Annotated in this window: 704 protein-coding genes, 7 tRNA genes, 3 rRNA genes and 3 pseudogenes (2 of these 717 cut by a window edge); 364 read left to right on the plus strand and 353 right to left on the minus strand. The window is 38.2% G+C overall.

Annotated elements, in window-relative coordinates; genetic code table 11:
* The 4 genes from ACO052_RS16855 to ACO052_RS16870 all read left to right on the plus strand — a co-directional run.
* Positions 1–1,071, plus strand: the 3' portion of a protein-coding gene (locus ACO052_RS16855) for a DUF5686 and carboxypeptidase regulatory-like domain-containing protein (protein ID WP_422104963.1). It extends 1,392 nt beyond the left edge of the window; the window shows 1,071 of its 2,463 coding nt (coding positions 1,393–2,463); the start codon falls outside the window, past its left edge; the stop codon is at positions 1,069–1,071.
* A gap of 101 nt (positions 1,072–1,172) precedes the next feature.
* Positions 1,173–1,580 (plus strand): hypothetical protein, encoded by a 408-nt coding sequence (locus ACO052_RS16860; protein ID WP_422104964.1) that lies wholly within the window; start codon positions 1,173–1,175, stop codon positions 1,578–1,580.
* Between the two features lie 4 nt (positions 1,581–1,584).
* The gene (locus ACO052_RS16865; protein ID WP_422104965.1) at positions 1,585–2,118 is read left to right on the plus strand and encodes a hypothetical protein; all 534 of its coding nucleotides are present in this window, start codon (positions 1,585–1,587) and stop codon (positions 2,116–2,118) included.
* Positions 2,119–2,333: 215 nt separating this feature from the next.
* A complete protein-coding gene (locus ACO052_RS16870; RefSeq protein WP_422108077.1) occupies positions 2,334–4,172 on the plus strand; it encodes a Xaa-Pro dipeptidyl-peptidase in 1,839 nt (612 codons plus the stop codon).
* On the opposite strand, the gene ACO052_RS16875 is transcribed toward ACO052_RS16870, so the two are convergent.
* On the minus strand, positions 4,169–4,813 hold the full coding sequence (locus ACO052_RS16875; protein WP_422104966.1) for a protein-L-isoaspartate(D-aspartate) O-methyltransferase: 645 nt from the start codon (positions 4,811–4,813) through the stop codon (positions 4,169–4,171). The genes ACO052_RS16870 and ACO052_RS16875 overlap by 4 nt on opposite strands.
* Positions 4,814–4,956: 143 nt before the next feature.
* Between ACO052_RS16875 and ACO052_RS16880 the strand changes: the two genes are divergently transcribed.
* The 8 genes from ACO052_RS16880 (at position 4,957) to miaA (ending at position 12,745) form a co-directional block, all read left to right on the plus strand.
* Entirely contained in the window at positions 4,957–5,916 is a 960-nt protein-coding gene (locus ACO052_RS16880) for a Gfo/Idh/MocA family protein (protein ID WP_422104967.1), read from the plus strand.
* A gap of 92 nt (positions 5,917–6,008) precedes the next feature.
* The gene (locus ACO052_RS16885) at positions 6,009–6,896 is read left to right on the plus strand and encodes a 3-hydroxybutyryl-CoA dehydrogenase (RefSeq protein WP_422104968.1); all 888 of its coding nucleotides are present in this window, start codon (positions 6,009–6,011) and stop codon (positions 6,894–6,896) included.
* Between the two features lie 3 nt (positions 6,897–6,899).
* Positions 6,900–7,544 (plus strand): M23 family metallopeptidase, encoded by a 645-nt coding sequence (locus ACO052_RS16890; RefSeq protein WP_422104969.1) that lies wholly within the window; start codon positions 6,900–6,902, stop codon positions 7,542–7,544.
* Positions 7,545–8,783 (plus strand): DUF1015 domain-containing protein, encoded by a 1,239-nt coding sequence (locus ACO052_RS16895; protein ID WP_422104970.1) that lies wholly within the window; start codon positions 7,545–7,547, stop codon positions 8,781–8,783.
* An 84-nt stretch (positions 8,784–8,867) separates the two neighbouring features.
* Positions 8,868–9,536 (plus strand): YggS family pyridoxal phosphate-dependent enzyme, encoded by a 669-nt coding sequence (locus tag ACO052_RS16900; RefSeq protein ID WP_422104971.1) that lies wholly within the window; start codon positions 8,868–8,870, stop codon positions 9,534–9,536.
* 89 nt (positions 9,537–9,625) lie between these two features.
* Complete coding sequence (locus tag ACO052_RS16905; protein WP_422108078.1) at positions 9,626–10,993, plus strand: exonuclease domain-containing protein; 1,368 nt, start codon at positions 9,626–9,628, stop codon at positions 10,991–10,993.
* A gap of 23 nt (positions 10,994–11,016) precedes the next feature.
* Positions 11,017–11,850, plus strand: a complete 834-nt coding sequence (locus ACO052_RS16910) for an ion transporter (RefSeq protein ID WP_422104972.1) — start codon at positions 11,017–11,019, stop codon at positions 11,848–11,850.
* The gene (gene miaA, locus ACO052_RS16915; protein ID WP_422104973.1) at positions 11,843–12,745 is read left to right on the plus strand and encodes a tRNA (adenosine(37)-N6)-dimethylallyltransferase MiaA; all 903 of its coding nucleotides are present in this window, start codon (positions 11,843–11,845) and stop codon (positions 12,743–12,745) included. Before ACO052_RS16910 ends, miaA begins: the two co-directional genes overlap by 8 nt.
* A gap of 36 nt (positions 12,746–12,781) precedes the next feature.
* Here miaA and ACO052_RS16920 read toward each other — a convergent pair whose 3' ends face one another.
* From ACO052_RS16920 to ACO052_RS16960, 9 genes are all read right to left on the minus strand, one after another.
* Positions 12,782–13,492, minus strand: a complete 711-nt coding sequence (locus ACO052_RS16920; RefSeq protein WP_422104974.1) for a response regulator transcription factor — start codon at positions 13,490–13,492, stop codon at positions 12,782–12,784.
* A gap of 9 nt (positions 13,493–13,501) precedes the next feature.
* Positions 13,502–15,067, minus strand: a complete 1,566-nt coding sequence (locus tag ACO052_RS16925; RefSeq protein WP_422104975.1) for a sensor histidine kinase — start codon at positions 15,065–15,067, stop codon at positions 13,502–13,504.
* 67 nt (positions 15,068–15,134) lie between these two features.
* Entirely contained in the window at positions 15,135–15,728 is a 594-nt protein-coding gene (gene coaE, locus ACO052_RS16930; RefSeq protein ID WP_422104976.1) for a dephospho-CoA kinase, read from the minus strand.
* Position 15,729: 1 nt separating this feature from the next.
* Positions 15,730–16,686, minus strand: coding sequence for a hypothetical protein (locus ACO052_RS16935; RefSeq protein ID WP_422104977.1), 957 nt, complete (start codon positions 16,684–16,686; stop codon positions 15,730–15,732).
* Positions 16,687–16,692: 6 nt separating this feature from the next.
* Positions 16,693–17,694 (minus strand): glycosyltransferase, encoded by a 1,002-nt coding sequence (locus ACO052_RS16940; protein ID WP_422104978.1) that lies wholly within the window; start codon positions 17,692–17,694, stop codon positions 16,693–16,695.
* A 39-nt stretch (positions 17,695–17,733) separates the two neighbouring features.
* Positions 17,734–19,443: an FG-GAP-like repeat-containing protein gene (locus ACO052_RS16945; RefSeq protein ID WP_422104979.1), complete on the minus strand. Its 1,710-nt coding sequence runs from the start codon at positions 19,441–19,443 to the stop codon at positions 17,734–17,736.
* 90 nt (positions 19,444–19,533) lie between these two features.
* On the minus strand, positions 19,534–22,935 hold the full coding sequence (locus ACO052_RS16950) for a T9SS type A sorting domain-containing protein (RefSeq protein ID WP_422104980.1): 3,402 nt from the start codon (positions 22,933–22,935) through the stop codon (positions 19,534–19,536).
* Between the two features lie 246 nt (positions 22,936–23,181).
* Positions 23,182–25,884, minus strand: coding sequence for a choice-of-anchor J domain-containing protein (locus tag ACO052_RS16955; RefSeq protein WP_422104981.1), 2,703 nt, complete (start codon positions 25,882–25,884; stop codon positions 23,182–23,184).
* Positions 25,885–26,212: 328 nt separating this feature from the next.
* On the minus strand, positions 26,213–27,676 hold the full coding sequence (locus tag ACO052_RS16960; protein ID WP_422104982.1) for a T9SS type A sorting domain-containing protein: 1,464 nt from the start codon (positions 27,674–27,676) through the stop codon (positions 26,213–26,215).
* A 252-nt stretch (positions 27,677–27,928) separates the two neighbouring features.
* Between ACO052_RS16960 and ACO052_RS16965 the strand changes: the two genes are divergently transcribed.
* On the plus strand, positions 27,929–29,578 hold the full coding sequence (locus tag ACO052_RS16965) for an aryl-sulfate sulfotransferase (protein ID WP_422104983.1): 1,650 nt from the start codon (positions 27,929–27,931) through the stop codon (positions 29,576–29,578).
* Positions 29,579–29,647: 69 nt separating this feature from the next.
* On the opposite strand, the gene ACO052_RS16970 is transcribed toward ACO052_RS16965, so the two are convergent.
* From ACO052_RS16970 to ACO052_RS17020, 11 genes are all read right to left on the minus strand, one after another.
* Positions 29,648–33,670 carry an FG-GAP-like repeat-containing protein gene (locus ACO052_RS16970; RefSeq protein WP_422104984.1) on the minus strand — a complete coding sequence of 1,341 codons (4,023 nt, stop codon included), beginning with the start codon at positions 33,668–33,670 and terminating at the stop codon, positions 29,648–29,650.
* A 91-nt stretch (positions 33,671–33,761) separates the two neighbouring features.
* Entirely contained in the window at positions 33,762–35,489 is a 1,728-nt protein-coding gene (locus ACO052_RS16975) for an FG-GAP-like repeat-containing protein (protein ID WP_422104985.1), read from the minus strand.
* A 12-nt stretch (positions 35,490–35,501) separates the two neighbouring features.
* On the minus strand, positions 35,502–37,244 hold the full coding sequence (locus ACO052_RS16980; protein ID WP_422104986.1) for an FG-GAP-like repeat-containing protein: 1,743 nt from the start codon (positions 37,242–37,244) through the stop codon (positions 35,502–35,504).
* A gap of 129 nt (positions 37,245–37,373) precedes the next feature.
* Positions 37,374–38,189: an enoyl-ACP reductase FabI gene (locus ACO052_RS16985; protein ID WP_422104987.1), complete on the minus strand. Its 816-nt coding sequence runs from the start codon at positions 38,187–38,189 to the stop codon at positions 37,374–37,376.
* A 102-nt stretch (positions 38,190–38,291) separates the two neighbouring features.
* Positions 38,292–39,944 (minus strand): DNA repair protein RecN, encoded by a 1,653-nt coding sequence (gene recN, locus ACO052_RS16990; RefSeq protein WP_422104988.1) that lies wholly within the window; start codon positions 39,942–39,944, stop codon positions 38,292–38,294.
* A gap of 100 nt (positions 39,945–40,044) precedes the next feature.
* Positions 40,045–40,932: a DUF4835 family protein gene (locus ACO052_RS16995; RefSeq protein ID WP_422104989.1), complete on the minus strand. Its 888-nt coding sequence runs from the start codon at positions 40,930–40,932 to the stop codon at positions 40,045–40,047.
* Positions 40,925–42,136: a bifunctional phosphopantothenoylcysteine decarboxylase/phosphopantothenate--cysteine ligase CoaBC gene (gene coaBC / locus ACO052_RS17000; RefSeq protein ID WP_422104990.1), complete on the minus strand. Its 1,212-nt coding sequence runs from the start codon at positions 42,134–42,136 to the stop codon at positions 40,925–40,927. Before coaBC ends, ACO052_RS16995 begins: the two co-directional genes overlap by 8 nt.
* A gap of 109 nt (positions 42,137–42,245) precedes the next feature.
* Positions 42,246–42,572, minus strand: a complete 327-nt coding sequence (locus ACO052_RS17005) for a DNA-directed RNA polymerase subunit omega (RefSeq protein ID WP_422104991.1) — start codon at positions 42,570–42,572, stop codon at positions 42,246–42,248.
* Between the two features lie 11 nt (positions 42,573–42,583).
* Positions 42,584–43,384, minus strand: coding sequence for an outer membrane protein assembly factor BamD (locus tag ACO052_RS17010; RefSeq protein WP_422104992.1), 801 nt, complete (start codon positions 43,382–43,384; stop codon positions 42,584–42,586).
* Between the two features lie 108 nt (positions 43,385–43,492).
* The gene (gene dapA / locus ACO052_RS17015; protein ID WP_422104993.1) at positions 43,493–44,377 is read right to left on the minus strand and encodes a 4-hydroxy-tetrahydrodipicolinate synthase; all 885 of its coding nucleotides are present in this window, start codon (positions 44,375–44,377) and stop codon (positions 43,493–43,495) included.
* Positions 44,377–44,895 (minus strand): DUF6913 domain-containing protein, encoded by a 519-nt coding sequence (locus ACO052_RS17020; RefSeq protein ID WP_422104994.1) that lies wholly within the window; start codon positions 44,893–44,895, stop codon positions 44,377–44,379. Before ACO052_RS17020 ends, dapA begins: the two co-directional genes overlap by 1 nt.
* Positions 44,896–44,963: 68 nt before the next feature.
* Here ACO052_RS17020 and ACO052_RS17025 point away from each other — a divergent pair, with 68 nt between their 5' ends.
* From ACO052_RS17025 to ACO052_RS17035, 3 genes are read left to right on the plus strand one after another with little or no spacing between them, the layout of a single operon-like run.
* On the plus strand, positions 44,964–45,716 hold the full coding sequence (locus tag ACO052_RS17025) for a 5'-nucleotidase C-terminal domain-containing protein (protein ID WP_422104995.1): 753 nt from the start codon (positions 44,964–44,966) through the stop codon (positions 45,714–45,716).
* A gap of 2 nt (positions 45,717–45,718) precedes the next feature.
* Positions 45,719–46,630, plus strand: coding sequence for a bifunctional metallophosphatase/5'-nucleotidase (locus ACO052_RS17030; protein ID WP_422104996.1), 912 nt, complete (start codon positions 45,719–45,721; stop codon positions 46,628–46,630).
* A 58-nt stretch (positions 46,631–46,688) separates the two neighbouring features.
* Entirely contained in the window at positions 46,689–47,081 is a 393-nt protein-coding gene (locus ACO052_RS17035) for a DoxX family protein (RefSeq protein WP_422104997.1), read from the plus strand.
* Here ACO052_RS17035 and ACO052_RS17040 read toward each other — a convergent pair.
* The 5 genes from ACO052_RS17040 to ACO052_RS17060 form a co-directional block, all read right to left on the minus strand.
* On the minus strand, positions 47,070–47,807 hold the full coding sequence (locus ACO052_RS17040; protein ID WP_422104998.1) for a hypothetical protein: 738 nt from the start codon (positions 47,805–47,807) through the stop codon (positions 47,070–47,072). The two genes, ACO052_RS17035 and ACO052_RS17040, sit on opposite strands and share 12 nt — an antisense overlap.
* Positions 47,808–47,913: 106 nt before the next feature.
* Positions 47,914–49,908, minus strand: coding sequence for an NAD-dependent DNA ligase LigA (ligA, locus tag ACO052_RS17045; RefSeq protein ID WP_422104999.1), 1,995 nt, complete (start codon positions 49,906–49,908; stop codon positions 47,914–47,916).
* A 132-nt stretch (positions 49,909–50,040) separates the two neighbouring features.
* Positions 50,041–50,622 carry a TIGR00730 family Rossman fold protein gene (locus ACO052_RS17050; protein ID WP_422105000.1) on the minus strand — a complete coding sequence of 194 codons (582 nt, stop codon included), beginning with the start codon at positions 50,620–50,622 and terminating at the stop codon, positions 50,041–50,043.
* A gap of 2 nt (positions 50,623–50,624) precedes the next feature.
* Positions 50,625–51,518, minus strand: a complete 894-nt coding sequence (gene prmC, locus ACO052_RS17055; RefSeq protein WP_422105001.1) for a peptide chain release factor N(5)-glutamine methyltransferase — start codon at positions 51,516–51,518, stop codon at positions 50,625–50,627.
* Between the two features lie 2 nt (positions 51,519–51,520).
* Positions 51,521–52,012 (minus strand): GNAT family N-acetyltransferase, encoded by a 492-nt coding sequence (locus tag ACO052_RS17060; protein WP_422105002.1) that lies wholly within the window; start codon positions 52,010–52,012, stop codon positions 51,521–51,523.
* A 35-nt stretch (positions 52,013–52,047) separates the two neighbouring features.
* Here ACO052_RS17060 and ACO052_RS17065 point away from each other — a divergent pair, with 35 nt between their 5' ends.
* The 4 genes from ACO052_RS17065 to ACO052_RS17080 are packed head-to-tail and all read left to right on the plus strand — an operon-like array spanning position 52,048 to position 55,029.
* A complete protein-coding gene (locus tag ACO052_RS17065) occupies positions 52,048–52,533 on the plus strand; it encodes an LEA type 2 family protein (protein ID WP_422105003.1) in 486 nt (161 codons plus the stop codon).
* Positions 52,534–53,538, plus strand: a complete 1,005-nt coding sequence (ribD, locus tag ACO052_RS17070; RefSeq protein ID WP_422105004.1) for a bifunctional diaminohydroxyphosphoribosylaminopyrimidine deaminase/5-amino-6-(5-phosphoribosylamino)uracil reductase RibD — start codon at positions 52,534–52,536, stop codon at positions 53,536–53,538. It begins immediately after the preceding gene.
* Between the two features lie 31 nt (positions 53,539–53,569).
* Complete coding sequence (locus tag ACO052_RS17075; RefSeq protein WP_422105005.1) at positions 53,570–54,184, plus strand: HAD family hydrolase; 615 nt, start codon at positions 53,570–53,572, stop codon at positions 54,182–54,184.
* Complete coding sequence (locus tag ACO052_RS17080) at positions 54,181–55,029, plus strand: EamA family transporter (RefSeq protein ID WP_422105006.1); 849 nt, start codon at positions 54,181–54,183, stop codon at positions 55,027–55,029. Before ACO052_RS17075 ends, ACO052_RS17080 begins: the two co-directional genes overlap by 4 nt.
* A 75-nt stretch (positions 55,030–55,104) precedes the next feature.
* Here the strand turns inward: ACO052_RS17080 and ACO052_RS17085 are convergent, their stop codons facing one another.
* Entirely contained in the window at positions 55,105–56,697 is a 1,593-nt protein-coding gene (locus tag ACO052_RS17085) for an aryl-sulfate sulfotransferase (RefSeq protein ID WP_422105007.1), read from the minus strand.
* A gap of 54 nt (positions 56,698–56,751) precedes the next feature.
* On the opposite strand from ACO052_RS17085, the gene ACO052_RS17090 reads away from it, so the two are divergent.
* On the plus strand, positions 56,752–57,360 hold the full coding sequence (locus ACO052_RS17090; protein WP_422105008.1) for an IMPACT family protein: 609 nt from the start codon (positions 56,752–56,754) through the stop codon (positions 57,358–57,360).
* On the opposite strand, the gene ACO052_RS17095 is transcribed toward ACO052_RS17090, so the two are convergent.
* Positions 57,355–57,762, minus strand: coding sequence for an acyl-CoA thioesterase (locus ACO052_RS17095; protein ID WP_422105009.1), 408 nt, complete (start codon positions 57,760–57,762; stop codon positions 57,355–57,357). The two genes, ACO052_RS17090 and ACO052_RS17095, sit on opposite strands and share 6 nt — an antisense overlap.
* A gap of 197 nt (positions 57,763–57,959) precedes the next feature.
* Between ACO052_RS17095 and dnaA the strand changes: the two genes are divergently transcribed.
* The 4 genes from dnaA to ACO052_RS17115 all read left to right on the plus strand — a co-directional run bounded on the left by dnaA (position 57,960) and on the right by ACO052_RS17115 (position 62,053).
* Entirely contained in the window at positions 57,960–59,387 is a 1,428-nt protein-coding gene (dnaA, locus tag ACO052_RS17100; protein ID WP_422105010.1) for a chromosomal replication initiator protein DnaA, read from the plus strand.
* Positions 59,388–59,397: 10 nt separating this feature from the next.
* Positions 59,398–59,862, plus strand: a complete 465-nt coding sequence (locus ACO052_RS17105) for a low molecular weight protein-tyrosine-phosphatase (protein WP_422105011.1) — start codon at positions 59,398–59,400, stop codon at positions 59,860–59,862.
* 66 nt (positions 59,863–59,928) lie between these two features.
* Positions 59,929–61,335, plus strand: coding sequence for a PQQ-dependent sugar dehydrogenase (locus tag ACO052_RS17110; protein ID WP_422105012.1), 1,407 nt, complete (start codon positions 59,929–59,931; stop codon positions 61,333–61,335).
* A gap of 1 nt (position 61,336) precedes the next feature.
* Positions 61,337–62,053, plus strand: coding sequence for an SAM-dependent methyltransferase (locus ACO052_RS17115; protein ID WP_422105013.1), 717 nt, complete (start codon positions 61,337–61,339; stop codon positions 62,051–62,053).
* Here ACO052_RS17115 and ACO052_RS17120 read toward each other — a convergent pair.
* The 5 genes from ACO052_RS17120 to dapF form a co-directional block, all read right to left on the minus strand.
* Positions 62,050–62,706, minus strand: a complete 657-nt coding sequence (locus ACO052_RS17120; RefSeq protein ID WP_422105014.1) for a peptidoglycan-binding protein LysM — start codon at positions 62,704–62,706, stop codon at positions 62,050–62,052. The two genes, ACO052_RS17115 and ACO052_RS17120, sit on opposite strands and share 4 nt — an antisense overlap.
* 117 nt (positions 62,707–62,823) lie before the next feature.
* Positions 62,824–63,729: a DUF2279 domain-containing protein gene (locus ACO052_RS17125; protein WP_422105015.1), complete on the minus strand. Its 906-nt coding sequence runs from the start codon at positions 63,727–63,729 to the stop codon at positions 62,824–62,826.
* 3 nt (positions 63,730–63,732) lie between these two features.
* The gene (gene mltG / locus ACO052_RS17130; protein WP_422105016.1) at positions 63,733–64,776 is read right to left on the minus strand and encodes an endolytic transglycosylase MltG; all 1,044 of its coding nucleotides are present in this window, start codon (positions 64,774–64,776) and stop codon (positions 63,733–63,735) included.
* A 3-nt stretch (positions 64,777–64,779) separates the two neighbouring features.
* Positions 64,780–65,304, minus strand: coding sequence for a GNAT family N-acetyltransferase (locus ACO052_RS17135; RefSeq protein WP_422105017.1), 525 nt, complete (start codon positions 65,302–65,304; stop codon positions 64,780–64,782).
* Positions 65,298–66,077 (minus strand): diaminopimelate epimerase, encoded by a 780-nt coding sequence (gene dapF, locus ACO052_RS17140; protein ID WP_422105018.1) that lies wholly within the window; start codon positions 66,075–66,077, stop codon positions 65,298–65,300. The genes ACO052_RS17135 and dapF overlap by 7 nt, the downstream gene beginning before the upstream one ends.
* A 151-nt stretch (positions 66,078–66,228) precedes the next feature.
* On the opposite strand from dapF, the gene ACO052_RS17145 reads away from it, so the two are divergent.
* From ACO052_RS17145 to ACO052_RS17245, 21 genes are all read left to right on the plus strand, one after another.
* A complete protein-coding gene (locus ACO052_RS17145; protein ID WP_422105019.1) occupies positions 66,229–67,635 on the plus strand; it encodes a trypsin-like peptidase domain-containing protein in 1,407 nt (468 codons plus the stop codon).
* A gap of 174 nt (positions 67,636–67,809) precedes the next feature.
* Positions 67,810–68,037, plus strand: coding sequence for a hypothetical protein (locus tag ACO052_RS17150; RefSeq protein WP_422105020.1), 228 nt, complete (start codon positions 67,810–67,812; stop codon positions 68,035–68,037).
* Between the two features lie 186 nt (positions 68,038–68,223).
* Positions 68,224–69,672: a glyceraldehyde-3-phosphate dehydrogenase gene (locus ACO052_RS17155; RefSeq protein ID WP_422105021.1), complete on the plus strand. Its 1,449-nt coding sequence runs from the start codon at positions 68,224–68,226 to the stop codon at positions 69,670–69,672.
* Positions 69,673–69,857: 185 nt separating this feature from the next.
* Positions 69,858–70,481 carry a tRNA (guanine-N1)-methyltransferase gene (locus ACO052_RS17160; protein WP_422105022.1) on the plus strand — a complete coding sequence of 208 codons (624 nt, stop codon included), beginning with the start codon at positions 69,858–69,860 and terminating at the stop codon, positions 70,479–70,481.
* 41 nt (positions 70,482–70,522) lie between these two features.
* Positions 70,523–72,658, plus strand: coding sequence for an STT3 domain-containing protein (locus ACO052_RS17165; protein WP_422105023.1), 2,136 nt, complete (start codon positions 70,523–70,525; stop codon positions 72,656–72,658).
* 124 nt (positions 72,659–72,782) lie between these two features.
* Positions 72,783–73,724: a glycosyltransferase family 2 protein gene (locus tag ACO052_RS17170; protein ID WP_422105024.1), complete on the plus strand. Its 942-nt coding sequence runs from the start codon at positions 72,783–72,785 to the stop codon at positions 73,722–73,724.
* 285 nt (positions 73,725–74,009) lie between these two features.
* Positions 74,010–74,594 (plus strand): hypothetical protein, encoded by a 585-nt coding sequence (locus tag ACO052_RS17175; protein WP_422105025.1) that lies wholly within the window; start codon positions 74,010–74,012, stop codon positions 74,592–74,594.
* Positions 74,595–74,597: 3 nt separating this feature from the next.
* Positions 74,598–75,116 (plus strand): hypothetical protein, encoded by a 519-nt coding sequence (locus tag ACO052_RS17180; RefSeq protein WP_422105026.1) that lies wholly within the window; start codon positions 74,598–74,600, stop codon positions 75,114–75,116.
* A 237-nt stretch (positions 75,117–75,353) separates the two neighbouring features.
* Positions 75,354–78,608 carry a YCF48-related protein gene (locus tag ACO052_RS17185; protein ID WP_422105027.1) on the plus strand — a complete coding sequence of 1,085 codons (3,255 nt, stop codon included), beginning with the start codon at positions 75,354–75,356 and terminating at the stop codon, positions 78,606–78,608.
* A 10-nt stretch (positions 78,609–78,618) separates the two neighbouring features.
* On the plus strand, positions 78,619–79,137 hold the full coding sequence (locus ACO052_RS17190; protein ID WP_422105028.1) for a GNAT family N-acetyltransferase: 519 nt from the start codon (positions 78,619–78,621) through the stop codon (positions 79,135–79,137).
* A gap of 101 nt (positions 79,138–79,238) precedes the next feature.
* The gene (locus tag ACO052_RS17195) at positions 79,239–79,496 is read left to right on the plus strand and encodes a hypothetical protein (protein WP_422105029.1); all 258 of its coding nucleotides are present in this window, start codon (positions 79,239–79,241) and stop codon (positions 79,494–79,496) included.
* Positions 79,497–79,812: 316 nt separating this feature from the next.
* Positions 79,813–80,346 carry a hypothetical protein gene (locus ACO052_RS17200; protein ID WP_422105030.1) on the plus strand — a complete coding sequence of 178 codons (534 nt, stop codon included), beginning with the start codon at positions 79,813–79,815 and terminating at the stop codon, positions 80,344–80,346.
* A gap of 920 nt (positions 80,347–81,266) precedes the next feature.
* On the plus strand, positions 81,267–81,944 hold the full coding sequence (gene trmD / locus ACO052_RS17205) for a tRNA (guanosine(37)-N1)-methyltransferase TrmD (protein WP_422105031.1): 678 nt from the start codon (positions 81,267–81,269) through the stop codon (positions 81,942–81,944).
* A 10-nt stretch (positions 81,945–81,954) separates the two neighbouring features.
* Positions 81,955–82,290 carry a hypothetical protein gene (locus tag ACO052_RS17210; RefSeq protein ID WP_422105032.1) on the plus strand — a complete coding sequence of 112 codons (336 nt, stop codon included), beginning with the start codon at positions 81,955–81,957 and terminating at the stop codon, positions 82,288–82,290.
* 120 nt (positions 82,291–82,410) lie between these two features.
* A complete protein-coding gene (gene rplS, locus ACO052_RS17215; protein ID WP_299365865.1) occupies positions 82,411–82,761 on the plus strand; it encodes a 50S ribosomal protein L19 in 351 nt (116 codons plus the stop codon).
* Positions 82,762–83,777: 1,016 nt separating this feature from the next.
* The gene (locus ACO052_RS17220) at positions 83,778–84,350 is read left to right on the plus strand and encodes a pentapeptide repeat-containing protein (RefSeq protein ID WP_422105033.1); all 573 of its coding nucleotides are present in this window, start codon (positions 83,778–83,780) and stop codon (positions 84,348–84,350) included.
* Positions 84,351–84,500: 150 nt separating this feature from the next.
* Entirely contained in the window at positions 84,501–86,720 is a 2,220-nt protein-coding gene (locus tag ACO052_RS17225) for an NADP-dependent isocitrate dehydrogenase (protein ID WP_422105034.1), read from the plus strand.
* A 66-nt stretch (positions 86,721–86,786) separates the two neighbouring features.
* Positions 86,787–89,162 (plus strand): TonB-dependent receptor, encoded by a 2,376-nt coding sequence (locus ACO052_RS17230; RefSeq protein WP_422105035.1) that lies wholly within the window; start codon positions 86,787–86,789, stop codon positions 89,160–89,162.
* Positions 89,163–89,167: 5 nt separating this feature from the next.
* Positions 89,168–89,983 carry a DUF4249 domain-containing protein gene (locus tag ACO052_RS17235; protein WP_422105036.1) on the plus strand — a complete coding sequence of 272 codons (816 nt, stop codon included), beginning with the start codon at positions 89,168–89,170 and terminating at the stop codon, positions 89,981–89,983.
* Positions 89,984–90,044: 61 nt separating this feature from the next.
* The gene (murQ, locus tag ACO052_RS17240; protein WP_422105037.1) at positions 90,045–90,869 is read left to right on the plus strand and encodes an N-acetylmuramic acid 6-phosphate etherase; all 825 of its coding nucleotides are present in this window, start codon (positions 90,045–90,047) and stop codon (positions 90,867–90,869) included.
* Complete coding sequence (locus tag ACO052_RS17245; protein WP_422105038.1) at positions 90,844–91,080, plus strand: DUF6095 family protein; 237 nt, start codon at positions 90,844–90,846, stop codon at positions 91,078–91,080. The genes murQ and ACO052_RS17245 overlap by 26 nt, the downstream gene beginning before the upstream one ends.
* Positions 91,081–91,153: 73 nt before the next feature.
* Here ACO052_RS17245 and rrf read toward each other — a convergent pair.
* The 5 genes from rrf to ACO052_RS17270 all read right to left on the minus strand — a co-directional run bounded on the left by rrf (position 91,154) and on the right by ACO052_RS17270 (position 96,443).
* Positions 91,154–91,261 (minus strand): 5S ribosomal RNA (rrf, locus tag ACO052_RS17250).
* Positions 91,262–91,413: 152 nt separating this feature from the next.
* Positions 91,414–94,224: ribosomal RNA gene (locus ACO052_RS17255) — 23S ribosomal RNA — on the minus strand.
* 186 nt (positions 94,225–94,410) lie between these two features.
* Positions 94,411–94,484, minus strand: a tRNA-Ala gene (locus tag ACO052_RS17260).
* Positions 94,485–94,688: 204 nt separating this feature from the next.
* A tRNA-Ile gene (locus ACO052_RS17265) sits at positions 94,689–94,765 on the minus strand.
* A 154-nt stretch (positions 94,766–94,919) separates the two neighbouring features.
* Positions 94,920–96,443: ribosomal RNA gene (locus ACO052_RS17270) — 16S ribosomal RNA — on the minus strand.
* The 16S, 23S and 5S rRNA genes sit together here with 2 tRNA genes alongside, the layout of an rRNA operon.
* A gap of 491 nt (positions 96,444–96,934) precedes the next feature.
* On the opposite strand from ACO052_RS17270, the gene thrS reads away from it, so the two are divergent.
* From thrS to rplT, 4 genes are all read left to right on the plus strand, one after another.
* Complete coding sequence (thrS, locus tag ACO052_RS17275) at positions 96,935–98,875, plus strand: threonine--tRNA ligase (RefSeq protein WP_422105039.1); 1,941 nt, start codon at positions 96,935–96,937, stop codon at positions 98,873–98,875.
* 91 nt (positions 98,876–98,966) lie between these two features.
* Positions 98,967–99,461 carry a translation initiation factor IF-3 gene (gene infC, locus ACO052_RS17280; protein WP_422108079.1) on the plus strand — a complete coding sequence of 165 codons (495 nt, stop codon included), beginning with the start codon at positions 98,967–98,969 and terminating at the stop codon, positions 99,459–99,461.
* A gap of 69 nt (positions 99,462–99,530) precedes the next feature.
* The gene (gene rpmI / locus ACO052_RS17285; protein WP_053975390.1) at positions 99,531–99,728 is read left to right on the plus strand and encodes a 50S ribosomal protein L35; all 198 of its coding nucleotides are present in this window, start codon (positions 99,531–99,533) and stop codon (positions 99,726–99,728) included.
* Positions 99,729–99,833: 105 nt separating this feature from the next.
* The gene (rplT, locus tag ACO052_RS17290; protein WP_073081329.1) at positions 99,834–100,178 is read left to right on the plus strand and encodes a 50S ribosomal protein L20; all 345 of its coding nucleotides are present in this window, start codon (positions 99,834–99,836) and stop codon (positions 100,176–100,178) included.
* Positions 100,179–100,254: 76 nt separating this feature from the next.
* Here the strand turns inward: rplT and ACO052_RS17295 are convergent, their stop codons facing one another.
* The 13 genes from ACO052_RS17295 to tgt form a co-directional block, all read right to left on the minus strand.
* Entirely contained in the window at positions 100,255–100,677 is a 423-nt protein-coding gene (locus ACO052_RS17295; protein WP_422105040.1) for a secondary thiamine-phosphate synthase enzyme YjbQ, read from the minus strand.
* Between the two features lie 319 nt (positions 100,678–100,996).
* Positions 100,997–101,452 (minus strand): hypothetical protein, encoded by a 456-nt coding sequence (locus ACO052_RS17300; RefSeq protein WP_422105041.1) that lies wholly within the window; start codon positions 101,450–101,452, stop codon positions 100,997–100,999.
* Between the two features lie 62 nt (positions 101,453–101,514).
* Complete coding sequence (locus ACO052_RS17305; RefSeq protein WP_422105042.1) at positions 101,515–102,081, minus strand: Crp/Fnr family transcriptional regulator; 567 nt, start codon at positions 102,079–102,081, stop codon at positions 101,515–101,517.
* A gap of 27 nt (positions 102,082–102,108) precedes the next feature.
* The gene (locus ACO052_RS17310; RefSeq protein WP_422105043.1) at positions 102,109–103,182 is read right to left on the minus strand and encodes an adenylate/guanylate cyclase domain-containing protein; all 1,074 of its coding nucleotides are present in this window, start codon (positions 103,180–103,182) and stop codon (positions 102,109–102,111) included.
* Positions 103,183–103,193: 11 nt separating this feature from the next.
* Positions 103,194–104,378, minus strand: coding sequence for an asparagine synthetase B (locus tag ACO052_RS17315; protein WP_422108080.1), 1,185 nt, complete (start codon positions 104,376–104,378; stop codon positions 103,194–103,196).
* A 310-nt stretch (positions 104,379–104,688) separates the two neighbouring features.
* The gene (locus ACO052_RS17320; RefSeq protein ID WP_422105044.1) at positions 104,689–105,414 is read right to left on the minus strand and encodes a sulfotransferase family protein; all 726 of its coding nucleotides are present in this window, start codon (positions 105,412–105,414) and stop codon (positions 104,689–104,691) included.
* A complete protein-coding gene (locus ACO052_RS17325) occupies positions 105,407–106,324 on the minus strand; it encodes an aminotransferase class IV (protein WP_422105045.1) in 918 nt (305 codons plus the stop codon). The genes ACO052_RS17320 and ACO052_RS17325 overlap by 8 nt, the downstream gene beginning before the upstream one ends.
* Before the next feature lie 218 nt (positions 106,325–106,542).
* Positions 106,543–107,583: an AI-2E family transporter gene (locus ACO052_RS17330; RefSeq protein ID WP_422105046.1), complete on the minus strand. Its 1,041-nt coding sequence runs from the start codon at positions 107,581–107,583 to the stop codon at positions 106,543–106,545.
* A gap of 72 nt (positions 107,584–107,655) precedes the next feature.
* Positions 107,656–109,188, minus strand: coding sequence for a replicative DNA helicase (gene dnaB / locus ACO052_RS17335; protein ID WP_422105047.1), 1,533 nt, complete (start codon positions 109,186–109,188; stop codon positions 107,656–107,658).
* A gap of 168 nt (positions 109,189–109,356) precedes the next feature.
* Positions 109,357–110,310 carry an acetyl-CoA carboxylase carboxyltransferase subunit alpha gene (locus ACO052_RS17340; protein WP_422105048.1) on the minus strand — a complete coding sequence of 318 codons (954 nt, stop codon included), beginning with the start codon at positions 110,308–110,310 and terminating at the stop codon, positions 109,357–109,359.
* Positions 110,311–110,448: 138 nt separating this feature from the next.
* The gene (locus tag ACO052_RS17345) at positions 110,449–111,357 is read right to left on the minus strand and encodes a DMT family transporter (RefSeq protein WP_422105049.1); all 909 of its coding nucleotides are present in this window, start codon (positions 111,355–111,357) and stop codon (positions 110,449–110,451) included.
* On the minus strand, positions 111,344–112,420 hold the full coding sequence (locus tag ACO052_RS17350; protein WP_422105050.1) for an LptF/LptG family permease: 1,077 nt from the start codon (positions 112,418–112,420) through the stop codon (positions 111,344–111,346). The genes ACO052_RS17345 and ACO052_RS17350 overlap by 14 nt, the downstream gene beginning before the upstream one ends.
* 3 nt (positions 112,421–112,423) lie before the next feature.
* A complete protein-coding gene (gene tgt, locus ACO052_RS17355) occupies positions 112,424–113,554 on the minus strand; it encodes a tRNA guanosine(34) transglycosylase Tgt (RefSeq protein ID WP_422105051.1) in 1,131 nt (376 codons plus the stop codon).
* A gap of 165 nt (positions 113,555–113,719) precedes the next feature.
* Between tgt and ACO052_RS17360 the strand changes: the two genes are divergently transcribed.
* From ACO052_RS17360 to ACO052_RS17380, 5 genes are all read left to right on the plus strand, one after another.
* Positions 113,720–114,565, plus strand: a complete 846-nt coding sequence (locus ACO052_RS17360; RefSeq protein WP_422105052.1) for a transketolase — start codon at positions 113,720–113,722, stop codon at positions 114,563–114,565.
* A gap of 19 nt (positions 114,566–114,584) precedes the next feature.
* On the plus strand, positions 114,585–115,544 hold the full coding sequence (locus ACO052_RS17365; protein WP_422105053.1) for a transketolase family protein: 960 nt from the start codon (positions 114,585–114,587) through the stop codon (positions 115,542–115,544).
* A 22-nt stretch (positions 115,545–115,566) separates the two neighbouring features.
* Positions 115,567–116,205, plus strand: coding sequence for an outer membrane beta-barrel protein (locus ACO052_RS17370; protein WP_422105054.1), 639 nt, complete (start codon positions 115,567–115,569; stop codon positions 116,203–116,205).
* 181 nt (positions 116,206–116,386) lie between these two features.
* Positions 116,387–116,986 carry an outer membrane beta-barrel protein gene (locus tag ACO052_RS17375; protein WP_422105055.1) on the plus strand — a complete coding sequence of 200 codons (600 nt, stop codon included), beginning with the start codon at positions 116,387–116,389 and terminating at the stop codon, positions 116,984–116,986.
* A gap of 194 nt (positions 116,987–117,180) precedes the next feature.
* Positions 117,181–118,833 carry a thrombospondin type 3 repeat-containing protein gene (locus ACO052_RS17380; RefSeq protein ID WP_422105056.1) on the plus strand — a complete coding sequence of 551 codons (1,653 nt, stop codon included), beginning with the start codon at positions 117,181–117,183 and terminating at the stop codon, positions 118,831–118,833.
* Between the two features lie 209 nt (positions 118,834–119,042).
* On the opposite strand, the gene ACO052_RS17385 is transcribed toward ACO052_RS17380, so the two are convergent.
* Positions 119,043–120,092 carry a hypothetical protein gene (locus tag ACO052_RS17385; protein WP_422105057.1) on the minus strand — a complete coding sequence of 350 codons (1,050 nt, stop codon included), beginning with the start codon at positions 120,090–120,092 and terminating at the stop codon, positions 119,043–119,045.
* 135 nt (positions 120,093–120,227) lie between these two features.
* Here ACO052_RS17385 and ACO052_RS17390 point away from each other — a divergent pair, with 135 nt between their 5' ends.
* From ACO052_RS17390 to ACO052_RS17400, 3 genes are read left to right on the plus strand one after another with little or no spacing between them, the layout of a single operon-like run.
* Positions 120,228–120,596, plus strand: a complete 369-nt coding sequence (locus ACO052_RS17390) for an RNA-binding S4 domain-containing protein (protein ID WP_422105058.1) — start codon at positions 120,228–120,230, stop codon at positions 120,594–120,596.
* Positions 120,583–121,173, plus strand: a complete 591-nt coding sequence (locus ACO052_RS17395) for a methyltransferase domain-containing protein (protein WP_422105059.1) — start codon at positions 120,583–120,585, stop codon at positions 121,171–121,173. The genes ACO052_RS17390 and ACO052_RS17395 overlap by 14 nt, the downstream gene beginning before the upstream one ends.
* 32 nt (positions 121,174–121,205) lie before the next feature.
* On the plus strand, positions 121,206–121,709 hold the full coding sequence (locus ACO052_RS17400) for a phosphoribosyltransferase family protein (RefSeq protein ID WP_422105060.1): 504 nt from the start codon (positions 121,206–121,208) through the stop codon (positions 121,707–121,709).
* On the opposite strand, the gene ACO052_RS17405 is transcribed toward ACO052_RS17400, so the two are convergent.
* Positions 121,701–122,225 carry a shikimate kinase gene (locus ACO052_RS17405; protein WP_422105061.1) on the minus strand — a complete coding sequence of 175 codons (525 nt, stop codon included), beginning with the start codon at positions 122,223–122,225 and terminating at the stop codon, positions 121,701–121,703. The two genes, ACO052_RS17400 and ACO052_RS17405, sit on opposite strands and share 9 nt — an antisense overlap.
* 130 nt (positions 122,226–122,355) lie before the next feature.
* Between ACO052_RS17405 and ACO052_RS17410 the strand changes: the two genes are divergently transcribed.
* From ACO052_RS17410 to ACO052_RS17435, 6 genes are all read left to right on the plus strand, one after another.
* A tRNA-Lys gene (locus ACO052_RS17410) sits at positions 122,356–122,428 on the plus strand.
* A 390-nt stretch (positions 122,429–122,818) separates the two neighbouring features.
* Complete coding sequence (locus ACO052_RS17415) at positions 122,819–123,517, plus strand: hypothetical protein (RefSeq protein WP_422105062.1); 699 nt, start codon at positions 122,819–122,821, stop codon at positions 123,515–123,517.
* Positions 123,518–123,694: 177 nt separating this feature from the next.
* On the plus strand, positions 123,695–124,108 hold the full coding sequence (locus ACO052_RS17420; RefSeq protein WP_422105063.1) for a hypothetical protein: 414 nt from the start codon (positions 123,695–123,697) through the stop codon (positions 124,106–124,108).
* Between the two features lie 311 nt (positions 124,109–124,419).
* The gene (locus tag ACO052_RS17425) at positions 124,420–125,568 is read left to right on the plus strand and encodes a hypothetical protein (RefSeq protein WP_422105064.1); all 1,149 of its coding nucleotides are present in this window, start codon (positions 124,420–124,422) and stop codon (positions 125,566–125,568) included.
* Positions 125,569–125,763: 195 nt separating this feature from the next.
* Entirely contained in the window at positions 125,764–126,183 is a 420-nt protein-coding gene (locus ACO052_RS17430) for a hypothetical protein (RefSeq protein ID WP_422105065.1), read from the plus strand.
* A gap of 71 nt (positions 126,184–126,254) precedes the next feature.
* Positions 126,255–126,536 (plus strand): hypothetical protein, encoded by a 282-nt coding sequence (locus tag ACO052_RS17435; protein WP_422105066.1) that lies wholly within the window; start codon positions 126,255–126,257, stop codon positions 126,534–126,536.
* 1,393 nt (positions 126,537–127,929) lie between these two features.
* Here the strand turns inward: ACO052_RS17435 and ACO052_RS17440 are convergent.
* Positions 127,930–128,226: a hypothetical protein gene (locus tag ACO052_RS17440; protein ID WP_422105067.1), complete on the minus strand. Its 297-nt coding sequence runs from the start codon at positions 128,224–128,226 to the stop codon at positions 127,930–127,932.
* Positions 128,227–128,339: 113 nt separating this feature from the next.
* Here ACO052_RS17440 and ACO052_RS17445 point away from each other — a divergent pair, with 113 nt between their 5' ends.
* From ACO052_RS17445 to ACO052_RS17455, 3 genes are all read left to right on the plus strand, one after another.
* Positions 128,340–128,699: a hypothetical protein gene (locus tag ACO052_RS17445; RefSeq protein WP_422105068.1), complete on the plus strand. Its 360-nt coding sequence runs from the start codon at positions 128,340–128,342 to the stop codon at positions 128,697–128,699.
* 160 nt (positions 128,700–128,859) lie between these two features.
* Positions 128,860–129,843: a hypothetical protein gene (locus ACO052_RS17450; RefSeq protein ID WP_422105069.1), complete on the plus strand. Its 984-nt coding sequence runs from the start codon at positions 128,860–128,862 to the stop codon at positions 129,841–129,843.
* 201 nt (positions 129,844–130,044) lie between these two features.
* Positions 130,045–130,129, plus strand: a tRNA-Leu gene (locus tag ACO052_RS17455).
* Positions 130,130–130,415: 286 nt separating this feature from the next.
* Here ACO052_RS17455 and ACO052_RS17460 read toward each other — a convergent pair.
* Positions 130,416–131,645: a methyltransferase domain-containing protein gene (locus ACO052_RS17460; protein ID WP_422105070.1), complete on the minus strand. Its 1,230-nt coding sequence runs from the start codon at positions 131,643–131,645 to the stop codon at positions 130,416–130,418.
* Positions 131,646–131,663: 18 nt separating this feature from the next.
* Positions 131,664–132,869, minus strand: coding sequence for a hypothetical protein (locus tag ACO052_RS17465; RefSeq protein ID WP_422105071.1), 1,206 nt, complete (start codon positions 132,867–132,869; stop codon positions 131,664–131,666).
* Positions 132,870–133,179: 310 nt separating this feature from the next.
* Here ACO052_RS17465 and ACO052_RS17470 point away from each other — a divergent pair, with 310 nt between their 5' ends.
* From ACO052_RS17470 to ACO052_RS17490, 5 genes are all read left to right on the plus strand, one after another.
* Positions 133,180–133,761, plus strand: a complete 582-nt coding sequence (locus tag ACO052_RS17470) for a hypothetical protein (RefSeq protein ID WP_422105072.1) — start codon at positions 133,180–133,182, stop codon at positions 133,759–133,761.
* A 263-nt stretch (positions 133,762–134,024) separates the two neighbouring features.
* The gene (locus ACO052_RS17475) at positions 134,025–134,927 is read left to right on the plus strand and encodes a MerR family transcriptional regulator (RefSeq protein ID WP_422105073.1); all 903 of its coding nucleotides are present in this window, start codon (positions 134,025–134,027) and stop codon (positions 134,925–134,927) included.
* Positions 134,928–134,930: 3 nt separating this feature from the next.
* Positions 134,931–136,385 carry a phytoene desaturase family protein gene (locus tag ACO052_RS17480; protein ID WP_422105074.1) on the plus strand — a complete coding sequence of 485 codons (1,455 nt, stop codon included), beginning with the start codon at positions 134,931–134,933 and terminating at the stop codon, positions 136,383–136,385.
* Between the two features lie 32 nt (positions 136,386–136,417).
* Positions 136,418–137,257 (plus strand): phytoene/squalene synthase family protein, encoded by an 840-nt coding sequence (locus tag ACO052_RS17485; RefSeq protein WP_422105075.1) that lies wholly within the window; start codon positions 136,418–136,420, stop codon positions 137,255–137,257.
* Positions 137,258–137,274: 17 nt separating this feature from the next.
* Positions 137,275–137,721 (plus strand): beta-carotene hydroxylase, encoded by a 447-nt coding sequence (locus ACO052_RS17490; protein ID WP_422105076.1) that lies wholly within the window; start codon positions 137,275–137,277, stop codon positions 137,719–137,721.
* A gap of 1 nt (position 137,722) precedes the next feature.
* Here the strand turns inward: ACO052_RS17490 and ACO052_RS17495 are convergent, their stop codons facing one another.
* The 3 genes from ACO052_RS17495 to ACO052_RS17505 form a co-directional block, all read right to left on the minus strand.
* Positions 137,723–138,286, minus strand: coding sequence for a TlpA family protein disulfide reductase (locus ACO052_RS17495; RefSeq protein WP_422105077.1), 564 nt, complete (start codon positions 138,284–138,286; stop codon positions 137,723–137,725).
* 12 nt (positions 138,287–138,298) lie between these two features.
* A complete protein-coding gene (locus ACO052_RS17500) occupies positions 138,299–138,970 on the minus strand; it encodes a Crp/Fnr family transcriptional regulator (protein ID WP_422105078.1) in 672 nt (223 codons plus the stop codon).
* Positions 138,971–139,102: 132 nt separating this feature from the next.
* Entirely contained in the window at positions 139,103–141,370 is a 2,268-nt protein-coding gene (locus tag ACO052_RS17505) for an aconitate hydratase (RefSeq protein ID WP_422105079.1), read from the minus strand.
* 394 nt (positions 141,371–141,764) lie between these two features.
* Between ACO052_RS17505 and ACO052_RS17510 the strand changes: the two genes are divergently transcribed.
* On the plus strand, positions 141,765–144,077 hold the full coding sequence (locus ACO052_RS17510) for a S9 family peptidase (RefSeq protein WP_422105080.1): 2,313 nt from the start codon (positions 141,765–141,767) through the stop codon (positions 144,075–144,077).
* A gap of 76 nt (positions 144,078–144,153) precedes the next feature.
* Here the strand turns inward: ACO052_RS17510 and ACO052_RS17515 are convergent, their stop codons facing one another.
* Genes ACO052_RS17515 through ACO052_RS17535 form a run of 5 tightly spaced genes read right to left on the minus strand, consistent with a single transcriptional unit; the run spans position 144,154 to position 150,451 of the window.
* Positions 144,154–145,251 carry an acyltransferase family protein gene (locus tag ACO052_RS17515; protein WP_422105081.1) on the minus strand — a complete coding sequence of 366 codons (1,098 nt, stop codon included), beginning with the start codon at positions 145,249–145,251 and terminating at the stop codon, positions 144,154–144,156.
* Between the two features lie 30 nt (positions 145,252–145,281).
* On the minus strand, positions 145,282–146,235 hold the full coding sequence (locus ACO052_RS17520; RefSeq protein ID WP_422105082.1) for an AAA family ATPase: 954 nt from the start codon (positions 146,233–146,235) through the stop codon (positions 145,282–145,284).
* Positions 146,236–146,238: 3 nt separating this feature from the next.
* Complete coding sequence (locus tag ACO052_RS17525; RefSeq protein WP_422105083.1) at positions 146,239–147,654, minus strand: peptidylprolyl isomerase; 1,416 nt, start codon at positions 147,652–147,654, stop codon at positions 146,239–146,241.
* A complete protein-coding gene (locus tag ACO052_RS17530; protein WP_422105084.1) occupies positions 147,647–148,501 on the minus strand; it encodes a peptidyl-prolyl cis-trans isomerase in 855 nt (284 codons plus the stop codon). Before ACO052_RS17530 ends, ACO052_RS17525 begins: the two co-directional genes overlap by 8 nt.
* A gap of 3 nt (positions 148,502–148,504) precedes the next feature.
* Positions 148,505–150,451 carry a peptidylprolyl isomerase gene (locus tag ACO052_RS17535; protein ID WP_422105085.1) on the minus strand — a complete coding sequence of 649 codons (1,947 nt, stop codon included), beginning with the start codon at positions 150,449–150,451 and terminating at the stop codon, positions 148,505–148,507.
* A 232-nt stretch (positions 150,452–150,683) separates the two neighbouring features.
* Between ACO052_RS17535 and ACO052_RS17540 the strand changes: the two genes are divergently transcribed.
* Positions 150,684–151,139, plus strand: a complete 456-nt coding sequence (locus ACO052_RS17540) for an SRPBCC family protein (protein ID WP_422105086.1) — start codon at positions 150,684–150,686, stop codon at positions 151,137–151,139.
* Positions 151,132–151,371: a hypothetical protein gene (locus tag ACO052_RS17545; protein ID WP_422105087.1), complete on the plus strand. Its 240-nt coding sequence runs from the start codon at positions 151,132–151,134 to the stop codon at positions 151,369–151,371. Before ACO052_RS17540 ends, ACO052_RS17545 begins: the two co-directional genes overlap by 8 nt.
* Here ACO052_RS17545 and ACO052_RS17550 read toward each other — a convergent pair.
* The 5 genes from ACO052_RS17550 to ACO052_RS17570 all read right to left on the minus strand — a co-directional run bounded on the left by ACO052_RS17550 (position 151,368) and on the right by ACO052_RS17570 (position 156,710).
* Positions 151,368–152,507: a lycopene cyclase family protein gene (locus ACO052_RS17550; RefSeq protein ID WP_422105088.1), complete on the minus strand. Its 1,140-nt coding sequence runs from the start codon at positions 152,505–152,507 to the stop codon at positions 151,368–151,370. The genes ACO052_RS17545 and ACO052_RS17550 overlap by 4 nt on opposite strands.
* Positions 152,508–153,137, minus strand: a complete 630-nt coding sequence (locus ACO052_RS17555; protein ID WP_422105089.1) for a carotenoid biosynthesis protein — start codon at positions 153,135–153,137, stop codon at positions 152,508–152,510.
* 2 nt (positions 153,138–153,139) lie between these two features.
* Positions 153,140–154,615, minus strand: a complete 1,476-nt coding sequence (gene crtD, locus ACO052_RS17560; protein ID WP_422105090.1) for a 1-hydroxycarotenoid 3,4-desaturase CrtD — start codon at positions 154,613–154,615, stop codon at positions 153,140–153,142.
* 72 nt (positions 154,616–154,687) lie between these two features.
* Positions 154,688–155,401 (minus strand): tetratricopeptide repeat protein, encoded by a 714-nt coding sequence (locus ACO052_RS17565; RefSeq protein ID WP_422105091.1) that lies wholly within the window; start codon positions 155,399–155,401, stop codon positions 154,688–154,690.
* A 376-nt stretch (positions 155,402–155,777) separates the two neighbouring features.
* Entirely contained in the window at positions 155,778–156,710 is a 933-nt protein-coding gene (locus ACO052_RS17570; RefSeq protein WP_422105092.1) for a peptidylprolyl isomerase, read from the minus strand.
* A 479-nt stretch (positions 156,711–157,189) separates the two neighbouring features.
* Here ACO052_RS17570 and ACO052_RS17575 point away from each other — a divergent pair, with 479 nt between their 5' ends.
* The gene (locus tag ACO052_RS17575; protein WP_422105093.1) at positions 157,190–157,621 is read left to right on the plus strand and encodes a hypothetical protein; all 432 of its coding nucleotides are present in this window, start codon (positions 157,190–157,192) and stop codon (positions 157,619–157,621) included.
* Positions 157,622–157,713: 92 nt separating this feature from the next.
* Here ACO052_RS17575 and ACO052_RS17580 read toward each other — a convergent pair whose 3' ends face one another.
* From ACO052_RS17580 to recQ, 5 genes are all read right to left on the minus strand, one after another.
* On the minus strand, positions 157,714–158,475 hold the full coding sequence (locus ACO052_RS17580) for a DUF3667 domain-containing protein (RefSeq protein ID WP_422105094.1): 762 nt from the start codon (positions 158,473–158,475) through the stop codon (positions 157,714–157,716).
* Positions 158,476–158,624: 149 nt separating this feature from the next.
* Complete coding sequence (locus ACO052_RS17585; protein ID WP_422105095.1) at positions 158,625–159,530, minus strand: hypothetical protein; 906 nt, start codon at positions 159,528–159,530, stop codon at positions 158,625–158,627.
* A 125-nt stretch (positions 159,531–159,655) separates the two neighbouring features.
* Complete coding sequence (locus ACO052_RS17590; RefSeq protein ID WP_422105096.1) at positions 159,656–160,735, minus strand: hypothetical protein; 1,080 nt, start codon at positions 160,733–160,735, stop codon at positions 159,656–159,658.
* A gap of 148 nt (positions 160,736–160,883) precedes the next feature.
* Positions 160,884–162,077 carry an immunity 26/phosphotriesterase HocA family protein gene (locus ACO052_RS17595; protein WP_422105097.1) on the minus strand — a complete coding sequence of 398 codons (1,194 nt, stop codon included), beginning with the start codon at positions 162,075–162,077 and terminating at the stop codon, positions 160,884–160,886.
* Between the two features lie 108 nt (positions 162,078–162,185).
* Positions 162,186–164,387 (minus strand): DNA helicase RecQ, encoded by a 2,202-nt coding sequence (recQ, locus tag ACO052_RS17600; RefSeq protein ID WP_422105098.1) that lies wholly within the window; start codon positions 164,385–164,387, stop codon positions 162,186–162,188.
* 167 nt (positions 164,388–164,554) lie between these two features.
* Between recQ and ACO052_RS17605 the strand changes: the two genes are divergently transcribed.
* The 4 genes from ACO052_RS17605 to lptB all read left to right on the plus strand — a co-directional run bounded on the left by ACO052_RS17605 (position 164,555) and on the right by lptB (position 167,492).
* Positions 164,555–165,520 carry a KpsF/GutQ family sugar-phosphate isomerase gene (locus ACO052_RS17605; protein WP_422105099.1) on the plus strand — a complete coding sequence of 322 codons (966 nt, stop codon included), beginning with the start codon at positions 164,555–164,557 and terminating at the stop codon, positions 165,518–165,520.
* Positions 165,520–166,338 carry a twin-arginine translocase subunit TatC gene (tatC, locus tag ACO052_RS17610; protein ID WP_422105100.1) on the plus strand — a complete coding sequence of 273 codons (819 nt, stop codon included), beginning with the start codon at positions 165,520–165,522 and terminating at the stop codon, positions 166,336–166,338. Before ACO052_RS17605 ends, tatC begins: the two co-directional genes overlap by 1 nt.
* On the plus strand, positions 166,331–166,678 hold the full coding sequence (locus tag ACO052_RS17615) for a carboxymuconolactone decarboxylase family protein (RefSeq protein ID WP_422105101.1): 348 nt from the start codon (positions 166,331–166,333) through the stop codon (positions 166,676–166,678). The genes tatC and ACO052_RS17615 overlap by 8 nt, the downstream gene beginning before the upstream one ends.
* 73 nt (positions 166,679–166,751) lie before the next feature.
* The gene (gene lptB, locus ACO052_RS17620; protein ID WP_422105102.1) at positions 166,752–167,492 is read left to right on the plus strand and encodes an LPS export ABC transporter ATP-binding protein; all 741 of its coding nucleotides are present in this window, start codon (positions 166,752–166,754) and stop codon (positions 167,490–167,492) included.
* Between the two features lies 1 nt (position 167,493).
* Here the strand turns inward: lptB and ACO052_RS17625 are convergent, their stop codons facing one another.
* From ACO052_RS17625 to ACO052_RS17635, 3 genes are read right to left on the minus strand one after another with little or no spacing between them, the layout of a single operon-like run.
* Complete coding sequence (locus tag ACO052_RS17625; protein WP_422105103.1) at positions 167,494–167,796, minus strand: hypothetical protein; 303 nt, start codon at positions 167,794–167,796, stop codon at positions 167,494–167,496.
* Positions 167,793–168,605: a TerC family protein gene (locus tag ACO052_RS17630; protein WP_422105104.1), complete on the minus strand. Its 813-nt coding sequence runs from the start codon at positions 168,603–168,605 to the stop codon at positions 167,793–167,795. The genes ACO052_RS17625 and ACO052_RS17630 overlap by 4 nt, the downstream gene beginning before the upstream one ends.
* Positions 168,606–168,620: 15 nt before the next feature.
* Positions 168,621–169,388, minus strand: coding sequence for a CDP-alcohol phosphatidyltransferase family protein (locus ACO052_RS17635; protein ID WP_422108081.1), 768 nt, complete (start codon positions 169,386–169,388; stop codon positions 168,621–168,623).
* Between the two features lie 142 nt (positions 169,389–169,530).
* Here ACO052_RS17635 and ACO052_RS17640 point away from each other — a divergent pair, with 142 nt between their 5' ends.
* A complete protein-coding gene (locus ACO052_RS17640) occupies positions 169,531–170,601 on the plus strand; it encodes a PorV/PorQ family protein (protein WP_422105105.1) in 1,071 nt (356 codons plus the stop codon).
* 8 nt (positions 170,602–170,609) lie between these two features.
* Positions 170,610–171,773, plus strand: a complete 1,164-nt coding sequence (locus tag ACO052_RS17645) for a DUF4105 domain-containing protein (protein ID WP_422105106.1) — start codon at positions 170,610–170,612, stop codon at positions 171,771–171,773.
* Between the two features lie 8 nt (positions 171,774–171,781).
* Here ACO052_RS17645 and ACO052_RS17650 read toward each other — a convergent pair whose 3' ends face one another.
* The 32 genes from ACO052_RS17650 to ACO052_RS17805 all read right to left on the minus strand — a co-directional run bounded on the left by ACO052_RS17650 (position 171,782) and on the right by ACO052_RS17805 (position 206,608).
* A complete protein-coding gene (locus tag ACO052_RS17650; protein ID WP_422105107.1) occupies positions 171,782–173,176 on the minus strand; it encodes an exopolysaccharide biosynthesis polyprenyl glycosylphosphotransferase in 1,395 nt (464 codons plus the stop codon).
* Positions 173,177–173,234: 58 nt separating this feature from the next.
* The gene (locus ACO052_RS17655; RefSeq protein ID WP_422105108.1) at positions 173,235–174,242 is read right to left on the minus strand and encodes a glycosyltransferase family 4 protein; all 1,008 of its coding nucleotides are present in this window, start codon (positions 174,240–174,242) and stop codon (positions 173,235–173,237) included.
* Positions 174,202–175,590: an O-antigen ligase family protein gene (locus ACO052_RS17660; RefSeq protein ID WP_422105109.1), complete on the minus strand. Its 1,389-nt coding sequence runs from the start codon at positions 175,588–175,590 to the stop codon at positions 174,202–174,204. Before ACO052_RS17660 ends, ACO052_RS17655 begins: the two co-directional genes overlap by 41 nt.
* Positions 175,590–176,672 (minus strand): glycosyltransferase, encoded by a 1,083-nt coding sequence (locus ACO052_RS17665; protein ID WP_422105110.1) that lies wholly within the window; start codon positions 176,670–176,672, stop codon positions 175,590–175,592. The genes ACO052_RS17660 and ACO052_RS17665 overlap by 1 nt, the downstream gene beginning before the upstream one ends.
* 19 nt (positions 176,673–176,691) lie before the next feature.
* Positions 176,692–177,387 carry a TylF/MycF/NovP-related O-methyltransferase gene (locus tag ACO052_RS17670; protein WP_422105111.1) on the minus strand — a complete coding sequence of 232 codons (696 nt, stop codon included), beginning with the start codon at positions 177,385–177,387 and terminating at the stop codon, positions 176,692–176,694.
* Positions 177,388–177,396: 9 nt separating this feature from the next.
* Positions 177,397–177,876: a GNAT family N-acetyltransferase gene (locus ACO052_RS17675; RefSeq protein WP_422105112.1), complete on the minus strand. Its 480-nt coding sequence runs from the start codon at positions 177,874–177,876 to the stop codon at positions 177,397–177,399.
* Positions 177,869–178,948: a lipid II:glycine glycyltransferase FemX gene (locus ACO052_RS17680; protein WP_422105113.1), complete on the minus strand. Its 1,080-nt coding sequence runs from the start codon at positions 178,946–178,948 to the stop codon at positions 177,869–177,871. Before ACO052_RS17680 ends, ACO052_RS17675 begins: the two co-directional genes overlap by 8 nt.
* Complete coding sequence (locus ACO052_RS17685) at positions 178,948–179,913, minus strand: hypothetical protein (RefSeq protein WP_422105114.1); 966 nt, start codon at positions 179,911–179,913, stop codon at positions 178,948–178,950. Before ACO052_RS17685 ends, ACO052_RS17680 begins: the two co-directional genes overlap by 1 nt.
* Before the next feature lie 77 nt (positions 179,914–179,990).
* Positions 179,991–180,554, minus strand: coding sequence for a hypothetical protein (locus tag ACO052_RS17690; RefSeq protein ID WP_422105115.1), 564 nt, complete (start codon positions 180,552–180,554; stop codon positions 179,991–179,993).
* A 34-nt stretch (positions 180,555–180,588) separates the two neighbouring features.
* The gene (locus ACO052_RS17695) at positions 180,589–181,728 is read right to left on the minus strand and encodes a glycosyltransferase family 4 protein (RefSeq protein WP_422105116.1); all 1,140 of its coding nucleotides are present in this window, start codon (positions 181,726–181,728) and stop codon (positions 180,589–180,591) included.
* 5 nt (positions 181,729–181,733) lie between these two features.
* Entirely contained in the window at positions 181,734–182,882 is a 1,149-nt protein-coding gene (locus ACO052_RS17700; RefSeq protein WP_422105117.1) for a glycosyltransferase family 4 protein, read from the minus strand.
* Positions 182,882–184,273, minus strand: a complete 1,392-nt coding sequence (locus tag ACO052_RS17705; protein ID WP_422105118.1) for a UDP-glycosyltransferase — start codon at positions 184,271–184,273, stop codon at positions 182,882–182,884. The genes ACO052_RS17700 and ACO052_RS17705 overlap by 1 nt, the downstream gene beginning before the upstream one ends.
* Complete coding sequence (gene neuC, locus ACO052_RS17710) at positions 184,260–185,381, minus strand: UDP-N-acetylglucosamine 2-epimerase (RefSeq protein WP_422105119.1); 1,122 nt, start codon at positions 185,379–185,381, stop codon at positions 184,260–184,262. The genes ACO052_RS17705 and neuC overlap by 14 nt, the downstream gene beginning before the upstream one ends.
* Before the next feature lie 20 nt (positions 185,382–185,401).
* Positions 185,402–186,445 carry an N-acetylneuraminate synthase family protein gene (locus tag ACO052_RS17715; RefSeq protein ID WP_422105120.1) on the minus strand — a complete coding sequence of 348 codons (1,044 nt, stop codon included), beginning with the start codon at positions 186,443–186,445 and terminating at the stop codon, positions 185,402–185,404.
* Positions 186,446–186,448: 3 nt separating this feature from the next.
* Positions 186,449–187,252, minus strand: a complete 804-nt coding sequence (locus ACO052_RS17720; protein WP_422105121.1) for a sulfotransferase family protein — start codon at positions 187,250–187,252, stop codon at positions 186,449–186,451.
* Complete coding sequence (locus ACO052_RS17725; RefSeq protein ID WP_422105122.1) at positions 187,249–187,920, minus strand: cytidylyltransferase domain-containing protein; 672 nt, start codon at positions 187,918–187,920, stop codon at positions 187,249–187,251. The genes ACO052_RS17720 and ACO052_RS17725 overlap by 4 nt, the downstream gene beginning before the upstream one ends.
* Before the next feature lie 7 nt (positions 187,921–187,927).
* On the minus strand, positions 187,928–188,917 hold the full coding sequence (locus ACO052_RS17730) for a glycosyltransferase family A protein (protein ID WP_422105123.1): 990 nt from the start codon (positions 188,915–188,917) through the stop codon (positions 187,928–187,930).
* A gap of 3 nt (positions 188,918–188,920) precedes the next feature.
* Positions 188,921–190,096 carry a glycosyltransferase gene (locus ACO052_RS17735; protein ID WP_422105124.1) on the minus strand — a complete coding sequence of 392 codons (1,176 nt, stop codon included), beginning with the start codon at positions 190,094–190,096 and terminating at the stop codon, positions 188,921–188,923.
* A complete protein-coding gene (locus tag ACO052_RS17740) occupies positions 190,093–190,935 on the minus strand; it encodes a glycosyltransferase family 2 protein (RefSeq protein WP_422105125.1) in 843 nt (280 codons plus the stop codon). Before ACO052_RS17740 ends, ACO052_RS17735 begins: the two co-directional genes overlap by 4 nt.
* 7 nt (positions 190,936–190,942) lie before the next feature.
* On the minus strand, positions 190,943–191,854 hold the full coding sequence (locus ACO052_RS17745; RefSeq protein ID WP_422105126.1) for a class I SAM-dependent methyltransferase: 912 nt from the start codon (positions 191,852–191,854) through the stop codon (positions 190,943–190,945).
* Positions 191,854–193,122: a glycosyltransferase gene (locus ACO052_RS17750; protein WP_422105127.1), complete on the minus strand. Its 1,269-nt coding sequence runs from the start codon at positions 193,120–193,122 to the stop codon at positions 191,854–191,856. The genes ACO052_RS17745 and ACO052_RS17750 overlap by 1 nt, the downstream gene beginning before the upstream one ends.
* Positions 193,123–193,125: 3 nt before the next feature.
* On the minus strand, positions 193,126–194,091 hold the full coding sequence (locus tag ACO052_RS17755; RefSeq protein WP_422105128.1) for a methyltransferase domain-containing protein: 966 nt from the start codon (positions 194,089–194,091) through the stop codon (positions 193,126–193,128).
* A gap of 11 nt (positions 194,092–194,102) precedes the next feature.
* Positions 194,103–196,253, minus strand: a complete 2,151-nt coding sequence (locus ACO052_RS17760; RefSeq protein WP_422105129.1) for a polysaccharide pyruvyl transferase family protein — start codon at positions 196,251–196,253, stop codon at positions 194,103–194,105.
* 67 nt (positions 196,254–196,320) lie between these two features.
* The gene (locus ACO052_RS17765; RefSeq protein ID WP_422105130.1) at positions 196,321–197,106 is read right to left on the minus strand and encodes a hypothetical protein; all 786 of its coding nucleotides are present in this window, start codon (positions 197,104–197,106) and stop codon (positions 196,321–196,323) included.
* 75 nt (positions 197,107–197,181) lie between these two features.
* Positions 197,182–198,231, minus strand: a complete 1,050-nt coding sequence (locus ACO052_RS17770; protein WP_422105131.1) for a hypothetical protein — start codon at positions 198,229–198,231, stop codon at positions 197,182–197,184.
* Complete coding sequence (locus tag ACO052_RS17775; RefSeq protein WP_422105132.1) at positions 198,228–199,484, minus strand: polysaccharide ABC transporter ATP-binding protein; 1,257 nt, start codon at positions 199,482–199,484, stop codon at positions 198,228–198,230. Before ACO052_RS17775 ends, ACO052_RS17770 begins: the two co-directional genes overlap by 4 nt.
* 4 nt (positions 199,485–199,488) lie before the next feature.
* Positions 199,489–200,355 carry an ABC transporter permease gene (locus ACO052_RS17780; RefSeq protein ID WP_422105133.1) on the minus strand — a complete coding sequence of 289 codons (867 nt, stop codon included), beginning with the start codon at positions 200,353–200,355 and terminating at the stop codon, positions 199,489–199,491.
* 79 nt (positions 200,356–200,434) lie between these two features.
* Positions 200,435–201,412 (minus strand): SDR family oxidoreductase, encoded by a 978-nt coding sequence (locus ACO052_RS17785; RefSeq protein WP_422105134.1) that lies wholly within the window; start codon positions 201,410–201,412, stop codon positions 200,435–200,437.
* A 21-nt stretch (positions 201,413–201,433) separates the two neighbouring features.
* Positions 201,434–202,729, minus strand: a complete 1,296-nt coding sequence (locus ACO052_RS17790) for a nucleotide sugar dehydrogenase (protein ID WP_422105135.1) — start codon at positions 202,727–202,729, stop codon at positions 201,434–201,436.
* Complete coding sequence (locus ACO052_RS17795) at positions 202,726–203,316, minus strand: sugar transferase (protein ID WP_422105136.1); 591 nt, start codon at positions 203,314–203,316, stop codon at positions 202,726–202,728. The genes ACO052_RS17790 and ACO052_RS17795 overlap by 4 nt, the downstream gene beginning before the upstream one ends.
* A gap of 12 nt (positions 203,317–203,328) precedes the next feature.
* Positions 203,329–205,806 carry a polysaccharide biosynthesis tyrosine autokinase gene (locus ACO052_RS17800; protein WP_422105137.1) on the minus strand — a complete coding sequence of 826 codons (2,478 nt, stop codon included), beginning with the start codon at positions 205,804–205,806 and terminating at the stop codon, positions 203,329–203,331.
* A gap of 1 nt (position 205,807) precedes the next feature.
* Positions 205,808–206,608: a polysaccharide biosynthesis/export family protein gene (locus ACO052_RS17805; RefSeq protein ID WP_422105138.1), complete on the minus strand. Its 801-nt coding sequence runs from the start codon at positions 206,606–206,608 to the stop codon at positions 205,808–205,810.
* Between the two features lie 100 nt (positions 206,609–206,708).
* On the opposite strand from ACO052_RS17805, the gene ACO052_RS17810 reads away from it, so the two are divergent.
* The 3 genes from ACO052_RS17810 to ACO052_RS17820 all read left to right on the plus strand — a co-directional run bounded on the left by ACO052_RS17810 (position 206,709) and on the right by ACO052_RS17820 (position 210,147).
* Entirely contained in the window at positions 206,709–208,580 is a 1,872-nt protein-coding gene (locus ACO052_RS17810; RefSeq protein ID WP_422105139.1) for an ABC-F family ATP-binding cassette domain-containing protein, read from the plus strand.
* Positions 208,581–208,659: 79 nt separating this feature from the next.
* On the plus strand, positions 208,660–209,367 hold the full coding sequence (locus ACO052_RS17815; RefSeq protein WP_422105140.1) for an O-methyltransferase: 708 nt from the start codon (positions 208,660–208,662) through the stop codon (positions 209,365–209,367).
* Positions 209,368–209,457: 90 nt separating this feature from the next.
* The gene (locus tag ACO052_RS17820; RefSeq protein ID WP_422105141.1) at positions 209,458–210,147 is read left to right on the plus strand and encodes an ABC transporter ATP-binding protein; all 690 of its coding nucleotides are present in this window, start codon (positions 209,458–209,460) and stop codon (positions 210,145–210,147) included.
* A gap of 18 nt (positions 210,148–210,165) precedes the next feature.
* Here the strand turns inward: ACO052_RS17820 and ACO052_RS17825 are convergent, their stop codons facing one another.
* Entirely contained in the window at positions 210,166–210,501 is a 336-nt protein-coding gene (locus tag ACO052_RS17825; protein ID WP_422105142.1) for a tRNA-binding protein, read from the minus strand.
* Between the two features lie 31 nt (positions 210,502–210,532).
* On the opposite strand from ACO052_RS17825, the gene ACO052_RS17830 reads away from it, so the two are divergent.
* Positions 210,533–211,087 carry a thioredoxin family protein gene (locus tag ACO052_RS17830; RefSeq protein ID WP_422105143.1) on the plus strand — a complete coding sequence of 185 codons (555 nt, stop codon included), beginning with the start codon at positions 210,533–210,535 and terminating at the stop codon, positions 211,085–211,087.
* A complete protein-coding gene (locus tag ACO052_RS17835; RefSeq protein ID WP_422105144.1) occupies positions 211,084–211,608 on the plus strand; it encodes a GNAT family N-acetyltransferase in 525 nt (174 codons plus the stop codon). The genes ACO052_RS17830 and ACO052_RS17835 overlap by 4 nt, the downstream gene beginning before the upstream one ends.
* Positions 211,609–211,684: 76 nt before the next feature.
* On the opposite strand, the gene ACO052_RS17840 is transcribed toward ACO052_RS17835, so the two are convergent.
* Together ACO052_RS17840 and ACO052_RS17845 are read right to left on the minus strand one after the other, a co-directional pair.
* On the minus strand, positions 211,685–212,410 hold the full coding sequence (locus ACO052_RS17840; protein ID WP_422105145.1) for an energy transducer TonB: 726 nt from the start codon (positions 212,408–212,410) through the stop codon (positions 211,685–211,687).
* A 91-nt stretch (positions 212,411–212,501) separates the two neighbouring features.
* Positions 212,502–214,724 (minus strand): TonB-dependent receptor, encoded by a 2,223-nt coding sequence (locus ACO052_RS17845; RefSeq protein WP_422105146.1) that lies wholly within the window; start codon positions 214,722–214,724, stop codon positions 212,502–212,504.
* Between the two features lie 137 nt (positions 214,725–214,861).
* Between ACO052_RS17845 and ACO052_RS17850 the strand changes: the two genes are divergently transcribed.
* The gene (locus tag ACO052_RS17850; RefSeq protein ID WP_422105147.1) at positions 214,862–215,536 is read left to right on the plus strand and encodes a lysoplasmalogenase; all 675 of its coding nucleotides are present in this window, start codon (positions 214,862–214,864) and stop codon (positions 215,534–215,536) included.
* A gap of 3 nt (positions 215,537–215,539) precedes the next feature.
* Here the strand turns inward: ACO052_RS17850 and ACO052_RS17855 are convergent, their stop codons facing one another.
* Positions 215,540–216,811, minus strand: a complete 1,272-nt coding sequence (locus ACO052_RS17855) for an NAD(P)/FAD-dependent oxidoreductase (protein WP_422105148.1) — start codon at positions 216,809–216,811, stop codon at positions 215,540–215,542.
* A 125-nt stretch (positions 216,812–216,936) separates the two neighbouring features.
* Between ACO052_RS17855 and ACO052_RS17860 the strand changes: the two genes are divergently transcribed.
* Both ACO052_RS17860 and ACO052_RS17865 read left to right on the plus strand, forming a co-directional pair.
* Positions 216,937–217,431: an RNA polymerase sigma factor gene (locus ACO052_RS17860; RefSeq protein WP_422105149.1), complete on the plus strand. Its 495-nt coding sequence runs from the start codon at positions 216,937–216,939 to the stop codon at positions 217,429–217,431.
* Positions 217,432–217,435: 4 nt separating this feature from the next.
* Positions 217,436–218,068 (plus strand): hypothetical protein, encoded by a 633-nt coding sequence (locus ACO052_RS17865; protein WP_422105150.1) that lies wholly within the window; start codon positions 217,436–217,438, stop codon positions 218,066–218,068.
* Between the two features lie 187 nt (positions 218,069–218,255).
* Here ACO052_RS17865 and ACO052_RS17870 read toward each other — a convergent pair whose 3' ends face one another.
* Together ACO052_RS17870 and ACO052_RS17875 are read right to left on the minus strand one after the other, a co-directional pair.
* Entirely contained in the window at positions 218,256–219,056 is an 801-nt protein-coding gene (locus ACO052_RS17870; protein ID WP_422105151.1) for a lysophospholipid acyltransferase family protein, read from the minus strand.
* A gap of 48 nt (positions 219,057–219,104) precedes the next feature.
* Complete coding sequence (locus ACO052_RS17875) at positions 219,105–219,746, minus strand: NUDIX hydrolase (RefSeq protein ID WP_422105152.1); 642 nt, start codon at positions 219,744–219,746, stop codon at positions 219,105–219,107.
* 212 nt (positions 219,747–219,958) lie between these two features.
* Between ACO052_RS17875 and ACO052_RS17880 the strand changes: the two genes are divergently transcribed.
* The 3 genes from ACO052_RS17880 to ACO052_RS17890 all read left to right on the plus strand — a co-directional run bounded on the left by ACO052_RS17880 (position 219,959) and on the right by ACO052_RS17890 (position 222,755).
* Complete coding sequence (locus tag ACO052_RS17880; RefSeq protein ID WP_422105153.1) at positions 219,959–221,521, plus strand: hypothetical protein; 1,563 nt, start codon at positions 219,959–219,961, stop codon at positions 221,519–221,521.
* Positions 221,522–221,586: 65 nt separating this feature from the next.
* A complete protein-coding gene (locus tag ACO052_RS17885) occupies positions 221,587–222,294 on the plus strand; it encodes a peptidylprolyl isomerase (protein ID WP_422105154.1) in 708 nt (235 codons plus the stop codon).
* A gap of 44 nt (positions 222,295–222,338) precedes the next feature.
* On the plus strand, positions 222,339–222,755 hold the full coding sequence (locus ACO052_RS17890) for a hypothetical protein (RefSeq protein WP_422105155.1): 417 nt from the start codon (positions 222,339–222,341) through the stop codon (positions 222,753–222,755).
* A gap of 5 nt (positions 222,756–222,760) precedes the next feature.
* On the opposite strand, the gene ACO052_RS17895 is transcribed toward ACO052_RS17890, so the two are convergent.
* The gene (locus tag ACO052_RS17895) at positions 222,761–223,372 is read right to left on the minus strand and encodes a trimeric intracellular cation channel family protein (protein ID WP_422105156.1); all 612 of its coding nucleotides are present in this window, start codon (positions 223,370–223,372) and stop codon (positions 222,761–222,763) included.
* A gap of 573 nt (positions 223,373–223,945) precedes the next feature.
* Positions 223,946–224,671: an RDD family protein gene (locus tag ACO052_RS17900; protein WP_422105157.1), complete on the minus strand. Its 726-nt coding sequence runs from the start codon at positions 224,669–224,671 to the stop codon at positions 223,946–223,948.
* 34 nt (positions 224,672–224,705) lie between these two features.
* Here ACO052_RS17900 and ACO052_RS17905 point away from each other — a divergent pair, with 34 nt between their 5' ends.
* The 7 genes from ACO052_RS17905 to ACO052_RS17935 all read left to right on the plus strand — a co-directional run bounded on the left by ACO052_RS17905 (position 224,706) and on the right by ACO052_RS17935 (position 231,620).
* Positions 224,706–225,689, plus strand: coding sequence for a stage II sporulation protein M (locus ACO052_RS17905; RefSeq protein ID WP_422105158.1), 984 nt, complete (start codon positions 224,706–224,708; stop codon positions 225,687–225,689).
* Entirely contained in the window at positions 225,686–226,606 is a 921-nt protein-coding gene (locus tag ACO052_RS17910) for a hypothetical protein (protein ID WP_422105159.1), read from the plus strand. The genes ACO052_RS17905 and ACO052_RS17910 overlap by 4 nt, the downstream gene beginning before the upstream one ends.
* Complete coding sequence (locus ACO052_RS17915; protein WP_422105160.1) at positions 226,599–227,327, plus strand: DUF4129 domain-containing protein; 729 nt, start codon at positions 226,599–226,601, stop codon at positions 227,325–227,327. Before ACO052_RS17910 ends, ACO052_RS17915 begins: the two co-directional genes overlap by 8 nt.
* On the plus strand, positions 227,320–228,525 hold the full coding sequence (locus ACO052_RS17920; protein ID WP_422105161.1) for a DUF4350 domain-containing protein: 1,206 nt from the start codon (positions 227,320–227,322) through the stop codon (positions 228,523–228,525). The genes ACO052_RS17915 and ACO052_RS17920 overlap by 8 nt, the downstream gene beginning before the upstream one ends.
* Positions 228,525–229,586 carry an AAA family ATPase gene (locus ACO052_RS17925; RefSeq protein ID WP_422105162.1) on the plus strand — a complete coding sequence of 354 codons (1,062 nt, stop codon included), beginning with the start codon at positions 228,525–228,527 and terminating at the stop codon, positions 229,584–229,586. The genes ACO052_RS17920 and ACO052_RS17925 overlap by 1 nt, the downstream gene beginning before the upstream one ends.
* Positions 229,586–230,917, plus strand: a complete 1,332-nt coding sequence (locus ACO052_RS17930) for a DUF58 domain-containing protein (RefSeq protein ID WP_422105163.1) — start codon at positions 229,586–229,588, stop codon at positions 230,915–230,917. The genes ACO052_RS17925 and ACO052_RS17930 overlap by 1 nt, the downstream gene beginning before the upstream one ends.
* Before the next feature lie 286 nt (positions 230,918–231,203).
* Positions 231,204–231,620, plus strand: coding sequence for a DUF2141 domain-containing protein (locus ACO052_RS17935; protein WP_422105164.1), 417 nt, complete (start codon positions 231,204–231,206; stop codon positions 231,618–231,620).
* A gap of 70 nt (positions 231,621–231,690) precedes the next feature.
* Here ACO052_RS17935 and ACO052_RS17940 read toward each other — a convergent pair whose 3' ends face one another.
* From ACO052_RS17940 to ACO052_RS17950, 3 genes are read right to left on the minus strand one after another with little or no spacing between them, the layout of a single operon-like run.
* Positions 231,691–233,991, minus strand: a complete 2,301-nt coding sequence (locus tag ACO052_RS17940; RefSeq protein ID WP_422105165.1) for a FecR domain-containing protein — start codon at positions 233,989–233,991, stop codon at positions 231,691–231,693.
* Complete coding sequence (locus tag ACO052_RS17945) at positions 233,988–234,914, minus strand: FecR family protein (protein WP_422105166.1); 927 nt, start codon at positions 234,912–234,914, stop codon at positions 233,988–233,990. The genes ACO052_RS17940 and ACO052_RS17945 overlap by 4 nt, the downstream gene beginning before the upstream one ends.
* Positions 234,915–234,965: 51 nt before the next feature.
* The gene (locus ACO052_RS17950) at positions 234,966–235,478 is read right to left on the minus strand and encodes an RNA polymerase sigma factor (RefSeq protein ID WP_422105167.1); all 513 of its coding nucleotides are present in this window, start codon (positions 235,476–235,478) and stop codon (positions 234,966–234,968) included.
* Between the two features lie 140 nt (positions 235,479–235,618).
* On the opposite strand from ACO052_RS17950, the gene ACO052_RS17955 reads away from it, so the two are divergent.
* Positions 235,619–236,971: a hypothetical protein gene (locus tag ACO052_RS17955; RefSeq protein WP_422105168.1), complete on the plus strand. Its 1,353-nt coding sequence runs from the start codon at positions 235,619–235,621 to the stop codon at positions 236,969–236,971.
* A gap of 153 nt (positions 236,972–237,124) precedes the next feature.
* On the plus strand, positions 237,125–238,063 hold the full coding sequence (locus tag ACO052_RS17960) for a LysR substrate-binding domain-containing protein (RefSeq protein WP_422105169.1): 939 nt from the start codon (positions 237,125–237,127) through the stop codon (positions 238,061–238,063).
* Between the two features lie 50 nt (positions 238,064–238,113).
* On the opposite strand, the gene ACO052_RS17965 is transcribed toward ACO052_RS17960, so the two are convergent.
* From ACO052_RS17965 to ACO052_RS17985, 5 genes are all read right to left on the minus strand, one after another.
* The gene (locus tag ACO052_RS17965; protein WP_422105170.1) at positions 238,114–239,145 is read right to left on the minus strand and encodes a transporter; all 1,032 of its coding nucleotides are present in this window, start codon (positions 239,143–239,145) and stop codon (positions 238,114–238,116) included.
* Positions 239,146–239,267: 122 nt separating this feature from the next.
* Positions 239,268–239,609: a hypothetical protein gene (locus tag ACO052_RS17970; protein WP_422105171.1), complete on the minus strand. Its 342-nt coding sequence runs from the start codon at positions 239,607–239,609 to the stop codon at positions 239,268–239,270.
* Between the two features lie 107 nt (positions 239,610–239,716).
* Entirely contained in the window at positions 239,717–239,914 is a 198-nt protein-coding gene (locus ACO052_RS17975; protein WP_422105172.1) for a hypothetical protein, read from the minus strand.
* Positions 239,915–240,129: 215 nt separating this feature from the next.
* Positions 240,130–240,957, minus strand: coding sequence for a TIGR00266 family protein (locus ACO052_RS17980; RefSeq protein WP_422105173.1), 828 nt, complete (start codon positions 240,955–240,957; stop codon positions 240,130–240,132).
* A 145-nt stretch (positions 240,958–241,102) separates the two neighbouring features.
* Entirely contained in the window at positions 241,103–241,558 is a 456-nt protein-coding gene (locus ACO052_RS17985) for a DUF4442 domain-containing protein (RefSeq protein ID WP_422105174.1), read from the minus strand.
* Between the two features lie 146 nt (positions 241,559–241,704).
* Here ACO052_RS17985 and ACO052_RS17990 point away from each other — a divergent pair, with 146 nt between their 5' ends.
* The 7 genes from ACO052_RS17990 (at position 241,705) to ACO052_RS18020 (ending at position 247,988) form a co-directional block, all read left to right on the plus strand.
* Complete coding sequence (locus ACO052_RS17990; protein WP_422105175.1) at positions 241,705–242,151, plus strand: DUF4870 domain-containing protein; 447 nt, start codon at positions 241,705–241,707, stop codon at positions 242,149–242,151.
* 211 nt (positions 242,152–242,362) lie between these two features.
* On the plus strand, positions 242,363–242,704 hold the full coding sequence (locus tag ACO052_RS17995; protein ID WP_422105176.1) for a PadR family transcriptional regulator: 342 nt from the start codon (positions 242,363–242,365) through the stop codon (positions 242,702–242,704).
* Positions 242,701–244,476, plus strand: coding sequence for a PspC domain-containing protein (locus ACO052_RS18000; RefSeq protein ID WP_422105177.1), 1,776 nt, complete (start codon positions 242,701–242,703; stop codon positions 244,474–244,476). Before ACO052_RS17995 ends, ACO052_RS18000 begins: the two co-directional genes overlap by 4 nt.
* 85 nt (positions 244,477–244,561) lie before the next feature.
* Complete coding sequence (locus tag ACO052_RS18005; RefSeq protein ID WP_422105178.1) at positions 244,562–245,368, plus strand: hypothetical protein; 807 nt, start codon at positions 244,562–244,564, stop codon at positions 245,366–245,368.
* Between the two features lie 24 nt (positions 245,369–245,392).
* Entirely contained in the window at positions 245,393–246,115 is a 723-nt protein-coding gene (locus tag ACO052_RS18010) for a head GIN domain-containing protein (RefSeq protein ID WP_422105179.1), read from the plus strand.
* Positions 246,116–246,132: 17 nt separating this feature from the next.
* Positions 246,133–246,990: a hypothetical protein gene (locus tag ACO052_RS18015; RefSeq protein ID WP_422105180.1), complete on the plus strand. Its 858-nt coding sequence runs from the start codon at positions 246,133–246,135 to the stop codon at positions 246,988–246,990.
* Positions 246,991–247,157: 167 nt separating this feature from the next.
* Positions 247,158–247,988, plus strand: coding sequence for a GIN domain-containing protein (locus ACO052_RS18020; RefSeq protein ID WP_422105181.1), 831 nt, complete (start codon positions 247,158–247,160; stop codon positions 247,986–247,988).
* A gap of 75 nt (positions 247,989–248,063) precedes the next feature.
* Here the strand turns inward: ACO052_RS18020 and trxB are convergent, their stop codons facing one another.
* Positions 248,064–249,047: a thioredoxin-disulfide reductase gene (trxB, locus tag ACO052_RS18025; protein ID WP_422105182.1), complete on the minus strand. Its 984-nt coding sequence runs from the start codon at positions 249,045–249,047 to the stop codon at positions 248,064–248,066.
* A 161-nt stretch (positions 249,048–249,208) separates the two neighbouring features.
* On the opposite strand from trxB, the gene ACO052_RS18030 reads away from it, so the two are divergent.
* Complete coding sequence (locus ACO052_RS18030) at positions 249,209–249,688, plus strand: hypothetical protein (RefSeq protein ID WP_422105183.1); 480 nt, start codon at positions 249,209–249,211, stop codon at positions 249,686–249,688.
* Positions 249,689–249,692: 4 nt separating this feature from the next.
* Here ACO052_RS18030 and ACO052_RS18035 read toward each other — a convergent pair whose 3' ends face one another.
* The 8 genes from ACO052_RS18035 to ACO052_RS18070 all read right to left on the minus strand — a co-directional run bounded on the left by ACO052_RS18035 (position 249,693) and on the right by ACO052_RS18070 (position 261,263).
* Complete coding sequence (locus ACO052_RS18035) at positions 249,693–250,487, minus strand: glycosyltransferase family A protein (RefSeq protein ID WP_422105184.1); 795 nt, start codon at positions 250,485–250,487, stop codon at positions 249,693–249,695.
* 205 nt (positions 250,488–250,692) lie between these two features.
* Complete coding sequence (locus tag ACO052_RS18040) at positions 250,693–252,318, minus strand: sulfatase (RefSeq protein ID WP_422105185.1); 1,626 nt, start codon at positions 252,316–252,318, stop codon at positions 250,693–250,695.
* A gap of 19 nt (positions 252,319–252,337) precedes the next feature.
* Positions 252,338–254,542 carry a GH92 family glycosyl hydrolase gene (locus ACO052_RS18045; RefSeq protein ID WP_422105186.1) on the minus strand — a complete coding sequence of 735 codons (2,205 nt, stop codon included), beginning with the start codon at positions 254,540–254,542 and terminating at the stop codon, positions 252,338–252,340.
* Between the two features lies 1 nt (position 254,543).
* Positions 254,544–255,896 carry a sulfatase gene (locus ACO052_RS18050; RefSeq protein ID WP_422105187.1) on the minus strand — a complete coding sequence of 451 codons (1,353 nt, stop codon included), beginning with the start codon at positions 255,894–255,896 and terminating at the stop codon, positions 254,544–254,546.
* A 16-nt stretch (positions 255,897–255,912) separates the two neighbouring features.
* Positions 255,913–257,556 (minus strand): alpha-amylase family glycosyl hydrolase, encoded by a 1,644-nt coding sequence (locus tag ACO052_RS18055; RefSeq protein WP_422105188.1) that lies wholly within the window; start codon positions 257,554–257,556, stop codon positions 255,913–255,915.
* Positions 257,546–259,636, minus strand: a complete 2,091-nt coding sequence (locus tag ACO052_RS18060; RefSeq protein WP_422105189.1) for a beta-L-arabinofuranosidase domain-containing protein — start codon at positions 259,634–259,636, stop codon at positions 257,546–257,548. Before ACO052_RS18060 ends, ACO052_RS18055 begins: the two co-directional genes overlap by 11 nt.
* On the minus strand, positions 259,633–260,457 hold the full coding sequence (locus tag ACO052_RS18065; protein WP_422105190.1) for a sugar phosphate isomerase/epimerase family protein: 825 nt from the start codon (positions 260,455–260,457) through the stop codon (positions 259,633–259,635). The genes ACO052_RS18060 and ACO052_RS18065 overlap by 4 nt, the downstream gene beginning before the upstream one ends.
* Entirely contained in the window at positions 260,457–261,263 is an 807-nt protein-coding gene (locus tag ACO052_RS18070; protein ID WP_422105191.1) for a phytanoyl-CoA dioxygenase family protein, read from the minus strand. The genes ACO052_RS18065 and ACO052_RS18070 overlap by 1 nt, the downstream gene beginning before the upstream one ends.
* Before the next feature lie 133 nt (positions 261,264–261,396).
* On the opposite strand from ACO052_RS18070, the gene ACO052_RS18075 reads away from it, so the two are divergent.
* On the plus strand, positions 261,397–262,245 hold the full coding sequence (locus ACO052_RS18075) for an AraC family transcriptional regulator (RefSeq protein WP_422105192.1): 849 nt from the start codon (positions 261,397–261,399) through the stop codon (positions 262,243–262,245).
* Positions 262,246–262,262: 17 nt separating this feature from the next.
* Here ACO052_RS18075 and ACO052_RS18080 read toward each other — a convergent pair whose 3' ends face one another.
* From ACO052_RS18080 to ACO052_RS18100, 5 genes are all read right to left on the minus strand, one after another.
* A complete protein-coding gene (locus ACO052_RS18080) occupies positions 262,263–262,613 on the minus strand; it encodes a nuclear transport factor 2 family protein (protein WP_422105193.1) in 351 nt (116 codons plus the stop codon).
* A 4-nt stretch (positions 262,614–262,617) separates the two neighbouring features.
* A complete protein-coding gene (locus tag ACO052_RS18085) occupies positions 262,618–263,100 on the minus strand; it encodes a hypothetical protein (RefSeq protein ID WP_422105194.1) in 483 nt (160 codons plus the stop codon).
* A gap of 7 nt (positions 263,101–263,107) precedes the next feature.
* Positions 263,108–263,611, minus strand: a complete 504-nt coding sequence (locus ACO052_RS18090; protein ID WP_422105195.1) for a DUF4199 domain-containing protein — start codon at positions 263,609–263,611, stop codon at positions 263,108–263,110.
* Positions 263,612–263,736: 125 nt separating this feature from the next.
* Positions 263,737–264,150 carry a response regulator transcription factor gene (locus tag ACO052_RS18095; protein WP_422105196.1) on the minus strand — a complete coding sequence of 138 codons (414 nt, stop codon included), beginning with the start codon at positions 264,148–264,150 and terminating at the stop codon, positions 263,737–263,739.
* Between the two features lie 215 nt (positions 264,151–264,365).
* Positions 264,366–264,440, minus strand: a tRNA-Pro gene (locus ACO052_RS18100).
* 295 nt (positions 264,441–264,735) lie between these two features.
* Between ACO052_RS18100 and ACO052_RS18105 the strand changes: the two genes are divergently transcribed.
* The 15 genes from ACO052_RS18105 (at position 264,736) to ACO052_RS18175 (ending at position 283,920) form a co-directional block, all read left to right on the plus strand.
* A complete protein-coding gene (locus ACO052_RS18105; protein WP_422105197.1) occupies positions 264,736–265,836 on the plus strand; it encodes a PQQ-dependent sugar dehydrogenase in 1,101 nt (366 codons plus the stop codon).
* Positions 265,833–266,288 (plus strand): c-type cytochrome, encoded by a 456-nt coding sequence (locus tag ACO052_RS18110; protein ID WP_422105198.1) that lies wholly within the window; start codon positions 265,833–265,835, stop codon positions 266,286–266,288. The genes ACO052_RS18105 and ACO052_RS18110 overlap by 4 nt, the downstream gene beginning before the upstream one ends.
* 45 nt (positions 266,289–266,333) lie before the next feature.
* On the plus strand, positions 266,334–266,939 hold the full coding sequence (gene udk / locus ACO052_RS18115) for a uridine kinase (protein ID WP_422105199.1): 606 nt from the start codon (positions 266,334–266,336) through the stop codon (positions 266,937–266,939).
* Positions 266,940–266,962: 23 nt separating this feature from the next.
* Positions 266,963–267,265 carry an FtsB family cell division protein gene (locus tag ACO052_RS18120; protein WP_422105200.1) on the plus strand — a complete coding sequence of 101 codons (303 nt, stop codon included), beginning with the start codon at positions 266,963–266,965 and terminating at the stop codon, positions 267,263–267,265.
* The gene (locus ACO052_RS18125) at positions 267,258–268,646 is read left to right on the plus strand and encodes a methylmalonyl-CoA mutase subunit beta (protein WP_422105201.1); all 1,389 of its coding nucleotides are present in this window, start codon (positions 267,258–267,260) and stop codon (positions 268,644–268,646) included. The genes ACO052_RS18120 and ACO052_RS18125 overlap by 8 nt, the downstream gene beginning before the upstream one ends.
* Before the next feature lie 293 nt (positions 268,647–268,939).
* Entirely contained in the window at positions 268,940–271,129 is a 2,190-nt protein-coding gene (scpA, locus tag ACO052_RS18130; protein WP_422105202.1) for a methylmalonyl-CoA mutase, read from the plus strand.
* Between the two features lie 478 nt (positions 271,130–271,607).
* Positions 271,608–275,081, plus strand: a complete 3,474-nt coding sequence (locus tag ACO052_RS18135; protein ID WP_422105203.1) for a S8 family serine peptidase — start codon at positions 271,608–271,610, stop codon at positions 275,079–275,081.
* 245 nt (positions 275,082–275,326) lie between these two features.
* On the plus strand, positions 275,327–278,182 hold the full coding sequence (locus tag ACO052_RS18140) for a M16 family metallopeptidase (protein ID WP_422105204.1): 2,856 nt from the start codon (positions 275,327–275,329) through the stop codon (positions 278,180–278,182).
* A 143-nt stretch (positions 278,183–278,325) separates the two neighbouring features.
* On the plus strand, positions 278,326–279,093 hold the full coding sequence (locus tag ACO052_RS18145) for a ParA family protein (protein ID WP_422105205.1): 768 nt from the start codon (positions 278,326–278,328) through the stop codon (positions 279,091–279,093).
* Positions 279,093–279,995, plus strand: a complete 903-nt coding sequence (locus ACO052_RS18150) for a ParB/RepB/Spo0J family partition protein (protein WP_422105206.1) — start codon at positions 279,093–279,095, stop codon at positions 279,993–279,995. Before ACO052_RS18145 ends, ACO052_RS18150 begins: the two co-directional genes overlap by 1 nt.
* Complete coding sequence (locus tag ACO052_RS18155) at positions 279,985–280,590, plus strand: DUF5683 domain-containing protein (RefSeq protein WP_422105207.1); 606 nt, start codon at positions 279,985–279,987, stop codon at positions 280,588–280,590. The genes ACO052_RS18150 and ACO052_RS18155 overlap by 11 nt, the downstream gene beginning before the upstream one ends.
* A 2-nt stretch (positions 280,591–280,592) precedes the next feature.
* On the plus strand, positions 280,593–281,294 hold the full coding sequence (gene dapB / locus ACO052_RS18160) for a 4-hydroxy-tetrahydrodipicolinate reductase (protein ID WP_422105208.1): 702 nt from the start codon (positions 280,593–280,595) through the stop codon (positions 281,292–281,294).
* Positions 281,295–281,355: 61 nt separating this feature from the next.
* The gene (lepB, locus tag ACO052_RS18165; RefSeq protein ID WP_422105209.1) at positions 281,356–282,978 is read left to right on the plus strand and encodes a signal peptidase I; all 1,623 of its coding nucleotides are present in this window, start codon (positions 281,356–281,358) and stop codon (positions 282,976–282,978) included.
* A gap of 19 nt (positions 282,979–282,997) precedes the next feature.
* Positions 282,998–283,609 carry a WbqC family protein gene (locus tag ACO052_RS18170; RefSeq protein WP_422105210.1) on the plus strand — a complete coding sequence of 204 codons (612 nt, stop codon included), beginning with the start codon at positions 282,998–283,000 and terminating at the stop codon, positions 283,607–283,609.
* Positions 283,610–283,611: 2 nt separating this feature from the next.
* A complete protein-coding gene (locus tag ACO052_RS18175; protein ID WP_422105211.1) occupies positions 283,612–283,920 on the plus strand; it encodes a DUF6122 family protein in 309 nt (102 codons plus the stop codon).
* On the opposite strand, the gene ACO052_RS18180 is transcribed toward ACO052_RS18175, so the two are convergent.
* The 8 genes from ACO052_RS18180 to ACO052_RS18215 all read right to left on the minus strand — a co-directional run bounded on the left by ACO052_RS18180 (position 283,909) and on the right by ACO052_RS18215 (position 290,704).
* Positions 283,909–284,967, minus strand: a complete 1,059-nt coding sequence (locus ACO052_RS18180) for an endonuclease/exonuclease/phosphatase family protein (RefSeq protein ID WP_422105212.1) — start codon at positions 284,965–284,967, stop codon at positions 283,909–283,911. The two genes, ACO052_RS18175 and ACO052_RS18180, sit on opposite strands and share 12 nt — an antisense overlap.
* Positions 284,945–285,814 carry a rhomboid family intramembrane serine protease gene (locus tag ACO052_RS18185; RefSeq protein WP_422105213.1) on the minus strand — a complete coding sequence of 290 codons (870 nt, stop codon included), beginning with the start codon at positions 285,812–285,814 and terminating at the stop codon, positions 284,945–284,947. The genes ACO052_RS18180 and ACO052_RS18185 overlap by 23 nt, the downstream gene beginning before the upstream one ends.
* A gap of 2 nt (positions 285,815–285,816) precedes the next feature.
* Positions 285,817–286,635: a rhomboid family intramembrane serine protease gene (locus tag ACO052_RS18190; RefSeq protein WP_422105214.1), complete on the minus strand. Its 819-nt coding sequence runs from the start codon at positions 286,633–286,635 to the stop codon at positions 285,817–285,819.
* Between the two features lie 3 nt (positions 286,636–286,638).
* Positions 286,639–288,498: a DNA mismatch repair endonuclease MutL gene (gene mutL, locus ACO052_RS18195; RefSeq protein WP_422105215.1), complete on the minus strand. Its 1,860-nt coding sequence runs from the start codon at positions 288,496–288,498 to the stop codon at positions 286,639–286,641.
* A complete protein-coding gene (locus tag ACO052_RS18200; protein ID WP_422105216.1) occupies positions 288,498–288,803 on the minus strand; it encodes a hypothetical protein in 306 nt (101 codons plus the stop codon). The genes mutL and ACO052_RS18200 overlap by 1 nt, the downstream gene beginning before the upstream one ends.
* Positions 288,804–288,810: 7 nt before the next feature.
* On the minus strand, positions 288,811–289,026 hold the full coding sequence (locus ACO052_RS18205) for a hypothetical protein (protein ID WP_422105217.1): 216 nt from the start codon (positions 289,024–289,026) through the stop codon (positions 288,811–288,813).
* A gap of 404 nt (positions 289,027–289,430) precedes the next feature.
* Complete coding sequence (gene ribH / locus ACO052_RS18210; RefSeq protein WP_422105218.1) at positions 289,431–289,937, minus strand: 6,7-dimethyl-8-ribityllumazine synthase; 507 nt, start codon at positions 289,935–289,937, stop codon at positions 289,431–289,433.
* 2 nt (positions 289,938–289,939) lie between these two features.
* Positions 289,940–290,704, minus strand: a complete 765-nt coding sequence (locus ACO052_RS18215; RefSeq protein WP_422105219.1) for a tetratricopeptide repeat protein — start codon at positions 290,702–290,704, stop codon at positions 289,940–289,942.
* Positions 290,705–290,844: 140 nt separating this feature from the next.
* On the opposite strand from ACO052_RS18215, the gene recF reads away from it, so the two are divergent.
* From recF to ACO052_RS18300, 17 genes are all read left to right on the plus strand, one after another.
* Positions 290,845–291,924: a DNA replication/repair protein RecF gene (recF, locus tag ACO052_RS18220; RefSeq protein ID WP_422105220.1), complete on the plus strand. Its 1,080-nt coding sequence runs from the start codon at positions 290,845–290,847 to the stop codon at positions 291,922–291,924.
* Positions 291,921–292,409, plus strand: coding sequence for a lipocalin family protein (locus tag ACO052_RS18225; RefSeq protein ID WP_422105221.1), 489 nt, complete (start codon positions 291,921–291,923; stop codon positions 292,407–292,409). Before recF ends, ACO052_RS18225 begins: the two co-directional genes overlap by 4 nt.
* 407 nt (positions 292,410–292,816) lie before the next feature.
* A complete protein-coding gene (locus ACO052_RS18230) occupies positions 292,817–293,113 on the plus strand; it encodes a DUF721 domain-containing protein (RefSeq protein ID WP_422105222.1) in 297 nt (98 codons plus the stop codon).
* Between the two features lie 74 nt (positions 293,114–293,187).
* A complete protein-coding gene (locus ACO052_RS18235; RefSeq protein ID WP_422105223.1) occupies positions 293,188–293,715 on the plus strand; it encodes a CIA30 family protein in 528 nt (175 codons plus the stop codon).
* Positions 293,716–293,753: 38 nt separating this feature from the next.
* Positions 293,754–296,180, plus strand: a complete 2,427-nt coding sequence (locus tag ACO052_RS18240; protein ID WP_422105224.1) for a penicillin acylase family protein — start codon at positions 293,754–293,756, stop codon at positions 296,178–296,180.
* Positions 296,173–296,529 carry a hypothetical protein gene (locus tag ACO052_RS18245; protein ID WP_422105225.1) on the plus strand — a complete coding sequence of 119 codons (357 nt, stop codon included), beginning with the start codon at positions 296,173–296,175 and terminating at the stop codon, positions 296,527–296,529. The genes ACO052_RS18240 and ACO052_RS18245 overlap by 8 nt, the downstream gene beginning before the upstream one ends.
* Positions 296,530–296,714: 185 nt before the next feature.
* On the plus strand, positions 296,715–297,089 hold the full coding sequence (locus ACO052_RS18250; protein ID WP_422105226.1) for a Bor/Iss family lipoprotein: 375 nt from the start codon (positions 296,715–296,717) through the stop codon (positions 297,087–297,089).
* 12 nt (positions 297,090–297,101) lie between these two features.
* Entirely contained in the window at positions 297,102–298,688 is a 1,587-nt protein-coding gene (locus ACO052_RS18255) for an FAD-binding protein (protein ID WP_422105227.1), read from the plus strand.
* Between the two features lie 3 nt (positions 298,689–298,691).
* Positions 298,692–299,189 (plus strand): hypothetical protein, encoded by a 498-nt coding sequence (locus tag ACO052_RS18260; RefSeq protein WP_422105228.1) that lies wholly within the window; start codon positions 298,692–298,694, stop codon positions 299,187–299,189.
* A gap of 25 nt (positions 299,190–299,214) precedes the next feature.
* The gene (locus tag ACO052_RS18265; RefSeq protein WP_422105229.1) at positions 299,215–300,399 is read left to right on the plus strand and encodes a helix-turn-helix transcriptional regulator; all 1,185 of its coding nucleotides are present in this window, start codon (positions 299,215–299,217) and stop codon (positions 300,397–300,399) included.
* A 72-nt stretch (positions 300,400–300,471) separates the two neighbouring features.
* A complete protein-coding gene (locus ACO052_RS18270) occupies positions 300,472–301,035 on the plus strand; it encodes a hypothetical protein (protein ID WP_422105230.1) in 564 nt (187 codons plus the stop codon).
* The gene (locus tag ACO052_RS18275) at positions 301,035–302,222 is read left to right on the plus strand and encodes a serine hydrolase domain-containing protein (protein WP_422105231.1); all 1,188 of its coding nucleotides are present in this window, start codon (positions 301,035–301,037) and stop codon (positions 302,220–302,222) included. Before ACO052_RS18270 ends, ACO052_RS18275 begins: the two co-directional genes overlap by 1 nt.
* 32 nt (positions 302,223–302,254) lie before the next feature.
* On the plus strand, positions 302,255–302,896 hold the full coding sequence (locus ACO052_RS18280; protein WP_422105232.1) for a GIN domain-containing protein: 642 nt from the start codon (positions 302,255–302,257) through the stop codon (positions 302,894–302,896).
* Positions 302,897–303,087: 191 nt separating this feature from the next.
* Positions 303,088–303,843 (plus strand): SDR family NAD(P)-dependent oxidoreductase, encoded by a 756-nt coding sequence (locus ACO052_RS18285; protein WP_422105233.1) that lies wholly within the window; start codon positions 303,088–303,090, stop codon positions 303,841–303,843.
* Between the two features lie 396 nt (positions 303,844–304,239).
* Positions 304,240–305,154 (plus strand): helix-turn-helix domain-containing protein, encoded by a 915-nt coding sequence (locus tag ACO052_RS18290; protein ID WP_422105234.1) that lies wholly within the window; start codon positions 304,240–304,242, stop codon positions 305,152–305,154.
* A 44-nt stretch (positions 305,155–305,198) separates the two neighbouring features.
* Positions 305,199–306,377 (plus strand): LETM1-related biofilm-associated protein, encoded by a 1,179-nt coding sequence (locus ACO052_RS18295; protein WP_422105235.1) that lies wholly within the window; start codon positions 305,199–305,201, stop codon positions 306,375–306,377.
* A gap of 333 nt (positions 306,378–306,710) precedes the next feature.
* Complete coding sequence (locus ACO052_RS18300; protein WP_422105236.1) at positions 306,711–307,136, plus strand: J domain-containing protein; 426 nt, start codon at positions 306,711–306,713, stop codon at positions 307,134–307,136.
* A gap of 57 nt (positions 307,137–307,193) precedes the next feature.
* Here ACO052_RS18300 and ACO052_RS18305 read toward each other — a convergent pair whose 3' ends face one another.
* The 10 genes from ACO052_RS18305 to ACO052_RS18350 form a co-directional block, all read right to left on the minus strand.
* Positions 307,194–307,805 carry an SRPBCC family protein gene (locus ACO052_RS18305; RefSeq protein WP_422105237.1) on the minus strand — a complete coding sequence of 204 codons (612 nt, stop codon included), beginning with the start codon at positions 307,803–307,805 and terminating at the stop codon, positions 307,194–307,196.
* A gap of 63 nt (positions 307,806–307,868) precedes the next feature.
* Complete coding sequence (locus tag ACO052_RS18310) at positions 307,869–308,729, minus strand: helix-turn-helix domain-containing protein (protein WP_422105238.1); 861 nt, start codon at positions 308,727–308,729, stop codon at positions 307,869–307,871.
* Between the two features lie 53 nt (positions 308,730–308,782).
* Positions 308,783–309,205 carry an SRPBCC family protein gene (locus ACO052_RS18315; RefSeq protein ID WP_422105239.1) on the minus strand — a complete coding sequence of 141 codons (423 nt, stop codon included), beginning with the start codon at positions 309,203–309,205 and terminating at the stop codon, positions 308,783–308,785.
* Between the two features lie 112 nt (positions 309,206–309,317).
* On the minus strand, positions 309,318–310,073 hold the full coding sequence (locus ACO052_RS18320; protein ID WP_422105240.1) for a LytR/AlgR family response regulator transcription factor: 756 nt from the start codon (positions 310,071–310,073) through the stop codon (positions 309,318–309,320).
* Entirely contained in the window at positions 310,073–310,549 is a 477-nt protein-coding gene (locus ACO052_RS18325) for a DUF2306 domain-containing protein (RefSeq protein ID WP_422105241.1), read from the minus strand. The genes ACO052_RS18320 and ACO052_RS18325 overlap by 1 nt, the downstream gene beginning before the upstream one ends.
* On the minus strand, positions 310,546–310,884 hold the full coding sequence (locus ACO052_RS18330) for a 2TM domain-containing protein (protein WP_422105242.1): 339 nt from the start codon (positions 310,882–310,884) through the stop codon (positions 310,546–310,548). Before ACO052_RS18330 ends, ACO052_RS18325 begins: the two co-directional genes overlap by 4 nt.
* A 9-nt stretch (positions 310,885–310,893) precedes the next feature.
* Positions 310,894–311,208, minus strand: a complete 315-nt coding sequence (locus ACO052_RS18335) for a 2TM domain-containing protein (protein ID WP_422105243.1) — start codon at positions 311,206–311,208, stop codon at positions 310,894–310,896.
* A gap of 12 nt (positions 311,209–311,220) precedes the next feature.
* Entirely contained in the window at positions 311,221–312,576 is a 1,356-nt protein-coding gene (locus tag ACO052_RS18340; protein WP_422105244.1) for a histidine kinase, read from the minus strand.
* Positions 312,577–312,591: 15 nt separating this feature from the next.
* Entirely contained in the window at positions 312,592–313,215 is a 624-nt protein-coding gene (locus tag ACO052_RS18345) for a hypothetical protein (protein ID WP_422105245.1), read from the minus strand.
* Between the two features lie 11 nt (positions 313,216–313,226).
* Entirely contained in the window at positions 313,227–313,649 is a 423-nt protein-coding gene (locus ACO052_RS18350; protein ID WP_422105246.1) for a DUF2141 domain-containing protein, read from the minus strand.
* Between the two features lie 183 nt (positions 313,650–313,832).
* Between ACO052_RS18350 and ACO052_RS18355 the strand changes: the two genes are divergently transcribed.
* Together ACO052_RS18355 and ACO052_RS18360 are read left to right on the plus strand one after the other, a co-directional pair.
* Complete coding sequence (locus ACO052_RS18355) at positions 313,833–315,686, plus strand: serine hydrolase (RefSeq protein ID WP_422105247.1); 1,854 nt, start codon at positions 313,833–313,835, stop codon at positions 315,684–315,686.
* Positions 315,687–315,699: 13 nt separating this feature from the next.
* Complete coding sequence (locus ACO052_RS18360) at positions 315,700–316,272, plus strand: hypothetical protein (protein WP_422105248.1); 573 nt, start codon at positions 315,700–315,702, stop codon at positions 316,270–316,272.
* Positions 316,273–316,321: 49 nt separating this feature from the next.
* Here the strand turns inward: ACO052_RS18360 and ACO052_RS18365 are convergent, their stop codons facing one another.
* From ACO052_RS18365 to ACO052_RS18380, 4 genes are all read right to left on the minus strand, one after another.
* Positions 316,322–318,556, minus strand: a complete 2,235-nt coding sequence (locus ACO052_RS18365; RefSeq protein ID WP_422105249.1) for a TonB-dependent receptor — start codon at positions 318,554–318,556, stop codon at positions 316,322–316,324.
* A gap of 83 nt (positions 318,557–318,639) precedes the next feature.
* A complete protein-coding gene (locus ACO052_RS18370) occupies positions 318,640–319,029 on the minus strand; it encodes a hypothetical protein (RefSeq protein ID WP_422105250.1) in 390 nt (129 codons plus the stop codon).
* Between the two features lie 84 nt (positions 319,030–319,113).
* On the minus strand, positions 319,114–323,244 hold the full coding sequence (locus ACO052_RS18375) for an amino acid adenylation domain-containing protein (RefSeq protein ID WP_422105251.1): 4,131 nt from the start codon (positions 323,242–323,244) through the stop codon (positions 319,114–319,116).
* A 14-nt stretch (positions 323,245–323,258) separates the two neighbouring features.
* Complete coding sequence (locus tag ACO052_RS18380; protein WP_422105252.1) at positions 323,259–323,501, minus strand: phosphopantetheine-binding protein; 243 nt, start codon at positions 323,499–323,501, stop codon at positions 323,259–323,261.
* A 325-nt stretch (positions 323,502–323,826) separates the two neighbouring features.
* Here ACO052_RS18380 and ACO052_RS18385 point away from each other — a divergent pair, with 325 nt between their 5' ends.
* From ACO052_RS18385 to ACO052_RS18410, 6 genes are all read left to right on the plus strand, one after another.
* The gene (locus tag ACO052_RS18385; RefSeq protein WP_422105253.1) at positions 323,827–325,065 is read left to right on the plus strand and encodes a HupE/UreJ family protein; all 1,239 of its coding nucleotides are present in this window, start codon (positions 323,827–323,829) and stop codon (positions 325,063–325,065) included.
* 9 nt (positions 325,066–325,074) lie between these two features.
* Entirely contained in the window at positions 325,075–329,670 is a 4,596-nt protein-coding gene (locus tag ACO052_RS18390) for an amino acid adenylation domain-containing protein (RefSeq protein WP_422105254.1), read from the plus strand.
* A gap of 1 nt (position 329,671) precedes the next feature.
* The gene (locus ACO052_RS18395) at positions 329,672–331,009 is read left to right on the plus strand and encodes a nucleotide disphospho-sugar-binding domain-containing protein (RefSeq protein WP_422105255.1); all 1,338 of its coding nucleotides are present in this window, start codon (positions 329,672–329,674) and stop codon (positions 331,007–331,009) included.
* A gap of 39 nt (positions 331,010–331,048) precedes the next feature.
* Positions 331,049–333,427, plus strand: coding sequence for a condensation domain-containing protein (locus ACO052_RS18400; protein ID WP_422105256.1), 2,379 nt, complete (start codon positions 331,049–331,051; stop codon positions 333,425–333,427).
* 6 nt (positions 333,428–333,433) lie between these two features.
* The gene (locus tag ACO052_RS18405) at positions 333,434–334,171 is read left to right on the plus strand and encodes a 4'-phosphopantetheinyl transferase family protein (RefSeq protein WP_422105257.1); all 738 of its coding nucleotides are present in this window, start codon (positions 333,434–333,436) and stop codon (positions 334,169–334,171) included.
* 123 nt (positions 334,172–334,294) lie between these two features.
* The gene (locus ACO052_RS18410; RefSeq protein WP_422105258.1) at positions 334,295–335,404 is read left to right on the plus strand and encodes an alpha/beta hydrolase family protein; all 1,110 of its coding nucleotides are present in this window, start codon (positions 334,295–334,297) and stop codon (positions 335,402–335,404) included.
* Positions 335,405–335,461: 57 nt separating this feature from the next.
* Here ACO052_RS18410 and ACO052_RS18415 read toward each other — a convergent pair whose 3' ends face one another.
* The gene (locus tag ACO052_RS18415) at positions 335,462–335,881 is read right to left on the minus strand and encodes a nucleoside-diphosphate kinase (RefSeq protein ID WP_422105259.1); all 420 of its coding nucleotides are present in this window, start codon (positions 335,879–335,881) and stop codon (positions 335,462–335,464) included.
* Positions 335,882–336,648: 767 nt separating this feature from the next.
* Here ACO052_RS18415 and ACO052_RS18420 point away from each other — a divergent pair.
* From ACO052_RS18420 to ACO052_RS18430, 3 genes are read left to right on the plus strand one after another with little or no spacing between them, the layout of a single operon-like run.
* Positions 336,649–337,680: a DHH family phosphoesterase gene (locus tag ACO052_RS18420; RefSeq protein WP_422105260.1), complete on the plus strand. Its 1,032-nt coding sequence runs from the start codon at positions 336,649–336,651 to the stop codon at positions 337,678–337,680.
* A gap of 10 nt (positions 337,681–337,690) precedes the next feature.
* Complete coding sequence (gene gldI, locus ACO052_RS18425) at positions 337,691–338,224, plus strand: gliding motility-associated peptidyl-prolyl isomerase GldI (RefSeq protein WP_422105261.1); 534 nt, start codon at positions 337,691–337,693, stop codon at positions 338,222–338,224.
* Positions 338,217–339,428 carry a peptidylprolyl isomerase gene (locus ACO052_RS18430; RefSeq protein ID WP_422105262.1) on the plus strand — a complete coding sequence of 404 codons (1,212 nt, stop codon included), beginning with the start codon at positions 338,217–338,219 and terminating at the stop codon, positions 339,426–339,428. The genes gldI and ACO052_RS18430 overlap by 8 nt, the downstream gene beginning before the upstream one ends.
* 79 nt (positions 339,429–339,507) lie before the next feature.
* Here the strand turns inward: ACO052_RS18430 and ACO052_RS18435 are convergent, their stop codons facing one another.
* On the minus strand, positions 339,508–340,968 hold the full coding sequence (locus ACO052_RS18435; protein WP_422105263.1) for an aminoacyl-histidine dipeptidase: 1,461 nt from the start codon (positions 340,966–340,968) through the stop codon (positions 339,508–339,510).
* Between the two features lie 107 nt (positions 340,969–341,075).
* Between ACO052_RS18435 and ACO052_RS18440 the strand changes: the two genes are divergently transcribed.
* Positions 341,076–342,143: a DUF3810 domain-containing protein gene (locus ACO052_RS18440; protein WP_422105264.1), complete on the plus strand. Its 1,068-nt coding sequence runs from the start codon at positions 341,076–341,078 to the stop codon at positions 342,141–342,143.
* A gap of 164 nt (positions 342,144–342,307) precedes the next feature.
* Here the strand turns inward: ACO052_RS18440 and ACO052_RS18445 are convergent, their stop codons facing one another.
* The 3 genes from ACO052_RS18445 to ACO052_RS18455 form a co-directional block, all read right to left on the minus strand.
* Positions 342,308–343,096 (minus strand): hypothetical protein, encoded by a 789-nt coding sequence (locus ACO052_RS18445; protein ID WP_422105265.1) that lies wholly within the window; start codon positions 343,094–343,096, stop codon positions 342,308–342,310.
* A 104-nt stretch (positions 343,097–343,200) separates the two neighbouring features.
* Positions 343,201–345,975: a DUF7619 domain-containing protein gene (locus tag ACO052_RS18450; protein ID WP_422105266.1), complete on the minus strand. Its 2,775-nt coding sequence runs from the start codon at positions 345,973–345,975 to the stop codon at positions 343,201–343,203.
* Positions 345,976–346,105: 130 nt separating this feature from the next.
* Positions 346,106–347,854, minus strand: a complete 1,749-nt coding sequence (locus ACO052_RS18455; protein WP_422105267.1) for a T9SS type A sorting domain-containing protein — start codon at positions 347,852–347,854, stop codon at positions 346,106–346,108.
* Positions 347,855–348,062: 208 nt separating this feature from the next.
* Between ACO052_RS18455 and ACO052_RS18460 the strand changes: the two genes are divergently transcribed.
* The 6 genes from ACO052_RS18460 (at position 348,063) to ACO052_RS18485 (ending at position 355,321) form a co-directional block, all read left to right on the plus strand.
* Positions 348,063–348,863, plus strand: coding sequence for a TrmH family RNA methyltransferase (locus tag ACO052_RS18460; RefSeq protein ID WP_422105268.1), 801 nt, complete (start codon positions 348,063–348,065; stop codon positions 348,861–348,863).
* Between the two features lie 141 nt (positions 348,864–349,004).
* Entirely contained in the window at positions 349,005–350,237 is a 1,233-nt protein-coding gene (locus ACO052_RS18465) for a M48 family metallopeptidase (protein WP_422105269.1), read from the plus strand.
* Between the two features lie 40 nt (positions 350,238–350,277).
* Positions 350,278–350,877, plus strand: coding sequence for a HEAT repeat domain-containing protein (locus ACO052_RS18470; protein WP_422105270.1), 600 nt, complete (start codon positions 350,278–350,280; stop codon positions 350,875–350,877).
* Between the two features lie 101 nt (positions 350,878–350,978).
* On the plus strand, positions 350,979–353,186 hold the full coding sequence (locus ACO052_RS18475; protein ID WP_422108082.1) for a RelA/SpoT family protein: 2,208 nt from the start codon (positions 350,979–350,981) through the stop codon (positions 353,184–353,186).
* A 388-nt stretch (positions 353,187–353,574) separates the two neighbouring features.
* The gene (locus tag ACO052_RS18480) at positions 353,575–354,027 is read left to right on the plus strand and encodes a Fur family transcriptional regulator (RefSeq protein WP_422105271.1); all 453 of its coding nucleotides are present in this window, start codon (positions 353,575–353,577) and stop codon (positions 354,025–354,027) included.
* Positions 354,028–354,040: 13 nt separating this feature from the next.
* Positions 354,041–355,321, plus strand: a complete 1,281-nt coding sequence (locus ACO052_RS18485) for an adenylosuccinate synthase (protein ID WP_422105272.1) — start codon at positions 354,041–354,043, stop codon at positions 355,319–355,321.
* Between the two features lie 31 nt (positions 355,322–355,352).
* On the opposite strand, the gene ACO052_RS18490 is transcribed toward ACO052_RS18485, so the two are convergent.
* Entirely contained in the window at positions 355,353–355,808 is a 456-nt protein-coding gene (locus ACO052_RS18490; protein ID WP_422105273.1) for a helix-turn-helix domain-containing protein, read from the minus strand.
* Between the two features lie 91 nt (positions 355,809–355,899).
* On the opposite strand from ACO052_RS18490, the gene ACO052_RS18495 reads away from it, so the two are divergent.
* The 6 genes from ACO052_RS18495 to ACO052_RS18520 all read left to right on the plus strand — a co-directional run bounded on the left by ACO052_RS18495 (position 355,900) and on the right by ACO052_RS18520 (position 361,406).
* Positions 355,900–356,109 (plus strand): hypothetical protein, encoded by a 210-nt coding sequence (locus tag ACO052_RS18495; RefSeq protein WP_422105274.1) that lies wholly within the window; start codon positions 355,900–355,902, stop codon positions 356,107–356,109.
* A 2-nt stretch (positions 356,110–356,111) separates the two neighbouring features.
* Positions 356,112–356,930, plus strand: a complete 819-nt coding sequence (locus tag ACO052_RS18500; protein ID WP_422105275.1) for a helix-turn-helix domain-containing protein — start codon at positions 356,112–356,114, stop codon at positions 356,928–356,930.
* Positions 356,931–357,001: 71 nt separating this feature from the next.
* Positions 357,002–359,164 carry a hypothetical protein gene (locus ACO052_RS18505; protein ID WP_422105276.1) on the plus strand — a complete coding sequence of 721 codons (2,163 nt, stop codon included), beginning with the start codon at positions 357,002–357,004 and terminating at the stop codon, positions 359,162–359,164.
* Positions 359,165–359,178: 14 nt separating this feature from the next.
* The gene (locus tag ACO052_RS18510) at positions 359,179–359,955 is read left to right on the plus strand and encodes a PoNe immunity protein domain-containing protein (RefSeq protein ID WP_422105277.1); all 777 of its coding nucleotides are present in this window, start codon (positions 359,179–359,181) and stop codon (positions 359,953–359,955) included.
* Positions 359,952–360,839, plus strand: a complete 888-nt coding sequence (locus tag ACO052_RS18515) for an ExbD/TolR family protein (RefSeq protein ID WP_422105278.1) — start codon at positions 359,952–359,954, stop codon at positions 360,837–360,839. The genes ACO052_RS18510 and ACO052_RS18515 overlap by 4 nt, the downstream gene beginning before the upstream one ends.
* A gap of 57 nt (positions 360,840–360,896) precedes the next feature.
* Positions 360,897–361,406 carry a hypothetical protein gene (locus ACO052_RS18520; RefSeq protein ID WP_422105279.1) on the plus strand — a complete coding sequence of 170 codons (510 nt, stop codon included), beginning with the start codon at positions 360,897–360,899 and terminating at the stop codon, positions 361,404–361,406.
* A gap of 434 nt (positions 361,407–361,840) precedes the next feature.
* Here ACO052_RS18520 and ACO052_RS18525 read toward each other — a convergent pair whose 3' ends face one another.
* The 3 genes from ACO052_RS18525 to ACO052_RS18535 form a co-directional block, all read right to left on the minus strand.
* Entirely contained in the window at positions 361,841–362,089 is a 249-nt protein-coding gene (locus tag ACO052_RS18525) for a hypothetical protein (RefSeq protein WP_422105280.1), read from the minus strand.
* A 223-nt stretch (positions 362,090–362,312) separates the two neighbouring features.
* The gene (locus ACO052_RS18530; protein ID WP_422105281.1) at positions 362,313–362,957 is read right to left on the minus strand and encodes a class I SAM-dependent methyltransferase; all 645 of its coding nucleotides are present in this window, start codon (positions 362,955–362,957) and stop codon (positions 362,313–362,315) included.
* Positions 362,958–363,114: 157 nt separating this feature from the next.
* Positions 363,115–363,579: a hypothetical protein gene (locus tag ACO052_RS18535; protein ID WP_422105282.1), complete on the minus strand. Its 465-nt coding sequence runs from the start codon at positions 363,577–363,579 to the stop codon at positions 363,115–363,117.
* Between the two features lie 260 nt (positions 363,580–363,839).
* Here ACO052_RS18535 and ACO052_RS18540 point away from each other — a divergent pair, with 260 nt between their 5' ends.
* From ACO052_RS18540 to ACO052_RS18575, 8 genes are all read left to right on the plus strand, one after another.
* Positions 363,840–365,678 carry an OstA-like protein gene (locus ACO052_RS18540; RefSeq protein WP_422105283.1) on the plus strand — a complete coding sequence of 613 codons (1,839 nt, stop codon included), beginning with the start codon at positions 363,840–363,842 and terminating at the stop codon, positions 365,676–365,678.
* Positions 365,679–366,854: an aspartate aminotransferase family protein gene (locus tag ACO052_RS18545; RefSeq protein ID WP_422105284.1), complete on the plus strand. Its 1,176-nt coding sequence runs from the start codon at positions 365,679–365,681 to the stop codon at positions 366,852–366,854.
* 158 nt (positions 366,855–367,012) lie between these two features.
* Positions 367,013–368,419: a tetratricopeptide repeat protein gene (locus ACO052_RS18550; protein WP_422105285.1), complete on the plus strand. Its 1,407-nt coding sequence runs from the start codon at positions 367,013–367,015 to the stop codon at positions 368,417–368,419.
* Between the two features lie 75 nt (positions 368,420–368,494).
* Positions 368,495–369,463, plus strand: a complete 969-nt coding sequence (locus ACO052_RS18555; RefSeq protein WP_422105286.1) for a DUF368 domain-containing protein — start codon at positions 368,495–368,497, stop codon at positions 369,461–369,463.
* The gene (locus ACO052_RS18560) at positions 369,463–370,482 is read left to right on the plus strand and encodes a DUF368 domain-containing protein (RefSeq protein ID WP_422105287.1); all 1,020 of its coding nucleotides are present in this window, start codon (positions 369,463–369,465) and stop codon (positions 370,480–370,482) included. The genes ACO052_RS18555 and ACO052_RS18560 overlap by 1 nt, the downstream gene beginning before the upstream one ends.
* Positions 370,451–371,212 (plus strand): shikimate dehydrogenase family protein, encoded by a 762-nt coding sequence (locus ACO052_RS18565; protein ID WP_422105288.1) that lies wholly within the window; start codon positions 370,451–370,453, stop codon positions 371,210–371,212. Before ACO052_RS18560 ends, ACO052_RS18565 begins: the two co-directional genes overlap by 32 nt.
* 185 nt (positions 371,213–371,397) lie before the next feature.
* Entirely contained in the window at positions 371,398–373,614 is a 2,217-nt protein-coding gene (locus ACO052_RS18570) for a DUF349 domain-containing protein (RefSeq protein WP_422105289.1), read from the plus strand.
* A gap of 3 nt (positions 373,615–373,617) precedes the next feature.
* Positions 373,618–373,803: a hypothetical protein gene (locus ACO052_RS18575; protein ID WP_422105290.1), complete on the plus strand. Its 186-nt coding sequence runs from the start codon at positions 373,618–373,620 to the stop codon at positions 373,801–373,803.
* A gap of 406 nt (positions 373,804–374,209) precedes the next feature.
* On the opposite strand, the gene mazG is transcribed toward ACO052_RS18575, so the two are convergent.
* The 4 genes from mazG to ruvX form a co-directional block, all read right to left on the minus strand.
* Positions 374,210–374,983, minus strand: a complete 774-nt coding sequence (gene mazG, locus ACO052_RS18580; protein ID WP_422105291.1) for a nucleoside triphosphate pyrophosphohydrolase — start codon at positions 374,981–374,983, stop codon at positions 374,210–374,212.
* Position 374,984: 1 nt separating this feature from the next.
* On the minus strand, positions 374,985–375,425 hold the full coding sequence (locus ACO052_RS18585) for a DUF5606 domain-containing protein (RefSeq protein WP_422105292.1): 441 nt from the start codon (positions 375,423–375,425) through the stop codon (positions 374,985–374,987).
* Positions 375,426–375,491: 66 nt separating this feature from the next.
* A complete protein-coding gene (gene def / locus ACO052_RS18590; protein WP_422105293.1) occupies positions 375,492–376,082 on the minus strand; it encodes a peptide deformylase in 591 nt (196 codons plus the stop codon).
* Positions 376,083–376,222: 140 nt separating this feature from the next.
* Positions 376,223–376,639, minus strand: coding sequence for a Holliday junction resolvase RuvX (ruvX, locus tag ACO052_RS18595; protein WP_422105294.1), 417 nt, complete (start codon positions 376,637–376,639; stop codon positions 376,223–376,225).
* Between the two features lie 625 nt (positions 376,640–377,264).
* Between ruvX and ACO052_RS18600 the strand changes: the two genes are divergently transcribed.
* Entirely contained in the window at positions 377,265–378,080 is an 816-nt protein-coding gene (locus ACO052_RS18600; RefSeq protein WP_422105295.1) for a 2,3,4,5-tetrahydropyridine-2,6-dicarboxylate N-succinyltransferase, read from the plus strand.
* Positions 378,081–378,163: 83 nt separating this feature from the next.
* On the plus strand, positions 378,164–379,231 hold the full coding sequence (locus ACO052_RS18605; RefSeq protein WP_422105296.1) for a glycosyltransferase family 9 protein: 1,068 nt from the start codon (positions 378,164–378,166) through the stop codon (positions 379,229–379,231).
* On the opposite strand, the gene ACO052_RS18610 is transcribed toward ACO052_RS18605, so the two are convergent.
* Together ACO052_RS18610 and ACO052_RS18615 are read right to left on the minus strand one after the other, a co-directional pair.
* Entirely contained in the window at positions 379,228–380,049 is an 822-nt protein-coding gene (locus ACO052_RS18610; protein WP_422105297.1) for a glycosyltransferase family 2 protein, read from the minus strand. The genes ACO052_RS18605 and ACO052_RS18610 overlap by 4 nt on opposite strands.
* 3 nt (positions 380,050–380,052) lie before the next feature.
* Positions 380,053–380,874 carry a glycosyltransferase family 2 protein gene (locus ACO052_RS18615; RefSeq protein ID WP_422105298.1) on the minus strand — a complete coding sequence of 274 codons (822 nt, stop codon included), beginning with the start codon at positions 380,872–380,874 and terminating at the stop codon, positions 380,053–380,055.
* A 41-nt stretch (positions 380,875–380,915) separates the two neighbouring features.
* On the opposite strand from ACO052_RS18615, the gene ACO052_RS18620 reads away from it, so the two are divergent.
* Entirely contained in the window at positions 380,916–381,677 is a 762-nt protein-coding gene (locus tag ACO052_RS18620; protein ID WP_422105299.1) for a glycosyltransferase family 2 protein, read from the plus strand.
* Here ACO052_RS18620 and ACO052_RS18625 read toward each other — a convergent pair.
* Positions 381,674–382,447, minus strand: a complete 774-nt coding sequence (locus tag ACO052_RS18625; RefSeq protein WP_422105300.1) for a Kdo domain containing protein — start codon at positions 382,445–382,447, stop codon at positions 381,674–381,676. The two genes, ACO052_RS18620 and ACO052_RS18625, sit on opposite strands and share 4 nt — an antisense overlap.
* 227 nt (positions 382,448–382,674) lie before the next feature.
* On the opposite strand from ACO052_RS18625, the gene ACO052_RS18630 reads away from it, so the two are divergent.
* Positions 382,675–383,526 (plus strand): glycosyltransferase, encoded by an 852-nt coding sequence (locus tag ACO052_RS18630; protein WP_422105301.1) that lies wholly within the window; start codon positions 382,675–382,677, stop codon positions 383,524–383,526.
* A gap of 9 nt (positions 383,527–383,535) precedes the next feature.
* Here the strand turns inward: ACO052_RS18630 and ACO052_RS18635 are convergent, their stop codons facing one another.
* Both ACO052_RS18635 and ACO052_RS18640 read right to left on the minus strand, forming a co-directional pair.
* Entirely contained in the window at positions 383,536–384,648 is a 1,113-nt protein-coding gene (locus ACO052_RS18635) for a glycosyltransferase family 4 protein (protein ID WP_422105302.1), read from the minus strand.
* Between the two features lie 9 nt (positions 384,649–384,657).
* Positions 384,658–385,542: an ATP-grasp fold amidoligase family protein gene (locus tag ACO052_RS18640; RefSeq protein WP_422105303.1), complete on the minus strand. Its 885-nt coding sequence runs from the start codon at positions 385,540–385,542 to the stop codon at positions 384,658–384,660.
* Positions 385,543–385,658: 116 nt separating this feature from the next.
* Between ACO052_RS18640 and ACO052_RS18645 the strand changes: the two genes are divergently transcribed.
* The 5 genes from ACO052_RS18645 (at position 385,659) to ACO052_RS18665 (ending at position 389,916) form a co-directional block, all read left to right on the plus strand.
* Positions 385,659–387,077, plus strand: coding sequence for a CCA tRNA nucleotidyltransferase (locus ACO052_RS18645; protein ID WP_422105304.1), 1,419 nt, complete (start codon positions 385,659–385,661; stop codon positions 387,075–387,077).
* Positions 387,074–387,541, plus strand: coding sequence for a GNAT family N-acetyltransferase (locus ACO052_RS18650; protein ID WP_422105305.1), 468 nt, complete (start codon positions 387,074–387,076; stop codon positions 387,539–387,541). The genes ACO052_RS18645 and ACO052_RS18650 overlap by 4 nt, the downstream gene beginning before the upstream one ends.
* Positions 387,528–388,544 (plus strand): COX15/CtaA family protein, encoded by a 1,017-nt coding sequence (locus ACO052_RS18655; protein ID WP_422105306.1) that lies wholly within the window; start codon positions 387,528–387,530, stop codon positions 388,542–388,544. The genes ACO052_RS18650 and ACO052_RS18655 overlap by 14 nt, the downstream gene beginning before the upstream one ends.
* Positions 388,545–388,674: 130 nt before the next feature.
* Positions 388,675–389,187 carry an IS1096 element passenger TnpR family protein gene (locus ACO052_RS18660; protein ID WP_422105307.1) on the plus strand — a complete coding sequence of 171 codons (513 nt, stop codon included), beginning with the start codon at positions 388,675–388,677 and terminating at the stop codon, positions 389,185–389,187.
* Between the two features lie 3 nt (positions 389,188–389,190).
* On the plus strand, positions 389,191–389,916 hold the full coding sequence (locus tag ACO052_RS18665) for a DUF3667 domain-containing protein (protein ID WP_422105308.1): 726 nt from the start codon (positions 389,191–389,193) through the stop codon (positions 389,914–389,916).
* A 112-nt stretch (positions 389,917–390,028) separates the two neighbouring features.
* Here ACO052_RS18665 and ACO052_RS18670 read toward each other — a convergent pair whose 3' ends face one another.
* A complete protein-coding gene (locus tag ACO052_RS18670; RefSeq protein ID WP_422105309.1) occupies positions 390,029–391,084 on the minus strand; it encodes a hypothetical protein in 1,056 nt (351 codons plus the stop codon).
* Positions 391,085–391,208: 124 nt separating this feature from the next.
* On the opposite strand from ACO052_RS18670, the gene ACO052_RS18675 reads away from it, so the two are divergent.
* The 13 genes and pseudogenes from ACO052_RS18675 (at position 391,209) to ACO052_RS18735 (ending at position 424,858) form a co-directional block, all read left to right on the plus strand.
* Positions 391,209–392,108 carry an ABC transporter ATP-binding protein gene (locus ACO052_RS18675; protein WP_422105310.1) on the plus strand — a complete coding sequence of 300 codons (900 nt, stop codon included), beginning with the start codon at positions 391,209–391,211 and terminating at the stop codon, positions 392,106–392,108.
* A gap of 97 nt (positions 392,109–392,205) precedes the next feature.
* Positions 392,206–393,033: an ABC transporter permease gene (locus ACO052_RS18680; protein ID WP_422105311.1), complete on the plus strand. Its 828-nt coding sequence runs from the start codon at positions 392,206–392,208 to the stop codon at positions 393,031–393,033.
* A 106-nt stretch (positions 393,034–393,139) separates the two neighbouring features.
* Positions 393,140–396,544, plus strand: a complete 3,405-nt coding sequence (locus ACO052_RS18685) for a T9SS type B sorting domain-containing protein (protein ID WP_422105312.1) — start codon at positions 393,140–393,142, stop codon at positions 396,542–396,544.
* Complete coding sequence (locus ACO052_RS18690) at positions 396,541–399,003, plus strand: T9SS type B sorting domain-containing protein (RefSeq protein ID WP_422105313.1); 2,463 nt, start codon at positions 396,541–396,543, stop codon at positions 399,001–399,003. The genes ACO052_RS18685 and ACO052_RS18690 overlap by 4 nt, the downstream gene beginning before the upstream one ends.
* Before the next feature lie 39 nt (positions 399,004–399,042).
* A complete protein-coding gene (locus ACO052_RS18695) occupies positions 399,043–400,824 on the plus strand; it encodes a gliding motility-associated C-terminal domain-containing protein (protein WP_422105314.1) in 1,782 nt (593 codons plus the stop codon).
* Between the two features lie 415 nt (positions 400,825–401,239).
* Positions 401,240–401,965 (plus strand): annotated as a pseudogene (locus ACO052_RS18700) (choice-of-anchor L domain-containing protein); the annotation flags it as partial.
* A 3,855-nt stretch (positions 401,966–405,820) separates the two neighbouring features.
* A complete protein-coding gene (locus tag ACO052_RS18705; RefSeq protein ID WP_422108083.1) occupies positions 405,821–406,069 on the plus strand; it encodes a T9SS type B sorting domain-containing protein in 249 nt (82 codons plus the stop codon).
* Positions 406,070–406,175: 106 nt separating this feature from the next.
* The gene (locus ACO052_RS18710) at positions 406,176–411,044 is read left to right on the plus strand and encodes a choice-of-anchor L domain-containing protein (protein ID WP_422105315.1); all 4,869 of its coding nucleotides are present in this window, start codon (positions 406,176–406,178) and stop codon (positions 411,042–411,044) included.
* 190 nt (positions 411,045–411,234) lie between these two features.
* Positions 411,235–416,052 (plus strand): choice-of-anchor L domain-containing protein, encoded by a 4,818-nt coding sequence (locus ACO052_RS18715; RefSeq protein ID WP_422105316.1) that lies wholly within the window; start codon positions 411,235–411,237, stop codon positions 416,050–416,052.
* A gap of 113 nt (positions 416,053–416,165) precedes the next feature.
* Positions 416,166–421,040, plus strand: a complete 4,875-nt coding sequence (locus ACO052_RS18720; protein WP_422105317.1) for a choice-of-anchor L domain-containing protein — start codon at positions 416,166–416,168, stop codon at positions 421,038–421,040.
* A gap of 240 nt (positions 421,041–421,280) precedes the next feature.
* Positions 421,281–422,762 (plus strand): SUMF1/EgtB/PvdO family nonheme iron enzyme, encoded by a 1,482-nt coding sequence (locus tag ACO052_RS18725; RefSeq protein ID WP_422105318.1) that lies wholly within the window; start codon positions 421,281–421,283, stop codon positions 422,760–422,762.
* Between the two features lie 12 nt (positions 422,763–422,774).
* Entirely contained in the window at positions 422,775–424,061 is a 1,287-nt protein-coding gene (locus ACO052_RS18730; RefSeq protein ID WP_422105319.1) for a hypothetical protein, read from the plus strand.
* 11 nt (positions 424,062–424,072) lie between these two features.
* Positions 424,073–424,858, plus strand: a complete 786-nt coding sequence (locus ACO052_RS18735; RefSeq protein WP_422105320.1) for a hypothetical protein — start codon at positions 424,073–424,075, stop codon at positions 424,856–424,858.
* 16 nt (positions 424,859–424,874) lie between these two features.
* On the opposite strand, the gene ACO052_RS18740 is transcribed toward ACO052_RS18735, so the two are convergent.
* A complete protein-coding gene (locus ACO052_RS18740) occupies positions 424,875–425,627 on the minus strand; it encodes a LytR/AlgR family response regulator transcription factor (protein WP_422105321.1) in 753 nt (250 codons plus the stop codon).
* Positions 425,624–427,654 carry a sensor histidine kinase gene (locus tag ACO052_RS18745; protein ID WP_422105322.1) on the minus strand — a complete coding sequence of 677 codons (2,031 nt, stop codon included), beginning with the start codon at positions 427,652–427,654 and terminating at the stop codon, positions 425,624–425,626. The genes ACO052_RS18740 and ACO052_RS18745 overlap by 4 nt, the downstream gene beginning before the upstream one ends.
* A gap of 318 nt (positions 427,655–427,972) precedes the next feature.
* On the opposite strand from ACO052_RS18745, the gene ACO052_RS18750 reads away from it, so the two are divergent.
* The 12 genes from ACO052_RS18750 to ACO052_RS18805 all read left to right on the plus strand — a co-directional run bounded on the left by ACO052_RS18750 (position 427,973) and on the right by ACO052_RS18805 (position 449,745).
* Entirely contained in the window at positions 427,973–429,649 is a 1,677-nt protein-coding gene (locus ACO052_RS18750) for a tail fiber domain-containing protein (RefSeq protein ID WP_422105323.1), read from the plus strand.
* 70 nt (positions 429,650–429,719) lie between these two features.
* Positions 429,720–430,697, plus strand: a complete 978-nt coding sequence (locus tag ACO052_RS18755; RefSeq protein ID WP_422105324.1) for a hemagglutinin protein — start codon at positions 429,720–429,722, stop codon at positions 430,695–430,697.
* Between the two features lie 12 nt (positions 430,698–430,709).
* Positions 430,710–431,501 carry a T9SS type A sorting domain-containing protein gene (locus ACO052_RS18760; RefSeq protein ID WP_422105325.1) on the plus strand — a complete coding sequence of 264 codons (792 nt, stop codon included), beginning with the start codon at positions 430,710–430,712 and terminating at the stop codon, positions 431,499–431,501.
* A gap of 45 nt (positions 431,502–431,546) precedes the next feature.
* A complete protein-coding gene (locus ACO052_RS18765) occupies positions 431,547–435,422 on the plus strand; it encodes a hybrid sensor histidine kinase/response regulator transcription factor (RefSeq protein ID WP_422105326.1) in 3,876 nt (1,291 codons plus the stop codon).
* 115 nt (positions 435,423–435,537) lie between these two features.
* Positions 435,538–435,684, plus strand: a complete 147-nt coding sequence (locus tag ACO052_RS18770; RefSeq protein ID WP_422105327.1) for a hypothetical protein — start codon at positions 435,538–435,540, stop codon at positions 435,682–435,684.
* Positions 435,681–437,660 carry a tail fiber domain-containing protein gene (locus ACO052_RS18775; protein ID WP_422105328.1) on the plus strand — a complete coding sequence of 660 codons (1,980 nt, stop codon included), beginning with the start codon at positions 435,681–435,683 and terminating at the stop codon, positions 437,658–437,660. The genes ACO052_RS18770 and ACO052_RS18775 overlap by 4 nt, the downstream gene beginning before the upstream one ends.
* Positions 437,661–437,670: 10 nt before the next feature.
* Positions 437,671–438,126: a lipocalin family protein gene (locus ACO052_RS18780; RefSeq protein WP_422105329.1), complete on the plus strand. Its 456-nt coding sequence runs from the start codon at positions 437,671–437,673 to the stop codon at positions 438,124–438,126.
* Positions 438,127–438,131: 5 nt separating this feature from the next.
* The gene (locus ACO052_RS18785) at positions 438,132–439,574 is read left to right on the plus strand and encodes a hypothetical protein (RefSeq protein WP_422105330.1); all 1,443 of its coding nucleotides are present in this window, start codon (positions 438,132–438,134) and stop codon (positions 439,572–439,574) included.
* 187 nt (positions 439,575–439,761) lie between these two features.
* On the plus strand, positions 439,762–441,909 hold the full coding sequence (locus ACO052_RS18790; RefSeq protein WP_422105331.1) for a prolyl oligopeptidase family serine peptidase: 2,148 nt from the start codon (positions 439,762–439,764) through the stop codon (positions 441,907–441,909).
* 135 nt (positions 441,910–442,044) lie between these two features.
* On the plus strand, positions 442,045–444,051 hold the full coding sequence (uvrB, locus tag ACO052_RS18795; protein WP_422105332.1) for an excinuclease ABC subunit UvrB: 2,007 nt from the start codon (positions 442,045–442,047) through the stop codon (positions 444,049–444,051).
* Between the two features lie 98 nt (positions 444,052–444,149).
* Entirely contained in the window at positions 444,150–449,606 is a 5,457-nt protein-coding gene (locus ACO052_RS18800; protein WP_422105333.1) for an HYR domain-containing protein, read from the plus strand.
* Between the two features lie 37 nt (positions 449,607–449,643).
* The gene (locus ACO052_RS18805) at positions 449,644–449,745 is read left to right on the plus strand and encodes a UvrB/UvrC motif-containing protein (protein WP_422105334.1); all 102 of its coding nucleotides are present in this window, start codon (positions 449,644–449,646) and stop codon (positions 449,743–449,745) included.
* A 91-nt stretch (positions 449,746–449,836) separates the two neighbouring features.
* Here ACO052_RS18805 and ACO052_RS18810 read toward each other — a convergent pair whose 3' ends face one another.
* Positions 449,837–450,238: a TerB family tellurite resistance protein gene (locus tag ACO052_RS18810; RefSeq protein ID WP_422105335.1), complete on the minus strand. Its 402-nt coding sequence runs from the start codon at positions 450,236–450,238 to the stop codon at positions 449,837–449,839.
* Between the two features lie 142 nt (positions 450,239–450,380).
* On the opposite strand from ACO052_RS18810, the gene ACO052_RS18815 reads away from it, so the two are divergent.
* From ACO052_RS18815 to ACO052_RS18830, 4 genes are all read left to right on the plus strand, one after another.
* Entirely contained in the window at positions 450,381–451,184 is an 804-nt protein-coding gene (locus ACO052_RS18815) for an alpha/beta hydrolase (protein WP_422105336.1), read from the plus strand.
* 11 nt (positions 451,185–451,195) lie between these two features.
* Positions 451,196–451,432 (plus strand): DUF1456 family protein, encoded by a 237-nt coding sequence (locus ACO052_RS18820; RefSeq protein ID WP_422105337.1) that lies wholly within the window; start codon positions 451,196–451,198, stop codon positions 451,430–451,432.
* Positions 451,433–451,521: 89 nt separating this feature from the next.
* Positions 451,522–452,223 (plus strand): phosphoadenylyl-sulfate reductase, encoded by a 702-nt coding sequence (locus ACO052_RS18825; protein WP_422105338.1) that lies wholly within the window; start codon positions 451,522–451,524, stop codon positions 452,221–452,223.
* 188 nt (positions 452,224–452,411) lie between these two features.
* Positions 452,412–453,563, plus strand: a complete 1,152-nt coding sequence (locus ACO052_RS18830) for a TlpA family protein disulfide reductase (protein ID WP_422105339.1) — start codon at positions 452,412–452,414, stop codon at positions 453,561–453,563.
* A 75-nt stretch (positions 453,564–453,638) separates the two neighbouring features.
* Here ACO052_RS18830 and ACO052_RS18835 read toward each other — a convergent pair whose 3' ends face one another.
* The 3 genes from ACO052_RS18835 to ACO052_RS18845 all read right to left on the minus strand — a co-directional run bounded on the left by ACO052_RS18835 (position 453,639) and on the right by ACO052_RS18845 (position 456,096).
* On the minus strand, positions 453,639–453,980 hold the full coding sequence (locus tag ACO052_RS18835) for a hypothetical protein (RefSeq protein ID WP_422105340.1): 342 nt from the start codon (positions 453,978–453,980) through the stop codon (positions 453,639–453,641).
* A gap of 160 nt (positions 453,981–454,140) precedes the next feature.
* Positions 454,141–455,331 (minus strand): ADP-forming succinate--CoA ligase subunit beta, encoded by a 1,191-nt coding sequence (gene sucC, locus ACO052_RS18840; RefSeq protein ID WP_422105341.1) that lies wholly within the window; start codon positions 455,329–455,331, stop codon positions 454,141–454,143.
* Between the two features lie 102 nt (positions 455,332–455,433).
* Positions 455,434–456,096 carry a DUF7523 family protein gene (locus ACO052_RS18845; protein ID WP_422105342.1) on the minus strand — a complete coding sequence of 221 codons (663 nt, stop codon included), beginning with the start codon at positions 456,094–456,096 and terminating at the stop codon, positions 455,434–455,436.
* A gap of 105 nt (positions 456,097–456,201) precedes the next feature.
* On the opposite strand from ACO052_RS18845, the gene lysA reads away from it, so the two are divergent.
* The 5 genes from lysA (at position 456,202) to ACO052_RS18870 (ending at position 465,542) form a co-directional block, all read left to right on the plus strand.
* Positions 456,202–457,407, plus strand: a complete 1,206-nt coding sequence (gene lysA, locus ACO052_RS18850; RefSeq protein ID WP_422105343.1) for a diaminopimelate decarboxylase — start codon at positions 456,202–456,204, stop codon at positions 457,405–457,407.
* A gap of 72 nt (positions 457,408–457,479) precedes the next feature.
* Positions 457,480–458,667: a DUF1624 domain-containing protein gene (locus ACO052_RS18855; RefSeq protein WP_422105344.1), complete on the plus strand. Its 1,188-nt coding sequence runs from the start codon at positions 457,480–457,482 to the stop codon at positions 458,665–458,667.
* Positions 458,668–458,702: 35 nt separating this feature from the next.
* The gene (locus ACO052_RS18860) at positions 458,703–461,975 is read left to right on the plus strand and encodes a S41 family peptidase (RefSeq protein ID WP_422105345.1); all 3,273 of its coding nucleotides are present in this window, start codon (positions 458,703–458,705) and stop codon (positions 461,973–461,975) included.
* A gap of 20 nt (positions 461,976–461,995) precedes the next feature.
* Complete coding sequence (locus tag ACO052_RS18865; protein WP_422105346.1) at positions 461,996–464,698, plus strand: prolyl oligopeptidase family serine peptidase; 2,703 nt, start codon at positions 461,996–461,998, stop codon at positions 464,696–464,698.
* Positions 464,699–464,819: 121 nt separating this feature from the next.
* A complete protein-coding gene (locus ACO052_RS18870) occupies positions 464,820–465,542 on the plus strand; it encodes a DUF6090 family protein (protein ID WP_422105347.1) in 723 nt (240 codons plus the stop codon).
* Positions 465,543–465,576: 34 nt separating this feature from the next.
* Here the strand turns inward: ACO052_RS18870 and ACO052_RS18875 are convergent, their stop codons facing one another.
* Entirely contained in the window at positions 465,577–465,954 is a 378-nt protein-coding gene (locus tag ACO052_RS18875; protein ID WP_422105348.1) for a glyoxalase superfamily protein, read from the minus strand.
* A gap of 47 nt (positions 465,955–466,001) precedes the next feature.
* On the opposite strand from ACO052_RS18875, the gene ACO052_RS18880 reads away from it, so the two are divergent.
* Positions 466,002–466,820 carry a M23 family metallopeptidase gene (locus tag ACO052_RS18880; RefSeq protein WP_422105349.1) on the plus strand — a complete coding sequence of 273 codons (819 nt, stop codon included), beginning with the start codon at positions 466,002–466,004 and terminating at the stop codon, positions 466,818–466,820.
* Here ACO052_RS18880 and ACO052_RS18885 read toward each other — a convergent pair whose 3' ends face one another.
* The 3 genes from ACO052_RS18885 to ACO052_RS18895 are packed head-to-tail and all read right to left on the minus strand — an operon-like array spanning position 466,821 to position 469,688.
* Positions 466,821–467,384 (minus strand): hypothetical protein, encoded by a 564-nt coding sequence (locus tag ACO052_RS18885; protein ID WP_422105350.1) that lies wholly within the window; start codon positions 467,382–467,384, stop codon positions 466,821–466,823. It lies immediately after the preceding gene.
* An 11-nt stretch (positions 467,385–467,395) separates the two neighbouring features.
* Entirely contained in the window at positions 467,396–468,817 is a 1,422-nt protein-coding gene (locus ACO052_RS18890) for a M20/M25/M40 family metallo-hydrolase (protein WP_422105351.1), read from the minus strand.
* Positions 468,810–469,688 carry a PPK2 family polyphosphate kinase gene (locus tag ACO052_RS18895; RefSeq protein ID WP_422105352.1) on the minus strand — a complete coding sequence of 293 codons (879 nt, stop codon included), beginning with the start codon at positions 469,686–469,688 and terminating at the stop codon, positions 468,810–468,812. The genes ACO052_RS18890 and ACO052_RS18895 overlap by 8 nt, the downstream gene beginning before the upstream one ends.
* Before the next feature lie 72 nt (positions 469,689–469,760).
* Between ACO052_RS18895 and ACO052_RS18900 the strand changes: the two genes are divergently transcribed.
* Positions 469,761–470,969 carry a hypothetical protein gene (locus tag ACO052_RS18900; protein ID WP_422105353.1) on the plus strand — a complete coding sequence of 403 codons (1,209 nt, stop codon included), beginning with the start codon at positions 469,761–469,763 and terminating at the stop codon, positions 470,967–470,969.
* Here the strand turns inward: ACO052_RS18900 and ACO052_RS18905 are convergent, their stop codons facing one another.
* The 7 genes from ACO052_RS18905 to ACO052_RS18935 form a co-directional block, all read right to left on the minus strand.
* Positions 470,970–472,133 carry a sigma-54-dependent transcriptional regulator gene (locus tag ACO052_RS18905; RefSeq protein ID WP_422105354.1) on the minus strand — a complete coding sequence of 388 codons (1,164 nt, stop codon included), beginning with the start codon at positions 472,131–472,133 and terminating at the stop codon, positions 470,970–470,972.
* A 2-nt stretch (positions 472,134–472,135) separates the two neighbouring features.
* Positions 472,136–472,978 (minus strand): DUF6268 family outer membrane beta-barrel protein, encoded by an 843-nt coding sequence (locus tag ACO052_RS18910; RefSeq protein WP_422105355.1) that lies wholly within the window; start codon positions 472,976–472,978, stop codon positions 472,136–472,138.
* 50 nt (positions 472,979–473,028) lie between these two features.
* Positions 473,029–473,907: a mechanosensitive ion channel family protein gene (locus ACO052_RS18915; protein WP_422105356.1), complete on the minus strand. Its 879-nt coding sequence runs from the start codon at positions 473,905–473,907 to the stop codon at positions 473,029–473,031.
* Positions 473,908–473,910: 3 nt separating this feature from the next.
* Positions 473,911–475,224, minus strand: a complete 1,314-nt coding sequence (locus ACO052_RS18920) for an ABC transporter permease (protein WP_422105357.1) — start codon at positions 475,222–475,224, stop codon at positions 473,911–473,913.
* Positions 475,225–475,226: 2 nt separating this feature from the next.
* Positions 475,227–476,153: an ABC transporter ATP-binding protein gene (locus ACO052_RS18925; protein WP_422105358.1), complete on the minus strand. Its 927-nt coding sequence runs from the start codon at positions 476,151–476,153 to the stop codon at positions 475,227–475,229.
* Positions 476,154–476,673: 520 nt separating this feature from the next.
* Positions 476,674–477,786: a molecular chaperone DnaJ gene (gene dnaJ, locus ACO052_RS18930; RefSeq protein WP_422105359.1), complete on the minus strand. Its 1,113-nt coding sequence runs from the start codon at positions 477,784–477,786 to the stop codon at positions 476,674–476,676.
* Between the two features lie 164 nt (positions 477,787–477,950).
* On the minus strand, positions 477,951–478,487 hold the full coding sequence (locus ACO052_RS18935; RefSeq protein WP_422105360.1) for a nucleotide exchange factor GrpE: 537 nt from the start codon (positions 478,485–478,487) through the stop codon (positions 477,951–477,953).
* A 164-nt stretch (positions 478,488–478,651) separates the two neighbouring features.
* Here ACO052_RS18935 and ACO052_RS18940 point away from each other — a divergent pair, with 164 nt between their 5' ends.
* Positions 478,652–479,305: a YceI family protein gene (locus tag ACO052_RS18940; RefSeq protein WP_422105361.1), complete on the plus strand. Its 654-nt coding sequence runs from the start codon at positions 478,652–478,654 to the stop codon at positions 479,303–479,305.
* A gap of 340 nt (positions 479,306–479,645) precedes the next feature.
* Here ACO052_RS18940 and ACO052_RS18945 read toward each other — a convergent pair whose 3' ends face one another.
* Complete coding sequence (locus tag ACO052_RS18945) at positions 479,646–480,158, minus strand: fasciclin domain-containing protein (RefSeq protein WP_422105362.1); 513 nt, start codon at positions 480,156–480,158, stop codon at positions 479,646–479,648.
* Positions 480,159–480,286: 128 nt separating this feature from the next.
* Between ACO052_RS18945 and ACO052_RS18950 the strand changes: the two genes are divergently transcribed.
* Both ACO052_RS18950 and ACO052_RS18955 read left to right on the plus strand, forming a co-directional pair.
* Positions 480,287–480,841 (plus strand): RNA polymerase sigma factor, encoded by a 555-nt coding sequence (locus tag ACO052_RS18950; RefSeq protein WP_422105363.1) that lies wholly within the window; start codon positions 480,287–480,289, stop codon positions 480,839–480,841.
* Complete coding sequence (locus tag ACO052_RS18955) at positions 480,841–481,626, plus strand: anti-sigma factor (protein WP_422105364.1); 786 nt, start codon at positions 480,841–480,843, stop codon at positions 481,624–481,626. The genes ACO052_RS18950 and ACO052_RS18955 overlap by 1 nt, the downstream gene beginning before the upstream one ends.
* On the opposite strand, the gene ACO052_RS18960 is transcribed toward ACO052_RS18955, so the two are convergent.
* The 4 genes from ACO052_RS18960 to ACO052_RS18975 form a co-directional block, all read right to left on the minus strand.
* Positions 481,618–482,535: a TIGR01777 family oxidoreductase gene (locus ACO052_RS18960; RefSeq protein ID WP_422105365.1), complete on the minus strand. Its 918-nt coding sequence runs from the start codon at positions 482,533–482,535 to the stop codon at positions 481,618–481,620. The two genes, ACO052_RS18955 and ACO052_RS18960, sit on opposite strands and share 9 nt — an antisense overlap.
* 559 nt (positions 482,536–483,094) lie before the next feature.
* Positions 483,095–483,883 (minus strand): tRNA (5-methylaminomethyl-2-thiouridine)(34)-methyltransferase MnmD, encoded by a 789-nt coding sequence (mnmD, locus tag ACO052_RS18965; protein WP_422105366.1) that lies wholly within the window; start codon positions 483,881–483,883, stop codon positions 483,095–483,097.
* The gene (locus tag ACO052_RS18970) at positions 483,884–484,339 is read right to left on the minus strand and encodes a hypothetical protein (RefSeq protein WP_422105367.1); all 456 of its coding nucleotides are present in this window, start codon (positions 484,337–484,339) and stop codon (positions 483,884–483,886) included.
* Complete coding sequence (locus ACO052_RS18975) at positions 484,317–484,820, minus strand: DUF4920 domain-containing protein (RefSeq protein WP_422105368.1); 504 nt, start codon at positions 484,818–484,820, stop codon at positions 484,317–484,319. Before ACO052_RS18975 ends, ACO052_RS18970 begins: the two co-directional genes overlap by 23 nt.
* Before the next feature lie 120 nt (positions 484,821–484,940).
* On the opposite strand from ACO052_RS18975, the gene ACO052_RS18980 reads away from it, so the two are divergent.
* Positions 484,941–486,011 carry a branched-chain amino acid aminotransferase gene (locus ACO052_RS18980; RefSeq protein WP_422105369.1) on the plus strand — a complete coding sequence of 357 codons (1,071 nt, stop codon included), beginning with the start codon at positions 484,941–484,943 and terminating at the stop codon, positions 486,009–486,011.
* A 60-nt stretch (positions 486,012–486,071) separates the two neighbouring features.
* Here the strand turns inward: ACO052_RS18980 and ACO052_RS18985 are convergent, their stop codons facing one another.
* Positions 486,072–486,458, minus strand: coding sequence for a hypothetical protein (locus ACO052_RS18985; RefSeq protein ID WP_422105370.1), 387 nt, complete (start codon positions 486,456–486,458; stop codon positions 486,072–486,074).
* 53 nt (positions 486,459–486,511) lie between these two features.
* On the opposite strand from ACO052_RS18985, the gene ACO052_RS18990 reads away from it, so the two are divergent.
* The 9 genes from ACO052_RS18990 (at position 486,512) to crcB (ending at position 494,506) form a co-directional block, all read left to right on the plus strand.
* Positions 486,512–486,697, plus strand: coding sequence for a hypothetical protein (locus ACO052_RS18990; RefSeq protein ID WP_422105371.1), 186 nt, complete (start codon positions 486,512–486,514; stop codon positions 486,695–486,697).
* A gap of 217 nt (positions 486,698–486,914) precedes the next feature.
* A complete protein-coding gene (locus tag ACO052_RS18995; RefSeq protein ID WP_422105372.1) occupies positions 486,915–488,162 on the plus strand; it encodes a DUF5723 family protein in 1,248 nt (415 codons plus the stop codon).
* A 343-nt stretch (positions 488,163–488,505) separates the two neighbouring features.
* Entirely contained in the window at positions 488,506–488,787 is a 282-nt protein-coding gene (locus ACO052_RS19000; protein ID WP_422105373.1) for a hypothetical protein, read from the plus strand.
* Between the two features lie 2 nt (positions 488,788–488,789).
* Positions 488,790–490,010 carry a trypsin-like serine protease gene (locus ACO052_RS19005; protein ID WP_422105374.1) on the plus strand — a complete coding sequence of 407 codons (1,221 nt, stop codon included), beginning with the start codon at positions 488,790–488,792 and terminating at the stop codon, positions 490,008–490,010.
* Positions 490,011–490,012: 2 nt separating this feature from the next.
* The gene (locus ACO052_RS19010; protein WP_422105375.1) at positions 490,013–490,429 is read left to right on the plus strand and encodes a hypothetical protein; all 417 of its coding nucleotides are present in this window, start codon (positions 490,013–490,015) and stop codon (positions 490,427–490,429) included.
* Positions 490,430–490,432: 3 nt separating this feature from the next.
* Entirely contained in the window at positions 490,433–492,211 is a 1,779-nt protein-coding gene (locus ACO052_RS19015) for an ATP-binding protein (protein WP_422105376.1), read from the plus strand.
* A gap of 82 nt (positions 492,212–492,293) precedes the next feature.
* A complete protein-coding gene (locus tag ACO052_RS19020; RefSeq protein WP_422105377.1) occupies positions 492,294–492,914 on the plus strand; it encodes a response regulator in 621 nt (206 codons plus the stop codon).
* Positions 492,915–493,096: 182 nt separating this feature from the next.
* Entirely contained in the window at positions 493,097–494,110 is a 1,014-nt protein-coding gene (locus ACO052_RS19025; protein WP_422105378.1) for an SRPBCC family protein, read from the plus strand.
* Between the two features lie 27 nt (positions 494,111–494,137).
* Positions 494,138–494,506, plus strand: coding sequence for a fluoride efflux transporter CrcB (gene crcB, locus ACO052_RS19030; RefSeq protein ID WP_422105379.1), 369 nt, complete (start codon positions 494,138–494,140; stop codon positions 494,504–494,506).
* Here crcB and ACO052_RS19035 read toward each other — a convergent pair.
* Positions 494,503–495,105, minus strand: coding sequence for a DUF1684 domain-containing protein (locus tag ACO052_RS19035; protein WP_422105380.1), 603 nt, complete (start codon positions 495,103–495,105; stop codon positions 494,503–494,505). The two genes, crcB and ACO052_RS19035, sit on opposite strands and share 4 nt — an antisense overlap.
* A gap of 312 nt (positions 495,106–495,417) precedes the next feature.
* Here ACO052_RS19035 and ACO052_RS19040 point away from each other — a divergent pair, with 312 nt between their 5' ends.
* The 5 genes from ACO052_RS19040 to ACO052_RS19060 are packed head-to-tail and all read left to right on the plus strand — an operon-like array spanning position 495,418 to position 499,352.
* Positions 495,418–496,629, plus strand: a complete 1,212-nt coding sequence (locus ACO052_RS19040; protein WP_422105381.1) for an MDR family MFS transporter — start codon at positions 495,418–495,420, stop codon at positions 496,627–496,629.
* Between the two features lie 13 nt (positions 496,630–496,642).
* Positions 496,643–497,614 carry a YpdA family putative bacillithiol disulfide reductase gene (locus tag ACO052_RS19045; protein WP_422105382.1) on the plus strand — a complete coding sequence of 324 codons (972 nt, stop codon included), beginning with the start codon at positions 496,643–496,645 and terminating at the stop codon, positions 497,612–497,614.
* A gap of 13 nt (positions 497,615–497,627) precedes the next feature.
* Complete coding sequence (locus ACO052_RS19050; protein WP_422105383.1) at positions 497,628–498,011, plus strand: VOC family protein; 384 nt, start codon at positions 497,628–497,630, stop codon at positions 498,009–498,011.
* Positions 498,012–498,019: 8 nt separating this feature from the next.
* Positions 498,020–498,850 carry a DJ-1/PfpI family protein gene (locus ACO052_RS19055; RefSeq protein ID WP_422105384.1) on the plus strand — a complete coding sequence of 277 codons (831 nt, stop codon included), beginning with the start codon at positions 498,020–498,022 and terminating at the stop codon, positions 498,848–498,850.
* Positions 498,840–499,352, plus strand: a complete 513-nt coding sequence (locus tag ACO052_RS19060) for a hypothetical protein (RefSeq protein WP_422105385.1) — start codon at positions 498,840–498,842, stop codon at positions 499,350–499,352. The genes ACO052_RS19055 and ACO052_RS19060 overlap by 11 nt, the downstream gene beginning before the upstream one ends.
* 134 nt (positions 499,353–499,486) lie before the next feature.
* Here ACO052_RS19060 and ACO052_RS19065 read toward each other — a convergent pair whose 3' ends face one another.
* Both ACO052_RS19065 and ACO052_RS19070 read right to left on the minus strand, forming a co-directional pair.
* On the minus strand, positions 499,487–500,050 hold the full coding sequence (locus tag ACO052_RS19065; RefSeq protein ID WP_422105386.1) for a hypothetical protein: 564 nt from the start codon (positions 500,048–500,050) through the stop codon (positions 499,487–499,489).
* A 60-nt stretch (positions 500,051–500,110) separates the two neighbouring features.
* Positions 500,111–500,551, minus strand: coding sequence for an Lrp/AsnC family transcriptional regulator (locus ACO052_RS19070; RefSeq protein ID WP_422105387.1), 441 nt, complete (start codon positions 500,549–500,551; stop codon positions 500,111–500,113).
* 115 nt (positions 500,552–500,666) lie between these two features.
* Between ACO052_RS19070 and ACO052_RS19075 the strand changes: the two genes are divergently transcribed.
* Positions 500,667–501,062, plus strand: coding sequence for a hypothetical protein (locus ACO052_RS19075; RefSeq protein ID WP_422105388.1), 396 nt, complete (start codon positions 500,667–500,669; stop codon positions 501,060–501,062).
* 247 nt (positions 501,063–501,309) lie between these two features.
* Entirely contained in the window at positions 501,310–502,722 is a 1,413-nt protein-coding gene (locus tag ACO052_RS19080) for a sodium/proline symporter (protein WP_422105389.1), read from the plus strand.
* A 541-nt stretch (positions 502,723–503,263) separates the two neighbouring features.
* Here the strand turns inward: ACO052_RS19080 and ACO052_RS19085 are convergent.
* Entirely contained in the window at positions 503,264–506,698 is a 3,435-nt protein-coding gene (locus ACO052_RS19085) for a methylmalonyl-CoA mutase family protein (RefSeq protein WP_422105390.1), read from the minus strand.
* A gap of 146 nt (positions 506,699–506,844) precedes the next feature.
* Between ACO052_RS19085 and purU the strand changes: the two genes are divergently transcribed.
* The 3 genes from purU (at position 506,845) to ACO052_RS19100 (ending at position 508,863) form a co-directional block, all read left to right on the plus strand.
* Entirely contained in the window at positions 506,845–507,699 is an 855-nt protein-coding gene (gene purU, locus ACO052_RS19090; RefSeq protein ID WP_422105391.1) for a formyltetrahydrofolate deformylase, read from the plus strand.
* Positions 507,700–507,852: 153 nt separating this feature from the next.
* Entirely contained in the window at positions 507,853–508,557 is a 705-nt protein-coding gene (locus ACO052_RS19095; RefSeq protein WP_422105392.1) for a DUF4197 domain-containing protein, read from the plus strand.
* 105 nt (positions 508,558–508,662) lie between these two features.
* Entirely contained in the window at positions 508,663–508,863 is a 201-nt protein-coding gene (locus ACO052_RS19100) for a Lacal_2735 family protein (protein ID WP_422105393.1), read from the plus strand.
* Between the two features lie 240 nt (positions 508,864–509,103).
* Here the strand turns inward: ACO052_RS19100 and ACO052_RS19105 are convergent, their stop codons facing one another.
* The 7 genes from ACO052_RS19105 to ACO052_RS19135 form a co-directional block, all read right to left on the minus strand.
* The gene (locus tag ACO052_RS19105) at positions 509,104–509,889 is read right to left on the minus strand and encodes an ABC transporter substrate-binding protein (RefSeq protein ID WP_422105394.1); all 786 of its coding nucleotides are present in this window, start codon (positions 509,887–509,889) and stop codon (positions 509,104–509,106) included.
* Between the two features lie 5 nt (positions 509,890–509,894).
* Entirely contained in the window at positions 509,895–510,713 is an 819-nt protein-coding gene (pyrF, locus tag ACO052_RS19110; protein ID WP_422105395.1) for an orotidine-5'-phosphate decarboxylase, read from the minus strand.
* A 152-nt stretch (positions 510,714–510,865) separates the two neighbouring features.
* Positions 510,866–511,942 carry a peptide chain release factor 1 gene (gene prfA / locus ACO052_RS19115; RefSeq protein ID WP_422105396.1) on the minus strand — a complete coding sequence of 359 codons (1,077 nt, stop codon included), beginning with the start codon at positions 511,940–511,942 and terminating at the stop codon, positions 510,866–510,868.
* 402 nt (positions 511,943–512,344) lie between these two features.
* Entirely contained in the window at positions 512,345–513,523 is a 1,179-nt protein-coding gene (locus tag ACO052_RS19120; RefSeq protein ID WP_422105397.1) for an AIR synthase related protein, read from the minus strand.
* Positions 513,524–513,571: 48 nt separating this feature from the next.
* On the minus strand, positions 513,572–514,240 hold the full coding sequence (locus ACO052_RS19125) for an outer membrane protein (RefSeq protein WP_422105398.1): 669 nt from the start codon (positions 514,238–514,240) through the stop codon (positions 513,572–513,574).
* Positions 514,241–514,425: 185 nt separating this feature from the next.
* On the minus strand, positions 514,426–514,563 hold the full coding sequence (locus ACO052_RS19130; RefSeq protein ID WP_157957276.1) for a hypothetical protein: 138 nt from the start codon (positions 514,561–514,563) through the stop codon (positions 514,426–514,428).
* 235 nt (positions 514,564–514,798) lie between these two features.
* Entirely contained in the window at positions 514,799–516,985 is a 2,187-nt protein-coding gene (locus ACO052_RS19135) for a glutamine synthetase III (RefSeq protein ID WP_422105399.1), read from the minus strand.
* Between the two features lie 173 nt (positions 516,986–517,158).
* On the opposite strand from ACO052_RS19135, the gene ACO052_RS19140 reads away from it, so the two are divergent.
* Complete coding sequence (locus ACO052_RS19140) at positions 517,159–518,175, plus strand: glutamine synthetase beta-grasp domain-containing protein (RefSeq protein ID WP_422105400.1); 1,017 nt, start codon at positions 517,159–517,161, stop codon at positions 518,173–518,175.
* A gap of 53 nt (positions 518,176–518,228) precedes the next feature.
* On the opposite strand, the gene ACO052_RS19145 is transcribed toward ACO052_RS19140, so the two are convergent.
* Positions 518,229–519,179 carry a calcium/sodium antiporter gene (locus ACO052_RS19145; RefSeq protein WP_422105401.1) on the minus strand — a complete coding sequence of 317 codons (951 nt, stop codon included), beginning with the start codon at positions 519,177–519,179 and terminating at the stop codon, positions 518,229–518,231.
* Positions 519,180–519,342: 163 nt separating this feature from the next.
* Between ACO052_RS19145 and ACO052_RS19150 the strand changes: the two genes are divergently transcribed.
* Positions 519,343–519,702 (plus strand): BlaI/MecI/CopY family transcriptional regulator, encoded by a 360-nt coding sequence (locus ACO052_RS19150; protein ID WP_422105402.1) that lies wholly within the window; start codon positions 519,343–519,345, stop codon positions 519,700–519,702.
* Between the two features lie 2 nt (positions 519,703–519,704).
* Positions 519,705–521,714, plus strand: a complete 2,010-nt coding sequence (locus ACO052_RS19155) for a M56 family metallopeptidase (protein ID WP_422105403.1) — start codon at positions 519,705–519,707, stop codon at positions 521,712–521,714.
* 81 nt (positions 521,715–521,795) lie between these two features.
* Here the strand turns inward: ACO052_RS19155 and ACO052_RS19160 are convergent, their stop codons facing one another.
* On the minus strand, positions 521,796–523,751 hold the full coding sequence (locus tag ACO052_RS19160; RefSeq protein WP_422105404.1) for an endonuclease: 1,956 nt from the start codon (positions 523,749–523,751) through the stop codon (positions 521,796–521,798).
* 625 nt (positions 523,752–524,376) lie between these two features.
* Here ACO052_RS19160 and ACO052_RS19165 point away from each other — a divergent pair.
* The 4 genes from ACO052_RS19165 to ACO052_RS19180 all read left to right on the plus strand — a co-directional run bounded on the left by ACO052_RS19165 (position 524,377) and on the right by ACO052_RS19180 (position 530,441).
* Positions 524,377–524,529 (plus strand): SsrA-binding protein, encoded by a 153-nt coding sequence (locus ACO052_RS19165; RefSeq protein WP_422105405.1) that lies wholly within the window; start codon positions 524,377–524,379, stop codon positions 524,527–524,529.
* Positions 524,530–524,795: 266 nt separating this feature from the next.
* Entirely contained in the window at positions 524,796–526,127 is a 1,332-nt protein-coding gene (locus ACO052_RS19170) for a hypothetical protein (RefSeq protein ID WP_422105406.1), read from the plus strand.
* Between the two features lie 5 nt (positions 526,128–526,132).
* Positions 526,133–527,857, plus strand: coding sequence for an AAA family ATPase (locus ACO052_RS19175; protein WP_422105407.1), 1,725 nt, complete (start codon positions 526,133–526,135; stop codon positions 527,855–527,857).
* Positions 527,835–530,441, plus strand: a complete 2,607-nt coding sequence (locus tag ACO052_RS19180; protein ID WP_422105408.1) for a WD40 repeat domain-containing protein — start codon at positions 527,835–527,837, stop codon at positions 530,439–530,441. The genes ACO052_RS19175 and ACO052_RS19180 overlap by 23 nt, the downstream gene beginning before the upstream one ends.
* A 41-nt stretch (positions 530,442–530,482) precedes the next feature.
* Here ACO052_RS19180 and ACO052_RS19185 read toward each other — a convergent pair whose 3' ends face one another.
* Both ACO052_RS19185 and ACO052_RS19190 read right to left on the minus strand, forming a co-directional pair.
* Positions 530,483–530,905: an HNH endonuclease gene (locus ACO052_RS19185; protein WP_422105409.1), complete on the minus strand. Its 423-nt coding sequence runs from the start codon at positions 530,903–530,905 to the stop codon at positions 530,483–530,485.
* A 110-nt stretch (positions 530,906–531,015) separates the two neighbouring features.
* A complete protein-coding gene (locus tag ACO052_RS19190; protein ID WP_422105410.1) occupies positions 531,016–531,855 on the minus strand; it encodes a universal stress protein in 840 nt (279 codons plus the stop codon).
* 157 nt (positions 531,856–532,012) lie between these two features.
* On the opposite strand from ACO052_RS19190, the gene ACO052_RS19195 reads away from it, so the two are divergent.
* The 8 genes from ACO052_RS19195 (at position 532,013) to ACO052_RS19230 (ending at position 546,115) form a co-directional block, all read left to right on the plus strand.
* Positions 532,013–532,465 (plus strand): pyridoxamine 5'-phosphate oxidase family protein, encoded by a 453-nt coding sequence (locus ACO052_RS19195; protein WP_422105411.1) that lies wholly within the window; start codon positions 532,013–532,015, stop codon positions 532,463–532,465.
* 353 nt (positions 532,466–532,818) lie between these two features.
* On the plus strand, positions 532,819–533,349 hold the full coding sequence (locus tag ACO052_RS19200; RefSeq protein WP_422105412.1) for a hypothetical protein: 531 nt from the start codon (positions 532,819–532,821) through the stop codon (positions 533,347–533,349).
* Positions 533,313–534,158 carry a hypothetical protein gene (locus ACO052_RS19205; protein ID WP_422105413.1) on the plus strand — a complete coding sequence of 282 codons (846 nt, stop codon included), beginning with the start codon at positions 533,313–533,315 and terminating at the stop codon, positions 534,156–534,158. Before ACO052_RS19200 ends, ACO052_RS19205 begins: the two co-directional genes overlap by 37 nt.
* Before the next feature lie 278 nt (positions 534,159–534,436).
* Positions 534,437–536,845: a hypothetical protein gene (locus ACO052_RS19210; protein ID WP_422105414.1), complete on the plus strand. Its 2,409-nt coding sequence runs from the start codon at positions 534,437–534,439 to the stop codon at positions 536,843–536,845.
* Between the two features lie 13 nt (positions 536,846–536,858).
* Positions 536,859–538,937: a hypothetical protein gene (locus ACO052_RS19215; protein ID WP_422105415.1), complete on the plus strand. Its 2,079-nt coding sequence runs from the start codon at positions 536,859–536,861 to the stop codon at positions 538,935–538,937.
* Positions 538,930–544,359: a hypothetical protein gene (locus ACO052_RS19220; protein WP_422105416.1), complete on the plus strand. Its 5,430-nt coding sequence runs from the start codon at positions 538,930–538,932 to the stop codon at positions 544,357–544,359. The genes ACO052_RS19215 and ACO052_RS19220 overlap by 8 nt, the downstream gene beginning before the upstream one ends.
* Positions 544,356–544,910, plus strand: a complete 555-nt coding sequence (locus ACO052_RS19225) for a hypothetical protein (RefSeq protein ID WP_422105418.1) — start codon at positions 544,356–544,358, stop codon at positions 544,908–544,910. Before ACO052_RS19220 ends, ACO052_RS19225 begins: the two co-directional genes overlap by 4 nt.
* A gap of 14 nt (positions 544,911–544,924) precedes the next feature.
* A complete protein-coding gene (locus tag ACO052_RS19230) occupies positions 544,925–546,115 on the plus strand; it encodes a hypothetical protein (protein ID WP_422105420.1) in 1,191 nt (396 codons plus the stop codon).
* 318 nt (positions 546,116–546,433) lie between these two features.
* Here ACO052_RS19230 and ACO052_RS19235 read toward each other — a convergent pair whose 3' ends face one another.
* From ACO052_RS19235 to ACO052_RS19420, 38 genes are all read right to left on the minus strand, one after another.
* Positions 546,434–546,598 (minus strand): hypothetical protein, encoded by a 165-nt coding sequence (locus ACO052_RS19235; protein ID WP_422105421.1) that lies wholly within the window; start codon positions 546,596–546,598, stop codon positions 546,434–546,436.
* Between the two features lie 12 nt (positions 546,599–546,610).
* The gene (locus ACO052_RS19240; RefSeq protein ID WP_422105422.1) at positions 546,611–548,785 is read right to left on the minus strand and encodes a T9SS type A sorting domain-containing protein; all 2,175 of its coding nucleotides are present in this window, start codon (positions 548,783–548,785) and stop codon (positions 546,611–546,613) included.
* 710 nt (positions 548,786–549,495) lie between these two features.
* Complete coding sequence (locus ACO052_RS19245; protein WP_422105423.1) at positions 549,496–558,240, minus strand: BspA family leucine-rich repeat surface protein; 8,745 nt, start codon at positions 558,238–558,240, stop codon at positions 549,496–549,498.
* Between the two features lie 150 nt (positions 558,241–558,390).
* Positions 558,391–570,579, minus strand: a complete 12,189-nt coding sequence (locus ACO052_RS19250; RefSeq protein WP_422105424.1) for a BspA family leucine-rich repeat surface protein — start codon at positions 570,577–570,579, stop codon at positions 558,391–558,393.
* Between the two features lie 156 nt (positions 570,580–570,735).
* Positions 570,736–580,197 (minus strand): BspA family leucine-rich repeat surface protein, encoded by a 9,462-nt coding sequence (locus tag ACO052_RS19255; RefSeq protein WP_422105426.1) that lies wholly within the window; start codon positions 580,195–580,197, stop codon positions 570,736–570,738.
* Positions 580,198–580,564: 367 nt separating this feature from the next.
* Positions 580,565–588,127, minus strand: a complete 7,563-nt coding sequence (locus tag ACO052_RS19260) for a BspA family leucine-rich repeat surface protein (RefSeq protein WP_422105428.1) — start codon at positions 588,125–588,127, stop codon at positions 580,565–580,567.
* Between the two features lie 381 nt (positions 588,128–588,508).
* A complete protein-coding gene (locus ACO052_RS19265) occupies positions 588,509–593,143 on the minus strand; it encodes a T9SS type A sorting domain-containing protein (protein ID WP_422105429.1) in 4,635 nt (1,544 codons plus the stop codon).
* 405 nt (positions 593,144–593,548) lie between these two features.
* On the minus strand, positions 593,549–600,667 hold the full coding sequence (locus ACO052_RS19270) for a BspA family leucine-rich repeat surface protein (RefSeq protein ID WP_422105431.1): 7,119 nt from the start codon (positions 600,665–600,667) through the stop codon (positions 593,549–593,551).
* A gap of 569 nt (positions 600,668–601,236) precedes the next feature.
* Complete coding sequence (locus ACO052_RS19275) at positions 601,237–606,759, minus strand: BspA family leucine-rich repeat surface protein (RefSeq protein WP_422105432.1); 5,523 nt, start codon at positions 606,757–606,759, stop codon at positions 601,237–601,239.
* A 408-nt stretch (positions 606,760–607,167) separates the two neighbouring features.
* On the minus strand, positions 607,168–607,551 hold the full coding sequence (locus ACO052_RS19280; protein WP_422105433.1) for a hypothetical protein: 384 nt from the start codon (positions 607,549–607,551) through the stop codon (positions 607,168–607,170).
* 96 nt (positions 607,552–607,647) lie between these two features.
* Positions 607,648–608,295, minus strand: a complete 648-nt coding sequence (locus tag ACO052_RS19285; RefSeq protein WP_422105434.1) for a response regulator — start codon at positions 608,293–608,295, stop codon at positions 607,648–607,650.
* A 1-nt stretch (position 608,296) separates the two neighbouring features.
* Positions 608,297–610,285 (minus strand): tetratricopeptide repeat-containing sensor histidine kinase, encoded by a 1,989-nt coding sequence (locus ACO052_RS19290; RefSeq protein ID WP_422105435.1) that lies wholly within the window; start codon positions 610,283–610,285, stop codon positions 608,297–608,299.
* 5 nt (positions 610,286–610,290) lie between these two features.
* On the minus strand, positions 610,291–612,312 hold the full coding sequence (locus ACO052_RS19295; protein ID WP_422105436.1) for a tetratricopeptide repeat-containing sensor histidine kinase: 2,022 nt from the start codon (positions 612,310–612,312) through the stop codon (positions 610,291–610,293).
* 6 nt (positions 612,313–612,318) lie between these two features.
* Positions 612,319–614,343, minus strand: coding sequence for a tetratricopeptide repeat-containing sensor histidine kinase (locus ACO052_RS19300; protein ID WP_422105437.1), 2,025 nt, complete (start codon positions 614,341–614,343; stop codon positions 612,319–612,321).
* A 3-nt stretch (positions 614,344–614,346) separates the two neighbouring features.
* Positions 614,347–616,380: a tetratricopeptide repeat-containing sensor histidine kinase gene (locus ACO052_RS19305; protein ID WP_422105438.1), complete on the minus strand. Its 2,034-nt coding sequence runs from the start codon at positions 616,378–616,380 to the stop codon at positions 614,347–614,349.
* A gap of 386 nt (positions 616,381–616,766) precedes the next feature.
* Positions 616,767–616,919, minus strand: a complete 153-nt coding sequence (locus ACO052_RS19310; protein WP_422105439.1) for a hypothetical protein — start codon at positions 616,917–616,919, stop codon at positions 616,767–616,769.
* A 12-nt stretch (positions 616,920–616,931) separates the two neighbouring features.
* Complete coding sequence (locus ACO052_RS19315) at positions 616,932–619,103, minus strand: T9SS type A sorting domain-containing protein (protein ID WP_422105440.1); 2,172 nt, start codon at positions 619,101–619,103, stop codon at positions 616,932–616,934.
* Positions 619,104–619,127: 24 nt separating this feature from the next.
* Entirely contained in the window at positions 619,128–619,307 is a 180-nt protein-coding gene (locus ACO052_RS19320) for a hypothetical protein (protein ID WP_422105441.1), read from the minus strand.
* 241 nt (positions 619,308–619,548) lie between these two features.
* On the minus strand, positions 619,549–628,377 hold the full coding sequence (locus ACO052_RS19325; protein WP_422105442.1) for a BspA family leucine-rich repeat surface protein: 8,829 nt from the start codon (positions 628,375–628,377) through the stop codon (positions 619,549–619,551).
* 13 nt (positions 628,378–628,390) lie between these two features.
* Positions 628,391–628,711: a hypothetical protein gene (locus ACO052_RS19330; protein WP_422105443.1), complete on the minus strand. Its 321-nt coding sequence runs from the start codon at positions 628,709–628,711 to the stop codon at positions 628,391–628,393.
* 251 nt (positions 628,712–628,962) lie between these two features.
* Positions 628,963–632,589 (minus strand): BspA family leucine-rich repeat surface protein, encoded by a 3,627-nt coding sequence (locus tag ACO052_RS19335; RefSeq protein ID WP_422105444.1) that lies wholly within the window; start codon positions 632,587–632,589, stop codon positions 628,963–628,965.
* 461 nt (positions 632,590–633,050) lie between these two features.
* On the minus strand, positions 633,051–647,354 hold the full coding sequence (locus ACO052_RS19340) for a BspA family leucine-rich repeat surface protein (protein WP_422105445.1): 14,304 nt from the start codon (positions 647,352–647,354) through the stop codon (positions 633,051–633,053).
* Between the two features lie 713 nt (positions 647,355–648,067).
* Positions 648,068–653,329, minus strand: coding sequence for an HYR domain-containing protein (locus tag ACO052_RS19345; RefSeq protein ID WP_422105446.1), 5,262 nt, complete (start codon positions 653,327–653,329; stop codon positions 648,068–648,070).
* Positions 653,330–653,561: 232 nt separating this feature from the next.
* Positions 653,562–654,215: a response regulator gene (locus tag ACO052_RS19350; protein ID WP_422105447.1), complete on the minus strand. Its 654-nt coding sequence runs from the start codon at positions 654,213–654,215 to the stop codon at positions 653,562–653,564.
* A complete protein-coding gene (locus ACO052_RS19355) occupies positions 654,202–656,250 on the minus strand; it encodes a tetratricopeptide repeat-containing sensor histidine kinase (RefSeq protein ID WP_422105448.1) in 2,049 nt (682 codons plus the stop codon). Before ACO052_RS19355 ends, ACO052_RS19350 begins: the two co-directional genes overlap by 14 nt.
* Positions 656,251–656,387: 137 nt before the next feature.
* Positions 656,388–658,442, minus strand: coding sequence for a tetratricopeptide repeat-containing sensor histidine kinase (locus tag ACO052_RS19360; protein WP_422105449.1), 2,055 nt, complete (start codon positions 658,440–658,442; stop codon positions 656,388–656,390).
* Positions 658,443–658,580: 138 nt separating this feature from the next.
* Positions 658,581–660,593 (minus strand): ATP-binding protein, encoded by a 2,013-nt coding sequence (locus tag ACO052_RS19365; RefSeq protein WP_422105450.1) that lies wholly within the window; start codon positions 660,591–660,593, stop codon positions 658,581–658,583.
* Between the two features lie 822 nt (positions 660,594–661,415).
* Positions 661,416–661,565, minus strand: a complete 150-nt coding sequence (locus tag ACO052_RS19370) for a hypothetical protein (RefSeq protein WP_422105451.1) — start codon at positions 661,563–661,565, stop codon at positions 661,416–661,418.
* A 5-nt stretch (positions 661,566–661,570) separates the two neighbouring features.
* The gene (locus tag ACO052_RS19375; protein ID WP_422105452.1) at positions 661,571–663,748 is read right to left on the minus strand and encodes a T9SS type A sorting domain-containing protein; all 2,178 of its coding nucleotides are present in this window, start codon (positions 663,746–663,748) and stop codon (positions 661,571–661,573) included.
* Positions 663,749–663,770: 22 nt separating this feature from the next.
* The gene (locus tag ACO052_RS19380; RefSeq protein ID WP_422105453.1) at positions 663,771–673,598 is read right to left on the minus strand and encodes a BspA family leucine-rich repeat surface protein; all 9,828 of its coding nucleotides are present in this window, start codon (positions 673,596–673,598) and stop codon (positions 663,771–663,773) included.
* A 107-nt stretch (positions 673,599–673,705) separates the two neighbouring features.
* Positions 673,706–674,359 carry a response regulator gene (locus ACO052_RS19385; RefSeq protein WP_422105454.1) on the minus strand — a complete coding sequence of 218 codons (654 nt, stop codon included), beginning with the start codon at positions 674,357–674,359 and terminating at the stop codon, positions 673,706–673,708.
* Positions 674,349–676,157 (minus strand): ATP-binding protein, encoded by a 1,809-nt coding sequence (locus tag ACO052_RS19390; protein ID WP_422105455.1) that lies wholly within the window; start codon positions 676,155–676,157, stop codon positions 674,349–674,351. Before ACO052_RS19390 ends, ACO052_RS19385 begins: the two co-directional genes overlap by 11 nt.
* A 121-nt stretch (positions 676,158–676,278) precedes the next feature.
* Complete coding sequence (locus tag ACO052_RS19395; RefSeq protein WP_422105456.1) at positions 676,279–676,650, minus strand: hypothetical protein; 372 nt, start codon at positions 676,648–676,650, stop codon at positions 676,279–676,281.
* 465 nt (positions 676,651–677,115) lie between these two features.
* Entirely contained in the window at positions 677,116–677,814 is a 699-nt protein-coding gene (locus ACO052_RS19400) for a hypothetical protein (protein ID WP_422105457.1), read from the minus strand.
* A gap of 151 nt (positions 677,815–677,965) precedes the next feature.
* Entirely contained in the window at positions 677,966–679,066 is a 1,101-nt protein-coding gene (locus ACO052_RS19405) for a serine hydrolase domain-containing protein (protein WP_422105458.1), read from the minus strand.
* Between the two features lie 21 nt (positions 679,067–679,087).
* Complete coding sequence (locus ACO052_RS19410; RefSeq protein ID WP_422105459.1) at positions 679,088–680,344, minus strand: S41 family peptidase; 1,257 nt, start codon at positions 680,342–680,344, stop codon at positions 679,088–679,090.
* A 92-nt stretch (positions 680,345–680,436) separates the two neighbouring features.
* Positions 680,437–681,564 (minus strand): helix-turn-helix domain-containing protein, encoded by a 1,128-nt coding sequence (locus ACO052_RS19415; protein ID WP_422105460.1) that lies wholly within the window; start codon positions 681,562–681,564, stop codon positions 680,437–680,439.
* A gap of 192 nt (positions 681,565–681,756) precedes the next feature.
* Positions 681,757–681,882, minus strand: coding sequence for a hypothetical protein (locus ACO052_RS19420; RefSeq protein ID WP_422105461.1), 126 nt, complete (start codon positions 681,880–681,882; stop codon positions 681,757–681,759).
* 11 nt (positions 681,883–681,893) lie between these two features.
* Here ACO052_RS19420 and ACO052_RS19425 point away from each other — a divergent pair, with 11 nt between their 5' ends.
* From ACO052_RS19425 to ACO052_RS19440, 4 genes are all read left to right on the plus strand, one after another.
* Complete coding sequence (locus tag ACO052_RS19425; protein ID WP_422105462.1) at positions 681,894–682,979, plus strand: helix-turn-helix domain-containing protein; 1,086 nt, start codon at positions 681,894–681,896, stop codon at positions 682,977–682,979.
* Between the two features lie 81 nt (positions 682,980–683,060).
* The gene (locus tag ACO052_RS19430) at positions 683,061–685,394 is read left to right on the plus strand and encodes a TonB-dependent receptor domain-containing protein (protein WP_422105463.1); all 2,334 of its coding nucleotides are present in this window, start codon (positions 683,061–683,063) and stop codon (positions 685,392–685,394) included.
* Positions 685,395–685,660: 266 nt separating this feature from the next.
* Entirely contained in the window at positions 685,661–686,455 is a 795-nt protein-coding gene (locus ACO052_RS19435; RefSeq protein WP_422105464.1) for a helix-turn-helix domain-containing protein, read from the plus strand.
* Positions 686,456–686,525: 70 nt separating this feature from the next.
* Positions 686,526–688,163 (plus strand): hypothetical protein, encoded by a 1,638-nt coding sequence (locus tag ACO052_RS19440; RefSeq protein WP_422105465.1) that lies wholly within the window; start codon positions 686,526–686,528, stop codon positions 688,161–688,163.
* Between the two features lie 60 nt (positions 688,164–688,223).
* Here ACO052_RS19440 and ACO052_RS19445 read toward each other — a convergent pair whose 3' ends face one another.
* From ACO052_RS19445 to ACO052_RS19475, 7 genes are all read right to left on the minus strand, one after another.
* Positions 688,224–688,907 carry a type 1 glutamine amidotransferase domain-containing protein gene (locus ACO052_RS19445; RefSeq protein WP_422105466.1) on the minus strand — a complete coding sequence of 228 codons (684 nt, stop codon included), beginning with the start codon at positions 688,905–688,907 and terminating at the stop codon, positions 688,224–688,226.
* A gap of 102 nt (positions 688,908–689,009) precedes the next feature.
* The gene (locus tag ACO052_RS19450) at positions 689,010–689,423 is read right to left on the minus strand and encodes a nuclear transport factor 2 family protein (protein WP_422105467.1); all 414 of its coding nucleotides are present in this window, start codon (positions 689,421–689,423) and stop codon (positions 689,010–689,012) included.
* Positions 689,424–689,434: 11 nt separating this feature from the next.
* Positions 689,435–691,201, minus strand: a complete 1,767-nt coding sequence (locus tag ACO052_RS19455; RefSeq protein WP_422105468.1) for a S41 family peptidase — start codon at positions 691,199–691,201, stop codon at positions 689,435–689,437.
* Positions 691,202–691,297: 96 nt separating this feature from the next.
* Entirely contained in the window at positions 691,298–692,356 is a 1,059-nt protein-coding gene (locus tag ACO052_RS19460; RefSeq protein WP_422105469.1) for a helix-turn-helix domain-containing protein, read from the minus strand.
* Positions 692,357–692,434: 78 nt separating this feature from the next.
* Positions 692,435–693,337, minus strand: coding sequence for a DUF6624 domain-containing protein (locus ACO052_RS19465; protein ID WP_422105470.1), 903 nt, complete (start codon positions 693,335–693,337; stop codon positions 692,435–692,437).
* A gap of 135 nt (positions 693,338–693,472) precedes the next feature.
* On the minus strand, positions 693,473–694,141 hold the full coding sequence (locus ACO052_RS19470) for a response regulator transcription factor (protein ID WP_422105471.1): 669 nt from the start codon (positions 694,139–694,141) through the stop codon (positions 693,473–693,475).
* A complete protein-coding gene (locus ACO052_RS19475; protein ID WP_422105472.1) occupies positions 694,134–695,381 on the minus strand; it encodes a sensor histidine kinase in 1,248 nt (415 codons plus the stop codon). Before ACO052_RS19475 ends, ACO052_RS19470 begins: the two co-directional genes overlap by 8 nt.
* Positions 695,382–695,543: 162 nt before the next feature.
* Here ACO052_RS19475 and ACO052_RS19480 point away from each other — a divergent pair, with 162 nt between their 5' ends.
* The 4 genes from ACO052_RS19480 (at position 695,544) to ACO052_RS19495 (ending at position 699,858) form a co-directional block, all read left to right on the plus strand.
* On the plus strand, positions 695,544–696,524 hold the full coding sequence (locus ACO052_RS19480) for a hypothetical protein (RefSeq protein WP_422105473.1): 981 nt from the start codon (positions 695,544–695,546) through the stop codon (positions 696,522–696,524).
* Between the two features lie 22 nt (positions 696,525–696,546).
* Entirely contained in the window at positions 696,547–697,056 is a 510-nt protein-coding gene (locus ACO052_RS19485; RefSeq protein ID WP_422105474.1) for a hypothetical protein, read from the plus strand.
* Between the two features lie 169 nt (positions 697,057–697,225).
* Complete coding sequence (locus tag ACO052_RS19490; protein WP_422105475.1) at positions 697,226–698,683, plus strand: serine hydrolase; 1,458 nt, start codon at positions 697,226–697,228, stop codon at positions 698,681–698,683.
* A gap of 95 nt (positions 698,684–698,778) precedes the next feature.
* Positions 698,779–699,858: a DUF5700 domain-containing putative Zn-dependent protease gene (locus tag ACO052_RS19495; protein ID WP_422105476.1), complete on the plus strand. Its 1,080-nt coding sequence runs from the start codon at positions 698,779–698,781 to the stop codon at positions 699,856–699,858.
* 227 nt (positions 699,859–700,085) lie between these two features.
* On the opposite strand, the gene ACO052_RS19500 is transcribed toward ACO052_RS19495, so the two are convergent.
* The 27 genes from ACO052_RS19500 to ACO052_RS19630 form a co-directional block, all read right to left on the minus strand.
* Positions 700,086–701,336: a T9SS type A sorting domain-containing protein gene (locus tag ACO052_RS19500; RefSeq protein ID WP_422105477.1), complete on the minus strand. Its 1,251-nt coding sequence runs from the start codon at positions 701,334–701,336 to the stop codon at positions 700,086–700,088.
* A gap of 4 nt (positions 701,337–701,340) precedes the next feature.
* Positions 701,341–704,133: a tail fiber domain-containing protein gene (locus tag ACO052_RS19505; protein WP_422105478.1), complete on the minus strand. Its 2,793-nt coding sequence runs from the start codon at positions 704,131–704,133 to the stop codon at positions 701,341–701,343.
* A gap of 273 nt (positions 704,134–704,406) precedes the next feature.
* Positions 704,407–707,229, minus strand: coding sequence for a response regulator (locus tag ACO052_RS19510; protein ID WP_422105479.1), 2,823 nt, complete (start codon positions 707,227–707,229; stop codon positions 704,407–704,409).
* Positions 707,230–707,663: 434 nt separating this feature from the next.
* Positions 707,664–708,476 (minus strand): DMT family transporter, encoded by an 813-nt coding sequence (locus ACO052_RS19515; RefSeq protein WP_422105481.1) that lies wholly within the window; start codon positions 708,474–708,476, stop codon positions 707,664–707,666.
* 53 nt (positions 708,477–708,529) lie between these two features.
* Complete coding sequence (locus ACO052_RS19520; protein ID WP_422105482.1) at positions 708,530–709,054, minus strand: LacI family DNA-binding transcriptional regulator; 525 nt, start codon at positions 709,052–709,054, stop codon at positions 708,530–708,532.
* Positions 709,055–709,064: 10 nt separating this feature from the next.
* Positions 709,065–709,733, minus strand: coding sequence for a bifunctional 4-hydroxy-2-oxoglutarate aldolase/2-dehydro-3-deoxy-phosphogluconate aldolase (locus tag ACO052_RS19525; RefSeq protein ID WP_422105483.1), 669 nt, complete (start codon positions 709,731–709,733; stop codon positions 709,065–709,067).
* A gap of 4 nt (positions 709,734–709,737) precedes the next feature.
* Positions 709,738–710,784 carry a PfkB family carbohydrate kinase gene (locus ACO052_RS19530; protein ID WP_422105484.1) on the minus strand — a complete coding sequence of 349 codons (1,047 nt, stop codon included), beginning with the start codon at positions 710,782–710,784 and terminating at the stop codon, positions 709,738–709,740.
* Between the two features lie 51 nt (positions 710,785–710,835).
* Positions 710,836–711,588, minus strand: a complete 753-nt coding sequence (locus tag ACO052_RS19535) for an SDR family NAD(P)-dependent oxidoreductase (RefSeq protein WP_422105485.1) — start codon at positions 711,586–711,588, stop codon at positions 710,836–710,838.
* Between the two features lie 52 nt (positions 711,589–711,640).
* Positions 711,641–712,939 carry an MFS transporter gene (locus ACO052_RS19540; RefSeq protein WP_422105486.1) on the minus strand — a complete coding sequence of 433 codons (1,299 nt, stop codon included), beginning with the start codon at positions 712,937–712,939 and terminating at the stop codon, positions 711,641–711,643.
* Positions 712,940–712,963: 24 nt separating this feature from the next.
* Positions 712,964–713,665 (minus strand): FadR/GntR family transcriptional regulator, encoded by a 702-nt coding sequence (locus ACO052_RS19545; protein WP_422105487.1) that lies wholly within the window; start codon positions 713,663–713,665, stop codon positions 712,964–712,966.
* 175 nt (positions 713,666–713,840) lie between these two features.
* Positions 713,841–714,791, minus strand: a complete 951-nt coding sequence (locus ACO052_RS19550) for a polysaccharide lyase family 7 protein (RefSeq protein ID WP_422105488.1) — start codon at positions 714,789–714,791, stop codon at positions 713,841–713,843.
* Positions 714,792–714,801: 10 nt separating this feature from the next.
* Positions 714,802–716,331 (minus strand): PKD domain-containing protein, encoded by a 1,530-nt coding sequence (locus ACO052_RS19555; protein WP_422105489.1) that lies wholly within the window; start codon positions 716,329–716,331, stop codon positions 714,802–714,804.
* Positions 716,332–716,342: 11 nt separating this feature from the next.
* Positions 716,343–717,554, minus strand: coding sequence for a hypothetical protein (locus ACO052_RS19560; RefSeq protein WP_422105490.1), 1,212 nt, complete (start codon positions 717,552–717,554; stop codon positions 716,343–716,345).
* 13 nt (positions 717,555–717,567) lie between these two features.
* Positions 717,568–719,106: a RagB/SusD family nutrient uptake outer membrane protein gene (locus ACO052_RS19565; RefSeq protein WP_422105491.1), complete on the minus strand. Its 1,539-nt coding sequence runs from the start codon at positions 719,104–719,106 to the stop codon at positions 717,568–717,570.
* A gap of 57 nt (positions 719,107–719,163) precedes the next feature.
* The gene (locus tag ACO052_RS19570; RefSeq protein ID WP_422105492.1) at positions 719,164–722,379 is read right to left on the minus strand and encodes a SusC/RagA family TonB-linked outer membrane protein; all 3,216 of its coding nucleotides are present in this window, start codon (positions 722,377–722,379) and stop codon (positions 719,164–719,166) included.
* Between the two features lie 178 nt (positions 722,380–722,557).
* The gene (locus ACO052_RS19575; RefSeq protein ID WP_422105493.1) at positions 722,558–723,868 is read right to left on the minus strand and encodes a RagB/SusD family nutrient uptake outer membrane protein; all 1,311 of its coding nucleotides are present in this window, start codon (positions 723,866–723,868) and stop codon (positions 722,558–722,560) included.
* Between the two features lie 10 nt (positions 723,869–723,878).
* Positions 723,879–727,049 (minus strand): SusC/RagA family TonB-linked outer membrane protein, encoded by a 3,171-nt coding sequence (locus tag ACO052_RS19580; RefSeq protein WP_422105494.1) that lies wholly within the window; start codon positions 727,047–727,049, stop codon positions 723,879–723,881.
* A 251-nt stretch (positions 727,050–727,300) separates the two neighbouring features.
* The gene (locus ACO052_RS19585; RefSeq protein ID WP_422105495.1) at positions 727,301–727,675 is read right to left on the minus strand and encodes a cupin domain-containing protein; all 375 of its coding nucleotides are present in this window, start codon (positions 727,673–727,675) and stop codon (positions 727,301–727,303) included.
* A gap of 20 nt (positions 727,676–727,695) precedes the next feature.
* Positions 727,696–729,972 carry an alginate lyase family protein gene (locus tag ACO052_RS19590; RefSeq protein ID WP_422105496.1) on the minus strand — a complete coding sequence of 759 codons (2,277 nt, stop codon included), beginning with the start codon at positions 729,970–729,972 and terminating at the stop codon, positions 727,696–727,698.
* Between the two features lie 10 nt (positions 729,973–729,982).
* A complete protein-coding gene (locus ACO052_RS19595; RefSeq protein ID WP_422105497.1) occupies positions 729,983–732,550 on the minus strand; it encodes a chondroitinase-B domain-containing protein in 2,568 nt (855 codons plus the stop codon).
* A 214-nt stretch (positions 732,551–732,764) separates the two neighbouring features.
* Entirely contained in the window at positions 732,765–733,826 is a 1,062-nt protein-coding gene (locus tag ACO052_RS19600) for a T9SS type A sorting domain-containing protein (protein ID WP_422105498.1), read from the minus strand.
* 20 nt (positions 733,827–733,846) lie between these two features.
* Positions 733,847–734,890, minus strand: a complete 1,044-nt coding sequence (locus ACO052_RS19605; protein ID WP_422105499.1) for a polysaccharide lyase family 7 protein — start codon at positions 734,888–734,890, stop codon at positions 733,847–733,849.
* 60 nt (positions 734,891–734,950) lie between these two features.
* Entirely contained in the window at positions 734,951–735,952 is a 1,002-nt protein-coding gene (locus ACO052_RS19610) for a sugar kinase (protein ID WP_422105500.1), read from the minus strand.
* A 5-nt stretch (positions 735,953–735,957) separates the two neighbouring features.
* Positions 735,958–738,276, minus strand: coding sequence for a chondroitinase-B domain-containing protein (locus tag ACO052_RS19615; protein ID WP_422105501.1), 2,319 nt, complete (start codon positions 738,274–738,276; stop codon positions 735,958–735,960).
* A gap of 75 nt (positions 738,277–738,351) precedes the next feature.
* Positions 738,352–740,253, minus strand: coding sequence for a T9SS type A sorting domain-containing protein (locus ACO052_RS19620; RefSeq protein ID WP_422105502.1), 1,902 nt, complete (start codon positions 740,251–740,253; stop codon positions 738,352–738,354).
* Between the two features lie 24 nt (positions 740,254–740,277).
* Positions 740,278–741,207, minus strand: coding sequence for a polysaccharide lyase family 7 protein (locus ACO052_RS19625; protein WP_422105503.1), 930 nt, complete (start codon positions 741,205–741,207; stop codon positions 740,278–740,280).
* A gap of 288 nt (positions 741,208–741,495) precedes the next feature.
* On the minus strand, positions 741,496–742,629 hold the full coding sequence (locus ACO052_RS19630) for a helix-turn-helix domain-containing protein (RefSeq protein ID WP_422105504.1): 1,134 nt from the start codon (positions 742,627–742,629) through the stop codon (positions 741,496–741,498).
* A 222-nt stretch (positions 742,630–742,851) separates the two neighbouring features.
* Between ACO052_RS19630 and ACO052_RS19635 the strand changes: the two genes are divergently transcribed.
* Positions 742,852–744,492 (plus strand): serine hydrolase domain-containing protein, encoded by a 1,641-nt coding sequence (locus ACO052_RS19635; protein ID WP_422105505.1) that lies wholly within the window; start codon positions 742,852–742,854, stop codon positions 744,490–744,492.
* A 251-nt stretch (positions 744,493–744,743) separates the two neighbouring features.
* Complete coding sequence (locus tag ACO052_RS19640) at positions 744,744–745,772, plus strand: LacI family DNA-binding transcriptional regulator (RefSeq protein ID WP_422105506.1); 1,029 nt, start codon at positions 744,744–744,746, stop codon at positions 745,770–745,772.
* Here the strand turns inward: ACO052_RS19640 and ACO052_RS19645 are convergent.
* The 17 genes and pseudogenes from ACO052_RS19645 to ACO052_RS19725 form a co-directional block, all read right to left on the minus strand.
* Positions 745,753–746,760, minus strand: coding sequence for an aldose epimerase family protein (locus ACO052_RS19645; RefSeq protein ID WP_422105507.1), 1,008 nt, complete (start codon positions 746,758–746,760; stop codon positions 745,753–745,755). The genes ACO052_RS19640 and ACO052_RS19645 overlap by 20 nt on opposite strands.
* A gap of 81 nt (positions 746,761–746,841) precedes the next feature.
* Positions 746,842–748,419: a glycoside hydrolase family 43 protein gene (locus ACO052_RS19650; RefSeq protein WP_422105508.1), complete on the minus strand. Its 1,578-nt coding sequence runs from the start codon at positions 748,417–748,419 to the stop codon at positions 746,842–746,844.
* A 4-nt stretch (positions 748,420–748,423) separates the two neighbouring features.
* Complete coding sequence (locus ACO052_RS19655) at positions 748,424–749,965, minus strand: sugar porter family MFS transporter (protein ID WP_422105509.1); 1,542 nt, start codon at positions 749,963–749,965, stop codon at positions 748,424–748,426.
* Positions 749,966–749,974: 9 nt separating this feature from the next.
* Positions 749,975–750,952, minus strand: coding sequence for a Gfo/Idh/MocA family protein (locus ACO052_RS19660; RefSeq protein ID WP_422105510.1), 978 nt, complete (start codon positions 750,950–750,952; stop codon positions 749,975–749,977).
* Positions 750,953–750,957: 5 nt separating this feature from the next.
* Positions 750,958–752,289 (minus strand): glycoside hydrolase family 2 TIM barrel-domain containing protein, encoded by a 1,332-nt coding sequence (locus ACO052_RS19665; protein ID WP_422105511.1) that lies wholly within the window; start codon positions 752,287–752,289, stop codon positions 750,958–750,960.
* Entirely contained in the window at positions 752,286–752,990 is a 705-nt protein-coding gene (locus tag ACO052_RS19670) for a phytanoyl-CoA dioxygenase family protein (protein WP_422105512.1), read from the minus strand. Before ACO052_RS19670 ends, ACO052_RS19665 begins: the two co-directional genes overlap by 4 nt.
* Positions 752,991–753,001: 11 nt before the next feature.
* Positions 753,002–754,126 (minus strand): glycoside hydrolase family 26 protein, encoded by a 1,125-nt coding sequence (locus ACO052_RS19675; protein WP_422105513.1) that lies wholly within the window; start codon positions 754,124–754,126, stop codon positions 753,002–753,004.
* A 12-nt stretch (positions 754,127–754,138) separates the two neighbouring features.
* The gene (gene fsa, locus ACO052_RS19680; RefSeq protein WP_422105514.1) at positions 754,139–754,792 is read right to left on the minus strand and encodes a fructose-6-phosphate aldolase; all 654 of its coding nucleotides are present in this window, start codon (positions 754,790–754,792) and stop codon (positions 754,139–754,141) included.
* Positions 754,793–754,824: 32 nt separating this feature from the next.
* Positions 754,825–756,381 (minus strand): sodium:solute symporter, encoded by a 1,557-nt coding sequence (locus ACO052_RS19685; RefSeq protein WP_422108084.1) that lies wholly within the window; start codon positions 756,379–756,381, stop codon positions 754,825–754,827.
* A 68-nt stretch (positions 756,382–756,449) separates the two neighbouring features.
* Positions 756,450–757,775 carry a xylose isomerase gene (gene xylA, locus ACO052_RS19690; protein ID WP_422105515.1) on the minus strand — a complete coding sequence of 442 codons (1,326 nt, stop codon included), beginning with the start codon at positions 757,773–757,775 and terminating at the stop codon, positions 756,450–756,452.
* Positions 757,776–757,787: 12 nt separating this feature from the next.
* Positions 757,788–759,272, minus strand: coding sequence for a xylulokinase (locus ACO052_RS19695; protein WP_422105516.1), 1,485 nt, complete (start codon positions 759,270–759,272; stop codon positions 757,788–757,790).
* A gap of 106 nt (positions 759,273–759,378) precedes the next feature.
* On the minus strand, positions 759,379–760,413 hold the full coding sequence (locus ACO052_RS19700; RefSeq protein ID WP_422105517.1) for a glycoside hydrolase family 16 protein: 1,035 nt from the start codon (positions 760,411–760,413) through the stop codon (positions 759,379–759,381).
* 246 nt (positions 760,414–760,659) lie between these two features.
* Entirely contained in the window at positions 760,660–762,132 is a 1,473-nt protein-coding gene (locus ACO052_RS19705; protein ID WP_422105518.1) for a hypothetical protein, read from the minus strand.
* Between the two features lie 32 nt (positions 762,133–762,164).
* The gene (locus ACO052_RS19710; RefSeq protein ID WP_422105519.1) at positions 762,165–763,676 is read right to left on the minus strand and encodes a RagB/SusD family nutrient uptake outer membrane protein; all 1,512 of its coding nucleotides are present in this window, start codon (positions 763,674–763,676) and stop codon (positions 762,165–762,167) included.
* Positions 763,677–763,681: 5 nt separating this feature from the next.
* Positions 763,682–766,798, minus strand: coding sequence for a SusC/RagA family TonB-linked outer membrane protein (locus tag ACO052_RS19715; RefSeq protein WP_422105520.1), 3,117 nt, complete (start codon positions 766,796–766,798; stop codon positions 763,682–763,684).
* A gap of 565 nt (positions 766,799–767,363) precedes the next feature.
* Complete coding sequence (locus ACO052_RS19720) at positions 767,364–771,569, minus strand: BspA family leucine-rich repeat surface protein (protein ID WP_422108085.1); 4,206 nt, start codon at positions 771,567–771,569, stop codon at positions 767,364–767,366.
* A gap of 177 nt (positions 771,570–771,746) precedes the next feature.
* Positions 771,747–773,897: pseudogene (locus ACO052_RS19725) on the minus strand (BspA family leucine-rich repeat surface protein); the annotation flags it as partial.
* A 24-nt stretch (positions 773,898–773,921) separates the two neighbouring features.
* On the opposite strand from ACO052_RS19725, the gene ACO052_RS19730 reads away from it, so the two are divergent.
* On the plus strand, positions 773,922–774,263 hold the full coding sequence (locus tag ACO052_RS19730) for a hypothetical protein (protein ID WP_422108099.1): 342 nt from the start codon (positions 773,922–773,924) through the stop codon (positions 774,261–774,263).
* Between the two features lie 645 nt (positions 774,264–774,908).
* Here ACO052_RS19730 and ACO052_RS19735 read toward each other — a convergent pair.
* Positions 774,909–776,453 (minus strand): annotated as a pseudogene (locus tag ACO052_RS19735) (YncE family protein); the annotation flags it as partial.
* Positions 776,454–776,462: 9 nt separating this feature from the next.
* Between ACO052_RS19735 and ACO052_RS19740 the strand changes: the two are divergent.
* From ACO052_RS19740 to ACO052_RS19825, 18 genes are all read left to right on the plus strand, one after another.
* Positions 776,463–776,624 carry a hypothetical protein gene (locus tag ACO052_RS19740; RefSeq protein ID WP_422108100.1) on the plus strand — a complete coding sequence of 54 codons (162 nt, stop codon included), beginning with the start codon at positions 776,463–776,465 and terminating at the stop codon, positions 776,622–776,624.
* 1,952 nt (positions 776,625–778,576) lie between these two features.
* Positions 778,577–779,080, plus strand: coding sequence for a YybH family protein (locus ACO052_RS19745; protein WP_422105521.1), 504 nt, complete (start codon positions 778,577–778,579; stop codon positions 779,078–779,080).
* Between the two features lie 10 nt (positions 779,081–779,090).
* Positions 779,091–780,212, plus strand: a complete 1,122-nt coding sequence (locus ACO052_RS19750) for a sensor histidine kinase (protein WP_422105522.1) — start codon at positions 779,091–779,093, stop codon at positions 780,210–780,212.
* On the plus strand, positions 780,199–780,903 hold the full coding sequence (locus ACO052_RS19755) for a LytR/AlgR family response regulator transcription factor (RefSeq protein WP_422105523.1): 705 nt from the start codon (positions 780,199–780,201) through the stop codon (positions 780,901–780,903). Before ACO052_RS19750 ends, ACO052_RS19755 begins: the two co-directional genes overlap by 14 nt.
* 88 nt (positions 780,904–780,991) lie before the next feature.
* A complete protein-coding gene (locus ACO052_RS19760; protein ID WP_422105524.1) occupies positions 780,992–782,539 on the plus strand; it encodes a serine hydrolase domain-containing protein in 1,548 nt (515 codons plus the stop codon).
* A gap of 23 nt (positions 782,540–782,562) precedes the next feature.
* Positions 782,563–783,501 carry a WD40 repeat domain-containing protein gene (locus tag ACO052_RS19765; protein WP_422105525.1) on the plus strand — a complete coding sequence of 313 codons (939 nt, stop codon included), beginning with the start codon at positions 782,563–782,565 and terminating at the stop codon, positions 783,499–783,501.
* Positions 783,502–783,523: 22 nt separating this feature from the next.
* On the plus strand, positions 783,524–784,312 hold the full coding sequence (locus tag ACO052_RS19770) for a hypothetical protein (protein WP_422105526.1): 789 nt from the start codon (positions 783,524–783,526) through the stop codon (positions 784,310–784,312).
* Between the two features lie 155 nt (positions 784,313–784,467).
* Positions 784,468–784,983, plus strand: a complete 516-nt coding sequence (locus ACO052_RS19775; RefSeq protein ID WP_422105527.1) for a hypothetical protein — start codon at positions 784,468–784,470, stop codon at positions 784,981–784,983.
* A 24-nt stretch (positions 784,984–785,007) separates the two neighbouring features.
* Positions 785,008–785,889: a formylglycine-generating enzyme family protein gene (locus tag ACO052_RS19780; protein ID WP_422105528.1), complete on the plus strand. Its 882-nt coding sequence runs from the start codon at positions 785,008–785,010 to the stop codon at positions 785,887–785,889.
* Between the two features lie 23 nt (positions 785,890–785,912).
* A complete protein-coding gene (locus ACO052_RS19785; protein ID WP_422105529.1) occupies positions 785,913–786,437 on the plus strand; it encodes a hypothetical protein in 525 nt (174 codons plus the stop codon).
* 41 nt (positions 786,438–786,478) lie between these two features.
* Positions 786,479–787,585, plus strand: coding sequence for a T9SS type A sorting domain-containing protein (locus ACO052_RS19790; protein WP_422105530.1), 1,107 nt, complete (start codon positions 786,479–786,481; stop codon positions 787,583–787,585).
* Between the two features lie 77 nt (positions 787,586–787,662).
* Entirely contained in the window at positions 787,663–787,836 is a 174-nt protein-coding gene (locus ACO052_RS19795) for a hypothetical protein (RefSeq protein WP_422105532.1), read from the plus strand.
* 300 nt (positions 787,837–788,136) lie between these two features.
* Positions 788,137–788,313 (plus strand): hypothetical protein, encoded by a 177-nt coding sequence (locus ACO052_RS19800; RefSeq protein ID WP_422105534.1) that lies wholly within the window; start codon positions 788,137–788,139, stop codon positions 788,311–788,313.
* Between the two features lie 50 nt (positions 788,314–788,363).
* Complete coding sequence (locus ACO052_RS19805) at positions 788,364–788,483, plus strand: LuxR C-terminal-related transcriptional regulator (RefSeq protein ID WP_422105535.1); 120 nt, start codon at positions 788,364–788,366, stop codon at positions 788,481–788,483.
* Between the two features lie 185 nt (positions 788,484–788,668).
* Positions 788,669–797,158, plus strand: a complete 8,490-nt coding sequence (locus ACO052_RS19810) for a BspA family leucine-rich repeat surface protein (RefSeq protein ID WP_422105536.1) — start codon at positions 788,669–788,671, stop codon at positions 797,156–797,158.
* Between the two features lie 686 nt (positions 797,159–797,844).
* Complete coding sequence (locus tag ACO052_RS19815) at positions 797,845–797,994, plus strand: hypothetical protein (protein WP_422105537.1); 150 nt, start codon at positions 797,845–797,847, stop codon at positions 797,992–797,994.
* 34 nt (positions 797,995–798,028) lie between these two features.
* Entirely contained in the window at positions 798,029–798,469 is a 441-nt protein-coding gene (locus ACO052_RS19820; RefSeq protein ID WP_422105538.1) for a hypothetical protein, read from the plus strand.
* On the plus strand, positions 798,466–798,678 hold the full coding sequence (locus ACO052_RS19825; RefSeq protein WP_422105539.1) for a hypothetical protein: 213 nt from the start codon (positions 798,466–798,468) through the stop codon (positions 798,676–798,678). The genes ACO052_RS19820 and ACO052_RS19825 overlap by 4 nt, the downstream gene beginning before the upstream one ends.
* Here ACO052_RS19825 and ACO052_RS19830 read toward each other — a convergent pair.
* On the minus strand, positions 798,675–799,142 hold the full coding sequence (locus ACO052_RS19830) for a hypothetical protein (RefSeq protein ID WP_422105540.1): 468 nt from the start codon (positions 799,140–799,142) through the stop codon (positions 798,675–798,677). The genes ACO052_RS19825 and ACO052_RS19830 overlap by 4 nt on opposite strands.
* Before the next feature lie 170 nt (positions 799,143–799,312).
* Between ACO052_RS19830 and ACO052_RS19835 the strand changes: the two genes are divergently transcribed.
* From ACO052_RS19835 to ACO052_RS19900, 14 genes are all read left to right on the plus strand, one after another.
* A complete protein-coding gene (locus ACO052_RS19835) occupies positions 799,313–799,570 on the plus strand; it encodes a hypothetical protein (protein WP_422105541.1) in 258 nt (85 codons plus the stop codon).
* A gap of 204 nt (positions 799,571–799,774) precedes the next feature.
* Positions 799,775–800,383: a helix-turn-helix transcriptional regulator gene (locus ACO052_RS19840; RefSeq protein WP_422105542.1), complete on the plus strand. Its 609-nt coding sequence runs from the start codon at positions 799,775–799,777 to the stop codon at positions 800,381–800,383.
* A complete protein-coding gene (locus tag ACO052_RS19845; RefSeq protein WP_422105543.1) occupies positions 800,371–800,523 on the plus strand; it encodes a hypothetical protein in 153 nt (50 codons plus the stop codon). Before ACO052_RS19840 ends, ACO052_RS19845 begins: the two co-directional genes overlap by 13 nt.
* A 65-nt stretch (positions 800,524–800,588) precedes the next feature.
* Entirely contained in the window at positions 800,589–800,948 is a 360-nt protein-coding gene (locus ACO052_RS19850; RefSeq protein ID WP_422105544.1) for a hypothetical protein, read from the plus strand.
* A gap of 90 nt (positions 800,949–801,038) precedes the next feature.
* Positions 801,039–801,176: a hypothetical protein gene (locus tag ACO052_RS19855; protein WP_422105545.1), complete on the plus strand. Its 138-nt coding sequence runs from the start codon at positions 801,039–801,041 to the stop codon at positions 801,174–801,176.
* A 95-nt stretch (positions 801,177–801,271) separates the two neighbouring features.
* Complete coding sequence (locus ACO052_RS19860) at positions 801,272–801,793, plus strand: KilA-N domain-containing protein (RefSeq protein WP_422105546.1); 522 nt, start codon at positions 801,272–801,274, stop codon at positions 801,791–801,793.
* Positions 801,793–805,236 carry a DNA primase gene (gene dnaG, locus ACO052_RS19865; RefSeq protein WP_422105547.1) on the plus strand — a complete coding sequence of 1,148 codons (3,444 nt, stop codon included), beginning with the start codon at positions 801,793–801,795 and terminating at the stop codon, positions 805,234–805,236. Before ACO052_RS19860 ends, dnaG begins: the two co-directional genes overlap by 1 nt.
* A gap of 3 nt (positions 805,237–805,239) precedes the next feature.
* Positions 805,240–805,542, plus strand: a complete 303-nt coding sequence (locus ACO052_RS19870; RefSeq protein ID WP_422105549.1) for a hypothetical protein — start codon at positions 805,240–805,242, stop codon at positions 805,540–805,542.
* Positions 805,543–805,555: 13 nt separating this feature from the next.
* Positions 805,556–805,732, plus strand: a complete 177-nt coding sequence (locus ACO052_RS19875; protein ID WP_422105550.1) for a hypothetical protein — start codon at positions 805,556–805,558, stop codon at positions 805,730–805,732.
* 5 nt (positions 805,733–805,737) lie between these two features.
* Positions 805,738–805,899: a hypothetical protein gene (locus ACO052_RS19880; protein WP_422105551.1), complete on the plus strand. Its 162-nt coding sequence runs from the start codon at positions 805,738–805,740 to the stop codon at positions 805,897–805,899.
* 5 nt (positions 805,900–805,904) lie between these two features.
* Positions 805,905–806,294, plus strand: a complete 390-nt coding sequence (locus ACO052_RS19885) for a hypothetical protein (protein ID WP_422105552.1) — start codon at positions 805,905–805,907, stop codon at positions 806,292–806,294.
* 32 nt (positions 806,295–806,326) lie between these two features.
* Positions 806,327–806,473, plus strand: coding sequence for a hypothetical protein (locus ACO052_RS19890; RefSeq protein WP_422105553.1), 147 nt, complete (start codon positions 806,327–806,329; stop codon positions 806,471–806,473).
* Between the two features lie 125 nt (positions 806,474–806,598).
* Positions 806,599–807,393 carry a phosphoadenosine phosphosulfate reductase family protein gene (locus ACO052_RS19895; RefSeq protein WP_422105554.1) on the plus strand — a complete coding sequence of 265 codons (795 nt, stop codon included), beginning with the start codon at positions 806,599–806,601 and terminating at the stop codon, positions 807,391–807,393.
* A gap of 189 nt (positions 807,394–807,582) precedes the next feature.
* Positions 807,583–807,957, plus strand: a complete 375-nt coding sequence (locus ACO052_RS19900) for a hypothetical protein (protein ID WP_422105555.1) — start codon at positions 807,583–807,585, stop codon at positions 807,955–807,957.
* A gap of 950 nt (positions 807,958–808,907) precedes the next feature.
* Here the strand turns inward: ACO052_RS19900 and ACO052_RS19905 are convergent.
* Complete coding sequence (locus ACO052_RS19905) at positions 808,908–809,222, minus strand: hypothetical protein (protein WP_422105556.1); 315 nt, start codon at positions 809,220–809,222, stop codon at positions 808,908–808,910.
* 45 nt (positions 809,223–809,267) lie between these two features.
* Here ACO052_RS19905 and ACO052_RS19910 point away from each other — a divergent pair, with 45 nt between their 5' ends.
* Entirely contained in the window at positions 809,268–810,119 is an 852-nt protein-coding gene (locus tag ACO052_RS19910; RefSeq protein WP_422105557.1) for a DNA adenine methylase, read from the plus strand.
* A 6-nt stretch (positions 810,120–810,125) separates the two neighbouring features.
* Here ACO052_RS19910 and ACO052_RS19915 read toward each other — a convergent pair whose 3' ends face one another.
* Positions 810,126–810,323, minus strand: coding sequence for a hypothetical protein (locus ACO052_RS19915; RefSeq protein ID WP_422105558.1), 198 nt, complete (start codon positions 810,321–810,323; stop codon positions 810,126–810,128).
* Positions 810,324–810,423: 100 nt separating this feature from the next.
* Here ACO052_RS19915 and ACO052_RS19920 point away from each other — a divergent pair, with 100 nt between their 5' ends.
* The 33 genes from ACO052_RS19920 (at position 810,424) to ACO052_RS20080 (ending at position 842,213) form a co-directional block, all read left to right on the plus strand.
* Positions 810,424–810,657: a hypothetical protein gene (locus tag ACO052_RS19920; protein ID WP_422105559.1), complete on the plus strand. Its 234-nt coding sequence runs from the start codon at positions 810,424–810,426 to the stop codon at positions 810,655–810,657.
* A 486-nt stretch (positions 810,658–811,143) separates the two neighbouring features.
* Positions 811,144–811,599, plus strand: a complete 456-nt coding sequence (locus ACO052_RS19925) for a hypothetical protein (protein WP_422105560.1) — start codon at positions 811,144–811,146, stop codon at positions 811,597–811,599.
* Entirely contained in the window at positions 811,599–814,571 is a 2,973-nt protein-coding gene (locus tag ACO052_RS19930) for an SGNH/GDSL hydrolase family protein (protein ID WP_422105561.1), read from the plus strand. The genes ACO052_RS19925 and ACO052_RS19930 overlap by 1 nt, the downstream gene beginning before the upstream one ends.
* 18 nt (positions 814,572–814,589) lie before the next feature.
* Positions 814,590–815,975, plus strand: a complete 1,386-nt coding sequence (locus tag ACO052_RS19935) for a hypothetical protein (RefSeq protein WP_422105562.1) — start codon at positions 814,590–814,592, stop codon at positions 815,973–815,975.
* Positions 815,976–816,014: 39 nt separating this feature from the next.
* On the plus strand, positions 816,015–816,518 hold the full coding sequence (locus ACO052_RS19940; RefSeq protein ID WP_422105563.1) for a phage holin family protein: 504 nt from the start codon (positions 816,015–816,017) through the stop codon (positions 816,516–816,518).
* A gap of 2 nt (positions 816,519–816,520) precedes the next feature.
* A complete protein-coding gene (locus ACO052_RS19945) occupies positions 816,521–816,979 on the plus strand; it encodes a DUF5675 family protein (protein ID WP_422105565.1) in 459 nt (152 codons plus the stop codon).
* A gap of 2 nt (positions 816,980–816,981) precedes the next feature.
* A complete protein-coding gene (locus ACO052_RS19950; protein ID WP_422105566.1) occupies positions 816,982–817,503 on the plus strand; it encodes a hypothetical protein in 522 nt (173 codons plus the stop codon).
* Between the two features lie 52 nt (positions 817,504–817,555).
* A complete protein-coding gene (locus ACO052_RS19955) occupies positions 817,556–817,822 on the plus strand; it encodes a hypothetical protein (protein WP_422105567.1) in 267 nt (88 codons plus the stop codon).
* Positions 817,823–817,848: 26 nt separating this feature from the next.
* On the plus strand, positions 817,849–818,649 hold the full coding sequence (locus tag ACO052_RS19960) for an SOS response-associated peptidase (protein ID WP_422105568.1): 801 nt from the start codon (positions 817,849–817,851) through the stop codon (positions 818,647–818,649).
* Between the two features lie 61 nt (positions 818,650–818,710).
* Positions 818,711–819,244: a hypothetical protein gene (locus ACO052_RS19965; protein ID WP_422105569.1), complete on the plus strand. Its 534-nt coding sequence runs from the start codon at positions 818,711–818,713 to the stop codon at positions 819,242–819,244.
* Positions 819,245–819,437: 193 nt separating this feature from the next.
* On the plus strand, positions 819,438–820,313 hold the full coding sequence (locus ACO052_RS19970; RefSeq protein ID WP_422105570.1) for a S49 family peptidase: 876 nt from the start codon (positions 819,438–819,440) through the stop codon (positions 820,311–820,313).
* A 19-nt stretch (positions 820,314–820,332) separates the two neighbouring features.
* Positions 820,333–822,525: a hypothetical protein gene (locus ACO052_RS19975; RefSeq protein WP_422105571.1), complete on the plus strand. Its 2,193-nt coding sequence runs from the start codon at positions 820,333–820,335 to the stop codon at positions 822,523–822,525.
* 63 nt (positions 822,526–822,588) lie between these two features.
* The gene (locus tag ACO052_RS19980; protein WP_422105573.1) at positions 822,589–823,410 is read left to right on the plus strand and encodes a hypothetical protein; all 822 of its coding nucleotides are present in this window, start codon (positions 822,589–822,591) and stop codon (positions 823,408–823,410) included.
* Between the two features lie 131 nt (positions 823,411–823,541).
* Positions 823,542–824,771 (plus strand): SDH family Clp fold serine proteinase, encoded by a 1,230-nt coding sequence (locus ACO052_RS19985; RefSeq protein ID WP_422105574.1) that lies wholly within the window; start codon positions 823,542–823,544, stop codon positions 824,769–824,771.
* Between the two features lie 7 nt (positions 824,772–824,778).
* Positions 824,779–824,982, plus strand: a complete 204-nt coding sequence (locus tag ACO052_RS19990; protein ID WP_422105575.1) for a hypothetical protein — start codon at positions 824,779–824,781, stop codon at positions 824,980–824,982.
* A 142-nt stretch (positions 824,983–825,124) separates the two neighbouring features.
* On the plus strand, positions 825,125–825,685 hold the full coding sequence (locus ACO052_RS19995; RefSeq protein WP_422105576.1) for a hypothetical protein: 561 nt from the start codon (positions 825,125–825,127) through the stop codon (positions 825,683–825,685).
* Between the two features lie 225 nt (positions 825,686–825,910).
* Positions 825,911–826,180: a hypothetical protein gene (locus tag ACO052_RS20000; protein WP_422105577.1), complete on the plus strand. Its 270-nt coding sequence runs from the start codon at positions 825,911–825,913 to the stop codon at positions 826,178–826,180.
* 84 nt (positions 826,181–826,264) lie between these two features.
* Positions 826,265–827,011, plus strand: coding sequence for a hypothetical protein (locus ACO052_RS20005; protein WP_422105578.1), 747 nt, complete (start codon positions 826,265–826,267; stop codon positions 827,009–827,011).
* 56 nt (positions 827,012–827,067) lie between these two features.
* The gene (locus ACO052_RS20010) at positions 827,068–827,472 is read left to right on the plus strand and encodes a hypothetical protein (protein WP_422105579.1); all 405 of its coding nucleotides are present in this window, start codon (positions 827,068–827,070) and stop codon (positions 827,470–827,472) included.
* A 3-nt stretch (positions 827,473–827,475) separates the two neighbouring features.
* The gene (locus ACO052_RS20015; protein WP_422105580.1) at positions 827,476–827,754 is read left to right on the plus strand and encodes a hypothetical protein; all 279 of its coding nucleotides are present in this window, start codon (positions 827,476–827,478) and stop codon (positions 827,752–827,754) included.
* 4 nt (positions 827,755–827,758) lie between these two features.
* Positions 827,759–828,079 carry a hypothetical protein gene (locus ACO052_RS20020; RefSeq protein WP_422105581.1) on the plus strand — a complete coding sequence of 107 codons (321 nt, stop codon included), beginning with the start codon at positions 827,759–827,761 and terminating at the stop codon, positions 828,077–828,079.
* Between the two features lie 2 nt (positions 828,080–828,081).
* The gene (locus ACO052_RS20025) at positions 828,082–828,720 is read left to right on the plus strand and encodes a hypothetical protein (RefSeq protein WP_422105582.1); all 639 of its coding nucleotides are present in this window, start codon (positions 828,082–828,084) and stop codon (positions 828,718–828,720) included.
* Positions 828,692–830,422 (plus strand): hypothetical protein, encoded by a 1,731-nt coding sequence (locus tag ACO052_RS20030; protein ID WP_422105583.1) that lies wholly within the window; start codon positions 828,692–828,694, stop codon positions 830,420–830,422. The genes ACO052_RS20025 and ACO052_RS20030 overlap by 29 nt, the downstream gene beginning before the upstream one ends.
* A 236-nt stretch (positions 830,423–830,658) precedes the next feature.
* Positions 830,659–830,928: a hypothetical protein gene (locus tag ACO052_RS20035; protein ID WP_422105584.1), complete on the plus strand. Its 270-nt coding sequence runs from the start codon at positions 830,659–830,661 to the stop codon at positions 830,926–830,928.
* Positions 830,925–832,307: a hypothetical protein gene (locus ACO052_RS20040; protein WP_422105586.1), complete on the plus strand. Its 1,383-nt coding sequence runs from the start codon at positions 830,925–830,927 to the stop codon at positions 832,305–832,307. The genes ACO052_RS20035 and ACO052_RS20040 overlap by 4 nt, the downstream gene beginning before the upstream one ends.
* Positions 832,307–833,239, plus strand: a complete 933-nt coding sequence (locus ACO052_RS20045) for a DUF6712 family protein (protein WP_422105588.1) — start codon at positions 832,307–832,309, stop codon at positions 833,237–833,239. Before ACO052_RS20040 ends, ACO052_RS20045 begins: the two co-directional genes overlap by 1 nt.
* Complete coding sequence (locus tag ACO052_RS20050; RefSeq protein ID WP_422105589.1) at positions 833,239–833,571, plus strand: hypothetical protein; 333 nt, start codon at positions 833,239–833,241, stop codon at positions 833,569–833,571. Before ACO052_RS20045 ends, ACO052_RS20050 begins: the two co-directional genes overlap by 1 nt.
* Entirely contained in the window at positions 833,564–834,460 is an 897-nt protein-coding gene (locus ACO052_RS20055) for a hypothetical protein (RefSeq protein WP_422105590.1), read from the plus strand. The genes ACO052_RS20050 and ACO052_RS20055 overlap by 8 nt, the downstream gene beginning before the upstream one ends.
* Positions 834,447–834,905 (plus strand): hypothetical protein, encoded by a 459-nt coding sequence (locus ACO052_RS20060; RefSeq protein WP_422105591.1) that lies wholly within the window; start codon positions 834,447–834,449, stop codon positions 834,903–834,905. Before ACO052_RS20055 ends, ACO052_RS20060 begins: the two co-directional genes overlap by 14 nt.
* 63 nt (positions 834,906–834,968) lie before the next feature.
* Positions 834,969–835,346 carry a hypothetical protein gene (locus ACO052_RS20065; protein ID WP_422105592.1) on the plus strand — a complete coding sequence of 126 codons (378 nt, stop codon included), beginning with the start codon at positions 834,969–834,971 and terminating at the stop codon, positions 835,344–835,346.
* Positions 835,346–838,495 (plus strand): phage tail tape measure protein, encoded by a 3,150-nt coding sequence (locus tag ACO052_RS20070; protein WP_422105593.1) that lies wholly within the window; start codon positions 835,346–835,348, stop codon positions 838,493–838,495. Before ACO052_RS20065 ends, ACO052_RS20070 begins: the two co-directional genes overlap by 1 nt.
* Before the next feature lie 3 nt (positions 838,496–838,498).
* On the plus strand, positions 838,499–840,427 hold the full coding sequence (locus tag ACO052_RS20075) for a BACON domain-containing protein (RefSeq protein ID WP_422105594.1): 1,929 nt from the start codon (positions 838,499–838,501) through the stop codon (positions 840,425–840,427).
* A complete protein-coding gene (locus ACO052_RS20080) occupies positions 840,420–842,213 on the plus strand; it encodes a hypothetical protein (protein ID WP_422105595.1) in 1,794 nt (597 codons plus the stop codon). The genes ACO052_RS20075 and ACO052_RS20080 overlap by 8 nt, the downstream gene beginning before the upstream one ends.
* Here the strand turns inward: ACO052_RS20080 and ACO052_RS20085 are convergent, their stop codons facing one another.
* The 3 genes from ACO052_RS20085 to ACO052_RS20095 all read right to left on the minus strand — a co-directional run bounded on the left by ACO052_RS20085 (position 842,214) and on the right by ACO052_RS20095 (position 843,806).
* Positions 842,214–843,359: a tyrosine-type recombinase/integrase gene (locus ACO052_RS20085; protein WP_422105597.1), complete on the minus strand. Its 1,146-nt coding sequence runs from the start codon at positions 843,357–843,359 to the stop codon at positions 842,214–842,216. It lies immediately after the preceding gene.
* Between the two features lie 138 nt (positions 843,360–843,497).
* Positions 843,498–843,571, minus strand: a tRNA-Arg gene (locus ACO052_RS20090).
* A complete protein-coding gene (locus ACO052_RS20095) occupies positions 843,549–843,806 on the minus strand; it encodes a GIY-YIG nuclease family protein (protein WP_422105598.1) in 258 nt (85 codons plus the stop codon). Before ACO052_RS20095 ends, ACO052_RS20090 begins: the two co-directional genes overlap by 23 nt.
* 197 nt (positions 843,807–844,003) lie before the next feature.
* Here ACO052_RS20095 and ACO052_RS20100 point away from each other — a divergent pair, with 197 nt between their 5' ends.
* From ACO052_RS20100 to ACO052_RS20150, 11 genes are all read left to right on the plus strand, one after another.
* On the plus strand, positions 844,004–844,639 hold the full coding sequence (locus ACO052_RS20100; protein ID WP_422105599.1) for a Crp/Fnr family transcriptional regulator: 636 nt from the start codon (positions 844,004–844,006) through the stop codon (positions 844,637–844,639).
* 62 nt (positions 844,640–844,701) lie between these two features.
* The gene (locus tag ACO052_RS20105) at positions 844,702–845,259 is read left to right on the plus strand and encodes a YeeE/YedE family protein (protein ID WP_422105600.1); all 558 of its coding nucleotides are present in this window, start codon (positions 844,702–844,704) and stop codon (positions 845,257–845,259) included.
* Position 845,260: 1 nt separating this feature from the next.
* On the plus strand, positions 845,261–845,677 hold the full coding sequence (locus ACO052_RS20110) for a DUF6691 family protein (protein WP_422105601.1): 417 nt from the start codon (positions 845,261–845,263) through the stop codon (positions 845,675–845,677).
* A complete protein-coding gene (locus ACO052_RS20115; RefSeq protein ID WP_422105602.1) occupies positions 845,678–846,481 on the plus strand; it encodes a sulfite exporter TauE/SafE family protein in 804 nt (267 codons plus the stop codon).
* A 70-nt stretch (positions 846,482–846,551) separates the two neighbouring features.
* Positions 846,552–847,958, plus strand: coding sequence for an MBL fold metallo-hydrolase (locus ACO052_RS20120; protein WP_422105603.1), 1,407 nt, complete (start codon positions 846,552–846,554; stop codon positions 847,956–847,958).
* An 18-nt stretch (positions 847,959–847,976) separates the two neighbouring features.
* Positions 847,977–848,183 (plus strand): YgaP family membrane protein, encoded by a 207-nt coding sequence (locus ACO052_RS20125; RefSeq protein WP_422105604.1) that lies wholly within the window; start codon positions 847,977–847,979, stop codon positions 848,181–848,183.
* 3 nt (positions 848,184–848,186) lie between these two features.
* Positions 848,187–848,459 carry a heavy-metal-associated domain-containing protein gene (locus ACO052_RS20130; RefSeq protein ID WP_422105605.1) on the plus strand — a complete coding sequence of 91 codons (273 nt, stop codon included), beginning with the start codon at positions 848,187–848,189 and terminating at the stop codon, positions 848,457–848,459.
* A 116-nt stretch (positions 848,460–848,575) separates the two neighbouring features.
* Positions 848,576–849,172, plus strand: a complete 597-nt coding sequence (locus tag ACO052_RS20135; protein WP_422105606.1) for a TetR/AcrR family transcriptional regulator — start codon at positions 848,576–848,578, stop codon at positions 849,170–849,172.
* 148 nt (positions 849,173–849,320) lie between these two features.
* Positions 849,321–851,675 carry an efflux RND transporter permease subunit gene (locus ACO052_RS20140; protein WP_422105607.1) on the plus strand — a complete coding sequence of 785 codons (2,355 nt, stop codon included), beginning with the start codon at positions 849,321–849,323 and terminating at the stop codon, positions 851,673–851,675.
* Positions 851,676–851,679: 4 nt separating this feature from the next.
* The gene (locus ACO052_RS20145) at positions 851,680–852,477 is read left to right on the plus strand and encodes an outer membrane lipoprotein-sorting protein (RefSeq protein WP_422105608.1); all 798 of its coding nucleotides are present in this window, start codon (positions 851,680–851,682) and stop codon (positions 852,475–852,477) included.
* A 111-nt stretch (positions 852,478–852,588) separates the two neighbouring features.
* On the plus strand, positions 852,589–853,800 hold the full coding sequence (locus tag ACO052_RS20150; protein WP_422105609.1) for a hypothetical protein: 1,212 nt from the start codon (positions 852,589–852,591) through the stop codon (positions 853,798–853,800).
* Here the strand turns inward: ACO052_RS20150 and ACO052_RS20155 are convergent.
* The 14 genes from ACO052_RS20155 to ACO052_RS20220 all read right to left on the minus strand — a co-directional run bounded on the left by ACO052_RS20155 (position 853,797) and on the right by ACO052_RS20220 (position 868,728).
* The gene (locus tag ACO052_RS20155; protein WP_422105610.1) at positions 853,797–854,072 is read right to left on the minus strand and encodes an ATP-dependent Clp protease adaptor ClpS; all 276 of its coding nucleotides are present in this window, start codon (positions 854,070–854,072) and stop codon (positions 853,797–853,799) included. The genes ACO052_RS20150 and ACO052_RS20155 overlap by 4 nt on opposite strands.
* 171 nt (positions 854,073–854,243) lie before the next feature.
* On the minus strand, positions 854,244–855,278 hold the full coding sequence (locus ACO052_RS20160; protein WP_422105611.1) for a M57 family metalloprotease: 1,035 nt from the start codon (positions 855,276–855,278) through the stop codon (positions 854,244–854,246).
* Between the two features lie 251 nt (positions 855,279–855,529).
* Positions 855,530–856,366, minus strand: coding sequence for a 50S ribosomal protein L11 methyltransferase (prmA, locus tag ACO052_RS20165; protein WP_422105612.1), 837 nt, complete (start codon positions 856,364–856,366; stop codon positions 855,530–855,532).
* A 41-nt stretch (positions 856,367–856,407) separates the two neighbouring features.
* Positions 856,408–857,988 carry a T9SS type A sorting domain-containing protein gene (locus tag ACO052_RS20170; protein WP_422105613.1) on the minus strand — a complete coding sequence of 527 codons (1,581 nt, stop codon included), beginning with the start codon at positions 857,986–857,988 and terminating at the stop codon, positions 856,408–856,410.
* An 86-nt stretch (positions 857,989–858,074) separates the two neighbouring features.
* Complete coding sequence (locus tag ACO052_RS20175; RefSeq protein WP_422105615.1) at positions 858,075–859,190, minus strand: helix-turn-helix domain-containing protein; 1,116 nt, start codon at positions 859,188–859,190, stop codon at positions 858,075–858,077.
* A 34-nt stretch (positions 859,191–859,224) separates the two neighbouring features.
* Positions 859,225–859,860, minus strand: coding sequence for a response regulator (locus ACO052_RS20180; protein WP_422105616.1), 636 nt, complete (start codon positions 859,858–859,860; stop codon positions 859,225–859,227).
* Positions 859,857–861,791, minus strand: coding sequence for a tetratricopeptide repeat protein (locus ACO052_RS20185; RefSeq protein WP_422105617.1), 1,935 nt, complete (start codon positions 861,789–861,791; stop codon positions 859,857–859,859). Before ACO052_RS20185 ends, ACO052_RS20180 begins: the two co-directional genes overlap by 4 nt.
* A 66-nt stretch (positions 861,792–861,857) precedes the next feature.
* On the minus strand, positions 861,858–863,267 hold the full coding sequence (locus tag ACO052_RS20190; RefSeq protein WP_422105618.1) for a T9SS type A sorting domain-containing protein: 1,410 nt from the start codon (positions 863,265–863,267) through the stop codon (positions 861,858–861,860).
* A 10-nt stretch (positions 863,268–863,277) separates the two neighbouring features.
* Positions 863,278–864,396 carry a hypothetical protein gene (locus ACO052_RS20195; protein ID WP_422105619.1) on the minus strand — a complete coding sequence of 373 codons (1,119 nt, stop codon included), beginning with the start codon at positions 864,394–864,396 and terminating at the stop codon, positions 863,278–863,280.
* 162 nt (positions 864,397–864,558) lie between these two features.
* Entirely contained in the window at positions 864,559–865,308 is a 750-nt protein-coding gene (gene tpiA, locus ACO052_RS20200; RefSeq protein WP_422105620.1) for a triose-phosphate isomerase, read from the minus strand.
* An 84-nt stretch (positions 865,309–865,392) separates the two neighbouring features.
* Positions 865,393–866,469, minus strand: coding sequence for an ABC transporter permease (locus ACO052_RS20205; RefSeq protein WP_422105621.1), 1,077 nt, complete (start codon positions 866,467–866,469; stop codon positions 865,393–865,395).
* A gap of 83 nt (positions 866,470–866,552) precedes the next feature.
* Positions 866,553–866,924, minus strand: coding sequence for a four helix bundle protein (locus ACO052_RS20210; protein ID WP_422105622.1), 372 nt, complete (start codon positions 866,922–866,924; stop codon positions 866,553–866,555).
* Between the two features lie 80 nt (positions 866,925–867,004).
* Positions 867,005–868,099 carry a BT_3928 family protein gene (locus tag ACO052_RS20215; RefSeq protein ID WP_422105623.1) on the minus strand — a complete coding sequence of 365 codons (1,095 nt, stop codon included), beginning with the start codon at positions 868,097–868,099 and terminating at the stop codon, positions 867,005–867,007.
* An 89-nt stretch (positions 868,100–868,188) separates the two neighbouring features.
* On the minus strand, positions 868,189–868,728 hold the full coding sequence (locus ACO052_RS20220; RefSeq protein ID WP_422105624.1) for a DUF1599 domain-containing protein: 540 nt from the start codon (positions 868,726–868,728) through the stop codon (positions 868,189–868,191).
* Between the two features lie 155 nt (positions 868,729–868,883).
* On the opposite strand from ACO052_RS20220, the gene folP reads away from it, so the two are divergent.
* The 5 genes from folP (at position 868,884) to ACO052_RS20245 (ending at position 873,027) form a co-directional block, all read left to right on the plus strand.
* Positions 868,884–869,714 (plus strand): dihydropteroate synthase, encoded by an 831-nt coding sequence (gene folP, locus ACO052_RS20225; protein ID WP_422108086.1) that lies wholly within the window; start codon positions 868,884–868,886, stop codon positions 869,712–869,714.
* 136 nt (positions 869,715–869,850) lie between these two features.
* Entirely contained in the window at positions 869,851–870,606 is a 756-nt protein-coding gene (locus ACO052_RS20230) for a hypothetical protein (RefSeq protein WP_422105625.1), read from the plus strand.
* A 32-nt stretch (positions 870,607–870,638) separates the two neighbouring features.
* Positions 870,639–871,421 carry a diadenylate cyclase CdaA gene (gene cdaA, locus ACO052_RS20235; protein ID WP_422105626.1) on the plus strand — a complete coding sequence of 261 codons (783 nt, stop codon included), beginning with the start codon at positions 870,639–870,641 and terminating at the stop codon, positions 871,419–871,421.
* A gap of 1 nt (position 871,422) precedes the next feature.
* Positions 871,423–872,220, plus strand: a complete 798-nt coding sequence (locus ACO052_RS20240) for a DUF3667 domain-containing protein (protein WP_422105627.1) — start codon at positions 871,423–871,425, stop codon at positions 872,218–872,220.
* Positions 872,221–873,027, plus strand: a complete 807-nt coding sequence (locus ACO052_RS20245; RefSeq protein ID WP_422105628.1) for a DUF3667 domain-containing protein — start codon at positions 872,221–872,223, stop codon at positions 873,025–873,027.
* On the opposite strand, the gene ACO052_RS20250 is transcribed toward ACO052_RS20245, so the two are convergent.
* Together ACO052_RS20250 and truA are read right to left on the minus strand one after the other, a co-directional pair.
* Positions 873,028–874,803 (minus strand): ABC transporter ATP-binding protein, encoded by a 1,776-nt coding sequence (locus tag ACO052_RS20250; protein WP_422108087.1) that lies wholly within the window; start codon positions 874,801–874,803, stop codon positions 873,028–873,030.
* A gap of 55 nt (positions 874,804–874,858) precedes the next feature.
* A complete protein-coding gene (gene truA / locus ACO052_RS20255; protein WP_422105630.1) occupies positions 874,859–875,608 on the minus strand; it encodes a tRNA pseudouridine(38-40) synthase TruA in 750 nt (249 codons plus the stop codon).
* A 73-nt stretch (positions 875,609–875,681) separates the two neighbouring features.
* Here truA and ACO052_RS20260 point away from each other — a divergent pair, with 73 nt between their 5' ends.
* Positions 875,682–876,176 carry a metallophosphoesterase family protein gene (locus tag ACO052_RS20260; protein WP_422105631.1) on the plus strand — a complete coding sequence of 165 codons (495 nt, stop codon included), beginning with the start codon at positions 875,682–875,684 and terminating at the stop codon, positions 876,174–876,176.
* A 63-nt stretch (positions 876,177–876,239) separates the two neighbouring features.
* Here ACO052_RS20260 and ACO052_RS20265 read toward each other — a convergent pair whose 3' ends face one another.
* Complete coding sequence (locus ACO052_RS20265; RefSeq protein WP_422108088.1) at positions 876,240–876,650, minus strand: DUF4293 domain-containing protein; 411 nt, start codon at positions 876,648–876,650, stop codon at positions 876,240–876,242.
* A 215-nt stretch (positions 876,651–876,865) separates the two neighbouring features.
* Between ACO052_RS20265 and rho the strand changes: the two genes are divergently transcribed.
* Positions 876,866–878,515, plus strand: coding sequence for a transcription termination factor Rho (rho, locus tag ACO052_RS20270; protein WP_422105632.1), 1,650 nt, complete (start codon positions 876,866–876,868; stop codon positions 878,513–878,515).
* Positions 878,516–878,598: 83 nt separating this feature from the next.
* Here rho and ACO052_RS20275 read toward each other — a convergent pair whose 3' ends face one another.
* The 4 genes from ACO052_RS20275 to proS form a co-directional block, all read right to left on the minus strand.
* Positions 878,599–878,781, minus strand: a complete 183-nt coding sequence (locus ACO052_RS20275) for a hypothetical protein (protein ID WP_422105633.1) — start codon at positions 878,779–878,781, stop codon at positions 878,599–878,601.
* A gap of 211 nt (positions 878,782–878,992) precedes the next feature.
* Positions 878,993–879,244: a 30S ribosomal protein S20 gene (gene rpsT, locus ACO052_RS20280; RefSeq protein ID WP_422105634.1), complete on the minus strand. Its 252-nt coding sequence runs from the start codon at positions 879,242–879,244 to the stop codon at positions 878,993–878,995.
* 24 nt (positions 879,245–879,268) lie between these two features.
* Positions 879,269–879,340, minus strand: a tRNA-Glu gene (locus ACO052_RS20285).
* 109 nt (positions 879,341–879,449) lie between these two features.
* A complete protein-coding gene (proS, locus tag ACO052_RS20290) occupies positions 879,450–880,928 on the minus strand; it encodes a proline--tRNA ligase (protein WP_422105635.1) in 1,479 nt (492 codons plus the stop codon).
* A 100-nt stretch (positions 880,929–881,028) separates the two neighbouring features.
* Between proS and ACO052_RS20295 the strand changes: the two genes are divergently transcribed.
* Entirely contained in the window at positions 881,029–882,123 is a 1,095-nt protein-coding gene (locus ACO052_RS20295) for a hypothetical protein (protein ID WP_422105637.1), read from the plus strand.
* Positions 882,124–882,158: 35 nt separating this feature from the next.
* On the plus strand, positions 882,159–883,676 hold the full coding sequence (locus ACO052_RS20300; protein ID WP_422105638.1) for an OmpP1/FadL family transporter: 1,518 nt from the start codon (positions 882,159–882,161) through the stop codon (positions 883,674–883,676).
* A gap of 70 nt (positions 883,677–883,746) precedes the next feature.
* Here the strand turns inward: ACO052_RS20300 and ACO052_RS20305 are convergent, their stop codons facing one another.
* A complete protein-coding gene (locus ACO052_RS20305) occupies positions 883,747–890,769 on the minus strand; it encodes a T9SS type B sorting domain-containing protein (RefSeq protein WP_422105639.1) in 7,023 nt (2,340 codons plus the stop codon).
* Positions 890,770–890,778: 9 nt separating this feature from the next.
* Positions 890,779–891,240, minus strand: coding sequence for a hypothetical protein (locus ACO052_RS20310; RefSeq protein ID WP_422105640.1), 462 nt, complete (start codon positions 891,238–891,240; stop codon positions 890,779–890,781).
* Between the two features lie 204 nt (positions 891,241–891,444).
* Here ACO052_RS20310 and folE point away from each other — a divergent pair, with 204 nt between their 5' ends.
* The 6 genes from folE (at position 891,445) to ACO052_RS20340 (ending at position 895,870) form a co-directional block, all read left to right on the plus strand.
* Positions 891,445–892,122 carry a GTP cyclohydrolase I FolE gene (folE, locus tag ACO052_RS20315; protein WP_422105641.1) on the plus strand — a complete coding sequence of 226 codons (678 nt, stop codon included), beginning with the start codon at positions 891,445–891,447 and terminating at the stop codon, positions 892,120–892,122.
* Positions 892,123–892,180: 58 nt separating this feature from the next.
* Positions 892,181–893,662, plus strand: a complete 1,482-nt coding sequence (gene cysS, locus ACO052_RS20320) for a cysteine--tRNA ligase (RefSeq protein ID WP_422105642.1) — start codon at positions 892,181–892,183, stop codon at positions 893,660–893,662.
* Between the two features lie 2 nt (positions 893,663–893,664).
* Positions 893,665–893,901 carry a membrane protein insertion efficiency factor YidD gene (gene yidD, locus ACO052_RS20325; RefSeq protein WP_422105643.1) on the plus strand — a complete coding sequence of 79 codons (237 nt, stop codon included), beginning with the start codon at positions 893,665–893,667 and terminating at the stop codon, positions 893,899–893,901.
* Between the two features lie 208 nt (positions 893,902–894,109).
* Positions 894,110–894,940 carry a prolipoprotein diacylglyceryl transferase gene (gene lgt / locus ACO052_RS20330; RefSeq protein ID WP_422105644.1) on the plus strand — a complete coding sequence of 277 codons (831 nt, stop codon included), beginning with the start codon at positions 894,110–894,112 and terminating at the stop codon, positions 894,938–894,940.
* The gene (locus ACO052_RS20335; RefSeq protein ID WP_422105645.1) at positions 894,940–895,440 is read left to right on the plus strand and encodes a DUF192 domain-containing protein; all 501 of its coding nucleotides are present in this window, start codon (positions 894,940–894,942) and stop codon (positions 895,438–895,440) included. Before lgt ends, ACO052_RS20335 begins: the two co-directional genes overlap by 1 nt.
* 16 nt (positions 895,441–895,456) lie before the next feature.
* Complete coding sequence (locus ACO052_RS20340) at positions 895,457–895,870, plus strand: hypothetical protein (protein WP_422105646.1); 414 nt, start codon at positions 895,457–895,459, stop codon at positions 895,868–895,870.
* Positions 895,871–895,921: 51 nt separating this feature from the next.
* On the opposite strand, the gene secDF is transcribed toward ACO052_RS20340, so the two are convergent.
* The 15 genes from secDF to ACO052_RS20415 all read right to left on the minus strand — a co-directional run bounded on the left by secDF (position 895,922) and on the right by ACO052_RS20415 (position 916,642).
* Positions 895,922–898,969 carry a protein translocase subunit SecDF gene (gene secDF / locus ACO052_RS20345; protein WP_422105647.1) on the minus strand — a complete coding sequence of 1,016 codons (3,048 nt, stop codon included), beginning with the start codon at positions 898,967–898,969 and terminating at the stop codon, positions 895,922–895,924.
* A 146-nt stretch (positions 898,970–899,115) separates the two neighbouring features.
* Entirely contained in the window at positions 899,116–899,727 is a 612-nt protein-coding gene (locus ACO052_RS20350) for a hypothetical protein (RefSeq protein WP_422105648.1), read from the minus strand.
* Positions 899,728–899,762: 35 nt separating this feature from the next.
* Positions 899,763–900,671, minus strand: coding sequence for a SecDF P1 head subdomain-containing protein (locus ACO052_RS20355; RefSeq protein WP_422105649.1), 909 nt, complete (start codon positions 900,669–900,671; stop codon positions 899,763–899,765).
* 64 nt (positions 900,672–900,735) lie between these two features.
* Positions 900,736–901,395, minus strand: coding sequence for a hypothetical protein (locus tag ACO052_RS20360; RefSeq protein ID WP_422105650.1), 660 nt, complete (start codon positions 901,393–901,395; stop codon positions 900,736–900,738).
* 81 nt (positions 901,396–901,476) lie between these two features.
* Positions 901,477–902,403 carry a malate dehydrogenase gene (gene mdh, locus ACO052_RS20365; protein ID WP_422105651.1) on the minus strand — a complete coding sequence of 309 codons (927 nt, stop codon included), beginning with the start codon at positions 902,401–902,403 and terminating at the stop codon, positions 901,477–901,479.
* Between the two features lie 117 nt (positions 902,404–902,520).
* Positions 902,521–903,828, minus strand: coding sequence for a YCF48-related protein (locus ACO052_RS20370; protein WP_422105652.1), 1,308 nt, complete (start codon positions 903,826–903,828; stop codon positions 902,521–902,523).
* 60 nt (positions 903,829–903,888) lie between these two features.
* Entirely contained in the window at positions 903,889–904,698 is an 810-nt protein-coding gene (locus tag ACO052_RS20375) for an AraC family transcriptional regulator (RefSeq protein WP_422105653.1), read from the minus strand.
* A gap of 5 nt (positions 904,699–904,703) precedes the next feature.
* Positions 904,704–905,747 (minus strand): DUF6588 family protein, encoded by a 1,044-nt coding sequence (locus ACO052_RS20380; protein ID WP_422105654.1) that lies wholly within the window; start codon positions 905,745–905,747, stop codon positions 904,704–904,706.
* A 170-nt stretch (positions 905,748–905,917) separates the two neighbouring features.
* Entirely contained in the window at positions 905,918–907,855 is a 1,938-nt protein-coding gene (gyrB, locus tag ACO052_RS20385) for a DNA topoisomerase (ATP-hydrolyzing) subunit B (RefSeq protein WP_422105655.1), read from the minus strand.
* A 270-nt stretch (positions 907,856–908,125) separates the two neighbouring features.
* Positions 908,126–908,719, minus strand: a complete 594-nt coding sequence (locus ACO052_RS20390; RefSeq protein ID WP_422105656.1) for a DUF6090 family protein — start codon at positions 908,717–908,719, stop codon at positions 908,126–908,128.
* 380 nt (positions 908,720–909,099) lie between these two features.
* Positions 909,100–910,536: a lectin-like domain-containing protein gene (locus ACO052_RS20395; RefSeq protein ID WP_422105657.1), complete on the minus strand. Its 1,437-nt coding sequence runs from the start codon at positions 910,534–910,536 to the stop codon at positions 909,100–909,102.
* A 22-nt stretch (positions 910,537–910,558) separates the two neighbouring features.
* Complete coding sequence (locus ACO052_RS20400) at positions 910,559–911,467, minus strand: DUF4476 domain-containing protein (protein ID WP_422105658.1); 909 nt, start codon at positions 911,465–911,467, stop codon at positions 910,559–910,561.
* A gap of 27 nt (positions 911,468–911,494) precedes the next feature.
* Positions 911,495–913,090 (minus strand): leucine-rich repeat domain-containing protein, encoded by a 1,596-nt coding sequence (locus tag ACO052_RS20405; protein WP_422105659.1) that lies wholly within the window; start codon positions 913,088–913,090, stop codon positions 911,495–911,497.
* A 62-nt stretch (positions 913,091–913,152) separates the two neighbouring features.
* On the minus strand, positions 913,153–913,785 hold the full coding sequence (locus ACO052_RS20410; protein ID WP_422105660.1) for a response regulator: 633 nt from the start codon (positions 913,783–913,785) through the stop codon (positions 913,153–913,155).
* The gene (locus ACO052_RS20415; protein ID WP_422105661.1) at positions 913,778–916,642 is read right to left on the minus strand and encodes a two-component regulator propeller domain-containing protein; all 2,865 of its coding nucleotides are present in this window, start codon (positions 916,640–916,642) and stop codon (positions 913,778–913,780) included. Before ACO052_RS20415 ends, ACO052_RS20410 begins: the two co-directional genes overlap by 8 nt.
* A 268-nt stretch (positions 916,643–916,910) precedes the next feature.
* Here ACO052_RS20415 and ACO052_RS20420 point away from each other — a divergent pair, with 268 nt between their 5' ends.
* The 3 genes from ACO052_RS20420 to ACO052_RS20430 all read left to right on the plus strand — a co-directional run bounded on the left by ACO052_RS20420 (position 916,911) and on the right by ACO052_RS20430 (position 922,139).
* The gene (locus ACO052_RS20420) at positions 916,911–919,475 is read left to right on the plus strand and encodes a T9SS type A sorting domain-containing protein (protein WP_422105663.1); all 2,565 of its coding nucleotides are present in this window, start codon (positions 916,911–916,913) and stop codon (positions 919,473–919,475) included.
* 98 nt (positions 919,476–919,573) lie between these two features.
* Positions 919,574–921,514: a tetratricopeptide repeat protein gene (locus ACO052_RS20425; protein WP_422105664.1), complete on the plus strand. Its 1,941-nt coding sequence runs from the start codon at positions 919,574–919,576 to the stop codon at positions 921,512–921,514.
* Complete coding sequence (locus tag ACO052_RS20430; RefSeq protein ID WP_422105665.1) at positions 921,507–922,139, plus strand: response regulator; 633 nt, start codon at positions 921,507–921,509, stop codon at positions 922,137–922,139. Before ACO052_RS20425 ends, ACO052_RS20430 begins: the two co-directional genes overlap by 8 nt.
* Before the next feature lie 44 nt (positions 922,140–922,183).
* Here the strand turns inward: ACO052_RS20430 and ACO052_RS20435 are convergent, their stop codons facing one another.
* Positions 922,184–922,746: the 3' portion of a CPBP family intramembrane glutamic endopeptidase gene (locus ACO052_RS20435; RefSeq protein ID WP_422105666.1), read on the minus strand. 148 nt of this gene lie beyond the right edge of the window; 563 of the gene's 711 nt are visible here — the last part of the coding sequence; its start codon lies beyond the right edge, outside the window; it ends in the stop codon at positions 922,184–922,186.

Consider the following 922,746-nt stretch of genomic DNA (forward strand, 5'->3'; position numbering starts at 1 on the left):
TTCACGCAACGTTATGATGACTTTAGACGGTATTTCACAGCTAACGCTGGGCTACAATATGGCTTTTCGGACGAACGTTTACGCCTTACCGGTTCATTGACTTATAAGTTTAACAACACCAATAGACGTATTATCACCTTATCCGGTGGTGAGCAGGTGCAGCAATTCAATCCGGCGAATCCTATTACACCATTTGGTAATACCTTAGCCACCCTGTTTTTTGAGGAAAATTACATGAAGCTCTACCAGCGCCGCTTTATTCAGTTGAATTATTCTGAGGAATTGTTCAATGGGTTTCGGTTGTTTTCTAATATAGCTTATGAGAATAGAAGTCCACTCTTCAACACTACAAATCAAACATTTTACCCAAGAGCTGATCAAGACTATCTAACAAATAATCCTTTAGATCCCACAAGTACTGATGCGCCGTTCGATAATCACAATATTATAAAATTGAATGTTACGGGCCGTATTAATTTTGGGCAAAAATATTTGAGCTATCCCGACAGTAAATTCAATGTTACTACAGATAAATATCCAACTTTGGTCTTGAGTTACGAGAAAGGTTTTAATGCTTCAAATGAGGATTACAACTTTGATCAAATCAAAGCCAGGTTATATCAATCTTTTAATATTGCCGATAAAGGTCGCTTTAGCTATAACATGAGAACAGGAAAGTTCTTTAATGCCGATGACATTGCCTTTATGGATTTCCAACACTTTAATGGCAATCAGATTAATGTGAGCCGACGCGGCAATTACACGGATGTATTTAATAATCTGGGATATTACGATTTAAGTACCAACGACAGCTATTTCGAACTGCATGCCGAGCACGATTTTAATGGCTTTATTTTAGGGAAAGTCCCACTGTTGAACAAATTGAACTTCAATCTTATTGTAGGTGCTCACAACTTGGCCACACCAGATAATAAACCTTACCAAGAATTCACCATTGGGATTGATAATATCGGCTGGGGCAAATGGCGCTTCTTGCGATTTGATTATATACGCTCCTACCAAGGCGGCTATCAAGGGGATGCCATTGTGTTTGGCTTGAAATTCTTTTAACTTTATAGTACTGTCATTCCTGCGTCCGTGTTCGCTGTCCGCGTTTCGCCATAGCTTTAGCGTAGGCACAAAGCAGGAAACCACTTAGTAAATGAGACGTTGTGAAAAAATTTATTTTTCTATTTTTCCTTACTGTTTTATTGAGTTGTAAAAACTCAAATAACAATCTAGGCTATGAAAGTTTCATCTCTGAAGGAAAAGCAAAAAATGATGTACTTACATTTTGTTCAACCGTAGCCCAAGAAATAGAATATAATTACCGTATAGGGGTTTGGACTTTTAAAAGCTCACATGGATATAAAATCGCTCAAGGTGAGTATAATATTTCAGATGAAGTAGTTGAAGGTCATGATGGCTGTCCTTATAAATATCGAAAAAATTCAATTAATCTTGAAAATTGGAAATTTTGGAATGAAAAAGGAGAATTAATTGAGCCTAATCAAAAATTGATTAATTTAATCCAGCCTATTCAATTCAAAACTGATGACCCTTTTCAAAACAACTATTAGATCTATGAAGTCAAAACTAACCACACTTTTATTAGCGCTAACACTCAGTATTTCCGCCCAAGAAGACACCAAAGACTACTCCAAACAGGTGACAACTTTAGATAGCACTATTGAAACCTTATATACCGTTATCTCTGGTGATGCTGGCGTAGAACGCAATTGGGAATTATTTAGATATCTTTTCCATAAGGATGCCAAGTTGATTCCAAGTGGTAAAACCAAGGACGGTAAACACACCGCACGTTATATGACACCTGACGACTATATCAACAACTCAGGAAATTGGTTGTATAACAACGGTTTTCATGAAATTGAACTTCACCGAGAAGTACATAGTTTCGGAAATATTACACAAGTTTTTAGCACTTACGAATCTTATAAATCCTTACAAGACAAAAATGACAAGGAGCCCTTTATGCGTGGCATCAATAGCATTCAATTAATGAATGATGGGGAGCGTTGGTGGATCATCAATATCTTCTGGATGCAAGAATCTGAAGGCCATCCTATTCCAGAAGCGTATTTACCTAAAAATTAATCGGTTCTAAATATGTCACTTCGAGTGAAATTGCGACAGCAATTTTGTATCGAGAAGTATTTAGGAATCTAAACGAGTTCTCGATAAAATTTCGATCCCGATAGCTATCGGGACGAAATCACTCGAAGTGACATTTAGAATAGTATTATCTCAAACTTATCATAAAGAATTTGGAGACTAATCGATAGTCCTTATTTTTATAAAAAATAAATATGATGTCTATAACATTCAAATCTGAGGCTTTCTTAATTGCAGCTCTAGCTTTTACAATACTAAGCTGTGCCCAAAACACTTCCGAAAACGCAAAACCAATTTTTAATGACGGTGAAGCACAAATCGTTGATGCATTCAATAACCCCGATCAATGGCTGCGTCACGACCTTTGGGTAGAGACTTCATTTGATACTGATGGTGATGGAGACCTAGATAGAATGCATGTGTCTGTAACGCGTCCTAAACAAACCGAAACCGAAGGTTTACAACTTCCCGTAATCTATGTGACCAGTCCATACTTTGCTGGAGTTGCAGGTGATGTCCCAGGCATTATGTGGGACGTGAAACGCGAACTTGGTGGCAAATCAAAAGAACGTGTACACCCAGAAGTGAAACGCCGCGGACAACGCCCAATTATTTCAAACTCACATATTAGAAAATGGGTACCCAGAGGCTATATTGTCGTTCATTCGTCATCTCCAGGCACAGGTTTATCTGACGGAGCGCCAACAGTTGGAGGCCCTAATGAATCTTTAGCTCCAAAGGCTGTGATCGACTGGTTATGTGGACGTGCTAAAGGGTATACCGAACGCAATGGCAATGAAGAAGTAAAAGCTTATTGGTCGACCGGGAAAGTGGGTATGACTGGCACCTCATATAATGGCACTTTACCTCTAGCTGCAGCAACCACTGGAGTTGAAGGTTTAGAAGTCATTATTCCCATCGCCCCAAACACCTCATATTACCACTATTACCGCTCTAATGGTCTGGTCCGTTCACCAGGTGGGTACCTCGGGGAAGATATCGATGTGCTTTACGATTTTATTCATAGCGGTGATGAATCCAAACGCGCTCGGAATAATAAGGTTGTCCGAGATACAGAAATGATGGATGGTATGGACCGGCAAACAGGAGATTATAATACCTTTTGGGAAGGACGGGATTACCTTAACCAAATGGATAATATGAAAGCAGCATTGCTTATGGCACATGGTTTTAATGATTGGAACGTGATGCCAGAGCACAGTTATCGTATCTACAAGGCAGCGAAAGAAAAAGGCTTACCTCATCAAATTTATTACCATCAGAATGGCCATGGAGGCCCACCACCTATAGCTATGATGAATAAATGGTTTACCAAGTACCTTCACGGTATAGACAACGGTGTTGACAAAGAAAGAACTAAGGCTTATATCGTTAGGGAATATGACGATAGACAGCAACCCACAGCCTATCTCGATTATCCAAATCCTGGCGCTGAAGATGTCACTCTAAATTTAACGCCTGGTGGAATGACCATAGGTGGTTTAACCTTAGATTCAAGTATAGAAACAGGAGAAACCTTAATCGATGATGTTTCCTATTCCGGAAAGGATTTAGCAAAGGCCAAAACCTCTAAGCACCGTCTGCTTTATGCGACGCCCAAATTAAAAAGTGATCTTCATATTTCGGGAGTGCCTAAAATAAGTATTACCCTATCCTCTAACCGACCAGCAGCTAACTTATCGGTTTGGTTAGTCTCGTTGCCATGGAATGATGATGCCACTAAAATCACGGAGAATATTATAACACGTGGCTGGGCAGATCCTAAAAACCATAAATCTTTAACTGATGAAGAGGACTTGGTACCAGGCCGTTCTTACACCGTAAATTTTGAGTTACAGCCCGATGATCAAATTATTAAAGCAGGGCAACAAATTGGGCTCATGATTTTCTCTAGTGATCAGGAATTTACGATTCATCCAAAACCAGGTGCAGAATTAACCATTGAACTGGATAAAACAACTTTGACGCTCCCCGTTGTTGGTGGTGAAGAAGCTTACAGAAAGTTCGTGAATTAATTCTTATTCTCTAGAAGCGGTACAAATCTAAATTGACCAAATTCGTGTTTTTCGAATGCCTTGGGTCCTTTTCGAATGAAAAGAGTCATGGTTTGCACCTCTTCTCCGACTGGAATCACTAGTCGTCCGCCTACTTTGAGCTGACTCAATAATGGCTTTGGGACAAAAGGTGCACCGGCAGTGACGATAATACCATCAAAAGGAGCCTCTTCTGGCAGCCCTTTATAACCATCACCAAAAACCAATTTTTTGGCTCTATAGCCAATTTTTGGTAAGAACTTAGATGTTTTTTTAAACAGCTCTTGTTGCCGTTCTATACTGTATACTTTAGCACCCAATTCAATTAAAACAGCACATTGGTAACCACTTCCTGTACCAATTTCTAAAACTTTATCGCCAGATTTAACTTGTAGGAGTTCCGTTTGAAATGCTACCGTATAAGGCTGCGAAATGGTTTGGTCTGCGGCAATAGGAAATGCTTTATCTACATAAGCGTGATCAATAAAACCAGAATCCATGAAAAGATGCCTAGGCACTTTATTAATCGCTGTAAGTACAGCTTCATCCTTTATACCACCGTGTTTCCGGATAGAGTCAACCAATTGTTGACGCATTCCTTTATGCTTAAATGTATCTTTCAAATCTTAGTTTAGTTTCACACAAAATTAATTCAAAGTACAGCCAATTCCAATCCTAAAATCCAATTATTGAATTCGCAGTTTTTTGTATGTACTTTTTTAAATTTTTGACCTAAAACGCCTATTTTTGTTGAAAACTCAAAAACATGCTTAAAGCTGGTGTTCTCGGTGCTGGTCACCTAGGAAAAATTCATCTGAGATTGCTCAATCAATCTAATAAATATGAGCTTGTTGGCTTTTATGATGCAGACCCAGAAAATGCCCAACGTGTTGTAGACGAATTTGGGTACAATTACTTCAATTCAATAGATGACTTGATAGATGCTGTGGATGTTGTGGATATCGTCACTCCTACACTTTCGCATTACGATTGTGCGAAGAAAGCAATTAGCAAGGGAAAGCATATTTTTATTGAAAAGCCAATCACAAATACGGTTGAGGAAGCCGAAACCATCAGAACCTTAGTAGCGGAGCACGGGGTTAAAGGGCAAGTTGGTCATGTAGAACGTTTTAATCCTGCGTTTATAGCGGTAAACGATAAGATTGACAACCCAATGTTTATCGAAACACATCGCTTAGCAGAATTCAATCCGCGCGGTACGGATGTTCCTGTTGTTTTGGATTTGATGATTCATGACATCGATATTATTCTTAGCGTCGTTAAATCCCCTGTTAAACACATATCTGCCAGTGGCGTTTCTGTAGTAAGTGAAACACCAGATATTGCCAATGCGCGCATAGAGTTTAAAAATGGTTGTGTGGCCAATCTTACAGCTAGTCGCATCTCTCTGAAGAACATGCGCAAAACCCGTTTTTTCCAAAAAGATGCCTATATCTCCGTGGATTTCCTTGAGAAAAAATGTGAAGTCGTTAAGATGAAGGATGCACCTGAACAACCTGGTGATTTCGATATGATCTTACAAAATGCAGAAGGGGTTAAAAAACAGATCTATTTCGATAATCCGGAAATTAGTAGTAACAATGCGATTTTAGATGAATTGGAGACGTTTGCCGATGCCATCAATAACAATACAAAACCAATAGTGACCTTACACGATGGTACTGAAGCATTGCGTGTGGCCACCATGATTATTAATCAGTTTTAATTTATTACAAAAACTTGTCACTGAGGCTCTCGAAGTGACCATAGTATTAATACAACGTGACTTAGAGAGCCTCAGTCACCTAAATAATTCATATGAAAAACGTAGCCGTAATTGGAGCAGGAACCATGGGAAACGGAATTGCCCATACTTTTGCGCAATCTGGATTTAAAGTACAACTTATAGATATTAACGAAGCATCCCTTAAAAAAGGTGTGGACACCATTTCGAGAAATTTGGATCGTATGGTGGCCAAAGAAAAAATCACTGAAGCCGATAAACAGGAGACTTTAGGGAATATTACTCTATTTACAGATATCGCGGAAGGAGTCGAATATGCAGGTTTAGTTGTGGAAGCTGCAACAGAAAATGTAGATCTAAAGCTAAACATCTTTAAGCAACTGGATGAAGCTTGTGGAGAGGATACCATTCTAGCCACAAATACGTCGTCTATCTCCATTACTCAAATTGCTGCAGTTACCTCCAGACCAGATATGGTCATCGGCATGCACTTTATGAACCCCGTGCCTATCATGAAGTTGGTAGAGATCATTCGCGGTTATAACACTAGTGATGAAGTCACTAAAACCATTATGGAGTTATCCAAAACTCTGGGTAAAGTTCCAACCGAAGTTAATGACTATCCTGGCTTCGTAGCGAATCGAATTTTAATGCCCATGATTAACGAATCTATTGAAACGCTGTACAATGGTGTTGCTGGCGTCCAAGAAATTGACACCGTTATGAAATTAGGAATGGCGCATCCTATGGGACCTTTGCAACTGGCAGATTTTATAGGTTTGGATGTCTGTTTGTCCATATTACATGTTATGTACGACGGTTTTAAGAATCCAAAATATGCGCCTTGTCCGCTTTTGGTTAATATGGTAAGAGCTGGTAAATTAGGTGTAAAATCCGGTGAAGGTTTTTACGATTATTCTGAAAGTAGGAAAGCCGAAAAAGTTTCTGGCCAGTTTTCATAATGAATGAATAGGATTCTTAAATACCTAATATGTACAATAGTCATTTTCTCCTGCAACCAAAACAGAGAGCCAACTACAGACGGGTCTAATCCTAACGATGAGGGTTTAAATCTAGAATCCGAAGTAGAAATAAGCAACGACATTGATTATAAATCATTATTTCTAAATAATCCTCAATACATCGCAAAAGATTTTGATTTCCCTATTACAAAATCAAATATTATGGGTATGAGGAATTTCAACACACAGAAATTTGGTGCTAATAATAATCTTGCCGATAACTCGAACGCCGTTGGTGCAGAAAACATATATTTGGATAAACCTGTTTATGCCATAGGAAATGGTTACATAACTGAAGCAAAAGCGAATCTTAATAAATGGGGTAATGTTATAAGAATCGTTCATTTGTTGGATGGACATTTATATGAATCTTTATATGCACATTGCAACAAAATGCTGGTAAAACCCAATCAGTTTATAAAAAAAGGTGAACAGATTGGAACCATTATCACATGTAATAAATTATATCATACCCATTTACGCTTTGAAATCAGAGATTCATTAGGTATGGCTATTGGAGATGACTATTCGGCAGATCGAGCTGGATATCTGGATCCAAATAAATTTATCAAAACTAATAGAAATTAATTGGCAAAAATTATTCCTTTTAAAGCAGTAAAACCTACTAGGGCTATTGTTGGTTTAGTCGCTGCGCGTCCGTATCAAAGTTATACCATAGAAGAACGCGAATCGCGTATGGACTATAACCCTTACAGTTTTCTCCATATTGTAAATCCCGGTTATAAGTATTCACAAGAAGTTACTGGCAAAGAACGCTACAAACTGGTAAGAAATCGCTATCAGGAGTTCAAGGAAGATGGTATTTTTCTAACCGATCAAGAGCCCTCATTATATGTCTACAAAATAGTCAACAGGCATCGACAGGTTTTTAATGGCATTATTGCAGCTACCTGTGCCGAAGATTACGAAAAAGATATCATCAAAAAACACGAAGACACCATCTCCAAGCGTGAACAAACCTTTAAAAATTATCTTCAAACTGTCGGTTTTAATGCAGAACCCGTATTATTGACCTACCCAGATAACACAGTGATTTCAGATATTATTAAAGATACCCAAAAAGGTCATGCCGAGTTTGAGTTTACCATGACCTACAGGGACACACACTATCTGTGGAAAATTGATAATGAAGAGACCATTGCGATAATCCAGGAAGAATTTAAAAAAATGGAGACCATTTATATCGCAGATGGTCACCATAGATCAGCTTCTTCTTATCTCTTGTACAAGGATGAAAAGGAGAACAACCTTAACCATGATGGTTCGGAATCCTATAATTTTTTCATGTCTTACCTCATCCCGGAATCGGATTTGGTTATTCAAGAATTCAGCCGTTTGGTCAAAGATTTAAATGGGTTGACAAAAGAAGAATTTCTTATCGAGCTCGACACTCATTTTAGGATAGAAAATCGCGGTGCGGTTCCCTATCAGCCCTCCAAACCTCACCATTTTAGTATGTACTTAGACGGTGAGTTTTATTCGCTCTATCTAAGAAAAGCTAACTATACGTTCAATACAGCGCTCGATAAGTTAGATGCACAGCTACTTTACAAGACGATTTTAAAACCTGTATTGGGTATAGATGATTTACGAAACGATAATAGAATTGAGTACGTTCATGGCAGACATGAAATGATTACCATTAAAAGCAGTGTTGACAGTGGGGATTTTAAAGTAGGCTTTGGCATGTGTCCTGCAACAGTACAACAAATGAAGGAAATAGCGGATGAGGGTCTTAAAATGCCTCCAAAAAGCACCTACATATTACCCAAACTTAGAAGTGGAATTACAATTTATGAGTATTGACGCCTTATGTCATTCTAGACTGTCATAATTAGTACAATCTGTTGTTTCAGAATCTAAAATCCCATTAATAAGGAAAAGAGATAAATGAGCATAAAACAAAACCTTGAAAACATAAAATCAGCTATACCAGAGCATGTCACTTTAGTGGCTGTTTCAAAAACGAAACCCGTAAGTGACTTAATGGAAGCCTATAACGCTGGCCAACGAATTTTCGGAGAAAATAAAATCCAGGAGATGGTTGAAAAGCACGAACAAATGCCAAAGGATATTCAGTGGCATATGATTGGTCATGTACAGCGGAATAAAGTAAAATATATGGCTGAGTTTGTGAGTTTAATTCACGGCGTAGATAGCTTTAAGTTATTGAATGAAATTAATAAGCAAGCCATGAAATACGATAGAATCATAAATTGTTTGCTACAAATTAAAATCGCCAAAGAAGACAGTAAATTCGGTATGTCCCCAGAAGAGGCCTCTGCTTTACTCCTATCCGAAGAATTTTTAGAATTAAAAAACGTTACTATTATTGGATTAATGGGCATGGCAACATTTACTGATGATATAAAGCAAGTGGAGGAAGAATTTAAATTTTTAAAGACCACCTTTGATCATCTGAAAACGCTCCAATCTCCAAACTCCCAACTTCAAACCTTAAGTATGGGCATGAGTGGGGATTACCAATTAGCAATCGATTGTGGCAGTACTATGATACGTGTAGGAAGTAGTATCTTTGGTGCAAGGAATTATCAGTAAGCAGTAAGCAGTGAGCAGTGAGCAGTGAGCAGTGAGCAAATTATATTTTAACTTTTAACTTTTAACTTTTAACTTTTAACTTTTAACTAATTTACGCAATATTAGACATAGAAACTACGGGTGGTAAGTACAACGAAGAAGGAATCACCGAAATTGCAATTTACCGTTTTGATGGTCACAAGGTTACCGACCAATTCATTTCCTTAGTTAATCCCGAACGCGAGATTCAACCTTTTGTAGTTAATCTTACAGGGATAAATTCTAATATGCTAAGGAACGCTCCCAAATTCTACGAAGTGGCTAAGCGTATTGTTGAAATTACTGAAAATTGTATCCTAGTAGCACATAATGCAGAGTTCGACTATCGTATTTTAAAGACCGAGTTTAAGCGCTTGGGGTTTCCTTTTAAGCGCAAAACGCTTTGTACCGTAGAATTATCTCAACGACTTATCCCAGATATGGAATCTTACAGCTTGGGAAAATTAACACGTGCTCTCGGTATTCCGGTGAGTGATAGACACCGTGCTAATGGGGATGCTATGGCAACGGTAAAGCTTTTCAAAATGTTATTGAGTAAGGATACCGACAAAACCATTATAAAAGATGCTATAAAAATTGAAAAACAATCTAAGTTAGCACCCAACCTTAAAGACATTATTGAAGAATTGCCAAGTGATATTGGCGTCTATTATATTCATGATGCCAATGGCAATATCATCTACATCGGTAAAAGCAACAATATTAGAAAACGCATTACGCAGCACTTTACCAATAAAAACTCTAAATCAAAGAAGATTCAGGTACAGGTCGCTGCTGTTACATATGAAAAAACGGGTAGTGAACTTGTAGCTCTTCTAAAGGAGAGTGAGGAGATTAAAACGAATAAACCCATTTTAAACAGAGCCCTAAAACACAATCAATTTTCTCAAGGTCTATATAGCTTTATAGATGATAATGGCTACGTTAATCTTAGAATAAGTCAACTTAAAAAAGGAGTAAAGCCCATCACTACCTTTACTAATAGAAAAAGCGGTATTTCTTTTATGAATCGAATGGTGGAAACCTATGAGCTCTGTAACAAGCTTTGTGGTTTAGAAAAAACAGAAAGCAGCTGTTTTAACCATGGCATAGAAGACTGTTTTGGCGCTTGCATCAATAAAGAAGATCCCGAGACATACAATAAACGGGCACGAGTAGTTATTGAAAAAAATAGCTATGACAATAAAGATATGATTCTGATAGATAGAGGACGGGACATTGATGAAAAAAGTGTGATTCTTATTAAAGATGGTACGTTCAGAGGTATTGGTTTTTTTGATCTCAATTACCAGATAAACAATCAGGATATTTTGGAATCACTCATTACTCCAATGCAGAATAACAGAGATACCCAGCATATTATTCAAAGTTATATGCGAAAGAACAAACGTCTAAAAATTGTAGATTTAGGCAACTAACTTTTCTTTCGTACTTTTAAACTATGGAACCCAATACAAAACATACATGGCGATCTAAACTTCATGAAATTATTTATGAGGCCGATACGCCTTCGGGTAAATTTTTTGATGTCGTTCTACTAATTGCCATTCTCGCTAGTATCGTTTTAGTAATGATAGAAAGCGTTAAGAGCCTCGATGAACGATTCCATGATTTCTTAAATATCTCGGAATGGGTCATTACTATACTATTCTCTATGGAATACGTTGCAAGAATTGTTTCAGTAAAAAAGCCCCTAAAGTATGTAACTAGCTTCTATGGTATCATCGATTTATTATCCACCATACCAAAATACTTATCATTAATATTTGTTGGTACACACTCGCTTGTTGCATTGAGGGCATTGCGACTGCTCAGGGTTTTTAGGATCTTAAAATTAACACGTTATATAGGTGCATCCACTAATTTTATTAGGGCCTTAAAAACAAGTCGTGCCAAAATAGGTGTTTTCTTGTTATTTGTTGTTATTCTTTGCATTATATTGGGCACCGTGATGTATTTGGTAGAAAGTGAGGAAGGTAGCGGTTTTTCTAGCATCCCCAGAAGTGTCTATTGGGCCATCGTAACCTTGACGACGGTGGGTTATGGAGATATAGCTCCGGCAACACCGCTTGGCCAACTTATAGCATCTTTGATTATGATTATGGGTTACGCGATTATTGCTGTTCCTACCGGAATTGTATCATCAGAAATGACAAAATTCAGTAAACGCGACGTGCATACGAATACGCAATGCTGTTCTAACTGCCTAGCTGAAAATCATCGTGATGGAGCGGAATTTTGCTACAATTGTGGACACAAGTTGCATTATGACTAAAACACTGATATCTGTTGTTGGACCAACGGCCATTGGCAAAACTGCACTAAGTATAAAATTAGCCCAACATTTTAATACGGAAATTGTTTCTGCAGATTCTCGGCAGTTTTATAAAGAGATGTGTATCGGGACTGCTGTACCTTCATCGGAAGAATTAAAATCGGCCATTCACCACTTTATACAACACAAATCTGTTGAAGAGCATTATACCGTAGGAGATTTTGAACGCGATGCTATTAGTGTTATTCAAAATATACACAAACATAATTCCATAGCCCTAATGGTTGGAGGTTCCGGTCTATATGTCAAAGCCGTTACCAAGGGACTAGACGATTTTCCTGAAGTCGACAATACCATTAGAACCAATCTCAACGAAGCGCTTAACACACAGGGGCTCCAATCTTTGCAGAATAGACTAAAGACACTAGACCCCGTGGCTTATGATACCATTGCCATAGATAATCCCCAACGCGTTATTAGGGCCTTAGAGATCTGTTTAGGTACGAATACACCTTACTCTTCATTTCTAACAAATCCCGAGAAAGCGCGTCCTTTTAAAACCATCGCCATTGGATTAAATGCTGAACGCTCCATCATTTACGACAGAATTAATCAGCGTGTGGATATAATGGTTAAGGATGGGCTTGTTGAAGAGGCTAAACGTTTATTTCCCTATAGACAGTTAAATGCTTTAAATACTGTTGGTTATAAAGAGTTATTTCAATACTTTGAAGGGACCTATACCTTAGACTTTGCTATTTCAGAAATAAAGAAAAATACAAGACGCTTTGCCAAACGGCAATTGACTTGGTTTAGAAAAGACACAAGCATAGCTTGGTTTGATTATAAAACCGCCACCGACGAGATCATACGTTATATTGAAAATCTATTGTAAAAAAAATCCGGCTCGAGGCCGGATATATCGCTAGAATTAACTGTCTTTATTGATGACTAACCTAAAGCCTTCCCCATGAATATTCAATATTTCTACTTTTGGATCTGGTTTTAGGTACTTACGGAGCTTGGCAATATACACGTCCATACTTCTAGACGTAAAATAATTATCATCTCTCCATATCTTTGTTAATGCCAATTCTCTAGGCATCAAGTCATTTTCGTGCAATGCTAACAAACGTAACAATTCGTTTTCTTTTGGAGACAATTTAGTGGGTTCTCCTCCATCTAATTTTAAAAACCGAAGCTTAGAATTAAGATCGAAACGTCCAATCTTAAATTCAAACTGCTTGCTATCTGCCACAGAGTCCGTGGCCTTACGCTGCATAATAGCTTTTATTTTCATCAATAAAACCTCACTGTCAAAAGGCTTATTGAGATAATCATCGGCACCCACCTTATACCCTTTTAACACATCTTCTTTCATGGCCTTCGCCGTAAGAAATATGATTGGTACATCGGTATTCTTTTCACGAATCTCTTTGGCCAATGTAAAGCCATCTTTATAAGGCATCATGACGTCTAATATGCATAGATCGTAATCATCTTTTTTGAACTTTTCAAAACCTTCCATTCCATTTTTGGCATGGACAACGTCGTAATCGTTCATCATTAAATAATCTTTTAAAACAGTTCCAAAATTTGGATCGTCTTCTACCAAAAGAATTTTCTTGTTTTGTTCTTCCATAACTCGTTTTTATGATATTAATGGCAGCTTTATAATAAAAGTACTGCCTCTTCCCTTTTCACTTTCTACTGATACATGACCTTGATGATCATCTACTATGCGTTTCACATAAGCCAAACCTAGCCCATGTCCCTTTACATTATGTACATTGCCGGTGTGTTCTCTGTAAAACTTCTCGAACACACGCTTAGCGACTTGTTTGTTCATACCATTACCCTGATCAGCGATTTTCAAAATGATATTGTTACCAATATTTTCGGTATATACATCTATTTTAGGGGCATCATCTGAGTATTTAATGGCATTGTCCAATATATTAACGATTACATTTGTAAAATGTGTATCATTAGCTAAAACTGATGATTTAGCTGCATCAAAATGTGTATTGACATAACCATTTCGATCCTCTACAATGAGCTTTACATGGGTAACCGCATCAGCGATTAAGTCGTGTAACTTTAAACGTTCCTTACTTATATTGAGTTCGTTTTTCTCTAACTTAGATATTCGCAATACGTTTTCTACTTGTGCATGCATACGTTTATTCTCATCCTTAATCATGCCTAAATAGCGCTTTACTTTGTCCTGATCAGCTATAATCTTGGGGTTTTTTATGGCATCTAGTGCCAAGTTTATAGTTGCTATTGGAGTTTTAAACTCGTGTGTCATATTATTAATAAAGTCCGTCTTTATCTGTGATATTTGACGTTGCTTTATCAACTGATAAATAGCGCTTGAATACGCAACTATGATAACACCTGTAAATAATATGGACAAAAGGATCATCCATAGTATAGATGACAATAAAAACTTCTTTCTATGCGGAAAGTCTACCCAAAGCCTATAATTACTTTCACTATTGCTATCCAAAAAAATTGGTATTCCAAAATAGGCATTGCTTTTATTGAAATTTCTTGTCAGCACTTTCGTAGCCAAATCATCGTCATATATGGCAAACTCGAAATCGAGATCAATGCCTTCGCTTTTTAATTCCCTTCGTAGTAATGTTTCGACCTGCAAGGCCGTTACTCTTTTATAGATTGGAACTTCCCTTAACAAGGTTTTGAACGTATCTTCGTAAGCCTGCTTATCTATCTCAGGAAGATTCGAAAATTCAACTAAACTTTTGGTCGGTTTAATTCCTAATTCACCATCTAATGATCTGTTAAAACGTTCTGTGGAACGCTCACTTGTAAAATTACTAACATCAATACTGTCTGCATCAATTTCAAAGAACAAAGAAGGCACTTTAAAACGCTCTTCTAATATGGTGTTACGGTGTATAATGGTCTCATCAGTAACATCGTCGTCTCTAGCAATATAAAGCTGCCTAATGGCTGTAGAGTCGGGTTCCCTGTTATCAGCAATATAAGGCTGAATTAAACCATAAAACTTTCTAATCTCGTAGTCCTGTATGTCTCTAGACACAAAACTTAGAGCCCTAGTAACACTAAGGGTAAAATTCTTTTCCTCATTTTCTAAGCTATTGTTAATAAAAAATGATTGTACAAAGATGATTCCTATGAGCGATAAACTCATTAAAACCACTAATAAGATGAATAGTCTTTTACCCATCAGCCAAATTTAACATTTTAACATTTAGCACAAATTATGTTTAACCTTACATTAACAAACAGAATGGCTAAGGTTTTTTTATTTTTCTGAGAATGGCTGAGTGGATATCTTGTATTTGTTTTTTTGAAATATCTAAGTCATTGTTTTCTATAACAAAGTCCGACTTTTTAATCTTTTCTTTATCAGAAAGTTGGTTCTGCATAATGGCTTTAACTTTTTCGGCCGATACACCATCGCGTTTTATAACGCGCTCTATTCTCAAAGCCTCATCCGCAATAACGGTAATAATATAATGGTATTGATACTCAAGGTTGTTTTCAAAAATAATGGCAGCTTCTTTTATAACATAGGGAGCGTCCTGTTTTTTTAACCATCGTTTAAAATGCGAGGCGACTTTGGGATGTACAATGGCATTCATCTCAGATAGAAGGGTTTTATCGTTAAATATCTTAGAGGCCAAATATTCCCGATTTAATTGGCCATTAACATATGCCGATGGTCCAAAAAGCTGGATGAGTTTCCTTTTAATGACTTTTGATCGATTCATTAATGCTTTAGCCTCTGTATCAGCGATATAGACTGGAATGCCGAAAGACTCGAAACACTTAGCTACTGTGGTTTTACCACTACCTATTCCACCTGTAAGACCGACTACTATCATTTTATAGTTTTATAAAATCTATGCGCCTTTGTTTAATGGTGATGCGCTTAATAAAGTTAGGGCTTTTTGTGATTTTTGGCACGAAATACGTTTGGTCTCCCTCAATTTGGTTAAAATCACATTCTACCTTAAAATCACCAGCCGAAATTGAACCATAACTGTCCAAATCCACATAGTACAAAATCGTAACCGTCTTAGGAAAAAAATTAATAGTCACATCTTTTGGCGCCCCAGTTATAGTAACTGGTACTTCAATGGTACCTTCGGTAAAGCGCTTTACCTCTGCCTTTACGTTGACCGTCTCAGGAAATACGTCTACCCCTTTAATCTCATCCAATTCGATATCCTCATCGATCAAACTATTTACCTTACTTAGTTTTAATTCCTTCGTCGATACGGTGGCTACATTTTTGATTTTATCCTCTGGTCCAACTATTTTAACACTATCTATACTGAATCTAAAATCCCCAATGATATCAAATCCTGTCGCATATTGAATATTGGCATTCAGAATCACAGGAATATACTTCGAAGCTCTTTTTGAATAGGGTAATATTAGCGTATCAGGGGTCATGGACAGTAACGTATAGGACGATCCTAGTTGTTCTTGGATAAGAAATTTATGTTTCTGCACATCGAATATATAATGTGTGGGCTTGGTAATTATGTCAGTCTTTGAATCTAAAACTATGGTCTTATAATTATTAAAAACGTAGGGTACCAGAGCAAATCCCTTAGCCTCCACAAAAATGTCAATAACATTTGAAGAGTCTTGTTGAAGTATTACTTCTTCTTCAATATGTGCTAAATTCACCTTGAGCTTTATCAATTGTTTATAATCATTCGAAAGCTTAGAAATAATTAGAAATATAAAGGCAATAGCAATAAATAGGCTAAAACGCTTTACGTTTCGCTGCTTTAAGCTGTTAAATATGTTTGACGTGTTTTTAGAACTCATAGCTATCTAAAAAAACAATTTAGGAAACGCCTCCCTTGGTTTTTTCCTCAAAACCAAAAGATTAAACGTCGATTTAAGAAAACCATAGCCATAACCAAAAAACTGGATGATAACAGCTAAAACCGATTGCAAAGCGACCCCAATATTTTTAGTTGAAATTAGTGCCAAAGTAAATGCCAATACAAAATAAAAAAGATATAAATACAAAGGAAGTCTCATCCTAAAAATAAAAAGTACTAACGAAACACAAAAACCCAATAAGAACAGTGTCGGGAACCAATATACCAGGCTTTTGGAATTGGGGTGCCACTGATTAAGTATGGGTCTCACCAAACCAAATTTATGTACCTGTTTATAAAATTTAGACCACGATATACGACGCTTGTGGTATACATAAGCGCGCTCTATCAAAGTTGTTTTATATCCCAATTTATTTAAGCGTAAGGACAAATCTGGATCTTCGCCCGGGTGTATGCTTCCAAATCCACCTGAATCTCTAAACGCTTCCCTAGACAGGCCCATATTAAAGCTTCTAGGTTGAAATCCCTCTAAACGCTGCTTACCGCCTCTTATGCCACCAGTTGTAATAAAAGAGGTCATTGCAAAATTTATGGCTTTTTGAAGATTAGAAAATGAGTCATGCGCCGCATCAGGTCCGCCAAAACAATGGTAATAGCTTTTAGTTAAAAAAGCATTAACCTCCAATAGATAACTCGAAGGCAAAATGACGTCCGAGTCTAATATGATAAAATAATCGCCTTTTGCTTTCCGCATCCCAAAATTTCTAGAATCCCCTGGTCCAGAGTTTTCCTTAAAATAGTAGGCTATATTCAATTGACCTTTATACCTGTCCACAATATGTTTGCAATCCATATCAGAACCATCCTCTACAATCACTATTTCATGGTTGCAATCACCATCCAATTGGGCAAAACTATTCAGTAGTTCATCGATTTCTTCAGGTCGATTATAAACGGGAATGATAAAAGAAAATAGAATACCTTTCATAGGCATAAAGGTAATCAAAGCATACAACTTAGCTTAAGTTTAGTCCTTGATTATTTGAATAGATTCGCTCGATACGGGCGAAACGATCTGTGCCACATAAATACCTTTTGATACGCCTGATAAATCTACCTTGGTCTTAAGCGTATGTGGTGTATCATTATACACACGTTGTCCCAGTTGATTAATGACCTCTAATCGAAGAATAACCTCCGTCCCTTTAATGTTTAGCATATTCTTGGTAGGAATAGGATAAACCTTGAACACATTTTTTATAGGCTCATTTAGGGACAAGGTTGAGCCTTCAACAATATATAATTCTTCATTAGTGTTTATATCATAGATGATATCTTCTATGCCACTCAACCATTTGACCTTAACATAATCCACAAGCGCATGACTCCCAAGTCCAAAAATTTCTGTGGCAGAATTTTGTGAAAGGTAGCCTTCACCACACAATGTATAGCGATACTGCTTTTCTCCATTTACAGAAATCTCGATAAACGAGCCTATACCATTTTTATTACTTTGTGTCCCTTCCAGCTTAATTTTTAGCCAATTATTTGTTTGTGGAGTACTATTCTTCCAAAGAAAGATGTTGTCATGATTTATATTATTTACCACAATTTCAGGATAACCGTCGTTATCGGTATCCCCTATAGCGTTTGAATAACTTATAGCGAAGTCATCGGGAATAGCATCATTATTAAGGTTAAAAGTACCGTCATTATTATTCTCATAAAATGCAGATGATAAATAATCTGCGACAGAACCATTGTGATCGCCGCTCATATACAAATCCAAATCCCTATCATTATCCGCGTCTAGAAATACAGCACCCCAGCCCACACTATTAAAGGTCGTTTGGGTTTGCTGTGCCATATTGGTAAAGGTGCCATCTCCATTGTTCTTTAATAACGCATTACCTGGAATATCGTTTGTGATGTAAATATCTAACCAACCATCATAATTATAATCATCAATAGTCACGGACATAGCATCAATAGACACATTTGAGCCTGAGATTTCACCAACCTCAGTGAATGTGCCATCTCCATTATTCTTATATAACAAATTGGGGTTATAGGTCTTATCATTGGATACATAGATATCTTGAAAACCATCCTTATTGTAATCGAAAAAGGCCGAGCAAAATGATAAAAATCCTGTATTCAATAACCCGGCTTCTGTGTTGACCAAGGTAAAGGTATTATTGCCATTATTTTTGTATAAAATATTTGGCACATCAAAATCCCTGATGCTTAAAAACACATCCAAATAACCATCATTATTATAGTCGCCCCAGGATGCACCATAGGTATAGAAAACATCCGTAAGCATTCCACAGCTTTGGGTGATATCGTTCATGATCATATTACCCATATTTTCATACAATCGATTAGAACTACTATCACTCGTTACAAACAAATCATTATCACCATCATTGTCAATATCGACCCAATTGATTTGCTTGTTTTTCCAGTTATTCATAGGAATGTTCAATACTTGTTCTACAAAATTGCCGTTGATGTTTTTCAAAAATCTTATAGGGTCTCCATCCGCTGAAGCTATTGTAATATCATCCCAACCATCGTTATCGTAATCAAAAAAGCTAATTCCATTGCCTAAATAGGTATTACCACAAGCAATACTAATACCTAATTCTTGGGCACTATTGACAAAACTAATTTGGGACTCTGCCTTAAACCAAGCTACAAAAGCTAATATTAAAAGATAAACCCTTAAAACCATGCAAAATAGAATTTAGTCCTTTTTTATTAAGAAGTATTAATTAACAAAAAGCCGCTAAAAGCGGCTTTTTGTTAATTAATGATAAAAACGTTATTGCTTAATGACACGTACGGTTTGAGTCGTATTGGCAATAGTTACCTTTACAAAATACGCGCCCGTTTGTAAACCTGACATATCAATATTACTATCCACGCTGTTAGGAGTCGCTCTTAACACTTCTTGGCCTAACATATTATACATCGTAACAGTCTCAATAGTATTTTGAGCTTTTAAAGTCAATGTATTTTCTACAGGATTAGGATAGTAAGAAAACGCATTGCCCTCCACTTCAGGTACACTAAGCGGTAATGCAACAGTATACCCTCCAATCAATGTCGCCCCTGGAATATCATCCGTCGTATCCGCAGGGAAATAGATGGCGCCGCTGGTCGGTGCAGTGATAAATGCATTATACTCATCTGTAGTCAACGTCCATGTTCCTTGTCCAGAAAATGCTACTTGACCGACTGTAAAGTTTGATGTTGGATCGTTCGTATAGGTCCAAATATTCAGTCCTACATCTATACCTCCAGTACCTCCTCGAAAAAGATCTGGCGAACTATCTGAAGTTTCTGATGCAGAGGTCAGTGTTCCAGTAACAAGAGTTGGATCTATACTCTGAGTACCTGCGTTTACGAAAAAATCAGCAAGTAAACAGCCTGTGGTATCACTTCCACTATCTGTAGCTAATGATAATCCAGCTCCTGCTGTGATCGTAACCTCATTTGTTACCGTCAAATCTACGATTAACAATTCAGGAAGTGAGCTTATATCTAATACTGAAACCGATGCTCCAGTAACATCTAAAGCCGCACAAAGCATGTTATTAGTAACAAGGTCTAATACATCTGCACCTGTAGTGGTTCCAAAAACGATGACACTTAAATCCAAAAAGTTGGGATCTGTATTATCCGTGGTCTCAGCCACCAACGTATGAATGATATAATCATTCGCAACAGTGACATCAAAACTCGGTGTAGCACTTGCTGCTTCAATAACCAAACCTGGTGAGGTCAGTACATAGGTAACATCATAATTTGTTGGCACAACAATATCACCATTTGGTGTTGCACTAATTGTTGTTGTGCCATCTAGAAGAACTGCAGCTGCATCGGCAGTTAAGGTACCAGCATCTGCGATACATTCCGCTACTGTAATTGGTGCTCCAGTAACATCTAAAGCCGCACAAAGACTATTATTAGTTACAATATCCAAAACATCTGTCCCCGTAGTGGTTCCAAAAACGATGACACTTAAATCTAAATAGTTGGGATCTGTGTTATCTGTAGTCTCGGCCACTAAAGTATGAATGATGTAATCATTCGCAACGGTCACATCAAAACTAGGGGTAGCGCTTGCGGCCTCAATAACTAAACCTGGTGAGGTCAATACATAGGTAACATCAAAATCTGTTGGTACGACGCTATCACCATTTGGTGTTGCGCTAATCGTAGTTGTACCATCCAATTGAACTGGCGTTTCATCAGCAGTTAAAGTACCTGCATCTACGATACAGCCCACTGTAATTGGAGCGCCAGTAACATCTAAAGCCGCACAAAGCATATTATTGGCAACGATATCTAATACATCTGTACCTGTAGTGGTTCCAAAAACGATGACACTTAAATCCAAAAAGTTGGGATCTGTATTATCCGTGGTCTCGGCCACCAACGTATGAATGATATAATCATTCGCAACAGTAACATCAAAGCTTGGTGTAGCACTTGCTGCTTCAATAACCAAACCTGGTGACGTCAATACATAGGTAACGTCATAATCTGGTGGCACGACAATATCACCATTTGGTGTTGCACTGATCGTTGTTATACCATCTAATTGAACTGGTGTTGCATCAGCCGTCAACGTACCAGCTTCTGCAAAACATGATGGAGCCTCATTGAATATCACATTATCAACAGCCATATCACTTCTAAAATCAGGTCCTTTAGTCCCTCTAAATGTTACGGAGACTGTTTGTCCTGCATATGGCGATAAATCTACAAACTGTGTAATAAAGGGGTCTGATTCATCCGTTTGCTGCTCACCTGAAAGTGTAAATGCTGTGGTATCCATACCACCTGAACTTACAATGACTTCTAATGTCCCCATATCAGATCCGAACATATGATAATCAAAATATAAGCCTGGGGCTGTCAATGGTGTTAAGTCAACTAATGGAGAAGTAAGATCGATGGCATCCCCTTGAGAACCTGAGGTGGCTTCCGTAAATAAATAATTTCCATCACTGACACCAGATCCTGGGCCTGTGCCTGTAGAGGACGTATCTGTAGTTGCAGCAACTTCCCAAACATATCCTCCTATATTCGTCGCATTCCAACAATTTTCATTGCTAAGTCCTGCGGAGGACACTGTAAAGGCCTCAAAATCTTCAGTATATGGTGCTGAAATCGCAGTACATGGTGTGGTAAATGCAAAAGGTCCTACCCAATCAGAGACATCACCTCCACCACAATCTGCTTGTACATAATATTCATAGGCGTTATCAGCGGTTAGCCCCATTAAAGCTGTAGGATTGGAAACACCACTAAACGTTGGAGTCCCTGTCGCTGTGCCCATCGCTGTGATATCAACTAATTCAATATTCCATAAAGTTTCAGTACCTCCTGCTGTCCAACTTATATCTGCACTATCAGGAGCAATATTGGTAGCTGTTAATGCTGTTGGCACTGGACAGGTTGCCAAAGTAGTAAAAGCAAAAGGTCCCACCCAATCAGAAAAATCACCACTACAGTCAGCCCTAACATAATATTCATAATCATTGTTTGGTGTTAAACTCATAGCCGTGTAAGGGTTGGTAACTCCTGTTACAGTAGGTGTCCCCGTTGCGGTTCCTGCTGCAGTGATATCGACGATTTCTATGTCCCAAACTGTAGCCGCTCCATTTTCTGTCCATGACAAATCTGCCGAATCGGTCGTGATATTTGTTGCATCTTGAGAAGATGGGGCAGGACACGTTATTTGACTTACATCTAAAGTATACGATGTGGTTTGAGGTGAAGGCCATGTAGATATGACCAAATAATAAGTCGTTCCAGATACCAAATTAAGCGAAGGAAGTGATCTCGTTCCTGAGCCAGTTGCGGTGTGTCTCGCAACAATAGACGTAAAAGGACAACCTTCAAAAAGCCAAAAGCCTACCCAGGTACCTATTCCTGATAATTCAAAACTATATGTACCATCGGCACTGGGTGTAAATGCGTAAGTAACATCATCACCTGTTAAATAATTGGCATCTCCAGTACCATCGACATATTGCTCACCTCCAAGGGCAGGTCGATCTGTCGTACCATAATTATCACCGTAATTTGAGGTATCATCTGTAGTATTATAAGGAAGAGAATTAATAACAATTGGGTTATTACAATCTTCTCCTTGGGAAAACCCCACTACATAAATCAAAGAAAATAATAGAATAAACGTAATTTTTTTCATGTAAAGCTAAATTAAAGTTAGTATCCTCTTAAAGTATGCTAATTATTCATGAAATTAAGGTATCAATCCTGCTAATCGATTAAAAACACAAAAAAACGATTAAGCGATGTCCCTTTATAAGTAATTATAAGTTAAAACGTTCCAGCTGAAATTTAGCGATGAAGTCTTTCGTCTATTTTGTTCAATTGCATTTTAACATAAAAAAGCCGCTTAAAAGCGGCTTTTATTAGTTATCAATACAAACGGTTATTGTTTAATGACCCGGATTGTTTTTGTACTATTGGCAATAGTAACTTTTACAAAATACGTCCCTGTTTGTAAACCTGACATATCGATATGACTATCTACAGTATTAGGAATAGCTCTTAATACTTCTTGACCAAGCATATTATACATCGTTACATGCTCTATGGTATTCTGAGCGTTTAAGGTCAGCGTATTTTTTACCGGATTAGGATAATAGGTAAAAGCTGCAGGGTCTACTCCATCTATACCCAGTGTAGTAGATGCACTAATATTAAAACTAATAGGTCCTGCGTCATCACCACTAAAATCATAAAGTCTTAATATATAATTTGTATTAGCCGCTAATCCTGAAAACACGATTGTAGGAGCACTAACAAATTGCTGATTACAAGCTACCTCATTCAAATCTATACAATTATCGTATAAGACGGCAATGGTCGAAGAAAAACCAGAAGATGCAATATCTATTGTTAACTCATCTATATCGGCTGGTGTAGTGAAACTGTACCAAATATCATCAGTGACATAAAAGGCGTTACAGCTTGGGTCAGCAACACCTGAATCTCCGGCACCAACATTAGTTCCATTAACCGTTGGACCAGGTACATTTATACCTACGGTTACAACTTCGGCCGTACCACAATCTACATTGTCTGGTGGACATGCAGCTTGAGTTAAAGCCCCACTATTCTGAATACAATTGGAGTCATTATCATCTGTCACAGTGATAACGACATCGGTTGCATTCACATAGGGTCCAAAAGTGTAAGTGCCAGTTGCAGTAACAGCTTGCGTAGAGCTACCTTGATCATCACTTAAAGTAATATCTGTTGCAGAGCCCATATCTGTAATTTCAACCTCAATATTAAAACCACCACTAACAGCACAATCATTAACGACCGTATAATTAACTGTAGCGTCTGTACATGTATTTTCTGTAATATCTAAGGTATAAGAGGTACTCTGAGGAGAAGCCCAAGTAGAAATTACAAAATAATAAGTTTCTCCATTGACTACAGGCATGTCAAATTCTAAGTCCGCAGTTGAGCTTCCATTAAAGTCTCCTTCTACAGCACATTGGGTTCCAATATCTGCACAATTATCATATGCAAATACACCGGCGTAAGTACTACCAATAGACGTTAAACTAATATTAATAGATGTATCTGAAGTTGCTGTATAGGAATACACAACATCATTTCCGTTTAAATAATTGTTTGTTGTCCCACATCCAGTACCTGGGCCACCAGAATAAATGTCATTATAATTCGCTGTATCATCTGAATCATTATAAGGTAAGGCACCAGCAACTATAGGATTACTACAATCATCTCCAATTGGTGGTGTACCAACGCAAATATCGAATGTGGCTTGAGCTGATGAACTATCTGCCCAACCATAAACCCTGATCGTATATGTTGTCCCTATGTTAAGACCAGATAAGTCTAGGGTGTTAGGGTCACTGTCATCGACAAACACAAGACTGCCACAACCTCCTGTTAAATCATAAACACCCATACCCATGTCGGTAGCACTGCCAATTACTGCACTAACGTTTAAAAGGGACACCCGATGACTCGCATTTGTTGCTACAAAAGTAAACCATACGTCATTATTGGGAGTACCAGTGACATCATCAGTCTGAGCCGACGCAGTAGCAGAAACTGTTGTTCCTGCTGTCACTGTGGCACAAGCAAAATCCGAATTAACGGTAAGTGCAACAGCGTTGTCACATTCATCATTTCCAGGAGCAGGTGGCGCAGTCACCGTTAAAACACCAGAATCAAAACCGCCAACACCCCATTCTCCACCATTGGAACCATCGGGTAAAATACCTCCATAAGTAAATGGACCTCCATTAAGTCGCCATCTACTCGCATAATAATAAGTTCCTATAGGCACTTCGGCACCTAGGTCCAAAAAGTATTCATCATTATTCTGTGTAAAATCAAAACCTGGATTCGTGGATGCAGCTACCCATGTCCAATCGGAATCCGTATCAGGACTCGAATCTACGGTGCTATATCCAATCCAAGCTTCTATACCTGCAGCAGGCGTATCCGAGCCATCGGTAAGACCGGCCTCATAAGCTTGTGCAAAAACCAAGAACTCGTCACCGATTTCAATATTTCCTGTCGCAGGGAATTGAAGATTAAAAAAGTCTAGGGTATCCGTAGGAGCTGTATCATTAACAAAATTATCAGCATAAAGCTCAAATTCATTCAAACCTGTAGCTCTAATTGCAACATAAACGGTTTGCCCCACATAAGGCGTAAGGTCAAATGTTAATTGTGTCCATGTTGTTGGGGCCGTTGTTTCAGCCTGTAAAACCACAGTAAAATCTGCCGCAGTTGCCGTAGCTGTAGATAATCTTACATCATAAGACTCTAAAAACGTACCAGACCTAGACTGTACCCAGAATGAAATTCTGTCATTCACTCCGGCGGCAACTGTAATAGATGGTGTAACAAGATAATCGTCATGAGCCGTTGAACCATCAAAACTGATTCTAGCAACAGCACTTCCATCTTGAGCCCCTCCACTACCTGAAGGCGTATTATCCCAGACCCAAGTTTCTGAACTTGCTTCATCTAAAATAGTCCAAGTCGCCGGAATCTCGGTTTCAAAACTTTCAACAAATTGAGCACTTCCCTGCCAAATAAAACATAGAAGTACCATTACAAATAGGGTAATTTTTTTCATAAAACTTTTGGATTAATTAAAGTTAGTAACTCTTTAAAAATATGTTAATTATTTATGAAATTAGGGCATCAACCCTGCAAATCGATTAAGGACTTAAAAAGCCGATTAACGATTCCCAATATTAACAGTATATAAGCGAAGATATGCAGTTGTGAATCTAATAAATCGATAAAGAGCATAAGAAATCGATTAAATTTAAACCCTTAAAAGTATAAAGCCATACCCTACTTTCATTAACTAGACTTTGTAAAATTGTCCAAGGACCTCTGTGTTTTACCGCACAAAAAAAGCCACTTTTCAGTGGCTTTTTTTCTATTTATATAAAACATCATTGTTTAATGACTCGGATTGTTCTTGTACTATTAGCAATAGTAACTTTTACAAAATACGTTCCTGTTTGTAAACCTGATGTATCGATAATACTATCTACGGTGTTAGGAGTGGCTCTTAATACTTCTTGACCAAGCATATTATACATTGTTACATTATCAATGTCATTTTGAGCTTTTAAGGTCAGGGTATTTTCTACAGGATTGGGATAGTAAGTAAATGCAGCTGAATCTTCTATATCATCAACACCTAAAGTCGCACTGTAAGCTGATATTGAGAATGGTTCGATCTCATCGCCTAAGTATTCCCAAACTCTAATGTAAAGTGTTTCCCCGGGAGTTCTGCCCGCTAGACTAAGAATTGAAAAGTTACCTGTAGATGAACCATCGTCATCACATGCAACTGAAACCAGTGTACCACATGATCCTTCAAATACTTCAATTACAGAATCGAACGTGGTTGTGCTAGTGCCAGCATCTGGTCCTGTCTCAATCGTAATATCACCCCCTGCAGGCACAACTACAGAATACCACACTCCAGGTCCGTTAGATCCGCAATCGTTGGGCTCAGCGTCAGCCGTAGCGCCTACTACTGTTCCATCCACCGGATTATCCGAATAAATAGCGCCTGGGGTCAATGCAACCGCATCAGCGCAAGCATCATTTGATGGAGGGCAGTCATACTGTACCTCAGACAAATTAAAATCACAGGCCGCCACTGAGTGTTCAACTGAAAGTGTTACAGCCGTACCTGTTGGATATGGACCTGCTGTCACAGTACCAGCAGATAAAGCATAAGTATTTGTACCATCATTAAGTTGAGTACCATCATTCACTGCGCTAACCACTACATCGAGTGTAAATTGACTATTAACACAATCTTCTACTACTGTAACAGAATCTATTACCGCAGCAGTACATCCTAAATCTTGCTGTGCCACAAAATTATCTACATAAAAGTAATAGTCTCCAGCCACCCATGTATTCACGATTTGTAACTTGACATCAGAGCCATTTGGCAAGTCAGCTGCTAGCACCGTAGCCATCATAGTTGCGCAACTTGTAGAGACGACATGGTTTGAATCATCTATAGTCAATATGGTCGTCCAGTTCATACCGTCATCCGTAGAATACTGTAGTTCTGCTGAACCCCATCCAGCTGTGGTGGCAGTATCTGGTGGATCGAAACCTGCTGGATAATCCAATATGACATAATCAAAACTAATGTTTAAATCAGTCGCATTTGAAGCACCAGCATAATTCGCTGTGGTTAGATTTGCAGAAGTATTACTACTATACAAATTCACTCGCTCAGAAGCAACTGCGCATGCAGCTTCAGTTGTGTTGTTGTAATTACCTGTCCAATCAGTCGGAGTACCTGCATCAAAATTTTCATTAACATTCACTTGCCCGTATGTCATATATCCCATAAGGCAAAAGAGTAGTAGAGTAATTTTTTTCATAAAATGTTAGTTTGTAAAGTTAGTAAGTCTTAAAAATATGTTAATTATATAAAAAATAATTAGGTTATTATTGCTAATCGTTAAAAAGCAAAAAACAACGATAAAATAATTGCCAGTTATTAAAATTAAGCTTTAAGTTGGCCTCGCACTATCTTACAATAAAATTAAGCAACTCAATTTTTGATACTTAAATCATTTTATTTTTGTAGCGGGGTCTTTATTGCATCATAATTCATTTAAAATCAATAATAAATGTTACGACCTTTATTTATCCTATTGTTTTTAATATCGTTGAATAATTTAAAAGCACAAGCAACTTTTGGAACTCAACTCATTACAAACCAAGCTTTTGAAGGGTATACATTGTTTTCTGTGCACAAAAAAGCATATTTAATAGACAACTGCGGAAACGTAATAAATGAATGGGAGAGCAATTATTTACCGGGGAATTCGGTTTATTTACTACCAAATGGTAATATCTTAAGAGCTGGACGATTTGAAACTATCGATAGTCCGATTCAATTTGGAGGAAGAGGTGGAATAGTTGAAATGTTCAACTGGGAAGGTGATGTGATATGGTCATATACATATATCGGTGAGGAGTACAGACAACACCATGATGCATATCCCATGCCAAACGGAAACGTATTGATCTTGGCCGCGACTGTTATCACAAATAATGATGCCATAGAAGCTGGTAGAGACCCACTGAAATTAGGAGAGTCTACTTTATTTAATGAACAAATTATTGAAGTAGAACCCTTTGGTACCAACAGTGGCAATATCGTATGGGAATGGAATGTTATAGACCATGTCATTCAAGATTACGATGCATCAAAAAACAACTTCGGCGATATTTCTGATAATCCTGGGAAATTGGACATTAATTTCTTAAATGGTCTTGATAGCGGTAGCAACTGGCTACATATCAATTCCATTCAATATAACGAAGAAAGCGATCAGATTGTAATAAGCTCTAGGCGCATGTGTGAATTTTGGATTATTGATCATTCAACAACGACAGCTGAAGCAGCAAGTAGTAATGGTGGTAGCTATGGTATGGGCGGTGACTTTCTTTACAGATGGGGAAACCCAATGACCTATCGGCAAGGTAATATTGACGATAGAAAACTATTTGGTCAGCATTTTCCATATATTATTCCTTCTGGCTTACCAAATGAAAACAAAATTATTGTCTTTAATAATGGCATAGGCAGAACCCCATTATATTCACAAGTTGATATCCTTAAACCTTTAAGGACTGCTAATGGATCTTATGAATACACTCAAAATACAGCATATGGACCTACCGATACTTACTTTTCTTACCCAGAAACTGCACCAGTTGATGATTCTAGTTTTTTTTCAGGTGCTTTGAGTAGTGCTCAGCAACTGTCTAATGGAAACATTCTTATTTGTGAGGGGACTAAAGGTCGCTTCTTCGAAATCAATAGTACAAACGATATAGTTTGGGAATATAAAATCCCTGTAAGTCATACTACTGGATTACCTTTTCCTGATAATTCTGCCGAAACTGTCAGTAGCACTACCTTTCGAGCTTTAAAATACAGTATTGATTATGAAGCATTTCAAGGCAGAGATTTAACACCAAGTTCACCACTAGAGATAAATCCCGATATTGATTTTTGTGTCGAAGCGCTTAGCGCAAACGATTTTAACAATAGCACTGACATTAGTATCTACCCCAACCCGACAAGTCATACACTAAATATTGAATCTTTATTTGATATTGGAAAGGCAGAAATATACTCCCCTTCAGGAGCAAAAACCTTGGAAACAACTTCTAAGGCTATCAATTTAGAATTTCTAAATAATGGTATCTACTTTCTAAAACTTTATTTCGATGATAAAGTGATCATAAAAAAAATAATCAAGGTATAATTAAATGAAAGCATCCTTGAACATGGAAATTTGGCCTTCTAGGCAATAAACTTGGAAAGTGTGTTTGCTTTACTTATTAACCAAAATCATTTTAGACGTATCGTTGATTTTCAGCAAGTACAATCCCGATGGATTGTTCCCAAATTTTAACACCGTAGTAGAGTTTTGCCTGCTGTAGACTCTTTCCGCTAAGTCTATACGCCTGCCACTGATGTCAAATACCTCAATGGTTTCAGTGCCGTCAGTATTGCTTATAAAAATCTCTCTATCAGTCGTTGGATTAGGATAAATAGTTATAGGTCTTTCATAGTCCTCAACACTAAGGGTACCATTAAAATAGGGCACTGCAAAATCGAAAGTATCCTCTGCGACCACCTGCCCTATAAAGCGTCCGGGAATATCATCTGCAGGTGGATGGATACCGCCCCAGATCCTGCTCAGGCTCGTCTGGTCCGATGCATCCCTATAGGTGGCCCATTGCAGCACCACATCCACCGAAGGCCCTTCCTCGAATACCAAAAACTCGTTCGCCCTGGCCACGAATTCGCCCAATCCACCGGGGAAGAACTCGCTCCCCGTCATCATGGTCATCAGTTCCGCAGCGGCCCGCGAATAGGTCGAATGTCCCGAAACATACCCTGCAAACGGTGGGGTCACAAAAGTAGGTCTCTGGTAGGGATACCAATCCTCCGCCAAAATCCAGCCCACACCCGCCTGGTCCGTCTCCGTATCACCTATAAAATCATGGCCCCGCCATGTGTACAGCTTTATCTTTCCAACGTGCTGGTTGGCAAATCCCGCCAAGGGATCCCCCATTTCCACCACCTCGATATAACCGTCCATTAGGGGAATACCGCCTACATCGTAATTGCTTAAGCTGTTGTCCGTGCTCTGTCCGCGTTCGGCCATCGAACGTATCGCCGATATCGGCCTGATGTAATCGTACCAGCCCTTGACGCTCCATGCCGATATCGCCGCATCGTGCATACCCCCGCCAAGAACGAAGTAGGCCTTCACGTCCCATTCCAATGGATCCAGAATAGCGCCCTCCCCTGCAAAGCGCTTTTCGAACTGCGGATGGTCGTTGACATAGTTCAATATGGTAAACCAATGCCCCGGAGGGGTCTCGGAATCCGGACCGTCAGCCCAAAACTCGGCAAGTACCCGGGCATAGTCCCCTCTCGGTACCATATTGGTTTCATAGGGGTTGCCCGTCACGGGGTTGAGATCGTGCCCGTTGCTGTTTGCCCCGCCTTCAAAGAAATCGTAGAAACTGGGATAGTCCGCATAATCCGTCGGAAAGGTGCCTATATCCACATTGCCTATCGAATTCGGCGAGATGTCCCACATCACGCCATCGCCCTGGTCCAGATGCGATTGCCAGACCGAGACCATGGAAAAGCCCCATTTATAATAACCGCTGTCCGCATTATCCTCTGTCAGGCTTATGTACGGCGGATCCGAGGGATCGTGGAACACATGGTAGTCGTTGCCGTCCCGTTGATAGGTCACCTTATCCTCTTCCTTGAGGGCAAATCCATAAACATTGCCCCATTCCGGGCTTAAAAACGGCGGTACGTTGCCGTCTACCAGATTACCGCCCTGGTCTATGAAAGAGTCGAGCCCCAACGGTTGCCAACGGTTGGGATCGTCGATTGGAGGATTATCGTTGGCATCCAGGGCATAGGCCTGGTTCGCCGGCTCGTAATAGGCATTGTCATAGCCCGTCGCCTCCCTTGATCCGTCCTGTAGGCCATAATCTATAATGGTCTGGGCCACAAAGTTGCCAAAGGCCGCGGCATCCCCATCCGTGTACATCAACGATACGATGCCTGTATCATAGCCCAGCCGTTCCATCAACAGGTCGAAACGCCCCTGGGACTCGTCAACGCCCGGGGAGTTCTGAAAACGGTGCGACAACAGACGGTACATCGCATAGCTGATCGATTTGCTCAATGAGGTCTCCAGATCCTCGTTTGGGGTGAAATCCTCAAGTACGCCCGCAAAGCCGTTGACCGTATTGCCCATCAAATAGGGTACGGCAACAGTATCGTATACGGCCCAAACATCGTACATCGCCACACTGGTATGGAACAGGTTCCTCGCATGTACCGTAGGCCTGGCAAAATCGTTCCTGATCGCCTCCAAAAGGGCCTCGTTCCACAATCGCGCTATCGATATGTCCCCCGGCAGGTTATCGACGCCCAGGGTCACATCTATAGCAACCTCCTGGCTGGAACACTGGTCGTCCGATTCGACAATGGCTACGCGCCCGGACGCTTCCAGGTGCCAGCGTACCGTTATGGTATCGGTACCTCCGCCGTCCAAGATCTCGCCGCCCGATACCTGCCAATTGGCCGTGGAGCCCGGGGCTATGTTATAGCTATAGGTCTCCGTCCTTAAAAAAGAAGAATCCGTGTTCCCGATGATGCTCTGGGACGGCAGATAGGAACAGGAGCCATCGTCCAGGGTGGCATCGGGATCGTAATTGCACGACACGGGATCCGTACAACCGTAGACCTTCTGGCTGGGAAGGATATCCAAGACTTCCAGGCCGACGCCCTCGGTCAGCTTGATGGTGCTATTCGAAGCGATGGCGCTGTAGTTCTCCACCAGGCCAGAGGGCCATTTTACCTCGAGCGTCAATACCTCGGTGGCATCGTCCAGACCAAAGTGCAGTCCCTGTAGGCTCTGGCCCAAAAAGCCCACTCCCGAATGGTAGCGCTTTAAGGTACCGTTGGCGGTAGTGATGGTCAGGGTCGTCCCGATGGCGTCCCTGTTGGAAACCGTGCCCTCCAAATGAACCTTGAGCCAGTTCAGACTTGTCGTTGCATCATCAAAGTTTAAGAGCTTGTTCTCGTAAAAAAAGACAGAACGGTCGCTATTGGTCACCAATAGATCCATATCGCCGTCATTGTCATAATCGAAATCTAAGGCTTCTACACTTATACTTAACTCGTTTAAACCTAATTGTGAAGACTGATTAGAAAATGATGCGGAACCTTGCGATGCAAGGTTTTGATAATAAAAATTATTCTCAGGACCATTACCAGTATTCTCAGTCGCATAACCATTAACAACCACTAAATCTTCATCGCCATCAAGATCAAAGTCAGAGAATTTTGCGCCCCAAGCCCATAATGAATTACCCACACCGTTCTGATCAGCCAACTCTGAGAAAGTTCCATTTCCATTATTGTTTAGAAGAAAATTATCATTAATTGCCGTGACAAACATATCGAACTCACCATCTAAATTGTAATCGCCGATAGCTATAGCCATGTCATCCCCTGTTGTATTTACACCATAAGCAACAGCTTCATTAATAAAACTACTACCATTTTGATTCATAAATAATTCATTTGGATTATGTAAATCATTACTCACATATAAATCCATAAAACCATCTGAATTAAAATCGAACGGCAATCCTACAAAACTTGCAAAAATATGAACATTAGATATCCCAGTCGCCTCACTAACATTAGTGAAGGTTCCATCGCCATTATTAACATATAATAAATTGGATGCACATCTTCTCCAATCGGCAATAAAGAGATCCAAAAATCCATCGTTATTGTAATCGAACCAAGTTGCTCCTGTATTCCCGCAACCATTAGTGCCCGTTATTCCAGAAATTCCGGTTACATTGGCAAAGGTGCCATTACCGAGATTACGCCATAACTGCACTTCGTCTAAAAAGGTCATAAACAAGTCAGGAAAACCATCATTATTATAATCCCCCCAATAGGCCCCATATTTAAAACCTGCTAAGCCAACAAAATCTTCTGGATTATTACTCTCTGAAAATAAATCTGAAAAGCCTGCCATTTCGGTGACATCGGTAAAAGAGCCATCATTGTCGTTGCGAAACAATCGACTCAATGTCATTGGGTTATTCGTATTATCTTTTGCCTTGGCAACGACAAAAATATCTAAATCATTATCCCCATCATAATCTGCAACAGCCACGCCGTTATTATTTTCCAACACTCCTAAACCCGCAATATTTTCTATCCGTTCAAAAGTCTGACTACTTAGGTGATGGATAAATGCTGTTAATAAGATAATAGAAAAGTAATGCTTTGTCATTCTGCTAATTTAGATTCTAAATATAAGGGAATTTAAAAATATCGACTAAACAAAAAAACAACCGTTGAACGTTGGACATGCCCTTTCATCATCAATGTTTAACAACTCTAATGACCTTCTGACTATGCTCCAAAAACGATAACTTACAATAGTAAATCCCTGTCTGTAGCTGTTCAATGTTAATCCCAGTCTGATGATTTGAAACTCTGCCACGCATAATTTCTTTTCCAATACTATCAAATATGACATAGCCCTCCATAGGGCTAGAAGTGCGTATATGCAGCACGTCCCTTACAGGATTATCAAAATAAACATGGAGTCTTTGGTTATGGTCCGCAATAGACAAACTTGAACCCTCAACTACAGTCACTGTTTGATTTACAGGGACATGATACAGAATATCTTCGATACCGCTCAACCATTTAACTTTAACATAGTCAAGAACTGTATGCTGGCCCAAACCAAAAAACTCTGAAGCGCTATTCTGCCCCATGTAGCCTTCACCACATAAAGTATATCGATACTGTTTTTGCCCATCAACACTAATCTCTATCGTTGATCCGATACCTTGCCTATTACTAGTTGTGCCTTCCAATTTTATTTTTAGCCAATTATTTGAGGTAAGCGTAAGGTTCTTCCAGAGAAACAAATCACCATTGCCCGAATTACTTACTACGATTTCTGGATAGCCATCATTATCTATATCCCCTATAGCATTGGCATAACTTTCTAAATTGTCATTGCTAAAGCTGCCATTGCTCAGTAACGAAAATGTGCCATCCGATTGGTTGTCGTAAAACGCAGCGGATAGAATATATGGAAGCCCCCCATCTGAGGACCCACTTACATATAAATCTTGATCACCATCATTCTCGGCATCCAAAAACACGGCTCCCCAGCCTGTACTGTTAAAAATCGTTCCTGAGGTCAATGCTTCATCGGTAAATGTTCCATCGGTATTATTTCTGAATAACACATTTCCTTCTGGACCATTGGTAACGTAGATATCAAACCAACCATCATTGTTATAATCGCCAATAGTTGTACTCATGGCATCAATAGCTACATCCGTACCCGATGATTGTCCTACTTCAGTAAAAGTTCCATCGCCATTATTGTGATATAACAAGTTTCGAGTTTGTATTTTATCATTGGCGACATATATATCTTGCCAGCCATCGTTATTATAATCAAAAAAAGCAGCACAAAACGATAAATGGCTCCCCATTCCGATTCCCGCTGCTAGACTCACGTTAGTAAAAGTACCATCCCCATTATTCTTAAACAGATAATTGGGAATCTGAAAATTAACGTCTCTATTACTTATAAAAACATCTAAATACCCATCATTATTGTAATCTCCCCAAGATGAACCGTAGGTAAACAGATTAGGTAAGGGCAAACCTGCATCACTTGTAATATCCATTAATGAATTCCCATTATTTCGGTAAAGTCTATTACCATCCACATCGCTGGTGACATACAAATCAAAATCGCCATCATTGTCAAAATCCACCCAAACAGGTTGCTTTTGCTGAAATGTATTATTGGGATTCAAATTTGTTTCTAATATAAAAAAACCGTCTTGTGTGTTTTTGTAGATTCCCAAATTCTCAGACTCTTGTGTTGCAAGTGTTATGTCGTCCCAACCGTCATTATTATAATCAAAAAAGGAAACGCCACCACCGAGATCAATAATTCCGCAAGACGCACCCACCCCGCGCGCAGATGCTTGGTCTTGAAAATTTATCTGAGCATAATTCATTTCAAAGCTCAAAATAAATAGTATCAGCATTATGAGGAAAAAAGACCTTTTCATTAGTAGACTAATTTACTTTTTTATCAACTTAATCATTTCACCTGCGGCATTTTCAAAGTTTAGTTCACAATAGTAAATACCATATTGTAAACTACTGAGATCTAGACTAATTTCGTCTTGATTCGCCTTCCCTTCTAAAACCACTTTACCCAATCCATCAAAAACTGTATAGCTATCTATTACAATCGAGGATTTTATAACAGCTACATCGTTTATCGGATTAGTATAAAATAGATGAGGCGTTTTATCATACTCTTCGATGTTTAGTGTTGAGCCTTCAACTATATTTAGGATTTGATTAGCTGGCACATTTAAAAGTATATCTTCTATGCCACTTAACCATTTCACCTTAACGGAATCAATAATCGTATGATGGCCTAAGCCAAAAAATTCCTTAGATGAGTTTTGTGACAAATAACTTTCGCCATTCATAACATATCTATATTGCTTTTCTCCATTGGTGTCTATTTCGATCACGGAACCTACGCCATCTTTATTACTTGTAGTTCCTACTAAAGACACTGTTAAATAATTATTGGTGGTATTGGTTTTATTTTTCCATATACTAGGATTGGTTTCAAAGTTATTGATTACTGCAATATCGACTTTTCCATTATTTTCAATATCACCAATGGCGTTGCCATAACTTCTGTAATCGTTATTGACAAAACCCGCCTGTGTGTAATTGGTAAATGTACCTATACCCGAACTCTCGAAATAACCATAAGACGGAAATCCATCTGAAGATATATAGGAACAACTGACATATACATCTAAATCCCCATCGTTCTCTGCATCTAAAAAATTAGCTCCCCAACACCAACTGTTGAGTTCACAGCCACTTATCACCGCCACATTGGTAAAGGTTTCATCCCCATTATTTCTTAGCAGCACACTGCCATCTGTCGTAGTGGTCGCCATATTAAACGGAGTATTGGTAATATAAATATCGAAGAACCCGTCGGCATTGTAATCTTCGATTGTTACGGACATGGCATCTATGACAATATCTGCACCTGAAGATGTGCTTACATCCGAAAAAGTACCATCACCGTTGTTCTTGTATAAATAATTTGGAAATGTTTTATCATTAGACACAAATAAATCTTGCCAACCATCATTATTGAAATCAAAAAAGCCTGAACAATACGTCAATGCTGCACCTGAAACAACACCTGAAGTAAAGGTGATATCCGTAAAGGTACCATCACAGTTGTTCTTGAATAAATAATTGATGATTGGTGAATTTTCAGTCCGATTAGACATGTACAGTTCTAAACAACCGTCATTATCTATATCACCCCAAGACACACTGTGGGTTTCTAAGTTATCCGTAGGCAATCCTGCATCTACAGTAACATTGGTAAATACATCGTTTGCACCTCTTTGGTAGAGTCTACTGCCATTAGAGGTATCGCTCACAACAAAAAGATCTTTATCACCGTCATTGTCATAGTCTACCCAAGAGACACTTCTCACTTTGTAGTCTATGTCTTCTATTGAAAGGGCTTCTTGAACAAAAAAGCCACCATAATTCTTATAAAATCTTAGTGGAACCCCTGATCCGGAAGTCAGTGTAATATCATCCCAGCCATCATTATCAAAATCAGCAAAACTCAAACCATTCCCATCACCAATTGTACCTGTATGATCATTAAGTCCTAAGATCGAAGCATCATCTTCAAACAAAGTCTGACTTGATCCATTATAACAAACCAAAATACCTATAAGCATGAGTGCATAAAAACATTTCATAACACCATTCAATTTCTTTAGAGAACTTTCAACTTATTTTGGGGCTTGAGCCCTAAATATCGATATAATAAAAAAACATCGCAAAAAAAATTGCGATGTTCTCTGTTTTTAGCTTGGAAAAAAGTCGGTTTATGCGTTGTCAGTGAAAGTGTCCATAACGGCGTCACTCACTCCCATATTGCTAAAGCCTCCATCATTATATAAGTTTTGTAGTGTAACGCGTTTAGTTAAATCACTAAATAAACTGACCGTATAATTTGCGCAGTCTAAAGCCGTGGCATTACCCAACGGTGACATTTTTTCTGCATAGGCTATAAAACCATCAAAACCTTTTACGCCACTCCCGGCTGTAGTTGGTGTGGGTGATTGAGAAATTGTATTGACCCGTACTTTTTTGTCTCTACCAAAGAAATAGCCAAAGCTTCGTGCTATACTTTCTAAATAAGCTTTATTATCGGCCATGTCATTATAATCTGGGAAAACACGTTGTGCCGCCATGTAGGTCAATGCTACAATACTACCCCATTCATTCATGGCATCTGCTTTGTATAAGGTCTGCATCACTTTATGAAAAGACATTGCAGAAACATCCGTTCCTTTTTGGGTCCAATCGTATTTTTGATCGGTATAGTGTCTCCCTTTTCTTACATTAATAGACATCCCAATGGAGTGTAATACAAAATCTAATTTTCCGCCCAGTATTTCCATAGACTTTTCAACAAGGTTTTGCAAATCTTCTTCAGACGTTGCATCCGCTGGAATTATTTGAGAACCTGTTTTTTCAGCCAAGGCATTAATTTGTCCCATACGCATCGCAACCGGTGCATTAGTCAACACAAATTCTCCGCCTTCTTCATGTACACGTTCCGCAGTCTTCCATGCTATTGAGTTTTCATCTAATGCTCCAAATATGATTCCTTTTTTTCCTTTCAGTAAGTTATACATAGTCTGTTAGTTTAGTCTTTTTTTAATTAGTTTCTGTTGGTCAAATATAATATTAATTAAAACATCTTATCATAAGATTCATGCCGCCGCTGGAATGACATATTAATTCAATAATTGTTTGGCATGGGCCATAGCTGATTCTGTAATATCTACACCTCCTAACATTTGTGCTATCTCTACGATGCGTTCATCATCATCCAGACGCTTAAGCCGCGTGTGTGTCATTGCATTGGTATCGGTTTTAAACACCCTAAAATGTGAATCCCCTTTGGCCGCAATTTGAGGTAAATGTGTAATACTAAATACCTGCATTCTACGACTCATTTGCTTCATAATCGCTCCCATTTTGTTAGAAATTTCACCCGAAACTCCTGTATCTATTTCATCAAACATTATAGATGGTAACTGCATGTACTCTGATAAAATAGATTTTATGGTCAGCATAATCCGAGACAATTCTCCGCCTGAAGCGGTCTTCTTCAAGGCATTAAAACTAGACCCTTTATTCGCCATAAATAAAAACTGCAAGCGGTCTTTACCATTGTCACTAAAACTATCCAAAAGGTCAAGTTCAATTTTAAACTTCGCATTGGGCATTCCCAAATCTGAAAGCCTAGTTTCGAGTTTGCCTATTAGTAAAGGAATTATTGCATTTCGCTGCTCGCTAATCTTAAGAGCCATTTGGTTGAGCTCCTTATCGAGATTTGAAATCTCAGTTTCTTTCTCTGCAATACTATCATCCAAACTTTCTGTATTCGAAATCTTAGATTCTAGTTCCGCTTTTATTTTTATTAATTCTTCGATGTCGGTAACAGCATGTTTATGAAGTAGGTTGTTAACCGTTTGAAGTGTTGTGCCAATACGCTCTAACTCCTCTGGATCGGAAGACAATAAGGTTTCGAGCTTATCCAATTCTACGAGGATATCATCTAACTCAATACTAACACTCGACACTCTTTCCTCCAAGGATTCATACTCCTTTCCAAAACCAGAAATCCTATTGAGCTCCTGTTTTAGAAGATTTAATTGGTCAATAACACCTAGGTCTTCTCTATTTAGAATCGAATTTGAACTCCCCAATTTCTCCCCTATTATTTCAACATTATTAAGCTGGTCGTATTGTGATTCTAAATCTTCCATTTTAATAGATTCCAAATCAACTTCGCTCAATTCTTTGGTCAAAAATAAATTGTAATCGTACTCTTTTATCAAATCAGCTCTTGAAGCTTTGAGTGTTTCTAAAGTCTTCTGAAACGCTTTATAAGTTCTTAGCTTTTCTGAATACAGATCTAAGTCCTGGGCATTATCGGCTAAAGCATCAATAACCTTAAATTGATAGTCATCCTGAATTAACTGTTGCGTTTGATGCTGCGAATGTATGTCTATAAGATGCGTACTAAGTACCACCAAATTATCTAAGGTCGTCGGCGTATCATTAACGAATGCTCGAGATTTGCCCGAAGGTAAAATTTCTCGCCTAATTATAGTGTGAACATCATGATCTAAGTCTAATGACGAAAAAAGGGATTTTAAGTTGTAATTGGCAATATCAAAACCAGCCTCAACGATACACTTTTCGTCCTTATTTTTAACTTGGCTTAAATCGGCGCGTTTGCCCAATACCAATGATAAGCCACCCAAAAGAATAGATTTACCGGCCCCTGTTTCGCCTGTAATAATAGTCAATCCACTATTAAACAAGACGTTGAGTTCGTCTATAAGTGCATAGTTCTTTATGTAAAGTGACGTGAGCAAATAAAACGGAATTGTTTTTTACAAAAGTAAAGATTATGACATACTGAAACAAGTTCAGCACAGGCAAGTTGAGATTGAAAAAAATAAATAAAATAAACGTTTAAGGCCTAATATTTCTCCACTTTTGAGAGTGCATTGGAGCTATCTTATTGAGAATATCCACCGCTTGAGCCGTATTGACACTAGGCCCCCCAGAAAGAATATCCATTAATTCATCCGATTTGGCATCGAAAAAAACACGCAATAAAAAGGAATTGGGGCGCCTTCTATTAATCTTGTCTAATTCGGAAAGTTGTTCGATGATCTTGTTCTTTCCCTCTTTGGCACTTTCTGCCATAATATCTAAACCACCAATATGATAATTATACATGGTAGATCTAATCTCTTTAAACGTAGGCGATAATAAGTTATCAATTAAGGCAAAACGGGATTGTAAACCATCTTCCAACTTCCAACCTTGTCCATTGAGTTGTTGTGAATAATTAGCTATCGTTTGCGCTTGGGCAAAATATTCGTCACCTCCATTGAGTGCAAAAGAATCTGCATCCATACCCAATATCATGAAAATATGAAATGACAGCACAGACACCAAATTAGATTCAAATTGAAGTGGGTTAAATACCAAATTCTGAAATTCTAAATACTGAAAATTAAAGTCTTTGTCGTTATAGTTGTATACAGGAGAACTGTAGGACGAATTAAAAATCGGTCGAGAGGATGACACCTGTAAAGTCGCACTAAAACTATCATTTTCGTAGTTGGTTACATTGATGACCATACTACAATTAATGCGTTCTTCAGGGCTAAAGCTTTTTTCTGTCCATTGTGTATTATTAATGAACTCTGTCAACTGTTTTTCAAGTGTTCTGAAAACTACATTATTGTCATTACCTGTTAATTGTGCAATGACATTAACGGTACAGTTCAACTCTTGGGAAACTGCAAGTGTCGAGCAAAAAAGGGTACATAAAATGAATAGTTTACGCATGTAACTGTTTTAATATCTGCTGCATTAAATCTTCGGCGACTTCAGCTTTGGATTTAAGCGGATGTTCAATGATGTCGTTTGACGATGTTATAAATGTAACTTTATTTGTCGATACTCCAAAACCTGCTCCTTCATCTTGCAAAGAATTAAGAACAATCAAATCTAAGTTTTTAGATGTCAATTTTGCCTTAGCATGTTCTAATGCATTGTTAGTTTCGAGTGCAAAGCCCACTAAAAATTGATGCGCCTTAATTTCACCCAATGATTTTAGAATATCTTTTGTCTTTTCTAATTCAATACTAAACGTTGCATCGGTCTTTTTTATTTTTTGATCTGCTACTATTTTTGGTCTATAATCTGCTACCGCTGCAGAAAGAATAGCTATGTCCGAAGATTTGAAATGCCTGTGCACTTCATTATACATCGCTTCAGCGCTAACCACTGGTTTTACATCCACAGCAGCATGACTAATTTTTTGATGTGTTGGACCTGACACCAAAATGACTTCGGCACCAAGGTTTGCAGCAGCTTTTGCGATTTCAAAGCCCATCTTTCCACTCGAATGGTTGCCGATAAAACGTACAGGATCTATGGCTTCATAGGTAGGGCCAGCCGTAATTAAAACTTGTTTTCCTCTGAGTGGTAACTGATTTAGAATATCTTTCTCTATAAAATCAATGATAGCCTCGGGTTCTGCCATACGCCCCTCACCTATTAAACCACTCGCTAATTCCCCTGTTCCTGCGGGAATCATTTTGTTACCGTAAGTCCCTAACTTCTCAAAAGACGTCTTTGTGGATTGATGCTTGTACATATCCAAGTCCATAGCTGGAGCAAAATAAACGGGGCACTTCGCCGAAAGATACGTTGCCAACAAGATATTGTCGCATACACCATTAGCCATTTTTGCCATGGTATTGGCCGTTGCAGGCGCAATAACAAAATAATCGGCCCAAAGTCCTAAATCAACATGGTTATTCCACACCTGATTATCGTCATCATCATCAACAAAAGATGAATACACAGGATTTTTGGATAATGTAGACAGTGTAAGTGGTGTTATAAAATCCTTAGAAGCAGGCGTCATAACAACCTTAACGTTAGCGCCTGCTTTAATGAATAGTCTTACTAAACTAGCAGATTTATAAGCGGCAATACCAGCTGTAATGCCCAATAAGATGTTTTTGTCTTTTAAAACAGACATGAAGGTTTACTCGATAATCGAGATTTAAATAGTTCGAGGTTGACCCCGAAACTAAAAATTAATTCTTGTAAGCATCTCACGCACTAGAACACTAGTACAAGAGGGTCATTTACTCCTGAGTATTCTCAGTATTTCTATGATAAATTTTATCATCTAACCACTCTTTAACTGCTAGTGCATGTGGCTTTGGTAATTTTTCGTAAAACTTAGAGACCTCTATTTGTTCCTTGTTTTCGAAAATTTCCTCTAAACTATCATTATAAGTCGCAAATTCTTCCAATTTGTCAATCAACTCGCGTCTTATGTCCGTATTGATTTGTTCTGCACGCTTGGCGATAACAGAGATCGCTTCGTAAATATTATCAGTAGGCGCATCAACGTCATTTCTGTTGTAAGTTACAGTAGTAACAGGTGCATCTGTCTTTTTTAAATCCATTTTTATAATGATTAACTTTTTGTATTAAATATTCTTAATTCTTGGTCCAAGGCTTCTTTCATTACTGTGGCATTCGCCAAAAACTCTGAATTAGGATAGGCTTTCTGCAACGCGTTGTAATAACCTATAGCATCTTTAAGTCGCTTCTCTTTTAAGTTATCAATACTCAACATTGCTAAATTATAAGCGGCATCGAATCTGTAAAACATCGCTTCATTTCTCAATTTAGTTCCTGGAAAATCCAATAAAAAATTGTTAAACGATTTAATTGCAGCCTTATAATCTCTGATTAAGTCGTATTGTTTCGCGATTTCAAAAGCCTTTTTCTCTAACTTAAAATCCAATTCCTTTACTAAAGCGTTGGCTTCAGACAAATATTCTGAATTTGGGTAAGCATTGACAAACAACTGTAATTTTTCGATGGCTTCTACAGTTTCCTTTTGCTCTTTTGAATACACAGGAGAATTAAAGTAGTAACCCTTTGCTGATAAAAATGCTGCTTCTTCGGCTTTTTCACTTTTGGGATATACATCCGTAAACTTTTCAAAGTGATAACTTGCGATGTAATAATCTCCCATTTTATAAGAGCACATGGCATGCATGTAGGTCAATTTCTCAGCCTGAGGCTTCCCTCTGTATTTCGGAAGGATTTGGTTTAAAAGCCTGTGGGATTTGCTCCACTTTTCTGCTTCATATAATTCATTGGCCAAGCCAAACTTCTCAGCCACGTCTTCCGATTTCAAGGCCTTCTGAAAATCACTGCAGGAAACCAACAAAACAGTTAATAATACGATGTAAAGTCCTCGTTTCATAAATTTTAAACAGGCTGCAAAAGTACACATAATTAACGGATTATAAAAACAAAAATTATATGCTAAAATACACTTGGTCCGATAGCTTGGGTATAATTTAAATTAAGTTTAACTTTTACCCAAGTCACTTAGGGCCGCTTTGATGTCTTTTTTTAGTTGATCCGTAGCTTCTACCAATGGCAAACGCACATGAGATTCTGATATGTTTAATGCCGCCAAAACTGCCTTAATTCCAGCAGGATTATTCTCAGAAAAAATTAAACTTGTAATGGGCATTAACTTAAAATGAAGGTCGTAGGACGCTTTAGCATTACCTGCAATCCCCAAACGAATCATCTCCGAGAATTCCTTGGGCAATGCCTGACCAATTACAGAAATCACGCCCGATCCGCCGGCGAGAGCTACACCTAAAGCTAAATCATCATCCCCAGATAACACCAAGAAATCCTTAGGTTTGGTTCTCAATAATTCTAAATACTGATGCACATTGTTACCCGCTTCTTTTACGGCAATAATATTATCAAAATCATTAGCCAAGCGAATCGTGGTCTCTGGCTCCATATTTTTCGACGTTCTTCCAGGTACATTGTATAAAATTATTGGTAAGGGTGATACCTCAGCAATAGCCTTGAAATGTTGATAAAGCCCCTCTTGGGTAGGCTTACTATAATAAGGCGATACGGATAAAATAGCACTAATATCGGATAAGTCCGTGGTTTTTATTTCTTCAATTATTGTAGCTGTATTATTTCCACCAATACCTAAAACTAAAGGTAATCGCCCATTATTGACCTTGGATATAAATTCTATTAAGGCTTTCTTTTCTTCTGGTGTTACAGTAACACTTTCGCCTGTCGTACCACTTATGACTAAGTATTCGGTACCATTTTCTATGTTGTACTCTACCAATCGTTCTAGCGCATCAAAGTCGATACTTAGGTCTGATTTAAATGGTGTTATCAAAGCAACTCCTGTGCCTATAAATTCGGTCATTATAATTTATTTAAAATGGTTAAGTATTTTTTAAATTCCTCTTTAAATGTTTGTACATCCTTAGGTTTAAGATCTATAATTAAATCATACAAGCGTTCATCATTCCTGCTTAAACCTACTTTGAGATTGGCCTTCGATGCAGCCGTAATGATATTTAATTGTAGGTTATCATTCTTATAGTAGCTGATTAAAACATCATAAGCTTCATCGACGAAAGCTTGTAGGTCGTTATTATTTAGCTTTCCTTTCCATCCAAAATCTTTCGGACTAAAATAGGTTTCCCACTGACTAGCTTCAAACTTATCATCATTTGTATATACTACAATTTTGTGTTTGGGAGATACCAAGTTCAACTCCTTAAAATATTGTCTAAACATTTCGAAATCAACAAATTCATCAGCATTCAGCAAAACGGCAATAGTCCTTACCTTGCGGTTATTAACGGCAGCTTTTCGTGCTGACAACAATTTGTTGACATATTTTTGATTTGATTTTTCTTTAAATGCCTTTAAAATCATTTATATTTAGACTTTGTGCAAATTTAACAAAAGCCTAAACATTTTTAATCCCATTTGAAAGTTAAACAATGATTAGAAATTCTTTTTTAATTATTCTATTATTATCACTCATCCACGCTTGCAAGGAGCCTCAAAAAATTGAGGGTAGCCGAATAGAAATTGATGAGGATATTACTAGCAGTAAAACCGTTGAAGATTATATTAAACCCTATAGAGAACACCTTAACAAAAATCTAGATAGCGTTATTTCTTATGCGCCTGACACCTATTCTAAAACCGACGGGGAACTGAATACGGCCATTGGCAATCTCATGGCGGATGCTGTTTATAGCGAAAGTAACCCTATATTCAACAAACGCACTGGAAAAGATATAGACTTCGTTTTGTTAAATCATGGAGGTATTCGGGCCATCATATCCGAAGGCCTTATAAAATTAAGAACGGCTTACGAAGTAATGCCCTTTGAAAACGCAGTCGTTGTGGTAGCCCTCAAAGGAGAGCAAATCAATAAAATGGTTGAATACTTAGCCAGTGCCAAAAGAGCACATCCTATATCAAAACAATTTCAGATTGTTTTAGATGAGAATTTTGCTATTAAAAAAGCCTTGATTCATAACCAACCCATTTCAGAAAATAAAATCTATTATGTGGCTACGAACGACTACTTATACAATGGTGGCGATCGTATGTCATTTTTCCATCCTAACGATAGTTTATATGTATTGGATTATAAAATTAGAAATGTTCTTATTGACTATTTTAATAAAGTCGATACCATAAACCCGAAAATTGATAATCGCTTTATAAAACTCAGCAACTGACCATGAAACGACGACATTTTATACAACAGACTACGGCAGCCACCACAATGCTAGGTTTGGGCGGGCTATCTTTACAATCGTGTCACCCCAAGTCGAAGCATATCACCATTCTTCATACCAATGATGTACATAGTCATATAGATCCTTTCGGACCAGATGATAAAAGAAATGCCAACAAAGGCGGAGTGGCGAGACGTGCGACTATTGTAGAAGCCATTAGGAAAGAAAATCCTAATACCCTGCTCTTAGATGCTGGAGATATTTTTCAAGGCACGCCTTACTTTAATTATTATGGAGGTGAGCTAGAGTTTAAGCTCATGAGTATGCTCAAATACGATTTGGCCACGATAGGCAATCATGATTTCGACAACGGTATTGATGGGCTTTATGCACAACTGCCAAATGCAGAGTTTGAGTTTGTATCGGCAAACTATGATTTTTCGAATACCGTTATGGATACGCACATAAAACCTTATAAAGTTTTAGTGAGAGATGGTGTGCGAATTGGCATTTTTGGTTTAGGTGTTCAACTTGAAGGGCTTGTTGATAAAAAAATGTACAAAGAAACGGTCTACCATTATCCCATAGAAATTGCCCAAGACATGTCTCGTATTCTAAAAGATGACGAATCGTGCGATTTGGTGATTTGTTTATCTCATATTGGTTACGACTACAAGAACCATCCAAATCGTGTTAGTGATTTAAAGCTCGCCAAGGCTACGAAGGATATCGATTTGATTATTGGCGGACACACGCATACCTTCTTACCGAAACCCACTATAACCAAGAATAGTATGGGACAAAATGTGCTTGTCAATCAAGTAGGAGCCTACGGTTTGTACCTGGGTAGAATCGATTTTTATATCGAACCCGGAAAAGAACTAAAATCAGATAGCACAACAATAATTGTCTAGATTCTTGTAAGTTACTTAATTCTGAACGTCTAAGATTTCAACTAAACAACCATATATTATGAAATCTAAGACCGTTATTTTAATACTACGAATTATTGTTGCCGTAATCCTTATTCAAACACTGCGATTTAAGTTTACAGCGCATCCCGACAGTGTCTATATTTTTGAAACTGTAGGTTTGGAACCTGTTGGTAGAATTGGCATTGGTATACTAGAACTCATTGCAGGTGTATTACTTTTAATACCAAAAACAGTCTGGGCTGGTGCTACACTAACACTTGGTCTTATTGGAGGTGCCATTATGATGCACTTAACGCAATTGGGTATCGAGGTAAAGGGTGACGGCGGCGTTTTGTTCTACACGGCCATAGTCACTTTTGTACTAAGCGCCATAATTCTATATAACAATAGAAAAGCGGTTCCCTTTGTTGGTAAGCGCTTAAGCTTCTAGCTTTTCATCGATATCCACATAGTCTGGCTCTGGACCTGTATATTGTAGCTGCGACTGTAAATAGAAAAACAGAAAAGCAACGACCAAAAAGAAAGAATAAATAAACCCCAGGTTGTTATCCTTTAGGATATAGTAGTAGGCCAACTGAATAATCTCTGAAAACACAATACAAATAGAGCCTAAAAGGAATTGCATGGACTTATTATCGTTTCGATACATGTAATCTATCAGCGCTACCGATAATAGCGCCATGATTACCGCATTATATATAAATTCTAATGTATATTCATATATGGAAAGTGCACCTTTTGTGGTATCCGTCACTAAAACCACACAAAATACATCCAACAGAAAAAGAATGACTATGGGTATGGCAAGTTCTCTAAATACTTCTTTTAACTTGAGTGATACTGTGATTTTTGCAATTAGGAACACATAAGATATAATATACAGAATATTGGCTCCGTAATAATAATAATCCACTTGCCCCTTCTCTATTGTTGGTCCGTACCAAGCCGAATAGCTCAATAGATGCGCAATCGTAAACGTCACTAAAAACCAAAAGAATAATTTTGACTTTACGTTGGTCCATCTGCAGTACAGAATGGTCAATAATACAAGCATTAGCGCACTTACTGCTGCCCCCTCTAGCTCAAATCCTAGGCCTTGAAGTACTATAAAGACTCCTCCTAAAAGTAATAGCCCTACTTTTATGGTTCTATTCACTAACATTAATTAATCCCTTATTAATGAAGCGAATATAATAATATTTTACAATTAAACGATAAAAAATTGCATTTTATCGATTAAATACCCATTTTTTTGTAAGAATTTATTTCAATAGCTCTAAAAATGCTTCCTCAGTAAGTATTTGAATATTCAAATTTTCTGCCTTCGTACGTTTACTTGGCCCCATTTTATCACCTGCAACCAAATAACTGGTCTTAGAAGATATGGATGAAGACACCTTTCCGCCATTATCCTCAATGAGTTTTTTAAGTTCGTTACGAGAGAGTGACTCAAAAACTCCAGAAACAACTATGGAGAGTCCTTTTAACTTATCGGTCTGATTAGCCAATTTATCTGCAGAAATTTCAAGTTGTACCCCAAAAGATCGCAAGCGTTCTACAATATGTCTATTTTCTTCCGAAGAGAAAAATTCAACCACACTGTCTGCAATACGCTCTCCAATTTCATCTACAGTCACCAAATCCAGCGCTGAGGCAAACATTAAAGCATCAATAGATTTATAATGTCTGGCTAACTTTTTGGCAACGGTTTCACCTACATATCTTATCCCTAAGGCGAATAACACACGTTCAAAAGGAATTTGTTTGGAGGCCTCAATGCCATTAATGAGATTCTCAGCGCTTTTCTCTGCCATTCGTTCTAACGGAATGACCTGCTCAACCTTTAACTCATATAAATCGGAATAATTGGCAATCAGTCCTTCATTTACTAATAAGGCAACCGTTTCACCACCTAAGCCTTCAATATCCATGGCTTTTCTGGAAATGTAATGTTGAATACGCCCTATGACCTGTGGTGGACAACCGTTATAATTTGGACAATAATGCTTGGCTTCTCCCTCTGGGCGCACAAGTTCAGTACCGCATTCCGGACAATGTGTTATATACACCGTAGGTTTTGAATCGGAAGGTCGTTTGCTTAAATCTACACCAACAATCTTCGGGATAATTTCTCCACCTTTTTCTACAAAAACGGTATCTCCTTCCCTAATATCTAATTTTTCAATCTGATCCGCGTTATGAAGCGATGCGCGTTTCACGATAGTACCGGCCAATAGTACGGGTTCTAGATTCGCAACTGGTGTAATGGCTCCCGTGCGCCCTACCTGATAGGTGATTTGATTTAATCTGGTGGAAACTTGCTCTGCCTTAAACTTATAGGCCATAGCCCATCGTGGCGCCTTAGCCGTATAACCTAATTCCTCTTGTTGATACAAACTATTGACCTTAATGACTACGCCATCAATCTCGTAAGGTAAGTTGTGCCGATGTTTGTCCCAGTATGCTACATAATCTAATACCTCATCAATAGAACTGACTAATTTTGCCTCTTTTGGTACTTTAAAGCCCCATTCCCTAGCCTTCTGCAAACCCTCAAACTGTGTGGAGATATTCAGGTTATTTCCCTTAATACTATAAAGTAAACATTCCAAAGGCCGTTTTGCCACCTCTGCACTATCTTGTAGCTTTAAACTTCCCGAGGCCGTATTTCTAGGGTTTCTATAAGGTTCTTCGTCATTGGCAATGCGCTCTTCATTCATTTTTAAAAATCCCGCAATAGGCAAAATAATTTCCCCTCTAATATCAAAACGCTCTGGATAATCTCCTTTGAGCTGCAAGGGCACTGTATGGATGGTTTTTACATTGGTGGTTACCTCATCACCTTGTACACCATCTCCCCTAGTCACTGCTCTCAACAATCTTCCATTTTCATAAGTGAGATTCATGGAAGCCCCATCATATTTTAACTCACAAGTATATTGTACCTCGCCATCGACCAGTTTTTTGATTCTGGTCTCCCAATCCTGCAAATCTTCTTTAGAATAGGAATTATCCAACGAATACATTCTGAAATCATGAGTAACCGTATTAAAATTCTTTGTTATTGTGCCACCAACACGTTGCGTGGGTGAATTGGCATCAAAAAACTCAGGATGTGCGGCTTCTAAGGCCTGAAGTTCCTTCAACTTCATATCAAACTCATAGTCACTAATAGTCGGACTATCAAGGATATAATAATTGTAGTTGTGCTGACGTAATTCGTCTCTAAGGGATTGTATGTTTTGTTGTGTGTTCATTTTAACTGTCATTCCTGAAAAAGCAGGAGTCTATTTAATTAAAACTAAATGATATTCTTTTATGGATTCCTGCCTTCGAAGGAATGACATAACAGGGAATAATCTTAATTCGTAATTCATCAATCGTCAATCCTAAAGTCCTTCTTTATTCAACCATTTTGGTGTTGGCAATGGCACATAATTATTCATTTTATGGAGTAAACCACTAATCGTATCATCGATAACCACAGCATCCAAATTGTCCTGCTTTAAAAACCCACGTGCCACCATGGTTTTGCACTGGGCAATTAATGCGTCGTAATAGCCGTTAACATTCAAAATACCGATGGGTTTTGTATGTAGACCCAATTGTCCCCAGGTCGTAATTTCAAAAAACTCATCCATGGTACCGAATCCTCCAGGAATGATGATAAACCCATCACTCTTCTCATACATAATCACTTTACGATCATGCATGTTCTCGGTCACAAAAATTTCTGTGAGTTCATTATTAACAATTTCTTTCGTTCTCAGAAACTTTGGAATGACGCCAATGGTTTTCCCTTGATGATCTATAACACCTTGCGCTACCTTGCCCATAATACCAATCTTCGCTGCGCCATACACCAAAGCGATCTGTTCCTTGGCCAATGTAACACCCAAATCATAGGACTCCTTAACAATGTAAGGATCATTGCCACTACTACTGCCACAAAATACTGCTATGCTTTTCATATTTATCTCTTTATTCCTTTTAACATACGGTCATTACCATTAATATCCTGTCGCAATTCAATATTTTGAAAATTGGCATCTGTGAGTAATTGCCTCATATTTTCACCAAGATACTGGTTAATTTCAAAATACAAATGACCTTTTGGTTTCAAATTATTAACAGCAACATCTGTTATCGCTTTGTAAAATTGAAGGGGATTTTCATTATCTACAAATAGTGCTAAATCTGGTTCATTGTCCAATACATTTGGTTTCATTTCTGCTTTCTCCAAATGTCTTACATAAGGTGGATTGGAAACAATGATATCGAATTGAGATGCTGAAACAAGTTCAGCATGATAGGCTATGTTTAAAATATCCTCTTCCATGAATTTTACTTCAACATTGTTGAGTTCTGCATTTTGCTGAGCAACCTCGAGTGCCGCTTTTGAGACGTCTAAAGCATAAATTTTAGCGTTTGGCAGGTGTTTAGCCAAACTAATGGCTATGCAACCCGAACCGGTTCCTATGTCTAAAATTTTGAGCTTAGAACTTAGCTTTGAATCAGACTCTTGAAGAACCTCAGTGTTCAGAGAATTAATGATCCAATCCACCAACTCCTCGGTTTCTGGTCTCGGAATAAGTACATTGGGATTGACCTTAAATTTTAAGCCATAAAACTCCGTCTCCCCTAAACTATATTGTATGGGCTTTTGTTGCTTTAAATCCTCAAGGGTTTTAAAAAAAGTATCGATTTCAGACGCTGTGAATAACAATTCGGGCTCTAATGCCAATTGAAGTCTAGTAATGAAAAAATAATGTTCGGCAGTCAAAAAGAAAAATTGTTCTGCTTCGTCCTTACCATAAATAGCATCCAGTTCCTGATGGAAAATCGTCTTTAACTCGAGGGCCTTCAATATTACAAATCTTTAAGCATCCAAACGGAACAAGAATAATGGCCCGTATCTCCCATAGGTTCGTCAATAAACTCAAAACCTACTTTTTTATAAAGCTTTCTCGCGTCATCCATATAAGGCATCGTCTCCAAATAACACTGGTCAAAGCCCGCTTCTTTTGCAAATACCAAGCATTTTTGCATCATCTCACTGCCCAGACCCTTACCTCTCGCTTCTGGCATAAAATACATTTTTTGTAACTCGCATACATTCCCCTCATAATTGTCTAAAGGTGAAATTCCTGCACCACCAATAATACGGTCTCCTTTTGCTACCACAAAGTAAATTTTACGCACTTGGTCATAGGTTTCGGTCATACAATCCAAGGCTGCATCTTCGTAAGCCGTACCCACTTTGGGCACACCCATTTCAATCAACACACTTCTAATGGCCTTAGCAATTTTAGGATCGTCCTTTTGTTCTATTTCTCGAATAACAATAGTATCTTTACCCACAAAATTTAAGATTTTAACGCTGAATTTATTTCGGTATGAAGATAGCCATAATTATCTATGTTATGCTTAAAAGAACAGCACTCATTTTATTGTTTTTTTCACTAGTTTTCAACTGTACCGTTACCGAAGAACCCGAGTTTTTAGGTCTGGAAAATATAAAAGTTGAAGACTCCAATATTAAAAATATCACCCTTAGTGCAGATGCCTTATTTAGTAATCCTAATGATGTTGGCGGTACCCTTAAAACTGATAATTTAAAGGTTTATATTAATGATACAGAAGTCGCTACTTTTGTATCGGACCCCTTTAAAGTCCCTTCCAAGAAAAACTTTAAGATTCCTTTGACCGTGGCCATAGCGACCGACAGCATTATTGACAGAAAAAGTCTTGGTGGACTGTTAGGAAGTTTAATTTCACAACAATTAAAAGTCCATTACAAAGGTGAGATCAAGTATAAGGTCTTGGGTTACTCATCTGTTTATGAAGTGGATGAAACTCAGGATGTAAAAATTAAACTCTAGTTGCAAGTTCACGAATATTACATAAAGCGCTGTTTGCAGATAGGCAAAAATGGATTGGGTACAACACGACCAAATCCTATGGTTGGCTGTGTGATTGTGTGCAATAACAAAATCATCGGCGAAAGCTTTACTAGTCCTTATGGTTACAGTCATGCAGAGGTCAATGCCATCAATTCTGTAAAAGATAAGGCCTTACTCCGTAAAAGTACACTATATGTAACGCTAGAACCTTGTAGCCATTTTGGAAAAACACCACCTTGTAGCGATTTAATTATTAGACATAACATTCCAGAAGTTGTTATTGGTTGTATTGACGACAATCCGGAAGTGGCGGGTCGCGGTATTGCGAAATTAAAAGCTTCAGGTTGTCATGTAATTGTTGGAGTACTTGAAGAAGCATGCAAAGAACACCACAAACGTTTTTTCACTTTTCACAATAAAAAAAGGCCTTATATCATTTTAAAATGGGCAGAAACTACTGATGGTTTTATAGCACCAAAAACAAAAGACGAAAAGAAACCCGTATGGATCACTAATCAATATTCGAGACAATTGGTTCATAAATGGCGCGCCGAAGAACAGGCTATTTTAATTGGTACTCATACCGTAATGGAAGATAATCCAAGCTTGACCGTAAGGGATTGGAAGGGTCAAAATCCTATTCGAGTAGTCCTGGACAAAAGCTTTAAATTAAAAAATGATTTTAGCGTATTCGACAATCAATCTGAAACGATTAGAATTACAAATACTGAAATCGACTTTGAACAGCCCTTAGCTACTCAAGTATGCCGTATGTTGCATGACAAAAACATCAATTCCATTATTATTGAAGGTGGGGCCAAAACGCTTCAGACCTTTATAGATGAAAACCTTTGGGACGAAGCACGTGTTTTTATTGGGAAACCTCAATTTAAAGAAGGTGTTAAAGCACCTAAACTTAAAAGGCAATTGATTTCAGAGTCCAAGATTTTGGAGGATACGTTGAAAATTTACAGGAATAATTAATAAGATCCTGAAACAAGTTCAGGATGATGATATGATTAAAACATTAATATTCGATTTTGGTGATGTCTTTATCAATTTAGACAAGCAAGGTGCACTAGAAAACGCCCTTAAGCTTTTTGAGCTCTCAACCTTTGAAGACGACATGATTGCTATAAATATGCAATATGAAATGGGTAAAATTTCAATGCGTGAATTTATAGATTTCTACATATCAAAATTTCCAAATTTAAACACATCTCAAGTTGTTGACGCCTGGAATTTTATCCTAAGGGATTTTCCCGAATATCGTTTGGATTTTATCAAAGATTTATCTCAAAAAGGCAACTTTAAGCTTATGTTGCTTAGCAATACAAATGAAATGCATATCGATTGTATTAAAGCAACCGATATGGCTTTCTATAAAGCTTTCAAAGATTGTTTCGATAAATTCTATCTATCGCATGAAATCCATTTGAGAAAACCTAATAGTGATATTTTTGAATTCGTTCTACAAAGTAATGACTTAAACCCTAGCGAATGTCTATTTATTGACGATACCTTGGAGAATACCGAAACTGCTGAGTCCATGGGTATTCATGTTTGGAATATCGATGAAACCAAAGAAGATGTTGTCAACCTTTTCGAAATTAAAAAAGACCTCTTTTGATATTTTTAATCCTCAGCATATTTTCCTCTACAGCTATAATTGTACTCTTCAAACTATTCAACAAATACAATGTCAACACCTTACAAGCTATTGTCATCAATTATATGACTGCCAGTGCCTGCGGTGTACTCTTCCATAACTATGAGGTTAACAATTCTTCGATACTAGGTTCTACTTGGTTTTTTGTCGCTTTAGCTTTGGGGTTCTTGTTCATTGGTATTTTTAATGTTATGGCACTCACCGTCCAGAAAAATGGGTTATCTGTAGCTTCAGTGGTCAGTAAGATGAGTGTAATTATCCCCATTTTGTTTGGCATTATAGTGTATAATGAAAGTGTTGGTTTTCGAAAAATAGCTGGTATTCTTCTGGCCTTGATTGCCGTTTATCTAACTTCAGTAAAGCCAAAAAGCGACATTGTTCTTACGAGGTCTATTTATTTACCGATAACTCTGTTCTTAGGTGCTGGCATTATAGACACCAGCGTCAATCATTTTGCTCCCGATGGTAAAATGCCTTTGTTTTTAGCCATAATCTTTGCCAGTGCAGGTGCTATAGGTATTACCATCGTTGGTTATAAAATACTGAACAAAAAGGACAAGTTGAACAGAAAAAGCATCCCATTTGGCTTGGCTTTGGGTATCGTCAACTATGGCTCTATGTACTTTTTATTAAAAGCCTTGCGCGTTGATGGATTTGAAACCTCATCTGTATTCACCATTAATAATGTAGCTATTGTAGCAGTCTCTTGTTTGGTAGGACTTTTACTTTTTAAAGAGCTCATTTCTAAAAAGAATTGGGCGGGAATTCTATTGGCTCTAATTTCAATCATTTTGGTAACGCTATAAACAAATAAAAAAACCATCACTATGCAATAATGATGGCTATTTATTAATACCTATAAGTAGAACTAAATGTACCTCTTAATCTTTCAATACCTTTACGAATTCTGAGTTATTATCGATCGAAACCTCAACGATGTACATACCTTTAGCCAAGTTCTCTAAATTAATAAAGTCAGAGTCAGATTTGCTCAACACTTTTTTGCCGGTCATGCTATATACCTGAATACGGTCTATACGTCTTGCGAATTCAAAGTTTAGGATATCCCTTGTCGGATTTGGAAATACGCTGAGATCATTGAGTTCTGAATCATCAACGGATAATCTATTTACACAATCATCGGATATGGAGTTTTGATTCTCAATGATACCCGTATTGTTGAACGCTAATCCATTAAAACCAACATAGTTCGAAGGATAGCGATGTGCCCTAAAGGCTCCATTACCTTCAGGTTGTGAAAATTGATCGAAATCCAAATCATTGCCCACCGGTATTCTGTAAACCCATAGAATATTACCAGCCGGGTCAACTTCTGTGAGACGTCCTATATCGGATTCGTTGATAAGTGCATTTCCGTTAGATAAAATCTGTAGACCACTCTGCGCCGCGGCGTGCATCACTTCTCCCATAATGACGCCGTCCCAAGACCAAAAATAATCTTGAGGCAGAAATTTACCTGAATCCATGCTATATACCCCATTGGTATCGCTCTGATCTAAAATATGAATCGAAGAGGCGAAGAAATCATTGCCATAACCATCATTACTGAAAACGGACATCATGCCTTGAGTTGGACCCTCGGTAATCCATTTTATATCGTGTTGTCTTCCCAGCTTTCTATCTGCAGCAGTACCTTGATCATACACTTCTGGATTCCCCCATCGCCATAAAAAGTCGCCACCCTTACCGTAAGTGCCACCCGTATGAGATGCGGCTTCTACAGTTGTTGTACTGTGGTCTATAACAAACACCTCGCTAAGACTTCTTGAGGAAAATGCCAATTGATCTAAATCTTCATTGTAATCCAAGGCGTTCGCATGGATAAGATTAGAAGCATTGCCATTATCAAAATTCATGTCCAATAATTGTGGATTGTCAGCGACCACTCCAAAATTGGGCTTCGTGTTATCAAAATTCTGTACAAGATGATCAAACAACTTCCACTCCCAAACAATTTGGGCAGAATCGGTTCCAACCGGTTGAATTTCTAAAATGCGTTCTAAGACCAGTGTGTCTAGAATATAGGATGTATCCAAACCCTCTGCAAACATTTCCGTATTGGTATATATGTCTCTAACTAAAACCAAAAAATTACCATTCGGAAGTGGTTCAATATCATGGTGGATTTCAAAACCAAAGGTGTCTTGATAATTTATTCCCCAGAGAATATTGTTGTCCCAGTCCCTAATATCAGCATCAAAACGGCTACTTTGAAGTATATTGCCGTTCTCTAAAATGTAACTGGAGACGCTTTTCCTACCAGAAAAATCCCATTGTCTCATAACCTCGCCGCAATTATCAATTAAAAAAACCCGATCATCAGATCTTGGATTAAACAACGTATAGCCATCAGACTTAACGGCATTAGCATCATCGAGTATTAAACCTAAGGTCTCTTGCGAATGAGACAAATAAAATGTGGAAAGTAAAATTAAAACTATAATCTTCTTCATTGCTTCTTTTTAAATCAAAGATAAGTAATTTCGGGTAATTTTATAAACTCTTTTATGAGCACATTAGATACATATAAAACCATTACCAAGCAAGCGCAAGGAGCCATTTTTAAGGATAAGGGCAGTAAGTTCTACGGTTATGCCTTCCCAATACGTGATGAAGCACAGATCAAAATGCATGTAGAAAGCATAAAAAAAGAACATTATTCGGCACGACATTGGTGTTATGCCTTTCAAATTGGTACGGAGACCATCAGCTACAGGGTTAATGATGATGGAGAACCCAAGAATTCTGCAGGTATGCCCATATATGGACAAATTCAATCTTTCGGTCTTACTAATGTTTTAATTATCGTAGTACGTTATTATGGTGGTACTAAACTAGGTATGGGTGGCCTAATAAATGCCTACCGAACCGCTGCAAACCAAGTATTGACGACCGCAGATATTGTTGAACGAACAATTAATCAAAATTTTAGACTCTATTTTGAATATAAAAGCATGAGTAAAGTGATGCGATTATTAAAGGAACATCGAATTGATATCATCAATCAAACCTTAGAACATAATTGTATGTTGGAAATATCTGTCAGAAAAGGTAACAGTTCTAAAATTCTAGAACTTTTTAAAGATTGTTTTGGGGTGAAAATTGATGAATTATAACGAATAATTATGCAGTTTATCTAAAAGATATTTTGGACAGCGCGTAGGCCTATTGCGTTTCATATCGATAAACGCTAAAACTGTATTGCCAGTTGCTAATAATTGACCGGAATTGTTTCGCAACTCATAATCAAATTCTATTGAAGCCGTTGGCATTTTTTTCAACTTAGTTATCACTTTAAGCTCGTCATCATAACGCGCTGAATTTTTGTAATTTATAGACAACGAAATTACAGGAAGCATTATGCCTTCAGCTTCCATAGCCCTGTAGCTGAGACCAAACTCGCGTAACCACGCAGTTCTACCAACTTCAAAATAAACGGCATAATTAGCATGATACACAACGCCCATTTGGTCTGTCTCACCATAACGAACCCTTATTTTTGTCTCATTAAAATTCAACTTTATGCTTTTTTTTAACAAAAAATTTGTAATTTTCAAGGATTTTAAACATGGGGAAAATTTTCTAAAAATTCAATAGAATTTCATTTTTTTTTTAAGAATTTTGTTCACATATTTGTCATGTTCAAAACCACAAGAGAATCCTAATTCTCTTTTTTTTTGCTAATCTAACTAACAACGAAAATCTGACTTAACGAATGGAGATCACAGCGCAATCTGTATGGAATAATTGCCTCGAATTTATAAAGGATAATATACAACCTCAAGCCTATAAAACATGGTTTGAGCCCATACAAGCGGTTAAACTTTCTGGTAATGCGCTGAGTATCCAAGTACCGAGTAAATTTTTCTATGAGTGGTTAGAGGAACATTACGTAAAGATTTTAAAGGTGGCCCTAACAAAAGAATTGGGTGACGATGCCAAATTAGTTTACGTCATAAAGATGGAAAACACCTATGGCAACAAACAGCCTTTTACCGAAAAAATTCCAAGTGCTAACCGAACTCCTGTTAAATCTCAAGATGTAGATGTCCCTTTTAATAATAAGAGTCCAGAATTAAAGAATCCTTTTATCATTCCGGGCATTAGAAATGTAAAGATTGAGTCTCAGCTCAATCCTAGTTATACTTTCGAAAATTTCTTGGAAGGAGATTCTAACCGTCTAGCTAGAAATGCCGGTATCGCAGTTGCCAATAAACCTGGAGGTACCTCTTTTAATCCACTTTTAATTTTTGGCGGTGTCGGTTTAGGAAAAACACATTTGGCCCATGCTATTGGGGTTGATATTAAAGATAAGTATCCCGAAAAAACGGTGTTGTATATTTCTGCTGAGAAATTTACGCAACAGTATATAGATTCAGTAAAGAAGAATAACAGAAATGATTTTATTCATTTCTACCAAATTATTGATGTTTTAATCATTGATGATGTTCAGTTCTTGTCTGGCAAAACCGGAACACAAGATGTCTTCTTTCACATCTTTAACCACTTACACCAAAATGGCAAGCAAGTCGTCTTAACGAGTGATAAAGCTCCTGTCGATATGCAAGATATTGAGCAGCGCTTATTATCTAGATTTAAATGGGGACTTTCGGCCGAATTACAGACCCCGGATTTTGAAACTCGAGTGTCTATCCTAAAAAATAAGCTCTACAGAGATGGCGTTGAAATGCCCGAAGAGATTGTTGAGTATGTTGCCAAACATATCAAAACCAATGTGAGAGAGTTAGAAGGTGCCATTATATCACTCATCGCACAATCTTCATTCAACAAAAAGGAGATTACAATCAATTTGGCAAAAGACATTGTTGAGAAATTTGTAAAAAACACGAAGCGCGAAGTGTCTATAGATTATATACAGAAAGTGGTTTCTGATTATTTCCAAATGGATGTCAGCACTTTACAATCCAAGACCAGAAAACGCCATATCGTACAAGCACGTCAATTGGCCATGTTCTTCGCTAAAAAATACACAAAAGCCTCTCTGGCAAGCATTGGTTCTCAAATAGGTCAGCGCGATCATGCCACGGTTTTACATGCCTGTAAGACTGTAGATAATCTTTCTTCAACTGATAAACAATTTAGAAAGTACGTTGAAGATTTAGCCAAAAAACTATCGCTTTAAATCACTAATCATGACTCGTATTTTAATGGTGTGTCTTGGCAATATCTGTCGCTCACCACTAGCGCATGGTGTTTTAGAATCCAAACTCCCCAGCAGCAAGTTTTTTATTGACTCAGCTGGTACAGCAGCATATCATATTGGTAATCGACCAGACCGCCGTTCTATTGAAGTCGCCGGTTTACATGGCATTGATATCAGTACCCAAAGAGCCAGACAATTTAAAGTGTCCGATTTTGATACTTTTGATTACATCTATGCTATGGATGCTTCAAACTATACTAACATTATTAATTTAGCTAGAAATACTGACGACATAGGTAAGGTAAAATTGTTCCTAGAAGAACATCCAACCATTTCCAACAAAAATGTCCCCGATCCTTATTATGGGGATATGACAGACTTTGAGCATGTGTTTGATCTCGTTGAAGCCACATCAAATCGAATAGCGCAAAAGTTGCTAAGCACCCCACTGTAGCGCATTACTTACTACTTACTTGATTTTTTTGTAATTTAGTGACATAACTCCCATATTACCTATGCTATGAAAACTATAACTACACTTTTGTGCTGCTTGTGCATTACAGTATGTTTTTGCCAAGATTTAGAACTCGAATTATTCGTATCCGGTTTGAACCGTCCTGTCAATATAAAACATGCCGGGGATGATCGTTTATTTGTTGTGGAACAAAATGGTACCATTCGAATTGCTACATCTGCCGGAACTCTAGAACCTTTTCCTTTTTTGGATATCACTGGCCGCGTAGGCGATATTGGAGGTATAGGAGATGAACGCGGTCTATTAGGTTTGGCATTTCATCCTGATTATGCCACCAATGGTTATTTTTTTGTAAACTATATCAATAACTCGGGGGATACCGTGATTTCGAGATTCTCAAGAAACACCACCAACCCTTCGCTCGCAGATTCTACTTCCGAACTCATTATATTGACCTATGACCAACCATTTCCAAATCACAACGGTGGTGATTTGGCCTTTGGAGCCGATGGTTACTTATATATTTCCTCTGGTGATGGAGGCTCGGGTGGAGACCCTCAAGACAATGGTCAAGACCTAGAAAATCTCTTAGGTAAAATTCTTAGAATCGATGTCAATAATTCTTCGGTATCTGACCCTTATGATATACCAGCTGACAACCCCTTTGTTGGCAATGCCGCCGCAAATGACGAAATATGGGCTTATGGCTTGAGGAATCCTTGGAAGTTTTCGTTCGATAGACTTACCAATGACATTTGGATTGCTGATGTGGGACAAAATGAGTTTGAAGAAATTAATAGAGCCTCATCGACTGATGCTGGTTTAAACTATGGGTGGAGATGTTATGAAGCCAATAGTACGTTTAATACCTTAGATTGTCCTAACGCCAACACACTTACCTTTCCTGTAGCAGAATATAGCCATTTTAATGATGGCGATTTTAAGTGCTCTATTACTGGAGGCTACAGATATCGCGGTTCGACCTACCCCAATTTTGACGGCTTGTACTTTTTTGCGGATTATTGTAGTGAAGAAATCGGCTTTTTGAGGTTCGAAAGCGGCAATTGGAACATGACCTTAGAGGGTTTCTCTGGAGATTGGGTTGCTTTTGGCGAAGATATTAGTGGCGAACTTTTGGTGGCCAGTATTTCAGGAAGCATTTTTAGGTTAACTGATGCACTTTTAAGTGTGGATGAAAACGCGCTTAGCACGCTCACTATTTATCCAAATCCTGCTGAAGACATACTTCACGTCGATTTTTCAAATAACACTACCTCAATACCAATGGAGATGACCATCTACGATATTCAAGGAAAATCAATAAAATCCCTTTTGAAAACTAATGACGCTGTTCAGGATATCAATATTTCCGATTTAAAGTCTGGCTTCTATGTTTTAAAAATTACATCCGAAGATGGTCCGCAAATCAGCAAAAAGTTAGTCATCAATTAAAATGAATACCCAAAAAGGCGCATTGTATTTAATTCCCACAAGGCTAGGCGATAATCCGCCTCTTGAGGTATTACCTATATCTATAAAAAAGGTGATTGAAGATATCGACTACTACATTGTTGAAAATGAAAAAACAGCGCGGCGCTTTATAAAACGTGTATCGCCGAGTAAGTCCCAACCTTCATTGAAGCTGAGTGTCTTAAATAAGTACACCACGGAAGGCGAACGGAATACCTATTTAAACCCATGTCTTGAAGGTGAATCCATGGGCTTACTATCCGAAGCAGGGGCGCCAGCAATTGCCGATCCAGGATCCGACATTGTCAAATTGGCACATCAACTGAACATAAGAGTCATTCCGTTAGTTGGCCCGTCATCAATCATCCTAGGGCTCATGGCTTCAGGTATGAATGGTCAAAGCTTTAGCTTTAATGGCTACCTACCTATAGATAAGAATGAAAGAAAGGCCAAATTAAAGGCCTTAGAAAAGCTTTCGGCTGAGCATAATCAAGCCCAGATTTTTATTGAGACGCCCTACAGGAATATGAATATGCTAAATGACCTCGCGAAAGTGCTTCACCCACAGACTAGGGTCTGTGTCGCTTGTGATTTGACCTTACCTACGGAATTTATAAAAACAATGCCAGCTAGTGCTTGGAAAACCAATAAAGAGGACTTTCATAAAAGACCCGCCATCTTTATTATACAAAAAGATTAAAGTCTTGCTTTTGCTTTCTTATTGGGCGCTATAACGGAAGTATCGTAGCCTGAAAATCGCTTCATGTAGTATTTTACCGTTGTGCCATAAGCATCCGCAAAGTTATCACTACCATAGCTTCGCAAAAACTTCTTAACACTTCCAGGTCCGGCAAGGTGAGCCGCTGCCAATATACCCGATTCGGTAACCTTAACACCACCTATAAGCTTTCCATCAAAACGCTTAATATCCTTTCTCAAGACCCATTTGTTTCGAGATGCGTTAGCCATAAAGGCCTTTTCTTGTAGCTCTGGATTGTATAGAAACTGGTTCGGATTGTAAATACCCAATAATTTTAAGGTCTCGGAACCGAATTGGTACTTGCCTAAATACCCCAAGGTATTTACTGTAAAATAATCACCTCTAGACTCTTTAAAAGCTAGAGCTTCTTTAAAGCCCTCAAAAGATTTCCCTAAATGAGGTGTGAATATATTTGGCTTAATGTCCTGAGTATCTTCAGTCATAGCCAATTCTGCAGACATATTATAATCTAGGTCTAATCCTTCAGTAGAATATAAATCTGAATTTAAAGTGGAATCTGGATATAATGCCAAAGCAATTAACAAACAAATTGAAAATGGCAATAGAACATTCTTAACGCTATTTTTAATCATAACAGCCAATTTTTCACTCATGAAGCTTTCCCCAAAGACTTCATAAAAATTCGGCTGCAAATATACGAATTTTTTCTAAATTCTGAAAATCAATACGTTAAGCTTTGTTAAAAGTTATTAAAAGTAGATATAATGCAGCTTTGCGCGCCCTCGACTATTGAGCTCTATAGTTGGAAAAGGGATCTTAATGACGTTAAAAACGTCAAAAATCGTTTTTAAGACATGAGATTTCGTTTTAATTCGACTTAAATCGATATCTAAACTCAAGTAAAACTGTCGTGTTCTATTTTGGTCGGGAAAAAGTGGATCATTAGGGTCACCAGACAACATGCCATCAGCTCCGTATCCAAAAGCTAAGTTTAACCAATTCGGTATATCATCGGTCTTTAGAAAGGCATTGATATTTGCACTCAACCAATAGGTTTGGCCATTGTAATCTTTCAAGAATTCTTCGGCCAAACCACTGCCCAATTTATCGGGTCGTTGTTCGGCGAAACGCGTTCTATGAAATGAATACTTTAACAACACACGCTGTTCTCGCCATAATAATTCTTGGCCTACATACAATCCTGTTCCTAAAGCATTAGCCGCCATATCTGCCCAAGAAAAGCCCCATTCTTCCGAAAATCCATCCATAACTTCAACAGCCGTCAAAAAGCCCAAGCCCAATGTTGAACCATAGATTAATTGGTCCTTTCGACCCACACCAGCCCAGTTTAAGGTATTGGCCCCTAGCCTTCCCAACTGATAAGACGAAAATACATGACCGAGCTTATCCATCTGCAGCCATTCCTCGCTATCATCAATCGTCTTGAATTTAGAGCGTGGATAATCCGCATACCATAGCTGATCTAAGGCCAAAAGCGTCAAGGTTCCTAGCGACGCTTCCGTTATGACCACCGCATTTCTTCTGGGACGATTTAAGGAGTCACTTGGTTTTAAAAAGGAATTAATTTGAGACTGTGAAAAAAGAGAGGTAGAAACACAGAATACTACAATGCTATAGCCACAAATCCACCTCAAGGCTTACCTATTTATGCCTTGTGATGACAAATAGCGCTGATAGGCTCGAGCATTGACATTATGTTGCTGTAATGACTTGGCAAACTTATGATAGCCAGGTCGTTTAACATCGACTGCAAAATAATAATACCCGTGTTTTTCAGGATTTAAAACTGCATCAATCGCCGATAGATCTGGCATCGCAATTAGGCCTGGTGGTAATCCGGCATTTTTATAAGTATTATAAGGAGAATCTATCTCTTTATGTACATTTAGGACTCGCCTAATAACCGTATTTTTGTATTTCGGCAATTGGTAAGCTGCAAATTTAAGCGTCGGGTCGGCATCGAGCTTCATTCCTATTCGCAGTCGATTTAAATAGACCCCCGCTACCCTAGGTTGTTCTTCTTTTTGCTTAGATTCTTCATAAACGATAGAGGCCACGGTCATCACTTCATTGGGTGAAAGATTCAATGCCGTTGCTTTCGCCATACGGTCCTCGTTCCAAAACTTTTGGTAGGCTTTTAACATTTTATCCCTAAAGCCCTTAGCGGACGTATTCCAATAAAATTCGTAAGTATCTGGCAGATACATTCCTAATGCCGTGGCCTGATTGAATCCATTTTCGTTTAAAAAAGCGGTGTCGGTCATCGCAGCAATAAGTGATGTACTATCCGCTTCGATTTGTTTACTTATACGCCCTGCTAAATCTTCAAGATTATGCTGATTATTAAAGGCGATCTTAACCGGTAAATTTTGGCTTCTTATGGAATTAATGATCTCATTATTATTCATGCCTTTGGAAATGACAAAACGACCTGCCTTTATATTGGCGGTATATTTTTTTTGACTTGCCAAAGCATCGAATGTACCCATATCCTTCAGCAAGGGTTTGAGTTGCTCCCTTACATGGGTATAATTGGCATCTGTAGGAATGTAGATATAGGCCTTATCATTACTGAATGCTGTATTGGGCTGAAACATCGCTCCATAAATAAAATAAGCGATGACCCCAAAAATGATGAGTCCAATTATTGCTATAGCCCAAAGTATCTTTTTTATATACATATACTAATTATTAATATGCTGCAAAATATATTCATTTGAAAATGCTTCTCCATCAAAACTCCAATCTTTTTTTAAACCAATTATTTCAAAACCAAGGCCCTCAAACAATTTTAAACTGGCCTGGTTGTCTTCTGATATATTGGCATACACCTGATGCAAATGTAGGACGTTAAAACAATAATCGACCAAAAGTCCGAGCGCTTCCTTACCGTAACCTTGATGCCTATCTGCTGCTTCCTTAATTAAAATACCTATACCGGCGCGTCTGTTCTTGATATTAAAATCAAAAACGTCAATCAATCCAATTGTATTGTTATCGTGAGTACAAATTGCTAGACGCAATTGTTTGGCTTCATAAATATCCTGTTTTGCGTTTTCGAGATATTGTTTAATTAAAAACCTAGAATAAGGTGCTTGCGTATCGCTCAATTGCCAGAATGACATGTCATTCTCGACCTGATATACAAAATCCAAATCCTCAGGTTCCAAGGCCCTTAGGTATATATGTTCACCTTTAAGAGTCACCATTCCAATTCTCCTTTAAATACTTGTGCTGCTGGACCGATAAGCCATACATTGTTGTATCCAGCTTCGCTCTCCTCAAAAGTCACTTTTAAATCACCCCCAGGAGTCTTTAATTCTATAGCATTGGCTGCAGTTTTAGCACTTTTGTGCATGGCAATAGCTACGGCAGTAACCCCAGTTCCACAAGATAAGGTTTCATCTTCCACCCCACGCTCATAAGTCCTAACGGCAAATGCATTGTCGGTAAGCTGCTCAACAAAATTCACATTGCTACCGGCATCCCCATAAGGCGCCCCATATCTGATTTTAGAACCATTTGCTTTGACATTATACCCTTTAACGTCGGATACCATTTGTACATGATGCGGCGATCCCGTATCCAAAAAAAGATGTTGATCAAAAACGTTAACAGTATTGACATTTTGCATCTGTAAATGCACAATGTCACCATTAATTTTAGCGCGATGTAAACCATCTATGGCAGAAAATACGGTCTGGTCATCAATAATTCCAAGAGATTTTGCAAAGGCAGTTATACAGCGTCCACCGTTGCCGCACATACTGCTCTCATTACCATCGGCATTAAAATAAACCATTTTGAAATCTACATCTTTATCATTTTCCAAAAAAATAAATCCATCGGCTCCAATGCCAAAACGTCTGTCGCACAATTCAGCAATACGCTTGGTATCATTTTTGTTGATATTTAGTAAACGATTGTCAACAATAATAAAGTCGTTTCCGGTACCTTGATATTTATAAAATGTCATTGTCATAATTACAGGCAAATATAAGAATAATAGCCTGTAAAATGTGGTGTTAAAACGCAGTTAAAGTTGGCGTTAAATAGTCGTTAAAATAGAAAATGAAATTCAATAAATCTCTAAATTTAAACGTTAAACGATTGAACTTAAATCCTGAAAAATTATGAAGAAGATTTTAACTCTAGTATGTGTTTCAGCTTTAGGCGGTCTATTGGCCTTAGGCGGATATAAATTGTTCGTCGAAGAAGAACAACAAGAGCAATTGGCCGTAGAACAGGTTTCTGATTTACCGGTTTATGTACCAACGAACACCACTCCAAACACTACATCTTATGACCTTCCGAACTTTGTGGAAGCTGCAGAAAAATCAATTGACGCCGTCGTTCATGTTAAAAATACGGCAATTGTTACCGCACCAATGTCTATGCAAGATCTATTTTTTGGTCGCAGTTCGCAACGTGCTCAGGTCGGTACCGGTAGCGGGGTTATTATTTCACCGACAGGTTATATAGTGACCAATAACCACGTGATACAAAATGCTAACGAAATCAGCATTACACTGAACAATAACAAATCGTATATGGCTGAGCTTGTTGGCACCGATGAAGCCACGGATATTGCCTTAATTAAAATTGAAACGGACGAAGACCTACCGTTTTTAGCTTTTGGAGATTCGGACAACGCAAAAATTGGCGAATGGGTATTGGCTGTTGGTAATCCGTTTAATTTAAACTCTACGGTTACCGCAGGTATTATCAGTGCTAAATCTAGAGATCTGAGCGGTAGAAATACACAATCCTTTATTCAAACGGATGCGGCCGTAAATCCTGGAAATTCTGGTGGAGCTTTGGTGAATACCAATGGAGATTTAATCGGTATTAATACAGCAATCTCTTCCCGTGATGGGTCTTATATTGGTTACTCGTTTGCCGTGCCTAGTAACATTGCTCGTAAAATCGTCAATGACATTATGGAGTATGGCAATGTACAAAACGGTATTCTTGGTGTGGTAGGAGAATCGCTCAATAGCAATAGCGCAGAACGACTTGGCACAAACATTACCGAAGGTTTTCATGTCAGTGAAGTCACAGAGGACACGGGCGCAGAAAAGGCAGGTATTCAATCTGGAGATATCATTAAGAAGATAGATAATGTCGAAATCAACAAATTCTCAGACTTGTCTGGCTATCTGAAAACCAAAAGCCCAAAAGACGTCGTCAATGTCACTTTAATTAGAGATGGAAATCAAAAAGTGCTACCGGTGACCTTATTGAAGAATAGTATTGCAGAGATTCCGATTATTGGTCGAGTGAAAGATGCCACCAAAGACGAATTAAAGAGGTTTGGCGCTGAATACGGAGTAAAGATTTCTAAGTTTAACGATGACTATAAATCCGACTGGAATGAAAGTGGTATCGTGGAAGGCAATATCATAACACGCATCAATGGTAAAAAACTGTACTCGGCTGATGACGTTCAAACGGCAATAAAAACTAGAAGTTATAATGAACCTCTTCAAATAGAAGTGATAAATAATGATGGCGAAAAAGTGGTCTATAACTTTAGGTAAGGTCGATTAAAATCTTATAAAAATTGGATTGTTAATGTTATTTTAAATAAGATTAATAAAACTCAAATCTCGATTTTTCAAAGTAAAAAGAAAGTTCTTTTTAATCATAAAAAGTTTTTTACTATAAGAAAATTCTGTAATTTTAAATAACTAATTATTTAAATAAAATTAAGAATGAATTTAGAAAATCTTAAAAAATTTGAGCTTTCAAGAGAAGAATTAAAAAAAGTTAATGGCGGTGCTCGATACGTTTGTGCTGCTGGTCGTGATGGTCAATTAACCACGTTTGGTACTGATAGTGCTGACGTAGCAGAAGCTTGGATGAATATGCAGACGTCTTTCGGATGGGGAGATGTAAGTTGTTTCGATAATCAAGCTCTTCAAACCTACGAATTCATTTAACATAGTGAAAATTTATCAGCTTTAGATTATTACTGCGATACCATCAGTATTTGACGTCTAGAGATAAACTAAAAACCCTTCAAGGAGTTATTCTTTGAAGGGTTTTTATTTTCGACAAAATATGTTACGAAAACGTTTGAAATATGTATTTTTGCGCCGAAATTAAAAAACACTAAACCAAAACAAATGGGTTTTAACGACACTTACGAAAAAGAGTTAGCGTTTCAGGCCGATCGTCGCAGGGCAACGGTCGAATTTATTAAAACAGTGAGCGACCTTTGGTACGACAATTCCATTGAGCTCGTCCTGTTCAGAAATCAATTAATCGACAGAAAAGTGAGCGAAATTCTGAACTTGCACGAGTATGCAGGAGAGTTCGTTCAAAAACCAATTTCTATTTTTGATTCGGTCGAGATTGCTCAGGCCATCAAAAAACTAAACTTACCTCCTGCCAAATTGGATATTGGTAAGTTGACTTATGAGTATCACCTCGAGGATAAAAAGTACGACAATGCCATGGCCTTTGTCGCTGCGAAATTAAAAGAAGCCAAAACATCTAGAGATATCGAACCCAAAGATGTCATCCTCTATGGTTTTGGTAGAATCGGGCGTTTGGTGGCCCGTGAGTTAATGACGCGCACAGGTAAAGGGAATCAATTGCGATTACGGGCTATCGTAACACGTGGCGATATCAATGAAACCGTATTAGAAAAGCGTGCATCACTGCTTAGAAATGATTCAGTACACGGAGATTTTTCGGGTATGGTAAGTGTCGATGTAAAGAACAGCGCACTTATTATTAACGGGACTACCGTAAATATCATCTCCGCTAATGCCCCAGAGACTATCGATTATACAGCTTACGGTATTAACAATGCTTTGGTTATTGATAACACCGGTGCGTTTAGAGATGAAAAGGCACTAGGCAGACACTTAAAAGCTAAAGGCGTAGATAAAGTACTATTGACAGCACCTGGTAAAGGCATCCCAAATATTGTCCATGGTGTTAATCACTTAGAACACAATCCTGATAAGGTAAAGATTTTCTCTGCAGCATCCTGTACTACCAACGCCATTACCCCCGTATTAAAGGCGATTGAAGATTCTTTTGGTGTTAAATCCGGGCATTTAGAAACCATTCATGCCTATACCAATGACCAAAACTTGGTAGATAACTTCCATAAAAAATACAGACGTGGAAGAGCGGCTGGTTTAAATATGGTTATTACCGAAACGGGAGCTGGACAGGCAGTAAGCAAAGCCTTACCATCTTTAGATGGCAAATTAACCTCTAACGCCATTAGAGTTCCTGTACCAAATGGATCTTTAGCTATTTTAAATCTAGAATTAGATAAGAAAAGTTCTGTGGATAGCATCAATACGATTATGAAGAAATATGCGCTTGAAGGAGATTTAGTAGAACAGATTAAGTACGAAATGAGCGATGAATTGGTCTCTAGCGACATTGTCGGTAGCTCGGCCCCATCTATTTACGACAGTAAAGCGACTATTGTTAGAAAAGATGGTAAAAATGCGATTCTATACATCTGGTATGATAATGAGTACGGTTATAGCCACCAAGTTATTAGACTGGCAAAATATATATCTAAGGTAAGACGCTATGCTTATTACTAGACTATATTGAAGATCGAAAATAAAAATCTTGCCATGGGGCAAGATTTTTTTGATTTATGCGTTTCTGACATCTATATAACGACTTGTATCGTATATAACATGTCCATGATAATTAATTTATGAAATGCTCATAAAATCCTTATCTTGGCACCTAATTAATCTAATGCAACCAAAAATTCTTGAGGATGAAAACCTTAACCAAAATCGCTGTAATTCTTGCAGTTACGTTTAGCCTACACCCCATTAATGCCCAAACCAGCAACACGAATGACCAAGATCAATTATCATTAGACCGTGGCACTATAAATAGTCAGTTCGAGTACGTATTTAGAAAGTCCGGTAATTTTAAGGGTACCAATGGCCAGCCTTACGAAGCTGTAAAGCAGGTTTGGCTACTAAAGTTGAAATCTAATGTCTTGGATTCCCTTAAAACAACCTATGGCAACTTAGAAGCGTCTAGAAGTACGGTCGAGAATCAAGCTAAGGAAATTGAGGACTTAAAAGCAAAATTGACGAGTACACAGACGACTTTAGACCAAACCAATACTGAAAAGAACAATATGGCTTTGCTAGGGATGCAAACCAGCAAAACCAACTATAATGTGATTATGTGGGGTATCGTTGCTGCACTATTTGCACTGTTATTGTTCTTTATCTTTAAGTTTAAAAACAGTAATGCTTTAACAAGAGGAGCCAAACTAAAACTCGAAGAAGTCGAAACCGAGTTCGAAGAGCATAGACGCGTGGCTTTGGAGCGCGAGCAAAAAGTGAGACGTCAACTACAAGACGAGATTAATAAGAATAAATAACATTTAAGAATTTAGCCTCATGAGAAAACTAGTTTTTGATCATGTCAAAAAAAGATTCGAATGCCCTAACTAAAAAACCAACGATTAACATAGACAAGCGAATTAGACTGTGGGTTTCAAGTGTCATCCTACTTCTAATTGTTTTATTTGCCATTTATCTCAGATATGAGGATTTTTCCGTTTGGAAGGCGTATAAGTCCCAATTTCAATATCAGGATAAATACCAAATGTCGAATTTTGACAGCTATTATTATTTACAAATAGCTAGAGAATTACAGGAAGGCACTTATGACTCCTTGCAAGAATTACGAAGAGTGCCTAATGAGGTACATGCACCTTATATCCCACCTTTATTATCTGTTTTAGCAGCTTCTATAAGTGGCATTACAGGAATACAACTCGAGACCATAGCCATTTTTCTACCCGTATTTTTAGCATCTTTACTAGCCCCTTTGGTGTTTCTTTTATGTGTAAGACTTAATTTCAACAAAATAGCCTCACTATCCGCTGCTCTTTTTTCCATACTATCTATAACTTATATCGTTAGGACACGTATCGGCGTATTTGATACGGATTGCTTAAATGTAGTTTTTGTATTACTCAATACCTATTTGTTTTACCAATTTGGGGACATTAAATCGAAAAAACGCTATACCTATCTCGCTTTAGGTATTTTAAGTACCTTTCTATTCTACACATGGTGGAATACGGCTACCAGTGTTGTCATTATATCTGCTCTTGTCCCCTTTTCTGTGGCACTAATTTTCTCTTATGAGACCAAAAAACCTTATTTAAAATATCTCATTTTAGGCCTTGCCATATTGATAAGCGCATTTTTTATAAGTGACGAAATTATAGCGTTTGCCAATCTTGTTTTGGGCAAAACGGACACTGCTTTTCCCAATAATTTGGATATCGCAGAATTAGATAAAATTACTTTTGAAGACTTCATAAAAAAGACTGCGGGAAATGATCTTATTTTTTATGCAATGGTTATAGGGATAATACTCTTATGTTGGAAACTAAAACGAAAAGCTCTTTATTTTATAATTCCTATTGGATTGGCGCTATCCCCGTTTGTAGGAGGAAATCGGTTTATGATTTTTTCCGCACCAATTCTAGCGATTGGTATAGGCTACAGCATCCATTTATTGTTTCAATTTAAAACAAGAATAAAACCCCACATCGCTTTGGCAGTTACTGTAATTATTGCAATCATCGGAATTGCTTCAAACTATAAAACCATTACACATAATTATTTAAAACCTGCAGCCTATGAAAGCATAGCTCTATTAAATGCCATGGATCAACATATTCCCGAAGGTGCCAATGTATGGACGGATTGGGATTTAGGGTATCAGATACAATACTATTTAAAAAATGGTACTTATGCAGACGGTGATGTTAGTGATGGGGAACTGTTCTATTATGTAGCATATCCATTAGCCGCGGATAACCTTGCGGTATCTGCAAACTTTATGAGATTCTATAATAAACATGGTATAGAAGGTATGAATACACTCTATGGTGCTTTTTCTGGAGTAGTAAATACTTTTAATTTTTTAAACAATATCTTTTCATTATCACCGAAGCAAACTGAGCAGTTGTTTGTACGAGAACAAGATAATGGTAAGCTTCCAAAAGCCAATGGTCTAAATACTCCAAAGGAATGGGTATCATTTCTCTTCCCGAGAGAATCCGAAGATATTTATGTTTTTTTCTATTACAAAATGACCCAAACAGCTGTTTGGTTTAAACAAGGCCATTCAGACTTAAACACCAAGAAAACTGTTGGACTACCGCTATTCTTAACTTTTAATAATTTGCAAGAACGCGGCAATAAAATTGGCAATGGTCAAATCATTCTGGATAAAAAAACCGGTATTGCCAATTATGGAAAGCAAAAACGGTACTTTCAATCACTTTCAACCTTTAATGGTATCGACTCAGAAACTACTTTTTTTGAATCAGGTAATTCTAAAACTTCTGATAATCGTTTTGTTTTTCAATGGAATAAAAGTATTGGTTTTGGTGCTGCCATGTCCAAAGAAATGGCCAATACCACGCTTGTAAAACTATACTTGTTACAAGAGAAATCGCAATACTTCGAACCCGTAGATTTAAATACCCCTAACTATCAAATATGGAAGATTACAGGAAATGCATACTCGAACTAAATCTATGGAATTATGGCACTATCCGACTCATTCTTGTTATGGCTCGGGAGTTTTCTTGTTACTCTTAGCAAAACATTTAATTTTATTTCTATTCAAGTTCATCCAGCTAGAAAAATAAGTCTTTATGATATCCAATAAAAAGATCATCGTCGTTATACCCTGTTACAAAGTCTCTGAACAAATAACAGAGGTTCTAACTACTATTCCATCTTTTGTCGACACCATAATAGTGGTTGATGATGCCTGTCCAGAAAATTCAGGAGCTATCGCAAAAACGACACACTTAGAGCACCTTTTAGTAATTTCGCACAATAAAAACAAAGGAGTTGGTGGGGCGATGGTCACCGGTTTTAAAAAAGCTTTGGAACTAGACTGTGATATTGTGGTCAAAATTGATGGAGACGGGCAAATGAATCCAAATCATATAGCTCAACTTATTCAACTCATCATCGAAGGAAAAGCAGATTATACTAAAGGCAATAGATTTAATGACTTTAAGGCCTTAAGGCGTATGCCTAAAACGCGATTATTTGGCAATAGTGTACTGTCCTTTATGATTAAAGCGACATCTGGGTACTGGAATATTATGGACCCAACCAATGGATTTAATGCTATTACTACCGAAACCATAAAAAGTCTTAGACTCGATAAAATTTCTAAAGGGTTCTTTTATGAAACCGATATGCTTGTAAATTTAAATCTACTCGATAAGGTTGTAAAGGATATCCCAATTCCGGCAGTTTATGGTCATGAGAATAGTAACTTAAGCATTGGTAAAGTTCTCTTAACCTTTCCATTTAAAATGATACGACGATTTATGAAAAGGATTTTTTATAAATACTACATCTATAACTTTAATATGGCTTCTATCTATATACTCATCTCTATACCGCTTCTTATCTTTGGCTTTTCTATAGGCTTTTATAAGTGGCACATGGGCATCGTAGCGCAAACTCCAAATAATGCAGGAACCATAATGCTAGCAGCTTTACCAATTATTTTAGGGGTTCAATTTTTATTGCAAGCCATAAGTATAGACATTAATAGCGTACCGAAAAAAGATTAAGACTTAGGCATTCATGACCGTCAGGCTAAGCTGTCATGCTGAATGCCGCACATTCCAAGGTCTTTTACATCTGCCTGCTGGCTAAGCAAAGCGAACAGACATTCGAAGTACAGTCAAAATTGCCAAGGATGAATCTCAAATCAGCAGTAACTGCGGATTTTTAGTTTTTTTTATGGGTAATTAATACGGTAAGTTTACGTTTATAAGATTGGTAAATATTTGAAAAACAAAATCGTGAAATATGTTAAGTTGATTTTAGTTTTGTACTTTTTAAGCTCTTGTTCAATGAACAAATCGGTTATTGGTTTGTACGGTAAATGTGCAAACCAGTATTTGGCATGTACTCAAATTGAATTAAAATCGGACAACACATTCGAGTATTACATTTTTATGGATGTTGGTGGGGAAAATATAATAAAAGGAACTTGGAAAAAAACTCCGAATAACTCAATTATTCTGAATTCTTTTAATCAACCAGAAATTGCAAAAACAACTTATAGAGGAAAAATAAATCCAAAACTAAAAGGGAAGGTTAAGATTAGGATTTCGGATAAAAATGGAGAACTTGGATATTCTAATATTTTAATAAATGATGGAACACAGGGTGCAGCGGCCAATGAAAGTGGCATAGCAAAGTTTGATACAAGTGTATTGAATAATATAACTTATAACTTTTTAGGACAAGAGGAAACAATCAAAATTGAGAATCCAAATTACAATGAAATTGAAATTTTGATTAGGGATTTGGATATAAATGCCATTCCTGAATTTCTAACTGATTATAAAATCTGGGTAAAAGGAAAAAAACTAATCATGGATTCGGATGACGTTTTCAAAAAAACGAGTTTAAAAAACAAACAGTGGAATTAAAAAATGAACCAACATTATATATCCAGAATTAAGACCTATTATATGACACTGCCATTTTTTGTGTTATTTACTGCATTAAACTATGCCCAGCAAGACTTAGACTCACTTTGGACTGAGATTGCCTTTACCAAGCAATCGTCCTGTCTTTTGGGGGCGCAATACACTTTTGATCGCGAAGGTGAACGCTTTAAACAGACAGCTTTCAACAAGGAACCATGGCAGCTGCTCTCACAATACGACAAACAAAAAACAACAGTATTCTTATTAGGAAAGCTAGCAGATACCACCAAAACCAACATACATACCTGTCCATTTATGGGAGCTTCAAATGGAGAACTCGCTGTCTATGCCCTTCAGCAGATCCATAGGATCAATTGGTATGACTTTGATGAGTTTAGCGCCTATGCCAATCGTGATATAACCAGTGCCGCAGATAGCCATCAAGGTTGGTTACTAGCCATATTATCGGACGATTCGGAACGCAAAAAATTAGAAGCTTTATTCCGTAAACTCTTGGAGTAATTTTAAGTCCTAAAATAGGTTATTCTAAAGGTGAGACTGAGTTGTCATACCAAGCGCAACACTTTCAAAAGTCTCATACGACAGATACGAAGTCGAAGCCGTTAGCAAAATATCAGAAAATTCGTAATAATTGTGATTTTATTTATTGCTAATGGGTAATTAATGTGCTAAGTTTACATATACTTATGTTGGGCAATATCTAACACTGAACTAAAGAATAAATCTAAGAATTTGAAAATGAAAAAAATCCTACTTATTGTATTTTGTACAGTGTTGTGTATTGGTAAAATGCACTCTCAAACAAATTGGGAATTATTAAACCCAAAGCCAACAGCCAATACTGGAAAAGATGTTGAGTTTGTTACAGCTAATATCGGATATATAATAACTTCTAATGAACTATTAGAAACATTAGACGCTGGTAATAATTGGTTAAAAAAACAAAACATCTCTAGCGGAAATGATATGAGTTTCCTCAATACCATAGGTTATATTGTTGGTAATTCTGGATACGTATTAAAATCTGTTGATAATGGGGCATCATGGAATCAAGTTTCAACAGGTTTTAGTGGTTCTTTCAATACTGTGAATATTATTGATACTAACAATATCATACTATCAACTTCAAATAGTATCGTAAAAACTGATGATGGAGGAACTACATGGGAAAGTAGAAGTATTCCTAATTCGGCAGTAAATAAGACATTTTTTACCAATTCCCTTATTGGACATGCTGTTTGCAATAATGGAATCATACTAAAAACTATAGATGGAGGTGAAAATTGGTATACAACAAGAGACAATAGTAATATTACACCTTCAAATTATCTTACAGTTTATTTTGTTAATGACACTATTGGTTTTGCAACAAGAGAACATAATAATATGTATAAAACCACAGATGCTGGGGAAACTTGGGTGGAAATCTCAGGAACAGGTCAGGCTACTTTCGATTTTCATTTTTTAGATGTAAATAATGGTTTTGCGACAGGCGAATTTGGAGCAACCTATAAAACAACCGATGGCGGAAACACATGGAGTCAAATCTTTTTTCAAAATGGTTTTGTAGGAGGAACTTCTATGTACGGCATTTACTTTCAAGACAGTAATATAGGTTATGCTACTGGTGCTCGAGGTCGTATTGTTAAAACTACAAATGGCGGCAATACTTGGACACCTCATTCTATAACATATATTGATTTTAGACAAATACAATTTGTAGATGACAATATAGGTTATGCTCAGTCGAGAAGTAATTTTTATAAAACAACAGATGGCGGAGATTCATGGATTTTAGCGGGTTCTTTGAGTTTAGGAACTTCTGTTTCAAGCAGTGATTTTATTTTTATAAGTGAAAGTTTAGGGTATGCGACTACAGGAGGACCTTATGGAGGACACGTATTCAAAACTATAGATGGAGGAATAACATGGACAGCTTTGAATAATGGTAATGATATCATTGACGAAGGAATAACGTCTATTTTTTTTCTGGATGAGAACAATGGCTTTATGTCAGGTGGTTTTAACTGGAGAAAAGTTATGAAGACTACTGATGGTGGTGTTAACTGGACACAAGTTTCAAATGAAAGGTTTGGTCATATCCAGTTTATTAATGATTTAGTTGGTTATGGAAATACAATTGGATATGCAGATGGTAGAATGTATAAAACTACCGATGGAGGTAATACTTGGAATGTTAGTATTGAAGTAGATGAAGACATTAACACATTTCATTTTACTGATGAGAATAATGGTTACTTTGTTGGTGACCAAGGCTTAATGTATAAAACCAATGATGGAGGAAACAACTGGGAAGAATTAGAAATACCATATGAATGGTATACCCAAGTCCGTTTTTATTCAAAAAATGTTGGTTATATAGCTGATGAGGATGGCAGACTCCATAAAACGGAAAATGGAGGAATAAGCTGGAACTATCTAACACAACAGTTTTCAATCAATTCCATCGCGCTCATAAACAACAAAATATATACAGCAGGTACAAATGGAAAAATCTACAGAAGTGATGTGGAATATGAAACCATAGTCTTACATATTAATGATGCCCAAAACATATCTAATTCTAGCGCTAGCTTAACAGGTAATGTAACCTCAAATGGGGAATCTATTTCGGATATCCAATTTGAGTATAGTCTGGATTCTTCTTTTAGCAATATTATTTCAACAACACCAAACACAATCAATTCAGATGAATCTTTAAACTTTTCCGTGGATTTATCAAACCTAGAACCGAACACCACTTATTACTATAGATTATCTGGAACTCAGAATTCAAACACAAATTACAGTCAGATTTTGAGTTTTACAACACTTCCTGATTATGAAATAACAACAAATTGGGTGTTTAACTATTCAGCAACCACCGCACAAATATCAGGTCTTATAGTATCCAATGAACATGATATTACAAATGTAGAATTTGAGTATGGAACAAGTTCTGATGCCCTAGCTAATAGCATAATTGGCGCACCAATGATAGTTAATGGCAGTACTACTGAGAACATTACAGGAAGTTTAAATAATTTACAACCTGACACACAATATTTTTACAGAATTAAAGGAACACATCAAGGAGAAGACATTTATGGGGATATTCTGTCTTTTACTACATTTCCTGAATATAGCATAAATCTATACAGTCCAAATATTATTGGAACAGATGTTACACTATCAGCGTTTTTAACTTCTTACGATCAAAATATAACTGATATTGTGTTTGAATACGGGACTATTGATTATGAGAATACTATTTTAACCAACCCATCACAGGTCACCGCTAACAGTTCGTCATTTGTTAATGCTACCATAACCGGTTTAGACACAAGTTTAAATTACTATTATAGATTGAAAGCTAATCATGATGGAGGAACTATATACAGCGAAGAAGGTGTTTTTAATTTCTCAGGAGCTATCATCATGACCGGTGGAACCATAGAAGATACACAAACAAGTTCATTAGAATTAAGAGGTTTAATTAATAGTTATGGAGCTTTTTTAACAGATATTCATTTCGAATATGGGCTTACAGACAATTTTGGTTCATCAGTAGCAGGAATGCCTGATTATGCTTTTGGATATAATACTAATTTGATAATCGGTTTAATCAATGACCCATTACCAAATGAAACCTATCATTACAGATTAGTTGCTACTAATAATGGAAATATAATCTATTCTAATACTTATCAATTTACGACAGGTGCACTTAGCTTAACAGAATTTGATTTAGAAGACGGTATATCAGTATATCCAAATCCCACAACTGATTTTGTAAGTATTAAATCTAATATTCCTGAAAAAATTAAATTTATTGAACTTTATAATACTTTAGGTCAACGTGTATATCATGATGATGCTGATAATAAGACTGATATAAAAATTGATTTATCGAGTTTCAGAAAAGGTATATACTTTGTCAAAATTAGCTTGGAAAGTACCAAAGTAATATCATCGAAATTAATTTTGAAATAAATCTGGTGGAGTGGATAAACATGTTCCAACAATAAAGACCGACCGGCTTCTACTGCGTAAAATCACCGATTTAGATCTTGAAAACATATTCAACGGTCTTTCTAACCCCAATGTTATCAGACATTATGGCATTAGTTATGATAGTTTGGAAGCTACAAAAGAGCAAATGATTTGGTTTGCGGATATGAAACAGCTATGGTGGGCGATTTGCGCTCGTGATAATCAAACCTTTTACGGAGCGGGTGGACTAAATGACATTAATCCAGAAGAAAATAAGGCTGAAATTGGGCTTTGGTTACTTCCAGAATTTTGGGGAAAGGGCATTATGCAAGAGGCTTTACCATTAATCACTAATTACGGATTTAACCATCTTCAACTGCACCGAATAGAAGGCTTTGTAGACAGCGAAAATATCAATTGTAAAAAAGCCATGTCTAAACTCGATTTCAACTACGAAAAAACCATCAAGGATAGCGAAATAAAGGACGGAAAATCAATACATATTGATGTCTACGCTAAAACGATTTAAGTGAAAATGCGAGCTATCATTATTGATTACTAAAGGTGTTATACTTTTTTATTGTTAGTAGTTGATTGATGTGTTAAGTTTAGCTCCTGTATTTTTAGGGTATGATCGAATCGGATTATAAAGCAAAAATAAGAGGTGTAGTTTTTGGAAGCTTGTATCCAAATACAATTCATATTCATGTAGGATATGGAATAGGGATGATGGATGGAGGCGGATTACTAATGGTCAAAAGAGAAAAAGTACCTCCCGATTGTAGAATGCCCAACAGCTACGTATGGGTCTTATTAGGTAAAAATTACTACGCAGACGTTAAAATTGAAAAAATGACGGACTCTGAGATAGAAAAAAATAAGATATGAAATGATTACGCATTGGCAGATTAAGAAAGAGAACCAACAGCTATCAGGGTTGGCTACTTGGGATATTATCGGACAATTCAGAACGTGAAGAATTGAAAGCTTTATTCCGTAAACTATTGGAGTACTTTTAAGTCCTTAGAACATAACACATTCTAAACTGTCAGGCTGAGCACTTATCTAAGACACTTGTAAGGTATTTCTTTCTATCAACCAAATCAAATCCGTATTTATTGTGAATTTTTTTGTTGTTAATCGTTTATTAATATAGTAAGTTTACATAGACCAACATGATGAACTCTTAGTAAAATTCTTAAAAATGAAAGCAAAAATTACTTACAAAAATACAACAGTCTTAAAACATCTCTTATTGTTTTTTATTTCCATAGCGCTTTTATCTTGCGATTCGGATGATAGTTCTATTGATCCATCGCAGCTATTAAGTAATTTTCAAGAACCGAATCTGAATTTTAGAATTTCACCTGAAGAATTAAAAATGCAGGAAGGTGAGCCTGATCTAGATAATGGCTTTTTTTTCACCTATTTAAATCCACAAAATGCGGTTACGGAATACCGATATGTTATTCTAACTGATTTTTTAACTCAAGAACCTTTCTATGCACACGTCAATGTTGACATATATGCCAATCAACAGAATCTGGATTATATTGTAAATTGGTTAACAGATAAATATGGGACACCAGAATTTAGTCAGTTTGGAGATGGAAGCCAGGGCTACGAATGGTTTCTTAATACAGAAGCTGACGATGATTTGTTTAATATATCAATAGTCTATTCGGGCGATGGAATAGGGACAGAAGAGACTTTTCTGGTCGATTTTAGTCTGTTCTGAATGGCATACTTTTTACAGTATATCATAACATAATGACTAATGCATCAACAAAGCACTGACAAATTTGCCAAAGAGTGTCCTTGTTGATGGAACGGTAATCAAATATTATCCTACAACCGCACCATTACCAAAAAAACGTATTAAGTGCTTTTATTTCCTGATTTTATTTACAATTATTACTAACACTATTAACATTGAAAAGAAAGCTATCCATGTTAATTGAACGATAGAAAAATGCCCTGATAGCACCGGAAACATAAGACAAGCTAAACAGATTTCAACAGCCACAAACCAAAACTTAAAATTAAAAAACGATTTCAATCCTAGCTTAGAAAACAAGTAAAGCCAATACGTAAAACCGATCATCAAAACACCCACAAGGTTTAAGCTTATTATGAGACCCGTATTCATTAAAAAATGAGCTTTGGCCATTATAGACACTTTAGTAAAAGCAATTATGATACAGCCTAAATAAACAAATTTGACGAATTTAAAATCTTTAAAATCACTATAGGCGAAAAGATAAATCACGCCTAGCACCTTAATAATTGAGACCAAAAAATAGAAATTAAATTCTGGGAAAGCCCTGAACAATAAATTATTTAATAGGCCACTGACAAAAAAAAGACATGCAATAAAAAATAGATTAATAAATGCTCCTTTGGACATTTTCATAAGGTGAAAATAAAAAATCTCGCTAGAACATCGCCTAAAATTCATTACTACTGTATTTCTTAATTAATATGGCCTTGGTAATCTAAAAACTATGCTGCACAGCGATATTACGACTGCCGTACCAGAGCGTTTAAAGAAGGTTGATTTTATAAAAGATTATTTAATTCAAAAGTCAAGTAGCTAACAACTTGTATAACTCATTTCAGCCAAATTAACCCTACCTTTGTATTTCAATAAAATAGTGTATGCGCATCGATATCATTACCGTATTACCAGAATTATTAAAAAGTCCCTTTGAGGCCTCTATCCTTAAACGTGCCATAGAAGCTAATTTGGTAGAGGTGCATTTTCATAATCTTAGGGATTACACCACAGATAACTACAAATCCGTAGATGATTACCAATTTGGCGGCGGTGCCGGTATGGTCATGATGATAGAACCCATCGATAAATGTATTTCAGGTTTGCAGGCTGAGCGCCATTACGATGAGATTATTTATATGACACCAGATGGGGAGCGGCTTAACCAAAGTATTGCCAATCAAATCTCCTTAAAAGAAAACATTATTATTCTTTGCGGTCATTATAAAGGGGTGGATCAGCGTGTACGCGACACCTTTATTACCAAAGAAATCTCCATTGGCGATTATGTGCTCTCAGGTGGGGAACTGGGAGCAGCCGTATTATGTGATGCTGTGATTCGCCTAATCCCTGGTGTTCTAGGTAATGAGACCTCTGCCCTCACCGATTCCTTTCAAGATAATCTGTTGGCCCCTCCTATTTATACTAGACCAAGGGAGTATAAAGGCATGAAAGTACCCGAAGTCCTATTTAGTGGTAATTTTGGTGAAATTGAGAAATGGCGAGAAGAACAGGCCTACAAACGCACCCAAGAACGACGGCCAGATCTTTTAACTGACTAAAACATTGGATATGGATAATTTCGACGATTTAAGCATACACTTTGCTATTAATGGTGTTGTAATATTATTATTGCAGCTCGCCGTTATTGTTTCAAGCATTATTATAATTACAAAATACCGCAAATCTATTGGTGCAAAAATTATGGTCGTAGGTACTGTGTTTACACTAATAGCCATTGTAGCATTTCAAGTAATGCCATATGTAACAAGTTCTTTTGAAACGGATAACTATTTAAAAGTGCAAGTACTATTGTCTTACCTAAATACATTCTCATTCTTTGTGTTTACCATTGGTTTTGTAATTTTCGCTATTAATGACCTTAAAAAAGACGACAATAAAGATTAAAACTTTTCACTTTCTACTTTCTACTTTTAACTTTTTGACTATCTTTGCAGCCACTTTAGATTAACCTCTGGCGAGAATCGTGAATGTTGGTTTGGAGCAACCCTAATAAAAAAAGAAAACATGGATTCTTTAGTAAAATTTGTACAAGACGAATTTGTAACCAAAAAAGACTTACCAGAATTTAGTGCTGGTGATACCATCACCGTATATTACGAGATTAAAGAGGGTAATAAAACCCGTACTCAGTTCTTTAAAGGTGTGGTCTTACAGCGTAAAGGAAGTGGATCCTCAGAAACCTTTACCATACGTAAAATGTCTGGAACCATTGGTGTAGAGCGTATCTTCCCAGTGAACCTACCAGCCTTACAAAAAATTGAAGTAAATAAGCGTGGTAAAGTACGTAGAGCACGTATATTCTACTTTAGAGGTCTTACTGGTAAAAAAGCAAGAATCAAAGAAGTTAGACGATAAGCTAACTGACATACCTTTTAAAAAGCCCCTGAATTCAGGGGCTTTTTTAGTTATTAACCATTGTTAATAACTCTAGTTTATAAGTTGTGCATATCTAAATGCCTAAAAAATTTGGAAATTCGCAATGTAGACATATCTTAGCTAAACAATTAATAACAAACCTAGTTTGGTTTTGGAGTTTTCTTCAAATTTATGTTAAATTGTAAATAAAGTAACGTTCTTTATATAATGAGATTGTTTTTGAGGTGAACAAGCCGCTTGTGTAGGCAAGTGAGGTGTAGTGAACCATGAAGCTAGAGCTTTATAGCATGCTTGCAGGTTATAAAGTGACGGTGGAAAGCTTTGAAAAAGTAACGGAATCGAAAGTGAACGTGAAAAGGACGAGCAATGTTTTTGGACGTATGAGACACGAAAGTGAATGATAAAAAAGAAAATATCAAGAAAACACATCTTATGAAACGCAGTAGCAACAGGTCAATACATTTTGAAAGTTGCGAAACGTTTCACTGAAACAGAAACCCTTGAACTGAAAAGGATGATGGTGCAAACCATGCAGCTGAGTTAGTGAAAACTAAATAGGTCACGTTAGTACTGTTTCAAAAAGAAGCCATGTCAGCACAGTTTACTGTAGTGATATGGCTTTTTACATTTTACAAAACTCCTTTCAGCATTCCATAACATTTTAAATCCGGCCATCCTGAACTTGCTTAGGCGGAACTCTTGTCTGTTGCTTGCCTCCCAAAACGTATATTCTATTTAAATTGTCCCCTTGAGGATTATCGAAATTAAAGCCATAGCTTTAATTGAAGATACCGAGCGTAGCTCATTAGGGGTGTTACCGTGACAAGAAATAAATAATACCTACTGGTCAAAATTGCAACATGAGCAAAAAGACGATAAAACCAGTGCCATATGGGTCTTATCTAAATACTTAACTTGTTAAGAGTCCATATTAGTTTTTGGACTCTTATCAAATAACTAGTATAATTAAATTTTTGTCAGCTTATATTTGTAATATGAATCTTCCTCTCATAGACAGTCAGAATTTCAACCACCAAGACTATACCAAGAACCGCTTGCCTAAGGCAGAATATAGCTACTGTAGCTTTACCAACTGTAATTTTGAGCATTCTGATATTTCTAATACCATTTTTTTGGAATGCGAGTTCCACGACTGTAACTTTAGCAATGCCAACCTAAAGCATGTCACTTTTAATGATGTTATTTTTACAAGCTGTAAACTCGTCGGAGTCAACTTTAAAGATTGTAATGACTTTTTAATGGCCTTTAGTTTCAAGGATTGTAATCTGAGTTTAAGTAGTTTCTCAGAGATGACCATTAATAAAACCCTTTTTTCTTCCTGCAACATGCATCAGGTCGACTTTAGTTTTACGGAAGCAAAGTCTTGCCAATTCATAAAATGCGATTTAAAGAAGGCCCTATTCGATAATACCAATCTCGAACAGTCGGATTTGTCAACTGCGTTTAACTTCGATATCGATCCGTCATCAAACCATTTAAAGTCTGCATTGTTTTCAAAAGACAACCTTTTTGGGCTCTTAAGGACATTCAATATTAAGGTAAAGTAGAGATTATCAGTATCTCATATAATTATTATTAAATTCTCATTTTTTTAAGCAAGCTCTTATTAATCCTATACTGACAAAACACAAGTGTTTTTGTATATTTGCACAGCTTAAAATTAAGCCCAAGCACATTCACTTTATTTTTGACAACCTATGACAAAAACAGCAAAGATTGTTTATACAAAAACGGATGAAGCACCAGCTTTAGCCACACGTTCTTTTTTACCAATTGTTCAATCCTTTACAAAATCTTCTGGTATAACGCTAGAGGTCAAAGATATCTCGTTAGCCGCTAGAATTTTAGCCGTATTTCCTGATTATTTAACAGAAGAACAAAAAGTGGCGGATGCTTTGGCAGAACTGGGTGAATTAGCGAAACAACCTGAAGCCAATATTATAAAATTACCAAATATCAGCGCCTCAATTCCTCAACTTACTGATGCTATTGAAGAATTACAATCAAAAGGTTATAAACTCCCGGATTATCCAGAAGAACCGAGCACTAATGAAGAAAAGGAGATAAAAGCGCGCTATGATAAAATAAAGGGAAGTGCCGTCAATCCTGTATTAAGAGAAGGAAACTCGGATAGACGTGCGCCAAAAGCGGTTAAAAATTACGCCAAGAAAAACCCTCACAGTATGGGCGAGTGGACGTCAGATTCCAAAACTCATGTGGCCACTATGGCTCATGGAGACTTTGCACATAACGAAGTGTCTGTGACCATTCCAGCAGCAACTTCTGTAAAAATTGTTCACACCAATACCTATGGAAATGCGACGATTTTAAAAGATAATATCAGCGTATTAAAAGGTGAAATTATCGACACAACCTTCATGAGCAAAAGTGCATTATTAGGCTTTTTGGATAAAGAAATTAAGGACGCTAAAGCTCAAGATGTGTTAATGTCCTTACACATGAAAGCCACCATGATGAAGGTTTCCGATCCCATCATTTTTGGTCATGTGGTCAAAACCTACTTCAAATCTGTTTTTGAAAAACATGCTGAAGTACTCGAAGATATAGGTGTCGATGCCAATAATGGCTTTGGGAACTTATTGGAAAACCTAGAAGAATTAGATGCTGCCAAGCGCACTGAGATCGAAGCGGACATCAGCGCCGCCTTTGAACAAGGTCCAGATTTAGCGATGGTCAATTCCGATAAAGGTATTACCAATTTGCATGTGCCTAGCCACGTCATTATCGATGCCTCAATGCCAGCCATGATCCGTACCTCGGGTCAGATGTGGAATAAAAATGGTGAGCAACAAGATACCAAAGCTATCATTCCAGATAGTAGTTATGCTGGTGTTTATATTGCGACTATAGACTTTTGTAAAACACATGGAGCTTTCGATCCCACCACTATGGGAACGGTTCCTAATGTTGGTTTAATGGCCCAGAAAGCGGAAGAATATGGTTCTCATGACAAAACTTTTGAGATTGCATCGAATGGAAAAGTCGAAGTGATTAATGCCGAAGGGGATCTATTAACAAGCCATAATGTCGAAAAAGGTGATATCTGGAGAATGTGCCAGGTTAAAGATGCACCTATTCAAGATTGGATTAAATTAGCGGTAACAAGAGCAAGAGCGTCTCAAACACCTGCTGTATTTTGGTTGGATAAAAATAGAGCCCATGATGCCGAATTGATTAAAAAGGTTAATCACTATTTACCAAATCATGATACTTCAGGATTAGATATTAGAATCTTATCACCTATTGAAGCTACAAACTTTACTTTAGAACGCGTTAAAATAGGAAACGACACCATCTCCGTTACAGGTAATGTTCTCAGGGATTATCTTACGGATTTGTTCCCGATATTAGAATTGGGAACAAGTGCAAAAATGCTCTCTATCGTTCCACTGATGAATGGTGGTGGTTTGTTTGAAACTGGAGCTGGAGGTTCTGCACCAAAACATGTGCAGCAATTTGTGACCGAAAATCATTTGCGTTGGGATTCCCTAGGTGAGTTCTTGGCCTTGGCTGTATCTCTGGACCATTTTGGAGAAGTGAATAATAACACAAAAGCAAAAATCTTAGGTGAAGCTCTAGACGACGCCACCGAAAAGTTGCTAGAACACAAAAAAGGCCCTTCTAGAAAAGTCAATGAATTAGACAACAGAGGCAGTCATTTTTATCTAGCCTTGTATTGGGCAGAAGCTTTGGCAAATCAGACTAAGGATGACGCTTTGAAAGTAGAGTTCACTGAGGTTTACAAACAGCTTTCAACCCACAAGGCTACCATCGTAAAAGAGTTAATCGATTGCCAAGGTGAACCGGTCAGCATCGATGGCTATTATTTACCCAATGAGCGCTTAACTAACAATGCGATGCGGCCTAGTAAAACATTGAATTCAATAGTAAATTAAACTTAAGTTAAAAGAGCTTCATTCAAAATGAAGCTTTTTTATTTTTGTTTGACTTAAAAAATTGCAATGAACAAAAACCCCTGCTTTGTTTTTATCATCTCCTTATGGTTTTCTTTTAATAGCCTAGCCCAAGAAAAATTTACCTTAAGTGGCACCATTACAGATAACCAAAGTAACGAAACACTCATAGGTGTAAATATCATTATCCCAGAACTGCAGTCTGGTACCATGACTAATGAATATGGGTTTTACTCTATTACACTTCCTGAAGGTACTTATAACGTTCAAATTAGTTATTTAGGCTTTAAAACCATTTCCGAAACCATTGTTTTAAATGCCAACACGACCAAAAATTTTAAGTTAAGTGAAAGTGCTGAAAGCTTAGATGAAGTAGTGATAAAAGAAAACATTGAAAAACTCAATATAAGAAAACCTCAAATGAGTGTTAATGCACTTTCCATCCAAACCATTAAGAATATGCCTGTGGTCTTGGGAGAGGTAGACGTTATAAAATCCATTACATTGCTTCCTGGTGTAACTAATGCCGGTGAAGGTTCTTCAGGATTTAACGTTAGAGGTGGTGCCGCAGATCAAAACCTTATCCTATTAGATGAGGCCACAATTTTTAACTCCTCCCATTTATTTGGATTCTTTTCAGTTTTCAATCCAGATGCCATTAAGGATATTAAGTTATATAAAGGTGGCATACCCGCAAAGTATGGTGGTCGCGTGTCATCCGTATTGGACATTTACCAAAAAGAAGGAAACAGTAGTGAGTTCCATATGAATGGTGGTATAGGTCTAATTTCGAGTCGATTGTTAGCAGAAGGCCCTATAAAAAAAGATAAGGGTTCTTTTTTATTTGGCGGCCGAAGTAGTTATGCCCATTTATTCTTACCCTTGTTCGACATCGATAATGTGGCTTACTTCTATGATTTAAATACAAAGCTCAGCTATCGATTGAATGAACGAAATAGTATCTTTCTTTCGGGTTACTTCGGCAGGGATGTCTTTAACATTCAGGATAGTTTTGAAAATACTTATGGCAATACCGTCGTTAATTTTCGTTGGAACCACCTATTTTCGGATAAACTGTTTTCAAATTTATCATTGATTTATTCAGACTATTACTACGGTTTAGATCTCAATTTTGTCGGTTTTGAATGGGAGTCCTTTATAAGAAACTTTAATGTTAAATACGATCTCAAACATTATATCAGTAATAACTTTAAGCTAGAATATGGTTTAAATAGTATTTACTACAAATTTAATCCCGGTGAGATCAATCCAAATACTGAGGATTCTGGTATAAATCCTTTCAAATTAATCGATAAATATGCTTTTGAAAATGCCGTATATATTGATGCAGAGCACAAACTCAGTAATAAACTATCCGTGAGTTATGGTGCAAGATTCAGTACATTCCATCGATTAGGGCAAGACGAATTAAATACTTATGAAAATGACAATCCTGTCCTGTTTAACGAAGCTCTAGGCATTTACGAAAAAGCTGAACCAACAGGAACGGAAAACTTTAACAGAACTGATGTCATAGCATCTTTTGCCAATATAGAACCACGTTTAGCACTCGCCTATCAGCTTGACGATAACTCGTCCATAAAAGCGAGCTATAACCGAATGAGTCAGTACTTACATCTCTTATCGAACACGAGTTCGCCCACACCTTTGGATGTATGGACACCCAGTGGAAAATTTGTTGAGCCTCAGTTATTAGATCAGGTGGCACTTGGTTATTTTAGAACGTTTAAAGACAACTTGTTTTCATTAGAAGTAGAAACCTTTTATAAAACCATACAAAATCGCATCGACTATATTGATGGTGCAGATTTGATTGCCAATAATGCCATAGAACAGGTCATCTTAAATGGTGAAGCTAGAGCCTATGGTTTAGAGGTCTTATTGAGAAAAAATGAAGGCAGACTTCAAGGGTGGTTGGCCTATACCCTATCGCGGTCTGAGCAGCGTACCCCAGGGAGAACACCAATTGAAACAGGAATTAATAATGGGGAATGGTATAAAACACCCTTTGATAAAACCCATGATATTTCGTTGACTGCTAGTTACAACTTGAATAAAAAATGGTCGCTTAGCTCTAACTTTTTATTTCAAACGGGTCTACCGGCAACCTTTCCAAATGGACAATACGAATTTAATGGTATTGTAGTACCAAGCTATGAAGCTAGAAATTCAAGTAGATTACCAGCGTATCATCGTTTAGACTTATCCGTTAATTACAACCCAAAACCAGATAGTCAGAAACGATTCAAAGGCCAATGGGTTTTTGGGATATACAATGTTTATAATCGAAGAAATGCGGCCAATATTACATTTCGGGAAAACCGCATGTCGGGCACAAACGAAGCCGTGAGACTATCCATTTTTGGTATCGTTCCTTCGGTTTCCTATAATTTTAAATTTTAGAACTAATGAAAAAGTTATTTGTAATAGTATTGTTTCTTAGTTTTTTTACAAATTGTGAAGACGTTGTCGACGTCGATCTCAATACAGCAGAACCACGCTTAGTGATAGACGCCTCTATTAATTGGTTTAAAAATACAAGTGGGAATGAACAAAGTATCCGACTAAGTTTAACAGCACCTTTCTTTGATGAATCTGTTCCTCCCGCTAATGGAGCAACAGTTCAAATCACGGATTCTAACAATACTGTTTTTAATTTTGTCGAAGAAGGCCTTACTGGAATTTACAGAACCAATAACTTCGTACCCGTTATAGATGAAACTTACACCCTCACCATTCTTTATGAAGGTGAAACCTACACGGGTACAGAAATCCTAAAATCCGTTGTCCCTATAGATTTTGTCGAACAAGAAAACGAAGGTGGTTTTTCGGGAGAAGACATCGAATTAAAAGCCTTCTATACAGATCCTGCTAATATTGAAAATTATTATTTCTTTGAATTTATCAGCGATATTCCTGTAATACCAACACTTGAAGTTTATGAAGATAGATTCACAGATGGCAATCAAATTTTTGGTTTCTACACTGAAGAAGATTTAGAATCAGGTAATATTGTAACCATTAGAAATCATGGTATATCCGAGCGATTTTATGAGTTTATGTTTATTTTACTTCAGCAAGGAAGTGAGGAAGGTGGTGGACCTTTCGAAACGCAACCTGCAACAGTAAGAGGCAACTGCATCAATACGACCAATCCCGACAATTTCCCGTTTGGCTATTTTAGGCTCTCGGAAGTTGACGAACTTATTTATACAGTTCAATAGTATAAAGGAACTAAGGTCGATTTGCATTAAACTCCGTTAAATTATTTCTTAACTTTAAGCCATGAGTTTTACCAAGACAACGGAACAAGATTCTCATTATAACGACTTAGAAAAAATGTCGGTAAATGAGATTATTATCAGTATGAATGCTGAAGATAAAACCGTACCACTTGCTGTTGAAAAATCACTTCCACAAATAGAAATACTGATACAAAAAGTGGTTGAAAAACTCAAGAATGGTGGGCGGTTATTCTACATAGGAGCCGGTACAAGTGGTCGTTTAGGTATTTTGGATGCCTCAGAGTGCCCACCAACATTTGGTGTTTCGCACAATTTAGTCATAGGCTTAATTGCTGGTGGTGACACTGCTATAAGAAAAGCTGTAGAAAATGCAGAAGATTCTACGACTCAAGGCTGGAAGGATTTACAGGATTATGATATATCAGAAAAAGATATCGTCGTAGGTATTGCGGCCTCGGGGACCACACCATACGTTGTCAGTACTCTAAAAAAATGTAATGAAGAAGGTTTAATTACGGGATGTATCACTTGCAATAAGAATAGCCCTTTAAGCCTCACTGCACAATATCCGATCGAAGTTATCGTCGGTCCAGAATTTCTTACAGGCAGTTCTAGGATGAAAGCTGGAACAGCCCAAAAGCTGGTATTGAATATGATTACTACGGCCACTATGATTCAGTTGGGAAGAGTGAAGGACAATAAAATGGTAGACATGCAATTGAGTAATAATAAATTGGTAGACCGTGGCATAAAAATGATTATGAATGCCTTAAACGTTTCGGAAAAGGAAGCCTCCAAATTACTTGAGGAGCATCAGAGTGTAAGACAAAGTATAGCACATGGACGACAACAACAGAACCGATAAAAAGTTATTAGGAAAAGGACTAAAACGCATGGGTATTTGCTTGGTGCTTATGTTTGCGGGTCCGACTTTATTACATCTAGCTCTAAGTAATGACGACAAACCCTTATATATTCCGCTACTTGTACTAGCTATAATACTATGCATAGCGGCAATTGCCATGCTGTTTATTGGACTTAATACTATCGCAGATAGTATTTTTAAAAAGAAGTAATTTAAAACCTATCCTATCCATTCTAAGCTTATTGAAAACAAAAAACCCAGTTCAAATGAACTGGGTTTTTCAAAAAAGGCGGCGACCTACTCTTCCACAAGCGTAGTACCATCGGCGCAAACGGGCTTAACTTCTCTGTTCGGAATGGTAAGAGGTGAGCCCCGTCGCTATAACCACCTTAAGTTGTAAGTTATGAGTTATGGGTCATTGAGTTATGAGCTTTTTAAACTCTCAACTCCGAACTCCGAACTCCTAACTGTCACGCTACAGGCGTGACCAATATTGTTGACACATTGAAAAAATTACATGACCTATACCTTAAAAAGAGCGGCGTACAATAAGCCTATGGGCTATTAGTACTACTCGGCTATGACATTGCTGCCTTTACACCTGTAGCCTATCGACGTGGTCGTCTCCCACGGCCCTTTAAAGAAATCTCATCTTGTGGTGGGTTTCGCGCTTATATGCTTTCAGCGCTTATCCCTTCCGAACGTAGCTACCCTGCAATGCCCTTGGCAGAACAACAGGTACACCAGAGGTTCGTCCAACTCGGTCCTCTCGTACTAGAGTCAGATCCACTCAAATTTCTAACGCCCACAGTAGATAGAGACCGAACTGTCTCACGACGTTCTGAACCCAGCTCGCGTGCCACTTTAATGGGCGAACAGCCCAACCCTTGGGACCTTCTCCAGCCCCAGGATGTGACGAGCCGACATCGAGGTGCCAAACCCCCCCGTCGATGTGAGCTCTTGGGGGAGATCAGCCTGTTATCCCCGGAGTACCTTTTATCCTTTGAGCGATGGCCCTTCCATGCGGAACCACCGGATCACTATGCTCTACTTTCGTACCTGATCGACCTGTATGTCTCTCAGTCAAGCCCCCTTATGCCATTGCACTCTGCGCACGGTTACCAAGCGTGCTGAGGGAACCTTTAGAAGCCTCCGTTACTCTTTTGGAGGCGACCACCCCAGTCAAACTACCCACCAAGCACTGTCCTTCATCAGAAGTTAGACTCTAGATAAGCAAAGGGTGGTATTTCAACAATGACTCCTCGACGCCTGGCGACGCCGATTCATAGTCTCCCACCTATCCTACACATTACTTATCCAAAGCCAATACTAAGCTATAGTAAAGGTTCACGGGGTCTTTTCGTCCCACTGCGGGTAAACGGCATCTTCACCGTTACTACAATTTCACCGAGATCATGGCTGAGACAGTGTCCAGATCGTTACACCATTCGTGCAGGTCGGAACTTACCCGACAAGGAATTTCGCTACCTTAGGACCGTTATAGTTACGGCCGCCGTTTACTGGGGCTTCATTTCAGATCTTCGCCGAAGCTAAACCCTCCACTTAACCTTCCAGCACCGGGCAGGTGTCAGGCCCTATACGTCATCTTTCGATTTAGCAGAGCCCTGTGTTTTTGATAAACAGTCGCCTGGACCTCTTCACTGCGGCCACGCCGGAGCGTGGCGACGCTTCTCCCGAAGTTACGCGTCTATTTTGCCTAGTTCCTTAGCCATGAATCTCTCGAGCACCTTAGAATTCTCATCCCAACTACCTGTGTCGGTTTACGGTACGGGCTGCATCGCTCGCTTTTCTTGGAACCCCCTTCGCTGCATTATCACCTTGGCCGTAGCCTCGGTGTACTATCGCTTGCGCTTCAACGTACTATTCCGTCAGTACGCAGCAACCACGGGGATCCGTCACTTTCGTCGCGGGCAGGTACGGGAATATTAACCCGTTGTCCATCCACTACCCCTTTCGGGTTCGCGTTAGGTCCCGACTAACCCTCAGCTGATTAGCATAGCTGAGGAAACCTTAGTCTTTCGGTGTGCGGGTTTCTCGCCCGCATTATCGTTACTTATGCCTACATTTTCTTTTGTAGCTTCTCCAGCATGCCTCACGGCAAACCTTCGACGACACTACAATGCTCCCCTACCCAACTTGCGTTGCCATAGCTTCGGTAGTATGTTTATGCCCGATTATTATCCATGCCGAACCGCTCGACTAGTGAGCTGTTACGCACTCTTTAAATGAATGGCTGCTTCCAAGCCAACATCCTAGCTGTCTAAGCAGTTCAACCTCGTTTATTCAACTTAACATACATTTGGGGACCTTAGCTGATGGTCTGGGTTCTTTCCCTCTCGGACATGGACCTTAGCACCCATGCCCTCACTGCCGGAAATCATTTTATAGCATTCGGAGTTTGTCAGGAATTGGTAGGCGGTGAAGCCCCCGCATCCAATCAGTAGCTCTACCTCTATAAAACTAAACCGACGCTGCACCTAAATGCATTTCGGGGAGTACGAGCTATTTCCGAGTTTGATTGGCCTTTCACCCCTACCCACAGGTCATCCGAAGACTTTTCAACGTCAACCGGTTCGGGCCTCCACTGTGTGTTACCACAGCTTCACCCTGCCCATGGGTAGATCACACGGTTTCGCGTCTACCACTACTAACTATAGCGCCCTGTTCAGACTCGCTTTCGCTACGGCTCCGATCCTTAAAATCTTAACCTCGCTAGCAACGGTAACTCGTAGGCTCATTATGCAAAAGGCACGCCGTCACGGATAAATCCGCTCCGACCGCTTGTAAGCGTATGGTTTCAGGTTCTATTTCACTCCCTTATTCAGGGTTCTTTTCACCTTTCCCTCACGGTACTGGTACACTATCGGTCTCTCAGGAGTATTTAGCCTTATCGGATGGTCCCGACTGATTCACACAGGGTTACACGTGCCCCGCGCTACTCAGGATACTGCTATCTCGTCTTCGCTTGCGTATACTAGACTATCACTATCTACGGTCCGTCTTTCCAAACGGTTCTACTTCGCTCCGACTCGAACATCGCAGTCCTACAACCCCAACATTGCCGTAACAATATTGGTTTGGGCTGTTCCGCGTTCGCTCGCCACTACTGGCGGAATCACTTTTGTTTTCTTCTCCTCCGGGTACTTAGATGTTTCAGTTCCCCGGGTTCGCCTCCTATAAAGGATACTATGTCTTCAACATAGTGGGTTGCCCCATTCGGATATCCGCGGATCGATTCGTATGTGCCGATCCCCGCGGCTTTTCGCAGCTTATCACGTCCTTCTTCGCCTCTGAGAGCCTAGGCATTCCCCATACGCTCTTGTTTAGCTTATTGTACTTTTGTCTTTTTAATGAGTTATAATTGCTCGTTACAATTATTTTGTTCTATTAAATATTTCTATCTAATTATCATGTATCTTTTTTCAATATGTCAATGAACGTTTGTCCAGTTCGCAGTATCCAGTATTCAGTGTGCAGTTTGGACTGCCTACTGTAAACTGATGACTGTTTACTGGTCTTGTGGAGAATACCGGAGTCGAACCGGTGACCTCCTGCGTGCAAGGCAGGCGCTCTAGCCAGCTGAGCTAATTCCCCATTGTTTAGTCGGCAGCCCTCAGTATTCAGTAGTCAGCTACTGTGTACTGCCAACCGCGTACCGCAAACTGGTTGCCCAACTTCTAGAATTTCCTATTTTAATGAACTTATGCCCTTCTTCGCCAAGGCTTCGAAGGACGCCGTAGTCTCAGGCAGACTCCCTTCGACTGCGCTCAGGGTAAACTTCTCGTCTGTCTTTCGACCTGGTAGTCTCAGGCAGACTCGAACTGCCGACCTCTACATTATCAGTGTAGCGCTCTAACCAGCTGAGCTATGAGACTGTCTTTAGTCGTTAGCCGTTGGTAATCAGCAAGCGGTCAAACCCACTCTTTACCAATAACCATCAACTATATACTTAAATTTAAATCGACAGCAAGAGAACAGAACCACCTATTTCCTGTATTTGATAGCTTCCTATCCGTCGTCTTTCTCTAGAAAGGAGGTGTTCCAGCCGCACCTTCCGGTACGGCTACCTTGTTACGACTTAGCCCTAGTTACCGATTTTACCCTAGGCCGCTCCTCTCGGTGACGGACTTCAGGCACTCCCAGCTTCCATGGCTTGACGGGCGGTGTGTACAAGGCCCGGGAACGTATTCACCGGATCATGGCTGATATCCGATTACTAGCGATTCCAGCTTCACGGAGTCGAGTTGCAGACTCCGATCCGAACTGAGATATAGTTTGTAGATTCGCTCCTTCTCGCGAAGTGGCTGCTCATTGTCTATACCATTGTAGCACGTGTGTAGCCCAGGACGTAAGGGCCGTGATGATTTGACGTCATCCCCACCTTCCTCGCGGTTTGCACCGGCAGTCTTGCTAGAGTTCCCATCTTTACATGCTGGCAACTAACAACAGGGGTTGCGCTCGTTATAGGACTTAACCTGACACCTCACGGCACGAGCTGACGACAACCATGCAGCACCTTGCAAAGTGTCCGAAGAAAAATCTATCTCTAGACCTGTCACTCTGCATTTAAGCCCTGGTAAGGTTCCTCGCGTATCATCGAATTAAACCACATGCTCCACCGCTTGTGCGGGCCCCCGTCAATTCCTTTGAGTTTCATTCTTGCGAACGTACTCCCCAGGTGGGTCACTTATCACTTTCGCTTAGCCACTCAGACCGAGGTCCGAACAGCTAGTGACCATCGTTTACGGCGTGGACTACCGGGGTATCTAATCCCGTTCGCTCCCCACGCTTTCGTCCATCAGTGTCAATACGTTGTTAGTGATCTGCCTTCGCAATCGGTATTCTATGTAATATCTATGCATTTCACCGCTACACTACATATTCTAACCACTTCACAACGATTCAAGACCGACAGTATCAAAGGCAGTTCTACAGTTGAGCTGCAGGATTTCACCTCTGACTTACCGGTCCACCTACGGACCCTTTAAACCCAATGATTCCGGATAACGCTTGCATCCTCCGTATTACCGCGGCTGCTGGCACGGAGTTAGCCGATGCTTATTCTTACGGTACCGTCAGCCCCGCTCACGAGCGGGGGTTTCTTCCCGTACAAAAGCAGTTTACAACCCATAGGGCAGTCTTCCTGCACGCGGCATGGCTGGATCAGGCTTCCGCCCATTGTCCAATATTCCTCACTGCTGCCTCCCGTAGGAGTCTGGTCCGTGTCTCAGTACCAGTGTGGGGGATCCCCCTCTCAGGGCCCCTACCTATCGTCGCCTAGGTGTGCCGTTACCACACCTACTAGCTAATAGGACGCATACTCATCTCTTACCGATAAATCTTTAATATAAATGTCATGCAACAACTATATACCATGGGGTATTATTCTTCGTTTCCAAAGGCTATCCCCCTGTAAGAGGCAGATTGTATACGCGTTACGCACCCGTGCGCCACTCGTCATCTGGTTGCAAGCAACCAATGTTACCGTCCGACTTGCATGTGTTAGGCCTGCCGCTAGCGTTCATCCTGAGCCAGGATCAAACTCTTCATCGTTAAATTTTAGGTCTTTCGACCATCTCTTCAACAACCGATAGGAATTTAATTCAGTACTCCAAATGATCTATTCTCTTGTTTTTCGCCGACCGCTTCCGATCGGCTCTTACGCTGTCAATTCAATATGTTAATGAACTCTTTTTTTATCTCCAAAACAACCCTTCGGCGTTTTAGCGGGTGCAAATATAAAACCCTTTTTTATTCCTCACAACATCTTCGTAATTTTTTTTGAAAATATTTTCCAACCTCTAAATTACGCCTGTAAGAACTTCCCACTTGAACCGAAATACCAACTACGGTTTCATCCGATGCGGGGCGCAAATATATAACCCATTTTCTTCTTGGCAATGAAAAAAATGAAATTGTTTTCAACATATATTTATATCCCTAATTTACAATAATCTAGAATCATGAATTTTTATTCAAAACTTCACTTTGTCCTTTATATATATAGATATATCTTTGTGGCCTCAATTTTATAACTATATATAATGATTAATATAACTCTACCTGATGGTTCGGTTAGAGCTTTTGACAAAGCTATAACGCCTTATGAAGTGGCTGTAGATATTAGCGAAGGGTTCGCGCGTAATGTTATCTCGGCAAAGTTCAATGACACTGTTGTTGAAACCACCACTCCATTGACCACAGATGGTAGTCTTACATTATATACCTGGAGAGACGACGCAGGTAAAAAAGCATTTTGGCATTCTTCGGCCCATGTACTTGCCCAAGCTTTAGAAGAACTTTATCCAGGTGTTAAACTTTGGGTAGGGCCTGCTATTGAAAATGGTTTCTACTATGATGTGGATTTAGGCGATGATGTTATTTCCGAAAAAGACTTCAAGACGATTGAAAACAAAATGATGGAGATCGCACGTGGAAAGCACGATTTTAAAATGCGAGAGGTTTCCAAAGCAGAGGCACTATCTTATTATGACGGTAAAAATGAATATAAAGTTGATCTCATCGAAGGATTGGAAGATGGTGACATCACATTTTGTGATCATTCCTCATTCACTGACTTGTGTCGAGGAGGCCATATTCCAAATACAGGCATTATTAAAGCCGTAAAAGTTTTAAGTGTTGCTGGTGCTTATTATAAAGGTGATGAAAACGAAAAGCAATTAACAAGAGTTTACGGTATTTCATTTCCAAAACAAAAAGAACTTACGGAATATCTCCACTTATTGGAAGAAGCCAAAAAGCGTGATCATAGAAAATTGGGAAAAGAACTCCAGCTCTTTGCGTTTTCACAAACTGTTGGTCAGGGATTACCCTTATGGTTACCTAAAGGTGCTGAACTAAGGGAACGTTTAGAAAATTTCTTGAAAGCTGCACAGAAAAAGGCAGGCTATCAAATGGTCGTTACACCTCATATTGGTAATAAGGACTTGTATGTCACTTCAGGGCATTTTGCTAAATATGGTGAGGATAGTTTTCAACCCATTAACACCCCTGCTGAAGGTGAAGAGTTCTTATTAAAACCCATGAACTGCCCGCACCATTGCGAAATCTATAAAACGCGACCTTATTCTTATAAGGAATTACCAGTACGGTTTGCAGAATTTGGTACGGTATATCGTTATGAACAAAGTGGTGAGTTACACGGCTTAACCCGTGTGAGAGGTTTTACACAAGATGATGCCCATATTTTCTGTACTCCTGATCAATTGGATGCTGAATTTAAGGAAGTAATTGATTTGGTACTTTATGTATTTAGTTCTTTAGGTTTTGAAGATTTTAAAGCGCAGGTATCTTTAAGGGACCCTGATAATCCTGATAAATATATCGGAAGTAACGAAAATTGGGATAAGGCTGAACAAGCCATATTAAATGCAGCAAAGGATAAAGGATTAGACTATATTGTCGAAACAGGTGAAGCCGCCTTCTATGGTCCTAAATTGGATTTTATGGTAAAGGACGCTTTAGGACGTCAATGGCAACTTGGAACTATCCAAGTGGATTACAATCTTCCTGAACGATTTGACCTGACTTATAAGGGTAGTGATAATGAGCTACATAGACCGGTAATGATCCATAGAGCGCCTTTTGGAAGTATGGAGCGTTTTGTAGCTATTTTACTAGAACATACCGGAGGAAACTTCCCGATTTGGTTAATGCCAGAACAAGCTATTGTGTTGTCGGTGAGTGAGAAATACGAAAAATACGCGGAAAAAGTTTTAAATTTGCTAGAAAATAACGAAATTCGCGCCCTCGCTGACAATCGAAATGAAACCGTTGGTAAGAAAATTCGTGAAGCTGAAATACAGAAGTTTCCGTATATTATTATTGTCGGTGAGCAAGAAGAAAATGACAATACCATTTCTGTAAGACAACACGGTGGTGAAGATCTTGGCAGAATTAGTGTAGAAGCATTTTCGCAAATAATAAAAGAAAAAGTAAGTGAAAGCTTAAAAACTTTCAAGTAAATAACGTTTAATTAAAATTATATAAGCCATAGCAATACGTAGAAACAGAAGGAATTATAATAGACGTGAAGTCAAAGAGGACAAGCACCGTATAAATTCTAAAATTAGATCTGAAGAAGTCAGAGTCGTTGGAGACAATGTAGAAGTGGGAGTTTATCCCATTAAGAAAGCACTGGCCATGGCCGACGAGCAAGGTTTAGATTTAGTTGAAATTTCGCCTAACGCGAACCCTCCTGTTTGTAAGATTATGGATTATAAAAAGTTTCTTTACGAACAAAAGAAACGGGAGAAAGCTTTAAAATCTAAAGCCTCTAAGGTGGTTGTTAAAGAAATTCGTTTTGGTCCTCAAACCGACGATCACGATTACGAATTTAAAAAGAAGCACGCCATTAAGTTCTTAAAAGATGGAGCTAAGCTAAAGGCCTTTGTGTTTTTTAAAGGACGTTCGATCGTATTTAAGGAGCAAGGCCAAATCTTGTTATTGAGACTGGCCCAAGATCTGGAAGAGTACGGCAAAGTAGAACAAATGCCTAAGCTCGAAGGAAAGCGCATGATTATGTTCATGGCGCCTAAGAAGACTAAGTAAAAAGGACACACCTTCGCCAAAGGCTTCGGTGTATAAAATAAGCGAAACGTAAATTAAAACTAGGACAAAATGCCTAAAATGAAAACAAAATCGAGTGCTAAGAAACGTTTCAAACTAACTGGCACTGGTAAGATTAAAAGAAAGCACGCTTTCAAGAGTCATATTTTGACTAAGAAATCTAAAAAGCGTAAGCTTGCGTTGACTCATGATACTTTAGTACATAAGTCTGACGAGAATAATGTTAAAACCATGTTACGCTTAAAGTAATTAGGTTTTAACCGGTTAAATTAATTTATAAACCCTGGAGTTAGGCAAAAAAATTTAGCAAGTGTCTATTTATAGACCGCCTACTACAAAAAACAATTAAAAGAAATGCCAAGATCAGTAAATTCAGTTGCAAAAAGAGCTAGAAGAAAAAAAGTTCTTAAGCAAGCCAAAGGCTACTGGGGAAGACGTAAAAACGTTTGGACAGTAGCTAAAAACGCGGTTGACAAAGCGATGCAATATTCGTACAGAGATCGCAGAAACAAAAAGAGAACATTCCGTGCCTTATGGATTATGCGTATTAACGCCGGTGCCAGACAACACGGTATGAGCTATTCAAAATTTATGGGTAAATTAAAAGCTAATAATATTGAATTGAACCGTAAGGTTCTTGCCGATTTAGCGATGAATCACCCTGAAGCTTTTGAAGCTATAGTAAACAAAGTTAAATAAGGGCTTTTAGCCAAATTTATAACAACATTTCGCTTAACAAAAAATCCGATTCTAACGAGTCGGATTTTTTTATGCTCTAATTTCCAAAGACTGTAATAACTATGTGTCTCCCTGAAGCATTATTCCTGTGTTCGCAGAGATAAATACCCTGCCAAATTCCAAGATTCGGTTTCCCTTGCGTTATTGGAATCTGGACTGAAGCTCCCATTAAAGAGGCTTTTATGTGTGCAGGCATATCGTCCGAACCTTCAAATGTGTGCCTATAATACGGTTGATTCTCGGGCACCATCTTATTCATGTGGCTTTCAAAATCCTGTCTCACCGTTGGGTCTGCATTTTCATTGATGGTCAGACTTGCAGACGTATGCTTTATAAATACTTGTAATTGGCCAATAGCGATCTGATTGATTTCAGGAATGGCATTCAACACATCCCTTGTGATTAAATGAAATCCTCTAGTATAAGGTTTTAATCGTATTTCTTTTTGAAAAAATTGCATGCTGAATTTAATTTAATCTATTTGTTGTTCTTAAAACTTAATTATATGTCATCACATGACATAGATTTAACGTGAGTTCGATTTAAAAGTTTTATTTAAATCTTGATTATCAGTCAATTAATGCTTTATGTCAGGTTGAGCGCAGTCGAAACCTAACTGGAAACCAGATGTTAAAGACCTTTCGACTGCGCTCAAGGAGACAAGTTTTTATTTTATTAAAATAAAACAAGCCAATTTTGAATTCTTACTTCAAACTCACGTTAAATTTAATACATATTTAAAACTCATTTAAGTTTACAAACCCACATGTCAATATATTTCAATAAACTCGAATTGTACTGACATAAGTCCAAATGATAAAGAGTATTTGCAATGGAATTCTAAACCATAAGTAAGAAAGACCAGGCCCATCAAATGTTCCTTTCTGATAATTTATTGTATTTATAGACGCATAAATATTTATAGGAAGCACGAGTATGAGAAAAATTAGTATTGCCCAACCTGTTATTACTTGGAATTTTGGTACGAGTAAGGCCATAGCAAAAACGATTTCTAATAGTCCTGTTAGGTAAACAAGATTTTTCCTGAACGGAATAAATTCTGGCATCATAATAGCCATTCCATTGGTGTATACAAAATGCCCAATTGCCGTAAAGCATAGCATCATTGACAAGGCTATTCTTGCTGATAGCATAAAATCAAAGGCTTTTTTGAAAAAATATGTTACAAAAAGAGCGATTATAAAACTAGATATGAGTACAATAAGTGGTTTCATGTTGTTTTCCTATTTACGTTACAAAGAACCTAAATCCGTTTAGGAAAGACAATGAACCCAAGTTAAGTAATTCGCTTTCTTATTCGACTGAGTGCTTGTGGAGTGACGCCAATATAAGATGCTATATATTTTAACGGAATATGTTTTATCAATTTTGGTCTCTCCAAGAATAGATCTAAATAGCGCTCCTCTGCTGTTTTACTCAGTAAAGAAAGTTCTCTTTTAGCCTTTATGATATACATGCGTTCCGCCATTCTTCGACCTATTAAATTTCCTTTTTCTGTTTTTTGATAAACCTCTTGAAGGTCTTTGAAGGTTATTCTCCATAAAATGGCATCTGCCAATACTTGGGTCTGATACGCACACGGGCTTTGAGAGATGAATGAATCATACGCCGTAAAAAGGTCATTTTCAAATAAAAATCCGAAGGTTAAATCATAGTCTTCTCCATGAATATAAAATCTAACAACGCCTTTAGAAATAAAGGATAAATGGTTTTCTACCTGTCCTTGTTTCAATAGTATTGTATTCTTTTTGAAGCATACCTTTTGCAGTTTTGAAGAAAAAAAATCCCAATCAGATTGACTCATCGGATATACTTTGTCTAAAAACTTTCTGACTTCTTCCACTCTAAAGTGTTTTCAGTTTATTGTAAATCAGTTTGAAACTCCAAACACCTCTACGGACTTTTCTTTGCCTTTTAGCTTTAAGACCCCCATTGAATCTATAGTAAATTGCTCCTTAAACTTGATGTTTTTCAGTGTGGTTTCGGATACTAAAAGTGATGCATTATAGGTGTTACAAAGGCTCTGAATTCTTGAGGCTGTATTAATGACGTCTCCGTGGTAAGCAATTTCCTTTTTTAAGGTACCGACTTCTGCAATCATGAGCTTACCAAAATGGATACCTGCCTTAAAAATAGGTTCGAAACCAAAATTGGATGTATAGTAGTGATGGCGTTTTTTTAATTGTTCCGTGAATCCAAAAAACAGACGAATACAGTTGTTCTTTTTAAAGCCTTTGTTTGTGGCCCAAGTTACCACAGCTTCGTCACCCACATACTGGTATACCTCAGCATCATATCTGCTCAAAACTCTATTTAAATCCTTAAAGCAATCCTGAATGAACCTGCTGTATTTAATATGACCCAATTTTTCTGCTATTTTGGTAGAATCCTTCAAATCCAAAAACATCAATATCCGTTCTTCTTCTCTCGGTTTTCTATACTTTCCCAAGAGCGTATTTAAGAACATGCCTCTACCAAATTTGTCATTTGCAATTCTTATAAGAGAAAACACAATGGACGCCGTCACAAAATAAACTACCGTAGTCCAAAAAAATGCATTTGTATGCCACCAACCTCTCTCATTAGGTAGATCAATATCTATTTGTTCTTCAATTTTAAAAGATAGCAAACTCAACACCACAATTATCAGTATTAGATAAATTAGCGACTTTGAGACCAAGCCCACTCCAAGAATAAGCTTCTTACTTAAAAATTCATCAAACAAGAATTCGATAATCGCATAACACACGCCTAATAAGAGTCCGAGTATAATGCCATAATTATAAAATGATGTTATAGGTATGCCTAAATCTTCATCTGTATATATAGCTAATTCCTGTATTATGCCATTGTATCTAATGGCAAAGAATAACGCAAACGCTACAAGCCAATAGATCACCGAAGAAAAGAACAATTGAAGAAACGATCGTAGTCTACTACTCATCAATACCGTTTTTAAGTCTTCTGCTTCTTCTTTTTAGCAGCTGGGAATAAAACATTATTTAAGATTAAACGGTATCCTGGGGAGGTGGGATGCAGGTCTAATTCGGTTTTAGGGTCTCCTACCCTATGTGTGTAATCTTCAGGGTCATGACCGCCATAAAATGTAAAAAAACCCTTGCCTTTAATGCCATGAATATACTTGGCCTCACCATTAGTTCTATTTTCACCCATGACCAAAACATTAGATTTTATCTGAGCTCTTGTAAACGATGTGGTTTGGCCCATAAAACCTTTCACTAAAGATGTGTGGTTTTGGGTTAACATCGTTGGTATGGGATCCCACTTCGCCGAATATTCCATAAGTGAAAAATAATCCGTCTTAAAAGGGATCTGGCGTTTTTGTGTCATATCAATTGATGAGAACTCATAAACATTGGGACTTCTTTCCAAGGTATAATCCTTAAAAGCGAATGTTCTAGAATAATCAATCTTGTTTTGATAGCCTGGGTCACTACCATCACCATCAAACATAGGCTCGCATATATCGACACCTTCAGCCGATAAGGCAATATCAAAACTATCCGTCGCCGAGCACATGGCAAACATAAAGCCTCCACCTACGACATAATCCCTAATTTTTAGGGCAACATCCAACTTGGCATCAGACACCTTACTATAGCCCAACTTTTTCGCCAAGGCCTCGGCAGCCTTCTTTTCTTCTATATACCATGCGGCGGAACGGTAACTTCTATAAAATTTACCATACTGTCCGGTAAAATCTTCATGATGCAAATGCAACCAATCGTATAATAAGAGTTCATCTTTTAAAACTTCTTCGTCGTAAACCGTTTCATAAGGAATTTCGGCATAGGTCAACACCATAGTCACTGCATCGTCCCAAGGCTGTTTTCCATAAGGTGTATATACGGCTATCTTCGGTGCTTTTTCTAAAACCACAGCCTCCTGGTTAACGGCTGGGCTACTAATGTCTTCAAGAATTTGAGCTGCTTCAGCATCTGAAATGACTTCAAAGGAGACGCCTCGTATCTGGCATTCGCGCTGTATGATCTCTGCATCTGGCAATAAGAATGATCCACCTCTATAATTGAGCAGCCACTTCACCTTTAGCTCCCGCTCTAGCGTCCAATAGGTGACACCATAGGCTTTTAGATGGTTCTTTTGTGACTCCGCATCCATAGGAATGAGAATATAAGACGCATAAGCATTCGCGCTTAAGCAAATAGCAAATATGATAAGGGCAATTCTTTTCAACATCATGAATTTATACCAGCTTAACAACGAATTATTGCATTCAAACTTGTTCATTTTATGTTCTATTTTCTTGTTCATAGATTTCCGTAGCTAATGCTATGCAAATCAATCACAGCGTCATATAACGCAAAAGCAACTTCGTTTTCGGTACAAAAATTCATTATTAAACTGGTATTATAACGAAATATACTCAAAATTTAGTCTGCATAGACATAAATTATAATTCTTTTAAGAGCTATAGCGCATATTCGAGCAGCTTGTCGTAATGCGGCTGACAGGTTTTAAGAAGCTTATTAAGATGCTCCGGAAAAGGGGCTTCTTTTGGCTGATACTTTAAGAATCCACTGGATTTATGCACATTGGCATACCAATATTTAGCCCAAATACCGTCTTCCTCACGTTGTTGTGGCTCCCAGGACAACATGCCTTCATCAAAAGGTATGCTTGCAAAATCACACAATTTGATTAAGCGCTGCTTGGGATCCTCTAAAACCCGCTTAGCATCTAAAACAGTAAAGGGGATACTGTGTTTTTTAAAATAATCGATTAATTCAACATGAAGCGCATAGCCAACATCTTCTAGTGTCGGGTTTTGAATGACCTTATCGAAAGAAGGCAGCATATCTTCGGGATCTCTTGTTAGAATCACATTAATGGTGTCCTTCATAAAATCCCGATTTAAACCTAACAAGTGATGTGTCATATGCTTAAAAAATAGTACTGGTTTTTCACTATTGGAAAGCATCATATCCACTACGTTTTGACCATCATTCTCCATGGTCCTTAAAATATCTTGTGCGCCGGGATGATAGCTATGGGCTTGGGGATGATGTTTTAAATAAAAGGCGTATAAGGGTTCATCAAAGACTTTAGTGTCTTTACGTTGGGCAAAAGCATACATTAAAGCTGTAGAAATATTCCGTGGCCCAGACCACAAGCAAATGCGTTTTATGTTATCCATGATTTACTGATTCTAAAATTAATTCCTCATATAGTTGACTTAGCTTTTTGGTCATTGTACCAAATTCACCCTTACCTATAATTCGCCCATCTATTTTGGTGACTGGTGTTAGCCCACCAAATGTGCCGGTGACAAAGGCTTCATCAGCTCCATAAACATCAAATAGCGAAAAGTCTTTTTCTAAACAGACGATATCCTGAGCCTTGCAGACCTCAATAACTTTAGCTCTGGTAATACCATTCATACAATATTTACTCGTCGATGTCCATACCTCATTACCTTTCACAATAAAGAAGTTTGTGGCATTACAGGTGGCTACAAAACCATTGACATCCAACATTAGAGCTTCATCGGCTCCTGCTTCTATGGCTTGAATTAAGGCCTGTACCTCGTGCAGTTTACTATGACAATTGAGCCTTGGATCTAAATAGTCTGGCGATCCTCTTCGAATCGTACTGGTGAATAGTGTGATTCCTTTGTCCTTCGATGCTTCAGACGCGGTTTTGTATTCCGGAATGATGACCACATTAGGTCCAGAAATGGTCAATCTTGGATCTTGGGATGGCGTCTTTTTAATACCTCTTGTCACCATAATACGAACATGAACACCATCGTTCATTTGATTGGCCTTAAGGGTGTTCCAAACTTTGGCTGTTAATTCGTCTTTAGTAAAAGGCAAGTTCATACCTACCGTTTTAGCGGATTGCCATAAACGCTCGAGGTGGTCTTCTAAAAAGACTAAGACGCCATGATGTAGTCGCAAGGCTTCCCAAACACCGTCACCTACTAAATAACCGCTATCAAAAACCGATATTTTAGCTTCACTTCTGGGGAACAATTCATCATTAATTGCTATTAGAATATCATTATTTCTTGAATCCTCTACTGCATTATGCGTACCGTGAACCATACCAAAAATTTTAAGCAGAAAGATACATTAAATAATGTGAATAAAAGCTTGAAACCTGCTAATGAGATATCTCGTCGCTCTCCCAATCGCAATAGTATTCTGGACTATCGGAATTGGGAGAGCTCTGTCGATATAACAAAGCCTTACTTTTATTAGTATAACTAGGCTTCGTTTGAAGACATCTAAATCGAACTCAAGTCAATTAGAACGAAAGATTTTTAAAGCTTCTCAATTTGGGTTTCACTACCAGACAATAAGCTGGCAATAACCTTGGTACTGGGAAATTGTTCTAAAATTATTTTTATAAATACCGTAATGGGAATGGCCATGATAAGTCCTGGAATACCCCAGAGGAAGCCCCAAAACATGAGCATAACTAACACTGCAATGATGTTTATAGAGAAGGATTTACCCATAAATATAGGTTCTAAAATCGCGCCAAAAACCACTTGTACTAGTGTTATGGAAAGCATAAAGAATAAGAGTGTACTTGAAGGATCTAGCTCCACAAAGGCAAAAATGGACAGTAAGATGACCGATACAAAAGAGCCTACCATTTGCACAAAATTAATGGCGAAGGCGAATAAGCCCCAAAATATGGGGAAGCTCACATCAAAGAATACACACATTAAGCCTGTAAACAACCCTGTTAAAGCACTGACCAAAAACTTGACCTTAATGAACTTTATAAGGTCTTTTTCTATTTTCATAAATGCTTTTATGGACGTGTGTTTTTGCTTTAAAATGGTATTATTCAAAAGCTTGTGCACGTTGATGGATTCTGCCAACCACAACACCACAAAAAAGGCAGTCATTAAAAGCATGGTTATAAATTTACGTAGAAACCCTATAGTGGTGCCCAGATTCTCCTTTTCAAAAAACTGTGTGAGTAGATTTGTATCTTGCTCAATTTCAATACCAAAACTATCGGATAAATAAAGTTTTAGGTCCGTTAATTTAGATTCAGCCTTTGGAAGGAACTCTGACTTTGTAGCTAAAATTTCCTTACTGGATAACTGAATCAATTCTATCCCTAGTTTAAGACCGCCAGCGACGAGCAAAAGCACAATGATGATGCTAATATACTTGGGTACGTTTCTTCTCCCTAACCAACGCATTAACGGTAGAAATAATAGGGCGATAAACATCGAAAATATGAGTGGAATAAATATAAAAGATAGAATCTTAAGTATATAAAACACTATAGGAATAGCGATAATCAGCAACAAAATATTGGTCGTACGTCTTTGGTCTAACATGAGGCAACAATCTTTGCAATAGCGAACGGTAAAGATACGCCAAAAAAGAGGTCCAAAACCTATAAATTGCTGTTAAAAAGGAACCCCATCATCTTCTGGTGCACCAAAGGCATCAGATAGGTCTGGGAAACTATCGGGTTTAAAGGTGTCGTCATTCGCCGCCGCATTCATCTTGGAATGGAATTCACCAAAGGGCGTGTCGAAATCATCCAAATTATCGAACTTACCAAGGTGACCGATAAACTTCAGTCTAATGTTTTCCAATCCACCATTTCTGTGCTTAGCCACAATAAACTCAGCCTGACCTTCTGTGGGTGAACGCTCTTCATCGTCCCATTCATCAATCTTATAGTATTCTGGCCTGTAGATAAAGGATACAATATCCGCATCTTGTTCTATGGCACCAGACTCACGTAAATCGGATAATAAAGGACGTTTACTTCCTCCACGGGTTTCCACGGCACGCGACAACTGTGATAGTGCTATGACCGGGACATTGAGTTCTTTAGCCAAGGCTTTAAGGTTACGCGAAATCGTCGATATTTCTTGCTCCCTGTTGCCTCCTTTTTGACTACCGCCTGCGGTCATTAACTGCAAATAGTCAATCACTATAAGCCTAATACCGTACTGTGATGCCAAACGACGGGCTTTTGCTCTTAAATCGAAAATGGAGAGCGATGGTGTATCGTCGATAAACAAAGGCGCTTTTTCTAAGGTCTTTACTTTAACGTTGAGCTGCTCCCACTCGTGCTTCTCTAACTTCCCAGTTCTCAATTTTTCGGATGACAAACTGGTTTCACTAGAAATTAAACGGGTGATTAACTGCACGGAAGACATTTCCAATGAAAAGAAGGCCACGGGGATTTGACTATTCACCGCTATATTTCTAGCCATGGTTAGCGTTAATGCCGTTTTACCCATACCAGGACGTGCGGCTACAATAATCAAATCTGAGGGCTGCCAACCCGAAGTTAATTTATCGAGTTTATCAAACCCCGAAGGAATACCACTCAACCCTTCTTTGTTTGAAATCTCTTCGATCTTCTTTTTCGCTTGGATGACCAAACTCTGGGCCGTTTCGGTAGACTTCTTTACGTTGCCTTGTGTCACCTCATACAGCTTAGCTTCTGCATTATCTAAAAGATCGAAAACGTCCTTGGTTTCGTCATAAGCTTCTTCAATAATTTCGTTAGAAATCTTAATCAAACTACGTTGAATATATTTTTGAAGTATGATACGTGCATGAAACTCAATATGTGCAGAAGACGATACGCGTTGGGTCAAAGAAATGAGGTAAAAATCACCGCCGATGACATCGAGCTTTTCGTCTTTCTTTAATTGGCTAGAAACCGTTAATAAGTCTACGGGTTCGCTATTTTCAAATAATTTGAAAATAGCCTCAAAGATGTGTTTGTGCTTTTCTAAGTAAAAGGCATCGGGACTCAAAATATCAATGACCTCGTCTACACCCTTCTTATCGATCATCATGGCACCCAACACAACTTCCTCTAAATCAATGGCTTGTGGAGGGATTTTTCCTTTTTCTAAACTAATAAGTGTGCTTTTATCGACTTTATAGCCTTGTACTGGATTAGGTTGTTTCATAAGTCACAAAGGTAACTAAATACTATCGACGAACTGTAGCTTGGTCATTTTCAATCTCAACAGGTCGTTAACAATCTAACTGTTAATAACTTAAATATATTGTTAATAATCACAAAAAAAACCGAAGTCAAAACTTCAGTTTTTTAAGTTCGCTCATTTCTAGTGGATTTAGTCTTTATAGACACCCATATTATCGTATTTCTCCATACGCTGATTGACCAAATCTGTTGGTGATAAGTTTTTTAATTCTTCATAAGATTTTACGATAGCATCTCTTACGGCTAAAAATGTTTTTTCTCTATCGGTATGTGCTCCACCTAGTGGTTCTTTAACGATTTGGTCGACCAATTTCATGCGCTTCATGTCCTTGGCCGTTAATTTTAAAGCTTCTGCAGCTTGCTCCTTATATTCCCAGCTTCTCCATAATATCGAAGAACAGGATTCTGGTGAGATTACTGAATACCAGGTATTCTCCAACATCAATACCTTATCACCTACACCTATTCCCAAAGCTCCTCCTGACGCGCCTTCGCCAATAATGACTGTGATAATTGGCACTTTTAGACGTGTCATCTCTAAAATATTTCTAGCAATGGCTTCTCCTTGCCCTCGTTCTTCGGCCTCTAACCCTGGATAAGCCCCAGGAGTGTCGATTAAAGTTACTACCGGAATTCCGAATTTCTCAGCGGACTTCATTAATCGCAGTGCTTTACGATAACCTTCGGGATTAGACATTCCAAAATTACGGTACTGTCTGGTCTTGGTGTTATAGCCTTTCTGCTGACCGATGAACATATAGGTTTGGTCTCCTATTTTTCCCAATCCGCCAATCATGGCCTTATCGTCCTTCACATTTCTATCCCCGTGCAATTCTAAAAAAGAATCACCACAAAGGGCTTGGATATGATCTAAGGTATAAGGTCTATTAGGATGGCGCGATAACTGTACACGTTGCCAAGCTGTCAGATTTTTATAGATTTCCTTTTTTGTTTCGGCTAGTTTTTTTTCGATCTGCTTACAGGTTTCCGTAACATCCACATCGCTTTCTTCACCAATGATTTGGCACTTTTCAAGCTGTTCTTCCAGTTCTTTTATGGGTAATTCAAACTCTAAATATTCCATACAATTTGAAATCAATATTTTAGTTAGTTAAGTTTACAAAACTACGTATTCTTATTTACTTGTTATAAAAAAATAACTATAAAGTGGGTTCTCTTAGTCCTTATCGGGGCAATAGAACTTTGCGAAGTAACTATAAGCTTAGTTGGTAATACTCGGACTTTTGTGCTTTCGTCTTTTATTGTTTTTTAATAGGGCATCCATAACGACGGTTAATATGATCAAACCCGCTCCAATATAAAATTGTGACGACATTTTTTCTGATTCTGGAAAAATCATTAAGGCTAATATGATGCCATAAATCGGTTCTAAATTATAGCTAAGAATCACAGTAAACGGACTGATATATCGCATCACTTCTACCGCTCCTATAAATGCATAGGCCGTACATACAGACGCCAAAATAAATATGTAGACCCAATCCATTTTTGAAAGGGTAAAAAATTCGGCATTAAATTGAATCCCTGAAGCGTAAATAAACAGACTTAGAAATATGACACCACTGATAAACTCGTAAAACGAAATAACGGTAGCATTATAGCGTTCTATGAATTTACCATTAATAACGGCAAATAATGTTGAAAATAGGGCTGATAAAAGTCCCAAAATGATTCCGTTTAAATACTTAAGTTCACTACTGGTAATTAAAAAGACCCCTGCAATAACAATAAGACCAAATAAAATCTCATAGATTAAAATGCGCCGTTTAAAAAAAATGGGCTCTATAAACGAGGCAAAAAATGCGCCCGAAGAAAACATAGCCAAGGCTATGGAAACGTTCGATTGCTTAATGGATTCAAAAAAGGTGATCCAGTGCAAGGCGATAATCACACCAGCTATCGAAAATTGTAAAATGGCTTTCTTCGGGACTTTTATTTTAAGTCGCACTATTTTAATGTAAAAGAGCATAAGGACAGCTGCAATAGCCATACGGTACCATACAATTTCACTGGCACCAATGGTGATCTTTTTTCCTAAAATTGCTGTAAAGCCAGCAATAAAAACTAGAAAGTGTAAATGAAGATAATCCTTTAGTCTAGCGTTTGGCATTCTGCAGAAGGTATACTGCTAAAATACCAAATAATACATTAGGGAGCCATACGGCAACCTCAGGTGAGAAATTAGCTTGCCTTGCCATGACACCAAAGATCTTATCGAAAAAGACATAAATCATGGCAATGATAATCCCAAATGCCAGATTTACACCCATACCGCCTCTGCGTTTCACTGAGGACACCGCAACAGCGATAATGGTTAAAATATAGATAGATACTGGCAAGCTCCACTTTTTTAATTTAACTACCTCGTACATTCCAATATTTGAAGAACCCCTGCGCTTTTCTGATTCTATAAAATCGAGAAGTTCGCCATAGGATTTTGTTTCGGCCGCATATTCAACGGGTGATAAATCTTCAAGTTCAAAAGGAAAGTCCATCTGTTTTCTCCGCTCTGTCTCAACGGTTTCAACACCGTTTTCAAAAGTGCGTTTTACATAACCCGTCAATCTGTAACTGCTATCCGCTTCAATGAACCTGATATTACCCGCAAATATTTTATACTTTAATTCGTTGCCTTCAAAATGCTCATAAGTAAAGTTTCTACCGAATTTCTGAGTCGGAGAAAAACTACTGACATAGATGTAGTCATTATCATTTATTTGTCGATACACATCTATGGTCTTTTGAATTTTTTTATTCTTTTTAAGGTATGTAAACTTAAACTCATTGAACCCTTGGCTGGCAAGAGGCGCCAAGTACATTCCTAAAAACAAAGAGAATCCGGCAACAATAGTCGCACCTATGAGGTAAGGCCTTAAGAATCTTGAAAAGGATACGCCTGAACTTAAAAAAGCCACAATTTCTGTATTATTGGCCAATTTTGATGTAAACCAGATCACGGATAAGAATAAGAATAAAGCAAATAAAATGTTGGCAAAGTAAACCGTGAAGTTCAAATAATAAATAGCTGTCTCATTGAAAGGCGCTTTATTCTCTATGATGGCTCCTACTTTTTCTGCTAAATCTACCATGATGCCGATAGGGATAAATAGCAGTAACATCATTAAAAAAGTAAACAGATAACGTTTTAATATGTACCAGTCTAAAATCTTCATCTATTACAATCGATTATCCATTTGTTTTACCATTTTTTCTTTCCAAACCTTGAAATCCCCATTTATGATGCGTTGTCTTGCTTCGCGAACTAACCACAAATAAAACCCTAAATTATGGATGGTGGCTATTTGTTTGCCCAGTAACTCATTGACCGTAAATAAATGCTTCAAATAGGCTTTCGAATAATCCGTATCCACAAAGGTTATTCCCATCTCATCTATGGGCGAAAAATCATCGGCCCATTTTTTGTTTTTAATATTGATGGTGCCATGAGCTGTAAATAACATCCCATTTCTAGCATTACGTGTAGGCATCACACAGTCGAACATATCTACACCTAACGCAATATTCTCTAAGATATTGATTGGCGTACCAACTCCCATGAGGTAACGCGGCTTATCTTCGGGTAAAATGTCACATACAATATCCGTCATGGCGTACATTTCCTCAGCGGGTTCACCAACGGATAAACCACCAATGGCATTGCCTTGGGCGCCTACATTGGCAATATATTCTGCAGATTGCTGTCTTAAATCCTTATAGGTACTTCCTTGAACAATTGGAAAGAAGGTTTGCTCATAACCGTATTTGAAAGGTGTCTTTTGTAAATGCGTTAAACAACGTTCTAACCAACGATGCGTCATGTGCATGGATCGCTTGGCATAATTATAATCGCAAGGATAGGGTGTACATTCGTCAAAAGCCATTATGATATCTGCTCCGATGCTACGTTGCACTTCCATCACATTTTCTGGGGTAAACACATGATAGCTCCCATCGATATGCGATCTAAACTTTACCCCTTCCTCCTTAATCTTTCTATTGGCCGACAAAGAATACACCTGATAGCCGCCGGAATCGGTTAAAATATTGCGATCCCAATTCATAAACTTGTGTAATCCTCCCGCTTGTTCCAAAATTGGTATTTGCGGCCTTAAATATAAATGGTAGGTATTACCAAGAATGATGTCTGGATTAATGTCATTTTTTAACTCACGTTGGTGTACCCCTTTAACCGTTGCTACGGTTCCTACAGGCATAAAAATCGGAGTTTCGATAACTCCGTGATCCGTTGTAATAACTCCAGCTCTAGCTTTGGTTTCCTTATCTTTTGCTAAGCGTTTAAATTCCATAAAACGATGTCTGCTGGCAAATATAAATAACTCTTAAACATTCGTGTCTTAATTAAATTCAAAATTGTTAGCAAATCACAAAAATCGTTGATAAGTGCATAGTACACACTTTTGCAAGAGGCCTATAAAAGATTATTTTTGTGCATTAAATTTAAGCCATATTTTATGCCAAATATTCAACAATTAGAAGCTTTAACGACTCAGGTACGTAGAGACATTTTAAGAATGGTTCATAAGGTCAATTCTGGACATCCTGGTGGTTCGCTCGGCTGTGCAGAATTCTTCGTTTCATTATATAATGACATCATGGATACCAATGATGGTTTTGATATGGACGGTATAGGTGAAGACATTTTCTTCCTATCTAATGGTCATATTTCACCGGTCTACTATAGCGTTTTAGCGCGCTCAGGCTATTTTCCAATTGATGAACTCAATACATTTAGATTAATAGATTCGCGTTTGCAAGGTCATCCTACTACACACGAAGGTTTACCAGGTGTCCGTATAGCCTCTGGGTCTTTAGGACAAGGCATGTCGGTAGCAATCGGTGCCGCCCAAACCAAAACGTTGAATAAGGATAACCATTTGGTTTACAGTTTACACGGTGATGGCGAATTACAGGAAGGTCAAAATTGGGAGGCGATTATGTATGCTGCTGGAAATAAGATAGACAACCTCATCGCCACTGTGGATTTAAACGGTCAGCAAATTGACGGTTCTACCGATAGTGTATTACCTATGGGTAATTTAAAGGCTAAATTTGAAGCTTTTGGCTGGACCGTTGTTGAAATTGAAGAAGGCAATGACATTGCATCTGTTATTAAAGGTATGGGCGAAGCTAAAGCATTAACAGGCAAAGGTAAACCGGTTTGTGTTTTGCTAAAAACCGTGATGGGTCATGGCGTCGATTTTATGATGCATACCCATGCTTGGCATGGTAAAGCACCTAATGATGAGCAACTAGAAATTGGCTTGGCTCAAAACGCTGAAACTTTAGGAGACTACTAATCATCAACCAAAACACAACATGAAAACATATACGAATACAGGTAATAAAGATACACGCTCAGGTTTTGGAGCGGGCTTAACGGAACTTGGAAAAACTAACGAAAATGTCGTTGCACTCTGTGCAGATTTAACGGGTTCCTTAAAGATGGACGACTTTAAGGCCAACCATCCTGATCGCTTTTTTCAGGTGGGTATCGCCGAAGCCAATATGATTGGTATCGCTGCTGGGATGACGATTGGTGGCAAGATTCCTTTTACAGGGACCTTTGCTAATTTCTCAACGGGACGCGTGTACGATCAAATCCGTCAAAGTGTGGCCTATTCAGATAAAAACGTAAAAATTTGTGCTTCACATGCAGGTGTAACACTTGGCGAAGATGGGGCCACCCACCAGATTCTAGAGGATATTGGACTCATGAAGATGTTACCGGGAATGACGGTGATCAATACTTGTGATTTTAATCAAACCAAAGCGGCAACATTGGCTATTGCTGAGCACCATGGTCCTGTATATTTAAGGTTTGGACGTCCTAAAGTCCCTAATTTTACTCCTGAAGATCAAACCTTCGAGATCGGTAAAGCAGTTCACCTTCAGGAAGGACATGATGTCACCATCGTTGCGACAGGTCATTTGGTTTGGGAAGCTTTGGAAGCAGCTAAAGCCTTAAACGAAGACGGAATAAGTGCCGAAGTGATTAATATACATACTATAAAACCTCTGGATGATCAAGCCATTTTAGATTCTGTCTCTAAAACGGGCTGTATCGTCACAGCAGAAGAACATAACTTTTTAGGCGGTCTTGGTGAAAGCGTATCACGGGTTTTGGCCAAGCATCGACCAACACCTCAAGAGTTTGTGGCCACCAACGATACCTTTGGTGAATCAGGGACTCCTGCCCAGCTTATGAACAAATACGGTCTAAACAGCAATGCCATAGTAAAAGCAGCTCAAAAGGTTTTAAAAAGAAAAACGATATAATCCCATCTACTTAAATTTCAGCATGAACAAAACACTAAGTATGCTGCTCATTGCGGCTTCAACCCTATTTATCGGTGCACAGTCTGGTAGTGGTATCGGTATTAAAGGTGGTATTAATTTTGGAAGTACCGGTGACTTAACTAGTGACGTCTTCAATGGTTTTAACAATATCAGTATATCGCAGGGTACTAATTTAGAATTTGGATATCACATTGGGGTCTTTGGTAAGCTGAATTTTGGCGGTAAATTTTATGTACGACCTGAAGTGGTGTTTACAAAAAGACAAAATGAATATGACATCATAGGCGCTGATGAACAAGAGCAACTGAATATCTCAAGTCTTGATGTTCCCATATTGTTAGGGATTAAAGTGATAGGCCCGGTAAGTTTTTTTATTGGTCCCTCTTTTCATTACATTCTTGATAAAAGCATCGATAGTCCAGGGGACTTTAATATTCTGGATATTGAAAATGACCTTATGCTTGGCATCAACACCGGAATTGCTGTTAATATTCAGAAATTTGGAATAGATTTAAGATATGAACGAACTTTTGGCGAAAATTTAATGCGCTTTCAAAGCGATTTAAATCAATCATTTTTTGCCGCTATAGACACCAGAGCAGAACAAATTATTTTAAGTATTTCCTATAAACTTTTATAAACCAAACTATCAACTTCTCATCTAAGTTTTGATTGGGCAAATTTAAAATCAGAAGTTCTAGAACCTCTGAAAACGCCCAAAACATATAGACCTAAACCGTCTACAAAGCCAAATCTTAAAAGACTAAAATAGGTTTGGCAGCGTTTTTGATATTAGATATCTAATCTTAAAAACGAACATTATGAAAAATTTGAAAAAAGCAGCATTCCTCGCTGCAGCTTTTGCTTTAATTGGACTAACCGTAAATGCCCAAAAAGGAAGTGCCTTTGGTTTTAAAGGTGGATTAAACTACAGTGCCAACGGCGATTATTTTCAATCCATTGGTGATAATGCCCGAAATCCAGACCGGAATATTGGTTATCATATAGGGCTTTTCGGTAAAATCGGTGACCAATTATACTTTAGACCAGAATTAGTCTATACGGCTACTAAAAGTGATTACGACAATAATGATTTCAATGTTAAGAAAATCGATGCTCCGCTTTTAGTTGGTTTAAGGGTATTAGGTCCCATTAGTGTTTTTGGAGGGCCTTCATTGCAATATATCCTCGACACCGAATTCGATGGTATTGATATCGATAATGTCGAAGATGATTTCTCTGTCGGACTCAATTTTGGTATTGCGTTAAGCCTTAATAAGATTGGTATCGATCTGCGATACGAAAGAGGCTTTAGTAATAATGAAGCCACATTTATCAATAATAATTTTGGTGAAGGCGTTGCCAGTCGAATAGATACCCGACCTGATCAATTGATACTGAGTTTGTCTATTGCACTTTAGAAAAAAATCAATAATAAAAAAAAGCCGCTGTTAGCGGCTTTTTTTGTAAGAATAATTTTAAGTATAATAACAATTTTATAAAGCAAAACAACTATATATCACTGATAAACAATTATATATTTAACAATATTATATGATGCTTTTTGTAATCTAATTCTTATTATTGAATAATAAAAATCTTAAAATCTAATTCAATGAAAAAAACTACTTTATTATTCTTGACATTATTCTTATTTTTCGAATTATCATTTACACAATGTTATGATCCATTTGAAAATTGGAGTAATACTCATGTCGCTTCTGGTATTGATCTCACTGGGGAAGATGGGCATACTTATCCACAATTAGGCAATTCTACTTTTACATGTGATAAATTTGTAAGTATTAGATTTTGGTTTAAACTAAATCCAGACGAGAATCCTTTAACTGAATTTATTAATTGGCAAGATATTTCACATTTCGAAATTGATTTTGGTTTTTTTGACACCTTAACAGGAGATTATGTAGAACATATAATTCATGTTTCGAAATCAGAGTTGGAATATACCAATACTGCTCATTCTGGTGAGGCAATGTACTATTTTCGTAATTTTTCGAACCCATTTATTACAAGCCTAAGTCAAAATGGAATTATTACAACTTTAAGCGTTAAAATTAGAGCTGCATTAACAAGTTACGGTATAATCGGTCCAACTTCTAATAATGCCCTTGTGAATGAAGATAGCAGTACATGCGGTACTTTTCAATTTCAAATTTGCGAACTTGCTCAAGATAGTGATCAAGATGGAATAATTGATAATCTTGACAATTGTCCATCTGTACCAAATACTGACCAAAATGACAATGACAGTGATGGCATAGGAAATTCATGTGATAATTGTATCAACTCATCAAATCCAGATCAAATTGATTCAGATAATGATGGTCTCGGGAATGCATGTGATAATGATGATGACAATGATGGTGTTTTGGATAACAATGATAACTGTCATGTAGATGTAAATCCTAACCAAGAAGATTCCGATACTGACGGTGTTGGTGATATATGTGATAATTGTCCTCAAACCGCAAATCCGAACCAAGAAGATTCTGATGGTAATGGTATCGGAGATGCGTGCCAGATTGATCCAGATTTAACAGTAAGTACGAATGATGTTTTAATCCTGAGTGATTGTTTAGATTGTCCTTTTATATTATCGGATTTAGACATAGATGAGAAGTATAAAATAACTCCTAATAGTAGTCTGACTATACAAAGTGCTATCATACAGAATATGACCAGTGCGGGAGCCCCAGCTTCTAAAGTTAAATATGCCATTTCGCCCGATTTATCAAGTAACGAACCAAGTGATGATTTTGACCTTCCTTATGAAACGTCTATTCCATCTATCCTTGGAAATTCGAGTTATACATTTTCTGAAGTAATATCTGGGGCAGATTTCCCTGCATTGACTTTTGGTAATTACAAAATAATTGTAAAAATAGATGCCGATAATAATGTCGAAGAAGGAACTGGAGAGGATAATAATAAAATTGTGATTCCAATTAAATGGACAAATTCTGTAAGTGGCAGATTTTATTTGAATTTGGGCGCAAATACTTTAGAGTTCGAAACTGATGATTTTCAGCAATCGTTTAACGGTACTATCAATCTCAAAATATATAGCTTAAACGGTTTGATCGGCATTGACGGAAATCAATCAACTAATACATCCAATAATAATCAACCACTAATTAATCAACAAATATCAGAAAATCAGACTATCGATATTTCATATTTGGCGGCAGGTACATATGCCATCCACATCAATGACGTTTATCTACAAAAATTCAATAAGAAACGTTAGTTGAAAGATAAATTAATCAAGGATTCGCTATAGAAAGAGAATCCTTTTTTTGTTTAATAAAACTGCATTAATTAGAGGAAGGTGTAATCAAGAAAGCAGATACCCTACCTAATCAACTGATACTAAGTCTATCTATTGCACTCTAAAAAAATTAATAATAAAAAAGCCGCTGATAGCGGCTTTTTTATATATCATAGCTATAGTACATGCTAACCTTCGCTTTCTTCTTCATTATAATTTTCCGAAACCGACTCGTCCAAATAATCTAGAATACCATTATTGTTGGTATCATCGGCTCTTACCGTATTAATTGTGATAATACCATCGACTTCCGTCCGACTCACTTCATATTCATTAGCTCCTAAAACCGGTTCTTCGTCACCCATAGTTGTATCTACAATATAGGTCGTCGCGACTAGTTCATCTCTGGTATTCACCCCATCATTATCATCATCCGCATCGATAAAATTTGCAAGTTGATCTTCATCGCTATCGTCATCTTCGACTTCTAAATTATTGTCTATATCCTCTATATATGATGGAATACCATCGCCGTCATGGTCTTCTTGCTCAAAACGGAGTAGTTCAAATTTAAATACCAGATTATCATAAGAGGTCCCTGTATTCGTCCCGGAATAAAAGCCAAGTCCAGAGGGCAAAAACATCACCCCAAGGCCATAATTATTATAATTCACAAAACCATTATCAATGGAAAAATCCGTAGCCGTATTAAAGGTTGGAATGACCAATTGCCAACCTCTAATGGCACCAATAGTAGTAAAAATGTTGCCTTGCAAATTTAATATTCGAGAGGAAGCCAATGAATCAAATACATCCCCAGTCGTCACCGAAATACCTTCATACCTTACAGACACCTGGTCTGTAAATCGAGGAGCCTCTCCTCCACCCTGATTTAAATTTAACACATAATACTCGTATTCCACATCAAAAAACGTGGTCGTTCTTGGATCGCCGACAGCATCAAGTAGTAAAGTATGCCCAGCAGGTACATCCTCTCCTGCTTCCAATTCGGTAATGATAATATCAGAATATTCATGATTGGTACCGGTTTCAAAAAAGCTCGAGTTGTAATAATGTGTACTGAGGTAGTCTATAAGCGAATCGCTATCAGCTGCCTGCTGCTCTGTTCGATCTCTTTCTTGAACAACAATTGACGGTCCATCATCATCTCCACAGGAAATCAATGTGACTACGATTGTCAACGAAAAAAACGCTACTATGAAGGATTTTAGTTTCATATATTTTGGGTTTGATGCCTAGGATTCACCACAAATCCCAAACAAAGTTCATTATTGCTTAATTATAATGGCGCAAGATACATTAAATTAATATTTTTATACCATAAGGTTAACGTAGATTTTAGTTAAAACTATATGCGAATTGACAAATATCTTTGGTGTGTACGCTATTACAAAACCCGTAATATGGCCACACAAGCTTGTAAAAAAGGACAGATAAAACTTAATGATGCTGTTGCAAAGCCTTCGCGAGAGGTGTATCCGACGGACAAAATCGAAGTCAGAAAGAATCAAATTTCTTATCAACTCACCGTTAATGATCTACCACCCAATCGCGTTGGTGCCAAACTGGTGGATATTTACAGAACGGATACCACACCAAAATCGGCTTTTGAGGCGCAAGAACTCTTAAAATACAGTAAAGACTATTATAGAAAAAAGGGTACGGGGCGACCCACCAAAAAAGATCGACGCGATATTGACAGCTTTTATGAAGAAGAATAATTTAGATAGGGGTTACTGGGAAGAACGTTACCAATCCCATGCCATAGGTTGGAATATCGGCTACCCTTCTACCCCATTAAAAACCTATATCGATCAGCTCGACGACCCATCCATGGACATTCTCATTCCCGGTACGGGCAATAGTTATGAGGCCGAGTATCTATGGAATGCCGGTTTTAAAAATACGGTTGTACTTGATATTGCCCAGGAACCCTTGAAGCACTTCAAAAAGCGCGTACCTTCATTTCCAGATCAGCAATTGTTACATACTGATTTCTTTGAGCTCGAAGGGCAATTCGACCTTATATTAGAACAGACCTTCTTCTGCGCTTTAGACCCCGACTTACGGGAAAGGTATGCGCAACACACGGCGCGACTTTTGAAACCTCAGGGCAAATTGGTTGGCTTGTTTTTCGATTTTCCATTGACGGCAACAGGTCCTCCTTTTGGTGGTGATATCGACCACTACCGATCCCTTTTTAGTTCTTACTTTAAGATTAAGACTTTAGAACCCTGTATAAATTCCATAAAAGAACGACAAGGTAAGGAACTGTTTTTTATCTTTGAAAGCCTATAAGGCATTGTAAATTTTAATTCGGTACGTTAAGCATGGCACTCACTAAAAACACCATTTTAAGTCATAAGGAAATTGAGCATAAAATAAGACGCATCGCTTATCAGATTTATGAGAGCAATGTCAATGAAACCCATATCGTTATTGCTGGTATTGATGATAATGGTTATATCCTAGCCAAAAAAATCAAGCAGCAACTTGATAAAATATCGGATATTGAATCGATGCTGTGCCGTGTAAAGATCGATAAAACCGAACCTACAAAGCCTATTAGCACGTCCATTGATAAAGCTGACTACGCCAATAAGTCGATTGTATTGATCGATGATGTTTTAAATTCTGGTAGCACACTCATCTATGGGATTAAACACTTTTTGGATGTACCACTCAAACAATTTAAAACAGCGGTACTAGTGAACCGCAACCATAAAAAATATCCAGTTAAAGCGGATTTTAAAGGGATTTCCTTATCCACCTCTCTTTTTGAACACGTGCATGTGAATCTGTCGAAACAACCCTATGAAGCCTATTTAGATTAGGGCCATTAATAGCTCTTCTAAAATATCTTGTGGCATTTTATTATTATCCGTGTTGATGATATGCTGGGCTTGGTTGTAATAGGGACTGCGTTCAAACAAATGCTTGCCGATAAATTCCATAAGCTCATCTTCGGTCTGCAAATGACTGATTAAGGGTCTACTGTCGCGTTCTTTAAATAAACGTTCGGTTAAAAGCGGAATGGACAACTTTAGATAAAACGATGTAACGTCATCGTTATCTAATAGGAGCTTGAGATTATTACCGTAGCAAGGCGTACCTCCTCCTAGTGCTAAAACGATATCCTCATTAGAATCTAATACTTCTTTTAAATACTGTGTTTCCTTCTTTCTAAAGTAGATCTCTCCTTTGTTGTCGAATAGCTCCGGAATTGTGGCGTTTTCTTGTTCTGAAATATAGGCATCCAGGTCTAAGAATTTGTAATTCAACAGGCTAGCTAGGGCCTTCCCAAGGGTTGATTTACCGGATCCCATATATCCCATTAGAGCGACGATCATGAGCTTAGATTTTGGATTAAAAATGTGCGATTGTACGAAGCACAAAAAAACAAAAATTTAAGCAAAAAAAGTATTGTTTTATTAATTAAACATTTTATATTTGCACCCGCGTTTAAGCGCATCACCTAATGACCGGGTAGCTCAGTTGGTAGAGCATCTCCCTTTTAAGGAGAGGGTCCTGGGTTCGAGCCCCAGCCCGGTCACGTAGTGAGCAAACCCTGACGATACTGTCAGGGTTTTTTTATGCCATAAATCTGGGAGCATACAGTACTTAAATGATATTTTAAAAAGTTTTGAGCAATTTAAATCCTAAAAAACGCTGTTATTTTGTTTTCTGTTACTTTTTATATTTAACTAATTGATTATCATTTTTTTTTTAATTTAAAAAAACGTAATAAATAGCCATTTTAAGTTTGTTACCATTACCAATTTTTTTGTTACTTTTAGGTATTCCTACTAGATTTTACTCGTTTTTCTCCCTTGTTTTATGATTTAGTAATAAATCACAAATTTCACCTATATCAAATGGGATACTTTTATTCTTGTGATGGTATGATAAAATAATTAGTTAACAATCATAAACAAAAAAGATCATGGGTAATGAAGATACTAGGGTTGATAAAATGCTAAAGCGTCTAAAAAACAATAAGATCTTAGCATCTATAATCCTGTTTTCAGTAATAATTATAGCAATAGGCAGTTTAACTGACGCTACAGGAAAAATCGCAGACTTTTATAATCGATTGATTACTTCCGGAGAACCCAAATATCAAGAGCTAATTGACAATGTATCCCAATATGTTATAGAAGGCTCTTTACAAAGGGTTAATTTTACTGGCGATGTTATTATAACTCCTGTAGGATTATTTAGTGATCCAGGAAATCTTGCTGATGGATCCCCTACAGGATACACCTACCTTCTCTGTAGGATTACAAATAAGAGTAGCTCACCTGTAACAATTGGAGCAGTTTTAGATGAAAACGAAACATGGTATAGGTTAGATGACCCGAGCTTTGGCTACCGTCCTGTTGCTACTTCATTAGTACAGTTTCAAATGTGGTTTAGAGGCAACCCCATTAAAAGAAAGGAGTTGAACGATAATAGGAGTAGTTACCATGATTCATTTATACAATCTTCAACCATTGAACCTGGTCATACAAAATATGGTTTCATTAATAGTTTAGGAAGGGCTTGGCCAAAGGAAGTAACCTTTTCAATAGTCGATGTAACTGATTTTATTGTGGGTTCAGCAAGGATAAAAATTAACCTTAATGATTCCAAACAACCATAGTTTAACAAGACTTAAACTATTCAAGATCTGAATCATACATTAATAATCATATTTAACAATAGCTATAGGCAAGTAATTATACATATTAAAAGCAATTGGTAAATATACCCATCATTGGGTATTGAAACTGTAACTTGATTTTTGAATTTTTAACCTTCAATAAAAAATCAATTTATAATGAAAAATATTTTAATTCTAGTCTTGTCAATTCTTGTATTTAGTTGCAGTTCGTCAAAAACAAATAATAAAAACAAGTCAAATTATGAATACGAAGAATATAAAATAAATTCTGAAGACGAATTATCAGATGACTTTCAAATAATAAAAATAGATGATGACTTTTCAAATTATCTTGAAGAAATAGATGAATTCGAAGAAGCTCTTTCAAATAAATCTAGAAGGTACTATTACAAGAAAAACCGAAGAGTTTATAAAATATGTATTGATCAAGATGGCAAAGTACTCGTGACACCAAATGGACAAAGAATCACCTATGGTAAAGGTTACAAGGTGAAAGATATTAAATCAAGATATGGTTTGGGAAAATATTACGCTAGATCTTTATCCAAATCTAGTTGTAGATATTTTTAAAATTTGTCAATTATTATTCTTCTAGTTACTAAATAGAAAATCAAAAAATGAAAAAAGCCACCTATTGATCTGAGTGCCTTTTTTAAAGGAGCTATAAGAAATTGAAGTATTGTAATAATTGTGATTTTTTATTACTTTTAGGTAATCCTCCTAATTCTCAATCTTTTATTACCCTTTCTTAACAATGGAAAACAATCCTTGAATTTATACAATTCATAGATTCTAGTAATCGTATAATGTGGATATACGTAATACGTTTATTCAATTGTTGGTATTAATTTAAAACATCAATGACTTAAAACCTATTAATCATGAAAACCAGATTACAAAATCTTCTGATTCTATTTACACTAGCTTGTTTTATTTCAAGTTGTGACCGAAGTTATGTTGCACCTGAATCTAAAACTGAACCTTCTGAAGAAAATGAAATGTTTCTTAAAAAAGTTAATTTTCTGTTTACCCCTAATGAGAATAATAAGCCTATGGAGAACATCGAAAATTATGGGGCCAAGGTCAATGTATACAACGATATGTTGGTTTTATTTAATCCCGATAACTTGGAATGCGGATTAAGCGACAAGATTAAAAGGAGACTGAAAAAATCAAAAAGAGATGGAAAAAACAAAAAAGGATTTGTACCTGATATCGTAGTTAACAATACTAGTGAATTCAAGAATGCAATCAAACTAGATGATAGAGGAGCAAATGTACTTGCCCATTATTTCACCTATGAAATAGCTGAGAATAAAGAATCGAAACCAATAATTTCCAGTAACGCGCCTAGCCAAGTTAACTTTAATGCAATAGACCATATTGACAATCAATCTGAAGGGTATGAGAGTTTCTATTTTACTCTCGATTGTTCAGGCTTTTTCTCGGCTTCTGCTAAGGTTGCAGCAAAAGGCGGATTTTTGGGCATTGGTAATGGCTCTATTGCCGCTGAGGGCGAAAGCACAATTGAACAGAATAAATCGGTTGTAGTTATGCGTGTTTTAATGCATAGTCCTCTCTACGCAGCATATGTTGGAAGTTATGTCCACAATATAGATAATGCTCAAAGTGATGCACAGAAAAAGATAATTTTAAATAATAGGATTAAGACGTTGAATGCTATTTTATCAGCTGTACCAGAACACGATAGAATTGATGACAAAAAGGTTTATCTAAACACCAACTATGAAGCTATTTTTACTTCAAACAAAGGAAACTCTGGCTTTAATGGGGTTGGGCAGTTAAATAGTAATCTAGAAGTAAACATATCTGTAACTCAAAGCGGAGTTGGTGCTGAGGCCTCAAATTCAGTGAGTAGAAAAAGTGAATACACAAGTTATGATACGTACATCATAGAATCAAACAAAGATGCTATTCCTGAAACAATAACGTTCAAAAAAATAAACGATAAGATAGTGGTTTTAGAAGCTGCTCTAAATGATCTGAATACAACAGACAATGGTATTTAGAAAAACTCATACCAAGAAAACCCATAGTTTAAAAAAGATTGAAGTGTTAAACCAGTTATATTTTGTACCTTAAGAATCCCTTTGACTAATTAATACTTTGTTTGTATTTAATCCACAAAACTTAGTATTAGGAAATTATACAAAAAGATTTATGTTCTGATTCTATTGGTTATTATCATTTCCTGCAAAGATGATGTGAAGCAAGACACTGTGGTAAAAACGGCAGAAAGAACTCCAGCTTCACATGATTATAATTTTCAAAGTGTCTATATGGCGACTATGGCAAATGAATTAGATCTGGGGATGTCAGATAAAGAAATCGATAATATGATAACCTATTCGAAGGTATTAGATTCCTTGCAACATACAGCAAATTGGGGAATTCCAACTTCATCAGGGTATAAAATTCAACCCCATAGTGCCAATGACATTGCTATAACTTTAAATGCAATGGCTGGCATTGATGACTGTTGGACTAGTAGGCCTAAAAGCATAAAAGATTTAACAGATGGTGTATTGATCGATGCATACTCATTTGTAAGAGGTGATGAAAAAAAATTGGGTTTATTAGGTTTTTTTAATACAACTATAGAAAAAGGCAAAAAATCGTCGTAGTTGAGTTTTCTCAAGAAGGCTCGCAAGTTTGTAACGGAAAAATCAAAAAATATGGTGTTGGCGCTAGATTAATGATGAAAATAACTAAATCAGATAAAAAAGCGAAGCTGAATACTCCACAACAAATAACGGCAAGTGTTATTTTCGGTAGAGCCGAAGTTACATATAGTTTAAAAACATTTGGAATAGTTGGACCTGGCATTAGTAAATTGAGTAAAACAGGGGCATTAACAGAAGACACCTATCAAGCTTTTATTCAGGAAATATCTAATTTAATCGTTGAGATGTATAAGGAAAATAGCTCTTTTATTGTTACTCCTCAACCGCTGCCATTCAAAAATAATGGAGCATAATTGTAATCAAAAATAATGAAGAGATGGTACTTAGTCCTTTCCTTCTTTGATTGTAAAATTTTAATCAAGAATAGACAATATTCAAATTCCTGCAAAACCAACTTCCCCGAATAAGGAGAATACTTTAACTCACTCAACGGCACATAATTATTATACCGGTTCTTATGATTATAACCATAGTTATTCCTAAAGTCTTCACGATCTACCTCTACTTTTAAAATAATATCGCCATTAAATCCACCTTTGGTACCCCCACGCATTTTACAATCACTGGTGTGTTAGAAGATTTTGTCATTAAAGGCTTTACGGACATCCTGGTCAAAATTAGCCCTAGTGTTTAATTCCAAGACTTATTTCAGTCACGAATAGAATTATAAGGCTTGAACAAAACCTACCGTTTTTAGTTTGTTTATATTTGGTGTATGCTTAACGACTCCCACCACCACGAACATCCCAATCTCTATAGAACGATTGTTGTCTTTTTATTTTGTTTTATCGGGATGTCGGTTCGATTTATCGTCTTTGGTTTTATGTCACTGGTAAAAGGCGAAGCACCTAAATCCTGGATATCCTACTCAAAAGGATTCAAACAGATCTTATACAGTCTTATGTTGACCTTGGTCCTGTTTTTTACAACTGCCTTTTTACTGCTGTTTACACTTATAGAAAAATAGTTTTACTCCTGTTTTAGTTTCCTTAAATTGGTTCATCATGCTTTTGGAATATATTATTTTCTTCGGTTTAATTTTCGTAATTTTCTTTGCTCTTGCTTTGAGCAAGAAAAAATCTAATACTATTGATTTTGACGAGCCTACATTTTATGATGATGAGGATTTAGACGAATTATAGCTTATCGAGTTTGCAACGTTCTATACCCTTATGTTTCAATGCTCCACTTCTATAAGTGGGCTTTTTTTATCCTATTTCTAAAAGTTTATTCTACTGCGATTAACTTGTTATCAGTATTTTCTTAACATATGTTATTTTTTTTAAAGGTATTAGCGCTTAATTTTGTTAGTCTGCAAGTCAGATATTTAATTCTTACCCCAAAAAACACTTCCTTTGAGAAGTGTTTTTTTATAGTCTTATGTTATGTTTAGCTATTTTTGGTAGCTCTAATCGTCTATTATTTTCCCTATGAAATATGCCTTGTGCTATTATGCCTTGTATTGTTTTTTAACCTATTCACCAGACTAAAAAGTCAGAACGATTAATTAGATCTCAATCCTTGCACTAGAGTTTTATACTAACAATAGCACAATACCTATAACACCACTTAGGACAATAGCCGTTAAAAACCCCAATGCAAATCCGATTTTACGATTGGTCTTGGCGATATCATTGATGATAGAATCCATGCTCATGATTGCTATATAAAGCCCCATAGCAAAGGCTATTCGTCTTTTGCCGGTTGTTGTGGATCCTCTGAAGTCTTGGAATGCTTACGTCTTAAGGTTTCGAGCTTTCGTTTTTTGCTCATCTCCTCCTCGTAAAGCTCCATAATTATCAATTCTATGGCGAGATTGTCTTGGTAGCCTTGAAACACGTTATTAATGGTTTTGATATGGGCGACTGTGCCCCTGTTGGTGTAGATTTTGGCCGCTTTGAGTTTCTGCTGAACCTTCGTGGAGTACTGGAAATTATTGCCTAAATCGCGCTTAAACTTCTGCCTAAATTCTTTACTTATCATAGATAATATGTAGTTTTTAGGTAGGTTTTGTGTACCTTGCTATCGGCCTTACAAAGTTATTAAGATATTTTCTAATATCAAAAGTTTTTTAAGATTTTTTCTAATTATTTTTCATGAGCTCAGTTCAACGCATTAAACAATACCTCGATTTTAAAGGGATTACCGTACAACACTATGAGTCATCCGTGGGCTACTCTAATGGGGCCTTTGGTTCGCAACTCCGAAATAACGGTAAAATTGGTAGTGACAAATTAGAAAAAACCTTAAGTCTGTATACCGATCTTAGTGCCGAATGGGTGCTACTCGGTAAAGGAGAGATGCTAAATGATAAGGCTAAAGAACCCGATCCCGATTACCCAAAAACCAAAAGGCAAAAAGGAGAATCCATTAGTAACGCCAAGGCTATTGAACAAAAGTTAGATACCATCATTAAACAGAATGAGGAGATTCTTGGGAAGTTTAAGGACTCTTAAAACTTATTGAGAATAACTACTTTTAAAGTTGTTACCATTTTCATTTTTTTGTTACTTTTCAATAATCCTTTTAGAATTTTAATTTTTAATTCCCCAGTTTAGTAATATTAACCTTGAAATTGAAATTAACTTCATATTGTTTTAATAAAAAAGAAAATAAATGGATGCTCTTAATCCAGTAAAAGAACAAGTTGAAAGAATAAACACATTAAGGTCAAATTTGAATCTTAATTCTGTAATAACTCATATTGAAAGAGCAAATTTATTTTTTGAAAGAGGTAAGAAAGAATACGATGAACAGTATTTTACCGATGTAGTATATAGAACTAACCAAGCATTTGAAGGCTGTTCACGGCAAGGATATATGGTTCTCGCTGGCAAATCAGAAGAACAAGCACAAGACATTAAAGCCTATCAAATCGAAAGTTATTTTATTGAAAATAATATTCTAAGCGATAGGGTATTGCCACAATTCAAAAACTACAGAGACAATTGGCGAAACGAATCTGCTCATAATTTTAAACTATTCTTCAATGAAGAGGAAGCTTATTTTGCAATCCTGAACGTGCTCAGTTATGCCTATGTTTTATTTAATCAAATGATTACAAAACTGGGAGAAGAAATTGAAATTGAAAGATTAAGAAAAGAAGCAATAAAAATTAAGAAGATAAAGGGAATGATTAAAAAGAAGGGATTGTCGCTCAAAGAAAAGATAATTACTTTAATTGAGTATTTTGATAAAGAATATGAAATTAGTAAGTCCAAAATTGATGATAATACTGTTTTTTTTATCAAAGAGGCAGAAGTAATAGGAATGCTTATAGCTTATTTGTCCGAAATGACAAATAGTGAAATGACAATACAAGCTGAAAAAAGGTTAGAGAGCGGTTCTTCAAGAGGATTGATAGCCGATATTTGTATTGAATATAAAGGAGAAAAATTAATAGTTGAACTTAAAAGATTTGGAAGAAGAACGATTGATTCCTATACTGAACAAATTTCAATGTACCTTCAAGCTGCAAGTACAAATGAGGGAGTGGTCTATATTTATAACCCAACTAAAGTTCAGACAGAATTAAAAAGAAAAGATTTAAAAATTGAATCAAGAGGCGAGATATTATCAATTAGTTATTTAACAAGATAAAATACTGCAAGCAAAGATTACTAAAAGTAATTGCTTTATATCGTCTTATTCTGAAAATCCTGACGCTTTATTTTAACTTATGATATAATGCCATAATCGAGCTAACTCTTAATCTAAAAATCAATTGCCCATTATTTTTTACAACAATCTTATTCCCCTAAGAAAAATTATCAGTATGTTTGCATCCCATTAAACTTCACTGCGCACGTGGCGGAATTGGTAGACGCGCTGGCTTGAGGGGCCAGTGACCGTTTAGGTCGTGGAAGTTCGAATCTTCTCGTGCGCACTTAAAATATTACTAAATGCTGGTTGCTAAGCATTTATTAATTCTAACTTAACTCCGGTTTTTTACCCGCTATTTAACTTTTCCTATATCTAAACTTAGTCAAGATTATTTTTATATCAATCAGGTGAAATGTTCAAGTAAAAAAATGACAAACTTATTAGGAAAATAAAAATATATAGGCATGGCGAAATCACCATGACCATATCATACTAAGTCAGTAAAGCATAAAATTAATTGTAAGGTAAAATCATAAAGACAATATTAGTACAACGGAATTGTTTAACAGTTAGAAATTCCTATAAGCATTTTGAACAAAATCATTTAGTTCCAATTCATAAATGTAAAAGACTTCATCTTTGGTTTCAATTTTTTGAATTTCTTTTAGATATTTCCATGAAGAAATCTCTATTAAATCCACTAAAAAATCTTTGTACCCGCTATCTCCATAACAAAATATCAACTTTCCATGTGGTTTAATATGAAATTGAGAACCCAAAATTAAATTTTGTAATATTTCTTTGGATCCACAGAACGAATTCATATAACTTGATTTTTTGGTTTTATAAGTGTTTCTCAATGCAGAAAAAGGGAGATTTGCAATTATTAAGTCATACTGTTCATTTTTATCAATATTGGAGAATAAGTCCTTTTTATCACATAGAATAAAATCTGTATATTCAGAAACAGAATTTGTTCTAGCGTTATTTTTAGCAAGATTAATAGAAGTCGCCGTAATATCTGCACCAAAAACTTTACATTTTTTATAGTAAGCCAAATAAATTGGATAAAAACCTGTTCCAGTGCCTAAATCTAAAACTAAATCTGAGGTTTTTACCTGCTTTGCTACATATTCAATAAATGGTATTGAAACTTTTCCAAGTGTTGGAATAAATGAATCTTTATTTAATCCTAAAACAATATCTGAAACTTGACATTTACTTTTGTCATACTTTTCGTGTTTTACTATAATATCTGAAATTATTGATTCATTGGCATTCCATTTTTCTTGAAGCAAACCCAAGTAGTTGTGAATTTTGGACTTAAAGAAACTATTCTTTTCACTTTTAAATTTAATTATCCACTCTCCTCCATTTATTTGGCCTGACCTTCTTGGGCCCAACCATTTACCTGTAAATGTATTTGTTTCATAATCAAGATGAAATAAAGCAGATCCTTTATAAGCTGTTCTCTTTCTTGCTTTCCAACTTCCACTATATATAAATTTATTTGCAGTAAAAGGTATGGCTCTGAGGGTATAATCATGATTATCCTTATGGATATATATTGGTTTAGCTTTAAATCCCCTATATGTCTTCTTAAGAATTAATACTTCACAATTAACTAACTTATTTTGAGGGTCTATCCAATAAGCCTGGTAAATACCATCTTTAACATTTTTGGATCGCTTGTATAAATACCAATTGTTTATACCCTTTACAATCCAGTATATTATTGTAGGTACTCCAACTACGATTGAAGCTATCGAACCTATGCTATTAATATCAAAAAGATTCAATTCTAAGTTTGTCTCGTATTACTTTTCTCTCCAAAATTTTTCTTTGCCATAACCAAACTTAGAATTTTCTTTTTGGATATCAGGGAATTTTTCTAACCTTTTAGTGTCCATCAAAGTCTCATTAAAAGCATAATAAGCAGCTAACCCATCATTTGAGATACCTTTTAAATACATTTTAGCACTATCTAAAAACTCTGAAACCTTTGTTGATTGTAGCCCTAAAAAACCAAACAAAGCTGCCAAAGCTGGAACTGGTATTAAAGATAAGCCAAAAAAACTATATGCTAAGTAATTGGAATTACGCCTAATATCTCTGTGATTATTCAAGAGCTCTCTATTTATAGAAAGAAAATCATCAGTAACCTTTTTTTTGAGTTTTCCCTCAGATAAGTTAAAAGCAACTTCTTCCGAATATTTCATAAGTTCTTTTACCCTTAATCTATATTGTTTATAATTATGAAAGATGCTCTTATATACATTGTTGAACTTAATTTTTGAAAGATTAAATCTCATAAAGTCATATTCCGGTTCCAATGGTAAGTGTATAGATCCATTAATAAATTTACTGGGAATTTTATTTTTATATGTAAATGCAGTTCTTTCTGTAATTAATGGCGCGTCTAAATCAAGTTCGATATACTTTAAAAATGGTTCATATTCTTTTAAAGCTGTTAAAGGACATGAATTATATTCCTTATTCAAATGTTTTAAAGTAAGTACTTTTTTAATAATATTTCTTGTAGCATATTTAATAATTGCCTCCTTCAAATAAAATGCTTCGTTACCTTTTCTTTTTAGAATATCTAAGTCATCTTTCCACAATGGCATATTTTTCAAAATGTCAGCATGATAATCTTGATCTTCTGGAACTAAATCTAATTTCATATTATTAAACTCAATCCAATAATTGTATGCAAAAATCATATCATTAAGAAGTGATGGGTGTACTTCCTTTTTTTTGATAATTTTCGCAAGAATCAGGTCAGTTTCTTTGTCTATTTGGTTTTCATTTAATTTAAAATCCTTAATCTCAACTAAATTATTATCCAAAAGAACTTGGAGTCTATCCCATGTAACTTTATGATAGCCTGATCTATCCTTAGACTCTTCTTCTTTATGATATTGTTTTTTACTCATGTATATTTTCTCAGTGAAAACTGTAAACTCTGGTCGAAGAATCCACCACATGGAGTCATCAGGTGCGATAATTAAATTTGAACCCATAATCTTTTTATATAAATCTAACTATTTCATTTTAAATCAAATAATTAATGCTTAAATGATTAGAATTAATTAGAATATTTATAAATAAAGCAGCAATGATAATGACATATTAAAAACATGATAAAGAATGGCATTAAGTTTAAGACCTCTCGTGCGCACATCTTTGTAATTAGCTCATTATTCAGACAAGACCGCTTGCTTCTTTATTTTCTCGCGCGCACATTTTTATTCACAGATTACTTTTTACAATCTTTTGACATTTTTTTGACACCTTCTATGGCATAGCCTGATAATTTTATTAAAAAAACCTATGAAATATTTATTGTACATAATTTTTACATTTTATTTGTCTTCAGTATTTTGCCAAGATTCAATTGAGCTTTCTATTCTGTCCGCAGACGATAATTGGAGCAAAGAAATTATAACATTCCCTGTAGATTGGGCACCAAATTTAACACTTAAGGGCTTTGAAGAATTGCGTTTTTCACCATTTTGGTCAAATCCTAAAAGCACCCAATTTTGGTCTTTGGTTATGGCATGGAAAGTTAATGCTACAAGTACATTAACAATTGAAGCATTGGAAGATAACTTTGAGGCTTATTTCGATGGGCTCATGAAACCAAACCACTGGGCGACAACCTTTCCTCAGCCAACTGTGGTATTTCTACCAAATCCAGAAAAAGATTCAGCGAATGGCATCATAGGCAAAATGAGACTATTTGATGGTTTTCATACTGGTAAATCCATAACTCTGAATATTAAAGTAGAACAGTATTTCTGTGAAACTATCGATAAAGCAATTATCATATTCAGACTTTCTCCAAAAGATTTTGAACACTCTATTTGGAATGAATTAAATGCGATTATAAGAACCCCTAGGTCATGTGAGTAAAATATCACATTCTCAGAAAGATGAATATCCCAAGGATAGTATAGGTTAGGGCCATTATACCGAACTTAAATACTAGATTCAGAACTCTTAGTTTCTAATAGCAATTAGGCTAAGCTATAAAATCGAAAAACAGATAAGTATTCTAATAAGCAAAAATTAAGTCAACAAGCACTTATCAACAACCCCTTTTTCATTAAATTATGTTAATTGTGGGGATAATCTCGGTTAAAAGCTTATTTTTGTTTAAACATTTTTTGCAAAAAATGAACAATATTAAGAATCAGTTTAGTATTAAAGACCTGGAAAATCTTACCGGTATCAAAGCACATACCATAAGAATCTGGGAAAAACGCTATAATCTCCTACAACCCAAGCGTACCGATACCAACATCAGATATTACGATTTAGCGAGCTTTCAGAAACTATTGAATGTAAGCTACCTCAACAACAACGGCTATAAAATTTCCAAAATTGCCACCATAGAAGAACATAAAATTCCCTTATTGGTTCGGGAAATTGCTGCCGAGAGCAATATGGAAAGCCATGCCATCAATGCTTTTAAGCTGGCTATGCTCAATTTTGATCAAACCTTGTTCTATAATACCTATGAATCCTTGTTAAAAGAAAAAGCCTTTGACGAAATTTTCTACGATATTTTTATTCCGTTGTTAACGGAAATTGGCCTCTTATGGCAAACCGATACTATTACCCCAGCGCATGAGCATTTTTTAACCTCTTTGATTCGACAAAAAATCTTGATTAATATCGAAAAGGTACAGTCCAAGCAAACCAATACCTCTAAAAAGACCTTCGTGCTCTATCTGCCCGAAAATGAGATTCATGAATTGGGGCTGATGTTTATTAATCACGAGTTGGTCAGTAGAGGTTACCAATCCATCTTCTTAGGCTTTAGCGTACCCCTTGAAAGCTTGGCGGACTTAAAGGACTATTACGATGAAATTATCTACATCTCCTATTTTACGGTAAAACCTGAAAAAGGCGAGATTGACAAATACATGGAGAAGTTCAATACACTCTTGCTCAATAACACTAACACAAAACTTTGGATTTTAGGTCAAATGCTAAACGCCTTGGATTTGGACAACTTGCCAAAAGGCGTTTCAGCATTTAAGAGCATTCAAGCTTTAATCGATAACGTAGCATAAGCCATGTCTAAAACAATTGCCATCATAGGGTCAGGGTTTTCGTCGCTATCAGCGGCTTGCTATTTAGCAAAAGCTGGTCATAAGGTGGCTGTTTACGAAAAGAATGCGACCGTTGGTGGCAGAGCGCGACAGCTCGTTAAGGATGGCTTTACCTTCGATATTGGTCCAAGCTGGTACTGGATGCCCGATATTTTTGAAAAGTTTTTTAACGATTTTGGTAAAAGCACCAGCGACTACTACCAACTCGATAAGCTGAGTCCTGCCTATAAAATCTTCTTTTCTGATGAAGTGATTACCATAGGTGATCATATGGACCAAATCTGTGAAGAGTTTGAACGTATTGAAACCGGGAGTTCCAAACCACTTCGTAAGTTTATTGCACAGGCCCAAGAGCATTACGATATTGCCATTAACAAAGTGGTTTTGAAGCCGGGAATTTCACCCTTCGAGTTGGTCACCAAAGAGACCGTCACTCGAGTAGACCGCTTTTTTAAAACGATCAGCTCTGAAGTACGAAAGAATTTTAAGAATCCTAAGCTGATATCAACACTTGAGTTTCCTGTATTGTTTTTAGGGGCGAAGCCTAGTCAAACCCCTTCATTTTATAGCTTTATGAATTTTGCCGATTTTGGTTTAGGCACTTGGCACCCCAAAGGCGGTATGTACGAAATCATTAAGGCTATGAAACGATTGGCCGAGAGTTTGGGAGTAGATATCCACACCGACAGCAATGTTGAAAAGATCCTTGTTGACAACGGAAAAGCGGTTGGTCTAAGCGTTAATGGTCACCAAGTGACTTCAGATATTGTGCTAAGCGGAGCTGACTATCATCATTCGGAAACCTTATTAGATGAAAACTATCGACAATATTCAGAAGCCTACTGGGATAAGCGCACTTTTGCGCCCTCTTCCCTACTCTTTTATGTTGGGTTTGACAAAAAGCTGAAAGCGGTAGAACATCATAATCTATTCTTCGATACCAGCTTCGAAAATCATGCTGAAGAGATTTATGATGATCCCAAATGGCCGGAAAATCCATTATTTTATGTTAACTTTCCATCAGTAACGGATGAAAGTATGGCACCGGAAGGCTGCGAAACAGGGTTTTTCCTCATCCCTATCGCACCAGGATTAGAAGATACGCCTGAGCTCAGGCAGCAGTATTTCGATATTATTATCAACCGTTTTGAAAATATAACGCAACAAAACGTTCAGGACCATATCCTTTTTAAAGAATCCTTTTGTGTTAACGACTTTGTGAGCGAGTATAATTCCTATAAGGGCAATGCTTACGGCATGGCAAACACGTTAAAGCAAACGGCGTTTTTAAGGCCAAAACTCAAAAGTAAAAAAGTAAAGGGGCTTTACTTTACAGGACAACTAACAGTCCCTGGCCCTGGAGTGCCTCCATCGTTGATATCAGGAAAGCTTGTCGCCGATCTGATCCAAAAGAATTAAGTTAAATTGCTAGTAAAAGAATACCGATTATCATGAAATCTATTTTTGACAATGTCTCCAAAGAATGTAGCAAGCTTGTTACAAATGCCTACAGCACCTCATTTTCGATGGCGACCAAAATGCTATCTGAAAGTATCAGACAGGACATCTACAATATCTATGGTTTTGTGAGATTTGCCGATGAAATTGTCGATACCTTTCATGATTACGATAAAGAAAAACTCTTTAGGAATTTTGAAACGGAATTAGAAAATGCATTAAAGGACAAGATTAGCTTGAATCCTATTTTAAATTCATTTCAATACACCTATCACAAATATCAAATCGATAAGGATCTAGTCGATGCGTTTATGAATAGCATGCGCCTGGACCTATTTAAAAAAGACTATCTCACCGAAGAGGAATACAAAAATTACATCTATGGATCGGCGGATGTCGTTGGTTTGATGTGCTTAAAAGTGTTCGTCAAAGGTGATAATGAAAAATACGAGGATCTTAAGGACTCGGCCATGAGTTTGGGTTCGGCCTTTCAGAAAGTTAACTTCTTAAGGGATTTAAAAGCTGATTTTGAAGACTTAAGCAGAACCTATTTCCCAAATACCGATTTAAACCATTTAGACGAAGCCTCTAAGCAAGCCATTATCAAAGATATTGAGGCCGATTTTGCCAAAGGCTTAAAAGGGATCAAACGTTTACCACTCGAAGCGCGCTTTGGTGTATTTATGGCCTACCGTTATTACAACAAGCTACTACAAAAGCTCAAAGATACGCCTGCATTAGAAATTAAATCGGCCAGAATTAGAGTTCCTAATTACAAAAAGATTGAGTTACTCACCCGTAGTTATGTAAAATATCAATTAAATTTGTTGTAAACTATAAAACCATAGGCGTGCAAACTGTTTTTTGGATATTAATTTTCTTAGGCACCTTCTTTATCATGGAGTTCAATGCCTGGTTTACCCACAAATATATTATGCACGGATTCTTATGGAGTTTGCACAAGGATCACCACCATAAGGATCACGACAGCTGGTTTGAGCGTAATGATGCCTTTTTCATTTTCTACGCTGTGGTGAGCATGACCTGCTTTTACTTCTGGGGCGAGCAAAACATTTGGTATTGTTTGCCTATTGGGATTGGGATTATGGCTTATGGTGCAGCCTACTTTATTGTGCACGATATCTTTATTCACCAGCGCTTTAAATGGTTGCGAAATATCGACAACAAATATGCACGTGGTGTGAGACGCGCTCATAAAATCCACCACAAGCATTTAGGCAAAGACCATGGTGAAAACTTCGGAATGCTTATTGTGCCTTGGAAGTATTTCAAATAAGCTATTCAGAAAGCAATTGATCGAGTTGCCCTCTTACGGTCGCGCTGTTCCAGTCCAGAGCACCAGATTCATCGACGACAATTTCCCCTTTTTTATTGATAATGAATGTTCTCGGAATTGATCGCGATGTTAACTCTTCTGGCACCTTACTTAAGGGGTTAAATACTTCAAAAGTATAGCCTTCTTTTGTCTTGAAGTTTTCTACAGTCTTAAAATTATCATTGGTAACGAATAAGAATTCCACCCTGTCCTTATAATCATTGTATAAGGCCTGAAGGCTTGGCATCTCAGCAATACAAGGTGGACACCAGGTTGCCCAAAAATTCACAAATACGACCTTGCCTTTGGTCGCTTTAAAATCTAGCGAGGCCTTCATATCCGATTGTAGACGCCAATTGTCATAGGATACAAGTACCCTATCGTCTTCATCAATTACCGAAGATTGATTGATGTAGCTCAAGCCCTTGTGCAAGAGTATCTGTATGGGTTGTCTGGTTTGTGGTATAATGAGTAACGCAATTATGATCAAAAAAATGATATTGCGCTTGGTAAATTTAGCTTTCATTAAGGGTGTTTTTTAAGCCGAGGTATTGTAAATTCTGATCTGTCTACGATTAAAGTCGATGATCGCATCTTCCTTGAGTTCGTTCATCAGAATATTTAATGTTGGACGCGAAATTCCGATCAACGACGCAATATCTTTTTGGGTATAAGGATGGTTAATAATTTGGTCTCCGGTTTTGTCGCAGTTGTATCCATAATCCGAACAAAGTTCGTCCAAGAATTCAACCAATCTCGTTTTAGAGTCTTTAAACAACAACAACTGTAGGCGACGTTCCAGTTTTCTAAACTTGTAACCTATAAATTTATATATTCTAAAACTAAAGGTTTGGTTGTCTCGCATTAAATCATGCATAGTTTCGACACCAACGGGGCAAATAGACGTTTGGTTGTCTAAAGATTGTGCAAATTCTTCACGTATTCTTTCCCCTAATATGGCCTTCTCACCAAATAGTTCTCCTTTTGTTAAAATGGCTTTCACAACCTCATCGCCTTCTTCACTGTAATAGCCAATTTTTACTTTTCCTTTTTCTATCAAATATATTTTATTGGAAGAATCATTTTCAAAATAGATATAATCCTCTTTCCTGTAATGGTCAAAGGTATGCGCTTGCTTGTAGGCCTTAAACTTATGAGGGCAAAGTAGCTTAAACAGATTAACGTCCTCAAAAAACCAAAATGACTTCATGATACTTTTATAGAATGTTGATTGCGTATGTTTGAAGGGTCGTAGGGAGATTGTATACCTTACAAAAAAATCCAAAAAAAACTCTCAGCGGTACACTGAGAGTTTTCACAATGTGATTAAATGACAAGTATACTAGGCATTCTGCTTCTTTATTAAATTAAGGGCAGAGCCTTCCTTATACCATTCTATTTGCGAATCGTTATAGGTATGATTAACAGCAATAGTATCTTTAGAACCATCGGTATGAACCACCTCGATATGTAAGGGTTTTCCTGGTGCAAATTCATTTAAATCCAAGAAGTTAAAGGTATCATCTTCTTGTATAAGATCGTAATCCGCTTCGTTAGCGAAGGTAAGACCTAACATCCCTTGTTTTTTAAGGTTAGTCTCGTGAATACGTGCAAAGGATTTTACGATAACCGCTGCCACACCTAGATGTCTAGGTTGCATCGCCGCGTGCTCTCTTGAAGAGCCCTCGCCGTAGTTGTGATCACCAATAACGACTGACCAAATGCCATTTTTCTTATACTCGCGTTGCGTATCTGGTACACCACCATACTCTCCTGTTAATTGGTTCTTTACAAAATTGGTCTGCTTATTAAATGCATTAACAGCACCGATTAAGGTATTGTTAGCGATATTATCGAGATGCCCTCTAAAGCGCAACCAAGGTCCTGCCATAGAGATGTGATCCGTTGTACATTTACCATAAGCTTTTATTAACAGCTTGGCACCTGTAATGGTATCTCCTATAGGCTCAAAAGGCGTTAATAATTGTAAGCGCTCAGAATCGGGTTTTACCGTAACTTCCACACCACTACCATCGGCTACGGGTTCTAAATACCCATTTTCTTTAACATCAAAACCTTTTGGTGGTAACTCCCATCCTGTTGGTTCGTCTAGCATCACTTCTTCTCCATTTTCATTGATCAGTGTATCGGTCATTGGGTTAAAATCCAAGCGTCCCGCTATTGCAATGGCCGCAGTAATCTCAGGTGATGCTACAAAGGCATGGGTGTTAGGATTACCATCGGCACGCTTCGCAAAGTTTCTATTGAAGGAGTGCACAATACTATTCTTTGGCGCATTCTTAGGATCGCTATATCTCGCCCATTGTCCGATACACGGTCCACAGGCATTGGTAAATATGGTAGCGTCTAATTCTTCGAATACTTGCAAAATCCCATCGCGCTCTGCAGTGTAACGCACTTGCTCAGAGCCTGGATTAATACCAAACTCTGCTTTGGTTTTTAGACCTTTATCCAAAGCCTGTTGTGCTATGGATGATGCTCTGGATAAATCTTCATAAGACGAGTTGGTACAAGACCCTATAAGGCCCCATTCGACTTGCATTGGCCATTCGTTATCCTTTGCCTTTTCAGTCATTTCACGTCCTACCGTCGTTGATAAGTCAGGTGTAAAGGGTCCATTTAATAATGGGCCTAATTCTGAAAGATTGATGTCGATCACCTGATCGAAATATTGTTCCGGGTTGGCGTAAACCTCAGCATCTGCTGTAAGGTAGTCTTTAATCTTATTAGCTTCATCTGCAACATCGGCTCTGTCCGTAGCCCTTAAATAACGCTCCATGGAATCGTCATAGCCGAAGGTCGAGGTTGTCGCTCCGATTTCAGCCCCCATATTACAAATAGTACCTTTTCCTGTACAAGACATTGATAAGGCACCAGGACCAAAATACTCAACGATGGCTCCCGTTCCTCCTTTAACGGTCAGAATCTCAGCCACTTTGAGAATAACATCTTTAGGGGCCGTCCAACCAGAGAGTTTTCCTGTTAATCTAACGCCTATAAGCTTAGGGAATTTAAGCTCCCAAGCCATACCTGCCATCACGTCCACGGCATCGGCTCCACCTACTCCAATAGCTACCATTCCCAATCCACCGGCATTAACTGTATGCGAATCGGTACCTATCATCATACCGCCTGGAAAGGCATAATTTTCTAAAACCACTTGGTGAATAATACCAGCTCCTGGTTTCCAAAATCCAATACCATATTTATTCGACACTGATTCTAAAAAGTTGAAAACTTCACTACTTGTATCATTAGCGTGTTTTAAGTCGATCTCAGCTCCACTTTTCGCCTGAATTAAATGATCGCAATGTACTGTGGTCGGAACTGCAACTTTGGCTTTACCGGCCTGCATAAATTGCAATAATGCCATCTGTGCCGTCGCATCCTGGCAAGCTACTCTATCTGGCGCAAAATCCACGTAATCCTTTCCTCTAGTAAATGACTGCGTTGGTTTACCATCCCATAAATGCGCATATAATATTTTTTCCGAGAGTGTTAATGGTTTACCTACAATTTCTCTGGCCGCATCTACGCGTTCAGCGATGTTAGCATAAACCTTTTTAATCATATCAATGTCAAAAGCCATAAAGTATATTTAAAGGTTGATAATTATTATTTTTTAAGTCCCACAAAATTACAAATTCTTAAGGTTTTTTAAAAATATGTAACGAAACCGCAATTTCTTTACATTTAAATCATAATTATCAGTATTTTTTATATTTAATTTTAAAAATTAACAATAAAAATGCTTAAGTATCAATAATTTAACAATTTGCCTTATTTAGAATGAATATGTATTTCTATTCATTTTTTTTATATCTGTATTCACACCCGATATCTTTTTCAAAGACCAGGACTAATTTTAACGTTTTATTTGTAACAAAGGCTATCACTTTTTCTTCTAATGCCATATACATTGAACAATCAGTACTGAAATTAATTCAGTACAAAAAACGAACTTTCAATCTTAAATAATCAAAATGAAAACTACGATTTTAAAATTGAGCGGCACCTTTCTTTTATTTTTAGGTACCCTCATGCAAACCTATGCCCAAGACATAAAGGGAGCATGGGAAGGAAAACTATCTGTACAAGGTACGGAAGTCCCACTAATGTTTAACATAACGATGGAAGATGGTACTTACGCATCTACCATGGATAGCCCGTCGCAAGGTGCTACGGATATCCCTATGGATGTGACGACTTTTGAAGGCAACACCCTAACCATCAAATTTAACCAAGCTGGTATCAAATATGTGGGTACTTTGGCAGAAAACACCTTTACTGGAACCTTTTATCAAGGTGGAAATGAGCTACCATTAACGCTGAACAAAACCGTAAAAACCTTACCCGGTAATACGGCTTTGCCCACTTCTGACGAAGATTTGGAAAAACTATCGAACTGGAAGCCTATCAACAGTTATAAATATGCTGTTGAGGATTATTTTGCAAGACCTAAGGCGCGATCTTTTAATTTTTCACCTGACGGTAAATACCTATCCTACAGAGAAAAGGATGACAACAAAAAAAATCATGTCTATGTAAAAAATATCGAAACTGAAGAAGTAACGCGTGTTATTGAAGAAAAAGACGAACTCGTAAGAGGTTTTGGATGGGCCAATAATAATCGCTTAGTTTATATTATGGACAAAGGTGGTAATGAAGACTATCATTTATTTGCTGTAGACATTGACGGTAAAAACCAAAAAGAACTGACGCCTTTCGACGGTGTAAAAGTCAATATCTTAAACGGTCTTAAAGAGGATAAAGATCATATGATCATCTCTATGAATCAAAACAGTCCTCAAATATTCGAACCATACAAAATAAACATCGTCACTGGTGAGCTCGAGCAACTCTATAAAAATGATGATGCCGCGAACCCCATTGATGGTTACGAATTTGACAAAGATGGGAATCTACGTGGATTTGCAAGATTGCGTAATGGTGTAAATTTTGACATGTATTATACCTTTGATGGAGAGAATTTCGAAGTTATAAAGGAGTTAAACTGGAAAGATAGTTTTAGCATTTCATCCTTTAATTACGCTACGGAGTATCCTCATGACGCCTATGTGATATCCAACTTAAATAGCGACAAAACGCAAATCTATCTGTATGACATTAAGGAAGACAAAGTCATTGAAAAGTTATTTTCGAATGCCAATTACGACGTATCAGGCATGTCATTATCAAGAAACAGAGGCTATGAATTGGACTATTTTTCTTATGAAGGTGAAAAGGATATCATCGTTCCTGTAAGTGACTACTATAAAAGACTTCACGGTAAAATCATCACTAAATTTCCTGATTACAGCTACTCTATAGCGGATGTCACTGATGATGAAAGTAAATATCTCATCTTTTTACAAAGTGATAAGCTGTACGGTACCTATTATTCGTATGATGCAAAAAAAGATGAGTTTAAGTTACTCTATAATTTAATGCCTAATCTTGTTGAAGAGGACATGGCCGAGATGCGACCCATAACCTTTAAGAGTAGAGATGGAAAAACCATTCATGGTTATATCACTCTACCAAAAGCAGCTCTAGAAGGCAAAAAAGTTCCTGTGATTGTTAATCCTCACGGTGGACCACAAGGGATTAGAGATTCTTGGGGCTTTAATCCAGAAGCACAATTATTTGCAAGTCGAGGTTATGCAACTTTACAGGTTAACTTCAGAATTTCTGGCGGTTACGGGCGTGAATTTTTAGAGTCCGGATTTAAGCAAATCGGAAGAAAAGCCATGGACGATGTTGAAGATGGTTTACAATACGTCATCGATCAAGGTTGGGTCGATAAGGATAATGCGGCCATTTATGGTGGAAGTCATGGTGGTTATGCCGTACTGCGTGGCTTAACGAAGACTCCAGACTTATATGCCTGTGGTGTGGATTATGTTGGAGTCTCAAACATCTTCACATTTTACGATTCTTTCCCAGAATATTGGAAGCCTTATAAGGAGATTGTAGAAGAAATCTGGTACGACCCTGATGTACCTGAGGAAAAAGAAATTATGACAGAAGTATCTCCCGCATTTCATGTTGACAAAATTAAAAAGCCACTCTTTGTGGTGCAAGGTGCCAATGATCCTAGGGTAAACATTGACGAATCGGATCAGATTGTTGAGGCCCTGCGTGCTAAAGGTGTGGATGTCCCTTATATGGTAAAGTATGATGAAGGTCATGGATTTGGCAAGGAAGAAAACAGAATTGAGCTGTACAAAGCCATGATGGGCTTCTATGCCAAACATCTAAAACAAGATATGCCACAACCCGCGATTAAAAACTAAGGCAGTTTAGCATTTATCGCTAAAAAAAAGACCTTTTGAGAAATCTCAAAAGGTCTTTTATATTTAGAGACTCTTTTTAGATTTTTGGAAATTTACGTTCCCTATAGGCCATGAAGGGCCGTTCGATGAATCTATAAAGTAATTCCGATAAAACGACGGTACACAAAAGATATAAAAAGACAAGGCTAACCGAAGGTTCAAAATAGCGTTGAAGTGTTAAGAGTACAATTGAATAGTTCACTAAATAAATGGCATATGAGCGTTTACTAATGTAAATAACGCCATGAACCCATAGGTTTAAAGGTTTTAATGCTATGAACCATGAAAAAGTCAATGCAATACTACCACTTATTAAGGGTAAGTAAAATACCGTGTAAAAGAGTAAATTGTCCTGTGGTAAGATACTATAATAGACGATAAGGGCATGTAGCGCCATAAACAAAAGTAGTCCTAATACGAACAGTAGATTTCTATACTTCTTAAGCTTGTGATTTACCCTGTAAAGGTAGACAAGAATAAACCCATAGTAAATTGCATCTAACCTGTAGATAATAACTTTTCTAAAGCCAGCACTCCAATCCTTATAACTTTCTATCTCCATATAGACATAAAAGTGAATTTTGAAAAGAAATAAGATCAAAATAACCGCACTTGTGGCCCAAAAAAATAGTTTGGATTGCTGATGCTCATTTACCTTTCCCAGTAGCATATATATTATGGTCGGTAAAATAAGATAGGCATACTCCTCAATAGATAAGCTCCATGCTTCGGTAAAAAAGTCGGGATGGGGCGTAATTGCATTTTGAATAAATAGAAAATAGGTCCAATTTGTACCATTTAACATTCCATCTAAAACGAAAAGTAATGCAAAATTAACCAATAGAACTAGAACATAGTTTGGAAGCGTACGCAACCATCGACGTTTCCAAAAATGGAATATATCCTTTCTCCTCGTACGCCCTTTTTGAATGTATTTGAGAATAATACCACCAATAAGATAACCGCTTAGCACAAAAAATATATCGACACCAGTAGCGCCTAGTAATCTTATAGCATCAGTAACTTGCTGATTAAACTGCGGTAATAAATAGGTACAATGTGAAGCCACAACTAGAGTTATGGCTATTGCTCTAACAAAGTCTAAACCAAAATTTCTACTTGGTGTATGCCGCATCCTACAAATGTAATACTATGCTGCTGGATACTAGAATAAACTTTCAATTATGGCTTCGTCGGTAACTCCTTCAGCTTCTGCTTTGTAGTTTTTAATGATTCTGTGTCTCAATATGCCTGTAGCAATGGCCTGAATATCTTCAATATCTGGTGAAAACTTGCCTCTTGTGGCCGCATGGGTTTTTGCGGCGAGAATTAGATTCTGAGAGGCTCTTGGTCCTGCGCCCCAATCCACAAATTCCTTTACAATATCGGCTGCAGTATCGGCTTTTGGTCTTGTTTTAGCTACTAAAGCGACAGCGTATTCGACCACATTATCGGCAACGGGAATACGACGAATCACATTTTGAAACTCAATAATCTCTTCGGCCGTAAATAAGGCGTTAACTGATAATTGAACATCCGTTGTGGTCGCTTTTACCACCTCAACCTCCTCCTTAAAAGAAGGGTACTCCAATCTAATGGCGAACATAAATCGGTCTAATTGCGCTTCTGGCAAAGGATAGGTTCCTTCTTGTTCTATGGGGTTTTGCGTCGCTAATACAAAATAAGGTAAGCTCAATTTATATTGATGACCTGCCACAGTAACAGCGCGCTCTTGCATCGCTTCTAAAAGTGCCGCCTGTGTCTTTGGAGGTGTTCTGTTAATCTCGTCAGCGAGAATAATATTGGCAAATATCGGTCCCTTTATAAATTTAAAATGACGGTTCTCATCAAGGATTTCACTTCCAAGAATGTCACTCGGCATTAAATCTGGTGTAAACTGAATACGCTTAAAATCCAATCCCAATGCTTGGGCAATGGTATTCACCATAAGGGTTTTTGCCAAACCCGGAACTCCGATCAATAAGGAATGGCCGCCAGAGAAAATAGAAATTAAGATCTGGTCTACGACATCGTCTTGGCCTATTATAATTTTAGCAATTTCCTGCTTTAAAACTTTGTACTTTTCTACAAAGTTTTCAATTATGGTAACATCAGACATATGCTATTGTGTTTTTAACCAATTACTTTCATAGTCACAGTCTCTATATACACCATTAATCTTAATGTAAGTTTCTTCTATAACTTCTTTTTGCCACTTTTCTATCGCTCTTACTTGCTTGTCCTGTAGTGCTAATTCCTTTATTTTAAGGTAATCTCTCGCGAAGTCGGCCTCGTGATCATCAATTCTATCGGTAACCGTCATAATCTTAAACTTAATGTCATTAAGACGATCTTCATCCTGAATAACTTCACTAATTTTTCCCTCTTCTAAACCTTGGATCTGGGTATACATTTCCGTATCCATTTTGGTCAATTCGAAATTAAAATCCTGTGTCGTAGGGTTGGTAAGTTTTCCTCCTTCATATTTTGTTTCTTCTTCATCACTAAACTCAAGTGCGGCAGCTTCAAAGGACAACTTTCCACTAACGACCAACTCTCGCACCTTATCAATTTTATCTCTTGCCTCTTTAATGGCATCTGGTGTCACTTTTGGACGCAATAAAATGTGCCTCACCTCATACTCCTGACCTCTAATTTTTTCTAGAAATATAATGTGAAAACCGAAGTCTGTTTCGAAAGGATCGGAAATTTCACCTTCTTGTAGGTTAAAGGCAACGTCCCTAAACTCTTTCACCATTCGAGGTTGCTTTCTGTTCATGGTCGGCAATAAGCCCCCACTATTCTTAGAACCTGAATCTTCGGAATAGAATAGTGCTTTTGTTGTAAAACTAGCTCCGTTTTCCTCTATATCTTTTTTGAATCCATTGAGCTTATCTATAACGGCTTGCTTGGCATCGTCAGTAACCTCTGGAATAACAACAATTTGGGCCACTTTAAGCTCTGTACCAAAGGTTGGTCGTTCATCTTTAGGAATATCGTTAAAAAAGGTGCGCACCTCTTCTGGTGTAATCTCTACGCCATCAATAACTTTCTTTTGCATTTCTTGGGAGAGGTATCCACTTTTATTGATTTCATACATCTCATCTCTAAGCGCCTGTTCTGATTCTTTCTTATAGTACTTCACCAACCAATTCATATCTTGTTGCGCTTGAGCGAGAATACCTTGTATCTGTTGTTCTACCAAGGATTGTATATACAATTCGTTAACAATGACACTATCTTGTATGGCCTGATGTGCGTATAATTTATCCTCTAAAAGTTTCCCAAAAAGTTCGCAGCGTGTTACTCCCGACAAGTCAGCGCCCTGAGCTTCTAATTGTGAGATTTCACGATCTAAATCAGATTCTAAAACAATGTAATCCCCTACTACAGCAGCTACACCGTCGGCCTTAATACGTTTTTTGTTGACAACGCTATCTTTAGCCTTCTCCACCGTTGACACTTCGTCTGGAATAATCTCTTGAGCATTTGCTAAACTAACACTCAAAAGGCAACATAACCCTAATAGCTTAGTCATAAATCTGAAACGTGTTATTTTTAATAGCATCTTTTGAAATATCATTTTCGAGTTGTTTAATCAGCTCTAATTTTCGCTTATTAATGACAATTTTTTTTATGGATTGGTTAACGTACCCCAAAGGTGCATAATCATTTTGAAGACGTATGTCATTAACTTGCATCAAATATAGGTTTATTGAATCTTTGAGCTGTAAGAAATTAGATTTTTTTAACAGTTGGTCTTTACTTTCTTGGGTTACCACAGGCACTTTATCCACGACTTGATTAAACTTTACCCATAGCGAATCGTTTAAGGAATAGGATTTAAATTGCAATGAAATAGAGTCTAAATAACGCTTATCCTTAGCCTCAAAACGTCTGAATCGATGCGTAATGGTATCTAAATCAATGGGATTTAATGGTAAACTAATATATCTTAATTGTAATAGGTCGTCATTGAGTTTAAAAGACTCTTTATTGGCTTCATAAAATACCTTAGCTTCCTCCATATTTACGACTGTATCTATGTTTTTTTTTACCAGTGCCTCGAGATATGCTTTGGTATACAGATCGTTTTTGTATTGCTCTATAAGCTTTGAGAATTCTTCCTGTTTTTCTTCTGAGAGATTGAGAAGTGCCCCATCCATGAGCAACAATTGCCTTGCCCAGCGATTTATATAAGCATTAACCATAAGTAAGCTATCAGCTCTGCTCGTTCCTTCTGGCACTAAACCGGACACATCCTCTTTGTATAAATACGAATCCTTAACTCTCGCAATGGGTTCGCGATCATCTGCTTTTTTAAAGAAATCACAACTAACTATACAACAACAAAGTCCTATAAATAAGAACGTTTTTTTAAACAAAATCTATTGATTTTTAATTTTCGATTTTACAGCATTAAGGGCCTTTTCATTAACAACCACGTCAAAACGCTCATAGAGCTTTTTAATCCAGTTGGTTTCTATTTGCGTCTGATAATCATTAATCACATTGCCTTTAGCTTCTTCTAGGGTTTTATCCCCAGCAGGTAAAGTCTCTATGACGTTTATAACATGAAACGCATCGTTATGTCCATATATTTTGTCCATGCCTTTTTTGAAGCTTAAATCCTGTGGCAACTTACCGTCTTTCAAATCAAAGATGCCTTTTGTAAAAATGACGTTCTTTTCGGAATCCGTATTTAAAGCTGCTTCTATAGCGTCTTGAGATTTTCCTCTTTTCATCTGCTTTAGGACCTTCTCAGCAATCGCCTCTTCCGCCGAGGATGCCATTACAACATCTACACGATCACCCCACTGGTATTTTGATTTATTTTTCAAGTAATAAGCCTCCAGACCCGTGGTATCTTTAGACGCTTTATTCCAAACCTCTTTTTCCATTAAGTCGAATAATAACAAGCCATCTCTGTATTCTTTAAGGATATTGGCAAAATCTTCGTTTTCGAGTTCAAGGTTATCTTCGCGATACTTTAGAATGGATCGCTCGAAGAATTTTTCATATTCGCTTTCAACCACTTGAGAAAAAGGCATCTTTCTGTTCATATAAGTGCGCTGTGCCGATACTAAGTGGCGTCCAAATTCATTATAAGTAAATGGTTTGTCATTGATAGAGAACACTACTTTATCCTTGTCGAATTCTTCTGGCACCTTCCAGGTACGCTTAAAGAAATCATCATTCAAAATGGATTTAAAATAAGACTTTGATTCTGGGCCTTCAGAAACTTCATAGCGTTTTTTTAGTTCATTGACCATTGCAGTATTAATCAACTTAGATCTTGAATCCCTTTTTACTCTTGACTCCAAAGCTGATTTTTGCGCTTCGAATGTTTCAATTGGTTTTAAATCGATACGTTTTACAATATGCCAGCCATATTCTGTTTTAAAGGGCTGACTGATATCGCCATCTGCCGCTAGACCAAAAGCTTCGTCCTCGAACTTAATTGAACTCAATTGTCCGCTCTTAAAGGGTGATAATTTACCTCCGTTTCGGGCTGAACTTTTATCATCTGAAAATTGTTTTGCAAGCGATTCAAAACTCTCCCCTTGCTGTATTTTTTTATAAATATCGTTAATGCGCTCCTCTGGATTCAGCAATGAATCGCTTTGCTTTAACGCTACCATAATATGAGCAGCAGTAATGGTACCACGAGACGGACGTCTGTCAGTTATTTTGACCACATGATATCCAAATTGTGTTCTAAATGGCATGGATATTTCACCCTTGGGCGTATTATATGCCATAGTTTCAAAATCATAAACCATTTTAAAGGCTGAGAAATATCCTAAATCTTCCAAGAAAATCGTTTGACCGTTATGTACATCGGCCTTCACAACATCAAAGCCTTCTTTTAATGCGCGTTCCCTTAATTTCAAAACTTGATTATAAGCACTTAGGGTATCCTCTGAACTTTCTTCCAGTCGCACTAAGATGTGTGAGGCTCTAAGATCGATACCACTGCGCTCGTAAGCTTCTTTAACCAAAGCATCAGTTACCTTGTTTTCTGATAAATAATTATTGGTCAGCTGCTTTTTATATCTTAAAAATTCACGCTGATATTTGGTGTCCTCGTGTAACTTTAGACGCTTAGCTTCTTTAAGTTTTAATTGATATTCCGTAAAAAGCTTTAAATAGCCATCGATATCCTTTTGGCTTTCATCTTTAACTAAATCTAAATTTTTATTGTAAACCCTGAGGAATTCTGAAGTCATTACCGGGTCACCATCCACTGTTAATAGTACCTCATCCCCATCTTGAGAAAAAGAAAAATTTAGGGCGAATAAGGCTAAAAACAACCATTTAAATTTAAGTTCCATTTTCATAATACCGTCTTTGTTTAGTCATTGCCGTTGTAGGGCAATTAAATGAATTTCAAGATTCAGCAAAAATAACACAAATCACCTATTTTACAAGCCGAACGCCTATCATAATTTTATTTATAAACGAATAAAAATAATGTGCTTACGGCTTCTAAAATGGTAGAAACGTCGATAATTTAGAGTTAGTATTTATGCAATTGCTATATTTATTGATTATTGTTGTTTTCCTATGAAATACACCACTGAAATCATCATCAAAAAACCATTGAACGAGGTCATTAAAAAAATGGATTCTACCGAGAATATGAAGCACTGGCAAGAAGGTTTGGTCAGTACAGAACATATTTCTGGGGCACCCGGTAAGTTTGGAGCCAAGATGAAACTAAATTATGATTTTGGCAAACGAAAAATGGAGTTGATCGAGACCATTACCAAACAAAATTTCCCTGAAGAATTTCATGCCACCTACAATACGAAAGGCGTTAGAAATATTCAACAAAACTACTTCAAGGAAACACCAGAAGGCCATACCAAATGGGTTTGTAAAAACGAGTTTCAACCGACAACTTTTATGATGAACGCCATGCTGTTCTTAATGCCTCGTGCCTTTAAAAAACAGACAAAAAAATATATGACTAATTTTAAAAATTTTGTCGAAAACGGCACCTCTGTAGCTCATGCGTAAATTAAAACTCATATGGGACTTTAGAGGCCCTGTAAGCCAAAAAACGGCTGAGCATCATTTAATTCATTTAAAAGAATATACAACCATAAATGCTGTCAAAGCCATTACATCTGGAGTGGAGACCTTTAGCGAAATGCATAGTATTGCCTATTTGGTTGTTGAAGAATCTGAAATGAAACCCATTAGAGATGCGCTTAAACCTCACAGTGGACAAATTTATAATGAGGATTAAACGATACGCCTTAATAAGGATTGAATAAATCGTTTTGGTGGTACTGAAAAAATAATCTTTAAATCTTCTATTAGACTTGATTCTTCGTCTAAAAATTTGAATATGGTTTTCGTATTACCTTTTCTAAACATGGAAGCAAATAGATCGGCACCTTCGTCATTATGATTGGCAAGTACGTCTAAAAAAAGTAAATCATAATACCAAAATTTGGATACCTTGTTAAATTTAGACAGGTCCTTCTCGTCCTTTAAAAAAGATACCAGTTGCTTTGTTTTTTTGGTCGTATTCCTGAAGGTATACCCTGTACTGGCCTTGGTCCAACCCCCGGCAGTGCCTATATTCAAAATGTGTTTAGAATCTAATGCCGAAAACCGGAAGGATGTCATCGGAATGGACCCCATTTCCTTTTCAATGATGTCGTAATGTGTTATCCCCTGCTCTAATAGATATTGTTTTATGGCCTCTTCATAGTCCGATTGTTTGAGTAGATCTTTTGAAAAGAGCGTGTATTCAAAAAGGGCCGTCTTTTTATCTAAAGGTAAAACATACATAAAGCGTGTATTCCCTTTTTGTGGTACGGTAAAGTCCATAAAGGTGGCTGTAGAATCGTCAAACACCTCGGCATTGCTCTTTACAAACCAGCCTAAAAAATGTTGTTGTAGCACTGGGTATTTGTCTTGCTTGAGATACAAATCTGGTCGAGCTATGCTATTAAACAATTTTGAACAGGTATAGCGCTTATTTTGGGTGATGACTTCAACCATGTCGTTGGCTTCCGAAAATCTATCGACTGAGTCTTCTACAAAATTTATATTGGGCTTTTCCGCAATAGTTTTCCACAGCGTCTCATAGAAATTTTCGCTCCGTATCATTTTATAACGGTAAGGCAGAATCTCAATGTTTTCAGAAAATGTTTGGCTTCCAAAGAAAATTTTAGACCATGTTTTTGTCAGCATACCATCCCACTCCCCATATTCATTTTCCCAATAGCACCAAGTTCTGTCGTTACCCTTCTTTTTGGTCTGATCAATGATTAAAACAGACATATCATCAAAGAATGCATCATTCGCCATGCGATAAGCCAGCATTAAGCCTGATGCTCCTGCACCCAAGATGATATAATCGTAATCCGTCATTTAAAAGAATAAAAACACCGTAAAAAATACAACAATTGAAATGAATACATGTATGGAGATGGTCTTATTTGTTTTGATTTTAAAAGACTGATAACCCAAATGGGCCACGAATGCGGTTACGAGCCAACCCAAATAATTCTGTAATGGTACATCTCCATTTTCGAACTCCCAAAAATCAAAACGTGGTGCTGATACCTCCAAAATAAGATCTAAGCCAGTCATTAAGGCTGCACCAATAAGGGCAGACCAAAATAAATTTTTGGACACGAGTTTTGCAATATCAGCTGTAATCATAGTCAATAAGGCCCAATTGACGCAAATCATAAGTGGTACACCCGCAACTTTATAACCTAGGTTTTCGCCATAGACATAGCTTCCGAAAATAAGTCCATAATTAACACCCAAAGCCTCAGTTATAAATCCAAGAAAAAAAGGAATGGCCAAAGCATAAACCAACTTTATGTTTATGGTATCTACGTGCCATAAAACGAAGATAAAGCTCAGCAATAAGTTTAATGGGGTCAGCGATAAAAACCAATTTTGGTATTCGGATAGGACACCAAAAATTCCAGATATGGCAAACAACCATATCACAAAAATTGACACCCTCAATTTCAATGTTTTATTCATACTTAGTGTTGGTTAGCTATGAGTTCTGAAACAATTTTACCAGATAATAGACAAAGTGGGATACCGCCGCCGGGATGTACACTTCCTCCGCAGAAATACAAATTTTTAATTGAGTTTTTAAAATTGGGATGGCGCAAAAATGCCGCATACTTATTATTACTAGATGCACCATATAGAGCTCCTTGATAACTTTGGGTTCTCGACTCTATGGTCCTAGGGTCCAAGATAGCTTCATATTCAATTAAGGTATCCAAGTTGATGTCGAGCAACCTATTGAGTTTCTCTTTGATGTGTTGGCGCGACCTTTCAATGATGTCGTCCCAATCTTGCCCCGTATTACTAGGGACGTTTATCATCACAAACCAGTTCTCACAGCCTTGAGGCGCATCATTGGGCTCTTCTTTTGAGGTAATATTGACATATACCGTAGGATCGTTATAGACATCTTTTTTGTTGAATATATAATCAAACTCCGTTTTATAATCTTTTGAAAAGAAGATATTGTGCAAATCGAGCTGCGAAAATTGCTGCTTTACTCCCCAATAAAATATCAATGCCGAACTACTTCTGGGTTGCTTCAATACCTTTTCTGGTGCTTTATGATTTGGTAATAGTTTTCTATAGGTAGGCACAACATCAGCATTAGAAACAACAATATCTGCTTCAACAAAGACCCCATTAACTTTAATCCCTTGTACCTTATGAGCTTTGGTAATTATTTCTTCTACGTTTTGATTGAAGTGATATTCGACACCAATATCCTGAGATAGCCGAAACAAGCTTTGTGTAATAGCGTGCATGCCTCCATTGGGGAAATAGGTCCCGTAATACTGTTCTAAGTGTGGAATCATCGACATAATTCCGGGTGTTTGATAGGGTGAAGAACCATTGTAGGTTGCAAATCTATTATAAAACTGAACCAAGCGCTCATCCTTAAATACCGTTGTATTAAGATCGTCTAAAGTTGTACTAATATCCAGTGCATTAATATTAAAGATGGCCTTTAAGGTATCTTTGGAAAGGTATGTGGCCGTTTTATGCAAGGACTTTTCCAAAAATAAGGATGCTGTTAAATCATATTTTTTTTTGCTCTTATTAAGGTAATCTAGAAGCACCGGTTTTTCTACATCAAAGGTTTTGGAAGCTTGGTCAGCAAATTCGGTAATGTCTGCTAGAGCACTAAAGGTGGTGCCATCCTCATAGAAGTAGTTACAGACGACTTCCTTTTTTTTATAAGCGAAATATTCGGCGATAGGCTTGGATGCCACTCGGAATAAATCCTCAACAAATTGCGGCATTGTAAACAAGGAAGGGCCCATATCGAAACGATAGCCTTTCTCGGAAAAAGCGGTGAGTTTACCCCCGGGATATGTATTGACTTCAAATACCGAAATGCTATGACCTTGCGATCGCAGACGAATAGCAGTTGCAATACCAGCAATCCCGGCCCCTACTATGGCAATAGTTTTCTTTTTCATTGGCATAGCAAAGATACACTGAAAACCACCTTAAAGCGGTTGACATTAACATTTCATAAGGAAATATCCGCCTTAGTTACTGGCCTCGGAATATTTTGGTTGATAGAGGTCGAGATACTTTTGCGCCCCCTCATTTCCGGGATTCATTTTTAAGGCTATTTTATAATTCTGATAAGCCTCTAAACTATCACCATTTATAAGGTAGGCTTCTGCCAAACTATCGTAAACATTACTGCTATTAGGATGCAGTTTAGCATTCATGCTCAATACGCCAATGGCTTTATCATACTCTTTATTTCTCATATGACGGTAGCCTTGACTGTTAAAGCCCCATTCGTCAATATAGGAACTCGTTGAATCTTGTTTCTTTATTTCCAAATACCCTTTTAATGCAGCTTCATAATTGCCCTCACTTAAATGTCGACTTGGTGTTTTGTAGTCATCGGGGACTTTCTTATAATCATAGGTTATTTTCTCTTGATTATCTTCATCCACTACAGACAAATAGCGCTGCTGAGTTTTTGGATGTTGTACAAAACGGAACTTCTTATACATGTCTGGCACAAAAAATTCGTTGTCCCCTAAGGTCACAGGTTCCACTTTGCCGCCTTTCCAATTGAGGTAAAGTTTATCATTCTCATAATACACTAAGAGCAACTCATCTGGATTATAGAGATATTTTCCTGAGGTGTCTTTTTTAAAGGCTTCTGTATAGTCGACGGAATTACCGCAACTTATTAATAGGGTAAAAACAGTTAGGATTAGAATGGTTGGTTTTAATTTCATTTTTGATTGGCTTGTTATTATTTCTAGTTAAAGACTTACTGGATGTCAGTTCGAGTGATTTGCGATTTTAGAGCAAATCGTACCTGCCTGTTCGGCCCTGCCTACCGAAGTCTCGTACGGAGGACAGGCAGACAGGTCGAGAACTATTGTATCATAATACACTTCTCTATAGTTCTTCAGAGCACTTCGACAAGCTCAGTGTGACACTTATCGAAGTACATCTAGAAGTTCACACTTTGCCTATGCTAGGTGACCGAAGTCGGGATACTCGAAGTGACATTATAATTTGTAAAAGCATAATCTTACAAACAAAAAAGTCTCACTATTAAGTGAGACGATTCTTTTAAAAAAATGTTACTGAAATCTTTCTAAAGGCTTAATTAACACCCATCAGTTCAACATCAAAAACCAAAGTGGCATTTGGTGGAATAACACCTCCTGCACCAGCAGCGCCATAAGCCAAATCGCTTGGTATTACCAAACGCGCTTTATCTCCAACATTAAGTAAGCAAATGCCTTCATCCCAACCTGGGATCACCTGTCCGACGCCCACCTGAAAGTCTAATGGTGCGTTGCGCTTGTACGAGGAATCGAATACGGTACCGTCAGCTAATTGACCTTTATAATGTACGGACACCATATTGCCTTTCTCTGCTTTTTTACCATCGCCCTTTTGGATGACTTTATATCTCAACCCCGATGGTGTTTCATCAAATCCGGCCGCTAATTTATCGAGTTCGGCTCTCGCCGCTTCGCGTTCTGCAGCGATACGCTTCTCACGTGCTCCTTCAAAGGTTCTAAAGGCTTCAACAGCATTAAATCCTTTCGCAGATTCCCCTTCTCTAATGATTTCAATACTTTCAATTTTATCTCCTTGCGCCACAGCATCCACAACGTCCTGGCCTTCAACTACATTTCCAAAAACCGTATGCTTTCCGTCCAACCAAGGCGTCTCTACATGGGTGATAAAGAACTGGCTACCATTGGTTCCCGGACCAGCATTGGCCATGGATAATTTACCTGGAGCATCGTGTTTTAAATCTGGATGAATCTCATCATCGAACTTATAACCGGGATTACCGGTACCTGTACCCTGTGGACAACCACCTTGAATCATAAAATCTGGAATGACTCTGTGGAAGTTTAAACCATCGTAATAAGGTGTTCCTTGTGGTTTGGCGGAATTTTCCAAGTTACCTTCTGCCAAAGCCACAAAATTACCTACTGTCCCTGGAGTCTTTTCGAACTCCAAGTTGACTACTATTTCTCCTTTTGAAGTGTTGAATTTTGCGTATAAACCGTCTTGCATTGTGTTTTCTTTTATTTAAGGCTGCAAAGATACGAAGTAAAGTTAGAAGTTAGAAGTTAGAAGTTAGGAGTTAGGAGTTAGGAGTTAGGAGTTAGGAGTTAAAGTACTCAATAATAAAGTTAGGCATCATTGCGAGGTGTCACACTGAGCACTTCGACAAGCTCAGTGTGACACCTGTCGAAGTGACGATAAGGACGAAGCAATCTCTTAACTTTGGGATTTACGAGTTAAGAATAAACGATACAGTCCTTAACTATTTAGAAATAAAATTAAAATTATATGCATTACTGTCAGTTCGAGTGTCCCGACTGTGGTCGTTGAAGTAACTCGAAACGTAAACGTCGGGATGTATCGAGAACCAGAGTTTTATTCATCAAAAGTTCTCGATACAATTTTTCGTACCTCAAAATTACTCGAACTGACAAATTTTATCAAAATACACAACAGTTTTTTATGTAGCTTTGGCAAAATTTAAATCTATGGGTTTTTCATTTACCAAATTGTTTAACAAATCTGAGTCAGCATCTACCGATACAATTGAGGCCATTGTAGCTTCTGCACAGCACCAACCTTATGGCGTTTCAGAAAGCAATGTTTTGTTTTCTGGATTAAATGAATTGGGAGGTTACTTTTTCTTCCAAACGGTGATCGTTGGAAACCTCAACATTAAGTGCAAAAATGGGGCACAATTGACCTTCAAAGGCAAAGATTTTGAACTGGCTTTAGATGCGGATTCCCTCGAATTTGAATCGCATCATACCGAAGTAAAAGGGCGTTTTGTGACCAATATCGATTTCCAAATTGAAAAGGCAGATATTAAAACTTTAGAGAAAACCAAGCTCAATGAAATTGTATTAAAGGTGAAGAAGCAGGAGATTTTGTTTACTAAATATACTGCCACTAAAAAGTGAACTTGCCGTTGATCTAAGCATTTCTTCTTAAAAGCAGCTAACTGATCCCCAAAATAGCTTAAATCATATCGTGATTAGGGTTCAATGTAACACTAAATAAAAATCTTTACTATCAAAAATAAGAATCCTAGACCTATAGCAATCAAAAAGTATAAAAGCGCATAAACTAATACAAGACGAAGTGCGGTATATCGCTTCTTATCTGTATGATAAAATTGGAAAAATGTCCAAAATCGATAGCTGACAGATAAAATGAAGGCCAATAAAACTGTAAAATCATTTTGGTTGATTACATAATCCACTATGGTGAAGAGCACATAAAAAATGGTTTGAAGCCCCATTAGATAGGAGTTGATTACGATGTGCTCTAAATAATTCTGCCCCTTGCCCAAGAAAGCTATAAATGTTGCTATTGAAATTAAAGGCATTAGCAAAAGTGTTGTATAGGCAAAATTGTCAATTAACCATGTCGTTAACAATTCAAAAACCACAGTGTTCTGCGATGGATTGGTCGTACTTTCGATGCCTCTTCGAAACCCTACAATACCATCAGCCAAGAGTGTATTAGAACCTATAATTTTTGTTATGATGAAATAAAATGTCGCTAAGAGTAAAACAAAAGCGATAGGCTTAAAGTAATACTTCCTTTGTCCGCTTAAATAGGCTCTAATTGAATGTCCTGGTCTTGTCAACAAGCCTTTTATGGTAAAGAAAAAACCACGGTCGACCTGGAAAATACTTTCTGACAGTTCTACTATAAAGCTTTTTAGTGTTAGTCTATCAACGCTGGTGTTTTGTCCGCATGCGTTGCAAAATTTTCCTTCAAAGGTATGTCCACAATTTTTGCACTCCATAAATGATTTTTAAACACCATTTGTTTATTGATGTCTTAGTATAAGAGAGAATGATAATTAATTTTCTGCGAGGATTGAAAGATAGGAAATTGTAATGAATTTCGATTAAGTATTACAACCGTAGTGAAGTGCCTACAGTGTTAGGCGCATTATTTACTTAAATAATCAATTGGTTTTTCATTGATGCAAAAATTCACATAGTATTCATTAGGTCGTATTTCCTTATTTTCTTCAAAATTAATATAAGGTTTACTACATTTTGGACAACAGAAATTATTGTAATACTTAAAACTTCCATCTTTTGTTTCAGGCAATTGTTTTTCAACTTCAACTAATTTCGTTTCGTCAATTTCGGTTTGGTTTTGAAAAGGTAAATTATCAATATCTCCATAATTCAAGGTTAGCGTTTCCTTACTGTTACTTGAATAGAAATACTGGATTTCTGCAAATCCAGCATGATAGAATTGAACACTAAAACTTGAAGCACAGAAATCGCAAATGCATATTAATCGAATATTTCTAGATGAAATAAGTCCCGAATAATGGAGCCCTCTTTGAAACATTCCCTTCCCAATTAGCGATGTATTCATTTCTTCTTTATCGGACAAGAAAAAGGGTTGAAACCTAACCCCTTCTCCATTTTCATTGTAGCTTTCAGAATTATCAGAAATTATTCCATCAATTTGAACGGAAGAATTCCTATTAATTCTGACTGAGCTATGAAAGAATTGTCCGGTCAAATCGGGGTTTTCAATTTTTGTATCAATTATAAATTCTCTTATTAGATTCTCATCTTCATAGATTTCGATACTTGGCACGGGTTCGTGAAATTTAATAACAGGCTGAAGTTCAAAATCAATATTTCTCAGGTTTTGATTTTTGTTATTAATAAATATTTTGTTTTCGGAAACTCTAACTCTTTTATTCAACAGTTCGCTGTGAATTTCAGGGAATTCTTTTTTCATTTTTTGCTGAACAAAGTCGTCCATATGTTTTCTATTTTTTTTAGCTCTTTTTGCATCATTACTGATATCGATTATAGTTTTGATGATCATAACTAAAATTAATATTCCAACAATTGTATATACTATCGATTTGAAATTCATGATTATGTACAACAGTTAATGAAACTTAGCCAACCGGTAAGCGCTATAATTTGTTATACCGTACTTGTGGTTTTTCATTTTTCAATTTTATAAATAGTTACTGATTTATCATCAGATTTTACCAATCGATTTAAAGTAGGATCATATGCAGTTAAATTTAATTCCTTGTCATGAAACAAGATTTCACCCTCTAATGATATTATTGCTATGCCCTGTTTATCGGAGCTAAAGAAAATAACGTTTAATGCTTTACTGAAATAAATTCTAGAACTTACAACATCTAGCTCCTTAACCTGTACTTTCTTCTTTATCTCTGATATACCGTCCTTGATTTGGTAGAAATGTAGTTCTTGTGGAGAGTCTTTGGTAGTACTTTCATCATCTTTCTCTAGAGGGTTATAAGCTACTGCGACTGTTTTATCATCAATCCAACAAGCAGCTCTATTACTATGTTCCCAGTACCCAAGTGGAATGTCAGCAATTCTATTGTTTTCTATGAAATGCTTTACCTCATAAACCTTGTATGCATCATACGATCCCCAAGCCCATCCTGTACTTAGAAAATTCTCATTATTTGGAGACATTTCCAGTTTGCCAAAGAAATAGTCATAAGGTCTTGGCCACGGTAGTTTATTATCTTCCTTATGTTTTTTATAGAATTCAATATGTCTTTCTTCTGCATTTTCTTCTATTAATGACTTAGATGCAGTGAGTATTTGCCTCGAATCTAAGTTCATTATTTGAAGGTGGTTCCAAGCCTCGCTAAATATTAAATGAGGAATACCAATATCATTTTTAAATAATGCTATCGGGTAGCGAGAAATATCGGCGTGATAATCTTCTCTCCATAAGCGCAGCTTTTTGTACTTTTCCGGATAGTGAACAAACCCATGCTGTCTATAGTCATTGACAATTACCACAATTGCATCCAAAGTGTAAATGGTTGATTTTGCATTAATATCAAATCCCCCATCTTTATAACTGACACTACTTTTTACCGAAAATAGGCGTTTTGTATCTTGTCTATTAATATCATAGCGAATAACATCACCTGAGCTCAATAGCATTACCAATTCATTCAAACTAGACGCAGCCGAAGTAATTATTCTTTCTTTGGTATCTAATGTTATATTATGAGCTACTGTTATCTCCATTTTGACTAATTATTGCCAACAGGTTTGGCTTAGTTTCTTAAAATTACTAGTAACGCTTTTGTACATAGCTCGTTTCGAAAAATAGGCTATGATTTTTGGTTAAACTATTACAATCAAATCATTTGTAATGCGCTAAATATGCTATCTGTCAAAAGTTTTTCTTTAGGTTATCAAAGTATGACTCATTTGAATTAAGATTGAAGAATTCAAATATCTCATCTTTAGCGCTTTTATTTTTAGGGTTCCTTAGATCAGCTTCCCGATTATAAAATTCAGATTCCCAATAGGGTTGATTTGAATTAATACTAATGCAATCCTCCAATATTTTTTTATTGAAATTTAAGTTAAAACCTATTGATTCCATTCTGTAAGGATTAAATTTCAAAACTTTATCCCAATCGTGTTTTGAATCGGGATTCGGTATTTCTATATATTTATAGTACCTATTCCTTGTTGTCTCTCTGTAAATAAGTCCATATTGCAAGTATACCGTTTGAAAATTGTCTTCTGGAGTTATACTTCTGGCGTAAGAAATTGGAAAATCTAATTCCCAGCCTTCTAATTTTAGATTACCAATGACTTCGTAATCTCCATAAAACAGGGAATTATCCATAATATATTGAGCCGGGATTGACTTTAATTTTTTAAGTTTCTCTAAATCAGTATCTTTTTTTGGACTTATGAAATGGTAAATTTTAATCACTAATGGTTGAGTCATGAGATTCATGATTCCATAATTTCTATTTGCCTTAAATTCTGAATCCTTTCTCAAAGGTCTTAAGTCACAAATTAATCGTCCAAAGCCATAATTTCTTCTATCTACTTTGAAAATAAAAAAATCTCCCTCTTTCAGCTTTACTCTTTTTCTCTTTTTTAAAGAAAATTTTTCAATGGCTTTTAAATCATTAGGAGTAGAGCTCTGAATAAAATCAGTTAACCAGTTCTTTAAGTCCGAAATGCCTTTTACTTTGAGGTTCTCGAAATATGTGGAGTAAAAAGTATTTTGAGTGGTGTGATTTCCAATAGTAATTACGTTAACCCCAAAATTAAAATAAGTACCAATTGGCGTTTTTGATTCTAATGTTGCGGAAGTCAATTTCTTTGGTTTACCTCTTTGAGTTTTAGGAAGAATGAATTCTCGATTCTCAGTCTCTTCATTATATTGTATCTCAGAATATTTCGAATCAGTCGAAATTACTTGTTTTCGAATAGTATTATTTTCAAAGTATAAAACCGAACTTGGGCGATATGAATCTCCTTTCAGTACTACTTTTTCCCAATTTTTATCAACTAATTCTAAACCTAAATATTTTCGTTGCTCATTGTTTAATTCAAAAGTCATACGCTTTTTTGCATTTACAGTAGATCGCTATAGTACCGAATATTTTATCACGCGATCTAATTCTTCACGTAACATATCATTTTAATGGTTTTGGAAATTGGAATTATTCTAATTCGCCACCTCACTCATAAACTTAATACGGTATAAGCGGAGCTCTTCGTCCTCGTAGTCGCCATCAAACTCTTCAATGGCATCAGAGATTTTATCACTTTCAGACTCCATAAAGTAGTCGTGGATTTCTTCCTGTTGGTCTTCATCTAAAATTTCATCAATCCAATAGTTGATGTTGAGCTTGGTCCCTGAGTAAACAATGGATTCCATTTCTTTAATAAAGTCAGGCATCTCCATGCCTTTGGCTGAAGCAATGTCATCGAGCGGTAATTTTCTATCGACATTCTGAATAATATAGAGCTTTAACGCTGAATTGGATCCCGTAGATTTTACCACCAAGTCATCTGGTCTTACGATATCGTGCTCTTCGACATATTCGGCAATTAGTGCCACAAAGTCCTTACCGTATTTCTTGGCTTTGCTTTCACCTACGCCATGCACATTAGACAATTCGTTTAAACTTGTGGGATATTTTAAGGCCATATCCTCCAAAGAAGGGTCTTGGAAGATCACAAACGGCGGTACGCCTAAACGTTTGGCATTGCGCTTACGCAAATCCTTAAGCATAGTCATTAAACGCTCATCGGCTGCGCCACCTCCACCTTTAGCATTGGTGATGATACCATCATTGGATTCTTCATCATAAACATGGTCTTCGGCCATCATAAAAGACTGTGGCTTATTAATAAAGGCTTTACCAGCATCACTCAGTCTAAGAACACCATAGGTTTCAATATCCTTTTTTAAATACCCAGCAACAATCACTTGTCGAATTAAGGCCATCCAATGTCTAGCTTCCTTAGCTTTTCCGACCCCAAAGAAGGGTTGGGTATCCGTTTTATGTGATGATATAAGCGCATTAGATTTACCAACAATGACCTGTACTAAATCTTTGGACTTGTATTTTTCATTGGTGTTCTGAACGGTGTCCAATAGGATTTTAACATCGTCTTTGGCTTCGACTTGTTTTTTAGGATTGCGGACATTGTCGTCCATATCCCCTCCTTCACCAGTCTCATTATCGAATTCCTCACCAAAATAATGCAAGATGAATTTCCGTCGTGAAATGGAGGTCTCAGCAAAAGCCACAACCTCTTGTAATAAGGCATGACCTATTTCCTGCTCGGCGACAGGTTTACCAGACATAAACTTTTCTAATTTCTCAATGTCCTTATAAGCATAAAATGCCAAACAATGCCCTTCTCCTCCATCGCGTCCTGCTCTGCCCGTTTCTTGATAATAGCTCTCTATACTTTTTGGAATATCATGATGTATTACAAAACGCACATCGGGCTTGTCAATCCCCATTCCAAAGGCAATGGTAGCCACAACCACATCGGTATCTTCCATTAAGAACATATCTTGATGCTTCACCCGTGTTTTGGCATCCAAGCCTGCATGATAAGGCACAGCTTTAATACCGTTGACCTGAAGGACTTGCGCTAATTCTTCAACACGTTTTCGACTCAAGCAATACACAATACCAGATTTTCCTTCATTTTGCTTAACGAAACGGATAATATCGGCATCGACATTTTTGGTCTTTGGTCTTACTTCATAAAATAGGTTAGGTCTGTTGAATGAGGCTTTAAAAGTCACCGCATTGGTCATCCCCAAACTCTTTAGAATATCCTCTTGTACTTTTGGCGTCGCCGTTGCTGTAAGTCCAATGATTGGAATATCGTCTCCTATGCGTTTTATAATGTGTCGCAGATTTCTATATTCGGGTCTAAAATCATGGCCCCATTCACTGATACAGTGGGCTTCGTCTACAGCCATAAATGAAATCTTCACTGACCTTAAAAAATCTACATACTCTTCCTTGGTCAAGGACTCTGGTGCGACATAAAGCAATTTTGTAATACCGTTAATAATATCATCTTTTACGCGCTTCACCTCAGTCTTGTTCAACGATGAGTTGAGGACGTGAGCTATACCTTCGTGTTCTGATACCGCTCTTATGGCATCCACCTGATTTTTCATCAATGCGATAAGCGGAGACACCACAATAGCAGTCCCCTCTTTAATCAAAGCAGGTAATTGGTAACACAATGATTTACCGCCACCTGTAGGCATAATAACAAAGGTATTATTACCCTCAACAACATTTTGTATTACCTCTTCTTGTAGACCTTTGAATCCAGAAAAACCAAAGTATTTTTTTAGAGCGGAGTGTAAGTCAATTTCTGCAATACTCATTAATCCCTATTAGTATTTTATGTACATTTCTTAAGTCACCATTTGGTGGGTACAAATATTTATTCATTCGGTATTTCAGAATCTTCGAATGAAAAAATTCATGTACTTTTGCATAACCTTAAAGATAATAATTTCTTTAAATAAAAAAACACTCTAAAAAATTAGTTTTGAACACAGTGTCTTCCATTCTAAGCATTGCCAAAAGTACCATAGAATTAGAGAGCAAAGCCATCGCCAACTTATCGGAATTACTCACAGATGACTTTGCCAATGCCGTCGAATTAATCCTTAATTCCAAAGGCCGAGTTATCATCACAGGTATCGGTAAAAGCGCCATTATTGCCAATAAAATAGTGGCGACATTAAACTCTACAGGAACACCAGCTATTTTTATGCACGCTGCCGATGCCATTCACGGTGATTTGGGCTTAATCCTTAAGGACGATGTGGTGATATGTATTTCTAAAAGTGGAAACACACCTGAGATTAAAGTTTTGGTACCACTTATTAAGAATGCGCATAACAAAATGATTGCCATTACCGGCAATAAAGATTCGTTTTTAGGACAACAAGCCGACTTTGTTTTAAATGCTTATGTGGCACAGGAAGCCTGTCCAAATAACCTAGCACCAACAACGAGTACCACAGCGCAGCTAGTTATGGGTGATGCCTTAGCCGTATGTCTTTTGGAAATAAGGGGATTCTCGAGCAAAGACTTCGCCAAATACCATCCAGGGGGATCCTTAGGGAAACGTTTGTATTTAAGGGTGAATGACCTGTCTTCGCAAAACATGAAACCACAAGTTGGTCTCGAAGCAAGTTTAAAGGAGGTGATTGTTGAAATTACCGAAAAAATGCTCGGTGTGACCGCCGTGATTGACAATGATGAAATTGTCGGTATCATCACAGATGGGGATTTAAGACGTATGCTCACCAAAAGTGATGATATTACCCATCTCAAAGCTAAAGATATTATGGGTACCAATCCAAGGCGTATTGATAAAGATGCTATGGCCGTCGATGCTATGGAAATGATGGAAGAGTTTGGTATCTCTCAATTATTGGTCGAAAAAAAAGGGAAGTACGCTGGTGTTGTACATCTTCATGATCTAATTAAAGAAGGTATTATCTAATGGCAAAGAAGAATGTTGACGAAATGTCATTTCTAGACCATCTTGAAGATCTAAGATGGCACCTTATAAGAGCAACCTTGGGTATTGTTATCGCAGCAAGCCTAGCTTTTATTTTTAAAGATTTTGTGGTAGGCATTATAATGGCACCAAAGGAAATGAGTTTCCCTACCTATGCCTATCTCTGTAAAGCTGCTCAATTTTTAGATGTTAATACGTCGTTTTGCGCAAGTGAATTACCTTTTGAAATTGAAGTTCGTAAGGTTGCGGGGCAATTTTCTGCACATATCTGGACCTCTATATATGCAGGTCTGGTTTTTGCTTTTCCTTATGTACTCTACCAATTATGGAGTTTTATAAGCCCAGGTTTGCACGAAAAAGAACGAAAGAGCTCTAGAGGTTTCATATTGGTTTCTTCTTTTCTGTTTTTTCTTGGCGTAGCATTTGGCTATTATGTCATTGCTCCTTTATCATTAAATTTCTTGGCCAATTATACATTTACAGAAAAGATATCCAATGCTTGGGATTTACAATCTTATATAGCTCTTGTTAGATCCTCAGCTTTGGCCTCAGGATTTGTATTTGAACTCCCCATTATCATTTACTTTTTAACCAAAGTGGGTCTAGTAACTCCGCAATTTTTAAGAAAATATAGGAAGTACGCTTTGGTCATCGTGCTCATCTTATCAGCCATTATCACACCTCCTGATATTGCAAGTCAAGTTATTGTAGCCATACCGATACTAATTTTATACCAAGTGAGTATTTATATTTCGGCCATTGTTGTTAGAAATCAAAATAGAAGAAAAAAGCATGTCTGATATCGTCAAAGAATTTAATGATTATCGTTCTAAGATGAACGAGAAAATCCTAGCGGATAACAATAAAATTGTAAAGCGTATTTTTAATTTAGACACCAATGCATTTGCGGAAGGTGCTTTGGATAAAAAGACCAAAGAGTTATTAGGTTTGGTGGCCTCAACCGTATTGAGATGTGATGATTGTGTGAAATATCATTTAGAATCATCTTATAACGAAGGCCTCACCAAAGCCGAAGTCAGCGAGGCTTTGGGTATCGCCACTTTAATAGGCGGCACGATTGTTATCCCTCATTTAAGACGTGCCCATGAGTATTGGGAAGCCTTAGAACAGCAAGGTTAAACTTTTAATAAAACTCAAGCTACACTGATCGAATCTATATGATTTTGCTAATTTTATCGTTTTAAGCAAGCCTATGAAGTTACGCGCAGAAAATTTGATGAAGTCCTACAGTGGACGAAAAGTGGTTAAGGATGTCTCTCTTGAGGTTAACCAAGGGGAAATTGTTGGTTTGCTTGGCCCTAATGGTGCCGGGAAAACAACGTCGTTTTACATGATTGTAGGTATTATTAAACCAAATGGTGGCAATATCTATTTAGACAATACCAATATCACCAAATATCCCATGTACAAACGCGCTCAAAATGGTATTGGTTACTTGGCGCAAGAAGCTTCTGTATTTAGAAAATTGAGTATTGAAGACAATATTTTGAGTGTGCTACAACTGACCAAACTGAGCAAAAAACAACAGCACGATAAAATGGAATCGCTAATCGAAGAATTTGGCCTAGGTCATATTAGAACCAATCGTGGCGATTTATTATCAGGAGGTGAAAGACGACGTACAGAAATTGCTCGCGCCCTGGCCACAGATCCTAACTTTATTCTGCTGGATGAGCCTTTTGCAGGAGTCGACCCTGTTGCTGTTGAAGATATACAGCGTATTGTAGCGAAACTCACCAAAAAGAATATTGGCATTCTTATTACCGACCATAACGTACAGGAAACTTTGGCCATCACAGACAGAACCTATCTAATGTTCGAAGGTGGTATTCTTAAAGCAGGAATCCCTGAAGAACTCGCCAGTGATGAAATGGTACGTAAAGTCTACCTTGGGCAGAACTTTGAACTGCGTAAAAAGAAATTGGAATTCTAATTTATTTCAACTTCTTACGGACCCTTCTAAACGCACGCCAACCCATATATATTATAAAGGATTGAATGAACAAATTTACAATCCAATACAATGCTTTAATGTAGAGACTTTCCCTGATATAAAACGGTAAGCTTTTATTGACAATACTGATAGGGAGGCTAAAAATATCAATGATTTGATCAGTTACTACCACTAAATTACTCCCGTTTTTGGATAGCGTGATATCCGCAAATACAATTAAAAATTGAATCACCAGCAGCACCAAAAAAATGATGACGAAGGATTTTACTTTAAACTTTCTCATTTTTTTGTGATTTCTTCGTTTATTAATTTCTTTTGATAACGTCCTTGTACAACATCTACAACTACCAAAACGGCAATTACAAAATAGAATGTCGTCTTACTCATGGGCACAATCTCGTTGCCAAAGATTTTTATATGTGCCAAATGGCCACCTTCTGTCACCAACATAATACCAACAATAAACAGAATGAATAATCCCAGTACCTCGTACATTCTGTTTTTGGCCAAAAAGGCTGATATTTTATCCGCTAGCAACAACATCAATAAACCACTAACTACAATCGCGATGGCCATAACAATAAATGCTGTTGTCGAATTTTCTATTTCATTGGTTAAGCCTATGGCGGCCAAAATGGAGTCGAATGAAAACACCAAATTCATAATGACGATACTGACTATGGCGGCATTTGCAGATTTACTCCGACTAGAATCGCCTTCACTCTCTACGTCATGATCTAAATCTTTGATAGAGATCATATGCCAAATTTCCTTAATCGCCGTATAAATAATAAAACCACCACCAGCGAGTACAATGAGACTATGGCCATTAAAAGCAAAGTCCAAAACATCATCATCCATATGGCCTGTTAAAAATGAAAACGGTTCTTGGAAAAATTCTATGACCGATACCAAAACAAAAAGTAATACAATCCGCAATACTATTGCTATGAGTATCCCGACTCTCCTAACGCGCTTCTGGTCGCTTAAAGGTGCTTTTTTAGATTCTAATGAGATATAAAGCAAATTATCAAATCCTAGAACTGCTTGAAGCATGACTAGCATTAATAGGGTAAAAATAACTTCAGCCATGTGCTATGTACTGTTTTAAATGGGTTGGTTAATATTTTTTATATCTAGCAAGGATAATATAATGTAAAGCAACACAATGAAGGGTATTGCTGCAAACTTCAAAATGATTAGCGCCACTAAGCTTAAGATCAAAAATATATAGCGTGTAGCATTGCTCTTAAAACTCCAGTCCTTAAACTTCAGCGCAAATAATTTAATATTAGAATTAAGAAGGTAACAACTTAAAAGCGTCAGTCCTATTAAAAACCATTTGTTAATGATTATAGCGTTCATGATATCATTATTCTGATATTCTAAAATGAGCGGAAGTGATAATATGAGTAAGGTGTTAGCTGGTACGGGCAAGCCTTTAAAATAGCTTTGTTGATCTTCGTCTAAATTAAATCTTGCCAAGCGATACGCGGAGGCCAATGGAATTAATAAACCAATCAATGGTACATAAGAAACTTTAACCGTAGTCCATTTCATTGTCGCGGTCCAGCTGTCGTCAAAAGTTACAAAATCATTAACGCCTACTGACAACGCGATTAATTTCAACATGATAATTCCGGGGACTACACCACTGGTTATAAGGTCAGCTAAAGAATCTAATTGAATCCCCAACGGACTTTGTGCCTTAAGCACACGAGCCAATAAGCCATCAAAAAAGTCGAAAAATATGCCTAAAAAAACAAAAAAAGCAGCGAGGACAAAATTGCCATGCACTGCAAATATCAAAGCAATACAACCCGAAAACAGATTAAGAAGAGTCACCATATTAGGTATGTGTTGCTTAAAACCCATCAGTTTTGTTTTTGTAAAAATAAAAAAGTATTTGAGCATAACTCATTATTTTTTCAAATTGCAAGGATTTTAAAACAATAAGAAGCCACTTTTGCAGTTAATTAGATAGAAAAATTGTGCATCTTTGTAAAAAATTTTGCTGTTGAAAAATTACACTGTAATTCTCTTAACACTCTTTGCACTTATAGCTACGGCTCAAACTACCAGAAAATATTCCAATGAATTTATGAATATTGGTGTTGACGCTGCTGCTCTAGGTATGAGTAATGCTGTAGTATCCCAGACTGCGGATGTGAATTCTGGATATTGGAATCCGGCCGGATTAGTACATCTCGAAGATAACCAGCTTGCCTTAATGCACTCGAGCTATTTTGCCAATATTGCCAACTATAACTATATCGCCTATGGTATGCCTTTGGACGACCGAAGCGCCGTTGGTGTTTCGATCATTAGATTTGGGGTCGATGATATTTTGGACACCACGCAGTTAATTGATGATCAAGGCAATATAAACTATGATAGAATCAGTACCTTTTCTACGGCAGATTATGGATTAACCTTCTCTTATGCTAGAAAATTACCATTGGATGGCCTAAATTTTGGTGTCAATGCCAAAGTTATAAGACGGATTATAGGCGATTTCGCCTCGTCTTGGGGTTTTGGTTTAGACGCTGGTATTCAATTTGAAAATAAATCGGGGTGGAAATTTGGCCTTATGGCCAGAGACATTACCACAACGTATAATGCTTGGTCTATTGATGAAGATAAATTTGAACAAATCAGTGGTGCTATTGAAGGGCAAAACCAAGAGTTACCAGAAACTACAGAAATCACCATACCAAAACTAGAAATAGGCTTGTCCAAACAATGGGTTTTCAACTACGACTATTCTTTAACAGCTGCTGCCAATCTCAATGTACGCTTCGAGGAAAATAATGATGTGTTTTCAAGCTCATTGGCCAGTATAAATCCGGCACTAGGCTTCGAGTTTGGTTATACGGATCTAGTTTTTCTAAGAGGTGGCGTTGGTAATTTTCAGAATGAGCTGCAGATCGACAATTCTGAGAACCTAACTTTTCAGCCGAACTTTGGAGTCGGATTTAAATATAAAGGTTTTCAGATCGACTACGCCTTTACTGATATTGGTGACCAAAGTGCCGCATTATATTCTAACGTCTTCTCCCTAAAAATAGATTTTAGTATTTTTAGATAGTGATGCCTATGAAATTAAAACTATCGCTTTTCTGCTTACTAACCCTTTCCATTTTAGGCTTTAGCCAGCAAAACACATTAACTGAAAATGCGGTGGTCTCTGTTTTGACATTTGGTCCTGGCACCTCATTAAATGATGCTTTTGGACACAACGCCTTTAGAATTAAAGACAACAGCCAACGCATTGATTTGGTTTATGGTTATGGAGAATATGACTTTGACGCGCCAAACTTCTATTTAAAATTTGCGAGAGGTAAGCTCAACTATCTCATTAGTAAGCACCGATTTTCGGATATTTTTTATCATTACTCAGGCCATAACAGAACTATTGAAGAGCAGGTACTGAATTTTAGCATTGAAGAAAAACAACGACTATTTGATTTCTTAGAGAACAACTACAAACCAGAAAACCGAAAATATCTCTATGACTTTTTTTACGACAACTGCGCGACGAAAATAAGAGACGTCTCCAAAATCGTAACCCGAAATAACGTTAGTTTTGAACTACCTGCCTCAATTGAGCAAAAAACGTTTAGGCAGCTCATATACGAACACCTAGACCGTAACTCATGGGGGAGTTTGGGAATTGATATAGCCTTGGGGTCTGTTATTGACAGAGAGGCTAATCCCAACGAATATATGTTCTTGCCAAAATACATTCACGAGTTCTTTAATGCGGCCAAAATTGGAGAGACTAATAATTTAGTTAAGAGTTCTTCCACATTATTTCAAAAAAGACATATTAACGCATCAAATACTATCTTTTTAAGTCCATTTTTTATCTTAGGACTTCTGGCTGCAGTCATTATCTATATCACCTATAAAGATTTTAAATCTAATAAACGAAGCAAGTGGTTAGATATCTCACTCTTCGGTATTACAGGGCTCATTGGCACCCTGCTTTTGCTTTTATGGTTCGCCACGGACCACACAGCCACTGGCTATAACTACAATCTGCTTTGGGCCTTCCCTTTAAATTTTATCCTCGCCTATCAATTAAAAAATGGTACCATTAAAAATTGGGTTAAGGGCTTTTTAAAGTTTTTAGTGATACTCCTTTGCCTTATGACGCTACATTGGTTAATAGGGGTGCAAGTTTTTGCAATGCCCCTAATTCTGTTGTTAATAGCCTTATTTATACGCTATATATTTTTGTTGAAGTTTTTTGACTAATACACCTACTACTGACCTCGGTAGTATAAAATAGTGCTTAGTGTTTTAATGGTAATACTAAAGTCTAGGAAAATGCTTCTGTGTTTTATGTAGTACAAATCGTATTGTAATTTGGTGAGGCTATCATCTATTGAAGACCCGTACCTTGTATTTACCTGAGCCCAACCCGTAAGACCGGGTTTAATAATATGTCGTGTTTCGTAAAAGGGAATGATGCGCGATAATTCATTAACAAAAAAGGGCCGCTCTGGTCTTGGGCCAATAATGCTCATCTCCCCTTTTATGACATTATAAAACTGTGGGATTTCATCTAAGCGCGAACGTCTTAGAAACATACCAAAGGAGGTTATGCGCTTATCATTCTTTTGAGCCCATTTAACACCATCTTTTTCAGCATTGACGATCATAGTCCTTAACTTTAAGATTCTAAAGGGTTTACTATTTCTACCAACACGCTCTTGGGTATAAAATAGTGGACCTCTATTACCTAGAAGGTTGCCAATTAAAATAAAGGGCAAAAGCATTAAACCACATAATAGTCCCAGAAAGGCAACAACAATATCGAAAGCACGATGGAAAAAGATATATAATTTGTTTTCATTACTCCTACTAAAAGGGAAATACTTGTAAAAGTCCTTACCGACAAATTGTATGGGCACTTTATGGAGTAGTTCTTCATAGACCTGTGTGTATTCCCTTATTTTAAAACCACGTTCCAGTAATAAGATCAAATCGTGATAAACTTCTGCAATTATCGCTTCACTGTTAAAACTTGCCACTAAGACCTCTGAGATTCGTTCTTTTTCTATGGTATTGAGAAAGTCTTTTGCCTCAAACTCCTTAAGCCCCTTAAACCTTACAGACTCTGATGTGGATTCTTCACTATTTATAAATCCGATAATCTTATAATTAGGGTCTGAGGCATTCAGGGCATTGACTAAACCATCAATATTTGAGACCTCACCAACCAGCAAGATACGCTTGTAAAATCTTGGTGACTCAATAAGGTTGATGTAAATAAAACGCCATAGTAAAAGCGATAAAATAATGGCCAAATAAAAATAAACAATCTGAATTCGTTCTTCCGGCAAGTACGGTGATAGAATTGGTGTTAAAAGGTAAAACAAAACCACGGTGGATGTTGTAATAACGATGTTCCTGAATGTGGTATCTAATTTACTGGCCTTCTGAAGGTCGTAAAGTTCGAAAATAGTACCAAAAACCAATACGTAAACACCCAATAAAATCAGTGCAGTTAAATTATTTTCATCGAACTCTATGTATTCGAATTCTGGGTAAAGATTTAAAAAATAAATGGCAAAAAAGACCATAACCAAGTCCATAATTCTGAGAAGAATCTTTCGTTCCGAGACTTCGAAATGGATGCCCTTTTTGTGCTTCATGTTTTAAGGTCGGTTGTAGCGTAAATATAATAAGTACAAACTATTTTTGACATAAAATCTAAGACAAAAGTTCTATCCATTTTGATTTGATCTTCTCCCAATCGAATTGCTCCACTTTTTTCCTAGCGTTTAAAACCAGCATATTTTTTAATGCTTTATCTTCTTTTAAGTTGATTATTTCATCAACCATTTGGTCGACATCAGAGGGAGGTACTAAAATCCCATCTGTATGATTTGATATCAAATACGGTAATCCACCAACATCTGTAGATACGACAGGTAAACCTAAAGCCATGGCTTCAATAACACTAACGGGTGTATTATCAAAATTTGTAGTATTGATAAATACATTGCAATTATTAGATTGTTCTATCCATTCATTTCTGGATAATTTGCCCGTAAAATTAATTTCGAGTTGTTTGTTTTTTGCTAAGCGCTCAGTTTTTTGAAGTGATCCGTCAGAATCTGGCCCTACCATTGTAAGTTCGGATTGATATCCTTGTTCAATGAGACGCGCTAATACCATGACTGCCATTTCTGGATTATAAATTTTTGCAAAAGATCTTACCCATAACAACTTAATCACTTTTATATCCCTGTTTTGATATGCGAAATCCTCTATTACGATAGAATTGGGTATGTGTTTAATATTGTTAAATCCATAGGTCTCAAAAGTAGTTTTTAAAAAGTTTGAAGGTGAAACTAATGCATATGCATATTTAAACACCAATCTACTCATTGTAGGATTCATTTTTAGACGGCTTTCAAGATTTCCGCCATGTAAAATTGGGATATACTTAATTTTAAACAGCCGTGAAAATTGGCTAATAACCAAAGCATAATAAAAGTTTGTAGTACTATATGTATCTATTAATACATAGTCGGTGTGTTTTCTATTGGCAATTACCAATCGCATCATATCTAATAAGCGCAACGCCTTATTCGATTTGTTCGATGCGATTTTTATAGAACAAAATTCGCTCAATCTCGCTCCTAAACTCTCAATCGAAGTCGTTGTTTTCCCCTTATTCGATAACGCGTTTCCTACGTAAAGAACGTTTTTCATATCTTACATTTAATAGTGCGAGCCCATATATGAAACCAGGTGCCGCAATACGCATAGCGGAGTGGTTAATTGTAGCAAACCAAAAGGCTAAAAATGCGTAAAACAAAACATTTCCCTTTCTATAAGTGCGAAATGCCAAAGGACTAATTACTAAAAGTAATAGTATGATTAGGCCTAACATTCCGTGTTCAGACAATAATCGACTTAGCTCATTGTGCGATGCAATTACAATACCCTCTTCTTTTAAACGCTCTTGCTTCATCCCACTGGCACCAACCCCAACAAAAGGGTTATCTACAAACCCTTGAATCTCGTGAACGAAAAGCTCAAATCTACCCGTAGTAATATTTTCCTTTTCAAAACCTCGTCTATCCGTATTTGCATATCGATTGACCACTAAACCATCGGTTTGATCAGAGCTTATCCACCAAGTGATAGCACCGCCTATTATCAAAATAAAAAACGATATTACAACTTGCTGTTTCATTCTATATCCTGACCTGAAATACAGTGCCCAAAGAAAAGCCATAATGACAAACACAGCTGTTACGACGCCCCCACGACTAAACGTTACAAGGGCTCTAAAACTTACAGCACAAAGAAGAATAATATTAAATATTTTTAAAAAAAGCGTCGGTGATTTAAGAAAAAAACGTACCGTAAAACTAACCATGCCTAAGCCAAGCAGGGACGATACTTGGTTAGGACCAAAACCGCCAGAAGTAGCAAAATTAGATCCTGTTCCCGTAACGACTTCTTTAATACTAGGCGTATGCAAAAACAAATGGGTGGTCATTGCTATAATGGGAAAGCCAAAAAAAGATACGACATGCAATAATTCTTCATTACTAATTTTTTTATCATAACAATAAATTGCACAAATCCCCAAGCACACAGGGCCTGTTAATACAAAGGCAACACTAGTTCTAAAATTTAAACCGAAATCCAAATTTGTAGACGCCACAACTACGGCTGGAACCAATAAAATCAGGTATATTAAATAGGCGTATGCTTTACCCGAAGCGCCATTAAAAAAAGTTCCTATAATCATTAAAAGAATAACAAAGTACTTGGCAAATTCATAAGATATTCCACCACCAGTCATTCTAAATAATGCTTCTGCACCGGCAATGTAGGCGCAGCCCAATAGTACCCAAATTGTTTTTTTATGCTTTGGCGCAAGCAATAAATTAAAAACGAAGTACGAACAAGCAGCAACAAAATAAATTTGAGAAAAATTCGGAATCTGATTGATAAAAATACCAATAAGAATGTGCAGAACGATTAGCGCAACATATTTGTCGTTTGTAAAATGATATCTATATTTTTTACGAGTTGAACTTCCCATTATTTTGGTTGTACTTCTTCATACTTGAGTAAGAGTGATTCTCTAACAGCATCCTTAGAGAAGTTACTGAGAACATGTGTTTTTAAATTAGTTCCCAATTCTAATCTAAGTTTCTTATCGCTCATTACATGTACCATCGCATCACTTAAAGCCTTAGCATTTTTAGACGCTACCAATACCCCCTTAGTATTATCATTTATAACGCGTGCACAATCGCCCACATTGGTAGAAATCGCAGCTAAAGCGCCAAAGCCATACTCAATTAAAGCTAAAGGTAGGCCTTCAGATTCTGATGACAAAATACCAATGGTCGATTGTGAAATAATATATTCCGTATCGCTTTTACTTCCATAGAAATAAATATTGTCATTTAGATTGTGATTCTCAACATATAACTTTAGCTCTCTAGAATAAGAATCATTAAAATCTTTACCTACACAATGTAGCGTCCACTCCGGAAATTGTTCACAAATTGCTGCAAAGGCATCCACTAAATTAAAGTGATCCTTTTGAGGTCTTAAATTTGCTAAACAAAGTATGCGCTTCCCTTCACGACCTTTTAAAATCGTTTCCTTGTCATAATTACTTTTTGGTAAAACAAAATTTGATAGGTATGAGATCGATTTTAGTCCTAATTTTTCTTTACCCCATGCTATCAGGTTAGAATTCACACAGAATACGGCATCAAACAACCTTGAGCAGACTTTTAAAACTCTGTAAGGTCTTTCTTCAAGTAAATTGCTATTACCATAATGATCGTGCCATATCAGTCTTACTTTAGGTCTTAATAATTTGGCCATTGCGCCCATAAAAAACGAAGAAGAATGGGCATGTATTATTGATATATTTTCTGATTTAATAAATCTGTAAAATCTATATAGGGATTGAACATCAAGGGTAGACTTACGCCCTAAGAACATATAGCTCACCGAATCTTCAATGGACTGTTTTAGAAGTCCTTCTTTTCTTGTAGCTACTAAATACGATTTCTCAATATCCTTTGAAAGTAAATTTGCAAGATTAACAGCCATACGCTCTGCACCGCCAGCGTCCAATGAATCGATAAGTTGCAAAACTCTCATTAAACCAGTTATAATCGTCTTATAAAATCTTGATGGCTACATGTGCATAGTACTGATACTTAGAGGTCGTTGCCGCTAAAACCTCATATTCCCTTCTATATGACATACAATAGTCTTCTAACGCTCTGAACTCATGAAGCATGCTAGAAAACTCATCAAAAATAATAATTGTACCTGCCTTTATAAGATTATCCATCTGAGTTAACACGAATAAAGTCGATGAGTACAAATCTGCGTCTATGTTAATGACCAGCGTATTCGATAATTCATTATTTTTTATGAATGATGGTAAAGTATCTTGAAAGAGTCCCTTATGAAAAAAGACCCTATCATCATCTATTTGTGGCAGTTGGCCTTTAACATCAAACACCCCTTTTGAAAGTCCCCCGGTAAAATTACTCCAAGTCTCCGGAAGGCCGGTAAATGTATCAAAACCATGAAAATCTGATTTGGGATCTGTATTCGTTGCAGACCAGTACTTAATACTAGCACCTTGATACACGCCAAACTCGCAATAGTTAATGGCAGTATTATTGATTTCATCGTTTAGATATGTATACAGTTCTTTACGCGTCTTAAAAACCTTGCAGGTGTCTGATGCGTTTTTCACAAAGTCATTAAGTTTAGGTAATGCCGCCAGATATCTTATTTTTTCGGAGTTAGGTAATATTTTAGATAAAAAACGTTTTAGTTTAGTGGTTATGGTCGCCTTCATAGATTTGAATTAGTTTTTATTTAAATAACGAATAGTCTTGTTTAGATAAATCCAAGTCCATCGCTTTGCTTTTATTTCTGCGTATTTCGTAAAACCTGCCTTTTCAATGCCTTTTATAGAACTTTCGTTGTCTTGGTTCACTACCATATAAACCGCTCTTTTTTCTGAATCAACAATGGTATTGGAAATTTGATTGATAACATAAGGGTAAATACCTTGTCCTCTATATTCTGAATCAGTTAAGCAGTCGCCAATCACGGGGTTTCTTCTTTTTTTAAGCAATCCCAACAAGAAAACGTCTAGGTACAAATAACTTTCATGAATTACACGTCCATCCTTCTCAATAAAGAATCTGGTTTTATTCTCAGAAAGCTTTTGCTCTTTAATGGTATAAGGAAATTCTTCAACACTCAAATCAAAAGCGCTTTGCTTTGCAAAAATATATACTTCAATTCTCCTTATTTTAAAATACTTTAAGTATTTACGCACCTTTTTTATATTTAGACAACACCTTTGAAATATAAGATTTATAGGGTTTAATTATTTTCTCAAAGACTAAAAAGCTTTTAAAAACAAATGGTCTTAACACAGAATGGTAATGTGGTTCTTCAAAATAAATCGCTTCTGCGCTGAATTTCTCTTTAAACTCTTTAACTCCTTCTGATCCTCCCATAGAGATATTATAGCCTCCATAATCCAGATCAAAGGATTTTTTAATGGCTTCCCACTGTAACATATAGCCTAACTTTATATCTGGCTTTTCTCTGAGGGTACCACCAGAGATATTAGTCATATAATTACCTGCTTTTATAACAAAACAAGAGGCTTTAATATCGCCATTTACGTATATATTTATAAAAGATCCATAGCCCTTTTTAACAAGGTTCAAAATCGTACTCTTAAAGTCGTCATACGATCTTAGGGCATAATTTCCTAATCTCGCGTTTGCTTCTATAATCCCATAACCTTGTCGTATGCTATCTTCATTTTGCTCAAAATTAGCAACAGCCCCTTTGTTGTAAGGCAGCCTTATATTCCTCCTCACTTTTGTGGTAAGACCTTGCAACAATGATTCAGCATTATCTGTCTTATTAAAATCTACCCAATTTAAACCGTAAGACGAATAGATATGACTAAACAATTTCCCTTTTTTATAAAGCGCTTTATCAAGGCTTATATTCTGAAAAGAAAAGGTATGCTTACTGATCTTGGGATTATTAGAAATAGGCAAACTAAATTGAAAATAACTGCATTTAATTTTCTTAGCTCTAGACCTTGCTTGTATTAGTAAGTCATTGATATAATTTTCATAGGCTTTGTCCAAAATGGGACCATGAGGAACTATGTAAAATTTGAAGAAGAGTACTTTAGGAATAATAACCCCAAGTCCCCCGATTATTTTGTCATCCTTGAGTGCAATTCCAACTTCGAAATCAAATCCATAAGACGCATAAGATTTTAGCCAATCCGATAAGATGAGATGACTCCCTCGCGGAGCATTTACAACGTAACTGTCCCATTTTTCTAACCATGCCTCTTCCTTAGTGAATACGACCTCCATTAATTTATTTCTCTTATAGGTATAGCGTCTTGCGAAGCCAAATATATGTTATCTGAACTATCTATACTAAAAACAGCATTCTCTATGTTGTCAAAATATGAAATTAACTGCTTTAAAGTCGGATTCCAAACCTCATTATTCGCAATTTTATGGGCTAAATAGCTAAAATTCGCCTCAACGTCTTCATCTATTTGACTCGGCGTCCTTAGCAATTTACCCGTATGATAACCCATAGGTACAGAGAAATACGTATGGGCTATAAAAAGTCCACTTTCTTCAATTAATAAATCTATGTTTTCTTTACATAAGGCTTTTTTGAAATCCACCATTTCAATGGTTTGAAATATTGAAAACTCTTCATCTTTAATTTTATGCTTAAAAAGTACTGGTGTGTATTTAGCTAAGGGATAGGTTTTTGTTTTACTACTATTCCATGTTAAAAAAATCTTGAGAATTGCCCCAGCTACTAACCCTAGAGAAACTAAAAGGTTAAATATGTACTTGGGTTTCTTGGCCATAAAAGTCAGCTTATAAAACTTGGCGATATCCTTATAATTCAAGGCATACTTTTCGCCATTATAAAAATGGAACATGATATTTTTAATAAACGCAGCATATCTGATTTTGGGCGTGTTTGATTTAATGCCTTTTACGTATTTTTTTAAGGTAAAATGTTCTGGGTTTATCTGATTAATAACACCTTTAGTTGCTGTACCGCTATCGATATAATTCCAAAGTATAGCTATAGACTTATCTTTCAATTGTTCTTCATACCAATCGTCTTTTCTTCCATGTTTTTTATATAAGCTAAAATTATAAGGTTGATAGCCATGATCAATCCATGTTGGTATGTCCTTATTTGGTGGATTAAAGGTCTCAAAATCCTTAAAGCTAACTTTATCATCTTTGATTGATTGTGACAACGAATGATAGGCAAGTTCATGACCATCGTCCTTCCATTTCATCAGCTCTTCAGCATTTGTTTGAAATGATGCATTTGGTCTGTTTGAAAAGTCATTTAGGAAAAAACCCTTTGTGGTTTTTATATTGTATTTTTTAAAAATTCTCTCTGTAAAATAAGGTTTTCTTCAGTATCAAAATCACAATGATCGGTAAAACAGGCTATGGCTTTAAACGGAATTTTAGATCGGCTAAATTCTACCGCACCTTTCTTAGACATTAAAAGCTCTAATGGTACCTTGAACTGCAAGAATGTACTCTGAACTATCTGCTTAGCATTACGGTTACCACTGTAATGCGTCATAGGTTTGGAAAATTCCACATTAAAATGCCAGAGTAGTACATGCTTCTCTTTTGGGGAATATTGCCAAATTCCCTTTGGTGTATTCGCCTGAACATAAACGCCATTTTTGAGCTTGAGTATTTTTGGGCTATACCAATTAGATAAGCTGGGTTGACTGCTATTTATCCATTTGTAGTCGTGATGTCTTATTAGGGCTATGTCGCAGTCGAATTCGATTCTTAAGCTATGAAATTCTTTTATTAAATCCTCGTTAATAGTAATCGTCGTTTTATTATCCGATAGTGCATATTGGCAATCCGATGTATGCTTGTCTTTACTATATTTTATTGATGTAATTAACAAAATGAATTAAATTTTATCCCTTTCGAAATAGCTACTATCTGTTTAAAACTTTATCGATCTCTTTTTCTAACCTATCAACTGTATATTGCTGCGACCATTCTAAAGCGCTTTTTGAAAGGCTTGCCAGATGCGTGTCTCCTTTTTTTAGTTCTTCTACTATCGTCTCGGTGGCCGCATCTAAATCTGCATCAATCAAAATACCTCTTTTACCCCAATCCAAAATCCAAGGTAAACACGATATTTTAGTAGAAATTGGAATAGCGCCAAAAAACATGCCTTCGGCTATTGCTTTTGGCCAGCCCTCACTTTTAGAAGGTAATATTGTAAAATGAGCATCTTTTAAGTTCTCTTTTATCACTTCTTTATTCTGGTTGCCATGCACTACAACAGCATCTTGTAAATGGTTTGCCTCTATATTATCTTTCACCTCATCAATTAATAGTCCATCACCAAACATATGAAGTTCGCAATTAAAATCATTTTCCAGCAGTCTTTTTATAATGTCGATTGTTAGAAAAGGTCTTTTGCCAACAACCATAGCACCAATAAATACAAATTTCAACTTTTCCTTATAGTCCTTTCTTTGATAGGCTGCACGTTCGGAAACTTTGTAGGTCGCCGAAAAAAAAGGCACCACTGATTTTGTTTGATTTGGCCACTCACCATAGACCAAAACCTGCATATTCTTGGTGAGTAATGTGTTACTTAATAGCCACTTCTGAAATCTATAACCTATAGGCTGTTTACTGTTTGGTTTCCAATTACCAGCATATTTGGCACTCTTTGGTTTGCTAGGATAAAAGATTTGAATTACGGCGGCTATGGCTGAGACATTACTTGGACATCTAAAGTGTAAATGACTGGCATATCTCATTACCTTATTTATTTTAAAACTAATAGTCGGTAATCTTAAAAGAAGCTTGAGTATACCTTTAAGTGATTTTATATGAAAGCTAGGTATCTCAATCAAGGAAAGGTTGGAATGATCGTATGCCAAATCCAAATTCCCCACCTCTGTCGACGAAGAAAATGGCCCAACTACCAGAACTTCATCAAAATGGCTCGTCCAGATATTCATCTCCGACACATAAGGAGCATAGCCGTAATATTTACCATCTTTTTGCCTATGCTCTACTAAAGTGAAAATCGCTAATATTTTGTTTTTCTTTTTCAAATGTATTAGGCCATCAGCTTGTTATAAAATTCTAAATTTCTATCACATAAATAATCGATACCAAAATTTGATTGCACAAACACCCTTGCATTATTTGCAATTTCCTCACAGGCCTCTTTATTTTTCAGAGCCCATATAATGTTATCTGAAATATCATCAACATCATAGGGATTGCATAACAATCCTGTTACCTTATGTTCTACGGTTTCTGGACCTGGGCCACATTCAGAAAATATGACCAGTTTGTTCGTCGCCATGGCCTCGGGTGCCACCAAGCCCTGAGTTTCCATTAAAGATGGAAAAATGCAAATTTCTGCTTCGGCATATTTTTGCGCTAGTTCTTGCATCGGAATCGAACCCATAAACTGGATATGGCTTTCCTCTATCTCTTGCTTTGCAATAAAGTCTTTCAAATAGTTTATATAGGATCTTCCGTCTTTAAAAAACCAATCCCTTCCGTAGATATACAACTGAATATCTGGGAATTCTTCAATAACTTTCGGCAGTGCCTTAACTAATTGAAAAACACCTTTTTTTTCACAAACCGTTCCAGCAAATAAAATAGTGTTTGGTTGTACCTTTATATCTGATTGAGGTTTAAAAATGTCTAAGTTAATGGGAGACATTATGACTTCGATAGGCTTATTACGATAGCTTAGATAGTTCTCCGTATGGCTTTTCACATATTTAGAAACGGCTATAAATCCATCCGCTTTTTTAAATGATCGTTTTTCTTGAAAACTTTTCCACCGCGTTAATTTTCTTCGTTCTGCCTCAGCAAAAAAATGGTGACCACCATGCAACCGGATTATATACTTTATGGACCTATCTTTTTTGATAAAGGCGAATCCTAGCTCTGCCGCTTCGACAATATCTATAGGGCTTTCCTGATGTATTTCTTTTAACTTATGGTTGACGTCCCTACTATTGAGCCACCATGTCAATCCCTTCAATTTATTGGGTTTTAATCTATAAATTATGACCCCTTCGTCATTTTCACATTCCTCGGTATCTGTATAAATATTAAACCCTACAACTGAAACTTTATGGTGTTTCGCCACTAATGTTTTACTAATAGTACTGATAAACGTGCCTATACCACCATGTGGAAAACCTTTTTTTGGGTATTCTGGAGTAATAAAACAAATGTGCATTATAATAAGGCCCTTGCGATTTTTTCTGAATTTTGATCTAAAGGATGAAGCACCAAATCCTCTATCCATTCTTTTCTATCCATAGCGATGTGGTTGGGATTGTCTAATGTCTTTAAGATGGTATTATGAATATCTTCTTTACTATTAATCCAACCCACAGCATCTAAATTTTTCATGCTTCTAAAATGCTGAAATTTATAAATTATTTCAGTACTCCAGCTCGAATCATTTGAAGGGTTATAATTAAGATATAAACACGGCTTATTGAATGTCGCAAAATCCACGGCCATGGTGGAGCCCAAATTGGTCACAAGCTCACAATGCTTAGCCAGATTTATTTGTAGATTAATGTCTTCGTACATCGGAAAAAAACCTGCCCATCCTGTCTCCGCTTGGTTATTCCATTTTGGGTCTATTGAAATTATGAAATCCTTATAGGTCTCTAAAGCGTCATCGTATCTGGATGAGAAATCTACTGGACAGCGTCTAAAAATAATCTGAAGATTGTGTTTCTCGGCTTCTAATGCCTGGGCAACATCTCGCAAAAAAAGTGCGTCGTAGGGTGATGTGGTAACATCATCACCACTAAAGCATATCCATTTTTTGTTAGGATCTAAACCATGTTTATCCGCAAACTCGTCTCTTGGAGTGATTCTATTTTTATCTAAGTAAAATTCAAATTGTGGTGTACCCACCAGTTGTACATTTTCTTGTGAAATTTCAGGATAATAATCCTTCATCTCCTCTTTCATCCACTGCGACCAAACCAAATATAGATCTGTATAAACCGCCAAACGCGCTTTTGGTAAATTATCCCAAGAGAATATGGCAGTCGCTGTTTTAATGTTTATTTGTTTTGCCGCAAGACATATGGGCATAATTCCCGGAACACGTTGGTGGGTAATAAACAGGGCACTTGGCTCTAACAACTTTAATTCATTGACATAATATTCGACATCTTTTTTAGAGATGTGTTTTTTGTATTTGTCTTCATATTTTAGAATCTTACCATAATCTTTGGATAAATAACGCCCCATTACTTCTGCTATCCGATAGAGCAATTTTATTTTAAAACCTCGTTTTGGTCGTCGCCAGTTAGTTAGTATCGTAGCGTTAGTTTTGAGCTTCGTATTATGCAATAATCGGGCATAAGTGGTTGCTTCTCTATACAAACGAGTAAATGCACTTTCGGGTTTTAATGTGAGCTGCTTGTAATTAAAGTTAATTTGATGTAGGGTCCTTACATCATCAAAGGCATCTAAGGGTAATGGCGACCAAATGCTAATATCGCATTCTTCTTTTAAATACTTAATGATATCTGAATAAAGAAAATTCTTTATTCCAACACCATCAGGCACAACAAAAAGGATATGCTTTTTAGTAGGTGTCATTAAATTGTTTTTGATGATTTATCTCCCACAACTCCTTAGTTTCGAGCGTCGTTAAAAATAGCTCTGCGCTATTGCCCCTGCCGAAAATCTCACTACTCACCTCAACTTTTTCTGATAATTTATTTAAGGCTTCAAGAATGTTTTGTTTTTTACTCGATACATTAATGATCTCCAAAGATGTCGCTCTATTAAGCTGTCGGTTGCCTATATTGACGGTTGGTACACCGTAATACGGCGCCTCTCTAATGCCTGCACTGCTATTACCAATAATAAACTCAGCATTCTTTAATAAGGTCAGGAAATACTCGAAGCGTATGGATGGGAAAACCTTAAATCTTTTATTATCCGAAAACTTCTCGTAGGCCTGTAATATATGTTTACTTCCCAGGTCATTGTTAGGATAAATAACGACATAATTTCTATCGCTTTCTATTAAAGCATCCACATAGTTATTGGCGTTTTCCGCTATAGTATCTATTTCTGTGGTCACCGGATGATACATGGCTAGTCCATAGGTATCAAACGCTATTTGATAATAGTCCTTTACGATATCCAATTGAGGTAAATCATCAGAAAACATAATATCTACGTCTGGAGACCCTATGGTAAAAATAGAAGATTCAAGTTCTCCCATTTGTAATAAGCGCTTCTTAGCATCATCATTAGAGGTGTAATGTATATGGCTCAATTTAGTAACGGAATGCCTTATCAACTCATCTATTGTTCCTGATAGTTCCCCACCTTCGATATGGGCCACAAGTATATTGTTTAAGCTTCCAACAATGGCTCCTGCCAAAGCTTCTACTCTATCTCCATGTACAACGATTAAATCGGGTTCAATGGTTTTTATATATGCTGAAAACCCATTGATGGTCTTTGCCAAGGTGAGGTCCATTGTCGCCTCATCGGTATGGTTATTAAAGGTTGCTAGGTTTTTAAAGCCACAGCGTTCTACCTCAATAAGTGTGTAACCATATTCGTGCATCATGTGCATTCCAGTGACAAAAATATAGGGCTCAAAATCTTCATGATTTTCAATGACCTGTATTAATGCCTTTATCTTTCCAAAGTCTGCCCTAGTACCGGTAAGAAAAACTATATTACGCATGCTGATATCTAAGGTTGCTATTATTCAAAATCCTCATAATCTAAGTGTTCGCCTTCTTCAATATCTCTGAGTGCTGTTTTACCCAATATATCATTAAAATGTTCGGCCAAAATTTTTCCCGTCCCTGGTCGCTTTACCCAAATATTGTCTTTAGATAGTTGCTCTCCGGCTTTTATATCGGTAATCGTACACACCGTAGCGAATGCAAAGTCAATGGTGACCTTTTCTTCTGCTGCCGGTTGTTTTGTGCCACCTCTCATAGACCAAATTTCTTTACTTCCTACTATTAATTCTTTGCAGGCGGTTTCATCCATGCTGCATACTATGTCTGGCCCTTGTCTATCCATATGGTCTGTAAAATGACGCTCTAAGATTGAAGCGCCTAAAGCTACGGCACCTAAACAGGCATTGTTGTTTAAGGTATGATCACTTAAACCGAATACATTATCTGGGAAGGCATTGTGCAATTCCATCATAGCGCCATAACGTACTAAATGTGATGGTGTGGGATATAGATTTGTGGTATGCAATAGGGCTAAATCCGTATTGTGTTTCTTAAAAATCTCAACTGCTTTAGATACACTTTCTATGGTATTCATTCCTGTGCTTAATATCACTGGCTTTCCGAATTTTGCGATATGTTCTAACAGTGGATAATTATTGCATTCACCAGATCCTATTTTGTAAGCCGACACGTCAAACTTTTTTAAGCGTTCTGCTGCTGCTCTTGAGAAAGGCGTGGAAATAAAAATCATTCCTTTGTCTTCGACGTAGTGCTTTAGAGCTAATTCATCAGCTTCATTTAAAGCACAACGTTCCATGATTTCATAAATAGATATATCTGCATTTCCAGGAATTACTTCTTTAGCCGCTTTGCTCATTTCATCTTCAACGATATGGGTTTGATGCTTTACCACTTCGGCTCCTGCTCTATGAGCGGCATCCACCATTTCTTTGGCTATAGCTAGTGACCCCTCGTGGTTTATTCCTATTTCTGCAATGACCAATGGCGGATAATCCCTTCCTACTTTACGTCCTTGTATTTCTATAAATGGTGCTGACATAACTTAAATATAATCTAGTGACTTTAGACTCTCATTCATTATCTGCTTTAGTTCAGATTTTAAATGGTCTTCTATTTTATCAATTTTGAAATTGGTACTCTTTACTTCTGTAAAATCAAATTGGCATTGACTTTCGACATCCGAAAACTTTAAAAGTTTGGCAATCTCATCTTCTGGATTTTCAGTGAGCTTTTCGTAGCTCAACGAGAATTTTTTGTCATCTTCTAAACCTTCGAAAAAATCATTTATCGCCAATATTGAAGCATTATAATACTTGGCGCATTCTAAGATAAACTCATCTTCTGTAAAACTATCTTGATATTCCTTAACACGAAAGTATTCCTTTTTAAACCAAGATCTCGCTACTGCAAAACCATTGCGGTACAAGTGAATATACTTAGCGTTTGGAAAGAGTTTCTTTATTTCTGGAAGCATAAATGTGATGGCTGGACTTTTCAAGAAAAACCGTTTATTGGTTTTACTCATCTTAGTATCCATCATTATCTTCAGCTTAGACTTATAGAATGGCGTCCACTTTTCTAAGCTCTTTTTTATGGTGATATCAAAGTTGACAAGATCTGAATATATGGGATCATGTTTTTTGCCCTCATCATTAGCGGCCATTAAAAACCAATCGTACTGTTCGTTTTGGTCGATTTGAATATCTGGATTGGTCATTAATATATCCACGAGCAATGTACTTCCACATCGTCCTGTTCCGACTATAAAGATGGGATCTTGTCTTTTGTTTATCAGTCTATTGTAAAAAGCTCTGACGATGTGTTTTACTTTTTCTGCTATTGTCATTGGTCAATGCCATTAGAAATTAAATACTCCGCATATTTCAAGTCTTCATAAGTATCAATATCCACTTTTGCGAAGTGATGATTTACTATATAGGGAAAGGATTGTTCGTTGAAAATAATGCCTTGCTTTATGAGTTCTGATTTAGTGATATACAATAGGCCATTTTCATAATACAAGGGTTCTAAATCTTGACTTCTCTGGCCAATTTTATAATTGAATGGTACAAACTTATCGTTATTAATCTTACCTAACTTCTTGTGATCCCTACTTACGGTAAATAAACTATCACAGTCTTTATCCTTGAATGTTTTATAGGCGTCTCGCAATAATGTTTGAGGTCTCAACGGGTTAGTGGCTTGAAGCAGCACCACACAATCTATATCATTCCCCAGTATTTGAAGGGCATGCTTTAAAACCGACACAGTCGTAGCTGTATCATCGCTGATAGTCGAAGGTCGCTCTATAACTAGGGCATCATACGATTCGGCCACAGCTTTTATTTGATCATTATCCGTTGATACATAGACCTCATCGATAATATCTGCGTTTGCCTTTGCATAATGTATGGAGTGCACTAAAAGCGGTAGGCCATTAAAGTCTATAATATTCTTATTTGGAATTCTTTTTGATCCTCCTCGAGCTGGTATGATGGCAATGGTCTTTCCCAATTTTGGTTCAATTATAAATGGAATTAAACAATCTGTTTAAAACTCTTTTCTTTAATTTATAGAGTGTTCTATTTGGTGTTTTGGGATGAAAGCTTGGTAAATCCAGTTTATGATCTTGATTTTTGATTTGATCTATTTTAGAAATATTATCCTTTTGTACATTGCGCATCCATTCTTCTACGGTATTCCCCATATGATACGCATTATTATAATAGGTCGCCAAACGCATGCCCCCTGAGTAATTAATTGGGTCATCGCAGTAATAGTATTCAGACCTATTTCCTACTAAAATCAATGATGGCTCTCTTGGTACTGTGGTAAAGAACAGTTCTCGCCTCATACTCAAAATTTGATGACCGCTACCAATAATAGCTTTATGCTTATTAGAGCTTATCACTGGCCATTTTAGGTTTTCATCCGTTTCTTCATCGTTGTGCGTACTCAATAAGTATTTGTTGTAATCGTCATGGTTTTCAGGAATGGACTGGTAAGAAAATTTCACCTTGCCCAACAGTACTTTTCCGAAGGTAGAATAGGTTTCATAGTTTTTAAACATTCTAGCGGGAATCGGTGATACTGAAGCCACGCCTTTAAAGTTTTCAAAGATGTCTTCTACACTTTTTTGCCAACCATGTTTAAAGAGAATGTCAACGTCAGAAATAGTAATTATTGGCTCTCTACTCGCTCTTGCTGCACCAATTAATGCATCTATTTTCCCAATATTTTTCTTGTGATGAATTACCGTATCTATGCTATTCTCATCTAACTTAACTTTTAGATATGTGTTAACGGCTTCACAAGACGCATTGTTAACAACCGTGATAGCACAGTTAGAATTTGTAGTGGCTATGGCAGATTCTAAACAAAGCTTAAAAACTTCAAGAACATCTTTGTAATAGCCTTCTAAAGAAGGAATAAATACTATAATTATAAGTCTATGTTGGCAGTCTAATTGTATTTTTTTAGACTGCTTTTGAGGATTCATTCCTACACGCATAACTCAGTCTCTTGGTTTGGCTTTCAATAGGTTAAAAATACTGTTTTTGTATAGATTCTCTAAAGTATTTTTTCTATAATTCGCTAAATAAGTTTCTCTATTTTTTTGTGCAATATTTTTAATGTCTTGTTTAGTCAGACCTTTTAACTTCATAAAAACATCTTTAAGGCTGTAAGCGTCATTGATGTCAAACCAAAATTGATTTAAGGTGTTTTTTAGTCTATGTGGCATGGCTCCTACTTTGGTCGAAATTATGAGCCTCCCAGAAGCCATAGCTTCTAACCCTGCAAGTGGACCAGATTCTTTAAAAGAAGGGATTATTATGGCATCCGAGGCTTTTATATATTCTAAGACCTCGTCTTGGCTTTTGTATCCCAAAAGGTTGATATTACTTTCTGTGGTGATTAGGGCTTCTACCTCACTATACAAAGGACCATTACCAACGATAGTTAAGTTGAGACCTTCTCCATGAATTTTAAAATAAGTGACGAGCTCTTTTATGCCCTTCTCTGGCGAGAACCTCCCAACAAACAAGATATTTTTAAAGCTGTTTACGACATCCATCCGCAACATGGGTGCTTCCCTGTAGGTACATTGGTCAATGACTTGATAACTATAGTTTTCTAAAAACGATAATCTTGAAGCATTGGACTCTGAGTGATGAATAAACAATGTTACCTTTTCTAGCCAGTCTTTATGCAGTCTATCCTTTTCCGATATTTTGCTTGAAGTCCTTATAACGACTTGTTTATTAATACCATAAGCATATTCTACAATATCCTTAACATAAGCACTACTGATTTGCGCACAAATAAGTATTACATCAAATTCTTCAACAATTCCTCTTAGCGTTTTAACTGCATAGTTCTTATAACCTAGTTTTTTAGAAAACGTATTTGACACATAATGACTTAAGGGTTTTTTCTCGCCTGATTTTAAGTAACTGAGTTGGGCTAAAACTTTAAATAAAAGATTTTTCTTTAGGAGTATCTCGTCTAAAACTTTGAATTGATAGGGCTCAATAAATTCAAAAATTTGAGAATTTAAAGAACAATTAGTCGTTGATATGACACTGACTTCACAATGATCTTGCTGTAAGGTTTTTGCAATAAAGCCTGTTTCTAGCTCTCGTCCTCCAAAATCACCTATTGGACCGATTATAGCGATCTTATGTCTCATTTCGAAGGTTTAATTAGTCTGACTATTGCAGCCAAAAACGACAATTTTACCGTAGCAACTTTTCTAAAGATTGGCGATTCTTCGATAAGTTTTAAATCTCTAAAACGCTTATGGGTATGTATAAATTTTTCAAAGATATAAGTGTCATTTTCATTATTAAATACTCTAGGAAAATAGTGTTCTAAAACTTGCGTTCGTTCTTTATTCACTTTCTCTAGATTCTCTTTTCTTGAAGAAATGCCATTGGCATCAAAAACTGATATGGTCTCCGAAATCTTTAAATAGCTCTCATTATGACGACCTAATACGTTTAAAAAGAAGGCCCAATCTGACACAATTTTGAAACGCTCATCATATTTTCCGTAAACCTCAAATAATTCTCTTTTAATAAATGTTGAAGGATGGGAAATGGCATTACCTACCAGATATGAAAAGCTTATCTTTTCTGGGTGCTCCCGAAGACGCTTACCATCTTCTTTTTCAAAAATTACGTTTCCTGAAATGATCGACTTATCTGTATCGAAAACTGTCTTTACTTCATTAAGAACGTCATTGTTTTCTAAGGCGTCGCCACTATTTAAGAACAAAAGGTATTTACCCGAAGCCTTATCTATACCCTTATTCATGGCGTTATAAATCCCTGTATCAGGTTCACTCATCCAATCTAAATTCGTATAGGTATATGATTTTATAATATCTATACTATCATCAGTAGAATTACCATCAACAACAATATGCTCAAATTCCTGCCAGGTTTGAGCCTGTACACTATCCATGGTCTTTTTTAGACCATTGGCATCATTATAGTTGATTGTTATTATGGATAAAAGCTTAGTCAAATCTTGTTTATTGTTTTTCTTTTCTTAGCCACAAGTTACCACCAGTATTTTTATAAGCTAATGGCATATCGGTATATACGTCTTTATGATGCATATGCAAGTAATGCGCAAATACTTGAATACTGTAATCCTTGTTATTCATTAGAAATGCTCTCAACAGATAATTCTCGTTCCAGTTATAGCCTTTAAAAACCCAATTCTTTGGATATTCGAACGGATAGAAAATATCGTGAAAGTGTATATAAACACCTTCATTTAAAACAGGAAGCACTTCAAAAAGCAAGTAATTTAGATCACTACCACATTTCGAAACATGCGTACTATCTATAAATAAAATATCATTTTCTTTTAGCGATTTAAAGTACTCTAAATCTACATCCTGAACTCTACTTTTGAGTATAGAAACATTCTCTTTATCTCCCTGATTAATAAGCATTTCTAAACGTTCAGTATAAGGTTCAATGAAATTAAAACCAATATTAGAATCAAAGAATAAATCATTGACATCTAACATTAATGCTGAAGAATAACCAGAACCCACTTCTATGACTCTATTTGGTTTTAAATGTCTCAGCATTCCATATAAGACAATACCATCTGTGTATAAATAATATGGGTTATTAAAATGATATCTTAAGTTGTCTTCAAGATCATCCTTAAAAGGGATTTCAGAATAATACTTATTAATTTCTGCCAACAACTTCTTCTGAGTTTCTGTGTTTAAGTCTATCGCATCTATACCATCTGTTTCTATTCCTTTCCAGATTCTGCTTTGATCATTTCTTACCTCTTCTAAATTTGGAATGACGGAATAAAAATGACCTGGCAAAAAATGCGCATTATCGCGGTAAAGCTTATCGCGTTGATACAGTCCTCTTACATATGGTAATTTATTAACTATTCTTTTTATAAAATCCATTAGCAGCTATCTTTAATGGCTTCATTGTAAACGTCAATGTACTTATTTACAATCAGTTTTGAATTATACTTAGCTATCGCATCATTTCTTATCTCCTCAGCACTCCACTTAACACCTTCTTCTAAAAACTTCTTTATTCCATCTTTTAAGCCTTCAGCATCATGTTTTTTTATTAAAATACCATTATAGCCATCCTCAATAATTTCTGGAATTCCACCAACATCAAAACCTATTACTGGTGTACCAGAAAGGCAAGATTCTATTGCCGTATTTGGCAAATTATCCATTAGAGAGGGCAATATAAAGACATCTACTGCATTATAGATTTTATTCATCTCCTCTTCTTCTTTTATAATCCCTAATGAATTGATTCCTAATGCATCAAAATCGACATTATTTGAATCTCCAACTGCATATAAACTAATTTGGTCATTTTCTAAAGACTCAAAAGCTTTTACAAGTATTTTTATTCCTTTTCTGCTGTTATTTAAAGATTGAGATACAAATAGTAATTTAATCCCATCATGCGTTATATCATAATCCTTTTGGGACGCCTTCTTGTTTAAGATTTTAAAAGATTCACTCTCTATAGTATTAGGCACATGATAGCATGGAAATTTATTAAACACTTGACTATTTTCTGCTACCCTTTTCAACCAGTTAGAAGGCGAAATCAACATTAAATTATTAACCTGTCTAAAAATATTCAATTTTTTCTCAATTATCTCATCAAATACTTTAAGCTCAAGGTTATTATGAACTCTCGATTTTGGCATACCTCCGTCGTCTATACCATCATAAATCTCATTGTAATGTTCTCCTCCTAAAAATGGACTCATATCGTGCAATGTCCAAACAACCGGCTTTTTATTTTTTTTGAAAAAAGAATCATAGTCTAAAAACTGTGCTACCCAATGCAAATTAATTACGTCTGCCTCTTTATATAATTCGCTTTGGGTTATATCATACTCAGAATAAGGGAAGGAAAAGTATTCTAAATGTACTGACCGATTGCTTCTAAATAATCGCTCTTTCTCTTTTTTCTTCTTTTTTTTAAAGTCGAACTTATTTATAATTCTTTTTAAAATACTATTTAATCCACTTGGGGCTGTTTTAAACTTGAAGATGTTATCATTAACTTGATCGTCCGAGCGATGCAAAACCAGTAATTTGCTCGAATACCCATGATTAAGCAGTGCATTGTGAAGTCTTATACAAGCATTAGCCGCACCTCCTTTATCATAAGTATTTACGATTAGTATGTTCATACTTTACTTTTTTCCATAGATACATAATCCTGACGAAAGTCCTAATGACTGTAGAAGTATTCTAAAAAGAAGATTAAAATATTCTAGCGTCAATTTGATCCCAGTTTTTAGCTTGAATTTTAGAAATGCCTTTATTACATCTGAAAATTTCGGCGCTGGGATATTTGGCCAATAAATTGGATGACCAAGCCTGTAATGGTCTTTAATAAATGGCTTAATGCCGTTTTTTTTCAGCAGATTAGAGAGGTTATTCATTCTAAAGGCAAACAGATGTCTTGGCGGGTCCAATGCAAATGGTCTTACGGAGAGTAGCTTATAAAACGAAATGTCTTTAAAATTTTCACCGTATAATTTTAAGTAAAAATCCTTAACACCTTTTTTAAATAATATTTCGATTCCTGCATTATTATCAGTCTCAATAATAAATACACCATCATCTTTTAATAGTGACGAAATATTTTTAATTACTTCATTAGGTTCGGTAACGTGCTCAATAACATGTCTAAAAAAGACGATATCATACTTATCAGTATTGCTCGAGAAAAATTCATTCAAATCTTGTTGAATTATAGTATCTAATTGTAGTTTACTTTGAGCAAAATCTACCGATACAGCGTCTTTTTCAACTAAAATTGGAGACATTCCATACTCTGAAGCCGCTTTAGAATAATAACCTAATCCACCACCTAAATCGAGAAAAGTTTTGCCTTTACTTTTTTCACCGATCCAATTCAATCGCTTTAAATAACCTTTGACAGATTTTAATGCACGATTCATTTGCACTTCATTAAAAGAAAGTGCTTTTTCTTGATACATTCCTGTATAAAAAGCATTTAGCTCTTCAGACGAAGGCTGTGGATGTACAAAAGCCGTTTTGCATTTTGGGCATCTATATATAGAGTTGTCTGTTTTTTTGTTTTCTAAAAGAAATTTAGGAGTAATATCATGTTCGCATACCTTACAAATCACACCATCAAAAATTAATTGGTTAAACTTTCTACAGCTATTAAACTTTCTAGCTTATTATTATCTTTTAAATAGGCATATATTTTACCTCCCATTGTATAATCTATGGCCAAAAAATCTGTATTTAATGTATGAGCAAAAAGCACGGAATGGAATCTCATACAAATATTGAATTCTGATTTTTTCATGGCTTCTATAATAGAGTCAACAGTCGATAATTTTTTATTCATAGTAACTCTTTCATCATCGGAAAAATAAGTCTCTATGAAATATCTGGAAAAGTCTCTATCATCATTTCCCATTACAAAATTATGCATGTGATGAAATTCTATTCTTTCAACATTTAGCCTTTGAGCTTCTTGCTTTATTAATTTAGCTATACCTAGTTCAAGACGTTTCTTCTTATCTTGAAATACATCTTCATCGCCATCAAAATACTGATATGTCCAGTCACGTAAAAAGCAGGATAACACCTTTTCTTTAGTCACATTAATTTGATTATCTCTAGCCTTTACATATAGTTTTGCAGGGTCGCCAAACAATTCGGCTTCTGCTTTAAAATTATATGCATTGTACTTTGAAAGACTATCCTTGTCTCTTAGTTTTACATCGTCACTAATGGACAAAATTTGTTCGACTACAGCTGAGTACCTCTGATGCTTTAATGGTCCTATGCCACAACCAAATACAGTTGTTTTTTTACCATTGGCTTTAGCTATTTTAAACCCTAAGTAAGGCACGTACAATGCTTCTAAATCCATCAGTGGCCCACCTCCCATAACAGTTTCGTCAGCACTTTTAGCATATCGCAATAAATCAAGATTTTTAGTCGATACCACTTTTGCTTCAAGATTTAATTCCTCACATGTTCTTTCTGTAATAAATGGATATAAGCTTCCTATAATAAATTCTACTTTATTGTTATACTTTTCGTTATAATCTGAAACTATTCCACCTAAAATAGCCTTATCTCCTACAGTTTCTGTACCATACCAACCCATAATAAATACTGTATATCGATTAGAATCTGTTTCCCCTTTTTTAAGGAATTTGGCTGTTAAATGTGCCCTTTTTACGTGTTTTATGTTTAAAATTTTGGTGTTGAATAACTCTGCTATTTCACTTCTACGCTCATTATAAGTTATAGGAGCATGATAGTCGTGTATACAATCATTACAATGCTCTTTGATAATACGCTCTTTTTCCTGAAAATTTTTCTTATAAATATCTAAGGCAGATGATTCTACGCCATTACCAATTTCTTTAGACTTGGGTGCGCAATAACTTATTTGTCCTTTAGAGCCTAAAACTATACCATCGTTATGGTATGGACATCCTATAAGTCTATTTCCTCCTTGGAGCATATTTTGAATGCTAGAATATGTCCTCTTGAACGTTTTGTTCTTTTCGTAAGTTACTTTTAGTTTTTCAAAAAACAATAACAGGTTATAAGTTTCATCAGCGTCAAAATTTCTTATGACTTTTCCTCTGTTATGATTATATAATCTATTAATCGTTTCTGCTATTCGAAAACGACCATACATATTATTCTTCTTAGCATAGTAGAGAAGGTCATCGGCATCCCACGCATTTATTTTCGATATTGTACAGCCAAAAGATGTTGGTATTTTTAATTCGTCTTCTAAATATTTAAATACTTTTATCGCTGTTTCGAAATTGCCCTTTACACCCCTTACTTGGTCGTGTACTTTACCTACACCATCAATAGATACCATAGCTGCAAAATGAACTTGTTTTTCATCACAAATAGCCTTTATTTTTTTTATTCTATCTAGTACATCATGGTCTTCTATCGCATTAGTAATAATGCTTAATCCTCTGATAGTAGGTACTGCTTCAATTATGGCACTGTAAATTTCTGGTAAGTCTTCACGTAAGGTGGGTTCGCCTCCTGTAACACCAACATACTTTAATTCTGAAAACAAGGGATCACGTAATACTGTTTCTAGCTGTTGTGGTGTAATTTCTAGTTCTTCCTTTTGTTTCCAAATATTGCACATGGTGCATTTAGAATTGCAACTGTCAATAATATTAAGATTTAGAACACTCGGCTTTGCATTAATATCGAGCGCTTTTTTCTGCCTTAATCGATATAAGTCTTTTCCTAGCCTATATATTGTTTTTAAAATCTTTAAAAAGTTCATAATCTTCTAAAACCTTATTCTTGTAATTGTTTCATTAATTAGGCAAAATGCTTCTCTCATTATAATTTTATAAAGCTTTTTTTTCAAAGGCATCAAACCCCGAGTATGGATCGGCATTATAAATTTCGAACTTACGATTTTTCTCTTTTATCTGTAGTGACTCATAGAGTTTGTATGTATAATAGAATCTGTAAAGACGTTCTTTAGGTTGTCTTCGCGTAAATGCAGGTGCTTCATCTATAAGACCATCTTGTTTTAAATATAATTCTAAAGATGGTTTATTATGGTCATAAAAATGAAAATAGCCACCTGTATTTTGCCAGTCATGGTCTATACCAAGCAAGTTCAACTCCTCTAAACCTATATAATAACCTAGCTGAATGGCAACCATTGCAACCGTTGTCGGCGATATTATTTTTTTAGTAAAATCGATTGGAAAATCACCCCCATAGGCATATCGGTATAGTTTTCTAGATTTAAAAATTGATTTTGCTACCTCATAATCCTTTTCTTCTACCAGCACCACCGTTCTAGGCGGTAGGCGCTCTTCTGCTCTAGCAAACCATTTCTTAAGTACTTTTTCGGTTATTGGCGGATGTGACGCCGCAAAAATGTGAACTTGAGGGTTTATGGTTTCTATATCTGGGTGTTCATGAAAATTCCCCATCGATATCATAACTGCCTCCTTATCTAGCTTATTAAAATCAATCTTATTTATAGATGGTGCAGAACCTAAGATATAGGCTTTGTTGTACGGATCGAATATCTCCTTGAGTTTCTCATTTTCAGGAAATAATACATCCTTGTTTAACAGGACTTTTATTCTTGATTTTATTGCTTTAATAATTCTCATTTATTGATCATTTGCCATTTTTAATAGGCAGCAGGCTATCTTTATACAAAATACTCAACATGTCATGGCGCAACATCATGAACTCCCTAAAACCGTTTTAATCCATTTATTTACTTTTGATTTTAGTCTATAACTCAGTTTGGGGTGTTTTGGTTCTTCCTTTGCAGGTTTCATATTGCTAAGCTCCTTCGTTAGTAATACGATTACTTCTACATAACTTTTGTCTTTTGATTCTCTTGAAGAAAAATCTTGCGCCTTTAACTCGGTGAAATTATCGATATCAAAATCGTGAAAATAACTTTTAAATAATTTTTCATTATCCGCTTTAAAATAACCCTTCAAAAAAGTTTCTTCTTCTTTGCTTAGAAGCTCATATTTTGAAAAAACGCTTCTGCTTAAATGCTTTTGCATTAAAGTTCGTAAGACTTTGCTTTCCGCATTGTTGAGATAAGGATTACAAGCCTTCGCTATTTCGGCAGCATTTTTATTATATCCTTGATTGTGAGTTTCTAGTTTAAGGTGCTTTAGCACTTCTATGTCAGAAAAATTTCCAAAATAATTAATCAGGTTAGATTGGCCTAAAATTTTTGTATCATAAGGTATTGGACGTATATTTTCAGAACCAAAAACGGACTCATAGGCTTCTAAAAAATTACACCACTTTATGTGTGACAGTTGGTCTTTATCAAGAAAACTCTGTATATCTATGTCTTCTCCTTGATGCAAATATTGCGTATAAATTGATTGTACAAACTGCTCTTGATGACGTAGTACCGCAAAGATCTTTTTAACATCAAAGCTCGATAATCCTTCATATAGTACATGAGCCACTTGGGAAACATTAGAATACAATGATTTAGGATTACCAGATAGGTACTCACAGCAAATAATGTATTTATTGATATCGTCTTCTATTCTCGAGTCTATAAATGACTTTAAGTTTTCTGCAATACTTTTGTCATGATGCTCAAGCATCATAATTTTTTGTGCTTCCTCAAAATTGTACAGATCAATGTACTTTACGGACTCTTTTCTTAATAAATTGAGGTTTTTTGATAAGGTTCTTTGAATACTGGTAGTCCCTGTTTTATGTGTTCCAATGTGTATAAAGATTTCCTTTTTCATGCTTTCACCCAATTTAACTTTGGAATAATCAGAGCTCTTCTGACTTGAGCATTCTTATAAAAACCGATCTCATTGATTTTAAAGTTAAGGCAATCAATTCTTTGAACATTTTGATGCTTGCTTTTGTCATAGAAAAACAGCCTCACCTTATAATCTCCTTTGTTTAGAAAATTTCCGTTAATATTAACTTTGAACATGTTAGTACCCTCATCGATTGCAAAATTATTAACGTCTGAAAAAGATGAACTTAAAATAACGACGTTATTAGAATTGACTAGAGCAAAAGATAAATCAAAGGCATTAGTTCCGCCTTTTTGTTTTAATACCTCAAAGCTTAAAGTTATAGTTTCATTAAACTTAAAATTGGATGTTGATTCGCCGTCTTTGTTTGAAAGGACGACGCGCTTCACATAGCAGTTTTCATCTAAATCGTCTTCCTCGAAAATAGATCTAAACTCAAGGTTATTACTCAAATAATAATCGATAACATCATTGATTTCTCCTGTATATTCGATTAAACCATCATTAAGCAAAATTCCTCTTTCGCAAAGTCGTGCCATAGATTCCATGTTATGGCTCACAAAAAGTACGGTTCTTCCATCACTAGAAGATATATCTTGCATTTTACCAATCGCTTTCTTTTGAAATTCAGCGTCACCTACCGCCAATACTTCATCGACAACTAATATATCGGGCTCCAAAAATGCGGCAACTGCAAAGGCTAAACGCACACGCATCCCTGAGCTGTAGCGCTTTACCGGAGTATCTATATAACGCTCACAACCAGAAAATTCAATAATTTCTTGCTCTTTAGCTTTTATCTCTGCTTTGGTCATCCCTAAGATAGCCCCATTAAGATAGATGTTTTCTTTTCCCGTTAGCTCAGGATGAAATCCTGTACCTACTTCTAACAAGGACGCAATGCGGCCTCTGGTTTTTATCTCTCCAGTCGTTGGACTGGTGACTCGCGATAATATTTTTAGTAATGTAGACTTGCCTGCGCCGTTTTTACCAATGATGCCTAAAACCTCACCTTGCTTCACCTCAAAACTAATATCTTTAATGGCCCAAACGTACGCACTCTCTGCAGCTTCAGCTCTATTATTGGTATCCCCTATTTTTAAATAAGGATCTTCCTTACCTCTCAATTTATAGAACCACCGCTTGAGATCATGACTAAGCGTACCAGTCCCCACGATACCCAGACGGTACAGTTTGCTTATATTTTCGACCTTTAAAATTATATCTGACATAGATCTAAACGGTATCTATAAATGATTTTTCAGTTCTATTAAAAATGATAAGTCCTATCAAAAATATCAGGATACTTATGAATAAGGTATATAAAAAAAGGTTAAGGTTAAAATTCCCTATATCTAATAGCATATGCCTAAAGCCCTCGACTATCTGCGTTACAGGGTTATACTCAACAATTTTAGCGACTAAGGACGGAAACTTCACTCTAGCCTCGGACATCGGATAAGGCACAGCAGAGAGGTACATTAACAACTGTACCGCAAAGCTCAGCAAAACGGTTAAGTCTCTGTACTTTGTAGTTAAGGACGAGAAAATCATTCCTAAACCCAAGCCTAACATCCCCATGATAATAACATAGACTGGAAATAAGGCTAAATACATGTTTATCCCAAAATCAAACCCCGATAACTTGTAATAGACAAAAAAGGCAAAAAATATCAGCAACTGAATGCTAAACTTAAGCAAGTTGGATACCGTTATGGACATCGGTAAAATAACTCTGGGAAAATAGACTTTTCCGAAAATACTTTGATTTTTAGTAAATGTGTTTGAGGTATTGTTTAGGCAATCCTTAAAATAATTCCAAGCTGTGATTCCAGCTAAATTAAATAAAAACGGTGGCACCCCACCAGTTTTTATATCACCAAGGTTATTAAAAACCAAAGTGAAAATTACAGAGGTAAACAAGGGTTGTATGAGGTACCAAATTGGACCGAGAATAGTTTGCTTATAAAGTGTTACAATATCGCGTTTTACAAACAATAGCAACAAGTCCCTATAGCGCCAAATTTCCTTAAAATTGAAGTCGATGAATTTTCTCTTAGCAGAGATGGTATAAAGCCATTCATCTTCCTTATAATTCGACAATTTAACGTGTTTTTTGGTCACGCTAATATACTATTTATTCGGAATTCAGTAAATAATGCTATAAGTATTTACCAACAACTTAATTGAAGTAATCCCATGTAACTTTTAAGCCTTCACGCACAGTATATTGGGGTTTATAGCCTAAAAGTTGCTCTGCTTTTGAGATGTCGGCCAAAGAATCCCTGACATCCCCTTGCCGTGCCGGTCCATAAACAGCCTCTAAATCAGAATCCGCGGCGGCTCTTAAAGCGTCCCATAAATAGTTGACCGATATACGTTCACCACAAGCGACATTAAAAACTTCATTAGCGGCTTCTTTAGATGCAAAGAACCCTCTTATATTGGCTTGAACGGCATTATCAACAAAGGTAAAATCTCTGGTTTGCTCTCCATCGCCATTAATTTTTGACGGTTTATTGTCTTTTAAGGCCTGCATAAATAAAGGAATGACAGCAGCATAAGCACCGTTTGGACTTTGCTTTGGACCAAAAACATTAAAATAGCGCAAACCTATGACATCCGTATTATAGGTCTTACCAAATACATCCGCATAAAGCTCATTGACATATTTTGTAACCGCATAAGGAGATAATGGTTTACCTATAGTATCTTCTACTTTAGGCAAGGTCTTGCTATCACCATAAGTAGAGCTCGATGCCGCATATACCATACGTTTTACCGTTGGGCTATCCTTTAGTGCAATCAGCATATTTAAAAAACCTGAGATATTGACTTCATTTGATGTTGCTGGATCATTTATTGAACGTGGCACAGAACCTAAAGCCGCTTGATGAGATACAAAGTCGATACCATCCATCGCTTCTTTGCAAGTCGTTAGATCTCTAATATCTCCTTCAACTAATTCAAAAGAAGGATGGGCCATGAATTCTGTTAAGTTTTCGCGATAGCCATTAGAAAAATTATCTAAAACCCTCACTTTCTTAGCGCCATACTTTAATAGGTATTCTACAATATTAGAACCTATAAAACCTCCGCCGCCGGTAATTAGAAAACTTAATTGCGATAAGTCTTCTGTATGATATTGATTTGAGTACATCTTTTTGTTTTGGGATTAAAACTATAAACGTGCGTCTACTACGTCTAACGGTAATAATGACTTTACATCAAAAACGACACACTTATCTGATTTTAGGTTATCAATAGATACGTCTAAAAATTCTTTGTGAGATACTGCTAATATAATGGCATCGTAATTAGACTTTAGTTCGTCAGTAGATGATAATAAATCCAGTCCATATTCATGTTTTACCTCTTCCTGAGACGCCCAAGGGTCGTATACATCGACGTTAACATGGTAGGTCTGAAGTTCTTCTATAATATCAATAACTCTAGAATTTCTAATATCCGGACAATTTTCCTTAAAGGTAATTCCTAGTACAAGTGCATTAGATCCCTTAATGGTAGCACCTTTATTAATCATCATTTTAACCGTCTCGGTAGCAACATAACCACCCATACTATCATTCATTTTACGACCCGCCAAAATAATTTCTGGGTCATAGCCAGACTCAATAGCTTTTTGTGCTAAATAATAAGGATCAACTCCAATACAATGACCGCCAACCAGTCCCGGAGAAAACTTTAGAAAGTTCCACTTGGTCCCTGCAGCCTCTAATACGGCCTTAGTGTCAATATCTAGAAGTCTAAAAATCTTTGACAATTCGTTTACGAAAGCAATATTAATATCGCGTTGCGAATTCTCAATAACCTTCGCAGCTTCAGCTACCTTAATTGACGGTGCCAAATGCGTTCCGGCAGTAATAACCTTTTTGTAAAGCTGATCGATTCGTTCTGCAATCTCTGGTGTCGATCCAGATGTTACTTTTAATATTTTGGTAACCGTATGCTTTTTATCTCCCGGATTAATACGTTCTGGAGAATAACCGGCATAAAAATCTTTGTTAAATGTGAGACCAGAGACTTTTTCTAAAACTGGAATACAAATGTCTTCTGTAGCACCAGGATATACGGTAGATTCATAAACAACGATATCTTCGTGCTTTAACACCTTCCCAACCGTCTCACTTGCTTTAATCAATGGTGTAAATACAGGTCTCTTAAGTTCATCCGTTGGCGTTGGGACCGTTATAATATATATGTTAGTAGCTGATAAGGCCTCAAGGTCATCCGTAATATAAAGTCCTTTATCAGCACTTAAATCTTTAGTTAAAACAGATTTAAGATGATCATTGTCAACTTCTAGTGTTTTGTCCACACCAGAATTTAACTCATTGATTCGTTGCTTATTAATATCGAAACCTACAACAAAGAATTGCTTGGCAAATTCTACGGCAAGGGGTAAACCGACATAACCTAAACCTATAATTGCAATTTTATCTTTAGTGTGTGTCATTTGTTTAAAATTGATTGTATAATAAGCCTCAAATCTAAATAAAAACTATAATTTCGAACATAGTTCTTGTTAATTTTCACTTTATCTACCCAAATAATCGTTCTGTTGTAATGCTCTGGGTCTTTTTGCCGTTCTAATTCGCGTTCTTCATCCTTATATTTCAAGGTTGCTTCGCCAGTTATACCAGGTTTAACCAATAAAATTATACGATCTTCCCCTTCTAATTCATCGGCAAAACCCTGAACATCAGGCCTAGGACCAACAAAACTCATATCACCTAACAATACGTTAAACAGTTGGGGAAGCTCGTCCAATTTGGTTCGTCTAAGGTATTTCCCTAAGGTTGTTGCACTTTTTTCTAAATGACCAAGCTCATGGATGCCTTCTTTTAGAGTCCTTATTTTATAAATTCTAAACAGTTTTGCATGTTGACCAACACGCCATTGTGAAAATACACCATACCTCTTGGTATCAATTGATGCGCATAAGATTAAAACTAAAATGGGAATAATCAGAATAGGCAGCAAAACTACAACCAAAACAACATCAAAAAAACGTTTTATTGCAAGCTGTCTTTTAGTAATCAAATTCTAAATAAATTATAGTCTCTTAAAGAAGTTTTTAACCTTCTTAGAAAAGCTTTGGTCGTTCTTTTCGTGATAGGCACTTCCATACACTCCATAACCGTAACCGTAGCCATAACCGTAACCATAGCCGTAATTATGGTTGTTCTTATGTCTATAAAAGTTAAGAACAAAATTGACATTCTTAAGTTCTCCGGACTTATACTTTGCATTAACGAGCTGTAACATTCCTTTTTTAGTATAATCTAGCCTTACCATAAATATAGTGGTGTCGGCATATTGTACCAACTCTAATGCATCAGTAACTAAACCTAAGGGTGGTGTATCTAAAATAATAATATCATACTGATCCTTAAGTGTGGCAATAAGTTCTTTTAACTTATTTCCCATTAAAAGCTCTGATGGGTTTGGTGGAATTGGACCGGATGTAATTAAATCTAGATTATCAATATGTGTATGGGTTATAATTTCATTTAATTCGTTATCGTCAATCAGATAATTGACGATACCCTTATCGTTTGTTATATTGAAATCACCAAAAATTTTCGGTTTCCGAAGATCGAGTCCCAATAGAATGGTCTTTTTACCAGATATTGCGTAAACCGTAGCTATATTAATTGATGTAAATGTTTTGCCCTCTCCACTCACAGAAGATGTAATCATTATTGTATTGGCCCTTTTGGTAGAAGGATTATTTTTAAATATGAATTGTAAACTAGACCTTACAGCTCTAAACGATTCGGCAACCGCTGATTTTGGTTTTTCATAGGCCACTAAATTATTCTTATAACGATATTTACCTATAAGACCTAAAATAGGAATGTTAGAGATCTTCACTACCTCATCAGAACCATGGATAGTATTATCAAACAAATAGGTAACAAATATCAAGAACATTGGGGCAAAAAAACCAATCATCAAAGCCATCATATAGTTCAATGATTTTTTTGGTCCGATTGGCGGATCACCAATGTCCTTGGCTTCATCTATGACTATAATATCAGAAACGTTTGCTGCCTTAACTATAGCCGCTTCCCCTCTTTTGGCCTGATAAATATTATAGGCTTCCCTACTTAAATCTAGCTTTCTCTGAATCTTTAAAAATTCCTGTTGATCTTTTGGCAAACCGATAAGCTCAGATTCCAGACTAGCAATCTTTCTATTAACGGTATTTAGTTGTATTCCTATAGTCTGTTTAGTTATATCAATAGCCTCTAGTAATACGCTTTTTTCGGTGTCAATTCGCCTATCTAATTCGTCAAAGAGTATAGAGCCCTCTTTGGTCGAATATTCCAAATTTCGGCGCTCAACAGATAAGGCAATAATCCTGCTAACACTAGATAGTATATTGGCTTCTTCAATACCTACTGAAGATGGTGCTGCAATTTGACTATAATCGGTTTTTGTTCTTAAATAATTCTCGAGTGTATTAAGATAATTGAGCTTAGATTGCTCTGCCAATTTTTCGGTATCATAGCCTTTTAATTGTTCAGATTTCTGAATGATTTCCTGTTCAACATCAAATACTTTGTTAGACTTTCTAAAGTCATTCATCTCATCAGTAACAGCTTTTAAATCAGCATTAACAGCACTTAGACTACTATCAATAAACTTAATGGTATTGGTTGCATATAGATTTTTGCGTTCTAATTCTGTCCTGCTTAATATTGCGGAAGTAGCGTTCAAAAAATCTACTATTTTAGACTTGTTCTTACCGATAAGAGATAATTTCAAAACTGAAGCGGCATCTCTAGAGGTTGGATCAATTTTAATATCTTTCTTGTACCTATTAACTACGGAATCGAAATTTAAATATTTAATAAAATAGCTCTTCCCAACAGGAATATTTGCTCTAGGTCTAAGGCTTATTTTTCCATTAAAAAAAGATAAGTTAACGACTTCACCAAATCTATACGTCTCTCTAAACTCACCTATGTTTACGTTAGTAACTATTTTCTGTTTTGAATCATAAAATTGACATTGTACTCTATCTACTTCAAACTCATGAAACAATTCGTAAGAATTATTGTCAATGATTTTAATTCCTATCGCTTTCCCTAAAACCTGAGGCTTGCTCCTGTCCGTTTCTACAATGAATGGGGCATTTTTATAGATATCTATGAGATGATATTTTCCTTCTTCTAAGTATTGAATATAGAATTCAAGAGAATCCACAACGAGTTCATTATGACTCCTTGTTTTTATCTCAGTCAAAACACTTCCAACCTTTGCTGACACACCTCCCCAATTAAACGATATGCTCGTGTTGGCTGTAAAAAAAGGATTTTGATCGTTATTAACTGTAATCAGGGAGTCCAGACGATAGATATTTTGCTTTCTTACGTTGATAAAATAAGCTACAACCAAAGCAACACCAATGCACAATAATATCAGTTTCCAGAGATTGAGTACTTTAAATAAATAGCCTTTAAAATCAAAGCCTAAGCCTTGTGACTCTCCTGCATCGTTATCTTCGTAGTTTGAATAATCCATTTTATAACCTTGTGAATATTAAAATTGAAGATGTCACTAACGATAATATGGTAGCTATTGTCGCCAAACTAGACACAGCGGTTTCTCCCGTTCCAATTGATTTTTGCTTAAGAGGTTTTACGTAAATGATATCATTGGGCTGAATGTAATAGTAAGGTGATTTCATGACGCTGATATCTGTTAAATCCAAATGATGTATTTTTTGTCCTTGGGGGTATTGCCTTATAATCAAAACATCTTTTCTATTACCTGTAATTGGGATTTCACCAGCATTCGCGATAGCTTCAAAAATATTGACACGTTCCTTAAACAAGGTAATCGTCCCAGGCTTGGCAATTTCGCCATTGGCCGTATATCTCAATCCCGCTAATTTTACGGTAACAAATATGTTCGCAGTTTCCTTAAATTGTTCCTCTAATAACTTATCTTCAATTGTTCGTTCTATTTCAGAGGCAGTATACCCCAATACATTAAAACGACCTAAAGTTGGTATTCTTATATTACCATGGATATCTACGGTAAAGCCATCAAAATAAGCACGCTCTGCGCTACTTGCATTGAGGTTTCCTTCTCCAATCGGATTAAAAATCTGAACATTATCCTGATCCAATACTTTAATTCTAATATTTAAAATATCGTCGATCTGAACACGATAGGGTTTTTGAATTTCGGATAGGTTATTTGGAATGGTGTCATTAAGTGCGTTTTCCTTGTTTTGAAGGTAAACCGTGTCTTTATGAGGAATACATGATGAAATAAAAACACAACCCAGAACAATGATCAAAAGCTTAAGGCGCTTCATAAGTAAAATAGATGTTTACAGACAAATATAATGTATCAACTGCAATAACAAAACTATTAGGTTTCTTTTTGGTTTATTTCGTTCTTTGTAAAAAAATAGCGTGAATTATCTAAACGTAGAACATATTTCGAAGTCTTATGGAGAGCTCGTACTCTTCCAAAATTTGTCCTTTAGCATCCATAAAGATCAAAAGATCGCTTTTATAGCAAAAAACGGAAGTGGAAAAACCTCAATACTAAATATTTTATCTGGAAAAGATGCTCCCGACGAAGGACAAATCGTTATGAGAAAAGGCATACGTTTAGCCTTCCTGGATCAAGAACCCAACCTAGATAGCAAACTTACCATTGAGGAAACTATTTTTGCTTCGGACATCCCTATTTTAAAGACGATTGCAGCTTACGAAAATGCTTTAAAACATCCTGAAGATACCGAAGCATACCAGCTGGCTTTTGATGCTATGGATAGAAATAACGCTTGGGAATTTGAAACACAGTACCAACAAATATTATCCCAATTAAAGCTAGAGGATTTATCCATGCGCGTCGCTACACTTTCAGGTGGACAAAAAAAGCGATTAGCCCTTGCACAAGCACTACTGAGCAAACCCGATATTTTAATTTTAGACGAGCCTACCAACCATCTCGATCTAGAAATGATTGAATGGCTAGAAGATTATTTTACCAAAACTCAGCAAACACTGTTTATGGTAACGCACGACCGTTATTTTTTAGAACGTGTTTGTAATGAAATTATAGAACTAGATCAGGGCCAACTATATACCTACAAAGGAAATTACTCGTATTATCTAGAGAAGAAAGAGGCGCGAATTGAAAACGAAGCGACGGAAGTTGCTAAAGCTAAACAGTTATTTAAGAAAGAATTGGATTGGATGCGTCGTCAGCCGAAGGCAAGAACCACAAAATCCAAAAGTAGAATTGATGACTTTTTTGAAATAAAGAAAAAAGCCCATCAAAGACGCAAAGACCATCAGGTACAGTTAGAAATTAATATGGAGCGCCTCGGTAGTAAAATCATAGAGTTCCATAATGTGTCTAAAGCCTTTAAAGACAAAAAAATACTGGATGGTTTTGATTATACCTTCAAAAAAGGAGAACGCATTGGTATTATAGGTAAGAATGGTACAGGAAAGTCCACATTTTTAAACTTACTAACCGGAAGTATGCTACCTAATGGTGGTAAAATCGTCATTGGTGAAACTGTAAAAATAGGCTACTACACGCAAGGCGGTATCAGTGTAAAGTCCGATCAAAAAGTTATCGATGTCATAAGAGCTTATGGCGACTATATTCCATTGGCAAAGGGTCGACAAATAAGTGCCCAACAATTACTGGAGCGTTTCTTATTCGATAGAAAAAAACAATATGATTTTGTAGAAAAATTGAGCGGGGGCGAACAAAAACGTCTTTATTTATGTACGGTTTTAATTCAAAATCCCAATGTTTTAATCTTGGATGAGCCAACCAACGATTTGGATATTGTCACTTTAAACGTTCTAGAAAGTTTTTTAATGGATTTTCCCGGAGTACTTTTGGTCGTTTCTCACGACCGTTATTTTATGGATAAAATTGTGGATCATTTATTTGTATTTAGAGGCCATGGCCTTATTGATGATTTCCCAGGTAATTATTCCGACTTTAGAGCCTATGACAGTAGCCAACCCAAACCGACTAAGGCTCTAGAAAATGCGGATGCTAACAAAGCCATAAAACAAAATGAAGCCAGTAAATTATCATATAACGAACAAAAGGAGTACAACAACTTAGAATCTAAAATTCGCGCTTTAGAACTCGATAAAAAGGCCTTGGAAGCCAAGTTCAACAATACCAACTTATCACAAGACGAGATCAATCAACTATCAGAAGAACTCCAAAGTATTATAGACACTATTGAAGAAAAAGAACTGCGTTGGTTTGAATTAGCCGAGAAGCTAGAAGCCAATAGCCAATAGCCAATAGCCAATAGCCAATATAGTGTATCAAATTAAATCCTACATAAGATTCCTATTCAGTTCAACCAATCACCATGGTGTGCACTCCCCATTTGTATATGACTTTGTTACCAAATGTCTTTATGATAAAAACCAGTATTCTGATTATAGCAAACTTTCAGCCTACAGAAACACACTACTCAGAAATGGAGACATCATCGTAGTTGAAGATTTTGGTTCGGGCTCACGAAAGTTTAAATCCAATAAAAGATCAACTTCGCAAATGGCACGTACGTCTAGTACACCACTTAAACGTGCAAAACTATTCTACCGACTTTCTAAATACTTTAAACCAAAAAACACATTGGAATTAGGAACATCGTTAGGAGTCGCTTCGCATGCTCTTGCTATAGGTCATTCAGATAATCAGATTGTAAGTATTGAAGGTTGTCCAAACACCTCACTATATGCAAAAACCCAGCTATCAAAATATGAAAATATCAATATAATAACAGGAGCATTTGAGAACATCATTCCCAGGCTAAAGGAAGACTGTTTTGATATCATTTTTTTCGATGGTAATCACAACAAAGACGCTACCATAGCGTATTTCGAAGCTTTATTGCCCAAAGCAAATAATCACTCTATTTTTGTTTTTGATGACATTTATTGGTCAAAAGGGATGACTGAAGCTTGGGCATATATAAAGGCACATACATCTGTTACAGTAACGGTCGATACCTTCCATTTGGGCTTCGTATTTTTTAGAAAAGAACAAGCAAAGCAACATTTTAAAATTAGACTGTAACAAGCTTGCAACTTTAACGTCTTATTGGGGAAACTGATTTTTAAATTCTTTTATCTTGCAAAGAATTTGAGCAACCAACACCATTCAATTATGAGTGACAATGTCATTGAGATTAGAGGTATCATTAGAGATTTTAAATTAGGACAAGAAATTGTTCATGTATTAAAAGGGATAGATTTAGATATTAAACGCGGTGAATATGTCGCCATTATGGGACCTTCTGGTTCGGGAAAATCAACCCTAATGAACTTATTAGGTTGCTTGGATACACCAACTGCCGGCATCTATCGGCTTAATGGCAAAGATGTGAGTCAGATGTCCGATGACGAACTGGCTGATATAAGAAATACTGAAATCGGATTCGTTTTTCAAACTTTTAATTTACTACCGAGAACTACAGCACTAGAAAATGTGGCTTTGCCTATGGTATACGCTGGACAGTCCAAAAAAGCCAGGGTGGATCGGGCTTCTGAAGTACTAACTGATGTGGGTCTAGCGGACCGTATGGATCATAAACCTAATCAATTATCTGGTGGGCAACGACAACGTGTAGCCGTTGGTCGTGCTTTGGTAAATAGGCCTTCAATTATCCTAGCAGATGAACCAACGGGTAACTTAGATTCTAAAACCTCGTTGGAAATTATGCAGTTATTCGATGAAATTCATGCCAAAGGCAACACGGTAATCATGGTTACACACGAGGAAGACATCGCAGCTCATGCCAAGCGTGTGATTCGATTAATGGATGGTATGATTGAGAGTGATACCTACAATGATTAGCGATTGGTAAAATTACCATTAGGAAACTTGAGAGCCGTTTTTGATTTGGCTTTCAGGATGCAATAAAAACACATCATTGTCCTTTACGGCTCCCATAACTAAACACTCACTCATAAAATTTGCAATCTGTTTTTTGGGAAAGTTAACAACCGCTACAATCTGTCTTTGAATGAGGTCTTCTTTCTTGTATTGTGTTGTAATCTGTGCTGATGATCTTTTTATACCTAAATCCCCAAAATCAATGGTGAGTTGATATGCGGGCTTTCTGGCATTCGGAAAATCATTTACCTCGAGAATAGTGCCTACGCGTAAATCAACCTTTGTAAAGTCTTCAAATGTTATTATATTATCCATGCTTTAAAATTATATAAAACTTATTAAAATAATGGCCTTAACACCATCAAATATGTTGCCTTTGGGCACTACAGCTCCCGATTTTAACTTGATTGATACCAAAGACGACCAAGTCAAATCCCTAAATAACTTAAAGGGAGATACAGGAACATTAGTGATGTTTATCTGTAACCACTGCCCTTTCGTCATTCATGTGAATGAACAGTTGGTTCATTTAGCAAATGATTATAAGTCCAAAGGTATTCATTGCATCGCCATTTCGAGCAATGATATTGTGAATTATCCGCAAGATGCCCCGGATAAAATGAAAGCACATGCCAAAACCAATCACTATCCCTTTCCATACTTATACGACGAAACCCAAGACATCGCCAAAGCCTATGACGCTGCATGTACTCCCGATTTCTTTTTATTTGACAAAGATTTAAAACTGGTTTATGCTGGGCAACTCGATGATTCAAGACCTGGAAATGGTATCCCTGTAACTGGTAAAGACTTAAGAGCTGCCATGGATGCTCTGGTTAACAATGAAGCGATTAGCCCTAAACAAAAACCAAGTATGGGTTGCAATATTAAGTGGAAATGAATTTAAAACTAGAAACCAAGCGTCTTTTCCTAAGACCTATAGCCAAAACTGATGCGCAAGATTTTTTTGATATGGATTCTAATCCTAAGGTGCATCTCTTTTTGGGAAATAATCCGGTGACCTCTATTGCACAATCAAAATCAAAAATTGAAGAAGTCTTACAGCAATACAAGGATTACGGAGTGGGTCGATTGGCTATAATTAAAAAAGATTCGGGAGAATTTGTCGGATGGTCTGGTTTAAAGTTTGAACGCGAATTGCGCAAAACATTTGATTATTACGATTTAGGCTATAGACTCAAAGAAGAGTTTTGGGGACATGGTTATGCTACAGAAGCAGCTATAGCTTCTCTGGATTATGGTTTTAAAGATCTAAAGTTAAAGGAAATTTGTGCCGCGGCCCAAATTGATCATATCGCCTCAAACACCATTCTAAAAAAAATAGGTATGCAACCCTCAGGAACTTTTGAGTACGAAGGTGACTTATGTAATTGGTATACCTTAAAAAATGAAACTTTATAATACAACAAAACCCCTTTCTAACAAGGGGTTCTGTCATCAATCAAAATTTATCTAAACCAATAGTTACCGTTATAGTTTAGTCTTGTCGTAATTTAAAGTTTATAGGAATACTGTAAGGCACACCAACGGCTCTATTACGCTGTTTTCCTGGTGCCATTTTAGGCAATAGACTAATAATACGTTCTGCTTCGGTCTCTAACAATTTGTCAGGTCCTCTACTTTTAATTTTAGAAACTGTACCTGTTTTATCAATGATGAAGTATACAAATACTCTTCCTTGAATGTCAAGCTCTGCCGCAGCATCTGGATATCTAAAGTGCTTTTGTAAGTGCTCATTCATTTTTTGTTGGAAACAAGCTCTTAACTCCTCGTTCGTACCAGTACATCCTGGGAATTGAGGCACACGTTCAATCACAGCAAAAGGTACTTCTATATCTTCCTCGACCTCCTCAACCTCAACCTCTTCTACAGAAACAACGCGTTCTTCTATAACATCGTCTTGCCCTATCTCAGTACTTTCAATAAAAGTTTCTTCCACTTCCTCTACATCTTCAACTATAGTAATAGCTTGAGTGACCACTTGCTTTGGCGGAGGTGGTGGTGGAATATTAATTGTCGTAATTGGAATATCCTCTTCTAATTGTTCTGTCAACATTAAGATATCAATCTTAGCCGCTTCTGTTTCGTAAGTCTTATGTTCTAATCCTAAGTATGTAAGGAGTAACATTACGTTTAAGCCAACAGCAAAATATATACTACTGTTTCGACCTACATTGGCTCTTGGGTTCTTCTTGAGTTCCATGACGTTTAATTTTATACCTTAAAGTTACCCATCATTAAGCATAAAACTTATGACAAAAGTCATGTTTGCCCTAAAGCACCTATTTTGACTCCTACAAATTATCCAATTGATTGTCTTGACCATCTTCACTAATTGTCCAAAAGAAGCCTACAAAAAAGAACTGGTCGGTGGCTGGGCGAAAGGCCATACGATCAAACTGACCATTCATATCTGGAGTATTTGAATATTGATAACCATTAATATTCCTAAACCCAAGAACGTTGTTTACCGAAAAATACAATATCTTCTGTTGGTCAATGAGATACGCCCAGTTTAAACTAATTCTATTAAATGATTTGGTGCGCTCCGCAAGAAATTCGTCTGTGTTGGGATTGTTGTACGGACGGCCAGAGGCAAATGTATAATCGATACCCAATTGACTTTTCCAATCTTCGATCCAGTATTTACCAACTATTGAAAAATTGTGATTTGAAGCAAAGTTTGGCTGTGCAGCTTCACGAAAATTCTGATGGTTCCGCTCGGTATCTAAATAGGAATAGCTTATCCAGTAATCCAGATTTTTAATACTCGTATTATCGCGCCAAAATAAATCCACACCTTGTGCATATCCATCTCCGCTCGTGTTAAAGTTGGTATTGATATTATTATTGAAGCCATTATTCAAATTTGTGAATTCGCTATCAAATTTCACCAAATTGTCATAATCTTTCCTGTAGGCTTCTGCTCTAAAAATTCTGCCATCATTAACATATTGATAATTGAGAATGTATTGTGTCGTCTTTTGAGCCTCAAGATCTTGTTCAAATCTTAGAATAGTATTACTGGGGTTTTGAAAAAAGTTACCATAGGCTAAAGAAAACTGGCCATTTTTGGAACTTTTGTATGCCAAAGCAGCCCTTGGTCCTACTTCCATCGTGCTGAAAATTGAGCTATAATCAGCTCGGATTCCTGTCTTTAACGCTAACTTTTTAGAGAAAATAACATCAGCTTCAGCGAATCCTGCAGTAATATTATTATCAAAACCATAGGACACATTAAAACTATCATCCTGAAAACTTTCATTGTAACCCGTAACAAATTGTTCTACACCAAGACTCAGTTTAAAACGGCTACTAAAGCGTTTTTTTAACCTTAATTTGAAGTGTGCCGAGTTCTCAAAACTGTTAATATCAGCAGTTTCAATACCACTTATTGTATTATCGTGTGTAAAACTCAAACCTGTACGGATAGACCAACTATCACCAAGTGCACCAGTGTAGGATGAGTTGAGATAAAAATTTCTATTGTTTAAGCTGAAATTTAATCCGTCTTCAAAGTTAATATCCTCTTGGGTCAATCTAAAGTTCGTAAAGTCAAAAGCTGAATAAAACTTAAAAAGGCCACTGTCAAGCTTTTGCCTAAACACCATTTCTCCCTGTGCCGCTTGAAATGGCTCTTGAAAGGCATTCCGATTGTCAAAAATTTCAAAATAAGGTGACAAATTGATATATGATGCATTAAAGCTCAAAGAGGACTTTTCCCATTTTTGGGTATTGCCCAAAGTGGCGCCAACACTCATGATCCCTATATCTGTTTTCTCTTGGTCGGGTTCGTCAATGGTACTTAATAACAGGACACTTGAAAGTGCCTGACCATATTCTGCAGAATATCCACCAGTGGAAAAGGTAATGCCATCAAATAAAAATGGGGAATAACGACCACGTGCAGGAAGGTTATTAGTCGTCGGAGTAAATGGTGTAAACACACGAATGCCATCGATAAAAATCTGGGTCTCATTGGCATCGCCTCCACGTACAAATAAACGACCATCTTCAGCATTGTTTGACGTTCCGGGAAGGGTCTGCAAAGCACCCACAAAATCCCCAAGTGCACTAGCAGTTGTTACCACGTCCAAAGGTTTTAAAACGGATACTTTACTATTATCGCTGGCTTCAAAAGTCCCTGCAGTCAAAACAACGGCATCTAAAGATTCTACGTCTTCACGCAACTTTATTTGAAGACCTGATAATTTACCGACATCATCAAAGATGGTCTTGGTCTCAAAAGATAAAAATGAAATAACCAGTGCTTGTGTCCCCTCTTCCTCGGTAGTAAACAAAAAATCGCCTTCCGCATTTGTTGTAGCACCGTCATAAGTGCCCTCTAAATAAACGTTGGCACCTTCAATAGGCTGGTTTTTGTTATCCAAGACTTTACCTGAAATAGTTGTCTGGCCATATACGACAGTGGATACTATAAAGATTATTATTTTGATTAGTGCTTTACTGAGTGTGTACTTACTAAATGTAACATGTTTGTGAGTCTTCGATTTCATTTCCTTGTTGGTAATAATTGTTCGTATTCTGATTGTTGTACAAACTTCTTCTATTTTTAAAGCAACAGAAATTGTATTTTACCGAACTGTAATAATTCAATGACGAATTGAATTTTATGGATTAAAACTCGCAAATAATGTTATCTAATATTGAAAAACGATTCTCAATTCTATTCTTTATTATAGTCCTAATTGAATTAATTACTGGCACTGTTGAAAGCCTACAGACTGCACATTACTTCGCTAAGCCAGCTATAGTTATAAGTCTACTTTTCCTATTTATTAAAACTTCTGGCCTTCTCGATAAATCATTAAGAAATATCACTATTGCTGCTTTAATATTTTCACTCCTAGGAGATATTTTATTGATGTTCGTAGATCAATCCCCACATTTTTTTACCGCGGGATTAGTTGCCTTTTTAATCGCCCATGTGATGTATAGTCTTGTGTTCTTAAAACATCGAAACCTCGCCAATTCCATGAGTGTATTTTTAATAGGCCTATTGGTTTATGCTTCGGGTTTGTTTTATGTACTCAAGGATGGTTTGGGAGACATGCTAGTACCGGTAGTTATTTATATGCTTATTATTTTGAGTATGGCGACATCGGCATATCTTAGAAAACACAAGGTAAATCAATTGAGTTATAGTTTGGTCTTTGCTGGTGCCCTGTGTTTTATGATTTCTGATAGTATCTTGGCCCTTAACAAGTTTTATCAAGCCCTACCCTTATCGCATATAAGTATTATGGTCACTTATGCGCTAGCTCAATATTTAATTGTCCTCGGAATTTTAAAAATAAAAAAGCAGTAGATCTTACTTTTTAAACGGTCTGATAATCAATCGTGCCGCTTTATCAAAATTGATATAGTTATAGGTCCAATTAAATAGTACCACCACTCTATTTCTAAAACCCACAAGCGACATAAGGTGAACAAACATCCAAATAAACCAAGCAAAAAAACCACCGAATTTATACCGCTTTAAATCCACTACGGCTTTGTTTCTTCCTATAGTCGCCATAGACCCTTTATCGTAATAGGTAAAGGCCTTCATTGGTTTATTACGAACTAAGTTCACTATGTTATGCCCTAATAATTTTCCTTGTTGAATGGCCGGTTGGGCGACTTGAGGATGACCTTTAGGATAATCTTCTGTCTCCATTAAAGCGATATCGCCGATAGCAAAAATATTATCATAGCCTTGTACTTGATTATATGTGTTGACACGATATCTATTTGCTCTTTCCATTAATGCATCTGCTTTCAATCCTTCAACCGGTGCTCCAGTAACGCCTGCTGCCCAAATTAAAGTCTGTGATTGCATTTCTAGGTCAGAATTGGTTTTGACATTCAGCCCATCATAGTTTTCTACAAAGGTCTTGCAGTGTACCTTAACGCCAAGTGCTTTGAGGAACCGTTCTGCTTTTTGGGAAGCATGGTGACTCATTGGTGGTAGCACCCTATCAGCGCCTTCAAGCAAATGGATATTCATATCGCTAGGATTTAAGTCGTGATAATCCCTAGGCAAGATGTGATTCTTAAGTTCTGCTATAGCACCCGCTAATTCTACTCCCGTAGGACCTCCGCCCACAATCACAAAATTTAGAAATGCTTCGCGTTCTTCTTTTGAATTTGCAATGGCGGCTTTCTCAAAATTCTGTAAAATGAGACTACGAATGTTAAGCGCTTGTGGCACCGTTTTCATTGGCATGCTATGAGATTCTATAGCTGTATTGCCGAAAAAATTTGTTTTAGTCCCTGTAGCAATCACCAAATAATCGTACGTTACTTTTCCTATACTGGTAGCAACTTCATTCGTATCTGGTAAAATTTGCTGAACTTCAGCTAGACGAAAAAAAGAGGTGCTATGTTTTTTAATAATTTTCCGTAAGGGATAAGCTATGGAATCCGGTTCTAGCCCAGAGCTGGATACTTGATATAGAAGTGGTTGAAATGTATGATAGTTGTGCTTATCTATTAATACAACCTGAAGATTTTTATTCGCTAATGTTTTTGCTAAATTTATCCCAGCAAAACCTCCTCCGACAATGACAACTCTTGGTAGATGAGACTCTGGAATATTCATAAGTTTTATGGTTAAATTTGCCTTTGCAAAAATACAATTTAATGATCGAAAATTATACTTTTTAAAGAATTGTGTAACAATACCAAATATCGTCATACTAATAGGCAACTAACCATTTTCATCAATTGAATAAAGAACTCGAACATAGTTTTGTTGAGCAGTTGCAAAAGCATCAAAACATTGTGCATAAAGTATGCCGTTTATATACCAACAATGCAGATGCGCACAACGATCTGTTTCAGGAGATCACCATTCAACTTTGGAAAGCGTATCCAAAGTTTAGAGGCGAATCCAAATTTAGTACATGGATGTATCGTGTGGGTTTAAATACCGCTATTACATTATATCGGAAATCGAAACGTCGCATCAACACGCAAGAATTTGACAATGTACAATTTAAGATTAAAGCCGAAGAATACGATGACACCGAAGAACAACAATTAAAGTTATTGTACAAAGCGGTACATCAATTAAACGATATTGAAAAAGCATTAGTCTTTCTATATCTTGAGGATAAAGACTATAGAGAAATTAGTGAGACTTTAGGAATCACCGAAGTCAATGCACGAGTAAAAATGAACCGTGTCAAAAAGAAATTAAAAACAATATTAAATCCGTAAACTTATGGATGAATTAGAATTATTAAAAAAGGATTGGCAAAGCGGAGCCACTGAATTTAGAAGTTATACCGATTCGGATTTATATCCAATGTTGCATAAAAAATCATCCTCAATTGTAAAAACATTGTTTTACATTAGTATTGGCGAATTGGTATTTTGGCTTTTGGCCTCCATCTTACCCTATGTCTTATCTCCAACCTTTAGGGAAAAACTTGACGAAAGCTATGAAAACCCTTTGTTCATAGGGATAAGTATCTTTAGTTATGCCGTTATTCTATTATTCATTTATTTATTATTCAAGTCTTACAAAGGCATTTCATCAACGGATAGTGCAAAAAAATTAATGGAGAGTATTTTAAGAACCCGCAAGATTATTAAGTATTATGTCGTTTTTAATCTATCCCTATTTTTCCTCTCCATTCCTTTATCGCTTTATTTCGAGTATCAGGACAATCCCGAATTCCATCAACAAATTGTAGAAGCAAGCACCACACAAATGCTAGCATTTTATGCTGTTTCTGCGGTAACCGCTGGTGTTATTCTATTAATTCTTTGGTTGTTCTACAGATTGATTTACGGCATATTGCTCAAGCGCTTAAATAGAAACTATAAAGAGTTAAAAAAGCTTGAAGTTTAAAAAAGGTATTGGGCATGATGTTCGAAGTCGAAGTCGAAGTTGAAGTTGAAGTTGAAGTTGAAGTTGAAGTTGAAGTTGAAAAATTCTAAAAGATATACTTTGCACTTATTACATAACACTAATACGAATATAACGTCATCATTCGTAATTTATACAACTGTATACCACAACAAAAACTGAGACTAAATTACCAATCCCTTAGCTCCCTGTTAAGCCGCTCTTTTTCCTCTAACTCTTCTTGTGGAATCACTTTTAAAAATGAAGGATGTTGCTCTATGGCATATTCAATCTTCTCAACGATGTCTGCTATGGTTTCGTTGTCGTAGTCAATCTCAAGTGGTTGTTTAATTTCAAAAGATTGATAGATATTCTTCTTTTTTATACGTAGCCCTTTTTTATCGAAGGAGCGTCTAAAACCATCAATAACAATAGGTACTACTAAAGGTTTGTAGTGCTTTATAATATGAGCAGTGCCTTTTCTTATGGGCTTAAAAGGTGTAGTAGTGCCTTGAGGAAAGGTCACTACCCAACCATCATCCAAGGCCTTTTTAATATTACTGATATCACTCATTTTTACCTGGCGATTCACATCTTGCCCTTTTGATCTCCAAGTACGCTCTATACTTATAGAACCGGTATAGGCAAATATCTTTGGTATGAGTCCGGATTTCATCGTTTCTTTTGCAGCGACATAGTACATATTTAACTTCGGATTCCATAAGTATCCTACATTTTTGATACTGTCTAGACGACCATTTAAACTCGCGTTAAACACATGAAACATTGCGATAACATCGGCAAAATAAGTTTGATGATTGGAGATAAATAGCACATTGGTATCGGGCAAATTCTTGATGATTTCTGAGCCTTCAATTTGCAACTCATTAAAGCCTCTAAATCGTTGGTGGGTCAAAAGCCCTAGGATTCTAATCAGCCATTTTTTAACCCAAAGAATGTGCCCAAAAGGATTGGTTTTAAATAAACCCATTGTTAATTTTAGATATTAATCAGTGACAAATGTAACAAATATGCGGTGCTATAGCACTTGTTTTAACAAGTCTTTTATCTCACCGAGCATCATTGCAGTGGCTCCCCAGACTACATGACCATTTAATTTAAAGGCTGGGACATCGACTTCAACATTAAAGGAGGTGGGTACTCGCGTTGTGATTATATTCGTTTCGTTTAAAAATTCTCGAATAGGCACTTCAATAATATCTTCGACTTCTTCGTCTTGTTTTATAAAGCTTGGTGTGGTTTCGGATATAGCAAAATAAGGATGTACTAAAAAATTACTTGGAGGAATATACAAAGGGGATAAAGCTTTAATAACACTTAATGCTTTTTCTGGCACCCCAACTTCTTCCTCTGTTTCTCTCAATGCGGTAACCATTAAATCTTTATCTGTTTCCTCATACTTTCCGCCAGGAAATCCAACTTGGGCGGAATGTACGCCTTTATAGGTTTTTCTCAGAATTAAGATGAGATACGTTTCGCCTTTAAGGTTAGGATAGAATAAAGCCAAGACTCCTGCTTTTTTAGCAGTTTTTGCTCTTTCTTTCATACGTTCTGCCAATTGGAGTCTGTATGGCGGCGACATTTTAGCATGAGAAACTTCACCAAAAAGTTCTAGATGTTTTATGTTTATGACGGATTCTAAGAACGTGTTAAAGTGCATGTGCTATCCAATATTATATAATCGTTAATTCCAGTTCAATAAACAAAAATACACTTTAGGTTTTATATTATTTTTCTTACTTTTAAGAATCCCTTGCAAATCGTATTTATTGACTTTCATGATTGCATGTCTTCTTTAGAGTTAGCAGTGTTGGTAGTAATTGAATACAATCCATTTTCACATCGAATAATTAACTATTAAATCTTAATATTATGAGAAATCTAGCTTTCATTTTAACCCTGTTATGTTTTTATGGGCAGTCCTCTTTTTCACAAAATCCAATTTATTATACAGCCGAGGAAACAGGTACTAATTCTGCTGGTTTTAACTTGTTAAATCCCGTAGGATATTGGCATATAAGTGGGCCTAGATCTTATGAAAACAACAATAACCTTTCTGTGTTTTGGAATGATGGTAGTTTTAAAAGATATTTAACTATACTAGACGATGGAAAGGTTGGTATTGGTACAAGCAGTCCAACTGCTCTACTTCAAGTAGATGGAAGTACTATATTTAAGCCAGATGTTACCAATAACAACTACTTGAGTGTTATTAGTAATACATCGGCTCAAACGAACCTATTATTTTATTCTAATAATACGGCTAGATGGAATCTATATAGTAACAATGAAAATTTTCATTTTAGGAAAGCTGGAACTAATTCTTCAGAAGTGATGTTACTTGACTCGCAGGGCAATGTAGGTATAGGTACAACTAATCCGACCGCTAAACTACATGTTGAGAATGGCGCCATAAAAGTGATAACTGATAGTAACATCCCTTTACAAATGTATAGCCCAGACACTTACTCTGGGATTTTGTTTGCAGATATAGATGGTAATTCTAGAATATTCTACAGAGGATCGACAGGGACGTTCGATATTGGCGGCCCAGGCGCTAATGCGCCAAATAAAAAACTACACGTGCATGGAGGAACCAGTATCGGTACTGCTTACACAGGTACTTCAGTACCAACTAATGGTTTAGCGATAGAAGGTGAAGTAGGAATAGGTACAGCAAATCCAAATAAAGCATTAGAAATAAAGGGCGGCGATGATATTGGCCTCAGGTTATTTAACGATCAGGCCAATTTTTGGGACATTAACAATTCCCAATATGGCAAATTAGATTTTGTAAGAGGGGGCTCTGATATTTTTATGCGAATTGATCAAGTCGGTAGAGTTGGTATTGGCACAACCTCTCCATCATCCAAATTATTCCTGCAACAATCAACTAATGATGTTGATGGAGGTTTTACCATTCAAGACTCAGATGGTAGAAGAATTCAACTTTTTGGAGAAGGACCAAGCGGAAGACAAGTGCTTAGCACAAATACATTGAATCCCTTGGTTTTTGATTTAAATGGAAATGAACGCGTGAGGTTTACTGCGAATGGTGAAGTTGGTATCGGCACTTCCAATTTTTCTCAGAATAGTGGCAATTCAAAACTAATAGTTGATGGAAAAATACTATGTGAGGAAGTGGAAGTCATTGCCGATGTGGTACCCGATTACGTTTTTCAAAAATACTACACAGGGGCTTCATCAATAAAAGCAGACTACACAATGCCTACTTTAGAAGAAGTGGAAGCCTTTACCAAAGAATATCACCACTTACCAGAAGTTCCATCGGCAAAAGACATTAAAGAAGAAGGCTTACAACTAAAAGAAATGATGATTTTGCTATTACAAAAAGTTGAAGAATTAACCCTCTATACGATTGAACAAGAAAAACGAATTAAAACCTTGGAGGCCGAATTAGCAAAAAAAGAATAATAGCGGTTTACCTGGACTTAAAAAGCCAATTAGCAATACTAATTGGCTTTTTATATTTTTGAAGTATGAGATTTCACCACGTTATTATCATCCTTCTGATTTTATGGAATTGTGAAGATAAGCAAACTCCAAAACAAACAGATTCTTCGGTTCCAAAAGATACCATTGCAGAAACTCCAAAGGCAACTCCAAAAAAGAACCCTGAGCCTCAATCAGAATATCCCTTACTAACGGATAACAATGCTATGGAGTACTTTTTGGAATATGAAAAAGTGCATAAGGAGAATAAAGTACGGATTACGACAGATTTTGGAACCATTGATATTCTACTTTATGACAAGACCAAATTCCACCGTGCCAATTTTATCTATCTCACCAAGCGCAAATATTTCGACGGCACTCAATTTTATCGCGTTGTTAAAAACTTTGTGATTCAAGGGGGTAGCAGTGATGACTATAATATCGCTAAACGACGCCGAAAAATTGGGAAATACCTTTTACCACCTGATACCAAACGTGGCTATACCCACAAACGTGGAGCAGTATCTATGCCGAGTAGTGAAATTGAAAATGCCTATAAACTCGCCTCACCATTCCAGTTTTTTATCATTAACCGTATCGGAGGTGCCGATTATTTGGATAAGGACTATACTGTTTTTGGAGAGGTGATTCGCGGTATGGATGTAGTCGACAAAATCAATGCTGTAGACACCGACGAAGGAGAATGGCCTCTACAGAATGTATACATTAGGAAAGTAGAAATTATAAAGTAATTAAGACCTATTGTTTAGATATGGTAGCCCTATTAACCTAGTCTATGGAATATCCGGAAGTAGAACAACTTAAAAATCAATTTAAAAAGCATAAGATAAAATTATCGCAAGGTTTCAACCATATCCGGGAGAATTTATTCTTTACAACATTATCTATTGGTTCACAGTCTTGGGATATCCTAATCGATGACGAATTTGGAGATTTTTCAAAACACAATACTGTGTTCGATTGGCTCTTAGTGCTCTATGCGCTAGAAACTTATGAGGAATGTGAAGATATTTTGGAATGGAGCAACTTCCATGGCATAGATACTACAATGCAATTGGACTATTACAAATCCCTGGCAACCACTTATAGAGAGATTGAAACTACTATTGGATCTATCGATCCCTTAATCACTTCATTTGACTATACGTTAAGAACTGGTGTAGTGCGCGCCTTGGCAGATGTCAATTTATAAAACAATTAATCTTCAGATTTGTAAAGGCTCGGTAAACTAATTTTAAATACTACCGCTAGCAATCTAATAGCGATAACCACCAAACCAGCAATCACAAAAAGATAATTTTGGTCTTTAAGGAATTCTCGAAGGACAAAATAGGTCAATCCACCAACAATACAAGCGGTAGCATAGATCTCCTTTCTGAATATTACAGGAATATCATTACTTAAAATATCGCGAATCACACCACCAAAACAGGCCGTCATAGTACCTAGAGCAATGCAAATAATAGGATGCAAACCAGCTACCAATCCCGTTTCAATACCAACAACAGTGTACAATCCAATACCTAAGGTATCAAATAAGAACAAGGAGCGCCTAAGATGCTTTAATTGATTTCTAAATACTATGGCGAAAACAGTAGATCCCATAATCACATAAACATAGGTCATGTTTTTCATCCACGACACCGGGGTTATACCAACTAGGACATCACGTAATGTGCCTCCACCAACGGCAGTAACAAAGGCGATGATTAATACACCAAAAGGATCCATACGCTTGTGCATGGCGACCAAAACACCCGAAATGGCAAATGCAATGGTACCTAATATATCTAGAGTTTGAAAAAACATTTTTCTGTCATTCCTGCCTTTCGACTACGCTCAAAATAAACTTAGGCAGGAATCTATTTCCAATTTCATTAAAACACCGGTATTATTTACCTGTGTTTGATTAAACTTTATGCTCTTATATCCTGAAATAAATTCAGGGTAAACGGTTCACACAATTTTACTTTCGTAAAATTGGTTCTCTAAGACCCTTAGACAGGCTCAGGGTAAGCGATTCACACAATTTTACTATCGTAAAATTGGTTCTCTAAGACCCTTCGACAGGCTCAGGGTAAGCGATTCACACAATTTTACTATCGTAAAATTGGTTCTCTAAGACCCTTCGACAGGCTCAGGGTAAGCGATTCACACAATTTTACTATCGTAAAATTGGTTCTCTAAGACCCTTCGACAGGCTCAGGGTAAGCGATTCACACAATTTTACTATCGTAAAATTGGTTCTCTAAGACCCTTCGACAGGCTCAGGGTAAGCGATTCACACAATTTTACTATCGTAAAATTGGTTCTCTAAGACCCTTCGACAGGCTCAGGGTAAGCGATTCACACAATTTTACTATCGTAAAATTGGTTCTCTGCTTACATATTTTGGGTATAGTAATTATAATCCTTTAAAATAGTATCTATAAACTGAACATCGTAAAGCTTTGATTCTATACCAAGTGTCTCACAGATTTTAGTTTTTAGAAGCGTCAAAGTTTTAAAATCATTGTTCTTTCTAGAAATCGTAAAGGCTTCTTTAATGATTCGTACATCCTTGTCGGTAAGCTGAGTAACGTTACTAAATACCGGCTCGTAATCGTCATTAATCTCTTCGAGGATGGTACTCGAAATTTTATGCTTCTTCTTAACGCTTATCACTACAGTTCCTGCTGCTGCATCACCAACACGTTGCCGTTTATCGGATAGTAAAATACTCAATAGGCCTATGGAAGGTGAAAAAATCCAAATATCCACAATTCTCAGCATCCATCGGACCGCTAAATTATACCATTCCGTTGGCGAACCGTCCACTTTAACCACCTTAATTTTCAGAATCATTTTTCCGACGGTCTGCCCCCTAAAAAATATATGGCATAACAAAGAATAAAAGAACGCTGGCAAGAGAAATAATCCCAAAAAACCACGTCGTGTCCAAGCATCGGCTTCAAAAATATCTGAAATCGTAATAAGGTTTTCCATGATGGTCATGTAGGTCAATAATATAATACCATCAATTAAGAACGCTATCATACGCTCCCCCAAACCGATTAACTTATAATCCAGGTTGACATTTTGTGCCGTGTTAATTGCTAATTTGTCCATTGCACTGTATATTCGTTTTAAATTAGAATGGTTTATGCGCGAAGCGTCTTTCGTGAAGCAAAATAAGGAAAAATGGATTGGTTTTGAAAACGCATTAAACAATAATGCCAAAATAAATCCAGATGATTTGGCTTCTTATTATATACAACTCACCAACGATTTATCGTATGCCCAAACGTACTATCCCGATAGTAAGACGTTGTTGTATTTAAATTCATTGGCATCGCAGGCCCATCAGAAAATCTATATCACCAAAAAAGAGTCAAAGAACAAAATCATTTCGTTTTGGCGCGATGAATTCCCATTATTTTTCTACCAGTATCATAAAACACTGTTGTACGCCTTTTTAATATTTATGTCCGCCGTTTTAATCGGAGTAGTCTCAACATTAAACGACGACACCTTTTTAAGGCTCATACTAGGTGATTCTTATGTCAATATGACCATTGAGAATATAGAGAATGGTGAACCTATGGCTGTTTATAAAAGTGGGAGTAATATCGGAAGCTTTTTAGGGATTACCATAAACAATATTAGAGTGGCTATCATCGCCTTTGCTCTTGGAGTAATTTTTAGCGTGGGTACTATTTGGGTATTATTTAGCAATGGTATTATGCTAGGTGCTTTTATTACTTTTTTCTATAACTATGGTATTCTCGAAAAAACCTCAACGGTTTGGTTACATGGTACTATTGAAATTTCAGTGATTGTCATTGCAGGATGTGCTGGCTTGGTGATGGGTAATAGTTTCTTATTTCCCAAAACTTACTCAAGACGTGTGGCTTTTATGAAAGGAGCTAAAGATGGTTTAAAGATTATGGTCAGTACCATTCCATTTTTCATTATAGCAGGATTTATTGAAGGCTTTATAACGCGTTATGGAGAGCAGATGCCTTGGATTTTAGCCTATGGTATTATTTTTATTTCACTTTTTATAATTGTTTATTACTATATCATTTACCCCACTTTACTAAATAAGTATCAAAAAAGATTAATGGTCAAACCCGAATCATTGTGAACGAAAAATATATAGAACTTAGAACAAGAAGTACTTTTGGCGATATTATCAATACCTACTTTTTATTCCTTAAGCATAATTTTAAGGCATACACCAACTTGTATTTAAGGTATAATGTGATATCTATTGTTTTAACGCTGATTTGTTCTTATTTGTTGGTCACGGGCTTCATGGGATTAGCGAGTCGAGATTTTAGATTTGGCATGGGTAGTAATGTATCTAGTGACAACTATTTAATCGCCGGTGCTATTATTCTTGTTTTAGTCGTTTTTATAACTTCACTTATAAATTATAGTTTCTCTAGCGCTTATGTGGCCGACTATGTCAATAATGAAGGAGCTATTAAATCGAAAAGAATTTGGAACAGTATTACTGGTAATATAGTATCCATAATTTTGTTTATTGTTATCGGTATCTTGATATATATAGCATATGGCATCATCTCTTTTATAATAGCTTTTATTCCATTATTAGGTTTTCTTGGAAGACTTGGGTTAAATGCCATACTGACTGCTGTTTTTGGTATTACATTTATGTCGATTTTTTCTACTAAGAAAAGTATTGGAGAAGCCTTTTCGGAAGGGTTTGACTTTACTTTTTCTAAATTTTGGAGAATTATTTTATACGGTATAGTCATCGGGATTTTAAATTTTGTGATTAGTGGTCTACTGGTATTAATTCCTTCTGTTTTAATGGGAATCGGCACTTATTTTTCTGTTGATAGTGGTATCGATATACAAACAAGTACCACGGCTACCTTGTTTTTTACCTTGTGGTTTGCCGTTGTCTTGCTCGTTTTTATTTTCACCCAAGGATTGACCCAATTATCGTATGGGATCTTGTATTACAACCTATACGAAATGAAGTACAACACCTTTCTTCAAGAGAAAATAGATCAAATTGGCGTTAATGATTAAATCCAACTTAAAACATAGAGGCCTATTTGTATTGGTATTGATATATGCCCTAAACCTGAATGCGCAAGATGCCATCATAAAAAGGGATTCTTCGGCTCTGGAGGTCACCTACTTTAAGGATAATTTTAAGGATAATTATGCTGGAGACGACTTTAACTATTCTATCAATGATACAGGTGGCATTAACTTAATACAGCGTATTTTAAGATCTTTCTTTAATTGGTTAAGTGATGTATTTGGATTTGATATTAGCTTTTTGGATTACCAAACCTTAGAATATATCGTTTATGGGCTATTGGGCGTCATTGTGTTTTACCTATTGATAAAATTCTTACTACAAAATCCTGTAAGTTCAGTATTTAAAACTGAAGACAGAGCCATTGAGGGCTTTAATTATGTAGAAGAAAACATTGAACAGGTCGATTTTGATCGACTTATTAAACAAGCCCTAAAGGACAATAATTATCGATTGGCTACGCGCTATATGTATCTTAAGTCTTTAAAAGCTCTAACCAATAAAAAGGCCATAGAATGGCATTACGACAAAACCAATACCGATTATCTCAACGAAATTAAAGATTCAAAATTAAAGGCCTTGTTTAAGCGCATATCTTATATCTACGATTATGTCTGGTATGGGGAATTTCCGATTGACGAAGAGAGCTTCAACAAAAACAAAAACGATTTCAACCAACTCATAAAAACGACGCAGCGTGGATAAGCGTTCTAAAATAGCACTCTATATTATTGCCGCGGTCATAGTTTTTATGATGATTGCCGAAGTCACCAAACCCAAAGCCATTAATTGGCGTGATTCTTACTCAGCTGCTGATAAAATTCCTCTAGGTTGCTATATTGTATTCAATGAACTGGAAACATTCACCGATGACGAAATATTGACCTCTGAACGCAACATATATGAATATCTAAAACGTTCAGATACGTCAACCTTAAAAACACTCATCTTTATTAACAATTACCTCAGTTTTGACAGGGAAGAGTCAAAAACTTTGATGGACTTCGCTGAAAAAGGCAATACCATTTTTATGAGTGGAAATTCTTTTTATGGCAACGTGCTCGATTCGCTTAATATTGCTGTGGAACGTCGCTATGGGAACCTTTACAAAAAGGCGTCTGACCATAAATTCACAAACCCCACCCTCCAAAAAAACAATCGCCAGTTCAAGGATGTCATCGAGAATAGCCATTTTAGTTCTATAGACACCTTAAACACCACGGTTTTAGGTACAATTACCACCAAGGACGATGACGACATTGAAGAAACGCATCCAAATTTCGTAAACGTGGCTATCGGCGAAAATGGAGGACAATTTATATTGCATACCAATCCATTTGCCTTCACCAATTACCACCTTATGGCAGACAAGGAAGACTATACAGCTACTGTGTTGTCTTACCTTCCCAAACAGCAAATTATTTGGGATAATAATTATAAAAGCGGCCGAAAAGTCATTACAAGCCCATTGCGATTTATACTCCAAAACGGTGCTTTAAAATGGGCCTTTTATATGAGTATGTTTGGTCTTATTCTGTTTGTGATTTTTAGGGGAAAACGCACACAGCGTATTATTCCAGTGATTGGCAAACTAGAAAATGCTACCGTAGATTTTACCAAAACCATTGGTGAACTTTATTATCAGCATGGAGATTTCTCAAATATTATTGAAAAAAAGATAGCGTACTTTTTAGAGTTTGTACGTAGAACCTATTATCTCGACACAAATCAACTGAACCAAAGTTTTATAGAAAAATTAAGCGTTAAGTCGACCAACTCCAAAGAAGACACCAAAGCCTTGATTGATTATTTGGTCTTTTTAAAATCTAAGACCTACCATACTGAACAAGAGCTTATAGAATTAAACAAAAAAATAGAACATTTTACAAAACATAGATTATAATGGAAGATCAAAATACGCCGTCATCCGATCCCTTGGATGAGACAAGCCCAAAGGACATAAACACCACACCTCAGGTCCCTGAAAACGCTTCAGAGGATTTCAAAAACCGTATAGATTTAAAACCTTTACAAGACAGTGTTGGACAGATTAAGGAAGAAATTGCCAAGTTTATTGTAGGACAAAATGAAATGATTGAACTTTTAATTATTTCAATTCTCACCAATGGCCATTCCCTTATAGAAGGTGTTCCCGGTGTTGCAAAAACTGTGACAGCAAAGTTATTGGCCAAAACTATGGATGTCGGTTTTAGCCGTATCCAGTTTACGCCAGATTTAATGCCAAGTGACATATTGGGGACCTCAATTTTTAATGTAAAAACCAATGAGTTTGAATATAAAAAGGGCCCTATTTTTTCAAATATAGTGCTCATTGACGAAATCAACAGAGCTCCCGCGAAAACCCAAGCAGCTTTATTTGAGGTTATGGCAGAACGCCAAATCACTATGGATGGTGAACGTTATGACATGGCACTACCTTTTTTGGTTTTTGCCACACAAAACCCAATCGAACAAGAGGGTACTTATAGATTACCAGAAGCCCAACTAGACCGTTTTTTGTTTAAGATTGAAGTCGACTATCCTTCACTTGAAGATGAAGTACAAATCTTAATGGAAAACCATCAAAGACAGGATGTGATGGATTTGGATACCATTTCGGCGGTATTATCATCAGATGCCATTAAAAGATATCAAGCCTTAATAAAGCAAATTATCGTTGAAGACAACCTCTTAAATTACATCGCTTCCATTGTGACAAATACGCGTAACAATGCCAATCTTTACTTAGGAGCCTCGCCAAGGGCGTCTATTGCCATTTTAAATGCTTCTAAGGCCAATGCTGCCATTAACGGTAGAGACTTTGTAACTCCAGATGATATAAAACGTTGTTCTAAAGCTGTTTTAAAACATCGCTTGGTATTGACACCCGAGCGTGAAATGGAAGCCTTTACAGTCGATAAAGTGGTCGATCAAATCTTAGAGACTATTGAGATTCCTAGATAGTGAAACGTCTCTTTAAACATACCTATTTAACCTTTCGGTTTTTCCTAGTGGCTATGGCATTCGTAGCACTATTTATCTTATCCTACATCTATCCGGGCTTATTAAGTATGGTTAAAGCTTTGTTTTTTGTTGCTCTAGGACTCGTAATCGTCGATCTTATTTTGCTCTTTAAACAAAAGGGAATTTCCGCTTCCCGCATACTTCCCGAGAAGTTGAGCAATGGTGATGACAACCCGATAGCACTGACACTTACTAACAACTATAACTACAAAACTGAACTACTGCTTATTGATGAGCTACCATTCCAATATCAAAAACGCGATTTTGAGATTAAAACACAGCTCGACAAACACCAGGAAAAGAAAATTACCTACACCTTAAGACCTCTCGAACGCGGCGAATACTATTTTGGACATCTCAATATTTATGTCAATTCACCCGTAGGATTGGTTACCAGACGTTTTCAATTTGCAAAGGACGCGATGGTACCTAATTATCCCTCTTTTCTGCAATTGCGAAAATATATGCTTATCGCCTTCTCCAATAAATTGTTCGAATATGGACTAAAGAAGATACGTCGCATTGGTCACACTATGGAATTTGAGCAAATCAAAGATTACGTTCCCGGTGATGATATAAGAAATATCAATTGGAAAGCCACAGCAAAACGCAATCAATTAATGGTCAACCAATATCAAGATGAGCGTTCACAACCTGTCTATAGTGTCATCGATAAAGGCAGAGCTATGAAAATGCCTTTTGAAGGTTTAAGCCTTCTGGATTATGCTATAAACGCCACATTGGTGATTAGCAATGTGGCTCTGAAAAAACAAGATAAAGCCGGGATGTTTACCTTTTCTAAAAAAGTGGAAAATAGGGTAACGGCAGAGCGTAGACCTACGCAAATGAACAAAATTCTAGAGACCTTGTATAATGTGAATACAGATTTCTCTGAATCTGATTTTTCAAGATTATATATAGATGTTAAAAGAACCATCACACAGCGTAGTCTGCTTCTACTCTATACCAATTTTGAGACTCTAGATGCCTTGCACAGGCAATTACCATATCTACAAGCCATAGCTAAAAATCACTTGTTAGTGGTCATCTTTTTTGAAAATACAGAACTCGAAAAACTGACCAGCGTAGAGGCCCACAATACCTTTGAGATTTTTCAAAAGACTATTGCAGAGAAGTTTATGTATGAAAAGAAGTTAATTGTCAACGAACTTCAAAAACACGGTATCCAAACTATTTTGACCACGCCTCAAAATTTAACCATCAATACCATTAATAAGTATTTGGAGATAAAAGCAAGAGGGTTACTCTAACGATCTGCAATTTTCGTTTGTTGATTGACGAATAAACAAATCAACACATAAGCAAATAAACGGGCCACTGCCTACTGCTTACTGCTTACTGCTTACTGCCAAACTACAATTCATCCTCATAAAAATACATTTCAGTAAAACAGATTATGCCTTTGTTAAGGTTTGTTGGATATTTGAATCGTCAATCCGACTTCACTTTCGGCCTTCGTAGCATAATTTCGACGAAGGAGGCAAAAGTTTCGTTGGAGAAGCACACAAATAAATAACCATTAAAAACACGAATATCATGAAGAATCTAGTTTTAACTTTAGCTCTAGCATTAACCACCTTAATAGGTTTCTCACAAGATGAAGGTGTAACTATTACAGTGACCATAGATAATGTAACAAGTGACGAAGGGAAAGTTTTAATGTCGCTCCACACTTCCGAAACTTTTATGAAAGGAAACGGTGTTATGGATGCCGAAACAGAAATCAAGGATGGAAAAGTCACCATCAAATTTGAGAATGTACTACCAGGAGAGTACGCCATCTTGGCCATGCACGATGCCAACGACAATAAGCGTATGGACTTCCAGGAAAATGGAATGCCAAAGGAATCCTTTGGAATATCGAATAACGTGATGGCTATGGGGCCACCGCAATACGATGATGCTAAATTTAAGGTTGAGGGCGAAGACTTAGAATTCAATATTCGTTTCTAGCATACCGCTTCATCAATCAAAAAAATAAAGCCTTCAAAAACAAATAGTTTTTGAAGGTTTTTTATATGGTCTACCAGTAGAGCCTAAACATAAAGTTAGGGGTAATCCCAATAGAAAAGCGTTCAATCAGTTCAACAGGATCATCCAAACTGTTGTTCCCTCGATACTCTCGAGAAATCAAGTTATTCCTATTATAAAGATTCCGAATAGAAACACCCACCTTACCTCTCAAGGTATTACGCTTAGACATCTTGAAGCTATAGGTAGAAGACAGATCCAAGCGATGATATACGGGTAATTGCCCTGTATTAACCCCATTGTTAAACTCAAGACCGTCCTCACCTACCTCAGCCAGAGTGAATGGTCTTCCTGTTTGCCATTTCCAACCCAATGCCACTTGAAAACCATCCAACTTATAACTCAATGCAGAGGAAACAGCATGTGTAATATTAGATTTAGACTTAAAAGAATCACCGTTATTAAGGTTATTAAATTGACTTCTGGCTCTGTTGTATGAATAACTAATCCATGAGTCAAATCCATTGAATTGTTTTTTTAGAAAGACATCAGCACCAAAAATATTTTGATCTCCGATATTAAAACCTATACTTTCTGGATTTAAGAAACCAAGTGATAAAGCGGAAACATTTTCCAATCGCTTATAATAGACATCGGCATCAAAGCTAATAGTGCTATTAGAATAGATAAACCCAAAAGAGGCATGCTTACTGTTTATAATGGGCGAATTATCACCATTGGCCAAGCGCCAAACTCTATTTTCTAAAGATAAATCACTAAAAACGGTCTCATCAATTTCACTAATAATCTGATTTTTCATCTCAGCACTGGCCTGAAGCTTAAAGCGTTCGTTAATAGCCTTAAATACTAATAATCGCGGTTCAAAGCGAACGGCGTCTAATTCCTGAAAATACGTACTTCGCAAACCTAAAGAAACATCCAAGAATTTAGGATTTTTAAAATCGACATTCGCATAAGCACTATGGGTTTGGACAATTTGCGCCTCCGCATCAAGAACAAAGGTTAAATCCGCTCTATTTATAAAGGCATAAGACACATCCTTTAGGGTGTATTGATAGCCCAAATCATAGTTAAATTGCTCTGAAGCCTTATAGTTTAGTTCGGTAGATATGCCCGAATCAAATATGACATTTCTCTTTTCAAAATCCGAAACTTGTGTATCATTTTCGAAAGTGATGAAGTTGTAGTCGAATGCATAATCAGAGAAAAAAGCTTGGGTAGATTGCCTTAGTTTATCATTCCAGATGACATTCCAACCCAAACCATAGCCCGTATTCCTAATGGTCAAAAGGTCATTAAAGTCCCTATCGGTTTCAGATTCATTAGAGATATAGTCGAGTTGATTATCAATATGTATAATACTGGCGAAAAAATGGTTCTTAGTATTCGGCTTGTAGTTGAGCTTCACATTATAGTCTAAAAATGAGAAATCATTGTCTCCATTGTCGTTCTGGCTAATCTTTGTACTTTCAAATACTTTGTCGGCCAACTGATCGAACGTAAAGGTCTCTAAAATACTTGTGTAGCTATGCCGCAGTGATGCTTGAACACTTAGTTTATCTTTAATCAATGGCAATTCTAAAATCGCATCTGCACTCATGCCATTCACTCCTAGTTCTGCCTTAATGTCATTGGATATTTCGGTCTTTGAGCTAATATCGATAACACTCGATAACCGCTCTCCATAGCGCACATGAGACCCTTTGTTTATAAATTTTATCTCTGACGCCACATTAGGGTTTAAGGGAGATATCATTCCAAAAAGATGACCTTTGTGGTAAATGTTTATTCCGTCCCAGAGCAATCGATTTTGGTCAGCATATCCCCCTCTAACAAAAAAGCCCGAAGCGGTCTCGTTGGGACTCAATACTCCGGGTAATAACTGGATACTTTCTAAAACATCGGGCTCAATTAATCCCGGTAAAATTCCCAATCGCGAAGGATAAAGTTTATAGGTTCCATCACTATTCTTTTCAATACCTTTTGCGATATAACTTTTAACAACCACTTTATCTAGTGTTTCAGTGACCACAATGGTATCTTGCTGCACACTCACTATGATATAGCGTCCCTCAACAAGTTGGTAATAAAGATTTGTTAGATCTTGAAGTATATTTAAAAGTTCTGATAAGGTGCGCGCTTTGCCGTCAAGTGAAATTCTCTTGTCTTTTATATAATCGTCTTTAAACGAAAAGCGGACATCATAGACATTCTCAATCTCCGCTATGGCATCTTGTAAGCTAACATCATCAAATTCAATGTAAAAAGCCTCTTCTTGTGAAAAGGCTAGTGTAGGAAGTAACATTAAGGCCAAGATATATATTAACCTCATTCTTTATACCTCAGTTTAATGTTACGTTTTTCTTTTTCATGATACGTTATATTGAGTGTCTCAAAGACAGTCTTTAAAGCTATATTTAGGCTATCGTGTGGAAAACTACCTGTAAAAATTTCCGAATCGTTGACAGCACCAGCATCAAAATTAATTTGGTACTGATCCTCTAATGCTTTGATAACGTAACGTAGCGGTACACTATTAAAGCTGCTTTCTCCGTGGATCCAAGTCGGTACTTTTTCTAAGCTTCTGATGACCTCAGTAACTCGTCCATCAACATACCTAACCACGTCATTGGGTAAAAGCACAGTCTCAAATTCTGATGTTTTAACACCAACTTTTCCTTCGTAACAAACCACATCAAAAAAGTTACTTCTCGAATTAACATTAAACTGCGTTCCTAAAACTGATACGGCGCCCTGATCCGTATTAACAACAAAGGTCTTCCCTTTAGCGACTTTAAAATAAGCTTCGCCTTCTAAAAATAGCTTGCGCTCCTTATCCCAGGTACTTTCATCATAAGTGAGCTTTGACTTAGCATTTAAAATCACTTCAGAACCGTCCAAAAGTACCAAGGTTTTATGTTCGCCATATCCAGTTTCAACAATAACCTCATCAGCATCTAAAAATGTAAATAGACCAAATAACACTAGGACAGATGCGGCAATACCAATAGCCCAATTGGTGTAAAGTGGTTTTACCTTAGCCTTCTTTTTTGAAATACGTTCTTGAATTTTTGAAAACGATCCATCAACAGGTGCTTCGAGTTGTTCACGAACATCTAAGCCTTGTCTTATTTTTAAATAAGCTATATAATCCTCCTCACTCACCAGATTCTTAAGTGCTTCATCTGTAAGTTGGCCTTCTAGCCATTGGGCCAAAAAGGTCTCCGAATTGTTATGTACATGCTCGTTTTTCATACGTTTCTAAAATTAAGACAACTGACTATCAAAAAACCCTACTTTAAAAAATTAAATGTCACCTATTTCTTTTCGCATAGTCGTAAGCGCCAGATGCATCCGCTTTTCTACAGCTTTAACACTAATCTGAAGTTGCTCTGCTATCTGTTTGTATTTCTTCTTTTCTATTCGATTCATCAAGAATACCTCTCGCTGTTTCTCTGGCAAACTAGCAATCGTCGCTTCTAACTTTTCCATAAACTCTTTCTCCAACATAATAAACTCCGGAGATTCATTTGTATCTTCTTTCCTGTTGCGTTTGTTGTAATCCTGAACTACTTTTTCGTGTTTTACGGTATTCAAGAACATATTATTGGCTATACTAAAGATATAAGACTTTACCTTATCATAATTTACACTTCCGCAATTATTCCAGAGCTTTATAAAAACATCTTGCATCAAGTCTTCAGCTTTATTGATATCTTGGGTTTTAAAAAAAAGAAATCGCCTTATATCCTTTGCGTAGGTATTGTATATAAATTCAAAGGTTTTTGAGTGACAAATATTGCGTTTATCGCTAGACATTAGCTGTTTTGAGGTTAATTTTTCAAAACTATGAAAAAAATAATTTGAGAAAAAGTAGGGTTTTTTTTTTTCGGGTTGTCTTATTAGCGATTAACCTCAAGAAAACATTTTTCAAACCTTTTAAACCAAAAACTATTAAAATGAAAAATTTAAAATTTGCTATCTTAAGTATGTTTGTAGCACTTTTTGTCGTTACATCTTGTACAAACAATGAGCCTGTTGACGACGGACAGCAACAACAAACCGAGGAAAGTACATCAATCACAACCGCCTTAAGTCAGTTGAGTACTCAATTTGATTTAAATGGCAATATTAGTGTAGAGAATAATCCTGCCGGTAATATTGTTCTGGATTTCTGCTTTGATTTTGTTTATCCCTTAACATTGTCCTATAACAATGGTACGACAGTAACGGTTGAAGACTTAGACGGGTTAATCGAGGTTATGTTAGGTTCAACTGACGAGCTATACATAAACGGTATAGCATTTCCTTTCGACGTTGAAACATTTGACGATGATTCAGACAGCATCGAAGTCGAAACCATAGATGATGAAGAAGAATTTATAGAGCTACTATTGAGTTGCGCTTTTGACGATGATGATATTGATGATTGTGATGAAGATTACGATCCAGTATGCGTGGTAGTTACAGACCCAAGTGGAGAAACATTTGTTGTTACCTATCCTAACGAATGCTATGCCATAGAAGACGGATTTACAGAAAATGATTTTGTAGATGATTGCGAAGATGATTATTATGTTGGCGGTGGTGTTGAATGTTTTGAACTTAACTTTCCAGTATCCGTAATTACTGAAAATGGAGACGTTATTACGATTAATTCTGAAGAGGAATTGGCTACAGCCTTATACGATGTTTATGTTTTCGATTTTGTCTATCCTATCACAGTAACTTTAGGAGATGAAACCGTCGTTACGATTAATGATCCAGAGGATATTGAAGATATTTTAGAAGATTGCTATGATGATTACGACGATTATGATGATGACGAGTGTGAAGAATGTGAAGACCAACCTATAGACCCAGTGTGTATTGAGATGACCACTGCTACTGGTGAAACCGTAGTTGAAGTTTTCCCTAATTTGTGTTTTGCCCTGTGTTTAGGCTTTGATGAAAGTGATGTTGTTGACTGTGAAAATGACGGGTCTCTGAATTGCGACGAAAATGATATCGTAAGCAATTTAGCAGAATGCGAATGGTATGTATACGCTAGCCTACTATCACAAAATGAAGCGCTAGATGCGATTTTTAATGCGGATGGTACCCTTACTGTTGAGTTAGGAGATGGCACAGCTATATCCGGAACTTGGGAAATAGCAAGTAATCCTAGTGGTGTATTATCTATGTCTTTTGTGCTACCTGAGCCATTAGATACAATTTCTAACCTTGACTGGACAGTCGCTCAATGTAGTGAAGAATATATATTATTAGAGTCTAATAACGAGTTTATTGCTCTAGAAAAAGACTGCGACTAAAAACGTTAATCAAAGTAGTAGAGTAATTTGATTACGAATTAAGTTTGTAAGTTGATTAGTTAGCCTTCAAGGTCATTCTTGAAGGCTTTTTTTGTTTCATTATCATAGAAAACAACAATGGTTTTTGTATTTTTATAGCCTAAATCAATTATAATGACCATTACGCAACTTAAATATGCACTCGCTATTGCCGAGCATAAAAACTTTACTAAAGCTGCGGAAAAGTGCTTCGTGACTCAGCCGACTTTAAGTACGCAAATTCAAAAATTAGAAGACGAGCTCGATGTAGTTATTTTCGATAGAGGCAAAAAGCCTATTGAATTGACCGATGTTGGACGTAAAATCGTATTTCAGGCGCGCAATATTGTTAACGAAGCCGAGCGTATTCAGGATATCGTAGACCAGCAAAAAGGGTTTATTGGAGGCGAATTTCGATTAGGCATTATTCCAACGATAATGCCAACCTTACTTCCTATGTTTTTAAAGAACTTCATTAAGAAATACCCTAAGGTGAAATTAAAAATAGAGGAGTTAACCACCGAAGAAATTTTAACACGCATCAATGATGGGCATTTAGACGCAGCTATTGCAGCAACACCTCTAGAAAATGACAACATCAAAGAGCGTGTGTTATATTATGAACCTTTTGTGGCGTATATTCCCAATAGCCATAGATTAAGAGACAAAAAGACTATTGAAGTTTCTGATTTGGAAATTGAAGATATGCTCCTTTTGGAAGATGGCCATTGTTTTAGAGAAGGCGTCATTAATTTATGTAAAACCTTCAAGGATCAAATCGATGAGAACTTTCAGTTAGAAAGTGGTAGTATAGAAACACTTATTAAACTCTCTAACGAAGGAATGGGCATGACGCTTCTTCCCTATCTACACACTTTGGATATAAAAGAAAAACTGAATCCTAATTTAAGGCATTTTACCGAACCCTCACCAGCAAGAGAAGTCAGTATTATCTATCACAAAAGTGAGTTAAAAATGCAAATTATTGATGCAATGCATAATGTGATTTCCGGAATCATTCGCGGGGCTATCGCATTCAGCGATGTTCAAATTATTAGTCCACTGTCTAAATAAAAAAATCCCTCTTCTAATAGAGGGATTTTAATAATTCTAATATAGTTGACCTAAAAAGCATACTGTAAACCGACAGTAATGGTTTCTTTCGTTTTCAATTGTACGCCATTTAAATCTTGTAATAAAGGAGTCGCAAATTCAACGCCTAACCTTAAATCCTTTAAAGCTCCTGTTGGCGCATAAAGATTAAACCCTAATCCCGAGTTTATAAACGTTCCTCCAGAATTATCGGTATCCGCAGTAATGACCATACCGGGGTTCAAATCCGGGTTGCTCCCTTCTATTTCGCCGACAACAACACCCTCTACTCTGGCCGAAAAACTAAGCCAATCCGTAGCTTTAACAGCTAGCCAATTATTGAGCGCATACCGATTTCCTAAACGATACTCGTTGCTATTTTCACCAAATCTAAACGTCCCTCTCAATTGCGTCCCGAAAGATAACAGATCACCTTGGCATAAATAGGTCAAAGCAATTTCTGGGTCTAAAGTACCACTACCGATCTGCATAGGATAAGGCAGAATGACATCCTGACCATTAGAGGCAGGAGTCACGTCTTCATTCTGTATGGTTCCTGTTGGGATGGATAAGCCTATCTGACCGTGCAATTGTTGTCTATTTTTATTGAAAAAACGGTATAGCATAGAAATCTTAGTATCACCAAAACCAGTGGACTCCGTGGTAAACGTCCCGCCCATTGCCGTTATGTGGTCCATTTCCATACTTATGTAGTTCAACATTGCCATAAAGGTAATTTTGTCATTTATGGCATACATAGCACCAAGCATGTGCATATCCATAGGCATATTGGTTGGAGTTACCATATAATCCCCACCATTAGGGACCAAAACATCAGCAAAAGCCTCATCATCTGTCCCTCTCAATAAATCCTCCATATTCATGTGCATATATCGGTAGGAGAGCATAAAACCACCTTTGTTATGCATGTGATCACCCATTACAGATATTGGGGCATGACCATCCGGTCTATTACTTTTCCATTGTTCTGATGTTTGTGCTGTTTCTTGCGCGCAAAGCATAAATGTTGCCATAATACCTATGGCAGATATAATTTGTTTCATTCTTATAGTTTTTTGACTCGCAAAGAGCCATGGGAATCCTGTTCATAATGCTTTTACATCGAACAGTTCCTCTTTAAGTTTTTGTATTTTTTTGAAAATTAAGTCTTAGACTTATGCGGAAGTTAAACGGCCATTTCTGGTGGTTGAAAACAATCGTAAATATATAGATGCTTTAAATTGGATTGATATGTCCAATACTCTAAAGTTCTTAAATCATGGGATTCGTTTTCGCTTGGGTGCTTATCACTTTGGAAAAATAATGGGTAAAAGGCTTCATGCAGCACGCTAAACATGGACGTTTCTCCTGAGGCCTCATCATCAGTGACACTTAATTGCTTGGCTAAATGACACTTCCCATTACATTGTAGTTCTGGCTGATCCTTATTTATACAGTAGGTTTCTATGATGTAATCAATATTAAGTTGATAGTACAATACGTTACCCACGAAATATATTGGACGCAAAGCAAAGGATAAAAGTAATATGAAAACGATGTACTTTTTCAGCTGAATTGATTTTGGACAAAGATAAGTTTAGGGACTAAAAAAAGCGACTCGTGAGTCGCTTTTTTTTATGCTTTCAAGTAAATTAAACTTTTATTTAATTCTGGGTTTTGATTGATTAGGGACAGAATAAAAATTCTCAATTCTTCTAGTTCGTGAGGCAGTAACCGCTTTACTGCTTTTTCCACTTCTCTGCAGAATAATGTCGCATCAAAACTCACCTTTTTAAGTACAGTTTTAGTGTACTCAAACATTGCTCTCGCCATAAGTAATACTTAGTTTTAGGTTCAACAAAAAGGTAATTCTCTCTATAGGCTATGGTTTCAATTCTTCTCCTAAGATAGAAAAAAAACGTTTTCGTTGGAAATCTTCGTATAAAGTTTAACAGCTTATTATGTTAAAAGTTGGAATCTATCGATGAAAACAATAAAATAACAAAGCCATTTCTTACAAGCTAAGTATCTGATTTTATTGTTGTTATTTAAAATCGATTATCCCCATCCAACAAATCACCTAAGCCACCAAGTATACTTCCCTCTCCTCTATCCTTTCCTCCAGCGCGTGGCGCAGAGGCAATAATCCGATTAGCCAATCGACTAAATGGTAAGGACTGGATATAGACCTTTCCTGGACCTCTTAACTTGGCAAAGAACAGTCCTTCACCTCCAAAAATAGAATTCTTAATACCGCCTACGAATTCAATGTCATAATCGACATCTTGGGTAAAACCGACAATACAACCGGTATCGACGCGAAGCGTTTCGCCAGGTTGTAAAGTCTTCTCTGCCATAGTACCTCCTGCATGAACAAAGGCCATACCATCACCTTCTAATTTTTGCATAATAAAGCCTTCACCTCCAAATAAACCTCGTCCTAATTTTTTTGAAAATTCTATACCAACACTCACCCCTTTTGCTGCGCATAAAAAGGCATCCTTTTGACAGATGAATTTCCCTCTAAATTCATTTAAATCTATAGGGATAATCTTGCCCGGATAAGGTGAGGCAAAGGACACATTGCGTTTTCCCGAAAGGTCATTATAAAAGGCGGTCATAAATAAGCTCTCACCCGTGAGAATACGTTTTCCCGCTCCTAATATCTTGCCTAGAAAGCCTTTATCCTTTTGTGAACCATCACCAAAAATGGTATCCATTTTTATGCCATCGTCCATCATCATAAAGCTTCCAGATTCCGCAATTACGGCTTCTTGTGGATCGAGTTCTATTTCTACATATTGCATTTCTTCACCATAAATACGATAATCAATTTCGTGAGCATTTCTATCGGTAAAGTCTGGTAATTTTTCCATTTTTTTCTTCTTTTTAAGTTGATTTGTTAATAAGTTGAATTCTATAGTTTTTTGTTACAAAAAAAATTGAGATTGCCACGTCGTTCGTTCCTCACTCCCCGCAATGACAAATAAGTTGTGACCTCAAACTCCTAACTTCGTACTTCTAACTTTTCACTTTTAATGTCCATTCAAAATTAAACGATGATACTTCTACCCCATCTTTATTAACGCCATTGGCACTCAACCATACGGTTTGGCCCTCACCGGTTGAAATCGCCTTATCGATAGCCTCGTCTATCTTATGGCCCTCTTCGCACGTAAAGGTTATTCTTCCGGTTGCTTTTTTGGTAAAAGTGGCATTATTATTAGCCACAAGCATGGATATTTTTTTACCACGCTCTCTTATTTTTTTCATGACCAAAGCACCCGTGGTTAATTCTGCTGCCATACCTTGCACTGCCCAAAACATCGACTTAAATGGATTTTGATTGATCCAACGATGCTTCACGGAAACCACACAAGTCGTATCATCAATATGTTTGGTCCGCACTCCTGTAAAATAAGCAGAAGGCAGTTTAAACAGCAGATAGGTATTGAGTTTTGATGGTGATATGGTCATAAAATTCAGTTTGATTTCGCACTAAAATAGTCCAAATATTTTAACCTCACCAATGTTAAAAAAATGTTAATTTTTAGTACTATGCGTAACATAATACCTTCTAAAAGACATATATTTGTATAAGCAACTATTATATACTTTTAAAAATGATAGACAATCATCATAAAAACTTAGCGACATTTATACATCTTTCCACGTTTTCAAGATTCATTATCCCCTTTGGAAATTTTATAGGTCCTATTGTATTATGGGCCGCCAATAAGGATAAATCAGATTTTATAGATAAGCATGGAAAGCAGGCTATTAATTTTCAAATTAGCATTTTGCTATACGCTATAGTTATAGGGACTATAAGTGTTCCTTTTTTCATCTTTAAACTTTTTAGAGGTTTGGATGTTATCGACTTTCACGGGTTTCATAACTTCCATATCAATGTCGGTGAACCTTCTCCACTATTGTATATAGGAGGTGGTTTGGGAGCCTTAGCCATATTGGCCTTTATAGTAGAATTAGCGCTTATTGTAAAAGCGAGTTTGACGGCCAGAGACGGAGGGCTTTATAAATATCCTTTAACCATTAATTTTTTAAAGTAAAACACAATATTCATCAATCAATGCACCTACGCTTTAAGCTTTGGTGTAAAAGTCAATCAATACTGAAATAAATTCAGCACAAAAAAATGAACAGTTTAATCGAATTTAAGACCCTTAGATTATGACACGAGCGCTAAACAAACTATTAATTAATCATCTCAATGTCAATGCGCGCACTGCATGTGGCCTTAGATTAAAATAAAAGATACACATGAAAATAGAAAACACAAAAGCACAAATGCGTAAAGGTGTTCTAGAGTATTGCATCTTGTCCATCTTAAGAGATGAAGATGCCTATGTTGCAGAGATTCTTGAGACTTTAAAGGACGCAAAAATGCTTGTTGTAGAAGGAACCATATATCCACTATTAACAAGATTAAAAAACGCAGGATTACTCAGCTACCGTTGGGAAGAATCCACATCTGGACCGCCAAGAAAATATTACGGTCTTACCGAAACAGGCAAACTGTTTCTTAAGGAGTTAAACACAACTTGGAGTGAATTACAAAATGCAGTTAACCTAGTAACACGTACAAAAACAACAAAAAAATGAATAAAACAGTCAATATAAATTTAGCAGGTGTATTCTTTCATATCGATGAAGATGCATATCTTAAATTATCACGCTATCTTGAGGCTATAAAACGTTCATTTACAGACTCTCAAGGCCGTTCGGAAATTATTGCGGATATCGAAGCACGTATCGCTGAGTTATTTTCAGAACGTATACAAAACGAAAAACAAGTTGTAGGGATTAAACTTGTGGACGAGGTCATCACTATAATGGGACAACCAGAAGATTATCTGGTCGATGATGAAATTTTTGAAGATGAGCCACGATCCAGAACCACTTACAGTTCTAGACCTACAAAAAAACTATACAGAGACACAGACAACTCTTACATAGGTGGTGTTGCCGCAGGGTTGAGCCATTATTTTGGCATAGAATCCATTTGGATGCGATTGATCTGGTTATTGTTAGCCATAGGTTCTGGAGGTACCTTTATATTCATATATCTCATCTTTTGGGCCTTAGTACCAGAAGCCAAAACCACAGCCGAAAAGCTAACCATGAGTGGTGACCCTGTGAACATCAGTAACATTGAAAAAAAAATTAAAGACGGTATTGAATCAGTCTCAGAGACCGTAAGAAATGTCGATTTTAAAAAACAAGGCGAAAAAATAAAGGAGGGGTTCGAAAATGTATCGGATAATATCTCTGAAAGTGTAAAAAATGTCGATTTCCAAAAACAAGGCAATCGCATAAAATCAAGTTCGCAAACGTTCTTTGACACGCTAGGAAACATATTTATGTTCTTTCTAAAGGTCATCGCCAAGTTCATTGGAATTATACTCATTATCGTTGGTATTAGCACCTTATTGAGCTTGATTGTCGCGTTCTTTACCGTTGGCGTTACAGATATCGTTTATTTTCCAGGAACGGACTTCATAGATGCTGCAAATGCAGCTGATATTCCTATGTGGTTAATGTCCATGCTCTTGTTATTTGCCATAGGTATACCCTTCTTCTTTGTCTTTTATTTAGGCTTAAAGATTTTGGTCAACAACTTAAAATCCATTGGTAACATCGCCAAATTCACACTTTTGGGGCTCTGGTTAATGGCAATCATAGGCTTATTCGTCATAGGAGTGAAGCAAGCGACCGAACATGCCTTTGATGCCAAAGCCACAGTGAAAGAACAGCTAAATATCACCGCAAATGATACTATACGATTGAGCATGGCAACTGATCCTTACAATGGTTATTATTACAGACGTAATAACTATTATAGACTCGTAGAAGATGAAAATGGGCGTACGATTAAATCTACGGATATCAGACTCGTTGTAAGATCGACCAAAGATTCGTTAGCCACGATTGTTCTCGAAAAGCAAGCACGGGGAAGCAGTTATAATGCAGCCAAATCAAGAGCAGAGAGCATCAATTACAATTATGAACTAAGTAATGGCAAACTCACCTTAGATCCATTCTTAACGACAGACATTGAAAACAAGTTTAGCGATCAAGAGGTATTAGTCATTCTTTATTTACCAGAAGGAAGCGTGCTTTACGCGGATGATAACACCTATAGCTACCATAGAAACTCAAGTTATTTCAATGATATATTGGATAATGGAATGGAAGAGCATTATTTAAAAATCATTGAAGATGATACGGAATGCTTGGATTGTGTAGAAAAAAATAAAGAAGAGGAAGAAATTATTGAAACCTCCACGACAGAACCGTCGTCTAATGAAGAGCAACCTGACGTCAGTCTAACCATTGACGAAAACGGTGTGGATTTAGAAGTCAATGACAATTGAAGACAACTATTCAACAGTTCAGTACAGTTTAATATAAATCAATCAAAAACCTACGGACCTTTATAGTCTAATAATCAATCAGAAAATGAACCAATCAATCAAATCACTTTTGCTATGCAGTATCGGATTACTCCTGTTATCCGGTACTGCTTCGGCACAGGTGGACAAAAGTTCTGAGCTTTTTAAAACCTTAAAAGCAAAGGACAGTATCTTATTTAAGATAGGGTTTAATAAATGTGAGGTGGAACGAAGCGCCGAATTAATGTTCGACGATTTGGAATTCTATCACGATAAAGGTGGGATTACAGATTCGAAAGAAGCATTTGTAAATACAATGAAAAATGGGATTTGTCGCCCCGATAATCCAGAAAAGATCTATAGATTTCTCGTTGAGGAAAGCTTAGAAGTATTTCCTATGTATAATAACGGCAAACTTTATGGCGCCTTACAAAATGGAAAGCATTTCTTTTCTCCAGATGAGAACATGACCTACGAAAAGAGCGATAATGATGCACTGTTTTCGCATTTATGGATCATTGATAATGAAGGTAAATGGAAAATTAAGCGCGTTATAAGTTATAATCACAGATCTAAAGACGTTGAAAAAGAAATAAGTGGTATTTCAATTTCTGATGATTTGCTAGAATCCTACTCTGGTAATTATAAAGCACCGAATACGGGTGATGTCAATATTTCGATTAACGGAAAGCATCTAAACATAAAAGCCGGACAAATGTCAGCAACGATTGTGGCCATATCCGAGAACATTTTCGAACATCCACAAGCCCCATTGACCTTTGAGTTTAAGGCGAATGATCAAGGAGACATCGAAAAATTTATCGTTCGTGAAAACGGTAAAATCGTAGAAGAGGCCACAAAAATTAAACAATAAAATCAATCACAAAAAAATAAAAAAATGAGCACATTAGTAAGAATTGTAGTAACCAGTATTTTAAGCATTTTTATGCTATCCTGTAATATTTCCTTTGGCACTGGTGTCGATGGAAATAGAAATGTCGTAACACAAGACAGAACTATTTCTGACGACTTCGAATCCATTAAGGTCAGCCAGGGATTAGACCTTTACATTACCCAAAGTAATGACGTTGCATTAAGTGTAGAAGCCGATGAAAATCTACACGAATTAATTATGACCGAAGTAGAAAATGGCGTTTTAAAAATTTATACCACAGAGAATATCCGACGTGCGAAATCCAGAAAGATAAATCTCAATATCGTTACAGTTTCGGCAATTAAAGCTACAAGTGGCAGTGATGTCATCTCGACAAATGTCATAGAAACCGATGCCTTAGAACTGAATTCGACTAGCGGGGCGGATATTCGGTTGGATGTTAAAACCGAAACCCTAAACTGTCATTCTACTAGCGGTAGTGATATTAGTCTTAGTGGTACAACGAAACTATTAATAGCAGAAGCGACTAGTGGCAGTGATATTAAAGCCTCCAACCTAAAAGCAGAAACCTCTAAGGTGAAAGCCACCAGTGGTGCAGACATCTCGGTCAATACTTCGAAAGAATTAACGGCTAGGGCGACCAGTGGAGCGGATATTAGATATTCAGGCAACCCAGAAAAAGTAAACAAATCGGATAGCTCTTCTGGAAGTGTAAGAGGAAACTAAGTAGGACCCGAGAAATAATGCTTAAAAAAGTAATTGTATTCTTTTTGCTTTTAGTCCTAGGCGTCTTTTTACTCTTGCATTTTAATGTGATATGGCGGTCTCCATCTTACTACAAAACTGAAAAGCAAGTCGTGCTAAGCATTCCCATAATGGATATGGAAGCCTATATGAAAGTAGTCAACGAACATAGAAGGCCATACATCTTTACTTTAGATTCAAAGTCAGGTGGTAAAGCAATCATCGTTGGCGTAGAGCACATCAATGATCCTAATCACAGCCAATTTGATTCGATAAGCCTATATTGGAAACAACATCAACCGACCATCGCTCTAGTAGAAGGTCGCTTAGGCTTTTTCTTTAAATGGATGCATGACCCCATCGAAAAATATGGGGAAGGCGGTTTAACCGCTATGCTAGCAAAGCGAGACCGTGTAGATTTATATACTTGGGAACCCTCTAGAGAAGACGAAATTCAAATATTAACAAAAAAACATTCAGCTAAAAGATTAGCTATGTTTTATTCACTAAGACCATTTTTTCAGTTACCGGATAGTAAAAAAAATGAAGACAACCTTCAAGCTTTAATTGAAGAACGAACAGATTATGAAGCATTAGAGGGTTCCATATCCAAATGGCAGCAAATTGATAGCATATGGAATGTTGATTTTCCAGAATTAAACTGGAAAACGTTTAATGCTGGTTATGGTTATCCTGGTTATCTACACGATATATGGAATGACTCTAATTTAGCAAGAGATAAACATATGATAGATATCATTGCCGAACAAGTTCATAGAGGTGAAACCGTGTTTGTCTCTATGGGAGCGAGCCATGCTCCAAGAATAGAAAATGCATTAAAAAGTGTAATTGAGTAATAATATTAATCAAAATAACAACATAAACAACTAATAACCAATCAATTAAATCCGCCTTAAATTCTTTTATAGAGTTTGGGGCGGTTTTTGTATATCTTTGTTTAAAGCCTTACAAGTGACATTAGCATTGATCTGTGTCCTAATTATAGTATAATAAAGATCTACAAATGAAAAACGTATTGCTTATTTTGGTTGTAATGGTGCTTGTTTCATCGACCGTTACAGCGCAAGAAAAGATAAAAGGTAATAGAAACGTCACCATTAAACAAACCTATATAGACGATTTTGATACCATCATCGTTGACGGCGATTTCTCTATTGAAATAGTCTACAACAGTAAACCCTCTGTTAATATAGAGACGGATGATAATTTACATGATGTTATACAATTTGATGTCGTTGATGGTGTACTCAGGTTTGTCGAAACTGTACGCATCACCACTAAAAAACGACTTAATATCACGGTAAACTATGGGGATGCCTTAAAACATATAGAAACTCATGGAAATGGTGAAATTAGATCATTAACATCTATGGAATTCGGAGATGCCACCTTATCCACTTCAGATAATTCTAGGGCGTATTTAAATATTAAAGCCAAGAGCTTCGTTTATAAGAGTTCTGGCAAGTCCAAAACGCGTTTAAATCTAACTGCTGATTCTACCAAGATTGAACTGAGTGATAATAGTAAACTAGACGCACTCGTTAATAGTAAAGTTGCCGATTTTGATTTATACCAACGTTCGGATGCGGTCATCGATGGCTCAGCGACTAGTGCCTTGATTAGAATTGATAACTCTACTAACTTTAGTGGTCCTAAGTTCGATGTCCAAAAGGTGGATGCTGTTTTAGAAGGTAATAGCGATTTAACTATAGATGCCATAGAAAGCATCACTATCGCAGCTTCGGGTACTAGTAAAATTTACCTCTATGGAAGTCCAGCTATTACCATTACCAAATTTGAGGATACTGCTAAACTTCAAAAGAAACAACAATAAATAGGTCTTTGAATCTATAAATAAAAAGCTGAAGCATTTAGCTTCGGCTTTTTTTATGTAATGATAATTACTTTATTAATTATAGGTCGAAGTAGATACCTCAAAATCGGCTTCCTTTGCTGCTAAATAGCGTTCAGCATCTAAAGCCGCCATACAACCGGTTCCTGCTGCTGTAATAGCTTGTCTATAGACATGGTCAGCAGCATCTCCACTGACAAATACACCGTCAACATTGGTCTTACTTGTTCCGGGTTCGGCATTGATAATATAGCCCGTCGCATCCAAATCCAGATAATCTTTAAAAATATCTGTATTGGGCTTATGACCAATAGCCACAAAAAATCCTGTGGCAGGAATCTCAAAAATAGCTCCGGTAATATTATTTCTAGCTTTCACTCCGGTAACCACCTGTCCATCACCTAAGACCTCGTCAGTTTCTGTATTAAACAATATTTCAATATTCTCGGTATTCTTAACCCGGCTTTGCATAATTTTCGAAGCGCGCATTTCATCACGTCTCACCAACATCGTCACTTTTTTACAAAGCTTAGATAGGTAATGTGCTTCCTCTGCTGCAGAATCTCCTGCCCCAACAATGACAACTTCCTGATCTCTATAAAAGAACCCATCACAAACAGCACAAGCGGAAACACCTCCACCTAATTGTAAATACTTTTGCTCAGATGGCAGTCCTAAATATTTTGCTGAAGCACCTGTTGAGATAATTACCGTCGCTGCATGGATTTCAGTTTCACCATTGACCCAAACTTTATGGACGTCTCCAGAAAAATCGACTTTGGTTACCCAACCATGTCTCACATCGGTACCAAAACGTTCAGCTTGCTTTTGCAGTTGAATCATCATTTCTGGCCCCGTAATGCCATCGGGATAGCCTGGAAAATTCTCAACATCATTGGTCGTAGTCAACTGACCACCAGGTTGTTCACCTTGATATAACACGGGAGCCATATTAGCTCTAGCCGCATAAATGGCAGCTGTATATCCTGCAGGCCCAGAGCCAATTATTAAACATTTTATTTTTTCAATCGTATCAGACATATAGTTCTTTATTAGTTCCTCAACAAAAGTAGGTTTTTTGCATAAATCCTTACGCAGAAGTTATTAACACTAACTATAGTGCTATAAAATCGATGAATTGCTTCATAATCTCGATATAATTTACTAATTTAAAGCTGTTTAATAGCTAACACCATACAATCATGAAAGCATATATTTTTATCATCGGCCTTGTATTTTTAACAATATCATCTTGTAAAGATGCAGAAGCAAGTGCATCGTCCATGAGTGAGACGAATGAAGACGTAGCTGAAGTAAAAAACGGTTTAAAAGGCGCTTGGGAATTAAAAGGATTTTACAATTATAAAGACAATGTCGTTGTAGATTCATTTTCCAATAACACCATCTCTAGGCAAGTAAAGATGTACACGGATACCAAAGTGATGTGGTGCAAGCTTTTAAAAACAGATTCCATCGAGTTTTTTGGTTACGGATCCTACACTTATGAGGATGGCATACTGACCGAAACTTTAGAATTTGGATCGGCCTTTATGAACGACGTCATTGAAGAACAAGAAGAATTCACCTTTCAATTTGAGCTAAAACCTGATCGATTTGAACAGATTGAAATCGATGAAGATGGCAATAGAGTCTATTCGGAAAATTATGTAAGAATAGAATAAAAGCTTAAGATTGAATCTTAAAACTGAATTCTCTTTTAATTTTTTTTGTGATAAATTTAAAACTATAGTTTTTAATCTTAGCGCCTATCCTTTTCATACCCTCTGCCGTCATTAAATCCTTATGAGTATTGAATTTTTTAATGTTAGAAAAGTTCATAAGATGGTTTTCCCCATTGGCCATACTATAAATACCTCCATAAAAAGGAAGTACATCTAGTACAATGTTTTCATTTAAAACGGTAAGTCTATGATCAAAATATAAGATAGGATCTAGACCAAAAAAGTACTTAAAGAGTTCTGGTTTAACAATAACTGAGCTACCACATAAATAGCTGAATTTTTGGGACTTAAACAAAAAGAAGTTCCCTTCAAAATAGATATACCCCTTCTTTACATACCAGCCCGGACGATTTTCATGATTATTATTGACAAATTCGGCAATACGATCACTAACAAAGTCATCCGAATCGACTGTCATGATATAATCCGTGTTGAAATTATCCTTTGCGTAAGCAGCCCCCAACTGTAATTTCTTACCCTTATCAAGCTCTCTACGTTTATTTATACTGTCATCACTCTCCGACTCGCCTCGTATCGGTGGATCAAAATCAACTTCTAAATAATGAATATTTTTATGACTAAAGTCGATTTGTGGCCGTTCATGACATACCACCACGACTTTAAAGTTCTCATCGGTTTGGTTGCATATTGAAGTTAAAGTCCTCTCGTACAGGGCGCAAAATTTGGACCAATTGGCAGATACACGTTCACTTTTTACAGGAACTACAAATGTAAGCATAGGTTGTTTTGGTTTATAGGTACCGAAAAGTAATAAATAAAATGATTGGAGCAATTAAAAATTCGTTGAAAGCTAACAATTATTGATTACAGGTTTGGGTTGAACTCCATTACTCATGAGCTATGGCATAAGATGTCGTATAAATCCGTTGAGTGACCTTTGGCGATGAAAATGGGTATTTTAGAAAAATTAAATTTTAATCCAATTAATACCAACCCAATGCTTTAAGTCGCTTAATATCATATTCTATCCACTCTTGATTTAAGCTATCGGAAGCATCTTGGTATTGTACTCTTAGTGCTTCTAAGCGTTTGTGCATTTCCATCTGAACGTCTTTATAATCGCTATGATCGTAAACATTATTGAGCTCTTGGGGATCCTCTTTTAAATCATAGAGTTCCCAAGCTTCAGTGTCATAATAAAAACGAATGAGTTTGTAACGATCGGTACGTACGCCGAAATGGCGCTTTACCATATGAATCCCTGGATATTCAAAATAATGATAGTACAGCGCATCCCGCCAGTTCGTATTATCGCCTTCAAATAAGGGCACCAGACTAAGACCCTGCATATCTTCTGGTACTGAGACACCAGCCACATCCAAAACAGTTGGTGCAAAGTCTATATTTTGAACCAAATCATTATTTAGACTGGCTGCAGGAATGCTTCCCGGATATCTAATCAATAATGGTGTCCTAAAGGACTCTTCATACATAAAGCGTTTATCGAACCAACCGTGCTCTCCCAAGAAAAAACCTTGATCCGAGGTATAAACGACCATCGTATTTTTCGTAAGCTGTTTTTCATCCAAATAGTCCAGTAATCGCCCTATATTTCGGTCAACGCTTTTAATCACGCCTAGGTAATCCTCCATATAGCGCTGGTATTTCCACAAAGTCAGTGCTTGGCCTTTAGGTGAGTTCTTTAAAAAATCGTCATTAATTGGGCCATACACCTTTTGCCATTGCTCCTTTTCATCATCATTCAATCGTGCAAAACGTTCCTTATAGGCGCCTTTATACCAATCCAAAAACTCCTCGTAATTGAGTTGTTCTAAAATTTCAGGCGCTATTTTATTATCTGCACTCAAGGCCATGTGGTCAGCAATGCGCATTTCGGCTTCTACAGACGCTTTACTCTTAGTTTTATATTCGTCGAATAGAGTCTCAGGGACCGGAATCTTCTTATACTTAAAATCCTCCAAATCGTGCATCGATGGCCACCATTGTCGGTGTGGAGCCTTATGATTATACATTAACATAAAAGGTTTGGATGAATCTCTAAGCGAATCCAAGTAGAAAATAGCCTTATCAGTAATGACATCGGTTACGTAACCCTTGGTTTTTATCTCTCCTTTAGGTGTTAATAATTCTGGATGATAATAATGACCTTGATCGGGTAAGACCTCCCAATAGTCAAAACCTTTAGGTTCTGATTTTAAATGCCATTTACCATAAATTGCCGTTTCATAACCTTCCTTTTGAAGCAACTTTGGAAAAGTGACTTGCGTCGTATCAAACACATCGAGATTATCGCGTACACTGTTTAAATGGCTAAACTTTCCGGTTAACGCGACGGCTCGACTTGGAGAACAAATCGAATTTGTGACAAAAGCCTTCTTAAATAACATCCCTTCTTTTGCCAATCGATCGATATGTGGTGTTTCAATAAGCGTATTGTCGTAGGCACTTAAGGCCTGATACGCATGATCATCCGTTATGATAAAAACGATATTAGGTTTTTGGCGCGACCTGTTTTCTTGCTCGCTCTTTTTGTCGGTCTTACAGGCGCAGCAAAAGAGTATGATTGTTAAAGAAAGTAATCTGTTCATATTACAAGTAATGATGAGATTAGTCTAATGTACTAGTCATTTTGAATACCAATTTCCCGCCATTCATAATCTGGTCGAAAGAAATCTTATGGTCTTTTATTAAACTATCGTTTATAAAAGCACTATCAGTAAAGTTATTGCTTTCTGAAAAATTCTCTGTGCTCATATGAAACTTTTTCCCGTTTGCGAGCTGTATGGAAGCTTCAGAAGCTTGAGGCGCACCAAGTACAAATGTCCCATCAGAAGCATTTACGGGATAAAAGCCTAAAGTCGATAAAATATACCACGCGCTCATTTGTCCACAATCGTCGTTGCCAATCATACCATCTGGAGTATTGTTATGGAATTCGTCTACGACGCGTTTAATATACTCTTGCCCTTTTTTAGGGGTATCAGAAAAAGCGTATAAATATAAAATATGATGACTTGGTTCGTTGCCATGGGCGTATTGCCCGATCATGGCTTCTTGACCTAAAAATTTATTCGGATTTAAAGCTTTTGTCGTAAAAAAAGTATTGAGGTGCTTGGTAAATTCGGATGTTCCACCTAGCAGCTCAATCATCCCTTCGACGTCATATTGCGCTGGTGTCCAAAAATATTGCCAAGCGTTGGCTTCTGTATAATCTCCTGGATTGTTTAGTGGAGATGTCGCTGTTAATGGATCGAAAGGCGTTCTAAACTGTCCTTGGGTATCTTTTCCTCTAAAAAGATGAGTTTCTGGATCGAATAGATTTTTGTAATAATTGGCACGTTTGGTAAAGGCGATATAGCTTGATGAATCCCCAAGCTTCTTTGCCATCCGTGCTACAGCATAATCATCAAAACCACTTTCCAATGTTCGTGAAACTGCTTCATTATCGAGCTTATCAAATGGATAATACCCATATTGATTGTATAACTCCCAATCAGAATTGATATGGCTTATCGTGGAGGTTTCTAGCATGGTCTGTAATGCTTTTTGAGCATCGAAACCTGTAAAACCATTTTGATAAGCGGATAGTATCATCGGAATGGCATGATTACCGATCATACAATAATTATCCTGGCCCCAAGCCGTCCAAATAGGTAAGAACCCAGCAGCTTCATGGTGCAATAACATAGAATTTACGATACCATCAATTCGCTCTGGTGCAACGATTTGTAATAATGGGAACGCGGCTCTGTAAACATCCCAAATCGATAAGGTTGAATAATAGGCTTTATCGGAGGCTACGGCAATTTTATCATCCGCACCACGATACTTACCATCTACATCAGCTATGTTTGAGGGCTGCAAAAACAGATGATATAAGGAGGTATAAAATATTTCTTTTTGCTTTTGCGGAGCTTCAATACTAATTCGGTTAAGGTAATCGTCCCAGGTATTTTGATTTTCAGTTTTTACCTTTTCAAAATCCCAATGCGGAATTTCCGTTTGTAAATTGCGCTTGGCCCCTTCGACGGAAACAGACGATAACGCAATTTTAACTTTGAGTTGCTTATCCGCTTTCAATTTAAAGGCAGCATCATACTTTGGTGCTTTATCATTTTTGGCTTTAGACAAGGCCTCAACACTTGTAAAAGGTTGGCTAAACTGAATGGTATAAAAATATTTGCGTTTTACCCAATTATCCGTGAACGCATAACCAGAAATGGTGCTGTCATTTTCAATGGTAACATCACTATCTAACACCAATCCTTTTTGACTATTTTCATCAAAGACAAAACGCAAGCCATGCTGAAGATTTATAAATACCTGCGCTTCTTTTGTTGGAAAGGTATATTGGTGAATCGCAACGCGTTCCGAACACGTCAACTCAACTTTCACATCGTCTTTTTTGGTCAGTGTGTAGTAACCAACCTCAGCTTTTTCGGTATTTTTAAAATAACTATGCTTTAAAGCCTCTTTTTCTTTTGAGTAAGGTAATAGCAGTACATCGCCCATTTCATTGATTCCTGTTCCGCTAAACCGCGTCTGTGAAAATCCTAATAAGGTCGTGTCTTTGTATTGATAACCACTAGTGTGAGCCCAGCCATAATTCTTATTATCTGGCCCCGGCTGTACCATTCCAAATGGCATAGATGGTCCTGGAAAGGTGTGACCTGTGCCGTCCGTACCAATAAATGGGTTTACGAATTTTCTGTTAGCGATTCGCTCTGCTTTGTTATGCTCTTGAAGCGTTTGTTCTTTTTTACAGGAAAAAAAACTCAATTGGATTAAAAGTAAAAGTGTTAGATATCTCATATTACTTCGATCTGTCTAATTTCCATTGTTCTATCTTTTGCTGAAATTCCTTTACCTTTTCTGGATGTGTTTCCACCAAGTTATTGTCATTTCTTGGATCGGTAGTCATATCGAACAAACCAATGGTCTCAGTCGTAAGATTCCACTGAAAAAACCAATCCTTGGTTCTTGCCCAATAGGCTTCTATTTTCATACCCATCATATCCGCTTCAGAACGCATTTGGGTAGCCTTACCTATAATGATGTCCCGATCCGTTTTGCCGGTATCATCTACCAAAGTTTTATAGGATTTGCCAAAATAATCTTCTGGAACCTCCACGTTGATATAATCTAAAATGGTGGCAGGTATGTCGGCACTGTGTATTAAAGCCTTTGACGTCGCACCAGGTTTGATCTTATCTTTCCAAGAAAAGATAATAGGTGTTCTAAAGGATTGATCGTAAACAGATAGCTTACCTTTATCTCCTCCATTATGCCAACGTAGGGAATCGTGTCGAAACTCTTGGTGCGGTTCCTGTTCCCAACCATTATCATTAACATACACAAAAAGTGTATTATCGAACTCCCCTTTTTCTTTCAAGTACCTTACCAACTCACCAACGCCGTCATCAAACCAAGTACAATTGGCATAATAGCGCTTGGCCGACTCCGTCATGTCCTTATCCTTGTATATGTTGTAGTATTTATCTGGTGCATCAAACGGATAATGTGGCAATTCTGGTGCAAACCAGATAAAAAATGGTTGTTCGTTATACGTATCTATAAAATCATAAACGGGTTGCATGGTTGCTCTAGCCAACTGTCTACCGTCACCACCCATAAACTGTAAAAACCAATCATTTTTGCCCTTATCTTCTTTCTTCCAGCCTTTGGTCATGCCTTCATCAAAACCTCCATTCTGATAGTTGAATTCCCACCATTTGCCCCCTTGGAAACTTTTATAACCTTGTTTTGCCAATAGCCTTGGTAGGGTTTCAAAATGCCTCATCGCATGATGTTTAAATCCAACTATAGAATCTTTTGGTATTTGCTTTTCTTGGATTAACTGTTCTACGGATTGGTCATAGTTGATAGGCAAAGTCCCTGTCATCAATGTTTGCAGTGAGGGTCTACAATGGTTTTGAGGTACATAGCCTTCGGTAAACAACGTACCACTAGCCGCTAAGGCATCCATATTTGGCGTTTGTACGTAATCAGCTCCCATAAATCCGAAGTACGGATAGCCTTGGTCATCACCAACCAATAAGATGATATTAGGTTTTTCAGTAGTTACTTCTCTGGTGCCTTTTTCTTTGGTTTCGCTTTTGCAACTTACTATTGCGATACTTAACAACAGTACTATAAAACATCTCATAAGCATTGATTCTTCCTTATTCTACGATTATAATGCCATAGGCCTCGAGTATTAAACTTTCGGGTTTTAGTTCAGCGCTTTCAGTAAAAATAATGTTTTTCTGATGGAGTTTGTCAATGTCCTTTACTCGAACTGAATTTTCAGATGTGTTGATAATTACCCAATGTTCTTGATCATTATAGGTTCTCTTAAACGCCAAAACATTATCTACTTCAGGCCAGATGGGTTGATAGGCGCCTAGTCTAAATGCATCGCTTTGCTGTCTCATCGCAATCAGGCTTTGATAATGGTGCCAAAGGGAATTTTTATTCTGTTTTTGCGCCTCTAAATTAAGTGTGTTAATGGCATCAGAATTCCAAAACGATTGCTCCCACCATTCCCCCGTGTCTTTATACCATAGGGCATTACCTGAAGTTCTTTGGTTGGCTGTCCACGGAAATGCTTCTCTCACAGGAATGTGATTGGCATCACTTCCCCATTCACTGGTTTGCCCTGTCAATCCTAGCTCTTGTCCATAATAAATGGAAGGCACCCCTGGCAATAAAATATTTAAAACGGCAGCAACGCGCTTTTGACTTTCATTATTGTTGACTACTGAAGCCCAACGTGCTGTATCGTGATTTTCTAAAAAGTTTACCGTAAAGGTGCTATCCGTAAATTTAGTCATGCTTTCCTTAACGACTTCATGAATGCGATTCGGGTCCATTTTCACACCATTGGAGGTAGGGTCTATGTACATATCGTGCGTCCCTTCTTCCCCGGCAATGGCAAAACGAAGTGGAAAACTAAAGGCGGCATCGGCTCCGCTTTCTAAAACCATTTTTTCTCCATATTCGTTCCAGTTAGATTGTTCTCCTAAGACAAAAACATTAGGGTTAACAGTCTTACACCTATCAAAAATAGGTTTCCAAAAATCTTGATACATATTGGTAAAAAGCCCTTTATAATCTAAATCATCCATAATATGGTCTATTCTAAAGCCATCTACGCCGTCGTCAAAATTGCCATCTTTATTAGGGTCTACCCAATACAAATAGAAATCGGTCATCCATTGTTTTACATTTTCATTGTTTAAATCGAGAAACACAATGTTGTACTTGTCTCCTGGCCAAGCTGTAAACTCGTACAATGGAGATTGGGATGGCATAAAAATTTGTTCGGGATATTGATTTAAACTATCAGAATAATAAATGAAATCCGAGTATTCGGATTCAGGATTCTTGTAAGAATCATCGAACCAGATATTACCACTTTGTGCATATTGGGTTTCCATATCCATCAAAAACTTTAAGCCTTTCTTATGGACTGCCTTTATAAAATTGATATAATCTTCTTTGGTACCGTACTCTTGGTCTATATTTTCATAGTTGGTTGGAAAATAATTATGGTAAAATCCAGATTCATATAAGGGTGTAAACAAAATGGTGGTAACCCCTAGTTCTTTTAAATAGTCTAATTTTTCAACGAAGCCGTTAAGATCCCCATGTCTATCTCCATTACTATCGTAAAAACTGCGTTGCATCACATGGTAAATGATTTCGTTATTCCAATTAATAGGTTTGTCAATATCTGTTTGTACAATAGCTTCGGATTTCTGATTTTGTTGACAGGAACTGAAAACCAGAAGGAGCAATAAAGCAGTTAAATAACTATTTTTCATCAGTTGTAAATTTTGGAAAGGTGACACGTCGTAATACTGTTTTTCCAATGGGAACCAGTTTAGCTTTTATAGTGGTATTTTTTGAAACATCAAACAACTCGCCTTCCATGTACCATTCAGAATTGTGAAAAGCTTTAGTGACTTGTGGTGTCTTTAGTTTAAAACTTGAATTTTCATTGAGATTTAGATGCTTGTAGGTGTCATCTGTCGGGAAACAATAATAGTCCTTGAAACCATTTTCATAGGTTTTTATAGCTTCTTCACGATGCGGAATTTCTAAAGCATAGACCAATGGCCCCTTTTGAATGTAAGCTTCATCGTTATTAGCCATATTGACTTTGACGTTATTTTTAAACCGAACCGTTAAGCTATCTCCATCTTGCCATGTTTTGGCCAGCACGTAATAGCCTGCTTCTTCCAGATAGCTATCGGGACCATCAAAAGCACTATCGTCTTCTATGCCATCCGACCAATTGGGATGTCGTACATAAAATTTAAACGTCTTTGGGGTCGCCATTGAAAATTTAAAAGTCACCTCATCAGACATCGGATAATTAGTAATTTGCTCAATAGCGATTTTAGAACCATCGATTTCTGTCGTTAATTTTGAAGGGCCAAACATAACGGCCGCAATACCATCTCCTTTTTTCATCCATTGTTGCTCTAGAAAATAGGTGAGGTTTCTTCCATAGTTGGGCACGCAACACACTGCAGGCTCAGAATGGGTTGGTGAATACTTATAACGTGAGTCTTCTCTAGATTCTCCATGCTCATAGTGATGTCCATCCAACACATAACAATTATCAGATTTCCCATAGGTAATGGCAGTACCGTCTTCATTTCTAAAGCCCAGCATAGCGTTATACGTTAATTTTTCAGCAGCATCCGCAAATTTGACATCGCCAGTCTTTTGTATTAGGCTTCCGTAGCTATTGCGCAGTTCGAGCATGGTACAATATTCGCTGCTTGTATTTGTTGGATGTGCTTCCATTTTAAGAATCCATTCGTTACCATGACCTGCACCGCTTGGTAAAATACAAGGTTCTAACTTTGCCAACATATGGTCATAAGCGGTTTTCAGCTCTGGATAGCCCGTATTGTAATAGGCATTGACCATGGTTCTAATATGTTCGTAGGTATGTACGGCATGACCTTCGAACATGGAATCCTTTTCCACTAAATATGGATAACGCAAATCGTTAAAGGAACGATTGATGGAATAGGTGGAGAATGCCTTATACAAATAGGTGGCATAATCTTGATAAATTCTATTCCCTGTAATGCGATGAAGTGTTTCACAAACGTCCGTAAGCATTAATCCATGAGTTACACCTCCGAAAGCATTTTTCAAATAAAATGGATTTCTAGAGTCTTCACCATAATTATTCATAGTGACTTTCATACCATTCTCAACGGCCTCTAAAACCTTATGGTCTTTTGTGAATTCGTAATAAGCCAGCATGGTTCTAAAGGCTGTTGTTTGTGCCCAAAGTTCACCATTAGACCCTTCGTGCTGATATCTTAAATTGGGTTTGTAAATACCTATATAACCGTCTTCGTCTTGTGAGGCCAACAGATTTTTGATGATACTATGCGATTGTGCTATCGCCCCGTCATTCCCAGTTAAAAATGCATGTCGTATAAAACCATCCCACCAATTACCAATAGTTTCAGCATTCCACCACATAATGGATTTTTCCCATTCGGCACCTGTCAACACCAAATCGCCCATTTCGGGGATATCCTCCATACCTCCTCGTCTAGCCGTACGATACAAATCATCTGATGTAATCCCTGGGTATAACTCATCTAGAGCCCCAACAACACCGGCTTCGAGATCACTTCTCATCATGTCTAGTATCCAACCTTTTGGTTTGACGCTTCCAGTTGGGAACTGTTCGAATTCAGCCTTTAAAGGAGCTTCTGGTTTTTCGAAAAAGGTCAATTGATTACTATCATCTATAATAGTCTGAGCAACCTTATTGACATTTTTGGAAAAGCTTTCACCTTGTGAGTTTTTATCTTCAGTTTTACATGAAGCAAGGGTTAATAGACAGCCTATGATGAGAATTCTATTCATGTTAAGTGCGTTTTAAGGTAGGCTTTCATCTTTAAATTTAGTGCTTTCTGGTCAGCCAGTGGTACTTTTGTAAACGGTGCTTCTGGCATATAAGGGTATGGCCCAAACTCTGGTGTCATCGTGAACTGAAGTTTTTCACTATGAAACTGCAGTATTTGTCGCCACCAATCCAAATATTGCTTCAAATACGGTTCCCATTCTGGGGCAAAAGGATCATTAACCTGTGGCGTTTGCTCAAAGCCTATTCTTGCATGGAGATGTTGGATATGTGGAATCACCTTTTCAATAATGGCTTCCTGATTCTGCAGCATAGATTCCGAGACCACGCACCAATGTGATAAATCGCCTACAAGTTTTAATTCCGGAAACTTTTCTAAATATTTTAGGGTGGTTAACGCATGAAAAGTGAAGCGTCCTCTGTGAATCTCATGGTAAACAGGAATATGGTACCTCACAGAAAAGTTCTCAATAGCTTCAATAATTCTACAATTATCTTCGAATGAAAAATAATCACGTCCCGTATGCGAATTGATAAAATTAGGCTGGTAATGCACCAGATTTTCCAAACGCTTCAACAAACGTTCTAAATAACTGTCAGGAGTTTCGGGCTGTACCCCTAAGACCTGCTGCAATGCGCATATAAAGTTTGGGTTCTGTTGTCTTTCCTTCTTGAGCGCATCATAGAACATCGTTTCAAAAATGGAATCCTTGGGCACGTTAATCTCAATACCGTCAAAGCCATTCGATTTGACCACATTAAGAAATGCTTCAAAGGGCAAGGCTTCACTTCCCCAAAATGGATATAAAAACTTTAACTGCATTAGTATAGAATAGGATTTATGGGCGTATTGATCACCTCCCCTATTTTCGCGCCCGGACACCAGGTTTCCCAATCATTTTCCTGTCCTGGATTTGTTGGTTTCTTGAGTGTCATATCCTTATCCATATAAATAATCGTCATCACTTTTCGCATTTGGTCCGTTGTGTTAGCACCTGCACGATGAAAGACCCAACCTGAGTGAAAACTAATCTCACCAGCATCAAAAGGTTCGATAATATGCTCAAAATCGGTCACCTTCAATCGTTTTTCTATTTGTGCTTCGCTATCATCACTTATTGATAACTCTCTGCCTTCCATGATTTGGTGACTGCCTGCGCTAAACTCTAAAGGCCCCATCTCTAAAGGTGTTTCTTGCAGCGGAATCCAAGCTGTAATAGTTTTATCTGTCGATAATGGCCAATAATGCTGATCGGCATGCCACGGCGTAATACCACCGCCTGCTTCTTTAAACAAGGCTTGATCGTGATACAAACGCACACCATTTACTTGCATAAGATCAGCCGCGATCTTTGCAATGCGTTTACTGAAAATCAAGTCTTTTATGGCTTCATCCTTAGTCCAAAGATTAAAGAGCTGAAGAAAAGCTTTACCATAAGTACTACGTGCCTCAAGGGGTTGATCTTCTTCATTCAACTCATGAACTCGTTTTGAAATCACACTATTGAAATGATCTAATGTCTCTCTGTCCAAAACATTTTTCAACTTAATGTAGCGATGCTTTTGATAGAATGAGATATGTTCATCTGTTAAAGTGTATGATTCGTCCAATACTGTTTTTGTTTCCATGATCTTCTTGATTGTTTACACCACAAAGTTATCTGGACCTGCATCAATTACTTTTTTAGATTTTAACCAAAACTATGCGTATTTAAACATTAATATGATAATTTTACACTTATTTAAGTTTATATAAAATAATATGAAGCCTGAATTAGAGCTACTCAACTTAGATGATGCCGAACAATCGTTCCGCTTTTTCAAATCAGAGGTAGACGCCTTTGTCCCCTTTTGGCACTATCATCCCGAGTTAGAATTGACCTTAATAGTCAAAGGCGAGGGTACGCGTTTTGTGGGTGACTCTATTGAACCATTCAATGATTTTGATTTGGTACTTATTGGAAAGAACTTACCGCATCATTGGGTAAGTGTAAAAGAAAATCTAATTGAAAAAGAAAGGGCAATTATTTTTCAGTTTGATGAAGCTGCTTTTTCTAGCTTCAAAGAGTTTCGGCATTTCGAAGTTCTATTTGACTTGGCGTTAAGAGGCGTACATTTCGAAAACCCTCCTGAATCTGTTATCAATCGTATTCTGAATTTCGAAACTTTAAATGATTTTGAACAACTTGTCTCGTTTATGGAGTTGATACAAAGTTTGTCATTAGACAAAAACAAGAAGCTTTTAACTTCAGAGGCTTATACGCCTATTCGTAAAAATGGTTATGGAGAGCAAAAGTTTTCAGAAGTCAATAATTACATCTTGGAGCATCTCAATCAAAAAATAACCGTAAATCAAATGGCCGAAATTACTCATATGGTGCCACAATCGTTTTGTCGTTGGTTTAGAAAGCACTCGGGACATTCGTTTATCCATTTTTTGAATCGAACGCGTATAGAGCGCTCTTGCCATCATTTATTAACCTCATATACATCCATTCAACATATCGCTTTCTCCTGTGGCTTTGAAACTATTAGTCATTTTAATAGGACCTTTAAAAAAATTAAGGGGTGTAGCCCGAGGGATTTTAAACGCAAACATCAAAGTACTTAACCCTGTATGGGCTTATATCATCCTTTTATTTCGGCATTACCAATATTATAGAATGATCTGATGTCTTTAATTAAGTTTCCTTCTATCTGATACCATTCGCAAACAGCCATTTCTAATCCTGTATTTTTATTATGCTGTTCGAATTGTATACAAACATTATTGCCTTCTTGAATCTGCTTGATAACAGTAAGTGTATTACCTAAGAAGTCTTTTCTGTTCTTTAAGACAATATCCATGTACTTGGATTTAGGAGCGATAGTGCCAAATGGACTCGTATGGCTAAAATCTTCAGTTATTGGTAAATCTTCTATATTTCCGTTTTTCCAACACGAAAGCCATTTCTCTACGATTGGATGTATTTCTTTCATTTCTTTATGTGTTTAAACTCTTATTTTTCCACAAACAGATTTGATAATCTTTTACTTTTGGAGGTTTTTTTCCTTTTTGAAATTCTATGTCAAACCCCTCATTCCTAAGTAAAGTGATCTGTTTTTCCTGACCTCCAGGAAATTTAATATTTATGGACCCATCGGGTTTTAATACGCGCCAATAGGGTGTTACTTCTTTTTTTAGTAGTCGTTCTTCTTCTGCAGCCAAAGCGACATATTTTAAATAAACTCCCGTGGGAATAGCTGCTGTGACTTGAACACCTTTTTCTTTTGCTAGTACTTCTCTGATAATATCATTTGTTAGTAGTTCGCCCTTTTTGGTGCGGTTAATCACCGCTTCTATATCTTTTGCATTAGGAATCAAAATTTTGCCTTTGCCTAATCTGTCTTCCCAATCTGGAGTAATAGTATGGATTTTTTGTTGTACCTTTTCAACTCTCTCCCTCCAGGTTTTTTTCAGAGCCATTGTGATTTTAATTTGAGGTTCCTCTAGCTGTACGTTTTAATACAATAGCACTTATAAGATTAATTATTGTACCTATTAAAAATACCATGATGAACATAACCACGCCTTGAAAAAGTGGAGTTTGCATATACTCTGGCATTGTTGCCATTTGCAGTTGCGCTTGCGCTAATTCTTCAGGACTAAACCACTTCTGCTGCCATGCCTCAAAATCATCTCCTTCGATAGCAAAGAACAACATCCCATAAAGTCCCATAATTATTGAAGCAATTAGGGTAATACCAGTTCCTATTTTAAAGCCATCCTTAAAGGAGACCAATCCATTGTTTAGTTTGTCTCGATAATATTTAATACCTAAAGGAATCGTTAGCAAAGATATTATTATGGTGAGGTAACCAATGGACTCTGATGTTTTTGGACCATAAGCAGGCGCTATAAAAAACCAATTGAGTAAACCCAAAGCAATAGATATGCTAGCTCCAAGGATTCCGTATCTGATAACAAATTTTTTCATAATAAAAGTTTTTAGTACTGTCTAAAATTAGGAGATAGGAAAAAAATAGTTGTCACTCGAAAGTATGATTTTCAGTATCGCACACTAAATCATACTAAAGAATGACACATGGCAGTTCTGTGGTTTTAAATGATATTAAGGTCTCTACCTATTTTGACAGCTTCAGTACGTCTTTTGGCATTGAGTTTTGAAAGGATTCGAGATACATGTGTTTTTACCGTGTTTTCTGAAATAAAAAGATGTTCTGCAATTTGCATATTAGAAAGTCCGTCCGACATTAAGCCTAACACCTTATGCTCTTGCTTACTTATTTTGAGTTGTTTAAGGCGTTCTTGGTCTATTTCTTTACTTTGATTTGTATCTCTTTTTCCGTAAAAAAGTCTTGTAATAACATAGCCTAAACCAATGAATAAAACTCCAGATAGTATAAGATATACATCATTAAGGTTTTGAGAATTCAACAGGGAAAGCTTACTAACTTGAAATAGCAATAGGATAGCAATAGCTATAGCACCAAAAATAAGGATGGTCTTCTTCATTTTAAATGATTACTAATTCTTAATTAAACTCATCAATGAATCAATGGCTCATCGTAAATATACTCATTTCTAAACGTATATTTTGATACCAAATATTTCACTAATTAACCAGGTCCTTTTTAAAACTAAATCCTATCAATTTATGTAGTCTATAAAACCTAAAAAGTTCTCTTAAGAAAGTAAACTTTCTACGAGAACTCTTTAACTTTAATTTGTCGGGGTGGCAGGATTCGAACCTGCGACCTCCGCGTCCCAAACGCGGCGCGATAACCGGGCTACGCTACACCCCGGACTGAGCGTAAAGAAAATGTCTAGCAGACATTTTTAGTGAAAGGGCCAGCTGGCGGGCGGGCGTTACATTCTAATAGCTCAATTCGTAATTCTTTTTACCGGTAAGAATCAAAACCGTTAGCTTTCAATTTCAAGCTCCAAAGATATTATCAAACTAAGAAGCCTTTTAACCGAACAAATTCGGGTACCACACCCCTGCCTTTTCAAAATTCGGATTGCAAATATAGAGTTTTTCTTTAGAAACCAATAACATTTTTCTAACTTTAGATTCTCATTTTTTGACGACATTTAAACATGAAATTGAAACTTCCTATTATCGGCTTTGTTCTTATGAGCATCTTGGCCTGTGCCCAAGATAAAAACCCGACGAATACCGAGAATACATACGAGATTGTTGTTCCAGAACTCAATATCCCTTGGGGCTTTACATTTCTGCCTGATGGTGCACTATTAATTACTGAAAAAGCTGGCGAACTCATCCATTTTAAAGACGGAAAAAAAACTAAAATCTCAGGATTACCCGATATCTATGTGAGAGGCCAAGGTGGTTTTATGGATGTTATACTTCATCCCAATTTTAAGGACAATAACTATATCTATTTTTCGTATGCCTCTTCAGAAGGCGAAGGCCAAGGCGGTAACACCGCCATCGCGAGAGCTCAATTAAACCAAACAAGGTTGACAGATTGGAAGGTCCTATACAAAGCTGAACCCAATTCGAGACGCGGACAACATTTTGGATCCAGACTTGTTTTTGATAATGAAGGCTATTTATATTTTACCATTGGAGACCGCGGCAATAGAGACGTGAATCCTCAAGATATCACCAGAGACTGTGGTAAAGTCTATCGCATCAATGACGATGGTACTATTCCCAAAGACAATCCTTTTGTTAATTCAGCAAATGCCAAAAAAGCAATTTACTCCTTTGGCCACCGCAATCCGCAGGGTATGGTTTTACACCCCAAAACTGGCGATATATGGACCCACGAGCATGGCCCCAAAGGAGGCGATGAGATTAATATCATTGAAGCAGGAAAAAATTACGGTTGGCCCGTCATCAGCTATGGTATTAATTACAGTGGCACCAGATTCACAGATATTACAGAAAAAGAAGGCATGGAGCAACCCTTTCATTACTGGGACCCTTCAATTGCGCCAAGCGGTATGGCATTTATTAATAGCGATAAATATGGCAATTGGAATGGCAACTTATTAGTGGGCTCCTTAAAATTTCAGTATTTGGATATGTGCACCCTAAAAAACAACAAGGTTGTTAAAGAAGAACGCTTACTCAATGGAATTGGCAGGGTAAGAAGTGTAGAACAGGGGCCTGATGGTTATATTTATGTCGGCATAGAAGATTTAGGAATAGTAAAATTGATTAGAAAATGATAAAATGGCTTAAGCTTACAGCAGCAGTATTGGTTATAATGTCTTGTAACCCAAAAGAAAAAAAGGCAAACACAGTAGATTACCCGGAAAAAACCTCCCTTTCAGCACAAGCCCCCGAATTAAAAGCCAGTATGGAACGCGGCAAGTCGGTTTATAATGATTTATGCATTACCTGCCATATGGCTAATGGAAAAGGGGCACCAAGAGTCTTTCCGCCTTTGGCACAATCGGATTACTTAAAAAACAATCAAGAAAAGAGTATTATGGGGGTAAAAAATGGGATGAAAGGCGAAATGGTCGTTAATGGTATCACCTATAATAGCGTCATGACTCCACTCGGCTTAAGCGATGAAGAAGTGGCCGATGTCATGAACTATATCAATAACAGTTGGGGAAATAACTTCGGCAAATTAATTACACCCGAAGAAGTGACAAATGTCATTAAAAACTAGCGCTAATTAGCTAACTTTGCACAACTAACTTAATCTGATATTGCAATGCTCATAATTGGAATTGCTGGTGGTACGGGCTGCGGAAAAACCACAGTGGTCAACACCCTTCTCAATGAACTTCCCGAGGGTGAAGTTGGGGTCATTTCTCAAGATTCCTACTACAAAGATACCTCGCATTTAAGCTATGACGAGCGCGTAAATATTAACTTCGATCATCCACGTTCCATCGATTTTGACTTGTTAGGAAGTCATCTTAAACAATTGAAAAAAGGGAAATCCATAGACCAACCTGTATATTCTTTCGTGAAGCACAATCGTACAGGTGATACCATTAAGACAAAACCTAGAAAGGTAATGATTGTAGAAGGTATCTTGATTCTAACAAATCCGGAAATACGTGAGTTGTTCGATATAAAGATATTTGTGCATGCCGATTCTGACGAACGCTTAATCCGTCGTTTAAAACGAGATATTTCCGAACGAGGAAGAGACATCAATGAAGTACTCACGCGGTATCAGACCACATTAAAACCCATGCACGAGCAGTTTATAGAGCCCATGAAGGAGTATGCCGATATTATTATACCTAACAACAAATACAACACCGTAGCGGTAGATATCGTTAAAACCATAATTAACGAACGTTTATAATGGGGATTTTTAACAACAAATATTTGAAATCATTTAAGAACATTTACCTTCTAGTGTTTATCGTTTTTGCCGTCTGGATGTTATTTTTTGATGCGCATTCCTTACTCTTTCATCGTGAATTAAATACCGATATGGAAGAACTTGAATACCAAAAAGCGCATTATAAAAGTGAAATGGAGAAAGATAATAAAGCCATTAAGGAACTGAGCACGGAAGAAGGCATCGAGCGAGCAGCACGAGAAAATTATTACATGAAAAAACCTAATGAAGATATCTATATCATCGAATACGAAGACAGTATAGCAAAACAAAAAAAAGATGAGTAAGGCATTATTTAGCGAGTTTGAAGGCGTCTCTTCAAAAGCTTGGAAACAAAAGATACAGGTCGATTTAAAAGGTGCCGATTATAATGATACCTTAATCTGGACGACCAACGAAGGTATTGATGTTAAACCCTTTTACCATGCCGACGAATTCGAAACCTTGCCCAAGGTATCAGCCAGTAAAGCCACCCAATGGCGCATTGGTCAATTGATAGAAGTTAAAGATGCTAAAACGGCTAACGCAAAAGCTGTTGATGCTATTCAAAGAGGCGCTGAGAGTATTCTATTCCAAATGGCGTCCGAAGCGATTTCTGTAGCCGAGTTATTTCAAAATATCGACTTGGAACAGATTGCTATAGAATTGAAGGACGATTTTCTTTCGACTGGTTTTCAAACTAAAGTTCAAGATGTCATTTCAAGTCTGAGCGAGAAATCACAGCAAAATGTCACCTTGCATTCAGACATTATAGGTCATCTCGCCAAAACAGGCAATTGGTATCATAACCTCACCGTAGATCATACGACATTTGAAGCCCTTGTAAAAAACACTGGCCAATTCTCGGTTGATTTAAGTATCTACCAAAATGCGGGTGCTAACATTATACAACAACTAGCATATGGCTTAGCCCACGTCAACGAGTATTTAAATCATTTTGACAATGTCGTTACGAGCGAAGCGAAGCAATCTCTCCGTACAACCTTCAATGTTTCCGTCGGTTCCAATTACTTCTTCGAGATTGCCAAACTCAAGGCCTTAAGACAACTTTGGGAAACCTTGGCATCGGAGTACAATGTAAATACCAGCTGTCGCATCATTGCCTCACCGAGTAAACGGAATAAGACCATTTACGATTATAACGTTAATATGTTGCGTACCACGACCGAGTGTATGAGTGCTGTTTTAGGAGGAGCAGATACCGTCTGTAATTTGCCTTATGATAGTTTATACCATGAGCCTAACGAATTCGGAGATCGCATTGCGAGAAACCAACTTTTAGTGCTTAAGAACGAAAGCTATTTTGACAAGGTCAATAATCCAACGGATGGAGCCTATTATATAGAAAGTCTTACACAACAACTGGCAGAAAAAGCCTTAGCACTTTTTAAAGATATTGAAGCTAATGGAGGGATTTTAAAGCAATTAAAGGAGGGCACGATCCAAAGAAAAATTAAAGAAAGTGCAGCTAAAGAGCAAGCGAATTTTGATACTGAAAAACTTGTCTTACTGGGTACAAACAAGCATCCAAATCCTGCGGATACCATGAAAAACGATTTAGAAATTAGTCCATTTTTAAAGGTTGAGAAGCGAAAAACATTGATTGAACCAATTATTGAAAAAAGATTATCTGAACAATTGGAAAAGAGAAGGTTAGATGGAGAATAAAACATTGTATTGAGAAAATCTATAGTTTGCCTATTTAGCATTATCAGCCTTAGTTTTTTCGCATCGGATGTTTACTCTCAAAAGTTCCATTTAGAGCTTAAGAGCATCACCTCAAATAGGGTAAGAAAAGTTTATGAAAATGATATTGTCACTATTCACACAGCATATAAACGCTACAAAGGGCGGTTAAAATTTATCACGAAAGATTTTATTTCTATAAACGGACATAGAATCAGAATAGAGAATATTATTAAAATTGAAATAGAAAAAGTAAAGGTTAAAACAAATAAGACATGAGCCGAAAACCACTTCAACACATAACGCTTACAACATTGGATTATGAACCTGACGCTCAAAAAACTTCCTTCCATACCGCAGAAGACATTGATGTAAAATCAAGTTACTCTAAAGATGATATTAAAGACTTAGAGCACTTGGATTTTGTCGCGGGTATTGCGCCCAATCTTCGCGGTCCCTATTCGACCATGTACGTACGACGGCCATGGACCATTAGACAGTATGCCGGCTTTTCAACCGCCGAAGAGAGCAACGCCTTCTATAGACGTAATCTCGCAGCTGGACAAAAAGGGCTCTCAGTTGCTTTTGACCTCGCTACACATCGCGGTTACGATTCGGACCATGAGCGTGTCGTTGGTGATGTGGGTAAGGCTGGTGTGGCTATCGATTCGGTTGAGGATATGAAGATCCTTTTCGATCAAATTCCTCTAGATAAAATGTCCGTATCTATGACCATGAATGGGGCTGTTCTTCCCATTATGGCCTTTTATATTGTGGCCGCCGAAGAACAGGGCGTACGACCAGAGCTATTAGCGGGTACTATTCAAAATGATATCCTAAAAGAGTTCATGGTGCGTAATACGTATATTTACCCACCTACGCCATCCATGAAGATCATCTCTGATATTTTTGAGTTTACAAGTCAAAATATGCCTCGATTCAATAGCATCAGTATTTCGGGCTATCATATGCAAGAAGCTGGAGCTACCTGCGATATTGAATTGGCATATACCTTGGCCGATGGACTAGAATACATTAGAAAAGGCTTAGGTGCTGGTATGGATATAGATACCTTTGCTCCTCGCCTATCCTTCTTTTGGGCCATTGGCATGAACCACTTTATGGAGATTGCCAAAATGCGCGCTGCTCGTATGCTCTGGGCAAAACTTGTTAAGCAGTTTAATCCTAAAAACCCCAAGTCCTTAGCCTTACGGACACATTCCCAAACCTCTGGTTGGAGCTTAACCGAGCAGGATCCGTTTAATAATGTCGCCAGAACCTGTATCGAGGCTGCTGCTGCTGCTTTTGGCGGCACACAAAGTTTACATACCAATGCCTTAGACGAAGCAATTGCTTTACCAACGGATTTTTCAGCACGTATTGCCCGTAACACGCAAATCTATTTACAAGAAGAAACCCATATTACCAAAACGGTCGATCCATGGGCTGGTAGTTATTATGTAGAAAGCTTAACGAATGAAATTGCCGAAAAAGCTTGGAAACTTATTCAGGAAGTGGAAGAACTTGGTGGGATGACTAAAGCGATCGAAGCAGGGATTCCAAAATTGCGAATCGAGGAAGCTGCTGCACGTAAGCAAGCCCGAATTGACTCCGGACAAGATATTATTGTTGGTGTTAACAAATACCAGCTCCAACAAGAAGATCCACTTCATATTCTTGAGGTTGATAACCAAACTGTGCGTCAACAACAGATCGAGCGTTTAAATGCGATTAAGTCCTCACGAAACAACGAAGCGGTCACTGCTGCCTTATCAAAATTGACGGAAGCCGCTAGATTTTATGTAAATTCGTCTAATTCAACCGACAAAAAGGCTAAGGACTTAGACTCAAAAGATCCTGACCTCCGTCAGGATATGAATTTACTAGCTTTGGCTGTAGATGCAGCGCGTCATCGTGCCACACTAGGTGAAATCAGTGATGCCCTAGAAGCAGAATTCGGACGTTACAAAGCACAAATAAAATCATTTAGCGGAGTGTATAGCAAGGAAATAAAAGACGATAAGAGTTTTAAGAAAGCGAGAGCGCTCGCCGACCAATTTGCAGAACAGGATGGTCGCCGTCCTCGTATCATGATTGCTAAAATGGGACAAGACGGTCACGATAGAGGCGCTAAAGTTGTGGCAACAGGATATGCCGATGTTGGTTTCGATGTCGATATTGGACCGCTATTTCAAACACCAAAGGAAGCGGCCAAACAAGCCGTAGAAAATGATGTACACATTTTAGGAGTGTCCTCACTCGCAGCCGGGCATAAAACCTTGGTCCCTCAGGTTATTGAAGCATTAAAAGCTTATGGCAGAGACGATATTATGGTCATTGTTGGTGGCGTCATTCCTAAACAAGATTATCAATATTTGTTCGATGCTGGTGCTGTAGCCGTTTTTGGGCCGGGTACTAAAATAAGTGATGCTGCCATTCAGATTTTGGAGATTCTGATCGATTGAGCTTAATGAATTTCGGCACAGGTATCTAAACCATTTTTTTTGATTGATATTGCTTTCATCGATAGTATACCCTATAACCATATTGGATTACCTTCGAAATCATTATTAAAACTAAACCTCCAGATGCCTTCTGTTTGGAGGTTTTCTTACAATTTGCAAGTACTAGAGCCTTATCCATACATTAGATATTCATTACTATCATTCTTCACTAATGATAACGCCTAAAAATTCAAAAATTGAACTTCTTTTAGAGTCAAAAGCGTTTTGAAATTATCTTTATGTAGTCTTTATCCTACTATTGATTACGGGAAAACCACAATCTTAAATTAAACTGGTGTTTTTCATCGAAACAGTCTTTCTCCGTCCTTCCATCTTAACATTTTTTTAATACATTTGAGAGAAATCACTCCCCTTTTACATCACATTTTTTTTACTAACTAGCTAGGCCATCTGCGGCCTGGCCAAATACACTTATCTTATGAAGTATTTATTTCAATTAATTGTTTTAATGGGCATATCTCTGAGCATAAATGCCCAAGAATGGATGACCGACAGTTCCAAGCTCTATTATTTAACGAAGCACGGAAAAGTATTCATTGAACCAGACTATAGCGCTGCGGCAATTTACTTTAACGAAGGCCTTTCTGAAGCAAAAGAACACGCCATAATTGAGCGATTGAAACTTATGAAAACCGGTGGTCAGTCTGACGCATCAAATATTGAAGTAATGAATTTAAAAGGTATTGTCCGGTTAAAATCAACCTCCGGTCTAAACCCTATTAGAAGTTCCAAGAATCGGAAAGACTTCCTTGATTTTTATGAACTCGCCAACGACGGGGCTTATGAAGTTTTGCCCGCATTTACCGTAGATGGTATTCAGGCATGGATGACAAAACGCGTTGTGATTCGGGTAAAAGAAGGCTACAACCTAAACTCAATTTCAAATATAATGGACGAGTTTAATGGAACGTACATTAAAAACCTGACCGATACAAACACCTTCATTATTGAAGTTAAAACTATTGGAAACCAGCTTAAAATGATTCAAAAAATTGACGCCCAAGGCATGTTGGATTGGGGGGAACCCGATTTTAAAATGGAGCTAAAAAAATTCAATGATCCACTTTACCCTGAACAATGGCATTTGAATAATACTGGTGGTACTCTAGACGGTAAAGCCCTCGTTAATGACATCGATATTGATGCGCCCGAAGCCTGGACTATAGCCACTGGAAATAATGTTACAGTCGCTGTTCTTGATGATGGTATGGATAATCATGAAGATTTGGCGACATTATTAACAGGTTTCACTCCTGGGGTCACAAGTGGAGAAGGATCCGCTGGTTTCCCCGAGTATTCTAATACCCTTAGTCCTCCTGGTCATGGACAATCTTGCGGTGGTCTTATCGGTGCTATTCACAACGACATCGGTGTAAAAGGTGTTGCGCCCGACGTCTCTATGTTTAGTATCAATATTTTTCATAGTTCTGTCACTAATTCAGATATTGCAACGGGCATAAATTGGGCTGTTAACGCTGGTGCGGACGTTTTAAGTAATTCATGGGGGTATCCTACATGTACTGGATCAATTTCTTCAATTACGGCGGCATTTGATAGTGCTGCAGTGAATGGTAGAAGTGGTTTAGGATGTATTATTTTAGTTGCCGCTGGAAATAGTTATTCATCCTGCGTGAGCTATCCTGCAGATATTCCGTCTGTCATGGCCGTTGGTGCGATTTCTGGTGATGGACAGCGCAGTGTTTATAGTCAATATGGTCCTGCACTAGATATAGTGGCGCCTAGTGATGATGATCCTGAATTTGATGCTTTTGGCAACTATATAGGGTCGAAACATGGTTTAAGAACGATAGACCTCTCGGGAAGCGCGGGCTATGAGCCAGGGAACTACAATCCTGGTTTTGGCGGTACATCAGGAGCAACCCCTATCGCAGCTGGAGTAGCGGCCCTCGTCTTATCCGTTGACCCAACATTAACAAAAACGGAGGTAGAGAATATTCTTTACACGACTGCCGTGGATGTCGGAAACTCCAATGAGTACGGAAATGGTATGGTTAATGCCTATCAAGCCGTTTTAGCAGCATCAGCATCTAGTGATACGCAAGCCCCGACAACTCCTACTGGCTTATCCTCATCAAATGTGGCAGCAACATCATTTGATATCAGCTGGAATGCCTCTACAGATAACACAGGAGTTGCTGGATACAATATATACGTCGATGGCTCTAATGTGGGGACCTCAGCACAGACATCCTATACTGTTACAGGATTATCCCCGAATACGAACTATACCGTAAGCGTATCTGCCTATGATGCCGCAAATAATGAATCCGGACAATCTTCTGCTATTTCAGTAACAACTACAGTAGCTACCATTAGTTGTAGCACCACCATTTCATCCTACCCCTATTCTGAAGGATTTGAATCTAACGACGGCTGGACGCAAGTCAATGGTGATGATGGAAATTGGGTAAGAAATTCTGGAGTGACTCCCTCTTCCAATACAGGACCGAGTTCTGCATCTGAAGGCACATTTTATATGTTTTTGGAAGCCTCTACCAACAATAGCCCAGGAGAAATCGGAAGTAATGCCTCAGCCATATTAGAAAGTGACTGTTTTGATCTTTCTGGGGAAAGTTCAGCAACATTCTCATTCGAAAATCATATGTATGGAACTGATGTCGGATCACTTGCGGTACAGGTTTCGGTCGATGACTTAAACTGGACCACTGCTTGGAGTCAATCCGGAAACCAAGGCAATCAATGGAATTCAGTGGATATAGATTTGAGTTCTTATCTTGGAAGTAGCATTAAACTTAGAATTGTAGGAACGACAGGTAACGGTTGGTCTAGTGATATCGCTGTCGATAATATATCTATGACTACAAATGGTAATGCGGGTGACACAGAAGCTCCAACAACCCCAACCTCCCTTGTTTCATCTAATATTACACAAACCGCGTTTGATATCTCATGGAATGCATCAACAGATAATGTAGGAGTCGTTCAGTATAACATCTATCTCAATGGGTCTAACATTGGTTCTGTCTCAGGAACCCAAGCTTCAATTACGTCACTTATAGCGTCTACAACCTATGCCGTAGCTGTTGAAGCTCAGGATGCTGCCGGAAATGTTTCTGGACAAACCTCAATAAATGTAACTACTGCAGGCGCTTCAGGAAGTACCATTATTAGTGAAGGCTATTTTGAAACAGGATTGGATGGCTGGACATTGGGTGGTAACAATGCAACTTGGATTAGCAATAGTACAAGATCGTGCGAAAACACATCATCCATTCGATTGCGCGATAATAATGGAGTATCATCATCAATGACATCAGAATCCTTTGATCTAAGTGGTTATAATTCCGTTGACATTGAGTTTTTATTCTATGCAAATAGTATGGAAACAGGCGAAGATTTCTTCTTACAATACAATGACGGTTCGGGATGGCAAACTGTTGCAAGCTATGTGAGCGGAACAAGTTTTTTTAATGATTCATGTTATACAGATACGCAAACCATAAGCGCTTCTAGCGGCTATAGTTTAACCAATGGAGCACAATTTAGATTTCAATGTGATGCTAGTGCAAGAAATGATCGTGTTTACATCGATGCCGTTATTATTACAGGTTCTGGTAGTGCATCGTCATCCAGTCCCAATACGCTTAATAACAATCCTACCAGTGCTATAACGCAGAATGCCAAAACACTATCCATTTATCCCAATCCCGCCACTACTGTTTTAAACATTAAGACAAATGGATATAAAATCAATAGTATAAAAGTATTCTCAATCATTGGCGAGTTAGTATTAGAAGCTAGTGATATGGAAAACTCATCCATAGATATTTCGAATCTCCCTTCTGGAAATTACATCCTTAGGGCTATTTCCGAAAGTGAGGTTCTCACAAAAAGGTTTATCAAGAGATAACTATTGATAGTAGGTCAATGAAAAAAGAGGGGGTATCCCTCTTTTTTTTATGCTTTAAAAAGTAGTCATTTTAAATCACCCTAAGCCATAGCTTCTGTCATAAGCGGTATTAGATGTATAAATTGAATGAGGGCAATAATCAACTATAAATTTAGTTAAAATACTGTTATTCCTTTTTTACAGCAGTTTAAAAAAAGTAAATTAGGGGAACTTTCTTATATATTAATCACTTAAACCATCAATTAATGAACACAAAATTTTCACCAGTGTTTAAAGCATTTCTTCTGTGCTTTTTGTTTGTTGCTTTTACTACAAACGCACAAACCAAAACTCCAGAAAAACAGACTATGGGCTCAGTGCCTTCTGACGCTTTACCAATTACACCAGAAGTAAAGATTGGCAAACTATCTAATGGACTTACCTATTACATTCAGAATAATGGAAAACCAGAAGATAAAGTAGAATTGCGATTAGCCACAAAAGTGGGCTCTATTTTAGAAGACAAAGATCAGTTGGGTTTAGCCCATTTTATGGAACACATGAATTTTAATGGTACTACCAACTTTGAAAAGAATGAGTTAGTAGATTACCTACAAAGTATAGGTGTAGAGTTTGGGGCGGACCTTAACGCCTATACAGGATTTGACCAAACGGTTTATATCCTACCAATCCCGAGTGACGACCCTGTAAAATTAGATAAAGGGTTCTTGATTCTTAAAGATTGGGCTGGAGGCGCACTGTTGACCGATAAGGATATCGATGATGAACGTGGTGTAGTGATTGAAGAGTACCGAACACGCTTAGGAGCCTCCACAAGAATGCAGTCCAAATACTTAGATAAAATCGCTTATAAATCTAAATATGCAGAACGTTTGCCCATCGGTACTTTAGAAAGTATTGAAAATTTTACATACGAAAGCCTGAGACGCTTTAAAAATGATTGGTATAGACCAAATCTTATGGCCGTTATCGCCGTTGGTGATTTGGATGTAGAAACCTTAGAAAAGAAAATCAAGGACAACTTTAGCGACCTAAAAAACCCAGACAATCCAAGACCTCGAGAAGAGTTTTACTCAGAAAATCATGAAGGTACTTTTGTGGCTATTGAATGGGACGAGGAAGCTACAGGCTCTCGAGTACAGATATATTATAAGGATAAAGGCAAGCCAGAAAAGACAAAAACCGTAGCAGATTATAGAGATAATATGGTTGAAGGGCTTTTTGATCAGATGATTAACAATAGACTCGCAGAATACAGTAACAAACCTAATCCACCTTTTATTTATGGATTCTCCTTTAAAGGTGGTATCATCGGAAATAAAGATGCCTATCAGTCATTTGCACAGACCAATGAGACGGGACAGCTAGACGCCCTTAAAACCTTGTTAGAAGAGAATGAACGTGTAAAACGTTATGGCTTTAAAGCATCAGAACTAAAGCGGGCTAAAAAAGACTATTTGGCGCGATTAGAACGTCAATTTAAGAATAGAGATAAGCGCGAATCCAATAGAATAGTAAACAGCTATATTCAAAACTTTTTACGTGAGAGCCCTATTCCAGGAATAGAGTGGTCATACAATTATGCGCAAACCGAATTACCTAACATAACCCTTGACGAAGTCAATGGACTTATTTCAGATTTCTTGCACGATGATAATAGATTGGTTATTCTCACCGGGCCAAAAAAAGAGGGACTAACCAAAGTAACAGAACAACAAGTGATAGACCTGTTAGAATCTGTTAAAAAAGCTGAAATTGAAGATTATAAAGACGAAACGGTTAGAGAAGCGTTAATGCCTGTTAAGCCTACTAAGGGAAGTATTGCTGACAAGACGACTAACCATAAAGGACAAATCAACGAAACGACAACCTTAACCCTAAGCAACGGTGCCAAAGTGACTTTTAAAAAGACGGATTTTAAGAATGACGAAGTGCTTTTTGAAGCGTTTAGTTATGGAGGTACGTCTCTATATTCAAATGACGAATTGAAACAAACAGCGAGTGCTAATGGTGGCTTATTTGAAGCGGGTATTGACGGCATAGACAAAAACGAAATGGCCAAAATGACCTCCGGTAAAATTGTTAGGGTTCGACCCTATATTAGTGGTAGTTCTGAAGGCTTTCGTGGATCAGCTTCACCTAAGGATATGGAGATGATGTTCCAAATGATTCATTTGTACTTTACCAAACTTGATAAAGACCCTGAAGCCTTTGCCTCTTTTATTAGTAAGCAAAAAGCATTTTTGGGTAACATCTTGTCCAATCCAAATATTTCCTTTCAGATTGCTTTAGGAGAATTTAACAATGAAGGTAATCCCCGTTATACAGGCTTCCCTGATGAAGAGGCCTTAGCCAATGCCAATTACGACTTAGCCTATGAGAAGTATAAAGAACGCTTTGCCAACGCTGGTGATTTTCACTTCTATTTTGTCGGCAATGTCGATGAAAACCTCTTAGCGGATTACGCAGCCACTTATATTGCTTCCTTACCTAGTACAGACCAAAAAGAGACCTATAAAGTACACGACTTTAGACCAAAATCCGGTTCGCATGAGTTTGTATACAACAAAGGTACGGAACCCAAAAGTCAAGTGCGTTTGTCCTGGACCGGTGAAACAGAATATAATGCTAATGAAGCTAGGGCCATGACCATGTTAGGCGAAATCTTAAGCATTAAACTCATTGAAAAACTAAGAGAAGAAGAAGGTGGTGTATATGGTGCCGGAGCCAGAGGGTCATTAAGTAAAATACCTTATGGCCGTTATAATTTCAGCATATCGTTCCCTTGTGGTCCAGACAACGCTGAAAAGCTCGCGGCTGCATCCATAGCAGAATTAGAGGAAATTGTTAAAAATGGACCTACGGATGCCGATTTGGATAAAGTAAAGAAAGCCTTATTGTTAACAAGAAAAGAAAAACTCGAACAAAATCGTTTTTGGTTAGATGCCATTAGAGGAGCAGACTATAATAAGGGTGACCTGAACAATGTCGTTAATTATGAAAGTAATATCAATGCTGTAACGGCAAAGGATATTCAAGAGGTCGCCAAGAAATATTTAACCAATGGTTATATCAAGGCTATTTTAATGCCTGAAGAATAACATAAGTCTTATAAACACTTCAAAACAAGCTGTCTAAAACTAATCGTTTGGGCAGCTTGTTTGTTTAACCAATGTTAACAACTTCAATTTTCAAAACCCATAATAAATTGTATTTTTAAGCCCTTAACAAACCAAATCATTTAATGGGTAAAATTATAGCCATTGCTAATCAGAAAGGTGGTGTTGGCAAAACCACTACTTCTGTTAATTTAGCCGCCTCTCTTGGTGTCCTAGAAAAGAAAGTCCTACTTATAGATGCCGATCCGCAAGCCAATGCAAGCTCTGGATTAGGTATCGATGTTGATGCCGTAGAAATTGGTTCTTACCAAGTACTGGAACATACAAAATCTGCGAAAGAAGCTATTACTGCTTCAAACGCACCCAATGTTGATGTTATTCCCGCGCACATAGATCTTGTTGCGATTGAAATAGAGTTGGTCGATAAGGATGAGCGTGAATACATGCTTAAAAAGGCCATTTCCGACCTAAGATCAGAATATGATTATATCTTAATAGACTGTGCTCCGTCTCTGGGCTTATTGACCTTGAACGCCTTAACGGCTTCAGACTCGGTCATTATTCCTATTCAATGCGAGTACTTTGCCCTTGAAGGCTTAGGAAAACTGTTAAATACTATTAAAAGTGTACAGAAAATCCATAACCAAGCGTTAGACATAGAAGGTATGCTACTCACCATGTTCGATTCTCGATTGCGTTTATCGAACCAAGTGGTTGAAGAAGTCCAAAAGCATTTTAGCGATATGGTATTTGAAACCATCATTCAGCGTAATGTAAGATTGGGTGAGGCACCAAGTTATGGTGAGAGTATTATTAATTATGATGTAAGCAGTAAAGGCGCGGTAAACTATTTAAATTTAGCCAAAGAACTGATAAAGAAAAATGAATTGTAATGGCGAAGGCTACAAAGAAACAAGCATTAGGAAGGGGTCTTTCAGCGTTATTAAAAGATCCTGAAAACGATATTAAATCTGCCGATGACAAAAATGCAGATAAAGTGGTTGGTAATATTGTTGAGCTCGATATAGACAGTATCGATGTTAACCCATTTCAACCCAGAACCAATTTTAATGAAGATACGCTAAAGGAATTAGCGTCTTCTATTCGTGAGTTGGGCGTTATTCAGCCCATTACCGTTCGAAAATTGGCATTTAACAAATACCAATTAGTTTCTGGAGAACGTCGCTATAGAGCTTCAAAACTAATTGGTTTAGAAACGATCCCAGCTTATATACGCATCGCCAATGACCAAGAGTCCTTGGAAATGGCTCTGGTTGAGAATATTCAGCGTCAAGACCTAGACCCTATCGAAATTGCGCTTTCCTATCAACGATTAATTGATGAAATCAATTTAACCCAAGAGCAAATGAGTGAGCGCGTGGGTAAAAAGCGTTCGACCATTGCCAACTATTTGCGTTTATTAAAACTAGATCCTATTATACAAACGGGCATGCGAGACGGTTTTATTTCTATGGGTCATGGTAGAGCTATGGTCAATATCGAGAATCAGATTGACCAACTCGAGGTTTATGAAAAAATAATTAGCAATAAACTATCCGTAAGAGCCACCGAACAGTTGGTGAAGAAACTAAATTCCGATACCGACTCTGAACCAGAACCTGCTTCTGTTGAAATCCCTAAACATATTAAGAAAGGGGTGAAAGATTTTTCGGAATATTTTGGCCATAAAATCGATATTAAAGTGGCAAAGAATGGCAGTGGTAAAATTACCATTCCATTTCATTCAGAAGAAGACTTCAATAGAATTAAAAAATTAGTGCAGCGTGCTAAATAAAAGCAAAACCCTCTTTTTACTCTGTTTATGTTCAGTACTATTTTCATTTTCTCAAAAGAAAAATGACAGTACGAGTATAGCCCTAGATAAAGAGCCGGTTTTGGTAGAAGAGCAAATTTTCAAAAGAAAAGAAATCGATCCATTACGGCCTTCAAAAGCAGCGTTTTACTCGGCCATTTTCCCTGGGGCAGGACAGGCTTATAACAAAAAGTATTGGAAAATTCCCATTGTTTGGGGAGCTATTGGTACGGGAGTCTACTTTTACTTGAGAAACGACCGACAGTTCGACCGTTATAGAGATGCTTACAAAAGGCGATTAGCAGGCTTTACCGATGATGAGTTCTCTGATGAAAATGGAAATCCGTTGATCTCTGATGACGGTTTAATACGTGCCCAGCAGCAGTTTAGGCGTAATAAAGAGATTTCTTTATTGGTCACCATTGGCTTATACGCCTTAAACATAATTGATGCCAACGTAGATGCCCATCTGCTGCAATTTAATGTTGATGAAAATCTCAGTTTGCGCCCGCATTATCAATACAATGAACGAGAAAACTCCTCGGATTTGGGATTAACAGTTAATTTCAAATTTTAACTATGAATATCGCATTATTAGGATATGGCAGAATGGGAAAAAGCATTGAAGCTATTGCGCTCGAGCGTCATCACCATATCGTACTAAAAGTTTCTGAAGCTTCCGATGATTTTGATTTTTCCACGACTGATGTGGCGATAGATTTTAGCATCCCTACGGCTGCAGTGACTAATATCAAAAAAGCATTAGATGCCGGAGTTCCAATAATATCAGGAACCACTGGGTGGCTAAATGATTACAATCACATTATAGACTATTGTAAGGCAAAGGACGGAACTTTTTTATATGCTTCTAATTTCAGCTTAGGAGTCAATATCTTTTTCGAAATCAATAAAAAATTGAGTGCGCTCATGTCGACGGTTGATGGATATTCAACCGAAATTGAAGAAATCCATCACACTAAAAAACTAGATGCGCCTAGTGGTACCGCCATTACTTTGGCCGAGCAAATTATTGAACATACCAATTATAAGAATTGGACATTAGATGTCCCAGTGTCCGATGAAATTCCTATTAAAGCTAAGCGCATCCCCGAAGTACCAGGTACCCATGAGATTACTTACAATTCTGAAATTGATTCCATTTCCATTAAGCATACAGCACATAGTCGACAAGGCTTTGCTTTAGGAGCCGTTATCGCTGCGGAGTGGATAAAAGATAAAAAAGGTGTTTTTAGCATGAAAGATGTGTTAAACATTGGTTAACTTGCCACACAATTGATTTAAAATAAAATATTTTTCAACCAATTAGACTAAACATAGCATTATGACTTGGACCGAGTGGTTTATTTTTTTACTGATTTTACAGATTATCCATGGCCTGGGCACATGGAAACTATATATAAAGGCAGGTAGACAAGCTTGGGAAGCCTTTGCCCCTATCTACAATGCCGTTATACTTATGAAAATAATTTCCCGTCCTTGGTGGTGGGTAATTTTAATGTTCTTACCTATTGTCAACCTTATCATGATTCCCGCAGCTTGGGTAGAAACCGCTAGGGCGTTTGGCAAAGACACGAAATTAGATGCACTCATTTGCATCGTCACTTTAGGGTTTTATCTGTACTATTTAAACTATGTTGCCGATGTCAGCTATATTGAAAATAGAAAGTTGAAACCAAAAACTTCAACAGGTGAATGGATTACGTCCATTTTGTTTGCTATCGTTGCGGCGACGATTGTACATACCTATTTCTTTCAACCTTTCGTGATTCCATCATCGTCCTTAGAAAAATCACTTCTGGTAGGTGATTTCTTGATCGTAAGTAAAATACACTATGGTGCCAGAGCGCCAATGACCACTGTTGCGGCACCAATGGTACACGATACCATCCCTAAGTTAGGTGTTAAGTCTTACTTGTATAATGACAATTTCGAAAAACGTAAGACATCATTAATCAATAAACTACAACTCCCTTACTTTAGATTGCCAGGCTTTGAAAAGGTAGAACGGAATGATATCGTGGTCTTCAATCAGCCCGCGGATACCTTACTGGATATGAACGATTTCAATCCGGACCGTAACTATTACAAACCCATTGACAAAAAAACCAATTTGGTAAAACGTTGCGTTGGTTTACCTGGGGATACCTTAGAGGTTAGAGACGGTTACGTCTTTATTAATGGCAAACAAAATAAATTGCCTCCAAGGTCTCATTTACAATTTTCATATCGCCTCACCTTGAAAAAACCAATAGGTACTTCAGCAGAAGAACGTATGTTTTATAACATGTTAGACAAAGCAGATATAGATGATGGTTTTAGGTATAATCCTCAGGATGGATCGTTTTATATTGCTGCAGCATCAGACGAGGCTGTAAATAAGCTGAAAATTCAACCTAATGTAGCCAGTGTAGAGCGTGTTACGCGAGAGCCTGGTGAAGCTGGTGATGTCTTTCCAAGAGACCCTAATTATAAATGGAATGTGGATCATTTTGGTCCGTTATGGATTCCAAAGGCAGGAGCGACCATTAACTTAACGATGGAAAATTTACCGCTTTACAAACGCGCGATAGGTGAATATGAAGGCAATACAGTTGTGACACGCGACAATCAGATCTTCATTAACGATCAACCCGCAAGCTCCTATACCTTTAAACAAGATTATTACTGGATGATGGGAGACAACCGGCATAATTCTATAGATGCCAGAGCTTGGGGATTCGTACCCTACAATCATATTTTTGGTAAACCCGTATTTATTTGGATGAGCATTGATGGCATAAACGATGGCCTTAAAAACTGGAGTTTTAGATGGGATCGCATTTTTACTACCGTAAGCGGTACAGGAGAGCGTCAATCGTATTTTATTCCATTTTTAGTGGTAGTTTTTGGCATTTATGGGTTTACAAAGTGGCGAAAGAAAAAGAAAGCTAAACCATCAGCTTAAGGCCTTAGATAAAAAAGGTATGGATTGCCTTATACATCCGACGTATTTTCCAAACATCGCCCATTTAGTGGCTATGGCCCATTCAGATGTGGTCTATTTTGAGGTCTGTGATAATTATCAAAAGCAATCCTTTAGAAATCGCACAGAAATTTACGGTCCAAACGGAAAACTAGCCTTGACGGTTCCAGTAAATTACACGCAAAAACATCGACAAGGTTATAAAGATGTGAAAATCGCTAACGGTGACAAATGGCAATTGCAACACCTAAAATCCTTGCAGTCCGCCTATAGCATGTCCCCATTTTTTGAATATTACATCGATGACTTAATGCCGCTATTCGAAACGAGGTACGACTATATCTTGGACCTCAATTTAAAGTGCTTTGAGATACTCTTGGACCTTCTCCAAATTGAAATGTCTACCTCGAAAACTAAGAGCTTTGAGAAAACGCCTATAGACAAGACCGATTACAGGTTCCTTGTTAGTCGTAATCATCAAATAACGTCTTTGGATGCATATACACAAGTATTTACCGAAAAACATGGTTTTATAGCGAACCTAAGTATCTTGGACTTGCTGTGTAATGAAGGTCCAAACACCGAATTATACTTAAATCGACAATCCCTATAAACATGTTACGATTTTGTATACACTACGGTTTACATTTTGGCCTACCTCTGGTCATTGCCCTTCTGGTTTTTAGGAAACATTGGTTAAAGGCCTATCTCATAATGCTTTCTGCCTTTATTATTGATTTGGACCACTTATTAGCGCGCCCTATTTTCGATGCCAATCGCTGTAGTATTAACTTTCACCCGCTCCACTCCTATTATGCCATAGCAGTTTATGCCCTACTTTTAATACCTAAACCCACGCGCATTTTCGCTATTGGACTCTTGGCTCATATCCTTGCGGATACTTCGGATTGTTTATTGATCTAGTTTTAAGGTGGCTTTTATGGGATAGTGGTCAGAAAGCTGAACGTCAGAGTAGGTTTTAAAACCATTAACCGTAAACGCTTTATCGGCAAGTATAAAATCGATCCGCATTGGAAAATATTTGAAATCAAGCGTTTTACCAAAACCATGCCCTGCTTCTTCAAAGGTATCTAGGAGATCCTCCCCTAGAATTTCTTTATAGATATATGAATAGGCGGTGTTATTAAAATCACCAGCAATTATCGTTTTATAAGTGCATTTAGCCTTGTGCTTTAAGAGTAATTCAACTTGTTTTTGTTGCACCTTAAACGTTCGGCCCACCTGTTTAAAAATTTGTTCCGAAGACTCTTCTGTCAAGGCGTCAACATCGGTGTTAATACCTGCAGATTGCAAATGCAAATTGTAAATACGTATCGTATCTTTTTGTTTTACAATATCCACAAAAATGGCATTGTTCCTTGTATTCTGAAATTCTAATGACCCTGAATTCACAATGGGAAATTTTGAAAAGATGGCCTGTCCGCCTTTTGCTGATTTCGTATACTTTGCATTAAAATTGTAATAGCCCTCAAGGCTAATTGGACTCCCTCTTCGATACTCTTGCAAACTGATCACATCAGGTTTTTCTTTTGCAATGAGGCTAATAATATCGCTTTTTACATTTTTGTTGGGTAACCACTGAAATACATTAAACGATCTAACATTAAAAGACATGACCGAAAAATCAGCGGGGTCATCTAAGATTTCCGTCGATGAAAATTGATATATAGAGCTGATATACTTATAGCCCAAAATCAAAACGATTAAAGACAAAAATAGTTGCTTTCTTAATTGAATCGCCCAATACAGAAAGAACAAAATATTAAGAAAAATCAATAAAGGCACACCCAAACTTAAAACCGATAAGGTTGCAAAACGCTGTGGTGGCGCATAGGGCAAAAGATAAGAAATCAATAGTAAGAGTGCTGCCAACGTATTGACAATAAATATCAATTTACCAAAGAATCCCAGGCGCTTCATGTTGCTATTAATCGTCTTTGCTAGCCTCAAATAAAAATTTCTTTTCTTTCGCGGTCAGACTATCATAACCACTCTTACTGATTTTATCTAAAATAGCATCGATCTTTTTTTGCTTATCGTTGGTATCAGAACTGCCCTTCGCTTTTGGAGCTCTAGATGGCTTTCGATGTACCGTTTTTAAATTGGATTTCGGTTTAAACCAGCTCATAATGGTGTCCATAAGACGTTCAAAACCTACTCCGATATCTTTTCCTTTTTTCAAATTAGCGGCATAGGAATACCCCAATAGATAACCGCCAACATGCGCTATATATCCCCCTTGATTAACGCCCATTAGTATTCTTATGACATCTATGCTTACAAAAAAGATAGCGATGTGCATCCACTTTACATTAAACGTATTGAATAATCGAATTTGGGAATCTGGCATATAGATGGCAATAAACATCAATAAGGCGCTGACGCCTGCCGAAGCCCCCACCATAATACCTTTTTGAAAGCCAACGATACTGGTTGGAAGGATATTAGAAAATGCCAAATACGCCAGTCCACCAGAAATAATGCCCAGCAAGTAAATGTTCAACACCATTTTGGTTCTAAAGAGATTAGATGCCGCACTCGACAGGTAGAACAAAAAGAGCATATTGAACAACAGATGCCAAATACCTGAATGTAAAAACCCATAAGTGATTAATGACCAAGGTTGTAAAATAAAATCACCAAAACCAGAGGGCATTACAAAATACTTGACGACTGTCAATCTAAAAATACTAGACAACGCCACATCAAGAATAAAAACAATAATATTTATGGTAATGATTTTACCAAAGACATCTAAATTATTATATCTGTATTTCAGACTTTGAAAGGTATTCATAGTTAGTTCCAACGGTAATTATCCATACTATTCTTCCTCCAATACCACATGATTAGAAAACCAATGACCGCTCCACCAACATGCGCCATATAAGCAGTATTACTTGGACTAAAGAAAGATTGCCCTGTGATTGCTGAGATTATATCCAAGATTATAATTCCAGGAATAAAATACTTTGCTTTTATGGGTATTGGTAAAAATATTAACATCAATTTCGCATTGGGATTCATCATGCCAAAAGCTGCTAAAATGCCCATTATACAACCTGAAGCCCCTACCATGGCACTTCTATTAATAACGTTCAAATCAAACAGTGCACTAAATTGAGCATTCGAAATATTTCCGCTAAATCCATATTCATTAAGAATAGGCATCATCTTCCTACTTAAAATTTCCCCTTTTATTAATCGTCCATCTGAAGCGTCAATATTTATAATCTTTGATAATAAATCACTGTTAAAATTTAATTCCGAAACCGTTTGCATAGCAGGGAAATAGTCAACATAATAATATCCTAACTGAAAAAGTAATGCTCCAAAACCAGCAGAAAAATACACAAATAGAAACTTTTTCGTCCCTAGTCTCTGTTCAACTGGAGTACCAAACATCCATAAGGCAAACATATTAAATAAGATATGTGTTGGACCTCCATGCATAAACATATGCGTTACAACCTGCCAAGGTTTAAACAAATCATTAGTTGGGAAATACATAGCGAACAAACTATCAAATAAGCCTTGCTGTAGGGCTTCTTTTCCAATAAACATCAAAACATTTATAATTATCAAATGCTTTACAGCGTCTGTAATTCCTAATCTCATAGACTAATTAAATTTATTTTCAATATCATCAACGGACATGGTGACAAACGTCGGTTTGTTGGTTGGTGACATATTGGGTTCTTTACAAGCAAATAGACTGTTCACTAAATGCTCTTGTTCTGTATGATTAAGGGCCTGTCCATTTTTTATGGCTAGACTCTTAGCCATGGATTTTGCCAATAAATCGGCAGCACTAAAATTGGCATCGGGCACATCTTGCTTAACATCACTAATGAGCTGTTCTAAAATCGAAGACACCTCGCTTTCTGGTACGCCTACAGGTACTCCCGTAATGGTGATCGTATTTTCAGATCCTTCAGAAAAGGCAAAACCTGTATGCTCCAAATTGGCTTTTAACTCCTCAATAATTTTGCATTCGTCTGGTGTAAACTCTAATTGCAAGGGAAATAACAATTGCTGACTTGTGGCTTCTTTAATGGTAACGTGCTTTAAGAAATTTTCGTACAATACACGTTGGTGTGCCCTATTTTGGTCAACAATCAACATCCCGGATTTTAGCGTACTCACGATATACTTATGTTGCAGCTGAAAGGTGGTCTTATGGGTTTCTACCGCAGAATCCCCAAAAACAGATGCCGTTTTTGAATCACTCTCAAAAGTAACGGAGCTAAAGTCGGTGTTACTATTGTTTTCTTTAGATTCCAGACCCACATAGAGACCTTCCCAATTGGCTGCTGGTGCTTTTTTAAAATGTGTGTGACCCGAGGACGATGACTGTGCTGTATCGGTATCATCGGCAAACGGATTAAAACTTCTATCTACCTCAATGGTAGGCGCCTTACCCACTTTATCTTTATAACTGTAAGGTGTGTTTAGACTGCTCTGGTGCTCAAAATCCAGTACAGGGGCGATATTAAACTGCCCCAAGCTGTGTTTTACGGCCGAGCGCAATATGGCATATAAGGTATGCTCATCGTCAAACTTAATTTCTGTTTTTGTAGGATGAATATTAATATCAATTGTCTTGGGATTAACGGTGAGGTTCAAAAAATAGCTCGGATGATAGCCCGTTTTCAATAAGCCTTCGAAAGCTGCACTAATCGCATGATTGAGATAGGGACTTTTGATAAAACGCTGATTGACAAAAAAGAATTGCTCTGATCTTGTTTTCTTGGAATATTCGGGCTTACCCACAAATCCCGAAATCTTGAGCACTTCGGTATCTTCTTCGACAGGTACTAATTTTTCGTTGGTTTTATTTCCAAAAATATGTACCACACGTTGTCTATACTTTTCTTGTGGCAGATGAAACAATTCTGCTCCATTGTGATAGAATACAAAGGCAATATTGGGATGTGCCAAAGCCACACGATGAAATTCATCGGTGATATGTCGCAATTCTACCGTATCTGATTTTAAAAAATTACGTCTTGCCGGAATATTGAAAAACAAATTTTTCACAGCCACCGATGTGCCTACGGGTGTAACGGAAACGTCTTGCGACTTCACTTGGCTGCCTTCAATTTCTATAGCAGTGCCCAATTCATCCTCAGGGCGTTTAGTTTTTAATTCGACATGGGCAATAGCTGCGATACTCGCTAAGGCTTCACCCCTAAAGCCTTTGGTATGTAGTTGGAATAAATCTTCGGCTGATTTTATTTTGGAGGTGGCGTGACGCTCAAAACTTAAACGCGCATCCGTAACACTCATGCCTTTTCCATTGTCAATGACCTGTACAAGGGTTTTCCCAGCATCCTTTACAATGAGCTTTACTTCAGTAGCCTCAGCATCAATGGCATTTTCTAAAAGTTCCTTAACTACGGATGCAGGGCGCTGTACCACTTCACCTGCTGCAATTTGGTTGGCAACATGGTCAGGTAAAAGTTGAATGATATCTGTCATTAGCGTCTTAGTGAGAAAATAGAGAGATCAAAATCTATGATATAAAGAAAAATAAACACAAAAAGCGCTATAAGTAATAATATGGTACGATTGAATCCCGAATTATTTCTGTTTCTGCTACTGACCCTTTGCTCATGCCATTGACCAGAAAAGTCATTTTTATTGTAAGTATCGGCATAAGCATCAAATTTTGTAGAGTATTTTGATTCGTCTGTACTCTCTTTACCTTTATAATAACGTGGCGTATAGTTAAACCTTTTGTTTTTAGGCAATCTCTTGATAAGTGTGAATTTTATTGGACCCATAATTCAATTATTTAATATATCCATTAAGGATATAAATTAAAACAAAGAGCGCCACCAAAACGACAATCAGAAAAGGTAAAGACGTAAACCTATTTCCTCTACGTTTCGTATTACCTCTTAACTCATCCCATTTTGCTTCTAGACGTTCTCTCGACTTTTCTTCTTCAGAATCCTGAAAACGAGGCTTATAGCTAAATCGCTTGTTTTTTCGTTGATTAAACAATTTATATCGTAGATTAATACTAGATAATCTCAAATGTACTTAAAATACTGAGACAAATTGCCTAAGGATTCCTTAAAATTATCAACAAAAAAGATGCCACTTTAAAGTTAGAAGCTTGAAGTTGGAAGCAAGAAGCTTAGGAGCTTGAAGTACAAAGTTAAAAGTTGGAAGTGCGAAGTTGGAAGTGCGAAGTTGCTACTTGGGTCTTTGGTTTTGGGTATTTGGTATTTGAAAGTTAATCGTTACATGAATACCGCCTACTGAACACTGATTACTGAACACTGAATACTGTCTATTGGGTATTAGGGATTTGGGATTTGGAATTTGAAAGTTAATCGTTACTCATTACTGAACACTGCCTACTGATTACTGATTACTGCCTACTGAACACTGAACACTGCCAACTAAGCAGTATCCTTCCGTAACTTCGCCATCTTAATCGCTGTAATGGCAGCTTCAGTGCCTTTATTCCCATGCTTTCCGCCAGAACGCTCTATGGATTGTTGCATGTTGTTGTCCGTTAAGACACAAAAGATTACTGGAATATCCCCTTTAAGATTAAGGTCCTTAATGCCTTGTGTGACGCCTTCACAAACAAAATCGAAGTGTTTGGTTTCCCCTTGTATAACACAGCCAATAACAATAATGGCATCCAACATGCCAGATTCGGCATAGATACTTTTGGATAGTCGTGCGGCCCCATAGGTAAGTTCAAAGGTCCCAGGCACATTCCAACGCACAATGTTTTCTTTTAATGCCCCACAATCGATCAGAGCATCAAAAGCGCCTTGCCAAAGGCCCTCGGTAATATTGGCATTCCATTCTGAAACAACAATCCCAAACCGAAAATCTTTCGCGTTTGGGATTGTAGCTTTATCGTAATTCGATAAATTATGATTTGCAGTCGCCATTTTTATAAGCTTGCTTCTACTTTTCCTATGAGTACATCTACCTGTCCAGCTTCTGTAGAGCCGTCAAATTCAGACTTAATACGATTTAAATAATCCAAAGCTTTTTGGTTGTTGCCTAAATCTATAGCCACTCTAGCAGCCTTCAACAGATACATGGGTGTTGTAAAGTCATTGACATTGGCTTTAAAGGCTTTTTCATAATACTCTAAAGCTTCGGTAGGCTGTTCTAATTGTACGAAGGCATCACCTATACCACCTTTAGCAATAGGTCCCAACATGGTATCATCGCTAGTGAAATCACTGAGGTAGGTCACGGCATTTTGATAATCCTTAAGATTTAAGTAAGCCATCCCCGCATAGTAATTGGCTAGATTTGCCGCTTGGGTACCACCATATTGATCAATGATATCCAACATACCATACTTACCTTCACCTCCATTTAAAGCCATGGTGTATAATGAATCAGATGAAATACCATTAGCGGCATCCTCAAAGTATTTTTTAGCCTGGTACATTTCGTTCATCGCCTCTTTTTGCTGTGGTTCAGCGAAGTATCTATTGTAGCCAAGGTAACCCAATACGACTACAGCTATGGCAGCTATAGCGCCAATGATATAGTTCTGATTTTTAACAAACCACTCCTCTGTCTTGGAAGCTCCTTCATCTAAGGTATTAAATACCTCTGCCGTTGCAGAGTTCTCCTCAACAATTTCTTCCTTTTCCTTTTTCGTTTTTGGTTTATAGCCTCTTTTCTTATACGTTGCCATCTGTTGTCTATTAATGCGTGCGCAAAAATATAATATTTTATGGTATTTAAAAATCTAATTATTTGTTATTTTTCAATAATTTGCACAGCTATTTATCGCAATTGAACATCTTTAAAATCAAGAAAAAGATGTAGGTTTTTATGATTCTAAACACATTATCTTTAGTTAATTACAAAAATTTTGAAAGTCAGGTTTTTGATTTTGACACCAAAATCAACTGTTTTGTGGGCGCTAATGGTGTCGGAAAAACTAATGCACTCGATGCGATTTACCACCTAGCTTTCGGAAAAAGTTACTTTAATCCCATCGCGCTTCAGAACATTAAACACGGTGCAGATTTTTTTGTGGTTGATGGGCATTTCACTAAAAACGAGCGCTCAGAAAAAATCATCGTATCGTTAAAACGCGGTCAAAAGAAAATCATTAAACGCAATGGCAAGGCCTATGAAAAATTCAGTGATCATATCGGTTTTATTCCATTGGTAATCATCTCACCTGCCGATCGCGACTTAATTATTGAAGGTAGTGATACGCGACGAAAGTTTATAGATAGTGTTATTTCTCAAAGTGATAAAGCCTATCTCAGCCAAATCATTGCCTATAATAAGGTGCTATCGCAACGTAACGCCTTACTAAAATACTTTGCCCTGAATAACACCTTTAATGGCGATACATTGGGCATTTACAACGAGCAGCTCGACACCTACAGTAAATCTATTTTTCAGAAGCGTCACGATTTCTTAAAGGTCTTTATCCCCATTTTTAAGGAACGCTATGAAGCCATAAGTCAAAGTCAAGAAGCAATTGATTTAAAATACAAAAGTGATCTCTTCAATGGAGATTTAATCGATCTTTTACAGGCCAATCTCAATAAGGATAAAGCCTTGCAATACACTAGTGTTGGAACACATAAGGACGACCTTACCTTTTTGATTGATGACTTTCCCATTAAGAAATTTGGTAGTCAAGGCCAGCAAAAATCCTTTTTAATTGCCCTTAAATTGGCACAGTTCGATTTTATAAAGCAACAAAGTGGTGTCTCGCCTATTTTGCTCTTGGATGATATTTTTGATAAACTCGATGAGCATCGTGTGGCGCAAATCATAAGCTTGGTGGATGACACCCATTTTGGACAGATTTTTATCAGCGATACCCATGCGGACCGAACAGAGCATGTGGTTAAGCAAATTCATCAGTCCTATAAACTGTTTAAGTTATGATTAAAAATACAACCGGTAAAGTCATTGCGAGTTCCGAAAATTCGGAACGTGGCAATCTCACATTTTTTAGTCTTGTTCTTTTGTCATTATTATTACTGACCTTAAGCTGTTCCAAAAACCCCGAAACTTATATTCCGCATATAGAGGGCTACTGGGAAATTGAAGAAGTGACCTTACCTAATGACGAAAAAAAACAGTATCAATTCAACGAAACTGTAGATTATATTAGTGTTAATGATAGCTTACATGGGTTTCGCAAAAAATTAAAACCAGGTATTAATGACACCTACTTCACGTCTGATGATGCAGAATCGTTTGTTTTAAAAATCGAAAACGATAGTCTGAATGTGTATTATAGGACGCCATACGCTCAATGGAAGGAAACCATTTTAGAAGCCTCGTCGACACAGCTCAGAGTGAGTAATCAAGACAAGGCAATATATGTCTACAAACGATATACTCCTATTAAATTGAATGTTGAATAACCTTTAATTCTAATGTTGTCCGGATGTCATGCTGATCACTTCAGCTTTATTTATAGAAACTATGACAATTTGTAATGTGATTTAGCTTTGCTGAACCTTCGGTTTCTCGCTACGCTCGAAATGACAGGTTTAGTCATGTCGAACCCTGTGTGAGACATCACATCATACTTTGAGGACGCAAGACTTGAATCCTCAAAAGTAAACAAACTTTCACCTTTAACTAGACTGTCAGTTCCAGTGATTCCGATCCCGATAGTTATCGGGACTATCGGAATTGTATCGAGAACCTTCTTACAACAAACTTTCACGTTTTTTTACGAATAAAATTCACCCGAATTGACGACCTTTGTTAAACTAATAAAATTACCCCCTTTCCTGTCTGCCGACAGGCAGGCGCAGGAACTATAATGACAAAGCGTAGCAACGATAATCGCCCTATAGAAGAGATTCTTAAAGAGTTTGTAGAAACCCATAATTTACAAGCTGGTCTAGATAAGGTGAATGTGCGTGAGGCATGGGCCAATCTTATGGGTAATGGGGTCAACAATTATACTACTGCTATCGAACTAAAAAACGACACCCTATATGTACAGCTTAGCTCAAGTGTACTCCGTGAAGAATTGAGCTATGGCAAGGAGAAAATCGTTACCATGCTCAACGAATCCCTAGGCAAGGACATCGTAAAAAAATTAGTCCTTCGCTAAACGACAAACTGCTAAAGTTTTCAAAAATCTAAAAACGGTGCCTTAGGGGCTTTGTATCTTTACAAAAAGCTATAATGAGACCCTTTTTATTTGTATTTATTGTTCTATTTCAACAATCCATGACCCTATTTCAATTTAGTACCGACAGTAATAGCAGCAACTGGAGAATTTTGGATGATGTGGTAATGGGAGGACGTTCGGATGGGCACTTTAAAGTGAATACCGATGGCTATGGCGAATACTCAGGAAACGTTTCACTAGAAAACAATGGTGGTTTTTCGTCCTTGCGCTATGATTTTGAAACGGTGAACTCGTCTGATTACACCTCATTTAAAATCAGAATCAAAGGAGATGGTAAAACCTATCAATTTAGAGTGAAAGATAGCCGCTACAATCGCTATTCCTACATCTTCAAATTTGAAACCACGGGTGACTGGCAAACTATAGACATTCCATTTGCAGCCATGTACGCCTCTTTTAGGGGCTATCGTTTGGATATGCCAAATTTTAAGGGTGATCAAATGGAAGAAATCGCATTCTTGATCGGCAATAAGAAAAAAGAAAGCTTCAAACTCCTTATCGACTCCATTACTTTAGAATAATATTTGGTATTTTTAAGTGCTACTAATTTTTACACTTAATGAAATACCTGAAACTCCTGTTGTCCTTTGTTCTTACCATTGGCATTTTTTTCGTCTTAAATACAAAACTCGGTTCAATTCCCCCCTTAGGTAAATTCTTAAATCCAACATCTGGTATCTGGCAAAATGAAAAGGATGAAGCCATCACTGGTGAAGTCTCTATCCCAGGCTTAAAAGATCAGGTCACGGTACACTATGACCAGCATATGATTCCACATGTCTTTGCACAGAACGAGCACGACTTGTATAAAGCCCAAGGCTATTTAACGGCCAAACATCGCTTATGGCAGCTGGAATTTCAAACTCATGCAGCGGCAGGTCGCCTCTCAGAGATCTTTGGTGAGAGAGCCTTAAACTACGACCGTACAGAACGTCGGCGCGGTATGGGTTACGGTGCCGAACAGGCCATTGCCTATATGGAACAACACGATAACGAAACCTTGAGCTATGTGCAGGATTATGCCGATGGTGTCAATGCCTACATCAACCAACTCAATCCTAAAGATTATCCTGTCGAATATAAATTATTGGATTATGAGCCCGAAGCTTGGTCTCCTAAAAAAACAGCCTTACTGCTGATGTATATGACTAAAATGTTGGCTGGCGGTGACGATGATTTAGAATATACCAATGTACTGCGATTAATAGGTCAAGACCACTTTGATTTGCTCTTCCCAGACTTTTTTGATGTGACCGATCCTGTGATTCCGAAGGAAACGGATTGGAGCTTTATCGATGTGCCGCAAACCCCGCTGCCTGCGAGTCAAGCCGCAGTTTTGGATACCATTGTAGAAACCATTGAAAAACCGAACCCTGATAATGGCAGTAACAATTGGGCAGTTTCGGGAGCTAAATCTGCCACGGGAAACCCCATTCTGGCCAACGATCCACATTTAGGCTTAAACTTACCTGCCATTTGGTTTGTAATGCAATTGAGCACTCCAGAGCACAATGCCTTTGGGGCGACCATTCCAGGAGCTTTAAGTGTCATTTCTGGCTTTAACCAGCACATCGCTTGGGGAGAAACCAATGCCACACGAGATGTCATTGATTGGTACAAAGTGGAATTCAATGCTGATCGCACCCAATACAAATATGATGGCGGTTGGAAGGATGTAAACCTAAGAGTCGAAGACATTACAATAAGAGGCAAGGAAAACTATGTAGATTCGGTGTTGTATACCCATCATGGGCCTGTAGTTTACGACAAGAACTATAAGTCTGATGAAGAGTTGGCAGGCTACGCCATGCGATGGATCGGCCATGATGGTGGGAATAATCAAAAAACCTTTATCGCGTTGAACAAGGCCAAAAATTATGACGAGTATGTAAGCGCTTTACAATGCTGGAACGCTCCGGCACAAAACTTTGTCTTTGCCTCGACTGAAGGGGATATTGCTTTATGGATCCAAGGGAAATTTGCCAATAAATGGGAAGGCCAAGGTAAGTTTTTAATGAATGGTAGCAACCCTGAAAACGACTGGCAGAGTTACATTCCTCAGAAGTTTAATGCCCATACTAAGAATCCTGAGCGCGGATTTGTCAGCTCGGCCAATCAGCATCCTGTAGATGAAAATTATCCCTATTATGTGTTTAACGATGGCTATGAGACCTATCGCAATCGTGTCATTAATGACTATTTCGATTCTAAGGATAGCTTTAGTGTTGAGGATTTTAAAGACTTACATAACAATAATTATAATTTAAAAGCCTCAGAACTCGTCCCTTATATGTTAGAGCATATGGATGCCACTTCCCTATCTGATGATGAAAAAGCGATTTATGAAGAAATCAAAGCCTGGAACTTTAATAACGATATCGATGAAGTCGGACCAAGTATTTGGCGCCAATGGTATGGCCGATTGTATAACATCACTTGGGATGAATTTGCTGTAGAAGATACGGCCTTAGATGCTCCCACAACCTACCAAACCATTTACCTCTTAAAGAATCATGGTGATCATGAATTTATGGATTTTGTGGAGACCAAAGATAAAACCGAAACCGCTAAGGATCTCTTTTTATTGGCATTTAAGAAGGCTGCAGAACGCTTAATGGAAATTAAGGAAGAAGAAGGCGACTATACATGGGCAAATTACAAAGGCACCTATGCTGGGCATCTATTACAAGGCTTACCCGCCTTTTCACGATTTGATATCCCCATTGGAGGTGATCGTAATATCGTCAATGCTACCTCCGAAAATCATGGGCCTTCCTGGCGTATGATTGTGGAAATGACCTCACCACCCACGGCTATTGGTATATATCCTGGCGGTCAATCAGGGAATCCGGGAAGCCAATACTATGACAATTTTATTGATGATTGGGCCGCAGGTAATTATTACACCCTTAACTTTTTACAATCCGACAACGCTACAGATGCAACTATTGGAACACAAACCTTAACACCAGCAAAAAATGACTAAAAATATCCTCAACTTTATTGCAACCATTGTTTTGGCAGCCCTATTATCTTTATTCCTACCTTGGTGGTCCATAATGACAGCAGCTTTGGCGACGGCTTTATTTATTCCCTTAAAAAGAGCAGCCGTGTTCTTTGTGCCTTTTTTAGCCATATTGTTTTTTTGGTCGATTTATAGCTTTATCTTAAGTAGTGCTAATGATTTTACCTTGGCGAATAAAATAGCAGTATTACTCGAAATTGGTGGTAAACCCTATCTCTTGATTTTGGTCACAGGCGTGGTTGGAGGTTTGGCGGCTGGGGTAGCAGCTATTTTTGGCAAGCAAATCTTTGCAATGAGCAGGGGTAGTTAAGTACGCTTACCTAAAAATATCTTAAAACTAATTTCAATAGGACTACATTTTTAGTAAAAGAAGCATAGCTCACTAAAACCGATATTCTTGTCCACCGAAGTCAATACGTAGGTGGAAAAATACGTAGTTCTACGTATAATAACGCATGATTTTTTAAGCTATCTTTAAGGAATAAACAAAAGATTATGAGACCACAATCTAATATCAAAAAAGCACTTTTGACCTTAAGCCTTGCCCTACTGCTTATAAGTGTTTCGAATTGTACCTCAACAAGAGTGGTGGCCAGTAATTATGGTGACACTTTTGCTGGTAACGAGTCTTACGAAACGGATAGCTGGAGTTATTTATGGGGCATGGTGAAAAAAGACGTCAGTGTCGAACCTGACGCTGATGATAGTGACCATGCTATTTGCGATGAAGGCTCATTAGCCAATGTGGAAGTTAAAACCACCTTTGGTGGCGCCTTGCTTACTATAGTGACCTTAGGGATTGTCAACCACCGAAAAGTAAGCTTTGCATGTTCAAGGCCTTCAAACGGTGATGGAGGACTAGATGATTAAAATTACAGCATTATGTTACCAGAAGGCATCAGCAAATTACCCATAGAAAAATGGACCAATCGTCATGAGAACTTTACACAAGATCTTGTAAAAAACGCCTCTTTTAAGTTACGCAATCCTAAAGGCGCGACCTTTCCCAAACGACGAGACCGTTATATGGCCTCTACTAAAAACTTTCAATGGCTTATTCAGCACGGTATAGACCACAACCTGAAACTGCGCGCCATGGGAAGCGGCTGGTCTTTTACCAAATGTGGTGTGGCTAAAGGCGGTATTATCGATACCTCATCCTTAAACTTTTCTTTTCCACTCAGCCAAGCCTACGTGTCTAACCAGTATGCCCAAACACCAGAAGACCTCTACTTCTTACAGTGTGGTACCATTATTTACGAATTAAACAATCGCCTGAGTGCCAAACGCCCCATGAGAAGCATTAAAGCTAGTGGTGCCAGTAACGGGCAGACTATTGCAGGGGCCATGTCTACAGGGACGCATGGCGCAGGCTTTAAATCGGGTGCTATACAGGATTTTGTCGTCGGTTTACATATTGTTACAGGTGCCAATAAACATGTTTGGATAGAGCGCCAATCTTATCCCGTAGCCTCCCAAAAGTTTGTGGATTGGTTAGATGCTGATCTTATTCAGGATGATGCTATTTTTGAAGCTGCCGTCGTGTCCTTTGGTAGTTTTGGCTTTATACATGGTGTTATGGTAGAGACCGAACCCATCTTTTTATTGGAGGAGCATCGTATAGGCAATCTGGCCTATAACGACGATCTTAAAAAGGCGATGAATCAACTCGACTTTTCGGGCTTAAACCTTCCTGGTGCAGGTCCTGGGAAAGACCTTTACCATTTTGAAGTGCTGTTTAACCAGCATAACTTTGAACCCAGTAATCCGGATAAGGGCGGGTTTATAAAGTTTATGTATAAAAAGGCCTATGATCCCAACTACACCAAGTTTAAAAAGAACAACAAGTTTACCTATGGTGATGATCTCTTAGGGTTTATACAAACCGTTTTAGACAGTTTAAAACCCTTCAACCAATTACTTATTCCGCCTTTGGTCAATAGTTTATTCTCTCTGGCCTTTAAACCACAACCCCCGCAGGAAGGTACAGTTGGCGATATCTTTAACTATACCAAATTTAGAGGGAAAGTAGCCAGTGCTGCCATGGCGATTGATATTAAAGATACCGTTGCTGTTGTAGAAGAAATCGTAGACTTAAATAAAACCAAGGCTTTTCCAGGCGGCTTATCTTTGCGCTATGTTAAAGGCACCAAAGCCACACTGGGTTTTACCAAATTCCCACAGACTTGTGTGTTGGAAATGGATGGAGTAGACTCTAATGCTGCTAGAGAATTTTATGAGCAAATCTGGACTCGTATGGAGCAAAAAGGGATTGCCTTTACCCTACATTGGGGCAAGATCAATTTCTTTTTAAATGAAGCCCGAGTTAATGCGATGTATGGTACCCAAGCTGTGGATGCCTGGTTAGAAGCGCGTCATCACCTGCTCGACCAAGCCACGCGCCAAGTCTTTAATAATAAATTTATTGCGAATTGTGGTTTGGATAGGGAGTTGGGGGCTATTGTTTAAAATTTGAAAACAAAAGAAATATATTGGCTATTTGGCACAACCGCCTTTATTCCTATACTAAACCTCATATTCTATGGTATTGACGGATTTACATCAGTGGCTGCCATTGACATCAATGTACATGATACCTATTATGTCATTTCAAATTTTCATTTTATGCTCATATTGGGGGTCTTGGTGTTTTTTGGAGTTTATCTCCTTAGAACGTTGATTTACAGGTTTAAAAATTTAACGGCCAATCTCATTCTTATGATTTCCATAATTCTACTCTCTATTGTATTGACTGGAATTAGCACCCTATTAGACGGTTTAATTGAACAAACATCCCATTGGACGGTTTATCCACCTTCAAGCGCCAAAAACCTTGAGTCTGATATTAAACCTAGAGCAAGTAATTTAGGTATATTAGCAACAGTTCTTTTTTATATCCAAATCCTATTACTTGTTTTCTTAGCGTATTGTGGGTTTAAAACGGGGCGCAACTATAAATCGAATATATAAAACACCATTCTAGGTGGATGTTTAGATGATGACCATTTTTGACTACATACTCCTTGTAGCTATGGCCCAGGGTTATATCCTGGCATTTTTTCTATTAACCTCCCGATACTACAGATCAAAGGCTAACCAATGCCTTGCCTATGCGCTTATTATTTTGTCAACGCAAAGCATTTTAGATATCCTAGGGCAGTTTTATCAAACCACAAATCCCATAACGGAATTCTTTGTCAATGACCTATCCTATGATTTTTTGGTCTATGTTCCCTTATTTTATTTCTTCCTATTATCGTCTAAGCCCAAAGCAAGCCTAAAAGCACATTATTATTTAGTACTTCCTTTTATTATAGACAGCATAGCCAATTTGGTCATTGTAAGTACTTACAACCTTGAGGAAATCATGGACAATTCAGCCATCCAGCTATTTTATGATGTCGAGGGCATTGTCTCCCTTTTATTCAACCTGTTTCTCTGTTACAAGTCCTATCGACTTATTAGAAATCATGTGAATCATTCCGCTTCTAGAAGCCATCTCTTTAGGATTTGGAATTCAACACTTGCCTTATTGGTGCTATGGATTATTGTCACCATAATTAGTCTTATAAATGAAGATATCCTCATCGTTATTACCATACTCTATGCGGTTATTGCGGTTTGGATATTTTGGATGATTTATAATGGGGTCGTTAATTTAAATTTAATTTACGATCGCCACGGCATAAGGGAACGCTTGCTGACTCAGTCCAATGGTGCCGACCAGCAATATCAATTAAATGACGCCAATAAAACTAATGAGCGTAATGCTGAATATATAGATATTGCGAAAGCACAGCCTGCAGTATCTGAGCTTAAGAATCCCTCGAACATTCAAAAACTATCTAAGCACTTTACTGAAATGAAGGCCGTAATGGCAAAAGAAAAGTTATACAGGGACGAAGATTTAAGTATTGAGGACATAGCAAAACGATTTGGTTTAAGTTCAGGTTATATTTCTCAAATCATAAAGAAAAGTGCGAACAAAAATTTTCCGACGTGGATCAATGACTATCGCGTCGCCGAGGCAAAAATGATGCTATCCGATACGGCATTCGATAACTACACCATACTGGCCATTGGCTTAGAAGCAGGATTTAAATCCAAATCCGCATTTTATGCTATATTCAAAAAAACCACGGGATTAACACCGTCCCAGTTTAGACAAAAAGAGTCCTAATTTCAACACTTTTCAGCATCTAAGACTTCAGTAGCGCATAAGCCCACTAGTTTTATCAACAAATTAAAGTTGATGAATACCAAAGTCCTCTTATTTTTAATATTTGTTTGTGCCAGTGCAAGAGGTCAAATCATTAAGGATTTAGACATTTCACTTATAAATACTTCTAAAAATTATCCCTTTTCGAGTTTTAGTACGCTACATCCTGGCATTCAAATCGGCGCCTCCATAAGAGAACGGATTAAAGCCAAATCCGAAAGAAATTACAATGTATACTTGGGGTTTTATCATCAGGAGGATCTTGAAAATGGGTTGTTTCTTCGTGCTGAATACGCCCACACCTTTATCATTTTAAAACAAATCGGGTTAACTCTACCTATAGGACTTGGTTATCTACATACCTTTTTTCCAGGTGAGCTGTTTTCGCAAAATAGTGATGGTAGCTTTAGTAAGGTTAATCAAACCGGACGGATGCACGTTCTAGCTACTTCAGGAGTCGGGCTATCCTATAGAGGCTTTAAAACCGTCGAACTCTATGTTCAACACGATTTTGCTGTGCAATATCCATTCAGTGAAGCGATTCCGCTACTCCCAAACGCATTTTTCAGAATAGGCATTAAATACAACATCAACTAATGATATCAAAAATTTCAAAATACATAGTATTGACAATTGTACTGACGACTACCAATTGTTCATCAGAGGAAACATTCAAGGAAGATTTTTATGCATGTACTACCACAAACGACATTAACTCGAATCTCCATCCAAAAGCAGCTCTATTTCAGTCCATTTTAGACCAAAACCAAAAACTGAATGTCGTTGGAGCCGTTTTATGGGTCGAAGATCAGGATGGGGTATGGCTAGGCGCTAGCGGCTATGCTGATATAGCATCCGATATAAAGATGAAACCCTGCAATACTTTTATGATTGCGAGTATAAGTAAAGTATTTACTGCAGTAGCTGTCTACAAATACATCGATCGAGGATGGCTGTCATTTAATGATACCATAAGCCAGTATTTGCCACCTGATATCGTTGAAGAGGTGGCCAATATAGAAGGCACAAAAATCAGTGATTTATTGGGCCATAAAAGTGGTATTCCCGATTTTTACACCACGCCATTTGATTTGGACCGAATCAATGATTCGCAACATTGGGATAAGTATGATGTTCTAGAGTATGTGTATGGATTGGATGGAGAGTTTCCGTCAGGGACATCGTACAGCTACTCCAATACCAACTACCTCCTACTGTCTATCATTTTAGAGCGAATCACCCAAAAGTCTTTAGAGCAAATTTATAATGAAGACATCTTTCTACCTCTCAATCTTCAATCCGCTTATTACAGTGAATCAAAACCTTTACCTGACGGCGTTGTAAAAGGCTATGCCGATATCTATGGCAATGGTCACTTTGTGTATTCTGATTTTTTGTACAGGGAAGAACTCGGCATTGGTGGTGATGGTGGTATTGCTTCTAATGCCCAAGACTTAGCGTTATTCTTAAAGACATTAGCCACCGATAATTTCATATCAGATACCTCTTTTGCCAACATGACGGATTGGTTTGATTTACCTTTGAGCCAACAAGATCTTGACGACCCCGTAGTCATTAAAAATGGTTATGGTCTTGAACGCGTAGAGTCCCTCTATGGATTTGGGTTTGGTCATACCGGTGGTATTGATGGGTTTAACACCTTTGCGTTCTACTATCCTGAAACCGATGTTACTTACGTATTACTATTAAACTCAGTAACCGCGGCAGGCACGAATGCTCCTGCCAATATTCAAACAGAAATTCTCGATGCTATTCACAATTAAGAGACAGCAAACAAACTATAAAATCATATCCTATGAAAACATGTAAATATCTAACAACACTATTAGTCATTCTAAATTTTAATTGCTCCAATCCAGATTTTGAAGGTTCTGACACCATAATCACGGTAACAAGAGATTTATCTGAATTCACCAAAGTGAAAGCCCAAAACGATTTAGATGTATCTATTACTCAAGGCGATGAGCAACGTGTAGATGTCGTAGTTAACGACAACCTTCAAAATAATCTTAGAACGGAAGTCTCAAACGGCACACTCAACATTTCCCTGGCAGATGGGTCTTATGACAATGCGAGTTTCACCGTAAACATTCAGATACCAAATCTGGAGCGCTTACAATTGAATGATAACACAAGAGGGGTCGTAAATTTTGTCACTGAACAGATAGAATTTGAAATTAAAGGTTCATCAGAATTAGAACTATATGGAGGTGCTGAAATCTTAAATACTATTTTAAGAGATGCCGGCAAATTACATGGTTTTTCCTTTAGTACTCATGTTTTAAATACCATATCCAGAGATGCCTCGGAGCTCAGAATAACCTGTATTGAGGACTTAAATGGGACTATAGCCCAGGCCTCAAAAGTTTATTATCAAGGACAACCGGTTGTAAATGTTCAAACCTCTGAGGCTGGACAACTTATTAACTCCAATTAAAATGAGTCAAGTATGAGCACGGGTGCAATATGATGATTGCTCGCGTTTATTTCTAAAAATTCCACCATCGTAGATTCGAACAACACAAGCATAGATTTGGCAAAATAAGCACCGTGAATTCGTCGCAACTTTGTATCATAATCACAACCCGACTACGCATAAAGCTTCATCGGGTAAAAAAACTAGAAATTATGAATACAAAAACAGCAATTATCACCGGAGGCAGCCGTGGACTAGGAAGAGACATGGCCCTTAGCCTCGCCAAAAAAGGTGTGGATATTATCTTTTCATACCACAGCAATACGGCCAAAGCAGAAGACGTCATCAACGAGATAAAAGACTTAGGACAAGACGCCAAAGCCTTTCCTTTTGACGCTAATGATCATACAAGTGGGCAAGCCTTTATCGAAAGTGCCACCACTTATCTTAAGGACAGACATGGTAACCCGAACTTTGACTTTCTCATAAACAACGCAGGCACTGGCACCTTTAATATGGTCGCTCATACTACTGAAACGCAGTTTAATGAGATGATGAATGTACACCTTAAAAGTGTTTATTTTATGACCCAAGCCGCCCTACCCTATTTAAATGATCATGGTCGTATTATTAATATTTCCAGCGGATTGGCACGCTTTAGCCTACCTGGTATGTCGGCCTATGCCGTTATGAAAGGCGCTATTGAAGTCTTTACACGCTACTTAGCCAAAGAGTTAGGTGAGCGTAAAATTACCGCTAATACTGTAGCACCCGGAGCCATTGCTACCGATTTTGCGGGTGGCAGTAACAAAGAAGAGGACAAAGCCAAAATGATTGCTAGTATCACGGCTTTAGGAAGAGTTGGCGAAGCCGAGGATATAGGCGGCGTTGTGGCCTTCTTATGTTCTGTAGATGCCGGTTGGGTGAATGGTCAACGTATTGAAGTGTCTGGAGGGATGCTTGTATAAACAACCGAAGAATGTGGATATATGAAACGTGTTCGTTTCTGTCATATAGATGTCACTTCGAGTGATTCCTCTCCCTATAGCCACGATAGCTATCGGGAGAGGAATAGTATCGAGAAGCAAGTTTCTATGTGAACAATTCTCGATAGTTCTGCTGAGCACTTTGATGCTTCGACTACGCTCAGCACAGGCGAGCTCAGTGTGACACTTTTCAATTTTATTGATTTTTCAGATATCCGCATTCTTTTTATTAAATTTAATACAACAATAAAATATCGTCATTTAGAGTGAATTGTCTAAGGTTTGATACACTTCGACTGCCTGTCCACAGTACAAGACTTTGGAAGGCCCGGCGCTTCGACAAGCTCAGCCTGACAAGCTCAGTGTGACAAATGAATTATGAAACACATCACACGCTTTAAAAAAGTAGGAGACTACCATAAACTCGCCCAATTACCAGCACCAGAGCATCCTTTAATTAGCCTGGTCGATTATTCTAAAGTGCGTTATCCTGAAGAAATCAACACGATGACCTGGACGCAAGATTATTATACCATAGGCTTAAAGCGCAATATTCCTTATAAGTTTTTCTATGGCCAACAGGAGTACGATTTTGATGAAGGGGTCATGACCTTTATCGCACCTAACCAAGTGATGAGCCTGTCGAACAACCCTAATATAGGCCATACCCCATCGGGCTGGTTATTATTGATTCACCCCGATTTTATGTGGAACACTGCCTTAGCTGAAAAAATTCAACACTATGAGTTTTTTGGCTATACCATTAACGAAGCCTTGTTCTTATCCGAAAAGGAAGAAACCATGATGGGCGACTTGCTTCAAAATATTCAGCGCGAGTACCAATCAAACATTGATAAATTCAGTCAAAATATCATTATCTCACAAATAGAACTCCTGCTCAATTATGCAGAACGCTTTTACGAACGCCAATTCATCACTAGAAAGATCGTCAACCATAAAATTTTGGATGGTTTAGAAACTTTACTTAAAGACTATTTTAAGGACGATTCCCTAATTGAAAAAGGCTTGCCTTCAGTGCAATGGGTGGCTGACGGTTTAAATTTATCACCTAACTACCTTAGCAGTATGCTAAAGTCCTTAACGGGGATGAGTACCCAGCAGCACATTCATGAAAAACTCATTGCAAAAGCCAAAACCCAATTATCAACAACCACATTATCCATAAGTGAAATTGCCTACAACCTTGGTTTTGAACAACCGGCATCGTTCACCAAACTATTTAAGAGCAAAACCGATATGTCACCTCTCGAATTTAGAAAGACATTTAATTGAAAGTTTACAGATAAAGTCTATCTTTAGGGTATAATAATCGACCTATGAATCCTTCGGCTAACGGCTGGATAAAAAAACTACTCACGGAAGTTTCAGGAAGTATCTATTGTAATCTTGAAACCACGGAATTTTACAATCAATTAAAGAAAACCGGGTTTATCTACGGAAGTAATGTCAATGTCGTATTAGACATCCCCAAGCCTTTCGATTTCACGGACGAAGAGCGTTGTAAGATCAACTTATTGACGGCCTTTTATGTCACACACAATAGGGAAGGGTGTAAAGAAGATTTCACAGAAAGTCTTATTCGGTATTATAAGGTGATTAGCTATAAAAAACGTTCCTTTTTTGATGAATTATTTGGTGATAAATCTTCAGATAGTTTACTGGAAAAAATGATCCATAAGCGTATCTATATCGATGATAATTTAATCACTAAAAGTTTTAATTATTTTTTGGTCAACGCCTTATTATTTGTCGATGTTTTAGGCTACCACCGTTTTTTAAAAGATGAACGTGAGATTGGAGCGTATATTAAAAATTTAGAGTCCGCTCTAGAAACTATTGTATTTTCTGCTATTGACACTAAGTCCGAAAAAACTATATATGACAATAATCTTATTAGATTGATTGAAGAATCATCGCGCCATAAAGATTCTGATTTACCTACCTACGCTGAAGCTACGGCCTTTATCACGGAACCTTTAGAGAAACGCTACCTCATCGATTTGGTGTGCATGGCCTCTTGGAGCGATAAGGTAATTGATAAAGAAGAGCGCGAATTTTTGAATCGCCTTAGATTGGATTTAGACTTGCGCCCCGAGGATATCATACAATCCGTAGATGATATTAATGCCTTTTACGACACCTATAAAGATGATGTCGCATTTTTGAAGTCTAAGAACTTGGCCCAAAGCTTTTATGATAATAGCAGTAAGGTCGTCGCTAGATTGATTAAGCGCAACAGTAAACGACTGATTAAGGAGCTCTCCGAAAGTAAGGATGCCATGTGGTTATTGGCGCAATCTACGCAACGCCCCTTAACTGATGAGGAGCAAAAGAAGATTCAAAATCAACTTTTGGATATCTTTAAATCCATACCGAGTCTGGCAATCTTTATGCTACCTGGCGGGATGATTTTGTTACCGCTCTTTGTGAAGTTCATTCCTAAATTACTGCCATCGGCCTTTGATGATAATAGGATTGAAAAAGATAAGGTGTAACATTTTTGGCATTTAGATATAAGTCTGTCACTTTAAACGGCTTACTGTCGGGCTGAGCGCAGTCGAAGCCTATTCGTACTAAATGCTAAAATTGTAATTCAACTCGCTTTAGAATGTGTTTTCGCTAAAACATATTTTACCATAACCAATACTGAGCAGAGCTAAGGAGAAATAAATTTTCTCAATACGAGTAGTTCTCGATACTAATTTTACTCATTTCAATCGTAAAATTCACTCGAACTGACGTTTAGAATACAATCATGTCTTAAACAAAAAACAGGAAGCCTGTAACATTTAAGTCAATTCGTTGACTCATAAGCATAATCATAAGTCATGATCACGAATTATTACACGTTGCTTAACATCGACCAATCCGCCGATTTAGAAACCATTAAAAAAGCTTTTCGAAAAGAAATAGCAATTTACCATCCTGATAATAATGCGTCACCAGAGGCTAGAGAAAAATTTGAACAACTCGTAGAAGCCTTCGACATTTTATCTAACGAAGATAAGCGTCGAGAGTATGACCAAATGCTAAAACACCAAGCGACCAACAAACCTGTGGTCATTGAACAAAAACAACAGTATGAAGATTGGCAAAAAGAGGCCAAAAAGAAGTCCAAGACATATGAAGGTATTGGGCTAGAAGAATTATTACTTATAGATATTTTCGTATTAAACGGTGACTTCTTAGACGGCTTGTTCTCTGGTGCCGATGACATTCTAGATGGTATCGGGGATATTTTTGACTTTTTCTAAAAAAGAAAGCCTAACCTTATCGGTTAGGCTTTGCTTTAGAAAGGGATGACTTGGCTATTAATCCTTTTTATTTTTCTGTCTGGCTTTGTATAACTTTTTAACCTTTCTAAAGTTGTCTTTGGTCACCTTTTCACCCGTTGCCACATGGTGTTCTATAGATATGGCATAGTCTCTAATGAGCCTTTTGAACTTTCCTTTGGCAAAGGCTCCCATAAAGGCGGGCTTGGTTCTGTATTCCATCTTAAAGATAAAACGGCAACTGTTTTCATCTATAGGCTCTATTTTATAAATGCCTCTGGTGTACGCAGGATCTACGGGAAACTTATCGGCATGAAAAACCTGATTGATAAAGGTCATATTATCGGGATCATAAGAAATCATGCGCTCTTTTAACAATCGGGTCTTCTTGTCATTAAAATAACACACGCGTTCGGCACCTTCACCCGCTTTTAAGGTTCCTTCCACATAATCCGAAGATATAATCTTGGGGTGGGAATTAGCAACAGCCCCATAATCGACGCCTACCACATGCCATACCTTTTCGGCACTATGCGGTATTACTTTTGTGACAGTAAACTCCTGAACTTTCTTTTGCGCCACGACGTCATCAGCAGCAATCAAAACAAAAAGTAAGGCCATAATCATTGATAATTTTTGATTCTTAAACATAATTCTGATTTTTAAATTCTATGACTCAAAATTAGCGTCTGAATACGCGAAAACATTTAAGAATCAGGTCAATTCCTTAGAATTTTGGCTCAGTCTATAATCCGTTGGTGAGCAACCGAATTGATCATGGAAGGAGTTGGAAAAATGAGCCACTTCAGAAAAGCCACAGTTAAACGCAATATCGCCGATGCGCTCATTGGTACTCAGTAATAATTTGGCGGCACGTTCTAGCTTGCGTCTTTTAAAATAACGTCCAGGACTTTCGTTATAGACTTTGTTGAATTCCCGCTTAAAAGACGATAAGCTCACCCCATGTAATAGGGCCAGTTCACTTAAACTTAGATTGGTAAAAATATTGGCTTCGACCAGTTCCTTAAACGAATACTCTGTAGGTGTAAACAAGCTTGCCAATAGGCGTTTCATATCCCCAGATGCATCGGTCTTAATGAGTAACAAAATGATTTCCTTAAGCTTTAGTTTAAGCAATTCCTCATTGACCAATTCAGGGTTTTTAAAGTAAAATTGGAGACTGTTAATATAGTTTTTTAATAAGGTACTCGACTTTACCTTGGCAATACAACTCGGGGTAAGATCCTTAATGGATTTAAAGAAATCGGGAAGTTCCTTATCATATATTTTCTTAAGCACATCTGGATAGAAATGTATAGCGATAGCTTCGCAAGCACTCTGATCGACCGTTTCTAGCCAACTGTTTAAATAGTTGCCACACTTCATGACTACCGCTTCTTCGGTATGTAAAGGCATTTCGGAAGTCGCCGAAAACACTTTTGACGCTCCTGCTACTGCATAGATAAAGCAAGCTTCATTGTGCATTATACCAGGAGCCGTCATTGGTGCTTTAAAAACAACCCGTTCAAAAATACCTTTATCGAATAAGGTCAATTGAAAGTGTTCTTTAATCATATCGAAATTTGATGCTTATCAAATGTAGTGGAAATAATCAGGTCAAATGGAGTTTAACTCACCAAACTGTTGGCAAAGGTCTCAATACCTTTAATCCCCATTTCACCCAAACCATTTAAAGCTTCCCTTACTTTTTGATCGTCGGTGTCCTCTACCAAATACTCCCAACTCCAATTGATGATTGCCGTATCCGCATCTACAGACTTCACCTGCATGGTACCATGGATATCTTTTATAGGAAGCAAATGTTGCGTTGGGATGAGATAAGAGAACGTTTTGTTGACCTGGTCCACTTCTAGAATATCTTCTTCAAAACTACCATCTGCCGTGGCACAATAGCGCTTTTGCCCTTCTACTTTACAACTGGTAATCGGGGCCATCCACTTGTCGACATCTTTACCCGAACCTACGATGTCCCAAACCGTTTCTGGATTGGCATTGATTTGAATTTCTACACTGTGACTGGATTTTTTCATGATTTCTAATTTTTAATATTGAACATTTATAGGTCCAAAATTAAAAGTAGAACGTCTTGAATCTTTTTAGCTAAAGTTCAATTGTTTGCATGAAAAGTCCAAGGTTAAAAGTTTATTCCAACCAATTCTTAAAATCCTTAACGCGTTCTCTAGCGACAATTACTTCCTGCTCGTTAAAATGATTGAGTTTTATCTGGAGTCTGGAATTAGTGTAGCTGATGATATCCTTGATCGCATTGATATTGACATAAAACTTTCTGCTAATCCGGTAAAACACATGAGGTTCTAATTCGTCTTCAAGTTGATCCAAAGTCATGTCCAAAAGATAGTTTCGCCCTTCATTGGTATGGGCATAAGTGCCCTTATTCTCACTGTAAATACATTCAATATCCTCAATATTGATCAATTTTAAATGTTGCCCTACTTTTACCGAAAAACGCTTTTTGTATTCGCGTTCTATAGGGTTCACCAACAACTTTTTGATATCGTTAAAGTCTAAAGTCACTGATTTCTGTTGTTGTGCAGTGCCCTTGTATTGATGAATTGCAGTTTTCAGTTCGTCTTCATCTATAGGTTTTAGCAGGTAATCTATACTATTTAGCTTAAATGCCTGCAAAGCATATTCATCATAAGCGGTTGTAAAAATTATGGCAGATTTGATTTCAATGGTTTCAAAGATCTCAAATGATAAACCATCACTCAGCTGAATGTCCAGAAAGATTAAATCGGGATGTTGGTTATCTTGAAACCATGCTATGGATTCCTCAACGGAATGCAACAAGGTTTCTGTTTCAACATCTAAGGATTTGAGCATACGTTGTAAGCGTCTTGCTGATGGCTTTTCGTCTTCTATGATAATTACGTTCATTATTTTAAATTCAGTTTTTTTGCTTCTTTGTTAATGATTCTGGCGCCTATAAATACGGTGAGAAGTGTAGCTAAAAGGACGGCCCACCAAAATTGTTGCCTATTCGTTACAAACCGTGTACCAACTTCTGACCAAAATGCACAGTATAATCCAACTACGGACCAGCTCATAAAATAAAAATGGTAGCCAAACCAATTTTTTTTCTTCTTAATTGTGGGGACCATGCCGCCAAAAATTGTGACCAAGCTCACTAAAGCGAAAAAATGAAATATACTAAATCCATCAAAATTCATGATGAAGAATGAAGATATATTCATCAATAACATGGAAACCACATATATATAACCCGTACGCTTATGAAATAAGGTTCCCTTTTTATTAAGTACCACTATGGCACCAGATAACATGGCTATAAGTGCCAGAATAAAATGAAACCAACCTATATGGCTATGTATGATATCATTTAGAAAGCTCATTCCCAATGGCGTTCTTCTTTATCCATAAACTCTTTGATCTTGCGCTTTTCCCAGTCCTTTCCAAAAAAGAAATCTGGTCCAAAGACCCCAAGAAAGTGAAAGAACAAACCGATACCCCAAAATGTGGCCGTGGCATAGGGACCAAAGCCATCAAATCCGGCATTGACGCCAATAAGAATGATCAGAAAAATATTGACCACTATATACACCGCAAAATGCCAGTAAAATCCAATGATTGAATCGACCTTTTTCTTGGCGCGCATATACGCTTCTTCTCTTCTAAAATCGGAAACCTCATCTTTATCTTTATAAGGTTCTATGCTATACTTTTCCATTGCTATATTTTATTTTTTTGAATCGTTAGACAATTCCTTATTCATTAACTCTTCTATTTTGCGCTCTTCCCAAGCCCCACCAAATTTAAAGGACAAGAAATGCAATATGAGAAAGATGCCCCAAATGCCCCAAACACTCAGTACATTGAGACTAATGAGTTCATTGGTAAAGCTTTCCCAACTCCCTAAATCATTCCATACTTTAAGTACAGTGATGACGGTATTGACCAATACGTATACGATAAGATGTTTGTAAAAACCACGCTCTCTTTCGACTTTATTCTTGGCCTTTATATAAGTTAAATTTGAATTTTGATTTTTCATGATTACTCCGAATTATTTCCAACGGTTTTTTTCCTCTTCTTTACGCATATACTCTTCAATTTTGCGTTCTTCCCACTTGGCACCCAAAGCACCGTCATCGATATAAACCCTGTAGGCTTGGAATGCTAAACCAATACCCCAACCAAACATGGGGAACCAAAACCACTGAATGGTATGGCTCGAAAACTTATACCAAATAAAAATTAAAAATGGAATAACGAAGATGTAAGAGATTAAGCTGTAATAAAATGCCTTAAGCTCTTCGACACGGTTACGTGCTCTAACATAATCGTCATTAAGACGCTCTTGTGATTTTTGTGTTGTTCTCATGATTGCTATTTGTTTTGTGAGCATAGGAATTGCTACTGCAAAATCCGTATCTCGTTGATTGATGTAAACGTTTCGTTCTGTAAGAAGTTTGTAGCGTTGTTTAATATTCTCTAGGCCCACACCACTACCCTTCTTTACAATTTGTTTGGGCTGAAGATTGTTCATCACCACTAAATGACTCCCATCTTCGTATATTTTTATGTGTAATGGTCTACTCGAAGTGACCATATTGTGCTTTACGGCATTTTCTAAAAGCAATTGCAAGGACAAAGGCACGACTTTACTCTCAGGGTTTGAAGCGTGATCTGGAATTTCGAAAATGATACTATCTTCGAATCGCATTTTTAAAAGCGACATATAGGTCCTAGCAAAGTTGAGCTCTTCATCAACGGTCACCAGTTCCTTATTTTTCTGCTCTAAAACATAACGATACACTTTAGATAAGCCTGTTGTAAACTTTTGGGCACTCTTTGGATTCTCTTCAATTAAACTGGTAAGCACGTTTAAGCTGTTAAATAGAAAATGGGGATCCAATTGATTTTTTAAGGCATCAAAACGTGCACTTGCGGCACCGGCTATGACCTTTTGCTCCTTAACCTTATTCTTTTGATAACGATTATAAAAATAGGCGATATAAAAAATGGATAGTATGCTGAGCGTGATCCATAGCCCAAATGAATAGCCTCCCCAACCATCATTCTCTATAAAGGTCTTAAAGGACTGCCCATAAAAGAAAACCAATACTAAAATTCGCAACAGGAATATCGTTGTCAATGTGATCACAGTTGCCCCAGATACTCCGTATACAATACGCTTTATAACGTCATAGCTTTTAATTTTTAGTCCTTTGATAAAGCCAAAATACAAGGTGTTTACATAGCTTAAAACAAAGGTATATAGCTGTGTTATGGCAAAGTCAATTAAGTATAGGTTGGTGTTTTCATATCGAACTTCGTTGCCTACCAAAAAAAATCTTATGGCATAGATCACACAACCGATAACAAAAACGACTATTAAACTCTTAACTGACTTTATCATTGTATTCTAATTGTTTTAAGATTTACAATCTTCGACGACGCGCTCTGCACGTTCCTTTCCCCAATTTGGGTGAAAATCGCTCTCTGGCTTAAAGGTATCAAAAAGTTCGATGGATGCTTCAACCTCCGCACAATATGGTGCCGTATCCTTGCCAAAATATCTAGCACTTCCCATCGCCCAATCCGCTTTGCAAAATGCGGCTCTAGGGTTGTTTGGCGCTAATTCTAAGGCCTTAGCATATAGCTCGGAAATCTTCGAAGCATACTTCATCCCATAAGTCATACCATCATAAGCCACCCAATTGGTATACACTTGACCCTGCATTACCAAAAGTTCAGGATTGTCCTCACTTTTAATCATGGCAATATCTAGATGCTCCTGTGCTTTTTCAAGTCGCGCCTTTAATATAGCCTCGTCTTTTTCGTTCCAGCTTTTTATACTGTTCATCTGCGCAATATAATAGTTGGGCAACCATTCGTCTTTCTCGGCGTTGGCGATACGCTCAAACATATTTTCGGCGGCTTCCCACTTCTCCGCTTCCCAAAGTTCAAAAGCCTTGGCCATTCCTTTTTCAAAATTGGTCTGTGCTTGGGTCAATCCTGTGATGACTATTAAAGCCATAAAAACTAAATGCTTCATGTGTTGATGTATTATAGTGTTATAGTTATTGTTTTATCCGATTTTAATTCGAATTTGGCATCCTTCCATTTCGGTGGTCCCATAAAGCCTTTGGCATTATTGGAGCAACCGTAGTCTTCCTTTGGGATACCTATAAAATTGCTGTCCAATTTATCATTGTCATTTTCGTCATGAAAAATAGATACCGCATAAGTCCCTTCGGGGATATTTTCAAAAGTCACTTCACAGGCATTGTCGCTAATCTCACTTCCCTGACCCTTAAAGGTTTTGTCTAGAAAGTCCGATGCTTTATTATATAAACCTATTAGTACTTTCCCCTCATTATTCTCAACATTCTCGACCTTTACCGTTAAGCTGAAAGCCTCCTGAGCGCGTATGTTGGCCGAGCATATACTTAAGATGATAATAACTGCAATTTTTACTAGTGTACCCATGTTATTGATTTTTGTATGGTACAAATATCCGACACAAGTCCAGATTTTTAAAACCCGAATGACCGAATCGTCATTTTTTAATGATGAAATGTAATTTTTTTAAAAGTCCCTCTAAAAAAGAGTAACTTAGTAAGCCGTTTAGCTACTTATAGCGTATCTCAACCTCTTAAAATCCAACTAAAAATGAAATCGAAGATTCACGAATTCCGCTGGAAAAATAGAAATCAAATGAGTAAGAATTCATTTCTCAGCCTTGCCCTTACCTTATTTGTAGCCCTATCCTTTGCGCAAAGCGATAAACGCCTTAAAGGCATTGAAAAACAGTTTAATGCTGTATTAGAAACTTCGAAAGCCGTTGGGTTTGCCATGGCTATTGTAGAAGGTGATCAAGTCATCTATGCCAAAGGCTTTGGCTATGCTGACTATGAAAATAAAACACCTGTAGATGCCAATACTTTATTTGCCATCGGCTCCTCCACAAAAGCCTTTACCTCAGCTTTGCTGGGCATTTTACGAGAGGATGATAAGCTGTCTTTAGATGACAGCCCCTTGGATTATGTCCCTGGACTAAAGTTTTATAATGATGACATGAACAACAACATTATCATTAAAGATCTAATGCGGCATAGTACGGGTTTACCAAGACACGATGGGGCTTGGTATTTTTTTCCGTCCCACAACAAAGATACTCTGGTAGCGCGCATGCAATATCAGGAACCTTTTACTGGAATACGGCAGCAATGGTACTATAACAACTTTGGATTCTTATTACAGGGTGTGATTACCGAAAAAATCACTGGAAAATCTTGGGAGGAGAATATTGAAAACCGCTTCTTTAAGCCCTTAGGAATGAATCGTTCTAAAACCATGATCGATGGTATGAAAAATGGCACTAATACTGCGAAAGGTTATCGTTTGGATGAGGACCGAAATATTAAAAAAATGGATTACTATGATATCGCCGGGATGTCACCTGCTGGAAGCATTAATAGTAGTGTGAATGATATGAGCAAGTGGTTGATGCTCTGGATCAATAATGGGAAATACGGCGAGGAGCAAATCATTCCCGAAGCGTATATCAAAGAAGCTATGAGCTCCCAAATGGTGGTTGCGGCTGGTTTCCCAACGGAAGAACTACCGGGTGTACAATATGCTAATTACGGTTACGGTTGGTTTTTACATTCGTATAAAGGCCATTATATGGTAGAACATGGCGGTAATATTGACGGCTTTTCTGCAAGTGTTGCTTTGTATCCAACGGATAACCTAGGGATTGTGGTCTTAGCTAACCAAAATGGCTCTGCGGTACCACGACTCATCAGAAATATCGCAGCGGATTATATGTTGAAAGTCGAAAAAACGGAATGGGCCAAAAAACATAAAGAGGATGTCGAAAAAGCGCTTAAAGCGCAAGAAGAAGCTGAAGAGACCAATGAAACTTCTAATGTAAAAGGCACTAAACCCTCGCATATTTTATTGGACTATACGGGGTCTTATGAGCACAAAGGTTATGGGAAGTTTGATGTCGTGGTAGAGAACGATACGCTATATGCCGAATTGGATGGCAATCGCCAATATCTGCACCATTATCACTATGACACCTTTGAATTGATTGATGTCAACGATGGTAAAATCGACGAATCACAGATTGGTAGTGCAATAAAAGTGACCTTTAGCACCAACGTCGCTGGTGATATTGATGATTTAAAAGCCAGTATTGAACCTATGACGGACGCTATTGCCTTTAAACGTACTCCCAACACCATTGATGTGGATGCCAAAACTTTAGAGCAGTATGTAGGTTTATACGACTTAATGGGTACAGAAGTGAAAGCTTATATTAAAGATGAAAATGTGCTATACGTCTTTGTACCCGGCCAACCGGAATACGAGCTCATCCCAACTGCAGAACATAAGTTTAACTTTAAGGTTTTGGAAGGCTTTAAAATAGAGTTCTTGGAAACCGATGGGAAGATTGATCAGGTGAAGTTTATACAGCCTAATGGGACCTTTGTGGCAAAGAAAAAGGAAGAGTGATTTGCCTTAATTCATGAAGAATAAAAAAATTAATTCATATATCCTTCCGGTACTATTAATTGCTGCTGCTTTTGGTGGATTTTATTTAATAATGATCGGTTCTAACTGGCAAAAACGCGGCTATTTTTATGAAAACAATTCATACGATATTAAACTTATAATTCTTGGCTTAGCGGCTATGATTCCTCTTTTCATCTTCTTATTTACATTAAAACCTACACCAAAAACAAAACTCAGAGGGAATAATGCAAGACTACGCAATCAATTAAGACCAAATCGAAAAAAAGCAAAAAACACGTGTTTTGTGTATATTCAAAATAAAACAGCTGAATCGTTAATTGTAAATAGAAAATCTATTCTAGAAGAAGAACAATGGTACATTTTTGAATTGAAATTTGAAGAAACACTTTACTTTAGCAACGGTATTACTATTGAAAGGGAGAACGACGATCTTTTAGAAATCCATGATTTTAGAAATCAAATAACAGGATTAAGTAAAGATGATTTCAGGAGTTATGACATCCCAGATTATGTAGATTTTGCACTATTAATTGGAGCACAAAATGAAGGTGAATTTATGAAATAAAAAAACCATCCTCTCGGATGGTTTTTTTTATGTTATAAAACTATTTTCTTTAAAATGTCACTGTGAGTTTTCCTCTTAAGAAAAATGGCACACCCGGTGTAAATGTAATTTCTTCAACGGGTTCTGTTTCATTGAATAAACGCGTTTCTGTAGCGAATTGAGTTTCATTCCATTCTACATCAAACAAGTTTTCTACAATCAAACTAAAGGTCCAATTTTTGTTAAAGTTGTAATTTAAATTTAAATCTGTTACAAAATAACCTTCTGCGATGATAGAATCGTCTTCATTAGCTGGTCTATCATCCACATATCTATAGGACAAGCTACCTGAAAATTTACCAAGATCTTTTACGGTGAGGCCACCGGTAGATGTAAAATCGGGAGCTAGTGGAATAAAATCCTCTCCGTCTGGTTCATCGGTAGCTCTTGCCACAGTATAATTAAGATCGTTATTTACAAATAACCAATCATTTAACTGATATCTAAATCCAAAATCAACGCCATAACGTGTGGTTTTACCACTGGGTTCGACCACCGCAGCGTCACCCACATATACAAATTCCTGTTCGAGGAATAAGGTCCATAAAGCCGCATTGATAACCAATCTGTCTGCAGGTTTAAAAATCCCTCCTAAATCGGCTCCAAAAGCTGCTGGTAAGGTTTCTTCACCAGTATTTGCAGTAACTACTCTAGAATCGTTAGAATGGAATCCAAAACCTAGTTTAGCAAATAACTGCAAATTTTCTGAGGCCGTAAAAATGGTATTAAATTTTGGACTAATAATAACATCGTCCTCGCTCAACGTATCAAAGGAATCCGCGAGAAAATCAACATAATTGAATTTAAAATAATCCAGTCGTATGCCTGGATTAAACTTCCATTTATTCGTTTTTAAATTGGCGCTTAGAAACGCGTAGCCGTTGACCTCATCAATGTCACCAAAGGCTAAACGCTCTAAAGTCTCTCTCCTATTTCTTGTTCTAGAAAGCTCAACATCATTATTGTCGTCATATCTAAATCCCAAACCAGCATCAAAATCGAACTGAAGATCGTGATTATCTAAATGAAATGAGCGGTTATAAATGGATTCCACACCCGCAATGAGCCTGTTCTCCTTTTGACGAATCTGATCACCGTTAACCGGGTCTTCTAAAAAGAAGGTAAAGTTAGAATACAGCTCAAAACCATACTTAGAAAGATAGGCCTTAGAGGTAATGCTTTGATGCTCGTCTAATTGTTTTTTATGGTTCACCCAAATGTTAGAGCGGCTTGTAATACCGCCCTCTGTATCATCAATGGCTCCAAAACGATCAATAATACCTTGATCGACCGCACGCTGAGGGATTTGCCCTGAGGCATCCCAACGACTTTGAAAATGCGAAATTGATAAGGTCAATTCTTCATCTTCATAATTATTAAAATTATAACGTCCCAGAATATTTAAGCGATTAAAATTCTGTGGAGAATTAAATACTCCATCGGTTAGCATGAATTCTGAGGCAATATAGGTGTTGCTATTCTCGGTGTCAGAAATTTTAAACATGTTTACATTTCTAATGGTGCTAAATTCACCTAATTCCAATAACACCATATTCTTATCGATTTTCTTTTTTGTATTGAGCTCCACATAACCAGCTGTATTAAAATTACCGACATTAGCATAATAAGGTCCTTTGCCAAAATCGATATTATCAATTGTTTCTGGAATAATAAAGTGCATATCTGCGTAACCCTGCCCATGTGCATGAGAAGGCATATTTACAGGCAGACCATCTGTACTTATAGTTATATCGGTACCGTGATCTATATCGAACCCTCTTAAAAATATTTGTTCAGCCTTACCTCCACCAGCATGCTGCCCAATAATTAATCCAGGTACTTTTCTCAAGATTTCCTGAGCTGATTTTATAGGGTTCGTTTTAATATCTATATTAACAAATTCGGTAAGTGCATTAATTTCAGACACCAATACAATCTGGTCTAATGACACCGAAGATGCTTTTAAGGTCATATCTAAGGTACCATCGAGTAGATCTTCTGTAATTGTAATCTCCTTTTTCTCATAGCCCAAACCGCTAATAATAATGACATCACCAACTGAGATATCGTCAATTTCATAGTATCCAGAAACATTGGTATAAGTAAAACCACCTGTATTCTGGTTATAGACATTGATACCTTCTATAGGCGTATTGTCTTCTGAGGTAATTGTTCCGTTTAATTCATGTGCAAAAGCACTAAAGGTTAGAAACAAGTATCCTACTAATAATAAAATGTATTTCATTTGTTTTGTATTAAGATTATTTATGATTAGTCCATCTTTAAAAACAGTTAGAGAACGCTTAGACAGACAACTGCTATTAATCATTAAATAATACCTAATACCTGTGGAGGTCGATAAAGCTGAAGTGTATGCTCCTCCTTTTTTAACCTAATTACAGATTTAAAATTATCTTGTTTTTGATCATTTGTAAATTTGTTCTTAAACTTATATTTATAAGTAACAATAGTCTTTTTAGATCCAAAAAATTCATTCATGGGTTCACCCTGATGGTCATCCTTCTTTGAGCTTGAATCTATTAAATCACTAATAAAGTCTAATATGTTATGCTGATGGGCCTCTTCAATATTTTCTATAGCTCTATGCTCTTTATGTACGTTTTTAGAATCATGTTGAATTATATAATTCGGTACTTGTAAATTATGAGACATAAAATGCAGTGTATGTTTTATCTGATCTTGGAGCGGCTCTGCCATATAACATAACACTATTAGTACTGCCAGCACTTTAGAACATACATTTTTTATTTTATGGAAATTGATTTTCAACATCATCAATTATTATTCTTCGAGTAAACTAGTTATGGTCTCTTCGATATACTTTGCATAGGTTTCTATTGTCGGAAGATTAAACACCTTATTTAATGGAATATCCATTTGCAACTCATCGTTGACTCGTGATGTCACCCTAATTGCCGCTAAGGAATGCCCGCCTAAAGTGATAAAATTATCATAAACCCCAATTTTATCTAACTTCAAAACTTCTTTCCAAATACCTTCTAACAATTCTTCTATTTCATTTCTTGGGGCTACATATTTATTGTTAGACGCTTCAACTTTAACATCATAATTCATTAGTGCCTTCTTATCGACCTTACCATTTTTTGTAAGTGGAATTTCTTCTATGTGTTTAAAGACCGATGGTACCATATAGGACGGTACTTTTTTTGCCAAATATGATTTTAGTTCCCTACTAGTCTTTGAACTATCACCAGTGTAAAATGCCACGAGTTTATCGCTGGACTCTATTAAGTCGGGTTCTTCATAACCTATCTCCTTCATAATGCGCTTTACCTCAGCTTCGTGAATATATTCATTGATTTCCTCCAGACTCTCATCTCTTGTTTTATGGCCAAGTCTTACATCCCAACTATATGGAAAAGCATAATTACTATAGCCCTTTTGCTTTTTGTGTACATAAATACCAACTTGGTTAATCAGACAGTTGGTAGATCGTCCGGTATCTGTTGGGCGGACCCATCCAATTTTATGGTTTAAAAAGTCGAGCATCTCTGCTAAACTTACATCGGTGTAGCGATAAAAATCAATGAATTGTACTTTATCAAAAACCGCATTATCCTCAAACATGGAAACATCCAAAAGCTCTTTTATAGCATCTTCTTCTTGGTGATAGAGTTTTCGGACCTCTAAGATAGTATCGTCTATCTTTGTTACATCTAAATCATCAGCCCAAAATAGCTCTTCAGTGAGTCGTGTCTCAAAAAACTGTCCTCTTGACAGACCGGTGACAATAAATGGTATCTTATGATGTAATGCTAAATGCGTACTTAATGTGTAGATGGCCTTAAAACAACCATTGCATACATTCTTATGGCGTTTAAGGCTATCCACAAAAATGGCATTCATGTGCTCGGTTTCTCCATAAATATGATCGACGCCTAGTTTTTCAACAATGCGATCAATATTTGCCTTGGCTTGGTCCGAGATGTAGCCATTATCTAATGTAAAGGCTAAAACCTTTAGGCCCAGACTCACTAATCTTGCAAGAATATAAGTACTATCCTTACCACCACTCAATAGTGATAGACAATCGTATTTTGGATTTTGACCTATGGCAGGAAGTAAAATTTTTTTTAAGTCTTCCTCCGTTTTAAAATAACGGTCTACCTTATGCTTATAGCCCTTAAACGCATTGCATAAATTACAAACACCATATTCGTCAAAATCGGTTTGAGGGTAACTTGATGGCAAACCACAGTCTGTGCAATTTATAACAGGTTCTTCGTTTTCAGGTTGATGATCACTTTTAATAAGAACCACAGTACAATCGTCAATATCTTTATAACTTGAGAGGTTAGATTCTATATCTTCCAATTCTATTCTATAGCCTCTTAATTTCACTTGATCATCCGCCCTTCCGAGAAATTCGTAGACTCCATTTCTGTTAATTCGAGCTAAATCCCCTGTAGCATACATCTTGTGGCCTTCAACAAAAGGATTATCTAAAAACTTTTTTTGTGTTAACGCATCAAGGTTGAGATAACCTTCTGCTAAACTTGTGCCACTGAGATACAAATGCCCAGTCACTCCATTTGGTACCAGATTTTTATGATCATCTAAAATATAGGCATGCATATTTTTTATCGGCAAACCGATGGGTACCGAAATGACGTCTGTATACTCATCTAAAAACTCACCTACGATGCAACCTACTGTTGCTTCTGTAGGACCGTATTCATTATAAATCTTAACTGGTTTATTAAAGTTATCAATAATAGATTTTGCTAAGCTCAATTTGAAATTTTCACCACCAACAATTATAGTCTTTAGGAGAGATGATGATAAATCCCGATCTTTAATAAAGGATAAATGTGAAGGCGTAAGTTTTATCGTATTTACAAGATTATCTGCCATAACCTGCATTAAAGACATATCTGGTCCAAAGTCATTTTCGGCATATAGCATTAACGTTCCACCACTGACCAGTGGTAATAGGGTCGATGTAATAGTCAAATCAAAACCTATAGACGTAAACAAAGGCATTACAGAATCACTTGTGATATTGTAATAATCCCTTGCCCAAAATATATAATTAGAAAGTGCCTTATGTGATATCATCACACCCTTAGGGCGACCCGTAGTGCCAGAAGTATAAAGAATATAAGCGATATCTTTGGGTGAGCGCTCTAAAAGCAAGTTGTGGATAGGTTCTTTTGCGAGATAGTCTTCTTTTTCCAGATTTAGAACCGGCACATTGATAGTACTTAATTTGGGTTCTAGCCAACTATCAGTGATAACGAGTTTACAACCAGAATCTGAGATGATATAGGCTACACGATCGTTAGGCTGATCAGAAGCTATGGGTACAAAGGCCCCTCTAGTTTTCATAATAGCTAAGACTCCAATGATATAATGCATACTTCTGCGATTGTAGAGTACAACCTTGGTGTGCTCATCGACGCCGCTCCTTATTAAATAATGGGCCAACTGATTGGCTTTTTTATTGAGTTCATTAAAGGTTAAAACCCTATGCTTATCCCGAACAGCAATGGCATGAGGTGTATGTTCTACTAAAGCTTCAAAATTATTAAGGACATCCTCGCTAATTTTTTCGGATATACTGGCTTTTAAATAATTGTGTTCTTCTTCGGATGTTAGCATCGGTGAAGTAAGAATGTGTTCATCGCTATTATTTAATAGTGTATTACATATATTTTTAAAATGAACCGTAGCATCTTTGGCTCTAGAAACTCCCATTACAGTAGCATTAAAATCAAAAACTAACTTTAATGTCCCAGTAGCATTAAAATCCAACACATGAAAACGCAATTTGTGCGACGAATCCGCATGATTAGGGTGTAACCATTCTGCTTCACTCGGTAAACCTGCAAAATCTGGAAATGTTGTGTTTATATAGTTAAAGACCACATTAAAACTTCGGTTTACTTTAGGCGATGAGCTTCCCGTAAGACCATTTTTAAGGTAATCGCCTGATGCGGCTTTAACTTTACCTAATAAGGTTCTATAAGTGTCCGTGGGTTCAACCACTACGGCCAGTGGAAAAATTTCAATGAATAGCCCGGCCGTATGTTTAAAACTCTTTTTAAGACGATTGTGTATAGGTGCACCAATGACCAATTCTGATTGACCACTTATTTTGAAGAGATATGCAAATAATAGCGTTGCAAAAATGTTAAATAAAGCCATGTCTTCATTGAAAAACATGGCACCATCTCCTTTGGATACTGTTCTTAGTTGATTTAATTCTTCTTGGTCGAGCAGCAACTCAACTCTGTGTGATTTAGTAATCGTATTATCTGTTGCTTTCTCACCATAAAGTCGAGGTAATTCTTTAAAGTCTTCTATTTTATTCTGCCAATATGCGACTTCACTATCATTTTTGGATCTTACATTTTGCTCATAACTTACAAAATCAATGTAAGAGCCTGCTAAATGCTCAGATGATGTTTTCGCTCTAACATCTTTATATAGTTTAGACATGCGTTCAAACAGAATAACTGAACTGGATGCGTCGGTAATTAAGTGATGTAAATTAAGGTACCATTTATAAGTTTCTGTACCTGATTTGATCAAAACCGTATCGAAAAGTTGGTCCGATAAATCAAAAACCGCCTCACTCCTACTACTTAAATAACTTTTGATATGATCATCCGCTTTATCTGTGAAATCTTCAAAACCTACGGTATAATCTGTGGTATCTTTAATAATTTGAAAAGGGATACCTTCCCTTTCTTCAATGACTACGCGCAATACATCTGTAGTCGTTATAAGTTGTTGAAACGCTAATTGAAATGCCTTAACATCTATATGGCCATAAACATTAAATACATAAGGTACATTATTAAGCGGTGTACCTTGATTTAACTTCTCGGCGAGCCAGATAGCAGTTTGACTTTTAGTTAGGGGTAAATTTTGAGTCTTAAAAGTCACAAATTAATAAGTGATTAGTTATTTACTTTATATACATATTCATTTATGCTATTAATACAATCAAAATTATCTAAATTAATATCTTCGAACGGAATCGTAAACTTGTACTTTTTCTCGAGAAATCGCACCGTTCGCATAAGTCCTAAGGAGTCTAATATACCTTGTGAAAGTAGTTTATCACTTTCGTTTAGTTCTAAAAGCGGATCCTCAAGAACCTCATTTCTTATAAAATCCAAGACATCCGATTTTATATCCATAATCAAACTTGATAGTTATTAATAATTCATAATTACGATTAATCAAAACACCTTCAATAATTGAATTTAAATACCTTAAAATTCAACTCATATCAGACGTTTTATGCCCGCTTTGATAAAATTAATAACCCTAGAAGTAAATATATACGAATAAGTAAAACAAACGAAATGAATAATTGTCAATATAACGACTAATTAAATGAACTTATCGAAAAAAACCCTGAATATCATCATTAAAGCTATATAATTTTAGATATTGAATTAAATAATCGATGAAATACATCGATAGATTGCAGGTATATTTCAGAACTAAAACTAACCCCTTATGAAAAAAATCTACATCAAGATTTTAGTGCTTTTTATTGTCTTTTTTTCAATTAACCAAGCATTTGCTCACCACCCTGATAACAGTTTAATTTATTTAAGAGTTTACGAACAAGCCAATATTGAGGGTAATTTTCATCTTAATGTTAATGAGCTCAATGACATTTTAAAACTCAACTTACCTAAGGATTTTACTTTGGATGACATCAATCCATATTTGGATAAAATAATGGATTATATCAAAAATAATGCGAGTTTCTCATATAATGATAAAGCCTACCCCATCATTTTTACCGGAGAAAATGAAGTGTTAGATGTTGACTTTGGTAACTTCATCATGTTAGATTTTTATTTAGACAGCTCTTCGGATGTTCCAGATTCATTAGATATTACCTATAAAGTTTTTATTGATGAAGACCCAGGTCATGTTAATCTGCTCGGGATTGAATACAACTGGAAATCTGGCTTAATAAATAATGAAGAACTTATCGCCCTAGATTTTACATCTAGAAATTACTCTAAGACTTTATCACTTACAGATGGTTCATTATGGACGGGATTTATGACAATGATTAGACAAGGGATATGGCATATATGGATTGGATTAGATCACATTCTTTTTATCATTGCTCTTATTTTACCTGCTGTTGTTAGACGCAGAAAGTCGGATGATGATCATACATCGAAAATCTATAACTGGTATCCGGTGGAGAAATTTAAACCTGCTTTCCTCTATATCGTAAAAATCATTACATTTTTTACCATAGCACACACCATTACTCTAAGTTTAGCATCATTAGAGATCATTAAACTGCCATCGCGATTTGTAGAATCGATTATTGCCTTATCAATCGGCCTAGCGGCATATCATAATATAAAACCCATTTTTAAAGGTAGAGACTGGGTAATTGCTTTTGTTTTTGGTCTGTTTCATGGCTTCGGATTTGCAAGCGTTCTTGGTGACTTAGGATTTAATGGGGAACATTTAACCTTGTCATTATTGGGCTTTAATATCGGTGTAGAAATTGGTCAGGTTGCTATTATAGCTGCCATTTTTCCAATACTTTATCTATTGAGAAAATTAAAACTATATCCCAAATTCCTAGTGTACTTATCTTTAATCCTCATTATCATCTCGCTCTACTGGGTTGTTGAACGTGTTTTTGATATTGATCTTCCGATAGATAATTATATTATGAAAAGAGGGTATGAATTTGCCGTATGGCTAGGACTGCGATAATGCCTATTTATGAGTGATAACAGCAAAAAAGTGTCCTTATTAGATAAATGGAAAAATAAATCCAAAGCAAATTATAAGGCCCCATCAATAAAAAAAGCACCTCTGGGAATAGACATTCCGCTATCTCCAGCTCAAAAACGCTTGTGGTTTTTGCAAAAACTTTATCCGCAAAATCCCTTTTATAATCTATCCCAATTGTATGAGTTTAAAGGTCATTTAGATATTGATGTACTAAAGAAGAGCCTAAATTCTATTTTTAACGAGCACAGCATATTAAAATCATATGTCACCGTTAAAAATGGAATTCCAATATTAAAGGTAGGTAATGATTCAATGCCCGATCTCAATGTATTGGATTATTCGGATTATGATGAAGAACACCTAAAGGCAATGACCAAAACTGTTTTAGATGAGCAGGCTAAAACTGATTTTGATCTATCCGAAGCACCCTTATTTAAATCGCTATTAATAAAAAAAAGCAATGACAGATATACTTTGCTACTGACCTTGCACCATATTATTACGGATCAGTGGTCTATGGATATTATAGAAGAGGAACTGGCCACGATTTATAACAAGTCCAGTACTAATATTAGTGTTAATTTTGACAACAATAGTATTGATTATATTGATTATGCCTATGAGCAGAATAAACCTAGAGACTATAGTGAATCAATAACATTTTGGAAAGCGTATCTTGCTGATGTAAAACCATTACACCTTCCTTTTGATTTTAAAAGACCGCAGCTTCAATCTTTTAAGGGACAACGTCTAACTCAGAATTATTCAGACGAATTATCTTCTGATATATTGACACTTTCAAGGGAATTGGGGGTTACACCGTTTGTGTTCTTTTTAAGTGCGTTTTATATTTTACTTTACAACTACGCCAAAAGCGAGGATATTACAATTGGGATACCTATATCTAACAGAAATAATAAACAGTTAGAGAAGTCTATAGGTTTATTTCTTGAAACGCTACCCTTACGCATCAGTATCAGTGGTCTAACAACTGTAAAAGATTTTATCCTTAAAGTACAAAACACATATTTAAATACATTATCATATAAAGACCTACCTTTTAATGAGATTGTTAAAGCATTAAAACTTGAACGGTCCTTATCTATAAACCCACTTTTTCAAGCGATGATGGTTTATTCCAAAAAAGATAAACCACCTCGTTTTTCCGAAAGACTAGAATTAACTTCCAGACGCGACTACGATATCGGTGTATCAAAATTTGATCTCACCTTATTCGTAACGGAGCAAAATGGCACTTTATCATCTACTTTTGAGTTTGCAACAGATCTTTTTAATGAAAGTACCATCATTAGATTTCAAGAGTACTTTAAATCGCAACTAGAGTATATAGTTGAAGATCCCTCTCAAAGTATAGCGTCTATACCAATGCTTACAAAGCAAGAAAAAGAACTTTTTTTTACTGATAAAGCATCGTCTTTAGGTGATTTCGCGTCCTATGAAGCCATCCATAATAGTATTGAAGATGTCGCCTATTCTAACCCAAATAAGACGGCTGTATCCTTCAAGGATGTATCTATAACCTATAGTGAGTTAAATACCAAAGCTAATGCGGTTGCTCAAATGATTTTAAATGGGGCTCCTAAACATAACTCGGTAATTGGGTTGAGCGTTGATCGTTCTGTGGATATGATTATTGGCATATTAGGCATACTAAAGGCAGGTTGCTGTTATTTACCGTTAGATCCTGAATATCCAAAAGAAAGAACGGATTATATAATTAAAGATTCAAATACTAAGTTAATCCTAACACAGTCGTCATACACGGAATTTTTCGATGCTTTTGAGGATTGCAGTTATCTCATTATTGAAGATCGTCTAGATGCACCCCAACCAAACACCGAACTTCCTAAAAACAAGAAAGATGATCTAGCTTACATTATCTATACCTCAGGAAGTACAGGTCAACCAAAGGGCGTACCTATTTCTCATGGAAACATAATCAATTCCACTGCTGGCAGACTAGATTTTTATGATGAAAACCCCAAGGTGTTTTTGTTAATGTCCTCTATTGCTTTTGATAGTTCTAAAGCAGGCATTTTCTGGACACTTTGTACCGGTGGTCATTTAGTAATTGCCGAAAAGCGCATTGAACAGGATATTGATAAAATAAGCGCACTTATAAAAGCACGTGAGGTTTCACATACCTTAATGCTACCTTCTCTTTATAATTTGGTATTGGAATATTCTAACGAAGCGAATCTAATATCTCTTACTGATGTTATCGTAGCTGGTGAAGCCTGTTCGGTTTCAATGTGTCAATCACATTTTAACGTACTCCCAAGCGTAAATCTTTATAATGAGTATGGTCCGACCGAAGGTACAGTTTGGTGCATTGCCCATAAATTGACAGTAGATGATTTAGCATTGACAACCATTCCTATTGGCAAAGCTGTTGCCAATGCCAAGGTTTATATTCTCGACAAGAACTTCAATCATGTTCCAATAGGGGTTCCAGGCACCTTGTATATTTCTGGCCCAGGGCTATCCAAAGGTTATATAAATCAACCCGAAAAAACCAATGACGTCTTTATCGTAAATCCTAACGATAAAAATGAAATCATTTATAAAACGGGTGACTTAGCAAAATACGACAACGATGGGAATATCATCTTCCTCGGGAGAACGGATGAGCAAATAAAAATAAGAGGGTTTAGGGTAGAGTTGAGTGAAATTGAGAATACAATAAATCAATTAAATGAGGTTAAAGAAGCCGTTGTGCTGTTTATTAATGATGGGGGCAATAGTAAATTAATGGCTTATGTAAAGCCTATCAATACTATTGATATCGAGCTTGTAAAAACAAAATTGAAGGCCAAACTACCAGCATATATGATTCCCAATAACTTCATAGCGTTACAAGAATGGCCTTTACTTCCGAATGGAAAAATTGATAAAAAGAAGCTTGAAGCGCTAAAACCTATAACTAAAAACACGACATCTGGCGAGCCAAAATCTGATGTTGAAAAATTACTGGTACAACTATGGCAAGAGGTTATAGAAATACCAAATATTGGAGTAAACGATAATTTCTTTGAAATCGGGGGAGACTCCATTTTAAGTATTCAAATCACTGCAAAAGCTAGGAAACATGGCATCGCGATTGGATCTAATCAAATCTTCGAACATCAAACCATTGCTGAGCTCGCCATGTTTGTCTATTTAGACAATGAGGAAAAAGCCAGCACTCATGATTTATTTGGAGAAGTGCCTCTAATGCCCATTCAAAAATGGTTCTTCGACACGCACAAAAATGCACCTCAGTATTGGAACCAAGTCTTTATATCAAATAAACTACCCGAAAGTGCTAATGCGGAAAAAGTAAGACAGATTACGACTGATATCATAGAAAATCATCCGGCGTTAAGATCAACATTTGTTTATGAGCATGCAACATGGAAGGCCTTCATAGAGAAAGAGGAAAATATCGATGCTTTCCATAAGGTCGATCTCACAAAAGAGGATTCACCAAATTATCCTTTGCTCATTGAATCCCATTTGGACAAAATACAAACATCGATGGCACTACACCAAGGTGGTTTGTTTAAGTGTGTATATTTTGACACCGGACATACTGCTACTAATGTCCTCGCATTGCTAGCACATCACCTCGTCATTGATTTTGTATCCTGGCAAATTATTTTTGATCATTTAGAAGAAGCTCTATTTAATAAGCGTGGTCAATTTTTTCAAACAGCATCTATTAAGGAATGGGGAACACATCTTTTGGAGTTAAACAACAGCAAAAGTTTAAAACACCAAATTGATTATTGGAAAGACCAGATTCCTAATAATATTCAGCTACCATTAGATTTTAGCTGTGAACTACCTATATTAGAAAAGGACGTCGATACGGTAGTGTTGGAAGTTGATAAAAACACCTCCTTGAGTCTTATAACTGAAGCTCACAATGCTTACAGTACAAAAACGGATGAACTACTATTAGTAGCATTAACACTCACCATTTCAAACTGGACTCAAAACGATGAAGTAGCATTTGCTCTAGAGCGTCACGGCAGGGAAACTACCGGGACTAATTTAGATGTATCCAATACCGTAGGATGGTTAACCGCTTTTTTTCCAAAAAAATTAAATGTGGTTAGCAATGATGACTTAGGAGATAACATTATAGCCATTAAGGAAGCGTTACGCCATGTTGAAATGGGTGGTTTAGGCTATGGGGTTTTAAGGTATTTATCTGAAGAATTAGGAAATATAGCCTATCCCAAAATTGTATTTAACTATTTAGGAAAACAATCATCTTCGAAATTAGATTTTCAGTTTTGGGACAAGACTACAAGGGATCCAAATAGTGAAAGGGATTATTATTTAGAAATTAATGCACTCTATAAGAATAATAAGCTTGTCTTTAATTGGAGTTATGCCTCCAAGGCTATAAAAAAGGAAACTATAGAGCAACTCATAAATGAGTATCATACGCACTTAAAAGACATTGTTGATCATTGTTTAACTCGTAATGATGTTAAACATACACCGTCTGATTTTGAAGACATAGATTTAGATCAAGATGATCTTGATACCTTATTTGATGCTTTAGATTTATAATATGAAACACATTGCCCTAATTACCACAGGAATGGTTGGTATTACAAATGCGAGTATAGAGCTGGCGAATCGACTCATTAACGAGGGCCATGATATTACCTATTTATCACCTATCGATATTAAGGAAAAAGTCATAAATAGTGGGCTTAATTATGTCCAACTGCCAGAGATTAATTTTTACTTATCCATTAAGGAGCATTTAATTCCCAGTGCTAAAAAGAAACATCTAATTCAGGCCTATTTTTACGTCCTTACGCATTTAAAAACCATATTAAACAAAGGTATTATAAGTCTAAAGCTACATGAATATGAGAACATTTTAAAAAAAGTAAATCCAGATTTAGTTCTGGTTGATGTGGAAGTTCATGAGGCCATATTAGCCGCTTTAAAATTAAATATTAAAACACAGTTATTAAGTCAGCACTTATTTGATCAAAGAAGAGTAAATCTGCCTTCTATAACAACTGGAATCATCCCGAAAAAAGGCCTTAGCGGAAGTTCAATTGGTATAGAATTATCATGGTGGAAATTAAAATTGACACAATATGCACGAGCGCAGTTTAATAAATTAAGACTCATGTATAATCGAAAATCAGTACTATTTTTCTACAAAAAAAAACACGGTATTACAGGGTTAAAAACTGCTAACAGAAGATTTCCGTCAGATTTTATCTATCCGAAATTTGATACATTATTTATGGTCATGCCAGAAATCGAATTTCCTCTTAAAAAACCTAAAAACATTCATTACTTAGGGCCAATGATCAACACAAAAAGAGAGACATCTCAAATACCTGAGGATCTTAAAAAACTTGTAGACCAAAAGCACAAAAAAAATGCTAAGCTTATTTATTGTTCACTAACCACTATGAAAAATATGGGTGACTTAAATTTCATTAAGAAACTAATAGAGGCCGTAGCCCGCAGAAGTGACTGGATATTAATTATATCCTTAGGTCGCACCTTAAGTGAAGAACACTACTTTAATGACTTACCAGAAAATGTACATGTCTATTCATGGATACCCCAACTTTATATATTGAGTAACGCTGACTGCAGTATTAATCATGGGGGCATACACACCATTAATGAATGCCTATATTTCAAAGTACCCATGCTAATTTATTCAGGAAAAAAATATGATCAGGACGGCTGCGCAGCAAGAATTTTCTACCATAATTTAGGCTTATGCGGCGATAAGGACAAAGATGATGTCGAGACTATTAATTATAATATCGACTACTTATTAAAAAATAAATCAATTCAAAAAAACTTAAACACACTAAAACTTCAATTAGATATCTATGAGCGCCAAGAAATTACACCTTACTTATCTTAACCACAATTCCATTTCTTTTTAAATAATAGTAATATGGCTATGGAGAATAAGAAAAAAAGAAAAGTCGAAGCAATTTATCCATTAAATAAGTTGCAACAGAGTATTCTGTTTCATCACCTTTCAGAAAAAAATGATAAGGGTTTTCTCATAGTTCAGTCCAAAATGGATGGTCAATTGGATATTGATGCGTTTAAAGAATCTTGGGTTAAGACCATAGATAGACATTCAATACTGAGAACAACAGTCCATTGGGAAAACATAAAAAGCCCTGTTCAAATTGTAAATTATGAAAGTAGTGCTAATATTCAATATTTAGATTGGTCCGAACAAGACAATCAAGAACAAGAAAAAAAATTAAATGAGCTAAAAGACGCGAAGAAAGACAAAGGACTAAATTTTCAAAAAAATCCATTATCTGATGTCATTATTATTAAGATTGGTAATGCGTCTTACTTCTTGCTTTGGGTATGCCATCATTTGTTTTTAGATGGTTGGTCATCGCGTATCATAATCGAAGATGTTTTCAAATATTATCAAGCCATAGAAACAAATAATAGTGTTAATCTACCCAGCATACCGTCCTATAAATCTTATCTTAAACATATTAAACAATTAGACGTAGACGACGCAAAGTCTTTTTGGGTAAACACCTTTGAGGGATATCAGAACCAGCCTTTTTTTGGTTCCAAGAAAGTATCCACCAACATCTTAGAAGTTAATTATTTACTATCTCAAGACCTAAATAATAAGGTTAATCTGTTAGTAAAAACTTACCGCATTACCTTGAACACTTTATTTCAGGGTATGTGGGCCTTAGTCTTATCTAAACTCCTGAACTCAGACGATATCACATATGGTAATACAGTATCGGGACGATCTATAGCGTTTCCACAAATAGATGTGATGGCAGGCATGTTTGCCAATGTAATTCCGCTTCGAGCTAAATTAACCCGTGAGTTTACGGTGAAAGACGTTCTAAAAACATTGCTAAACCAACAAACACAGGCACGGAATTATGAATATTTAAGTGCTGACCAAATTGCAGAATGGGTTAATGGAGAAAGTGCTCATCTATTTGATTGCTTATTTATTTTCGAGAATTTCCCACGGAAAACTATTAAGACCGACAAATTGCTTATTCACAGCACAGAAAGTGGCATAACGACCACATATCCGCTCACCCTTGTCGTTAATGTTGAAGAAGATATAACTCTTAGTCTATTTTATGACCATGAACTATTTTCTAAAGCTGTTGTGAGTTGGATGCTAAAGACATTTGAAGACATCATTACTGGCCTATTTGCCGCACCAGATCAAAATATAGAACACCTTTTGGACAGTATAGCCAAAATTGATTTTTCTACTGAGCAATTTAGCCATAACGATCAAAATAAGTCATCTAAAAAAATTACGAGACCTAAAAACAAAACAGAATTCGAGTTATTGCAAATATGGCAAAACACATTAGGCATTCAGGAGATTAGCACTTCAGATAATTTCTTTGAACTAGGTGGGAAATCTATAATGGCTGTTAAAATGATCGCTATCATCAATAAAAAGCTTAACACTGGGTTATCCGTTATAAAATTGTTGGAATATCCTACAATCCATGAGCTCTCTGACTATATTTTACAAGATTCCAAAGCAGAACCCTTAAACCATATAGTTCCAATTAGATCCAAAGGAGATAAAACACCCCTATTTTGTATTCATGCTGGTGGCGGATATGTGTTCTTTTATGGCCACCTTAAAGAATACTTAAAACAGAACAGACCAATTTATGCCTTACAGCCTTCAGGACTAGAACCAGATGAAGATATGCACGAAAGTGTTGAGGCTATGGCAAAAGACTATATCAAAGCCATTAGAGACATCCAACCTAAAGGGCCATACAATATTTTGGTGTATTGCTTTAGTACTACAGTTGGCCATGAAATGTCAATACTTTTAGAGAAAGAAAATGAAATGGTCAATTTTATTGTGGTTGACTCCTTAGCCACCAATTCAGGAGGTACAGGTGATATTACGCTATTGACAAGAATCGATTTTTTCTTAAAACGATTGGTCTCATCGCCAATAAAGTCCATCAAAAACTTCTTTAATGAGCGCAAATACCTTATAGAACCCATAATTGTAAAACTTTTCGGTACCGACGCAGAAAAACAACTTGTTAAGGTTCAGGCGAATTTAGGGAAGTTGAGTAATGCCTATAAATTTATGCCTAGAAATGGAAATGTCTCTTTAATCCTTACCGATAAGGTGGATAAAAGATTCGAAGATAACCATATACAATCTTGGAAGAAAGTCACAAAGGGAGAGGTAAACGTCCTTTATACCAATGGAAAACATGCTAAGCTGTTTGAAAAACCAGATGTAGAATTTGTTTCAGAGCAAATAGATTTAACCATGAAAGATTAGTCGGTTATGGATGATGGCCACACATTTTTTTTTAGAGACCATATCCCCCATATTTGGGTTTTGAATATTAATTCTGAGATCAAACATCTTAATTTTTTTGAAGGTCTTTTATCCAAAGATGAAAAAATTAAGGCGCATAAGTTTAAATTCGAAAAAGATAAAAGGGTATCCATTATTGCGCGAGGAGCGCTTCGGGTATTGTTGGGTAAGTATTTAGATATCTCTCCAGAAAAGATTGTATTTAAATACGGAGATTATGGTAAGCCCGAGTTTAAAAATTGGCAAAACTTAAAATTTAATACGTCTCATGCCAAGGATTTAGTAGTATTTGGTTTTACAAAAAATTCTGAAATCGGAATAGATGTTGAATACTGTAAAAGCAACTTTGATGTCATGGATATTGTAGACAATTACTTTTCAAAAAAAGAAATTGAAGCTATTCATAAAATTCCGAAACATATGCAAACACAGGCTTTTTATAGAGGTTGGACGCGAAAAGAGGCTTTTATAAAAGCAAAAGCAAAAGGTCTGTCGTTTCCACTTGATGCATTTAGTGTTTCAATTGAAAGTGACAACCAGTCGAAATTGGAAGAAACATTGTGGGACTCAAACGAAAAACACAACTGGAGTATAATTCCATTTGAAACCTTAGATAATTATAAAGCCGCTATAGCTATACAAGAACGAACAATGGTTGTTGATTTGTTTGAATTTGGATTAAAACAGATCAACCATATGTCATAAAAAATGAAATAGGATTGGACGCACCAATTAAGGCTCTAAAACCTTCATGGTGACCTATACATTAACGAGTATATAATTTCTTGTAACACCTGCATTTTTCCGTCGTCTTTAAAGGAAAATATCATGATCCAACCCTTTAAGAGTCTTGCGCTCTTCTTATTTCTTGTCTCTAGCTCTGCGTCTTTCGCATTCACCAAAGCCATAGATTCCATACAATTAATCAAACCGTCTGGTCCATATTCAGTGGGTACAGTCACTTACGAATGGACAGATACAACAAGAACGGTTAAACTTAACGAAGGTATTATCGAAAAGCGCAGACTCATTGCTCAAATCTGGTATCCTTCACAAAACAACACAAACGGAACCTTAGCACCGTATTCCGCCGTGTCAAAAGACTATCTTGAGGTTATGACCAACGCTTTTCAGCGTGCCGGCTTTAATAACTCAATATCAACATCTCATATCATATTAATTTCGCCCGGACGAGGGACAGAACGCTATATGTATACCACTATTGCTGAAGAATTAGTCAGCCATGGTTATACCGTTGTCGCTGTTGATATGCCAAAAATAGGTTATACCATCTATGGTGATGGATATATCATTAAACCATCGATTACATTTAAACCTCCTCGAGGTATGATGGCTGGACCCTATGAAAAAGTGGATGCTTTTTTTGAAAAACCTACAAAAATGGGCTTTGAAGATTTGAGGTTTGTACTATCAAAATTAAAAGAATTGAATACTGACGACCCTGACAATCGCTTTACAAATAAGTTAAATTTAAAGGCTATTGGCATCTTCGGTCATTCTTTGGGAGGGCGTATCGCAGGCGAATTTGCAAATAGAACACCAGCTGTTAAAGCTTACGCTGCGATGGAAGGCATTCCCCCAAGAAAAATACGTTACAAAGGGATGTTAGATATTCCTGTAATGATGTTGTGTAGTAGCGGCACCTGGCCGTATGCTAAAGACAACTATTTTAGCTTAATTGATCATAGAAAGAAGCCTGTCTATATGGTAGAGCTCCCCAGATTCAATCATAATTCGGTTACTGATAATCCTTATATATTTCCTGATATATTTAAATTCGAAATCGACGCTGTTGAAGCATTAAAGACAACCAGAGAAATTCTGCTTGGCTATTTTAATGGTATGTTAAAAGAGGACAACACAAAACTAGATGCACTACAAGAAAATGAATCGATCAAGCTTCAGGTGTATCCATAAAAAACCATCCTTTCGGATGGCTTTTTAAATCTTATATAAAATGTAAATGGCTATACCTTAAAACATCTCTCTCCCCGAAAAGTGGAAAGCGCCTTCAATAGCTGCATTTTCATCGCTATCACTACCGTGCACCGCATTTTCACCAATAGAAGCGGCATATAATTTACGAATCGTCCCTTCAGCGGCTTCCGCAGGATTGGTAGCACCAATTAAAGTTCTAAAATCTTCAACGGCATTGTCCTTTTCCAAGATGGCCGCAACGATAGGGCCACGCGTCATATATTCTACTAAATCAGGAAAGAATGGACGTTCTTTGTGGATGGCATAAAATTCCTCAGCATCTGCTTTGGTCATTTGCGTTAACTTCATCGCAACGATTCTAAATCCCGAAGCTGTAATCTTTTCTATAATAGCACCAACGTGTCCTTTTTCGACAGCGTCTGGCTTTAACATTGTAAATGTTCTGTTAGTTACCATGTATATTTTTTTAATTGTTCGCCTTCGCAAAAAATCGCTTCTGCGAATGAATGCGCAAAAGTAATGTATTTCTGCAATTTATCAAGCCATGCTTTTATTAAATTATTGTTACAATAAAACGTTAATTTGAACTAGTCCAACCCACCAGTAAGCAGACAATTCTTCATTCATTATAATTACTACCAATAACCTAATTTGCAAATAGTTTACTACTGCACCATTAAAAACACCCCTCAAGTCCCCTCAAGGGGACATTACAAATATTGAAATTTCTAAGTCAACTGTACTCTGTAATTTTTCCATGGCTCGAGTCATGTCGAACCTTGTGCGAGACATCAAATTGCATAGTGCTTTACAGAACAAAGAATTCGATTTAGCTACGCTGAACCTTCGATATCTCGTTGATCATAATTTGAGTTTCGCTTACTTAGACTAGTGTCACACTGAGCTCGCCTGTACTGAGCCCTTCGACCGAGCTCAGGGTAAACCTAGAGTCGAAGTATCTAAGTGCTCAGCAGAACTATCAAGAACTTTTTGTTAATCCTGTACTTAATATACGACCCTCTTTATCCCTTAAAGAGATTCCTGCCTTGTGCCTCCGCTAAAGCTTGTGCCTCCGCTTTCAGCCTTCGTAGCGAACTACTTCGGCGAAGTAGGCAAAGCTATGGCGACACGCGGACAGCGAACGCGGACGCAGGAATGACAAGATTCTTAATTTCCTATTAAAAGCATTTTCAAAAACCCTAAAAATTGTATCTTCGTCCACTATGATAAATGCGGAAATTACAGCGCTAAAAGCGGAACTTAGTACACCCAAGGACATTGTAATCGTGCCCCATAAAAATCCAGACGGTGACGCCATGGGCTCTACCTTAGCTCTATATCATTATTTAAAAGCTTACCATCATAATGCAAGGGTTATTGCACCTAACGATTATCCCGATTTTCTAAAATGGTTACCGGGTAATGATGACGTCTTGATTTATGAAACCCAGCCCGAAGATAGTGACACTTTAATTAGCAAAGCGGAACTCATATTTACTCTAGATTTTAATGCCTTACATCGCACGGGCGATATGGCCGAAGCCTTAGGGCATTCTTCGGCGACTAAAATCATGATCGATCATCATCAGCAGCCGGATGACTATGCCAAATACACCTATTCGGATGTCAGTATGTCCTCGACCTGCGAAATGGTCTACAATTTCATTGAGTTCTTAGGAGATTTAGATAAAGTAGATGCTACGATAGCCACCTGTTTATACACCGGTATAATGACCGATACAGGCTCGTTTCGTTTTCCGTCGACGACTGATAGAACCCATGAAGTGGTGGGCCATTTAATTGCCAAAGGCGCCAATAATGCCGCCATTCATAATAAGGTCTTCGACACCAATAGCTATAGTCGTTTACAGCTTCTAGGAAGAGCTTTACAAAATCTTAAAGTACTTCCAGAATTACACACCGCTTATATTAGCTTATCTCAAGCGGAGTTAGACGAATTTGACTTTAAAAAAGGAGATACGGAAGGTTTTGTGAACTACGGCTTATCCTTGAAGGACATCATTTTTGCAGCCATCTTTATTGAGAACCATCAAGAGGGCATTGTAAAAGTATCTTTACGAAGCAAAGGATCCTTTTCTGTCAATCAATTTTCGAGAGCCCATTTTAACGGTGGCGGTCACGATAATGCCGCTGGTGGACGCAGTGAAGCTAGTTTAGAGGCTACGATTGACAAATTTATTAGTATATTACCGCAGTATAAAGATGAATTGTCCCAAGCCCATAATGGGCAATAATGTATGAAAGATGAAAAACCTACTCATAATTATTCTTTTAATATTAGGCCTCGTAAGCTGTAAATCGCCTGAAGCGCGAATGCCAGAAACGGTTCAATCGGGTTCCTTTCTCAAAGAATCTGCCGAGCGTAATAAAAAGCTTAATGAAAAAGAGCAAGAACTCATTCAATCCATCATAAAAAGCGATCCAGAAAAGGAATATATCGCTTCAGAAAGCGGTTTTTGGTACTACTACACGACCAAAGTGGAAAACGACACCATTCAACCAGCATTTGGTGATATCATTGACTTCCGTTATAAAGTATCAGACATCAACGGTAATGAGATTTATGCAGAAGCTCAAAAGACCTATGTGATGGATAAGCAAGAGTTATTCACAGGTCTCCGCGAAGGATTGAAATTGATGAAACCTGAAGAAAGTATCACCTTTATTTTCCCATCGCAAAAAGCCTATGGCTATTATGGCGATGATAATAAAATAGGAACTAACATTCCTTTAATTTGCGAAGTAACATTAAATACAATAACACAAGAAAATGATTAAAAAAGCCCTTACAGCATTCGTTGTATTAGTCGTATTGGTAAATATCTCTTGCCAAGAACGCTATCCAGATTTAGATGATGGACTTTATGCCGAAATAATAACTTCAAAAGGCACGATGGTTGCCAAATTACACTATGACAAAGTCCCTGTCACTGTCGCTAATTTTGTAGCACTGGCAGAGGGCAGTCACCCCATGGCTGAAGAAAAATACAAGGGAAAGCCTTTTTACGATAGTCTTACGTTCCATAGAGTTATCGATAAATTTATGATTCAAGGTGGCGATCCTTTAGGTAATGGTAGGGGTACGCCAGGTTATAGATTTGCAGCAGATTTTAGCCCAGAACTAAAACACGATAAGCCTGGAATTTTGTCCATGGCCAATGGTGGAGGCATCAATACCAATGGCAGTCAGTTTTTTATTACGGAAGCACCTTACCCAAGAGGTAATTTCTATGATGACAATGGTGAATTAAAACCTTGTGATCAGCCTGGTGTAAGTTGTCATTCTGTTTTTGGTGAACTGGTGAAGGGTTTTGAAGTACAAGACTCCATTTCTAATGTGAAAGTGGTTGATCCTAGAGCAAGAAATCACAAACCTGTTGAGGATGTCATCATTGAAAAGGTGAATATCATAAGAAAAGGGAAAGATGCCAAATTCTTTGATGCGCCAAAGGTATTTGAAGTAGAAATGCCAAAAGTTGAAGATAACTTCATGGCTATTAGACAAGCCGCCAAAAAGGAAGCCGAAGACAAAGCCAAACAGGCTAAAGTAGATTGGTTAAAGAAAAATGAGGAACTCAGTGGCCGTCGTATCGATTCACCAACTGGAATGGCTATGATTTTCACCCATGAAAGTAATGGTGTACAACCTAAATCCACACAAAATGTCAACATCGATTGTGCGGGGTATTTTGAAGACGGTACTTTATTTTGGACCACCCAAAAAGAAGTGGCCGAAAAAAATAACAAATACGATCAGCGGCAAGACCAAGCAGGTCAATATGTACCTTTTTCTATGCCTTATAACGAAACCGCTACTTTGGTTTCCGGTTTTAAAGAAGCCATGTTAAACATGAAAATTGGTGATAAAGCCCGCGTGTTTATCCCCTACTATTTAGGTTATGGTGAAGCCGGCAGAGCGCCTTTGATTCCTGGTGGCACCAACCTTGTGTTCGATATCGAACTGGTAAGTATTAAAGAGTAAGAACTCAAACATAACTAAAAAAGCAACAGCACTTCGACTACGCTCAGTGCTGTTGCTTTTTTTTATGCGCTTTGCTATTCTAAGCTTTTGGAATATGCTTTAAAATTTCAAGAACAAACTCCCAATATTTCTGTGCTGATGATATTTGTGCACGCTCATCGGGCGAATGTGCGCCTTTAATATTTGGACCAAAACTAATCATATCCATTTCCGGATAATTCTGGCCAAGAATACCACATTCTAAACCGGCATGGCAAGCAGCTACATGCGGTTTTTCACCATTGTTTAAGCGCTCATAAACGGGTACCATCACCTTTAAAATGGCCGAATCCATATTCGGTGCCCAACCTGGATAACTTCCTGAGAACTCCACCTCACATCCCGCCAACTCAAAAGTGGCTTTAAGCGCATTGGCCAAATCCATTTTTGATGATTCTACAGAACTGCGTGTTAAGCAACCTACGTGTATGTTGCCCTCTTTAACCACAACTTTTGCAATGTTATTAGAGGTTTCTACCAAATCAGTAATATCCGCACTCATGCGATACACGCCGTTATGCGCTGCGTATAAGGCCTTAAGGAGTTGCTCTTGGGCTTCATAAGGCATAACCGATTCAGGAAAATCCGTCGCCGTGAAAACCATTTGCAAATCGGGTTCCATGGTTTTAAACTCTTTTTTGATAGTATCAGATAATGAATTTAAAACACTCATTAGTAGTTCCTCTTTATCTGCCCTAAAGACGACGGTAGCAATACTCTCTCTTGGAATCGCATTGCGTAAACTTCCTCCATCGATAGCCGCAATTTTAATATCTTCTATAACAGCATATAACAGGCGATTCATAATCTTATTGGCGTTCCCCAAGCCTTCGTGAATTTGCATTCCAGAATGGCCACCTTGTAAGCCTTTTACTTCAAGTCTATAAGCCTTGTTACTATCTTTGGCTACAGGCTCTTCATTATAGCTGCCTCTTGCCGTAATATCAATACCTCCTGCACAGCCTACACCAATTTCATCATCTTCTTCAGTATCCAAATTCAAAAGAATACTCCCTTTTAATACACCACCTTTTAAACCCATGGCACCGGTCATACCTGTTTCTTCATCGATGGTAAATAAGGCTTCTAAATCTGGATGTGCGATGGCATCGCTTTCCAAAATTGCCATAATCGTTGCTACACCTAAACCATTATCAGCACCAAGTGTGGTGCCTTTGGCCTTTACCCAATCGCCATCCACATACATATCGATTCCTTGAGTATCAAAGTCAAAAACGGTATCGTTATTTTTTTGGTGAACCATGTCCAAATGCGATTGCATCACGATGGCTTGTCTATCCTCCATACCTTTGGTCGCTGGTTTTCTTATAATTACATTACCGACCTCATCCTCTAGAGTCTCCAAGCCTAAATTCTCACCAAAATCCTTTATGAATTTGATGACGCGTTCTTCTTTTTTAGAAGGGCGCGGTACCGCGTTAAGATCTGCGAATTTATTCCAAAGTACTTTGGGCTCTAAGGTCCTTATTTCTGAACTCATATCGATTATTTTTAGGTTCACAAAAGTACAAAAATGACATTTCATTTTTGTACTCCTTTCCAGATAACTATCGGGACAGAATAATAAGTTTTTTCTATTTTTGAATCATGCTGAAAAACAAAAAATTCGTTATTACACTCTTTCTGATAGTTCAGGTTTTAATTATTCAGGTTCTAAAGAATTTTCCAGAGTTTGTTGAACAATTTTATAGCAATGGTATATATGTTTTTATCTCCAAATTAATGCGCTATGCCTTTGGATGGCTTCCGTTTTCGGTTGGTGATATCTTTTATACCTTAGCGAGCATTTATATTATCCGTTGGTTGGTTTTAAACAGGAAACGCATTTTTAAAGACACCTTAAATTGGATATTGGATATCGGTGCCACCCTTTCCATGGCCTATTTTGCGTTTCATATCCTTTGGGCTTACAATTATTATAGACCGCCGCTTTATAAATCCCTGAATATTAAAGCAGAATATACAACCAAACAGTTAGTTGATTTTACGAAGCGCCTCATTGAAAAATCTAATGATATCCATATTAAGATTGCAGCAAATGACTCAGCAAAGGTGATTATGCCTTTTACCAAATCTGAAGTGTTTGATAACATGCAAAATGGCTATGATAAATTAGCCCAAGATTATGAGGAGTTTAAATATCATCCAAGCAGCATAAAGAAATCCATTTATAGTCTACCCTTGACTTATATGGGATTTTCGGGCTATATCAACCCTTTCACCAATGAAGCTCAAGTTGATGGGTTAATTCCGACTTATAAATTCCCTACAACAGCCTGCCATGAAGCCGCCCATCAAATTGGTTATGCTGCCGAAAATGAGGCCAATTTTATCGGCTGCTTGGCAGCCATTTATAATGAAGATGACTACTTTAAATATTCGGGATATACCTTTGGTTTAAGGTATTGCCTTAATGAACTGTTCCGGAGGGATGAAGCCTTATATCGCGATATGCTCAAGACCGTGAATAAAGGTATTTTAAAGAATTACGCAGAAGTCCGTGAATTCTGGCAGTCTTATGAAAACCCTATAGAACCGCTATTTGAAACAACCTTCGACACCTTTCTTAAAGCCAATAACCAAGCCGACGGTATGAAAAGTTATAGTTATGTCGTTGCCCTTTTGGTGAATTATTATAAGGACAAAACGCTGTAAAAGTCAAAGTGATTATATTGAAAATAAGCTAATTTACAATATCATGACTTCTCGATACATCACGCCAAAGGCGTGACACTCGAAGTGACAATCTATTTCGTAGGATGTAGAGATTGCCACAGCTACGCTTTTGGCGTAGCTTCGCAATGACATTAAACTATAAATTAGTCTATAACCTTAGCGCCCTCAGGCATTGCAAACATAGATTTATCCGGTGCCTTTTCTGAAAGTACGACATCGGTGAATTCAACCGTATTGCGTTTTTCAATAGGTTGACTATTTTCATAAGTATACCAATCGATACTTTTTGGAACTGCTAAACCATTGACCTTTTGCCAATTGTTATATCTGATAAAATGGAAGTCTTTACTCTTTTCATTTTTTCCAAAGGTCACCGTGTAGCCCAACCATTCCATTTGCCCAGATTCGGCATCGTAATAAATAATGTATTGATCATCCGGAGAGACTCCGATACCAGCCTCGTAAGAAATCATGATACCTGGATAGGTTTTCCCTTCAAAAGTCAGCGGCTCGACCTCTTCATATAAAATCCCATCGTCGCCAACTATAAAAGGCATGGCATAGAAATACATCATTAAACCTTTATAGAACTTGGCATTGCCTTTGTACTCATTACCGTCCTTTTCAGTCACCCATAGACTGTCACCATCAAAACCCATAGTATATGTTGGAGCATCGATTAACTCCGCTCTAGTTTTTAAGTGGGTAGTGGTCACTTCTTTACCATTTGGTCTGTCCATAGTAAACGACAGGGTCTGCATGTTATTCCACTGGTCGATACCGCCATGAGCATCAAATACCTTGGTAATATGTTCTGGGTAAATACTGGTGGTGATTTCTAAATCGTCGTTAGAATAATCTGTTTTGTTTTTTGTTTGCTGACAAGAAATGGTCACAGCAAGGATAGCCAATAGTCCTATTAAGTTTTTCATGTTTCAGTGGTTTAGTTGATGGATTGGACGTAATCAACAATACGCCATTACAAAAAAGCTTCAGAAAAAAATCCGAAGCTTTAAAACTCTTATTCTTTAAAACCTTAGTCCACTAGCAACTTCCCTATTTGAGAAGCATCATCGCGACTTAGCTTTACAAAGTACATCCCAGTCCTAAAAGCTGAAATATCAATAGCTGTTGTCGCATTGATACGTGCAGAATACAGACGTTTGCCTTGAATATCAAAAATCTCAAGACTATAGTCTCTACCTATAGCATTATTAAGTTGAACGGTTACAGTGTTGTTTGCTGGGTTGGGATACAGACCAAAACCAACTATTGAATTATCTTCAATGGATAATGGCTCGATAAATTCAGTATTAAATGTATTTGTAATTATTGGAGCATTAAAATCAAAGTAAATTGCTGCATTGTTCGGAATAATATCACCGACCGCATAGCCTGACTTTGGTTTAATTCTAAAATGCACATAGCCTATACTGCCTGCAGCATCGTCTTGCTCAGCTGGCAAATTGATGTTATCAAAAAACCACTCTAAATTATTATTTGTTCTCGTAACGACATAGTCATGACTCGATCGCAACATTTCGAAGGTATCTTCATCTAATTGGGTATCCAATACATCCTCTATTCGTACGAAGATAGCCTCTGCGGTACCCAAATTCTGAAAACGAATCGTATAATATAAATATTCATCAGATGACACAAAGTCGTTATAGACAATTTTTGGACCGTGAGCTTCCATCTTATCATTAGGGTCATAAGACCCTACGACCACTTCAGAAAGTGATGCGCTATTGTTATCCAAGTCTGTGTCATTAGTGGTTGTTGTATAGCTTGCCGTATTAGTGACGACCTCATCTAATGGTACCGACACAGGAGTAAATAAAGTGATATCCACCGTTTCGCTAGTTCCAGGTGCAAGATTTACAAAATCTAATGTGAACCCTGTAGTTGTCGTCGTTACCGTTAAATTAGGATTACTGACTTGTGTCCCATTAATAAGCAAATTGTCGTCTAAAGTAAATTCTACCGAGCCTGAGGGAATATTAGCTCCAATGAGATTCTGTATAATAAGTACATTCATATGTTCAAATCCCGGTCGTGGTGCCGTGAAAGGATTTATTAAATAGACTGCCAAGTCTTCGCAGGTTAAATTATCTTGAAGCGGAAAATCAACCAAGGCCACTTCTCCAAAGGACACGCTGACATCATCAAAAGCCGTTACGGTTTGAGAATAACAACTATTTAAATCGTCATTAGCATCAAAGTTAATATCGTACGTATCGTTTTCATCGGTGCTTATGATAGTAAAGCTTCCGGTAGAAGTGTTTACAGTATTTATAGTACCATCATTATTCTTCTCATACGTAAAGGTCCCATTGGTAAAAGAGGATTCGTCATTGTCTAAACTACCATTATTATTGGTATCGTAAAACGCGTTTACAGCAATCAATCCGATGTCGCTATTTCCTAAGTTAAAACTATCGCCTTCCAAAAAGATGGCAGAATCCCAAATGCTATCACCTTGATCAGCAATAACCAATTTTATTTCATAAGTCGTATTAGGTACAACGGTTGCCGAAGCCGTTAATACTGTGGTTCTACCTCCATAATTGGTGTCGCCAATATTATAACCTTCAAAAAATTCTGGATTACTGGCGCAATTGGCAGCATTATTGACATTCGTCACATTAACTGGTGTACCGTCGGGTAATACAGCCAGATTTGTATATTCTGTTGTACCAACTTCCCGCAATAAAAACGCAAAACTATCTGCAAAACTACATTCCGTAGAGCCGTCGTACTCTTCTGAGGCCAATAAATATCTAAAACTGATTTCGTCTCCTGCGGGTACAAAATTGAATTTTATAAATGCTGCATCATTGGTATTAGTCACATTCAAAGCATTTTCTAAATCTACATCACCGGGTTGGCTATTATTAGTACTAACCAAATTATCACTTACCGTATTGCCGCCTTGAAAAGCCACTCCCGTCGTTAGCACAATCCCTTCTTCAAAAGGAAAATTGAGTACATCACCCCTATTAAAATAGCCATAACTTTTTGTTTCGAGATCTGTAGGACTGCCATTGACCTGTGAAGAAAAGATATTAACCGAAGCATCCTCGGGAATCAGTACATTAAGAACGAGTTCTTCTGGTGACAAATAAGATTCTGGATCACTAGCATCGTTAATAGAGATCATGGGATCTGACCCACAATTCGGATCCGCAACCAAATTAAAACTAACTATAGCGGAACAACCTGACGAAAGGCTTTCTACCCTTGCATAAATAGTCTGAATTGAGGCTACTATATTACTGTAACTAAGCACCGAAATTATAGGATTGGTTCCAGTTATAGCATCAATTTCAGTTTCATAATAAGATACGGTCTGATTTGGCTCCCCATTAACAATTACGGCATCATTCTGAGTCAGATCAAAAACGCTAAAGCCATCACCATCGTCGTCACAAACTACTAGGTCTGGAATTTGAGCACTTGGCGAAGGACTGGGCAATACCGTTATGGTGAATGACGTGGTATCAAAATTTCCCGTTGCAACAGCCTCAATTCTAACAAATATAACCTCCGGATTAGTGCTATTTATATAGGGACTTGCAAGTGCATTAGTACCATTATCGGCATCCATTTGAGTATTATGATAGGTTACAACAAAGTCAATTGAATTTTGACTCCCAAGTACAAGAGCATCATTAATGGTTAAATCAAAAAATGCAAATCCATCACCATCATCATCACAAATAGAAATATCCGATGGTTGGTTTGCTATTTGGGAAAAAGCGTTTAAAATAAAGAGATTTAAAATGAAGGAGAGTAGAAATTTTTTCATAGTTGATTGTTTAGTGTTTTTATAAGTTAGATAGTAATATCGAAAAATGGTTGCGTTGCTGAAACTATTAATTTAATCTAAAAGCTAAATAGAGTCAAAAAAAATTAGCGTTTTACTAGATCTTAACCAACTATTCAATAATTAGTTTTCTTACCAAAGTACCTTTACTCTTTTTAAGATGTATAAAATACAATCCTGTATTTAATGATGACACATTAAGTTCCACCGAATGTGTATGATTTACTTTAGGTATATCAATAACTTCACCTTGAATATCAATTAGACTAATGTCAGCATTATTCATTGAGCTATCATCTAATGAAACAATAACCTTATCCTTTGCTGGATTTGGATAAATTATAAATTCAGTAAGCAAACTATCATCAATAGATAGGGTTTCTACAAAAGTCGTCGTAAACGTATTGGTGATGATCGGCGCATTAAAATCGAAATAAATAGCAGCAGAATTCGGAATAATATCTCCAGGAGCATAGCCTGCCTTAGGTTTAATCCTATAATTTACAAATCCATTACTCCCTTCTTCATCATCTTGTTCCGCAGGTAAATTAATCCCATCGAAATTCCACGTAATAGTGTTTCCTACTCTTAGTACGCTTTCGGAATGACTAGATTGAAGCATTTGAAATGTAGTTTCATCTAGCTGCATATCTATCTCATTTTCTATACTAACATCAATAGCTTCGGCAGTCCCTATATTTTGAAAACGAATGGTATAATACAAATACTCACCTGAAATTATAAAATCATCATACAGTACATCGGTGCCGCGTGATTCAAAAATATCATTTGGATCATAGGAGCCAATAACAACTTCATTTAGTATACTAGTATCATTTGAATTATTAACATCATTTTCATTGGTTAAATATTGTGCAGAATTAGTAATTATGTATCCTAAAGGCAAATCTACAGGTACAGTAAAAAAGAAATCGATAAATACACCATCATAACCATCTAAGTCATTAAACATTACGGTGAAACCATTATCAATAGCGGTGATATTGAGACTATTATCTGAAATCGACATAGAATCATAAATAAGGTTTTCATCGTACAAAAACTCTACCGTTCCATTAACTACATCTGCTGTGGCCACATTTGAAATATAGAGTCTATTTTTATAGGAAAATCCAGGCCTAGGCCGAGGTGAAATTCTAACGATATTAACTGCAATATCTTCACAGCTCGTATCAACTATTAAATCTAATTCAACCACTTCAGTACAATTACCATCCGCTGGGCTATCAAATGCATACACACTTGCATATATAGTTTGTTGAAACGCATTTGTATTTGTGAATTCTGATGGCAAGGGATTATTTAGATTAATAGCATCTTCAATAGTTTCAAAAAAGCTAAGAAAGAAATCATTTTGGCCAGCTAATATTTCATTCCGTTTTGAGCTTAAATCAAAAACAGCAAAACCACTTTCATTGCCTTCACAAGCTATTAAAGGAGAAGGCTCAGAAATAGTGGGCTTTAGTTTAACACTTAAATCTTCATTTTTATACAATACATCTTGTCCTGGTCCTTGTCCAGGATTAATCTTGTCTGCCCTAAACCAAATCTCTTGGATGAAGGGTATTACGTTTGTATAAGACTCCGGATTTGGTATGGCATTTATATCATTTATGGCATCTGATTCTGATTCGTAATATTTTGTTGGAAAATATTGATCAGCTGCATCAGGACTGACACAAAATGTAAATGGATAGTAACTGACCAAATTAAATTCCGCAAAACCATCACCATCATCCTCACAGACCGTATAAGGGGTGGCTCCACAAGGAGGCGGAGGACCCTGAGAATGAATGAGTACAGAAAAAATAATACCAAAAAAGAGTAATGCTTTTTTCATAAGCAATTGATTGATTAAATTAATTTAGTCTCCTTATTTTTAAAACTATTTAAATATAGTATTTACCTTAAGATTTTCAATTAAAAAACAGCTAAAGTGCATAAATTCCTACTTTATCTAATTAACTCTAGCCATTCTTTGGAAAGAAGATAGCAATTTAAAGTTTACATTTGTATTATTAAATCAACTCAACAGCTTTAAGATTTTTATGGCTATAAAGTCCATTTCAAGCCCACAAAACCCTTTAGTAAAGCGCCTTGTACTTTTAAAGGAAAAGTCACGAGAGCGCAAAAAAACAAATTCCTTTTTAATTGAAGGGAAACGTGAGCTATCTTTAGCCATTAAAGGAGGCTATACCATAGACACCTTATTGTATTATCCAGATTTGTTTTCTGAAAGTGAAGCCCAGGCCATGAGCCGCTATGGTATTGCTATCATAGAAATTTCAAAAGAGGTTTTCCAAAAACTAGCGCATCGCGATACCACTGAAGGTATTATTGCTGTGGTGCAATCTAAATCCCATGACTTGGAAGGGCTTAACTTTAGGTCTAAAAACCCTTTGATTTTAGTGGCGGAAGCACCCGAAAAGCCAGGCAACATCGGAGCGTTGCTTAGAACGGCAGATGCTGCCCGTGTCGATGCCGTCATTATTGCCAATCCTAAGTCGGATGTCTATAACCCAAACATCATTCGCTCAAGCGTTGGTTGTGTGTTTACAACGGAACTGGCAATGGCCAGTTCTGAAGATGCCATTGCATTTTTAAAGAAGTACAATTTTAATATTTTTGCGGCCATATTACAGGAGTCCGAAGCCTACCATACCCAAGATTATACCTTACCCACCGCTATTGTTGTAGGCACCGAAGCTACAGGATTGACGCAAGTTTGGCGGGAAGCCGCGACAAAAAACATAAGTATTCCCATGCAAGGTGTTATTGATTCTATGAATGTCTCCGTTGCCGCAGGAATTCTTATTTTTGAAGCGAAAAGACAACGACATTTCAAATAATAAAAATAATGTCGGTTCGAGTGATTTTCGAAGTATGAGAAAATCGTATCGAGGACCTTATATCTTAAAAAAACTTCTCGATACATCACGCCAAAGGCGTGACACTCGAAGTGACAAAACCAGAAATATATAGAGAACTTAATGACCGCACAAACCCTTTTCTACATCATCATAGGAATCATCATCATCAACTTCATCAAGGATAAAATCCTTAATGCCGTAAACGCCAAACACTTTAATGATCCCATTCCAGAGGAATTAAATGATGTGTATGATACTGAAGCCTATAAAAAATCGCAAGACTACAAGGCCACCAATTATAAATTCGGTATATGGTCATCTCTATTCACTTTGGGCTTAACGCTAGCCTTTCTCTTTTTAGATGGGTTTGAGTATGTGGACCATATAGCCAGAACCTATTCGGATCAGCCTGTGGTTATTGCCCTCCTTTTTTTCGGCATCATCATGTTGGCCAGTGATATCATTACCACACCATTTGCTTACTATAAAACCTTTGTCATCGAAGAACGTTTCGGCTTTAACAAAACAACCATGACCACCTTTATTTTAGACAAACTCAAAGGTTTATTGATGATGGCCATTCTTGGTGGTGGGATTATTGCCCTTATTATTTGGTTCTATCAGTTGACAGGTCGTCATTTCTGGCTCTATGCTTGGGGCATTGTCACCCTCGTTACCCTGTTTATGAATATGTTTTACTCGCGACTCATTGTACCTCTATTTAATAAGCAAAATCCTTTAGAAGACGGAGATTTACGGAACAAAATCTCCGAATATGCCAAATCGGTCGGGTTTAGTCTAAATAAGATTTTTATTATCGATGGCTCTAAACGCAGTACCAAAGCCAATGCCTATTTTTCGGGTTTTGGAAGTGAAAAGCGCGTGACACTCTACGATACTTTGGTGAACGATTTAGAAGATGAAGAAATCGTTGCCGTATTGGCCCATGAGGTTGGTCATTACAAGCGCAAACATATTATTTTCAATTTAGTGACCTCCATTTTACTTACCGGGCTGACCCTTTATATTTTATCCATCTTTATTTCTAATCCATTGTTATCAAATGCCATAGGCGTTGAAACACCAAGTTTTCATGTGGGGTTGATTGCCTTTGGTCTACTCTACTCCCCTATTTCTGAAGTTACAGGACTGATTATGAATTATGTATCTCGCGTCTTTGAATACCAGGCTGATGACTATGCCAAAGCCACTTACAAAGCTGAACCGTTGATTACATCTCTAAAAAAATTATCGAAGAATAGCCTAAGTAATTTAACACCTCATAAAGCCTATGTATTTATGCATTATTCGCATCCGACACTTTTGGATCGGGTTAAGAATTTGAGGAAGTAAATTCCTTGATTTTGTGAAATAAAAAAGTGAACTGGTTTATATGACGAATGCATACAAAGAACTTAACAGTGAGCTTAAAAACTGTGGAGTTGAGGACATCGATTTTTTGGGAAATAAAGCTGGCTCCTTAGCAAGACTAATAAACACAAAACTTTCCTCAAAACCCTATGTCGATATTTTAATAAAATATTTGGGAAGACTTAAAAAGAATGAAACGGATATGGTAGTTCGAGCCTTAACTGAAAAAGGAAACAAAAAAGCAACGTCTGCGCTTTTAAAATTGTTTAGAAATCAACAAGACATAGAATTATGGGCTGTAGGAAATGCGCTTTATACCATTGACGATAAAAGTTCCTATCCCGAAATTCTTAAAATATGCCAGAACAAATCATTTGGGATGGCAAGACAAATGCTAATGGGAACTTTAGCTCGAATGAAATCAGAGGAAGCATATAAAGTTTTGATCGAATGTCTTTCTGATGAAACCGTAAAAGGTCATGCAATTCAAGCATTGGGGAGATTTGGTAATCCAGAAGCAATAGAAATATTAGAAAAAATTGATGTTAGAAAGGATAAATATGAGTTTAAAGCTAAAAATACAGCTATTAGGACATTAAAAAGGAAAAAACATAGTAGCTAACATTACAAGAGCTCATTAAGACCCATTAAAAAAAGAAAACATCTAAAATTTCCTTTTAAAACCCATTGCTCAATTCGCAGCGTTTGTTTACTTTAGTTGTTATGACTGAAGTGGATATTGAAAAAGAAAATGCAGCCATTGCTAAAGCTTACAAGGAACTTCTCCGCGTAAGCTACCAGACCTTAACCACCGCTGACAAAAAATTAATTCGTCAGGCCTTTGAGGTGGCTCTTGACGCCCATAAAGATCAGCGACGTAAATCTGGTGAGGCCTATATTTTTCATCCGATTGCCGTGGCAAAAATCGTTGCCCAAGAGATTGGCTTGGATGCGACTTCTATTGCCTCTGCCCTACTTCATGATGTGGTCGAAGACAACCCCGATTACACCATTGCCGATATTGAGCAACTCTTTGGTGAAACCGTAGCGCGGATTGTGGATGGCTTAACCAAGATTTCATCCTTAAAAAAGGACATGGATGTCTCATTACAAGCGGAGAATTTCAGAAAAATGCTGCTCACGCTCAACGAGGATGTTCGTGTCATCATCATAAAAATTGCCGACCGTTTGCATAACATGCAGACCATGGACTCCATGCGCGATGACAAACAGGTAAAAATCGCCTCAGAAACCTTATATATCTATGCGCCTTTAGCACACCGTATAGGACTGTACAACATTAAGACCGAACTCGAAGATTTAGGGCTCAAGTACACCGAACCAGAAGTGTATAAGGACATTGCTGAGAAGATGCAAGAAAGCAAGGAAGAACAGGATGCTTATATCAAAGCCTTCTCTAAAGTCATTGAAAAATCCCTAAACAAGGAAGGGCTGAACTACGAGGTTAAAGGGCGGCCTAAATCGATTTTTAGCATTCGTAGAAAAATGGTAAAGCAAGGCGTAGCCTTTGATGAAGTCTACGACAAGTTTGCCGTAAGGATTATTTATAAATCGGATTTGGACAACGAAAAATTCCTCGCTTGGAAGATTTATTCCATTGTAACGGATCACTTTACGCCAAATCCCATTCGATTACGCGATTGGATTTCCTCACCAAAATCTACGGGTTATGAAGCTTTGCACATTACCGTTGTAGGTCCAAAAAGCCGATGGGTCGAAGTTCAGATTCGCAGTGAGCGTATGAACGAAATTGCCGAAAAGGGCTATGCGGCGCATTACAAATACAAAAATACCGATGACAAAGACGATAGTCTCGATTTATGGATCAACAAACTGCAGGAAGCTTTAGAAAGCAACGAAGTTGATGCGGTGGATTTTGTGGAGCAGTTTAAACTCAATCTGTATTCCAAAGAAATATTTGTCTTCTCACCAAAAGGAGATTTAAAGTCCTTACCAAAAGGAGCCACTCCATTAGATTTCGCCTTTAGTATTCACACAGAAGTTGGGATGACCACGCGAGGTGCCAAGGTCAATGGTAAATTGGTGCCTTTGAGTTATGAGTTACAAAGTGGTGATCGTGTAGAGATCTTAACCTCCGAAAATGCCAAGCCCAATGCCAACTGGCTTGACTATGCTACTACAGCAAGAGCACGCAGTAAGATTAAATCGGCATTAAATGCACATACCAAGGAAATTGCCGAAGAAGGCAAAGAAATCCTGAGACGTAAATTAAAACAGCTCAAGATTAGCTTAAACGAAAAATCGGTCAATGAACTGGTTAGCTATTTTAAGCTAAAAACCTCTTTAGACCTATTTTATCGTGTGGGTATAGGTACGATTGATAATGCGAAACTTAAAGCCTTCGCATCCTCTCGGAGTAATGCGTTTATGAGCTATATCAAAAACCGTATCCGTAAACCAGAGGTTCCTAAGGACATCGATAAAGAGGAAATTACCTCCAAATACGACATGTTGGTTTTTGGAAAGGAAGAGGAACGCCTTAACTATACCTTGGCGAATTGTTGCAATCCGATTCCTGGGGATAAAGTATTTGGTTTCTTAACGGTTAGTGATGGTATTAAAGTACATAAAAAGAACTGCCCTAATGCCCTAAGTCTGCAATCAAACTATGCCTACCGAATAATGCAAGCCAAATGGATTGATTCATCGCAGCGTACCTATACCTCTAGTATTAAACTTTCCGGTATCGATAACCTTGGTTTGGTGAATGACATTACCAAGCTAATCTCAGAAAACCTACATGTTAATATGAAAAGTATCAGCTTTTCGAGTGATGATGGGATTTTTAATGGCGATATCACGGTCGAAGTTAAAAATCAGGCCATGCTAAAGAACCTTATTGAAAAACTTAAAAAAATCAACGGAATAGATAAAGTGACCCGAGTATAAGATACGTTGAGCTATTTGGGAGTTTGTCAGTTCAAATGTAACACTAATTAGAGTGATACATGTGGATTGCTCTGAGTAAAACTATCAAGAAGTAAATACCTATGCTAGAGTTCTCGATACTAATTTTACACTTTTCAAGCGTAAAATTCACTCGAACTGACAGTATGGATTTATTTTATAAGGTGTATCTGCATATATCTATCATATGTCACTTCGAGTGATTCCGAGGAACGAGGAATTGTATCGAGAAGTGTATCCTAACGTTTACACTCCGAATGTGCTCAGCATAACTAGGCGAAAGTTCTTGAAAACTTGTTCATTTTTTTCGGTTTAAATTAGCGCTTCGAGGTATGAAATCCTTTAATTTTATGTAAATTTGCACCTTATTATGAATGCAAAAACAGAAGAAAGTAATCAGGAAATCGTAAAACGCGTGTTTACGCAATTCCTTGAAGATAAAGGCCATAGAAAAACTCCAGAACGCTATGCCATTCTTCAAGAGATCTACGACAGTGAAGAGCATTTTGATATTGAGTCCTTGTATATCAAAATGAAGAATAAAAACTATCGTGTTAGTAGAGCGACGCTTTACAATACGATAGAATTGCTCCTGGAATGTGATCTGGTTAGAAAGCACCAATTTGGACAAAATCAGGCGCATTATGAAAAGTCGTACTTCGATAAGCAGCACGACCATGTCATTCTTACGGATACTGGTGAAGTTATAGAATTCTGCGATCCGCGCATTCAATCCATAAAGAAAACCATTGAAGAGGTTTTTGATATCGAGATTACTAATCATTCACTATACTTTTACGGCAACCGTAAATCAGACGACTAACTTACTTTTTAAAATGGCAGTAGACTTACTACTAGGATTACAATGGGGAGATGAAGGCAAAGGAAAAATTGTTGACGTTTTCACCTCTAAATACGATATTATTGCACGATTTCAAGGTGGCCCAAATGCTGGACATACCTTGGTGTTTAATGGACAAAAGCACGTATTGCATACCATTCCCTCTGGAATTTTTCACGATAACACCATTAATCTTGTCGGCAACGGCGTGGTGATAGATCCTGTTATATTTAAGAAGGAACTCGATAAGTTAGACGAACAAAAGGTGGATTACAAAAGCTCCCTTTGCATTTCGCGTAAAGCCCATATTATTTTACCCACGCATCGCCTATTGGATGCAGCAAGCGAAGCATCGAAAGGCAAAGCAAAAATAGGCTCTACCCTTAAAGGTATTGGTCCTACCTATATGGATAAAACCGGTAGAAACGGTATTAGGGTTGGTGATATCGAACTGTCTAACTGGAAGAAAAAATACCGAGCCTTAGCCGATAAGCACGAAGCCATGATCGAATTCTACGATGTAGATATTGAATACGATCTAAAGGATTTAGAAGCTGATTTCTTTGAAGCTATTGATACCTTAAAAACTTTAAAATTTATTGATTCCGAAGAATTTATTCATAAAGCCCAAAGTTCTGGACAGTCCATTTTGGCCGAAGGTGCTCAGGGTTCACTATTGGATATCGATTTTGGTACCTACCCCTTTGTCACCTCATCCAATACCACGGCAGCTGGCGCCTGTACAGGTTTAGGAGTAGCACCAAACAAGATTGGTGATGTTTTTGGTATTTTTAAAGCCTATACCACACGGGTAGGTTCAGGACCTTTCCCAACGGAATTATTTGACGAAGCCGGTAAAACAATGGCTCGTGTTGGTCATGAGTTTGGAGCTACTACAGGGCGACCAAGACGTTGTGGCTGGTTAGATTTAGTTGCATTACGTTATGCCTGTCAAGTTAATGGTGTGACCCAACTTATTATGATGAAAGGGGATGTCCTCTCAGGTTTTGATACCCTAAAGGTATGTACCGCCTATAATTATAAAGGAGAGACCATTCACCATCTTCCCTACAATATTGAAGCCGAGAATGTCTCGCCAATCTATACAGAAATCAAAGGTTGGTCAGAGGATTTAACAGCTATGACGGAAGCCTCACAATTACCAAAAGAGTTTAATGCTTATGTGGAGTTCTTGGAGAATGAACTTCATATTCCTATTACCATAGTATCGGTAGGACCCGACCGTAAACAAACCATCGTAAGGAAAACACCATAAGTTTTAGGAGATTTCGTTCAAGACATATGGTCTAGTGCTTTTCCAAGCGCTGTACTTTTTCTTTTAGGGCTTTTACATCGGCATCGAGACGGCTCATATCCCCTATTCTTTCGAGTAACACATCGAGTTTTTCGTTAATCTTTTCGTCTAAAGATACACCAAACAACGACTTTAGTAGCTTCAGTTGTTCAAGATCTTCAACTGTTTTATAAGCACTTTCCTGCTCATTGACCTTATTGTGGGTTTCAGATGGTTTTAAGGTATCAAGATGCTCGGATGAGACATCACCAATAAGAAGCGTTTGGAGTGATGTGCCGAAATAATCGGCAATACCTATAAGGACGTCCAAGTCCGGTTCAGATTCACCACGTATATAGCTTCCTACCACGCTTCGTCCCTTACCTATTACCTTACCGAACATTTCTTGCGATAAACCGTTTTGCTTTAATAAGACGCCGAAATTCTTAGCAAAATTGTTTTTTGTCATATATTTTTGCCGATTATTTTGGTATATACCGATTATTTCGGTAATTTTGTTCCAAATGTTGAACTAAAATTATGAAAAATAAACCAATGAAATGTCAGACCACCTAAAAAACATCACATTACCACTTTCGGAAGAACATCGAAAAAAAGTAAACAAATCGACCCTAGCTGCAAAGCACGAATGCTCAGGCTCTTATGTATCAAGAGTTTTAAAATCAGAGCGATTTCCTACCAAGGGAAAAGCCAAGGCGATATTAAACGATGCTATAAAAATTATAGAAGTCTATAACCAGCAGCATTAACAATGACCCGTCTATTGGCAAATACGGTATTCAACCTTTTGCAAATAGTCTTTAACTTACCCCTTAAAATAGCCGACGACATAAGCTCGTATTTTATTAGAGACCTTTTGGTATACATAGGTTGCGTCTCTGCGCTTTGTAATGCTGCAGTGCTCTACTATGCGTATCACACAATCATTATCAACGATAGATATGGTGTTGTTAACAAGGGATCGCGACCATCAAACACCCAAGGTTTAAAACAATTTGTGTATTTAGGCTTTTTGGTGTGTTTAGTTTGGTTAATTGCCCTTGTAGCGATAGTCGTATTAGATCTATATGAACCTCTTGTTGTCTATCCTATATGGACTGGATTATTGATTTTAGCCTCCTGGATGGCTTACGTTGGACTTCAACAGTCCAAACGATTCAAAAAACACATAAAAACCGTCCGAGATTGTCTTCGGTATAACCCGTCAACCCCCATACTCGAAGAGAAAGCTAAATCCTTTGAGACCCTAAATGCGGCGATACGTACAGAGCGCCTATTTTTAAATCCAACCATTAAATTAAAGGATTTGGCCAATACCCATAACCTAAGTGAGGGTTATATTTCACAGCTCATTAACAAACATTCAGGCTTAAATTTCAATGAATTCATTAATACCTTACGAATTGATGAAGCAAAGCACCTTTTGCTAAATAAAGACTACGATCACTATACCATAATGGCCATAGGTCTAGAATCCGGATTTAATTCAAGAGCCAGTTTTTATACCGCTTTTAAAAAATATACGGGGCAAACGCCTTCCGAATTTAGAAAGTCTGTCCGAAATCCTTAACTATCTATACATTCCGAACACCCGTAAGGCGGTCTTGTTCTAACCTTGCCAGGAATTTATAACAAAGCGACATGAGAACTAAATCTTTAGTTGCCCTCCTTGGCTTGGGATGGCTCACTTTGTATTTCGCTTGTCAACACGACGTCTTACCCCACGAATCACAAAGTACAACAGACGTACCACGAATAACAACCATAGACTTTGATGGCCCTGATGCCACCTTCAATGCCCTTAAGTCCCAATATCATTTAGAGGCATTTAGAGCACCACACTCGTCCCGGCGCATAAAGGGTAAGTCTACAACGGACACCTTGGGACTCACCATAGCCACCGACATCATTAGACAGGTGACCCTTGGTGACTACAGCTCCTATACCATGAAGATCGTACATGATAAGGACAGCACGGTGTTCTATAATTTGACCATCGAGTACAAAAACGGGGCCTCCGATATATTCATTACCAAATACAGTCCAACTGCCTATTGGTTAAATAATACGAATGAGACCTACCAAGGCGAGGTGCAGTCTAGACGAGCGACCTTAGAAGATTACTCAGACCCCGATGATGCCTTTAACGAGGAACCAGGTAGTGGCCCTGGGAATCCAGATTTGGGTGCTGGTCCCGGAGGTGGTAGCGGCGTGAATTACAGTGCTGATTATCCTTGGGACTGTATGGGGACCGTGATTGTTTCCACCGAGCTCATCCCTTATCAATGCACTTGTGAACACCATTGGCCTTGGGATGCTTGCGACTGCAGCGACCAGCCCGGTTATGATCAGGTGGTGGTCTATGCCTGCGAAGAAAACTGGGATGCCGACCCTTCAGACCCCGGAGATACCAGTAACCCTGGAGGAGGTAGTGCAGATCCTATACCAGATGATCCGGCGATTACGGTAACCATAACACCCGAAGAATGCACCGAACGTATCGATGGGGATTTGGACCACGACTGCGACGTGGACACTGTGGATTGTGAGCTCGCTGGTAATGGCCCGGAGGTATGCGATTGTGTATCTACAGGAAGCTTGGTCGATGAGTGCAGTACCCTCATGGATTGTGTCGGCACTGAACACAGTGCGACCTTACTACAGATGAGCCGTGAGGTGAGAACGGCCATGGCCAATTATATCAATACCAATGGCTGTAGTACCGAAACCACACAGACCATTAATACCCTGGTCAATTATTTAATTGAAGGCCAAATCACTGATAAGGAAATACAGCTAACCCTTGCCACCTTATCAAATGATACGCCTTGGACAACTGCCTCTGGCTCCTATAATGGGGTTTCAGCCATTACTTATTACGAGAAACGAACCATAAACCTTGGTGGACGCCAACACTTTCAGTATAAACTAATTAATGGGGACGATATATTTTCTGTCTCAAACTACCCGCTTGGAAATGGGTCTGGAGAAACAGCACAGGTGTTCTTCTATTTTAGCCAAGCCACTCAAAAATGGTACGATTTTCAGGAACCAAGCAGTTATTCACCGCTTACCCTTGACTTCTTATGGGATGGCTTTTGGTCAGCTACAGAGACTGCGATACGGGTAGCTACTCCTTTAGAAGATGTGATCATCTTAATCGAAGGCAAGGACTTTCATGGTGTGGAACAGAGCCGGGCCGTCGCTGCTGGTTGGATTCTTGTAGACATCATACCAGGTTCAGCCGCCATAAAAGGATTAAAACTCATCAAATATGGTGATGAAGTGGTACAGCTGGCCGAGGCTGTCATTAAGTATGTAGATGACATCTATACAGCACAGCGACAAAACATCGAAGCTGTTTTAGACGGATTTTTAGATTTGGACCATTTTGGCAATACCATTAGAAAGGGTAATTTTGGCGAAATGGTCACTGATACGGATTTGTACTCCAAAGGGTACGAGCCGCTTCATGTGCGCCGCACGGATATTGACGAACCCCTTAACCAGGGCATTGACGGCGTTTTTAAAAACCCGCAGACTGGTGAATACATTATCGTGGAAAGCAAATACAATACTTCACAATTAGGAACGACCTTCGATGGTCGACAAATGAGTGACGACTGGATTCAAGGCGCAGTTACAGGATTTGATAGATTAGGACAAGAAGTAGGCGAAGAATTGGCAGAAGACATCTATGCTGAAGGTTATACTAGAGTTTTAGCACAAGTATTGCCAGATGGCTCAATCAGCTATAAGGAATTAGATAATGCAGGTTATGTAATGGAACCTTGGATACCCTAAAAAAATTCACCCTAATGATTAGAGATATATATAAAAGCAAGCAATACTTTGATAGTAGTATATCTAAAAGAGAGCAACTAATAGAAAAAAATATTTTGCGAATAGAACAAGGTAGCGTCAAACCTGACCGCGTTACGCCTGTAAAGGAGTTCAGGGTTGGTTTATATAAAAAAAATATGATAGCAAGATACTCTAGAGGTGATGCCACGAATTCAGATAAGATTAAGGAAGATTTTAACAATGCGGTTATATTATCAGAAAAAACTTGGGAACCTTCAAAAAGAGTGATGAAACTTACTGAAAATAAGAAATCAATTAATCTAAATCAATTTTCTTTTTCTGGTTATTTAGACATGATAAGAATGTTATCTTTTGGAATTCTTATCAATTCCCCTAAAAATATAATCGACAAACTAGTACTTCAAATCGATGGGGATAAAATAAAAGATTTTTTACTAGAATTCTTAATAAGGTATTATGATACTAACAGACCCCTCGTTACAGAAGAAAGCTATAGAGAATTTTTCCATATCAATGAACGTTTTGGCCGCCTTAAAAGCATCATTAAAGAAGAAAATAAGACTACCGCAGAACAAGAGCTCAAATACTTTTTAGAGAAGGAATGGTATGAGTCTTTTAAGGGCACCCCTTTATACAATCAACACCTTAATCCAAACGATACCTATTCGGGGTATTGGTGTTTTGTAGCCGCGGCTATTGTAAAAATTAAAGGCTTAGACGACAGCAGTTTTAGAACTAATACCTACTACCCAAAAGATATATTAGCATGATAAAATTTGCAATAAAGAGTGTGGCCCTTTGGTTATTATTAGGTCCCATGATAAGCTTCGCCCAGGTCGATTCTATTCGTTTACCAAAGGGCGACGAGACCGTAAAAATTGGTAAGTTTAGGCCACTTTTTAAAATCTACGTCGATGCCAACAATATGGTCTATCTTGAAAAAGAGCCGATTGAAGTCCATAAGATTGCCAAGACATTAGCCTATAGACGGTATAAATTGCGTCATGATAATGAAGCGGCTAGGGCCATTTGTTTATATATTGATGAACGGGCCGCCTATGCCACGGTTGATGAAATTAAAACCGAACTGGCCAGCTTTGATTTTGAACGTATTTATTACAAAACCAATTCTATAGATGACAAGGATATTTCAAAAGGTATTTACATGCCAAATTGTTGGTCGTTTTTCAAATTTCGGTACTTAGAAAAAGTACGCACCGATAAACAAATCGAAAAAAGTAGACGTTATAATGACAGTTTAAGAAACATAGGCGATTTAGATGTTATACCGCTTCCTCCCCTACCAATGCCAAATTGGTATATCGCCAATATCCATAAAATCTATTCAGACAACCAAGAGGCCGTTGATGAAGCCCTAGAGAAACCAAGCTATACCTGTGCGGTATTGACCAATGCAGGTTTTAAGACCGATTCAGGTCTGGTCGACCCTGAAGATGCAGAAGCGATGGAAGCCTTTTTTCTACCAGTCAATATCGTTTTTGTGCGTTTCGATGATACCTTGACCTATGCCAATTACTTTAAAGCCATACAAGGGTTTAAAAAAATGGATATGCGGAAGAGAGGCTTTTTTATAGAATTGTCCCATGAAATTGTAGACATCCATAAAAGGTCTGAGATTACGCTATGTGATTGATGGGTTGAGTTGGATTTCACTATGAGATGTCCTATATTACTACTTAAATTAAAATTTATGCTGTACTTATTTTGGTCACTACTCAACCTGGGGCTCATCATTCTCTTTATTTACATCGCTTTTGGTTTTATAGTTAAACCCAAAAACATATTGAAATCTAAGTTTAAGATGGGGTTTATGCTCCTCTGCCTTATAGGTCTGGCCCAAAATGCAATTGCCGAATCCACAAGACATCAAAATACTGAGGAGATAGACACTCAAACACCAATGCATCAAAAAGATGCCAAGGTTATAAAGACAACACTAGAAAAGCATTTAACCTTCGATATTAATTTGCATCTCACCTACAGTCTAGACAATGATGCTTATGTGCTTAACAATGCCGACAGTTTTTTGACTGGTTTTGTCAATGGTTTTGAATGGGACCTTAAAGCACTTGACAGGCCTAATTCGCCATTGGACTATTCTGCGCAGGGTATCTTAAAATGGAAAATTCTTGGGTTTACGCTGTATAAGCAAAGTAAAACATATGAGGGTGGTTTTGAAACTCTTAGTCTAGATGATTAGGCTGTCATTCCGAATGAGGAACGAAGAGAAATCGTAGATTCAGTGAAACTAAACCGAAGGTTCAACGAAGTTAAATCACATACGGCGCAGCTAAATCTCATAAAAGATTCAGTCAGTCAAGTTATTAAATGAGATGTCTCGTCGGGCGTTCAGCCCTCTGTCGACATGACACAATACCCCAAATAAAATCCATCTATACATTTCTGAGAATGTCACTTCGAGTGATTCCGAGGAACGAGGAATTGTATCGAGAAGTAGGTAGTTATACTAAAGTTCTCAATAGTTCTGCTTAGCACTTCAACGCTTCGACTTTAGCCTGTCTTGAGCGTAGTCGAAAGGCTCAGCACAGGCAAGCTCAGTGTGACACCTGTCGAAGTACTAATTTTACTTTTTTCAAGCGTAAATTTCACTCGAAGTGACAGTATGAGTTAGTTTTAACGAACCGTCATAGCGAAGAGTAGCACCACTACCAACATCAGAATCATCAAAAAGAAATCCCCTTTATCCCAGTTGCCCGCTCCTAAATTGGAATACTTATCCAAATTGGGCCCGGATTTAAAAGCCGTCACATCCGTGATAACATTATGCTCAGAATCGTAGTGCACCTCCACAAAAAACTTATCGATGGCATAGCAGTTGATACGTACTGTATCCGTGATGTAATGATCTAAAAATACACCCACAGCCCAAACTGTGGCTTGCTTCTCTTCTAGGGGTAATATGTTAAACTCGTAAAGGGTAATGCTGTTAGCGGCTAAATAACACTACAATATAAGAATTATGATAGCATTAGAGAAGTACAGTCGTAAACCTTGCGAATGAATGCTATCTAAATGGACTGCTAAAAGTAATGATGAACAATTCAAATCATGGCTCCCTAGTCGTCATTATACGGTTTATTTTCTATTACTTGTGGTTGAGTTCAATCTTAGTTTTTCCTTCAGTTTTTATGAGCTCACCCAGATAAATTTGATTCCGATTATGTGATCCTTCAATAAAAACTTGTTCAAATTCTATGGCTCCCAATTGATTTGAAAAGTAGTCATACTCCCATTCGGGAGGTGAAAAAATAATGATGTTGGACGTTATATAGGTTTTAATCTTTTGTATTAATGCTTTCAATGGCGGATTTTTATCAATTAGGTTGCCCTGATTTTCCTGTTCATGGGCATACCAAAAAGGAATGTCGTAAATCACAATGTCCGCCTCAATACGTTTTAAAATGTCATCGTCAAAGACATCTCCCAGAAGAAGCTCCGTTTTAGCAATGCAACCGGATCGTTTTAAATTTGTTCTGCAAATGTCCAGAATATCTTTATCAAGGTCGACGCCGATAACTTTTTTAAAGCCTGAAGCCAAATACTCCAAGGTCACGCCTACACTACAGCACAATTCGGCAAGCGTTAGATCTGAATTTCCAATTCTTGACTTTAGGTAAAGCGCATTTACAGGATAATTAGAGATATAAAGTGAGAATTTAGTGCCTTGGATATCCTTACGATAGCCTCGGTAATTAATAATGTCTGCTTTGGTAATAGCTTCGTAGTTCATGATTGTAAGTAACGTCCAAGTGATAAGAATAGTAGCCGACTTCGTAACACTTTTCTTTCAAGCTGTACAAAAGTTGAAACGCACTACACCCTTTGAATTTAATACTGTCATGGCCATTTTTTTAGCCATGGTTGTATAACGTTTTTTTAATATGTTTTTAATTTTCAATTAACTGATAAAAAGCACAAATTAAAGAAGGATTTGGGTCTTCTATATAGTCTAAATTCCGAGTAATTGAAAAATCAAATTCACAAATTTCATTAGGCATTAAGCTCGAACATACATTTCCATTAGAAACAATGTGTCTTTCTCCTCCAGCATTTAAAACAAAATACATTTTTCCAGTCAATTCAGTTTCAGATTTGTTTTGGATTTGAGCACGAACTTGATAATATTTGCCAAAAGAATCATCTGGATTTTCATTACTAACAGGCAAATATTCAGTTTCAAAATTTAGTAATTCTATTGTTTCGTCGTCTGCGATTGGTCCGAAGTAAAAATCATCAAAATTATTTGGGTCAGTTGTATTCGGACAGTTTAAATTTTCAGGTTCTGAATCAGAATCATCTGAACAACCAATGATTGCGACACATAATAATATCAGAATAATTTTTTTCGCCATAATCTGGTTCTGAATGTTGTACAAGACGCAAATAAGTCTGTATTTACAGTTCTTTTAACGAATATAGAAATTATTTCAAAACCTTTACGATCAAGGGTATAAATAAAAATTGGTTATCAAATGTTTTGTATAACCTATGATTTAGATGTCTGTCCATGGTTATACAAAACACCCCACTAAAGCCCACCAGTATTCTAAAAAACTGTTAAGGTGTGCGAAAGTGATTTTATATACGTTACTTTGTAAAAAACTATTGAATTTTGAATCGTTTTAAGACCTTAGTCATTATTCTCATTGTTTGTTGCACAGCCATTGGGGTTTCCCAAAACAAACAAAAGATCACCATAGAATATTCGGGCAATACCTCTTCGAATCCTGATATTGAGGAAGGAGCGCTGATCTTTCTAAGGGATGCTTCACAACAAGTGCACTTTGTGCACAAAGGCGTCAACCTTTGGTGCGATAAAGCGATCTACTACCAAGATCAGGAATATATTGAAGCCTTTAGCAATGTGGTGATGAAACAGGGCGACTCTATTAATATGGTAGCCAAATACGTCGAATACAGTGGTAAAACCGAACTGGCCTTCGCCCAAGGAGACGTGGTACTTACTGAGCCCGAATCGACACTAACAACCGATAAGCTCTATTTTGACCGTACACGGCAACTGGCCTATTACAATACCACAGGTAAAGTCGTTAAGGATTCCTCGGGTACCATTACCAGTCAGATTGGACGCTATTATATGAATGCCAAAAAGTATCAGTTTACCCAAAATGTGGTACTCGTCAATCCTGATTACACCCTTAATACCGAACGCCTCGATTTTTTTCCTGATAACGGTTATGCCTACTTATTTGGACCTTCGACCATTGTAGGCGAAGACAGTAAGATCTACACCGAACGGGGCTTTTACAATACCAATGCCAATGTGGGGTACTTTCAGCGCAATGCTAAAGTCCATTACGAAAATAGGACCGTCGAAGGCGACAGCATCTACTTTGACCGCAACCGCAGTTTTGCTTCGGCCACCAATAATATCACAGTGACCGATACCATTAACAATAGTATTGTTAGAGGGCATTACGCCGAGGTGTGGCGCGATAGGGATTCTGTCTTTATTACCAAACGCGCACTGGCCATAACACTACAAGAACAAGATTCTGTGTATTTGCATGCCGATACTTTAATGGTTACGGGCAAGGCCGATAACCGCATTACAAGAGCCTATTACAATGCCAAGCTTTATAAAAGTGATTTGGCCGGTAAGGCTGATTCTATCCATGTGAATCACCAAACCGGTTTAACCCAGTTAATTAACTTGGCGCGTTATAGTTCTACCGATGTCTTTGCCATTGCGAGAAAACCTGTACTATGGAACCTAGGCAACCAAATGACGGGCGATACCATTCATTTGATTTCTAATGTGGAAACCGAAAAATTAGACTCCCTCAAGGTATTTAACAATGCTTTTTTGGTGAGTAAGGACACCTTAAGCGACGATGGCTATAATCAAGTTAAAGGTCAGCGTTTAATAGGGTTATTTAGGGATAATGAAATCTATAATGTCGACATTATTAAAAATGCCGAAACCATCCGCTATATGCGTGATGAGGCCAATGAACTCATCGGTATACAAAAGTCTAAATCTGGGCAAATCAATATTAAGATTGTCGACCAAGCGATAGACGAGGTGCGTTTTATCAATCAGATTGATGGTAATATTTTCCCAGAAGCCGACTTTCCGAGGAGTTCCAAGCGGTTTAGAGGTTTCGATTGGCGAGGCGAAGAACGCCCCTTATCGGTGGAGGACCTGTTTAAAGACGATCCCCCTTTGGTACTACCAAAAATTTCTGGTCTTGAGGATTATGTGCCACCCGAAGATTTTGTAGACGATTCTGTGATGGAGCGTATTGAGGAAGCAGGCAAAGCTACCCCAGAGAAACCCAATAAGGCCGCACGTAACTTGCCCGAAATGGAAGGAAAAATTCAAGACAAGACTAAAGAAAAAAAGCCCAAAGTTGATTGGACACCTAAAACGAAACCCCTAGAGGTCTCGGAAGAAAAGAAAAAATTGAAGGCACAAGGCAAGCAATAATTGCAAGAGGACTTTTTAAAATATCAGGCGCAGACCACACCGCATCCTTTGGCTATGGAAGTGAGCCATGCCAAGGGTTCCTATATCTATGACGAACAAGGCAAGGCGTATCTCGATTTTGTGGCCGGTGTATCGGCCTGTAGTCTCGGGCATGCACATCCCAAAGTCCTGGAGGCGGTTAAAACCCAATTGGACAAGTATCTGCATGTGATGGTTTATGGCGAATATATTCAGAAACCTACACTAGAGTTGTCAAAACTTTTGGCAAAGCATTTACCGACGCCTTTAGAAACGACCTATTTGGTAAATTCTGGTACCGAAGCCATTGAGGGCAGTATAAAATTAGCACGACGCTATACCGGACGCAGTGAAATCATAGCCGCCAAGAACGCCTATCACGGTAATACCATGGGCTCCTTAAGCTTGATGGATTATGAGGAGCGCAAAACACCTTTTCAACCCTTACTACCAGATATTAAACATATCGCATTTAATTGCGATTGGTGTTTGCAAGAGATTACGGAGACCACAGCTGGGGTGATTTTGGAGACCATTCAAGGCGGTGCGGGCTTTATTGAACCCAGCAACGATTATCTCAAAAAGGTACAAGATCGATGTAAGGAGGTTGGTGCCGTTTTTATCCTGGATGAAATTCAACCGGGTATGGGCAGAACAGGTAAACTCTTTGGTTTTGAACATTACAACTGCCAACCTGATATCCTAGTAACCGGAAAAGGTCTTGGCGGTGGTTTACCCATTGGCGCTTTTACAGCGTCGCACAACATGATGCAAACCTTAAGTGACCAACCAAAGCTCGGCCATATCACTACTTTTGGAGGGAATCCAGTTATCGCTGCGGCAGCTTTGGCTACCTTAAAGGAAATCACTGAGTCTAACCTTATGGCCGAAGCTCTGGAAAAAGAGCAACTCATAAGAGCACACCTTCAACATAAGCATATTAAAGCCATTAGAGGTAAAGGCTTAATGTTGGCTGCTATCACAGAAGATTCCGAAATCACCAATCAGGTCATCCTTAAAGCACAAGAGCAGGGTCTGATTTTATTTTGGTTACTTTTTGAGCCCAAAGCGATCAGAATTACACCGCCATTAACGATTTCTAAAGATGAAATTATTGAGGGCTGCCGAATAATTACTTCAATATTGGATACGATTTAGAGGTTCACAACGTATTTAATTGACTGGCCTTCAAATTAAACAGTACATTAAGTAAAGCTTTATTTAATGTTAATTATTTTGTTAAAAACAAAAACTCAAATCCTCACGTCCATAGCACTATAACTGTAATTTTAGATTAGTGAATCTTTAAACCGCTTATGAACTACAGTCACGACGACGAAAACTTTCCGCTTACTAGATTTGAATCCATGTTAAAAACAAATGATATTTTGTTTTTCGATTCAAATGAATTTGAGAACATTATCCACCACTATCTCGAAAATGGTAAAATTTCACTGGCAAAACGCGCTATTAAACTAGGGCTCTCACAACATCCGAGTTCGGTCAATTTAAGGCTGTTCCAAGTAGAGATTTTGGTGATAGAGAATAAATTCTCTGAAGCCGATGATATTTTAGATATGCTTCACGATCTAGAACCCAATAACGAAGAGATATTTATTCAAAAGGCCAATGTGCTATCGAAGCAAGATGAGCACGAAAAAGCTATAGACATATTGCTATCAGCCATTGATATATCTAGTACGCCTTCTGAAGATTCCGATCTTTATGCCTTGGTGGGGATGGAATACCTGTTTTTAGATCAGTTTGAAAATGCGGTTATCTATTTCAAAAAATGCCTAGAAGCCGATCCCTCGGACTACTCTGCACTCCACAATATTGTGTACTGCTATGATTTTTTAGATCAGAACGCGGACGCCATTGCCTACCTTAACGGCTTTTTGGACTCCAATCCCTATTGCGAAGTGGCCTGGCATCAATTAGGTCGCCAGTATTTTGCCATAAAAGATTACGCCAAAGCCAATGCTGCTTTTGATTTTGCCATTATCTCGGACGACACCTTCGTTGGGGCCTATATTGAAAAAGGGAAAGTTTTGGAGAAGATGAAGCATTACGAGGATGCTATAGAAAACTATAAGATTACTTTGGCCCTAGATGAGCCTACCTCTTTTGCCTTGTTGCGCATTGGGTATTGTTATGAGAAACTCGGGCAGGACGATATGGCCTTACAATTCTTTAAAAAAACGGTTGAAGAAGATGTGTTGTTAGACAAAGGTTGGATTGCCATTACTAAGTTTTACATGAAACGCCTCAACTATCAAAAAGCTTTACATTATATTAATAAAGCCGTAAATATAGATGGTGAAAACGTTTTGTACTGGAAGCTTTTTGCTACCATTAACAAACGCCTTAACTTTTTGGAAGAAGCCGAAATAGGGTACAAACGCACTTTAGAACTTGGCAATTACGAGCTTGACACTTGGTTAGACCGTTCTGATATCTTAATCGCTTTAGGTGAATATGATGCCGCCATATATAATTTAATGCAAGCGGTGGAATTCTATCCAGAGAATTCAGAAATAGAATATCGACTCAGTGGCTTGTATTTTACAGTACATCAAACGGAAGAAGGGCGTTTTCATCTTAAAAATGCCTTAAGACTCAATGTAGATTACAGCTTTATCATTAGCGAACTGTTTCCGAAGCTTAATGATAGACCCCTAGTAAAGGCTATAATTTCGGAATGTAAAAAGACTTCTAACTAATACCTGTTCTAAGTTAAATTTAAATCAGAACGCGTATAAAAAATTCCATACCTTAGCGTTTCTTATAAAAAGGAAATGCAGAGACGTTTTTTAGACTATGTAGTCATTGCTTTTAAAGGTATAGCCATGGGAGCAGCTGATGTTGTTCCGGGGGTTTCGGGTGGCACTATCGCTTTTATTTCTGGTATTTACGAGGAACTCATCGAGAGCATCGATAACCTTAATTTTGGTGTTTTTAAAGTGTGGAAGCAGCAAGGGTTTAAAAGCGCATGGACCTCTATAAACGGTACATTCTTATTAGCACTGTTCTCTGGAATAGCCATTAGTATTTTGTCTTTGGCCAAATTGATCAAGTGGCTTTTGCATAATGAACCTATTCTGCTGTGGGCTTTCTTTTTTGGCTTAGTTCTAGCGAGTATACTATATATCGCTAAGCAGATAAAAACCTGGTCGGCAAAAATCATCATCGCCATTATAGCCACCTCTATCCTATCCTATTTTATTACACTAGCAGAGCCTTTTGCATCACCAGACAGTCCTTTTTATCTGTTATTTTGCGGTTTTATTGCCATCATCGCTATGATCTTGCCTGGTGTTTCTGGGGCTTTCATTTTATTGATTTTAGGAGCTTACCAAACCGCTATAGATACGGTAAACAATCTAAGAGACGGCATAATGACAGGGAATATGGAAGTATTTAAGGATGCCCTCTTTAAATTTGTACTGTTAGGTATTGGCGCTGTTATTGGACTGAAAGTATTCTCCAAAGCTTTAAACTGGATGTTTAAACACCAAAAAAACCTCACACTTGCCATATTAACAGGTTTCATGATCGGTTCTTTGAATAAGATATGGCCATGGAAAAAAGTCTTAAAAACCAGAATTAATTCCGAAGGTGAAGAAGTAACACTTCTAGATAAAAGTGTATTACCATCCACTTACGACGGCGATAATCAAATAGCATTAGCTATTGTTTTTATAATCATTGGCATCGCTGCTATTCTGATTTTGGAATACTTCGGACGTCGAAAAAACAAAGCTTAATGCAAAGTACAAGAAGGCTTAAAGATCGTATTTTTTTGGTTATTAAGGGCTTGGCCATGGGAGCGGCAAATAAAGTTCCTGGGGTCTCTGGAGGTGTTGTAGCCTTTGTTGCTGGATTTTATGAAGAGTTTATTTATTCGCTGCAGCGTGTTAATAAAACCGCCTTTAAACTGTTATTTAACGGTCGCTTTAAAAGCTTTTACCAGTATATCAACGGCAAATTTCTAGGGCTTTTATTCTTGGGGATGGTGGTGAGTTATTTTAGTGTCTCCAAGATTTTAGACTACCTCATCGTCCACTATGAACTTTACGTCTGGAGCGCCTTCTTCGGAATGATCTTAGGTTCTATATATTACATTAACAAGGATTTTAAGGCTTGGAACAAAGCAACCATAATCACCTTAATTATCGGCACCACCATAGGTGTTAGTATTAGTTTTTTGGATCCTGCGACGGAAAATGACAATCTTTGGTTCGTTTTTTTCTGTGGGATTATTAGTGTATCTGGCATGACACTTCCTGGTTTCTCGGGGTCTTTTATTCTGATATTACTGGGGAACTACGTCTTACTTTTGGTAGACTCCGTCAACGCCTTATACGATACAATATCTGAGATTTTTTCAGGAAATTTTGACTTTATCAAAGACAGTGCTAGAATGCGGATGCTCAAAGTTCTAGGTGTATTCACCTTAGGTTCAATCACTGGACTAGTGACCTTTTCGCATGTTCTCAACTATATTCTAAAACACTACAAAAATAGTACCCTAGCTACGCTTTTAGGATTTATTGTCGGATCGCTTGGTGTCGTTTGGCCATGGAAAAGAACGATCTATAAAACCGATAGCGAAGGCCTTTATATTTTGGATTCTACTGGTTCACAGATTGTTGAGAATTACGAACGTTTTTTCCCCGAAGCTACGGCCGAAACTTATATTGCAATTGCTTATATTGTGCTAGGAATCCTTATAGTTTTAGGGTTAGAATGGTATGGACAACGCACAAGACAAGTCAAAGCTTAAATTCGGTCTCGTAGGTAAAAATATTTCTTATTCCTTTTCAAGGGGCTATTTCGCAGATAAATTTGAACGTGAGGCATTACCGCATTCTTACGTTAATTTTGATATCCCATCTATAGAAGAACTGGATACTATTATTAGAACCACACCTCATTTAAAGGGCTTAAATGTTACCATTCCGTATAAAGAAGCTGTCATTCCTTTGCTAGATGATTTAAATAAGCGCGCTCGAAAAATTGGCGCTGTCAACACCATTAGAATTACACGCTACCAAAAACTGATCGGTTATAATACGGATTATTATGGCTTTAAAAATTCGTTAAGGCCTTACTTAAAGAGCTACCATAAGCGTGCTCTGATTTTAGGGACCGGTGGGGCTTCTAAAGCCATTGCCTATGCCCTTAAAAAACTTAAAATTCAATACGATTACGTGTCACGAACCGAAAAAGAAGGCGTGAAATTCTTGTATTCAGACTTAACCGACGATATTATTTCATCGTACCATATCATCATTAACTGTACACCCATTGGCACGTTTCCCAATGTGAACGCATGTCCTGATATCCCTTACGATGCCATAACGGAGCAGCATATCCTTTACGATCTCATTTACAACCCAGAACAAACTAAATTTCTAAGTTGCGGAGATATCAAAGGAGCAACGACCATTAACGGATTGGAAATGCTAAAACTGCAAGCCGAAAAATCCTGGGAAATTTGGAATAAATCATAATCACCAACAACTAACTACTGCTTACTGTGAACTGATTACTGCCCACTGACCACTGCTTACTGACCACTGCTCACTGATTACTGCTTACTGACTACTGACCACTCATCAACCAACCTCATTGCGTATTTCCTTTGTAGTTCAAGGAGTTGTTAGTATCTTTAACATCCTAATAAAATTTTTGACTCATGTCTGAGAATGATAACCTGCAAAAAGCAGATGGAAAAAAAGAAGTAGCGCACAAAGATCCTACTCCAAAAGAAGACGCAGTAACTGAAGTTGAGCATACACCTGAGGCTGAAAGTACAACTACAGAAACTGAAGTCGAGAATGCTCCTGAAGCTGAAAGTATGACTACTGAAACTGAGGTTGAGTCTGCACCCGAAGCTGAACCTACAACTACGGAAATTGAGGTTGATCATACACCAGAAGCTGAAACTACGGCTACTGAAACTACGGAGAATACTGAAGACGATACTTCCACAAGCTCAGCAATCACTGAAGTGGAGGCAGACTCTGGGGCGCATGCCGAAATCGAAGCCTCTAATGCCGAAGATGCTAAAGAGGATACTTCGACAAGCTCGGTGACCACAGAAGAGGAAGACTCTGAAGCCCATGCCGAAATTGAAGCTTCTAATGCTGAAGATGCCGAAGACATTACCAATGTAGAGCGTCACGAGGTTGAGGAAAAAGACTACCATGCCATGTCTATGCAAGAATTGGCAACGGAGTTAAATCGACTTTTAAAGCACCATAAAATTCAGACCATCTCGAAACAGGTCAATCAAATTAAAGCTGAATTCAATGCCAAGTTTAGCCAACTACTTGAAGAGAAAAAAGAAGAATTCTTAAATGAAGGTGGCAATGAAATCGACTTTTACTATACCAACGATTCCAAGAAGCTATTTAACCAGCTTTATAAGGATTATAAACAAGCCATAAACGCATATTACAAGGAACGCGAGCAAAACTTAAAGCAAAACCTTGATAACCGATTAGCAATTATCGAAGAGATAAAAGGCTTATTGAATGTTGAAGAAAACATCAATACGACCTATAAACATTTTAAGGATCTTCAGGAAAAGTGGCGTAATGCAGGCCCTATTCCAAGAGACAAATACAATAATGCCTGGAACACCTATCACCATCATGTAGAGCGTTTTTATGATTTCTTGCACCTCAACAACGATTTGCGAGATATGGACTTTAAGCACAACTATGAGCAGAAGTTAAAAATCATAGAACGCGCCGAAGAACTGGTTAAAGACGATAATATTAATCGTTCATTTAGAGAACTACAGGTGCTTCATAAACTCTGGAAGGAGGAGTTAGGTCCTGTAGCTAAAGAACACCGCGAAGAAATTTGGGAGCGTTTTAGTCAGGCTACCAAGACGATACACGATAAGCGTCAAACGTATTACGCAGACCTCGATAAGGCCTACGAAAAAAATCTTGAAAAGAAAGAGGAAATCATCTCGCAGATACAAGCCATTGCAGACGATACGGCTAATTCGCATGGCGCATGGCAGAAAAAAATCAGGGAGGTGGAAGCCTTGCGTGAAGCCTTTTTCAACGCTGGTAAAGTACCATTAAAAGTCAACGAAGCTACTTGGGCTAAATTTAAAGACACCGTAAGGGCCTTTAATCGTGGAAAAAATCAGTTTTATAAAGCCTTGAAGAAAGACCAATACGAGAACCTTCAAAAGAAACGTGAACTGATTAAAATAGCCGAAGAAAATAAAGATAGTGACGACTTCGCCGTGGTGACGCCTTTAATGAAGAAAATACAAAGCGATTGGAAAAAAATAGGCCATGTGCCACGACGCGATAGTGATAAAATCTGGAAGCAATTTAAGGATGCCTGCAATCACTATTTCGACAGGATGCATGCCCAACGCAAAGCTGAAAACCAGCATCTTTATGATGCCTTTGATAAAAAAGTGAAATTATTGGACGAGTTAAAAGCCCTAAGTTTCAGTGGAGACAACAAAGCCGATGTTGAAGCCCTAAAAACAAGAATTGCAGATTGGAAAGCTATTGGTCACGTTCCACATAACAAGCGCTATATTGATGGTAAGTTCTATAAAGCCATAGATGATGCCTTCGACAAATTAAAAATGGACAAGTCGAAACTAGATATGGTGAAGTTTGAAAGTAAGCTCGAAAATCTGGCTGGTAACAATGACGATACCCGATTATTGGATAACGAGCAAAACTTTATCCGCAAGAAAATTGGTGAGGTCCAATCTGAGATTACCCAATTGGAAAACAACTTGCAATTTTTCTCTAATGTCGATGAGACCAACCCGCTAGTCAAAGATGTTTTAAAGAACATTGATAAGCATAAACAGGAGTTAGAGACTTGGAAAGCTAAGTTGGCCAAGATCCGTGGGATGTATAATTAAATTATGGATAATAAATTATTAGGAAACTTTATTATCGCCTTTCCTACTGCTGCTTATGTTACTTACACTATAGTTATGAAAGAACCCAATACTGGAATCGATTGGACTTCGATAATTATTGGGGGCTTAATCGGTATGGTCAGTTATGCCATAGGTAAGAAGGTGAAAAGTAAAGGTGAGGTAGAATAGTACCCTTCTACAAACCATCAAAACTCATCTTTTTCCTGGTTAAGGCACTTCTGTGATGTACACAATAGGATTATTGACATTCTTAAACGTTTACTAAAACTAAGATATAATTCATCATGAGATTCCGCATCAATCCCGATAGCTATCGGGACGGAATAAATATCAAAACCCATCTGTGACTTACAGATGGGTTTTGCCCTAACTAAACTAAATTAACCTTAATTATAACCGCTTAATAATAATTAAGATTTCTACTAAGATTATAAAAACGCTCTGGTTTTATATAAAGTATTTACGTGAGAAATTTCCGTTTGGATGTTAGGATTTAAATTTTTTTAAAATTTTAACAAAAAACATTTCTGATAATGTCTCTACAACCTAAAAACAATACAAACGTGATGATAATCTACAATGACTTCGCCTCTTCCCAAAAGACATCCATCTCAGCCAAAGTCATATCTTTTAGCGGTTTGTTTAGTGCTTTGGATTTGCTTTCGAGGTATTGAAAGCGTTTGATGAATTTTTTATTTGTGCGCTCTAAGGCATTTTCTGGATTGATCTTCAAAAAGCGTGCATAATTAATCATAGAAAACATAACATCGCCAAACTCATTTTCTATAGCGTCCTGATGGCCCTTAGTGATTTCGGATTCTAGCTCGGCCAACTCCTCCTTCACTTTTTCAAAAACTTGTTCGGGTTGCTCCCAATCAAAACCCACGCCGGCCACCTTATCTTGAATACGATTGGCTTTTACCATGGCCGGTAGGCTTCTAGGCACCCCTTCAAGTACGCTCTTCTTTCCTTCTTTAAGTTTGAGTTGCTCCCAATTGCGTTTTACATCGTCTTCATTCTCAACTTTAACATCTCCATAAATATGAGGATGACGCTCTACTAATTTATCACAAATACTATGGCAAACATCAGCAATATCAAAGTCTTGGGTTTCGCTACCTATCTTGGCATAAAACACAATATGCAACAGAACATCTCCGAGTTCTTTCTTAACCTCATCCAAATCCTTGTCTAAGATCGCATCACCGAGTTCATAAACTTCTTCAATAGTTAAATGACGGAGTGATTCCATCGTTTGTTTTTTATCCCAAGGACATTGCTCTCGCAGTTCGTCCATGATGATGAGTAGACGTTCAAAAGCCTTGAGCTGAGCCGTTTTATCAGACATCTTATTCTTCCTCTTCAGTGGTTACTGAGCTTGTCGAAGTCTCTTCTTCGGTTTCTAAGGCACCTAGAAGATCGTTTTTCTGAAGTAAATTATACCACTGAATGACTTTCTTAATATCTGAAGGATACACACGGTCCTCATCATAATCTGGCAAAACATCAAAGAAGTATTCCTCCAAAGCATCTTTACCATCCTTATGACTTATGGATGTCTGCTGCCCATTTTCTTTATCCATCACTTTCTTAAGCACATCTCTTAACGGCACTTCTTCTGTTAAGGTATAAATAGCGATTTCGCTCAAAATACTAATATTACTGTGGGCACCCACCGTAATCCGTTTTTTATCGATTAGCGATTGCACTACGGCTCCGGTTCTTGTCTGTGTGACGATTTCGTATAATCCCGGCTTACCAGAAATTGCTAAAATTTTATCTAAACTCATATATCTTTTTTTGTCTGGCTGAGCATAGGCTAAGCCTTCTTGGCTAACTTTGTCCTATTGTTGATATTAACGCTTTCTACTCATTGCAGGAAAGCGCATTTTATAATCTATTTTAATTTTTCCTTTTGAAATGTTGGTCAATTTTCCTTTGATCAAACGCTTTTTAAACGAGGATAGTTTATCTGTAAACAATATGCCTTCAATATGGTCATACTCATGTTGAATGACCCTAGCGATTAAACCATCGTATTCTTCCACGTGGGTTTCAAAATTCTCATCCTGATATTGAATTTTAATCTTTGGTTGCCTAAAGACGTCTTCCCTTACATCGGGTATGCTTAAACAGCCTTCGTTAAACGCCCATTCGTCTCCTTCCTCCTCCAAAATCTCGGCGTTTATAAATGTTTTCCTAAAGTCTTTTAACTGTGCTCTTTCCTCATCAGAAAGATCTTCATCTTCTGAGAAAGGTGTTGTATCCACTAAAAACAAACGAATAGGCAAACCAATTTGAGGTGCTGCTAAACCAACACCAAAGGCCCCATACATCGTCTCGTACATGTTGGCAATAAGCTCCTCTAGATTTGGATAATCCTTATCGATGTTCTTTGCTTTTTTCTTTAGCACGGCATCACCATAAGCAACAATCGGTAATATCATAATGTATTTATTTTCGGGTGCAAAAATATCAAATTTCAAGCACTAAATTCTAAATTCCAAACACTAAATTAAAACCATCCATTATTCCAACAGTGCTATGGTCATCCCTAAATCTAAATGTTTAGTGTTGATCTATTTTTTTAAAATGAATTCTTGGAAAGATAACTTTGTAGTATCAATGTGGCACTGATTTCATCAATCAATGCTTTATTCTGTCGTTGTTTTTTCTTCAACCCACTATCGATCATGGTTTGAAATGCCATTTTTGAAGTAAAGCGTTCATCTACACGTTCTACTGGGATATGAGGTATAACTTTGGCCAACTGTTCTAAAAACTTCTGAATATAAGCTTCACTCTCAGATGCCGTATTGTCCATCTGCTTTGGTTCACCAACTACGAACTTCTCTACATTTTCGGATGTGATGTAATCTTTCAAGAATTGAAGTAAATCCTTAGTCGCAACCGTAGTAAGACCAGAAGCTATTATTTGAAGCTCATCGGTAACGGCTAAACCTGTCCGCTTTGTTCCGTAATCTATGGCCAGTATTCGTCCCATTCGGCAAAGATACACCTTAAAGGATATTAAGCTAGAGCTTTCATTGATATCTTATAAAATACTTGTATATATACTTTTCAAAGCCAAATTTCATCAATAAAAAAACGCTTCTCTACAAAAAGAAGCGTTTTTAAAATTAGCTATTAATTAAGTCTATGATTTTATTTCCCTCTATAAATAAATCACGTTAATTATATTTTTAAGACACCAAAAAAATGCTTGGGTCACATCATAAATAAAATTTAACATAAAATATTGAAGGCGTTTTGGAGATCCTGCTAGATACTGAAACAACATTTCGATACTTCGACTGCCTGTCCGCCGTACAAGACTTTGGAAGGCGCGGCGCTCAGCACAGGCAAGCTCAATATGACAGTTCAGCACATGTCGGAATTAATTCAACTAACTATATTAAAAAGAAAACTCCTCGTTTTGAAGGGGAGAGGAGTTTTCATTATAATTAGCTATTAATTAAATTCTTAGAATAACTTATTATAGAGAAGTTATCGTCGCATTTAATACTATTAAGACCCGCATTTTTATTTGATGTCACAATTTTTAAAAAAATTTTTCCTGAAGCCTTATTATCAGCTTATCTTTGAAGCCTAAATTTCTACGCTTTACTATGAAAGAACTACAATCGCTAATAGAGCATGCCTGGAACGATCGTTCGCAATTAAAAAACGAAGCAACTATTAATGCTATAAGAACAGTTATCGACCTCATTGACTCAGGAAGCTTAAGAGTTGCCGAACCCACAACAGATGGGTGGCAGGTTAACGAGTGGGTTAAAAAGGCAGTGGTGCTCTACTTCCCTATTCAAAAAATGGAAACCTTTGAAGTTGGTATTTTTGAATACCACGATAAGATTCCTTTAAAACGCAACTATGAAGACAAAGGGATTAGAGTGGTTCCGCATGCGGTAGCCAGACATGGCGCCTATATCTCCAAAGGGGTTATCATGATGCCAAGTTATGTTAACATTGGTGCATACGTCGATGAAGGAACAATGGTAGATACCTGGGCGACCGTAGGCAGTTGTGCACAGATTGGTAAAAATGTACATCTTTCAGGTGGTGTTGGTATTGGCGGTGTACTTGAGCCTTTACAAGCCGCCCCTGTCATTATTGAAGATGGTGCTTTTATTGGTAGTCGCTGTATCGTTGTAGAAGGTGTGCGTGTCGAAAAGGAAGCCGTACTCGGTGCAAATGTGGTCCTTACCATGAGTACAAAGATTATAGATGTTACAGGTGATGCACCTGTCGAAATGAAAGGCAGAGTTCCTGAGAGATCTGTTGTGATTCCTGGTAGTTATACCAAAACATTTGCTGCTGGTGAGTTTCAAGTACCTTGTGCATTGATTATTGGTAAGCGAAAGGAAAGTACCGATAAGAAAACCTCTTTGAATGATGCTTTAAGGGAATATGATGTTGCCGTATAATTTCAAATTTCGAATAGCAATTACCAAATTCCAAACACTTACTTTGGAATTTGGACCTTGGTGGTTGTGATTTTATTTTCAATATGAAAGTTCTCATCATACAACAAAAAATGATTGGCGATGTTCTGGCCACAAGCATCCTGTTTGAAGCTATTAAGAAGAAATATCCTAAGGCAGAATTACACTATGTTTTAAATTCACACACCTATCCGGTTGTTGAAGGTAATCCGTTTATAGATCAATTCCATTTTTTTACAACAAAACACGAAAAAAGTAGACGTAAGCTTTGGCAGTTTGCCCATAAGCTGCGACTCGAAAAATTTGATGTTGTTATAGATGTCTACGCCATGCTGTCGAGCAATATTATGGCTCTTAGATCCAAGGCAAAAACAAAAATATCGATTGATAAAGGCCATAACACTTTAATTTATAATCATACCTTCAAGAATAAATCCAAGGCAAAAACCAATGCGGGCTTAGCTATTGAAAATAGATTGCAGTTGCTAGAGCCATTAGATATTGACACCAACAAAATTGTTAGACCAAAAATCTATCTTTCCGAAGCAGAGCGAAATAAGGCCAAAGAATTTTTAGAATCTCATACGATTGATTTAAAAAAGCCAATCCTTATGATTGGTGTTTTGGGTAGTGAAGAAAGTAAAACCTATCCTTTTGCATATATGGCAGAAGTGATTGATACTATTGTTAAGCTACAACCAGAAAGCCAGATCTTATTCAATTACATACCTAAACAGGAGGCTGAGGCTAAAGCTATTTTTGAACTTTGTCAACCCGAAACCAAAGCACATATTTTCTTTGATGTTTTTGGGCGGAACTTAAGAGACTTTTTAGCCATTACGGCACATTGTCGTGCTTTAATTGGTAATGAAGGAGGCGCCATTAATATGGCTAAAGCACTACATATTCCGACATTCACCATTTTTTCACCATGGATTAAAAAAGAAGCTTGGAACATGTTTGATGATGATATAAAACACATCTCAGTTCATCTCAGTGATTTTGATAATACCCATTATGAAACTATTGACCATCCCAAAGTGCTAAGACCTAAGGCTTTTGAATTGTACGAAACTTTTAAGCCCTCTTTATTTGAGAAGCAGCTAAAAACGTTTTTAGAGCGATTGCATTAATCCTTCTTTATCCCAAATGCCGTCCAACTAAGGTGTTCTTTTTTAGTAGTGGCCCTAATAGCTAAATTCTTATCTATAGAGTCCTGAGTTTTATAACCTCTCGGATGATCTAAATGTAAACAAACAGCACTATAGCGAATTTGCTTAGATTTTAATCCATAATTAAAAAGACGTTCACCTAACTCACGATCCTGCCCACCATATTGCATCCGTTCATCAAAACCGTTAACAGCCATAATATCGCTCTTCCAACCTGAAGCATTATGACCATTCCAACTGGCATTTGTCGGTGTGACCGTATTTAAAAATTGACTTGTGAGACCTTTTGCAGTTAACTTATTATTCTTAAATGATGATTTTAATCCATGGGACTTTAGCCATTTCACATTAAAACAGCGTTGTGATAAAATATCGTCTTTCGTAATACGCTCCGAAATGTGCATAGGCAGCATAAAGTAACCACCAGACAAGAAATAACCTTCTTCGCGCTCATTAATATGCACCTCAACATAATCCTTTCTTGCCATACAATCGCCATCACTCATTAAAATATAGTCAGCATTACAAGCTAATATCGCTTTATTTAAAATCTGGGATTTCTGAAAACCGTTATCCTCGTGCCATACATGAATGATAGGATAATTAACTTGCGATTTCATGGTTTCAATGAGATCGAATGTGGGTTGTTTTGAGCCATCATCTGCAATCACCATTTCAAAATTTTTAAACGTCTGTGCCTCGTAACTCCACATGACTTTTTCGAGCCATGCCTCAGAATTATAGGTACTTATGACAACTGAAATTTCTGGTTTTTGCATTTTTTACTGGTTTATGCCATGGGCAGTCCACTTCACCCTGTTTTGTTTTGTTGCCGATCTTATTTTCTGATTTTCGATTTGAGCTTCCGTGTGCTTATAAGGTCGGTCGTGGTGCAAATGTACGCAAATCGTACTATAACGAACTTGTAAAAAGCGAACTCCATTATTCATCATACGTTCGCCAACTTCTCTATCCTCACCACCATATTGCATGCGCTCATCAAAACCGTTTACGGCCAGAATGTCCTTTTTATGGCATGACACGTTCATCCCATCAAAGGTCGCCTTAGTTGTTGTAATGAAGTTTAAAAGTTTCGCTTTAAATCTGAGCTTGGTCAGTTTATTGAGCTTAAAATTATCCGGTTGTCCCTTGGCTAAGAGCCAATGTTTATCAAAACATTTTTGTTGATGGATGATATCCTCGGTGATGGCTTGAGAAATCTTTTCCGTAAGCTTAAAATACCCCCCTGAAAGTGCACGGTTAGGCTGACTCAATTTTAGATGGGTTTCCACAAAATCTTTTCGGGCAATACAATCGCCATCCGTAAAAATGAGATAATCGGTATTGGAAGCTACTATCGCTTTATTGAGAATCTTCGTTTTTTGAAAACCATTATCCTCTTGCCATACATGAATGACTTCGAGTGGACTTGCTTCAGAAAATCTATCGATCACCGCTTTGGTTCGCTCATCTGAACCGTCGTCAGCTATAATGAGCTCAAAACCTCTATACGTCTGTATATCATAACTATACAATACCAAATTCAACCAATCTGGTTGATTATAGGTACTAATAATAACTGAAGCTTTTAAGGGTGAGCGCATAAATACAAAAATACTATTTTTACGATAGTGAAATTACAATTATGCTAAAACTATCTGGTGTTATCATTACCTTTAATGAAGAACGTAATATTAAAAAATGTTTGCAATCTTTAGTTAATGTGGTGGATGAAATTGTCGTTGTAGATTCATTTTCCACAGACCAGACCAAAGCGATATGCCTTGAATATGACGTCAAATTTATTGAACAACAATTTTTAGGTTATATAGAACAAAAAAATTTTGCACTGGATCAAGCCACATACGATCATGTCGTTTCGTTGGATGGTGACGAAGCCTTATCTGAGCGGCTTCAGCAATCTATTATAGATGTAAAGACCCATTGGCAATATGATGGTTACTATGCCAATCGCTTTAACAATTTCTGCGGGCAATGGATAAAATATTCGGATTGGTATCCTAATAAAAAATTACGCGTATTTGACAAAACCAAAGCGGAATGGAAAGGTATTAATCCTCATGATCGCGTGCAGTTACACAGACCTAAAGCCAAAATAGGTCATTTAAAGGGAGATATTTTACACTGGACATACCAAACCTATGCCGAAATGGATAAAAAAACAGAATACTTCTCTACCATTGCGGCAAAAGCCTATTTCGATAAGGGTAAGACAGCACCATTCTGGAAACTATTTTGGAACCCCTTTTGGGCGTTCTTTAAGGCCTATATCCTGAGATTAGGGTTTTTAGATGGTAAAAATGGTTATAGGATTTGTTATCAAACTGGTAAGATCACATTTCTAAAATATGACAAACTTAGAAAGCTCTACATAGAGAAAGCTTAATTCTTTTTCTTTCTCCAGAAATAATACTTCTTTTTAAACGCCTCTTTCTTTTTAAAGCTCGATGAAAATTTCTTGGAAAAATAATACATCTTCTCCCTGACTTCATTATGCGGTTTATTGATCAGTTTTGCGTATTCATCACTAATAATCTCTAACATATAATCCTTTGGAGATAGCCTTGCAAAATTGGCTAAGCGCTCGTCATAAGTTAGGGTTTTAAATGCCATACGGTTAAGATCCACTAAATAGAAACGATAATCCTGCCCTTCTTTAACAATTAAAGTATTTCCAGGAGAATGATCCAAAAAATGGATACCTTTTTCATGCAATTGATAGGTGAACCGTGTAAACTGTCTTAAAATATTGTCATAATCATCGCATTGGGGTTCGTCTATAAGTTTTCTAATCGTAAAATCGTAGTGAAGCTGCTTACTGATGTAATAGCTCTTGCCAAAAACAAACAATGAGGTATACTCCACATAAGCTTCTGGGCTCGGCGTTAATATACCCGAATCCAACAGACGTTCAGCATATAAAAACGAACGCTCCGCTTTACTTTTTCTAAAGAAGCGATAGACGATTTTGTTAACTAGATTAGGAACTTTAAACGCTTTAATATTATAGGTTTTGCCATTGCTATCTAGGATTTTAATGACATTTCTATAACCTGTACCTATTAACTCCCCTTCATGAGTAAACTTATTGAGCAGCGCTTCTATAGATGGCGTCGTCAATGCAGAGTTCTTATGAATATGAATCTTTTTGGACATGAATAGCGTTTACTAGGCTGTAAAAGTAGGTATTTAATTTTTTAAATTTCTTCTGTTAAAAACTAAATTTTCTACTAAAAAACTATAAGATTTAGTTGGGCTTCAGTGCCTCTACCTTTAACAACCAGTAGGCACTTCGTTAATATGTGAATTTTTTCCGTTTGATTTTTTTGGGAATTTCCAAACGAAAAAATTCATCTATTTTTGCCAATAACTAACGGTCACTTATGTATAAGCATTATCTCATTACGCGCTTTAATCTCAAAAATAAAAATTGGGATGTCACAAAGAATAATGAAACTCTTCTAACGCGCGATTGGATGAGTCATCGCATCGATTTATTCCGTAGTTTTTGTTTGCCATCGGTGGTCCATCAGACCAATTCCGACTTTCAATGGTTACTTTTTTTTGATGAAACAACTGACGAAGACTTTAAGAAAGAATTGGAGTCACTATTACAGCCCTATCCGCATTTTAAGTTGTTTTATATTGATGGTATGGATGCATTCCATCCTTCTATAAAAAGTTTTACTAGTGAAGACAGCAAGGAACATTCCTATATTATTACGTCTCGTATTGATAATGACGATTGTATTCATAAAGACTATATAGCGACCATACAAGAGCAATTTGCCTCACAGGATTTTATGGCGATTGATGTTTTAAAAGGCTACTCACTTCAAATCTCTCCAGACATCATGCTCGGTAAGAAGGAGCATATTTTTAATCCGTTTATTAGCCTTATCGAAAAAAACGAATCTCCTAAAACCGTTTGGTTTAGTGATCATAATATGTGGAAAAAAGAATCTCGACGCATAGAAATTGCGAACAAACGTTTATGGATGTCTATCATTCACGAGAAAAACAAGGTGAACGAGTTTGATGGCTACGATAATGTGAGTTGGAATGCGATTAGGTCTGAATTTATAGTCTCCAAAGCTGTAGATAAAAAAGTATCTGCAGAAATTATTCCACATAAGAAATGGCGCTACTTAAGTTTTAAAAACAAACTTTACGTCAATTATGTTTTAATGAGCAAAAAGTTTAAAAAAGCATTAGGGCTTTATAAAATTAAATAAGCCTAAAACTTACTTATGGTGGTTCTCCAAGACATCGTTTAACTCATCAATCATTTTTTTGGCGATGACCTCCTTGGTATGATTCTCTACCAAGAACTGATAGCCGTTTTTGATAAACTTTTGCTGAAGGGTTTCATCGCGAATTAATGCCATAACCTTTTCTGCAAAATCCTTCGCATTACCAACTTCGGCTAAAAACCCAGTCTCATTATTTATAACCAACTCAGGTATTCCACCGGCATTTGCAGCCACTACTGGCACTCTACAAGCATAGGATTCTAAAACAACCCCACCCGCGGGTTCATTGTTTGAGGTAAACAGGAACAAATCAAATTCTGGTAAAATGTCAGGAATATCTTTTCTAAAACCTGCAAAGATCACCCTATCCTCGAGTCCCTTTGAAGCAACATAGGCTTTTATATCTTCCTCTAAGACGCCTTCACCTACTAAAATGAATGTGGCCTTTAAATCGGTCTTGGCTAAAATCTCTACAGTATCTATCCAGGTATAGTGATCTTTAAAACCCGTGAAAGCGGCAATATTTCCAATAATCTTATGATCCGAGGGAATATTGAACTCTTTGTGGAGTAAACCATCTTTTTCGGTCTTTGTAAACTTTTTGATATCTGTTAGAATCCCGACGATTCTTAATTTACTATGGTCTTTTACGGCATATTTAAGTTCATCAACAACGGGTTGTGTGATGCACAGTATGCGCTTAATGCCTTTATAATTGTACTTCCACTTTCTAAAAAAGTTAGTATCTACACGCTTAATAAGTGTTCTGCACAACACTAAAGGAATTTTTAGTCCGTAAAAAAGTGAAGACAATACAGCGATGGTATGCGATTGGCTATTATGAATAAAAACAAGGTCTGCTTTATTTTCGTCTGCAATGCGCTTCAAGGACTTGGCAAATTTTAGATCGTATTCGGATTTAAAATCCAATCCGATGACCTGCATATTTTTCGCTTTGGCAATTTTATGAACTTCAGAATCTTTGGTACAAACGATCCACTGGTCCTCAACATACCCAAAATCCCTAAAGGCTTCATAGAGATAGATAATCTTTTGTTCATGTCCTCTCCATCCTCTAGATGCTGTTACTTGTATTAATCTCATGAACTAAAACTATTTTTTATTAGGAAGCTTTATCAAGTCTCCCATGATTTTGTTATGTGGCTCGGAAATTACACGTTTCATGCCGCCTTTGTGTAAAAAGGTTAATTCACCAAAATATATTTGGCCTTCAATAGAATACAAGTCGACTCTCACAAAAATAAAATCCTTAGACAAAACCTTGGCAATCTCAATCATATCCTCAAAGTTATCTGGTTTGTCGAGACTCCGCTTTAAGTAGTTGGACCGCTCTTCTGGAATTTCAAGTTTGTTCCAGTTAATGTCATAATCCACCTCTTTCCTTATACCATCTTCTAAGGCTTTAACATGAATAAACTTTGGTTCACCGTGAAAACATAAAAATTTATAATCCAAAATCGCATCATCATTGAGCTGATCCAAGAACTTTTCGGCAATAATCCTAGGTTTAATACCTCTGTAAATAATTTCTTTGTACTTATCGTAATAATTTTGAGATAAAAACTTTTTCAATTGAGCCTTAGCTTTGGGCCAATCTAATGTGGCTTTATCTTCAACAATGATATTGTATCCCGAACCATGCGTGCCTTTTAAGACAAACTTGTTGGGAAGTGCATCGATGTCAATCTCTTCTACATCCTCGTATACACCTAAGAGTTCATTTAAATACGCTTCACCAATGGTTTCTTTTATGTGTTTCCTTACCTCGTATTTGTCAATATACTTCTTATAAGACTCATCGTACTGATAAAGCTTTAGCCATTGTATTTTTTCACTTAAATCTACTGGATTATCCAGATTTAAGCGCCTGTTATTCTTTAAATAATAATTGGCTTTTATATAAGCTTCATCAGCATTAGGCTTATTCTTCAGATACTTGACAAGTAACTGATAATACTTTCGTTCAAAGAAATTCATAAAAAAAGATTGTGTCCAAAAGTATGAATAGTTTTTGAGATTAATAAAGCACAAGGTCAATTTTAAAACACCACAAGTAAGTCGTATCTTTGCACAGCAAAAATTAGAACGCCAAGATGAACCACAAACAAGCCCTAAAACATGAGCTATTCTCTGTTATTTCTCAGTCTGCTGAAGAACTACAGTTAGATTGTTTTGTAATTGGTGGTTTTGTGCGCGATTACCTTTTAGAACGCGGTAACGCAAAAGATATAGATATTGTTGCTGTTGGAAGCGGTATAGCATTAGCGCAACAGGTCTCAAAAAATTTACCGACACAACCCAAGGTGCAGATTTTTAAAACTTATGGTACGGCAATGCTGCGTTACAACGATATTGAAGTTGAATTTGTAGGTGCGCGTAAAGAGAGTTACAATGAAGACAGCAGGAATCCAATAGTCGAGAATGGGACGTTAGAAGATGATCAAAACCGTCGTGATTTTACGATTAATGCTTTAGCCTTGTGTCTTAATAGATCTGATTTTGGTACGCTCTTAGATCCTTTTAATGGAATAACAGATTTGAATAAAGGTATTATTCGAACCCCATTAAATCCCGATATTACCTATAGTGACGATCCACTTCGCATGATGCGTGCCATTCGTTTTGCCACACAGCTAGATTTTAAAATCGAAGCGCATTCTTTAAAGGCCATAAGCGCAAACAAAGACCGAATTAAAATCATAAGCAAGGAGCGTATAGTGACTGAATTGCATAAAATTCTTGAAAGCGACAAGCCCTCTATTGGGTTTAAACTTTTAGAAAAAACAGGGCTCTTAGATTATATTTTACCTGAACTTACAGCACTAAAAGGTATTGATGAGATTGAAGGGCAGCGCCATAAAGACAATTTTTATCACACCTTAGAAGTTGTAGATAATATTACAAAGACCACAGACAACGTATGGCTGCGCTGGGCAGCGTTGTTACACGACATTGGTAAAGCACCGACTAAAAAGTTCCATAAAAAAATTGGTTGGACATTTCATGGTCATGAGTTTGTAGGTTCCAAAATGGTATACAAACTTTTTAAGCGGCTCAAAATGCCATTAAATGACAAAATGAAGTTTGTTCAAAAAATGGTATTGATGAGCTCTAGACCCATTGTTTTGGCTACGGAGGTGACAGACTCCGCTGTGAGGCGTTTAGTGTTTGATGCTGGTGATTATGTAGATGATCTCATGACGCTATGTGAAGCCGACATTACCACCAAAAACCCTAAAAAGTTTAAGAAATACCATAACAATTTTAAACTGGTTAGAGAAAAAATTGTTGAAGTTGAAGAACGTGATCGCATTAGAAATTTCCAGCCACCAGTAACTGGAGAAGAAATCATGAAAGCATTTAACCTTCAACCTTCAAAAGAAATAGGCATTATCAAAGAGGCCATTAAAGAAGCTATTTTAGAAGGAGACATTCCCAATGAGCATGAAGCGGCCTTTGAATTAATGCTTAAAAAAGGAAAAGCATTAGGATTAATTGCTGTTGATATATGATAGAATTGCTCAGAACAGATTCGCGTCATGCAGATTTTATAGCATTGGTAAAACAATTGGATGCCTATCTAAAAATTACTGACGGTGATGAGCATGATTTCTACAATCAGTTTAATGCTATCGATCATCTTAATCATGTCATTGTCGCTTATTCGGATCAAAAACCTGTTGGGTGTGGCGCTTTTAAAGTGTTTGACGATTCTAAAGTTGAAGTGAAGCGCATGTATACATTACCCGAAGAAAGAGGAAAAGGCATTGCTTCAGCGATATTAAATGTCTTAGAGACTTGGGCATTTGAACTGGGGTATATAGCAACAATACTCGAAACTGGAAAACGGCAGGTAGAAGCTGTTAATTTTTATAAAAAATGTAATTATGTGTCCATCCCTAAATATGGCCAATACAAAGCGATGGAGAATAGTCTGTGTTTTGAAAAAAAGTTATTGAAAAATGAAAAAGGATAACAAAGCCGTTGTTTACTGGCTACTTATAGGTTGTGTTTTAATCTTTATCATGGTGATTGTTGGTGGTATTACCAGACTAACGCATTCGGGGTTGTCAATTTCGAATTATAAATTGATTTCTGGGACCATTCCGCCTATGAATGAGGTGGAATGGAACGAGGCCTTTGAACTGTATAAACAATATCCTGAATACCAAAAATTAAATTACGGTATGTCGTTAGAAGACTTTAAGGATATCTATTTTTGGGAGTGGATTCACCGCGTTATCGGTCGCTTTATAGGCCTCGTATTTATAATTCCATTTGTCTATTTTTTGATTAAGAAACGGCTGAGTAAATCCACAATTAAAAAGGCCATTGTACTTCTCATCATGGGAGGTTTTCAAGGCTTCTTAGGCTGGTATATGGTAAAAAGTGGTTTAGTCGACCGACCAGATGTGAGTCATTATAGGCTTGCCGCACATTTAACCACTGCTTTTCTCACCTTTGCCTATACATTTTGGGTGGCCTTAGACTTAATCTTTCCCAACAAAAAGACCATTGACAAAAAGCTGCGCAATTTTATCCGTATAGGCCTTGTGGTCTTAGTGATTCAAATTATTTATGGAGCCTTCGTCGCAGGTTTAGATGCGGGTTGGATCCATAACCATTGGCCTTTTATGAACGAAGGCAAGCTGATGCATGAGACGGTTTATATTGAGCAAAGCCCTACCTATCTCAATTTTATTGAAGGCAAAAGTGGTGTACAATTTGTGCACAGAACCTTAGCCTATGTTGTTGTTATATTTATTCTAGCCATTTGGTACAAAGCCACTAGACAAGACATGACCCTATTGCAAAAAAGAGGTGTCAATAGTCTTCTAATAATTGTTGGTTTTCAATTTTTGCTAGGTGTCTTAACGCTCTTACTGGCAGTCCCCGTTTGGCTAGGTGTATTGCATCAAGTCGGTGCTTTTATTTTGTTGAGCAGTATGGTTTTTACCCTGCATCGCTTTAGTAAATAGGGATTAGGGATTAGGAACTAAACGAATGAACTTCCCGACATATCCAAAGTTAAAATGCATCCTCTTAAAAATATAAACGAACACGCAGTCAGATGTTCGACATTCAAACACATTCCTTTATCTTTGCAATATGGTATATAGATTTAGAGTCATCTTAGATAACGATACGGAAGAAGATGTATTTCGCGATTTAGAGATTCGCGAAACAGATACTATGGAAGATCTTCATAATATTATTACTCAATCCTTTGGCTTTGATGGTATGGAAATGGCATCGTTTTATATTAGTGATGCACAATGGAACCAAGGCGAGGAAATTCCTATGTTGGATATGAGTGAGGGTGGTAATGAAGTTAAAATGATGAGTACAACCCTTATAAAAGATGTTGTGCATGAAGCATCACCAAAACTGATCTATGTATATGACTTTTTGAATATGTGGACATTTTTTGTTGAGCTTGCAGAGATTGTGGACGAAGCCGTTGGAACTGACTATCCAAATTTAATGTTTGTGCACGGGCAAATTCCGGACGAAGCACCGGAAAAGTTATTTGAAGCTGAAGATGACGACAACTTTGGGGATGATACTGATCTTGGCATTGACGATTACGAAGATCTAGACTTTGACGAGAACTGGAACTAAATCATGGAATGCCTTAATTGTAAAACCATTTACGAAGGTAAATTCTGTCCAGAATGTGGTCAGAAAAGTGAAACCAAGCGTTTTACATTTCAAAAAATCACAAACGACACCTTGACCACTTTAACCAATACGGATAAGGGATTCTTTTTCAATCTAAAATATCTCACACTCGCACCAGGTAAGAGTATCAATAACTACTTGGATGGCAAACGAAAACAAGTATTTAATCCATTCAGTTACGCGCTTTTGGCCATAGGATTATATTTATTTGTCGATCATTATTACGATTTTTCAATTTTCAGAAGTTTTAGTAATCCAGACAATAAATGGAGAGATGCAAATATAGGTGCTTATGATTTTGGGCAGCAAATAGGACACTTTATTCGCAAATACCTTAAATTCTTTTACTTACTAAATATTGTTTATTTAAGCCTCATAACCTATTTAATACTCAAGAAGCGTAATTTAGTTGAATATTTAGTGAGCAATGCTTTTATAATTGGACATGCTATAATCATCACCACAGTTTTTATTCCCTTATATAAAACACCCATATTCTTCAATCCCATAACCTTTATAAGTATTGCCATACTCATGTATTTCACTTATAAAGATTACGAAGAAAAAATTGTGGTTTTCGTTGCTCTTTTCTTTAGCATCCTTGTTTCATTTTTACTTCAATTCATTGTGCCAGGATTCATTATTTGGTTAAAGACTTTGATCTTTTAAGCAAGCATTATTGGGACTCCGTTACAAAAAAATCAATTCAGATGAAGCTTTTGATGATATAGCGTTTAAAGATGAGGCCTATATAGAAGGGTATGAAAACTGCCGTTCAACTTTAACGCGCACTAACACTTTCGTAATTCCGTTTTACAAAATCTAGTGCATTCTTTACAATTTCGCCCATGGTTTTGCTTTTCTTAAAATTAACGTCTAGCGTATACTTATAAATGTCATCTTTTAGTCTTGTGATATGCTTCTCATTAGATATTTCGTCTGAGACCATACATTCTAAAAGCGCATTCACCCTATTTTGAAAACTAATGATGCGTTTTGCAACAATAGACCGCTCTTCGATCTTATATTGTTCAATGGATTCGTTTTGTATTTTATGCTGCACCAACTCTACCATCTTTAAATTTTCCTTAAAAAATTGAGGCATATATATTTTTAGATTGCCTTCATAGGATTGTTGGTCAAAATCAATAGCCCTAATTTTAAATACGACATGATCAAAATCGTGAATCGGCACGATGACATAATTGTAAGAGCGCATATCTCCTAAGAGTCTAATCATAGAACGTTCGTTAAATTTGACAAATTCCTTGGCAATTTGTGCTTTTTCAGAATCCAAGCAATTGTCTAAACTGTTCTTAATAAATTCGTCACCGGGAATACCCGAGATATGCTCTTCAATCAAGGTGTCCCTACAAACTAAAAAGTTGATGCTATACGGTGATAACATATGTTCAAGTTCTAAACCGTAAATCCTTGAAGCATCAGCTTTCTTTACATAAAAATAAGTGTAATTATCGTTTAAAATATTTCTAACCTTTATCCTAAAAGGTTTTGAATTACCGAACGTACAAAAATCAATGGCATCGACATTGAGGTATTTTAAAATCCATTCCCCACCATCAGAAATTAAATGCGAATAGACTTTCTTTAAACTTCTATTAATTTCGTCCCTGTCAAATTCATTGTAATACACCCTAATCCATAAGGTATCTTCATCCTTATCATTATATATTTCTACAGCGCCCTGAAAACGCAATAAATCCGAATAAAAAATGGGTAAATCAATGTTTCTTCCGTAACTGGACAGGTAAGAATCTAAGGCTTTAGAAACAGGATACGAAGGCTTTTTTTTCGATATTTTCACATCATCTTCCATTGCTTAAATGTAATGCTTTTCATAAAAACTGTAACAAATTTTGATAGATTTCGTCTTAACTACATAAGCTAAAAATTATTTAGCATTTTGTAGAACCAATCAATCTTTAAAAACCAATCATATCTTGGAGCCTATCCTTACAATCAATAGTCTTACGAAAAAATTTGGCTATTTAACAGCCGTAAAAGATTTAAGCTTTACCATTAACAAAGGCAATGTCTATGGTATATTAGGACCTAACGGAAGTGGTAAATCCACCACCTTAGGTATCGTACTCAATGTCGTCAATAAAACCAGTGGAGATTTTCATTGGTTCGATGGCAATACCTCAACCCATGATGCTTTAAAACAAGTCGGTGCCATTATTGAGCGCCCTAACTTTTATCCCTATATGACCGCCGCAGAAAACCTAAAACTGGTCTGCCGAATAAAAGGCGTGGATTATAGTAAGATTGAAGAGAAATTAGACGTTGTGGGCTTGTTAGACCGAAAAGACCACAAATTCAAGACCTATTCACTAGGTATGAAACAACGTCTTGCCATTGCATCCGCTCTTCTTAATGATCCGGAAATTTTAATTTTGGATGAGCCCACCAATGGCCTAGACCCACAAGGTATTCACCAAATACGACAAATTATCAAAGAAATAGCTGCAGACGGCACTACCATTCTTTTGGCCTCGCACCTCTTAGATGAAGTAGAAAAAGTTTGCTCCCATGTCGTCGTATTACGAAAAGGTGAAAAATTATATTCTGGTCGTGTGGACGAGATGATTAACAGTTATGGCTTTTTTGAACTGAAAACCGATAAGCTCGATAACCTATTGAAATTATTGGAAGCCGACATTAATTTTGGTAAGCTAAAAGTCGAAGGTGATTTAATCACCGCATTTTTAAATGAACCGATGTCCGCTGCGGATTTTAATCAATTAATGTTCGATAAAGGTATTGTGCTATCCCATTTGGTAAAACGAAAAGAAAGCCTTGAAGAACAATTCTTACAACTAACCGATAATTTAAACTAAAGATTTGTCATGTTGAACTCTCGTACTGCGTATAGTCGACGTATGGTTCAACATCTTATCCATATTAAACCACAACTTCACAACCAATCCACTTTATATGTTACGTCTTGTTAAATTAGAATTACAAAAACTCTGGCTCAACAAAGTCAGTCGCATCCTAATTTTTGTATCCTTTATATTACCTTTTACCGTATTAGTACTGTCATCGATTAAGATTAACTTTTTCGGCTTCTTTACTCTGGAATTGGGTGAACTCGGTATTTTTAATTTCCCAATTATTTGGCATATCACCACATTTTTTGCCTCATATTTTAAATTCTTCTTTGCCATCGTTGTTGTGAGTATGATTGGTAACGAATACAGCAATAAAACGCTTAAGCAAAATCTTATTGATGGTCTTAGTAAAAAGGAATTTATACTCTCCAAGTTTTATACGATTGTATTCTTTTCGCTTTGTGCCACCATTTTAATCGGCGTAGCATCCTTCTTTATTGGACTCTACTACTCTAGCTATACAGAAGCATCCATCATATTTAGGGAGATAGAGTTTTTGTTGGCTTACTTTATTAAGCTTGTTGGATTCTTTAGTTTGTGTTTATTCTTTGGAATGCTATTAAAGCGCTCAGCCTTTGCTTTAGGGTTTTTATTTGTGCTTTACATTTTTGAATGGTTGTTCTTCTGGGGAGCCTATGAAATTTTAGGAAGTGGTGATGCCGCTTTTCGAGTAAAGAATGTGCTGCCTTTAGAATCCATGTATAAGCTCATTGATCAACCGATTCAGCGTATTGTGATGACCAAATTCCCAGAAAAAACCGATATTGCCTATGATTATGCCGTACATTGGTACGAAATCGCCATCGTCTTGGGTTGGTCTGCACTATTCATCTTTTTATCGTATCGATTATTAAAAAAGCGAGATTTATAATATCTTTGGTAGCTATTGCTATAAATTTTCAATACTAAAACTAGGAAAATAAGAGTTCTAGTTGTTTTATAGTATTGATAAGTGTCTGTTCTACACCAAAGATGTTATGAAGAAGATCTCTTTTGTATGTTTCTTAATTATGTTTTGCTGCCCTATTTTTGGGCAAAATGAAGCCTCTTATTGGTATTTTGGTCGTAATGCCGGCGTGCGTTTTGATGCGGCTGCAGGAACCGTTACAGCGGTTACTGATGGCCAACTCAATACTTTAGAAGGTTGTACTACTATTTCAGATGCCGATGGCAATCTGTTGTTTTATTCAGATGGTAGTACGGTGTGGAATAGAAATCACCAAGTTATGCTTAATGGTACTGGTCTTAGAGGTGATGACTCTAGCACCTCTTCTGGTGTTATTGTTCCTAAGCCCCAAGATCCAGATTTCTATTATATTTTTACGGTTGATGAACCCCATCACAACAACACGTCAAATTTTCCTAATGAAGTTGCCAATGATGGTGTTAATGACGGTTTAATGTACTCCAGAGTCAATATTTTAGATGATGGCGGTTTAGGTGCTGTGGATGCTGTTGAAAAAAATATTCCACTCATAACCTATGACACGACAGATCCATTAGCCACAGAATTAAAGTGCTCAGAAAAGATTACGGCAGTCAAGGCAGATGATTGTTTTTCCTTTTGGGTAATCACACATTTTGCGGACACCTTTTATGCTTTTAAAATTGATGATAGTGGTGTGGACCCTAATCCTGTCACTTCCGTGGTTGGCCCAAATATTCCTTTACAAGGCTACAGGCGTAATGCTCTTGGGTATTTAAAAGCCTCGCCAGATGGCACAAAATTAATATCGGCAAATTTCGGTGAATCCACTGTTCCTGGTGGTGACGCAGGAGGAGGCATTTATTTGTTCGATTTCGATAATGATACAGGCATAGTGTCTAATGCTGTTGAACTTTACAGCGCTCAAAATAACAACAGTCCTTATGGCGTAGAATTTTCAGCGGAAAACCGAAAAGCTTATGCTACTGTTGGTTTTGGACCGGGCGGCGGCGGCGCTAGTCAAATACTGCAATGGGATCTTGAAGCCGCAGATATTCCTAATTCACTGCAGGTCATTCATAGCTCTAATACCTTTAGCGCAGGTGCTTTACAGTTGGGAGTTGACAGACGTATTTATAGAGCACTAACGGATTTTAGTCGTCTTGGTAACGGACAACCTACAGGTTTTTATCTCGGTGTTATTAATAATCCTGAAGAAGACGGCTTAGCAACAAACTACGTTGACGAAGGCGTGCTTTTAGACGTCAATGGAAATAATCAAAATTTGAGTCGTATCGGTTTACCACCATTCATTCAGTCCTTATTCAATTCTCAAATAGACATTATAAGAAATGGCGAAAGTACCACAGAACTCAGGTTATGTGCAGGCGGCGATTACACACTTCAAGCCGATGATATACCAGGTGCTGATTATGTATGGTCCCGTGATGGTAATCCACTACCAGAAAGCTCATCGCAATTATTTGTGGACACCCCAGGATTCTATGAGGTTTTTATTGAGCCTAACAATGGGGATTGTCCTATTGAAGGAAACGCCGTAGTTGGTGTTTTCGAAATTCCCGTTGCTAATCCAATGACCGATGTGAGTGTTTGTGATAATTTTCTAAATGATGGTATTTTCAGTGAGTTCGATTTCACTAACAAGGATAGCGAAGCTTTACTAAATCAGGATGCTACACAATTTAGTGTGGCGTATTATAACGATCCAGATGACGCAGATGCCAATATCCTTGACAATAGGATCATATTCCCTTATACCAATACCGTTAACGATCAAATTATATATGCAAGAGTCTATAATAACGATAGCCCCAATTGTGGTAACACGACGTCTTTTGTAATTAGCGTTTTTAATACTCCGCAAATTGCTCAACTCGATACTATTGAATTCTGTGATAATGAAGGCGACCCCATGGATGGTTTTGCTACTATTGAATTGGGGGATTTAATTCCAACAATTAGAGGAGATCAAGAAGAAGCAGACACAAGTGTTACATTTCATTCGTCTCAGGAGGATGCCGATGACAATGTGTCTCCCTTACCGCTTAGCTATACGAACACAACGGCCTTAAATGAAACTATTTTTGTAAGGATAGAAAATACAAACAATACTGATTGTTATAGTACTGGGAGTTTTAGTCTTATTATTAATGATACACCGGTTGCCAATGATATATCCATTTTACAGTGCGATGAAGATGGCATCCCTGAAGGCTTTACGACTTTTAACATCAATCTATTCAATGATGATGTAACGGGTGGCGCAACGGAACGTTCCGTAACCTATTACCTTTCGTTAGCCGATGCCGAAAACGAGATGGACCCTATCAATTCTGGTGCCTTCGATAATTTCTTTAATCCACAGATTGTCTATGCTAGGGTGACCAATACTAATACAGGCTGTATAAGCTTTAGCGAAGTGTCCCTCGAAGTCAGTACGACAGCTTCCAACAATGCCAGCCTATCCGTTTGTGACGATGACGGTACAGAAGATGGTTTTGCCCTATTCACACTCGACGATAGCGATACCACCGTACTAGCCGGTGCTCCTGCGGGACTCGACCTTCAATATTATGAAACCTATAACGACGCCTTGCTCGAATCTAATCCTTTGGGCAATACCTTTACCAATACCGTTCCCTACAACCAAACCATATATGCGCGTGTGGAAAACGCCAATGCCTGTTATGGTATCAGTGAAATTCAGCTCACCGTTTTTGAGCTGCCCAACATCCAAACCGAAGCAGAGACCCTCTATTGCCTCAACTTTTTTCCTGAGACTATAGTCCTCGATGCCGGCGTCCTCAATGGCTCGCCTAGCAACTTCTACTTCGATTGGTCCACAGGTGAAAATACGTCCACTATTGAAGTCAACGCCCCTGGCACCTATACTGTAAGGGTAACCAATACTGATGGTTGCTTTAAGGACAGGTCCATTACCGTTGTGCCCTCTAATATTGCGACCATAACCGATATTGACATTAGGGATGCCACCGAGAACAATACCATAACCGTGATCGTCAGTGGTGAAGGCGATTATGAATATGCCCTGGACGATAGCAATGGGCCTTATCAAGACTCCAACGTTTTTGAGGATGTAAGGCCTGGACTCTATACCGTTTTTGTAAGGGATAGAAATAATTGTGGCATTACCGAAGAACTGGTCTCCGTAATCGGGTTCCCTAAGTTCTTTACGCCCAACAATGACGACACTAACGACTTTTGGCAGGTAAAGGGCATCAGCAGACAGTTTCAACCCAATACCTCCATACTGATTTTTGACCGCCAAGGAAAGCTCTTAAAGGAACTCGATCCGCTGGGTCCTGGATGGGACGGGACCTATAACGGTGCCAAAATGCCCTCGAGCGACTATTGGTTCAGGGTACAGCTACAAGACGGCAGGACCTTTACAAGTCATTTTAGTTTGAAGCGATGAAATTAAAACATAAGCTAATTTTTAAATCTCTCGGACTTTGCATCATGCTAAGCGCTTCGCTTATTGGTTTCTGCCAAGAGCCAAACGATTGTGCTAATGCTGTGACGATTTGTGGAAATTCCAATCTTAGTTTAGACGTCAATGGCGTAGGAACTCAAGAATTAATCGGATCTAATACCTGCTCCAGCCAAGAAAATAACAGTATTTGGCTCGAAGTCACTATAGCGACTTCTGGAACCCTAGCTTTTACACTAACACCAGGTAGTACAGATATTTCTGAAGATTATGATTTCTTCCTTTTTGGCCCTAATGCGACCTGTGGCAATATAGGTCAGGCCATTAGATGCTCTACAACGAATCCTGCGGCTGCCATGCAAGGCAATAATTTAACAGGAATGAGTCCTGATGATCCAGATCCTGATGAAGGCCCAGGTGCAGATGGGGATAGTTTTGTAAGTGATTTGGATGTGCTTGCCGGTGAGACCTATCTTCTAGTCATTGATCGTCCTATTGGCAATAGCCCATTTTCAATAGAATGGACGGGTACGGCTTCCTTCCCAGACAATCCATCAAATCCTGTTTTGCCGAATCCAAATTCTACGAGCTTACCTAACTTAGATTTATGTGATAACCAAGCCCCCTTCGACGATTTAATACGACAAATTGATCTGACTTCACTGAGACAAGACATTATTAATGGTCAAGGTGATGTTGCCGTAAGTTTCCATAATTCAGAAAATGATGCGAATATTAACGTCAACCCTTTAGGCGATGTATTTACAAGTTTTTTTTCAACTCAAATCGTCTTTATTAGAATTGAAAACACCACGACCAATTGCTTTATCCTTAACACTTTGGAAGTCAATATATCTGGGCTCACTAATTTTAATCCACCAACGACTTTTGAAGTCTGTGATGATGACACTGATGGTGACGATCAAAATGGTCTGACCACATTCGATCTTGATATTAAAACTCAGGAAATTGTAAATGGTGTGGTAGGTGCTAATTATAATATCAGTTATCATTTAGATCAGACCGATGCCGAAGCAGGTATAGCTCCTTTACCGACACTATTTTCCAATACCGTTCCAACCCCTACTGAAGTATTTGCACGTATTGAGGATTTGGATAGTGGCTGTATAGGATTCACATCCTTTAATATTATTGTAGCTGAAAAGCCCATTGCCAACGATATTTCATTATTACAGTGTGATGAGGATGGCATTCCTGAAGGCTTTACAATATTTAATCTCACTGAGGCGACCGATGCTGTAGTTGGCAGTAGCCCAGACACTTCGGTCAATTACTATTTATCCTTAGTCGACGCAGAGAATCAAGACAATGAAATCAATGCCGATGCCTTTGAGAACTTCCTCAATCCACAGATTGTTTATGCTAGGGTGACTAATACCAATACAGGCTGTATAAGCTTTAGCGAAGTGTCCCTTGAGGTCAGTACGACGGCCTCCAACAATGCCAGCCTATCTGTTTGTGACGATGATGGTACCGAAGATGGTTTTGCCTCATTCACCCTCAGCGATAGCGATGCCATTGTCCTAGCGGGTGCTCCTGCGGGACTCGACCTTCAATATTACGAAACCTATAACGACGCCTTGCTCGAATCTAATCCTTTGGGCAATACCTTTACCAATACCATTCCACACAACCAAACCATATATGCGCGTGTGGAAAACGCCAATGCCTGTTACGGCATCAGCGAAGTTCAGCTCACCGTTTTTGAGCTGCCCAACATCCAAACCGAAGCAGAGACCCTCTATTGCCTTAACTTTTTCCCTGAGACCATAGTCCTCGATGCCGGCGTCCTCAATGGCTCGCCTAGCAACTTCTACTTCGATTGGTCCACAGGTGAAAATACGTCCACCATTGAGGTCAACGCCCCTGGCACCTATACTGTAAGGGTAACCAATACTGACGGTTGCTTTAAGGACAGATCCATTACCGTTGTGCCCTCAAATATTGCGACCATAACCGATATCGACATTAGGGATGCCTCTGAGAACAATACCATAACCGTCATCGTCAGTGGTGAAGGCGATTATGAATATGCCCTGGACGATAGCAATGGGCCTTATCAAGACTCCAATGTTTTTGAGGATGTACGACCTGGACTCTATACCGTTTTTGTAAGGGATAGAAATAATTGTGGCATTACGGAAGAACTGGTCTCCGTGATCGGGTTCCCCAAGTTCTTTACGCCCAACAATGACGACACTAACGACTTTTGGCAAGTAAAGGGCATCAGCAGACAGTTTCAACCCAATACCTCAATACTGATTTTTGACCGCCATGGAAAGCTCCTAAAGGAACTCGACCCGCTGGGTCCTGGATGGGACGGGACCTATAATGGTGCCAAAATGCCTTCGAGCGACTATTGGTTTAAGGTAGAGCTGCAAGACGGTAGAACCTTTACCAGTCATTTTAGCTTGAAACGATAGATTAAAAAATTGTAATTTAGTTTTACCAAAGTACGTCTTTTGAAAACAGCACACTATATACTTTGCATATTTTTGTTTGGTGTGGCTATCCCTCTGCGTGCACAAGACATTTCACTATTTCAGCAATTTAATGGTCGATTTGACTATGTGGCCATCGGTAATACTCTAAATCTGATGGAAAATGGCAATTTTGTTCCCTGCGTGATTCAAACCTCGTCGTCTGCAGATTTAAATCTTAGCTCCACTCAAAATGTTGCAGCGGCCTATTTATATTGGGCAGGTTCTGGTAGTGGAGATTTTGACATTATGCTCAATGGCATAGAGGTAAATGCAGAACGTACTTTTAGTGATAGTCTGGATAGTGTACGCGTCTTTTTTGCTGCCTTTGCCGATGTCACCGATATTATCACTAGTCAAGGTAATGGCACTTATACCATTTCAGACTTTGATTTAACGAATGTTATAACACCCTACTGTCCTTCGGGTACCAACTTTGGTGGTTGGGCCATTACCATAATTTATGAAGATGATGGACTGCCCCTTAATCAGCTCAACGTTTATGACGGTCTGCAGAGTGTCCCAACATTCTTGAGCATTACCTTAGACAATCTTAATGTATTGGATAATGAAGATGCTAAAATAGGGTTTATTGCCTGGGAAGGTGATAGCGCATTAGCAGTCAATGAGCAATTGACTATTAATGGTAATGTCATCAGTAATCTACCATTGAATCCAGCCAACAATGCCTTTAATGGTACTAATTCATTTACAGGATCTAACAATTTATATAATATGGATATTGATGTCTACAATATTCAGGATAATATAAATATCGGCGATACTTCAGCTACCATTACATTAACCTCAGGACAAGATTTTGTAATGATTAACAACATCATCACCGTCTTAAATAGTCAGTTGCCAGATGCTACCATAGATATTAATGACTATATCGTGAATTGTGGTGATAATAGTGTAGAACTTTTTTATACTGTGAATAATTTTAATAGCACATCTAATTTAGCGGCTAACACACCCATTGCATTTTATTTAGATGATCTATTAATCGGTCAGAGCCAAACCATGGACGTCATCAATATCGGAGATAGTGAAAGTAATACTATAACACTCACGGTTCCTGAGAATTCTAGTCCTAACTTGACCATTGTTGCGGTAGTAGATGACGACGGTACTATGACAGGAACCGTAACAGAAATTAACGAAGATAATAATAGCAATACGGCTGATATTGAATTATTAGTGATACCAGACATCATAATATTGCCTAATCTTATTGGATGTAATGAAGGTTTTGAAGTATCTACCTATAACCTATTTGAAGCTTTAGAAAGCCTAGATTATGAAGAAGACCAAGTTTCATTTTATCTATCCCTCGACGATCTAGAAATGGCTGCGAACGCCATTTTAATCCCAACCATGTATAATAATACGAATAATCCTGAAATCGTATACGTTCGATTTGAGAGCCCACCCTGTTACGAGATTTATCAATTTCAGCTCACCGTAGAAAATTGCCCACCTTTTATACCCAATGGATTTTCTCCGAACGATGATACTTATAACGATTGGTTTAACATCCAAGGCCTGTACGATATTTTTACGGAACATGACCTTCATATATATAATCGCTATGGCGACCTCATATTTCAAGGCAATAATAATAAACCATGGCTGGGTAAAATAAATCGTGGCCTAAATAATCATGGCAATACAGTTCCCGTGGGTACTTACTATTATGTCTTAAATCTCAATGATCCCGACTATCGACCAATGGTAGGTTGGGTGTACGTAAATTATTAAAAGTGTTAAGATTTTAGTTAATTCATCTTATTCTTTTGGAACTCTTAAGAAGTCATTATAATTTTAATACACTCACAAAGACCTATAGCCTCCCTCTTCTCTCTTTGTAGCCCTTCCCTCAAACTTATTGTTCACAATTAATTGAAGATTAATATGCTTTAAAATATGACGATATGGAGTTTCAGGTTAAGAAACATTATCTGTTGAGGTATAATGTTTTCGAAATTTCAATTTGGGAAAAAGGCCTCTAATTGGGGCCTTTTTTAATCCCGGCCCACATGTTTTGCTTCTAAATGTTAACGTTTTGTGTATTTTGTCGTATTTTTTTGTATTTAATCTTTATTCCCCTTACTTTACCACCCCCAATTACCCTGAATCTAATTGATTAATAGTTTATAAACTTAACCGCTAGCTTATGAATTATATTCATCGCCCCCTCTTTGTATGGCTATGCCTTTTTTGCAGCGTTTTGAGCGCGCAACAAATCACAGTAGATAATACAATAGCAGTACAAGATTTAATTGAGAATAACTTAATCCAAGGTTGTGTTGAAGTTTCAAACATAAGTTCACCTTCTAATGGTAGCGTCGTTGGATTAGGCAGCTTTGGTTATTTTGAACGTAGCTCTTCAAATTTCCCATTTCAAAATGGTATTGTTCTAACTACGGGAAATGCAAGCTCAGCCGGAAATGGTTTAAATTCCGAAATTCTCAATGACGGCAATGGTAATTGGACCACCGATCCTGACTTAGAAGCCGTACTTGGTATTACCGGTACCTTAAATGCAACCTCTATTGAATTTAATTTTATATCTATAGCCAATCAGATACAGTTTAATTATATACTAGCCTCTGAGGAATATTTCGGGAATTTTCCATGTCAATACTCCGACGGCTTTGCTTTTTTGATTCGTGAAGCTAATACCAACAATCCTTATGTTAATATTGCACTAGTTCCGGGAACCAATACTCCCGTTAACACCAATACCGTACATGATGAGATTGTAGGCTTTTGCGATGCCTCTAATGAACAGTATTTTGAAGGTTATAATATAGGAGACACCAATTATAATGGCAGAACTACAGTGCTTTCTGCTTCAGCTTCAATTTTACCGAACGTCGAATATCAAATTAAGTTAATTATTGCAGATCAAACGGATGAAAATTACGATTCTGCTGTATTTATTCAAGGTAATAGTTTTAATGCGGCTGTTGATTTGGGTGATGATTTTTCTACCTGCGCCAGTGTTGTCAATTTAGATGGGGATATTGAAAATCCTCAAGCAACTTACAGTTGGTATTTTAATGATGTATTGGTCCCCGGTGCGGACCAAACTTCCTTTGATGCTTTACAAACGGGAAATTATCGCGTAGAGATAGAGATTCCATTAGCAGGAGGTACTTGCGTCATAGAAGATGACATTAACCTAATCTTAAGCTCCACACAATCATCAGATCCTATTTCAGATTACGAACTGTGTGATGATCTTAGCAATGATGGTATTGAGACCTTTGACTTGTCGACTAAAGATGCGGAAGTATTAGCTTCTGTTCCTGACTCTAACTACAGTATTTCTTACCATTACAGTAACACTGCCGCCCAAAATGGTATTAATCCTATTACTGGGCCCATCCAAAATACGAACAACTTAGAGGCCATTTACGTAAGAATTGAAGATATTGACAATGGATGTTTGGCATTTTCAACTATAAATCTTATTGTTAATCCACTGCCAGATATTTCGGATCCCACACCACTAGAGGTTTGCGACGACCAAACTGACGATGGGTTTACCAGTATGGATCTTAATATTAAAAACGACGAAATAACTAATGGACAAGCTAATTTAGCAGTCACCTATCACAACTCCCCCGCTGATGCTGCAACGGGTAGCAACCCAATACCCATGCCTTATGTAAATACCAGTCCCAATGAGCAAGTTTTTGTACGTGTACAAAACCCTCAGACAGGCTGTGTCAGCACAACGAGCTTAGATATTGTCGTTTTAGACAATCCTGTTATTAATACAGCAGAACATTATATCGATGCCTGTGATATTGATCACGACGATTTTGCAAGTTTTGATTTAACTTCAATTATTCCCGAGGTACTTCAAGGATTAACAGGAGTTAGCGTCACATTTCACGAAATCTATGAAGATGCGCTTTCTGGAGCAAACCCAATCATAAACGATACTAATTATACCAACACTACTGCCCAAGAGCAAATCGTATATATTAGAGTTGTAAGTGATACCACAGGATGCGCCTCGGTAACGCCAATTGAGCTTCATACTAATTTATTACTTACGGCGACGAACATTAATGATATAAGCCGATGTGACATAGATAATGACGGTATTGAGTTATTCGACTTTTCAGATATCGCAAATTATATTGTCCATGATTTACCATTTGATATAACCATAGCATTTTATCTTACAGAAGAGGACAGAGATAACCAAGTAAATCCCTTAGACCAAGGCGTTCCGTTTGCTCCAACTAGTAATCCTCAGACCATTTATTTAGGTCTGTCGAGTCCGACCTGTTACGATATAGCACAAATTGACCTTGTACTAGTTCCTGTCCAAGAATTCGAGGCCATTGTAAGCCAAACGGTTTGTGACGAAGATCAAGATGGACTAACTACAACCGATTTGTCTCAATTTGATGTTTTAGTCATGGATGGGCAAGATGGGTTTAGCGTTACTTATTTTCTTTCAGAAACTGACGCTACGAGTAATACTGATGCCCTACCCACCTTTTATACTAACACGACTAACCCATTTACCCTATATACAAGGATCGTCTCTGACCAAACAGGTTGCTCGGATACCAATTCATTTGAAATTACCGTCTTAGAAGCACCTGTTACCACTAGCCCATCGCCTATCGTGATTTGCGATGATGACCAAGATGGCTTCTTCATCGTTAACCTCTTAGATGTTATTCCACAGGTGGTGAGTAATACCAATGAAAGACTCATCAGTTTTCATTCTAGCCAAGAAGATGCTGATAATGCAGCAGACGCCATAATCAATGAAAATGTCTTTAACGCTCAAACTGAATCCGTATTTATTCGCGTAGAAAATACAATAACAGGGTGTCATTCTACTGAAACATTACCTATTATTGTGAACACACTTCCTGTATTTACGGCTATAAGTAATTATAAAATTTGTGAAGACAGTAGTGATGGGTTTGGAGACTTTATATTCAATACCAAAGATGCTGAAATTCTAAACGGGCAAACAGGCAAGCAGGTCCTATACTATTTGAATCAGAATGATGCCGATAACCGAACCAATGCCATTGACAAAAATGCAGCTTTCCAAAACACCAGTAATCCACAGACTATTTTTGCAAGAGTGGAAAATCTATCGGATGAAGATTGTTATGATACTACCAGCTTTACGATTGAAGTAGGTACAAATCCTGTTTTTAATACGCCTAGCGATTGGTTTGTGTGCGATGACATCACAAATGATGGTTCTGAGACTTTTGATTTGAGTACCAAAATTACAGAAGTATCAGAGGGAATAGCAGAGAACTTAACGGTGACATTTTATACCTCACTATTTAATGCCGAAAACAGTATTGATGCACTGCCTCTTCAATTTACAAATACGGTCAATCCACAGACCATATTTGTCCAGATAGATAATGGTACCATTTGTAATTCTATTTCGTCTTTTGAATTGAATGTTATTCAAGTTCCTGAAGCTAATCCATCCATACCAATGGTATTTTGTGATACAGATTATGACGGTTTTATGCAGTTTGATTTAACGAATGCCGAATTCGATATCCTGGACGTTAGGCAAGATGATATTGAGATTACGTACTTTGAAAATTTTGAAGATGCGGAAGCACACATTAACATCATAGCAAATCCAGAGGCATATACCAATACAAGCAATCCGCAGACTGCTTATATCAAAATTACCAATACCATATCTAATTGTTATGCTTTAGTTCCCATTGATTTAATTGTCAATACACCTCCTGTAATTAATGATTTTCAGTCTTATGAGATTTGTGATAATGAAAACAACAGTTTTGACCTTACGGAAATTAATCAAATCTTAGTAGATGATGGTACCGATGTATTATTTAGCTATTTTTCAAATGAAACTGATGCCTTAACTAACGAAAATGCGTTAAGTTCCGACTATACGTATTTGACGAATAATGATTCCATATATGCCCGAGCTGAGTTTAGTACCACAGGTTGCCATGCGATTTATGAATTTAATTTAAATATCAATCCACTTCCGATTGCTAATCAACCCGACGATTTAATGGCCTGTGATGATGATTTCGATGGCCTGCTGGAATTTGACCTGACCCAACAAAATGCGAGTATCTTAGGAACTCAAAATCCATCAAATTTTAGTATCACTTATTATAATTCAGAACAGGATGCCAATAATGGCATAGCGCCTTTAAACACTAATTATATTGCCTTTGATTCTGAAGTTATCTTTGCCAGAATAGAACATAATACAACGGGGTGCCATGCGACCACACAATTCTCAGTGGTCATTCATCCTTTGCCAATAATTGATCTTGAAGATCAAGTCATTTGCCTGGACAACCTTCCATTGCTTGTTTCAGCGAATACGAATCAGCCAGCCGACCAATATTTGTGGTCAACCGGAGAAACGACTCCTGAAATTGAAATCAGTGAAGTCGGTACCTATTGGGTGACCGTAACTACCGAATTTGGTTGCCAAGACACAAGAGTATTTGCTGTTTCAGAGTCTGAAGCCGCTACAATTGAGGCTACTGAGATCATTGATTTTTCTGACCCTAATAATATTACGGTGACTATAAGTGGTATTGGCGATTATTTATACCAATTAGACGATGGCGAACCTCAAGAATCCAATGTCTTTGAGAATGTAGCTATGGGCTACCATACCGTAACTATTATAGACTTAAATGGTTGTTCTGAAGTAACAAGAGAAGTCTTGGTCATCGACATCCCGAAGCACATGACACCTAATAATGACGGACAGTTTGATACTTGGCATATCGTCGGTGTAGAAACCTTACCAGGTACTGTTATTCATATCTTTGATCGTTATGGTAAGCTTCTAAAAATACTAAAGCACAATACTCCAGGATGGGATGGCACATTTAAGGGTCACAAATTACCTGCCAATGACTATTGGTTTGTAGCCGATGTAAGACGCGGTACCCAATCATTCCAAGTCAAAGGGCATTTTGCCATTCGCCGCTAGTTATAGCCGGCAAATATTAGACATCTGCAAGGGCAATATTTAACTTTTCTCTATATTTGTAGTAGACTAGCTTAAATTTCTATAAATAGACCCTTTAAAAAAAGCAATGAAAAAGAAAAGTTTCCATACACTTCTCTGCTTTCTCGTGTCTATATGTTTTGGATATACGCAACAAATTGTCACAGATAATTCCCAACAGCCCGAACAACTTATTCAGAATATTGCGGGTAACAATTGCGTTATAACTAGTAATGTTTCCTCGCCTGTTAATGGCAATATCAATAATATCTTAAGCTACGGTAGTTTTAACAGGGGAACCTCCGATTTTCCTCTAGAAAATGGTATGGTTTTGTCCACAGGAAGTGTCAATAGTGCTGGTAATACCTTCATTGAAGATAATCTCAGCGAGGGAAATCTAAATTGGCAGACCGATCCCGATATTATTAACATTTTGGGCATAGATCAAACCCTCAATGCCACTTCGATAGCGTTTGATATTGTTTCGGCCAATGATTTCCTTACTTTCAGATATCTTTTTGCCTCTGACGAATATCAACAAGAATACCCATGCAATTTTAGGGATGTCTTTGCCATATTGATCAAAAGGGCTGGAACAACGGACCCTTATGTCAATATTGCAACAGTCCCCGATACGACAACCGAAGTCGGTACCAATACCATTCGTCCAGAAATTGACGGTTTCTGTGATGCACAAAATGAAACATATTTTCAAGGGTACAACATCGGTAACACGAATTTTAACGGGCACACCACCGTGTTAACAGCAAGTACCGAAATAATACCGGGCGAAACCTACCATATTAAGTTTGTCATAGCTGATCACATCGATCAGCGTTTCGATTCGGCCGTCTTTATAGAAAATGGTTTTGGGAGTGCTGTTGATCTTGGTCCAGACCAATCAGTTTGTGGCAATACCCTTAGCTTAGATGCCGAAATCAATAATCCTGCGGCCACGTACAGCTGGTTCCTAAATGGAACTCAGATACCAGGAGAAAATAATTCGACTTTAGAAGTCAATGCCTCAGGGACTTATAGTGTGGAAATTTCACTGCCATTCAATGCAGGTGATTGTATTTTAACCGATAGTGCAGATATTGAAGTTATACCCTTTCAACAAGCTGAGCCTATTAGTGATCTTCTCGTTTGCGATATAACGCTTAATGATGCTATCTACGACTTTGACTTTTCTTTTTATAAAGATGATGAAATACTGGCTAATTTACCATCTAGCGATTATGTGATTAGTTATCATTTAACTGAGGATGATGCCCAAAACAACCTTAACCCCATTACAGGTATCTATCAAAACTCTGCCCCAGAAGAGATTATTTTTGTCAGAATAGAAAGTTTAGACGGTAGTTGCTTGCAGGTCGGAAGCTTTAATCTATCGGTAACCTTACCACCAAATATTTCAACATTAAATTTTTTCTTAGACATTTGTTTCGATTTCATAACAGATCCTGGTATTACTGAGCTTAACCAATTTGATGTTGTCATGGCCAATAGTGAAATCAATAGAGTGGTCACCTATTACATGAGTGAGAGCGATGCTATCAACAGAATAAATGCCATAACGGATTTTCCTGATTTTAGTGAACAGCCCCCTTATGTCGTTGCAAGGGTAGAAATTACGGGGGCTTCTAATGAATGCTTTTCACTCGCTTATATAAATTTCAACTATCTAAACCCGCCTGATCTAGGTATGGATCAACTCGTTTTAAGTGAATGTATAGACCCTATGTACGAGGAGTTTGAAGGGACGACATTATATACTTATAATACGGTTCCCGTAACCTTCGATATTGAAGGCTATTTTGAGTATTTAGAAACAACCTTATTCCCTGGTTCTACAGTAAGCACTCTAGAACTCTATGGCCTCGGTAACCCTAGGACCTTAGTTTTAACAGATGCTCCATATTTTACACTTCGACTGGGCATAGCCTTTGAAAATGCCAATTGCCAGACTGAAATACCATTAATCGTTCATAAAAATTTATTGTATAATGTCATCGGTAGCGACAACGAATACTATTTATGTGATGACAGCTCTAACGACGGCATCGTCGATTTTAACTTAGCAGATGTGGCCGCAGAGCTTAAAGGGGCTTATGATGACATAGATATAGACTTTTATCTAACAGAAACGAGTCTTCAGAGCAACAGTAACGCGCTTGATCAAACCACAGCATTGACAGTCACCAATGAACAAACACTATTTATAGGTGCTAGCTATGATGGTTGTAGTTATAATTCGCAAGTTACTTTAAAGATTCATCCGTCATTGGCACTGTCCAATTACACCTTTGATTATTGCGGTTATACCGACGCTTTAACCAATACAACAAGGATTATTTTAGAGCCCTTGAAGGAGAATATTATTAGTGATCTCGGCATTACTGGAACAGTTGAAGTTTATGAAACTCTTGAAAATGCCCAAAACCAAGTCGATCTAATTTCTGGTAGTTCCTATGACTTGAGTACAAATCAAGATTTATATATTAGAGTAACTGATCTTTTTACGGGTTGTTATGATATATCAACGCTGCAACTCAATGTTATTCCTATAATTGAAACCTTCAACTCTGAACCGATTATCATTTGCGATGAAGATCAAAATCTCATTGCTACCGTCAACCTCGAAGATGTTTTGGATGGTCTCACCACAAACAATGCTGATCTCAGTATTACATTTCATGAATCACTCGATCATGCCGTTAGCGAGTTTTATGAATTTCTATCGATTTCCGACCCGAGTAATTACCTAACGCCGAGTAGAGATGTTTATTTAAGAGTGGCACTCGATTCTGAGAGTTGTTTCACCGTACTTGATTTCGATGTGTTGATTTATGCGGATCCACAGTTGGGAGATATCCCCAGTTTTGTCAATTGCTCATCTGACCCCAATAACCCTTCGGACTTTTTATTAGAAGATAGGGATGAGCAAATCATCAATGGACAGGAGGGCATGCAGGTGCTTTACTTTGAGTCCGAAGCAGAGGCCATCAATAGAGAAAATCCTATTGACAAAACCATAGCCTATCAAAACTCTTTTAATCCCCAGACCATTTTTGTGCGCTTAGAAAACGCCTCTAACAATGACTGTTTTAAGGTCTCGCCTATGCAAATTGAAGTACGTCAAGAACCTATATATAACGTACCAACCGATGTCTTTGAATGTGATGTAGCTTTAAGCGGCTTGGCCACAACCGACCTAAGTATCAAAGTATCGGAAATACAAATGGCAAGCCCCACCGATCTCAATATCACTTTTCATCTTTCCCCCTTGGAGGCGAACTTGGGTACGGATGCCATTCCTTTAGACTATACGGCGACCAGTAATCCTGAATTCATTTATGCCCGCATCGAAAATATAGCATCGGGATGTGCCCTTGTAGAATCTTTCAGTATAAATACGCTGTCGATGCCAGAAGTCAACTTTGGGCAGTCGCTCGAAGGCTGTGCTAATAATTCTGAAAATCTTATACAATGGGACCTTACGGATGTTGAACTCGACATATTGGATGGCCGCCAATATAACACGGATTTCACCTATTATCCAACACAGGAGGATGCAGAAGCCGATGCAAATGCGATTACTAATCCTGAGACCTATACAAACATTCAGGACCTAAACACCATATTCGTGAGGGTAAGAAATGTGAGTACTGGCTGTTTTTCTATTGTCCCCTTCGATTTAATCATCAATCCCGCACCTTTAATTAATGAGATAGAAGCCTATGAGGTGTGCGATACAATTGACGATACCATCGATTTATCTCAGATAGATACTGTTTTAGTGGACGATCTCTCAAATATCATAGTGACTTACCACAGTAGTTTGGTAGAAGCCGAGGCCAATGTGAATCCACTTGATGTTAACTTTACCTATAATAGTCCTACCGAAAATCTATTTGCAAGGGTAGCTTTTATTACAACGGGATGTTACAGTACCCATGCCTTTAGATTGGTGGTCAACCCATTACCAATAGCCAACCAACCCGATGACCTCATCTTATGTGATGATAACTTCGATGGGGATTTACAACTGAACCTATCCGTCCAAAATGCGGCAATATTAGGAGGTCAAAGTGCCAATGTGCATTCTATAGACTACTTCTTGACAGAAGCCGATGCCATTGAAAATACGAATGCATTAGGCAACTCTTATCTGGCCTCAAATAACGATACGATATTTGTGAGACTGGAAAACGATAGTACGGGTTGTTTCGATACCACACAGTTTTCTATTATCATTAATCCTTTGCCAGTGCTAGACATCGAAGATCAAGTTTTGTGTACAGATAATTTACCGCTGGTGGTCTCTGCATTTACCGGAAATACCTTAGAGACCTATCTGTGGTCCACAGATGCTACAACGGCGGACATTGAGATTACGGAAATTGGGAGCTATAGCGTTACCATAACCAACGAATACGGCTGCGAAAGTAACTTTAGCTTCAACGTTATAGAATCAGAATCTGCCTTCATTGATGTTGTCGAAACCATAGATTTTTCGGATCCCAATAATATCATAATGACGGTCAGTGGTATTGGGGATTATTTATACCAATTGAACGATCTGCCCGTACAGACTTCGAATGTTTTTATCAATGTACCTCTTGGTTACAATACAGTAACCGTTATTGATCGTAATGGTTGCGCAGAGGTGACCAGGGAAGTCTTAGTTATAGATGCTCCTAAGCATGTGACACCAAATGGCGATGGGGACTTTGACACTTGGCACATTGTTGGCATAGAGACCCTTCCTGGTACTGTTATTCGCATTTTTGACCGATATGGCAAGGTATTAAAGGAACTGCGCCATAATACCTTTGGCTGGGACGGCACCGTCAATGGCAACAAGATGCCCGCTGGGGATTATTGGTACGTTGCCGATGTGGTGCAAAATGGAAGGCAATTCCAGATCAAAGGGCATTTTGCACTGCGTCGCTAAAATTATTTAATCGTTATTTTTCAATTTGTAACGCAACCGTTTTAGACTTTTTGCATCTAATAAATGAAAAAGAAAAAAATAAGGAAAAAATGCTATGATAATCTTTAAGAAGTCAATATTATTAAGTTAACAATAGCTTTCTAAAAATGCTATGGTCAGGAAAAGTTTCCATACATTTCTCTGCATTTTTATGTCCATATGTTGTACATATGCGCAACAGATTCTTACGGACAATTCTCTCTCACCACAACAACTTATCCAGAACATCGTAGGTGGCGATTGTGCTACCGCCACCAATATCTCTTCCCCGGTCAATGGTAATGTTAACAACATCGTAAGTTATGGTAGTTTTAATAGGGGTACCTCCGATTTTCCGCTGGAAAGTGGTATCATTTTGTCCACGGGAAGTGTCAATAGTGCCGGAAATACTTTTATTGGGGACAATCTTAGCGAGGGGGATTTAAACTGGCAGACGGACCAGGATATCTTTGACCTTTTGGGCATAGACCAAACCCTTAACGCCACCTCTATAACCTTCGATCTCGTCTCCGCAAATAATTTTATAGCCTTTAAATATCTTTTTGCCTCGGACGAATACCAACAAGAATATCCCTGTACCTTTAGGGATGTCTTTGCCATTTTAATCAAAAGAGCGGGAACAAACGATCCTTTTGTCAACATCGCCATAGTCCCTGATACCACCACCGAGGTAAGTACCAATACCATCCGTCCGGAAATCAATGGATTCTGCGAGGCTTTGAACGAAGCGTATTTTGAAGGCTACAATATCGGCAATACGAATTTTAACGGGCACACCACCTTGTTAACGGCAAGTACAGAAATAATACCGGGCGAAACCTACAACATTAAATTTGTCATAGCAGACCATATCGACCAACGTTTTGACTCCGCCGTTTTTATCGAGGCCGAAAGTTTTGGGGGTGCCATAGACCTAGGGCCGGACCAATCCGTTTGTGGCAGCAATCTCACCTTGGATACCCAGGTCGATAATCCTTTAGCTATACATACTTGGTTTAGAGATGGCGCACCAATAGTTGGTGAGAACAGCCCAACGCTTCAAGTGGGCGTATCGGGCACTTACAGTGTCGAAATCTCCATTCCGATACCGGGCGGAAGCTGTGTTCTAGAGGATAGTATCGATATAGAGGTTATACCGTTTCAGCCTGCGGCACCAATAGAAGACCTTGTTATTTGCGATCCGGCACCAAGCGATGGTATTTTTGATTTCGATTTCCCAACATTAAAGAATGACGAAATACTATCGGAACTGCCATCGGATGACTATCTGATCAGTTACCACTTAAGCCAAGACGATGCCCAGAATAATATAGACCCAATCACTGGCATTTATCAGAACTCGGTCCAGGAGGAAACCATTTTTGTAAGAATCGAAAGCTTAAACGGTGATTGCTTGCAATTGGGCAGTTTTAATACTATTGTCAACAATTCACCGAATACGCAGGACTATACCCTGGACATCTGTAACGATTTTATTGCAGATTCGACGATCACGCATCCCGGTATGTTCGATATTTTAATGGCCGATTCGGAACTGGATAGAAGTGTGACCTACTATATGAATGAAAATGACGCCATTGACCTAATAAATCCAATAGAAGATTTCCCGGATTTTAGTTCCCAGCCCCCATATATTGTGGCAAGGGTAGACGTAACGGACGGCTCAAGCGATTGCTTTTCCCTCACATATATCAACTTCAATTATTTAGAACCATTTGATTTGGGTATTGACCGCCTTGTACTAGATGCATGTATAGATCCTGATTACGAAGAATTTGAAGGGACGACATTATATACCTATAATACACTTCCCGTTTCATTTGATATAGAATCTTATTTTGAGTATATAGAAACCACCTTATTCCCTGGCTCGTCTGTAAGAACCTTAGAATTGTATGGCTTAGGTAATCCTAGAACCTTAACCTTGACCAATCTATCCTCCTTTACTATGCGTTTAGGAATTTCTTTTGAAAATGGCAATTGCTATACCGAAATACCATTAATTTCTCATAAGAACGTATTATATAATGTTATTGGTAATGATAGGGCCTTCGCTCTATGTGATGATAGCTCTAACGACGGGATGGAGGATTTCAATTTAGAAGATATTGCAGCAGAACTTAAAGATGGTTATGACATAGACCTAGATTTCTATCTTACGGAAGAAGACCGTCAAAACAACGTCATTCCTATAGATCAAACAGTACCATTTACGGTAACGAACACCCAGACGCTGTTTATAAGCTCTAGCCATGACGGTTGTTCGTTTGATACCGAAATCACCTTGACCGTCAATCCTGCTTTGAATTTGCCCGTTTACACCCTGGATTATTGCGGTACTACAGATCCCGATACGAATGCGACAATCGTGATATTGGAAACAATTTCTAATACCATTATAGAAGATATTTCAATTAATCTCGGTGTTACCGCAAACGTTACGTATTATTCAACGGCCCAAGATGCCGAAAATCAAGAGAATGAGGTCGTAAATACCTTTGATTTACCTCAAGGTCAAGACTTAGTTATCAGAGTAACCAATGTAGATACGGGGTGCTTTGATATCTCGACGGTTCAGCTTAATATCACCCCAGCGCTTGAAGCTTCAGACCCAGAACCTATCATAATTTGTGATGAAGACCAAAATCTAAGTGCTACCGTCAACCTCGAAAGCGTTTTGGATGGTTTAACGGACAATTCGGACGATATAAACTTTACATTCCATGAGTCTTTTGATGATGCCATCAGTGAGTTTCATGATTTCTTGTCTATACCCAACCCAAGCAGTTATATCACCACCTCAAGAGAGGTCTTTATCAGGGCGGAGCTTGAGTCCGAAAGCTGTTTTACCATTTTCAACTTTGAAGTACAGGTATATGCAGATCCACAGCTAGGAGATATCCCCAGTTTTGTCAGTTGCTCATCCGACCCGAACGATCCTTCGGACTTTTTATTCGAGGATAGGGATGAGCAGATCATCAATGGGCAGGAGGGCATGCAGGTGCTTTACTTCGAGTCCGAAGTAGAGGCCATCAATAGGGAAAATCCCATTGACAAAACCACGCCATATCAAAACACCTCCAATCCCCAGACCATTTTTGTGCGTCTGGAAAATGTGTCCGGTAATAGCTGTTTTAAGGTCTCCCCTATGCAAATAGAGGTGAGACAAAATCCGGTATATACCGTACCAACTGATATCTTTGAGTGTGGATCAGTAATAACGGACCTGAGCACCAAAGTGTCGGAAATAGAAATGGGAAGCCCCACCGATCTCAACATCAGTTTCCACCTTTCCCCTTTGGACGCTAGCTTGGGTACGGATGCCATTCCTTTAGACTATACGGCGACCAGCAATCCCGAATTCATTTATGCCCGTATCGAAAATATAGCATCGGGATGTGCCCTTGTAGAATCTTTCAGTATAAATACGCTATCGCTTCCCGAGGTCAACTTTGGACAGTCGCTCGAAGGTTGCGGCAATAATTCCGAAACTAGTTTACAATGGAACCTTACGGACGTGGAGCTGGATATTTTGGATGGACGCCAATACAATATCGATTTCACCTATTATCCAACTCAGGACGATGCCGAAGCCGATACAAATGCAATTGTCAATCCTGAAACATATACAAACATCGAGGGCCAGGACAGCATATTCGTGAGGGTAAGAAATGTGAGTACCGGCTGTTTTTCTATCGTCCCTTTCAATCTTAATATCACTCCCCCACCCTCAATCAATGAGATCGAAACCTACGACGTGTGCGATACAATTGACGATACCATAGATTTATCTCAAATAGATGCTGTTTTAGTCGACGATCTCTCAAATGTCATCGTGACCTACCACAGCAGTTTGGTAGAAGCCGAGGCCAATGTAAATCCACTAGATACCAACTTCACCTATAACAGCCCTTCTGAAAACCTGTTTGTAAGGGTGACTTTTATCACAACGGGCTGTTATAGTACCCATGCGTTTCGATTGGTGGTCAACCCATTACCGATCGCTAACCAGCCTGATGATCTCGTGGCCTGCGATGATGATTTTGATGGGATTTTGGAAGTGGATCTATCCGTCCAAAATACGGCAATATTAGGAGGTCAAAATCCGCTAAACTTTGATATCACCTATTATAATTCAGAACAAGATGCCAATAATGGCATGTCTCCTTTAGACATCGATTATTTTGCCTTTGATTCCGAAGTTATCTTTACAAGAATAGAACATAACACAACGGGGTGCTATGCGACCACTCAGTTCTCTGTAATCATTCATCCTTTACCAATAGTTGATATTGAAAATCAAGTCATTTGTCTAGACAACCTTCCATTGGTTGTTTCGGCGAATACAAATCATCCTACAGACCAATATTTGTGGTCGACCGGTGAAACTATCCCTGAAATTGAAATTACTGAAGTAGGTACGTATTGGGTGACGGTAACTACCGAATTTGGTTGTCAAGATACACGAGTATTTGATGTCTCAGAATCTGAATCTGCAGTCATCGATGTTGTAGAGACCATAGATTTTTCGGATCCCAATAATATCATTATGACGGTAAGTGGTATTGGGGATTATTTATACCAATTGAACGATCTCCCCGTACAGACTTCGAATGTTTTTATCAACGTACCCCTTGGATACAATACGGTGACCATCATTGATGGCAATGGTTGTGCAGAGGTCACAAGGGAAGTCCTTGTAATAGACGCTCCTAAGCATATGACACCAAACGGCGATGGGGATTTTGACACCTGGCATATTGTTGGCATAGAGACCCTTCCGGGTACCGTTATTCGCATTTTTGACCGATATGGCAAGGTATTGAAGGAACTGCGCCATAATACCTTTGGCTGGGACGGCACCGTCAATGGTAACAAGATGCCCGCAGGGGATTATTGGTACGTGGCCGATGTGGTGCAAAACGGAAGACGCTTCCAGATCAAAGGGCATTTTGCGCTACGCCGTTGAAAGTGAAACATTTAACCTTAAACACAGATCGAATCAAAGAAATTGGGTACTTTTCTATATCTTTGATAAAGAGCGCTTATAGTTTTTAATAGACTATCGTTTCCAACAATGCTATGACAAAGAAAGGTTTCCATACATTTCTCTGCATTTTTATGTCCATATGTTGTACATATGCGCAACAGATTCTTACGGACAATTCCCTTACGCCACAACAACTTATCCAGAACATCGTAGGTGGCGATTGTGCTACCGCCAGTAATATTTCTTCCCCGGTTAATGGTAATATCAATAATATAGTAAGCTATGGTAGCTTTAACAAGGGTACCTCCGATTTTCCGCTAGAAAATGGTATAATTTTGTCCACGGGAAGTGTCAATAGTGCCGGTAATACTTTTATTGGAGATAATCTTAGCGAAGGGGATTTAAACTGGCAGACGGACCAGGATATCTTTGATCTTTTGGGCATAGACCAAACCCTTAACGCCACCTCTATAACCTTCGATCTCGTCTCAGCAAATAATTTTATAGCCTTTAAATATCTTTTTGCCTCGGACGAATACCAACAAGAATATCCCTGTACCTTTAGGGATGTCTTTGCCATTTTAATCAAAAGAGCGGGAACAAACGATCCTTTTGTCAACATCGCCATAGTCCCCGATACCACCACCGAGGTGAGTACCAATACCATCCGTCCGGAAATCAATGGATTCTGCGAGGCTTTGAACGAAGCGTATTTTGAAGGCTACAATATCGGCAATACGAATTTTAACGGGCACACCACCGTGTTAACAGCAAGTACAGAAATAATACCGGGCGAAACCTACAACATTAAATTTGTCATAGCCGACCATATCGACCAACGTTTTGACTCCGCCGTTTTTATCGAGGCCGAAAGTTTTGGGGGTGCCATAGACCTGGGGCCGGACCAATCCGTTTGTGGTAGCAATCTCACCTTGGATACCCAGGTCGATAATCCTTTAGCTATACATACTTGGTTTAGAGATGGCGCACCAATAGTTGGTGAGAACAGCCCAACGCTTCAAGTGGACGTATCGGGCACTTACAGTGTCGAAATCTCCATTCCGATACCGGGCGGAAGTTGCGTTCTAGAGGATAGTATCGATATAGAGGTTATACCGTTTCAGCCTGCGGCACCAATAGAAGACCTTGTTATTTGCGATCCGGCACCAAGCGATGGTATTTTTGATTTCGATTTCCCAACATTAAAGAATGATGAAGTATTATCGGAACTGCCATCGGATGACTATATGATCAGTTACCACTTAAGCCAGGACGATGCACAGAATAATATTGACCCAATCACGGGTGTTTATCAGAATTCTACTCAAGAGGAAACCATTTTTGTAAGAATCGAAAGCTTAAGCGGTGATTGCTTGCAATTGGGCAGTTTTAATACTATTGTCAACAATTCACCGAATACGCAGGACTATATCCTGGACATTTGCAATGATCTTATTGCGGATTCAACGATTACGCATCTGGGTATGTTCGATATTCTAATGGCCGATTCCGAACCCGACAGAAGTGTGACCTATTACATGAACGAGGACGATGCAACCAATGGCGTAGATTCTATAGATATCTTTCCGGATTTCACGTCCCAGCCCCCAAATATTGTGGCAAGAGTAGAAATAGCAGATGGTACAAGCGATTGCTTTTCGCTCGCATATATCAACTTTAATTATTTAGAACCATTTGATATAGGAATAGATAGATTTGTCATGGATGTTTGTATCGATCCATTGTATGAAGAATTTGAAGGTACAACACTCTATGATTACTATAGCTTACCTGTCACTTTTAATTTTGGGGAATATCTTACATATATCGAAGACACCTTATTACCTGGTTCGTCCGCAAGAACCCTAATACTTGTAAATCCATTTGGCCCCCCTGGATTTTTCACATTGACCAATCCAGCTTCCTATACTATTCCTCTAGCGATTTCATACGACAATGGCAATTGCTATGTTGAAGTACCCTTAATACTTCACAAAAACTTATTATATAACGTCATTGGTGACGATAGGGAGTTCTATCTATGCGATGACAGCTCCAACGACGGTATCGAGGATTTTAACTTGGAGGATATCACCACCGAACTCAAGGACGGCTATGACATAGAACTAGATTTTTACCTCACCGAAGAAGACCGCGGGAATAGCATCAACCCCATAGACCAAACCCTACCGTTTACGGTAACAAATTCGCAAACCCTATTTATAAGCTCAAGCCATGACGCCTGTGCGTTCGATACCGAAGTGACCCTGAGCGTTAACTCCGCTCTGAATCTGCCCGATTACACCCTGGATTATTGCGGTACTACAGATCCCGACACGAATACGACCATTGTGATATTAGAAACAATTTCTAATACCATTATAGAAGATATTTCAAATAATCTGGGTATTACCGCAAACGTTGCGTATTATTCAACGGCCCAAGATGCCGAAAATCAAGAGAATGAGATCGTAAATACCTTTGATTTACCTCAAGGTCAAGACTTAGTTATTAGAGTAACCAATGTAGATACGGGGTGCTTTGATATCTCAACAGTTCAGCTTAATATCACCCCAGCGCTTGAAGCTTCTGACCCTGAACCCATTATAATTTGTGATGAAGATCAAAACCTCAGTGCTACCGTCAACCTCGAAAGCGTTTTGGATGATTTAACGGACAATTTGGACGATATAAACTTTACATTCCATGAGTCTTTTGATCATGCCATAAGTGAGTTTCATGATTTCTTGTCTATACCCAACCCAAGCAGTTATATCACCACCTCAAGAGAAGTTTTTATTAGAGCGGAGCTTGAGTCCGAAAGCTGTTTTACCATCTTCAACTTTGAAGTACAGGTATATGCAGATCCACAGTTGGGAGATATTCCCAGTTTTGTCAATTGCTCATCCAACCCCAACGATCCTTCGGACTTTTTATTCGAGGATAGGGATGAGCAGATCATCAATGGGCAGGAGGGCATGCAGGTGCTTTACTTCGAGTCCGAAGCAGAGGCCATCAATAGGGAAAATCCCATTGACAAAACCACGCCATATCAAAACACCTCCAATCCCCAGACCATTTTTGTGCGTCTGGAAAATGTGTCCGGTAATAGCTGTTTTAAGGTCTCACCTATGCAAATAGAAGTGAGACGGAACCCCCTATATAACGCACCAACTGATGTCTTTGGGTGTGGTATGGGTCCAAACGGCTTGGCCACAACCAACCTGAATAATAAAGTATCGGAAATAGAAATGGGAAGCCCCACCGATCTCAATATCAGTTTCCACCTTTCCCCCTTGGATGCGAACTTGGGTACGGATGCCATTCCTTTGGACTATACGGCGACCAGCAATCCCGAATTCATTTATGCGCGTATCGAAAATATAGCATCGGGATGTGCCCTTGTAGAATCTTTCAGTATAAATACGCTATCGCTTCCCGAGGTCAACTTTGGACAGTCGCTCGAAGGTTGCGGTAATAATTCTGAAACTAGTTTACAATGGAATCTTACGGACGTCGAACTGGATATTTTGGATGGACGCCAATACAATATCGATTTCACCTATTATCCAACTCAGGACGATGCCGAAGCCGATACAAATTCAATTGTCAATCCTGAAACATATACAAACATCGAGGGCCAGGACAGCATATTCGTGAGGGTAAGAAATGTGAGTACCGGCTGTTTTTCTATCGTCCCTTTCAATCTTAATATCACTCCCCCACCCTCAATCAATGAGATCGAAACCTACGATGTGTGTGATACGTTCGACGATACCATCGATTTATCCCAAATAGACGCTGTCTTAGTCGATGATCTCTCAAATGTCATCGTGACTTACCACAGCAGTTTATTAGAAGCCGAGGTCAATGTGAATCCACTCGATCCCAACTTCACCTATAGTAGCCCTGCTGAAAATCTATTTGCAAGGGTGACTTTTATTACAACGGGCTGTTATAGTACCCACGCATTTCGATTGGTGGTCAACCCATTACCAATCGTCAACCAGCCCGATGATCTCGTAGCCTGCGATGATGATTTTGATGGATTTTTGGAAGTGGATCTGTCCGTCCAAAATACAGCAATATTAGGAGGTCAAAATCCCAATGTGCATACTATAAGTTATTTTGCCACTCTAGATGATGCCACGAATAATACAAATGCATTGGGCAACACCTATATCGCTACCGATAACGACACAATATTTGCAAGACTCGAAAACAATAGCACGGGCTGCTTTGATATCACAGAGTTTTCTATTATTATCAATCCTTTGCCTGTACTAGATATTGAAGATCAAGTGCTGTGTATAGATAATTTACCGCTGGTGGTCTCTGCATTTACCGGAAATACCTTAGAGACCTATCTGTGGTCCACTGATGCCACAACGGCCGATATTGAGATTACGGAAATTGGAAGCTATAGTGTTACCATAACGAATGAAAATGGCTGCGAAAGTAACTTTAGCTTCAATGTTATGGAATCAGAATCTGCCTTCATTGATGTTGTCGAGACCATAGATTTTTCGGATCTCAATAATATCATAATGACGGTAAGTGGTATTGGGGATTATTTATACCAATTGAACGATTTGCCCGTACAGACTTCGAATGTTTTTATCAACGTACCCCTTGGATACAATACGGTGACCATCATTGATCGCAATGGTTGCGCAGAGGTCACAAGGGAAGTCTTGGTTATAGACGCTCCTAAGCATATGACACCAAACGGCGATGGGGATTTTGACACCTGGCACATTATTGGCATAGAGACCCTTCCCGGTACTGTTATTCGCATTTTTGACCGATATGGCAAGGTATTGAAGGAACTGCGCCATAATACCTTTGGCTGGGACGGTACCGTCAATGGTAATAAGATGCCCGCTGGAGATTATTGGTACGTTGCCGATGTGATGCAAAACGGAAGACTATTCCAGATTAAAGGGCATTTTGCATTAAGACGATAACCCTCTATTTTTCGATTCGCAGATTTCTTTAGGCGAGTATTATTATGCTTTAATGACCTAATCCACCTGCCCTATTCTCAAATTCACAGCACTAATTGAGGTATAACGGGTTATGAAACATATGTCATACCATTTGTAACATATTAAATATTGTCCCAGAAACGAAGCGCATAGTTTTGAAACTGAAAGTTCAACGCTATGTGCTTTCTTAATTCAATACAAACCATAAAACTTAGTCTCATGAAACCTATCCTTTCATTAGTATTTACTTTATTATGCTTTAATATTGCGATTTCAAATAATATTCAAGTCAGCAATATTTCGCTTGAGAACTTTAATGACCCAGCCAATTGGGCTCATGTCGAATTTGATCTTAGCTGGGAGAATTCTTGGCGTATTAGTAGTGGACCATCAAACTGGGATGCAGCTTGGGTGTTTGTAAAATACCGGATTGACAACGGTAATTGGTTTCATGCTAATATTAATCAAACAAATACCAATGCACCAGGTGGTAGTATTGTGGAAGTTGTAGGAGACGACGGCGCTTTAATTTATAGAGCCACGGATGGCTCTGGTGAATTTGTTCTACAAGACATCCAGATCCGTTGGGATTTACCTAGTGCCGCGACTACAGAGTCTATTATTGATGTTAAGGTATTCGCCATAGAAATGGTATACATCCCAGAAGGTTCTTTTTATGTTGGTGGCACATCGGGAGATGAAATCAATAAATTTTATGCTGGAGGATCTTCTACCTCAACGTCCTTTCAAATTACTTCAGAAGCCGCTTTAACTATCTCTAATAACCCTGGGGATCTTTATTATACTGCAGACGTTGGTGATGGAGGTGATCAAACGGGGACTTTATCCGCAAATTATCCTAAAGGCTTTAATGACTTCTATATGATGAAGTATGAAGTCTCTCAAGGCCAATGGATAGAATTTTTTAATACCTTAACCGAAACTCAAAAAACCAACCTCGACGTTACTGGGCCAGGCGGTAAAAATTCAGATGATGAATTTGTCAGAAATGGTGTGTCATGGGCTGAAGGCTCTGGCGCCTCTGCAACCACAACAAGGCCCGATATTCCTATTACCTATGTTAGTGTATTTCTCGTTAATTCTTACTTAGATTGGTCTGCCTTGCGACCTATGACCGAATTAGAATTTGAAAAAGCATGTAGAGGTCCTGTTTTGCCCAAACCTGGCGAATTTGCTTGGGGCAGCGCTAATATTGCATCAACACCACATCAGGTTTTTTCAGCAGGGTTTAGTTCAGAATTCATCAATAATCTAGACCAAAATACGGGCAATGCTATATATGTCGAAACAAATGGCACTTTATCTGGACCCAAACGCTGCGGTATTCTCGCCGCAAGTTCGGTGAACCATAGCCGGGAAGAAACGGGTGGTAGCTATTATGGCGTCATGGAATTAAGTGGAAATGTTTATGAACGCTGTATCTCTGTTGGAAATCCAAGAGGACGAGCTTTTACAGGCCTTCATGGTAATGGCTTTATTTCTAGTACAGGAGAAGGTACCGTAGGCAGTACTTGGCCAGATGATAATATAACTCTAGGTGATGGCTTTGGCTATAGAGGTGCAGGCTATGTTAATCAATCCATCTACATGAGAGTTTCTGATAGAAATGATGCTGCCAATAGCTTTAGTGGCAGCAATGGCAGAATTGGATTCAGGGGTGTTAGAACCGCACCAAATTAAAAGCCTAGACTCATGAAGATTAACAAACTAATCATAATCTTAGTATGCTTGTGTTTTTACGAACAGACTAAAGCCCAGTATAATGGTGGATTTGGGGATGGGTTTTCAGTAGCGACCTGTACCAAAGCCTTATTGTTAAACGAAGGCATTTTGATCTATTACGGAGGAAATGGGGATGGTTTCTCCGTGAACACCTCCATTAAGAATCTGCTCCTTGATGACGCCGTTGCCATTTATTACGGCGGAAGTGGCGATGGATTTTCTGTAAATAAAGGGATTAGCAGTCTGATATCAGATGAAGGCATCGTCATTTTTAATGGCGGTATTGGTGATGGTTTTGCAGTAAATACGGCCATCAAAAATTTGTTACTAAATGAAGCCGTAGCCTTGTTCTTTGGTGGAAATGGGGATGGATTCTCGGTAGATACCTCTATTAAGAATCTATTGCTTGATGAAGCCCTAGCCCTGTACTTTGGTGGAAATGGCGATGGTTTTGCTGTAAATCAAGAATCTCTGGTTCTATTAGAGCAAGTACGAGCAAGCATTATTGCGTTTCTACAAGGTCCATCCATTAGTCCTACGGATAAGGGATTAATGAACGACACATTAAGGGAAAATAATCTAATTCCGACCACAAGTCCATTTGAAGATGCCAGCGAGATTGATCCAAGTATATTTGAGGTTCTTGGAGCAGATGCTATTGTCGATTGGGTTTTTATTGAGCTAAGGGACAGTTTGGACACTGGAGAGGTTTTAGCAGCGCGTTCCGCTTTAATTCAGCGTGACGGAGATATCGTAGATCTCGATGGCTTTTCGACACTTGCCATTGAAATTCCTTTGAATGCCTACTATGTCGTGGTTAAGCACAGAAATCACTTAGGGGTGATGACCGCTAATCCTATTAATCTAACTGGGTTTCCTACGACGATAGATTTTACAAACACCAATAACCAAATCACTTTTGGAAGCAACGCCCAAACCGTAGCTGGGTCTGGTGAATTGGCACTATGGGCCGGTGATGCCAATGGCGATAAAGCTATTCAATTTTCAGGAAGCCAAAGTGATGCAAATGCCATCAAAGATCATATTTTAGCCGACCCGGCAAATGTCCTTAACTTCATTACCTTTTCATCTAGTGGTTACTTCTCCGCTGATATCGATTTAAATGTACTTGCAAGGTTTTCAGGTTCATCCAATGACAGTAATATTATAAAAGATAATGTTTTGACCTTTCCTGGAAATATCCTCGGGCTTCCTACTTATAGCATTAATACAACAGTACCACCAATAAACGATTAAACCTTATGATTATGAAAAAATACGTTTTATTAGTTGCATTCAGTTGCATCCTATTAGCCTTAAAGGCGCAGACCGGCATTGATTACAAGGCCATTATAAAAGATGATAATGGCAATGTGGTCGCCAATACAACCATCGAAATTCGATTTAAAATTCAACAACTCAATGATACCATTTATGAAGAATCCCACAGCCCTACCACGGACAATAATGGCATTATCGCCGTTTTTATTGGGGAGGGAAACCCCATTGCTGGAAATTTTACGGATATTCAATGGGAACAAGACGATCACTTCTTAAATGTTCAAGTAGATATTGGTAATGGTCTAATAGACTTAGGAACCACACAATTTAAACCTGTCCCTTATGCTATTATCGCAGAAAAATCAATGAGCTCTAATGAGTCCCAAACTAACGCGATTGTTACATTTCCAAGATATCTAGACTATAGCTTTACAGATTTTTCATTAATATCTGGTCAGCGTGTTCGGATAACTATAGATTTTAATATTCAGATGGATCCAAGCTCGTTCGTCAATGGAAGCAACTTTATTGTAAGTGGTTTAGGAGGAACAGCAACAGGCACATTTTCTTGGTCGCTTGGCAATACTCGTTTAATATTTACAACAGATCAAGATTTCATTGACCTGGCGCCTTGTTTTAGCGGAGGACTACAGCTTCAGATTATTGGCAATGGGATAAATCCAGTAGAAGATAATCAAGGTAAACCCATTGACGGAGACAGAGATGGTAAAACAGGTGGTAATTTCACCGTGACTTTTGATATTGTTTGTTAGCCTTAGGCGTCTTCATTCAGAACGCATCTAAAAAGTCATTCTTTTTTCTAACAGAAACTGGAATATGGTCACCATTAACCATAATTAAAGTTCCACCGCGTCCTTTAATATATTTTGTTACGCAGTTGAGATTTACCAAATATGAATTGTGAACACGAACAAATTGCAGTCCATCCAACTTCTCTTCCATAAACTTAATCTTTCTTGTCACCAGAATCCTCTGCCCATTCTCGAGGTAAATTTCAGTGTAATTCCCGTCGCTATGGCAATATAGTATCGATTCCACTTTCACAAAATCTAAACCCTCCATAGTGGGTAAACCTATAGATGTTATTTCATTCCTAGTTTTTTGAAGACGCTCAAACAGATCAATGATGTAATCTTGACTGGCATCGCTTTGTAATTTACGTTGCACCTTAGCAACTGCTTCTTTAAGCTCATTTATAGCGATGGGTTTTAACAAATAATCTGCAGCTGCCGTCTTAAATGCTTGTAGGGCATATTCGTCATAAGCTGTGGTAAAAATAACCTGTGATCTCTTGTAAGATATAGTGTTAAGAAGAGCAAATCCGTCCATACGTGGCATAGCTATATCTAAAAACAAAATGTCTGGTTTTAGAGTATTGATTAGTTGCACAGCCTCTTCTGGGCTTTTAGTTTTCCCAACTATCTTTATTTCAGGACAGTGTTGCGTCAACATACGCGCCACAGCGCTCAATGCCAGAGGTTCGTCATCAATCAATAGTGCTGTCGGTTGAGAATAACTCATGAATTTGATTGTTTTGGAAATACGACTTTAACTAATGTACCTGAAGCGACTTCATTTTCAAATAAATCAACTACTTCAACTCTAGCTTCTTTACCATGAATACTCTTTAATAACTCCAACCGACGTTCAGTCAAACCCATACCCTGTGATTTATGATTGGAGCTATGCGCTTTCATTTTTTTACTTGCAGCTCGACCAATACCATTATCTTCTATCTCACAAATTATAATATCTGGTTCACTATAAAACCGAAGTTCCAATTTTCTATTATCCTCTTTATTCATCAAACCATGCCAAATCGCATTTTCCACAAATGGCTGGAGCATCATTGGTGGAATGGATACCTTTTCCAAAGTTATTGAACTAGCAATATTGAAGTTATAATGTATTGAATTATAAAAACGAAGGTTCTCCAACTCTAAATACAATTTTAATAGATCTATCTCTTCTTTTAAAGTTACGAACTTTCGTTTAGAATAGTTAAGTGTAGAACGCATTAAACGCGAAAATTTTACTAAATAGTTAGAAGCTTCATCACTATTGTCATTCTGTATAAATTCATTAATTGAATTGAGTGAATTAAACATAAAATGGGGATTCATCTGCGCTCTAATAGAGTTGAGCTCTGCCTCAATAACCATGCGTTCTTTATTTGTCAGTTGTTCATTATATTGACTTATACGCAGTCTTTCTTTCTGCTTTTTTTGGTAAAAGAAAAAGCTCGTTAAAATTATTAAAGCTAAAAGTGAATAAATCAAAATATTTCTGGCAGTGGTAGTTTTTGAAACTTTATCATTTAAGATCTCATTGGATGCAACTAAAGACTTATTTTCAATGATATAATTATCCACATCAAGTTCTACTTTAGCAAGAATGGCCTGTTTTTTGGCTATTTCTCTATTTTCAATGGCTATGTTAGTATCGTACTTATTTCGGTAATACAATGCCGAATCTAGGACGTTCATAGCTTCATATGCTTTTGAGAGCAACAACTCCGTATGCGCTTTATAAAAAACTCTTGTATTATTTGTACGCGGATAAGTAGATTGTAGTAGATTCAGTGCTTTTTCTACTTGATTTTCATTGAGGTACATTTGAGCAAGACTTAACACAGACAGAATCTCTACTGTGACATTGTTATAATCTTTGGCATCTTTATAACTGCTTAGAAACATATCTTTTGCCTCATCTTGTTGATTTGACTGCCTTAAAACCTTCCCTCTGTAAAACTTATTCTCACTTCGTTCATAGCCATTATCTTTAACACTATCAATCTTAAATAAAAGATCACTGTAAAATAAGGCGGAATCTATCTGCTTTGTCTTAATAAATGCATCTGTTACGGTTTGATATACAGTCGTAGGATGATCATAATTCTTTAAAAAAGGCTTTATCTGCCACCAAACTTTAAGAGCATCTTTACTATTATCTGTAATGCTAAGATTTTCTAGTATGGTTTTTAAGGAATTTACAATTCTGGTGGTATCCCTTAATTCCATAGCTAAATCATAACAGACTCTATTATGGTATAAACATTTTTCATAATCCGCAACCATGGTATAATAAAAAGACAAATTAGAGTGAAAACCTATAATCTGCTTATCGACTTTTGCTTTTTTGGCGTACTCCAAACCTACCTCTAAATCTTCAATCCCTTTTTTAAAATCAAATTTTTGAAAAGACATGTTTGAGCTGCTCTTTCTTCTTAAAACAGCCAATAACACATAATCGATAGGCATTTTTCTTAGAAGATCCTCTTCCAGAGATTTAAAAAGCTCTCCAGCCTTTTCATAATCTTTCTTCAATTTCCAATAATCAGCTACAACTAGTCTTAAAATAAAATTTTCGTGTAACTTAGATAAGTCTTCTATTTCACTTTTTGATAAACTTTTAAGTCCATCATGTAAAGTTGCTATCAATTTATACTTCTTCTCATTTTCAGATAGGGTATCATATACTTTAGCACTTTCGATAAAAACAGTATCCATTTGTGCTTGGACTTCAGAGAACCAAACAGTAATCGTCATTAAAAAGAGTACAGATATTTTGCTTATAAAACGCACTTGAAAAATTAGACTACTTTGAAATTATATGAGTAATAATACCTAATATGAATTAAAGTTCATATCAAAAATGTATAAGTGTGATATTTTCAAATAAAACCGCAACGCACTTTTACTATTCGTGAATTGTACCAAAAGACGATTGCGCTTTAAACCAATTCTACACCTATACACTCAAATTTACATATTATGCAGCAATGCTGCACACATTTACAATCTGTCTTTAGAGTACAAGATAAGTAGTATACATTTAAATTGAATGAACTACTAAATCATCACATCATGAAAACTTTTTGCGTTACTCTTTTTCTAGTCATAGGCCTTTTTGGGTTCACCCAGAGTGCTATTAATTATAAAGCTGTTATCAAAGATGGTAACGGCAATGTCATTGCTGACGACTTAATTGTAATACAATTTACAATTAGGGAGGCTTCAGAAAATGGCACCATCATTTATCAAGAAAATCACACTCCCACCACTGATAATAATGGTATTGTTATTTTGGGTATTGGGTCTGGAACGCCATTGGTTGGGTCTTTCGCCACTATTGACTGGATATCCAATACGCATTATTTAAACGTACAAATAAATTTAGGGGGTGGATTAGAGGATATGGGAACGACACCATTTGCGGCCGTACCATATGCTTATGCGGCAAGGACGGCTTCAAATGTATTTAGTGGCGATTACAACGATTTGGATAACTTACCAAGTATCACCACACCGAGTGGTTTAGAACAAATAACCGAAGATGGTGATACTGGCTGGAGACTCATTGCTTCAGACCCAAACAACTATGGCGATATAGGCGATGATGCTGTAGATTTAAGCATAAGTGCTACATCGTCTTCATCTTTTGGTGCTACAGGTATTGGATCCGTCGCATTAGGGACTGAGAATATTGCCTCTGGATCGTTCTCTACTACTTTTGGAAATTCGAACATTGCATCATCAAGTTATGCTACGGCTACTGGTAGATTTACAGAAGCTTCAGGATTGGGATCGTTTTCAACTGGCTTTAATTCTAAAGCGCAATCTTTGTATTCAACAGCTTTTGGTCGTTATAATATTGGAGGTGGCGCATCAAATAACTGGAACGATTCCGATCCTCTTTTCGAGATTGGCAATGGTTCAAATGATGCAAATCGAAATAATGCATTTACATTACTTAAAAATGGCTTTATTGGTATTAATGATGAAACACCAGCATATCTCGTTGAGATAAATAATGACAATTTATCACAACGATCAATTAATATTCGTCAAAATGGGAGTGACACAGATGCTGGTACCCAATATGGGATGTTTATAGATGTAGATAAAACAAATACTGTGGCGTTTGCAGCGGCATATGGTATTCGTACGCAGATCGAAAATTTACGAGGTGATGCTCTTGGTTACTATGGTTGGGGAACAAATAGAGGCACTAGCGTAGGTGATGCTTATGGTATAAGAGCACTTGCCGAAAATGACAATGGAACAGGTTTGGTTTATGCAGTCTATGCAACAATTCTTAATTCCACTTCCTCTGGAGATAAATATGCAGGTTATTTCGATGGTGATGTGTTTACGACTGGGAGCTATTTACCTTCAGATGAAAACTTGAAGAAAAATATAACACCTGCAAACGAGAGCGCATTAAACAAAATTTTGAATTTACCGGTTGAAAATTACACTTACAAAAATGATCAATATGGTGATATGAAATTACCTAGAGGATTACGAACAGGTTTCACAGCACAAAATTTAGAAAAAGTAATGCCAGAGCTAGTAAAAACTGCTACACGACCAGCGCCAACCCAAGAAGAGATTGAAGCTGGTGCGACGCCTACTGAAGAAATTCAATTTAAGGCTGTGGATTATACAGGTATAGTACCTTATTTGGTTAAAGCTATTCAAGAACTAAAAAAAGAAAATGATCAGTTAAGAACACGTTTAGAAGCCCTAGAAAACAACTAATGTTACATCTGTGCTATCATTTGTAACATATGTAAAGTTCTATCCATAGGTATTTAAAGAATTTTGAAATATGAAAAATTTAGTAATAGTTGTATTTGTAATGAGCTGTATATCTACAGGAGCCGCTCAAACAATTGAAAAATATAGTATTGATAGCGGAGGGGCTTCAGCTACCGCTGGTGGAATTGAAATACTTTATACTATAGGTGAAGTATTTATAGCAGAGCGTTCAGCCTCTGGCGTCTCAATTTCAGAAGGTTTTATCAACCCCGAATTTAAGTTGCAAATTAATGCCCAAGTCTTATTGCAGGGGCCGATTTTAAATCCGGTGGACATAGGATTGATGAATGACGATTTGAGAACTGTTGGTGATTTGCCGACCACCTCTCCTTACGAAGATGCCGCAACTTGCGATGCTTCAGTTTTTAATACCACTGGAAATGATGCCATAGTCGATTGGGTATGGCTATCTATTAGAGCTAACAATGATAACCAAAAGCAGATCCAAGGGCGTTCGGCACTTTTACAGCGCGATGGCGATATCGTCGACACCGATGGCTTTTCGGATGTTACTCTCAATATTCCAAAAAATACCTATTACATTGCCATTCAGCATAGAAATCATCTCGGCGCCATGAGTGCAAATCCTGTTCAGTTTGATGATACTAGCACCGTAATTATCGATTTTAAAAACTCGGGATTTTCAACATTTGGGAGCAACGCTCAAGTTGCACTGGGATCAGGAGAAACAGCACTTTGGGCTGGTGATGCTAATGGTGATAAAGCCATTCAATTCTCTGGGGGTAATAGCGACGCAAATGCGGTAAAGGACTTTATTCTTGCTGACCCCTTAAACATTCTAAACTTTATAACCTTTTCCTCAAGTGGTTATTTAAGTTTTGATGCGGATCTAAACACACTCACAAGATTTTCAGGTTCAAACAACGACAGCAATATTATAAAAGACAATGTACTTGCATTTCCTGGAAATATATTAGGATTCCCTACCTACACTATTAATTCAACAGTACCTCCAACAACCAATTAAAACCCACTAATTATGAAAAAATATTACACTTTAATGATGGCACTTCTTATAGGTGTCTTAGGTTATGCCCAAGGCTATGAATTTGGCATTCAGCACAATGGCGGTTACAATTTTTCTATTGTAGCTATTCCAGATTTTGACGGCACAAACACCGATATCTCAGATATAGGTTTTGCCTTGATGTTGCCAGCAGGAAATGCTGACATTTCTAACGTAAGCACGTTCAATGGACGTCTTTGGGGAACTACCGAATTTACCGCCGGACAGCTTACAGGCTTAGGTCTTGGTGATGGGACTCGTGATGGTTTTGCTATGAATTTACCTCCCGGTCAGACCATCCTCTCTCATACCAATGGCGTCCCTTTTGTAATCGTCACTTTTGACATTTCAAATATGCCCACATCAGGAGCCCTAGAAATTTTAAGTAACTCCGACCCCATTGCCATGGGATTGGGAGGTTCTATCGATAGTTTCTTTAACTCAAATATTGATAGTACGACAACCCAAAATTATTTTTCGGGTATTGCTTCGGGGCAAGGCACATTTTTGTTTAATATCCTTAACACAGATGACGTGGATTTATCAAACATCCACTTGAGTATTTATCCAAATCCAGCCAAAGATCAAGTTATAATTACAACTGCATCAGGCCTCGACCGTGTAGCGCTTTATGATATTACGGGTAAGCTCGTAAATACCTACAAGACCAAAACTATCGATATTAGCGGTTTAAATTCAGGCGTTTATCTTATGAAGATTAAAGTCGATGATACCACAATTACCAAGAGATTAATCAAAGAATAGCTTGCAACCTTTGATTTATTTATGGCCTTTCTATAACTTTACTTTATGCTTACCCACAAAGTAAAGTTATGTTGCTTATACGCCATCTTGTGTACCCACTTTATCTGGTCGCAAGGTGCTAAGCAATTTTCATTTAGAAATCTAACGGTAAGTGACGGCCTTTCACAGAATAGTGTGGTTAGTATGGCCCAAGATTCTATTGGTTATTTATGGTTTGCAACACAGGATGGTCTTAATCGATATGATGGACGGACATTTACCTACTATAATAAACAATACCAAGATGTGACCCGTTCTAATTATGCACAATTAGGACAATTAATCACTGATAGTTTTGGTGACCTGTGGTCTTATAGTTCTAATGAGATTATTGAAAAATACAATTACAACACTCGGACTTTCGATTCTATCACTTCGATCAAAAATGGTACTGTCATACATAGAAAAAACAAATCAACTTTATGGGTAGGTACATTAGACAATGGATTGGTATCAGTAGACCTAAACACACAAAAAGTCATAGCGGTCTCTAAGCAAGAGCTAAAGCAAACCTCGGTTTTTGAGATTAGTAGGGTTGACAATTCGATTTATTTAGGGACCAGTAAAGGTATCTTTAAGATTGAGAACAATACGATTGCCCATCTAAATGATACAGAACCCTATGCGGTGAGTAGTATTGTTAAACGCGGTCAGCAATTGCTTTTTGGCACTTATGGCCATGGTTTAATCGCAATGGATTTGCAATCTGGAGCCTTGTCCACTCTGCTAAACACAGAGGCTAAAAACTTAAACATTCAAGATTTATTTGTAGACTCTAAAGCACGCTTATGGGTAGCCACCTATGGAGATGGACTTTATCTATTAGACGAAACCAATGCCTTTAAGAATTTTAAGGCAGATAAAGAAAATCCTTTTGCCTTGCATTATAACGATATCCTAAAGATATATGAGGATATTACTGGTAATATTTGGTTTGGATCGGATGGGGCAGGTTTAAGTTTTTATGATGAACATTTAATTAAGTTTAATACCATAACGAGCAAACAAGTCCCCGAAGACATCAACGTAGACGTTATACGTTCAATAGCCGTAGATGCTTTGGGTACCATATGGCTCGGTACTTCTGGAAAAGGCTTGACTAAAATCAATCGAAAACAAAATAGCTTCCAAACTCTTACAACCCAAAATTCGGATTTATCGAGCAACAGAATTATGAGTTTGCTCGCTGTCGATAATCATCTATGGATTGGTCACCAATCCACAGGTTTACAAATCTTAAAACCCAATGGTAGCATTCAATCCTTACCTGCTTTAGACAACAATGCCATATGGAAAATATATGAGGATAAGCTCGGGCATATTTGGCTTTGTACACGTACCAATGGTCTTATAAAATTTAGTTTGGCCAATGGGATTACTGAAGTTTATAATAGTAATAACTCCTTGCTCCCAAATAATGTGAGAACCATAGAGCAAGGGGACGAAAATACCTTATGGATAGGCACGGACACCCATGGATTATATGTCTTAAATACAGCATCCAAAACCATTAAGAAAATCAATGAAGTCGAAGATAAAATAAAATCGCTTTACTATACAGATGCCACCTTATGGATCGGTACCAATGGCAATGGGATTAAAAATATTCACGAAACCACCCTGGAGGTCCAAGAATTTGAATATGAATATGGCTTAGCAAATAATGTGGTTTACGGCCTTCTGCAGGATGATAATGATAATTTTTGGGTAAGTACCAATAAGGGAATTTCTCGATTTACGCCAAATCATCCCCACAAACACTATGTGGAAAATTATTCTATTATTAACGGTTTGCAAGCCTACGAGTTTAATACCGGTGCCTATTTTAAGGATAATGACGGCCAATTATATTTTGGCGGAATTGAAGGCCTAAATTGGTTCCATCCCAAAAACATTACCTATAATGAGGTACAACCCAAAACGATTATATCTAAGTTTGAAGTGTTTGGTAACGAGCATCAAACCATACCAAATCAAGAATTCAAGCACAGTGAAAACACGATGACTTTTACCTTCGCAAGTCTTCATTTTTCACATCCAGAAAAAAACTTCTTTAGTTATAAACTCGAAAATCATGATCGCGATTGGTCCGCCTCTGACTATTCAAATATTGCGCATTACACCAACTTACCACCTAACGATTACACCTTTAAGGTCATGTCTAGTAATTATGAAGGGATATGGAATAAAACACCCCAAACCTTTAGCTTTACTATTGCTAAGCCATGGTTTAAAACTAATTTGGCCTATACCGTATATGGTCTATTGATTGCATTTACCTTATATACCGTCTATAGTTATTTTAGGTTCAAATGGAAATTGGAAACCCAAGTGCGCCTCGAGCATGCCGAAACCGAACGTTTGAAACAACTCGATGATTTTAAAACCAAACTCTACACCAATATTTCCCATGAGTTTAGAACGCCTTTAACCCTGATTTCGGGCCCCATAGATAAACAATTGGCTAAAGATAATCTCGACAACACCAATCGCAAAGAATTAGAGATTGTAAAGCAAAATGCAACACGATTATTAGGTTTGGTCGATCAAATGATGGACTTATCCCTTATTGATGCGGGACAGATAAAATTGAAAGTTACCCAAGGTAATCTGGGTATCTTGTTGAAGCAATTGGTTTCAGCATTTTATTACAAAGCTCAGGACAAGCACATTGCGATTCACTCCTCGATCGAGAAACTCGAAAATTGTTGGTTCGACAAGGATATCATCGAAAAAATCGGATCCAACCTACTTTCTAATGCGATTAAATATGCCCCAAAAAACACCGCCGTTTATTTTGATGCCCAAATGAAGGATGAGCAACTTTTTCTTTCTGTCATCAATCAGAACAATCAAATTAAAGCTGATAAATTAGGGAAGCTTTTTGAACGTTTCTATCAAAATAATGAGGCCTCAGAAGGTATTGGTGTTGGTTTAGCCCTAGTTAAGGATTTGGTCACCTTGTCCAAAGGTACCATCTTGGCTAATACACTTCAAGATAGCAAAGTCCAGTTCAGTGTGACATTGCCCATTCATAAAGACGCCTATCAAGATTATGAACTGCTTGATTCGGAGACGAAGCCACAGGAACCCATTGAGAAGCTAAGCTCAAAAGTCGAAAAAGATGCATCGACAATTGTCGTCATTGATGATGAGTTAGAAATATTGGATTTTGTGGCCTCTGTATTTACGGACCAATACCATGTGATCAAAACCACAAGTTCTAAAAAAGGCCTAGACCTTATTAGAAAAGAACTACCCGATTTGGTCATCAGTGATATCATGATGCCAGAACTCAATGGTATTGAGCTGTGCAACACTTTGAAAAATGATGAACTTACCAGTCATATTCCTATCATCTTGCTGACGGCTAAAGTAACCCAGGAGCAAAAACGTGAAGGTTTGGAAACTGGCGCCGATGCCTATGTTACAAAACCATTCAACGCAGATATTCTCAAAGTACGCGTTACCAAACTGATTGAAATTCGCGAGCAACTTAAACAACGTTTTAACGAACAACCAATTCTAACCAAGGCCTTAGAAGTGACTTCTGTTGAAGCCGAATTCATGCAACGTCTTAAAACGGTTTTAGATGAACATCTCGTCAATCCTGAGTTTACCTCCGAAGCGTTTAGCAAACATATGCTAATGAGTAGAACCCAACTGCATAGAAAGCTAAAAGCGGTGGTTGGAATGACCACTTCAGAATTTATAAGGTCCCAACGTTTACTTTTGGCTAAGGATGTTCTAGCAAAGCAGCAAGTTAACACATCTGAGGTCGCTTATATGGTCGGCTTCAACTCGCCAAGCTACTTCATAAAATGTTTTAAAAACGCATATAAGGAAACACCTTCTCAATTTGCCGATCGGCAAAATACCTGATTTTACTGGACTTATCAATCATGTTACATATGTATTACCTATTGAAACATATGTCATATATCGTCCACTACCCCACGGCTAGCTTTGTCATTGCAAGATATTAATTGCCCTCTAAATGACTAAAACTAACTCAAAAAAAGAAGAGGAACATACGCTTCCTTCACAACTGTATATCGCTGTAGATCACCTAAAAGACGGGATGTACCAACTCAATATAATGAATAACAATACGGTGGTATCCTCAATAAAATTTAAAAAATGAAACTGAAAATCACACTTCTAAGCTTGCTTTTTACTTTGAGCATTACCGCCCAGAATGGTATTAATTACAAAGCACTAATTAAAGATACCAATGGTAATGTCGTAGCCAATCAAGCCATCGATTTTCAATTCAGTATCCAATTTAGTGGTGGTACTATCTTTTACGAAGAAGACCAAACCGCTACAACCGACCAAAACGGTATTGCTCGTCTTGAAATCGGAGAAGGCACAAGTACTCTTGGTGATTTTGCAACCATACCTTGGGAACGCGCCAATGTGCTCCATATCCAAATTGACTTGGAGCAGGATGGTACTTTTGTAGATTTTGGTGACGAACCCATTAGTGCTATACCACGATCATTTTATGCGAGCAGAGCGGGTGAAGCAGATAATGTCTCAGGGCTAGAACTGATTAATGAGGGCGGCAATGATGGTTGGCGATTGGTTGGTCGTGATCCTGATTTTTATACAGATATTGGTGATAATGCTGTAGATTTAAGCACCTCTTTTAACGCAAATCCATCAACCCAAGGTGGGGCTGTTGGCGATTTTTCTCTGGCATCAGGACTTAATACTACGGCTTCTGGCAATTTTGCAACTGCCACCGGTCAAAACACGCTAGCATCTGGCGGAACTTCAACAGCTATGGGAATCGGTACAACTGCATCTGGTGCAGGTGCTACAGCAATGGGAAATGGTACAACAGCATCCGGCTCATTATCAACGGCATTAGGCATTAATACTGTAGCAAACTCGCAAGGAGCAACAGCAATAGGAAGATACAACGTTGGAGGTGGAAACCCAACGGAATGGAATAATAACGATCCACTTTTTGAAATTGGTAATGGTACTTCTAATAGTGAAAGAAGTAATGCTTTAACCGTTATAAAATCGGGTCGTCACACAATAAACTCTACTAGCGATGGACTAAGAATTACTTCTGCTTTTAATGGAATAGTAATAAATCATGAACCTATTAATGGTATAAATGCAGCATTTAATGGAATACTTATTCCTGACGGAATAGATACTGGTATCTCTATTCAGTCTCCATCTATTAATGGAATTAGAATACTTGATTCCCAGTCTGATGCTGTATTTGCCAGTTCAGATAACTATGGTGGAGCATTCTTTGGTGATACAGCAGGTTTATATGCAAGTGGTGACAGTAATGCTGATAATGTACCTGATATTATCTTAGGAAGTTCAAATAATTCTTCTTTATCAGCCAATGGTATTATTTCTACAAATCCAGAAAGAGGAGGTAGCGATATGTTTTTACGCAGTTACGACGCGGTAGTTGTACAATTAGATTATAATGAAAATGAGGCAGGTAACTTTTTAATTCGTTCTGGTCAAAATACGACAAGTGTTTTTAATGTCAATGAAAGTGGCAATGTAGAAATGGGTAATCGTTTACAAATTGGCACAGAAACCATTGAAGATACAGGCAGCAATCAATTATCCGTAAACGCCAGTTTAATACCAGACAATGATAATTCGTTTAGGCTTGGTAACCCTTCAAATCGATGGACACAAGTATGGGCAACGGATGGAACCATTAATACCTCCGATCGTCGCGAAAAGAAAAACATCAAAGCACTACACTATGGACTCCATGAAGTTCTTCAAATGCAACCTGTAAGTTTTAATTGGAAAAGCAATTCAAACCCTGATACTAAACTAGGGCTTATTGCTCAGGATCTTCAAGCTATAATACCTGAAGTTGTCAAATCTCATAGTTGGGAAACTGACGAGGCTACTGGCTCACTGATAAAAAAAGAACTCGAACGGCTTGGCGTCTATTATTCCGATCTCGTCCCTGTACTTATTAATGCCATTCAGGAACAACAGGAACTCATCGAAAACTTAAAAGCGACGGTGCATCAACAAAACAAACAAAATCTAACATTACAAGAAACTCTAGAAGCACTTTTAGCCCGTGTTGACCATCTAGAACAAGCTATTAACCAATAATTAAAAACCAATGAATTTAGTAAGAAACCTCAACGACATAGCTATATCTCATCTCTCAAAAAAAATTGTGATTGTACTATTAATATCAATTTGTATATGCGCATTATCCTGCAGTAGCGATGACGATTCATCAGGAGATAACATGCCAACAACCTCAGAACTATTAACAGCCAGTGTATGGTATCAGGAATCCAGATCTCCAGGAACTTTATCGGACTGTGAGAAAAATTCATCCTTTAAATTCAATACGGACAATACGGTTACGGTAGAATCGTTCAGTGATAATTCTGGTCCATGCGAATCTGAAGGTATTCTGAATGCGACCTATACGCTGAATGGCTTGACCATAACCATTACCTTGGGTACGGATGTCATTATTGCTACCATAAATAGTATATCCGAAACCGAACTATCTGTTACGGATAATCAAGGCGAAACCGTTGTATTTGATAAGACACAGGGCTAGACATCATGAAAAAAGTACTTTCTATTTTCGCCTTACTCCTATGTACTGGGATGATTATTGCCCAGAATGGTATTCATTATAAAGCGCTTATTAAGGATGCTAATGGTAACGTTCTATCGGCTTCACCTGTAAGCATTCAATTCATCATCTATAAAGGCGCTGAATTGACGGATAACGTCTATCAGGAAAGCCATGTATTAAGTACAGATTCGAATGGATTCATTATAACATCCATAGGTAAAGGAATAAGCAGTGATGACTTCGGTACTATTAATTGGGGCGGTGACGAGCACTTTCTCAACGTTCAAATAAATACAGGATCGGGTTTGGTCGATTTTGGGACAACACAATTTATGGCAGTCCCCTATGCTTTAACCTCGGAGGACAATGAATGGAAGAAAAATGGTAACCATATTAACACCACAAATTATGCGGTTGGAATTAATAGCGAAAATCCCGAACACACTTTGGATCTTAGGTCTGCATCACTAGAAGAAGCTTCAAGTTTCAACATGTCTAACAGCGATAAATCAAAATTTGTGCGGTTCTTCAGTGGCAGTGATTTGTATCCAGATCCATCCATGACCTGGGCCCCTGAATACGATTTTCTATTCGCAAGTTATAACGACAGCAATTCGAATTTTAATGAATATATGCGAATAAGCTCAGAAGGACATTTGGGCTTGGGCATTAGTGATCCAGAGGCTACCTTAGATATTGCAGGCGGCGATTGGAATTTAGAAGCAGGCAACCCAGGTGATTTTAGAATTGGAAGCCTAGCCCATAATTTTAGAATAGGTGTTGCTACTGGTGGGGGCGGTGCTGGTATTACCCGAATGTATACCAACAGCAATGCTTTAATTCTCGGAACCAACGACTCAGCGGATTTAATCATCGACCAAAATGGCATACTTTCGGCACCTTCCATGACTAATGCTCAAATAGAAAGTGTTGGGAACAAGGCATTAGCCACAAAAGAATATGTTGATGCACAAACGTCATCGCATACAAATGTGGCTTTTAAATGTAGATTGAATGTCATTGGCACATTACAAACCCTACAAAATGTCACAGAACAACAGCTCAACTTTGAATATGCGGAACATAATTATGGTGGTGGTGTTTTTAATGCTACCAACCATTCTTATACCATACCGTATACAGGGGTTTATGTCATTCGCAATAAACTTCAAATCAACTTTGATGATGCTAATGAAATTGCCATCGTCTCTAAAATATATGTCAATGGTGCCTTTAAGGCAGCTACGGGTAAGCAATTTACACACGACTATAGTGACCAATGGTCACAGCAAATGACATTTTCCGAACAGTTAGCCTTAAATCAGGGCGATGTCATTACATACCGGATCACGGCAGGATTTACAACGACCGGAAATTTACCTAAAGTACTGAACAACTCCTCCATGTCGATTTACAAAGTGTACTAAAGTCCAAAATCATGAATATACCTGCTATAAATTTTATTCTAAAGCATGAAAATACAATTACCTATACTGATTTTATTGGTCACAGAAATTCGGCAAAAAATCGATGGCCGGTGGAAGATTAAACATCTGCATTCCACAGTCAATAAAACTTCAAATACTAATCCATAAATAGCAATTAAATTTCAAAATGAAAACGTTAACCCTATCCTTTCTAGCATGTCTCACGACTGTTTTGTATGCTCAGAATAAACCGAAACTAATGCCTGAACGCGCAGTTACCGATAACTATCATGGCCAACAATTAGAAGATCCATATCGTTATATGGAAAATTTACAAGACCAAGACGTCTTAGACTGGATGAAGGCCAACACCAAATACGCTGAAGACATCATGAGCAAAGTTCCAGGTAAACAAGATCTAAAAAATCTGATGATCAGTTTATTTATGAGACAAGGCGATCGCATTTCAAATGTTCATATTACGGATAATGATGGTTACTTCTATATCAATAAAAAAGCAGGCGAAGAGTTTGGCAAATTATACAAACGTTCTTGTTTTAGTTGTGAGGAAATATTGCTTTTCGATCCTAAAGACTATAAACCCGAAAACGATGAGAAATTCACTATTTATGGCATTCAACCAAATTATAAAGGAAATCTTATCGCCGTCGCTTTTGCAGCGAATGGTTCGGAAAATGCGGAAATACAATTGATGGATGCCAATGGACAACTTTTAAAAGATTTTATAGCGCTAGCAAGAGGTGTGTCTTGGTTACCAAAAGACGACGCTTTTATTTATACAAAGGCCAACTCTGCCGATGTTACTGAAATGGACAGATATAAAAATCTTACCACCTATGTGCATTATGTAGGTACGGACCCAATGACAGATAAGGTCATCTTATCCCGAAAAAATAATCCTGACCTAGATATTGGGCCTGACGAATTTCCATCAGCTCGATACGATGCCGATGCTAATAAGTTTATTGGATATGCACAAAGTGTTGATAACAGATTAAAAACTTATATCGCTGATTACGATGAAAATTCAGTTTTAAATTGGCAGCCGATGACCAAACGTGAAGACCAAATTGAGGTAGCTTGGGTAGGGACAGATCATATGTATTACATGAGTTTTAACAATGCTCCGAACAAAAAGATTCTAAAAGCGCCTATTGATCAACCCAGCGTAGCTAATGCAACACTTTTAGTCCCCGAAAAACCAGATGAAACCATTACGGATATGGCGGTCACAACGGATGGTCTTTATTATGTTACGACTAAGAATGGTGTTGAGGCCCATGGCTATTTTTTACCAAACAAAGGACAAGAGATGAAGTTAAAATTTCCATTTACGGCAGGTTTTGCAAATGTCTCTACTAAAAATTCCAGATCCTCCGATGTTTGGTTTACCATATCGGGATGGACTTCGCCCAACAAGCGCTATCGCTATCATCCAGAATCCAACACATTTGAATTGGAGGAACTCGCAGCCCCAGTTGAATTTCCCGAATTGGACAATATCAGAGCCAAGGAAGTGATGATCACCTCGCATGACGGCGTTAAAGTTCCAGTATCGATCATTTACGATAAAACGATTCAATTAGATGGTAGTAATACCGCAGTACTTTTAGGTTATGGTGCCTATGGTATCTCTATGGAACCCAATTTCTCCCCTTTAAATTTAGTACTGACATCTTATGGTGTTGTATTTGTTGTACCGCATGTTCGTGGCGGTGGTGAATTAGGAGCAGATTGGCATAAAGCTGGACAAAAATTGACCAAACCAAATACATGGAAAGATGCTATTGCAACGGCCGAATATCTCATAGAAAATGGATATACTAGCAAAGGTAAAATCGGAATCGCCGGTGGCAGTGCTGGTGGCGTTTTTGTAGGGCGAGCCATCACCGAACGGCCAGACTTATTTCAGGCCGCAGCACCTATGGTGGGTTGCATGAATACGGTACGCCAAGAAGCATCCCCAAATGGCCCTATAAATATCCCGGAGTTCGGAACGGTAAAAGATGCCGATGAATTTAAAGGACTTTTGGAAATGGATAGCTTTCATCATATCGTAAAAGGTGTCGACTATCCTGCATTATGGATTTCCGCCGGAATGAATGATCCTAGAGTCATTGCTTGGCAGCCTGCAAAATTTGCGGCACGTATTCAGGCCGCAGATCAAGATGAAGAACCCATCTTATTATTCACGGATTTTGAAGGCGGCCATGGTGGTGGTGTGGCCTTCTCAAAAACACTTGAAGAATTTTCAAACGTATTCTCATTTATGCTATGGCAGACTGGACATCCAAAATTTCAGCCAAGCAATTAAAAATATTAAAGACGCTATTAATCAGGTGCAAGAGGAAATGACAAAGCTTATGCCATGTTGTTTCCTCTTCTTTTTATAGGCTATCTAAGGCTTTTAACCATTGATTAAAGACAATCTTTATCGTAACTTTGCAAGATGCGATTTAAGATAGAATCAGAGTTTCAACCTACAGGAGATCAACCAGAAGCTATACAACAATTGGCCAATGGTATTACAGAAGGGGAACCTTATCAAACTTTACTTGGTGTGACCGGTTCCGGTAAGACGTTCACCGTGGCCAATGTTATACAGGAAGTGCAACGCCCCACCTTAGTTTTGGCGCATAACAAAACCTTAGCAGCGCAGTTATACTCGGAGTTTAAACAGTTTTTTCCCGATAATGCTGTGGAGTACTTTGTGTCCTACTATGATTATTATCAACCAGAGGCTTATATTCCTGTGTCTGGTGTATACATAGAGAAGGATTTATCCATCAACGAGGAAATTGAGAAGATGCGACTGAGTACGACCTCTTCCCTACTTTCTGGACGCCGTGATGTTTTGGTCGTGGCTTCAGTATCTTGCCTATATGGCATTGGAAACCCTGTTGAGTTTCAAAAAAATGTCATCACCATAGAACGGGATCAGATTATTTCTCGTACAAAGCTTTTGCACCAATTGGTACAGGGCTTATACTCCAGAACCGAAGCGGACTTTAAAAATGGGAATTTTAGGATAAAAGGCGATACTGTTGACGTGTTTCCAGGCTATGCAAATAACGCCTTTAGAATTCATTTTTTTGGCGATGAAATAGAAGAAATTGAAGCTTTTGACGCACATACCAATGAAATTCTTGAGCGCTACGATCGCTTAAATATCTATCCCGCGAATATGTTCGTAACATCACCTGACGTGCTCCAAAATGCGATACGTGATATACAAGATGACTTGATGGTACAACACGATTATTTTAAAGATATAGGCAAACACCTAGAAGCCAAACGTCTTAAAGAGCGTACAGAATTTGATCTGGAAATGATTCGAGAATTAGGGTATTGTTCGGGTATTGAAAACTATTCGCGCTATTTAGATGGAAGAGCACCAGGGACAAGGCCATTCTGCCTATTGGATTATTTCCCAGATGATTATCTTATGGTAGTAGATGAAAGCCATGTGACCATTTCGCAAGTCCATGCCATGTATGGTGGCGACCGAAGCCGTAAGGAAAACCTCGTCGAATACGGTTTTAGGTTACCTGCGGCTATGGATAACCGACCTCTAAAGTTTGAAGAGTTTGAAGCCCTTCAAAATCAGGTCATTTATGTGTCAGCAACTCCTGCAGACTATGAGATGCAAAAAACTGGTGGTGTATATGTGGAACAGGTGATACGTCCAACAGGTTTATTGGATCCGATTATCGAAGTCCGTCCGAGTTTAAATCAAATTGATGACTTAATTGAAGAAATTCAAGAGCGTGTTGAAAAAGACGAACGCACCTTGGTCACAACATTGACCAAACGCATGGCGGAAGAGTTAGTAAAATATTTGACAAGAATTTCTATTCGCTGTCGTTACATCCATAGTGATGTGGATACCTTAGAACGCGTCGAAATTATGCAAGATTTACGCAAGGGTATTTTTGATGTTTTGGTGGGCGTCAACCTGCTTCGTGAAGGTTTGGATTTACCTGAAGTATCCTTGGTCGCCATTCTTGATGCCGATAAAGAGGGCTTTTTGCGCTCCAATCGTTCGTTGACCCAAACCGTTGGTAGAGCGGCACGTAACCTTAATGGAAAAGCCATTATGTATGCGGATACGATTACCCAAAGTATGCAAAAGACGATTGACGAAACCAATTACCGCCGGAAAAAACAAATCGCTTATAACACGGCAAATAACATTACACCAAAAGCCTTAAACAAAAGTTTAGATAGTGCCTTGGCAAAAAACTCCGTGAGTACGTACCGAACCGAACTCGAAGCGAAACTCGCTGCTGAACCAGAAAGTGAGTATTTAACAAAATCCCAGCTTGAAAAGAAAATAAGAGAAAAACGCAAACAAATGGAACAAGCAGCCAAAGCTTTGGACTTTATGGAGGCCGCACGTTTTAGGGATGAGATTACCGCCTATCAGGAAAAATTGGAGAAGCTAAAAGTAAAGTAGTAGACCTAAAATTGTCAGAATTAGGCCCCATTAATTTCCATTGATGACATTTTCTTATTGTTTCGATGTGGCTATATAAACATTTATATAGCTGTATTATGAAACGAATTTTACTATTTATACTATTGCATATATCTTCTACAATAGCAATCGCCCAAACCACATGGACCGGTTTAGGCGCTAACACAAATTGGAATAACACTGATAACTGGGATACTAACATGGTTCCTACTGTATCTGATGATGTGATAATCCCTACGGGATTTACTGTTACACTCAATATTGCAGGTACCGTTAAATCCATAGATGTTCAAGGGAATTCAACTTTTGAAATGAGTAACAGTTTAAACTTTACTGACCCTTCAACTTTTGGAGTGAATACAATTATAAATTGGAATTCAGGAACGCTTAATGGTGGTACAAGTACCCTAACACATCAAGGAGTGTTACATATGCTAACCGGTAGTTCAAAAAATATTTCTGGCGGGATGACTTTACAAAATGAGGGTACTATGACTATTGCTTCAAATGGCGATTTGCGGATTACCGAAAATAGTATTTTGAACAACACGTCATCAGGAATTATTGATATGCAGGCAGATTCAGGGAATATTACCTGGTCTGGGATATCAGGCACCTTAAACAATCTAGGACTTATTAAAAAGACCACCTCAACAGGAGAGGCGCAAATCATCATTCCTTTTACCAATAACAATGGTACGATTCAGGTTGAATCTGGTGAGCTTTCCATTCAAAATGCAGCTTCAAAACGTTTTATCAATGGAACCTATAATGTATTCTCTGGTGCTATTTTTACTTGGGATACACAAATTACTATTGAAGGGACATTATCTGGTGATATTGATGGGACTTTGAATTGGAATGATAATTTAAACGTTGCTGTCGGTACCACGGCCACATTCAATTTTTCTACTGATAACGACTTTAATTGGGCTGATGGCAATCTATTAGGAGGCGGAACAGTAGTAAATAACAACATTTTGAACCTAACTACTGGTGCAACAAAAGTAGTATCAGGAGATTCTACATTTGAAAACAACGGAACGATAAATATTGCCTCGGTAGGTGATTTGAGGATTATTGGTGTCAATTCTAGCATTAATAATAAAGCTTTAGGGATTATTGATATGCAAGAAGACAGTGGAAATATTACTTGGTCTGGAACAGCCGGTTTATTGTTTAATGATGGATTAATCAAAAAGACGACATCTACAGGAGAGGCCCAAATTATCACACCATTTACTAACAATAACGGAACTATTCAAGTTGAATCTGGAATATTGTCTATTCAAAACCCCACATCAAATACCTTTTTTGGTGGTACCTATAATGTATTTACCAATGCTGTATTCGATCTGGATACAGAAATTACAATTGAAGGAACACTACAAGGAGTGATCAATGGTACTTTAAATTGGAATAGTACTTTAGTTGTGGCAAATGGGGCTACAGCAACCTTTGATTTTTCAGTTGATACTAGTTTTAACTGGAATTCTGGAAGCTTAACAGGAGGAGGTACGTTAATTAACAATAACACAATAGACTTAGACACTGGCAGTACCAAGGCTGTAAGAGGTGGTTCAACATTTAATAATAATGGCAAACTGAATTTTGTGTCTGCTGGAGACTTATGGATTGCAGACGAGAACTCTTTAATGAATAATAATCTATCAGGAGTTATTGATCTTCAAACTGCTTCTGGAAACATCACTTGGTCTGGCACGGCTGGTTTACTGGTTAATCAAGGTTTGATTAGTAGAACAACTAATACAGGAGAAGCTCAAATTCTCATACCTTTTACTAATAATGACGGTACTATTCAAGTAGAAGAAGGCACGCTTTCTATTCAGATTTCCGAAGGAAAAACGTTTTTGAATGGAACTTATAATGTCTTTGCTGACGCAATTTTTGATTTGGATACAGAAATTACAATTGAAGGAACACTGCAAGGTGTGATCGATGGAGCCTTAAATTGGAATAATGTCTTAAATGTAGTAGATATGACATCCGCTTCTCTAGATTTTACAGTGAACAATAATTTTAATTGGACAAATGGAAGTTTAACAGGAGGAGGAACAGCAATAAACAATTCAGTTATTTCTTTAACTACTGGAGGCACAAAAAATATCACAGGAGCTACAACATTTGAAAATAATGGAACTATTAATTTTGAATCGAACGGCGACCTATGGATTACAAGTGCTAATACGGTTCTCAACAATAATGAAACAGGCTTTATAGATATGAAGTTTGATTCTGGAAATATTTCATGGAGTGGTACATCCGGCACTCTAAACAATTTTGGGCTTTTAAGTAGATCAACAAGTACAGGATTAGCTCAAATATTTACAGACCTCAATAATTTTGGGACTATTGAGATTGCGTCCGGTGAATTGGAAATAACATCTTCCAGACCATTTACCAACACAACTACGGGTGTTATCAGGGGTATAGGCATTTTTGATTTACCTCCTACAGCCAACTATACCAATAATGGTAGTTTTGCACCTGGATTATCCCCGGGAACTCTAAACGTACAAGGCGATTACACCTCTGCTTCTACATCACAATTGGAAATCGAGTTAAATGGCTTAACACCAGATACAGAATATGATGTACTTGCCATAACTGGTAATAATAACGTATTTGAGGGAAGTGTGGCTATTATTATGGGATTTGAAGGCAATATTGGTGATGAATTTACTATTGCTACCACTTCAGGAACTATAGCTTCAGGAAATCTACAATCACCGATAGAAAATATAGATTTTGATGGTAAACGCTATACATTTGAGGTCTCTTATCCAGATACTAACAAAGTAGTACTTACGATTACAGATAAGCTGGATATTCTCCCTCCAGATATTATCACTCAGAATATCACGGTGCAACTGGATGAATCTGGCAGCGCATCAATTTTACCTTCGGAAGTTGATAATGGTACGACAGATAATTGCACACCGAATAACGAATTGCTATTTGAATTAGATATAGACACATTTACATGTGGCGATTTGGGTGATAATACCGTAAACTTAACTGTAACGGATAATGATGGAAATTTTGCAACAGTATCAGCAACTGTAACTGTTGAAGACGTTTTAAATCCAACAGTTGTTACACAAGATCTTACTTTGCAATTAGATGCCTCTGGAAACGCGAGCATTTTAGCTTCAGAGGTCGATAATGGTTCGAGCGATAACTGCACTGTTGCAAATCTAAGCTTGGATGTCAGTGATTTCACCTGTGCCGATCTGGGCACAAATACGGTAACCCTGACCGTAACCGATCAAAGTGGCAACTCGGCTTCCGAAACCGCCACAATCACTGTAGAAGATACAACAAACCCTACCGTGATCGCACAGAATCTTACGGTACAGTTAAATGCTTCTGGAAACGCGAGCATTTTAGCTTCCGAGGTTGATAATGGCTCGAGCGATAATTGTACCGTTGCAAATCTAAGCTTGGATACCAGTGATTTCACCTGTGCCGATTTGGGTACAAATACGGTAACCCTGACCGTAACCGACCAAAGTGGCAACTCAGCTTCCGAAACTGCTATAATCACTGTGGAAGATACAACAAACCCTACCGTGATCGCACAGAATCTTACGGTACAGTTAAATGCTTCTGGTAGTGCTAGCATTTTAGCTTCCGAAGTTGATAATGGCTCGAGCGATAACTGCACTATTGCAAATCTAAGCTTGGATACCAGTGATTTCACCTGTGCCGATCTGGGCACAAATACGGTAACCCTGACCGTAACCGATCAAAGTGGCAACTCGGCTTCCGAAACCGCCACAATTACCGTAGAGGATGTTATAAACCCTGCGGTGATAGCGCAGAATCTTACGGTACAATTGGATGCTTCTGGAAACGCGAGCATTTTAGCTTCTGAAGTTGATAATGGCTCGAGCGATAACTGCACTGTTGCAAATCTAAGCTTGGATACCAGTGATTTCACCTGTGCCGATCTGGGTACAAATACGGTAACCCTGACCATAACCGATCAAAGTGGCAACTCGGCTTCCGAAACTGCCACAATCACTGTAGAAGATACAACGAATCCTACCGTGATCGCACAGAACCTTACGGTACAGTTGGATGCCTCTGGAAACGCGAGCATTTTAGCTTCTGAAGTTGATAATGGCTCGAGCGATAACTGCACTGTTGCAAATCTAAGCTTGGATACCAGTGATTTCACCTGTGCCGATCTGGGTACAAATACGGTAACCCTGACCGTAACCGATCAAAGTGGCAACTCGGCTTCCGAAACTGCCACAATCACTGTAGAAGATACAACAAATCCTACCGTGATCGCACAGAATCTTACGGTACAGTTAAATGCTTCTGGTAGTGCTAGCATTTTAGCTTCCGAGGTTGATAATGGCTCGAGCGATAATTGTACCGTTGCAAATCTAAGCTTGGATACCAGTAATTTCACCTGTGCCGATTTGGGCACTAATACGGTAACCCTGACCGTAACCGATCAAAGTGGCAACTCGGCCTCCGAAACCGCCACAATCACTGTAGAAGATACAACAAACCCTACCGTGATCGCACAGAATCTTACGGTACAATTGGATGCTTCTGGAAACGCGAGCATTTTAGCTTCCGAGGTTGATAATGGGTCGAGCGATAATTGTACCGTTGCAAATCTAAGCTTGGATACCAGTGATTTCACCTGTGCCGATTTGGGTACAAATACGGTAACGCTGACCGTAACCGACCAAAGTGGTAATTCGGCCTCCGAAACTGCTATAATCACTGTTGAAGATACAACGAATCCTACTGTGATTACTCAAGATATAACCGTTTCTTTAGATACTTCGGGTGCTGTTTCTATTACAGCTGGAGATATTGACAATGGTTCAACAGATAATTGTTCAATTTCATCCTTAAGTTTGGATGTTACTGACTTTAGTTGTTCTGATCTAGGAGTAAATACGGTGAACTTAACCGTAACAGACCAAAGTAGTAATACGGCTTCAGCAACTGCAAACGTAATTATTATTGATGAAATTAGTCCCGTAATTGATTGTCCAGACGGATTGAACGTAGAAAGTACTGGAGATTTTATACTTCCAGATTATATTATAGATGGGCTTGTTACAGTTTCCGACAATTGTGGCTTCTCAACCTTACAGACTCCTGCACCTGGAACCAATTTATCTCAGGGTGACCACATTATTGAGTTTGAAATAACAGATTATGCCGGAAATACAGCGAGTTGTTCTTTTAACCTCAAGGTAAACGATATGACCTTAAACATAGGAAATAACGAGTTGCTCGATGCAGCTATAAGTCTATATCCAAATCCGGTCAAAGACGTATTTACTATAAACAACCCAAAGAAATTCAACTTGTTAAAAGCCACAATTATTGATGTAAAAGGTAGCATCATTCAAAAAAATGATTTGCGTTCAATGGGATCTAAAGCGACCATCTCAATGCAAGGCTACCCATCTGGAATTTATTTTGTAAAAATTGAATCAGAAAATAGCTTTACAACTAAGAGAGTTATAAAAATGTAATAGCATCATTACTAATTAGCCTTACAACAAAAAAACTATGGAACAAGCAGCCAAAGCTTTGGACTTTATGGAGGCCGCACGTTTCAGGGATGAAATTACCGCCTATCAGGAAAAATTGGAGAAGCTAAAGGTGAAGTAGTCAGTAGTCAGTAGTCAGTAGTCAGTAGTCAGTAAAAATAATAAACAAACCTGCCTAATACCTAATACCTAATACCTAATACCTAATAAAATTAATTATACTGCACCTTAAAAATATCGATCAAAAAATCAGGTGGTACAACTTTATCCGGAAAACTATCCATTAAATCCAAGACGCGGTTAATAGATTCATGACTTAATCCCATTCGCAATCCAAAATTGTGAATTTTTACGAGCTGTTTTGGAGAGACTTTATGATCGAGGTTCATTAAAAGTACTAATCTATGAAACTGAACGATACGTTCACTATGAGATTTTAAGTGGACATAGGTTACAGGATGGTCAAAGAGGTATTCAAAATCTTCCCTAGAAATATCGAGTTGCCTCGCAATACTAAGTAAGAAATTGTATTCAATGGATTTTATATTTTCATCTGTTTGAGCAAAAGCAATCATTTCGGATAGCAAACTCAATTTTTCAGCACGATTGATCATAGATAGAGGGAATTTAATTAACAAGGTAAAGTTAAATAGGTAGATTCTTTTATTGTCGTTGATATAATGTATCTTGTCGAAAAGTTCAAGGTATTTAGTCGGAATTTTTAAACGTTTATCAATCGGGGCAACCAATAATAACATGAGATTGAAACTTATATGCGCATTCTTCTTTGCCGTTACCATCAGCGCATTAAGTGCACAAAGCACTGCGTCTGAACAGGTTACAATGTTCATTATCGCAGCACCTCAACTCGATACAATCAAGCAAATTTGGGTCTATCTCCCTAAAGATTATCAAAATTCTGAAAAACGCTATCCTGTGGTCTACATGCACGATGCGCAGAACTTATTTGACGATAAGTCTTCCTATGTTGGTGAATGGCATGTCGATGAATATCTCGATAAGCAAGATGATAAAGAAAGCATTATTATTGGTATCGAACATGGTAATGAAAAGCGTATTGACGAATTAACGCCTTATACACATGAAACTTATGGAGGCGGAAAAGGAGACGCTTACATCAGCTTTATAAAAAATACCTTAAAACCTCATATTGATAATACATACCGAACCAAACCCGATGCTTCTAATACTACCATATTTGGGGCGTCTCTTGGTGGTTTAATCTCTTTTTACGCTATTGTAAAATATCCTGACGTATTCGGTAAAGCTGGTGTGTTCTCGGCTTCATTTTGGTTTAGTGAAAAAATTTACGATTTGGTTAAATCTACAGCGATTCCAGAATCCTCTAAATTCTTCTTTCTAATTGGTGAAAAAGAAGGGGATTCAATGGTTCCCGATCAGGACCGTATGGTAAAATTATTAAAATCAAAAGGAGTGAAACCTAAACAAATGGAAAGCCATATCATTAAAGATGGCGAGCATAACGAAAAATTGTGGTCCACAAATTTTGGAAAAGCCTACCTATGGCTTTATAATTAAAGGTAAATAGCATGACGAACAACGACATATTTAAAAAACTACGGGTTGCCCATAAGCTCAGGGATGAGGATATTGTAAACATATTAGCACTTGTTGATTTTAGAATTTCAAAAAGTGAACTCAATGCTTTCTTTAGACGGGAAGACCATCCTAAGTATATGGAATGCGGTGACCAAATTCTCAGAAATTTCCTTAATGGATTAATCATTCATTTAAGGGGGCCAATGCCAAAATCGCAAAAAAAGTAGGTCAAATTTATCAACATCGTAAAAATCAATCATTTGTTTCTTCATTGAATTATTATCTAATAACTTGCATTACTATAATTGATTAATAGATGTTTGGAACCTCACAAAATGTTCAATCACTTCGCTCTTATACAAGCGAAGAAATTGAAGCCTTAAATCAAAGGTATAGAGCATTAGCACCCATAGACCGTATAAAACAACTCTATATAGATTTTGATATAGCTGATGTGATGTTAACAAGCTCTTTTGCCGCGACTTCAGCATTTTTACTAAAATTAGTATCTGATGCTAATCCCAAGCAAGAGGTGTTTTTCATAGATACGGGGTATCACTTCGAGGACACACTTAAATACAAAGCACAGCTTGAAGCCAAGTATAATCTGAACGTCACTTCCATTTCGGCCTTAAAGGAAGAACACGAGTTTACTACTAAGGATGAGACCTGGAAAAAGAATCCTGATTTTTGTTGTTCTATTAATAAAGTGCAACCTTTAGAGACTATAAAGAAGAAGTATAAAATTTGGATGTCTGGTCTTATGAAATGGCAGTCCGACCACAGATCGACCTTAGATATATTTGAAGACCGTGGTACGATATTAAAGTTTTATCCGCTTGTAGATATTTCAAAAGAAGCGCGTGACGCGTTTATTAAAACACATAATCTACCTTTTCATCCTTTAGTAGCAAAGGGATATCATTCCATTGGCTGTAAGCACTGTACTGTACCAGGTGAAGATCGCAGCGGACGTTGGAATAATAATCCTAAAACAGAATGTGGCTTGCATCTATAGGATTAGCTAGAGCTATCAACTAAGATTCTTAACACCTGCTTCATCAACTGATTTAAGGAGACTATCTATAGTTTTTCAAATGTAAATCGGTCAACTCGTCAGCTTATAGGATACATTCAACTGTTTCTAGTAAAATAGATATATCATCATTTTCATATTTGTATTGTTAATTTTTAAATGAAATACTTATGAAAAAAATGATCATATATGTAATGCTATTTGGTTTATATGGATGTCAGAAAACCAATTTACCAAATAATGCAGAAGAGCTAATAGCCCTAAGCATAGATAATACTTCAACCGGTGACCAATGGAACCATATGCATTCGGCTTCAATACTATTGAATAGAACAACAAAAATATCCGGTAATACAGTGGAGAATTCAAACTATAAACAATTTTTTAAGTATCCCGGTAAACAAAGAAATGAAATATACACCAATGGAAAATTGACATCATCCATATATTATACTCCCAAAAAGAATCTCATTATCAGCTATAACAATGATAAAAAAGGGTTTACAGATATTCCCCATAAGCCTATTTATAAATCCCCACTATTTGAAATTAAAGCGACTCTAAATTATTTAGTGTTATCAGATACACTCATAGGCTTAGAAAATTTTTATAAGCTAACAGATACTGTGAATGGTCATAAATACTTATTTGATTGGATGGACTATTTCTTAGTTTTAAGAGAGACTAAAACTAATTATGGCTGGCAAAAGGAAAAATTTGAAAACTATCAGAATATTGACGGATATATGATACCTAAAAAAATATCAAGGTCTATTCCCGAATCCCAATATGTCCAAGAAGATATCATCGTTGATATTAAAATTAATAATGATATAGATGATGACGTCTTTGTCATAGATGAATCTGATAGGAAAATTGTCCTAGAAAAAGAAATGCCCAATTTTAGCTTTCAAGATTTTGATAATCCCGACCTTAAAATCACAAATAAAAGTTTAAGGGGCAAAACCGTTCTATTGGATTTCTGGGCAACTTGGTGCGGGCCTTGTATAAAAGAGATCCCTAATATTGAAAACTTGTACAAACAATATAAAGACAAAGGGTTTGAGGTCGTCAGTGTATCCCTAGACAAAAATAAAGGTCTTGTAGAATCCTTCAGAGAAAATCAATCCGAGCTTCCTTGGAAGAATGCTATATTGACCAAAGGTTTTAAGGATCCACAATCCATTACTATGGAAGTTAGTTCGCTTCCAAAAGTGATATTATTTGACCCTAACGGCAAAATTATAGCTATAGATGAACAGGCTAAAGGTGATAAATTAGCAGCTAAACTCAGTTCAATTTTTAATGATAGCTCAGATTAGTCAATGCCATAACTTTCAAACAAAAAAAGAGCAACACTTGGTGTTGCTCTTCATATTGATAATCAAAAACCAATGTTAATTTGATTTTAATATGGTTACCGGTAATTTAAAAGACCTACTATAGCCTATTTCTTTTGTGTCCACTTTCTTATAGTTTAATCGACCTTTGATATAGTCTTCTACGGCTTTGCTTTTCGTTTCCACAGATAATACAACCATCTCATCGTTTTGGTTTATGGCTATTTGTACTATGGCCTTAGTGTCTTGACTTAACTGAAAATCTGGGTTCTTTAAAAGCTTTCCTATGGTTTCAGTAACTTCATTTGGTTCGGATTTTTTGATTGGGTTGGTGCTCGCCGAGATAGCACTGCTAAACGTAATAGCTACGACTAGCACTAACATTTTTAATGTTTTCATAATTATTTTCGTTTATAAGATTGATACCTAAAAGACGATATTTAATTACAGATGTTACAGTCGTTAACATTGTTTAACGTTGATTGGCAGATTATTAACAATAGGGAAACAAAAAAAATGCGCCCTTTAGGCGCATTTATAATTTTAGATACTAATTTATTTATGAGAGTACTTCCTGCACTTTATCAGCAGCTTCTTGGAATTCTGTAGCGCTCAGTACATCCAAACCAGAATTATCGATCAGTTCTTTCGCGATATCTGCATTGGTACCCTGTAAACGTACAATAATTGGTACACTGATATTGCCAATATTTTTGTAAGCATCAATAACTCCTTGGGCAACGCGATCACAACGTACGATACCTCCAAAAATATTAATCAAAATGGCCTTTACATTAGGATCTTTTAAAATAATATTAAAAGCCGCTTCTACTCTAGCTGCGTCAGCCGTACCACCAACATCCAAAAAGTTAGCAGGATCACCACCAGCTTGCTTAATCAAGTCCATAGTGGCCATAGCCAAACCTGCACCATTGACCATACAACCTACATTACCATCAAGATCCACATAGTTTAGTCCAAGAGAACCAGCCTCGACTTCAATTGGGTTTTCTTCTCTTAAATCACGAAGCTCCGCTAAATCGCGGTGTCTATACAAGGCATTATCATCTAAAGTTACTTTAGAATCTACCGCCATAATCTTGTCATCACTAGTCTTTAAAACTGGATTGATTTCAAATAAAGACGCATCCGACTTCACATAAGCTGTATATAAGGCAGATACAAATTTTGTCATCTCTTTGAAAGCCGCACCTGATAAACCTAAATTGAATGCTACACGACGTGCTTGAAAAGGCAATAATCCTAATGCCGGATCAACCTCTTCGGTAAAAATCAAATGCGGTGTCTCTTCAGCCACCTGCTCAATGTCCATACCGCCTTCCGTAGAATACATAATCATGTTTTTACCAGTACCTCTGTTTAATAGCACAGACATATAATATTCCTCTGGTTCGTTGTCCCCTGGATAATACACATCCTCAGCAATTAAAACTTGGTGTACCTTTTTACCTTCAGCTGATGTTTGAGGCGTGACCAAATTCATACCTATGATTTGTCCAGCAAGCTCTTCAACCTCTTGAAGGTTTTTCGCCAACTTAACACCACCACCTTTGCCGCGTCCACCAGCGTGAATTTGTGCTTTAATCACATGCCAACCCGTACCTGTTTCAGCAGTTAATTGTTTTGCCGCATCAACAGCTTCCTTAGCATTATGGGCAACAATGCCACGTTGAATGCGTACTCCAAAACTGCTTAGTAATTCTTTTCCTTGATATTCGTGTAAATTCATTTGTGATCAGAGATTTATTTTGTTGTGCAAAAATAAACATACCCCAAGTTTAAACCAATTTTTTTTTATGCTGATTTTTCTTAGATTGGAAGTCGTTGTTATTTAGTTCTTGTTCAAATTCTTTATAATAGAGAAGGCACTATCCACGAAGGTATCCTCAACTACAATGGTAAACTCATTGGTCGTAGAAATGACCTCGTAAAGGGATACATTTTGCCAGGCCAAGCGCTTTAATATCTGATAATACAAACCTGCAACTTTGGTGTTGTGCTTTGGCAATACAAGACTTATTGCCGACAAATTTTCCTTAAGCGCTATACAATTCTCATTTTTAAAGCTCTCTAGAACCGCCTCCTTCTCTGAACTGGAGATAATAATATTGCTCTCTAAAATACCTCTGGTAAACGTATAAAAGATATGGCTTTTGTTCTTAATTGTATTCAGAATAGCAGCTTGGCTATCAATTAGGGTATTAGAGTTTCTAAACGTAAAATCACTTAGGTTTGAGCGTAAGGTGATATCCCCTAATTGTTCTAGTAAGGCATTCAGTCCATAATACGGTTTACTAACAGTCAGCCTATCCTTATAACGCCGCAAAGCCATCATAATAGCACCAGCTTTTACAGGCTTGCCCAAGGTTTGGGATACGTCGTCTTGAAGAACATCGGCCAATGCTGAGTAGTTGATGATGCCTTTGGATAAGGCCTCTTCCAAAAATGGCTGTTCCAAAACAATAGCCTCAACACAGGATGAAATAGTTTGCATTTGTTAATTATTTAACAATTTGTGCAAAATTAGTAAATATATTGCAATTAATTTCATGTCCTATATCGAAAGCCTATGTTTGCATCTCAATTTTGAAGACGACTCATGGATAATAAAACCTTATTACAGATTACCAAGGACTATGGAAGTCCTGTTTACGTATATGATGCTGAACGCATTACATCGCAATATCAACGGCTTACAAAAGCATTTCGCAATGTAAAGCACTTAAGACTTAATTATGCGGTTAAGGCACTATCTAATATTTCTGTATTAAAGCTATTTAATACATTGGGCTCTGGATTAGATACCGTTTCCATACAAGAGGTGCAACTGGGACTCAAGGCAGGTTTTAAACCAGAACATATCATCTTTACTCCAAATGGCGTATCCCTAGAGGAAATCGAAAATGTAGCCAAGTTAGGTGTTCAAATTAATATCGACAACCTATCTATTTTAGAACAGTTTGGTACCAAGCATCCTAATGTTCCTGTTTGTATTAGAATAAATCCTCACGTTATGGCCGGTGGAAACACTAATATATCGGTGGGACATATTGATAGTAAATTTGGTATTTCCATCCACCAAATACCGCTATTACTGCGCATTGTGGAAAACACGCAAATGACCATTAATGGTATTCATATGCACACCGGTAGCGACATCTTGGATATAGATGTGTTCCTCTATGCGAGCGAGATCCTATTTGAAACCGCCAAAAACTTCCCAAACCTTGATTTTATTGATTTCGGTTCGGGTTTTAAAGTCCCTTACAAAGCAGGAGATATCGAAACTAATATCGAAGAATTGGGTAAAAAGTTGTCCAAACGATTCAATGAATTCTGTAAAAACTACGGTAAGGAATTGACCTTGGCTTTTGAGCCTGGTAAGTTCTTAGTGAGTGAAGCGGGTGTATTCTTGGCAAAAGTCAATGTGGTAAAGCAAACGACCTCTACTGTTTTTGCTCAAGTTGATTCTGGTTTCAATCACCTTATTCGGCCTATGCTCTATGGCTCTCAACATGAAATCGTCAACATTTCAAATCCTAAAGGAAGGGAACGTTTCTATTCTGTTGTTGGCTATATCTGCGAAACCGACACTTTTGCCAATAACAGACGCATCAATGAAATTAACGAAGGGGATATTTTATGCTTCAAAAATGCCGGAGCCTATTGTTTTACTATGGCTAGTAATTATAATTCACGTTATAGACCTGCAGAAGTATTGTTCTACAACGGCAAATCGCATCTCATTAGAAAACGTGAAACTTTTGATGACATTATTCACAACCAAATAGAAATTGCTATATAAATGTTAAGCGTTGCTAATTGCAGCGCTTTTTTTATACCTTTAGCCGTCCTCAAGTCTTTTAATTAAAGACACATGTCATCAATCAAATCAACCAGAATTGAGTCCATTGATATTCTTAGGGGTCTTGTCATGGTTCTTATGGCATTAGACCACGTTAGAGATTACTTCCATATCAATGCGTTTACAAGCAACTATCCAGAGAATATGGAATCCACAAATATGATTCTTTTTGGCACACGATTTGTCACACACATTTGTGCACCAGTTTTTGTGTTTTTAGCGGGTACCTCTGCCTTTTTATATGGACAGAAAAAAACAAAGGGACAATTATCAAAGTTTTTAATCACACGCGGATTATGGCTCATTTTTGTAGAAATTGTCGTCAATAATTTTCTTTGGTGGTTCGATCCGTCCTTTGGATTTACCAATCTTCAAGTCATTTGGGCTATTGGTATCTGTATGATTGCGCTTGGTATCCTAATTTATCTCCCTAAACGTATTAGTCTAGCCTTAGGCCTACTCATCGTTATTGGTCATAACGCCTTAGACGGTATTGTAATGAAAGGCGATAGTCTAAAATCTATTTTTTGGTATTTCTTACATCAATCCAATGGTATAAGCTATGCCGAAAACAGGTACTTATGGTTCTCATATCCTGTTCTACCCTGGATTGGAGTCATGCTTCTCGGCTATTGTTTTGGTGAACTTTATAAAAAGGATGCTTCGGTTAACATTAGATTGAAGAGGTTGCTCTATATTGGAATAACGTGCATCCTATTATTTTTTGTTTTGCGAGGTATTAATTATTACGGTGATCTTACGCCGTGGTCCTATCAAGCCACTACAGAAAAAACAATCATATCCTTTTTTAATGCTACCAAATACCCGCCGTCGTTAGTTTATCTCCTAATGACTTTGGGCCCTGCATTGTTATTCCTTTACGGTATTGAAAACATCAAAAATGGTCTTACCAATTTTCTAGTCGTATTCGGTCGTGTTCCGTTTTTCTATTATATCCTGCACATCTTGGTCATTCATCTAGGAGCGCTTATTGGGCTATTGATAACAGGTAAAAATTGGAAGCTTATGATTTTAGATAATGAAACCATGGGGTCTGGCGTGTTACAAGGCTATGGCTATTCGCTTGTTACAGTATATATCATATGGATTACAATTGTTTTAATCCTATATCCATTATGTAAAAAATATATGTTGTATAAACTCAATAATAAAGACAAATGGTGGCTAAGTTATTTGTAAATTTAGGACCATTCAATTTAAACCAATCTTAATATATGAAATCATCTTTCAAAATTCAATCTCAAATCACTTACCTCGTATTTTTATTATCTACTTTTTTAGCTTTTTCCCAAGGTACTCGATTGCTCAGACAGCCAGATATAAGCGCTACTCATATCACATTTACCTATGGAAGTGATGTTTGGATTGCAGAATTAAACTCCAGCGAAGCTAAACGTTTAACATCCACAGCAGCAGTAGAATCTAATCCTAATTTTTCACCCGATGGCAATTGGATTGCATTTAGCTCTAATCGCGCGGGAAGAAACAATGTTTATGTTATCTCAAAAAACGGTGGAGAACCGAAACAGTTAACATGGCATCCAAGCGGATCCACGGTAAGAGGTTGGACGAATGATGGTAAACATATCCTTTTTGCCAGCGGAAGAGAAACAGCGCCAAGAGCCTATGATAGATTATATACTATACCCGCGGAAGGAGGTGTTCCAAAATTACTCACAACGCAATGGAGTCATGATGGTTCATATTCCCCTGATGGGAAGCAATTGGTTATAGATAAAATGGACCGTTGGGATGTAGAATGGCGAGCCTACAGAGGTGGGCAAAACACGCCGCTTATCATTTTAGATTTAGATAGTCAAAATGAAGAATTACTACCCAATGAACGCACCACCGATGTTCAGCCCATGTGGTTGGGGGATAACATATATTTTCTGTCCGACAGAGATTTAGTTTCAAATATTTGGTCTTATAATCCCACAACAAAAGCCCTAAGTCAAATCACCAAATTTAAAGGTTCAGACGTCAAATGGTTAAGTGGTTATAATACTACATTAGTTTATGAACGCGACGGTTATTTGCATACACTGAATCTTTCAAATAATAAGTCCACACAATTAAATATTAAGGTCGTGGGCGATTTTCCTTGGGCCGAAACGAAATGGGAAGATGTATCGCGTTCCACACGTTCTGCATCGCTTTCTCCAAATGGAAAACGTGCTATTATGCAATCCCGTGGCGATATATTTACAGTTCCCGTAGAATTTGGCGATTCTAGAAATATTACCGAATCTTCAGGAACAGCAGATAGACGACCTATATGGTCACCCAAAGGGGATAAAATTGCTTGGTTCTCCGACGCCAACCGAAAGGGATATGCATTAATGATTTCTTCTCAGGATGGTTTGTCTAAACCTGAAGCTATTTCTATAGGAGAATCCAAACTTGGTTGGAATCCCACCTGGTCTCCTGATGGAAAACATATTGCCTTTGTCGATGATGACGTTAGGTTACGCTATGTCAATTTAGAAACCAAAAAAATTAAAACTATCGATATCGGAGGCACTAATTTAGAACGAGGAAGAATAGCACTAATGTGGTCCCCTGATAGTAACTGGATTGCCTATACAAAGTCGGCATCAAACAACTTTAGACAGGTTTATATTTATTCCTTAAAGAACGATGAAACGAAAGCCATTACCGATCCATTTGCCGATTCCTTCTCACCTGCATGGGACTTGAATAAAAAACAACTTTACTTTTTAGCCAGTACCAATATTGCGCTGCGTTCTGGTTGGGCAAATACAAGTTCAATGACAGCCGACCCTATATATGCAGCTTATGTGATTAATCTTGATGCCAATGACGACTCTCCTTTTAAACCAAAAAGTGATGAGGAAGAGGTCAAAGAGGAAAAAGATGATGATGGTAAGAAAGAGGATAAAGAAAAAGATAAAAAAGGTACCAAAGACAAAAAAGAAGATGCCGATAAAGCTATGGTCATAGACTTTGATGGCATCGGTAGAAGGACTTTGGCCTTACCTATGCCATCTAGAAATTATGGCTACATATTAGCTGGTCCAAAAGGCTCTATGTTTATTGCTGAGTATATTCCTAATGGAAGAGGTGCAACACTCCATAAATTTGATCTTAAAAAGCAAAAGAGCAAAGAATTTGCATCTGGTGCTCGTTCTGTTTCGATTACATCAAATGGTAAGCACATGCTAGCCAGACTCAATGGCAGTTGGAAAGTTGCAAAAACTGGTGGTGCCGATGCAAAAGGTGCTAAAAATCTAAAGGTCAATCTACAGATGAAATTAGATCGTTCTGCAGAATGGGAACAGATTTTTGAAGAGGCTTGGAGATACGAACGCGATTATTTTTATGACCCCAATATACATGGTCGCGATTGGAAAGTTGTTTATAAACGTTATGCACCGTTGGTACCGTTCGTGAAACACAGATCTGACTTGAACTATATTTTAGATCAAGTGAATGGTGAATTATCCGTTGGGCATAGTTTTGTGTTTGGTGGAGATTACCCTGATGTCGAACGTTCTAGAACTGGCTTACTTGGTGCCGATATGCAACCGAATAATAATCGATGGCAGATTAAGCGCATTTATACTACGGAAAACTGGAATCCAGGGTTATCTGGGCCATTAGATGCACCCGGGCTCAATATTAAAGAAGGCTATTATATTGTAGGGATTAATGGGAATGAAATAAATGGGAATGAAAACTTCTATAAATACCTAGACGGCACCTCTGGTAAACAAACCATTCTTCATATTAATGACAAGCCCGAATTTAAAGGGCATTGGACCGAGGTTGTAGAACCGATTCGTAGCGAAAATTCTCTGAGACAACGCACTTGGGTTGAGGACAACCGACGATTAGTGGATAAATTGTCTAATGGGCGTTTAGGTTATGTTTGGGTGCCAAATACAGGAGGTCCAGGTTTTGTCTCCTTCAATCGCTATTACTTTGCACAACAAGACAAAGAAGGTGCTGTTATCGATGAACGCTTTAATGGCGGAGGTTTATTAGATGATTATATGGTCGATTTAATGACTAGAAGTCTTAGGGCTGGTTTAACCAATGAAGTTCCAAATGGTATACCCATGAAACTTCCTGCTGGAATATTAGGACCTAAAGTCTTGTTGATTAATGAACTTGCTGGCTCTGGTGGTGATTTCTTCCCATGGGTATTTAGACAGCAAAACGCTGGGAAATTAATCGGAATGCGCACCTGGGGAGGCTTAGTAAAATCCTCAACACATTATGCATTAATTGACGGTGGAGGATTAACAGCACCAGACAATGCCGTTTTCGACCCAAATAAGAATGAATGGATTGCAGAGAATAAAGGCGTAGCACCTGATATTGAGGTAAGACAAGACGCCAAGTCCCTATCTGAAGGAAAAGATCCTCAACTTGAGCGGGCCGTTGCCGAACTCATGAAGCAACTCGGAACAAAGAAAGCTGTTAAAGCGCCTAAATTTTCAAAACCAGCTAAAGGAAACTAATCAGAACTAACTATTTTAAAATGAAGACAAATTTTAAATATTCAATACACCTATTTTTCATACTGTTGTTCAACCTTACCGTTTTTTCACAAGATAAAAATGATCCTTCACGTTGGACACCAGAAGATATTATCAATACAGAATATATGCGGTCTGTATCCATATCGCCTGATAATACCATGGTCGTTTGGACCAAACGAAAAGCAGTTAAAGACAAGGACCGTTTTGTTTCAGATATTTATTTAACGCGATTAGATCTCAAAAAAGAGGAGGCCTATAAAACCATACAACTGACCAACGGAAAGGACAACGACTACAGCCCTATCTTTTCTAAAGATGGCGAACACATTTATTTCTTGTCGTCTAGGGAAAAAGGCAAAAAATTATGGAAATTGAGTATTTACGGTGGTGAGGCCAAAGAAGTCAAGGAATTTAAAAATGGCATTTCAAATCTTCAATGGAAGGACGACAAGACACTTTTGTTTCAGTCTAATGACGGTAAAACGCTCTATGAAACCAACAACGAAGAAAAAAAGGACAATGTGATTGTGGTTGAGGACTCGCTTAATTGGAAACCGAATCATGTTTATGCCTTTAGTCTAAAAGACAAATCGATAAAACGACTCACTTCAAATAAAAAACCTTTATCGGGTTATAGAATATCTAAAGATGGTAAATGGTTGATTTATGGTGAACAGCGCAATATTAGTTACGCCTCTGATGCACAACGAGACCCCTATCAATACTTAAAAAATCTAGACACCGGAACTACCACAAGGATACTTTCGGGTTTTGGTTATCCTACGTATAGCTTCAGATTTACCGACGACCACAAAGGCTTTTACTTTTCATCAGAATATGGTTCTAACCCAAAATACAATGGTTCTGGAATTAATGAACTCTATTATTTTGATTTACAGTCGATGAACCATACTAAAGTGGATCTGGATTGGGATTTAGGTCATGCTGGCGGTTATCATGTCGTTGGAAATGATATTATCGTCTCTTTGGCCAATAGAGCCACCCGACGGTTAGCCTACTACAAAAAAAACAACAACTCCTGGACTAAAAAGAACATCGATTTAGGAGCTAAAAACGATCATGTATCCATAAGTTCGGTGTCTAAGGACGGGACTAAAATTGTTTATGTGTATTCTACAGCTTCACGCTTACCCAGCTTTCTTATTTCGGACTTAAAGGAACATAAGTTCTCTAACGAGAGTGAATTAGTGAAACTCAATAAAAAGCTTTCAAAAAAGCCAATTACCAAAAGTGAAGTTATGGTCTGGAAAGGCTACAAAAATGAGGAGGTTACTGGTATTCTTTACTATCCTGAAAATTATGTTGAGGGCCAACGCTATCCCTTAATGTTATCCATTCACGGTGGACCTGCAAGTCAGGATTTAGATTCATGGTCCGAACGATGGAGTACCTACCCCAACCTTTTGGCCCAAAAAGGCATGTTTGTTTTAAAGCCCAATTATCACGGTTCTGCTAATCACGGACTGTCTTATGTAGAGAGCATTAAAGAGAACTACTACGAACCAGAAATGGAGGACATTATTAAGGGCATAGACGTATTATCTAATGAAGGTAAAGTCGATAAAAATCAATTGGGTACTATGGGCTGGTCTAACGGAGCTATTATAACGACCATGTTGACCGTTCGCTATCCTGATATGTTTAAGGTTGCAGCTCCAGGAGCTGGCGATGTCAATTGGACTTCTGATTATGGGACTTGCCGATTTGGAGTGAGTTTTGACCAGCATTATTTTGGTGGAGCCCCATGGGATGACGTTAATGGTAAATCTTATAACGAAAATTACATTCTGAAATCGCCCCTATTTGAAATTGAAAAAATAAAAACCCCAACCATCATATTTCATGGAAGTGCAGACAGAGCGGTTCCAAGAGATCAAGGATGGGAGTACTATAGAGGTTTACAGCAAGTGGGTAAAGCTCCTGTTCGCTTTCTATGGTTTCCTGGACAGCCCCATGGCTTAGGGAAGATTACCCATCAGTTACGAAAAATGAAAGAAGAGATCACTTGGATAGAAACCTATTTACTCAATAAGCCAAAAACTGAGAACGAGGCCTTTAAAAAAGGGAGTCCATTAGATCAAATTATAAAATTACAAGCTGTAAAAAACACCAATGGTCTATATGGAGAGTTGGTTAACGGCGTATTAATCCCTGAAACCGTTAGCGTTAAAAAAGATTCTATTGCTGTTGGAAGGTTTGAAGTGACCAATGCGCAGTTTAAAGCGTATGATCGAGATCACACTTATGACACTGGTAAAGATAACCATCCAGTTGTTGTTTCCTTAAATGACGCAAGGGCTTACGTCAATTGGCTTTCCCAACAAACTGGTGCGACCTATAGATTGCCATCAGCTAAAGAAGGCAAAGCCTTTCATAAATCAGCTAAAAAAGTAGCTTCTAAAGAAAACACATTAAATTATTGGGCTGGATACAAACTTGTTCCTAGTGACTATGAAAAGTTAAAGCTAAAGCTAAGTAGTACAAAGCCCTATCTACTGACTGAGGTAGGTAAATATAAAGCTACAAAAATTGGTGATGCCTTGGTATATGACCTCGGTGGCAATGTGGCCGAATATTATGACGATGGTACTTATGGTTATTGTGCCTATGATTATGTAGACCTAAACACTACCGACTCGGTTGAAAGCGCCTATGTTGGAATTAGATTAATAAAGGACTAATGAATGGATTTGACATCGTCTTGGTCATCGCTATTATCCTCTTCGCCAGATTAGGAGTGCGCCTAGTGTCTAGGTATATCAAAATGAAACAAGAGCGTAAGGACGAAAACGAATAACAATAATGATAAGTATTTTCAGAAAAATCAGAAAAAAGTTCTTTTCAAACAAGTTGAGTAGTTACCTGCTTTATGCCATCGGCGAAATCGTCTTGGTAATGATCGGTATTCTACTAGCGTTACAAGTCAATAATTGGAATGAAGAACGAAAACAAAACATACAGCTTAAGTCCATTTTAAAAAAAGTAAGAATAGATTTAGTCGCTGATACGTTGCGAGCAAAACCCATTTTACAATTCTATGACTCGATCAACAAATACAGTACTAAGGTCATCAATAAGGACTATGACGCAAAGACTATTCAGTCCTGCCTGCTGTGCCGCAGTCTTACGACACTCTATCAGCCATTTGTCGTTCAAGATAAAGGCTATAATATGTTGAAAAACTTTGAAGAGTTAGAAACACGGAAAAATGATAGTCTCCAAAATACTATTCTTCAGTTTTATAAACAGATGACCGATATGTTGGACCAGAGTAATGAGTTTGTAAAGTCCGAAACCTTAAAGAATTTAGATTACTTTAAAAGTCAACCTTGGTTTGTCGATTGGATGCAAGGTCGCTTTACCGAAGACATGAAGGACTATTTTGGTGAATCTGTTGACTATAGAAATCGGGTGGCTTCAAACTTTATTCTTGCCAGTCAGAATCACGCCAATTTTATTAAGGTGCATAGGGACAATGCTGTTGAGTTAATTGATCAAATAGACGACCGATTAGAATCAAATTAGTTGCTTTTAAAGCTCAATTTTCTATAGCTCAAGACTAAATATCCCTGTAAAAGGTTAAGCCGTTACCGTATAAATCATAAAACGCAAACTCTTCGGTTCCCCATGGGGTTTTCTTAAGCGCTGTCTGCTTATGGAATACATCTTTTGTTTTGTATGCTTCGTACAATTGAGCAATATGCTCTACATAAATTCTGAGCATTGGTCGATCTATGCCTGTAATCCATTCGTTCTCGTCATGCCACTGTAAATGAATTTCAATAGCGTCTCTTGAGACGCCTGCGTAACCTTTATCGCTTGTAGTATCCGTAAAGGCTAATTTAAAGCCCAACTTATCTACATAATATTCGACTGCTTTAGACACGTCTTTAACAGGAAGCACGGGGTGAATTTGTTTCAGATAACCTCTATTCATTTTTGCTTAAATATTTATATTTATAAATGTAATTAAAAATTGAATCTATGATACTTAAGAAAGGGCCTTTAATTGCATTTGTGGTTCATCTCTTTGTTGGATTAAGCTTTGGTCAGACTATTGAAACCCATAAGCATATCACTAAAGACTCGGTGTATTTAGACTACATCAATCCATTTTATGCCCCACTAGAATTGAATCTATCCCCCTTGGATTCTACGCAATCCTATATAAATGTTAATCCTTATGGGGTTTTAAAGCATAGAGACACGCTAAAAAATGCATTAGCAATTCCCTTGAGCAAGGTAAAAGATACAGCTGTCATAGACTCAAAGCTATACCTTAAATTTAAAGGAAGTTTTGGCGATCCAAATAGTAGTATCGACGAAAATTATCGCTATACACTACCCTATCCCAAAGGCAAGAAATACAAGATTGTGCAATCATTTGGTGGAAAGTTCTCTCACAACAAACCACACTCCAGATATGCCATTGACTTCGGCATGAAAGTGGGTGATACCATTACGGCGATAAGGGATGGCGTCGTATTCTTTATAAAGGAAGATTCCAATGAGTATTGTAAAACCAGAAAGTGCGTAGACAAAGGGAATAAAATCTTAATACTTCACGACGATGGTACAATGGCACACTATGTACATTTAGATTTTGAAGGCGCCATAGCCAAGGTTGGAGATCGGGTAAGTGTTGGACAGCCCATCGCTATATCCGGGATGACCGGATTTACAACAACACCCCATTTACATTTAGTCATGTATAAATCGGAAGGCCTCTCAATCCCCTTTTATTTCAGGGGACAAAAACGCAAAAAATTAAAGCAAGGTAAATATTACAAGAGGACCAAATAATTACTCTCTTACCTTACCCGAAAAGTGACTAATCTTGGGATTGATAGGGTTTCCTGTGGTTCGTCTGTAAATCACAATTTGACCACAATGCCAAATGGCGTCAGCGATTGGTCCATTAACCTGATTCCAGAATGGAATTTCGCGCTCTCCAAAAATGATCTTATATTCTGAAATATCTTCACTTTCCCTTAAAATATCGGCTGCTGTTTTAAGATTTTTTAGTGTCTGTGCTCTCATTTCAGGGTACGACAAACTTTCATCAACGCTAATATTAGGTTGCTTTAAAGTTGAATTCACAATAATTTTGGATAAATCATAAATATGGGCAATCGTCTCTTCCGAAGAGCGGCTCTCTTTATTCGCTTTATATGCTAAGTCTTTAGCTGTTAGACTGTCTGTAGCCCAATAAAACCGGAATCCCAAAGCATCAACCATACGTGCCGCCACAGTGCCAGCCGTAAACTCCTCTGGATAATCAGGAACTTCGTAATAAGGTAGTTCATCCTTTTGTCCAAAACCAAAAGCTGTGGACAAACTTAGCATTAGAAATAGTATTTTTCTCATTGAATTTTTAGTTAGTCTTTAATTTCCTTTTCGTCAGTAATGGTCTCTGTACCATATTTATCTATTAAAAATACCAAGGAGGTCATAGTGGCCGCCCCTAAGGCCAACTCACGCTTATTGACATGCTCAAAGGTATCGTTCGCAGCATGGTGGTGATCAAAATAGCGCTGCGAGTCTGGTCTTAAACCGGCTAATACTATATCATCACTTTTTAATGGTCCAATATCCGCCCCACTACCTCCTTTTTCGAAGTAATGAATGAGGTAAGGCTTAAATAAGGGCTTCCAGCTTTCTATTTTAGCAAACATCAAATCACTGCAATCAAAACTAAAACCCCTTGGTGTAAAGCCACCTGCATCACTCTCTAAAGCGAAGATGTGTTTTTCTCCCTTTTCTTTGGCGACCTCGGCATACTTTCTCCCTCCGCGTAATCCATTCTCTTCGTTCATAAACAATACCACTCTAATACTTCGTTTTGGTCGGACACCGCTTTCACTTAATAAACGTAAGACCTCCATAGATTGTACCACTCCTGCACCATCATCATGTGCGCCATCACCGAGATCCCAAGAATCTAAATGACCGCCGACAAGCATATATTCGTTTGGGAATTCGCTTCCCGTAATTTCCCCAATGACATTATGAGACAGTACATCATCGAACTTCTGACAACTCATTTCAAAGAAGAATACCAAGTCCTTATCCTTTTTTAGAGCCTCACTTAGCTTTACGGCATCATTGGTGCTAATCGCAGCAGAAGGAATCCGCTGCTCAACAGGTAAATCGCCATAAGCCATACTGCCCGTATGTGGATAGTCATCTTGTCGTGAGCTCAAAGATCTAATAATAGTACCAACTGCTCCGTATTTTGCCGCTTCAGCCGCACCTCTGTAACGCTCTGTAGCACAACCGCCATAAGCCTGAAATGTATTAACGAGTTCTTGCTCCCAAGATCTATTGATAAATACAATTTTACCTTTAATCTTTTCCTCGCCTAGAGTCTCTAAATCCTTATAGGTCCCAACCTCTAAAACTTGGGCTTTTGTTCCGCCGTTTGGTGTGGCGACAGAACCTCCTAAAGCGCAGATATTCACTTTTTGAAGTTGTCCCTTAGTCTCAAAATAACCCATCTCCTTCTCTCCCCTTACCCATTTAGGAACCATAACAGGCTGCAACCATACCTTGTCCAAACCTAATTTTTCAAGTTCTTTTTTAGTGTATTGCACAGCAAGTTCGGCATTAGTAGACCCTGACAAGCGGCCTCCGATGGTATTAGATAGATAATCTAGCCATTCGTAGCTTTTGCCCTTAGTCAATGAGGTCTCATATAGGGTTTTTAAAATCGCTTCATCCGATTGGGCCTTCATATTCCCAGAAAGCATCAAACTTAAGAGCAATACTATTGTCGAAACCGACTTCATTAATTTATTCATTTTCTAATTGTTGTTTGTAGATATGGATATTGGCTTTTTCCTTTGCTGGAAGTTCTGGTTCTCTAATATCCGTATAGGTCTTTAAGGTATCGTATAAAATCTTGGCGACGATATATCGTGCCGTTGGTTTATCATCCGCTGGAATATTAAACCATGGGGCATGGGGTCTAGAACTCCGATTTAAGACATCCTCATAACATTCCTGATACTTGTCCCACAGCTTTCGTTCCTTTAAATCGTCCGAAGAGAACTTCCAATTTTTATCAGGTCTATTAAGCCGTCTCAACAGCCTATTCTTTTGCTCCTCTTTAGACAGATTTAAAAAGAACTTAAAAATAATCGTCCCATTTTCCGCGATGTGTTTTTCAAAAGCATTTATCTCATTAAAACGCTTATCCCAAAAGGCATCATTGACATCATCAACAGATGTTATATCTGGCATATTTTCGTACATTAAATAATTGGGGTGTACCCTTGTGACCAAAACATTCTCGTAGTGGGTTCTGTTAAAAATTCCAAACTTGCCCCTAGCTGGTAAGGCAATATAGTGCCGCCATAAGTAGTCGTGTTTTAGCTCGAGCTCCGTTGGCTTTTTAAAACTATGGGCTACAATACCCCTGACGTTGAATTCTTTAAATACTTCTCTAATTAAACTATCCTTGCCCGCGGTATCCATGCCTTGAATGCAAAACAAAACGGAATACTTGCCATGGGCATACATGGCGTTTTGTATGTCTGCCAAATCTTCACTGACTTCTCTTAAGGCTTCCTTTAATTCTTTTTTGTTTGCATTTAGGTCTATTTGGGTGGGCAAATCTTTGATGTTGATTTTAGATGTAATCTTAAAATCGGCGATGGTAATATCTTTCATAATTCAGAAATAACAGCTAAATATAATGAACATTTTGTAGATTTATCAATGTAACCTCAACCTCCCCTTTAATTGAAATATAAATACAACATGTGTTTGTGTTTTCTAGTGCTGACCTTGGGTTCTATTTCACAGAACGCTAATTCTCCTAAGCCGACCGATACACCTATTCTTAATAAGCCCAGTATAGTCTCTACCCATCCTTATGGTATTTTTTTCTCGAGATGGCAAGGTAATTTTCAGACAAAACCCTTGGGGACCTACAGTTTCAATATCACCCTGGAAAGCGGTAATGTCTGGTCTCCACCCGTAACAGCCTATATACCAAATAATGAAAACGACAGAGCCTTTGTCAGTCAATTCCCGTGGCATGCCAGAGAATTTCGAATAGATGTGAACAGCTTAGATGCCAAAACATTAGAAGTGCAAAACGATGGCGTTATAAAAGGGTTACGCCTAAATTTTAACCTACCTATTAATTCAAAGAGTGAATTAAAAATTGGATTGCGCTCCTTTGTTTTAACGAGAGGAACATTTCCATTTTCAATCATTACGAGTGACGATACTATAGAGTATTTTCATAAACACATTGCTGGTGGTGAAGATCCTTTTGATAGGCAATTATACCCATTAAATGAAGCCCTTATTCGGTACAAAGACCGAAATGACCGTGTGATGACCATAGAAAACGGTGATTTTATTTTAAGTGGATTTGAGTTGAGTTATTACAGATATCCAGTGCGTTTTCTCAATGGCTTTGATTTTAATTACGGCGCTCATATGGGCATCAATACGTCCAAATTCAATCGATCCTTAGATATTGGAGCCTCCGCAAATGTCATGAAACTCTTCTCTTTAAAAAATGACAACACCTTAAGCGCAGGCTTAAGCTTAGGAGGTACGAAAAACAATTTGATCGATTTTAGTGAGGATAATATGGATTTTAATAACAATACCTTTATCGGTTACCTTGAAACCCTTGTTGAGTATAGTTTCCTATCCAAAAATAAACGCACACGTCATAGTTTTGGTGCCGATTTTTATATTCAAACCAGTTTGAATAAAAAAAGTGAATTTGATTATTTGATCCCCACAAAAAATGGTACTTCCCTCAAATCCTGGAATTCTGGAACTTCGAACCTCTATAGAAATAATAATTACTGGACATTGATGTATACGTTTGCCAGAAAAATAGCCACGACTTTCTACATTCAACAAGACCTAACGGTAAATAACAATCCCGATATTCAAACCGGGATTAGTTTATCTTTTAACTTGTGATTATTTAGAAGCAAAAGCTTTGACATCGGCTTCACTCACCTCTTTTCCTCCTAAAATGATTAAACGTTCTACGACGTTCCTAAGCTCACGTATATTACCTGTCCAATCGTAGTTTTGAAGTAGTTTAATGGCTTTATCGGAAAAGGTTTTTTTGGCGTTACCTTGTTCTTGTGAAATCTTATCTGCAAAATAATCTACCAATAAGGGAATATCTTCCCTACGATCATTTAGGGCAGGTACTTCGATTAAAATTACAGCCAATCTATGATATAAGTCTTCTCTAAAATTACCTTCGTCAATTTCTTTCTTTAGATCTTTATTGGTAGCTGCAACAACTCTAACATTGACCTTAATATCCTTATCGCTACCAACGCGTTGAATGCGGTTTTCTTGTAAAGCTCTAAGTACCTTTGCCTGGGCAGACAAGCTCATATCACCTATTTCATCCAAAAAAATAGTACCCCCATTCGCCGCTTCAAACTTACCGGCCCTGTCTTTATTGGCAGATGTAAATGCACCTTTAACATGACCAAACAATTCGCTCTCTATAAGCTCACTAGGTATAGCCGCACAATTCACCTCAATCATTGGGCCTTTAGAGCGTTCGCTCTTTTGGTGCAGCCAATGCGCTACAAGCTCTTTTCCTGTTCCATTTGGCCCTGTAATCAAAACTCGAGCATCTGTTGGTGCCACTTTATCTATCATATCCTTAATTCGGGCAATAGCATCACTCTCACCAATCATTTCATAGTTTTTGCTTACTTTCTTTTTAAGCATTTTGTTCTCTACAACCAGCTCTTTTCTATCTAAGGCAATCCGGACTGCATTCAATAATCGATTTAAGTCTGGCGGCTTGGATATATAGTCAAAAGCACCCAAACGCATCGTATTAACAGCCGTGTCTAAGTCGCCATGTCCGGAAATCATAACCATAGGAATTTCAGGTTTCATTTTCTTCACAGCTTCAAGCACTTCAACACCATCCATTTTTGGCATTTTAATATCGCAAAGCACAAGATCATAATCATCCTTTTTGATTTTCTCTATACCAACTAAACCATCCTCTGCTTCTTCTACCTGATAAGCTTCATTTTCTTCGGTTAATATTTTAACCAATACTCTGCGGATGGCCGCTTCATCTTCAATTATTAATATTTTTGACATCTTTATATTTTAAATTTTAATCCGGTTCTTAAATAAAAAGCATTGAGGTCGTTTAATCTAAATACCTCATCCCTATCGTTGTTACGCAGGACATTATTCAACCTAAAGGTATATCCTACATAGGTATAAGCGATAATATTTTTTGTAAAGCAATATTCATACCCAAGTCCTCCTATAGCTACAGAAAGTGATATATTATTGACTTCTCTATCGTTGATGAGCATGGGTCTTTGAATATTCGCAAAATAACCATCTAGTGATGCAAAGGTCTGCAAAAAACTGTGTGTATTAAAGGCATATTTTAAATTAGACTTTGGCACACCTAGATTAAAAGACCAATGGTCATTAATCTGTCTAAAATAACTCACAAATGGCAACGGAATTGGTAACCCTGCGGTCGTATTATAAGTAAGGCCCAAAACTAAACGATAAGGTCTTTTAATATCTGTTGCATCCGTTCTGTCCTTAATAGCGAAAATACCCCCATTTAAGAATAAATCATCTGAGGTTAGATTATGGGTTAAGGTAGAGGCGATTCTAGGATTGATATTAAGACCTAACCTCCAATCATTTTTGCATTTAAAGGTATAACCCAAGCTTAAATCTATGATGTGCAAGCGATTTATTTCGCTGGTATTAAACGGATAATCTTCTTCCAAACTAAGAATAATTCTGTTGTACTCAGCGCCGACGACTAAGTAATCCTTGTCTTTGATCTTAATAGGGTAGTTTAAAATTCCTCTTAATCTGGTATACCGGTCTTCTGATTTGCTACTCGGTATAAAAGAATATTCAAGGCGCACTAAATCCGTTAATTGTGCTTCAACAGAATGTATACAGCACATAACAAAGATTGCCAAAACTGTATAACATTTAGTAAAGCGTAAAATCATTCCTATTTATTTTCAATAATATGAATATCGCGCTGTGGGAACGGAATTGTGATGTTGTGTTCTCTAAATAGCCTATCGATTTCAAATCGGATATCACTCTTTGGAAAGGTCGCCATAAAGCTATCATTAAGCGTAAAAACTAATTTAAAATTTAAAGCACTGTCGCCAAAATCGGTAAACAAAACCGCCGGTTCAGGCATTTTAATGACGTCTGGATGTGAATTTGCGGCTTGCAACAAGAGGGTTTTAACCAATTGCACATCACTGCCATAAGCCACCCCAACGGATACGCTTTCACGTGTTAACGTTCCATTTTGCGTCCAATTGTATAAAGAATTTGTTAAATACAAATGATTAGGAATGACCAAGACCTTATTATCTATAGTGACAGCGCGTGTTGTTCTTAGTTTAATCTCCTCCACGCGTCCGACCTTGCCATCCAACTCAATAATGTCTCCCACATGAACCGTCTGATCTATCAGAATAAATACCCCAGATATAATGTCCTGAAACAAGGTCTGCAATGCCAAACCCACACCAATGAGAAGGGCTGCTGAAGCTGCGAAAATAGCTGTAACATTAACCCCGACGGAATGTAGGGTAATCAGAAGAATAATCAGATAAATCAGCCATCTAAAATAACCATAAACGACATTGAATTTTCCCTTATCGGCTTCTGGTAAGTTTCTGGTGATAATCCGCAATAAGACTTTTAGAATTACCGTGGTAATCACAATAACGGTGATTACGATAAGAATATCTAAGATTGAAATACTTATTTTCTCGCCAAAATCGACATGCCTGTTAAGAAAATGCGATATTTTCTCCCAAGTACTACTTTCCGTTACTTTTTTTTCAATCTTTTCTAAATCCTGATTCATCCTCTAGTACTTCAACCACTTGAAAAGCTCTTTGTAGGTTGGCTTTTTGCCGTACATCAAAATACCAACACGATAAATTTTGGCTGCAAACCATACCGCAAACATAAACGTACCTACCAAAAGTAAAAGTGATAACAATTGTTGCCAAAGCGGTACACCAAATGGAATACGCATCAACATCACGACGGGTGAGGTTAAGGGTACGAACGAAAATACTGTAGACACCGTCCCATGTGGATCTTCGATAACGGTAAACACCCCAACATAGACCGCTAGTATCAATGGCATTAATATGGGTAACATAAACTGTTGTGTATCGGTTTCATTGTCCACCGCCGCACCAATGGCAGCATACAACGAACTATACAGCAAATACCCTCCAATAAAAAAGCATATAAATGCAATGACCAAATTCAATATAGGTAAGTTGCTTATCCCATTTATTAAGTTCTCGGCCATGGCCTGAGCACCTTCCGTTTGCATAGCCTGATTCATTAATTCTTGCTGCTGACTCGACGCCTGAGACATATCAATACCGAAAATTGTGGATACAATAATCATTAAAACACCACCCAATACTACCCAAATCGCAAACTGAGTGACTCCTGCCAGTGAGGTACCTATAATTTTACCCATCATCAATTGAATAGGTTTTACCGAAGATATAATGACCTCAATAATTCTACTGGTTTTTTCTTCTATAACACTTCTCATAATCATATTACCATAAATAATGATAAACATAAACAACAAGTAACCTGCTATACCCCCAAAAGCCAGTTTGATGATATTATCTATTTTAGAGCTCTTCTCTCCATCAAAACTCTCTTGTGCAATATCTACGGTCGTTTTGGAAGCTTCAATTTGGGCCAAAGTCACTCCATCTTTTTGAAGTTTCATTTCTCGTAAATGCTTTTCTATCTTTCGTTCAATACCAGAGATAACGGTTAGTGAAGGCGACTCTTCGGAATAAAACTTAACATTTTTAGAAACGTCATCCAAGGCATCGACTTTAGCAAGGTGTAATAAACCATAATCCTCTTTTTCCTTAACCAAAGCTTTCGCGTCCTCCAAACTCAATCCATTAAGTACGGTATACGTGGTGTTATCCGTATTCTGAAAAACATCCGTCAAATAGCCTGTTTCATCCAATACGGAGATGAATCTTTTCTTGTCATTGTTTAATTGCGACAAATAGGCAACGACGGCAATAAGTGCAATCATGATCAGGGGACTTAAAAAAGTCATGATGATGAACGACCTATTCTTCACTTTAGTGAGATATTCGCGCTTTATGATGAGGGGTAAATGATTCATTCTTAGTGGTTTTTTACAGTTTCAATAAAAATATCATTAGCGGTAGGAATCACTTCTACAAAGTGATGGACTTCCGCTTTAGAGGCTAAAAAGGACAATAAATCATTAGACGATATGGTATCGTCAATTTTTATATTTAACTTAATATCATCGTTCAAATTTTTAAACGTCGCAGGTAGCACTTGAAACTTATCCTTTATTTCTTCTAAAACCACCTGGCTATTGTTAGATTGTAAGCCCACTTCAAAGGTGTTGGTCTTAAATCGGCGTTTGATATCGTTGAGTTTACCGTCCAGTATTTTATTGGATTTATGAATAAGTGCAATATGATCGCAGAGTTCCTCTACAGATTCCATGCGATGGGTCGAAAATATCACGGTTGCCCCTTCCTCTCGCAACTGAAGGATTTCGTCCTTAATAAGGTTGGCATTAATAGGATCAAATCCTGAAAAGGGTTCATCAAAAATCAAAAGTTTTGGTCGGTGAAGTACGGTGACCACAAATTGAATTTTCTGCGCCTGCCCCTTGCTGAGCTCCTGAATTTTTTTGTTCCACCAGTCTCCGATATCTAATTTATCGAACCAATACTTCAACCTGCTTTTGGCTTCGGCCTTTGCCATGCCTTTAAGTTGCGCTAAGTACAATGCTTGTTCACCAACTTTCATGGATTTGTACAAGCCGCGTTCTTCGGGTAAATAGCCAATATCTCTAATATGCTCAGGTTTTAAAGGTTGTCCATCGAGTTGAACAGTCCCTTCATCCGGCATTGTGATTTGGTTAATAATACGAATCAGTGTTGTTTTACCAGCACCATTAGGTCCCAATAATCCAAAAATACTGCCCTTAGGTACGGCAATAGATACTTCATTTAGTGCTCTAAAATTCCCAAAGTTCTTTGACACGGAATCAGCAACTAACAAGTCATTCATATACAAAGCGGTTTACTGTAAAAGGTTAGTGCGTAAATATATTAAATGTTAAGAAGTTTTATTGTATATCACCCCCACTTATTCGCTATTTTATGATTGGTGAAGCCTAAATTTGTAAGAGACTTAGTATAAATCAGATCTTGCTGCACGACGGGATTAGCCTGACCGTCTGTCTTACACGCAAGACTTCGGAAGGTGAGCCATCTTAGGCTAGTTCAACCAACAATTTTGAATACGCCGCAAGGGCTTTTCAAACTATGGGATAAACCTTCATGTGTAATTAAGAATAAATTTACTCGACAAATTGTATTTGGAAGATCCCGCTCTACAGCGGGATTAGCTCAACCAACAATTTTGAATGCGCCACAAGGGCTTTTCAAAATTGGGTTTCGCTAAAAAACAAAACCCACCCTTACGGTTAGATAAGGATGGGAAAAAATTGCTATGAAAAAGAAAAATTACCGCTAATTAGCATTAGCGATAATTCAAAGATAGTATTTTTTATTAAACAGAGGCTTTTTTATGAAAACATATCTTTAACCTTTTCAAAAAAAGATTTATCAGAACTTTCGGGTTTTGGCTCGAAATGCTCGTCTTCTCTCATGTTTTCGAAAAACTCCTTTTGTTTTTTACTCAAAGTCTTTGGTGTCCAAACATTTACATGAACCAGTAAATCTCCTTTACCATAACCATTAATACTCGGAATACCTTTTCCTCTTAGTCTTAAAATTTTTCCGGATTGCACACCGGCTTCAATCTTAATGCGCACTTTACCAGTAACGGTATCTATTTCTTTTGAGGTTCCTAAGACGGCATCGGGTAAACTCACATACATATCGTAATGTAAGTTGTCGCCTTCACGCTGTAAGGTAGGGTGTTCCTCTTCCGCAATAACGACCAATAAATCCCCTGCAATGCCATTACCAGGTGCATCGTTACCTTTTCCCGTTACTTTGAGTTGCATACCATCAACCACACCTGCCGGTATTTTAACGGATACCGTTTCCTCGGTAGCTATAAGGCCCTGCGCATCGGCATTCGTTGGTTTTTTATCAATAATCTGTCCGGTGCCCCCGCAAGTCTGACAGGTCGTTGCAGTTTGCATTCTCCCCAGAATAGTATTAGTAACACGTGTTACTTGTCCTGTACCATTACAGGTTGTACAGGTCTTGTAGGTGGTTCCTTTAGCCTGAATTTTACGTTTTACTTTAATCTTCTTTTCGACGCCATTGGCCACTTCTTCTAAAGATAACTTCACGCGGATTCTAAGGTTGCTCCCTTTGACCATACGTCGTCCTCCGCCACCGAAGCCACTAAATCCGCCTCCTCCAAAGGCACCGCCAAAAATATCACCAAACTGGCTGAAGATGTCATCCATATTCATACCACCGCCACCAAAGCCTCCTGCACCTTCAAAGGCCTGATGCCCAAACTGGTCGTAACGGGCCTTTTTATCCGGATTGCTCAAAACCTCATAAGCTTCAGCTGCTTTCTTAAATTTTTCCTCAGCATCTTTATCATCAGGGTTTTTATCTGGATGATATTTTAGGGCCATCTTGCGATAGGCCTTTTTGATTTCTGAGTCCGAAGCGCCCTTGCTAACTCCTAGTATGTCGTAATAATCTTCTTTCATATTCATTGTCACGCTCAGGCGTGATGTCTTTATAATTTAGCATTCTGACTTTAAATTATGCTTCGATACTTCGATTGCCTGCCCGCCGTACAAGACTTTGGTAGGCGCGGCGCTCAGCACATGTAAGCTCAGCATGACATAAAATCAGATAAATATCTCATTGTTTATTGCCCAATCACCACTTTCGGGAATCGGATCACTTTGTCTCCTAGTTTATAACCATGTTCTACAACGTCGATGATCTTTCCCTTTAAATCATCACTTGGCGCTGGGATTTGGGTTACAGCCTCATGATCATCAGCATTAAAGGTGTCGCCTTGATTCACTTCGATCTTAGACAAGCCTTTCTGCTCTAAAGTATTTAAGAGCTTATTGTAAATCAACAAGACGCCTTTGCGCAATTCCTCAGCCTCCTTATCTTCCTCGATATGTGTTAACGCGCGTTCAAAATCATCGAGTACAGGAAGCATGGCTAGCATCACGCCTTCACTTGCCGTCTTAAATAATTCGAGGCGTTCTTTATTGGTGCGCCTTTTATAATTTTCGAACTCTGCGAACAAACGCATGAATTTATCTTTCTCAGCAGCTAACTGCTCTTGCAACTGCTCCTCTGTGGATTGTTCTTCCGCTTCTGCTGTAGCAGTGGTTGTATCTTCTACCTGAGGTTCTTCAACCTCTTTGTTCTTATCTTTTTTACTCATTTTGAGTTTTATTTTAAAACGTAATTTAAATCTTCGATTTAGAGTTGCAAAAGTACTGCCATTATTATAAAAATGTCAAAATGTCATTAACATTTTTTTATTAGTCTTTGGGCGAGAATCTAATTAACTTTGCAATTCACAAATAAATTCAAAACAACACCGACATGAAAACATCATTTTTAAAAATTTTTGCTTTAGTGGCATTCGTTGCATTCTCTAGCTGCAAAGACAAGGCTAAAGAGGTTGAAACCACAGAAGCTGAAGAAGCTTCTGTAGCCGAAGCTACTGCGCTAAAATTCAAGGCTGACACGGAAAAATCTACCATTGAATGGAAAGGTTTTAAGCCCACTGGATCTCATACAGGTACGATTGCCATTGCCAAAGGCTTAATTAATGTCAACGATGGTGCTGTGGAAAGCGGAAACTTCGTCATAGATATGAGTAGTATAAAAGTTACGGATATTCCTTTAGAAGAAGAAGGCAATGCTAAATTAGCAGGGCACTTAACCAGTGCTGACTTTTTTGATGTAGCGACATATCCACAAGCAAAATTTGAGGTAACAGGTTTAGAAACGGTTGACGGTAAAACGATGCTGTCTGGTAACCTAACCATGAAAGATGCTACGAATAACATTAGTATTCCTGTAACTACCAATATCGAGGGCGACAACATGACCTTAACCAGTGAAGCCTTTACTATTGACCGCTCTAAGTGGAATATCAAGTATGGTTCTAAGTCTTTCTTTGATAATTTAGGAGATCGCTTTATCAATGACGATATTGAGTTAAAAGTGAACTTAGTAGCCACTAAGGCTTAAGATACTAAAATTTAGTTTACAATCATTCCGAATAAAGGTATGATGAGAAATGATGAGATTTGGCGAAGCTGAATCTCATCATTTTTGTATTTAGATTTCTCGTTACTTACTTCGGCAAGCTCAGCACATCGCATTCTTCGTTCCGTCGAAATGACAAGTTGGATTAAACAGCTTAGAGAAATTAAAACTCAAAAAGCACTTACATTCCTGTAAGTGCTTTTCTTCTCCATAGCAATTTTATAACTAAAATTGCTTCGCTATTAATCAATCCTCATCAACCCAATCATTAACTAATAGCATTGTGCTGTAGTAATGCGCTATTAACTTAACACTAAAACCATTACTTAGGCATTACTACGGTGTCAATTACATGAATCACCCCATTACTTCCTGCTACATCTGTCGCAGTGATTTCACTGTAATTGCCTGCTTGGTCTTTCAACCAGATTTTTCCGTTTTTTTGCATTACGGTTAATTTTTGTCCTGCAAGGGTCTCCACCTCAACTTTGCCTTTTCCTTTCTTTAAAGCCGCAACCACATCCTTGGCCATTAACTTCCCTGATACTACGTGGTAGGTCAAGATTTTAGTTAAGGTCTCCTTGTTTTCTGGCTTTAACAGGTTCCCTAAAGTTTCTTTGTCAATTTTCCCAAAAGCATCGTTGGTTGGTGCGAATACGGTAAAAGGTCCGTCTCCTTGCAAGGCTCCAACTAAATCTGCAGCTTTTAAAGCGGTGACTAAGGTTGAGAAATCTTTGTTACCCACAGCGGCATCAACGATAGTGCCTTGTGCTTTTGTTGTTTGTGAGAATGCTAAGGCGACAACGGTCGTTAAAACAAATACTAACTTTTTCATGATTTTCTTAAATTTATGGTTAAACTATATTGCACTTATTTCGTTTTTGTAGTGCTTTCGTTTATATTTACACAGGCTTGTTTGTGCTGGATGAGCATAGCCTCACTTTTGGGAAATCTTTAACATTAATGCAAAACGATAAGCATCTTATTCAACAACTACAACAAAAGGATGAGCGTGCGTTAGCATTACTCTATGACAAATATGCTGGTGCTATTTACAGTGTCATCCTAAAAATGATTAAAGATGAAGGCCAAGCCCAAAACTTATTACAAGATACCTTTATGACGGTTTGGGATAAAGCTGAACGTTATGATGCGAATAAAGGACGTTTTTACACTTGGGTCTATCGTATTGCTAAGAATAAAGTGTTAAATGTATTGCGAAAAACCGATCCGCTCATCCAAACCGATGATTTTAGTGTATATGACAATAAAGAAGATGCTATTGGTATAGATTCGGAGTATTTGGAGCTCAATGGCGCCATAACACAACTCGAAACGCACCACAAGGAAGCTATTGAATTGGTGTATTTTAAAGGTATGACGCATCGGGAAGCACACCAGGCTATGGATGTGCCATTAGGCACGTTTAAATCTTACGTGCGACAGGCCTTAAAACAACTACGAGACCGTTATGCCAAAACCCTAAGTGTACTATTACTAATACTAAATGCGCTGTGATGATGGATAAGAAAACGCTATTAGAGAATGGATTACTAGAGCAATATTTGCTAGGAGAACTCGACGCTGCAACATGCGAACAGATTGAGCAGATTTTAGCATCCGACGCTGAGCTTAAAGCTTATTTTGACCAACTGGAACAAGACTTTGAAACCCTGGGCCTTGAAAATGCTATTACACCACCACCAGCGGTAAAATCACAATTGCTTGATTCCATAAAAGCGTCTTCTGAAACTTCTAAAGTTGTTGAACTACAAACCAATAACAACTTCAAATGGTATCTGGGCATTGCAGCAAGTATAGCGGGCTTACTATTGATTGGTAGTTTCTGGATGTACAGCCAACTCAATGCTGTAAAACAGCAACTGCAAACCGTTGAAATCAATAACACCGAACTCAATACCACAATCGAGGTCTTAAATAAAGAGTTAAAGCAAACCACTAGCTTTTATACCAATATTGTCAACCCAGATACCGAGCAATACGTCTTGAAAGGCAACGATTTACTACCCGAGGCCAAAGTGGTGAGTTATGTGAACCATAAGACCAAGACTGTGGTCATCAATACCGAGCGTTTACCTCAATTAGATGATGCCCATGACTACCAAATGTGGGCTGATGTGGAAGGCGAAATGATTAATATGGGAGTCATTGCCAAAGACAAAACCTTAATAACCATGGCCTACATTGACCATGCGGAATCCTTAAACATTACCATAGAACCTGCTGGTGGTAATGATCATCCTACAGTGGAACAATTGGTGACGAATGTTTATCTACAATAACAAGTCCTCCAAAGCAGGTCTTAGATTTGCATAGTTAAAATGAAAACCTTTATGTTCTATTTTTTGGGAACTGACACGTTGGCTTTCAAATAAAAGCATATGCATTTCGCCCAAAGCTAATTTCATCGCAAATTTTGGAATATTAGGTAAGAAGAGTGGTTTCTCCAAGACATTAGCGGCAATCTTAGTCAGTTCTTTATTCGTCACCGCATTGGGCGCCACACCGTTGTACATACCTTCGAGTTGGTATTTAATGGCATACATGAAGATACGCGCTAAATCCTCAACATGGATCCAACTTTGCCATTGCTCGCCGTCCCCAAAAGCCGCTCCAGCGCCTAGTTTAATAGGCTTAACAATTTCTGGTAAGGCTCCTCCATTTTTGGCTAAGACCAAGCCAATTCTAATCTTAGCGACTTTACAACCCAGGGCTTCAAAACCATCCACAGCCAATTCCCACTGTTTGACGACTTCTCCTAAAAATGAGTTAGACACCTCATCATGGGACTCTTCATAAAAGTTAGTGAGACTTGTTGGGTAAATCCCAATAGCACTGGCAGACACCACATGATCAATCGTATAATTATTCGTTTTTATCGTCTCTTGTAACAACTGCGCCGTTTTGGTCCGACTTTCTAGAACCACTTTTTTGTAGGCCTTGGTCCAGCGTTTAGAAATGGACGCTCCAACCAAGTTGATAATTGCTGACACGCCTTCAAAACAGCTATGGTCAATCTCATTGGTCGCTGGATTCCAATAATAGCCCTTGTAATTAGCCGCTGTGCTTAACTTGGATTTAGAAGTGGTTAAATAATGTACAGCAATCCCTTCAGCATGGCATTGCTTTACAATTTCCTGCCCTATGAGTCCGGTGGCTCCTGTGATTAAAACGGTTTTTGGGTTGTTCATGATGTAAAGATACGATAAGGTCTAAGCCCGAGATGAGACTTTAGTTTGGATTTAACGTTTGGGATGTCATTGCGAGCCTGCCTGCCGGTAGACAGGAAGTGAGGCACGCGATGCGCTGAGCTCGTCGAAATGAACGACGAAGCAATCTAATGAATTAGTCAGGTTTTATGAGATTGCCACGGCTGACAAAAACGTCAGCCTCGCAATGACATCTTTATCTAAATGTGCTTCGACAAGTGTCACACTGAGCTTGCCTGTGCTGAGCGCCGCGCCTACCAAAGTCTTGTACGGCGGACAGGCAGTCGAAGCATCGAAGTCCTCAGCAAAACTATCGAGAACCCTGATAACTCCAAAGACTTCTCGATACAATTCCTCTCCCGATAGCCATCGGGACTGGAATCACTCGAAGTGACAAATAGTTTAGACATTTGGCTCTTTAACGCATTTAGCTCACTATGTTCGCTGAATGTTTATTTAGACATTTGGCTCGCTGCGCTTCGCCGAATGCTAAGAGCGAATTTTCTTTTTTTAGCATTTAGCTCACTGCGTTCGCTGAATGTTACGAGCGCATTTTGCGCGCTCGTAACATTTCCCTCTTTCCAGGAGGTCCAGGGAGGCGTTCTACCGTAAAACCGACCGCTTCCATAGCACGTCTTACACTACCTTTGGCGGAATAGGTTACCAAAACACCATTTGGTTTTAAAGCCTTGAACATTATGGTAAATATAACCTCGGTCCAAAGTTCAGGTTGTACGCGGGCACCAAAAGCATCGAAATAGATGATATCGAAGGCATTGTCGGCCTCAATCTCTTTAAAGAATTTCTGTTGCTTTTTGAGTTGAAAGAAAGGTGTAATGTTATGCTGTGCTTCCCAAGACAACCGATGTAGTTGTTCAAATTCATCTTGATGGGATGGGGAAATCAATTCCACATAATTCAGTTGTTCTATTTCGGCAGCTTCTACAGGATAGGCTTCTACCCCAACGTAATGGATATGGCGCTTTAGTTGCTCGGCTTGTATTAAAGTGAGGAAGGCATTGAGACCTGTGCCGAATCCGATTTCGAGGATGTTGATTGGGTGAGATTCATCAACTTTACTTCGATCCTGTTCGGATGACACCTCGACTGGATTTCGACTCACTTCGACTTCGCTCAATGACCGATGCTCGGTATTATGCTCTTCTTGATGAGATCCTGAAACGAGTTCAGGATGAGAAAGCAAACCATGCTTGATAAACACATGATTCGCTTCTTGTATAGCACCATGAATGGAATGGTATTGCTCATTCCAGTCTTCGATCTGAATGGTCTTTGAACCATCGGAAGTGGTGATTATCTTTCGCTTCAATTATTGAATGAGTAATTTTTTAATCTTGGGAATCGGTCCTGTACATTCGGTTTTATGGCAGGCCAAACAATTGTTGATGGCTGCATTATAACGCTCTTTGAGTTGTATGTTGGACAGTGTATCCACCACCGACTGCTGTGATTCTATAAAGACATTCACGAAATTATTCCAAACCGCCGTTCGCTGATGGCCATTACTCATCTCAGCAGAATGTAACTTCATCAAATCCAAAGGCATGCTTGCTGGCACTTCTCCATCAATGATTTGTTGCTTTAATTGCAGATTATAAGCATACATGGCATTCATCAAATTGGCCATTTCAGAAGGCTGATACATCACTAATTCGGGCTTGGCATCAACTTCCGTGTCTTTTTGCTCCGCTTTTTCTTGACAACCCAAGCAGAACAATAAAATCAACCCACAAGCAAAAAAACTATTGTTTAAGTAAGACCCCATCGGCCAAGAATTGGTATTCAAATTTTGGTTCTGTAATGGCCGCAATTTCTTCTTTCGATTTTCCAGCGTCTTCCGCATAATGTCTGAGTTCGTCCACAGAGGTTTCGGTTACAAAAGCCTTACCATTTACAACAACATCACCTTCGGCATTCAATGGCATAAAAAAGCCGTAATCCTTAAACTTCACCATGACCTGCTGATCATTACCCATGTCGAGTTTCATCCAACAGCCCTTTTTAGAGCACACATCGATAATCGTTCCTTTCATTTTGGTATCGACCGTATCTCCAGCTTTTAGACCTTTATAATGTTCCATCATACGGTCTGCGGATAAGGCATCTGCATCATTGATTTCCATACCGAAAGAGGCATAAGCGATTTCTTGTTTTGCGTCTTCTACGTTTTCTTCTGTGGCTTTTGTCTCATTTTTACATGAAAATACAACTAAGCTCATTGCTAAAATCAAGAATATTTTTTTCATTATTGATATCTTTTGTATTGATTAATTATTGAAGTGCGAATTTACGAAATTTAAGCTAATTTTACCTTTTATGAACCACATTGATTTTGTATTTTTGCAGAAAATTAAACCACTCTTTTAATGGCAGAAATCCACCCTAACGAAATCGTTATCGTAAAATCAGAACAGTCTAAAATTAACGCTGTTGATTTTAGTAATCTCACATTTGGTCGTGTCTTTACCGATCATATGTTTGTTTGCGATTTTGAGGATGGCAAATGGCGGTCGCCTAAAATTATGCCTTACCAAGCCTTAACGATTGAGCCCTCTGCCCGAGTGTTTCATTATGGTCAAGCTGTTTTTGAAGGTATGAAAGCCTACAAAGACGACAACGGCAAGATTTTCATGTTCAGACCCGATGAAAACTATAGACGTATTAATATTTCCGCAGCGCGATTAGCCATGCCAGAATTTCCTGAATCCTATTTCTTTGACGGTTTGGAAACCTTATTAAAATTGGACAGCGCTTGGATAAAACCAGGTGTGGGCAACTCGCTCTATATTCGTCCATTCGTCATTGCGACGGAGCCCGCTATTTCAGCCTCTCCTGCAGCTACTTATCGTTTTATTATTATTTGTTCACCTGCGAAGGCCTATTATAACGACCCAGTTCGTGTACTTTTTGCTGAAAAGTTCAGTCGTTCAGCTGATGGTGGTGTTGGTTTTGCTAAAGCCGCTGGGAACTATGCCGCGCAATTCTACCCGACAAGTCTGGCACAGCAAAAAGGCTTTCAGCAAATCATTTGGACCGACGCGTCGACGCATGAATATCTTGAAGAAGCTGGTACCATGAATATCTTTTTCAGGGTTGGTGATAAATTAATTACTGCCCCAAACAACGATCGTATCTTGGATGGGGTTACTCGTAAAAGCGTCATTCAGTTGGCCGAGGATTTGGGTATTACCTGTGAAGTAAGACGTGTAAGCGTTAAAGAAATTAAAGATGCCGCCAATAATGGTAGCCTCAAGGAAATCTTTGGTGCCGGAACGGCTGCCGTAATCAGTCCGGTGTCAGCCTTTGAACATTCCGGTGACGTTTATGAGATGCCAAATATTGAACACTCCTATGCGTCCTTATTTAAAAAGACCCTAATGGATATTCAGCACAACCTGTCTGAGGATCGCCATGAGTGGAGGTATGAGGTACTTTAGTCAGTAGGCGGTGTTCAGTATGCAGTATGCAAAACTAAATTATGCCCTTAAACATTAGTGCTATTTTTCTAAAATCTCCTTGATATGTGGCTTAAAATAGTTAGGGCCTTTTAAGACTTTACCATCGTCACGGTAAATGGGCTCTCCGTCTTCTCCGAGCTTGCTCATGTTACTCCGTTGGATTTCCTCAAAGACTTCTTCTATTTTATGTTGTAAGCCGTGTTCTATAATGGTTCCACATAAGATATAGAGCATATCACCCAGCGCATCAGCTACCTCGACCAAATCATTATTATTCGCCGCTTCGAGGTATTCTTCGTTTTCTTCGCGCATCAGTTTGTAACGCAGCATATTTTTTTCTAGTCCTAAATTAGCCTTTGGTGTGTCTAAGTATCCTAGTTTAAAAGCGGTGTGGAACGCCTTTACAGCATTAATTTTGTCTTGCATGAGCCTGTCGTTTGTTAGTGCTTAAATTTGTATATTCGCATAAAAATACGCTAATGTTTTCTACAGGTCAATTGATTTTTGCAATTTTATTTTTTATCGCTTTTGTGATTGCAATCGCCTATCAATATCGTAAAGACAAAAAGGTTCATAAAGCCTATTACAAGGGAACCGTTTGGATCCTCATTGCCTTTGTTGGATTTATAGGAATGATTGCTGCCGTAAAGTTTCTTTTGATGTAATTCACTGACATTACCTTTGTCTATTTTTTTATTTGTCTTTAAAACTCGAATGCTTGTACGTTCGAATATTCCTCTTCTATTTTGGTTGAATTCCATCAAAAATTCATTAACTTGATAGAACTATTTACCTAAATTTTATATGTTGACGTCATACAAAGCACTCTGTATAACGCTATTCTTTTCCTTTATACTTTTACCCTGTAAGGGCCAAAACTATATGGGTTATACCATGGACAATTATGCTGGTATACATGCTGTGAGTTATAATCCAGCGCTTATACTATCCAATACGCTTAAGGTGGATATCAACATCGCTTCGGCTAGTGCTTTTGGTGGTAGTGATTATTTTGGGATTGATGTTGGTAGCCTAATCAGTACCGATGATGTATTTACTTTTAGTGACGATGCAGATCGCTTTCCAGATGACAGCAATAATTTCTTTGCTAATGCGGATGTTTTGGGGCCATCAGTAATGTTTCGCTTAAATGACAAAAGCAGTATCGGTCTTATCACCCGATCACGTGGTTTGTTTAATCTCAGTGAAATCAATGGTAAGCTCTATGAGAATTTAGTCGATCAGTTTGAAAATGACGAGGATTTTAGTTTTGACTCACAAAACCTTAGTGGTACGCTCCATGCCTGGACGGAGATCGGAGTGTCATATGGGCACTTGTTATTAAAGAAGGATCGCCACGAATTGATAGGTGGTATCACCCTAAAGTATTTATTGGGCGCTGGTGGTCTTTTTGCCAGTAGCCCAGGCTTCGCAGGGACATTTATAGGTGAGACGGAGACCTTACAAACCCAAGGCTTTTTAAACTACGGCCAAACACGTGATTTTGACAGGGACGGCGTATTATTCAATAATTTAGAATATGGTTTAGGCCTAGATTTAGGAGTGGTCTATACCTGGTCTCCTAATACCACGGTAAGCGTACAACAAGGCCTTAATCCCTATACCTTAAAAGTCGGCATTTCGGTGACTGATATTGGCTCCATTACTTACGACCAAGCCGAAATCACTTCCTATAATTTAAATGCTTCTGTCAGTACTGGAACTATTGAAGAGGATATTCAGGAATTTTTGGATAATAACTACGACAGTACGGCCGACGACCAAAATACCAAAATCCAATTGCCTACGGCTTTACGTTTGCTTGTCGATTGGCGTTTCGCCAGAACCTTGTTTATTAGTGTGCAATCAGACTTTTCTTTAGTAAAACGACGTATTGAACGCAGCAATACAGTAACCAATGTCCTCACCCTATCCCCACGACTCGAAACCAAATGGTGGAGTGTTTATCTGCCGATTAGCTTAAGACAAAATGAAGACATAATGGTTGGAACGGGTTTTCGATTGGGGCCACTAAGCGTGGGCTCCGGGTCTATAATTAGCAACTTTATCTCCAGTCGGACGAGAACCGCCGATGTCTTTGTAGGCCTTAAAATTCCTATCTACAACTAAGGCCTAATGTTAAATAATGACTTTTCTTTAGGAGTTTTTAGAGCTGAGTTGTCTTATTATAAAAGCAGCTATGATCTTCCTTTACGCAATCTTGGTTTTGGTGTGTATTAACGGTGTATTATTGATCTACAGTGTTAATAAAAACGATTAGGTCTAGGCCTATCCATTTGCAGTTAGTCGTATATCTTTTAAATTCTTAGCAATTATTTTGATATACGCTAGCTGAGTACTATCTTTAAGTACCCTCCCTTAATTAGTGACATTTAAAATACCCGTTACTGGGTATGTTTTGGTGTATGGTATTACTACACCTTTGTAATGTTGACTAATTAATCCAACCCTTATGAACGATCAGTTAATTCCTCCTATTTTATTATTTTCATTATCAATACTTATTTTATTCTTTCTAGCATTACTCGGCAAAAGATTAGATGCTTGGCTAAATAGAATTCTTGATGCTTTTGCTGCAAGCGGATTAAGTGTTGTAATTCCTGGAACAATAACTATTGATACAACAACCAACAATAATCTTAACACATTTGTACAAGCATCACCCAATTTAACTGCTACAAGTGCAATGGCAATTTTTGTTTTAGTGTATTTATTTAACCCTTTAAAAAATTAAACATGACTTTAGAAGAAGCTGAAATAAATTTGAAGAAAGAAAAGGAGATATTTATAGATAAAATATACACAAATGGTCAGCCCGTTATCTACGCTGCTATTGTGAATCATCCTAAAAAGGCATTTGAGTATTCAATTGAAATAGGCCTTAAACAAATAACCGGCGAAAGAGTCTTTCTTGACCTGTTGAATAATGGAGAATTAGATATAATAGAAGGTCTAATGATATCTCCGGATACGATAACAAAAATAATGGATAACAGAGTTTCAATATTAGAGAATAAGAGCTTTATAACAGATGATAATGAAAACTTTGGCCTTACTGATATTGAACTTGACACTCTAAAATTTAACTCAGAAAACTTGAATTTTGCAAGTCTAAAATCACTTAATCGATTATTTTCCGACAGAGTTGTAGCAAAACAAATAGAAGATGATGATATTACTTTTTCTGACTCCGATGAACTACAATACCTTAGAAATGGCGAATGTAACTGTAATGACGATTCAGATTGCATCAGTTGCAAAGATTGGAATGACCCTCACATAAGAAAAAATGGTTGGTTAGAAGGTGGAATAAGTATTGGTAATGATAAAAATAGTCGCTCAGCAGGTACTCTTGGAGGTATTTTTAGAATGAATGGCAATAGTAATAACTATGCAATTACAAACTGTCATGTTGTTGAGATAAATGGATGTGACCCTAATTTTACAGATATAGTTCATCCCTCAAGAAGTGACGATGTTAAAAAAAATATCAGTTTTATTGGTGAATTGGTATGGAAAGAGCATAATGATCTAGTGGATGCAGCAATCATTAAATTAAATAATAATGTCCGAATAGGAGATTTCACTAGATGTGATGAAATTTCTTTAAGCTACCCTGTTGACGCATCATTTGGCATGAAAGTAAAAAAATGTGGTAAGACGACTGGATTTACAGAAGGTAAAGTATTATCAACTAATTCAACACTTTACATAAGCCAAACAAACAGATACTACAGGAATCAAATTATGACTACCTGTAAAACATGTCCAGGTGATTCAGGATCATTGTTAGTTAATACTTCAAATCACGTCTTAGGATTACTATACATGAATAATAAAAAAAACAATAGAAGTTTTGCTAATCATTTTAAAAACATCTTTAATCAAAGTGTAGATAATAAAAATTGTAAACCAAAAATATCATTCAAGGAATTTATTAACTTTAAAAATATTTAATTATGAAAGTAGAAATTGGCGATACTCAAAACGAATATCAATTATATTTTAATCAACAAAACGGACAAGAAATTAAAGGTATTTTCACAAAATGGAAAGGGGATTTTGCAACCGATATAACAATTACGAAAAATGATGTTACCCAATTTCATATTGAAGAAATTCATTATATTAATCTAGTTGCCTGTGATGGCCACACTTTATGTTTTGAACTTCAGCTAAAGGCAATATACGATGATCCCAATATTGGTCCATTTCCAATAAAGAATAACTTAAGCTTTAATGCTGAAGTAGTTTTAATTCATTATGAAGATCCAGAGGAAATCCAAATACAAAAATGCAGTTGCAATTATGCCCAAGCACCATTCGGTGGAATACCTAGCACAAAAAAGGGTAGTATATTACAAGGAGGAAAATAAAAGTTGACATGTAATTTTAGCAAATATTTAATTCTTGTACCAGTAAGTTTTTTACTTACTGGTTTTGCTTTTTCTCAAAGTATAGATTTCGAGGGTATTATTGATGGATTAGATGGACAAGACTATTCAAAGCTAGAAATAGAATTTAAAGCCATTGACACAAGTAAAATTACCACCTATGATAAGGCCACATGGCTATATTATTATTCTTATTATCAACTTAAAAAAGATAATCACCACCTTGCCTATCAAAGCGTTATAAAGTCCAAACAAATTTTCGAGAACATAAATGCCTCTTCGGATATTAGTGATTGTAATTTTATGATACTTGAAATCTTAAGTCATCAGAATAATTTAAAAGACAAAGACGCAAGAAAAAAAGCTATAATAAATGAGGAACACAAGAAAGCTTCAGAAAGTAAGGATAGTAATGCATTACATAGAGTTTTCTACAGGTTTGCGGAATATTATTTAGATCATGATAATGGCCCAGAAGCATTAAAATACTTCAAAAAAGAGTATGCGGTTCTAATGAAACAAAGAGATACTCTCCGAATGGCGTATAACCTAGATAATATTGGAACTGTACATCTCACAATATTTAACAATCCTGATTCTGCTTTGTACTATTCAAGACAAGCAACACCAATCTACCTTCGTTATGATGATAATAGGGCTTTATCATACAATTATAATAACATTGCAGAACAATATAAATCCAAAAAAGAACTTGATAATGCTATTTTATATTATATCAAAGCAGATTCAATACCAAATAGTGAATTCAAAGCAAAGAGTAAAGTTGTTTTTTATAAAAATATAGCAGAAGCCTATCAACTCAATAAGGATTATAAAAATGCTACGTACTATTTAAATAAGCTTAACAAGTTAAAAGACTCAATTAACGATACTAAGCAGAACATTGCTATTTCCGAAATCCAAGAGAAATATGACAATGAAAAATTGAGGGTAAAAAACCTTGAGAACGAAGCCAAAAGTCAACGAAACCAAAACATCGCTATAAGCCTTGGTGGTAGTTTAATTTTAGGAAGCATTATCGCCTTCCTACTCTTTAAAAACACCAAACGCAAACAAAAACTAGCCGAACAAGACAAAGCCCTAGAATCCCAAAAATTAGCGACGGTCTTAAAAGAACAAGAGTTAGTGACCATTGACGCCATGATTGCAGGTCAAGAAAAAGAACGTCAACGGATTGCCAATGACCTGCATGATGATTTGGGTGGCTTGATGGCCACTGTAAAGCTACATTTTAATGCTTTAAAGGATAAGGATTCGCCTGAACTGTATGAGAAAACCAATAACCTTATCGAAGAAGCCTATCAAAAAGTACGTTCGGTCGCCCATGCCAAAAACTCTGGGGTAATTGCTAAACAGGGCTTACTCAAAGCCATCAAACATATGGCGGATAAAGTCTCTGCGTCTAACCAACTTAACATTGAAGTTTTAGATCATGGCTTAGATCAACGCCTAGAAAACAGTTTAGAATTGACTTTATTCCGGATTATCCAAGAGCTCATAACTAATGTCGTTAAACATGCAGAGGCCTCAGAGGCGACCATTCATTTAACCAATCACGAGGATAGTATCAATATCATGGTCGAAGACAATGGGAAAGGCTTTAACCCCAGTCAAATTACCAAAACCAAAAAAGGGATGGGTATCAGTAGCATCGATAAACGCGTTGAGCACTTAGACGGGCAACTCACGATTGAGTCGGAGAACAACAAAGGGACTACTGTCATCATAGATATTCCATTATGAAATCGAAATTGAAATTGAAAAAGGATAAAGAAACCAACACCTAATGCCTTATACCTAATGCCTAATTCCTAATACCTAAAACATGATACGTTTAGCCATCGCCGAAGATCACCAATCCCTTATCGATGGGATTAAACTACTTCTGGAATATGAAGAGGATATCGAAATCGTTGGGACTGCCAATGATGGAGAAGCCTTATTAAAATTGGTACGATTAAAACAACCCAATGTCGTCATTACAGATATCAGAATGCCCAAATGTGATGGGATTACGGCCTGTAGAACCATTAAAAAAGAATTCCCGTATACCAAAGTCTTAGCCTTTACCATGTTTGACCAAAAGGATGCGGTACAACAGATGTTAATGGCCGGAGCTTGTGGGTATCTCTTAAAAAACTCTCCTTTAGACACGGTTTTAAAAGCGCTACGTGCTGTGCACCAAGGGCAGACCTTTTATGATGCCAATATCGAAATCGATGCCGAAGACAACGGTAATAAAAAAACCAAAGGCGTGTTGACCAAACGCCAAACTGAAATTTTAGGTTTGATTGCTCAAGGGAAGACCTCACGCGAAATCGCCGATGAGCTCTTTATTGGCATTCATACCGTAGATACTCATCGTAAAAACATGGCCCGTATTTTAGGCTTAAAAGGTAAAGGGGAACTCTTGCGTTATGCTATAGAAAAGAAGTATAAGTTTTAATTAACAAAAGAATCAATCTATTAAGCCAACTCTACTCTTTTATTGCTTTTTAAATTCACTCTAAGCGCGAAAACTATCCCCATCTTTCTTACAAGAGCTTAACAATTGCACTGTGCGCCAATGCGTTGTTTTACTTTAATTGCTATCTTTGAAGAACTACTAACGTAATAATCAATCTAAAAATGAAAGCATTCAAATACATCTTGTTATTGCTGCTTGTTATCATCATAGGCTTTTCCATTTATATTGCCGTACAGCCTAATTCTTTTGAGGTAAAACGCAGCCGAACCATGAAAGCTCCTGTTTCTATGGTTTACGACAATATCATTGATTTTAAAAACTGGAAAGCCTGGTCCTCTTGGGCCGAAGCCGACCCGGACATGACCTTTACGCTACCCGAAAAAACCCAAGGTGTGGGTGGCTCGTATTCTTGGGAAGATAAGGACGGTATTGGTACCATGAAAACACTTGCTGCAACACCAAGTACCTCGATTACCCAAGAAATGCAATTTGCGGAATTTCCACCGTCGAACATAGCCTGGGACTTAAAGTCCAATGCCGATGGTACTACGGAAGTCACTTGGAATATTAAAGGGGAAAATCTTCCGTTTATGTTCAAATTGTTTTCGGTTTTAATGGGAGGTATGGAAAAACAAATCGGTCCACATTACGAGCGTAGCCTAGAAAAACTCGATAGTATCTTAGTGGCTGATATGCAACGTTATACGATTGACATCAACGGTATTACCGAATATGGCGGTGGCTTTTACCTTTATAAAACTACCAATGCGAATTCGACTAATATTAGCTCTAAAATGGCGGAGAGTTTTGGAGCTATAATGCAATTTATGGGTCAAAACGGACTGAAACAGTCTGGAATGCCACTTACGGTGTACAATGAAATGGCCGAGAATATAATCATGAGTAATGGTATTCCTGTTAAGGAACGTGTTAAAATTCCTGCGGATGCGGATGTTTCCATAGACTTTATGCCAAAAATGAAGGTCTTAAAGACGACATTAATGGGGAACTATGAGAATCTTCCCAAAGCCTGGGAAGCGACCATGAAGCATATCGCCGAACAAGGTTTAGAACCATCGGAACATAAACCTTTTGAAATTTACACTAACGATCCAGGGCTGTATCCTAATCCCGCTGATTGGAAAACTGAAATCTATATTCCGCTAAAAGACTAAGGCCAACCGCTTTTGTGGCAAATGCATATGAAACATCTTATTTTGGTCTTTGTTGGGGGTGGCTTTGGTAGTGTGCTTCGGTTTGTTATTGGTAAATGGCTCAATAGTTCTAGTGACGGTATACCTTACGGTACCTTTGCGGCCAATATTCTAGGCAGTTTATTGATTGGAATTATCCTTGGTCTGGCGGCAAAGCACAATAGCCTATCAGAAAGTCAGACCCTTTTATTGGCTACAGGATTCTGCGGAGGCTTTACCACCTTTTCGACTTTTGCTTATGAAAACCATGTCTTTTTAAAATCAGGAGATTTCACAAGCTTTGCCATCTACACTATAGCTAGCTTTATTATTGGGTTTTTAGCCGTGTTCCTCGGTATACATTTGGTAAAAGCCTAGTGCTTTTTAAAGGCTTTAACCCCAGCTTCGATTTTTAGAGGTAAATAATTGGCTCTTGGTACAATGGGACAGGAATATTTTTCATTGTAGGCACAATACGGATTATAAGCCGTATTAAAATCGATGACCATGGTATCCCCTTCTGGTAATCTTGCTTCAGTATAACGGCCACCTGCATAACTTCCGTTACCATTGGTATCATCTAAAAAGGGTAAAAACAAATAATCCTCATAGCCCTCCTTCTCTATCAGTCCGAGATTTTGGTATATATTCAACTGGTATTCGTTTCCTTTGAGTGTAAAAGTCACAACACCGAACTGCACATATTCTGGTCGTCTGTTGGTTGTGGTTTTCATTTTAAAAGGCTTCGCTTCGGGAGTCCTCTTTAGTTGAGCCGTGACAACATAGGTAGAGTCAAATTTATAAAAATCTAATCCCTTAAACCTTTTTCGGTCCTTATCTTTAAGAGGCGATTTTGTGGCATCCTTAAAATCGGCATTCATCTCTTTTTGCCATTCCGTTTCACCCGCCAGCATTTGTTTATCTTGAGCACAAGCCGAGGTAAATACGACTAAAAAAACTATTAGGAAATTCTTCATAGAAAAATATTTATGGTCCAAAAATACAACTTCTCAAATTTTATTGTATGTTTGAACCGTAAAACAAACAACAAATGTTACAAATCAATAGATATACAAAACAAGCCTCTGTGGTTTCTTCGGAACACACTCGGATGTACGATCTATTGTAGCTATATAAATATACGATTAAACAATATGTAAAAGTCCGACGTCACCGTCGGACTTTTTATTTTTAGTGAAGTTCTTAATTCAAAAGTTTACGCATTGAATTATGATAACTGAACGTATCCCGATGGATATCGGGATCTTAACCTTAAAAACCAATGCGTAATGAAAAAACTCTATTTTAACTACCTCGAATCCTTTAAAGGACTATCTAGAGAAATCTGGTATCTCTCCTTAATCAGTTTGGTGAATAGAGCAGGTACTATGGTCATTCCTTTTTTGTCTTTGTACTTAAAAAATGATATGGGGTTTTCTGAAGCTGATATTGGCTCCATATTTGCATGCTTTGGCATTGGCTCTTTTTTTGGTTCCTTATTAGGCGGTAAACTGACCGACATTTTTGGATTCTATAAAGTCATGATCGCCAGTCTTTTCTTAACGGGTTTGTGTTTTATTTCGTTGCAGTTCATCAACTCATTTTGGGGCTTTTGTATCGGTATATTAATTACCATGACCATTGCCGATAGTTTTCGCCCGGCAATTTTTGTGGCTATTAAAACGTATAGTAAGCCTGAAAATCAAACGCGATCCGTAGGTTTATTACGATTGGCGATTAATGCGGGAATGGGTATTGGTCCTACGCTGGCGGGTTTGATTATTGTGTTGGAAGGCTATAACATTTTGTTCTGGATTGATGGTTTAACCTGTATTATTGCCATTCTGCTCTTTAGCTATTTGGTTAAAGACCCAAAGGTAAAACCTGCAGAAACACGTGAAAAGCATCAAAATTTAGATAAAAATGCGGTTTACAAAGACAAATCGTTCTGGATCCATTCTGTGATATGTTTTCTCTTCGGGATGGCATTTTTTCAGTTGTTTACCACAATGCCCTTGTATTACAATCAAATATTTCAACTTGATGAATTCAAAATTGGGATTCTCCTATTCTTGAATGTGGCCATCATCGTCATTTTTGAAATGCCATTGTTGAACTATTTGGAAAAGCAACTAATTCCGGTTACCAAACATATCCTTATGGCTTGTGTTTTGCTATCACTAGGCTTTTTGGTTCTGTATCAAAATTTCTGGATAGGCATCCTCATTATAAATATGGTGCTCTTGACCCTCAGTGAAACGCTTGGTTTCCCATACACCAACAAATTTGCGCTTCAACGTGCAAAAGAAGGCCTAGAAGGTAGTTATATGGCACTATATGCCATGTCTTTTTCCATGGCCCATATATTCAGTCCAAAAATCGGACTTAGTATTGTAGATGTATACGGATTCCAGATTAACTGGTTGGTTACCTTTGGTTATGGTATATTGGGTATTTTATTGGCCTATTGGCTACATAAACGTGTGAAACAGAAACTTTAAACGGGACTATGTTATGAAAAAAACAGCTATGGATGTTATCATTATTGGCGCAGGACCTATTGGGATTGCCTGTGCTCTGGAATGTAAAAAGCGACATTGGAATTATGTAGTTATTGAAAAGGGCGCGCTCACCAATTCGCTTTTTAATTATCCGTTGAACATGACTTTTTTTTCAACCTCAGAAAAATTAGAAATCGATGGTATTCCTTTTATTAGCAATAATGCTAAACCAACGAGAAACGAGGCCTTGGAATATTACCGTCGTGTAGCTACGTCAAACAAATTGGAGATTAATTTATACGAAGAAGTAACATCAATAAATAAAAATGATATCCATTTTGAAGTTGAAACGACTAAGCAGAGCTATAGGGCACAAAGTGTCATTATTGCCACCGGATTTTATGACATCCCAAATTTATTGAAGGTTCCCGGTGAAGATTTGCCTAAGGTATTTCATTATTATAAAGAAGCACATCCATTTACATTACAAAACGTAGCCATCGTAGGCGCAAGCAATTCCGCTGTTGATGCAGCCTTGGAAATCTATCGTAAAGGTGGACATGTGACTATGATTGTAAGAGACGAGGCTATAGGAAAGCGTGTAAAATACTGGGTAAGACCCGATATCATTAATAGAATTGAAGAAGGTAGCATTACCGCCTATTTTAATTCTGAAATAAAAGAAATTAGATCTAACGAGATCCTCATTTCAACACCAAATGGAGAAAAAACGCTACCCAATGATTATGTGATTGCCTTAACCGGCTATCGCCCTAATTTTAAATTTTTGGCGAACGCTGGCGTCACTTTTTCCGAAGACGAAAAACATATTCCAAGTTATAGTGCAGATACTATGGCATCTAATATTGAAGGTCTATATCTTGCTGGAGTTATCTGCGGCGGTATGGAAACCCATAAATGGTTTATTGAAAACTCGCGTGTACATGCTAAAATCATAGCTGAAGCCTTAGAAGATAACTTATGAAAAATTTACACCCATGAATTTAAATCAAATTACGATTCCCTCATTGGATGTTGTTAAGGCGACGGCATTCTACAAAAAACTAGGCTTACTTCTCATTGTAGACGCTCTACCAAGGTACGTCAGGTTTGAATGCCCCGATGGCGACAGTACCTTCTCCATTCATGTTGTCGAAGAATTACCCACTGGAAAGGATCGTATGACGATGTATTTTGAGAATGAAAATTTAGACAAGGTGGTATCACAACTCCAAGAAAAAGGCATTACTTTTACAAGTGAACCTGAAGATAAGCCTTGGCTATGGCGGGAAGCCCATCTGTACGATCCTGATGGTAATTCTATCATTTTATACAGTGCTGGCGAGAATAGAAAAAATCCACCTTGGAGACTAAAAAACTAAAATTTCAAATGACAAAATTCAAATTCCAAATAGTTTTAATTATTATATCGCTTTTAATCAATCTAAGCTGTAAGGATTCAAATGAAAAATCAGAGGGTCCAGATGACACTTCGATTGCCAGTCCGACATACAAGACTTTGGAAGGCGCGGCGCTCAGTACAGGAGTTCAGAATGACAAAAAGTTGCCTAAAATTGAGCCCAATCGTTATAATGTCGCGTTTTTAATTATGGATGGTGTTTATAATACAGAGCTCACAGCCCCTTATGATATTTTTCAGCATACCATATTCCGAGATGGTATTAAAGCCATGAACGCCTTTACGGTGGCCAATACCAATGGCCCAATTACCACCTTTGAAGGGATGCGTTTAATCCCTGACTTTAACTATATTACGGATGATTTGCCAAAAATTGATATCCTTGTGGTCCCAAGTGCGGAACATCATTTAGATACCGACTTGGAAGACGAGGTGATGCTCAACTTTGTACGGCAGGTGGATAAAGACGCCCAATTTATCACCTCACATTGTGATGGTGCTTTTGTTCTTGCTAAAGCAGGCTTGTTAGATGGCGTGGTATCGACAACTTTCCCTAGCGATATCGATAAAATGCGTGAAATGTTTCCTCATTTAGACATTAGAAAAGAGGTGCTTTTTGTGCACGATGGGAAGTACATTACCTCAGCAGGAGGCGCAAAATCGTTTGAAGCCGCCCTTTATTTAAGTGAGTATTTATATGGCAAAGCCATTGCCCAATCCTTGGCCGGTGGATTGGTTATTGATTGGAATTTAGATCAAGTACCACATTTAGTTATTAAAACTAAATCCTATGAGAAATGAATGGGAAGAACTGCCGCTTTTTAAAAAGGCGATGGACATAGAAAAGTTGGTTGATCACATCGTTAAGGTTGTTGAACAAACAGATATTGAGTTTGAAGAAGACATCCAAGGCGAAATGATAAAGCATCACCTAGAATATCTTAGAAAAAACGCCATGGTTATTCCGGCTAAAATCGCTGGAGTCGCAAGCGAAGATACGATCTACGATTTACGTATGGAAAACGCTACAATCATTAGAAAAGCAGCCAGAGAATTAATTACTGATGCTAGAGGACTTCAAATGCACGGCTACAAGGATGAGGAGTATTTAGACCTTTTGAGAGCCGAAGTTGAAGCCTTTAGAATACTCTTCGCTGAATGGGTAAAAACGTTTGACCAGTGGAATTATATTATTGATCGTTGGGGGCTTTTCAATCCACCTGGAGTTAACTATGATGACCATGATCCAGATGATGATCTTCCAACCGATCCAGACCATTTTTTTAACGATAGTGATGATTGAATTTACAATAAATAAAGCTGTAATATACTCAGACTGTAAATTGAGGTCATATTAGTGCCCAATCTTCAGCAGATAGACCGGTAGAACAGGGATCTTGAATAAGATTCTCTATTCGATCTTAAAAAGGTTATTAATTAAATTTTATAATCCATATCTGCGGTGAGTCGCTTTATTTTTTTGCCTTTTTTTCTTTTCTTGACCACTTTAGCCATACCTTTTTGGATGACTGTTTTATTATCTTCTTGTTCTTCTTTCAATTCCTCTTCCGTAAACACCTTGGCCTCCTTTTCTTCTAAAAGTTTGTTGATACGTTTCATCTGCTTTTCGTCAGAATAATCGACCAGTTTAAATTTTACTCCTGCTGAAAATCCACCCATTACAGCATTTGTTTCAACCAAATAGATTTTACCTGCTTCAAGATCAGTTTCTATAAAATCGATGTTCTCTGCTTTGATCCAAAAAATACCTTCACCGGGATCACACTCATAGCGCACATAGTTTTTCCCCTTGTACTTTGCAATAATCTGTGATTTATCAAAGAGTCTAAAATTCATAAGCGCACCAAGGGATGTCGTTCTTAAAAAATAAATGACAGCCTTACCTTCTGATGGAGGCGTCAAGGCCTCTTGCGCATTGATTTGAGATTGACTACATAAAGAAATAACTAATATAAACGTAAGTGTTTGGAGTATTTTCATAAATAAAGTTTTAGGCGCTAAAAATAATAATTAAGATTTGGACTACAAGTATATGGGCTATCAAATTGGACTTATTTCTTTATATTGAACAACATGGGATAACACAATTTGTGTCCTACTTTCACCATAGGTAATGAGTTGGTCAATAAACGACTCCAAATGTTTCTGATTCTTTAAAACAACTTCCATAACAATATTGTCATTCCCAGTGATTCGGTAACAGTTAACCACTTCATCATAGGTTTTTACCTTTTCAAGAAAAGGTTTTAACATCCCCATAAATGCCCTTAAGGTAATTATGGCTTTTAATTGATAGCCCGCTTCAAATGGAGATACAAAGGTGGTATATCCCTGAATAATTTCGGCGTCTTCCATCTTCTTAATGCGCTCACTTACTGCTGGAGAACTGACTCCGACACGCCTTCCAATCTCTGCATTAGACATCCGTGCGTTCTCTTGAAGGCATTTTAAAATCTTCCAATTTAGGCTATCAATACTCATTTAATATTTTTTACAAAAATTAACATGTATTTTAAATCAAATATAGCATTTTACTTTAAAAAGTAAAGTATAATCTCATTACTACTCCGTAATTTCGTGTTAATTGCTATTGAAAATGAATTATAACCTACCGTCCCACTTATCAGAATTGCCTGTATATAAAAAGGCAATGGATATCATTATGCTTTCTCGCAGTATTTCTACCTATCTCAATCACGATTTATCGTATTTAAATCATGATGGTACCGAGGATAATGATATTTACTTCTCAGGAGATATTGTACAACAATCCTCTAATTTGGCACCAGAAATTATTAATGCCGAACGCGAGCGCTATTCTGAGAAAAAGCATAAGCATTTAGAAAGCCTAGAACGTCTTACCAATAAATTATACAGTAATTGTAGACGGCTAGAGCGCTCCAAAAGTAATGGCAGAGATTATCTACCTATTTTGAAAGGCGAACTTAAAACGTTTAGAAAGCTACAGCGTAGTTGGATGATGACACTCTAATCGTATTGCTTGCTATGTTTTAACGGTATGTCTTCTGACCGAACAGGTTATCAATACCAATTTCAAAGTACCCAACTACATAGTTCTTAGTTATTACATTTTCCATTATCGAACGCCCATTATTATAGATATATGTCGTCTTCTTTTAGGTTATGTCCATAAAAATTTAGGCATTGGGTAGTGATATTGTAAAAAGTTACAATACTTTTGATGCCTTTATGACATTTAATGTCAATTTTTTGAGGGCATGATCACATTTTATTTCACGGTATTTCTGTTACTTTTAATTGGGATTGGTATCTATTCCCATAAACTACGAAAAAACAATTCTGAAGATTATTTATTGGCCAGCAGTAATGTATCTCCTATGCTATCTGGAATTTCAGCGGCGGCTTCTACGTTCAGTGGCTTTATGTTCACCGGTTTTGTAGGCTATATTTTTGTACATGGCATATCGGCCATTTGGTTTATTTTCTTCATGTTTTTAGGAGAATTCCTGTCTACTAATTTCAATAAATTCATTCAGAAGCAAACAGAAAAAACGGGATCGTTAACCTATATAGAGCTTATTACCAAACTAACGGGAGGCTATGAATATTTGCGAAAGATCTTGGCCCTTGTCGTCGTCTTGTTCCTAGGCATCTATGCCTCTTCTCAGATCCTGTCGAGTACCAAAGCCCTTGAAGAGATTCTCAACTGGAACCAAGTATCCTCTATAGTCATAGCAGCCGTAATTATCCTAACTTACTCTTTCTATGGAGGTATTAGGGCTTCTATCTGGACCGATGCGGCACAAGGTCTCTTAATGCTGATTGCCGTCGGGCTTTTAAGTTATTATGCCTTAAACCAAATAGGAGGTATCACCAATCTATATACCGAGCTAGAACATATAGATTATGATTTAGTGAGCTTCTATCCCAAAGATTTAAAGTTTGGACTCTTTGCTTTCGCTATAGGTTGGCTATTTCACGGTATGGGGCTATTAGGTCAGCCCCACGTTATGAACCGATATATGGCATTAAAAAAGGGGAAAACAAGCTCTAGAAATGCGTCGCTCTATTTTATGTTTTTTACGATTCTATTTGTGAGTATGCTTTTTGTATTGTCTTTGACCATCCGTGTCTATTATGCCAATTCAACGTTCGATCAAGAGATAGCACTACTAAAATTCTCCAATGAGTTTTTTTCTGACTTCTTTCTCGGTCTAATTTTAGCCGGAATTTTTGCGTCGACCATATCCACTGCAGATTCTCAAATACTGGTCTGCTCTTCTGCTGTTGTAAGAGATTTATTTGCAAAGAAGATTTCCCCAAAAAAAGCGATTTATTATAACAAAATTGCCACATTGGCCATTACCGTTTTTATAGCTTTAATTGCGATCTATGGCAGTAAAAGTATTTTTAAAACCGTCGTAATGTCTTGGTCTGTCCTGGGTGTCGCCTTTACACCATTATTAGTATTGGCAATTCTCAAGCAAAAGGTTTCTCAGATTACGACTCTAGCGATGCTCATCTTTGGAGTAGGCACCACTATTGTTTGGAACGCGATTGGCTATGGCAGTAATGGTATACCCGCTTTTCTACCAGGATTCTTAGTAAGTCTACTCGTTTTTCTTCTGTCTGAAAAACTGATTATGAATAAGGTTCTAAAGAAAGCCTAAACAAAACATCAAAATCAACGAGACTCTTCGACAGGCTCAGGGTAAGCGATTCACACAATTTTACTATCGTAAAATTGGTTCTCTGGGACCCTTCGACAGGCTCAGGGTAAGCGATTCACACAATTTTACTATCGTAAAATTGGTTCTCTGGGACCCTTCGACAGGCTCAGGGTAAGCGATTCACACAATTTTACTATCGTAAAATTGGTTCTCTGGGACCCTTCGACAGGCTCAGGGTAAGCGATTCACACAATTTTACTATCGTAAAATTGGTTCTCTGGGACCCTTCGACAGGCTCAGGGTAAGCGATTCACACAATTTTACTATCGTAAAATTGGTTCTCTGGGACCCTTCGACAGGCTCAGGGTAAGCGATTCACACAATTTTACTATCGTAAAATTGGTTCTCTGGGACCCTTCGACAGGCTCAGGGTAAGCGATTCACACAATTTTACTATCGTAAAATTGGTTCTCTGGGACCCTTCGACAGGCTCAGGGTAAGCGATTCACACAATTTTACTATCGTAAAATTGGTTCTCTGCTTACATATTACGTCGATATTGGCCTCCAACCTCGAACAAAGCCGAGGTAATCTGACCTAAAGAGCAGACCTTACAGACTTCCATCAATGCTTCAAAGATATTTTTATTATTGATGGCCTTCATTTGCAAGTCTTTCAACAATGCCGATGTATCATGGGCGCCATGCAAATTCTGAAGTGTTTTTATTTGGAATTCCTTTTCCTCTTCTGTTGCTCTGATGACTTCCGCAGGCTGAACCGTTGGCGAGCCTTTACTGCTCAAAAAGGTATTCACCCCTATGATTGGGAATTCCCCGTTGTGCTTCAAGGTCTCATAGTACAAGCTCTCTTCCTGAATTTTAGAACGCTGGTACATGGTTTCCATAGCCCCTAATACGCCTCCTCGTTCTGTAATTCTATCGAATTCAGCCAAGACGGCCTCTTCCACTAAATCCGTTAACTCTTCAATAATAAATGAACCTTGGATCGGATTTTCATTTTTGGCCAATCCTAACTCTTTATTGATAATCAATTGAATCGCCATGGCACGACGTACGGATTCTTCTGTTGGCGTAGTAATAGCCTCATCATAAGCATTGGTGTGTAGCGAATTACAATTATCATAAATCGCATACAAGGCCTGAAGTGTGGTTCTGATATCGTTAAAGTCAATTTCCTGTGCATGCAAACTACGTCCAGAGGTTTGAATGTGGTACTTCAGCATCTGCGCTCGCGGATTTGCGCCATATTTGTGCTTCAAGGCTTTTGCCCAAATCTTACGTGCTACACGGCCAATAACTGCATATTCGGGATCGATTCCATTTGAAAAGAAGAAGGATAAGTTAGGTCCAAACTTATTAATGTCCATACCTCGACTTAAGTAGTACTCTACATAAGTAAACCCGTTGGCCAGTGTAAACGCCAATTGCGAAATAGGGTTGGCACCAGCTTCTGCAATATGATAGCCTGAAATAGACACCGAATAGAAGTTGCGCACGTTATGGTCTATAAAATACTCCTGTACATCCCCCATTAATCGCAGTGCAAACTCGGTCGAAAAAATACAAGTATTTTGTGCCTGATCTTCTTTTAGGATATCGGCCTGTACCGTTCCTCTCACTTGAGCAATTGTCTTTGCCTTGATGTCTCCATAAATTGCTGTTGGCAATACTTGGTCACCCGTTACGCCCAGAAGCATTAGACCTAAACCATCATTGCCCTCTGGAATGTCGCCGTTATAGGTTGGACGCTCCTTGCCTTTGTAGATGACTTTTATTTTTTGTTCAACTTCTTTTTCAAGTCCATTTTCCTTGATGTAGATTTCGCATTGTTGGTCAATGGCCGCATTCATAAAAAAGCCTAATAACATCGGTGCGGGACCATTAATCGTCATACTTACCGAGGTCATTGAATCCGCCAAATTGAACCCTGAGTATAACTTCTTGGCATCATCCAAACAGCAGATGCTTACACCTGCATTACCGATTTTTCCGTAAATATCTGGTCGGTAATCCGGATTATTTCCATAGAGTGTTACACTATCAAAGGCCGTGGATAGACGTTTTGCAGGCATACCCAAACTCACATAATGAAAACGTCGGTTGGTCCGCTCCGGGCCACCTTCACCAGCAAACATACGCGTCGGATCTTCACCTGTTCTTTTAAAAGGATATAATCCTGAAGCATAAGGAAATTCGCCAGGGACGTTTTCTTGCAAGCACCATTTCAAGATATCACCCCAAGCTTGATATTTAGGTAAGGCCACTTTTGGAATATCGGAATGTGATAAGGATTTGGTATGGGTTTCAATTTTAATTTCCTTATCCCTTACCTTAAACGCATATATAGGCGCTTTATAACGGTTTACTTTATCATCCCAACCTGTAATAATTTCCCAGTTGTAAGGGTCTAGGTTGAGTTTAACTCGGTCAAATTCGGCAAAAAGTAATTTTAAAAAGTCCTTACTGTCATTCTGAGCAACGCGAAGAATCTCATCTTGATCTATCCCGTTTTTTGTAAGATGAGATTTCTCACCTTCGTTCGAAATGACAGCCACAGAACAAATGGTTTTGTATATCCCATAAAGCTTTTGGGCAACTTCTACTTGAGCACTGGCCGTTTTATCATAGGCACGGTTATTCTCGGCAATTTCTGATAAATATCTTGTACGTGCCGGTGGAATAACAAATATCTTTTCGCTCATCTCCTTGGAAATCTCAAAAGTGGATTGTAAATCCGCTTCTGTTTTCTCTACAATCTTATCCATAATGGCCTTGTAGAGCGTATTCATTCCCGGGTCATTAAACTGTGAGGCGATGGTTCCAAAAACTGGCATAGTATTAGGATCAGCGTGCCAGAGATTATGGTTACGCATGTATTGTTTCTTGACATCGCGCAAGGCGTCTAAAGCGCCACGTTTATCAAACTTATTGATGGCTACCAAGTCCGCAAAGTCGAGCATATCGATTTTCTCTAATTGTGTCGCTGCTCCGAACTCTGGCGTCATCACATATAAGGACACATCGCTATGCTCTAAAATTTCAGTATCAGACTGTCCGATACCTGAGGTTTCTAGTATGATTAAATCGTATTCGGCAGCTTTTAAGACCTCAACAGCTTCATTCACATACTTAGACAGTGCCAAATTAGATTGGCGTGTCGCCAAACTGCGCATGTATACTCTTGGGGAATTAATAGCGTTCATTCTTATCCTATCCCCTAACAAGGCACCTCCTGTTTTACGTTTAGAAGGATCCACTGAAATCAATCCGACGGTTTTCTTTGGAAAATCGATCAAGAATCGACGTACCAACTCATCGACTAAAGACGACTTCCCTGAGCCGCCTGTACCAGTAATTCCTAATACCGGTGTTTTGGAATCTTTATTCTTTGCATGGATCGTCTCTAAGGCCTCCTTTGCAACTTCAGGAAAATTCTCGGCAGCAGAAATGACTCTAGCAATAGACTTTGGATGCTTTTCATGAAGGACCTTGACCTCACCATTCAATTGATCTCCTATAGCAAAATCAGATTTTTGTACCAAATCATTAATCATACCTTGCAATCCCATTTCCCGACCATCATCTGGTGAATAAATTCTGGTGATACCATAATCCATTAACGTCTCTATTTCTTCTGGGAGAATAACACCGCCGCCGCCGCCAAAGATTTTAATATGACCTGCACCCTTTTCCTGTAAGAGGTCGTACATATACTTAAAGTACTCATTATGACCTCCTTGATATGAAGTCATGGCTATGGCATTAGCATCTTCTTGAATCGCTGTATTCACAACCTCTTCAACACTTCGATCATGGCCTAAATGAATCACCTCTACGCCAGTGGCTTGAATAATTCTTCGCATAATATTGATGGCTGCATCGTGGCCATCAAATAAAGATGCGGCAGTTACAATTCGTACTTTATGCTTGGGCTTATAGGGAGCAACTTGTTCCATTCGTAAAAAAAAGACTTAATTGAACGACAAATTTACGGAATATTCAAAAAAGTATAGCAATAATTAACAATTATCTAAAACTTTCAGAAGCCACCCATAGCAAGGTAATTTGATTATTTTTATCAGCGCATTTAAGTTGACTTTCTATGAATAAGATTACCCTATTAATTCATTGCGATGACCAACCCAATATTATTGCTTCAGTAACCAATTTTATGGCTGAGAACGATGGAAACATTGTTTATATCGACCAGCATGTTGACAGAGAGCAAAACATATTTTTTATGCGCTTGGAGTGTGAGTTTGAATCCGATACATTTTCTGTTGAACACTTTAAGGAGGCATTCCGCAACACCTTAGTGGATCGATTTAAACTCAAATGGCGTATCTATGCTGCTGACAGGAAACCTCAAATGGCGCTGTTTGTCTCTAAATACGATCATTGCCTGTACGATATCTTAGGACGTTATAATTCTGGTGAGCTTTTTCTGGATATTCCTTTTATATTGAGCAACCACAAGGATTTAAAACCAATAGCAGACAGTTTCAACATCCCTTTTTATCACATACCGGTTACTAAGGACACTAAGCCCGAAGCAGAAAAAAAGCAATTAGATCTTTTAGAATCATACGATATTGACTTTATTGTTTTGGCGCGATATATGCAAATCGTTTCTAGTCGTCTTATCGATAGATACCCCAATAAGATTATCAATATCCACCATTCGTTTTTACCCGCATTTATTGGTGCTAAACCTTACCACTCAGCCTATAAAAGAGGAGTGAAAATCATTGGTGCTACGAGCCATTACATTACTGAAGAGCTGGATGCCGGCCCCATCATTGAACAAGACGTTACACGCGTGTCGCATACCCATTCCATTAAAGATCTTATAGCGAAAGGGCGGGATTTAGAGAAGATTGTGTTGTCTAATGCCATTAAACTTCATGCGGACCGAAAAGTAATGGTCTATAATAATAAAACCGTTATATTTTCTTAAACAATTCGCAGGACCAAAGCCTTTTATGTTTAGTACTAAACGGTTGCACATTTGACAAAAAAGTGACTTTTTTCAATCTTGTGTTTCTTAATTTAAATATAACTGTAAGATGACTTTTAAACTATATCTTTGTTTTCAATAAATACCCACACCATGATCAAACGAATTTTCACTCTATTTATAGCTTTTAATTTGATGGCCTGTGCCGAATTACAAAATGTCATTAACGACCTACCTCAAGGTGGTGGGCTCAGCAATGCCGATATGGCCGCTGGATTACGGCAGGCTCTAGACTTTGGCATAGACAAACAAGTCACCAAACTCACTCAGAGAGATGGCTTCTATAAAAATGAATTGGTAAAAATTTTATTGCCCGAAGAACTTCAAAAAGTTGATAATGCCTTAAGAAAAGTAGGTTTAAGTAGCTTGGCAGATGAAGGTATCAAAGCCCTAAACAGAGCTGCTGAAGATGCGGTTAAGGAAGCCACACCTATTTTTGTTAATGCTGTTAAAGATATTACCTTTAATGATGCCAAGAACATTCTCTTGGGAGAAGATGATGCGGCCACCAACTACTTAACATCCAAAACCCAAACAGCACTTTACAATAAGTTTAAGCCCGTCATTAGCAACTCGTTCGGTAAAGTTGGAGCGGATCAAATTTGGACCAATCTTATCACCAAATACAACAATTTACCCCTTACCAATGATGTCAATCCGGATTTAACGGATTATGTCACTACGGAAGCCTTAGAAGGTGTGTATACTATGATCGCGGTAGAGGAAAAAGAAATTAGAAACAAAGTATCCTCACGAACCACAGATTTATTGAAGCGGGTATTTGCGCTACAAGATTGACGAAAAATAGCTGTTCAATTTTTTTGATAATTTTTTAAACAATTTGTTAATTCGTATCTGAATATTTATTAATTTAACAACATTAATTAATCAATATTCAATGTTGTGTCTTATTCTGAAAAACTGCTTCAAAAGAAAACAGAGCTAAAGCAGCAATACCTACAACTCATAGAAGATGCCTATAATTTAAGGCAGACCGATCATGCGCTCAGTGACATTTCTGAATATAGAGCGACTAAAGTACTTCATGAAATAAACAAGCTGAAGTTTATTGTTGGAGATACAACAACTGCACAAACTCTTTAATTTTTTCGTTTATACCACCCGTCAAATTTTCTTGTAGGATACGTTTACCTTGTGCTTTTTCATGATTGATCTAGTTTCCAAAAAGGTTATTAAACTACATTTAATTATATGCTAATGTTAACATAACATTCAAACCGCAGAAAGTCAACATCTTTGCATAGCAAAAGAGATTAAGTCTTAAAAGAGATTAGAACAGTTAGTTAGATTAAGGTCGGTATTTTAGTTAGGTACCGACTTTTTTTATTTAGTATGCAGTGATTCAAAATAGCAGTAAGACTTTTGTAAACGACTACCATACCAAGAAAACAACTCCCCATCAACGATTTGAAAAGCCTTATCTGGGAACTTAGTTTTTAGTTCCTCAATATGCTTCTCTTTAAATGGATAGGGCTCGCTGGATAAAAAGATGAGCTCTGCGTTATGTAATGCTGGATGATTTAAATCAATTTCGGGATAACGCTTTTCATGTTCAAAAACATTGCTATAGCCTGCTTCTTTAAGCATATAACCTATAAAAGTACCTGAAGCGGCAACCATCCAAGGTTTTTTCCAGATAAAGTAGACCACCTTAGGCTCTTTTTGATGCGCTATTTTACTTTGAAATTGTGTTCGCTCCTTTTGAATGTTATCAATAATATTTGAAGCTCTGGACGTCACTTGAAATAGCTCACCATACATTTCAATGAGTTCAAAACAATCCTCCAAATCATTAATATCACTGATATGAACAGGTGCTATGTGCTCTAACTCCTCTATCATCTCTTTAGTATTCTCTTCTTTATTACAGAGAATGATATCTGGATGCAATGCTTTTATCTTTTGAAATTTGACTTGTTTGGTACCTCCTACTGCAACTTTTGCTTTGCGGAGATCATTAGGATGAACACAAAATTTAGTTAGCCCTACCAAAGCATTTTCTAAACCCAAATCGACTAATAGTTCGGTCTGTGAAGGCACCAAAGACACAATGCGTTTAGGTGTTTCTGGCAGTGTAATTTCTCTATTAAGCTGATCTTTGACAATCATTGAGATCAAAAACGCTTGAGTTCGGCTTCCATTTGAATCTGAAGCGCTTCTGCTTTTTTTGCTGCAGCTTCAGCAAAATCCGCTTCCTGAGATGCATAAATAATGCCTCTGGAAGAGTTAATCAACAAGCCTACAGCATCATTCATTCCATATTTACAAACCTCTTGCAAATTACCACCTTGAGCTCCTACTCCTGGAACGAGTAAAAAGCTATTTGGAATAATCTGTCTGATATCCGCTAAATACTCGGCTTTTGTGGCTCCCACCACATACATTAAATTCTCCGAATTATTCCAAGCCTTTGAAGTCTCCAAAACGTGTTTGTACAATTCCAAACCATCAATTGACTTGGTCTGAAAGTCAAATGCTCCTTGATTAGAGGTCAAAGCCAAAAGTATGGTATGCTTGTCCTTAAATGCCAAAAAAGGCTCCACAGAATCCTTACCCATGTAAGGTGCTACAGTAACGCTATCAAAACCTAAATCCTCAAAAAAGGCTTTGGCATACATGGTACTTGTGTTACCAATATCGCCGCGTTTGGCATCTGCAACTGTAAAAATATCCGGATGGTTGCTATTGAGGTAGTCTATGGTCTTCGCTAAGGCTTGCCAGCCTTTTATGCCGTAAGCCTCGTAAAATGCCGTATTAGGTTTGTAGGCGACACAGAGATGATGCGTTGCATCAATAATGGCCTTATTAAAAGCAAAGATTGGATCTTCTTCCTCCAACAGATGCTTTGGGATTTTATTTAAATCGACATCTAATCCTATGCAAAGGAAGGATTGTTTTTTGTGGATCTGGTCTATGAGTTGATTTGTTGTCATGTTTGTCATTCCTGCGAAAGCAGGAATCTTATATTTAAACTAATTCCTATAACATTGGATTCCTGCTTTGCGCCACTGCTTTCAGCCTTCGTAGCATACTTCGGCGAAGTAGGCAAAGCTTTAGGCGGCACGCTGTCGCAGGAATGACAGCCTTAGATGATATCATCACTAGCTTTTAACAATTCTGTATTCTCTGCTAGCATGAGTTCGTCTATAATCTTTTGAATATCCCCATTAATAATATTCTGTAGGTCGTATAGGGTTAATCCTATTCTGTGGTCCGTGACACGCCCTTGTGGATAGTTATAGGTTCGAATCTTCGCGCTTCGATCTCCTGAACTCACCATACTTTTACGCTTCTCTGAATCCGCTTCTTGACGCTTTCGCATTTCTTCTTCATACAAACGCGAACGCAATACCTTAAGCGCTTTTTCAAGGTTCTTATGAGACGATTTCTGATCTTGACAACTGACGATCATCCCTGTAGGTTCGTGGTGCAACTTAATGGCCGAATAGGTCGTATTTACCGACTGACCACCCGGACCTGTAGAAGTGGTACGCTCTATGCGTACTTCGGTCATATCAAGCTCAAAATCAAACTCTTCTGCTTCTGGTAAAACAATTACCGTAGCGGCACTGGTATGCACACGGCCTTGGGTTTCGGTTTGCGGCACACGCTGTACACGATGGACACCTGCTTCGAACTTCATAGTGCCATAAACATCTTCGCCAGTCACCTCGAAAATAATCTCTTTAAACCCTCCTGAGGTGCCTTCATTCATACTCACCACGCTCGTACTCCAGCCTTTGTCACTGCAATACTTCGAGTACATCCTATATAAATCGCCAGCGAAAATACTCGCTTCGTCACCGCCTGTCCCCGCTCTGACCTCAACAACAACATTCTTAGCATCATCCGGATCTTTAGGAATTAACAAAAACCGAATCTCTTCTTCGAGCTTTGGGAGGGCTTCTTTGGCCTCATCGAGTTGCATTTTAGCCATCTCTACCATTTCGTCATCCGAACCATCGGCAATGATCTCCTCCGCTTCGGAAATATTATCCATTAAGCTCTTGTAAGCATCTCCTTTATCGACAATCTGCTTAAGATCCTTATACTCTTTATTTAACTGAATATAACGCTTCTGATCTGCTATAATATCTGGTTGAATAATGAGGTCGTTCACCTCATCGAACCGTTGTTTTACTATCTGTATTTTCTCTAACATCGCTCTTCAAAAAATTGAAGTCAAAAGTACAATTTTTTATGGATTTTGTTAAAAACGACATTTGTCTATCTCTTGGAAAAATAATTTTAATTGTTTTTACGTTGTACACATATGCTAAGGCAGTTCACCTCTATACTCAACTACTATAAACCGCTAGCGCTTTGGTCCTTTTTAGTGACTATAGCCATTACGGTCATCAATCCTGAATTGATATTGGCGCTTTGCACCAAATTGTTTCTGGTATTTTTATTATGGATTATGATTAGCGATAGGCGGTTAAGACAGCGTCTAAAATTTTATAAAATAAGAGGCGTTTCGCATTTTAAATTCTTTGGCACCATCTTTATCTTTGATAGCCTCATCACTTGCACTTTCTTACTGCTTATAAAAGGATTTATTTAACTAATATTCAAAGGTACCATACTCACTTTTTATGGTGAGCCTCTTGGCGTCGGACGCTTCCACCCTACCTATGATTTGAGCATCGACATTGAATGACTTGGATATGGAAATGATATCTTCTGCTACCTCAGATTTTACATAGAGCTCCATTCTATGACCACAATTAAACACCTGGTACATTTCTTTCCAGTCGGTCTTGGACTGCTCTTGTATTAATTTAAATAAGGGTGGGACCTCAAACATATGGTCTTTAACAATATGGAGCTTATCGATAAAATGCAAAATCTTGGTTTGTGCTCCTCCGCTACAATGGACCATACCATGAATGGTATCGCTATTGTATTTATCTAAAACGGCTTTGATTATAGGCGCATAGGTTCTGGTTGGAGACAACACTAATTTACCAGCATCAATTGGAGAATTCTCTACGGGATCTGTTAGTTGAGTGTTTCCCGAGTACACCAATTCCTCAGGAACGGCAGCATCAAAACTTTCAGGATACTTTTCTGCCAGATATTTTGAAAATACATCATGTCGAGCAGAGGTTAGCCCATTGCTGCCCATGCCTCCATTATATGCCGTTTCGTATGTCGCTTGTCCATAAGAGGCCAAACCTATAATAACATCACCAGCAGAAATATTAGCATTATCGATGACATCCTCGCGCTTCATGCGTGCTGTCACCGTAGAGTCTACAATAATGGTCCTTACCAAATCCCCAACATCTGCAGTTTCGCCTCCTGTTGAGTGAATGGTGACACCAAAGCTTTTTAAATCTTCGATTAATTCTTCAGTTCCATTAATTATGGCTGAGATGACTTCCCCTGGAATCAAGTCTTTATTCCTTCCAATAGTTGATGACAACATAATATGATCAGTGGCCCCAACGCACAGCAAATCATCAACATTCATAATTAAGGCATCTTGAGCTATGCCTTTCCAAACGGAGAGGTCTCCTGTTTCTTTCCAATACATGTAAGCCAAGGACGATTTTGTACCGGCTCCATCCGCGTGCATAATAAGGCAATAGGCCTCATCATTGGTTAAGTAATCAGGGACAATTTTACAAAATGCCTGAGGAAACAGACCTTTATCAATATGTTTTATGGCATTGTGCACATCTTCCTTTGAGGCGGAAACACCTCTTTGTGCATATCTTTTGCTCACCGAATTACTCATTACAATTGATTATGATATTGGTCTTGCAAAAGTAAGAATTGAATTGAATTATTTAATCAAATTAGAGTTTATTATAGTCTCTACACGTTCTAATAAACGCTCTCTTTTTTTATTTCCGCCAAAATATATATTAACACCTACGGCAACTCTAATGAAGGATTCATCGTTATTAGGAACTATAAGACCTTCCATCTCATTAGAAAGGACATAATTATAGTCCCCAAAAAGTTTCACTCCCACACCTTCGACAAGGGTATACTCTATACCAACACCCACTTGTGCTTTGGCCTGAGTACTTTCAAAATTATTTGAAGCATTATAGCCATAGCCTCCAAATACGAAAGGCGAAAACTCATTATAGGGTGTGATCATGTATTCTAAGTTTAGGTCGAAAGACATGTAGCCCTCATTAAAAGTTTCATTAAAAGCCAAATTGTACTTATTGTAACTTATGCCAATATTTAAATGATCCGTAAGGTATTGCTTAAAACCAATTCTAAAATAGAACTCAAACTCTGGTTCCGGATAGTCGTTATTAATTAATGCAGTTCCAACAGCTAGATCAACAGCACTCGTACCGCGCAAATCAAAAAAACTTAGTTTACGGTACAAATTCTCATTATTCTGTTGATGATTTTCATCCTGAGAAGAACAAAGACCAATACTAAAAATAGCTAATACTATCAGCAGTAATCGGTTTTTAGATGTAGTAATCATATAACCCTAATTAGCAAATAAGCTTATGTCATTTGAGATTGGGGAGCCGTACAATATAGAAAAATAATCTTCAATTTATCTTAAAATATAGGATTAACGGTAATAAAAATAGGATAAACCCTAATATAGGTTTATCCTATTAAATCTAGACTGGCACTTTAGCCTTATAGTAAAGTCTTTTAAATTTAAGATTCTGTCTGTAGCTCGGGTTGTATGTTCACAACCTCATCCTTCACGACATCCTTGATGTCTTCTGAATTGTCCTGAGAAAGAATTAATGTCGCACCAACAAGAATAGCTACACTTAATAGTAACTTCTTCATTTTTACAAATATTGATTAATAGCATTTCAAAAATACTAAATAAACTAATTGCCAAATGTGCTTAAACCACTTTTTTAATAACAATTAACAGGGTTTTCGATGATGCGACACTAGTTATCGACAAACGACATAAAAAATAATTTTAGAAATAATTTTGTACGTATAATTACTTACATAATAAGGGTAGTTACTTATATGAATTTTGGAAAATCCTATTTTTGTTACACGAACACTTCTATTTGGTGAACAAAAGCTCTCTGTACTTGGTGAGTGGCCAGAGCTCGTCATCAATCATAAGTTCGAGCTTATCGCAATGATATCTTATCTGTTCAAAAAAGGGCTTTACTACATTGCAATAGCCACTTGCTTTCTTGTCTAAATCTGTCAGTTTATTCAGATCTTTACGTGCCTCTATCATTTTGGTGACTAAAGAGTTGATTGCCGCAATATGTTTTGAAATCTCCTCAATTATAGTCAATTGTTCTTGGGCAAAATCCTTAAACTTAGCCCCATAAATTGTCTTTAATCCGGTGACATTTTCTATGAGTATGTTTTGATAGCGCACTGCTGTAGGTACAACATGGTTGCGAGCAATATCTCCAATCACCCTGCTCTCTATTTGAATGTGCAAAATATAAGCCTCCATTTCAATTTCATAACGTGCCTGTGCTTCAACCTGATTCATAACGCCGAGCGTTTCGAAAAGCGCAATGGCTGGCTTAGAAACCTTTACTTTTAAGGCTTCTGGTGTTGTTTTATTGTTGCTTAAGCCTCTTTTCTTAGCCTCTTTTTCCCACTCAGTGCTATATCCGTTTCCTTCAAAAAGGATATCCTTTGAGGTTTTTATATATTCTCTTAAAACATTAAAAATAGCGTCGTCTTTTTTCATTGATTTTTCATCAATCAAAACATCCACCTCTTCTTTAAAGTCTATAAGCTGTTTGGCTACGATAGTATTTAAAACCGTCATAGGATTTGCGCAATTAGCCTTAGACCCTACTGCTCTAAACTCAAATTTATTTCCTGTAAAAGCAAAAGGCGATGTTCTATTTCGGTCGGTATTATCCAATAATATCTCAGGAATTTTACCAACAACATTTAGCTTTAAGTCTGTTTTTTCTTGTGGTGATAGTTTCCCCCTCGTCACCGTTTCTAGCTCTTCTAGTACTTTGGTCAGTTGGGCTCCAATAAAAACGGACATAATAGCTGGCGGTGCTTCGTTTGCACCTAAACGATGATCATTGCTGGCTGTAGCTATTGCTGCTCTTAGTAGTTCCTCATAAGTTTGAACCGCCTTTATCGTATTTATAAAAAAGGTGAGAAACTGTAAATTGCTCATCGGTGTTTTTCCGGGTGACAACAGGTTAATCCCAGTATCCGTACTTAAGCTCCAATTGTTATGTTTCCCTGATCCATTCACTCCTGCAAATGGCTTTTCGTGCAATAACACTTTAAAATCATGACGTTTTGCCACTTTCTGCATCACATCCATCAACAAGGAATTATGATCTACAGATAAATTGGCTTCCTCATAAATAGGTGCTAATTCAAATTGATTCGGAGCAACTTCATTATGTCTTGTTTTCACTGGAATACCCAACAGCATACACTCATTTTCTAAATCGCGCATGTAAGCCATTGCCCGAGCAGGTATGGTTCCAAAATAATGATCATCGAGTTGTTGCCCTTTTGCTGGAGAATGTCCTAGTAGTGTTCTACCTGTCAATACCAGATCGGGTCTTGAGGTCGCTAAAGCATTATCGATCAAGAAATATTCTTGCTCCCAACCTAATGAGGCGCTTACCTTTCTAACATTTTTGTCAAAATATTTACAAATGGCGACCGCCGCTTTATCTACGGCATGTAATGCCCTTAACAATGGTGTTTTATAATCTAGAGCTTCACCTGTGTAGGACACAAAAACCGTAGGAATACATAAGGTCGTACCATATATAAATGCAGGTGATGTAGGGTCCCAAGCTGTATAACCTCTTGCTTCAAAGGTATTTCTAATGCCCCCATGCGGAAAACTGGAAGCATCGGGTTCTTGTTGTACCAACTGACTGCCCCCAAACTTTTCTATAGCCAGTCCGTCACCAATGGTTTCAAAAAAAGCATCGTGCTTTTCGGCAGTTGCTCCTGTTAATGGTTGGAACCAATGCGTGTAATGCGTGGCACCTTTTGAAATGGCCCACTCTTTCATAGCCGTAGAAATATGGTCGGCTAAAAATCGATCTATTTTAGAGCCTTTTTCTATGGCCTCCATAATACTTTTTAGAGCATCCTTAGTCAAATATTGGCGCATTGCCGCCTCATTAAAGACATTGGCACCAAAAACTTCTGAGCGTCTTTTCGTCTCTTCAATATGTAATGGTGTTCTTTTTAAGGATGCTTTTACGGCGTGGAATCTTAATGTTGTCATATTCACAAAATTTGGACTCAAAAATACGAATTTACTAAAATCACAAAATTGACCCTACAAAAAATAGGGTTATTAACAAATATTAATAACATTTTATCTAAAAGACCCTGTATTTTTTGACTGATTAAAAAAAAAGTTAATCTTTGCAGGGTCAAATTATAAATCGTATAATGATGAGTAAATCTAAATTAGAGTACATATGGCTGGATGGTTATAAGCCGACTCAAAACATGAGAAGTAAAACTAAAATTGAGGAGAATTTTAGTGGTAAATTAGAAGATTGCCCTATTTGGTCTTTTGATGGTTCTTCAACCAGACAAGCTACAGGAGATTCTTCAGATTGTTTATTAAAGCCTGTTGCGATCTACCCTGATCCTGCAAGAAAAGATGGTTATTTAGTAATGACTGAAGTATTGAATGCTGATGGAACACCACACGAGTCTAACGGTAGAGCAACTATTGATGATGATGATAATGATTTCTGGTTTGGTTTTGAGCAGGAGTACTTTATAATGGATAGAAAAACACAGTTACCTTTAGGTTTCCCTGTTGGTGGTTACCCTGCACCTCAAGGTTTATACTATTGTTCTGTAGGTGGACGTAACACCCACGGTAGAGAGTTGGTCGAGCGCCATGCAGATTTTTGTATTGCTGCCGGACTAAACTTCGAAGGTATTAACCAAGAAGTGGCTTCTGGTCAGTGGGAATTTCAATTATTTGCCAAAGGTGCTAAAAAAGCTGGTGATGAAATCTGGGTAGCGCGTTACATGTTAGATCGTTTAACTGAAGACTACGGTTACTATATAGATTACCATCCAAAACCTTTAGGTAAAGAGATGGACTGGAATGGTTCTGGTATGCATGCTAATTTCTCTAACACGACACTTAGAACGGCAGGTAGTCAAGAGATTTATGAGAAAATCTGTGAGGCGTTTAGACCTGTTGTGAAAGAGCATATTGCTGTATATGGGGAGTTTAACGACCAACGTTTAACTGGTGAGCACGAAACACAATCTATTGATGAGTTTAGCTATGGTGTTTCTGACAGAGGGGCGTCTATTCGTATTCCAATTATTACTGTAGAAAAAGGATGGAAAGGATGGTTAGAAGATCGTCGTCCAGCGTCTAATGCCGACCCTTATAAAGTAGCCGGTAGAATTGTTAAGACTGTAAAAAGCGCAGGTGTTTAATGACTTGAACTGACATTATATATAAATAAAAAAGTCCGCGGTTGCGGACTTTTTTATTTTAGGGCCAACACTATAAATACAATATAGGCCCCAAATAACAGTATTCCTTTTAATCGGTCAATTTCAAATTTCTTAGGTACCAAGATTAAAGGGACTAATACAGCAGCAAAAGCAATCATCCAAAAAATGTTGGTCGATAAAATCTCTGGTGTATTAGGATTGACGGCTATAGGTTTAATAATCGCTGTTAAACCCAAAACAGAGGCGATATTAAAAATATTAGATCCTATTAGATTCCCTAAGGAAATAGCTTTCTCTTTCTTTAAGGCAGCAATGACAGAAGCCGCTAATTCAGGAACAGATGTCCCAATAGCAATGACCGTGACAGAAATGGCATAGTCGCTCACACCCACGGCCGTAGCCAATTGTTTGGCACCCTCTACTAACCACTCAGAACCGAAATACAAGCCAGCTGCTCCAATTAAAAGCCAAGCCACTATTTTAAAATTTGACACTACGGCCAAGGTATCATCGACCTCTTCTAAGCGTGCTTTGGTCAGCTTCCGAGAGCTACGAATCAGTATAATAAGAAATAAAATAAGGGCAATGAATAATATGGCACCCTCTATTGCAGATAACAGCTCATCATTTTTTAGAAAAACGTAAAGCGCAAAGGACACCAACATCATCATTGGCCAATTGAGCTTATAAAAATCCCGATCTACTGATAGAGGAGAAATGATGGCTGTAATTCCTAAAACCAGTCCAATATTGGCAATATTCGAGCCTATGACATTCCCTAATGCTATGTCGGTAACACCATCAAAAGCTGCCTGTAAACTCACTAACAGTTCTGGAGCCGAGGTTGCAAAAGAAACCACAGTCATACCGATAACGAGCTTTGAGATTTTGAGCTTAAAGGACAGTCCGACGGATGCTCTCACCAAAAAATCACCACCAATCACAAGCGAGGCCAAACCAACAATAACAAGAAATATACTCATCCGTCAATCAAATATTTAATTCCTTTTTTAGTTAAACGGCGAAGATAACACTTCATTTTTAAAGCAACGAAAAACTAAAATTTTCGTTAAATAACTATTAATTTAGTTGTATAACTATAAATTTAGTTATATTTGAATCCTGAGGAATAAATTTAGTATCAAAATGCAAAAGTTAACAAATAAAGAAGAAGAAATAATGCATATTTTATGGAAGCTCGAAAAAGCTTTCGTGAAAGATGTTTTAGCAGCGATTACCACCGAAAAACCGCATTACAATACCTTGTCTACTATTATTAGAAATCTAGAAGAGAAAGGCTATGTCAGTTACAACGCATTTGGTAAAACGCACCAATATTACCCTATTGTTTCAAAAGAGGACTACAAAAAGCGCTTTATGACAACAGCTATTGAGAATTATTTTAACAACTCTTACAAGAATGTTGTTTCCTTTTTTGCCAAGGAAGAAAAGATCAGCGTAGACGAACTTAAAGAGATTATTTCACTCATTGAAAACAAGAAATAGCTATGGAATACTTATTAAAAGCATCGGCCGTAATTGCCATATTTTATATACTCTACAAATTGTTTCTACAACGCGAAACCTTTTTTCAAACCAACCGTGGCTATTTATTAATTGGTCTGTTAACTTCTGTTCTTATACCATTAATTGTAATCCCCATTTACATCGAATATACTCCAGCGGTGGTAGAAGGAGTCTTGTCTTACACGATATCGCCTGAGGTAAAGCAAAATATCAATGAAGGGACCGTTCAACAAAGTTCAAATGAAGCAACATTTGATTGGTGGACATTTGCTGTTCTAATTTATGCCATGGGCGTCACCTTTTTCCTAGCAAAATTGCTCATCGAATTGGCATCGCTCAAATTCTTGTTTAGTAAACACCTATACTTTAAAAGTGGGCCTTACATGTTGATAGAAACGGAAAATGATATTCCACCTTTTTCATTTTTTAACTGGATTGTTTATAACCCAAAGCGCTATGCTGAGGAAGAACTACAGCACATTCTCAACCATGAAAAAGCCCATGCCAGCCAATTGCACTCTATAGATATTATGTTAACGCAGTTGGCCTGTGTATTACTTTGGTTTAACCCTTTAGTGTGGTTATACAAAAAAGAAGTACAACAAAATTTAGAATTTATCGCTGATAAAAAGGCTCAAGACTTTTCTTCTTGCGAAAAAAGCTATCAGCTTATACTATTAAAAGCCAGTATACCTCAGCACAAATTTTTAATCACAAACAACTTTTACAATTCACAAATCAAAAAGAGAATAATTATGTTACACAAATCAAAATCAAAAAAAGTAAACGCTTGGAAATATAGTTTGGTCCTACCGATTCTGGCACTTTTTTTAATGAGCTTTAACACTAAGGAAATTTTCATTGAAAAGGAAATACCAGAAGATTTTGGTGATATACCACAGCTAAAAGCGTCTCAACAACTCAACGATATATACGATGCTATTGAATCTAATGAACGTTTAGATGAAACGGCCAAAACAGAAGTCGCTAAGGCTAAAAATAAAGCAAAAACGACTATTGACATAAAGCCCGAAACAACTGCAGTAGACCAAAATAGTGAGCCTGATACAGCAGGTAGTATTTCCATCACCATCATAGACAAAAATACAACGGACGCGGAACTCGATAAGATTAAGGACGATCTTAAAAAAGAAGGCTTGACCGTAAAATTCAAGGGTATTAAACGCAACAGCAGTGGGGAAATTACAGCGATTAAAATTGACGCAAAATCCAAAAACTCTAATGCCAATTACAATGTAAGTTCGGATGACGCCATAAATCCAGTAAAGATCATCTTTGATACGGAAAATGAGAGTATTTCAATTGGTAATGGCCATACAAAACATGGCAAGCATACTGTTGTTTACGAGGCACATGACGGTGGCTCGCACACTATTCATAAATCTGGAACGGGTAATAATACGTTCGTAATCACCGAAACGCATGACGGAGATGTCGTACACGAACAAGACTATAAAGTGGTCGTCAAACAACGTGGTAGAAGAGGAAGAGGAAAAGGAAGAACCGTCAGAAGGTCTAAAAATGTCGAAGTGATTTCAGGAGACGATGATGCTGTTGAAATTATTGTTGAGGAAGAACCTGATCAGGATGTTGTTGAAATTATTGTAGAAGAAGAAGTTGATCACGATAGTGACGTCATCATCGTCAATGGAAAAAGAGTCGATATTAACGAAGGTAAAGCAGAAATTATCGTCAAAGAAAATGGAAAAAATGTTTGGATTAGTAGTGATGGAGATGATAAAGGTGTCATAGCTATTGGAGACAAGAATGGTAACAACAATATCTATATCTCTGGCATTGAAGGTGATCCCCTAATTATTGTTGACGGCAAAGAAGTGTCAAGAGAGAAGTTTAAATCACTTAATCCCAAAAAGATTAAAACCGTGACCGTACTAAAAGACGAAAGTGCTATTGAAAAGTATGGTGATAAAGGAAAAAATGGTGTTATAATAGTAGAAACAAAGAATTAGTCTTTAATTTCATCAATCAATCAAGGAAAAAAGCCAAACACTTTTATGGTGTTTGGCTTTTTTTATTTTAAGGTCCTTTCTTTATTTCACTATTAATTTTTGAATGATGGATCCACCTTCATTCATCAGCTTAAGGATGTACAAGCCAGAACTCAAATTAAGATCTATAGTATGACCAATATCCGAAAATCGCTTTAAGAATTTACCCTGTAAGGAGTAAACTTCAACGGTAGTCGCTGCAGCACCCTTCAGGTAGATTCTGCCGTGTGTTGGATTGGGATAGATTGAGAGTGTCGTTATATCTTGCTCGTCCAAACTCAATGGCTGGTCCCAGGTATCGCCAACATTATTACCCCAAATATACTCTACCAAAAGTGGCTGGTCTATAAAAGGGTTTCTATTTCTTTGCCAATTATAGACGATATTGTTTCTATTCATTTCATAATCATCGGGAGGATCATTTCTATGCCAGTCCAATAGTGTCGCTAAATCCCCTAATTGGCCTACCGTGCTAGGAAATCCATTGACAACTTCTAGACCATTGTACCTAATTTCCATATACAAAACACTTCGGGCTACATCTCCCCTAAAACTCCCTAAAGTACCATTCGGCCCAATATACTGCCCATAATGTTGATTACCACGTGCACTATTTTCCGCAGCATCAGCAGCTCTCAAGGCATGTGCATCGGAATTCCCATGCCGTAGCGAATCCGCTTCTGTAGTCCAAAACACATCAATTCCATCGGCTGTTTCATCAGCTTCAATATCGTCAAATCCGCCTCGTGATCTGGGATAGGTATGCTCTCTGTTCCATTTGCCCAAATTACTACTGCCCGTTTGCAAATCGAGCTTTGCCCGACCTTGTTCGGTATATAGCAACCAAACCTGATTACTGTTTTCAGGATTTTGGTCGGCTGCCAATATAATATCAATGACATCGGCATAGGTTTGCGCCCTAACCGTATTGGGGTCAGCAATAATATCTTGTAAAGCTTGCCTTAAAGCCATATCCGCTAAACCATCCAAAGTGTCATAGTAGCCCATAGGCTGTGTACTTTGCACAATACCTACTGTTGGATTTAAAGGCGTACCCCAAGCGGCTGTTGTAAAATCATTGTCCACTACCCTAAGCTCGATATTATTATTGGATGCCACCATAGGTTCTACTAAGTCCAAGAACCGAATACGCAAAACCTCATCGCCTTCGTCATCAGCATCGTCGATAATAGTTATGGTTGTGCTCGCTGTATTTTGACCACTAAGAATCGTAAGATTTGTAGTTCCTGTATAATCCGAAGTGTTGAATCCAGTATTATCCAAGCTGATGGTAAAACTTACATTCGATGCTACATTAGTTTCTGAAGTGAAGGTAATGTCAAATGTAGCGCCCTCATCAAATTGCGTCTCGCTTACTGAAATAGATACTGGATTTATCGCATTACCTGAACCATCGTTTTCCCTTCTGGGAGTTGGTGTAGCCGTAGTATACGATTCATTGTCCATAGCATCTACAAAGCGCTGAATAGACCTTGGATTTGCATTAGTACCATCGTCATTGTGCTGCACTGTTTCACCGAGTAAGGCTAAAAGTACAGTATCATCAGCATCGTTTGTTCCATAGACCATAGCATCTATAAGGTCATCTTGGGTGGCTAAAGTACCTTGAGGAAAATCATTGACGCTTGCCTGGTATATCCCTACAGCATCTGCACCGTTTTGTATGACATTTTCAGAAATGACCACTTGTGGAAAAGGTGACACGGCTTCACCTCCTATGACCAATAGCCCATTATTATCTGTCTCATAACCGGCCAAATCAATAACCATGTAGCTAGCATCTGCACCACTTGTAGAGCCATTAAAAAACACCAGTATAAAACCATCTGTAGAAAAATTGGGTAGTTGGGATTTTAGTTCAATGAATTCGGCAGTATCTGTGCTCGGTGAATCAGGATCAAACTCATTAATCACTAAAACTTGTGACCAAGACACAAAGGAGATTAAAAAAACAAGTGGGGTAAGGACGTTTTTCATATTGTGATTTTTCACAAAGATAGTCCTTAAATCCACTTTTGAGGTTAAGCCAAAATTATTTACAAAATTCCAACAAAACATCCTATGATAATTATCAGTAAAACCAAACCCGAAAAAGATGAAATGCCCAAAAAACGCTATTTTAAGGATGAAATGCCTCTACGTTTTCAAAACGTATCCAAAAAAGCCCCTACAAACCTATAATATTGTAATATTAAATTATATTTTCAATTATAATTTAAAACTCATTTCAAGACAAGTCACATTTTTTAGTAATGATTATCATCTTTTTACTTATATATTTAAATGCAAATTCATCGATTTTCATAAAAACGTTTGGAAGATTATTCGTTGTCGATATATATTGAAAACTCAATCAAGAAACTAAAGCAAATTATTAACCTCTAAACCAAAAAAATTATGATGACATTAGCTAAATTGATCATTGACCTTATATTTTCAATGTTCTAAATTAAAACCAACCAAACACCTAAATCGAAGCTTCGGTGTACTAAAAACCATCAATCAAAAAACAGTAAAACTTAGTTCTAGAATAAGTTTTACTATTTTTGCTCTCAAGTACAACTAACAAAAGCTGTAATTAACTTTTCCCATAGATGACATCATGAAGAGATCCATCTTTAAGATGATTGCGAAAATCAATAAAGTGATTCTTCCTAGCTACTCTAAAAGACAACTCGACTTGAGTAAGGCTACTAAAATTCAGCTAGCTATTATAGGTTGGCGTGCTTATATAACAAAACGAGCCATCAATTAAAACTTGATTTTATCCTTTTAGCACTTTTCTTGTTTAGTCAATCATTATGCTCAAAAACTCTTCGCTTATACAATTCAATAATTTTTAATTTAATAATTATTTTTATTAAATTGTTGGGCATGATTCTCTATTCTTTTTTTAGTTCCTTATTAAATTGCCCTATAACATTTACAAAACCTCGTTTATTAGACTATAGGCCCATTTGTCTGATTACACTTTAAGATGCTGTATTACAACTATAAAATCTATTTAAGCCAGATGCCCAGATGATTGGTAAAAAAAAAGAAACAGTATTTAAAAATACTACCAAGGATTCCATAGAAATAGATATCGACGGTATTTCGCATACAATTGAAAGGAAATTAGATGCATTGGTAAAACTGATGCAAGATTTTTCCAGAAATTCCATTCAAACTGCCGATAAAATATACAATATTGGGACTATCACCAACGCCAATTTCGAATATGTAATAGATTCTATAAATAGTAAAAAAGAGTTTCCTGAAAAACTGGAAAAACAACTCATAAGGGACAATCAAAGTTGGATAAAAAGTCTAAAACACGAATTGCTAGACAGTTATAAATTACCTGTAAAAAATAGCTCAAAAGATATTTTTCAATACTATGGTTGGCTTATAGAAGCATTTTTGCAAAAATTATTATCCAAATCAGCGAAGGATAAAAATCTACGCAGATTGTCATTTATGACAGAAGCTTGGCAAGCTTCTCTGCGTTATTTGTGCTATATCCAAATGGCACAATTGATGGAATCAAAAAAGAATCATAATTACAAACTCATTTCTGATTTTATACAAGCTAGCCATAACGAGCATATTTTATTTGATTATACGAGCTTATTATTAATTACAAGTAAAGCCGTTGGCGAAAACAATTTCATTCCAGAAATTATTCCCTTTACCATGGAGTTGACGAATAGCGATTCTTTATTATTCGAAACCTCACTCTACCTCAACGATATCCGTAGTAAACTCATAAAACAAAAGCTAAATGATAGCAATATGGACTCTATAATAGATAGATATCTATCTGCTCTTGTATATTGGCTGCGCAAAATATCGTTTATAGCTAAATATCGATTAGTATCCATCAAAGAGATCAATTTAGATTATAATTTAGGCACAAATAAGTTCTATGTGCATTCCTATGGTGAACTTCATGGCATATATAATAAAAGTGAATTATTAGACGAAGAAGATGACGACTATATGTATATCTCTATCGAAGATGCATGTACATTTAATAAGAGTATTTTATTATTTTCGGAACATGTATTAGAGTCGGCTTTTAACGATAAAAAAATACAGCAAAAAAATTATCTGTGCCTCTCCCCATTGATTATAGATCAAAGTGTTTATTCTGATAAACAGACACAAACACCTGAAATATTTTATTTTTCCGGTTATGATATTCAGAGCAAACAATACCAATATTCTCTATATAAAAATGAACTTGTTTATAAAGGGAATAAGGATCTCCGATCTAACGATTATTTAAATATAGAAGAACATAACGACGAATATCTTCTCAATAAACTTTATAAGCAAATTGTAGATAATCTAGAACCATTCAAAGAGTAGAGGCTATGAATAAATCTAAGCAATCTCCATTTAAGTTCCTTGACTCTTATAAAAAACAGGATATTGATATATTTTTTGGTAGAGATAATGATACCGAAGCACTCTATGATGCCCTTAGAGGAGTGAAACATCTTTTGGTTTATGGTCCTTCAGGTTCTGGTAAGTCGAGTTTAATTGAGTGTGGCTTGCGGAATCAATTTTCTGATGCTGATTGGTTTGCATTGACCATAAGAAAAGGAAAAAATATAAATAGTTCAGTGTATACCGCCATTAATGATGAATTAGACTCCAAGATAAAACTGAACTCGAAAACCAAGTTACCACTTGATAAAAAAACCGATTTTGTAGATGCCGTTAAATTATTGTACGATGAATTCTATCAGCCTATATATTTACTTTTTGATCAATTTGAAGAGTTGTTAATCTCGGGGACAAAGATTGAAAAAGAGCGCTTTTTTAAGTCCGTCAATAAACTAATTAAACGAAAAATTCCTGGGCGTATAATATTAATAATGCGTGAAGAATTTATTGGTCATTTATCGGAATTTGAATATTTATGTCCAAGTATTTTTCAATACCGCTTTAGAGTTGAAAAGATGGGCAGAAAAAATATAAGAAATGTTCTCAATAAGATTTTATCTGCACCAGAATATCTAAAATTTTTTACTGTATCAGACAAAAATCAATTAGTTGATAAAATACTGTCAACTCTACCTGATAAGCGTAGAGAGATAGAGCTATCGCATTTACAGGTATTTTTAGCCGAATTATGGGATCGTGCCAATCGTCTCAAAGGTATTAATTTACCTCAATTAGGACCACACTTGATAATAAATAATGATAATCTGGAAAAAGTATTAGACGGTTTTTTAAAAAAACAACTTAGCAATCTTAAAAAAGAGTTTGGAGATTTACCTATTGAAGTACTTAACACAATGATTTCAGAAGAAAACACTAAACTTCAACTAGGCGAAGATCAAATTAAAAATAGATTAATTCGAAAAACTAAGAAAAATATAAAAAGACTACTTGAAGAACTTGAAGCTAACCAAATAATTAGAAATGTAATAATTGGCAGTGATAGTCAATACGAAATTAGTCATGATACGCTTGCATTGGTAGTAGGGAGAAATAAAACCCAGGAGATGATTATGCGAGAAAGGGCCTCAAAAGAGTACGATAGTTATTCTAAAGAAAAAATTCTGTTTTGGTGGCAAATCATAAAACTAAAAAACTATAAGCAATATAAATCATGGCCAAAGAAATTGAAAAAACTTATAGTTATAAGTACAATTTTTTGGTACATTGTTATATTTAGTCTTTTTGGAATAGGTGCCGTTATAATATACCAAAACCTTTCAATTAAAAATGAGCAATTAAAGTCAAAACTACTAATTGAAAAACTTGAAAAAGAGCAAGAAAAGTCTGATGAGGCGATTAAAAAATTCTTAGACGAAAAAACAAAAAAGGATAGACTCTTATTTAATAACCTCAAAGAACGTGTTAACACAATTATAGAACCTGGTGGTTGCCCTGCATCTATTGTGTATAAAATGGACTCCTTGGTTAATAGTTATAATAAAGACTCTTTAATGATCGAGTATCTTTCAGATTCTAAAAAAAGTACGATGACCGATTGGAAAAAAGAACTTAATTCAATGAAAAACAAACTAAATCAATCATGTCAACAACTACTCCTAAAACTAAATGAAAGTAATAATGAAAATTAGTAATTACTTTATCATATATATCTTATTTCTTTTTCAAACCTACTTATTGCTTGGACAAAACAGCTATAATGAGGCTTTGGATAGCGCACGCTATTATGTTAAAAAAGAAAAAATTGGAAAAGCTCTTAAATTTTATTTCGCTGCTGAGGCTTTTGATGAAACAAAAAAAGATTCTATTAAGATATATGTTGAAGATGCTTTTTTAAAAATTGAGAAGTTAAAAATTGAGGCTGAAAACGCTAAAGATTCAGCTACTGCTAGAGCAACTAGAGAGTATAAGGCAAAACAACAGGCTAAGCTCGAAACAGAAAAAGCTCAAAGTCTAACGCTAGCCTTACTTGCAAACGAACAATATGGTAAAGGAAATAAAACTATTGCTTTAAGACTGGCCGAATTAGCCAGTAAAAAAGCTAAGGCAAAATATTTCGATAAGCTTCAAAGCAGAATCCTAAAGGAAGTTTATGAAAATATAACTTTAGAAGAGAATTTAGTCTTTCACCATAAATTGAGCTTGTCAGATGAAATAATTCATATGAGGTTATCACCTAAGGGGAAACTCATCGCAGCTAGCTCTGAATGGAATGAAATTAAAATCTGGAATACAGATACGGGAGAAGAAATTGTCACTTTAAGTAATTCTTATAATTGGAATAACAAAGCTATTCTAGATATGGATTTTACTAAAAACGGTTCTGAATTTGTAGTGATTTTGGATGATACAACAATTAAAAAATGGAATACTAGTAATTGGAAATCGTCCCCTAAAGATTATCAGCTAAGCAAAATTGAAACTGAAGAAATTGTTAATCGTCAATATTTTGGAGAACTATCGCGTGCCTATATATCATCAAAAAAAGATTTTGTTCTTTTGAATTGGGATAATCGTATGGAAGTTTGGGATTTAAATTCCAATTCTTTAAAATTTTCAACTTGGGCATCCTCAGAATTTTGGGCAGATAATTCGTTTCGCTTAACTAAGGATGGAAATACGTTACTTAGCTATTTTGAAAAAGAAAACATCATCAAATTATGGGATGTAAATAAAAACATTGAATTAGAAGCAATAAAACTGACTAGTTACGACTATGTCACTGATATTGAAATTTCTTCTAACGGAAGTTATTTCTATTGTGTATACGGTGACGGCTCCGCTAACATTTGGAAAAAAAACAAACAAGGAATCTTTGTATTGCAAAGTGATGATTCTCTACCTCCCATCGCGGATGTATCTGAATTTATTTTTTTGGATGACGATAAACAAATTGTAGAACTAATGGGAAACCGTTTGTCTATTAAAATTCTCAATTTAGAACAAAAAACATCTCATTCTATGTCACCACCTTTAGGAGTGATAACCTCTATTCAAAATATAGACGATGAAAAAGTATTCTTAGGGGTAGGGAATGATTTTATTTTTTTACGAGATACAGAAACTGACAAAGATAAATGGAGAATCACAAATTATGACCTATCCAATTATAATAGATTTGATCAAGAAATACCAATAAATAATGAGCTTTTAGTGACCCCAACAGCTGAAGGCAAGAATTTATTGATATGGAAAACGAAACTATTAAAGAATAAATTTCTCCTAGATACTAGAGTTAAGGAAGGGAATTTTGATGATATTTTTGACTTTATTGTTTCTTCTGATGAAAAATATATAGTAACATCTAACAATAAGAGATTAAAAGTCTGGTCGTACCAAACAGGAGAATTACTGCATGACAACATTTATCCTGTTAAAAAAGAAGATTTAATTCTTGTTCAGTTTTTTTCCCAAAATAATAAGTTCCTATATTCGGCATCCGCTGGAGGAGAATTTGCCAAATGGAATGTAATTACTGGAGAAAATGTATGGAGAGCACAATTGGACATACCTATTTATTGCGCCGAAATTTCTGATGATGGTAATTCCATCATTGTACCCAGTGGAAGAAATGAAATATCGTTTATCTCAACTGCCAACGGAGGTATTGATAAAAAGATCATAATTAAAAACATAGATATTTTCTCATTAGAAAAGTCACCAAATAAAATGCATAACCTCTTTCTTAATGATGATATTTTAATAGATATTGAAGAAAAAATTACTGTAAAATCATTTAATTACGATTTGGATGATTCTCTATTAAAGGATGTGGCGTTTTCAAATAGTGGCAAAAATGTTCTAGCATTTTATGAAGATGGCACATTGATTAATTACAATATACTTAAAGATTATGAGAATAAGATTTACTTAAAAGAATTACAAGGCATGGAAAAAATTAAATGCTCAAGTGACGATATTCTTCTACTATATTCTGATAATAAATTAAACTTATTAGACTTAAAAACTTCAAAGATTATCTTCGCATTTGACCCAAGAGAGAATTTTGATGGATTTATTAAACATGCAAAATTCAGTAATGACGAATCTTATTTAATTTTGGCCCTAAGCAATGGAGTAATTATCAAAGTTCATTATTCTACCGAAACGATTTATGATTCTATAAGTGAAAATAAAGAGATTTATAAATTAAAACAAAAAGATTTAGATCAACTAGAGGCAAGGTTTATTAATCTAAAGATAAATGATAATTAAACCTCTTAATGTTAATTGTTCGCTCAGAGCTTTCTCAATTATCAATTAAATGTGGCGTTATCGATGTGATCAATATTATAAATCTTATCAGCATGTTGGTTGACAATAGTCTCGTGTTTAGATAATTTTTCGTTTGTTGACAAAGCATTACCTTCATGCTTATCCTTCCATTCTATTAAGTCATTTGTTGGATAATCCTCAGGAGAGTCATCTATCATCTTATGGCACTGAGGACATAGTAAGATTAAATTATCAAAAGAGCGACGTTGTTCTTCCGTCATTTTATGGTCGTATCTTGGACCGTCATCACTAGCAGCAGCAATATGAGCAATTTGACCATGAATAGACTTACCATCGTCAGAAATCATTTTGTTATGACAACCTGGTCTGGCACACTCGTTTCTAGATAATGCAAAAAGCTTCTTGGTAGTGGATGGTTTAATTTGTCTCGCCTTATTTGTCATTTTGTATTACTTAATTGCTCACTTCTAAAGATTCTTATTATACATAACCTTTAAATTACATATTAGAAGTTAATTATAAAAACAAAAATCCTAAAATCGCCTTATTTTCTCTAATGATGAAATATCATAAGCGGTAAAATAAGGTTTTTGCTAATCTTTGTTTTACTGGCATCTCCGAACAAACGTTCAAAAAATCCCTTAAATTGACCGACCAAAGTAATCATATCAGCATCTTTCGATAACTGGTCGTCGACCAAAACATTGGATAACGGAACGTTAGCTACTGTTTTGTACGTAAATTTATTTTCGTTGATGAGTTCCAACAACAATTCCTTATCGAGATTAATCTTGGATTGTATACTATTCTCAGACGAGATAAATCTGACCACATTAATATCAGCCTCCAAACTATGTATAAGTTCCATAATGTCTAGGACGGTCTTATGGTCTGCATAGTCGTCGGTATCTAATGCCAATACCATAGTCTTAGGCTTTTTATACTGATAACCTTCAGGCACAACCAAAGTGTTGCAATCTATATGTCTTAAAACTTTCAAAGCATTACTACCCATAATGGCTTCGCGTAAATTAGAAGCACCATTGGTTCCCATAACGACATATTCAATAGTCTCCTTAGCTATGGTTTGTTTTATAGCATCAATAAAAACATCATAATCTATAATAGGTTTAAATCTGTGCAAGCGCTCATTCGCGTTAAGTTTTAATTGGTCTACAATACGTTTTAGCTTGGTCTTACTCTCTAAAATTAACGCGTCATATAGACTCTCCCCAGATTTGCTCGTCATTAAATCGTCAGCTGTGTAGCGCAATGAGTTCTGAACATTTAGAACAAAAAAATCACAAAACTCATTGTGGAACAATTTCAATGCATAATTCATGGCATTGATAGAATTCTCAGAAAAATCGGTTAGAAGCAGTATTTTTTTCATAATCCATGTGCTTTCTATCAATTTAAAAAAATAGTCTTATTAAAGTCATGACAATTATCAGCTTAAGGTTTATCTCCTATTTTTCTTTACAAAGCTGACGAATATCATTAAAAGATACTGATTTAGTTGGTATCTTTTAACTTAAATCTTTTCAACCATGATTAAAAGTTTAGATCAACACAGGTGCGCAGAGGTATTAAAAAACAATTATATAGGCTATTTGTCCTATATTAGTCAAAGGAGACCCTACACCATTCCTATCACTTTTTTTTATAATGACAAGGAGAACTATATCATCTGCTATTCGGGAAACGGCCATAAAATTGATGCCATGCGCCGGCAACCATTCATTTCGCTGTCTGTTACAGATATCTACTCCAATAAGGAATGGCAGTCGGTCTTAGCCCATGGCCAATACACTGAAATTGAAGGTGGTACCGCTAAGCTCTATTTGCATGAGTTTTCTTTGGGCATTAAAAAAATCGTACTTAGAAAGGAGCGTAAAGATCTAGACTATATCAGTGAGTTTTCGAGTAAAATCTACAATCAAGAAATGCCTATTGTCTTTCTCATTAAACTGGACGATATAACGGGGAAAATGAGATCGTGATTTGAATTAAAGATAGTATTGAAAATTTCTACTAAAGCCATGATAAACACAAGGCAGCTTTAAAATATATTACACTTATTTTCACTGAATATGGAAATGGTACTATAGAGAGCGTCCTAACTCATTTTGCAAACCAGAATTTTGAAATCATCTCACTGATTTAAGCTCTTATATTCCCCAACATCACTTTAATCTACTTTTTAGTACCTCATATCTATGTTTTTTAATTTATTTATCTGATTTTCATAACATTGTTTTGTCCATAAAATTATATGGATTGCTTTCCCCGAGCATTAGTTTTTAGTTCTTAATTTGATTAACAGAAGTCTTCTAAAGGTTTCAGGCAATTGCTAATGTTCACACATCTCGTTAATATTTTGATTATTGTAATACCATTGTCAATGGCTGTTATTGCAATGATTAATTTCAACAAGGATAATAGTTTCTCTAAAAACGAGAGACGCATTCTAACATTTCTTGTAACAGGAATCAATTTATCCTTAATAGGTGTTGCCTATTATCTCGACATCACCCCAAAACCAATAGAAATAGATGACCCAATTGAAGATTTTAAAATTGACAACATCATAGAAATTAAAGGATGGTATGAAGGCTATAAGCTGAATTCGCTTGGAGAAAGAGTAAATGGAGTACTAGTTATTGAGCAGAAAAACAGAAGTGATAGTATACGGTTAACCTTTATTTATGATAGAAACATGCCGGTTATATATGGTCAATATCAATTCGAAAATCAATTAATCACAACTCGTAAAATTGGAAATGCTAAAGTGAGTAAGGACTCTGGCTGTATATATATTAAATCACTGAATAATACCACTAATAACGTATGGGAATTTACAAAAGAACTAGACAGTATATATTAGCATTTATCATCTGCTGCCTCAGTTGTGAAGAGCATGAGAAAGGCAGTTTAAGCAATGACGAAGCTACTACTATAAGGAATTTAAGACAAGAAAATCGCAAATTAAGAAATGACAAACGTATACAACAAGAGGTATTTGAAAACTGGTTCGAAGCTTTTTCTGAAGTACAAGAGGGTTTTTTATCTATTGATACCAAAGAGGTCTTAAGATTAGAACCTTGGTCTGAAGAACTCGAACCTTATGAAAACGATGTTATTGAAAACTTAAAAAATAAGGCCAGCGACATCAGAAAACGCATAACACAATTAGAGGATGAATCAAAACAACTATCGTTTGAGAATGATAATTTGAATAGCATCATTTCCTTATATAAACAGAGACTTAGTTATACAGAAAGTAAAATTGATGTTTTAGAGGAAAGAAACGCCATACTCGAGGAAGAAAATGACATCCTGAATGAAGAGAACGAAGACCTTAACGAAGGCATTGAGAGCCTAAGTATAGACCTGTCCGACAAGTCAAATACCATTGAAGGTCAGAAAGCAATTATTGAAAGCTTAAAACAGAAACTAAATGAACGGTATATCGTCCTTGTCACCACAAAACAAACCAGAATATACAGGACACAATCGCGTGAAATAGATCTGGATTACGACGCAAAAAAAATTGAAATTCTTACGACACATCCTAGAGGAAGTTATAAAATGTTGAAGACCTATAGTGGTAGCTCTCTACAAATACGTAATGAAAGTAGCTTTTGGTCAAAAGCCAACATTTTGGTTATTAGAATAAAACAAAGGAAATTTTAAGATGTCAATATGAGTATTTAATGTCCAATGTCTTGTAAGTAAAAGGTAGATATTTACAAACTAAGTAAGCATTAAATCCTAAAATGAAAACTAAGATGTAATAACTATATTTTAATAAAGAAAAAATGTTATAAAACCTAAAAAATTCCTACTTTAACCATAGGAAAATACTCTACCTAATTAATAGCAAACAATTTATTAACCACTAGTAAGCGTTTATAGTAGACTGCCTACTAGTATTTGTATAAGCATAAGTGTATCATTAGTTACTATTTATAATGTATTATTTACCCATTTATATTGAAAATCGGAGAATTCATATCAACAAACTCACTGAAAAACCAAGCGACAAGGCAATTGGTGAATTTGTGATTTCCAATGCTTCGAGAAACACCCTATTTACCCTTAAAAAGGGTACAAAACTATTATCTGAAAAAGGCACGAAATACGACCAACAGCTAATAAAGCAAGATGCTAACGACTTGATCTTTAAGTTGAACATCACATTTAAAAGGGATCATTCAGATTTATGGATACTTTTAGAAACGCCAAGAAATGAATCTGAAACGCCCGGCATCAATGAAGAAGGCAAAGCACTTGAAGACTTGGGCCTAAGGTACCATCTTAATAACGACGGTTTGGCTCTCGAGAATATTTCAAATACCTCTAGAATCTTAAACTGCTACATCTCCTACCAGTCCTATACCTCGCATTTGGTGTTCAATATTGCGTCATCACAACATATAGTTGATGCTGTTTTTGATTTTGGATCTGAAGCCTCACAGATTGGGGTGAAATTCTATAACGATCATAAAACGGATTTTCTCAATTTGGTTGGACTGACTTACAACTATTTTTATAAAAATAAACTCAATGATAAGGTAGCTAAAAATGAGGATTTTTATCAATTCGAAAAAGGCAACAACGGTGTTCTTCTATCATATTTCTTTTTAAAGGCTCAAGACGGCATATCAAATAAAATCGGAATGCCTTTTGAAGGGGGTAAAAACAGTTTGATTAAAATATTAGCAAAACACACTACTGATGATAATACCAGTTTTATTGATAATATCAATAAAGATAATGAAGAGGGCCATTTTCTCCTCCCTAATTTAAAGCTTGCCGATAGTATAGGTTTCCCGGATATTAAGTTTAATATTAAAAAAGGAGCTTCTAAATTTTTTGATAATAAGGAAGTTAAAGATTACATCTTTGAGGTCATCTTATGCCAATTCATGCATGTACTTCTAAAGCGTATAGATGAGCATTACACTACCAAAAATCCAAATTCTAAAACTGGTATTTGTATAAGAATCAACCTTCTAGTACCCAATATTTACTCCCAGCATAAGGTGTTTGAGATGTTAGACCGACTGACTAAAAATATAAAGGCGATTTTTAAACAACCTATTTTCAAAAATAATTTTATTGGACTAGAGTTGTTAACTTCTTCCGAAAGTGATGCATCCTTCGACTTTGAGGGTTATGAAAAAGAACGGGGTAGAACATCTAGAGCCAATAGCTCAGACCATTGCTTGGTTATTGATGCGGGTAAAGGAACTACCGATTTTTCCATTATTGAATGCATGCATAACCCCAAACAATATATTAGCAATCATCGGTCTGGTATTGCTGGTGCCGGCAATTTAATGACCTATGCTATTATGGAAGCCATCGTAGCCATTATAACAGATAATGATCGGCGCAAGACCAAAGATCTTATCCGAAATAAGATTCTTAAAGCAGATAAATACTGGCAAATACGATTCTTTGAGGAGATTGAAGCCATTAAAAAACAATATAGCACCTTAGATGAGATTCCAGCAAAGAAGTTATTCAGTTCAGAGCACCAACATCTCGACACGTCTTTTGAAGATTTAAAAGAAGGAAATTTACGACCCTTTGTCTCCTTTTTAAAAAACATGCGAGAGGCAAATAATCGCGTAGGAGACTACTATGGTATTATCGACAAGTCTATAGATGCTTATGTCAATAAGCTCATGAAAGAATTGGAACAAGCTCAGGAAAAGAAGTTTTACAACATTCGATTTGCAGGTAGGGCTTTTCTATTTGATCCTTTAAGAGAAAAGCTTGAAAAAAAACTCAAAAAGTTCTCATCTAATATAGCCCATTTGAAAAGCCCAAAGACAAAGTGCTTAGACAATAGTTTAGACAAACGCATAAAAATTAGCGAAAACTCAAATCTGGTTGGTATTCCAATGACGTCCAAAGGTTCAGTAATCAACCAAAGTAATTTTTTCAAAAACCTAGGCTTTGAAGACTCTGACGAACCTAAAAATGCCAAAACAGCGTCAGACAATTTTTTCTTATCGGGTATTAACTTAGAAAAAGCCGATGTAGATACCATTTCCATCAGTGGATACCGCTATATTCCAGCAAACCAAGGCTTGACTCATACCTCAGAGCGTCTTTTTAACCTTATCTATACCGGAGATGCTTTCTTACTGCGTTCTTTAGAGAACAGCTCTAAATTAGAAATCATTTTTAACAATACAGACGAAAAGAGCGACGCCATAAAGAGCGACGCCATCAGGTCTTTATTCCCAAACATTCCTTTAGGGGAAGAGGTGCCAGTAATAGAAGGTAATGCTAATAAAGCCATAAGCGATGTATTAAAATACGAGAAAACCGTAGAAAAATATATTAAACTACTTAAAACGCCTTAAGAACAGACACATTATGAAATGCTTCCTTTCAAATAATATAAAACCATCTACGGTTGTCACGGTGCTTTTAACTGTGGGAATCCTATCAATTTTAGGAATGGCCAGACCACAAGACCATTCGTTGCCTTTAATTAAAATAGCCGACAGGCAATTGGTTATCGGAGCCTTCAAAATAGATTATACGCCCACCACGTTTAAAGTTAATGACCAACAGCTGGCTTATGACTCAATTGTTAGTATTGGGGCTTTAGAAAATGCTGTAACAGCCTACTTTCCAGAACTAAGCTTTAGTGAAAATCAGACCTATACTCAACTACAAGACTCTATAAGAGGATGGAGATTTGAGGACTTACTCAATGCTATTGGTGCCTCCAATGATAGCATAACTTCACAATGGAGGCATTTAGAACTTAAACATGCCTTAGGTTCCTCGCTTATTGCCCTGGCGAAAAAAAGTAATGATGCCCATGTTTTTATTAAAGACGGAAAGGTAAGCAGTGTAAAAAAGCAAAATGAAGACTATACGATTGACGAATCTGATCATGGATTTATCACAAAGACAATAAAGGGAGGTAATGATCCTTCGCAAACACCAGCCGGAACTTCTAATGTTTGGATATGGCCATTAATACTTATAATAATTCTTGGAGCCATCGCTTTTGGTCTCCTGTGGATGAGAAAGCGCTACGTATCTGTTCACCAACTTGAGACTTTTTTCGAAAACGGTGACAAGACTGTATTAAAACCTTTGGTGCAGGATGCTCAAAACTATCTAAAAGCATGTCGTAATCGAATCGATTATAGTGATGAATTAAAAGAAGGTTCTAATCCCGATCACGATCGTATTATACTGGGCTATAAAACTCTAGAAGATGCTTTAGAAAATGATAACAACCTGAAAGCCATCACTGTAGCACTTGCTAAATACTTTAAAGACAATGATCTCATCAATGAGCAGCTGAATCAACTTCACACCTTTCTAGATCGGAGAGCACAACTGAGTTCTGCTGTTGTTACTCCTATTACTGTAGACCAGCAGCTATCAGACTTCCTTTATCTATTAGATGAAAATGTGAGTCAAAATCAAGGCATGTTTGAAAATCGTTTACAGGAATTACGCAGTATAGAACGACACATGAAAGGTATTCTCGAATGCACCAATTTAGTTAGTGATTCGCAACTTTTGAATCAATTGGACCGCAATCTGGAGAGGATTAATACAGAAGGTAAGGTATATCCATTTATGGATTTGCTAGTCCTATTTAAAATAGAAGAACCTACGTTAATTAAACTAGAAAAAACCTTAAACCTAGCCGATCGTATCGAAAATTTACGGACCCTATTAGAAGAGGACTTACCATCAGATTCCGACGCATTGAACATCCAAATTCAGGAATTGTCTAAATTAAAAGCTGTACTACAATCCTTAGTACCAGGCAATAGGTTCGATTTTGAAATATCGTTAAAAAGCATGGTGGAAGCACATTTGTTTAATGTCTTCCTAAAATCAGTAGAAGAACGAGACACATCACTTTTAAAAGAGGCCATACCAGAAATTATTGCTAACATCAAATCAGCATACGAACAGTTAACATTAGATCATCAATCGTATACTTTAGATATTGACACCTTTATTACCTCTAAAATATCACCATATTTAGATTTAATAGCGCAATATGAGCAAGACTTTACACAAGAGAATCGATACTTATATCAATTCCATGAACGCTATAAAGGTCTTTCAGAACGTTTAGAGGAATCTGGTGCACTCTCACCTGAGGACAAGTCTTGGTTCTTTCAACAATTATTCAGTATGGCTTTCCATATACTAGATTACATAAAAGTAGTACTGCGTTTACCAAAAACAGAGGGCACCAAAGTAAATTATGGCATGGTACTCAATAATCAATCCATAAAACAACTAAGTGGCGAACAATACCAGCCTATGACCAATAGTGCCCTAGAAACACCAAATGAGGTACGAAAACTAGTAGAATTGGCACGCGAGGTCAATATTGAGACTTTAGAGGATGTGCTTTTTTACGGTTTTTACATCGGACCTAACTTTTTAAAAGACAACTCGAATGGCTAGAATTAATTTTGCACTACCAGACAGAAAAACGTTGTTTATGGTGGGGTGGCTAGCCTTCCTACTATGTTGTAGCCTTATAGTTACCACATTTACAAGCCTTATTATTTTTAGTCTTATCCTTCTGGCATTCATAATTGTTTTTAGAAGGTTTTCTAAACAAACGTCTATACTCATATTACCAGCCATAGTCATATTAGGCATTATGGGTATGCGTATTATAAATAGTTACACCTTCCCGGATGCTGGAAAACATGTTTTTGATAATACAGACTATCATATTCTTGAACATGTCGGATTTGATTACGAAAATGCGCTGCCTTTGGTCAATGCAAAAGATTCACTTTACGCGTTATGGGAAGGAAAAGAAGGTCAGATTACCATAAAAAACGTAGATAAAAATGCTAGCAGATTTAGTATTGAAAACTTCTTCGAGCCTTTTTATATTAGGGAGTCGACAAGATATAACCTAAAAAATAATGTCTACGATTTAGACATATCCAAAGGCTTTGTAGTAAAAAACAATGGTAAGGTTATCCTAAGGCTTGAAATTAGTGAAGCTACCAATGACGCGGGTAAGTCATCTTCTTCTAAAGCCATTTATAAACTAGGAACAGATACCAAAGCTATGGAAACCGTTGAGTTTGATAAGAAGCTCTCTATCGGGTATCCTTTCATAGATTTGATTCTGCAGAGCAATCTTCCCAATTTAGACAACTTGTTATTCCTTTTTCAGGACAGCTATCTCATAAGAGAAGCTTATAGCACCAGCTCCAGAAACCCAATTTCTAACAGTACACTTTTCTTTTTCCCTGGCAAGCATTTTGTTGAAGCTGATGGTCTTAGCATTTCAAATGGCATTTCTGTTATACAGAGTAATGAAGCCAAACAATCCTTTAGTTTCTTACTCCCCTATAATAGACCATTCTTTGCTGGACTAGGAAAAAATGCTACAGAAAAGCTCTTAATAGCCGCACCCGATAGTCTTCAAATAAAGAACAATGTTAGGACCTTAAAGTTCGATTTTCCCCAGAAATTCAGGCTTAAGGCAGATGCTAAAAATCTAATGTTCATCTCATCCTCCTTAGATGAAGTCATTGAAAACACCCTTGATGGCGGGTATTATTTTCCTCTATTTGAAAGTGCTTCAAACAAGAATCATTGTTTGGCAAGTATACGCTATGACAAGGGTAGTAGTCAAAATGCCATGGCCTTTCAAATCAATGACCAATACAACGAGAGCGTTCCTTTAATAGAAAAACCTTCGGATAACAGCATACTAAAAATTAGCGCAGATGAGCAATTTCTCTTGTCAACCAAAAATAAAACTAATAATGTTTCCTGGCGATTTCAAATAACCAATCTCAGAGCTTCAAATGCATTAACAAATTTCAAACTCTATGGATTCGTCATTACCTATATCATTTTGGTATTATTAGTCATTAAACTTGTTGGCCATCAAAAAATCCATCTGTTTGAAGTATGCACATATATTGTTCTTTTTGTTTTCCTTCTCCTTCGCATCATCTTACATTGGCGCATAAGTACATTTGTCCCCATTGAAGAAATCTCGAAATACGAATACGAAAACACCCTTAGAAGTGATGTTTGGTTTGTGTTTACATTTCTGTGGATGTTATTGTTCTTTACACTTCGAATCAGTATATTTTACCTTAAGGACACTAAAAGCCTTATCAACTTTGCAAACCGACTCAAAAGTCAATGGAAAAGGATACCGTTCTGGGCCTTCGTACTCGCCTACAGTATTCTATGTTTAAGCGCTGTTGCTATCAGTTTTTTAGGGTCTGATGCACTAGAACGTATACTGAACATATTCTTACCAATCACGCTCTATTTTTTAATCACATACTTAAATTTATCAATAGATAGGCGGCCAATTACGGTATTTGGTATAGAGCCTTTCAATGCTTTCAACACCCTTTTAATTATGGGCTGGATGTTTATAGCAGACGCCGGTTTTGGAATCATTTTCTTTTTGTTTGTATGCCTAAGAGAGTTTTTAATTGCCCTCATAGGAAAAACCTCTAAACGTCGACTTTTCAGAGCTCTTTTATTTGCTATACTTTTCCTTACAACCATATTTCTAGGCAGTAACTTTATAAGTTTAGCTATTACACACCGCGAAGTAACCTATGTTGCAGTTTGTCTTTTTGGTATCTTAATCATGGCTGGTATACTTTGGACTATTATAAACTTAGACACCATTCCTACCAGTTCATTTCGCAAAAAACTTTTTGGCATTGGGTTGATTACTGTATTCGCAGCAGTAGCGGTCATAGGCTATGCTAATGACGCTCCCGATCTGCTAAAACGTTTTAATTATGTAAAGTATAGAGCACAAATTCACCATACGTCTATAGATAAATTGATTCAACAAGAACAATTTAAATCCTCGGAGGTAAGTCAAATACTTAGAGCAGGACAAAATCAATGGTTCATAAATGCCTATCTCAAAAAGAATTTGTTTGCGCCTGAAGATGCGCCAAAAGGTTATTTTTCATTAAAACCACACTTCAATAAGGGTTCTGGTTATACCACCCAAACACGCGATGTTGTGGTCACTAGATATGTTATTGCCGAACACAACGAGTTTGTTGTAATTGGGCTCATTTTACTCATAGTAACCTTGCTGTTTATGTACATCCTAGAGTACAGAAACGATGGTTATAACTTCATTGGTCTCAATGGCATCATACTCCTTTTTACTATTGCCTTTTTTGTATGGCTCACAGCAACAAATCGTTTTATCTTTTTTGGTCAGGACTTCCCCTTCTTAAGCACAACCAGTAAGCTTACACTATACATGCCATTTTTGCTGTTTTTAATTGGGATACTATCCAAAAAGCGAACGGAAAGTGTTGAAGAGTCCTATGCAGAAAAAAGGCATAAGATAAAGGTTGTGGCCGCTACTCTTGGCGTACTTCTAATTATAGGTGCGGTTCTGAAAGTACAAAATAACATTATAGAGGAGGAATTATTCAATATAAAACCCACAATCGCAGAAGTAAAAGACCGGATAATTGTGCTCAACAGACACCTTAAAGCCTATCAAAGCCAACTCTCAAATAAGGAAAGCGACTACTACGATAAAACGTTTAATAGAGACCGCATTGTCGACTTCTATGGCAATTTAAATCGTTTAGATGATTTTATACTCAACTTTAATGCGTATTTGATAAAAGAGGCACAGGACGACCGTTTACATCCAGATCATATTAGCGACAAACCTTTTGTTAATAGTATTTACAAATATTTCTACAAGGATTTAAATAATAAAAGAAACCCAGCTGAGATTTTACACCTCATTGTTAAGAACGACTTCTTACAACTGGCCATTAACGAACAGTACTACCTTATAGAACCGCCTGCACATCAGCAAAATAGATGGATGGGACACTTATACGCTGCACAAAAGGACCTATCGTTCACCCTAGAAAACACCAATAATGATTCGGAATTTACTGTTATTCAAAACAATAAATTTAATCCGGACTTTGATTGGATGACAGAGCATAAAAACATCAGAAATTATAAAATCTCCGTCATTCCCGGTCATTGGCTTATGGATAATGAAATGGCGCTGTTATTAAGAAAAAACTCCACCAATATTAAAGAGGAATTGGGAAAATTTAAAATGATTAATAACAAGGGAAATTACACCTCTTTTGAACAAGCATACAACAGTTTTGCGCTCCGTTTTAATCCCAACGACTTTATAAACGTTTATGACCCTAAAAACCGTGTTAGTCAATATAAATTGGTAAAAAACAACAACAGCTATCTCATGCGAAACATATGGCTTAATGGTAAGCAGCGCTTCTTTTACCCACTTGGCGAAGACTTTATCTGGGCCTATAACTATGCTAATGCAGCTAAATCAAAATATTCTAATAAGGATAATGCTACTGATAGTATAAGAGTAAGTATAGATTATGAACTCACTAAAAATATCAATGACATTATTAAAACATATACTAAAAATCAACGGTGGAACGAGCAGAGTTTTGCGGTGTCTATAGTTGACGGCAATGGTCGAATCAGAACAATGTTAGATTACACAAAAAATAAACGACTAAACCCCAATGATGTTAAAGGCCTTCTAAAATTCCGTAAAGAAGCCTATGCTATACAAAGTCCGTCCTCTGGTAGAGATGAAAAAGGAAACCTTAACCTTTTTCAGGTAAGGATTGGCCCGGGATCGTCTATAAAACCCATTATGTATGCTGCTACTACTTCTCAGTTTAATTTCGATTGGAATACGCTAAAGCTTAAAGGGATGACCAAAGAAATTCAAAATGAAGTGTATAATGATGAAAGCAAACTCAAATCTTACGGGGGAAAACCTATCACGCCTTGGACCTTAAGTGGCGTAGACCCTTCGCCCAGTGACAATTTAGAGTATCTCGTTCAATCGTCAAACACGTACCACTCTTTAATTATGTTTTTGGGTTCCTATAATAAAACGGCACTGCAATACAATTCCAACGCTATTTTTAGACCATTTCGAAGAGACTCAATGAGTTATCCTGTAATGCGTCATGGTAATCGAAAATATGACCTTACGTTTAATCCTGAAAATTGGCCAAGTTCTATGGACGGTGACAGCGATTTTTTTGGTAACCCCAATTCAATTCTTGCTAAGGGCTTAGTAAGCAATTTTGATTTAAGTGTTTCCATACCAAAAGAAAAACGACGAAATAACTATGTGAATTTTGATCCCGACCTTAGGACAAGTGTTTTTGAAAATAATGCTACTGAATTCAAAAGTTTCAGTTACCCCGAGCAGTCCTCATTTATTCACGATAACAGAGAACAAAACAAAGGTTTTGGAAGGGCTTTGAAACAAAGTACTTTGGGAGGTTCCCCAATAGTGGTAACGCCCTTAAAAATGGCAGAAATGGGTGGACGATTAATAAGTATGAATCGTGATTTTCAACTAACCCTAGACGACACCAAACAAACGCAAGATTACAACCCTTTTGATATTGATATGGATTCTTGGGGAAGCCATAACGGTTACTTTAAAAATTTCTATCAACCAAAATTACTTCGCAGCCTAGAAGACGTAGTTTCTAGAGGTACCTTAAAAAGGATGAACGATTTGCAACGCGATTCCCCGTACTTCTATTATGCTAAAACAGGGACCATCAATTTTGAAACTCGGCAAGGCAGACGACAGAGTGATAAACTATTGCTATTTATAATCAGCAAGAACCGTATGAACAACCTTAGCTACAATGACCTGAAGGATAATAGATTCTACATTTTCTATTTTGCCTGCTATGAATGTGGTGCTTTACCCTATGAATTGCTCAAAAAGATTGTAAAAGAAGTAGAGACTAACAGCGAAAGCTTTGAAAAATATTTCAACAATTCAACTCCGGAAATAACTATCAACCAATGATTCAGATATTAAAAAAACTAACATTTCCTTTAATAGCCTTGGTGGTATTGCTACTCAGTTCTGCATGGTTATATAAAACAGAAACCGCAACCGCTACAATGAGTTCTAAAAAGACGGCCAATACGAATATTGACAAAAACTTTAGCTCTAATGACGACATTATTATCAAAGAACGTCATATAGGCTCAGTAAAGTTAGATACTCTAAAGGCACTTATTGCGCAAATAGGCTGGAATGACAAAGTGACGGTAGAAACCAAAAATGATGAAGTGTCCATCTTATTGGTCTTACCAAAAGAGAAAAAAGCGCAGCAAAAACATAAAAAAGCGTATCAAAAAATATTTTTAAATGGTATGGGAATAGACCTTTTACTTTCCCAGAAATTTGAAACTCCCACCCCCCTTTTTACCATACATAACACAGATGAGATTTATGGGTATACTGTTAAGCTTGTCAAAAAAGACGATGTTGCTTATGCAGAACTCCCTTTTGAGTTTTTATTAGGACTTACTGATGAACGTGGAAGAGAAAAAGCAAGTACAAAAAACTAACCAAATATCTTACTATGCCTAATACTAAATACGACGATTTACTCAAGGATATAGAAAAAATAGTCCCGCTAAAAGAATTCGCAAAGACCTATGCTAAAGGTAAAGTTTCGGAACGAGCACTAGAGGATGCGCTTAAAAAAGCGGAATTCAATGGTGAAAAAGCAGCATTTTTAGAAGCCTTAGAGCGTATAGTTAGAACACCGCTCAGAAAACACCTCAACACTTATAAAAAACCGGGCATTGATAAGTTAAGAAAGAGGCTAGTTAATGCCTTGATTATACTTGTAATTACAGCTGGCATATGCTGGGGTGCTTATGCATTTTTAGACAGTAGGAATAGTATTCCTTGGAATACCTACGAATATAGTTATGTCCTTCCTGGCAAACTGTATTTAAGAGACATCAATAACAAAGCTGAAAAAATAGATTCTTTCCCATTTGGTCATAAACTAAAAGTACTGGAATTAGACAAGAGGACATCTACAGCTAAAGTTACCGAGGACTATGACGCATTTTTTAACGCTAAAAGTGGACATGTTAATAGTTTTTATTTAGTCAATGAAGAAGAACTGCTTATTTACAGATCATTATTAGGTCGCGGAGAGGCCGATAATTTAAGTATACCTGAATCTTGGATGCGTAAAGCCTTGATAGGTTATTATAAAAATCGAAACTATATTGGAAGTAATTTTATTGAAGATGACATTGAAAGATTTGGAAAAGAAAAAGACACAATGTCAGTATGGGATTTTGAAGGGGTGGTCTCCAAAGACAACAGCGATGGTCTCATATTTGAAGAAAAGCTCTCTACCGGAACCTACGAAAGAATATACAAACGCGCATTCCCATTTGGGCCTAAAATTGCTATATCAGCAGATGTCAACCGAACCATTGATCAATATGCAGCATTTATTTTAAGACAAGTACTTACTGGTTCCCAACGTTTGGTACTTTTTGAGTTCGACGCCAGCCAAAACGCTAAACTTATTGATGAAATAGACCTCCCTATGGATTACGACGATTATGTCTTAAAACCTATTATAAAGGGGTTTGAGGATTACTACCCTTTTGAACGTTATGTTAAGGACCACTGGGGTATTGCTTGCCGATCTCAAGACCCTGAAGAATCTGGAGTACTGCTTATCTACAGAAATTCTGATGATGATTCTTTCTCGTATGTTAGAAAGAGCGTTAGGGTTAAATGAGCCCAATAGTAAAATATCATTAATGCCTCCTTATAAACTGCCGCCCTCCAGATTCTTGACGTAATTCAGAAAGTTAAATCGTCTTATCTAAGTTCTGGTTCTAGAAATTTAAAACAGAAAACCCCCTTAAGAGATTAAGGAGGCTTTCTTGCACTACCGTTTACTTACACTCAACCCCTTTAAGCGAAACAGTATTGTGCGTCTTCAGCTATTAATTAATGAAGAGGGTTATAATTCAGTACCTCATTCCCTCTGGGATGATTCCCGAATTATCTTTTTAATTTCTTTTTATTGGGTTATTTTAGTTTAATCCTGCGCTTAATCAAAAGGATTTCCTCCAGGGTCTGGAGGTGATGATGACTGTGCCTTAAGTGGATTTAGTATAACCATAGTACCTAATGCCGTCAGCGCTGCATATTTACCCATTTTATTTAGGGCTTCTTTACGAGTGATATGATTGTCTTTATTCTCTATTTTTCTCATCTCTAAGCTGCATTAATCAATAATTACCTTTTGTGTATATGTTCCTGCACTATGCGACAATTCTATGATATACATACCCGCCTGTAGACTGGCGGTATCCAAGGTGTTATAATTGCGCTCTGCTTCAATCTCCTTGCTCAGGACAACCCTACCATTAATATCGTATAACTTGGCCTTTGTACCGTGGTTAATGGTACCCCTGATGACCAATTGATTAACATCCTTTAAAGTATATATCTGAAGACTATTAAAATCGATTTCGTTGTTCCCCAAAGTCTGTTGGTTAAGTCCTATATAAAATCGTCCCGTACCACTTAAGTCCTCTACCGGCGTTATTACAAAATCCTCAGTATTCAGATGCGTAGATTGGTTCGTCTGAGTATCCATTAGGTATACATCAATATCCGTCGGCAGATTTGAACTCTCAATACCAATGGTCAATTGTTCGCCTTGATTAGCATTGACGCCTAGAGGAATCATGGTACCACTTGATAATAGATCCAATGGTAAGGATTGAATGGCCATATCCACGCCTTGGTTGGCTTCTAACAAATGGGAAAATATTGCAAAATCATCTGCCGTATTGCCAAAAACAGCAGCGTCATAGCCTGCGTCCAAACCATCTGTTGAGTTCCCATTAAAATAAAAGTCTGTAGTCGAGATGTCATTGGTATTGCTAAGCTTCAACCTCAAGTGTTGATTGGTCGTATTGTTACGTCCTGCAACAAAATCGTCACCCGTACCATGTCGTCGCATACTCGGTGTAAAGGCTATGGAACCATTGGCTTCTGCGGCTATAAAAAAGCCCTGTCCCGGAGCGATTACTGTATTGACATCCGTGGTGTTCAAATTATAGATCACCCAACCGTCCGAAGCATCACCGTCATAACCATAGATCCCTACGTTGGTCTCGTCCAATAAGGTCGCATTGGTCGCATTATTCAGAAAATCCTGTACGTTGAGATAGCTGGGATAGGGATTCCCTATCAGGTTCCAGGCACTGAATGATGGGCCTGAATCTACGACAGGTATGTTCACATTAGACTGGTTGATATCGCCACTAAAACTCAAGGTACTGTTATCGGTTGTTGCCGCTCTATACCCAACCCCAGCTGTCAATGCTACCGTTTCGGTATTGGCATAGGTCATGTAGGATGCTGAGGCTTTATCAAAAGGTCCGAACAGGTACAAAGTGTTTCCAGCATTGGAAACGATATTGCTGTTCGAGGCCAAGAGGTTGTCGAAGGTCTCGCCCGAGACCGGCGGTGAGATTAGGTCATTGCCACCTGATGATGCTGTTTGGTTCACATGACGTCTGTAAGTAGTCGTCCCGGTTAAAGTACCGTCTAAGATCACACTTGAATAGCTGATCGATGTGGATTCCAATACCATTCCCGAGGCTGTGGTGAGGGTCACACCGCTATTGACGGTAAGACCGGCACCGGCGCTGATGTTTATGTTATCACAATCCGTATTGGAGGTTATCGTCGCATTACCGGCAACAATATTGATATTATCGGAAGCCGTGGATACCCCATTAGGGTCTGACGGCGACCATGCGTTATTATATGTGTAAGCAGTACTCAATGTGGCACCTGAACAATCATAAGTGTCATTAGTGATTTGGGTTCCTGGGTTATTGGTACAGTCTGCAGTACTTCCACCACCACAGGCTGTAAAGAACTGATCCTGGAACACGCCATCGCTAAAGAAACAAATACCTGGGGCCAAGTTCGCATCGACATAGCGCATTTTAATATGGAGTAAGGCTTTTGGAGTAGAGGTGATCTGTATAACAGGTGCTGTTTCCAATCCTACCAAAGCGATATTCTGTTGAAAGGATAGAGATACTCTTGAACTTGTATTGTCATTCTGTACAAAGTCCTTATAGGCTGGTGAAAACAGACCGAAGCTAAAGCCCAAAATCGAACCTGCCGGTTGGCTATATTCGATATTGTTGTTAGCCGAGATGTTATCCCCAAAGGCCGCTGTATTATAATCCAAGTACAATTGCCCTGAACCGACATAAAAATCGGTACTACTTTCAATAAAGATATCGGCTTCGTAAAAATCATCGATACCGTCATTGGTTATGGCAACGTTACCGAAACTAAGGGTAATGTCCTGGGCATAAGCGAAGCTTAAGTTTAACATTACAAGGGTAAATACATAGCTAAAGTTTTTCATAATTGTGATCTTGTTAAACGATTTGGTCTAATTCTTTTACTTAATTCATTAATCATAATTAAGTGCAAGGTAGAGGCACTTCACTAATTAAAGAATAAGAGCCGACTCGTATTTATTACGTAGTAGTACGTATTACCATAATCTTCATAAAAAAACCCCCGTGAACCTAACACACGGAGGTTAATGCAATTGTCATTCTATCTTTTGAAGAATTCAACTGTATCATGGCTATTAATCAATATTCTACTTTCCATATCCATATGATTTGACTTCAACTTATCAATCTATGGTATTATAAAAGTAAGAGCTATTAATACGTTGCAAATTACGTCGCTTTGGTTGCACCACCTATACGAGCCAGCTCGTAATTATTACGTAGCAACACGTATGTATTAGTAGTCCATAAAAAACCCATGTCTTGTAGACACGGGTTCTTTTTATACAGTTGTCATTTCTTACCCCAGTTAAAGCCAACTGTTTTTTGCTATTTAATCAATACTCCACATTTAAAAACCTATGGGGCTATCTCGTCGTTATATTCATGCTTGGTTTATAAATGATTTCTATTAATCCTTCGCAAGATATGCCGCTTTGACAGCGCTACCAATACGAGCCGACTCGTATTTATTACGTACCAGCACGTATATAATGGGAGTCTATAAAGCATCTTATGTCTTGATAACACGAAATTCATAGCTTATCTTACTTATTTATTTCTTGATGAGGCGTTTAATCTGTGTTCCTCGTTCTGTACTAATCTCTACCAAGTAGATCCCGTTATCGTAGCGGCTCATGTCAATAGGACGATCGTCACCGCGCTGCTCCTCTAGGATCAGTCGGCCATTGACATCATAGATGCGTATCTGGCTTGTGGTGGTCAGCCCCTTGATTCTAAAACTGCTGCTGGTGGGGTTAGGGTATAATAGGATTTGTTCGCTCTCAAGACCTGTGATACTTAAGGTACCTACCCCCGCTTCTGAACAGTCATAAGTATCGCTGGTAATCTGTACGCCTGGTGTGTTGGTACAATCGGCCGTGGCCGTTCCACCACAGGCCGTAAAGAACTGGTCCTGGAACACCCCTTCGCTGTAGAAACAGATATCGGCATCGGCACTAATGTCCACATAGCGGATCTTGATATGGAACAGGACCTTTGGCGTGGAGGTGATCTGCAGCTCTGGTGCCGTCTCCAAACCGGCCAGCCCAATGTTCTGCTGGAAGGATAGGGACACCCTTGAGGTCGTATTGTCGTTCTGCACAAAGTCCCTGTAGGCTGGTGAAAAGGGTCCAAAGCTATAGCCCAAGATACTGCCGTCCGGTTGACTGTATGCTATGCTGTTATTCGTCGCGACGTTCTCGCCAAAGGCTGCCGTATTGTATTCCAGGTAGACCTGGCCCGAGCCTATATAAAAGTCCGTGGTTCCCGATATCACAATATCGGCTTCGTAGTAATCGTCCATACCATCATTGGTAATCTCTGCATTGGTAAAGGCCACAGTGACAGCGCTCGATAAGAGCTCCGTTGCGATTCCAGGTCTGCCAAACTGCTCGCCACGCCCGATATTAGGGTTGATCAATGCGTTGACATCCGCATTCTGGATTTGGTTATTGATGTCCATATCGGCATACTCATAGCCTGCCCCACCGATCAATTGGATCACCGCATTGGCATCCGAATTCTGGATCTGGGCATTGCCATCAAAATCACCTGAGTACATGGCATATTTGCCGTTGGGTAACAAAACAACTGAATTGTTGCCCCCTTCAACCTGGGAAGGCGCTGACGATAGATCGACTTCGGTAACTGTATCGCTCAATGTAAACGGAGTGCTGCTCATGATACCAACATGGTTGCGGTGGTTGATTACTACATAATAACTACCTTCTGGTATATTGAAAACTAACGGTTCGGCGTCCTCTATAAATGAATAATCAACTACATTACCTTCTCTGGTAAGCATAGCGGACTGTCCCGCTATTACTATTGAAGGGTCATCTTTATCGCGCAGTTCTACCCAGACCCAATCTACAAAGGCCCCAGGTCCTGAATAATGAAAAAACGCTGATACATCTTCTGGCGTCGCCACACCATCATAAGGCGAAATAATGATACTACTTGTGCCAAGGCGTAAATCGTCGCGCATTAAATGTTCTTCACCTGGATTAGGATTTAAAGCCGCCCCTTGCAAATACACTTTTGGCGCTACCAAAACATCGGTTGGACAAGTCGGATCCAGACCAGCATCGGTAATGCTCCAGCCATAAGTATCAATTAAATCCTGTCGCTGTGTTTCAGATAAACAATATTGACTAGTACCGCTATGTAAATTAATACTCAAAGGAATTTGTGTTTCTCCTCTAGAGGTATCTAAGGCAGCCCAGCCTATTAGGGTATCATCATAATTTTCTGTAGCCAAACCAGCATTTAAAAACATATCCTCAGCATCTGTTAAACTGGAAATATCCCAACTTCCCAAATCCTGATCAAAACTGGTCGCTCCAACAAACATCTCTCTCATAGACGTGACATTCCCCACTTCCCATTGGTCTAAGGGTTGATTGAAGCTTGTGGCTTCCCAGAACATAAATTCCATACTTTCAATGTTCGAAACATCCCATTGATTGAAGGTATCGTTCCCTACAAGGGATGTACATTGAAAAAACATACCGTTCAGGTCCGAGATATTGGAAAGGTCAGGAACATCTGAAGCCGTTACGTCTAAATTCGAACATTGGAAAAAAGCACCAGCTAACGACTCCCATGTAATGGATCCCCATTGTTGGACCTCCTGAAGCGCTGATACATCGAATGACTCAGGGCTCATAAAGAGGGTTCCAAAATCTCCAACAATGGAAACGGTATAGGTCCCTGGCAACATATATTCGTGAATGGCGTCACCTGTAAGACCAACTTCAACCGTACCATCCCCCCAGTTGACCGAATAGTCTGTACCTGTTCCCAGCGAAATGCGCTGATTTGGCGAAGTCGTTTCCCATACAGTAATAAAGCTATTGGGATTGACGCAGTCTGAAACTTTTCCTCCATCTTCGATCTCCCATCCATAGCTATCGATCAACTCTTGGCGTTGTATTTCGGACAAACAATATTGACTATCACCGCCATGGAAATCAACACCTGTTGGAATAGCTGTTTCGCCAGCGCTCGTATCTAAGGTCGCCCAGCCTATCAAGGTATTATCATAGTTTTCTGTAGATAAACCTGTGTTAATAAACATACCACCAGCATCAGCTAAACTAGAAATGTCCCAACCCCCTAAATCTTGGTCAAAACTAATGGCGTAATCGAACATATCATCCATATCAATGACACTTGAAACATCCCAGGTGCTGATGTTACCATTAAATGTCTCGGCACCCCAAAATAGCGTTGTCATATTGGTGACATTAGACACGTTCCAATTGTCTAGGTCTGAGTTGAACGCATGAGCAAAATAGAACATATCGTTGATGTCGGTGATGTTTGATAGGTTCCATGCATTAAAATCCGTATGGTCACCTGTAAGTCCTGAACATAACCCGAACATACTCTCCAGGCTTAACACCTGTGATAAATCTGGTACATCTGAAGCTGTGACATCCATATATATACAACCAAAGAACGCCGCTTTCATGGATTGCCATGGTATGGCACCCCATTGTGTGACTTTCCTAATCCGTTCGGCATAAGGTATATCTATATCCCCATTGTTAAAATAAATGGCAGGGAAGTTACCAATAATCCTTACTGTAAAAGTACCTCCCAAGACATAGTTATGAGTAACACTTCCCGTAGCGTATGCGTTGATATTACCATCGCCCCAGTCTACAACATAAGCATAATCATAAGCAGGATTCGTTGGAATAGTAATCGATTCTCCTGCACTGACCTGCCATTCGGTTATAAAAAAGTCCGTAGGCGCTAAACAATCCAATACAATGCCGTCATCATTAATGGTCCAGCCATAGGTCTCCACCAAGGATGCTCTTGCTTCCCAGGCCGCACAGAACTGACTATCACCGCCATGAAATTCAACATTTGTTGGTATTTGGGTCTCTCCAGCACTCGTATCCAAAGTCGCCCAACCTATTAAGGTATTGTCATAATTATTTGTAGATAAGCCAGCACCATTAAACATGCGGTACATCCTATTGATAGAGGAAATGTCCCAAGCTCCTAAGTCTTGGTCAAAATCCGTCGCGTTTTGAAACATGAATCTCATATCCGTGACATTGCTCACATCCCATGAGGAAATATCTTGGTTAAAATTAGTTTCAGCAAACATGGATCGCATGTCAGTAACATTACCGACTTCCCAATTGCTGAGATCCTGATTAAAATTAGTAGCAGCAATAAATGCTTGATTCATATATTCTATGTTGGAGACATCCCAAGCGTTGAAGCTACTGTTCCCCACTAAACTGGTACATGCTAAGAACATCCCACTAAGCGATGTGGCATTAGAAAGGTCTGGCGTATCGGTTGCTGTCACGTCTAAATTGGCACAACCCCTAAAAGCACCTCCCATACTCGTCCAAGGATTGGTACCCCACTGCACTACGGCTTTTAATCTATTTGACACCTCATTATAAAGGCTTCCAAACTCTGGTTGGGGAAAGTCTCCGATAATGGAAACATTATAAATGCCTGCGCTAGTATATCTGTGCTGGGAATCACCCATAATATGGGTTTCAACCGTACCGTCGCCCCAATCCACTACATAATGGTATCCTGGGTTTCCATCCGTCTCTATGATGACCAATTCATTAGCGGCAGTCGTTTCCCATTCAGTGATAAAATACTCCGTTTCTACAATATTAATGGTTACGGTGGCCTCACATTCGGTCATATTACCCATGGCATCAAACACCGCAAGTGTCACGGTATTTTCCCCTATATCATGAAAATCATAAGATAGTTCAGAACCGCCGTTTATGAGATAGGTGACAATACCCACATTGTCTGAGGATCCATTATCGATATCATTTGCCGTTATGGTAATTTCATTGTTATCTCGCGTTAAGTCAAAACTCAGATTCTGGCATATGGCAATTGGGCCTATAATATCCGTGATTAAAACAAAATCATTTCCATCACCGCCCATATAGCTTATAACCCCTGAAAAACCACCGAAGTCAAAACTAGCGCCTTCCGGAAGTCCGTGAAAGGTCCCTATAATGGGATCTGTCCCATCATTTTGGATAAGTACGATCTCTTGCGTGCCATCCGTAATGGTAAAATCGCCCGTAGGTTCAAATTTTACATTGTCCAATTCTAAGGTTCCCGTAAGGTTCAAAACATCATAGTTGACATCGCTCTCAATAAAAGGTTTGAAGATTGGGAAATTATTACTATTGATTGACGTTGTATATAATTTCAAATCACCATTAATGGTCAAGCTGCCAGCAGCCCCATCGGTTCCCGGATCTAGGCTTGCCTGAGTAACAATATCGATATTGCCATTGACAATACCATTGCCTTCCAATACCGTCCCAGAAGATTCAAACTCGCCTTTGTTCAGGACATTAACTATAGAACCTGCCGCCACCGTAAAGGACTCAAAAAACATATCCAGCTGACCAAAAGTCTGTTCATGGTTCGGTGTGTCTATTAGTACGGCCGTACTTGTAATCTGTGTCGTCGTTCCCGCAACTGCCGTATATTGGAACGCACCTGTAAAAGTATATGGCGTCGCACCGTACATCCTCAACTTGCCACCGTTATGGTTGATCCGTGCAGGGGAACTGCTATTGGTCGCTGTTTGATTGATACCGCCAGCTAAAAGACTGTCGAAACTAAATGTGAGATTCGTCGATTCTGTCAAGGTAAAGGTATCCGCCGTAAAGTAAATCGCACCGGTATCGATGGTTCCTAGTTCTAATGCATCCACGTCCTTGAATAATATCCCACTTGTGCGATGGTCCGTGGTACTGGAGCTCAGTTTATTGATGTTATTGTCCGCCGTATCAAGAACAAATGCACTGGTTAAGAACGTATTGCCCTCTAAAATCAATTCATTGGTGGTAATGACGCCGCCAGAAGCTTGTTGCACAATGTTTCCTCGTATGGTTAAATTGGAACCACCAGCCGTTTGTACGGGCGATGACAACAAAATATCACCGTCGCTGTATATGTAGTTCATATCCGTAGCGGCTGTTCCAGTGGCCGTAATGGCTCCAAGTGTAAGGCCTTCAATAGCTTTAATATCGATGGTATTTCCTTGCAGGCTTACCGTACCGTCAAATGTACTGTCGGTAATCGCAATATCGGCATCACCGGTGATGCTAAAGTCACCTTCTATATCCAAGACTCCTAATTGCGTGTAATTACTTATATCATTGATTATCAATCCATTCCCTGTTCCCGAAAGTGTAAAATCATCTTCAATGGTAATGCCATTATTACCATCACGCCCATTGAATATGATACCCCCGGTGATGGCAGTCATCGGAACTGACACCACTGTGCCCGTATCGCCCTCATAGGACAAGTCGCTACCGATAAGTTCTACCGAACCGTTTAAGCCACTAATCAATAGTGTACTATTATCATCTGAGATGGACAGCGTGATCTGGTCATCGTCCGTGATTGTATTGACATCCGTAATGGTCAATTCGCCTTGGTCGAGTTCGATTGTGGTTTCTACAGGATCCACGATGACGGTCACATCAAAGGCATAGGTGAATGGGGTACCTTCGACCAGTATCTCGTAGGTATTTGTCGTCGTGCCTATTGGAAACGGCGACCCTGAAGGCAACCCATCGATTTGTGCAGGTGCAGAAAATGGACATCCTACCGCTGCAAAGGTACTTATATCATAATCATAGGTTGGTAAATCCGTTCCTAGATTGGTATAAAGTGTGACATCTTCAATATCTGGATATGTTATCTGTGGAAGTACAGTTATAATAGTACTACAGTTTGCCGAAAGCCCGTCATCCGTGTTGACTTCCAGGGTAATATTATGGTCACCAATGGTACTGCAAGTAAACTGTACGGTATCTGAATTGTTAATACTGGAAGCTGTAAATTGGCCTTCCACGGCATCCAAAATAGCATTAAAGTCTAGTTCCAAAGTACCGTTTTCATCTAAAGTGAAAATCAAGTCGTCTTTACAAGTCAGTTGTAAGGGTGCCACACCCAGTCCTCTAATGTCAAAGCTGTAGGTGGGCACATCGGGGTCATTACTATTAATACTAATGGTCGTGTGCTGTGGTCCAACCGTTATTGGTGAAAATTCCACCACGAAGCTTGTACTTGCACCCACGGCAATATTGGAATTATACGTTCCGATGGTGAACTGGCTATTACTACTTGTAATACTAGAAATTCTTAGAATGTCTTCTCCAATATTCGATATGGTAAAGGTTTTGTTATTGGTAGTACCAACTTCAGTGTCTTCCATGTAGGTGCTTACAATACCAGTATCCTCATCGCATGCCTCAGCAATATTCACGCGAAAAGCGACATCTCTATCGTTCCATATAAAATGACGTCCCCTAGGGTAAAAATCATTGATGTAAAATGCCAGTCCCCAATCGGTCGTCGTTGGATCTGTTATGGCAAAGGTATACACTTCATCTTCTTGTAAATATGGGGTTTCATCAATAGTAATCGTATTAAATGTTCCTAAAGTGCCCGCGAGATTCTTGGTATAGATTAACTCTCCACTTGTGCCTTCGCCACGGTGTATGTTTAGGATGGCGTTCTGCGGAATCTCAAAGCCGTCAAAGGTATCAGGGACAAATTCAAAATACAGGCTTTCCATAAGTCCCGAACCTTCAGGTGAGAAGGATTGCCACTGGGTGTGATGCCCATTAAATCGATACCAAGTCGGGTGAATATTTTCTATGAGTTCCACGTTTCCTGAAACACAATCATTGACCGATATTTTTGCCGCTTTAACATCGACAGTCATTTCGTATTGACATAAGATCGTTCCTCCAAAGGATATCAACCCTATTTTTTGGGTATGCAGTCCCGGACCAAATTCTTTCTCTTCGCCTTCTGCAAGCGTCCCATCCTCGTTTAAAAATTGGAAATTAAAGTTTTGTATTAATGGTGTCGTCGTACCTGTTAAATTCACCAAACTTTGTGCATTAATAACAGTAGAACTGTCTCCTGCATTCATATAAAGCTCTGCCTCATCCTGCCATTCAAATTTTGGAATAACAAAATATATATCATCAACGACGGCATGAGGACCATAACGTAATAAAAGCCAGTATTGCACCCCGGCACTAATACTGCCATTATATCCGCCTTGATTATCTAAGGCAACGAGTTGGCTATAGCATGATCTGTAATTAAAATCTGATAAGGTAGAATGTAGCGTTACCGAAAAGTTATCTTGACTGGTATTGCCGGGAAGGAAATTATTGCATTTACCTGCAGGAAACGTAATATCGATTATTTGCGCGGTGTTATCCACGGGCGGACAATCGATGGTCAATTCTATCCATCCATGCTCTGTATTACTGTCATGGTTGCCTTGAGCGATACTGCTGTTAGATGTATAAGTGCTATTAAGATAGCTTCCACCGCCACCGCCATTATTCAGTTCGGAACCGCCGCCGCCGCCTGAGTAGCCGCCACCGCCGCCACCGCCTTGGTCGCCAGCACCACCACCGCCAAAGCCCCAGCCACCATTTTGACTCGGACTACTACGCCAACCGCCATCACCACCGCTGGGTAGGCCTTTCTCACCTCCCATTGGATCACCATTATCCCCAAAAACCATGTTGTTCCCCGTTCCTTTAGAAAAGGCACCACCGCCACCGCCGGCATAATCGGTAAATCCAAAAGTGGAATCACCGCCTCCGGTACCTCCTTCGCCATTAGTACCGCCAACACCGCCGTAGGTTCCATGGCCACTCCCCCCAGACGTTGTTGAGCGCCCGCCTTGACCATCTTGATCATCGACACAGAATCCTAGTGCGTTTCCACGGTAGGCACCGCCACCGCCACCAGCAACCGCAATGATTTCCCAATCACTAGGAATATCATTGAGTTTTGCCAATACTGCAGTACCGCCGCCGCCACTGCCTCTGGCTCCTACATTACTCACATCTCCTCTATCCTGGTCGGTTCCTTTGCCGCCAACAATAAATCTGAGTTTGGTCCCAGGTGGAATTTCATTGGTACCATAGCCTACGGTTAAAGTAAACTCGACAATAGCACCATTTCCGCCTCCAGACACACAATCCGAAACTTTTGCAAAACCACCGTCACCACCTCGTATTTTAAAGGTTAGTATTTCACCGGGGTTAGCATCTTCAGCTATCCTGTAGTCTTGCTTGCTTCCTGTGTATTCGTAAAGAAACTCGCCAGCATAAAAGGGCTCTCTTTGTGCCTTGGCTGACATAGCGCAGCTACACCACAGTAAGGTCATTATCACCTTTATAGCAATTGATCTAAGACTATTATTATTCCGACTATTTAGGGCTTTAGTAATCATAATAAATATTTTTTTTGCAAGTTAGGACGCGCTCTTAGGGTGAGAAATAAGAGCCAGCACGTATATATTACGTAGCGGTACGCAAGGTTTAAAAGAAATATCCCATGCCTTAGTGGCACGGGATTTCTAGGTCTTATAAGCTATTTAATTCTATTTTTTAATCAGTCGCTTAATCTGTGTACCGCGTTCAGTGCTAATCTCTACCAGATAGACCCCGTTGTCGTAATGGCTCATATCGATAGGGCGGTCGTCACTGCACTGCTCTTCTAGGATCAATCGGCCATTGACATCATAGATACGTATCTGGCTTGTTGTGGTCAGTCCCTTGATACTAAAACTACTGCTGGTTGGGTTAGGGTATAATAGTATCTGATCGGTCTCAAGACTGCTAATGCCCAAGGTATCTACACCCGCTTCAGAACAGTCATAGCTATCGTTGGTAATCTGTACGCCCGGTGTATTGGTACAATCTGCCGTGGCCGTTCCGCCGCAGGCCGTAAAGAACTGATCCTGGAACACACCGTCATTGTAGAAACACGCACCTGCATCCTGACTCACATCCATATAACGGATCTTGATATGGAACAAGACCTTTGGTGTCGAGGTCACCTCTAGCTCAGGTGCGGTCTCTAAACCTGCTAAAGCGATATTCTGTTGGAAGGATAATGACACTCTTGACGTGGTATTATCGTTCTGTATAAAATCTTTATAAGCCGGTGAGAAAGTCCCAAAACTGTAGCCTAATATAGTAGTGTCCGGTTGGCTGTATACTATGCTGTTATTCGTAGCCACGTTCTCACCAAAGGCTGCCGTATTGTATTCCAAGTACACCTGACCTGAGCCTAGGTAGAAATCCGTTGTACCCGATATCATGATATCGGCCTCGTAGTAATCGTCCATACCATCATTGGTAATCTGTGCATTGGCAAAGGCCAAAGTGACGTCGGTCGATAACATTTCGGAAGTTACACCTGGTCTGCTACTAAACTGCTCTCCTCGTCCGATGTTAGGGCTGATCAGTACATTAACATCTGTATTCTGAATCTGTGTATTGATGTCCATATCGGCGTCTTCGTAGCCTGCGCCACCAATTAATTGGATGACAGCGTTAGCATCCGTATTCTGAATCTGCGCATTACCGTCAAAATCGCCCGTATACATCCCGTAGTTCCCATTGGATAATAGTAGGACCGAATTGGCCCCACCCTCGACCATGGAAGGCTCTGAGGACAGATCGACTTCAGTCACCGTACTGGTTAATGACACCGCATTGGCGCTTCTTATATCCAAATGGTTACGATGCTCTACAACAACAAAGTAGTTCCCTTCTGATATGCTGAATGCGAGTGGTGATATACCATCAATATCGACCACATCACCATCCCGCTGTAATAAGGCCGATCGGGTACTACCAACTATTAAACCTGGAAGAACAGCACTGCCACTAGGAATTAGGCGTACCCAGACCCAGTCTACAATCGCATCAGAACCTGTTGCTGTCAATACAGAAGCATCAATAGTTAGGCCATCGCTATAAGGTGTATTTAACGGGAACAAACCATTGACTCTAAGATCATCACGCATTAAACTTTCCTCGCCAAGATTTGCATTCAGGGAGGCGCCTTGTAAATACACTTTAGGTGCTACCAAAATATCGGTAGGACAGCTTGGGTCGAGACCACCATCTGTAATGCTCCAGCCATAGCTATCTATAAGCTCTTGACGCTTGTCTTCCGACAAACAATATTGGCTACTACCCCCATTAAAGGTAATCCCTGTTGGGATTTGTGTTTCCCCAGTATCTAAGGTGGCCCAACCAATTAAGGTAGCGTCATAATTGGTAGTGGATACCCCTGCATTGGTAAACATAGTGTTAAACCCCGTTAGACTAGAAATATCCCAAGCCCCAAGATCTTGGTCAAAATTGGTGGCATGGGCAAACATGCGCTGCATACTAGCCGTATTACTGACATCCCAATTACTGAGGTCCTGATTAAAACTTGTAGCTAAGCTAAACATTAATTCCATATTTTCAACAGAAGATACAATCCAATTGTCTAGTGGCTGATTGAAGTTCTCAGCGCGCAAGAACATTTTGTTCATTTTTTCAACATTGGCCACATTCCAAGTATTTAGGGGTTGATTGAAGTTGGTCGCATCTGAAAACATATCCTCCATATCGGTGACACTAGAGACATTCCAAGCGTCTAGAGGTTGATTATAATTGCTCATTTCGGAGAACATCTCACTCATATTTTGTACGGACGAGACATTCCAGTTGTTGATATTTTGATTAAAATTACTAGCCTGAAAGAACATTGATCTCATGGTTGTCACGGAAGACACATTCCAACTGCTAATATCTTGGTTGAAGTTAGTGGCAGAAGCGAACATAAAAGCCATGTTTTCAACGGCCGATACGTTCCAGTTGTTCAGGTCCTGGTTAAAGTTCGTAGTTCCAAAAAACATCCCTTCCATAGTTTCTATGTTGGAGACTTCCCAAGCATTAAAACTCGTGTTGCCCACTAAGCTCTCACAAAGCGCCAACATGCCATCGGCAATCGTTACCTGGGATAGGTCAGGTAGATCTGTAGCTGTAATATCTAAATGCTTGCAACCTGTAAATGCATAATCCATACTGGTCCATTCCATGGTTCCCCATTGTTGAACCTCCTTAATCTTTAAACGGTCTCCGCCGAAGTTGAAATAAATTCTTGGGAAATCCCCTATAATCTTTACGGCATACTCACCAGCGACATCATATACATGAGTGGCATCTCCCGTAAGATCGGTTTCAATAGTGCCATCTCCCCAATTTATGCTATAGTTATATCCTGAACCTGTGGTTGGAATGGTGATACTCTCGTTATCGGAAGTCGTTTCCCAAAGGGTAACAAAACTATTAAAATCGAAACACAAGGTCGCTTCTCCTCCATCTGTAATACCCCAACCATAGGTATCTATAAGCTCTTGACGCTCATCTTCTGATAAACAAAATTGACTATTACCTCCATTAAAGGTAATATTTGAGGGAATTTGCGTCTCTCCGGCAGCGGTATTTAAGGTCGCCCAGCCTATTAAGGTTGTATCGTAATTATCTGTCGATAAGCCTGCATCAAAAAACATATCCTTAGCATCCGTTAAACTGGAAATGTCCCAAGTCCCCAAATCTTGATCGAAACTGATAGCACCGCCAAACATCTCTTGCATAGAAGTAACATTACCTACATTCCACTCATCTAGGGGCTGATTGAAACTTGTGGCTTCCCAGAACATAAATTCCATACTTTCAATGTTCGAAACATCCCATTGATTGAAGGTATCGTTCCCTATAAGAGATGTACATTGCAAAAACATGCCGTTCAGGTCCGTGATATTGGAAAGGTCAGGAACATCTGAAGCCGTTACATCTAAATTAGAACATTGGAAAAAAGCCCCTGTTAATGAATCCCATGTAATGGATCCCCATTGTTGAACCTCCTGAAGTGCTGATACATCGAATACCTCAGGGCTAATAAAAATGGTTCCAAAATCTCCAATAATGGAAACGGTATAGGTCCCTGGTGATATATACTCGTGAATGGCAGCACCTGAGAGACCAACTTCAATGGTGCCATCTCCCCAGTCTACGTTATAATTTGTTCCTATTCCTATACTAATGTTTTGGTTTGCTGAAGTGATGTCCCATTCGGTGATAAAGGCATCCGTACAGTTAATGCCACCATCGCTCATGGTCCAGTTGAATCCTGTAGAAGCGGTCAAGGCCTCTCTTGCACTTTGGCCTAAGCAGTATTGGCTACTTCCCCCATTAAAGTTGATATTTAAAGGGACTTGAGTTTCTCCGGTATCTAGTGTCGACCAACCTATCAATAACTTATCATAATTTGATATGGATAGTTGTGCTCCAGAGAATATATCATACATATCTGTTACAGAAGAAATATCCCAATTCCCAATATCCTGATCGAAATCCCCAGCAAACGAAAACATAAAAATCATATTGCTTACATTGGAGACATCCCAGTTATTCAAAGGCTGATTAAAGGCCGCAGCACGATCGAACATTGCAGACATGTTATTAACATTTGACACGTTCCAATTATTCAAAGGTTGGTTAAAATGTCTGGCATTCTCAAAGAGTGATTCCATGTTGGTAATGGTACTTACATCCCAAGTATCAAAACTTGCGTTCCCAACCATATGCTCACAGCGCCGAAACATTTGTCTTAAACTGCTAGCATTAGATAAATCAGGTGCATCTGAAGCTGTCACTTCCAAGTTTAAACACCCCAAAAAGGCATTTTCCATACTCGTCCATGCTATGGCACCCCATTGTTGCACCTCTTTAATCTTAGCTCTATCGCCCTGGTCATTAAAGTAGACTCTAGGGAAATCCCCCGAAATATAAATCGTGTAAGTTCCTGCGGTTGCATATTCATGGGTAGCATCTCCTGTAACTCCAATATCTACGGTACCGTCGCCCCAATCTATAGCATAATTATAGCCTGAACCTGTTGTTGGGATGGTGATACTCTCATTATCTGAAGTCGTTTCCCAAACAGTGACAAAACTATTAGATTCGAAACACAACAAAGCTCTACCAGCATCTGCAATGGTCCAACCGTAGGTATTTATGAGTTCAGACCTTTTAGCTTCCGACACACAGTACTGGCTGTCTCCTCCATCAAAATTAATCCCTGTTGGAATTTGTGTTTCTCCATTAGCGGTATCTAAAGTGGCCCAACCTATTAGGGTATCGTCATAATTTTCTATTGCTAAACCAGCATTTAAAAACATATACTTAGCACCTGTTAAACTGGAAATATCCCAACTTCCTAAATCTTGATCAAAACTGGTCGCTCCAACAAACATCTCTCTCATAGAAGTGACATTCCCCACTTCCCATTGGTCTAAGGATTGATTGAAACTTGTGGCTTCCCAGAACATAAATTCCATACTTTCAATGTTCGAAACATCCCATTGATTGAAGGTATCGTTCCCTACAAGGGATGTGCATTGCAAAAACATGCCGTTCAGGTCCGTGATATTGGAAAGGTCAGGAACATCTGAAGCCGTTACTTCTAAATTCGAACACTGGTAAAAAGCACCCGCTAATGAATTCCACCTAATGGATCCCCATTGTTGGACCTCCTGAAGTGCCGATACGTCGGATAACTCGGGGTTCATAGAGATGGTTCCAAAATCTCCAACAATGGAAACGGTGTAGGTCCCTGGTGATATATAGTCGTGAATGGCGTCACCTGAAAGACCAACTTCAATGGTACCATCACCCCAGTTGACGGAATAGTTCGTTCCTGTTCCCAGCGAAATGCGCTGATTTGCCGAAGTCGTTTCCCATAAAGTAATAAAGCTATTGGGGTTGACACAGTCCGAAACTTTTCCAGCATCGGCAATAGTCCAACCAAAATTGCTGATCAACTCCTGTCTCTTAAATTCGCTTTCACAGTATCGACTATTACCGGCATTGAGGTTGACATTTATTGGAATTTGGGTCTCACCAGCCTCTAAGGTGGCCCATCCGATAAGCGTATTGTCATAATTTTCGGCAGACAATGCCGTATTAAAGAGCATACCTTGCATCGTAGGGGATTGTAAGCCTGAAATATCCCAGGCGCCTAAGTTGCGATCAAAATTAGTGGCATTCCTAAACATATCGCGCATATTTTGTACTTGGCTCACATCCCAGCTAGAAATATCCTGATCGAAACTATTAGCGCTTAAAAACATGCTGAACATATTGGTTACTTGACCTACATTCCATGATGCAATATTTTGGTTGAATGCCGTATTACTTTGAAACATACGTTTCATATCTAAAACATTATCCACTATCCAAGTGGAAATATTCTGGTTAAAGTTCGAATCCCTAAAGAGCGAAGACATATCCTCAACATGGCTTACATCCCAATTCGAAATATCCGCCCAAAGATCCATATCAATATTAGTCCCAGCATCCTGAAGCATACGTTCCATGTCGGTCACATTTGATAAATCAGGGGCGTCTGTTGCTGATATGACTAAGTTCTGACAACCTTGAAATGCCCTGTCCATGGAGCTCCATGCGATATCGCCCCATTGTTCTATTTCTACGAGCTTTAAGCGGTCCCCTCCATTGTTGAAATACATATGCGGGAAGTCCCCATTAATCTTAACCGTATATAATCCGGCGTTTGTATAGGTATGTGTTGCATCACCTGTAAGATTGTAGGTGAAGGTGCCATCGCCCCAATCCACACTGTAGTCATAGGTTGTTCCCAATGAAGTCGCTGTTGCAATGGTAATTTCATTAGCTGCCGATGTTCCGACATTATCTGTTTGCCATTTGGTAATAAAGGCAGCCCCACAATCCACACCGCCATCGGTGAAGCTCCAATTGTGATTGGTAATGATGCTCTGTTTCGAAGGTTCCCCAAGACACAGAACAGCATCGGTACCGAAGTTCACATGATCTTGCAGGGTCAACTGGTTCCAACGAATTAATAGATTGTCATAATTTCCTGATGAAAAAGCCGTCCCTATAAGCATGTCGTCTGCAGTTTGAACATTAGAGACATCCCAATTACCAATCGGTTGATTAAAATTAGTTGCACCATTGAACATATAAGCCATAGTGATCACCTGACTCACATTCCAACCTGAAATATCCTGATTGAAATTCACCGCATTTTGGAACATGGCATTCATAGTGATGACCTGTGCAGGGTTCCAACTAGAAATATTGCCGTTAAAGTTAGTAGCCTCCAGGAACATGAAATCCATTTCCTGAACCTGGCTCACATTCCAGCTGTTTAAATCTTGGTTGAAATCTTCCGCACGGTTGAACATATAACTCATGTCCACCACATTGCCTACGTTCCAGTTCCCAATAGCGCCATTAAAGTCTAAGGCATCCAAGAACATAAAGTCCATAAATTGCACTTGGGAGGTATTCCAGCTGTTAAGATCTTGATTAAAAGATTCGGCCCCATTAAACATACTGCTCATAGTCGTGACATTGCTCACGTTCCAGTTGTCTAAGGGTTGGTTAAAATTTGTGGCAGATACAAACAGAAGTTGCATATTTTCTATGGTACTCACATCCCAATTGTTAATGGAAGGATTACCCACCAACGATCGGCAGTTGTCAAACATGCCAAATAAGGTGGTAACATTAGACAAATCAGGAACGTCCATAGCCAATAGATCCATATTTTCGCAGTCAGAAAAGGCACTATCAAAGGAACTCCAAATGTTAGCGCCCCATTCGTCGATACTGATCAGTTTTTCGGCATCGCCGCTAGATATAAACTTAGGGAAGAGGCCTCGTATGCGAATCGTATAAGTCCCTGCTGTATCGTAGGTATGTGTTATGTTCCCAGTAACGTCTGTTTGAAAGGTCCCGTCACCCCAATCAATGGCGAAGTCATAAGTTAAGCTATTATCTGTAAAGATGGTAATCTGGTCGTCCGCACTACTGCCCGAATTATCGGTTTTCCAAGTCGTTATAAAAGCATCTTTAAAATAATTGTATTTCAAAACCACGTCGTTACCATCACCCCCGGTATAACTAATAATGCCATCAAAGTCGCCAAAAGTTACCTCAGCCTCCTCAGGAAGGTTATTAAAGGTTCCTATGACGGCGTCGTCACCGTCGTTGTCAATGATAATGACCTCATCGCCACGTTGTGCGGTATAGCCTCCTAAAGGCGCTAAATTGGCATTATCTAAAGTGACTGTACCAAATACGGTTAGCGCGTCATAGGTATTACTATTTTCTATTACAGGTGCAAACGTTGCCGAAGTAATGGACAGATCATTTAAAGCTAGAGTGGCCACATTACCAATCCCTCCTGGCGTAAGTGTTGCATCGTTTTCTACAATGGTCGGTGCTCCTGAAAGGGAGCCTCGACCTTTCAATACAGTCGACACACCGCTAAATCGGCCTTCATTCAAAATACTAGTGAAGCTGTCTACAATAAATGTCCCCGTTCCATTTATAGTTCCAAAGTTTGGAGTGATACTGGTATTCAATGTTGTCGTTCCACTAAAATTGGTAGTAACTGTACTACTACCGTTATAATCTAAAGCGCCATCAAAATCATTTATTGTACCGTTAAAATTAATGGTCCCAGCATTATGATTAATAACAGCGGGATTAGCCACATCTATTGCTGTGATGCTGACATTTCCATTGAGATGACTTATTCCAGATCCATTTTTAGCAAGTATGGTGTTTTCAGAAAGCGCAATATCACTAGCTGTTAGCAATAGTTCGTCGACTATGATTTCTTGTAGCTCAACGGTATTACTATCTGTATAATTAAGCGTCGCTATAGGTCTACTAGAATTTTTAACCTCAAGCGATGCCACATCGTTATTGGCAAGATTCAATTCAACATTAGTGGTTCCTAATAGATTCCCTTCAAAAGTGAGCCTATTTGTTGTGATGGTACCCGAAGCGGTTTGCTCAATAAGATCTCCTTGTAATGCTCTTAGCCGAAGATCAGAATCCCCTGCTGTCTGCACTGGCCCTGTTAAGCTTATGTTGCCTTGGTAAGAGGATAGGCTATTTAATATTGAATTATCGGTTCCTGTGGTGGTTACTGTTCCTAGCGTGAGATCTCCTGTTGCGATAAATATGATGCCCGAAGCTTCTATATTAACGAGTCCTGCAAATTGTACATTGTTGTTGAATACTGCAGAATTTAAGTTAATGCTAAAATGCGTTTGCAAGGTCGTGGTTCCTGATATATTCATTACTGTAGATCCAGCATCAGAGATGCGATCAACACCTGTAATGGATAAATTTCTGGCGTTTAGTGAAAACAATGAGACTGTTCCACCGGTATTTCCATTGATGGTGAAGTCACCTTCAATATCTATAATTCCTGATTGTGAATGACTCCTTATATCATTTAGAGTGATACTGTTAGTCGTCCCTGTTAGTGTAAGGTCATTCGCAAATGTTACCGTATTATCGCCATTACCTGCGTTGAATTCAATCCCTGATACCAAATTTATCAATGGTAGCGTAACGGTAGTGGCATCTACAAGCGTTGGTCCTCCAATCACCTGTACAGGCGCTATAAGGTTGCTGATGGTTAAGGTCGTGCCATCACTGGATAATGAAATTTGATCGTCAGAAATGGCGCCATTTGTATCGGTAATCGTAAGCTTACCTCCAGAAAAGTCAACAGTCGTTTCGACCAAAGTTAAAACCACATCGTTCCCGTCGCCACCTATATAACTAATGACGCCTTCAAAATTACCAAAAGTAATGGTACTCCCTTCTGGATAGCCGTTAAATGTCCCTACAACAGCATCCGTCCCATCATTGTTGATTAGTACCATCGGAAGACTTCCAAAGGTCTCTGTTCCCGTGATTGGTTCCAAAGTAGCATTAGTCAAAGTTACCGCACCTTGCACCTGTAGGAAATCATAATCATCATCATTTTCAATCACTGGCGCAAACGTTGCCGAAGAAATTGCTAAGTCATTCAAAGACAGTGAGGCGACATCCCCAATTCCTCCTGGTGTAAGTGTAGCGTCATTCTCTACGATTGTTGGTGCTCCAGAAAGTGAACCTCGACCTTTCAATACAGTCGACGCACCGCTGAATCGGCCTTCATTTAAAATACTAGTAAAGCTGTCTACAATAAAAGTCCCTGAACTATTTAAAACTCCAAAGGTGGATGTAATTCCAGTGGTACTCAACGTTGTTGTGCCATTAAAATTGGTTGTGACTCCAATACTGGCGTTGTATTCTAAAGCGCCATCGAGATGATGGGTTGTACCATTAAAGTTAAGCGTCCCTGCATTATGAGTAATGACGGCGGGATTCGCCACATCCGTAGTTGTGATGGTAACATTACCATTGAATTCACTTATACCCGATCCATTTTTATTAAAGATGGTATTTTCAGAAAGTGTAATGGTGTTGGCCGTTAACACTAGTTCGTCTACTATGATTTCTTGTAGTTCTATGGTATTAATATCTTCATAATTAAGGGTCGCCACAGGTCGACTTGAATTTTTAGCCTCAAGCGCTGCCACATTGTTATTGGCTAGGTTTAATATAATATCAGTGGTCCCTGATGGATTGCCTTCCAAAGAGAGTCTATTGGTCGTGATCGTACCAGAAGCGCTTTGCTCAATAAGATCTCCTTGTAATACTCTTAGCATTATATTGGAATCCCCACCCGTCTGCACCGGACCTGTTAAGCTTATGTTGCCTTGGGTAGCCGTTAGGAAATTTAATATGTCACTATCCGTCCCTGTGGTGGTTACTGTCCCAAAGGTGAGATTTCCCGTTGCCGCAAAGATTACACCTGGAGCTTCTATAGTAACCAATCCTGCTAATTGTACATCATTATCGAATATCGCAGCATCAAAAACTATATCCTCAATGGCTTGTAAGGTAGTTGTTCCTGATATATTCATTACCGAGGAATCATTATCCCTTATACGGTCAACACCTGTAATCAATAGATTTCTGGCGTTGAGGGAAAACAAAGTCACATCTCCACCTGTAATGCCATTGATGGTGAGATCGCCTTCAATAGCTATACCACCTGTTTGTGAATAGCTGTTTATATCGTTTAAAACAATGCTGTTAGTAGTTCCTGTTAGCGAAAGGTCATTAGCGAATGTTACCGTATTATCACCATTACCGGCATTGAACTCAATCCCTGCAGTAATAGCTGTTATTGGAACCGTTACTGTAGTGGTATCGAATAAGGTAGGACCTCCTGAAACATTTGGTAGCACCAAATTACTGATCGTCAGTGTGGTACCATCGCTCGAAAAGGTAATTTGATCATCAGAATCATTCTCAATATCTGTAATGATTAGTTTACCGTCAACTAATACTACGGAGGTTTCTGCTGGAATTCTATCGATAATGACATCAAAACTACAAGACGATGTATTGCCACTTAAATCTGAAACGTTATAGGTAATGGTTGTGGTTCCCAGAGGGAACTCACTTCCTGAAGGGAGTCCTGTGGTGGGTATCGTCGTCGGCCCTGTAAGTTGTAAAATATATGGACGTCGTGTGACAGCAAATGTAGAAATCCAACCACCATCACCATTACTAGATAATAAGGCGTAGTCTCGATTCCCTGATTGATTAGGTTGACTAGCAAACCAGTTTTCATAGGTTATAGTGGTATTGCCATCATGCCAAACGAAGGCGCCTTCTGTATCCACATCATTATAGCCTATCAATACGCTCTCATCTCCAAAAATAGCATCGACACCCGTTCTAATTAAAGTATTGAGCTCTTCATCTATTATGGTAGCAACACGACCGCCTAAGGCTTCTGCTTGTGCAAAGGCTAAGTCGCATCGCTCATAACTATCAGATACGTAATAGAATTTATCATCACGAGCACCCAAATAGGTAAAGCCATCTGGTGGTACAATAGAACAATCGGAGTAAGCGGGAGGCTCATAACGCACTATCGGTAAAGGATCACCAGGGTTTAAGGTCATACTTATATCTTCGGGACAGGTTAATTCTGGGGCCCGGTTATCTATAATTTCTATGGTCGTACTACAAGCAGCACTTTGCCCTGAGGAATCCTCTACTCTCAAGGTCACTGTTTGGGGCCCTATATCATCGCAAGTAAAGAAGTTGGGGTTTACCGTTTGAAATATCAGGCTTTCTCCATCTGAAGTACCACTTCCCGCAGTCATTTGGCCGAATGTGATATTAACCGTACCGCTTGCTCCTAGGGCAAAGGAACGATTTTCTCTACACATGACATAGGGTCCTTGATCACGCCAATTGATACGAAAACGAAAGTCAATAAGGCCAGTAATCCCTCCAGCAGTAGAAGCTTCCTCCCAAGTTGTAGAACCGGTATCTACCCAAAATACCTCACCATCTGGGTAGGAATCCAATGAGGAAAGATTAAAGTTTATAATAGCGCCGTCAGGGACCACGATGACAAAGGCATAGGTCTCTCCTGCCAAAAGATTAATAGTATCGGGGATTGGAACCGTTGTCTCTTCATGGACCGCAGGGAACGAAATCTCTGTAGCCGCTAAAGTAAAGGAAAAATTGCTCAAAATGGTACTGCTGTTAGGATCTGCACCTTGAGCAATAAAAATATTTGCCTCGCGTTCGATAAAATTTTTACGCCAAACTGTAAAACTGTCTAATATCCCGTCACAGTCAGGCACAAAGCTTTGATAAAAGGCAAATTGGTCACCTTCAACATTTGACCCATCAGTAATATTTTGAATAATATTATCTGGAGTGCCACAGGTTTGGGCATAAGATTGTACAAAAAATAGAAGTCCTATTAGTAAAAACACAGGGGATTTCACAGTCATGATTGTCGTATTTTAAATCATGAGCAAGGTATCGTCAACCTTAGGGATACGAAATAAGAGCCGACACGTATTTATTACGTGGTGGTACGTAAGTCCATGATGGACCTAAAAATTCCCGTGCCTTTACGGACACGGGAATTATATGTTCTCTTTTGTTTACTTCTTAATAAGACGTTTGATGACCGTGCCTCTATGGTTGCTAATCTCTACCAGATAGACTCCATTATCATAATCGCTCATATCGATTGGCTGTTCGTCACTACGCTCATCTTCCACGATTAATCGGCCGTTGACATCGTAGATCTTTACTTGGTAGGTCGAGGTCAAGCCTTTGATTTTAAAGCTGGTACTTACCGGATTAGGATATAAGCGGATTTCACTGGCCTCAAGGTTAGTGATACCCAAGGTCGCCACGCCTGCCTCCGAACAGTCATAGGTGTCGTTGGTAATCTGTACACCCGGTGTATTGGTACAATCGGCCGTAGCCGTTCCACCACAGGCCGTAAAGAACTGGTCCTGGAACACGCCATCGGTGTAGAAACAGATATCGGCATCCGCACTGCTATCCACATAGCGGATCTTGATATGGAACAAGACCTTTGGCGTCGAAGTAATCGCTAGCTCCGGTGCCGTCTCCAAACCGGCCAGCCCAATGTTCTGCTGGAAGGACAGCGACACCCTTGAGGTCGTATTGTCGTTCTGCACAAAGTCCCTGTAAGCCGGTGAAAAGGCCCCGAAGCTATAGCCCAAGATAGTACCATCCGGTTGGCTATACTCTATGCTGTTATTCGTCGCTACGTTCTCGCCAAAGGCTGCCGTATTGTATTCCAGATATACCTGACCCGAGCCTATATAAAAGTCCGTGGTTCCCGATATCACAATATCAGCCTCGTAGTAATTGTCCATACCGTCATCGGTGATCTGTGCATTGGCAAAGGCCACAGTGACATCAGTTGATAACATTTCGGAAGTAATGCTTGGTCTACTAAACTGCTCACCACGTCCGATATTAGGATTAATCAATACGTTAACATCCGTATTTTGAATCTGTGTATTGATGTCCATATCCGCGTCTTCATAACCTGCACCACCGATCAATTGGATCACCGCATTAGCATCCGTATTCTGTATCTGCGCATTGCTATCGAAGTCACCTGTGTACATGCCGTAGAAACCATTAGACAATAGGATAACGGAATTGGCACCGCCTTCTACCGATGCTGGATCGGCCGTTAAATCCACAAGGCTTGTTGTTGTGCTCAAGGTTTGTGGTGCTGCCGTAATGATACCGATATGGTTACGGTGATTAATCACCACATAATATCTATCTTCGGGTTGGTCAAAGGCCAAGGGTGATATACCATCTAATCCTACCACATCGCCATCGCGCTGTAGCAAAGCCGATTGGCTATCAATAACGATACTGTTATCCGTTTGATTGCGGAGTTCTACCCAAACCCAATCCACAATGGCATCCGAGCCTGTTGTGGTTAATACGGAAGCATCGATCGTCACGCCATCGCCATAAGGTGTACTTAGTGGAAATAGCCCATTGACTCTAAGATCATCGCGCATTAAACTCTCCTCGCCACTGATCGGATTAATGGACGCGCCCTGTAAATATACTTTCGGCGATACCAAAACATCAGTTGTACAGCTCGGATCGAAACCACCATCTGCAATACTCCAGCCGTAGGTATCAATTAAATCTTGTCGTTGTGTTTCAGACAAACAATATTGACTATTACCGGCATTGAAGTTGACATTTATTGGAATTTGGGCCTCACCAGCCTCTAAGGTGGCCCATCCGATAAGCGTATTGTCATAATTTTCGGTAGACAATGCCGTATTAAAGAGCATACCTTGCATGGTAGGGGATTGTAAGCTTGAAATATCCCAGGCGCCTAAGTTGCGATCAAAATTAGTGGCATTTCTAAACATATCACGCATATTTTGTACTTGGCTCACATCCCAGCCAGAAACATCCTGATCGAAACTATTAGCACCTAAAAACATGCTGAACATATTGGTTACATTACCTACGTTCCATGATACAATATTTTGGTTAAAGTTCGAATCTCTGAAGAGCGAAGACATGTCCTGAACATGACTAACATCCCAATTCGTGATATCCGCCCAAAGATCCATATCAATATTAGTCCCAGCATCCTGAAGCATACGTTCCATGTCGGTAACATTTGATAAATCAGGGGCGTCTGTTGCTGATATGACTAAGTTCTGACAACCTTGAAATGCCCTGTCCATGGAGCTCCAAGCGATATCACCCCATTGTTCTATTTCTACAAGCTTTAAGCGGTCCCCTTCATTTTTGATATATATATGTGGGAAATCTCCATAGATCTTAACCGTATATAATCCTGCGTTTGTATAGGTATGTGTTGCATCACCCGTAAGATTGTAGGTGATGGTACCATCGCCCCAATCCACACTGTAGTCATAGGTCGTTCCCAACGAAGCCGCTGTTGCAATGGTAATTTCATTAGCTGCCGATGTTCCGACATTATCTGTTTGCCATTTGGTAATAAAAGCAGCCCCACAATCCACACCGCCATCGGTAAAACTCCAATTGTGATTGGTAATAATGTTCTGTTTTGCGGATTCTCCAAGACACAGACCAGCATCGGTACCGAAGTTCACATGATCTTGCAGGGTCAACTGGTTCCAGCTAATTAATAGATCGTCATAATTTCCTGAAGAAAAAGCCGTGCCTATAAGCATGTCATCTGCACTTTGAACATTAGAGACATCCCAATTGCCAATGGGTTGATTAAAAAGCGTAGCACCATCGAACATATAAGCCATAGTGGTCACCTGACCCACATTCCAACCTGATATATTCTGATTGAAATTTATGGCATCATCGAACATGGCATACATGTTAGTAACTTGTGCTGGATTCCAGTTTGATATATTACCATTGAAATTAGAAGCTTCTGAAAACATGAAATTCATTTGCTCAACCTGACTCACATTCCAGCTGTTCAACTCTTGATTAAAGTCTTCTGCACTGTTGAACATATAGCTCATTTTAGCAACGTTACTTACATTCCAATTTCCAATAGGTTGATTAAAACGTTTAGCGCCTTTGAACATCCACGCCATATCGGTCACCTGACCTACATTCCAACCTGAAATATCCTGATTGAAATTTGTGGCATCTTGGAACATGCTATACATGGATTGTACCTGACTTGTATTCCAGTCTGATATATCAGCATCAAAATTGGTAGCTCCTGAAAACATAAAGTTCATTTCCTGAACCTGACTCACATCCCAGTTATTCATGGAATCATTACCTATTAAGGCATCACAACCAGAAAACATGGAATATAGTGAAGTGACATTGGTTAAATCAGGACTATCTGTTGCCGCTAGATCCATATTTTCACATTGATAAAAGGCGCCATCGAAAGAACTCCATAGGTTAGCGCCCCATTCGTCAATACTGATCAATTTTTCGGCATCGCCGCTAATATTACCATTGGATATAAACCTAGGAAAGAGGCCTCGTATGCGAATCGTATAAGTCCCTGCCGTATCGTAGGTATGTGTTATATTCCCAGTAACGTCTGTTTGAAAGGTTCCGTCACCCCAATCAATGGCGAAGTCATAAGTTAAGCTATTATCCGTAAAGATGGTAATCTGGTCGTCCGCACTACTGCCCGAATTATCGGTCTTCCAAGTCGTTATAAAAGCATCTTTAAAATAATTGTATTTCAAGACCACGTCGTTACCATCACCCCCGATATAACTAATAATGCCATCAAAGTCGCCAAAAGTTACCTCAGCACCCTCAGGAAGGTTATTAAAGGTTCCTGATACAGCACTTGGACCATTATTAGTAATGATAACAAGCTCATCACCTTCTTGAACAGTGTATCCTCCTATGGGTGCTAAATTGGCATTGTCTAAAGTAATTGTACCCGCACCCAGCACTTCAAGGGCATCATATTCATCATTACCTTCAATTACTGGCGCATAAGTTGCTGAAGAAATGGTTAAATCACTAAAAAGCAGTAATGACACATCGTTAACGTTCCCGGGTGTTATGGTTGCGTCATTTTCAACAATCGTTGGACCCGATGAGAGAAATGCTTCGCCTTTTAGTACCGAGGAACTGCCGCTAAATCGCGCTTCATTTAAAATACCAATAACTCCTCTTCTAGTGATGAATGTTCCCGTGCTATTTAAACTTCCAAAGGTTGGGGTGATATCGGGATCCACTGTTGTTGTACCACTAAAATGAGTAATACCTGCATTGGTGCCATTATAATCTAAAAGACCATCAAAATCATTTACAGTACCATTAAAGTTAATAGTTCCTGCATTGTGATTAAAAATGACCCTTGCTGGAATAGTACCAGGATTCATATCCATATTGGCGTTGAAATTACTTTCTCCAGAACCGTTTTTAGTGATACTAGTAAAATCGGGCTCTAGATCAAATTCTGGTGCAGTCAATGTAAATTCGTCTACAATAATATCTGCTAAAAACATATTGACGGCATTTGTAAAAGACAGGTTACCAAATGCACTTTCATCAGCATTAAAGGGGTTTGCTACGGCAAGCGCCGCAACAGTATTTGCACCTTCCAATGTGGCATTACCCGAACCATCGCCACGTAGAATTAGGAAACACTCATTAATGATTCCGCTTTGTTGTGCAATTCCATCATTACTGGCTAAGAATAAGTTGGTCGTTCTTTCAGTGATATTGATGTTACCATCTAAGGTTAAGGTTCCAGGAGATGCCACTAAATAGTTTTCAAGGGCGTCTGTTGCTATGATCGTAACTTCATTGAATATAAGATCTGAACCAGCAGAGAAGGTAATTCTACCCGCTTCTAAGGTAACAGGGCCATTAAACTCATGAAACCCTTCGCCGTCATTGATGGCAATCTCATCTGACGCTCTTAAATTAGTCGTACCGGAAACTGTAATTCCTGGACCGGGTTGATCTTGAATAGTACGTACATTATCCACATAAAGATTTTGTACCGTCCATGGCCCGATATTGAGATTTAAATTACCGTTGCCTGTAATCTCTACATCGCCTTCGGTATTTATAAATCCAATGACAGTGAAAGCTTGTAAATTATCAAACTTTAAATCATTAGTTTCCCCAGTTAAAATAAATATTTCTGACATGGTCACTTTATTGATGCCATCACCAGCAACAAATTCAATACCATTGGTAATATCGGTATAGGGTACGGATACCGTCGTTTCATCGATCACGGTAACATCGCCTAACACCTCTACTGGAGGCGTTAAATTACTAATTGTTAATAGTGGTGATGCAAAATTTGAAAGAAAGAGATCATCATCTGAAGTACCACCATTAACATCTGTAATCGTGAGCTTTCCACCTGTAAATTCAACCAAAGTCTCTGGTACCGTTACCGTTACCGTAAAGGAGCAAATGGTTTCATTACCACAGGCATCTGTAATGGAGAAGGTATTGGTTGTAATTCCTTCTGGGAAGGTCTCTCCCGAATCTAAACCTTCCGTTTGTAAGACGGTAACATCGCCACATATATCGCTTGCTGTCGGTAAATCGTAAGTTATAATAGCATCGGATTCACCTGGCGCCAATTTGAATAAAATATCTTCGGAACATGAATCGATTATTGGAGGCGCCATATCGGTAATTGTTATTGTTTGAACGCAAGAACTTGAATTTCCAGAGGCATCTGTGGCTGTCCATGTTCGAGTAATGACCTCAGAAATTCCGCAACCGTCTACCACACTATCTTCATAGTTTATGGTTGGTGTACAGTCAGGCAAATTACAACTATCTATCGCCGTAGCAAAACCAGTAGCCGATGGATCTGAATTAACTGCACCTGAAACTGCACCGGGATCATTAGCCGTTATATTCAACTGCCAAGACACTAAGTTACCCGTATCATCTCCTATGTCATCACGAAGACTTAAGGTCCAATCGCCATTAAATGAACTTCCGTTCGTATTGATTTCAGCAATAAGTTGGGCAAAGGCATCCACACCTTCCATGGCCGTATATTCACAAATATTATCAACTTCGCAAACGGCATCAAAACCACTAATTGTATTGCCTATATCAATGGCGGGCGTCGTTGCAGCATCCGTAAATACAATAGGGAAGTCGGCATTCAAATTACTGTTCTCATTCAGCGACTCAGCAAATAATACGACTGTTTCCCCATTCGGCGCTGTAAGATCCATATACAAATCTCCAATCCAACTATGATTAACGGCTGTTTGTACCGTAATTTCAATAACCTCTAAATCAGCATCTATGCCTGTAATATTAGCGACACTTGTAATCCCTGTATCGTCATTATCTGGAATATCAACAGGCGTGTTTTGGCCAACACCAATAGCAAAAACCTTAGCGGCATCAGCACAATCAATGGTCACATCACCAGGACAGGTCATCACAGGTGCTTGCAGATCTTTTGATAGCGTGATATCATTGCCATCGCCTCCTGTATAACTAATGGTAATGATATCGCTTGAACCTGGTAGTGTGACTTGACTTCCTTCAGGAAATCCATTAAAGGTGCCTACAACGGCATCGGTTCCATTGTTATTGATAAGCACAATCTCCTCGATACCCGAATCCATACTAAAATCTCCTGTTGGTACAAAGTCCGCATTGGTCAAGGTTACCGTACCCACTACATTTAATTGATCAAACGCGCTGTCGCTATCTATATATGGTGCAAATGTTCCATCATTAAATTCAACACTTCGCACGATTAAAGTTGATGGGGTTGTGCCATTGCCTGGCGCGATAGTTCCGCCTTGCTCAACTGTTGTTGAACCGCCAATAAAACGACCGGCTCCCGATAAAATCCCGTCAGCGTCATCAATTAAAAGTGCGTCAATAATTTGAATATCACTTGAGGTTATATTCACTGGCGCCTGAATTTTTAAGGTGCCAAATTCTAATGACAAATCGACATTATTAAAGGTGGTAGGGCTCAAGAATCGCGTAGTGGTCCCGGTTAGGCCCTGATAACTTAATTTTTCAACTAGAATATTAGTCCCTTCAAACTCAATGTTTCCCCCATTATGTGTAATGGAGGCCGGCGAACCGACATCAGTGTTGGTGATATTTAAAGCACCTGAACTTAAAATTGAGAGATTGCCTGTTCCGTTTTTAGTGATTTCCGTAGCCTCTGTTAGGTTAATTGTCGTACCAAATAATGTAGCGGCTTCCACCGTAAACCTGCCTATTTCCAAATCATCAATATCATTAAAAATAATGGTTTCTAAGGCGCTTCCTGTTGGTACTTCAATTGTATTAACATCGTTGTCTCCAAATAATGTAGCCACTGTTTCACCACTTAGGTTGCCTCTAAGGAATAATATGTCCGTTGTAATCGTCCCTGCAGATTGATTAATGGTATCTCCTCTCAAAAGGAGGTCGGAGTCTCCGGCCGTTACGATATCCCCTGTTAGCGTTAAATCTCCAAGAGCTGCACTGACGACATTTACCAGTATCGCAAAATCACTTGTGGTCGTTACGGTTCCTAAATTTAGAGGACCTATAGCGTTAAAATCAATCGATGCCGCCTCTAAGTTAGCGGTTCCCAAAAACGTATGGATTGCATTTCCAGTAAGCTGAAGCGCACTACTTATCTCCATATCGGTTTGCCCTGAAATGGTGATCGGCAAAGGGCTACTGGGAACTTCAACAGAAAACGCATCCGAGATATTTAAGTTAACTGCCGTAAGTTCACCGATTAGAATTTTAGCATCTGGACTGCTTGTGATTATAAAATCGCCCCCAATATTGAGATGACCACTATTCTGAAAGGCAAAACCATCTAAAATATCTGTTCCCAATCCCAATCCGCTAAGCATAATATCATTATTACTGCCCGTTAAGGTGAGATCGGTAGAAAAATTAATACTATTATCGCCATTGCCAGCAATGAATTCTATACCATTGGTAATATTAGCAATGGGTACGGTCACCGTCGCAAAATCTGTTAGCACCACACCATCACCAGATGCCGTAGCCAGCACTAAATTACTAATCGTAAGTGTCGTGCCATCACTGGATAAAGTAATTTGGTCGTCCGAATCATTTTCGACATCCGTAATTGTCAGTTTTCCACCATCAAGTTCAACCAATGTTTCGAATGGATTTTGCACTACGGTAACATCAAAAGAACAAGTCCCTACATTTCCATAAGCGTCAACAACTTCGAAGGTATTTGTAGTTGTACCTACTGGGAACACGCTTCCTGAGGGGAGTCCTGATATAGGTGTAAGTGTCGTAGGTGCCTCTGTGAGTTGTAGAATATATGGACGTCGTACAGTAAAATTAGAACTGACCCAAATACCAGTGCCAGTAATTAAGGCATGGTCTCGATTTCCCGATTGGTTAGGTTGACTTGGTGCCCAGTTGTCATAGCTTATACTCGTATTTCCATCGTGCCAAACAAAGGCGCCCTCTGTGGCTGCATCATTGTATCCAATTAAGATACTTTCATCACCATGAATATCATTGACTGCATTCCTTATAAAATTGTTGTGCTCTTCATCGATTATGGTAGCGACATGCCCTCCTAAGTCCTCTGCTTGGTCAAAGGCGAGGTCAGCTCTCTCATAATTGTTAGACACATAAAAGAACTTATCATCCCTCATTCCTATGTACGTAAAACCATCAAAATCTCCTACTGGAGAGCAATCCGAGTAGGTTGGTGTATCATAGGTGACAATTGCCGGCACTCCTGGGTCCGTATTGAATGTAATATCATCGGGACAGGTTAGCACAGGGTCTTCACCATCTGTAATAGTAATGGTTGTGCTGCAGAATGCATTTTGCCCTGAGGTATCTTGAACAGTAAGGCTTATATTTTGAGGTCCAATATCATCACAATCGAAAAAGTTTGGACTTACCGTTTGAATCACCAAACTTTCCCCATCTGATGCACCACTCCCTGCAGTCATTTGACCAAAGGTGATATTAACCGTACCATCAGCGCCTAGAGCAAAAGAACGATTTTCTCGGCACATTACGTAGGGGCTTGGATTTTTAAACGCAACCTGAAAACGCAAATCCACCGGTTGTGACGGCGTGCTAACGGTTTGTGCTTCAATCCATGTAGCAGAGCCTCTACTCTCTACCCAGTACATATCTCCATCGTCAAAACTGTCATTGGCTACGCTAAATGAAACAAAGGCATCCGGATCAAATATGAAAGCGAATGCATAGGTCTGTCCAGCAGAGAGATTGACATTTCCTGGAATTGAAATATCGGTACGCACTGGTTCAAAATCTGGCGCTACACCAGCTTCTGTAAACGTGTGAATAAAGCTGGTTAGAATATTGGAGGAGGCTTCTATTGGGTTAGAACCTTCCAATATAAGGACAGTCGCCGTTCGATTGGATGATGTTTTGTACCAAACGCTAATATGATCAATCGCGCCGTTACAATCTGTAACAAATGGTTGAAACCAGGCATAGTAATCTCCAGCATTTGGTATTCCATCTGTGATGTTTTGACTAATATTATTTGGTGTTCCGCAGGTTTGTGCCCAAGATTGCACAAAAAAAACGAGTCCAAATAGAACAAATAAAGGGGTTTTCTTAATCATGATGATCGTATTTTAAAATCATCAACAAGGTATTTTGAAGTCTTGGCATGGCAAATAAGAGCCGACTCGTATTTATTACGTAGTGATACGTAGTTTGGTTTTACTCATAAAAAAACCTCCGCAACGTTTCAGTCACGGAGGTTAATGCCGTTGTACCTTACCCCTTTTAAATATACAACGGTATTTTGCTATTAACCAATATATCTAAGGATTAAAACCATTAGAACTATTAATCCAAGTGCAAAGTATATGGATTCAGGTCTACGACAAATACGTGACAATACTTAATAATTGGGTAGTACTACTTAGCTTTTGGTCATTTATAAGAAATCCCATGTCATAACATGGGATTTCATTTCGTCTAAACTTAAATTTGCTTCTTTACTAATCGTTTAATCAACATACCGTGTTCACTTTCAATTTCAACGAAATAAACACCATTAGCATAGCCATTCATTTCTATTGCTCGGTCGTCATTGTGCTGCTCCTCTAATATCAATCGGCCGTTGACATCGTAAATACGTATTTGGCTTATTGTACTCAGCCCCTTAATTCTAAAACTACTACTAGTTGGATTAGGGTACAATAAAATTTGATCGGTCTCAAAACTTGCGATGCTTAAGGTACCTACACCCGCCTCTGAACAATCATAGCTATCGTTGGTGATCTGTACACCTGGTGTGTTGGTACAATCTGCCGTGGCCGCACCACCACAGGCCGTAAAGAACTGATCCTGGAATACCCCTTCGCTATAGAAACAGATATTCGCATCCGCACTGCTGTCCACATAGCGGATCTTAACATGGAACAACACCTTTGGTGTTGATGTAATCTCCAACTCTGGTGCTGTCTCCAGTCCAGTTAGGCCAACGTTTTGCTGGAAAGACAGGGACACTCTGGAAGTGGTATTATCGTTCTGTATAAAATCTTTATAAGCCGGAGAGAAGGCCCCAAAGCTATAACCTAATATCGTACCATCGGGTTGGCTATATTCTATATTATTATTGGTCGACACGTTCTCCCCGAAGGCTGCCGTATTATAATCGAGATACACCTGTCCCGATCCTACATAAAAGTCCGTTGTTCCAGATATCATAATATCGGCCTCATAGTAATCGTCTACGCCATCATTCGTAATCAGGGCATTGGCAAAGGCCAAAGTGACATCGGTCGATAAGAACTCTGTTGAGACTCCAGGTCTGCTAAACTGCTCACCACGGCCAATATTAGGATTGATAAAGGCGTTGACATCCGAGTTTTGAATCTGCGTATTGAGGTCCAAATCGGCATTCTGATAACCCGAATCACCGATTAATTGGATTACCGCAGTGGCATCGGAATTCTGAATCTGTGCATTACCATCAAAGTCACCTGAGTACATAGCGTATTTGCCATTGGGCAAGAGAATAACTGAATTGGTGCCACCCTCTACGCTTGCAGGATCGGCCGTTAAATCGACAAGGCTTGTCGTTGACGTTAAGGGTTGGGTTGTGGCTGTGATAATCCCCACATGGTTGCGGTGATTAACAACAACAAAGTAACTGCCTTCGGGTTGTTGGAATGTTACTGGTGAAAAACCATCCGTGGCTACTACGTCACCATCACGTTGTAATAGCGCCGATTGGCCATCGATGACGACATCACTATCGCTTTCATCACGGAGTTCTACCCAAACCCAATCTACGATAGCTTCGCTGCCCGCCACTGCGAACACTGAGGCCTCTGCTATGGCCGCATCCCCATAAGGTGACGTAGTTTGTAGAAGTCCATCGACTCTAAGATCGTCGCGCATTAAACTTTCCTCGCCAGAGTTTGGATTAATAGCCGTGCCTTGTAAATACACTATTGGGGACACTACGGCACTTAGCAGACAACTTCCATCATAACCATTGTCGCTTATCGCCCAACCATGGGTGTCTATTAAATTCTGACGTTCAACTTCACTGTTGCAATACTTATTCTTTCCTCCACCGAAAGTGACATTTTGTGGGATATCGTCGATGCCATCACCATCAAGGCCACTACTATCGGTATTCCAACCGATTAAAGTCGCATCATAATTAGCCAATGACATTTGAATGCCCCCTGGCCCTGAACCAAACATATCTTCCATACCATCATGAAAACCTATATCAACAATACTCGTTAAATCCCACGCACCTAAATTTTGATCAAAATCATCTGCGCCTCTAAACATTCGATACATATTGGTTACACTACTCACATTCCAACCCGAGATGTCTTGATTAAACGCTTCTGCTCCAGCAAACATATCTGTCATGTCTTGAACATTACCAACATTCCAATTAGATATGTCCTGATTGAATAAATAAGCCCCATCAAATAAGGCTTCCATGTCTTCAACATTACTGACATTCCATGTTGATATATCACCATCAAAAACCTCAGCAGCATCAAACATTTCATACATAGAGGTTACATTTGAGGTGTTCCAATTGTTGAGGTCTTGATCAAAGGCCAAGGCCGAAGCAAATACTCCTTCCATATTTGTCACACTAGTTGTCACCCAACCGTTTAGTGGCTGGTTGAATGATTCCGCTTCATAGAACATGTAGGACAGGCTGGTCGCACTTGTCATGGCCCAGCCATTTAAGGGTTGATCGAATACGATACAGGTAGAGAACATTTCATCAAAAATCTCAACATTACTCACATCCCAATTTTCTATATTGGCATTAAAGGACAAACAGTCACTGAACATATCTTTCAAACTTGTCACGTTTGAAAGATCCGGCGTATCGATAGTTGGATTGGTAATATTTAAATTGGCGCAATCATCAAATGCGCCTTCCATAGACGTCCATTGGATAGATCCCCATTGTTCAATGGTTAAGATCTTATCGTGATCGCCTCCATCATCAAAATAAATTCTTGGGAAGGTCCCACTAATGGCAACGGTATACGTTCCTGGCGTTCCATAATCGTGTGTGATATCCCCGGTAACGTTCGCATCTTCGACATTGAAGGTAACACCGTCATAGGACCAATCGACCTGATAGTTATAGGTTTCTCCCAGAAATGTAGGAATGGTAATTGACGTGTCGCTAGAATCGCCAGGGTTATCGGTTTGCCATGTCATGACAAAGTAATCGGCAGTATCACAATCTAAACCGCCATCATTAAATATCCAATTAAAATTAGTAATGATCTCTTGTTTGGCCAGATCTCCGAGACAATAAGTGGCATCAGTGCCAAAGTTAACATCGTCTTGAAGCGTAAGCTGGCTCCATGCTAGTAGTAGACTATCGTAATGTTCTGATGTAAACGCGGTTCCAATCAGCATTTCATTCGCCAATTCTAAGTTAGAGACATCCCAATTGCCTATAGGCTGATTAAATTGTGTCGCTCCATTTAACATCCAGCCCATATCGGTGACTTGGCTGACATTCCATCCTGAGATATCCTGATTGAAGTTTACTGCATTTTGGAACATGCCATACATCGTCGTTACTTGTGCTGGATTCCAATTGGATATATTACCATTAAAATTGGTTGCACCTAAGAACATAAAGAACATATCTTGAACTTGACTCACGTTCCAGTTATTTAAATCTTGATTAAAATCTTCGGCATTGTTAAACATCCAACCCATATCCATCACATTACTCACGTTCCAATTGTCAATAGACTGATTGAAATCATAGGCTCCCGTAAACATAAATCGCATGGTTTCTACCTGAGATGTATTCCAGCTATTGATATCCTGATTAAAGGATTCGGCGCCATTAAACATACTTTCCATAGTGGTGACATTACTTACATTCCAATTATCCAGCGGCTGATTGAAATTAGTTGTAGAGTTAAACGTTAATTGCATGTTTTGGACATTGCTTACATCCCAATCGTTTATGGTAGCGTTCGCAACCATGGATTGACAGTTTACGAACATGCCTCGCATAGATGTCACGTTGGATAGATTGGGGATATCCGTAGCCAATAGATCCATATTCTCGCATTCCCCAAAGGCGTCCTCGAAAGAGCTCCATTCAATAGTGCCCCATTGATCGATACTGATTAATTTTTCAGCATCACCAAAGAAAGATCCATTAGATCCAAACTTTGGGAAGGTTCCTGCTATTTTTATGGTATAAGTACCTAGGGTACTATAGGTATGCGTCACATCGCCACTGACATTTCTTTGAACAGTACCATCTCCCCAGTCTATTGAATAATCATAGGTTAACGTATTGTCTGTATAGATCGTAATCTGGTCATCATCGCTATTGCCTCTATTATCTGTCTTCCAGGTCGTCACAAAGGTACTTGTACTCGACGCAAAGGGCGCGGGATTAATAGTACCGAATGTGCCATCAGAATCAGGAATCACATCAAATAAAGACGCATCAACCTGATTCCCCGAGCTATCGAATATATCGCCACTAGTATTTGAAATTTGATAAAAGTCTCCGACAGTAGCTTCTCTAAATATTGCTGAAGGTAATCCGCCTATATTCGGCAAATTGACACCTCCAAGTTCAGTGGCGTATAATACATCTTCAGGGCAACATATACTGCCATCACCAACGCCAACAGCGTCAACAATCACTCCGAATGCAGACAAATCATCAGCAACACCATCATCATCTGTGTCGATATCGGTGACATTTACCGTTCCTGAAAACGAACTGGTTAATACTACGGTATGTGATGGATTGGCAATATTTGGAATGGTCGTTAATAATAATCCGTTAGCATCAAAGGTCCCACCAAAGATTTCTAGACCTTTTACAACACCGACCTCCCCTGTATCTGTGTTTCCTTGAATCACAACAAAAGCACCCGAGAAAGCTTCACCTGGAGTTCCGTATATTTCTATCTCTTGAATGCTATTTGTGGTTGTTGGCTGGTATTCACTTATATAAATAGGTAAGGATCTATTTTCCACAACCGTAACTGTGGATTCGCAGTAAGAAAAGCGCCCCAGCTCATCGATACTTACCAAATACAAGGTATTTTCCCCAAGGTCATCAGCCGTGTAGGTAATAGAGTCCATTTGACCAGCACCTGGTGTACCGTCTAAGTCACCATCAAAAGTTCCTGTAACTGCTGTTATATCTGGACCACCTACGTTTACTATAGCGACCTGCATATAATAGGTCGTACCTGCATTTAAAAAGACTTCAGCATCATCAGGCCCAGTAATGGCCCCTAAAAGTATAGATGGTGGTGAATAAAAAAAGCCTTCTAAAAACTCTGTTCGATCTTCAACAGGCCCAGAGTTTGGCACCACAGGTTGGTCATAGACTAAGGCTAACAAAAATACATCGTCATCGGATATGGATGGCACAAAACTGAAGCTAGGGGTATAAAGGCCATCGGTAGGAACCGTAAACGAAAATTCTTGATAGTAAAGCCCCACACCAGTATCAAAGAGATCATCTGTTGGACTGCCGGTTGTGGTTTCTCCCGCAAACAGGCCACCACCGCCTCCAGCACCTGGATCCGTTTCGGTTAAATACAGCGTAGCCCCTTTTCCAATACAAGGGCCTTCTGATCCATTGAATATATCAAAGTCGTTGACTGTGACCTCGCCTTCCAGGTTCAAGGTTACGGTAATATCTTCACAAATGACTTGAGAAGGTCCAATAACCACATTGACATTAGATGTACAGGTCGCTTTATTTCCAGCAGCGTCATAAACCGTTAGATCATATTGTGTTGAACCACCATCATTGCATCTAAGGATGTCGTTTGAACCGTCATCTACTAGCTTTAACACGATACCTTCATTATCTGTTGAACCTCCGTCTATTGTATCGCCTGTTAATTCAAAACTATTAGATACTACCGTGACCGTTGGATTTAAACAAACCGCCGTCGGTGCCGTATTATCATAAGGCTGCCCATAGGTCCCTATTGGAAAGGGTATAAGTGCGGTAGCGTTCGTCGACCCATCATTATATTGTAAAACGTCACCATTAGGTAATCGCCAATTATTAATTTCAAATCCGCCATCAGGACCTGAATTATTCATGCGATAAGCCCAACTAATGTGATAATCCCAGTCCGTTCCGGTTCCATCTGTATTTATATCACCGAAGGTATCTACAAGTGTTGGCGCACCCCCAGAATTAAAAAATAGCTCCACCGCATCATCACCCGATGGGTTGAGCGCATCTGAATTACCCAAATGGAAATCTGGAGCAAAACCGTAGACATTTTGAAACAGAATTGGTCGCGCTGCTAAATATATAAATTCACCAGCAGAAGCCGAACCTGTTAAATAATACTCCTGACTATCAGATCCACCGCCTCCGTTTGCCACACCAATAGCATATAGGCTTAAATCCGGAATATCATCTACGACATATAATTCGATAGCTGAATTAGAACTAAAATTATTTACAACACCTGTAATGATTAAAGGTGATGTTTCTAGAACGGTATAGGTAAAACTGCAAATGCTCGTGTTTCCAGCAGTATCAGTCGCCGTAAATTCCATAAAGGTATCTCCTATGGGGAAATCACTTCCTGAAGCTAATCCAGCGGTTTGAGTGACCGTTACTCCTCCACAAAAATCTGTTGCCGTAGGTTCGGTAAAGCTAATATTAGCCGTGGTTTGTCCAGAGTCCACTAAAAAGGTATCATTGGAAGGACAGGTATCAAATACAGGATCTTGATTATCTACGACGGTCACTGTAAAACTTTTGGTCGTAATATTTCCCGCGGCATCTTCGAGTTCAAAGGTATTGGTCGTTACACCTAAAGGGAAAGGACCCGTACCGGCAATGCCTTCTGTTTGTGTTAATGTTGCACCGCAATTATCAATTTGTACGGTATTGTAAAAAGGAATAAACCCTTCACAGTTGGTTCCTGTCGCATTTACAGTGCGGTTATTTGGAATGCCGTTTAATATTGGAAAAACTGTATCGCCTATAAACACCGTAAAGGAACACTCTGCTGTATTGCCCCCAGCATCGGTAGCACGATAGGTCACCGTGGTGGTTTGATTGACAGGAAAAAGGGCTCCACTTGCGAATCCTTCGACTAATTCGACAGTTAAAGGACAGTCCGCATCTGTATTGTCCGAAAATGTTGGCATATCATATGTGACAATAGCGTCACTACATTCTTCTCGTGAGATATTTTCTGGACAGCTTAGATTAACCGGTGCTATATTATCTACAACAGTTACTGTGGCATCACAATTATCACTATTGCTTGCATTATCAAATACGGTTAAAGTCACGGTGTTAGCACCTATATCGTTACAATCAAACGTGTTTTGTGATAGTTGAAAGGCTGCGACTCCGCCAGAAGATCCATTATTGATCTGCGGATGTGATAAACTCGCATTTCCGCTTGCATCTAAAAAGATGGTTGCATTTTTACAATTGGCTACCGGAGGAATGACATCGGTATAATGAACTTCAAATTTTAGGTCTCTATCCGTATACCGCGTCAGAAACGAATTTGGTTGTCTTCCAAACAAAAACCCACCTGTATAATCTAAACTGTTATCGTCAAATGAATCCAATATACTATAGGCCACCTTACCTATTGTGCCTTCTATAATGAAGGTATAATCTTGACCACTAGTAACAGCTAGTGGTGTGGATAATACGATCGTTTGCATGGTTTCTGAAGAACTTGTACTCCAGCTTACCGTTTGTCCATTAGTGCCATTAATAGGCGTGAAATTTGGGTCAGGACCTGTAAAGGGTACTTCATTATAAAACTTTAATTGACCATTAACGGCTTGCGTTACTTCATCCGTATACACTCTGATGCTCTTAATAGTGCCATTACAAGTTGCCGTAAACGATTGACCGTACTCCAATGTATTAAACACATCATTGGTGTTTAGTTGTTGAATATTGTCTGGTAGTGAACAATCTTGGGAGACTGAATGGTTTTGCCACAAAAAACATATGACCAACCAAGACACGAGTTGCGTAGTTCTTCTCATAGGGGTTAAATTTTAAAATTCAATGGCAAGTTACCTTGACACCCTACCCTATCAAATAAGAGCCAGTACGTAAAATATACGTAGCAGTACGTAGTAAATTGTGGGTTTATCCATAAAAAAACCTCCGTAACTCTTCAGTCACGGAGGTTAATGCCGTTGTATCTTACCCCTTTTTTGAATACACAACGGCTTTTTGCTATTAACCAACATCTAAGGGTTTTTAAAACCATTAGCACTATTAATCATCTGCAAGATATAGCGACTTCACCCTTCTAAAAATACGTGCCAATACGTAATTTTTGAGTAGTGCTACTTAGAATTTGGATATATAAAATATCCCATGTCTCGACATGGGATTTCTTTTGTTCATACTTGATGGGTTTACTTCTTAATTAACCGTTTAAGATGTGTCCCGTATTCACCTTGAATCTCTACCAAATAGACCCCATTCTCGTAGCGGTCCATGTCAATAGGACGGTCGTCACTGCGCTGCTCCTCTAGAATCAATCGGCCATTGACATCATAGATGCGTATCTGGCTGGTTGTGGTCAGCCCCTTGATACTAAAACTGCTACTGGTTGGGTTAGGGTACAATAGGATTTGTTCGCTCTCAAGACTTGTAATGCTCAAGGTACCTACCCCCGCTTCTGAACAGTCATAGGTATCGTTGGTAATCTGTACGCCTGGTGTGTTGGTACAATCGGCCGTGGCCGTTCCACCACAGGCCGTAAAGAACTGGTCCTGGAACACCCCTTCGCTGTAGAAACAGATATCGGCATCAGCACTACTATCCACATAACGGATCTTGATATGGAACAGGACCTTTGGCGTGGAGGTGATCTGTAACTCCGGTGCCGTCTCCAAACCTGCCAGCCCAATGTTCTGCTGGAAGGACAGCGACACCCTTGAGGTCGTATTGTCATTCTGTACAAAGTCCCTGTAAGCCGGTGAAAAGGCCCCAAAGCTATAGCTCAAGATACTGCCATCCGGTTGACTGTATGCTATACTGTTATTCGTCGCGACGTTCTCGCCAAAGGCTGCCGTGTTGTATTCCAGATACACCTGGCCCGAGCCTATATAAAAGTCCGTGGTTCCCGATATCACGATATCGGCCTCGTAGTAATTGTCCACACCGTCATCGGTGATCTGTGCATTGGCAAAGGCCACAGTGACATCGCTCGATAAGAGCTCCGTTGCGATTCCAGGTCTGCCAAACTGCTCGCCACGCCCCATGTTAGGGCTAATCAGTGCATTGACATCCGTATTTTGGATTTCTGCATTGATGTCCATATCCGCGTCTTCGTAGCCTGCGCCACCGATTAATTGGATCACCGCATTGGCATCTGTATTCTGGATCTGGGCATTGCCATCGAAGTCACCCGTATACATACCATAATAGCCATTGGACAACAATAGGACGGAGTTGGCCCCGCCATTAACCATGGAAGGATCGGAGGACAGATCAACTTCAGTCACTGTACGACTCAATGCTACTGTACTTGCGCTTCGAATATTCAAATGGTTACGATGCTCTACAACCACATAGTAGTTATCTTCTGCTATATCGAATGAAAGTGGTGATACACCATCAATATCAACCACATCGCCATCGCGCTGTATCAAAGCTGATTTGGCATTTCCTACTAGCGGTCCTGGTAATGGTGGCGCAACACTATCACTGTCAGGTACTAAGCTTACCCAAACCCAATCCACAATCGCATCTGGGCCGTTTGTTGTCAATATGGAAGCATCGATAGTCAATCCATCGCTATAAGGTGTACTTAATGGAAAAAGCCCATTGACCCTAAGATCATCGCGCATTAAACTTTCCTCACCAACATTTGCCTCTATAGAAGCACCTTGTAAGTATACTTTCGGCGATACCAAAATATCGGAAACCAAAACGAGATCATTTCCATCTCCGCCAATATAACTTATGACTCCTGAAAAACCGCCAAAGTCAAAACTAGCACCTTCCGGAAGTCCGTGAAAGGTCCCTACAATGGGGTCTGTTCCATCATTTTGGATAAGTACGATCTCTTGCGTACCATCTATAACGGTAAAATCACCCGTAGGCTCAAATTTTGCATCTTCTAAGTCTATCGTTCCTGAAAGATTTACAGTATCAAAACTAGTATCACTTTCAATTAAAGGCGCAAAGCTGGGGAATGCATTCGTATTGGTAGATGTAGAAAATAATTTTATATCACCATTAATGGTTAAGTGTCCCGTCGTTGTTTCAGTTCCTGGTTTGAGCGTTGCTGATGAGCTAAACGCGACATTACCATTGATAGTTCCATCACCCCGCAATGAAGCTCCATTAGATTTAAAGTCGCCTATATCCAAAATATTGACCGTTGAGCCTGCGGCTACAGCAAACGACTCAAGAGACATATGCAATCTTCCAAAGGTTTGTATATGGTCTGGCGTGTCTATGAGCACTTCTGCATTTGTAATTTGCAAGGTTGCACTTGCAACAGCCGTATATTGAAATGCCCCGGAAAACAGATATGAGCTTGTACCTCTCAAAGTAAGCGTACCTCCATTATGATTAATCTGTGCAGGGGCACTAGGGTTTGTTGCTGTAAGATTCATAGTCCCATCTAATACACCATCAAAAACAAGCATAAGATTGCTGGTATCAGAAAAAGTAATCGTATTTGCATCAGCATAGATAGCTCCAGTATTAACTACACCAATTTCAACATCGTTTATATCATTCAATAATATTCCAGATGTACGATGATTTGTTGTATTCGAGGTAATTTTATTGACATCATTCATAGCCTGGTCCAAAACGAATGCACTTGTTGCAAATGAATTTCCTTCTATGACAAGTTCATTAGTGGTGATTATACCACTTGATGATTGTTGAACAATATTTCCCCGTAGGGTCATATTGGAATCCCCCGCAGTCTGGACTGTATCTGTAAAATTGATATCTCCTGCAGCATATAGGTAATTGTTATTTGTTACATCAGTTCCTGTAGCTGTTACCGTATTAAAAGTAAGATCACCACTAGTGGCTCTAAAATCTAAAGTTTCACTCTCTAAGGTGATAGCACCTCCAAAAGAACCATTATTTAAGCCAATCGATGTCTGGGACTGTAAATTGGTAAATCCGGAAATAGCAATAGGGCCAGTCGTTTGTGTGATGGCATCTACATTGTTAATATTGAGCTGTCCTTGTACATTCATTGTGGCTAATGAAATGGTTCCACCTGGATTTCCATGGATGAATAAACCACCTCCGATATTCATGGTTCCCGTTTGCGTAAAATCAGTGATACCCGAAATTGTTAGGTCATTGTTAGTGCCTGCTAAATCAAGTCCGTTGGTGATTGTTATCGAATCTGAAAATGCCGCATTCCCTGCAAAGTCTGCAACGACCAAAATATCTGTTGTAATGCTCGTAACAGGCACAGATACTGTCGTATCATCTATAACAGTAACTCCGGAAGAAACCTGTACTGGAGCATTTAAATTGCTAATAGTAAGTGTATTCGCATCGGCAGATTGTGTGAATACAAATTGATCGTTTGAATCTGTACCGATATCTGCAATAAATAATGTTCCCGCAGAAAGTAAAACCTCAGTTTCTGGAGCTTGCTCTACCGTTACGGTAAAAGAGCAGGTCCCCACATTGCCACTAGCATCCGTAATCTGAAAACTATTTGTCGTCTCTCCCACAGGGAATTCACTTCCTGAAGGTAAGCCCTCAGTTTGAATGATGGGGCTAGGCAGCTCTAGTATGAATCTTCGTGCGAATGTGTTAGGTAGATCATCCCAAGTCCCTGAGCTATTAATTTGGACGTAGTCTTCGGAGCCACCACCATTTGGTGAACCATTGGTAGGGTTCCAGTTGGTATAGGTGGCTGTGGAACCACTATGCCACTCAAAGTTGCCCTCTACTGTGCGATCAGTGTACCCTATCCAGGCTTCAACGCCATTGAGTGCGCTCACCAAAGCATCATTCTGTTCCTGACTAGTAATCGTTGCCAGGTTCAAATTTAAAGTTTCGGCAACACTAAACGCAACGGAGCTAGGGATGAAGGCTTCTGATAAATAATAACTAAAGCCATTCCAACTCCCTAAATATGAGAGTCCACTTGAAGTTGGTAGTGCACATTCTTCTGTAGCGATAACATCCTCATAGGTCACTATCGTGGGCGTTCCTGGAACAGCTGTTACCGTAATATCTGCAGGGCACGTAAGTGTTGGACTTACGGTATCTACAATAGTCACCGTAGCTGTACATGTATCGGTATTTCCGCTGGCATCTTCAACCGTAAGGGTAACCAGATTGTCTCCAACGTTTGAACAATCAAACGTATCTTGTGATAAGGTGTATGAAACAATACCCGATTGGTCATCATATGAGCCATTATCAATTTCTGAGGGTAGAATGCTTACTGTATTGTCACTTTCCAGATTTTTTGAGATGTCTTGACAAATCGCTACAGGCGCTGTTTCGTCTAGATAATCTAACTTAAAGAACCAATCCGACCTAGGAAAACCAGGAATACGAATATAATTTCCAGGATCATCAGCAGCCTCCATAAATGAGCGCCCATCGGGATATACATCTGTGGTAATTGGTGATCGACGAAGCACTATAGCTATTTGATCGGGATTTTTTTTAAGTGCCCAAGCATAGGTTTCTCCTTCTACTACATCTACATCTATCGAAAATGTTCTATAGCCTCCACCTGAATCAGTTGGTAGACTTTCATTTAGTTCTTGTAGTAAAACGGGATTAGACCCTAAAAGATCCTTATATATCTTTAATTCTACGGGAAGATCTGGATCACCATTTATCGAAAATGTTTTAATGGTTAGCTGATGCAATGTCCCTGTACAAGTCGCGAGAAATGTATTTCCTGCAAGCGGTCTTTCATTAGCTACAGGATATGAATTACCACCATTTAATTGAGATATCTCATCGCATTGGGCATAATTTTGAATTGAAGTAAAAAGAAAAAAAAATATTAGTAAATAGTTGTAGGTACTTTTCATGATTTTTGAGTTTAAAAAAATCAAGCACAAGTTAACTTGGCACCGGTCTCTATCAAATAAGAGCCAGTACGGAGATATTACGCAGTGGTACGTATCTTACTATGTAATTTACGTGAGTTCGATATATTATATATTTATAATCAATACTTTATGTTTTTTCAAAGCGAGCTATTGTCATTCAGACACTATCGAAATCAAAATACATTTTGATTAAAGATATAAAGCGAAGTTTTGTGAGGAAGAATCTCAAACTTATGAGATGTCTCGTCGTTCTCCCGATAGCTATCGGGAGCGCTCTACTTCGACATGCTCAGCACAAGTGTCGAAATGACAAGTCGCTGTTTTTCAAAATACTATCATCAATTTGTTCTTTTATTTTATGTCGAACTCACGTTAATTATAATTCTACTTCTTAATCAGGCGCTTGATCTGTGTACCGCGTTCATTACTGATCTCTACCAGATAGACCCCATTGTCGTAGCGACTCATATCTATTACTCGGTCGTCACTGCGCTGCTCCTCGAGGATCAATCGGCCATTGACATCATAGATGCGTATCTGGCTGGTTGTGGTCAGCCCCTTGATACTAAAACTACTGCTGGTGGGGTTAGGGTACAATAGGATTTGTTCGCTCTCAAGACTTGTAATGCTCAAGGTACCTACCCCCGCTTCTGAACAGTCATAGGTATCGTTGGTAATCTGTACGCCTGGTGTGTTGGTACAATCCGCCGTGGCCGTTCCACCACAGGCCGTAAAGAACTGGTCCTGGAACACCCCTTCGCTGTAGAAACAGATATCGGCATCGGCATTAATGTCCACATAGCGGATCTTGATATGGAACAACACCTTTGGCGTCGAAGTGATCTGCAGCTCTGGTGCCGTCTCCAAACCTGCCAGCCCAATGTTCTGCTGGAAGGATAGGGACACTCTTGAGGTCGTATTGTCGTTCTGCACAAAGTCCCTATAAGCCGGTGAAAAGGCCCCAAAGCTATAGCCCAAGATACTACCATCCGGTTGACTGTATGCTATGCTGTTATTCGTCGCGACGTTCTCGCCAAAGGCTGCCGTATTGTATTCCAGATACACCTGGCCCGAGCCTATATAAAAGTCCGTGGTTCCCGATATCACGATATCGGCCTCGTAGTAATCATCCATACCATCATTGGTAATCTCTGCATTGGTAAAGGCCACAGTGACATCGCTCGATAAGAGCTCCGCTGCGATTCCGGGTCTGCCAAACTGCTCGCCGCGCCCGATATTGGGATTGATCAATGCGTTGACATCTGTATTCTGGATCTGCGTATTGACATCCATATCCCCGTATTCGTAACCCGAGCCACCGATTAATTGGATCACTGCACTGGCATCCGAATTCTGGATCTGGGCATTGCCATCAAAATCGCCGGTGTACATGCCGTAGAAACCATTGGGCAACAATAGGACTGAATTGGTTCCACCTTCTACAACAGCCGGATCGGATGTTAAATCCAAAAGGCTTGTTGATGTGTTCAAGGTTTGTGCTGCTGCCGTAATGACACCGATATGGTTACGGTGATTAATCACCACATAATATCTATCTTCGGATTGGGCAAAGGCCAAGGGTGATATCCCATCTACCCCTACCACATCGCCATCGCGCTGTAAAAGGGCCGATTGGCCATCGATGACCATACTGTTATCGGTCTGATCACGAAGTTCTACCCAGACCCAATCCACAATGGCATCGGAACCGCTTGTAATCAATACGGAGGCATCGATAATTGATCCATCGCTATAAGGTGAGCTTAATGGGAACATACCATTGACCCTAAGATCGTCGCGCATTAAACTCTCCTCGCCACTGATCGGATTAATGGAGGCTCCTTGTAAATACACTTTTGGCGCTACCAAAATATCGGTTGGACAAGTCGGATCGAGACCATTATCTGTAATGCTCCAGCCATAAGTATCAATAAGTTCTTGTCTTTTAGCTTCTGCAGCACAGTACTGACTGTCTCCTCCGCTAAAATTAATATTTGAAGGTATAAGTGTTTCTCCAGCCGCTGTGTCTAAGGTGGCCCAACCGATCAAGAGGTTATCGTAATTGGCATTAGATAATCCAGAATCTGTAAACATAAAAGAAGCAGTGCTTAAGCCTTCTATATTCCAATTACTCAAGTCTTGATCGAAATCTTCAGCACCATTAAACATGCTACCCATATGACTGACAGAAGAAACATCCCAATTGCTCAAATCCTGATTAAAAGCTAAGGCATCGCTAAACATATTGCGCATTATTAATACTCCGCTTACATTCCAGATACCAATAGGTTGGTTAAAGTCAGCAGCTCCTCTAAACATGTTGAACATTCTATATACGTTACTGGTATTCCATCCGCTGATATCTTGATTAAAAGCTTCTGCACCTGAAAACATACTGAGCATGTCGGTGACAGCATTGGTATTCCAACTTGTAATATTTCCGTTAAAATTTGTAGCGTCAGCGAACAACGCAGCCATTATTTCAACCGAAGAGACATCCCAGTTATTTAAATCCTGATTAAAAGCTTCTGCACCTGAAAACATACCACCCATATGGGTTACGTTTTCCGTGTTCCAATTCCCAATAGGTTGATTAAATATCGAAGCAGAATCAAACATATTTGTCATAAATTGAACGCTAGAAACATTCCAATTGCTAATGTTTATATTGAATTGGGAAGCAGAAGCAAAGAGTTGTATCATATCTTCTACATTGGCAACGTTCCAATCATCAAAGGCTGTAGTTCCGATTAACGAGGTACACCCTCTAAACATTTTTTGCATTGAGGTTACATTGGTAAGGTCTGGTGAATCCATGGCAGTGACATCTAAATTGGTACAGCCTAAAAACGCAGACTCCATGCTGCTCCATTGGATATTACCCCACTGTACCACTTCAGTTATTTTTTGACGATCTCCGAAGCTATTATTGAACTGGATTCTTGGAAAAGTACCAAAAATCTTAACCGTGACCTCTCCAGCAGTCGCATAGGTATGTGACGGAGATGCATCTGTAGTAATTCTTTCGATAGTACCATCTCCCCAATCAACAACATAATCATAAGTTTCCCCAGAGGACGTGGGTATACTTATGGTTTTGTCGTTCGAAGTGCCCGGATTATCCGTTTGCCAAGTCGTCATAAAAGCTATTGAATTATCTGTTCTTAAGGAGACATCATTACCATCACCACCTTCATAGTCTATTAAGCCTGCAAAATTACCTAGTATAAATGTTGCGCCTTGTGGTAATCCGTGAAAGGTCCCTATAATAGGGTCTGTCCCATCATTTTGGATAAGTACAATCTCTTGCATGCCATCCGTAATGGTAGGATCGCCCGTTGGTTCAAATTTTACATTGTCCAATTCTAAGGTTCCCGTAAGGTTCAAAACATCATAGCTGACATCGCTCTCAATAAAAGGTTTGAAGATTGGGAAATTATTACTATTGATTGACGTTGTATATAATTTTAAATCGCCATTAATGGTCAAGTTACCAGCAACCGCATCGGTTCCCGGATCTAGGCTTGCCTGAGTAACAATATCGATATTGCCATTGACAATACCATTGCCTTCCAATACCGTCCCAGAAGATTCAAACTCGCCTTTGTTCAGGACATTAACTATAGAACCTGCCGCCACCGTAAAGGACTCAAAAAACATATCCAGCTGACCAAAAGTCTGTTCATGGTTCGGTGTGTCTATTAGTACGGCCGTACTTGTAATCTGTGTCGTCGTTCCCGCAACTGCCGTATATTGGAACGCACCTGTAAAAGTATATGGCGTCGCACCGTACATCCTCAACTTGCCACCGTTATGGTTGATCCGTGCAGGGGAACTGCTATTGGTCGCTGTTTGATTGATACCGCCAGCTAAAAGACTGTCGAAACTAAATGTGAGATTCGTCGATTCTGTCAAGGTAAAGGTATCGGCCGTAAAGTAAATCGCACCGGTATCGATGATGCCTAATTCGACCGCATCCAAGTCCTTGAATAATATGCCACTTGTGCGATGGTCCGTGGTATTCGAGCTCAGTTTATTGATGTTATTGTCAGCAACATCCAAAATGAACCCGCTCGTCTCAAATGAGTTGCCTTCAAGAATCAATTCATTGGTAGTAATTATGCCATCCGAAGCTTGTTGTACAATGTTTCCGCGAATGGTTAAATTTGAATCACCGGCCGTTTGTACGGGCGATGATAACAAAATATCACCGTAGCTGTAGACGTAGTTCATATCCGTAGTAGCTGTTCCAGTGGCCGTAATGGCTGCAAGTGTAAGGCCTTCAATAGCCTTGATATCGATGGTATTTCCCTGCAGGCTTACCGTACCGTCGAACGTACTATTGGGAATCACAATATCTGCATCGCCAGTGATGCTAAAGTCACCTTCTATATCCAAGACTCCTAATTGCGTATAATTGCTTATATCATTGATTATTAATCCATTGCCTGCGCCTGAAAGTGTAAGATCATCTTCGATGGTTATGCCATTATTACCATCACGTCCATTGAATTTAATGCCATTGGTAATGGCACTCATAGGCACTGCTACGACGCTTCCGGTATCACCTTCATAGGACAAGGCACTTCCCAAGAGCTGTACCGAACCATTTAAATTGCTTATGTATAAGGTGTTACCGTCACCTGATATGGACAATGTAATTTGATCATCATCGGTAATGGTGTTCCAATCTGAGATGTCCAATTCGCCTTCTTCAAGGTTGATTAAAGTCTCTATGGGATTTTCTACAACAGTAACATCAAATGAGTAGCTCATACTGATATCATTATTACTGATTTCAAAGGTATTGGTCGTCGTCCCTGCTGGAAATTGTGAACCGGAAGGTAATCCAGCTATCTGTATCGCCCCTAAGAATTCGGGACAATCCGCGACAAAGGCACTTACATCATAGTCGTAGGTTGGTAGTGCTCCTCCGCGGTTGAAATATAGTGTGATATCTTCTAAATCGGGATAAGTGACTTGTGGGTTTACACGAACTGTAGTATTACAGGTCATAGAAGTTCCTCCAGAGGTACTTATTTCAAGTGTTATGGGATAATCTCCAATGGTATTACAGCCATTAAACTCTAAGCTACTTAAACCGTTAATGGTACTTGAAGTGTAAGTGCCTTCTACTACATTTACGATATTATCAAAGCCTAGTTCTAAACTACCGTTCTCATCTAAGGTAAAGATCAAGTTATCTTTACAGCTCAGCTGTAAGGGTACTATACCTTTTCCTGTAATATCAAAGCTGTAGCTCGGCATATTTAAATCATTGCTCATGATAGTAATCGTCGTCTGATGCACACCTTCACTTGTCGGTGTAAAGTTCACTTCGAAGGTCGTACTGTCTCCTTCAGAGATACTTGAGCTATGCGTCCCGATCGTAAACAGAGCGTTACTAGTTGTTATGCTGGATATTGTTAAAGCATTTGTACCTGTATTGGATATGGTAAAGGTTTTGCTATTGGTAGTACCAACTTCAGTGTCTTCCATGTAGGTGCTTACAATACCAGTATCTTCATCGCATGCCTCAGCAATATTCACGCGAAAAGCGACATCTCTATCGTTCCATATAAAATGACGTCCTCTAGGATAAAAATCATTAACGTAAAATGTCAGTCCCCAATTGGTCGTCGTTGGATCTGTAATCGCAAATGTATAAGTCTGGTCTTCTTCTAGGTACAGGGTTTCATCAATGGTAATCGTATTAAATGCTCCTAAAGTGCCCGAAAGATTCTTCGTATAGATCAACTCTCCACTTGTGCCTTCGCCACGGTGTATGTTTAGGATGGCGTTCTGCGGAATCTCAAAGCCGTCAAAGGTATCGGGGACAAGCTCAAAATACAGGCTCTCCATCAGTCCCGAACCTTCCGGTGAGAAGGATTGCCACTGCGTATGGTGCCCATTAAATCGATACCAAACAGGATTAATATTTTCTATAAGTTCCGTAATTCCAGAAGTGCAATTGTTAACGTCGATCTCAGGGGCCTTTATATGGACCGTCATCTCGTATTGACAAATTATGGTACCTGCAAACGAGATTAACCCTATGTTTTGGGTATATGACCCTGCCGTGAATGTCTTTTGTTCACCTTCAGCAATACTGCCGTCTGCATTTAAAAATTGGAAATTAAAGTTTTGTATTAATGGTGTCGATGTTCCTGTAAGATTTACTAAATCTTGGGCATCTACAATAATGGTACTATTAGTCGTAAGGGATATCTCTGTTTCATCGCGCCATTCAAATTCTGGAAATACAAAGGTTTTTTGAGACAGTGACACATCATTATAGGTCACAAATATAGTGGTCTTCACTCCCTTTTCTATATTGCCATTTGCATAATCGTTATAGACCCAATTGTTAGTGTCATGCCTGTAAATGGCATAGGTAAGATTTGAATTACAACTATAATCTAAGGATTGCGGATCGGTCATAAAATTTAACCATACGCTACCAAAGGTAGGATCACAATCATTATCGTAGAGGGTAACAATATCCGTGATTTCAGCTTCGGCCGTAACCGTTAAGGGGCATACTAGTAAGTATTCTATATAACCGTGATCTGGATTTGTAGTCGTTCCATTCTCTGTCATTGATGACGATATTGCGTAGTCCTCATTGATCCAACTACCACCACCGCCGCCAGCATGAAAATTAGTAAGCTTACCGCCACCGCCGCCAGAGTAGCCACCGCCACCACCGCCGGCTGTTCCATTTGAATTAGTTACGGGAGCACCACCGCCGCCAAAACCAAAGGTACCACCGCCACGGCCAAAGCTCCCTACAGGTTCACCAATTTCATGAAAATCGGAGAGCGAATTCAAATAGCCTCTGCCGCCTTTGGCGTAGTCATCATCATTAGAACGTCCATCTTCACCTCCAAACCCATTATTTGCGTTTGTTGCGGTTCCTCGCCCCCAATATCCAGCAGTATCTGCTCGTCCAGGTCGCGCTGTATTTTGACGTGAACCTCCTCCCCCGCCACCAGCTACGGCTAAAATGACCCATCTACTTTCACCAGGGACTGCAAAAGGTCTTCGAAATGCCAAACCAGTACCTCCAGCGCCTTTCCAATCTTCATCCCCTTTTTGTCCGAGAATCATTCGAATGGTACTCCCTACGGGGATCTCATTAGGGCCAGAACCTATGCCGACCCGCATCGTAATGGTAACGCCTTCTCCACCACCATTCTGGTCATCCCTGTCACAACCATTATAACTCATACATTCATGCCAAAGCGATCCATCACCGCCTTGTACAGTAAAGTCTATGAATCGGCCTTCCAAGGCTGATGGCACTGTAAAATCCTTAACGGCATCCCATGCTGGATTATCGGTACCTTCGGGATAGGCCACCATTTGGATTTCACCATCATCAATAAAGTCATTGCTTTGTGCTTGGATCGTATTAGCTATTAAGAATAGTACAAAAATCAACGGCACCAAAAGTGTTTTGATATCGTAAGAATATAAACGGATGGTTTTAATGCTTTTCATTGGATATTATATATTTAAGTCACGCCCCACAGTCAAAAGTCTCCTGCCTTAATAAGGACAGATTCTAAGGAAATGCCGTATCGAAGATTCTGATCGTTCTGAGTTCGCTAAAAAAAGTGCATAGCATCCCATTAGTTATATGTCAGAATCAAAATAAAAGTGGCATTGCCAAGGGGTTTTTAGATTGTATAACTAGTTCTCTTTTTTTATGGAATGCAAGATATATCGCGACGATAAAGCATAAAATAAGTGCCGCTACGAAGATATTACGTAGTGGCACGTAGTATGTTTTGGATTTATCGATAAAAACCTCCGTAACTCTTCAGTCAAGGAGGTTATTGCCGTTATATCTTACCCCTTTTTTGAATACACAACGGCTTTTTGCTATTAACCAATATCTATGGGTTTTTAAAACCATTAACACTATTAATCATCTGCAAGATATAGCGACTTCAGCCTTCTAAAAATACGTGCCAATACGTAATTTTTGAGTAGTGCTACTTAGAATTTGGATGTATAAAATATCTCATGTCTCGACATGGGATTTCTTTTGTCCATACTTGTTGGGTTTATTTCTTAATCAGTCGCTTGATCTGTCTACCGCGTTCATTACTGATCTCTACCAGATAGACCCCATTATCGTAGCGACTCATATCTATTACTCGGTCGTCACTGCGCTGCTCCTCTAGGATCAATCGGCCATTGACATCATAGATGCGTATCTGGCTGGTTGTGGTCAGCCCCTTGATACTAAAACTACTGCTGGTGGGGTTAGGGTACAATAGGATTTGTTCGCTCTCAAGACTTGTAATGCTCAAGGTACCTACCCCCGCTTCTGAACAGTCATAGGTATCGTTGGTAATCTGTACGCCTGGTGTGTTGGTACAATCCGCCGTGGCCGTTCCACCACAGGCCGTAAAGAACTGGTCCTGGAACACCCCTTCGCTGTAGAAACAGATATCGGCATCGGCATTAATGTCCACATAGCGGATCTTGATATGGAACAACACCTTTGGCGTCGAAGTGATCTGCAGCTCTGGTGCCGTCTCCAAACCTGCCAGCCCAATGTTCTGCTGGAAGGATAGGGACACTCTTGAGGTCGTATTGTCGTTCTGCACAAAGTCCCTATAAGCCGGTGAAAAGGCCCCAAAGCTATAGCCCAAGATACTACCATCCGGTTGACTGTATGCTATGCTGTTATTCGTCGCGACGTTCTCGCCAAAGGCTGCCGTATTGTATTCCAGATACACCTGGCCCGAGCCTATATAAAAGTCCGTGGTTCCCGATATCACGATATCGGCCTCGTAGTAATCGTCCATACCATCATTGGTAATCTCTGCATTGGTAAAGGCCACAGTGACATCGCTCGATAAGAGCTCCGCTGCGATTCCAGGTCTGCCAAACTGCTCGCCACGCCCGATATTGGGATTGATCAATGCGTTGACATCTGTATTCTGGATCTGCGTATTGACGTCCATATCCCCATATTCGTAACCCGAGCCACCGATTAATTGGATCACCGCACTGGCATCCGAATTCTGGATCTGGGCATTGCCATCGAAGTCACCCGTGTACATACCGTAGAAACCATTGGGCAACAATAGGACTGAATTGGTTCCACCTTCTACAATGGCCGGATTGGATGTTAAATCCAAAAGGCTTGTTGATGTGTTCAAGGTTTGTGGTACTGCCGTAATGACACCGATATGGTTACGGTGATTAATGACTACATAATATCTATCTTCGGATTGGGCAAAAGCCAAGGGCGATATCCCATCTACCCCAACCACATCGCCATCGCGCTGTAACAGGGCCGATTGGCTATCGATGACCATACTGTTATCGGTTTGATCACGAAGTTCTACCCAGACCCAATCCACAATGGCATCTTGACCCGTTGTATCAAACACGGAAGCATCTACTGTGGCACCATCTCCGTATGGAGAGACCGTTGGCAATAGTCCTGCTACACGCAAATCATCACGCATTAATGTCTCTTCACTTAAATTTGGATTTAAAGCAGCACCTTGGAGATAGACTTTAGGAGCTACTACAATATCTGTAGCACAATTAAGCCCTCCATCGGTAATGGTCCAATTCAATCCAGTAGGATCGGTTAAGGTGTTTCTTGCCGTTTCACCGAGACAATATTGGCTGTCTCCTCCACCAAAATTAATATTTGAAGGTATCAGTGTTTCTCCAGCCGCTGTGTCTAAGGTGGCCCAACCGATTAAGAGATTATCGTAATTGGCATTAGATAATCCAGAATCTGTAAACATAGAAGAAGCAGTGCCTAAGCTTTCTATATTCCAATTACTTAGATCTTGATCGAAATCTTCAGCACCATTAAACATGCTACCCATATGACTTACAGAAGAAACATCCCAATTGCTCAAATCCTGATTAAAAGCTAAGGCACCACTAAACATATTACGCATTGAAGATACGCCGCTTACATTCCAGATACCAATAGGTTGGTTAAAGTCTTCCGCTCCTCTAAACATGTTGAACATCCTATATACGTTACCGGTATCCCATCCGCTGATATCTCGATTAAAAGCTTGTGCACCTGAAAACATACTGAGCATATCGGTGGCGGCATTGGTGTTCCAACTTGTAATATCCCCGTTAAAATTTGTAGCGTTAGCGAACAACGCAGCCATTATTTCAACTGAAGAGACATCCCAATTATTTAAATCTTGATTAAAAGCTTGTGCACCTGAAAACATACCACCCATATGGGTTACGTTTCCCGTGTTCCAATTCCCAATAGGCTGATTAAATATCAAAGCAGAATCAAACATATTTGTCATAAATTGAACGCTGGAAACATTCCAATTGCTAATGTTTATATTGAATTGGGAAGCAGTAGCAAAGAGTTGTATCATATTTTCTACATTGGTAACGTTCCAATCATTAAAAGCTGTAGTTCCGACTAACGAGGTGCATCCTCTAAACATTTTTTGCATTGAGGTTACATTGGTAAGATCTGGTGAATCCATGGCAGTGACATCTAAATTTGAACATCCGAAAAATGCGGATTCCATGGAACTCCATACGCTAGGTCCCCATTCCATTACTGAGCGTATTTTTTCTTTATCACCTGAATTATTGAAGTAAATACGCGGAAAATCTCCTGTAATTAAAACCGTATAGACTGCCGGGTAATTATATTCATGAGTAGCATCTCCTGTAAGACCTGTTTCTATAGTTCCGTCTCCCCAATTTACACTATAGTTATAACCTTCTCCTGTTGTTGGGATGGTGATCGTTTCAAATGTACCAGAAGTCTCAAAAGTCATCACAAAAGCAGTATCAATAGGATTTACATTGACTGCTGAAGTACAACTGTGTTCGGTTCCATTTTCATCAGTTAGGGATATCGTAACATCTACCGAATATGGAGTTTCTGCCCAATCAAAAGTCGTTTGACTCAATGTGAGATCCATTATGTCATAACAAGCAAGTTCAGTAAATTCATCTGCGTTAAATAATATATTGTAGATATCACCATCGGTTAAGGTATATTGTCCTTGTACATTGGTCACATCAATATCAATAGGGGCACATGCAATACTGACTTCACGTGTATTAATGACGTGCACAACAAAATTATGCACATAGGTATTCCCACTTTGATCTTCAATGGTCCAGGAAGAAGGAACCGATGTTCCTATTTGGTCACATGTAAAAGAAGTGGGACCTGTAAATCCTTGACTCTGTATACTACAATTATCAGAAGAAGGAGAGGAGAACGCCGAGGAGTATGAAGTAATCGATCCACCAAAACGGAGATCTACAGTGATTTCGTCATAAATATCCGTATCAAACGTAGGGGCTATGTCATCAATGACCGTTACGGTAGCTTCACAAGAACTCGTTTGAAGACCATCTGAAGACGTCATGGTTAAGGTTACCAAGTTATCTCCTAAGTTGTCACATGTAAAGGTGTCCTGTGAAATGGCAAACGTAGGTGGTGCACAGCCAATGGCTATGCTTCCATTTTCTATTTCACTTGGATCTAGTAGATACATTCCATTGTCATCGAGTGCCACAGTAATGTTTTGGCATTGTGCTGTAAATTCTCCATTTTCCGTAACAATAAGTGTGACTTCACACGAATCTGAATTCCCACTGGCACTGGTGACCGTGAAAGTCACCTGTTGTTCACCCACATCATCACAAGTTAATGTTTCAATATCTGCAGAAAATGTAAGATCACCACATTGATCATTACTATAACTACCATTATCTAATTCAGCTGGATCGAGGATAGCCGTACCATTTTGAAGCGCCAACGTGTAGGTGTCTTTACAAATGGCCACGGGTATGCTACTATCAATAACAGTGACCATAGTGGTACACTCTGATGTATTCCCAACAAGATCAGTCATGACGAGTGTAAGGGGTCTGGTCTGCCCCAAATCGTCACAATTAAAAGAGGTGTCGGTACCAAATGCAAAACGTATCGTGCCTTCATCTTCACAAAAGAAGGAAGAATTATCATTGATATCATCTATTGAAAGCGACTTGTACGATTGTCCTTCCAAATCCAGTTCAAAATCAGGTACACAATTGGCAGTAGGGCCTTCATAGGGCAAGACCGTAACATAGGTCGTACAATAATCCCAAGCACCATTCTCAGCGGTTACCGTTAAAATAACAGGTGTCTCTCTCCCTACATCACCACAGTGGAAAATAGTCCGTTGCGCATCCAATTCCAAGACATAATCGCAGGTTGGGTGATAAGAACCAGCGTCCATGGCTTGCGCAAAGTCCGGATCGATATAGAGGCCATCAGGACCCAAAGTAACGGTAATATTTTCTTCGCACACGGCTACAGGACGCTCATTCGTAACGCCCGCCGTGAAATCGTATTCCAGGACATCACCGGTACCCAAATTGGTAACGGTCAATGTGTAATCCCCAGCTCTTATGGAACGGAAAATACCATCACCCAGATAACTCCATCCGTTCATTGGTTCCAGTCTCCAATCCAACTCCATATCACAGTGTCCCGTATCCAGAAGTGAATAGTTAAACTGGATACGTCCCTGGTCTCCGGGAGTGCATAAAGGATTGATATAGTCAAAACCCGTTACATTTATAGTACATTCGTGCTGTACTTCGATATATCCATGCTCGGTGTTGTTATCATGGCTGCCCGCAGTAATGTTTACACCTGAAGTATATAACGGGTTGGCAAAGCTGCCGCCACCGCCGCCATTATCAAATTCGGTTCCGCCGCCACCACCGGAATAGCCGCCTCCGCCGCCCGCGCCTTCATCTGATGAGCCGCCACCGCCAAAGCCCCAGCCTCCTGCATAATCCTCTTCGGTACCTCCTGCTCCCCCTGCGGGGTATCCTAACTTGCCTCCCATGTGATGGGAAGATGGGCTCGTGCTATTATCTCCTGTGCCATTTGAAAAGGCACCGCCGCCGCCGCCTGAGAAATCTACCCAATCGGCAACACCGCTACCAGCCCCATTACCTCCAGCGCCATTGGAACCAGCAGCTCCTGCACTGGAACCACCTCCATTTCCTCCAAAAGTTGTAGCGCGTCCACCTTGTCCGTGTTGTCTATCGACACAGTCAAAAAAATGGCCCTGATAGGCACCACCGCCACCGCCAGCTACAGCAATAATTTGCCATGTCGAGTCTATATTTGCCAATACAGCGGTACCACCACCGCCACTTCCGGTAGAGCCTGCAAAGCAACCTGATCTAATTTCATCTGTTCCTTTACCGCCAACAATAAATCGTAGCGTTGTACCTGGTGGTATTTGACCAACACTCGTATTAGAACCAATGGTTATCGTAGCTTCCGTAATAGCTCCATTTCCTCCTCCTGCTCTACAACCACATACTTCTGCACGACCACCATCACCGCCCTTTATTTTAAATGTGAGTTGTGAGCCTTCTTGGGCGTTGGCATCCACGGTGTAACTCTGTAAACCTCCTGTATAATCGAAAACTTGTTGTCCCCAAACTGAAGTCGAGAAACAACATATTAAAGCAATACATGTTAATTTGAGTTCAAATGCATAAATGCATTTGTTTATAAATTTCTTAATTGGGATAATACAAGACATAACAATATAATTTTGATGCTTTTAGTATGTATTAGCGCTCATAGCCAATACGCAATCACAAAATTATATTGATAAAAGATGGTATAAAATACGTACCAGCCCGTACATATTTCGTAGCAGTACGCATAATATAGTTCTATAATTGAATCAGTATAAAATGTTATAAGCATATCAGATCCGAAAGGTTTTAAAAACCTTTCGGGTCTATTAAGCAAAAGCATGATCATAGCAGGGAGGTGTACTGCAGGCCTTAGCTATTTAACTTTTTTAGCTTTTATTTTTATATCTCCTTAATACGGGATGGGATAGGTGACAAAATACGAAGACTATTGTCAAGGACAAGCGTATTTAAACTATATGAAGATTGTAGACCTGACGTTATGGTCATTTTAAGACCTAAAACTTGCATTAATGGCTCTTTATATGACGGATCTTTAAAGTATTGCTTTCGCGCTGTACCAAGGCCAAAATTTTCAGCAATGCCGTTTCATCGCTTAAGTCCACTTTGGCGAGTACATTTCTATTGGTTTTTAGTGACGAGTCGCTGTCAGCGCCCAAAATTATAAATTTAGAAGGGATGCCTTTAAACCTTGCAGCATTACTGATATCCCAAGCATTTAGACCTTTTAAATCCTTATCCAAAAGACAGACTTTACAATTATGACGGATGATATGTTCTAAAGCGTCGAATCCGTAATCAGTCGTATATATTTGGCTAAGACCTATACTTTCGAGGGATTTCACTAAACGATGCATCTGTTTTTCACTACTATGTGCAATGAGAACTTTCAAAAAATAATTCGTTTTAGTTACAATATGCAAATTATATGTTATGCACGTCTAATAAAATAAGAAGCGGTACGTATTTTTTAAGTATTACTACTTAGGTTATTGCGACAAAATAGTACTTCGATTCATCAGGGCCCAATTCGTTAAGACGTTATTCTCTTTTTTCAGTCCCAATTTGTCAATAATATTACTGCGATGCTTTTCTATGGTTCTTATGGACAGTGACAAGGACTCTGCAATCTCCTGATTGGATATTTTCTGGGCAATGAGTTTAAGAATCTTAGTCTCAGAGAGCGTCAATAAGTTGAGCCGTTTCAACTCTTCCGTAGCCTGCATAATGGGTTGCGCATCGATAGATTTACTGAAATACACATTGCCAGCAATGACCTCATTGATACAGCGTTCGATCTCAAAGAAACTATCCTCCTTCAACAAGTAGCCATTAATCTGAAAGGTTTTAGCCTGCACCAAATAATAGGATTCTTTATGGAAGGAGAGTATAATAAATTTGGTTTCCGAACCTTTATCGCGTGCCATTTTAATCACTTCAAACCCGTTGAGCACGGGCATGTCAATGTCTAATAGCGCTATAGTCGGTTTTAGTTTTAAAACAATTTCCAAGGCCTGTATGCCATTATCGGCCTGGCCTATAATGGTATAACCGCTTCCCGTTAGCTCATCATGTAAACCTTTTAGTAACATCGGGTGGTCGTCAGCCACAATAATCGTAATCTGTTCTTTATTCATATCAAAGGGGTATATTTAAGGTCATCACTGTGCCTTTATTAAGCTCGCTATCTAAAATCAACTGCGCTCCAATAATCTTAGCGCGCTCAAACAAGGTCTTTAAGCCTAAACTTAGTGATTTATTTTTGCTTTCAATGTTAAATCCCTTACCATTATCACTTACTAATATATTAATACCATGTGCTGCTTTCTTTATTTCCATCTTCACCGCTTTAGCATCAGCATGCTTAATCACATTACTTAAGGCTTCCTGAATAATGCGATACAAGTGCAGTTCTGACGCTTTAGATAATATATCATCGATATTATCAATGTCTTCGGTAAAAAATACGTTGGTGTTAGCATTGATATTGTAAACCAATGCATTAATGGCCTCAGTTAATCCCAGACGTTCGAGATTCGAAGGGTGTAAACCTCTTGAGATACTACGCACCTCCTCTAAAGATTCCTTTGCCAGCGCATCAGCACTGGCTGTATCGCGCATAATAGATTTGCGCAATAACATGAGTTTTTGACCCACACTATCATGTAATTCACGGGCAAGGCGCGACCGCTCCTTTTCTTGCTCCTGAATCAAATCTTGAGAATAGGACTCTTGCATACGTTGTTTTGTAATTGCAAATCGCCTTGTACGCCAAAGGTAGAGCATTGAAAATAGTGCTAGAAGCCCTAAGCCTCCAAATACCAACCACTGTTGTTTAACTTTATTCTCAGTATCCAATAAGGTAATTTCCGATTCTTGCGATGCTATTTTAGCATCTCGTTTTTCGGTTTCGTATAAGGTTTGATAATAAGAAAATCCATTGGCTTTTTGTACACTTTTTATGGAGTCCTTTATAGTCGCATAACGTTTTAGACAGTCATAGGCCTTTTCCTGTTTACCTAGGCGATTGTAGACTTCGGCTAAAAATTCATTGGCCAAATAAATCCCTTCAAAAAACTTTGTATCCTTCACCAATTGGTAATGCTTTTCACCTAATAAAGCGGCTTCTTTATAATTACCCAAAGCAAATTGGTATTTGGCTAAGGCCATATAATAATCCTGTAGATTTGGGTTGGTATCGCCTTTTAAGAGGGCTTCTAATCGTTGTTTAGCTTGCTTAGCTTTAGCTAACATCCTGTTATCGGAAAAAGCCTGAATTTGAGCTATAGCTAACTCTTTTCGGTAATACTCCGACAGTCGATTGGCATAGACTTGAGCCGAATCTAAATTGCGAAGTTGTTCTGTCTGATTACCCTGTAAGAGTTCATCAAAGGCCTGGTCAAAAAACGCAATATAGACTAATGAGTTATTTTCAATTTTTTTTGCAAAATCGACCAATTCCCTTCGTATAGTTTTGGCCTCTTGATGCAAGCCATTCTGTGAATACAATATAGCAAGACTTCGTTTTACATAAGAGGCGTTGTCCGGATCGAACTTTTCATATAAATCTATGGTTTCCTGAAACTCGGTCGCCGCATTTTGAAAATCGCCCATCATGGCATAGACATGACCTATATCCTCCTTAACATTGACGATTACTGTACTATCATTCGCTTTTATACCAAATTCATAAGCTGTTTTTAAGTGGGTCATTGCTTCATTAAACCGTCCTGATACGATATACGTACTGGCCCCTTCATAATAAAAGTTCCCTAATTCGGTGAAGTGTTCATTATTTGTAAATCGGGCTCTTAACTCATTGAATGCTTCTCTGCCTTGTTTGAGCTCGCCTCTTTCACTAACGAAATGGTTAACCAACTTCATCGCATGAAATATGGCCAGTCTCATAGAGTCTATTTCTATGGCATAATCTATAGTTTCTCTGGCAATAGAATCATATTTAAATGCTTTCTTTCTCCATGTTATTTTACTTAGACTGTCTAATAGTGTAAGTTTTTCAACACCGTCTGTCGCTGAGATTTCGTTTTTAAGCTTACCGACCTTAAGGCCAAGATCATCCTGAGCAAACGCAGCACATACATTGAGTAGCAGTATATATATAACCATCTTTTTCATAAGGCATTCAGGGGTATATCTAGACTAATTTGTGTGCCCTTACTAGAGCCACTATCCAAATTTAGTTGGGCTCCAATCATCTTAGCGCGTTCGAATAAAGTTTTTAAACCTAAACTCATGGTTTTATATTTCGCTTCGAAATCAAAGCCTCTCCCATTGTCACTGACCAATACATTAATCTTATCATCTACTTTCTTAACTCGCATTTTCACCGCTTTAGCTTCGGCGTGTTTTACAATATTGCTCAAGGCTTCTTGAATAATTCTGTATACATGCAATTCTGAGGATTTGGACAGAATATTATCAATATTGTCAATGTCTTCGGTAAAAAATAAATCGGTACTGGCGTTAATATTATAAACTAAAGCATTAATAGACTGGGTTAAGCCCAAACGCTCCAGATTTGAAGGGTGTAAACCCCTTGAAATGCTACGCACTTCTTCTAAGGTGTCTTTTGCCAGGGATTCTGCACTATAATTATCCCCTTTTTTAGTTGTTTTACTCAACAACATCAATTTTTGGCCAACACTATCATGTAATTCCCTAGCTAGACGCGAACGTTCCTTTTCTTGTTCTAGAATGAGGTTATGTGCAAAGGCCTCCTGCATCTTTTGCTTGGTCACTGCAAATCGCTTCGAACGCATAAGGTATAGCACTAAAAAAAGCACCAGAAGTCCTATGCCTCCGAATAGCATCCATTGTTGTTTGACTTTATTTTTTTGATCTAGAACGGTAATCTCATTGTCTTGAGCAGCGATTTTAGCATCCCGTTTTTCGGTTTCATACAAGGTTTGGTAGTAAGATAGCGCATTTGCTTTTTGTATGTTATTTACAGAATCTTTAAGCGCTATAAATTTTGTATTGTAGACATAGGCATTTTCAAGATCGCCTAAGCGCTTGTATATTTTTCCCAATCTTTCATAGGCTTCAAAAATACCTTCGACGTCATTGATATCTTGCAATAGTTCTAAAGCCTTTTGCGCTTCGACCAAAGCCTTTTCGGGTTGACCCTTAGCTTCATAATAAGCAGCGAGGGCTACCCTGTAAAAATCTTCATAGGGAATGGCATCGCTTTGCGTATACAAGGTATGGGCTTTATCATAATAGACCTTTGCTTTAGTTAAGCTGTCCGTTTCGGCGTAGGCTCGCAAGAGTTCGAATACAATAATCGGTTTTAGCGGGAATCCCTCGTCTGATTTTAAGCCATCCCTATAGGCGTTTTTTAAATTGGCGATGCGCGCTACTTGATCACCTGTTTTATAGGCATCAATTGATGCATTGTGAAAATAGGACGGTAAGCCAAGATAATCCTTCTGCAATGATGCCAGTTTTATTACCTCATCGCGCTCTTTTTTTGCTGCTTCGATGAAACCCATTTTACTGTACAATATGGACAAACTACACCTTGCTCCCGTTAAATAGAAGGTATCTTTGTACCTTGTAAATAATTTAGCGGTCTGAGCGAGTAATTTAGAGCTCTCCACATAATTACCCTTATCTAAAATCGCTCTTGCTTTGGACGATCGGGCTATAGCATATTCGATGCTATCATTGGCCGCTAAAGCAAATTGTTCTGCCTTTTCATAAAACGAAATGGATTCTTGTAATTTTCCCGAATAAAATTGAAGATCCCCAGTGTACCTATTCAATAAACACAGTAATTCATTATCTATTGAGTTGTCAATTAGATGTTTGAATTTATCATAAACAACAATACCCTTTTCAGGGAATTGCGATACATTGCCATGGTAAAAAATAAGATCTGCAAAATGCTGTACGGCCATTCTTATAGAATCTTGGTCCATGGCCTTGGTAATGGTTACCTGAGCAATGGAGTCGTACTGAAACTCTGGCTTGTCCATCACCAAGCGCGTTAAACTATCTAGCAATATCAGTTCTTGTAATTGTTCCGTCTGCCCGATTTGGTTTAGCAACGCATCCACTTTGGGCTTCAGATCGTCCTGTGTATAGCCATATAGCACACTAATTAATCCTAAAAAAACGATAACTCTTTTCATCTTTAGTTAGATTGGAATAGTTAAGGTTAATGTAGTGCCTTTGTTAAATTCACTACTCAAATGCAACCGCGAGTCAATGATTTTGGCGCGTTCGAACAGGGTTTTCAGACCCAGGCTCATGCTTTTATATTTCGATTCAAAATCAAAACCTTTTCCATTATCGCTAAGCACGACGTTAATGCCTTTAGCTCCTTTCTTCACTTCCATCTTCACCGCTTTCGCCTCGGCATGTTTTACAATATTACTCAGGGACTCCTGAATAATGCGATAGACATGTAATTCCGCATCTTTAGACAGCACATTGTCAATATTATCTATGTCCTCCGTAAAAAACAATTCCGTATTGGCGTTAATATCATAGATCAAGGCATTGATAGCCTCGGTCAATCCTAATCGCTCAAGATTTGACGGGTGCAAACCTCTTGAGATAGCACGTACCTCCGCTAAGGAATCTTTTGCTAAAGCTTCAACATTAGTATCACCTCTGGCTTTAGTGGATTTACTCAGCAACATGAGTTTTTGACCTACACTATCGTGTAATTCTCGTGCCAAACGCGAACGTTCGCGCTCCTGTTCCTGTATAAGGTTCTGAGAAAAAGATTCTTGCATTTTTTGCTTGGTCACGGCAAATCGCTTCGTACGGACTAAGTAGATTATGGAAAATAAGGCTAAAAGCCCTAATCCACCAAATACAATCCACTGTCTTTTGACTTTATTTTTCTCATCTAATATAGATATCTCAGATTCTTGAGAAGCGATTTTGGCATCGCGCTTCTCCGTTTCATATAAGGTTTGGTAGTAAGACAGCGCCCTCGCTTTTTGCACGCTCTCAATGGAGTCCTTAATTTTGGTGTAAACCTTTAGATGTTTTAGGGCTTGTGGTTGGTTTTTCTTAGCCTCGTAGATGCCGTACAACAATTCGTGTACTTCCATGATTACTTCATAATCCTTAGTTCCCTGTCGCATGTCGAGGAGCGCTTTAGCTTTGGCCTCGGCTTTGGACAAATCTCCTTCTGCTAGTAAAAGCTGAGTCTCAGCTTCAATATAAAGATCTTTGAGACCATAATTTTCCGGATCCCTATCTAAAAATGCTTTCAATTTATGTATATATAATCTTGCTTTATCCAAACTATCGGTCGCCGTATAGTCGAGTGCCAAAGCCTGAAAACTGTAAGGTGCGAAAAAATCAAATTCTGGATGAAGGTCTATGACAGCCAACTTTCGCTTATTGCATGCAATGCTTTTTTTATAGGCACCCTGGACGGCATAATCGTAGGCCATATTTCCTAGATTGGCTAGGTAGGCGCCGTAGTCTTTCACCCCAAAGGATAAGGAGTCAATGGCCAAGTATTCCTTTTCAGCTTCATCATAAAACCTATTTTGGCTATAGAGGATGGATAGGCCAATCCTTAGCTTGAGAATATTTTCGTTATCTCCTCTATTCATAAATACCGAAAGTGCTTTTTGGTATTCTTGGGAGGCCGATGCAAATTCCCCCATAAGCGATAGTGCATAGGCCTTGTATCCCTTAACTTTGGCATACTGGATCGAATCCTTAGCCCCTAGAAAAAGCTTTTCAGCCGCTTCATAATAGTGAATAGACTCGGCTTCTAGACCCGATTCTAAAAAACTATCCGCTCCTCCACTATATAAGACGGCCAACGTCGATTTATCGGTAATTTCCCAATTCTTATTTAAAGTAGCCTTAAATAGTTTTAGGCCTTCTTCAGAATTTCCTTTGAGGTTCACTAAAACGAAAATAAGTTCTCCGGTCAGCTTTGCAGCCCTATTATAATCCTGTTGTTTAATAGCTAAATCGATGGTGGCCCTAATTATGGAATCGTATTTAAATTCCGGCTTTGAATGGTAACCGATCAGCTGCACTAAACTATCCATTAATTGTAGCTTTTCGCCATCATTTACGTTAGAAATTTTCGCCTTTAACGCATCAACTTTTACTTGCAAATCTTCCTGAGTGAAAACACAAGTTGAAACGATTAATCCCAAAAAAAGAAGCAGTTTTTTCATCATAGACTAAATCGGAATATTTAATATCATTGTGGTGCCCTTATAGTCATTGCTGTCTATATTGATCTGTCCTCCAATAATTTTAGTGCGTTCAAGCAAGGTTTTTAATCCTAAACTCATATGCCTATATTTTGCTCTAAAATCAAAGCCTTTGCCATTATCACTTACGACTATATTAATCTTGCCATCTGTTTTCTTCACTGCCATTTTCACCGCCTTTGCTTCTGAATGTTTTACGATATTGCTCAATACTTCTTGAAGAATACGGTATAAATGCAATTCGGAAGCCTTGGAAAGGATATTATCAATATTGTCGATATCTTCGGTAAAAAACAATTCGGTATTGGCATTAATATTATACACTAAGGCATTAATAGATTCGGTTAAGCCCAAACGTTCTAAATTTGAAGGATGCAAGCCTCTAGAAATTGTTCTTACTTCCTCTAATGTATCTTTAGCCAGAACCTCAGCGTTATTATTTCCACTGTTCCTTGTCGTTTTGCTCAGCAACATCAATTTTTGGCCCACACTATCGTGTAATTCTCTAGCTAATCGCAAGCGCTCTTCTTCCTGACCATTAATAAGGTCTCGTGAAAATTGTTCTTGTAGTGATTTCTTAGCCATTGCAAAACGACGCGCTCGGATTAAATAGATAAAAGAAAATACAGCCAATAAACCAATGCCTCCAATAACCAGCCATTGTTGCTTCACCTTGTTTTGGGCATCTAAAACGGTAATCTCAGATTCTTGCGAGGCGATTTTAGCATCACGCTTCTCCGTTTCATATAAGGTTTGATAATACGACAAGGCATTGGAACGCTTAAGACTTAATAAGGAGTCATTGAGTATTGTAGCCTTTTTGTAATGGTACAAGGCTAATTTGGATTGTCCGGTGGCTTCAAAAATATCATACAACAGGTCGTGGGCACTTTTAATATTTTCAACGGTGTTATTTTGTATTTGAAAATCGAAGTGTTTCTGAGCAAATTCCAATGCTTTTGCATAATCCTTTTTAGCAAAATAATAATACCCCAGACTTTTGTGATATGCATCTTCGAAGTACCCGGTTCGATAGCGTTCAGGAGCTGATTGAATCTCAACATGTGTTTCTTCTGCCTTATCCAAATAATTTGCTTTCGAATATTCCTGAAGTAACTTAATGAGTATTTGCGGCTCGTACCTGCCCTTAACTTCTTCAGAATTGCGGGCATAGATCAGTGCTAACTTTAAATTATCTAATGTTTGCTCTGTGTGTTCATTAAAACTATCATCTATGGCCGCATTGAGTAATGCGGATATCAACCCTGATTCGTAATTCACTTTTTTGGCCAATTCAATAACCTCGTCTCGCTCCGTCTTTGCTTCTTCATAAAACCCATTCATGCTGTATAAATCGGCTCTGGAACTCTTGGTATTCACCAATCGAATCGTATCTTTTGTCTTTAAATAAAGGGCTTCCACTTCCTGTAACATTCTAGAAGCCTCTGCTAACTTACCACTGCGGATATAGGCATCTGCTATGTATTTTTTTGATGTTCCATAGAGTATAGAATCCCCTTGTTTAAGGGCATAGGTGGCAGCTACATCATAAAGTTCAATAGCCTTTACTGCGTCTTCGGAGAAATAATACGCATCCCCAGCGTTAAGATAAAATCGGGCCAATAGCCCATTATTTTGAACCGGTAACTTCAGTCCATCGAAATACTCAAAGAAGGCTTTCCCATCCTTTGGCCTACCCAATCTATTGGCATACGACCATATTAATCGTGCCGCTTGCCGATTAGCGATATTAAAGGAATCTAATTCTACGGCGTAAGTGATGGTGGCCTTTACGATAGAGTCGTATTGAAATTCTAGTTTATCCCTAGTAAGCCAACACAGGCTATCTAAAAGCTCTAATTTTGCACCTCCATTTGAAACCTTTACTTTTTCCTTTAAATTATGAACCGCGGATTCGAGTGATGCATCCTGACCTCTACTGAAATTGCTTATCAATAGAAAACATAGCATTAATACTATTAGGGGTTTCTTTTTTTCCATAGCATTTTTTGGTTCTTTAAAAGAGACCACTCATTCTGGACTATACAAAAATAAGATATACTGAGCTTTGACCTATACGTACCGGCTCGTATTTTATACGTAGTGATACTTACCTAAAGATTAAAAAGATTTTAAATCTTCTTTAGTTCGCAAAACGTTTAAAGTGTCCTAAATAAAAAACCCCCTTAATTTCTTAAGGAGGTTTCGTTGCACTACTGTTTGTTTACCTTACCCCTTTAAGCAAACAGTATAGTGCTTTTTCGCTATTAATCAATATTGAACGATATAATTCAGAACTGCGTTCTCTCTAGGTGGATTCCTGAATTATTTTTTTAAATTTATTATCAGTTTTCATTTGCATTTTTTTGCATTTAACAGGAAGTTTTTTAATCAAAAGGATTGCCCCCAGGATCAGGAGGAGATGACGATTGCGCCAAATTAGGCGTAAGTACAATGTAAGTCCCTATGGCCGTCAATACCGCATATCTTCCCATTTTGCTTAGGGCTTCTTTACGACCGATATGATTTTCTCCTCTCATGTTTAGCCCACATTAATCAATGATTACCTTTTGTGTATATGTTGCTGTACTGTGCAACAATTCTATGATGTATACTCCTGTCTGTAGATTGGATGTATCCAAAGTGTTATAATTACGGTCTACTTCGATCGCCTTACTCAGTACAATCCTACCGTTAATATCGTATAATTTGGCCTTTGTGTGCTGGTTAATGGCTCCCCTGATGACCAATTGATCAACATCACTCAACGTATATATCTGAAGGTGGTTTAAATCGGTTTCCGGATTCCCCAAGATCTGTTGGTTAAGCCCTATATAAAATCGTCCCGTACCGATTAAATCCTCTATGGGAGTGATTACAAAATCTTCTGTATTTAAATGGGTCGCCGTGTTTTCTTGGGTATCCAAAAGGTAAACATCGACATCCTGCCCTAAGCTTGAGCTGGCTATACTTATCCTTAACTGTTCCCCTGCACCGGTGTTGATCCCTAAAGGAATTATAGCATCCGCTAAGCGATCCTCCAATAAGGATTGAATGGCCAAGTCTACACCTTGGTTAGCTTCCAATAAATGTGAATATATCGCAAAATCACCTGCCGTATTGCCAAAGACCGCAGCGTCATAGCCCGGGTCTAGACCATCCGTTGAACTCGTATTGAAATAAAAATCCGTGTGTGCGCTATCATTGGTCGTGTTCAATTGTAATCTCAAATGTTGGTTGGTATTGGTGTTTCTCCCCGAAATAAAATCGTCACCACTACCATGTCGTCTCATGCTCGGTGTAAAGGCTATGGAACCATTGGCCTCTACGGCTACAAAAAAGCCCTGTCCCGGAGCGATTACTGTATTGGCATCCGTGGTGTTCAAATTATAGATCACCCAACCGTCCGAGGCATCACCGTCATAACCATAGATCCCTACGTTGGTCTCGTCCAATAGGGCCGCATTGGTCGCATTGTTCAGAAAATCCTGTACATTGAGATAACTCGGATAGGGATTACCGATCAGGTTCCATGCACTAAAACTCGGACCTGAATCTACGACCGGTATGTTCACATCAGACTGGTTGATACCTCCACTAAAGCTCAAGGTACTATTATCGGTTGTTGCTGCTCTATACCCTAAGCCTGCTGTTAATGCTACCGTTTCGGTATTGGCATAGGTCATGTAGGATGCCGAGGCTTTGTCAAAAGGTCCGAACAGGTATAAAGTATTTCCGGCATTGGAAACGATATTGCTGTTCGAAGCCAAGAGGTTGTCGAAGGTCTCACCCGAGACCGGCGGTGAGATCAGGTCGTTGCCACCTGATGACGCTGTTTGGTTCACATGGCGCCTGTAAGTGGCCGTCCCGGTTAAGGTACCGTCCAAGATCACACTCGAATAACTGGTCGATGTGGATTCCAATACCATTCCTGAGGCTGTCGTAAGGGTAACACCGCTATTTACAGTGAGACCGGCACCGGCACTGATGTTAATGTTGTCACAATCCGTATTGGATGATAGCGTCGCATTGCCGGCAACAATATTGATATTATCGGAAGCCGTGGATACCCCATTAGGGTCTGATGGGGACCATGTGTTATTATATGTGTAAGCAGTACTCAATGTGGCAGCTGAACAATCATAAGTGTCATTAGTGATTTGAGTCCCTGGATTATTGGTACAATCTGCAATACCGGTACCACCACAGGCCGTAATGAACTGGTCTTGAAACACCCCATCACTAAAGAAGCAGATACCGGGGGCCACGTTCGCATCGACATAGCGCATTTTAATATGTAGTAAGACTTTTGGAATAGAGGTGATCTGTATAACAGGTGCTGTTTCCAACCCTGCCAAAGCGATATTCTGTTGAAAGGATAGGGACACTCTTGAGCTGGTATTATCGTTCTGAACAAAATCTTTATAGGCCGGTGAAAACATACCAAAGCTAAAACCCAGAATCGATCCATCGGGTTGGCTGTACTCCATATTACTATTGGCCGAAATGTACTCCCCAAAAGCAGTTATATTGTAATCTAAGTATAATTGCCCTGAGCCAACATAAAAGTCTGTTGTGCTCTCTATCATGATATCGGCTTCGTAGTAGTCATCAACGCCATCATTCGTAATCTCTGCATTGGCGAAGGTCAACGTAATATCCTGGCTACGGATAACATTAGTCCAAAGTATCGCCAGAATTAAAACATATTTAAGTGCTTTCATTGTATATATCATATTAGGTTAAGTTTAATTGCTCTTTTTAATCATAGACTTGCATAGTGACATCCTGTTGATGATAGCTTCAGTGCCCACGACCGTGAGCACTGAAGTATCTGCTATTAATCCAGCCCCATAGGCTGTGATGTTACTCGTATCGGAATACACAAAAAAGAGGCACCAATTATAGAAATTACAGAAGTTCACCATAAGGGGTATTAAAAAGTTACTTCACAAAGCTATAACCACTGTATGGCTCATTAAATACTTAAGAATACCTATTATATAAGTAGTATTACTTATTTAACAGGTCTTAGTTGGCTATAAATGAGAAACCGCTTTATCAATATTGATAAAGCGGTTGTCAAGGTTATCGGATACTTACCCCATAATATATTTCCAATAGCCTTTTTTCAATACCACTTAATCTTACCTAACTTAAACAAAGGGATTACTCGGATTTTTTAATCAATTGTTTAATTACTGTAGCGCTGCCACTGGTAATCTTTACAAGGTATACGCCATCACGATAAGCCCTCATGTCTATGGGGCTCTCATCATTACGCGGCTGCTCTACGATTAACCTACCGCTGACGTCGTAAATCCGTATTTGGCTCATCGTGCCCAGTCCCTTGATCCTAAAGCTCGTGCCTACCGGGTTAGGGTATAATAGAATTTGATCGGTCTCAAAACTTGCGATGCTTAAGGTACCTACGCCCGCTTCTGAACAGTCATAGGTATCGTCAGTGATCTGTACACCTGGTGTGTTGGTACAATCTGCCGTGGCCGCACCACCACAGGCCGTAAAGAACTGGTCCTGAAAAATACCATCGCTGTAGAAACACATCCCTGCATCTTCACTAACATCCGTATAGCGGATCTTGATATGGAACAACACCTTTGGTGTCGAAGTGATCTGCAGCTCCGGTGCCGTCTCCAGTCCGGTTAGGCCAACGTTTTGCTGAAAGGACAGTGATACCCTTGAAACGATGTTGTCGTTCTCTATAAAATCCCTGTAGGCCGGTGAAAAGGCCCCAAAGCTATAACCCAGTATGGACCCATCGGGTTGGCTGTACTCTATGTTCCCATTGGCGGATATATTCTCGCCAAAGGCCGCTGTAGCATAGTCCAGGTACACCTGGCCAGAGCCCACGTAAAAGTCCGTTGTGCCCGATATCACAATATCGGCTTCGTAGTAGTCATCAACGCCATCATTGGTGATCTGTGCATCGGCAAAGGCCAAGGTCACATCGGTCGATAACTGCTCTGTGGGGACACTAGGCCTACCAAACTGCTCTCCCCGTCCAATGTTGGGACTGATCAGTACATTCACATCCGTGTTCTGGATTTGTGTATTGAGATCCATATCGGCATCCTCATAGCCCGCACCACCAATGAGTTGTACTACCACATAGGCATCCGTGTTCTGGATCTGCGCATTGGCATCATAGTCGCCCGTGTACATCCCGTAACTGCCATTAGCCAACAGCACTACAGAACTGCTGCCCCCTTCGACCATGGAAGGATCTGAGGACAGATCAACTTCGGTCACGGTACCGCTCAAGCTTACTGCCGTACTGCTCATAATCCCCACATGGTTGCGGTGGTTAACCACTACATAATAGGCATCGGCCGGTACATAGAAATTTAGTGGTACGGCCAAACTTATATCCATAGGGTCCACAATATTACCGTTTCGCGTCAACATGCCAGACTGCCCTGCTATGACCACTGAAGGGTCATCCTTATCTCGCAGTTCTACCCAGACCCAATCTACGAAGGCACCAGGACCTGAATAACTAAAAAACCCGGGTAGATCATCTGGTGCAGCAGCATCCCCATATGGGGATATCATGACTTCACTTGTGTTAGTGACACGAAAATCATCGCGCATCAAAGTCTCCTCGCCTGCATTTGGATTTACAGCCGCCCCTTGTAAATACACTTTTGGGGCTACAAAAATATCGGTAGGACAACTTGAATCAAGACCACCATCTGTAATGCTCCAGCCATAGCTATCTATTAATTCTTGTCGCTGTGTTTGAGACAAACAATAGTTACTGTTTCCTCCTTTAAAGGTGATTCCAGAGGGTATATCATCAATTCCATCGTTGGGAAGTCCGCTACTATCATTGTTCCATCCTATTAAAGTACTATCGTAGTTGGCTGTCGATAATCCAGTATTAAAAAACATATCCTCAGCATTTGTCAAACTGGAAATATCCCAATCTCCTAAATCCTGATCAAAATTAACAGAGCGATCAAACATACGTTCCATTGTGGATACATTGGACACGTCCCAATTATTCAAAGGCTGATTAAAAACAGCTCGACTAAACATATACGCCATATTAGATACGTTAGACACATTCCAAGCATTTAAGGGCTGATTAAAATTAGTATCATTTAAAAACATATATTCCATATTAGATACGTTAGACACATTCCAATTGCTCAAAGGTTGATTAAAAGGAGTAGTACCTGCAAACATCCAAGACATGTCTATCACGTTTGTCACATCCCAATTATTAATACTTGCATCCCCAATTAAAGATTTGCAGTGAAAGAACATACTGTTCATACTTATCACTTGAGAAAGGTCTGGAATATCCGTTGCGGTGACGTCCATAAATCTGCAGCCCGTAAAAGCATTTGCCATAGATTGCCATTGTATGGTCCCCCATTGTTCAACACTTCGAATTCTTAGTGAATTTTCAGCCGGAGGTGAAACCGCATCATTAAAATAGATGGCTGGAAACTCTCCGAAGATCCTTACCCTGTACGTCCCTGCTGTTGTATAACTGTGCGTGGCATCGCCATTAACATTCCAATCAATATGACCATCCCCCCAATCTATATCATAATTATAGGTGTATATGGCGTTGGTAGGAACAGTAATACTTTCGTTATCAGTAGATGTCACCCATTCGGTAACAAAAGCATCGCTATCATTAGGACAGTCGGCATCTATACCACCATCGGTAATGCTCCAGCCATAGGTATCTATTAATTCTTGTCGCTGTGTTTGAGACAAACAATAGTGACTGTTTCCCCCATTAAAGGTGATACCGGATGGAACTTGTGTTTCACTTGCATCAAGCGTCGCCCACCCTACTAATGTACTATCATAGTTTTCTGTTGATAAACCCGCATTGCTAAACATGCCATCTGCCCTGGTTAAACTGGAAATATCCCAACGCCCTAAATTCTGGTCAAAATCCGTTGCGTTATAGAACATCCATGCCATGTCGCTTACATTGCTAACATCCCAACCGCTCAGATCTTGATTAAAACTAGTAGCGTCATCGAACATCCATCCCATGTCGATTACATTGCCAACATCCCAACCGCTCAGATCTTGATTAAAACTAATAGCGTCACTGAACATCCAATTCATGTAGAGTACATTGCCAACATCCCAACCGCTCAGATCTTGATTGAAGAGGCTTGCCCCAATGAACATATACGCCATACTCTCAACCGCCGTTACATTCCAGTTGCTAATGTCTTGATTAAAGTTAATGGCTCCTGCAAACATGACTTCCATAGTTTCTACATTGGAGACGTCCCAAGCATTGAAGCTCGAATTGCCCACTAAGCTTACACAAGATGTCAGCATGTTATAGGCATTGGTCACCTGAGACAGATCCGGAACATCGGTAGCGGTAATATCCATTTCCCCGCAACCCTTAAATGCCGACTCCATACTGGCCCAGGCTATACTTCCCCATTGTGTAATTTCTCGAATCTTAAAACGATCGCCATCATTGTTGAAATAGATTCTTGGGAAATCACCAACAATAGACACGGTATAGGTCCCTGCCGTGGCATATTGGTGTGTTGCATCACCCGTAAAACCAGTATCAATTGTGCCATCCCCCCAACTTACATTGTAGTTGTATCCTGAACCCGTTGTTGGGATGGTGATACTTTCGTTATCCGAAGTGGTTTCCCAAACGGTTACAAAACTATCAGAATTGAAACAAACCGAAAGTTTTCCTCCATCCGAGATGGTCCATCCATAGGTATCTATTAATTCTTGTCGCTGTGTTTGGGATAAACAATAGTGGCTGTTTCCTCCATCAAAAGTGATGCTTGAAGGTATTTGCGTTTCGCCAGCACCCGCATCTAAGGTCACCCAACCAATTAAGGTGTTATCATAGTTTTCTGTTGATAAACCCGCATTGAGAAACATACCATCTGCCTCGGCTAAACTGGAAATATCCCAACTCCCTAAATCCTGGTCAAAACTGAGGGTCCCATCGAACATCCATCTCATGTCGCTTACATTGCCAACATCCCAATTGTTTAGAGGTTGATTAAAGTTCGTGGCTCCTGCAAACATTCCTTGCATAGTTTCTACATTGGTGACGTCCCAAGCATTGAAGCTCGAATTGCCCACTAAGCCTACACAAGATGCCAGCATATTATAGACATTCGTCACCTGAGACAGATCCGGAAGATCGGTAGCGGTAATATCCAAATGCTCGCAACCCATAAATGCCGACGCCATACTAGCCCAGGCTATACTTCCCCATTGCGTAACTTCTCGAATCTTTAAACGGTCTCCACCATTGTTGAAATAGATTCTTGGGAAATTACCAACAATAGACACGGTATAGGTCCCTGCTGTAGCATATTGATGCGTGGCATCACCTGTAAAACCTGTATCAATTGTGCCATCCCCCCAGCTTACATTGTAGCTGTATCCTGAACCCGTTGTTGGGATGGTGATACTTTCGTTATCCGAAGTGGTCTCCCAAACGGTTACAAAACTATCAGAATTGAAACAAACCGAAGGTTTTCCACCATCCGAGATGTTCCATCCATAGGTATCCATTAATTCTTGTCGCTGTGTTTGGGATAAACAATACTGACTGCTTCCTCCATCAAAAGTGATGCTTGAAGGTATTTGCGTTTCGCCAGCAACCGCATCTAAGGTCGCCCAAGCAATTAAGGTGTTGTCATAGTTTTCTGTAGACAAACCCGCATTGATAAACATGCCATCTGCCTCGGTTAAACTGGAAATATCCCAACTCCCTAAATCCTGGTCAAAACCAATGGCCCCATCGAACATCCATCTCATGTCGCCTACATTGCCAACATCCCAATTGTTTAGAGGTTGATTAAAACTAGTAGCGCCACTGAACATCTCTCGCATGGAAGTGACATTCCCCACATTCCAATTACTTAATGGTTGATTAAAGCTTTGAGCACCTTCGAACATCCATCTCATGTCGTCTACATTGCTAACATCCCAACTGCTCAGATCTTGATTGAAATTTGTGGCTTCAGAAAACATTTCGTTCATGCTTTCTACATACGAGACATTCCAGTTACTAATATCTTGATTAAAGTTCGTGGCTCCCGCAAACATTCCTTGCATAGTTTCTACATTGGAGACGTCCCAAGCATTGAAGCTCGAATCGCCCACTAAGCCTACACAAAATGCCAGCATGTTATAGGCATTCGTCACCTGAGACAGATCCGGAAGATCGGTAGCGGTAATATCCAAATGCTCGCAACCCCTAAATGCCGACGCCATACTGGTCCAGGCCGTACTTCCCCATTGCGTAACTTCTTGAATCTTTAAACGGTCTCCACCATTGTTGAAATAGATTCTTGGGAAATTACCAACAATAGACACGGTATAGGTCCCTGCCGTAGCATATTGGTGTATCGCATCACCCGTAAAACCAGTATCAATTGTGCCATCCCCCCAACTTACATTGTAGCTGTATCCTGAACCCGTTGTTGGGATGGTGATACTTTCGTTATCCGAAGTGGTTTCCCAAGCGGTTACAAAACTGTCAGAATCAAAACAAATCGAAGATTTCCCTCCATCCGAGATGGTCCATCCATAGGTATCTATTAATTCTTGTCGCTGTGTTTGGGACAAACAATAGTGACTGTTTCCTCCATCAAAAGTGATGCTTGAAGGTATTTGCGTTTCGCCAGCAACCGCATCTAAGGTCGCCCAAGCAATCAACGTGTTGTCATAGTTTTCTGTTGATAAACCCGCATTGATAAACATGCCGTCTGCCTCCGCTAAACTGGAAATATCCCAACTCCCTAAATCCTGGTCAAAATCCGTTGCGCCATCGAACATCCGCATCATGTCGACTACATTGCCAACATCCCAACCGCTCAGATCTTGATTAAAACTAGTAGCGCCACTGAACATCTCTCGCATGGAAGTGACATTCCCCACATTCCAATTACTTAATGGTTGATTAAAGCTTTGAGCACCTTCGAACATCCATCTCATGTCGTCTACATTGCTAACATCCCAACTGCTCAGATCTTGATTGAAATTTGTGGCTTCAGAAAACATTTCGTTCATGCTTTCTACATACGAGACATTCCAGTTACTAATATCTTGATTAAAGTTCGTGGCTCCTGCAAACATTCCTTGCATAGTTTCTACATTGGAGACGTCCCAAGCATTGAAGCTCGAATCGCCCACTAAGCCTACACAAAATGCCAGCATGTTATAGGCATTCGTCACCTGAGACAGATCCGGAAGATCGGTAGCGGTAATATCCAAATGCTCGCAACCTGTAAATGCCGACTCCATACTGGTCCAGGCCGTACTTCCCCATTGCGTAACTCCTCGAATCTTAAAGCGATCACCACCATTGTTGAAATAGATTCTTGGGAAATCACCAACAATAGACACGGTATAGGTCCCTGCCGTAGCATATTGGTGTATCGCATCACCCGTAAAACCAGTATCAATTGTGCCATCCCCCCAACTTATATTGTAGCTGTATCCTGAACCCGTTGTTGGGATGGTGATACTTTCGTTATCCGAAGTGGTTTCCCAAACGGTTACAAAACTGTCAGAATCAAAACAAACCGGAGATTTCCCTCCATCCGAGATGGTCCACCCATAGGTATCCATTAATTCTTGTCGCTGTGTTTGGGATAAACAATAGTGACTGCTTCCTCCATCAAAAGTGATGCTTGAAGGTATTTGCGTTTCGCCAGCACCCGCATCTAAGGTCGCCCAAGCAATCAACGTGTTGTCATAGTTTTCTGTTGATAAACCCGCATTGAGAAACATGCCATCTGCCATGGCTAAACTGGAAATATCCCAACTCCCTAAATCCTGGTCAAAATCCGTTGCGCCATCGAACATCCATCTCATGTCGCTTACATTGCTTACATCCCAACCGCTCAGATCTTGATTAAAACTAGTAGCACCACTGAACATCTCTAGCATGGAAGTGACATTCCCCACATTCCACAGGTCTAAGGGTTGATTGAAATTACTAGCCCCTAAAAACATCGATTCCATCCCTTCAACATTTGAAACATCCCATAGATTAAAGGATTCGTTTCCTGTAAGGGATGTACAATAGATAAACATTTTGCGCAGGTCCGTAACATTGGAAAGGTTAGGTATGTCTGTAGCGGTTATATCCAAATTCACACAACCACGAAAAGCTGATGCAAATGAATCCCAAACGCTAGTTCCCCATTGTTGAACCTCTTGAATCTCGAGCATATCATTCGATTTTCCATGGATTAAGAGTCTTGTAAAATCTCCAATAATGGAAACGGTATAGGTACCTGGTAGTCCATATTCGTGTGTGGCTTCATCTGTAACACCAAATTCAATGGTACCATCCCCCCAATCTACAGCGTAGTAGGTTCCAGTTCCTATCAAAATGTTCTCATTGGCCGAAGTGATTTCCCAAGTGGTTATGAATGCATCCGTACAATTTGAGCCACCATCGGTAATCGCCCAGTTGAATCCTGTAGGATCAGTCAAGGTATTTCTTGCGGCTTCCCCTAAACAGTATTGGCTATTACCACCATCGAATGTGACTCCTGTCGGAATTTGAGTTTCGCCAGCATCTAAAGTGGCCCAGCCTATCAATGTCCTATCATAATTTTCGGTAGACAATGCCACATTAGAGAGCATACCTAGCATTGTAGTAGATCGTAAGCTTGAAATATCCCAAGCTCCTAAATCCTGATCAAAACTAGTGGCATTTCTAAACATATCGCGCATAATTTGTACTTGGCTCACATCCCAAATCGAAAGGTCTTGATCGAAACTTGAGGCGCCAAAAAACATGCCATACATAGTGGTCACATTGCCTACATTCCATGATGAAATATTTTGATTGAATTGCGAATTAGCCTGAAACATGCGCTTCATGTCCGATACACTATCAACAGTCCAAGAAGAGATATCTTGATTGAAATTGGATTCCCTGAAGAGCGAAGACATATTCTCAACATGGCTTACATCCCAATGTGAAATATCGGCCCATAGATTGATATCTATATTATTCCCTGCTGCCTGAAACATCCTTTCCATATTGGTGACATTTGATAAATCAGGTGCATCGGTAGCAGAAATAATTAGATTCTCACACCCACGGAAAGCGCTTTCCATAGAATCCCATGCAATGGCGCCCCATTGTTGTATTTCAACGAGCTTTAAACGATTTCCTCCATTATTAAAATAGATGTGTGGAAAATCCCCCAAAACACGGACGGTATAGGTATCTGCAGTAGCATAACTATGCGTAGCATTACCTGTAATACCCGTCGCAATGGTCCCGTCGCCCCAATCTACGACATAATTGTATCCCGTACCTGCTGTGGGTATGCTAATCGTTTCATTATTTGAGGTCGTTTCCCATTGGGTGGTAAAGGATTCCGTTTCATCAATGGTGAGGGTTACCGTAGCCGTGCATTCTGCGGTATTTCCCATAGCATCAACAACGGTAAGCGTAACCGGGTTATCGCCAAGGTCTTCATAGGTGAAGGCTACAGAAGGTTCCCCATTAATCAGAAATTCTGCTATGCCTACATCATCTGTTGAACCGCCGTCAATTTGATCTCCCGTGACCGTCACTCCATTGAGACCAACAGGTACTGCGATGTTTTGACAAATGGCCACTGGATCAACCCCATCGGGTCGTAAGACCACATCGTTGCCGTCGCCACCCACATAACTAATCATACTTTCGAAGTCTCCAAAAACGATTCCAGTGCCCTCGGGAAGGTTATTAAAGGTGCCTATCACAGGATCCGTTCCATCGTTATCGATTAATAGAATTGGAACAAGCCCAAAGGCATCTGTTTCTGTGATTGGACTTAAGGTAGCATTATTCAAAGTCATAGTACCTTGCATCTCAAGCGGGTCGTAATCCGTATCATTTTGAATAATATCACTGGTATCATCGCACTGTGCATGTGTGCGCTGTAACCCAAAAAACAGGCAGCAAACAATAATTAGTGAGTTAATTGAAAGTTTCATACGATTTTAATTTTTAAATCAACCAGAAGTTATCTTCAGAACTAAATATTATGGCAAAGTCATAGGCTACTCTAGCACTGAGGTTGACGATGTTAGGTAATTCAATGGTTGTGGCTTCGGAGATTGGTTGCTGTTCCGAACCACAAAACCGTCCAAATATCCTATCACAATCAGAAAGAAAGGTTAGGTAAAGGGCGAATTGGCCGCCTCCCATATTGGAGCCATTCATAGCTGTTTGATCAATACAATCTGATGTTTTACCGGTTTGTGCCCAGGATCGGAACATACACAAAGCATAGGTACTGATAATAGAAATTGCAGTAGGCTTCATCATAAGGGGTTTTATCATAAAGAGGGGCATTAAAGATTACCCTTAAAGCTATAACTACTGTATAATCCATTAAATACTTAATAACACCTATTATATAAGTAGTATTACTTATTTAACACGTTTTATACAAATGAGAAACCGCTTTATCATATTGATAAAGCGGTTGTCAAAGCTATCGGATACTTGCCCCTTTACTATACTTCCAATAGCCCTTTTTCAATACCACTTAATCTTACCTAACTTAAACAAAGGGATTACTCGGATTTTTTAATCAATCGTTTAATTACTGTAGCGCTGCCACTGGTAATCTTTACAAGGTATACGCCATCATCATAAGCACTCATGTCTATGGGGCTCTTATCATTACGCAACTCCTCGACGATTAACCTACCGCTGACGTCGTAAATCCGTATTTGGCTCATCGTGCCCAGTCCCTTGATCCTAAAGCTCGTGCCTACCGGGTTAGGGTATAAGAAAATCTCATTACCCTCAAGGCTTGTCATACCCAAAGTATCCACGCCCGCCTCTGAACAATCATAGCTATCGTCAGTGATCTGTACACCTGGCGTTGTCGTACAGTCGGCCGTAGCGGTACCTCCACAGGCCGTAAAGAACTGGTCCTGAAAAATACCATCGCTGTAGAAACACATCCCTGCATCTTCACTAACATCCGTATAGCGGATCTTGATATGGAACAACACCTTTGGTGTCGAAGTGATCTGTAGCTCCGGTGCCGTCTCCAGTCCGGTAATACCAACGTTTTGCTGAAAGGACAGTGACACCCTTGAAGTGATGTTGTCGTTCTCTATAAAATCCCTGTAGGCCGGTGAAAAGGCCCCAAAGCTATAACCCAGTATGGACCCATCGGGTTGGCTGTACTCGATACTCCCATTGGCGGATATATTCTCGCCAAAGGCCGCTGTAGCGTAGTCCAGGTATACCTGGCCAGAGCCCACGTAAAAGTCCGTTGTGCCCGATATCACAATATCGGCTTCGTAGTAGTCATCAACGCCATCATTGGTGATCTGTGCATTGGCAAAGGCCAAGGTCACATCGGTCGATAACTGCTCTGTGGGGACACTAGGCCTACCAAACTGCTCTCCCCGTCCGATGTTGGGACTGATCAGTACATTTACATCCGTGTTCTGGATTTGGGTGTTGAGATCCATATCGGCATCCTCATAGCCCGAACCACCAATGAGTTGTACTACCACATAAGCATCCGTGTTCTGAATCTGCGCATTGGCATCATAGTCGCCCGTGTACATCCCGTAACTGCCATTGGCCAACAGCACTACCGAACTGCTGCCCCCTTCGACCATGGAAGGATCTGAGGATAGATCAACTTCGGTCACGGTACCGCTCAAGCTTACTGCCGTACTGCTCATAATCCCCACATGGTTGCGGTGCTTAACCACTACATAATAGGCATCGGCCGGTATATAGAAATTTAGCGGTACGGCTAAACTTATGTCCATAGGGTCCACAATATTACCGTTTCGCGTCAACATGCCAGACTGCCCGGCTATGACCACTGAAGGGTCATCCTTGTCCCGCAGTTCTACCCAGACCCAATCTACGAAGGCACCAGGACCTGAATAACTAAAAAACGCGGGTAGATCATCTGGTGCAGCAGCATCCCCATATGGGGATATCATGACTTCACTTGTGTTAGCGACACGAAAATCATCGCGCATCAAAGTCTCCTCGCCTGCATTTGGATTTACAGCCGCCCCTTGTAAATACACTTTTGGGGCCACAAAAATATCGGTAGGACAGCTTAAACCGCCATCGGTAATCGTCCAATTGAGTCCTGAGGGATCTGTTAAGGTATTTCTTGCCGTTTCTCCTAAGCAATAGTGACTATTTCCCCCATCAAAGACAATGTTTAAAGGAACTTGTGTTTCTCCTGCATCAAGCGTCGCCCACCCTATTAACGTGTTATCATAGTTTTCTGTTGAAATTCCAGCATTTTCAAACATGCTACGCATACCCGAAAAAGGACCGACTTCATTTATATTACTGATATCCCAAGCACCAAGGCTTTGGTCAAAGCTCGTCGCATTATTAAACATATTACTTAAGTCGGTAACCTGACCAGTATCCCAGCTTCCTATATCTTGGTTAAAACTGGTCGCCCCCTCAAAAGTGCCGCTCATCACAGTAACATTACTGGTGATCCATGAAGCAAATGCCGATGTCCCGACCAGTGAGGTGCAACCTGCAAACATTTCACTCAATGCATCTGTATTTGACAAATTAGGCGTATCTGTTGCTGTGACATCTAAATTTGCACAACCTGCAAAAGCTGAATCCATGGTGGTCCATCTATTACTTCCCCACTGTATAAGCTCTAAAATGTTCAATCGGTCTCCACCATTATTAAAGTTAATTGTATTTGTTCTACCAGATACGCTTACGATATATTCTCCAGCATTGATATAGTTATGCGATGGATTATCACCTAAGCCTGACTCAATAGTACCATCCCCCCAATCGATAATGAGATTACTCGCTCCTAAAAACGGTATGGTTATCGTGGTATTTGGTGCTGTGGTTTCCCATTGGGTAATAAAAATGTCATCACAGTCCATACCACCATCCGTAAAGGTCCAATTGTAATTGGTAATTATGTTTTGCTTAGCTGTTTCTCCGAGACAGAATCCTGCATCGGTTCCAAATCCGACACCGCCATACAATGATGGGAGTTGACTCCAACCAATTAGCAAATTATCATAATTTTCTTGTGAAAAGGCACTACCTTGAAACATGTCATAAAAGTTCTCTACGTTAGAGACGTTCCAACCTGAAATATCCTGATTAAAGTTTGCGGCTCCATTAAACATAAATTCCATGTCGGTCACCCGAGCTACATTCCAACCGGAAATATCCTGATTAAAGTTTGTGGCTCCATTAAACATATTAGACATGTTCGTTACCTGGGCTGTATTCCAATTGGAAATATCTCCATCAAAATTGATAGCTCCTTCAAACATGTACTTCATAGATTCTACAGAGCTAACATCCCAATTGGATAGATCTTGATTAAAATCAGATATATAAGCAAACATAGCCACCATGTCAATAACGTTACCTACGTCCCAATTACCAATATCTTGATTAAATACGTAAGCTCCTTCAAACATACTTGACATATTGGTTACATTAGATACGTTCCACTGCGAAATATCTTGATTGAAATCATCAGCGTAAGCAAACATTTCTTTCATACTGGTTACATTAAATACGTCCCACTGCGAAATATCTTGATTGAAATCATCAGCGAAAGAAAACATACTACTCATATTTGTTATCGTACTTACATCCCAGGCTGAAATGTCTCCATTTAAATCAGTTTCAGCAAAAGCATAAGCCGTGGAGGTGGCATTAGACAAATCAGGCGTATCAATGTCTGGATTGGTAATATTGAAGTTATCACATCCATAAAAAGCACGCTCCATAGAGCTCCATTGGATATCACCCCATTGCTCAATGGTCATTAACTTGTCAGAATCTCCATAAAGCAAAGGCAAGTGCGAATTTTGACCGTTATTGTTAAAATAAATTCTAGGGAAAGTCCCTCGTATCGCTATGGTATACGTACCTGCTACGCCATAGTCATGCAGAGCGTCACCTGTAACGCCTGTACTTTCAGCATTAAAGGTAACTCCGTCATAGGTCCAGTCTATTTCATAATTATAGGCTTCTCCCGAGAACGTAGGGATTTCAAATTGGGTGTCCCCTGAGACTCCGCTATTATTTGTTTTTACCGTAATTACAAAAGGATTTCCAGAGAATTCAACCGAGTTTTGCTGCTGTGCATACAGGCTATTAATACCTGAAAAACCCAGTACTAAAATTAATATTATAATTTTTTTCATATATATATATTTTAAAAGTGTTTTACCGCATATGTTTTGATTACACCCCATCTTAATTTTAAATGGTATTATTTAAAGACTGATGTTAAAAAAAATGCGCCCTAAGTATAGGTGCAATAAAGAAGTCATTGTTTTACCGGTTTGTGCCCAGGATCGGAACCTACACAAAGCATAGATACTGATAATAGAAATTGCAGTAGGCTTCATCATAAGGGGTTTTATCATAAAGAGGGGCATTAAAAGATTACCCATAAAGCTATAACTACTGTATAATCCATTAAATACTTAAGAATACCTATTATATAAGTAGTATTACTTATTTAACACGTTTTATACAAATGAGAAACCGCTTTATCAATAGGATAAAGCGGTTGTCAAGGCTATCGGATACTTACCCCTTTAATATATTCCAATAGCCCTTTTTCAATACCACTTAATCTTACTTAACTTAGGCAAAGGGATTACTCTGCTTTTTTAATCAATCGTTTAGTTGCTGTGGCGCTGTCACTGGTAATCTTTACAAGGTATACGCCATCATCATAAGCGTTCATGTCTATGGGCCTATCATCGCTTCGCTGCTCCTCTAATATCAATCGGCCGTTGATATCGTAAATGCGTATTTGGCTTATTGTACTGAGCCCCTTGATTCTAAAATCACTACCAGTTGGATTAGGGTACAATAGAATTTGATCGGTCTCAAAACTTGCGATGCTTAAGGTACCTACGCCCGCCTCTGAACAATCATAGCTGTCGTTGGTGATCTGTGTGCCGGGTGTTGTTGTGCAGTCGGCCGTGGCGGTACCTCCACAGGCCGTAAAGAACTGGTCCTGAAAAATACCATCGCTGTAGAAACACATCCCTGCTTCTTCGCTAACATCCGTATAGCGGATCTTGATATGGAACAACACCTTTGGTGTCGAAGTGATCTGTAGCTCCGGTGCCGTCTCCAGTCCGGTTAGGCCGACGTTTTGCTGAAAGGACAGTGACACCCTTGAAGCGCTATTGTCGTTCTCTATAAAATCCCTATACGCTGGTGAAAAGGCCCCAAAGCTATAGCCCAGTATGGACCCATCGGGTTGGCTGTACTCTATGTTCCCATTGGCGGATATATTCTCGCCAAAGGCCGCTGTAGCATAGTCCAGGTACACCTGGCCAGAGCCCACGTAAAAGTCTGTTGTGCTAGATATCACAATATCGGCTTCGTAGTAGTCATCAACGCCATCATTGGTGATCTGTGCATTGGCAAAGGCCAAGGTCACATCGGTCGATAACTGCTCTGTGGGGGCGTTAGGCCTGTCAAACTGCTCCCCCCGTCCGATGTTGGGATTGATCAGTGCGTTCACGTCCGCATTCTGGATCTGGGTATTAAGGTCCATATCGGCGATCTCATAGCCCGAGCCTGAAGTCCCTATAAACTGTATTACAGCAATAGCATCCGTGTTCTGGATCTGGGTGTTACCATCATAGTCGCCCGAGTACATCCCATACCTGCCATTGGCCAACAGCACTACCGAATTGCTGCCCCCTTGGACCATGGAAAGATCTGAGGACAGATCAACTTCGGTGAGGATACCGCTCAAGCTTACTGCTGTACTGCTCATAATCCCTGCATGGTTACGGTGATTAATGACAACAAAGTAACTGCCTTCGGGTTGTTGGAATGTCACGGATGAAAAACCATCCGTGGCTACTACGTCACCATCACGTTGTAATAGCGCCGATTGGCCATCGATGACGACATCATTATCGCTTTCATCACGGAGTTCTACCCAAACCCAATCTACGATAGCTTCGCTGCCCGCCACTGCGAACACTGAGGCCTCTGCTATGGCCGCATCCCCATAAGGTGACGTAGTTTGTAGAAGTCCGTGGACTCTAAGATCGTCGCGCATTAAGCTTTCCTCTCCAGTATTTGGATTAATAGCCGTGCCTTGTAAATACACTATTGGGGACACTACCGCACTTAACAAGCAACTTCCATCATAACCATTGTCGCTTATTGCCCAACCATGGGTATCCATTAAATTCTGGCGTTCAATTTCACTGTTGCAATACTTATTCTTTCCTCCACCGAAATTGATATTTTGTGGAATGTCATCAATACCATCACCATCAAGGCCACTACTATCGGTATTCCAACCGATCAAAGTCGCATCATAATTGGCCAATGACATTTGAATCCCTCCTGGCCCAGAACCAAACATACCTCTTAATCCAGAATTATTTCCTGTATCTACAATACTTGTCAAATCCCAGTCCCCCAAATTTTGATCGAAATCATCTGCGTTCCTTAACATACTGGACATATTGATGACCTTGCTTACATTCCAACCCGAGATGTCTTGATTAAACGCTTCTGCTCCATAAAACATAGCTTCCATATTCGTTACGTTTGACACATCCCAACCTGAAATATTTTGGTTAAATACATAGGCGCCATCAAATAAGGCTTCCATGTCTTCAACATTACCGACAATCCAGGTCGACACATCGCCATTGAACACTTCGGCGGCATCAAACATTTCATACATAGAGGTTACATTCGAGGTGTCCCAATTGTTGAGGTCTTGATCAAAGGCCAAGGCCGAAGCAAATACTCCTTCCATATTTGTCACACTAGTTGTCACCCAACCGTTTAGTGGCTGGTTAAATGATTCCGCTTCATAGAACATGTAGGATAAGCTGGTCGCACTTGTCATGGCCCAGCCATTTAAGGGCTGATCGAATACGATACAGGTAGAGAACATTTCATCAAAAATCTCAACATTACTCACATCCCAATTTTCTATATTGGCATTAAAGGACAAACAGTCACTGAACATATCTTTCAAACTTGTCACGTTTGAAAGATCCGGCGTATCGATGGTTGGATTGGTAATATTTAAATTGGCGCAATCATCAAAGGCCCCTTCCATAGATGTCCATTGGATACTTCCCCATTGTTCAATGGTTAAGATCTTATCGTGATCGCCTCCATCATCAAAATAAATTCTTGGGAAGGTCCCACTAATGGCAACGGTATACGTTCCTGGCGTTCCATAATCGTGTGTGATATCCCCGGTAACGTTCGCATCTTCGACATTGAAGGTAACACCGTCATAGGACCAATCGACATAATAGTTATAGGTTTCTCCCAGAAATGTAGGAATCGTAATTGACGTGTCGCTAGAATCGCCAGGGTTATCGGTTTGCCATGTCATGACAAAGTAATCGCCAGTATCACAATCTAAACCACCATCGGTAATGCTCCACCCATGGGTATCTATTAATTCTTGTCGCTGTGTTTGAGACAAACAATAGTGACTGTTTCCTCCATTAAAGGTGATACCGGATGGAACTTGTGTTTCTCCCGCATCAAGCGTTGCCCAACCTATCAATGTACTATCATAATTCTCCGTAGATAGCGTAGCATTATAAAACATTTCATTTGCCCCGGTTAAACTAGAAATATCCCAACTCCCTAAATCCTGGTCAAAATCCGTTGCGCCATAGAACATCCATCCCATGTCGATTACATTGCCAACATTCCAACCGCTCAGAGGTTGATTAAAACTAGTAGCGCCATAGAACATCCACATCATGTCGATTACATTGCCAACATTCCAATTGTTTAATGGTTGATTGAAACTAGTAGCGCCATAGAACATCCAATTCATGTAGAGTACATTGCCAACATCCCAACCGCTCAGATCTTGATTAAAACTAGTAGCGCCATCGAACATCCATCCCATGTCGATTACATTGCCAACATTCCAATTGTTTAATGGTTGATTGAAACTAGTAGCGCCATAGAACATCTCCCCCATATTGACGACATTACTAACATTCCAATTGCTTAAAGGTTGATTAAAAGCAGTCCCTGCAAACATTCCTTGCATAGTTTCTACATTGGTGACGTCCCAAGCATTGAAGCTCGAATTGCCCACTAAGCCTACACAAGATGCCAGCATGTTATTGACGTTCGTCACCTGAGACAGATCCGGAAGATCGGTAGCGGTAATATCCATTTGCCCGCAACCCATAAATGCGTTCTGCATGCTGGTCCAGGCCGTACTTCCCCATTGCGTAACTTCTCGAATCTTTAAACGATCGCCACCATTGTTGAAATAGATTCTTGGGAAATCGCCAACAATCGACACGGTATACATGCCCTCTGCAGTATAGTTGTGCGTGGTATCTCCTGTGACACCTGTTTCTATGGTTCCATCGCCCCAATCTATGATATAATCGTATCCGGTGCTGCCTGTTGTCGGAATAGTAATGCTTAGATCACCGCTCGTGACTTCCCAAGTCGTTATAAATGCAATTTCATTGCAACCAAAGCCTCCATCGGTAATCGTCCATCCGTACGTATCCATAAGTTCCTGCCTTTGAAGTTCTGATAAACAGTATTGGCTGTTACCACCATGAAAATTGACATTTGACGGAATCTGTGTCTCTCCTGCATCGAGCGTCGCCCATCCAATTAACGTGTTATCATAGTTTCCTGTTGATAGTCCAGCATTAGCAAACATGCCATCTGCCTCCGCTAAACTGGAAATATCCCAACTCCCTAAATCCTGGTCAAAATCCGTTGCGCCATAGAACATCCTTCCCATGTCGATTACATTGCCAACATTCCAATCGCTCAGATCTTGATTAAAACTAGTAGCGCCATAGAACATCCACATCATGTCGATTACATTGCCAACATCCCAATCGCTCAGATCTTGATTGAAACTAGTAGCATCATAGAACATATCCCCCATATAGAAGACATTACTAACATTCCAATTGCTTAAAGGTTGATTAAAACTAGTAGCGCCACTGAACATCCATCCCATGTCGATTACATTGCCAACATCCCAACCGCTCAGATCTTGATTGAAACTAGTAGCATCATAGAACATATCCCCCATATAGACGACATTACTAACATTCCAATTGCTTAAAGGTTGATTAAAAGTAGTCCATGCAAACATTCCTTGCATGGTTTCTACATTGGAGACGTCCCAAGCATTGAAGCTCGAATTGCCCACTAAGCTTACACAAGATGACAGCATGCCTCTGACATTCGTCACCTGAGACAGATCCGGAAGATCGGTAGCGGTAATATCCAAATGCTCGCAACCCCTAAATGCCGACTCCATACTGGTCCAGGCCGTACTTCCCCATTGCGTAACTTCTCGAATCTTTAAACGATTGCCTCCATTGTTGTTGAAATAGATTCTTGGGAAATCACCAACAATAGACACGGTATAGGTCCCTGCCGTAGCATATTGGTGTATCGCATCACCCGTAAAACCAGTATCAATTGTGCCATCTCCCCAACTTATATTGTAGCTGTATCCTGAACCCGTTGTTGGGATGGTGATACTTTCGTTATCCGAAGTGGTTTCCCAAACGGTTACAAAACTATTGGAATCGAAACAAATCGAAGATTTCCCTCCATCCGAGATGGTCCATCCATAGCTATCTATTAATTCTTGTCGCTGTGTTTCAGAAAAACAATACTGACTGCTTCCTCCATTAAAGACAATGCTTGAAGGTATTTGCGTTTCGCCAGCATCTAAGGTCTCCCAACCATTTAAGGTGTTGTCATAGTTTTCTGTTGAGAAACCTGCATTGAGAAACATGCCATCTGCCATGGCTAAACTGGAAATATCCCAACTCCCTAAATCCTGGTCAAAACCAATGGCCCCATCGAACATCCATCTCATGTCGATTACATTGCCAACATCCCAACTACTGAGATCCTGATTGAAATTTAAGGCAGAATCAAACATCGATCTCATGTCGCTTACATTGCCAACATCCCAACCGCTCAGATCTTGATTAAAACTAGTAGCGCCAGTGAACATCTCTCGCATGGAAGTGACATTCCCCACATTCCAATTGTTTAAAGGTTGATTGAAATTAACAGCTCCAAAGAACATATAACTCATCGTCGTGACCGAAGCCACATTCCAACTGTTAATATCTTGATTGAAGAGGCCTGCCCTAGAAAACATATACGCCATATTCTCAACCGCCGTTACATTCCAGTTACTAATGTCTTGATTAAAGTTTGTGGCTTCAAAAAACATGCCTTCCATAGTTTCTACATTGGAGACGTCCCAGGCATTGAAGCTCGAATTGCCCACTAAGCTTTCGCAAGATGCCAGCATATTATAGACATTCGTCACCTGAGACAGATCCGGAAGATCGGTAGCGGTAATATCCAAATGCTCGCAACCTGTAAATGCCAACTCCATACTGGTCCAGGCCGTACTTCCCCATTGCGTAACTTCTTGAATCTTTAAACGATCGCCACCATAGCTGAAATAAATTCTTGGGAAGGTTCCACTAATGGCAACGGTATATGTTCCTGGCGTTCCATAATCGTGTGTGATACTTCCTGTAACGTTGGCATCTTCGACATTGAAGGTAACACCGTCATAGGACCAATCGACATGATAGTTATAGGTTTCTCCCAGAAATGTAGGAATCGTAATTGACGTGTCGCTAGAATCGCCAGGGTTATCGGTTTGCCATGTCATGACAAAGTAATCGGTAGTATCGCAATCTAAACCGCCATCGGTAATGCTCCACCCATAGGTATCTATTAATTCTTGTCGCTGTGTTTGAGACAAACAATAGTGACTGTTTCCTCCATTAAAGGTGATACCGGATGGAATTTGTGTTTCTCCCGCATCAAGCGTCGCCCAACCAATTAAGGTGTTGTCATAGTTTTCTGTTGATAAAACTGCATCGCTAAACATGCCATCTGCCTCGGCTAAACTGGAAATATCCCAGCTCCCTAAATCCTGGTCAAAACTGAAGGCCCCATCGAACATCCAATTCATGTAGATTACATTGCCAACACCCCAATCGCTCAGATCTTGATTAAAACTGGTCGCCCCTTCAAAAGCACTGCTCATCACAGTAACATTGTTGGTGATCCATGAACCAATATCCTGATTAAAATTCTCAGCAAACTTGAACATAAAATCCATAGATTCAACAGCTGAAACGTTCCAATTGCTTATATCTTGATCGAAAATACTTGCACTAAGAAACACAGCTCGCATATTGGTAATGGTGCTTACATCCCAGTTATTAAAAGCGGATGTCCCAACCAAGGTATTGCAGTTTGCAAACATATTTGACAAACTTGTGGCATTTGATAAATCTGGTACATCTGTCGCTGTAACATCTAAGTTTGAGCATCCGGTAAATGCCAATCCCATACTCGTCCATGGGTTAGCTCCCCATTGTACCACCTCAATAAGCTTGAGCCTGTCGGAGGTATCATCAAATGTTCCTGGTGTGGCCGTAGTAATTCTTGGAAAAGTTCCTGCAATAGCCACTGTATAAGTCCCCGGTGTTGTATAGGTGTGGGTAATATCTCCTGTTACTCCAGAGTCTAATGTGCCGTCGCCCCAGAATATAGTATAATCGTAAGTCTCGCCTGAAACCGTCGTGATTTTGATTTGATTATCTCCTGAACTTCCTATATTATCGGTTTTCCACTTCGTAATAAAGAAGGAATCGCAATTCAATCCGCCATCTGTAATGTTCCAATTGAATCCAGATGGATCTGTTAATGTATTCCTTGCACTCTCACCAAAACAGTAGTCTGCATCAGTACCGAAAGAAACATCATCCTGAAGGGTCAACTGGCTCCAGTTTATGAGTAGTTCATCATAGTTTTCTGTTGAAAAAGCAGTTCCGACAAGCATTCCATTAGCCTCACTAACATTGGATACGTCCCATCTTCCAATAGGTTGGTTGAATAGTGTCGCACCATTGAACATCCACTCCATGTCGGTCACCTGCCCTACGTTCCAGCCTGAAATATCCTGATTGAAGTTTACAGCATTTTGGAACATGGCATACATGGTCGTTACCTGTACTGGGTTCCAACTCGATATATTACCATTGAAGTTGGTTGCTCCCAGGAACATATAGTTCATTTCCTGCACCTGACTGACATTCCAGCTATTTAAATCCTGGTTAAAAGCTTCTGCATAGCTAAACATCGAACGCATTTCAGTCACCTGAGATACGTTCCAATTTCCTATAGCACCGTTGAAATCCAAGGCGGCTACGAACATGAAATTCATGAATTGTACCTGGCTTGTATTCCAACTGTTTAAATCCTGATTAAAAGACTCTGCTGCATTGAACATGCTAGCCATGTTGGTGACATTGCCTACATTCCAATTGTTTAAAGGTTGGTTAAAATTGAATGCAGAAGCGAACATTGACTGCATATGCTGCACGTTACTTACATCCCAACTGTTAATGCTTGCATTGCCCGTAAGTGATTGGCAATTGTCAAACATTCTGTTTAAGGTGGTCACATTAGACAAGTTAGGAGTATCTGTAGCTATCAGCTCCATATTTTCGCACTCCACAAAGGCTTCTTCAAAAGAAGACCAAGTATTTGTTCCCCATTGGTCTATACTAATGAGTTTTTCGGCATCTCCAAAAAATGAACCGTTAGACATAAAGCGTGGAAATGTACCCGTAATTCCTATGGTATAGGTTCCGGCCGTGCTGTATGTGTGTGTAATGTTGCCAGTGACGTTTAAGTTTGAAGTACCATCTCCCCATGCTATATTATAATTGTAGGTTTCATTGTTGTCAGTAAATATGGTAATCTGATTGTCGGCACTACTTCCGGAATTATCTGTTTTCCATGTTGTTACAAACGCATTAGAAGTAAGCGTTATAGTTGCAGTGCAGGTTGCGGTATTTCCACCAAAGTCCACAACTGTAATGGTTACTTCGCTGTCACCTAAATCCCCATAGGTATAATTCAATTCTGTTACTCCATTGATTAGGAATGACTCTATGCCTGCATTATCTGTAGAACCACCATCTAACTGGTCACCCGTTATTGTTACACCATCAAAATCAATTACAATTGAAATGTCTTGACATACCGCCACAGGATCTATAGTATCTGGTAATAATGTAACATCATTCCCGTCACCTCCCACATAGCTTATGATTCCTCCGTAGTCTCCAAATGAAATTGGAGCCCCTTCAGGAAGACCATTGAATGTACCGGACACTGGATCCGGTCCATTATTGTATATAATTATAATCTCTTCGGTTAATTGCGGCGATGATTGACTTGTTGGGACTAAATTAGCATCGTTTAAAGTAATGGTTCCGTTTACAGTCAATGTATCGAAATCAGATACTGAACCAGCTCCGTCACCTATGATTAGAGGTGCAAAAGTTGCTCCTGTATTCATTACCAGGTCATCAAAAGTATAATTTAAACCAAAGGACGCTCCTCCGGGAGTGATCGTTGCATCGCCTGAAAGGGTCGAAACTCCTCCTCGTATCCATGGAAACCCGTTCAATAGGGTATTGGAACCTGAGACATTGGCAGCATCTAAAATATTGATTGTTACATCCCCAGCATAAACATAGCCAGTACCATTTAAAGTGCCAAAGGTGAAGTCTATACCTGGACCATCCATTGGGAAAAATGCAAGGTCGCTGTTTAAATTCGTAATGGTTCCTGCAGCACCGTTATAGGTTATTCTACCACTGAAATCATTGGTAAGACCATTAAAATTAATGGTTCCTGCATTGTGATTGAAAACTGCAGTTCCTGTCCCAATATTGATATCCATATTGGCATTAAAGTTACTCACGCCTATTCCATTTTTTGTAATGATTGTAAAATCGGGGGTTAGATCGAACCGTGGTGCTGTTAATGTAAACTCATCGACTATGATCTCTTCTAAAAATATTTCTATTGCACTGGTAAAGGAGAGGTAGGTAAATGCACTTTCCGTGGCCACTAATGGATTCTCTACAGCGAGTGTTCCAACCCTATTGGCTTGGTCTAACGTAGCGGTACCTGAACCATCCCCTCTCAGTATTAAAAAACCTTTGTTAATGATACCGCTTTGTTGAAAGATGCCATCGTTACTCTCTATAATAAAATTGGTGTTGGTATCAGTTATATTAACATTACCATCCAATGTTACAGTACCTGGAGAGGCTATTAGAAAGTTTTGAAGCGCGTCTGTAGCTGTTATAGTAACACCATTAAACGTTATATTGGCTCCAGCCGTAATGGTTATTCTATTCGCTTCAATAGTTACAGGGCCATTAAATGCGTGGTTCCCTTCCCCGTCGTTTATTGCAATTTCTCCAGAAGCCATAAGTGTTGTATTGCCTGTCACCGTTATGGTGCTCCCAATATCCGTGATTTCAGTAAACCCTTCAATAGTTAGGCTTCCCGTATCAATAGCATTGAGTGCAATCGTTGCGCTATCATCACCTTCAATATCAAGTACTGAAGTTCCTGTAGAAGTATCAACAGTAACTGTGTTGGTTCCACCCACAGTATTTATCTTAATCCCAGATGGAAATGACAAGATATCTACTGTTACTGTGGTATCGTCTATCAAAACCAGACCTCCGGAAACCGTTACTGGAGCAATCAGATTGCTGATGGTCAAGGTGGTGCCATTGTCGGATAGTGTTATGGCGTCATCTGATGTACCGCCTTTAATATCATTAATTTCCAGAATACCTGCATTGAGTTTTACTTCGGTTTCCGGTATTATCGCCGTAATCGTAAAACTGCATATGGTCTCATTTCCGCAAACATCTGTGATTGAAAATGTATTGGTAGTAACACCTTCAGGGAAGGATGCCCCAGAAGCAAGTCCTTCGGTTTGCGTAATCGTAGCATCGCCACATAAATCTGTAGCTTCAGGAAGATCATAGGTTATAATGGCTTCTGTTTCACCTTCAGCTATCTCAAATACAATGTCTTCTAGACATGAGCTAAGCTCTGGTGCACGTGTATCGGTAACTGTAATCGTTTGTACGCAAGTACTTGCATTTCCGTCGGCATCAGTGGCCGTCCAGGTACGTTCAGTAGTTCCTGTAACACCACAGTTTCCTAAGATTACTACATCACTGTAAGTTATTGTCGGTGTTCCCTGAGTATCGGTTGCAGTAGCTGTACCTGTGACAACAGGATCGGTAGGATCTGCATTAGGGCTCGAGGCTATAATATTAATTTGCCAAGATACCAGGTTTCCTTGATTTTCACCTGAGTGATCACGAAGGCTTAAGGTCCAATCGCCATTAAAGGAGTTTCCGTTGGCATTTATTTCATTTATGAGTTGTGAAAACGCATCAACGCCTCCCATAGCTGTATATTCACATAAGTTATCATCCTCACATGCTGATTCTAAATTATCAATTGTATTTCCTATATCGCTAGCAGGTGTTGAACCAGAATCGGTAAATGTAATTGGGAAATTGGGGTTTAACTCAGAATCATCGCTAAGTGATTGTGCAAATAAAAGCACAGTTTCCCCCCCTGGCGCAGTAATCTCCATGGTCAAATCGCCTATCGAAGTATGGCGAATGGCTGTTTGTACGCTAATATCAACAATGGTAAAACCAGGGTTCACGCCCGTTACGTTAGCTATACTGGCAATGCCTGTATTGTCGTTATCCGGAATTGCAATTGGGGTATCTGCACTTACACCTAAGGCAGCAAGGGCTGTTCCACACTCAAGGGTGATATCTGAAGGACAGCTAATTATTGGTGCTAAAGTACTTTCTCTTGTTAGTGTGAGGTCATTTCCATCACCACCAACATAACTAATGATAAATTCTTCTGTAGTTCCAGGTAGTGTGACCCGAGCGCCCTCTGCTAAACCATCGAAGGTTCCTACAATCGGGTCTACCCCATCATTATTGATCAATGTAATGCCCCCAATACTAGCGTTGTTGATACTAAAACTTCCAGTAGGCTCAAAATCTACATTAGTTAAGTTTACGGTTCCAACGACATCTAATGCATCAAAGCTCGCATCAGTGTCTATGAATGGTCTAAAGTATGAGCTTTCAGGAGACGATGTAAACAATTCTAAATTTCCGTTAATCGTTAATGTCCCAGTAACCCCATCGGTACCGGGGTTTAGCGATGCGGCATTACGAATGTCAACGTCACCGATAATGGTTCCGGCACCTTCTAAAGAAGTTCCCGCAGCACTAAAGTTACCCTTGTTAAGGAAGTTGACCGTAGACCCTGTAGCCACTATAAATGGATCGAAGATAAAGTGCAACGTTCCAAAGGTTTGTATATGATCTGGTGTATCGATAAGGACCTGTGCATTCGAGATCCGGGTCGTGGCCCCTGAAACGGCCGTATACCTAAATGCTCCTGTAAATGCATACGAGCTTGCAGCGTCTAAAATTAGCGTGCCACCATTATGGTTAATTTGTGCTGGGTTGTTGCTATCCACCGCGGTTTGGTTGATGGCACCAGATAATTCACTATTGGAATCAATCGTAAGATTAGTGGTCTCGGTAAGGGTAAATGTAGTAGCTGTAGCAAAAATAGCGCCTGTATCGATGGCTCCTAATTCAACGGCATCTGCATCTTTAAAAGCAAACCCTCCTACTAAGTGATTCGTCGTATTGGAGGTCAATTTATTCACATTATTAGGAGCGATATCTAAGAGATGCGCACTGCCGCCTAAGGTATTGCCTTCCAGGGTAAGTTCGTTGGTGGTAATAACCGCATTAGCCGTCTGTTGCACAAACTCCCCCCGTATGACGAGGTTAGAATTACCAGCAGTTGTCACAGTATCTGTAAAGCTTATTTCTCCTGCCGAATGTAAATAGTTTGTATCAGCAATATCAGTTCCTGTGGAGGTCATAGTCCCGAGCTCTAAAGATTGAGAAGATGTAAGGAAAAAGTCAAGTGCGCTTATAGTTACTAATCCGCCAAAAGTATGAGGTGCCGTAACGCCCAGGCCTATGTTGACATTTTCAGTTGTTTGGATATTTGTGGTACCTGTTATAGTTATTGGATATCCTGGAAATTGATCGTTTAAAGAATTTATTCCTGTGACGTCAAGACTCTGAGCCGTTAACGCTTCATAAATTGTAAGGTCTAGTTCTATACTCTCAGAAACTTTAAAAGCTCCCGTAATTGTAAGGGTTCCATTTTGTATAAACGTCTTTATATTTTTAATGTCAAAATCTCCGTTAATATTTATATCAGAATCTATATTGATACTATTATTTCCGTTTCCGCCAATAAATTCAATACCATTTGTAATATTAGACATTGGAACCGTAACCGTAGTTGCATCTGTTTTTACCACACCACTTCCAGAGACAGTTGGTACAACTAAATTAATGATGCTTAGTGTTGTACCATCGCTAGATACAGATATTTTAATTTGATCATCGGAATCATTTTCAATATCTGTAATCGTTAATTTACCATTGCTCAGTTCTACTAAAGTTTCAAAAGGGCTTTCATTGCTTTCATTTACTATAACATCAAAAGAACAGGTTCCTACATTACCATAAGCATCTACTGTTTCGAATGTATTGATCGTTTCTCCCACTGGAAATACACTTCCAGATGGCAGACCTTCAGTCTGCGTTATTGTTGGGCTAGATAACTCCAGAACATAACGATAAGAGTTCGTATTGAAACTATTACGCCACCTTCCTAAAGCCTCTGAAACAGAACGGATAGTAACATAATCCGCATTAATAGCAGTAGCTGTGTTATTTGGTTCTGATGACATCCAGTTCTCATAACCCGAATCTGCCCCATGCCAGGCAAATGTCCCTTCTTGTGCCATGTCAGAATAACCTATCATGAAAGGCTCGGTATGCCCATAAAAATCAGCAGCAGCTCTTAGCGCATCGTTATGGTCCTGATCCCAGACGGTGGCGACAAGACCTCCTAAATTTTCTGCATGGGCAAAGACTTCAGAAGCCAAGATGGGTTCTTCCGAAAGAAAGTAACTGACGCCATCCCTAGCCATAAGAAAGGTAAATCCATCTGGTGTTTCTACAGTACAATCATCAACAATTGGCATATCGTAATTGACAATGGTGGTATTTGGGAAATTAGGGTCAACATCTATTGTAATGTCATCCGGACAGGTGAGTTCTGGATCTTGCCCATCAGTAATAAAAATAGTTGTAGTACAGCCTGCCTCCTGGCCTGAAGTATCTTGAACGCGTAAGCTTACTCTTTGTGGCCCTACATCATCACAATCAAAGAAAGAGGGATTTACAGACTGTATGTTTAGGGACTCTCCTGCAGAAGGACCACTACCAGCACTTACTTGACCGAACGTTATGTTCACTGTTCCATCGGCACCTATTGCGAAGGATCTGTTTTCTCGGCATGTTACATATGGACTTTGACCTTCCCAATTCACATTAAAACGCATATCGTAGGTACCGATATCTCCTGCATTAGTTGAAGCTTGCACCCATGTTGTGGTTCCCGTATTCACCCAGAAAATTTCCCCGTTTGGATATGGATCTCCCCCTGAAAAATCAAAAGCTATAAGATCGCCAGGATCTACCCATATCATAAAAGCATAAGTTACTCCTGCCGTAACAGCAAGTGCACTTGGAAGGTCAATAGTGGTCTGGTTTGATGGACGAGGATGTTGATCACTGGTCGGTGCAAATGTATAGGTAAATGCAGTTAGAACATCAGAAGTAGTTGGATCAGCACCTTGAGTAATAAGAATCTCAGCTTCTTGAGAGCTAAAATTTTTATTCCATACCGTAATCTGGTCTATAACACCATTACAGTCTGGTACAAAAGTCTGACAATAGACATACTGCTGACCAGCTTCACTGCTAGCATCTGACGCCATCTGATTAATATTATCTGGTGTTTCGCAAGTTTGCGCAAATGTTTGAAAAGCGCATAACAAAACTAGAACAGAAATTACACGTAAAAAGAGGAAAGATTTTTTCATCATAAGTAGGTTAAGAATAGTTTGGGATTTGGCTTGGCTTTATTCTGTTTTATTATTTATAAAAACAGTACCATATTCCGTTCCAGTTGTTATGGTCGGATTATCATCAAGGACAAAATACTGCTAAGTATCATTATTAGAAGTATTGAAAGGTATGTCCTGTGTTTGTGAAGTAATGAGCGTTCGCGTACTGCTGCTTAATGGATTTCTCCTTAGTTCTGCAGTAACTCATACACTTCGAATAGTACCACCTAATACCCCATCTGTAAAGAAAGCACCCTATAGGGTACGGCTACAAGTTGGCGTAAAGGTTTGGTCTACATTATATGGCCTATGAAGAATTCATTTCATAGAAACTAAGGCCGGACGATTGTATCATATCATCTGTACTGTCACATTGGGCATAAGATGTCCTAATACTTAATACAAGAACAAAAATTACACGTAAAAAGAGGAAAGATTTTTTCATCATAGAGGGGGCATTAAAAGGTTAAGCCCTTAAAGCTATAACCACTGTATGGCCCATCAAATACTTAAGACTACCTATTATATAAGTAGTATTACTTATTTAACACGTCTTAGTTGGCTATAAATGAGAAACCGCTTTATCATATTGATGAAGCGGTTGTCAAAGCTATCGGATACTTGCCCCTTTACTATACTTCCAATAGCCCTTTTTCAATACCCCTTAATCCTAGTTAACTTAGGCAAAGGGATTACTCTGCTTTTTTAATCAATCGTTTAGTTGCTGTGGCGCTGTCACTGGTAATCTTTACAAGATATACGCCATCATCATAAGCACTCATGTCTATGGGGCTATCATCGCTTCGCCGCTCCTCTATAATCAATCTACCGTTGACATCGTAAACCCTTACATGACTCGCTGTGGTCAATCCTTTAATTCTAAAACTCGTGCTCGCTGGATTCGGGTACAGCAGAATAGGGCTGTCTGTAATCTTTGTTATCCCCAAGGTATCCACGCCCGCCTCTGAACAGTCATAGGTATCGTTGGTGATCTGTACGCCAGGTGTGTTGGTACAATCTGCCGTGGCGGTACCTCCACAGGCCGTAAAGAACTGGTCCTGAAAAATACCATCGCTGTAGAAACACATCCCTGCATCTTCGCTAACATCCGTATAGCGGATCTTGATATGGAACAACACCTTTGGTGTCGAAGTGATCTGCAGCTCCGGTGCTGTCTCCAGTCCGGTTAGGCCAACGTTTTGCTGAAAGGACAGTGACACCCTTGAAGTGATGTTGTCGTTCTCTATAAAATCCCTGTAGGCCGGTGAAAAGGCCCCAAAGCTATAGCCCAGTATGGACCCATCGGGTTGGCTGTACTCTATGTTACCATTGGCGGATATATTCTCGCCAAAGGCCGCTGTAGCATAGTCCAGGTACACCTGGCCAGAGCCCACGTAAAAGTCTGTTGTGCCCGATATCACAATATCGGCTTCGTAGTAGTCATCAATGCCATCATTGGTGATCTGTGCATTGGCAAAGGCCAAGGTTACATCGGTCGATAACTGCTCTGTGGGGACGCTAGGCCTGCCAAACTGCTCTCCCCGTCCGATGTTGGGATTGATTAGTGCGTTCACGTCTGCATTCTGAATCTCTGTATTAAGGTCCATATCGGCGATCTCATAGCCCGAACCCGAAGTCCCTATAAACTGTACTACTGCAACAGCATCCGTGTTCTGGATCTGGGTGTTACCATCATAGTCGCCCGAGTACATCCCGTATTTACCGTTAGATAGCATGACCACCGAATTGCTGCTCCCTTGGACCACGGAAGGATCTGAGGACAGATCAACCCCGGTCTCGGTATCGCTCAAGCTTACTGCTGTACTGCTCATAATCCCCACATGGTTACGGTGATTAATCATTACATAATAATTGCCAGAAGAAACGGATTCAAATCTTACAGGTGCTGAGCCATCAACATCCACCAAGTCACCATCGCGCTGTACTAAGGCTGAACGCCCAGCTATGATATTGGTATCATCTGCAGCATCACGTAATTCTACCCAAACCCAATCTACAATACTGTTATTTGGTTCTACTTCTGAAAATGCATTGGCATCGGCTGATAAATCTCCATAAGGACTAGCAATCGGTAATAAATCTGCCACACGTAAATCGTCACGCATCCAACCCTCTTGACCTGAATTTGGATTTAATAATGCGCCTTGCAGGTATACTTTTGGAGATACTAATATATGTTCGGTTTCCGGTATTATCGCCGTAACCGTAAAACTGCATATGGTCTCATTTCCGCAAACATCTGTGATTGAAAATGTATTGGTAGTAATACCTTCAGGGAAGGATGCCCCCGAAGCAAGTCCTTCGGTTTGCGTAATTGTAACATCGCCGCAAATATCTATAGCTTCAGGAAGATCATAGGTAATTGTAGGATCTGGATCGCCAAATTCTATTTCAAATACAATGTCTTCTGGACAAGACGTCACCACAGGTGCAGTAGTATCAGTAACCGTAATCGTTTGCACACATGTACTTACATTACCGTCTGCATCAGTGGCCGTCCAGGTACGTTCTGTAGTTCCTGTATTACCACAGTCCCCTGATACCAATACATCACTATATGTTATTGTAGGAGTTCCTTGAGTATCGGTAGCTGTAGCAGTACCTGTTGCGGCAGGGTCTGTAGGATCTGGATTAGGGTTCAAGGCTACAATTTTGACCTGCCAAGACACAAGGGTTCCTGTATCCTGAAATACTTGGTCGCGTATACTTAAGGTCCAGTCCCCATTTATAGGGCTTCCATTGGCATTGATCTCGCTTATGAGTTGTGCAAAGGCGTCCGTTCCGCCCATAGCTGTATATTCGCAAATATTGTCGACTTGGCAAACGGCTTCTATATTATCAATCGTCTCTCCGATATCGTTTGCCGGAACGGTAGCAGAATCAGTAAATGTAATGGGAAAGGCAGCATTTAAATCGCTACCCTCAGCAAGAGACTCTGCGAATAGGACCACAGATTCTCCGCCCGGTGCAGTAACTTCCATCGCTAGATCTCCTATCCAAGTATGGTTCATGGCTGTTTGCACCGTAATGTCTATCACCTGAAAACTAGCATCTAACCCAGATACATTGGCTATACTTGTAATGCCCGTATCATCATTATCGGGAATATCGATCGGGGTGTCTGAACTTACACCTAAACCTATGGCTGTTCCACACTCCAATGTAATATCTGGTGGGCAGCTGATTACTGGCGCAAAAGTGCTTTCTCGTATTAGTATAACGTCGTTTCCGTCACCACCTACATAACTGATGGTAAAGTCTTCAGTACTTCCTGGTAATGTCACTTGAGCACCTTCTGCTAAACCGTTAAAGGTACCTACAACTGCATCTACCTCATCGTTATTGATTAAGGTAATCACCCCAATATTAGCATCATCAATACTAAAATCTCCTGTAGGTGCAAAGTCGGCATCAGTTAAAGTGACTGTACCTACTACATTTAATTGATCAAACGCGCTGTCGGTATCTATATATGGTGCAAATGTTCCTTCATCAAATTCGACACTCTGTATGGTTAATGTTGATGGGGTTGTGCCATTGCCAGGAGCAATGGTACCATCTAACTCTACTGTTGTTGAAATGCCTGTAAATGTTCCAGTACCTGATAACACACCATTAAATTTGTCTATTAATAACTCGTCTAAGACTTCAATATTAATACCACTGGAACCAATATTTACAGGGGCTTGTATCGCTAAGGTTCCAAATTCTAATGAAAGATCTAAATCATTAAAAGTCGTATTACCATCTAAGAATCGCGTCCTTGTTCCTGAAGCACCTTGATAATCTAACTTTTCGACTGTAATTGTACTTCCAAAAAACTCTACAAGACCAGCATTATGTTCAATATTAGCTACAGAACTAGCTATTGAATTGGTAATATTAATTGTACTTGTTTCTGATCCTATGGTTAACGACCCAGTTCCATTCTTAAAAATATTCGTATTCTCTGTAAGATTCATAGTGGGTGCAAAAAGACTTGCATCTCCAATTGTTAATAGACCAATCTCCATATCATCGATATCATTAAATACAATGAGTCCCATGGTACGTCCACTTTCTACTTCAATCATGTCAATATCATTATTACCAAAAAATAATGCTATTGTATCTTCATCATTACTCCCATCAAAAAACAAATGATCAGTAACGACGATACCAGATGATTGATTGATACTTTCTTCTGCTCTTAGATATAAATCAGAATCTCCAGCAGTGACTATATCAGCTGTTAAGGTTAAATTTCCTGAACCTACATAAATTTCGTTCCTTCTGATATCATCAGAATCTGTCGCGATAATAGTTCCAAGCTCTATAGATTGTGAAGATGCAAGAGAAAAGTTAAATGCGTTTATATTTACTAATCCACCAAATACGTGCGGTGCTGTAGCTCCCAAACTCAAATCTACATCCTCTGCAGTTTGGATATTTGTTGTACCTGATATTGTAATTGGATATCCTGGTGATTGATCCTTTAAAGAATATATTCCAGTGATGTCCAGACTCTGTGCTGTTAACGCCCTTCGAATTTCAAGGTCTAGGGTTATACTCTCAGAAACCTTAAAAGCTCCTGTAATTATAATGGCTCCATTTTGAGTAAACGTGTTTATATTTTTAATGTCAAAATCGCCATTAATACTGATATCAGAATCTATAGTGATGCTATTATTTCCATTTCCGCCAATAAATTCAATACCATTGGTAATATCGGCTATGGTAACCCACAAAAGCGATGACGTGAGTCGATTAATGCCTGTTGAAATTTGAGCCAGAGGCAGATCACTTAAGAAGAAAGCGTTTCCTCCTACGTTTTCTGTAATAGTAAGATTTATATCGCTTGTATTACCTATATCGGTAATTCTCAAGGTACCGTTATCAAGCTCCACCAATACTTCAAAAGGGTTTTCTATTACTGTGACATCAAAAGAACAGGTTCCTACATTTCCGTAGGCATCGACAGCTTCAAACGTATTGGTTGTTGTTCCTATAGGGAATACGCTACCAGAAGATAATCCGGCAGTCTGTGTCAGTGTTGATGCAGTACAGTCATCCACGGTTGGCATATCGTAAGTGATAATGGCTGGAACAAATGGATCGATATTGACTGTGATATCATCAGGGCAGGTCAATTTGGGATCTTCTCCATCGGTTATAGTAACAGTTGTTGTACAGCTTGCATTCTGGCCCGAAGTATCTTGAACCGTTAAGGTTACTGTTTGTGTACCTAAATCGTCACAGTCAAAGGAAGAAGGATTGATAGAACGTATGATTATGGACTCTCCATCTGAAGGACCGCTACCAGCACTAACCTGACCGAAGGAAATATCTACCGTTCCGTCTGCACCCAAGGCAAATGAACGGCCCTCACGACATGTTACATATGGGCTTTGATCTACCCAATTAACACGAAAACGCAAATCGACCACACCGCCGACTGCATTTTCCCAGCTACTAGTACCTTCTTCTACCCAGTATAAAGTACCATCTGGATAAGGATCTGCTGCTCTAAAATCGAAGCCTATATCATCGCCATTGGAAAACACAAACGCAAAAGCGTAGGTTTGTCCTGCTGTTAGATTGGCCGTACTGGAAAAATCAATAACGTTCTGGCTGGCACCCGATGGCGATGCCGGAAACGTAAAAGTAAAGTTGTCCAATATATCACTCCCTACTGGATTAGCTCCTTGTCTCAAGAAAACATTTGCAGTATAAGCGGTAGTGCTTTTATGCCATACCGTTATATTATCAACAATGCCATTGCAATCGGGTGTAAAGGTTTGATATAAGGCCCAACGTGTGCCTAGAGGAATAGGTCCATCTACTTCATTTTGATTAATGTTGTTTGGAGTTCCGCAGGTTTGCGCAAATGTTTGAAAAGCGCATAACAAAATTAGAATAAAAATTACACGTAAAAAGAGGAAAGATTTTTTCATCAGAAAGGGGTATTAATAAGTTACCCCTTAAAACTATAACCACTGTATAGCCCGTTAAATACTTAAGACTACTTATTATATAAGTAGTATTACTTATATTTCTCTCTGAAATCTTTAATGCGTATCAAATGATACTAAGATTTGTTCTTGTAAATAGAGTTTATATCATTTTACCTTATGAGCATTGTCATTGAACTAATCGGATACGAAAACACACTGCCATAAGGCTTGACTACAATTGACTTATGGCATTTTTATTCATAAGTGCCCAGTTGGTCAAGGTGTTGGTGCCTTTGGGCAACTTCATTTTATTAATGATATTGGCACGATGCTTATCTATAGTCCGTATGGAAACCCCAATTTCTGCAGCGATATCCTTGGTGGAGTGGTTTTGTGCAATACGTTTTAAAATTGAAATCTCTGAGGCCGTTAATTGACTAAATTGTTTTAATTCATCACTGGTATGGTGCAATAAAATATCATTGAAATAAGGACTAAAAAATGTCTCATTCTTCATCACGGCATTGATGCAGTTCTCGATAGTCAAAAATGAATCTTCCTTGAGTAAGTACGCATCGATTTTCAAGGTCTTAGCCTGAAGTACGTATTCTTTTTCTTTGTGATAAGATAATAGGATAAACTTCGTTTCTGTTTGCTTTTCTTTAGCGATTCTATAAATCTCAAAAGCATTTAATAGGGGCATCTCTATATCCAACAAAGCCAATGTAGGTTTTAGCGTTATAATTAACTCTAAGGCTTTCATACCATTATTGGCTTTGCCAATAACCTTATAGTTGTTGGAAATCAGTTCATCATACAAGCCTTTAAGCGGCATGGGATGGTCATCTGCAATAACTATTGAAATATCGTTTTTATGAAATGTCATAAGCAGGGGTAATTATGTTAATTGTCGTTCCTTTATTCATTATACTACCAATATGTATTTTGGATTTGATGATCTTCGCCCTTTTTAATAAGGTATTCATTCCTAAACTCTTAGAATTCCTTATCGCTTCGGAGACCACAAACCCTAAGCCATTATCGGTAATAGTTGTATGTATATACCGATCTCCTTTTTCTATATCTATGGCAACTGCTCTAGCTTTAGAGTGCTTCACGACATTATTAAGACATTCTTGAACAATACGATATAAATGAATGGCAACTTCTTTAGAAATATGTTCGTCTACATTTTCAATATCTAAGGTAAATAATATGTCCGAACTGCTATCGACCTCATCGACCATAGCGGCAATTGCCTTACTAAATCCAAAGCGATCGAGTACGGCGGGATGCAAACCTCTTGAAATAGACCGCAACTCATCTAGGCTTCTTTCTGCTAAAGTTTCTATAACTTCATTATTAGCTTCCTTCGTCCTTTTTTTCAACAGCATTAATTTTTGCCCCACGCTATCGTGAAGCTCCATAGCCAATCGGGAACGTTCATTTTCCTGCTCAACAATGAGTTTTTGAGAAAATGTTTCCTGCAGCTCTTGTCGTTCCTGCGCAAACCTTTTACCACGGAATAAATAAATTATAGCAAATACAGCTATCAAGGCTATGCCACCAAAAATCATCCAACGCCGTTTGGCTCTATTCTTATGATTTAATAGTTCAATTTCAGCCTCCTTTTTTGAAATTTTAGCATCCCGCTTCTCAGTTTCATATAAGGTTTGATAGTATGATAATGCGTTGGAGCGCTTTAAACCCATCATCGACTCGTTAATCGTTGTGGCTTCCTTTAAATGATACAATGCTAATTTGTATTTTTCTGTGGCTAGATATATATCATACAGAAGCATATGCGTACTCTTAATTTCTTCCACAGTATTATTATTAATCTGGAAATCCAAGTGTTTCTGGGTGTATTCTAGAGATTTGTCGTACACTTTTTTAGCGTAATAATAATGCCCAAGACTTTTATGATAAGCTTCTTCAAAATACCCCGTTGTATAGCGCTCAGGGTTTGCTTGAATTTCTTTAAACACTTTTTCAGCCCTATCTAAACTATCTGCCTTTGAATATTCTTGAAGCAACTTGATTAATATTTGTGGCTCATACCTATCCCTGACTTCGTTTGAGTTTCTAGCATACTCTAAGGCCAACTTTAAATCTTCCAATGTTTTTTCAACATTGTCATTAACACTGTTATCAATGGCTGAATTGAGGAGAGCGGATATGATTCCTGACTCATAGTTTATGGTCTTGGCCAATGCTATGACCTCATCTCTTTCAACTTTTGCTTCTTCAAAAAAACTATTCATACTATACAAATCAGCCCTAGAACTTTTGGTATTAACTAATCGTATGGTATCCTTAGTTTGTCGATATATGGCTTCTACCTCTTGTAACATTTTAGAGCCCTCTGCTAATTTACCCATGCGGATATAGGCATCTGCGATATATTTTTTGGAGGTACCATAAAGGATAGAATCGCCTTGTTTAAGGGCATAATCTGAAGCCAAATTGTAAATAGCAATGGCTTCTTCAATCGCTTCAGAAAAATAGTAACTATCTCCTCCATTGAGATAAAATCTAGCCAATAAGGCATTATTTTTAACAGGTAATTTTAATGCATCAAAACTCTCAAAAAAAGACCTTCCCTTTTCGGGCTGACCAAGTCTGTTCGTGTAAGACCAAATGAGCCTAGCTGCTTGCCGATTTGCGATGTCAAAAGAATCCAAATCAATGGCATGGCTTATCGTCACCTTTACGATAGAATCGTACATCAACTCTTGCTTATCTCTTGTCAGCCAACACAGGCTATCTAAAAGTTTTAATTTTACAGTGCCATCTGAAGCTTTTATTTTTTCCTTTAAATTACGAACTGCGGTTTCAAGGGGAACATTTTGAGCACTACCGAAACTCACCACCAATAGAAGGAAAACAATTAAGAGTATTCGCCATGTCTTTTTTTCCATAATTCCTTATTTGTTATCTAGAGTCAAAAACAACCCTAAACCATTCAAAATTAAGCTATTATTAAATTATATATATAAAACTCTTATTCTCTAAATATTATAGTATTGATAACATTCACAAATCTGTTTTTAAGATGTTATGATATGTTCATAACATAAATAGGAGTAATGATGTTGACGGTTGTTCCTTTATTATTTACGCTATCAATATGTATTTTGGATTTAATGATCTTCGCCCTTTTTAATAAGGTATTCATTCCTAAACTCTTAGAATTTCTTATGGCTTCTGAGACCACAAACCCTAAGCCATTATCGGTAATAGTTGTATGTATATACCGATCTTCTTTTTCTATATCTATGGCAACTGCTCTAGCTTTAGAGTGCTTCACCACATTATTAAGACATTCTTGAACAATGCGATATAAATGAATGGCAGCTTCTTTAGAAATATGTTCGTCTACATTTTCAATGTCTAAGGTAAACAATATATCCGAATTGCTATCGATCTCATCGACCATAGCGGCAATTGCTTTACTAAATCCAAAACGATCGAGTACGGCGGGATGCAAGCCTCTTGAAATAGATCGCAACTCGTCTAGGCTTCTTTCTGCTAAAGTTTCTATAACTTCATTATTAACCTCCTTCGTTCTTTTTTTCAACAACATTAATTTTTGCCCCACGCTATCGTGAAGCTCCATAGCCAATCGGGAACGTTCATTTTCCCGCTCAACAATGAGTTTTTGAGAAAATGTTCCCTGCAGCTCTTGTCTTTCTTGCGCAAACCTTTTACCACGGAATAAATAAATTATAGCAAATACAGCTATCAAGGCTATGCCACCAAAAATCATCCAACGCTGTTTGGCTCTATTTTTATGATTTAATAGCTCAATTTCAGTCTCTTTTTTTGAAATTTTAGCATCACGCTTTTCAGTTTCATATAAGGTCTGGTAGTAAGACAGCGCCCTCGTTTTTTGTACGCTCTCAATGGAGTCCTTAATTTTGGTGTAAACCTTTAGATGTTTTAGGGCTTGTGGTTCGTCTTTCTTAGCCTCGTAGATGCCGTACAACAATTCGTGTACTTCCATGATTACTTCATAATCCTTTGTTCCCTGTCGCATGTCGAGGAGCGCTTTAGCTTTGGCCTCGGCTTTGGACAAATCTCCTTCTGCCAGAAAAAGCTGAGTCTCAGCTTCAATGTAAAGATCTTTGAGACCATAATTTTCCGGATCCCTATCTAAAAATGCTTTCAATTTATGTATGTATAATCGTGCTTTATCCAAACTATCGGTCACAATATAGTCTAGTGCCAAAGCCTGAAAACCGTAAGGTGCGAAATAATCAAGTTCTGGATGAAGGTCTATGACAGCCAGCTTTCGCTTATTGCACGATATACTTTTTTTATACTCACCTTGGGCGGCATAATCGTAAGCCATGTTACCCAGATTGACGAGGTAGGCCCCGTAATCTTTCAACTCAAGGGCTAATGCGTCAATGGCCAAGTATTCCTTTTCGGCTTCATTATAAAACCTATTTTGGCTATAGAGGATGGATAGGCCAATCCTTAGCTTGAGAATGTTTAGGCCATCCTCCTTTTTCATAAACACCAAAAGTGCTTTTTGGTATTCTTGAGAAGCAGAAGCAAACTCACCCATTAGAGATAAAGCGTAGGCTTTATACCCTTTGATTTTGGCATATTGGGTAGAATCCTCAACCTGCAGAAAAAGCTTTTCAGCCGCTTCGTAATAGTGAACGGATTCGGCTTCTAGACCTGATTCTAAAAAACTATCCGCACCCCCACTATATAAGACCGCCAGCGACATTGAATCCGTTATCTCCCAGTTCTTATCTAAAGTAGCCTTAAATAATTCTAAACCTTCTTCAGAATTTCTTTTTTTGTTTACCAAAAAGAAAATAAGTTCGCCGGTTTGCCTTGCGGCCATATTATAGTCTTGTTCTTTTGCAGCTAAATCGATGGTTACTCTTGCAATAGAATCGTATTGAAATTCTCTTTGGTATTTAATTAATTGGGTAAGGCTATCTAAAAATCTTAATTTTATAGTACCGTCTGAAGCTTTTATTTTTTCCTTTAAATTACGAACTGCTGTTTCAAGGGGAGCATTTTGAGCACTACCGAAACTTACCATCAATAGAAGGGAAACAATTAAGAGTATGCGCCATGTCTTTTTTTCCATAGTTCCTTTTTGTTATCTAGAGCCAAAAACAACTCTAAACCATTAAAAATTAAGCTATTATTAAGCCATATACATATAAAACTCTTATTCTCTAAATATTATAGTACTCCTAACATTCACAAATCTGTTCTCAAGATGTTATGATATGTCCATAACATAAATAGGAGTGATGATGTTGACGGTTGTTCCTTTATTATTTAGGCTATCAATATGTATTTTGGATTTAATAATTTTTGCCCTCTTTAATAAGGTATTCATTCCCAAGCTCCTGGAACTCCTTATCGCCTTAGATACTTCAAACCCTTTACCGTTATCGGTAATGGTCGTATGTATAGACTGGTTTTCTTTTTCTATGTCTATGGCCACCGCTTTAGCTTTAGAGTGCTTCAGGATGTTATTTAGACACTCCTGAATGATACGATACAAATGAATGGCAGCTTCTTTAGAAATATGTTCGTCTATATTTTCAATATCTAAGGTGAATAATATATCCGAACTACTGTCAATCTCATCGACCATGGCCCAAATGGCTTTACTAAATCCAAAACGATTGAGTACAGCGGGATACAAGCCTCTTGAAATAGATCGCAGTTCGTCTAGGGCCCCTTCTGCTAAAGCTTCCATATGCTCGTCGTTTAATTTCTTCGTGTTTTTTTTCAACAGCATTAATTTTTGTCCCACGCTATCGTGGAGTTCCATAGCCAATCGGGAATGTTCATTTTCCTGCTCAGTAATCAAATCTTGAGAAAACTTTTCCTGTAGCCGTTTCTTATGCCGGACATATTGTCTTGAACGCCATAAATAAGTAATGATAAAGAGGATAAGTACGCTTAATCCTCCGAACAAAAGCCATTGGCGATGTAACTTGTTTTTAGTGCTTAATAGCGAAATCTCTGAAGCTTGTTCGGCGATTTTAAAATCGCGTTTTTCGGTTTCATACAAGGTCTGATAGTAGGATAGCGCTTTTGCTTTTTGGAGGCTATTAATAGAATCTTTAAAGCGATTATACTTGGTAGAAAACACGTATGCGTTTTCAAAATCCCCCAGTGCTCTTTTGATTTTGGCTAATTGCTCATAGCTTTGATAAATACCTTCTGTATTATTTGAGCCTAAATGAATTTCCAATACTTTTTGGGCTTCTTCTAATGCTTTTGCAAAACTTTCAGTGCTGTAATAATATTCCGCCAAAGCTGATCTATAGGCATATTCAAAAGGTATGGGATCTTCTTTAGCGTATTGTTCTGTTATTTTATCAAAATAGGCTTTGGCCTTAGTCAAACTATCATTTTGCGCATATGCCGATAGCAACCCATAAGTAACAATTGGTTCATAATAATGCGGTTTTTGAAGTTTTTCGATTTCTCGGTAGGCCGTTTTGAGATAGTTGATACGCAGATGCTGATCGCCTTGTTTTTTGGCTTCGATAGATGCATTGAATGCGTTAGAGATCATAGCATTGTAATTACCTGTTAAAAGGCATAGGGCAATAATCTGTTCACGCTCTTGTTTGGCTTCTTTGTTAAAGCCTATCTTACCGTAAATATTGGCCAGTATTGTTCTGGCTATTAAAAGATTAGTGGTATCTTTTTGTTTTGTAAAGATGCTTGCCGTTTCTTTTAGCAATTGTGAGCCTGTGACATAATCCCCTATATCTGCATAGGCTCCTGCTTTGTAGCTTCTGGCTGCAGCGTATAGCGAGGTGTCCTTATCTTTTAATGCGAAGTTTTCTGCTTTTTCATAGATTGGGATTGAAGCTTCTATGGCCCCAGAAAAGAAATAGGCATCCGCTGCATTGGTATACAACCTTGCCAGCATATCATAATCTTCGATGCGCATGTTTCTTCTCTCAAAATCCTTTATCAATTTTATACCCTCTTTTGGGTTATTGACTCTATTGGCGTAATAAAAAAGAAGTGCATTGGTACGCGCAAGTGCTATATTGATGGAATCCAGTTCATAAGCAAAGTGTATCGTAGCCCTTGTGATGGAATCAAATTTGAATTCTGGTTGACCATCATAACTTATCAATCGCGACAGACTATCCATTAGTTTTAGCTTTTGTCCTCCCTCTAGCTGAAAAATCCTAGCTTTTAACTCCTGTACTTTTGGTGCAATGTCTTCCTGAGCGTCGCACAAGCTAATTTTGGGCAAGAAAAAAACCATTAAAACTATGATGTGAAATATCTTGGGCCTTTTCATAAACACAACGAGGTTCTAATTTTTTTGCAGGTAATGACATATTATCTTTAGCAAAATTAGACCATTATTCAGCCCTTGATATACGCATAAATGCTTATAATATAAGTAGTAGTACGTATTACAATTATAATATAAGTAGTAGTACGTATTACATAAGTGAATTTATTTTCTTTACTTGATACATTTACAAAAGGCTTTAGCTTAATTCAGTTGAAAGTAATCTTATATCATAGATGAGATTGACCTATTACCTAGCCTATATACAAATCGCTTCGGTCGGTGCCCCCTAAACGAAAAACCATGTGATTTTGGAAACGTATTCTATGATTAGGAATTCATGAGAGCTATGCCATAACTATTTATAGAAAACAGAGCAATAATACGATTAAGGGTATTTTTTTATAGCACGTTTTAGTTTTCTAAAGGAGACTACTCATTCTACACTATACAAAAATAAGATATACTGAACTTTGACATATGTCTACCGGCTCTTATTTTATACGTAGTGATACTTACCCAATAATGGAAAACACTATAAATCTACTTGAGTTACCAAAACATTTAAGGCGTGATAAACAAAAAACCCCCTTAATTTCTTAAGGAGGTTGTTGCACTACTGTTGATTGAAAACTTACCCCTTTAAAGCTCAACAGTATTGTGCGTCTTCTGCTATTAATTAATGAAGAGTTTTTACGCTTCAAAAAGGGGCTCCCTCTAAATAGTTGTCTTAAAAGCCTTATTTACTTTTTTGGTCTATTCTTTTCATATTTAATATCAATCGAGGGGATTACCCCCTGGATCTGGCGGTGAAGAAGACTGTGCTTGCATTGGTGTTAGAACAATAAATGTGCCTACCGCTGTTAATGCCGCATACTTCCCCAATGTCTTTATCGCTTCTTTTCTGGTAATTTGCTTATCTGTCATATGCCTCAATCAATTATTACTTTCTTAGTGTAATAACTTACACCATTTGATAACTGAAGCATATATACCCCAGATTGTAAACCGCTTGTATCCATCTCATTAGAATTAACCCTTGTTTTTAAATCCTCGGTCAAAATAGCTCTACCATTAACATCATATAATACGGCAGAGGTTTGTTGGTCCACTTGGCCTTTAATCATCAACTTTCTCTGTGGATTTAGAGTATATACCTTTAGCGTATTAAAATCGTTGTCTGTTGTTCCTAATGTCACTTCATTAAAGGCCATATAAAAGCGTCCTGTTCCGCTTAAATCCTCCACCGGTGTTATTACAAAATCTTGTGTATTCAATGGTGTAGAGGTATTCTCTTGTGTATCTATGAGGTACACATCAACATTTTCAGATAAATTAGAATTGGCTATTCGTATGGTTAATTGTTGACCTGCATTGGCATTGATCCCTAAGGGAATTATACCATCCGTTAACCTATCTACCGGTAAGGATTGAATCGCTAAATCTATATCTTGGTTCTCTTCCAAAAGATGTGAATAAATGGCAAAATCATCTGCCGTATTCCCAAATACTGCAGCATCGTATCCTGGATCTAATGCATTGGTAGAATTGAGATTGAAATAAAAATCTGTATTTGAGATGGTATCGCTACTGTTGTTCAATTGCAATCTCAGGTGTTGATTACTTGTCATTTGACGCCCAGTAATAAAGTCATCACTATCTCCATGACGACGCATACTTGGCGTAAATTCTAGCGAGGCATTACTACTCACAGCGACAAAAAAGCCCTGTCCCGGGGTGATGATGGTATTGGCGTCCGTCGTGTTGAGATTATAGATAACCCAACCATCAGAGGCATCACCGTCATAGCCATAGATGCCCACGTTAGTGGCATCCAATACGCTCATGTTATTGGTATTGTTCAAAAAATTCTGGACATTGAGGTAAGACGGATATGGATTGCCAATCAGGTTCCATTCGCTAAAACTTGGCCCCGAATTAAATACGGCTGTGTTTACCGTACCTTGATTAACGGTCCCGTCAAAGCTGAGAGTGGCATTATCTGTAGTCGCAGCCCTATAGCCCACACCCGAAGTCAATGCTGCCGATTCCGTACTGGCATAGGTCACGTAAGTCCCTGATGTCTTATCAAAAGGCCCGAACAGGTATAAGGTATTCCCGGCATTGGAGACCACATTAGTGTTATTGGCTATAAAATCCGTAAAGCCTTGTCCGGATAAGGGTGGGGTGATGAGATCATTACCACCCGTTGACGCTGTTTGGTTCACATGGCGCTCATAGGTGACTGTTCCGGTAATCGTGCCGTCCGAGATCAGGCTCGAGTAGCTCGTCGAGGTGGATTCCAAGACCATCCCCGATGCTGTGGTAAGGGTTACCCCATTATTAACCATGATACCTGCACCAGCACTAATAGTTATGTTATCACAACTCGTATTGGACGATATGGTCACATTGCCAGCAACGATATTTATATCATCGGAAGCCGTAGATACTCCATTGGGATCCGAGGGTGTCCATCCGTTATTATAAATATAGGCTGTGCTCAGCGCTGTCCCCGAACAGTCATAAGTGTCATTGGTAATTTGAGTCCCAGGACTATTGGTACAATCTGCAATACCAGCACCACCACAGGCTGTGAAGAACTGGTCCTGGAATACGCCGTCACTGAAGAAACAAATAGCAGGATCTTCAAGCACATCGGCATAGCGCATCTTAATATGAAGTAAAACTTTGGGGGTTGACGTGACCTGTATTACAGGTGCCGTTTCCAATGCTACCAAAGCAAGGTTCTGCTGAAAGGATAGCGACACCCTAGAGCTGGTGTTGTCATTCTGTACGAAATCTTTATAAGCTGGTGAAAACAGACCAAAACTAAAACCAAGAATCGAACCTGCAGGCTGACTGTATTCCATATTCCCGTTGGCCGATATGTTGGTACCAAAGGCTGCCGTACTATAATCCAGGTACAATTGCCCTGAGCCCACATAAAAGTCTGTCGTACTCTCTATCATGATATCGGCCTCATAGAAATCGTCAGTGCCGTCATTGGTGATCTGTGCATTGGCAAACGTGAAGGTAATATCCTGACCACTTATGAGATTAGTTGACGATAGGATTGCCAGAATTAAAATATATCTAAAGTTTTTCATCGTATTGGTATTAGGGCAAGTATTAATTGCTTTTTTTAATTAGGCGTTTGATCGCTGATCTATTCTCGTTAGTAATCTCTACAAGGTAAACCCCATCATCATAACCACTCATATCTATCGGTTGATCCTCTTCTACTCCTTTTCGTTCTAGAATGATTCTGCCATTGATATCATAAACACGTAGCTCACGCACTGCTTCCAGTCCTTTAATATAGAAGCTCGTGCGTACAGGATTAGGATGTAATACGATAGTATCGTTGTTGAACTCCATAAGACTTAATGTGCTTACATCAGCTCCGGTACAATCGTAAGTATCGTTGGTAATCTGCGTTCCTGGTGCATTGGTACAATCAGCAATACTGGTTCCACCACAGGCCGTAAAGAACTGATCCTGGAACACCCCGTCATTATAAAAACAAATTGCTGCATCTGCTGTAGCATCTGCATAGCGGATCTTGATATGAAACAATACCTTGGCCGTTGGTACTACCTCCAACTCTGGAGCAAACTCCAAACCTACCAAGGCAACATTCTGTTGAAACGATAATGAAACCCGTGAGGTCGTGTTGTCATTTTGTATAAAATCCTTATATGCTGGTGTTGCAAATGGGACGCCTGAGAATTCATAGCCTAAAATAGAGCCTACTGGCTGACTGTATTCTATAGCCGCGTTGGCCGATACATTCTCACCAAAGGCTGAGGTATTATAATCGACATAGACCTGTCCTGAACCCACATAGAAACCCGTTGTACTCTCTATCATGATATCAGCCTCATAGTAATCATCAGTACCGTCATTGGTAATCTGTGCGTTGGCAAAACTTAAGGTGACATCTGTGGATAACACTCCCGCTGGTGGTCTGCCAAACTGCTCTCCCCTACCGATGTTGGGGTTGATAAGTGCGTTCACGTCCGTGTTCTGTACCTGGGTATTGATGTCCATATCCGCTTCGTCATAGCCCGAGCTGCCGATCAGCTGGACCACCGTCGTGGCGTCCGTGTTCTGAATCTGGGCGTTGCCGTCGTAGTCACCCGTGTACATGCCGTACTTGCCATTGGCAAGTGCGAGCACAGCGTTGGTGCCGCCCTCTACAGTATTGGCATCCGAAGCCAAATCTACTGTTATCGCCGCACTACTCAAGAAAATGGCAGAACCGCTTATGATACCTATGTGGTTGCGGTGGTTGACTGCAACATAGTAACTGCCCTGGCTCTGATCAAATCTTAGCGGAGATGTACCATCGATATCCACGACATCACCATCGCGCTGTAATAAGGCCGATTGGCTATCTACAACAATTGTATTATCATCATTGTCCCTAAGTTCTACCCATACCCAGTCTACGATAGCTTCGTTACCCACCACAGAGAACACCGAACCATCAGCTATTAATCCATCGCTGTAGGGCGATGTGAAAGGTAAAAGACTGTTTGCCCTTAGGTCATCTCGCATCAAGGTCTCCTCCCCTGCATTGGGGTTTAGGGAGGGCCCTTGTAAGTACACCTTGGGGCTTAACGTGATCGTCATTAGACAATTCAATCCGCCATCGACCATCGTCCAGCTATAGGTATCTATTAAATCTTGTCGTGCCGTCGCCCCAAGACAATATTGGCTATTGCCCCCACCGAATAGAATTGCAGGAGGCACATCATCATCACCATCTCCTGCAACACCGCTATCATCGGTTTGCCAACCGATTAATAGGGCATCGTAATTTGCTGTTGAGAGTGACGTCCCTTCGAACATATCACGTGCATCATATAGTTCCGATATATCCCAGTCTCCAAGGTCCTGGTCGAAGGCTGTTGCGCCATTAAACATATTATCTGTTCGTTCTAATGACGATAAATCCCATCCACCAATATCTTGGTTAAAGGCCGTAGCTCCTTCAAACATGCTGTTCAAACTTTCAACATTGCCTGTGTTCCATCCCGTAATGTCCTGATTAAATGATGTTGCACCCTCAAACATAAGCGCCATGGTATTGACAGCGCTAGTGTTCCAGTTGCTAATGTCACCATTAAATGCTGTGGCCCCTTGAAACATTTCCCTAGTTCGAACCAAACTTCCCAAAGTCCAATTATTAAGATTCTGGTTGAAAGCAGTAGCCTCTTTAAACATTGCTTCTGCATTTATTAGGCTCTCAAGGGTCCAATTGTCAATAGCACCATTAAACGCAGTGGTTTCTCTAAACATCTCTTGAGTAGTTTCGACGTTGCTCATGTCCCAAGTATTGAGATCCTGATTAAAAAGAGTAGCCCCTCGAAACATTCCCCGCATATTTATAATATTACTAGTATTCCAATTGCCAATATCTCGATTAAACGATGTAGCATCTCTAAACATATCTCTAGTCGTTTCGAGATTATCCACAACCCATGTATTGAGATCCTGATTAAAAAGAGTAGCCCCTCGAAACATTCCTTCCATTGCCGTAACATTACTGACGTTCCAAGAATCTATATCTTGATTGAATGCTATTGCATCTCGGAACATCTCTGTTAGGTTCTGAGCACTGCTCAAATCCCAAATACTAATGTCCTGATTAAAGGCTAAGGTCGCTCTAAACATTCCAGAAAAATCCTCAACAGTACTCATATTTAAGGCACTGAGATCACCATCAAAGGCGACAGCACCACTAAACATATTAGAGGCATCGATTAAACTTCCCAGCGTCCAATTGAGATCCTGATTAAAGGCCTGGGCAGAACTAAACATCCCTTCCGCATTTATGAGGCTTTCTAGATTCCAACTGCTAACATCCCCATTAAACGCGAATGCATCTTCAAACATATAGTCTGCTGTCTGTACACTACTCATGTCCCAAGTATTAAGGTCTTGATTAAAGACGTGGGCCCCTTCGAATGTACCAGCCATATTAGTGATATTGCTGACATTCCAAGTGCCGATATCCTGATTGAAAAGTTGGGCATTATTGAACATACTGCCTATGTCTTCAACATTGCTAAGATCCCAACTGGAAAATGCCGGTGTCCCTACAAGGGAATAACATTGATTAAACATGCCATTTAAACTCGTTACATTGGACAGATCAGGAACATCTGTTGCGGTTACATCCATATTTTCACAGAAAGAAAAAGCAACAAAAAAAGATGTCCAAGCACTGGAGCCCCATTGACTTACCTCCAAGAGCTTTCTCGCAGTGTTAATACTGGTTGTCGACACATTAAAGGTTTGTAGATTTCCTTCAATCTTTACCTCGTATACGCCAACGTTGGCATAGGTATGATTATTAGTATTGTTTTCAATAGTACCGTCCCCCCAATCTATAACATATCCATTGTTGTCCGCATTTATTGGTAATACAAGCTCATCACTCGAATCAATATTCCACTTGGTAATAAAAGAGAAGCGATCACAGTTTCTGCCGCCATCCGCAATATTCCATCCAAGTCCGGTTAATATGTTGCGGGCCGATTCACCAAGACAGTATTGGCTATTGCCGCCGTGGAATGCAATGTTAGTTGGCACGTCATCGTCGCCATCTCCCGCAACACCGCTGTCATCGGTTTGCCAACCGATTAATAGGGCATCGTAATTTGCTGATGAGAGTGACGCCCCTGCGAACATATGAGATGCAAGGGTTAGTGTCGATATATCCCATCCTCCAAGGTCCTGATCAAAGGCTGTTGCACCTTCAAACATGGAGACCATATTTTCAACATTGCCTGTGTTCCATCCCGAAATGTCCTGATTGAAGGCTGTTGCACCTTCAAACATACTAGCCATGACATTGACAGTACTAGTGTCCCAATTGCGAATGTCGCCATTAAATGCTGTGGCCTCTCGAAACATTTCCTTAGTTCTAACCAAACTTCCCAAAGTCCAATTATTTAGGTCCTGGTTGAAAGCAGCAGCATCTCGAAACATCCCTTCTGCATTCTCAAGGCTTTCGAGGGTCCAATTGCCAATAGCACCATTGAATTCCTCTGTTAAGGCAAACATGTATTCAGTTCTTTCGACGTTGCTCATATCCCAATTATTGAGATCCTGATTAAAAGCAGTAGCCCCTAAAAACATTCCGCTCATAGAAGTGACATTCCCTACATTCCAAGCACCTATATCCTGATTAAAAGCCGTTGCTCCTAAAAACATGGATTCCATATTTGTTACATTACTTACGTTCCAATTACCAATATCCCCATTGAATGCCAGTGCATTTCGAAACATCCCTGTTAGGTTCTGAGCACTGCTCAAATCCCAGGTGCTAAGGTCCTGATCAAAGGCTTGAGCAGAACGAAACATTTCGGAAAAATCCTCTACCGTACTCATATTTAAGGCACTGAGATCACCATTAAAAGATGTGACCTCTCTGAACATATTAGATGCATCGATTAAACTTCCCAGCGTCCAATTGAGATCCTGATTAAAGGTCTGGGCCCCTTCGAATGTGCTAGCCATAGTAGTGACATTGCTAACATTCCAATCGCTTATATCCTGATTGAAAAGTATAGCCTTATTAAACATACTGCCGATGTCTGTAACGTTGCTAAGGTCCCAATTGGAAAATGTCGCTGTCCCCACTAGGGAAAAGCATTGATTGAACATGCCGTTTAAACTTGTAACATTGGACAGGTCTGGGGCATCTGTTGCGGTTACATCCATATTTTCACAGCCAGAAAAAGCACTGTCAAAAGATGTCCAGACACTTAAGCCCCAATTACTTACCTCCAAAAGCCTTAGTCTGTTGCCGCTGCTGGCTACCGACATATTAAAGGTCTGTAGATGTCCTTCAATTTTCACCTCGTATACACCAGCGTTGGCATAGGTATGATTATTGGTATTGTTTTCAACAATACCGTCCCCCCAATCTATGCGATATCCATTATTGTCCGCATCTATCGGTAATACAAGCGCATCACTCGAATCAATATTCCACTTGGTAACAAAAAATGGGTCACAGCTTCTGCCTTCATCTGTAATATTCCATCCAAGATCGGTCAATATGTCGCGGCCCGATTCACCAAGACAGTATTGACTATTGCCTCCACTGAAACTCACATTGTTCGGTATAGCGTTCTCACCGGCATCCAAAGTACTCCAACCAATCAATAGATCATCGTAGTTCTGTACAGACAGTGCAACACCCAAAAACATATCGCTTGCAGTCTCTAAAACCGAAATATTCCAAGCGCCAAGATCTTGGTCAAAACTCACTGCTCCATTAAACATACCTTCCATAGAAGTAACATTAGCTACATTCCAATCGCCTATATCCTGATTAAAAGCCGTTGCATCATCAAACGTATGGATCATAGCAGTGACATTACCTACATTCCAATCGCCTATATACTGATTAAAGGCTTGGGCATTTCGAAACATACTTGATATATTCTGAGCACTGCTCAAATCCCAAGTACTAATGTCCTGATTAAAGACTAAGGCATTAAAAAACATTCCGGAAAAATCCTCGACAGTACTCATATTTAAGGCACTGAGATTACCATTAAAAGATAGGGCGTCCCTGAACATGTCATGCGCATCGATTAAACTTCCCAGGGTCCAATTGATATCCTGATTAAAGACATGAGCATCTATAAACATCCCTTTTGCATATTCCAGGCTTTCCAAATTCCAATTACCAATATCCCCATTGAATGTCTCTGCTTCGGCAAACATGTATTCTGCTATTTGCACACTGCTCATGTCCCAAGTGTTAAGGTCTTGGTTAAAGGTTTCGGTCGCTGAGAATGTATTAGACATATTCGTGACATTGCCAACGTTCCAAACGCCGATATCCTGATTGAAAAGTTCGGCATTATTAAACATAAAGCTAATGTCTGTAACATTGCTTAAATCCCAACTGGAAAATGCCGCTGTCCCCACAAGGGAACGACATTGATTAAACATGCCCCTCAAACTCGTTACATTGGACAGGTCTGGGGCATCTGTTGCCGTTACGTCCATGTTTTCGCATCCGAAAAATGCATTGTTAAAAGAGGTCCAGGCACTGGAGCCCCAATGACTTACCTCCAAAAGCTTTCTCGCGGTGTTAAAACCGGCTGTCGCCATATTAAAGGTCTCTAGATTTCCTGCAATTTGTACCTCGTATACCCCAACTTCGGCATAGGTGTGATTATTGGTATTGCTTTCAATAGTACCGTCTCCCCAATCTATACGATACCCATTATTGCCGGCATCTATGGGTAATACAAGCTCGTCACTCGAATCAATATTCCACTTGGTTGTAAAAGGGTCACAGCCTTTGCCGCCATCTGTAATATTCCACCCTAAACCAGTTAAAATGTTACGGCTCGATTCACCAAAACAATAGGGACTGTTCCCACCGCTAAAATTCACATTGCTGGGTATAGTAGTCTGATTGGCATCCAAGCTACTCCAACCGATCAATAGACTGTCATAGTTCTGTACGGATAGCGCAACACCTGTAAACATATTAGTTGCAGTATCCAAAACCGAAATATTCCAAGCGCCAAGATCTTGGTCAAAACTCACTGCTCCATTAAACATACTCACCGTTCTTTCCAGACTGGACACATCCCAACCAGAGATGTCTTGGTTAAAGTTTGGGGCATTGGCAAACATGGCATCCATATTTTTAATATTGCCAGTATACCATCCGCTAATATCACCATTGAAGCCAGAATCCCTAAATGTACCATTGGTTTGTCTGACTGTACTCATATCCCAATGCTCAATGTTCTGCGTGGTTGATAACAAGCCTCGAAACGTATCTTGAAAACTTGTGGTATTGGTCAAATCTGGGGCATCTGTCGCCGTTACTACGAGATTCTCGCAACCATAAAAGGCGTCTTGAAATGAGGTCCATTGGCTAGTACCCCATTGTGTCACTTCTAGGATATTTGTGCGGTCACCTAGATTATTAAAGCGAATAAAACTTATATTACCACTTACGGAAACAAGATATTCCCCTGCTGTGGTATAGGTATGAGAAGGATTATTTTCTGAAACGGTTTCAACCATACCATCTCCCCATTCAATGGTCAAGGATCCCGAATTAATTACTAATGGTATTGTAATCTCCTGACTATCGGAGTTGGTCTGCCATTTAGTAATGAAAGCATCTGGATCTGGTCCGGCACAAACGGTAAAATCTATGGCTTGCCCTGCGAGCATTTGTGTACCACCTGTTGGTGTTTGAACAATGACTTCTCCTATCGGACAAGAGATACTAAATTCTTGGGTCACCGTGCCTACTGTGAAGTCAGCAGCGATAATAGCAGCCTCGGCATCGGCCTGTGTTTCCCCAATGATATCCGGTACGGTGCCCGAACAGATATTGTTTATTATCGTGGCATTGGACGTACAAGAGGCCACTCTTCCGCATTCATCATATACGGTCAAGGTCTTTGTCAGTGTTCCAAATAAAGGACAATCTAAGGGTTGGGAAAGACTCCCGTTTATGATAGTATCCACCTGTAGTACTCCTTCAAAATCCCCATCGGATATTGGGCCAAGACGCACAATAGACATCAAGTAGCGCGTATTAGCACTTAAGGCAAAAGTCCCTGTATTGGGTTGCACTGTGCCATCGGCATTGGGTATAGTGCCATCAGACCTGTACACGACCAATCCCATATATTCGTCCCTACTTGTAAACTCACCACTAAAAGGTATAATAGGAGCGTCCCATAAGACAATCGCAAGATCAGTGGTTGTATTTCCTGACAGGTTGAAGGTGAAATTTCCCGATACAGGTGCCTGAAAGACAAATTCTTGATAGCTATATATATTTGGAGTAACCCCATCCCCAAAATCATCTGTCGGTGAAGCAGTCGTAATTTCAGTATTAAAATGTGTGCCGTCCATTAATACATCTATATCGCCATAGTTAATGAGATCTCCCGCAAAGATGTCGCTTGGCGCTATCCTATTGACCGTACCGTCCAGTGTTATCGTAGGATCCTGGCAAATCGCAAAAGGTTGATCTGTAACCGTAACTACAAAACTAGTTTCGGCTGTATTGCCAGAATCATCGGTCACCATGTAGGTCACGGTCGTGGATCCTATCTGGAATTCGGTTCCGCTATCGCCTCCATTGGTTGATATTGTTGGCGTAGGTGTACAGTTATCCGTAACACTAATGGTATGCACATCAAAATCCACAAGGGCCGTACATTTACCTGGGTCTACGTTAACATTAATATCGCTGATGATACCATTAACGACCGGAGGCGTATCGTCTATAATATTGGCCGTACAGGAAGTCTCCCTACCGCATTGGTCTATGATTCTTAAGGTCTTGGCAGTTCCTACCGATGAACAATCATAGGTTTGGGACAGACTCCCGTTGATGCTCGTATCGACCTGAAGCGTCCCACTGAAAAAATCGCCAGGATCCAATCCAATGATGGACATATAATACAATACACCTGCATCGAGATCAAATAGGCCGCTGTTAGGCGTTGCTGTACCACTAGATAATGTTACACTGCCATTGGCAGCATAGGTGACATTACCCACATATTCATCGCGATTGAAGAAAGGGCCACTGTTTGGAACAATAGGGGCGTCCCAAATGATAAGGTTAGAACCAGAGTCCCCAGACAGGGTAAAGGTATATAGGCCATCGGACGGAACCGTGAAGGCGAACTCTTCATAATTCCATGTATCGCTTGAGCCCCTTAAAATGTCTGATGGGTCCTCTGAGGTGATATCTGCATTAAACGCTGTACCATCCAATAAAAACGTGACATCCCCATAGTTGGCCTGCGGGATAAATAAAAAATCCGTTGGTACCGAGGTCGTCGATCCGCCAGCGTTACTAGCAATGGCGAAATCCTGGCATACCGCATTGGGTTGTGCATCTACGACCGTAATATTAAAACTCCTCTGGCTTGTATTGCCAGAATCGTCCGTAGCAGTATAAGTCACTGTAGTTGTTCCTATAGGAAATGCCGAACCACTATCCCCTCCGCTTATCGTAATCGTCGATGTTGCGCCGCATGCGTCCGTAGCGCTTACGGTATGGACGTCCGCATAGTTTACAACGGCCGTGCATCCGCCCAAATCCGTATTCACCGTGATATCGTCTGTTGCACCGCTAATGACCGGACCTGTATTGTCTATAATAGTGATGGTAGCATCGCAGGTGCTTTGATTGCCTTCATTGTCCGTTACGGTAAGGGTTACGACATTATCACTTCCTAGGTTTGAACAATCGAACGTTGTTGGAGGAATGCTTAGCGATGCGATTCCCGAGCCACCATCGAGATTATCAAAGGATCCACCATCGATATCATCGGCGGTAATGCTTGCTGTACCATTGGCATCTAGTGCTACAGTAATATTCTGGCAGATGGCTGTTGGCGCAACAGTATCTTTATAGTCTACCGTAAACCTAAGATCTCGAAGCGGTTGCTGGTCATCATTTAAATCAGACCCTTCTACCATGGCCCCAAAAGGATAGAAGTTCCCGAAAAATTCCGTCAAATTAGCGCCCTCAGCATTTGAAACACTAAAGACCAATTGATCTCCTGCCGTGACATCTACATCGTCCAGATCAATGGTATAGGATCTGCGCTGACTTGTTTCTTGATGAATAGTGAATGTAATATTCCTTAAAAATGTAAAGGTACTACCACCACTAGCTCTGAAGAGCCGGAATCTTGCTTGGGAGGTCGTAATGGGTGCATAGTCGGTGGAAAAAGAAATGGACTGAATCGTTCCAGTACACTGTGGAGTGAACCATTGCCCTTGTGTAGCTGGAGCGGCCGTGGTTTTACGGGGCCCTGCCAAGACTTGTGCTATATCGTTACATTGTGCTGCTAGATTATTGGTAATCAGTAGACCAATACTCAGGAGAGCTGCTAGTCTAAAACAGGGTTTTAAAAAGACTATTCTCATCTTAAAGGGGTACTTTAAAGTTTAGGCTTCAAAATTATCCCCAAATAAAACCCTCTGAAACATGTAGAACTACCTATTATCTAGGTAGTACTACCTAAGAACAGGTATTAAAGTTCGGAAATGGCTTTCTTATTCAATAGTGCCCAGTTGGTCAATGTATTGGTTTCCTTGGACAACTCTATCTTTTTAATAATGTTGGTGCGATGATTATCTATAGTTCTTATAGACACCCCTAATTCTTCCGCGATGACTTTTGAGGATTTGCTCTGCGCTATACGTTTTAGGATGGAGATCTCCGAGGCCGTCAGTTGGCTAAACTGTTTCAATTTATCGCTGGTATTTCTTAGCAGGGTATTTTTTAAATGAGGACTAAAAAACGATTCCTCGTTAATGACCTTGTCAATACAGCGTTCTATGGTGAAAAATGAGTCTTCTTTTAGTAAATAGGCATTTATTTTTAAGGCTTTGGCCTGTAACACATATTCTTCTTCTTTATGATAGGACAGTAGAATAAACTTGGTTTCAGTGAGTTTATCTTTGGCCATTTTAACCACTTCGAATGCACTGAGCAAAGGCATTTCTATATCGAGCAAGGCCAGTTTTGGCTCTAAGGTTAGTATTAATTCTAGGGCCTTCATACCATTATCGGCCTGCCCGACAACATTATAACCGTTTTCTATGAGCTCATCAAATAGGCCTTTTAGAAGCATGGGGTGGTCATCAGCGACCACAATGGAGATATCTTTCTTGTTAATTGTCATAAATCGGGGTTGTTATGGTTACTGTGGTTCCTAAAGCATCATTACTGTCTATCTTAAATTGGGATTTAATAATCTTCGCCCTTTCCTTTATGGTTTTCATCCCTAAGGACATTTTGTTTTTAAAAGCTTGGGATACATCAAAGCCTATTCCGTTATCCGTAATTCGCGTATAGATTAAAGACCCATCGCTTTCGATTGTAATTGAAGCCGATTTGGCTTCAGAGTGCTTTATAATATTGTTTAAACACTCTTGAATCATACGGTAAAGATGAATCGCTACATCTTTAGGAATGGCATGACCAATATCTATAACGTCCGAGGTGAAAAGGATATCAGAGTCCTTATCAATATCCTTGATCAGGGCATCAATCGCTTTTTTAAACCCAAGACGATCAAGAACCGCGGGATGTAGGCCTCTTGAGATCGCTCTCAACTCTTCTAAGGTACCCTGTGCCAGATCATCCATAGAATGGTTATTGAATTGTTTGGTCTTTCTGGTCAATAACATCAAGCGTTGTCCTATACCGTCGTGGAGCTCCATTGCCAGTCTCGTACGCTCTTTTTCTTGTGCACTAATAAGATCTTGAGAGAATTGTTCTTGTAATTTTTGCTTGCTTTCTGAATATATTCGCACTCTTTTAAAATAAAAAAATGTAAAAATCAATATAGATAATAAAATAACCAGAGATAATATCCAATATATTTTTGCAGATCTATTATTGAGACTTAATCTGAGATTTTCTTTTTCGATATCACTAATACGTTGTTCATTTTTTAGATTGTTCTCTGCATTTTGAAGACCAATTTGCCTTAAGAGTGTAAGATCACTTTGTCTTTTCATGGATTCGGCGCTATCTAAGCTATCCTTAAATTTATGATAAACACTATTGAGCTCATGAAAGCGCGTATAATCATATGCTCGGCGGGCATAGTCCATTTGTGTCTGCAACAATAACAACTTGGATCGGTGTTTGAGATCATAGTAAGAAATGGTATCCAATATATGCCCAATATCGCTGATTAGTCGTTTTGCTAGTTTTAGGTTTCCTAGATGCATTTCAGCATCTGCCCACTGCAACCCTGCCCTAATGAAACGCTCTTGATCGAAATGAAATGCATCATCACTACCATAATAAGCATAATTCTCCTTAAAAAGGTTCCTAGCTTTTTCGAATTCGTTTTGTGCCATATAGACTAAGGCCACATTATCGTTCATACTGTAATAGAAATGTACTTTAGAAATGATATCCTTAGGATACTTTTGACGATAATTAAGATAATGTAATGCAGAATCGTAAGCCTGGAGGTTCAAGTAATAATGGTACCCCAAATTGTTAGCCACGGGAAGATCATAATAGGGAGGAACAGTGCCAACTTTATTTGTGACTTTCAGTGCCTTTTTGTAGGCCCAAGTGGCACTATCTAATTTATTGACACGGGGATAATTTGAGGATAATCTGTTGTAATAGTCAAATAAACCATAATCGATCCCACTTGCTTTAGAGAGCGCAATACCTTTATGACAAAGATTAATGGCTTCTTCATAGATTTTTTCTAGGGTTAGCTCCTTTGAGTAGGCATCGTAAAATTTTAGTTTTACAGAATCGGAAGCCTTATCCAACAGGCTGAGTCCCCTGAAATACATGCTAAATCGTTCTTCGAGAGTCTTATTCACATTTTTAACAGGTATATTTTGAAGCACCTCTTCGTCTATGGTTTTCTCTTGTCCAAAACCAATATGGAACACCAAAAACAGACAAACGTATATGTTGAATTTTAACCTCACCTTATCAATCAAAGCTAAAATTACAAATTATAATGACGTTAAAAACCATCTGCTGCCCAAGTTATTTTTCCTTAAAGGCATATAAGAATAACTATTTATGTTCTTCATTATATAGCTAAGATCGTTTGTAAGACTAAGACATGGAGTCATGATTTCTGCATTTGCTTTTTAGAAGGAAATCTACTTTTTCTGGAAGCCCTCCAATACCTAGCCAATAGCGAATAAGTCTTAAAAGAAAAAACATATATGAATCATTATCATAAGGGCTTAAAATGATGGTTTTGATTTTTATACCTTTAAATCTCAAGGCAGTTTCAATGTCTTTAGCATTTAAACCAGGCAGGTTTTCTTCTATTATCAAAATTTTAGGTTTATTCTGTATCACATAAGCCAAGGTCTCAAATCCGTTTTTAAAAACGGCTATTCTGCGGACATCATTCTGAAGAAGCAATGTATTTAATGTATTCCTGGAGCGTTCGTTACTATGTGCCAATACTACCTGCATCAATAATAAATGAATTAATTGATTAATTAAAGTAGTGTAAAATAGGGCTGATTTTCAATTTAAAAAATAGGTGCTTCCACTTATAAACTAGGTATAAGTACTTAATTTTGTGCCTTCTATGTTCTAAAGTGTGTTCATTTTGACTCTTTAAGGTGAGCTGGACAGGTACAATATTGAAGTTTATGAATGATTTAAATCAACCATTCGAAGGACCAAAAGTGATCGATTAAATATACTACAATTACAACTCTTAAACTGTACACTTTGTTTTACTTAAACTCTATCAAATTTTGGTATTTTTTATTAAGTGTACTAAAGAGATAAGAACCTTCATAATTGTGTTAGAATCCTTGCTGGTGTTTAAACATGAAGTCGTATTGCAACCTAAGTATTTATGCGTCAATTTGGTCTTATATATGTGACACGATAGCACATCGCCATGATGACCGCTGTATATTTTGTCGGCTACAGCTTCTGCTTTTTTAATTGCATTAATAGATCACCAACATTATCTTTTGCTCTATTCATTCGCCCCAAAAGTCGATTGGTTTTGGTCATTTTCTCAAATACAAGATTTCTATATTCAATACTGTTTTTAATTTGATCAATATCAATGGGTTTATAAGCTTTACCTCTATCCCCTTTATTGATTGCAAAATTCTTTATACAATAGGGTTCGACCCTGTTAGTCGACCAATTATTGAAGGATTCAGTAAAATAATTAATTCTTGGATAGGTGTAGTCGTAGAGCTCAAGCAAACTTTTCCGAATATCTTCATTTGATATTAATTCAATACCTTTTGATTTTAACGTTTCGAAAGGTATACTTTTGGGTTCAAAAATAACTATCCAACTTATGCGCCAAAAGTGAATTTCTAGGGAGTCATTATACTTAATTTTCCCATCTAAAAATTCCAATACGGTTTCAGAAGATTGAATAATCTGCTCAGCTCTTGTTATTCTGGATGTGATATGAAAATCGTAGTCGCTAGTTAGAGATTTTTCAATTTCAGAAACGATTTTGTTTTCAAAATCCTTCAACTTTCTGGACTCATTTAGGTTATTAATATAAAGCGCTATTAAAATCCCAAAAACGATGAGTAGTAATTCTCCCATCACATACTTCCAACTCATTTTTGATGGTTTCTTTAACTGCTTATTCATTTTAAACATTTTATTTGAATCACTATTTTTTCTTTGTCACTTCTTCCGTTGTTCCTAACGATTGACAATATACTTCTAAATTCTGGATAAAAATATTCCTCTTATAAAGCTTATGTAATAGCTTAGGTTTTCATGGTTTAATCGTTAAGGTCTAAAGCTTTTTAAGCTGAGATGATAACGTTTGAGCGATAGGGCGTTTTTTATAGGTTCCTCCTGTATTGGATGTTACAATATAGAGGCGTTTTACATCTGGATAAAACCTTAGGGTTGCACTATGACCTATAAAATCATCATCCCCTGAATGAACGATGACCTTACCTATGGAATCTTCAAAGAAGTTCCATCCATACCCGTAAAAAATTTTATCGCTCTTCTTTACATGTTCTGTAAAAAGCAAAGTTGTACTGTCCTTAGACAGAAGCTTTCCGTTGTACAAGGCGTTGAACCATATAAATAGATCTGTAGGATTAGTTAAAATTCCGGTTGATCCTTTATAGCCATAATTTGTTTCCCAAAGTTGCGGATTCTCTTTGATTCGTCTGGAAGCCCCCTTCCCTTTTTTTGCCATTTTCAATTTATTCCACTGGGATTGATCCCCGGCATGTCCCGTATAAGTCAAGTTCAACGTCTTAAAAAAGGTATTGTGCAGATAGGCTTCATAAGATGTTTTGCTCGTCAGTTCTACAATAATAGCCAAGAGGTTGTACGCTTGATTTGAATAGGCATATGTTGCTCCTGGTTTTTGAACTAAGTCATCCGATAAAATCTTTTGAATCGCCTTATCCCTATCCGAAATACCATCAGCCACATAATTATCAGCCATACCTGAAGTATGCGTTAATAATTGATGAAGCGTAATATCAGATTTATCACTAGGCACATGATCTAGAAAATTGGAAATGGGATCGTTTAAACTCAGTAAACCCTCTTCTGCTAACTTCAAAATCGCGACTGCACAAAAATGCTTACTCAAAGAGGCGATCCAATACGATTCATTGGGGCTTATATTACAATCTTTTAAAGATTTTTTGAATTGATAGGACTTGCTCAATACGATGCCGTTTTCATCTGAAATTAAAACAGACCCCGCAAACTTCATTTTACGAGCATCCATTATGGTATTTTCAAAAGCTTCTATGTCTTCATGACGATTTGAATTATCTGTATTATCACTACTGCATAATTTTTGAGCATATGTACTCAGGGATAGTAAAAAGCATATAAAGCTGATTTTTTTTACAAATTTTGTCATCTATTTATGGTTTAATAGGTATCAATTCTTAACGATATATTCTAAAACAGGATCTACACCTTTCTGATAATGCTCAAAACGTTTTAAAATTTCAATATCTACGGGCACATGATCTAAGTCACCAAGCTCTGGCCAATGCTTGATAATTCGGGTGGTGTACTCTACTAGCAAACCAGAGTTTTTAAGTCGCTTGTGCTCAACATTATTAGACTTGTTAGGGTTTCCTCTTGAAGGTTCTCCAATAAGTATGGCATTGGTTTGTCTTTTTAGAAATACTGCCGTAGCCATGGCTGCAGAGAATGTCATTCGCCCTGTGATGACATAAACCCTACCTTCTTTGTTAAGATATGGATGTTTCTTAATGGCCTCAATTAGAGGTTTGCTTTTTGAATTATCTCCTCCTGTATTATACCTGAGATCTACGATAAGTTTTTGTGCCTTGGTGTTATCGATTTCTTTAAACATATTTTTAAAGAATTTCTTTAAAGAAGGTTCCCCTTTTTGATTATTGACTTGCCCAAAATACATGTACATGGCATTGTGTTCTGCAATGTATTTATACCAGTAATCCTTTCCCTGATTTTTTTGGGAAAGTGTTGGTTGTATGGCATTCATTTGCGTGTAGGATACCCAATCCCCAGCTTTGTATTCTGCTATTGACAGGGGAATAATAGTTTCATGGATAATTCTACCTGAACTATCCTCTAATTCAAATTGTACCTGAGCCATATCGTCTATGATATCCAAAAACTTGAGTACTTCTGGGCTGAGCATAAACGTTGTACCTGCATACAAAATTTCATAATGGTTATCATGAGTCATTATGGTCTTTAGTGCACTGAGTATTTCATCTAGTGTTTTACGACCAATTTTAACAACCCTCGTGCCGATAATGTGTTGATACTTCTTCTGTGCACCATAAATATACATACTATCATTAAATATGTACATCGCCAAAGGCATCCTTTTAAAATTGGCGACCCGCTGCATAGCACTTATCTCGGTATGCCCATTTTCTAATCCAACAATGAGTTGCCCTAGACGTATTGTAATCTCCTCATTAGATAATTGATTGAGTTCACTTATGAGTTGTTTAGTGTTGCTATCAAACTTGTCCTTGAGTTCGGGCTGAAAGGTTTTAAATTCATTTTGAATAATGTCGTTTAGCTGATTGACATCTGCTTCCCACTTCACAGGATTCATATGATCTAGATTTTTGAATTCTTGTGATGTGCACGAAAAAAAGGATAAGAGTAACAAGAAAAATATTTGCTTCATGGCTATTGTATTTGAAACAAATGTATAAGTAGAGCGAAAGTGAATTCTATAATTATGTCAAAAATGAGTGCAAATCGATTGAAAAATACTCTTTAGTCCTTACGGTACTCCGAAGGTGTTAATCCAGTCGTACTTTTAAACGCTTTGAAAAAGGTGGACTTAGACTTATAGCCCAAATCATAAGCCAACTGTTCAATTTTAATATGCTTCGCATTATCCTTAAGTCTTTTTTTTGCTTCTTCTACACGATAACGATTGGTCAACTGAAAAAAAGAAATTTGTAATTCTTCATTCAAAATCTGTGAAATATGATGTGTGGTCAGGCCACTTTTTTCTGATAAGGTTCTCAATGAAAAGTTGGCTTCAAGATATAAATGCTCTTCTTCTATTAGTTTTAATAAACGCGATAGCTTTTGTTTCTTATAATTTGCAGGTAAACTTGAGGTCTTATATTTTTTATTTGTTTTAATGAGTGTGTTAGGACGAATAATGAGATAAATCATAAAGGAATAAATACTAAACGTACTGACCAGATCTGCCGAATATGAGGGAAAAGGACTCTTTAAGAATGTATAGCCATTGACCACACCTCCTTGCGAGAAAAACAAAGCTAATCCCCCAAAGATAAAAAGCAGACTAAGGTATCTCAACCAATACAAGTGCTCAAAGTTGTTGTTTTTAAAATAAGCCTTGGATCGATTTACAGTAAAAAGTGCCATAAAGCTATAGATTAAAAGGTGCACCGTAATTAACTCCACCACAATAAACCCTTGAATGTCCCAAGGATCTGCTTCAAACGGCCTTACTGCACTAATGGCTTGTAGATTAGGATGATATTCTGTAACGACGGTATTATATTTTACTGCTCTAGGTTGTAAGAAAAAATTAAAGGAATACACTAGATAAAATATAAAAGGAATTAAATGTGCCACGGTTTTGGTTAAGGACCATCGTTCACCACGTAGATGATGTACATATATAAGCAAGAATGGGCCGAGTAGGAAAATTAATGGTCGCGAGGTATTGGATAAATACACAAAATTCTCAAAATATCCTGACCTTAAAAACAGTGATTCTATTTGCATTAAGGTGAGGGCTAATAGCATCCAGATAAATGCGCGATGCATTCCGTAATGCTTTTTTCTCAAAACCATTAATATGACCAAAACTGCTTGGATAATACCAAAGAGAATAAACATACCTAACCAGTCTATCTTCATCGTTTATCTATATGCATTTTTAGAATACTCTAAGATAGTTTTTATTTCATATCTGCGAGCTATTGACGAGACTATTAGCACTCAGTATATAAAGAGCTGCATTTGTTAGGATTGTTACAAGATCATTCTAATACATCATTAAAACTCTAATTGTTTCAAGACCTCCTGTTTATAGCTATCGCTAATGCGCATCTAATGACCATCTTTCATTTTCAACTCAAAATCGACATAGCCAACAGGAACAAGGGCCTCTACAAAATTAGTATTCACAATGCTAGACTCCTGTATTCGAATGAAATGGTTGGGTAGTTTTTTCATAATTTTAAGGCATGATAAATACAACAATCACTCATATTATTGCTACCGTCACGGTAATATTGTTGTTCCTTTTTATGTTGTATCTGTTATCGAATAAAAAAAGAAGCTTGCGCCATAGCTTGCTCGCCATTTTCTTTTTGGCCAATGGGCTTTATCTCATCGATTATTTATTAAATCCCATACAACGTGTATTAGGCATATCATTAGCATGGTTTGACGAAGTTGGTTTTTCGTTTGCTTTTTTATTTGGACCACTCATATTATTCTTTATACGATCCATTCTAACGCAAAAATTAGAATTAAAGCTAAATATGATTTGGCATATCATACCATTCATATTCTTTTTTATAGTCTATATTATTTCAGATAATATATTTTGTGAGTACGGCTATATCATTTTATTTATCCAATTATTTATCTATTACGCCCTTGCTCTAAATGACCTGATCTTATATCGATCAAAAGCAAAGTTGTTCTTATCTAATTTGGCCGATGTAAACTTAAATTGGGTCGTTTATGTTTTAATAGCCTTTATAATGACGTCATTAATTGACTTTACTTCGGCTATCCTTGCGTTTTTTCATTTAGATAATGCAACTACCAGAGCAAACCTTAATTTTTTCTCCGTACTTATTAATTTTTCATACGTCGTATACATCTTTTACAATTTGTTAAACCTTCCTGAATTATCGTTTGAAAACAATGATTCTTTTCATGCCGAAAAGTACACTGCATCGAAATTAACACAGGAGATGAAGGCTCGTATAGTACAAAAAGTTGAAGACTATTTTTCTAATGAAAAACCATATATAAATCCGGCATTAACCATTAATGATATAAGCCAAGCTTTAGAAATACCGATGCGAGATATTTCTCAGGTCATCAATGAATCCTTAAACAAGAACTTCTACGATTTTACTAATTCCTATAGGATTAATGAGGCTAAAGCTTATTTAACGAATGAGGCACATCATAAAGAAACAATTCTGGAAATTTTATACAAATCGGGCTTTAATTCCAAATCCTCATTTAATACAGCATTCAAAAAGAATACAGGCCAAACTCCATCCCAATACAGACAATCAAAACGGTTTTAACATAACAAAACGGTTTTAATTCATGTATTAGGTCGATTTCTAAATACATACCAAATACTTTCGTCATTTAATTCATACGCTATGAAGTACTGGCTTGTTATCATATTACTGACTGCGGTCAACACCATTTCTGCACAGCATATATCCGTAAAAGGAATTTTGGTCGATTTGAAAACCCATCCCATTCAAGACGCCACGATACAACTAATATCATTAAATGATGGAAGTGAAAATGTAATTATTGAATCCACGATTTCAGATAGTAATGGCGCATTTAGTCTCAATGATATAGCCTCAGGAACATACCTTATAGAAATTAGACATCTTAGTTATGAGCTGTATTTCAAAGAAATAAGTATCGAAGAAGACAAGCTAATTGACTTGAAGACCATTACATTGTTTGAAACGTCTAATCAGTTAAATGAAGTCATTATAGCTGGCAAAAAACTTCCTGTAAGGCAAACTGCAGATAAAATTACGATCAACGTGTCTAGAAATGTGTTAACCTCTGGAGGCACCGCTACCGATATTTTAAAACAGATCCCAACAGTTACGGTAAGTACTGAAGGTCATATAAGTATTAGAGGAAAAAATGACATTGATATTTTAATTGACGGAAAACCCTCCGGTATTGTGGCAGCCCAAGGACAGAACTTTTTAAACCAGCTGGATTTAAGCACTGTTGAGCGCATAGAGATTATTACCAATCCGTCGGTAGTAAGGTCTGTAAGTGGTGCAGGAGGCCTTGTAAACATAGTCATGAAAAAAGACGCCAAGACAGGTTTAAATGGAAATTTCAACGCTGGATATGGAAGTGACGAATGGTACCATATCTCTCCTGAAATCAACTATAGAACCGGTGATTTTAATCTCTTTATGGATTATACATTTCGCCACAGAAAACGATTAAGCAAAAACTCTAATATCAGAGATCAAATCGTTACGGACGGTCAACAAAACATCGATCAAAGACAGACCGGAGAAAGAATTGACAAGCGGCATAATGTAGAATTAGGTTTGGATTATTACTTCAATGAAAATGAATACATCACCCTATCGAGCAACTACCGCAGTAGGGATAAAGACGATAACCAAATCAGGCGAACAATATCAACCATTGGTACTGCTCTTGCCGAAAGCCGAGTTGGACATATTAAAGAACCTGAAACGAATGAAGGATGGGGTGTTACTGCACAATACAATTCTAACTATTCCGAGGAAAAAAGTTTATCAATTATTTTAGATTATGTGCATTCTGTCGAAGATGAAATTATTCTTAGAGAGGAATTAGTTACTACTGAAGCTGATGAATTTATTGATGGTGTTCAAACCTTTTACGTAGATACAAATGACAGGCTTTTTTTAGATTTAGAACACAAAATAGCCCTCAATGACCATTCGGAATTACTATATGGGGCGCAAGGCGTCTACAGAAAAATAAATCAGACATTTAACGCCTTACAATACAACAACGACAATGATAGCTATGAAAGCATTGATGGTTCTAATGATGTTTTCGATTATGAAGACCTTGTAGCCTCTATTTACGGGCAGTACAAATGGTCAGTAAACAAATGGTCTTATGAAACTGCCTTAAGATTAGAAGTTTGGGATAACACTTATAAATCCAGAAGTATTGATGAAACTTTTAAAAATGGCTATTTTAAATTTTTCCCAAGTTTAAAGGTCGCCTATGACTTTTCTGATAATACCAATGCTGTTTTTTCATTAAAAAAAGGGATCAATCGCCCTTCTCCCAATAGGTTAAACCCTTTTCCTAACATATCTAATGCATTCAATGTGTCTATTGGAAACCCAGAGCTGGGCCCAGAAATTTTCTACAATATGGAAACAGGTCTCAATTTTAGAATTAACAAAATAACATTATCAACGGCGTTATTTTTCACCCTTTATAATGACATGATCCAGAGAGTGACAGCACTGCAAGACGATGGCATCACACTTACCATACCCATTAATATCAATAATATGTACCATTATGGCTTAGATTTAAGCTTTCAAACCAATATCACAAAATGGCTGTCTCAGCAATTAGGTGGACTCTTATACAAGCGATCCTTCGACGACGATTTTATTGACACATCCGAGAAAGTCGTTTATCAAATAAAAGGCACCACAACTATTCAACTGACCGATAATCTAGAAGCCCAAATTTTCGGAAGTTACAATGCTCCAGAAAATACACCTCAGGGAGAGATAGATGCGCTTTACTATTTAGACACAGGACTAGAATATAAATTTTGGAAAAATAATGCCCGAATAGCTCTGGTCATTACCGATATCTTTGATACCCTCAGAGAAAAAACTACGCTAACCGATGAAAATTTAAGTGTTTTTAATGACTCAAAAATCAACACAAGACGCATGTATGTAACGTTTAGATATAAGTTTTGAATTTAAGTAGTTTTGCTTTCGCAGCTGTAGTTATTACATCCTTAGGCTTTATTTAGTGGTGCGAACATAAGAACAATAAACTTTTTATTGAGCATATTAGATAAGTTTAATCATAAAATTAAAGGATACGATATACTTGTTATGCACTCTTAAATCTCTATTCGATTTATAATTTTTCAATTAAAAAACACCATTAAGAAGATCATTTTTAAATGGATACAACAATTCTTTATTACCTTTAGTTTTAAGTCCTAAACGATTGCGTAATGCACAGAAATTATATCGACGCTCAACCAGACCAACTGCCTAAAGACATTTTCAGGTTATATCAACTCTGTTCTATTGAAAACGCACAGAATACAGGTCTCATGGTAGAAGACGGTTGTTTTGAATTCATACTCGTAAAAGAGCATAATATTAGGATTCAAATTCAGGATAAGCCACCAATAAAACTACCACAGTACTTTTCACTAGGTAAGCTACCGCTACCCTACAGACTTATTTACCCTGACTCTCTGAACTATTTTGCCATAAAAATACAACCATGGGTATCTTCATTTTTTTTTCCTAACGATTACGGTATTATCGACTTGAGCAAGACTTACGCATCAGATATTATTGAGCTGCATAAAAAAGTATTTAGCTCCAATTCTTTTGAAGATATGGTACATCACACTGAAGCTTACTTTTTAACCAAGCCCTTGCCAAACATCAATGAGTTAATCATCAGTAGAGCAATATGCAATCAGATTTATGACAATAAGGGTATTATTAAAATCAAGGATCTTTTAGACCTCTTTCCTTATTCCAGACAAAAACTCAACGACCTGTTTTTTCATCAAACCAAAAACTCCATCAAGGAATTTGCGGGCTATGTGCGCATACGAGAAGTTATCAAAAATGCTGTTAACCATCGACAGAAATCCTTGACCTCGATTGCCATGGATTATGGCTATTTTGACCAGTCACACTTTATCAAAGATCTTAAAAAGGCTACAGGCATATCGCCCTCTAAGTTTATATCCGAAGCTCATCTTTTTTCGGAACAATTAAAATTGTAACTAACCTTTTTTACAATTTTTATTTTAAGGCATCACGTATTTTGTGCCCGCTATTAAAATCATTTGAATTATGAACAGACTTATAGTATTCATCGTTTTTGTTCCAATATGTCTTTATGGACAGATAGAAATGACGCCTATAAAATGGAAACAAGATTTGAAATATCTACATAATAAATTGGAAGAAAGACATGCCAATCTTTATCATAGCATCTCAAAGGAGGATTTTGGCAATGACATTGAAAATTTAATAAGACTTTCTCATTCGATAGATGATAAGGAATTAATCGTAAGGATGAGTGAACTCATAGCAAGGGTTGGTGATGCGCATACTTGGCTTCATCCAGGATATCAGGACAAATGGGAGTTTGAAAGACTCCCCATTAAATTAAACTATTTTGAAGATGGGTTATTCATAACCGCAACCGACAAGGCCTACAAAGACCTTATTGGGAGTCAACTATTAGCCATTAATTCTATTGATGTTAATGACATTAAACCTCAAATTAGCAAGATTGGTTATAACGAAAATGCCTTCACTCAACTCATTTCGTATGATCGATTTATCGTTATTACTGAAGTTCTTAAGCGCTTTGGAATCATTGATGATTTAAAGCACATTCCTTTAGCAATTAAAAATGAATCTGGCACAAAAGAGGTTGTCGTCAATGCTACAACACTCAAGAATATAGATTGGCTAAGTCATAGGGATACCGAAAGGGATTTACCCATAGTTTATAAGCATAATGACAGTTTATATTGGACGCACTATAACAAAATAGAGCATACGTACTATATTCAATTAAATAGTATAGACGAAGATGAGAACCATTCCTTTAAACAACTCGCCGAGGATATATTAAGTGCCACTACAACCTATAAACCTAAAAAGCTTGTTATCGATCTACGAAGAAATGTTGGGGGCAATAGCCGTTTAGTTTATCCTTTAATTTATGCGCTGATGAACTACGAAAAGACCATTGAAGACGGTCAAATATTTGTAATCATAGGACGTTGGACCTTGTCGGCCTCTATTGTCACATGCGCTGAGATTCATAAGTATTGTAATCCTATTTTTATAGGTGAACCAACAGGTGCAAAACCAAATTTATATGGAGAAAATAGCCATAGAATTACCTTACCAAATTCAGGCTTAAGTATTTCTTATTCATCGGAATACTTTAAACCTTTTGGGCCATTTATTGATGAAGATTGGATTTCGCCCCATATCTATGTTCCAATATCATCGCAAGATTATTTTAGCTTTAAACAACCTATATTAGAGGCTATATACCAATACGAGCCTCCACGTAAACACGTCGTTGATGAAATTTATGAATTAGCGATGAACGCTAGTATTGATGCGGCACTCCAACTTTATTTCAAATTTCGAGACGATCCTAAAAACAAATACGTCGATATAAGTAATGACCTTAGAAGAGTCGCAGGGAAAATTGGTCGAAACGAAAAACTAGACGATAGTAGAAAGCTCTATGAACAACTTCATTTAGATCATCCAAATAATAGTCTAATTTCGGTTAATCTCGCTCAACTTTATGAAGACCTTAAGCAAGTACCAAAAGCCGTTGCGCTCTACAAGAAAACATTAGATCTTTTTAGTCGCGATAGGAAAACAGACAATTACTTAAAACACTATATTGAAGATTATATTATGGGTCGACTAAAGGCCTTAGACCATGGAAAATGAAGCGCTAAGACTGCTGACATAATCTCCCTTTTGTATTTGCCCATAGTAAATGGCTTCCACTTAGTTATTCTTGAAAATATAATCGACAACAGCTTGCGCCACCGCTTGGGTAGATGTTGGGTCTTGCCCTGTGATTAAATTGCCATCTTCCACAAAGTAACCGTCCCAACCATCTTCAGAAAACGAATAGTTGCCTCCATTGTCTTTCAGGGCGTCTTCAATGGTAAATGAAAAGGTTTTAAAATAGTCTGCTTTGCTATTTTCAAATTTATTGGGAAAGCCATTGACTTTTTTACCATAGTATATGGGATTGCCGTTTTTATCTTTAACATGAACAATACCAGCCGAACCGTGGCATACTGCCGAGACCACACCATTATTAGTATGTATGGTCTTAGCTATGTTTTGAATGGTCTTATTTTCTGGCACACCAAACATTGCCGCGCCGCCACCACTATAATAAATGGCCTTGTAATTTTCTGGATCAATCTCGCTCGGTGTTTTAGTAGTTTTAAGCAGATCCATCAATGTATGATCATAAATGTATTGCTTCTGAATGGGATCGGTAGTATTTAAGTAGCCTATGGGTACGGCACCTCCATCTGGACTTACAAAATCAACAGCAAAACCCTTATTGATAAATACATCATAAGCGACCACTATCTCTTCAAAATGATTGGCTGTTCGTATGTTGGTATTACCATAAGTATCTTGGTTTGAAACTACCATTACTATTCGTGGCAACTCCCTTTCATTTTTGCAACTGTACAAGCTCAAGTGGATGACAGTGATTGTTAAGATCAAGCCAATCGATTTGACTGTTTTCATTATCATAATCTCAAAGTTTTAATCTGTTTTCTTGGTAAATGCTTTATGAATAATCGTCCATTTCCCTTCCGCCTTTGCTAGTAAAAAATAATCGATATAAGGGGCGCTGGTGTTTGGACTCGAGATCATCACTTTAGCAACCGCAATATCGTTTGTATAATCCACCGATAAAATCTCACCCGACTCACCTGTTGGCTGACCTTCTTTTGTGTCTTTGATATACGCCTCGCCAGACCATACTTTTAACTTATTATTTCTTACATAATAAAGGTTGAGATCAGGATGAAAAGCAGTTCTCAGTAAATCGGGCTTCCCCCCTGTGGAACCATTTATATAGTTCTCTAAAGTTGCTTTGATGGCACCTGTTTCATCCTCTTGAATTGAAATTGGCTGAACGAAAAGGGCCATCATTAAAATCAATATATATTTCATGATTAAAAGTTTTAAATTGGGATTTTGGTATATGATTTATGGACAATCTTCCATTGGTCTTTAATCTTTAACAACATCATAAAATCAATAAACTTCGTTGTACTGTTCGGTCGGGTAATTTCAACTTTTGCCATAGCAATGTTATTCTCAACATCGATAGACACAATCCTACCGATACGATTATTCTTTTCGCCTTTTTTGAAAATCTTTTTATAATCTCTTCCTGGCCAAATCTTTAAGTCTTTTGTTTTGCCATCTATTGAATACAAATTCAAATCATCGTGAAAGGCTATGTCCAATCGTTCGGGCTCTCCAGCAGAGGTCCCTTGAATGTAATGATTTAAGACCTCTCGAATGGCTTTTAAATTCTGATTATAGGTAGCGTAAGTTGCTAAGAAGTTGTTTTGATTTTCTTGAAATACCGCCAGGTTTCTATTACTCTTTAGCTCAGCCAATTCTACAGCTTTTTCATAGCTTGTTTTGGCCAATTCATATTGTTTATTAGCGACTAAGGCATCCGCATAGCTATCAAACGAATTGGGATAAAATGAATATAGAATTGTGTTCATTCTTAAAATTGCCACAGCCTTTTTGGGCTGGTGCATAAACGCATAACCGAGTTCGTTGATAGCACTATGATTGATTACACCCGCTGTGTGATACCTTGTAATTAATTCCGAAATGGAGGCCCCAATATTATTAACATCTATAGTGCTAATGCGTTCTCTTAATCCTTCTAAACTTAGGTCTGGCGTTCCTGATTGGGCTTTTGCTTCTATCAATTCCATAGCTTTATCTAAAGCTTTTTCATTTTCTATGACAATATCAGGTTTAACACCAGTAATTTGAAAGCCTTTATTCGTCACGGGGTCAACCTCAGTTTCGTTTGATATTGAAATAAAAAAGCGTTCGTTTAGACGGTGCTCCATGGCGCCATAACCAGCCCCAATAGTATTTTGTCCAATGACTGTTGCTCTTTCTTGTCCCTGTAACCAAAAGGCCAATTCCTCTCCGGCGGATGCCGTTTTTCCATTCACCAAAACATAAATGGGCAAGTCTGGGAACCTTGTGCCAGACACATTTGGTTCGGTATAGATACTGTAGTTCGTATCGTTGTACCTAATAAAATAATTGGCCAACTTTTTAGGGGTTTTATCGAAAAAATAACTCAACAAATGAGAAACCACATAGGGTACACCGCCCAGATTATCCCTCACATCAATGATTAAGGCGTTCTTATTTTCAAAGAGCGGTGCGAGCTTTGTTATGGTTTGTCGCGCATTATTGGCGTTATTCCAATCTCCAAAGTCCGTAAATTTCACATAGATATTATCCTCCATAAAAGACACTTTAGATAGGCCTTCGTACCTATTATTCGGCGTTGAACCATGAGATGGGCTCTGTGATGAATTCTGTTCTCGGTGCGAAACAAACAAATGCAAATCGCCATGTACGGATCTTAAATCTTCCGTTAATTTTTCGGCCAACTGTTTAGGATCTTTAAGGCTATCGTAAGCCCCATTTTCTAATTGATTTTTGATGTAATTCCCTGCTTCGACACCTTCTTCGATAGAGACATAATAGTACTTTAAGGAATCGCTTATTCGGTTTATAATTTGCTTAAGCTCCGTTTTTTTTACTGGTAAAAGTGTAGGTGTTGAATCTGTAAATTGTGTATGATTTATACCCCTATTGTTTATAAAATCCAATGAAAAGCAAGTATTAAAACACAATACAAATACTAGAGTGAGGTGAATTACATTTAAACGTTTTGACATGATAGTTTTGTTTTATGGAATAAAACTATGGTCAATCCCTATAAAAACGAGACTATATCTACTTTGAAAACCTTTGAATTTATAATTCCGAAGAAATTAGAGTAGTTTTTTTTTATACTGGGCAGGTGTCATGCCCTTAATTTTTTTGAAAGCGGAATAAAACGAAGAATTAGATTTAAAACCGCACTCGTTACCAATAGCCTCGAGTGTTAAGACATTATTGGTTTGAATCATTTTTGAAGCGGATTCAATACGGTATTCGTTGATATAACTCGTGAAGCTCTTCCCTAGATTATCATTAAAATACTGTGACAAATAACTGGTATTGACTTCTAACAGTTTTGCCACGTCTGGAAGTTTCAACGTCGCATCCTTATACAACTCTTTTTCCACAAACAACGTCTCTAACTGCCTTGATAACTTTTCGGTTTCAGACTTACCGATTTTTTTACTTCCATATTTCTCAACAGGAAAAAGAAAAGCCAAAGAGTTTTGCCGACGCTTATAAAACCATATAAAAATGGTGACGTAAAAGGTAAACGAAAAAGAAAGTGCCCCTACAATGTAAGAGGTATACTGAGTGGTATTGTATGCCAACCAAATAATTGTATTTCCTATATTAATGGTTACCAACCAAAAATCTTGAGTTGTTGCATTTTTATTATCAAAGAACACTTTTTTGATGATCCCTCTAATTAAATACAATGAAGCAAACACATACAAGGTCCATTGTAAGGACCTGATCACACCAAAAGGTCTTGGCGGCATACGCCACCATAAATACGCATATTCCCTATAAGGAAAAAGAGAGCCGGCAATAATCATAAAAATAGTCACTGGTATGACATGAACAAGCCACGAATATTTTCCGACACGATTAGGTTTAATGGTCACCTTGGTATATAAATACAAAAATGGCCCTATAAGCAAACAGGCCAATAAACCTAGATGAATAAAGGTAGAGGATGTCCCTGGATAAAACGTTAAAAAAACAGACTTGGTCACCCTAAAACTGATGACAAACAACAGGGCAGCCAGAAAATAAGTACTGCGGTTTTTCCTCTTAATAAAAAATGCAAAATAAATACTTAAGAAAAGCCCATTAAACGCGCCGAGCGCACTAAAAAAAAATAATAACTGGTTACTAATATTCAAGTTGACTATATTTTTTTATGATGACTAAATAATTTGGCGTCTATTGCAATAAACGCCAAATTACAACTATAATTCTTATTACAAATTATATTTTTCCTTACACTTGGTGATAATCGCTTCGTCAGCAAATGGTATTCCCCGATGCGTTCCAAATATTTGATAACCATTCTTCCTAAAATTAATACGGTCAATAAGCATTATGAAGTAGTGTTTATCTACCTCTCCTTTAAAATAAGCTTCTTCTACAAGACCAAAATACGTATTGTATGATTCAATATCTCCCGAGTGTTCCAATAAAAGGCATCCGATATTTTTAAATTCTGCACTGACCATTTCTGCGGTAGGATAGCCATAATCATTAAATATTTCAGCCAAACGCGCTCTTACTTCTTTGTCTAAAATCGTCTGTTTTTCCCTATTTTTCATATAGTGGTTAAACGATACTCCGCGATAAAACTGATCTTTTTCCATTAGAGCGATAAGTTCATCTATGAGAGTTTCGTTATATAACTGTACATCTATTTGGTCTTTAATAGTTCTCCAATAGGGTACATTTTCAGTTTTTATTATTTCTGTCTGGCAATCTCCAAAAAGCAAATCGAAATCACTCCCAAAATAAACCTTATACGGATCTTCAGCCTTAGGGTCTTCAAAGGCATTATGGTCCTTTACCTGACTGTACATAGCACACAGAAAACTTGGGCTAAGTGCTTTGACCTTTAAAAAGAATGGGAGTACAATCGCCTTCTCTTGACCCATTCTCATATAAGCGGCACCAATATTGAAATAGTCCGCATAGATAAACGTCTTGATTTCTGCCTTTTCCAGTTGACCATAAATACTCTTTAGCTCTGTTTTAGCCATATTATAAGCCTCTAAGCTTACCTTACCAGAATATTCAGGATAATAATTAAGCTGAATGGTTTGTGAATTAGAATTTACCGCTATGAGTAAAAAAAGGATACATACTAAATTTTTCATCGTTTTGAATTTTATCGGTTATACGACAAAACTATAGCTGATCTTTCCTAAAAAAACTAAATGAAAGCTTGTTGCCATTTAATAAAAACTTAAAAATCTGAAAGACGTCTTAAGTCCCCAAAAAACAGAAGGTGATTACTCCAATACGAAGCCCTTTCCGTGAACATTTCTTATGGATATATTGGCCTCGGTGAGGTACTTCCTTAATCTTGATATATACACGTCCATAGAATTTCTTGAAAATTCATCTTGATTTTCCCATAAGCGCTGCAGAATTTCCTTTCGCTCAACCAGTTTCTCGGATCTCGAAATAAGCATCTCCAGAAGTAAACTTTCCCGCTCCGTAAGCTGAATTGATGTTGAGTCCACTTTCAGTTCACGCTTAGATTTATCTAAAATCAAAGTCTTAAACTCCAATGTCTGTTGGTGTTTATCATGGTTGGTCTGTCTCGATAAAACAGCCTGTATTTTGGCCAGTAGGATTTCTTCATCAATGGGTTTTGTGACGTATTCTTCGGCACCATAGCGATAACCTTTTAATTGATCTATTTTTAAATCTCTTGCCGTCAAGAAGATAAATGGAATATCGTAGCGTTTATCTTTAATCTCTGAAGCGACATCGTAACCCGATCCATTTTTTAAGTTCACATCCAATATGGCGATATCAAATGCGTGCTTACTCAATGCTTTGAGTGCTGCGCTTACTGTTTCCTCCCATACGACCTGAAAATTCTTGAGCAATAAGTACTCGCTCAGTACATAACCAAAACTTTTATCGTCTTCAACTAAAAGTACTCTATTCATTGATTGGAAAATTTAATGATACTGTTAATCCTTTAGGTTCGTTTTTTGAAATCTTAAGCGCGCCCTTGTGGTCCTCCATAATAGTATTGATGTATTCGAGACCTAAACCCTTATACTTAATACTATCGTCAATTTTGCTCACGCCCTTACCGTCGTCAGCTGTTTTTATGGTTAAGATATGATGCATTCTTTCCACTGTAATTGTAATGCTAACAGGAACTTCATTATGCTTGATAGCGTTTTCCCAAATATTGAACAACATCAGTTGTAAATGATTTTTATCTGCTTTTACAATATATTCATTTTCAGGAGGTACAAATTGTACTGTAGTCTTGTTGATCTGAAATACAGGTTTCATCTCTTTTAGAGCGTTTTCGATAAGGTCGGTCACCCGAATCTCCTCCTTATGAATTTGTAAACGGTTGGCATCAGATTTTACCCAGTGCAACACCGTTTTAATATGATTTTCTAGACGATTTCCTTCAGTTTGTATGATCTTAATGAGATCTTCATCTACATATTTTTTTGACAATAAATTCGCTCCAATTTTTATGGAGGACAATGGGGTTTGAAATTGATGCGACAGGTGATTTACAAACTCATTCTTCTGTTTTATTAATAAACCCTGTTGGCGGATTAGGCGTACTAACCAAAAAAATAAAAAGCCTAGGCCTATTAAAAACACCAAGGGAATGGTATAAGTTTCTAGTGCAATCGAGGAATCATCCGTATATGCTAAATATATGTATTTAATGTTTGACTTATCCATGCCGCGCATTTCCATCATTTGAGCTGGACTCTGATTTAATATAAAACCTGCATCATGGCCTTCAACCTTATCATCTACAATATCTATCATCACCAAACAAGACAAGCATACTTTAATATCGGATTCAAGGATATCGGTGGTAGCTTTGTTATGGCTTATTAAGCGCTCATCGATAGTTTCATTTCCATCGACAATGGCCCAATCAAAATTGTAATCATAATCCTTAAAATTCTTATTGACGAGAGAATCAATGAGTCTAAACTGTTTAGAGGCATCTGTGCGTATAAGCGAATCTGTGCGCTCGACTTTACGAATGCTAATGGCCGTCGTCATCAACATCGATTGTATGCCCTTCAGCTCAAGTTCCTTTTCTAATTTTTGAGTGGCTGCAAGGTGACTTATCTGCCAATAGGCCAAACCACCTAAGAGCACTAAGGAAATGACTATCAATACAATATATCTGAACTTCATAAGTCGATTTTTAACAAATGTATAAACAAAGCGCTTAGGGTGTTCGGTTTTTCAGTTTCCTTTAAGGTTTTTCAGATTTTATTATAAAAGCTTCAATTATTGTTCATTTAAGTTAAATAAACCGCGCTATAGCTTTGCCTCATCATCTTAAAAAAACAAAACATGAAAACAAAAATTTTAATCCTTTTCGTATGTGTTACCACATTATCATTTGGACAAACAGACTTTAAAAAACAAGCTGAATTACTACTAAATGCGCGTCGCGCCGAAAACAAAAACCTAAAAATCGAGGCATTAAAACTATACCAAGAAGGCTTTTCTATAGCACAACCGCAACGAAGTATAGACTATTTGCACGCATCATTGCTGGCCGCAGAATTAGGTAAAGTTGACCTAAGTAGAAACTTCATAATTGCTGCTATAGAAAAAATGAAAATAGAAAAAAGTACGATCATCACTTTTTCCGAGAATGCGACCTATCAATTATGTGCAAAAAAAATTGCAGAAAACTATAATAGGCATTTAGAACAATTTTATCGAAATCTAAAAGACCCAGTTGCTTATTTTAAAATTCAAAAGATCTTGAATAGAGATGAAGAAACAAGAAAAATGAGCAACTATTATTTTGGTTTAACCCCCGAAATATCGAATGCGGCGTTCGATAGTTTAATGAAGTATAATAAACCAAAGGACAGTCTCATTCGAAAAAAATATCAAAGCATCTTATGGCCAAAACTCAGCAAAGAAAAAAAAGAGTTTCAACAGAAAGCTTTTGTTTACGCCGACAGTTTAAATGTTAGAGCTTTAATTGATATTACTAAAGAACACGGTTGGCAAAAAGAAGGTGAGATGATCCTTTGGCATCAAAGAGGTATCTATGACAAGGACAGTTGGGTTTGGGACTTTTTTAAACCTTATATCAACGCAGAGATTAAAAAAGGAAATATCCGACCATTTTTCTGGGCCAGGTTTGAAGATCACAGCTCTTTTTTTAAAACCGGAAAAACAGTTTATGGCTTTTGGCCGGGTAAACTAGATCCAGAAACTGTCAATGAAAAACGAAAATCTATCGGTTTACCTCCATTGACCCAAGAGGAAATATATTCCCGAAATAACAGTAAAGGTGGCGGAAACGCATTTTAATATAAAACAAAACTATAATATCATGAAAACAATCATTTTAAGTCTATTCATTGTATTCTTTAATCTCTACCAATCCATAGGTTATAGTCAAACAAAAAACCTCAATAATGAACCTGTCATAGCCGTTGATTACTATCCAGCGAAAACAGCAACGGTATCCACGGAAAGTTATATTAAAGGCATCAAAGAACTCGATTACGCCTATTACGACTTTAAAAGACGAGAGGCAAGTACCATGGATTATATCGATTATTGGCGAATCGCTGTGGCCTATTCGTACATGGGTATTGATAAAGACCAGATCTATAGCATCCTGCTGAAATCAAAAACCAATAACAAAAAAGGGTTTTGTATTATTTTTAATCACTTTGAAAAAGACCGTGGTTATTTTAAATCCCTTTTAGGAGATGCGTATCAAAAGCTCAAAGAAGATTGTTATGGCTACAACATCACATCCAAAAAAACAGGGCCCTCAGGTAAGTTTTCCCTAAAAACGAATAAGGGTGTGACGCAATGGTTAAAAAAGAACTAATCTCCTCAACCATATAAAACTATCTAAGGCCAATCTTTGAACTCAATAAATTGCGCCTTAGATGGTTTTTTATACAGATTTATAAATCCATAGGTTTACGTTGTGCATTTATGGGATGTGCCCCTTAAGATAAATATATTTGATGTGGCTAATCTTTATAAGCTAACTGATGAGAATCACCACTGTATTCATAGCACTTTTATTATGCAATGGCATTTTTGCCCAAAAGTCCAATAAAGTTCTTAATGAGGGTGAACAAGACCTCATTGATTATTTATTTAGCGACTGCACGCCAAGCAAGCCTGGCGCTAGTGTATGGGTTATTAGCAAGGGTGACTTAGTTTATGAAACCAATTATGGTTTGGCTAACGTAGGCCAAGGCACTAAAATCGATTCTAACACCAATTTTAGAATTGCCTCTGTAACCAAACAATTTACTGCAGCATGTATTATGATTTTGGTGAAAAACGGCCAATTAAATTATACTACTAATCTTAGAGATATATTTCCGGATTTCCCCGAGTACGGTAAAAATATAACCATCAGGCATTTGCTCACGCATCAATCCGGCATTGTTGATTACAACGGGTTTATAGAGGAGTCCAGAACAAAACAATTGTTAGATTATGAAATTCTAGAATTCTTAAAGCAAAGTCAAAAGACCTATTTTGAGCCTGGAACAAGCTATAGATATAGCAATTCGGGCTATGCCGTATTAGCTCAGGTGATTGAAAAAGTCAGTGGCATATCCTTCGCCACATTTGTAAAGCGAGAGATTTTTGAAACATTGGGAATGCACAACAGCATGGTTTTTCAGCAAAATCAAAATATTGAGAATCGCGCCTTTGGATATGCCGTGGTCAATGATAGTATCCGATTTAACGATCAGAGTATTACAAGTGCCATTCAAGGCGATGGGGGTATTTACTGCAGTACCAGCGATTATTACAAATGGGATCAGGCGCTATACAAAGGCGAGCTCATTCCCAAAAAGGAACTAGAAGATGCCTTTATTGATTGGGACAACCATAGCAAGACCACAAAAGATGGTGAGGGCTATGGCTGGTTTGTAGAATATCAAAATGGGATAAAGATCTTACATCACTCAGGCGGTACCGCTGGTTTCGAAAGTCAGGTTATACGTATTCCTGATCTAGAACTTTCAATAGTGCTGTTTTCTAACAGAAACTGGTCAAGTCGCAACCTGAGATATAAGGTAAGAGCCCTTGCGAGTATATTTTCAGAATATAAAATTCCTATGCCCATTGAAATCGTTCTTAAAAAAGAGATAGAACAAAACGGAATTTTAGAAGGCATTGATGTTTATCATACACTAAAGCATGAAGACCACTATAAAACCAAGGCATTAGAGTTGTATTATTTGGGAATCATCTACCTCAATCAGCACCGCAATAAAGCTTCCAAAGCAGTCTTTAAAACCATCACTCTTGATTTTCCAAGTTATGCCAATGCCTATTATGGTTTGGGAATAGCCTATAAACGAATGAATGAAACCAAAGCGGCCATAAACAGTTTTAAAAAGGCCATCGAATTAAGTGCTGATAAAAATTCAACTATAGCAACGCGTTCAAAACAACACCTTTCAGAATTATCGGGAAGCAATTAATACGACTTTACCAAACGACACGAAATCTAATTGATTAGGCAACCATTTCAGTAAAATTTGCGTCTCTATAAATACCAACCCATACGTTTCTTCTTATGAAAAAAGTCCTCTATGTTCTTATCGCAATTGCTATTTTTTCTTGTAATTCAAACCAAAAAAAAGAACAAAGTCCCGTATATAGCAGCATTAACTTTGAATCTGTAGATGCCTATTTTGAGCTCCTTGAACAACTAGAAAATGGTAAAGCCATTTCTGATAAGCAATGGGATACCTTTTTGACATTAAAAGGTAACCGACTTTATATAGATGAAAACAACATTTCAAGCGCCACATTAAAGCTCATACGTCATGAAATGGAGCAATCATATATACCCGATAATGATAGTCTTTTAAAAGCAAGCATCGACTCCAATATAAGATTACAAATAAGGAAACGATATCAAGATTATAAACATGAGTACCTCAACCATATTACATGGTTGAAGCAAAACTCGGAAATATTGCAAGACAGTGCTGTTACTTTGGCTAAGACCTATCTGCCCAAGTCCATGCGTCGTTTAGATACTATACCGAATATTTACATCCATGGACTTTGGGATGGCTCCGCAAGTGACAAAGGCATTTTTGTTGATATCATTTTACAATACGATTTTGACAAAAGACGTCTCGGTAGTTTCATTGCTCACGAATTACATCACTTTATGATGGAAAGTAAAATTAATACTGAACATCTTGATAAGCATGACACAGGTCCTATGTGGGCCGTACAAAGTATTCAGACAGAAGGCATTGCCGATTTAGTCGATAAATCCACTATAGTTTTTGAAGGGTCAGACTGGTGGTTAAATACACAATACATGGCCTTATTAAATTATGCTCCTGATGTCATTGGCACACTGAACCAATATTTAGAAGATGAAGCTCAAGGTATCCATCATACTGAAGACGCATACAGAACTGCCCTAGCCAACTCCGTAGGGCATATCCCCGGTCAATTTATGGCTGAAGCTATAAAGCGTCATGGTCTGCTCAATGAGGTTATAAGCGACTTAGAAAACCCTTTTTCATTTTTTTATAGCTATAATCAAATTGCAAATGCTGATGAAGCGCTCCCATCATTATCGGAAAACGCCATCGCTTTTTTGCAATCCCTAGAAGCAAAATATATACATTGATTTAATGTTTCTGAATCATAAATCAATCAACTAAACTTAAAAAACCTCTAACCAAATTTGGTTGGGGAGTGCACTTATAGAATGTATCGGAAAAATATCGTGTCATTTAATTCATGATCTTTAGAGATTTTCTTCCTTGAAAGCAATTTGAGCATTATCAAGTAAAGACTGTCGTATCTATCGGTTTATACTAGGATTAATCGTCTTGAAATTAAAAAAGATGCCTATTAATTCTTTAAAATTTTAAATACCTCTTTTTTGTTTCCAGCATATAAATGCAGAACGTAGGACCCTGCACTTTCGTCGTTTAATTCAAAGGAAAACTCAGAGGTATTTGGATGTATCATTTTTTGTTTAATCAACTGTCCTGAAACAGTATAGAGATGCACCTCCAAGCTTGTATTAGTAGGATTTTCAAGCTTTATGTTCAACTTATCAATAAAAGGATTAGGATATATGGAAGTCTCTAAAGCACCTTCAAAATTAACACTCAGTGTTTCTGTTGAAGACCAAAATTTTAAAATACGAAGAGTACCTTCCCATGCTCCAACAGTATCATCCCAAGTCTCATAGATTAATTCTATTTCGTTGTCATCCAAATCAAAAGTACGCAACTGACGAAAATTATTTTCCCATTGTAACGTACTATTATTCCACTCCTGACTAAGGAATTCCGTTAAATTATTAGATGCATATGTTAATAAAGTCCTATTATTATTAAACCAAGTATCTGTGACATAAAGCTGATCGATAATTTCTTCTACCAAGTCATCTGTATTATAGGAATACAAAAACTGTCGGTACGGTGTGGCCCATGTACCTCCTCCAATATTCCAGCCACTTATTTCTTCTCTAATTAACACACCATCAGTGTTGTAGAAGTAATCTTTACGTTCATCATTTTCCCAATCATTTAATATTGTCCGCCAAGTTTCCATTATTTCATAGTTTAAAATACTGCTTGTAAAATCGTATGTACGTCGTTCTTTATTGCGAAGCATCATACTTGCAAAATCATATTCAGTTAAAAGATCCTCTATACGATTGCCCAAAGTATCATAGAGATATGTGTTCTGGTTAAAAACTTGCCATGTCGGGTTAATGAATATAGCAAATGAAAACGTCTCAACTAAGTCGTCTGTATTGTACTGATAAGTTAATTGTTCTGAGTTTTGCCACATGCTGCCATCCCAGTTTTGGCGTATGCGCTCTTCAATGTCATTGTTAGCATTGTATGCTTTATTAAACTGGTAAAAATTTTCCCAAATACCACCATTGAGAATAAGTCGTAGTAGATTCGTTTCTTTATTGCCTCCGTTATCATAGGTAAATAATTCCCTGGTATTGTGATCCCATTGCACGGTCACTTGATCCCATGAAAATTGGTGTATGGAATCTAACTTAAATACTGTTTGCGCACTTGCACTTATTGAAAGCACAACTATTAATGCCGTAAAAACTAATTGTATTCTTTTCATTACCCTATTTATTTTCAAGTTGTGTAATTCTTTGGCTTAGAGCTTCAATAGTAGATTGTTGTTCTTGGATGGCCCTTATAAGTACAGGAATCAACTCGCTGTAGGATAAGGTCAGAAGATCATGCTCTTTTACATAATCTGTGACTTCAGGAAATACTTGCTCTACTTCTTGCGATATCAGTCCAATGGTGCGACTGTTATCATTTTGCGCTTTCATGCGATAACTCACAGGATTTAATTGCATCACTTTATCAAGTGTGCCTTGTTCTAAACTTTGAATATCACTCTTCACCCTACGATCCGAAACCGAGCTATACGCACCACTAGTCCCATTAAAACCGCCTCTAAAATTACCGTTGCGATATAGCACTAATCCGCCTCCACTAGAAGAATACAGTTGCCAAGAATTTGCATTACTAGAATTGTATATACTTAATGCATTAGAAACATCACTTGGCGTAGGTGCACTATTGCCATGTGCCACCTCTAATAGACTTGAAGGTGTATACCTCCCTACACCTATGTTCCCATTCTTTAAGATGGTTAATGCATTATTTCTATTTGTATTGTTAACACCATTGCCCACTTCAAAAAGTGGATCTGTATCAATAGAATTAATTGAATTTCCACCTCCTATATTATATCTGCCTATTGCGGTTGTATAGATGGCATCTGCATTGGTACCAAGACCCATTGCTGTAGAGGCTTGTCCAAATGCTTGTGATAATACACCCATTGCAAAAGAATTATCGCCTGAAGCCTCTGTGCCGTTCCCCATGGCTAATGAACCTGAACCAGATGCGGTAGTACTATCTCCTATAGCTAAGGAAACACTGCCAGAAGCTTCTGTATCAAATCCCATAGCAACTGAAATCAAACCTGAAGCTACTGTGTTTCTTCCCATAGCTACAGAATTATCCCCTGTCGCACCTCTAGTTGTACTAAAATTCAACTGTCTACTTAAATCAATAGCATCCTCACCTATATCTCCATAATAATTGTGGTCTTGACCTTTTAACCGCCAACCGAGTCCATTACCTTCATCTAAAGCTTCTAAACCAGTTGAGATATCAATATTGGCATCTAGGTATTCTTTTGTAACTAATGCCTTATTGTCCGTAATTTCGCCGATATCAAAACTTGGAGCGGTAATGGTCCCATTTTTAAGTACAATCAAGGCATTACTTCTATTATCAAGTGCAGGACCATTTCCAATAACAAAAAGCCGGTCTGTTTCATTCCATTGCGTGGCACCATTAGTCGCCGGAGCATAAGTATCGTTATAAGAGCCTATAACGACTTCGCCTAAAGAACCCGCTATACTATTTTGCCCAAATGCAAAAGATAAATCACCTTGGGCAGATGGTAAATTACCCATAGCAAAGGAGTAGTCACCTTCTGCTCTACTTCCTCTTCCAACAGCCAATGAATAATCGCCAGTAGCGCCATATATAGTTGATACTGCAGTCCAGTTACTAAAATCGATAGCGTTCAATCCTATATCTCCCAAGTTATCTGGATTACGCCCAATAAGTCGCCATCCTATGCCGTTACCTTCGTTTAAAGTCTCTAAGCCCGTGGAGATACTACTATTGGTATCCACATATTCTTTGGTCACTAAGGCTTTATTATCCGTGATTTCAGCTATATCAAAGCTTGGAGCAATAACTGTCCCATTCTTTAGAATTGTTAAAGCATTGCTTCTATTACTACCATCGGATCCATTCCCAATTTCAAAAAGCGGATCCGTCTCAACCCATGCTATTGGGTCTCCTCCTCCAATATTATAGCGTCCTATGCTGAATGAATTATAAGCATTGGCCAAAGTTCGTAAACCAAAGACGGTTGCTATTTCACCTGTAGCCTCAGTTGCAGATCCAAAGGCTGTTGTATAAGCACCTGAAGCAAAATTATTGCTATTGGCAGCAAAACTATTGTATCCTACATTGGCATCATCCCATCGATCTGAGAAAAAGCCTCCGGTTAAAAAACCTGCTCTAAACGCTGCTTTATCTGGAAGCCACATTAGCTTTGTTCCCGATCCTGACAAGTTGTTGCCAAAAAGCACATTTTTCCCAAAACCTACATGAAAATCAGTTGATGGGTCAGCACCAATACCTACCTTCCCATCACCCTTCATCATGAGGACATTACCATATCTTGAATTGTATATATTAAATCTGTCATTTTCAACCTGAGGTTGTGTCAATCCAGCAAGAGTCCAGTAAAAACTACCATTAGTGGTTTTATAGTTTAAACGTGCATAATCATTTTCAGCTTCACTCAAGGTAAGTTGTGGCGTAGCCACACCACTATTACTCTCTATTTCTAATTGTCCATCCGGTTGATCGCTAAGTCCAATCCCAACTGGGTCGCCTGAATTATAAATATGTGTTTCGGCTTTATCCCAATTATTATCAGCAGAGGACAATGCATACGGTACAGCCATAAATTGAGTAGTGCCTAAATCCACAAATCCACTACCGATATCAATCTGAACATTGAGGAAATGCTCCTCTGAAGCCCAGTTGATATTGGCATATGTTCCACTTGCTGGAATACCTTGGCCAATATTAAGTATGGCAATACCATTGGAATCTGTTGTTGGTGTGTGTGTTTCTGTATAGACACTGATTTGAGCGAGGCCTTGTAAAATATCTATTTGAACAGTTATGGGTTGATTGGAAATGACATTTCCTAAATTGTCCTTTACAATGGCTTTGTAATTGATACTGTTGGTTTGACCATAACCCAATGTCGAAAGAAGTACGATGAGTACAATTACGATTTTTTTCATGTCAGTTATTCTTTTTTAAAGTGAGTTCGCTTTATAATTTTATTTCGCTGAATAATACGTAGCTCGTACTGCCCTTTACTCAACTCATTAATATTGATATAAATAGTGAAGGAACTCTGTTTAGTAAGATGAGCTTCATAAAACTTCCGCTTCATACGGACCAAGTGATTTGTAATTGATCTGTAACAAAGCTAAATCGAACGAGAAAGGCTTAATGAAAGGTATGTATCAGATACTATAAATAATGTAACAGCCCAGTGAAATGCAGTGTGATTAGTGAGAACCTTTCCTTTTTTGAGCGTATTCTTTTGGGGTGCATGCGTAAACTTCCTTAAAACATCTAGAGAAATAAGATGGGTCATTAAAACCTACAGCGTACGCTATTTCTGAAACGTTAATGTTTTTTTCTTGAAGTAGTGTTGTAGCTAATATCAATCGTTGTGAACGTACAAATTCTGTTGCCGTTAGACCAGTCAAGGCTTTGAGTTTTCTGTAAAGTTGCATACGGCTCATACCTACAGCCTCGCCAAATTTTTCTGTATTAAAATCCGGATTCGTCAAATGAGCATCAAGCACATTTTCTATCTTCTCTAAAAATATCTGGTCTACATCAGATATTGCGATATCTTTTGGTTTTAATACAACCTCTTGGCTATAGCGCTTGCGCAATATCTCTCGAGAGTGAATTAGATTTTTGATTTTTTGATCGAGTAATTTTGTTTTAAATGGTTTCGTGATGTAATCGTCAGCTCCTGTCTCCAAGCCTTTAAATTGATCTTCTGCTTCAACTTTAGCCGTTAAGAGAATTATTGGAATATGTGATGTTCGTTCATCTTGCTTTAATGTTTTGCTCAATTCCAGCCCATCTGTTTCCGGCATCATAATATCGGAAATAATAATATCAGGGATATGTTTAATGGCCTTATCAATGCCATCTTTCCCGTTTATTGCTTCGATAACTTGATACTGATCTTGAAAAGATGTCTTGATAAATGCTCTGAGATCACTATTATCTTCAACAATTAATAAAAGTGGAATTTCTGAATCTAGGATGATAGCCTCAACATCAATAACATCATTTTCTTCAACTTTAGTTGAAATTGACATTTCTTCATTAAGATGTACACCGTCAAAAATTTCGATGTCCTTATAATGATTCTGAGAAATTGGAAGGGTTGCAATAAACGCAATTTTATTGGGCGCTACATTTTCAACCTTTATGCCACCATGAGAAAGCGTTAATAATTCTTTTACCAAAGACAGACCAATACCAACGCCTTGTGCGTTTTCATCTGATTGATAAAATCTATCGAAAATGCGTTCTATCTCACCCTTAGTTAAAGGAATTCCTGCGTTAGTCACCTTAATTTCGAGTTGATTATCTATGACATGGGCCTTAAAACTTACTTCTCGCTGTTGAGGTGAATACTTAAAGGCATTTGACAGTAAATTGATAACTACTTTTTCTACGACATCCTTATCAAACCAAACTTCATCTATATCTTGGACTGTGCTATTATAAATGATATTCTTTTTCACTGCGATATGCTCAAAAGACGACACAATGGATTTTAGCAATTGCGTAATATTACCTTTTTTCACCTTTAATTTCAGATGGCCTGATTCTAATTTAGAGAGGTCAAGTAATTGATCAACGAGATTCAATAAACGACTAGAATTGCTTTTCATCATCAAAAGCTCATTTCGCTCATCGGTGCTTAATGAGTCATCTTGAAGGCGCTTTTCTAAAGGGCCAGAAATAAGCGTCAGAGGTGTTCGGAACTCGTGGGAAATATTTGCAAAAAATTGAGATTTAAACTTATCCAATTCTCGCAACTTTTCATTTGCCTTTTTTCTGGAATAGAATAAGAAATAAAATAATGTGCCCAATAATGTGGTTAATAGCAAGCCAGCCACCAACAAATTGCGCTGATTGACTTTCTGTTGTTTTTCTAACTGGTTTTGCGATTTGAGCAAGGCGATTTCCTGTTCCTTTTTTTCGGTTTCATACTTTGTTTCAGCATCTCGAGATAGTTTTCGATTAGCATTTCTAACAAGCTTCATTTTTAATCGGTAGGCCTCTTTAAAATAATTGGCAGCCGATTCATAATTTTTTAAATCAAGATGACAATACCCTAGTTCTCTAATTAAGCGTTGGTACAAATCCGTTTCTCTATCTTCTGGGAGAAGGGTCTTGTAAATGTCCAACGCTTCCTGATTCGTCTTAAGGGCACTTTCACAATCTCCTAGATAAGCACCTTGAAAAATCCCATAGTACGTAATGGCTTCAGGCCATCTACGTTTATCCTTAATACGCTTTGAATATTCAATGTTCTTCAAAAACGCTTCTTTGGCTTTTTCTAGACTATCAGTTGCCTTATAATATGATGTAGCAATAAGATACAACCTAGCTGCATGTTTAGGGATGTCCTCCTTAACATAATAAGCCAAACCCAAATCGATGTACTTTTTTGCCTCTTCCACCTCACCCACCAGTCCACTGACATCACATAAATACACATAAGTTAAATGTATGAGCTCTTGCGAATTCAGTGATTTAGCCTGTACTAATGCCTCATGTAACAAATCATATGATCGTTTTGAACTTTCCTTAGTAAACACCATTCTCGAGATCTCAGAACGCCTAATGAGTGCCTTAACGGTTGACGCACTAAAGTGATTATACGTTCGTGAAATTGAGTCTACTTTAAGGCAAAACTTAAGCGCAGCATTCTTATTATCACTGCGATTTAAAATATCAGCTTGAGTATAATATAGATCCATTAGTCGCCGCCAATCCTCGGTGTTTAATGCAGCTTTTTTGGCAAGTTCGAAGAACTGGATTGAATCATTACTAGTGCTTCTATATTTAGAAGTTAGCGCTATTAAAGCCGATTCAATAAGAAGCGAATCTGTTTTTGCAAACTGAAACATCTTGAACGCCGCTTTACTATACTTATAGGCACTGTCATACGCTGCAGCTTTAAGAAACTTATCAGATAAGGTCAGATATTGGTTGCCCAAATGGTCATTTTCATTCTGACTTGCCAACTTGAGAGCACAGAAAAATAACGCGAATAATAGTAATCGGTTCATACGGAATCAATACTACATAAATATACAGAATTGCCATAAAAATATTCGCCCAATTACTATAACTTTTGTAACCTGAAGCGTTACATTTATCTTATAGTTTTAAGGTATCCAAGCTTTGTAATTTACTTCTCGTCACTATTAGATTGAGGATTTTTACAACACACATATATTTTTCCTCACTGGAAGCTTAAGGATTAGTTGCTCATAAATTAGCAGTATTAAAGACCTTGAAAAATAGTCAAAAACTCCTTATCACATTTGGTCATGGGTTCTATTTGTAGCGTGAACACACCTGCACCTCGTCTAGGCAGACACACAGGATTAACCCTGTTCCAATAGCTATCGAGACAGGTTGGGCGTAGCGGGAAACCGAGTTATAGTTTACCAAAGGGATACCTTTTCGCATTCACCAATGTATGCATTCAAAACACCTATCAATTCTGCGTTTTTACCTTTAAATTCAAACTCAACGCAATGAGTATTATGGCCATACCTAAAATAATAAACACACCATAGTCCTCTTTAAAATATAGAATACCAATACCAGTTGTGAATATCACCTCCAAGTATTTAAAGGGTGCTATTTTGTTGGTTTCACACTGTTGAAATCCTTTAGTCATATACAATTGCGCAAAGTAACCGAAAACGCCAAGGCTCATTAAAACGAGCCATTCTCGACCTACAGGATGTACCCAGTCTGTTAGCGCTATTAATCCGCAAACAACAGAAGATATAACCATAAAATAATTAACGATAACAACAGGATGTTCAGCAGCTCCAATTTTTCGGATGGTGACATAGACAAGACCTGCAAATACAGCTGATATTAAGGCATAAGTAGTTCCCCCGATTTGAAACTGGGTATCCGCCCCTTTAATGATGAAAACACCCAAAAAAGCGATTCCAAAATAAACCCACTGTACCATTTTTATATTTTCTTTTAAATAGAATAAGGCAAAAATCGCAGCAAAAATAGGGGCGATATATCTAATAGAAACTGCAGCACCCATAGCGGTGTGCTTTAAAGCGAGAAAGAAAAACAGCATGGAAATGAGTCCATATATACTCCGCATTACCAACAATCCCCTTTTTTTACCGAGCATAGGGATTTTTGACTTTAATAAAAATGGAATGGTAAAAAACAAAGAGCCTGCGGCTCTAAAGAACACAATCTGATATACGCTAAAACCCTCTAGTGATTTAACAAATACATTTAGCAAGGTAAATGCCAAAGCACTTATGGTCATATATAGGATTCCTTTTTTCAGAAAGTTGAGGAGGTTTTGAGAATTAACTCTTGTTATGATTGAATCGGTATTTGCGATTTTACAAATTCAGATAAACCGTTATCCGTAAGCCTTTCAATATTTTTTGTAGACAGTCTTCCATTAAGGTTTATAGGAATTATTGGCGTTTTTAGTAAATTTCCTTGTGGACGCGTTTCTGAGGCATTGGAAATAATGAATATCCCGTCAACAGATCCATCATTTAAACTTTTGATATAGTTGCTCTCGGACTTGCTGGAGTTGAATGTCTGATACAATAAAACCCTGAAACCGGCATTTATTGCCTTGCGTTGTAAATGATATAATGCCTGATTGTATTTTGAGATTGTAACCGTTGGTAATATAATGGCTATGGATTTCTTCTTTTTCCCTCTTAAGGCAAGCGCATAGTTATTAGGAATATAATTGAATTTCCTTGCAATACCTTTAATGGTATTACGCGTTTCAAGGCTGATATCATTTTTATCGTTAAGTGCCTTGGATACGGTAGAAACCGAATATCCAGACATGGAGGATATTTCTTTAATGGTGAGCCCCACAAGTTTTAAGTTAAGGTTTTAAAGATTTGATTATTTCCAGAGCCTTTCTGGTATCTGATTCGATTTTGTCCAAATCATACTTACCTTCATTATTTTTTGCAATGAGCTTAGAACCCATTCCGACACATGTAACACCAGCCTCAAACCAGCCTTCAAGATTATCTTTAGTGGGCGAAACCCCACCAGTAGGCATAATACTTGTCCAAGGTTGCGGCCCTTTTATGGCCTTTACAAAACTTGGCCCATAAATACCTCCTGGAAATAATTTCACGATTTCACAACCCAGCTCTTCCGCTTTACATATTTCGGTGAGTGAACCACATCCAGGAGACCATAATACTTTTCTCCTATTGCAAACCATAGCGATATCTTCACGTAATACTGGGGTTACAATAAAATTGGCTCCGAGTGCCATAAATCTTGACGCACTAGCGGCATCGGTTACGGACCCAACACCCATAATCATTTCTGGCAGTTCCTTTATAACATATGTATTCAATGCTCCAAAAACCTCATGGGCAAAGTCGCCCCGCGCCGTAAATTCTAGTAGTCTCGCCCCTCCATCATAAACGGCCTTCACTACTTTTTTACTCAGCTCTAAGTCATTATTATAAAACAACGGAACTAGTCCTGTTTGCTTCATAACGCTTGCCACTTCTATTCTCGAAAATTTCGCCATACTACTATCTTGCTACTCGCCCTGAGGCATCACCGCCCATTAACTTTTCTACTTCAGCTACGGTTACTAAATTTGCATCACCTTTAATGGTATGTTTTAAACACGATGCCGCAACTGCAAAATCCAAAGCATTTTGGTCGTCTTCAGGATATTTCAACAATCCATAAATAAGTCCTCCCATAAATGAGTCGCCACCACCAACACGATCTACAATATCCGTAATCTGATATTGCCTAGTCTCATACATCGTACTACCATCATACAAAACGCCGGCCCAAGTATTATGGGATGCTGATATCGAACCTCTTAAAGTGGTAATAACTTTCTTAGCTCTTGGAAATTTCTGCATCATTTGCTTACATACGGATAAAAAAGCTTCTGCTTTTACATCATGACCGTGTTTATGCACATCGAGTCCTTCAGGATGTATTCCAAAATGTTTTTCTGCATCTTCTTCATTACCAAGAACAATATCGCAGTAGGAGGTCAATTCAGTCATAATTTTTTCCCTTTGTGCATCATCACAATAGTTCCATAATTTAGCCCTGTAATTCAAATCCGTCGAAATGGTTACGCCCATTTCACTCGCTACACGCACGGCCTCTAAGCAAGCATCCGCCGCTCCCTGAGAAATTGCTGGTGTAATACCTGTCCAGTGAAACCAACTGACATCTTGGAAGACGGATGTCCAATCAATCATTCCAGGTTCAATTTCAGAAATAGCCGAATGTGCTCTATCATAGACGACCTTACTACCTCTACTGACGGCTCCTGTTTCTAAGAAGTAAATGCCTAAGCGTTCTCCACCATATATAATATGATCTACGCCAACACCTCTTTTTCGCATTTCCATCATGGCACATTGACCTAAATCATTTTGAGGTAATCGGGTAACAAAGTCAACTGGTACGCCATAGTTGGCTAGTGACACAGCAACATTAGACTCCCCACCACCGTAGACAACGTCAAAGCTTGTCGTTTGAGAAAATCTCAGAAAACCAGGTGGAGCTAACCTCAGCATGATCTCACCGAAGGTGACTACTTTTTTCATTTGATCGATTTTGATATTTAGTTTTTACTATAACTACTTAATTCGCAACGATTAAATCCCAAGAGCCTGACCGCCTCCAATTTGAATCGTTTCGGCAGTAATAAATGACGCATCTTTACTGGCTAAAAAGGAAATAACTCCTGCAACATCTTCTGGCTGTCCTAGCCGTCCTAACATGATGTTATTGGCCCATGATGCAAAAACTTCTGGTTTAGTCGCTTTTATTTGCGCATGAAAAGGCGTATCGATAGTACCTGGAGACACAGCATTTACGCGTATACCGTACTCTGCCAAATCCTTAGCTAAGGCTCGGGTAATGGCATGGACACCTGCTTTAGAAGTGCCATAAATCCCAGCACCAGGTCCGCCAGCGGTCCAACCTGCATTAGAAGTATAGTTAATTATGGAAGGGTGTTCTCCTTTCTTAAGGAATGGAATTGCTGCTCTTGAAGCAAAAAACACGGAGTCTAAATTTAAGGCCATAACGAATCTGTAAAATTCAGTTGTCATCTCTTCAAATCGAGATCTGCCGCCCAGGCCACCTGCATTATTTACGAGAACATCTATTTTTCCATATTTTTCACCAATATTGGTAATGTTGGAAACAACTTGTTCTTCATTAGTGACATCGAAGCCATAATATTCGGCATTTATCCCTGCATCCGTTAATTCTTTTAATCGTTCTGCACCGGCCGCGTCATCGATTCCATTTAATACTACCGTATATCCATCTTCACCCAATCTTTTGGCTACCGAGAAACCTATACCGCCTGTTGCCCCTGTTACTATTGCTATTTTACTCATTTGTTTTTTGCTTTAATTTAAATGTTGTTGATGTTACGTTTTAAATGTTGATTCATGAATTTTGAATCCGTTGAATTTTAGGAATCAGTACCCAAACGGAGAGGATAACTATACCTACCAGTGCTGCCCCTATGAGGAACACAAAGGAGTACTTATCCACGGGTAATTTATCTCCGATATACCAAGTTAAGATGGCCGCAGCGAATTTTGCGGACATACCAGCAAGTCCAGATAGTGTGCCTACGGATTTTCCACTTAAGAGGTCACTAGGTAAGGTCTGAATATTACCGATGGCTGTTTGAAAACCAAATAAGATAACGGCCATAATGACAACAGCAATCAAGGCATTTCCTGGAGAACTCAATGCCAATAATGCAGGTAGCATTATTGCACATCCGATACCGATAGTCATTTTTCGCACCTTATTGACACTCCATCCTTTCTTGAAAAAGGCTTTGGCAAGGAGGCCTCCAAACCACGCTCCTATCATGGCTCCTAAAAACGGTACCCAACCGTATTTTGTAATCCCTGCGATATCCATATTAAATACATTGACCAAATAATTTGGAATCCAAATCACAAAAATCCACCATATAGGATCTATAGCGGCTGAGGCTATGATGACACCCCAACTTTGTTTTAAACTCAGAATTTTGCCATAGCTCAGACTCTTCTCGACCTCGGAACCATCAGCTTTAACAGCTTCATTTTCCTGACCGTCCAGAATGTATTTTTTTTCCTTATCTGTAATCCAAGGGTGCTTTTTGGGGGTCGTTTTTGCATAAATCATCCAAGGTATTAACCATAAAAACCCAAGTGTTGCAATGATTAAAAAAACCAATTGCCAGTGTAATTTTTGTGCTAAAAAGCCTATGGCCGGTATGGAAATCATGGCACCAAAGGATGCCCCAAAATTAAATATGCCCTGTGCAACGGCCCTTTCCTGTGTTGGGAACCACTCCGCATTACCTTTAGCCGCTCCAGGCCAATTACCCGCCTCAGACAAGCCTAATAAAACTCTGACAAAGGTGAAGCCTGCAAACCCCTTTACTAAAGCATGTAAAGCTGTTGCTAGTGACCAAAACCCTATAGATAGTACAAAACCAATGCGCGTGCCCAGCTTATCAAATATTCTACCAAATAATGCTTGCCCAAGGGCATATGCAATAATAAAATAGAAACCGATGCGTCCATACACCTTTTTGCGACCTTCTTGGTCTAATTCAGGATATAGTTCTTCGGCAATACCTGCTTCCCAAAGTACCGAAAACGCTTGTCTATCTATATAGTTTATAATGGCGGCTAGGGCAATTAAGCCTATAATCCACCACCTCAATCCTTTAACTTTCATATTTTGATATAGGGTTAGGGTCTCTTAGACATTATAGCAGTACTGATATAAAACGCTAAAATGTTCTTTCATTTTTTGTTTGGCCAGCTTGGGGTCCTGCTGCTTTATGGCATCATATATGGCTTGATGCTCTTGAATACCTTTGGTCGCTAAATCTTTATCACAGACGTGATATTTTTCAAAATTTGTGATGATTCCCGGAGTAATAATCAGCATAAATGTGTTCATCGTGCTATTGCCACTAGCCTTTGCTATAGCTAAATGGAATAACAAGTCCTCTTGAACGGCATCTTTACCTTCAAGCACTTTTTTAGTATAAGCATCTAAGGAAGCCTTCATTTTTTCCAGATCGTCATCTGTTCTCCGTAAAGCTGCCAATCTTACCGTTTTTAACTCTAAAAGAATTCTGGTTTCTACTAAAGATTTAAAATCCGGATCCTCGAGTCGCAAAATATCCTCTATCATACCGTTAATGGCAATGACACCAATATTGGCGACAAAAGTTCCACTTTGAGGAATGGATTTCAGGATGCCATAAAATTCTAGTTTTTGAATCGCTTCCCTAATATTACTTCGCGTTACACCAAATTTCTCAGAAAGCATTCTTTCTGAAGGCAACTTATCTCCGGGTTCGAGATTTTTATAGTTAATGAGATCCCTAATTTTAGCGATTATTGACTTTTGAAGGATTAAACCTTCCATTTTTTGTAGTGTTTCTAATTTCATACTATAAATTTCTACTAACTGGTTAACCAGATTTTTCTTCTTAAATTTATATAAATTAAATCATATCAGATAATTATTTCGCATTAGTTTTAACCTTTTAAACAGAACGCTCCGCTTTTTTGGACTATGAGCGAAGCGCTCGTTATAATCAACTAACTCAAATACGATACTCAACTCAATGACTAACTTCTAATTCATAATATCTCACTTTGGCATAGGCGCCCTCATCTCTCGTCTGAAAATAATTTCCTGCTTTAAAGTAGTTTTCAAATACCCCCCATTTCTTCATATGAATATTTTCATATACTTTATATTCATTGCCATTTAAGCCAATCACCATTTTGCCATCAGACACTTTAACCTCTAATGTAAACTTTCTAAAACCCACTTCTTCTTCAAAATTAAATCCTTCATCATCACCCCAGGCATCTTCATGAAGAATTTCGGGTTCTACGGCGTTGATATTTTTCAAGACTTTTGTCTTTACTCTCACCTTGCCTTTATCCCAATAAATTTTTAATATGGGCGGTGCATTATTATCGTCTTCTCCAATTAAATCGCGTTGTTCATTCGTTAAACGTCCATGAATTTGCATAATGATCACCCGATGGTATTTGCCCTCATCATCACGAGTTACTTCATCCATGGCCAACTTTCCCTTCATGTAAGCCCCATCCTTAAAGGTCCAATTCACGTTATTGTCTCCCGGTACCATTTGCTCTCTCAGCTCAGACCGCGTATACTTCGTATTCTTGGTTTTAGACGCCGTGGGCATAGCGTGAAATACTATAGCCCCTTTTGTGGAGTCGATATACATATAAGGCCTCGCAATCTCATTTGATGCAAAATCCAATATTTCTGGTGGCTCGATCTCATAAGGCTTCCCTCTATCATTAGTCACTGGTAAGGTCACTTTCCAATGGCTTAAATCAATCTTTGGTAGCTTATACTTTTTTTTACGCTTCTTCTTTTTCTTTTTTCTTTTTGTGTCTTTTTTTAGCTCTGAAACCGTAGTGTCATTTTGGTTGGTTTGACATACCACCGTATTACAGCTCAGCAGCAAAACAATCACCGTGAAAAAAAGGATACGTAAATCATTAAATATGTGCATCAAAACTTTTTTCATTCATCCTTAATTAAGGTGTAGTAATTACAACATCAGTTATAAATACTTCATTACTCGAGGTTACTGTATTGGTTGGTACAAAATAGAAAATAACGAATTTCTGATCTGTTGACACCAGTATATCATTAGTGTTTTCATCGACGCGATCTTGTGGAAAACTAAAGGCTGCGTCAGCATTGAAACTAAATGAAACCTGTTGCCAATTATCTATAGCATCCGAGACAACCTCGTAGCTTGCTAAGGTCAAGGCCGCTAAATCATTATCACTAGACGGTTCATCTGATAAAATGTAGAACGTACCTTCCACATCACCAACAGGCGTACTTTCGGACTTAACAAATACAGAAATTGAATACCCTTCTACACCTATTTCTATTTCAAAAGGCTGATAAGCTCTTTCACCTGAACTATCGAATTTGAGCGATCGTCCAGAGGTGCCACCTGCGGATTGTGCATCTGTTCCTGATGAACTTGCCTTATCTGTCGTTCCTGAACCGCCATTATTAGCGGGGTTCGACACCCAAGCTTCTAAGTCATCATTTCTCCAAAAATTAAAAGGTGTTGGCGACCCATCATTGAAGGAATTATCAGGATCTACGGTCCATGCATCAACAAGGTCGTTATTATTATTTTCGGCGGTCGGATAGGTCTCAAAGTCTGCATTTTGAATAACAGCATCGAAAGTAGCCATAACGCCACCAACAGGGACCTGAATCGTTATATCTCTCGCCACTCCAGCTTCATTAGTCGTTGTTAAGGTAACATTATACGTTCCTGCTGCTGCATAGGTATGTGTTGGATTGAGTTCTGTAGAGGTATTACCATCACCAAACTCCCAAAAATGACTAACTGCAAGCAATGAATCGTCTGTAAACTGCACTGTTAAATCTGAAGTCGTAAATGTAAAATTCGGAACGGTAGATAACACCAAACCTTCTATGCTTTTAGTTACAGAAAATTCTCTATCTAAAAAATTGGTAACGGTAAGTGTCGCCTGAAAGGTGTCTTCTGTTAAGTAGAAGTGTATGGGATTGAACTCAGGATCTTCTTCTGTATTTTCCTCACTATTCCATGTGACCGAATCCCCATCTCCAAAATCCCAAACCAAACTTTTGGCTCCGGTCGTCAAGTTACTGAATGTCACTTCTGTATCTACTATGGCCACCTCAAAATCTATAAATACAGGTGACACCTGAGCTGTTGCTGTGGCCTCAAGTCCGTCTGAACTTAAAGTAGTTAATGTTACTGTATATAAGCCACCTGTAGCATAGGTATAATCCACATTTTCTTGAGTCGATGTATTACCATCTCCAAAGTCCCATAAAAATGAAACCGCATCGGTTGAAAAACTCCTGAAAAATATGGTTAAACTATTATCGGCGTCCGTACTTGTCGTAAATAGGGTATTAGGTTGAATATTATTTATATTCCCAGATGGTGGAACAAACTCTTCAAACCCATCATCATAGCATGCGTTTAGCGCAAGCACACACACTACTGTGAAAATACCTAAAAACCCTTTTTTTATTTTTGTATTCATAATTATCATATTTATTGCACGACTACGATATTAAATGCGTCTAATCGGGCTTCGTCACCTGAGTTATTTGCAAAGATTATTACAGATTCATGCTCTCCTGCTTCAAAGCTTATGGAGTGTTGTTGAAATACATTAACAACGCGACCTGCATTGGTATCTATTCTAGAGGCAATTATATTTTCTTCTAACTGTGCCTCGCTAAAACTTGAAGTATTAGGCGCTAAAATTGAAACCTTCATTTGGCCATCAGCATCTAAATTGAACGCACTGAAATAGGTGATTACATATTGTGCACCTGGCGTCACCTCGATTTCTTGATAAGCTACCCTATCTCCTCCTGCTGGAAATTTCGCAGCTTGTACGCCATCTGGTAATTCGGGCCCTTCCCCTGGACTCGTATCTGTATTAATTTGTATAACTGTTGTACCGCCTCCTAACGGACTCCAAGCTGCATTGCTCGGTACGCGCCACGAATCCCTACCATCGCCTGTCCCATCAAACAGACTATTATCCTCAAAGCTAGGTTCTGCAATTTCTGGTACAGGAATCATTGGAACAGCTTGTAACACAGTAATAGCTCTTTCCGTAGATTCCGACTTCCCTAAATTATCAGTTACTGTAAGCCCTACATTATAGGTACCAGGGCCTGGAAATTCAATGATTAATTCTCTATCTTCTAAAGTGGCTTCATCTAATGCTAAAATTTGTGCTTCTAAATCAGCGACATTCTGAAGGGTCTCATCAGACAGTGCATTTTGCGCCTCTGTTAATGCGATTTGTAAAGCCGCAATTTCGGCCTGCATCACGGCTACCCTTGCTGGGTCATCCTCACAAGGTATCTTAAATTCCAATTCAGCGATATCTTCTTCGATAGCAATAACATCGGTTAACTCCGCTTCTATTAGTAATTGAAGAATGGGTAAATCCTTATTGATTAAAAGTATGTTCACGGCATTTCCATCCGTATCCGTTACACTCCACAAATACTGTGTGCCATTTACGGCTAGATTAGAGCCCGCCTGAAAATTGAATTGATAGTTTGACGATAATTCATTTTCTTCACAATCAAACTCAGCAAACGTCTCATCACTAAAATTATAAAATGGTGTTGGACCAGTAATGTCCTCTAAATCACCTACATCCGCTAAGTCATCACTTACGCAAGCAAACAATGACAATAGCATTAGCAATAAGCCGCTTAAAGTTAACCTATTGATTTTCATAATTATGTCGTTTTTAATACCCATTATTTTGTGTGTAAAAATTTGGTAAGTTATCTATTTCCCTTTGTGGAAAAGGAAGATACTTTCTATCTGATGTATAACTTAAACTGTTATCAATTGAAAACTGTTGCAACACTTCATCGGCTTGACCGAATCGAATTAAATCATACAATCGTTGATTTTCATAAACAAATTCTGCTCGTCTTTCGTCTAAAAGTTCCTGTTTTGTCAAAACTGCAAAGGCTTCTTCAAGTCCAGCTCTAACTCTTACCTGATTATAGGCGTCAATGGCTCTTTGATCTGTTGTACTTTCTGATCCACCTAATATCGCTTCAGCATATAATAGCAGTACATCTGCGTATCTTAAGATAATCCAATCATTATCACCAATCTCACCATCCGTCGGAAATTTTGCGTTATATGTGTCATTTGTGATATCATCAGTATTTACGGTTATTGCTCTAAAAGTCACTGGAAATCTCACAGGCTGCAACTCGGCTGTCATAATATCTAATAACTCAAGTGTCGCAATGTTTACACCATTAGACGGTCCTTGCAAGGTCATAGCAAAACTATGAGACTCGGAATCTGTTTCCACTTGATCATCTAGACCGCTATCACTAGTGACGTAATTATCACTACTTACCAAGTCATAAGCAATTGAAAATATGATTTCATCATTTATCTCTAAACCTGGATTGTTAGACCACTCTCCATTAAGTACTGAGGTACCTTCTAGCTCAGAAAATTCTATTGGTATATCATTACCAAAAATTCTACCGAAATCTAAGGCTAAATTCGCATGATACTCACGTTCTGAGACTATGCCATCACCGGTAAAATCCTGAGCACTACCAAATTCTGTAAATAGCAAATCGTAGCCAAAAGACGTATTATTTTCTACGACAGATGCCAATAATAACTCAGCCTCTGCATAATTAGGATTCGGCTGACTCAAATAGGCCTTGGCTGCCAAACATATAGCTGCACCTTCTGTTGGTCGATACCTATTTTGTTCACCGCCATTTAAAAACGCGATTGAGGTTCTAAAATCATCAATAATTCTATCATAAACCTCTGCTTCTGGCAATTGTGGATAATCCCTAGCTTCATCGCTATTCGGATCTAAGACTGTATCGATATACGGTACGTTTTGGTAAGCTCTAACCAAATTAAAATGACATAATGCTCTCATAAAATAAGCCTCACCAACCGTGTACTGTAGATCTTCAGGAGCCAAAAACCGATTGTCAATAATGGTATTGGCATGCTTAATGGTCGCCATATTATTGGAATAGTAAGTCGCAACATCCCCATTATTGGGATCTACATTATATCTAGCAATTTCCGGGAAGTTTCCATTTTCGGTGTTTGCTCGCGAATTATCGGACCTCAATTCTATCAATAGAAACTCATTTGCTGGCACTTTCTGATAGGCATCTAAAACACCATTGGCCAGTAAATAAAAGCCGTTTTCCGTTTGTAATAATTCTTCTAAAGAAAGTGCCGTCGGGTTGCTTAAGTCTAATTCTTCCTCACAACTTGTAAACATTGCGAAAAGCGAAAAACAAAAGCTAATTAGTATGATATTATTCTTTCTCATCGTTAATTAAAATTGTAAGTTAACTCCTAAAGATACTGTTCTAACTATTGGGCCATCACCTCTCTGGTATCCAGCCGTTAATGGTGTGTTTGCGTTATTTGATGTTTGACCTGCTGCTTCAGGATTAAAACCTTCATAACCTGCAGCAGTGAAGTAAAATAAATTCTCACCGGTCATATACACCCTTAAATTACTAATATTTAAGTCATTCAATACGGATTCTGGGAAGGTATAACCCAAAACAATATTTCTCACCGTTACAAAAGACGCATCCTGAATATGATCATTTGTAAATCGTCTATGAACGGTTAAATCAAAATCTGGAAAATTAGAGACCGGATTTGCAGCAGATTCACTAGCATAATACAACTGATCTAAATCGGCAACTCTAACTTCGGCACCGTGAGATCCTTCTAGCTGCACCGAAAAATCAAAATTATGAACATTAAGAGAGGTATTAAAACCCCAAGTAAAATCAGGATAAGGACTTCCTAATTCTGTTCGATCTTCATCGTCTATGATACCATCACCATTTAAGTCCTTAACATAAACTCTAGCAAAATCATTGTTAAATCTATTAAATGGATTATCTACCCATTCTAGCGGGACTTCCCTATCATACACCCAACCATAAAAGGAGGTTATGGGTTGCCCTACTCTCGCGATAAATTCGGTAGGTCTTGTATCTTGATCTATTCTTGAAATGATTTGCTCGTTACCACCTAGGTCAACGACTTCATTTCTATTTAATGAAAATTGACCAGAAGCCGTCCATCTTATGTTCTCATCAGCGTAGAGTCTTGAATTTAATTCAATTTCAAATCCCTCATTTTTTACCTCACCAATATTCTGTAACCAATTATCAGCGCCATAAACCGCAGCCACAGGTGCAAAAAGGATTAAATCCTCACTAGTCCTTGTATAGTAATCCAGTGATAGGTTAATCAGTCCATTACCAAAGGTGATATCTATCCCTGGGTTGAATTCAATTAATTTTTCCCATCCTAGATTTGCGTTGGCTAGTGTTGTTCCTTTTACCCCCGGGTCTCCATCATAACTGATTGTACTAAATGTTTCTTCGAACCTATAAAGCGATTCATATATATTATTGGAGATTTCGTTGGATCCTGATATCCCGTAACTCGCTCTTATTTTAAGGAAAGTAATAAAATCGCTTGATGACAAAAACTCCTCATTCGAAATAATCCAACCCGCGGATGCCGCCGGGAAAAAACCGAATCGATTGTTCGGTCCAAATCTTGTGCTACCATCGGTACGCGCCGATATTTGCAACAAATACTTTTCATCATAGTTGTAATCTATTCTTCCAAAATAGGACACCAGCTTTTCACTCGCATTATTCGTAAAAGTCGTACCGCCGTCTGCAAGCGCTATATTATTATTGAAATCATCGGTAAAGCCGACCGCTTCGGACTGCTGTCTAAAAAAGTCTCTTTGCGTAAATTCAAAACCTAGTATGGAGTTAAAATTGTGCTTACCAAAACTCTTATTATATCTTAAAATGGATTCAAAAGCATACTGATTAATTTCATCGCGTATCTCTTCTCTAAAGGATTCTTGCTCTCTGTTTTCCTGACCAAAAAAGAAATCGGCGTTGTTGTTTTTAGTATGTCTGAAAATAGCAGATACGGTTTGTCTAAAGGTTAAACCTTTGGCTAACTTTACATCTAAATACGTTGCCGCGTTTAGTGTAAACTGCTTTTTCTCCCGAGATCTTTCTAAGAAATGTACTAATGGGTGTACATTTCTAGTTGTGGATAAGGTCAAACCACCAGATGGTAATGAACTCGCAACAGGTAGACCTGTACTTGGATCTCTTAAAATAGATCTAGGGTTATTGGGATCGACCGTAAATACATGATCAAATGCTCTAGAAAATCCATAGCTTCCTACACCTATATTCTCAAATTGAGCACCAGCATCTCCTGGATTTCCACCAGTAATATAATTAAGATGATCTTCATTTAAATATAATGGTATATGCCCATATTGTCTTAAAGGATCTGTAAATCGCGCTGGTAGCCTTACTTGGTCGTTATAATTGACACGTAAGTTCCCTCCGAATTTAATCTTCTTATTTTTTGATCTGCTATCTACTTTTATTCTAGCATTGTACTTTGTGAATTTATCAACAAGGGCAACACCTTCATCCTGGAGGTATCCCAACGAGGCCACATAATTTGTTAATTCTGTACCTCCTCTTACTGATAATGAGTGGCTTTGAATAATACCCCCTTCAAAAATTTCATCTTGCCAATTCTTTTCACCATCCCCGAGAGATGCTATAAACTCCATGGCTTCTAGCTCTGCATAGGCATTATTATAATCGTTGATAATTCTATTAAAATTTGGACTCGTTGGAGCGATTTGATCAACAACGCCCTGTAAGCTATTTAGTCGTGATCGCTCGTCTGAAATAGAGGTATTAAAATTGTCATTATTAACGGTATATCTAAAACCCGTAAATGTATTGTAAGAGAATTGTGTTTTACCGGTAACACCTTCCTTCAATGTAATTAAAATCACACCGTTTGCACCACGAGACCCATAGATAGCCACGGATGAAGCATCTTTTAAGACACTGATAGATTCAATATTATTATTATCTATCGACGCCAGAATATCGGGCTCAGTTCCTAAAACTATACCGTCCACCACAATTAATGGCGCAGAGGTGCCTGTAATTGAACCGGGGCCTCTCAATGTGATCTTAGGATCACCACCAGCTTCGGATGCCACGGTTTGAATTCTTAATCCGGCTACTTTACCTCTTAAAGCATCTTCTACCCGAGGTACCGAAAGGTCTTTGATATCTTTACGTGATACCTTTGTCAGAGCACTGGTTACATTGCGTTCTTTCTGATCACCATAGCCTATGAGTACAACCTCGTCTAAGACACTAGTATCTTCTTCCATGACTACAGCTATATCTTGTTGTCCGCTGATTACAATCGTTTGGGTTTTATATCCAAGATAGGAGAACTGTAATATCTCCCCGTCGCTCACTTCAAGCGTAAAATTACCGTCAAAATCGGTGGAGGTACCTCGTTTTGTATTCAAAACGAGAATATTAATGCCAGGAATTGGCATTTTATCATTTGCCGAAGTGACACTACCTTTTAAGACATAAGCATCTTGAGCAAAAATCACAGCACCAAATACTAACGCGAAGATGGCGGATAGCTTAATTTTTAAAGTCATTATAATTGATTAATTAGTTCGCTTAAACTGGTTATTAAAATTGGTTAACCAGTTTGGTTTACCAAATATATACAAAAGATCCCTAGTATAACAATCTTTTGAAGATTTATTTTTCTATTACGTATGCTGCGCTCTTGTTCTACGAGCGCAGAATCTAATAAAAATCAGCCTATTTTTACTAGTATCCAGCATTTTGTGTAATTACACCATCACTAGAGTTGATTTCTGAAATCGGAATAGGGAACACGTAATAATTAGAATTAATGGTCTGTCCCATCTCAGCGTCTACTGCACCTGTTCTCACTAAATCAAACCAGCGTTGCCCCTCAAAGGCTAATTCAAGTCGTCTTTCATCTAAAATGGCTTTTCTAACCTCATCCTGTGTCGTAGCACTACCAGACAAGCTGCCTAAGCCTGCTCTTGTCCTGATGTCATCTAACAGGGCCAAGGTGTTTGCCGCTGTATCTGAGCCATTTTCATTTATAGCTTCTGCATACAATAAAATGACATCCGACAATCTTATTTCTATCCAGTCGCTTTCAAGTCCTAAATTGCGCTTCACACTTTTTAGTTGCGTCGGATCATCGTCAATTGTCAAGTCCTTTCGCGTGGTATCTCCAGCATCATCGAAAGCCGTTATTAAATCAGGATTCAAAGGTAATAGGGCCTTATCTTCAAAACCACCATACCAAACCGTAAACTCTGAAAAATCGTACTCATCGCTAATGGTCGTTGATTTTTGGGTCGCAAAAATAATTTCTGAATTCCCATCATCTAAAACCTCCGAAAAATCAGAGACTAAAGTTACACCAGCAGCACTTGCATTGCTAATGACATCGCCTAAAAAGGCCTCGGCATTTGGATAATTGCCCATGGTTGCATACACTTTTCCTAGGAGTGCCTGAGCCGCTAACTGAGACGCCCTACCGTTTGATATCTCGGAGTTATCCAATACCGTGATGGCATCTGTTAAATCTGGTATAATTACCGTATTATAAACTTCTTCTTTGGGTTGTCTTACCAAAATTGACGTGTCCGTAGTACTCGGTGCTGCCGATAAATTCACCGTAACATCTCCAAATACTATCACTAGTTTAAAGTAGGACAATGCTCTTAAAAACTTTGCTTCAGCAATCTGTGTGTCATCTGTTGAGTTTTCAATAACATTGTTTGCACTTAATATGGATTTGTACATATTTCTATAGATCGGGGCGAAAAACTGATCCCCCATCGATGTTGTTAAATTACTATTAAAGGTGTGGAAATCTGTATAAGGTGCTTCTCTCATTTCCATATTATCAGCTCTGAAATCACCCATAACAGCCATAGGCGTCGCTGCTGCTTGTTGATAATAATACGCTGCATTTAATACGCCACCAAAATTGGTTAGGGAATCGGAACTTGCAATATTATCAGGTGCTTGATCTAAATCTTCACATGCGGTTAAAACCAGCATTGAACATACGATTAAATAGACTATTTTTTTCATTTTTCTTTTTTTAAAAATTAACATTTAAACCAAACGTAAAACTTCTTACAATGGGACTTGCGCCTTCTTGCACACCAAACGTTGTAGGCCCTTTATAAGTATCACCGCCACCGTCGAAATTCTTTATACCTTCAGGGTTATAGCCTGTATAATCGCTGCCCATGATATAAAATAAATTAGTGGCAGCCACATAGGCTCTAACAGAATTTAAACCTATTGAACTTATGAGATCAGAATTAAATGTATACCCTATAGTTAAGTTTCTCAGCGCTATGTATGACGCATCTTGTATCCCATGATCTGTTTGATCTCTATTCCTATCGTAAAAAAGTCCATTTTCATCTGCAATTCCATCGTCATTAGCATCAAAATCGCTTCTTAAAGCTCTTCCCCATTGCGATTCAAAATATAGGGGATCTAGATTATAAACTTCCCCTCCTTGTGCACCCTGAAACTGCATGGATACATCAAAGTTTTTATATCTTAAATTATGTGACATACCCCAATAAAAATCTGGTGTATTTTGGCCAATCTTTACGTAGTCATCTTCGTTAATTTCGCCATCGCCATTTTGATCAACCACATAACTATAGCCGCTCGTGTTATTTGGTGATAATGTAGGATCTTCTAATTCTCCTGTCGGTACGACACCTGTTGTTTCCAAGCCCCACATTTCTCCGATTTCACCGCCTACATAATTTCTAAAAACAGGACCTCTACCACTGACACCAAACTGTTCATCGGGTAAGGCATCTAAGTCTCCTAAATCGGTGATTTCGGTTTCTACAGTTGATAAATTAGCATTCATACTCCAAGTAAAGTCTCCTTTTTGCATCACTAATGCCCCCAATTCGAATTCTAATCCCGAACTTCTCAAATCGCCAATATTCTTATTGATTGCCGCAGTACCTAAGACCTCAGAAACACTCTGGCTAATTAACATATCCTCAATATCTGAGGTATAATAATCTACACTTAAACGAAAACGATTGTTTAGGAACCCTAGGTCAATACCGAAATTGGTTTCTGTATTGGTTTGCCATGTTAAATCTGCATTTTCTATATCGTCTGGAATTAAATAACCTGTTCCAAATGCTGTTGCGGAAGGATTTAATAAACTCAAGGAATTATAAGCTCCTAAAAATGCTGTTGTTCCAAGCGATCCTGTGCTCACCCTTAACTTCACTGTACTCAGCGTTTCGGAATTCCAAAACGCTTCATTGTGCATATTCCAACCTAAAGACACTGCTGGAAAGTTGGCATAGCGTTGATTAGCCCCAAAACGTGAGTCGCCATCTCGTCTTAATGAAGCAGAAAACAAGTAACGGTTGTCATAGGCGTATTGCACTCTTCCAAAAACACTATTTCTGGCGATGGTCTCATCGCGTTCTGTGACTACTATACTTTCTTGTGTTAGCAAATTATAGTTTAAAATATCATCATTGGGTAAGTTCGTACCATTCGTCGCTATAGCGGTGGTATAAAAATTTTGGAATTCAAAGCCAATGACTGCAGAGATATCGTGTTTTCCGATAACCTTATTATAACTTAAAGTCGTCTCACTCAATATAGATGACCGTTTTGTATTGGTTTCATCTAAAGAGGTTCTTGCGATTTCTCCTCGTCTATCTGCCTGCGACAAGGCGTGAAAGTACTGTTTGGTATCTCGAAGATCTGCACCTAAGACTGTTCTTATGTCTAAACCATCAATGATGCTATATTGCAAATAGGTACTTAAATTCACAAAATAGGTAGTCTCATAGCGATCTCTTTCCAATAACTTAGCCGCAGGTCCTTGATTACTTGAACCACCAAAAAGACCATTTCTACCATAGTGCCAGTCGTGAGCATAGTCACCAGGTTGCAAGGTATAAATACTAGCATTCATTGGTGTTTCACTATCTGCATTACCTCCTGAAAAACCACCATCAAATGGGTTCAGTCCTATAGCCTGAGCCTGTTGGTCTAACTGTTGTACAAAAGCAATGGATGCTTCGGTGTGAAATATAGGGTGAATACTGTAAGCTCTTAACAAGTCTCTTTGGCCATGTGCCAAAACATCTCTTCTGGAAGCAAATCCATTAACGTTAAGACCTGTTTTAAATTTATCACCCAATTTAGCATCTAAATTTAGACGTGCATTAAATCTTTCAAAACCTTGGGTAATCGCTATACCTTCTGTATCCTGATAGCCCATGGAAGCAAAATAATTGACACTTTCTGAACCACCACTCATACTAAAATCATGGTTCATGGTATAACCATTTTGGAATAACCAATCTTCAACAGCGACTTGGTCAGGCGCATTTCGATACATTTCTCTTCTCAAAGCCAAGATATCTTGATCGAGCCCAGAAAGATCCCAAGATCCATTATTGACGTTCCTTTCGATGGTATTGTCCCACTCTCTACCTGTTGGAAGGATATTATCGCGATATTTGCTCGATATACTGTAGAAGGTGTTGTAACTAAAGGAGGTTTTACCTGCTCGACCTTTCTTAGTCGTGACTAAGATGACACCATTAGCCCCTCGTGAACCATAAATGGCAGCAGAAGCAGCATCTTTTAGAACTTCCACACTTTCAATATCGTTAGGGTTAACGGTTGCCAAATTTCCCGAAATAGGGTAACCATCAACAACAATTAGAGGGTTTGAATCTCCTGTAACAGAAGCCGCCGCTCTAATCTGAATTTTAGGATCAGCACCTGGTTCACCACTTTGATTTTGAATAAGTACACCCGAAAGTTTACCTGCCAATGCATCATCTACACGGTTAGCTTGGATTGCAGCAACCTCTTTACCCTTTACTTGAGCTATGGCACCTGTATTGTGTATTTTCTTTCGTGTACCATAACCTACAATAACGACTTCATCCAAGGAATTGCCTTCTTTTAAGACAATATTTAAGTCTTGTTGATTATTTATGGTGACGGATTGTGTAGCATAGCCCACATAAGACACTTGAAGTACTTCACCATTCTTTACTTCAATTTGAAATTTCCCATCAAAATCTGTCGTTGCGCCTCTCGTCGTATTAACGACAATAATATTAGCACCTGGAATTGGCATACTATCTGACTCAGACGTTACTGTACCATTAAGCATATAAGTTTCTTGAGCAAAAACAAATGTGCTAAACACTAAAGCGACAAGTGTTGTCAGCTTAAATTTTACATTCATAATATTGATTATAATTAGTTAGAATTTATTGGTCAACCAAATTGGTTAACCAAACTGGTCAACCAAATATATATAAAAAAATGTTAACTCAAAGTGTTTTTTTCAAATAAAATGATAATGGTGCATATAAAACGATTAATATAGTATAGTTCATATCAAAAAAACCTCGGTTTTTACCGAGGTTTTGGATATATCCAGAAGTTAATATTGCTTTGTTAAGGAGGCAAATAATGGGATTAGGCGTACACTTATCAGGTTTTATCACCAAAATAGGCAACCGTATCACCGCTTAAAAAGTCTTCTCTCACGGGACTGAACGTATCAATCAACATACCTTCTTCCAAACACAGTGCGCTATGCCATAAATTAGGTTCTATATATACCCCATCACCAGCATTTACGATTTGCTTTACGCCGTCAATTTCAAATTCGAACTTCCCAGAAACACAATAGGTCGCTTGTGTATGGAAATGTTGGTGCGGCGCGCCCAAGGCGCCTTTATCAAACTTTACTTGTACCATCATTATCTGATTATCATAACCTAAGAACTTTCTCGATACACCGCCACCAAGTTCTTCCCATTCCATATCCTTTGTGAGGATGTACTTTTCACTAAATCGTTTCATAATTTTATTATTTGTTTGCTTTATTTAAAATAATAGGGTCCTGTCCAACTGTAAGATGATCCATTAATACTTAGATCATGTATTGCATCAACAGACGCATTATTGTTGGATGTTATAAATATTTTGGTAGTACCACTTATCGTTGTAATTGCGACTGCCGTATAGGCCTCATTATCGAAAATGACTTGGAGTTCTGCTATACTACTCTTAGAATTCTCTGCAGACTCCGAAACAGGACTATAACGTCCATGTGCTTCAATTACTGAAACAAAACATGTGTTTTTGGTATCGTTTCGCCTTAGTATTAAGGCTGGATCACGACGTAAATTAAAGTCCGGATCATTTGCTCCTATTCTAGCAAAAAGCAATTCATCCTTATGACTTGTAGACGTGGTTAACGTATAAAATTTGTTATTATTAAACCAAGAGAACTTAGAATTATCATCGCGGGCTTTTGCCGTTGCCTCAAGATATAAATGCTGATAGCCGTTTTTTGTTCCTAAAGGCTTTAAAACTTCTTTTGTTTTATATTCAAAATTAGTCTGCAATATTTGCCCAAAATAGTAATAGGGCAAATCATACTGATCGGCCTTATCGGAGGTCACCTTCATGATATCGAGTACATAAGGTTTTTCTAAGGCTTCGTCTTTAATTAAGGCCATCGTTCGGAGCATTTCGGTACCGGGATAGGCATTGCTTTCTGCGGCACTTACAACCTGTATATCCTTAGGATCAAAAGAAAAATAATTGAGATCGGAATGAAACTGACTTCCTATATCATACTTTGCATTGAAGTGAGACCTCTCATTCTGTATTAAGGTATTATGCGCTATAGTTTGCTTTGCCCAAGTTGTGTTTTCTTTTAGATAGTTTCCGCCACCTTTTTGCTCAATATTTACATAACGGACCAACCCATAATCCTGAATCACTTCCTCACCGTTTTCATAGAAGGAAAATGACAGCTTATCGTAATGTCCATGACTTGAGCCCTGACTCGCATATTTAAAGACTAATTCTAGGTCGTCTTGTCTTAAAATACCAACACCTCCTTGTTTTCCGTCGGACCCATCTGATAGGTTAATTGATGTTTTTGCAAATGGTTTTTCGTTTCCTTCTTTAATCCCCAGTGCCACTGCCAAGCCAGAATCATCTAATAACACCCGATCTTGTTGTTTAGCGATGCTTAACAAGCCTGGATCCTGGTCACCGTAATGAAAGGACACATCAACAGCTGTTACTAAGGCCCCATTATAATAGGACATTCCTTTTTGGCCATCGTTAAGTGGAAAGAATTCCCCTTCGGCATCAGATAGGTTGAGGAGTGCGTTTATGGATTTCAAAAGTACCCCTTCTTTATATTCAAAAATCTTAAGTTCTGGTTTTACATTGTGTAATCCTGTTGCAAAAATTAAAAATGGGTACATAGCGTAACGTTGGTAATAGGGGCCTTCATTATAATATCCGTCAGGTGAAAATGGCTCTTCGATATTGGCCAAAAAACCCGCTTTTCCATTGGCGTTTAAAAACCCGCCATCATCATCTTTCTTGTTGGCATCTAGTTCTAAATCCTTAATGCCGTATAAAGCGCGATCAATTAATGCTTCATCGTTCATTACTAAACCAATCATGCCAACGGCCGCATTTCCCCAGGTGCTATGATTATGAACTCTTTGATAGAATTGTGGACTATCTACCGAAATGTGATCCGCAAATGGTCTAAACAAATTTGTTTCGAGCTTCTCGCGCTCTTCTTGCGTTAAATAATCATAAATGCAATCGTAAGCCTGACTTACATAAACCAACCAGTTGGCGTCATTTAAGCATTGCCAAAATAATTTGCCTCTAGCATAGGATCGTGTTTTTGGATGCAGCGGTAAGGTCTTATATAGGGCTTCATAGGCCATCAGCATGTCTTTGACATATTTGGCGTATTTCTCATCATCCAAAATTTGGTAGAGCAAACCCGCCTTTTGTAATGTAAACCAATTGCGCTTATGCGTGACGTGTGTATAGCCTCCTGAATAATCTTTGGGAATCGGCACATCAATCCCCTTTTCGATTTCAGAATCCACTTCTGCTTTCACCTTTTCTAAAGACCTATCGAAAATTGGTATTGAACCTAGCCGTGCTCTAATGGCCTTAACGCCCTTAGCCGTAAGTATAAGTTTGGGGTGTTCCTGAGATAGGTCACCATCAGCATGATATTCTGTTTTCGCCGTGCTTTCTTGTTTACATGAAAACAGCACTGTCAACGTCATGATCAGCAGTATTTTTAGCCTTGCGCTATATCTTGTCATTTCAATAAATTTAATTGGAAATTACAATCATTTTTGAAATGACTTGCCGACTGCTCATAAGATTTACAATATAAGTGCCATTAATCAACATGGAGGTATCAATAATAAGTTCTCCTGATGCCATTTCCATGGTTTGTTCAAGAACTTTTCTTCCTTCAATACTATAGATCTGGATTTGTTCTACCTGCGCATTGATGTCTTTAACATACAACTTATGCTTAGCTGGAACAGGGTAAAGTGATATGCTGTTTTGTAAATCAAAGTCACTTACTGACAGACTCTGGTTACCAAAAAATTCTACTTCTGTAATATTATTCCAAGGACTTACTCTGGTATCTCCCGCGCTATTAAATCTCCCGTAACCTATTAACTTTACATAGCGTGCATTGGCCATAACTTCATATTGATCGAAAGCATCATCCACACCAGTTGTGGTTGTAATTATTAAGTCCCCTGTTGTTGGCAAGAGTAATGTAAAATCTGAAGGGGCTGTGCCACTCGTAGAAATTAATACTTGCAATCCATAAGGGTCATCCTTATCGTCAGTTGCGATTTGTATTAAATCGAGATCATAAGTATTACCCAAGTCGAAAATAATATATTCGCCATCACCTTTGTAATCTCCTGGCAATAGGGCACCATCTTGAGCTGTCCAATGTGAGTCTGTATCTTTATCTAATGTATTTACGGCATAATTAAACTTATTATTGGCAGGCTCGACTTGCTCTTGAGAAAACGAGTGAACACTAACAGGATCATCTGGCAAACCTGTATTTATAAGGTTGTATAGATCTGATAAATCTGCACCTTCTTGAGTAACGTCTAAGATTCTCACAATATCATCGCCTCCAGGATTTTGAGTAAAGGTCACCGTTCCCGCTCTAGCATTTGTATCGGTATTTTCAGTTACTGATACCGTAATGATGGCGTCACCAGAACCTGAGTTTATATTAATGGATATCCATGCATCATTAGCCACTGCCGTCCAACCAACATTTGCAAATACGGCAACATCATTACTTCCGGCTTCATAGGTGAATTCGGGTAAAGTATCAACAGTCAAAGACTCTGGTACTTCAATAGTGCAATCGCCATCTATGATACTAGCACCTAAATGATCGACAAAACAAGCCCCTATGCCGTAACCAACCATAGCATCTGTGGTCGGTTCATAAGTTCCCATATCAGCGCCCTTATCTGCAGCGCCTGTTCCGGAAAATGTAAAAATTTCACCATCGGCTGTCGCCATAATTGCTGCTTCTTCAGTAAATCCGGAATTCGTTTCTCCTAAAACAGTCCCTGTGTAGACATTGCCTAGATAATTTAATGTCGTGCCGAGATCTATATAAGATGTTGGAGTATCGCCTGTTAATACATCTGATATATTTGGGTTGGACATCGAAAAATAAATTAAGTTATCTGCAACAGTCCCTGTCGGATCGGTTGATCCTTTATCAATATTATAAAACAAGGGCGCATTCGTATTGACTATTGTATTATTAGAGAGGTTGATATTTTCAGATTTCTGATAGCCATTGGTCATATTAGTAGATGTACAAGACACATCATTAGCGTCATTACCACCTAAAAATGTGATGCCGTTATTCCATTTCGCCTGACTATTCACCGTAATACAATCTTGGATGTAATTATTGGTAATATCATGATTGCTATCGGTAATTCTAATTCCTCCGGTACCCTCGATATTTTCTCCTAAAAAATAATTACCATCAACGGTGGCATCAGAACCGTGACGCAGCACTAGAGAACCTCTACAGCGTCTAAACGTATTATTGATAAATGTATTACCCTTGCTTTTATTCGTGATAATTTCATTTTCACCATCGGCTTCAACAAAATAATTGTTACTTACGGTAACATTACTGTTTACATTTTGTTCACCACTAGCACCAATACGAATGGTCTCACTATCTCCTGAATTACTCAGCGTATTATCAATTTTCTCATAATTATAGAAATAATTATTACTAATGGTATGACCAACTATGGAGCAAGGATCATTCTCCGCATTGTATTGGTATTCAGCTAAAACCAGTGCCCCCGCACTTGCCTTATTCATAAAAGAACAATTGATAACCGTATTGTAAGTGCCATATAGTACAATCCATCGGTGTTTTGTGATGGAATTGTTAGCGATATCATCAGCTACATCGTCCGGATGTATGACTAAACCATCGATGACACAGTTTTGAATGGTACTATGATTCGCATAGTCTGTGCCATTTCTAAACTGAATAAAATTACTGGCACCAAACCCGCCTTGCCAATGAAAACCGTCAACAACCACATAGTCGCCTCCTATATTCATTTGTAAGCCACCAGTGAATATAACACCTCCAGGTGTTTCTGCCCTAAACGTAATGGGATTATCTGCCGTACCATTACCAATAAAATCTATGCGCTCATCACTAGTATAAATACCATTCTCTAATATAATGGTGTCACCTGCCACATAAGTGTTATTCTCTAAATCCTCTGGATTATTAATGTTATAAGTTGTTTGTCCTAACATAGGTATGAAAAACAACAACAATAGATAAAAGGTAATTTTTTTCATTTCTTAATATAAAATTGGTTTACCAATCTGGTTTACCAAAAATACAATAAAAATTCAAGTATAAAAATTCTATGGAATAATGTGTGGCTTATTGTAAACTCTGGAAGCTTTATAGACCTATTAAAATCTTAACAGCGATTTGTCGATTCTGGCCAATTCATAAGTCTTTATGATGGTATTAGGCCTTATATTCCATTCGGAAGTTTTGGTTTTTTTAATCCGTTACTACAACTAATTTTGATTGCTGTACTTGATCGCCTAGCAGCTTAACTAAGTAAGTTCCCTTGCTTAAAGCAGAAATGTCAAGTACATGTTCTAACTCATTTTTAGTGGCCTTCTCCATAACTTTTCTACCATCTAAAGTGTACAGGACTATCTTAGTTGCTGCTTGCGGTATATTTTTTAATGCTATGGTGTTTTTTGATGGATTTGGAAAAATAACAAAGGTATCGTTCAACGAGGCAGTTTCAAGAGATAAGGATTCTACTTCTTCAATACTAAAATTTGCAAAACGGACTGTTTCGTCTCGAAGATCTTGCGCGTTAATGAGACTTCTATAAATACCCCATTTTGGTCTTACAAAATCAGCTTCAGGCCTCCAATTCACAATATTAGTGGTCGCGTAGGAAAATAAAATAGAGCCATCGCTCACGTTTTGAATCGTAATTTCATAAGTTCCAGAAATTCCGTATTCTATTTTCTCAGTAACTTCTAACCATACATCTACTAAAGGCAATAAGTCAGTTTGTGCTAATGTGATTTGTGTGTCCGTTTCAGCATACCGCAGTTCCAAGCGATCTGGATTACTTTTTCGTACCGTAAGTGTATACATTGGCATACTCGATAAGGCACCACCTACGGATTTTAATTGGTGGAGATGTGTAAAATTTGGAGATGTTTGAAATCCGCTTGACAATTTGAATTTCCACTTATAAATTACTTTTTCACCTACCACACCAAGCAAATTATCTGGGGACTGATCGTAAGTTTTTATTTCGTTTCGCTGTCTATCAAAATTGATACACCGATCATTATCTGGTGTGACATGAATGTGAAAGCGAAAAACGTTTGCGTTTAAATCTGTATCATAAACTTCATCAATATGGTCACCAAAGCTTGTATGGCCGCAGTCGGGCACTTCTACAGGGTTATAGCCTGGCGCCAAAACCGATGTAATTAAGCTATACGTATTTCCTGGGCCATCTGCATCTAAAACCACTTGTCCGTTTGCATTTATCAACATAAGCAATGCGCTCAACACACAAAAACATCTCATATCTTACCAGATTAAATTCGCTAATATTCGTTTTTATTTGGCTTTGTTCCTAATCCTAAAGTAGCTGCTTTAAACCATACCTCTGCATAACTTCCATTGGCATATTGTTTAGCGATATCGCCATTGTAGGTTTGTGACTTTGTACTTTTTCCATTAGCCTGATTGTAACAACCCTGTTTAAAATAATTTTTTTCACCGGCATAGGCATTGGCTCTTTCTTCGCTGACCGTCCTCCTTGAAGCATACACATCAATTACCTGTTGCGGAATATCTGCTTTGGTCGGAAAATCTGAAGTCACTAAGCTTTTTGTGAATTTTATGGTTTCATGTCCCTCACTACTAAAGGTGAGATACATAATGCCCTTGAACACATTTACTTCATAACTAAATTCTTCGCCTAAGGCAATACCATCTTTAGGCTCCTCAGGATAGGTTGTTGCCTCTGTGCCAACCACTGAAAAATCATAGCCCCAGACTGCTGTTGAAAAATCCCACCTTCCAGAATTATCGCCTTTGGTATTGATTTCATAGTTCCAGAAGACTGAGCCTTTTTTATGTCCAGGGAATTTTTTATAGAAGATTTTTAAAGGCTCATTCTCATGACCTTCGTCGCTGTGAATTTGTCCAATAACCACCGAAAATGCCGAGGCAACAGTCGCATCGCCTGTGGTTGAGACATGCTGCACTTTCACAGTTCCCGTTAATTTGCCACCAGTTTCGGGTATCCAATGTGCTTTTTCACCTAATTCCGTTCTCGTATTTTTTGATGTTCTTGATGTTACGCCTGCATTGGGTGTTTTGTAGACTACCCAATCCGTTCCTGCTTCATGTTCAACATAAAAATAATCGGCTTTTTGGTAATCCACTAAATCATCTTTATACGTTCCGTCACCTAATAGGATTTTCCATTTATCCATAAATGGAATGACATCGCTTGGGTAAACTTCAGCCTTTGAATTCTCCTTATCGGAACGCTTCGTATTATCTGCACAATTGCTTATAAATAGTGTGAAACTTATCACTAAAACGTATTGAACTATGGTTGTCATTTTCGAAAACTTCATAATTGGTAGAGTTTTGGATTTCGCATGAATTGCAAGGCTTATGTCAATGGTTTTATAACATCACCTTATAATAGCACCGGCGGTTTCAGCTTGCAACAGGCCTTGGACATTTTCAAGTGACACCGTATTTACATCTCCCGGAACCGTATGCTTTAAGGCACAAGCCGCCGAAGCAAATTCTATAGCCTGCTGATCATCATAATGCAACAATCCGTAAATAAGACCCGCAGCAAAAGCATCACCGGTCCCTACCCGATCGATAATATGGGTTATATTAAGCATATTGGATTTAATGTACGCTTTCCTATTCCACATTTTTCCCTGAATTTGGTGGTGCGAAGCACTTATTATCCGTCTTGTTTTTTTTACGACGTTCTTAATGTTAGGAAAATGGTTGATTAATTGCTTGGCCAAATCTTGGAATTTATCATCATCTTCACCTATGGAAAACATGTCGCGAATGCCGCGACTACTTGTTATCACAACATCGCAATGCTCTACGAGTTTAGGTATAACGTCTTGCATGGTCTTTCCATATTTCCACATATTTCTTCGAGAATTAATATCGCCCGAAACCGTTATTCCTAATTTATTTGCTGTTTTTATGGCTTCTAAAGTACATCTAGCAGCCCCTTCTGAAATTGCGGGGGTAATCCCTGTCCAATGAAACCAATCGGCATCCTTAAGCACCTCTTCCCAATTGATCATGGAGGGTTCAATTAATGAGAATGCAGACCCTTCTCGCTCATAAATCACCTCACTAGATCTGTGCACCGCACCTTTTTCGAGAAAATACTTTCCGATCATATCATCGCCATAAATTACATGCTCTGTACTTAACCAATGTCGACGTAAGAACTGCGTAGCAGCTTTTCCTAAGGCATTATCAGGAAAACGAGTGACATGAGCCGCCTTCATCCCGAGATAAGCACATGAAATACCTACGTTGGCCTCGCCTCCACCATATACCAAATCGAATGAAGACGCCTGAGAGAATTTTTCATATCCAGGAGGAGATAACCGCATCATGACTTCACCAAATGTTATTACTTTTTTAGGCATAACTATTAATACATCAATTTTAATTTTAGATTTTGCTCCGTTTTAATGTGTCCTGAATTAATTAATTGGTTATTAGATTCTACATTATTTTTGGCACCCCATAATATAGCTACAAACGCCACAGGATTATTTTCGAAGGTATTATTAGTGATATTTACATTTATAATACCTCTGTGGTTTAACAGCATTCGGTTTTTTTCTTCAGCACCACAATTCGTGAACTTAGAGTTGGCTACCAAAAGATTTCCTCCGATAGTCGATTCGTCATAGCCCCCTCTATAATAGTCAATCACATTTTTTGAAACATTATAAAAGGAACACTCCTTAATTGTGAGATACTCGGTATTATAATCTCCTTTATCATTGGTTTCTTCGGATAATTCTATACCGTTTTCACAATCTAGGATAGTCGTATTTTGAAACGTAATACGCTCCGCAAAAGATTCTTTATAAACTTTTAAAGCATACTTGAAATCTTTTATTTCGCAATTAGAAACCATTAACCCAAAATGGTTAGACATATTTTCTTTGAGACTGGCAAATGCATAATTACTCGTGTTACCATTTAAAGTGACATTAAATAATGTAAGCTTGCCCTTTGGATGCAATTCAAAAAGCGGTGTATTTTCTAATCCAGAAAAATTGATAACAGCGTTGGTTTTACCGTCATGCTGAATCGTTATTTTCTTATCAATAATCAAAGAAGCATCTATGTTATAACTATAGGCTTTCAATTCTATGACATCACCATGTTCTGCTTCGGCAATTTTAGTACGTAACTCGTCAGCATTAGTAACTGCATGAATTGTCGGTTCTTTTTCTTCTATTTCGTTAGAATACCAACTGGTTCCGTATTTAGATTTATCTAAAATATTGGGCTTTGTTGCATTTAAATTCGTAACTGCACCAATTTTATTATCGACTCTTGACTGTCCGAATAAGTCATTTTCAATAGTTTCAAAATCAAAGCCTTTGTAGGGTTTTAAGTCTGAAGGAATTCCAGTGGGCAACGTTATATCATCTGATATTTTGTTTAACACCAAATCGGCTTCTATGAGCCCCCCATTAAAATTATTGAAGGTCAACCCTTGATTATCTATTATGTTGTTTTTGAATAATACCCCATCGGCCTTATCATTTTCTACAACGATAGTTTCTAATCCCTTTTCATTGTATACAATATTGTTTGCCACCGTGGTTCGTATGGCTCTTGCCGAACGGATTTCGGATTTTGGTAAAACATCGGCTTGTGCCAAATTTTGACCAACACCAAATTGCCAAGGCGCATTGCAATTAACATAGGTATTATATGCCACGACCACATCCGTGACTTGGTTATAGCGATTTAAAGGTGATTTAGGAATACCGTTCATCACCGCCAGTGGACTTCTAAAACTCTTTCCCTTCAGACCATAAAAATAATTATTGGTAACCCAATGTCCCGTATTAATGATTCGGATACCTCCATAGTTTTCATTAACCCCATCCCCGATAAAATAATTGCCATCTATAGTGGCGTAATTACCATGACGTGTTACGAGAGACCCCTCGCTTTTGTAAAACACGTTATTTCTAAATTCATTGAAATTTGTCTTGCTCGAAATCACCTCGACTTCACCATTGCATGCTTCAAACAAATTATTGGCTACTAAGGTATAACTTGGTGACATGGACGTAAAACTATCACCTAACTGAATGGTTTCACCACTCGGTCCACCTTTAACAGGTCTTGGTCCAAAGTGATTATTGATTATTTTGTGATAGTTATTGATACTTTCGACACCTGCAATACTGACTCTTACGGTGGGACCTCTATTGGTTTTTCCTGCAATGTAGCAATGACTCAACTCATTATGTCTGCCCCAAAATTGGACCCATAAATCACTATCGTCGCGTTTAAGTTTATTAAAATCTTCAATGACACAATTGGTCAGTTTGCAGTTATTGGCAATTTCGTCCAAGGTATCTTTATAGCTAATCTTAAAATCAACTACTGCATTTGAAGGCGAAAAGCCATTTTTGAAGTGTAGGCCTTCAACGGTCAAATATTCACCACCGAATTTTAGATACGATTGCCCTTCTATAAAGACCTTACCAGGTGTCTCTGCTTTTAAAACTATTGGGTTTTCTTTGGTACCTTTACTTCTAAATTTAATCGTAATATCTTTATAGGTTCCATTGGCCAAAATGATATGATGCCCTGGCTTACTATCCTTTAAAGCCTTATAAAGCGCGTCATGGTCCGAAACCTTAATTATATTATTCTGTTTTTCACAGGAATAAAGGCCTAAAACCATTACCAATAAAAATACTACGCTCCTCATTTTAATAACAATTAATTAATAAAACCAAAGCCTCTTAGTAACTAAAAGGCCTTGGTTAAGATAAATAATAAATAACTATTTAATTATAATTCTCCTTGTGGTCATTACTTTATGATCTGAAATAACTCTAACTAAGTATAAACCTTTAGTCAATTTAGAAACATCAACCCCAGACGTACCAAACTCTGCAGTCATAACTTTAGAACCTAATAAGCTATAAATCTCAACGCTTAAATCTGAAGTGTCAAGATTAGACTCAATATGTAATACTGTACTTGCAGGATTCGGATATAATTTAAATGTGTTTACCTGTTGGTCTATTGTACTTAAAGTGGCATCAGACACAGTTATTTCATCAGAATAATTAAAGGCTTTATCTGCGGCATATATTTTATAGTAATTACCCGCGGCATAATTATCCGTAAAACTGGTCTCCGTTCCAATATAGATCACCGTTCCTGTTAAACTTCCTGTCCCATTGGTGCTGACATTACCATACTCATATATACCATTTTGATTGGGATCATTATCTGCATTTGGCATTGTTGTAAACTTAAACACTACATAACCACCGCCATCAACACCACCAGAAGGCGCGGTCCAGCCAATAGTAGCGACGCCTGAATTATTCGCATAAGTCCCGGCTGTAGGCGCATTAGGTGCTGTATCATCATAGGGACCTGCATAGGTTACAAAATCATCGATACGAACGGTATCTGTATAGCCGTTATCATCACCGTCTAGTCGTGCAACTGCCCAATTTGACGCATTGAAAATGGAACCTGAAGTTACAGTCCGGTATGTTTTTGTATAGGTATCTGCTGCAAATGGTGTAACATCAGTGGTATTGCCAGCGACGCCACCAGAGGTATTGTTTAAATAAATCCCTGCATCTAAATCATCAGCTGGATCTGTAGGTGCTGAATAGAAATATTGTACCGTGTATTCTGTATCGGGTTGAATCGTAGGACTTGTTGGAGATGGCGATTGCATTCGCACGTTGTTTGAACCAAGATTAACCGCAAATGCTGCTGAGAAATCTCCTGTTCGGGCTAATGCAGGATCGTCTGTCATTTCCCTAACTGAAGAATTACTAGATGACGATACTGTCCATTGGGTCGAAGCTGTACCTGATTGCGAACTACCTGCCGTGCTCATGGTCGTATCTGCCGTTTGATTCTCCATACCACCGTCCATTTCAGGGAACTCACCGATAACTTGTCCAACGGTTGGAGGTGTAATTGAAGCACTTTCTTCAACCAGTGAAAAGTTATCGTAAAACACTTCGGTAGATCCATCAATAGAACCGAGTGATCTCACATAAACTACTACAAAAGTATTAGTGGCCGTAAAGGTCACGGAATTCGATGTCCAAGCATCAAAATCATTGGTAATCATCATAAAGCCATCGACGCTGGAATCGGAGCCTCCATTGGCATTGATACCCAGTTCATCGGCAATTTCGGTATTTAACAAATATACTTCTGATGGTGTTCCCATAGCTTCTGAACGCGATTCTACAGAAAACGTATAATCCAAACCTATAGTTAGCCCCTCGACTTTTTGGTAAAGGCGACGCGAGCTACCACCCATAAGATCTGGATTGCCATCATCGTACAATTTAACACCTCGTGTGCCATTATTCCCACTGCTGGTAGATCCAGGCTGTTCATCCAAACTTCCAGCCGAGCCTAGGTAAAAGATTTCTAGCCAGTCTTCTAAGGCATCATTATCCCAAACCGCCTGATAAGGACTAGGAATGTTATTACCCAGTTCGTCCTTTATCTCATTATTTGGTGTCATGTCATAAGCATCCGCATTATCGGTTGTACTTCCCATACTTCCCGAGCTTGTACCATGGTCATCACAGGTCGGGTTTTGCATGAGATTTTGACTCAAGACCACATTTGTACAGAGTACCAAAAGTAGACTGACAAAAATGCTTGATCCTTTTGCTAAGCGTAATTTTGTTTTCATATTAATTGATTTAGTTTATTATTTTTAGTGAGCTATATTTAAATTGAAATACTTCACATAAGAAAAGGCATTTTCATCTGTAGAAGTTAAGTAGTTACCAGCTTTAAAGTAGTTCTCGAAAGGCCATTTTTCAAGGCTAATATCTTGATAGATATAAGGGTCATTATCGTTTAATTGCACCTCTATTCTAGCATCAGAAGCTGTAATTCTAAACTCAAACGTATCATAGCCGACATAACCCAAATTGACCTTGACATCGGTCCATGTGCCATTGTATACATCGTATAAATCAAAACCTGATGTTGATTCATTTGCTAATGACTTTTTATGACTCCATACATACCCGTCTTTCCAATAGATTTTTATTAATGGTGGACCATTATTACCACTCAAATCATAGGTCTCCATATCTTCTTCTGATATAATTCCATGAATTTGCATGACTATGACTTTATGATAATCATCACTAGACGTGTCATTGGTCGATACACTATCAACTTTTAGGCTGCCTATCATTTCACCGCCTTCGAGAAGCGTCCAGTTTTCCTTTGAATTATTGGGATTGATTAATTCTCTTAATTCGGTTCTTGGATAGCTACTATTGGTTGTGGTCGCACCACCTTGGAAACAATAGAACACTAAGGATTGGTCGCTCGTATCATCATACATAAACGGCTGAACAGGCGCTAGTGTCTGATAACCATAATTATCCAATTGATTGGGTTGGTACTCATCGGGCTTACCATTACTGTCTTCATCGACGGGTAAGGTGACTTTCCAATTAGAAAAATCGACATCTGCATAAACGCTAGCATCTACTGGGTCATCGGGGTTATCATTTGTATCATCAATAGATGATGACCCATTTGAATTGGGAGAATCTGACTCTGGGTTATCGGAACAATTGACGACCAATAACGATATCATAAAAAACAGAATGTGATTAATCTTCATTTTAAATTGGTTAACCAGATTGGTTTACCAAATATAGAAATAAATATTGAGTATGCAAACTCAATAAAACAATTAACAGTTTTAGTCGGTAAAAGCTTAAGGTCGTCTGTAAGTTATTAGACTATAATCTCAAGCTAAATGACAAGAAACAAGCCTAACACAAAGCTATTTGGTTTGTGTAGTGGGAATCTGCGACCTACGAATTATGAGTTAGAGGACAACCCTATTTACAGGATCTCATAGTGTTATATTTCATAAACCCTAAAAACCCCATATACAATCGCTATTTTAAACGATACGTTTACTAGAGTTTTCAACGTGCTTAATATAATCCGATGGCGTCATCTTTGTAATTTCTTTGAACGCTTTATAAAACGTAGATTTAGAATTAAATCCAACCTCAAATGCAATAGATACTAAGGTAAACTCTTTATGCGCATTTTCGTTGATTCTTTGTGAAAAGTCCGCAACGCGATATTCATTGACCAGTTGATAAAAGGTTTTTTTATAAACGTTATTGAGCACCCATGATAATTTATTGGTTGTCGTATGAATCTCATCTGCTAAAATTGACAAGCTTAATTCTGGCCGTCGATAGCCTTTTTTTTCCTTAAAGAATATATCAATGAGGTTTTGAATCTTATGTATTTCATTGTCGCCAAGTCCATTCTTTCTTTTAGGTATGCTTTCAGTCTTAGAGGGAAAACGTATTTTAAATAATTCTGGATGTTTTAAGTTATAAAAACCTACGATATAAATCTGTATACAAAAGATTAAGCACGATATATCCCAGATCATTCCAATATCGATAGGTAATTTAACAACAAAGCGCTCTACCATGCCCAATAACCAAAAAATCATATAGATCAACAAGCAAATGAGCATGATCTCTATATACTTTATAATGGTTTGGTTAAAAGATAGTTCTTGTTCTTCATGTTTCTTATAGTAATTCAGTAGTCGATACGATTTGAATAAATAAGCCGAAATGGAGATGAAAAAAACGGCATCGTTCCAAAGCAATAAGGTGGTAAAGTAACGATGAAGATCTGTTATGGAATGATAAATATAAACATGGAAAAAGCAGTAGCCTAAAAACAGTAGGGCTGGTACATAGTGATAGTATGCTAACCGATAGTTTCCATTCTTGTAAAAAAGTAAACGTCTAATATAGGTGTAAACTAAAGGTCCGATAAAAAGATAAAAGGTATTAATAAAACCGCTATAGCGTCGCAAAAAGTAGGTATCCAAATCAGCTCCTATAGCTCTTTCCAATAGAAAAAGACTATAAATGGCCAATAGGTATTGTATAATCCTGTTAGCTCCGGTATGCTTCTTAGGGATATATTGAATGGCGAAGATCAAAAAAACACACTGACCAATAATCAATACCAGAAATAGCTCATACAATGACAGATTCATCCTCTTAAAATTTTATCCTAGGTGTGTTTTAATCTAACATAAAAATAAGTGTAATATTTTTTATCACTTCAAAAGATTAACATTTCATGTCCCTAGAACTTGCCTTTAATGTATCCATAGACTAAAAAACAGTCTGAGACTATAGTTTAGGACATCTCATACTCAAATTTGGTGCATCTGATGACGAAAAAAAGTTTTCTTTACAAAAATTTATTTACCACTATGAAATCAAATTATGTATTGATTCTTATGATCTGTCTATTCATATCTTGTAAGAACAATAGTCAATCAAAACATACAGAAGCAACCAAAATCGGGAATTTATATTTTTCTAAAGTAGACTTTACAAAAGCTAAGATTTCCTCAGAACCCTATTCAAAAAACTTTAATTTGCATAAGGACGGCTACCTTAGTATTGTCTTTACTTTAGAGCAACCACTGATACAAAGTCTTCGAGAATTGGCCCCTGACCTTTCCGAAGAGGATTTATTAAGCAAAGGGAATTTTCAATTTTCATTTGTTGTCGATGAGAACATAATTTATACAGAAAACCTAAATGTTAGAGCGGGAACTAGACCCCTTAAAACGGAGGAGCTTAAACAAGTTATTCCATTAGTGGCACCAGAGCGTATCAATTGGTGGGGTTGGTATATGTGGCAAAGGTTTATGAAAATTAACGGTGGACTAGATGCATTTACTGAAGGCAACCATACACTAAGCATAGAAATAAGACCTTACTTAAGAAATGAAACACTAAACGTTGGTCCGATTTTAGCAAAAGGAACGATTGCCGTAGAAGTGCCCAAAATAATTATAGATGAAACCCTAGTTCCTGTTCAGAACATACAACCTGGCAGTGGTTGGGAAATTTCTAATGCTAATTTTAATCATAAAAAAATAGAAGCACTCAATAGAAAGATAGCCGAAGGGAGATTTGAGGACATCAATGGTATTGTGGTGATAAAAAATGGTGAGCTCTTAATAGAAGAATATTTCAATGGTGCCACAAGAAGCAGTCTTCACAATGCCAGATCTGTAGGGAAATCATTTGCCTCTACCATTATGGGCATTGCCATTGAAGACCATTTTATAAAAAACGAAGATGCGCTCTTAAAAGATTTCTATGATTTAGAATCCTATAAAAATTATAGTGTTAAAAAAGATTCCGTGACACTAAAATCGCTTTTAACCATGAGTTCTGGATTTTTGGGTAATGATTGGAATGATGAAAGTCCAGGAACTGAAGATAAATTGCAATCCTCTGATCATTGGGTAAAGTTTACTTTGGATCTACCCATGCACGACAGTAAGGTCATCGGTAAGGATTTTACGTATTTTACGGCGGGGGTTAATTTACTGGGCGATATTATGCATAACTTAGTTCCCGATGGACTCGTTGCCTATGCGGATAAAAAATTATTTGCCCCATTAGGCATTACCAATTACAAGTGGTTTTATACGCCTCAAAAGATTGCCTATACCGGTGGAGGTATAGAACTCAGGGCGATTGATTTTGCAAAATACGGGCAACTTTATAAAAACAAGGGCCAATGGAAAGGCCTACAAATCCTAACGGAACCGTGGGTGGCCAAAAGTTTGGCTAAACAGGTATCACAAGCTAATGCCGGAATCGAAGATGGCTATTACGGTTACCTCTTCTGGAATAGTGTATACACAGTAAATGGTAAGGACTATGAAGTTTCTTTTTGCACCGGCAATGGCGGTAATAAGATTTTAATTTTCAAGGACCTCCCTGTTGTTGTCGTGATCACGGCTTCGGCATATAATAAACCCGGATCTCATGTCAGTGCTGACAAGATGATGGTTAATTATATTCTTCCGGCTATACTCGATGAGGGATAAGGCAATTGAATGCGCTCTATATTTAGTAAAATATTGAATCTTTAAAGGTTGCTGGAGCATTCTGACTACACCCATTTACGCAAATACTATATCTAGTATTAAATCATGACGTAGAAATCAGTAAAATGGATTTATCTCACGACTACAAATCGTTTTGGACCGTTTCCAAATGATAAAATAATTTCGAAGATTTCTACAGGCTAGTCCTATTTTTGGTATATTAGATTAGGTACAATCCAAGGTTGTAAAAAATGAGTAAGCGTATCACATTAAAAGAAATTGCCAATAAATTCAATGTCTCTATTGCCACTGTTTCTAAGGCTTTAAACGATAGCTATGAAATTAGCACAAAGACCAAGGAAAAAATTCAAGAATACGCAAGGCAACGACATTACAAACCCAATAGCGTTGCGCTAAGCCTCCTCAATAAAAAGACAAAAACCATTGGTGTTATTATACCCAATATTATGAACAGTTTTTTTACCAAGACCTTTGTTGGTATAGAAAAAAAAGCTGATGAAAAAGGGTACAATCTTATATCGTGTATTTCGAATGAGTCTTACGAAAAGGAAGTTAAGACCATGGAGCTTTTAAAAAATGGAACTCTCGATGGTTTCATATTATCTATTGCTGAGGAAACCCAAGCGAAAGAACAGTACGAACATTTTAAAAATGCCATTAACGAAGGTGTCCCTATTGTGATGTTCGATCGGGTCACCGAAGAAATCGACTGCGATAAGGTCATCGTAAATGACTTAGAGGGCGCCTATAATGCTACGCGTCATTTAATCCTAACGGGTTGTAAGAAAATCGCTTTGATTTCGGTTATTGACAATTTAAGTGTTGGTAAGCTAAGAGTAGAAGGTTATAAGAAAGCTTTACAAAAGTTCAATATCGCTGTAGATGATAAATTAATAGTCAAAATTGGCAAGAATGAGGATTTTGAAACCGCCATGAAGATTATTCTATCGGATAAAGCCATTGATGGCTTACTATGTTTAGAGGAAAGCTCTGCAGTACGGTCATTAGAGCTCGTAAAAAAAATGAGCTATAAAATCCCTGAAGACATGTCCATTATTTGTTTTACTAACGGAAAATTACCACGATATGTCACACCGCGAATTACAACTATAAGTCAGCACGGAAAGTACATTGGTGAAACTGCGGCAGAAATGCTCATTGATCGCTTAGAAAGCAAAGATAGTGACCAGATACCCTTTACTACAAAGGTTATAAAAACGAGTCTAATCGAAAGGGATACTACAAAGCGACTCGACTAAACTGAAACATGGTTTCATTGGTATATATGTCACCTGCCTCCAAAATCGTAGATTCAAATCTTTTTTTATTTGGTGCGTCTGGCATTTTTTGGGTTTCGAAACATATGGCTGGATTCTGAGTATACCTCATCCCATTTTTAAATACAATATTTTTATCAAAGGCTTTAGGTGTGTAAATCACTATAGCTGGTTGGTTCGTAAAAACATTCATTTTAATACCTGAAGTTGGCGATATCAATGTTGCGGCTACTTCAGATTTATCCTTAAGCACAAACGTATCGTCAAACCCTTTAGATTCGAGAAAATCTAATGTCTTTAATTGAGTCAAATCGAATAGCGTCCCTTTTGATTTTTTGAGATGGCCATTTGGAATTAAATTATGGAATACGCCTAAATGTCTTTCACTATTTACAAAAAGGGAATGATCCCTTATACTATGTTTGCCATTTAGATTGAAATAAGAGTGGTTCGTTAAATTTACATGCGTCGTTTTATCTGTTGTGGCCGTGTAGGTTATCTTTAAAGTATTTGTTTCTAGTAATTGGTAAATTACAGATACGTCGAGATTACCTGGATAGCCCTCCTCTAAATGTACTGAACGATAAGAAAGTTTGATCCAAGGATTTTTCCCTTCATTGATACCTGCTAATTCCCAGTACTTTTTATCAAAACCTACTTTTCCTCCGTGCAGATGCACCTTATCTTCGGAATGTAAAGGATAAAAGACCTTATTAATTGTAATACCACCATTTGATATTCGACCAGCAAACCTTCCAACAGAAGCTCCTAGAAACAAAGCATTTTTTTTCGTATTGGGAAGGTAATAATCCTCAATATTGTCAAAGCCAACGGTGACATTGGTTGTATTGCCATATTTGTCTGGTACTCTAAGAGCGACTATGGTAGCCCCATAATTTAATACCTCCAATTCCATACCATTGGAATTTGATATCGTGAAGGTTTTAACGAAAGTAGAAGTCTCAATCAATTGAAATCAATTTTTATTTAAGAATAGGCGCAGAGCTTATTTGATAAAAGATTAAAAGGCCTTGGATAAGTCGCTTCATTGTCAAAGTGGTAAATATTCGAACCAGTCAAAATCGGCATGACGTGTATTATTGCTTAAGTCCTGGCAGCATAAACCCACAAAGCAACCTGTAAATGCTGGCCTATAGCGATCACTATTATTGGTGACATAATCATCTGATAAAATGCTTAAGTCTAATGCTTCACCTACATTTTGAAAGTTGTCATTATTCAGGCTAAAACTAAATTGTAATCTATCGCAATTCGTCTCTGCCCTTAAGTAAATGGTTGAAGATCTCGGCACTATGATTTGTTCTTTACTCTCCATCTGTTTATAATTATCGCAGGACAAAATAGATAGGCACTTCTCCCCTAAATCATTGGCCGAAATATGCAAATAATGATAATGTGCGGTATTGTAGTATAAAATCAAGCCAGCTAAATGCTGAAAACGTTTGGGTTCAAAATCTATTGCTGTGGTAATTCTGGCCTTAAAATGCTGTAACCTTCTTGCGACCAGAGCCTGAGTATGCGTAGAACTCAACGATTCTTTGCCTTTTAATCTTAAATAACCTGGTCGTTCCGTTAAACTTAGCACATTTTCATTAAGCGGTATACGTAAGGATTGAAAATCCAAGGGTAATTCAGAAGTATCAAAATCGTATTTAGAATCTGAGGCGTCAAATACATGAGGCTTTAAATTACTTTCTGGGATTTCTAATCGAGGAAGTGCGCTCCCCGACTTTAAATAGGGCCAATCGTTTTTCCATTCTATCGCTTCAATACCAGTTTCTCTGCCCAATGTACATCTACCTAATTCGGTCAATGGCCTACCCAACAAAAAAGTAATGTACCAGTCTCCATGTTGGGTTTCGACTAAAGACGCATGCCCTGATTTTTGAATTTTATGTTCAGGATGTAATGAACAGGTCAAGAAAGGATTGTCCGGGTGTGGCTCATAGGGCCCAGTAATCTGCTTAGCACGAAATATAGTCTCTGCATGGCCGTATTCTGTACCGCCTTCTGCCAACATTAAATAATAATAGCTATGCCTTTTATAGATATGAGGCCCTTCCGTTTTACCGAATACTGACCCTTCAGTCAGATAATAAGTGTCCCCAACAAGTTGTTTATTTTGCTCGGAGTACTCCTGTAATTCAATACCCCCAAAAAATTTCCCTTCTCTATGATCCACGATCATGTTTACAAACCAAATCTTATCATCATCATGAAAAAACGAACCATCAAAACCACTAGATTTTAAGTAAATAGGTTCGCTCCATGCTCCAAGAATGTCCTGAGTAGTCACCACATAGTTCGGCGTATCTTTCCAAACACCGTCAAACGATTTTACGTTGGTATAAACCAAATAGAATGTGCCGTTATTGTATGATAAGCATGGGGCCCAAACGCCACATGAATCCGGCACACCTTTCATATCTAATTGTGATTTTCGATTGAGAGGTTGCGCAATAAGTTTCCAGTGTTTTAAGTCTTTAGAATGATGTATTTGTACACCAGGAAACCACTCGAAAGTTGAAGTCGCTATATAATAATCATCACCTACCCTACATATAGAAGGGTCTGGATTAAAGCCTTTTAATATTGGATTCTGAATCATTTTACTACGCTTTTACCAAGTCTTGTTCAATTTCCTCCAAGGATTTGCCTTTGGTCTCTGGTAATATGTTTAACATTATAAAAAAGCCAACCAAAGCAATGGCGCCGAATATGAAAAAACTCATCGCATTACCCAAGTTAGACAATTCCCAGGGAAATACTTGCTGTACCAACCAACTAACAAATGAATTGACAAAGCCAATGACACCGATTGCCAACCCTCTGTACATATTTGGAAATAATTCCGACAGCATTACCCACATGACTGGACCTAATGAAAAGGCAAAACAGGCAATAAAACCTAAGATTCCTATGAGTACTAAAACAGCATTCATCGATGTTGCAGCCTCCAGTATGACACCTTCATTTTTAGAATATACTTGATTACCAAGTGCAGACTTCATGGCATTTTTAAATTCTAAATCATTGTTGAATGTTTGTCCTGAAAATCCTTCTAATTTTTCTTTTCCATTAAATTCAAATCGGGCGATTTTTTCAGATGATAAATTATAGGTAGCTTGGTTAAAACCATAAGCACATATCAATAAACTCAAGGCGATTCCTCCTACACCCACCAACATTAATGGACGTCTTCCCATTCTATCGATGAGGAACATCGCGACAATCGTAAAAGCAACTGTTGTTAAACTCAATAATATTCCTGAAGCAAAAGCAGCGTCGGTTCCAATCCCAGTTTGTTTAAAGATGGAAGTAGCATAAAAATATATGGCATTAATCCCTGTAATTTGCTGAAGTACTCCTATGACTAAACCTACGATCATCACAAATTTCAAAGCCGGCTTAAACAGGTCTTTTAATCTTACGTTTTCCTCAACAGCCTTATTTTTTTCGAGGCTATCCACAATCATATGGGCTTCCTCTTGTGCTAAAGACGCACCATGCATGCTCTCTAAAACTAGAACTGCCTCTTCCCTCCTGTTCTTAGTAAATAGCCATCGTGGACTTTTCGGAACAAAAAACATCAGAATAAAATAAAGTATAGCAGGAAGAAATTCTACCCCAAGCATCCAACGCCAAACATTGGCTTCGGTCAAAAAGGTACTTTCGCCAGAGGTAAACGCTTTATTAAAAAAATAGTTGCTTAAAAACGCGGCAAAAAAACCAAGTACAATGTTTAATTGTTGGATGGAAACGAGTTGGCCTCGGTTTTTTGCAGACGAAATTTCTGCAATATAGGTAGGCGCTAATATTAATGCCGCACCAAATGCCAAGCCTCCAATCATTCTAGCGATGTATAACATTTCGTATGAGGTAGCATAGGCCGAGAGAATGGCTGATAATGCATAAAGAAATGCAACCATTATCAGGATTCTTTTGCGTCCGATGATATCGCTTAATCTCCCAGAAACCAGCATCGCAAACATAGACGCAAACGAAGGAGAACTCACAGCCCAACCCAATTGACCATCTGATAAGTTAAACTCTGGTCCTGCATAAGACATCACGCCTGAGATAATTCCAGCGTCAAAGCCAAATAAAAATCCCCCTAATGAGACGACGAATGCTACAAATAACGATTTCTTCATATATCTAATTTATTCAGATGGATATTTTAGACCAATTTGCTTTCTTACCTCATCTACAATACTAATAAGGTTCAAACTATCTTGATGCGACCATAAATCGCTTTCAATCTTATGCTCTCGAATACAGCGATGGCATTCTTCTATTTCATATGTAAATCCCTTGCCTTTTGTTGGGTGTGCGTAATCTACAACATGATTGTTTTTTAGTAATGAATAGGATTGTGTTTCGTGCCAAACGCTATTCAAATTTATTCTACCCGCTTCACCACTAATCGTAGCCATCATATTAGAAGGGGATACAAAACTACTATGTAACACGGCTTGAGCATCATCGTACTGTAAAATCATAGCTGTTTGCTTGTCACAACCGGAAGCATAAAAATTAGCGGAAGCTAATACTTTTTTTGGCATACCAAGCACTACATAAGACAAAAAAAGTGGATAAACACCCATATCCAACAGAGTGCCTCCGCCTAGTTCTTTGTTGGTCATTCGACTTCCTTCAGTGACCGGTACATAGAACGCAAAATCCGCATTAATATATTTCACTTTACCTATGACCCCTTTTCTAATTTGATATAGAGCTTCCTGAACTGACGGATTAAAACGTGTCCAAAAGGCTTCCATAAAAAACTTCTTGTGCGCTTTGGAAGCATTGACCATCTTTAAGGCTTGTTCATAGTTAAGAGCTACTGGTTTTTCACAGAGTACGTGCTTACCATGTGTCATTGCCTTAATGCTCAACTCGGCATGAGAGTCATGGGGTGTTCCAATATAAATGATATCTACTTGAGGATCTTTAAAAATGTCTTCGTAGGAGCCATACGCTTTTTCTGCACTAAACTTTTTGGCAAAAGCATCAGCTTTGTTCTGTGTTCTTGAAGCGACCGCATAGACTTCTGCGGTATCTACCATACATAAATCAGTTACAAACTGATCTGATATATTACCCAGACCGACGATTCCCCATTTTATTTGTTTCGACATGCGCTCTATTTGTTTTTTACATAGAATGGAATATTTGCATTTCCCGCCTTATGTTTTCCATCATATACATAGACCAGAATCCTATATTCGCCTTCTTCCTCTGGTGACTTAAAAGTAAAATCGCCATTGGTGTCTTTTAAAACTTCTAATTGAAGTCGTTTCGGTTTTTGCTCTTTTTCACCTCCTAGACTTCTCACATCGACTTCATGAGCTACTTCCCATTTATAACTCAATTGATCTCCATCTATATCTGAGGCAATGACTTTGGCATTATACACGGTGTTTGGTTCTAAATAAATATTATCCTGAGCTTGTTTCCCATCCAATAAAATTTTATCTACTCTCGGTGTTCTATTTTCAGGGTACTTACCCGTCCATAGTTTAATTAAATTATCCAAATATTCGGTTTGTCTACCATCATCATGATGCATCCCATACCAGGTTGGTGTGCGTTCGTGCTTTTGTCCCCAAACAAAGGCAAATCCACCCAAACATTTTCCAGAGGTATTATTAATTAATCCTTTGTGTATACGTTGTTTTATACCATCGGCTTTGGGTCCGCTCGGTTCCTCAATCTCTCTATTCCACTCCGTTTTTGGCATTTCCCAAAACCCACGAGGTCCAAATTCGGTCACCATATAAGGTTTGGTGATTCCCGCATCCTTTATTCGTTTTTCAACATGTTCCAAATCCGCATATACCTGAACGGATAGGATATCCAACTGTGGAACCCGCTCTAACGCCACCTTTAAATGTGGTTCTATGACTCCTGCAAAGGTCATCGTTACAGGATGATTTGGATCCACTTCATGAATGTAATCTACAACATCTGCCATGGCGTCATAGACTTTTGGGTTTACATCGCGTAAGGTGGTGCCATCGTCTTCAAACAAAAGATTTAACTCATTCCCTACCACCCAACACAGTAGGTTGGGATGATCTTTATAAGTGTTTATAATGCTTTTGACGTTTTCAAATTGATTGGCTACGGCACTCGTGTCATTGTAGTCAAAGCCCCAGAGTTCTTTGCCAATACTTATCCCCATGGCCACCATAAGATCATGCTTTTCTGCTGCTTTTAATATGGTGTCTGCATATTTTGTGGACCAAGTTCGTATGGCATTTGCCCCCGTTTGTGCTAGTTCATCAAAACTGGCTCGGTATTCATAATTAAAGCCTAAGCCCTTGAGTTGAAAAAGCGTATCGTTGACATAAAAATTGGATTGCCCATTAACCGATCTAACTTCTACTTTAGATGGTTTTTTTACATCGTGATCGGACCTCTCACAAGAGAAGCATAATAGACTTACCACCATTATGACATATAAAACTCTCATAGCTTGCGTTCTTCAATCACTTCTTGAGTTGAAAATCGATACCGCATATTCCGGTATACACAAATATCCGTGATATCCTCAGATGTGCCTTTTGGTATGGCTCTAAAATTGGACGAAATACGATCTTGCTTAGCTGGTGTCACACGATGCCAACAATGCCCATGAAGAAAAATGACGGTGCCTTTCTTTGGCTGATAGACTTGTTGTCCAACCATCTCCTCATGAGGATCACCAATGGTGAGCTCGCCTTTAATATGGGTCTTTGGAAATACCACAATTGCGCCACCCGTAGCATCTGTAATGTCGTGGGTATACACCAATCTATTGATGTTGAATTTTGTGTTATCTGACGGTGGGCAATCTTGATGCCAGGCTTGACCAATGGTCCCCGCTTTAGAATACATCATCATGCAATACAGGTTTTCCCAGCTATCATTTAATATGGTATCCGTGATTTTATTAAAGGTTTCATTTTTATCGACCTCATCAAAATAAGGCTTGTTTTCGCGATAAGGAAACCAAGGCACGACCTGAACTTTTGATTTTTGTTCAAATTCGCTATTTAATTCAGACTCAGGGTCACTTTCAAAATGATCTAGAATCCTCCTATTGTACTCATCCATAAGCTCATCAGAAAAAAACTTTTCGAAAATAACATAGCCATTTTCCCAAAATTCTTGAGCTACTTTTTCAAAATCCATATCTAAAGCATTTAGTTATTGTTGTATAAGTCCTCATATAAGCTTTCAGATGAATGAATAAAATAAGGGGTATAGACTTTTTCTTTCCATCTTTTGCTCATGGTATCGTTAAGATGTAATCGGGCATCTATTTTACTAAAGGTAGGGTTGCTCATCCACATAGGATGTGAATCCCAATGGCAATTAATGTAATGCACCGCTTTAATTACATCCTTGTTTTTCTCAATGGCATTAAAGAATGGTATAAACCATTTATCCCAAGCCTCTTCAGCTTGTTCTGGATTACTGAGTTGTGTCTCTTTACAAACACCATAAAGCTTTCCGAAGTAATCTGAAATTGTTGGTGTAGCTTCAGCAATAAACACGGGCTTTCCCTTCTTACGGGCAAATTCAAACATTTCAATTTCCTTCCAACGATTAAAGAAAGACACCCCACACCAGTCCACATAGTCATCACCCGGATACCAGCCTTCTAAATGCTCCTGTCCAGATATAAAGCCAACAGATTGCCAAACATAAGCCGTATTCTCAACACCTTTTGCTCTTAATCGGTCCACAATTCTTTTATAGGCTTTTATGGTAGACGCTCGGTCATAGTGATTCCAAGGATCACCATCAAACTCATAGGCAATTCTCAGAAAAACTGGGCGCTTTCCCAATGACAACAAGAAGTCAGCAAGTTTATCAATGTATTCATCGTGCGTACCATCGGCTACTTTCTCTTCATGATTTACAAATTGTAAACCTATGGCTAAAGCCATATTTTCGTAATCAGGATCTGCCAATTGTAGGGATGCATTATAGTCATTGTCTCCCCAATCGTGGGTTTCCCACAAACCATCCAAACCTTCTTGGATTCTTCCAAAGGAATCATCTCCTGGATTAATGTTCGTATACGTTGTCCAACCTGCAGGACGTTTGTAGTGGTCTAAATAACCATCGTTATAATTTTCGAGTCCTCCAATAGCTTCCAACTCTTGACCGGCAAATAATAAAACGCCCTCCCTGGGCTCAAATTTTGCTAAATCCCTTTTTTGTTCAGTTGTCTTTTTCTCCTCTGCCACATCCTTATTACTTGATGTACTGCATGAAAACAGCAAGGTAAATGAGAGTGCGAATATGATCGTCTTATTCATGATTGATAGTTTTTAATTTCCTTTTTTATAATCCTCTAAAAATTTGGCCAACCCAATATCAGTCAATGGATGATTTAATAGACCCATGATTGAGGATAATGGCCCTGTCATAACATCACTACCTAGTTTTGCACAATCAATGACATGCATAGTGTGTCTAACGGATGCCGACAGAATTTGAGTATTGAATCCATAATTGTTGTACACCTGTCTTATTTCTGAAATAAGATGTAAACCGTCTGTAGAAATATCATCTAATCGTCCTAAAAATGGCGAAACATAGGTTGCACCCGCTTTAGCAGCTAATAAGGCTTGACCTACCGAAAAGACAAGCGTCACATTGGTTTTAATGCCTTTATCTGAAAAGTATTTACAGGCCTTAACACCATCTTTAATCATCGGAAGTTTGACCACGATCTGAGGGTTTAAATTGGATAGTTCTTCGCCCTCTTTTACCATCCCTTCAAAGTCCGTAGCAATGACTTCTGCTGACACGTCACCATCAACGATCTTACAGATATCTTGGTAATGCTGCAATATATTCTCTTTTCCGACAACACCCTCCTTGGCCATTAGAGATGGGTTGGTGGTTACACCATCCAAAACACCTAATGCTTGTGCTTCTCTAATCTGATCTAAGTTTGCCGTGTCTATAAAAAACTTCATGTATTTAGTGTGTATTTTCTTTAGAATTAGACTTATCCTGTGAAATAGGTTAATATTGAAATAATTACAATGACTAATAGTACAGATAGTATGACATCTATGGTATCATAACTTCTTTTAGTTTCTAATTTTTGTTCTTCCGAAAGTGTTCCAAAAGCTAGTCCCCTAATCGTTGTATAATCTGGTGCTGTACTTGCTAAACTTACCGTAATACAAACCATGACTGAAAAGACAAACATAAAAATAGCCATGTGTGCAAAATTTATGGATGCGAATGAATAGGCTATTCCCGTTAAGCCATCTATATTTATTTCGGCTGTAATTCTCAATGCAGCAACCAATAGTCCCGACATTAAGGTCCAGATGGCAGCCTTTGCATTGACACGTTTCCAAATAATACCCAAAATGAATACCGCTGTAATTGGTGGTGCGATATAGGATTGGACGCTTTGTAGATATTTGTAAAGAGTTCCGCCTCCAATTTTATCCATAATCGGAATCCAAATAATCCCAAGCAAGACCACTATCCCAGTCGCAATTCTTCCAATTTTAAGAAGACGCTTTTCGGACATTTGAGGTTTTAGTTTCTTATAAATATCAATCGTGAAAATCGTAGAACATGAATTAAACACCGAAGCTAGCGAACTCATTAACGCGGCCATAAGTCCTCCGGCGACCAAACCTTTTAGCCCAACAGGAAGTAATGCTTTTACCATAGCTGGAAAGACCTGATCTGCTTTTTCATAACTCAAAACTCCTTTTTGCGATAAGGCAAAAGCGATTATACCTGGGATTAAAAAAATAAATATGGGAAGTATTTTTAAATAGGCTCCAAAAATAGCGCCACGCCTTCCAATTTTGATGTTGTTAGCGGCTAAAGTACGTTGCACAATGTATTGATCTGTACACCAGTACCATATCCCAACGATAGTGCCGCCAAATAACAATCCTGTCCAAGGAAAATCTGGGTCAGACATAGGACGCCACATATTAAAATGTTCGGATCCTACTGTAGCTCTTAGCGCTTCCCATCCTCCAACTTCTTGTAATCCTAGATAAGTAATAATTACAGATCCCAAAATGAGAATTATGGTCTGAAGGGTTTCGGTATAAATTACAGCTTTCATACCTCCTAAAATGGTATAAATCCCTGTAAATATTACAATACCTATGGCGCCATACCAAAACGGGATTCCCAATAATTCGGAAACAACGATACCGCCAGCATAAATGGTTACCGACACCTTGGTAATGACATAACCAACTAAAGAAAATACAGATAGAAACCAACGCGAACGTGCATCGAAACGTTTCTCCAAAAATTCTGGCATTGTAAACGAGTCACTTCTTATATAAAATGGGAGAAATAACCATCCTAAAAGAAGTACTATCCATGCGTGTAATTCGTAATGCGCCATGGGCATGCCCGATTCGGCTCCTGTACCAGCCAAACCAACGACATGTTCTGAACCAATATTAGAAGCAAAGATTGAGGCGCCTATAACGAACCAACCCACATTTCTACCAGCGAGAAAATAGTCTTCTGTATTTTTATTCTTCTGGAGGATAACCCATACCGCTACGGCCATCAACGCTAAGAAATAACAACCCAAGACCACCCAATCTAAGCTCTCTAATACTGAATTCACGCTATTAATTAGATGTATTGGTTAATGATATTTTCAAACAATTCTTGTTTGCCACTTTGTAATTGTAATTCACCGTTCTCTTGAGCTATCTCATATAGTGCTTTGAGATCTAACTTGCCTTCTTCGAATGCCTTGCCTTTACCTGAATCAAATGAACTATAGCGTTGCTGTCTTAGTTTTTCATACGGTGAGGAAGCGATGATTTTATCCGCCGTAATCAGCGCTCTTGCAAAGGTGTCTGCGCCACCGATATGCGCGAGAAATACATCTTCCATATCCGTTGAGTTTCTCCTGATTTTTGCATCGAAATTAACGCCGCCACCTTGAAGACCGCCAGCTTTGAGAAATACCAACATGGCTTCGGTAGTTTCTTGAATATTATTTGGGAACTGATCGGTATCCCAACCATTTTGATAATCCCCTCTGTTAGCATCGATACTTCCTAGCATTCCGGCCTTAGCTGCCACTTCAATTTCATGCTGAAAGGTATGCTGGGCTAAAGTGGCGTGGTTGACTTCAATATTAATTTTGAAGTCTTTATCTAAACCATATTCTCTTAAGAACCCAATCGCTGTAGCCGAGTCAAAATCATATTGATGCTTTGAAGGTTCCATCGGTTTGGGCTCTATAAAGAAGGTGCCTTTAAACCCTTGGGCTCTAGCATAGTCCTTTGCCATATGGAGAAACTGTGCCATGTGATCTAACTCCCTACTCATATCCGTGTTTAACAAAGACATATAACCCTCTCTTCCTCCCCAAAAGACATAATTTTCACCTCCTAGAGCTATCGTAGCATCTATGGCCAATTTTACTTGGCCTCCTGCACGTGCAACCACATTAAAATCTGGATTTGTCGCTGCGCCATTCATATATCTTGGATTTGAAAAACAATTGGCAGTTCCCCAGAGTAACTTCTTCCCAGTATCCTTTTGCTTTTGTTTGATGTAATCGACAATCGTAGACAGGCGTTTTTCCGATTCCTTAAATGTTGAAGCTTCTTGTACTAAATCGAAATCGTGAAAGCAGAAATAATCAAATCCTATTTTTGTAAAAAACTCAAAGGCGGCATCTGCTTTGTGCTTGGCGGCCTCAATAGGGTCCTTAGATTGATCCCAAGCAAAATTTTGGGTACCTGGCCCAAATGGATCCGAACCTTGTCCGCAGAAGGTATGCCAATAGGCTATGGCAAACTTAAAATGTTCGCGCATCGTTTTACCGGCAATTTTCTTATCGGGATCATAATATTTAAAGGCTAATGGGTTATCGGAATAATGTCCTTCATATTTAATATTTCCTATCCCTTTAAAATATTCTGCTTTATTTAGTACAATCATAATATGAGTGTTTTATTTATATTTTAAAATATGTTCTAATTCTGTTTTCCATTTATTGTAGGCCGCAATGTATGGGGCATTATTCTTTAGAGGCATAAAGGTCATCACATGGTCATTTTTAGAAATAGTTTCACCAAACTTCTGGTAATCCCCACCTACCAAGCCAGAAGCTCTAGCGGCTCCAATGGCACCTGTTGTGTTATAAATTTCAATTTCATGACCAATTAATGTGGCAACCGTATTGGCAAAAATTTCTGACCTAAATAAATTATCATTTCCCGCCCGAATCACTTTGATTTCTGCATGGTCATTCTTTAGTATTTCCATACCATAGACAAACGAAAAAGCGATACCTTCTAAGGCCGCCCTATATAAATGGCCGTGGCTATGAAGGTTTAAATTTAGATTACAGAATTGCGTCCCCACATTCTTGTTGTTTAGCATTCGCTCTGCGCCATTTCCAAACGGAATCACGACAACACCATCTGATCCCACAGGAATCTTTGATGCTTTACGATTCATGTTCTCATAGGAATTTTCCACACTGTGATTTCGTAACCAACGGTATTGAATCCCTGCGCCATTAACGCATAAAAGCTTCCCAACATTTGGCGTACTTTTAGAATAGTTGACATGGGCAAAATGATTAATTCTTGAGGACTCTTTTGATTTCAGTTGATTGGTTACGGCATATATCACTCCCGAAGTGCCGCCTGTGGCGGCGACTTCACCATTATTAAAAATATTTAAAGACAAGGCATTGTTAGGTTGATCACCAGCGCGATAGTTTAGTGAGATGCCTTCTGGTAATCCTGTAGCTTCTGCTGCGACTTTGGTTACCGTTCCTTGAGATTGAAAATTATCTACGATGTCTGGTGTTAAAGTAACATCGATACCATAATAATCCAATAGCCAATTTGCGGTAGCATTTTCTTTATAATCCCAAAGTATGCCTTCGGACAACCCATTTTTTGTGGTTGAAATTACCCCTGTCAGTTTATAGGCTATATAGTCGCCAGGAAGCATAAATTTATAGACCTTTTTATAAAGCTCCGGTTCATTATCCTTAACCCACTTCAACTTTGAAGCTGTAAAATTACCTGGAGAATTGAGTAAGCTATTGCTACATCGATTTTCTCCCAAATCTACAAAGGCCTTATTTCCAATCTCTATGGCTCTGCTATCGCACCAAATGATGGCATTCCTCAGTGGTTGTCCTTCTTTATCTACAATGACCAAGCCATGCATTTGATAAGAAATTCCAATACCTATAATTTTGCTCGCATCGATATTGGCCTCTACAATGGCTCTCTTCGTTGCTTTGCAGATGTGTTGCCACCAAATTTCAGGGTCTTGTTCGGCCCAATCCGATTGAAAGGATACTATTTCCATTTCATTAGCTGGCTCATGAAGATTCACTAGACTCTTACCCGATTTAGCGTCGGTGATTGCCACCTTTACAGACGAACTTCCTATATCGTAACCAATGTAGTACACTTATATCACTTTTATTTTTTTATCTCAATTAGTAAGATATGAATAGAGATGATGATTATTGCTATTTATGAGTTGTTATAATTAAATATCTACGAAACTTTTTAAGTTAATTTTCTTGAAAAACCCTCACATAATCAATAATCATAAATGCAGGAAAGTCGTTAGGTACTGGATTTACAGATGGTAAATTACCTCCGACCGATAATGCAAATATGAAATAGAACTCATCATTAAATGGATAGGGTTGACCATTGGCCGTTGTTGTGCTTGGTGTCATCGTATGATAGACTACATCATTGACCAGCCATGAAATCTGATCTTCCTCCCATATTATTGAATAAACATAGTATACCTCGTCAAAATTTTCACCATTTAAGGCATCAAAATAAACTGAATTGAAATGATGGTTATTAGGAAAATCGGTACCGTAATGACCGGTTCCTAAAATTTCACTTGGATCTTCACCCAAATACTCTACAATATCTATCTCGCCTCCACTGGGCCACCAAGTTGCTGGCGAATCGATAGTGTAATTATGATTAAGCATAAATAAAGCAGACCATATACCCGATACTGAAGGCATGGCGGCTCTGATATCGACGCGACCATACTGAAATTCAAACTTGTTGTCTGTATGGATTCTTGAAGAGGAATAATCCATACCATTAATGCTTTCATTTTTAGCTTCAATAACTAAGTTGCCGTCTTCAAAGTATAAGTTGTCGTCACTATTCGTAAAGTATTGTTCTTCGTTATTGCCCCAGAAACATAAGTTAGGGCACCCATTACCTAAATGAAAATCCCATTTGTCGGTATCTAAAGTGTTCGTATCAAATTCATCCGACCATACTAATGAATATCCGGTATACGACATTGGTGTTTCATAACCAGATGCGGGAATTTGAACCTCAACCGGACATGGCTCACAATCTGGTCCGCCACAATCTACACCTTCTTCCTCGCCATTCATGATACCATCATCACAGCTTGCACAGGGTTCACAATCACCACCGCAATCTACTCCTGTTTCTGTACCATTCTGCACGCCATCATTACAAGATGACATTAGTCGTGGCCCCTCATCAGATGATGAGCATCCTAGAGCTAATATTAGAATAATAATATATAAGTATATTTTCATGTCGTTAATTAATTTTAAAGATTTTTAAATATGAATTATTAGAAGCAATCAAGAGGCAGGACTTATGCCCTTACCTTATCATGTTGTTGATCTTGGCAAGAGAAGAAAGAAAAAACAATCAGTGCTATAACAATGTGCTTTAACATTAAAGCTATTTTTGATTAAAAAAGAGGCATTAAATTCCATTAAAACTTAATAACCTCTTTTTTATTGAGACTAATAAACAACTAACTTATAATCTCAATTTCAATCTGCATTGTACCAATTAAAGTTTCTTACATAAAATGTTGCTGGTTCTGTATGTCCGGAACCTCCAATTCTTATGGCTATTTGATCGTACTGTACACCAAAACCACTCATGCTGGCTTGTACTCCTGACGCGTCGAACGTAAATGTCTGCCATTCATCATTAGTATCTATGACAGCATTTAATATGGTCCAATGTTCCCAGAAGTTAGGATTGGCATCATTACGCGCCAAAATGATAATTTCAACAGTTGGTGTTACATTACCTCCAATGGTTCCTGATGGCGTATACACTTCAAGACTAAACTTAGCATTAGTAGCAAATGTATATGGATCACCAGAGTTAATTTCAAATTTATAGTCTGAGAAACCGTCAGATATATTTCCTTCTGGTCGATTGTATTTGCCTACAAATCCGTTTTCAGGTCCAACCACTCCAAATTCCATCATTGGTAATGGAGCGCCTTGAGTAGTAACGTCATTTCCTGGGTCTCCGTCAGGGTTAATATTGACACCTTCATTAGTCGCAAATGTTGCAGAGGCAACAACTTCGCGATCTATGAAAACAAAATCTTTGATATAGAAGGTAGCCGCTTCTGTATGACCAGACCCACCAATTCTTATGGCAATTTGATCATATTGTACGCCAAAACCATTCATACTGGCTTGTACGCCAGAACCATCAAATGTGATGGTTTCCCATTCATCAGTACCAGAAAGCACTCCGTTGAGTATGGTCCAATGTTCCCAGAAATTTGGATTTGGATCATTACGTGCAATAAATATAATTTCTACTGTTGGTGTTACATTTCCACCTATGGTCCCAGCTGGTGTATAAACGGATAATTCAATATTACCTAGGCCAGTAAAGTCATAAGCAGCACCACTGTTAATTTCAAATTTATAATCTGAGAATCCATCCGATATATTTCCTTCTGGTCGATTATATCTACCTACAAGCATTGTTGCGTCTTCTGGATCGGCTTCACCAAAAGTAACCATTGGAAGCGCTGCGCCTTGTGTCGTAACATCGTTTCCTGGGTCACCATCAATTAAGTTAACACCTGTCTCTTCCCCTTCAAATGTGTGGAACCTTTCAAACCCAGCGGATTGATAATTAAAGAATCTAGTTACTGCTGCCGTCACACATGGTGGACAATTTGGGCCTCCGCAATCAATTTCCGTTTCGCCATTATTTAAAATGCCATCGTCACAGGTCTCTGGGCATGCATCACAATCTGGACCTCCACAGTCGACTCCCGTTTCGTTTCCATTCATTATACCATCATCGCAGGAAGGGCAAGGCTGGCAGTCACCACCACAATCAACCCCTGTTTCATTTCCGTTTTGCTTGCCATCAAAACAGGTTTCAGGTATGTTATATTCATCCTCACAGGATTGAAAACTTATAGTGAGTCCAACAACCATAACAAGCATTATTAGGTAGCTTAATTTTTTTGCTTTTTTATTCATAACTCGTTTTATTTATTAGTCCGTATTTAATTTTAATAGCCAGGGTTTTGTTCAACTAATCCTGCACTTTGGTCAATCTGCAATTGTGGAATGGGAAGATATTCATCTCTACCCGTGGAAAAACCCCTGGCTGCTAGTACCGTAGCAGCATCTCCCCATCTTACCAAATCCGTAAAGCGATCGTAACCTTCAAAAGAAAGTTCTGCTCTTCTATGGTACTTAAGATCTTCTAATGTATATCCCGTAGAAGTTCCTAGGCCAGCTCTGACCGCAATTTGGTTAAGTGCATCATCGCCTGCACCAGCACCATTTAACATGATTTGAGCTTCGGCTTTAATTAAAAGCACATCTGCATAACGCAATACGATGTCATTAACATCACATTGTTGTGTATTCCCGGTATCTAGTAAATCTTGTGTTTCACTAGGGGTTAAATAAATTTTTCTCTGAATGGCACCAGACGGGAAAAGTGCACTTAAAATTGAGGTATCATCGGCTGTTAAACCTTCTTGTGGTTCTCCACCGACAACTAATGTTCCGAGTTTTCTTTCATCACCATCTGCAAAAGATTCAACAAATTCTATGGTCGGAACAAGGTTGTTCCAACCCGTATTAACGCCACTAATTCCCGCAAACATTTGCCATAACCCAGAACCTATTATTTCCGAAGTTTCTTCAGCAGTCTCAAACCCTAATCCAGATTGTCCAGAAGTAAAAGGAACTTCAAGAATAGTTTCTGATCTATTGCCTTCAGTGGATAATCTAAAGTTATCGACAAAATCATCTTCCAGAGTATAGCCAGTGACAAGGTTGGCATTATCGATAGCACTTTGATAATCATTGTTATATAAAGACACTTTGGCCAAAAGCGCATAAGCTGCCCCTTGGGTCGCCTCATATTTTTCCGAAGGATTGCTCGCCAAATTGGGTAAGGCTTCATTCAAATCTGAAACTATTTGACTATAAACATCTTCTACAGAATTTGCTCTCGGTAATACGACGGCATCTTCTAGGCTCTCAACGGCCTCTAATCTAAGAGGTACAGCGCCAAAATGCTTAGCCAGTTCAAAGTAAAACAGCGCTCTGAAAAACTTTGATTGCGCAATTAAGTTCGCTCTTAATGACTCATCTGAAAAATCAGTAAATCCTTCTAGGTTTTTGATGGCCGTATTTGCTCTATTAATACCCTTAAACCATTTAGACCATAGCGCCTGTACACTTTGCTGGCTAGGCGTGATTGTTGAAAATTGGTTGAAATCCCGTCCTGTAATCCAGTTTACTGGATCTCGCTCAGATACGGCATTTCCTCCTCTTAAATCCTGAAAGATATGTGGAATTGTATGAGAGTTAGCAGAAGGACTATTGGAGCTCTGCCATTTTAATACATTTTTTACGTTTCTAGCAATATCAATAACATCTGTTTCTGAAAGATCTAAAGACGTAATCGTGTCTTCTTGTACTACATCAACATCGCATGCCATAAAGTTTACACCTAACATGAGTATGAGTAATACTGCAATAATTTTAAAGTTTAACCTGTTCATATTGTTTAATATTGAAATTGAAATCCAAATAAAAATGTTGTCGGTTGTGGATAGAATCCGCGATCTATACCTATATCTAAATTAGCATTAGGATTCGTAGAAGCATTTCCTATTTCAGGATCACCACCATCATAGTAACTAATAGTCCAGAGGTTTTGTCCTTGTACATAGCATCTAATGTTTTCGAACCCGATCCTATTCGCCCAGTTTTTAAAACTGTAACCAATGGAGACATTTTTAAGTTTAGCAAAGGATCCATCTTTGATATAGAAGTCTGACACCTCACCTTGCGAGCCCGCTAAACCAGACAACACGGGTCTTAAACCATTAAACAAATACTCTCTAGGTCGGTTGGAATAGGGTACAGCTGAATTATAACGTGCATCAAAAATATCATTGCCAGTAGCTCCATAAATGTTGGCACTAAAATCGAATCCTTTAAAGGATGCGCCAACCAAAAAACCATAGGTAATATCTGGATAAGGATTACCGATAGTTGTTCTATCGTCTAAGTCGGTGATCGACGCACCGTTTTCATCTACGGTATTAACAACGCCATCCCCATCCAAATCTTTAAAAACCAGTTCTCCTCTATTATTAATGAAATCGACTTCATATCCATAAAACGCCCCTATGGGCTGACCATCCAAAGTATTAGTAACAGGTGTTGCAAATTGTCTCAAGTTTCCTCCAGTGAGTGTCCCAGGAGGTATTGAAGGATCTGCATTAAAGGTATTTTCATTAAAACCTATGTTTCCAGTAATATTCCAGGCAAAACCGCCTTCTTCTTTAGGGAACGTTCTAAAGGAAACCAAAGCTTCAACTCCTCGGTTAGTAACGCCTCCGGCATTGATAAAAGTTTGACCCGGTCCACCACTATCTAAAACTGGTGGCACCTCTAGTAAAATGCCATTAGTCGACTTATCATAGTAATCTAAGGTCACCCCTAGCTGATTATTAAAAGCATTGAGGTCTATACCAATATTAAACTGTTCTATTTCCTCCCATTTAATGTCGGGATTTCCCAATCGTTCCAATTCCCCATTACTATCATAAGACGCATTAAACTCATCTTCTCGAATATTATCAACACCGTTGATACCCCAACTTGCTCTTAGTTTTAACAGGTTAACAAACTTAGACTCGTTTAAAAAATCTTCTTGCGACAACACCCATCCCGCTGAAACCGACGGGAAATATCCTGTTTGATTATTGGGGCCAAATTTTGAGGATTTATCAGCTCTAATCGAGGCTGTAAATAAGTATTTTTCATCAAAATTGTACAAAGCTCTTGCGTACAATGAAAATAACTTCGAGTTATTTGATGCCGTAGTAAATCCATTGGTGGCATCAGAAGGATCCGAACTTGATCTTACATCTGCTAAGGACAATTCTGCCTCATCAAATGTATTTACAGAAAGGTTGTTACCTTGTCTAAAACTTGCAGTACCTTGATCTTGTTGAAATGAGGTTCCTGCTAATACCTTTAAATTATGCTTGCCTATATCCGTAAATGTATATTCGGCGTTGGCATCAAAATTATCTATAGTACGATCCCATTCATTCAAATTAAGTTGGTTGCCGTTAAGTATGAAGAAATTTTGCTCGGTATCTATTGGAGTTCCTGTAAAATCTGGTTGAAAAGCCTTGAAAGTAGCATCTGATGCATAGTGCGAATAAGAAGTATTCACTATTAAATTTGAAGTCACATCCCATTTTACTGCAGCACCTAATTGCGCAATCATCGTATTTAGTTCTTGATCTGCAGCGGCAAGCACATAAAGTGGGGATGTATAAATATTCATGGAGTTTAAGATGACGCCGTTGACATCTACTTGATTCATAGCATTAAGGCCTCCCGTACCAAAACTTGGGTTAAATATGGTTCCCGTAGCACTGTGGGTAGGATAAATCGGTGCAACAGCGTTAGCTGCTGTAACGACACCAATACCTTGAGTTTCATTATTTTGGTTTTCTAGTACTGATTTTTGCCCGAGACCAACAAAATCAGCATTTAGTCTTACGGTTATATTTGGTGCTATATCAAAATCTCCATTGAGTCGAATGTTCAATCGCTCAAAATCAGATTTATCTGGACCACCTATAACACCTCCTTGGTCGAAGTAGCCCGCTGAAAATCCCCAAGCATAGGTTTCCCCTCCATCCGATATGGTAGTTTGAAAGTTTTTTATTGGTGTATCATCATTATAAATAACATCCGTCCAATCCGTATCTGGCAACAAATCTTCTGCTGCTGTTACTTCGGCAATGGTATTAAAGACTGCTGGTCGATATTGCTCTCCAAATGTATTTGCATACTGAATGGCACTTTTGTAGAAAAGTAGGTATTCGTCCTTATTCATTAAATCTGAATCTCTAGTCACATTCTGTACGCCGTAAAAACTATCGAAGGAGACATTAATATGTTCCGTATTTCGTCTTCCTTTTCTGGTTTCTACCAAAACCACACCACTACCTGCTCTAGCTCCATAAACAGAAACCGCTGCGGCATCTTTAAGAACATTTATTGTAGCAATGTCCGCAGGGTTTAAGTATTGTAGATTAGGTACCTGAAAACCATCTACTAAGTATAAGGGATTGGAATTGTTGGGAGTGGATACACCACGAACTCTTACGGCTAAAGGCGAACCTGGTGAACCTGAATTTTGGGCGACAAATACACCAGGAACAGTACCTTGTAATGCTGCTTCGGGCCTAGTCACCGCAAGCTCTTTAATCTGTTTTGACGATACCTTGGCTATCGCAGATGAGACCGTTCGTTTATTCTGTGTCTGTCCTAATCCAATGAGCACAACTTCATCTAAGGTGCTTGAATCTTCTTCCATAACAACATCTATTATGGCTCTATTGTCAACCGCTATTTCTATAGTTTTAAAACCGATATAGCTAAATACCAATATGGCATCGCTCGGTACACCCTCTAATAGATATTTACCGTCAAAATCAGTTTGTGTGCCTTTAGTTGTATTCTTTACAATTACACTAGCGCCAGGTAAGGGTTGCCCGTCGGCAGTAACTGTTCCAGAGACACTTTGGCCAAGTGCAGATGTACTTGAAACAAGCAGTACTATCAGTGCAACTTTTAACAGAAGGTCTTTCATAATTTTTGAGTGTTTTTGATATTGACAAAAAATTGATGTAAAAAGTGCGATATTATCAGAAATCGCGATCTAAATTTATTATTACGGCAATTTGAAATCCAAAAAATGTGAAAAAAGAGTTCTCTTGAAACTTAAACTTAAAATCAGATAAAGGTTAAGAAAATGTTAAGCACATCCATTCGTAATGCTTGCATTTTCAATCGGTTTGAGCGCTTGTTTAAAATTATTGGAGCAGAGAATTTTACGAACTTAAACGTTTAAGTAACTTTTTACTTTTTTATGAGATTTTAATGAAGATTAAATGCAATTATGATTCATACAAAAAACTCAATAGTCACTTTTTATAAAAGTCTGGACCTAGGTGAAGATCTTATATGAAGTAGATGGGGTTACTGTTATGATCGTTTTTTATTTGCCGTATTTTTCCTGTAACACGTTTTACACAAATGAGAAACCGCTTTATCATATTGATAAAGCGGTTGTCAAGGCTATCGGATACTTACCCCTTTACTTCCAATAGCCCTTTTTCAATACCCCTTAATCTTACCTAACTTAAACAAAGGGATTACTCTGCTTTTTTAATCAATCGTTTAATTACTGTGGCGCTGCCACTGGTAATCTTTACAAGATATACACCATCATCATAAGCACTCATGTCTATGGGGCTATCATCGCTTAGCTGCTCCTCTATAATCAATCTACCGTTGACATCGTAAACCCGTACATGACTGGCTGTGGTCAATCCTTTAATTCTAAAGCTCGTGCTCGCAGGATTCGGGTACAACAGAATAGGGCTGTCGGTAATCTCCGTTATCCCCAAGGTATCCACGCCCGCTTCTGAACAGTCATAGGTATCGTTGGTGATCTGTACACCTGGCGTTGTCGTACAGTCGGCCGTAGCGGTACCTCCACAGGCCGTAAAGAACTGGTCCTGAAAAATACCATCGCTGTAGAAACACATCCCTGCATCTTCACTAACATCCGTATAGCGGATCTTGATATGGAACAACACCTTTGGTGTCGAAGTGATCTGCAGCTCCGGTGCCGTCTCCAGTCCGGTAATACCAACGTTTTGCTGAAAGGACAGTGACACCCTTGAAGTGATGTTGTCGTTCTCTATAAAATCCCTGTAGGCCGGTGAAAAGGCCCCAAAGCTATAACCCAGTATGGACCCATCGGGTTGGCTGTACTCGATACTCCCATTGGCGGATATATTCTCGCCAAAGGCCGCTGTAGCGTAGTCCAGGTATACCTGGCCAGAGCCCACGTAAAAGTCCGTTGTGCCCGATATCACAATATCGGCTTCGTAGTAGTCATCAACGCCATCATTGGTGATCTGTGCATTGGCAAAGGCCAAGGTCACATCGGTCGATAACTGCTCTGTGGGGACACTAGGCCTACCAAACTGCTCTCCCCGTCCGATGTTGGGATTGATCAGTGCGTTCACATCCGTGTTCTGGATTTGGGTGTTAAGGTCCATATCGGCATCCTCATAGCCCGCACCACCAATGAGTTGTACTACCACATAGGCATCCGCGTTCTGGATCTGTGAGTTACCATCATAGTCGCCCGTGTACATCCCGTAACTGCCATTGGCCAACAGCACTACCGAACTGCTGCCCCCTTCGACCATGGAAGGATCTGAGGATAGATCAACTTCGGTCACGGTACCGCTCAAGCTTACTGCCGTACTGCTCATAATCCCCACATGGTTACGGTGCTTAACCACTACATAATAGGTATCGGCCGGTACATAGAAATTTAGTGGTAAGGCTAAACTTATGTCCATAGGGTCCACAATATTACCGTTTCGCGTCAACATGCCAGACTGCCCTGCTATGACCACCGTAGGGTCATCCTTGTCTCGCAGTTCTACCCAGACCCAATCTACGAAGGCACCAAGACCTGAATAACTAAAAAACGCGGGTAGATCATCTGGTGCAGCAGCATCCCCATATGGGGATATCGTGATTTCACTTGTGTTAGCGACACGAAAATCATCGCGCATCAAAGTCTCCTCGCCTGCATTTGGAGTTACAGCCGCCCCTTGTAAATACACTTTTGGGGTCACAAAAATATCGGTAGGACAGCTTAAACCGCCATCGGTAATCGTCCAATTGAGTCCTGAGGGATCTGTTAAGGTATTTCTTGCTGTTTCTCCTAAGCAATAGTGACTGTTTCCCCCATCAAAGACAATGTTTAAAGGAACTTGTGTTTCTCCTGCATCAAGCGTCGCCCACCCTATTAACGTGTCATCATAGTTTTCTGTTGAAATTCCAGCATTTTCAAACATGCTACGCATACCCGAAAAAGGACCGACTTCATTTATATTACTGATATCCCAAGCACCAAGGCTTTGGTCAAAGCTCGTCGCATTATTAAACATATTGCTTAAGTCGGTAACCTGACCAGTATCCCAGCTTCCTATATCTTGGTTAAACGCATTTGCTCCTGAGAACATCCACTCCATATTGGTGACGTTGGACACGTCCCAATCGTTCAGCGGCTGGTTGAATACATATGCCTCTTCGAACGTCCTGAACATACTGGTGACATTGGAGACATCCCAGGTATTGAATGCGGTAGTGCCAATCAGTGAACTACATCCTCCGAACATGACCTCCATATCGGTCACGTTCGACAGGTCGGGAGCGTCCGTTGCCGTGACATCTAGGTTCTCACAACCTAAGAATGCATCTTTCATGGAACTCCACTGGATGTCCCCCCATTGTGTAACCCTTGTTAACTTTAATCGATCCTGCTCAGGGGCAAGCCCAAAAATTATTCTTGGGAAGACGCCCCTTATCGCTATGGTCTTGGTGCCACCGATGCCATCGGTCACCCCATAGTCATGGGTTGCCTCCCCTGTTAACCCCGTTTCTACAGGCGAGCCATCTCCCCAGTCCACCTCATAATAGTAGTCCTCATGCGCTATTATGGGCAGGGTGAGCTCCAGAGCATCACCTTCCAGTTCCCACTGGGTAATAAATGCATCACCCGAACATTGCCCATTAACACCACCATCTAAATAGGTCCCCGTTGTCAGCCCGATCAAAATGCCGCGCTCCGCCACGGCAAAGCACACCTGGTTGGAGCCCCCATCAAAGTCTTGTACGCTCGGCAATTGGGCCTCCCCGACGTCCAGCGTCGCAAAGCCGATGATGGTATTGTCGTAGTTCTCCAGGGACAGGCTGGTGCCAGTAAGGAAATCGTCCATGTCGGTAGCCGAACCAATGTCCCAGCTACCTAGGTCCTGGTCGAAGGCAAGGGCATTCTTGAACACCGAGCGCATGTTGGTCACCACCGACACGTCCCAGCCCTCCAGCGGCTGGTCGAACACATGGGCCTCGTTGAACATGCTCTGTAGATTGGTGACTCTGGAAACGTCCCAGCCGTTCAGAGGCTGGTCGAAGGCCAATGCGGCTAGGAACATCCCCTCCATGCTGCTGATGTTGGAAACGTCCCAGTTGTTGAATGCTGATGTCCCCACAAGGTTGTTACAAGCTGCGAACATATAGTTCAATGAGGTCGTCTGGGAGAGGTTGGGCGTGTCCGTTGCCGTCACATCCAAGTTCTCACAGCCCAGGAACGCATTCGCCATGGTGGACCATGGCGTGCTTCCCCATTGCACCACCTCCAGGATGTTCAACCTGTCGCCAATGCCGTTGAACGCGATGGCATCTAGGTCTCCCGTGACCGTGACCTGGTAATCGCTTCCGATGGCACTGTATGTATGCGTTGGGTCATCCGTGGTGACAGTCTCTAGTGCGGTACCATCCCCCCAGTCTATGGTGACACTGTCCGCGCCAAGGGTAATCGGCAACGTGATGGTCTGGTTGGCAGAGGTGGTCTCCCATCTGGTCACAAAATCATATGCAGAACAACTTAGGCCGCTATCATCGATTTCCCAATCATAGGTTCCGATTAAGAGGTTCCTCGCGTCCTCTCCAAGGCAATATTGGCTGTTCCCGCCATCAAAATATAAATTCGTCGGGATCTCGGTCTCCCCAGCATCCGTATCCAGGGTGCTCCAGCCCATAAGCAGCGCATCGTAATTGGCCGTGGACAGGGTCGCATTGAAGAACATCAGGAGTGCAGTGTTCAGGCTCGAGATGTCCCAGCTGCCAAGGTCCTGATCAAAGCTTTCTGCATCATAGAACATCCCCATCATCCACTCCACATTGCTTACGTCCCAGTTCCCTAGGTCCTGATCGAAGGCCTCGGCATTGCGGAACATTGCAGCCATATTGATGACCTCGGAGACATCCCAATCGCCGAATGAGCTGTTCCCTACTAGCGAGGTACAGTTCCTGAACACCAGGCTCAGCGAAGCGTCACTGTCCAGGTTGCTCAGGTCCGGCACGTCCGTTGCCGTGACATCAAGGTTCTCACAACCAAAGAACGCCGCTTCCATAGAGCCCCACTGGATGTCCCCCCATTGGGACACGGACAGGATGTTCTCCCTGTTGCCCCCATTATTGAAATAGATCCTTGGAAAGTCCCCGTAGATCCGCACTTCGTAGGTGCCCGCCACCGCGTACTGGTGCAATGCATCACCGGTAAGGCCCGTTTCCGCATCGTTGCCCGAGTCGCCCCAGACCACCGCATAGTCATAGCCGCCTCCCTGTGTGGGGATCGTTATGGTCTCCCCATCGCCAACCTGCCATGTGGTGATGAACGGGATACCGCTTATCCCCAGGCAGGACACATCCTCTGGGCCGCCATCGGTGATGGACCAGTTGAGCCCCAGGAGCACGTCCCGCTCGTCCACGGCAGCACAGTATTGGCTGTTACCGCCACTGAACTCAATATCCGATGGGACCTGGGTCTCCCCGGCACTGGTGTCTAGGGTGCTCCAGCCCGTGAGCAGCGCATCGTAGTTCGCCGTGGACAGGGTCGTGCTATAGAACATATCCGCCGCGTCCGTTAAACTGGAGAGGTCCCAGTCGCCAAGGTTCTGGTCAAAACTGGTCGCGCCACTGAACATCTCGCTCATGTCGCTTACCTTGCTGGTACCCCATGTGTTGAATGTTGCCGTACCCTGTAGGTTCGTACAGTTTTTGAACATTCCCGACAGACTGGCAACAACACTCAGGTCGGGCGCATCGGTCGCTGTCACCTCCAGGTTCGTGCATCCAAAGAAGGCATCGGCCATATCTTGCCAGACGATGTCCCCCCATTGGGACACCTCAATCAGTCTTTCCCTGTTCTCGAGACTTGTCAGGCCCATGGCCATCCTTGGAAAGTCCCCATAGATCTTCACCTCATAAATGCCCGCGGCCCCATAGCTGTGCTGCATAGACCCAGTGGTGCTCGCCTCTATGGATGTACCGTCCCCCCAGTCTATGAAGTAATTGTAGTTCAATAGCGGGTCGTACCCGATAAGAATCACAGGGTTCTCTGCCCCAACATCCCATTTCGTTATGAACGGCGCCGTGTCCTCCGTACAGCTTGCACTTTCCGGGCCCCCATCCGAAATGTCCCAGCCATAGGTGGTCAGGAGCATGTTGCGGGCCTCCAAGGCATTGCAATATTGACTGTCACCGCCACTGAATTCTACACCTGATGGGACTTGGGTCTCCCCCGCTACGGTGTCCAGCGTACCCCAGCCCATAAGCAGGGCATCGTAGTTGGCTGTGGACAGGGCCACGCCATCGAACATACCCGCAGCGGATATCAAGGCCGAAATATCCCAGCTGCTAATGTCCTGATTAAAACTTTCTGCGTTTTTGAATAGGCTTACCATATTGGTAACATTGTCCACATCCCAATTACTGATATCCTGGTCGAACACGTAAGCTTGTTCGAACATATAGCTCATATCAATGACATTGAGCACGTTCCAATCATTCAGCGGTTGGTTAAACGCATTTGCTCCAGAAAACATCCTTTCCATATTGGTGACGTTGGACACGTCCCAATCGTTAAGCGGTTGGTTAAACGCATTTGCTCCTGAGAACATCCTCTCCATATTGGTGACGCTGGAAACTTCCCAATCGTTCAGCGGCTGGTTGAACACATGCGCCTCGTTGAACGTCCTGAACATACTGGTGACATTAGACACGTCCCAGGTATTGAATGCGGTAGTGCCTATCAGTGAACTACATCCTCTGAACATGGCCTCCATATCGGTCACGTTCGACAGGTCGGGAACGTCCGTTGCCGTGACATCCAAGTTCTCACAATCTAAGAACGCATCTTTCATGGAACTCCACTGAATGTCCCCCCATTGTGTAACCCTTGTTAACTTTAATCGATCCTGCTCAGGGGCAAGCCCAAAAATTATTCTTGGGAAGACGCCCCTTATCGCTATGGTCTTGGTGCCACCGATACCGTCGGTCGTCCCATAGTCGTGCGTCGCCGCCCCCTTTATCCTGGACTCTACAGGAGCGCCATCGCCCCAGTCCACCTCGTAATAGTAGTCCCCATTCGCTATGGGCAGGGTGAACTCCAGAGCATCACCTTCCAGTTCCCATTGGGTAATAAAGGCATCGCCAGAGCATTGTACGCTGATACCGCCATCCGAATAGTTCCCCGTTGTCAGCCCGATCAAAATGCCGCGCTCCGCCACCGCGAAGCACACCTGGTTGGAGCCCCCATCGAAGTTTTGTATGCTCGGCAACTGGGCCTCCCCGGCGTCCAGCGTCGCAAAGCCGATGATGGTGTTGTCGTAGTTCTCAAGGGACAGGCTGGTGCCCCTAAGGAAGTCGAACATGTTATCCGCCGAACCGATGTCCCAACTGCCAAGGTCCTGGTCGAAAGCAAGGGCGTTCTTGAACACCGAACGCATGTTCGTCACATCAGACACGTCCCAGTCGTCCAGCGGCTGGTTGAAGGTATGGGCCTGGTTGAACATGTCCTTTAGGTTGGTGACATTGGAGACGTCCCAACCGTTCAGTGGCTGGTTAAAGACAGATGTTGCAAAGAACACCCCCTCCATACTGCTGATGCTGGACACGTCCCAGCTGTTGAAGGTCGCTGTCGCCACGAGGTTGGTACAGTCTGCGAACATATAGTCCAACGAGGTCGCCCCGGAGAGGTCGGGCGTGTCCGTTGCTGTCACATTAAGGTTCTCGCAGCCCGCGAACGCATTCGCCATAGTGGACCATGGCGTGCTTCCCCATTGCACCACCTCCAGGATGTTCAACCTGTCGCCGGTGCCGTTGAACGCGATGGCATCGATGATCCCCTTGACCTCAATCCGGTAATCGTTTCTGGCGGTGGCATAGCTGTGCGCCGGGTGGTCCGTGGTGACGATCTCCTTGCCGCTGCCGTCGCCCCAGTCGATCTCAAGGGCGCTTCCCCCCAGGGTGATCGGGAGCGTGATGGTCTGGTCAGCAGCGGTGGTCTGCCACTTGGTGATAAACAGGAAATCGTCACAGTTGTCGTCACCGAAGGTGATCGTGGTCATCGCCTCGCATTCCCCACCCCCATCAAAACCCACGTTGATGATCTCGCCCTCTGAAGGAAGGTAGCTGGTCGGTTCGGTGATCAATATCGTGGTCCTCACATAGAATCGCCCCATGCCGAGCGGGCCGTCCCCCACCGCTATGGTGCTGGCCTCCGTGCCGGTCTGTGGGTCGTATGCGATCACCTTATCGTTCGCGTTGTCGATGATGTAAAGCATCGTGCCATCGGCATTGAAACTCAGCCCCCTCAGGCCGTTCGCCACCCCGTCCTCTATAAGGCTGTAGCTCGTCACGTTGCTGCTGTTCGTCCGGCTAAGCACCCCAGAGCCCTCGTCACCATACACGGCGTACACGTCACCATTGGGGTGCACCGAAAGTCCGTTGGGCGAGATATAATCAAGGGAAAGCGTCCCCGCCACCGTGTTGGTACCGGTATCTATGATGCTGAGCACGCCGTTAGGTGGGCTGTTCTGGTCCCAGCCACTGCCCACATAGACCTTGCTGCCGTCGGCGCTGACCCCCACTTCCCTGGTCCGGAACTGTTGGCCAAGATCTATGGTCTCCAGGGTGATGCCCGTGGCAATCTCCACCACTCTCACGTTGTTGTCGACCTCGTGCGCCACATAGGCCTTGGTATCGTCAGGGCTCAAGGCGATGCCCCAGGGGGTGTTACCCACATCAATGGTCCCCGTGACCGCATCGGTCGACGTATCGATAACCGAGATGTTGTCACTCACCGCATTGGTCACGTAGAGCCGGCTCCCGTCAGAGTTGAAGGCCGTGCCTATGGGATAGTTCCCCACGGCAATGGTCTGCACCACCGTGTTGGTCGCCACCTCTATCACACTGACCGTGCCACTGGTGATATTGGTGACGTATACCCTCTGGTTGTCAGGGCTCACGTTCACCCCCCAGGGGTTAGTACCCACGGGGATCGTCTGTATCTCCTCGTTGGAGTTAAGGTCCACCACGCTTACCGTGTGGTCCCGGAAGTTGGGGACATACAGGCGCTCGATGTTCTTGCTGTAGGTGAAGGTCCCGCTAGCCGTGGTGATCTGGTCCTCCAGGCCGGTGATGTCAAAGGGCTCGTTGAAGCAGAAATCTGTGGTGACAGGACTCAGGGACAGTACGCCGTTGACCACCGTGACCTCCACGGTCACATCGGGGAACTCGCTGTTGCTCTTGTCCAGGGCGACGAACACGCTGCCTATGTCAGAGCAGTCAAAGCTGCTGGACCCGGCCGGGACGCTATAGGCCGCGATAATATCGGCATCGCTGTAGCAGTTGTCGCTCACCGTGAAGACAAGGTCGGCCATTCCCAGACTGCCCACGCCACTCGCGTTAAGGTTCACCGTTACATCGGCCACTGAGGCCAGGATTGGGGTCGCGTCGACCACCGTGATCGTCTGCGATATGGCCGGGAAGTTGTCGTCTGACCTGGTTAGGGAGAACGTGTGGGTGCCGACATCCCCACAGTCTAGGTTGCGGAAGGACGTCGGTATGTTGTAGTATGCCTCAGCTTCCGATTGGGTGAAGCAGGGCGTTGACAGGTCCACGGAAATGTCCAGGTCGCCTACGCCAAGGGTGGCCTCGCCGTTGCCGTCCAAGACGATCTCCAGGTCGTTCGTCGTGGGTATCCCAGGGGCCAGTTCCGGATAGACCCCGGTGATCTCCACCGTGATCTCACAGGTGCTCGTGTTGCCTATCAGGTCCGTCGCCTCTACCGTAATGGTATTCTCTCCAAAGTCCCCACAGCCAAAGGTACGGGTCTCCCCATGGCCCTGTATCTCCAACGAGGCGATACCGCAGTTGTCGCTAGCCGTGGTAAGATCGCTTACATCGATCGTGAGACTGGGGTCACTCCCGAGGTCGTAGACGTATTCGGTAACGGTGCACTCAAGGACCGGCGGCTCGTCGTCCGTGCCGATGTCCCCAACGGTGTGGGTATAGGTGTCCACCACCACACCGTTGTAGCTCAGCTCGAAATCATAGGACCGGTTGGCCTCCAGGCCACGGAATATCCCCGTGGTGTTGACCTGGTCGGTGTCCAGGCGCCTGTAGGTGAACTCCTCGTTGCAGCCCCAAATGGCATTGTCCTGAGTGAACTGGATGCTCTGCCCGAGGCAGGCGACATCCGCGCTGATGTCCGCAGGGTCGTTGTTGGCCGGAATGTTGGGTCCCGTCAACACGTTTATAGTGTTACCAAAATTTAGGATCGTCCCGGCATTGCCACTAATGAAACTCATAGCTTGTGAATGATTGATGATCCAACCGTTGTTGGTAATAATGGTATTGCCGCCAGTGGCATGTACTCTAATCTTATAAGAAGACCTATTGACCACCCCCGAACATGGGCTGTTGAAGAATTCGGCATTACCAAGTGTTATAATGGCAGATACTTCATGATTGCCCAATGAGTCAGGGGTCAGGGCACCGATAAAGATCAGCCCCCCATCTTCATTGGTAAACCTGCCATCTCCTGATACATCTATTGCTCGGAATGTGTCGCCTCCATTAGGCCCCGCCGGATTGAAATGGTCTATCCTGATCTGGCCACCTTTATTGGTAAACAAGCCAAATACTAACATGCCAACTTGAGAATGCTGCCCAAGCCTTTGATTGATGTTGATACGGCCCGTGGCATTGTTAATAAAATCAGTGTTAATTTGTGAAATTAATATGGCATATATTTTACAAGCATCTATATCTATGAGGCCATCGTTGATGAATTGTGGTGTATCATCTTCAATATTTATTCCAAAGTCAGCCTCTTGTATATCTATTGTACCGTTATTAGTAAACTCATTTCCAGATACTCTTAGTCCATCATCTGTGATATTTTTAATAACGATGGTGCCATTGTTGGTAGATACGCCATCATCAGTTGTTAAACGAATTCCATTGTTTAATGCATTTTCTATATCGATGGTGCCATTGTTCGTAAATACGGGATTATCAAGTAAGATGATTCCATCGTTTGTATCTTCTATATTGATGGAACCCCAATTCGTAATAGTGGTGTTGTAACGCGTATAAATTCCTGCCCCGCCCTGAGCATTTTCTATATTTATTTCTGAATTGTCATAATTGAGGATTGTTGCGTCAAGCCCGTAAATAGCGTGCCCACCATTAATGTCATCTGTTCTTACAATACCCTCGATGTTTACAATACCTGAATTTGCTAGATTTCCAAGGTTTTCATTGATAAATGTCGCTCCTTGGTGTATGTAAATCCCAAAATACGTTTCCAAATTACTACTACTACTATTTCCCTCGATATTGATGACGCCATTATTTGTTAGCCTGGCGTTAAGTCCTATCGTGATATTCCCTTCTAAATAGAATGAATTCGTTCTACTTATGTTTAGAACGCCGCCATCCGAGATGGTCATTGTTGCTCCATCAGCGACTAATAGGCTATTAATGTATACTTCACTGTTCTCAAGAATAGGCTCATTGGCACTAGGGCCAATGTATACAGAACTTAAATGTGGAACTTCGCCATTTGACCAGTTGCCTGGGTTGTCCCAGTTTGAATCTTCAGCCCCGGTCCATGTTTGGGCAGAAAGGGTGGCACTGAACAAGCAAAAAACAAGGAGAAGAATGGTCTTAATACCTCTGGTAAAACCGATAGAAGAATCAGTATCTGGTGTAATCTCCTGGGGCTTGCCTTCTTGCTGGAATGCTGAAGAAAGGCATATGTGCAATGGGGCTTTAGTTTTCATAACCTAATAATTTTAATTATTTGCAAGATATTTGCCATCGGCTTATCAGGAAATAAGTGTAGATGCTTAAATACTAAGTAGCAGTACGTATATTAACTAACAGTACAAATTTGGTACACCAAGAATCAAAAACGTTAAGATTACATATAAAAACCTCCAACAAAAAAAAGTTGAAGGTTTTACTTGCAGCGGGAACTGGATTAACATGTTTCGCTTGTTGGACCTTGAATCTCATTAGAGGTATCTCTGCAACATATTCTTACCCATAGAGAACAGCAAGAACAGCGGTTAGATAAGTTAAAGAAAGTCATAAATAAGATGGAGAAAGAGATTCTGGATATAGTTCTCTATAAAGCCTATTCGATCTCAGGGAGTAGGCTAGGTATTTTGGTCCGGGAAGCCAGAATAAAATGATGCGACGACATGGAATCCATGATAAGAGAAAAAAATAAATACGTAAAACACCTCGATTAGCTGTTACATTACTTATGGTATTTTAAAATTCCGAAACAATTATTCGCAACCAGTAAAGCTCCTTTCACAAATAGTAATAAGAATTACAAACATATTTATATTACTCTTGAGTTTTATCCATCAAACAAATCTCGGAGATTTTGAAATCTCGACCTAAAATTGACTTCATTATGAAAACAAATTTCTTTTTAACTTTATTTTTTTTAATCAATATTTTAACTCTTCAAGGGCAAAATGTAAATAATGATTCTATTGCTAATATTATTGATAGTCAAGTTTGGGAACCTTTCTTAGATTCCTACAACAAAAATGATTTCACAAAATATCTCAGTTTACATACTAATGATGTTTTAAGAGTTGGAAATTGGGGAATAAGAACAGGAGATGCATTTAAAGAGAATGTCATAAAATGGTGGAGTAAACCAAATAGACCTAAGAGAGAGATGACGCTTAAGTTTGAGCATCGTTTATACGATGGAAATACAGGCTATGAAGTTGGCTATTATATGATATCTTCTGCAGACAAGAAAGGGGATTTAACTAAATACTTTGGAAGATTTCATATTGTACTGAGGAAAGTCGATGGAGCATGGAAAATAGCTCAGGATTGGGATATAGATACTGTAAATGGCGAAAAAATAACCGAGGAGCTGTTTGAAAAAATAAAGGATTAATAGGTGTTGAATGGATATTGAAAAAGAAATTTTCAAGGACTTAAATTGGAAAAAGTTTATTCTCGTTCTTTTTCTTATCTCAGTTTTGTTAACCGTCTTTAAAACGTTTAACTATAGCTTAATAAAAATAATTGATGGTAATGAAACCTACTGGCAAAGTAGCTTTATTTTTAGTATCAGTGTGTATATTGTTTGGGGCCTATTAACACCTGTAATTTTTGTTACTTCAATCCGATTTTTTTTTAGAAGCGCTAAATGGTATAGTTATGTTTTAAAGCATGGGCTTATCATGCTACTAATTGCGCCAATCCATGCATTTTTATTTTCTAGCTTAAATTTTTTCATGAAGTCACAATTGACTTTGTGGACACCAAATGACAAGACTAATTATGTAGCTTACATGTCTAGATCATTTCCAAATATGTCGGCCCATTCTGCATTAGAGTATATTATTTTAATAGGTCTGCTAACGGGCTATATTGTCTACCTAAAAAGCAAAAAGGTATCCGAATATAAAGCTGAGGTAGAGGACAATTTAAATAAGTCTCGTATTATAAACTTAAAGTATCAGCTTCAGCCACATTTTTTGTTCAATAGCTTGCAAACCATATCCAACCTTATCCGTGTAAATAAAAATAAAGCTGATGAGGCTATCGCTAATTTAAGCGATATTTTAAGGTTCTCAATTAATCAATTAAACAGTGACTCTGTCAAATTAAAAAAAGAGATAGAAATTACAGAAAAGTATTTGTCTTTTCAGAAAGTACGTTTTGGAGATTCAATAGATTTTTCAATTAATCTAGAGCAAAGTACTTCTGAAGCGGTAGTGCCTTCCTTAATTCTTCAACCTCTTGTTGAAAATTCAATAAAACATGGATTTGAGACTTCGGGCAGATCTATTCTTATTATTATAAGAGCATATATTCAAGGAGATAAAATTGTATTAGAAGTAAGAGACAATGGCCCAGGATTTGAAACCAATTACTATGAAAAAAAGAACTCAAATGGCTTAAAAAACTTAACTAATAGGTTAAAATACTTTTACGATAATGCCTTTGATTTTATAGTTAAAAATCTCCCTGAAGGTTCATCAGTAAAAATTATAATCCCGCACATTCATGATAAAATATAGTGTAATTGTAGCAGAAGATGAACCATTGACCAGACAAAGAATAATCGACCTTCTGGAAAATCAAGGTAATTTCAACGTCATTAAAGGAGTTTCGAATGGTGCAGAAGCTGTAATGGCAATAAAGCTTTATAAACCAGACATTATTTTCTTGGATATTATGATGCCACGCCTTAATGGTCTTGAAGTATTAAAGGAGCTTTCCCCAAAAGATTATAAATTTTTAGTTTTTATTACCGCGTTTGAAAATTATGCAATCCAAGCTTTTGAAAACGAAGCCTTAGATTATTTACTTAAACCTTTCGATCTCAAAAGATTTATGAAACTTATTGAACGTATAGAAAGATATATGGACATGGAGCAGAAAAAAGACACAGATAAATTGATAATAAAGGAGAAGGGAGAAATTTTTAGAATTGATTTAAATGAAATCATTTACATAAAAGCTGAAAATAATTATGTAGTGATTGTTTTGAAGAACCGTTCTTTTAAGAAGAGAACTAAAATATCGTTCATGTTCGAATACTTGAATCATAAGTTTTTGCGCGTGCATCGTTCGTATATTATCAATAAAAGTGAAGTTTTAAAGATGAAGCATGTAAAAAGTGGAGATTACGTAATAACAATGTCTAATCACAAAGCGATCATCTCATCAAAATCCTATAGAGATAAAATAAAGCTGCTTATTAAATAACTCGCCACTTAAAAGGATTATTCTACACATATTTATTCTTATTGCTTATATAGAATCGGTTAATTGAATTTCATAAAAAACTAAAGCTATGAAAATCAAACTAACTCAATTATTACTTATTCTTTCCCTTATGTCATCATGTAATAAAAATGATGATGAGACAAACTCACCACAACAACTAGAGACATTTCCAGCTACAAATGTTGTACTATCCGATATTTCAGATACGGACACTTTTGCTGATTTAGCGGTGTCGTTTAATAAAGCTACCGATGAGACAGGCATATTAGAATATAGAATTATAGTGACAAAAATGGGGGCGTCATTTACTATCGCTCAAGCGAATTTACTAAGCTCAAATCAGTATAATGTTGTAGTTCCCAATGGTGCTGACCATACCATAAATTTAACAGATAGTTTGAGAGATTCAGACAACGACCAACTTATTGATGGAAATAGTTATGCTGTGTATATTTTGTCGGTTGCCGATGGTGTTGATGCAGATGTAAATGCATTATCAATTGCTTCTGGCACCTTACAGGTCATAAATCAAATTGCGGCTATTGAATCGACCATAGAAGAAGAAATGGGAGTTTGGGGCATAAATGCCCTAGCCGTAGCAATGGTCGATGAAAATGGAATCATATATTCTAAAGGCTTTGGAATACACAATACCCAAAATCAATGGCCTGCATCGGAAAACACTTTATTTGTAACATCTTCTCTTTCCAAGCTCATTGTTTCTGTGGCCGTCATGCAACTCGTAGAACAAGGATTGGTAGATTTAGATGAAGATATAAACACTTACTTTGGATACAATATAAGAAACCCTAATTTCCCTGATATTCCTATTACACCCAGAATGGTGTTATCGCACCGAGCTTCCTTGGCCAATCCCAACGGGAACGAAATTTTGGAATTAAATCTTCTTTATGAGGCAGGAACTGCTCCTGGACTAGAAGAATGGATACCAGATTATTTATTAACCGATGGTGAACTATATAATCCTGTGATATGGAAGGACTTTGCACCAGGTTCGGGTCAGCACATAAGCTCAAATGCTGGCATGTGTTTAATGGCACATATGGTTGAGGTAGTCACTGGAATGGACTACAGGGATTATACGGAAGACAATATTTTCATCCCCTTAGGCATGGGAAACACCAAATTTAGGATGAGTGAGCCAGGTAGCTATGACGATAATTTATTGTCCGATAATTTCAATGGTGCCGGCGCCCTGTTACCCGCATATTTTGATTTGCAAATGTATCCATCGGGATTGTTAAGAACCTCGGTGGATGAATGGTCAAATTTTTTAGTGGCAATTTTAAACAATGGTGAGTTAAATGGTACTAGAATTTTAGAAGAATCTTCAGTAAACGAAATGGTAACGATTGATTATCCTAATGCGAATTTGGCGTTTGGTGCTGGTGTAGGTTTGGTTTGGAGGCAAGTTGGAGATTGGACAGGACATACAGGAGGTGGCTTTATTACAGCCAGTTCAGACATAAATCTGAACGCTAAAAAAGGAGCAGTCATCTTATGCAACAAAAGAGCTGCTTTTACGGTATCGCCAGACCCTAGTAATGGAAGAATCTATTATGCAATACATGATTACCTGTCTTCTTTAGATTAGATATCTGTAAAACATTATTGATTATGAGTTCATCTACTAATTACATTTTTAAGTATGTCACTGTATGCGTTATGGTACTATTTTCTGTTTCAACGCATGGGCAGAAGCTAATTGACAGCATAGTTTTAGGAAACACACCCTATATGGTAAAAATAGCAAACAACGGTTCGGAAATCTTTTTTGCATGTAAAGATTCTACGGGAGGTATATATCATCTAAAGACCCATAAAACCATTAGACTCAAGGGACATGTCCATTCAGTATCATCCATAGATTATAATAATAAAACGGAGACTGTTTTGACAGGTGCCTATGACAACTGTGCAATTCTTTGGGATAAAAAGGGGGACATACTCGCCAAGCTGAAAGGACACACAAATGGCGTCATAAATGTGGCACAAACAGCTACTTATTTAGGAACCGCGAGTAGAGATGGTACGGCTAAAATTTGGGATAAAAAAGGTGAACTATTGTTTACCCTGATAGGACATACTAAACAAGTGAATGCTATCGAGTTTTTGACCAAGGAAAATAAAATTGTAACTGCAAGTTGGGATGGATCTATAAGGTTTTGGAGTATGGGAGGGAAACCTTTGTTGTCAGTCAGCCCTAACGATTCAGGTATAAGGTGCTTATCAATTTCGGAAGATGGAAAAACCATTTTAGCTGGTCACAGAAATGGCAGTATTACCTTATTAGACAGAAATGGAAAAGTCTTATTCTCAATAGAAGGCCATGATGAAATGGTTAGTGAGATACAGTTTTACGATAAAGGGCAATTAATATCCTGTGGAGCAGACACAAAAATTAAGATATGGGACTTGACGGGAAATCTCAAAAAAGAAATTTTAAAGCACAAGGCATGGGTAAGTAGTATAGCCTGTTCTAAAGGTATTTTAGTCTCTTCAGGCGATTATCCTGAGAATAAAATCTATATCTGGGAGTTTGAAAGCCATAACTAACGTTCAAATTAAATAAGAAAGGATGAAAAAGAGCTTATATATTTTATGCATTCTAATGCCACTTATGAGTTGCCAAAAGAAACCAGAAACAAATGATGTTATAAAAAGCAATCAGGCAAAAGAAATCAGTTTTATAACTTCAGATAGTATCAAAGTATTTGGTGACCTTTACGAGTTAGACAAAAACGCGAAAACGATTCTACTATTTCATCAAGGCGGTTCAAACGCAAGAGGTGAATACCTCACAATAATACCAAAGCTAATCAAAATGGGGTTTAATATCCTTGCTATAGATCAAAGAGTAGGTGGTCAAGTATATGGAAACTATAACCGAACAATTGCTAATATACCCGACTACAACTTTGAGGACGGCTATAGTTATTGTGATGCCCATAGTAATATCGAAGGCGCTTTGGATTTTATAATTGAATCGGGTTTTACAGGGGAAAAAATCCTATGGGGTAGCAGTTATAGTGCCTCACTTGCCATTAATTTGGGGAACAAGAGACCAAATGACATTAATAAGGTTATTGCCTTTTCCCCAGCCACTGGAAATTCAATGAAAAACTGTCTGCCAAACGCCTCACTTGAAACCTTAGAAGTTCCTTTATTACTATTAAGACCCCCTCACGAAATGGGGAGAGAAAATGTGATTGCCCAATTTGAGCTAGCAAAAGCAAATGGTCATCAAACGTATGTTGCAAAATATGGAGTACATGGCGCTTCCATGTTAGTGGAGAGTCGTGTTAAAAATAATACTGACCAAACTTGGGATGTAGTAACGTCATTTCTTGAGCAAAAAGAGCAATAAATACCTAACAAATACTATGAAGCTATTGATAAAACAAATGCAGATAGATTGCTAAATCCTAGACCAATTGTTTTTAGCCTCAAAAAAGCCTAGTTCACAACAGATATTGCAAAAACAGCTGCAGTAGTATTTAATTTCAAGAAAATTAATAAACTATGCTTAGTAGAAAAAAATTCATCAAAAAAAGTGCTCTCATCTTAGGAACAACCATAATAACTCCTGCATGTTATTCCCAAAATACAGAACAAAAGAAGAATATCTATTCTTACGATGAAATAGAGGAATTTGTGTTTGCTGCACACTCAGATTTTGATAAAACGAAAAAAATCGTAACCAACAAACCAACAATTATCAATGCTACCAACCAATTTATAAAAGGTGATTTTGAAACTGCGCTAGGCGGTGCTGCCCATATGGGAAGAAAAGACATAGCGGATATGCTATTAGCTAGAGGAGCTAGGCAAGATATTTTTACGATGACCTTTTTTGGCGAAGATGATTTTATAAAGCAGATGATAAATAAGAGCCCAGAATTGATTAACGCTCCGGGGCCCCACGGCTTTACACTATTACATCACGCAAGAATTGGGAAGCACAAGAAAATGGAAGAATGGTTTCTAAGTAAAGGACTTACTGAAAATATGTTTAAGGATGTTTTTGGTGAAAATTAAATCACTTATAATTAAAGGCAGTAGATGAAATATGATTTTAAGAATTACAGAGAGCAAACAGTTTTGATAATGACATTAATCATTCTGCTATTAGCTGTTATTATTACTTCATTTGTTTTTAACCCCAAAATTCTTAATTACTCGCATAGCACTAGTTCTGATAAGAATGATATAGAATTTACAACCGTAGAAGGCGGGACATTTACAATGGGAAATAAGAGAAATGACGGAAGGATAAATGAGACACCAATAAAACAAGTCTACGTAAAAACATTTCAAATCTCAAAATATGAGATAACCAATGAGCAGTTCTGCAACTTTTTAAATGTAAATGGAAATACTCTTGATGCAGGCGGTCATCCTTTATTGGATATTGAAAGCCCATACTGTAATATAGAAAGAGTCGATGAAAGATATGTGCCGAAAAAGGGAAAAGCCATGCATCCTGTCATAGAGGTCTCATGGTATGGCGCAAAAGCATATGCTAAATGGGTAAACTCTAGATTGCCAACAGAAGAAGAATGGGAGTTTGCAGCTAGTTGTAGAGGAAAGTTTAACAAGTACACCTACGGAAATAGGCTAGATAACAATCATGCCAATATAAAAGGTACTTCATTGGTTGATAGGTGGAATGGAACTAGTCCCGTTGGAAGCTTCCCCCCTAATGAATTAGGCCTTTTTGACATGGCAGGCAATATTTGGGAATGGTGCGAGAGCACATATAAATTATACAATAGCGACACTCTACACGACCCTGTTGACCAAAAGCTAGGCCATGTTAAAGTGGTTAGAGGAGGCTCTTGGAGTTTCAAAAAAGAACTAGCTACAGTGACCTATAGAGCAAGGGAATATGCATCATACTGGAGTTATGACAACGGATTCCGAATCGCGAGATCATTAGAATGAAACAATATTAAATCAATGGTAAGATGAAAAAAAAGACCATCATAGTGATTTTGAGCACAATGTTAGGTGTATTGATTTTCACAAGCTTCACGTTAAAATCATCAACAAAGAAAAATGATTATGGGAAAAACCTATATGAAAACACCACTAAGGAAGATTCAATAAAAACAGTGGTAAAAAACTTCATTGAAGGCTTCACCAAAGAAGATTTTAATAGAGTTAGGAGTTCCTTAGGTAATTCATTTATAATGCTTAATGGCAATTTCTCATGTAACCCTGAAGAATGGGAAGGGCATCAGCATTTAGACCAGAAAGAAATTGACGAATGGATAAAATGGATGTTAAAAAAAGTAACGCCCATATCTAACACCTATGAAATAAAGAGTGTTGACATAAGGAATAATTCAGCCATAGTAACCACACTGGAAACTGGGAGTAATCAGTTTAGAAACTGGAAAAATGAACAAGTTGCCTATTTAATAGGAAAGGTTAATGGGGAATGGCGAATCGTAGGGTTTTTTATAAAAAATATAAAGAACCCTAATTAATATTAATCGAATTCCATTAATAAAAATGAATCACTGATTTTATGAGAAGAGCTTTACTTTTTTTACTAATAAACTTAGTCAATGGTGCTTTTTTAAATGCCCAAAACCTGGAAATATATGTTTCCGATGCTGGAAATTTTGGCCCACCCAATAAGATTTTAAAATATGACGAGAATGGTCAAAATCCAGAAACCTTTATTGACACCAATTTAAATTGGCCTCAGGATATTTTGTTTTTAGAAGACCAAAATGTGGTACTCGTATCGAACCTCAATGGAGGAGCGATTAATAAATATGATATAGAAACAGGTGATTTTATTGAGACCTTTGCCAGTGTTATCGGCGGACCAACAAGAATGAAAATAGGTCCGGACGACCTGATTTATGTGCTTCAGTGGTCTGGGAGTGGTCGAGTACTTAGGTACCAACAGGATGGCACTTTTGTGGATAATTTTACTAGCATTGGAATAAGTGGGAGTATTGGTATAGATTGGGATTCTACTGGCAATATGTACGTTTCATCATATAATTCAGATTTAGTTAGAAGGTTTGATGCTTCGGGCAATGATTTAGGGAACTTCATATCCACAAACTTAGTTGGGCCAACCAATATTGATTTTCAAAGTAATGGAGATTTAATAGTGCTGGATTATGATGGAGGGTCAATAAAAAGATTTGATTCCAACGGAAATTTTTTAAATGTTTTTGTTTCAGGATTAAGTCAAGTAGAAGGTATAGACTTTCTTGACAATGGTAATATACTTATAGGTAATGGCGGTACATCAGCCGTTAAGATGTACAACGACCAAGGTGTCTTTATCAACGATTTAGTGGCCTCAGGTTTAGGAGGCTTAATAAGACCAAATGCTGTGGTTATAAGAGATAATCCAAATCTATCAGCCACAGATTACAATTTAGACACTTTAGGATTCCTTAAGAATTCTATGGGCAGCATATTTTATATTAAGGAAAAGGTGATTCCGCAGATTGAGCATATTGAAGTGTATGATGCCCTGGGGAAACTAATGATAACAGACCTTCAGAACACTAGTCTTATCGATACCTCAACATTATCCAAAGGCATATATCTCGTTAAAGTTATATTGCAAGATACTCAGACCCTTAGCCAGCGTATCGTTGTCATGTAGGTATTATGCACAATGTTCTGTTGCACAACACTTAATGATAAGTGTATTACAATAGTTCTTTATTACAGAATTTAATTATGAAATGGATACTTTTTCTAATTTTTTCTTTATCGAGCTTTCTATCTGTTACGGCCCAAGACCATACAGACAAGCTGTTTTATATTGATAGATTGTACTCATCAATCAAATTCTCTATAGAATATCTGGAGATTATGGAATTTAATGGTAAAACCAATCCGCCGTTGAGATAAAGACTACCAGAGTTTCTCGAATTGGGATAATCTAAAGCTATTTCAAGATGACTATTATTCTGAGGCATGAATATAAGAGTGACAAAAGAATCGATTTTGACATACTAAGAAAAAAATACTGGTTACAAGAATGACTATAAAAAATTGCTCTAGCTGGTCAAGACAAGGAATAATTCTTATTTTTAAATAAACGCCTCAAGACGAAAAAACAACCCGATAAGAGCGTGACGAAATTATCAATATATCACTATTGCGAAAAGATTACAGAGGGCTACAGACGTATTTTATAACGCTTCTTAGATGCACGAAAGACTGGAGACGAGGCATTGTATAGCTTATTCTAAACAAGCTTATGAATATGGTATAAAGGCTGATGGGAATTTTCCATTAGAACCTTTAATTAATTATGACCTTCTGAGTGCCTATGCCAGTACTGATAGCCTTGTGAAGTCTAAAGTATATTTCGAAAATATTTAAAAAACACCCTGCTAAGAAATACTAACGATAAACTAAAAGGGTTTAGTCAATTGACAGCCTCAGAGATCTCCATCCTAAAACGTATAGCGCAGAGCAAATCCTCAAAAGTCATCGCAGAAGAATTAGGGGTGTCTACAAGAACTATAGATAACCATCTCAAACATTATTAAAAAGATAGAGTTGTCCAAGGAAACCAATACATTGACCAACTGGGCACTGCTTAATAAGAAAGCCATTTCCGAACTTTAATACCCTTTTTAGGTAGTACTACCTAGATAATAGGTAGTTCTACATGTTTCAGAGGGTTTTATTTGGGGATAAATTTAAAGCCTAAACTTTAAAGTACCCCTTTTAAATGTCTATAAAAATAGTTGCACTAATGTTTTGCGTGGTTGGTATAAGTTTACTACAAGCGCAGACCTTAAATGACAATGGTAGCTGGCATACCATATCCTACACGGGAAGTCCACAGAATTTTGTGATGCCAAGTAGCACCAACTATACACATGTCGAATTTCAATTGATGGGAGGCGATGGTGGTAATGCCAAAGAAACAGGATGCGACAATCCTGCAAAAGGAGGGCAAGGAGCCGAAGTAGTAATTGCATTTACTATTGGAAATAGCAACACTTTTGAGCTACCATTAAATACACCCATTCGTTTTATTGTAGGAGGAAAAGGTGAATCCATCGATAACAGTGTCGGTGGTGGTGGCGGTGGTGGCGGTGGAACCGCCGTTTTGGATGTCACTTCAGGAAATCACCGTATTTTAGCGGTTGCTGGAGGTGGAGGTGGAGGAAAAAGCATAGATACAATTTTTGAATGCAGAAATAGTGATGGAAAAAATGCCTCATTGACCGAGTCCGGTACCCAAGGGACTGGTGGAGACGATGGCGGTGATGGCGGCACCAATGGACAAGGAGGAGAAACCAGTGGAACCCTCCCTGACGGCGCTGGTGGTGGTGGTGCTTTTTCGCATGCGCTTACCAGTAACGGTCAATTATATGACATTGCTGGACGTCAAGGTACCTGGAATGGTGGTGCTGGGGGCGATTCCCCCAATTCATCTGATGGAAGAACGGCCCAACATGGGGGTTGGGGCTTTGGAGGCGGTGGTGCAGGATGGTCTAATGAAGAAAGCTCCAGTCTATCCCTTGTAGCTGGCGGTGGTGGCGGTGGTGGATATTCTGGCGGAGGCTACGGAGGTATAGCTGACGCTGGAGGCGGAGGTGGTAGTTATGTATTAACAGACGCTTACAGCACTAATTTACAAATTCCAAACTCCAATGCTTCAGAAAATGGTTATATCAAATACCGCTTTGTCAATCGAAATGACTGCGATCCTATTATCACCTCGTTAACAGTGGTAGATCCAACGGATTGTACAGGTGTAGCAAGTGTTACTGCAAATACTGGGCAGATTGCCGGTTGCAGTCTGTATGACGTAGAATACATATTATTGAAAGAGAACGACTTAGGCTTTGTTCGCTACAATAATTCTGGAGTTTTTAGTGATCTTGCCCATGGCAATTATGAAATCCGTGTTAGAAAATACACAGACCAATGGACTTTCGTTACCACAGACAATAAGTTCTTCTCGATTTCAAATGCAGACAACGAATATCCAACGGCGGTATGTCAAGATGTTACCATTTACCTAGATGAAAATGGCGTAGCTACTTTGGATGCTTCCGCTGCAAATAACGGAAGCTACGACAATTGTGGCATATTTGAAATTGGATTCCCCTATACGACGCCAGACGGCTATTTTGATATAGCACCTCAATTAACCTTTTCTCGCGACGACCTAGGCGTTCATAATAGAACCTTCGTGGCCATGGATTACAATAATCAAGGTGCTTTTTGCTGGTTCGATGTGACAGTGGCCGACAACCTACCCCCAACACCAATAGATGATAACTTTGCGACGACTCAAGAATTTGATGTTGAAATTCCTGAAAACGGTTCCATTACCCTTGACGAGGCTTTTTTCTTATCAATAAAGAATTCATTTCAAGATGATTGTACTGATACGCAAAATCTAACGTTAAATACCATAGCTATAGGTAGTACCTTTACCTGTGCACACGCTGGGGGGACTATCTCTCATATAGCAACGGTATCTGATGCCAGCGGTAACCATTCAGGTGAATTTGTAATCAAGCTTGATATTGTCGATAATACCACACCAACCGTAAATTATAATCAAGACATAACGTTATCATTGAATTCCTCGGGACAAGCAACTTTGCTTAAAGGTGATATCATAACAAGTGTTTCTGACCAATGTGTTTCTGATGCAGAGGTATTGGCGCAGTACAACTGGCCATATGAAGGGGTTACATATACTTGCCAAGATATTGGTGTTTATAACTACACACTAACACCAAACTCTGATACATCATATCCAATATTAAATGTGGAGGTCACCGTACAAGACGCTACCCCAATTACAAACCTGCAAGTACAAGATGTGACTGTTACGTTAAACGATCAAGGTTTAGGCAATTTGTCATTTGACGATTTGGTATTCAGTGCCAATACAGATAATTGCCATACGTTTCAAGAAATCGTGTCCAACTACGAACTTCCCGCAACCTACACCACATTTAATTGCTATGACTTAGGACTTCAAACCATAACACTTAATAAGCTAAATACAAATTTTCCAGATGTTTCTGTTAATGTCATAGTGGTAAATGGGACTGCAGGGGATTGTATTATTGATCCTTCAACGCTATTTATATCTAGTTGGAAGACGACCATTTCTAACGAAACAATTACAATTCCAACAACTGGTAATGGATACAATTATTCGGTAGACTGGGGCGATGGGTCTACCACCCATGGACATACAGGAAGTATTTCGCATACCTATAGCAGTGCGGGTATCTATACAGTGAAAATCACTGGAGACTTTCCTAGGATCTTTTTCAATGATTTAGGCGATAAAGACAAAATACAGAGCGTAACACAATGGGGAGCAAATCCATGGATTTCTATGGTAGGGGCTTTTTCTGGATGTACTAATCTAGATGTCACAGCGAATGATGTTCCAAACCTTTCTAATGTCACCAGTTTTGAAAACATATTTAAAGATTGTACTTCATTAATAGGCACTTCAGCATTTAATAGTTGGGACGTTTCAACAATTACAAGCCTGCAATCAGCATTCAGAAGTTGTGAAGTATTCGACCAGGACATCTCTAGTTGGGATCTCAGTAGTTTGACAAATGCCCAAAATATGTTCGAAGCAGCCGGGGTATCCAAATCTAACTACGATGCCTTGTTGACGGGATGGAGTACGGATACCAGTGGTGCAACAAATGACGGTATCGATGACATTCCCATTGGAATTGTTTTTCATGCTGGTAACAGTCAATACTGTGCTGTAGTCGAGCGGCAGATCCTTACCATTACCAATGGCTGGAGCATTACTGATGGTGGGCTCGACACATCCTGTAGTAATAGTATCAATGTACCTTTCATCACCAAATGGAGGACAACAGTGGCTAACGAGAGTATCACCATCCCAACAACAGGAACAGGTTATGAGTATAGTGTTAACTGGGGAGATGGCAACGATACAGAATCAGGTTTCACTGGTAGTGCTACCCATACTTATAGCGCTGCTGGAGTCTATACGGTTACCATTACTGGGATATTCCCACGGATCTTCGTTGCTAATGGGAGCGATCGCACAAAGCTTGAACAGGTGGTACAATGGGGCGATAATCCTTGGACATCCATGGAAAATGCCTTTGCAGGGTGCACTAATCTTAGTATAAACACCTCTGACACACCAGACCTATCAAATGCCACCAGTATGGCCTACATGTTTGAATCGGCGGGAGTTAATCAAGATATCTCCAGTTGGGATGTAAGTACTATCACGGACATGAGTGGAGTATTTGCTTTTACATCTTTTAACCATAACCTCTCAGGCTGGAATGTGAGTAACGTCACAAACATGTCATTAATGTTCTTATATAATACCGCTTTCGATCAGGATCTATCGGGTTGGGATATCACTAGTTTGACCAATGCTCAAAATATGTTCAGATTTGCTGGGATGTCGAATTCTAACTACGATGCCTTACTGATAGGCTGGAGTACGGATACTAGCGGTGGAATCGATGATGGAATCGATGACATCCCTTCAGGACTAACGTTCCATGCGGGTAACAGCCGATACTGTGCCGTAGCCGAACGGCAGACTCTGACCAATACCCACAATTGGACTATTACCGATGATGGACTCGGTACATCCTGTAGTAATAATATCAGTATACCGTTCATTACCAAATGGAGTACCACAATGGCTAACGAGAGTATCACTATCCCTACGACAGAAGGAGTGGGTTATGAATATACTGTTGACTGGGGAGATGGGTCTTCCTTAGAATCAGGTTTCACTGGCAATGCTACACATACGTACACTGCTGCTGGAACTTATACCGTTTCCATAACTGGGGTATTCCCACGGATCTTCGTTGCTTATGGGAGCGATAGCGCAAAACTTATGGAGGTGGTTCAATGGGGTGACAACCCTTGGACATCCATGGAGAGTGCATTTGCTGGATGTACTAACCTTAGTATAACCGCAACGGACAAACCAGATTTATCACATGTAACCAGTATGGCCTACATGTTTGAATCATCAGGGGTCAATCAAGATATTTCTAGATGGGATGTGAGTAATGTGACAGACATGAGAGGATTGTTTGCCTTTACGCCTTTCAACCAAAACCTCTCTCATTGGTATATGCGCAACGTAACGGACATATCAACAATGTTCCTTTTTAATACCGCCTTTGATCGAGACCTCGCACGTTGGGATCTTAGTAGTTTGACCAATGCTCAAGATATGTTCGCATTTGCCGGGATATCAAATTCCAACTACGATGCATCACTGATAGGCTGGAGTACGGATACTAGTAGTGTAGCGAATGACGGCATCGATGACATCCCTTCCGGAATAACTTTCAATGCAGGCTACAGCCAATACTGTGCTGTGGTAGAGAGACAGCTTCTTGTCGGCACCCATGGCTGGACCATCACCGATGGCGGAACACATACTTCCTGTACTATTAGTGAGGCATTCATTACCAAATGGCAGACTACAACCGCTAATGAGAGTATCACCATTCCAACAACAGGAACGGACTATGAATATACCGTTGATTGGGGAGATAACACTACAGCAACGACTGGTATTACTGGTGACGCAACCCATACCTATACTTCTGCCGGAACCTACACGGTGACCATAACTGGGGTCTTCCCTCGTATCTTCTTTGGAAAGGACAATAACGGGGCCTATGCACCTAAGTTATCAGAGGTATCACAATGGGGAAATAACCCGTGGAAGTCTATGGAAGAGGCATTTAAGGGCTGTTCTAATCTTAGCATAACAGCGACAGATGGACCAGACCTTTCTGCAGTGACAAGCATGAAGCGTATGTTCGAATCTTCCGGAATCAATCAAGATATCTCTGATTGGAATGTAAGCAATGTAAAAGACATGTCATGGATGTTCGCCAATACGTCCTTCAATAAAGCCCTTTCAAATTGGAATGTGGGGCGGGTCACAGATATGTCCTCTATGTTTTACAATAATGCGACTTTCAATCAGAACCTCTCAAGCTGGAATGTACGCTTTGTTACAAATATGAGTGGTATGTTCTACGGTGCAGGCACTTTCAATCAATCCCTATCCAATTGGAATGTGGGTCAGGTCACAAACATGAGCTTTATGTTTGCCGAGACACCTTTCAATCAGGATCTCTCAGGGTGGAATGTGCAGAATGTTACAGACATGAGAGAAATGTTCCGCAATGCAACATCTTTCGATCAAGATCTTGGTGATTGGGACCTTAGTAGTCTCCTTGATTCAGACCCTTCTTTTGGAATGCACGATATGTTTAAGTTGACAGGATTATCAGCCATCAACTACGACAACACCTTAATCGGTTGGAGCACGGATACTAGTGGTTCCCCGAATGATAATAACGACGATATTCCTGCTGGGATTATGTTCCATGCGGGCAACAGCCAATATTGTGCCGAAACCGAGAGACAGCTCCTAATCGATAACTATGGCTGGACCATCACCGATGGCGGTGTTCGATCGGTCTGTAGTATTAGCGAGCCATTCATTACCAAATGGCAGACAACAACCGCCAATGAGAGCATTACCATCCCTACCACCGGGACAAGATACAACTATAGTGTTGACTGGGGAGATGGTACTGTAGAGACTGGATTTACGGGAGATGCGATGCATTCTTATGCCAGCCCAGGAATTTATGTAGTTTCCATAATAGAAGGGACTTTCCCTCAAATCCATTTCGAAAAGCTCCTCTACAATGAGCATCAGGGTTTGGCGGAGTTAAGGATATTGGAGGTCACGCAATGGGGAGATAACCCATGGAGGTCCATGGAAGGCGCTTTTACAGGTTGCCGTAACCTTAACATCACAGCAAGTGATATACCAGATCTTTCCATTGTTACCAACATGAGGGCTATGTTTAAAGATGTACACAATTTAACTGCAGACCTTTCCAGCTGGAACGTAAGCAATGTCACCAACATGAAAGAGCTATTCAATGATGCGAGGTCCTTTAATATAGACCTCTCGAGTTGGAACGTAAGCAAGGTCATAAATATGGAGGCGATGTTCTTTTATGCGTCAGACTTCAACCAGGATCTTTCTAGTTGGAACGTAAGCAATGTAACCAACATGAAAAGGATGTTCGGTGAAGCAAGGTCCTTCAATGGAGACCTCTCTAGTTGGAATGTAAGCAAGGTTACAGATATGCAGGAGATGTTCTATTTTGCACAAGTCTTCAATCAGGATATCTCCAACTGGAATGTAAGTAAGGTCACGAATATGAATTCTATGTTCCATGTCGCACGCGCCTTCAACCAAGATATCTCTAATTGGGATGTTAGCAATGTAACCAAAATGCTTGATATGTTCAACAATACAGACTCTTTCAACGGAGACATCTCTGGTTGGGATGTGAGCAAGGTCACGGACATGAGAGGGATGTTTTTTTCAACTACCTTCGATCCAGATCTTTCTGAATGGGACCTTTCTTCGCTTACTACGGCAGATTTTATGTTTCAAAATGCAACGCTGTCTACAGAGAATTATGATGCAATGCTCATCGGTTGGAGCACTGACAGCAGTGGTTCCCCAAATGATAATATTGACGATATCCCCTATGGGGTTGGTTTCCATGCAGGTAACAACAAATACTGTTTAGGAGCAGCGGCACGTCAAATTTTAACCAGTAGCTTATACAATTGGTGGATTATTGATCATGGGCAATCCACAGATTGTTATGTGAGATTAGCACCAAAAGCATACCTGCAGGGTGCAGCTTTAAGCCCCAATACAGGGGAAGAAAGCTTAATGCGCGATGATTTACGAATAGCTAGCTATATACCGAGGACTAGTCCGTATGGAGACGGTATAACTCTAGACACTTCAGTTCTTGCAGTAACAGGCTCTGATGCCATTGTAGACTGGGTTTTAGTGGAATTGAGAGATGAAAATGATCATACAACCATTGTTGACTCTCGATCTGCGTTATTGCAACGCGACGGGGATATTGTTGCTATAGATGGCACATCGCCATTAGTATTTTATCAATCCTCAGGTAATTACTATGTGGCCATCAAGCACCGCAATCATTTAGGGATCATTACCAGTTCATCACAACCACTGAGTCCAACGGCCACTCCTTTAGACCTCACTGCAGATCCGCTATCCGTTGCCGATGGAACTAACGCCGTAATACTACTCTCAAATGGTAAGTATGGAATGTATACAGGTGATTTTGATAGCAATGCGCAGATTCAGATTTCTGATGCCAATGCCATTATCCAACATATAGGTGTTTCCGGGTATCAAGCAGCTGACATGGATATCAATACTGAGATCCAGAATACGGACGTTAATGCACTTATTAATCCTAATATCGGAAGGGGACAGCAGTTCAACAGAGGAGCTCAAAGTACTAATGCAGCTATTGAATTTACATTTGCTAATGCTCAAATCACCAATGATGGTAGCGATAACTTCTATGAAGCCGATATCCTTATCGCCAGTGACCAAGATATATATATAGGTTCAGGCCAATTATATATCGATTACAATACCGCCGCCTTCGGAGAGAACATTTCGGCCAACGGTAATATAGAGTATAGCCAGCCCGATGGATCTATTTTGGGTTTTGAATTCCCTAGAGTTCCGTTCGCTAGCTCGGCCTATAAAGATTTTATCCAAAACGATAACACAAGCTCAAGGGCGTCCCTATCCTTTCAACAAAATATAGGATTGCCAGCGTTACAAACAGTTCCTGAAATTCAAATTACAGCAATACCTAAAGTACTATTTCACATCAAAATTAGATACATAGATGTTACTATGGATCCTGATATCTGTTTCCCTAGTGGTGCGCTGTATCACAATCAGTTCTTTACCGCCTGTGGGGGTACTGATATAGCCAATTGTATAGATCTACCAGGAATACTGATAACCAACGACAGCTTTGACTGCCCTGAGACGGTTTTAGATACACTAAGCTTATCAGGTCCATTACAAAACACTCAGGTTATACTAGTCCCTAACCCGGCAAACCAGCAGTTTTTCGTTAAAGGACTTCATGGGAATGCTAATATTGAAGTCTTTGATATTAAAGGGAGAAAAGTTATAGAACTCAAAAACTATAGCAATGGACAACCTATAGATATTGGCCACCTGAATAGCGCTGTATACTTTGTTAAGATTTCTACTGGGGAACTAAAAGATATAAAACGTTTAATTAAAAACTAAATAATCATAATAACCGAGATATATAGCCCTGTTGGGGTAAGGCGGTATATCAATAAGATACCTCGGGTGGTTGCAAAATACCCGAGGTATTAAAATTATGGCGTGCATAATTGCTGCAAATCCTGAATACACCTGATTCTGCAAATACAAAAGCCAAAAGCCAAATTCATTAAAAACATGTGCTACAAAGCTAAGCAGCATTGCTACGTATCCTAAATGCTCCGCTTTGAAAATAGTTCAAACAAAAAAACGCTCAAGCAAGCTTGGCGTTTTTCTTATCGAACTATTTATTCGTGACCTCGACAGGATTATACATTTATTTTTAAAATATTAATATTCAGTTCGTTATAATTTCAGTGGGAAAATATTGGAAAATATCATAGTATTTCTCATCATATTTTTTTATGTTATTGGTCCTTAATCCCCTGTTATTGCTAGGTTTTACGGTTTTACCACAGCAAGTCTACGGTTTTACCGTAAACATTATTTAAATATAGTTCGTAGATTAGCTTAAATTAATTTGCTATTAATTTAAAATGTTGACTTAGTTACAGTTACTCTTGCGTTCTTTCTTTTTTTTTGTATATTGGCGGTCCCTCCTTAAAGGTTTCCCTCAATACAATTAATCCATTTTATAATTAATTAGTCCATCTCATTAATGAGTTTAACTCTAAACAATTATAAAGATGGAAAGAAAGAAAAGCTTTATTGCTATCCTATTTGTTGCTTTGTTTGCGTTTTCTACCGTAGCAGATTCATTTGAAGATGTTATTAAAGATCAAACAATTGCAGAGCACGACAAAACAAAGAAAATCAAGCGTCCTACAAACGGATAAAAGATTCTATAGAAATATAAGTTTCTATAAGGGTGTGGCAATTTCCATCATATTAATTGCCACACCTTTCGCATATCTTATATACCATAATTCACCAGAAGGTGATTCTTGGAATACAGTATTTGGTACAATTCGTGCAGGTGAGTTTTGGGGTGATATCTATTCATTCCTGTACCAAATCGTAAATAAGGCAATCCTAATAATATTTCTATCGATATGGTATTTTACCAATACTAAATGGTGGAAATTCTCCTTACTAATCCCAATAGCTATATATCTTTTTCAATTAGCTTCCGTGTTTAACGATAATTATCAATACACCGAAACATTTGAATGGTATCATTCCCTTCCCTTAACATTACCCGTTTTACTACTTCTACTCTATCAAGGTGTTAGAACCTATAATAGAAAAGAACGTATGAACCTGGTAGACATTCACGAAGAATACGAATCCTACATCTCCGAAGCCGAATGAACAGAGACAATCAAGACATCTACAAACAACTAAAAAATTTAAAAGAACGTCGCTCTGAGCTAACTGACGCAGAATTCCAATACGAGCTTGCGCAAATAAAAAAGTTGCTCAAAAAACCTATTAAGGATGACTTAGAGTTTATAGATAAAGAAAAAAGTGTACTAAATCGGTTTTTGAAAATGATTAATCCAAAAACAAAAGGCATTTAGCCATTGCCCTCTCTATGGTCTTTATCCTTGCCATCTTCCAAATCATCAACGATCTGTAACATTTGTAACCTTTGTTGAATAAATTCCAGTTTCTCCAAACGCTCATCATTTCGCTCCATAGAATCCTTGTTATACGATTCCACCCGCTCCACCTTTTCATTTAGATCCTTAAGATTGTCTATTATTACATTGTTCTGTGCCCAAATACGTTGCAAATCGATCTTGTCTTTAGAGTAACTAGATCGTGGCTCATTAACTAAACTCCTATCAACCTTCATGCTCCCCTCGCCGGTCAATATCCAGTTTATATTGAATTGGGGATATTTCTTGACTATATCAAAAAGAACATCAACAGTAGGCGAGCTGTTTCTCTTTCGCATCCCATTAATATAGCCATTAGACTTTCCGATACTAAGTTCAAACTTACGCTCACTAAAGCCTAAATCTTTAACTATATCAAGCATTCTTGAAACAACAGGATTCATCTTATACCGATTATTTTAGTTATAAATCAGAATATTTTCGTTTTATTACCGTTTTTATTTGGTAATTACCGTTATTATTCTATATATTTGCAATAGTATTACTATACAAATGTAATAATAATGCTATAACAATTCAATAATAGATTTCTATGATAACCAGTGAAGAATCTAAAAAGCTAAAAGAACTATTAAAACTAGACTATACGGCAGAAGTCTTGCAGACTTTAAAGATTAAAGGTATTACCAATAAACAGGGCAATGCCTACTCTAGGGGTATGATAAGTTCTGTGCTCAACGGGCACTGTGAGCATGCCGAAATTGAAGAGGCTCTTTTTGAAGTATACCGCCACAGAAAACAGGCTTTAAAAAAAACAGCCGCTAAACGTAAAAGAATCCTGTCAGAATGAAAATCAAAAAACATAGAAAAAAATCTAAACAAGAAGGTTTTAACGTTTGGTCCGTCTTTTTGTCTTATTCAGACCTATTGATCATACCGGCAATTGGCTTTCTGGTTTGGGCCTTCGTTGAATTCTTTAAACATTATAAATAAAAAAATCCAGAGCTGGAGACTCTGGACCAACACAAGATTAAAACATTAAACTATCAATCTTATGCGAAGCAAAGTTACAAACAAACCTACCGAAAAACAATTGTTACCTGCAGGCATTTCACCCTCAGACCCAAATATAGAATTTGTTGGGCAGGCCAATACAAAGACCGTATTATGGTTTCAGTACGGTAATCCCCACCGTTGGGAAACCTTACCAAAAAACATCTACCAAGCATTAGAAGAACTCTTCTTAACCGATGATACGGCCGTCAAAGTGCTTACCAATCACTACAGCGAAATCGCCAACGATATAAATAGGTTAACAGAAATCTACACCTATTATATGTATGGTGATCTAGATCATAATGCAGACGTTATAGACGGAGTATTGCAACCCTGCGAAAACTTTAGGGAAACTAAAGACTGCCTATCCCTGCAGTTCGATTTTAAGTACATAGACATAGAGGGCGTCCATTTATCGCAACGCGACCTAAAGATATTAGATATGTGTATGGACAACATGCCCGATAAACTTATTGCAGATCATTTAGGCATATCGCAATCCACTTTCGATTTTCATAAGAAAAACCTCTTTAAAAAATTCGGATGCGATAGCAAGGTAAGCATTGTAGTAAAGGGTATTAAAAACCACATCCTATGCGAAAACTAGATGTAATCGATGCAGAGATAAAAAAGCATCAAAACATATTAAAAAAGTTAAACCTAGAGCGCGATGAAGCCCTCAGAAACCTTACGGTCATTAATCCAAGAGTTGTCTCACATACGGGAGGCATCATCCTCGGAGTCTAGACCAGATAGTTTTACGGCTTATTGCCACAAGCTAGAAGAAAAGTATAACAGAAAATATTGTAAACATGTCTATTTCAACATCACGGTCGGTAGCTACACGCCAAAGCATCACTGTAAAAAAGCCATTGAGTAAAGCAGGCTATTTCGATATTCTATATACGGTCTCCGACTACTATAAGGCCATGAAGAGCGGCTCCAAATTTCCATACAATCCTTTACCGAGCCTCAACCATATGCTAGACGCTTATATGGTTGCCTTGGCTTACGTAGATGAAAAGCCCCTGCCCCCTTTAAAGTTGGTCAGCGCCCTAGCTAAAATAGATCAATCAAAAATAGTTGCCACATGGCTTTTATATCAAGAACCCAATCTCAATATAAAAGTTGGTACCAAACAAATAGTAGTAGTAAATACCGATAAACTATGAGTTACCAAGAAAAGCCGTCAACTTATGCTTTTGCATTAATAGCATTGGGAGCAATAGGAATTTTAACAATAGTAGCAACATGTATGTAGTATGAAACGATCAGAAGCACATGCCAAGTTCAAAGCCATCACAAGGGCATTAAGACAAGACGGCCTCAAGTTTTTTGAAATTGAGGAAATTTTTAGAGCTGGAGCAGAAGAATTGGTAACAGAAGAGAACAATAGTTAACCCTTGCAGCGATGTCGTAACGCTGCGATTAATAGCAGCACTTTGGGCTAGTGTTAAAGCCTTCACTGGCCCAGGTGTTTTTAAAACCAAAACTTATGAAAATATTAGAATTTATCTATCAAGAGACACAGATTCATTTTGCTTTACAAAACGATGGCGATGTTATGATTAATGCCACAGAAATGGCAAAAGCATTTAATAAAAGAACTTCCCACTACCTAGCCAACGAAAAGACAAAAGAGTTAATTAAAGAACTTGAATTAACCGAGAAGTCGGCGAATTCAGATGTGAAAATTTTAGAGAATAGAGGTCATCTCGGTTACTATTTTCATGAATTATTAGCATTAGATTTTGCTGCATGGCTAGATATTAAGTTTCGAGTTTGGATTTATAAAACCATTCGAGATATAACAATGGGCAACTATAAAACCCACTGGGATGCCCATAAAAAACAGATCGAGGCCGAAAAAGAAATGAAAGCCTTAAAGCAAAAGTTACTTACCAACCCAACAGCAGAGATAGCTATTCAATACTTTGAGGCAGAAAATACGGTAAAAGCCTGTAAAAGCACAAAACTAAAAGCCATTAAAGAGCAATACAAAATCGATTTTAACTAATGGCATACACCGATGCAAGTATAGACCGAGTACGCGAAGCCGATATCGTAAAGACCATTGGCCATTACGTTAGCGACCTTAAAAAGAAGGGAGCCAATTATTTCTGTAAATCTCCATTTACCAATGAAAGATCAGCATCATTCAGTGTATCTCCAGAGAAACAGATGTTTAAATGCTTTTCTTCCGGTATAGGTGGCGATGCCATAAAGTTTGTAATGGAGCAACAAAGCCTCGAATTTATCGAGGCTATAGAGGCCATAGCAAAAGTGCACAGCATCTTTTTAGAAAAAGAAACCGTTACGCCAGAGGTACAGCGCCAAAGAGATGCCAGGGCAGAAATGTTTGGCCTCTTAGATAAGGTTAGCAACAAATTTGTGGCTAGCAGAAAACAACTACCGAAAGAGCATTGGATCAATGATATTCTAGAAGAACGAAAGTTTACCGATGATGCCATAGTAAGCTATATGTTGGGCTATGCACCCAATGCCAACCAACTTTATAAATGGGCCGCAGAAAATGGTACTTTGGCCATCGCCAAAGAATTGGGCTTATGCGGATCTAAAGAAAATAGTGGCTACGATGTATTTAAAAACCGGCTCATCTTCCCTATTCATAACCATAAAGGCGCCGTAGTAGGTTTTGGTGGCCGTCGCTCCAATAACGAGGCAGATACTAACTATGCAAAATACATTAACAGTAAGGAGTCCCCAATCTACAAAAAATCTAATGTGCTCTATGGATTATGGCAAGCTAAAAGAGCCATAAGCAAAACAGGCACCGCTATTTTAACCGAAGGTTATACCGATGTCATTGGTATGGTTCAGCACGGTTGCGAAAATACAATTGCCAGTTGTGGTACCGCATTGACCGATAACCATGCCCAACTCATAAAAAAGTATGGTCAAGAAATTATATTGCTAAGAGATGGTGACGAGGCCGGCCATAAAGCAACCATTAGGGATATAGATATATGCCTGGCCAATGGATTGCAAGTATCCCTGTGCGTCTTACCAGAAGGCGAAGATCCCGATTCTTTTGCACGCCAACAGGGCGAGGCCATGATATATTGGATTAACGCCAATAAGAGAGATGCCCTTTTATGGAAGGTAGAGCAATACGATATAAAGCGAGACAAGTTCCAACGCGATGTAGACGACATTAACGATGAAGCCGAACGCAACATTGAGGATGCCAAAGCCAAAATGCATACTGATGACCACCTCAAAGAATTGTCTGGAGAAGCCTTAAAAGAAGCTAAGTCCCATAACGCCAATTATAGAGAGTTGATTGCGACTATAAGGAAACAAGCCAAACAAGACATTAAGGACATCCCCGAGATAGACAGCAACAAAAAAGCATTAGCCGTAGATGATATCTGTAAAACCTTATTCTCAGTTAAGCACGAGGTAAAGCGAGGCGAATACATAAAACAGATATCAAAACTATTTAATGTTACCACAGGTACGCTAAAAACCGAAATCGGTAATCTAGAAAAAAAAGCCACAGAGCAACGTCAAAACAAAATTGGTATAGAGAATACTGCCAATCTTCGGTTGCCTAAGGGCGCCGACAAAGAGGAGTATTTACAACATGGATTTGTAACCGTTGGTAATAGTTACCATTTTCAACGGACCAATGGTGGATTTTTTCAAGGCACCAACTTTAAGTTGCAACCATTATTTCATATACAGGGAGATAAAGAAAACAAACGCCTTTGCGAAATCACCAACCATAAGAGCAAAAAGAAACTCATCGACTTTGACAGTGATATGCTAGCGAATTTTTCGGAGTTCAGGCGCTATTTATTTCGTATTGGTGGTTTTATGTTCCTAACCCACGAAGGTGTACGCACAGAGCATTTCGACAAGTTTGTATATCGTTATGAAGAAGAATTTCAACCAGCATTAGAGCTCCTTACCATGGGCTGGAACCGAAAAGGCTTCTTTGCCTTTGCAGATGGTGTTTATTGGCAAGGTAAGTTTCGTAAGGTCAACAAATACGGTATTATTCATTTAGAGGGAATCGACACCGAGAGAAACGAATACAAGGATTTGATAGATTATTGGTATTCACCCGCCTTTTCGGTAATGCACAACGACAATCAAGATGGAGATGACAAGTACGAAAACGACCGGTATTTTGTCTACAAAGAGGCCAACGTAAAAATTAACGATTGGATTCAACAAATGCATTCGGTTTTTAACGATAAGGGGATCGTTGGTGTACTTTTCAATTTTGCAGCATGTTTTAGAGATTTGTTTCTAAGCAATTACGATTACTTTCCTTTGTTGGGAGGTTTCGGAGAAAAAGATTCAGGCAAGTCGGCTTTTGGCAAAATACTTCAAAACTTCTTTTACTACCGATTACCGGCGTTAGATCTTACCCAAGCAACGCATGTGGGATTTAGTAGAAGATTAAGCCGCAATGTTAACACCGTTCAATTTTTAGACGAATACCAGGATAAACAGTGCGACGACAAGATTTTTTCTGGTATGATGGGCGGATGGAACGGGATAGGCCGTGAAAAAGGCATGAACACCGCCGACAAACGTACCCAATACGATAAAATAAACTCTGCCATATATTATTGTGGCCAGTTTATGCCTACCCGTATGGAGAACGCCTTGGCCACCAGGACCGTTAGTCTATTATTTCAGAATAAAAACTATAGCGTAGACCAGAAAACCGAGTTTAACAAAATCCTAGACTGGACCAATGAAGGCCTCAGCAGTTTAGTGGTTGATGTGGTGCAGCATCGTGCGTATTTCGAGAATAACTTACCTGCGGTACATGCTGAGTCCGTAAGGACGCTAAAAAGCAACCTAAAGGATAGTGAATACCAGGAGCGAATTTTCGGAAACGTAGCGATGTTGTTTACCACTTACAATATCCTAAAGGATAAAATCAATTTTCCCTTTAGTAGCGAAGAAGTAGAAGAACTGCTGAGTAAGCTTATCGTAGACAACTCAGAACAGATTGCAGATAGCAATGGCCTAACGGAATTCTGGAGTATCATTCAGTTTTTGTTCGAACACGGTATTGTTTCGGACGAACGTGATTTTAAAATTTCCAAAAAACCAGAATTTAAGATACTTACCGGTAATAAAACATGGGAGAAGCACAATAATAATCTAGGCAAAAACATATTGTTTCTACGTCTTAAGAGTGTTTACCAGCACTACAATAAAGAGGTTACTAAACGGGAGGGCGTAGAGGTAATAGGGCAGACTACGATACGTCAATACTTTAAGAGCCGATCTTACTTTATTGGTTTGGTAAAAAGTGAACGCTTTGGGGAAGCCGGTCCACAAAGCTGCTATGCCTTCGATTATGAAGCCATGAAAGATCAAGGGCTCATCACGCTAATAAAAGATTCGATGCCAGAGATACCGTTAGGTCAAACCGGTAATGTCCCTAAAGATGAAAATGATATAGATTTCTAAAAAATGGATGATGTACTTTACATATCGGCACAGATAAGACTAGCTAAAGGGAATGACCTTTTGCTGGCGCAAGGCGTCATAAAATTTGATCAGCCATACTATGTGTTAAATGATGATCTAGAAACCTTCTCAGGTGTGCATGTTACCGACATCTTTCATTCTTACGAAGCTCTAAAGGAACTATTTAAAAAGAAAAGAATCTATGTCCCAATAACAAACAGCAATGATTATATCGATTATAGATTAAAGCAAGTGGATTTGAAAGGCCTGTCCGAAAAAAGCAAAATTCAAAGTATAAAAAATTAAACACCTAGTTATTATGAACACTGAAAACAAAGAATTAGAGCAACGATTAGCACAATCAAAAAAAGATTTGAAATGTGCTTTTTCCAAATTGGGTAAACCAGAATTAGACAGAATATTGGCAAATCACAAAGTGCCATATATGCAGGGTAAAGGGGTTAAGATCCATAAAAATAAACGGAAACAAAAATGAAGGCCATGAAGACAATAGTAAGATTTTGGATAGTGGTATTGGCAATTTTGTTTTTGATAGCAATACCGATTGACGCGGTCATATACATCTTTACAGGAAACGAGGGTTATTTATCTAAAAAAATAGAAGAAGAGACAGATAGAATTGAAAGTAAATTTAATGTGTAAATAAGATGACTGATAAAGAATTGAAGATAAAAGAAGCTTATGCCCATCATTGGGATTTTGTCAAGGATTATGTACATGCTGATGGCTGGTTGAACTTGAAAGATGTATTTGATGATCCAAGTTCAACTAAAGAATTAGATGGTATTGATATGGAAATTCTCAATGCATATCACCCAAAATATACTTACTACAAAAGACCAATTTCTATCAATGGAATTGAAAACAACAATGGTTGGATTAGTAAGAAAGAAGAAATGCCTGGTGATTCGGAAACGGTTGTTTGGATTAATAATGATAATTACGAAATCGAAATGGCTTGCTTGTTAACGGTAGGCTTTAATCATAACGATTATACGCATTGGTCTAAGGTCAATGAAAAACCACCAGTATACTAAAATTGTAACTAAAATTTAAACTAAATAGAATAATGAAACTCGCTAAAAGAATAGCAATGTTTTTGCTAATGGTTTTTTTAATATCTGGTATATATCCAGATTGGAGTTGGGAGCGGTTTATATGCTGCGCCTTATTAGGAACATGGTACGCATTGGATTATCGTACCGAAAAATTGTAATTGAAATGAACTTAGAAAAATGTAACGGCAGTTGTCTCTATGTATCAATAGATGAACATACAGCCCAATATAGCGAAACAGGCTACTTCATCTGTGAATGTGGTAGTGAAATTTAATTGTAGGTTTTGAAAATTGATTTAAATAAATATGATTTAGTAGTTGTCAACTCATCTGGAGGCAAGGATAGCGTATGCGCTCTTTACATGATCGTCTCTATGGCCAAACATCAAAAGTTTCCGTTGAGCAGAATCAAAGTATCTCATCAAGATTTAGGTGATATGGAATGGAAAGGCACTAAGGAACTGGTCAAAAAACAGGCGGCAATGTTCGGGCTGTTCGTAGAGATTGAAAAACGTATTGATAAAAATGGCTATGCAGAGGATCTTCTTGAATATGTCGAAAGAAGGGGGATGTGGCCTAGCCGTAATCAAAGATACTGCACCAGTGATTTTAAACGAGCACCAGGGGACAAAGTTATTAGAAGGCTGTCAAATAAAATCGACGCTAAAAGAGTGCTTAGTGTTTTTGGGTTTAGAAAAGAAGAAAGTCCTCAACGCGCCAAAAAGAAACGGTTATCGTTAATCAAACGATTAACAACCAATACCAGAGAAGTATATGAGTGCAATCCTATTCTACACTGGACTACAGATAGGGTTTGGAGCTGCATCAATAATCATAGCCTACCCTATCATGATGCATACGCAAAAGGAATGCCCAGGTTATCATGTATATTCTGCATATTTAGTCCATTTGATGCACTTGTAGTTGCTGGCAAAGAAAATCCAGAACTATTAGATAGATACGTTGAGGTAGAAAAGAAAATAGGACACACTTTCAGAAATGAATTTTCGATATCTGAGGTGAAGCAAGCAATTGAAAATAATTATAAACCTAAGCGCATTGCCAATTGGGTGATGTGATAAATACTGTAAATAAAAAAGCTCCCGCGGAAACGAGAGCTTAAAGAATAAAGTCCTAGCGAAGCTAGTCTTTAAACGTGGAACTTCAAAGATAATGATTCTTCGTTAGGGCTTGTTAAAATAGAGGAAGCCGAAAATCTAAAGAGTAGGCAACATTTTAATAAAGCCCTAGAAATAGGCAACTAACACATGAGAACCAAGATTCTTGGGTTATTACTAATTACGCTTATCGTATTTACATCATGCCAAAAAGATGATGTAGAATCCAACGAAGAAACTGTGCAGTTCGATGCAGACATATCTAAAAAGTATGACGGCATCAAGATTTGGAACGAAAAATTTCAAATGTACGAGCTTATTTTATTCAACTCTCCTAAAGCAGGTAATGGCAATGTATATTTCCACAATGGCGGATGTAGTTGTTCAGTGAGTTATTATAATGCGGCTACAGATCAGAATATGGCCCCCGTGTCGATATCATGTACTGAAATGGGTATTTATCGCGCTCATGTTCTTGTGCAAGTAGGAGATAACTTGCAAGACGACACTATCATTTGTCTTTAAATTTAATAGCCCCTCACCATGGAGGGGCTTACAAACTAACTGTAGTCTTTGACTGCATCGAGATATAAACTCAGCAATTAAATCCTGAGTTCAAGACCAACTTTTAACTCAATCGAAAAAGCTAGAATAAGTAAGTTGAAACGAAAGTTGGCACCACCGGAAGTCGACACCGGGTTAATAACAGACATGACTTTGGCCAGAGATTGAAAATAGGAACTCTACCTGGTCTGAAAATGAGGATGCCGAGACACTTTGTGTACGGAGGACCACCAGAGAAGCTGAATAGCGGACGCAATAAGCTGGTGTCGTGGGTTCGACTCCCACCTCCCGACAAGTATAATTTAATAGTAATTGAAATGAACTTAGAAAAATGTAACGGCAGTTGTCTCTATGTATCAATAGATGAACATACAGCCCAATATAGCGAAACAGGCTACTTCATCTGTGAATGTGGTAGTGAAATTTAATTGTAAAATTCAAAGATGATGGAAATAGTAAAAGACTACCACTTAATCCCGAAGTGTCAAAGGAGATTCTTAAACAATTTAAATGCTAAGATTGATTACTTCAATGAAGCAGTGGAGTTTTATAAAAACAATCCTAGTAGATATGAGACTGTGCTTAAGAATACTGATCTATGGATTGAAGTTTATATCGAACATATACCACAATTACAATCCTTCAGGGATTATGTCAGAAGTAAACTGAAAGAACTCAAAATTGAGTTGTACCCTGAATTTTTATATAAGCCAGAACACAATCATTTTAAAGATTCAGTAAACATATATTTTGACGAATTAGTAGAGTCACTAAACCTGTAAAATTCAAAGACAATGGCAAAGAAGTGTAAAAGAAGATGGTACGACAAAAAGAGATTTTCATTTATCGATTTTGGATTGATAATGTTTCTCGCGAAAATGATTGAAAATTTATTGATACGAATACTGTAATTATAATAAATCAGCTATGATTTTAAATCCAAATAGACCTAATAATATAATACCAATAAGTATTGAAGTCACCGTAAAAAAGTTGTGCTTATGGATTGGCCAACTTAAAATTCCTCCAAAGGCAATCTCATTATGCGTCTTTTCAGAACCGATAAAACCTAAGCCTATCATTATTAGGGCTATACCTAAACCAAATAAGTACTTTTTCTCGATAAATTCAATCTCAAATGAAAGAGAAGCAATTAACGCACCAACACCTAGGTATAGAACGATAACATACCACTTATTTAGCTTTAAATTTTTTAAAAATTCCATATTGAAAAATAAGTTGGAATATACGATAATTAAAATCAGTAGCATTTGAAAACAGAAGTTAAAAGACCGGTTTTAAGATATCATGGCGGAAAATGGAAATTAGCTCCATGGATTATATCACATTTTCCTGAGCACAAAGTCTATGTCGAGCCTTTTGGTGGCGGTGCAAGTGTTTTATTGAGAAAATCTAGGTCTTATGCAGAAGTTTATAATGACATGTGGGATGTTGTTGTAAATGTTTTCAAAGTTTTAAGAGATCCGGATCTTTCTGAAAGCCTAAAATCTCAATTAGAACTCACTCCTTTTTCAAGGTTGGAATTTGAGCAAACAGGTGATATTGACCTTGAATTAATCACTGATCCAGTAGAAAAGGCCAGGAGAACAATATTTAGGTCATTTGCTGGTTTTGGTTCGGCTGCTACTAATGCTAAGTATGCAACGGGTTTTAGAGCTAATTCTAACAGAAGCGGTACTACGCCGGCGCATGACTGGAATAACTACCCTACAATGATTGATAGCTTTGTGAAAAGGTTAAGAGGCGTTGTAGTGGAAAACAGACCAGCTATCGATGTTATCAAAGCCCATGATACTGAAGATACTTTGCATTATATAGACCCACCTTATGTGCATTCAACAAGAAATATGAAAAGGGGAAATGCTGCTTATGCCCATGAGATGTCAAATCAAGATCATATCGACTTATTTAATGTCATTAATGAAACACAGGGAATGGTGATTTTGAGTGGATATCCTTCTGACCTTTACAGCGATTTATATAAAGATTGGCTGTGTATTTCAAAATCAACACATGCGGATGGAGCCGTTGATCGAGTAGAATGTTTATGGTTGAATGATGCAGCAGCTCAAAAGCAAAAGCAATTATCAATGTTTAAATAACTGTAGTTAAACCAGCTTTTGAAAATGATAGCCATTCCACTCAAAATAATCAGCAGCTTGAAATTGCCTATAAAACCATTGGTAATTTCTACAATCTGTACAAATCTTTTCAAAGGCATTATGAAAGTCTTTAAGGTTGGTATCAATACATACAACCCTATTGTCTATAACGGCGCTATAAAGCGAAGTAATATTATTGTTCATAAAACAAATGTAAATAAAAATAAGAATATTTACAATAATATTTGTATATGTAAATAATCATAAGTATATTTACAACATAAAATTAATAAATACTAGAAAAATGGCAGTTAGAAATCAGAACGCAAGAAGAACAACTAATTATAAAATAATAACACATGAAGGGGTTAGATATTACCTACAAGTGGGTGCATTTCAGGTTAAAAATGTCATTTACACAGCAAAACGAAATATTGAAAACAATAGACTAAAAGCTCCTGAAGAATTAATTAAAACAGGTAAAACGATACTTGTAATGTGTAATGGGAAAGGAAATTATGATTTTAGTTTAATATAAAATTAGTGTAGTCTTCCTATACTACGATTCATAAACACCAATCCAACCCTTGAAAATTTCAAGGGTTTTTTAATACCCAAAAATCCCGCAACCCTAATTTATAAAAAACTTTTAGCGAAAAAATGGTTGAGATTTTCGATTCCACGGTTCCACAATTCCAACAAATAATAGAGATTAACACTTAATATACTATATATCATCTATTTATAAAGATAAAACACTAGTATTTTAAAGTGAATTTTTGTAGGAATTTGTGGAACTAGTTTTTTCGATTCCTACATTTTTAAGGGTGGTTCCACAAATTCCTACATTTGTTTTTAATGTATAATATTGATTATCAATATTTTAACCAATTTGTTGGAATTGTGGAACTCTTTTCCTCGAAATTCCACATAGGTAGAATATCGCCTCAAAAAATAAAATTTCTGAAAAGTTTATCTCAAAATTGTCCTTTTTAGACCTAAACGACAGAATTATCATTGTAATATGGTGTTCAATAAAAACGGAAATCTTATTACCAATATCTGCTTGGTTCAGATTAAGTCGGTTAATAATAACGTAGACATTTCTAATCTTACCACAGTTTATCATACCCCTTCAAAAATTACACTCACAAATTCAAGCAGCACCACAGAATCTGGTGTGCTGCACAGAAAACGTCTCAGTCTGTCTTATCCAGGTCTATCAGAGTCAGATTTTGAAAAGTTCAACGATCTAGTTGCTGGTGAGTATCAGATTATGATAAAGACTGAAGATAATGAAGTATATGAGTTGTCTTCGGTAGAATTACCTCTTCCGTGCACTACCTCATATAGTACTAATGGTCACCAAATCGTTTTTAGTGGATCCTCTCCCATTCCCTACAAATACCGAGGCGCTCAAACTGATGACGGTATTAATATAGACGGATTTAACTATGATTTTAATTTTTATCTCAGCTAATGTTAGAACGAATAACATATAGCGATAAGACAGCAGGTTCTTCTAACCAATCCGAGGCTGTTTTTTTTGATGCTGATGCAAACGAATTAAAGGATAAGACAAACGCTGCTATGGATAAAATTGAAGAGGTAGAAAACAATCTAATTTCTTCAGCTAATCCATTTTATAATTCTCATACAAGCCTAGCCGCTTTACAAGCGGCGCATCCTATAGGAGAGCTTAACGCTTGGGCATTTATAGACGCCGGTGCAGGGATAACACCACAAATTGCGAGATGGGATACAACTGAATCTGTTTGGGAATTAACCGGAGGATCAGAATTTATAATCTTTGAAAATTCCTTAACCAATTTTCCCCCACAGGGTGATTCAACAAAAATTTACGTTGCGCTGGATACGTATTTCGCTTACGTATATCAAAACAATAGCTACCAAAGGTTAAACCCTCAAAGCCAGGATTGGCAACAAAAACGTATTAAGGTCTTAACAACAGATACTGGTATAGACCCCTCAAATGCAGCACAAGGCACTGTTATTTTATTCTATTCTGGAGCCGACGTTACTCATATCATATTTGATCCGCAGTTTAGCAAGATCATGGAAAAAGCTTCAGAACTGAGCACAACCAATAGTTTTAGCTTAAATATTCTCAACGTTAATGATAATACAAACCTAAGGGCTGATATTACATCTTATGAACTTGTAAACAACAATTCTAATCTAAAAATTGGTGTTTCCGGGATTTTAACTACTGAGGTTGCTGAGGCCGACACCTTACAATTCGAGTTACCAGATAACTCATCACCAGGTCAGGGAGGGTCTCAAAACTTTCAACAAGTAACGGATGGTGCAGGAAACAATGTTACAACAAACAGTATAGCCGTCGGAGAAAAAATGACTGTTGGTGATGGTTCTAAGGGTTATGTTGATTTTAATACAGCTGGTAATGGAAGTATAGGTACCAATGGAGGTCGGCTTTCAGTTTACCATGATAATGAAATAGAATTTTTTGCGCCTTCCGTTCAAAAAAACAACAAAGAAATAGTCTCAAATGGCGGAAATTGGGATTTAGCCACCAATACTCCGGCTCTATCCAACAGCGACACGGACCAAAAAGATGTTGAGTATATCGTTGTGGGTTCTGGTAGTTTTAATTTTGGCGCAGGTGCAATTCCTTTGGTTGACGGTGACATCATCAGAAATGATGGTTCGATATGGAGCAAGAAAGTCAACAATAACCAAACAATTACATCGGATTTAAAAGGTCCGCTCGCAATTTCCGAAACACCAACAGAAGATGGATATTATTTTGCAATAGAGTCTGGAGCTTATGTAAATGCAGGTAATCTGACGGTAGATCTATCAAATGGATTATCAATCATAGTTAAGCAAGGAGCGAGTTACTCACTAATAGAATACCCAGTAACCCTTACACCTATTGGAACAATTCAACCTTTAGAATCTAACGCTATCAGTGGTAATAAAATTTTCAATTCCCTATTAGGCAAGGCAGATATCCTAACGGGCAAAAACATTATAAACAAGGATGATCTAATAGACAATACTTTCATTTCTCTAAGTACAGGCAACGAAGTGACATCGGCATCCTATAAGGCTACACCATTTATTAGAGCAAAAGCCCTTACACAATATGCTACTTCTGGTACAGGGCAAATGGCTTTTTATAACCAAAATAGACAATATATTTCTGGAACTTCTCCGAATAACGATACCTTTACAACACCCGCAAATACTTATTTCATTAGACAAAGCTTTACCAATGCAGAAGCTGTAGATCCTCAGACCGAAGAAGGTACAGAGAGAACAATCATCGAAGAATATTATACGAGCATACCATATTTAAAATCACCTCAGGACACACTAGATGAAATAGAGAATTTAGCTTTTAGATCACCTAAAAAAGTAATAGAACCCTTGCTCAACCCCTTAGTAAGGACCAACATTAAACTGATCGGCGATTCAATAGTTGCTGGTCAGGGTGGAACGGGATGGAATACTAATGGAGAAAATATATATGGAGCTGTCAATGCCAATGATGGATCATCCACTTGTTGGGCCAATTCATTTACCGAGTATGTCGATGAAAAATATAATGGGGTCAAGCATGCGATAGGCTTGGACAATTCTTCTATCAATATATTAGAGGCTTTCGTTTATGCCACGTATGGTACAACGGCGGCATACAACTTTCTAAATCTTAACACAAACCCAATTTTAAAATTAGATTTTTATGGGACATCGATTGATGTTATATATTCTACAAGTACGTTTTCGGGAATAATAGATGTATATATTGATGATGTTTTTAACTCATCAATTGATTCCTATTCAAATCCTATTCAGGTTAATATTAAGCATTCCGTTACTGGATTGACGGAAGGAACTCATAAAATAGAGTTGCGAAATACAAATACCAGAAATCCGAGTTCGACAGGAAACCGATTTTACCTGACCGGTTTTGAAGTGCAAAAAATAGCTCGTAGCAAAAATTTCGGTATTAGCGGGATAAATACCTCAATTCTTTATGCAAATAGGGGATCGATAATTGAAAATGATGACGATATAGTAATATGCCAGGTCGGTGTAAATGACAGGGTGCTTAATACTCTGGTCGGTCTAAAAACTTCTTTAAGGCTTTTGAAAAAATACTGTGATGAAAACGGAGTGAGTATTATATTTTCAATTTCAAACCCCTTAAGTGTTTCTGGAGATAGCTTGTCGATAAAAATGGCTAGCATTGCGAATACCATTGCTTCGGTTTTAACGGAAATGAATTTGGACTACATAAACAACTACCAATACTTTCTTGATTACTGTAGAAATAAGGATGTTACTATAGACAGTTTACTTGCCGATGGCCTCCATCCTAACGATACGGGCTATCAGGTTATGTACGAAAGTATTATGTCTTCATTGGGATTAAATAGGTTGGTTGATGGTTTAAGTTATTAATAAAAGAAAAGTTACAAAATGAGTTTACTAGATGAAATACACAAAAAAGAGTTTGAACTTTTAAAGTTGAGGCACGAAAACGAGAAGAAAAATAATGGTGATTCAGGACTTAAGGAGCAAATCAAAAATCTCGAGAAAGAAATCGAAAACCTAGAAATACAGCTAAGCGAAAAGGACGTCAAAATAGCTTTATTAAAGGATCAGTTAAACAATGCTTCAGGTTGTGAAGACGCTCTTGAAGATGTTCCAATTATCACAATTCCAGATAACCTTGCCTTTAAAGGTGCTATGGGTGCGGGAGCTTATGCAACCGGTGGCAAGGAAAAAGAGGAGTATGTTATTACCAATTTAAATCATAGCGGAGAGGGTAGTTTTGGCGAAGCATTGGAACTTGCAGCTCAAGAAAACGGTCTTAGGATAACGACAGCCGTAGAGGGTAATATAATTCTTCCCGAACGTTTGGATATGACCCTTAACAATACCTCAATAGATTTGAGAGGCCCGAACGGAAAAGGCATTACCATAACGGGTGAAACCTTGATCTTAAAAGGGAATAATAATATTTTCAGGTATTTCAGAAAAAGAAGGGGAACGAAAGACAAGGATGCCTTTAGCGGTTATTATTTGACTAATTCTATTTTAGACCATCTTTCATTTAGTTTCGGAGAGGACGAAGCCGCCAGTTTCGTAACGGACACCAATAAGGACTTTAAGGACGTAACCATACAAAATTGCTTTTTTGCCGAAAGTAAAACAGGTTCTTTGGTTGGTTCTCAAAACTCAAATGGCAACAACTTTTATGACTATACTGATCGTATTAGCTTTTTAAACAATCTGTTTTACAATGTATCTCACAGGTTTGCCAATTTCTACGCAAATGGAAGGGGTGATTTTGTCGGGAATGTAGTATGGAACATGAAAAAGCGCCTGATAAGAGCCAACGGAAATATTAAGCTGAACCAATATGGCAACTATTATGATTACGGCACACCGATACATGACGCTATACTCAATCATTTTGGATGGGAGCCAAACCATAGTCCTTTGATTTTTACTGCTAATAATAAAATAGTATCTATAAATGATGTAAGAGAAGAATTTGGATTAACCTATTCAATAGAAGAAATGAATGCTCAAAACTGGAAGTCTTGGAAATGGTTTGAGGACAACAAACCTCAAGGGGTGAAAAGAGGTGACCAATTGCCAGGTGATTTTTTTACAAATACGGCCTTCGAATGGTTGGGCGTTGAGCCTTTGTTAAAGTCACCTGATGAAGCCTTTGACTACGCTCTTGAGAACGCTGGTTGTAATATTGTTAGGGATGGATGGGATGCCGAATGGATAAACAAAATAAAGAACGGTGAAAGGACAGAATATTTGGACGAGCCTTACCCGACTATATAAACTTGCTATTTACTTATGAGGGTGAGTAAAGAGATTAAAATGACGTATTATTTAAACACAAGGTTACAAGATATTCTACAAGCGATTGGGAAATACTATAATGAGATCAAGGCATTTATTTACAGCCTGTTTATATACCTAGAAATGGACGTTGATGTCGTAAAGATTCTATTTTACCTAATGGTCATAGATACTGTTTTAGGTGTGGTTAAGTCTCTTAAACTAGGATATAAATTCTCAATGAAAAAACTAGGTTATGGTTTTATATCAAAGCTTTGTGTGCTATTGGTGCCAATGACATTGGCTTTTATTGGTAAAGGGTTGAGTTATGATTTTAAATGGTTCGTTAATGTGGTCATGGATATTTTAATTGTTAGTGATGGTATTTCAATATTTAGTAATGTCTTGACCATAAAGACAGGAAAAGAAGTTAAGAACATCGATATAATGACGTCATTGATTTCATTGATAAGAAAATATTTTATAAACGTATTGGAAGCCTTGTTTAATTCAATAAAAAATGAAAATAGTAAAAATAGTTAGTTATGGAAATTTTGGTTTCAAGATATAATAGCGCGAAGGATCATACAAATTCGGTTATGATCATTGACGGAAATTTCGAATGTTACGGATTGGAAGATGAGTTTAGAAACTTTAAGGTTTATGGAGAAACTCGTATTCCGGATGGGCGATATCCTGTAAAATTCAGAAAGGTAGGGGGATTTCACAACCGTTATCTAAAACGATTTGGCCCGCAATGGCATAAGGGTATGTTAGAAATAACCAAGGTACCTAACTTTAAATTTGTGCTAGTTCATATAGGTAATGATGATGAGGATACCGATGCCTGCTATGTTGTTGGTGATACACAGGCCAGAGGCGAAAACTTTATAGGAAGCAGCACAATTGCCTATAAGCGAATGTATCCCAAAGTAAGGAATGCGTTGTTAAGAGGAGAAGAAGTATGGATTGAATACAAAACACTGGATAACCCGCACAATTAATCATGAAACATATTTTCTATTGTATAGCTATTGCCTTGGTCTTCCTTTGCGGTTGCGATATCCAAAAAAAAGCAGCTAAGGCAAAGCGAGATACCATTACTCAAAACGACATTGTAAAAGAGTCGACAAAAGTGACAGAAGAAAAGCGCGATGGCGGCCAGATATTCTCCGGTATTATACCCATAGAACAAAGAGAGCGCGACGAAAATGGGGATATAAAAGAACTTATACAGACCTTACGGGATGGTGCCTTAACAAAGACCATTTACTATAAGCCCGATGGCAGTGTTGATGTTGATTGCACAGCTGATGAGATTTGGACACGCATCGAAGAAAAACTTAACGAGCGTAATAATTCACAAATACAAGTCCAGGAAAAAGAAAAGGACAGCGAAAAGGAAGAAAACTTTGATAGCTCTGTTATATTGTATGGATTTATGGGGATTGCAGTTATTATGATAATATTCGTGTTCTTTGCTATGCGTCAAAGCAAATTACTAAACCTACTTGTAAACAACAATTAACCTGCTACAAACACAAGCAATCACTTACTACATTTATAGGTAATTTTGTCTTATGAAATACGATTACCTACAAGCCTTTACCCAATTGATTAAAGCGAATAGCCTATTAAACCTTAGCGTCGATCAGCAAGAGCGTTTTATGCAGGTAATGGCTATCTCTTACTCTATCAAAGTCCTTGATTCCCTTCAAAAAGCGAATACTCTTAAAAGGTTGGACCTGGACAGGTTTAAACAACAAAAAAAATTGGCACAGCTTACCGGTAATATCGAACCCATAGAGGTTTTCAAGGAAATGGTGATGCTCAGTAGGAGCAAATAGCTATATTTGCACAAACCCCTTTAACAGTGTGCTACAATACCAAACACACCAGAAGTGTAAAAGATAAAGAGATCTATTACCGCGTTGGTCTATACCCTAAACAAGAAGATTCGAGAGCCGCCTTTGATATACCGATGTACCACAACAATGGTTTTTTGCACGCTAACCAGCTAATCATTCCGCAAGAAGCACCTCAATATCTAATTGTTGCTAAATGGGGTATAGTACCCGAAACTATAGAACCCGAAAATGTAAACGAATATTACAAAGGCCAGCGGCAATGGGGCGAAGGTCTTAATGCGCAAAGTGAAAAAGCCTTTGGGCATTATTTCTATAACTATAATGAGGCTATATTGCATCGCAGATGTATTATTCCGGTAGATGGGTTTTATGAGTCACATAAATTACCGAATAAGGTTTCGGTTCCATTTCATTTTAAGAAAAAGGATGATGGGCCAATGTCGTTGGCCGGCATTTATTCGGTTTTGAGAGGTGGGCTATGCACCTACTCTATTTTTACTAAGAAGGCTACACCATTATTTAAGGAGATACATAATACCAAGAACAGACAGCCACTAATGTTGGGTGAATCTGAAACCAAATTATGGCTCGACAGAAACACCTCTGAAAACGATCTGCATGCTATCTTGAGGTATGATTATAACAACTCGGAGCTAGATGCCTACCCTATTAGTCGAGACTTCAATAGGAGAACTGTAGACACTAACTATCCAGACATCACTAATAAGGTAGATTACTTTAAAGATACTTCGGACATCAAAGGATTTGACTTAAGTACCTATAAGTATAAGCACTTATTTGAATAATTACATAGTTTTTATTCTATATATGTAGTTTATTGTCTATATTTGGTAAACCCAAATACAGATGTCTTCAGATAAATACCAATTAGTGCCATTTCCTATTCCCGAGCATTTGGTGTATTATTTTTCTAGAAAATTGGGTTGTGAAGTAGAAGACTTGCCGGACGGTTCTAAATGTACAAAATCTGTTATTACAAAAGATTCATTTTATGGCGAAACCCTTTATCAATCGTTAGAGGTTTCTAAGAGCATGAAAAAGACCAACTCTAATTTTTATATTAAAATAAGATCTTCGATTTGCCAGGACTACAAGGGTATGCCCGATGGCAGATATAACAAGTACCATTTGTCTAAGAGCGCACTCCAATTTGTGATTAAGCACTTAAAGCAAGTTTTAAAAACAGAGCTTATCGCATTTGTCGATGGAGCCGTATATGCCAACCTTAAAATCAAGGGTACCAAAAAGGGAATAACCCATAATGCTATTGCTCAATTTATGTTCAGAAATCGCATCCATATCAACAAACTGACGTTCGAAAGTCTTAGAAAAATGCAATATCGCGCCAAAAAATCCAATAAACCACTGATTATTAAATAGTTATAAAATATAGCGGAATTTTGTCCTTAAAAACCACCAAAAACTGTTAAAATTCGCTCTCATTTTGTAGTGATTTGTCTATAATTTTTTTTTGGTTTCTAATACCAAAAATTCCCATCCAAAATTTAGTGTCCTTTTTAAATGCTATATAGGGATGTATCATTACAATGTTAAATACAATCTTTAGTATGTAATGATATTTTCTAAAACGGCTTCTGAAATTAAGCGGGGAATTTGGTTTATGGAACCTCGCATTGCCTTAAGTTATGCCGATGTCGTTAGTAACGTACTTAATAAAACCCAAAAAGAGATAGACCCAAGACCTGACGCTGTTAAAGTAAGGCAAGCTTTATCTCCTGGTGGTGTTTATGTAAATAATGACGAAGAAATACCAGAGGGTAGTATTGGTGTAGTTGCTATACACGGCCCAATGATAAAGTATGGGGACTGGTGTAGCTATGGCGCAGATGAATTAGTCGGGTTTGCCAATGAGTTTGAATCTAACGAAAACATTATTGGGCAAATATGGCTGATGGATAGTGGTGGTGGTTCTGTAGCGGCAGTTGCGCCTTACCTTGATTTTTTGGCTAAGAGTAAAAAACCAGTTGTTGCTTTATGCGACTTGTGCGCCTCGGCTAATTATTATGTAGCCTCTTCAACGGATTATATAATGGCAGAAAATGATATCTCTGCCATGTTTGGGAGTATCGGGGTTATGATTCAGTTTGCCGATTACAAAAAATTCTACGAAGAGATGGGTATAACCCTACACGAAATCTATGCAGACCAATCCACTAACAAAAACAAAGACTTTAGGGCTGCTTTAGAAAATGATTACGAGCCTATGAAACAAGAAATGCTGAATCCTTTGGCAATTCAGTTTCAAAACCATGTTAAGGCCAAGCGCCCCAACCTCAAAAAACAAAATGAAGTCTTATCGGGTAAAATGTATTACGCCAAAGAAGCGCTAGACTTAGGTCTTATAGATCAAATAGGCAATATGGATAGGGCTATTGAAAAAGTAAAGTTTCTTGCTTCTGCAAGGTCTTTAATATCAAACAATTATTAACTATTAAAATCCAAAACACATGAAAAATTGGAACATGATCAAAGCTAGTGTTTTAAAAGCGTTGGGCTTCAAGGCCGACCACGCTAAAAAACTAGAGCTATCCGCAGAAGACAAGGAGAAAGTAAATAAGCTTGCTTCTGGAGGTAAAGAACCGAAAGGGGATATGGCAAAGTTTGCAGACATCTTCGAAGCTAAGTTTAACGATGAGATTGCTGCCTTAGCTGATAACAGCGAAGCGTTACAGATGTACAGCGATTTCCTAGCGGAAAACAACATTGATCCGGCACCAGCAGGTGAAACCGATGATGACGAGCCGGCACCAGAAGTGCCTACCACAGATGCCAAGACCGTGGCCGAAGCTATGGCAGAATTAGTGGCCGAAAACAAGCAATTAAAACAAACTAATGCCCAACAGGCCGCCAACATTGAAAAGCTAAAGGATCTGCCTGAAGAGGACATACCTGCGGCGACGATTATAGTTGGCAACAAAAACCTTAAAGTCGTGAAACACAGTAAAACCCACCTATTTGCAAGCAACGAAAGCTATGACGGCCTAGATCGCCCATGGAATAAACGTGTTGTAGATGCCCAAGCTCAAGGAGCCGTACCTAGTGCTTCAACCGTTTGGGATAAGGTAAACATTGATAAGCTTAACCAAGATTTAGGGGCTTATGCACGTAGAAATTCTAACGAGATTATGGACATGCTTATGGATGGTTACGATATCCCTGCACATTGGTCCGTAGTATCTAACGTACAAGATGAGTTTGTTTTTGCAAGTATAGTTAGCGGACAGATTACGCAAGCATTTAAAAAGGCCTATTTACCTAAAAACAAGCAACGTTTTGTACCTGTTAAAAACAAGATTTATGACAAACAGATTGATGGTAAATGGGAAAGTAGTGAACTAAAATCTATTGAAAAAAGCTGGTTAAACATGTTCTTTAATGAAGGCTCTACTCCTTATAAGGATTCTTTTGCTAGATACCTTATCGAAAAATTATTGAGACAAGCACGTAAAGAAGATAAGATATCAGTATTTAAAGGTGTATATAGTGATCCTGAAAAGCAACCAGATACTGCTGGCGATTTTTTAAATGCTATGACCGGTTTCTTAAAACTAGTTGATAAGCACAGAGGTACAGACTACCAAGCGTTTGACGTAGATCCTTTAACAACCGCTAACAGCTATGATGTCTTAAATGATGTGTGTAAAAATAAATTACCGATTGATGTTAGAAACACGCCTTTAAAATTAGGTGTTGGTAGTGATGTTCATCGTTGGTATGTAGACGGTAGGGAAGCAGCCAAAGGTACCAACACAGATTACGGAAGGGTGACAACACATATCGATGATATGCCAAACATAGAGTTTGTAAAACACCCTCAACTAGAAGGCACGGGATTCTTTTACATCACAACCGAAGATAATATAGGTTTAATGGTAGACCGTCCAGGTGAAGAAAGCCTAATAACAATTGAAAAGGCGGTAAGAGCAATCAATTTCTTTGCTGATTATAAGTTGGGCGTCTACTTTAAAGCCTTCGGTGCCAACGTAGATCCCAATGCTACAGTAACCTATGAAGATCAAATCTTCTTCTCTAACAATGTTGAGCTCTTAACGGATGTCTATGTACCGGTAACCGCCAATGATGGTACGCCGAGCGTCTCTGAGCACCATGCTTTAAAGATTGGTGGAAACAATACCAGTGCAACCGATGTTACAAATTTTGATGATGCTACGGATGGCCAATACGTGTACCTCTATTGTGATGATGCTACCAATGCACCGACCATTAAGAACAACGCCAATATTGCTTTGTCTACAGGCGCCGACTTTACCATGGCCAAAGGTGATAAGTTGACACTGGTCTATACCAACAGCAAATTCTTGGAATATAGCAGAACGGTTGCTTCTGAGGTGTCATTGGAGTCTAAGGTAACCTTAGCAGCTGATGCTACCAGCGCCGATGCAACCAATGGTACCTGGTTTGTAACACAGGCCAATACGGGAGCCACTGCATTCACCAATATTACCAATGCGGTTAAAGATGAGATTTATACTATTGAAGGTGGCAACCCTGCAACCAACGCAACGACAATTGCTAATAGTGGTAACTTCTTGTTAAGTGCTGCGTTTACGGCAAATGCCGGATCTATTCTTAAAGTGAAGTACAACGGCAGCAAGTTTGTTGAAGTCTCTAGATCTTAATATGTCTTGGCCTTTGCGAAAGTAAAGGCCAAGGTTTTTGTTTAACTATTAATACAAAAAACAATGACTTACGTAAAACCAAGTTTAATTTCTAAGGGCAAAGGTTCTGCTGAGAACAAAAGCCAAGAAATTGTTATCATAGATGTGGCTGATATTGCTACACATCCTTCCCGAGACGTCAACAACGTGCAAATGGTAGGTAGTTTTGTGATGAATGCCGGAAAGTATGTTACCAAAATGCAAGTTACCGCATCAAAGACCAGCTTACCTGTAACCAGTGAAGGCGAAGAGGATAATGTATCCATAAGTGCATTACCTGAATTCTCGTTTCCTGGTAGTACTTTAGAGTTCGAAGAGTTTGTGGCCAACTGGACCAACAAAAGCCTTATCGTAGGTGTAAAAGTTGGTGCCTGTGGAGGCGGCTCTTCATTTTACCGCATATATGGTAGCCAATGCGCTCCTTTAAGCTTACTTGTAGAGGCGCAAAACAACAACGATGCCACCATGGGGTTGATAAAGTTTCAGCAGTTTGCTAAAACAGACTTAATGCCTGGTCGCTACCCCGGTACTTTTACAGAAGCTTCTGCAACAGTAATTGCTGCTGATGCTACAACGGTCGATGTTACCGATGGTGATGGTGAATACCAGTTAACGGATAACACGGTAGCAACCGTAATAACAGACCTTACCAATGCCACTAATAACGGTAAATATACCCTTATTGGTAGTGGTGGTACCAACCCCGCAACGATACAGTCGACTAATGCCAATTTTATATTAGTAGGTGGTGTAGACTGGCAAGGCCTAAGCGGTGCCACCATAACCTTTAACGCTATAGACGCCGGGTCTGGAGACCATGTGTTCATTGAAACAAGTAGAACTTAATTTTTTCATAATAATTAGAGTTGTTTAAGTTTAGTTAGTTGAAAACCACCACAGTTTTGTGGTGGTTTTTTAGTTGTATTCTTTTTTATATATTTACATACCCTTAGTTAATAGCCCTTTAACACTGTTTTATGGCGAGTATTTTAAACGATTACCTTAATAAGGGCATGGGCTATCATGATCTGCAAAAAGAGCTCACAAGGTTGTTATCGCAGTATAAAAAATATACAACAAGAGACTTATTTATTTTTTCGAGTGATATTTCTAAAGGCGGCATGCCTGGACACAAAGTTTCTCTAGAACAAGAAGATTTTTATACAATACAAGACATATTAAGAGAGGACGGAGGCAATTCTATCGATATGTATCTAGAAACCCCTGGGGGAAGTGGAGAAGCGGCCGAGGAAATCGCTATTTTTTTACATAATAAGTTTAAACAAGTTAACTTTATTATTGCTTCTGAAGCTAAAAGCGCGGGGACAATTTTAGCACTTTCTGGAGATAATATATCGATGACGGAAACGGGATCTCTAGGACCTATAGATGCACAAGTAAAAATTGGCAGATATGTATGCTCCGCTCATGATTATAAAGAATGGGTAGAGAATAAAAAGAAAGAAGCTAGTACTCATGGGAGACTTAATCCGTTTGATGCTATTATGGTAGCGCAAATAAGCCCTGGCGAACTAAACGGTGTTATTAATTCTTTGGAATTTGCTAAGGTTCTTGTAAAAGAATGGTTGGAAAACTACAAGTTTAAAAATTGGAATGTCACTAGAACTAGAGGTATAAAGGTCACACCTGAAATGCGAAAGAAAAGGGCTGATGAAGTTGCCGAAAAGTTCGCAAATCATACCTATTGGAAGACACATGGAAGATCATTAAAAATAAAAGACCTTGAAGATGTTTTGATAATTGATAATATTGACGATGACCCAAATTTGGCTGAAATTGTATACAGAATTAAAACCGTTATTCGATTGATATATTCTGGTTCATCTGCTTATAAAATGTTCAGGTACAAAAAAACATCTATTTTAAAAACTGTAACCGCGAGTCAACAAACGGTGCGTTCAAGGCTGCCTCAACCAATTTTTCCTGCTAAACCTCCAAATCCAGGCCAAAAAGTAGTTGATGCCATAGAAACCAAAACGGTATGTCCAAAATGTGGCAAAATTCATAAGATTCAAGGCTACCTGGATTTAACGAGTGCGGAAATAAAAAAATTAAAATTACCTACTAATAATAACATTAATGATAATGACGTTTTAATCTGCGATAATTGTAAATTTGCAATAGATTTAAAATCGCTGAAAAACGATATAGAGCGAGACTCTAAACGAAAAATTAATTTTAAATAACAAAGTGATGTCTAAAGAAGTTAAACCAACTAAGAAGCCTAACAGCAAAAAAGCTGATGAGCTCCTAGATTTTGTTGATAAAACCAAAAAAGGGGCTTTTACGAGGGAGAAACCAGACCTAACCTATATTGTTTATAAGCAAATAGATATACAAGAGCAAGATTCTAATTATGATGAGCACCAAGTTTTACACTTCGGTTTTACTATTTAAATTAACCTCTTATACAGTATGAGACACCTTTTTAAGGTGTTTTTTTTATACCAAAACGTCTCAAAAATCTACGTAGTTATACGTATAGATAGGAGATAATTCTTTTATAATTTAGTGGCAGGGATTAACCAAAATTTACGTTATGAGAAAATTAGCTATTATTTTATTCTCCTTTTTTGTTTTATCGGCTAGTCAAGAAGAAAAACTTACCCTTTTTAAAGGCCTTTACTATGGAATGCCCATAAAGGAAGCTAAAAAAGAACACAAAAATAACAAGGACGAATACATTAATGTAGACCTAGGCGATGGCGTTATTTGGGAGTTAAGGCGTGGTGGATTGGTAAAACAAGACAATAAATTAGTAGTTTTAGTAATGCAACCAAAAGGCTTTACTTTTGGAATGAATAACGAAGAAGGTGAAATCTACTTAAAAAAAACACGTCTTTTTTTCGAAGAGAAAGGTTACACACTAATTTCTGAGCCCGAGTATTGGGACGTTCCACTACTATTTTCACCTTATAACAAGATGGGTCTGCTACTTGGAAACGAAGAAAAAGGACTAATGATTGAATTAAGACCCGTAAAAATAACAGAAGGTTCTTATGTTGTAAATATGGGAATCTACAACTTGGATGATTATAAAAAAGCACAAGAAGCTGAAAAGGAAGCCAAAGAAAAAACTAAAAAGAAGTCTGGTTTTTAACTCATAGAAATCTATCATTGTACCTACATGGCCAATGCCCTAACTTTGGGTGTTGGCTTTTTTTTGTATGTTTGTAGTGCGAACATCATTGAATTGCAAGGCAATCAAAATTAATTTAATCATTTACGATAGGCGTAGTTTCTCTCATTCCTTTTGCTCTGCAATTGGTGGTGTTCGCGTACCAGAGGGGACTACGCTGTTTTTATTAATTAAAATTATTTTCTAATGCGAACACCAGAAAATCAATTACCAACAGGCGCAGAGATTGATGCGCAACATTTACTAATTTTAGAAGAGTGCCGTAGCGATGGCGAGTTTAAGGACCTAAGAAATGCCGTACTGGATATGTACGAGGCGAGCCTAAGCGACGAACCTATTAATTGTACGGCTATTAGCAGGCGTAATAACTTTTATTACTTTAAGACCATATTCAATGTCTTTAGTAGGTTGCACGCTATAGAGCAACCAGAAGACCATGAGAATATGGTTTTATAGGTATAGCTTGCACTGGGCCCGCCGGAGTGTCCTTTTTACCCCTATTTGCTGTAATTACATTAGCAATGTATAAAACATTGTCTTATGGACCCAAAACAGCAAGTAGAACACTATCTTAAAACGGACCGCTCGTTATTGGGCGGCCGTAACCTTTATAACCAATTGCCCGGCAAAAACCGGGCTTTTCAGAATACACTGGCCAGGTTTACCGATACCAAGTCCAATTTGGCCAAACTTTACTACCAATTGGCAAAGTTGGTGGGCATATCTGAATATCATCTTAAGATATTTTTGCAGAAGCCTTTAGAAAAAGTTGAAACTGTAGATGAGGCTAATCAGCAACAAGAACTTTCATTAGAAGAAAAGCTTAGAGCACTAGACTTTGAAGATAAAAAAGCTGTTGAGAAGGCTTTAACTGAGTTGGATGAATATTCTAAGCTAAGCCACTTAATGCCCAAAGGAATACCCTCATTTTCAATAGGATTACCAGGAAGAAATGAGCGGATAGAATATCTCAAATATCTAAAAGCCGATAACCTTAAAGGCAAATCAGTTGAGTTAGATGTTCGAATTAAAGAACTTTATGCCATAGCCATAGCGTTGGCTAAGTCTGAAGCAAAACTAAATTTAAAGGCGGCTCAAGAAGAATTACCTAGTGAACTTGAATTGCTGTTAGAGGATAAACTAATTGCCTTTAATCCTGATAATGCAAACTACAATGAAGCTAAGTCGCTTTTTAGAGCATTGAATTTGAAAGCCGATAGCTTAAAAAAGGTTGATATCTACCCTGCTCTAACTGACGCACGCTCAGTTCTTGTAAAAAAAAAGTAGCCTCCCTCCCACTCAAGGAAAAAGCATCGGTAAAACTGCGTGATCAGTTTCCGTTTTTGCGCCAACCTGGTTATCCCGTAGTATTAGACACCATAGTGAACCGGCTCATTACCGATTGGGAAATCTTTAAGGAAAACCAACCTTTACTGCACAGCATCCATACCGCAGAAGATCCTAAGGCTCTAGCTGATATTGTGCGAGAATCTTACATACGTAGGAAGCAAGCGTTTAAGGAGCTGGAGCATTACCAACAAAAGAAAACGCTATTGGGCAAACACCCCGTTTTTGAGATGCTAAAGCTTATGGATGAGATATCTGCTCTTTCTACACCAAAACTCAGCAATAAGGTCAACTCGTTGCGAGCCAACCTTACCCGTAACCGGCAAAAAAACAACAACAAATTAGTAACCCGTGACGAGCAGCTACTGGAGCACGCTTTGTCTGTTTTAAATAATCGATAAAACATGGATGAATATTTAGAAAAACCAATATCTGAAATGACTTTTGATGAAGCGGCAACAGAACTTGCATGTATTATCGAAGATTTGCAAAATTGTCTTCCAAAGAAGGAGGTAACGGCTAATCTTAGAAGGGCACTAGTTGGGCTTCCAGAGGAATATGTTGAAAGAATAAACACTCTCTTTTTAGAAGGTCATCAAAAACAAAATGAAAAGCAAATTAAAGAGCTTAAGGAAAAGAAAACTAAGCTTTTTAAACGCATGAACACCTTAAACAAATCTTGATTGTATGACCTTAGTGGCGCTTAAAGAACAGCTTACCGAAAGCGATTATACGGAGATCGAAAACCTAGCAGAACAAAACTATGGGCCACGCGATATTGCGAAAGCTTTACAGGTTTCGGTACGAACGTTTTTACATGTATGGAGCGATACCAAAAGTAGAATACGCGTGGCGTATGAGTATGGCAGATTACAGATAGATATCAAGAAACGTGAAAAGTTGATCAATATGATAGAGGCCGGGAATACCACCGCTATACAGATACATAACAAACAAAGTGAAGAGCGCCAATTCTTTGATGCTCGACTAGATGTCTTTGGTGTATGAGCATGGAGAATTTAAAAGATGAGCTAGAAGGGCTACACTTTGATATCTTAAACGATTATATAGAAAAGGGTGTAGCTAAAGAAGATATGCCTGCAGAGCTTATCCTATACATGGAGCAGGTACAATTTGCACATAATAGGCTTAACCGTGCTGAATCCCCTCAGAATGTTATTAAGTCGCTCCTAGCCTTTTATAATGATCTTAACCCCATATCGGCCAAGAGTCGATTGGATGATTGCTTAAAGTTCTTCTATGTCGATGAAATTGATAATAAACGCCTTTGGAACAACGTTTTGTTCGAAATCTCCATGAAAGCCATACAATTGGCCGTTAAAACCGTAAAGTCTCCAGAAACCAGCCTCAAAATAGTTGATGCCATTAAGAAGGCCCAAGAGGTTAAATATTTTGGTATTGAGGACGACGTTGACATCGACCCTCGTCTACTTGAAGAAAAAATCGAAATCCATACCCTTACTCCTAGTGATGTTGGTCTCCCAGAGGCGAATAAACGGATTATCGCCAACCAAATAGATCAAATGCCATTACTAGAGGAGCAAAAGCTACGTCTTAAAATGGACGCTGGACTAGAACCCAAACAAATACTTAATTGGCATGAGCAAACAGAAGATAGCGAAGGATAAATCTGATGTTGTATTGCGCTATATGCATTGGTTGGCACAGCTCATTAATTTAATAAAGCCTACCAATCTTTATTTGATTCTTGGTAGAGCTGGAGCCAAAACTGTACAGATACTATCTAAGCGCTTTATGGATATCTCCAAAGAAATGCCTGGTGCATTTGTTTCTGTTTCCGCAGATACCTATATGAATGCCATTAAGAACATTCTCCCTAATATTATTAAAGGATGGGAATTAAACGGCTGGATCGAAGGCATACACTTTGTAGTTGACAAACGGCCTCCTAAGCATTTTAAAAAGCCCCATAAGTCGGTGTTGAGCTGGAAGCATACCTTGACAACCCACCATGGAACACATTTTAAGATCATAAGTCAAGATAGGGCTTCTGCCGGTGCCGGAGATAGCTACCAACATAACGCTGGTGATGAGGCTAAATATTTAAATGAAAAAAAGCTTAATAAGATTAGCCAAGCTTCGCGAGGTGAATACGTTCGTTATCACCAAAGCCCCTATTATTTGGGATCAACTTTTACAACGGACATGCCCAATACCAATTTGGGAGAACATGATTGGATCTTATCCATGGAAGAAAACATGGATAACGAGCAGATTAAATTAATACTTCAAGCCGCCTTTATTCTTAATGATGAAAAAATTAAGCTGGTAAAAACACAGCGAAAACTCAAGGCAGATCCATTAAATAAGGACTTAAAAAAAGAAGTAAAAAACATTAATCGAAATGTAAAGCGTTGGACCAAACGCTATAATAAGGTTAGGATGAATTCTACTTTTTTCTATGTTGGCAGTTCTTATGTCAATTCAGACATCCTAACTGAAAACTATTTTCATACACAGTTCGAAAAAGGGAATTTCAAGGAGTTGATGACGGCGCTATTGTCAATACTTCCAAAGCTTGAAAAGGGTTTAATGTTCTATCCAAATTTATCAGAGCGCCATTTTTACAGTGATGGTATTACGTATAAACGCATCGATAAAACTTCATATAAGCAATTACAATTAGAAGAAGAAAGCAGTATTGATTTAAGATACATTAATCATGGAGTTGGCCTGGAAGCTGGCTTTGACTCAGGTAATATGTGTAGTTTAGTTGTTGGTCAAGAGATTAACAACATTAGGAGATGCTTAAAAGAATTTCATACTTTACCACCAGAATTCATAAAGCATCTAGGGGCTCAGTTTGTAGAGTTTTTCAAATACCACCAAACAAAAGAACTCTTGCTATGGCACGACAGGGCTACTAATAAGTATAAAAAAGTTGGAGAAGACCATGCAAAAAAACTTAAGGAAGCTATTGAGCTAGATGAACATGGTGAGAACACAAACTGGACAGTACAATTAATGAGCCGTGACCAGGCGACGATATACCAACAAGATGAGTACGAATTGGCCTTAGAAATGATGGAAGGCAATAATCCGGATCTACCGCAATTGTTAATTGATAAGCACAACTGCCCTAACTTAAAAAGCTCCTTAGAGAAAGCTCAAAAAATAGAGCGTGTAGATAGGGAAGGAAATAAGACCATTCATAAGGATAAATCGACCGAGAAACTACCAGATCATAGATTGCCATCAGAGTCTACAAATTTCTCAGATGCATTTAAATATTTTATCTGTACACCCGAAAATCTATCAAAAATTGACTCATCTTCAGTTGTTTTTTCAGGAAACCCAACAATTAAATAGTGTTTTTTTTGTCTTAAACCCTGTTTTTTTACAAAATATTCAAAGTAGATAATTGTTAAAAACCTGATAATCAATATTTAAACCCTAAATATCTTTCTTTTTCAGAATTTAAGTGGCGAAATATACCGCCACGCTAGACATGACAAGTGAAATTACACTTTCGCAGAAAAATTAGATATATGATTATGGACCAATCTGTCCTTTTGCCTCAGTTCCTAGTATTATAATATTGTTTCATGGATAATACATATTCAAATTATCAACAGATAGTTGGTGAGATGCAACGACTGACTGAGGCAAATGAACCGTTTACGATCAAACACATTAAGATAGATGGTAGTATTAGGATAGTCAATAAGGCCCTTTTAAGAAAGCAAACCCCAAAATCAAAAGACTCTAAAGCCCAATACAAACTCAATTATATTGATACACAACAAGATGTTTGTGGTGCTTGCTACATTCCATTGTTGTGTTCATTGAACAATAAAAAGGTAATTATTCAATGAGTACACATCGATTTAGCAAAAACGGTTATTTATCTCTATCTGGTGGCTATCTTAATTATTACGAGGTTGTTGGTTCAAGAAGTACCGATTACAATGATCTAACTGAAAAGTTTAATGATTGGGAAGAGAATACAATTTCCATTGGGGAATACGAAGTAATACCGTTTGGTAAACAAAATAATATTCCTTCCGAAATCCAAGAAACGGTATTGCCTAATAGTTTTGCATATAGAGCCCTAAATCGTAAAGCAGAATTGCTCATTGAGCAAGGTCCATATATATATTTACAAAAGGCAGATGGTAGAAAGTACTTTAGAGAACCTGTTGAAAATGAAAAGCTAACGCAATGGTTAGAGTCGTTTAACCATGAAGAACTCTGCCATAACAACGCAATTGATTTTTTCTTCAATAAATGTATTTATAACAAAATCTACAGGTCTCGAAGCTCAAGATTAGGTCAAAAATCAAGCCCTGAATACATTGAACATCTCAATGCCAAAGATTGCCGTTTGGCATTTAAGAGGACTTCAAAAACAAAAAAGCCAACACATGTAATCATTGGAGATTGGGAAATCGATGACCTGAGAGAAATGCAAGTCTATCCATTGTATGACCACAAAAACCCCGCAAAATATGCCGTATCTATTCACTATAAGCATTTGTACACCTATGGAATGAATAATTATCCATTACCAGAAATCCATGGCAGCCTAGATTGGATAACCAACACCACCAATACACCCAAGATTTTTAAAGCGTTCGCAAAAAATTCTTTGAATATAAAATGGCACATTCAGTCTCCTGCCAAGTTTTGGGAAGATAAAAGAGAAATTATAAAGCAAAACATTAAGGCAGGTGTTGTTGAGGGCCCGTATAAAGAACAAATGCTTGAAGATCTAAAGACTGAAATATTAGATCAGCTATCCTTATTGTTATCGGGGGTCGAAAATGTAGGGAAATTTTGGCACAATGAATATGTTGTAAAGCTGGTAGGGGCTACCGCCTCAGAACAAGGATGGAAAATCACACCTATTGAGCAAAAAACAAAAGAATGGGTAGAAAGTCAAATCAAGATTTACGATACAGCAATTTTCGCGGTACAGGCTAGTTTAGGCGTTCATGCATCATTATTGATGGTAGGAGCTGACGGTAAATCCGATTCAGGATCAGAGCAACTGTATGCCTATGTCACTCATCAAAAAACCGCAACCCCGATTCCAGAATACTATGTTTTAGCTTCTATTAATGACACAACCAAAGCAAAATTCAAGACCAAAGAAAAAGTTGGTTTTTATAGAACAACTCCAGAGCGTATGCAAGATGTGAGTGACAGTCAAAGGATGGCGCCTTCAAATAACCCAAAAACTCCAACCGAATAATGAAGCTATTATTTAACCGTAACAATGACGGGCAAGTTGTTCTAAAGCAAACATTAGGCTTTTTATCTGGAGATTTCAATTATTCAAATCTAGAACCCGATATAAAGCTAAACACGCCATATTTAATCGACTTAATTGGCCAAAATGTCTATAACAAAATAGTTGCCTTTTATTCAGGCAGTGTCGCTGATGATGAAAACAATACCCATCAAACAGCATTAGAGTATAGTAGGTTATATATTGCCTCCATGGCATATTTGGATTATGCACCAAACAATGACATGTCCCATAGCAATTCAGGCCGCTCATTTAGAAACGAAGAAAACGAAAAAATACCTTGGCAATGGCAGGTAGATAGTGATAATGCGGCAACTGCCGAGCGAGCATATAAGGCTTTAGATAGATTGTTTGTATTATTGGATGCTTCGGGTTGGACAGAATGGACCCAAAGCGAGGCCTATACCACCGCCAATCAGTTATTTATTCAAGATTCGTTAACATTCGATAAATCCTTTTCAATTAACAAATCGGCACAATTGTATTATAGGGTGGTGCCGTTTATGGAAGATTTAGAGCTCGAATACATTAATCCCATAATCACTGAAGATGTCGCCACAACACTAAAGTCTGCCAGTGAACCAACAGCTGAACAAAAAAAGCTATTAAGTCTTATAAGGAGTTCCATAGCTTATTTTTCATTAGCGAAGGCATTAAGGTCGTTTCCTATGATGATGTTCCCAAAAGAATTGCGCTTTGCGTATAAAGATCAAACCAAACTAGAGGAAAAAGACAAGGCAATAATGGGTATGGAAAAAGAAGCCAAAAAGTATCTACTCAAGCTAGAGCACGAATACGGACGCCAAACCCAAACATTTACAGAACTTAATACAATGAACGGCCTCGAAGAAGGTAAAAAATACGTCAATCTTTAATGAAACAAAATTTACAAAATATTTGGATCACAATCTATTGGTTCTTCAGAAAACTAACTAAAAAAGGTAAAGAGGATTATATAATGCAAAAGGCCTTTGCAGGAATCCAGGAGAGCAAACGCAAAGGACTAATAACTAAATATAATGTCATTAGTTCAGCAAAAAAACTGTTGAAACCAAAAAAGATCATCGCATTTAATAAGGGAGAATCCATTACCAAACCGAAAAAAAGCGATCACCAGTTAATAAAACAAGTAAGTCACCAACATAAGGAAGATTTAAGCCAAAACAACCTTAAGATTACAAAAAAAGGAAAATTTACCAATGCATAAGATAGAAGTGCCTGAGGCCAATATAACATTCGATTTTCCAGAGTCTGCATTAGAGTTCAATCAGGAGCAGACTATTTTATTTTCAAAATTGTTATTGTTATACCAATCAGGCCAGATCACATTTAAGCAACTTCAAATACATCTTACCTATCATTTCCTAAATCTTAAACGCAGAGCTGACTTTACAAAATCAGAAAACAACCAAGTTGCCGAGAATATTTACCAAATCGGCAAATTAGTTAAGGACTACTTTACAGAATATAGAGAAAACGAAGAGACCAAGTACAAAGTTAAAATGGACTTCTATATTCAAAAAATACCAAAGCTGACTGTAGATGGTATAGAATTCTACGGACCCACCGATGCATTGTTTAACACAGTTTATGGTGAATATCTTCAGGTAATGAATCACTTTACAGAGTTCAGTAAAACCAAGTCTTTAGACGACTTGGACGCCATGGTGGCCACAATATACCGCCCTCAAAAAGACAACTACAAAAAGTTAAAAACCAGTACTGAGTATGATGGTGATATCCGCAAAAAGTTTAATGCCAATCTAACGGCTAACTATGTCTCTTTTATATCAAAACTAGACTTAGAAACTAAATATGCCATATATCTATATGTGGCCTCTTGCCAACATTTTATTGCCAATTGTTCGGCCTTGGATATTGGAGGTGGTAATTCTATTGACTTATCCCAATTGTTTAATGGAGATGAAACTGAGGCTAACGGATTGGGTATGTTGGGCACTTTGTTTTCCTTGGCCGAAACTAAGGCCTTCGGAAACATTAAGGAAGTTGCAGAGCAAAATACTTACGATGTCTTTGCTTATCTGGTAAAACAATCACAGGACTATAAAAAACTAAAGAAAAATGCTCGCACTTAACGATTTGGTAGCCTTTGCAGAGGCACATGTTATAAGCAGGGTAAACCTCGAAAAACAGATTACCGTTGCAGAAGATGACGAAGTCTCAAAGCTCATTATGGACCTAAGCAATGCAAACAACCTTTGCACTTTAATTGTCGTGGTACCGTCCCATGATGCCAATCTTCCCGATGAGGATACACGTCAAATGAGCAATAACCTAATGTTTTTCGTGGTCAAAAAGTACGATAGCAAGGCAGGGAATCAAAAAAAACTAGACAACTTTAATACTTGCCAATTAGAGGTGAATGCGTTGCTCAATAAAATCTTAGACCTTAAAGGTAATGGAGAAAACAATTGTCTATTTAGTGATGTCGATTTAGGTAGTATGCCAATAACACCGGTGAGCAACTACTTTAACCAAAATGGTTATTTATTGCAATTAAGTACACGAACAGACTTTTAAGGCCTGCACTGAGCCTGTCGAAGTGTCCTTTTACAACTCTACTCCTCTACTTAAAATTGTAACATGGAAGTTGCAACCAATAACGCTTTAAGTGGAAGAAACCTAATTACCAATATTTACATTCAGCGCGTTCTAGGGCAAAGCGCCAAAGACATAATTGAGGCTCAGAACCGTGTTTTGTCATCGGCAAATCCAAAAGAAAAGAAGAATATCATAGCCTCAAGACGCTATGTGGTTTCTGGTACTCAATTAAACTTTACCCACTCAAAACAGCAGCGATTTATCGATATGCGCCGTGTTGCCGGCAGAAAACGCAAGTCTATTCCCCTTCATAATAAGGTCATTTATAAAGAGTTCAGTAATATAATTGCCCAGATCAAGTTTGGCCTTACCGAAGATGTCCAATATCTAATAGCTAACGAGTATAATCTACACATGTAATGGCAAAGAAGATCACGGACGAAACGCTAAAATTTAATATAGTTGTTAACGGCAACAAAGCCCAAAAAGAATACAATGATCTTAAAAAGGCTCAGGATAAACTCATCGAAAAAACCAAGGAATTAGAGAAGCAGGCCCTAGAACTTAAAAAGGCCAATAAAGAAAATGGTGACGAGTACAAAAAACTCACCAAACAAATCGAGGACAATCAAAAAGAGATTGCGGACACAGGAAATAAGATGTCCAAGCTCACTAAGGAAATCGGGCTCAATAACTTATCCATGGCACAGCTGGGTAAAGAAGCACGTAAGCTTAAACGTATAATGGATAATTTAGATCCAGAAACTGAAGAATGGAAAGATTATAACAAAACATTAGCAGCGGTAACCAATCGACAATTCGAGCTTCGTAAAGAAATGCGCGAAACGGCTATCGAATTGGGTAAACAGCAAGCAGCGGTAACAACTGTAACTTCCGGTTTTGCCAATTTATTTTCTGGGTTAAAAAAAGGAAATTTTAAGGATGTAAAAGAAGGTATTTCCGATGTTAAGTCAGGTCTAAAAACCTTAATTGCAACGCCAATTGGTATTTTTATTGCAACCCTTTCTGGTATTGTTGCTGTTACAAAATTATGGTTTAATTATAATAAGGAAATTGCCAAATCAGTAAAACTAACAGAACAACTTACAGGCTTCGACGGGCAAGAACTTCAAGACTATAGGGCTTCAGTACAGGCCACAGCAAATACATTTGACAAAGAATTTAATGAAGTTTTAAGGGCATCCAACTCGTTAAGTAAACAAATGAAAATCTCTCAGCAGGAAGCATTAGCATTAATAAATCAAGGTTTTACTAGAGGGGCTGACGTTGCTGGTGATTTTTTAGATAAAGTCGAAGAATATCCAGTACAATTCAAAAACGCAGGGTTTTCGGCCCAAGACTTTATAGACGTAGCCGTGCAAGAGCCTAAGGGTGGCATTTTCGGAGACAAACTTTTAGATGCCATTAAGGAAACAGATCTGTCTCTAAAAGAGATGACCAACACACAGCAAGAAGCTCTAGAAAATGCTTTCGGTAAAAAATTTGCAGACGAAATAGCAAAAGGGCTTAGATCTGGTGAAGTAACTACCAAGGATGCTATCGGTAGGATCATTGACGAATCCGATAAAATAGGCCTCAATATGCAACAACAGCAACAATTAGTTGCAGACGTCTTTAAAGGAGCTGGAGAAGATGCTGGTGGATTCCAAGAAATCATTCTACAGATTAATGAAGCTTTTAAGGAAGAAAACAAAATTTTAAACCAAAATGAAAAAGCAACACAGCGTCTAGTTAAATCTAACGAGGAATACGAACAAGCTTTGGCCGATTTATTCGATGCTTCAAAGAGCGGATTCCCTTCAATGCTCAACAATCTAAAATCTATTAGTAACGAAATATTTACTAATATTCTTAGAGGTTTTAGTTTAATGTTTACTTCAATAGAACAATTAGAACAACAATCGGCCTCTGAAGGACAAAAAAAAGCTGTTGAAAGAATTTCAGAAAACATAAATTTATTCAACACAAAAGCTGCTGAAGAGGCCAAAATTCAAATTGACGCAGCAACTAAAAACCTTGAAAGGCTTAAAAAAGAAGCGGAAAATATCGGTCTTGTTTCAAAGTTTTTTGGAGGTGATGACGCTTATGCACAACAAATAGCAGAAGCAGAGGCTTATCTTAAAGAACTAAAGCTTATCGCCGAAGGCGAGAGCACTGCGTTTAAAGAATTTCAGGAAAAACTTAAAGACCAAAAAGTCATTAACGATGATTCTGGAGATAACAGAACCAAAGAAGAGAAGGACAAAGCCCTAGAAGAAGAGCGCAAATACCAGGAGTTAAAGCTTCAGTTAGTAAGAGATTATTACGACCGCCAGGCTAAAGATGATTTTGAACGTCGTGCCAACAAGATAAAGCAAGACTCTAATGCTAGAGAGCAAGAAATAAATAACCTTCAGATTTCAGAAGACAAAAAGCGAGAATTATTAAAACTATCATTCCAACAAGAAACAGACGAAATCAATGCGCTTAACAAGGAGCGTGAAGAGACTGAACTACTAAGAATTCAAGAGTTCGAAGACCGCAAGCGAAACCTAGAAAACAACATTGCGCTCAGTAAAGCCCAATCAGATGAACAAAAGGAAATACTCAAGGCTCAGCAAGACGCAGAAAAAGCCATAATAGATTTAGAGAGGCTTAAACTAGACAAAGAAGAAGAAACTGCCTTAATATTATTGTTAGAAGAACAAGAAAAGGCTGCCTTAGAAAATATAAATAAAAAGTATCGAGAAAAAGATGCTAAAGCAAGAGCTGAGGCCAATAAAAAAGAACTCGAAGAGCGTAAAAAACTGCATCAAGAAATTATTGACGGATCTATTAACCTAGTTGGTCAAGAAAGTAGGTTAGGACAAGCTTTATTGGCAGTTAAAGCAACAATGGCAGCCAAAGAGACTTTAATACAATTGGGCGTTATAAAAGCAAAGGCTGCTACTGCAGTTGCAGAAGGTACCTTAGCAACTAAAGTTGGTGCTGCTAATACAGCAAAGGTCGGCTTTCCTAAAAATGTTCCCTTATTAATTGCTTTTGCGGCTCAAGCCGCTGGCATTATTGGAGCTATAAAAAATGCTGTTGGAGCTGCTAAGAATATAAACACATCAGTACCCGGCTTCGAAGAAGGACTGTATCCAGTAACACGAGCCCAAGACGGTAAAAAGTTTAATGCATCTTTTGGAGGTAAACCGATAACACAGATTGTACCCACGCCCAAAACCTTCTTGGCCGGCGAAATGCCTGAAATGATCATCGATCCCAAAACCTTTAAAAAAATGGATCCAATGATCACCGACTATATTTTACAATTGGCAGGGAAGCGGCCGATGCCAGCTTTCGAAAGCGGTAAATATCCAAAGGAGATGAAAACTAGCTCTTCAGATGTATTAATACAAACAAACGAAATGACTCCGGGTCAACCGTTGTTTAGTGATGATATCGGTTTAGAAATTATAGAAAGACTCAAAAGCCTTAAGATTAATTTCACCTTAACCGATGTTATTAGGTTAAGAGAGTTACAACAAAAACTAGAAGCTACCGAAAACGCAGCAAAAAACTAAGATATGGCATTTACACCAGCAGCACCATTACCAATAAATTACTCTCAAGGATTACCTTATCCGGATATACCTGTTTCCTTTGCAGTAGACGCTCAGCTTAGTAACATAACTAATCTACAAATCTTAGGTGTTCCAGAATGGCTAACGATTCTAAACTTGCTCTATTCGAGCAGTACCCAAACAATAACCTTTTCGGTTCGTGTTAATGCCGCTCATGCAGATGGAATGCAAGAGGGCAATTATGAGGCAGATATAAGGCTCCGTTTTAGAGCTAACGTTAGTATAACCACGGCTACAATAACATCAGATCCTTATAGGGTTTTCATAGAAATCAATGCTACAACCTTTTTAGCCCTAAACCCTACCGTATTACCATTTAACTATATTATTGGCGGTAACCTACCTCAAAACCAAACGCTAAACATAACGTCGGGCGGTAGTTGGAATATTACAGCCTTTCAATCTTGGGTTACCTTATCACAAACCAATGGTGTAGGGTCGTCTTCGCTATCAGTAGGAGTAAACACAGTGGGATTAACAGCAGGTATTTATGAATCCATTTTGCAGGTCAACGATTCGTTAGGTACACCAAGACAGGCCACTGTAACATTGGTGGTAACGGCAGGAGATACCGAAAACACCTATCTATATGTCTCACCAGAAAACTTACAGTTTATATCAGAACAAGGGGTCGATAACACCACACAAAAAACAGTTACCATTGAGGCCTCAGATGCTTGGTCGGTAACTAGCTCGCAAGCATGGTGTGTGTTATCGGTTTCCTCTGGTAGTTCCGGTCTATCATCAATAACGGTAACGGTAGATAGTGACGAACTTACCAATATAAATCTTCCTTATTTGGCAGAATTAGTATTCACCTCAGAAGGCATTCAAAAAACGGTATTTGTAGAACTGATCATAATACCCTTTCTGTTACAGGGTATTACAAGTGAAACACATTACTTCGCCAACGACCGCAACAAATTAGAGGTTACAAACGTCTTTCCAAATATGCAATTGTATTGCGAAGCCATTGCTGGTAATGGAGTAGAAAATGTAGTCTACAAGCTTAATGCACCTTATCAAAATGGGCTGGCTAAACAACTTATTGGAATGGAAACCAACGTGCTATTAAAGCATGTCATACCCACCAATAATTTCACTACTAGGGTGAAACACAATATAGACCCTGTTAATATTAATCTAAACGCCTTCAACAAAGCAGTTTTTACCGGTGCCACAACACCATTGGCCAATTACAGTAATCTTAAATTCCTTACCGGTAAAACACCAGAAATCGCCAACAAGCTCTGCTATACTCCAGCAACGATCAACGTCACCAAAGACGCAATAATATCGTTATCGGCACTAAATGCCACTGAGGCACCAACGGATATTGTTATATCCGGGGATGTAACCCAAACCATAAGCGCAACTATTGCAAACAACCTATTGACTTACAATGCCATAATTAATTTAAGCTTGCTAAGCCTTCAAGCCGGTAACCAAATAACTATTGCCTGGTCTGGTATTACCATTACGGTTAACATTAAGGACAATCCGGTAGAACAAACTATAATTGCCTTCGAAAATGAATGGCGCGAATTCGAATTCTTTGAGTGTACCGGATTCTTGACGATAACGCCCAAAATTGACCAAATAAAAACTGAAATACAAGTCGAGGGAGCAGAGCACACCAAAATAGTAAGTATCGATAAAGGCGCTTCATATACCTTAAATACCGGTTACATTTATTCAAAGGCAGAATTTGAGTGGCTTGCCAAGATATTATATGCAGAGCGTGTCTATATATATGTAGATGGTCAACCTGTGGAAATCATCCTCGATTCAAAATCATTGACCACTTACAAGACCAGAGAGCATTTTAGATCCTACAACCTAAAGTTTACAAAAGCCATCATTAATGATTAAGTTTATAAAAACATCATGGGAATGGGATCTTACTAACTACGGCTTAACCTTTGTCGAAGAGAACGATAATTTTACAGAGCAGACCACCAAGAGCTACAGTTTTCCAATTACCATAGAATTAAATGAGGATGTTGCTTCTAAGTTGGGCTTGATACATATAGAGGGAATCGTCCAGTATGAAAAAAAAATCTATGGACTATTGTGTATAGACACCAATTTCTATGATTCTTTCATTTCAATAAAGAATGTAAATGACGACCAGGCAGAAATAACCTTTTTTTATGGCAAGGAAACCTTACCGGTATTCGATAAAAAACTAAATACTTTACCGTTTAAAATATCAACAGCACCTGATGGTGATCTAAGGGTATATGCCAAAACCTTGCTATATTCAAATTGGCCTACGGTAACCCATCAATTTGTCAAGGTATATCGAGATGGGCTGAGCTCAAAGGGCAATTATAAAGCTTTTGAAAACTTTGTAAACAACTATAAGTTCAATGACGCCTTAAGTACTTGGTACTATGAGCAAAATGCAAATGAAACCATAGATAATGTCATAACCGCCGTTAATAAAAATGTAATGGCTCCAATGACCTATATATTGGAGGTACTTAGGGTCGGATTTAAAACAGAAGGTCTGGAGATAAGAGGTGACTTAGTCAACAATGAATTTGCCAAGCGGTTGCTCTTAGTCCCTAAAAACTTTATGGAGCAGTTTTCGTCGTCTCAATACCTCAATTACAGCTTTACCAATTATACGAGCCAAACACAAATTGGAAACCAAACCATTAATGTTTATCGTCAGATACATATACCTACAAACGTAGGCTCGTTCGAGCTTAAAATTAGGGTCAATATGAATTCTAACATGGCGCAATACTTTCAGCTTAAAGTAGTACAGAATAATGTTACCCTGTATGAAGCCTTTAGCGAGAATTCACAAGTTGCCATAAACGAAACACTGAATATTACTATAGTTAATACCACAATTTTTCAAGATATCGAAGTTGAAATGCGCCTAGTGCAACAAACCCAAGTTATTAGTGACTTCAATAATTTCACCTACCAATACAAAGAGGCTCAGCTCAATATTTTCCCAAGCGTTTACACCATTGCAGATTACATGCCAGACATGAAGTTTAGGGAATTCTTTAACCGTATAAAAGGGTGGTTCAACCTAGATGTGGTTTATTCCGATAATGCTGTTTACCTTAACTTTTTAGATAACGCCATAGAGCAAAAAATCTTTAAGGACCGCAGTCACCTTCAAGACACAAAACCAGAAAGGGACTTGGATAAGAACAATCTTTTTAAATTGGAGTATCCAAACAAAGATTATGCATTGGTCAATAAAGATGGACTAACCTTTAATGAGGCCAATTTTACCGAAGAAGAAACCACGCCAATAGAATTCAATGTTTTGCCTTTAGAGGTACGGGATAATTTTGGTAGCGTTACTGCGATCTATCCTGAGGACGAAAATGATCTCATGGTCATATTATTCGATAGGCTTACAGGCGAAACTGAGAACATCTCATTGAACTCATATAATAACCAAACCCTTACAGCGCTAGAAATGTATAATAACTTTTGGCAAAAGTGGTTAAAGTTTAGGGCTAATGCAGAGACGGTTAAAGACTCCTTCAGGATGCACTATACAGAAGCCATAAACATTAAGGAAGGTGAATACAAATACAATACCCAACGACTCATTGTAAGCATAAGAAAACAGCGCATCAGCACCGATTGGTATGATGTTGAAATGACGGCAGAAACATTTTAACTACAATATAAGATCATCCATTAGATTTATCTCTTTATTCATTAGTTCATCAACAACATGAGCATAGACCTCAGTAGTTTCAATCTTGCTGTGGTCTAATGCCTTTTGTAGATTTCTAAGACTTCCACCTGCGATCAGGTAATTTGTTCCGAAAGTATGCCGGCTACTATGAAAATACAGTCGCTTTTTAATACCACAGGCTTTGGCGATCTGCTTCAATTCCCTGTTAATGTGTTCTCTTGTATACTTTCCATTAAAAATATGGGGGAACTCAATTAAAGATTGTGCTGTAGTATTTAATTTAATGCGATTAAAATTATTGGTTTTCTTTGATGTCCAAACAAGGTGCTCACCAATAAAGTTATCTTCATTTAATGTTTCGATATCGCTAATCCTTAGTCCTGTAAAACAACTAAACAAATAGCGTTGCAATATATTTTTCCAAGAGTCATTAATAAAAGGTGAGTTATAAAATTCATAAAGTAGTTTAAGTTCTTTTGGATGTAAAAAGGTAAAATTTCCTTTCATACTGCTAACCTTTATATCCTGGTATTGTAACTCAGTTCTAATACCGTTAGAATTAGCCAAGTGGAGGTATTTTTTAAAATTCTTTAGAGTCCCTTCTACAGTAGGCTTTTGATTACCTATTCTCTTTAAATACGCCCTTAACTCCTTTATAAAATCATCATTGATATCTATAAAAAGGAGCGGATTACGGAAACGCTTCATTTTTTCTATAAACCCTTTTTGCTGCCTATAAGTCGAAGATTTAATAATACCGTGTTCCAATTCATATTCTAGTCTTTTTCTAGCAAAAACGTTAAAGTCAACTCTTAAAGATGGGTGGTTTAAGTCTTCCAAAACTTTATCTAATGAAATGGATTCGTCATTAAGTCTATAACTTACCTCAATTTCGTGCAACTCAGAAAGCTTCTTTTCGATTAGTAAATTATAGTCCTTAGCGTACTTGTATTTGCTTTTAACCCTGCGTTTTTTAACATCAAACTCCTTAGGTGGTACAGATATATTCAAGTTAACCTTTTTTGCCTTACCTCGATAGTAAATATTGATGTATATGGCACAAGTACCATCCGTCCTAATATGCTCCTTTTTTATACAAACATTGTAATTTAGTTTCCCACTCATATTTTGTGGGAGAATTTGTGGGAGAAAATTTTCATAATTTAAATTTGCCATCATAATCCAAAAGGTTTATAAAACACTAAAGGCTAAGCACTTACACAATTACTGTTTGTGTAAGTACTTAGCCTTTTTATATGTTAGTGACCTCGACAGGATTCAAACCTGTAACCTTCTGAGCCGTAATCAGATGCGCTATTCAGTTGCGCCACGAGGCCGTATGTTTAGTTTTCTCCACCTTCTCCCAGCTGCAGACTTAAGATATTTCTCTCTATGTCTGGCTTCAATCCTAGTAGGAAAACTTTCAAAATGTACAATCGCCCATGGCCTAAAGGCTTTGGTCGATATTACTTTGGCACTGTTATGTCCTTTTAATCTTCTTTGGATATTTGTGGAAATTCCTACATAATATCTTTCGAAATCCGAACTGTAAAGAACATAAACATAAAACATTGCCTTAAGTTTTATGCGCCCCGCCCGTATCGAACGCTACGTTCGGGCGGGCACGAGGCCATTTTTTTAATCTACCCCTTTATGGGCTTGCCCGCAGAAGGAACACAAGGTGCTCTGAAGGCGGGTGCAAATATAAGACAATTATTAAAAAACAACCAAACTATTTATTTCAAAATTGTAATCGTTATTTTTGGCCCATGGTAACAAAAGATTTACTTGAACCCTTTCAATATGTATTTGATTCAGAAATTCTGAACCATATAGCTGATGTCGCCTTACCTAAAACCTTTAAAAAACACGACATCATTATAGATATTGGACAAGACCTCAAGTTTATTCCGCTTTTAATTCATGGAAATATTAAGGTATTACGTGAAGATAAGCACGGCGATGAATTGTTGCTATATATCCTTGAATCTGGTGATACCTGTGCTATGTCATTGACCTGTTGTATGGCCAAATCCGTGAGTAAAATTAGAGCCATCGCGGACGAGGATGTCACCGTTGTGATGATTCCTATTGATAAAATGCAGGTTTGGTTTCACAAGAATGAAAGTTGGCGGAATTTTATATTACAAAGTTATCAGGTCCGTTTTGACGAAATGTTAGAGACGATCGATACGCTTGCCTTTATGAAAATGGATGAACGTTTGTTTAAATATCTCAGGGATCAGGTAAAGCTATCGGCATCGACCACTTTAGAAACAACACATCAAGAAATTGCCGAAGATTTACATACCTCTAGAGTCGTTGTATCACGACTTTTAAAGCAATTGGAAAAAGAACATAAAATCGAACTCGGCAGAAATAAAATATCCGTTTTAGAATTTTAGTAACTTAAGTGACATAGACTTTAACGAAGCGTTTTATTTTTGCAAGCAATTAAATACTAGTTATGGATTACATATTACAACCTTGGCCATGGTATATTTCTGGGCCGTGCATTGCCATAGTGATGTTTCTGCTGCTTTATTTTGGCAGAACTTTCGGCATGTCATCTAACCTTAGAACGCTATGCGCTATGGGTGGCGCTGGCAAAAAAGTAAAGTTTTTTGATTTTGATTGGAAAAGCCAACGTTGGAACCTAGTCGTAGTACTTGGAGCTATTGTCGGAGGTTTTATCGCGCATTATTACCTATCCCATCCTATTGATATAGCCCTAAGCGACAACACCATTACCGACTTAAACAATTTGGGTTTTACAGATGCTGGAAAAAGTCTATTGCCTCCAGAACTGTTCAGCTGGGATAATGTGTTTACCCTAAAAGGTATGTCCATTCTTATCATTGGGGGATTTCTGGTTGGATTCGGTACACGCTATGCCGGCGGTTGTACATCTGGTCATGCCATAACAGGTTTGAGCAGTCTGCAATTACCATCCTTAATTGCCGTGATTGGTTTTTTTGCTGGAGGCCTCATTATGATTCATTTTATTTATCCAATACTGTTTTAAAATGGGAAAATATATAAAGTTCTTTTTGGCAGGTATAGGCTTCGGTATTGTATTAGTAAAATCTGAAGCGGTGTCTTGGTACCGCATTTTTGAAATGTTTAAGTTTCAGTCCTTTCACATGTATGGTATCATAGGTACAGCAGTAATTACGGGCATACTACTATTAGTCATCGCCAAACTGTTAAAAGTAAAAACGACTGAAGGAAAGGCTATCAACGTTCCATTGAAAGCCAAAGGTGTATTTCGATATATTGTGGGTGGAGCCATATTCGGCTTAGGTTGGGCACTCTGCGGGGCCTGCCCGGGTCCTATGTATATCTTGGTAGGTACGGGTGTTTACTCCATGTTTATCGTCATTGCAGCTGCGCTTTTGGGCACCTTTATCTATGGTGTACTTAAAGATAAATTACCGCATTAAATGGAATTAGGTGACATCTTAGGTTACTTTGGAGCCTTAATTGTCGGCTTGGTTTTAGGACTTATCGGCGGTGGTGGATCCATCCTTACGGTGCCTATCTTTGTTTATTTTATTGGTCTAAATCCCATAATAGCGACTGCCTATTCACTTTTTGTTGTCGGTGTGACCTCCATCATTGGTGCCTTTCAGAACTTTAAAAAAGGTTTGGTCGATATAAAAATCGCCACCATTTTTGCTATTCCTGCGTTTGTGGCGGTGTACCTTACGAGACGCTATTTGGTGCAAATGATTCCGGACGTCGTATTCAGCATCGGGGATTTTGAGGTGACTAACAATATCTTCATTATGGTATTGTTTGCTATTATTATGTTCATGGCCAGTTTTTCCATGATTAGAAACAAACGCGACGCACGCGAAGAGCCCAAAAACAAGACACAAGAATTCAATTATCCCTTAATAGCCATTGAAGGCTTTGTTGTGGGTATCTTAACAGGAATTGTTGGTGCTGGTGGTGGCTTTCTGATTATTCCAGCATTGGTTCTGCTCGCCAAATTACCAATGAAAAAAGCTGTTGGCACATCCTTGCTCATTATTGCCGTTAAATCCTTGATTGGCTTTCTTGGTGATGTATCGAATTTAGAGATCGACTGGCCCTTTCTTTTCATCTTTACCAGCATTTCTATCATTGGCATTATTCTGGGCGTCTATCTTTCTAAATTCATCAGCGGTAAAAAATTGAAGATAGGCTTTGGCTATTTTACCTTAATAATGGCCATCTATATCATATATAAAGAACTGTTTTAACAGACTTTGTGACAAAAGTCACATATCAAAAATCGAACTTTCGTAAATTTGCATTATAAATATTTGAACTATGAAGATCGAACAATTATACACGGGGTGTTTGGCACAAGGCGCTTACTATATAGAGTCTGAAGGTGAAGTCGCGATTATCGACCCGCTACGTGAAACACAACAATACGTGGATAAAGCCAAAGCTAATAATGCTAAAATAAAGTATATTTTAGAAACGCATTTCCATGCCGATTTTGTATCTGGTCACGTGGACCTAGCCAATAAAACAGGAGCTACCATTGTTTTTGGTCCAGGAGCGTCTACAGAATACGACATTCACTCGGCTATCGATGGTGAAGAACTAAAGTTAGGAAAGTTGACCATAAAAGTTTTACATACTCCAGGACATACTTTAGAGTCTGTAACCTATTTACTTAGAGATGAAAATGGTAAGGACCATGCTATTTTCTCTGGTGACACCTTGTTTTTAGGAGATGTTGGCAGACCTGATCTTGCTATAAAATCGGACCTAACTAAAGAAGATCTGGCGGGTATGTTGTACGACTCCCTCCGCACCAAGATTATGCCACTTGCGGATGATGTCATTGTTTATCCGGCCCATGGTGCTGGTTCGGCATGTGGAAAAAACCTCAGCAAGGACACCGTTGGTATTTTAGGCGAGCAAAAGCAAACCAACTATGCTTTGCGCGCGAATATGACCAAGGAAGAATTTGTAAAAGAAGTACTAGACGGTATTGCCCCACCACCTCAATACTTTGCGAAGAATGCTATGATGAATAAAATGGGGTACGACGCCTTTGATACGATCTTGAAAACTGGCGATACACCTTTGACGCCCGAAGAATTTGAAGCCTTAGCAAATCATGAATCCGCCTTAGTTTTAGACGTAAGGTCCCAATCTGACTATGTTAAAGGCCATATCCCCAACTCTATTTTTATTGGATTAAACGGGCAATTTGCGCCTTGGGTAGGTGCCTTAATCACCGATCTAAAACAACCTATAGTTTTGGTGGTGCCCGAAGGAAAATCCGCTGAAGCAGTGACACGCTTATCGCGTGTGGGTTATGACCATACTCTAGGATATCTTAAAGGAGGTATTGACGCTTGGAAGGCCGCCGGGAAGGATTTTGATACTTTGGAGTCCATTTCTGCTGAGGAATTCGTCAGTAGGGCAAAAGCTTCGGATGTTAATATTCTAGATGTTAGGAAAGACGGTGAGTATCAAAGCATGCATCTCGAACAAGCACAGCACCTGTCCTTAGACTATATCAATGAAAAAATGAATGAGGTTTCTAAGGATAAAACCTATTACATACACTGTGCTGGAGGCTATCGATCAGTGATAGCGGCGTCCATCCTCAAGGCTAGAGGATTTAGTCATCTTGTGGATATCGCTGGTGGTTTTGCTGCGATAAAAAAGACAGACTTACCAACCACAGATTTTGTATGCCCATCAACTTTATAAGAATATAAGCAGGTAATTATGAAAAAAAATATGAGTAATTTAGATAAAGGCATACGCGTACTGATTGCTGCAGCAATAGCCTTGTTGTATTATTTTGATGTTATTGAAGGGACATTGGCCTATATTCTCATGGCCGTAGCCATTATATTCTTGATAACGAGCCTTATTAATTTCTGTCCGCTTTATAGAGTTTTTGGCATTAGTACATGTAAACTAAAAAATTGATTTATGGAATCGACATTGAAAATTCAGAACCTTAAGTGCGGAGGCTGTGCCAATACCATTGTCACGCAACTATCTAAATTGATAGGTGTCTCTATGGTTACCGTAAACAATGATACCGATGAAGTTCACTTTAATTATAATTCGGAAACCGAACTCAAAACTGTGAAAAAGAGATTGTCAGAACTTGGTTATCCTATGATTGGAGAGGCAAACCCACTACCTAAAAAGGCCAAATCCTTTGTAAGCTGCGCTATTGGACGGTTAAATAAAAAATAGTAACCAACTGCATATCAGCTATTTAATCACAAAACAAGTCGGTTTAAAACAAATTTAACACATAAAATTTTTAATTACTAGACGACTGGTCATATATTTGCTTCGCAAGCTGGCATATGGAAAAGATACTGAAACGTGATATAAAAATAGATGCCCTCTTAGATAAAGGGATAGAATTGCTATGGTCTAAAGGTTATAATGCAACAAGTGTCAATGATATTGTAAAAGTTGCTGGGATACCAAAAGGATCATTTTATTTTTACTTTGACAGCAAGGAAGATTTTGCCGTAAAGGCTATTGACAAATATTTTGAAGAGACCTTTACGCCTGCAAAACAAATTCTGCTAAACAAAGCGATTTCACCAAAACAGCGCTTGTTAGACTTTCATCAGTTTAGATATGATATGCTCAAAAATGAAATGAACTGTAAAATGGGATGTATGGCCTGCAATATTGGCAATGAAATGTCCGAACATAGCGAGTTAATTAGAACGCGCATCTTAAAAAAAGAGCAGTATATTTTATCTATAATTACTGAGGTTATTAAAGAGGCACAAGATTTAGGCGAGATCACCAGCACTATGCCAGCTGCGGATATTGCCGCGTTTATTGAAGATGCAGGAAAAGGATCTATGACAACAATGAAGGAAATGAATAGTTCATACCCCATAGATAATTTTATGAACATGGTGAGACATGTTCTTCTGAAATAATATTTTTTTTACCAATAAAATAGACGACTGGTCAATTATTATAAATTTAAAATTATTGTCCCCTAGTCTATGCACAAATTCGTCCTATAAATAAAACTAACAATCCACCATGTCAAAATCATAATTGACTGGTCAAATAACAAAAACAATGAATGCACTTAAAAAAGTAAGAGACACCACAAACAGGTTTGCTATGCAATGGGCAAAGTTTGTGATTAAAAGAAAATGGTATGTTCTAATTGGGTCTATTATTCTCGCCTTGGGATTAGGTTCTCAAGGGAATATGGAGTTTGATGGCGATTATCATGTATTTTTCAGCAAATCAAATCCAGAACTTGAAGCTTTTGATGCCCTTCAGGAAAAGTACACAAAGGATGATAATGTCATTTTAGTGTTGTCACCTTCAAACAAAAATGTGTTTACTAAAGACAACCTCATGGCTATTGAGGAGCTAACCGCAGAAGCATGGAACACACCATATTCCTCGAGAGTTGATGCGCTCACAAATTTTCAGCATACAAGTGCGCAAGGTGATGATCTTTACGTTGATGATTTATCCTACGAATCCCATTTAAAGGATGATTCAGAAATAGCTACTATAAAGCACAAAGCACTAAAAGAACCCTTGCTCGTTAATCGCATTATCAATGAATCTGGAAGCGTTACAGCAGTAAATATTACGGTTAGATTACCTGGCGAGGATAGCGCCAAGGAGATACCTGAGGTAACGGCTTTTGTTAGGGATATGGTGACCAACTTTAAAGCATCCCATCCCAACTTCGAAGTGCATTCCTCAGGTCTCGTGCCATTAAATACCGCCTTCTTCGAAGCTTCAATGAAGGACCTTATGCTCACCATGATTATGTTGGTGATTGTCATCATTACCACATTTATTTTAACACGAAATATATATAGCACCATTGCCACATTTATCGTTGTTATGTTTTCTATAATGAGTGCCGTTGGGTTCGTTGGTATCATGGGTATAAAGCTCACACCTCCATCTTCAGTATTCCCGACAATGATATTAACCCTCGCCGTTGCGGATAGTATTCATATACTCATTACCATGTTACAAAAAATGCGTAAGGATGGCTTGAGTAAGATAGAGGCTTTAACAGAATCCATGCGCCTAAATTTTATGCCGGTTTTCATTACGAGCTTAACTACCGTTATTGGTTTTTTAACAATGAATTTTGGTGATGTTCCTCCATTTTGGGATCTGGGAAATATTACCGCTTTTGGTATGACGATGGCCTTTATATACTCCACCACAGCACTGCCAGCATTGATGGCGATATTTCCGGTAAAATCTAAAGTAAAAACAGCAGAAGTTCAGACACCAAAGACCAATTGGTATTCGTCTTTAGGGACATACATCATAAAGCAACCTGTGCGCTTGACTGTAATATCTCTAGCCGTAATCGTAGGACTCACCTACTTAGCCACTAAAAACGAATTTAATGATGAATTCATTAATTATTTTGATGAGAGCGTTGCGTTTAGGAACGATACGGATTATATAAGCAAAAACTTAACCGGTATATATAATGTAGAATATTCTATTGGAAGTGGTGAAAGCGGTGGCATAAATAATCCTGAATATTTAAGAAACCTCAATGCTTTTGAGGCTTGGTTAGAACAACAACCCGAGGTGGTACATGTCAATGCGTTTAGTGAAGTTGCGCGGAGAATTAATCGCTCAATGCATGGTGATGACGAAACGTATTATCGCGTTCCACACAATCGTGAAGAAGCTGCACAATATCTATTGCTTTATGAGCTGTCACTGCCTTTTGGGCTAGATTTAAATAATCAAATTAACGTCGATAAATCCGAAACCCGAGTTACGGTCACCATCGAAAATGTAACAAGTGCCGATATGATCGCCTTTGCGCAGCGCGGCGAAGAATGGTTGAAAAACAATACGCCTAAGGCCATGCACGCTATTGGAGTGAGTCCAACCCTTATGTTCTCCAAGTTAGGATTTAGACAGGCCGATAGTATGTTTAAAGGTAATATCATCGCCCTAATTTTAATTTCAATAGTCCTGATTTTTGCCTTGCGTAATTTTAAACTAGGTGTCCTAAGTATTATCCCAAACGTGACCCCTGTTTTGGTTGGTTTTGGCATATGGGCCCTTTACAAAGGCCAAATAAATACGGGAATGGTCATTGTCTTTGGAATGACCTTGGGGATCATCGTTGACGATACCGTCCACTTTATGAGTAAGTTCTTAAGAGCGCGAAGAGAGCTTGGTTATAGTGCCAAGGAAGCTGTTGTCTATGCTTTTGAAACAGTAGGAAAGGCTTTAGTCACAACGACCTTAGTACTGCTGGCTGGCTTTGCAGTGATGTCCACATCGTCCTTTGCCCTAAATAGCTATATGGCAAGAATTACGGTAATCATTATACTCTCGGCATTGATTATCGATTTCATTCTATTGCCTTCACTACTCATTTTAACTAGTAAAAACAAGATATCAATAAAAGCGAAAAACTAAAACTATGAATTTTTCAAAAAAACAAAACGTAAAAAGACTTGCCTTAGCTGGTATAGCTATTGCACTGGCAAGCACAATAAACGCACAAACCCCTGAAGACAAAGGATTAGAAATAGCGAAAGCTGCTGAGCAGGCCGATTTAGGTTTTAATAGTTCTACCGTAGAATTAAAAATGACCTTAAAGAATAAAAATGGTCAAACCAGTGAGCGCTCGCTGACTACTAAAACTTTGGAATTAACTGAAGATGGTGACAAATCCCTTATTGTTTTTAATAGTCCTAAAGATGTAAAAGGTACATCAACCTTAACTTTTACACATAAAGAAGGCCCGGATGATCAATGGTTATACTTACCGTCCATTAAACGTGTAAAGCGCATCTCTTCTAATAACAAGTCTGGTCCATTTGTGGGAAGTGAATTCGCTTACGAAGATTTATCATCTCAGGAAGTAGAGAAATACAGCTACAAATTTATTGAAGAAAAAGATGGTCTACTCATTGTGGAGCAAGATCCTGTAGATCCAAAATCCGGATATACCAGAAGACTGGTAAGCTATAATAAGGATAAAGGCTATCGTATTGAAAAGGTTGAATTTTATGATAGAAAGAATGCACTTTTAAAGACATTAACCTATTTAGATTATAAGCTATACAAGGGCAAATTTTGGCGAGCCTCGGTCTTTAATATGGTCAACCATCAGAGCAATAAAGAAACACGTCTAGATTTTAACGATTATAATTTTGACGTCAATCTAACGGAGGACGATTTTAACCAAGTCTCCTTAAAAAGGGCCGGTAACTAGTTACTTTCCAAAAAATAAGCAATGTCGTCAACTATACCTTTTCATACTATATAGTTTAGTGCCTATTAATAGCAATAGTTTTCGGCATTGCTCTTTTAAAATTCATTGTAGATGAGAAAACTTCACCTCATATTCCAACGATTTAGTCTAAGCTTGCTTTTGTCATTTGGCTGTACATTAGCTCAGGAGCGTAGTTCAACCGCCAGCCACGAATTCGAGCTCGAAGTTCAAAGTGAATATCGCTACTTTACGGATAACGCACAGTTTGATGGCCAAAAAGATCATTTTCCATCAATCGCTGTGATTCCCGAATACAATATCGAATGGAACAAAGGCTACGAAAGTATAAACTTTACAGGTTTCTTTAGATTGGATCGCGATGACAACAGAACGCACTGGGATGTTAGGGAACTCTATTACCAAAAGGCAAAAAACAATTGGGAATTTAGTGCAGGTCTGAAAAAAATTTTCTGGGGTGTGACTGAAAGTAATCATCTGGTTGACATTATTAATCAAACCGATGCCGTAGAATCTTTTGATGGCGAAGCCAAACTCGGCCAACCGATGCTACAGTTTACGCTAACTACAGATTATGGCAATTTTGATTTCATCTATATGCCTTACCACAGAAAACGGGTTTTCCCAGGTGAACGAGGACGCCTAAGATTCCCTATCGTAATCGATGAGGATGAGATCACGTATGAAAGTGGCGCCGAAGAATGGCGGCAAGACATTGCCTTTAGATGGTCGCATTTCATTGGTGCGTTTGATATAGGTGTTTCCCATTTTTATGGAAATGGTCGTGAGCCGCTTTTTACATTTGATACCACCGGACAAATCAATGCGTTTTATCCTGTTATAAATCAAACGGGCTTAGACCTCCAAGTTACACATAATGCCTTTCTTTGGAAGTTAGAATCCATTTATCGCAGTGCTGAAGCTCAGGACTTCTTTGCCATTACTGCAGGATTGGAATATACATTTAGCAATATTAATGGTAATGGTTTGGATATTGGACTTTTAAGCGAATATCTTTATGATGACAGAGATGAGTTAGCTCTAAATGCCCTACAAAATGATATATTTTTTGGAAGTAGAATTGCATTAAATGATACCCAGGATACGGCAATTCTTATTGGCGGTATTGTAGATATGGAATCAAGCAGTAAAATCTTTAGCGTAGAAGCCTCTAGACGTATAGGCAGTAGCTGGAAAGCAGAACTGGAAGCTCGAATTTTTAGCAGTATTGATAGTCAGGAATTTATTTTATCCAACTTTAGCCAAGATAGTTTTCTAAGGTTTACAATATCCAAATTTTTCTAAACGATTTCGGCACTAAGGCCAGCCTGAAGCAATTTGGAACATCGTGGCTTTAAGTCTTCGTAGGGCCCGGTTTTAACAGTACATTTTCCTTTGTAGTGCACAATAATGGAACATTGCTCTGCCTGCTCTGGTGTATGATCACAAGCATATATCAGTGTATCAATCACATGATCAAAAGTATTGACATCGTCATTAAACAAAACAATTTCATTTTGCTTGGCGAGATCTTCCTCTAATAGCAGCTCTTCCTGCGCTTTCTCTTGAAAATTCATAACTGTTTTATGATTTAAGCTAATTTAAAAAATAATTAGTATTAAAAACGCAAAAGTGTAAAATTTAGATATGGTGATTATGTTAAAGTTTTGGTAAGCATATCGAATGGGCTGCTTGACTAAAGTCAAACAACCCATTCTCTACTAACTTACGATAATCCGAATTACGTTCTAACAAGGCCCTATGAGGTTCCAGCCACCGGAAACACGTTCATAGAGATTTCCGAAATAAGTTACACGGTCCCCAATATTGTAACTTACGCCACTCTGCCATTCTGATACACCATCACACGGACCGGAAGTCGCCACTGGATACATAAACTCTAAAGCTGTAACATCGTTGCCATTAAATTCACCATCTTCACTTGTAGAAAAACAAGCCTGCATTATGGATGTTATATCTCTACCGGTTGGTGTCCCTGGTATGTGCACAGCACCATCGGATCCAGCGCCTTCATCTCCTTGAAAACCAGGTGGACAGCTTAAACGGTCAAACCAATCCGAATGACGGAACCCAATGGAATGGCCTATTTCGTGCCCTATGACATGCTCATTGACGTTGGTAGAAAATTGCTCTATACCATAAATTTGTACAAACTTGTTAGGCTCTCCACTAGAATTTGGGAATCCAGCAACACCTCCAGTACCTCCTGGAGTATTTACGGTATTATCATATACCACCATATCCGCAGCCTGGAAATTCGTTCCAAAAGTAAGGTTGAACTGTAAACTAATATTCAAGTTATTGTAGTTATCGACAGCCCATTGTAGTGCCGTTTGTGCCTTACTTGATAGTGCTTGGCTACCACCCGTATACCCTAATATGTCAATCGTGCGGTTGCTCCCCGTTACCAAATTAAAGGTTCTATATTGCTTGGCTCCACTTTCGTGAGCAACAATTAGTTTTTTTAATTCTTTTTCGGTAAAGGTAATGTCACTACCTATATAAATACGTTCTTCAACGGTACCATCCGGTAAATGGAAATCCCCAACCGAAACTATCCCAACGTCAATATCCAGTGCTTTTATACCATCTAGTAGTTTGGAGTCTGTAATAGGAGTTCTATCCCCTATTTTGTTCGTATTAATAATAGCGTCCTCTTCGACATTTGCGACCTCGTTGTTAACCTCATCCTTCTGACAGGCCGTTATTACAAGAGCAAAAACAGATAGGGCAAAAGCCCAATACTTTATTATTCTTTTCATTTTAATGTGTAAATAATTTGTTTAATGATTTGTTTAAATCGCTTACGTAAACAAGAATGTACGGATCTAATGTAAACTTAAAGGGAATCGCTTACTGAAAATCTACAAGGAAATAATATTATTCACGTCAAATATACGAACAGAAAAGGATATAATATTACGGAAAAACCGTAATTTTTAAAATTTTTATGTTAAATTATCATAACATATTGATAATAAATCAAATAATTTATTAAATATTTAAATTATTTCTATATTTTGAATTTGGCTGCCACCCAAGAATTTCGCTGTATTTTGTCCTTGAGCATCAGCTTGTATTCTGAGCATTTTTCAACGATAATATCCAAATCTTCTTGGTAGAAACCACTTAAAAACAGTACACCATTGGCATTTAAACACTTTGCATAATTTGGGATGTCAGCTAACAATATATTTCTATTAATATTGGCAATAACCATATCATAATGCTTGCCTTGGAGAAGTCCAACATCGCCTTGGTAAACCGATATATACTCGCAATTATTACGCTCTACATTTTCTAAGCTATTGAGGTAGCACCAATTGTCAATATCGATGGCGTCCAATTGTGAAGCTCCTACCTTTTCAGCTAAAATAGCTAGAACACCCGTACCACAGCCCATATCTAAAACTGATTTGTCTTTAAAATCGTTTCTTATAATATGCTGAATCATCATGTGTGTTGTTTCATGATGGCCCGTACCAAAACTCATCTTCGGCTCTATAATTATATCGTATAGGGTATTGGGTTTTTCATGAAACGGAGCTCTAACAGTTACCAAATCATCGACAACAATCGGTTTAAAGCTTTTTTCCCACTCAGCATTCCAATTGGTTTGTTCTATTTCGCTAAATTCATAGGTAATTTTAAATTCATCCGAATTCAAAATGTAAACATCCTCAAGAACAAAGGCAGTCCAGTCGTCTTTTTGAATGTAAGCCGTCACCCCTTCCTGGTGTTCTACAAAACTTTCAAAACCAGCGGCACCCAATTCCGCAATGAGTATTTCTGTTGCCGGTTGTAATGGTTCTACTTTAAAATCGTAGCCTATGTAAATGGTATTTGACATGTAATTTGATTATCCTACAAAGTTACATGTATTTTATTCAACTAATTCTTTATAAGTTTTAATCCATCTCTAAGCTCCCCATTTATGTGTACGTCAACAAGGTATATCCCTTTAGGCTGCTTAAACGCAGCCTTAATTATTCTTGTATTGGCATAGGCTTCCGAAAAAATGGTTTGACCCAACATATTTTGAATAGAGACTGTTACAGCTGAGCAATGATGTCCAAGATCCAATGTAAACCATTCATTAACCGGGTTAGGATATAGCCTTAGGTCATTATATAAACGACGCTCTACACTAAGCGTATTTGGTTCATTAGCATCAAATACATAAGCAGATCCCGAGTTAGGCAGGGTATTCATTTCGTTTTCATCTTCGTCCTCCTGATAGGCACCAACCACTGCATAATTACCACTCAAACCTACATCAAAACCAAACAAATCTGAAGTTTCGGGATCTAAACTATGATTTAACTGTATTTGGTCCCAATGATTGGACATATCTTTTTCAAACACATAGGCAGCTCCTGCAAACGATTCCCCTTGCACACCTCTGTTGTAGGCACCAATTATCGCAAAATTGTCATTGATATCCACCGCATAACCAAATCTATCATTGATGCCCCTGTTTGATGCGACAACCTTTTGAATTTCTGAATAAACATCAGCAGAGCGCTCAAAAATATAGGCAGCACCTGCATTATCACCATTATTTATATCTTCAAAAGGCGCACCTACAATTAAATAATTAGCATCTGCATTTACCGACCACCCAAAATTATCGCCCTGAGCTCGGTCGGAAGCCACTATTTTTTGAATTTGATTCCAGGCGCCCATGGCATCGCGTTCATATATATACACTGAACCTGTTCCAGAAATTGTATTGCTTTCGGTTTCATCTTCATCTTCGCGGGAAACACCCACAAATGCATAATTTCCATTTAAAGCAACACTTCCTGTACTACCAAATCGATCTTCCTCAGCACGAGATCCAGCTGTTATTTTTTGTACGAAGTTCCACGTTCCACTGCCATCCCTTTCATAAATATAAGCCGAACCCGAATAAGCCAAGGTATTTGTTCCATTAACATTTTCATCCTCCCAGGGTGCAGCTATAATAACATAATTGCCGTCAATTGCCACACTTTCACCAAAAACATCCTCTACAGCACGATCAGGCGCCACAATTTTTTGAACAAAATTCCAGATGTCGCTACCATCTTTTTCATATATATAGGCTGCTCCTGCAGCTTCTAAGTAATTGGCGTTATTGGCATCGTAATCTTGTCCACGACTTCCTATAATCAAATAATTACCACTTATGCCCACATCATATCCTAAAACGTCATAAGCATTGCTTGCAGGATGTAAGATTTTTTGGTGTTCAATCCAATTACCGAAACCGTCATTTTTGAATACATAAGCTGATCCCTTTAGTATACTACCAACGGCGTCGCCCCTAGAGCCCACTACCATATAATCGCCATCCATAGCAACCGCATACCCAAACTCATTGCTACTAGCTCTATCGCTAGCTACTAATTTCTGGGTTTGCCCCCAAACTTGAGGCTTTATAGTTTCACTGTAAAGTATACAGATCAAAAGGAGCAGTACTTGTTTCATGATGACGCGTTTTAGATTTAAGTTTTAAATCTATCACCAACGGCAATGATGAAAGTTCTGTTTTATGTGATTCTCAAAAAACGGAACTAATTAGCGCGTTCCCTTTTAAATTGAGAAGGCGTTACTCCTGTTATTTTTTTAAACGAGGTATTAAATGCGGTTTTAGAATTAAATCCAGCCTCCAAGCCTACCGCCAGCAAGGTATAGTTAGAAAATGACTTATCTTTCAAATAGCGCTTAGCTTCTTCGACGCGTAGTCCATTGACATAATCCTTGAAGCTCATCTGTAGGTCTTGATTTATGATTTTTGATAAATGGCCTTGACTCAATTCTAAAACTTCCGCAGTTTGTTCTAAGCTCAAATTAGGGTTTAAAAACTGGCGCTCTTCCACGAGATATTGCTTGAGTTTTTCTATAATTACGCGCTTCGTTTTAACGGGTAATTTTACGTTACTATTTGTTTTTGATTGACTGCGAATATGCTTTCGTTCCTGAATAACACCATATCTATAAATACCGATATGCCCTAACCAGTACACTAAGATTGCAATACCAATCCAAAGTGGGTAGAAAGAAATCTGTCCTGGATATTTCATATACAGAAAAGTAAGAACGATCCACAGTAAAGTGAGTATGAGCAAGCCTATTAAAGTTTTTCTAAGCCATTGTAGTTGTGGTCTTACATTCTCGGCGTCATAGACCTTATTTTTTGCCCTAAACTTTGTCATCATTTTAAAACAAGCAACAAGCACCAAAACATGTAGTGTAGCAGATAGAAGCTCTGCATAAGTATCTAAATAATGTCTCAATTTTAGCAACCATTCGCCTGAGACATTTAACGCTTTTACAACTTTATAAATAGTAGCAATTGAAAAGGTTAGCAAAAACAGACTAAACAAATAATAGGCCTTTTTAGGTATCGGTTTTGTTGGAAACAGGAACTTAAACACATAAAGATATAATAGTACTGAAAGCAAATCGGCCCAGTTAACAAAGTAGTATAAAAATAAGTCTTCATACGAGGTAATATCTGCATCCTGAAGATAATACTGAAGGTTATTTAAGGAATAGACGACTATTAAGGTCGCCAGCAAGTAATTACTCGTACTCTTGTATTTTTTTGTTGTCCAAACAACGAGTCCAAATACAAAACCCTGAATAACACCAGCAAGGATAAGACTATTAAAAATGTTGAAATTCAAAAATCTATGAGATTACCAAGAAACATTCTGAAATTTACAACAAATCTAATTCCATAGCAATCTTAATGATCCCAACACTGTTTTTAGCGCCAAGTTTACTCATAATATTCATGCGATGGGTTTCTACAGTTTTAGGACTAATAAAGAGTTTTTCTGAAATCTCCTTAGTCGTTAATTCCTCAGAAATGGCAACCAAAACGTCATGCTCACGTCTAGTAAGCTTTGTCAGCACACCAGAGTTATGCGTTGTTTTTGAAGTCGGAGCAAAGAGTTTTTTTTGAATGTTTTTTTGAATATATAGTTCGCCCGACAATACGGTTTTCAGGGCTTCCAAGAGTTCTATCCTGTCGGTATTCTTTAACAAGTAGCCATGAACACCTTGTTTAAGCATTCGCTTAACAAAAGAGACATCTTCGAAATTGGTCAGCGCAATGATCTTGAGGTTAGGATAGGCTTTGATCAAGGTTTTGCTCAATTCAATGCCGTTGATATCCGGAAGGTTAATATCCAGTAATAATACATCAGGACAATCTTTTGATAGTCCCTCTAAGGTTTTCTGTGCATTGGGAAACGTCCCGATAATATCTATTTCTTTGGTATTGGAGAGCATGGTTTCCAAACCCTTTAAAACCATTTCGTGGTCATCTGTTATTGCGATTCTTGTAATCAATCTATTTGCGTTGTATCGATTTCTACAGTAAAGGAACTACCCTGTTCGTTGGACATAATATCTAATTCTCCATTAAGGAATTCTACTCTTGATCTTATATTCTTTAGGCCAATACCCTCTTGTTTTATAGCGTTTACATCAAAGCCCTTTCCATTATCCTCAACACTTATAAAAATGGCATGTCCCCTATGGCTTATTTGGACGTTAATTTCGGAGGCTTCAGCATGTTTAATGCTATTAGCCACCAATTCTTGGATGATTCTAAAGATATTAACTTCTGCTTTCTTACCCAACACGATGTCATCGCCTATAAACTGAAACTCAATTTTCGGTTTGTGAATACTATTTACGTTCTGGCAAAACATTTCGGTGGCCTCAACCAGACTAAAACTTTCTAAAGTCGGCGGAATTAGATTATGAGAAATAGCACGCACTTGCTGGCATGATTTATCAATCATTTCTACAGCTTCATCAATCACCTTATTATTCATTTCTTGTAAGGATACCAGTTTAAACTTAATGGCAGAAAGGTCACCATTAACGCCATCATGAAGCTCTTTGGCAATGCGCAGACGTTCTTTCTCCTCACCTTCTATTAAGGTCTCAAGCGTTTTAATCTGATGCTCGCGTTTTAATGTCAATATTTCCTGGTCTTTCCGCTTTTGTCGCTGCTGATAGATAAACCAAGTAAGCAAGGCGCTTAAGAGAAAAAAAATAGCGATTGCCGTCATATAATTATATTGTGTCCTTTTTTTTTGAAGGGCGTTATCACTCTGCTCCAACTGCAGTTTTTGCTGTAAAATAGCCTTGTCTTTCTTTTCGGTTTCAAACTGAAATTCCAGAGCATTGATGTTCTTAAGGTTATCCTCATTAAAAATACTATCCTTATAGGTCGTATAGGATTCATAATGTTGAAGTGCCTTTTTATAATTACCTAGGGCATTATAAAAATTATAGGATTGCAAATGAAGATCCTGATATACCTTTTTGTTAGGTACCTTATGACCAAAAGCTTGATTTAAATAGGACTCACTTTGTTTAACATCTCCCGTTAATCTATAAAGTGTACTTAATTGGGTAAGCGTTTCGGCGAGTTCCGCATCGTAATTGTAATCCTGCTGAATCTTATAAGCGTTTTGAAGAAATTCCTCTGCCTTTAAGTAATCCTTCTTGTCCATGTAAATAAGGGCGATATTCTTACTTACTTTGGCTGTTCCCCAATTATTATTGATTTGCTTATCAATAGCAAGTGTTTTTAAAAAGTAGTCCAAGGCTTTATCAGGTTTGCCTTTCTCCACATATACAGAGCCTAATCCGTTATACACATTGGCCAAATCGTTTAAATCATTGCGTTCCTCATGTATAGCTAATGCCTTTTCATAACTTTCAATAGCTTCAGGATATTTTTTAAGATTCTTATAAACAATCCCAATACTATTAAGCGTAAATCCAATGCCGGTGGAATCACCTAAAGTTTCATATAAATTCAAGGTATTAAAGTACTGCTCTAATGATTCTTGATAATTCCCTTGTAAGCTGTAAATCGCTCCTTTTTGATAAAAGCCATTAGCAATATTCAAGGTGTCCTGTACGGATTCTACGTAATTCATATAAGCCTGCATGGCCTCCAAAGCCTCCTTATAATTTCCAGAAACTCTATGCATTACGGCCTCCCTGTAATTACTGATCGCTATTCCTTTTTCATGCTTAATCGCTTTGAATAAGGATCGAGAAGAGTCAACATAAGCCTTAGCCATATCAATATCGGTACTGATATTTAGCCATGCTAGCCTCCCATAGGCCGAAGCCTTTATAGTGTCGTTGGTCGTCGTTTTAACCACTTGCCTAAGGCTATCAATAATCACTGATCGACTTTGCGAAAAACTAATTAAGGCAAAACAAAAAAAGACAAAAGTTAATTTTAGTTTCAAAACGTCCTACTTTGGCTATTAAAGTTACAGATTTAATATTTAGGATTCCAAACCGCTATTGTAATACTATTGCTTGACGAGTTTCTTAGAAATACTTCCTACAATGGTTTTTAAATATATTAAGTAGGTTCCAGCATTTAAATCGCTTAAGTCAATGTTGAACCCTTCAGGGATAACATCTAGCACAACTTTGCCATTGAGGTCAATGATCATTATATTCTCAATCCGCTGATTATTGGTTTCAAAAGTCAAAACATCTCTAACCGGTATTGGATACATCTTAAAATCCCTTAAAGGATTTTCTGTTGTTGACAAGGTAGATGGCCCTGAATACGCATGTAGGCTCCAAACTCCTTGTGTGTTGCGTACGCGAACATAAACGATATGATCACCTACAGGTAGGTCGTTAGGTACGTCTATTTCAAAATCCGAATCCAAGACTTCAGTCTCTGAGAAGGTAATCGGGGTTCCATTTCCTATACCTGGATCAATGTCAATAAAATATTCTGCCTCACTCAAAAAAGCTGTATTGGAGAGGTCTGCACTGAGGTAGAAAACAGCTTTATCATAAAGACTCCAGCTTCCATCCGCGTTATGCAATCGCACATAAAGTTTATGCACACCATCTGCCAATCCAGTGGTTGGAATATTAATATTTTGGTCAATAGCGTTACCTGAAATAGTCAATGGATTAGCATTGCTCGGTCCAGGATCCGTATCTATAAAATATTCAGCTGAAACGATACTAGCTGAGTTTTCATTGTTAGGGTTAGCATAGAATACATTCGTATCATATAGGCTCCAGCTACCATCAGCATTAAATAGGCGTACATATAATTTATGCACACCATCTAAGATTCCTGTGGTTGGTATACTGAAATTCTGATCTACGGTATTCCCTGAAACCGTTAAGGAAATACCATTACCGACTCCAGGGTCCGTATCCATAAAATACTCCCCTGAAACAATAGCGGCCGTATTTTCATTATTTGGGTTAGCGTAAAACACGTTCTTATCGTACAAACTCCAACTACCATCATCATTGATAACACGTACGTATAATTTGTGCACACCATCCATAAGCCCCGTTGTTGGTATATCAAAACTCTGATCAATGACATTTCCCGAAACAGTCAGCCCTACGCCATTACCTACACCAGGATCTGTATCTATAAAATATTCGGCAGCAGCAATATTGGCTGAGTTGTCATTATTGGGATTTATATAAAACACATTATTGGCGTATAGACTCCAGTTACCATCACTGTTTTGTACCCGTATGTATAACTTGTGCACACCATCGGATAAGCCTGTAGTCGGTACGTTTAATTCCTGATCTATGGCATTACCCGAAACTGCAATGGCCAAACCATTACCAACTCCTGGATCTGTGTCAATAAAGTATTCCGCCGAAGTGATTTGAGCTTTTAATGAAAAGCATACCACCAGAGTTATTAAAAAACTAAGACATTTCATAATAATTGTTTTAGTCCGTAATATTGGCACTGGCTTTTATATTGATATTCAAAGGTGTTCCTGCGCTGATAATATTGTTAAAAATGGTAAAGTCTGTTATATAAGGCAGCTCCGTCGGATAGCCTCTTAATTCATAAGGAAAATTACCATTAAAAACACCAAGGTCATTGCCATCAGCCCCAGCATTTTCAGCTGGTGAACCTCCTTGTACATGATAATCGTTAGTGGAGGTATTTAAACTTGCACTTGGATTGAAGCTTACAAATAAAGGATCTTGGTTATCAATATTGTTTGAACCCGAGAGTGCATCTAATGTTGAATTATAGCTATAGGTGAGATTATTTTGAAATGTCAAGGCGCTATTGGAACCTAAATTCATATTAGCCACACTTGTTCCTGTATATAGGAAAATATTATTGCTTATTTGCGTACCGCTACAGTTCGAAAATACCAATATGGACTGATTACCATCACCATTTTGCCGAGATAGAATAATATTATTGTTTAGCAACGTGGTATTATTTAAGCGGTAAAATAGCGTATACCCCCAGTAGGTACTTTGCATGGTAAAGGTATTATTGGCAATAATCCAATTTTGGGAGTTATAGTTATCAATCGAGGTTGTAGAGGTTGTGTAGAAGAAATTTCCAGAAATGATGGCATTATTGGCTCTTCCTGTATTGCTATTGCCATATACACCAATCAATCTGTTATTTGTGATGACAACATCATTATTTGTATAGGTCGTATTGTCCAGATAGATACCACTTATACGTAATCCAGAAATTTTTGAACCAGAGGCATTGGCATATCGAAATAGAATATTATTGACCACCGCAGTTTGGCCTGCATTCAACTGTGGAATATGGCCAATCCCATAAATTTTTAAGGGTTTAGTCATCTGGATATCGCCGTAATTATTCGGAGAAGGCTGAATGTAAATAATATCGTTAGGATTTGCAGCATCTACAGCATCCTGAACACTGGTGTATTCGGCTCCCGATCCTTGATTGTTATCCACAATATGAACCGCTTGGGCCTCGCTTTTGAGTGCAAATACAACTAGAAAGGTTAAAGAAAGTAAGGCTTTTTTAGTTTGGCCTTGTCTTAGAATTGTAGTGAAAGACATGATAAAAGTTTTTAATGATTAATACCATTTGCAAGGTAAAAACACTAAAAACCATATCATTAAGGGCATTCCTCGATTAATAAAAAATCAGGGAATACCCTTATAGTATGAATTTGAATTGAGATGCTGAAACAAGTTCAGCATGACAAAAGTCTTTAGAATCTAAAATGCGTTGACAATAGCAAAAAAGTCTTCTGCTTTCAAAGAGGCACCACCTATTAATCCGCCATCAACATCTGGCTTTCCAAAAATCTCTTTAGCATTATTTGGCTTTACACTACCACCATAAAGAATGGACACCGAATCCGCCACATCTTGACCATACTTTTCAGCCAAGGTCTTTCTGATAAATGCATGCATGTCCTGAGCTTGCTCTGGAGTTGCAGTTTCACCAGTTCCAATGGCCCAAACAGGCTCATAGGCTAAGACAATATGCTGAAATGCCGACGCTTCTAAATGAAATAAGGCATTCTTAATTTGACTTTCTACGACCGTTTCTTCATGACCAGCTTTACGATCAGACAACTCCTCACCAAAACAGAAAATGACACGCATGTCGTTGGCCATAGCCGCATCTATTTTTTTTGCAAGAGCCTCGTCCGTTTCATTAAAGTAGGCCCTACGCTCACTATGCCCGAGAATAACCGTTTGTATACCAATACTATTTAACATACCAGCACTTATCTCACCAGTGTAGGCACCATTTTCTGCAAAGTGCATATTCTGGGCAATCACTTCTATATCACTTTGCTTCGCCGATTGGAATGCATGCCATAAATTGGTAAACGTAGGCGCAATCATGACCTCAACATCAGAAGTCTTTTCTTGTTTTTTGAGCTCAGCGATTAATGTTTCGGTTTGAATTAAACCATTATTCATTTTCCAGTTTCCAGCGACAATATGTTTTCTCATAGTAATATGTATTGAGTTCTTAATTTAAGACTACAAAAATAAGACTTTAATAAAAAAAGAAGTGGTCTTACTGCCATGTAATTGTTAAGTCAGTTTGACTCTTGGGTCCAACCACGCATAAATAACATCAACGAGAATATTGATGGTGATGAATACGATGGCTATAACCAATACAGCTCCCATAATTACGGGTAAATCCAAAGTATTTAATGCGTTGACAATTTCTTTTCCTAAGCCATTCCATCCAAAAATGTATTCGACAAAAACTGCACCTGCCAACATAGACGCAAACCAACCCGAAATAGCAGTCACCACAGGATTTAATGCATTTTTTACAGCATGGTTTTTTATCACCTGAAATTCATTCAGCCCCTTCGCTCTTGCCGTCCTTATATAATCTTGACCCATCACTTCCAATAAGGAATTACGCATCAACTGAATCACAACTGCTAAAGGTCGAATGCCCAATACAATTGACGGAAGTATCAAGTTTTTCCATTTGATGGTCATTTTTTCACCAAAATCATCGAGCTCATAGAGGCTACCGGTCATCTCTAAATTGGTATACTTATGTAGCACAAATCCGAATACCCAAGCAAATAATATGGCACTAAAAAAAGAGGGCAAACTCATTCCTAAAGTACTCAACACCTGAATAATTTTATCTAGCCAAGTATCCTTGTATAATGCCGAGATGATTCCGAATACGATACCTAGTATTATAGCAATTATAATAGCAGACACTGCCAAAACAAAGGTATTAGGAATGGTTTCGCCTATGACTTCCGTTACTTTCTTTCCTTGTTTGGTAAAGGACTCTCGCAAGTAAGGGGATTTAACAACAACAGTAGTATTACCCACGCTAAAAAGCCTTGACGCATTATATTTATTAGTGCTCAAATGCGTATAATCTCCTACTTGATTTGAATGAAAAGAAATTGGTGACAAATCATTGAGGTAATACAAATATTGTGTCCCTAATGGTTGATCAAAACCATATTTTTTCTTGACCGCTTCAACCTGTTCTGCGGTTTGGTTTTGGCCCAACATCATCTTGGCAGGATCGCCTGGTAAAATCGTAAATAAAAAGAAAATGACGGTGACGACACCTAATAAGGTGATAAAGGCATAAAAGAGTTTATTTACAAAGTAGCTTAACAAGTGTTCAGTGTTCAGTGTTCAGTGTTCAGTGTTCAGTGTTCAGTGTTCAGTGTTCAGTGTTCAGTGTTCAGTAAAATTTTGGTCTATTTCATTTTACAACCAAACTTGCCTGGATTATTTATCATGTAATTTATTAATTTCCCTACTTCTTTACTTTTTTGCATGAAATCTTCATAAGCATCCTCTTTCATATATTTACATGCCAAAGCAAACCTTAACCAAGTTTGTGTCTCTGAATTTTCGGCATCACTATCCGTAAGTTTACTAACAAAATGTCTTGGATATAATCGCTTTCGATAAGCTTCTGATATATTAGCACAAACACTCCGAGAAGATCTCCTGATTTGATTTGTTAGAGAATATATTTCTTCCTTAGGAAATTCTTTAGTCTTATAAAAAATATCCATGGCTAAATCAAACCCTTTTTGATAAGCTAATAAATCCTCCAACTTCATTTCAAAAGAAATACTTTTTTGAATTCGACAAATTACTTTTTGCTACTGCTTACTGACTACCGTATACTGCATACTGAACACTAAAGTTCCATATCCTCAATATCGTTCCAATGGGTTTTATTAACTACAGTTCCTCTTTCTAAAAGCACAATACCCGGATTGGCACGTACAATGGTTTTAATCACCTTTTCGTCACACAGGTAAAAGTCAAAATCAAGTTTATAATCTTGTTTTACCCTTTCTTTAGCTTCATTACCCGAAGAGGTCAATCCAATAACCGTATAGCCCTTTCTAATAGCCTCATCGGTGAAAGCCCTTAGCTTTGCGACACCATCCGTTTCTGAAGTCGTAATATTATACATTGCTACAATGACCAACTTATCCTTTTCTAGAAAATAAGTGGTGAGATCTTCGTCCTCTGATTCAATTGAAAAATCCTGTATTGGCGGAATATAACCCTCATCAATCGTTTTGGTCTCTACCCCAACGTACTCTCCGTCAACGGATGGATAACTGCCATTAGTCACAAATTCTTGTGCTTCTCCATTCACATTAAAGGTCCAAGTATATTCCAAAACCGGTTTCGCCGCATCTTCCGGAATCACCATTTGCTCTTGGATATTTTTACCTATGGCATAAGCCCTAAAATCAATAGATGGCAAATGCATCAACACATGATAGCCGAACCAAAGTGACAAGATAAAACTGAATAAGGCAATGATGGTATTCAGTAATGTCTTGAATATAGGTTGTATATGCTTTAGCCCATAGACTAATATCAGTATTAGGACCAGAAGGACAACATCCTTAGTAAAACTTTCCCATGGTGTTAACTTTAAGGCATCCCCAAAACAGCCACAATCCTTGACCTTATCAAAATAAGCTGAATAAAAGGTTAAGAAGGTAAAAAACACAATCATGGCCAACAAACTATACACTGTGAATTTTGGTAGATAACCTATAAGCAAAAAGACCCCTAAAACGACTTCAAAAACCACTACAAAAACAGAAAGTAATAAAGCATAGGGTATTAAAAACTCGATATTTAAAACATCTGCCCCGAAATACTCCTGTAATTTATAGGAAAAGCCCAAAGGATCATTAAGCTTTATAAAACCTGAAATGATAAAAAGAACCCCAACAAAAATTCTACTAAACTGTACTATATATTTCATAAATCTTATGGTGACTAAGGCCCTCGAAGTCACACTTTATTTGTCTTGAGTCGCTTCGAGAATCTCGGCGACCATTTACCTATTAGTTACTACCCTTCGCCAAGGTGAATCATAGCAAAAACAGCATAATTAATCATATCTTGATAATTGGCATCAATGCCCTCACTGACAATAGTTTTTCCTGCATTGTCCTCAATTTGTTTAACCCGCAACAATTTCTGCAAGATTAAGTCCGTTAAGGAACTTACGCGCATATCCCGCCATGCTTCACCATAATCGTGATTCTTATCCAACATTAATTGCTTGGTTAAGGCTATCTTTTCATCATATAGCTGTGTTGCCTCATCAGTGCTTAAATCGGGCTGATCTACAACTCCTTTTTCCAATTGAATTAAGGCCATCAAACAATAATTGATAATTCCAATAAACTCACTGACCTCGCCTTCATCGACCTTTCTCACGGCATTTTGCTGTAAACTCCTTATACGTTGCGCCTTTATAAAAATCTGATCTGTCAATGATGGTAATCTTAAAATCCTCCAAGCACTGCCATAATCACTCATTTTATTCACAAACAGCGCTCTACATTTGGCAATAACAGCATCGTATTGTTTTGAGGTATCCTGCATCTAAATTTATTATTGAACTCGTTTATTATTTTGCGTAAATTTCGCTTAAATAGTTCAAAGTTCAAAGTTCCGTGTTCAATGTTTTACCAGACGTTTAAAATTCCGGAAATATGTTAATAACTTTGAATTTTAAATATTAAATCTTGAACCAAACCATAACTATAAATTGCAAAGGCCAATTGATTGATTTGTCCTCACCAAAAGTGATGGGTATCCTGAATGTGACACCCGATTCTTTCTACGATGGTGGACAATATAAAGATGAAACTTCCATTTTGAGCCAAGTTGAAATAATGCTCAGTGATGGATCCACGTTTATTGATGTTGGAGGCTATAGCTCTCGACCAGGTGCTGATGTTGTGAGCGAAGATGAGGAACTAAATCGTGTGGTTCCCGTGATTGAACTGATATTGAAGCACTTCCCAGAAGCCATAATTTCAACAGACACCTATAGAAGCAAGATCGCTAGACAAAGTATTGAAGCTGGCGCCTCTTTGATCAATGATATCTCTGCGGGTCACCTTGATAAGGCTATGATATCTACTGTTGGTGAATTGAATGTGCCTTACATTATGATGCATATGCGTGGCAATCCCAAAACCATGCAACAGCAAACCAATTACGAAGATTTAGTTAAAGATATCAACTTCTATTTCGCTGAGCGTATTGCTAAAGCCCATGCCGAAAAAATCAATGATATTATTATTGATCCTGGCTTTGGCTTTGCTAAAACCTTAGAGCAAAATTATGAGCTACTCCACAAAATGGAATTGCTTCAAATTGCGGACAAGCCCATTTTGGCAGGGGTCTCTCGAAAATCCATGATCTATAAAACCTTGGATACGACCGCCGAACATGCCTTAAACGGGACCACAGCCTTACACATGGTAGCCTTACAAAAGGGAGCAAAGATTTTGAGAGTACATGATGTAAAAGAAGCCGTGGAGTGTGTCACTTTGTTTAACCAACTTTCCCACAATAACTAAACCCCTATAAAACTGTCATTTCGAGTGAAATTCTTCAAATGACCTTGAAGAATTTTTTATCGAGAAGAAGGTTTTTCACTTGTAAAATTCCATTCTCGATACATTTTTTTGATATTTACAGTATTAATTATTGTATATGAAAAAAACACTCGAATTGACGAATTTTAGAGTCTTATATCATCCCATAAGCACGCTTGGCTTCATCTTGGTTTTAAACATCCTTGTTCTTGGTTGTAACAATGAGCGCGTGTTAGAGCTTCCAGAAATTGAAAATACAGACATCACTGAAGTTTTGGATGTCTCGCCAGCATACATCTTTTATGACGAGACCCAACCCGACTCTACGCTATTCAATCGAAAAAACTTGATTGGCACCACGAATTGGCTGGTTAATGTAGACAAACGCTTAACCTTGCGACAAGCCATTCCTCATATTCAATATCTACAGGAAAAGCGCAAAAAAAAATCTATGCATGAAAATGAGGATGCTAAGAATTACTTTACTTGTAATGATAAGAGCATTAAAAATTTGGGATTTGTTGAGTTTACGAAAGTGAATTATATTACTGACATAGACTCATATGATATAGACTCATATAAAAACAATAATCCTGTGGATCATGATAAAAGAACAGTTTATATTCACTTTTTCGATAGCGATGTTTTTATTGTAGATGAATATTTTGAGAATAAACCAGTAAAAAATGTGGGATACGAAATGGAACAATATTTTAACTTTGACTATTTTTCTTCATACAGAAATCAAAAGAGCATGATTAATTTGTCATTCGATAAAAGAATGAGCTTTCAAAAATATTTAAAAATAAAAGTAGGTTTATTGAATTTTATAAATGGAAAATCTGCTATTAGCGACGAAGAATTCATTTATTAACATAAATTCTTAAATTAGCAAAAAGACGCACCTTGGACGATTTACAACTTTGGGATTTTAGATTTATTGATTTTATTGATGTCTTCCTCGTTGCTATTCTCCTCTATTACATCTACAAACTGGTAAAGGGCACTGTTGCCATCAATATCTTTATCGGTATTCTCATTATCTATTTTGCATGGCGCTTAACGGACTACCTGCAGATGCAAATGCTGTACAGCATTTTTGATGGCTTTATGAAGGTGGGTATTATTGCACTTATCGTGGTCTTTCAACCTGAGATTCGAAAATTTCTGTTACTTGTAGGCTCTACCAATATTGGTGGAAAAAAAGGAATCTTTAAAAATTTCAAGTTCCTTAAAAATGATGACCAAACCACGACGGATGTAGATGCCATCATTAAGGCCTGCACTAAAATGGGGGCTACGAACACGGGAGCACTTATCGTTATAGAACGGAACAACAATCTCGATTTTTTAACAAATACTGGTGATGAGATGAATATTTTGGTCTCTCAACCTATCATAGAGAGTATTTTTTTTAAAAATAGTCCCTTACATGACGGAGCTATCATTATAGATAATAACATTGTAAAAGCTACACGGGTGATCCTCCCTGTAAATAATGAAAAAAATATCCCCGAACGTTTTGGATTAAGGCATAGAGCTGCGGTTGGTATTACAGAGAAAACAGATGCTATAGCCCTAGTTGTAAGCGAGGAAACCGGACAAATCTCCTATCTTAAAAATGGTGAATTTGTAATGTTTAAAGACACCGATGATCTGATTACAAAGATTAAAGACGACTTAATCTAAAATGAACTGCAAAAACTGTAATTACCCACTAAGCGAAGGCCAAAACTACTGTGATAATTGTGGTGCAAAAATCATAAGGCATCGTTTAACCCCAAAAATTCTAGCAAAACAGATCAATGAGCAGTTCTTATCTATAGACAATAAGTTTCTGCAAACATTTATAGCATTATTTGTAAAACCAGAGCAAGTCATTGATGGCTACATTAATGGGCTGCGAAAAAAATATATAGGCGTTATTCCCTACTATGCCATTTCGTTAACTGTATTGGGATTTCAGATGTTTTTACTTAAAAACTTTTTTCCAGATTTTTTAACGGCACAAGACGGTCTATTTGCTGACAGCTTTCAATTTGGTAGTCAAAGTAGCGAAGCCCCACCGATGGATTTTCCTGACGTTTTTAATGATTATCAGGGCGTCTTTTTTTCAATATTAATGCCATTTATGGCCGTAGGGACTTGGCTTGTCTATTTAGACAAACGAAAACACAATTACACAGAACACATAGTTATTAACTTATTTCTATCAGCCCAGACCATATATGTCAGCTTTATACTATACCTTTTACTGGCCATATTAGACGTATTGGATTATCTTACAGCTTCACTGATTATAACACTACCTCTAATCTTATATGGAGCATATGTCCTCAATAGGATATACAAATCCTTATATTTAAAGTCATTGGTGAGATATGTAGCTGCATATGCTATTTATATGATTGTATTTTTCGTAATAATGATGGTCGTTTTGGTTATTGTTCTTATCTACTTTTTTGCAACTGGAAAACTAAATCTTTAAATGAACTGCAAAAACTGTCATACCGAATTACACGAACAAGATGATTATTGTAGAAACTGTGGTGCTAAAGTCATTAGAAAACGCCTCACCTTCAAAAATCTTTTTGAACATGTCAGTGAAACATTCTTTAACTACGATAACAAACTTCTAAGAACTTTTTTACAGCTCTTTAAACAACCCGAAGATGTAATCGTGGGTTATATTAATGGGGTTAGAAAACGCTATGTCAATGTATTTAGTTATTTTGCCTTAGCCATAACGATTTCTGGGCTTCAAATCCTTATCATTCAAAAATTTCAATCAGACTTTACATTTTACGATACAAGTACTGAGATTGGGGTACAGCAGCAAGCAATTTTTGATAAGGTTAATAAATTCACCACCGAATACCAATCCTTGGTAATGATGCTGTATATTCCATTTTATGCTTTAATTGCTAAGATTGTTTTCCTGAGAACAAAAGCCTTTAACTATACGGAACTCCTTGTGGTATTTATGTATACGCAGGCTCAAATTTCTATTTGCGTTGCTTTTTTTACAGCCATAATCATTCCCTTAGATCTGATGTCTTTTGCTACCTACGGCATGTCTATAATTCCACTTCAATTCTTTTATTTCGTCTATACGCTCAAACGGATATATAAACTAAATAAGCTTCAGATGTTTCTGAGAACTATGATTTTTTTAGGACTGCTTGGTGTCTTATTTATACTTATGGTGATAGTTACCGTAATATTAATGTTTCAATCAGGGCAAATGCAAGAAATGATTGAAGCACAAAAAGCAGCTAGGGCAGCATTACTATAATTATTCGACCAAATCCGCTTTTAAAAACTGAACTTCGTACAAATTTTTATAATAGCCCTCTTTCTTTTTAAGTAAGGATTTATGTGTGCCCATTTCGACGATTTGTCCTGCATCCATAACGATAATCTTATCTGCTTGCTGAATTGTTGCTAGACGATGGGCAATGACTATAGACGTTCTTCCCTTAGTTATGGTATCTGTTGCCTCTTGGATCAACTGTTCGGAGTAGGAATCAACAGAAGATGTGGCCTCATCCAATATTAAGATACTTGGATTAGTAACATAAGCTCTTAAAAATGAAATCAGCTGACGTTGGCCCGAAGATAACATCACACCCCGTTCTTTGACGTTATACCGATAAGCCCCTGGAAGTGTTGAAATAAACTCATGAATGCCAATGGCTTTGGCCGCAGTGATGACATCTTCTTCGGTGATATATTCGTTATTGAGCGTGATGTTATTTAAAATGGTATCCGCAAACAAAAATACATCCTGAAGCACAACAGCAATTTGATTGCGCAAGGAGCTTAAAGTCATTTCCCTTATATCGGTACCATCAATTCGTATATGGCCAGAATCAATATCATAGAAACGATTCAATAAATTGATAATCGTAGATTTTCCTGCACCCGTTGCGCCAACAATAGCTACCGTCTCTCCCGCTTCTACATTAAAGGAAATCCCTTTTAAAACTTCCTCATCCTTAACATAAGAAAACCTTACATTCTCGAAACTCAATTCACCTTTAAAATGATTAGCCTCAATGGTTCCATTATCATCGATATTAGAATCCGTGTCCAGTACCTTAAACACACGGTCAGCAGCTACCATACCCATTTGTAGGGTATTAAACTTATTAGCAATTTGATATAAGGGCCTAAATAGCATTGGGATAAACATGGTGAACGAAATTAAATCACCAAGTGTGGTCCCAGGAATTTCTGATACTGCATCAAAACCACCAACTAAAATGACCATTGCCATGGTTAAGGAAGACACAAATTCAGCAACTGGAAAGAAAATAGAGTTGTACCAAACCGTTTTTAGCCAGCCCTTTTTATGACGCTCATTAATGGCCTTAAAGTTTTTGTACTCTGTGGCTTCTCGCGTAAATAACTGCAAAATCTTCATACCAGTAACACGCTCTTGCACAAAGGAATTCAGATTGGAAACCTCTGTTCGTACATCCTCAAAAGCGCGCTTCATGTATTTCTGAAATATCTTAGTGGCTATGACGATAATTGGCATTGTTGCAAAAACAATTAAACTCAACTTCAGGTTTATAAACGCCATAAAAACAGCAACTACTACCATTTTTAAAATATCACTGAATATCATAAACAGCCCTTGTCCGAATATATCCGCAATACGCTCCATATCGGTCACAGCCCTTGTAATTAACACACCCACAGAAGACTTGTCGAAATAAGTCATTTTGAATTTTAGGATGTGTTTAAAAAGCTTTACCCTTATATCCTTGACTACGGATTGCCCTAACCAACTCGCATAATAAATAAAGAGCAATTGCGACACAACTTCCAATAGCAACAAAGCCAACATAATGCCGATATAAAAGACAAATCCGCCATACTCCTTGTTTGCTATTTTTATATCAATGGCATCTTTTAAGACCCTAGGCCTTAAAGCTCCGAAAACGGCTAAACCTATGACACAAACCAAGGAAATTACAAAAACCGTTTTATAGGGCTTTATATAGTGTAATAGGCGCTTAAATAACGTAACATCGAATATTTTTTTCTTTTGCTCTTCTGCCATTTTGTGCTGAACTTGTTTCAGTATCATTTCCCGACAGATCGGGAATCTTTTCAGTTTACTTTAATAGTTTTATATGATCAGGATATATAATCTCAACCAAATATAGGCCATGTGCTGGCGCCGAGAAACCTGCTCTACTTCTATCTTTTGAGGCAATGATCTCATGCAAATCTTTTGGTTTTAGCTTTCCCAATCCAATATTCACCATCGTACCAACTATTGCCCTTACCATATTTCTTAAAAAGCGATTAGCCGTGATTGTAAAAACTAATGCATCAGCATTTTTAGTCCAAAACGCTTCTTTTATATCACAATAATACGTCTTTACATCCGTATTGCTCTTAGAAAAGCATTGAAAATCCTTATACTTAAATAAGATTTCACAAGCTTCGTTCATAGCTTTGACATCTAGTGGTAACTGAATTTGATAGGCAAAATCGTAATCAAATACGTTTTTAGATGTTGATATTTTATAGTGGTATGTTCTACTTATAGCATCAAATCTTGCATGCGCTTCAGAATTGACCCCATAAATAGAATGGATAGCGATATCCTTTGGCAAAAAGGAATTGAGCTTATAAACCAAATCCTTTGAACTCAATTCATTTTCAAAATCAAAATGGGCAAACATCTTTGAGGCATGCACTCCAGTGTCCGTTCTACCCGCTCCTACAATAGCTATCTGATACTTTAATATGGTACTTAGTGCCTTTTCTAAAACTTCCTGAACGGAAATAGCATTGGGCTGATTTTGCCAACCGTGATAGGCTTTACCATTGTATGACAACTCTAAAAAATATCTCAAAAGATTGGCTATTTTTGCTTTAAAAGAGACAAAGATACGTAGAATCGATTGTTAAAATCACAATATTATCTTAATGCAAAACATACTTCTTTTATCCGATACCCATAGTTATATGGATTATGCTATCCTTAAATATGTAAAGCAAGCCGACGAAGTATGGCATGCCGGTGATATTGGCGATTTAAAAGTAACAGATAGTATTAAGGAGCATAAGCCTTTAAAAGCGGTTTATGGTAATATTGACGATACTAAAATTAGAAGTGAGTTCCCTCTCCACAATAGGTTTTTTTGCGAGGATGTCGATGTTTGGATCACTCATATTGGTGGTTATCCACCAAAATATAACAGTCGTATACGCGATGCACTAAAGACCAATCCTCCTGACTTATTTATATGTGGACATTCTCACATTTTAAAGGTAATCCCAGACAAATCATTAGATTTATTACACATGAATCCTGGTGCTGTTGGCAAACACGGTTTTCATAAAAAGAGAACTATGCTGCGCTTTAAGATTGACGGGAAACACATAAAGGATTTGGAAATTATTGAATTTGATAGGCGATAAAAAATGAAAAACCCAGACGGCAGCGTCCGGGTTTTTCGCACTAATACTACTAAGATTTTAGGTTCATCGTAACCGATCTACAGATTTTACGAGATCTTCATCCTTCTTAATAGCCTTGTTGGCCAAGACTAAACACACAATAGAAAAAATAGGAAGAAGCATCCCAATACCTTTCTCAGAAACCTCTGTTTCTCCAGATAAATTTAGAGATTGATACACAAAGAATCCTAGTAAAATAAAGTTTAATATGATATTAAGTCGTCCCATAACAAATTGGGACTTTCTATTTTTAAAACTAAAAATTGAAATCAAAGATAACAAAGCGGAGCCCAAAAACAGTCCTAAATAGGTATAATTATCTAGAGCAAAAACATCAACCCCTTCAGTATTTGTCCATAAATGAAACACAAATATGAGACCTGCGGAAATTCCTAATGCTAGAAATAAATAAAGTGTCTGTATGCGTTGAATCATATCTTTGATTAAAATCGTATGCAAAATTAGTAGTTTATTTTATAAAAAGATAGAAATTGTTTTAAAATAAAGTTGTATAATTGCAATAAGAAAGAAGCATTCTGCTGAATTGCATCAATCTATCTTCCAGATTAATTTCACTTTTTTTCTTTTTATTTCATTTAGAAAATCTTGAATTAATAATATCAAATTGTAATACATTATACAACATACGAATGTTTGAAATTTCACAGTTAAAAGCTAAGAAGCTACCTGAATTACAGGATATCGCCAAACAATTAAGCGTGCCTAAATACCGTAGTTTAAAAAAATTAGATTTAGTTTATCAAATCTTAGATTATCAGGCTGCAAATCCTCAAGCTTTAAAGACTAAAGTTGAAACAGAGGCTAAAGCTAAAGCTGAATCCACACAGAGCAAGCCTCAACAAAAACGAGCCAGAGTTCAAAGAGCTCCTCGAGATAATAAAGATCAAAAATCGTTAAACTTTACGGAAAAGAAAGAAGAGTCCAACGCTAAAGAGCAAAAGTCTAATAATGAAAGACCACATCAGAAACGTCAAGATGCTACAAACGCCTCTAATGATAAAACGGATGACAATCGGCGCTCTAACACACAAAATAACGACAATAGACAAAATCGAGCTAAAGACAATACCAATCGTAACAATAGCAATAATAACAATAATAACAACCAAAAAAATAATGGCAATAAAGACAACAGGAATCGTTACCGCGAGCCCGATTTTGAGTTTGATGCCATTATAGAAAGCGAAGGTGTTTTAGATATTATGCAGGACGGGTATGGTTTTTTAAGATCCTCTGATTATAATTACTTGACTTCGCCAGATGATATTTATGTATCACAGTCGCAGATTAGACTCTTTGGACTTAAGAAAGGTGATACCGTTCTTGGTCATGTAAGACCACCAAAAGAAGGCGAAAAGTACTTCCCCTTAATCAAAGTGAGTAAAATTAATGGTCAAGACCCAAATGTGGTTCGAGACCGTGTGGCTTTTGAGCATTTAACGCCACTTTTTCCAAAAGAAAAATTCAATATCGCCGAAAGACAAAGTACGATTTCTACTCGAATTATGGATTTGTTTTCACCTATAGGTAAAGGGCAGCGCGGTATGATTGTTTCGCAACCAAAAACTGGTAAAACCATGTTGCTCAAAGATGTGGCCAATGCTATTGCGGCTAATCATCCCGAGGTATACCAAATGATATTATTGATTGATGAACGACCAGAGGAAGTTACCGATATGCAACGTAATGTAAGAGGTGAAGTTATCGCTTCTACCTTCGATAAGGAAGCTCACGAACATGTAAAAATTGCAGATATTGTTCTTGAAAAGGCCAAGCGTTTAGTAGAATGTGGCCATGACGTTGTTATTCTCCTAGATTCTATTACACGTCTTGCTAGAGCCTATAATACGGTACAACCTGCCTCAGGAAAAATATTAAGTGGTGGTGTAGATGCCAATGCACTACATAGACCAAAACGATTCTTTGGAGCTGCCCGTAACATTGAAAATGGTGGATCCTTAACAATTATTGCAACCGCATTAACGGAAACAGGGTCTAAAATGGATGAAGTTATCTTTGAAGAATTCAAGGGAACAGGAAATATGGAGTTACAATTAGATCGTAAGATTTCTAACCGCCGCATCTTCCCAGCAATTGACCTAACATCCTCCAGTACGAGACGTGATGATTTATTATTGGATGACAATACGATTCAAAGAATGTGGGTAATGCGTAAGTATTTAGCCGATATGAATCCTGTGGAAGCGATGGAATTTATAAATGACCGCTTCAAGCAAACTAGGAATAATGAGGAGTTTCTTATTTCTATGAACGGATAGAATTTTAATTCTTTTACTATATAAAAAATAAACCTCTTTGAAGTTTTCAAAGAGGTTTATTTTTGTAATTGCTTAACATCCATTTAAGGATTGCCATTAGCGCAAAAACCCGATCCGTCTGGATACCATCCTAGGCACAAACACAGTGTTCCGTCTAATGAAATGGCATACTTGCATTGTGGGTTGCTATTGCCCCCAGAAATGTTCTTCATAGCTGATTTTGAAAGTTTTTGACTTCCCTCAATAGATAACAGTTTTTTTAACATAACTTATAAAGTATTGATTACTAATTATTTACAATAATAATCATTCATTTTGGAAGAGTTTACTGTAATTTACGGAATGAAACATACTTTAAAGTATTAGCTTTCAGTTATTTAGTTTATATAAGAAAATACTTACAGAGTGTAATTTGACCAAAAAAAACTCCCCAATCTTTGGAGAGCTTTTAAACTTTTTATTTAAGATTCTACATCATTATAATGCAGCTACATGTTTAGTTAACTGAGATTTTAAGTTACCTGCTTTGTTAGCGTGAATAACATTCTTTTTCGCTAACTTATCAATCATACTAATTACAGAAGGTAACATCTTTTGCGCTTCCTTAGCATCAGTCAACTCACGTAATTTCTTTATTGCATTACGAGTTGTCTTGTGCTGGTATCTGTTAAGCACTCTCCTCTTTTCGTTACTTCTAATTCTTTTTAATGCTGACTTATGATTTGCCATTTTATCTTTTCTTATTAAAAATTGTAGCCCGTAGGGGAATCGAACCCCTCTTACCAGGATGAAAACCTGGCGTCCTAGCCGATAGACGAACGGGCCATTTGGTTATTTACATCATTAAATGAACCTACAATGTTTCCATTGCGGATGCAAAAATACAACTATTTTTAAATGTTGCAACTACTAGCATCTATTTTTTGAAAAATTTTTAATAGGCCTTAGCAAAAAGTACACGCTGGCTCGATGGATTTCCTGTTAGAACACATTTACCAGCTTCCTTTTTATGATCTAGAGGGATACATCTAATGGTCGCTTTGGTCAGTTCTTTGATCTTTTGTTCTGTTTCGGCTGTGCCATCCCAATGGGCAGAAATAAATCCTGCTTTGGTTTCCAATACACTTTTAAATTCCTCAAAATCATTAACCTCAGTGATATGATCATCTCTAAAGGCTAGAGCCTTATTAAATAAGCTTTCCTGAATATCTTCAAGCAAGTCCTCCACAACCACATTGATTCGATCTAAAATAACGGTCTCTTTTGTCAGTGTATCTCGCCTAGCCAATTCAACCGTATTATCCTCAAGATCTTTTGGGCCTATTGCAATTCGCAACGGTACACCTTGCAATTCGTACTGGGCAAATTTTGCACCTGGTCTAAGCGTATCTCTATGATCGAATTTCACACTAATATTACGCTCCTTAAGATCACCCATGATCTCATCTGCCACTTTTTTGACCGCGTTAAACTGCTCCTCATTTTTATATATAGGAACAATTACAACTTGATATGGCGCTAAGTTTGGTGGTAATACCAAACCCTTATCATCACTATGAGTCATGATGAGTGCTCCCATCAGCCGTGTCGAAACTCCCCACGAAGACGCCCAAACGTAATCTAGTTGACCTTCTTTATTAGCAAACTTAACATCAAAAGCTTTGGCAAAATTTTGTCCTAAAAAATGGGAAGTTCCCGCTTGCAAAGCCTTACCATCTTGCATCAAGGCCTCTATACACATGGTTTCCTCGGCTCCAGCAAAACGTTCGCTTTCCGTTTTTAAACCTTGAATTACTGGTATGGCCATAAAGTTCTCGGCAAACTCCGCATAAACATTATTAATCAATTTGGTTTCTTCCCAAGCCTCTTCTTTGGTCGCATGGGCCGTATGTCCCTCTTGCCATAAAAATTCTGCTGTACGAAGAAAAAGTCGTGTTCGCATTTCCCAGCGTACAACATTAGCCCATTGATTTACCAAGATTGGTAAATCTCTATAACTCTGTATCCAACCTTTGTAGGTGTTCCAAATAATGGCCTCACTTGTGGGCCTCACCACGAGTTCTTCCTCCAATTTTGCTTCGGGATCTACCCTAAGCTTTCCCTCTTTATCCGGATCCGTTTGTAGTCTGTAATGTGTTACCACAGCACATTCCTTGGCAAATCCTTCGGCATTTTTCTCCTCTGCTTCAAACAAGCTCTTAGGAACAAATAAGGGGAAATAAGCATTTTGATGGCCTGTTTCCTTAAACATCCGATCTAACTCAGCTTGCATCTTCTCCCAAATCGCATAGCCATAAGGTTTAATAACCATGCATCCTCTTACTGCCGAATTCTCCGCTAAATCAGCCTTTACGACCAATTCGTTATACCATTTCGAATAATCTTCAGCCCTACTAGTAAGATTTTTACTCATTTTTAGTGTTTTGGCACAAATATTGTGACTTTGTTAATTAAAAAAATAGTTCAGCAAAACTAACTATTTTTGCTATGTTCAACAATAAAATATAAGAGATATGCAATTTAAAACCATTACACTCCGAAAATTGCCATTTTTTGTTGTACTGGGTCTTGCGACCTTGTTAACTTCTTGTGGTTCATTTCAATATGTAGGATATGATGATGATGGTATTTATTCATCAGATAATACAAATGAAGAAGACACTGTTGTTGAGCAACCTGCTGTCACTACAGCAACCAATGAATCGAATTACTACAAAAATTATTTTGCCGAAAATTCTGCTCAAGTTGATGCCATTAAGGAAGAGAGCGAGATTTTTACAGATATAGACTCTTACGAAGGTAATTATACAGAAAGAGCTCAAGACACGTTGGAACAAAGAGGTCCATACGGTGGTTGGGGTCAGGCTAATGACAACGTTACCATTAATATTATAGACAATGGATGGGGCGTTTGGAACGACCCTTGGCTATGGGGCGCTGGCTGGGGCTGGGGCTGGAATAACTGGGGTTGGGGACGACCTTGGGGCTGGGGCTGGAATGCTGGCTGGGGACCTGGTTGGGGCTGGGGCTGGAACGCCGGTTGGGGCTGGGGCCTAGGCTGGAATAGCTGGGGCTGGAATGCTGGCTGGGGCTGGGGCTGGAACAACTGGGGTTGGAATGGCTTTAGAAATCCTAATTCACTTGCCTTCAATTATGGTAGAAGAGGCTCTTTACTAAATACCAATAATGCATTAAGTCGTGGGAACAACATGTTAAGTCGTAGGAATAGAAGTAATGCTGCTGTATCAAGAAGGGACTATTCTACAAGCCGTTTATCACGTGCAGCAACAACAAGAAATACACGAGTTGGAAGATCAAATTCGAACGCAAGAAGAAGTGTAGGTACGAGTAGATCCAGCAGATCCAATACGCGAGTGACGAGGCCTTCCTCTAGGTCTTCAAGATCTGGTACCATGCGATCTTCAAGAAGTAGCCGTTCATCTGGCTCTATGCGATCGGGATCTAGTAGAAGTTCATCAAGATCTTATGGTGGTTCACGTTCTAGTAGCTCGAGATCCTCTGGAAGCATGCGTTCTGGTGGTGGCTCAAGGTCATCTGGAGGTGGATCTAGAGGTGGTGGTTCTAGAGGTGGAAGAGGAAGAGGTTAATCAAAACATTTCATTTAATTCCAAATAAAATACTTATGAAAAAAGCACTTATGTTTTGCATAGGCATACTAAGTACGTCTCTAATTCTAGCACAAGACGTCGCGGATGCCGTTCGATATTCGATGGACGAGATTCAGGGTACCGCTCGCTTTAGAGCTATGGGTGGGGCCTTTGGCGCACTTGGCGGAGACATGTCTGCCGTGAATATAAATCCTGCGGGATCTGCTATATTTAATAATAGCCATGCCTCCCTATCCTTGGGATTCTTTAATAAAGAAGATGATATAACTTATTTCAATGGAGTCAATACCTCTTCAAATACTTTTGTCGATATTAATCAAATAGGAGCCACTTTTGTGTTTTCTAATACTAATCCAGATTCACCATGGAAAAAATTTACCATAAGTGGTGCATTTGATCGTGTGGCTGATTTTGATGACGACTGGGTGGCTAGTGGTATAAACCCTAACACAAGTATTGTTGAATATTTTCATATCAATGCGCAAGGTTTGCGTTTAGATGAAATCTCTGCACTTCCGGGTGAAACTATATCTCAAGCTTATTCGGAAATAGGGGCTATATACGGTTTTAGAAATCAGCAAGCCTTTTTGGGTTTCGAAGGCTTTATAATTGATCCTGTTGAAGATACCGATGACAATACCGAATATATCAGAAACATAAACGGGACCAATTTTAATCAAAGATTTGCTTATGCAAGCCGAGGATACAATGGGAAGATGGCCTTTAATTTTGCGACCAATTATGACGATAAATTTTATTTTGGATTAAACCTCAACGCTCACTTTATTGATTTCGAAAGAACTACATTTTTTGACGAATCTAATTCTAATTCAAGTGGTGTAACCGATGTCAGTTTTGACAATAATTTACGCACTACGGGTAGTGGTTTTTCTTTTCAGCTTGGAGGTATAGCCAAGCTCACTGAAGAGTTCAGGGTTGGCCTGTCCTACAGTTCGCCAACTTGGTATAGAATTTCGGAAGAGACATCTCAGTTTTTATCCACTACAAGAATTGAAAATGGCTCCTCTGTTAATCAAATTGTAAATCCAAACGTCACCAATATATTTCCAGACTATCGCTTACAAACCCCTGGTAAAATTACAGGAAGTTTAGCCTATGTATTTGCCAGAAAAGGACTCTTAAGTTTTGATTACTCTGTAAAGGACTATAGCAACGCACGGTTTAGACCAACTTCAGATGTGTTCTTTTCTTCTTTAAACAATGATATAAACACGGCATTAACATCAGCAGTAGCTTATCGATTTGGTGGGGAATACAGATTTAAACAACTGAGCTTTAGAGGAGGCTATCGCTTTGAAGAAAGTCCGTATCAAGATGACACCTTTTTTGGTGATTTAACAGGATATTCTCTAGGCTTAGGCTATAATTTTGGCAATATTAATTTAGATGTAGCATTTAGTCAATCTGAACGCGATATCAACTATCAATTTTATAATGTTGGTCTCACCGATTCTGCATTAATACAATCAAGATTTACAGATGTAATCCTCTCCTTAGGATTTAGAATTTAGCATTTAGAAAATCATTAAAAAAGCCTGAACAAAAGTTCAGGCTTTTTTAATTTATATCTCATAATATTATTTATCGTTTCAAGGTAAAATGGGCCTTCAGTTCCCTGCGCTGTCCCGTCAACGGCTCGTCGTACTCCAACAGGAACCAATAATCGCTCGTGGGCATCAACTGGCCGTTGAACGTACCGTCCCAGCCCGGGCCCGTAGGGCTCAACTGCTTCAACAGCTTCCCGTAGCGGTCAAATATATAAATTTTTGCACTACTGCCGATACCGGCTATGTTCCACGTCTCGTGGTTCCCGTCGCCGTTCGGCGTAAAGTACCTCGGGTAGTCCAATACGAAAACGCTCACCACCGCAAGGCCGCAGCCGTTCCTGTCCCTAGCCGTAACCTCGTGCTCCCCCGCCGATACGTCCGCAAACGTACCGCCGGACTGCCAAGGTCCGCCGTCAAGGCTGTACTCGTAGTCCCCGGGACCGGTGGCCACTGCTTCTATAACGTGGTTTTCCGAAAAAGCTTGTGTCGTCACCCCAGCGGTCAACACCGGAGGCTCGCTCTCGATCACCTCCGTTATGGCCATGTTCGTACAGCTCGTCTGCGTCGAGGTCGTGATATCCGTGACCGTAACGCCATAGATACCGCCCTGTGCCGGGGACAGCGTAGGGCCCGTCTCGCCCGCCAGTACCGTACCGTCGAGGGTCCATTCAAAACTATAGTCCACGGCCGATAGCCCCGTATCCAACACCAGGGGATCCAATACCTCCGTACCGTTCGTATTCACGCACAATATGTAGCTCTCCTCGAACACCACCACCGGCAACGGGTTCACCTGCAGCGTCAGGGGGGCCACCGCAAAACAGATCGAACCGCCGATCTCGTTGTCCACCCTAGCATAGATCACCTGCGGGTTGACAATGTTCTCGTATAGGTTCGGCAGCGGGTTCACGCCTAGGTCGGCATCTTCCTCCGTGGCATAGTACGTTACCAGGTAGCCCACGGGGTCCTGGCCGTCCAATACCTCCGCGTCGCGCGTCGAAAGGTCGAACTGCACGCTGTCGTCCGTCGGGTCGCCGTCCGTCTCCATGGCGTCGTCGCACAGCTCGTAGACGATCTCAACCATATCAGGGTTCGCCTGCGCAGCCTCGTCAACCCTAAGGTCGAAGCGCTGCGTGCTGATCGAACAGCCCGTTACGTTGTTGGTGATCGTCACGTAGATCTCCTGGGGGTTCATTATGTTCGTATAGGGGCTCACAAGCGCGTTCATGCCCGATTCCGCGTCCGCAAGGCTCTCGTGGTAGCTCACCTCGAACACGCCCGGGTCCTGACCGTTCAGCACCTCAGCGTCCTTGACCGTAAGATCGAAGCCGGCGAAGCCGTCAGTGTTCAGCTCGCACTGGATAAAGTCCGTCACCGCAACAACCTCCGGGAGCGGGTCCACCCTGACGGCAAAATCCACCACCGTGTAGCAGCCCGTAACGTCGTTGGTTACCCTGACGTAGATCGCCTGTTCCGGTATGTCCGTGTTCGTATATTGTGTCGGGTCCGCTATGGCGTTATCCCCCGTATCGGCATCCTCCGCCGTCTCGTGGTAGCTCGGCGTTACGCCGGCCTCCCCGTTGAGGAGCAGTACCTCGTTCTCCGTAAGGTCGAAGACCTCCTGGCCGTCACCGGTATTAATATCGTCGCAAAGCACGAGGTCCGGCAACTGGTCGCTGGGCGTGGGCGTAGGGTTGGGCAGCACACGGATGGTAAGGGTCGTATAGGCAACGCAGCCCGTGTCCGTGTCCGTAACCACGGCGTAAAGCGTCTGGGGGTTAGCCGGTAGCCCCCCCACCGAGGTGTTCGTATAGTCCGTAGGGTCCCCTATCGCGTTCTCCTGGAGCTGGGCGTCAGCGTCCGTCTCGTAGTACGATACCGACCAGCTCGCGTTGCCGCCCGTGATCTCGACGTCCTTGACCGTAAGGTCGAAAGAGGTCAGCTCGTCGCCAGGGGACTCCCCGAGGTCGTCGCAGAGCTCCAACGGCGCGGGTACCACAGGTACCGGCGGAAGGTCCACCCGGAGCTCCAGCTCGCCCGTGTCGAAACAGCCCGTGGCGGGATCGTAGAGCCTTATGTATAGCGTCTGGGGGTTGGTCGTATTCGTATAGTTGCCGGGGTTGCCGATGGGCGCGTCGCCCGTCTGCGCATCGGCAGCGCTCACGTGGTGGGTCAGTACCACCTGCGCGGGATCCTGGGTCCCCAGGATATCGCCATCCCGTTCGCCAAGGTCGAACTGCGAGATGCCGTCGCCGTCGTCGTCGCACACCACCAAGTCCTCAAGGGACGTCGGTACCTGTGGCGAGGGCACCACGATTAGCTCAAGGGTCCCCTGCGTGAGGCTGTAGCAGCCCGTTAGCAGGTTCTCAGAGCGCACGTAGATCATCTGGCTGTTCGCAACGATGTTCGTATAGGGGCTCGCCAGTGCGTTCTCCCCCGCATCAGCGGACTCCTGCGTATCGTGGTAGGTGATCACCACGTCGGGCTCACCGTTGGTAATCTCCACCGTGCGCAGCTCAAGGTCGAACTCCGCAAAGCCGTCGTTGTCGTCGTCGCACACCTCTATAGGCGTAGGGTCAGGCTCAGGAGAGGGCACGGGCAGTACCCTCAGCGTAAGCGTTACCGTTTCGTAACAGCCCGTTATCTCGTTCTCGCCCCTGACGTACACCGTCTGCGCGTTCATCGTGTTCACGTAGGGGCTCGATATGGGAGAGGTGCCGCTCTCGGCATCCGCCTCCGTCTCGTAATAGCTCAGCGTTATACCCGTCTGGCCGCCGAGTATGCCCGGTCCGGCATCCTCCAGCGTGAAGGGCTCGCGTTCGTCGTCCGGCGTCTCAACGTCGCACTCCTCCAGGGGATCCGGCTGCAAAAGGACCGGGAGCGGGTGAACGATAAGGTCCAGGCTCGTCACCTTGTAACAGCCCTCCACCGTATTGCCGTCGACCACGCGTACCCAGAGCGTCTGCGTATCCTCCGTCGTGTTCACGTAGGCGTTAGGGTTGGCTATCCCCGCCGTGCCAGCCTCGGCATCCGCCTCGCTCGGGTGGTAGCTAACCGTATACTGTAACGGGTCGAGGCCGTTCAGGAGCTCGTCCTCGCTAGCCGTAAGGTCGAAAACCGCAAAGCCGTCGGCCGAAACGTCGTCGCACTCCTCCAGGGGCGAAGGGGACACCAACTGGGGTGTCGGCTCGACGATAAGCACAAGCTCCACCACCGTGGCGCAGTCCGTCGCTATCGTGCTGCTCTCCACACGCGCGTGCAGCGTCTGCGTCCAGGCGGATATATTGTTGTAGGGCAACGTCGTATCGATAGGGTTGGCACCGGAATCCGCATTGGCCAAGGTCTCGTGGTAGGTCACCGTAAGGCCCGCAACGCCGCCCGTGATCTGCCCGTCGGCGGCCGTTAGGTCGAAAGGACCGAAACCGTCGTTGTCCGGGTCGCAGTAGCGCAGAGCGTCCGGGACGTTCGCAACGGGTGCCTGCTCCACCAAAAGGTCCAGCAACGTCGTCGCGTAACAGCCCGTGCCCGTATCCTCAACGCGCACAAAGATAGTCTCCGGGTTGCTCATGTTCGTATACGGGATCGGCAATGGGTTGGTCGCCGCATCCGCGTCCGCCTGGCTCGGGTAATAGGTCACCGAGTACGCAGGGTTGCCGCCCGATATCTCAAAGTTCTTGAGGCTAAGGTCTATGGCCGTCTGGCCGTCGGGGATCCCGTCGTCGCAGACCTCCAATGCCGTAGGTACAACCAGCGATGGAAGGGGATCCACCATAAGGTCGAAAAGGATACGGGACGTACAGCCCGTCACCGTATTGGTCAGAACCGCCGTAATCTCCTGGGGGTTTATTATGTTCGTATAGGGCGCCGTGATCGCATTGGTCTGCGCATCGGCATCCGCACCGCTCGGATAGTAGGTCACCGTAACGTTGGCCTGGCCGTCGATCAGCTCGGTATCCTTTATGCTAAGATCGAACTCCTCCGACTCGTCGCCCGGATTGTCATAGTCACAAGCTCTTAGATCATCTGTTGCCACAGTAGAAGGTTGTGGGTGCACCACAAGCTGAAGTGTCGTGGTATCAAAACAACCTGTAGCGATATTTTCTATTCTAACGTAGATAAGTTCACCACCACCTACGGTATTGTTATAAAGCGTTGGTAATACCCCCGTGCCCGCAATGGCATCCGCCTCTGTAGGGTGGTAGGTCACCAAAACACCGATCTGCCCCACCTCGACTTCTGGTGTCTTAGTGTCTAAGGCAAATTCGGATATGCCATCGCCGTTATCATCGCAAACCTCAAAATCGGTTGGCATATTAGCCACTGGATTCTCCAAAACTACTAAATCCATGGTTGTAACATTGTAACAACCATTAACTGTATTTTCTAAGCGAATAAAAATAGTTTGGTTATTTGGCGTTGTATTGACGTAGCCATCAAAAATTTCGGCCGAATCTGTTTCAGCCCCAACAAACGTTTCATGGTAAGAGACATTCACATCAGCCTGTCCAGCCAATATTTCATTTGTTCTTAACGACAATTGAAAGGTCGTAAAACCATCAGTAATATCATCATCGCATACCTCTAAAGGTGTAATAGGGTTAATTATAGGTAATCCTAACACCTCAATTTCAAAGCTCGTGGTTACAAAACATAAAGGGTTTGTATCATCCTCAAGCCTTACAAAAATAGTTTGAGGGTTGTTTGCATTTTGATACGGATTAGGCAAAGCAGCAGCAGCAGCTTCTGCATCTGCTTGCGTTAGATGATAGGTCAATGACACATCTGTAAACGGCGCTAAAATATCAATGGTTTGTTGTGTAAAATCAAAGTTCTCCACACCATCTTCGCTTAAATCATCGCATAAAAATAAATCGTTTGGTGTATCTACCGTAAAACCAGAACTGACTAATAATTCGAAGTTAGTAACCACATAACAGCTTTCATTATTAGCATTTTCTAATCTTACAAAAATAATCTCAGGATTTTCCGTATTTGTGTAGAGATTGGGTAAAGGATTTGCATCATTGTCGGCATCGGTTTGATTGTCATGAAAACTGACATTGACATCAGTTTGTCCTCCAAGAATTTCCACAAGTTTTGTGCTCAGATCAAACTCAGTAAATCCATCAATAGTAGTATCATCACATGATTGATATTGAGTAATGGGATTCACTAAAGGAACCGCATTAAACGTAATCACTATATCATCTGACAAAGAGCAAGATTGATCAGTTATCTCTACGGTATAGGTTCCTGAATTTGGTGATGGAACGGTTAGCGTTGGATTTGTCTCGTTAGCAATTGGTGTTCCATCCAATAGCCACACGTATGTAGCAGTTGCTGAAGCTATATCTGCATCCAAAATAATATCTGGATCCCCTTCGCAAGCATCGATATCGGTTCCTAAATCAGCAGTAAAAGGTACATCTCGTGTAACGGTAACATCATCCGTAACCACTACAGTATCCCCGTTACAGTTTGTATATGTCACTCTTGCCGTATAGGTGGTAGGTGCATCCGTTAAAGGGCAAACATCTAGTGTTGGTGTTGTACCGATAACAGCTCCAGTATCATCGAGCCAAGCAAAATCTATGATGCTTGGTCCAGAAGGTGTAAAGCGCCATGCTTCTTCGCTAGTTGTCCAAGGAGAATCGGATACATTTCTTCCGGGAGGAACAAAGGCCTCTGTACCTGGGTCATTTTGTATCCCTACAACCGCTCTTCCACCATTAAATGTTGTACATGTTGGTTTGTCTCTTATGTAGATATCAATAACATTTGTTGTCTCATACAATACTGCCATATGTGTAGCTTCCAACGTCGTACATTGAAACATAGGGACTTCAAAATAAGAAACCGCTAAAACTCTATTTGGTACTGCTCCGATAATCTCCCAGCGGATTTCATTGGTAGTATTTACAGCTGGGTTTATGTCATGACAAGGGGTAAATACATTGGCCTCACCAAGCGTCGGGTTCGAATTGTTGGGCAGATCATCGCCAGCATTTAATTGATACGCATTCCCTGCATCGCCTGCATCAACATCAAAACGAATTACGCCATTCGATCCAACTTGAAAATCTGTTCTTATCACATCAAAGAAACAAAAGTCAAAAGGCAAAGCCTCTGGATCATTCCAAGCATCATCAATATTCGTATTTACAGAATTTGTCAAGCCTTGAAACGGGAAAGGTGGTACGAATGGGATTTGGGTAATCGAATAGGTATTGGTCTCGCCAATATCTAAAAATTCAGCATTTAAAGTGGCACAGGTTTCATCACAGTCTATAATAATATCATCGCCTGCATCGACAAAGGGGTTACCTGGTGTAGACGCTCCGATTTGCGCTGTTAAATCAATGTCATTTGTGCTTTGACAGCCAGCCGGATTAGTATCAGTTATTGTTAATGTGATACTATATAAGCCGCCAGGATTATAGGAATGTGTCACAGACTGCCCTGTCGCGGTATTACCATCGCCAAAATCCCAAAAATATGTGGCGCCAGTACCATCAACGGAAAAGGTTCCACTACCATTAAAAGTGATAACCTCATCAACATCGGCAATAACTACATTTCCTGGTTGTAAAGCAGGTATTGTACTATCTATATTTGCGACTATGGTCTGACATGGTAGGGCACAATTAATATCGGCTGCCCATCCCGCAGTATTGATGGCGGCATTGGATACAAACTGAATCGTAATGCAACCTGAAGTATTACCCGCCGATGCCTCTACCACTCCAGGACTATTAGCCCCTGAAAATGTACCAAAAGGTGGTGCCGCAGTAGAATCACCGTCAAAGATGGTCATAACATCAACGCTTATTTGTGTACTAAATTCTGTAAAAACCAACTGGATTTTTTCTCCAGCAGCAGCATTTTCAGGACAAATGGTAAGTATAAAATCTTCATTATCACCATAACTGCCGGCCTGACCGCCTGAATCATAAAACGTGCCACCACACTGACTTACGGTGCCTGTTTGCATGATAACATCTTGTGAATAACAATTTGCGACAATAAAAATTAATATTGGAAGGAATAATTTTTTCATTGTATATGATTAATTAGAGTGCTGAGGCATTATGGTTATTAAAAATTGTGTATTGTCTATTCTAAAATGCTTTATTCCATCCGTTGAATCAAAATTAAAAGCGTATTTCAATGGATTAAAACCATCTATTTTAATAGTGCCTGATTTTGCTTCCATGTAAGCGCCATCGGTCAGGGCAATTTCAGAGATCTTAATAAAACCCGACAAATCCTTATCTCGGTATTCATCGATAAGAACCCTGTTTCTGAGAATATTCTTGATGGATTTTAGACGGTGTGCATTACCGAACACTAGTCTTTCGGCATCATCCCCATAGGCCTCAATAATTTGAGCGCGTTCTTTAGCGGTCAATGGTAGATTTACATTATCATCATACTTAACAAGTGGAAGCGATCGCTTTTGTTCTTTTTGTTGCCCAAAAACGCCAGCTGGTAAGAGAATTAGAATAAGGAGAGTTAGTAGTTTATTCATAGCTTAGCCAAAATTTAAAGTCTGGAAAATTAAGAAAATTTTATAAAAACCATAGTTAGTTCGTCAATGTTATTAGCTTTTTAACGGTTTTAACTATACAACAGTTATAATTCTAAAAGTCCTACCTTATCTAAACTATTTTTATTGCGTATCTTTGCCATTCTATTTTAGATAAACTGATTATCTGAGTAATACAAATTGATTATGAAAATCGATAGCGATTTTAATGACATCGATGCTTTAGGTGATAATCACATTGGTTCTTCTAGCGAAACACCAATGCGACGCGATGCATTTAGATTATCCAATAGCGAAAAAATTGATATCATCAAGGATGATGTAAGGCATATTATGGAGACCCTAGGTTTAGATCTTAGTGACGACAGCCTAAATGGTACTCCGAGCAGGGTGGCAAAGATGTTTGTCAATGAGATTTTTGGCGGCTTAGATCCTGATAAAAAACCAAGTGCCTCTACATTTGAAAATAAATATAAATACGGTGAAATGCTTGTGGAGAAAAACATTACGGTGTATTCTACTTGCGAGCATCATCTACTTCCTATCGTCGGTAAAGCGCATGTGGCTTATATTTCTAATGGAAAGGTCGTTGGTCTTTCTAAGATGAATCGCATTGTAGATTATTTTGCCAAGCGCCCTCAGGTCCAAGAACGCCTTACTATTCAAATCGTAAGAGAACTTCAAGAGGTGTTAAATACCGAAGATGTAGCCTGCGTTATAGACGCGAAGCACCTTTGTGTTAACTCACGGGGCATTAGGGATGTGGACAGCAGCACGGTAACCTCAGAATTTGGAGGGAAATTTAAAGAAAAAGAGACACGAAGAGAATTCCTAGATTATATTCAATTAGATACGCAATTTTAGCTTGTTTAATCTTTCTTAGTTCTTTAGCTTTGTTCAAACATTTATTGAAACAGCGGGTATGCCTCTTTACGAATCTCAAATCATACGAATTTACAACTCCTTGTCTGGAGAAAAAGAAGTTTTTAAACCAATTACTGAAGGTAGTGTAGGCATGTATGTTTGTGGACCAACGGTTTACAGTAATGTACACCTTGGAAATGTTAGAACCTTTATGTCATTCGATATGGTATATAGGTACCTTATACACTTAGGCTATAAGGTAAGATATGTTAGGAATATTACTGACGCTGGCCATTTAGAAAGTGATGCTGATACCGGTGAGGACAAAATCACTAAAAAAGCACGTTTAGAACAAATAGAACCCATGGAGGTTGTACAGCGCTATACTGTAGATTTTCACAATGTATTAAAGACTCTTAATTTTCTACCACCAAGTATAGAACCAACGGCTACAGGCCATATCATAGAGCAAATAGAGCTTGTCAAAACCATAATTGATAATGGATTTGCTTATGAGGTAAATGGTTCCGTTTATTTTGATGTCCATAAATTTAACGATGTGGAAGAATACGGAAAGTTAAGTAAACGAAAACTTGAAGATCTTATACACAACACAAGGGTTCTTGATGGGCAATCTGATAAGAAGAACCCACAAGATTTTGCGCTTTGGAAGCGTGCAGAACCTCAACATATTATGCGCTGGCCTTCACCATGGGGTGATGGTTTCCCAGGTTGGCATCTAGAATGTACAGCTATGAGCACCAAATATTTGGGGGATAAATTTGATATTCATGGAGGCGGAATGGATTTAAAATTCCCTCATCACGAATGCGAAATTGCCCAGAATGAGGCTGCAAAGGGTTGTTCTCCAGTTAACTACTGGATGCACGCGAACATGCTGCATCTAAATGGGCAACGTATGGCCAAAAGTACTGGTAATACAGTGAATCCACATGAGTTACTTTCTGGTGAAAATACATTTTTCACCAAAGCGTATTCCCCAAGTGTTATTCGTTTTTTTAATGCTCAATCGTCTTACAGAAGTATTCTAGACCTTACCGATGATGGTCTATTGGCAAGTGAAAAAGGTTTTAATAGACTTATGGAAGCTATCAATGCTCTTGATGCTTTAGAACCTGCAAATGTCTCTACATTTAATGTTTCCGAATGGAGACAAAAATGTTATGACGCCATGAATGATGATTTTAACTCACCTATTCTCATTGCTCATCTTTTTGAAGCTTCAAAATTGGTTAATCAAATTAAAGGTCATAATGCCTCATTAACTGCAGAAGATCTGGAGCTATTAAAGAAAACTATGAATGACTTCACATTTGATGTTCTTGGCTTAGTTAATATCGCAAAGGAAGATTCTAGTGCTGATAAATTATCTGGTGCCGTAGAAATTTTAATACAACTTAGAAACGAGGCTCGACAAAATAAAGACTTTGCATTATCTGATAAAATTAGAGATGAACTCGCCGAAGTTGGAATTCAGTTAAAGGACAGTAGGGAAGGCACAACATTTACGACCAATTAATCGTGAAAAAACTGTTGACATATCCTTTTCTGTTATTAATAAAGGTCTATCAAACCCTAATCTCTCCTATAACTCCAGCCACATGCAGATACCAACCCACATGTTCGCATTATGCGAAAGAAGCTTTGGAAGTGCATGGCTTGTTTAAGGGTGGGAAGTTGGCTCTGAAACGGATTTTTAGTTGTCATCCTTGGGGTGGAAAGGGTTTTGACCCCGTACCAAAAAAGGATGACAACTAAAAAAATTTGCCTACGCGCCGTCTCGCACATTGACTGCGTCGAATCTTCGATTTCGCTAAAAATGTACACTGTACATTTTCTCTTTCACTCTGTCGCCCTAGGGAGGAAAAGGTTTCGATCCTGTTCCTCCAAAAGACCATTAATATAACGTTAATCTCGTATTCAATCCTTTTCAAAATAGTATATTTACGGCCAAAAGTAAACGTCTATGCATTTATTACAGATAGATTGGGATCCCATAAAATCACTTGATTTAGGTTTTTTTGAGCTTCATTTTTACAGTGTTATGTGGATTATTGCCTTCGTTCTAGGCCTCTATGTCACAAAGCGTATCTGGAAAAACGAAAATCTAACTAGCGATAGCTTGGATTCTTTATTTATCTATTCGGTTTTGGGCATTATGATTGGTGCACGATTGGGTCATGTGATCTTCTATCAATCCGAATTATTTAAAGACGATTTCTTCAGCATCTTTTTACCATTTAGCTTTAAAGATGGTATTCGCTTTACTGGATTTGCAGGTTTAGCAAGCCATGGTGCCGCCATTGGTATGATTATCGCTATGTACCTCTATAATAAGAGGGTTTTAAAAAAATCGCTTCTTTGGATTCTAGATCGTGTGGTTATGGCCACAGCTCTCGGTGCCATTTTTGTGAGAATAGGCAACTTCATCAATTCTGAAATTGTAGGTACAAAAACAGATAGTGCCTTGGGCGTTATCTTTAGACAAAATGGAGAAAGCTTCGCTCGGCATCCCGCGCAGCTCTATGAAGCTTTCTGCTATATTTTTGTGTTTTTGATCTTAATGTACTTTTATTGGAAAACCAACAAATCCAAACAGGAAGGTTTCTTATTTGGGCTGTTCCTCGTCTTTCTTTGGACCATTAGATTTTTTATCGAATTTATCAAAGAAGCTCAAGTTGAAGGACGTGATGATTACGTTTGGTTTATGAATACTGGACAGGTTTTAAGTGTCCCCTTTATTTTAATAGGCCTCTATTTTATGTTTTTATACCGTCCTAAAAAAATAGTGGAATAATGCAATTGCGCAAGTTTTGTAAATATTCGCTTTTAGTTGCTGCTCTTAGCCTATTCTTTAGCTGCAAAGAAGACAAAACGTCCAAAACTGAAGATAAAGTCATCGTTAGCTTTAAGAAAGAAGGTGTATTAGAACTTAAAAAAGCCGTTTCGGATTCAATCATTAAAACACTGGATATCGAAATTGCGGATAACGAATACGAAACTCAAACGGGTTTGATGTACAGGACCGAGCTTGGCATACAACAGGGCATGTTGTTTATTTTTCCTGATGTGCAAATGCGAAGTTTCTATATGAAAAACACCAAGATACCTTTGGATATTATTTATATAGACGAAGACAAACGTATTGTGAGTTTTCAGAAAAATGCCAAACCCTTTGATGAACGGTCACTCCCCTCTGAAGTCCCAGCCAAGTATGTTTTGGAAATTAACGCTGGGCTCTCTGATGAATGGCAGCTTGAAGTTGGAGATCGCATTGAATTTCAAACTTTAGAATAGCTATTTGTCGGCGTAAATGAAGGTGGCAGTCTCAAAATTCTTCAATGTTAATGCATCAGAAAAAAAATGGTATAAAATTGTTATCTGGTGGGAATTAAGACGAATTCCATTTAACTTGATTTTACTGACCTTAGTTTCAATCTCAATATATACTATATCCTCAATGCCTAATGACGGCTATTTTAAATTGATAGCCGGACCGACACTTGCTATTGGTTTTTATCTATCCATTTTATTTTATTTCATTGGAGCTAATCTATTATTCACTTTGGGTTGGATTGTTCAGATTATTTTAAGGCAAATCACACATAAAAATATCAGACTTCTCATTAAAAAACTATTCATCATCGGTATTGTCATTTCTTCAATCGTAACTTTAAGTCCTATATTTATCTGGGCTATTAATCTGATTATTGGTCACCAGGCATAAAAAAGCCCTTCTTAAAAGAAAGGCTTTTTTATTCAAAATAGAAAACGACGTTTATTCCTCGTCTTCTTCTTTTACTTTTTTCTTAAGCGATTCTGCTGCATCACCTTTCTTCGCTGTATCGTACATTAATGGTGTTGCGATAAACATCGAAGAGTATGTACCAACAATAACACCGACGATTAAGGCGAACAATAAGCCTCTTAAAGAATCTGCACCAAAAGCAAACATCGCTAATAATACTACTAAGGTTGTTACCGAGGTATTTAAGGTTCTACTTAAGGTACTGTTTAATGATGCATTTATGGTCTTACCGAATTCCCAAGACGTATGCTCGTTTAAGAATTCTCTAATTCTATCGAAGACTACCACGGTATCATTCAACGAGTAACCAATTACCGTTAAGATCGCCGCGATAAAGGCTTGGTCGATTTCCATACTAAATGGCATAAACTTCCAAGTCAATGAGAATATCCCCAGTACGATTAAAACATCGTGGAAAACCGCCGCAACAGCACCTAAGGAGAATTGCCATCTCTTAAATCTGAATAGGATATAAAGGAATACCACAACTAAGGATCCTAATACGGCCCAGAACGATGATTTCTTAATATCATCGGCAATGGTCGGGCTCACTTTACTCGATAGCATCTTACCTATTTTTGCTTCGCCTGAACCATCTTGAAATTCTTGATAGGTCATACCTGAAGGTAAATAGGGCTTTAAGGCCTCAAAAAGCTTGGATTGTACTTCATCATCCGCTTCAACTGAGTTATCTTCTACTTTATACTTGGTAGAAATCTTCAGTTGATTGGCAGAGCCTATAGTTTTTACTTCAGCACTTGAGAACACCGCCGGATCACTTAATACTGTGGTAATCTCTTCGGTACTTACAGGCTGCTCAAATCGGACCTGATAGGTTCTACCCCCAACGAAGTCGATACCCTGGTCTAATTTATTAGTAAACAATGAAATAATACTTGCGGTCAATAGCAATCCTGAAATCATGTAAGCAATCTTACGCTTCTTTAAGAAATTGATATTGACATTCTTAAATAAGCCTTTCGTCATCGCCGTGGAGAAATCTAGAGTTCCACCTCTATTCGCCCACCAATCAATGAGTAGACGTGTAATAAATATAGCCGTGAATAACGAGGTTAAAATACCAATGATTAAGGTCGTTGCAAAACCTTTAATTGGACCTGTACCAAATACGAATAATATTAAGGCCGTTAAACCTGTGGTTATATTCGCATCTAAAATTGAAGATAAGGCATTTGAGAACCCGTCTTTAATCGATTCCTTTTGCGATTTACCTTTGGCTAACTCTTCGCGTATACGTTCAAAAATAAGTACATTCGCATCGACCGAAATACCAATGGTCAATACAATACCCGCAATACCTGGAAGGGTTAATACAGCACCTAAACTTGCCAGCACACCAAAGATCAATAAGATGTTAAGCAATAAGGCAATATCTGCAAAAATACCGGCCTTACCGTAGTAGAAAATCATCCAAATTAAAACAAAAGCTAAAGCGATGAGGAATGATTTCATTCCACTATCGATAGCTTCTTGTCCTAGTGATGGTCCTACCTCATCTGCTTGAATGATTTCAGCCGATGCTGGTAATTTACCAGCTCTTAATACATTGGCTAAATCCACCGCTTCCGTCAATGAGAAGGCTCCTGAAATTTGAGAGTTTCCACCAGAGATTGGCCCACTAGATACACTTGGGGCTGAATACACAATGTCATCCAAAACAATAGCGATATACCCTTGGGTTTCATATGCTACTTTGGTCATTTCTTCCCAAGTTTTTGCGCCCTTGGCATTCATCTGCATACTTACGGCTGGTCTACTGAGCTGATCGTAATCTTGTCTAGCATCTGTAATCACAGCACCACTCAATTGTGGTTGGTTATCTCTATTGCTCTTTATGGCGTATAACTCTGAAAACTCTGAATCTTTGGCTTGAATAGCCCAAACAAATTTGGCATAGCGCATTTCAGAAGGCAACTGCGCTCTGTTCTGCGGAGCGTTGAGTGCTTCTAGAACTTTCTTTTTATCCTTTGCTAAGAATCGTGCTATAATAGGGCCATTTCCGGGACCTTGAATTCCCAATGGATTAATATCTGCTACGTTCGTTGTATCCGCTTCAATTTGGCCTGTTAACTCATCTATGGTACTTGATGTTGTATCTTGTTCTACTTCATTAACCTCAGCAACGTCATCCGCTTTTTCTTCTTCCTTAGCGGCATCGACCATAGCCTGATTCACCTGAAACACATAAGGCAACATCTCCTCGGCTTTATAGGTCTCCCAGAATTGTAACTGAGCCGTTTTAGTGATGATATCTACAACACGTTTCTTATCTCTTGCCCCTGGTAATTCTATCAGAATACGACCAGAGTTTCCTAGACGCTGTATGTTTGGTGAGGATACACCAAAACCATCGATACGATTACGTAAGACTTCGAACGCGGAAACTATAGATTCGTCTATTTTTCGCTCTAAAACACTTTTTACCTCGTCATCAGACATATCAAATTTGATATCGTCACTCAAATCACGATTCGCAAAAATATCTGGTGATGCCAATTTGGTATCGCCCTTAATAGCGTCAAAGGCTCTAAAAAATGATTCTAAATACGATTCTTGCGCATCCTTCTGCAACTCCTCAGCATCAGCTAAGGCTTTATTGAATACAGGGTCCTTACTATTATTAGCCAATCCTTTTAATATATCCTTTACAGAAATCTGGATGATGGCATTAATACCTCCTTTAAGGTCTAGACCCAATTTCATGGCATTACCTTCAACCTCGTTGTAGTTATATTGAGATATTCCTAAACTATACACCTCGATGGGTTCGAACTTATCGCCTACTTGAATCTTAGAAGTCTTTAAAGAATCAAGGTAGTCTATTTCGGCCTGTGTCCTTAAGTCTTGGTAATCTTTTACTGTTTCGTCATATTTAGCTATGGCGGCTACTTTTGCTTCATCTTCAATTTGGTTAGCCTTAAATGTAAAAGACAACTGGTAAATACTTACCAAACCAAATAGCAGCGCAAACAGTTTAATTATTCCTTTGTTTTGCATTTTGTTTTGTTTTACGTCTAATTTTTAACGCGCAAATATAACATCTACGGTACAATCAGACTATTGATTTTTATGTTATTACTAGATTTTTTGACTGAAAAAATGTGCGGAAATTAATGGGAATTGTTTTAAATGTTTATTTCCCCTTAGGACCATGGTCCGGCTCTTACTTCAGGAAGTAAGTAAGCGTGATTATCTGTGTTTAAATTTTCATTACTGCTGTTTAAGGTGGCCTTAATCCTTGTACTCAGATATTCTGAATCGATTTGAAGTCCTGAGGTGTTTTTCTTTAGATGGTTAAATCGATCACTTTTTTGATTAAGCTCTACGATCTGAACACGATCAAAATCCCAATCAGCCGTATTGCTGTTTTCATGGATCTTTGTAACATTGAGCTTGTAGTCCCCCGATTGCTCCTCAGCAGGAATTTCACTTGAATTTTGAATTCCAAAACCATAGGTCAGTTTGAAATGCTCTTGGTTGGATAAAATACTTTGAATGTCCTCTACATTTGCCGTACTGTAGTAAACTATTTTGAGGTTCCCATCCTGATCTTGACCTACTTGTATCTGCTCAACACCGATGACATGAAGCTTTGACTTAATGGACTCAATGGTTTTCTGAGCATCATTTTCGTTGATTTCTGAACCCGAAAACTGAACGATAATCTGTTGGTTGGGTATAACGGAATGCTCTAAATACCTAAGGAGAAAGGCAGTCAGAATTATTAAAATACCAAAATGTAGTTTGGATTTCATCCGGCAAATATAGAAAATTTAGAGCGTTTTTATACCTACTGCTTATCTAACTTATTAATTCGAACAAACTTTAGTTTCGGTATCATTTGTTGAGACCTTAAGACATTTGATAAATCTATGGCCTGGTTCAACGTGAAACCACCTGAAATTTGAGTTAACCCGCCTGAAATGGGTCCTGAGGTAACTCCCGGTGCAGAATAAACCTGATCATTTAATGTTACCGCTATTTTTGTATCGTTCTCATAAGCGTCATTTGTCATTTGATACCACTTATGCGCTCCATATTCATTCATGGTAATACTAACTGCCGGTCGACCTATTTGATCATAATCTTGTTGCGCTTCAATGATATGAGATTCGTTTATTGGTGCTCTTTCTGTTTGGTTAGATTCAACACCGTATAACTCTACGTATCCATCATCTGGCCGTCCAAATAATAACTTTAAACGCCTATAATCACCAACAAAAAGTGATTTTACTTTATCGCCTTTAACCAGTTTTTTAAGATGCGGTAAATCCTCTTCTGCAAAAATAGGGAAACCCGCAGGGTTCAAACTTAACACCATAGAAGAAAAGGATTTGGGAATCGTATCATTTTTTGTAATGCTGTCCATTTTCAACACAAATCTTAACATCTGATCCTTAGCAATGCAAGGCCAAAAATCTAACTTCCCTTGATTTTCGACGATTTGATTAACCACATCAATATCAAAACCAGCAGGGAGTCTGACTATAATTTCGTTATCGGAATTGCGCTCAACTTCAACATTTTTATGGTATTTGCTTAGTCGTTTTTTAAGAACATCCATCGTTTTTGCCTTATCCGCCTTAGCAATATTTTCTAGATTTACGAAAGCATAGGTTATTTCATACTGCTCAGAATCAGAAAGATTGGCACAAGAAAAAAGCAAGGAAATTATTAAAAGAATACATAGTTTTTTCATAGGATCAAATTAAATAAAAAAAGACTGTGTTTCCACAGTCTTTTCTTCACAATTAAAATTATGGTTACATCCCTTCCATTTTAGTGTAACCCTCTGGTGGCGTCATACTAAACTTTGAGTCATCAACCTTTTCACTTTTAACTTCCGTAACCTCTGTTATCATCACCATTTCTGCTTCGCCTTGATTGACGGTAGCCTCCATATACATCGGAAAACCAGTAACTTTATCTCCAAGTTGTGCGGTCTGCTGACTCATTACAGGAATAATCTTATCTGTTGTGTACATAATCATCCTAACGGTGTTACCATCTTGACTCATCGTAATGATATGCTCTTTACACTCAAAACCAAGAATTGTTTTCGTTTTTGAGCCTTCTTCGACATTTATATTTTCTAGCATCTCCTTTGGAACCTCTATTTTTTGAGACATAAACTTCTTCCCCACCATAGGGCTATCCATAAGCGTAAGATTTTCCATGTTGTCACTGTCCGTGATTACCGTAACATCACCCGACATAGGGTTGGAAATTTCAACACGTGATTTTGTACCTTTAAAATAAGTCGTGCTAATGACTTCACCCATCATAGCCAATTGGGCTTTTATAGCTTCGTCATCGGTAGTGAACGTTTGTTTTGCGGTAATCACACCTTCATTAATTTTCTCTTGAGCCATGACCACTGTATGACATACCAGCAGTAAAGCAATTACAAGTATTTTTTTCATCTTTTTTTGTTTTTCTTAATATACAAAAAAACCTTACCAACAAGCATGCCAATAAGGTTTTTGTTAAGCTAAAGTTTCGCCTTAAAATTCAAGAAGGCCATTTGTCTTTTTGACGCCCTCGGCACTTTCTGCTAAGTGCACTTTTTCAGCATCGCTCAATGGTACATCCACAATTTTTTCAATACCATTGCGTCCTAAAATTACCGGTACGCCAATGCAAAGATCGCTTAGTCCATATTCGCCATCTAATAAGGTAGAGCATGGGAACATTTTCTTTTGGTCACATGCGATGGCCTGAACCAATCCACTTACAGCTGCACCAGGAGCATACCAAGCCGATGTTCCTAACAATTTGGTTAAGGTTGCCCCACCAACTTTTGTATCTTCTTTGACCTGATTTAAACGTTCTTCTGATATAAATTCTGAAACGTTAATACTGTTTCTAGTAGCATGAGATGTTAATGGTACCATACCTTTATCACTATGTCCACCTATAACCATACCATCAATATCGCTTATTGGGGCATCCAAAGCTTCGGCTAATCTATACTTAAAACGCGCGGAGTCTAAGGCTCCACCCATTCCTATAATTCTATGTTTTGGTAAATTCGTAGTTTTATGTGCTAAGTAGGTCATCGTATCCATCGGGTTACTTACTACGATAAGAATGGTATTTGGTGAATGCTCAACCAAGCTAGCAGATACCGATTTTACAATACCAGCATTAATACCTATCAATTCCTCACGCGTCATGCCTGGCTTACGAGGAATTCCCGAAGTGATGACGCAAATATCACTATTTGCAGTTTTAGAATAATCGTTAGTGCTCCCGGTGATTTTTGTATCAAATCCATTTAAAGATGCACACTGCATAAGATCCATGGCCTTACCTTCTGCATAACCTTCTTTGATATCTAAAATAACAACTTCGGAAGCAAAATTCTTGATTGCAATATATTCTGCACAACTTGCGCCTACTGCACCAGCGCCAACTACGGTTACTTTCATTTTTTTTGTTTTTATAGCGTTAAAAAATCGACTACAAATTTAACGCTTTACAAGCAAAATTCAATGACTTATGTCATAGTATTCCGAAATAAAAAAAGTGACCTTAAAGTTGGTATTTTATTGAACTAAAACCTTAACAGATTGATAACCATAATAGGTGTATAAGGTCAAAAAATAAGGTCCTGAGGATAATATTGAAGCATCCCAAGCAATTCTGTGTTTCCCCGCGTGCCTCGTGCCTTCAGTAATATTTTGAACGCGTTGACCGTGGATGTTATAGACACTTAATTCTGTAAATGTATAATTGGCAAGATTCAATTCTATAATTGTATTGCCCGAAGCTGGGTTGCCATTTTCTAATTGTATCGAGTGTCCTTTTGGTTTTACGACTTCAAAATCATCAATGCTCAATGAAGCATCAGCATACCTATAAACATTAGTCCCAGACGTATACATCAGCGTGTCATTGACACGTTGAAAGCGATTAAAACTACTTCCAATTGTTGGTTGATATTCCCACGTTTGACCTCCATCTAGGGTTTGATAAAATAAATCGCCAAATCCACCAACCCATCCTATAGTTTCGTTTAAAAACCCGATGCCTTGCATAGTTCCTGATGTATTAGGCGTTATAATCGTTTCAAGCTGCCAGGTCTGACCGCCGTCAATTGATTTAAAATATTGCGGGCTGGGTTCAAATTCTTCAATAGATGCGTAAAAAACAGTATCGTTGAGTTGTTGTATTTTCCATGCTCTTTGGTTGCTATGAGCTGATGTGGCTAGCTCGGTCCATGTATCCCCGCCATCTGTAGTTCCTAAAATTATCGCTTTCAGTCCTGTTCCTTGGGCACTTTGTCCAACGGCCCAGCCATTATCTGCATCTTTAAAATAAATGTCTACCAAACCATTGGCTAAAGAACTCATATCCATATAAGTCCATGTGTCACCTTGATCGAGGGATTTCATGATATATGCAAAACCATAGAATACACCGGTTATAAAAATGCTGTTCTCGTCCGGCATAGTGATACCACAAATACCACGTATGCTCACGGGAAAGTTTCCTGTGATATCCTCCCAATTTTCACCTCCATTTATGGTCCTTAAGAGTTGTGCATTTGGACCTCCACTAGACAATGTTCCTGCGAAGCCAATTTGGTCATTAAAAAATTCCACACTTCTAAAATACTGATTGGAATTATAGTATTGTTGGATCCAACTTTGACCACCATTCGTCGTTTTTAGGATTTGTCCACCACCATCTACGACCCAACCCATATCGGGTTCGACAAAATGCATATCCTCGAATCGCCAACTCAAGGTATTGGCATTTAAGGTCTGCCAGGATTGGGCAAACAGATTTTCAACGGATAACAATGCTACAACTAAAGTTATAGTGGAAAAAAAACCTATTAAAGTCCTCATATCACTTTTTATTCAAATGTAAATCGAAGACTTTTTAGGAAATAGTAAAAAAACGAAATACTAAGTGGCGCGAAGATTTAAGATATCGCCATCGGGATGTATGGATTCCAAAAACCGCTTAGGACTGTATCCCGTGAATTGTTTAAAGTCTTTAACAAAATGGGACTGGTCGTAAAAGCCATGATTTAAGGCTAGCTGCGTCAATAATCTAGAAGCACCTGTTTTAAGGTCTAAAATGACGCGATTGATTCTCATAATCTTATTGTAATGATTTGGAGATAAGCCTATTTCGTTTTTAAAACGCTGCTCAAGGCGACGCTTGCTCACGTTAAGCTTGTGCAGTGCAAGGTCCGAAGGTAGGTGCTCAAAACTTTTAAACACCATGCCTAAATGATCACTATTGAAATCGCTCATAACATTGCTAAAATAGTTTTCAATTGTACGGATTCTGCCTTCAAGTGTTTTAGAACCTATTATTTTTTCGGATAGCATTTTAATTCCCAGCAGTCCTAAATCATCCAAGCCAATAGAGTTATCCGTAAGGTAATGCATATCGGCACTACATATTTGATTGGCCATCCAAGGATAGAATTTTACACCAAATACATTAAGGTCGCCCCTAGAAATATCTAAGTCCACATAATTCTTGATTTGACCAAAAACATGAAAACGCGGAGTTGTCGTATGAGACTTGATATTCGAAAAATTACATTGCCATGGTATTCCTAAATGGAACACCCAATCTACCATACCATCTGGAACAAATCTATAGTTTCCGACTTGTTGATCACTTTCTTCTTCAGTAAGGGTCCAGTAGTACGCTATAAAATGCTGTAAGTGTATGGCGGGTTTATAGTACTGAAACTTCATTTGAACTATCGAAAACTCACTGCTATACCAACGGTTGCCGTATTAAATTTCTGAAAGGTGTAGTCCCCAAATATTTTAAAAAATCCTAAGTTCAGCCGTGTACCTATAGTGGCTCTTACTCCGTCGGCTTCAAAGTCTAAATTAATAGGATTACTTATAGACTCGTTTACTGTACCAATAACATTACCATTACCATCTTCTAAGTCATAGGTTAAGGTATAATCCCCTTTCATCTTGGCCGTTGTTCTACCATTATTATAACCTAAACTTCCATATACAGTTATTATTTTAAAATCCAAAGATCCTAAGGCTTGAATGGTCCAGGTATTCATTTTAAATTCGGCTTCGCCATTATTTACGGCTACATTATCGTCAATGTCATCATTTATGTCGTAAGTGACTTTCATATTGGTAAATGCTCCTAATATGGAAATACTCAACGGTAATTTGTCTATTGGCCCTAGGTACTGCGTTAAGTCGTGCTGTAGCCCGAAACCGATTAAACCAGCTTCGATATCATCATCAAAACCTGTATTAGGTACAAACCGCGCTTTAATATCTGTTTTAAAAGGCAGTCCAAAACCTACTTGAACGGTAGGAGCCGGCACAGCATTTACCGGTAAATCATCAGTAATACCACCTGGCATATTAAAACTTGCCACTTTAAACGTACCATCACCAACAGGTATGGATATATCGACCGTGGTTTCTGTGTCATTTTCGCTCATAACCGTTGGTAATTCTGTTTCGCCATTGGGTAAGGACACAAAGGAATAGTCACCAGGGACAAAAGCAAACACCTGTGATTCATCAGGAACAAAAGAGGCATTAAAGCCAATCGTAAGGTCGAATCCAAATTTCTTATGGACTTTAGCCGTAGTCGCCCAGCCACCGTTCATACTATACATTAACCCTTCCATTGCAGGGCTTAGATAGTTTTCGGTAAGTAAGCTAGCGTCATCAGCAGCTAATAAAATGGTTTCAAGTTCTTGTGCTTTACATAGTTGCAGACTTGCAACTAGGATAACTGAGGCAATTAACTTTTTCATGATCTCTAAGGTTAAGATTAGGATAAAGCTATAAAAAAAGAATTGAAAACTAACGTTTTAGCGATGATATTTACGCTTTATCGGTATGTTTTATTTGAGCTTACCACTGTAAGGCATAAAAAAAGCACCCCTTTCGGAGTGCTCTTTTAACTTTATAAGGTTTGCATGATCTAAGCATCTATATTCGCATAAATCGCATTTTTTTCGATAAACTCTCTTCGTGGTGGCACTTCATCCCCCATAAGCATAGAGAAAATACGGTCGGCTTCGCCACCATTATCAATTTGTACTAAGCGCATCGTTCTAAACTCTGGGTTCATAGTGGTATCCCAAAGTTGCTCGGCATTCATCTCACCGAGACCTTTATAACGTTGAATTTTAGAACCATCCCCAAATTGCTGAATAATCTCATCGCGCTCTTTATCGGACCATGCGTACTGTTTTTTCGCACCTTTTTTCACCAAATACAATGGTGGTGTCGCGATATAAACATGTCCGTTTTCTATCAACTCTTTCATATAGCGGAAGAAGAAGGTCAAAATCAAGGTGGCAATATGGCTACCGTCAATATCGGCATCACACATAATCACGATTTTATGGTATCTTAATTTTGAAAGATTTAGTGCTCTAGGGTCTTCTTCTGTACCTATGGTAACACCAAGTGCTGTAAATATATTTTTAATCTCTTCGTTTTCGAACACTTTGTGTTGCATGGCTTTTTCGACGTTAAGAATTTTACCTCTCAAAGGTAATATGGCTTGAAATGCCCTATCGCGCCCTTGTTTAGCCGTCCCACCTGCAGAATCACCCTCTACTAAGAACACTTCGCATTTTGCTGGATCTTGTTCGGAGCAGTCCGATAATTTACCAGGTAAACCGCCAATGCTCATAACGGTTTTACGCTGCACCATCTCACGGGCTTTCTGCGCAGCATGACGCGCTTGAGCCGCTAAGATGACCTTCTGAACAATCGTTTTTGCATCTTCTGGATGTTCCTCTAAGTAATCCGTTAGCATCTCAGAAACCGCTTGTGATACGGATGCTGAAACTTCTCTATTACCCAATTTCGTTTTGGTCTGACCCTCAAACTGGGGCTCAGCCACTTTTACGGAAACTATAGCTGTTAAGCCTTCACGAAAATCATCACCTGAAATATCAAATTTTAGTTTGTCCAACATTCCGGAATTGTCCGCATATTTTTTAAGCGTATGCGTTAGCCCACGACGAAAACCTGAAAGGTGAGTTCCTCCTTCATGGGTATTAATATTATTGACATAGGAATGCAGATTTTCGGCATAAGAAGTATTGTAAACCATAGCGACCTCAACAGGAACACCATTCTTTTCCCCTTCAAAAGAAATAACATCTTTCATCAATGGTTCGCGGTTACCATCCAAAAACTTCACAAACTCTGGCAATCCGTTTTCTGAATAGAAAGTCTCACCTTCAAAAGAGCCATCCTCTTTTTTATGACGACGATCTACGAGATGGATCGTAATCCCTTTATTCAAGTAGGCGAGTTCGCGCATACGACTCGCTAGTGTATCATAATTGTATTCTAAAGTAATTTGGAAAATCTGAGGGTCAGGTTTAAAGGTTACTGTTGTACCTGTTTTATCCGAATCTCCAACGGTCTTTACAGGATACATGGTCTTACCACGCTCGTACTCCTGCTCCCATATTTTCCCATCTCTATGAACGGTAGCCTTTAAATGCTCTGAAAGTGCATTAACACAACTTACACCTACGCCATGCAATCCACCGGATACTTTATAGGAATCCTTATCGAACTTACCTCCGGCACCAATTTTGGTCATAACGACTTCTAATGCCGAAACCCCTTCTTTTTTATGGAGACCAACGGGTATACCTCTACCATCATCCTCCGTGGTTATAGAGTTATCCTCATTTATAGTTACTGTTATATTATCACAATATCCCGCTAAGGCTTCGTCAATAGAGTTATCCACGACCTCATACACCAAGTGGTGTAATCCTCTTACCCCTACATCACCAATATACATGGATGGGCGCATGCGCACATGCTCCATACCTTCGAGAGCCTGAATGCTATCAGCGCCATATTGTTTTTTATTGTCTTCGCTCATAATTATATTTAATCTTGATTTTTAGATTTTTCTATATATCCTATACAAAAAAAAGACGCTTTTGCGCCTCTTCTGAGTACATACAAATATACGAAATAACCAAGCTTTTTTAAAGCTTTTTATCGACTTTATGCAATAATTATTAACAATTGTTAAAAACAAGAAAGTGCCTTAAAACGGCTAAAAAGTACCTTAAAATGAATTTTACCCTTTTTTATCTATATCCAAAAACTGAAATTAACGAAGATTCCTTAGGAGCCATTTTTTTAGTTATAAAAAGTTCAATTCGGCATCAATTTCTTCTAGATTAGCATCAAAACCTTTCAATAATTCTGACTCTGCATAATGCGCATCTTCCATAATCATTCCAACAAAGCTGAGCATTTGCAACGTCCCCTCTTCTGTGGTCTGATTGATTTCAAAGATGCCATTGCTAACGGTTTGGCCAAAATCATTATAGAATTGAACGGAAGTATATAAACTATTTAAAGATTCTGACAACTCTAAACTAAAGTCTTTCATTATACCCGACTGTACCGCTGTTTGAAAGGAAGCCGTACGCAACCTAAATATACGATGCCCTTTCCAAAAGCTTAAAGCATTAGTCTTGGTGGTTTTTAAGGTTTCCGGATTCAAGGTGTTCATAGTATCTCTTATCATATTATGATAAGGAAACACAGTTTCAATATGTTTTTTATTTGCTTGAATTTCTTTTTTAATACTTGTCAGAATTTGAAATTTTGCTTCTTGTGCTTTTATGTTATCATTCCAATTATTGATCTGGAGTGCTATTAGAATCCCGACCACCACGAGGAGTATTTCCCCAATGGCGTATTTGAAATAGGTCGCTATTTTGTTTTTCATAATGAGGTTTTGACGAATTTTGCGAAAGAATTTAATCATGCGCCCATAGATAAAATAAAATTTGCCAAGATTAAACTTAGATCTTCATAAATGTAATAAAATGTCATGAAATCATAGTTTTACTTAATGCCAAAGTAAAAAAAGCGAATCTTTCGATTCGCCTTTTCATATATGTGCCACTGTTTATATATAAGTCGATTACTAACCGTCTTTATACACCTTATGTCCGATACTAAAGTCGCCCATATGTTTAAATGCTTCGTCCCTATCTAATGCAATCTTTATACAGCGAACCTCATTAGTATATTGCGGTACACTTAAGGCTAAAGCATCATTTGGAAAGTATCATTAAAATTAAGACCGATCATTCACTCAAGTTTTCAATGCACCAAAACCCTTTTGATTGTGATTGATTTTTCCGAAAATATCTTCAGAACATAGAGTCCGGGTAAAATGTTTTCGATAATATAGGCGTCTCCACTTCTATTGTGAACATCTTCTGTTCTTATAACCTGACCTTTTAAATTTACAATCTGTATATGTGTTAGTTCTAAATTAGTTAACAACGATATGCTACCCGTATTTGAAGGGTTTGGAAAGATTCTTAAATCGTCCAAATTCAAACTATTTACGCCAAGCAAGCAATCAACAGTTATACTTACAGGGTCACCAGAACATGAACTAGAATTTGTCTCTACCACTGTTATCTCACCTAAATTTCCATTAAAATCTACTTCTATCTCATTTGTGCCTTGCCCAGAAACAATACTAGCTCCAAACGGAACCTCCCATTGATAGGTAGAACCCGCTGTATTCTCTACGTTATAGGTTTCGTTGAAATTAAAATTACAATCTATGATATCAAAACCTGAGATCTCTGAAGTGGTTGGTTTTGGGTCAACCGTTAACGTGAATGATTGATTTAAGGTGATCCCATTGCATTGATCTTGGTAATTAAGAGTGTAAGTTGTGGTTGCTGTTGGTGAAAACGTCGGCATAACGCTATTGATGTCACTAACACCGTTATCGGGACTCCAAACTGGATTACTTATGCCAGGAAGGCCTGTGATTATGGACTCACCCTGACAAATGGTTGTATCTTCCAAAGACACCTGATTTACTGGTAGTGTTACTATCCTTACTCGGTGTCTGTTTGTTGCAGCGCCTGTAGAGGCAGTAACACCCCAATACGGATATTGCCCAACAATCGCAGTTAAATCTCCAATGTAACGCAGCCTTAAACTACCTGAAAGATAAGCCTCAAAGGTTTGGGTAGAGGCCACCCATGTAAACCTAACAGGTTTATAATTACCATCTTCTACGTTCCCACCTAAAATAACGGTATCCGAACCGGCATCGTTAGATAATATATTTGCACTGCTGTGGTTAATAACACCATCCCGAAACATGGCCATATGGTCCTGTCCGCCTGATGGGTCACTAAGCGTGGTATTTCGGTAGGTATCAAACTCTACAATAAGCGAATTATCTATTCCTGAGGCTCCTAATCCACCTCCACCTCCGCCAGCACTTAAACAATCACCTTGCAGGGTAAAAGTCATACCGTCTGCACCACTGCTATTATTGGATCCAAAATTGAACTCAAGCTCTATATCAAAATCCTCAGTCAAGTCCAAAGGTTGGGTAAACCATATCTGTCCGTTTTTAGTCATTTGGTTTGGTGTCAACTCAAAAGTATCACTGCCCAAATACGATGCATCGTTGTTTATGGCAAAACCGTTTTCGACGGTTTGTCCTTCTATTAGATTCGAGCAAACCATACAAAAAAATGCCAAAATTAGCGTAGTCTTATTCATAATAGTTATCCTTTAAGTATTCTTATCTGTTTTGTATATAATCACTCAAGGTGTTTTTACTATCGGAATAATCGAACACATCATTAACCTTAAAGTAGTTATTAGGTTCGGTGCAGTAGTCATAGGCAAATTTTGCAAACTCTAATTTTGAAGCTTCGTAACTTAATAATTCACAAATGCGCTTTATTTGGTTTACGCTCATACAGTTGGAGCTACTTACCTGTCTTGCTAATTGCAATGCTGTTTGATCATATCCAGCATTTTTTATAGTAGTTAAAGCGCTATTAAAATCTTGATTAGACATGGCATAGGCATTTGTACACCCACTAGTATCGTAAGGCTGCTCTTCGTAAGGTTGCTCCTCGTAGGGTTGCTCTTCAACGATGACAGTTTCAGTAACAACTGGCTCATTAATCGATACGTTTACATTTACACCTGGTAAATTTACATTGGCATTAACGGATGTATTTTGCTGGGGCTCTTCCCTTATTACAACCACCTCCCGATTTGGTGGTACAGGATGACCAAAACGCCTAACATATACATTTGATGGTGCTACAAATCCCTGAACAACTGGAATAGAAGAAAAGAAGCTCAATTTCATTTTGCCTTTTCTGTTCTTGTTACGTTTTATTTTATACGTCACATCACTCATTATGCCATCCAAATCTGCTATTTGCAAAAAATTCTTGCTGATGTCTTTTAAAGATTCATCCTTAAAAATTATCTTGACATTGTAATGCGGATTTAACAATTCTTCAACACGAATGTTGGTCTGGGGTTCATCATTCATTTCCTCGCCATTTATTATTAAATAAAAGGCATCGCCATCCTCAGAAAATATGGTTAAGTGACCAAAAGGTTGGACTTGAGAAAACATGGTTTGGGTTAAGATCAGTAAGGTTACTGATATAAAAAATCTACTTTTCATAATTTGGGGTTTACTGTGTTTAACTATTTATAGTTTTATTATTTTCCGACTTCCGATTTTGTTGTTACTACTAATCTTAAAAACATAGACTCCAGAATCCAAAAAGCTAAGGTCAATAGCGTTTTCTTTCGCTAGGCTTTTAAAGCTCTTGACCTTCCTGCCATTCAAATCAAAGATTTGTAGTTCGGAATGACCATCAACTTCTTTTAAATTTACATGTACCTCTTTTTTGATTGCAGTGGGAAAAATTGAAAAATCATTAGACTCAATATGATCAACATTGAGTGTGATATCTAGAGTAATTGAACTTCGTCTTAGGTCTAAGCCTGTAACTATACTGTTTCTTACAATACAATGATAAACGCCCATATCACTCTGATCGACATTTAGCAATTCATAACTCGGTAAAGAAGTAGCTACTAAGGAAGCATTATCCTTATACCAAAAGTAAATGGTATTATTACTTCCCGTAACATTGGCCGATAGGGTTATGTTGTCCCCATCTTGTAACTGTATCGTTTCTTCTTCTCCAAAAGGGTTTTGTGATTGATAGGAATAGAACGATAACTGTGTGTTTGCTACATGATTTGGTTCTAAATCTCCAAATTGGAAATTATTATCTCTTATTAACACATTAGAAATCGTTGGAGAGTTTGAAAAATCTGGAACTTCACCACTTAAAAAATTGTTTTCTAACAGCAAACTATTCAGAGCTTGCATCGTCGTCACCTCAACTGGTATAACACCTGTAAGTCTATTATTTCTGAGGTCGACAAGAGACAGGTCATTTAAAGTTGTTAATGCTATTGGTATCTCTCCATCAAAAAAATTGGAATTCATATCTAGATTTGCCAAATCTGTGTTATTTGAAAAATCTGGAATGGTACCAGTGAAGTTGTTTAAACCCAGATATAAAAACCTTAAATCTAACATACCTGAAAATATATTAGGGAGATCACCATCTAATTGGTTATTGTTAACCCTAAAATCCATTAACCCGGTTAAGTTCCCTAAAGACAACGGCAGTTCACCCGAGAGGTTATTATCATTTAGATAAAATCCCCAGAGCGATGTACTAAAATTCCCTAATTCAGGTGGAATACTCCCAGTTAAATTATTACCAGAAAATGAAAACCGTTCTAGATTGGATAGATTTCCTAGTTCTGGCGGAATGGTTCCTGAAAAATCATTATTGCCAAAATCTAGGTCCCTCAAGTTTGAAAAACTGCCAATACCTGACGGTATTTGCCCCGTGAAAGCATTACCAGAAAACCGCAATACGGATAAATTTGTAAGATTACCGAAACTTGATGGTAGGTTTCCCGTTAACCCATTATTGCGCATATTTATGGATAATAAGTTCGTTAAATCACCAAAGGATTCTGGCAATGTGCCATTAACGTTATTATTGTTCATAGATAATCCTGTGACCTGGTTTGAAGATACGGTTACGCCAAACCAAGTGCTTACGGGTTCACTAGTATTCCAATTGGTATTATTTGTCCAATTTGGCCCATCTGTAGCATTGTAGAAATCAATAAGTGCATCTATTTCGACTTGACTTTGGGCCATCACAATCCCATTTGTAAATATCGAAATAAGCATAAGTAGTTTTAGCTTCATAATTCCGCCATTTTGGTTATTACAAAGCTATTTTCTAAGCTTAATCTATACAATAAGTAACCTTACTCAATTAATTCCTTATGCTTCTGTGCCCATATAAGCAGCGCATTGGGTTTTGGATGGAGTTTTAACTTCTTTACGATATTGCCGCGATGGTTGCTTACGGTCCGAGGAGAGATATTTAACATGTTTGCTATCTCATTACTTGTCATCTCCTCTGCCACTAACTTCAGTATTTTAATTTCGGAAGGTGTTAAGTTTTCCAACATCGCATTGGCGTCAGAGGTCTTTAAAAAACGTTTGTATATTTTCTTACTAAAATAGGATTCGCCATTAATAACTTTTTCTAAGCATACCTCTATCTCATTCAAAGCAAATTCTTTTAAGAGATAGCCATGAATATTATAGCGCATAGCATTTTCGTATATCTTTTTTTCCTTGTGTAGGGTAATTAAAATAATCTTTGTATCAAGATTGTGGCGCTTGCAGTTTTTTGCGATCTCTATTCCTGTAAGATTAGGCATGTCTATATCCAATATAGCGATATCAGGTTTTTGTTTTACGATAGCATTATAAGCCTTCTTACCATCAGTGCATGTCGCAATGACATTATGCTTATGGTCTTGCAGAAATGTCTCTAGTCCTCTTAATAAAATAGGGTGATCATCTGCAATAAGTATGGTTGGTTTACGCATTCTTAGGTATATTAAAATACAATATTGTTCCCCTTTTTGAAGATACTACCTTAAAAGTTCCATTTAAAATAGAAACGCGCTCTTGCAGCGTTTTTAATCCAATTTTTGATTTGGACTGTTGCTCTTTTTCCACATTGAATCCTTTGCCATTATCCGTTATTACAATTGAAATATGATCTTTAAAATTGTTTATTTGTATCTGTGCCGATTTAGCATTGGAGTGTTTGAGAATATTGTTAAAACTCTCCTGAATTAATCTGAAAATATTGATTTCCTGCTCAGGTTTAAATAGTCCATCAATATCATCAATCTCTGTTGTAATAAATATATCTTGGTGTTCGTCTATACTATCGATATTACTATTAATAGTATCTGTAAGACCCATTTCCTGTAGCTTGAACGGATGCAAATTTCTAGACATTTCACGCACTTCATCTATAATTTCATCGACCATATCTACAGTTTTGTAATCACTATTAAACAGTATTTTATTTTTTACCATTAACAAACTCTGGCCAATACTATCGTGCAACTCTCCCGAAATCCTAATACGCTCTTGCTCTTGAGCATTGAGTAAATCTTGAGTAAACTCTTCTTTTAACTTTTGCTTTTTCTTATTTCTATATATGATGTATCCTATTATTAAAAAAGAAGTCAATACAAGTACGGTAATCCAGAAATACCATAGACGCCAAAATGGTATTTTAATGGTCAATGCAAGCTTAACAGGCTCCTTTTGCCATATACCATTTCCATTATCCGCGGTAAACTCAAACACATAGTGCCCTGCAGGAATATAGGAATAAACAACATTAGGGTTACTCGTAGGTTGAGACCAAACATCACCTTCCCTTAAACCTTTGAGGCGATACTTATATTTAATCTCTTCCGAATTTGTAAAGCTAATAGCCTCCATGGTAAAGGAAAGATGGTTACTATCATAAGGTAAAACCAATTTTTCTTTCTCTCTGTATATGGAATCTGCCAGAGGCTCAGCAAATAACTTGACCGTCCTAAGATTTAGCAATGGAGCTTTGTAATTGGGTTTATATTTGGTTTCATCAAAAAATAGCACTCCATTTGATGGAATGCCGACGAGGGTTCCGTCTTCCAAAAACTTTGTACCATTAAAAATCAATTCTGAGTCTCTAAATTTACTGGGAAACTTATAAGTTGATTCTACAATGGTATTATTTATTAGGAGTCGACTTAAGTCAATTTTATAATAACGTCCTTTTTTAGCAAAATACAAGGCGTTGTTCTTTGTGCTAAACGAGTTAAACCCCTCAGCTTCATTTTCTTTCTTATAATTATATGTTGCTATGTTATAGTTACCCTCATTTAAGGTAATATGATAAAGAGAGTCATCATTGATGGCTACAACTTCATTTTTGCTAATGGCCTCGGCCCCAGTAAAGAAACTGTGCCTTTGAATCGGTAGTCCTGAAATTTCTGATAATGTACCATTCTCAAAATTGAATAGTCCTTGTGTTTTTGGAAGGAGATAGTTATCGCCTATAGGAGCTATATCGATACTTCGAAACGCATTTATAATGTAGGACGAATCCCTATTTATGATTTTCATAGAACGCGTTGCCATCAATATCGTATTTGTAGAATCATTATAACCAAAGTGATAAACACCCTTATCCAATATGCGTCTGTCGTTCTTAGCATTTGTTAGTACCACCTCGCTATCTGTGGTATATAATAATTGGTTGTCGAATGTTTTAGTTAAAGAAGTTGTTGGGGCTGATGTTAATAATTGCTTCTGGATCTTATTATTGACTAAAGTTGCAACTCCCTTATCTGTAGCAATTCTAATATGACCATCAAAAATTTCTACATCATTTACTTTATCCGAGGGCAGACCATCTGAAGCATCATAAAATTTGAACGATTCGTCCCTAAAACGCCCAATACCAGAATTTAAAGTTCCCAACCATATATTTTCTTCTCTATCTAAAGCAACATCAGAGACGTATTCTGATTGAAAGCCAACAGATTCATTATATAGTTTATAATCACCCGTTGATTTATTAAAAATAGCAAATCCATTACCTTCCAAACCTAGAACAAGTGTATCTGTGCCATAGGGTTTAATAGATACAACCCTATTTAAATTAGCTTCCTTTTTATTAAAATTGTAGGTTATAACGTCATCTCCAATGATTTTATACATAGCACCATAGGCGCCTAGCCAGATCACATTCTCAACATCCAAAAAAACAGTATAGCATATATTATTGATGTTATGCGATTCACTGTCCATGTAAGTGATCTCCGTAGTTTTGATATTAAATTTTATGAGTCCGTAAGAGGTCGATGCAATGAGTATGGTTTCTTTATCCAACCATGCTACGTCATTGGGGGCTAATGATTTTGGAAACTTAAAAAACTCAGAATGCATCAAGCTTGCCTCGTCGTTCTTGTAGGCTGTTATGGTGTGATGGGCAATGGCATATACGGTTCCATCATCACCTTCTAGAAATGCCACTGTGCCAAAAACTTCTTGAGGGTTGTCCCTTTCAAAATTCTTGATCTTACCATTTTCAATGCGACTGACACCTTTATCTACAGTTCCGATCCAAATTCGTCCTTTAGAATCTTCGAATAGGGTTAGCACATAATTACTTGCTAAACCTTCTTTTCGCGTGTAGTTTGTAAATGTACTCCCATTAAATACGCTAACGCCCCCCATGGTTCCAAGCCATATCCTTCCATCACTTGCTGCTAGGATACTATGCACCTCATTACTAGGCAAGCCATTAGATGTATCTAGAGTCTTAAAATCATATTGTTGTGCGTGTGAACTAATAATAAAAAATGAAAAAAAGATCAAAAATGTAAATCTCAATTCATGTATTTTAAGGCATAATTCCATTCGGTTAATTGCAACACGTAAAGATATACAGAATTAGTTTGCAAGTAAATAGGTAAGGTTACGCGATTTTAAAAAAGTGTGCGCTTTAATATTCCTACTCTTTAATTTTGTGGATTCTGAATTGGTCAATACCTAGGGTTTTCCCTAGTCTTTTAAAACCCCCTTTTTAACTGATGTTTTGATTGATAGTAATCTTAACCTTTACAATTCATTAAAATGCTATTAATCAAAATCTTACATCATGAAAAAAATTACATTATCCCTAGGCCTAGTATGTCTGTTTTTTATCAGTGCCCACGGTCAACTTACTACGATTCCAGACCCTAACTTTGAACAAGCCTTAATTGATCTTGGCCTGGATTCCGGTTCCATAGACGGTTGGGTATTTACAGGAAACATAGCCTCCGTGACCTCTTTAAACGTTACCAATAAAAGTATTTCTGACCTTACCGGCATTGAAGATTTTTCTGCTTTAACAAACCTGATATGCAATACCAATCAACTCACAAGTTTAGACTTAAGCCAGAATACACAACTAGAATCTGTTCTGTGTACCTCAAACCAATTGACGAGCCTAGACGTATCTAGTAACACCAATTTGTTGGCATTAACTTGTAATAGTAATTCCATAACCAACCTTGTTTTAAACAGTAATTTAGAATTTTTAAATTGTAGAAGTAATGACTTGATATCCTTAAATCTAAGCAACCTAACGGCACTTGCTAATGTTGACTGCAGTCTAAATCTACTGAACAACCTCAACCTCAACAACTGCTCTGGGCTTTCTACGCTTAATGCAAATAACAACGATTTGGTAAGTATTGATCTGAGCACTAATAGCAGCCTGCAAAATTTAAGCTTAAGCAATAATCTGCTGACAAGCCTCGATCCAAGTAATAACTTGCAACTCATCAACATAGATTGCAGTAACAACGCTATTGAAAATCTAGACCTTACAAATAACAACAACTTGACAGATGTAGATTGTAGAAGTAATGCGCTTATTAGTTTAGACATGAGAAATAACAACAATACTGCCATTGCCTTCAATCATTTTTTTGCTACTGATAATCCTAATCTATTTTGTATTTCTGTGGATGATATTAGCTATTCTGACTCAACATGGTTTAATCAAATAGACCCGCAAACTGTTTTTGAGTTAGATTGCGATGCGATGACCTTTATTCCCGATGATAATTTTGAACAGGCACTTATCGATTTAGGTTATGACTCTGGTCCTTTGGATGATTTTGTGCTCACTACCGTTATTAGCAATATTACATCCTTGGATGTTTCACAAGAAGGCATTACGGACTTTACTGGTATTAACGCTTTTGTGAGTCTCGAGTATTTGGATGTGAGTTTAAATCCAATAACACAGAGCATCACTTTTGCTATTCCTGCATTAAGCAATCTTGAAACACTAATTTGTGCTTTCAATCAGCTCGACACGCTGGACATAAGTGGAAATACTAATCTTATTGAGCTCAATTGCAGCACTAACGATTTAACAAGTCTAGATATAAGTGCTAATACCGCATTAGAAATCCTCTATTGCAATTCTAATGATCTCACTACACTAAACACCTCTAATAATACTGCACTTACAGAACTGAGAATTGGCAGTAACCCCTTGAGTAATTTAGACCTAAGCAATAATACGGCATTAGACGACTTAAGATGTGGTATTGTTAACCTTACAAGTTTGGATTTAAGCAATAACACTGCACTAACTCAAGTTTTTTGTAATAATAACCAAATTACAGACCTTGACTTCTCCAACAATACACAGTTAATAGCCTTACAGTGCCAAAATAATAATCTTTCTGGTTTAGACATCAGAAACGGCAACAATACAAATTTCATTCAATTTCAAGCGACGAATAACCCCAATCTAACTTGCATTTCTGTTGATGATGTATTTTATGCAGAAACAAACTTTACTAATATTGACGTACAGACTTCTTTTAGTTTAGATTGTAATTCACCTCAAACGGCCATACCGGATCCAAACTTTGAACAAGCTTTAATTAATGCCGGTATTGATAGCGCACCAATAAACGGATTTATACCAACTGATGACATCAATACGGTTTTAACTTTAAATGTTAATAATAATTCAATTTCCGACTTAACTGGCATTGAAGATTTTACGGCATTGGAAAGCTTAACAGTTAGCAATAATCTATTAACATCATTAGATGTTTCAAACAACACCGCTTTAGAATCGTTGGTATGTTTTAATAATGATTTAACAGCGCTGGACGTATCCAACAATTTAGCCTTACAGGTCATTGTTTGTTCTAGCAATGCATTGACCTCATTAGATCTTAGCAATAATTCGACATTAACCAATATTAATTGCAGCTCCAATTTATTGACTGAGCTTAACGTAAAAAACGGAAACAACACTAACATAACCAACCAATTTTTCAGGGCTAATAATAATAGTAATCTCAATTGTATAGAAGTGGATGATGTTGTATACGCAACTAATAATTGGTTCAATATTGATTTTCAATCACAGTTTAGTGAAAACTGTTCTACATTAAGTATAGATGACACCGTTTTAGATCGTAATTCCATAACACTATATCCAAACCCTACTTCGGGCTTTGTTAATTTCGTGACTAATTCATCTATACAAATTGAAAAATTGGAAGTCATCGACATTTCTGGAAAAATTATTGAGCATGCATATATTGAAGTTAATTCATACTCAGCAGGGCATCTGGCAAAAGGCATATATTTCCTCAGGCTCTTTAACGACAACAGCGTCATAACCAAAAAGCTGATTATAAACTAATACCAAATCTTGGGCTTGCGTATAATCTATTTCTATGGATCATACCAAGTCCAAGTACCTTTTATGGATTAAGCGCCAATTATTTATTACATTAGGATATGAATTTAATTAGGTTACTCAGTTTCTCCTTTTTTATACTTCTAGGTTTTGAGAGCATATCTCAGACATCTACACCAAAAATTGATAGTCTGAAGCTTGTTTTAAAACAAGCAAACTCCCAGAGAGGTAAAGCTAAAGCCTATGCTGATATCTGTTGGGAGTACTTAAATACCGATCTTAAAATCGCTAAAAAGTATAATGATTCATCAAAGATCTTTTATGAATCTATCAATCACGAAAAGGGAGTTTCTAATTGCGTCTATCGCTATGGTGTTATTTACAGAAAAAGTGGAGACTACAACAAGGCTCTTGTAAATTTCAACGATGTGCTTAAGTACGCCACAACTACCAAAGACACATTTACTGTTGCAGACTGCAGTTACCAAAAAGGTGTTGTATATGCTAGTAAAGGTGACTTTGAAAAAAGCCTACAAGAGTACTATCGATCTATAGAATTATATGAATCCCTAAACGATCTAAAAAGTGTTGGCATGGTATTAAATAGCGTTGGTATTGTACAAAAAAACCTCAAAGACTACCCAAAAGCTATTGAAAGTTATGAGCGCGTTATTGATATCTACAATGAAACTAATTATACAAATGGCTTATCAAACGCCTATGGGAATCTTGGTAACGTGTATGCCATAACGGGCAACTATGATAAGGCCATTGCCTGTTTTAGAAATTCGCTTAAAATAGATGAACAAAACCAAAACAATTGGGGAATAGCCATCAACAAGATGGATATGGCCAGACTTTATGTGCTGCAAAATGAGAATACTGAAGCCATAGGGCTATACGAACAGGCCCTGGCCATACAAATCAAGCACAATTTTAAAAAGGAACAGGTCGAAACTTTAACCAATCTAGGAGAAGCGTATCGGTTTGCGAAAAATTATGAGAAAAGTGAATATTACCTAAAAGAAGCTCTTAAAAAGAACATTCAGTCCAAGGCCATAAGGCAATACATCAACGAACAATTATTTCTATTGTATCAGGACAAAAAAGATTACAAATTGGCTTTAGACAGCTATAAAGTGGCTAATGAATTAAAGGACAGTATCTATCAGCAAAAAAATTTAAAAAGTATCAACGACCTTCAGATCAAATACGATAGCAAAGTAAAAGATGAGGAAATTGCAAACCAAAAACTTGTACTAAACGAGAAAGAAAAGGATTTTCAACTAGCCATACTTGGAAGCAGCTTACTTTTAATAACGAGCCTCGGCATTTGGCTATTTTACAGGCAGAAACAGAAACTAAAAAATAAAGAAATTGAAACACTCGTTGCCCAAAAAGAACTGAGTAAACTGGAAGCCCTAATTGCTGGTGAAGAGAACGAGCGCAAACGTATTGCTCAAGATCTTCACGATGGTATTAACGGAGACCTATCGGTCATTAAATATAAAATGACCTCTATCGACCAAAACAGATTTAAACCCAAGGAAGAAGAAGCCTTTAGCATGGCTATAGACATGTTGGATAATGCCATAGATCAGGTACGTCATATCTCACATAATTTGGTACCACCATCCTTGCAAAACTTCAATCTTATTGAAGCTCTGCAACAATTTAGTTCGAAAATATCCAGTACCAAAGCCATCAAAATAAACTTTCAGCAGTACGGTGAATACCTAAAGCTCAATAAAGATGCCGAGACCGCTATTTACAGGATTATACAAGAATTAATAACTAATAGTGTTAAGCATTCCGAAGCGACAAAGGCTCTCGTTCAAATTAACAGTCATGATGAAAACCTCCATATCACGGTTGAAGACAACGGTATTGGTTTTGATACGACTAAGACCTATAAAGGCATAGGGTTTAAAAATATTGAATCTCGTGTTGCACTTCTCAATGCCGATTTTTCCGTAGATTCCAATTCAAAAGGCAGTACCTTTACTATTGATATAAATACCAGCGAATTAAGAGATGATTGATGTAACTATTTTAGATGACCATACGATGGTATTAAAAGGTATTGAGAACATGTTAGCCGACACCTCAAATATCTCGGTCTCTCATACATTCAATAAAGGAAACGAATTGCTCAACCATTTAAAATCGGCAACACCAGATGTCTTGTTGTTGGATATCAATCTCCCTGAAAGCAATGGGATTGAATTGTGTGGCTTTATCTCCAAGACCTATCCTGATATTTCGATTATAGGCCTATCGAATTACAGTGATACGAGTTTTATTAAAAACATGATGCGCAATGGCGCTAAAGGGTATTTATTGAAGAATACGAGCAAGGATGAGCTTATAGAAGCCATAAAAACTACACATTCAGGCGATACCTATTTACCAAAAATCCTAAAGGATAAACTATTAAATGAAAGTATCGGAGTGCAGCTATCCCCTTTTATCCCTCAACTAACAAGGCGCGAACAGGAAATTTTAGAATGTGTGGCCAATGAACTTACCAATAACGAGATTTCAGAACAATTATTTATCAGCACTAAGACGGTAGAAAGTCACCGTAAGAATCTATTGCAAAAGTTTGGAGTTCGTAATACGGCAGGACTGATTAAAGAAGCTTTTGTAAAAGGGCTACTTAAATAAAACACTTATCAACAGAAAACCTTTTGACCATAAATTTCTTTGGTTCATTGATTTTGTTTTCTCAGAATAGTTTTCGAATTAAATTTTAAATATTGCTTTAAGAAAATTAGAGTTGCTACCGACGGAAATATGCCTTTAAAAAGATTAAAATAGAGCCAATTCCAATCTTTAAGTTCTATCCGAGATATTTCAGTAAAAATTAGTTCTCCGTATGGTTGGGATTCAAAAAAACATGCGTTTATAAAATTTACCCCAACATGAAACCCCAAACCCATCAATATAGATTTGGTTTTATAAAAAGCAAAAGCCCATACATAGCCTGTAAATCCAGTAATTAAAAAAACATATGCCATCAGTACTGCGTTTTGGCCGATAATTCCATAAGAGAACCAATGGTATACTCCAAAAATCATTGCAGATAAAATTATAGCTTTAGTAGGACCAATTCTTCTAATGAGGATATAAAGCAATGCACCTCTAAATACTAAATCTTCAGTGAGGGCAGATTTGAGATGATAATAAAAAGCATCAAAAATTAAAGTGTTATTAATGGTGCGTAATTGCCACTCGACCCTTAACAATAAAGTTTCAACAACTATGTTTGTAA

The organism is Winogradskyella sp. (assembly GCF_965228925.1).
GTDB lineage: Bacteria > Bacteroidota > Bacteroidia > Flavobacteriales > Flavobacteriaceae > Winogradskyella.

Coding starts and splice junctions, on each gene's coding strand:
- ACO052_RS18585 (WP_422105292.1), bottom strand. CDS start 375,425: ATGAGTTTAGATAAAATTTTAGCAATTTCTGGTAAGCCGGGATTATAC.
- scpA (WP_422105202.1), top strand. CDS start 268,940: ATGAGCCGAAAACCACTTCAACACATAACGCTTACAACATTGGATTAT.
- ACO052_RS18005 (WP_422105178.1), top strand. CDS start 244,562: ATGAACCAATCAATCAAATCACTTTTGCTATGCAGTATCGGATTACTC.
- ACO052_RS17320 (WP_422105044.1), bottom strand. CDS start 105,414: ATGGATAACATAAAACGCATTTGCTTGTGGTCTGGGCCACGGAATATT.
- ACO052_RS17685 (WP_422105114.1), bottom strand. CDS start 179,913: ATGAAATGGAAGGACGATGGTCATGAACTTGCCTATCATTCGTTGTCA.
- ACO052_RS19410 (WP_422105459.1), bottom strand. CDS start 680,344: ATGAAGCAAATATTTTTCTTGTTACTCTTATCCTTTTTTTCGTGCACA.
- ACO052_RS17800 (WP_422105137.1), bottom strand. CDS start 205,806: ATGGATTATTCAAACTACGAAGATAACGATGCAGGAGAGTCACAAGGC.
- ACO052_RS18230 (WP_422105222.1), top strand. CDS start 292,817: ATGACAAAGCGTAGCAACGATAATCGCCCTATAGAAGAGATTCTTAAA.
- ACO052_RS18515 (WP_422105278.1), top strand. CDS start 359,952: ATGATAAAATTTGCAATAAAGAGTGTGGCCCTTTGGTTATTATTAGGT.
- coaBC (WP_422104990.1), bottom strand. CDS start 42,136: ATGTCTGTTTTAAAAGACAAAAACATCTTATTGGGCATTACAGCTGGT.
- ACO052_RS18950 (WP_422105363.1), top strand. CDS start 480,287: ATGCAAAACGATAAGCATCTTATTCAACAACTACAACAAAAGGATGAG.
- ACO052_RS18760 (WP_422105325.1), top strand. CDS start 430,710: ATGAAAAAATATTACACTTTAATGATGGCACTTCTTATAGGTGTCTTA.
- ACO052_RS17880 (WP_422105153.1), top strand. CDS start 219,959: ATGAGAAATCTAGCTTTCATTTTAACCCTGTTATGTTTTTATGGGCAG.
- ACO052_RS20145 (WP_422105608.1), top strand. CDS start 851,680: ATGAATTTTTCAAAAAAACAAAACGTAAAAAGACTTGCCTTAGCTGGT.
- ACO052_RS19700 (WP_422105517.1), bottom strand. CDS start 760,413: ATGAAAATATACTTATATATTATTATTCTAATATTAGCTCTAGGATGC.
- ACO052_RS20160 (WP_422105611.1), bottom strand. CDS start 855,278: ATGAAAAGAATAATAAAGTATTGGGCTTTTGCCCTATCTGTTTTTGCT.
- ACO052_RS20135 (WP_422105606.1), top strand. CDS start 848,576: ATGGAAAAGATACTGAAACGTGATATAAAAATAGATGCCCTCTTAGAT.
- ACO052_RS18990 (WP_422105371.1), top strand. CDS start 486,512: ATGTTTTCTACAGGTCAATTGATTTTTGCAATTTTATTTTTTATCGCT.
- ACO052_RS18365 (WP_422105249.1), bottom strand. CDS start 318,556: ATGAAATACATTTTATTATTAGTAGGATACTTGTTTCTAACCTTTAGT.
- ACO052_RS18335 (WP_422105243.1), bottom strand. CDS start 311,208: ATGAAAAATCAAAATTCAAATTTAACTTATATAAAGGCCAAGAATAAA.
- ACO052_RS17630 (WP_422105104.1), bottom strand. CDS start 168,605: ATGGCTGAAGTTATTTTTACCCTATTAATGCTAGTCATGCTTCAAGCA.
- ACO052_RS16935 (WP_422104977.1), bottom strand. CDS start 16,686: ATGAGTTCTAAAAACACGTCAAACATATTTAACAGCTTAAAGCAGCGA.
- ACO052_RS19165 (WP_422105405.1), top strand. CDS start 524,377: ATGAAGAGATCCATCTTTAAGATGATTGCGAAAATCAATAAAGTGATT.
- ACO052_RS18985 (WP_422105370.1), bottom strand. CDS start 486,458: ATGCAAGACAAAATTAATGCTGTAAAGGCGTTCCACACCGCTTTTAAA.
- ACO052_RS19385 (WP_422105454.1), bottom strand. CDS start 674,359: ATGACAATTAACAAGAAAGATATCTCCATTGTGGTCGCTGATGACCAC.
- ACO052_RS18435 (WP_422105263.1), bottom strand. CDS start 340,968: ATGAGTTCAGAAATAAGGACCTTAGAGCCCAAAGTACTTTGGAATAAA.
- ACO052_RS17210 (WP_422105032.1), top strand. CDS start 81,955: ATGGATAATTTCGACGATTTAAGCATACACTTTGCTATTAATGGTGTT.
- ACO052_RS18845 (WP_422105342.1), bottom strand. CDS start 456,096: ATGCAAACTATTTCATCCTGTGTTGAGGCTATTGTTTTGGAACAGCCA.
- ACO052_RS20130 (WP_422105605.1), top strand. CDS start 848,187: ATGGAATCGACATTGAAAATTCAGAACCTTAAGTGCGGAGGCTGTGCC.
- ACO052_RS20080 (WP_422105595.1), top strand. CDS start 840,420: ATGATTAAGTTTATAAAAACATCATGGGAATGGGATCTTACTAACTAC.
- ACO052_RS18655 (WP_422105306.1), top strand. CDS start 387,528: ATGAAAAAGGATAACAAAGCCGTTGTTTACTGGCTACTTATAGGTTGT.
- ACO052_RS18235 (WP_422105223.1), top strand. CDS start 293,188: ATGAGACCCTTTTTATTTGTATTTATTGTTCTATTTCAACAATCCATG.
- ACO052_RS20020 (WP_422105581.1), top strand. CDS start 827,759: ATGACCTTAGTGGCGCTTAAAGAACAGCTTACCGAAAGCGATTATACG.
- ACO052_RS17435 (WP_422105066.1), top strand. CDS start 126,255: ATGATGAAAATAACTAAATCAGATAAAAAAGCGAAGCTGAATACTCCA.
- ACO052_RS18895 (WP_422105352.1), bottom strand. CDS start 469,688: ATGAAAGATATTACCATCGCCGATTTTAAGATTACATCTAAAATCAAC.
- ACO052_RS18740 (WP_422105321.1), bottom strand. CDS start 425,627: ATGAGTTATTCTCAACCGACAGCACTATTGATTGATGACGAACCTCTG.
- ACO052_RS18485 (WP_422105272.1), top strand. CDS start 354,041: ATGGCAGTAGACTTACTACTAGGATTACAATGGGGAGATGAAGGCAAA.
- ACO052_RS18835 (WP_422105340.1), bottom strand. CDS start 453,980: ATGAAAACATTAAAAATGTTAGTGCTAGTCGTAGCTATTACGTTTAGC.
- ACO052_RS20335 (WP_422105645.1), top strand. CDS start 894,940: ATGCAATTGCGCAAGTTTTGTAAATATTCGCTTTTAGTTGCTGCTCTT.
- ACO052_RS18960 (WP_422105365.1), bottom strand. CDS start 482,535: ATGAACAACCCAAAAACCGTTTTAATCACAGGAGCCACCGGACTCATA.
- ACO052_RS19500 (WP_422105477.1), bottom strand. CDS start 701,336: ATGAAAAGAATACAATTAGTTTTTACGGCATTAATAGTTGTGCTTTCA.
- ACO052_RS17845 (WP_422105146.1), bottom strand. CDS start 214,724: ATGAAATCGAAGACTCACAAACATGTTACATTTAGTAAGTACACACTC.
- ACO052_RS17735 (WP_422105124.1), bottom strand. CDS start 190,096: ATGAGACATAAGATCGCTATAATCGGTCCAATAGGTGATTTTGGAGGA.
- ACO052_RS17745 (WP_422105126.1), bottom strand. CDS start 191,854: ATGGATTTTATAAAAAGAATAGTTAATAAATTACCATATGTAAGAGGA.
- ACO052_RS19085 (WP_422105390.1), bottom strand. CDS start 506,698: ATGGAACAAGTTGCTCCCTATAAGCCCAAGCATAAAGTACGAATTGTA.
- ACO052_RS19790 (WP_422105530.1), top strand. CDS start 786,479: ATGAGAAGAGCTTTACTTTTTTTACTAATAAACTTAGTCAATGGTGCT.
- ACO052_RS18440 (WP_422105264.1), top strand. CDS start 341,076: ATGCTGAAAAACAAAAAATTCGTTATTACACTCTTTCTGATAGTTCAG.
- ACO052_RS18690 (WP_422105313.1), top strand. CDS start 396,541: ATGAAATTAAAACATAAGCTAATTTTTAAATCTCTCGGACTTTGCATC.
- ACO052_RS17515 (WP_422105081.1), bottom strand. CDS start 145,251: ATGCGGCATACACCAAGTAGAAATTTTGGTTTAGACTTTGTTAGAGCA.
- ACO052_RS17705 (WP_422105118.1), bottom strand. CDS start 184,273: ATGACACCTACTAAAAAGCATATCCTTTTTGTTGTGCCTGATGGTGTT.
- ACO052_RS20340 (WP_422105646.1), top strand. CDS start 895,457: ATGAAGGTGGCAGTCTCAAAATTCTTCAATGTTAATGCATCAGAAAAA.
- ACO052_RS18940 (WP_422105361.1), top strand. CDS start 478,652: ATGAAAACATCATTTTTAAAAATTTTTGCTTTAGTGGCATTCGTTGCA.
- ACO052_RS20360 (WP_422105650.1), bottom strand. CDS start 901,395: ATGAAAAAAATACTTGTAATTGCTTTACTGCTGGTATGTCATACAGTG.
- ACO052_RS18320 (WP_422105240.1), bottom strand. CDS start 310,073: ATGAACGTAATTATCATAGAAGACGAAAAGCCATCAGCAAGACGCTTA.
- ACO052_RS19040 (WP_422105381.1), top strand. CDS start 495,418: ATGAAAAAACTCTATTTTAACTACCTCGAATCCTTTAAAGGACTATCT.
- ACO052_RS19775 (WP_422105527.1), top strand. CDS start 784,468: ATGCTTAGTAGAAAAAAATTCATCAAAAAAAGTGCTCTCATCTTAGGA.
- ACO052_RS17300 (WP_422105041.1), bottom strand. CDS start 101,452: ATGAAACCACTTATTGTACTCATATCTAGTTTTATAATCGCTCTTTTT.
- ACO052_RS17775 (WP_422105132.1), bottom strand. CDS start 199,484: ATGTCAGATATAATTTTAAAGGTCGAAAATATAAGCAAACTGTACCGT.
- ACO052_RS17450 (WP_422105069.1), top strand. CDS start 128,860: ATGGATGCTCTTAATCCAGTAAAAGAACAAGTTGAAAGAATAAACACA.
- ACO052_RS19200 (WP_422105412.1), top strand. CDS start 532,819: ATGTTCACACATCTCGTTAATATTTTGATTATTGTAATACCATTGTCA.
- ACO052_RS19140 (WP_422105400.1), top strand. CDS start 517,159: ATGAGTAAATCTAAATTAGAGTACATATGGCTGGATGGTTATAAGCCG.
- murQ (WP_422105037.1), top strand. CDS start 90,045: ATGAGTTTTACCAAGACAACGGAACAAGATTCTCATTATAACGACTTA.
- ACO052_RS19215 (WP_422105415.1), top strand. CDS start 536,859: ATGAAATGCTTCCTTTCAAATAATATAAAACCATCTACGGTTGTCACG.
- ACO052_RS18615 (WP_422105298.1), bottom strand. CDS start 380,874: ATGCGCTCACCCTTAAAAGCTTCAGTTATTATTAGTACCTATAATCAA.
- recF (WP_422105220.1), top strand. CDS start 290,845: ATGATTCTAAACACATTATCTTTAGTTAATTACAAAAATTTTGAAAGT.
- ACO052_RS19265 (WP_422105429.1), bottom strand. CDS start 593,143: ATGAAAAGTACCTACAACTATTTACTAATATTTTTTTTTCTTTTTACT.
- ACO052_RS18355 (WP_422105247.1), top strand. CDS start 313,833: ATGAAATCGAAGATTCACGAATTCCGCTGGAAAAATAGAAATCAAATG.
- ACO052_RS19190 (WP_422105410.1), bottom strand. CDS start 531,855: ATGAAAAAAATACTGCTTCTAACCGATTTTTCTGAGAATTCTATCAAT.
- ACO052_RS17480 (WP_422105074.1), top strand. CDS start 134,931: ATGTCTAAAACAATTGCCATCATAGGGTCAGGGTTTTCGTCGCTATCA.
- ACO052_RS17415 (WP_422105062.1), top strand. CDS start 122,819: ATGGGTAATGAAGATACTAGGGTTGATAAAATGCTAAAGCGTCTAAAA.
- ACO052_RS17505 (WP_422105079.1), bottom strand. CDS start 141,370: ATGGCTTTTGACATTGATATGATTAAAAAGGTTTATGCTAACATCGCT.
- ACO052_RS18780 (WP_422105329.1), top strand. CDS start 437,671: ATGAATTTAGTAAGAAACCTCAACGACATAGCTATATCTCATCTCTCA.
- ACO052_RS17565 (WP_422105091.1), bottom strand. CDS start 155,401: ATGAAATTAAAACCAACCATTCTAATCCTAACTGTTTTTACCCTATTA.
- ACO052_RS18105 (WP_422105197.1), top strand. CDS start 264,736: ATGAAATTGAAACTTCCTATTATCGGCTTTGTTCTTATGAGCATCTTG.
- ACO052_RS18150 (WP_422105206.1), top strand. CDS start 279,093: ATGGCGAAGGCTACAAAGAAACAAGCATTAGGAAGGGGTCTTTCAGCG.
- ACO052_RS18270 (WP_422105230.1), top strand. CDS start 300,472: ATGAATACCAAAGTCCTCTTATTTTTAATATTTGTTTGTGCCAGTGCA.
- ACO052_RS17485 (WP_422105075.1), top strand. CDS start 136,418: ATGAAATCTATTTTTGACAATGTCTCCAAAGAATGTAGCAAGCTTGTT.
- ACO052_RS19855 (WP_422105545.1), top strand. CDS start 801,039: ATGAAACGATCAGAAGCACATGCCAAGTTCAAAGCCATCACAAGGGCA.
- ACO052_RS17985 (WP_422105174.1), bottom strand. CDS start 241,558: ATGACCATATCACCATCAAAACTCAATACCTATCTGCTGTTTAAACTG.
- ACO052_RS18415 (WP_422105259.1), bottom strand. CDS start 335,881: ATGGTAACTAACAGAACATTTACAATGTTAAAGCCAGACGCTGTCGAA.
- ACO052_RS18380 (WP_422105252.1), bottom strand. CDS start 323,501: ATGGATATAAAATCGGATGTCTTGGATTTTATAAGAAATGAGGTTCTT.
- mltG (WP_422105016.1), bottom strand. CDS start 64,776: ATGTATATAAAAAAGATACTTTGGGCTATAGCAATAATTGGACTCATC.
- ACO052_RS19145 (WP_422105401.1), bottom strand. CDS start 519,179: ATGAGTATATTTCTTGTTATTGTTGGTTTGGCCTCGCTTGTGATTGGT.
- ACO052_RS18465 (WP_422105269.1), top strand. CDS start 349,005: ATGACCGCACAAACCCTTTTCTACATCATCATAGGAATCATCATCATC.
- ACO052_RS20300 (WP_422105638.1), top strand. CDS start 882,159: ATGAAAAAAGCACTTATGTTTTGCATAGGCATACTAAGTACGTCTCTA.
- crtD (WP_422105090.1), bottom strand. CDS start 154,615: ATGAAAAAGAAAACTATTGCCATAGTAGGGGCCGGGATTGCTGGTATT.
- ACO052_RS17760 (WP_422105129.1), bottom strand. CDS start 196,253: ATGAACTTTTTAAAGATTTTAAAAACAATATATAGGCTAGGAAAAGAC.
- ACO052_RS18250 (WP_422105226.1), top strand. CDS start 296,715: ATGAGACCACAATCTAATATCAAAAAAGCACTTTTGACCTTAAGCCTT.
- dapB (WP_422105208.1), top strand. CDS start 280,593: ATGAATATCGCATTATTAGGATATGGCAGAATGGGAAAAAGCATTGAA.
- ACO052_RS20075 (WP_422105594.1), top strand. CDS start 838,499: ATGGCATTTACACCAGCAGCACCATTACCAATAAATTACTCTCAAGGA.
- mdh (WP_422105651.1), bottom strand. CDS start 902,403: ATGAAAGTAACCGTAGTTGGCGCTGGTGCAGTAGGCGCAAGTTGTGCA.
- ACO052_RS18925 (WP_422105358.1), bottom strand. CDS start 476,153: ATGAATGACTTGTTAGTTGCTGATTCCGTGTCAAAGAACTTTGGGAAT.
- ACO052_RS17150 (WP_422105020.1), top strand. CDS start 67,810: ATGAATTTAGAAAATCTTAAAAAATTTGAGCTTTCAAGAGAAGAATTA.
- ACO052_RS16985 (WP_422104987.1), bottom strand. CDS start 38,189: ATGTATAACTTACTGAAAGGAAAAAAAGGAATCATATTTGGAGCATTA.
- ACO052_RS18040 (WP_422105185.1), bottom strand. CDS start 252,318: ATGAACAGATTACTTTCTTTAACAATCATACTCTTTTGCTGCGCCTGT.
- ACO052_RS19350 (WP_422105447.1), bottom strand. CDS start 654,215: ATGACATTTCATAAAAACGATATTTCAATAGTTATTGCAGATGACCAT.
- ACO052_RS18110 (WP_422105198.1), top strand. CDS start 265,833: ATGATAAAATGGCTTAAGCTTACAGCAGCAGTATTGGTTATAATGTCT.
- prfA (WP_422105396.1), bottom strand. CDS start 511,942: ATGTTAGAGAAAATACAGATAGTAAAACAACGGTTCGATGAGGTGAAC.
- ACO052_RS19135 (WP_422105399.1), bottom strand. CDS start 516,985: ATGACAACATTAAGATTCCACGCCGTAAAAGCATCCTTAAAAAGAACA.
- uvrB (WP_422105332.1), top strand. CDS start 442,045: ATGCGATTTAAGATAGAATCAGAGTTTCAACCTACAGGAGATCAACCA.
- ACO052_RS19980 (WP_422105573.1), top strand. CDS start 822,589: ATGACTTACGTAAAACCAAGTTTAATTTCTAAGGGCAAAGGTTCTGCT.
- ACO052_RS19005 (WP_422105374.1), top strand. CDS start 488,790: ATGACTTTAGAAGAAGCTGAAATAAATTTGAAGAAAGAAAAGGAGATA.
- ACO052_RS20190 (WP_422105618.1), bottom strand. CDS start 863,267: ATGAAATGTCTTAGTTTTTTAATAACTCTGGTGGTATGCTTTTCATTA.
- ACO052_RS18140 (WP_422105204.1), top strand. CDS start 275,327: ATGAACACAAAATTTTCACCAGTGTTTAAAGCATTTCTTCTGTGCTTT.
- ACO052_RS18185 (WP_422105213.1), bottom strand. CDS start 285,814: ATGAATACCTTTCAAAGTCTGAAATACAGATATAATAATTTAGATGTC.
- ACO052_RS18095 (WP_422105196.1), bottom strand. CDS start 264,150: ATGAAGAAGACCATCCTTATTTTTGGTGCTATAGCTATTGCTATCCTA.
- ACO052_RS19565 (WP_422105491.1), bottom strand. CDS start 719,106: ATGTTTACAAGTTGTGAGGAAGAATTAGACTTAAGCAACCCGACGGCA.
- tatC (WP_422105100.1), top strand. CDS start 165,520: ATGGCAAAGAAGAATGTTGACGAAATGTCATTTCTAGACCATCTTGAA.
- ACO052_RS18625 (WP_422105300.1), bottom strand. CDS start 382,447: ATGTCCAAAAAGATTCATATTCATAAGAACTCTGCATTGACGACGCCA.
- ACO052_RS19515 (WP_422105481.1), bottom strand. CDS start 708,476: ATGACCATAAGTGCTTTGGCATTTACCTTGCTAAATGTATTTGTTAAA.
- ACO052_RS18135 (WP_422105203.1), top strand. CDS start 271,608: ATGAAGTATTTATTTCAATTAATTGTTTTAATGGGCATATCTCTGAGC.
- ACO052_RS19275 (WP_422105432.1), bottom strand. CDS start 606,759: ATGTCTTGTATTATCCCAATTAAGAAATTTATAAACAAATGCATTTAT.
- ACO052_RS19635 (WP_422105505.1), top strand. CDS start 742,852: ATGAAATCAAATTATGTATTGATTCTTATGATCTGTCTATTCATATCT.
- ACO052_RS17470 (WP_422105072.1), top strand. CDS start 133,180: ATGAAATATTTATTGTACATAATTTTTACATTTTATTTGTCTTCAGTA.
- ACO052_RS19055 (WP_422105384.1), top strand. CDS start 498,020: ATGACAAAATTCAAATTCCAAATAGTTTTAATTATTATATCGCTTTTA.
- ACO052_RS20100 (WP_422105599.1), top strand. CDS start 844,004: ATGGTAACAAAAGATTTACTTGAACCCTTTCAATATGTATTTGATTCA.
- ACO052_RS20065 (WP_422105592.1), top strand. CDS start 834,969: ATGGAAGTTGCAACCAATAACGCTTTAAGTGGAAGAAACCTAATTACC.
- ACO052_RS17700 (WP_422105117.1), bottom strand. CDS start 182,882: ATGCACATTTGTTTTATTACTCCAGAATACCCAAAAAAAGGTTTTCCA.
- ACO052_RS18055 (WP_422105188.1), bottom strand. CDS start 257,556: ATGAAAAATAGTTATTTAACTGCTTTATTGCTCCTTCTGGTTTTCAGT.
- ACO052_RS19755 (WP_422105523.1), top strand. CDS start 780,199: ATGATAAAATATAGTGTAATTGTAGCAGAAGATGAACCATTGACCAGA.
- ACO052_RS17980 (WP_422105173.1), bottom strand. CDS start 240,957: ATGGAAAAATTACCAGACTTTACCGATAGAAATGCTCACGAAATTGAT.
- rpsT (WP_422105634.1), bottom strand. CDS start 879,244: ATGGCAAATCATAAGTCAGCATTAAAAAGAATTAGAAGTAACGAAAAG.
- ACO052_RS17585 (WP_422105095.1), bottom strand. CDS start 159,530: ATGATCATCAAAACTATAATCGATATCAGTAATGATGCAAAAAGAGCT.
- ACO052_RS17380 (WP_422105056.1), top strand. CDS start 117,181: ATGAAAAAAACTACTTTATTATTCTTGACATTATTCTTATTTTTCGAA.
- ACO052_RS17955 (WP_422105168.1), top strand. CDS start 235,619: ATGAAAAATTTAAAATTTGCTATCTTAAGTATGTTTGTAGCACTTTTT.
- ACO052_RS19035 (WP_422105380.1), bottom strand. CDS start 495,105: ATGAAGAATTTCCTAATAGTTTTTTTAGTCGTATTTACCTCGGCTTGT.
- ACO052_RS17540 (WP_422105086.1), top strand. CDS start 150,684: ATGAAATACACCACTGAAATCATCATCAAAAAACCATTGAACGAGGTC.
- ACO052_RS17235 (WP_422105036.1), top strand. CDS start 89,168: ATGAAAAAGTTATTTGTAATAGTATTGTTTCTTAGTTTTTTTACAAAT.
- ACO052_RS19555 (WP_422105489.1), bottom strand. CDS start 716,331: ATGAATACAAAAATAAAAAAAGGGTTTTTAGGTATTTTCACAGTAGTG.
- ACO052_RS17750 (WP_422105127.1), bottom strand. CDS start 193,122: ATGAACATACTAATCGTAAATACTTATGATAAAGGAGGTGCGGCTAAT.
- lepB (WP_422105209.1), top strand. CDS start 281,356: ATGACTTGGACCGAGTGGTTTATTTTTTTACTGATTTTACAGATTATC.
- ACO052_RS19595 (WP_422105497.1), bottom strand. CDS start 732,550: ATGAAAAAAATTACCTTTTATCTATTGTTGTTGTTTTTCATACCTATG.
- ACO052_RS19810 (WP_422105536.1), top strand. CDS start 788,669: ATGTCTATAAAAATAGTTGCACTAATGTTTTGCGTGGTTGGTATAAGT.
- ACO052_RS18070 (WP_422105191.1), bottom strand. CDS start 261,263: ATGGAAACAAAAACAGTATTGGACGAATCATACACTTTAACAGATGAA.
- ACO052_RS20240 (WP_422105627.1), top strand. CDS start 871,423: ATGAACTGCAAAAACTGTAATTACCCACTAAGCGAAGGCCAAAACTAC.
- ACO052_RS19245 (WP_422105423.1), bottom strand. CDS start 558,240: ATGATTACTAAAGCCCTAAATAGTCGGAATAATAATAGTCTTAGATCA.
- ACO052_RS20110 (WP_422105601.1), top strand. CDS start 845,261: ATGGGAAAATATATAAAGTTCTTTTTGGCAGGTATAGGCTTCGGTATT.
- ACO052_RS18495 (WP_422105274.1), top strand. CDS start 355,900: ATGTCAGACCACCTAAAAAACATCACATTACCACTTTCGGAAGAACAT.
- ACO052_RS17400 (WP_422105060.1), top strand. CDS start 121,206: ATGGCACTCACTAAAAACACCATTTTAAGTCATAAGGAAATTGAGCAT.
- ACO052_RS17990 (WP_422105175.1), top strand. CDS start 241,705: ATGATAGACAATCATCATAAAAACTTAGCGACATTTATACATCTTTCC.
- ACO052_RS17945 (WP_422105166.1), bottom strand. CDS start 234,914: ATGAAAAACGAGCATGTACATAACAATTCGGAGACCTTTTTGGCCCAA.
- ACO052_RS18305 (WP_422105237.1), bottom strand. CDS start 307,805: ATGTTTAAGAATCAAAAATTATCAATGATTATGGCCTTACTTTTTGTT.
- ACO052_RS18500 (WP_422105275.1), top strand. CDS start 356,112: ATGACCCGTCTATTGGCAAATACGGTATTCAACCTTTTGCAAATAGTC.
- ACO052_RS20030 (WP_422105583.1), top strand. CDS start 828,692: ATGAGCAAACAGAAGATAGCGAAGGATAAATCTGATGTTGTATTGCGC.
- ACO052_RS18565 (WP_422105288.1), top strand. CDS start 370,451: ATGGACAACGCACAAGACAAGTCAAAGCTTAAATTCGGTCTCGTAGGT.
- ACO052_RS18825 (WP_422105338.1), top strand. CDS start 451,522: ATGTTTGGAACCTCACAAAATGTTCAATCACTTCGCTCTTATACAAGC.
- ACO052_RS20045 (WP_422105588.1), top strand. CDS start 832,307: ATGAAGCTATTATTTAACCGTAACAATGACGGGCAAGTTGTTCTAAAG.
- ACO052_RS18560 (WP_422105287.1), top strand. CDS start 369,463: ATGCAAAGTACAAGAAGGCTTAAAGATCGTATTTTTTTGGTTATTAAG.
- ACO052_RS18405 (WP_422105257.1), top strand. CDS start 333,434: ATGGATGATGGCCACACATTTTTTTTTAGAGACCATATCCCCCATATT.
- ACO052_RS19970 (WP_422105570.1), top strand. CDS start 819,438: ATGATATTTTCTAAAACGGCTTCTGAAATTAAGCGGGGAATTTGGTTT.
- ACO052_RS17590 (WP_422105096.1), bottom strand. CDS start 160,735: ATGGAGATAACAGTAGCTCATAATATAACATTAGATACCAAAGAAAGA.
- ACO052_RS18050 (WP_422105187.1), bottom strand. CDS start 255,896: ATGAGATGTTTTATAGTACTGTTGTTAAGTATCGCAATAGTAAGTTGC.
- ACO052_RS17670 (WP_422105111.1), bottom strand. CDS start 177,387: ATGAAGGCGACCATAACCACTAAACTAAAACGTTTTTTATCTAAAATA.
- ACO052_RS19860 (WP_422105546.1), top strand. CDS start 801,272: ATGAAAATATTAGAATTTATCTATCAAGAGACACAGATTCATTTTGCT.
- ACO052_RS17865 (WP_422105150.1), top strand. CDS start 217,436: ATGGATGAATTAGAATTATTAAAAAAGGATTGGCAAAGCGGAGCCACT.
- ACO052_RS17665 (WP_422105110.1), bottom strand. CDS start 176,672: ATGAGAGTTTTGCAACTTATCGATTCATTGGACGCTGGCGGTGCAGAG.
- ACO052_RS18920 (WP_422105357.1), bottom strand. CDS start 475,224: ATGAATCATTTACCCCTCATCATAAAGCGCGAATATCTCACTAAAGTG.
- ACO052_RS20375 (WP_422105653.1), bottom strand. CDS start 904,698: ATGAAGTTTCAGTACTATAAACCCGCCATACACTTACAGCATTTTATA.
- tgt (WP_422105051.1), bottom strand. CDS start 113,554: ATGGAATTTAAACGCTTAGCAAAAGATAAGGAAACCAAAGCTAGAGCT.
- ACO052_RS17890 (WP_422105155.1), top strand. CDS start 222,339: ATGGAATATCCGGAAGTAGAACAACTTAAAAATCAATTTAAAAAGCAT.
- ACO052_RS19175 (WP_422105407.1), top strand. CDS start 526,133: ATGAATAAATCTAAGCAATCTCCATTTAAGTTCCTTGACTCTTATAAA.
- ACO052_RS18570 (WP_422105289.1), top strand. CDS start 371,398: ATGTCTGAGAATGATAACCTGCAAAAAGCAGATGGAAAAAAAGAAGTA.
- ACO052_RS18255 (WP_422105227.1), top strand. CDS start 297,102: ATGTTACCAGAAGGCATCAGCAAATTACCCATAGAAAAATGGACCAAT.
- ACO052_RS17765 (WP_422105130.1), bottom strand. CDS start 197,106: ATGAGAATTATTAAAGCAATAAAATCAAGAATAAAAGTCCTGTTAAAC.
- ACO052_RS17535 (WP_422105085.1), bottom strand. CDS start 150,451: ATGGAACTTAAATTTAAATGGTTGTTTTTAGCCTTATTCGCCCTAAAT.
- ACO052_RS19930 (WP_422105561.1), top strand. CDS start 811,599: ATGTTAGAACGAATAACATATAGCGATAAGACAGCAGGTTCTTCTAAC.
- ACO052_RS17245 (WP_422105038.1), top strand. CDS start 90,844: ATGGACGACAACAACAGAACCGATAAAAAGTTATTAGGAAAAGGACTA.
- ACO052_RS18245 (WP_422105225.1), top strand. CDS start 296,173: ATGACTAAAAATATCCTCAACTTTATTGCAACCATTGTTTTGGCAGCC.
- ACO052_RS19430 (WP_422105463.1), top strand. CDS start 683,061: ATGAAGTACTGGCTTGTTATCATATTACTGACTGCGGTCAACACCATT.
- ACO052_RS18315 (WP_422105239.1), bottom strand. CDS start 309,205: ATGAAAAAATCCAGTCACAGTGTAGAAATTCAAATCAATGCCAATCCA.
- ACO052_RS20390 (WP_422105656.1), bottom strand. CDS start 908,719: ATGAAAAACAAAATAGCGACCTATTTCAAATACGCCATTGGGGAAATA.
- ACO052_RS19315 (WP_422105440.1), bottom strand. CDS start 619,103: ATGAAAGCACTTAAATATGTTTTAATTCTGGCGATACTTTGGACTAAT.
- ACO052_RS17875 (WP_422105152.1), bottom strand. CDS start 219,746: ATGCACTTTAACACGTTCTTAGAATCCGTCATAAACATAAAACATCTA.
- ACO052_RS19795 (WP_422105532.1), top strand. CDS start 787,663: ATGAAATGGATACTTTTTCTAATTTTTTCTTTATCGAGCTTTCTATCT.
- ACO052_RS18460 (WP_422105268.1), top strand. CDS start 348,063: ATGGCTATAAAGTCCATTTCAAGCCCACAAAACCCTTTAGTAAAGCGC.
- ACO052_RS20230 (WP_422105625.1), top strand. CDS start 869,851: ATGAAAAAAACACTCGAATTGACGAATTTTAGAGTCTTATATCATCCC.
- ACO052_RS16950 (WP_422104980.1), bottom strand. CDS start 22,935: ATGAAAAAAATTACGTTTATTCTATTATTTTCTTTGATTTATGTAGTG.
- ACO052_RS19355 (WP_422105448.1), bottom strand. CDS start 656,250: ATGGAAAAAAAGACATGGCGAATACTCTTAATTGTTTTCCTTCTATTG.
- ACO052_RS17785 (WP_422105134.1), bottom strand. CDS start 201,412: ATGTACTCAAATCAATATCATACAGAAGACTTATCGCAATTAAGTTTT.
- ACO052_RS19360 (WP_422105449.1), bottom strand. CDS start 658,442: ATGGAAAAAAAGACATGGCGCATACTCTTAATTGTTTCCCTTCTATTG.
- gyrB (WP_422105655.1), bottom strand. CDS start 907,855: ATGAGCGAAGACAATAAAAAACAATATGGCGCTGATAGCATTCAGGCT.
- ACO052_RS18815 (WP_422105336.1), top strand. CDS start 450,381: ATGAGATTGAAACTTATATGCGCATTCTTCTTTGCCGTTACCATCAGC.
- ACO052_RS20425 (WP_422105664.1), top strand. CDS start 919,574: ATGAATTTAATTAGGTTACTCAGTTTCTCCTTTTTTATACTTCTAGGT.
- ACO052_RS19925 (WP_422105560.1), top strand. CDS start 811,144: ATGGTGTTCAATAAAAACGGAAATCTTATTACCAATATCTGCTTGGTT.
- gldI (WP_422105261.1), top strand. CDS start 337,691: ATGAAAAACCTACTCATAATTATTCTTTTAATATTAGGCCTCGTAAGC.
- ACO052_RS18445 (WP_422105265.1), bottom strand. CDS start 343,096: ATGAAAAACTTAATAGGACTATTGGCTATCCTTGCTGTGACCATTTCT.
- ACO052_RS17315 (WP_422108080.1), bottom strand. CDS start 104,378: ATGGATGCGGAGTCACAAAAGAACCATCTAAAAGCCTATGGTGTCACC.
- ACO052_RS16900 (WP_422104971.1), top strand. CDS start 8,868: ATGAGCATAAAACAAAACCTTGAAAACATAAAATCAGCTATACCAGAG.
- ACO052_RS18520 (WP_422105279.1), top strand. CDS start 360,897: ATGCTGTACTTATTTTGGTCACTACTCAACCTGGGGCTCATCATTCTC.
- cysS (WP_422105642.1), top strand. CDS start 892,181: ATGCCTCTTTACGAATCTCAAATCATACGAATTTACAACTCCTTGTCT.
- ACO052_RS20035 (WP_422105584.1), top strand. CDS start 830,659: ATGGATAATACATATTCAAATTATCAACAGATAGTTGGTGAGATGCAA.
- ACO052_RS19050 (WP_422105383.1), top strand. CDS start 497,628: ATGAATTTAAATCAAATTACGATTCCCTCATTGGATGTTGTTAAGGCG.
- ACO052_RS19625 (WP_422105503.1), bottom strand. CDS start 741,207: ATGAAGATTAATCACATTCTGTTTTTTATGATATCGTTATTGGTCGTC.
- ACO052_RS19160 (WP_422105404.1), bottom strand. CDS start 523,751: ATGAAAAACGTCCTTACCCCACTTGTTTTTTTAATCTCCTTTGTGTCT.
- ACO052_RS18400 (WP_422105256.1), top strand. CDS start 331,049: ATGGAGAATAAGAAAAAAAGAAAAGTCGAAGCAATTTATCCATTAAAT.
- dnaJ (WP_422105359.1), bottom strand. CDS start 477,786: ATGAAAGAAGATTATTACGACATACTAGGAGTTAGCAAGGGCGCTTCG.
- ACO052_RS19610 (WP_422105500.1), bottom strand. CDS start 735,952: ATGCCTAAAAAAGTAATAACATTTGGTGAAGTCATGATGCGGTTATCT.
- ACO052_RS17090 (WP_422105008.1), top strand. CDS start 56,752: ATGAGCACATTAGATACATATAAAACCATTACCAAGCAAGCGCAAGGA.
- ACO052_RS19260 (WP_422105428.1), bottom strand. CDS start 588,127: ATGAGAAGAACTACGCAACTCGTGTCTTGGTTGGTCATATGTTTTTTG.
- ACO052_RS17720 (WP_422105121.1), bottom strand. CDS start 187,252: ATGACAATAGCAGAAAAAGTAAAACACATCGTCAGAGCTTTTTACAAT.
- ACO052_RS17395 (WP_422105059.1), top strand. CDS start 120,583: ATGAAGAAGAATAATTTAGATAGGGGTTACTGGGAAGAACGTTACCAA.
- ACO052_RS19060 (WP_422105385.1), top strand. CDS start 498,840: ATGAGAAATGAATGGGAAGAACTGCCGCTTTTTAAAAAGGCGATGGAC.
- ACO052_RS18945 (WP_422105362.1), bottom strand. CDS start 480,158: ATGAAAAAGTTAGTATTTGTTTTAACGACCGTTGTCGCCTTAGCATTC.
- ACO052_RS19295 (WP_422105436.1), bottom strand. CDS start 612,312: ATGAAAAGAGTTATCGTTTTTTTAGGATTAATTAGTGTGCTATATGGC.
- ACO052_RS19155 (WP_422105403.1), top strand. CDS start 519,705: ATGGAATACTTATTAAAAGCATCGGCCGTAATTGCCATATTTTATATA.
- ACO052_RS20370 (WP_422105652.1), bottom strand. CDS start 903,828: ATGAGGACTTTAATAGGTTTTTTTTCCACTATAACTTTAGTTGTAGCA.
- ACO052_RS17960 (WP_422105169.1), top strand. CDS start 237,125: ATGACCATTACGCAACTTAAATATGCACTCGCTATTGCCGAGCATAAA.
- ACO052_RS17085 (WP_422105007.1), bottom strand. CDS start 56,697: ATGAAGAAGATTATAGTTTTAATTTTACTTTCCACATTTTATTTGTCT.
- ACO052_RS20005 (WP_422105578.1), top strand. CDS start 826,265: ATGGACCCAAAACAGCAAGTAGAACACTATCTTAAAACGGACCGCTCG.
- ACO052_RS17035 (WP_422104997.1), top strand. CDS start 46,689: ATGAAATCTAAGACCGTTATTTTAATACTACGAATTATTGTTGCCGTA.
- ACO052_RS19825 (WP_422105539.1), top strand. CDS start 798,466: ATGAACAGAGACAATCAAGACATCTACAAACAACTAAAAAATTTAAAA.
- ACO052_RS20295 (WP_422105637.1), top strand. CDS start 881,029: ATGCAATTTAAAACCATTACACTCCGAAAATTGCCATTTTTTGTTGTA.
- ACO052_RS19535 (WP_422105485.1), bottom strand. CDS start 711,588: ATGAGTAAAATAGCAATAGTAACAGGGGCAACAGGCGGTATAGGTTTC.
- ACO052_RS17425 (WP_422105064.1), top strand. CDS start 124,420: ATGAAAACCAGATTACAAAATCTTCTGATTCTATTTACACTAGCTTGT.
- ACO052_RS17475 (WP_422105073.1), top strand. CDS start 134,025: ATGAACAATATTAAGAATCAGTTTAGTATTAAAGACCTGGAAAATCTT.
- ACO052_RS18035 (WP_422105184.1), bottom strand. CDS start 250,487: ATGCTTACATTTGTAGTTCCTGTAAAAAGTGAACGTGTATCTGCCAAT.
- ACO052_RS18385 (WP_422105253.1), top strand. CDS start 323,827: ATGAAAAAAATCTACATCAAGATTTTAGTGCTTTTTATTGTCTTTTTT.
- ACO052_RS16865 (WP_422104965.1), top strand. CDS start 1,585: ATGAAGTCAAAACTAACCACACTTTTATTAGCGCTAACACTCAGTATT.
- ACO052_RS17550 (WP_422105088.1), bottom strand. CDS start 152,507: ATGACGGATTACGATTATATCATCTTGGGTGCAGGAGCATCAGGCTTA.
- ACO052_RS19210 (WP_422105414.1), top strand. CDS start 534,437: ATGTATTATTTACCCATTTATATTGAAAATCGGAGAATTCATATCAAC.
- ACO052_RS18610 (WP_422105297.1), bottom strand. CDS start 380,049: ATGCAAAAACCAGAAATTTCAGTTGTCATAAGTACCTATAATTCTGAG.
- ACO052_RS18340 (WP_422105244.1), bottom strand. CDS start 312,576: ATGATAAAGTCAGTTAAGAGTTTAATAGTCGTTTTTGTTATCGGTTGT.
- secDF (WP_422105647.1), bottom strand. CDS start 898,969: ATGCAAAACAAAGGAATAATTAAACTGTTTGCGCTGCTATTTGGTTTG.
- ACO052_RS19830 (WP_422105540.1), bottom strand. CDS start 799,142: ATGCTTGATATAGTTAAAGATTTAGGCTTTAGTGAGCGTAAGTTTGAA.
- ACO052_RS17825 (WP_422105142.1), bottom strand. CDS start 210,501: ATGGATAATATAATAACATTTGAAGACTTTACAAAGGTTGATTTACGC.
- ACO052_RS19575 (WP_422105493.1), bottom strand. CDS start 723,868: ATGAAAAAAATAGTCTATTTAATCGTATGTTCAATGCTGGTTTTAACC.
- ACO052_RS17195 (WP_422105029.1), top strand. CDS start 79,239: ATGATCGAATCGGATTATAAAGCAAAAATAAGAGGTGTAGTTTTTGGA.
- ACO052_RS18275 (WP_422105231.1), top strand. CDS start 301,035: ATGATATCAAAAATTTCAAAATACATAGTATTGACAATTGTACTGACG.
- ACO052_RS19505 (WP_422105478.1), bottom strand. CDS start 704,133: ATGAAAAAAATCGTAATTGTACTCATCGTACTTCTTTCGACATTGGGT.
- ACO052_RS18390 (WP_422105254.1), top strand. CDS start 325,075: ATGAGTGATAACAGCAAAAAAGTGTCCTTATTAGATAAATGGAAAAAT.
- ACO052_RS17580 (WP_422105094.1), bottom strand. CDS start 158,475: ATGGAGTGCAAAAATTGTGGACATACCTTTGAAGGAAAATTTTGCAAC.
- ACO052_RS17790 (WP_422105135.1), bottom strand. CDS start 202,729: ATGACACACACTAAAGATAAAATTGCAATTATAGGTTTAGGTTATGTC.
- rpmI (WP_053975390.1), top strand. CDS start 99,531: ATGCCTAAAATGAAAACAAAATCGAGTGCTAAGAAACGTTTCAAACTA.
- ACO052_RS19490 (WP_422105475.1), top strand. CDS start 697,226: ATGAGAATCACCACTGTATTCATAGCACTTTTATTATGCAATGGCATT.
- prmA (WP_422105612.1), bottom strand. CDS start 856,366: ATGTCAAATACCATTTACATAGGCTACGATTTTAAAGTAGAACCATTA.
- ACO052_RS16945 (WP_422104979.1), bottom strand. CDS start 19,443: ATGGTTTTAAGGGTTTATCTTTTAATATTAGCTTTTGTAGCTTGGTTT.
- ACO052_RS17145 (WP_422105019.1), top strand. CDS start 66,229: ATGAAGAAGATTTTAACTCTAGTATGTGTTTCAGCTTTAGGCGGTCTA.
- ACO052_RS17160 (WP_422105022.1), top strand. CDS start 69,858: ATGAAAACCTTAACCAAAATCGCTGTAATTCTTGCAGTTACGTTTAGC.
- ACO052_RS17730 (WP_422105123.1), bottom strand. CDS start 188,917: ATGCGTGTAGGAATGAATCCTCAAAAGCAGTCTAAAAAAATACAATTA.
- ACO052_RS19605 (WP_422105499.1), bottom strand. CDS start 734,890: ATGAAGTTTTCGAAAATGACAACCATAGTTCAATACGTTTTAGTGATA.
- ACO052_RS19560 (WP_422105490.1), bottom strand. CDS start 717,554: ATGAAAATCAATAGGTTAACTTTAAGCGGCTTATTGCTAATGCTATTG.
- ACO052_RS18470 (WP_422105270.1), top strand. CDS start 350,278: ATGACGAATGCATACAAAGAACTTAACAGTGAGCTTAAAAACTGTGGA.
- ACO052_RS17050 (WP_422105000.1), bottom strand. CDS start 50,622: ATGAAAAGCATAGCAGTATTTTGTGGCAGTAGTAGTGGCAATGATCCT.
- ACO052_RS18450 (WP_422105266.1), bottom strand. CDS start 345,975: ATGAAAAAATTTCTACTCTCCTTCATTTTAAATCTCTTTATTTTAAAC.
- ACO052_RS17225 (WP_422105034.1), top strand. CDS start 84,501: ATGACAAAAACAGCAAAGATTGTTTATACAAAAACGGATGAAGCACCA.
- ACO052_RS20115 (WP_422105602.1), top strand. CDS start 845,678: ATGGAATTAGGTGACATCTTAGGTTACTTTGGAGCCTTAATTGTCGGC.
- ACO052_RS17525 (WP_422105083.1), bottom strand. CDS start 147,654: ATGACTAAGCTATTAGGGTTATGTTGCCTTTTGAGTGTTAGTTTAGCA.
- ACO052_RS17555 (WP_422105089.1), bottom strand. CDS start 153,137: ATGAATAAAACATTGAAATTGAGGGTGTCAATTTTTGTGATATGGTTG.
- ACO052_RS18420 (WP_422105260.1), top strand. CDS start 336,649: ATGATAAATGCGGAAATTACAGCGCTAAAAGCGGAACTTAGTACACCC.
- ACO052_RS18915 (WP_422105356.1), bottom strand. CDS start 473,907: ATGAATCAGGATTTAGAAAAGATTGAAAAAAAAGTAACGGAAAGTAGT.
- ACO052_RS17110 (WP_422105012.1), top strand. CDS start 59,929: ATGAAAACTATAACTACACTTTTGTGCTGCTTGTGCATTACAGTATGT.
- ACO052_RS19225 (WP_422105418.1), top strand. CDS start 544,356: ATGATTCAGATATTAAAAAAACTAACATTTCCTTTAATAGCCTTGGTG.
- ACO052_RS17220 (WP_422105033.1), top strand. CDS start 83,778: ATGAATCTTCCTCTCATAGACAGTCAGAATTTCAACCACCAAGACTAT.
- ACO052_RS17840 (WP_422105145.1), bottom strand. CDS start 212,410: ATGGAACTCAAGAAGAACCCAAGAGCCAATGTAGGTCGAAACAGTAGT.
- ACO052_RS18345 (WP_422105245.1), bottom strand. CDS start 313,215: ATGAAGCATTTAGTTTTTATGGCTTTAATAGTCATCACAGGATTGACC.
- ACO052_RS19685 (WP_422108084.1), bottom strand. CDS start 756,381: ATGGCCGTAGCGGTATGGGTTATCCTCCAGAAGAATAAAAATACAGAA.
- ACO052_RS19965 (WP_422105569.1), top strand. CDS start 818,711: ATGTCTTCAGATAAATACCAATTAGTGCCATTTCCTATTCCCGAGCAT.
- ACO052_RS19070 (WP_422105387.1), bottom strand. CDS start 500,551: ATGAGTATTGATAGCCTAAATTGGAAGATTTTAAAATGCCTTCAAGAG.
- ACO052_RS17965 (WP_422105170.1), bottom strand. CDS start 239,145: ATGAAACAAATTATATCTGCCATAGGTATTATGGCAACATTTATGCTT.
- ACO052_RS17370 (WP_422105054.1), top strand. CDS start 115,567: ATGAACAAAACACTAAGTATGCTGCTCATTGCGGCTTCAACCCTATTT.
- ACO052_RS19010 (WP_422105375.1), top strand. CDS start 490,013: ATGAAAGTAGAAATTGGCGATACTCAAAACGAATATCAATTATATTTT.
- ACO052_RS20260 (WP_422105631.1), top strand. CDS start 875,682: ATGCAAAACATACTTCTTTTATCCGATACCCATAGTTATATGGATTAT.
- ACO052_RS17905 (WP_422105158.1), top strand. CDS start 224,706: ATGCGCGAAGCGTCTTTCGTGAAGCAAAATAAGGAAAAATGGATTGGT.
- ACO052_RS20220 (WP_422105624.1), bottom strand. CDS start 868,728: ATGCAGGATACCTCAAAACAATACGATGCTGTTATTGCCAAATGTAGA.
- ACO052_RS16910 (WP_422104972.1), top strand. CDS start 11,017: ATGGAACCCAATACAAAACATACATGGCGATCTAAACTTCATGAAATT.
- ACO052_RS18240 (WP_422105224.1), top strand. CDS start 293,754: ATGAAATACCTGAAACTCCTGTTGTCCTTTGTTCTTACCATTGGCATT.
- ACO052_RS17440 (WP_422105067.1), bottom strand. CDS start 128,226: ATGATAAGTAAAGAATTTAGGCAGAAGTTTAAGCGCGATTTAGGCAAT.
- ACO052_RS17820 (WP_422105141.1), top strand. CDS start 209,458: ATGAGTGACAATGTCATTGAGATTAGAGGTATCATTAGAGATTTTAAA.
- ACO052_RS17360 (WP_422105052.1), top strand. CDS start 113,720: ATGCCAAATATTCAACAATTAGAAGCTTTAACGACTCAGGTACGTAGA.
- ACO052_RS17975 (WP_422105172.1), bottom strand. CDS start 239,914: ATGGCGAGAGCAATGTTTGAGTACACTAAAACTGTACTTAAAAAGGTG.
- ACO052_RS19045 (WP_422105382.1), top strand. CDS start 496,643: ATGAAAAAAACAGCTATGGATGTTATCATTATTGGCGCAGGACCTATT.
- purU (WP_422105391.1), top strand. CDS start 506,845: ATGAATAAGATTACCCTATTAATTCATTGCGATGACCAACCCAATATT.
- ACO052_RS18645 (WP_422105304.1), top strand. CDS start 385,659: ATGAACCACAAACAAGCCCTAAAACATGAGCTATTCTCTGTTATTTCT.
- def (WP_422105293.1), bottom strand. CDS start 376,082: ATGATATTACCGATTGTTGCTTATGGTGATGCCGTGCTAAAGAAAAAA.
- ACO052_RS19440 (WP_422105465.1), top strand. CDS start 686,526: ATGAACAGACTTATAGTATTCATCGTTTTTGTTCCAATATGTCTTTAT.
- ACO052_RS18870 (WP_422105347.1), top strand. CDS start 464,820: ATGATAAGTATTTTCAGAAAAATCAGAAAAAAGTTCTTTTCAAACAAG.
- ACO052_RS20215 (WP_422105623.1), bottom strand. CDS start 868,099: ATGAAATATATAGTACAGTTTAGTAGAATTTTTGTTGGGGTTCTTTTT.
- ACO052_RS17915 (WP_422105160.1), top strand. CDS start 226,599: ATGATTAAATCCAACTTAAAACATAGAGGCCTATTTGTATTGGTATTG.
- ACO052_RS20015 (WP_422105580.1), top strand. CDS start 827,476: ATGGATGAATATTTAGAAAAACCAATATCTGAAATGACTTTTGATGAA.
- ACO052_RS18290 (WP_422105234.1), top strand. CDS start 304,240: ATGAAACACATCACACGCTTTAAAAAAGTAGGAGACTACCATAAACTC.
- ACO052_RS18630 (WP_422105301.1), top strand. CDS start 382,675: ATGTATAAGCATTATCTCATTACGCGCTTTAATCTCAAAAATAAAAAT.
- dnaB (WP_422105047.1), bottom strand. CDS start 109,188: ATGAAACAACCTAATCCAGTACAAGGCTATAAAGTCGATAAAAGCACA.
- ACO052_RS17950 (WP_422105167.1), bottom strand. CDS start 235,478: ATGTCTAGCGATAAACGCAATATTTGTCACTCAAAAACCTTTGAATTT.
- ACO052_RS18735 (WP_422105320.1), top strand. CDS start 424,073: ATGAAAAAATACGTTTTATTAGTTGCATTCAGTTGCATCCTATTAGCC.
- mazG (WP_422105291.1), bottom strand. CDS start 374,983: ATGTCTGATAAAACGGCTCAGCTCAAGGCTTTTGAACGTCTACTCATC.
- ACO052_RS19270 (WP_422105431.1), bottom strand. CDS start 600,667: ATGAAAAGCATTAAAACCATCCGTTTATATTCTTACGATATCAAAACA.
- ACO052_RS18660 (WP_422105307.1), top strand. CDS start 388,675: ATGGTATATAGATTTAGAGTCATCTTAGATAACGATACGGAAGAAGAT.
- ACO052_RS19750 (WP_422105522.1), top strand. CDS start 779,091: ATGGATATTGAAAAAGAAATTTTCAAGGACTTAAATTGGAAAAAGTTT.
- ACO052_RS17025 (WP_422104995.1), top strand. CDS start 44,964: ATGATTAGAAATTCTTTTTTAATTATTCTATTATTATCACTCATCCAC.
- ACO052_RS19585 (WP_422105495.1), bottom strand. CDS start 727,675: ATGAAACGATTTAGTGAAAAGTACATCCTCACAAAGGATATGGAATGG.
- ACO052_RS17830 (WP_422105143.1), top strand. CDS start 210,533: ATGGCCTTAACACCATCAAATATGTTGCCTTTGGGCACTACAGCTCCC.
- ACO052_RS17310 (WP_422105043.1), bottom strand. CDS start 103,182: ATGAGTAGTAGACTACGATCGTTTCTTCAATTGTTCTTTTCTTCGGTG.
- ACO052_RS19920 (WP_422105559.1), top strand. CDS start 810,424: ATGGCAGTTAGAAATCAGAACGCAAGAAGAACAACTAATTATAAAATA.
- ACO052_RS18015 (WP_422105180.1), top strand. CDS start 246,133: ATGCTTAAAAAAGTAATTGTATTCTTTTTGCTTTTAGTCCTAGGCGTC.
- ACO052_RS19540 (WP_422105486.1), bottom strand. CDS start 712,939: ATGAAAGTTAAAGGATTGAGGTGGTGGATTATAGGCTTAATTGCCCTA.
- ACO052_RS19415 (WP_422105460.1), bottom strand. CDS start 681,564: ATGAAGATAGACTGGTTAGGTATGTTTATTCTCTTTGGTATTATCCAA.
- ACO052_RS19220 (WP_422105416.1), top strand. CDS start 538,930: ATGGCTAGAATTAATTTTGCACTACCAGACAGAAAAACGTTGTTTATG.
- ACO052_RS17185 (WP_422105027.1), top strand. CDS start 75,354: ATGAAAAAAATCCTACTTATTGTATTTTGTACAGTGTTGTGTATTGGT.
- ACO052_RS19885 (WP_422105552.1), top strand. CDS start 805,905: ATGACTGATAAAGAATTGAAGATAAAAGAAGCTTATGCCCATCATTGG.
- dapF (WP_422105018.1), bottom strand. CDS start 66,077: ATGACAATGACATTTTATAAATATCAAGGTACCGGAAACGACTTTATT.
- ACO052_RS17445 (WP_422105068.1), top strand. CDS start 128,340: ATGAGCTCAGTTCAACGCATTAAACAATACCTCGATTTTAAAGGGATT.
- ACO052_RS18010 (WP_422105179.1), top strand. CDS start 245,393: ATGAGCACATTAGTAAGAATTGTAGTAACCAGTATTTTAAGCATTTTT.
- ACO052_RS17500 (WP_422105078.1), bottom strand. CDS start 138,970: ATGAAGTCATTTTGGTTTTTTGAGGACGTTAATCTGTTTAAGCTACTT.
- ACO052_RS18020 (WP_422105181.1), top strand. CDS start 247,158: ATGAAAAACGTATTGCTTATTTTGGTTGTAATGGTGCTTGTTTCATCG.
- ACO052_RS18890 (WP_422105351.1), bottom strand. CDS start 468,817: ATGAATAAATTAATGAAGTCGGTTTCGACAATAGTATTGCTCTTAAGT.
- ACO052_RS20265 (WP_422108088.1), bottom strand. CDS start 876,650: ATGATTCAACGCATACAGACACTTTATTTATTTCTAGCATTAGGAATT.
- ACO052_RS16870 (WP_422108077.1), top strand. CDS start 2,334: ATGTCTATAACATTCAAATCTGAGGCTTTCTTAATTGCAGCTCTAGCT.
- ACO052_RS18805 (WP_422105334.1), top strand. CDS start 449,644: ATGGAACAAGCAGCCAAAGCTTTGGACTTTATGGAGGCCGCACGTTTC.
- ACO052_RS16920 (WP_422104974.1), bottom strand. CDS start 13,492: ATGGAAGAACAAAACAAGAAAATTCTTTTGGTAGAAGACGATCCAAAT.
- ACO052_RS19425 (WP_422105462.1), top strand. CDS start 681,894: ATGATAAATACAACAATCACTCATATTATTGCTACCGTCACGGTAATA.
- ACO052_RS17175 (WP_422105025.1), top strand. CDS start 74,010: ATGAACAAATCGGTTATTGGTTTGTACGGTAAATGTGCAAACCAGTAT.
- ACO052_RS18475 (WP_422108082.1), top strand. CDS start 350,979: ATGACTGAAGTGGATATTGAAAAAGAAAATGCAGCCATTGCTAAAGCT.
- ACO052_RS19850 (WP_422105544.1), top strand. CDS start 800,589: ATGTCTATTTCAACATCACGGTCGGTAGCTACACGCCAAAGCATCACT.
- trmD (WP_422105031.1), top strand. CDS start 81,267: ATGCGCATCGATATCATTACCGTATTACCAGAATTATTAAAAAGTCCC.
- ACO052_RS19250 (WP_422105424.1), bottom strand. CDS start 570,579: ATGACTGTGAAATCCCCTGTGTTTTTACTAATAGGACTTCTATTTTTT.
- ACO052_RS18265 (WP_422105229.1), top strand. CDS start 299,215: ATGATGACCATTTTTGACTACATACTCCTTGTAGCTATGGCCCAGGGT.
- ACO052_RS17105 (WP_422105011.1), top strand. CDS start 59,398: ATGACTCGTATTTTAATGGTGTGTCTTGGCAATATCTGTCGCTCACCA.
- ACO052_RS16885 (WP_422104968.1), top strand. CDS start 6,009: ATGAAAAACGTAGCCGTAATTGGAGCAGGAACCATGGGAAACGGAATT.
- ACO052_RS17350 (WP_422105050.1), bottom strand. CDS start 112,420: ATGAAGATTTTAGACTGGTACATATTAAAACGTTATCTGTTTACTTTT.
- ACO052_RS19840 (WP_422105542.1), top strand. CDS start 799,775: ATGCGAAGCAAAGTTACAAACAAACCTACCGAAAAACAATTGTTACCT.
- ACO052_RS16970 (WP_422104984.1), bottom strand. CDS start 33,670: ATGACAAAGCATTACTTTTCTATTATCTTATTAACAGCATTTATCCAT.
- ACO052_RS17635 (WP_422108081.1), bottom strand. CDS start 169,388: ATGGGTTTTAAGCAACACATACCTAATATGGTGACTCTTCTTAATCTG.
- ACO052_RS19400 (WP_422105457.1), bottom strand. CDS start 677,814: ATGAATAAGCAGTTAAAGAAACCATCAAAAATGAGTTGGAAGTATGTG.
- ACO052_RS20310 (WP_422105640.1), bottom strand. CDS start 891,240: ATGAATAAACTACTAACTCTCCTTATTCTAATTCTCTTACCAGCTGGC.
- ACO052_RS17180 (WP_422105026.1), top strand. CDS start 74,598: ATGAACCAACATTATATATCCAGAATTAAGACCTATTATATGACACTG.
- ACO052_RS18665 (WP_422105308.1), top strand. CDS start 389,191: ATGGAATGCCTTAATTGTAAAACCATTTACGAAGGTAAATTCTGTCCA.
- rho (WP_422105632.1), top strand. CDS start 876,866: ATGTTTGAAATTTCACAGTTAAAAGCTAAGAAGCTACCTGAATTACAG.
- ACO052_RS18090 (WP_422105195.1), bottom strand. CDS start 263,611: ATGAAAAAATTTGTTATCAGATACGGAATCCTTGGAGCTAGCATATCT.
- ACO052_RS19470 (WP_422105471.1), bottom strand. CDS start 694,141: ATGAATAGAGTACTTTTAGTTGAAGACGATAAAAGTTTTGGTTATGTA.
- ACO052_RS20070 (WP_422105593.1), top strand. CDS start 835,346: ATGGCAAAGAAGATCACGGACGAAACGCTAAAATTTAATATAGTTGTT.
- ACO052_RS19375 (WP_422105452.1), bottom strand. CDS start 663,748: ATGAAAAACTTTAGATATATTTTAATTCTGGCAATCCTATCGTCAACT.
- ACO052_RS18770 (WP_422105327.1), top strand. CDS start 435,538: ATGACTAAAACTAACTCAAAAAAAGAAGAGGAACATACGCTTCCTTCA.
- ACO052_RS19780 (WP_422105528.1), top strand. CDS start 785,008: ATGAAATATGATTTTAAGAATTACAGAGAGCAAACAGTTTTGATAATG.
- ACO052_RS19950 (WP_422105566.1), top strand. CDS start 816,982: ATGAAACATATTTTCTATTGTATAGCTATTGCCTTGGTCTTCCTTTGC.
- ACO052_RS18215 (WP_422105219.1), bottom strand. CDS start 290,704: ATGGCAACGTATAAGAAAAGAGGCTATAAACCAAAAACGAAAAAGGAA.
- ACO052_RS18285 (WP_422105233.1), top strand. CDS start 303,088: ATGAATACAAAAACAGCAATTATCACCGGAGGCAGCCGTGGACTAGGA.
- ACO052_RS19710 (WP_422105519.1), bottom strand. CDS start 763,676: ATGAACAGGTTAAACTTTAAAATTATTGCAGTATTACTCATACTCATG.
- ACO052_RS17850 (WP_422105147.1), top strand. CDS start 214,862: ATGTTATCTAATATTGAAAAACGATTCTCAATTCTATTCTTTATTATA.
- ACO052_RS17325 (WP_422105045.1), bottom strand. CDS start 106,324: ATGGTTCACGGTACGCATAATGCAGTAGAGGATTCAAGAAATAATGAT.
- ACO052_RS19630 (WP_422105504.1), bottom strand. CDS start 742,629: ATGAATCTGTCATTGTATGAGCTATTTCTGGTATTGATTATTGGTCAG.
- ACO052_RS18755 (WP_422105324.1), top strand. CDS start 429,720: ATGAAAAATTTAGTAATAGTTGTATTTGTAATGAGCTGTATATCTACA.
- ACO052_RS16980 (WP_422104986.1), bottom strand. CDS start 37,244: ATGAAATGTTTTTATGCACTCATGCTTATAGGTATTTTGGTTTGTTAT.
- ACO052_RS19590 (WP_422105496.1), bottom strand. CDS start 729,972: ATGACAAGATATAGCGCAAGGCTAAAAATACTGCTGATCATGACGTTG.
- ACO052_RS20000 (WP_422105577.1), top strand. CDS start 825,911: ATGCGAACACCAGAAAATCAATTACCAACAGGCGCAGAGATTGATGCG.
- ACO052_RS17075 (WP_422105005.1), top strand. CDS start 53,570: ATGATTAAAACATTAATATTCGATTTTGGTGATGTCTTTATCAATTTA.
- recQ (WP_422105098.1), bottom strand. CDS start 164,387: ATGAGTATTGCAGAAATTGACTTACACTCCGCTCTAAAAAAATACTTT.
- ACO052_RS17295 (WP_422105040.1), bottom strand. CDS start 100,677: ATGCAATTTTTTCAAAAAGAAATACGATTAAAACCTTATACTAGAGGA.
- ACO052_RS16995 (WP_422104989.1), bottom strand. CDS start 40,932: ATGCGTAAACTATTCATTTTATGTACCCTTTTTTGCTCGACACTTGCA.
- ACO052_RS17595 (WP_422105097.1), bottom strand. CDS start 162,077: ATGACTTTTGAATTAAACAATGAGCAACGAAAATATTTAGGTTTAGAA.
- ACO052_RS18975 (WP_422105368.1), bottom strand. CDS start 484,820: ATGAAAAAAATATTCTTGATTTTAGCAATGAGCTTAGTTGTATTTTCA.
- ACO052_RS18530 (WP_422105281.1), bottom strand. CDS start 362,957: ATGAACTACGAAGCTATTACCAAAGCAGACATTATTAATTACCGAGGC.
- ACO052_RS20055 (WP_422105590.1), top strand. CDS start 833,564: ATGCATAAGATAGAAGTGCCTGAGGCCAATATAACATTCGATTTTCCA.
- ACO052_RS18045 (WP_422105186.1), bottom strand. CDS start 254,542: ATGAGATATCTAACACTTTTACTTTTAATCCAATTGAGTTTTTTTTCC.
- ACO052_RS16880 (WP_422104967.1), top strand. CDS start 4,957: ATGCTTAAAGCTGGTGTTCTCGGTGCTGGTCACCTAGGAAAAATTCAT.
- ACO052_RS19320 (WP_422105441.1), bottom strand. CDS start 619,307: ATGGTGAACTTCTGTAATTTCTATAATTGGTGCCTCTTTTTTGTGTAT.
- ACO052_RS18410 (WP_422105258.1), top strand. CDS start 334,295: ATGATCCAACCCTTTAAGAGTCTTGCGCTCTTCTTATTTCTTGTCTCT.
- ruvX (WP_422105294.1), bottom strand. CDS start 376,639: ATGGGACGAATACTGGCCATAGATTACGGAACAAAGCGGACAGGTTTA.
- ACO052_RS18200 (WP_422105216.1), bottom strand. CDS start 288,803: ATGGGTCCAATAAAATTCACACTTATCAAGAGATTGCCTAAAAACAAA.
- ACO052_RS20430 (WP_422105665.1), top strand. CDS start 921,507: ATGATTGATGTAACTATTTTAGATGACCATACGATGGTATTAAAAGGT.
- ACO052_RS19770 (WP_422105526.1), top strand. CDS start 783,524: ATGAAAAAGAGCTTATATATTTTATGCATTCTAATGCCACTTATGAGT.
- ACO052_RS19000 (WP_422105373.1), top strand. CDS start 488,506: ATGAACGATCAGTTAATTCCTCCTATTTTATTATTTTCATTATCAATA.
- ACO052_RS17625 (WP_422105103.1), bottom strand. CDS start 167,796: ATGAGAAAGTTTAAAGTAAAATCCTTCGTCATCATTTTTTTGGTGCTG.
- ACO052_RS19180 (WP_422105408.1), top strand. CDS start 527,835: ATGAAAGTAATAATGAAAATTAGTAATTACTTTATCATATATATCTTA.
- ACO052_RS19150 (WP_422105402.1), top strand. CDS start 519,343: ATGCAAAAGTTAACAAATAAAGAAGAAGAAATAATGCATATTTTATGG.
- ACO052_RS19995 (WP_422105576.1), top strand. CDS start 825,125: ATGAGAAAATTAGCTATTATTTTATTCTCCTTTTTTGTTTTATCGGCT.
- ACO052_RS19380 (WP_422105453.1), bottom strand. CDS start 673,598: ATGAGAATAGTCTTTTTAAAACCCTGTTTTAGACTAGCAGCTCTCCTG.
- ACO052_RS18955 (WP_422105364.1), top strand. CDS start 480,841: ATGATGGATAAGAAAACGCTATTAGAGAATGGATTACTAGAGCAATAT.
- ACO052_RS19890 (WP_422105553.1), top strand. CDS start 806,327: ATGAAACTCGCTAAAAGAATAGCAATGTTTTTGCTAATGGTTTTTTTA.
- ACO052_RS18705 (WP_422108083.1), top strand. CDS start 405,821: ATGACACCTAATAATGACGGACAGTTTGATACTTGGCATATCGTCGGT.
- ACO052_RS19370 (WP_422105451.1), bottom strand. CDS start 661,565: ATGACAGATAAGCAAATTACCAGAAAAGAAGCGATAAAGACATTGGGG.
- ACO052_RS20405 (WP_422105659.1), bottom strand. CDS start 913,090: ATGAAGCTAAAACTACTTATGCTTATTTCGATATTTACAAATGGGATT.
- ACO052_RS19285 (WP_422105434.1), bottom strand. CDS start 608,295: ATGAATAAAGAACAGATTACGATTATTGTGGCTGACGACCACCCGATG.
- ACO052_RS20245 (WP_422105628.1), top strand. CDS start 872,221: ATGAACTGCAAAAACTGTCATACCGAATTACACGAACAAGATGATTAT.
- ACO052_RS20060 (WP_422105591.1), top strand. CDS start 834,447: ATGCTCGCACTTAACGATTTGGTAGCCTTTGCAGAGGCACATGTTATA.
- ACO052_RS19485 (WP_422105474.1), top strand. CDS start 696,547: ATGAAAACAATCATTTTAAGTCTATTCATTGTATTCTTTAATCTCTAC.
- ACO052_RS17615 (WP_422105101.1), top strand. CDS start 166,331: ATGTCTGATATCGTCAAAGAATTTAATGATTATCGTTCTAAGATGAAC.
- mutL (WP_422105215.1), bottom strand. CDS start 288,498: ATGACAGATATCATTCAACTTTTACCTGACCATGTTGCCAACCAAATT.
- fsa (WP_422105514.1), bottom strand. CDS start 754,792: ATGAAGTTTTTTATAGACACGGCAAACTTAGATCAGATTAGAGAAGCA.
- ACO052_RS18605 (WP_422105296.1), top strand. CDS start 378,164: ATGAAAGTTCTCATCATACAACAAAAAATGATTGGCGATGTTCTGGCC.
- thrS (WP_422105039.1), top strand. CDS start 96,935: ATGATTAATATAACTCTACCTGATGGTTCGGTTAGAGCTTTTGACAAA.
- ACO052_RS19475 (WP_422105472.1), bottom strand. CDS start 695,381: ATGAAGTTCAGATATATTGTATTGATAGTCATTTCCTTAGTGCTCTTA.
- ACO052_RS17995 (WP_422105176.1), top strand. CDS start 242,363: ATGAAAATAGAAAACACAAAAGCACAAATGCGTAAAGGTGTTCTAGAG.
- ACO052_RS18910 (WP_422105355.1), bottom strand. CDS start 472,978: ATGTGCTGTATACATTCTGTTGAAGCACAATTAACGGATTTAGTGCGC.
- ACO052_RS17680 (WP_422105113.1), bottom strand. CDS start 178,948: ATGGAGGTCGTATTCACTAAGGAAGAGGCATGGTTAGAAAAATGGGAC.
- ACO052_RS19845 (WP_422105543.1), top strand. CDS start 800,371: ATGCGAAAACTAGATGTAATCGATGCAGAGATAAAAAAGCATCAAAAC.
- ACO052_RS19330 (WP_422105443.1), bottom strand. CDS start 628,711: ATGATGAAGCCTACTGCAATTTCTATTATCAGTACCTATGCTTTGTGT.
- ACO052_RS17405 (WP_422105061.1), bottom strand. CDS start 122,225: ATGATCGTCGCTCTAATGGGATATATGGGATCCGGTAAATCAACCCTT.
- ACO052_RS19300 (WP_422105437.1), bottom strand. CDS start 614,343: ATGATGAAAAAACTGCTTCTTTTTTTGGGATTAATCGTTTCAACTTGT.
- ACO052_RS17385 (WP_422105057.1), bottom strand. CDS start 120,092: ATGAAACTAAAATCCTTCATAGTAGCGTTTTTTTCGTTGACAATCGTA.
- ACO052_RS18550 (WP_422105285.1), top strand. CDS start 367,013: ATGAACTACAGTCACGACGACGAAAACTTTCCGCTTACTAGATTTGAA.
- ACO052_RS18875 (WP_422105348.1), bottom strand. CDS start 465,954: ATGAATAGAGGTTATCTGAAACAAATTCACCCCGTGCTTCCTGTTAAA.
- ACO052_RS17520 (WP_422105082.1), bottom strand. CDS start 146,235: ATGTCTGATGTTACCATAATTGAAAACTTTGTAGAAAAGTACAAAGTT.
- trxB (WP_422105182.1), bottom strand. CDS start 249,047: ATGTCTGATACGATTGAAAAAATAAAATGTTTAATAATTGGCTCTGGG.
- ACO052_RS19760 (WP_422105524.1), top strand. CDS start 780,992: ATGAAAATCAAACTAACTCAATTATTACTTATTCTTTCCCTTATGTCA.
- ACO052_RS19745 (WP_422105521.1), top strand. CDS start 778,577: ATGAAAACAAATTTCTTTTTAACTTTATTTTTTTTAATCAATATTTTA.
- ACO052_RS20105 (WP_422105600.1), top strand. CDS start 844,702: ATGGATTACATATTACAACCTTGGCCATGGTATATTTCTGGGCCGTGC.
- ACO052_RS16890 (WP_422104969.1), top strand. CDS start 6,900: ATGAATAGGATTCTTAAATACCTAATATGTACAATAGTCATTTTCTCC.
- ACO052_RS19170 (WP_422105406.1), top strand. CDS start 524,796: ATGATTGGTAAAAAAAAAGAAACAGTATTTAAAAATACTACCAAGGAT.
- ACO052_RS19880 (WP_422105551.1), top strand. CDS start 805,738: ATGAAGACAATAGTAAGATTTTGGATAGTGGTATTGGCAATTTTGTTT.
- ACO052_RS19095 (WP_422105392.1), top strand. CDS start 507,853: ATGATCAAACGAATTTTCACTCTATTTATAGCTTTTAATTTGATGGCC.
- ACO052_RS16925 (WP_422104975.1), bottom strand. CDS start 15,067: ATGGGTAAAAGACTATTCATCTTATTAGTGGTTTTAATGAGTTTATCG.
- ACO052_RS19325 (WP_422105442.1), bottom strand. CDS start 628,377: ATGAAACTTTCAATTAACTCACTAATTATTGTTTGCTGCCTGTTTTTT.
- ACO052_RS18350 (WP_422105246.1), bottom strand. CDS start 313,649: ATGGGTACACTAGTAAAAATTGCAGTTATTATCATCTTAAGTATATGC.
- folE (WP_422105641.1), top strand. CDS start 891,445: ATGAAAATCGATAGCGATTTTAATGACATCGATGCTTTAGGTGATAAT.
- ACO052_RS20125 (WP_422105604.1), top strand. CDS start 847,977: ATGAAAAAAAATATGAGTAATTTAGATAAAGGCATACGCGTACTGATT.
- ACO052_RS20410 (WP_422105660.1), bottom strand. CDS start 913,785: ATGCGTAAACCAACCATACTTATTGCAGATGATCACCCTATTTTATTA.
- ACO052_RS17375 (WP_422105055.1), top strand. CDS start 116,387: ATGAAAAATTTGAAAAAAGCAGCATTCCTCGCTGCAGCTTTTGCTTTA.
- ACO052_RS20195 (WP_422105619.1), bottom strand. CDS start 864,396: ATGTCTTTCACTACAATTCTAAGACAAGGCCAAACTAAAAAAGCCTTA.
- ACO052_RS17230 (WP_422105035.1), top strand. CDS start 86,787: ATGAACAAAAACCCCTGCTTTGTTTTTATCATCTCCTTATGGTTTTCT.
- ACO052_RS19665 (WP_422105511.1), bottom strand. CDS start 752,289: ATGAGAGTTTTATATGTCATAATGGTGGTAAGTCTATTATGCTTCTCT.
- ACO052_RS19935 (WP_422105562.1), top strand. CDS start 814,590: ATGAGTTTACTAGATGAAATACACAAAAAAGAGTTTGAACTTTTAAAG.
- ACO052_RS19195 (WP_422105411.1), top strand. CDS start 532,013: ATGATTAAAAGTTTAGATCAACACAGGTGCGCAGAGGTATTAAAAAAC.
- ACO052_RS19990 (WP_422105575.1), top strand. CDS start 824,779: ATGTCTAAAGAAGTTAAACCAACTAAGAAGCCTAACAGCAAAAAAGCT.
- coaE (WP_422104976.1), bottom strand. CDS start 15,728: ATGATAGTAGTCGGTCTTACAGGTGGAATAGGTAGTGGTAAAACCACA.
- ACO052_RS18680 (WP_422105311.1), top strand. CDS start 392,206: ATGTTACGTCTTGTTAAATTAGAATTACAAAAACTCTGGCTCAACAAA.
- ACO052_RS17660 (WP_422105109.1), bottom strand. CDS start 175,590: ATGGGAAGTTCAACTCGTAAAAAATATAGATATCATTTTACAAACGAC.
- ACO052_RS17115 (WP_422105013.1), top strand. CDS start 61,337: ATGAATACCCAAAAAGGCGCATTGTATTTAATTCCCACAAGGCTAGGC.
- ACO052_RS19650 (WP_422105508.1), bottom strand. CDS start 748,419: ATGATTCAGAATCCAATATTAAAAGGCTTTAATCCAGACCCTTCTATA.
- ACO052_RS19905 (WP_422105556.1), bottom strand. CDS start 809,222: ATGGAATTTTTAAAAAATTTAAAGCTAAATAAGTGGTATGTTATCGTT.
- ACO052_RS19305 (WP_422105438.1), bottom strand. CDS start 616,380: ATGGAAAAAAAGAAACCCCTAATAGTATTAATGCTATGTTTTCTATTG.
- ACO052_RS18860 (WP_422105345.1), top strand. CDS start 458,703: ATGAAATCATCTTTCAAAATTCAATCTCAAATCACTTACCTCGTATTT.
- ACO052_RS17645 (WP_422105106.1), top strand. CDS start 170,610: ATGAAATTAAAACTATCGCTTTTCTGCTTACTAACCCTTTCCATTTTA.
- ACO052_RS18980 (WP_422105369.1), top strand. CDS start 484,941: ATGGCAGAAATCCACCCTAACGAAATCGTTATCGTAAAATCAGAACAG.
- ACO052_RS18935 (WP_422105360.1), bottom strand. CDS start 478,487: ATGAGTAAAAAAGATAAGAACAAAGAGGTTGAAGAACCTCAGGTAGAA.
- ACO052_RS18855 (WP_422105344.1), top strand. CDS start 457,480: ATGTCATCAATCAAATCAACCAGAATTGAGTCCATTGATATTCTTAGG.
- ACO052_RS18820 (WP_422105337.1), top strand. CDS start 451,196: ATGACGAACAACGACATATTTAAAAAACTACGGGTTGCCCATAAGCTC.
- ACO052_RS20140 (WP_422105607.1), top strand. CDS start 849,321: ATGAATGCACTTAAAAAAGTAAGAGACACCACAAACAGGTTTGCTATG.
- ACO052_RS19945 (WP_422105565.1), top strand. CDS start 816,521: ATGGAAATTTTGGTTTCAAGATATAATAGCGCGAAGGATCATACAAAT.
- ACO052_RS17120 (WP_422105014.1), bottom strand. CDS start 62,706: ATGATTAAAAATAGCGTTAAGAATGTTCTATTGCCATTTTCAATTTGT.
- ACO052_RS19075 (WP_422105388.1), top strand. CDS start 500,667: ATGAATTATAACCTACCGTCCCACTTATCAGAATTGCCTGTATATAAA.
- ACO052_RS18280 (WP_422105232.1), top strand. CDS start 302,255: ATGAAAACATGTAAATATCTAACAACACTATTAGTCATTCTAAATTTT.
- rplT (WP_073081329.1), top strand. CDS start 99,834: ATGCCAAGATCAGTAAATTCAGTTGCAAAAAGAGCTAGAAGAAAAAAA.
- ACO052_RS19600 (WP_422105498.1), bottom strand. CDS start 733,826: ATGAGATGTTTTTGTGTGTTGAGCGCATTGCTTATGTTGATAAATGCA.
- ACO052_RS19835 (WP_422105541.1), top strand. CDS start 799,313: ATGATAACCAGTGAAGAATCTAAAAAGCTAAAAGAACTATTAAAACTA.
- ACO052_RS17855 (WP_422105148.1), bottom strand. CDS start 216,811: ATGAATATTCCAGAGTCTCATCTACCAAGAGTTGTCATTGTCGGAGGA.
- xylA (WP_422105515.1), bottom strand. CDS start 757,775: ATGATTGTACTAAATAAAGCAGAATATTTTAAAGGGATAGGAAATATT.
- ACO052_RS18075 (WP_422105192.1), top strand. CDS start 261,397: ATGAAGCCTGAATTAGAGCTACTCAACTTAGATGATGCCGAACAATCG.
- ACO052_RS19715 (WP_422105520.1), bottom strand. CDS start 766,798: ATGAAAGACCTTCTGTTAAAAGTTGCACTGATAGTACTGCTTGTTTCA.
- ACO052_RS17340 (WP_422105048.1), bottom strand. CDS start 110,310: ATGGAATATTTAGAGTTTGAATTACCCATAAAAGAACTGGAAGAACAG.
- ACO052_RS18710 (WP_422105315.1), top strand. CDS start 406,176: ATGAAAAAGAAAAGTTTCCATACACTTCTCTGCTTTCTCGTGTCTATA.
- ACO052_RS19875 (WP_422105550.1), top strand. CDS start 805,556: ATGAACACTGAAAACAAAGAATTAGAGCAACGATTAGCACAATCAAAA.
- ACO052_RS20150 (WP_422105609.1), top strand. CDS start 852,589: ATGAGAAAACTTCACCTCATATTCCAACGATTTAGTCTAAGCTTGCTT.
- ACO052_RS17770 (WP_422105131.1), bottom strand. CDS start 198,231: ATGAAAAAGGAAATCTTTATACACATTGGAACACATAAAACAGGGACT.
- ACO052_RS19615 (WP_422105501.1), bottom strand. CDS start 738,276: ATGAGGAGCGTAGTATTTTTATTGGTAATGGTTTTAGGCCTTTATTCC.
- ACO052_RS18310 (WP_422105238.1), bottom strand. CDS start 308,729: ATGATTAAAGAACACTTTCAATTGACCTTATTCGATAAAGGTATTTTT.
- ACO052_RS18765 (WP_422105326.1), top strand. CDS start 431,547: ATGCTTACCCACAAAGTAAAGTTATGTTGCTTATACGCCATCTTGTGT.
- lysA (WP_422105343.1), top strand. CDS start 456,202: ATGGATAATAAAACCTTATTACAGATTACCAAGGACTATGGAAGTCCT.
- ACO052_RS19480 (WP_422105473.1), top strand. CDS start 695,544: ATGAAAACAAAAATTTTAATCCTTTTCGTATGTGTTACCACATTATCA.
- ACO052_RS19975 (WP_422105571.1), top strand. CDS start 820,333: ATGAAAAATTGGAACATGATCAAAGCTAGTGTTTTAAAAGCGTTGGGC.
- ACO052_RS19545 (WP_422105487.1), bottom strand. CDS start 713,665: ATGAAATTAGAAACACTACAAAAAATGGAAGGTTTAATCCTTCAAAAG.
- ACO052_RS19570 (WP_422105492.1), bottom strand. CDS start 722,379: ATGACTTTAAAAATTAAGCTATCCGCCATCTTCGCGTTAGTATTTGGT.
- ACO052_RS19310 (WP_422105439.1), bottom strand. CDS start 616,919: ATGAGAGGAGAAAATCATATCGGTCGTAAAGAAGCCCTAAGCAAAATG.
- ACO052_RS18395 (WP_422105255.1), top strand. CDS start 329,672: ATGAAACACATTGCCCTAATTACCACAGGAATGGTTGGTATTACAAAT.
- ACO052_RS19705 (WP_422105518.1), bottom strand. CDS start 762,132: ATGAATAAAAAAGCAAAAAAATTAAGCTACCTAATAATGCTTGTTATG.
- ACO052_RS19525 (WP_422105483.1), bottom strand. CDS start 709,733: ATGGCGAAATTTTCGAGAATAGAAGTGGCAAGCGTTATGAAGCAAACA.
- rplS (WP_299365865.1), top strand. CDS start 82,411: ATGGATTCTTTAGTAAAATTTGTACAAGACGAATTTGTAACCAAAAAA.
- ACO052_RS18175 (WP_422105211.1), top strand. CDS start 283,612: ATGTTACGATTTTGTATACACTACGGTTTACATTTTGGCCTACCTCTG.
- ACO052_RS19020 (WP_422105377.1), top strand. CDS start 492,294: ATGATACGTTTAGCCATCGCCGAAGATCACCAATCCCTTATCGATGGG.
- ACO052_RS16955 (WP_422104981.1), bottom strand. CDS start 25,884: ATGAAAAAAATTACCCTATTTGTAATGGTACTTCTATGTTTTATTTGG.
- ACO052_RS18635 (WP_422105302.1), bottom strand. CDS start 384,648: ATGAGATTAATACAAGTAACAGCATCTAGAGGATGGAGAGGACATGAA.
- ACO052_RS18785 (WP_422105330.1), top strand. CDS start 438,132: ATGAAAAAAGTACTTTCTATTTTCGCCTTACTCCTATGTACTGGGATG.
- ACO052_RS19580 (WP_422105494.1), bottom strand. CDS start 727,049: ATGAATGTAAAATTTAAGCTGACAACACTTGTCGCTTTAGTGTTTAGC.
- ACO052_RS19420 (WP_422105461.1), bottom strand. CDS start 681,882: ATGAAAAAACTACCCAACCATTTCATTCGAATACAGGAGTCTAGCATT.
- miaA (WP_422104973.1), top strand. CDS start 11,843: ATGACTAAAACACTGATATCTGTTGTTGGACCAACGGCCATTGGCAAA.
- ACO052_RS18085 (WP_422105194.1), bottom strand. CDS start 263,100: ATGGCTCTGAAAAAAACCTGGAGGGAGAGAGTTGAAAAGGTACAACAA.
- ACO052_RS18170 (WP_422105210.1), top strand. CDS start 282,998: ATGGATTGCCTTATACATCCGACGTATTTTCCAAACATCGCCCATTTA.
- ACO052_RS18775 (WP_422105328.1), top strand. CDS start 435,681: ATGAAACTGAAAATCACACTTCTAAGCTTGCTTTTTACTTTGAGCATT.
- ACO052_RS20040 (WP_422105586.1), top strand. CDS start 830,925: ATGAGTACACATCGATTTAGCAAAAACGGTTATTTATCTCTATCTGGT.
- ACO052_RS20380 (WP_422105654.1), bottom strand. CDS start 905,747: ATGAAAAAGTTAATTGCCTCAGTTATCCTAGTTGCAAGTCTGCAACTA.
- ACO052_RS20275 (WP_422105633.1), bottom strand. CDS start 878,781: ATGTTAAAAAAACTGTTATCTATTGAGGGAAGTCAAAAACTTTCAAAA.
- ACO052_RS19640 (WP_422105506.1), top strand. CDS start 744,744: ATGAGTAAGCGTATCACATTAAAAGAAATTGCCAATAAATTCAATGTC.
- ACO052_RS19450 (WP_422105467.1), bottom strand. CDS start 689,423: ATGAAATATATATTGATTTTAATGATGGCCCTTTTCGTTCAGCCAATT.
- ACO052_RS17575 (WP_422105093.1), top strand. CDS start 157,190: ATGGGTTTTTCATTTACCAAATTGTTTAACAAATCTGAGTCAGCATCT.
- ACO052_RS19740 (WP_422108100.1), top strand. CDS start 776,463: ATGATTGATGATCCAACCGTTGTTGGTAATAATGGTATTGCCGCCAGT.
- ACO052_RS18295 (WP_422105235.1), top strand. CDS start 305,199: ATGAATCCTTCGGCTAACGGCTGGATAAAAAAACTACTCACGGAAGTT.
- ACO052_RS18225 (WP_422105221.1), top strand. CDS start 291,921: ATGATTAAAAATACAACCGGTAAAGTCATTGCGAGTTCCGAAAATTCG.
- ACO052_RS19290 (WP_422105435.1), bottom strand. CDS start 610,285: ATGGTTATATATATACTGCTACTCAATGTATGTGCTGCGTTTGCTCAG.
- ACO052_RS20210 (WP_422105622.1), bottom strand. CDS start 866,924: ATGAAGTTGGAGGATTTATTAGCTTATCAAAAAGGGTTTGATTTAGCC.
- ACO052_RS18725 (WP_422105318.1), top strand. CDS start 421,281: ATGAAACCTATCCTTTCATTAGTATTTACTTTATTATGCTTTAATATT.
- ACO052_RS18995 (WP_422105372.1), top strand. CDS start 486,915: ATGGGTTATACCATGGACAATTATGCTGGTATACATGCTGTGAGTTAT.
- ACO052_RS18505 (WP_422105276.1), top strand. CDS start 357,002: ATGAGAACTAAATCTTTAGTTGCCCTCCTTGGCTTGGGATGGCTCACT.
- ACO052_RS20170 (WP_422105613.1), bottom strand. CDS start 857,988: ATGAAACAAGTACTGCTCCTTTTGATCTGTATACTTTACAGTGAAACT.
- ACO052_RS19185 (WP_422105409.1), bottom strand. CDS start 530,905: ATGACAAATAAGGCGAGACAAATTAAACCATCCACTACCAAGAAGCTT.
- crcB (WP_422105379.1), top strand. CDS start 494,138: ATGAAACATCTTATTTTGGTCTTTGTTGGGGGTGGCTTTGGTAGTGTG.
- ACO052_RS17420 (WP_422105063.1), top strand. CDS start 123,695: ATGAAAAATATTTTAATTCTAGTCTTGTCAATTCTTGTATTTAGTTGC.
- ACO052_RS18650 (WP_422105305.1), top strand. CDS start 387,074: ATGATAGAATTGCTCAGAACAGATTCGCGTCATGCAGATTTTATAGCA.
- ACO052_RS17570 (WP_422105092.1), bottom strand. CDS start 156,710: ATGCAAGACGGTTTATACGCAAAATTCAACACTTCAAAAGGAGAAATA.
- ACO052_RS17365 (WP_422105053.1), top strand. CDS start 114,585: ATGAAAACATATACGAATACAGGTAATAAAGATACACGCTCAGGTTTT.
- ACO052_RS20120 (WP_422105603.1), top strand. CDS start 846,552: ATGAAGATCGAACAATTATACACGGGGTGTTTGGCACAAGGCGCTTAC.
- lgt (WP_422105644.1), top strand. CDS start 894,110: ATGCATTTATTACAGATAGATTGGGATCCCATAAAATCACTTGATTTA.
- ACO052_RS17005 (WP_422104991.1), bottom strand. CDS start 42,572: ATGGATTTAAAAAAGACAGATGCACCTGTTACTACTGTAACTTACAAC.
- ACO052_RS19340 (WP_422105445.1), bottom strand. CDS start 647,354: ATGATGAAAAAATCTTTCCTCTTTTTACGTGTAATTTCTGTTCTAGTT.
- ACO052_RS18000 (WP_422105177.1), top strand. CDS start 242,701: ATGAATAAAACAGTCAATATAAATTTAGCAGGTGTATTCTTTCATATC.
- ACO052_RS18455 (WP_422105267.1), bottom strand. CDS start 347,854: ATGAAAAAAGCATTACTCTTTTTTGGTATTATTTTTTCTGTACTCATT.
- ACO052_RS18730 (WP_422105319.1), top strand. CDS start 422,775: ATGAAGATTAACAAACTAATCATAATCTTAGTATGCTTGTGTTTTTAC.
- ACO052_RS18715 (WP_422105316.1), top strand. CDS start 411,235: ATGTCCATATGTTGTACATATGCGCAACAGATTCTTACGGACAATTCT.
- ACO052_RS18325 (WP_422105241.1), bottom strand. CDS start 310,549: ATGAGCTTTCTAAATGATATCATACATAGCCATATAGGTTGGTTTCAT.
- ACO052_RS16940 (WP_422104978.1), bottom strand. CDS start 17,694: ATGAAAGGTATTCTATTTTCTTTTATCATTCCCGTTTATAATCGACCT.
- ACO052_RS18600 (WP_422105295.1), top strand. CDS start 377,265: ATGAAAGAACTACAATCGCTAATAGAGCATGCCTGGAACGATCGTTCG.
- ACO052_RS17390 (WP_422105058.1), top strand. CDS start 120,228: ATGCGAATTGACAAATATCTTTGGTGTGTACGCTATTACAAAACCCGT.
- udk (WP_422105199.1), top strand. CDS start 266,334: ATGCTCATAATTGGAATTGCTGGTGGTACGGGCTGCGGAAAAACCACA.
- dapA (WP_422104993.1), bottom strand. CDS start 44,377: ATGACCGAATTTATAGGCACAGGAGTTGCTTTGATAACACCATTTAAA.
- ACO052_RS17465 (WP_422105071.1), bottom strand. CDS start 132,869: ATGGGTTCAAATTTAATTATCGCACCTGATGACTCCATGTGGTGGATT.
- ribH (WP_422105218.1), bottom strand. CDS start 289,937: ATGGCGACTGCAAATCATAATTTATCGAATTACGATAAAGCTACAATC.
- ACO052_RS19955 (WP_422105567.1), top strand. CDS start 817,556: ATGAAATACGATTACCTACAAGCCTTTACCCAATTGATTAAAGCGAAT.
- ACO052_RS19915 (WP_422105558.1), bottom strand. CDS start 810,323: ATGAACAATAATATTACTTCGCTTTATAGCGCCGTTATAGACAATAGG.
- ACO052_RS18575 (WP_422105290.1), top strand. CDS start 373,618: ATGGATAATAAATTATTAGGAAACTTTATTATCGCCTTTCCTACTGCT.
- proS (WP_422105635.1), bottom strand. CDS start 880,928: ATGAGTAAAAATCTTACTAGTAGGGCTGAAGATTATTCGAAATGGTAT.
- ACO052_RS20305 (WP_422105639.1), bottom strand. CDS start 890,769: ATGAAAAAATTATTCCTTCCAATATTAATTTTTATTGTCGCAAATTGT.
- ACO052_RS17200 (WP_422105030.1), top strand. CDS start 79,813: ATGAAAGCAAAAATTACTTACAAAAATACAACAGTCTTAAAACATCTC.
- ACO052_RS19620 (WP_422105502.1), bottom strand. CDS start 740,253: ATGAAAACAAAATTACGCTTAGCAAAAGGATCAAGCATTTTTGTCAGT.
- ACO052_RS20025 (WP_422105582.1), top strand. CDS start 828,082: ATGGAGAATTTAAAAGATGAGCTAGAAGGGCTACACTTTGATATCTTA.
- dnaA (WP_422105010.1), top strand. CDS start 57,960: ATGGAGATCACAGCGCAATCTGTATGGAATAATTGCCTCGAATTTATA.
- ACO052_RS20350 (WP_422105648.1), bottom strand. CDS start 899,727: ATGAAATCCAAACTACATTTTGGTATTTTAATAATTCTGACTGCCTTT.
- ACO052_RS19235 (WP_422105421.1), bottom strand. CDS start 546,598: ATGAGAAAAATAGAGAATAAAGACAATCATATCACTCGTAAAGAAGCC.
- ACO052_RS18330 (WP_422105242.1), bottom strand. CDS start 310,884: ATGGAAAAGTATAGCATAGAACCTTATAAAGATAAAGATGAGGTTTCC.
- ACO052_RS19465 (WP_422105470.1), bottom strand. CDS start 693,337: ATGAAAAATTTAGTATGTATCCTTTTTTTACTCATAGCGGTAAATTCT.
- ACO052_RS18430 (WP_422105262.1), top strand. CDS start 338,217: ATGATTAAAAAAGCCCTTACAGCATTCGTTGTATTAGTCGTATTGGTA.
- tpiA (WP_422105620.1), bottom strand. CDS start 865,308: ATGAGAAAACATATTGTCGCTGGAAACTGGAAAATGAATAATGGTTTA.
- ACO052_RS19335 (WP_422105444.1), bottom strand. CDS start 632,589: ATGAAAAAAATTATAATATTAATTTTAGTACTGGGTTTTTCAGGTATT.
- ACO052_RS18125 (WP_422105201.1), top strand. CDS start 267,258: ATGAGTAAGGCATTATTTAGCGAGTTTGAAGGCGTCTCTTCAAAAGCT.
- ACO052_RS19800 (WP_422105534.1), top strand. CDS start 788,137: ATGCACGAAAGACTGGAGACGAGGCATTGTATAGCTTATTCTAAACAA.
- ACO052_RS16975 (WP_422104985.1), bottom strand. CDS start 35,489: ATGAAAAGGTCTTTTTTCCTCATAATGCTGATACTATTTATTTTGAGC.
- ACO052_RS18685 (WP_422105312.1), top strand. CDS start 393,140: ATGAAGAAGATCTCTTTTGTATGTTTCTTAATTATGTTTTGCTGCCCT.
- ACO052_RS17925 (WP_422105162.1), top strand. CDS start 228,525: ATGGAAGATCAAAATACGCCGTCATCCGATCCCTTGGATGAGACAAGC.
- ACO052_RS19255 (WP_422105426.1), bottom strand. CDS start 580,197: ATGATTAAGAAAACCCCTTTATTTGTTCTATTTGGACTCGTTTTTTTT.
- ACO052_RS17345 (WP_422105049.1), bottom strand. CDS start 111,357: ATGCCAAACGCTAGACTAAAGGATTATCTTCATTTACACTTTCTAGTT.
- ACO052_RS19670 (WP_422105512.1), bottom strand. CDS start 752,990: ATGGATTTTGAAAAAGTAGCTCAAGAATTTTGGGAAAATGGCTATGTT.
- ACO052_RS18370 (WP_422105250.1), bottom strand. CDS start 319,029: ATGGCAGAGCCGCTCCAAGATCAGATAAAACATACACTGCATTTTATG.
- ACO052_RS17885 (WP_422105154.1), top strand. CDS start 221,587: ATGAGATTTCACCACGTTATTATCATCCTTCTGATTTTATGGAATTGT.
- ACO052_RS17030 (WP_422104996.1), top strand. CDS start 45,719: ATGAAACGACGACATTTTATACAACAGACTACGGCAGCCACCACAATG.
- ACO052_RS19125 (WP_422105398.1), bottom strand. CDS start 514,240: ATGATTACTACATCTAAAAACCGATTACTGCTGATAGTATTAGCTATT.
- ACO052_RS18060 (WP_422105189.1), bottom strand. CDS start 259,636: ATGAATAGAATTCTCATCATAGGCTGTCTATTAACCCTTGCTTCATGT.
- ACO052_RS17330 (WP_422105046.1), bottom strand. CDS start 107,583: ATGTTAGACCAAAGACGTACGACCAATATTTTGTTGCTGATTATCGCT.
- ACO052_RS19660 (WP_422105510.1), bottom strand. CDS start 750,952: ATGTCGAAACAAATAAAATGGGGAATCGTCGGTCTGGGTAATATATCA.
- ACO052_RS17715 (WP_422105120.1), bottom strand. CDS start 186,445: ATGTCAGCACCATTTATAGAAATACAAGGACGTAAAGTAGGAAGGGAT.
- ACO052_RS18535 (WP_422105282.1), bottom strand. CDS start 363,579: ATGGCGAAAAAAATTATTCTGATATTATTATGTGTCGCAATCATTGGT.
- ACO052_RS19985 (WP_422105574.1), top strand. CDS start 823,542: ATGGCGAGTATTTTAAACGATTACCTTAATAAGGGCATGGGCTATCAT.
- ACO052_RS18830 (WP_422105339.1), top strand. CDS start 452,412: ATGAAAAAAATGATCATATATGTAATGCTATTTGGTTTATATGGATGT.
- ACO052_RS19900 (WP_422105555.1), top strand. CDS start 807,583: ATGAGAACCAAGATTCTTGGGTTATTACTAATTACGCTTATCGTATTT.
- ACO052_RS19510 (WP_422105479.1), bottom strand. CDS start 707,229: ATGAACCGATTACTATTATTCGCGTTATTTTTCTGTGCTCTCAAGTTG.
- ACO052_RS19655 (WP_422105509.1), bottom strand. CDS start 749,965: ATGAAGAAATCGTTATTTGTAGCATTCGTCGTCTCATTAGGGGGATTT.
- ACO052_RS17650 (WP_422105107.1), bottom strand. CDS start 173,176: ATGAAGCACAAAAAGGGCATCCATTTCGAAGTCTCGGAACGAAAGATT.
- ACO052_RS18800 (WP_422105333.1), top strand. CDS start 444,150: ATGAAACGAATTTTACTATTTATACTATTGCATATATCTTCTACAATA.
- ACO052_RS18905 (WP_422105354.1), bottom strand. CDS start 472,133: ATGTCAAAAATATTAATAATTGAAGATGAAGCGGCCATCCGCAGAGTA.
- ACO052_RS20355 (WP_422105649.1), bottom strand. CDS start 900,671: ATGAAAAAACTATGTATTCTTTTAATAATTTCCTTGCTTTTTTCTTGT.
- ACO052_RS19550 (WP_422105488.1), bottom strand. CDS start 714,791: ATGAAAAAAGTTTTGATGCACATATTTAATGATTTACGTATCCTTTTT.
- ACO052_RS16965 (WP_422104983.1), top strand. CDS start 27,929: ATGTTACGACCTTTATTTATCCTATTGTTTTTAATATCGTTGAATAAT.
- ACO052_RS19675 (WP_422105513.1), bottom strand. CDS start 754,126: ATGAATAAGACGATCATATTCGCACTCTCATTTACCTTGCTGTTTTCA.
- ACO052_RS20395 (WP_422105657.1), bottom strand. CDS start 910,536: ATGAATAAGACTACGCTAATTTTGGCATTTTTTTGTATGGTTTGCTCG.
- ACO052_RS19530 (WP_422105484.1), bottom strand. CDS start 710,784: ATGAAAAAAGTAGTCACCTTCGGTGAGATCATGCTGAGGTTAGCTCCA.
- sucC (WP_422105341.1), bottom strand. CDS start 455,331: ATGAATTTACACGAATATCAAGGAAAAGAATTACTAAGCAGTTTTGGA.
- ACO052_RS18030 (WP_422105183.1), top strand. CDS start 249,209: ATGAAAGCATATATTTTTATCATCGGCCTTGTATTTTTAACAATATCA.
- ACO052_RS17870 (WP_422105151.1), bottom strand. CDS start 219,056: ATGGGTTTATTTAAAACCAATCCTTTTGGGCACATTCTTTGGGTTAAA.
- ACO052_RS19785 (WP_422105529.1), top strand. CDS start 785,913: ATGAAAAAAAAGACCATCATAGTGATTTTGAGCACAATGTTAGGTGTA.
- ACO052_RS18790 (WP_422105331.1), top strand. CDS start 439,762: ATGAAAACGTTAACCCTATCCTTTCTAGCATGTCTCACGACTGTTTTG.
- ACO052_RS19435 (WP_422105464.1), top strand. CDS start 685,661: ATGCACAGAAATTATATCGACGCTCAACCAGACCAACTGCCTAAAGAC.
- ACO052_RS19230 (WP_422105420.1), top strand. CDS start 544,925: ATGCCTAATACTAAATACGACGATTTACTCAAGGATATAGAAAAAATA.
- ACO052_RS18555 (WP_422105286.1), top strand. CDS start 368,495: ATGCAGAGACGTTTTTTAGACTATGTAGTCATTGCTTTTAAAGGTATA.
- ACO052_RS18970 (WP_422105367.1), bottom strand. CDS start 484,339: ATGGGGTCTTACTTAAACAATAGTTTTTTTGCTTGTGGGTTGATTTTA.
- ACO052_RS17545 (WP_422105087.1), top strand. CDS start 151,132: ATGCGTAAATTAAAACTCATATGGGACTTTAGAGGCCCTGTAAGCCAA.
- ACO052_RS17165 (WP_422105023.1), top strand. CDS start 70,523: ATGTCAAAAAAAGATTCGAATGCCCTAACTAAAAAACCAACGATTAAC.
- ACO052_RS20250 (WP_422108087.1), bottom strand. CDS start 874,803: ATGGCAGAAGAGCAAAAGAAAAAAATATTCGATGTTACGTTATTTAAG.
- ACO052_RS17020 (WP_422104994.1), bottom strand. CDS start 44,895: ATGATTTTAAAGGCATTTAAAGAAAAATCAAATCAAAAATATGTCAAC.
- ACO052_RS17065 (WP_422105003.1), top strand. CDS start 52,048: ATGAAGATAGCCATAATTATCTATGTTATGCTTAAAAGAACAGCACTC.
- ACO052_RS18480 (WP_422105271.1), top strand. CDS start 353,575: ATGAATGCAAAAACAGAAGAAAGTAATCAGGAAATCGTAAAACGCGTG.
- ACO052_RS18065 (WP_422105190.1), bottom strand. CDS start 260,457: ATGCAGTTAAAGTTTTTATATCCATTTTGGGGAAGTGAAGCCTTGCCC.
- ACO052_RS19025 (WP_422105378.1), top strand. CDS start 493,097: ATGAAAGCATTCAAATACATCTTGTTATTGCTGCTTGTTATCATCATA.
- ACO052_RS18745 (WP_422105322.1), bottom strand. CDS start 427,654: ATGACGATTACTGTTTGGTTCTCTGAAGTCCAAGCACAAATGGATACT.
- ACO052_RS18640 (WP_422105303.1), bottom strand. CDS start 385,542: ATGAATTTCTTTGAACGAAAGTATTATCAGTTACTTGTCAAGTATCTG.
- ACO052_RS17805 (WP_422105138.1), bottom strand. CDS start 206,608: ATGAAGCGCCTTAAGCTTTTGATCATTGTTCTGGGTTGTGTTTTTATT.
- ACO052_RS18885 (WP_422105350.1), bottom strand. CDS start 467,384: ATGAGAAAAATACTATTTCTAATGCTAAGTTTGTCCACAGCTTTTGGT.
- ACO052_RS19105 (WP_422105394.1), bottom strand. CDS start 509,889: ATGATTGTCAAAGATCAGCTTAATAGAGAAATTACACTGCCAGAAACA.
- ACO052_RS19495 (WP_422105476.1), top strand. CDS start 698,779: ATGAAAAAAGTCCTCTATGTTCTTATCGCAATTGCTATTTTTTCTTGT.
- ACO052_RS20400 (WP_422105658.1), bottom strand. CDS start 911,467: ATGAAAAGTAGATTTTTTATATCAGTAACCTTACTGATCTTAACCCAA.
- ACO052_RS18720 (WP_422105317.1), top strand. CDS start 416,166: ATGACAAAGAAAGGTTTCCATACATTTCTCTGCATTTTTATGTCCATA.
- ACO052_RS18300 (WP_422105236.1), top strand. CDS start 306,711: ATGATCACGAATTATTACACGTTGCTTAACATCGACCAATCCGCCGAT.
- ACO052_RS17155 (WP_422105021.1), top strand. CDS start 68,224: ATGGGTTTTAACGACACTTACGAAAAAGAGTTAGCGTTTCAGGCCGAT.
- ACO052_RS18190 (WP_422105214.1), bottom strand. CDS start 286,635: ATGAGATTAGGAATTACAGACGCTGTAAAGCATTTGATAATTATAAAT.
- ACO052_RS18750 (WP_422105323.1), top strand. CDS start 427,973: ATGAAAACTTTTTGCGTTACTCTTTTTCTAGTCATAGGCCTTTTTGGG.
- ACO052_RS20155 (WP_422105610.1), bottom strand. CDS start 854,072: ATGAATTTTCAAGAGAAAGCGCAGGAAGAGCTGCTATTAGAGGAAGAT.
- ACO052_RS19205 (WP_422105413.1), top strand. CDS start 533,313: ATGGGAATTTACAAAAGAACTAGACAGTATATATTAGCATTTATCATC.
- ACO052_RS18620 (WP_422105299.1), top strand. CDS start 380,916: ATGCTAAAACTATCTGGTGTTATCATTACCTTTAATGAAGAACGTAAT.
- ACO052_RS19065 (WP_422105386.1), bottom strand. CDS start 500,050: ATGAAAATACTCCAAACACTTACGTTTATATTAGTTATTTCTTTATGT.
- ACO052_RS18670 (WP_422105309.1), bottom strand. CDS start 391,084: ATGGAAGATGATGTGAAAATATCGAAAAAAAAGCCTTCGTATCCTGTT.
- ACO052_RS19765 (WP_422105525.1), top strand. CDS start 782,563: ATGAGTTCATCTACTAATTACATTTTTAAGTATGTCACTGTATGCGTT.
- ACO052_RS20085 (WP_422105597.1), bottom strand. CDS start 843,359: ATGAGTGGGAAACTAAATTACAATGTTTGTATAAAAAAGGAGCATATT.
- ACO052_RS17170 (WP_422105024.1), top strand. CDS start 72,783: ATGATATCCAATAAAAAGATCATCGTCGTTATACCCTGTTACAAAGTC.
- ACO052_RS17900 (WP_422105157.1), bottom strand. CDS start 224,671: ATGGACAAATTAGCAATTAACACGGCACAAAATGTCAACCTGGATTAT.
- ACO052_RS20095 (WP_422105598.1), bottom strand. CDS start 843,806: ATGTTTTATGTTTATGTTCTTTACAGTTCGGATTTCGAAAGATATTAT.
- ACO052_RS18360 (WP_422105248.1), top strand. CDS start 315,700: ATGAAGAATAAAAAAATTAATTCATATATCCTTCCGGTACTATTAATT.
- ACO052_RS19940 (WP_422105563.1), top strand. CDS start 816,015: ATGACGTATTATTTAAACACAAGGTTACAAGATATTCTACAAGCGATT.
- ACO052_RS19815 (WP_422105537.1), top strand. CDS start 797,845: ATGGAAAGAAAGAAAAGCTTTATTGCTATCCTATTTGTTGCTTTGTTT.
- ACO052_RS19870 (WP_422105549.1), top strand. CDS start 805,240: ATGGATGATGTACTTTACATATCGGCACAGATAAGACTAGCTAAAGGG.
- ACO052_RS18810 (WP_422105335.1), bottom strand. CDS start 450,238: ATGATCAATCGTGCTGAAAAATTGAGTTTGCTATCCGAAATGATTGCT.
- pyrF (WP_422105395.1), bottom strand. CDS start 510,713: ATGACAACAAATCAACTCATAGACCAGATCCACAAAAAACAATCCTTC.
- ACO052_RS19240 (WP_422105422.1), bottom strand. CDS start 548,785: ATGAAAAACTTTAGCTATGTATTTACCCTTGTAATGTTAAACTTAAGC.
- ACO052_RS17510 (WP_422105080.1), top strand. CDS start 141,765: ATGAAAACTACGATTTTAAAATTGAGCGGCACCTTTCTTTTATTTTTA.
- ACO052_RS18080 (WP_422105193.1), bottom strand. CDS start 262,613: ATGAAAGAAATACATCCAATCGTAGAGAAATGGCTTTCGTGTTGGAAA.
- ACO052_RS17010 (WP_422104992.1), bottom strand. CDS start 43,384: ATGAAACGAGGACTTTACATCGTATTATTAACTGTTTTGTTGGTTTCC.
- ACO052_RS19405 (WP_422105458.1), bottom strand. CDS start 679,066: ATGACAAAATTTGTAAAAAAAATCAGCTTTATATGCTTTTTACTATCC.
- lptB (WP_422105102.1), top strand. CDS start 166,752: ATGAAGTTACGCGCAGAAAATTTGATGAAGTCCTACAGTGGACGAAAA.
- ACO052_RS19345 (WP_422105446.1), bottom strand. CDS start 653,329: ATGAAAAAATCTTTCCTCTTTTTACGTGTAATTTTTATTCTAATTTTG.
- ligA (WP_422104999.1), bottom strand. CDS start 49,908: ATGAACACACAACAAAACATACAATCCCTTAGAGACGAATTACGTCAG.
- ACO052_RS19080 (WP_422105389.1), top strand. CDS start 501,310: ATGATCACATTTTATTTCACGGTATTTCTGTTACTTTTAATTGGGATT.
- ACO052_RS17135 (WP_422105017.1), bottom strand. CDS start 65,304: ATGGTGACTCTTAAAGGTGAACATATATACCTAAGGGCCTTGGAACCT.
- ACO052_RS18510 (WP_422105277.1), top strand. CDS start 359,179: ATGATTAGAGATATATATAAAAGCAAGCAATACTTTGATAGTAGTATA.
- ACO052_RS19395 (WP_422105456.1), bottom strand. CDS start 676,650: ATGCAGGTAGTATTGGCACATAGTAACGAACGCTCCAGGAATACATTA.
- ACO052_RS18880 (WP_422105349.1), top strand. CDS start 466,002: ATGATACTTAAGAAAGGGCCTTTAATTGCATTTGTGGTTCATCTCTTT.
- ACO052_RS20050 (WP_422105589.1), top strand. CDS start 833,239: ATGAAACAAAATTTACAAAATATTTGGATCACAATCTATTGGTTCTTC.
- ACO052_RS20420 (WP_422105663.1), top strand. CDS start 916,911: ATGAAAAAAATTACATTATCCCTAGGCCTAGTATGTCTGTTTTTTATC.
- ACO052_RS19130 (WP_157957276.1), bottom strand. CDS start 514,563: ATGAAGAAGTTACTATTAAGTGTAGCTATTCTTGTTGGTGCGACATTA.
- ACO052_RS17835 (WP_422105144.1), top strand. CDS start 211,084: ATGAATTTAAAACTAGAAACCAAGCGTCTTTTCCTAAGACCTATAGCC.
- ACO052_RS17895 (WP_422105156.1), bottom strand. CDS start 223,372: ATGTTTTTTCAAACTCTAGATATATTAGGTACCATTGCATTTGCCATT.
- ACO052_RS18865 (WP_422105346.1), top strand. CDS start 461,996: ATGAAGACAAATTTTAAATATTCAATACACCTATTTTTCATACTGTTG.
- dnaG (WP_422105547.1), top strand. CDS start 801,793: ATGGCATACACCGATGCAAGTATAGACCGAGTACGCGAAGCCGATATC.
- ACO052_RS19455 (WP_422105468.1), bottom strand. CDS start 691,201: ATGTCAAAACGTTTAAATGTAATTCACCTCACTCTAGTATTTGTATTG.
- ACO052_RS17655 (WP_422105108.1), bottom strand. CDS start 174,242: ATGAAAAACGTTCTTTACGTAGGAAACGCGTTATCGAATAAGGGGAAA.
- ACO052_RS16960 (WP_422104982.1), bottom strand. CDS start 27,676: ATGAAAAAAATTACTCTACTACTCTTTTGCCTTATGGGATATATGACA.
- ACO052_RS18145 (WP_422105205.1), top strand. CDS start 278,326: ATGGGTAAAATTATAGCCATTGCTAATCAGAAAGGTGGTGTTGGCAAA.
- ACO052_RS17935 (WP_422105164.1), top strand. CDS start 231,204: ATGAAGAATCTAGTTTTAACTTTAGCTCTAGCATTAACCACCTTAATA.
- ACO052_RS17495 (WP_422105077.1), bottom strand. CDS start 138,286: ATGAAAGCTAAATTTACCAAGCGCAATATCATTTTTTTGATCATAATT.
- neuC (WP_422105119.1), bottom strand. CDS start 185,381: ATGCGTAATATAGTTTTTCTTACCGGTACTAGGGCAGACTTTGGAAAG.
- ACO052_RS19120 (WP_422105397.1), bottom strand. CDS start 513,523: ATGAGTAATTCGGTGAGCAAAAGATATGCACAAAGAGGTGTTTCCGCC.
- ACO052_RS17940 (WP_422105165.1), bottom strand. CDS start 233,991: ATGAGGTTAATATATATCTTGGCCTTAATGTTACTTCCTACACTAGCC.
- ACO052_RS18490 (WP_422105273.1), bottom strand. CDS start 355,808: ATGACAAAAAACAATTTTGCTAAGAATTTCGGCGTCTTATTAAAGCAA.